This window comes from Klebsiella sp. 141162 (assembly GCF_050600755.1).
Taxonomy (GTDB): Bacteria; Pseudomonadota; Gammaproteobacteria; order Enterobacterales; family Enterobacteriaceae; genus Klebsiella; species Klebsiella aerogenes.
In genome coordinates this window covers 57,110-740,595 of the sequence record NZ_JAQIRI010000002.1, presented here as the reverse complement: position 1 = coordinate 740,595, position 683,486 = coordinate 57,110, and the positions used below count along the sequence as shown (strand labels likewise).

General features: G+C 55.6%; 630 protein-coding genes, 16 tRNA genes, 1 other RNA gene, 9 pseudogenes, 1 riboswitch and 1 other annotated feature (1 of these 658 cut by a window edge). Of the genes and pseudogenes, 322 read left to right on the top strand and 334 right to left on the bottom strand.

Annotated elements, in window-relative coordinates; all coding sequences use genetic code 11:
- Positions 1–331: 331 nt before the first annotated feature.
- Positions 332–1,042 (bottom strand): 7-cyano-7-deazaguanine synthase QueC, encoded by a 711-nt coding sequence (gene queC, locus PGR23_RS11095; RefSeq protein ID WP_020079468.1) that lies wholly within the window; start codon positions 1,040–1,042, stop codon positions 332–334.
- 66 nt (positions 1,043–1,108) lie between these two features.
- Positions 1,109–2,809 (bottom strand): SgrR family transcriptional regulator, encoded by a 1,701-nt coding sequence (locus PGR23_RS11090; RefSeq protein WP_045393586.1) that lies wholly within the window; start codon positions 2,807–2,809, stop codon positions 1,109–1,111.
- Positions 2,810–2,916: 107 nt separating this feature from the next.
- Between PGR23_RS11090 and cof the strand changes: the two genes are divergently transcribed.
- On the top strand, positions 2,917–3,735 hold the full coding sequence (gene cof / locus PGR23_RS11085) for an HMP-PP phosphatase (RefSeq protein ID WP_047047021.1): 819 nt from the start codon (positions 2,917–2,919) through the stop codon (positions 3,733–3,735).
- Between the two features lie 44 nt (positions 3,736–3,779).
- Here the strand turns inward: cof and PGR23_RS11080 are convergent, their stop codons facing one another.
- Complete coding sequence (locus tag PGR23_RS11080) at positions 3,780–4,832, bottom strand: PLP-dependent cysteine synthase family protein (protein ID WP_047047024.1); 1,053 nt, start codon at positions 4,830–4,832, stop codon at positions 3,780–3,782.
- Between the two features lie 115 nt (positions 4,833–4,947).
- On the opposite strand from PGR23_RS11080, the gene PGR23_RS11075 reads away from it, so the two are divergent.
- The 5 genes from PGR23_RS11075 (at position 4,948) to amtB (ending at position 10,892) form a co-directional block, all read left to right on the top strand.
- The gene (locus tag PGR23_RS11075; RefSeq protein WP_015367940.1) at positions 4,948–5,406 is read left to right on the top strand and encodes an Lrp/AsnC family transcriptional regulator; all 459 of its coding nucleotides are present in this window, start codon (positions 4,948–4,950) and stop codon (positions 5,404–5,406) included.
- A 43-nt stretch (positions 5,407–5,449) separates the two neighbouring features.
- Positions 5,450–7,219, top strand: a complete 1,770-nt coding sequence (locus PGR23_RS11070) for a SmdA family multidrug ABC transporter permease/ATP-binding protein (protein WP_289577443.1) — start codon at positions 5,450–5,452, stop codon at positions 7,217–7,219.
- The gene (locus tag PGR23_RS11065; RefSeq protein WP_045393576.1) at positions 7,212–8,990 is read left to right on the top strand and encodes a SmdB family multidrug efflux ABC transporter permease/ATP-binding protein; all 1,779 of its coding nucleotides are present in this window, start codon (positions 7,212–7,214) and stop codon (positions 8,988–8,990) included. The genes PGR23_RS11070 and PGR23_RS11065 overlap by 8 nt, the downstream gene beginning before the upstream one ends.
- A 241-nt stretch (positions 8,991–9,231) precedes the next feature.
- The gene (glnK, locus tag PGR23_RS11060; RefSeq protein WP_015367937.1) at positions 9,232–9,570 is read left to right on the top strand and encodes a P-II family nitrogen regulator; all 339 of its coding nucleotides are present in this window, start codon (positions 9,232–9,234) and stop codon (positions 9,568–9,570) included.
- 32 nt (positions 9,571–9,602) lie between these two features.
- Positions 9,603–10,892, top strand: a complete 1,290-nt coding sequence (amtB, locus tag PGR23_RS11055; RefSeq protein ID WP_045393574.1) for an ammonium transporter AmtB — start codon at positions 9,603–9,605, stop codon at positions 10,890–10,892.
- 65 nt (positions 10,893–10,957) lie between these two features.
- On the opposite strand, the gene PGR23_RS11050 is transcribed toward amtB, so the two are convergent.
- A complete protein-coding gene (locus tag PGR23_RS11050) occupies positions 10,958–12,445 on the bottom strand; it encodes a UbiD family decarboxylase (RefSeq protein ID WP_047047029.1) in 1,488 nt (495 codons plus the stop codon).
- A gap of 119 nt (positions 12,446–12,564) precedes the next feature.
- Here PGR23_RS11050 and PGR23_RS11045 point away from each other — a divergent pair, with 119 nt between their 5' ends.
- Positions 12,565–13,455 carry a LysR substrate-binding domain-containing protein gene (locus PGR23_RS11045; protein ID WP_047078645.1) on the top strand — a complete coding sequence of 297 codons (891 nt, stop codon included), beginning with the start codon at positions 12,565–12,567 and terminating at the stop codon, positions 13,453–13,455.
- Between the two features lie 33 nt (positions 13,456–13,488).
- Here the strand turns inward: PGR23_RS11045 and tesB are convergent, their stop codons facing one another.
- Complete coding sequence (gene tesB / locus PGR23_RS11040) at positions 13,489–14,352, bottom strand: acyl-CoA thioesterase II (RefSeq protein ID WP_047047036.1); 864 nt, start codon at positions 14,350–14,352, stop codon at positions 13,489–13,491.
- Positions 14,353–14,572: 220 nt separating this feature from the next.
- Here tesB and PGR23_RS11035 point away from each other — a divergent pair, with 220 nt between their 5' ends.
- Positions 14,573–15,085: a YbaY family lipoprotein gene (locus PGR23_RS11035; RefSeq protein ID WP_047047039.1), complete on the top strand. Its 513-nt coding sequence runs from the start codon at positions 14,573–14,575 to the stop codon at positions 15,083–15,085.
- 38 nt (positions 15,086–15,123) lie between these two features.
- On the opposite strand, the gene PGR23_RS11030 is transcribed toward PGR23_RS11035, so the two are convergent.
- Together PGR23_RS11030 and PGR23_RS11025 are read right to left on the bottom strand one after the other, a co-directional pair.
- Positions 15,124–15,438: an MGMT family protein gene (locus PGR23_RS11030; RefSeq protein ID WP_015367931.1), complete on the bottom strand. Its 315-nt coding sequence runs from the start codon at positions 15,436–15,438 to the stop codon at positions 15,124–15,126.
- 60 nt (positions 15,439–15,498) lie between these two features.
- Positions 15,499–15,897 (bottom strand): dTDP-glucose pyrophosphorylase, encoded by a 399-nt coding sequence (locus tag PGR23_RS11025; protein ID WP_320482310.1) that lies wholly within the window; start codon positions 15,895–15,897, stop codon positions 15,499–15,501.
- 254 nt (positions 15,898–16,151) lie between these two features.
- On the opposite strand from PGR23_RS11025, the gene ffs reads away from it, so the two are divergent.
- The 3 genes from ffs (at position 16,152) to PGR23_RS11010 (ending at position 17,031) form a co-directional block, all read left to right on the top strand.
- Positions 16,152–16,248, top strand: an RNA gene (ffs, locus tag PGR23_RS11020) — signal recognition particle sRNA small type.
- Between the two features lie 313 nt (positions 16,249–16,561).
- Positions 16,562–16,819 (top strand): hypothetical protein, encoded by a 258-nt coding sequence (locus PGR23_RS11015; protein WP_015367929.1) that lies wholly within the window; start codon positions 16,562–16,564, stop codon positions 16,817–16,819.
- Positions 16,816–17,031 (top strand): hypothetical protein, encoded by a 216-nt coding sequence (locus PGR23_RS11010; RefSeq protein ID WP_015367928.1) that lies wholly within the window; start codon positions 16,816–16,818, stop codon positions 17,029–17,031. The genes PGR23_RS11015 and PGR23_RS11010 overlap by 4 nt, the downstream gene beginning before the upstream one ends.
- 132 nt (positions 17,032–17,163) lie before the next feature.
- On the opposite strand, the gene PGR23_RS11005 is transcribed toward PGR23_RS11010, so the two are convergent.
- Positions 17,164–18,591, bottom strand: coding sequence for a PLP-dependent aminotransferase family protein (locus PGR23_RS11005; RefSeq protein WP_047078644.1), 1,428 nt, complete (start codon positions 18,589–18,591; stop codon positions 17,164–17,166).
- Positions 18,592–18,678: 87 nt separating this feature from the next.
- On the opposite strand from PGR23_RS11005, the gene PGR23_RS11000 reads away from it, so the two are divergent.
- Positions 18,679–19,293: a YczE/YyaS/YitT family protein gene (locus PGR23_RS11000; RefSeq protein WP_045393554.1), complete on the top strand. Its 615-nt coding sequence runs from the start codon at positions 18,679–18,681 to the stop codon at positions 19,291–19,293.
- A gap of 88 nt (positions 19,294–19,381) precedes the next feature.
- Entirely contained in the window at positions 19,382–19,735 is a 354-nt protein-coding gene (locus PGR23_RS10995; RefSeq protein WP_015367925.1) for a DUF1428 domain-containing protein, read from the top strand.
- 41 nt (positions 19,736–19,776) lie between these two features.
- Here the strand turns inward: PGR23_RS10995 and PGR23_RS10990 are convergent, their stop codons facing one another.
- Complete coding sequence (locus PGR23_RS10990; protein ID WP_380378031.1) at positions 19,777–21,336, bottom strand: EAL domain-containing protein; 1,560 nt, start codon at positions 21,334–21,336, stop codon at positions 19,777–19,779.
- Positions 21,337–21,556: 220 nt separating this feature from the next.
- Here PGR23_RS10990 and PGR23_RS10985 point away from each other — a divergent pair, with 220 nt between their 5' ends.
- A complete protein-coding gene (locus tag PGR23_RS10985; protein WP_015367923.1) occupies positions 21,557–21,817 on the top strand; it encodes a type B 50S ribosomal protein L31 in 261 nt (86 codons plus the stop codon).
- Between the two features lie 2 nt (positions 21,818–21,819).
- Positions 21,820–21,960, top strand: coding sequence for a type B 50S ribosomal protein L36 (ykgO, locus tag PGR23_RS10980; protein ID WP_003859006.1), 141 nt, complete (start codon positions 21,820–21,822; stop codon positions 21,958–21,960).
- Here ykgO and PGR23_RS10975 read toward each other — a convergent pair.
- Positions 21,957–22,667: a GNAT family N-acetyltransferase gene (locus tag PGR23_RS10975; RefSeq protein WP_396279870.1), complete on the bottom strand. Its 711-nt coding sequence runs from the start codon at positions 22,665–22,667 to the stop codon at positions 21,957–21,959. The two genes, ykgO and PGR23_RS10975, sit on opposite strands and share 4 nt — an antisense overlap.
- 102 nt (positions 22,668–22,769) lie before the next feature.
- Here PGR23_RS10975 and PGR23_RS10970 point away from each other — a divergent pair, with 102 nt between their 5' ends.
- A complete protein-coding gene (locus PGR23_RS10970) occupies positions 22,770–24,224 on the top strand; it encodes a PLP-dependent aminotransferase family protein (RefSeq protein ID WP_320482344.1) in 1,455 nt (484 codons plus the stop codon).
- Here PGR23_RS10970 and PGR23_RS10965 read toward each other — a convergent pair.
- The 6 genes from PGR23_RS10965 to acrA form a co-directional block, all read right to left on the bottom strand.
- Positions 24,199–24,663, bottom strand: a complete 465-nt coding sequence (locus PGR23_RS10965; protein ID WP_047047056.1) for a YlaC family protein — start codon at positions 24,661–24,663, stop codon at positions 24,199–24,201. The genes PGR23_RS10970 and PGR23_RS10965 overlap by 26 nt on opposite strands.
- Before the next feature lie 128 nt (positions 24,664–24,791).
- Positions 24,792–25,352, bottom strand: a complete 561-nt coding sequence (maa, locus tag PGR23_RS10960) for a maltose O-acetyltransferase (protein WP_396279869.1) — start codon at positions 25,350–25,352, stop codon at positions 24,792–24,794.
- Positions 25,353–25,483: 131 nt separating this feature from the next.
- Positions 25,484–25,702: an HHA domain-containing protein gene (locus tag PGR23_RS10955; protein WP_015367918.1), complete on the bottom strand. Its 219-nt coding sequence runs from the start codon at positions 25,700–25,702 to the stop codon at positions 25,484–25,486.
- Between the two features lie 26 nt (positions 25,703–25,728).
- On the bottom strand, positions 25,729–26,103 hold the full coding sequence (tomB, locus tag PGR23_RS10950; RefSeq protein ID WP_045393536.1) for an Hha toxicity modulator TomB: 375 nt from the start codon (positions 26,101–26,103) through the stop codon (positions 25,729–25,731).
- Positions 26,104–26,575: 472 nt separating this feature from the next.
- Complete coding sequence (gene acrB / locus PGR23_RS10945) at positions 26,576–29,722, bottom strand: multidrug efflux RND transporter permease subunit AcrB (RefSeq protein ID WP_047047062.1); 3,147 nt, start codon at positions 29,720–29,722, stop codon at positions 26,576–26,578.
- A gap of 22 nt (positions 29,723–29,744) precedes the next feature.
- Positions 29,745–30,944 carry a multidrug efflux RND transporter periplasmic adaptor subunit AcrA gene (acrA, locus tag PGR23_RS10940; protein ID WP_045393531.1) on the bottom strand — a complete coding sequence of 400 codons (1,200 nt, stop codon included), beginning with the start codon at positions 30,942–30,944 and terminating at the stop codon, positions 29,745–29,747.
- A 141-nt stretch (positions 30,945–31,085) separates the two neighbouring features.
- Here acrA and acrR point away from each other — a divergent pair, with 141 nt between their 5' ends.
- Positions 31,086–31,736 (top strand): multidrug efflux transporter transcriptional repressor AcrR, encoded by a 651-nt coding sequence (gene acrR, locus PGR23_RS10935; protein ID WP_045393528.1) that lies wholly within the window; start codon positions 31,086–31,088, stop codon positions 31,734–31,736.
- Between the two features lie 129 nt (positions 31,737–31,865).
- Positions 31,866–35,210, top strand: coding sequence for a mechanosensitive channel MscK (mscK, locus tag PGR23_RS10930; protein ID WP_045393525.1), 3,345 nt, complete (start codon positions 31,866–31,868; stop codon positions 35,208–35,210).
- Between the two features lie 37 nt (positions 35,211–35,247).
- Here mscK and rsmS read toward each other — a convergent pair whose 3' ends face one another.
- Entirely contained in the window at positions 35,248–35,421 is a 174-nt protein-coding gene (rsmS, locus tag PGR23_RS10925; RefSeq protein WP_015704613.1) for a pleiotropic regulatory protein RsmS, read from the bottom strand.
- A 12-nt stretch (positions 35,422–35,433) separates the two neighbouring features.
- A complete protein-coding gene (gene priC, locus PGR23_RS10920; protein ID WP_213797363.1) occupies positions 35,434–35,961 on the bottom strand; it encodes a primosomal replication protein N'' in 528 nt (175 codons plus the stop codon).
- 69 nt (positions 35,962–36,030) lie between these two features.
- Here priC and PGR23_RS10915 point away from each other — a divergent pair, with 69 nt between their 5' ends.
- The 9 genes from PGR23_RS10915 to PGR23_RS10875 all read left to right on the top strand — a co-directional run bounded on the left by PGR23_RS10915 (position 36,031) and on the right by PGR23_RS10875 (position 45,487).
- Positions 36,031–36,408, top strand: coding sequence for a DUF454 family protein (locus PGR23_RS10915; RefSeq protein WP_015704615.1), 378 nt, complete (start codon positions 36,031–36,033; stop codon positions 36,406–36,408).
- A gap of 150 nt (positions 36,409–36,558) precedes the next feature.
- Positions 36,559–37,110 (top strand): adenine phosphoribosyltransferase, encoded by a 552-nt coding sequence (gene apt, locus PGR23_RS10910; RefSeq protein ID WP_396279868.1) that lies wholly within the window; start codon positions 36,559–36,561, stop codon positions 37,108–37,110.
- A 92-nt stretch (positions 37,111–37,202) separates the two neighbouring features.
- Positions 37,203–39,113, top strand: a complete 1,911-nt coding sequence (dnaX, locus tag PGR23_RS10905; RefSeq protein ID WP_045393520.1) for a DNA polymerase III subunit gamma/tau — start codon at positions 37,203–37,205, stop codon at positions 39,111–39,113.
- Positions 38,446–38,510: a sequence feature (DnaX frameshifting element), on the top strand. Its footprint overlaps the gene before it by 65 nt.
- Positions 39,114–39,169: 56 nt before the next feature.
- The gene (locus tag PGR23_RS10900; protein ID WP_008805448.1) at positions 39,170–39,502 is read left to right on the top strand and encodes a YbaB/EbfC family nucleoid-associated protein; all 333 of its coding nucleotides are present in this window, start codon (positions 39,170–39,172) and stop codon (positions 39,500–39,502) included.
- A complete protein-coding gene (gene recR / locus PGR23_RS10895) occupies positions 39,502–40,107 on the top strand; it encodes a recombination mediator RecR (protein WP_396279867.1) in 606 nt (201 codons plus the stop codon). The genes PGR23_RS10900 and recR overlap by 1 nt, the downstream gene beginning before the upstream one ends.
- 114 nt (positions 40,108–40,221) lie before the next feature.
- Positions 40,222–42,096: a molecular chaperone HtpG gene (gene htpG, locus PGR23_RS10890; RefSeq protein ID WP_396279866.1), complete on the top strand. Its 1,875-nt coding sequence runs from the start codon at positions 40,222–40,224 to the stop codon at positions 42,094–42,096.
- 287 nt (positions 42,097–42,383) lie between these two features.
- The gene (adk, locus tag PGR23_RS10885; RefSeq protein ID WP_015367904.1) at positions 42,384–43,028 is read left to right on the top strand and encodes an adenylate kinase; all 645 of its coding nucleotides are present in this window, start codon (positions 42,384–42,386) and stop codon (positions 43,026–43,028) included.
- A gap of 128 nt (positions 43,029–43,156) precedes the next feature.
- Positions 43,157–44,119 (top strand): ferrochelatase, encoded by a 963-nt coding sequence (gene hemH / locus PGR23_RS10880; RefSeq protein WP_045393516.1) that lies wholly within the window; start codon positions 43,157–43,159, stop codon positions 44,117–44,119.
- Positions 44,120–44,182: 63 nt separating this feature from the next.
- Positions 44,183–45,487, top strand: coding sequence for an inosine/guanosine kinase (locus PGR23_RS10875; protein WP_015367902.1), 1,305 nt, complete (start codon positions 44,183–44,185; stop codon positions 45,485–45,487).
- A 39-nt stretch (positions 45,488–45,526) separates the two neighbouring features.
- Here PGR23_RS10875 and ybaL read toward each other — a convergent pair whose 3' ends face one another.
- On the bottom strand, positions 45,527–47,203 hold the full coding sequence (gene ybaL / locus PGR23_RS10870; RefSeq protein ID WP_015367901.1) for a YbaL family putative K(+) efflux transporter: 1,677 nt from the start codon (positions 47,201–47,203) through the stop codon (positions 45,527–45,529).
- 235 nt (positions 47,204–47,438) lie between these two features.
- Entirely contained in the window at positions 47,439–48,659 is a 1,221-nt protein-coding gene (locus PGR23_RS10865; protein WP_045393513.1) for an MFS transporter, read from the bottom strand.
- 369 nt (positions 48,660–49,028) lie between these two features.
- On the opposite strand from PGR23_RS10865, the gene ushA reads away from it, so the two are divergent.
- Positions 49,029–50,681 carry a bifunctional UDP-sugar hydrolase/5'-nucleotidase UshA gene (ushA, locus tag PGR23_RS10860; protein WP_396279865.1) on the top strand — a complete coding sequence of 551 codons (1,653 nt, stop codon included), beginning with the start codon at positions 49,029–49,031 and terminating at the stop codon, positions 50,679–50,681.
- Positions 50,682–50,769: 88 nt separating this feature from the next.
- On the opposite strand, the gene ybaK is transcribed toward ushA, so the two are convergent.
- The 3 genes from ybaK to copA all read right to left on the bottom strand — a co-directional run bounded on the left by ybaK (position 50,770) and on the right by copA (position 54,879).
- A complete protein-coding gene (ybaK, locus tag PGR23_RS10855; protein WP_015367897.1) occupies positions 50,770–51,249 on the bottom strand; it encodes a Cys-tRNA(Pro)/Cys-tRNA(Cys) deacylase YbaK in 480 nt (159 codons plus the stop codon).
- A gap of 201 nt (positions 51,250–51,450) precedes the next feature.
- Complete coding sequence (locus PGR23_RS10850; RefSeq protein ID WP_047078637.1) at positions 51,451–52,245, bottom strand: TraB/GumN family protein; 795 nt, start codon at positions 52,243–52,245, stop codon at positions 51,451–51,453.
- A gap of 132 nt (positions 52,246–52,377) precedes the next feature.
- Positions 52,378–54,879, bottom strand: a complete 2,502-nt coding sequence (copA, locus tag PGR23_RS10845) for a copper-exporting P-type ATPase CopA (protein WP_049060089.1) — start codon at positions 54,877–54,879, stop codon at positions 52,378–52,380.
- A gap of 105 nt (positions 54,880–54,984) precedes the next feature.
- Between copA and cueR the strand changes: the two genes are divergently transcribed.
- On the top strand, positions 54,985–55,395 hold the full coding sequence (cueR, locus tag PGR23_RS10840; protein WP_045393501.1) for a Cu(I)-responsive transcriptional regulator: 411 nt from the start codon (positions 54,985–54,987) through the stop codon (positions 55,393–55,395).
- Here the strand turns inward: cueR and PGR23_RS10835 are convergent.
- Together PGR23_RS10835 and PGR23_RS10830 are read right to left on the bottom strand one after the other, a co-directional pair.
- Entirely contained in the window at positions 55,392–55,850 is a 459-nt protein-coding gene (locus PGR23_RS10835; RefSeq protein WP_045393498.1) for an NfeD family protein, read from the bottom strand. The genes cueR and PGR23_RS10835 overlap by 4 nt on opposite strands.
- Positions 55,847–56,764, bottom strand: a complete 918-nt coding sequence (locus PGR23_RS10830) for an SPFH domain-containing protein (RefSeq protein ID WP_020079443.1) — start codon at positions 56,762–56,764, stop codon at positions 55,847–55,849. Before PGR23_RS10830 ends, PGR23_RS10835 begins: the two co-directional genes overlap by 4 nt.
- A 139-nt stretch (positions 56,765–56,903) precedes the next feature.
- On the opposite strand from PGR23_RS10830, the gene fetA reads away from it, so the two are divergent.
- Entirely contained in the window at positions 56,904–57,581 is a 678-nt protein-coding gene (fetA, locus tag PGR23_RS10825; protein WP_396279864.1) for an iron efflux ABC transporter ATP-binding subunit FetA, read from the top strand.
- A complete protein-coding gene (fetB, locus tag PGR23_RS10820) occupies positions 57,568–58,350 on the top strand; it encodes an iron efflux ABC transporter permease subunit FetB (protein WP_045393489.1) in 783 nt (260 codons plus the stop codon). Before fetA ends, fetB begins: the two co-directional genes overlap by 14 nt.
- 210 nt (positions 58,351–58,560) lie before the next feature.
- Here the strand turns inward: fetB and PGR23_RS10815 are convergent, their stop codons facing one another.
- Genes PGR23_RS10815 through tesA form a run of 3 tightly spaced genes read right to left on the bottom strand, consistent with a single transcriptional unit; the run spans position 58,561 to position 60,893 of the window.
- Positions 58,561–59,415, bottom strand: a complete 855-nt coding sequence (locus PGR23_RS10815) for a co-chaperone YbbN (protein WP_015367889.1) — start codon at positions 59,413–59,415, stop codon at positions 58,561–58,563.
- 58 nt (positions 59,416–59,473) lie between these two features.
- A complete protein-coding gene (locus tag PGR23_RS10810; RefSeq protein ID WP_161801889.1) occupies positions 59,474–60,280 on the bottom strand; it encodes an SDR family oxidoreductase in 807 nt (268 codons plus the stop codon).
- Positions 60,270–60,893 carry a multifunctional acyl-CoA thioesterase I/protease I/lysophospholipase L1 gene (gene tesA / locus PGR23_RS10805; RefSeq protein ID WP_047049514.1) on the bottom strand — a complete coding sequence of 208 codons (624 nt, stop codon included), beginning with the start codon at positions 60,891–60,893 and terminating at the stop codon, positions 60,270–60,272. The genes PGR23_RS10810 and tesA overlap by 11 nt, the downstream gene beginning before the upstream one ends.
- Between tesA and ybbA the strand changes: the two genes are divergently transcribed.
- The 3 genes from ybbA (at position 60,864) to PGR23_RS10790 (ending at position 65,288) form a co-directional block, all read left to right on the top strand.
- On the top strand, positions 60,864–61,550 hold the full coding sequence (gene ybbA / locus PGR23_RS10800; RefSeq protein ID WP_047049495.1) for a putative ABC transporter ATP-binding protein YbbA: 687 nt from the start codon (positions 60,864–60,866) through the stop codon (positions 61,548–61,550). The genes tesA and ybbA overlap by 30 nt on opposite strands.
- Positions 61,547–63,961 (top strand): putative ABC transporter permease subunit YbbP, encoded by a 2,415-nt coding sequence (gene ybbP / locus PGR23_RS10795; RefSeq protein WP_047078636.1) that lies wholly within the window; start codon positions 61,547–61,549, stop codon positions 63,959–63,961. Before ybbA ends, ybbP begins: the two co-directional genes overlap by 4 nt.
- Positions 63,962–64,142: 181 nt before the next feature.
- Positions 64,143–65,288 (top strand): porin, encoded by a 1,146-nt coding sequence (locus PGR23_RS10790; protein ID WP_047049491.1) that lies wholly within the window; start codon positions 64,143–64,145, stop codon positions 65,286–65,288.
- Between the two features lie 227 nt (positions 65,289–65,515).
- On the opposite strand, the gene mnmH is transcribed toward PGR23_RS10790, so the two are convergent.
- The 6 genes from mnmH to ppiB all read right to left on the bottom strand — a co-directional run bounded on the left by mnmH (position 65,516) and on the right by ppiB (position 70,029).
- Positions 65,516–66,592 carry a tRNA 2-selenouridine(34) synthase MnmH gene (gene mnmH / locus PGR23_RS10785; protein ID WP_047078635.1) on the bottom strand — a complete coding sequence of 359 codons (1,077 nt, stop codon included), beginning with the start codon at positions 66,590–66,592 and terminating at the stop codon, positions 65,516–65,518.
- 109 nt (positions 66,593–66,701) lie between these two features.
- The gene (gene purK, locus PGR23_RS10780; RefSeq protein WP_045393471.1) at positions 66,702–67,769 is read right to left on the bottom strand and encodes a 5-(carboxyamino)imidazole ribonucleotide synthase; all 1,068 of its coding nucleotides are present in this window, start codon (positions 67,767–67,769) and stop codon (positions 66,702–66,704) included.
- A complete protein-coding gene (gene purE / locus PGR23_RS10775; RefSeq protein ID WP_015367880.1) occupies positions 67,766–68,275 on the bottom strand; it encodes a 5-(carboxyamino)imidazole ribonucleotide mutase in 510 nt (169 codons plus the stop codon). The genes purK and purE overlap by 4 nt, the downstream gene beginning before the upstream one ends.
- A 96-nt stretch (positions 68,276–68,371) precedes the next feature.
- Positions 68,372–68,704 carry a hypothetical protein gene (locus tag PGR23_RS10770; protein ID WP_045393468.1) on the bottom strand — a complete coding sequence of 111 codons (333 nt, stop codon included), beginning with the start codon at positions 68,702–68,704 and terminating at the stop codon, positions 68,372–68,374.
- A gap of 104 nt (positions 68,705–68,808) precedes the next feature.
- Positions 68,809–69,531: a UDP-2,3-diacylglucosamine diphosphatase gene (gene lpxH, locus PGR23_RS10765; RefSeq protein WP_047049484.1), complete on the bottom strand. Its 723-nt coding sequence runs from the start codon at positions 69,529–69,531 to the stop codon at positions 68,809–68,811.
- Between the two features lie 3 nt (positions 69,532–69,534).
- The gene (gene ppiB / locus PGR23_RS10760) at positions 69,535–70,029 is read right to left on the bottom strand and encodes a peptidylprolyl isomerase B (protein ID WP_015367878.1); all 495 of its coding nucleotides are present in this window, start codon (positions 70,027–70,029) and stop codon (positions 69,535–69,537) included.
- Positions 70,030–70,202: 173 nt separating this feature from the next.
- Here ppiB and cysS point away from each other — a divergent pair, with 173 nt between their 5' ends.
- Positions 70,203–71,588, top strand: coding sequence for a cysteine--tRNA ligase (cysS, locus tag PGR23_RS10755; RefSeq protein ID WP_045393462.1), 1,386 nt, complete (start codon positions 70,203–70,205; stop codon positions 71,586–71,588).
- 45 nt (positions 71,589–71,633) lie between these two features.
- On the opposite strand, the gene PGR23_RS10750 is transcribed toward cysS, so the two are convergent.
- The 5 genes and pseudogenes from PGR23_RS10750 to folD form a co-directional block, all read right to left on the bottom strand.
- Complete coding sequence (locus PGR23_RS10750; RefSeq protein WP_316422972.1) at positions 71,634–72,464, bottom strand: DUF2145 domain-containing protein; 831 nt, start codon at positions 72,462–72,464, stop codon at positions 71,634–71,636.
- Positions 72,461–72,892 (bottom strand): STM0539 family protein, encoded by a 432-nt coding sequence (locus PGR23_RS10745; protein WP_047049479.1) that lies wholly within the window; start codon positions 72,890–72,892, stop codon positions 72,461–72,463. Before PGR23_RS10745 ends, PGR23_RS10750 begins: the two co-directional genes overlap by 4 nt.
- A gap of 8 nt (positions 72,893–72,900) precedes the next feature.
- A pseudogene (locus tag PGR23_RS10740) lies at positions 72,901–73,267 on the bottom strand (metal-dependent hydrolase).
- A 118-nt stretch (positions 73,268–73,385) separates the two neighbouring features.
- Positions 73,386–73,598: a ribosome-associated protein YbcJ gene (ybcJ, locus tag PGR23_RS10735; protein ID WP_015367876.1), complete on the bottom strand. Its 213-nt coding sequence runs from the start codon at positions 73,596–73,598 to the stop codon at positions 73,386–73,388.
- 1 nt (position 73,599) lies between these two features.
- A complete protein-coding gene (gene folD, locus PGR23_RS10730; protein ID WP_015367875.1) occupies positions 73,600–74,466 on the bottom strand; it encodes a bifunctional methylenetetrahydrofolate dehydrogenase/methenyltetrahydrofolate cyclohydrolase FolD in 867 nt (288 codons plus the stop codon).
- Positions 74,467–74,786: 320 nt separating this feature from the next.
- Here folD and PGR23_RS10725 point away from each other — a divergent pair.
- The 6 genes from PGR23_RS10725 to PGR23_RS10700 all read left to right on the top strand — a co-directional run bounded on the left by PGR23_RS10725 (position 74,787) and on the right by PGR23_RS10700 (position 80,254).
- Positions 74,787–74,863, top strand: a tRNA-Arg gene (locus PGR23_RS10725).
- Between the two features lie 160 nt (positions 74,864–75,023).
- Positions 75,024–75,425 (top strand): hydroxyisourate hydrolase, encoded by a 402-nt coding sequence (gene uraH, locus PGR23_RS10720; protein WP_047049475.1) that lies wholly within the window; start codon positions 75,024–75,026, stop codon positions 75,423–75,425.
- Positions 75,426–75,827: 402 nt separating this feature from the next.
- Positions 75,828–76,826, top strand: a complete 999-nt coding sequence (kdgT, locus tag PGR23_RS10715) for a 2-keto-3-deoxygluconate transporter (protein WP_045393457.1) — start codon at positions 75,828–75,830, stop codon at positions 76,824–76,826.
- A gap of 218 nt (positions 76,827–77,044) precedes the next feature.
- Positions 77,045–77,881, top strand: a complete 837-nt coding sequence (gene kduI / locus PGR23_RS10710; RefSeq protein ID WP_045393454.1) for a 5-dehydro-4-deoxy-D-glucuronate isomerase — start codon at positions 77,045–77,047, stop codon at positions 77,879–77,881.
- Positions 77,882–78,136: 255 nt separating this feature from the next.
- On the top strand, positions 78,137–79,444 hold the full coding sequence (locus tag PGR23_RS10705) for an MFS transporter (RefSeq protein WP_047049470.1): 1,308 nt from the start codon (positions 78,137–78,139) through the stop codon (positions 79,442–79,444).
- Between the two features lie 9 nt (positions 79,445–79,453).
- Entirely contained in the window at positions 79,454–80,254 is an 801-nt protein-coding gene (locus PGR23_RS10700; RefSeq protein ID WP_049060186.1) for a substrate-binding domain-containing protein, read from the top strand.
- Here PGR23_RS10700 and PGR23_RS10695 read toward each other — a convergent pair whose 3' ends face one another.
- Together PGR23_RS10695 and PGR23_RS10690 are read right to left on the bottom strand one after the other, a co-directional pair.
- Entirely contained in the window at positions 80,255–81,154 is a 900-nt protein-coding gene (locus tag PGR23_RS10695; protein ID WP_045393445.1) for a LysR family transcriptional regulator, read from the bottom strand. It lies immediately after the preceding gene.
- 118 nt (positions 81,155–81,272) lie between these two features.
- Positions 81,273–82,139, bottom strand: a complete 867-nt coding sequence (locus PGR23_RS10690) for a GNAT family N-acetyltransferase (protein ID WP_045393442.1) — start codon at positions 82,137–82,139, stop codon at positions 81,273–81,275.
- A gap of 625 nt (positions 82,140–82,764) precedes the next feature.
- On the opposite strand from PGR23_RS10690, the gene PGR23_RS10685 reads away from it, so the two are divergent.
- From PGR23_RS10685 to PGR23_RS10675, 3 genes are all read left to right on the top strand, one after another.
- Positions 82,765–83,601 (top strand): alpha/beta fold hydrolase, encoded by an 837-nt coding sequence (locus PGR23_RS10685; RefSeq protein WP_045393439.1) that lies wholly within the window; start codon positions 82,765–82,767, stop codon positions 83,599–83,601.
- A gap of 287 nt (positions 83,602–83,888) precedes the next feature.
- Positions 83,889–84,809 (top strand): Kdo(2)-lipid IV(A) acyltransferase, encoded by a 921-nt coding sequence (locus tag PGR23_RS10680; protein ID WP_396279863.1) that lies wholly within the window; start codon positions 83,889–83,891, stop codon positions 84,807–84,809.
- Positions 84,810–84,914: 105 nt separating this feature from the next.
- A complete protein-coding gene (locus tag PGR23_RS10675) occupies positions 84,915–85,187 on the top strand; it encodes a DUF1471 domain-containing protein (protein ID WP_015367862.1) in 273 nt (90 codons plus the stop codon).
- Between the two features lie 110 nt (positions 85,188–85,297).
- On the opposite strand, the gene PGR23_RS10670 is transcribed toward PGR23_RS10675, so the two are convergent.
- On the bottom strand, positions 85,298–86,404 hold the full coding sequence (locus PGR23_RS10670) for an alkene reductase (protein ID WP_045393433.1): 1,107 nt from the start codon (positions 86,402–86,404) through the stop codon (positions 85,298–85,300).
- Between the two features lie 206 nt (positions 86,405–86,610).
- On the opposite strand from PGR23_RS10670, the gene cadC reads away from it, so the two are divergent.
- From cadC to lysS, 5 genes are all read left to right on the top strand, one after another.
- Positions 86,611–88,137, top strand: coding sequence for a lysine decarboxylation/transport transcriptional activator CadC (cadC, locus tag PGR23_RS10665; RefSeq protein ID WP_047049462.1), 1,527 nt, complete (start codon positions 86,611–86,613; stop codon positions 88,135–88,137).
- Between the two features lie 365 nt (positions 88,138–88,502).
- Positions 88,503–89,840, top strand: a complete 1,338-nt coding sequence (gene cadB, locus PGR23_RS10660) for a cadaverine/lysine antiporter (protein WP_045393427.1) — start codon at positions 88,503–88,505, stop codon at positions 89,838–89,840.
- Positions 89,841–89,922: 82 nt separating this feature from the next.
- Entirely contained in the window at positions 89,923–92,070 is a 2,148-nt protein-coding gene (cadA, locus tag PGR23_RS10655; protein ID WP_015367858.1) for a lysine decarboxylase CadA, read from the top strand.
- Between the two features lie 60 nt (positions 92,071–92,130).
- A complete protein-coding gene (gene dtpD, locus PGR23_RS10650; RefSeq protein ID WP_045393424.1) occupies positions 92,131–93,606 on the top strand; it encodes a dipeptide permease DtpD in 1,476 nt (491 codons plus the stop codon).
- 331 nt (positions 93,607–93,937) lie between these two features.
- A complete protein-coding gene (gene lysS, locus PGR23_RS10645; RefSeq protein WP_015704650.1) occupies positions 93,938–95,455 on the top strand; it encodes a lysine--tRNA ligase in 1,518 nt (505 codons plus the stop codon).
- Positions 95,456–95,513: 58 nt separating this feature from the next.
- Here the strand turns inward: lysS and PGR23_RS10640 are convergent, their stop codons facing one another.
- The 6 genes from PGR23_RS10640 to PGR23_RS10615 all read right to left on the bottom strand — a co-directional run bounded on the left by PGR23_RS10640 (position 95,514) and on the right by PGR23_RS10615 (position 102,461).
- Complete coding sequence (locus PGR23_RS10640; RefSeq protein WP_047078630.1) at positions 95,514–96,902, bottom strand: amidohydrolase family protein; 1,389 nt, start codon at positions 96,900–96,902, stop codon at positions 95,514–95,516.
- A 17-nt stretch (positions 96,903–96,919) separates the two neighbouring features.
- Entirely contained in the window at positions 96,920–97,870 is a 951-nt protein-coding gene (locus PGR23_RS10635) for a carbamate kinase family protein (protein WP_213797373.1), read from the bottom strand.
- 127 nt (positions 97,871–97,997) lie between these two features.
- On the bottom strand, positions 97,998–99,416 hold the full coding sequence (locus PGR23_RS10630) for a DUF1116 domain-containing protein (RefSeq protein WP_430915625.1): 1,419 nt from the start codon (positions 99,414–99,416) through the stop codon (positions 97,998–98,000).
- On the bottom strand, positions 99,416–100,963 hold the full coding sequence (fdrA, locus tag PGR23_RS10625) for an acyl-CoA synthetase FdrA (RefSeq protein WP_063415609.1): 1,548 nt from the start codon (positions 100,961–100,963) through the stop codon (positions 99,416–99,418). Before fdrA ends, PGR23_RS10630 begins: the two co-directional genes overlap by 1 nt.
- Entirely contained in the window at positions 100,953–101,816 is an 864-nt protein-coding gene (locus PGR23_RS10620) for a DUF2877 domain-containing protein (RefSeq protein WP_396279861.1), read from the bottom strand. Before PGR23_RS10620 ends, fdrA begins: the two co-directional genes overlap by 11 nt.
- A 39-nt stretch (positions 101,817–101,855) precedes the next feature.
- Positions 101,856–102,461: an ankyrin repeat domain-containing protein gene (locus tag PGR23_RS10615; protein ID WP_396279860.1), complete on the bottom strand. Its 606-nt coding sequence runs from the start codon at positions 102,459–102,461 to the stop codon at positions 101,856–101,858.
- Between the two features lie 259 nt (positions 102,462–102,720).
- On the opposite strand from PGR23_RS10615, the gene PGR23_RS10610 reads away from it, so the two are divergent.
- The 7 genes from PGR23_RS10610 to PGR23_RS10580 all read left to right on the top strand — a co-directional run bounded on the left by PGR23_RS10610 (position 102,721) and on the right by PGR23_RS10580 (position 107,769).
- Positions 102,721–103,215 (top strand): DUF1097 domain-containing protein, encoded by a 495-nt coding sequence (locus PGR23_RS10610; protein ID WP_047049449.1) that lies wholly within the window; start codon positions 102,721–102,723, stop codon positions 103,213–103,215.
- A gap of 101 nt (positions 103,216–103,316) precedes the next feature.
- On the top strand, positions 103,317–104,255 hold the full coding sequence (locus PGR23_RS10605; RefSeq protein ID WP_047049447.1) for a LysR substrate-binding domain-containing protein: 939 nt from the start codon (positions 103,317–103,319) through the stop codon (positions 104,253–104,255).
- A 118-nt stretch (positions 104,256–104,373) separates the two neighbouring features.
- Positions 104,374–105,015, top strand: coding sequence for a helix-turn-helix domain-containing protein (locus PGR23_RS10600; RefSeq protein WP_063415622.1), 642 nt, complete (start codon positions 104,374–104,376; stop codon positions 105,013–105,015).
- Between the two features lie 93 nt (positions 105,016–105,108).
- Positions 105,109–105,444, top strand: coding sequence for a DUF3302 domain-containing protein (locus PGR23_RS10595; RefSeq protein WP_045361908.1), 336 nt, complete (start codon positions 105,109–105,111; stop codon positions 105,442–105,444).
- Complete coding sequence (locus PGR23_RS10590; protein ID WP_213797377.1) at positions 105,444–106,586, top strand: HlyD family secretion protein; 1,143 nt, start codon at positions 105,444–105,446, stop codon at positions 106,584–106,586. Before PGR23_RS10595 ends, PGR23_RS10590 begins: the two co-directional genes overlap by 1 nt.
- Positions 106,587–106,701: 115 nt before the next feature.
- The gene (locus tag PGR23_RS10585) at positions 106,702–107,127 is read left to right on the top strand and encodes a hypothetical protein (RefSeq protein WP_047068162.1); all 426 of its coding nucleotides are present in this window, start codon (positions 106,702–106,704) and stop codon (positions 107,125–107,127) included.
- A 177-nt stretch (positions 107,128–107,304) separates the two neighbouring features.
- On the top strand, positions 107,305–107,769 hold the full coding sequence (locus PGR23_RS10580; protein ID WP_396279859.1) for an RcnB family protein: 465 nt from the start codon (positions 107,305–107,307) through the stop codon (positions 107,767–107,769).
- Between the two features lie 89 nt (positions 107,770–107,858).
- On the opposite strand, the gene PGR23_RS10575 is transcribed toward PGR23_RS10580, so the two are convergent.
- Positions 107,859–108,449 (bottom strand): YSC84-related protein, encoded by a 591-nt coding sequence (locus PGR23_RS10575; protein ID WP_396279858.1) that lies wholly within the window; start codon positions 108,447–108,449, stop codon positions 107,859–107,861.
- Between the two features lie 235 nt (positions 108,450–108,684).
- Between PGR23_RS10575 and PGR23_RS10570 the strand changes: the two genes are divergently transcribed.
- From PGR23_RS10570 to PGR23_RS10560, 3 genes are all read left to right on the top strand, one after another.
- The gene (locus tag PGR23_RS10570) at positions 108,685–109,863 is read left to right on the top strand and encodes a M20 aminoacylase family protein (protein ID WP_396279857.1); all 1,179 of its coding nucleotides are present in this window, start codon (positions 108,685–108,687) and stop codon (positions 109,861–109,863) included.
- A gap of 19 nt (positions 109,864–109,882) precedes the next feature.
- The gene (locus PGR23_RS10565) at positions 109,883–110,659 is read left to right on the top strand and encodes an ABC transporter substrate-binding protein (protein ID WP_015367838.1); all 777 of its coding nucleotides are present in this window, start codon (positions 109,883–109,885) and stop codon (positions 110,657–110,659) included.
- 130 nt (positions 110,660–110,789) lie between these two features.
- Positions 110,790–111,743, top strand: a complete 954-nt coding sequence (locus PGR23_RS10560) for an aldo/keto reductase (RefSeq protein WP_396279856.1) — start codon at positions 110,790–110,792, stop codon at positions 111,741–111,743.
- Positions 111,744–112,012: 269 nt separating this feature from the next.
- Here the strand turns inward: PGR23_RS10560 and PGR23_RS10555 are convergent.
- The 5 genes and pseudogenes from PGR23_RS10555 to PGR23_RS10535 form a co-directional block, all read right to left on the bottom strand.
- Positions 112,013–112,126 (bottom strand): annotated as a pseudogene (locus tag PGR23_RS10555) (IS110 family transposase); the annotation flags it as partial.
- An 11-nt stretch (positions 112,127–112,137) separates the two neighbouring features.
- Positions 112,138–112,929 carry a MoaF C-terminal domain-containing protein gene (locus tag PGR23_RS10550; protein ID WP_396279855.1) on the bottom strand — a complete coding sequence of 264 codons (792 nt, stop codon included), beginning with the start codon at positions 112,927–112,929 and terminating at the stop codon, positions 112,138–112,140.
- A gap of 25 nt (positions 112,930–112,954) precedes the next feature.
- A pseudogene (locus PGR23_RS10545) lies at positions 112,955–113,756 on the bottom strand (SDR family NAD(P)-dependent oxidoreductase).
- Positions 113,757–113,843: 87 nt separating this feature from the next.
- Complete coding sequence (locus PGR23_RS10540; RefSeq protein ID WP_315709619.1) at positions 113,844–115,577, bottom strand: arylsulfatase; 1,734 nt, start codon at positions 115,575–115,577, stop codon at positions 113,844–113,846.
- A gap of 45 nt (positions 115,578–115,622) precedes the next feature.
- The gene (locus PGR23_RS10535) at positions 115,623–116,810 is read right to left on the bottom strand and encodes an anaerobic sulfatase maturase (RefSeq protein WP_315709621.1); all 1,188 of its coding nucleotides are present in this window, start codon (positions 116,808–116,810) and stop codon (positions 115,623–115,625) included.
- Positions 116,811–117,236: 426 nt separating this feature from the next.
- Here PGR23_RS10535 and PGR23_RS10530 point away from each other — a divergent pair, with 426 nt between their 5' ends.
- The 5 genes from PGR23_RS10530 to PGR23_RS10510 all read left to right on the top strand — a co-directional run bounded on the left by PGR23_RS10530 (position 117,237) and on the right by PGR23_RS10510 (position 121,125).
- Complete coding sequence (locus tag PGR23_RS10530) at positions 117,237–117,920, top strand: helix-turn-helix transcriptional regulator (protein ID WP_045393597.1); 684 nt, start codon at positions 117,237–117,239, stop codon at positions 117,918–117,920.
- Between the two features lie 117 nt (positions 117,921–118,037).
- Positions 118,038–119,231: an MFS transporter gene (locus tag PGR23_RS10525; RefSeq protein ID WP_396279854.1), complete on the top strand. Its 1,194-nt coding sequence runs from the start codon at positions 118,038–118,040 to the stop codon at positions 119,229–119,231.
- Positions 119,228–120,343: a class II histone deacetylase gene (locus tag PGR23_RS10520; RefSeq protein ID WP_396279853.1), complete on the top strand. Its 1,116-nt coding sequence runs from the start codon at positions 119,228–119,230 to the stop codon at positions 120,341–120,343. The genes PGR23_RS10525 and PGR23_RS10520 overlap by 4 nt, the downstream gene beginning before the upstream one ends.
- A 116-nt stretch (positions 120,344–120,459) precedes the next feature.
- Positions 120,460–120,762 (top strand): type II toxin-antitoxin system HigB family toxin, encoded by a 303-nt coding sequence (locus PGR23_RS10515; RefSeq protein ID WP_045393363.1) that lies wholly within the window; start codon positions 120,460–120,462, stop codon positions 120,760–120,762.
- Positions 120,763–121,125 carry a helix-turn-helix domain-containing protein gene (locus PGR23_RS10510; RefSeq protein ID WP_172408062.1) on the top strand — a complete coding sequence of 121 codons (363 nt, stop codon included), beginning with the start codon at positions 120,763–120,765 and terminating at the stop codon, positions 121,123–121,125.
- Between the two features lie 18 nt (positions 121,126–121,143).
- On the opposite strand, the gene PGR23_RS10505 is transcribed toward PGR23_RS10510, so the two are convergent.
- The 4 genes from PGR23_RS10505 to PGR23_RS10490 form a co-directional block, all read right to left on the bottom strand.
- Positions 121,144–121,698, bottom strand: a complete 555-nt coding sequence (locus PGR23_RS10505) for a DUF3156 family protein (protein WP_047049432.1) — start codon at positions 121,696–121,698, stop codon at positions 121,144–121,146.
- Complete coding sequence (locus PGR23_RS10500) at positions 121,676–123,175, bottom strand: APC family permease (RefSeq protein ID WP_047049430.1); 1,500 nt, start codon at positions 123,173–123,175, stop codon at positions 121,676–121,678. The genes PGR23_RS10505 and PGR23_RS10500 overlap by 23 nt, the downstream gene beginning before the upstream one ends.
- A 373-nt stretch (positions 123,176–123,548) precedes the next feature.
- The gene (locus PGR23_RS10495) at positions 123,549–123,914 is read right to left on the bottom strand and encodes a cupin domain-containing protein (protein ID WP_025714914.1); all 366 of its coding nucleotides are present in this window, start codon (positions 123,912–123,914) and stop codon (positions 123,549–123,551) included.
- Positions 123,915–123,927: 13 nt separating this feature from the next.
- On the bottom strand, positions 123,928–125,229 hold the full coding sequence (locus tag PGR23_RS10490; RefSeq protein WP_015367823.1) for an NAD(P)/FAD-dependent oxidoreductase: 1,302 nt from the start codon (positions 125,227–125,229) through the stop codon (positions 123,928–123,930).
- A gap of 158 nt (positions 125,230–125,387) precedes the next feature.
- Here PGR23_RS10490 and PGR23_RS10485 point away from each other — a divergent pair, with 158 nt between their 5' ends.
- The 5 genes from PGR23_RS10485 (at position 125,388) to pheP (ending at position 133,691) form a co-directional block, all read left to right on the top strand.
- The gene (locus PGR23_RS10485) at positions 125,388–126,872 is read left to right on the top strand and encodes an aldehyde dehydrogenase family protein (protein ID WP_396279852.1); all 1,485 of its coding nucleotides are present in this window, start codon (positions 125,388–125,390) and stop codon (positions 126,870–126,872) included.
- Between the two features lie 322 nt (positions 126,873–127,194).
- Positions 127,195–128,499, top strand: coding sequence for an NAD(P)/FAD-dependent oxidoreductase (locus PGR23_RS10480; protein WP_396279851.1), 1,305 nt, complete (start codon positions 127,195–127,197; stop codon positions 128,497–128,499).
- A 368-nt stretch (positions 128,500–128,867) separates the two neighbouring features.
- A complete protein-coding gene (locus PGR23_RS10475) occupies positions 128,868–129,950 on the top strand; it encodes a YncE family protein (RefSeq protein ID WP_396279850.1) in 1,083 nt (360 codons plus the stop codon).
- Between the two features lie 59 nt (positions 129,951–130,009).
- On the top strand, positions 130,010–132,208 hold the full coding sequence (locus PGR23_RS10470; protein ID WP_063414682.1) for a TonB-dependent receptor: 2,199 nt from the start codon (positions 130,010–130,012) through the stop codon (positions 132,206–132,208).
- Positions 132,209–132,314: 106 nt separating this feature from the next.
- Positions 132,315–133,691 (top strand): phenylalanine transporter, encoded by a 1,377-nt coding sequence (gene pheP, locus PGR23_RS10465; RefSeq protein ID WP_015367815.1) that lies wholly within the window; start codon positions 132,315–132,317, stop codon positions 133,689–133,691.
- A gap of 36 nt (positions 133,692–133,727) precedes the next feature.
- Here the strand turns inward: pheP and PGR23_RS10460 are convergent, their stop codons facing one another.
- From PGR23_RS10460 to PGR23_RS10450, 3 genes are all read right to left on the bottom strand, one after another.
- Positions 133,728–134,144, bottom strand: coding sequence for an Exc2 family lipoprotein (locus PGR23_RS10460; protein ID WP_045381305.1), 417 nt, complete (start codon positions 134,142–134,144; stop codon positions 133,728–133,730).
- 131 nt (positions 134,145–134,275) lie between these two features.
- On the bottom strand, positions 134,276–135,520 hold the full coding sequence (locus PGR23_RS10455) for a mechanosensitive ion channel family protein (RefSeq protein ID WP_047049418.1): 1,245 nt from the start codon (positions 135,518–135,520) through the stop codon (positions 134,276–134,278).
- A gap of 77 nt (positions 135,521–135,597) precedes the next feature.
- Positions 135,598–137,025 (bottom strand): MFS transporter, encoded by a 1,428-nt coding sequence (locus PGR23_RS10450; RefSeq protein WP_396279849.1) that lies wholly within the window; start codon positions 137,023–137,025, stop codon positions 135,598–135,600.
- A 109-nt stretch (positions 137,026–137,134) separates the two neighbouring features.
- Here PGR23_RS10450 and PGR23_RS10445 point away from each other — a divergent pair, with 109 nt between their 5' ends.
- Both PGR23_RS10445 and PGR23_RS10440 read left to right on the top strand, forming a co-directional pair.
- Positions 137,135–138,004 (top strand): helix-turn-helix transcriptional regulator, encoded by an 870-nt coding sequence (locus tag PGR23_RS10445; protein WP_047049416.1) that lies wholly within the window; start codon positions 137,135–137,137, stop codon positions 138,002–138,004.
- A gap of 24 nt (positions 138,005–138,028) precedes the next feature.
- A complete protein-coding gene (locus PGR23_RS10440; RefSeq protein ID WP_396279848.1) occupies positions 138,029–139,084 on the top strand; it encodes a DUF2157 domain-containing protein in 1,056 nt (351 codons plus the stop codon).
- Positions 139,085–139,503: 419 nt separating this feature from the next.
- On the opposite strand, the gene nfsB is transcribed toward PGR23_RS10440, so the two are convergent.
- The 3 genes from nfsB to PGR23_RS10425 all read right to left on the bottom strand — a co-directional run bounded on the left by nfsB (position 139,504) and on the right by PGR23_RS10425 (position 141,227).
- Complete coding sequence (gene nfsB, locus PGR23_RS10435) at positions 139,504–140,157, bottom strand: oxygen-insensitive NAD(P)H nitroreductase (protein WP_047049412.1); 654 nt, start codon at positions 140,155–140,157, stop codon at positions 139,504–139,506.
- A 120-nt stretch (positions 140,158–140,277) separates the two neighbouring features.
- Positions 140,278–140,646 carry an MmcQ/YjbR family DNA-binding protein gene (locus PGR23_RS10430; RefSeq protein WP_015367809.1) on the bottom strand — a complete coding sequence of 123 codons (369 nt, stop codon included), beginning with the start codon at positions 140,644–140,646 and terminating at the stop codon, positions 140,278–140,280.
- On the bottom strand, positions 140,646–141,227 hold the full coding sequence (locus PGR23_RS10425) for a TetR/AcrR family transcriptional regulator (protein ID WP_047049409.1): 582 nt from the start codon (positions 141,225–141,227) through the stop codon (positions 140,646–140,648). The genes PGR23_RS10430 and PGR23_RS10425 overlap by 1 nt, the downstream gene beginning before the upstream one ends.
- 173 nt (positions 141,228–141,400) lie before the next feature.
- On the opposite strand from PGR23_RS10425, the gene PGR23_RS10420 reads away from it, so the two are divergent.
- Both PGR23_RS10420 and PGR23_RS10415 read left to right on the top strand, forming a co-directional pair.
- On the top strand, positions 141,401–142,516 hold the full coding sequence (locus PGR23_RS10420; protein ID WP_380378588.1) for an MBL fold metallo-hydrolase: 1,116 nt from the start codon (positions 141,401–141,403) through the stop codon (positions 142,514–142,516).
- Positions 142,517–142,548: 32 nt separating this feature from the next.
- The gene (locus PGR23_RS10415; RefSeq protein ID WP_015367806.1) at positions 142,549–142,890 is read left to right on the top strand and encodes a RamA family antibiotic efflux transcriptional regulator; all 342 of its coding nucleotides are present in this window, start codon (positions 142,549–142,551) and stop codon (positions 142,888–142,890) included.
- Between the two features lie 56 nt (positions 142,891–142,946).
- Here the strand turns inward: PGR23_RS10415 and PGR23_RS10410 are convergent, their stop codons facing one another.
- Positions 142,947–143,195: a DUF1158 domain-containing protein gene (locus tag PGR23_RS10410; RefSeq protein ID WP_015704686.1), complete on the bottom strand. Its 249-nt coding sequence runs from the start codon at positions 143,193–143,195 to the stop codon at positions 142,947–142,949.
- Between the two features lie 499 nt (positions 143,196–143,694).
- Here PGR23_RS10410 and PGR23_RS10405 point away from each other — a divergent pair, with 499 nt between their 5' ends.
- Positions 143,695–146,430, top strand: coding sequence for a cation-transporting P-type ATPase (locus PGR23_RS10405; protein ID WP_396279847.1), 2,736 nt, complete (start codon positions 143,695–143,697; stop codon positions 146,428–146,430).
- 44 nt (positions 146,431–146,474) lie between these two features.
- Here PGR23_RS10405 and PGR23_RS10400 read toward each other — a convergent pair whose 3' ends face one another.
- The 5 genes from PGR23_RS10400 to betI form a co-directional block, all read right to left on the bottom strand.
- Positions 146,475–147,203, bottom strand: coding sequence for a phosphodiester glycosidase family protein (locus PGR23_RS10400; RefSeq protein ID WP_396279846.1), 729 nt, complete (start codon positions 147,201–147,203; stop codon positions 146,475–146,477).
- A 48-nt stretch (positions 147,204–147,251) separates the two neighbouring features.
- Entirely contained in the window at positions 147,252–148,367 is a 1,116-nt protein-coding gene (locus tag PGR23_RS10395; protein ID WP_063414688.1) for a YbdK family carboxylate-amine ligase, read from the bottom strand.
- A gap of 159 nt (positions 148,368–148,526) precedes the next feature.
- Complete coding sequence (betA, locus tag PGR23_RS10390; protein ID WP_045392819.1) at positions 148,527–150,191, bottom strand: choline dehydrogenase; 1,665 nt, start codon at positions 150,189–150,191, stop codon at positions 148,527–148,529.
- A gap of 14 nt (positions 150,192–150,205) precedes the next feature.
- Positions 150,206–151,678, bottom strand: a complete 1,473-nt coding sequence (gene betB, locus PGR23_RS10385) for a betaine-aldehyde dehydrogenase (RefSeq protein WP_396279845.1) — start codon at positions 151,676–151,678, stop codon at positions 150,206–150,208.
- An 11-nt stretch (positions 151,679–151,689) separates the two neighbouring features.
- Entirely contained in the window at positions 151,690–152,283 is a 594-nt protein-coding gene (betI, locus tag PGR23_RS10380; RefSeq protein ID WP_213797384.1) for a transcriptional regulator BetI, read from the bottom strand.
- Between the two features lie 128 nt (positions 152,284–152,411).
- Here betI and betT point away from each other — a divergent pair, with 128 nt between their 5' ends.
- From betT to PGR23_RS10365, 3 genes are all read left to right on the top strand, one after another.
- On the top strand, positions 152,412–154,445 hold the full coding sequence (betT, locus tag PGR23_RS10375; protein ID WP_015704693.1) for a choline BCCT transporter BetT: 2,034 nt from the start codon (positions 152,412–152,414) through the stop codon (positions 154,443–154,445).
- A gap of 212 nt (positions 154,446–154,657) precedes the next feature.
- Complete coding sequence (locus tag PGR23_RS10370; protein ID WP_226473719.1) at positions 154,658–156,949, top strand: type VI secretion system Vgr family protein; 2,292 nt, start codon at positions 154,658–154,660, stop codon at positions 156,947–156,949.
- 8 nt (positions 156,950–156,957) lie between these two features.
- Entirely contained in the window at positions 156,958–157,323 is a 366-nt protein-coding gene (locus PGR23_RS10365; RefSeq protein WP_047049397.1) for a hypothetical protein, read from the top strand.
- 79 nt (positions 157,324–157,402) lie between these two features.
- Here the strand turns inward: PGR23_RS10365 and PGR23_RS10360 are convergent, their stop codons facing one another.
- From PGR23_RS10360 to PGR23_RS10315, 10 genes are all read right to left on the bottom strand, one after another.
- Entirely contained in the window at positions 157,403–158,434 is a 1,032-nt protein-coding gene (locus PGR23_RS10360) for a methionine synthase (RefSeq protein ID WP_047049395.1), read from the bottom strand.
- Between the two features lie 25 nt (positions 158,435–158,459).
- On the bottom strand, positions 158,460–159,440 hold the full coding sequence (locus tag PGR23_RS10355; RefSeq protein ID WP_047049391.1) for a DUF1852 domain-containing protein: 981 nt from the start codon (positions 159,438–159,440) through the stop codon (positions 158,460–158,462).
- A gap of 274 nt (positions 159,441–159,714) precedes the next feature.
- Positions 159,715–160,500 carry an SDR family oxidoreductase gene (locus tag PGR23_RS10350; RefSeq protein WP_047049390.1) on the bottom strand — a complete coding sequence of 262 codons (786 nt, stop codon included), beginning with the start codon at positions 160,498–160,500 and terminating at the stop codon, positions 159,715–159,717.
- Positions 160,501–160,699: 199 nt separating this feature from the next.
- Positions 160,700–161,497, bottom strand: coding sequence for an SDR family oxidoreductase (locus tag PGR23_RS10345; RefSeq protein WP_020079384.1), 798 nt, complete (start codon positions 161,495–161,497; stop codon positions 160,700–160,702).
- Positions 161,498–161,558: 61 nt separating this feature from the next.
- Complete coding sequence (locus tag PGR23_RS10340; RefSeq protein WP_430915624.1) at positions 161,559–162,626, bottom strand: ABC transporter permease; 1,068 nt, start codon at positions 162,624–162,626, stop codon at positions 161,559–161,561.
- A 17-nt stretch (positions 162,627–162,643) separates the two neighbouring features.
- Positions 162,644–164,188 (bottom strand): sugar ABC transporter ATP-binding protein, encoded by a 1,545-nt coding sequence (locus tag PGR23_RS10335; protein ID WP_047049387.1) that lies wholly within the window; start codon positions 164,186–164,188, stop codon positions 162,644–162,646.
- Between the two features lies 1 nt (position 164,189).
- On the bottom strand, positions 164,190–164,810 hold the full coding sequence (locus tag PGR23_RS10330; RefSeq protein WP_047049385.1) for a DUF2291 family protein: 621 nt from the start codon (positions 164,808–164,810) through the stop codon (positions 164,190–164,192).
- A 43-nt stretch (positions 164,811–164,853) separates the two neighbouring features.
- On the bottom strand, positions 164,854–165,789 hold the full coding sequence (locus PGR23_RS10325; protein WP_015367786.1) for a D-ribose ABC transporter substrate-binding protein: 936 nt from the start codon (positions 165,787–165,789) through the stop codon (positions 164,854–164,856).
- Between the two features lie 169 nt (positions 165,790–165,958).
- Positions 165,959–167,479 (bottom strand): FGGY family carbohydrate kinase, encoded by a 1,521-nt coding sequence (locus PGR23_RS10320; protein ID WP_047049384.1) that lies wholly within the window; start codon positions 167,477–167,479, stop codon positions 165,959–165,961.
- 350 nt (positions 167,480–167,829) lie between these two features.
- Positions 167,830–168,780 carry a sugar-binding transcriptional regulator gene (locus PGR23_RS10315; protein WP_015367784.1) on the bottom strand — a complete coding sequence of 317 codons (951 nt, stop codon included), beginning with the start codon at positions 168,778–168,780 and terminating at the stop codon, positions 167,830–167,832.
- A 373-nt stretch (positions 168,781–169,153) separates the two neighbouring features.
- Here PGR23_RS10315 and PGR23_RS10310 point away from each other — a divergent pair, with 373 nt between their 5' ends.
- On the top strand, positions 169,154–169,984 hold the full coding sequence (locus PGR23_RS10310) for a transketolase (protein ID WP_047049382.1): 831 nt from the start codon (positions 169,154–169,156) through the stop codon (positions 169,982–169,984).
- The gene (locus tag PGR23_RS10305; RefSeq protein ID WP_396279844.1) at positions 169,977–170,918 is read left to right on the top strand and encodes a transketolase family protein; all 942 of its coding nucleotides are present in this window, start codon (positions 169,977–169,979) and stop codon (positions 170,916–170,918) included. Before PGR23_RS10310 ends, PGR23_RS10305 begins: the two co-directional genes overlap by 8 nt.
- A 201-nt stretch (positions 170,919–171,119) precedes the next feature.
- Here PGR23_RS10305 and fepA read toward each other — a convergent pair whose 3' ends face one another.
- Positions 171,120–173,348: a siderophore enterobactin receptor FepA gene (gene fepA, locus PGR23_RS10300; protein WP_047049378.1), complete on the bottom strand. Its 2,229-nt coding sequence runs from the start codon at positions 173,346–173,348 to the stop codon at positions 171,120–171,122.
- A gap of 236 nt (positions 173,349–173,584) precedes the next feature.
- Between fepA and fes the strand changes: the two genes are divergently transcribed.
- From fes to entF, 3 genes are read left to right on the top strand one after another with little or no spacing between them, the layout of a single operon-like run.
- A complete protein-coding gene (gene fes, locus PGR23_RS10295) occupies positions 173,585–174,853 on the top strand; it encodes an enterochelin esterase (protein ID WP_227505025.1) in 1,269 nt (422 codons plus the stop codon).
- 3 nt (positions 174,854–174,856) lie between these two features.
- Complete coding sequence (locus PGR23_RS10290) at positions 174,857–175,060, top strand: MbtH family protein (RefSeq protein WP_045392859.1); 204 nt, start codon at positions 174,857–174,859, stop codon at positions 175,058–175,060.
- 10 nt (positions 175,061–175,070) lie between these two features.
- A complete protein-coding gene (entF, locus tag PGR23_RS10285; protein ID WP_315709660.1) occupies positions 175,071–178,952 on the top strand; it encodes an enterobactin non-ribosomal peptide synthetase EntF in 3,882 nt (1,293 codons plus the stop codon).
- Positions 178,953–179,030: 78 nt separating this feature from the next.
- On the opposite strand, the gene fepC is transcribed toward entF, so the two are convergent.
- From fepC to fepD, 3 genes are read right to left on the bottom strand one after another with little or no spacing between them, the layout of a single operon-like run.
- A complete protein-coding gene (gene fepC, locus PGR23_RS10280) occupies positions 179,031–179,825 on the bottom strand; it encodes an iron-enterobactin ABC transporter ATP-binding protein (RefSeq protein WP_047049372.1) in 795 nt (264 codons plus the stop codon).
- Entirely contained in the window at positions 179,822–180,814 is a 993-nt protein-coding gene (gene fepG, locus PGR23_RS10275; protein ID WP_315709661.1) for an iron-enterobactin ABC transporter permease, read from the bottom strand. Before fepG ends, fepC begins: the two co-directional genes overlap by 4 nt.
- Positions 180,811–181,818, bottom strand: a complete 1,008-nt coding sequence (fepD, locus tag PGR23_RS10270; protein ID WP_047049369.1) for a Fe(3+)-siderophore ABC transporter permease — start codon at positions 181,816–181,818, stop codon at positions 180,811–180,813. The genes fepG and fepD overlap by 4 nt, the downstream gene beginning before the upstream one ends.
- 112 nt (positions 181,819–181,930) lie before the next feature.
- On the opposite strand from fepD, the gene entS reads away from it, so the two are divergent.
- Positions 181,931–183,172 (top strand): enterobactin transporter EntS, encoded by a 1,242-nt coding sequence (entS, locus tag PGR23_RS10265; RefSeq protein ID WP_045392871.1) that lies wholly within the window; start codon positions 181,931–181,933, stop codon positions 183,170–183,172.
- A 58-nt stretch (positions 183,173–183,230) separates the two neighbouring features.
- On the opposite strand, the gene PGR23_RS10260 is transcribed toward entS, so the two are convergent.
- Positions 183,231–185,363 (bottom strand): glycosyl hydrolase family 18 protein, encoded by a 2,133-nt coding sequence (locus PGR23_RS10260; protein WP_047049363.1) that lies wholly within the window; start codon positions 185,361–185,363, stop codon positions 183,231–183,233.
- 227 nt (positions 185,364–185,590) lie between these two features.
- Complete coding sequence (gene fepB, locus PGR23_RS10255; RefSeq protein ID WP_047049361.1) at positions 185,591–186,550, bottom strand: Fe2+-enterobactin ABC transporter substrate-binding protein; 960 nt, start codon at positions 186,548–186,550, stop codon at positions 185,591–185,593.
- A gap of 187 nt (positions 186,551–186,737) precedes the next feature.
- Here fepB and entC point away from each other — a divergent pair, with 187 nt between their 5' ends.
- The 7 genes from entC (at position 186,738) to PGR23_RS10220 (ending at position 194,332) form a co-directional block, all read left to right on the top strand.
- On the top strand, positions 186,738–187,913 hold the full coding sequence (gene entC / locus PGR23_RS10250) for an isochorismate synthase EntC (protein ID WP_047049358.1): 1,176 nt from the start codon (positions 186,738–186,740) through the stop codon (positions 187,911–187,913).
- Positions 187,914–187,922: 9 nt separating this feature from the next.
- On the top strand, positions 187,923–189,530 hold the full coding sequence (gene entE, locus PGR23_RS10245) for a (2,3-dihydroxybenzoyl)adenylate synthase EntE (RefSeq protein ID WP_047077900.1): 1,608 nt from the start codon (positions 187,923–187,925) through the stop codon (positions 189,528–189,530).
- A gap of 13 nt (positions 189,531–189,543) precedes the next feature.
- Entirely contained in the window at positions 189,544–190,395 is an 852-nt protein-coding gene (gene entB, locus PGR23_RS10240; protein ID WP_015367768.1) for an enterobactin biosynthesis bifunctional isochorismatase/aryl carrier protein EntB, read from the top strand.
- Positions 190,395–191,150, top strand: a complete 756-nt coding sequence (entA, locus tag PGR23_RS10235) for a 2,3-dihydro-2,3-dihydroxybenzoate dehydrogenase EntA (RefSeq protein WP_396279843.1) — start codon at positions 190,395–190,397, stop codon at positions 191,148–191,150. Before entB ends, entA begins: the two co-directional genes overlap by 1 nt.
- Entirely contained in the window at positions 191,151–191,564 is a 414-nt protein-coding gene (entH, locus tag PGR23_RS10230; protein ID WP_047049345.1) for a proofreading thioesterase EntH, read from the top strand.
- A gap of 361 nt (positions 191,565–191,925) precedes the next feature.
- Positions 191,926–194,031, top strand: a complete 2,106-nt coding sequence (gene cstA, locus PGR23_RS10225; RefSeq protein ID WP_396279842.1) for a pyruvate/proton symporter CstA — start codon at positions 191,926–191,928, stop codon at positions 194,029–194,031.
- A gap of 103 nt (positions 194,032–194,134) precedes the next feature.
- A complete protein-coding gene (locus PGR23_RS10220; RefSeq protein WP_045392899.1) occupies positions 194,135–194,332 on the top strand; it encodes a YbdD/YjiX family protein in 198 nt (65 codons plus the stop codon).
- 232 nt (positions 194,333–194,564) lie between these two features.
- Here the strand turns inward: PGR23_RS10220 and PGR23_RS10215 are convergent, their stop codons facing one another.
- Entirely contained in the window at positions 194,565–195,308 is a 744-nt protein-coding gene (locus tag PGR23_RS10215) for an SDR family NAD(P)-dependent oxidoreductase (RefSeq protein ID WP_045392902.1), read from the bottom strand.
- A 306-nt stretch (positions 195,309–195,614) separates the two neighbouring features.
- Between PGR23_RS10215 and PGR23_RS10210 the strand changes: the two genes are divergently transcribed.
- Genes PGR23_RS10210 through PGR23_RS10200 form a run of 3 tightly spaced genes read left to right on the top strand, consistent with a single transcriptional unit; the run spans position 195,615 to position 199,197 of the window.
- Positions 195,615–197,117, top strand: coding sequence for a sugar ABC transporter ATP-binding protein (locus PGR23_RS10210; RefSeq protein WP_047049341.1), 1,503 nt, complete (start codon positions 195,615–195,617; stop codon positions 197,115–197,117).
- Complete coding sequence (locus PGR23_RS10205; protein ID WP_032714059.1) at positions 197,114–198,112, top strand: ABC transporter permease; 999 nt, start codon at positions 197,114–197,116, stop codon at positions 198,110–198,112. The genes PGR23_RS10210 and PGR23_RS10205 overlap by 4 nt, the downstream gene beginning before the upstream one ends.
- A gap of 20 nt (positions 198,113–198,132) precedes the next feature.
- Positions 198,133–199,197 carry a sugar ABC transporter substrate-binding protein gene (locus PGR23_RS10200; protein ID WP_047077896.1) on the top strand — a complete coding sequence of 355 codons (1,065 nt, stop codon included), beginning with the start codon at positions 198,133–198,135 and terminating at the stop codon, positions 199,195–199,197.
- Positions 199,198–199,205: 8 nt separating this feature from the next.
- On the opposite strand, the gene mtnK is transcribed toward PGR23_RS10200, so the two are convergent.
- Entirely contained in the window at positions 199,206–200,405 is a 1,200-nt protein-coding gene (mtnK, locus tag PGR23_RS10195) for an S-methyl-5-thioribose kinase (RefSeq protein ID WP_380379134.1), read from the bottom strand.
- A gap of 104 nt (positions 200,406–200,509) precedes the next feature.
- On the opposite strand from mtnK, the gene mtnA reads away from it, so the two are divergent.
- Together mtnA and PGR23_RS10185 are read left to right on the top strand one after the other, a co-directional pair.
- A complete protein-coding gene (gene mtnA / locus PGR23_RS10190) occupies positions 200,510–201,535 on the top strand; it encodes an S-methyl-5-thioribose-1-phosphate isomerase (protein WP_396279841.1) in 1,026 nt (341 codons plus the stop codon).
- Positions 201,536–201,560: 25 nt separating this feature from the next.
- Positions 201,561–202,166: a methylthioribulose 1-phosphate dehydratase gene (locus PGR23_RS10185; protein ID WP_047050113.1), complete on the top strand. Its 606-nt coding sequence runs from the start codon at positions 201,561–201,563 to the stop codon at positions 202,164–202,166.
- Between the two features lie 6 nt (positions 202,167–202,172).
- Here PGR23_RS10185 and PGR23_RS10180 read toward each other — a convergent pair whose 3' ends face one another.
- Positions 202,173–202,715, bottom strand: coding sequence for a 1,2-dihydroxy-3-keto-5-methylthiopentene dioxygenase (locus PGR23_RS10180; RefSeq protein ID WP_045392919.1), 543 nt, complete (start codon positions 202,713–202,715; stop codon positions 202,173–202,175).
- Positions 202,712–203,401: an acireductone synthase gene (mtnC, locus tag PGR23_RS10175; protein WP_315712727.1), complete on the bottom strand. Its 690-nt coding sequence runs from the start codon at positions 203,399–203,401 to the stop codon at positions 202,712–202,714. The genes PGR23_RS10180 and mtnC overlap by 4 nt, the downstream gene beginning before the upstream one ends.
- A 184-nt stretch (positions 203,402–203,585) precedes the next feature.
- Between mtnC and PGR23_RS10170 the strand changes: the two genes are divergently transcribed.
- Positions 203,586–204,731, top strand: coding sequence for a pyridoxal phosphate-dependent aminotransferase (locus PGR23_RS10170; protein WP_396280112.1), 1,146 nt, complete (start codon positions 203,586–203,588; stop codon positions 204,729–204,731).
- Here PGR23_RS10170 and PGR23_RS10165 read toward each other — a convergent pair whose 3' ends face one another.
- From PGR23_RS10165 to dsbG, 4 genes are all read right to left on the bottom strand, one after another.
- Positions 204,732–205,358, bottom strand: coding sequence for an IbrB-like domain-containing protein (locus tag PGR23_RS10165; RefSeq protein WP_045392928.1), 627 nt, complete (start codon positions 205,356–205,358; stop codon positions 204,732–204,734).
- The gene (locus PGR23_RS10160) at positions 205,343–206,566 is read right to left on the bottom strand and encodes a phosphoadenosine phosphosulfate reductase (protein WP_063414714.1); all 1,224 of its coding nucleotides are present in this window, start codon (positions 206,564–206,566) and stop codon (positions 205,343–205,345) included. Before PGR23_RS10160 ends, PGR23_RS10165 begins: the two co-directional genes overlap by 16 nt.
- Before the next feature lie 151 nt (positions 206,567–206,717).
- Positions 206,718–207,620 carry a DNA-binding transcriptional repressor CitR gene (citR, locus tag PGR23_RS10155; RefSeq protein WP_047077894.1) on the bottom strand — a complete coding sequence of 301 codons (903 nt, stop codon included), beginning with the start codon at positions 207,618–207,620 and terminating at the stop codon, positions 206,718–206,720.
- Between the two features lie 193 nt (positions 207,621–207,813).
- A complete protein-coding gene (dsbG, locus tag PGR23_RS10150; RefSeq protein ID WP_045392937.1) occupies positions 207,814–208,566 on the bottom strand; it encodes a thiol:disulfide interchange protein DsbG in 753 nt (250 codons plus the stop codon).
- A gap of 402 nt (positions 208,567–208,968) precedes the next feature.
- Between dsbG and ahpC the strand changes: the two genes are divergently transcribed.
- Both ahpC and ahpF read left to right on the top strand, forming a co-directional pair.
- The gene (ahpC, locus tag PGR23_RS10145; RefSeq protein WP_004859485.1) at positions 208,969–209,532 is read left to right on the top strand and encodes an alkyl hydroperoxide reductase subunit C; all 564 of its coding nucleotides are present in this window, start codon (positions 208,969–208,971) and stop codon (positions 209,530–209,532) included.
- A gap of 128 nt (positions 209,533–209,660) precedes the next feature.
- A complete protein-coding gene (gene ahpF, locus PGR23_RS10140; protein ID WP_045392939.1) occupies positions 209,661–211,226 on the top strand; it encodes an alkyl hydroperoxide reductase subunit F in 1,566 nt (521 codons plus the stop codon).
- A gap of 87 nt (positions 211,227–211,313) precedes the next feature.
- Here ahpF and uspG read toward each other — a convergent pair whose 3' ends face one another.
- The 4 genes from uspG to dcuC form a co-directional block, all read right to left on the bottom strand.
- A complete protein-coding gene (gene uspG, locus PGR23_RS10135; protein ID WP_015367746.1) occupies positions 211,314–211,742 on the bottom strand; it encodes a universal stress protein UspG in 429 nt (142 codons plus the stop codon).
- 188 nt (positions 211,743–211,930) lie between these two features.
- Positions 211,931–212,341 carry a nucleoside diphosphate kinase regulator gene (gene rnk, locus PGR23_RS10130; RefSeq protein ID WP_015367745.1) on the bottom strand — a complete coding sequence of 137 codons (411 nt, stop codon included), beginning with the start codon at positions 212,339–212,341 and terminating at the stop codon, positions 211,931–211,933.
- Between the two features lie 180 nt (positions 212,342–212,521).
- Entirely contained in the window at positions 212,522–213,319 is a 798-nt protein-coding gene (gene rna / locus PGR23_RS10125; protein WP_047049309.1) for a ribonuclease I, read from the bottom strand.
- A gap of 93 nt (positions 213,320–213,412) precedes the next feature.
- Positions 213,413–214,786: an anaerobic C4-dicarboxylate transporter DcuC gene (dcuC, locus tag PGR23_RS10120; protein WP_045392945.1), complete on the bottom strand. Its 1,374-nt coding sequence runs from the start codon at positions 214,784–214,786 to the stop codon at positions 213,413–213,415.
- Between the two features lie 291 nt (positions 214,787–215,077).
- Between dcuC and pagP the strand changes: the two genes are divergently transcribed.
- A complete protein-coding gene (gene pagP, locus PGR23_RS10115; RefSeq protein ID WP_161799856.1) occupies positions 215,078–215,653 on the top strand; it encodes a lipid IV(A) palmitoyltransferase PagP in 576 nt (191 codons plus the stop codon).
- A gap of 193 nt (positions 215,654–215,846) precedes the next feature.
- Positions 215,847–216,056: a transcription antiterminator/RNA stability regulator CspE gene (gene cspE, locus PGR23_RS10110; RefSeq protein ID WP_012542460.1), complete on the top strand. Its 210-nt coding sequence runs from the start codon at positions 215,847–215,849 to the stop codon at positions 216,054–216,056.
- 57 nt (positions 216,057–216,113) lie between these two features.
- Here the strand turns inward: cspE and crcB are convergent, their stop codons facing one another.
- Positions 216,114–216,497, bottom strand: coding sequence for a fluoride efflux transporter CrcB (gene crcB, locus PGR23_RS10105; protein ID WP_045381622.1), 384 nt, complete (start codon positions 216,495–216,497; stop codon positions 216,114–216,116).
- A gap of 89 nt (positions 216,498–216,586) precedes the next feature.
- Between crcB and PGR23_RS10100 the strand changes: the two genes are divergently transcribed.
- Complete coding sequence (locus PGR23_RS10100; RefSeq protein ID WP_396279840.1) at positions 216,587–217,375, top strand: deaminated glutathione amidase; 789 nt, start codon at positions 216,587–216,589, stop codon at positions 217,373–217,375.
- A gap of 138 nt (positions 217,376–217,513) precedes the next feature.
- Positions 217,514–217,720: a twin-arginine translocase subunit TatE gene (tatE, locus tag PGR23_RS10095; RefSeq protein WP_045381457.1), complete on the top strand. Its 207-nt coding sequence runs from the start codon at positions 217,514–217,516 to the stop codon at positions 217,718–217,720.
- Between the two features lie 211 nt (positions 217,721–217,931).
- Here tatE and lipA read toward each other — a convergent pair whose 3' ends face one another.
- The 15 genes from lipA to leuS form a co-directional block, all read right to left on the bottom strand.
- Positions 217,932–218,897, bottom strand: a complete 966-nt coding sequence (lipA, locus tag PGR23_RS10090; RefSeq protein WP_015367739.1) for a lipoyl synthase — start codon at positions 218,895–218,897, stop codon at positions 217,932–217,934.
- 181 nt (positions 218,898–219,078) lie between these two features.
- Positions 219,079–220,053: a YbeF family transcriptional regulator gene (locus PGR23_RS10085; protein WP_430915623.1), complete on the bottom strand. Its 975-nt coding sequence runs from the start codon at positions 220,051–220,053 to the stop codon at positions 219,079–219,081.
- Positions 220,054–220,157: 104 nt separating this feature from the next.
- Complete coding sequence (lipB, locus tag PGR23_RS10080; protein ID WP_047049299.1) at positions 220,158–220,799, bottom strand: lipoyl(octanoyl) transferase LipB; 642 nt, start codon at positions 220,797–220,799, stop codon at positions 220,158–220,160.
- A 99-nt stretch (positions 220,800–220,898) separates the two neighbouring features.
- The gene (gene ybeD, locus PGR23_RS10075; protein ID WP_015367736.1) at positions 220,899–221,162 is read right to left on the bottom strand and encodes a DUF493 family protein YbeD; all 264 of its coding nucleotides are present in this window, start codon (positions 221,160–221,162) and stop codon (positions 220,899–220,901) included.
- 113 nt (positions 221,163–221,275) lie between these two features.
- Complete coding sequence (gene dacA, locus PGR23_RS10070) at positions 221,276–222,475, bottom strand: D-alanyl-D-alanine carboxypeptidase DacA (protein WP_015367735.1); 1,200 nt, start codon at positions 222,473–222,475, stop codon at positions 221,276–221,278.
- 142 nt (positions 222,476–222,617) lie between these two features.
- Positions 222,618–223,760, bottom strand: a complete 1,143-nt coding sequence (gene rlpA / locus PGR23_RS10065) for an endolytic peptidoglycan transglycosylase RlpA (RefSeq protein ID WP_047049296.1) — start codon at positions 223,758–223,760, stop codon at positions 222,618–222,620.
- Between the two features lie 10 nt (positions 223,761–223,770).
- Positions 223,771–224,883, bottom strand: a complete 1,113-nt coding sequence (mrdB, locus tag PGR23_RS10060) for a peptidoglycan glycosyltransferase MrdB (RefSeq protein WP_008805635.1) — start codon at positions 224,881–224,883, stop codon at positions 223,771–223,773.
- Entirely contained in the window at positions 224,883–226,784 is a 1,902-nt protein-coding gene (gene mrdA / locus PGR23_RS10055) for a peptidoglycan DD-transpeptidase MrdA (protein ID WP_045381467.1), read from the bottom strand. Before mrdA ends, mrdB begins: the two co-directional genes overlap by 1 nt.
- A gap of 27 nt (positions 226,785–226,811) precedes the next feature.
- Positions 226,812–227,279, bottom strand: coding sequence for a 23S rRNA (pseudouridine(1915)-N(3))-methyltransferase RlmH (rlmH, locus tag PGR23_RS10050; RefSeq protein WP_015367732.1), 468 nt, complete (start codon positions 227,277–227,279; stop codon positions 226,812–226,814).
- A 3-nt stretch (positions 227,280–227,282) separates the two neighbouring features.
- Entirely contained in the window at positions 227,283–227,600 is a 318-nt protein-coding gene (gene rsfS, locus PGR23_RS10045; RefSeq protein WP_002894623.1) for a ribosome silencing factor, read from the bottom strand.
- 243 nt (positions 227,601–227,843) lie between these two features.
- On the bottom strand, positions 227,844–228,452 hold the full coding sequence (locus PGR23_RS10040; protein ID WP_396279837.1) for an adenosylcobalamin/alpha-ribazole phosphatase: 609 nt from the start codon (positions 228,450–228,452) through the stop codon (positions 227,844–227,846).
- Between the two features lie 51 nt (positions 228,453–228,503).
- Positions 228,504–229,154, bottom strand: coding sequence for a nicotinate-nucleotide adenylyltransferase (nadD, locus tag PGR23_RS10035; protein WP_045392963.1), 651 nt, complete (start codon positions 229,152–229,154; stop codon positions 228,504–228,506).
- The gene (holA, locus tag PGR23_RS10030) at positions 229,147–230,178 is read right to left on the bottom strand and encodes a DNA polymerase III subunit delta (protein WP_047049285.1); all 1,032 of its coding nucleotides are present in this window, start codon (positions 230,176–230,178) and stop codon (positions 229,147–229,149) included. The genes nadD and holA overlap by 8 nt, the downstream gene beginning before the upstream one ends.
- Complete coding sequence (gene lptE, locus PGR23_RS10025) at positions 230,178–230,768, bottom strand: LPS assembly lipoprotein LptE (RefSeq protein ID WP_047068301.1); 591 nt, start codon at positions 230,766–230,768, stop codon at positions 230,178–230,180. Before lptE ends, holA begins: the two co-directional genes overlap by 1 nt.
- A 14-nt stretch (positions 230,769–230,782) precedes the next feature.
- Complete coding sequence (gene leuS, locus PGR23_RS10020; protein WP_015704739.1) at positions 230,783–233,365, bottom strand: leucine--tRNA ligase; 2,583 nt, start codon at positions 233,363–233,365, stop codon at positions 230,783–230,785.
- 226 nt (positions 233,366–233,591) lie between these two features.
- Between leuS and PGR23_RS10015 the strand changes: the two genes are divergently transcribed.
- Complete coding sequence (locus PGR23_RS10015) at positions 233,592–234,074, top strand: zinc ribbon-containing protein (protein WP_045393055.1); 483 nt, start codon at positions 233,592–233,594, stop codon at positions 234,072–234,074.
- A gap of 44 nt (positions 234,075–234,118) precedes the next feature.
- Here the strand turns inward: PGR23_RS10015 and PGR23_RS10010 are convergent, their stop codons facing one another.
- The 11 genes from PGR23_RS10010 to miaB form a co-directional block, all read right to left on the bottom strand.
- The gene (locus PGR23_RS10010; protein ID WP_047049278.1) at positions 234,119–235,912 is read right to left on the bottom strand and encodes a filamentous hemagglutinin N-terminal domain-containing protein; all 1,794 of its coding nucleotides are present in this window, start codon (positions 235,910–235,912) and stop codon (positions 234,119–234,121) included.
- A gap of 39 nt (positions 235,913–235,951) precedes the next feature.
- On the bottom strand, positions 235,952–237,625 hold the full coding sequence (locus tag PGR23_RS10005; RefSeq protein WP_396279835.1) for a ShlB/FhaC/HecB family hemolysin secretion/activation protein: 1,674 nt from the start codon (positions 237,623–237,625) through the stop codon (positions 235,952–235,954).
- A 341-nt stretch (positions 237,626–237,966) separates the two neighbouring features.
- Positions 237,967–238,692: an amino acid ABC transporter ATP-binding protein gene (locus PGR23_RS10000; RefSeq protein WP_015367722.1), complete on the bottom strand. Its 726-nt coding sequence runs from the start codon at positions 238,690–238,692 to the stop codon at positions 237,967–237,969.
- Entirely contained in the window at positions 238,692–239,366 is a 675-nt protein-coding gene (gltK, locus tag PGR23_RS09995) for a glutamate/aspartate ABC transporter permease GltK (protein ID WP_047077889.1), read from the bottom strand. The genes PGR23_RS10000 and gltK overlap by 1 nt, the downstream gene beginning before the upstream one ends.
- Positions 239,366–240,106, bottom strand: coding sequence for an amino acid ABC transporter permease (locus PGR23_RS09990; RefSeq protein ID WP_045392974.1), 741 nt, complete (start codon positions 240,104–240,106; stop codon positions 239,366–239,368). Before PGR23_RS09990 ends, gltK begins: the two co-directional genes overlap by 1 nt.
- Before the next feature lie 163 nt (positions 240,107–240,269).
- Entirely contained in the window at positions 240,270–241,181 is a 912-nt protein-coding gene (locus PGR23_RS09985) for an amino acid ABC transporter substrate-binding protein (RefSeq protein ID WP_015367719.1), read from the bottom strand.
- A 427-nt stretch (positions 241,182–241,608) separates the two neighbouring features.
- On the bottom strand, positions 241,609–243,147 hold the full coding sequence (lnt, locus tag PGR23_RS09980; RefSeq protein ID WP_047049272.1) for an apolipoprotein N-acyltransferase: 1,539 nt from the start codon (positions 243,145–243,147) through the stop codon (positions 241,609–241,611).
- Positions 243,148–243,169: 22 nt separating this feature from the next.
- Positions 243,170–244,048, bottom strand: coding sequence for a CNNM family magnesium/cobalt transport protein CorC (corC, locus tag PGR23_RS09975; RefSeq protein ID WP_015704743.1), 879 nt, complete (start codon positions 244,046–244,048; stop codon positions 243,170–243,172).
- A 158-nt stretch (positions 244,049–244,206) separates the two neighbouring features.
- Positions 244,207–244,680: an rRNA maturation RNase YbeY gene (ybeY, locus tag PGR23_RS09970; protein ID WP_042893289.1), complete on the bottom strand. Its 474-nt coding sequence runs from the start codon at positions 244,678–244,680 to the stop codon at positions 244,207–244,209.
- Complete coding sequence (locus PGR23_RS09965; protein ID WP_045392978.1) at positions 244,677–245,723, bottom strand: PhoH family protein; 1,047 nt, start codon at positions 245,721–245,723, stop codon at positions 244,677–244,679. The genes ybeY and PGR23_RS09965 overlap by 4 nt, the downstream gene beginning before the upstream one ends.
- Positions 245,724–245,879: 156 nt before the next feature.
- Positions 245,880–247,304, bottom strand: a complete 1,425-nt coding sequence (gene miaB, locus PGR23_RS09960; RefSeq protein WP_045381508.1) for a tRNA (N6-isopentenyl adenosine(37)-C2)-methylthiotransferase MiaB — start codon at positions 247,302–247,304, stop codon at positions 245,880–245,882.
- A gap of 169 nt (positions 247,305–247,473) precedes the next feature.
- Between miaB and ubiF the strand changes: the two genes are divergently transcribed.
- Positions 247,474–248,649, top strand: a complete 1,176-nt coding sequence (ubiF, locus tag PGR23_RS09955; protein ID WP_063414720.1) for a 3-demethoxyubiquinol 3-hydroxylase — start codon at positions 247,474–247,476, stop codon at positions 248,647–248,649.
- Positions 248,650–248,757: 108 nt separating this feature from the next.
- On the opposite strand, the gene PGR23_RS09950 is transcribed toward ubiF, so the two are convergent.
- From PGR23_RS09950 to nagB, 12 genes are all read right to left on the bottom strand, one after another.
- A tRNA-Gln gene (locus tag PGR23_RS09950) sits at positions 248,758–248,832 on the bottom strand.
- Positions 248,833–248,931: 99 nt separating this feature from the next.
- A tRNA-Gln gene (locus tag PGR23_RS09945) sits at positions 248,932–249,006 on the bottom strand.
- Between the two features lie 45 nt (positions 249,007–249,051).
- Positions 249,052–249,128, bottom strand: a tRNA-Met gene (locus PGR23_RS09940).
- A gap of 23 nt (positions 249,129–249,151) precedes the next feature.
- Positions 249,152–249,226, bottom strand: a tRNA-Gln gene (locus PGR23_RS09935).
- A 36-nt stretch (positions 249,227–249,262) separates the two neighbouring features.
- A tRNA-Gln gene (locus tag PGR23_RS09930) sits at positions 249,263–249,337 on the bottom strand.
- A 23-nt stretch (positions 249,338–249,360) separates the two neighbouring features.
- A tRNA-Leu gene (locus PGR23_RS09925) sits at positions 249,361–249,445 on the bottom strand.
- A gap of 8 nt (positions 249,446–249,453) precedes the next feature.
- Positions 249,454–249,530, bottom strand: a tRNA-Met gene (locus PGR23_RS09920).
- 225 nt (positions 249,531–249,755) lie between these two features.
- On the bottom strand, positions 249,756–251,420 hold the full coding sequence (asnB, locus tag PGR23_RS09915) for an asparagine synthase B (protein ID WP_015367711.1): 1,665 nt from the start codon (positions 251,418–251,420) through the stop codon (positions 249,756–249,758).
- Positions 251,421–251,699: 279 nt separating this feature from the next.
- Positions 251,700–252,452, bottom strand: coding sequence for an HAD-IIA family hydrolase (locus PGR23_RS09910; RefSeq protein ID WP_045392984.1), 753 nt, complete (start codon positions 252,450–252,452; stop codon positions 251,700–251,702).
- Positions 252,453–252,497: 45 nt separating this feature from the next.
- The gene (nagC, locus tag PGR23_RS09905; RefSeq protein WP_430915622.1) at positions 252,498–253,718 is read right to left on the bottom strand and encodes a DNA-binding transcriptional regulator NagC; all 1,221 of its coding nucleotides are present in this window, start codon (positions 253,716–253,718) and stop codon (positions 252,498–252,500) included.
- A gap of 8 nt (positions 253,719–253,726) precedes the next feature.
- The gene (gene nagA, locus PGR23_RS09900) at positions 253,727–254,875 is read right to left on the bottom strand and encodes an N-acetylglucosamine-6-phosphate deacetylase (RefSeq protein ID WP_015367708.1); all 1,149 of its coding nucleotides are present in this window, start codon (positions 254,873–254,875) and stop codon (positions 253,727–253,729) included.
- A 102-nt stretch (positions 254,876–254,977) separates the two neighbouring features.
- Positions 254,978–255,778, bottom strand: coding sequence for a glucosamine-6-phosphate deaminase (gene nagB / locus PGR23_RS09895; protein WP_396279834.1), 801 nt, complete (start codon positions 255,776–255,778; stop codon positions 254,978–254,980).
- Between the two features lie 314 nt (positions 255,779–256,092).
- Here nagB and nagE point away from each other — a divergent pair, with 314 nt between their 5' ends.
- The 4 genes from nagE (at position 256,093) to chiQ (ending at position 262,105) form a co-directional block, all read left to right on the top strand.
- Positions 256,093–258,045 carry a PTS N-acetyl glucosamine transporter subunit IIABC gene (nagE, locus tag PGR23_RS09890; protein ID WP_396279833.1) on the top strand — a complete coding sequence of 651 codons (1,953 nt, stop codon included), beginning with the start codon at positions 256,093–256,095 and terminating at the stop codon, positions 258,043–258,045.
- A gap of 177 nt (positions 258,046–258,222) precedes the next feature.
- Positions 258,223–259,890, top strand: a complete 1,668-nt coding sequence (glnS, locus tag PGR23_RS09885; RefSeq protein WP_045381516.1) for a glutamine--tRNA ligase — start codon at positions 258,223–258,225, stop codon at positions 259,888–259,890.
- 434 nt (positions 259,891–260,324) lie between these two features.
- Positions 260,325–261,725 carry a chitoporin ChiP gene (gene chiP / locus PGR23_RS09880; protein ID WP_045392987.1) on the top strand — a complete coding sequence of 467 codons (1,401 nt, stop codon included), beginning with the start codon at positions 260,325–260,327 and terminating at the stop codon, positions 261,723–261,725.
- A gap of 47 nt (positions 261,726–261,772) precedes the next feature.
- Positions 261,773–262,105, top strand: coding sequence for a ChiQ/YbfN family lipoprotein (gene chiQ / locus PGR23_RS09875; protein ID WP_045392989.1), 333 nt, complete (start codon positions 261,773–261,775; stop codon positions 262,103–262,105).
- Between the two features lie 52 nt (positions 262,106–262,157).
- Here the strand turns inward: chiQ and PGR23_RS09870 are convergent, their stop codons facing one another.
- The 8 genes from PGR23_RS09870 to ybfF all read right to left on the bottom strand — a co-directional run bounded on the left by PGR23_RS09870 (position 262,158) and on the right by ybfF (position 269,799).
- Positions 262,158–263,453, bottom strand: coding sequence for an MFS transporter (locus PGR23_RS09870; RefSeq protein WP_047049261.1), 1,296 nt, complete (start codon positions 263,451–263,453; stop codon positions 262,158–262,160).
- Positions 263,454–263,508: 55 nt separating this feature from the next.
- Entirely contained in the window at positions 263,509–264,648 is a 1,140-nt protein-coding gene (gene tcuB / locus PGR23_RS09865) for a tricarballylate utilization 4Fe-4S protein TcuB (protein ID WP_396279832.1), read from the bottom strand.
- Positions 264,635–266,038: an FAD-dependent tricarballylate dehydrogenase TcuA gene (gene tcuA / locus PGR23_RS09860; protein ID WP_047077880.1), complete on the bottom strand. Its 1,404-nt coding sequence runs from the start codon at positions 266,036–266,038 to the stop codon at positions 264,635–264,637. The genes tcuB and tcuA overlap by 14 nt, the downstream gene beginning before the upstream one ends.
- A 96-nt stretch (positions 266,039–266,134) precedes the next feature.
- Positions 266,135–267,061, bottom strand: a complete 927-nt coding sequence (gene tcuR / locus PGR23_RS09855; RefSeq protein WP_045393001.1) for a tricarballylate utilization LysR family transcriptional regulator TcuR — start codon at positions 267,059–267,061, stop codon at positions 266,135–266,137.
- Between the two features lie 112 nt (positions 267,062–267,173).
- Positions 267,174–267,626 (bottom strand): ferric iron uptake transcriptional regulator, encoded by a 453-nt coding sequence (gene fur / locus PGR23_RS09850; RefSeq protein WP_015367698.1) that lies wholly within the window; start codon positions 267,624–267,626, stop codon positions 267,174–267,176.
- A gap of 292 nt (positions 267,627–267,918) precedes the next feature.
- Positions 267,919–268,449: a flavodoxin FldA gene (fldA, locus tag PGR23_RS09845; protein WP_015367697.1), complete on the bottom strand. Its 531-nt coding sequence runs from the start codon at positions 268,447–268,449 to the stop codon at positions 267,919–267,921.
- 149 nt (positions 268,450–268,598) lie between these two features.
- On the bottom strand, positions 268,599–268,892 hold the full coding sequence (ybfE, locus tag PGR23_RS09840; protein WP_015367696.1) for a LexA regulated protein: 294 nt from the start codon (positions 268,890–268,892) through the stop codon (positions 268,599–268,601).
- Positions 268,893–269,025: 133 nt separating this feature from the next.
- Positions 269,026–269,799 carry an esterase gene (gene ybfF, locus PGR23_RS09835; RefSeq protein ID WP_045393004.1) on the bottom strand — a complete coding sequence of 258 codons (774 nt, stop codon included), beginning with the start codon at positions 269,797–269,799 and terminating at the stop codon, positions 269,026–269,028.
- 229 nt (positions 269,800–270,028) lie between these two features.
- Here ybfF and seqA point away from each other — a divergent pair, with 229 nt between their 5' ends.
- The 3 genes from seqA to PGR23_RS09820 are packed head-to-tail and all read left to right on the top strand — an operon-like array spanning position 270,029 to position 272,755.
- Complete coding sequence (gene seqA, locus PGR23_RS09830) at positions 270,029–270,589, top strand: replication initiation negative regulator SeqA (RefSeq protein WP_045393006.1); 561 nt, start codon at positions 270,029–270,031, stop codon at positions 270,587–270,589.
- A gap of 32 nt (positions 270,590–270,621) precedes the next feature.
- Entirely contained in the window at positions 270,622–272,262 is a 1,641-nt protein-coding gene (gene pgm / locus PGR23_RS09825; protein WP_047049249.1) for a phosphoglucomutase (alpha-D-glucose-1,6-bisphosphate-dependent), read from the top strand.
- A 55-nt stretch (positions 272,263–272,317) separates the two neighbouring features.
- Positions 272,318–272,755 carry a hypothetical protein gene (locus PGR23_RS09820; protein WP_045393008.1) on the top strand — a complete coding sequence of 146 codons (438 nt, stop codon included), beginning with the start codon at positions 272,318–272,320 and terminating at the stop codon, positions 272,753–272,755.
- On the opposite strand, the gene kdpE is transcribed toward PGR23_RS09820, so the two are convergent.
- The 6 genes from kdpE to kdpF are packed head-to-tail and all read right to left on the bottom strand — an operon-like array spanning position 272,737 to position 280,522.
- Positions 272,737–273,414 carry a two-component system response regulator KdpE gene (kdpE, locus tag PGR23_RS09815; RefSeq protein ID WP_047049246.1) on the bottom strand — a complete coding sequence of 226 codons (678 nt, stop codon included), beginning with the start codon at positions 273,412–273,414 and terminating at the stop codon, positions 272,737–272,739. The genes PGR23_RS09820 and kdpE overlap by 19 nt on opposite strands.
- A complete protein-coding gene (kdpD, locus tag PGR23_RS09810; protein WP_047068327.1) occupies positions 273,411–276,098 on the bottom strand; it encodes a two-component system sensor histidine kinase KdpD in 2,688 nt (895 codons plus the stop codon). The genes kdpE and kdpD overlap by 4 nt, the downstream gene beginning before the upstream one ends.
- A gap of 3 nt (positions 276,099–276,101) precedes the next feature.
- Complete coding sequence (kdpC, locus tag PGR23_RS09805) at positions 276,102–276,674, bottom strand: potassium-transporting ATPase subunit KdpC (protein WP_045393015.1); 573 nt, start codon at positions 276,672–276,674, stop codon at positions 276,102–276,104.
- Positions 276,675–276,684: 10 nt separating this feature from the next.
- Positions 276,685–278,733, bottom strand: a complete 2,049-nt coding sequence (gene kdpB / locus PGR23_RS09800; protein ID WP_063447457.1) for a potassium-transporting ATPase subunit KdpB — start codon at positions 278,731–278,733, stop codon at positions 276,685–276,687.
- 20 nt (positions 278,734–278,753) lie between these two features.
- A complete protein-coding gene (kdpA, locus tag PGR23_RS09795; protein WP_063447458.1) occupies positions 278,754–280,433 on the bottom strand; it encodes a potassium-transporting ATPase subunit KdpA in 1,680 nt (559 codons plus the stop codon).
- A complete protein-coding gene (gene kdpF / locus PGR23_RS09790; RefSeq protein ID WP_020079348.1) occupies positions 280,433–280,522 on the bottom strand; it encodes a K(+)-transporting ATPase subunit F in 90 nt (29 codons plus the stop codon). Before kdpF ends, kdpA begins: the two co-directional genes overlap by 1 nt.
- 313 nt (positions 280,523–280,835) lie before the next feature.
- On the opposite strand from kdpF, the gene PGR23_RS09785 reads away from it, so the two are divergent.
- Together PGR23_RS09785 and phrB are read left to right on the top strand one after the other, a co-directional pair.
- On the top strand, positions 280,836–281,042 hold the full coding sequence (locus tag PGR23_RS09785) for a DUF2517 family protein (RefSeq protein ID WP_015367687.1): 207 nt from the start codon (positions 280,836–280,838) through the stop codon (positions 281,040–281,042).
- Between the two features lie 178 nt (positions 281,043–281,220).
- A complete protein-coding gene (phrB, locus tag PGR23_RS09780; protein WP_320482277.1) occupies positions 281,221–282,630 on the top strand; it encodes a deoxyribodipyrimidine photo-lyase in 1,410 nt (469 codons plus the stop codon).
- A 3-nt stretch (positions 282,631–282,633) separates the two neighbouring features.
- On the opposite strand, the gene dtpD (PGR23_RS09775) is transcribed toward phrB, so the two are convergent.
- Positions 282,634–284,112, bottom strand: coding sequence for a dipeptide permease DtpD (gene dtpD / locus PGR23_RS09775; protein WP_213797407.1), 1,479 nt, complete (start codon positions 284,110–284,112; stop codon positions 282,634–282,636).
- Between the two features lie 268 nt (positions 284,113–284,380).
- On the opposite strand from dtpD (PGR23_RS09775), the gene ybgI reads away from it, so the two are divergent.
- From ybgI to nei, 8 genes are all read left to right on the top strand, one after another.
- Complete coding sequence (gene ybgI, locus PGR23_RS09770) at positions 284,381–285,124, top strand: radiation resistance protein YbgI (RefSeq protein ID WP_396279831.1); 744 nt, start codon at positions 284,381–284,383, stop codon at positions 285,122–285,124.
- 14 nt (positions 285,125–285,138) lie between these two features.
- On the top strand, positions 285,139–285,795 hold the full coding sequence (pxpB, locus tag PGR23_RS09765) for a 5-oxoprolinase subunit PxpB (protein ID WP_063414786.1): 657 nt from the start codon (positions 285,139–285,141) through the stop codon (positions 285,793–285,795).
- Positions 285,789–286,721 (top strand): 5-oxoprolinase subunit PxpC, encoded by a 933-nt coding sequence (gene pxpC, locus PGR23_RS09760; protein WP_213797409.1) that lies wholly within the window; start codon positions 285,789–285,791, stop codon positions 286,719–286,721. The genes pxpB and pxpC overlap by 7 nt, the downstream gene beginning before the upstream one ends.
- The gene (pxpA, locus tag PGR23_RS09755; RefSeq protein ID WP_320482276.1) at positions 286,711–287,454 is read left to right on the top strand and encodes a 5-oxoprolinase subunit PxpA; all 744 of its coding nucleotides are present in this window, start codon (positions 286,711–286,713) and stop codon (positions 287,452–287,454) included. The genes pxpC and pxpA overlap by 11 nt, the downstream gene beginning before the upstream one ends.
- 74 nt (positions 287,455–287,528) lie before the next feature.
- Positions 287,529–288,254 carry a DUF969 domain-containing protein gene (locus PGR23_RS09750; RefSeq protein ID WP_047049229.1) on the top strand — a complete coding sequence of 242 codons (726 nt, stop codon included), beginning with the start codon at positions 287,529–287,531 and terminating at the stop codon, positions 288,252–288,254.
- Positions 288,251–289,246 (top strand): DUF979 domain-containing protein, encoded by a 996-nt coding sequence (locus tag PGR23_RS09745; RefSeq protein WP_047049226.1) that lies wholly within the window; start codon positions 288,251–288,253, stop codon positions 289,244–289,246. Before PGR23_RS09750 ends, PGR23_RS09745 begins: the two co-directional genes overlap by 4 nt.
- Before the next feature lie 9 nt (positions 289,247–289,255).
- A complete protein-coding gene (gene pcp / locus PGR23_RS09740; protein ID WP_396279830.1) occupies positions 289,256–289,900 on the top strand; it encodes a pyroglutamyl-peptidase I in 645 nt (214 codons plus the stop codon).
- 15 nt (positions 289,901–289,915) lie between these two features.
- Positions 289,916–290,707 carry an endonuclease VIII gene (gene nei / locus PGR23_RS09735; RefSeq protein ID WP_396279829.1) on the top strand — a complete coding sequence of 264 codons (792 nt, stop codon included), beginning with the start codon at positions 289,916–289,918 and terminating at the stop codon, positions 290,705–290,707.
- A 99-nt stretch (positions 290,708–290,806) separates the two neighbouring features.
- Here nei and gltA read toward each other — a convergent pair whose 3' ends face one another.
- Together gltA and PGR23_RS09725 are read right to left on the bottom strand one after the other, a co-directional pair.
- The gene (gene gltA, locus PGR23_RS09730; RefSeq protein ID WP_015367676.1) at positions 290,807–292,090 is read right to left on the bottom strand and encodes a citrate synthase; all 1,284 of its coding nucleotides are present in this window, start codon (positions 292,088–292,090) and stop codon (positions 290,807–290,809) included.
- A 183-nt stretch (positions 292,091–292,273) separates the two neighbouring features.
- A complete protein-coding gene (locus tag PGR23_RS09725) occupies positions 292,274–292,405 on the bottom strand; it encodes a hypothetical protein (protein ID WP_418268990.1) in 132 nt (43 codons plus the stop codon).
- Positions 292,406–292,729: 324 nt separating this feature from the next.
- On the opposite strand from PGR23_RS09725, the gene sdhC reads away from it, so the two are divergent.
- From sdhC to pnuC, 29 genes are all read left to right on the top strand, one after another.
- Entirely contained in the window at positions 292,730–293,134 is a 405-nt protein-coding gene (sdhC, locus tag PGR23_RS09720; protein WP_020079340.1) for a succinate dehydrogenase cytochrome b556 subunit, read from the top strand.
- The gene (sdhD, locus tag PGR23_RS09715) at positions 293,128–293,475 is read left to right on the top strand and encodes a succinate dehydrogenase membrane anchor subunit (protein ID WP_015367674.1); all 348 of its coding nucleotides are present in this window, start codon (positions 293,128–293,130) and stop codon (positions 293,473–293,475) included. Before sdhC ends, sdhD begins: the two co-directional genes overlap by 7 nt.
- Complete coding sequence (gene sdhA, locus PGR23_RS09710; protein ID WP_032707635.1) at positions 293,475–295,241, top strand: succinate dehydrogenase flavoprotein subunit; 1,767 nt, start codon at positions 293,475–293,477, stop codon at positions 295,239–295,241. Before sdhD ends, sdhA begins: the two co-directional genes overlap by 1 nt.
- Before the next feature lie 15 nt (positions 295,242–295,256).
- Positions 295,257–295,973 carry a succinate dehydrogenase iron-sulfur subunit SdhB gene (gene sdhB, locus PGR23_RS09705; RefSeq protein WP_020079339.1) on the top strand — a complete coding sequence of 239 codons (717 nt, stop codon included), beginning with the start codon at positions 295,257–295,259 and terminating at the stop codon, positions 295,971–295,973.
- Between the two features lie 338 nt (positions 295,974–296,311).
- Positions 296,312–299,119 carry a 2-oxoglutarate dehydrogenase E1 component gene (sucA, locus tag PGR23_RS09700; protein WP_047049217.1) on the top strand — a complete coding sequence of 936 codons (2,808 nt, stop codon included), beginning with the start codon at positions 296,312–296,314 and terminating at the stop codon, positions 299,117–299,119.
- A 14-nt stretch (positions 299,120–299,133) separates the two neighbouring features.
- Positions 299,134–300,354, top strand: a complete 1,221-nt coding sequence (odhB, locus tag PGR23_RS09695) for a 2-oxoglutarate dehydrogenase complex dihydrolipoyllysine-residue succinyltransferase (RefSeq protein WP_020079338.1) — start codon at positions 299,134–299,136, stop codon at positions 300,352–300,354.
- Between the two features lie 145 nt (positions 300,355–300,499).
- Positions 300,500–301,666, top strand: coding sequence for an ADP-forming succinate--CoA ligase subunit beta (sucC, locus tag PGR23_RS09690; protein ID WP_015367670.1), 1,167 nt, complete (start codon positions 300,500–300,502; stop codon positions 301,664–301,666).
- On the top strand, positions 301,666–302,535 hold the full coding sequence (gene sucD / locus PGR23_RS09685; protein ID WP_015367669.1) for a succinate--CoA ligase subunit alpha: 870 nt from the start codon (positions 301,666–301,668) through the stop codon (positions 302,533–302,535). Before sucC ends, sucD begins: the two co-directional genes overlap by 1 nt.
- A gap of 27 nt (positions 302,536–302,562) precedes the next feature.
- Positions 302,563–302,724, top strand: a complete 162-nt coding sequence (locus tag PGR23_RS09680; RefSeq protein ID WP_072251433.1) for a hypothetical protein — start codon at positions 302,563–302,565, stop codon at positions 302,722–302,724.
- 603 nt (positions 302,725–303,327) lie between these two features.
- Positions 303,328–304,896: a cytochrome ubiquinol oxidase subunit I gene (gene cydA, locus PGR23_RS09675; protein WP_047049214.1), complete on the top strand. Its 1,569-nt coding sequence runs from the start codon at positions 303,328–303,330 to the stop codon at positions 304,894–304,896.
- Positions 304,897–304,911: 15 nt separating this feature from the next.
- Positions 304,912–306,051 carry a cytochrome d ubiquinol oxidase subunit II gene (gene cydB / locus PGR23_RS09670; RefSeq protein WP_047049210.1) on the top strand — a complete coding sequence of 380 codons (1,140 nt, stop codon included), beginning with the start codon at positions 304,912–304,914 and terminating at the stop codon, positions 306,049–306,051.
- A 15-nt stretch (positions 306,052–306,066) separates the two neighbouring features.
- A complete protein-coding gene (gene cydX / locus PGR23_RS09665) occupies positions 306,067–306,180 on the top strand; it encodes a cytochrome bd-I oxidase subunit CydX (RefSeq protein WP_004100325.1) in 114 nt (37 codons plus the stop codon).
- Entirely contained in the window at positions 306,180–306,470 is a 291-nt protein-coding gene (gene ybgE, locus PGR23_RS09660; RefSeq protein WP_015367664.1) for a cyd operon protein YbgE, read from the top strand. Before cydX ends, ybgE begins: the two co-directional genes overlap by 1 nt.
- Before the next feature lie 160 nt (positions 306,471–306,630).
- On the top strand, positions 306,631–307,035 hold the full coding sequence (gene ybgC / locus PGR23_RS09655; RefSeq protein WP_004859689.1) for a tol-pal system-associated acyl-CoA thioesterase: 405 nt from the start codon (positions 306,631–306,633) through the stop codon (positions 307,033–307,035).
- Positions 307,032–307,724, top strand: coding sequence for a Tol-Pal system protein TolQ (gene tolQ / locus PGR23_RS09650; RefSeq protein WP_015704769.1), 693 nt, complete (start codon positions 307,032–307,034; stop codon positions 307,722–307,724). The genes ybgC and tolQ overlap by 4 nt, the downstream gene beginning before the upstream one ends.
- Before the next feature lie 3 nt (positions 307,725–307,727).
- A complete protein-coding gene (tolR, locus tag PGR23_RS09645) occupies positions 307,728–308,156 on the top strand; it encodes a colicin uptake protein TolR (protein WP_015367661.1) in 429 nt (142 codons plus the stop codon).
- 90 nt (positions 308,157–308,246) lie between these two features.
- Positions 308,247–309,569 (top strand): cell envelope integrity protein TolA, encoded by a 1,323-nt coding sequence (gene tolA, locus PGR23_RS09640; protein WP_396279828.1) that lies wholly within the window; start codon positions 308,247–308,249, stop codon positions 309,567–309,569.
- Positions 309,570–309,701: 132 nt separating this feature from the next.
- Positions 309,702–310,994, top strand: a complete 1,293-nt coding sequence (tolB, locus tag PGR23_RS09635; RefSeq protein ID WP_015367659.1) for a Tol-Pal system beta propeller repeat protein TolB — start codon at positions 309,702–309,704, stop codon at positions 310,992–310,994.
- Positions 310,995–311,028: 34 nt separating this feature from the next.
- Complete coding sequence (pal, locus tag PGR23_RS09630) at positions 311,029–311,553, top strand: peptidoglycan-associated lipoprotein Pal (RefSeq protein ID WP_002895068.1); 525 nt, start codon at positions 311,029–311,031, stop codon at positions 311,551–311,553.
- A gap of 9 nt (positions 311,554–311,562) precedes the next feature.
- Positions 311,563–312,363: a cell division protein CpoB gene (gene cpoB / locus PGR23_RS09625; protein ID WP_047049205.1), complete on the top strand. Its 801-nt coding sequence runs from the start codon at positions 311,563–311,565 to the stop codon at positions 312,361–312,363.
- Between the two features lie 161 nt (positions 312,364–312,524).
- Positions 312,525–312,600 (top strand) — tRNA-Lys (locus PGR23_RS09620).
- 128 nt (positions 312,601–312,728) lie between these two features.
- Positions 312,729–312,804 (top strand) — tRNA-Val (locus tag PGR23_RS09615).
- 2 nt (positions 312,805–312,806) lie between these two features.
- A tRNA-Lys gene (locus PGR23_RS09610) sits at positions 312,807–312,882 on the top strand.
- A 150-nt stretch (positions 312,883–313,032) separates the two neighbouring features.
- Positions 313,033–313,108: transfer RNA gene (locus PGR23_RS09605), tRNA-Val, on the top strand.
- A gap of 3 nt (positions 313,109–313,111) precedes the next feature.
- Positions 313,112–313,187, top strand: a tRNA-Lys gene (locus tag PGR23_RS09600).
- A 47-nt stretch (positions 313,188–313,234) separates the two neighbouring features.
- A tRNA-Lys gene (locus tag PGR23_RS09595) sits at positions 313,235–313,310 on the top strand.
- A 132-nt stretch (positions 313,311–313,442) separates the two neighbouring features.
- Positions 313,443–313,518, top strand: a tRNA-Lys gene (locus PGR23_RS09590).
- A gap of 370 nt (positions 313,519–313,888) precedes the next feature.
- Entirely contained in the window at positions 313,889–314,932 is a 1,044-nt protein-coding gene (gene nadA, locus PGR23_RS09585) for a quinolinate synthase NadA (RefSeq protein WP_047049507.1), read from the top strand.
- 35 nt (positions 314,933–314,967) lie between these two features.
- Positions 314,968–315,687: a nicotinamide riboside transporter PnuC gene (gene pnuC / locus PGR23_RS09580; protein WP_015367656.1), complete on the top strand. Its 720-nt coding sequence runs from the start codon at positions 314,968–314,970 to the stop codon at positions 315,685–315,687.
- Here the strand turns inward: pnuC and zitB are convergent.
- Both zitB and PGR23_RS09570 read right to left on the bottom strand, forming a co-directional pair.
- Positions 315,684–316,622 (bottom strand): CDF family zinc transporter ZitB, encoded by a 939-nt coding sequence (gene zitB, locus PGR23_RS09575; protein WP_015367655.1) that lies wholly within the window; start codon positions 316,620–316,622, stop codon positions 315,684–315,686. The genes pnuC and zitB overlap by 4 nt on opposite strands.
- A gap of 115 nt (positions 316,623–316,737) precedes the next feature.
- Positions 316,738–317,109, bottom strand: coding sequence for a YbgS-like family protein (locus PGR23_RS09570; protein WP_047049202.1), 372 nt, complete (start codon positions 317,107–317,109; stop codon positions 316,738–316,740).
- Between the two features lie 315 nt (positions 317,110–317,424).
- On the opposite strand from PGR23_RS09570, the gene aroG reads away from it, so the two are divergent.
- Positions 317,425–318,477 (top strand): 3-deoxy-7-phosphoheptulonate synthase AroG, encoded by a 1,053-nt coding sequence (aroG, locus tag PGR23_RS09565; RefSeq protein WP_015367653.1) that lies wholly within the window; start codon positions 317,425–317,427, stop codon positions 318,475–318,477.
- A 110-nt stretch (positions 318,478–318,587) separates the two neighbouring features.
- On the opposite strand, the gene gpmA is transcribed toward aroG, so the two are convergent.
- The 7 genes from gpmA to modE form a co-directional block, all read right to left on the bottom strand.
- Positions 318,588–319,340, bottom strand: a complete 753-nt coding sequence (gpmA, locus tag PGR23_RS09560) for a 2,3-diphosphoglycerate-dependent phosphoglycerate mutase (protein WP_015367652.1) — start codon at positions 319,338–319,340, stop codon at positions 318,588–318,590.
- A 234-nt stretch (positions 319,341–319,574) separates the two neighbouring features.
- The gene (galM, locus tag PGR23_RS09555) at positions 319,575–320,618 is read right to left on the bottom strand and encodes a galactose-1-epimerase (RefSeq protein WP_045395086.1); all 1,044 of its coding nucleotides are present in this window, start codon (positions 320,616–320,618) and stop codon (positions 319,575–319,577) included.
- Complete coding sequence (galK, locus tag PGR23_RS09550; RefSeq protein ID WP_045395085.1) at positions 320,612–321,760, bottom strand: galactokinase; 1,149 nt, start codon at positions 321,758–321,760, stop codon at positions 320,612–320,614. Before galK ends, galM begins: the two co-directional genes overlap by 7 nt.
- Entirely contained in the window at positions 321,757–322,809 is a 1,053-nt protein-coding gene (gene galT, locus PGR23_RS09545) for a galactose-1-phosphate uridylyltransferase (protein ID WP_047049199.1), read from the bottom strand. Before galT ends, galK begins: the two co-directional genes overlap by 4 nt.
- 31 nt (positions 322,810–322,840) lie before the next feature.
- Positions 322,841–323,857 (bottom strand): UDP-glucose 4-epimerase GalE, encoded by a 1,017-nt coding sequence (galE, locus tag PGR23_RS09540; RefSeq protein WP_045364697.1) that lies wholly within the window; start codon positions 323,855–323,857, stop codon positions 322,841–322,843.
- A gap of 206 nt (positions 323,858–324,063) precedes the next feature.
- A complete protein-coding gene (gene modF / locus PGR23_RS09535) occupies positions 324,064–325,539 on the bottom strand; it encodes a molybdate ABC transporter ATP-binding protein ModF (RefSeq protein WP_047049197.1) in 1,476 nt (491 codons plus the stop codon).
- A gap of 67 nt (positions 325,540–325,606) precedes the next feature.
- Positions 325,607–326,395, bottom strand: coding sequence for a molybdenum-dependent transcriptional regulator (modE, locus tag PGR23_RS09530; protein WP_047049194.1), 789 nt, complete (start codon positions 326,393–326,395; stop codon positions 325,607–325,609).
- A gap of 150 nt (positions 326,396–326,545) precedes the next feature.
- Here modE and PGR23_RS09525 point away from each other — a divergent pair, with 150 nt between their 5' ends.
- The 4 genes from PGR23_RS09525 (at position 326,546) to modC (ending at position 329,347) form a co-directional block, all read left to right on the top strand.
- Positions 326,546–326,695 carry an AcrZ family multidrug efflux pump-associated protein gene (locus tag PGR23_RS09525; RefSeq protein WP_045395091.1) on the top strand — a complete coding sequence of 50 codons (150 nt, stop codon included), beginning with the start codon at positions 326,546–326,548 and terminating at the stop codon, positions 326,693–326,695.
- A gap of 128 nt (positions 326,696–326,823) precedes the next feature.
- Entirely contained in the window at positions 326,824–327,600 is a 777-nt protein-coding gene (gene modA / locus PGR23_RS09520) for a molybdate ABC transporter substrate-binding protein (RefSeq protein WP_045395081.1), read from the top strand.
- On the top strand, positions 327,597–328,286 hold the full coding sequence (modB, locus tag PGR23_RS09515) for a molybdate ABC transporter permease subunit (RefSeq protein WP_015367643.1): 690 nt from the start codon (positions 327,597–327,599) through the stop codon (positions 328,284–328,286). The genes modA and modB overlap by 4 nt, the downstream gene beginning before the upstream one ends.
- 2 nt (positions 328,287–328,288) lie before the next feature.
- Positions 328,289–329,347: a molybdenum ABC transporter ATP-binding protein ModC gene (gene modC, locus PGR23_RS09510; protein ID WP_045395080.1), complete on the top strand. Its 1,059-nt coding sequence runs from the start codon at positions 328,289–328,291 to the stop codon at positions 329,345–329,347.
- Here modC and PGR23_RS09505 read toward each other — a convergent pair whose 3' ends face one another.
- A complete protein-coding gene (locus PGR23_RS09505; protein WP_047064956.1) occupies positions 329,348–330,166 on the bottom strand; it encodes a pyridoxal phosphatase in 819 nt (272 codons plus the stop codon).
- A 184-nt stretch (positions 330,167–330,350) separates the two neighbouring features.
- Here PGR23_RS09505 and pgl point away from each other — a divergent pair, with 184 nt between their 5' ends.
- Positions 330,351–331,346 (top strand): 6-phosphogluconolactonase, encoded by a 996-nt coding sequence (gene pgl, locus PGR23_RS09500; protein WP_015367640.1) that lies wholly within the window; start codon positions 330,351–330,353, stop codon positions 331,344–331,346.
- A gap of 62 nt (positions 331,347–331,408) precedes the next feature.
- Here pgl and PGR23_RS09495 read toward each other — a convergent pair whose 3' ends face one another.
- From PGR23_RS09495 to ycgZ, 3 genes are all read right to left on the bottom strand, one after another.
- A complete protein-coding gene (locus PGR23_RS09495; RefSeq protein ID WP_045395077.1) occupies positions 331,409–331,675 on the bottom strand; it encodes a biofilm development regulator YmgB/AriR family protein in 267 nt (88 codons plus the stop codon).
- Positions 331,676–331,722: 47 nt separating this feature from the next.
- Positions 331,723–332,025 (bottom strand): hypothetical protein, encoded by a 303-nt coding sequence (locus tag PGR23_RS09490; protein WP_045395090.1) that lies wholly within the window; start codon positions 332,023–332,025, stop codon positions 331,723–331,725.
- A gap of 65 nt (positions 332,026–332,090) precedes the next feature.
- Positions 332,091–332,336 (bottom strand): regulatory protein YcgZ, encoded by a 246-nt coding sequence (ycgZ, locus tag PGR23_RS09485; protein WP_015367637.1) that lies wholly within the window; start codon positions 332,334–332,336, stop codon positions 332,091–332,093.
- 309 nt (positions 332,337–332,645) lie between these two features.
- On the opposite strand from ycgZ, the gene PGR23_RS09480 reads away from it, so the two are divergent.
- Entirely contained in the window at positions 332,646–333,857 is a 1,212-nt protein-coding gene (locus PGR23_RS09480) for a diguanylate phosphodiesterase (protein ID WP_047049188.1), read from the top strand.
- A 156-nt stretch (positions 333,858–334,013) separates the two neighbouring features.
- Complete coding sequence (locus PGR23_RS09475; protein WP_015704784.1) at positions 334,014–334,748, top strand: MerR family transcriptional regulator; 735 nt, start codon at positions 334,014–334,016, stop codon at positions 334,746–334,748.
- 53 nt (positions 334,749–334,801) lie between these two features.
- On the opposite strand, the gene PGR23_RS09470 is transcribed toward PGR23_RS09475, so the two are convergent.
- On the bottom strand, positions 334,802–335,356 hold the full coding sequence (locus PGR23_RS09470) for a helix-turn-helix transcriptional regulator (protein ID WP_045395089.1): 555 nt from the start codon (positions 335,354–335,356) through the stop codon (positions 334,802–334,804).
- 28 nt (positions 335,357–335,384) lie between these two features.
- Positions 335,385–335,597, bottom strand: a complete 213-nt coding sequence (locus tag PGR23_RS09465; RefSeq protein ID WP_045395075.1) for a hypothetical protein — start codon at positions 335,595–335,597, stop codon at positions 335,385–335,387.
- A 391-nt stretch (positions 335,598–335,988) separates the two neighbouring features.
- Between PGR23_RS09465 and blc the strand changes: the two genes are divergently transcribed.
- Positions 335,989–336,522, top strand: coding sequence for an outer membrane lipoprotein Blc (gene blc, locus PGR23_RS09460; RefSeq protein WP_045395074.1), 534 nt, complete (start codon positions 335,989–335,991; stop codon positions 336,520–336,522).
- Here the strand turns inward: blc and PGR23_RS09455 are convergent.
- The 4 genes from PGR23_RS09455 to PGR23_RS09440 all read right to left on the bottom strand — a co-directional run bounded on the left by PGR23_RS09455 (position 336,519) and on the right by PGR23_RS09440 (position 339,860).
- A complete protein-coding gene (locus PGR23_RS09455; protein WP_045395073.1) occupies positions 336,519–337,313 on the bottom strand; it encodes an anti-sigma factor family protein in 795 nt (264 codons plus the stop codon). The two genes, blc and PGR23_RS09455, sit on opposite strands and share 4 nt — an antisense overlap.
- Positions 337,310–337,843 carry an RNA polymerase sigma factor gene (locus PGR23_RS09450; RefSeq protein WP_045395072.1) on the bottom strand — a complete coding sequence of 178 codons (534 nt, stop codon included), beginning with the start codon at positions 337,841–337,843 and terminating at the stop codon, positions 337,310–337,312. The genes PGR23_RS09455 and PGR23_RS09450 overlap by 4 nt, the downstream gene beginning before the upstream one ends.
- An 18-nt stretch (positions 337,844–337,861) precedes the next feature.
- Positions 337,862–338,401 carry a tetratricopeptide repeat protein gene (locus PGR23_RS09445; RefSeq protein WP_047049178.1) on the bottom strand — a complete coding sequence of 180 codons (540 nt, stop codon included), beginning with the start codon at positions 338,399–338,401 and terminating at the stop codon, positions 337,862–337,864.
- Between the two features lie 175 nt (positions 338,402–338,576).
- Positions 338,577–339,860, bottom strand: coding sequence for a putative acyl-CoA thioester hydrolase (locus PGR23_RS09440; protein ID WP_047050332.1), 1,284 nt, complete (start codon positions 339,858–339,860; stop codon positions 338,577–338,579).
- Positions 339,861–340,073: 213 nt separating this feature from the next.
- Between PGR23_RS09440 and hutI the strand changes: the two genes are divergently transcribed.
- From hutI to PGR23_RS09410, 6 genes are all read left to right on the top strand, one after another.
- Positions 340,074–341,333 carry an imidazolonepropionase gene (gene hutI / locus PGR23_RS09435; protein ID WP_165430633.1) on the top strand — a complete coding sequence of 420 codons (1,260 nt, stop codon included), beginning with the start codon at positions 340,074–340,076 and terminating at the stop codon, positions 341,331–341,333.
- On the top strand, positions 341,330–342,286 hold the full coding sequence (hutG, locus tag PGR23_RS09430) for a formimidoylglutamase (RefSeq protein WP_396279827.1): 957 nt from the start codon (positions 341,330–341,332) through the stop codon (positions 342,284–342,286). The genes hutI and hutG overlap by 4 nt, the downstream gene beginning before the upstream one ends.
- Before the next feature lie 61 nt (positions 342,287–342,347).
- Positions 342,348–343,073 carry a histidine utilization repressor gene (locus PGR23_RS09425; protein ID WP_045395067.1) on the top strand — a complete coding sequence of 242 codons (726 nt, stop codon included), beginning with the start codon at positions 342,348–342,350 and terminating at the stop codon, positions 343,071–343,073.
- A gap of 142 nt (positions 343,074–343,215) precedes the next feature.
- The gene (gene hutU, locus PGR23_RS09420) at positions 343,216–344,904 is read left to right on the top strand and encodes a urocanate hydratase (protein WP_015367623.1); all 1,689 of its coding nucleotides are present in this window, start codon (positions 343,216–343,218) and stop codon (positions 344,902–344,904) included.
- Positions 344,901–346,436, top strand: coding sequence for a histidine ammonia-lyase (gene hutH, locus PGR23_RS09415; protein ID WP_015367622.1), 1,536 nt, complete (start codon positions 344,901–344,903; stop codon positions 346,434–346,436). The genes hutU and hutH overlap by 4 nt, the downstream gene beginning before the upstream one ends.
- Before the next feature lie 99 nt (positions 346,437–346,535).
- The gene (locus PGR23_RS09410; protein WP_015367620.1) at positions 346,536–347,918 is read left to right on the top strand and encodes an amino acid permease; all 1,383 of its coding nucleotides are present in this window, start codon (positions 346,536–346,538) and stop codon (positions 347,916–347,918) included.
- Between the two features lie 100 nt (positions 347,919–348,018).
- Here the strand turns inward: PGR23_RS09410 and PGR23_RS09405 are convergent, their stop codons facing one another.
- Together PGR23_RS09405 and bioA are read right to left on the bottom strand one after the other, a co-directional pair.
- A complete protein-coding gene (locus PGR23_RS09405; RefSeq protein ID WP_015704792.1) occupies positions 348,019–348,495 on the bottom strand; it encodes a kinase inhibitor in 477 nt (158 codons plus the stop codon).
- Between the two features lie 70 nt (positions 348,496–348,565).
- Positions 348,566–349,855 carry an adenosylmethionine--8-amino-7-oxononanoate transaminase gene (bioA, locus tag PGR23_RS09400; RefSeq protein ID WP_136455049.1) on the bottom strand — a complete coding sequence of 430 codons (1,290 nt, stop codon included), beginning with the start codon at positions 349,853–349,855 and terminating at the stop codon, positions 348,566–348,568.
- Positions 349,856–349,940: 85 nt separating this feature from the next.
- Here bioA and bioB point away from each other — a divergent pair, with 85 nt between their 5' ends.
- The 5 genes from bioB (at position 349,941) to uvrB (ending at position 356,173) form a co-directional block, all read left to right on the top strand.
- On the top strand, positions 349,941–350,981 hold the full coding sequence (gene bioB / locus PGR23_RS09395; RefSeq protein WP_032714117.1) for a biotin synthase BioB: 1,041 nt from the start codon (positions 349,941–349,943) through the stop codon (positions 350,979–350,981).
- Positions 350,978–352,135, top strand: coding sequence for an 8-amino-7-oxononanoate synthase (bioF, locus tag PGR23_RS09390; RefSeq protein ID WP_047078424.1), 1,158 nt, complete (start codon positions 350,978–350,980; stop codon positions 352,133–352,135). The genes bioB and bioF overlap by 4 nt, the downstream gene beginning before the upstream one ends.
- Positions 352,119–352,874 carry a malonyl-ACP O-methyltransferase BioC gene (bioC, locus tag PGR23_RS09385; RefSeq protein WP_047078425.1) on the top strand — a complete coding sequence of 252 codons (756 nt, stop codon included), beginning with the start codon at positions 352,119–352,121 and terminating at the stop codon, positions 352,872–352,874. The genes bioF and bioC overlap by 17 nt, the downstream gene beginning before the upstream one ends.
- The gene (gene bioD, locus PGR23_RS09380; RefSeq protein ID WP_045395061.1) at positions 352,867–353,547 is read left to right on the top strand and encodes a dethiobiotin synthase; all 681 of its coding nucleotides are present in this window, start codon (positions 352,867–352,869) and stop codon (positions 353,545–353,547) included. The genes bioC and bioD overlap by 8 nt, the downstream gene beginning before the upstream one ends.
- A gap of 610 nt (positions 353,548–354,157) precedes the next feature.
- On the top strand, positions 354,158–356,173 hold the full coding sequence (gene uvrB, locus PGR23_RS09375; protein ID WP_045395058.1) for an excinuclease ABC subunit UvrB: 2,016 nt from the start codon (positions 354,158–354,160) through the stop codon (positions 356,171–356,173).
- Between the two features lie 205 nt (positions 356,174–356,378).
- On the opposite strand, the gene pmrB is transcribed toward uvrB, so the two are convergent.
- From pmrB to yvcK, 4 genes are all read right to left on the bottom strand, one after another.
- Positions 356,379–357,476, bottom strand: a complete 1,098-nt coding sequence (gene pmrB, locus PGR23_RS09370; RefSeq protein WP_047064968.1) for a two-component system sensor histidine kinase PmrB — start codon at positions 357,474–357,476, stop codon at positions 356,379–356,381.
- 4 nt (positions 357,477–357,480) lie between these two features.
- Positions 357,481–358,152 (bottom strand): two-component system response regulator PmrA, encoded by a 672-nt coding sequence (pmrA, locus tag PGR23_RS09365; protein WP_032705592.1) that lies wholly within the window; start codon positions 358,150–358,152, stop codon positions 357,481–357,483.
- Positions 358,149–359,792: a phosphoethanolamine transferase EptA gene (eptA, locus tag PGR23_RS09360; RefSeq protein WP_047078427.1), complete on the bottom strand. Its 1,644-nt coding sequence runs from the start codon at positions 359,790–359,792 to the stop codon at positions 358,149–358,151. Before eptA ends, pmrA begins: the two co-directional genes overlap by 4 nt.
- Positions 359,793–359,902: 110 nt before the next feature.
- Positions 359,903–360,808, bottom strand: coding sequence for a uridine diphosphate-N-acetylglucosamine-binding protein YvcK (gene yvcK, locus PGR23_RS09355; RefSeq protein WP_045395054.1), 906 nt, complete (start codon positions 360,806–360,808; stop codon positions 359,903–359,905).
- Positions 360,809–361,016: 208 nt separating this feature from the next.
- Positions 361,017–361,154, top strand: a riboswitch (molybdenum cofactor riboswitch).
- Here yvcK and moaA point away from each other — a divergent pair.
- The 6 genes from moaA (at position 361,142) to PGR23_RS09325 (ending at position 364,603) form a co-directional block, all read left to right on the top strand.
- Positions 361,142–362,131 (top strand): GTP 3',8-cyclase MoaA, encoded by a 990-nt coding sequence (gene moaA, locus PGR23_RS09350; protein ID WP_059304916.1) that lies wholly within the window; start codon positions 361,142–361,144, stop codon positions 362,129–362,131. (Overlaps the previous riboswitch by 13 nt.)
- A gap of 23 nt (positions 362,132–362,154) precedes the next feature.
- Positions 362,155–362,667, top strand: a complete 513-nt coding sequence (gene moaB, locus PGR23_RS09345; protein ID WP_045395052.1) for a molybdenum cofactor biosynthesis protein B — start codon at positions 362,155–362,157, stop codon at positions 362,665–362,667.
- Positions 362,668–362,670: 3 nt separating this feature from the next.
- Positions 362,671–363,159: a cyclic pyranopterin monophosphate synthase MoaC gene (moaC, locus tag PGR23_RS09340; RefSeq protein ID WP_047049152.1), complete on the top strand. Its 489-nt coding sequence runs from the start codon at positions 362,671–362,673 to the stop codon at positions 363,157–363,159.
- Complete coding sequence (moaD, locus tag PGR23_RS09335) at positions 363,152–363,400, top strand: molybdopterin synthase sulfur carrier subunit (RefSeq protein ID WP_015367604.1); 249 nt, start codon at positions 363,152–363,154, stop codon at positions 363,398–363,400. Before moaC ends, moaD begins: the two co-directional genes overlap by 8 nt.
- A 1-nt stretch (position 363,401) precedes the next feature.
- A complete protein-coding gene (gene moaE / locus PGR23_RS09330; RefSeq protein WP_032707649.1) occupies positions 363,402–363,854 on the top strand; it encodes a molybdopterin synthase catalytic subunit MoaE in 453 nt (150 codons plus the stop codon).
- 44 nt (positions 363,855–363,898) lie between these two features.
- Positions 363,899–364,603, top strand: a complete 705-nt coding sequence (locus PGR23_RS09325) for a Bax inhibitor-1/YccA family protein (protein ID WP_045395050.1) — start codon at positions 363,899–363,901, stop codon at positions 364,601–364,603.
- 93 nt (positions 364,604–364,696) lie between these two features.
- Here PGR23_RS09325 and PGR23_RS09320 read toward each other — a convergent pair whose 3' ends face one another.
- The 3 genes from PGR23_RS09320 to PGR23_RS09310 are packed head-to-tail and all read right to left on the bottom strand — an operon-like array spanning position 364,697 to position 367,661.
- A complete protein-coding gene (locus tag PGR23_RS09320) occupies positions 364,697–365,662 on the bottom strand; it encodes a lysylphosphatidylglycerol synthase domain-containing protein (RefSeq protein WP_289577133.1) in 966 nt (321 codons plus the stop codon).
- Entirely contained in the window at positions 365,659–366,903 is a 1,245-nt protein-coding gene (clsB, locus tag PGR23_RS09315) for a cardiolipin synthase ClsB (RefSeq protein WP_015704806.1), read from the bottom strand. The genes PGR23_RS09320 and clsB overlap by 4 nt, the downstream gene beginning before the upstream one ends.
- Positions 366,900–367,661: an endonuclease/exonuclease/phosphatase family protein gene (locus PGR23_RS09310; RefSeq protein WP_047049144.1), complete on the bottom strand. Its 762-nt coding sequence runs from the start codon at positions 367,659–367,661 to the stop codon at positions 366,900–366,902. The genes clsB and PGR23_RS09310 overlap by 4 nt, the downstream gene beginning before the upstream one ends.
- 131 nt (positions 367,662–367,792) lie before the next feature.
- Between PGR23_RS09310 and PGR23_RS09305 the strand changes: the two genes are divergently transcribed.
- A complete protein-coding gene (locus PGR23_RS09305; protein WP_047049141.1) occupies positions 367,793–368,203 on the top strand; it encodes a YbhQ family protein in 411 nt (136 codons plus the stop codon).
- On the opposite strand, the gene PGR23_RS09300 is transcribed toward PGR23_RS09305, so the two are convergent.
- The 5 genes from PGR23_RS09300 to cecR form a co-directional block, all read right to left on the bottom strand.
- Positions 368,165–369,271: an ABC transporter permease gene (locus PGR23_RS09300; RefSeq protein WP_396279825.1), complete on the bottom strand. Its 1,107-nt coding sequence runs from the start codon at positions 369,269–369,271 to the stop codon at positions 368,165–368,167. The genes PGR23_RS09305 and PGR23_RS09300 overlap by 39 nt on opposite strands.
- Positions 369,272–369,360: 89 nt before the next feature.
- On the bottom strand, positions 369,361–370,494 hold the full coding sequence (locus PGR23_RS09295) for an ABC transporter permease (RefSeq protein WP_042895141.1): 1,134 nt from the start codon (positions 370,492–370,494) through the stop codon (positions 369,361–369,363).
- Positions 370,484–372,223 (bottom strand): ATP-binding cassette domain-containing protein, encoded by a 1,740-nt coding sequence (locus tag PGR23_RS09290; RefSeq protein ID WP_045395046.1) that lies wholly within the window; start codon positions 372,221–372,223, stop codon positions 370,484–370,486. The genes PGR23_RS09295 and PGR23_RS09290 overlap by 11 nt, the downstream gene beginning before the upstream one ends.
- On the bottom strand, positions 372,216–373,208 hold the full coding sequence (hlyD, locus tag PGR23_RS09285; protein WP_045395045.1) for a secretion protein HlyD: 993 nt from the start codon (positions 373,206–373,208) through the stop codon (positions 372,216–372,218). Before hlyD ends, PGR23_RS09290 begins: the two co-directional genes overlap by 8 nt.
- Positions 373,205–373,882 (bottom strand): transcriptional regulator CecR, encoded by a 678-nt coding sequence (cecR, locus tag PGR23_RS09280; protein ID WP_045395044.1) that lies wholly within the window; start codon positions 373,880–373,882, stop codon positions 373,205–373,207. The genes hlyD and cecR overlap by 4 nt, the downstream gene beginning before the upstream one ends.
- Before the next feature lie 259 nt (positions 373,883–374,141).
- Between cecR and rhlE the strand changes: the two genes are divergently transcribed.
- The 3 genes from rhlE to ybiB all read left to right on the top strand — a co-directional run bounded on the left by rhlE (position 374,142) and on the right by ybiB (position 378,850).
- Complete coding sequence (gene rhlE, locus PGR23_RS09275) at positions 374,142–375,497, top strand: ATP-dependent RNA helicase RhlE (protein ID WP_047049137.1); 1,356 nt, start codon at positions 374,142–374,144, stop codon at positions 375,495–375,497.
- Between the two features lie 197 nt (positions 375,498–375,694).
- Positions 375,695–377,839 carry an ATP-dependent DNA helicase DinG gene (gene dinG, locus PGR23_RS09270; protein WP_213797526.1) on the top strand — a complete coding sequence of 715 codons (2,145 nt, stop codon included), beginning with the start codon at positions 375,695–375,697 and terminating at the stop codon, positions 377,837–377,839.
- A 42-nt stretch (positions 377,840–377,881) separates the two neighbouring features.
- Positions 377,882–378,850 carry a DNA-binding protein YbiB gene (ybiB, locus tag PGR23_RS09265; protein WP_063414764.1) on the top strand — a complete coding sequence of 323 codons (969 nt, stop codon included), beginning with the start codon at positions 377,882–377,884 and terminating at the stop codon, positions 378,848–378,850.
- 102 nt (positions 378,851–378,952) lie between these two features.
- Here the strand turns inward: ybiB and ybiJ are convergent, their stop codons facing one another.
- From ybiJ to PGR23_RS09245, 4 genes are all read right to left on the bottom strand, one after another.
- Positions 378,953–379,213, bottom strand: coding sequence for a DUF1471 family protein YbiJ (gene ybiJ / locus PGR23_RS09260; protein WP_047049127.1), 261 nt, complete (start codon positions 379,211–379,213; stop codon positions 378,953–378,955).
- 283 nt (positions 379,214–379,496) lie between these two features.
- Positions 379,497–379,763 (bottom strand): DksA/TraR family C4-type zinc finger protein, encoded by a 267-nt coding sequence (locus PGR23_RS09255; protein ID WP_047049124.1) that lies wholly within the window; start codon positions 379,761–379,763, stop codon positions 379,497–379,499.
- A gap of 79 nt (positions 379,764–379,842) precedes the next feature.
- The gene (gene ybiX / locus PGR23_RS09250; protein WP_047049122.1) at positions 379,843–380,520 is read right to left on the bottom strand and encodes a PKHD-type hydroxylase YbiX; all 678 of its coding nucleotides are present in this window, start codon (positions 380,518–380,520) and stop codon (positions 379,843–379,845) included.
- A 44-nt stretch (positions 380,521–380,564) separates the two neighbouring features.
- Positions 380,565–382,853 (bottom strand): catecholate siderophore receptor Fiu, encoded by a 2,289-nt coding sequence (locus PGR23_RS09245; RefSeq protein WP_047049503.1) that lies wholly within the window; start codon positions 382,851–382,853, stop codon positions 380,565–380,567.
- A 67-nt stretch (positions 382,854–382,920) separates the two neighbouring features.
- On the opposite strand from PGR23_RS09245, the gene PGR23_RS09240 reads away from it, so the two are divergent.
- The gene (locus tag PGR23_RS09240; RefSeq protein WP_155958909.1) at positions 382,921–383,094 is read left to right on the top strand and encodes a hypothetical protein; all 174 of its coding nucleotides are present in this window, start codon (positions 382,921–382,923) and stop codon (positions 383,092–383,094) included.
- A gap of 112 nt (positions 383,095–383,206) precedes the next feature.
- On the opposite strand, the gene PGR23_RS09235 is transcribed toward PGR23_RS09240, so the two are convergent.
- Together PGR23_RS09235 and PGR23_RS09230 are read right to left on the bottom strand one after the other, a co-directional pair.
- On the bottom strand, positions 383,207–383,470 hold the full coding sequence (locus PGR23_RS09235; RefSeq protein ID WP_072251435.1) for a DUF1471 domain-containing protein: 264 nt from the start codon (positions 383,468–383,470) through the stop codon (positions 383,207–383,209).
- 158 nt (positions 383,471–383,628) lie between these two features.
- Entirely contained in the window at positions 383,629–384,243 is a 615-nt protein-coding gene (locus PGR23_RS09230) for a flavin reductase family protein (protein ID WP_047078435.1), read from the bottom strand.
- A gap of 97 nt (positions 384,244–384,340) precedes the next feature.
- Between PGR23_RS09230 and rlmF the strand changes: the two genes are divergently transcribed.
- Positions 384,341–385,255 carry a 23S rRNA (adenine(1618)-N(6))-methyltransferase RlmF gene (gene rlmF, locus PGR23_RS09225; protein ID WP_015704819.1) on the top strand — a complete coding sequence of 305 codons (915 nt, stop codon included), beginning with the start codon at positions 384,341–384,343 and terminating at the stop codon, positions 385,253–385,255.
- Here the strand turns inward: rlmF and ybiO are convergent.
- From ybiO to rhtA, 6 genes are all read right to left on the bottom strand, one after another.
- Entirely contained in the window at positions 385,252–387,450 is a 2,199-nt protein-coding gene (gene ybiO, locus PGR23_RS09220; protein ID WP_396279824.1) for a mechanosensitive channel protein, read from the bottom strand. The two genes, rlmF and ybiO, sit on opposite strands and share 4 nt — an antisense overlap.
- A 111-nt stretch (positions 387,451–387,561) precedes the next feature.
- Positions 387,562–388,284 carry a glutamine ABC transporter ATP-binding protein GlnQ gene (gene glnQ / locus PGR23_RS09215; RefSeq protein WP_045395036.1) on the bottom strand — a complete coding sequence of 241 codons (723 nt, stop codon included), beginning with the start codon at positions 388,282–388,284 and terminating at the stop codon, positions 387,562–387,564.
- Positions 388,281–388,940: a glutamine ABC transporter permease GlnP gene (gene glnP / locus PGR23_RS09210; RefSeq protein WP_045364618.1), complete on the bottom strand. Its 660-nt coding sequence runs from the start codon at positions 388,938–388,940 to the stop codon at positions 388,281–388,283. The genes glnQ and glnP overlap by 4 nt, the downstream gene beginning before the upstream one ends.
- 125 nt (positions 388,941–389,065) lie before the next feature.
- On the bottom strand, positions 389,066–389,812 hold the full coding sequence (gene glnH, locus PGR23_RS09205) for a glutamine ABC transporter substrate-binding protein GlnH (RefSeq protein ID WP_015367580.1): 747 nt from the start codon (positions 389,810–389,812) through the stop codon (positions 389,066–389,068).
- 390 nt (positions 389,813–390,202) lie between these two features.
- Positions 390,203–390,706 (bottom strand): DNA starvation/stationary phase protection protein Dps, encoded by a 504-nt coding sequence (dps, locus tag PGR23_RS09200; RefSeq protein WP_015367579.1) that lies wholly within the window; start codon positions 390,704–390,706, stop codon positions 390,203–390,205.
- Between the two features lie 238 nt (positions 390,707–390,944).
- A complete protein-coding gene (gene rhtA / locus PGR23_RS09195) occupies positions 390,945–391,832 on the bottom strand; it encodes a threonine/homoserine exporter RhtA (RefSeq protein WP_045364611.1) in 888 nt (295 codons plus the stop codon).
- Between the two features lie 352 nt (positions 391,833–392,184).
- On the opposite strand from rhtA, the gene ompX reads away from it, so the two are divergent.
- Positions 392,185–392,700, top strand: a complete 516-nt coding sequence (gene ompX, locus PGR23_RS09190) for an outer membrane protein OmpX (protein ID WP_015367577.1) — start codon at positions 392,185–392,187, stop codon at positions 392,698–392,700.
- 69 nt (positions 392,701–392,769) lie between these two features.
- Here ompX and PGR23_RS09185 read toward each other — a convergent pair whose 3' ends face one another.
- Complete coding sequence (locus PGR23_RS09185) at positions 392,770–394,347, bottom strand: phosphoethanolamine transferase (protein WP_047049108.1); 1,578 nt, start codon at positions 394,345–394,347, stop codon at positions 392,770–392,772.
- Positions 394,348–394,615: 268 nt separating this feature from the next.
- Positions 394,616–394,741, bottom strand: coding sequence for a manganase accumulation protein MntS (mntS, locus tag PGR23_RS09180; RefSeq protein ID WP_045395034.1), 126 nt, complete (start codon positions 394,739–394,741; stop codon positions 394,616–394,618).
- A 186-nt stretch (positions 394,742–394,927) separates the two neighbouring features.
- On the opposite strand from mntS, the gene mntR reads away from it, so the two are divergent.
- The 5 genes from mntR (at position 394,928) to PGR23_RS09155 (ending at position 399,962) form a co-directional block, all read left to right on the top strand.
- Complete coding sequence (mntR, locus tag PGR23_RS09175) at positions 394,928–395,395, top strand: manganese-binding transcriptional regulator MntR (RefSeq protein WP_015367574.1); 468 nt, start codon at positions 394,928–394,930, stop codon at positions 395,393–395,395.
- Entirely contained in the window at positions 395,392–396,504 is a 1,113-nt protein-coding gene (locus PGR23_RS09170) for an anion transporter (RefSeq protein ID WP_045395033.1), read from the top strand. The genes mntR and PGR23_RS09170 overlap by 4 nt, the downstream gene beginning before the upstream one ends.
- Positions 396,505–396,611: 107 nt before the next feature.
- On the top strand, positions 396,612–397,652 hold the full coding sequence (locus PGR23_RS09165) for an aldo/keto reductase (RefSeq protein WP_396279823.1): 1,041 nt from the start codon (positions 396,612–396,614) through the stop codon (positions 397,650–397,652).
- A gap of 156 nt (positions 397,653–397,808) precedes the next feature.
- Complete coding sequence (locus PGR23_RS09160; protein WP_047049103.1) at positions 397,809–399,185, top strand: glycoside hydrolase family 1 protein; 1,377 nt, start codon at positions 397,809–397,811, stop codon at positions 399,183–399,185.
- A gap of 60 nt (positions 399,186–399,245) precedes the next feature.
- On the top strand, positions 399,246–399,962 hold the full coding sequence (locus PGR23_RS09155) for a GntR family transcriptional regulator (RefSeq protein WP_045395027.1): 717 nt from the start codon (positions 399,246–399,248) through the stop codon (positions 399,960–399,962).
- An 83-nt stretch (positions 399,963–400,045) separates the two neighbouring features.
- Here the strand turns inward: PGR23_RS09155 and ldtB are convergent, their stop codons facing one another.
- Both ldtB and PGR23_RS09145 read right to left on the bottom strand, forming a co-directional pair.
- A complete protein-coding gene (ldtB, locus tag PGR23_RS09150) occupies positions 400,046–400,960 on the bottom strand; it encodes a L,D-transpeptidase (RefSeq protein WP_015367569.1) in 915 nt (304 codons plus the stop codon).
- A 198-nt stretch (positions 400,961–401,158) separates the two neighbouring features.
- Entirely contained in the window at positions 401,159–401,941 is a 783-nt protein-coding gene (locus PGR23_RS09145; protein WP_047049100.1) for a tyrosine-protein phosphatase, read from the bottom strand.
- Positions 401,942–402,120: 179 nt separating this feature from the next.
- Between PGR23_RS09145 and PGR23_RS09140 the strand changes: the two genes are divergently transcribed.
- Complete coding sequence (locus PGR23_RS09140) at positions 402,121–403,713, top strand: ABC-F family ATPase (protein ID WP_015367567.1); 1,593 nt, start codon at positions 402,121–402,123, stop codon at positions 403,711–403,713.
- A 386-nt stretch (positions 403,714–404,099) separates the two neighbouring features.
- Here PGR23_RS09140 and PGR23_RS09135 read toward each other — a convergent pair whose 3' ends face one another.
- Together PGR23_RS09135 and PGR23_RS09130 are read right to left on the bottom strand one after the other, a co-directional pair.
- Positions 404,100–406,463, bottom strand: coding sequence for a glycoside hydrolase family 31 protein (locus PGR23_RS09135; protein WP_213797523.1), 2,364 nt, complete (start codon positions 406,461–406,463; stop codon positions 404,100–404,102).
- A 15-nt stretch (positions 406,464–406,478) separates the two neighbouring features.
- Positions 406,479–407,780 (bottom strand): MFS transporter, encoded by a 1,302-nt coding sequence (locus PGR23_RS09130; RefSeq protein WP_045374148.1) that lies wholly within the window; start codon positions 407,778–407,780, stop codon positions 406,479–406,481.
- 296 nt (positions 407,781–408,076) lie between these two features.
- On the opposite strand from PGR23_RS09130, the gene PGR23_RS09125 reads away from it, so the two are divergent.
- Complete coding sequence (locus tag PGR23_RS09125; protein WP_047049095.1) at positions 408,077–409,150, top strand: LacI family DNA-binding transcriptional regulator; 1,074 nt, start codon at positions 408,077–408,079, stop codon at positions 409,148–409,150.
- Here the strand turns inward: PGR23_RS09125 and PGR23_RS09120 are convergent.
- The 6 genes from PGR23_RS09120 to moeA form a co-directional block, all read right to left on the bottom strand.
- Positions 409,147–410,412 (bottom strand): DUF1479 domain-containing protein, encoded by a 1,266-nt coding sequence (locus tag PGR23_RS09120; RefSeq protein WP_396279822.1) that lies wholly within the window; start codon positions 410,410–410,412, stop codon positions 409,147–409,149. The genes PGR23_RS09125 and PGR23_RS09120 overlap by 4 nt on opposite strands.
- A gap of 139 nt (positions 410,413–410,551) precedes the next feature.
- Entirely contained in the window at positions 410,552–411,367 is an 816-nt protein-coding gene (locus PGR23_RS09115) for a Cof-type HAD-IIB family hydrolase (protein WP_045395017.1), read from the bottom strand.
- A gap of 170 nt (positions 411,368–411,537) precedes the next feature.
- Positions 411,538–413,970 (bottom strand): formate C-acetyltransferase/glycerol dehydratase family glycyl radical enzyme, encoded by a 2,433-nt coding sequence (locus PGR23_RS09110; RefSeq protein ID WP_430915621.1) that lies wholly within the window; start codon positions 413,968–413,970, stop codon positions 411,538–411,540.
- 3 nt (positions 413,971–413,973) lie between these two features.
- Positions 413,974–414,873, bottom strand: a complete 900-nt coding sequence (locus tag PGR23_RS09105; protein ID WP_396279821.1) for a glycyl-radical enzyme activating protein — start codon at positions 414,871–414,873, stop codon at positions 413,974–413,976.
- Positions 414,874–415,028: 155 nt separating this feature from the next.
- On the bottom strand, positions 415,029–415,784 hold the full coding sequence (moeB, locus tag PGR23_RS09100) for a molybdopterin-synthase adenylyltransferase MoeB (RefSeq protein ID WP_396279820.1): 756 nt from the start codon (positions 415,782–415,784) through the stop codon (positions 415,029–415,031).
- The gene (moeA, locus tag PGR23_RS09095; protein ID WP_396279819.1) at positions 415,784–417,019 is read right to left on the bottom strand and encodes a molybdopterin molybdotransferase MoeA; all 1,236 of its coding nucleotides are present in this window, start codon (positions 417,017–417,019) and stop codon (positions 415,784–415,786) included. The genes moeB and moeA overlap by 1 nt, the downstream gene beginning before the upstream one ends.
- A 179-nt stretch (positions 417,020–417,198) precedes the next feature.
- Between moeA and iaaA the strand changes: the two genes are divergently transcribed.
- Genes iaaA through gsiD form a run of 5 tightly spaced genes read left to right on the top strand, consistent with a single transcriptional unit; the run spans position 417,199 to position 423,463 of the window.
- Positions 417,199–418,140: a beta-aspartyl-peptidase gene (iaaA, locus tag PGR23_RS09090; protein WP_396279818.1), complete on the top strand. Its 942-nt coding sequence runs from the start codon at positions 417,199–417,201 to the stop codon at positions 418,138–418,140.
- A gap of 14 nt (positions 418,141–418,154) precedes the next feature.
- A complete protein-coding gene (gene gsiA / locus PGR23_RS09085) occupies positions 418,155–420,008 on the top strand; it encodes a glutathione ABC transporter ATP-binding protein GsiA (protein ID WP_289577081.1) in 1,854 nt (617 codons plus the stop codon).
- A gap of 33 nt (positions 420,009–420,041) precedes the next feature.
- Positions 420,042–421,583 carry a glutathione ABC transporter substrate-binding protein GsiB gene (gsiB, locus tag PGR23_RS09080; RefSeq protein WP_396279817.1) on the top strand — a complete coding sequence of 514 codons (1,542 nt, stop codon included), beginning with the start codon at positions 420,042–420,044 and terminating at the stop codon, positions 421,581–421,583.
- A gap of 46 nt (positions 421,584–421,629) precedes the next feature.
- The gene (gene gsiC, locus PGR23_RS09075; RefSeq protein ID WP_020079290.1) at positions 421,630–422,550 is read left to right on the top strand and encodes a glutathione ABC transporter permease GsiC; all 921 of its coding nucleotides are present in this window, start codon (positions 421,630–421,632) and stop codon (positions 422,548–422,550) included.
- A 1-nt stretch (position 422,551) separates the two neighbouring features.
- Positions 422,552–423,463, top strand: coding sequence for a glutathione ABC transporter permease GsiD (gsiD, locus tag PGR23_RS09070; RefSeq protein ID WP_045395003.1), 912 nt, complete (start codon positions 422,552–422,554; stop codon positions 423,461–423,463).
- Between the two features lie 425 nt (positions 423,464–423,888).
- Here gsiD and rimO read toward each other — a convergent pair whose 3' ends face one another.
- Positions 423,889–425,214: a 30S ribosomal protein S12 methylthiotransferase RimO gene (rimO, locus tag PGR23_RS09065; RefSeq protein ID WP_047049075.1), complete on the bottom strand. Its 1,326-nt coding sequence runs from the start codon at positions 425,212–425,214 to the stop codon at positions 423,889–423,891.
- Positions 425,215–425,451: 237 nt separating this feature from the next.
- On the opposite strand from rimO, the gene PGR23_RS09060 reads away from it, so the two are divergent.
- The 3 genes from PGR23_RS09060 to PGR23_RS09050 all read left to right on the top strand — a co-directional run bounded on the left by PGR23_RS09060 (position 425,452) and on the right by PGR23_RS09050 (position 428,070).
- Complete coding sequence (locus PGR23_RS09060; RefSeq protein WP_045396376.1) at positions 425,452–426,342, top strand: Kdo hydroxylase family protein; 891 nt, start codon at positions 425,452–425,454, stop codon at positions 426,340–426,342.
- A gap of 136 nt (positions 426,343–426,478) precedes the next feature.
- Complete coding sequence (gene bssR / locus PGR23_RS09055) at positions 426,479–426,862, top strand: biofilm formation regulator BssR (protein WP_045364588.1); 384 nt, start codon at positions 426,479–426,481, stop codon at positions 426,860–426,862.
- 104 nt (positions 426,863–426,966) lie between these two features.
- Positions 426,967–428,070: a PQQ-dependent sugar dehydrogenase gene (locus PGR23_RS09050; RefSeq protein WP_047078244.1), complete on the top strand. Its 1,104-nt coding sequence runs from the start codon at positions 426,967–426,969 to the stop codon at positions 428,068–428,070.
- A gap of 4 nt (positions 428,071–428,074) precedes the next feature.
- Here the strand turns inward: PGR23_RS09050 and PGR23_RS09045 are convergent, their stop codons facing one another.
- On the bottom strand, positions 428,075–428,701 hold the full coding sequence (locus PGR23_RS09045) for a glutathione S-transferase family protein (protein WP_045396367.1): 627 nt from the start codon (positions 428,699–428,701) through the stop codon (positions 428,075–428,077).
- A gap of 256 nt (positions 428,702–428,957) precedes the next feature.
- Here PGR23_RS09045 and dacC point away from each other — a divergent pair, with 256 nt between their 5' ends.
- On the top strand, positions 428,958–430,160 hold the full coding sequence (gene dacC, locus PGR23_RS09040) for a serine-type D-Ala-D-Ala carboxypeptidase (RefSeq protein ID WP_045396363.1): 1,203 nt from the start codon (positions 428,958–428,960) through the stop codon (positions 430,158–430,160).
- 28 nt (positions 430,161–430,188) lie between these two features.
- Here the strand turns inward: dacC and deoR are convergent, their stop codons facing one another.
- Both deoR and ybjG read right to left on the bottom strand, forming a co-directional pair.
- A complete protein-coding gene (gene deoR, locus PGR23_RS09035) occupies positions 430,189–430,947 on the bottom strand; it encodes a DNA-binding transcriptional repressor DeoR (protein WP_047064993.1) in 759 nt (252 codons plus the stop codon).
- Between the two features lie 86 nt (positions 430,948–431,033).
- Positions 431,034–431,627, bottom strand: coding sequence for an undecaprenyl-diphosphate phosphatase (ybjG, locus tag PGR23_RS09030; RefSeq protein ID WP_045396360.1), 594 nt, complete (start codon positions 431,625–431,627; stop codon positions 431,034–431,036).
- 303 nt (positions 431,628–431,930) lie between these two features.
- Between ybjG and kdeA the strand changes: the two genes are divergently transcribed.
- Entirely contained in the window at positions 431,931–433,163 is a 1,233-nt protein-coding gene (gene kdeA, locus PGR23_RS09025) for a multidrug efflux MFS transporter KdeA (protein WP_015367543.1), read from the top strand.
- A gap of 41 nt (positions 433,164–433,204) precedes the next feature.
- Here the strand turns inward: kdeA and PGR23_RS09020 are convergent, their stop codons facing one another.
- Positions 433,205–434,017, bottom strand: coding sequence for a Cof-type HAD-IIB family hydrolase (locus PGR23_RS09020; RefSeq protein ID WP_045396350.1), 813 nt, complete (start codon positions 434,015–434,017; stop codon positions 433,205–433,207).
- Positions 434,017–435,219 carry an MFS transporter gene (locus PGR23_RS09015; protein ID WP_045396346.1) on the bottom strand — a complete coding sequence of 401 codons (1,203 nt, stop codon included), beginning with the start codon at positions 435,217–435,219 and terminating at the stop codon, positions 434,017–434,019. The genes PGR23_RS09020 and PGR23_RS09015 overlap by 1 nt, the downstream gene beginning before the upstream one ends.
- Positions 435,220–435,332: 113 nt before the next feature.
- Between PGR23_RS09015 and PGR23_RS09010 the strand changes: the two genes are divergently transcribed.
- On the top strand, positions 435,333–435,887 hold the full coding sequence (locus tag PGR23_RS09010; RefSeq protein ID WP_045396344.1) for a TetR/AcrR family transcriptional regulator: 555 nt from the start codon (positions 435,333–435,335) through the stop codon (positions 435,885–435,887).
- On the opposite strand, the gene PGR23_RS09005 is transcribed toward PGR23_RS09010, so the two are convergent.
- A complete protein-coding gene (locus PGR23_RS09005) occupies positions 435,880–436,677 on the bottom strand; it encodes an SDR family NAD(P)-dependent oxidoreductase (protein WP_396279815.1) in 798 nt (265 codons plus the stop codon). The two genes, PGR23_RS09010 and PGR23_RS09005, sit on opposite strands and share 8 nt — an antisense overlap.
- A 210-nt stretch (positions 436,678–436,887) precedes the next feature.
- On the opposite strand from PGR23_RS09005, the gene PGR23_RS09000 reads away from it, so the two are divergent.
- Positions 436,888–437,109 carry a hypothetical protein gene (locus tag PGR23_RS09000; protein WP_063415072.1) on the top strand — a complete coding sequence of 74 codons (222 nt, stop codon included), beginning with the start codon at positions 436,888–436,890 and terminating at the stop codon, positions 437,107–437,109.
- 75 nt (positions 437,110–437,184) lie between these two features.
- Here PGR23_RS09000 and PGR23_RS08995 read toward each other — a convergent pair whose 3' ends face one another.
- The 7 genes and pseudogenes from PGR23_RS08995 to PGR23_RS08965 form a co-directional block, all read right to left on the bottom strand.
- The gene (locus tag PGR23_RS08995; protein WP_396279814.1) at positions 437,185–437,520 is read right to left on the bottom strand and encodes a hypothetical protein; all 336 of its coding nucleotides are present in this window, start codon (positions 437,518–437,520) and stop codon (positions 437,185–437,187) included.
- A 172-nt stretch (positions 437,521–437,692) separates the two neighbouring features.
- Positions 437,693–438,391, bottom strand: a complete 699-nt coding sequence (locus tag PGR23_RS08990) for a DUF6216 family protein (RefSeq protein WP_213292671.1) — start codon at positions 438,389–438,391, stop codon at positions 437,693–437,695.
- A 376-nt stretch (positions 438,392–438,767) separates the two neighbouring features.
- A complete protein-coding gene (locus PGR23_RS08985; RefSeq protein WP_396279813.1) occupies positions 438,768–439,037 on the bottom strand; it encodes a hypothetical protein in 270 nt (89 codons plus the stop codon).
- A gap of 49 nt (positions 439,038–439,086) precedes the next feature.
- Positions 439,087–440,123, bottom strand: a pseudogene (locus PGR23_RS08980) (phage integrase).
- A gap of 93 nt (positions 440,124–440,216) precedes the next feature.
- Positions 440,217–441,179: a hypothetical protein gene (locus PGR23_RS08975; protein WP_396279812.1), complete on the bottom strand. Its 963-nt coding sequence runs from the start codon at positions 441,177–441,179 to the stop codon at positions 440,217–440,219.
- 12 nt (positions 441,180–441,191) lie between these two features.
- Positions 441,192–441,494 carry a hypothetical protein gene (locus PGR23_RS08970; protein ID WP_396279811.1) on the bottom strand — a complete coding sequence of 101 codons (303 nt, stop codon included), beginning with the start codon at positions 441,492–441,494 and terminating at the stop codon, positions 441,192–441,194.
- Positions 441,494–441,790, bottom strand: a complete 297-nt coding sequence (locus tag PGR23_RS08965; RefSeq protein ID WP_396279810.1) for a helix-turn-helix transcriptional regulator — start codon at positions 441,788–441,790, stop codon at positions 441,494–441,496. Before PGR23_RS08965 ends, PGR23_RS08970 begins: the two co-directional genes overlap by 1 nt.
- A gap of 93 nt (positions 441,791–441,883) precedes the next feature.
- On the opposite strand from PGR23_RS08965, the gene PGR23_RS08960 reads away from it, so the two are divergent.
- The 3 genes from PGR23_RS08960 (at position 441,884) to PGR23_RS08950 (ending at position 444,726) form a co-directional block, all read left to right on the top strand.
- Positions 441,884–442,105 (top strand): regulator, encoded by a 222-nt coding sequence (locus PGR23_RS08960; protein ID WP_396279809.1) that lies wholly within the window; start codon positions 441,884–441,886, stop codon positions 442,103–442,105.
- Between the two features lie 711 nt (positions 442,106–442,816).
- Positions 442,817–443,797, top strand: coding sequence for a DGQHR domain-containing protein (locus tag PGR23_RS08955; RefSeq protein ID WP_396279808.1), 981 nt, complete (start codon positions 442,817–442,819; stop codon positions 443,795–443,797).
- On the top strand, positions 443,794–444,726 hold the full coding sequence (locus PGR23_RS08950; RefSeq protein WP_396279807.1) for a hypothetical protein: 933 nt from the start codon (positions 443,794–443,796) through the stop codon (positions 444,724–444,726). Before PGR23_RS08955 ends, PGR23_RS08950 begins: the two co-directional genes overlap by 4 nt.
- A 68-nt stretch (positions 444,727–444,794) precedes the next feature.
- Here the strand turns inward: PGR23_RS08950 and PGR23_RS08945 are convergent.
- Both PGR23_RS08945 and PGR23_RS08940 read right to left on the bottom strand, forming a co-directional pair.
- Positions 444,795–445,748 (bottom strand): annotated as a pseudogene (locus PGR23_RS08945) (phage portal protein).
- A 26-nt stretch (positions 445,749–445,774) separates the two neighbouring features.
- A pseudogene (locus PGR23_RS08940) lies at positions 445,775–446,137 on the bottom strand (hypothetical protein); the annotation flags it as partial.
- Between PGR23_RS08940 and PGR23_RS08935 the strand changes: the two are divergent.
- Positions 446,120–446,896 (top strand): annotated as a pseudogene (locus PGR23_RS08935) (phage tail sheath subtilisin-like domain-containing protein); the annotation flags it as partial. The pseudogenes PGR23_RS08940 and PGR23_RS08935 overlap by 18 nt on opposite strands.
- 144 nt (positions 446,897–447,040) lie before the next feature.
- A complete protein-coding gene (locus tag PGR23_RS08930; protein WP_396280111.1) occupies positions 447,041–447,259 on the top strand; it encodes an ogr/Delta-like zinc finger family protein in 219 nt (72 codons plus the stop codon).
- A gap of 240 nt (positions 447,260–447,499) precedes the next feature.
- Here the strand turns inward: PGR23_RS08930 and PGR23_RS08925 are convergent, their stop codons facing one another.
- On the bottom strand, positions 447,500–449,185 hold the full coding sequence (locus PGR23_RS08925; protein WP_015704851.1) for an aspartate:alanine antiporter: 1,686 nt from the start codon (positions 449,183–449,185) through the stop codon (positions 447,500–447,502).
- A 266-nt stretch (positions 449,186–449,451) separates the two neighbouring features.
- On the opposite strand from PGR23_RS08925, the gene PGR23_RS08920 reads away from it, so the two are divergent.
- Positions 449,452–449,835, top strand: a complete 384-nt coding sequence (locus tag PGR23_RS08920; protein ID WP_015367534.1) for an inner membrane protein YbjM — start codon at positions 449,452–449,454, stop codon at positions 449,833–449,835.
- 6 nt (positions 449,836–449,841) lie between these two features.
- Here the strand turns inward: PGR23_RS08920 and PGR23_RS08915 are convergent, their stop codons facing one another.
- A complete protein-coding gene (locus PGR23_RS08915; RefSeq protein WP_045396328.1) occupies positions 449,842–450,105 on the bottom strand; it encodes a GrxA family glutaredoxin in 264 nt (87 codons plus the stop codon).
- Positions 450,106–450,291: 186 nt separating this feature from the next.
- Here PGR23_RS08915 and PGR23_RS08910 point away from each other — a divergent pair, with 186 nt between their 5' ends.
- From PGR23_RS08910 to PGR23_RS08855, 12 genes are all read left to right on the top strand, one after another.
- The gene (locus PGR23_RS08910; protein ID WP_045396326.1) at positions 450,292–450,582 is read left to right on the top strand and encodes a YbjC family protein; all 291 of its coding nucleotides are present in this window, start codon (positions 450,292–450,294) and stop codon (positions 450,580–450,582) included.
- Positions 450,566–451,288 (top strand): nitroreductase NfsA, encoded by a 723-nt coding sequence (gene nfsA, locus PGR23_RS08905; protein ID WP_396279806.1) that lies wholly within the window; start codon positions 450,566–450,568, stop codon positions 451,286–451,288. Before PGR23_RS08910 ends, nfsA begins: the two co-directional genes overlap by 17 nt.
- 66 nt (positions 451,289–451,354) lie before the next feature.
- The gene (gene rimK, locus PGR23_RS08900) at positions 451,355–452,257 is read left to right on the top strand and encodes a 30S ribosomal protein S6--L-glutamate ligase (protein WP_015367529.1); all 903 of its coding nucleotides are present in this window, start codon (positions 451,355–451,357) and stop codon (positions 452,255–452,257) included.
- 88 nt (positions 452,258–452,345) lie between these two features.
- Complete coding sequence (locus PGR23_RS08895) at positions 452,346–452,831, top strand: YbjN domain-containing protein (RefSeq protein WP_015367528.1); 486 nt, start codon at positions 452,346–452,348, stop codon at positions 452,829–452,831.
- Between the two features lie 330 nt (positions 452,832–453,161).
- Positions 453,162–454,274: a spermidine/putrescine ABC transporter substrate-binding protein PotF gene (potF, locus tag PGR23_RS08890; protein WP_032711260.1), complete on the top strand. Its 1,113-nt coding sequence runs from the start codon at positions 453,162–453,164 to the stop codon at positions 454,272–454,274.
- Positions 454,275–454,397: 123 nt separating this feature from the next.
- Entirely contained in the window at positions 454,398–455,531 is a 1,134-nt protein-coding gene (gene potG / locus PGR23_RS08885) for a putrescine ABC transporter ATP-binding subunit PotG (RefSeq protein ID WP_015367526.1), read from the top strand.
- A gap of 10 nt (positions 455,532–455,541) precedes the next feature.
- On the top strand, positions 455,542–456,495 hold the full coding sequence (gene potH / locus PGR23_RS08880) for a putrescine ABC transporter permease PotH (RefSeq protein ID WP_015367525.1): 954 nt from the start codon (positions 455,542–455,544) through the stop codon (positions 456,493–456,495).
- Complete coding sequence (potI, locus tag PGR23_RS08875) at positions 456,492–457,337, top strand: putrescine ABC transporter permease PotI (RefSeq protein WP_015367524.1); 846 nt, start codon at positions 456,492–456,494, stop codon at positions 457,335–457,337. Before potH ends, potI begins: the two co-directional genes overlap by 4 nt.
- Before the next feature lie 58 nt (positions 457,338–457,395).
- Entirely contained in the window at positions 457,396–457,884 is a 489-nt protein-coding gene (locus PGR23_RS08870; protein ID WP_045396319.1) for a YbjO family protein, read from the top strand.
- A gap of 42 nt (positions 457,885–457,926) precedes the next feature.
- Entirely contained in the window at positions 457,927–459,054 is a 1,128-nt protein-coding gene (gene rlmC, locus PGR23_RS08865; protein ID WP_396279805.1) for a 23S rRNA (uracil(747)-C(5))-methyltransferase RlmC, read from the top strand.
- A 77-nt stretch (positions 459,055–459,131) separates the two neighbouring features.
- Positions 459,132–459,848 (top strand): response regulator transcription factor, encoded by a 717-nt coding sequence (locus PGR23_RS08860; RefSeq protein ID WP_015704857.1) that lies wholly within the window; start codon positions 459,132–459,134, stop codon positions 459,846–459,848.
- A complete protein-coding gene (locus tag PGR23_RS08855; RefSeq protein ID WP_045396315.1) occupies positions 459,845–461,317 on the top strand; it encodes a sensor histidine kinase in 1,473 nt (490 codons plus the stop codon). The genes PGR23_RS08860 and PGR23_RS08855 overlap by 4 nt, the downstream gene beginning before the upstream one ends.
- A gap of 62 nt (positions 461,318–461,379) precedes the next feature.
- Here the strand turns inward: PGR23_RS08855 and artJ are convergent, their stop codons facing one another.
- The 8 genes from artJ to yahO all read right to left on the bottom strand — a co-directional run bounded on the left by artJ (position 461,380) and on the right by yahO (position 467,809).
- Positions 461,380–462,111, bottom strand: a complete 732-nt coding sequence (artJ, locus tag PGR23_RS08850; protein WP_015367519.1) for an arginine ABC transporter substrate-binding protein ArtJ — start codon at positions 462,109–462,111, stop codon at positions 461,380–461,382.
- 179 nt (positions 462,112–462,290) lie between these two features.
- Entirely contained in the window at positions 462,291–462,959 is a 669-nt protein-coding gene (gene artM / locus PGR23_RS08845) for an arginine ABC transporter permease ArtM (RefSeq protein ID WP_015704859.1), read from the bottom strand.
- Positions 462,959–463,675 carry an arginine ABC transporter permease ArtQ gene (gene artQ / locus PGR23_RS08840; protein WP_015367517.1) on the bottom strand — a complete coding sequence of 239 codons (717 nt, stop codon included), beginning with the start codon at positions 463,673–463,675 and terminating at the stop codon, positions 462,959–462,961. The genes artM and artQ overlap by 1 nt, the downstream gene beginning before the upstream one ends.
- A gap of 6 nt (positions 463,676–463,681) precedes the next feature.
- The gene (gene artI, locus PGR23_RS08835; protein ID WP_015367516.1) at positions 463,682–464,413 is read right to left on the bottom strand and encodes an arginine ABC transporter substrate-binding protein ArtI; all 732 of its coding nucleotides are present in this window, start codon (positions 464,411–464,413) and stop codon (positions 463,682–463,684) included.
- Positions 464,414–464,432: 19 nt separating this feature from the next.
- The gene (artP, locus tag PGR23_RS08830) at positions 464,433–465,161 is read right to left on the bottom strand and encodes an arginine ABC transporter ATP-binding protein ArtP (protein ID WP_285198814.1); all 729 of its coding nucleotides are present in this window, start codon (positions 465,159–465,161) and stop codon (positions 464,433–464,435) included.
- A 226-nt stretch (positions 465,162–465,387) separates the two neighbouring features.
- Entirely contained in the window at positions 465,388–465,903 is a 516-nt protein-coding gene (locus PGR23_RS08825) for a lipoprotein (RefSeq protein WP_045396309.1), read from the bottom strand.
- A 146-nt stretch (positions 465,904–466,049) separates the two neighbouring features.
- Complete coding sequence (locus PGR23_RS08820; protein ID WP_396279803.1) at positions 466,050–467,237, bottom strand: OmpP1/FadL family transporter; 1,188 nt, start codon at positions 467,235–467,237, stop codon at positions 466,050–466,052.
- 299 nt (positions 467,238–467,536) lie between these two features.
- A complete protein-coding gene (gene yahO / locus PGR23_RS08815; protein ID WP_045396302.1) occupies positions 467,537–467,809 on the bottom strand; it encodes a DUF1471 family periplasmic protein YahO in 273 nt (90 codons plus the stop codon).
- 364 nt (positions 467,810–468,173) lie between these two features.
- Here yahO and PGR23_RS08810 point away from each other — a divergent pair, with 364 nt between their 5' ends.
- Both PGR23_RS08810 and PGR23_RS08805 read left to right on the top strand, forming a co-directional pair.
- Positions 468,174–469,313: a GGDEF domain-containing protein gene (locus PGR23_RS08810; protein ID WP_045396296.1), complete on the top strand. Its 1,140-nt coding sequence runs from the start codon at positions 468,174–468,176 to the stop codon at positions 469,311–469,313.
- Positions 469,301–470,143: an N-acetylmuramoyl-L-alanine amidase gene (locus PGR23_RS08805; RefSeq protein ID WP_045396293.1), complete on the top strand. Its 843-nt coding sequence runs from the start codon at positions 469,301–469,303 to the stop codon at positions 470,141–470,143. The genes PGR23_RS08810 and PGR23_RS08805 overlap by 13 nt, the downstream gene beginning before the upstream one ends.
- Positions 470,144–470,188: 45 nt before the next feature.
- Here the strand turns inward: PGR23_RS08805 and PGR23_RS08800 are convergent, their stop codons facing one another.
- The 4 genes from PGR23_RS08800 to poxB form a co-directional block, all read right to left on the bottom strand.
- On the bottom strand, positions 470,189–471,202 hold the full coding sequence (locus PGR23_RS08800) for an NAD-dependent epimerase/dehydratase family protein (protein ID WP_047049052.1): 1,014 nt from the start codon (positions 471,200–471,202) through the stop codon (positions 470,189–470,191).
- A gap of 87 nt (positions 471,203–471,289) precedes the next feature.
- Positions 471,290–472,732 (bottom strand): SDR family oxidoreductase, encoded by a 1,443-nt coding sequence (locus PGR23_RS08795; RefSeq protein ID WP_047049050.1) that lies wholly within the window; start codon positions 472,730–472,732, stop codon positions 471,290–471,292.
- A 10-nt stretch (positions 472,733–472,742) separates the two neighbouring features.
- Complete coding sequence (ltaE, locus tag PGR23_RS08790) at positions 472,743–473,744, bottom strand: low-specificity L-threonine aldolase (protein WP_045396282.1); 1,002 nt, start codon at positions 473,742–473,744, stop codon at positions 472,743–472,745.
- Positions 473,745–473,782: 38 nt separating this feature from the next.
- A complete protein-coding gene (gene poxB / locus PGR23_RS08785) occupies positions 473,783–475,501 on the bottom strand; it encodes a ubiquinone-dependent pyruvate dehydrogenase (RefSeq protein ID WP_045396281.1) in 1,719 nt (572 codons plus the stop codon).
- A 152-nt stretch (positions 475,502–475,653) separates the two neighbouring features.
- On the opposite strand from poxB, the gene PGR23_RS08780 reads away from it, so the two are divergent.
- Complete coding sequence (locus PGR23_RS08780) at positions 475,654–476,088, top strand: DoxX family protein (protein ID WP_289577042.1); 435 nt, start codon at positions 475,654–475,656, stop codon at positions 476,086–476,088.
- 644 nt (positions 476,089–476,732) lie between these two features.
- Here PGR23_RS08780 and hcr read toward each other — a convergent pair.
- The 4 genes from hcr to aqpZ form a co-directional block, all read right to left on the bottom strand.
- Positions 476,733–477,701, bottom strand: coding sequence for an NADH oxidoreductase (gene hcr / locus PGR23_RS08775; protein ID WP_396279802.1), 969 nt, complete (start codon positions 477,699–477,701; stop codon positions 476,733–476,735).
- 11 nt (positions 477,702–477,712) lie between these two features.
- Positions 477,713–479,365 carry a hydroxylamine reductase gene (gene hcp, locus PGR23_RS08770; RefSeq protein ID WP_045396269.1) on the bottom strand — a complete coding sequence of 551 codons (1,653 nt, stop codon included), beginning with the start codon at positions 479,363–479,365 and terminating at the stop codon, positions 477,713–477,715.
- Positions 479,366–479,508: 143 nt separating this feature from the next.
- Positions 479,509–480,408 (bottom strand): lysine exporter LysO family protein, encoded by a 900-nt coding sequence (locus PGR23_RS08765; protein WP_047065549.1) that lies wholly within the window; start codon positions 480,406–480,408, stop codon positions 479,509–479,511.
- Between the two features lie 117 nt (positions 480,409–480,525).
- Positions 480,526–481,221 carry an aquaporin Z gene (gene aqpZ / locus PGR23_RS08760; protein ID WP_015367500.1) on the bottom strand — a complete coding sequence of 232 codons (696 nt, stop codon included), beginning with the start codon at positions 481,219–481,221 and terminating at the stop codon, positions 480,526–480,528.
- A 395-nt stretch (positions 481,222–481,616) separates the two neighbouring features.
- Between aqpZ and PGR23_RS08755 the strand changes: the two genes are divergently transcribed.
- The 3 genes from PGR23_RS08755 to macB all read left to right on the top strand — a co-directional run bounded on the left by PGR23_RS08755 (position 481,617) and on the right by macB (position 486,488).
- Positions 481,617–483,275, top strand: a complete 1,659-nt coding sequence (locus PGR23_RS08755) for an ATP-dependent endonuclease (RefSeq protein ID WP_045396265.1) — start codon at positions 481,617–481,619, stop codon at positions 483,273–483,275.
- Positions 483,276–483,429: 154 nt separating this feature from the next.
- The gene (macA, locus tag PGR23_RS08750) at positions 483,430–484,545 is read left to right on the top strand and encodes a macrolide transporter subunit MacA (RefSeq protein WP_396279801.1); all 1,116 of its coding nucleotides are present in this window, start codon (positions 483,430–483,432) and stop codon (positions 484,543–484,545) included.
- Complete coding sequence (gene macB, locus PGR23_RS08745; RefSeq protein ID WP_047049037.1) at positions 484,542–486,488, top strand: macrolide ABC transporter ATP-binding protein/permease MacB; 1,947 nt, start codon at positions 484,542–484,544, stop codon at positions 486,486–486,488. The genes macA and macB overlap by 4 nt, the downstream gene beginning before the upstream one ends.
- 68 nt (positions 486,489–486,556) lie before the next feature.
- Here the strand turns inward: macB and cspD are convergent, their stop codons facing one another.
- On the bottom strand, positions 486,557–486,778 hold the full coding sequence (cspD, locus tag PGR23_RS08740; protein WP_015367495.1) for a cold shock-like protein CspD: 222 nt from the start codon (positions 486,776–486,778) through the stop codon (positions 486,557–486,559).
- A gap of 325 nt (positions 486,779–487,103) precedes the next feature.
- Between cspD and clpS the strand changes: the two genes are divergently transcribed.
- Genes clpS through PGR23_RS08725 form a run of 3 tightly spaced genes read left to right on the top strand, consistent with a single transcriptional unit; the run spans position 487,104 to position 490,311 of the window.
- Positions 487,104–487,421, top strand: a complete 318-nt coding sequence (gene clpS / locus PGR23_RS08735) for an ATP-dependent Clp protease adapter ClpS (protein ID WP_015367494.1) — start codon at positions 487,104–487,106, stop codon at positions 487,419–487,421.
- Positions 487,422–487,451: 30 nt separating this feature from the next.
- Positions 487,452–489,731 (top strand): ATP-dependent Clp protease ATP-binding subunit ClpA, encoded by a 2,280-nt coding sequence (gene clpA, locus PGR23_RS08730; RefSeq protein WP_015367493.1) that lies wholly within the window; start codon positions 487,452–487,454, stop codon positions 489,729–489,731.
- A 19-nt stretch (positions 489,732–489,750) separates the two neighbouring features.
- Positions 489,751–490,311: a hypothetical protein gene (locus PGR23_RS08725; protein ID WP_141097056.1), complete on the top strand. Its 561-nt coding sequence runs from the start codon at positions 489,751–489,753 to the stop codon at positions 490,309–490,311.
- A gap of 77 nt (positions 490,312–490,388) precedes the next feature.
- Here PGR23_RS08725 and infA read toward each other — a convergent pair whose 3' ends face one another.
- The 5 genes from infA to trxB all read right to left on the bottom strand — a co-directional run bounded on the left by infA (position 490,389) and on the right by trxB (position 496,285).
- A complete protein-coding gene (gene infA, locus PGR23_RS08720; RefSeq protein ID WP_001040187.1) occupies positions 490,389–490,607 on the bottom strand; it encodes a translation initiation factor IF-1 in 219 nt (72 codons plus the stop codon).
- 359 nt (positions 490,608–490,966) lie between these two features.
- Positions 490,967–491,671, bottom strand: coding sequence for a leucyl/phenylalanyl-tRNA--protein transferase (gene aat / locus PGR23_RS08715; RefSeq protein WP_045396250.1), 705 nt, complete (start codon positions 491,669–491,671; stop codon positions 490,967–490,969).
- A 42-nt stretch (positions 491,672–491,713) separates the two neighbouring features.
- A complete protein-coding gene (gene cydC / locus PGR23_RS08710) occupies positions 491,714–493,435 on the bottom strand; it encodes a heme ABC transporter ATP-binding protein/permease CydC (RefSeq protein WP_047049032.1) in 1,722 nt (573 codons plus the stop codon).
- The gene (gene cydD, locus PGR23_RS08705; protein ID WP_047049029.1) at positions 493,436–495,202 is read right to left on the bottom strand and encodes a heme ABC transporter permease/ATP-binding protein CydD; all 1,767 of its coding nucleotides are present in this window, start codon (positions 495,200–495,202) and stop codon (positions 493,436–493,438) included.
- A 114-nt stretch (positions 495,203–495,316) separates the two neighbouring features.
- A complete protein-coding gene (gene trxB / locus PGR23_RS08700; protein ID WP_045396241.1) occupies positions 495,317–496,285 on the bottom strand; it encodes a thioredoxin-disulfide reductase in 969 nt (322 codons plus the stop codon).
- Between the two features lie 532 nt (positions 496,286–496,817).
- Between trxB and lrp the strand changes: the two genes are divergently transcribed.
- The 9 genes from lrp to PGR23_RS08655 all read left to right on the top strand — a co-directional run bounded on the left by lrp (position 496,818) and on the right by PGR23_RS08655 (position 510,600).
- A complete protein-coding gene (gene lrp, locus PGR23_RS08695) occupies positions 496,818–497,312 on the top strand; it encodes a leucine-responsive transcriptional regulator Lrp (RefSeq protein WP_000228469.1) in 495 nt (164 codons plus the stop codon).
- 135 nt (positions 497,313–497,447) lie between these two features.
- Positions 497,448–501,581, top strand: coding sequence for a DNA translocase FtsK (gene ftsK / locus PGR23_RS08690; protein WP_396279800.1), 4,134 nt, complete (start codon positions 497,448–497,450; stop codon positions 501,579–501,581).
- 122 nt (positions 501,582–501,703) lie between these two features.
- Positions 501,704–502,315 carry an outer membrane lipoprotein chaperone LolA gene (lolA, locus tag PGR23_RS08685; protein ID WP_015367486.1) on the top strand — a complete coding sequence of 204 codons (612 nt, stop codon included), beginning with the start codon at positions 501,704–501,706 and terminating at the stop codon, positions 502,313–502,315.
- 8 nt (positions 502,316–502,323) lie between these two features.
- Positions 502,324–503,667, top strand: coding sequence for a replication-associated recombination protein RarA (gene rarA / locus PGR23_RS08680; protein ID WP_045396235.1), 1,344 nt, complete (start codon positions 502,324–502,326; stop codon positions 503,665–503,667).
- A 92-nt stretch (positions 503,668–503,759) separates the two neighbouring features.
- A complete protein-coding gene (gene serS / locus PGR23_RS08675) occupies positions 503,760–505,052 on the top strand; it encodes a serine--tRNA ligase (RefSeq protein WP_015367484.1) in 1,293 nt (430 codons plus the stop codon).
- Positions 505,053–505,246: 194 nt separating this feature from the next.
- Positions 505,247–507,685, top strand: a complete 2,439-nt coding sequence (dmsA, locus tag PGR23_RS08670) for a dimethylsulfoxide reductase subunit A (RefSeq protein WP_047049022.1) — start codon at positions 505,247–505,249, stop codon at positions 507,683–507,685.
- 10 nt (positions 507,686–507,695) lie between these two features.
- Positions 507,696–508,313, top strand: a complete 618-nt coding sequence (locus tag PGR23_RS08665; RefSeq protein WP_015367482.1) for a DMSO/selenate family reductase complex B subunit — start codon at positions 507,696–507,698, stop codon at positions 508,311–508,313.
- Position 508,314: 1 nt separating this feature from the next.
- Positions 508,315–509,178, top strand: a complete 864-nt coding sequence (locus tag PGR23_RS08660) for a dimethyl sulfoxide reductase anchor subunit family protein (RefSeq protein ID WP_045395752.1) — start codon at positions 508,315–508,317, stop codon at positions 509,176–509,178.
- Between the two features lie 273 nt (positions 509,179–509,451).
- Positions 509,452–510,600: an MFS transporter gene (locus tag PGR23_RS08655; RefSeq protein ID WP_015367480.1), complete on the top strand. Its 1,149-nt coding sequence runs from the start codon at positions 509,452–509,454 to the stop codon at positions 510,598–510,600.
- Between the two features lie 156 nt (positions 510,601–510,756).
- Here PGR23_RS08655 and pflA read toward each other — a convergent pair whose 3' ends face one another.
- From pflA to PGR23_RS08630, 5 genes are all read right to left on the bottom strand, one after another.
- Positions 510,757–511,497, bottom strand: a complete 741-nt coding sequence (gene pflA / locus PGR23_RS08650; RefSeq protein ID WP_015367479.1) for a pyruvate formate lyase 1-activating protein — start codon at positions 511,495–511,497, stop codon at positions 510,757–510,759.
- 191 nt (positions 511,498–511,688) lie between these two features.
- Positions 511,689–513,971 (bottom strand): formate C-acetyltransferase, encoded by a 2,283-nt coding sequence (gene pflB, locus PGR23_RS08645; RefSeq protein ID WP_015367478.1) that lies wholly within the window; start codon positions 513,969–513,971, stop codon positions 511,689–511,691.
- 51 nt (positions 513,972–514,022) lie between these two features.
- Entirely contained in the window at positions 514,023–514,880 is an 858-nt protein-coding gene (gene focA / locus PGR23_RS08640; RefSeq protein ID WP_047045585.1) for a formate transporter FocA, read from the bottom strand.
- 381 nt (positions 514,881–515,261) lie between these two features.
- Positions 515,262–517,022 carry a 30S ribosomal protein S12 methylthiotransferase accessory factor YcaO gene (gene ycaO / locus PGR23_RS08635; RefSeq protein WP_047045589.1) on the bottom strand — a complete coding sequence of 587 codons (1,761 nt, stop codon included), beginning with the start codon at positions 517,020–517,022 and terminating at the stop codon, positions 515,262–515,264.
- Positions 517,023–517,159: 137 nt separating this feature from the next.
- Positions 517,160–517,387 (bottom strand): hypothetical protein, encoded by a 228-nt coding sequence (locus tag PGR23_RS08630; protein ID WP_045395746.1) that lies wholly within the window; start codon positions 517,385–517,387, stop codon positions 517,160–517,162.
- A 448-nt stretch (positions 517,388–517,835) separates the two neighbouring features.
- Here PGR23_RS08630 and serC point away from each other — a divergent pair, with 448 nt between their 5' ends.
- The 12 genes from serC (at position 517,836) to PGR23_RS08570 (ending at position 531,937) form a co-directional block, all read left to right on the top strand.
- Positions 517,836–518,924 (top strand): 3-phosphoserine/phosphohydroxythreonine transaminase, encoded by a 1,089-nt coding sequence (gene serC / locus PGR23_RS08625; protein ID WP_045395743.1) that lies wholly within the window; start codon positions 517,836–517,838, stop codon positions 518,922–518,924.
- Between the two features lie 74 nt (positions 518,925–518,998).
- Positions 518,999–520,282, top strand: a complete 1,284-nt coding sequence (aroA, locus tag PGR23_RS08620; RefSeq protein WP_047045592.1) for a 3-phosphoshikimate 1-carboxyvinyltransferase — start codon at positions 518,999–519,001, stop codon at positions 520,280–520,282.
- A 194-nt stretch (positions 520,283–520,476) separates the two neighbouring features.
- Entirely contained in the window at positions 520,477–521,160 is a 684-nt protein-coding gene (gene cmk / locus PGR23_RS08615; RefSeq protein WP_045395738.1) for a (d)CMP kinase, read from the top strand.
- 137 nt (positions 521,161–521,297) lie between these two features.
- Positions 521,298–522,971: a 30S ribosomal protein S1 gene (gene rpsA / locus PGR23_RS08610; protein WP_015367470.1), complete on the top strand. Its 1,674-nt coding sequence runs from the start codon at positions 521,298–521,300 to the stop codon at positions 522,969–522,971.
- A 150-nt stretch (positions 522,972–523,121) separates the two neighbouring features.
- Positions 523,122–523,409 carry an integration host factor subunit beta gene (gene ihfB, locus PGR23_RS08605; RefSeq protein WP_004100704.1) on the top strand — a complete coding sequence of 96 codons (288 nt, stop codon included), beginning with the start codon at positions 523,122–523,124 and terminating at the stop codon, positions 523,407–523,409.
- Between the two features lie 205 nt (positions 523,410–523,614).
- Positions 523,615–525,879 (top strand): ComEC family protein, encoded by a 2,265-nt coding sequence (locus PGR23_RS08600; RefSeq protein ID WP_396279798.1) that lies wholly within the window; start codon positions 523,615–523,617, stop codon positions 525,877–525,879.
- 36 nt (positions 525,880–525,915) lie between these two features.
- Positions 525,916–527,664, top strand: coding sequence for a lipid A ABC transporter ATP-binding protein/permease MsbA (msbA, locus tag PGR23_RS08595; RefSeq protein ID WP_032707692.1), 1,749 nt, complete (start codon positions 525,916–525,918; stop codon positions 527,662–527,664).
- Positions 527,661–528,641 carry a tetraacyldisaccharide 4'-kinase gene (lpxK, locus tag PGR23_RS08590; RefSeq protein WP_047045600.1) on the top strand — a complete coding sequence of 327 codons (981 nt, stop codon included), beginning with the start codon at positions 527,661–527,663 and terminating at the stop codon, positions 528,639–528,641. Before msbA ends, lpxK begins: the two co-directional genes overlap by 4 nt.
- A 54-nt stretch (positions 528,642–528,695) precedes the next feature.
- Entirely contained in the window at positions 528,696–529,925 is a 1,230-nt protein-coding gene (locus tag PGR23_RS08585) for a winged helix-turn-helix domain-containing protein (protein ID WP_047077865.1), read from the top strand.
- Positions 529,926–529,987: 62 nt separating this feature from the next.
- Positions 529,988–530,170, top strand: a complete 183-nt coding sequence (ycaR, locus tag PGR23_RS08580) for a protein YcaR (RefSeq protein ID WP_042892909.1) — start codon at positions 529,988–529,990, stop codon at positions 530,168–530,170.
- Positions 530,167–530,913, top strand: coding sequence for a 3-deoxy-manno-octulosonate cytidylyltransferase (gene kdsB, locus PGR23_RS08575; protein WP_045395726.1), 747 nt, complete (start codon positions 530,167–530,169; stop codon positions 530,911–530,913). The genes ycaR and kdsB overlap by 4 nt, the downstream gene beginning before the upstream one ends.
- A 130-nt stretch (positions 530,914–531,043) precedes the next feature.
- Positions 531,044–531,937: a YcbJ family phosphotransferase gene (locus PGR23_RS08570; protein WP_396280110.1), complete on the top strand. Its 894-nt coding sequence runs from the start codon at positions 531,044–531,046 to the stop codon at positions 531,935–531,937.
- On the opposite strand, the gene elyC is transcribed toward PGR23_RS08570, so the two are convergent.
- Positions 531,914–532,693 (bottom strand): envelope biogenesis factor ElyC, encoded by a 780-nt coding sequence (elyC, locus tag PGR23_RS08565; protein ID WP_396279797.1) that lies wholly within the window; start codon positions 532,691–532,693, stop codon positions 531,914–531,916. The two genes, PGR23_RS08570 and elyC, sit on opposite strands and share 24 nt — an antisense overlap.
- A 121-nt stretch (positions 532,694–532,814) precedes the next feature.
- Here elyC and cmoM point away from each other — a divergent pair.
- The 7 genes and pseudogenes from cmoM to PGR23_RS08530 all read left to right on the top strand — a co-directional run bounded on the left by cmoM (position 532,815) and on the right by PGR23_RS08530 (position 543,567).
- A pseudogene (cmoM, locus tag PGR23_RS08560) lies at positions 532,815–533,619 on the top strand (tRNA uridine 5-oxyacetic acid(34) methyltransferase CmoM).
- Complete coding sequence (gene mukF / locus PGR23_RS08555) at positions 533,616–534,938, top strand: chromosome partition protein MukF (protein ID WP_015367460.1); 1,323 nt, start codon at positions 533,616–533,618, stop codon at positions 534,936–534,938. Before cmoM ends, mukF begins: the two are co-directional and overlap by 4 nt.
- Entirely contained in the window at positions 534,919–535,623 is a 705-nt protein-coding gene (gene mukE / locus PGR23_RS08550) for a chromosome partition protein MukE (RefSeq protein WP_015367459.1), read from the top strand. The genes mukF and mukE overlap by 20 nt, the downstream gene beginning before the upstream one ends.
- Positions 535,623–540,071, top strand: coding sequence for a chromosome partition protein MukB (gene mukB, locus PGR23_RS08545; protein ID WP_047045610.1), 4,449 nt, complete (start codon positions 535,623–535,625; stop codon positions 540,069–540,071). Before mukE ends, mukB begins: the two co-directional genes overlap by 1 nt.
- Before the next feature lie 184 nt (positions 540,072–540,255).
- Positions 540,256–542,052, top strand: a complete 1,797-nt coding sequence (gene ldtD, locus PGR23_RS08540; RefSeq protein ID WP_063447559.1) for a L,D-transpeptidase — start codon at positions 540,256–540,258, stop codon at positions 542,050–542,052.
- Between the two features lie 302 nt (positions 542,053–542,354).
- The gene (locus PGR23_RS08535) at positions 542,355–542,906 is read left to right on the top strand and encodes a YcbK family protein (protein WP_015367456.1); all 552 of its coding nucleotides are present in this window, start codon (positions 542,355–542,357) and stop codon (positions 542,904–542,906) included.
- A 13-nt stretch (positions 542,907–542,919) separates the two neighbouring features.
- The gene (locus tag PGR23_RS08530) at positions 542,920–543,567 is read left to right on the top strand and encodes an MBL fold metallo-hydrolase (protein ID WP_430915620.1); all 648 of its coding nucleotides are present in this window, start codon (positions 542,920–542,922) and stop codon (positions 543,565–543,567) included.
- Between the two features lie 67 nt (positions 543,568–543,634).
- Here PGR23_RS08530 and PGR23_RS08525 read toward each other — a convergent pair whose 3' ends face one another.
- From PGR23_RS08525 to pncB, 4 genes are all read right to left on the bottom strand, one after another.
- Positions 543,635–544,825 carry an amino acid aminotransferase gene (locus tag PGR23_RS08525; protein ID WP_045395708.1) on the bottom strand — a complete coding sequence of 397 codons (1,191 nt, stop codon included), beginning with the start codon at positions 544,823–544,825 and terminating at the stop codon, positions 543,635–543,637.
- Between the two features lie 186 nt (positions 544,826–545,011).
- Positions 545,012–546,091: a porin OmpK35 gene (gene ompK35, locus PGR23_RS08520; RefSeq protein WP_213797511.1), complete on the bottom strand. Its 1,080-nt coding sequence runs from the start codon at positions 546,089–546,091 to the stop codon at positions 545,012–545,014.
- A 592-nt stretch (positions 546,092–546,683) separates the two neighbouring features.
- Positions 546,684–548,084 carry an asparagine--tRNA ligase gene (gene asnS, locus PGR23_RS08515; RefSeq protein WP_047045619.1) on the bottom strand — a complete coding sequence of 467 codons (1,401 nt, stop codon included), beginning with the start codon at positions 548,082–548,084 and terminating at the stop codon, positions 546,684–546,686.
- 164 nt (positions 548,085–548,248) lie between these two features.
- Complete coding sequence (gene pncB, locus PGR23_RS08510; RefSeq protein ID WP_047065560.1) at positions 548,249–549,451, bottom strand: nicotinate phosphoribosyltransferase; 1,203 nt, start codon at positions 549,449–549,451, stop codon at positions 548,249–548,251.
- Between the two features lie 328 nt (positions 549,452–549,779).
- Here pncB and pepN point away from each other — a divergent pair, with 328 nt between their 5' ends.
- Entirely contained in the window at positions 549,780–552,395 is a 2,616-nt protein-coding gene (gene pepN / locus PGR23_RS08505; protein ID WP_047065518.1) for an aminopeptidase N, read from the top strand.
- Between the two features lie 173 nt (positions 552,396–552,568).
- Here pepN and ssuB read toward each other — a convergent pair whose 3' ends face one another.
- From ssuB to ssuE, 5 genes are read right to left on the bottom strand one after another with little or no spacing between them, the layout of a single operon-like run.
- Positions 552,569–553,342, bottom strand: coding sequence for an aliphatic sulfonates ABC transporter ATP-binding protein (ssuB, locus tag PGR23_RS08500; RefSeq protein ID WP_047045623.1), 774 nt, complete (start codon positions 553,340–553,342; stop codon positions 552,569–552,571).
- On the bottom strand, positions 553,339–554,130 hold the full coding sequence (ssuC, locus tag PGR23_RS08495) for an aliphatic sulfonate ABC transporter permease SsuC (RefSeq protein WP_015367447.1): 792 nt from the start codon (positions 554,128–554,130) through the stop codon (positions 553,339–553,341). Before ssuC ends, ssuB begins: the two co-directional genes overlap by 4 nt.
- 10 nt (positions 554,131–554,140) lie before the next feature.
- A complete protein-coding gene (gene ssuD / locus PGR23_RS08490) occupies positions 554,141–555,286 on the bottom strand; it encodes an FMNH2-dependent alkanesulfonate monooxygenase (protein ID WP_045395668.1) in 1,146 nt (381 codons plus the stop codon).
- Positions 555,283–556,245 (bottom strand): sulfonate ABC transporter substrate-binding protein, encoded by a 963-nt coding sequence (locus PGR23_RS08485; RefSeq protein WP_047045628.1) that lies wholly within the window; start codon positions 556,243–556,245, stop codon positions 555,283–555,285. Before PGR23_RS08485 ends, ssuD begins: the two co-directional genes overlap by 4 nt.
- Positions 556,238–556,813, bottom strand: coding sequence for an NADPH-dependent FMN reductase (gene ssuE / locus PGR23_RS08480; RefSeq protein ID WP_045395662.1), 576 nt, complete (start codon positions 556,811–556,813; stop codon positions 556,238–556,240). The genes PGR23_RS08485 and ssuE overlap by 8 nt, the downstream gene beginning before the upstream one ends.
- A gap of 248 nt (positions 556,814–557,061) precedes the next feature.
- Here ssuE and pyrD point away from each other — a divergent pair, with 248 nt between their 5' ends.
- Together pyrD and zapC are read left to right on the top strand one after the other, a co-directional pair.
- Positions 557,062–558,072 (top strand): quinone-dependent dihydroorotate dehydrogenase, encoded by a 1,011-nt coding sequence (gene pyrD / locus PGR23_RS08475; protein WP_020079247.1) that lies wholly within the window; start codon positions 557,062–557,064, stop codon positions 558,070–558,072.
- Between the two features lie 169 nt (positions 558,073–558,241).
- Positions 558,242–558,784 carry a cell division protein ZapC gene (gene zapC / locus PGR23_RS08470; protein WP_045395659.1) on the top strand — a complete coding sequence of 181 codons (543 nt, stop codon included), beginning with the start codon at positions 558,242–558,244 and terminating at the stop codon, positions 558,782–558,784.
- Here the strand turns inward: zapC and PGR23_RS08465 are convergent.
- A complete protein-coding gene (locus PGR23_RS08465) occupies positions 558,781–559,890 on the bottom strand; it encodes a YcbX family protein (protein ID WP_396279796.1) in 1,110 nt (369 codons plus the stop codon). The genes zapC and PGR23_RS08465 overlap by 4 nt on opposite strands.
- A 98-nt stretch (positions 559,891–559,988) precedes the next feature.
- On the opposite strand from PGR23_RS08465, the gene rlmKL reads away from it, so the two are divergent.
- From rlmKL to rmf, 6 genes are all read left to right on the top strand, one after another.
- Positions 559,989–562,094 carry a bifunctional 23S rRNA (guanine(2069)-N(7))-methyltransferase RlmK/23S rRNA (guanine(2445)-N(2))-methyltransferase RlmL gene (rlmKL, locus tag PGR23_RS08460; RefSeq protein ID WP_047065508.1) on the top strand — a complete coding sequence of 702 codons (2,106 nt, stop codon included), beginning with the start codon at positions 559,989–559,991 and terminating at the stop codon, positions 562,092–562,094.
- 12 nt (positions 562,095–562,106) lie between these two features.
- Positions 562,107–564,014, top strand: a complete 1,908-nt coding sequence (locus tag PGR23_RS08455) for an ABC transporter ATP-binding protein (RefSeq protein WP_396279795.1) — start codon at positions 562,107–562,109, stop codon at positions 564,012–564,014.
- 14 nt (positions 564,015–564,028) lie between these two features.
- Positions 564,029–565,297, top strand: coding sequence for a membrane integrity-associated transporter subunit PqiA (pqiA, locus tag PGR23_RS08450; protein WP_032711301.1), 1,269 nt, complete (start codon positions 564,029–564,031; stop codon positions 565,295–565,297).
- Positions 565,287–566,927 (top strand): intermembrane transport protein PqiB, encoded by a 1,641-nt coding sequence (pqiB, locus tag PGR23_RS08445; protein WP_042892880.1) that lies wholly within the window; start codon positions 565,287–565,289, stop codon positions 566,925–566,927. Before pqiA ends, pqiB begins: the two co-directional genes overlap by 11 nt.
- The gene (pqiC, locus tag PGR23_RS08440) at positions 566,924–567,487 is read left to right on the top strand and encodes a membrane integrity-associated transporter subunit PqiC (RefSeq protein WP_015367436.1); all 564 of its coding nucleotides are present in this window, start codon (positions 566,924–566,926) and stop codon (positions 567,485–567,487) included. The genes pqiB and pqiC overlap by 4 nt, the downstream gene beginning before the upstream one ends.
- A gap of 254 nt (positions 567,488–567,741) precedes the next feature.
- The gene (gene rmf / locus PGR23_RS08435) at positions 567,742–567,909 is read left to right on the top strand and encodes a ribosome modulation factor (protein ID WP_015704906.1); all 168 of its coding nucleotides are present in this window, start codon (positions 567,742–567,744) and stop codon (positions 567,907–567,909) included.
- A 93-nt stretch (positions 567,910–568,002) separates the two neighbouring features.
- On the opposite strand, the gene fabA is transcribed toward rmf, so the two are convergent.
- Both fabA and PGR23_RS08425 read right to left on the bottom strand, forming a co-directional pair.
- Entirely contained in the window at positions 568,003–568,521 is a 519-nt protein-coding gene (gene fabA / locus PGR23_RS08430; RefSeq protein ID WP_015704907.1) for a bifunctional 3-hydroxydecanoyl-ACP dehydratase/trans-2-decenoyl-ACP isomerase, read from the bottom strand.
- A gap of 69 nt (positions 568,522–568,590) precedes the next feature.
- On the bottom strand, positions 568,591–570,348 hold the full coding sequence (locus PGR23_RS08425; RefSeq protein ID WP_396279794.1) for an AAA family ATPase: 1,758 nt from the start codon (positions 570,346–570,348) through the stop codon (positions 568,591–568,593).
- A gap of 185 nt (positions 570,349–570,533) precedes the next feature.
- Here PGR23_RS08425 and matP point away from each other — a divergent pair, with 185 nt between their 5' ends.
- Positions 570,534–570,986, top strand: a complete 453-nt coding sequence (gene matP, locus PGR23_RS08420) for a macrodomain Ter protein MatP (protein ID WP_015367432.1) — start codon at positions 570,534–570,536, stop codon at positions 570,984–570,986.
- A gap of 93 nt (positions 570,987–571,079) precedes the next feature.
- Here the strand turns inward: matP and ompA are convergent, their stop codons facing one another.
- On the bottom strand, positions 571,080–572,132 hold the full coding sequence (gene ompA, locus PGR23_RS08415) for a porin OmpA (protein WP_080473199.1): 1,053 nt from the start codon (positions 572,130–572,132) through the stop codon (positions 571,080–571,082).
- A gap of 352 nt (positions 572,133–572,484) precedes the next feature.
- A complete protein-coding gene (gene sulA / locus PGR23_RS08410) occupies positions 572,485–572,994 on the bottom strand; it encodes an SOS-induced cell division inhibitor SulA (RefSeq protein WP_020079240.1) in 510 nt (169 codons plus the stop codon).
- A gap of 450 nt (positions 572,995–573,444) precedes the next feature.
- Here sulA and PGR23_RS08405 point away from each other — a divergent pair, with 450 nt between their 5' ends.
- On the top strand, positions 573,445–574,068 hold the full coding sequence (locus tag PGR23_RS08405) for a TfoX/Sxy family DNA transformation protein (RefSeq protein WP_045395642.1): 624 nt from the start codon (positions 573,445–573,447) through the stop codon (positions 574,066–574,068).
- Here the strand turns inward: PGR23_RS08405 and yccS are convergent.
- Both yccS and PGR23_RS08395 read right to left on the bottom strand, forming a co-directional pair.
- Complete coding sequence (yccS, locus tag PGR23_RS08400) at positions 574,056–576,191, bottom strand: YccS family putative transporter (protein WP_348876204.1); 2,136 nt, start codon at positions 576,189–576,191, stop codon at positions 574,056–574,058. The two genes, PGR23_RS08405 and yccS, sit on opposite strands and share 13 nt — an antisense overlap.
- Positions 576,192–576,208: 17 nt before the next feature.
- Positions 576,209–576,655, bottom strand: coding sequence for a YccF domain-containing protein (locus tag PGR23_RS08395; protein WP_045395640.1), 447 nt, complete (start codon positions 576,653–576,655; stop codon positions 576,209–576,211).
- 123 nt (positions 576,656–576,778) lie between these two features.
- Between PGR23_RS08395 and helD the strand changes: the two genes are divergently transcribed.
- Complete coding sequence (helD, locus tag PGR23_RS08390) at positions 576,779–578,833, top strand: DNA helicase IV (RefSeq protein ID WP_047045647.1); 2,055 nt, start codon at positions 576,779–576,781, stop codon at positions 578,831–578,833.
- Positions 578,834–578,863: 30 nt separating this feature from the next.
- Here helD and mgsA read toward each other — a convergent pair whose 3' ends face one another.
- The gene (gene mgsA, locus PGR23_RS08385) at positions 578,864–579,322 is read right to left on the bottom strand and encodes a methylglyoxal synthase (protein WP_047045649.1); all 459 of its coding nucleotides are present in this window, start codon (positions 579,320–579,322) and stop codon (positions 578,864–578,866) included.
- Positions 579,323–579,479: 157 nt separating this feature from the next.
- On the opposite strand from mgsA, the gene PGR23_RS08380 reads away from it, so the two are divergent.
- Positions 579,480–579,893, top strand: coding sequence for a CoA-binding protein (locus tag PGR23_RS08380; RefSeq protein WP_032714178.1), 414 nt, complete (start codon positions 579,480–579,482; stop codon positions 579,891–579,893).
- A gap of 56 nt (positions 579,894–579,949) precedes the next feature.
- Here PGR23_RS08380 and hspQ read toward each other — a convergent pair whose 3' ends face one another.
- Together hspQ and rlmI are read right to left on the bottom strand one after the other, a co-directional pair.
- Entirely contained in the window at positions 579,950–580,267 is a 318-nt protein-coding gene (gene hspQ / locus PGR23_RS08375; protein WP_015367415.1) for a heat shock protein HspQ, read from the bottom strand.
- Between the two features lie 98 nt (positions 580,268–580,365).
- Positions 580,366–581,568: a 23S rRNA (cytosine(1962)-C(5))-methyltransferase RlmI gene (gene rlmI, locus PGR23_RS08370; RefSeq protein ID WP_015367414.1), complete on the bottom strand. Its 1,203-nt coding sequence runs from the start codon at positions 581,566–581,568 to the stop codon at positions 580,366–580,368.
- Between the two features lie 181 nt (positions 581,569–581,749).
- On the opposite strand from rlmI, the gene yccX reads away from it, so the two are divergent.
- The gene (gene yccX / locus PGR23_RS08365) at positions 581,750–582,031 is read left to right on the top strand and encodes an acylphosphatase (RefSeq protein ID WP_047065499.1); all 282 of its coding nucleotides are present in this window, start codon (positions 581,750–581,752) and stop codon (positions 582,029–582,031) included.
- On the opposite strand, the gene tusE is transcribed toward yccX, so the two are convergent.
- Together tusE and yccA are read right to left on the bottom strand one after the other, a co-directional pair.
- Complete coding sequence (tusE, locus tag PGR23_RS08360) at positions 582,028–582,357, bottom strand: sulfurtransferase TusE (protein ID WP_396279793.1); 330 nt, start codon at positions 582,355–582,357, stop codon at positions 582,028–582,030. The genes yccX and tusE overlap by 4 nt on opposite strands.
- A gap of 87 nt (positions 582,358–582,444) precedes the next feature.
- On the bottom strand, positions 582,445–583,104 hold the full coding sequence (gene yccA, locus PGR23_RS08355; protein WP_015704916.1) for an FtsH protease modulator YccA: 660 nt from the start codon (positions 583,102–583,104) through the stop codon (positions 582,445–582,447).
- A gap of 265 nt (positions 583,105–583,369) precedes the next feature.
- On the opposite strand from yccA, the gene PGR23_RS08350 reads away from it, so the two are divergent.
- The gene (locus PGR23_RS08350) at positions 583,370–584,998 is read left to right on the top strand and encodes an ABC transporter substrate-binding protein (RefSeq protein WP_396279792.1); all 1,629 of its coding nucleotides are present in this window, start codon (positions 583,370–583,372) and stop codon (positions 584,996–584,998) included.
- Positions 584,999–585,141: 143 nt separating this feature from the next.
- Positions 585,142–585,229, top strand: a tRNA-Ser gene (locus PGR23_RS08345).
- A 119-nt stretch (positions 585,230–585,348) separates the two neighbouring features.
- On the opposite strand, the pseudogene PGR23_RS08340 reads toward PGR23_RS08345, so the two are convergent.
- The 12 genes and pseudogenes from PGR23_RS08340 to PGR23_RS08285 form a co-directional block, all read right to left on the bottom strand.
- Positions 585,349–585,685: pseudogene (locus PGR23_RS08340) on the bottom strand (DUF4942 domain-containing protein); the annotation flags it as partial.
- Positions 585,686–585,816: 131 nt separating this feature from the next.
- Positions 585,817–587,229: an OprD family outer membrane porin gene (locus PGR23_RS08335; protein ID WP_396279791.1), complete on the bottom strand. Its 1,413-nt coding sequence runs from the start codon at positions 587,227–587,229 to the stop codon at positions 585,817–585,819.
- 50 nt (positions 587,230–587,279) lie between these two features.
- Complete coding sequence (locus tag PGR23_RS08330; protein ID WP_049061370.1) at positions 587,280–588,038, bottom strand: SIS domain-containing protein; 759 nt, start codon at positions 588,036–588,038, stop codon at positions 587,280–587,282.
- Positions 588,035–589,201 (bottom strand): glycoside hydrolase family 88 protein, encoded by a 1,167-nt coding sequence (locus tag PGR23_RS08325; protein WP_049045495.1) that lies wholly within the window; start codon positions 589,199–589,201, stop codon positions 588,035–588,037. Before PGR23_RS08325 ends, PGR23_RS08330 begins: the two co-directional genes overlap by 4 nt.
- A gap of 9 nt (positions 589,202–589,210) precedes the next feature.
- Complete coding sequence (locus PGR23_RS08320; RefSeq protein ID WP_308959155.1) at positions 589,211–589,915, bottom strand: sugar isomerase domain-containing protein; 705 nt, start codon at positions 589,913–589,915, stop codon at positions 589,211–589,213.
- A 3-nt stretch (positions 589,916–589,918) separates the two neighbouring features.
- Positions 589,919–590,410, bottom strand: coding sequence for a PTS sugar transporter subunit IIB (locus PGR23_RS08315; RefSeq protein WP_047041836.1), 492 nt, complete (start codon positions 590,408–590,410; stop codon positions 589,919–589,921).
- Positions 590,411–590,437: 27 nt separating this feature from the next.
- Positions 590,438–591,217, bottom strand: coding sequence for a PTS system mannose/fructose/sorbose family transporter subunit IID (locus PGR23_RS08310; RefSeq protein ID WP_047041835.1), 780 nt, complete (start codon positions 591,215–591,217; stop codon positions 590,438–590,440).
- Positions 591,210–591,992, bottom strand: coding sequence for a PTS mannose/fructose/sorbose/N-acetylgalactosamine transporter subunit IIC (locus tag PGR23_RS08305; RefSeq protein WP_396279790.1), 783 nt, complete (start codon positions 591,990–591,992; stop codon positions 591,210–591,212). The genes PGR23_RS08310 and PGR23_RS08305 overlap by 8 nt, the downstream gene beginning before the upstream one ends.
- Positions 591,993–591,995: 3 nt before the next feature.
- Positions 591,996–592,433, bottom strand: a complete 438-nt coding sequence (locus tag PGR23_RS08300; protein WP_396279789.1) for a PTS sugar transporter subunit IIA — start codon at positions 592,431–592,433, stop codon at positions 591,996–591,998.
- The gene (locus PGR23_RS08295; RefSeq protein ID WP_396279788.1) at positions 592,430–593,161 is read right to left on the bottom strand and encodes a GntR family transcriptional regulator; all 732 of its coding nucleotides are present in this window, start codon (positions 593,159–593,161) and stop codon (positions 592,430–592,432) included. The genes PGR23_RS08300 and PGR23_RS08295 overlap by 4 nt, the downstream gene beginning before the upstream one ends.
- 670 nt (positions 593,162–593,831) lie before the next feature.
- Entirely contained in the window at positions 593,832–594,290 is a 459-nt protein-coding gene (locus tag PGR23_RS08290; protein WP_049061429.1) for a hypothetical protein, read from the bottom strand.
- A gap of 1 nt (position 594,291) precedes the next feature.
- Complete coding sequence (locus PGR23_RS08285) at positions 594,292–595,191, bottom strand: winged helix-turn-helix domain-containing protein (RefSeq protein ID WP_080986115.1); 900 nt, start codon at positions 595,189–595,191, stop codon at positions 594,292–594,294.
- Positions 595,192–595,835: 644 nt separating this feature from the next.
- On the opposite strand from PGR23_RS08285, the gene PGR23_RS08280 reads away from it, so the two are divergent.
- Entirely contained in the window at positions 595,836–596,216 is a 381-nt protein-coding gene (locus PGR23_RS08280) for a helix-turn-helix domain-containing protein (RefSeq protein ID WP_161801954.1), read from the top strand.
- An 83-nt stretch (positions 596,217–596,299) separates the two neighbouring features.
- Here PGR23_RS08280 and PGR23_RS08275 read toward each other — a convergent pair whose 3' ends face one another.
- The 10 genes from PGR23_RS08275 to cynR all read right to left on the bottom strand — a co-directional run bounded on the left by PGR23_RS08275 (position 596,300) and on the right by cynR (position 606,921).
- Entirely contained in the window at positions 596,300–597,316 is a 1,017-nt protein-coding gene (locus PGR23_RS08275) for a fimbrial protein (protein WP_049061432.1), read from the bottom strand.
- Between the two features lie 71 nt (positions 597,317–597,387).
- Positions 597,388–597,900, bottom strand: coding sequence for a fimbrial protein (locus tag PGR23_RS08270; RefSeq protein ID WP_396279787.1), 513 nt, complete (start codon positions 597,898–597,900; stop codon positions 597,388–597,390).
- The gene (locus PGR23_RS08265; RefSeq protein ID WP_396279786.1) at positions 597,900–600,497 is read right to left on the bottom strand and encodes a fimbria/pilus outer membrane usher protein; all 2,598 of its coding nucleotides are present in this window, start codon (positions 600,495–600,497) and stop codon (positions 597,900–597,902) included. Before PGR23_RS08265 ends, PGR23_RS08270 begins: the two co-directional genes overlap by 1 nt.
- A gap of 43 nt (positions 600,498–600,540) precedes the next feature.
- The gene (locus PGR23_RS08260) at positions 600,541–601,224 is read right to left on the bottom strand and encodes a fimbria/pilus periplasmic chaperone (protein WP_289576948.1); all 684 of its coding nucleotides are present in this window, start codon (positions 601,222–601,224) and stop codon (positions 600,541–600,543) included.
- Between the two features lie 109 nt (positions 601,225–601,333).
- The gene (locus PGR23_RS08255) at positions 601,334–601,870 is read right to left on the bottom strand and encodes a fimbrial protein (RefSeq protein WP_049061436.1); all 537 of its coding nucleotides are present in this window, start codon (positions 601,868–601,870) and stop codon (positions 601,334–601,336) included.
- A 367-nt stretch (positions 601,871–602,237) separates the two neighbouring features.
- The gene (locus PGR23_RS08250) at positions 602,238–602,636 is read right to left on the bottom strand and encodes a DUF1090 domain-containing protein (RefSeq protein WP_064590745.1); all 399 of its coding nucleotides are present in this window, start codon (positions 602,634–602,636) and stop codon (positions 602,238–602,240) included.
- A 314-nt stretch (positions 602,637–602,950) separates the two neighbouring features.
- Positions 602,951–603,883, bottom strand: coding sequence for a LysR family transcriptional regulator (locus tag PGR23_RS08245; RefSeq protein ID WP_396279785.1), 933 nt, complete (start codon positions 603,881–603,883; stop codon positions 602,951–602,953).
- A gap of 195 nt (positions 603,884–604,078) precedes the next feature.
- A complete protein-coding gene (locus PGR23_RS08240) occupies positions 604,079–605,383 on the bottom strand; it encodes a PQQ-dependent sugar dehydrogenase (protein WP_289576940.1) in 1,305 nt (434 codons plus the stop codon).
- Entirely contained in the window at positions 605,376–605,813 is a 438-nt protein-coding gene (locus PGR23_RS08235; RefSeq protein ID WP_045397745.1) for a DUF2231 domain-containing protein, read from the bottom strand. The genes PGR23_RS08240 and PGR23_RS08235 overlap by 8 nt, the downstream gene beginning before the upstream one ends.
- A gap of 220 nt (positions 605,814–606,033) precedes the next feature.
- Positions 606,034–606,921 (bottom strand): transcriptional regulator CynR, encoded by an 888-nt coding sequence (cynR, locus tag PGR23_RS08230; protein WP_047043712.1) that lies wholly within the window; start codon positions 606,919–606,921, stop codon positions 606,034–606,036.
- Between the two features lie 109 nt (positions 606,922–607,030).
- On the opposite strand from cynR, the gene PGR23_RS08225 reads away from it, so the two are divergent.
- Both PGR23_RS08225 and cynS read left to right on the top strand, forming a co-directional pair.
- Positions 607,031–607,678, top strand: a complete 648-nt coding sequence (locus PGR23_RS08225) for a carbonic anhydrase (RefSeq protein ID WP_045397749.1) — start codon at positions 607,031–607,033, stop codon at positions 607,676–607,678.
- A 36-nt stretch (positions 607,679–607,714) separates the two neighbouring features.
- Positions 607,715–608,185 carry a cyanase gene (gene cynS, locus PGR23_RS08220; protein ID WP_045397751.1) on the top strand — a complete coding sequence of 157 codons (471 nt, stop codon included), beginning with the start codon at positions 607,715–607,717 and terminating at the stop codon, positions 608,183–608,185.
- A gap of 51 nt (positions 608,186–608,236) precedes the next feature.
- On the opposite strand, the gene PGR23_RS08215 is transcribed toward cynS, so the two are convergent.
- The 4 genes from PGR23_RS08215 to PGR23_RS08200 all read right to left on the bottom strand — a co-directional run bounded on the left by PGR23_RS08215 (position 608,237) and on the right by PGR23_RS08200 (position 613,088).
- Positions 608,237–609,250 (bottom strand): LacI family DNA-binding transcriptional regulator, encoded by a 1,014-nt coding sequence (locus PGR23_RS08215; RefSeq protein WP_045397754.1) that lies wholly within the window; start codon positions 609,248–609,250, stop codon positions 608,237–608,239.
- A 29-nt stretch (positions 609,251–609,279) separates the two neighbouring features.
- Complete coding sequence (locus tag PGR23_RS08210; protein WP_047043708.1) at positions 609,280–610,680, bottom strand: sucrose-6-phosphate hydrolase; 1,401 nt, start codon at positions 610,678–610,680, stop codon at positions 609,280–609,282.
- The gene (locus PGR23_RS08205) at positions 610,680–612,050 is read right to left on the bottom strand and encodes a sucrose-specific PTS transporter subunit IIBC (protein ID WP_059355841.1); all 1,371 of its coding nucleotides are present in this window, start codon (positions 612,048–612,050) and stop codon (positions 610,680–610,682) included. The genes PGR23_RS08210 and PGR23_RS08205 overlap by 1 nt, the downstream gene beginning before the upstream one ends.
- A 114-nt stretch (positions 612,051–612,164) precedes the next feature.
- Positions 612,165–613,088 carry an aminoimidazole riboside kinase gene (locus PGR23_RS08200; protein ID WP_047043704.1) on the bottom strand — a complete coding sequence of 308 codons (924 nt, stop codon included), beginning with the start codon at positions 613,086–613,088 and terminating at the stop codon, positions 612,165–612,167.
- Positions 613,089–614,340: 1,252 nt separating this feature from the next.
- Between PGR23_RS08200 and flhD the strand changes: the two genes are divergently transcribed.
- The 15 genes from flhD (at position 614,341) to PGR23_RS08125 (ending at position 630,055) form a co-directional block, all read left to right on the top strand.
- The gene (gene flhD, locus PGR23_RS08195) at positions 614,341–614,691 is read left to right on the top strand and encodes a flagellar transcriptional regulator FlhD (RefSeq protein ID WP_015367348.1); all 351 of its coding nucleotides are present in this window, start codon (positions 614,341–614,343) and stop codon (positions 614,689–614,691) included.
- A gap of 2 nt (positions 614,692–614,693) precedes the next feature.
- Positions 614,694–615,275: a flagellar transcriptional regulator FlhC gene (flhC, locus tag PGR23_RS08190; RefSeq protein WP_045397765.1), complete on the top strand. Its 582-nt coding sequence runs from the start codon at positions 614,694–614,696 to the stop codon at positions 615,273–615,275.
- A 141-nt stretch (positions 615,276–615,416) separates the two neighbouring features.
- Positions 615,417–616,307 carry a flagellar motor stator protein MotA gene (motA, locus tag PGR23_RS08185; protein ID WP_015704927.1) on the top strand — a complete coding sequence of 297 codons (891 nt, stop codon included), beginning with the start codon at positions 615,417–615,419 and terminating at the stop codon, positions 616,305–616,307.
- Positions 616,304–617,227, top strand: a complete 924-nt coding sequence (gene motB, locus PGR23_RS08180) for a flagellar motor protein MotB (RefSeq protein ID WP_042892855.1) — start codon at positions 616,304–616,306, stop codon at positions 617,225–617,227. The genes motA and motB overlap by 4 nt, the downstream gene beginning before the upstream one ends.
- Positions 617,224–619,182: a chemotaxis protein CheA gene (gene cheA, locus PGR23_RS08175; protein ID WP_396279784.1), complete on the top strand. Its 1,959-nt coding sequence runs from the start codon at positions 617,224–617,226 to the stop codon at positions 619,180–619,182. The genes motB and cheA overlap by 4 nt, the downstream gene beginning before the upstream one ends.
- Positions 619,183–619,215: 33 nt before the next feature.
- Positions 619,216–619,716, top strand: coding sequence for a chemotaxis protein CheW (gene cheW, locus PGR23_RS08170; protein ID WP_015367343.1), 501 nt, complete (start codon positions 619,216–619,218; stop codon positions 619,714–619,716).
- Between the two features lie 132 nt (positions 619,717–619,848).
- Positions 619,849–621,519, top strand: a complete 1,671-nt coding sequence (locus tag PGR23_RS08165) for a methyl-accepting chemotaxis protein (protein WP_047065481.1) — start codon at positions 619,849–619,851, stop codon at positions 621,517–621,519.
- Positions 621,520–621,602: 83 nt separating this feature from the next.
- A complete protein-coding gene (locus PGR23_RS08160) occupies positions 621,603–623,213 on the top strand; it encodes a methyl-accepting chemotaxis protein (RefSeq protein WP_049060369.1) in 1,611 nt (536 codons plus the stop codon).
- A 28-nt stretch (positions 623,214–623,241) separates the two neighbouring features.
- Complete coding sequence (gene cheR, locus PGR23_RS08155) at positions 623,242–624,114, top strand: protein-glutamate O-methyltransferase CheR (RefSeq protein WP_047043697.1); 873 nt, start codon at positions 623,242–623,244, stop codon at positions 624,112–624,114.
- A complete protein-coding gene (locus tag PGR23_RS08150; RefSeq protein ID WP_316422526.1) occupies positions 624,114–625,163 on the top strand; it encodes a protein-glutamate methylesterase/protein-glutamine glutaminase in 1,050 nt (349 codons plus the stop codon). The genes cheR and PGR23_RS08150 overlap by 1 nt, the downstream gene beginning before the upstream one ends.
- A gap of 70 nt (positions 625,164–625,233) precedes the next feature.
- Entirely contained in the window at positions 625,234–625,623 is a 390-nt protein-coding gene (cheY, locus tag PGR23_RS08145) for a chemotaxis response regulator CheY (RefSeq protein WP_015367338.1), read from the top strand.
- Positions 625,624–625,633: 10 nt separating this feature from the next.
- A complete protein-coding gene (cheZ, locus tag PGR23_RS08140; protein WP_015367337.1) occupies positions 625,634–626,278 on the top strand; it encodes a protein phosphatase CheZ in 645 nt (214 codons plus the stop codon).
- A 150-nt stretch (positions 626,279–626,428) separates the two neighbouring features.
- A complete protein-coding gene (gene flhB / locus PGR23_RS08135) occupies positions 626,429–627,580 on the top strand; it encodes a flagellar biosynthesis protein FlhB (protein ID WP_380377105.1) in 1,152 nt (383 codons plus the stop codon).
- The gene (flhA, locus tag PGR23_RS08130; RefSeq protein ID WP_396279783.1) at positions 627,573–629,651 is read left to right on the top strand and encodes a flagellar biosynthesis protein FlhA; all 2,079 of its coding nucleotides are present in this window, start codon (positions 627,573–627,575) and stop codon (positions 629,649–629,651) included. Before flhB ends, flhA begins: the two co-directional genes overlap by 8 nt.
- Positions 629,651–630,055 carry a flagellar protein FlhE gene (locus PGR23_RS08125; RefSeq protein WP_047065474.1) on the top strand — a complete coding sequence of 135 codons (405 nt, stop codon included), beginning with the start codon at positions 629,651–629,653 and terminating at the stop codon, positions 630,053–630,055. The genes flhA and PGR23_RS08125 overlap by 1 nt, the downstream gene beginning before the upstream one ends.
- Positions 630,056–630,361: 306 nt before the next feature.
- Here the strand turns inward: PGR23_RS08125 and PGR23_RS08120 are convergent, their stop codons facing one another.
- The 4 genes from PGR23_RS08120 to flgA form a co-directional block, all read right to left on the bottom strand.
- A complete protein-coding gene (locus PGR23_RS08120; protein ID WP_045398393.1) occupies positions 630,362–631,387 on the bottom strand; it encodes an IS110 family transposase in 1,026 nt (341 codons plus the stop codon).
- A gap of 356 nt (positions 631,388–631,743) precedes the next feature.
- A complete protein-coding gene (locus PGR23_RS08115; RefSeq protein WP_315712748.1) occupies positions 631,744–632,178 on the bottom strand; it encodes a flagella synthesis protein FlgN in 435 nt (144 codons plus the stop codon).
- A gap of 2 nt (positions 632,179–632,180) precedes the next feature.
- Positions 632,181–632,504, bottom strand: coding sequence for a flagellar biosynthesis anti-sigma factor FlgM (flgM, locus tag PGR23_RS08110; RefSeq protein ID WP_045397841.1), 324 nt, complete (start codon positions 632,502–632,504; stop codon positions 632,181–632,183).
- 63 nt (positions 632,505–632,567) lie between these two features.
- Positions 632,568–633,218, bottom strand: a complete 651-nt coding sequence (flgA, locus tag PGR23_RS08105) for a flagellar basal body P-ring formation chaperone FlgA (RefSeq protein WP_430915619.1) — start codon at positions 633,216–633,218, stop codon at positions 632,568–632,570.
- A 159-nt stretch (positions 633,219–633,377) separates the two neighbouring features.
- Here flgA and flgB point away from each other — a divergent pair, with 159 nt between their 5' ends.
- The 12 genes from flgB to PGR23_RS08045 all read left to right on the top strand — a co-directional run bounded on the left by flgB (position 633,378) and on the right by PGR23_RS08045 (position 644,074).
- On the top strand, positions 633,378–633,791 hold the full coding sequence (flgB, locus tag PGR23_RS08100) for a flagellar basal body rod protein FlgB (protein ID WP_015367330.1): 414 nt from the start codon (positions 633,378–633,380) through the stop codon (positions 633,789–633,791).
- Between the two features lie 5 nt (positions 633,792–633,796).
- Complete coding sequence (gene flgC, locus PGR23_RS08095) at positions 633,797–634,201, top strand: flagellar basal body rod protein FlgC (RefSeq protein WP_015367329.1); 405 nt, start codon at positions 633,797–633,799, stop codon at positions 634,199–634,201.
- A 12-nt stretch (positions 634,202–634,213) separates the two neighbouring features.
- Positions 634,214–634,891, top strand: coding sequence for a flagellar hook assembly protein FlgD (gene flgD / locus PGR23_RS08090; RefSeq protein WP_015367328.1), 678 nt, complete (start codon positions 634,214–634,216; stop codon positions 634,889–634,891).
- Between the two features lie 44 nt (positions 634,892–634,935).
- Complete coding sequence (gene flgE, locus PGR23_RS08085; protein WP_396279781.1) at positions 634,936–636,150, top strand: flagellar hook protein FlgE; 1,215 nt, start codon at positions 634,936–634,938, stop codon at positions 636,148–636,150.
- A 12-nt stretch (positions 636,151–636,162) separates the two neighbouring features.
- Complete coding sequence (locus tag PGR23_RS08080; RefSeq protein ID WP_396279780.1) at positions 636,163–636,918, top strand: flagellar basal body rod protein FlgF; 756 nt, start codon at positions 636,163–636,165, stop codon at positions 636,916–636,918.
- A 34-nt stretch (positions 636,919–636,952) separates the two neighbouring features.
- Positions 636,953–637,735, top strand: coding sequence for a flagellar basal-body rod protein FlgG (gene flgG / locus PGR23_RS08075; protein ID WP_015367325.1), 783 nt, complete (start codon positions 636,953–636,955; stop codon positions 637,733–637,735).
- Positions 637,736–637,817: 82 nt separating this feature from the next.
- A complete protein-coding gene (flgH, locus tag PGR23_RS08070) occupies positions 637,818–638,519 on the top strand; it encodes a flagellar basal body L-ring protein FlgH (RefSeq protein ID WP_015367324.1) in 702 nt (233 codons plus the stop codon).
- A 39-nt stretch (positions 638,520–638,558) separates the two neighbouring features.
- Positions 638,559–639,659, top strand: a complete 1,101-nt coding sequence (locus tag PGR23_RS08065; protein ID WP_015367323.1) for a flagellar basal body P-ring protein FlgI — start codon at positions 638,559–638,561, stop codon at positions 639,657–639,659.
- Entirely contained in the window at positions 639,659–640,603 is a 945-nt protein-coding gene (gene flgJ / locus PGR23_RS08060) for a flagellar assembly peptidoglycan hydrolase FlgJ (RefSeq protein ID WP_046884163.1), read from the top strand. The genes PGR23_RS08065 and flgJ overlap by 1 nt, the downstream gene beginning before the upstream one ends.
- Positions 640,604–640,853: 250 nt before the next feature.
- Complete coding sequence (flgK, locus tag PGR23_RS08055; protein WP_015704937.1) at positions 640,854–642,503, top strand: flagellar hook-associated protein FlgK; 1,650 nt, start codon at positions 640,854–640,856, stop codon at positions 642,501–642,503.
- Between the two features lie 21 nt (positions 642,504–642,524).
- Positions 642,525–643,484 carry a flagellar hook-associated protein FlgL gene (gene flgL / locus PGR23_RS08050; protein ID WP_015704938.1) on the top strand — a complete coding sequence of 320 codons (960 nt, stop codon included), beginning with the start codon at positions 642,525–642,527 and terminating at the stop codon, positions 643,482–643,484.
- Between the two features lie 203 nt (positions 643,485–643,687).
- Positions 643,688–644,074: a VOC family protein gene (locus tag PGR23_RS08045; protein WP_047043681.1), complete on the top strand. Its 387-nt coding sequence runs from the start codon at positions 643,688–643,690 to the stop codon at positions 644,072–644,074.
- Positions 644,075–644,129: 55 nt separating this feature from the next.
- On the opposite strand, the gene PGR23_RS08040 is transcribed toward PGR23_RS08045, so the two are convergent.
- Complete coding sequence (locus PGR23_RS08040; RefSeq protein ID WP_047043679.1) at positions 644,130–644,528, bottom strand: helix-turn-helix domain-containing protein; 399 nt, start codon at positions 644,526–644,528, stop codon at positions 644,130–644,132.
- Positions 644,529–644,608: 80 nt separating this feature from the next.
- Between PGR23_RS08040 and PGR23_RS08035 the strand changes: the two genes are divergently transcribed.
- Positions 644,609–645,109 (top strand): DUF2938 domain-containing protein, encoded by a 501-nt coding sequence (locus PGR23_RS08035; protein ID WP_047043677.1) that lies wholly within the window; start codon positions 644,609–644,611, stop codon positions 645,107–645,109.
- Here the strand turns inward: PGR23_RS08035 and PGR23_RS08030 are convergent.
- Positions 645,084–645,965: a LysR family transcriptional regulator gene (locus tag PGR23_RS08030; protein WP_045397858.1), complete on the bottom strand. Its 882-nt coding sequence runs from the start codon at positions 645,963–645,965 to the stop codon at positions 645,084–645,086. The genes PGR23_RS08035 and PGR23_RS08030 overlap by 26 nt on opposite strands.
- A gap of 170 nt (positions 645,966–646,135) precedes the next feature.
- Here PGR23_RS08030 and PGR23_RS08025 point away from each other — a divergent pair, with 170 nt between their 5' ends.
- The 4 genes from PGR23_RS08025 to PGR23_RS08010 all read left to right on the top strand — a co-directional run bounded on the left by PGR23_RS08025 (position 646,136) and on the right by PGR23_RS08010 (position 651,330).
- A complete protein-coding gene (locus PGR23_RS08025) occupies positions 646,136–647,326 on the top strand; it encodes an MFS transporter (RefSeq protein WP_047043673.1) in 1,191 nt (396 codons plus the stop codon).
- Positions 647,327–647,623: 297 nt separating this feature from the next.
- On the top strand, positions 647,624–648,679 hold the full coding sequence (locus tag PGR23_RS08020) for an amidohydrolase family protein (protein ID WP_047077837.1): 1,056 nt from the start codon (positions 647,624–647,626) through the stop codon (positions 648,677–648,679).
- Positions 648,669–649,937, top strand: coding sequence for an MFS transporter (locus tag PGR23_RS08015; protein WP_047043669.1), 1,269 nt, complete (start codon positions 648,669–648,671; stop codon positions 649,935–649,937). The genes PGR23_RS08020 and PGR23_RS08015 overlap by 11 nt, the downstream gene beginning before the upstream one ends.
- A 58-nt stretch (positions 649,938–649,995) precedes the next feature.
- A complete protein-coding gene (locus PGR23_RS08010) occupies positions 649,996–651,330 on the top strand; it encodes an MFS transporter (protein WP_063414546.1) in 1,335 nt (444 codons plus the stop codon).
- A gap of 39 nt (positions 651,331–651,369) precedes the next feature.
- Here PGR23_RS08010 and PGR23_RS08005 read toward each other — a convergent pair whose 3' ends face one another.
- Positions 651,370–652,086 (bottom strand): IclR family transcriptional regulator, encoded by a 717-nt coding sequence (locus PGR23_RS08005; protein WP_045397874.1) that lies wholly within the window; start codon positions 652,084–652,086, stop codon positions 651,370–651,372.
- Positions 652,087–652,252: 166 nt separating this feature from the next.
- Here PGR23_RS08005 and PGR23_RS08000 point away from each other — a divergent pair, with 166 nt between their 5' ends.
- Both PGR23_RS08000 and PGR23_RS07995 read left to right on the top strand, forming a co-directional pair.
- On the top strand, positions 652,253–652,948 hold the full coding sequence (locus tag PGR23_RS08000) for a diguanylate cyclase (protein ID WP_047043665.1): 696 nt from the start codon (positions 652,253–652,255) through the stop codon (positions 652,946–652,948).
- Complete coding sequence (locus tag PGR23_RS07995; RefSeq protein WP_047043663.1) at positions 652,945–653,892, top strand: hydroxyacid dehydrogenase; 948 nt, start codon at positions 652,945–652,947, stop codon at positions 653,890–653,892. The genes PGR23_RS08000 and PGR23_RS07995 overlap by 4 nt, the downstream gene beginning before the upstream one ends.
- Positions 653,893–653,971: 79 nt before the next feature.
- Here the strand turns inward: PGR23_RS07995 and PGR23_RS07990 are convergent, their stop codons facing one another.
- On the bottom strand, positions 653,972–654,451 hold the full coding sequence (locus tag PGR23_RS07990) for a GNAT family N-acetyltransferase (protein WP_045397879.1): 480 nt from the start codon (positions 654,449–654,451) through the stop codon (positions 653,972–653,974).
- Between the two features lie 92 nt (positions 654,452–654,543).
- On the opposite strand from PGR23_RS07990, the gene PGR23_RS07985 reads away from it, so the two are divergent.
- Positions 654,544–655,479, top strand: coding sequence for a LysR family transcriptional regulator (locus PGR23_RS07985; RefSeq protein WP_047043660.1), 936 nt, complete (start codon positions 654,544–654,546; stop codon positions 655,477–655,479).
- 2 nt (positions 655,480–655,481) lie between these two features.
- On the opposite strand, the gene PGR23_RS07980 is transcribed toward PGR23_RS07985, so the two are convergent.
- Positions 655,482–655,889 (bottom strand): MAPEG family protein, encoded by a 408-nt coding sequence (locus PGR23_RS07980; protein ID WP_047043658.1) that lies wholly within the window; start codon positions 655,887–655,889, stop codon positions 655,482–655,484.
- Positions 655,890–655,989: 100 nt separating this feature from the next.
- On the opposite strand from PGR23_RS07980, the gene PGR23_RS07975 reads away from it, so the two are divergent.
- Positions 655,990–656,880, top strand: a complete 891-nt coding sequence (locus PGR23_RS07975) for a helix-turn-helix domain-containing protein (protein WP_047043657.1) — start codon at positions 655,990–655,992, stop codon at positions 656,878–656,880.
- Positions 656,881–657,464: 584 nt separating this feature from the next.
- Here the strand turns inward: PGR23_RS07975 and sra are convergent.
- From sra to fliF, 14 genes are all read right to left on the bottom strand, one after another.
- Entirely contained in the window at positions 657,465–657,599 is a 135-nt protein-coding gene (sra, locus tag PGR23_RS07970) for a stationary-phase-induced ribosome-associated protein (protein ID WP_072251507.1), read from the bottom strand.
- Positions 657,600–657,861: 262 nt separating this feature from the next.
- The gene (gene fliR, locus PGR23_RS07965; RefSeq protein WP_047043654.1) at positions 657,862–658,644 is read right to left on the bottom strand and encodes a flagellar biosynthetic protein FliR; all 783 of its coding nucleotides are present in this window, start codon (positions 658,642–658,644) and stop codon (positions 657,862–657,864) included.
- A 2-nt stretch (positions 658,645–658,646) separates the two neighbouring features.
- The gene (fliQ, locus tag PGR23_RS07960; protein ID WP_015367302.1) at positions 658,647–658,916 is read right to left on the bottom strand and encodes a flagellar biosynthesis protein FliQ; all 270 of its coding nucleotides are present in this window, start codon (positions 658,914–658,916) and stop codon (positions 658,647–658,649) included.
- Between the two features lie 17 nt (positions 658,917–658,933).
- Positions 658,934–659,695 (bottom strand): flagellar type III secretion system pore protein FliP, encoded by a 762-nt coding sequence (gene fliP / locus PGR23_RS07955; protein WP_045397378.1) that lies wholly within the window; start codon positions 659,693–659,695, stop codon positions 658,934–658,936.
- 2 nt (positions 659,696–659,697) lie between these two features.
- Positions 659,698–660,090, bottom strand: coding sequence for a flagellar biosynthetic protein FliO (gene fliO / locus PGR23_RS07950; protein ID WP_047043652.1), 393 nt, complete (start codon positions 660,088–660,090; stop codon positions 659,698–659,700).
- Positions 660,090–660,506 carry a flagellar motor switch protein FliN gene (gene fliN, locus PGR23_RS07945; protein WP_015367299.1) on the bottom strand — a complete coding sequence of 139 codons (417 nt, stop codon included), beginning with the start codon at positions 660,504–660,506 and terminating at the stop codon, positions 660,090–660,092. The genes fliO and fliN overlap by 1 nt, the downstream gene beginning before the upstream one ends.
- Positions 660,499–661,506, bottom strand: coding sequence for a flagellar motor switch protein FliM (gene fliM, locus PGR23_RS07940; RefSeq protein WP_015367298.1), 1,008 nt, complete (start codon positions 661,504–661,506; stop codon positions 660,499–660,501). The genes fliN and fliM overlap by 8 nt, the downstream gene beginning before the upstream one ends.
- Positions 661,507–661,511: 5 nt before the next feature.
- Positions 661,512–662,000, bottom strand: coding sequence for a flagellar basal body-associated protein FliL (gene fliL / locus PGR23_RS07935; protein ID WP_015367297.1), 489 nt, complete (start codon positions 661,998–662,000; stop codon positions 661,512–661,514).
- A 162-nt stretch (positions 662,001–662,162) separates the two neighbouring features.
- Entirely contained in the window at positions 662,163–663,341 is a 1,179-nt protein-coding gene (locus PGR23_RS07930) for a flagellar hook-length control protein FliK (protein WP_047043650.1), read from the bottom strand.
- On the bottom strand, positions 663,338–663,784 hold the full coding sequence (fliJ, locus tag PGR23_RS07925) for a flagellar export protein FliJ (protein WP_015367295.1): 447 nt from the start codon (positions 663,782–663,784) through the stop codon (positions 663,338–663,340). Before fliJ ends, PGR23_RS07930 begins: the two co-directional genes overlap by 4 nt.
- A gap of 21 nt (positions 663,785–663,805) precedes the next feature.
- Positions 663,806–665,167, bottom strand: a complete 1,362-nt coding sequence (fliI, locus tag PGR23_RS07920) for a flagellar protein export ATPase FliI (protein ID WP_047043648.1) — start codon at positions 665,165–665,167, stop codon at positions 663,806–663,808.
- Positions 665,167–665,868, bottom strand: a complete 702-nt coding sequence (gene fliH / locus PGR23_RS07915; protein WP_015704954.1) for a flagellar assembly protein FliH — start codon at positions 665,866–665,868, stop codon at positions 665,167–665,169. The genes fliI and fliH overlap by 1 nt, the downstream gene beginning before the upstream one ends.
- Entirely contained in the window at positions 665,861–666,853 is a 993-nt protein-coding gene (gene fliG / locus PGR23_RS07910) for a flagellar motor switch protein FliG (protein WP_015367292.1), read from the bottom strand. Before fliG ends, fliH begins: the two co-directional genes overlap by 8 nt.
- Positions 666,850–668,526, bottom strand: a complete 1,677-nt coding sequence (gene fliF, locus PGR23_RS07905; protein ID WP_047043646.1) for a flagellar basal-body MS-ring/collar protein FliF — start codon at positions 668,524–668,526, stop codon at positions 666,850–666,852. Before fliF ends, fliG begins: the two co-directional genes overlap by 4 nt.
- A 299-nt stretch (positions 668,527–668,825) precedes the next feature.
- Between fliF and fliE the strand changes: the two genes are divergently transcribed.
- The 6 genes from fliE to PGR23_RS07875 all read left to right on the top strand — a co-directional run bounded on the left by fliE (position 668,826) and on the right by PGR23_RS07875 (position 671,883).
- Positions 668,826–669,140, top strand: coding sequence for a flagellar hook-basal body complex protein FliE (gene fliE / locus PGR23_RS07900; protein ID WP_015367290.1), 315 nt, complete (start codon positions 668,826–668,828; stop codon positions 669,138–669,140).
- A 169-nt stretch (positions 669,141–669,309) separates the two neighbouring features.
- Positions 669,310–669,567 (top strand): hypothetical protein, encoded by a 258-nt coding sequence (locus PGR23_RS07895; protein WP_047077826.1) that lies wholly within the window; start codon positions 669,310–669,312, stop codon positions 669,565–669,567.
- A gap of 62 nt (positions 669,568–669,629) precedes the next feature.
- Entirely contained in the window at positions 669,630–669,968 is a 339-nt protein-coding gene (locus tag PGR23_RS07890; protein WP_047043643.1) for a cell envelope integrity protein TolA, read from the top strand.
- A 372-nt stretch (positions 669,969–670,340) separates the two neighbouring features.
- Positions 670,341–670,454 (top strand): YmiA family putative membrane protein, encoded by a 114-nt coding sequence (locus tag PGR23_RS07885; protein WP_072048039.1) that lies wholly within the window; start codon positions 670,341–670,343, stop codon positions 670,452–670,454.
- Between the two features lie 648 nt (positions 670,455–671,102).
- On the top strand, positions 671,103–671,429 hold the full coding sequence (locus PGR23_RS07880; protein ID WP_045397403.1) for a hypothetical protein: 327 nt from the start codon (positions 671,103–671,105) through the stop codon (positions 671,427–671,429).
- A gap of 130 nt (positions 671,430–671,559) precedes the next feature.
- Entirely contained in the window at positions 671,560–671,883 is a 324-nt protein-coding gene (locus PGR23_RS07875; RefSeq protein WP_223683770.1) for a hypothetical protein, read from the top strand.
- Between the two features lie 395 nt (positions 671,884–672,278).
- Here the strand turns inward: PGR23_RS07875 and fliT are convergent, their stop codons facing one another.
- From fliT to fliD, 3 genes are read right to left on the bottom strand one after another with little or no spacing between them, the layout of a single operon-like run.
- Positions 672,279–672,686: a flagella biosynthesis regulatory protein FliT gene (fliT, locus tag PGR23_RS07870; RefSeq protein ID WP_045397410.1), complete on the bottom strand. Its 408-nt coding sequence runs from the start codon at positions 672,684–672,686 to the stop codon at positions 672,279–672,281.
- Complete coding sequence (gene fliS / locus PGR23_RS07865) at positions 672,686–673,096, bottom strand: flagellar export chaperone FliS (protein WP_015704959.1); 411 nt, start codon at positions 673,094–673,096, stop codon at positions 672,686–672,688. Before fliS ends, fliT begins: the two co-directional genes overlap by 1 nt.
- Before the next feature lie 24 nt (positions 673,097–673,120).
- A complete protein-coding gene (fliD, locus tag PGR23_RS07860; protein ID WP_047043640.1) occupies positions 673,121–674,524 on the bottom strand; it encodes a flagellar filament capping protein FliD in 1,404 nt (467 codons plus the stop codon).
- On the opposite strand from fliD, the gene PGR23_RS07855 reads away from it, so the two are divergent.
- The 3 genes from PGR23_RS07855 (at position 674,518) to PGR23_RS07845 (ending at position 676,979) form a co-directional block, all read left to right on the top strand.
- The gene (locus tag PGR23_RS07855; protein ID WP_020079192.1) at positions 674,518–674,763 is read left to right on the top strand and encodes a hypothetical protein; all 246 of its coding nucleotides are present in this window, start codon (positions 674,518–674,520) and stop codon (positions 674,761–674,763) included. The two genes, fliD and PGR23_RS07855, sit on opposite strands and share 7 nt — an antisense overlap.
- Positions 674,764–674,806: 43 nt before the next feature.
- Complete coding sequence (locus PGR23_RS07850; RefSeq protein ID WP_047043638.1) at positions 674,807–676,057, top strand: flagellin FliC; 1,251 nt, start codon at positions 674,807–674,809, stop codon at positions 676,055–676,057.
- A 199-nt stretch (positions 676,058–676,256) separates the two neighbouring features.
- A complete protein-coding gene (locus tag PGR23_RS07845; protein WP_015704963.1) occupies positions 676,257–676,979 on the top strand; it encodes an RNA polymerase sigma factor FliA in 723 nt (240 codons plus the stop codon).
- A gap of 30 nt (positions 676,980–677,009) precedes the next feature.
- On the opposite strand, the gene PGR23_RS07840 is transcribed toward PGR23_RS07845, so the two are convergent.
- The 4 genes from PGR23_RS07840 to PGR23_RS07825 form a co-directional block, all read right to left on the bottom strand.
- Positions 677,010–678,179: a YncE family protein gene (locus tag PGR23_RS07840; RefSeq protein WP_047043636.1), complete on the bottom strand. Its 1,170-nt coding sequence runs from the start codon at positions 678,177–678,179 to the stop codon at positions 677,010–677,012.
- Positions 678,180–678,207: 28 nt separating this feature from the next.
- The gene (locus PGR23_RS07835; RefSeq protein WP_047043634.1) at positions 678,208–680,430 is read right to left on the bottom strand and encodes a TonB-dependent receptor domain-containing protein; all 2,223 of its coding nucleotides are present in this window, start codon (positions 680,428–680,430) and stop codon (positions 678,208–678,210) included.
- Positions 680,431–680,599: 169 nt separating this feature from the next.
- Positions 680,600–681,391, bottom strand: coding sequence for an energy transducer TonB (locus PGR23_RS07830; protein ID WP_226473616.1), 792 nt, complete (start codon positions 681,389–681,391; stop codon positions 680,600–680,602).
- Positions 681,388–682,251 (bottom strand): ChaN family lipoprotein, encoded by an 864-nt coding sequence (locus PGR23_RS07825; RefSeq protein WP_047043632.1) that lies wholly within the window; start codon positions 682,249–682,251, stop codon positions 681,388–681,390. The genes PGR23_RS07830 and PGR23_RS07825 overlap by 4 nt, the downstream gene beginning before the upstream one ends.
- A gap of 420 nt (positions 682,252–682,671) precedes the next feature.
- On the opposite strand from PGR23_RS07825, the gene PGR23_RS07820 reads away from it, so the two are divergent.
- Positions 682,672–683,486 carry the 5' portion of an iron ABC transporter substrate-binding protein gene (locus tag PGR23_RS07820; protein WP_045397430.1) on the top strand. 202 nt of this gene lie beyond the right edge of the window, so only the first 815 of its 1,017 coding nucleotides appear in the window; the start codon lies at positions 682,672–682,674; its stop codon lies beyond the right edge, outside the window.

The window sequence follows — 683,486 nt, the reverse complement described above, 5'->3', positions numbered from 1 at the left end:
CCTGACGCGCCTTTTCCGGGCTACCGGCTGGTGGGACGCGGTGAACCCGTAGCCCCGGTAAGCGAAGCGCCACCGGGGAGGTTGAACTCAGGCTTCGTGCCAATCGATTCCCGGAGGCGGCGCCTGACGCGCCTTTTCCGGGCTACCGGCTGGTGGGACGCGGTGAACCCGTAGCCCCGGTAAGCGAAGCGCCACCGGGGAGGTTGAACTCAGGCTTCGTGCCAATCGATTCCCGGAGGCGGCGCCTGACGCGCCTTTTCCGGGCTACCGGCTGGTGGGATGTTGTGAATTCGTAGCCCCGGTAAGCGAAGCGCCACCGGGGAGGTTGAACTTAAGCTTCGTGCCCCTGGCCCAGACCGGTTTTTTGCTTCATGACCGCCATCACGCCGGCCTTATCGCCCAGATATTGATTCAGGCCGTTGGCGCGCAGGTTGCAGGCCGCACACTGGCCGCAGCCGTCGCCCTTGATGCCGTTATAGCAGGTGAGCGTTTCGCGGCGAACCAGATCCAACTGGCCCCAATAATCGGCCAGCGCCCAGGTTTCGGCTTTGTTGAGCCACATCAGCGGCGTTTCAAAACGTATATCTTTTGCCATGCCAAGGCTAACCGCGTGGTGCAGCGCTTTAACAAATTCGTCGCGGCAGTCCGGGTAACCGGAGAAGTCGGTCTCGCAAACGCCGGTAATAATTGCTTCAGCCTTAACCTGATAGGCGTAGATCGCCGTCAGGGTTAAAAACAGAATATTGCGACCTGGAACGAAGGTATTCGGAATACCATCGGCATCCGGCTCGTAATCCGGTACCGGAATGCTATCGCGCGTCAGGCTGCTCACCGCCAGTTCGTTAAGCAGCGTAACGTCCAGCACTTTATGCGCCACCGCGCCCAGTTTTAGCGCCAGCTCGCGAGCCACGTCAATCTCGGCGCGGTGGCGTTGGCCATAATCAAAAGTGACGCAATGCACTTCGTCATACTGTTCCAGTGCCTGCACCAGGCAGGTTGTTGAGTCTTGTCCTCCGCTGAAGACCACTACGGCGCGTTTCATAGCAATTCCTGACTAAATAAGTGAGAGCGATATGGTACCGTCAGACGCTCGCGGCGACCAGCTCTCTCACGCCGATGATGCCGGTAGCCAGGCGCTGGCGAAGTCGAACCAGCCTCGGGCATTGAGGCGCAGGCCGTTAACACCCGGCGGTGCGCTGATGCGGTAATTGTATTTGAATAACGGCGTCATGATGGCGTCATCCATCAGCGTATTGAAGACGTTGCGCAGGGCATCGTTGCGGCTACGCGCTTCGGGCTGCGCCTGCACGGCATCTAATGTTGCCTGCAGGTGCGCATATTGCGCCCCGGTCAGCAAATTAGGCCATAGCGTGTCGCAGCGTAGCCACTGTTCAAGGGTATATTCCGGCGCTTCGCCAATCAGGCGATCGCCCATCATCATATCGGCCTGTGCCAGATATCGGCAGCCGTCCCAATTTTTGGCGTCGTGAAAAATGAGCGTCAGTTCGCAGCCGAGAGAGGCGAGGCGCCGTTTCAGCTGCTCAGCCATAGTGTGTAATTCGACCGGCAAATGATAGAGCAGGGTAAGCTGGCGAGGCAGCGGCACCTCATGGTTTTCCGGGCCCTGAGGAATGGACCAGCCGGGCAGTACCTCATGGCTCGGCGTGATCAGATCTTCGTCCAGCGGTAGCGTTTCCAGCAACGACGAGCGGTGGATAATCGAAATCAGCCGCTGGGCCTGCGCTTTACTGAGACGTGGACTCTGACGCAGGGTCAAATAGCAGAAACCGAGGCTGATGCTATTGCTCACCTGGCGCAGATTATTGAGCTCCTCAGGATCGCCGATGGTGATCTGTACCGGATGGCGACAGCTGGTGCCGAGATCGCTTTCGAATAGCTGCGGCGTGATCCAGTATTCTACCGCCTGGATCAGCGGATGCTGTAAATGGTAGCGGGGATGGTTTTCCAGACGAACCAGATCCGGGCCAAAAAGTTTCAATCGGAACGGGCCGCTGCCGATTGCCGGATCGTCAGGATGCGCCAGCACGCTGCAATAGCTGGCTAAACGGAACGGTAGCCAGTAGTCCGGGCGATGCAGCGTAATCGTCAAACACTGGGCGTGGGTGACATCGATGCGGCTAATGCTGGCAAAAAGGGTGCGGAGAGCCGGCAGTTCCAGTAGCAACAGTAGTCTTTGCCGCAGCTGTGAGGTTTCCACGGTATCGCCGTTATGCCAGCACAGGGTCGAGCGGATATAAAAGTGCCACCGTAATCCATCGGGTGATACCTGCCAGTGGTGCGCCAGATCGCCCACCGGCGTATTATCGCTATCGTCGAAACGCGTCAGGCCGGAATAGATCTGCCCGGCCAAATGTTGTTCCGCACGACCGGGAAGAAAACCGGGGCGCAGCGGTTCCAGCGGCCGATAATAAGGGATACGCAGCGTCGGGGTATTGTTTTGCCACTGGCCGCCGAGGAAGGGGTGCAGCAACGCTTTCAGCTCAACCGGCGCCAACTGCGCCAGCTCCAGCGCGTTTTGCTGCTGACCCTTATTCAGCGCCTGTTCCATCATCTCGTTACGCAGGCTTTCCGGAGTTTTGTGAAAACAAAGCATTCCGCGCTTGCCGCGCCCGGAGCTGGCCTGCCAGCTTAACCAACCGGCCTCCTGGGCCTGGCGTAACAGCGTACGGATATGGCGCTCGCTACAAAAACAGCGCTCCGCCAGTTCGCCGACGGTCACCTGCTGCGGCGCGCCGGACGACGGCTGCCATAGCCGCTGGTACTGATTTAAACGGTTTAATAATCTCATTTGCGGAAAACCCGGAACAATAAAAAATATCTATTCACTATTACTTCCGTATATCTCAGGCGATACTGCAACACAAGCGAAACCCATCACACATCGGGGAAAATACCATGGCAAAACTGGCGGCATTTGATATGGACGGCACCCTGCTGATGCCGGACCATCGTCTCGGAGAACTGACCCTCACGGCGCTGAGACGGTTGCGTGAACGCGATATCGCCCTGACTTTCGCCACCGGTCGCCATGCTCTGGAAATGCGCCATCTGATCGGCGAGTTTTCCCTTGATGCTTTTCTGATTACCGGCAACGGTACGCGCATCCATTCACTGGAAGGCGACGAGCTGTACCGTCAGGATTTGAACCCTGAAGTGGCGGAAGAGGTGCTGCATAGCGTGTGGGATACTCAGGCCAGCATGCACGTTTTTAACGACGGCGGCTGGTTTACCGGCCAGGCAAGGCCGGAACTGCTCCGAGCTCACGCCTTCAGCGGCTTTCATTATCAACTGCGCGATCCGAAACGGATGCCGGCGCACCACGTCACCAAGATCTGTTTCTGCGGCGATCATGACGATCTGCGCCGTCTGCGGATCCAGCTAAATGAAGCGTTAGGCGCTCGCGCGTTTATTTGCTTTTCGGCGATGGATTGTCTGGAGGTACTGCCGGTCGGCTGTAATAAAGGCACGGCGCTGGCGGTGCTGAGCCAGCACTTAGGTTTCTCGTTGCAGGACTGCATGGCATTTGGCGATGCAATGAACGATCGCGAGATGCTTGGTAGCGTAGGGCGAGGATTCATTATGGGTAACGCGATGCCGCAGCTCAAAGCTGAACTGCCGCATCTACCGATCATCGGCGACTGCCGTCATCAGGCGGTTTCCCACTTTTTAACACATTGGCTGGATAATCCTGATCTTCCTTATTCCCCCGAATAGAGAGACCCTACCAGCAAGCCGGATAGCGTTCTATCCGGCTTTTTTTATTGCGCGCCGCTCAGTTGCATAATCTGCGTCTGCCACGGGGTAATATCGCCGATATTCGCCGCGACCCACTGCGGGTTATAATAGCTTTCGAGGTAACGTTCGCCGCTGTCGCACAACAGGGTGACGATAGAGCCCGTACGTCCTTCATCGCGCATCCGTGCGGCCAGCTGCAGTACGCCCCACATATTGGTGCCGGTGGAGGCGCCGACTTTTCTTCCAAGCTGGGTTTCCAGCCACAGGGCAGTGGCGACGCTGGCGGCATCCGGCACGCGCAACATTTCATCGACGACGTCGGGAATAAACGAGGGTTCGACGCGCGGGCGGCCAATACCTTCAATTTTGCTACCGACCGGGCTACGCAGGCTGGCGTCGCGGCTCTGCCAGTAATCGAGGAACACCGAATTCTGCGGGTCGACCACCATCAGTTGCGTCTCGTAGCCCTGACAGCGAATATAGCGGCCAATGGTCGCAGAAGTCCCGCCGGTACCGGCGCTCATGACGATCCACGACGGCTGCGGGTGCGGCTCGTGGGTCATCTGGCGGAAAATGCTGTCGGCAATATTGTTATTGCCGCGCCAGTCGGTGGCGCGCTCGGCGAAAGTGAACTGATCCATATAGTGGCCATTCAACTCGCGCGCTAGCATTTCAGAAGCGGCGTAAATTTCGCAGGCGTTGTCGACGAAATGACAGCGTCCGCCATAAAATTCAATCTGTTCGATTTTACGTTTCGCGGTGCAGGAGGGCATCACGGCAATAAACGGCAGGCCCAGCAGGCGAGCGAAATAGGCTTCTGAGACCGCCGTCGAACCCGAAGACGATTCGATAATCGTGGTGCCTTCTTTGATCCATCCGTTGCACAGTCCGTAGAGAAACAGCGAACGCGCCAGACGATGCTTGAGGCTACCGGTTGGATGCGTACTTTCATCTTTCAGATAAATAGGGATATCCGGAAAACCAGGCAACGTCAGGCGGATCAGGTGTGTATCGGCGGAACGCTGGTAGTCGGCGTTAATTTCACTAATGGCATGTTTTACCCAGGCGCTGTTCATCTCGGATTCCTGTTTGTCATTTTGTGCCCAGCTTAGCGGATTGTGCGGGAAAAATTGTTGCTATTTGGCCTTTCAATTACAATTACGGGAGTAAATTATTCTCTCTGGTGGCCTTATGTTAGATAAAATTGACCGTAAGCTGCTGTCGTTGCTGCAAACTGACTGCACCCTCTCTTTGCAGGCGCTGGCGGATGCCGTTAATCTGACCACCACGCCCTGCTGGAAACGGCTCAAGCGCCTTGAGGACGAAGGTATCCTGCGCGAGCGCGTGGCCATTCTGGATGCGGAAAAGCTGGGGCTCGGTCTAACCGCCTTCGTTTTGATAAAAACCCAGCATCACAGCAGTGACTGGTACTGCCGCTTTGTTAGCGAAGTGTCGCAAATGGCGGAAGTACTGGGTTTCTGGCGTATGGCTGGCGAGTACGATTACCTGCTACGGGTGCAGGTCGCGGATATGAAGCGCTATGACGACTTTTATAAACGTCTGGTGAACAGCGTGCCGGGGCTGTCGGATGTCACTTCGAGTTTTGCCATGGAACAGATAAAATACACCACGGCCTTACCTATTGATTAACGGCTTTTTGCCGCCACGAATTATACATTCAGGATTTTACCGTTTGCGATTATTTGCTCAACTTAGCTGGTACTTTCGCCGGGAGTGGCGCCGCTATCTCGGCGCCGTCGCTCTGCTTGCCGTTATTGCCGTACTCCAGCTAATCCCGCCGAAAGTAGTGGGGATTGTGGTCGACGGCGTGACTAAAGAACATTACACCGCAGAGCAGGTGTGGATGTGGATCGGCGCGCTGGTCGTTATCGCGGTGATGATTTATCTGCTGCGCTATGTCTGGCGCGTGCTGCTATTCGGCGCCTCTTATCAACTGGCCGTTGAACTGCGTGAAGACTTCTATCGTCAGCTCAGCCGCCAGCATCCGGCCTTCTATCTGCGTCACCGTACCGGCGATCTTATTGCCCGCGCGACCAACGATGTTGACCGCGTCGTCTTCGCAGCCGGCGAGGGGGTCCTGACGCTGGTGGACTCACTGGTGATGGGTTGCGCGGTGCTGATTGTGATGTCGACGCAAATCAGCTGGCAGCTAACGCTACTGGCGCTGGTGCCGATGCCGTTTATGGCGCTGGCTATCAAGCGTAATGGCGATGCCCTGCATGAGCGCTTTCGTGTGGCACAGGCGGCTTTTTCCAGCCTTAACGATCGCACGCAGGAAAGCCTGACCAGCATACGTATGATTAAAGCGTTCGGCCTTGAGGATCGTCAGTCGGCGCAGTTTGCCGCCGATGCGGCGGATACCGGGGCGAAGAACATGCGGGTCGCGCGTATTGATGCCCGCTTCGACCCGACAATTTATATTGCCATTGGCGCGGCCAACCTGCTGGCAATCGGCGGCGGCAGTTGGCTGGTGTTGCAGGGCGAGCTGACCCTTGGCCAGTTAACCAGTTTTGTCATGTACCTTGGCCTGATGATTTGGCCAATGCTGGCGCTGGCGTGGATGTTTAATATCGTTGAGCGCGGTAGCGCCGCCTACGGACGTATTCGTTCGATGCTGGAAGAAGCGCCGGTGGTCAACGATGGCACCGAAACGGTGCCGGAGGGGCGCGGTTCGCTTAACGTGGCGGTACGTGAATTTATCTATCCGCAGGCGGCGAAACCGTCGCTGGAGAAGGTTAACTTCACTCTGCGGCCGGGGCAGATGCTCGGTATCTGCGGTCCGACGGGAGCCGGGAAAAGCACCATTCTTTCCCTTATCCAGCGCCATTTTGATGTCACCGAGGGGGATATCCGTTTCCATGATATTCCGCTGACCCGCCTGCAGCTTGATAGCTGGCGAGGGCGACTGGCGGTGGTCAATCAAACCCCATTCCTGTTCTCCGATACCGTAGCGAATAACATTGCGTTGGGTAAACCGGACGCGAGCCGGGAGCAAATCGAGCGCGTCGCGCGGCTGGCCAGCGTGCATGATGATATTCTGCGCCTGCCGCAGGGCTATGAAACGGAAGTCGGCGAGCGCGGGGTAATGCTCTCTGGCGGTCAGAAACAACGTATTTCCATTGCCCGCGCGCTGCTGCTGGAGGCGGAAATCCTGATCCTCGATGACGCGCTGTCGGCGGTTGATGGACGGACGGAGCATGATATTTTGCATAACCTGCGCCAGTGGGGGGAGGGGCGGACGGTGATCATCAGCGCCCATCGCCTCTCAGCATTAACCGAAGCCAGTGAAATTTTGGTTTTGCAACACGGCCATATCGCGCAGCGCGGCCGCCACGAGCAGCTTGTCGTCCAGACGGGATGGTATCGCGATATGTATCGCTATCAGCAACTGGAAGCGGCGCTTGACGATGCGCCGCAGGATGAGGAGGCGGTTGATGCGTAATTTCGCTCATCTCTGGCCGACCCTTAAACGTCTGCTGGCCTACGGTTCGCCGTGGCGTAAGCCGCTTATCATTGCGGTCATCATGATGTGGATAGCGGCGGCTGCGGAAGTCAGCGGCCCGCTGCTGATAAGCTATTTCATTGATAACATGGTGGCGAAACAATCGCTGCCGGTGAAGCTGGTCAGCGGCCTGGCGGCGGCCTATATCTGCCTGCAGATCCTTGCCGCTACGCTGCACTATAACCAGGCGCTGCTGTTTAACCGGGCGGCGGTCGGCGTGGTGCAGCAGTTGCGCAGCGATGTGATGGACGCCGCGCTGCGCCAACCGCTCAGCGAGTTTGATACACAACCGGTCGGTCAACTGATTTCGCGCGTTACCAACGACACCGAAGTGATTCGCGACCTGTACGTGACGGTTGTGGCGACAGTGCTGCGCAGCGCGGCGTTGATTGGCGCGATGCTGGTGGCGATGTTTAGTCTCGACTGGCGAATGGCGCTGGTGGCGGTGGCTATCTTCCCGGCGGTGCTGATCGTCATGGCTATCTATCAGCGCTACAGCACGCCGATCGTGCGTCGCATGCGCGCCTGGCTTGCCGATATCAATGATGGCTTCAACGAAGTCATCAACGGGATGGGCGTTATTCAGCAGTTCCGCCAGCAGGCGCGATTCGGCGAGCGGATGCGTGAAGCCAGCTACGGTCACTATCTGGCGCGCATGCAGACGCTGCGTCTGGATGGTTTTCTGCTGCGCCCGCTGTTAAGCCTGTTTTCATCGCTGATCCTCTGCGGCCTGCTGATGCTGTTTGGTTTTAGCGCTTCCGGAAGTATCGAAGTCGGCGTGTTATACGCCTTCATTAGCTACCTCGGACGCCTGAACGAACCGCTGATCGAACTTACCACCCAGCAGTCGATGCTGCAGCAGGCGGTAGTGGCGGGCGAGCGCGTGTTTGAACTGATGGACCGTCCGCGCCAGAGCTGGGGTAGCGATAGCGCGCCGTTACGCAGCGGCGCGGTGGCGATTGATAACGTCTCTTTCGCCTATCGCGACGACCGGCTGGTGCTGCAGGATATCAATCTGGATATTCCTTCGCGCGGTTTTGTGGCGCTGGTTGGCCATACCGGTAGCGGCAAGAGCACGCTGGCCAGCCTGATGATGGGCTACTACCCGTTGACTAAAGGCGAAATTCGCCTCGATGGCCGCCCGCTGTCGTCGTTAAGCCACAGCGCTTTACGTCGGGGCGTCGCGATGGTGCAACAGGATCCGGTGGTATTAGCCGATACCTTCTATGCCAACGTGACGCTGGGGCGTGATATCAGCGAGCAGCAGGTCTGGGAAGCGCTGGAGGCGGTGCAGCTCGCTGACCTTGCCCGTGAAATGAGCGACGGGATTTATACCCAACTGGGCGAGCAGGGCAACAACCTGTCGGTGGGCCAGAAACAGCTGCTGGCGCTGGCTCGCGTGCTGGTCGAAACGCCACAGGTGCTGATCCTCGATGAAGCGACAGCGAATATCGACTCCGGTACCGAGCAGGCTATCCAGCAGGCGCTGGCGAAAGTGCGCGAGCACACCACGCTGGTCGTCATCGCCCACCGTCTGTCGACTATCGTCGAGGCTGATACGATCCTGGTGTTGCACCGTGGCCAGGCCGTCGAGCGCGGAAACCATCAGCAATTGCTGGCGGCGAAGGGCCGCTACTGGCAGATGTACCAGCTACAGCTGGCTGGCGAAGAGTTAGCCGCCAGCGTTGAGGAGGAGTCGCTGAGCGCCTGATGCACCATCAGCAGGCATTGGTGCAGGGGTGACATGAAGTGGTGCAACTTGCTCACTAAGGGCGCACCGTATTGGTGCATTTTTGCGCATTAGCGGTCATTTGCCGTCTCGACAGTAACATCCTCGCGTTTTTTTCTCCGTAAACGGGCCGATTCACGGCCCGTTTTCATTTTTGGCATATCCCTTGCTTTATCTCCTGTGTTAGCAGCGGCCACTATCAAATACTGACTGGAGGGGATTTATGAAGCTGGTTACCGTGGTAATCAAACCATTCAAACTGGAAGACGTTCGCGAAGCGTTGTCCTCCATCGGCATTCAGGGCCTGACGGTCACGGAAGTGAAAGGCTTCGGCCGCCAGAAAGGCCATGCCGAGCTCTATCGCGGCGCCGAATACAGCGTCAATTTCCTGCCAAAAGTAAAAATTGATATTGCGATTGCCGACGATCAGCTGGACGAGGTTGTCGAGGTGATAGGCAAGGCCGCCTGGACCGGAAAAATTGGCGACGGCAAAATTTTTGTCGCCGAACTGCAGCGCGTGATTCGTATTCGTACCGGCGAATCCGACGAAGCGGCACTGTAATTGCCTGACCACACAGCGATGGGGATGAAGAGATGATGAGAACGACGATGAAAACGGCTCTGGGAGCGCTGGCGCTGCTTCCGGGACTGGCGCTGGCGGCCGAACCGGCGGTGGCGGATAAAGCCGACAACGCTTTTATGATGATTTGCACCGCGCTGGTGCTGTTTATGACAATCCCCGGCATTGCGTTGTTCTACGGCGGCCTGATTCGCGGTAAAAACGTGCTCTCAATGCTGACTCAGGTCATTGTGACTTTTGGCCTGGTTTGCGTGCTGTGGGTTATCTATGGCTATACGCTTGCCTTCGGAAGCGGCGGTAGCTTCTTTGGCAGCTTCGACTGGGTCATGCTGAAAAATATTGAACTGAAAGCGTTAATGGGGTCGTTCTATCAGTATATCCATGTCGCTTTCCAGGGCTCTTTCGCCTGTATCACCGTGGGCCTGATCGTCGGCGCGCTGGCGGAACGTATTCGTTTCTCCGCGGTACTGATTTTTGTGGTGGTTTGGCTCACGCTCTCCTACGTGCCGATTGCGCATATGGTGTGGGGCGGCGGCCTGCTGGCGACCCATGGCGCGCTGGACTTCGCCGGCGGTACCGTCGTGCACATCAACGCCGCGGTGGCGGGGCTGGTGGGCGCGTATATGATGGGCAAACGCGTGGGCTTTGGCAAAGAAGCGTTTAAACCGCATAACCTGCCGATGGTCTTTACCGGTACGGCGATTCTGTATGTTGGCTGGTTCGGCTTTAACGCCGGTTCCGCAAGCGCGGCCAACGAAATTGCCGCGCTGGCCTTCGTGAATACCGTCGTGGCGACCGCTGGCGCGATTCTGGCCTGGACCTTCGGCGAATGGGCCACTCGCGGTAAACCGTCGCTGCTGGGTGCCTGCTCCGGCGCGATTGCCGGCCTGGTCGGCATTACTCCGGCGTGCGGCTACGTTGGCGTTGGCGGCTCGCTGATTATTGGTATCATCGCCGGCCTGGCCGGGCTGTGGGGCGTCACGGTGCTGAAACGCTGGCTGCGCGTCGATGACCCATGCGATGTGTTTGGCGTTCACGGCGTGTGCGGCATCATCGGTTGTATCCTGACCGGCATCTTCGCCTCTACCACCCTTGGCGGGGTCGGCTATGCGGAAGGCGTAACGATGGGGCATCAGTTACTGGTACAGCTGGAAAGTATCGGCATTACCGTGGTGTGGTCCGCCGTCGTCGCGTATATCGGCTTCAAAGTGGCGGCGATGACCGTCGGCCTGCGCGTGCCGGAAGAGCAGGAGCGCGAAGGGCTGGACGTCAACAGCCACGGCGAAAACGCCTACAACGCCTGATAAAGCGAGCAATCTCCATAAGCGTCAAAGCCTCCCGTCCGGGAGGCTTTTTCTTTGCGTGGAATTTATTTCTTACTGAAGCCAGGGATAAAGCGATCAACATCCACTTCCATAAATTGGCTGCGCTGGAAGTGGGCTTTCATATTCCACGGAACGGTGCAGTCGAAAATGGTTTTGCAGGCAATGCCGCTATCGCGAATCGATGGGCTGAAGGCCGGGTCGGATGATGGATCCAACGGATGGCAACGTACGCCGGGAATAAACACGGTGCTGACATCGCCCTGATAGCGGGTGGTCATCGCCCACATCACGTCGTTGATGTCGAATACATCGACGTCCTCATCGACCAGCATCACGTGCTTCAGCTCGGAGAAGGCGGAAAAGGCCAGTAGCGCGGCCTGGCGCTGACGGCCCTCATCGCTTGGCGTGCGTTTCTTCACCTGCAGCACGGCGAGATATTTACCCGTCCCCGGAGAGGGGCAGTGGACGTTTTGTACGAAGCCTGGAAGCGCGCGCTCTACCATTTGCAGAATGCTGGCTTCGGTCGGGATCCCGGCCAGATTGGTATGCTCATCGCTCGGCCCGATACAGGTTTGCAGAATCGGGTGGCGGCGGTGGGTAATCGCTTTAACTTTTATCACCGGCACTTCCGCCTGAGCGCTACCGGTGTAGCCGGGGAACTCCGGCATGGCTTTGCCGCTGTTGGTATTCTGGTCTTCGCGTACCCGCACGCCAGGCAGCAGTTCACCTTCAATAACGATTTCGGCATTGGCGATGGCGCGGGCGTTGACGCTCACGCATTCGCTGAGCTCGACCGCCTGATTACGCAGAGCGCCGGCGATAGAGAGTTCGTCAAACCCGAGAGGAGTGGTCGGTGGTTCAAAGCAGGCGCCAATTTCAATCGCCGGATCCACGCCGATGCTAATCGAGATGGGCAACGCTTTCCCGGCAGCCTCGGCTTTTTGCCTGAAGGTGTCGAGATGACGACCCGGTACGAAATACATTGAGATTTCGTCTTTGCTCTGTACGCACAGGCGGTGGATGGTGACGTCATGGTCGCCGGTTTCCGGATCCGCGGCATAGCACATACCGAGAGTAAAGTAAGGACCGGCGTCTTCCGGGGTGTTAGTCGGCGCGGGTAATATTTTGAGAATATCGAAATCAGGATCGCTTGCCAGATGCATCACTTCCTGGCAGGCCGCTCGTTCACGCGGGATAGTGATTGGCGCGATAGGATTCGCTACGGAGTCTTTGAGCATAAACGCCAGATTTTCCGGCGTGGTGCCAAACAGGCGCGCAACGCGCTGTCGCGAACACAGCAGGCCAATGAGCACCCTGACATCATCATAGCCTTTGACCTTGTTAAAGATCATCGCCGGGCCTACGCGGGTCGGGCGCTGAACGGTGCCGTGGGCGCCGACGTAGCGATATACGCCGGAGAGTTCGGCAATGGGGTCGACGGGTTCGTCGGTGTAGATCAGTTCATTATCGTACTGGCTTAATAGTGCCAAAGCAGAACGCAGATCGGTTACTTTTACATGTTGTTCAGACATCGTGCTTCCTTCAGTTTTCTGGCAATGGCTATTAATTCTCACCAGATACCGATAAGAGTCCAATCACATTTCCCCTTATTTTAATAAGATATTATTATCAGTGTTTTCGGGAGGGCGTGATGGATTATCGACAACTACAGGCATTTACGGTTCTGGCGGAAGAGTTGCACTTTGGCCGGGCGGCGCAGCGTCTGCATATCACGCAACCAGCGCTGACCCAGCAGATTAAAAGTTTCGAAAGCGCGCTGGAGCTACCGCTGTTCACTCGCGATCGACGCAACGTCGCCCTGACCGCCGAAGGGCAATTTTTGCTGGCCGAGGCGCGGATGATTCTCGGCCACTGCGATAAATTTCGCGAGAATGCGCGCAGTTTGCGACAGGGGCGTAAAGGGCAGTTGAAAATTGGCTACGTTGGCTCGGCTATTTTTGACCCGGCGCTGAGCGTGTTAATACGAAATTATCGTCAACGCCAACCCGAAGCCGATTTGTTAATTGAAGAGCATAACGTTAACGACCTGATAACCGGTTTATTAAGCGAAACGGTCGACCTGGCGTTTATCCGCTCGCCAGGCGCGCAATATGATGAACTGGAGTCGCTGGATATTGCGACCCGGCCGCTGGTGGCGGTGGTGCCTCGCCATCATGCGCTCGCCAGCAGGCGCGCAATTCCACTCGCGGCGCTGGCGGAAGAGACGTTTTTCATTCAGCAGGATCCCAGCGGCGTCGGATTGGGGTGGTCAGCCATCAGCGCCTGTCGGCAGGCGGGTTTTACACCCCGTAAGATTCAGTACACGCGTGATGTCTCCACGGCGATTGGCCAGGTATCGATGGGGATGGGGGTGACGTTGGTGCCCGAGACGCAAAGCGCCATGCTGGTGTCGGAAGTCAGTTATTGCCTGTTAGAAGAGACCTTTGCCGTAACGACGCTCACGTTATGCTGGCGGCGGCAGAGTCGCAACGGACTGCTGGGGGATTTTATTGCCGATGCGCGCGAATTGCTTGACCGTTAAAGGTAAGCGGGCCCGTTGTGGGCCCGTCGCGAATTAGTTATTGCGGTTACGCATGACGCCTTCCTGCACCGTCGAGGCGACCAGAATACCGTCCTGGGTATAGAATTCGCCGCGAACAAAGCCGCGGGCGCTGGAGGCAGAGGTGCTTTCGACGCTGTACAGCAGCCATTCGTTGATGTTGAACGGGCGGTGGAACCACATTGAGTGGTCAATGGTGGCGACCTGCATACCTGGTTCAAGGAAGCCGACGCCGTGCGGCTGCAGCGCAACCGGCAGGAAATTAAAATCAGATGCATAGCCCAGCAGCGACTGGTGGATACGAATATCATCCGGCACTACGCCGTTGGCGCGGATCCACACCTGGCGGGTGGGTTCGGCAACGTGGCCTTTCAGCGGGTTATGGAACTCTACCGGGCGAATTTCCAGCGGTTTGTCGCTGAGAAACTTCTCTTTCGCCTGCGGCGGCAACAAATGCGCCAGCTTACGGGCGATATCGGTTTCAGAGGGCAGACCTTCCGGCGAAGGCGCTGCGGGCATTGCTTTTTGATGTTCGTAGCCCGGTTCCGGCGCCTGGAACGAGGCGGTCATGTAAAAGATGGGTTTACCGTGCTGGATAGCCGCCACCCGGCGAGCGCTGAAGCTGTTGCCGTCTCGTAGTACTTCAACATCATAAACGATAGGTTTCTGGCTATCGCCAGGACGCAGGAAGTAACTATGAAAGGAGTGAATCAGGCGGCCCTCAGGCACGGTTTCTTTGGCGGCATACAGCGCCTGACCGACCACCTGACCGCCGAAGACCTGACGTAAGCCGAGATCTTCGCTCTGCCCGCGAAACAGCCCTTCTTCAATTTTTTCCAGATTTAATAATGCCAGCAGATTGGTTAGAGCCTGACTCATAGATACCCTCAATTAATGATAGCGGCGCTGATGCAGCGCATATTGAGGGCAAGTATAACCTGGAATCTCAAGTGGTCCGATGGGTGTAATAATCTGAATAAATGCCCCTTTCCGGGAATTATTCTGAGATCTGTGCCACACTTATTCACGATACTAATGTCTTAGCCATCGTGATGGCAGGACGTACTCCTGTGACTAAAGGGATGAAAAGGAGAACATAATGAAATTTGCCTATATGTTAAGTGCTATCGCCGTTGCTGCGGCCTTATCCGCCTGTGCGAATAATTCGAACAGCAACGCCGCTCATCAGACGACGGCACCCGATCCTTACGGCATTGCCTCACTGAGCTCCTCGCAGCAACAGCCTAATGTTTCCGGGACTATCAATATTCGCCAACGCGTAGCGTTACCGCCGGATGCGGTACTGACCGTGACGTTGTCTGATGCGTCGCTTGCCGATGCGCCAGCCCGCGTATTGTCGCAAAAAGCGGTCCGCACAGAAGGTAAGCAGGCGCCGTTCAACTTTGTTCTGCCGTATAACCAGGCGGATATCAAACCGAACGCGCGGATCCTGCTGAGTTCGGCGATCACCGTAAATGGCCAGCTGATGTTTATTACCGATACCGTACAGACCGTGATTACCCAGGGCGGTAACCGCGCCGATCTGGTGCTGGTACCGGTGCAGCATGCGCCAGTGCCGGTGGCTAATGATATGGCGCCGATGGCGCAATAAACGTCTTCATGCCCCTGTTCAGGGGCATTTTTTTGCCCTTAATAAACCCAGCGATAGTGTTGCAGGTCGATATGCCCGCTGCCGGAGACCTGGACGCCTTCCGCCAGCAGCGCCTGACGTTGGCGCTGCAGGTCGGGGCCGGTCAGCGAAATATCGCCGTGGCGATTCACCACCCGGTGCCATGGCAGGGTTGAGCCTTCCGGTAGGCGCTTTAACACGCCGCCCACCTGTCGCGCCGCGCGCGGCGAACCCGCCAGCAGAGCGACATCGCCGTAGGTGGTGACATACCCTTCCGGAATTGAGGCGACTATCTGCCAGACCCGCTGGGGAAAGCTGTCGTGGGCGTCCTCCATCATCACTCCTTCACGCGAGAAAAGCTCAGAATAAGCGCTTGACCGCGTGCTGTACAGCCGTCATGGGACGGTGAATTCCAGCGCCAGCCCGAGGATCTGCATACCGTGAATATTGTCATGCGGGCTGGTGGCGATCAGGCTTTCGAGGAATTTTAGCCGCTGCGATTGCGCATTGATAATGAGCTTGCCGCGCAGCGTCGGGTATTTGAGCGATGAGATGGGATAAACCACCCGGCCTTTGACCTCAACGGGCAGCTTACGCAACTCGACGTGTTGCAACACGCCCACCGTGGAAAAGAGCAGGGCAACGGGGGTCACCGACAGCAGCGGCGCGCTACTGATGCTGACGAAATCCAGCAGCAGCTCGGGGCGTAGAAAATTCATGCCGTGAAAGGGGACGGTTACGCCATCAATGGCGGGCATGGGCAAGGTGGTGGTGGGGCGTGGCGATTGAGTCATGCGATTACCGTAGCGACAACACGTTGAAAAGACACAGGACGAACAAGTATGGCGGGTTGCGGTAAACTGTGCCGCGATGGGGCTCGCAATCTCTCTCATTGCTGGGGCGTTAGGCCGGGTAAAGGCACTATTTGCCGGGAAATCCGACGTTTTGCATAATAAACCAGCAGCTGGACGCGAGTGGCTTGCAATTCAGGAGTGCTATAGGGATAATGCGCCAGCGCGTTGGTTATCAACGCTCTCAATGGGGGCTCTGTTGGTTCTCCCGCAACGCTACTCTGTTTACCAGGTCAGGTCCGGAAGGAAGCAGCCAGAGCAGACGACGTGTGTGCCGGGATGTAGCTGGCAGGGCCCCCACCCAATTCCGGGTACCCTGATTTAATCTCCCTTCATTTGCTGTGCTTTTATTCTCTGCTACTATTATAAGCAATCTCACTTCATTTATTGTTTTACGTTACTAAAACGACGCTTTTTCATTCCTTAATTTTGCATTGTCATAAATGTGAAATAATAATGACATACTAATGTCATCTTCATGTCATATATAATGGGCAAATTATTTCCTGGAATTACCAGATATTATTAAGGATAAATAATATCTCTGGATCAAGATGTTAACTTCGTGTATTAATTATGATGATTTTATTGCACGGGAAGCGTGATCATGACCACAGTAGTTCTGAATGTGAAAATTGACGCAGAGTTAAAAGATAAACTGCGTCATTATGCGGAAGTCAATAACGAGAATTTAGGCACGGCAACGGAGAAGCTGCTGCAATTGGCGCTGGCGGCCATTGATTCAGCAGACGAGGCGGGGGTTTCGCATGAGGATATTGATAACCAGCATACCGAAGAGGAAGCGTCGCCGTTAACCCCTAAAGAAATCAAAGCATTACGCAAACTTCTGAAGAAGAAAAGATGAAACAACAATTCTCTACAGCCAGCAGTTACAGTGAAGCCTGTGACCTGCTGCGTTCCGGGTACGTTAAGCACGTGCGCCTGAACTGGAATATCGGTAGTGATGAGTTTTTTCGCATTGCTTCCGACTGGTGTGAAACTGGCGCAAAAATAAAAAAAGATGACGATGGCTTTATTATTTCGCTAAAAGGTTTTCCAATTCCGCGCCAGCATTAATGAAATGATTACGCGGTTGTCATTTTAATGACATGCGGCTTAGGCAAGATGGCACTGCAATTTTATAAAACATCTCATATTCATCATGGATGGTGGTTTTTGACGGGCTGATTCCAGCCCGTCGATATTTTATTATATTATTTTACGCATTCGCGTCATTTCTTTCTGTTGCGTAAGGGACTGCCACAGCGGTTGTAAAATGCTGAAGGCGTTGCGCAATTCCGTATCCGGCAGGGTGAAAGGCAAACGTAAATAACGATCGAAGGCCCCCTCCAGGCCGAAACGCGTACCGGTACCGATATGAATACCGGCATTCTCCGCACGTACTGAGAACTGCGTCGCTAACATTTCCGGCAGCTCGACCCAAAATGACAGCCCGCCCTCGGGGACGCAAAAGCGCCAGTGGGGAAAATATTCCGCCATTAATGCGGCGCACATATCGCGACGCGCGGCCAGCATCGTACGCCGTTGCGGCAATAACGCCTTTTCGTTCTCCAGTAGCCAACGGCAAGCCAGCTGCTCCAGCAGCGGCGAGCCGAGATCGAGCGTATCCCGCGCCTGGATGAGCGAGGCGATAGTCGACGCGGGCGCGCGGATCCAGCCAACTCGCAGTCCACCCCAGAACGTTTTCCCCGCGGAACCAATAGTGATGATCGGCGCTTCAGGATTGAAAGCCGCCAGCGGCGGCGGCGGCGGGGCGTTGTACCATAAATCCACCATCGTCTCGTCGGCAACCAGCGTCGTTCGCGTGCTGGCGGCCAGATCGGCGACGCGCTGCCGGGTCTCGCTATCCATGCAGCGGCCGGTGGGATTATGAAAATCCGGCATCATAAAGGCCAGCCGCGGCGAGGTTTGCGCAATGGTTGCCGCCAGTCCGTCGCAGTCCCAGCCCTTTTCCGGTAACGCCACGCCTACTGGCCGGCAGGAGGCGCCGCGAATGGCGTTAATTGCCATCGGATAGGAGGGAGCATCAACCACCACCCGGTCGCCTGGCCCGGTTAACAAACGCAGTACCAGGGCAAATCCGCTCAGCGCGCCATTTACGATCATGATTTCATCTGCCTGCGTCGGCAGTCCGCGTTCGCTATAGCGGCGGGCAATCACCGTGCGTAAATCGACTAACCCCTGCTGATCATACCCGGTATAGGACAAATACTGCGGCATCAGCGTCAGCGCGTGGCTGTAGGCTTGATGAATTTCCGGTCCGGCGCTGAGGGCGGCGGTGGCGAGATTGACCGAAGGCGCCGAAAGCGTCTGTTCACCGGGCAGCAGAGGGCCAGCAGGTAGCGCAATGCGTGAACCACTCCCCTGGCGACTTTGCAGATAGCCTTCTTCTCGCAATAACCCCAGCGCGCTGGCGATAGTGGTGCGGCTAACATTTAGCGCCGTCGCCAGTTCTCGTTCGCCGGGCAAACGGGTCTCCAGCGCCAGCCGTCCATCAAGGATCAACAAACGCAGCGCTTCCGCCAGCTGCCGCCACAGCGGCGCGCGCGAGGAAGGGGCCTGCCAGTTGCCGAGCAGGCGTACCAGCGATTGTGTTCCAAAACGACGTACTGACATAGCGATCCACTTTTCAAAAACTGGCCATTAATTACCAATCCATTTTTGCTGATGATGGGGGAGTTCGCAATACATACTGAGGTGTTTATGGTCCGTCGTTTGCTACAACTTTATATTGGTCTGGTTCTCTATGGCGTGTCGACGGCGTTATTCGTCCATGCCAACCTCGGGGCCGATCCGTGGGATGTGTTTCATCTGGGGGTGGCGAAACAGCTTAATATCAGTTTCGGCACGGTGATTATTGTGACCGGCGCCGCGGTGCTGCTGCTGTGGATCCCGCTGCGCCAGATGCCGGGTCTCGGCACCATTAGCAATGTCATCGTGCTGGGCCTTGCGGCCGATGCCACGCTCGCGGTACTTCCGCCGCTGGAATCGCTGCCCGCGCGTAGCCTGCTGCTAGCCGGCGCGGTGGTGATGAATGCGATAGCGACCGGGATGTATATCGGCGCCGGTTTTGGCCCCGGACCGCGCGATGGCCTGATGACCGGATTGCACGCGCGGACCGGCTGGTCGCTGCGTGGTATCCGTACCGCCATCGAAGTCTCGGTGCTGCTAATTGGCTGGCTGCTGGGCGGTAAAGTCGGGGTTGGCACCGTGGTTTACGCCTTTGCTATCGGCCCGCTGATCCAGCTATTTTTGCCCTGGTTCCGTCAACCGCGGCCAGTCAGTGCGGCGGCTAAAAGCCGTGAACTGGCGTCCTGAAATCGCCGTTCGCAATAGCAGCGACTAAACTTATCACTCAGACGCCGACGGATATGCCGCCGGCGCTGTTCACTTCGGAGACTCACTCATGAAGTATGTTGATGGTTTTGTCGTTGCCGTCCCTGCGGAAAATAAGGAGGCATACCGCGAACTGGCAGCAAAATCGGCGCCGTTGTTTAAAGAGTTTGGCGCCACGCGCGTGGTGGAGTGTTGGTCGGATGATGTCCCGGAAGGGAAGCTGACGGATTTCCGCATGTCGGTTAAAGCGCAGGCGGATGAGGAAGTGGTATTCAGTTGGATCGAGTACCCGTCTAAAGAGATCAGGGACGCGGCCAATGCGAAAATGATGAGCGACCCGCGGATCAAAGCGCTTAGCGATAGCTTGCCCTTTGACGGCAAGCGCATGATCTTCGGCGGTTTTGCGCCGATTCTTGACGAGTAAATCCGGCGGCGCGACTGGTTGCCAGCGCGCCGCACATGATATTAATGCGTTTTAATATTATGTTCCGCCCACTGAATAAATTCCTCTTTCGGCAGCGCCTTACAGTACAGCCAGCCTTGTGCGTAATTGACGCCATGCGCGCGCAGCCAGTCGCGCTGAGCGGGGGTTTCCACCCCTTCGGCGACGATCGCCAGATTCAGCGCCTTCGCCATGTCAATGATATGTGGCGTGAGAGGTTTATATTCCAGCGTATCGACAAATGACTTATCGATCTTCAGCGTATCCACATCCAGCGTCTGCAGGTAGCTGAGGCTGGAATAACCGGTGCCGAAATCATCAATCGAGATCCGGTGTCCCGCTTGGCGATAGCCAATAATCACCGGCAGGGTGGTTTGCGGATCGACAAAGCCGCGTTCGGTAAGCTCAAGGGGGATCTGTTCCGCGTTGATTCCCCAGCGCGCCAGCTGCTCCTTGAGTAGTTTGGGTAGCGTGGGTGAGCGCAGGTCATCTACCGACAGATTAATAGAAATGTGCATCTGCGGATGATGGCGCAGCCAGGGACCGAGATCGGAAAAGATTTTACGCACGATATCCTCGGTCAACCGGGTGATAAGCCCGGTTTGCTCGGCTAGCGGGATGAAAATATCCGGTGATAAAAAGGTCCCATCCGGCTGCTGCCAGCGGGCCAGCGCTTCGGCGCCGGCGATTTTACCATCCTCCAGCGAGACGATCGGCTGATAGTAAACCTGGATGGCATCGGATTGCAGCGCATCCAGCATGCCATAACGCGGCGAGCGTAATCTGCGCAGCAGGCGCAGAAGTAAAAAAGAGGTCAACAGGCTGGTAAAGAGCCCAATCGGCAGCCATAGCAGCAGCTGCTGGCGAAGGCGCGCATCCAGTGGCTGCGTGGACGACCAACTGGCGACGCCAAGACCCAGTTCAGGGATGATATGCACGCGATAGACGGTGTCATTCAGCGTCAGCGTCTCGCTATGGAGGTTTTTAATTCGCGTCCAAACCGCGGGATCGATCGGTTGGCTACTGATCACCACCTGATCGTGCTCGGTGCCGAATAATATCGTGTGGATCTTTTCCTGACCGGTGGCGATAACATCAATAAACGACACCGGGTCGATCATCACAATATGATTTTTATTGCCGAAAGCGGTCATGCGATGCTGCAGGCCGAGGTCATTGATCGAGGTAAGCCAGGTGCTGTAACCGTCGGCAGTCACGTGGTCGGGGGGCGGAAACGTGACTGAGACCTGGTGATCCTCAAGCGATGAGCACATCGGCACCGAATTACGCAGCCAGAGTACTTCCTGCACATAGCGATGGGTGTAGGCAATGCGGCGCATATTCAACAGATGTTCTGGCGAACAGGCGGTGGCGGTGTGCGCATCGGCTTCTTGTAATGCTTCTTTGGCCTGAGCAGCGACCTGTTCCACGCGCATCACAATGCGTTTTGAGTAGTGGTCGAGCTCGCTATAAAACTGCGCCTGCGCCTGACGCATTGCCAGCCAGATACTTAAGGCGATGGGCAGCACGATCGCGAGAATAAGTACCCCTGTAACCAGACTCATTAAATGGCGAGTCGTCATGGGTATGTCCTTATTTTAACGGGGAATTGCTCTGAGTATACGCGAAAGCGAAAAAAAGACCCGGATCGCGAATGCCGCGATTTGGGAGAAGGGGGGCAAATCATCGCCTCCTGAGACATCGCGTGGTTCTTGCTGAAACCGTTAATTTCCTGTGGTTGATCTTTGGCGTTCAACGGTGTACCTTAATTGTTATGTTATAACATATTAATTGAGGTTCGCTATGAAAGCTAATATTCATCCGCACTACCGTACCGTCGTTTTCCACGATACGAGCGTGAACGAGTACTTCAAAGTGGGATCCACTATTAAAACCGAGCGTGAGATTGAACTGGATGGCGTGACCTATCCGTATGTCACCTTAGATGTTTCGTCTAAATCCCATCCGTATTACACCGGTAAGCAGAAAACGCATGCCACCGAAGGTAGCGCCGCTCGTTTCCGTCAGCGCTTCGGTGGTTTTATTGATGCCAAAAGGAGCTAAATATGCAGGTACTGAACTCATTGCGTAGCGCTAAACAGCGCCACCCGGATTGCCAGATAGTGAAACGCAAAGGGCGGCTGTACGTTATCTGCAAAAGCAATCCGCGTTTTAAAGCGGTGCAGGGACGTAAAAAACGGCGTTAATTCGTAGGCTTGCGGAAGCTCTCCAGCGTGAGATATTGCTGGCCGTTGGCATCAAAATTACCGGCGGCCAGCCACTGGCGCATCGCGCTATCCACCTGCGGCCACTCGCTATCGATAATGGAAAACCAGTCGGTATCGCGATTGTGGCCTTTTATCACCATCGCTTGTCGAAAGCGCCCCTCGAACTGAAAGCCTAAGCGCAGCGCCGCGCGCCTCGATGGTTCATTCAGGCTATTGCATTTCCACTCATAGCGACGGTAGCCGAGCGACTCAAAGACATAACGCATCAGCAACCACTGTGCCTCGGTGGCCATCGCTTTGCGGCTCAGCAGCGGCGAAAAGTGAACATGGCCGACTTCAACGACGCCGTTTTTGGCGTCAATACGCATTAGCGCTAACGATCCGACCGGCTGCCCACTCTGTTCATCAATTACCGCGAAGTGAAGCGGGTCGTTAAGCTCGCTGATGCTGGCAATCCAGGCGCTGAACTCGGCAACGCTGTTTTCCGGTTCACGCAAAAGCCAGGTCCAGGCGCGGGTATCAGGCGCCTGTCTATAGGCGTTGAACAGCGCTTGCGCGTGTTTAACGGCAAGCGGTTCCAGGCGGCATGACTGTCCTTGTAAGGTCTGGCGCTGCGGCCATGGGCGTGGCTGCCAGTCAGGTAAAGCGTCGCCAACGAGTTGGTTAAATTGGTTGTATTGCGTCATCAGTCAAGTCCTGTTTGCGGGAAGAGTCCTGAGATTAAACGTCTGCTGGTTCCATAAAAAGTGCCATCCGGGTATCTTTTCATGGTGCCACGAGGAGCAATGATGAATATACCGGACGATGCTTTTTTTGCCTTGCTGACGCGCGGGATACAGCTGCGGGGAGACGCGACGCTACAGCGCGCGCTGTATCAGACGCTGCGCGAGGCCATTTTACAGGGCGAATTACTTAGCCATAGCCGGTTGCCGGGCGCCCGCGTTATTGCTCAACGTGCTGGCGTATCGCGCAATACCGTAAACAGCGCCCTGGAGCAGCTGGCGATAGAGGGATATCTGAACCGCAGTCGTCAGGGGACGTATGTCGCGGCGCTCAATATGCTGGCTGAAAGCGAGCCGACGCCGCCAACGTTTGTTTTACCTGAGCGCTTGCGCACGCTACCGCAGCCGGGTCGACGGGATTCTCCGGCACTGTTGTTGACTACCGGAATGCCCGCGGTGAACTACTTCCCGCTGGCTATCTGGCGTCGTTTGCTCGATCGGGTACTGCGCGAGAACAGCAGTACGATTCTTGGGTATGGGGAGGCGGCCGGTGAACCAGCGCTGCGCGAGGCGATTGCCCGTCATCTGACCTTATCCCGGGGCATACGCTGCACAGCGCGGCAAATTGTGATTACTGAAGGCGCGCTGGAGGGGGTTAATCTTTGCACGCATCTGCTGAGCGAGGCGGGGGATACCGCCTGGGTCGAAGAACCCGGTTATTTCGGCGCCAAAAGCGTGTTTATTAAAGCCGGATTGCAAATAAAAGGGATTGCGGTTGATAGCGATGGCATGCGGCCAGATATCGCGGACGAGCCGCCGCCACGGCTTATTTTTACCTCACCTTCGCACCAGTACCCGAGCGGGGCGGTGATGAGCGCCGGCCGCCGTCTGGCGTTGCTGGAGTATGCCCGCCAGCATAACGTATGGATTATTGAAGACGACTATGACAGCGAGTTTCGCTACAGCGGCGAACCCATTCAGGCGATGCTCGGCATGGTGACGCAGGCGCCGGTGGTTTATCTTGGCACCTTCAGTAAAACGCTTTTCCCGTCACTGAGAATAGGATTTGCGGTAATGCCTCCTGCGCTGGCCGAGGCGGCGCAGGAGGCGATCGGCGCGCTGTTGCGCGGCGGCCATCGACTGGAACAGCGCGCGCTGGCGCTGTTCATCGAAGAGGGGCATTATGCGCGCCATCTGGCTTCAATGCGCCGATTGTATCGTCGGCGTCAGCAGCTGTTACGCGAGGCGGTCGCAAGCGAATTCGAGCTGGCGAATGAGATTTGGGGCGGAGAGGGCGGGCTGCATTTAACCGTCGCCATTGATGGCATCGACGATGTGCAAATTGTCGAGCTGGCGCGACGGTATCAAATGGCGCCAGCGGCGCTAAGCCGCTTTTATCTTAACCCACAGACCGCGCGTAGCGGCCTGGTATTGGGTTACGGTAATACGTCCGCGGCGCATTTCGTCGCGTCGCTGCGGACGTTGAACCGGCTAATCAGGCAGCAACGCGGGTCAGGGTGAAGACATCGTAGAACGAGAGTTCCCCTTTGGTGGCGATCATTTTCTGCAACTGGGCTTTCTGTTCATGGCCGACCTGCGGCGATTGCAGAATGCCGTCAATTAGCTGCTCAGGCACGAAGCGGGTGTTATACCATTCACCGTTATAACAGACGCGAAAATCGAGCACGTCGATATCTTCATAACGGTAGCGCGGGTAGACATCGAAGAAGAAGAAGCCATTCAACAGGACAAACAGGACGACCAGTAGCCATACGGAATCAACCAGCGTCTCAGAGCGCAGCATGACGACGAGCGTGGCTAAAAAGGCGGCGTACATGGCGACAAATAGCCACGGGTGATTGCGAATAAAACTGATACTAAAACGCGGGCGATTATCGCGTTTTTCTTTTTCGTTCAGTTCCTCAATGGTGTTGGTTAGCAGGCGCTGTATTTCTGTCATTTTAGTCCCCGAATTCTTCGTAGAGCCCGGCATTTCAGGCTCTACGGCTCAGTTTGGCGGTTATTTTATGTTGCCGGAGACTGGGGTTAAAGTAACAGATCAGTTACAGAAAAGCATAACAGTTACTATTATTCGGTTAATAGCAGCTTGATGATTTGTGCAGGATTACCGCCGACTACCGCATTGGCCGGCACATCTTTTACCACCACGGCACCGGATGCGATGACCGCGTTGTCACCGATGGTGACGCCGGGGTTGATGACCGCCCGGCCGCCAATCCATACGTTATTGCCGATAACCACCGGTTTTCCATACTCGATACCGCTATTACGTTCCGTCGGATCGAGCGGATGGGTCGCAGTATAGATGTGAACGCCCGGCGCCAGCATACAGTTATCACCAATCCGAATCGGGCAAACATCAAGCATTACGCAGTCAAAGTTAGCGTAAAAATTGGCGCCGAGGCTGATGTTATAGCCATAATCGCAACGGAAAGTGGGCTCGATATACGCGTCGGTGGGCTTGCCAAATAGTTCGGTGAGCAGTGCCGCACGCGATTCGCGTTCATCCGGAGCAGAGTGGTTATAGCGGTGCAGTACCTGCCTTGCATACAGGCGGTCTGCTTTTAGCGTTGCGTCTCCAGCAAGGTAAGGTTCGCCGGCGATCATTTTCCTTTTTTCTTCGCTCATGGTCTTCTCCTGGTTAAAGAAGAAACAGTATAAAGCGAAACCGGTTTCATATGCAGCAATATGGGACTCAGGCGTTTAATATCCCGAGTGATCCCTGTTGACGCGCCGTGGTATTAATGACAGAAAATGAACTAGCGGATAAATTTCCATACTGAAGTTGGGATTTTGTCGTATAGCTTATTCATGGTCAATTCAGCAAGACGATGATCGGCTGCTGAGTAAAATACAGCCAATTCATTGTCGGAAAGTTCATATTTATTCTTTTCAATTACGCGCTCCAGCGTATCAATTGTCTGACAGCGGCGTAAACGCATCAAATAGTCTGTTTTAGTTAATGGTTTACCAGACATCATTTCACCTTTTGAATGTAATAATTCTAACAAGAAAGACTTACCGGGTTCTCCCGGCTGGCGTTCACAAAGCACCGGAATAAGCGATTGCCGGATTTACGCCATTTTTGGAGATCGCTTGTGTTTATGCCATAGCTACTGAACAGCATAAAAGTGTCATCCAGGTATTCGTCAAGCTGAGAAATCAGCTTATTATCCTCAGCATACTTAATTTTATAATTAAGCGCGTAAGTTGCTATGTGCTCGATCAATTCATTTAATTGAAGATTCACCGCCGAAGTGGGATCGTTAACCCAGCCGCGGTTGCTCTCTTCCAGGTTTGCAAGGCAGTCATGATACAGGGTTTCGCAGAGAAATCTAAGCTGCGCGATATCATGTCTTTTTGGCGAGTACTCGTCCATAACACATCCCCTTGTAAGTGGTTTAAACGACGACTAACAAACACCGTTGTGGGATGAAGACCAGGCTCAAACATTGTAATCCTGTGATTTAACTATAATCCAGTCTCAAAAACATTTCACCGTGCTATTACGAAAAATTACAATAAATACGGTTAATTTATCTTAAAAAAACAGATCCTATTATACGAATTCCTTTTATGTTTGGCGAAACTGGAACGTCAGCCTTATATATCATCAGGTTATCTGATTGACGCCTGCCTGCAGCGAAAAGGTTGTTGGGAGGTTGTTGGTAATTAAGAATATTCTGAATGAAGCCTGATGGTGAAGCCAATAACGGAAATCTTAATAAAGATAGAACAACGTTCATCAATGTATATTATATGTCAGAACGTAAAATAAACAATAACAATGTGTGCGTTTAAAAACCCCTAAAGAAAAAGGGCCGCAAATGCGGCCCTTAGCTTAAGCAAGATTAATGATGCTCAACCGGATGGTTATGCTCAATATCTTCAGTTTTCTTACTGAAGCGGCGACGAACCACCACGAAGAATACCGGCACGAAGAAGATGGCCAGAACCGTCGCGGTCACCATCCCGCCCATTACGCCAGTACCGACGGCGTTCTGCGCGCCGGAACCTGCGCCGGAGCTGATAACCAGCGGCATTACCCCAAGGATAAACGCCAGAGAGGTCATCAGGATTGGACGCAGACGCATACGTACTGCTTCCAGCGTCGCTTCAATCAGGCCTTTGCCTTCTTTTTCCATCAGGTCTTTGGCGAATTCAACGATAAGTATCGCGTTCTTCGCCGACAGACCGATGGTCGTCAGCAGGCCGACCTGGAAGTAAACGTCGTTAGTCAGCCCGCGGAAGGTTGCCGCTAACAGCGCGCCGACAACACCCAACGGTACCACCAGCATGACGGAGAACGGAATCGACCAGCTTTCGTACAACGCCGCCAGACACAGGAAGACGACGATAAGCGAAATGGCGTACAGCGCTGGGGCCTGGTTGCCGGACAGGCGTTCCTGATAGGACATACCGGTCCAGTCGTAGCCGACGCCAGAAGGCAGTTTGCTTGCCAACTGTTCCATCATCGCCATCGCTTCACCCGTACTGCGTCCCGGAGCGGCCTGACCGAGAATTTCCATTGATGGCAGACCGTTGTAACGCTCCAGACGCGGTGAACCATATTCCCAATGGGAAGTGGAGAAGGCGGAGAACGGCACCATCTGACCATCGCTGCCGCGTACATACCAGTTGCCGATGTCTTCTGGCAGCATACGGTATTTCGCTTCAGACATGACGTACACTTTCTTCACGCGACCGCGGTCGATGAAGTCGTTGACGTAGCTGCCGCCCCAGGCCGCGCCAAGGGTAGTGTTGATGTCGCTAATTGAAACGCCAAGCGCCTGCGCTTTTTCCTGATCGATATCGATCTTGAACTGCGGCGTATCTTCCAGGCCGTTAGGACGCACGCCAACCAGAAGGTCAGGATGCTGAGCGACCATACCAAACAGCTGGTTACGCGCCTGAGTTAATTTCTCATGCCCTAAACCACCCTGATCGATGAGCTGGAAGTCAAAGCCGGTAGCGGTACCCAGTTCGACGATCGCCGGCAGGTTAAAGGCGAAGACCATCGCATCTTTAATCTGCGAGAAACGGGCCATCGCGCGACCGGTAATCGCTTCAACTTTGTTTTCTGAACCCGGGCGTTGGCTCCAGTCTTTTAACGACACGAAGGCGATACCGGTGTTCTGACCGCGACCCGCAAAACCAAAGCCGTTAACCGCGAACACCGATTCAACGTTGTTCTTCTCTTTGGTCAGGTAGTAGTCAGTCATCTCATCAAGGACTTTCTGCGTACGTTCCTGACTCGCGCCCGCCGGAAGCTGCGCCATACTCAGGAATACGCCCTGGTCTTCATCCGGCAAGAAGGAGCTTGGCAGACGAACGAACAGGTAAGCCATACCGATGACGATAATCAGATACAGCACCAGGTAACGACCGGTACTACGCAGAATGTTGCCTACGCTGTCGGTGTAGTGGTGCGTGCTCTTATCGAACATGCGGTTAAACCAGCCAAAGAAGCCTTTGTGCTCGCCATGGCCGCCTTTCTGAATCGGTTTCAGCATGGTGGCGCACAGCGCTGGCGTCAGAATCAGGGCCACCAGTACCGACAGCGCCATCGCGGACACGATAGTAATCGAGAACTGGCGATAAATCGCGCCGGTTGAACCGCCGAAGAAGGCCATCGGGATAAATACCGCAGACAGCACCATCGCAATACCGACCAACGCGCCCTGAATCTGACCCATTGACTTACGGGTCGCTTCTTTCGGCGGCAATCCTTCCTCCGCCATCACGCGCTCGACGTTTTCTACCACCACGATGGCGTCATCCACCAGCAAGCCGATGGCGAGCACCATCCCGAACATCGTTAGGGTGTTTATCGAGAAGCCAAATACCGCCAGGATGGCGAATGTCCCGAGCAATACCACCGGTACCGCGATGGTCGGGATCAACGTGGCGCGGAAGTTCTGCAGGAACAGATACATGACCAGGAACACCAGGATGATCGCTTCCACCAGCGTTTTTACCACTTCATGAATAGAGATCTTCACGAACGGGGTAGTATCGTACGGGTAGACGATTTTCAGGCCTGACGGGAAGTACGGTTCCATCTTTGCCAGCTCGGCGCGGATGGCGTTGGCGGTATCCAGGGCGTTAGCGCCGGTCGCCAGTTTAATCCCCAGACCGGAAGCCGGTTGGCCGTTGAACTTCGCGATGATGTCGTAGTTTTCGCCGCCGAGCTCAACTTTCGCCACATCGCGCAGACGAACCTGTGAACCATCCTGATTGACTTTCAGCAGGATTTTGCTGAATTCATCTGCGGAGGTTAAACGAGTCTGGGCGATGATCGAGGCGTTCAACTGCTGGCCTTTTACCGGCGGCGTACCGCCTAACTGCCCCGCCGCGACCTGGGCGTTCTGCGCTTTAATAGCGTTGATGACATCTACCGGAGTCAACTGGAAGTTGTTCAGCTTCGTGGGGTCCATCCAGATACGCATCGCGTACTGGGAACCGAACAGCTGAACGTCGCCGACGCCGGAGGTACGGCTGATGGCATCCTTCATATTGGCGCCCACGTAGTCGGAAATATCCTCCTGCGTCATGGTGCCGTTAGTGTTGATAACCCCGACAACCATCAGGAAGCTACTGGAGGATTTCTCCACGCTCACGCCCTGTTGTTGTACTTCCTGCGGCAGCAGCGGCATCGCCAGCTGCAGCTTGTTCTGCACCTGTACCTGGGCGATGTCTGCGTCAGTACCGGACTGGAAGGTCAGGGTGATCTGCACCGTACCGGTGGAGTCACTGTTTGAGGACATGTACATCAGGTTATCGATACCGTTCATGTTCTGTTCGATAACCTGTGTCACGGTATCCTGCACCGTTTTCGCATCAGCCCCCGGGTAGGTGGCCGAGATCGTCACTGCTGGCGGCGCAATCGTTGGATATTGCGCCACGGGGAGTTTCATAATCGAAAGCCCCCCGGCCAACATGATGATTATGGCGATCACCCATGCAAATATGGGGCGATCGATAAAGAAATTAGGCATGTCTTAACGGCTCCTGTTTAAGTTAAGACTTGGTTTGTTCAGACTGAGCGTTCGCGTTGCCGGCGGTTTGCTGTTGGTTGTCTGAAGCTACTTCCTGCGCTTTTACCTGTACGCCTGGTTTGACTTTTTGCAGGCCAGCGACGATCACGCGATCGCCGGATTTCAGACCTTCGGTCACTAACCACTTGTCGCCGATAGCTTGAGTCGCGGTGACCTGGCGAACTTCAACTTTGTCGCCTTCGCCAACCACCATCACGCTGGCATCGCCGCGCGGGGTACGGGTAACGCCCTGTTGCGGAACCAGCAGCGCATCCGGGTTAATACCTTCTTCCAGGCGTGCGCGGACGAACATCCCTGGCAGCAGGGTGTGGTCCGGGTTCGGGAAGATCGCGCGCAGCGTGATAGAACCGGTGGTCTGGTCAACGGTGACATCAGAGAATTCCAGCGTGCCGTCTTGCGGGTATTTCAGACCGTCGTTGGTCACCAGTTCGACTTTCGCTTTGCCGTTTTCTTGCTTCAGTTTACCGTTCGCCAGTTCCTGTTTCAGACGCAGGAAATCGTTGCTCGATTGGGTAACGTCAACATAAATAGGATCTAACTGTTGAACGGTCGCCAGCGCGGTAGCTTGCCCGTTTTGCACCAGCGCGCCCTCGGTGACCGCGGATTTACCAATGCGGCCGCTGATTGGCGAAGTCACTTTGGTATAAGCCAGGTTGATGCGCGCGGTTTCAACCGCGGCTTTTGCCGCGACGACGGCGGCGTTGCTTTGCTGAGCGTCGGCAACGGCGGTGTCGTAGTCTTGTTGACTGATGTATTTCGTGCCAAGCAGTTTCTGATAACGTTTGACCGTCAACTGAGCGATGTTTGCGGCGGCCTGGGCTTTCGCTAAGTCGCCTTTGGCGCTTTCATAGCTGGCCTGATAGGTTGCCGGATCGATCTGATAAAGAGACACCCCCGCCTGAATATCGCTGCCTTCAACGAAGTTACGTTTCAGAATAATGCCACTTACCTGAGGACGGACTTCTGCGACACGATAAGCATTGGTACGGCCAGGAAGTTCAGTGGTGATTTGTAGAGGTGCGGATTTGAGCGTGACAATGCCAACTTCCGGCATTTGCTGGGCTCCTTGTTGAGCCGGTTTATCGTCACATCCTGTTAGCGCTAAGCTGCCTGAGAGCATCAGAACGACCGCCAGAGGCGTTAACCCTCTGTTTTTGTTCATATGTAAACCTCGAGTGTCCAATTTCAAATTTTCAGTGGCTCAAACGTCCACAAACCCACTTCAGTCTTTCTATTATGGTCATGCTATGGTACATACATTCATAAATGTATGTAAACGCAACCTCTGTAAAGTCATCAACCTATGGCACGAAAAACCAAACAACAGGCACTTGAAACCCGGCAACTGATTCTTGACGTTGCCCTGCGTTTGTTTTCGCAGCAAGGCGTATCATCTACCTCGTTGGCCGCGATTGCAAAAGCTGCCGGAGTGACCAGGGGCGCGATTTACTGGCATTTCAAAAACAAATCCGATCTGTTTAATGAAATATGGAGTCTTTCGGACGCCAGCATTAGCGATCTCGAAGTTGAGTATCGGGCAAAATTCCCTAACGATCCACTGTCAGTTGTTCGCGAAATACTGGTCTATATCCTCGAAGCGACGGTAGTAGAGGAGCGTAGACGCCTGATGATGGAAATCATCTTCCATAAATGCGAATTTGTCGGAGAAATGGCCGTTGTCCAACAAGCACAGCGCAGTTTATGGCTTGAAAGCTACGATCGTATTGAGCAAACATTAAAAGAGTGTATCACTGCTCAACAATTACCTGCGAATTTACTCACTCGCCGTGCGGCAATTCTGATGCGTAGTTATCTTTCCGGATTAATGGAGAATTGGCTTTTCGCGCCTGAGACCTTTAATCTTCATGCGGAAGCTCGCGCTTATGTAGACACGCTCATTGAGATGTATCAAACCTGTCCATCGTTGCGTAGCCCGTCTGCAATTGTGGCCTGACGACCAGGAGTAAATAAAGGTAAATTTTACTTATCTCTGCCGCTATTCGCGCGCGGGGAGAAGTGCTATTCTGCGCGCTGCGACGACCCCCGGTATTCTCCGGCATTTGCAACCATTCATGTTAATACTATGCAGCATACAAATCGTTGGCCTCATGCTATTTCCACCATTGTCTTTGCACTGGTCCTTATAGTTGGCACTCTGAGCTTCAGCCAGGTTCAGGCTGCAGATTTACCTGACCGTTCTGACATTCAAAGCCAGCTCACTACGTTAAATAAGCAAAAAGAACTCACGCCGCAGGAAAAATTAGTTCAGCAGGACCTGACCCAGACTTTAGAAACGCTCGATAAGATTGAACGTATAAAGTCTGAAACTGTGCAACTGCGTCAGCAGGTTGAACAGGCGCCGGCGAAAATGCGTCAGGCGGTAGACAGCCTGAATGCGCTGAGCGACGTTCCTGATGATGAAGTCACCCGTAAAACCCTGAGCACATTGTCGCTGCGACAGCTAGAGTCGCGCGTGTCGCAGGCGCTCGACGACCTGCAAAGCGCGCAGAACGATCTGGCGACCTACAACAGCCAGTTGGTCTCGCTGCAGACGCAGCCGGAACGCGTGCAGAACGCGATGTATTCCGCCTCTCAGCAATTACAGCAAATTCGTAACCGTCTCAACGGCACCGCGCCGGGCGAAGAGACGCTGCGCCCGACGCAGCAGGGGCTGTTGCTGGCGCAGCAGGCGTTGCTGAACGCGGAAATCGAACAGCAGCGTAAGAGCCTGGAAGGCAATACCGTCCTGCAGGATACGCTGCAGAAACAGCGCGACTACGTCACCGCCCATAGCAACCGGCTGGAACATCAGCTGCAACTGTTGCAGGAAGCGGTGAACAGCAAGCGACTGACGCTCACCGAGAAAACCGCTCAGGAAGCGGTCTCGCCGGAGGAGACCTCTCGGATCCAAAATAACCCGCTGGTCAAGCAGGAGCTTGAAGTTAACCACCAGCTCAGCGAAAAGCTGATTCAGGCGACGGAAAACGGCAACCAGCTGGTGCAGCGTAATATCAGAGTGAAAAACTGGCTCGACCGCGCGCTGCAGTCCGAACGCGATATCAAAGAGCAGATTTCCGTATTGAAAGGCAGCCTGCTGCTGTCGCGTATCCTCTATCAGCAGCAGCAAACGTTGCCATCAGCAGACGAGCTGCAGGATATGACCAACCGCATTGCCGATCTGCGCCTGGAGCAGTTTGAGGTTAACCAGCAGCGCGATGCGTTATTCCAGAGCGATGCCTTTGTGGCAAAGCTGGAAGAAGGCCATAGCAGCGAAGTCACGCCGGAAGTTCACGACGCCCTGTTGGAAGTGGTGGACATGCGCCGTGAATTACTCGACCAGTTTAACAAACAGCTGGGGAACCAGTTGATGATGGCCATCAACCTGCAGATTAACCAGCAGCAGTTGATGAGCGTCTCCAGCAATCTGAAATCGATCCTGACCCAGCAGATTTTCTGGGTGAACAGCAATAAGCCGATGGATTGGGAGTGGATTAAATCCTTCCCGGAAGCGCTGAAAGGCCAGTTCAAATCGATGAAAATCACCGTCAACTGGGAAAAAGCCTGGCCGGCGGTGTTTATCGCATTCCTTGCCGGGCTGCCGCTGCTACTGATTGCCGGTCTGATCCGCTGGCGCCTGCAGTGGCTGCGCGATTACCAGGCGAAGCTGGCCTCTCAGGTAGGTCAGTTACGCAACGATACCCAGCTCAACACGCCAAAAGCGATCCTGATTGATTTGATCAGAGCGCTGCCGGTGGTGCTGCTCATCCTCGCCGTCGGGCTTATCCTGCTGACCATGCAGCTGAATGTCAGCAACCTGCTGTGGGCTTACAGTAAGAAACTGGCAATGTTCTGGCTGGTGTTCGGCCTGTGCTGGAAGGTACTGGAAAAAGATGGCGTGGCGGTGAAGCATTTCAATATGCCCGCGCAGCTGACCAGCCACTGGCGGCGGCAGATCGTCCGCGTCAGCCTGGCGCTGCTGCCGCTGAATTTCTGGTCGGTCGTCTCTGAGCTCTCTCCGCTTAATTTGATGGACGACGTACTGGGGCAGTTCGTTATTTTCGTCAACCTGCTGCTGATTGCGGTGCTGGTGTGGCCGATGTGCCGCGAAAGCTGGCGTGACAAAGAGTCGCATAGCCTGCGCCTGCTAACGGTGACCGTGCTGTCGATTGTGCCCGTCGCGCTGATGGTCCTCACGGCGACCGGTTACTTCTATACCACGCTGCGTCTGGCTGGCCGCTGGATTGAGACCGTCTATCTGGTGATGATGTGGAACCTGCTGTACCAGACCGTGCTGCGCGGCCTGAGCGTGGCGGCGCGGCGTATTGCCTGGCGTCGGGCGCTGGCGCGTCGCCAGCATCTGGTGAAAGAAGGGGCGGAGGGCGCCGAACCGCAGGAAGAGCCGACGATCGCGCTCGAACAGGTTAACCAGCAAACGCTACGTATCACCATGCTGGTGATGGTGGCGCTGTTCGCGGTGATGTTCTGGGCGATTTGGTCCGATCTGATTACCGTGTTCGCCTATCTCGACAGCATTACGCTCTGGCACTACAACGGTACCGAGGCCGGAGCCAGCGTGGTGAAAAGCGTAACCATGGGCAGCCTGTTGTTTGCGATTGTCGCCTCGATGGTCGCCTGGGCGCTGATTCGCAACTTGCCGGGCCTGCTGGAAGTGCTGGTGCTGTCGCGTCTTAATATGCGCCAGGGCGCCTCCTATGCCATAACGACGATCCTTAACTACGCGATTATCGCCATCGGCGCGATGACGGTATTCGGCTCGTTAGGCGTATCGTGGGATAAACTGCAGTGGCTGGCCGCAGCGCTGTCGGTTGGTTTAGGTTTCGGCTTACAGGAGATCTTCGGTAACTTCGTTTCCGGTCTGATCATTCTCTTCGAACGCCCGGTGCGTATCGGCGATACGGTGACTATCGGCACCTTCTCCGGCACCGTCAGTAAGATCCGCATTCGCGCGACGACCATCACCGACTTCGATCGCAAAGAGGTGATCATTCCGAACAAGGCCTTCGTGACCGAACGGCTGATCAACTGGTCGCTCTCCGATACCATCACCCGCGTGGTGATCCGCCTGGGTGTGGCCTACGGATCCGATCTCGATAAAGTGAAAGAGGTGCTGCTGCAGGCGGCGCATGAACATCCGAAAGTGATGCAGGAACCGGCGCCGTCGGTCTTCTTTACCACCTTCGGCGCCAGCACGCTGGATCATGAACTGCGCCTCTACGTGCGTGAACTGCGCGATCGCAGCTACGCGGTGGACGAATTGAACCGTTCGATCGATCGCCTGTGCCGTGAAAACAATATCGATATTGCCTTCAACCAGCTGGAAGTTCATCTGCGTAACGAGAAGGGAGATGAAGTGACGGAAGTGAAGCGCGATAATAAAGGGGATGATACGGCGCCAGACGTCGCATAATCGCTAATCGGGGCGGCATATGCCGCCCCGAATCGTTTTATTCTTCTGACAAAGGCGCGTCAGGTTGGGCGTTTTTCAGTTTGTTTTCATAGTCGCGCTTAATAATATCCAACGCTCCCAGCACCGTTTTTGCGCTGACCCGGTTTTCCTCCAGCAACATGATTAAATCGACGGCCAGTTTGACTTCGTCTGGTGCATTTTCCAGCGACATAATCCTCTCCTGTTAGCGCGTTAAACGCGCCAGTACGTTTTCAATATTTTCCAGCGCATCGCGACAGCGGGCCAGGCGCCCGGCATAGGCCTCGACCTCTTTGGTCAGCCGCTGCTGGTCGGCAAGGGTTGTTGCCGACGCCAGCTGACGTTGACGATCGTTGCGCATCGCCAGCAGGCGGCGCTCATACTCCTGGTGCTGCAGGCGGCGGCGTTGCCAGCGGTTTAGCGTCGGCGAGGCGCTATCCCAGTGGCGTAACGACCAGGTCGCCGTCTCGCGGCTAATGGCGGCAATCTGCGCTACCAGCCGTTCGGCAAGCCAGGCGACCTGGGGCAGATGCTGATGTTCGACGGCATGCTGGAGCTCGGTAAAATTATGCCGCGCTTCGTCAAGGTAAGCCTGCATCTGCGTGTCGCGGGTACGGAACAGCTGGCGGTCGAAACGCGGGCTCAGCGTGGCGTGATTGGCGAACGGCGCCACCTGAAGCGCCAGCTCGGCCAGCTGACTTTCCAGCGTTTGTAAAAGCCGGGTTGTTTTCAAATAACTCCTCCATTCCCTACTCAGCAACTGTGCTACAGTAGCGACATCTGCTTGATAACGATTCGCATTATGCCACGTATTATTTTAATCATCATTGGCTGGCTGGCGGTAGTGCTGGGGACGCTGGGCGTCTTCTTACCGCTGTTACCAACAACGCCATTTATTCTACTTGCCGCGTGGTGTTTTGCCCGCTCGTCGCCGCGCTTTCACCACTGGCTACTTTATCGCTCGTGGTTTGGCGGCTATCTTCGCCACTGGCAGCAGTACCGGGCGATGCCGCCGGGGGCCAAGCCGCGAGCCATTATCATGATTTTACTGACCTTTGCCATTTCTCTGTGGCTGGTTAAGCTTATGTGGGTGCGCATCCTGCTACTGGCGATCCTCGCCTGCCTGCTGATATTTATGTGGCGCATTCCGGTGGTTGACGCAAAGCAACAAAAGCACTGATGCGCAATAATGCCTGTTGCAATTGTTGGCGACAGCCAGTAAATTCTGGCGTTTTCGAGCGCGGGTAAGCCTGGTCAAAGGTTAAACAAATGTTTCTTTGGCCCATTTTGCACGCCCGTGGGTAACACCGTTTCAATCAGGCATAAACTTATGACCGCAACTGCACAGCAGCTTGAATATCTGAAGAACAGCATCCAAAGCGTCCAGGATTATCCGAAACCGGGCATCCTTTTCCGCGATGTCACCAGCTTGCTGGAAGACCCTAAAGCCTACGCGCTTAGCATTGAACTGCTAACCGAGCGTTATAAAGACGCGGGCATCACCAAAGTGGTGGGGACCGAAGCGCGTGGTTTTCTGTTCGGCGCCCCGGTTGCGTTGGCGCTGGGCGTTGGTTTTGTTCCGGTTCGTAAGCCGCGCAAGTTGCCGCGCGAAACCATCGCCGAAAGCTATGAGCTTGAATATGGCACCGATCAGCTGGAAATCCACGTTGATGCCATTAAAGAAGACGATAAAGTGCTGGTCGTTGACGACCTGCTGGCGACCGGCGGCACCATTGACGCCACCGTGAAGCTGATTCGTCGCCTGGGCGGCGAAGTTCACGATGCCGCTTTTATTATCAATCTTTTCGATCTGGGCGGCGAACAGCGCCTGGAAAAACTGGGCATCAATTGCTTTAGCCTGGTGCCTTTCCCGGGCCACTAAGCAAATCCCGACACATAGCCTCGCCGATCCGGCGGGGCTGTGATAGCATTACCCCCTCGTGAATTCACCTTCCAGCGTTTCAGAGCCAGCCCATGAGTTATCAGGTCTTAGCCCGTAAATGGCGCCCACAAACCTTTGCTGACGTCGTCGGCCAGGAACATGTGCTGACCGCACTGGCGAACGGCTTATCGTTAGGGCGCATCCATCACGCATATCTCTTTTCCGGCACCCGCGGAGTAGGGAAAACCTCCATCGCCCGGCTGTTGGCGAAGGGGTTAAACTGCGAAAGCGGTATTACCGCGACGCCGTGCGGCGTCTGCGACAACTGTCGCGAAATAGAACAAGGCCGCTTTGTCGATCTGATCGAGATCGATGCCGCCTCGCGCACCAAAGTGGAAGACACCCGCGATCTGCTGGATAACGTTCAGTATGCGCCGGCCCGCGGCCGCTTCAAGGTCTACCTGATCGATGAAGTGCACATGCTGTCGCGCCACAGCTTCAACGCGTTATTAAAAACGCTGGAGGAGCCGCCCGCGCACGTCAAATTCCTGCTGGCGACTACCGATCCGCAAAAGCTGCCGGTGACGATTTTATCCCGCTGCCTGCAGTTCCACCTCAAGGCGCTGGATGTCGAACAGATCCGCCATCAGCTTGAACACATTCTTGGCGAAGAGCAGATCGCGTTTGAGCCGCGCGCGCTGCAGCTGCTGTCGCGCGCCGCGGATGGCAGCCTGCGCGATGCGTTAAGCCTGACCGATCAGGCGATCGCCAGCGGCGATGGCCGCTTAAGCGCACAGTCCGTCAGCGAAATGCTCGGCACCCTCGACGACGATCAGGCGCTATCCTTGATAGAAGCGCTGGTAGCCGCCGACGGCGAGCGCGTGATGGCAGGCGTCAGCGACGCCGCCGCGCGCGGCGTTGAGTGGGAAGCGCTGCTGGTGGAAATGCAAAGTCTGCTGCACCGTATCGCGATGGTCCAGCTCTCGCCATCGGCGCTGGGGGCGGATATGGCCGCCGTCGAGCTACGAATGCGCGAACTGGCGCGTACCGTGCCGCCGGCCGACGTTCAGCTTTACTATCAGACGCTGCTGATTGGCCGTAAAGAGCTGCCTTATGCGCCGGACCGGCGTATGGGCGTTGAGATGACGCTGCTGCGCGCGCTGGCGTTTCATCCTCGCCAGCCGCTGCCAGAGCCGGAAGTGAAGCCCGTTCAGGTTCCAACCTCTGCGCCGGTACAACAAGCGGCACCGCCCGTATCGTCGCCATCAGCGCCGCCGCAGAATCTGCCGCAAAGCACCAGCCAGGTGCTGGCGGCGCGCAGTCGGCTGCAGCGAACCCCGGGAGCGACCACCCCAAAAAAGAGTGAACCGGCAGCCGCATCCCGCGCGCGGCCGGTGAATAACGCTGCGCTGGAACGACTGAGTTCGATTACCGAGCGCGTACAGGCTCGTCCGGCGGCGGCCGCGCTTGAGCAGGCCCCGGCGAAGAAAGAAGCCTACCGCTGGAAATCGACGGCGCCGGTTGAAGAAACCTTAGTCGAGGTCGCCACGCCGAAAGCGCTGAAAAAGGCGCTGGAGCATGAAAAAACGCCAGAACTGGCGGCGAAACTGGCGGTTGAAGCGGTCGAGCGCGATAGCTGGGCGGCGGAAGTGAGCCAACTGGCGGTACCGAAATTGGTTGAGCAGGTCGCGCTGAACGCGTGGAAGGAGCAGGACGGCAATCGCATTTGCCTGCATCTGCGCCCCAGTCAGCGGCATCTTAATTCCGCCGGCGCACAGCAGAAACTGGCTGAAGCGCTGGGCGTGTTGTACGGCGCGCCGGTTGAATTGACCATCGTTGAAGACGATAATTTGGCGATGCGCACGCCGCTGGAGTGGCGGCAGGCAATTTATGAAGAGAAGCTCGCGCAGGCGCGCGAGGCGATTATTGCGGATAACAACATCCAGACCCTGCGGAGATTCTTCGATGCCGATCTGGATGAAGAGAGTATCCGACCCATTTGATCGCCAGTCGGACTGGCGATCGGTACCTTAACGATGACTTACTGAGAGAGAAGCCTATGTTTGGTGGAAAAGGCGGCCTGGGTAACCTGATGAAACAGGCCCAGCAGATGCAAGACAAAATGCAGAAAATGCAGGAAGAGATCGCGCAGCTGGAAGTGACCGGTGAGTCCGGCGCGGGTCTGGTAAAAGTGACCATCAACGGCGCGCACAACTGCCGTCGCGTGGAAATCGACCCAAGCCTGCTGGAAGACGACAAAGAGATGCTGGAAGATCTGGTGGCTGCCGCGTTCAATGATGCCGCGCGCCGCATTGAAGAGACCCAGAAAGAGAAAATGGCCTCCGTTTCTGCCGGCATGCAGCTGCCGCCAGGCTTCAAGATGCCGTTCTGATGCAAACCAGCCCGCTGTTAACTCAGCTTATGGAAGCGTTGCGCTGTCTGCCGGGCGTTGGCCCGAAGTCGGCGCAGCGCATGGCGTTTACGCTACTGCAGCGCGATCGCAGCGGCGGTATGCGTCTGGCGCAGGCGCTGACGCGCGCGATGTCGGAAATCGGCCACTGCGCCGATTGCCGCACCTTCACCGAGCAGGAGGTGTGCAATATTTGCAGCAATCCGCGTCGTCGGGAAAACGGTCAGATCTGCGTGGTGGAGAGTCCGGCGGACATTTACGCCATTGAGCAGACCGGGCAGTATTCCGGCCGCTACTTCGTGCTGATGGGCCACCTGTCGCCGCTTGACGGTATCGGGCCGGATGACATCGGGCTCGATCGCCTCGAACAGCGTCTTGAAGCGGAGTCGATAAGCGAGCTGATCCTCGCCACCAACCCAACCGTTGAAGGCGAGGCGACGGCCAACTACATCGCTGAGCTCTGCGCGCAGTATGGCGTTGACGCCAGCCGCATCGCCCACGGCGTACCGGTTGGCGGGGAGCTGGAAATGGTCGACGGCACCACGCTGTCGCACTCTCTCGCAGGCCGCCACAAGATTATTTTCTGAACAAATGGAGGCTGCGTTCGCCGCCTCCGCTTGAAAAATCCCACCTCTATCCCCATCTCCTCCCCAACACGTTATTTCCATTAATAATAAATGGCATTGTTGAGGTCGACTTACATGAAAGGACAAGAAACCCGTGGTTTCCAGTCAGAAGTGAAACAGCTTCTGCACCTGATGATCCATTCTCTTTATTCCAACAAAGAAATCTTCCTGCGCGAGCTCATTTCTAACGCCTCGGATGCGGCGGATAAGCTGCGTTTCCGCGCGCTGTCCCAGCCGGATCTGTATGAAGGTGACGGCGAGCTGCGCGTACGCGTATCGTTTGATAAAGACAACCGCACGCTGACCATCGCCGATAACGGTATTGGTATGAACCGCGATGAGGTTATTGACCATCTCGGCACCATCGCCAAATCCGGCACCAAGGCGTTCCTCGAATCGATGGGCTCCGAGCAGGCGAAAGACAGCCAGCTGATCGGCCAGTTCGGCGTCGGCTTCTATTCGGCCTTTATCGTTGCCGACAAAGTCACCGTGCGCACCCGCGCCGCGGGCGACAAGCCGGAGAACGGCGTGTTCTGGGAATCCGCTGGCGAAGGCGAATATACCGTTGCCGATATCACCAAAGCCGATCGTGGAACTGAAATTACGCTGCATCTGCGTGAAGGCGAAGACGACTTCCTCAACGACTGGCGCGTGCGCTCGATCATCAGCAAATATTCTGATCATATCGCGCTGCCGGTTGAGATTGAAAAACGCGAAGAAGTGGACGGCGAAACCGTTATTTCGTGGGAGAAAATCAACAAGGCGCAGGCGCTGTGGACCCGCAGCAAATCTGAGGTCAGCGACGACGAATACAAAGAGTTCTATAAGCATATTGCCCATGATTTCAGCGATCCGCTGACCTGGAGCCACAACCGCGTCGAAGGTAAGCAGGAGTATACCAGCCTGCTGTATATTCCGTCGCAGGCGCCATGGGATATGTGGAACCGCGATCATAAGCACGGCCTGAAGCTGTACGTGCAGCGCGTCTTCATCATGGATGACGCCGAGCAGTTTATGCCGAACTACCTGCGTTTCGTGCGCGGCCTGATAGACTCCAACGACCTGCCGCTGAACGTGTCGCGTGAAATCCTGCAGGATAGCAACGTCACCCGCAACCTGCGTACCGCGCTGACCAAACGCGTGCTGCAGATGCTGGAAAAGCTGGCGAAAGACGACGCCGAAAAATATCAGACCTTCTGGAAACAGTTCGGCCTGGTGCTGAAAGAAGGCCCGGCGGAAGATGCCTCCAACCAGCAAGCCATTGCTAAGCTGCTGCGCTTCGCCACTACTCATACCGATTCTTCCGCGCAGACCGTGTCGCTGGAAGAGTACGTCTCGCGCATGAAAGAAGGGCAGGAGAAGATCTACTACATCACCGCCGACAGCTATGCGGCGGCGAAGAGCAGCCCGCATCTCGAGCTGCTGCGTAAGAAAGGTATCGAAGTTCTGCTGCTGTCCGATCGCATTGACGAGTGGATGATGAGCTACCTGACCGAGTTCGACGGTAAAGCGTTCCAGTCGGTCGCTAAAGCCGACGAGTCGCTGGAGAAACTGGCGGACGAAGTTGACGAATCCGCCAAAGAAGCTGAAAAAGCGCTGGAGCCGTTCGTTGAGCGCGTGAAAGGCCTGCTGGGCGAGCGCGTGAAAGAGGTACGTCTAACGCATCGTCTGACCGACACTCCGGCGATTGTAACCACCGATGCCGACGAAATGAGCACCCAGATGGCGAAGCTGTTCGCCGCTGCCGGTCAGGCGGCGCCGGAAGTGAAATACATCTTCGAGCTGAACCCGGCGCATCCACTGGTGAAACGCGCCGCCGATACCCAGGACGACGCGCAGTTTGGCGAGTGGGTTGAGCTGCTGCTGGATCAGGCGCTGCTGGCGGAACGCGGCACGCTGGAGGATCCTAACCAGTTCATCCGTCGTATGAACCAGCTGCTGGCGTCCTAAGCTTTACCCTCACCCTAACCCTCTCCCTAAAGGGAGAGGGGACTGCTCGCAGCTGGGGGCCTTTTCTCCCTCTCCCTAAAAGGGAGAGGGGACTGCTTGCCGCAGGGGGCCTTTTCTCCCTCTCCCTGCGGGAGAGGGCCGGGGTGAGGGCCTTAATCTTCCCCAACCGTAAAATATCTCACCATTAACCGTTTCAGCCGCACCGCCTTCCTTGAGCCATGGCCGTTCTGGTGGTATGGTTTAGCGTTTTTTGAAAAATTGAAACGACATTTGAGGGGATTTTCGTAATGCGTATTATTCTGCTTGGCGCTCCGGGCGCGGGTAAAGGAACTCAGGCTCAGTTCATCATGGAGAAATACGGTATTCCGCAAATCTCCACCGGCGACATGCTGCGCGCCGCGGTAAAATCCGGCTCCGAGCTCGGTAAACAAGCGAAAGACATTATGGATGCCGGCAAACTGGTGACCGATGAGCTGGTCATCGCGCTGGTGAAAGAGCGTATCGCCCAGGAAGATTGCCGTAACGGTTTCCTGCTGGACGGCTTCCCGCGCACTATCCCGCAGGCTGACGCTATGAAAGAAGCCGGCATCGCCGTTGACTACGTTCTGGAGTTCGCGGTACCGGACGAACTGATCGTCGATCGTATCGTGGGCCGCCGCGTACACGCCGCTTCCGGCCGCGTCTATCACATCAAATTCAACCCGCCGAAGGTGGAAGGTAAAGACGACGTGACCGGCGAAGAGCTGACCACCCGTAAAGACGATCAGGAAGAAACCGTACGTAAGCGTCTGGTGGAATACCATCAGATGACTGCGCCGCTGATCGGCTACTATCAGAAAGAAGCGCAGGCGGGTAACACCCAGTACGCGAAAGTCGACGGCACTAAAGCGGTGGCTGACGTGCGCGCCGATCTGGAAAAAATCCTCGGCTAATTAAGCCCTTTCTCATCCTGCTGCGGCAGGATGAGAACACCTCTCATTTCTACCTTTTGCTATGATTGGTTCCGTTTAACGCCATTTACGCTACAATTGTCAGCGATTCAAATGGTTAAGAGGCGGTAATGCATCAGACGAAAACAGGTATTTTGCTAGCCAATTTAGGCACTCCCGATGCGCCCACGCCCGACGCGGTGAAGCGCTATCTGCGACAATTTCTTAGCGACAAACGGGTAGTCGATACGCCTCGTCTGCTGTGGTGGCCGCTGCTGCGCGGCATCATACTGCCGATTCGCGCTCCCCGCGTGGCGAAGCTCTATCAGTCCGTATGGATGGCGGAAGGCTCGCCGTTGATGGTGTATAGCCGTCAGCAGCAGCAGGCGCTGGCGGCCAGATTACCGGATGTCCCGGTGGCCCTGGGGATGAGCTACGGCTCGCCGTCGCTGGCAAGCGCTGTCGATGAGCTACTGGCCCAGGATGTTGACCATATCGTGGTATTGCCGCTGTATCCGCAATATTCGTGTTCTACCGTGGCGGCGGTATGGGATGAGCTGGCGCGGATCCTCGCGAAAAAGCGCGCTATTCCGGGCGTTTCGTTTATCCGCGACTATGCCGATAACGCTGACTATATCCACGCCCTGGCGGCCAGCGTGCGCGCTTCGTTCGCCGTTCACGGCGAACCGGATGTGCTGCTGCTCTCCTATCACGGTATTCCGCAACGCTACGCCCATGAGGGCGATGATTACCCGCAGCGCTGCCGGGTAACCACTCGCGAGCTGGTCTCAGTGCTCGGGCTGCCGCCGGAGCGGGTGATGATGACCTTCCAGTCGCGCTTTGGCCGCGAACCCTGGTTGACGCCATACACCGACGAAACGCTAAAAATGCTTGGCGAAAAGGGCACACAGCACGTTCAGGTTATCTGTCCGGGCTTCTCCGCTGACTGTCTGGAAACGCTGGAAGAAATCGCGGTGCAAAACCGGGAAATTTTCCTTGAGGCTGGCGGTAAGCAATATGAGTATATTCCGGCGCTTAATGCCGATCAGGCGCATATTGAAATGATGGTGAACCTGACCGCGTCGTATCGCTGATCGCGCGCGTAGCGGGGAATATGCTACTATTCCCCGCTTGTTCCCTGTCATTAAATCGCCACTATGAAATTTCCCGGTAAACGCAAATCTAAACACTATTTCCCCGTTAGCGCTCGCGATCCGCTGCTGCAACAAATTCAGCCAGAAAATGAGTCCAACGTCTCCTGGGTGGTTGGCATCGACCAGACGTTGGTGGATATCGAAGCGAAAGTGGATGAGGCGTTTATCGTACGCTACGGTCTGAGCGCCGGTCATTCGCTGGTGATTGAAGATGATGTCGCCGAAGCGCTGTATCAGGAACTGGTACGCGACGGCCTGATCACCCATCAATTTGCCGGTGGCACCATTGGCAATACCATGCACAACTACTCGGTACTGGCTGACGACCGCTCGGTGCTGCTCGGCGTGATGTGCAGCAATATTGAGATCGGCGGCTACGCTTATCGCTACCTGTGCAATACCTCCAGCCGTACCGATCTCAACTACCTGCAGGGCGTCGATGGCGCTATTGGCCGCTGTTTTACGCTGATTAGCGATAGCGGCGAACGTACCTTTGCCATCAGTCCTGGCCACATGAACAAACTGCGTCCGGAAAGCATTCCGGAAGAGGTGATCGCCGGCGCTTCCGCGCTGGTGCTGACCTCCTACCTGGTGCGCTGTAAGCCGGGCGAGCCGATGCCGGACGCGACGATGAAAGCCATTGAGTATGCCAAAAAGCATGACGTGCCGGTGGTGCTGACGCTGGGCACGAAATACGTGATTGCCGACAACCCGCAATGGTGGCAGCAGTTCCTCAAGGAACACGTTTCGATTCTGGCGATGAATGAAGAGGAAGCGGAAGCGCTGACCGGTATCGCCGACCCGCTCACCGCGGCGGATAAAGCGCTGGACTGGGTCGACCTGGTGCTGTGCACCGCAGGTCCGGCGGGCCTGTATATGGCGAGCTTCACCGAAGAGGAAGCGAAGCGTAAAACGCAGCATCCGCTCCTGCCGGGGGCGATTGCCGAGTTCAACCAGTATGAATTCAGCCGTGCGATGCGCCATCAGGATTGCGTTAATCCGCTGCGTATCTATTCGCACATCGCGCCTTATATGGGCGGCCCGGAGAAGATCATGAACACCAATGGCGCAGGGGACGGCGCGCTGGCGGCGTTGTTGCATGATATCACCGCCAATAACTACCATCGTAATAACGTGCCGAACTCCAGCAAACATAAGTGCAAATGGCTGACCTACTCATCGCTGGCGCAGGTGTGCAAATACGCCAACCGCGTCAGCTATCAGGTGCTGAATCAGCATTCACCGCGTTTAACCCGCGGCCTGCCGGAGCGGGAAGATAGCCTGGAAGAGGCCTACTGGGACCGTTAATCCCGCGATAAGAGTACGCCCCGCGAGCGGGGCGTCGTATCAACCGGTAACAATCTCGCCAGCTGGCGGCGTTTCCAGCAGACGTAACATCGCCCGCGCGATTTCGCGTTCCCCCATCACCACCTGATTGGCTCCGCGTTCGGTAATATAATCGACCTCATCGTCGTAATGGGCGCGGGCGATAATCTCAATGTTCGGGCATTTTTCCCGCGCCGAGGCGACAATTTCACCGGCTTCATAGCCGTTAGGAATGGTCAGCAGCAGCCAGCGGGCGCAGTCGAGATGCGCCAGATTCATGATTTCTTCGTTGGCGGCATTGCCCAACACGGCGCTGATGCCGCGTTCGCGTAGCTCATCCACGCGGGTGCGGGAGGTTTCAATTACTACCAGCGGGATCCCCTGGGCCATCAGTTTCTCGCCAAGCAGGCTGCCGACGCGGCCAAAGCCGACCAGCAGCGCATGGTTGCAGATATCCACAGGCACCTGTTTTTCGTCTTCCAGCACCTCTTCCAGCGTCTGTTCGTCGAGGGTTTCGGTTTTATCGAGATATTTTTCCAGCAGGGTAAACAGCACCGGGTTGAGCATAATCGAAATTATCGCCCCGGCCAGCACCAGGTTCTGCCCGGCCTGCGGCAGCAGATCCAGCGCCATGCCGAGACCGGCAAGGATAAAGGCGAATTCCCCGATTTGCGCCAGGCTGGCGGCGATGGTCAGGGCGGTACGCGGCGAGTGGCCGAACATACGTACCAGGAAGAAGGCGGCGGCGGATTTACCAAAAATGATAATCGCCAGCGTTGCCAGCACCGCCAGCGGCTGTTCGACCAGAATCATCGGGTCAAACAGCATCCCGACGGAGACGAAGAATAGCACCGCGAAAGCGTCGCGTAGCGGCAGCGTATCGTGAGCGGCGCGGTGGCTGAGTTCGGATTCGTTAAGCACCATCCCGGCGAAGAATGCGCCGAGGGCGAAGGAGACGTCGAACAGCTCAACGGCGCCGAAGGCGATGCCGAGCGCCAGCGCCAGCACCGACAGGGTAAACAGTTCGCGGGAGCCGGTTGCCGCGCTGCGCGACATGATCCACGGCACCAGACGGCGTCCCACCAGCATCATAATGGCGATAAAGGCGACCACTTTACCGATGGTAATGCCCATGTCGAGCGCCAACGACGCCAGCCCGACATCGCCTTTTTCGACCATCCCAGCGATAGCGGGCAGCAGCACCAGCGTCAGTACCATCACTAAATCTTCAACGATCAGCCAGCCGATGGCGATTTGCCCACGCTGGCTATCAATAAGCTGCCGTTCCTCCAGCGCGCGCAGCAGCACCACGGTACTGGCGGTGGAAAGACACAGGCCAAAGACGATGCCGGTCATCAGCGACCAGCCGAGCAGGGAAGAGAGCGCCATCCCGAGCAGCGTCGCCACGGCTATCTGGGCGATGGCGCCGGGAATGGCTATCGACTTTACCGCCATGAGATCTTTCAGCGAAAAGTGCAGCCCGACGCCAAACATCAGCAAGATGACGCCGAGTTCGGCCAGTTCAGGCGCAAGTTTAGTATCAGCAACAAAACCAGGAGTAAATGGACCGGCCAGCACGCCCGCTAATAAATATCCTACCAGTGGTGAAATACGTAGCTTATTGGCAATCATGCCGAGGATAAAGGCGAGCACAAGGCCGCCGACAATGGTGGTGATTAGCGGTGTTGCGTGATGCATTCCGTCTCCTTGCGTGTGGTGAGCCGATCCATTTTCGCTACTTAAAGCAAAAAACCGATTAATAGTTTATGACACTTTTGCTCGTTTTGTTTATGAATAATTATTGAAATTTGCGAAAAATTGGAATTACGGCAGAAAAAAGCACAGACAGGAAAATGGCGGCAGGTCATGGTGAGGTAATGCTGATGAGATAAGGGATTGCGGCGGCCAAACTTTCACTTTGGCCGCCAGATACTCAGGCTTTTTGATGGTTATTAGGCAGGAATATCGTCAGAATGCCGAGAAGCGGCAGGAAAGCACAGATTTTATAGACCAGATCGATGCTGGTATGGTCGGCTAACAACCCCAACACCGCGGCGCCAAGGCCGCCCATGCCAAACGCGAATCCGAAGAACAGGCCGGAAACCATACCGATTCTCCCCGGCAACAGCTCCTGGGCATAGACCAGAATAGCGGAAAAGGCTGATGCGAGGATAAAACCAATTATCACGGTCAGGATCCCGGTCCATTCGAGCGATGCGTACGGTAAAATGAGGGTAAATGGCGCCACGCCGAGGATTGAGCCCCAAATTACATATTTACGACCAATTTTATCGCCAACAGGCCCGCCAATCACCGTTCCTGCGGCCACCGCGAACAGGAAGGCGAACAAGTGAAGCTGGGCGTTTTGCACCGATAATCCGAACTTGTGCATCAGATAAAAGGTGTAATAGCTGCTAATACTCGCCATGTAGAAGTATTTGGAGAAAATCAGCATTAACAGGATGCAGACGGCCAGGATAACCTTGTTACGCGGCAGAGGATTAACGATAACCGGCTTCGGCTTGCCTTTATTCATCCGATGTTGCGCGGCGTACCAGCGGCTGATTTGCGACAGCACGACGATCGCCAGCAGCGCGGCCAGCACGAACCAGGCGACGTTGCCTTTGCCGTAGGGGGCGATAATCACCGCCGCCAGCAGCGGCCCCAGCGAGCTGCCGAAGTTGCCGCCAACCTGGAATAGCGATTGCGCCAGACCGTGACGGCCGCCGGAGGCCATCCGCGCCACGCGCGAGGATTCCGGATGGAAGACCGAAGAGCCGGTGCCGACAAGCGCAGCGGCCAGCAGTACCATGCCGAAGCTACCGGCCAGCGCTAACAGAATTAAGCCGCAGAGGGTGAAACACATCCCTACCGGTAATGACCACGGCATCGAGCGTTTATCGGTGATGTAACCAATCACCGGCTGGAATAGCGATGACGTCAGCTGGAAGGTGAGGGTGATCATGCCAATCTGCACGAAGGTTAACGAGAACTCCGCCTGCAGTAGCGGATAAATCGCCAGGATGAGCGATTGGATCATATCGTTTAGCAGATGGGAGAGGCTGATTGCCCCCAGGATGCCAAATGAGGTGCGCGCTTTTTGCGGCGGCGCGCCGGTACCGGGTAAGGATTGAGCGGATTGGTTGGTTGTCATAGGTTCACTTCAGCGAGTTCTATTTGTTGTAGAGAATGCAGGTTGATACCCTAAATAATTCGAGTTGCAAGAAGGCGGCGACACAGAGAATCCCCAGGAGCTTACTCTAGTAAGTGACTGGGGTGAGCGAGGACAAATTCGTCAGGAACGAATTTGAACGCAGTTCACTGCGCCCGTAAGGGCGAGGCCCAGGGATGGGCCGAGTTATTGCCAACGCACATGCAACTTGAAGTATGACGGGTAGAATTATTATCAGACTAACATACCTGTCCCTAAGGTTTGAAGGAAGTCGCAATTCTGAAAACATATTTGTCAAAGCGGCTGACTCGCTATACTTTCGGCACTTGTTATTAAGTCAGGGAGTGAAACATGCATTATTTAAAACGCGGCGTGGCGCTGGCGTTATTCACCGCCTTATCGCTGGGAAGCCTGTCAGCGCAGGCCTATGAGCAGGACAAAACCTATAAAATCACCATCCTGCACACCAACGACCACCACGGTCATTTCTGGCGCAACGACTACGGCGAATATGGCCTTGCGGCGCAGAAGACGCTGGTGGACGGTATCCGCAAAGAGGTGGCGGCCGAAGGCGGTAGCGTCCTGCTGCTGTCCGGCGGCGATATCAATACCGGGGTGCCGGAATCCGATTTACAGGATGCAGAACCTGATTTTCGTGGCATGAACCTGATTGGCTACGATGCCATGGCGGTGGGCAACCATGAGTTTGATAACCCGCTCAGCGTGCTGCGCCAGCAGGAGAAGTGGTCGAAGTTCCCGTTCCTGTCGGCCAATATCTATCAGAAAAGCACCGGCGAGCGCCTGTTTAAACCCTGGGCGCTGTTTAAGCGCGGCGGGCTGAACATTGCGGTGATTGGCTTAACGACCGACGATACGGCGAAAATCGGCAACCCGGAATATTTCACCGATATCGAATTCCGTAATCCGGCGGCGGAAGCCAAGCTGGTGATTCAGGAACTGCAGCAAAATGAAAAGCCGGACGTGATTCTGGCGACCACCCACATGGGCCACTATGACAACGGTAATCACGGCTCTAACGCGCCGGGAGACGTTGAAATGGCGCGGAGTTTACCAGCGGGATCGCTGGCGATGATCGTCGGCGGCCATTCGCAGGATCCGGTCTGCATGGCGTCGGAGAATAAAAAGCAGGTCGATTATGTCCCCGGTACCCCGTGCGCGCCGGATCGCCAGAATGGCATCTGGATCGTGCAGGCGCACGAGTGGGGGAAATATGTCGGCCGCGCCGATTTTGAATTCCGCAACGGTGAGATGAAGCTGGTGCACTATCAGCTGATCCCGGTCAACCTGAAGAAGAAAGTCACCTGGGATAACGGTCAGAGCGAGCGCGTGTTATATACGCCGCAAATTGCCGAAAACCCGCAGATGCTCTCGCTGTTAACGCCGTTCCAGAATAAAGGCAAGGCGCAGTTACAGGTGAAAATAGGTAGCGTCAACGGCCATCTTGAAGGCGATCGCAGCAAAGTCCGCTTCGTACAAACCAATATGGGGCGCCTGCTGCTGGCGGCGCAGATGGCGCGCAGCAATGCTGATTTCGCGGTGATGAGCGGCGGCGGTATTCGCGACTCCATCGAAGCGGGTGATATTACCTATAAAGACGTGATGAAAGTGCAGCCGTTCGGCAACGTGCTGACTTACGTCGATATGAGTGGTAAAGAGGTGATTGAGTACCTGACCGCCGTCGCGCAGATGAAGCCGGATTCCGGCGCTTATCCGCAGTTCGCCAACGTCAGTTTCGTTGCCAAAGATGGCAAGCTTAACGATCTGAAAATCAAAGGCGAACCGGTGGATCCGGCGAAAACTTACCGTATGGCGACGCTGAGCTTTAACGCCACCGGCGGCGACGGCTACCCGCACATCGATAAAAAACCGGGATACGTAAATACCGGCTTTATCGATGCCGAAGTGCTGAAAGAGTACATCGAGAAGAACTCGCCTCTGGATGCGGCAGCCTACGAGCCGAAAGGCGAGGTCAGCTGGCAGTAAGCCTGGGCTTCAGGTTGGCTATTCATACCGTGGCTACCCGTTGGGTAGCCCGGATAAGGCGCGTGCGCCGCTATCCGGGATAGTGTGCTCAATCGCGGCGGGCGATATCGGCGAACTTCGCGTCCAGAAGCTTCGCCAGATCGCTTGCCGCCAGTTCGATATCGAGCCCGCGTTTGCCGCCGGAAATATAGATGGTGGCAAACTCCTGCGCCGGGGCATCAATCACCGTCGGCAGGCGCTTTTTCTGCCCAAGCGGGCTGATGCCGCCGACCAGGTATCCGGTGATCCGCTGCGCGACCATTGGGTCGGCCATATCTACCTTCTTGGCGCCCAGCGCTTTGGCCACTTTCTTCAAATCCAACTGTCCGGCAACCGGGGTGACGGCGACCGCCAGATGTTTCATATCGCCGTTAACGGCCACTAATAGCGTCTTGTAAACCTGATCCGCATTGAGCCCCAGCTTGCGAACCACTTCATCGCCAAAATTGGTCTCTTGAGGATCGTGTTCGTAGCTGTGGATCTGAAAGGTAATTTTGTTTTTTTCGAGTAATTTAACGGCGGGAGTCATAGTAATCCTTCTTACCAACCGACCTAACGTATGACCAGCATACGCGTGAGGGTTGTATAAAAAATAGTACCATCTTGCGCAATAGTATTGGCAGTGATGGTCACTTTGAGCGACAATCAGACGATCCGGGATGTATATCCCGGGATAATAATAATGATGAAATTCCTCTTTGACGGGCCAATAGCAATATTGGCCATTTTTTTACGTCAACATATCCGGCAGGTTCCCTTCGCCATACAGATGCAGCGCGCCGACGGCGACCACGTAACGCCCCGGCGGCAGGGCAAGCAGCGTGTCGCGCCAGGCCACATTGCGCTGATGCATCAACACATCATATAAGGACTGGCTGAAGGTCGTCGGCAGCGTTTCCGCGCCGCGCGACGGCGGTTGCTCCAGCCACCAGCCAATCATGACCTGCAGTAAACGGGCGTTGGTGCGCCAGTGGGTCAGCGTATCTTCCAGCAGCGCCTTACCGCCGTCTGGCAGATTGCGCAGGAGCGCGATTTGGCTGTCGGCGCCTTCCAGCTCCATTACCCTTATGTTGCTCTCGCGAGCGGCCATCAGCAACTGGTAATCAATACCGTAATCGGGGCGTAACCCTAGCTTTTGCGCCTGAGTAGCTTGTAGCACCATTGCTACCTGCCATAGCGGCTGGCTATCGAAAAGATCGACCGATAAACCCAGCTCGCCGGCGCGTGAGCGTAATTCTGCTAATTGTGTTTCGCTCAGACGTTCAGCCAGCGGGGGATAAGAGGGGAGATTACTGAAAGGCGTTTCATTACCGGTGATGTCCGCTTCGACGATTAAGGCGTCGGCCTGACGTATCTTTTTCAGTAACTTAGCCGGCGGCGGCGCCATGTCGCGGGTGCCCATATGGATGCTGCCGACGAGGTGTAAATAACGTTCGCCGGGCAGGACGATATCCATTGCAGGCCAGGAATAAGACGAGCCGACGGCGGCTCGCCACAGCATTTTTATTCGGTTTAACAGGCCCATACGCGCTCCGAAGTGTGAGGCATTCATGCTAGCGCATATGGTGGTGGCCGTCATCTTTCCCGCGGTTTTTTATTGTCGCCAGGAAATAAACGGGCGCTGAGTAACCTCAGCGCCCGTTTTCCGGTGACTGCGCTAATCTTTCGGTTTAAAGCGCAGCAGGCGATTAGCGTTACTGACCACGGTGATTGACGACAGCGCCATTGCCGCGCCGGCGACCACCGGGTTCAGCAGGGTACCGGTCAGCGGCCAGAGGATCCCGGCGGCAATCGGGATGCCCAGTGAGTTGTAAACAAATGCGCCCAGCAGGTTCTGTTTCATGTTGCGTAACGTCGCTTTCGAAATCGCTAAAGCATCGGCCACGCCGTTAAGGCTATGGCGCATCAGGGTGATCGCCGCGGTCTCAATGGCGACATCGCTGCCGCCGCCCATGGCGATACCAACATCCGCCTGCGCCAGCGCCGGGGCGTCATTAATACCGTCGCCGACCATCGCCACTTTGTGCCCCTGGCTCTGCAGACGTTTAATGGCGTCGGCTTTACCGTCCGGCAGCACGCCGGCGATCACTTCATCAATGCCCGCTTCTTTGGCGATGGCATTGGCGGTGGTCGGGTTATCCCCGGTGAGCATTACCAGACGATAGCCCTGCCGATGCAGGCGCGCCAGCGCGTCGACGCTATCTTCACGTAGCGGGTCGCGGATGGCGAACAGCGCCGCGGCCTGACCATCGATCGCCAGCAGTACCGGCGTGGCGCCGCGCGAGGCCTGTGTCGTCATCTCGCTTTCCAGTTCCGCGGTGGCGATATGCTGCTCGTTAAGCAGCGCCTGGTTGCCGAGCAGCAGTCGATGACCTTCCGCTTCACCGCTGACGCCAAGCCCGCGCAGGGTACGGAAGCCGCTTACTTCCGGTAAAGTGCTGTCGGCGGCTTTATCGAGGATCGCCCGCGCCAGCGGATGGCTTGAGCCTTGCTCGAGCGCGGCGGCAAGACGCACCGCGGTTGTTTCATCAAACCCTGCGAAGGTTTTCACGGCCACCACCTGCGGCTTGCCTTCGGTCAGGGTACCGGTTTTATCGAACACCAGGGTGTCGAGTTCACTGGCGCGCTGCAGAGCATCGGCGTCACGCACCAGCACGCCGTATTCCGCCGCCCGGCCGACGCCGGAAATAATCGACATCGGCGTCGCCAGGCCCAATGCGCATGGACAGGCGATAATCAGTACCGTGGTGGCAATGACCAGGGTATAGACGATTTGCGGCGCCGGGCCGAAGAAGTACCAGATACCGGCGCTAATCAGCGCAATGGCTACCACTGCCGGAACAAATACCGCAGAGATTTTATCTGCCAGTTGGCCGATTTCCGGTTTGCTACTTTGCGCCTGGCGCACCATGCGAATAATCCGCGCCAGCGTGGTCTGGCTGCCGACGGCGCTGGCGGTAAACAGCACGCTGCCGTCCTGCACCACGGTACCGGCATGAATGGCGTCGCCATCGCCTTTTTGCTGCGGTACCGGTTCGCCGGTGAGCATGGCTTCATCAAACCAGGCTTCGCCCTGGCTTATCACGCCGTCAACCGGAACGCGATCGCCAGTGGTCAGACGCAGCGTCATACCCGCCTCAACTTCCGCGAGCGGCAGATCTTTCTCGCCTTCAGCCGTCACGACGCGTGCCGAAGGCGGCGTCAGGTCGAGCAGTTTTTCCAGCGCTTTCGAGGAGCGCTGGCGCGCGCGGGCTTCCAGCATATGGCCGAGGTTGATAAGACCAATGATCATCGCGCTGGCTTCGTAATACAGGTGGCGCGCTTCCATCGGGAACCACTGCGGCCACAGGTTGACGCTCATGGAGTACAGCCAGGCCACCCCGGTTCCCAGCGCCACCAGCGTATCCATGGTGGCGGTGCCGTTTTTCAGGCTTTTCCAGGCGCTGCGGTAGAAGTGACCGCCAGCGAAGACCATCACCGCGAGGGTGATGAGGCCGATGACCAGCCACAGCGATCGATTGTCGTCGCTGACCATCATGTTATCGCCAATCATGCCCCAGACCATGACCGGCACGCCGACCAGCAGGGCGACAATCGCCTGCCAGCGAAAACGTTTCATGGTGGCGATGGCGGTTTCCTGCTGCCGTTCGCGGCGTTCCAGATCGTCTTCGATAGCCTCCGCGCCGTAGCCGGCTTTTTCCACCGCCTGCACTAATTCTGCGGCGGACGCGCTGCCCATCACCAGCGCAGTGCGTTCCGCCAGGTTTACCCGCGCCTGTGAGACTCCCGGCACCGCGGCAAGCGCGTTTTGTACCCGGGAAACGCAGCTGGCGCAGCTCATGCCGTTGATCAGCAGCTGTTGACTGTCATCCTCGTCATGGGCTGCCGGAAGCTCGGGAGTGGCCGCTGTCAGTGCTTCCGACGGGATTGATGATTCTGCCAGCGGTTTAGCCTTTGGGTGGCTGAGCTCCGCGCCGTATCCGGCTTGTTTGATGGTCTCAATCAGGGCTTCAGCGCTGGCGCTGCCCGTGACGTGGGCTTCGGTAACAGTGACCTCCGCCTGTTCAACGTCTGGACGCTGTTCCAGGCTCTCTTTCACGCGTTTAACGCAGTGGCCGCAGGAGAGGCCATCAAGCGTCAGGTCGATAGTGTTAGACATAAATAACTCCTGAATAATTTCCGGTTAATGATTGACCGAACACACTCTTTCATCGAGTATTAAGAAGGTTAAACCTTCCAGCAAGGGGAAGGTCAAGGGGGAAAAATGAATATTAGCGATGTGGCGAAAAAAACCGGCTTAACCAGTAAAGCGATTCGTTTTTACGAAGAGAAAGGGCTGGTGACGGCGCCGCTGCGTAGCGATAACGGCTACCGTACCTATAGTCAAAAGCATCTGGATGAACTGACGCTGCTGCGCCAGGCGCGGCAGGTGGGATTTAATCTGGAGGAGTGCCGCGAGCTGGTGGCGTTATTCAACGATCCGTCGCGGCACAGCGCCGATGTGAAAAAAAGAACGCTGGAGAAAGTCGCGGATATTGAGAACCATATCCGCGAGTTGCAAAACATGCGCGCGCATCTGCTGGCGCTGGCGGACGCCTGCCCTGGTGATGAGAGCGCGGATTGCCCGATTATTGATAATCTTTCCGGCTGTTGTCACCGCAAAGCGCAGGCTTAGCGGACGGCGGCTCTTATCCGCAAGGTAATGCCTTCGACGGCGACCACTTCAACCTTGCTGCCCGCCGCGAGGTCTTCATCGGCAATCACCGGCCAGGAGCTATCGCCGACGCGGACGTGGCCGCGACCGTTTTCCAGCGCGTTGTCGAGTGTGAAACGACGGCCAACCAGCTGCTGGCCGCGCTGGTTAAGCTGCGCGTCGGCGGGGCGCTGCTGCCTCATGCGTTTACGCAGCCATTTTGACCACAGCCACGCCGCCAGCAGGGTAAGGACGGCAAACAGCGTCCCTTGCCATTCCCAACTAAATGGAATAACCCAGGTCAGCAGGCCGGTAACCACGCCAGCTACGCCGCTCCACAGCAGGTAGCCATTGCTGCCGAGCATCTCTGCCGCCAGCAACAGCCCGCCAAGGGTCAGCCAGAAAATATGCGGATGGGCGAGGATCAGGGCGATCATGATTTTTTCCGCTCGGCGCTACTCTCTTTCAGCAGTTCGCCGATCCCGGCGATCGAGCCCATCAGACTGCTGGCATCCAGCGGCATCAGCACCACTTTACTGTTGTTGGCGGCGCCAATCTGCTGCAGCGCGTCGGTATATTTCTGCGCCACGAAGTAGTTAATCGCCTGAATGTCGCCTGACGCAATCGCCGATGAGACCATCTGGGTGGCACGGGCTTCCGCTTCGGCGGAACGTTCGCGGGCTTCCGCCTGCAGGAAGGCCGACTGCCGTTCGCCTTCGGCTTTGAGGATCTGCGACTGCTTTTCACCTTCGGCTTTGAGGATTTCCGCCTGACGCACCCCTTCCGCCTCGAGGATATAAGCGCGTTTGGTTCGCTCAGCTTTCATCTGGGCGTTCATCGAGGAGATAAGCTCCGCCGGCGGGCGAACGTCGCGGATTTCGACACGGGTGATTTTCACCCCCCACGGATTGGTGGCATCGTCGACGATATGCAGCAGGCGAGTGTTAATGCTATCGCGCTGGGAGAGCATTTCATCCAGCTCCATCGAGCCGAGTACGGTACGAATGTTGGTCATCGTCAGATTGACGATCGCCAGCTCAAGATTACTGACTTCATAGGCGGCTTTTGGCGCATCGATCACCTGGATGAAGCAGACGGCGTCAATGGTGACGTTGGCGTTATCGCGGGAGATGACTTCCTGCGAAGGGATATCCAGTACCTGCTCCATCATGTTCACTTTGCGGCCGATGCGATCCATAAACGGTACCACTAAACTTAAGCCCGGCTGCAGCGTCTGCGTGTAGCGGCCAAAGCGTTCGACGGTCCATTGATAACCCTGCGGCACGATTTTTACTGCCGCCCCCACAATGACCAGTGCGACAAAAATAAGAACGGGGATAAAAATCAGCATCAAAAACCTCCTGTCTTGTTGCCTGATGGGCGCCGCAGCGAAATGGCGCAGATTTAAACAGAGTATAACTTTCTCCTTGTTCCGGTGAAAGAAAACTGGAGTAAACTGTCTGCGTTTTAGGAAATTAATTGGACATATAATGAAGGAAAATAACGCGATTTTGCGCCTCGAGGGCGTTGGTTTTAAAACCGACGACGCGGTCATCCTGAATAATATCGATCTCCGGATTAGGGCTGGAGAGTTTAAGTTAATTACCGGGCCATCCGGATGCGGCAAAAGTACGTTACTGAAAATCATCGCCTCTCTGCTGAGCCCGACCAGCGGAGAGATTTTTTTCAACGATATCGATATCACTACGCTGTCGCCGGAAAACTATCGCCAGCAGGTCTCTTATTGCGCGCAAACTCCGGCGCTATTCGGCGATTCGGTCTACGACAACCTGGTTTTCCCATGGCAGATCCGCAACAAACAGCCGGATCCTAAAGCGCTGATTGCCGATCTCGAACGCTTCGGGCTGGCGGATAATACGCTGGAGAAATCGATTAACGAATTGTCCGGCGGCGAAAAACAGCGGGTCTCGCTCATTCGTAATCTGCAGTTTCTGCCGCAGGTGCTGCTGCTGGATGAAATTACCAGCGCGCTGGATGAAAGTAATAAGCGCAACGTTAACGAGATTATTCATCGCTACGCGACGGAAAAAGGGATGGCCATCCTGTGGGTCACTCACGACCAGAACGAAATTGCTCACGCTGATGAAGTGATTACGCTACAGCCTGCCGGCGGGAAAATGCAGGAGGTGAAAAATGAACGGGCATAATATTACTAACGAATCGCTGGCGCTCTCGATGGTGCTGGTGCTGGTGGCGATCGTTGTGAGCTATCGGGAAAAGCTGGCGCTGGAAAAAGATATCATCTGGAGTATTTGCCGGGCGATAGTGCAACTCATCATCGTCGGCTACGTGCTGAAATATATCTTTAACGTTAACCATGCGGTGTTAACGCTATTGATGGTGCTGTTCATTTGCTTTAACGCGGCGTGGAATGCGAAGAAGCGCAGTAAATATATCGACAAAGCTTTTGTCTCATCGTTTATCGCTATTACCACCGGCGCCGGACTAACCCTGGCGGTGCTGGTCTTCTCGGGGTCGATCGCCTTTGTGCCGATGCAGGTTATTCCGATTGCCGGCATGGTGGCCGGTAACGCTATGGTGGCGGTAGGGCTGTGCTACAACAATATGGGCCAGCGTTTTAACAGTGAGCAGCAGCAGATTCAGGAGAAGCTAAGCCTCGGCGCGACGCCGAAGATGGCCTCCGCGCGGCTGATCCGCGACAGCATTCGCGCCTCGTTGATTCCCACGGTAGATTCAGCGAAAACGGTCGGACTGGTGAGTTTGCCGGGGATGATGTCGGGACTGATTTTCGCCGGGATTGACCCGGTGAAGGCGATTAAGTATCAGATTATGGTCACGTTTATGTTGCTGTCGACCGCCAGCCTGTCGACGATTATTGCCGGCTATCTGACCTACCGGAAGTTCTTCAATACCCGTCATCAACTGGTGGTGACGCAGTTGAAAAAGCGCCCGTAAGCATTCCCGGGTAGCGGCTTACGCCTTACCCGGGCTACCACAGGGCTGCAGATACTGTTATCGGTATACAACTGTTTTGCTTGGGGAAAAACATGTGCTTTGTGTTAATCCTGTAAGCATTCCCGGGTAGCGGCTTACGCCTTACCCGGGCTACCACGGCGTAATCTGTAGCCCGGATAAGCGTAGCGCTATCCGGGTCAGCGCCGCTGATTAGTACAGCAATGAATACAGCTGGCGGCGGTATTTCGCCGCCAGGGCGTCTCCGGTACCGAGCGCCGCGAGGATCTCCTGCAGCATTTTGCGAACCTGGCCATCGCCGGCGCCTAAATCTTTTTGCAGATGCGTGAACAGCAGCGCCAGCGCTTCTTCGTTGCGCCCGACCTGGTGCAACTGCAACGCCAGCTGAGACGCCAGCGCCGCGTCGTCCGGGTTCTGCTCGACCTGCTGCTGTAGTTGCTGGATTTCCGGGGTATCGGCGGCCTGCTTAAGCAGTTCAATCTGCGCCACCAGCCCCTGATAACGGGTGTCCTGATCCTGCAGCGGCACGGTTTTCAGCACGCTTTCAGCCTCATCGGAACGCTGCAGGGCAATTAGCGTTTCCGCCAGCAGCAGGCCAATCTGGCTATCCTGGTTAGACAACTGCCAGGCATCTTTCAGCAGCGGCAGCGCATCGGCGTATTTTTCTTCCTGCATCAGCGCCAGCGCTTCTTGCGCTTTCAATTCTTCTTCGCGCGGCAGTACTTTATCCAGCAGGGCGCGGATGGCTTCTTCCGGCTGCGGGCCTTCAAAACCATCTACCGGCTGGCCGTTCTGGAACAGATACACCGTCGGAATCGCGCGCAGACCAAACTGCGAAGCCAGCATTTGCTCCGCGTCGCAATCTACCTTCGCCAGCGTAAACTGACCGTGGTATTGGGCGGCCAGGCGCTCAAGCACCGGCGTCAGCTGTTCGCAGTGCTGGCTGCGGGCGGACCAGAAATAAAACAGCACCGGCGCGTTCATGGATTGCTGCAGCGTCTGCTGCAGGTTGGCTTCGGTAATATTGACAATATTCTGTTCGGACATGGGCGTATCTCGTTAGTCGATTTCTGTTTTAGATGGGGGCGACATTCAGCGCTTCAACTCAGCCCTGGATAATTTTGTCCATCGCACGTGCCGGCAGCAGGCGTTTTAACCAGCCTACCGCGTGGGTGACCAGCGTCACCGGATAGCGCAGTTTCGGCTTGTCGCTGACGAAGGCGTGACGCACTTTTTCCACTACCGCCTCCGGGCCGAGCGTAAAGCGCGCGGCAATGCCTGGGTTCTCTACCGTCTTGTCGCCGGTCTGGTTAACGTTGTTGGTAAAGCGGGTACGGATTGGCCCAGGCTCAATCAGGCTGACTTTTATGCCGCTGTGGCGGAGCTCCATGCGCAGGGCATCGGACCACGCCTCCAGCGCGTATTTACTGGCGGCATAGGCGCCGCGGCCGGGGCTGGAAATCAGCCCCATCACCGAAGAGGTCATCACGATGCGGCCCTCGCCGTGCGGCTGCATAGCGGGCAGCAGCAGCATGGTGAGCTGGTGGGCGCCGAAAAAGTTGGCGGAAAACTGCTGTTCCATTTGCTGACGGCTGATGGTGGTGAGCGGACCGTAGACGCCGTAGCCAGCATTATTGAACAGGCCATACAGGCGGTTCCCGGTCAGCGCGATGACCTCGGCGGCGGCATTTTCGACGCTTTGCGGGTCATCGAGATCCAGCAAAATACCGGTCAGACCCAGTTCCTGCATACGGGCGACATCCTCCCCCTTACGGCAGGCGGCCAGTACCCGAAAGCCCTGGCGTTTTAAATCGAGCGCGCTTTCGAGGCCAATTCCGCTGGAACATCCTGTAACTAAAACCGATTTTTGCATAACTTTACCTGTGAATGACTCCCGGCGTTCAGGAGTCATGATTAACTAAGGGAGCCAACCGGGTTGCCATCCAGTCGGCAATAAACGGTTGCGCATCGCGATTAGGATGAATGCCGTCGTCCTGCATCCATTGTGGCTTGAGATAAACCTCTTCCATAAAAAAGGGCAGCAGAGGAATATCGAACTCTTTGGCCAGTTGCGGATATATCGCGCTAAAGGCTTCATTATAACGGCGCCCATAGTTGGCGGGCAGGCGTATTTGCATCAGCAGCGGCTGGGCCTTCGCCGCTTTGATATCCTGAATAACGGTACGCAGCGTCTGCTCCGTTTGCTGCGGCGGGAAACCACGCAGCCCGTCGTTGCCGCCCAGTTCCACCAGCACCCAGCGCGGCTGGTGCTGCTTCAGTAGCGCCGGCAGGCGCGCCAGTCCCTGCTGCGAGGTGTCGCCGCTGATACTGGCGTTGACCACCGTCGTTTTGGCCTGCCACTTCTCATTAAGCAGAGCAGGCCAGGCCGTATTGGCCGCCATTCGATAGCCGGCGCTCAGGCTATCGCCAAGCACTAACAGCGTATCCGCCGCCATTGCGCGGCAGGTAAACAGAACCATAAACAGGAAAGGCAAATGCCAGCGGAAAACATACTTGAAGTTCATCATCTTAAGAAATCCGTCGGTCAGGGAGAGCATCAGTTGTCCATCCTTACCGGAGTTGAGCTGGTTGTCAAACCGGGGCAAACCATCGCCCTGATTGGCGAGTCCGGTTCCGGGAAATCCACGCTGCTGGCCATTCTCGCCGGGCTCGACGACGGCAGCAGCGGCGAAGTGTCTCTTTTGGGGCAGCCGCTGCATCAGATGGATGAAGAGGCGAGGGCGACGTTACGCGCGAAGCACGTAGGCTTTGTCTTTCAATCGTTTATGTTGATTCCGACGCTAAATGCCCTGGAGAACGTCGAGCTGCCGGCCTTGCTGCGCGGCGCCAGCGATAGCCAAAGCCGCGGCGATGCGCGCGCGCTGCTTGAACAGCTAGGGCTTGGCAAACGCCTGCACCATTTACCGGCGCAGCTTTCCGGCGGCGAGCAGCAGCGAGTGGCGCTGGCTCGCGCCTTTAACGGCCGTCCGGCGCTGCTATTTGCCGATGAGCCGACCGGTAATCTCGACCGTCACACCGGCGATAAAATCGCCGATCTGCTGTTCTCACTCAACCGCGAACACGGCACCACCCTAATTCTGGTGACCCACGATCCGCTGCTGGCGGCGCGTTGCGATCGTCGCTTACGCCTGGTGGATGGCAAGTTGCAGGAGGAAGCATGATAGCCCGCTGGTTCTGGCGCGAATGGCGCTCGCCTTCACTGCTCATCGTCTGGCTGGCATTGAGCATGGCGGTGGCCTGCGTGCTGGCGCTGGGCTCAATCAGCGACCGTATGGAAAAAGGGTTGAGCCAGCAAAGCCGCGAATTTATGGCCGGGGATCGCACCTTGCGCAGTTCACGCGAAGTGCCCGCCGAGTGGATCGCCGAGGCGCGCGCGCTCGGGTTAACCGTGGGCGAACAGCTGAGCTTCGCCACCATGACTTTCGCTGTAGATACCCCGCAACTGGCGGATGTCAAAGCGGTTGATGATACTTATCCGCTGTACGGCACGCTGGAGACCTCTCCGGCGGGATTAAAACCGCAGCGCGGCAGCGTCCTGCTGGCGCCGAGGCTGATGGCGCTGCTGAATCTGAAAACCGGCGATAACATTGATGTTGGCGACGCTACCTTGCGCATCGCCGGCGAGGTCATTCAGGAGCCTGACGCCGGCTTCAACCCCTTCCAGATGGCGCCGCGGCTAATGATGAATATCGCCGATGTGGCGAAAACCGGCGCGGTACAGCCCGGCAGCCGCGTCTCCTGGCGCTATAAGTTTGCCGGTAGCGCGCAGCAGCTGGCGGCCTACGAGCGGTGGCTATTGCCGAAGCTTGGCGCGGAACATCGCTGGATTGGCCTGGAGCAGGATGATAGCGCGCTGGGTAAATCGCTGGAGCGCTCGCAGCAATTTTTACTGCTGTCCGCGTTATTAACGTTGCTGCTGGCAGTCGCCGCGGTGGCGGTCGCGATGGGGCATTACTGCCGCAGCCGCTACGATCTGGTCGCTATTCTCAAAACCTTAGGCGCCGGGCGGGCGCAGCTGCGTAAACTTATCGTCGGTCAGTGGCTAATGTTGCTGATGCTGGCGGTTGCGGCGGGGGGCGCGATGGGGCTGCTGCTGGAAAAAGCCCTGCTGCTGATGCTTAAACCGGTGCTGCCCGCCGCGCTGCCGCCCGCCAGCGGCTGGCCGTGGCTGTGGGCTATCGGCGCGATGGTGGTGATTTCGCTGCTGGTCGGCTGGCGGCCCTATCGGCTGCTGCTGGCGACTCTGCCGCTGCGGGTATTGCGGCAAGATGTGGTGGCTAACGTCTGGCCGCTAAAACACTATATTCCTGTGGTCTGCGCGGTGGTTGTCGGCGGACTGGCCTGGCTGATGGGCGGTAGCCCGCTACTGTGGTCGGTGCTGGTCGGGGCCTTGGTGCTGGCGCTGCTATGCGGGCTGGTAGGCTGGGCCTTGCTGTGGTTGCTTAAGCGCGTCACGCTAAAAGCGTTGCCGCTGCGCCTGGCGGTGAACCGTCTGTTGCGCCAGCCGTGGTCAACGCTGAGCCAACTGGCGGCGTTTTCACTGTCGTTTATGCTGCTGGCTCTGCTGTTGGTGTTACGCGGCGATTTGCTCGAACGCTGGCAGCAGCAGCTGCCGCCGGAAAGCCCGAACTACTTTCTGATTAATATCGCTCCCGAACAGGTAGTTCCGGTGAAGACATTCCTCGCCGAACACCAGACCCGGGCGGCGGAGTTTTATCCCATCGTGCGCGCGCGGCTGACGCAGATTAACGGTCAAACCACCGAGGGCAATAAAGACGAAGCGCTAAACCGCGAGCTTAATCTCACCTGGAGCGAGCAGCGCCCGGATCATAATCCGCTGGTGGCCGGCAGTTGGCCGCCGAAGTCTGGCGAGGTGTCGATTGAAGAGGGGCTGGCGCAGCGGTTAGGCGTCAGGATCGGTGATAGCGTCACCTTTACCGGCGATACCCAGCAATTTAGCGCTAAGGTGACCAGCGTGCGCAAAGTTGACTGGGAGAGCCTGCGGCCCAACTTCTTCTTTATTTTCCCGCCGGGGGCGCTGGATGGGCAGCCGCAAAGCTGGCTTACCAGCTTCCGTTGGGATAATGGCAACGCGATGCTGACCCAGCTTAACCGCGAGTTTCCCACCGTTAGCCTGCTGGATATCGGCGCCATCCTGCGCCAGGTCGGCCAGGTGTTGACGCAGGTCAGTCGGGCGCTGGAGGTCATGGTGGTGCTGGTCACCGCCTGTGGCGTGCTATTGCTACTGGCCCAGGTGCAGGTCGGGATGCGCCAGCGGCATCAGGAGCTGGTCGTCTGGCGGACGCTGGGGGCTGGTAAAGTCTTGCTGCGCACCACGTTGTGGGTGGAGTTCGCCCTGCTTGGCGTGGTTTCGGGGCTGGTGGCGGCCATTGGCGCCGAGGTGGCGCTGGCGATGCTGCAAACCAAAGTGTTTGATTTTCCATGGACGCCGGACTGGCGGCTGTGGGTGATGCTGCCACTCTCAGGCGCTATTTTATTATCGTTGTGCGGCGGTTGGTTGGGATTACGCTTATTAAAAGGTAAAGCGTTATTCCGACAATTTAACCAGTAAATAGATTTCATTTTTATGAAGCGCCGCGCAATTTCGCGGCGCTTTTATTTTAACGGCACAAAATGATAATTCCTTGATTTTTAAGCGCACAAAACATTAAAAACCCAACAACACGTCGTGCTAATTCGCAGTTAATATTCAACTGGCAAATATAAGGTTGCTTATTACTCAAGGAAAAAGCATGGCACATAAAATAAAAGCGCTGGCGATCTCGATCGGCGCAGCATTAGCGTTAACCTCTTTTGCATCCCAGGCTGAGATTACGCTGCTGAAACAAGATCCGCAGGCGGGCGATCCGTTAAGTCGCCTTAACTTTACCGTCGGCGGGAGTATTCGTCCGCAGTTCAATATGATGACCGGCGATGGCGATAAAGGTTCCTACAAGCGTAACGGTTTCGATGGCGGCACCCGTTTCCGTTTCGCGGCTGATTACTATCTCTTTGATGATATTAGCTGGATCAGCTACTACGAACTGGGCGTCAATATTCCGGCGCTGTTCGATTGGGACAATCACTACGCGGAAGGGGCGAATAATACCACCCGCCGTATGTTGTTCACCGGTCTGAAGAGCGATACCTGGGGTACCTTAACCTACGGTCAGCAAAACAGTATTTACTATGATGTCGTCGGCGTGAAAACCGATATCTGGGACTATGATATGATCGGTCAGGCTCCGGGTAACGGTATTAACGGCGATTACGATGGTTCTTATCGTTCACGCAATATGTTGAAATATAAGAAAACCGTCGGTGATGTCGATCTGTATGGCTCCTATCTGTTTGAAGATAGCGAATATCTGCCGGGCGATGGTCTGCGCTACAAGCGTAAAGGAGGCGGTTCTATCGGCGTGGATTACCACATCATGAAGGACCTGACCTGGGGTACCGCGTGGAACTACACCCGCGCCGAAATGCGCGACCCGTCAAGCTCCAATAGCAAAACCTACGACCAGAATATTGTCGGTACCGCGTTGAGCTGGACTCCGGATAACTGGACCTTCTCCTTCGGCGGCGGCTGGTATCAGAACTTCCTGACTACCAAGAAAACCGATGTTCATAACTATTTCGCCGGCGATGCCTGGGGTATTGAATACTTTGCCGGCTATAAATTCCCGATCAATCAATACGCTGTTAAATCTATTCAACCGTACTTTATGGGCGACCGCCTGGAGTACGTGAATGGCCGCAACTACCAGCGTATTGATAACGGTTTGGGTATTAGCTTCCAGCTGGATTACGGTTTCCGTGTTGATTACGAGCACGTGTTTACCTCCAGCACCGATGATCTGGGCGATATGAACCTGGTGCGTCTGCGCTACGACTTCTAACGATGAGCCGCCGCAAGCCGGGAATTTCCCCGGCTTGCGCTGCGCTAAGCCGGGCTACCAAATCGCACAGCGCTGTAGCCCCGGTAAGCGGCAGCGCCACCGGGGGTTTTGAGGCCATTGGTACCGGCAGTTTCAGCCAGCACGATGATTAAATTAAAGGCTGGCCGCACGGACCGTAGGTCGGGTAAGGCGCCAGCCGCTACCCGGGAAGCCGTCTGGTTGGGGAACTACTTCGCCAGCCAGGCGGCGACATCCTGCCAGTTACCGCGAAAGATAATCTTCCCGGCTTTTTTCCCCAACTGATAGCGATACATCGGGTCGTAGTATTCATTTAACAGCGGAACCAGCCAGGCGAAGTGCGCCTCGGTACTGGCGGTACGCTGCTGCTGCGACAGCGCCGCGTCGAGCAGTTCGCTTAGCTGGGCAAAGCGCTGTAGCCCTAGCCGACGCCGGATGGCAAACAGCCCGTGATGCAGATACTCGCTATATTCCTGCCAGCCTTTCTCTTCGCCATAGGCGGCAATAAAGTCGCGATGCATACGATCGAAGTACTCTTCGCGCAGTCGCTCCAGACGAACGTCAAACGGATCTTCCACCACCGCCAGCGGCGATTGCGCCATGCGGATACGCAGGCATTCCGGCAGGTGGTTCGCGCCGATCATATGGCCTTCATCTTCCAGCACCCAGCGTGTCTGTTGTTCAGCTTTTTTAAGCAGGGTGACCGCCAGATGGTTTTCGAACGTCGCCTGCGGGTGTTGCTGCAGTAGCGTTCGGCCAAATGACGAACCGCGGTGGTGGGCGTGACCTTCAAGATCGATACCGTCCGGGCGCGAGCAAACCAGCTGGGTTTTGCCATTGCCGGTGCAGCCGCCAATCAGCACGATAGGGCGCTGTACCAGCTCCTCGGTAGTCTGTATTGCCGCCTGGCGTAGCGCTTTGTAACCGCCGACAATCAGCGGATAATCGACGCCAGATTCCCGCAGCCACTGCTGCACGATATGCGAGCGCTGGCCGCCGCGGGCGCAGCACAGATAGCCCTGCGGATAGCGGGCGCAGGCCTCCAGCCACGCCTTGAGACGGCTGGCTCGCAGGTCGCCATCGACCAGCTTATGGCCGAGGGCTAATGCCGCTTCCGGCCCCTGGCGCTTGTAACAGGTGCCGACGGCGGCGCGTTCGTCATCGTTCATCAGCGGTAGGTTAATCGCCGCGGGCATCGCGCTTTGCTGAAATTCCACCGGTGCGCGGACGTCGATAAGCGGCGTATCCGCGCTGAGGATGGCGCGATAGTGTCTCCCATTTTCCATGGGTCGTCCTTTTGAGTTAAAACCAGATGTGCTTACTGCGAGGTGGGGATTCTACGCGCCGAAGGGCGTGCCGGGGAAGGGGATAGATCAAATCCCCGGCACGAATGGCTTAATTAAGCTGCGATTGCGCCCAGAAAACACCGCTGGCGTATTCGGCTGGCAGGAGCGGTTTCAGCGCTTCCAGCGTGGCGCTCAGGCGATCGGTATCGCTGTCGGTCAGATTCAGGTGGCCGACTTTACGCCCCGGACGAACCTCTTTGTCGTACCAGTGCAGATGCACCAGCGGCAGTTTTAGCCAGTCGTAGTTCAGATCGCTGCCGATCAGATTGATCATCACCGACGGGCTGTTGACCACCGGTGGCGGCAGCGGTAGATCGGTAATGGCGCGCAGGTGCAGTTCAAACTGGCTAATGGAAGCGCCGTTCTGCGTCCAGTGGCCGCTATTATGTACGCGCGGCGCCAGCTCGTTGATCAGCAGTCCCTCGGCGGTGACGAAGCACTCCATGGCCATCACGCCCACGTAGTCGAGCTCGTTCATGATCGCCGTCAGCATGCTTTCCGCCTGCGCCTGCTGGCGGGCATTGGCCTGCGGGAAGGCGACGCTGGCGCGCAGAATGCCGTCCTGGTGCAGGTTGCGGGTCAGCGGATAAAACACCGTGCTGCCGTCGCGGCCGCGGGCGCCGACCAGCGACACCTCGCCGGAGAAGTTAATACCCTGCTCAACGATACACTCGCCGTAGTTATCATCGGGTAGTTGTGTGGTTTCGTTCTCGCGTAAACGCCACTGGCCGCGGCCATCGTAGCCGCCAACGCGGCGCTTGACGATAGCCAGTTCGCCCAGACGGGCAAACACGGCGGGCCACTCGCTTTTATCCGCCAGTAGCTGCCACGGCGCGGTGGCGAGGCCAAGTTTGTCGAACAACTGTTTCTGGGTCAGGCGGTCGGCGATGATCGGAAAAACGTCGCGGTTAACGAACGCCGAATGGCGCGCCAGCTCACGGGTTAAAGCGGTTTCCGGCCAGCGTTCGATTTCGGCGGTGATGACGCTTTGCTGGAACGGCACCGCTTCCGGGTCGGCTTCCAGGCCGACCGGCCAGACGGCGATGCCCAGCGGTTCACCGGCCTGACGCAGCATGCGGCCTAACTGTCCGTTACCGAGGACGCAAACCTGTTTCATGCCGCACCTCGCGGGTCCGGGTTATCCAGCACCTCATCGGTTTGCGCCTGACGCCAGGCGCTCAGGCGCTGATGCAGCTCAGCATCATGCTGGGCGAGAATTTGCGCGGCGAGCAGGGCGGCGTTAGCGGCGCCGGCTTTGCCGATGGCCAGCGTGCCGACCGGGATGCCGCGGGGCATTTGAACGATAGAGTAGAGGCTGTCAACGCCGCTTAACGCTGCGCTCTGAACCGGCACGCCAAGCACCGGCACCAGAGTTTTCGCTGCAATCATGCCCGGCAAATGCGCCGCGCCGCCCGCACCGGCGATGATCACCTGATAACCGTTGCTTTCGGCGCTTTCGGCGAAGCTAAACAGTTTATCGGGCGTACGGTGGGCGGAAACCACTTCAACATGGTGCGGAACGTTCAGGGTATCAAGGATTTCTGCGGCGAACTGCATGGTAGCCCAGTCGCTTTTGGACCCCATCACGATGGCGATACGCGCCGGATTATTGCGGGAAGACATGCGTCTGAAAACTCCTGTGGGTGTGCTTCACACTGCTTTAGAGGCCACAGAGAATAGCACGATATCCCGCTAAGGAAAACGGTTGCGTACGCGTGGTTAGCCGTCTTTTGTCTCGCTTGCCGACGATGAAGTACGTTGTTTATTTGCCTTTATCTCATTCATGATACAGGTGATAAGCAGCACTAACCCCCAAGGAAGCATCAGGGTACCCATGATCAGTAAATAGATTTGTACCAGCCGCCCATCGTGGGGCCGGGTACAGAGCAAATAAATAGCATAAAAATAAATTGCCCATGCCAGCATTGCACACCAGACAAATGCCAGTGTGTTGCCGATAGCGACGCCGATTAAGGCGATATAGCTTACCCCTAACGGATTGAGGATCGCGATGATCATTCCCCAGATTAGGGGCTGGTTCCATTTTTTCATACTCGTTCCTTGAGTGAGATTTAGCCAAAGGCTAGCATGCGGAGAACAGATAGCGTCAGTCATTCCCCCTTCAGAAGAAGGTTTTCGGAATTGTGCCTGGGAGATTAAAACGGGAAATAGATAAGTTCGACGCCGTCGGCGCTGACTTTAACCATTGACCCTTCGCTGTGCCACGCGCCGAGGACCACGCGCCACGCGGGCTGCCCGTTGGCCTGGAGTTCATGGACGGCCGGGCGATGGGTATGGCCGTGAATCAGCCACTGCACCTGATGCCGCTCCATCGCGTCGACGACCGCCTGCGGATTTACATCCATAATTTCCATCGATTTGCTGCTGTTGGCGGCCTGGCTATCGGCGCGCATTTTGGCGGCGATGCGGCGGCGGATAAACAGAGGCAGGGCGAGAAACAGACGTTGGATCCACGGGGTATGGACTTTAGCGCGAAACGCCAGGTAACCGGGGTCATCGGTACATAAGGTGTCGCCATGCATAATCAACACTTCACGGCCATAGAGGTCCAGCCGCTCTTCTTCAGCGAGCAGGATCATGCCGCTCTGGCGGGCGAAGCGCTGGCCGACGAGAAAATCGCGGTTGCCGTGGATGAAGTAGCAGGGAACGCCGGCGTCGACGACGGCTTTGATGGCCGAAGCGATTTGCTGATGCAGCGGGTTCGGATCGTCATCGCCGATCCAGGCCTCGAACAGGTCGCCGAGTATATACAGCGCGTCCGCTTCGCGGGCGCTGCCGGCTAAAAAGCGCAGAAAACCGGCGGTGATCGCCGGTTCTTCTGTTTGCAGATGCAGGTCTGCAATAAAAAGTGTCGCCACGAATTATTCGCTGACGGTGACGCTTTTGATTACAACATCTTCTTTCGGCACATCCTGGTGCATGCCGCTGCGGCCGGTGGCAACCGCTTTGATTTTGTCTACCACGTCCATACCTTCAACCACTTCGGCAAAGACGCAGTAGCCCCAACCCTGCAGGCTTTCGCCAGAGAAGTTCAGGAAGTCGTTGTCTACTACGTTGATGAAGAACTGCGCGGTGGCGGAGTGCGGCGCCTGAGTACGGGCCATCGCCAGGGTACCACGGGTATTTTTCAGACCGTTGTTGGCTTCGTTCTGAATCGGAGATTTGGTCGCTTTCTGATTCATGCCCGGCTCAAAGCCGCCGCCCTGAATCATGAAGCCATTGATAACACGGTGGAAAATGGTGTTGTCGTAGAAACCTTCGCGGCAGTAGTCCAGGAAGTTTTTAACTGTTTCCGGCGCTTTGTCGTCAAACGTTTTGATTACGATATCGCCATGATTGGTGTGGAAAGTAACCATTTTTGCATCCTGTTCCGATGATTGTAGTGCTGAACCCAGGGTTGGGTATGACATAGGTGGCTGTTATAGCATAACCGCGGGGGTCGATGCACCTTGCAATGTGTGCTGCTTCCGGTTTGAATTAGGGTTAGAATAAGCGACTTATATCCACACACGTCTACACGGAATCTTCGATGTTAAAAATTTTTAATACACTGACGCGCCAAAAAGAAGAATTTAAACCTATTCATGCCGGGGAAGTTGGCATGTACGTGTGTGGAATTACCGTTTACGATCTCTGTCATATCGGCCATGGCCGCACCTTCGTCTCTTTCGACGTTGTCGCTCGTTACCTGCGCTTCCTTGGTTACAAGCTGAAGTACGTGCGCAACATTACCGATATCGACGATAAAATCATTAAGCGCGCTAATGAAAATGGCGAAAGCTTTGTCGCGCTGGTCGATCGCATGATCGCTGAAATGCACAAAGATTTTGACGCCCTGAACATTCTGCGCCCGGACAACGAGCCGCGCGCCACCCATCATATCGCCGAAATTATCGAAATCACCGAGCAGCTGATCGCCCGCGGTCACGCTTATGTGGCGGATAACGGCGACGTGATGTTCGACGTACCGACCGACCCGAACTACGGTCTGTTGTCGCGCCAGGATCTCGACCAGCTGCAGGCGGGCGCCCGCGTCGACGTGGTTGACGTTAAGCGTAACCCAATGGACTTCGTCCTGTGGAAGATGTCGAAAGAGGGCGAGCCGAGCTGGCCGTCGCCGTGGGGAGAAGGGCGTCCGGGCTGGCACATTGAGTGCTCGGCAATGAACTGCAAACAGCTGGGTAATCACTTTGATATTCACGGCGGCGGTTCGGATCTGATGTTCCCGCATCACGAAAACGAGATCGCGCAATCGACCTGCGCCCACGATGGCGAATACGTCAACTACTGGATGCACTCCGGAATGGTGATGGTCGATCGCGAGAAAATGTCGAAATCGCTGGGTAACTTCTTCACCGTCCGCGACGTGCTGAAGTACTACGATGCCGAAACCATCCGCTACTTCCTGATGTCCGGCCACTATCGCAGCCAGCTGAACTACAGCGAAGAGAACCTCAAGCAGGCGCGTTCGGCGCTGGAGCGTCTGTACACCGCGCTGCGCGGAACCGATAAATCCGCGCAGCCTGCCGGCGGCGAAGCCTTCGAAGCGCGCTTTATCGAAGCGATGGATGACGACTTCAATACCCCGGAAGCCTACTCGGTGCTGTTCGATATGGCGCGTGAAGTAAACCGTCTGAAAACGGAAGACGCGGCAGCCGCGAACGCGCTGGCGGCCCATATGCGTAAGCTCTCCTCGGTGCTGGGTCTGCTTGAACAGGAACCGGACGCTTTCCTGCAGAGCGGCGCGCAGGCCGATGATGGCGAAGTAGCGGAAATCGAAGGGCTTATCCAACAGCGTCTGGATGCGCGTAAAGCGAAAGACTGGGCGGCGGCGGATGCGGCGCGCGATCGTCTTAACGAGATGGGTATCGTGCTGGAGGATGGTCCGCAGGGCACCACCTGGCGTCGTAAGTAAGCGCCATTGCTAATGAAAAGGCCACGCTTGCGTGGCCTTTTTGCGTTAGGGACTGACTTCCAGTGGTGTAGGCTGAAAAACGCATACGGATTCGGGCAGATTCAGATGCAGGCAGGAGGATATGTTGCGGCTGTAACGGGCAATAAACTGAATAACGCTATCGCCACTGTTTAAACCTACTTTGCCACTTGCCAATAGTTGTTCCGGCTGATCGTCGGTAAAAACATTGCTGGCAACTATTTTTGCCCCAAGGCGTTCGAAAATCGTGACCTTAACTAACGAGGGTTGATAACCCTGCTGTAAGAGCCAATGTCTGGCCTGCTCGCGTGACCAGATGTTGCTATCGCCCGCTCGGGCAAAGACTTCCAGCAGCCAGCCATTAGAGTTTTGATACGGCCCGGAGAAGGGCCAGGCGATCAGGTTATAGTGCGGGCTGTGAAACAGGTTCAGTTTGACAGGGTTGTGCAAAAGCGCTTGTAGCGCAGCGTTAAGTTCGCCGCTCGGACGTAAAATCGCAATCTGCTGGTTAACCAGTTCATCGGCGAGAAACTCATATAATCCCTGGACGTACAGCGCCGATCGCGCGGTGCCGCAGGTATTCAGATTATGATAAACCCGCCAGCTGTTATCGGCCTGCCGTAGGGCGTAGCCGGCATGTGACCAGGTTAACCCACGGCTGGACATATCTTGCCCCTGGCGGACCAAAATAACCACCGCTTCCGGTTCGCTATTTAATTGTTGTTTGAGCAACTGTGCCTGATGCATGGTTGCGGCAATGGTTTCCGCCGATGGCGACCCCGTGCCGCAATCGGTGCTGGCTGCAGTCGCGCTTACTGATGCCACGCTCAGGCACAAGGCGAGCGCCAGGCGCTTCATTTCGCCGACAGCGGTTGGTTAGCGGAGAGCGAGGCGTCCTCTTGATTCACCATATGGGTCAGGACCTTACCTTCTTTTTTCAGCAGTGCGCCGGTGCCTTCCGGGGCTTTCTCCAGCGTCAGCTTGTCCCCGGTTTTGAGATCCGCCTCTTCCACCACCTGCAGCGGCAGCACCATTTTGACGGTGTTCTGTTTAGGGTCTTTGGTGGTCAACAGCGCGGTTTTCTGCTCTTTATTTTTGTCGACAGAAGCGGTAATCAGTGCGGCGGGGAGCAGGACTGGCGAGAGAATGATGCCGCTCACCAGCGCCGAACTGCCGATACTGGTAATGGTCGAAGAGACGGCATAGGCGTTTGTATGATCCTCGGCGTGAATCGGGCACGAAACCGCCAGCAGTGCTGCAGCGGCAAGGATGGTCGTTTTATACATGTTAATCCCTAACGTTGAATAGATTGACGATATAGCCAGAGTAGTAGCGCCAGTGCGCTTCCCGGCAGCCAGACCCACTGCAGCTCGGAGAGGATCACCTGATGGCCATAAGGCGTGGCATAACGCGATAGCGCGAATGGCACCACTTTAATCACCTGCAAGGGCAGGAAGAAGCGTTGATCGGAGCAGGGCCACAGCCAGCCGACGCCTTTACCACCATCGGTGATGGCATCGAGCAGGCTATGGGATAAGAGGCAGATACTAAGAAATGCCCAACGCCACGCCAGCCAGCAGCAGGCGAGGGGGAATGATTTTGCATCCCAGCCCTAACCCCAGACACAGCGGAACGGCGGCATCAGTGATGATGGTTGGCATTGGCTTATATTCTACAAATAAAAGCCTATTATCAGTAGGGTATTTGAGGATTACATCCCCGCATTATTCTGATTTTCCTGCGGGAGAGCGCTGGCGCCGGGACCGGCGCCAGAAAGGATTAGGCGATAACGGTAATGCTTTGACCGTCAAAGGTCACCGTTTGCCCGGCGACGATTTTACAGCGTTTGCGGGTTTCCACCGCGCCGTCGACTTTCACCAGCCCTTCGGCGATGAAGATTTTGGCCTGCGCGCCGCTTTCGCTCCAGCCTTCCAGCTTCAGCAGGTCGCACAGTTCAACATGCGGGTGTTTGCCCAGAGAAAAATTCGCCATCTTAGGCCTCCTGAATGTCGTGATACTCTTCGCACGCCTGCAGCGTATTCTGAATGAGGGTCGCTACGGTCATCGGGCCGACGCCGCCCGGCACGGGCGTAATGTAGGAGGCGCGTTCCGCCGCGTCTTCAAACACCACGTCGCCGACCACTTTGCCGCTTTCCAGACGGTTAATGCCGACGTCCACCACGATGGCGCCTTCTTTAATCCATTCACCCGGAATAAAGCCCGGTTTACCGACCGCGACAATCAGCAGATCGGCATTTTCGACGTGGTGGCGCAGGTTTTTGGTAAAGCGGTGGGTGACGGTAGTAGTGCAGCCCGCCAGCAGCAGCTCCATGCTCATCGGACGGCCGACGATGTTAGAAGCGCCAATCACCACCGCGTTGAGGCCATAAGTATCGATATTGTAGCGCTCAAGCAGGGTAACAATGCCGCGCGGCGTACAAGGACGCAGACGTGGCGCACGTTGACACAGGCGACCAACGTTGTACGGATGGAAGCCGTCGACGTCTTTGTCCGGGGCAATGCGCTCAAGGACTTTAACATTGTCGATGCCGGCAGGCAGCGGCAGCTGCACCAGAATGCCGTCGATAGTGTTATCGGCATTAAGCGTGTCGATAAGTTCCAGCAGCTCGGCTTCGCTGGTGGTTTCCGGGAGATCGTAAGAGCGGGAGACGAAGCCCACCTCTTCACATGCCTTGCGTTTGCTGCCGACATAAATCTGCGATGCAGGGTTGCTGCCGACCAGCACAACGGCGAGCCCGGGGGCGCGTTTTCCGGCCGCTACGCGCGCCTTCACTTTTTCCGCGACCTCAGAGCGCACCTGCTGCGCAATCGTTTTACCGTCAATAATTTTTGCTGCCATCAGAGAGAGGATTCCATCTGTCACTTTACGAAAGGGGGATGTGGATATTTTGTCAGAAGCCAGCCCCGCTGTCAGTTATCGTTTGCGTTTTTATCGGTTTTCCGCCGCGGGGCGGAGGAAAACAGGCTATTTTCCCGCGCTATAGCGACGTAATGGACGAGTCGCCAACGAGTTGGGCGAACAATCCTTAACCAGACATCGCGTTAATAATCGACAAGCTCGCTATGCTACTGTCTTTTCCCGGCAAAATGCATTGACTCACCGGAGGTTGACCGTATAATTTCACGCGATTGCACCTCCCGAAGCTCCCGCTTCTCAGTGCGCCCTTAGCTCAGCTGGATAGAGCAACGGCCTTCTAAGCCGTAGGTCACAGGTTCGAATCCTGTAGGGCGTGCCATTATCGCTTCTCTTACGTTCTATTCCTCCATCCAACACAAGACTTTGGCGTAGATCCGCGCGGCTATTACCCGTTAATTAATAACGAAAAGTTTAATTTTATTTCCCAGCGCGCTGACTATAGTGATGACACATTCACTTGCTTAATAAGGTCATCGCTCATGAAGTTAATTATCGCTTCCGTTATTTCATTGTTGAGCTTCAGCGCGCTTGCGGCGCCGGAAGGGACACTAAGCGTACATATTCTCAATCAGCAGACCGGTCTGCCTTCTCAAGGGGTGCAGATTGAGCTCGATAAGCAGCAGGGCAGCGGCTGGCAGCATATCGCCAGCGGTAAAACGGATGCCGATGGCCGTATCAAGTCGCTCTATCCGCAGGCCGATAATATGGAACCTGGGGTGTATAAAGTGACCTTCAAAACCGGTGACTACTTTAAAAGTCATAATATGAGCACCTTCTTTCCCGTCATTCCGGTTATTTTCAGCGTAACCGAACAGAACCAAAAGCTACATATCCCGCTGTTGTTGAGCCAGTTTGGCTACTCAACCTACCGCGGCAGTTGATCCACGCACTTTTCCTGGCCGGGCAAAGCGAAGACCGTCGTGTCTTGCTTTGCCCGGCGCATGTCACCGAATTCACTAAAACATCTATCTAACATTTCATCCCGCCCTTGATTGCCGCAACGTCGTGGCTACACCTCCCTTTTGTTTTCAATAAACGATCCTTCGTTCGATTTCTTTTTGATATGTGATGACGGTAACTAAAACACTGTTTTGTTTTCGTTGAATCATTATTTCACATGATCAATGATAACGGCATGGTATCAGTGTGGTGCGCACAACCCTGAGACTCCTGACTTTTCTCATCTGTTCGTAATGCAATGAACAGAAAGAATTTTTTCAAACGCTATTGAAAGAATAAGTCACATCCTTGCCGTTCAGGTGGGGTGGAGATGAGGATAAAACATGAAAATCAAAGCAACCATTGAACGTATCCCTGGCGGCATGATGCTGGTCCCATTGCTGCTTGGCGCGGTGCTTAATACCCTGGCGCCGGATACCGGTAATTACTTTGGTTCATTCACTAAAGGCATGATTGGTGGGACGGTGCCAATCCTGGCGGTGTGGTTTTTCTGTATCGGCGCATCAATCGATTTGCGCGCCACCGGTACCGTATTACGTAAGTCCGGCACGTTAGTGATCACCAAAATTGCCGTCGCCTGGATTGTGGCCTTTATCGCCGCGATGGTCATTCCGGAAAATGGCGTCCAGACCGGTTTCTTTGCCGGACTGTCGGTGCTGGCTATTGTCTCGGCAATGGATATGACCAACGGCGGTCTGTATGCCAGCCTGATGAATCAGTACGGCAGTAAAGAAGAGTCCGGCGCGTTTGTGCTGATGTCGCTGGAGTCCGGGCCGTTGATGACCATGGTGATCCTTGGCTCCGCCGGGCTGGCTTCCTTCGAGCCGCACCATTTTATCGGCGCGGTGCTGCCATTCCTGGTGGGCTTTGCCTTAGGCAACCTCGACCACGACTTCCGGGCTTTCTTTAGCAAAGCCACCCCGGTGCTGATTCCGTTCTTTGGTTTTGCGCTGGGCAACACTATCAACCTGAGCGTGATTCTGGATACCGGACTGCTGGGAATCGTGCTTGGCGTGGCGGTTATCATCATTACCGGTATCCCACTGATTATTGCTGACCGGGTTATCGGCGGCGGCAACGGGACGGCTGGCGTCGCGGCCTCTTCCGCAGCGGGCGCGGCGGTCGCGAACCCGGTGATCATCGCGCAGATTAATCCGGCCTTTGAACCGGTGGCCGCTTCGGCGACGGCGCTGGTCGCGGCAAGCGTCATCGTCACCGCGATTTTAGTGCCCATTATTACCGCCCTGTACGCCAGACGTTTTGGCAATGCGCAGGTGGTGAAAGCGCCTGGCGCCAGCGTGGCGCCATCGGCGAATCACTAATTTATTCTCGCCCTCCGCAGCAGGGCTCAGACTGCTGACAAAGAAGGAAAAAGCGTGGTTTTTCCTTCTTTGTGGTTATCAGCCGAAAATCAATAAATTGATTTTCCTTGTTATTTGCCTGGTGCAATTTGCAAGCTCAATGATTGCATGAGGTTTGTCATTAATCTCTGCCCTCCGCAGGAGGGCTTTATCATTCAAGAATCTGCCTGGAGGCTAACGTGGACGTAAGACAAAGTATCCACAGCGCGCATGCGAAAACTCTGGATACCCAGGGGCTGCGTAATGAATTTTTAGTTGAAAAAGTGTTTGTGGCTGACGAATACACCATGGTGTACAGCCATATTGACCGCATTATTGTTGGCGGCGTCATGCCGGTGCAGCGCGGCGTTTCGGTGGGCGGCGAAGTCGGCAAACAGCTCGGGGTAAGCTATTTCCTCGAACGCCGTGAGTTAGGGGTGATTAATATCGGCGGCCCGGGCTGTATTACCGTTGATGGCCAATGCTATGAAATCGGCCACCGTGAGGCGCTGTACGTCGGTAAGGGGGCGAAAGAGGTGGTATTTACCAGCGTCGACCATGCAAAACCGGCGAAGTTTTACTACAACTGCGCCCCGGCGCATACCACTTATCCGACGAAAAAAGTCACCCCTGCCGATGTAGCGCCGGTGACGTTGGGTGACAACCTGACCAGCAACCGCCGCACCATCAATAAGTATTTCGTGCCGGATGTACTGGAAACCTGTCAGCTCAGCATGGGCCTGACCGAACTGGCGCCGGGCAACCTGTGGAACACCATGCCTTGCCATACCCATGAGCGGCGGATGGAGGTCTATTTCTATTTCAACATGGATGAGGACGCCTGCGTCTTCCACATGATGGGGCAGCCGCAGGAGACCCGTCATATTGTGATGCATAACGAGCAGGCGGTGATTTCGCCAAGCTGGTCGATTCACTCAGGGGTGGGTACCCGCGCTTATACCTTCATCTGGGGGATGGTCGGCGAGAACCAGGTCTTCGACGATATGGATCACGTCGCCGTACGCGATCTTCGTTAAAACTCCCCCTCAAGCCCGGATTGCCTTGGGGGGAAATGCAGCGGAGTTCACACTATCAGCGTATAGAGGCGGGGCGGAGGGGGAGACCCGTCGCCCCGTCATTGTTGATGTCGCTTAACTCGCAGGCTTTATTAATGTGTCAGACGCATCAATAGATGCGCAAAATGCGCTTATTCCTGGCTACAACTTCCCGCACTCTTACGGTTACCTAAATGTTAATGAGAGTTAACTATTCAGTTAATCAGGGAGAGTGTGATGTCCGCAACTGCCGCAACTTCAGTATTTCGCGCCAGGGCCAAAGTGATCCTGCAGGTGACCTCAGGGAATTTTCTTGAGCAGTTTGACTTCTTTTTATTTGGTTTTTACGCCACCTATATCGCCCATACTTTTTTTCCTTCCGAAAATGAATTCGCCTCATTAATGATGACCTTCGCCGTTTTCGGCGCCGGGTTCTTGATGCGGCCCGTGGGCGCCGTGGTGTTAGGCGCCTGGATTGACAAGGTTGGCAGACGTAAAGGTTTAATCGGCACGCTGTCGATTATGGCGATGGGGACCATCCTGATCGTGCTGGTGCCAGGTTATCAGACTATCGGTTTGTGGGCGCCGGCGCTGGTGCTGTGCGGCCGACTGTTGCAGGGCTTTTCTGCCGGTGCGGAACTGGGCGGCGTCTCGGTTTACCTCGCTGAAATGGCGACGCCGGGGCGTAAAGGGTTTTATACCAGCTGGCAATCCGCCAGTCAGCAGGTGTCCATTATGGTGGCCGCTTCACTGGGCTATCTGCTCAATATGCTGCTCAGTGAGTCGAGTCTGCATCAGTGGGGATGGCGTATTCCGTTCGCGATTGGCTGCCTGATCGTGCCTTTTATCTTCTTTTTACGCCGCAACCTGAATGAAACCGCGGAGTATACGGAGCGTAAGGAACATCCGACCCTGGGACAATCGCTGACTATTCTGCTGGCAAACTGGCGGGTGGTGATTGCGGGGATGTTAATGGTGGCGATGACCACTACCGCGTTCTATTTGATCACGGTCTACGCGCCAACCTTTGGCAAAAACGTGCTGTTATTAAGCGCCTCGGATAGCCTGCTGGTCACGCTGTTGGTGGCGATCTCTAATTTCATCTGGCTGCCTATCGGCGGCATGCTTTCCGATAGGTTTGGTCGTAAACCGGTATTGGTCAGCATGACGCTGCTGGCTATTTTCACCAGTTGGCCTGCGTTATCGTTGCTGGCCCGCATGCCGGACTTCGCCATGATGTTGTCCGTGCTGCTGTGGCTCTCCTTCATTTACGGCATCTATAACGGCGCGATGATCCCGGCGCTGACGGAAATTATGCCTAAGTCGGTCAGGGTTGCTGGTTTTTCTCTGGCTTACAGCCTGGCTACCGCGCTGTTTGGCGGTTTCACGCCGGCGATGTCCACCGCGTTAATTAAAGTTACCGGGGATAAGGCTGCGCCCGGCTACTGGATGAGTTTTGCGGCAATCTGCGCGCTATTAGCGACGCTGTATCTCTATCAACGCGTTTCCCGGCAGGCATTGAAAACGCAAAATTCTTTGGGTTAAGAGGTGAATATGCAACGTAAATCATGGGTTTTCTCGTTACTGGTATTTACCTGCGGCTATGCGCAAGTTGCCGCCGCGCAGGAGATCACGGTGATGATCTCCGGCGGCTTCTCCGCGGCGTTGGATAAACTGGCGCCCGACTATCAGCAAAAAAGCGGCAATACCTTGCATATCATTCATGGGCCCTCGATGGGGAAATCCGCGGAGGCGATACCGAACCGCCTGGCGGCAGGGCAAAAGGCGGATGTGGTGATTATGGTGGGATACGCCCTGGATGATTTGCAGAAGCAGGGCAAAGTGATGCCGGGGTCGCGTATTGAACTGGCGGACTCACGAATTGGCGCCGTTGTGCCAAAGGGCGCCCCGGTGCCGGATATCAGTAGCGTCGCCGCGTTGAAACAGACATTGCTGCAGGCGAAATCCATCGCCTATTCGGATAGCGCCAGCGGGCGCTATGTTGAAAAGGAGCTGTTCAGAAAACTGGATATTGCCGCGCAGGCAAGCCCCAAAGCAAAAATGATCGAAAAAATCCCCGTTGCTTCGCTGGTAGCGAAAGGGGACTATGCGATAGGGTTTCAGCAGGTTAGCGAGTTGTTGCCGGTCAGCGGCGTGACGTTCGTTGGTCGTCTGCCGGATGAAGTGCAATACGTTACTCGCTTCGCGGGCGCCGTGGTTGCCGATTCATCCGCGCAGTCCCAGGCGAAGCAACTGCTGTGCTATCTGGCTTCAGTCCCGGCGCAGGCGGAAATTCGTCGCACAGGCATGGATCCTTTACCCTCTAACGCCTGTGAATTACCGGAAGAGGGCTAATCATGCGGTGGGATGGTAAAAATCGGTAATGGCTTTTTCGAGCTCGGCGGCCAGAGGGGGTAACGCTCTGCCCGCTTTTTTTATCAGTCCCACCTGCCTTTTCACTTCAGGTTCCACTAGCGGAATACTCACTAACGCGTGGTGCGCATAGGCCGGTAGCGCCATCGCCGGTATTGCCGCGATACCAAGGCCGGCATCCACCATGCCCAGCATCGTTGTGACATGGCGGGTTTCACAAACCGCAGTGCGTCGCGGCCCTACGTTGCTCAGGGCGCCGTCCAGCAGATGACGATTGCCGGAGATCTTATCGAGCCAGATGTAATCCCGATTAAAAAACTCCTGCCAGCTGAGGCTATGACGTTGTGCCAGCGGATCGTCGCGTCGGCAAACCGCCAGGTAGCGTTCATGAACCAGCGGCGTAAACACCACCTCGGACGCGATTTCGGAGAGAAAACTCAGGCCGAAGTCCGCCTGGTGATTCTGCACGGCGCTATAAACATTTCCGGCGCTGGTATCAATGACCTTGATCCGCGCCTTAGGAAAACGTTGACGGAATTGGGTGATAACCTGCGGCATAAAAAAGTTGGCGGCAGAGGGGACACAGGCAACCGTCACCATTCCGTTGCCGAAAGCGGCGCGGTCGCTAATACCGTCCAGAGCATCTTCAAATTCGGAAAGCAGATGCTGAGCCTTTGGGGCAAAGGCTCTCCCGGTTTGCGTGAGCGTCACCCGGCGAGTGGTTCTGTCAAACAATCTCACCCCCAAAGCGGTTTCCAGCTTTTCAATTCGCCTGCTTAACGCCGATTGCGAAATGCAAATCGCCTCGGCGGCGTAGCGAAAGCTGCCGTGCTCGCTGAGGGCTAAAAAGGCGTAGAGATCCTGCAGGTCAAAAAGGGGCAAGTGGTGCTTCTCCTGAATTTAACAAAAAAACAACAATCGATTGTACTGTTTATTTTGTTTTCCAGGAAGAAACAACGCCGACCAGCCGCAGGCTAAAGAGATAGCCTGCGGCCCGGCATCAGGCGTGCGCCAGCAGCGGAAACATCAATTTGTTGTCGTGGAAAATGTTCTCTTTGTTGGAATAGATAAACAACATATCGTCGCCGTCTATTTTTTCGTACTCGCCAAGGCGCGCTTCCTTCGGCGTAAAACCAAGCACCGCCTGCTGCGATTGCGGCTGGGCGAGTTCATTGATAATGGTCGCCATGGATTGTCCGGCATCGCAAAAAATATCAAAGCAGATCAGCTCATGGGCGCTTTGCATCGCAATGGCGACGGCCTGGTTTTTCTCCGAGTAGTACACGAAATGCTTCATAAACGCCGAACAGTAAAACATCAGCAGACCGAAGTTATTCTCCACTCGTAGCTGTGAAAAGGGGTTGGATTTCTGGTAGTAGTGCTTAAGCAGGGCAATATCCTGCGCACTATCCATATCCAGTTTACGGAAGTCGCCGGGAGTCGGCGAAACGGGCGCAACATATTGATATTCGTCGGTCCGCGTAAAGCCAAATTTGGGGTAGAAATCGACGGTGGTGGAGTTGGCAAACAGGAAAAAAGCATCCGCTTTGTCACGCCAGTCATCAAGGATATGTTGTATCAACTGTCCGGCAAGCCCTTTATTACGGTAATCAATGTTGGTCATTACCGTACCTATTTGAATATAGCGTCGAGGTTGGCCTTGCCAGACCAGATCAATAATATTCGCGGAGGCGTTGGCGATAACTTTATTCTTATCAACGAAAGCGTAGGGGATATAGGATTCACTCCAGTACCCTTGCTGATACCAGGCGTCAAAGGATAGATCGAACGTTTTGATGGCTAAATCAATAAAGCTTTTTCTTAATGTATTATCATCTTTGAGTTGCTTAACCAATTTGTAGTGCATCGCAGTCATTCCTTTCTTATTCGTTTTGCTATCCGGGATTGCTACAGGCAAAATTTACCCCTTGAAAATCACAGGCTTTGCGCCTGAGTATGGCGGTTTTCTGTGGTTTGTACAGTATTGACAGAAGGGCATCGCTCAGGACGTTGCCTGGCTCACAATTAACGGCGAACATTCTGCGTGGATTAGGTCAGTGAGGAACAACCGCTTCGGTTTAAAAATGAGCACGTGGATCATTTGGTTTATTCTTTTTTCTCGGGGAATAATCTGAAGAAATCTATTTGAGAGAAATTTACAGCAGAGCGTAAGTATAAGATAAAAATATTTTAATTATTTATTTTTGGCATAACGTGCTGATATTTATCTATAAAATAAAAGATATCGAAAAGGCATATTTAATCAATAGGTAATATGAACTAACTCTCAACGGCACAAGGCGTATTTTAGCTTCTGCGATGATATTAAATTGCTGAGGGATGAGCTAAATGAGCCATCATCTTCTACACTTTGTGGCACCGTTGCCATTGAGGTTTTTCGCAAACAAAGGGAAAACATCATATCAGCGCTGAATGTAACCAATTGAATGTTAATGAGAAGTTGTCATATTTTCAATAGAGGAGTTCGTGATATGGCATTCGTAACAACTAAAGATGGCGTTAATATTTATTTTAAAGACTGGGGTCCGAAAGAGGCTCAGCCTATTGTGTTCCACCATGGCTGGCCGTTAAGCGCTGATGACTGGGATAACCAGATGCTGTTTTTCCTCGCGCAAGGGTTTCGCGTCATCGCTATCGACCGCCGCGGCCATGGGCGTTCCGACCAGGTAAGCGAAGGCCATGATATGGATCACTATGCGGCCGATGCTTCTGCTGTGGTCGAAAGTCTGGATTTGCATAACGCTGTTCACGTTGGTCATTCAACCGGCGGCGGTCAGGTCGCGCGCTATGTGGCTAAATATGGCCAGCCGCAGGGCAGGGTAGCCAAAGCGGTATTAATCAGTTCCGTACCGCCGTTAATGGTGAAAACCGACAATAACCCAGGCGGTACGCCCATCGAAGTGTTTGACGGTTTCCGCAAGGCGCTTGCTGCTAATCGCTCACAGTTCTATCTCGATGTTGCCAGTGGACCGTTCTACGGTTTTAACCGCGATGGCGCAGAGGTTTCGCAAGGCACCATCCAGAACTGGTGGCGTCAGGGGATGACCGGTAGCGCGAAAGCCCATTATGAAGGGATTAAGGCCTTCTCTGAAACCGACCAGACAGAAGATCTGAAAGCGATTACGGTGCCGGTGTTGGTAATGCAGGGTGACGACGACCAGGTCGTTCCTTATAAAAATGCCGCCATTCTGCAGGATAAACTGTTAGCGAATAGCGAGCTTAAAATTTATCCGGGCTTACCGCATGGTATGCACACGTCACATGCGGATGTGATTAACGCCGATCTGCTGGCCTTCATTCGTTCATAACGATATTTAGCCTTCGGGGACGTTTCTTCGGAGGCTATTTATTTATTGTTGAAGATGAATAACGCAAACTTTAGCTTGCGTGCCACTGTACGAAAAAATTAATAATAAATTTGTTACACAGTTGGTTTAATACCAGGGCAGCGTACAGGTTATAGTCTACGCTTGAATGCGTATTACCGCACGAATAGGAAAAAACTAAATGTTGTGGATCGGGTACCTTATCCGCAAATTCGGACTGAGGCCTCCCGCAGGCATGTAAATCAAGGATCCTGAAGAGCAATAGTCAGATGTCGCATTTACCCAAATTCTCTCTTTCATTATTACACCCGCGTTACTGGCCGGCATGGCTGGGCATTGGCTTATTGTGGCTGGTGGTACAACTTCCTTATCCGCTGATCTATCGTCTGGGCCATAGTCTGGGGCGTTTATCCATGCATTTTTTGCGCGGAAGAGTACGTATTGCGCAGCGTAATCTCGAGCTCTGCTTTCCACACCTCAGCCCGGCGCAGCGTCATGAAATGTTGGTTAAGAATTTTGAATCTCTGGGCATGGGGTTGATGGAAACCGGCATGGCATGGTTCTGGCCGACCCATCGCGTCGAGCGCTGGACCGAGACCAGCGGCGTCAATGAAGTTGTTGAACTACAGGAACAGAAGCAGGGTATTTTGCTGATTGGCATTCACTTTCTGACCCTGGAACTCGGCGCGCGGATGTTTGGCATGTTCACGCCGGGGATTGGCGTTTACCGGCCAAACGATAATCCGCTGATCGACTGGCTGCAAACCTGGGGACGACTGCGTTCTAACAAGACGATGCTGGATCGTAAAAACTTGAAAGGTATGGTTAAGTCACTGAAAGAGGGAGAAATCCTCTGGTACGCTCCGGATCATGATTATGGTCGCGCCAGCAGCGTATTTGTTCCCTTTTTCAATGTTGATAATGCTGCGACCACCACCGGCACCTGGATGCTGGCGAGAATGTCAAAAGCCACTATCGTTCCCTTTGTTCCGCGAAGAAAGCCCAACGGCGCCGGGTATGAGCTGATTGCGCTGCAGCCTGAGGCGACACCGCCGCTGGATTCTCCGGAAACCACCGCCAGATGGATGAACAAAATTATTGAGCAATGTATCCTGATGGCGCCGGAACAGTACATGTGGCTGCACCGTCGTTTTAAGACCCGTCCGGAAGGGGTACCGTCGCGTTACTAAGCGTGGCAGATGGTAAAAAAATAATCTGATAAATAGCGCGCTTATTAATCTTGTGTCTATACTGAAAGAGCCTCAATTAAGGCTCTAATCCAAGGAGAATGTAGGATGAAAAAGGTATTAGTCGCTTTAGCTCTTTCAGCAGTTGCCTTTGGCGCCTCGGCAGCGCAATTAATTACTAAAGAAGAAGCCTCGCATTTCAAACTGACTCACGTGGGCAGTATTTCTGTGGGACCGTCTGGCGGGCAATTCTCTTCACCTTCTGATCTTCACGATCAGCTTTCTAAGCTGGCAGATGAGAAGGGCGGTAAATATTATATTATTACCGCGGCGCGCGAACACGGGCCGAACTTTGAAGCAACGGCGGAAGTGTATAAATAATTAATCACATTGATTAATTATACATAAACGTCGAGAGTCTTATTTTTAACCCGGCACGCCACAGCGCTGCCGGGTTTTTTATTTAAGTTCCAGGAAGCGATTTGCTCCGTTTACTTCGCATCGACGGTGGGATAGTCGAGGTAGCCCTCTTTACCACCGCCGAAAAACTGCTCTCTGATTGGCTGGTTCAGCGGCAGGTTGTGCTGCAGGCGATAGGGCAGATCCGGGTTGGCGATAAACGGACGGCCAAAACCAATCAGGTCGGCCCAGCCTTTGGCCAGCGCCTCTTCGGCACGTTCTACGGTGTATTTCCCTGAATAAATCATCGTGCCGCGGAACACCTGACGCAGCGCTTCTTTAAAGGCGGCGGGCATCACCGGCGCATCATCCCAGTCGGCTTCGGCGATATGAATATAGGCGATGCCGATATCATTAAGGACGCTGGCCGCCGCCAGATAAGTGGCTTCCGGCGTATCGTCTTTCGACCCCATTAAGGTGGTCAGCGGCGCCAGGCGGATACCCAGTTTCTCTTTACCAATCGCATCGGCAACGGCCTGCGCCACTTCTTTCAGGAAACGCAGGCGATTGGTTAACGAACCGCCATACTCATCGGTGCGCTGGTTTTCTCGAGAATCAATAAACTGATTAATCAGATAGCCATTTGCACCGTGGAGCTCAACGCCATCGAAGCCGGCGGCAATAGCGTTGCGCGCGGCCTGCGCATATTGTTCGATAATCGCCGGGATCTCTGCGCGAGTCAGGGCGCGCGGCATTGAGTGCTGCACCATTTCACCGACGCCATTTTCCGGACCGCGGCCTTCGACATCGACAAAGACCTTCACCCCTTCAGCCTGAATAGCAGATGAGGAAACCGGTGCGGCATTACCCGGCTGCAGGACGGTGTGGGAGACACGCCCTACGTGCCAGAGCTGGGCAAAAATTTTGCCTCCCGCCTGGTGTACCGCAGCGGTGACTTTTTTCCAGCCGGCGATCTGCGCTTCATTATAGATGCCCGGCGTCCAGGCATAACCCTGTCCCTGTTGGCTAATCTGTGTGCCTTCGCTGATAATTAAACCGGCGCTGGCGCGTTGGGCGTAATACTCCGCCATCTGTTCGGTAGCGACATCGCCGGCCCCGGCGCGGGAACGCGTCATCGGCGGCATCACGATACGGTTGTTTAACGGCAGGGCCTGCAAGGAATAGTGGTCGAATAACATAATGCGTCTCCTTAACGACTTGATGGACGCAGCATAGACCCTGGCTATTTTGGATTAAATGACAACGATGTTCATAGACTGTTAACTGATTTGTATATAAAGGGAGTAGCTTATGCCAAACGTGTGGGGTATTGACCACCCGCATAATTAGGTAGGCGAAATGTGGTATTATCGCGCCTTTCCCTTTTCGTCCTGGGGTTTTTTTTATGCAACAACCTGTTGTTCGCGTTGGGGAATGGCTCGTTACTCCTTCTGTAAACCAAATTAGCCGGAACGGACGTCAGCTTACTCTCGAACCGCGTTTAATCGATCTTCTGGTCTACTTTGCTCAACATCCTGGCGAGGTACTCAGCCGGGACGAGCTTATCGATAACGTCTGGACGCGCAACGTGGTGACCAGCCATGTCGTCACCCAGAGTATTTCCGAATTGCGTAAATCGCTGAAAGACGGCGATGACGGCAGCATGGAATATATTGCGACGGTGCCAAAACGCGGTTACAAGCTAACGGTCCCGGTAATTTGGTGTACGGAAGAGGGCGAAGAGTTGGCGCCGGTCGTACCGCCAGCGGCCCCTGTCTCCGTTCCTGAAACGTCGCCACCGACTATCTCTTCTCCATCTGTCGCGCCAGCGGCGCCGGCAGTGCCGGAAAAACGTAAACGGATCACCACCTTCTGGGTGTGGACGCTGTTTCTGCTGGCGTTGGGCAGTTGCGTCGCGTTAGTCGCCTTGTCGTCGATAGAATCGCGGCCGCCGGAAACCAAAACTCGCCTGCTGCTAAACCCGCGCGATATCGACATACACCTGGTAAACGGCAGTTCATGCAACAACTGGGCGTCGCAGCATGCTTATGCCGTTGGGCTGGGCAGCCTGATTACTACTTCGCTCAATACCTTCTCGACCTTTATGGTCCATGATAAAACCAACTACAACATCAACGAACCCAGCAGTTCGGGTAAAACGTTGACCATCGAATTCGTTAATCAGCGCCACTATCGCGCCCAGCAGTGCTTTATGTCGGTGAAACTGGTCGATAACGCCGACGGCTCGACGATGCTCGATAAACGCTACTTTATTACCATGGATAACCAGCTCACCATCCAGAATGACCTGCTGGATAGTCTATCAACCGCGCTAATGCAGCCGTGGCCGGATCGCATGAAAGCGATGCTGAAACAGTATCAACCCGCGCAAAGCCCTTCGTTAACCCGTCTTTATCAGGCCCATCAGCTATTAATGAAAGGCGATGTCGATTCACTCGGTAAAGCCAGCGATATACTTGATGACGTCATTAAACAATCGCCGGACTTTATTTATGCTTACGCCGAAAAAGCGCTGGTGGATGTATTACGTCATTCGCAGCAGCCGTTGGATGAAAAACAATTAGCGACGCTGTATGCCGAGGTTGGGAAAGTAGGTGAAATGCCCGGCATTAAAGATATGGCGATCTTCTACCAGATAAAAACGGTAGATATGTTAGGCAAAGGGAAAATAGATGAAGCGTACAGCGCTATCAACACGGGCATTGATTTAGAAATGTCGTGGATGAATTATGTGCTGCTCGGTAAAGTCTATGAGATGAAAGGACAGAACCGCGAAGCTGCCGATGCCTACCTGACGGCGTTTAATTTACGCCCTGGCGAAAACACCTTGTACTGGATTGAAAACGGAGTATTCCAGACCTCCGTCACCCGCGTAGTACCGTATCTCGATAATTTCCTCGCTTCAGAATAAGTAAACCCTCATCATGCTCATGGTTTTGAGTATGATGAGGTTAAATTTATGTATCTCATGAGCACTCTGATTGTTACCTGAAATAAGCGTTATTTTCCTGCCTGGTAACACAATTTCAACACCGAAGTGTCTCTCTAACTCTTTGTAAGTAGGGGGTGTTTATCTTTTTTTGATATCAACATGTCATGTTTATATGTTAATCGAAAAAGGTCAAAATATCATTTGTCTGATGTTTGTAGTTATTTCACTTTATCTTTAGGATTTATCTCGTACGAATCAGTAATCTTGTTGGCAGTTGGTCGGGTCAATAAATGGTTCTATATCATGATCTGTACCTCCCAAATAAACTTAGGAGAAAAACAACCATGAGTTCTGCCAAGAAGATCGGGCTATTTGCCTGTACCGGCGTAGTCGCCGGTAATATGATGGGGAGCGGTATTGCACTATTACCTGCGAACCTCGCCAGCATCGGTGGTATTGCCATTTGGGGTTGGGTAATTTCTATTATTGGCGCGATGTCTTTGGCTTATGTTTATGCCCGACTGGCGACCAAGAATCCGCAGCAGGGTGGTCCAATTGCGTACGCAGGGGAAATTTCTCCGGCCTTCGGTTTCCAGACCGGCGTCCTTTATTATCATGCAAACTGGATTGGTAACCTGGCAATCGGTATTACCGCCGTCTCTTATCTCTCTACGTTCTTCCCAATTTTAAATAACCCGGTGCCAGCAGGTATTGCCTGTATTGCCATCGTGTGGATCTTTACTTTCGTTAATATGCTCGGCGGGACCTGGGTAAGCCGTCTGACCACCATTGGTCTGGTACTGGTGCTTATTCCGGTGGTGATGACTGCGGTCGTCGGCTGGCATTGGTTTGACGCGGCAACCTATCAGGCGAACTGGAACACCTCCAGCACCACCGATAGCCACGCGGTCATTAAAAGTATCCTGCTCTGCCTGTGGGCCTTCGTTGGCGTAGAATCCGCCGCAGTAAGTACCGGGATGGTGAAAAACCCGAAACGTACCGTACCGCTGGCAACCATGCTGGGTACTGCGATGGCCGGTATCGTCTATATCGCCGCGACTCAGGTTATCGCCGGTATGTATCCTGCTTCTCAGATGGCTGCGTCCGGCGCGCCGTTCGCAATTAGTGCCTCTACCATTCTCGGCGGCTGGGCTGCTCCGATGGTTTCCGCTTTCACCGCCTTCGCTTGCCTGACTTCTCTGGGCTCGTGGATGATGCTGGTTGGCCAGGCCGGTGTACGTGCCGCCAACGACGGTAACTTCCCGAAAGTGTATGGCGAAGTCGATAGCAACGGTATCCCGAAAAAAGGCCTGCTGCTGGCGGCGGTGAAAATGACCGCGCTGATGGTGCTGATTACCCTGATGAACTCCGCCGGTGGTAAAGCATCTGACCTGTTCGGCGAGCTGACCGGTATCGCGGTACTGCTGACCATGCTGCCTTACTTCTACTCCTGTGTTGACCTGATTCGTTTCGAAGGCATCAACATCCGCAACTTTGTTAGCCTGATTTGCTCGGTACTGGGTTGCGTGTTCTGCTTCATCGCGCTGATGGGCGCAAGCTCCTTCGAACTGGCCGGCACCTTCATCGTTAGCCTGATTATCCTGATGTTCTACGGTCGCAAAATGCACCAGCGCCAGCAGAACAACGCAGCGGATAACAACAGCCCCGCTAACGCGCACTAATCAGTAAACCGTTTTCCTGAGGCTCCTTCCATCACCTGTCACATCGTGACGGGAGGGGCTTTCTACATCTGGAGATTTGACTATGAACGTTATTGCAATCATGAATCACATGGGTGTTTACTTCAAAGAAGAACCCATCCGTGAACTGCATCGTGCTCTCGAACGCCTGGACTTCCGTATTGTCTACCCGAACGACCGTGACGACTTATTAAAACTTATCGAAAACAACTCTCGTCTGTGCGGCGTGATCTTCGACTGGGATAAATACAATCTCGAACTGTGCGAAGAAATCAGCAAAATGAACGAGTACATGCCGCTGTACGCTTTTGCTAACACCTACTCCACCCTGGACGTTAGCCTGAACGATCTGCGCATGCAGGTTCGCTTCTTCGAATATGCGCTGGGCGCCGCTGAAGATATCGCGAACAAAATCAAACAGAACACTGACGAATACATCGACACCATTCTGCCGCCGCTGACCAAAGCGCTGTTCAAATATGTACGTGAAGGCAAATACACCTTCTGTACCCCAGGCCACATGGGCGGTACCGCGTTCCAGAAAAGCCCGGTAGGCAGCATCTTCTATGATTTCTTTGGTTCCAACACCATGAAATCCGATATCTCCATTTCGGTTTCTGAACTGGGTTCACTGCTCGACCACAGCGGCCCGCACAAAGAAGCGGAAGAGTATATCGCTCGCGTTTTCAACGCTGAACGCAGCTACATGGTGACCAACGGTACATCTACCGCTAACAAAATCGTCGGTATGTACTCCGCGCCTGCCGGCAGCACCGTACTGATTGACCGTAACTGCCACAAATCGCTGACTCACCTGATGATGATGAGCGACATTACGCCGATCTACTTCCGTCCGACCCGTAACGCTTACGGTATCCTCGGCGGTATCCCGCAGAGCGAATTCCAGCACGCGACTATCGCCAAGCGTGTGAAAGAGACGCCGAATGCGACCTGGCCGGTACACGCGGTTATCACCAACTCAACCTATGATGGTCTGCTGTATAACACCGACTTCATCAAGAAAACCCTGGATGTGAAATCCATCCACTTTGACTCCGCATGGGTGCCTTACACCAACTTCTCGCCGATCTATGAAGGCAAATGCGGGATGAGCGGCGGCCGCGTTGAAGGGAAAGTGATCTACGAAACCCAGTCCACGCATAAACTGCTGGCGGCATTCTCCCAGGCTTCGATGATCCACGTGAAAGGCGACGTTAACGAAGAAACCTTCAACGAAGCCTACATGATGCACACCACCACTTCTCCGCACTACGGTATTGTGGCTTCCACAGAAACCGCGGCGGCGATGATGCGCGGTAACGCCGGTAAACGCCTGATCGACGGTTCTATCGAACGTTCTATCAAGTTCCGTAAAGAGATCAAACGTCTGAAAGGCGAGTCTGAAGGCTGGTTCTTCGATGTATGGCAGCCGGAACATATCGATGGCGCTGAATGCTGGCCGCTGCGTTCCGACAGCGCATGGCACGGTTTCAAAAACATCGATAACGAGCACATGTACCTCGACCCGATCAAAGTCACGCTGTTGACTCCGGGGATGAAGAAAGACGGCACCATGGATGATTTCGGTATTCCGGCAAGCATCGTGGCGAAATATCTCGACGAACACGGCATCGTGGTTGAGAAAACCGGTCCGTACAACCTGCTGTTCCTGTTCAGCATCGGTATCGATAAGACAAAAGCGCTGAGCCTGCTGCGCGCGCTGACCGACTTCAAACGCGCGTTCGACCTGAACCTGCGGGTGAAAAACATGCTGCCGTCTCTGTACCGTGAAGATCCTGAATTCTATGAAAACATGCGTATTCAGGACCTGGCGCAGAACATTCATAAACTGGTTGAGCATCACAACCTGCCGGACCTGATGTTCCGCGCATTCGAAGTGCTGCCATCCATGGTGATGACCCCGTATGCCGCGTTCCAGAAAGAGCTGCACGGTCAGACTGAAGAGGTTTACCTCGAAGAGATGGTAGGCCGCGTCAACGCCAACATGATCCTGCCGTATCCTCCGGGAGTTCCGCTGGTCATGCCTGGTGAAATGATCACCGAAGAAAGCCGCCCGGTACTGGAGTTCCTGCAGATGCTGTGCGAAATCGGCGCTCACTACCCGGGCTTCGAAACCGATATCCACGGCGCATACCGTCAGGCGGATGGTCGTTACACCGTTAAAGTGCTGAAAGAAGAAAACAACAAGTAATAGACGCACACAAGGGAAGTGGCTTGCCACTTCCCTTTTTTCACGCTGCAAGGAGAACCTATGAAAACACCCTCACAGCCGCGCGCGATTTACTACATCGTAGCGATCCAGATCTGGGAGTACTTCAGCTTTTACGGCATGCGCGCCTTACTCATCCTTTATCTCACCCACCAACTTGGCTTTGACGATAGCCACGCCATCAGTCTGTTCAGCGCCTACGCATCTTTAGTTTACGTAACCCCCATTCTCGGCGGCTGGCTTGCCGACCGCCTGCTCGGCAACCGCACGGCGGTGATTGCCGGGGCGTTGTTAATGACCCTCGGCCACGTGGTGCTGGGCGTCGAATCTGATTCCACCTGGAGCCTCTATCTGGCGCTGGCGATCATTATCTGCGGCTATGGCCTGTTCAAATCCAATATCAGCTGCCTGCTTGGCGAACTGTACGCCGCTGACGACCATCGTCGCGATGGCGGTTTCTCGCTGCTGTATGCCGCCGGTAACGTCGGTTCGATCGCCGCGCCGATTGCCTGTGGGCTGGCGGCGCAGTGGTACGGCTGGCATATCGGCTTTGCGCTGGCGGGGATCGGCATGTTCATCGGCCTGATGATTTTCTTAAGCGGTAGCCGCTATTTCCGCGACACCCGCGGCGTCGATAAACAGGCGCTGTGCGCGGTGAAATTCGCGCTGCCGACCTGGGGCTGGCTGGTGGTGATGCTGTGCCTGGCGCCGGTGTTCTTCACCTTGCTGTTGGAAAACAACTGGTCCGGTTATCTGCTGGCGATTGTCTGCCTGTTCGCCGCGCAAATGGTGGCGCGGATCATGATCAAATCACCGCAGCATCGCCGCGCGCTGTGGCAAATCGTTCTGCTGATGTTGACCGGGACACTGTTCTGGGTGCTGGCGCAGCAGGGCGGAAGCTCAATTAGCCTGTTTATCGACCACTTTGTTGATCGTCGACTGTTCAATATTGAAGTGCCGACCGCGCTGTTCCAGTCGGTTAATGCGGTAGCGGTAATGGCGGCAGGCGTGATCCTGGCGTGGCTGATCCGCCCGGAAGGGCGAACCCGCTCGGTGTTAAAAGTGTGGCTGAAATTCGCATTCGGCCTGCTGCTGATGGGCGGCGGATTTATGCTGCTGGCGCTGAATGCCCGCCACGGCGCGGCTGACGGTCAGGCCTCGATGGGCATGATGGTCGCCGGGCTGGCGATGATGGGCTTTGCCGAGCTGTTTATTGATCCGGTGGCGATGGCGCAGATAACCCGTCTGAACATGCCCGGCGTCACCGGCGTATTGACCGGCATTTATATGCTGGCCACCGGCGCGGTCGCCAACTGGCTGGCCGGGGTGGTGGCGCAGCAAACTACCGAGTCGCAAATCAGCGACACGGCGATTGCCGCCTATCAGCATTTCTTCTCGCAGATGGGCGAATGGACCATCGGCTGCGTGGCGGTGATTGTCGTTATCGCCTTTGCCGCGGCCTGTAGCGTGGGCAAACGCCGTGCGGCTGCGGGTGAAGTTCCCGGCGGCGGCGCCTGATGCTCATCCGGGCTCGTGGCGTAAACGCCTTATCCGGGCCGCGATTCGTAGCCCCGGTAAGCGCAGCGCGACCGGGGGTATTACATCAACAGCGGAGCGCGAAGTCGTTCGTTGCACAGCCAAGAGAACAGGAGGTGGATATTCTGGCAGGCGCGGAGGCCAACGATAAAAAATACCGTTAGTGAAGCCATAGCTGAGTGAGATCAGCTTGTAGTGAATCCAGAGTCGTTAAGATTGTTCTCTGGTGTGTTACCAGAGACAGGCCGCGCTGAATGGTGACCTGGTTCAATTTATCGAAGCTAGTTTGAAAGCAGGGTTATGAGGAACCAACATGTCTGAACAACAAGCACAAGGTGCCGATGAGGCAATTGACCTTAATAATGAACTGAAAACTCGTCGCGAAAAATTGGCTGCGCTGCGTGAGCAGGGCGTCGCTTTCCCGAACGATTTCCGTCGCGATCATACCTCTGACCAATTGCACGCTGAATTCGATGCGAAGGATAACGATGAACTCGCTTCCCTGAACGTTGAAGTCTCTGTTGCTGGCCGTATGATGACCCGCCGCATCATGGGTAAAGCCTCTTTCGTTACCCTTCAGGACGTCGGCGGCCGCATTCAGCTGTACGTCGCGCGCGATGACCTGCCGGAAGGCGTCTATAACGAACAGTTTAAAAAATGGGATCTCGGCGACATCATCGCCGCCCGCGGCAAGCTGTTCAAAACGCAAACCGGCGAACTCTCCATTCACTGCACCGAGCTGCGTCTGCTGACCAAAGCCCTGCGCCCGCTGCCGGATAAATTCCACGGCCTGCAGGATCAGGAAGTCCGCTATCGCCAGCGTTATCTGGATCTGATCGCCAACGAAGAGTCGCGTCATACGTTCCGTATCCGTTCGCAGATCCTCGCCACCATGCGTCAGTTCATGGTTGCCCGCGGCTTTATGGAAGTCGAAACCCCGATGATGCAGGTGATCCCAGGCGGCGCTTCCGCCCGTCCATTCATCACCCATCATAACGCGCTGGATCTGGATATGTACCTGCGCATCGCGCCGGAACTGTATCTGAAACGTCTGGTGGTCGGCGGCTTCGAACGCGTGTTCGAAATCAACCGTAACTTCCGTAACGAAGGGATCTCCGTACGCCATAACCCAGAGTTCACCATGATGGAACTCTATATGGCGTATGCGGATTACAAAGACCTGATCGAACTGACCGAGTCGCTGTTCCGCACTCTGGCGCAGACGGTGCTGGGCAAAACCGAAGTGCCGTATGGCGACCAGGTGTTTGACTTCGGCAAGCCGTTTGAAAAACTGACCATGCGTGAAGCTATCAAGAAACACCGCCCGGAAACCAATATGGCGGATCTGGATAACTTCGACGCGGCGAAAGCGCTGGCGGAATCTATCGGTATTCAGGTAGAGAAAAGCTGGGGTCTGGGACGTATCGTCACGGAGATCTTCGATGAAGTGGCGGAAGCGCATCTGATCCAGCCGACCTTCATCACCGAATATCCGGCGGAAGTTTCCCCGCTGGCGCGTCGCAACGACGTGAACCCGGAAATTACCGACCGCTTCGAGTTCTTCATCGGCGGCCGTGAAATCGGTAACGGTTTCAGCGAGCTGAACGATGCGGAAGATCAGGCGCAGCGTTTCCAGGATCAGGTCAACGCCAAAGCGGCGGGCGACGACGAAGCGATGTTCTATGACGAAGACTACGTTACCGCGCTGGAGTACGGCCTGCCGCCGACCGCCGGTCTGGGTATCGGTATCGACCGCATGGTGATGCTGTTCACCAACAGCCACACCATCCGCGACGTTATTCTGTTCCCGGCCATGCGTCCGCAGAAGTAATCGCGTCTGGTAAATGACAAAACCCCGGCTTGCCGGGGTTTTTTACATGACGCTGGCTTCAGGCGCCGACGCTGCCCCAGACCATCTTACCGTTATGGAAGGTGGCGGTGCGCGGCGAAATTCGCGCCACGGCTTCGGCGGAGCAGGAGGCATCGACCAGCACAAAGCTGGCGTCGTCCTGCGCTTTTGGCCATACGCGCTCGCCTTTGTCATTCAGCGGCAGCACGTCGCCGGTGGCGATGGCCAGCGCGCGCGACAGGGTCTGCTCATTGGGGCGGATATACAGCTGCGCGTAGAGATTGGCTTTCTCCAGCATGTCGCCCAGACCGTAAGGCGACCAGTGGTCAATCACGCTATCGGTACCGGTCATCACGAAGACGCCTTTTTCGCGCAGTTGCTTGAGCGGCATGTGCAGAGTGCCAATCGGCACGGTGGAGGCGATGGTGATCTGCTGCGCCGCCATGCGGCTCGCGATGGCATCTACCTGCTGTTCATTGAGCGTCGCCAGCGCGAAAGCGTGGCTGATGGTCAGCTTGCCTTTCAGCGCCGGCGTCTTCTCCACGGTTTCCACCATATAGTTCACCGCCGCCACGCCCGCCGGGCTGGTTTCATGCAGATGAATATCCACCCCTTTGTCGTAATCCAGCGCAATCTGGAACATGGTATCGAGCGATTTCTCCATCGCGCCATCGACGTTAGTCGGGTCGAGGCCGCCTACGTAGTGGGCGCCGGCCTGCATCGCTTCGCGAACCAGTGATTCCGATTTCGACAGCAGCAGCCCGTGCTGCGGAAAAGCGACGATTTCGCAATCGAAGCCTGGTTTACGCCGCGCCAGCACTTCCTGCAGATTCTCCAGGTTCTTCAGCCCGGACACCGGTTCAATATTGCAGTGGCTGCGGGCGATAGTGGAGCCTTTGGACTGGATCAGGTCGATAAGCTTCTCGGCGTGCGCCTGCGTATAAGGCTGGAGTTCAGGCAGCAGTTTCTGCTCAAGCTTGATCATATCCTGAATGGTGGTGCCCGCCGGACGGTTTAGCGAGCGCCACGGGCCGCCATAAAACGTTTTGTCCAGATGGATATGCATGTCGCGCATGGCAGGCAACATCAGTTTACCGCCCGCATCGTAGCGCGGCAGCGTGGCGTCCGGGTGGCTCAGATTGCTGCGCAGGGCGACGATTTTGCCGTCTTTTATTTCCAGCGTTTGCAGCTCGGTCCGGGTGTGAACCACCACGCCGTTTTCATATTCGAAGCCGCTTTCCAGCAGGACGTTATCAAGGTAGTAGTGCTTATCGGCGACCCTGGCCGCGCCTTTATTATCGCAGGTGGCGGCGGACGGCTGGCCTCCGACGGCATACGCCGCAGGCGCGCCCGCCGCCAGCAGGGCAGCGGCGGTGACCATTTTTCCGCTTTGGGTAAGAAATTCACGGCGGCTATTGTCTTTATTCATTCTTTCTTCCTTTTGTGTCAGTCATGCACAATATGGGTTCCCGTTTCGCCGCGTAGCGCGGCTGGCAGACATTCCGGCGTAGTGATGATCACCCGCTTGCCGCCGTGTTGCAGGAACGCGAGGCTGGCGACGATTTTTGGCAGCATGCTGCCAGCCGGGAAATGTCCTTCTTGCATATAGCGGCTCATCTCGCTGATGCCGACGCGACCCAACGCCTGCTGATCAGGCTTGCCGAAATTAACGCACACTTTCTCCACCCCGGTGGTGATAACCAGAATATCAGCATCAATTTCGCGGGCCAGCAGGGCGGTTGAGAGATCTTTGTCGATCACCGCATCCACGCTCTGGTAGTCGCCCTGCGGGCTGCGCACCACCGGGATCCCGCCGCCGCCGGCGCCGATCACCACAAAGCCTTGCCGGGTCAGCGCCTTGATGGCTTCTGCTTCGACAATGCGTTTCGGCTCCGGCGAGGCGACTACCCGGCGATAGCCACGCCCCGAATCTTCCACAAAGCGCCACTCAGGATGCGCCTGCTGCAGTTCATCGCGCTGGCTTTCGCTGAAGAACGCGCCGATAGGCTTAGTCGGATGGGTAAAGCCGGGATCGTTTTTATCGACTTCAACCTGCGTGACGACGGTAACCGCCTTTTGCTCGCCGCGCTGGGCGAGGCGGTTATTCAGCGCCTGCTGAATGAGGTAGCCGATGCCGCCCTGGGTATCAGCGACGCAGTTGGCCAGCGGCGTCAGCGGCAGACCTTCACGCTCGTGGGCTATCTCCGAGCGGCGTAAATCCAGCCCAACCTGCGGGCCGTTACCGTGGGTTAGTACCACGTTATAGTCCGATGCCAGCATCTCCAGCACCGTACTGGCCACCGCTTTGACCGCCTCGGCCTGATGCTCGATCGACTGGCTGGCGTTATCTTTGATAATGCTGTTGCCGCCAATGGCAACGACGATGAGTTCTTTCATATCTGACTTCCGCTACAGAAGGTGATGTAGTTATTGTTATTGTGTGGTCGTGGTAGTCGCCCGGCCAGGCGTAGGGCTGCCGGGGATTTCCCGGGGTCGGCGCAAACGCCTCGCCCGGGCTACAACGTTAAACGTCGTAACGATCGCACCAGCTGAGGATCGCTTTTTCGAAACAGGCGAACGGCGGGTGGACGATCCCGGCGCCGATCATGCCGATCCCGGCGTCTTTATGGGCGATAGCGGTGTTGATCACCGGTAAAATACCGCTGCTGCCGACGCGGGTGATGTCGATAGCGGTTGGGATCCCCATAAAGCCGAGCAGCGGAATGGTGACGTTCGGGTTTTCGCCAAGGGTGATTTCACGCATCTGGCGCGAGAAATCGACCGCTTCTTCTACCGTTCCGCCGACCAGCGCGACGATAGCCGGCGCCGTCGCCATGGCGAAACCGCCGATGCCATAGGTTTCGGTAATCGCGCTGTCGCCGATATCAAGGCCGGAGTCTTCCGGTTTAAAACCGGCAAACATCGGACCTATCACCTGCTGCGCCGGGCCGGTAAACCACTGTCCCGGCAGGCCGCTGACCCGCAGTCCGAACTCGACGCCGTTGCGCGCCATGGTGGTGACCACGGTGCTGTATTCAATGCCGTGGGCCGCATCCATCGCCGCTTTACACATCGCCATCCACGTCGGGCCGGAGAAGTAATCGCTGCTGGCGACAAATTCGAACAACTCGCGCTGCTGCGCTACCGGATAACCGGCCTGAATAATCCCCGGCGTAAGCGCCTGAATCAGCAGGGTGGTACCGGCGTTGTTGCGGTTATGGCACTCATCGCCCATGTGCAGCGCCTGCGCCAGCATTAAGCGCAGATCGATTTCGCCGATGATCTTCATGGCGTCGCGCAACATGGGGCCCTGCACGTCGCGCATCCAGTTCAGACGATCGATCACGCTCTTATCGTTAGCCCCCATGCGCAGGATCTTCGCCATCTGCTCGCTCATGTTGGTATAAGCGATATTGCCGTAGGTTTTATTCTCGACGATATGCATGAACATCGACGCCGACGTTACGCCCGCCATCGAACCCACGCAGTCGTGTTCGTGACAGGGTGAGAAGGTAATTTCCCCGGAGGCGGCAAGCTCGGCCGCTTCATCCAGATCTTTTGCCAGCCCTTCAAAGACCAGCGCGCCGGTGACCGCGCCTTTCATGGCGCCGCACATGTTTTGCCATTCCACCGGCGGGCCGGCGTGCAGAATAGTTTTTGGTGTCATGCCCGGCACGACGTTAATGGCCTGATCAAAGCCGATCAGCACCGGGTGCGATTGAATAATACGCTCCAGCGCCAGCTGGTTGGCGGCGGCGATTTTATCCGCCAGTGGCGAGTCGGCGATGCGATCCAACTCCTCGACCACCTGCAAATTGCCCTGGCCCGGCGGCGTCCAGTCGAGCTGGGTGACGGCGGTATGCTGCTTTTTCAAATCGTCGCTGAACATGGCGATACCGACGTTAATCACGTTCAACGGCTGGTTAAATAGCGACTGGCTCATCAGGCTTGCTCCCCTTTGCAGATAAATTCACGCGCCAGCAAACCGGTATTGGTGCTGCTGCTGGCCAGAATGACGCCAGCGTCAAGCAGCATCTGGCGCTGTTGCTCCAGCGACGGCGTATCGATGTCGGTGCCTAACACGTAAGCGAGGATCGTCAATGGGCGGCCGTCGGCGGCGGCAATGGCTTTGGCCTCTTCGATAGCCGCGATCGTCGAACCCACCGGATCTTCATGCGCCCCGAAGCCCAGCACGAAGTCCATGACGATGACCGCCACTTCGGGATCGCGCGCTTCCTGCAACAGGCGGCTGATACGGTTGGTCGGGTCGATCATCGGGTGCGGCTTACCGTTGGTGAAATCGTCATCGCCGAAATCGAGGAAGGTGTGTTTGATGCTGCGATTGATATCGCTCAGGCGATAAGCCGGATCCGGCTGAATGTTGCTATAAACATCCGCGTGTTTTTCCAGTACCGCGAACATGGTTTCATCGCACAGGGTACCGCCGCAGAACAGGCCGCGAATGTATTTCTGCTGCGGCGTGAGCTGCGTGCGCACTTCGGCGATAAGCGCTTGATTTAGCGGATGCAGATCGAGGTTCTCTTGCTTAATACCGCTCAGCAGAACGGCCTTCAGCGCCGCTTCTTTGGTGCCGCGGGCGAACTGCAGACCTTGCTCATCGGCGGGGGGCTCGGCGCGGCCGAGGAAGCACGCCACCACCGGTTTACGGCAGGCGCGGGCGCGTTCGAGCACTTTTTTCGCCACCGTCGGCGCCGGCGGTTTGGAAACAAGGACGATAATTTCCGTTTGCGGATCCGCTTCCAGCATCTGAATGGCGTCGAGCATCATCAGGCCGCCGATTTTCTCACTCAGATCGCGACCGCCGGTACCGATTAGCTGCGAGATCCCGCCGCCGAAATCGTGGATACGGACGCTCAGCTCCTGGCTACCGGTGCCGGAGGCGCCGATAATGCCGATGTTGCCGCGGCGAACCGCGTTACCGAAGCACAGCGCCGCGCCGTTAATAATGGCGGTGCCGCAGTCTGGCCCCATCATCAACAATCCCTTTTCGTGGGCCAGCTGTTTCAGCGCCAGTTCGTCGTCAATAGAGACGTTATCGGAAAACAACATCACGTTAAGATCGTTTTGCAGCGCCTGACGCGCTTCGCGAGCGGCAAACAGACCGTTGACCGAAATAATCGCGAGGTTACTTTGCGGAAGATGTTTTTTGGCGCTGGCGAGGGTGGCGTAGCGCGCTTCGTGCTGGCCGCTTTCGGCCTTTTTGCTGAACAGCGCTTCTATTTCACTGAGTATCTGTTCGCTATCGGCGCCGTCTTTGCCCTTGATGACGATCATCAGGTCGCCGTTTTTCGCCGCTTCCAGCTCCGGCGTCAGCAGCCCCAGGTTATTCAACACCCCTTTGTTCATTTCCGTCGCCATCGCCACAAATGCCTGCTCTACGCCATCGAGCTTATTAGCGCGGGTGGAAATCGACATTAATGAGACCGAATCAAAATAGGTATTCTTCTTCACCACTATTTTAACTGACATTATTCCCTCCATACGTTTGGCTCAGCGCGCAGGCATCCGCCATGCCCAATAGCATGTCGCTGCCGGAACTTGAGCCAATATTTTTAATATTGGCAATAGCCTCAATAGAAAAGGTTGTCGGTCGATTAACCATCAGGTTAATCATCACGGCGATACTTTCTCGATAATGCTGGTTAATCGCCGCCTCCAGCGTAATCGCGCTGAGCGGCGTAGTATTTTGTCTGGCGCTCTGCAGCGCGGTTATAAAGGCTTCCCGGTAATGGTTAGCCGGGTGTCCCTTTATGAATAAAATAACGCTTAGACCTAGCAAATAATCATCCGCCGATGGCGTCAGGCCAATGCCTAATCCGATCATGTTCGCCACAGCGGCGCCGATATTTTTATTTTCGTGAAGTGCTTTAAATAATATTTCCCGTCGCTGCTGTAATTCACGACTCATTGCGTGATAAAAGGGATTGTCGCCGCGATAGAGAAATAACGTATCATCCTCATGTAACTGCGTAACGATAATGTTGTGCCATCGTCGCCAGGCTATCTGGTTGAATGTTGCCGCGTTTAATACCGCTCGCGGCGTTTGCCAGCGCTTACACCGGTGGATCTCTATCCATTTATTATCGCCAATGTAAATTCCTGAATCGGTAAACCGGACGCTTTCCCCTGGCCGGAGCAGGTTGTCAAAGTGGGTGAGTGCTAACCTACAGCTATTGGGCGCATTGTCAGAGGTTTCGCACAGCAGCGTCAGAAGCCCTGGTTTGCCCGGGGTAAGCAGGTTTACCGCATGGGTGAAAACCTGCCCGACCCGTCCACCGCCGCGCTGTGCGAGAAAGCGGGTATCCGCAGTTAGCGCTTGCACACACCACCGCGAGGAGGTGTTAATGGCGATTCTCCTTCCTCAGGCTCCGACGGCGACCAGCAGGTGGGCGATTTCACTGAATCCCTTATCCCATGCCAGCTCCAGCGGCGATTTACCATACTTATCGGTCATATGCGGGTTGGCGCCGTGATCCAGCAGCAGTTTGACGATCTCCTGCTGCGTCGCGCCGCCGTCGTTTAAGACAATCGCTTCCAGCAGCGGCGTCCAGCCGACGAAATTGGTGTGATTGACATTAATATCCGTTTCCGTCAGCAATATTTTCACGATTTCAAGATGGCCTTTTTCACAGGCCGGCGTCAGACCAACGCCGCCGAAACGCGTTAATCGTTCGAGGTCGGGATTTGCCGGCAAAATTAAGCGCAGTAGTTCGACGTCGTTATTCAGACAGCTGATTAAAAACGGGTTAAAACAGGTCTGGTCCTGCTTATTAATATCTACGCCAGCGGCAATAAGAATAGAAACACAAGCATAATGTTTATTCAGGCTGGCGAGGGTAATGGCGGTTCGCCCCTGGCGATTACTGGCATTAATATCGACGCCGCTTGCTAAGCAGGCTTTTAATTTTGCGATATTTCCCTGCTCTGCAGCCAAAAGATAGTCAGCAATAATATTTTCCGTCGCCATCACCTTGCTCCTGTTGTTGCGGCTGAGACTTTCTTGATGGCTTGAGCATAGCAACCAGAAATAGATAAAAGAACCCGCTTAAATTTTATTCGCCATAATCCGGGGGATTATTGAATAAATTTCAATAATTGATGCAGACTGTGCGGCAGAGCAATGTTTACTTCTTTTATGCCTTTGTCCTTTAACGCAATCGGGTTTTCTTTCGATATAGTTGCCGTCAGAAAGCAATATCATCGATCTTTTTTCAGAGGGGAAAGAGATGAACGGACTCACCGCTACGGGGATCACCGTCGGTATTTGCGCAGGCGTTTGGCAGCTAATTTCCTCGCACGTCGGGCTGCAGCACGGTTGGGAATTATTGGGAACCATCGGCTTCGTCGCGTTCTGTAGTTTCTATGCGGCAGGGGGCGGTAAAAGCGGTTTTGTGAAAAGCCTGTGCGTTAACTATTCCGGGGCGGTGTGGGCGTGGCTGGCGGCGCTGGCCGCCGGCGCTCTCGCCTCGGCCAGCGGTATGTCGGGGTTCTGGGCAAGCGTCATTACCACGGTGCCATTTTCGGCAGTCATCGTCTGGCAGGGGCGTTTCACGCTAACCTCGTTTATTCCCGGCGGCTTCCTCGGCATGACGCTCTTTTTCGCCACCGGTCTGAACTGGACGGTGACTCTGTTGGGATTTCTGGCGGGCAACTGCGTCGGCTTTATTTCAGAATATAGCGGGCGCAAACTCAGCGAGGCGACCAGTAAGGAGCGAGCCTGAATTCACTACGGGTGTTAAGCATTGTTCAAAAATGATTGCCCCTCGCCACAGTAACCAATACATTCAGCTTACGTATGGTTTAGCGGAAGCGGGAAGGGCGCATGAACTCGATTTTTACTGAAGAAAATCTGCTGGCATTCACTACCGCGGCGCGTTTTGGCAGCTTCAGCAAGGCGGCCGACGAGCTGGGGTTAACCACCTCAGCCATCAGCTATACCATCAAACGGATGGAAGCCGGGCTGGACGTAGTGCTGTTTACCCGCAACACCCGCAGCATTGAACTGACGGAATCCGGCTACTATCTGTTTCGCAAGGCCACCGATCTGCTTAATGATTTCCACGCGATAAAGCGCAGCATAGATACTATCTCGCAAGGCATCGAAGCGCGGGTGCGGATCTGCATTAACCAACTGCTATACACGCCTCGCCATACCGCCCGCCTGCTGCAGGTGCTGAAAAAACAGTTTCCCACCTGTCAGATAACCGTCACCACCGAGGTGTACAACGGCGTCTGGGATTCGATCATCAATAACCAGGCGAATATTGCCATCGGCGCGCCGGACACGCTGCTCGACGGCGGCGGTATCGATTATACCGAGATCGGCGCGATCCGCTGGGTGTTTGCTATTGCCCCGGATCATCCGCTGGCGTTTATGCCCGAGCCTATCTCGGAAAGCCAGCTGCGCCTTTACCCCAATATCATGGTTGAGGACACCGCCAGCACGATCAATAAAAAGGTCGGTTGGCTGCTGCATGGCCAGGAAGCGATCCTGGTTCCTGACTTCAATACTAAATGCCAGTGTCAGATCCTCGGTGAGGGGATCGGTTTTTTACCGGACTATATGGTGAACGAAGCGATAGCCGAGAAACTGCTGGTGATTCGTCAGATCCACAACCCGCGTCAGGATTCCGGCATGCTGCTGGCGACACAGCATGCCGCAACCGGCCAGGTGACGCAGTGGATTAAAAAGCAATTTCGCCCTGGCGGGATTTTAACGGCGATATATGCTGATTTATTGCATCGCGGAGAGGCGAAATAGTCTTGCTGCACATATCTTTACGCCAAAACTCCAGCTGTGGACTTTTCCCCTCGCTTTGCCTTATATATATTTGATGACGTCGGTGATACGGGAAAGTACGGCAATGGATACGGGGAAGTTGAACAGCAGTTTTGGTCGTATTCATGCCTGCTACCAGAAGCTGCAGTTAAATGCGCATCTCCCGGATGTGACCGCCTGTAGCGAAAGCATCGAATTGGCCCCTGGCGAGCGTTTTCAGCCGCAGGCTGGGTTTATTTACTTTCTGCTTTCCGGGCAAATCACTCTCGCCGTAAGCGAGCCTGATAATCTGCTAGGGATCGTGATCGAACATATGCCGGTTGGCCTGCTTGAGCACTATTGCCCGGCGGTAGAACTGCTGTACCAATGCCTCGATCGCTGCCGTTTCGCCAGAATCAGCGTGGAGGATTTCGAGCGTATCTTCTTTTACTCTTCGCCGGAGTATATGAAAGAGCTGACGACTATTCTGGCCTACATGGGCATTTTTGCCCTCGATGCGCACAACGAGCGCGGTAACCTGTCCGGTTTTCAGACCATAAAATCGATGCTATCGCGTTATCTGTACCGTAACGAGATCGATTGTGGAAAACGTGAAAGCCTGTCCGCTTTTATTATTAAACGGACCAATCTTTCGCGCAGCTATGTTTATCAGGTTTTAGCCGCGTTAAAAGAAGGCGGCTATATCACGGTGAAAAAAGGTCAACTGATTTCTATCGACCGAAAAATACCGGATAAATTCTGATTAATATGGTCAGTTGTCAGGGCGATCATGCCGGGCTTGCTGACGCCTGTATAAAGTGAATGTGAAATACGTCACACATTCTGGAGTTATTTTATGACCCTGGATTATATTGCTTTAGCCATCCTGATTGCGGTGGTGCTGATTTTATTTTATGGAATTATCGTGATCCACGATATTCCCTATGAAATTGCCAAAAAAAGAAATCATCCGCACCAGGATGCGATTCATTACGCCGGCTGGGTGAGCCTGTTTACACTGCATGTGCTGTGGCCGTTTTTGTGGATCTGGGCCACGCTGTGGCGGGAAGACCGTGGTTGGGGAATGCAACAGTTAAACGCCGAACAACACGATTTACATCAGCGTCTGGATGCGATGCAGGCGGAATTAAATCGTCTGAAAAATAGCGCCGTCAATCAGGAGGGTAAATAATGGAGACGTTATTACTGCTATGTTATGCCGCACTATGTATCGTGATATTTAAGGTATTCCGTATTCCATTAAATAAATGGACGGTTCCCACGGCGGTATTAGGCGGCGTAATACTGATTGGCATGTTAATCCTCGGTATGAATTATAACTTCCCCTATAGCGAAGTCGGGAAACAGGTTTACCGCACGGTGCCCATTGTTTCGCAAACCCGCGGGCGAGTTACCAGCGTGCCGGTAAAACCAAATCAGATACTGCATGAAGGCGACATCCTCTTCACCATCGACCCAACCCCGTTCCAGGCGAAAGTCGACGACCTGACCGCGCAGGTGAAAGCGGCAAGCCAGGATGCGTTGTCGCTTGATGCGGGGTTAACCAGCGCGCAGGCTGATTTAAGCAAAGCGGTCGCCGAGCGCGATCGGGCCCAGCGTGAATACGCCCGCTTCCAGGCCGGTCATGATAAAGGGGCTTTTTCCGATCAGATGGTCGATACGCGTCGCCAGAACTGGAAAGCGACGCAGGCGGCGGTTGACGCCGCCCGGGCAAAGGTCGCACAGGCGCGTAACGATCTCAATTCGGTGGTGCACGGTGAGAACACCAAAGTCGCTTCGCTGCTGGCGCAACTGCGCGAGGCGCAATTTAAGCTCGATAACACGGTGGTGCGCGCGCCGTCTGACGGTTACGTCAGTACCGTCGGCCTGCGTCCGGGAACGATGTCCACCGCGCTGGGGCTGAAGCCGGTGATGACGTTTGTGCCGACGGATAATGTGAATTCACGTGAATACGTCGCCGCATTCCGCCAGAACGCGCTGCAGCGTTTGCAAAAAGGTGAGCAGGCTGAATTACTGTTCCCCTCTATTCCGGGAACCGTGTTTAAAGCGCAGGTAGCGGAAGTGCTGCCGGCGATTGGCGAAAGCCAGTTTCAGGGGCAGGGGACGTTGCTGACGGCCAACGATCTGGCGGCGCGCGGCCGAGCGCTGGTGGTATTAAAAGTGACTGACGACCGTCTGGCAAACTATCAGCTGCCGCAGGGGGCGGATGTCGAAGCCGCCGTCTATTCGCAGCATTTTGAGCACCTGTCGCTGATAAGAAAGATCCTCATCCGCATGAAAAGCTGGGAAAGCTATCTCTATCTCGATCACTAAAATGACGGAATAGCGGCAAGGCAGTTTTAAGAACTTTTCCTAATGCCAAGCGCAGAAGCTTATGCCATGCTGAATGTGACTCGTAACATAAAGCACGCGTTAAGAGAGGAAAAATATGAAAAAAGCAATGATTGCACTATCCGCTATTCTGGTCGCTTCTCCGGTATTCGCGGCAACCACTACACATGCAACCGATGATACCGTGGCCGCAGCCCACGAAAATGCCAACACGGCAAAAGAAAAACTGCACCAGGCGCAGAATCAGGGCGAAGAGTTGAAGCTCAAGTCCAAACACGCTGCTGAAGGGAAAAGCGATAGCGTCGGCAGCCAGGTAAGCGAAGGCACGCAGAAAACCTGGAACAAAACTAAAGAAGGCGCCGAGAAGGGCTGGGATAAGACCAAAGAAGGCACTGAGAAAGGCTGGAATGCCACTAAAGAAGGCGCCAGCAAAGGTTGGGACAAAACCAAAGAAGTCAGCGAAAAAGGCTGGGATAAAACCAAGCAAGGCGCTGAAGAGTTAAAGAATAAAGTCTCTGAGTAATCATTGACTCGCTGAGAACAAAAAAGGTCGCGCAAGCGGCCTTTTTTACGTCTGGCGCTCGCTGAAATTAATGTTTGTTGCCCTCCTGAATTAGCCAGGAATAGTCCTGGATAGTTTGCTAATCACTATTTCTCCACATTTGCAGGGTAAAAAAAGAAATATATCAGGAGGTGTACTATGAAAAAGATTATTTCTCTGGCAGTTATTTTATCCTGCGTGCTGAGCACTCAGGCTTTTGCCGATGGCCCGAATGATGGCCATCGTCCGGGGCAACAGCAGGTATGGCAGAATGGCCCGAAACAGGGTGACCAAAACGGACGCCACCAGCCGGGCGGTCCTGGCGATAACCATCAGGACAACAATGACCACCGCGGCCCGGAGCGTAGCGGTCATGACGATCGTCGCCAGGAGCGCCATGAACAGGATCATTTCGCCTGGAGGGGTAACGATTTCCGTAAAGGCCATCCGGCGCCGGAGCGTTATCGCGGTGATGAATATCGCGTCAGTAACTGGAACGAGCGTGGCCTGCCGCGCCCGCCGGAGGGCCATCACTGGTCTTATATCGATGGCAATTACGTGCTGATCGCCGCGGCGACCGGAATCATTACCTCAATACTGGTAAGCGGCGCCCTTGGTCATTAAATAATGATACTTGCGGCATGGCATTAGCGCCGGGTCAGGCTAACATCTGACCCGGCTTATTGATGCTAACTTGTATGGACCGCAGTGGATTACCGTTTATTCAGCTCTTCATCCGGCCAGTATTTATAACCGTTGACCATCGCCTGCGCCGCCAACCCTTTTTCGGTGATTTCATAAACGTTGACTTTTGACGGCAGCGAAGAGGTATCTTTCGCCACGCCGTTAGCCGATGCGCCTATCGGGGCGATGCCGTTGTCGTCATATTTCGCTGCCGCGTTGGCATCCGCGCCGACCATATAGCCTTTAGTAATGAAAGTATTCAACGCATCTTTGTCGTGAAATACCAGTACGGTGCGCTGTTGTTTCACGCCCATACCAAGACCGGCGCCGCCCTGAGCCATTTTCATATAAGTATCTTTGCCCGTGGCGCTATTTTTCACGACGCCATAGCCGCTGCCGAAGCCGAAGACGAATATCTTGCTGCTATTACTGGCGAATACCGCGTAGCCCTTTGAATGCTGGATATCGCTGCGTGCTTCCGGACGCAGGCTATAGAGTTTACTGAGCGTATTGGTACGCATCTTTTGAATGCTGGCGCGTTGCTGGCTGGCGGTGTCGCCCTCAGCGCTGCAGCCTGCCAGCGTCAGCGCGCAGGCAACGACAAGTAATTGATATTTCATAGCTGTTTATTTTATTTAAAACTGAGTCAAAGCGGGGATGGTAGATTAAATGTTGGTGACCAACCCAGAAAATAAACGTTTATATTTAAATTTTGCCGGTTTTAATGGTTTTTGTTCTGCGATTTTTCTGCATTAAAAATATGACGAATGGCGTTCCAGGAATTAGAAATGCTACTTGCATAAACTTTGAGCCAGGATAACGTGTTAACTTCTTAATCTATTCCCGGAGAACGGCATGTCTGATTGTGTAATTCCAGAAATTAAAGCCACGGAACAAGAAATGATTTCTATCCGTCATTATTTACATGCCAATCCGGAATTAAGTCTGGAAGAGTTTAATACCAGCGAGCTGGTTGCCGGCAAACTGGCGGAGTGGGGCTATCAGGTGACCCGCGGCCTCGGTAAAACCGGCGTCGTCGGCAGCCTGAGCAAAGGCGACTCGCCGCGCACTATTGGCCTGCGCGCCGATATGGACGCATTACCGATTTATGAAACCACCGATTTACCCTGGGCCAGTACGGTACCTGGAAAAATGCACGCCTGCGGCCATGATGGCCACACCACGATTTTACTGGCGGCGGCGAAGTATATCGCTTCGCCGGCCTGCCAGTTTAACGGCACGGTGCATCTGATTTTCCAGCCCGCGGAAGAAGCCATCGGCGGCGCGGACCTGATGATAAAAGATGGTCTGTTTGAGCAGTTTCCCTGCGACCGCATCTTCGGTCTGCACAATATGCCGGGATTACCGGTTGGCAAGCTGGGCTTCTATGCCGGCAATTTTATGGCCTCGGCGGACACGGTCAAAATCACGATTACCGGCTACGGCGGCCACGGCGCCCATCCGGAACGCACCGTCGATCCTATCGTCGCCGGCGCGGCGCTGGTGATGGCGTTGCAAAGCATCGTCGCGCGCAACGTGCCGCCGGGTGAAACGGCGGTGGTCAGCGTGGGGACTTTCCAGGCCGGCATCGCCTCGAATGTGATTCCGGAGAACGTGGTGATGGAGCTCAGCGTGCGGGCGATGAAGCCGGAAATTCGCGACCTGCTGATAAAGCGTATTCAAGAGCTGACCGACTTTACCGCCAAAAGCTATGGCGCCAGCAGCGACGTCGAGATTTACGACTCTTACCCGGTATTAACCAACAGTAATGAAGAGACCGATTTCGCTCAGGCGCTGGCGCTGGAAGTCTTTGGCCGCGAAGGGGTGCTGGAGTCGGTATCGCCAATGAACGCCAGCGAAGATTTCGCTTTTATGCTGCGCGAGCGTCCGGGCTGCTACTTCCTGCTGGGCAACGGTGAAAAAGGCGAGAAGGGCGGCTGCATGGTGCATAACCCCGGTTATGACTTTAACGATGACATTATCAGCACCGGCGCGACGCTGTTCGCGCGTTTAGTGCAAGCGCACTGCCGTTAATCCCTGGAGAAAATCTCGAATGAAAAAATCACTGTTGTTATGTTTGGCATTAATGGCGTCGACGTCGGCGCTGGCCGCCGGGGCGAAAGAGATCCGTTTTGGCGTTGATCCGACCTTTGCGCCGTTTGAATGGAAAGATCCGCAGGGTAAGCTGGCGGGATTTGATATCGATTTAGGCAACGCGATTTGCCAGCAGCTGCAGGCGAAGTGCGTGTGGGTGGAAAGCAACTTTGACGGCATTATCCCGGCGCTAAAAGCGCGTAAGTTCGATGCGATTCTTTCGGGGATGTATATGACCGAGAAGCGTAAAGAGCAGATTGCCTTTAGCGATAAGCTCTACAACGGACCGGTATTTCTGGTGGCGCGTAAAAATACCCTCAAAGGCAATACGCCGGAGCAGCTGAAGGGGAAAACCATCGGCGTCGAGCAGGGGTCGGCACAGGAAACTTATGTGAACCAGTACTGGCGGCCGCAGGGGATTAACATTGTCGCCTATCAGGGCGCCGATAGCGTGGTGCGCGACCTTGAATCAGGCCGCCTCGATGGCGCGGTGCTCTCCGGCATGATGGCCGATTACAGTTTCCTGCAGCAGCCACAGGGCAAGGATTTCGCCTTTGTTGGCGGACAGCTGCAGGATAATAAACTGTTCGGCGCCGGGGCGGCGATTGGCCTGCGTCAAGGCGACGATGCGCTGCGCGAAGAGATAAATGGCGCGATTGCGAAAATGCTTGCCGACGGCACCTACAAAAAACTGGCCGGGAAATATTTTAGCTTTGACGTTTATTCCGGGACATAATGTCAGAGTGTACCCTGCGGGCATGGACTGCCCGCCGCAAGATTCCTTTTCTGATTATCCACTCGACATCCTCTTCAGACCCCCTGCGGTTATCTGAGGGAAACAGAATATAAGCTAAGGAGTAATCGGCATGATGACACGTCCATTGGGCAAAAGCGGATTTTCCATCGCCCCATTAGTATTTGGCGGCAACGTCTTTGGCTGGACCATCGATGAGAAAACCAGTTTTGCCATTCTTGATGCTTTTGTTGACCACGGTTTTGATGCTATCGATACGGCGGATGTGTACTCCCGCTGGGCGGAACGCAATCAGGGCGGTGAATCCGAAACCATTATTGGCCGCTGGCTACAGGCGCGCCCCGGCATACGCGATAAAGTCAAAATCTTTACCAAAGTCGGTTCTGATATGGGGCTACCCGGCCATAAAGGATTGAAAAAAGCCTGGATCCAGCAGGCGATTGACGACTCGTTGCGCCGCCTGAATACGGATTACGTCGACCTCTATTTCGCCCACTGGCCGGATCCTGAAACGCCGATCGATGAAACGTTAGAAGCTTTCCATGCGGTGCAGCAGGCCGGCAAGGTGCGGGCGATTGGCGCTTCAAACCTCGACGCCGGACAGCTGTCATCGGCGCTGGAAGTGGCTCGTAAAGGCGGCCTTCCGGCCTGGCAGGTGCTGCAGCCGGAATATAACCTCTATCACCGCTCCGCGTTTGAAGGGGCGCTTCGCGATCTCTGCGTAAGCCGCGATATAGGCGTGGTGACCTACTACAGCCTGGCTTCCGGCTTCCTGAGCGGCAAGTATCGCCAGCCGTCCGATTTAGCGCAAAGCCAGCGCGGCAGCGGCATCGCTAAATATCTCAATCCACGCGGAATGCGGATTATTGACACGCTGGTCGCGGTGGCGGAAGAACAGGGCGCGAAGCCTGCCGAAGTGGCGTTGGCGTGGCTGATGAGCCGGGAAGGCGTTACCGCGCCGATTGCCAGCGCCACCAGCCTGGCGCAGGTGGAAAGTTTTGCCCACGCGGCGGCGTTGAGCCTCAGCAGCGAACAATTGGCGCGGCTCGACAGCGCCAGCGCCTGAGTCAGTCCCTCCCCGGAGGCGGCGCGTTGCGCCTTGTCCGGGCTACCAAATCGCACAGTGCGTAGCCCCGGTAAGCGGTAGCGCCACCGGGGGTTTTGCGGCCCCCAACACCGGCAGTTTCAGCCGGAAAAGTGGATAAATTAACGGCGGGCCGCACGAACGGTAGGCCGGATAAGGCGCAGCCGCCATCCGGCGCAAAGCTGCTCCTTATCCGCGGATGTTGCCCGGCGTAGCGACACATGACCCCCTTTAGTCATCAGGCTCACCCGCCGTTTCTGCTCCTGAACATGCATTTCCGTCAGCTCGTGATGCCGAAGCACCCGCGCCCGCAGGGCCCGTTCAACCGGATGGGGCGCTTCCCATATCGCCGGGCGCTTCTCCCGGCCACGCAATATTATTCCTGATGGCGGGTGACGTTGAGGATCTTCGCGCTCGCGCCGACCGGGAAATTACTCAAGGCGCCAAAATCACTGCCCTGATAACCCATGATCTTACCATCGTTGCGCATCTGCTGAAGATCGATCAAGATAGCCCCCAGCGTGGGAATGATTTTCTCCCGCCAGACGAACAAATAGAGATCCTCCGCCACCTGTACGTAATGGCAGCGGTCGACATCCGCCAGCCCCTTTTCCACGCCGTCCAGACACTGCCAGGCGTAAAAATTATCATTGAGATAGATGTGTTCATAACGCTCGGTCGGGCTATAGGTGTACTGATTGCGCATGCCGACCAGCGCGGTGGTAAAGTCCGGCAGCGGCCCCGGCTGGGCATCCAGGCGGGCGAAGACAAATCGCGCCTCGACGGCGGTCAGCGGCAACCCTTGCTCTACCCGGCTGAAGGCGTCCAGCCGCGCGGCGGCTTCGTCCGGTAGCTGGCCGTATACCAGCGTGGCGTTGCGCTGCGTCAGGTTGCATACCGCGCTGATACTGGCGTTATCGCGCTCCGGGTCAAGAAAATCGATAAACAGAATATCGGGGCGCAGGGCGGTTGCCCGCCAGGGCGCGCGTTTGCCGTTCCAGAGCAGAGTCTGGTCATTTTCGATAATCAGCTGCTGCGGCTCGCTCCCGGCGGCATAAAAGGTAAAGCGTTCGCCTGCGGGCAGACTGGCGGTGGCCAGCAGGTTGCCGTGCGGGGCAAAACCATCGGCCAGCGCGCCGACCTGGATAAATACGGCTTCTGAAGTCATGTGAGCTCCTGAGTAGAGTGGGGCGTTAAGTAAACGCCAGCGTTGGAACATCGACGATGCTGGAACCGCCGTCGGCGACCAGCGTCGCACCGCTGATAATGGCGGCCTGCGGCGAGCAGAGAAATTGGCAGGCCTGCGCTATTTCATCGGGGCTGGCGGGGCGGCGTAGCGGAACGTCGCGGCACACCCGTTGATAGGCCTCGGTAAGCGACAACCCTTCCTCCCGCATCAGCGGAATCATCTCTTCATCCGCCATCGGGGTGGTGACCCAGCCGGGGCAGATGGCATTGGCGCGGACGCCCTGTGGGCCGTAATCGCGGGCGACGGAGCGCATCAGGCCAATTAACGCGTGTTTGGCGGTGACATAGCCACAGGCCTGCGGCCCGGCGGCGAGCGAGGCGATGGAGGCGACAAACAGCACATTGCCGCGGCAGGCAATCAGTGAAGGCAGGCAGGCGCGCACGCTGGCAAAAGCGCTGTTTAAATTCGCGTCCAGCGCCTCGCGCCATTGGCGATCGCTGGTGTCGGCGGCGGCGCTATTGCCCATGCCGCCGGCGCTGCAGATGAGCACATCGATACCGCCGGTTTGGTCGAGAATTGCCGGTAGCAACCGTTCCCGCCAGACGTCGCCGTCGGCGGCATCGCCCACCAGCGCCGTCGGCGGCATCGCCCACCAGCGCCGTCGCGCCGGTTTCATCGGCGATCTTCTGTAGCGTTGTTTCGCGTCTGCCGGTAATAAACACCCGCTCGCCCGCTGCCGTCATCAGCCGCGCGCAGGCGGCGCCAATCCCGCTTCCGCCGCCGGTAATCACCACGACTCTCGCCATCCGCTCTCTCCTGTAATGGGTTCAGGATTACCTTAGAAAGCGAGTCAACTTCCGGCTATCGCCCGGAAGAACGATAGCCGGGTTTGTTTATTGGCCCTCGTTCACAGGAATCGCCTGCGGCGCAGGCACCGGCTTCATGGTTGCCGGATCGACCGCCAGATAACGCCCGGTTTTGTTATCGATACCGACATAATCGATCATCTTGCCCTGCGCTTTGGTAACCATGGTGCGCTTAGCAAATGCCTCGTAGGCGTCGCTCATGGCTTTGACCCGGTCGGCATGTTGGGCCGCGACGTCATGCGTCTCCAGCGGATCGTCATGCAGATTAAACAGCTGCCACGGCGCGTCGCCGGCGTTGAGTCCGAGCTTGACTAAACGCCGCAGCTTCCATTCACCATCGACCCAGGCTGCCTGATTATGCAGTTCAACCCCGTAGTTGCCGCGCGGCGGCTGCTGGACTTCACCGGTCAGATAGCGCTTAAAGCTGACGCCAATCATCGGCAACACGGGTTTCTTCGCCAGCGATTTATTGGGATCGATACCGGCGAATTCATATAGCGTCGGCGCCACGTCGTACACTGCCATGGTTGAGGCGTCGATTTTACCGCGCCGGGTAATGCCGGGACCGGAGATCATAAAGTCGGTATTGATGCCGCCCTGGGCGCTGGTGGTTTTGTGATAATTGGCGTAGGGGGCGTTGCTGACGTTGGCCCAGTGGGGGCCGTAGGAGACAAATGATCCTTTGCGGCCCACGTTGTCATAGCTGTTATCGAACTGCTTCCAGAATTCGGGGGTAGATTCGTAATAAAAACCCTGTGCCGGGTTGGCGCCGTTATCGGTTAAAAATACCAGCAGGGTATTTTTATCGCGCCCGGTTTGTTTCAGCGTCTCCATCAGTGTGCCGATTTGCGCGTCCATATTGGCGATCATCGCCGCATACACCTGCATGACTTTCGCCGTATATTTCTGCTGCTCTGGCGTTAGCGCCTCCCACTCTTTATCCAGCTCCAGATGCGGCAGCGGGGTGTCGTCATGAATGATTCCCAACGCTTTCAGACGGGCGATGCGCTGGCGATAGACCTCGGCGTAACCCTGTTCATACTGGCCCTTAAAACGTTTGATCCACTCATCCGGCGCCTGCAGAGGGTCATGAGGGGCGGTGAAGGCGAGCCAGGCGAAGACCGGCTGCTCCTTCGGCGTCGCTTTAATCCAGCTATTCATCTGGCGGGCGTAAGCTTCGCTGGAGTAAAAATCATCCGGCAGGGAGATGCGCTCGCCATCGCGGGTATAGTAAGTGTGGAACGCCTCGACGGTTCCGAGCGGAATCGCATCGTTAAAGTGGCTGGTGCCGCCGCCCATAAAGGCGAAGGAGTGGTTAAAACCGCGGTCCTTCGGCGTGGCGCCGGGAACAAAACCGAGATGCCATTTGCCGGCCATCAGCGTGTTATAGCCGGCATCTTTAAAGCGCTCGGCCATGGTGGTGACGCGGTCGGTCAGCCGAAGCTCATAACCCTCTTTGCCAATGGTGCTGTCGTACCACCACATGCCGCCCATCCCGGCCTGCTGGTTACTGTTGCCGGTCAACAGCATCGAACGCGCCGGGGCCGACATCGGTGAGGTGTAATACTGGCTCATGCGGATACTTTGCTCCGCCATGGCCTGCAGGTTGGGGGTGGGGATCTCACCGCCGAAGGGGCTAATATCGGAATAACCCATATCATCGGCGATAATCACGATGACGTTTGGATGCTCATTCTGTGCGCCGTGCGCGCCGCCGGCGAGGATCATGCTGACCGCCGCGGCCATGGCTTTTTTGTTCACGACTGACTCTCCTGTTCATAGTGGGACAACCATCAGGGCAAAGGGCTACGCGGGATGCGCGGCCCCAACAAACGCGGCCCGCCAGGCTTTCAGGCCGTTAAGGTCGCGGGAAAAGGGACGTAATGGCGCGAGGATTTCGCTAAAGAAACGGTAATAACCGCCGCATAGACGATTGTTGCCAGCGGCGTTGAGATGCGCGGGGCAGCCGCCCTGGCAGACCATTTTTACGGAGCAAGTCTGACATTCGCGGCGCAGGCTTTTTTGCTGGCCGAAAGGGAGCTGAACGGATGCGTCGACCGCGGCGGCGAGCGTCTGCTCGTCAAGGCGGCCCAGACGGTGTTCGGCGTTGATCAGATGATCGCAGGCGTAAAGCTGGCCGTCAGACTCCATCACCAGATTGCTGCCGCAGCGGGCGCTATGCACGCAGCTGCCGCTGGTATGGGTAAAATATTGCGCCCACGCCTGTTCGATATTGATGACGAATACCCGCCCCATATCGCAGCGCTTTTGCCACTGTCGCCAGATACCGACCATAAAACGCCCCCAGTTATCGGCGCTGAGCTGATAACCCTCACGCAGCGCGGCGCCTTCGCTCATTAGCGGCTGGAACTGCAGATAGCGCGCGCCAAGCGTGACCACCCGGTCATAAATCGCCGCCGCGTGGGCGGCCATCTCGTTATGCACCACCACCAGCAGATTAAACTCCACCTGATGCTGGTGGAGCAGGGCGATACCGCGTAGCGCCGCCGGCCAGGAAGCCTGCCCGCGTTTATCCGGTCGATGGTGGTTTTGCAGCGCTTCGCTACCTTCGAGGCTGACGCCGATAATAAAGCGATGTTCGCGAAACAGCCGGCACCAGGCGTCGTTGATAAGCGTCCCGTTGGTCTGCAGGCTATTGCTGATGGTTACGCCGTCAGGGGCGTAACGCTGCTGCAGGGCGAGCGCTTTTTTATAAAAACGTAGCCCGGCCAGTAGCGGCTCGCCGCCCTGCCAGACAAAGTTGATTTCCCGCGCGCTGGCGGGCTGGGCGGCAATATAGCGGTGGATAAACTGCTCCAGCCGCGCTTCGTCCATCTTCCTGACCGGCGTTTCATCCTGCGGGTAGTAGCAGTAGCGGCAGGCGAGGTTACAGGCGGGGCCAATTGGTTTCATCAGAATATGAAACGGCAGCGATGAGCGTGGTTCGACGGCCAGCGGAATTTGCTGCTGGCGTAAGGCGGCGATATTCAGCATCGGCTTATCCTCTATTAATTGCTGGCCTGGGGCGGCATATTTGGGCAATAGCAAGTCAGGCGTAATCCGTTGATTAAGCCGCGGCGTTAAATTATCGACATCCTTTTTAGGGTATAAATGAAAAAATGCAAAAAACTATCGTTCTTAAGGATGAGATCGGACCTGCCAATATAAGGGTTTTTAATCCTTGCCGGAAAATAACGCGTGATGTTAATAACTTTTGTTTATGTTTTAACGCCGCTACGTTAACAGATAGCAGGGTGATTTTTAAATGCTTTAAATAACAATGTATTGATGAAAAGTTTGTAATGGATATCACATTGTTAACATGTTAATGATTGTGTTACTTAAATGTGAAATGTATGCTTCATCTTACTCTGGTAATCCGCGTGTTACGCACCACCACCTTGACGGGGGGGAAATATCATGTCTGCTTTATTAAAAGCCAGTCGTAATGATGCGATAATAGCCCGTTGTTTACAGACTATTTCACAGTTAATTCCACTGTCTTCAGCGGTTTTTTATCGAGTAAATAATCGTTTAAAACCTGAAAACTATATATTGCATAATATTTCGGATAATACACACCAACAATATCTGGAAAGCTTCCAGCCGTTGGATCCGCACCTGCCGGCGCACTTTAGTCACCAGAGTACGACCATGGCAGCGATGACGCCGCGACTCTGTGACCGCAACCGCCACTACTATCATGAATTTATGTTGCCGAATAACGTACGCGACATGACCGAAATCTTTATTCGCCGCGAACGGCGGATCGTTGCCGGTATCTCGCTGATGCGCGACGTGCCTTTTTCCAGCGAGGAACGCCTCCGGGCCCAGGCGGTACTGCCGCTGGTGGAGCTGGCTATTCGCGATTTCCTGCAGGAAGAGGATCAACTCCCTGCCATCCTGACGGCCAAAGAGCGCGAAATCGTCGGCATGGTGCGTGAAGGCGCCAGCAACAAGCTGATTGCCCGCCAGCTGGATATCTCGCTCTCGACGGTGAAAACCCATCTGCGCAATATTTTCGCCAAGACTGAAGTCGTCAACCGGACTGAACTCGTTTCCCGAACCTGGATGCCTGCCGCTCAGCGTACGCTGCATCTGTAATCTGACTATCGCATCCCGCGCGCGCCGTGGCAGCACGGCGTTTTCCTGATGCCTGTGGGTATCACTCCCTGGATAACCGTCCGGGGGGAGGCTTTTTTGACTGGAGCACGCCCTACGATGTCGAGTACACCTCTTTCTGAAAATAGCCTTTCCCGGCCTGGCGGGCTGGTGGTGTCGCTGCGTTTGCTGGCGGCGATTGTTATTTTCGCCGCCATTGCGCCGGGGATATTAATGACCGCGCCGGCGGTGGCGGCGCAGCTGGCCAGCGAATGGCACCTTAAACCCGGACAGATCGGCTGGCTATTTTCGGCGGAGCTCGGCGCGATGAGCCTGGCGACGCTCCCGGCGTGGTGGTGGATGAACCGCCTCGACTGGCGGCGGGTGGCACTCGTCGCCTGCGCGGTATTTCTGCTCGCTAACCTTGCTTCGGCGGTAGTCACCCAGTATGCGTCGCTGCTGGCGGTACGCTTTATTGCTTCCCTGGCGGGCGGCACGCTAATGATTTTGTGCATCAGCTGCGCGGCGGGAACGCCGAATCCATCGCGGGTGTACGCATTTTGGGTACTGGGGCAGCTGCTGTTAGGTATGCTTGGCCTGCTGGTGTTGCCCGGCCTGTTCGTGACCTTTGGCCTGAAGGTCGTTTATCTGCTCCTCGCCGCCATCATGCTCTGCTGTTTGCCGCTGGTTTCCGCCTTCCCGTCGCGTTTTCAAGCGCAATCGGCTTCCCATCGCCAGCCACCTGCAGCGTCGTGGCGTAAGGCGCTGGCGGTGCTCGCGGTTCTCACCTTCTATATCAGCCTCAGCGCGGTATGGACCTTTATCGGCACCATCGGCAGCGGGGCGGGGTTGAGTCCGACAGAGGTCGGTCTGGTGCTGGCGGCGGCGACGGTGTTCGGCATTATCGGCGCCGGCGGCGCGGCTCTACGCGGTACCCAACGTCCGGACCGGCTGGCGGTGTGGCTGGGATACGCGCTGCTGATCGCCAGCGTGCTGTTACTGACGGGCCATCCGCTGCTGGTGCGTTACGCCATCGCGGCGCTGCTGTTTAAGTTCACCTGGACTTTCGTGCTGCCTTTTATCCTCGCTCGCGTGGCCGCGCTCGATAACAGCGGCCGGTTGATGAACAGCATCAATCTGGTGATCGGCGGCGGAATGGCAGCCGGCCCGCCGCTCGCGGGGGCCTTACTGCAACATTTCGCCAGCGCCAATCCGCTGCTGGCGGCGGCAGGCGCCTGCGCGCTGCTGTCTCTGATTTTGATTGCGGCGGCGTCGTCCGCCGGAAAAGGTTTAGCCAACGGGAGGATAGAGTGAAAAGAAAAACCGGTTTCTTCTTTGATGAACGTTGTTTCTGGCACAGTACCGGCCTGCACGCGGTAACGCTGCCGGTCGGTGGCTGGGTACAGCCGCCCGCCGGCGGCGGCCATGCCGAGTCGCCGGAGACCAAACGGCGGATGAAAAACCTGATGGACGTCTCCGGGCTGACGCCGCAGCTGGAACTACGCAGCGCGGCGGCGGCGAGCCTTGAGGACCTGCGGCGGATCCATCCTGATAGCTATCTTGAGCGTTTTAAGGCAATCAGCGATAACGGCGGCGGCATGCTCGGCAAAGAGGCGCCGCTGGGGCCGGGGAGTTATGAAATCGCCTGCCTTTCCGCCGGACTGGCCTGTGCCGCCGTGGAAGCGGTGCTTAAGGGGGAACTGGATAACGCCTATTCGCTGTCGCGGCCGCCCGGACACCACTGCCTGCCGGACCAGTCGATGGGGTTTTGTTTCCTCGCCAATATTCCCATTGCCGTTGAACGGGCGAAAGCGTTGCTGGGGCTCGGCAAGGTGGCGATTATTGACTGGGACGTTCACCACGGTAACGGTACGCAGCATATCTATCTGCAGCGCGATGACGTGCTGACTATCTCATTGCATCAGGACGGCTGCTTCCCGCCGGGCTACTCCGGCGAGGACGATCGCGGCGTTGGCGCGGGCGAAGGTTACAACATCAATATTCCGCTGCTGGCCGGGGCGGGCGACGACAGCTGGCGCTATGCGCTGGAAACTATCGTCATTCCCGCGCTGGCGCGTTTTGAGCCGGAACTGATTATTATCGCCTGCGGCTATGATGCCAACGCGATGGATCCATTAGCGCGGATGCAGCTACATAGCGACAGCTTCCGGGCGATGACCGAACAGGTCCAGCAGGCGGCGGATCGCCTGTGCGGCGGGAAACTGGTGATGGTGCATGAAGGCGGCTACGCCGAGTCCTACGTGCCGTTCTGCGGCCTGGCGGTGATGGAAACGCTGAGCGGCGTGTGCACCGAGGTTCAGGATCCGCTGCTGGAATTTATTCAGCAGCAGCAGCCGCGCGCCGCATTCGCGCAGTTCCAGCGCCAGGCCATCGATCGGCTGGCGCAGCAGTTCGGTCTGCTATAAAACGCCTCAGCTTCCCCGCTGTGATGGCGGGGAAGGGCAAGACGCAATGTGACTCAAAAGTCCCGTTTTGGGACTTTTTTCTTTACCTAGTCCCGAATTGGGACTAATATCCGTCCATGAAGATAATCTCAGTGAAAGTACTCAGGGATTTCTGGGCGGAGAATCCCGACGCGGAACAACCGCTAAAGGCTTGGGTGGACGAGGCAATAAAGGCTGACTGGAAAACCCCGGCGGAGATTAAGGACCAATACCGCAGCGCAAGCATATTGAAAAATAAGCGGGTGGTATTCAACATAAAGGGAAATGATTATCGGTTAATTGTAGCTGTTGCTTATCTGCGGGGATGGATGTTCGTTAAGTTTATCGGAACGCATAAGGAATATGACGTGATAAACGCTGAGACGATAGAGAGGAAGTAAATGATGAATGTTAAGCCTATCCGCACTGAACAAGATTACGAAGCCGCGTTAAGCGCGGTTGAACCTTTTTTTGATAATGAACCAGCGCCTGATACGCCAGAGGGCGATTTTTTTGAGGTGATGTGCTTGCTCATTGAAGAGTATGAGAAAAGGCACTATCCCATCGAGCCGCCCACCCCCATTGAAGCCATAAAATTTCGCATGGAGCAGCAGGGGCTTACCGTAAAAGATCTGGAACCAGCGATTGGTAAATCTAATCGCGTTTATGAAATTCTCAATGGCACGCGTAACCTGACGCTCCCGATGATTCGCCGGCTTCATGCACAGTTCGGCATTCCTCTGGAGAGTCTGATCGGCGCGTGATGTCATGGCAATATGGTCTTAATCATTGGTTTTCTCAGCCATCCACTGACTTACCGCCTGATTAATCATCGCCAGCACGCTGAGCAGCAGCATCCGCTGCTGCGCTTCGAGCTTCAGATAACGGCGCAGCGGCGGCATTTTACAGACCACTTCGCTGGCGGCCCAGGGTTCAATGCAACAGCGCCAGCCGCTATCGTCAAAGGTCAACGAAAAGCGGCGGTAGTCCAGCTCGCTTAAGGTGTGCTGGAGATTAGGAAAACCGTTGAGATAGCCGGCGAGCTCCGCGCTCTCTTTACTACCGATAAAGCGGATGGGCTGACGTTTCAGCCAGCCGGATTGGTGGGCGCGGATCTTGCCGCGAGCGGGCCGGGTAACCGGCCCCTCGACGACAAACTCGCAGCTGTGAATGCTGGCCATAAATAGCCGCTTCTGGCGCACGCTGAAGATGACGGCGGTGGCGTCGTTCAACCGCAACATCGCGCTGCGTTCGCTGAGTTTTTCGCTCGGCCAGCCCGCTAAGTCGCGCTGCACCGCGTTCATTAATGGCGTTTCAAACCAGGGGACGGAGGGCATCAGGCGTCATCTCCCCGCGGGTCTGTTTCTCATAATTGCCGATAGCGCGCTCGACCACCTCTTCCACCTCCAGCGGCTTGAACGGATTAACGCGCTGTACGCATAGCGTCCAGAACAGAGCATAGGCGGCGGTCAGGCCGAGCATAATCCCGAACGGCACCAGCACCTCGCGGCTGTCCATCCCCGGTGGGGTAATATTCACAATCGCGATGATAATCCCGACGCTGGAGATAATCTGCGGTAGCGGGAACCACGGCGAGCGGTAGGCGCGCGGCAGGTCAGGGCGGCGAATGCGCAGCATCACCACCGACAGCGTGACCAGCAGATAGGCCACGCCCCAGGCGCATACCGCGGCGAGGATCAGCGGTACGATACGGTCCAGATCGCCGTTCAGGTACCAGGCGTGCAGGCAGGGGATGGCCACGCCGATGGCAATTGCGATCACCGGCGTTTTGAAGCGTGGATGCAGCCAGGTAAGAAAACGCGGCAGCGCGCCGTCCAGCGCCATACCGTAAATAATACGCGGCACCGCGGCCATCAAGGTATTAATCGTGGCGCAGCCCGCCAGCAGCAGGCCGACCCCGAGCCAGTACTGGCCGGCGTGGCCCATCACCCGCTCGGCGAAGGCCGGGATCGCCATCGGCGTGTCCAGCAAATGGACGTTATTCGCCGCATCGATCACCACGTTTTCCACCTGGCGGTTAATCGCCGCGCCGTAGATAAACATGCAGCTGGCGACCCCCAGCAGACCCAACGCCATCGCCCGCGGAATGGTGCGGTGGGCTTTTTTGATTTCCGGCGCCATCGGCGTCACCAGTTCGCAGCCGACGAACATAAACATCGCCATGCCGATATAGCCGAACAGGCCGGAGATATCGCTAACGTTCAGCGGCGTGCCGAACCAGCCGGAAAGGTGAGTCACCGGCGCCATAAAAATGCCGCACAGGCCGAAAATGGTCAGCGTCGTCCACATGCCGAAAGTGAGCACCACTTCGACCTTGCCGAAAATTTCCACGCCAATGGCGTTGAGCAGGCCGAAAATGACCACCATACCGACACCCACCATCCAGGTGTTTTGATGGGCGGCCATCTGCGCGTTGACCGATTCGAAGTTCACCAGCGCCATAATGCCGGCGAGAATGGTCTCCGCGGTTCCGGCGAAGATATGGACGATAAGATAGGCGCACAGCGCGCCGGTAATGGCGAAGAAGCGGCCCATACCGCAGGAGATATAGTCGTACACCGAGCCGGTGGTAGGGATTAACGTCGCGGCTTCGGCGAAGGTAGTGACCTGCGCCTGCATCATAATAAAAGCCAGCAGTACCGCCAGCGCGAAGGTGTCGCCGCCCATGCCGAATCCGCTGGTGACCGTCAGGATCACCGGGCTTGCCATAATCAGCCCAACCGAGCTGGCGAGGGTCGTCGGAAAGCCGACGACGCCGCGTTCAAGATGGCTGGCGAGTCTGTTACTAAACATAGTCAACCTCTGCACAATGTAGGGGAGGGCAGGGAATAGCCAGCGCCACTCCCGGATAGTCATAATTTAGGCGGTCATCCTGCTCAACGAATATCGTCCGGAAGGTGGAGAGCAACGGGTGAATCTGTGACGTAGTCCATGAATGTGGGGGTTGATAAACAAGATGGCCCCGGAAAGCGGGGCCATCTGTCTTGCCACGTTGCGCGTATTTCTGCCGGGTGGCGGCTAGCGCCTTACCCGGCCTACGGTCCGTGCGGCCTGCCTTTAATTTGGCCTCAAAACCCCGGTGGCGCTGACGCTTATCGGGGCGACAGCGCTGTGCGATTTGGTAGCCCGGAGAAGGCGCAATACGCCGCCGGGCATTATCAGCGTGTTAGCGCGTCTCGACGTTCGCCAGATAGTGTTTGACGAAACGCGGGGTGAGGATTTTCCACTCCACTTCGGTGCCCTGTTTGACAAACCAGCTGTCCCCCGGCGCGAAGCGCTGCGGCTCGCCGCCGGCGACGGTCAGTTCAACTTCGCCCTCCAGCACGGTGGCGTGTTCGGTAAACGGATAGGTCATGGTGAAGCTCCCTTCGGTGGACGAAAACAGTCCGCAGGTAAAGGCGTCCTGCGGCTCGCCGTATATCATCGCGCCCGCTACCTGCGGGTCGCCGGCGGTCGGCGTCGCGCCGAGCAGGCTGACGCTGCCGATCGGCTGTAGTTCAGGTACCGGGTGTTTGAGTTTAAAAGCGTGCATAGCGTTCTCCTGATTAACTCCGGCCTTTCCAGAAACCGGCGGTTTGATGCATCAGTTTTCCGGCGGTGACTAATAACAGACGCAGGCTGTCACGGCCGTGGATGGTCGCGTGGGGAATGCTGCTTAGCAGACGATAGCGGTCGGAACCGCCATTGATCCCTTCGGCGAGGATTTTGCACACGATGTGCGACGGGGTGACGCCGAAGCCGGAGTACCCCTGGACGTAAAAGACGTTGTTATGGTCGCGTAAGGTGCCAATCTGCGGGAACAGGTTGGCGCTACAGGCCATCGGCCCGCCCCAGGCGAAATCGATCTTCACATCTTTCAAGTATGGGAAGACCTCCGCCAGCAGCGTACGGTTCCAGGCGGCGAAATCGTTCGGCGTATACTCCACGAAGCGGGTAGCGCTGCCGAACAGCAGGCGGTTTTCGCGGGTGACGCGGTAGTAGTTAATTACCGGGCGAATATCGCTGAAGGCGCCGCGCAGCGGGCTGATGCGCTCGATCAGTTCATCGGAGAGCGGCTCGGTCGACACCTGATAGGAGTAGGTGACCAGCGTTTTGTTGTAGATCTCCGGCTCCATATTGTTGAGGAAGCTGTCGCAGGCCCACAGTAGTTTGGCGGCTTTAACGCTGCCCATCGCGGTGCGCACCCGTACCTGTTTGCCGTAATTCACCTCCACCACCGGCGAGGATTCGAAAATCTTCACCCCCAGCGAATGCGCGGCCTGCGCCGAACCAAGCAGCATATTGAGTGAATGGATCTGCCCGCCGCCCATATGTTTCAGCGCGCCGCAGTAGACCTCGGAACCGACCACCTGCTGCACCTCTTTCCCGGTATACAGTTCGATTTCTTCATCGGGGGTGGCGGCTTTAAACTCCTTCTCCCACTGGCGTAGCGTTTTAAGCTGCCGCTGGTTATAGGCCAGGTAGCCGTAACCGGGGACGAAATCGGCGTCGATATTATATTTGCGGATGCGTTCGCGAATGATACCCGCGCCGAGGTTGGCGATTTTAAATAGCGTCTCCAGCCCCTCTTTGCCGACGTGTTTTTTCACCGCTTCGATATCGTGGCCGATTCCAGCCATCACCTGGCCGCCGTTGCGCCCGGTGCCGCCATAGCCAAGATGGCGCGCTTCCAGCACCACCACGTTGGTGATCCCCTGTTCCGCGAGTTCGAGCGCGGTGTTAATGCCGGAAAAGCCGCCGCCGATAATTACCACATCGGCTTCGATATCTTCCCGCAGCGCCGGAAAATGGAGCTGGTATTTCTTCGTCGCGCCGTAGTAGTTCAGCGCATCGATTTTAATATTCATCGCGTTACCCTGTCGTCTTGCCTGGCTCAATGTCCTCATCACAGCACGCCGCGCGGGCGCTGAATATCGTCCGGAAGAATGACGTTCTTTAGAACGATGGGCGGTGCGGCGCAACCGTGCTGTGATGGGCTAACTTTGCTAAAAAACGGGTGCTGACGATGAGCGAGATAACCTTACTGGCGGAAGTGACCGCCTTTTTACGCCAGCCGCACGGGCAGTTTATTGCCGGTCATCGGGAGGCGGGCCACGGCGCGCCGTTCGCGGTGATAAACCCAGCGACCGGACAGGCGATTGCCGAGGTCACGGCGGCGGATGTCGGCCAGGCGGACCGCGCGATGGAGAGCGCCCGCCTGGCGTTTAATCAGTGGCGCGAGATACCGACGCTGGCGCGCGGCGCGTTACTGCTGAAACTGGCGGACACGCTGGCAGAGCATCGCGAAGAGCTGGCGCAGCTGGAAAGCCTCTGCTCCGGTAAGACCATCACCCTGGCGCGGATGCTGGAACTGGATCAATCGGTAGCGTTTTTGCGCTACTTCGCCGGCTGGGCGGGAAAAATCACCGGGGAAACCCTGGATGTGTCGCTGCCGTCGATGGCCGGGGAGAAATATACCGCCTTTACCCGCCGCCAGCCGTTGGGCGTGGTGGTCGGCATCGTACCGTGGAACTTCTCGATTATGATTGCCATCTGGAAGATGGCGGCGGCGCTGGTCTGCGGCTGCACTATCGTCCTCAAGCCGAGCGAGTATACGCCGCTGACGCTGCTGCGGGTGGCGGAACTGGCGAAAGCGGCGGGTATCCCGGATGGCGTCATTAACGTGGTCAACGGCGCCGGAGGCGAAATCGCCCAACGGCTCATCACGCATCCGGCCTGCGCCAAAGTGAGCTTCACCGGCTCGGTGGCGACCGGGGAAAAAGTCCAGCAGTCGGCCAGCGGGTCAGGTAAACGGGTTACGCTGGAGCTGGGCGGTAAAAACGCCGCGCTGTTCCTCGATGATCTGACGCCGGAGGCCATAGTGAACGGCATTATCGAAGCCGGTTACCTCAACCAGGGGCAGATTTGCGCTGCCGCTGAGCGCTTTTATCTGCCGCAGGGCAAGCTGGATGCGGTACTGGCGCTGCTGAAAGACAAGCTCAGCGCTTTCGCGCCGGGGTCGCCGCTGGATGAACAAACGCTGATGGGGCCGCTGGCCAACCGCCAGCAGTATGACAAAGTCTTGCGGCTCATTCAGACCGCGCGCGATGAGGGCGATACCATCGTTTGCGGCGGCGAAGCGCTGCCCGGCGAGGGCTATTTCCTGCAGCCGACGGCGGTTAAAGTGCGCAGCGAAGAGAGCACCCTGATGCGCGAAGAGACCTTCGGCCCGGTATGCAGCTTTATTGGCTATCGCAGCGAAGAAGAGGCGCTGGCGCGAATTAATGCTTCGCCGTATGGGCTGGCGGCCAGCGTCTGGTCGGATAATATCCGCCAGGCGCTGCGCTACTCGCAGGCCATTGATGCCGGGATCGTGTGGGTCAACATGCATACCTTCCTCGACCCGGCGGTACCGTTCGGCGGCATGAAAGGATCGGGTATTGGCCGTGAGTTTGGTAGCGCGTTTATTGATGATTATACTGAACTTAAATCGGTGATGATGCGTTATTAAACCGCGGTAATACGTTGCTGCCGCTAATCACCCTCATTAAATATAAGACTTAATAGTTATTATTATCTAATCCTTACCCTGGCCGCTAAATAATAATTTAGTGGCCTTTTTATTTACCTCGAATATGCGTGCAAGGAAATTGCCTGAAAACTTGTACAATAATATCCCGATTAAAAATTGCCGCCAATTAAATTTGCGATTACCAATATGCATCCCGTAATCATCTAATGGAAGACTGGCATTTTATTGTTTGAATTATTGTTAACTAAAAATTATCTGAGAGTTTTTAATTAACATTTAATTAATTATTTTGGAGTTCACCTTGACTACGCCATTAAAAGAGATCGTTATTGTCGGCGGCGGCGCCGGCGGGCTGGAGCTAGCGACCCAACTGGGACGTAAATTAGGGCGTCGGCGGAAAGCGAATATTACCCTTGTCGACCGCAGCCAGAGTCATCTGTGGAAACCGCTATTGCATGAAGTCGCCACCGGTTCGCTGGATGAAGGCGTGGATGCGTTGAGTTTCCTCGCCCATGCCAGCAAACACCACTTTTCCTTCCAGCACGGTTCGGTAATGGATATCGATCGGCAGGATAAGACTATTACTATCGCCGCGCTGCGGGATGAGCAGGGAGAAATGCTGGTGCCGGAACGCAAGTTGCGCTGGGATACGCTGGTGATGGCGCTGGGCAGTACGTCGAACGATTTTAATACGCCCGGGGTAAAAGAACACTGTATTTTCCTCGACAGCGCTGAGCAGGCAAAAGTATTTCATCAGCAAATGCTGAACCAATTTCTGCGCTATTCCGCCGACCCGCAGACCACCGGTAAGGTCAATATTGCCATTGTTGGCGGTGGCGCTACCGGCGTTGAATTATCTGCCGAATTACATAATGCGGTAAAAGAACTGCGCAGCTACGGTTATAAAGAACTGACCAACGAAGCGTTAAATGTCAGCCTGATAGAGGCCGGCGACGGTATTTTGCCCGCGCTGCCAAAAAGGATTTCCCGCGCCGCGCACGAAAAGCTGCGTAAACTTGGCGTGAATGTGATGACCAATACCACGATCACCGGCGTTGAGGAGCGTGGATTGCATACTAAAGATGGCCAGTTTATCGAGGCGAGTTTAATTGTCTGGGCGGCGGGGATCAAAGCGCCGGACTTCATGAAGGATATTGCCGGGCTGGAGACCAACCGTATCAATCAGCTGGTGGTGACCCCGACGCTGCAAACCACGCGCGACGCTGATATTTTTGCTTTCGGCGACTGCGCGGCGTGCCCGCGTCCGGAAGGCGGATTCATCCCGCCGCGCGGCCAGGCGGCGCATCAAATGGCGCTCTTCACCGCCGACAATATTATCGCCCGCATGAAGGGGCATAAGCTGAAATCGTTCTCCTATCGCGATCGTGGTTCGCTGGTTTCGCTCTCCGGCTACACAACCTTCGGCAGCATTATGGGGCATCTACCGATCGGCCCGCTGATGGTCGAAGGCCGTATTGCGCGCATGGTTTACGATTCGCTGTATCGGATGCATCAGGTGACGCTGCACGGTTATTTCAAAACCGGCCTGATGATGCTGTCCGGCGGGATTAACCGTATTATTCGCCCGCGCCTGAAATTGCATTAAACGTGCTAAGCCGCCCTTCGCCAGAAGCGTGCGGCTTAGCCTCCTGCCGCCCGGATAAGGCGTAATGCGCCGCTATCCGGGTATGTATCGATCCCGCAGTTCTTTTCTCCCCCTATCAATCCGCCATCCCACGTTAAAAAATCAGCAGATAATCTTTTTTGCCCGCCGGGGCTTGTTTGACATTCGATAATGAGTATAGTTCTCATTCTCTTTTTTGTTCGCAGACTAAGCAGGGATCGATCTGCGCCAGTGAGTCGTTCACAAGGAACAGCGAAGGCGTAGGGTGACGCAAAGACAGCAGGCCGGAAACACACAATATCGGCCGCTGCGCGACCACCGGGTCATTGATTTTTTATAGGGTTGTTCCAATGAAATACACTCTTCCGGCGTTGGCGCTGGCCATCAGCGCGACGTTAGGCGGCTGCGCGACCCACCATTCCGCTGCCGTTGCTCAACCGGTTGTTAACTCTCCTGCGGCTAACGTGGCGCAACCGCTGCAGCGCCAGCTAGCGGAAGGGTTGTACGAGATGGCGCTAAGCCCGCAGGGCGATGCGCTGTACGTCGCCAGCGCCGAGGGCTTTAAAGATGTGCAGGGCGGAGCGGTTTACAAGCTGGATCCGCAAACCCTTAATACCATCGGCCTGACGCATACCGATCTGAAAAACTTCGCTTTACAGCTCTCTGCGGATGGTAAAACGCTATACGTCAGCAATTCGCTCGACGGCGGCATCAGCGCTATTGACACCGCCACCGGCAAGGTAAAAAACCGCCTGCTGTTCAGCGAGCGCAATGAAAAAGGGCTCCCCTATGGGGCGCGTCAGCTGCTGCTGTTAAATAATACCCTCTACGTTGGCGCGGTCGCCGACCCGGCGCAAATCTGGGTGGTTGACGCCACTACCCTGAAGCTGAAAACGCGGATTAAAAACACCGGTAAATGGATGACCGGCCTGCACTATTCTGCACAAACCGGGCGCGTATACGCCGCCAACGGCAGCGGTGAAATTCTGGTGATCAACCCGCACAACCAACGCATTGAACAGCGCTGGAAGCCGCTGGGCGACAAGCCGGCGCTGCTGCTTAATATGGCCGAAGATAGCGAAACCGGTCGTCTGTTCGTGACCGATAACTCGAAAGCGAAAACCACCCTGGTGTTGGATATCCACAGCGGCAAACTGCTTAAACAGCTCGATGTCGGCGATTCGCTGGCGGTGCAGTTCAATGGGAAACGCCACGAGATTTATATTTCACAGCGTGAATCCGGCAAGGTTATCAGCCTTGACGCCAGCCACTACACGCTGAAGAAAAGCTGGGCGCTGCCGGCCAATCCCAACAGCCTGCTGCTTTCCGCCGATGGTCAGACGCTGTTTGTCACCGTCAAACAGCCCTTCAATAAAGACCACTCCACTAAAGGCCCGGACAGCATCGTACGTATCGACCTGAACGCGCAATAAAAATAACTGGCCCGGCGACGGGCCCTTTGATCCATTTATCCTCATCCATGGGGCAAATTATGCACACCACGCACTATTCATCCTTCCCGCTGCGTAAAACGCTGCTGGCCTTAGCCATCAGCGCCGCCAGTCAAACGGCGATGGCCGCGGACGCTGCCGCCGCGAAGCAGCCTGGCGAAGAGACCATCATCGTCGAGGCTAACGAAAACAGCGATTTTAAATCCGGCGGCGACCTGGTAGTTCCGGCATTCCTCGACGGCCAGATCGCCCACGGCGGCCGTCTGGGAATGCTTGGCGAACAAAAAGCGATGGACGTCCCGTTTAACGTCATCGGCTATACCTCGAAGCTGATTCAGGACCAGCAGGCGAAAACTATCGCCGATGTCGTCAGCAACGACGCTGGCGTGCAGGCCGTACAGGGCTACGGCAACTTCGCCGAGACCTATCGAATCCGCGGGTTTAAGCTCGATGGCGATGACATGACCATGGGCGGACTGGCGGGCGTGGTGCCGCGTCAGGTGATGGATACCCAGATGCTGGAGCGCGTTGAAATTTTCAAAGGGGCTAACAGCCTGCTTAACGGCGCGGCCAGCAGCGGCGTCGGCGGGATGATTAACCTCGAGCCGAAGCGGGCGGAAGATCTGCCGACCGCACGCGTTGGCGTCGACTATACCTCTGATTCCCAGGTTGGCGGTACCCTCGACCTGGGGCGCCGTTTCGGCGATAACAACCAGTTCGGCGCCCGGGTCAACCTGGTGCATCGCGAGGGCGAAGGCGCTATCGATAACGATAAACGCCGTACCACGCTGGCTTCGCTGGGGCTTGATTACCGCGGCGATCGTTTCCGCTCCTCGCTCGATTTCGGCTATCAGAAGAAAACGTTCCACGGCGGTACGATGGGCGTCAATATCAGCGGCGTGGATTTCGTCCCGGCGCTGCCGGACAACAGCAAAAACTACAGCCAGAAGTGGGGCTATAGCGATATCGAAAGCGAGTTCGGCATGGCGAAGGCGGAATATGACCTGACCGATAGCTGGACGGTATACAGCGCCCTCGGCGGTCAGCATTCGCATGAAATCGGCACCTACAGCGCGCCGAAGCTGCTCAATAAAAACGGCGATGCGACGGTTGGCCGCCTTGATACTAACCGCATCATCGACGCGATTAGCGGCATGGGCGGGGTACGCGGCGATTTCAATACCGGCGCGATTTCGCATAAGGTGAATCTCGGCTATGCGGCGCAGGTGCATACCGATGCGACCGCCTGGCGGATGTCGGCGAAGAACCCGACCACCAATATCTATGACAACCGCGATGTGGCAATGCCGGATAACGCCTATTTTGGCGGCAACTACCACGATCCGCTGGTCACCTCGCGCAGCCGTACGCAGGGCTGGCTGCTGAGCGATACCCTCGGCTTCTTTAACGATAAGGTGCTGTTTACCGCGGCTGCTCGTCATCAGAAAGTGGTCGTGCGCAACTACAGCAACGCCACCGGGCTGGAAGATACCTCGTCGCGTTATACCCAAAGCCGCTGGATGCCGACGTTTGGCCTGGTGTACAAGCCGTGGGAGCAGCTGTCGCTGTATGCTAACCATACCGAAGCGCTGCAGCCGGGCTCTGTGGCGCCGACTACGGCGGCCAATGCCGGGCAGAGTACCGGGATCGCGCACTCGAAGCAGGACGAAGTGGGCGTCAAGATCGACTACGGTACGATCGGCGGATCGCTGGCGCTGTTTGAAATCAAAAAACCGAACGCCATTTCCGATACCGCTGGCAATTACGGCCTCGACGGCGAGCAGCGTAACCGCGGCGTAGAGATGAACGTCTTCGGCGAGCCGATGCTGGGGCTGCGTCTTAACGCCAGTACGGTGTGGCTGGATGCCAAACAGACTAAAACCGCTAAAGGCGCAACCGATGGTAAAGATGCCATTGGGGTGGCTAACTTCTACGCGGTGCTTGGCGCCGAGTATGATATCAAGCCGGTGGAAGGCCTGACCGCGACCGCGCGTGTCAATCATAGCGGCTCGCAGTATGCCGATGCGGCCAACACCAAGAAGCTGGATAGCTACACCACCCTGGATTTAGGCCTGCGCTATCGTATGCGCCTGAACGCCGACCAGAACGAAATGACCTGGCGCATCGGGGTGACCAACGTGACCAACGAGAAGTACTGGTCCGGCATTGACGATACCGGAACCTATCTGTTCGAAGGCGATCCGCGTACCGTTCGCGTCTCAATGAGCTACGACTTCTAACGCTAAAAAAGCGGGGCGGGCGGCTGATGCTTGCCCCGCGCAACTTGCGACAATCCCCCCTAAGTGATAAAAGGTGCCCCTTCACAAAAACACACAGGGGAACGACGTGAAAGACGCGTCAACGTCGTCGGATGCCGTGGAAGAGAGCGGCCCGACGCTTCATCGCGGTTTACAAAACCGACATATTCAACTTATCGCCCTTGGCGGCGCGATTGGTACCGGCCTGTTTCTCGGCATTGGTCCCGCGATTCAAATGGCTGGCCCGGCGGTATTACTGGGTTACGCCGTGGCCGGTATTGTCGCTTTTTTGATTATGCGCCAGCTTGGCGAGATGGTGGTGGAAGAGCCGGTATCCGGTTCCTTTGCCCACTTTGCCTATAAATACTGGGGCCCGTTCGCCGGCTTTCTCTCCGGCTGGAACTACTGGGTCATGTTCGTGCTGGTAGGGATGGCGGAACTGACCGCCGCCGGGATTTATATGCAGTACTGGCTCCCGGACGTGCCCACCTGGGTTTGGGCGGCGGCCTTCTTCATCATTATTAACGCCGTCAACCTGGTCAATGTACGCCTGTATGGCGAAGCAGAATTCTGGTTCGCGCTGATTAAAGTGCTGGCGATTATCGGCATGATCGCCTTTGGCCTGTGGATGCTGTTTGGCGGCCACGGCGGCAGCAAAGCCGGTTTTGATAACCTGTGGAAGCATGGCGGTTTCCTTGCCACCGGCTGGCATGGCCTGGTGCTGTCGCTGGCGGTGATTATGTTTTCTTTCGGCGGGCTGGAGCTTATCGGCATTACCGCCGCGGAAGCGCAAAATCCGGAAAAGAGCATTCCGAAAGCGGTTAACCAGGTGGTTTACCGTATCCTGCTGTTTTACATTGGCTCGCTGGTGGTGCTGCTGGCGCTCTATCCGTGGGTGGAGATTAAATCCGATAGCAGCCCGTTTGTGATGATTTTCCATAATCTTGACAGCAACGTGGTGGCTTCCGCGCTGAATTTCGTCATTCTGGTGGCATCGCTGTCGGTCTATAACAGCGGCGTCTATTCCAATAGCCGGATGCTGTTCGGCCTGTCGGTACAGGGCAATGCGCCGAAGTTTCTCGCCCGCGTCAGCAAACGCGGCGTGCCGGTGAATTCGCTGCTGCTGTCAGGCGTCATTACCTCGCTGGTGGTGGTGCTGAACTATCTGCTGCCGCATGAAGCGCTGGGGCTGCTGATGGCGCTGGTAGTGGCGACACTGCTGCTGAACTGGATAATGATCTGTATGGCGCATCTGAAGTTTCGCGCCGCGCAGCGTCGTAAAGGCCGCGAATCGAAGTTCAAAGCGTTACTGGCGCCAGCCAGCAACTACTTCTGCATCGCTTTTCTCGGTTTGATTCTGGTACTGATGTGCACCATTGACGGGATGCGTCTGTCGGCGATATTGCTGCCGGTGTGGATTATCTTCCTGTTTGCCGCCTTCAAACTGCTGCGCCGCCCGGCGTAAGGCTTATCGCCCCGCGGACTGGCGGGGCGACACAACTTATTTTATCCCGTGGAAGCCGTCCAGATAGGCGCCAGCCAGCTCATTACCAAACAGACGAGCATCCTTCGCTTCCATCGTTTCGCTCCACCGATCGCTCGCATTACCGTTGAAGGAGTGTTGTGACTTCACCCCTTCCAGCGCCTGTTGCTTAATGGCGTCGGCAACCCGCTGCGCATCGCTTTCACTCACCCCTTTTTTCCGATCTTCTTGCCCGCGGGCATAGATATCGCGGAAGTTAGGCAGGTTCATCTGATAATTTTGCTGACGGTTAACGGTGAAATTACCGCCGACGAAATCTGAACGGTGAGATACGAAACTATAAGCATGGCGTTCTGGCGAGGTCTTCGATGAGGTGCAACCGGAAAGGAGTGCTAAAGCGCAGCCAAGCGCGACAAACGTTGTGGTTAATTTCATTATGCAGAGCGTCCTTTGGCGATAATCCATATTGGTGAAAAGATCATCTGCTTAAACTGTGTCGACGGCTAGCCCTGAGAAATGATAGTGGAGTGAGAGTACGCTGGCGCGCAATGCGCGCCAGCCGGGAATCAGGACGACAGCGCGCCAGACAGCGAACGAATGTCGTTGCCGGTTGGCGTCTGGTGAATACGCAGGCCGAACTCGTCAACCACGGCAAAGATATGGTCGAAGATATCCGCCTGAATGCCTTCATACTCCGCCCACACCACGGTATTGGTAAAGCAGTAGATCTCAATCGGTAGGCCGTTAGCGTCCGGCGCTAGCTGGCGCACCATCATGGTCATATCCTTGCGTAGCCGCGGATGGTTACGCAGATACTCCTGCAGATAGGCGCGGAAGGTGCCGATATTGGTCATTTTGCGCAGGTTGAGCACCGATGGCGCATTGGCGTGCTGTTGGTTCCACTCGTTAATTTCCTGATGGCGCGAGTCCATATAGGGCTTTAGCAATTTGGCCTGAATCAGGCGCTGTTGCTCCTGCTCGTCAAGAAAATGGATGCTGGTGGTATCGATGTTCAGGCTGCGCTTAATGCGACGCCCGCCGGAGGCCGACATCCCGCTCCAGTTTTTAAACGAATCCGAGACCAGCGACCAGGTGGGGATTGTAGTGATGGTGTTATCCCAGTTGCGCACTTTTACCGTGGTCAGACCGATATCAATAACCGCGCCATCAGCGCCATATTTCGGCATCTCCAGCCAGTCGCCGAGTTTGAGCATGTCGTTGGCGGAAAGCTGGATCCCGGCCACCAGGCCAAGAATCGGGTCTTTAAATACTAACATCAGCACGGCGGCCATCGCGCCAAGGCCGCTAATCAGAATCGCCGGCGACTGGCCAATTAGCAGCGATATGATCAGAATGCCGATAATAATCGCCGTAACCAGCTTAATGCCCTGGAAGATGCCTTTTAGCGGCAGCTGCGAGGCGGTGGGGAATTTTTGCGCCAGATTGAAAATCACGTCCAGCAGCGAGAAGAAGGAAAGCATGGCGTAAACCATTACCCACAGCTGCGCGCAGGTGGATAAAATTTCCGCCGCTTCGCTGCCTTTCTGCAGCCAGAGCACGGCCTGAACGTTGACGATAATTCCCTGTAGGGTGAACGCCAGGCGGTGAAAGAGTTTATTTTGCGTGATGATTTGCAGCCATAAATGGCTGCTGGCCTGCGCCCGCTTTTCGAAGGTGCGCAGTACCACTTTGTGCAGAATGAGATGAACGACAATCGCCGTCAGAAAAATAATGCCAAAAGTAATGATGAGCGAGGTGGTAGGGGTGATTTTGATGCCTAATGCGGCGATTTGCGATATTAATTCCTGCATAACGTCTCCTGTACATCCAGCGGTTATGATGACCGCTGGATGACTATTATGCAAATCAGAGGTTACACAGTTGTGAATCAGGACGCCGTCGCTGCCGGCTGCAGGTTCAGGTGATGGCGCAGCCAGAGGGCTATAGCGCCCAGCAGCAGCATCATCGCCACCTCGACCAGCAGGAAGACGATCAGCGCCTGCGCATAGTCGCCACCGCCGCGCTGGGCCAGGGTCAAGAACAGCGAACCAAGAATGGCCGGCCCCAGGCCCAGCGTCGCCTGCTGCAGAGTACTGAGGATGGCGCTACCGGCACCGGCGTCGCAGGCGCGAATGTCCCGCATCCCGATACGATAGAAACTGTTGACGATTAACGCCTGACCATAGCCGATCAGCGCGGTGGAGGGCACCAGCGCCAGCGTCGTGGTCCGCAGGCCAAGTTGATAAAAGGTGGCGCTCAGCAGCAGCAGGCCGCTAATCTGCACCGCCAGGCCAATCAGCAAAATCCGCCCCATACTATAGCGAGCGATAAGCTTCGGCGCGTACAACGCGGAGATAAAATAGGCCACCCCGAGAGCAATAAAACTGTTGCCGGACTGCCACGGCGCCATCCCAAGCCCGGCCTGCATGGTCAGCGCCATACAAAACATAAAGCCGGACCAGGCGCTGAAGAACAGCAGCGCGATAGCCATCCCAAAGCGGATACTGGTGAGCTTTAACAGCCGCGGCGGTAGCAGCGGTTGCTCACCGCGCTGCTGTTTACGCAGCGCGCTCAGGCGCATCCAGCCGAGCAGGGGGAGTACGGCCAGCAAAAGCAGCTGTAGCTCCCATGGCCAGTGCAGTTCCGGCCCCAGCGCCATCGGGAACAGCAGGCAGCAGAGGATTAACGCCAGGCTGAAAGTTCCCTGCCAGTCGATGCTGGAATGGCTTTCGCGGCGGGTTTCCGGCACATAGCGGCGGCTAAAGGCCAACACCAGCAGGCAGATAGGCACGTTGATAAAGAAGGCGTTGCGCCAGCCGAGCCCGGCGATATCGGCGGAGACCAGCCAGCCGCCGCCCATCTGGCCGACGATAAACGCGATGCCGCCGATACCGCCGTAGAGGCTGATCGCCCTGGCGTGGGCGGTGCCTTTCAGGGTGACGTGCAGGGTGGCGAGGATCTGCGGCACGATCAGCGCCGCGCCGGCGCCTTGCAACGTTCGTGCGGCGAGTAGGGCGTTAATGGAGTTAGCCATTCCGCATAGCAGCGAGGCGATGCCGAATACCGCCACGCCCCAAAGAAACAGGCGGCGGCGTCCATAGTTATCGCCCAGTTTGCTGCCCATCGCCAGGCAGACGGCAAAGGCCACGCCGTACAGCGCGACGATAAGCTCCAATTGGGTGGCGCTGGCGTCGAGGGAGTGGGTGATCGAATCCAGCGCCACGTTGGTTATCGAGGTATCAATTAACGGCAGCATCTGGCCGGTCAGTAACAGCAGTAAGCCGGCGCGGCCGGGTGAAACAGCAGACGAATTCATCGGATCTCTCCATTGCGTCATTCAGCGGATGGCCGTAGCATCTCCGATTAATTAAACGGGTACCAGTTCCTGTCTATACTGGTATTGGTACTACCATGTTGGAGGAATAATGACGCTAATACTGCAACGTGAGGCGCTGAATCTCGCGCCCGATGATAGCCGTAAACAGCTGGGGGCATTTCTGCGCGCCCGCCGCGAAAGCCTTGACCCGCAGCGTCTCGGCCTGCCGCGCGTCGGGCGGCGGCGGACGCCGGGGCTGCGCCGGGAGGAAGTGGCGATGCTGGCGGACGTCGGCGTGACCTGGTACACCTGGCTTGAGCAGGGGCGGGAAGTGAATCCGTCGGCGGCGGTATTAAGCGGCGTGGCCAGCGCGCTTCAGTGCAGCCCGCTGGAGACCCGTCATCTGTTCGTTCTGGCAGGCTTAACGCCCCCGGAGAATACGCAGGCCACGGTCTGCGAGGGGATAAGCCCCGGAACCCGACGCATGCTTGATAGCCTGATGCCGCAGCCCGCCAGCATTCAGAAACCGAACTTTGATATCGTCGCCTGGAATGACAGCTTTTGCCGTCTGATGGGCGTTGATTTCGCGACGATTGCCGAAGAAGACCGCAATTGTATCTATCTCTATCTCACCTGCGAAGCCTGGCGTAGCCGCATTGAAAATCGCGACGTGTTGCCGACTTTTGTTTCCTATTTTCGCGCGGCGATGGCTGAGCATCGCGGTTCGCCAGAGTGGGAAGACAAGCTGGCGCGCTTTTTCGCCGCCTCAGCGGAGTTCGAAGCGCTATGGCACCAGCGCTATGAGGTGCGCGGCGTCGAAAATCAGGTGAAAAATTTCAACCATCCGCAGCTCGGACGCTTTAGCCTGCAGCAAATGTACTGGTATTCCGCGCCGCGCAACGGTTCGCGTCTGCTGGTCTATTTACCGCTGGATGAAACCGGAGAACAGGCGCTGGCCTGGCTGGATCAACAGGGCTAAGCCCGCAATGGACAAGGAACGCTTATGAACGTCACCCGCAAACAACAGCGGATTATTCAACGCGCAATCGAGCAATGGCAACAGGAGGGGGTCCTGAACAGCAGCGACGGCCAACGGCTATCAGCGTCGCTATCTGTCCGTGCTTTCGACTGGCAGCGCCTGAGCCGCTACGCCTTCTGGACCGCGATAGCCTGCGTACTGATTGCGCTGGGCAGCCTGTTCGCCGATGCCGAACTGATTGCCGCGATTATCAATCTGTTCAGCGACTCCGCTGTCGCGCGCATTATCCTGCCGACGCTGCTGGCCATCGCATTTTATTATTGGGGGTTCCGCCGTCAGCGTCGCGAAGCGCAGTGGCACTATAGCACCGAGGCGATTTTGTTCCTCGGCGTGATCTGCACCGCCATTGCCTTGTGGCAGCTAGGCGATCGGCTGGACGACGGCAGCGGCCACGTGGCGCCGCTGATACTGCTCGGCTGCGCGATTTACGGCCTGATAGGGTATTTCGCCCGCTCCGGGCTGGTGTGGCTGTTCTTCCTGCTGGCGTTAGGTAACTGGTTTGGCGCGGAAACCGGCTATATATCAGGCTGGGGGGCCTACTGGCTAGGGATGAGCTTCCCGATTCGTTTCGTGCTGTTCGGCGGCGTGCTGCTGGCGCTGTGCTACTTGATGCAAAATGTGTTACGCCAGCGGCAGTTGTTTACCGTCAGTAAGGCGATGGGGCTGACCTGGCTGTTTGTCGCGCTGTGGATCCTGTCGATATTCGGCAACTACGATTCCGAGAGCTGGTATGGGGTCAGTCAGGCGCAACTGCTGCCGTGGGGACTGCTGTTTGCGCTGGCGGCGGTGATCTGTATTTATATCAGCCTGAAAACCGACGATGGCATGCTGCGTGGATTTGGCCTGACGTTCCTCGCCATCAACCTCTACACCCGCTTCTTCGAATTCTTCTGGTACAGCCTGCACAAGGTGGTGTTTTTCCTGATCCTGGCGGCGTCGCTGGCGATGATTGGCCGCTACGCCGAGCGGATCTGGCACGCCGGCGAGGGGGAGAAAAGTAACCCTCCCCGGTGGCGCTAACGCTTACCGGGGCTACCAACCGAGTACTGGACCGTAGCCCTTGTTATCGGTTTTCGACTGCTTCGCTCCTGGAAAAACGGTTGTTCTGCGCTGTTTCCGAGACATTGCGCTCCCGATAATTCTTCTGCGTTATGTCTCTCATGGTGCAGGGAGCGCACAGAGGGCTCTGGCCGCCAAAATCGCCACTTCGTGGTGCCTTCGACTTATCCCGGCAGGCTCCGGGTCGGGCCGAGGCAGCGTCCCTGCAAATCACGGCCCTCAGCCCGCATCCATGCGGGCTGCCCCGGCCTTCCGGGAACGTCTCAGCGATTTTGAGGCCACCAACACCAGCAGTTTCAGTCAGCATTGATGCGGTTGTAACGGGGGTAGCCCGGATAAGGCGCAAAGCGCCGCCATCCGGGGAGGGCAGCGCGCGGAGATTAGATCTCGGTGATGGTAGTGGACTGCGGCAGGCGGGATTTCGGCAGCGTGGCGTTGAAGTCTTCCACGCTGTGATGACCGACCGGCACGACGACCACGCTGGTATAACCTTGCGCTTTCAGGCCAAACTCTTCGTCGAGGATGGCGAAATCGACGCCTTCGATCGGCACCGCATCCAGCCCCATTGCCGCCACGCCGAGCAGGAAGTTGCCCACGTTAAGATAAACCTGTTTCGCCATCCACTGATCGTCATCTTTCAGCTCTTTGCGGTGCATATCAGCAAAGAAGGTGCGGCCTTTGTGGTTGCCGGCTTTGGCTTCCGGAGTGGCAAAACGGCCATCAGCGTCTTCCTGATCAACGACTTTTTCCAGCCACGCATCGTCCATCGCGGTTTTCGCACAGAACACGACAACGTGGGAAGCGTCGAGGATTTTACGTTCGTTGAACACGTAGGTGCCGCTGGCCGCTTTCGCGACGCGGGCTTTGCCTTCATCGCTGCTGGCGACGATAAAGTGCCACGGCTGGGAGTTGGTGCTCGACGGGCTATATTGCAGCAGCGTTTTCAGGTTTTCCGCCTGTTCGGCCGTCAGCTTTTTCGCCGGATCAAAGGCCTTAGTGGAGTAACGTTTTAAGGCAACTGAGATAATATCCATGACTCTTCCTCACAATTTTCAGCCCCTTACGGGCACATTTCGTGGGAGGAAGAGTACAGCGATGCGCGGGAAATGATAAGAGTGAAAAATGCGATAACACTTATCGCATTTATTTGAAAATCAGCCGGGACGCAGCCGACGTTGGTCTTTTTTCGCCAGCTTATCCACCACCAGATTCCACGAGTCGTCAATAAGCTCGGCAAGTAAATCCTCGCTGATATCCTCGCCCGGCACGACGGTGATCCAGTGCTTTTTGTTCATGTGATAGCCCGGCTCGATACTGCGGTAAATTTGCTGATTGAGCAGCGATTTTTGCGGATCGGCCTTCAGGTTGACGATTGCCCGCCCGCGAAGGGTCATGGTTAGCATGAAGATACGCCCGCCGACTTTAAACACGTCATACTCCGGGCCAAACGGCCAGCAGTGCTCAGTGAAAGGGTAGGTCAGCGCGATACGCTGCGCGTGATGGTGTAGCGCTTCGTTATCCATTAATGCTCACTCTCATGCAGCGCATTCCACATCGCCTCAAAACCGAGGGCGATAAGCTCACGGGCGCGCTGCGGATCGTGGCTGGCGAACTCGATGGTGGTCTCGGCCAGCGACAGGAACAGGGCATCGCCGAAAGCGCGATAGGCGTCGCTAAGGAAAACCGCTTTCACCGATAGTTGGCACATCTCGTTAAGCTCGGGAAAACTCTCTTTGACCAGGCTGCGGGTTTCATCGGTGATGCGTTCGCTCAATGCCATACGGCGAATGGCGCGATATTCCATAGGGTTACGCATCCCCCAGTCGATATAGCTGTTCCAGATATTGCGCGCGTTTTCCTTTGGGCGTTTTTCGTCAGGGTTGAGCCCGGCGATCATGGTCTGCACCAGGCGCAGCTTAATAGCGAGGTATAACTCGTTGAGCAACTCATCTTTGGTGGCGAAATAGCGAAACAGCGTCCCCTCGGCAACCCCCGCGCTGCGGGCTATCGCCGATGTTGAAGCGGCAATGCCGGACTGGGCGAAAGCGGCCGTAGCGGCTTCCAGTAACGCTTGTTTTTTATCTTCACTCTTAGGACGAGCCACTACATTTTACCTCGCTGAAAGTTAAACCCCGATCTAATCACGGCGGACCGCGCAACTGCAACGGCAGATGTCAAAAATTGAAAATAGGCTTGACGATTTTCGACTCCTTCCTAATAATGAGTGCTTACTCACTCATAATCAAGTTATATCATAAAGTCCCCTGGATGGGGCTTTTGTCTGGTCAGGATATGAACCGTGTCACCTTTAGCGTGGTCGCCATTATGTTATTAGCAGCAACAACGACATTGCCGTTTGTTCTCAATGCCGGTTTTGGCAAAGCGCCAAAGGGTGCGCAGCTTAGTCTTGTCGAACAGTCGCCGAATTACCGTGACGGCCAGTTCCATAACCAACTGCCGACGCCGGGATTCACCGGGCAGAAAAACATGTTGGCCGCGTGGTGGGATTTCCTGGTGACTAAGCGAGAAAACGCACGCCCGCTGCAGCCGTTGCCGCTGGTGAATACCGATCTTGCCAGCCTGCCGTCTGGCGAAGACGTGATGGTCTGGCTTGGCCACTCATCGTGGTATCTGCAGCTGGCGGGGAAACGTATCCTGATCGATCCGGTATTTAGCGATTATGCCGCGCCATTCTCTTTCATCAATAAAGCCTTTCCCGGCGACTACCCGTGGAAGGCGCAGCAGATGCCGGAGATCGATGTGTTGGTAATTTCCCACGATCACTATGACCATCTCGACTACGCCACTATCAAAGCGCTGATGCCGAAAGTTAAACGCGTGGTGACGCCGCTCGGCGTCGGTTCGCATCTGCGCTACTGGGGAATGGATGCGGCGATTATCAACGAAGTGGACTGGAACCAGACGGTAAAAATCAGCGATGAACTGACCGTACACGCGCTGCCGGCTCGCCATTTTTCCGGCCGCGGGCTGAAACGCAACCAGACCTTGTGGGCCAGCTTCCTGTTCGTCACCCCGCAGCAAAAGATTTATTACAGCGGCGATAGCGGCTATGGCCCGCATTTTAAGGCGATTGGCGAGCAGTTTGGTCCTATCGACCTGGCGATCATGGAAAACGGTCAATATGACCAGGACTGGAAGTACATCCACATGATGCCGGAAGAAACGGCGCAGGCCGCCGATGATTTACGCGCCCGGTCGGTATTACCGGGGCATGCCGGACGCTTTGTGCTGGCAAAACACAGCTGGGACGATCCGTACCAGCGGCTGGCGGCAGCCAGTGAAGGACGTGAGTGGCATTTAGTCACGCCAATGCTGGGCGAACCGGTGTGGGTCGCTGATAAGACACAATCATTTAACGCCTGGTGGCGCTAACCGCCAGAGTGGTTCAGGAGGAGAGAAGAGATATGAATATATCCGCTCAGGTGATTGACACTATCGTGGAATGGATTGATGACAATCTGCATCAACCGCTGCGAATTGATGATATTGCGCGCCATGCCGGGTATTCGAAATGGCATCTGCAACGGCTGTTTTTACAGTACAAAGGGGAAAGTCTCGGGCGCTACATTCGCGAGCGTAAACTGCTGCTGGCGGCGCGCGACCTGCGAGATACCGACCAGCGGGTTTATGATATCTGCCTGAAATACGGCTTTGATTCGCAGCAAACCTTCACCCGTATCTTTACCCGTACCTTCAATCAGCCGCCGGGCGCGTATCGCAAAGAGAACCACAGCCGTGCGCACTGAGCGCCGGCCGCATACCAGTCCGCCTTTATCGGCGGGCTTTTTTTCTCTCTTACTGCTTAATCTGCCAGTGAGAACCAGCGGCGCCATACCCAGCGTAATACCAGGTACTCGACGACTCCCAGCGCTAAGAACCACAGGCAGAAGATCAAGGTATAGAGCTGGTTGAGATCCATCAGGTGGAAGGATGTGACTAGCTTTTGCGCCAGCGTCAGGCCGAGCGAGGGCGCCGGCAATAGCAAGCAAGAAATCAGGGCTAACAGCAAAATGCCGGCGGCGGATAATAGCGTTTCCAGCGGGTGTTTCATTATGATGTTAATCGTCAGTTAAAAAACATATTGTCCGGTAAAAAGTCCGTTAACGCAATATGCTTTATCCGCTGATTAATTTACGTCATTCATATTATTTCTAATACTATTAATTAAAACCCCCTGTTAATTTATTGAGTAATATTTGTGATTAAGTTAATTGCATCGTGATGTAAATTACCGTCATTTATTACCCCAGCATTTTTACAAAAGTATAAGTACTATATCCCACAATGGTGGCGATAATGATTGCCAGTACGACATACAGCGCCAGACGGCGTCCACGGTAGATTCCAAACATGTTTTACCTCGTTTAGAAATGGTTTAGAAATACTCTGTAATATTTGTTTTCAGAACCAACTTACCATGTATTTTTAAATTTGCGAGTAAATAAATGTTGTGGCTGGATAATTTGATCTTGCTCGCAAAACGCATTAATTCATTGGCCAGAAATGATTTCAGGCTTTCCGATTCACGGAATTTAAAAGGAAACTTTATTTTGACCAGCATGATTAATCCCCACAACATCACGCCCTCGGGCGACGTCGCGCCGCAGCAGGCTTATCAGCAAACAGTCGAGGCGGTACTGGCGCAAAAAAAGAGCCATGCCGACGGTCTCAGCACCGCTGAAGCCGCCGGTCGCCTGAAATCATACGGCCCTAACGCGCTGCCGGAAAAGAAAGGCAAACCGGCATGGCTGCGTTTTCTCGCCCACTTCAACGATGTCCTGATTTACGTCCTGCTGGCCGCTGCTGCGCTCACCGCGGTGATGGGCCACTGGGTCGATACTCTGGTTATTCTCGGCGTTACCGTCATTAATGCGTTGATCGGTCATATTCAGGAGAGCAATGCCGAAAAATCGCTGCAGGGGATCCGCAACATGCTCTCCAGCGATGCCCGCGTGCTGCGCAACGGCAAGCATGAAACCATCCCCACTCGTGACCTTGTGCCGGGCGATATTGTTATTTTGCGCGCCGGCGACCGCGTTCCGGCGGATCTGCGCCTGATTGAAAGCCACAATCTACGGGTCGAAGAGGCGATCCTCACCGGCGAGTCGACGGTGGTGGATAAAACCACCGTGACGCTACAGGGCGAACTGCCGTTGGGCGACCGCACCAATATGGTCTTCTCCGGCACCACTATCAGCGCCGGCAGCGGCGTCGGTGTGGTTACCGCTACCGGTCAAGAGACCGAGCTAGGCCACATCAATCAGATGATGGCGGCTATTGAAAAGCACCGTACTCCGTTGCTGGTGCAGATGGATAAACTGGGGAAAGCGATTTTTGTCATCATCCTCGCGATCATCCTCGCGATGATGGTGGCGCTGTTCTTCTTCAGCCTCGCGCTGCGCGATATCCCGCTGGGCGAGCTGCTGCTGTCGCTGATTAGCCTCGCGGTGGCGGCGGTACCGGAAGGACTGCCGGCGATTATCTCGATTATCCTGTCGCTCGGCGTACAGACGATGGCGCGTAAGCGGGCGATTATCCGCAAGCTGCCGACGGTTGAAACGCTTGGCGCGATGACCGTGGTGTGTTCGGATAAGACCGGCACCCTGACCATGAACGAGATGACGGTGAAAGCGATCATCACCGCCGACTGCTGCTACCGCGTTGAAGGCGACAGCTATGAGCCGCAGGGGCGCATTTTCCAGGAGGGCAGCGACGAGCCGGTGGTGGTCCAGCCGGGCAGCGTGCTGGAAACCTACCTGCGCACCATCGATCTGTGCAATGACAGCCAGATCGTTCAGGACGAACGTGGCCTGTGGAGCATCACCGGCGGCCCGACCGAAGGGGCGCTGAAGGTATTAGCGGCGAAAGCCCAGTTAGCGCCGGTCGTCACCCGGCTGGTGGCGAAAATTCCGTTCGACTCGCAGTACAAATACATGGCCACCCATCAGCAGATTGGCGATGAGGAGCGGGTACTGATTACCGGCGCGCCGGATGTCATCTTCGCCCTGTGCGGCCAGCAGATGAGCAAGCAGGGGCCAATGCCGTTTGACCGTCAGTACTGGGAAGACGAAATGGCGCGCTTTGCCCGCCAGGGGTTACGGATGGTTGCCGCCGCCTGCAAACCGGCAGCCGTCGGCAGCGCCGCGTTGACCCACGATGACCTGAGGGAAGGGCTGGTGTTCCTCGGCATCGCCGGAATGATGGATCCGCCGCGTCCGGAGGCGATTGACGCGATCCACGCCTGCCAGGCCGCCGGGATCCGCGTGAAGATGATCACCGGCGACCACCCGCAGACGGCGATGAGCATCGGTCAGATGCTGGGGATCGCCAACAGCCGCCAGGCGATGACCGGCTATCAGCTTGAGCATATGGATGATGCCGAGCTGGCGAAGGCGGCGGTGGAGTTTGATATTTTCGCCCGTACCAGTCCGGAGCATAAGCTGCGTCTGGTAAAGGCGCTGCAGGATAGCGGCGAAGTGGTCGGCATGACCGGTGACGGCGTTAACGACGCCCCGGCGCTGCGCCAGGCCGACGTGGGCATCGCCATGGGCATTAAAGGGACCGAGGTGACCAAAGAGGCCGCCGATATGGTGCTCACCGACGACAACTTCGCCACCATCGCCAGTTCGGTGAAGGAGGGGCGTCGCGTCTACGACAACTTGAAAAAGACCATCCTGTTCATCATGCCGACCAACCTCGCGCAGGGACTGTTGATCATCATCGCGCTGCTGGCGGGCAATATTATTCCGCTGACGCCGGTGCTGATTTTGTGGATGAACATGGCGACCTCGGCCACGCTCTCCTTCGGCCTGGCCTTTGAAGCCGCCGAGCGCAACGTGATGAACCGTCCACCGCGTAAGACCGGCCAGCACGTGATGGATGGGTTCGCCGTCTGGCGCGTCGCTTTTGTCGGTTCGATGATTGCCGTCGCCGCTTTTGTTCTCGAAGCCTGGCTGGCGCCGCGTGGCCACAGCGCCGAGTTCATCCGCACCGTGCTGCTGCAGATGCTGGTGACCGCGCAGTGGGTCTATATGATTAACTGCCGCAGCAGCGACAGTTTCTCCCTGAACAAAGGGTTGCTGCGCAACAAAGGCATCTGGCTGGTGACCGGCGTCCTGTTGCTGATGCAGCTGGTCATCATCTATGTACCGCTGATGCAGAACATGTTCGGCACTGAGGCGCTGCCGCTGCGCTACTGGTTCGTGACTCTGGTGATTGGTGTGGCTATGTTCCTGGTGGTTGAAATTGAGAAGCGGCTGACCCGCCGTTTCCGTAAAGCTGCCTGATCCCCTCCGGCGCCCCTTCAGGATTGAGCGGGCGCCATTTTCCTTTAGCCTGGTTTTTTGATTTCCACCGCGATCATGGTGACGAACGGATGGTACTGCCACGGTATGCTGCCGCCCTTTTGATACATTTTTGAGATGGTGCCGTCGAGGTAGAGCATCTGGCGCACGTGGAGTTTGGACTGCGCGTAACAGGCGAAATCGTAGAAATTGGTTTCACGCTCGCTAAGCATAAATACCACCCGTCCCTGCTTATCAATGCCGACGCCGTTGCGCAGTTTGCGCGAGCTGGCGGAGGGCTTCAGCCGCCAGTTGATGGCGCCGTTTTCAATCAGCATTGGCCCGGACTGCACGGCGTAGGTTATCTCAGGCGATGGCTTAAAGTTGTTGATAGGCGTTATTCCCGCCCGCTGGTCCTTTAGCCAGAATACGCCGCCGGGGCGGATGAAAAAGTTGCCGCCGCCGGAGGCGCGGTTGAGCGGCTTTAGCAGCTCGCCGTTTTCGATATACAAGCCCAGCGGTTCGTAGGCCTTATCGTATATCCCGCCGTTCATCGCCATCTGGACGCTGCCGTCTTTATCGATATCGGACAGCAGCGAACGCAACGATCCCCAGGCTTTACCATTTTGCTTTTGCCAGTACATCACGATGCGCTCCTGCTGCGGATTAACCGTATAGCTTTGCAAGGTCAGCGTCGGGTCGGTGAGCGTACAGGCGGCATGGGTAAAAGCGGTGAAGGGAAGAAGCGCAAGAGGGATCAGGCGGCGTAATAACATGAACATTCCTTTTAAATATCCTGCGCCGAGTATACCCGTTTCGCTTCCTTATGCCGCCCAAATCTCGCAATGCTTTTGTACCAGACCAATCAGCGAACCGCCGTTGGCGATGAATTCGCGCATCTGCTGCGCTTCGCTGATGGGGGACCTGGCCTGGCGCACAACCGACTCCAGCGCCGCGCTGGCATGCACCTTGTGGGCAAAAGGCGCCAATCGGTCGGCCAGCTGCAGAATGTTCGCGCGGATGCTCTGCTGTTCGCCGGACCAGACATCGGTTATCACCCCGTCGAGGCCGTAGCGACAGGCCTGATAGCGGTTGAAAGGGTAGAGGAGGTAATCCTCCGGCTGATGTTTAAACGGCCGTTCGCTTAACAGCCAGCAGGCCAGCGTCTGGATAAATCCGGCGATATTCACCGCCTGGCCTATCGTCAGCGGCGTATCCATTACCCGCACCTCGACGGTACCGAACACCGGGCTCGGGCGGATATCCCAGTGCAGATCCTTCATGCTGTCGATCATGCTGGTGTAGCTCAGGCGGCGGAATAAACGCTGAAAGGCATGCCAGTTCTCAACCCACGGCATTGGCCCGTTATCGGGATAGGAAGAGAAACGATTCAGACGCGAACAGGAAAAGCGGCTGTCGGTGCTGTCGAACCACGGCGAGGCGGCGTTGAGGGCAATAAAGTGAGGTACAAAGCGTGACAGCCCGTGCAGCAAATAGATGGCGTCATCGCCGTTCTGACAGCCGACGTGAACGTGCTGGCCAAATACCGTCGCCTGCTTTGCCAGATAGCCGAAGTGCTCGACGGTTTTCACATAGCGCGGATTATCGCTGATTTGCTGGCGCTGCCAGGCGTGGAAAGGGTGCGATCCGCCGCCGCAGATCTGCAGATGGTGACGGAGAGCGGCGCGCTGTACCGCCTGATGGATGGCGCCGAGCTGTGCGGTGGCGTGGCTAATATCGCGACAGATGCCGGTGGCTATCTCCAGCATGCTTTCGGTGATGTCGTGTTTAGCCTCTCCCGTCGTTAGTTCACTTTGCACATCGGCAATCAGCGTGGAGGCATCCTGGCTGAGGTCGTATCCCGGCGGGTTGACGACCTGTAGCTCCAGCTCAATACCAAGCGTAAAAGGCGCTGAGACGTGAAAATCGGGTAGCGTCATCGTCTTTCTCCTGTCCCCGCTTAAACTGCAAGTATAGGTGAAGCGCAGAGAGTGCGGGCGGGATGAGAAAACCCCGGTGGCGCAGTCGCTTACCGGGGCTACAGCGTTGTGCGATTTGGTAGCCCGGATGAGCGTAGCGCAATCCGGGGACCTGCTCGTTTAGCGGCGAACCGGCGCGTCGCCGGCGACATAGTAGGCCGCGGTGCTGCGCGGTAACGGCTGACGCCCGCGAATGGCATCGGCCATCTTCTCGCCAATCATGATCGTGGTGGCGTTCAGGTTGCCGGTAATAATCTGCGGCATAATCGACGCATCGACCACCCGTAACCCTTCCAGACCGTGGACGCGGCCTTCTCCGTCGACCACCGCCATGTCGTCGTACCCCATCTTACAGGTGCCGCACGGGTGGAACGCGGTTTCGGCGTGATTACGCACAAACTCATCTAACTCCGCATCGCTCTGGCACTCAACGCCAGGGCTGATTTCGCGCCCGCGATACTTATCCAGCGCCGGCTGGTTCATGATTTCGCGGGTAATACGGATGGCGTCGCGGAACTCCTGCCAGTCCTGTTCGCTCGACATATAGTTAAACAGGATTGCCGGATGGGCATGCGGGTCGCGCGATTTCAGGCGCACATGGCCGCGGCTTGGTGAACGCATCGAGCCAACGTGGCACTGGAAACCATGCTCTTTAACCGCATTGGAGCCATTGTAGTTAATCGCCACCGGCAGGAAGTGGTACTGAATATTTGGCCAGGCGAATTCCTCGCGGCTGCGGATAAATCCGCCCGCTTCGAATTGATTGCTGGCGCCAATCCCGGTGCCGCCGAACAGCCATTCCGCGCCGATTTTCGGCTGGTTCCACCACTGTAGCGCCGGATACAGCGACACTGGCTCTTTGCACTCGTACTGCAGATACATCTCAAGATGATCCTGCAGATTTTCACCCACGCCGGGCAGGGCGTGGACCAGCGGAATATCAAACTGGCGCAGTAGCTCCGGGTTGCCGACGCCGGAACGCTGCAGAATTTGCGGCGAGGCGATGGCGCCGGCGCACAGCAGCACTTCCTTATTGGCTGTCGCTTTTGACGGCGCGCTGCTATCGCCTTCCAGCCACTCGACGCCGACCGCGCGTTTGCCGTCAAAAATAATGTGATCGGTCATGGCGTGGGTGCGGATGGTCAGGTTTGCGCGGCTGCGGGCCTGATCGAGATAGCCGCGGGCGGTGCTGGCGCGACGCCCCTGCGGCGTCACGGTGCGATCCATCGGGCCAAACCCTTCCTGCTGATAACCGTTGAGATCGTCAGTGCGCGGATAGCCCGCCTGCACGCCGGCTTCCACCATCGCATGGAACAGCGGATTATTATTCTGTTTCGGCGTAGCGACGCTCACCGGGCCGTCGCCGCCGTGATAGTCGTTAGGGCCGATATCGCGGGTTTCCGCTTTTCGGTAATAGGGTAGGCAGTCGAGGTAGCTCCAGTGTTCCAGCCCCGGCGCGGCGGCCCAGTTATCAAGGTCCATGGCGTTGCCGCGGATATAACACATGCCGTTAATTAGCGAGGATCCGCCGAGACCTTTACCGCGTCCGCACTCCATGCGGCGGTGGTTCATATAGGGTTCCGGTTCGGTCTCATAGGCCCAGTTGTAGCGTTTGCCCTGCAGCGGGAAAGCCAGCGCGGCGGGCATCTGGGTGCGGAAATCAAAGCGGTAATCCGGACCGCCCGCTTCCAGCAGCAGGACGGTGGTGTTGGGATCTTCCGTTAAACGCGTCGCGAGGACGTTGCCGGCGGAGCCGGCGCCAATAATGATGTAGTCAAACTGCAAAAATGACCTCCTGGTTAAAATATGGATTGAAACTGACCCATCTCAACCTGGATGGATTTCACTTGGGTATAGCTCTGTAGCGTCATCACGCCATTTTCTCGGCCAATGCCGGAGTGCTTATAGCCGCCGACCGGCATTTCCGCCGGCGATTCGCCCCAGCTGTTGATCCAGCAAATGCCTGCTTCCAGCTGGTGGATGATGCGGTGAGCGCGGTTCAGATCCGGCGTGACGACGCCAGCGGCAAGGCCGTACTCGGTGGCGTTGGCGCGGCGAATCACTTCCGCTTCGTCGTCATAGCTGAGAATCGACATCACCGGTCCGAAGATCTCTTCGCGCACGATAGTCATGTCGTCGGTGCAGTCGGTGAAGACCGTCGGAGCGACCCATGCGCCATTATCGAAGCCTTCGCCTTTGAGCACATCGCCGCCGCACAGCAGGCGAGCGCCTTCGCTTTTGCCGCTCTCGATATAGCGCAGGACATTCTGGCGATGCGGGAAGCTGACCAGCGGGCCGAAGTTGGTATCGTCGGCAAACAGGTCTCCGGCGTGGATACGGCCCACGCGCTCCAGGATCTTGTGCTCAAATTCGGCTTTAAATTTCGCGGGCACAAACACGCGGGTGCCGTTGGTGCAGACCTGACCGGAGCTGTAGAAATTGGCCATCATGGCGATATCGGCGGCGAGGTCGAGGTTGGCATCTTCCGCGATAATCAGCGGTGATTTACCGCCCAGCTCCATGGTCACCTCTTTTAAAGAAGAGGCGGCGGAGTTGGCCATGACTTTTTTGCCGCTGGCGACACCGCCGGTGAAGGAGATTTTGGCGATGTCCGGATGCTCGGTCAGGTACTGGCCGGTTTCGGCGCCGATCCCCGGCAGGACGTTGAAGACCCCATCCGGCAGACCCGCTTCGCGGTAGATTTCCGCCAGCTTCAGCGCGGTGAGCGGAGTGACTTCGCTTGGTTTAAAGATCATCGCGTTACCGGCGGCCAGCGCCGGGGCCGATTTCCACAGCGCTATCTGGATCGGGTAGTTCCAGGCGCCGATACCGGCGACCACGCCAAGCGGTTCACGGCGGGTGTAGACAAAAGAACTGTCGCGCAGCGGGATCTGGCTGCCTTCCAGCGCCGGGATCAATCCGGCGTAGTACTCCAGTACATCGGCGCCGGTCACGATATCGACGGCGGCGGTTTCGCTCAGCGGTTTGCCGGTATCAAGCGTCTCCAGACGCGCCAGCTCATCGTTACGTTCGCGCAGAATATCAACCGCTTTACGCAGGATCCGCGAGCGCGCCATCGCGCTCATCGCCGCCCAGACTTTTTGCCCCTGTTGGGCGCTTTTTACCGCACGGTCGACGTCTTCACGCCCGGCGGCCTGGACGGTTGCCAGCACTTCCCCAGTGGCAGGGTTGATGGTCTCGAAAGTTTTACCGCTGGTGGCGGCGACAAACTTGCCGTGAATATAAAGCTGCTGTTCGGCCATTCGGGACATGGTTTCCTCCATTATTGCGAAGTCGGTGGCAGATACTGCCTGATGAAATGGTCCGCGAGCGCCTCAGCGCGGGCTTTGTCGAGCGGTTTACCGCTTAACGCCGCCCGCAGCCACAGGCCATCGATCAGCGCCGCCAGGCCATAGCCCGCTTCCTGCGCCTGCTCGCGCGGTAGCTGGCGCTGAAACTCATAGACGATATTCGATAACAAACGCTTACTGCTGACCTGCTGCAGGCGGTAGAGCATCGGCTGGTGCATACTGCTGGCCCAGAAGGCAAGCCAGGCCTTCATCGCCGCGCTGCTTATCTGGCTGTCGTCGAAATTGCCGGCGACGATGGCCCGCAGACGCCGTTCAGCGCTGGCGCCGGGTAGCGCCCGCAGCCGCTGTAACACCGCATGACGTAGCTGGCCGGTGATGTCGCGCATCGTCGCCTCCAGCAGGCCGTTTTTGTCCTTGAAATAGTGGCTGATGATGCCCGTCGATACGCCCGCCCGGCGGGCGATCTGCGCGATGGTGGCGTCATGCATGCCGACCTCATTAATCGCCGCCAGCGTAGCGTCAATCAGCTGTCGCTGACGTATCGATTGCATCCCCAGTTTTGGCATTTCCCGGACTCCATTCATCAGATTTGTTTATCTATTAAAGCGGTTTTTGATTGGACGTTCAATATAAAATGTGTCTTAATTGTTACCGATTTGCTTTTTAATAGTTGCAATAAATGTAAGGAGAATGGATGACAGACCTTTCGCCGAGCAGAGAAAAGGACAAAATCAATCCGGTGGTTTTTTACACTTCCGCAGGACTGATTTTGTTGTTTTCCCTGATGACTATCTTCTTCAGCGATTTTTCCGCGGCCTGGATTGGCCGTACCCTGAACTGGGTTTCTAAAACCTTCGGCTGGTATTATTTACTCGCCGCCACGCTGTATATCGTGTTCGTCGTCTGTATTGCCTGTTCCCGCTTTGGCTCGGTGAAACTGGGGCCGGAGCACTCGAAGCCGGAGTTTAGCGTGCTGAGCTGGGCGGCGATGCTGTTTGCCGCCGGGATCGGCATCGACCTGATGTTCTTCTCGGTCGCCGAACCGGTCACGCAGTATATGCAGCCGCCGGAAGGGGCGGGGCAGACCATGGAAGCCGCCCGCCAGGCGATGGTGTGGACGCTATTCCACTACGGGCTCACCGGCTGGTCGATGTACGCCCTGATGGGAATGGCGCTGGGATACTTTAGCTATCGTTATAATTTGCCGCTTACCATCCGCTCCGCGCTCTATCCTATCTTCGGGAAAAAGATTAATGGCCCCATCGGCCACAGCGTCGATATCGCCGCGGTGATCGGTACGATTTTCGGTATCGCCACCACCCTCGGTATCGGCGTGGTGCAGCTCAATTATGGCCTGAGCGTGCTGTTCCATATTCCTGATTCATTGGGGGCAAAGGCGGCGCTGATTGTATTGTCGGTGATTATCGCCACCATTTCGGTGACCTCCGGCGTGGATAAGGGCATTCGTATCCTTTCCGAGCTCAACGTGGTACTGGCGCTGGGGCTGATCTTATTCATTCTGTTTATGGGCGATACCGAGTTCCTGCTCAATGCGCTGGTGTTGAACGTCGGGGATTACGTCAATCGCTTTATGGGAATGACGCTGAACAGCTTCGCCTTCGACCGCCCGGTGGAATGGATGAATAACTGGACGTTATTCTTCTGGGCCTGGTGGGTGGCATGGTCGCCGTTTGTCGGCTTGTTCCTGGCGCGTATTTCGCGCGGGCGCACCATTCGCCAGTTTGTGGTAGGTACGCTGATTATTCCGTTCACTTTCACCTTGCTGTGGCTGTCGGTATTCGGCAATAGCGCGCTGTATGAAATTATTCACGGCAATGCGGATTTTGCCGCCGAAGCCATCGCTCACCCGGAGCGCGGTTTCTATAACCTGCTGGCGCAGTATCCGGCGTTTACCTTTAGCGCCTCGGTCGCCACCATTACCGGCCTGCTGTTTTACGTCACCTCAGCGGACTCCGGCGCGCTGGTGCTCGGCAACTTCACTTCGAAGCTGAAGGATATTAATAGCGATGCGCCGAACTGGCTGCGCATCTTCTGGTCGGTGGTGATTGGCCTGTTGACCCTCGGTATGCTGATGACTAACGGCATCTCCGCCCTACAGAACGCGACGGTGATCATGGGGCTACCGTTCAGCTTTGTGATTTTCTTCGTGATGGCGGGGTTATATAAGTCATTGAAGGTGGAGGATTATCGCCGTGAAAGCGCCAATCGTGATACCGCGCCGCGCCCGCTTGGCGTGCAGGATCGTCTGAGCTGGAAAAAGCGCCTGTCACGCCTGATGAACTATCCCGGCACGCGCTATACCCGCCAGATGATGGAGACGGTATGCTTCCCGGCGATGGAAGAGGTGGCGCAGGAGCTGAAGCTGCGCGGCGCTTACGTTGAGCTGAAAAGCCTGCCGCCGGAAGAGGGGGATAACCTTGGTCACCTCGATCTGCTGGTGCATATGGGCGACGAACAGAACTTCGTCTACCAGATTTGGCCGCAGCAGTACTCGATTCCCGGTTTTACCTACCGGGCGCGCAGCGGCAAATCGACCTACTACCGTCTTGAGACTTTCCTGCTGGAAGGAAGCCAGGGTAACGACCTGATGGATTACAGCAAAGAGCAGGTGATCACCGATATTCTTGACCAGTATGAGCGGCACCTGAACTTTATTCATCTACACAGGGAAGCGCCGGGGAATAGCGTCACCTTCCCTGGAATGTAAACCCGCTTTTACCAGGGCGTCATGTAATAAATGACGCCCTTTTCTTGCAATCTAATACATTGTCAATTTACAGCTTTAATTATTAAATAGCTATTTAATGTACTATTTGTGCTTAATTAAAATGTTTTATTTGTGTTATTACTGGTTGTCATATAGTCATGGGGGGATATCTACGCTTAAATATCATTATTTGCAAATAATGGAATGAAATAATGAGTCCTCCAGGATTGCTTCCAGGGGCGACAACGATATTTAACCGTATATCTGTTGAGCTTCCGATTGACGGACTTTCTTTCTGGAAATTGTCTGGAGATGCAGCAATTTCAACGCCATTTTCTTTTGAAGCCGTGTTGCTGGCGACGGATGCGCGTATCGATCGTAGCACCTTGCTGGGAGAGTCGGTTACGGTTGCTGTTCCAGTAAAAAACGCGTTAGAACCGCGATATTTTAATGGCAAAGTCACTGGGATTGGCGTGGGGGCGATAGAGCTGTCAGGGAAACGATATGCGGCTTATTCGCTGACGCTTGAATCAGATTTATGGCCGATGCAGCGCGATCGTAATTCGCGCATCTTTCAGGAAAAAACAGTTCCGCAGATTGTGGTCATGCTATTGGCTGAACACCAGGTAAATGTTGAAGATGCGCTGCTGGAACAATATCGTGTCTGGGATTACTGTGTTCAATATCAGGAAAGTAGTTTTGATTTTATCAGCCGCTTAATGGAGCACGAAGGTATTGCTTATTATTTTCGCCACGATCGTGATAAGCATACGCTGGTTCTGGTTGATGCCGCTGAAAGTTATCATTCGATTACTGGTTATGAAGACATTCCCTACCAGTACACATCATTGCGTGGAAGTACGCCGGCCGAGGGCATCTCACGCTGGGCGATGCAGGATAACGTCACTCCGGGGCTATATAGCCTTGATGATTATGATTTTCGTAAACCGAATGCCTGGTTGCTGCAGGCGCGACAAAATCCGCTCTCCCCACGGCCGGGAAAAATTGATGTTTATGACTGGCCTGGTCGCTTTGTGGAGCATGAACAGGGGGCAAACTACGCCCGTCTTCGTCAACAGCGCTGGCAGGTGGAACAGCATAAAATTAACGCTACCTCGACGGCGCCGGGCATTGTGCCTGGCGCGCGATTTCAATTAAGCAACGCGCCGTTCTTTGGCGACAATGGCGAATATCTTACCATCCAGGCGCATTATGAATTCGAGGAAAATCGTTACGCCAGTGGTGCTGATAATCAGGCCATTCAGCGCATTGATTTTGTCGTGATCCCGTCGTCTACCGTCTTCCGTCCGCCACTGGCGACACCCTGGCCGCGTACCTATGGTCCGCAGACAGCAAGAGTGGTGGGCCCTCGGGCTGAGAGTATCTGGACCGATAAATATGGGCGCGTCAAAATGAAATTCCACTGGGATCGAGAAGGAAATAACGACGATAGCAGTTCCTGTTGGGTACGCGTATCGAGCGTCTGGGCAGGACAGGGGTTTGGCGGGATACAGATCCCGAGGGTCAATGATGAAGTGATCGTTGACTTTATTAACGGCGATCCCGACCGCCCAATAATTATCGGGCGCGTTTATAACGAATCTAGTTTACCGCCGTGGGCGCTACCGAACGAGGCCACGCGGATGGGGTTTATGACCCGTAGCAAAGATGGGCATAAAGATAATGCGAGCTATCTTTTCTTCGAAGATCGGGCGGGCAGCGAATCGGTTGATTTACACGCTGAAAGAGATATGAATATTTCAGTAGAGAACGATAAAACTGCGGCTATTGATGGCCACTATCTCACAAAAATAGGCAAAACGCAGACCCATGAAGTGATGGATGACGCCGTTTTTACTTATCTGTCCAGGCGTACCACCAGGGTTGAAAAAGCAGAAGAATCCATTTTTAACCAGGGTGAAACCAAGACAATCGCGAAGGGGAGAAAACTGGCCATCACCGACGGTGGCGATTTTTCACAGATTAACGGTGATGTGACGACCACCATTAATGGTACTGCCTGCACGACAATAAACATCGGCGATCGGTACCTGACCCTGGAAGATGGCAGCATGTGGCTGAAGGTTTCCGCGGGAGGACGGCACGTTGAAATCCACGACGGCGATGAATTAATAGTCCGTAGCGGCGGGCGTAAAAATACCATCATCGGCGGATTAACAACAACCGTAGCTGGAGGTTGGGCCCAAAAAGTGACTACCGGTGATATCGAGATATCGACCCCTGATACCATGATATTGCGAGGAGAAAAGAAAATTGACCTCCAGTGCCCGGATTATTTTGAATATAAAGCGGCGGCGATGTCGGTCAAACTTAATGATACCGCGCTGGCCCTAACAGAAATTAGCGTCAAAGGATTAAAATACGAAACTAATCCCGTGGTGTTTAAGTTTCGCGGCGGCGGGGCGCATTTTGAGATCAATGGTAATAGGCTGGAGTATAATTTATTGTCTTTGCAGACCGCACTATTAACAATCATTACATGAGAAATATAATGGAAAAATATTCAGGGATCATCATTCGTGGGCCCTTCTATGCCTTGATGGCTGCGGTTGTCTTCTGCTTTGCCCGAGGTTTTTTCTTCTACTGGCTGATTAAAAGGGATCCCGTAGCGACTCGCGCTAGTATCGTCTCTTATTATCCTAAAACACCGAACGATCGTGGCGAGGTGAGTATTGTATTAACGTATAGCTTTAGTGTCGGAGGTAAAATTTATAGCAAGGCCAATCAGTTTATGACTATTAATTCGGTGGATCTCGATAAGGTTTATGTGGGAAAAGAGGTGCCCGTGATCTACTATCGGGCTAATCCGAAGTACAGTAAGTTAGATTATTATCATCAGGAGTTAAGACAGAGATGATAACCTTGTGGGGATAAATAACAGCAACCGGGTAGACCCGGCTACTATTTTAGTATCAGAGAGTAGAAATCGGTGAATACTATTTCGCCGCCAGCTCCCGGCGAATGATTTCCGCCCCGGCGCTTAGCGCATGCAGCTTACCGCTGGCGACCTGACGCGATAACGGCGCCATGCCGCAGTTGGTTGATGGATAGAGCTTGTCGGCGTCGACGAACTGCAGGGCTTTACGCAGCGTGCTGGCCACCTCTTCTGGCGTCTCAATGGCGTTGGTCGCCACATCGATTGCTCCGACCATCACTTTCTTACCGCGGATGAGCTCCAGCAGGTCCATCGGTACGCGGGAGTTGTGGCACTCCAGCGAAATAATATCGATAGAAGAGGTCTGCAGTTTCGGGAACGCCTCTTCATACTGGCGCCATTCGGAGCCGAGCGTTTTTTTCCAGTCGGTATTGGCCTTAATGCCGTAGCCATAGCAGATATGTACGGCGGTTTCGCATTTCAGCCCTTCAACGGCTTTTTCCAGCGCGGCGATCCCCCATTCATTGACTTCATCAAAGAAGACGTTAAAGGCGGGTTCATCAAACTGAATAATATCTACCCCGGCGGCTTCTAATTCCCGGGCTTCCTGGTTGAGAATTTTGGCAAATTCCCATGCCAGCTTTTCACGGCTTTTATAGTGATCGTCATACAGCGTATCGATCATGGTCATTGGCCCCGGCAGGGCCCATTTAATCGGTTTGTTGGTGAGTTGACGCAGATATTTCGCATCTTCGACAAACACCGGCTGCTGGCGCTCGACGGCGCTGACGACGGTCGGCACGCTGGCGTCATAGCGGTTGCGAATTCTCACCGTTTGCCGTTTCTCAAAATCGACGCCGCTGAGATGTTCAATAAAGGTGGTGACAAAGTGCTGACGCGTCTGCTCGCCATCGCTGACGATATCAATGCCTGCGCGCAGCTGATCGTCGAGCGATAAACGCAGCGCATCGCGTTTGCCCAATACTAACTCTTCATTCTGTAATTTCCACGGCGACCACAGCGTTTCGGGCTGCGCCAGCCAGGTCGGTTTCGGTAAACTGCCTGCGGTGGATGTCGGGAGCAATGTTTTCATACAGGTGACCTTTATTTTTTATGATTTAGAGAGCGTAATGAGCTGACCATTGCTCAAGAATATGCTGGTACGGCTTAATAAACTGTTGTTCGGTAAATTTGCCCTGTTCAATCGCCAGGCGGCTGCGCTCTTCGCGGTCATAGACAATCCGGGTAAACGAATGATCCTGATTATTCAGGTTCGGCTGATAGCACTGCCCGGCCGCGGAGTTGGCGTTGTAAATTTCCGGGCGATAAATCTTCTGGAACGTTTCCATGGTGCTAATGGTACTAGCAAGCTCAAGGTTGCTGTAATCGCTAAGCAGATCCCCCGCGCAGAAGAAGGCCAGCGGCGCTACGCTATTGGCCGGCATAAAGTAACGCACCTGCAGGCCCATCTTATTGAAATAGGCTTCGGTGAGGGCCACGCCATCCTGCTGGTATTCGACGCCGAGAATAGGGTGCTGATTACCGGTCCGGCGGTAAGTATGCTTATTGGATACGCTCAGGCAGATGACCGGCGATTTTTTAAAACATTCATGGTATTCGGCAGAGTGCGTGAAGTGCTTGAAGATATTGCCATGCAGAACGCCATAATCTTCCGGCACGCTGAAGGTTGCCTTGTCTTTATTATATTCCGGCAGTAATACGCTAAAATCATAATCGCGCACATAAGAGGAAAAGTTATTTCCTACAATGCCTTCGCTACGCGTATTGGTGGCTTTATCGATAATATTGGTTTGCAGAATCTCAATCACCGGGAATGCCGCATTCTGGCCGTTAGCGGTAATATTCATCTCGACTGAGATAATATCGAGTTCGACGGAATAACGGTCGCCGTGCGGATTATCCCACTGCACCAGGTTATTAAAGCGATTATCAATCATCGTCAGCGTGTTGCGCAGGTTCTGCTGACGGTTTTCGCCCCGCGCCAGGTTGGCAAAATTGGTGGTAATACGCGTATTTTTCGCCGGGTTATAGTGTTCATCAAAACGACTGCGTTTAATCGTAAAGGTAAAGTCTGTCATCGTCTCTTTCCACCCTGGGTTCTGATATAAAAATGCAGGTATTTCACATTCCCAGAATGACCTTGCGATTTATCTGGATTTATTATTCAGTAGCATTCATATTGTCTGCAGTTGCTGAAGACTATTTTTGCCAGAGTCATTGAGTGAGTGAAAGAGAGTTAATTTCAATACGGCATGAGCCATCTTCATGATCCGTCATGTGCTCTGCGTAGACGTGCAAGAGTGGAATGAAATAGCCCCGGCTTAGGCATCGTTAGCCGGGGCAAGACCGGTTTTACCAGCAGATAAACCCGCCATCGACCACCAGATCGACGCCGGTGCAGAATGAGGCGGCGTCGCTGGCGAGGAATAGCGCCGGGCCGGCCATCTCTTCAACCTTCGCCATGCGCTGCATCGGGGTCTGGCTTTCAAACTCGCGGGTCTGATGCACCATCTCCGGGCGGGTATTCATCGGCGTGGCGGTATAGCCGGGGCTGATGGCGTTGACGCGGATCCCTTTATCAACCCACTCCATGGCCAGGCTTTTCGACAGGTGGATAACGCCGGCTTTCGAACAGTTGTAATGCGCCTGATCGAGGCCACGGTTAACGATAATCCCCGACATCGAGGCGATATTAATAATCGACCCGCCGCCAGACTCGAGCATCAATTCCGCTTCTGCTTTGCAGGAGTTCCATACGCCGGTGAGGTTGATGTCGATAACCCGCTGCCACTGCTCGCTTTCCATCTCCAGGGCCGGATTGGCGTTGGCGATACCGGCGGCGTTAACGGCGATATCGAGGCGGCCAAAGCGGCTTTTGGCCAGCGCAACGGCGGCGCGCAGGTCGGCAAGCTGGCGGACATCGCCGGTATAAGAACAGGCCTGGCCGCCGATGGATTCAATATGGCCGACCGTTTCCGCCAGGCCGCCGTCGTCGCGAAGATCAAAACAGACCACCCGCGCGCCGGCGCTGGCGAGCGCGCAGGCGATGGTTTGGCCGATGCCGCTGCCGGCGCCGGTCACGAAAGCGACGCGCTCCTGCAGGTTAAACAGCTGCTGTGCAAAGTCTTTGCCGATCATAGTGATTACTCTCTTCAGTATAGTGTCGAACGTCAGGGTCCCGGTTTCCCGGATGGCGGAGCGTAGCGCCTTATCCGGGCTACCCTTCGGCGGTATTACGTAGCCCCGGTAAGCAAAGCGCCACCGGGGGCCGTCCCGGAGTGGTGGCGCCAATGCGGGATGCCTTATTCGGGCGATAGGGCCCGCTAACCTCGGGGGATTACGACATAATTAAACCGCCATCGATATTAATGGTCTGCCCGGTGAGGTAGCGTGCGTCGTCGGAGGCGAGGAAGGCCACCAGCCCGGCCACGTCTTCCGGCTTACCGGCACGCTTCATCGGGATCCCTTCGACCCATTCCGCCATCAGTTCGCCCTTGCCGTAGCGCTTCTGCTCGGTGCTGAGAATTTCTCCCCACACGCGATCGTTGTAATCCCACATTTCACTCTCAATGATGCCGGGGCAGAAGGCGTTGACGGTGATGTTCCACGGCGCCAGTTCGTGCGCCAGGCTTTGGGTAATACCGATCACGCCCATTTTGCTGGCGGCGTAGTGCGGCGTGTAGATAAAGCCCTGACGCCCCTGGCCGGAAGAGGTATTAATCAGGCTGCCGTGGTTCTGTTTCACCATATATTTAGCGGCCTCGCGGCAGCACAGCCACACGCCGGTGGTGTTAACCGCGAGCACTTTTTCAAAATCGGCCTTTGGCATCCGATCGTAGTAATCGATGGTGATCACCCCGGCGTTCTGAATGGAGACGTCAATGGCGCCGAAGCGCGCGGCGGCCTGCTCATACAGCGACTGTACCTGCGCTTCGTCGGTCACATCGACCTGCAGCGATAAAATATCCGCCTGATAGCGCTGACGCAGGGTTTCGGCGGTCTCGTGAACGCGCTCGGCGTTGGAGACCATCACCAGATTAGCGCCGTCGCGGGCAAAGCGCTCCGCAATACCTGCGCCGATGCCGCGGCAAGCGCCGGTGATAACTACCGTTTTATTATGGAAATCTCGTTGCATATTTTTTCCCTTTCGATAAGCCGGGCGCCGGGCCCGGCGGAATACGTGAATACGGTTGCGATTAGCTGGAGGTGGCGCCGTTCGGCGGGATCGCGGCCAGCTTCTCTTCGTGGCGGCGCATCAGAATGACTTTGTTCTGCAGCTTCTGCTGGAACTGGTCGACGACAACGGCGGTGACGATCACCAGGCCCTTAATGACCATCTGCCAGAAGTCGCTAACTCCCATCATCACCATGCCGTCGGCGAGGAAGACGATCACGAAGGCGCCGATAATCGAGCCGGTCACCCGACCGCGGCCTCCTGCCAGCGCGGTTCCGCCGAGCACGGTGGCGCCGATGGCGTCCATCTCAAACATGTTGCCGGTCATCGGGTGGGCGGTTTGTAGCTGAGAGGCGACGATCAAGCCGACGAAGGCGGCGCACAGGCCGGAGAAGGCGTAGACGAAAATTTTGGCTTTGACGATCGGTACGCCGGCGAGGCGAGCGGCGGATTCGTTGCCGCCGATAGCGTAGATGTAGCGACCAAGCGGCGTTTTGGTCGTCAGCCAGTAGCCCAGTACCAGGAAGCCGATCATCAACCAGATCGGCAGATAAACGCCAAGCAGCGTACCGGAGCCCAGCGTGGCGAAACCGGTATTGCCCAGCGCTTCCATGCCGTTGAGGTTCGGGTAGGTGCTGCCGTTGTTAAACAGCAGGGCCGAGCCGCGGGCGACGTACATCATCCCTAAGGTGCAGATGAACGGCGCGACGCCGAAGCGGGTAATCACCGCGCCGTTAACCAGCCCTACCAGCACGCCGAAGACCGCGACGCAAAGGATGACCTCCGGGACGTTAAAGAAGATGATATCGCCGTTCCATAGCGGTAGCCCGTTGGTCAGCAGCGCGCCCGCGACCATCCCGCAGATACCTGCCACCGCGCCGACGGACAGGTCAATGCCGCCGGTGAGGATCACCAGCGTCATACCGATGGCCAACAGGCCGGTAATCGCCACGTGCTGGGTCATGATCAGCAGGTTAGAGGCGGTCAGGAAGTTCGGTACCATCACGCTGAAGAATGCGATCAACAGCAGCAGGGCGATGAAGGTTCTGGCCTTCAGCAGGTACATATAAATCATATATTTCTGGTTCATGATGGATTCCAGCCTGATTAATCTTGAGGTGTTGAAGCCGCGATTAACTTTTCGCGGGTCACCGCATGGCGCGGTAAATCGGCGGTAATGCGGCCATCGGCCATCACCAGGATGCGGTCGGCCAGCGCCATCACTTCATCCAGCTCCGAAGAGGAGAACATGACCGCCAGCCCCTGCTGGGCCATTTTGCCGATCAGGTGATAGACGTCGGTTTTCGCGCCGACGTCGATGCCGCGCGTCGGTTCATCAAGGAACACCACCTGCGGCTGGGTCATCAGCGCCTTACCCAGCACCACTTTTTGTTGGTTGCCGCCGCTCAGCGAGGTGATGGGTAAATTGGCGTCGCTTACTTTGATCGCCAGTTGCTGAATCATCTCTTTTACGCAGGACTCTTCTTTCTGCGGATTCAGCCACCGCCAGGCGCGGCGGAAACCCTGCAGGCTAAAATCAGAGAGCGTCATGTTGGATTGAATCGACATCATCTGCACCACGCCTTCGCCCTGGCGGTCTTCCGGCACCAGCGCCAGCCCCTTTTTCAGGCGATGTTGAAAGCGAGATTTACCGATGCTTTCGCCGTTAAGATGTACCTCGCCGCTCTGGCAGGGCATCAGGCCGACCAGCCCTTTAAACAGCTCGGTGCGCCCGGCGCCCAGCAGGCCGTAAATACCGATCACTTCGCCCCTGCTGAGGGTGAAGGTGACATCATTGAGTTTGTAGCCGCCGCTCGGATGCAGCGCGGTCAGCCCCTTGACCTCAAGCACCGCGTTGCCTTTTGGCGCGGGCTGATAATCAAAGTGCTTTTTCTTGTCGCCGACCATCTGCTCGATGATCCACGGCACGCTGGCGTCGCTGACGTTACGCTCGCTGATAAAGCGGCCGTCGCGGAAAATGGTGATGTTGTCGCCAATCTCCATCAGCTCTTCGAGGCGATGCGAAATGTAGATAATGGTGACGCCGCGGCGCTTAAGCTGCTCGATAACCTTAAACAGCACTTTGACTTCTGACTGGCTCAGCGCCGAGGTGGGTTCATCCATAATCAGCACGCGGGTGTCTTTCGATAGCGCGCGGGCGATTTCAACCAGCTGTTGATGGCCAATCCCCAGTTCGCCCAGCTGCGTGTAGGGATCGACGTCGAGCTCCAGCCGCTCCAGTAGCGATTTGGCTAACGCATATTGATATTTTTCGTTGATGCGTCCTTTCTGAAAGAATTCATTAGCCATGAATATGTTGTCCATCACATTCATATTGGGGAATAAATTCAGTTCCTGGAAAATAATGCTGATGCCTAATTTCTCTGCCTGGTGGGTAGAGTTTAAAGTCACCGCTTCGCCATCGAGAATAATTTGACCGGAGGAGGGCGTTTCCACGCCGGCAAGCATTTTCATCATGGTGGATTTACCCGCACCATTTTCTCCGATCAGAACGTTAACCTTATTTCGATAGACCCGGTAATTCACGTTATCCAGCGCGGTCACGCCGGGATAAATGCGCGAAAGGCCGCGGGTTTCGATAATCACTTCAGATTCGACTGGTTGGGGAGCGACGATATCTTGCGGCGTCATATTATTGTCCCCCCGGATGAACGATTTTCGCCGGGGTGATTTCCGGAATAGTTTGTGGAATATCCCAGGCTGAGAAGACGCCATACACTTCTACGTTGTCGCCGGTTTTCAGGTTGGCCGCCTGAATCATTTTGACCGCCTGACTATTAATATTTTTGCTGTATTCGCCAAACAGCACCTGGTCGTTAAAGTCCTGGTAGCTGGCGCCGCGGTAACCGTCGCGCAGCAGGGTGCCGCGCAGAGTAGGGCCAATCTGCACCACTACATTACCGATGCTGCCATCGGCAAGGGTCATCTTGCCGCTGCGCGAGGCGCTATCCAGCTTGCTGACGGCGCCCGCCACCTTGACGTAAAAGATGCACGGGTTTTCGTCCTGGGCGCGGTAGCCCAGCGCTTTGCAGGCGCTATCGATATCTTTTTGCGCCTTCAGCGCGCTCATCAACTCCGCCGCCGGGCGGGCGTTGGCGACCACCTGCGGCACGATGCTCTGCTGCCAGGTTTTATCGATGTTCGCCATATGCGGATTGGGCGGGGATTTCAGGTCTGCCAGCTCCTGCTGCGAGACGATGCGGCAGCCGCCAAGCGCCAGAACGGCCAGCGCCAGACAGGTTTTCTTATACATAATGCTCTCCTCTGCGCCCCCGCAGGGGCGCAACCACCCGAACTCAGGACTTGATATTGAAGTCCTGAACTTTATCTGCGTTATCCTGGGTAATCAGAATGCCGCGGAACATCACGCGCTGCTTCGCCGGCTTTTCGCCTTTTTGCAGGTAGTTATCGAGATCGGTAACGCCCTGGGCGGCGATGGCCTGCGCCTGGAGCATCACGGTCGCCTGTAGCGTGCCTGCCTTCACCGCATCGCGTTCGTCGTTGCTACCGTCGATGCCGACGACAATCACATCGTTACGATTGGCCGCTTTCAGCGCCGCGATGGCGCCAAGAGCCACCGGGCCGTTACCGCAGATCACCCCTTTGACATCCGGGTGAGCCTGCAGAATGCTATCCATAATGCGTTTGCCGTCGATCAGGGTGCCTTTGGCATCCTGTTTTGCCACGCTGACCATATCCGGGTACTGGTCAATCACCTGGTGGAAGGATTTAGAACGGGTGACGCAGTTATTATCGGCGAGGTTGCAGGTCAGTTCGGCGTATTTGCCTTTTTCCGCCATTTTCTCAACAAATACGTTGGCGACTTCTGAACCGGCCTGGAAGTTATTGTGGGTAATTTGTTCCAGCGCGACATCATCAACCGGAATTTCACGGTTAATTAAGACCACCGGAATACCCGCTTTTTTGGCTTTTTCAATGGCGGCGACGCTGGCGGTGGAGTCGGCATTATCGAGAATAATTCCCTGCACCTTTTTACCAATGGCGGTATCAATCAGCTCATTTTGCTTTTTGACATCTTCGCCATGCGAAAGCACGGTCGTTTTATAGCCGAGGGCTTGCGCTTTTTCGCTGGCGCCTTTGGCTTCCGAGGCGTAATAAGGGTTATCCAGCGAGTTAACCATTATCATAATGGTGCCTTTTTCGGCGCTATGCGCGGCAAAGGAAAAGGCGGTCAGGGTCGCAGCGGTTAAAAGAGTTAAACGTAATTTCATGACTCTGTTCCTGTATTTTTATATTCGAACAAATGATCCCTGAGCGGGCAGGGTTTACGGTCTGAAATTTCCCCAGAATAAATTCGGGGGTTGCGATACATCGTTATGGGCCGGGGTTCTCCTGTAGTGGGTTAATAAGGTTCGTCGCCCAATCTGACGCCGATGGGCATCAGGCCGGCGAATCCGGTTTCCATAATGTTCTGTTTACCGCATGGCGCCACTCCTGCCAGCGCTGCTGTAGGCGCTGGTGGCGGGCCATGTCGGGTTGAAAAGCGCTGTGTTCGGTTAAGAAGGCTTGCAGGTCGGCGGTTTCACCCGGAGTGAGGGCTTTTCGCGCCAGCAGCGCCGCGCCGATGGCGGACAGTTCCGGGATATCGCTGCGCATCACCGGGCAGCCGAGCAGGTCGGCCTGGTATTGCATCAGCCAGTCGTTGTTGGTTGGACCGCCGTCGACCATTAATGCCGTCAGGGTGAATTCAGCGTGCTGGCGCATCGCCGCCACCACGTCGGCGATTTGATAGGTAATGGATTCCAGCGCCGCGCGGATCAGGTGCGCGCGCTTGACCCCGCGGCTAAGGCCGCAGATTACCCCGCGGGCGCTGTCGTCCCACCAGGGGGCGCCGAGCCCGGTCAGCGCCGGTACGAAGTAGACCCCTAAAGTCGAATCGACGGAGGCGGGCAGGGTATTCAGCTCATGGGCCAGGTCGGCTGCGGAGAGTTCGCTCAGTCCGGTGCTGTCCGCCATCCATGCTACCGCATCGCCGGTATGGGGGATGTTGCCTTCCAGTCCCCACACCAGCTGGTCGCCATCGTGCCAGGCGACGGTGGTCGCCAGGGCGGCAATATCGCACTGGGCCGATTGGACCGGCGCCATCACCGAGGAGCCGGTACCGTAGGTGGCTTTCACACAGCCAGCTTCGCCAAGGGCGTGGCCGAATAGCGCGGCGTGGGAGTCGCCAATCATCGCCATCACCGGGATACCGTCGGGGATCGCCGCCAGCCCTTTGGTGTAGCCGAACAGCCCGCTCGACGGTTTAATCTCCGGCAGCGCCGCGCGCGGAATACCAAACAGCGTCAGCATCTCCTCATCCCACTCGCCGCGGTGCAGATTCAGCAATTGGGTGCGGGCAGCGTTGGAGTAATCGCAGAAGAAAGATTGTCCGCCGGTTAAATTCCACAGCAGCCAGCTGTCGATAGTGCCGAGGCAAATCTCGCCGCGCGCGGCAAGCTGATAACCATCGGGAGTGGCATCCAGCAGCCAGCGCATTTTGGAGGCGGAAAACAGCGGTGCAATCGGCAGGCCGGTGGCGTGCTTAATGCGCTGCTCCTGACGATCGCGACGCAGCGTGTCGCAGAAAGCGGCGCTGCGGGTACATTGCCATGTGATGGCGGCGTTAATCGGTTCGCCGCTGGCGCGATACCAGCCGATAGCGGTTTCTCGTTGATTACTGATAGCCAGCGCCGCGACGTTTTCCGCGCCGACGTGCGCCACCGCTTTGGCGATCACCGCAATCGAGGCCGCCATCAGCGCCTCGCCGGATTGTTCCACCCAACCTTCGCGCGGGGTTTGGATCGCCAGCGGCTGCGAGAACTTGACGCTGACCTTGCCTTTGCCGTCCAGCACCACGGCTTTCGCGTTGGTGGTGCCTTCATCCAGCGCAATGATGAACTCTTTGGCTGTCGCCTGCATATGATGCTCTCCTCGGTCACACATTGTCCTGGAACGGCGGAAACAGAGATGGTCTCCGGCCATTGCATGCGTCTATGCAGGCCATGATGTGACATATCGTTATCGTTTTTTTAATCACTGAATATATATTCGATAGTGATTATTTATTTGATACCTTAAGCCACAAACCCGGTGATGGGCTACCTGAAAAATCATCAATTGTGCTGGCAATCACATTTCGCAGATTGGGAATATGACACGACGGTGGGGAAGTGAGTGGTTTAATTTGTTGAATTATAATGGGTTATTTTGCAATCCCTGTTGCTGAAAAAACAGCCTCAGGGATTGACGAGGCATAAAACTGCGGAGGATTAGTCGCTAACCAGCAGTCTGGCGGTGGGGTAATCGGTGATTAAAACATCGATATAGCCGCCGGTAAGCGCGCCTTTTATTGCCGCGACTTTGTCGGTGCCGCCGGCCAGCGCGACCACGTTCGGACATTTTTTGACTTTCTCCAGCGCCATGCCGATCACCGGATCTTCATCTTCGCGTAACACCGGCTGGCCGTATTTGTCGTAGTAGTGCAGGCAGATATCGCCAACCGCGCCCCGCGCCGCCAGCACCTGCAGCATATCTTCGTGATAATAGTTGCCCGACGTTTTCAGCAACTGGGAAGGTTCGAGAATGCCAATGCCGACAATGGCGATATCGACCTCGTCAAAGCGTGAAACCACGTCGGCGACATCTTTGCTGGCCAGCAGGCGGTTGCGCTCTTCCATGGAACCTTCGATGCTCTGCGACGGCAGCAGCCAGGCATCGCAATTAAGACGCTGGGCCAGCGTCTGGGTGAGGATCGTCGCCTGCACGTTGCCGTTGGGCCCGACGCCGCCAAGCAGTTGGATGACGCCGCTGGCCTTCAGGTTTTGCGCGTGAACCTCATCAACCATCGCGCGGATGGTGGAACTCCATGAAGAAACGCCAATCAGATCTTTTGGCCGCAGGCGGGTTTCCAGGTAGTGCGCGGCGGCTGAGCCAATCGCCCGCTTGATGGTATGGTCGCTGGCCTCTTCTTCGGTATCGACCACCACCGCCTGTTTAAGCCCGTAGCGATCCTCAAGCCCCTTTTCGAGATTGAGGAAGATATTTGATGGCTGTACGACGCTGATTTTGACAACGCCCTCTTTTTGGCAGCGGGTAATCGCGCGAGAGACAAATGACTGAGACAGCGAGAGAAGTTGGGCGATATCAGACTGCTTTCGTCCTTCCAGATAGTAAAGCGTGGCAATCTTCACCAATAGCCGTTGTTCATCCTGCTTAGCCATATTAATCCTCGAAAATCATTTATCGCCTTTCTTCAGGCGTTTAGCTGCAGCCATTATCGTAGTGACTTTTATCATACGCGAAAAAAAATCACACTTAAGTGTGATGATGGTCAAATTTTTACCACTCATCAAAATCGGCTATGGACAAAAACAAAACAGCCAGGCCATAATCGAATAAAGAATCATCATTGAATATATATTCAAGGCGGTTTTGAGTCAACGAGTTTATCCGGGCTTCGCCTGGAGCGGGAGGCAGAATGTTCCTGAGTATGGCGCTGGGGTGGAAGGCTAACCACCGGCATGGGGATATCTGGTTTTTTTAGTCCCTGACGGAATAAATATTCCATATTGAAAATAAATTCAGAGGTATTAAATGAATCCCTACAGATTTGATGTCCAGACGCTTGAGCGCAAAGCGCGCGCCGTGCGCCGCCACATTGTCCGCTTAAACGCCAATAGTCCGGCTGGCGGGCACACCGGGGCCGACCTGTCGCAGGTCGAGCTGTTAACCGCGCTCTACTTCCGTGTGCTCAATGCGGCGCCCGATCGCCTGGACGACCCGCAGCGCGATATCTATATCCAGTCGAAAGGCCATGCGGTGGGCTGCTACTACTGCGTCCTGGCGGAAGCCGGTTTCTTCCCGATCGATTGGCTGGAGACCTACCAGCATGCGAACTCGCATCTTCCCGGCCATCCGGTGCGGCAGAAAACGCCGGGCATTGAGCTCAACACCGGCGCGCTGGGCCACGGTTTGCCCGTTGCGGTGGGGCTGGCGCTGGCCGCGAAGAAAAGCAACAGCTCACGCCGCATCTTTTTAATCACCGGCGACGGCGAACTGGCGGAAGGCAGTAACTGGGAGGCGGCGCTGGCGGCGGCCCATTACGGCCTCGATAACCTGGTCATTATTAATGATAAGAACAATCTTCAGCTGGCCGGGCCAACCCGCGAAATTATGAATACCGATCCGCTGGCCGATAAATGGCGCGCCTTCGGCATGGAGGTCAGCGAATGCGAGGGCAACGATATGGCCTCGGTGGTCGCGACTCTCGAAGGGCTACAGCAGAACGGTAAACCTAACGTCATTATTGCCAACACCACGAAGGGCGCGGGCATCTCCTTTATCCAGGGGCGCCCGGAGTGGCACCACCGGGTGCCGAAAGGCGAGGAAATCGCACTGGCGCTGGAGGAACTGAAAGATGAGTAATGCAGAACACCTGGCGAACGTGATGGTCGAGGCGTTTATCGCCGCGGTGGAAAAGGGCGTCGATCTGGTGCCGGTGGTCGCGGACTCCACCTCAACGGCCAAGATCGCTCCCTTTATTAAGCAGTTCCCCGGACGGCTGGTTAACGTCGGTATCGCCGAGCAGAGCATGGTCGGCACCGCCGCGGGTCTGGCGCTCGGCGGTAAAGTGGCGGTGACCTGTAACGCCGCGCCGTTCCTTGTCTCTCGCGCCAACGAGCAGATTAAAGTTGATGTCTGCTACAACAACACCAACGTCAAGCTCTTTGGCCTCAACGCCGGCGCCAGCTATGGCCCATTGGCCAGTACCCACCATGCCATTGACGATCTGGCGGTAATGCGCGGTTTCGGCAATATCCAGATTTTCGCCCCCTCCACGCCGCGCGAATGTCGGCAGATTATCGACTACGCCCTGGCGTATCAGGGGCCGGTTTATATTCGTCTGGATGGCAAGGCGCTGCCGGAGTTGCATGACGAAGCGTACCGTTTTGTGCCCGGCGCGGTGCTGACCCTGCGCGAAGGCGAAGCGGTGGCGCTGGTGGCGACCGGCTCGACGGTGCACGAAGTGGTGGAGGCGGCGCAGCAGCTTGCCGACCTTGGTATTGAGGCTAAAGTGGTTAGCGTGCCGTCGATTCGACCCTGCGATACCGCGGCGCTGCTGGCGGCGCTGCGGTCATGTCGTTCAGTCATTACCGTCGAAGAGCATAATGTCAACGGCGGGTTGGGGAGCCTGGTCGCCGAAGTGCTGGCGGAAGCGGGGACAGGGATTGCCTTGCAGCGTCTGGGGATCCCGGATGGCGAATATGCGGCGGCCGCCGATCGCGGCTGGCTGCGTCAACATCACGGTTTTGACGCGGCGTCGATTGTCGCGCGAGTACAGAAGTCAGTACGGGGTTGAAGCACAACGCCCTCCATGGGGAGGGCGTCAGACTGCTGACAAACGTGCTTAAAAGTGAATGAGGGTTCTTTTTCTCCCTCTCCCTCCCAGGGAGATGGCCGGGGTGAGGGGGATAACGAGCTGACTAATCAGCAGATTTACCCTCTTCCTAACCCCCACCCGAAGGGGCGAGGGGAGCGTCCGTGCTCTTTGAGGGGGGCATCAGAAGTGGGTGTTGACGCTCATATACCAGGTACGGCCGGATTCGTTATAGGTTTCAGCGCCAGCGCCGTACATACTCCCTTTGTCGCCGCCGGTGGTTTGGGCGTTCCCCGCGCGCCAGTGGCGCTTGTCGAAGACGTTATCCACGCCGCCGGTCAGGCTGACGTTTTTGGTCACGTCCCAGGTCGCGCTCAGGCCGAGAATGCTATACGGGCTGACCTCGTTCTTCTCGCTGCCGGTGACTGGCTGGCCTTTGTAGTTGTACTTCTTCGGTTCCTGCTTGCCGTACCAGGTGAAGGTCGATTGCACAGAAACGTCCTGATAAACCTGCCAGCTCAGCGTCGAGTTCAGCGTGTATTCCGGAATAATCGACAGGCGATCGCCGGTCTCTTTGTTCTTACTCTGCAGCATGTAGGTGATGTTGTTGGTCCAGTTCACCGTCTCGCTGACCGGCACGTTCAACGTGCCTTCCAGCCCTTCAACTACCGCTTTCGGCACGTTTTCCCATTTGTACAGATCGGTGCCTTTGCCGTTGGTATAGACCGGAGCATAGCCTGCTTCAATCTTGTTGCGGTAGTCGTTACGGAACCAGGTGACGCCCGCCAGCCAGCCGTCGCGTTTGAACTCGAGGCCAATCTCTTTGTTGATGCTGGTCTCGGCTTTTAAGTCGTCATTCCCTTGCAGATAGCAGCCTTCTTTACTGGCGTAGCAGCCCTGACCTTTACTGTAGAGAATATAGTTGGGGTTGGTCTGATACAGGCTCGGCGCTTTATAGGCGCGGGCGATACCCATTTTCAGGGTAAAGTCGTCGCCCAGACCCTGCGACAGGTTCAACGACGGGCTCCAGTTATTACCGACAATACTGTGGTGATCGAAACGCAGCGCCGGCGTCAGCATGGTGGTATCGGTCACTTCCATGTTGTTCTCGGCGAACAGGGAGAAGATTTCCGCTTTCGAATACGGGCTGCGGCCGGTGCTGTCGTAGCCCGGAATTTCGCCGCCAGACAGAGCCTGAGTATTGGAGGCGTTGTCCTTCATGCGCTGCTGGTTCCATTCGGTACCCAGCGTCAGGTTCTGGTTAACCCACAGGTCGAACGGAATATTGACTTCGCTGTGCAGCATCACGTCCGACAGGTCGATATCGGTAAACTGGTTGCTGCTGAAGATCCCCTCGGTGCCGCCCGCCAGACCTTCGCCTTTACGCGAGTTGCGGGTGTGTTCGTACTGCGCCCAGTTGCTGGTGGTCACGCCGTTATCCCAGCCGCCGTTCCAGGTCACGGAGTAAGTATTGCGATAGAGACGGTTGGTCTCTTTACCGTAGTTCTCTTTCACCAGATCGTTGCTGTTGGTGTTTTGCGTATCACCGGCATACAGGTTGCCCTGGCGGCTATAGCCGGCTTCAAACTCCAGCGACTGCATCGGCGCGAAGTCCCAGCGCACCACGCCGTTGATGTTTTTATTTTCGACGCCTTCACGCCCGGCGGGCAGGGTATCGGCGTAAATGCCGGTGCGTTCAGACTGATGGCCCTGGTTGATATCCCAGGCATCAGCCTGGGTTTTATCGAGGTTGCCGTACATGCGGAAGCTGAAATCGCCGCCCAGCGGGCCGCTGAGGCTAAAGTCGGTACGCTTGGTCGCGCCTTCGTCTTTATGCTCCGGCATGTTCATGTAGGCGTTCCACGAACCATGCCACTGGTTGTCGAATTTTTTAGTAATGATGTTGACCACGCCGCCTGCCGCGCCGTTGCCGTAGCGCGCTGCCGCCGGGCCGCGGATAACGTCAATACGTTCGATCATTTCCGGCGGTACCCAGCTGGTATCGCCGCGGGTGTCGCGCTCGCCGCGCCAGCCGAGACGAATGGAGTTACGGCTGGTCACGGGCTTACCGTCAATCAGGATTAAGGTGTTTTCCGGGCCCATACCGCGAATATCAATCTGGCGATTGTTGCCGCGCTGGCCGCTGGTGGAGTTGCCGGTCAGGTTGACGCCCGGCATGGTACGGATGATTTCAGAGACGTCGCGCGCCGGCGGACGTTTGCGAATTTCATCGGCGGTAATGGTCGAAACGCCCGGCGCCTGCAGGTTTTGCACCTCGGCGGTGACGACCATCGTTTCTTCACCGGCGGCTTGTTTACTGTCGGTGGTTTCTTCTGCCGCGCACAGCGGGAATGCCACCCCGTAGATACCCAGATTGACCATTAAGGCCAGGGACTTAATCCTGTTATTCATTGTAAGTCAGTTCCGCTTTTCTTTGCCGCTTTCCCCAGAAGCCCCTTCCCACCGGGAGGGGAGACGGCATAAATGTAGCCAGTAGAAGGTGAACGCTTTCCGTAGCCCACCGAGCCAAACGCTCAGAAAAGACCCTCTCTGACCTTGATTTAATGTAATGAGAAGACGCGCTACCCATAGGCGCGTTAATACGCTATTGCAAATGCAAATAGTTATCAATAATATTATCAATAAATATTACCTTTGTTGATAAAAATCACGGTAAACATAGGGTTACTGACGGAATGCAAATAACGGGAAGTGATGACTGGTGGCGGGGGATCGCCGGCCCGCAGACTGAGGCGCTGGGCGACGCATATCGGGTGACCTTCTGGTGGCGCGATCCGGCAGGCAGCGAAACCACGTCGCCGATTCGGCGGGTGTGGATTTACATTACCGGCGTCACCGATCATCACCACAACGCGGCGCCGCAAACCCTGCAGCGCATCCCCGGTACCGATGCCTGGCGCTGGCAAACCACGCTCCCCGCCAGCTGGCGCGGCAGCTACTGTTTTATTCCCTCCGAACGCGACGACGATTTTTCCCCGCAGCTTTTTAACGGTGAAGCGCCGGACCGCGCGCTGCTGCGCGAAGGCTGGCGCAAACTGCTGCCACGGGCGATTGCCGATCCCCGCAATCCGCAAAGCTGGAAGGGGGGACGCGGCCACGCGGTCTCGGCGCTGGAACTGCCGCAGGCGCCGGAACAGCCGGGTTGGCATTATCGCGCGCCGGTTTCGCCTGCGCCGCGCTGTATTGAATGGCGCAGCCAGCGATTAGGTAACCAGCGACGAGTGTGGATTTACACCACCGGCAGTGGGACGGAACGCCCGCTGGCGGTCCTGCTTGACGGCCAGTTCTGGGCCGAAAGCATGCCGATTTTTGCGCCGTTGGCGGGACTGACGCGGGAAGGCCGCCTACCGCCGGCGGTCTATGTGCTGATCGACGTTATCGACAATCAACACCGCAGCGTCGAGCTGCCCTGCAACCGTGATTTCTGGCTGGCGGTACAGGAAGAACTGCTGCCGCAGGTGCACGCCGTGGCGCCATTCAGCGATCGCGCCGACCGGACGGTGGTGGCGGGGCAGAGCTTTGGCGGTCTGGCGGCGATGTATGCCGCGCTCCACTGGCCGCAGCGTTTTGGCTGCGTCCTGAGCCAGTCGGGGTCGTACTGGTGGCCGCAGCGCGGCAGTAGCCAGCCGGGGGTGATACTTGAACAACTGCAGCGCGGCGAACTTCGGCCGCAGGGGCTGCGTATCTGGCTGGAAGCCGGCGTGCGCGAACCGATTATTTTTCGCGCCAACCAGGCGCTTTTCGCGCAGCTGCGGCAGACCACGCCGTCCATTTTCTGGCGCCAGGTTGACGGCGGGCATGACGCGCTATGCTGGCGCGGCGGGCTGACGTCCGGGCTTATCCAGCTGTGGCAGTCTTTGCGCCGCGGGCAACAACACGCGCTTAACGAGGAGTGAGAGATGCAATTCAGCAACCCCTTCGATAATCCCCAAGGGCAGTTTTACATTCTGCGCAACGCACAGGGGCAATTTAGCCTGTGGCCGCATCACTGCGCGCTGCCGACAGGCTGGACGGTGGAGTGTCCGCCGCAGTCATTAGAGGCCTGTAACGCCTGGCTTGCCGCCAACTGGTCAACCCTTATTCCAGCGCACTACGCCTCCTGAGGAGCTTTCGATGAGTACACGTTTACCGCTGGTTGCGGCGCAGCCGGGGATTTGGATGGCTGAACGCCTCTCTACGCTACCCGGCGCCTGGAGCGTTGCCCACTATGTTGAACTGCGCGGCAATCTCGATCCGGCGCTGTTGAGCAAGGCTATCGTCGCCGGGCTTAAGCAGGCCGATACCCTGAGCATGCGCTTTTGCGAAGATAACGGCGAAGCGTGGCAGTGGGTTGATGACGCGCGCGAGTTTGCCGAACCGCAAAACGTCGACCTGCGCCAGCAGGCCGATCCGCACATGGCCGCGCTGGCCCTGATGCAAAGCGATCTCGGGCAGAATCTGCGTGTCGATAGCGGTAATCCGCTGGTCTGCCATCAGCTCATGCGCGTTGGCGACGATTGCTGGTACTGGTATCAGCGCTATCACCATTTGCTGGTTGATGGCTTTAGCTTCCCGGCCATTACCCGCCAGATCGCCACGATTTATCGCGCCTGGCAACGCGGGGAAGAGACGCCGGATTCACCGTTTACCCCGTTCGCCGAGGTGGTGGAAGAGTATCAGCGCTACTACGGCAGCGAGGCGTGGCAGCGCGATAAAGCCTTCTGGCAGGCGCAGCGTCAGGCGTTGCCGTCTCCGGCTTCGCTATCTGACGCGCCGCTGGCCGGGCGGGCGACCAGCAGTGATATCTGGCGCCTGAAACTGGAGGCCGATCCGGCTGTCTTCAGCCAGCTCGCCGCCAGCGCGCCGCAGTGCCAGCGCGCCGATTTGGCGCTGGCGCTGACGACGTTGTGGCTGGGGCGGTTGTGCGGCCGCATGGATTACGCGGCGGGCTTTATCTTTATGCGCCGCATGGGATCGGCGGCGCTGACCGCCACCGGCCCGGTACTCAACGTACTGCCGCTGGCGGTGAATATCGACGCGCAGGAGACGCTGGCGCAGCTGGCGACGCGTCTCTCCGGGCAGCTGAAAAAAATGCGCCGCCATCAGCGCTACGATGCTGAGCAAATTGTCCGCGATAGCGGCAAAGCGGCGGGCGACGAACCGCTGTTCGGTCCGGTGCTGAACATCAAAGTCTTTGATTACCAGTTGGATATCGACGGCGTGCAGGCGCAGACGCATACCCTCGCCACCGGCCCGGTGAATGACCTCGAGCTGGCACTGTTCCCGGACGAACGCGGCGGCCTGTCGCTGGAGATCCTCGCCAACAAAGCACGCTACGATGAGGCGACGCTGAACCGCCACGTATCGCGTCTGACATCGTTACTGGCGCAGTTTGCCGCCAATCCGGCGCTGCGCTGCGGCGAAGCGGAGATGCTGTCGGCGGAAGAAGGCGCGCAGCTGGCATTGATCAACAATACCGCGATGCCGCTGCCGACCACCACCCTCAGCGCGCTGGTGGCGGAACAGGCGCGGAAAACGCCGGATGCCCCGGCGCTGGCGGATGCCAACTGGCGCTTTAGCTACCGCGAAATGCGCCAGCAGGTGGTGGCGCTGGCCAACCTGCTGCGGCAACGCGGCGTGAAGCCGGGGGATAGCGTGGCGGTTGCCTTACCGCGTTCGGTGTTCCTGACGCTGGCGCTGCACGGCATTGTCGAAGCCGGCGCCGCCTGGCTGCCGCTGGACACCGGCTACCCGGATGACCGTCTGCGGATGATGCTGGAAGATGCGCGGCCTTCGCTGCTGATTACCTCTGACGATCAACTGGCCCGTTTTAGCGATATTCCTGGGCTGAGCAGCTTGTGTTATCAGCAGCCGCTGGCCGCTGAAGATGATACGCCGCTGGCGCTGTCAAAACCGGAACATACCGCCTATATCATCTTCACCTCCGGCTCCACCGGGCGGCCGAAAGGGGTGATGGTCGGCCAGACCGCCATCGTGAACCGCCTGCTGTGGATGCAAAATCACTATCCGTTAACCGCCGAAGATGTGGTGGCGCAGAAGACGCCGTGCAGCTTTGATGTCTCGGTATGGGAGTTCTGGTGGCCGTTTATGACCGGCGCGCAGCTGGTGATGGCGGCGCCGGAGGCGCATCGCGATCCGCAGGCGATGCAGCGGTTCTTCGCGCAGTACGGCGTGACCACCACCCACTTTGTTCCGTCGATGCTGGCGGCGTTTGTCGCCTCGCTGGATAGCGATAATGTGTCGTCCTGCCGGACGCTAAAACGCGTTTTCTGCAGCGGCGAAGCGCTGCCGACGGAACTGTGTCGCGAATGGGAACGCTTAACCGGCGCGCCGCTGCATAACCTGTACGGGCCGACGGAAGCGGCGGTGGATGTCAGCTGGTATCCCGCCTGTGGGCCAGAGCTGGCGGCGGTCACCGGCAACAGCGTGCCCATCGGTTGGCCGGTATGGAACACTGGATTACGTATTCTTGATGCCACCATGCGCCCGGTGCCGCCGGGCGTGGCGGGTGATTTGTACTTAACGGGCATTCAGCTGGCGCAGGGATATATGGGGCGCCCGGATCTGACCGCCAGCCGCTTTATTGCCGACCCGTTTGCTCCCGGCGAGCGCATGTACCGCACCGGCGATGTGGCGCGCTGGCTGGATAACGGGGCGGTAGAGTATCTTGGCCGCAGCGACGATCAGTTGAAAATTCGCGGCCAGCGCATTGAGCTTGGCGAGATCGACCGGGTGATGGCGGCGCTGCCGGACGTCGCGCAGGCGGTGTGCCACGCCTGCGTCTTCAATCAGGCCGCGGCCACCGGCGGCGATGCCCGTCAGCTCGTCGGTTATCTGGTGAGCGAGTCCGGCCAGCCGTTGGACGTGGCGGCGCTGAAGGCGCGTCTTAGCGAACAGCTGCCGCCGCACATGGTGCCGGTGGTGCTGATCCAACTGGAATCCTTCCCGCTCAGCGCCAACGGTAAGCTGGACCGTAAAGCGCTACCGCTCCCCTCCTTAAGCAGCGAGCGCAGCGGTCGCCCGCCGCAATCGGCTACCGAAATGACCGTTGCCGCGGCGTTCAGCCAACTGCTGGGCTGCGAGGTAAATGATATCGACGCCGATTTCTTCGCCCTCGGCGGCCATTCGCTGCTGGCGATGCGGCTGGCGGCGCAGCTTAGCCGCGAGCTGGCGCGGCAGGTGACGCCGGGGCAGGTGATGGTCGCTTCGACGGTCGGCAAGCTGAGCGCATTGCTGGCTTCCGACCTGAGCGACGAGCAGGCGCAGCGTCTTGGCTTTGATGCGCTGTTGCCGCTGCGCGAGAGCGATGGTCCGACGCTGTTCTGCTTCCATCCGGCTTCCGGTTTTGCCTGGCAGTTCAGCGTGCTGGCGCGTTATCTTAGCCCGCGCTGGTCGATTACCGGAATTCAGTCGCCGCGTCCGACGGGGCCCATGGCCTCCGCCGCCAACCTCGACGAGGTCTGCGAGCATCATCTGCGCACGCTTTTAGCGCAGCAGCCGCATGGGCCTTACTATCTGTTTGGCTATTCGCTCGGCGGAACGCTGGCGCAGGGGATTGCCGCCCGTTTACGCCAGCGCGGCGAAGAGGTGGCGTTCCTTGGCCTGCTCGATACCTGGCCGCCGGAGACGCAAAACTGGGCGGAGAAAGAGGCGAACGGCCTGGATCCCGAGGTGCTGGCGGAAATCGCCCGCGAGCGCGAAGCGTTTCTCGCCGCGCAGCAGGGGCAGGCTTCCGGCGAGCTGTTCAGCGCGATTGAAGGTAACTACGCCGATGCGGTGCGCCTGTTGACGACCGCGCACAGCGCGAAGTTTGACGGTAAGGCAACGCTATTTGTGGCGGAGAAAACGCGCCAGAAAGGGATGGATCCGCAGGTCGCATGGGGGCCGTGGGTTGGCGAGCTGGAGGTGTTCAGCCAGAACTGCGCCCACGTCGAGATTATCTCGCCGCAGGCCTTTGAAGCGATAGGCCCGGTAGTGCGGGAGATTCTGGGGTAACGGTAGAGCTCGGGCTACCCGTTTTTGGTAGCCCGGCTCAGCGCAGCGCAAGCCGGGGATGCGATGGTAAAGAAAAGATTATCGGCGTCCCAGCGGCACCACCAGCGGCGTATGCGCTACCGGATCCTCGATGATCGTGCAGCGCAGGCCATAGATACGCTCAATCAGATCCGCCGTGACGATCTCTTTCGGCGCGCCTTCGGCGACGATCTTACCGTCGCGCAGGGCGATCAGATGGGTGGCGTAACGACAGGCCTGATTGAGATCGTGCAGTACCGCCGCCAGCGTATATCCCTTCTCGCGATTCAGCTCGCTTAACAGCTCCAGCAGGTCGATCTGATGGCTGATATCAAGCCAGGTCGTCGGCTCATCAAGCAGCATAATCGCCGTCTCCTGCGCCAGTACCATTGCAATCCACGCCCGCTGGCGCTGGCCGCCGGAGAGGGTATCCACGCTCTGCAGCGCGAGGTCGACAATACCCGTCGCCCGCATCGCGTTATTTACCGCTGCTTCGTCCTCTTTACGCCAACGGGTAAACATCGGCTGATGCGGATAGCGCCCGCGCGCCACCAGCTCCTGTACGGTGATATCGCCGGGCGTGGTGGCATTCTGCGCCAGCAGGCCGATCCGCTTCGCCACCTCTTTGCTGGCGTAGTGCTGGATCTGCTCGCCATCGAGATAAACGTGTCCGCTGGACGGCGTCATCAGACGGCTAAGGGTACGCAGCAGGGTTGATTTACCACAGCCGTTGGGGCCGATAATCGCCGTAAAATGGCCGTCAGGAATTGTGACGTTCAGCGATTCGGCGATGGTCTTTTTACCGTAGGCCAGGGTCAACTGGTCGCCGCGCAAACGGGAGGTGACAGCGGTCATTTTTTGCGGGACTCCTGAATTAATAACGCGATGAGGTAGATACCGCCAAGGCTGACGGTGACCACCCCGACCGGTAACTGATAAGGCATGAACAGGCGCTGAGCGCAGTAATCGGCCAGCGCCAGCAGCAGCGCGCCGCACAGCGCCGACTGGGTTAATCCCCAGCGCGCGGTGCCGCTTATCCGCCGGGCGATATGCGGCGCGACCAGCGCGACGAAAGAAATAGGCCCGGCCAGCGCGGTGGCGGAAGCGGTCAGCAACACCGCCACCAGCATCAGCAGCAGGCGCGAACGTTCGACTCGAACCCCCAGCGCGCAGGCGGTATCGTCGCCCATCTCCAGCAGCCGCATCCGCCGCGCCAGTAGGGCGCTGCACGCCAACATCAACAGGATAAGCGGCGCCGAAGGCCAGGTTTTGCCCCACGTCAGGCCGTTGAGCGAACCGGCATTCCACAATCCGGCGGAAAGGGCGGTCTCAAGCGACGCGCGCAGCAGCAGCCAGGTATTGAATGCCACCAGCATGGCGCGCACGCCGATGCCGATAATGATCAGGCGGAAGGTTTCTATGCCGTTGCGCCACGCCAGTAGCCACACCACCAGCGAGGTCAGCACGCCGCCGAGCATCGCCGCCAGCGCGATGGCGGTTAGGTTCTGGCCGAACATCACCATTGCTACCAGCACGCCGCTCCAGGCGCCGGTGTTGAAACCCATTACGTCCGGGCTACCCAGCGGATTACGCATCAATGACTGAAAAATGGCGCCGCTGACGCCAAGCCCGGCGCCGATAAGCAGCGCCATCAGCACGCGCGGCAGTCGCCATTCGGTGACCACCATGCTGACGCTGCGCGGTGCGTCGCCGAGTAGCGCGGAAATCACCTGTTCAGTGCTGAGCGGCACCAGGCCATTACCCAGACCGAACAGGGACACCAGCAAGCTCGCGAAAATCAGCAGCAGGCAGCAGAAAATCAGGCGGCGGGAGGGAGCTATCACAGCGCACCTCCTCGCGGCTGACGGCGAACCAGCCAGATCAGCACTGGCGCGCCGATAAAGGCGCTGACCACCGAAACGCGCAGTTCACCAGGCACCAACAGGCGGCCAATCACGTCGGCAAACAGCAACAGGGCAGGGGTGGCGAGCAGCGTAACCGGCAATGACCAGCGGTGATCCGCCCCCACCAGCCAGCGCGCCATATGCGGCATCATCAGGCCGATAAAGGCGATAGGGCCGACCAGCGCCGTCGCGCTGCCGCACAGGACGGTGATCGCCAGCAGGCCGATCAATTGGGTACGTGCGACCCGGCTACCGAGCGCGGTGGCGGTGTCGGCGCCGAGGCTCAGGCTGTTCAGCGCCCGGCTAAGAAACAGGGTTACCACGGCGGCAATCAGCACCGGCAGCAGGACGATTTTCAGCGTTTGCAGGGTGCGAATATCCAGCGAGCCGGCCTGCCAGAAGCGCAGCTGGTCATACACGTCCGGGTTGAGCAGGGCGATGCCGTTAGATAAACCTTCCAGTACCGCCGCCAGCGCCACGCCCGCGAGGGTCAGGCGCACCGGGCTAAGCTGGCCGCCGCCCTGGCTGCCGGTAAACGCGACCAGTAGCGACGCGGCGAAGGCGCCGCAGAAGGCCATCAGCAACTGCTCCTGCGGCGATGTTATGCCGAACAGCGCCGCGCCGAGCACGATGGCGAAGCTGGCGCCGGAGTTGACGCCGAGCAGGCCCGGGTCGGCCAACGGGTTACGGGTGAGGGTTTGCATTAGCGCGCCGGCGAGGCCAAGCGCGCAGCCGGCCAGCAATCCGGCCAGCGTACGCGGCAGGCGGGCATCCAGTACGATGGTACAGTCGGCGCTCTGACAACTGCCGGAAAAGGCATCGATAATCACCGAAGGCGGCAACGGTTTGGCGCCGATAAGCAGGCTGAGCGCAATCGCAAGAGCCAAAAGTAACAAGAGACCCGGCACGGCGACGGCGCGCACCGTGGTCGTAGAAAACGACATAGTTCAAATCCCTGATATGATAATGATAGTAATTATCGTTATCGATTTTATTCAGGTATGTTACCATGAGAAACCATAAAAATGGTATGAAAAATAACGACAAGGCCCTTGCATGAATCGACCTTCCCGGCTGCTTGATGTCAGCCTCCTGCGCACCCATCCGGCGTTCCGCGCCGTCTTTATCGCTCGCTTTATCTCGATCCTGTCGCTTGGCCTGCTAGGCGTGGCGATCCCGGTTCAAATCCAGACAATGACCCACTCGACCTGGCAGGTCGGACTGTCGGTAATGCTGACCGGTTGTTCGATGTTCGTTGGGCTGATGGTTGGCGGCGTGCTGGCCGACCGTTATGAGCGTAAACACCTGATCCTGCTGGCGCGTGGCACCTGCGGCGTGGGCTTCGTCGGCCTGTGCCTGAACGCCATGCTGCCGGAACCGTCGCTGGCGGCCATTTACCTGCTGGGGATTTGGGATGGCTTCTTCGCCTCCTTAGGGGTGACCGCGCTGCTGGCGGCGACGCCGGCGTTGGTGGGCCGCGAAAACCTGATGCAAGCCGGGGCGATCACCATGTTGACCGTGCGTCTCGGTTCGGTGATATCGCCGATGATCGGCGGGTTGCTGCTGGCGACCGGCGGCGTGGCCTGGAACTACGGCCTGGCGGCGGCGGGGACGTTCATTACCACCCTGACGCTGCTGCGTCTGCCGCTGCTGCCTCCGCCGCCGCAGCCGCGCGAGCATCCGCTGAAATCTCTGCTGGCGGGGCTTAAATTTCTCTTTAATAGCCCGCTTATTGGCGGTATTGCGCTGCTCGGCGGCCTGTTGACGATGGCCAGCGCGGTGCGGGTGCTTTATCCGGCGCTGGCGGAGGGCTGGCAGATGTCAAATTCGCAGATTGGCCTGTTGTACGCCGCCATTCCGCTTGGCGCGGCGCTGGGTGCGTTAACCAGCGGACAACTGGCGCATACCGCCAGGCCGGGGGCGTTGATGTTGACGACAACGGTGGGGTCGTTTGTGGCGATTGCGCTATTCAGCGTGATGCCGTTCTGGGCGCTGGGCGCGCTCTGTCTGGCGCTGTTTGGTTGGCTGAGCGCGATAAGTTCGCTGCTGCAGTACACGCTGATTCAGACGCAAACGCCGGAAAATATGCTGGGGCGCATTAATGGCCTGTGGACCGCGCAGAACGTGACCGGCGATGCTATTGGCGCGGCGCTGCTGGGGGGGTTAGGGGCGGTAATGACCCCGGTGGCTTCGGCCAGCGCCAGCGGCTGGGCGCTGGTGATTGTGGGAATATTACTGGTTGGCTTATTGCGCGAGCTACGCCGTTTTCAGCGTCCGGAGATGGTCAGCGAAAGTTAAATGCAACAATAGCAAAAAGGCCCCGGATTACTCCGGGGCCTGGCTTCACTTATAACACTTAGTACGCGCCGAGATCTTTCCAGACGTCGAACTGGCCGCAGTTCAGGTCCGGCTGGTTGCCCTGAGACCACCATTTCACCTGGTAGTTATGGCCTTTCCAGCTCACGGTTTCAAAGGTACCCCAGTTGCCGCCATAAACAGTATTGGCATTCCACTGCGGGTAAGGCGCGGCGGCATCGTCAGAAGGAACAACGTCATCATCCTTTGCCGGCACGTCATCGGCATCTTTTTCGTCGTCAGCCGGTTCATCAGCCGGCTCATCGGCTGGCTTGTCATCGCTCTGGCCATTCTGGGAAGCCACGACCACGGAGAGGATAAAGCGCTGCTGGGTTGACGGTTCGCCCCAGGTATCGCGAACGAACAGCGTGAAAGTAAATTCAGTGTCCGCGGTGACTTCCGGTACGTCGAACTCAATGACCGCGGCGGTTTTATCAGCGACATCAATCGCTGCCGGCACGCCCCAGCTGTAGCTCAGCTCGTCGCTATCTTCATCAGATGATTTTTCACCGGACAGGCGAACGCGAGAGCCGCCTACGACCATCATTTCAATCGCCGCTTCCGGCGCATGGTTTACCGTTGGTTCGGTTGGCTCATCTTCTGACTTATCGTCATCCTGTTCATCAGCAGGCACAACGTTGATGCCTTCGAAATAGAACGGGTCCATATCGATAACTTCAGAAGCGATTTCATACCCCAGACCTTCACGGGCGGCGTTAACCAGCACGCCGTTATCATGGTCAATAGTCCAGGTAAACAGACCGCCCAGCCCCAGGCTGGCAGCGTATTCGCCTTTGGCTTTGACGGTGCGCGGGGTATCCAGCGACATGAAGAGTTTGGATTCCGGGTTGTAGAGGAAGTCAGCATCAGCTACCTGGTCGGTGTAGACGTTGAAGCCGTTACGGCCTTTCTGGTTTTCCAGGTCCAGGTAGTTATAAATGACGTCATACCATTCGTTGGTGCCGGATTCAAATGTACCGACAGTGGTACCGTTACCCGGGTTATAGGTGCCTTTCAGCGGCGACAGCGATTCCAGCTCGGCATTGCGGCCGTTACGGGTATAGCCGGCGTAACCGATGTTGATGCGCTCAGCCGGGAAACCTTCCGCCAGCAGGTGTTCAACAATGGTATTAATCGCCCAGTCGCCTTGCTCAATGGCTTTCAGGTTGGTGTGGTGTGTGATGCTTTCCGCCCACGGGGTGCCGAAGAAGTCATAGGTCATGACGTTGATGCCGTACAGACCGGCATTCATCAGCGCTTTGACGTTGGAATAACCAAACGTTTTTACTACCGCGGAGCTGGCAATGGAGATTTTGACATCGCTCAGGCCGGCGGAATCGAGCTGTTTACGCAGTTCGCCAATCAGCAGGGCGTAATTATCGCCATCTTCCGGGCCGTATGGGTTACCGGCGCCTTCGGCGTTCGGGTATTCCCAGTCGATATCCACTTCGCTGAACATCGGGAACTGTTTGAACAGTTTCACCACGCCTTTGGCGAAGGTTTTACGGGCGGAATCCGACGCCGCGGTTTCATGGAAACCGTTGCTCATGGTCCAGCCGCCGATGCTCATTGACAGCACCAGGTTGTGGCCCTGCTGTTTGGCTTTCGCCTGCAGGTCACGCAGACCGCCGAGCAGGCCTTTGGTGTTTGTCTGGGTTACGGTTTTCGGATCAACATCCCAGCCGCTGACGCTGTGGCCAACGTTAACGTAAGACTGGAAATCGCCCCACGGATCAAGGAAGGTCGGTTCATATTTCACTTTGCCGCACTGCTCTGCCCCTTCTGCCACCACATCACGCCACTGACCATCCACTTTATGGAAGCCGGTTACGCCGACGAAGCCAACGATGATTTTATCGTAAGCGGTAGGGGAGACGTTAGTCAGGTCGTAGCCGCGGCCGCGGTTATCTTTCGCATCGCTGCCCTGCAGGCGGCCATCGTACTGAGACCAGTCGGTGTAATAACCGAATACTTTAGGTTTGTTGGTTGCGCTTTTGTATTTGTTATACACCGGTTTGGCGACGCGGTCCGAAGTATAGCTGTAGTTGCTGACTTCCGTTGCCGGGTTAAAACCATCTGCAGCGTTACTGGTTTCGGTCAGGGTATCGCCTTTAATCAATTTGCTTGTCGTCACGGTAATTTCCTTATGAGTTGAATGTCCACCTCAAGTGGTGTGAGGCAGATATTCGAGGAACGCGGCGGCGATGGCTAATCACAAAACAACACCTCAAACGATGATGATTCGCGTGAGGCGCCGATGAGGTATCAAGTGGGGAAGGCAATAAAAAATTCTTTTATAACAAAAGGATGATGTAGTTGATGATGTGAAATGAGATCCCGGCCCCAGGGCCGGGAAGAGAATCAGGCAAAGAGCGCCGATAAACGTTGTAGCACCAGCATGGCGCTGTAGTAGTCAAGACGGAAGGTTTCCGTCCCCAGCGGATAAACGCGCTTTGCAGCAACGGCTGGCAAATGCGCCAGTAGCGGATTGGCGTAAATTGCCCCGGCGTCTTTCTCGTCGCCGGCGAACAGGAACAGGCTTTCGCCGTTAATTCCGGCGGCCAGGTTTTCGCCGCCCAACTGCACGATATCGTGACGCTTACCCTGGCTCTGGCTGGCGTGCAGACCACCCGGCAGCGTCGCCAGCTTAAAGCCTAACTGTTCCAGCATCTGACCCTGCGCTGATTCCGGCGTCCAGATATTGGCGCTATGCGCCGCGGCGGTATAAACCAGCGCGGTGACCGGCTGCGGCGGCAACTTCAGTTTCTCTTTTAACGAAACGAGCTGTTTATTGAACTCGGCAATGCGCGCGTCCGCCTGCTTTTCATGACCGGTAATATGTCCCAATTGGGTTAGAAGCGTCTGCCAGCTTTTATCGTCGTAGTTGATGATAAGGGTCGGCGCGATAGTCGAAAGCTGGTCGTACAGCGCCAGCGCGGAATCGCCGCCGGTGGCGCTAATCAGGATCAGATCCGGCATCTGCGCCGCTACCGCTTCGGCGCTGGGTTCGCCAATATACAGTCGCGCTAGTTTGCGCTTTTTAGCGATATCGCCCCACTGGCGCAGAAAGCCCTGTGCATCGGCCACGCGGTTATTCGGCGTGGTCGCGCCGCTGGCGACCACCGGCGCATCAATAGCCAGCAACGAACCGGTGAGGGTGACGCTGGTTGAGACTATGCGCAGCGGCTGGCTTTCCAGCGTATGGGTACCGCGACTGTCGGTGATCTGACGCGGCCAGTCCGCCGCCAGCGCTGAGGTAATTCCTAAAAGGCACAGCCCGCTGGCGAGTAAAGTACGACGGCAAAAAGTGGCAAAATTCACGAATTCGCATCCTGAGTCAGTTGTAGTAAATACGTCTCATTTTCAACTTTGTGTAACCCGGATGCAAGTTTAAGTCGCATAACCTGCTGTTTGTGCGGTTGACAAGGAGAGCAATACCTTTTAGGTTAGCCAACAAAAATATAAATGATAATTATTCTTAATATCTTTATCGTTTTTGGAGGATGATATGGAAACGTCACTGGCTGAGGATGTACAGGAAAAAACGCAGACCCTGTCGCCGCAAAGCTTCTTCTTTATGTCGCCGTACCGCAGCTTCAGTACCACCGGCTGTTTTAGCCGTTTTTCCCAACCTGCAGTCGGTGGTGATTCGCTGAACGGCGAGTTTCAGCAGAAAATGGCGGCCGCATTTGCCGAAGCCCGCGCGGCGGGGATCCGCAAGCCGGTCATGGTCGGGGCGATCCCGTTCGACACCAATCAGCCTTCCGAACTCTATATCCCCGAACGCTGGGAATCTTTCTCCCGTACCGACAAACAACAGTCCGCGCGTTACGCGGCGCCGCTCAAGGCTATGGATGTTGTCGATCGTCAGGAGATCCCGGAGCAGGACGAGTTTCTGGCGATGGTAGAACGTGCCGCCGCGCTGACGGCGACTCCCGAAGTCGACAAAGTGGTGCTCTCCAGGCTGATTGATATCACTACCCGCGACCGGGTCGATAGCGGCGCGCTGCTGGAACGGCTGATCGCCCAGAACCCGGCGAGCTTTAACTTCCATGTCCCGTTGTCAGACGGCGGGGTACTGCTGGGCGCCAGTCCGGAACTGCTGTTGCGTAAAGAAGGGCTGCACTTCAGTTCGCTGCCGCTGGCCGGCTCCGCCCGCCGCCAGCCTGACGATGTGCTGGATCGGGAAGCGGGCAACAAGCTGCTGGCGTCAGGCAAAGATCGCCATGAGCATGATCTGGTCACGCAGGCGATGAAGAGCGTGCTTGGCCCGCGCAGCAGTCAGCTGTCGCTACCGGAATCGCCGCAGCTGATTACCACCCCGACGCTCTGGCATCTGGCGACGCCGATCGAAGGTACGGCGCTGGCGGAAGAAAACGCCATGTCGCTGGCCTGTCTGCTGCATCCGACTCCGGCGCTGAGCGGCTTCCCGCATCAGGTGGCAAAGCGGCTGATAGCCGAGCTCGAACCGTTCGATCGCCAGCTGTTTGGCGGCATCGTCGGCTGGTGCGATGACGAAGGCAACGGCGAATGGGTGGTGACCATCCGCTGCGCGCGCCTGCATCAACGCTCGCTGCGCCTGTTTGCCGGTGCGGGTATCGTTCCGGCCTCCTCGCCGCTGGGCGAATGGCGCGAAACCGGCGTCAAATTGACCACCATGCTCAACGTATTTGGCTTGAATTAAGAGGCAAGGATGATTGCATTTACCCGTTGGCCGGAAGAGTTTGCGGCCCGCTATCGTCAAAAAGGTTATTGGCAGGATCTGCCGTTAACCAATCTGATTACCCGTCATGCGCAAAATGACGCCGTGGCGATTATCGACGGCGAGCGGCAGATTAGCTACCGCCAGTTTAACCAGCTGGTGGATAACCTCGCGTCCTCCCTGCAGCATCAGGGACTTAAGCGCGGAGAAACCGCGCTGGTGCAGCTTGGCAACGTCGCTGAGTTTTACATTACCTTCTTTGCGCTGCTGCGTATCGGCGTCGCTCCGGTTAACGCCTTGTTTAGCCACCAGCGCAGCGAACTCAACGCCTATGCCGCGCAGATTAAACCGGTGCTGCTGATTGCCGATCGTGAGCACGCGCTGTTTGCTGACGATAGTTTCCTTAATGGTTTTATCGCTGAGCATCCTTCGCTGCGCGTCGCGCTGCTGCGTAACGACGGCGGCGAGCGCGATCTGGCAACGGAAATTAACCGCACGGCGGATAACTTTGTCGCCAATCCGACGCCGGCTGACGAAGTGGCTTTTTTCCAGCTCTCCGGCGGCAGTACCGGGACGCCGAAGCTTATCCCGCGTACCCACAACGATTACGACTACAGTATCCGCCGCAGCAACGAGATCTGCGGTATTAACGCCGATACGCGCTATCTCAACGCATTGCCAGCGGCGCACAACTATGCGATGAGCTCGCCGGGCTCACTGGGCGTCTTCCTCGCCGGCGGCCGGGTGATCCTCGCCGCTGACCCGAGCGCCACGCTCTGTTTCCCGCTAATCGAAAAACACCAGATTAACGTCGCGTCGCTGGTGCCGCCGGCGGTCAGCCTGTGGCTGCAGGCTATTCATGAATGGGGCGGCAACGCGCAACTGCAATCGCTGCAGCTGTTGCAGGTTGGCGGAGCGCGCCTGTCCGCGACGCTCGCCGCGCGTATCCCGGCGGAAATCGGCTGCCAGCTGCAGCAGGTGTTCGGCATGGCCGAGGGGCTGGTTAACTACACCCGCCTCAACGATAGCCCGCAGCGAATTATCAACACCCAGGGTTGCCCGATGTGCCCGGACGACGAAGTGTGGGTAGCGGATGCCGATGGCAACCCGCTGCCGCGCGGCGAAGTGGGCCGTCTGATGACCCGCGGCCCTTATACCTTCCGCGGCTACTACAACAGCCCGCAACATAACGCGGAAGCCTTTGATGCCGATGGATTTTACTGCTCAGGCGATCTGATTTCGATCGATGAAGATGGCTATATCACCGTCCAGGGGCGGGAAAAAGATCAGATCAACCGCGGCGGCGAGAAGATCGCCGCTGAAGAGATCGAAAACCTGCTGCTGCGCCATGAGGCGGTGATCCACGCCGCGCTGGTCAGCATTGAAGACAATCTGCTCGGCGAGAAGAGCTGCGCTTATCTGGTGGTGACCTCGCCGCTGCGCGCCGTCGCGGTACGTCGCTTTCTGCGCGAGCAGGGCGTGGCCGAATTTAAATTGCCGGATCGCGTGGAGTGCGTTGCCGCGCTGCCGCTGACGCCGGTGGGCAAAGTCGATAAAAAACAATTACGTCAGTGGCTGGCCGAAGGCAAGCTGGGCTGAAGGAGAACAGAAAATGGCAATCCCTAAATTACAGGCTTACGCGCTGCCGGAAGCCAGCGATATCCCGGCCAACAAAGTTAACTGGGCCTTTGAGCCGTCGCGTGCCGCGCTGCTGATCCACGATATGCAGGAGTATTTCCTCAACTTCTGGGGCGAAAACAGCGCGATGATGGAGAAAGTGGTGGCTAATATCGCCGCCCTGCGCGACTTCTGCAAACAAAACGGTATTCCGGTGTACTACACCGCCCAGCCGAAAGAGCAGAGCGATGAAGACCGCGCCCTGCTGAATGATATGTGGGGGCCGGGGTTGACCCGCTCGCCGGAACAGCAGCAGGTGATTGCCGCGCTGGCGCCGGATGAACAGGATACGGTGCTGGTGAAATGGCGCTACAGCGCGTTTCATCGCTCGCCGCTTGAAGAGATGCTGAAAGAGACCGGCCGCGACCAGCTGATCATCACCGGCGTTTACGCCCATATCGGCTGCATGACTACCGCCACAGATGCTTTTATGCGCGATATCAAACCGTTCTTTGTCGCCGACGCGCTGGCGGATTTCAGCCGCGAAGAACACCTGATGGCGCTGAAATACGTCGCCGGCCGTTCCGGACGCGTGGTAATGACCGAAGAGCTGCTGCCGCTGCCGGCCTCCAAAGCGGCGCTGCGCGCGCTGATCCTGCCGCTGCTCGACGAATCCGACGAACCGCTGGATGATGAAAACCTGATCGACTACGGCCTGGATTCGGTGCGCATGATGGCGCTGGCCGCCCGCTGGCGCAAAGTGCACGGCGATATCGACTTTGTGATGCTGGCGAAGAATCCGACCATCGACGCCTGGTGGGCGTTGCTCTCCCGCGAGGTGAAATAATGGCGGCGCTGGATTTTCGCGGTCAGACCGTATGGGTGACCGGCGCAGGTAAAGGCATTGGCTATGCCACCGCGTTGGCTTTCGTCGAGGCCGGGGCCAACGTCACCGGTTTCGACCTTGCCTTTGCCGGCGAAGGCTACCCGTTTGCCACCGAAACGCTGGACGTCGCCGATGCCGACCAGGTACGCGACGTGTGCGTGCGTTTGCTCAACGACATCGAACGACTGGATGTACTGGTGAATGCGGCCGGGATCCTGCGCATGGGCGCGACCGATCAACTGAGCGCGGAGGACTGGCAGCAGACCTTCGCGGTGAACGTTGGCGGCGCGTTTAATCTGTTTCAGCAGACGATGGCGCAGTTCCGTCGTCAGCGTGGCGGGGCGATCGTCACCGTCGCTTCCGATGCCGCGCATACGCCGCGTATCGGCATGAGCGCCTATGGCGCTTCGAAAGCGGCGCTGAAAAGCCTGGCGTTGACCGTCGGGCTTGAGCTGGCAGGGAGCGGCGTACGCTGCAACCTGGTGTCGCCTGGCTCTACCGATACCGACATGCAACGTACCCTGTGGATCAATGACGATGCGGAACAGCAGCGGATCCGCGGATTTGGCGAGCAGTTTAAGCTTGGCATCCCGCTGGGCAAAATCGCCCGCCCGCAGGAGATCGCCAATACCATTTTGTTCCTCGCCTCTTCTCACGCCAGCCATATCACGCTGCAGGATATTGTGGTCGATGGCGGCTCGACGCTGGGGGCGTAAATGGCCTGGAAACGAGAGCTCACGCTTGCGGCATTGAACGCCAGCAGCGAAAACACCATGGTGGCGCATCTTGGCATCGTCTACACCCGGCTGGAAGAGGGGCTGCTGGAGGCGGAGATGCCGGTGGATGCGCGCACGCATCAGCCGTTTGGCCTGCTGCACGGCGGCGCTTCCGCGGCGCTGGCGGAGACGTTGGGCTCGATGGCCGGTTGGCTGATGACCGAGGATGGGCAGTGCGTGGTGGGCACCGAGCTTAACGCTAGCCACCATCGTCCGGTCTCCAGCGGGAAAGTACGAGGCGAATGCCGACCGCTGCATCTTGGCCGCCAGAGTCAGAGCTGGGAAATTGTGGTGTATGACGAAAGGGGGCGGCGCTGCTGCACCTGTCGTCTGGGTACCGCGGTGCTGGGCTAAGAAGCCGCTATTTCCCCGGCTTGCGCTGCGCTGAGCCGGGCTACGGGCTGTTATCGGTTGGCAACCTAGTGGCACACGGGGCGGCGCGTTGCGCCTTCTCCGGGCTACCAAATCGCACAGCGCTGTAGCCCCGGTAAGCGGTAGCGCCACCGGGGGTTTTGAGGCCGCCACCCGACAAAAAAACGACACCGTTCACGGTAATCCTTTCATTTATTTTCCTGTCTTAAGTGATCCCGCTAGCAATGTGAGATAAATCTCCGCCGCGGTGCATCATCCGCGCTGTTTCGAAGTTGTTAAATTCTGCGTTGTGTTCTAGAAACAAACTGTAACATCCTGATTACCCTACCGGTGGACCACAACAATGAATAATTCAGGGAAATACCTCATCTGGACATTGCTCTCCGTGATCGGAGCCTTTGCCCTCGGCTATATCGCCTTAAACCGGGGTGAGCAGATAAACGCGCTGTGGATTGTCGTCGCGGCGGTCTGCGTTTATCTGATCGCGTATCGTTTCTACGGCCTGTATATCGCCAAAACCGTCCTCGGCGTTGACCCAACGCGAATGACCCCGGCGGTGCGTCATAATGACGGCCTCGATTATGTTCCGACTGACAAAAAAGTGCTGTTCGGTCACCATTTTGCCGCGATTGCCGGCGCAGGGCCGCTGGTGGGGCCGGTGCTTGCCGCGCAGATGGGCTACCTGCCGGGGATGATCTGGATCCTCGCCGGCGTGGTGCTGGCCGGCGCTGTGCAGGACTTTATGGTGCTGTTTGTTTCGACCCGTCGCGATGGCCGTTCGCTTGGCGAACTGGTTAAAGAGGAGATGGGGCCGACCGCTGGCGTACTGGCGCTGGTGGCCTGTTTTATGATCATGGTGATCATCCTCGCGGTACTGGCGATGATCGTGGTGAAAGCATTGACCCACAGTCCGTGGGGGACATACACCGTCGCCTTTACCATCCCGCTGGCGATTTTTATGGGCATCTATATTCGCTACCTGCGCCCGGGGCGCATCGGCGAGGTGTCGGTGATAGGCCTGGTGATGCTGGTGTTCGCGATCATTTCCGGCGGCTGGGTGGCGGAAAGCCCGACCTGGGCGCCGTGGTTTGATTACACCGGCGTACAGCTGACGTGGATTCTGGTGGGTTACGGCTTTGTTGCTGCGGTACTGCCGGTCTGGCTGCTGCTGGCGCCGCGCGACTATCTCTCCACGTTCCTGAAAATCGGCACCATCGTTGGTCTGGCGATTGGCATCCTGATTATGCGCCCGACGCTGACCATGCCGGCGCTGACGAAGTTCGTCGACGGTACCGGCCCGGTGTGGACCGGCAACCTGTTCCCGTTCCTGTTTATCACTATCGCCTGCGGCGCGGTTTCTGGCTTCCACGCGCTGATCTCCTCCGGCACCACGCCGAAAATGTTGGCCAACGAAGGCCAGGCCTGCTTTATCGGCTACGGCGGCATGTTGATGGAATCCTTCGTCGCGATTATGGCGCTGGTGGCGGCCTGTATTATCGATCCGGGCGTCTACTTCGCGATGAACAGCCCGATGGCGGTGCTGGCGCCGGCGGGGACGACTGATGTCGTGGCCTCGGCGGCGCAGGTAGTGAGCGGCTGGGGCTTTAGCATTACCCCGGATACGCTGAATCAAATAGCCAGTGAGGTCGGCGAACAGTCGATCATTTCACGCGCCGGCGGCGCGCCGACGCTGGCGGTGGGGATGGCTTACATTCTGCACGGCTCGCTGGGCGGGCTGATGGATGTCTCTTTCTGGTACCACTTCGCCATTCTGTTTGAGGCGCTGTTTATCCTGACGGCGGTTGATGCCGGCACCCGCGCGGCGCGATTCATGCTGCAGGATCTGCTGGGCGTGATTAGCCCCGGGTTGAAAAAAACCAGCTCGCTTCCGGCTAACCTGCTGGCGACCGCGCTGTGCGTCCTGGCGTGGGGCTACTTCCTGCATCAGGGGGTGGTTGACCCGCTGGGCGGTATTAATACCCTGTGGCCGCTGTTCGGTATCGCCAACCAGATGCTGGCGGGGATGGCGCTAATGCTGTGCGCGGTGGTACTGTTCAAGATGAAACGCCAGCGCTATGCGTGGGTGGCGCTGTTGCCGACAAGCTGGCTGCTGATTTGTACGCTGACCGCTGGCTGGCAGAAATCGTTTAGTCCGGATACCAAAGTCGGCTTCCTGGCCATCGCCAATAAATTTCAGGCGATGATCGACAGCGGTACCATTCCGCCGCAGTATACGGAATCGCAGCTGGCGCAGCTGGTGTTTAATAACCGTCTCGATGCCGGGCTGACTATCTTCTTTATGATTGTGGTGGTGGTTCTGGCGCTGTTCTCGATTAAAACCGCGCTGGCGGCGCTGAAAGAGGATAAACCGACGGCGAAAGAGACGCCGTATGAAGCGATGCCCGCGGATGCGCAGACCTTAACGGCGCAGGCGAAGCGCGTGCATTAACCTGTTTGCCGGGGGGCGCTAGCGCTGACCCGGCCTACCTTTCTTCTCCTCCCTCTCCCTGTGGGAGAGGGCTGGGGTGAGGGAAATAAGCGAGAAACTCATTATGTTCGACACCCTTTCCAAAGCAGGAAAATATTTAGGCCAGGCGGCGAAGATGATGATCGGCGTGCCGGATTACGATAACTACGTCGAGCATATGCGGCTGACCCATCCGGATCGGACGCCGATGACCTATGAAGAGTTCTTTCGCGAACGCCAGGACGCGCGCTACGGCGGTAAGGGCGGGGCGAAGTGCTGCTAGCCTTCTTTCGGTAAGTAGAGGTTGATTTTCTTTATGCATCACGTCGCATACTTCACCTGACAGCATTACGTCATCATAGCAATCGTGTTCGATTTCAATATCTTCCAGATCGTCGTCGGTTTCGTCGTCGATCTCTGCCATCTGTAAACGCAGGTAAGAGGCAAAACGCAACCCGTCGAGGCGGCGCGGGAAGGCCTCTGCCGGGCGACAGAGGCTTGCAGAAAATAGGCGATCAGGCGTTCAAGCCGCCATCCACGTCGAGCCCCGTACCGGAGATCTGCCCGGCGGCCGGGCTGGCCAGGAAGGTGACCGCCGCGGCGATGTCTTGCGGCTGGCCGTAGTGACCGACCGCAATCATCTGGCGCTGGGCTTCCGCCTGTTCCCCATCCTCCGGGTTCATATCGCTGTTAGTCGGCCCTGGATGGACAAGGTTAACGGTGATCCCGCGAGGGCCTAAATCACGTGCCAGCCCACGGGTCAGGGAGTTGAGGGCGGACTTGGTCATGGCGTAAACCGCGATACCCGGCATGGCTACGCGGTTGGCCAGACAGCTGCCGATGTTGATGATCCGTCCGCCATCGGACATATGCACCAGTGCTTCCTGGATGGCGATAACCACCCCACGAATATTGACGTTGATAAGGGCGTCAATGTCCGCCAGCGTCATGGATTCCAGTGGACCGCCGCGGGCGATGCCAGCGTTGTTGACCAGAATATCCAGTCCGCCGAGGGCCCGGGCCGCATGGGTGACGGCATCCTGAATGGCCTGCGCGCTGGCGCTGTCGGCCTGCACCGCTTCGCCGTACCGACCCAGGGCCTTTATTTCATCGGCGACCGCCTGGGCTTTATCGGCCGATTTTTCATACGTAATAACCACATCGGCGCCGGCGCGCGCCAGCGACAGCGCAATAGCGCGACCCAACCCACGGCTGGCGCCGGTAACCAGCGCCTTCTTACCTGTTAAATCGATCTGCATGATGACCTCGTTGCGAGAGTGGTGAGAATCATCATTAGGTATAGACGGTCGGGGTGATTAACGGCTGAAGTATTCCACCTTCTCGAACGCGGCGCGCAGAACGTCAGGGTTAACGTCATCGGCAGGCTAAAGCGCTACCCCGGTGGGAAGCAGTCCTTATAGGTGTTGGGCTAACCTGATGTTATGTCTGGACATCCAGATGGCTAATATTATTTGGTTTTATCTTATGCTTTTTACGCAGTTGTCAGGCATCGGCGGCTGTGAAAAATTCGTTAAATCAGAATATTAATTGCCCCGGGGAGGGTGATGAGCGTGAATCGCCTTGAGATGCATAACATTAGCCTGGCCTTTTCCGGTTTTCAGGCGCTGAGCAAGGTGGCGTTTACCCTTAAGGGCGGAACGGTGCATGCGTTGACCGGCGCCAACGGCGCTGGCAAATCGACGTTGATGGCGGTGTTGTGCGGGACGCATGCCGATTACGAAGGCGAAGTGGTGATCAATAACCAGCCGGTTAGCATTCGTTCGCCGCGCGATGCAAAGCAACTGGGAATTCATCTGGTACAGCAAGAGGTGGATGTTGCGCTGGTTCCGGGGTTGAGCATTGCCGAAAATATCATGCTGGACAGGCTGGCTGAGCCGGGTGCGGTTTTTCGCTGGTCGCATGTGCGTCAGCAGGCGCGCGATGCGCTGGCGCAGCTTGATATTGCGCTGGATGTTCGACGTTCAATCGATAGCTGTACCCTTGCCGAAAAGCAGCAAATTCTGCTGGCTCGCGCACTGTCGCACCATTGCCGTTTTTTGATTCTTGATGAACCCACCGCGCCCTTGGATCAGCACGAAAGCGAACGCTTATTTACGGTGGTTCGTCGTCTGCAGCAGCAGGGGATCGGCGTGGTCTTTATTTCGCACCGTATTCATGAACTCAAAGCGATTTGCGACACCCTGACGGTGCTGCGCGATGGCCGTTTAATCGAAAGCGGCCCGATGGCCGAGCTCAGCGGCGAGCAGATCGTCGAAAAAATGCTCGGTCACGAGCTGAGCGATATTTTCCCGCCTGCGCGTCCGCCGCACGGCGCAGAGGTGCTGTTGCAGGTTGAGGGTTTGCATGACGAGGCGCTGTTGCAGGATATCTCGCTACGCCTGCATAAGGGGGAAATTCTCGGTATCGCCGGCTTAGCGGGCGCGGGAAAAACTGAACTCTGCAAAGCCTTATTCGGCGCCAGTAAAAGCCGCCTGCGCCACGGCGAACTTAACGGCCGGCCGTGGCGGCCGCGCGACCCGGCTGATTCCGTCCTCCAGGGCCTGGCGCTGGTACCGGAAGAGCGGCGCAAAGAGGGGATATTCATCGATGAGGCGATCGCCATGAATCTGGCGGTCAGCGCCGATAACAGCTTTTCGCGCTGGAGCCTGTTCGGCCATCGGCAGGCGTGGCGGTGGGCGCAGGAAGTTATTGCCCGTATCGGCGTGCGCGCCACCGGGCCGGGGCAGACGCTGCGCCGTCTCTCCGGCGGTAATCAGCAAAAAGTGGCCATCGGCAAATGGCTGCGCGGCAGTGCAAACGTGCTGATTTTCGACGAACCGACGAAAGGGGTGGACGTGAAAGCGAAAACCGATCTGTTTCAGTTGATTGATGGCCTGGCGCGGGAAGGCCGGGGCGTGATTTACGCCTCCGGTGAATTTTCCGAGCTGGTAGGCCTGTGCGATCGCATCTGCGTGCTGTGGGATGGGCGCATTGTGGCGGAAATTCCCGGCGCCGAGGCGCGGGAAGAGACGATTCTTTATTACTCCACCGGAGGAGCGGCAGCGTGAGCAAGGCCCTGGCAGTCAACGCGACGGTATCGGGCCGTCAGCGGTTTTTCGATTTTCTCTATAAATGGGGCATGTTGCTGACCGTGGTACTGCTGGTTGGCGTCTTTGGTTTAGCCTCGGATAACTTTCTTGACCCGTTTAACATCATCAACATTCTGCGCTCCATCGCTATTGTGACGGTGATTGCCATTGGGGTGTCGATTTCGCTCACCATCGGCGGCTTTGATCTGTCGGTGGGGTCGACGGCGTCGCTGGCGAATGCGTTAGTGATTTCGTTGTTTGTCTGGCACGGCCTGAACACCACTGAAGCCATTCTGATCACCCTCGCGCTCTGTACGCTGGTGGGGTTATTCAACGCGTTTCTGATCGTAGTGCTGCGCATTCCTGACATGCTCGCCACGCTTGCCAGCCTGTTTGTGATTCAGGGCGTGGCGATGACCTACAGCTACGGCGGCTCGATCACCGAAAATATGGTGCTGCCGAGCGGCGAAATGGCCGAAGGCACGATCCCGGCGGCATTTGGCGCGCTGGGGCAGGTGCCGACCATCGTCATTATCATGCTGGTGGTGACGTTAATCGCGCAGCTGGCGCTGTCGTTCACCACCCACGGGCGGCGGATGTACGCCATCGGTGGTAATCCGGAGGCGGCGCGGCTCTCCGGGTTGCGGATCACGCGCTATAAAGTAGCGGCCTACGTGATTGCTTCGCTACTGGCCGGATTGGGCGGCATTTTATTGGCATCAAGAATTGGCTCTTCCCAGGTGAACGCCGGCGGCGGTTACCTGATGGATGCGGTCGCGGCGGCGTGGATCGGCTTTTCGCTGGCGGGCTCCGGCAAACCGAATGCGCTGGGGACGCTGGTGGGAGCGGTGATCCTCGGCGTGCTTTCCAATGGCCTGGTGATGCTCTCGGTGCCGTATTACGCGATGGACATTATTAAAGGGCTGGTGCTGGCTGGCGCGCTGGCACTGACCTATTTTCAGCGCCGTACCTAACATTTTACAGGGTAAACAAAATGAAAAAGATAGCACTTTCTCTCATGGCGCTGGGCCTGCTGCAGTCGATGGCAGCGCTGGCGCAGACCCCGACGCCGGTTCCGGCGGCGATCGCTGAGCATAACGGCCCGATCCGCATCGCGGTGATTCGCAATCTCGGTTCTGACGATAACACCACCCAGTTTGTCGCCGGGGCGATTCAGGAAGGTAAAAAACTCGGTTTTAAAGTTAGCACCTTCCTGAGCAACGGCGATGACGCGAAATTCCAGGACTTCGTCAATCAAGCTATTAGCCAGAAATACGACGGTATTATTCTTTCCCAGGGACGCGATCCCTACTCGACCGCACTGGTGAAAAAAGCGGTCGATGCCGGGATAAAAGTGGCGGTATTCGATACCGCGGTGCAGGGAACTATCCCCGGCGTGACGGTTAGCCAGCAGGATGACGCCTCGTTGACCGAGCTCTCTTTTGGCCAACTGGTAAAAGACTTCAACGGCAAGGCCAACATTATCAAGCTATGGGTGGCAGGATTCCCGCCAATGGAGCGCCGTCAGGCGGCCTACCAGACGCTGCTTAAACAAAATCCGGGGATTAAAGAGCTGGAGTCGATCGGTGCCGTGTCATCCGACGTGCAGGGCGACACCGCCAACAAAGTCGGCGCGATTCTGGCCAAGTATCCCAAAGGTAAAATTGACGCCATCTGGGGCACGTGGGATGCCTTTAGCCAGGGAGCCTATAAAGCACTGAAAGAAAACGGCCGTAGTGAAATCAAACTCTACAGCATCGATATTTCCAATCAGGATTTACAGCTGATGCGGGAAGCTGGTAGTCCGTGGAAGGTTAGCGTGGCGGTCGACCCGAAACTCATCGGCGCCACCAACGTCCGCTTGATCGCCAATAAAATTGCCGGGGAAAGCACCCCGGCTACCTACGATTTCAAGGCGGCGGCGATTCCGCAGGCGCTGCTGGCGGCACAGCCGGGGGCGGTCAACGTGGCGTCGCTGGGGAAAGTTATCCCTGGCTGGGGGCAAACCGAAGACTTTATCGCCCCGTGGTTTGCCACGCTGGAAGCCCAACATAAATAATCAAGCGATTAACTGTACTGGCGTACGCGGGCGATAAGCTCATCCACGCAATCAATACGCTCGGCGATGACGATCAGCGCTTTGCCGAGCGTTATCGCGTGGCGCAGACATTCGTGGCGCATGGCCGTGTCCTGAATCGAATCGATATCGGCGACGTGTGAAAGCCCGACGCTGCGGCGTATCAGTTCGGTACCACAGAATCCAATGGCATCGCACCATACTTTTTTCAGGAATACTGAGGCGTAACCGGGGCAGGTCAGCGCCGCATCGCGGGTTTTCTCCGCCGCCAGCGCCTGGAAACGCTCGCTGAAGGTGTGCCATAAGGTCTGAATATCGCTGAGCCGCTGTTCGCGCGCGGCGGCGGCATCGCGAATGCCGAGATGGCCCGGTAGACCGCAATAGTTAAGCAGCAAGTTGCCAATGGCGGTGCCGACGTCAAAACCGATAGGGCCGAAATAGCCAAATTCGGCATCGATGGCTTTAAGGCTATTTTCAGCGACGAAGATGGAGCCGCTATGAATATCGCCGTGCAGCAGGGCTTCGGCCTGTGAGAAAAAGCGGTGCTTCAGCGCCGCCACCGCCAGCTTAAGCTGAGCGTCCTCACGCAGGGCGGCAACCTCTGCTTCCAGCTCCGCCGGGTAGTTATTGCGCTCGTGGATCTGATACGGATCGTTAAAAAACAGATCCTCGGTGATCTCGCACATTTCCGGATTGATAAATTGCGCCACCTGCGCTTTTTTCTCATGCGGATGGAGATAGAAATCGCTGGTGTGGAACAGCGCCTGCGCCAGATATTCGCCCAACTGGCGCGCCGCCTGCGGATAGTAGACGTTGCCGATAAGCTCGCCGCGCCAGATACGGTGGTCGGACAGGTCTTCCATTACCATGACCGCCAGAGCGGGATCGAAATGGAGAATTTGTACCGTATGTTGCGGGCTGTGTTGGTAGTGCGCGACCAGGGTCTGCGCTTCGAGGCGCGCGCGGTCAAGGGTCAGCGGCCAGGATTCGCCGACGCAGCGCACATAGGGCAGCGCCTGCTTAACAATAATTCGGCTCACGCCCTGAGCATCGAAAATTTTGAACACCAGATTGAGGTTGCCGTCGCCCACCTCCTGCGCCGACACCAGCTCAGACGGATCGTCGAGCCCGCCAAATTGTTGTGCGTAAGCCACCGCATCGCTGGCCGTGAAGGTATGGTATTGCGACATTGCCTCGATCCTCAAAAGTGCTGAATTAAGCCGTTCAGACGTCTATACATCTGGATTTCATCCTGACACAATGTGATACAACAACGCAACAGGGATTTAACGATATGCAGACACTACAGACCACCAGCCTGCGGGTAAGCGAAAATCAGCTTTTTATTCTCGATCAACAGGCATTGCCGCAGGAAAAACGCTGGCTGGCGGCGGATAACGTTGCGCTGCTGGTGGACCATATTCATGCCCTGCGGGTGCGCGGCGCGCCGTTGATCGGTCTTTCCGCCAGCCTGCTGTTGGCGCTGTTAGCCCAGCGCGGTCTTTCCCGCGACGAGCTTGCTCAGGCGCTGGAAACATTGCGTGCGGCGCGGCCGACCGCGGTCAATCTGATGAACAATCTCGATCGGATGAAGCAGGCGCTGGCGCAGGAAAACTATCCGCAGGCGTTGGAGAGCGAAGCGCTGCGCCTGATTGCCGAAGATAAACAGCTGTGCGCCAGTATTGCCGAAGCCGGTAATACACTGGTGACGCCGGGTAGTCGCTTGTTGACCCACTGTAATACCGGCGGTCTGGCGACGGCCGGCGTTGGCACTGCGCTGGGGGTTATCGCCCTGGCCCATGAACAGGGCAAAGTGGCTAACGTCTGGGTCGACGAGACGCGGCCGCTGCTGCAGGGCGGGCGACTGACCGCCTGGGAGCTGGGTGAACTGGGCGTGCCGTATCAGCTGATTACCGACTCCATGGCTGCCAGCCTGATGGCGCAGGGGCAGGTTGATGCGGTATGGGTCGGTGCAGATCGTATCGCCGCCAATGGCGACGTGGCGAACAAAATCGGGACCTATTCGCTGGCGGTGCTGGCTCACTATCATCGCATTCCTTTCTACGTGGCGGCGCCGCAAACCACTCTCGATCGCCACTGCCCGGACGGCGCGGCGATCCCGATTGAACAGCGTGCGGCGCAAGAGGTGACCGGCGTAAAAGGCAGCTTTGGCGCGGTGCAGTGGGCGCCAGAAAACGCGCCGGTTTACAACCCGGCCTTTGACGTGACGCCAGCGTCGTTAATCAGCGGTTGGGTGCTGGATAGCGGCGTGGTTACGCCACAGCAGGTGGCAGACGGTATCTTCGCGCCGGTGGCGTAACGGTTAACCTCGATAAGGAACAATTATGTGGCAAGAGCGACTCGCACAACTGGTGACCACCTGTCACTGGATTGGCGCGAAAGGGTGGGCGCCGGCAACCGGCGGCAATATGTCAGTACGCGAGGATGCGCGCTGGTGTTGGTTAAGTGAATCGGGGCGCGATAAGGGCAGCCTGACCTGCGACGATTTTCTTCAGGTAGATATCCTAAACAATAATGCGCCGTCGGGGCGGAAACCGTCGGCGGAGACCGGGTTGCATACGCTGGTCTATCGTCTGTTTCCGGAAGCGAACGTCGTGCTGCACGTGCATACCGTGCACGCTACGGTGCTCTCACGCCTTGAAACCGGCAATACTCTTCAGCTGCAGGGCTATGAAATGCAAAAAACGCTGAGCGGGCAGCATAGCCATCTCGATAGCGTAGCGGTGGCGATTTTTGATAACGATCAGGATATCGAGGCGCTGGCGGCGCGGATTGAAGCGTATGCCCGTAGTCATCCTTTACGTTATGGATTTTTGATCCGCGGCCACGGTTTAACCTGTTGGGGCAGGGATGTTAGCGAGGCGCGGCGTCAGCTGGAAGGGCTCGAATTCCTTTTCGAATGCGAGCTGCTGCGCCGCCGCTATGCGTAAAGGCGATTAGGGTAAGCGCGGGTAGGCATCGGCGATAGCATCGCCGGTGAACTGCGCTATCCAGCCTTCCGGGTTGTCAAAAATGCGAATGGCGGTGAAATTCGGCTCTGACCCCATATCGAACCAGTGTGGGGTATTCGCCGGAACGGAGATCAGATCGTTCTTTTCGCACAGCACCTGAAAAACTTCATCGCCGATATGCAGGCAAAATAGCCCGGCGCCTTCGACAAAGAAGCGCACTTCATCTTCGCCATGGGTATGCTCATTGAGGAATTTTGCCCGCAGCGCCTCTTTCTGTGGATTATCCGCTCGCAGGCTAATGACATCCCAACTTTGGTAACCCTTTTCAGCGACCAGTTTATCGATCGCGTGTTGATAGGCCGCAATAACGGTTTCAGCGGTTGGCGCCGGGCCCAGGTAGCGATCGGCCTGCCAGCGCTCGAAGCGCACCCCTTTTGCGCTCAATTGCTGCTGGATTTCATCGGCGTTGCTGCTGTGCCAGCGTGGATGGCTGGCGTCGTTAACGGAAAAAATAGTTAATGCGCTCATGAGGGAAGTTGCTCCGGGTCGATGTCGTCAAAACGCTGAACCTGTGGATGATGGCTGGCCGGGTCGCGGTCGCCGCGTACCAGCTGCAGGGTGCGTAAACCTGCCGCTTCGGCGGCGTCCAGTTCCTGATGGATATCAGAGAGGAACAGAATGCTCGCCGGGTTATGCCCCAGTTGTTCGGCGATAGTGCGATAGGATTGAACTTCGCGTTTGGCGCCGACCAGGGTATCGAAATAGCCGCTGAAGAGATGAGTAATATCACCTTCGTCGCTGTAGCCAAATAACAATTTCTGCGCGGCGACCGAGCCTGAGGAATATACATATAAATCAATGCCCATTGCCTTCCATTTCTCCAGCGCCGGGAGAACATCGGGATAAAGATGGCCGGTAAAATCACCGTTCAGATAGCCCTCGCGCCAGATAATGCCCTGCAGCGCTTTCAGCGCCGTCGATTTACGATCCTCGTCCATGAAGCGGAATAGCGTATCGATAAGCTGGGCGGTGCTGGCTTCGGGAGAGGCGATTTCCGTACGCAGATTGTCGAGAATGGTACTGACCGGCTCGACGTACTGCTGCGCGTTGACAAACGCGGCCAGCCGCTCGCGGGCGTAGGGGAATAAGACGTTATGGACGAAGCGAATGTCGCTGGTGGTGCCTTCAATATCGGTCACGATAGCGCGGATCATGGTATCTCCAGAGTGGATAGTGCGCCGTGCTGCCGGTGGCGTCGGTTTGCCGCCTGCCTGCGGCAAGCGAAATAACGTTAGCATTTAGACGTCTAAGCGTCTTGATTGCCAAATATTAACATCGTGTTATAGTGGCTTCAACAACAGCATTACAATCGGAACAAAGAGAATGAGCAATAAGCCACTGATTCCTGAGAGTAAACTCCCTGCATTAGGCACCACTATTTTTACCCAGATGAGCGCGCTGGCGCAGCAGCATCAGGCCATCAATCTATCACAAGGTTTCCCGGATTTTGACGGTCCGCGTTACCTACAGGAACGGTTGGCCTGGCACGTCGCCCAGGGGGCTAACCAGTACGCTCCGATGACCGGCGTACCGGCGCTGCGCGAAGCCATTGCCGATAAAACCGCTGAGCTGTATGGCTATCACCCGGATGCGAATAGCGATGTCACCGTCACCGCGGGGGCGACTGAAGCGCTGTATGCGGCGATTACCGCGCTGGTGAGGGCGGGTGATGAAGCGATCTGCTTTGACCCGAGCTACGACAGCTACGCGCCGGCGGTAGAGCTTTCCGGCGGGGTGCTGAAACGGATTGCTCTGCAGCCGCCGCATTTCCGCGTTGACTGGCAGCAGTTTGCCGCCACGTTAAGCGACCGCACCCGTTTGGTCATTCTTAATACGCCGCATAACCCGTCCGCCACCGTCTGGCAGCGGGAAGACTTCGCCGCGCTGTGGCAGGCTATCGCCGGACGGGAAATTTACGTTATCAGCGACGAAGTATACGAGCATATCTGTTTTGCTGAGCAGGGGCATGCCAGCGTACTGGCCCATCCGCAGCTGCGGGAGCGGGCTGTGGCGGTTTCTTCTTTCGGTAAAACCTTTCACATGACCGGCTGGAAGGTGGGGTATTGCGTGGCGCCTGCCGCCATCAGCGCCGAGCTGCGTAAAGTGCATCAGTATTTAACCTTTGCCGTTAACACGCCGGCTCAGCTGGCGCTGGCGGATATGCTGCGCGCGCAGCCGGAGCACTACCGCGAGCTGCCAGCGTTTTATCGGCAGCGTCGGGATCTGTTTATCGATGCGCTACGCGATAGCCGGCTGGAGATTTTGCCTTGTGAAGGGACCTACTTCCTGCTGGCCGACTATAGCGCAATCTCTGATCTTGATGACGTCAGCTTCTGTCGCTGGCTGACGACTGAAGTCGGCGTGGCGGCGATCCCGCTGTCGGTATTCTGCGCCGATCCTTTCCCGCATAAGTTGATTCGTCTGTGCTTCGCCAAGCAGCCGGAGACCCTGCTGGCGGCGGCAGACCGTCTGCGTCGGCTGTAGCTATTTTACCGTCCACGCCTGAGAAAATTGACGGTCGCCGAATATCTCGGCCAGACCGTTAATTTGCTTCAGGCGCAGCACTTCATCGGCGTCCATCCCCAGCTCTTTACTGATTTTGCTATTGCTCCAGCCGAGATTGGCCAGCTCGCGGACAATTTCCGACATCGCGTGGATCTGATGGCGTCCGCGGGCCCGGTTGTGGCGGATAGTGGCGGCCATCAGGGCATCGCGCGGGTGGCTGTTCGCCGTCAGACAGGTTACCGGCAAATACCCCTTGAGCTGCTTTTTCAGCGACACTTTATTACTGGCCAGTTCGTGGCGGTGAAAACCGTCAACGATGGTATAACGCTTTGGCTGCTGATGCTGCACTACAATAGGTTGCGTAAAGCCGTTGGCCTCCAGCGAGGTTAGTAACAGCCGCTTTTCCGGTGGTGCAAGATTGTTAGGGTTGTAATCATTGGGAACCACTTCTCCCTCTTTAACCCATAGCACGCAGTCAACCGGCTGGTTGCGAAAAGGACTATGGCGATGCAAAGCCTGGCGAAAGCGGTTTAGTGCGTCGATTTTCTCCTCTTCCGGCAGAGCGGCCAGATACTCTTCTATCTGGGTTATTAGTCGTTGTTGCATAACAGTCCCCATTGTTGGCGTTTTTTACTTATACGCTCACAGTAGTTTTTATAGCGGGTGGCTTTAGTTGGGCTAAAAGAAAGCTGGCGACACCAGTAATCATTATTCAATAACACCTTGCAGACGCGTCGCCACGAAGGGATATCCCGGGTGCCGATGTCGCCCTCCTGGCAATCGGGAATATCGTCCATTCCCTGTTTTTGATACCAATGCAGGTAGACCGCGATTTTGTTGCGATAGTGCTCGGCAGTTGGTCGCGGCATGCTATCCAGCAGAAACAGGGCATAACTCTTCCAGCTGTGGTGCCCGGGTTTATCGAGTTTACGGTGACCATAAAATTTGTTGTCATATCCGGCATAAATACCGCCGCTGTGCACGCCGTTTACGCGCTGGCAAATGGCTGCCCAACGCTCAGGTTCCAGCACGTGATACAGCCAGAGCCCCTGGCGCTGCTCGGGGCCAAAAGGTTCGCAAATCCGCATATAGCGTGGCGGCACCCCGGCCTGATACATCAGATCGTAAAGGGGGTTATAGGTATGGCCGCTTTTGCTAAACCACGTCCAGATATCGGCGGTTTTCCAGTCATAGATCGGATAGATGTACCAGGTATGACCGCCCGGCGCCGATGTTGTCCATGGCTTGTCGTCGGCAAAGCGCAGTTTGCGCTGCGATGAGATGGTCATAAAACGATTAAGCGACTCATCTGCCCGGATACCCACCATCATCGCCGCCGGGCGGTTTTGCGAAAACCAGTCGGCGAAATCGCGAACGAACTCTTCGAAGCTCATTCCGCTACGATAAAACGGGAAATAGCCGGGATCGGTAATGGCGTCAGCGGGGGGCTGGCGTACCCAGTTGACGCCAGGTTCCCAGCATTGCCACTCCGGCGAAAACTGAGTCAGTGAATTTTGCGTGGTGAGCGGTAGGGCAACCCAATAAAATTTTTCAATAACATCCCGGTATTCGGCGCGGATATTTTCGCAATGCTGGATGGTACAGGAAAATTGCGCCTCCCAATCGATAAACAGCACGCTGAATTTTTTACCCATTTGCCGGGCGCAAAGCGCCGCCAGGTGCAGCATGGTGGTGGAGTCTTTTCCGCCGGAGAAAGAGATGCAGATGCGTGAAAAATTTTCTAATACCCACTGTATCCGCTGCTGGCTAGCCTGAAGAACGGACTCGGGTAATGGAATTTTTATTAATGACATTACCATTAATCCTTTAATGTGATAGGTACGCTTTTTCAGGTAGTGTAGAACACATTAATGGTAAGGTTAATATGAAATAGTAATGTTTTAAGCGAGGTCAATGTAATTCACACAAACATATTCACTTTGTGAATATGTTTGAAATGACAAATTAATTAGCTGCGGTACTTAGCGTAATAAATTCGGCGAATTTGGGGTTGTTCAATGATGAACGATTATAAATCATATAGGTTGTTATGGTAGGAATAGGGTGGGGAAGTGAAAGCTCACGAAAATTAAATGAAGCGCTAAAATAATCTATCGCATGCTTAGGTACAAATCCTAGCAGATCGCTCTGATTGATCATGGTTAAAATAGCTATCAGAGAGTTACTGCGAAACGCAATTCTTCTTTCAGGCATTCGTTCGTCGTTATTCTGTTGAAAGGCCTTTAATTTAGGATCTGAAGAAGCGTAAAGCGTAAATCCCTCACGTGAAATAGCTTCATATGAGTTAAGGTGGTCCGCACGGGGGTGACCTTCGCGGCAAACGAGCACAATCTGTAATTCCAGAAAAGGCTGGCAAATCGTACTATGATTTGACAGTGGGGTAACGCTATAGATTAAGTCTGCTTTACGGTAGGCCAGAAGATCTTCGACGCTTTCTGGCGACAGAAGAAGATCGCGGTGATCGATTTGCAAGTTAGGATCCATATTTAATCTATTTATTAAATCCATTGTTCCTGGTGATATAAGAAGTTGTGGGCTATAAATAACAAATTTTTTACTTAATTCAGAATGATTGGCAATATTAATCGTTTTTTCTAATTGGTTGAGATTCTGTTCCAAATGATGATGTAAATTCACACCAACGGTCGTCGGAGTTATCCCCTTCCCGGAACGGACAAATAGCGGATCGTTTAATTGATTGCGTAACCTTTGTAGCGACTGACTTACTGCAGAAGGCGTAATAAACAGCGTTTCTGCCGCTTTACTGATGCTAAGATGTTGATAAATACACTCAAAAATAACCAACAGGTTTAGGTCGAATTTTTTTAAGTCATAAAGGTTAGCCATGCTTAACGTCCTGTTTATGTTGCGTCGAGGCGAACGGATTACTATTACTTATCGTAATAAATTTGAAGTGATATCGTGAATTATCATTACTATAGCTAAATATACAATTAACCCCTACTTAATGTATACCAAGCGATCGCTTTCCGCCAGATCCTTTTGTGTCCTTAAGCTTCTGGCGGAAATGCGTTATTTTTTACTGCTGCTTTTCACCCATCATCACCTGCAGTTTCTCTTTATCGGGTAATCCCACCACCTGCTGCAGCATGCTGTCTTTATTCATATAGTAAATAGCCGGGGTGGCGTTAGCGCCGAGGTCATCCATCAACTGCTGATTGATATTTAGCGTCCTCATCAAGTCCGCAGGGATATCTGCCGGGACGTTGAGCTTCATTTTGCCGTTGGACTGTTCGTAATCATGCCAGGTTTGCGCCGGGTTTTTGCTTGCCAGAATCGCTGCCGCGGTGGCCGGGCTCTCAGGTTTTATCACGCCGACCAATAAGGTACGCAGTTGCACCTTACCGGATTCAACCCACGGCCGCGCCTGTTGCCAGAACTGTTTACAATAAGGACAGAAAGGGTCGGCAAACACATAAAGGACGATGGGGGCCTCTTTTTTGCCTTCCAGCAGCCAGTTAGCGGACTCGAGTTTTTTCCACATCGCCTGTCCCGCCGGGGTATAGAGCTCTTTCTGGAAAAGCTGTTCGCTCAGATTGTTGCCGTTTTCGTCGTACATGTAGCCGGAAATGGCGTGTTTACCGTCGGGAGTGAGATAAATAGCAACGCCCATATCCTGATACTTCCCGAGCCAGCCTTTGACGCCGCCCGGCGCCTCAAAGGGCTTAATGATAGTAATACCCTGTTTCTCTATTGCTTTTACGGGGGCGGGGAGGTCTTCGGCATAGCTACATAACGGCAGCAGGCTCAGGAAAAGTAGTCGTTTTAACATGAGTATTCCTTTTAAATCAGAAGATAATGCGAAGTAGTGGTCAAACCTATCGCAGTCATAGATAAGACCTGCCGGGCGTTTGGTTGCCCTTTAGTTCGGCGAATGATGTAATCCCTCATGCTGTTACATTAAGGTGTAGAGCGCAACATATTGCCAGCCATTCTGGCGCTGAAGCTACCTGCGGGTATTTCAGGTAACGGGGCCGCCTGAGAGGGCGGCCTTTTTACTTTCAGCGAAATGAGGCGAAAAACGGAGAAAAACCGCGATCGCGAAGGCAGGTTCACAAAGTTGTCTTGTTACGGTTGTTAGATAACGCTTATTGATTTGATAATGCAAACGCATTGGTCGAGTCAGGAAAAATTCGTTAACTTAGACCTCAACAAAAACACGGAGGAAGTATCGATGTCTTTAATTAATACCAAAATCAAACCTTTCAAAAACCAGGCATTCAAAAACGGTGAATTCATCGAAGTTACCGAAAAAGATACTGAAGGCCGCTGGAGCGTCTTCTTCTTCTACCCGGCTGACTTCACTTTCGTTTGCCCGACCGAGCTGGGCGACGTGGCTGACCATTACGAAGAGCTGCAGAAACTGGGCGTAGATGTGTACTCTGTTTCTACCGACACCCACTTCACCCACAAAGCGTGGCACAGCAGCTCTGACACCATCGCTAAAATCAAATACGCGATGATCGGCGACCCGACTGGCGCCCTGACCCGTAACTTCGACAACATGCGTGAAGATGAAGGTCTGGCTGACCGCGCGACCTTCGTCGTTGACCCGCAGGGTATCATCCAGGCAATCGAAGTTACCGCTGAAGGTATCGGCCGTGATGCGTCTGACCTGCTGCGTAAAATCAAGGCTGCTCAGTACGTTGCTTCCCACCCAGGCGAAGTGTGCCCGGCTAAGTGGAAAGAAGGTGAAGCGACCCTGGCTCCTTCTTTAGATCTGGTTGGTAAGATCTAATTCGTTTTATTCCCGCTAATCAACGGGCGTACCCGCGCCCGTTTTATTCCAACACCATGATGCAAGCGCATTCAGGCTGCCTGATAAAGGCCGCTTGCATGATGATGTTTTAAGCCCAGGAGATAAAAATGCTCGACACCAACATGAAAACCCAGCTCAAGGCCTATCTTGAGAAGCTGACCAAACCTGTTGAGCTGATTGCCACGCTGGATGACAGCGCTAAATCGGCAGAGATCAAGGAACTGTTGGCTGAAATCGCTGAACTGTCAGACAAAGTCACCTTTAAAGAAGACAACACGCTGGCGGTACGTAAGCCATCGTTCCTGATTACTAATCCAGGTTCTAACCAGGGGCCGCGTTTCGCAGGTTCTCCTCTGGGACATGAATTCACCTCATTAGTGCTGGCGCTGCTGTGGACCGGCGGTCATCCGTCGAAAGAAGCCCAGTCGCTGCTCGAGCAGATCCGCAATCTTGACGGTGATTTTGAATTTGAGACCTACTACTCGCTCTCTTGCCACAACTGTCCGGACGTGGTGCAGGCGTTGAACCTGATGGCGGTGCTTAACCCACGCATCAAACACACGGCGATTGATGGCGGAACCTTCCAGAATGAAATCACTGAACGCAACGTGATGGGTGTTCCGGCGGTGTTTGTGAATGGTCAGGAATTTGGTCAAGGCCGTATGACGCTGACTGAAATCGTTGCCAAAGTGGATACCGGCGCGGAAAAACGTGCGGCGGAAGAGCTGAACAAACGTGATGCTTATGACGTTTTGATTGTTGGTTCCGGCCCGTCTGGTGCCGCGGCGGCTGTTTACTCCGCGCGTAAAGGCATTCGTACCGGCCTGATGGGCGAACGTTTCGGCGGTCAGGTGCTGGATACCGTAGATATCGAAAACTATATTTCCGTACCGAAAACCGAAGGTCAAAAGTTGGCCGGCGCGCTGAAAGCGCACGTCAGTGAATATGATGTTGATGTGATTGATTCACAAAGCGCGGCAAAACTGATCCCGGCAGCTGTCGAAGGCGGCCTGCATCAGATTGAAACCGCCTCCGGCGCGGTGCTGAAAGCGCGCAGCGTGATCATCGCAACGGGCGCTAAATGGCGTAACATGAACGTCCCGGGTGAAGACCAATACCGGACTAAAGGCGTAACCTACTGCCCGCACTGTGATGGCCCGCTGTTTAAAGGTAAACGCGTGGCGGTGATTGGCGGCGGTAACTCCGGCGTTGAAGCGGCGATCGATCTGGCGGGCGTCGTTGAACACGTAACGCTACTGGAATTCGCACCAGAAATGAAAGCCGACCAGGTGCTGCAGGACAAAGTACGCAGCCTGAAAAATGTCGATATTATTCTCAACGCCCAGACCACCGAAGTGGTTGGCGATGGCAGTAAGGTGACGGGGCTGCAGTACCGCGACCGCGTCAGCGGCGATGAGCATCATGTCGCGTTAGCCGGTATTTTTGTCCAGATCGGTCTGTTGCCGAATACCAACTGGCTGGAAGGTACGGTTGAGCGTAACCGCATGGGTGAAATCATCATTGATGCCAAATGTGAAACCAACGTGAAAGGCGTGTTTGCGGCCGGCGACTGTACTACCGTGCCGTACAAACAAATTATTATCGCCACTGGCGAAGGCGCGAAAGCTTCTTTGAGCTCATTCGATTATCTGATTCGCACCAAAACCGCATAATCATAAAAAGTTGTAAGACATTCCCTGCACACAGCAAAGAGGCGACCTTGTGGTCGCCTCTTTTTTTTTGCTTATTTCACCGTTCCGTTATCTCACGACCATTACCGGAATATGCGCATGACGGATGACGCTTGACGCGTTTGAACCCAGCAAATGGGTGCTGATCGACGGATTGCGTGAGCCAATCACCACTACGTCAGCTTTTATTTCATTGGCCAGTTCATTAACCATATCGCGGACATTGCCGAAACGCACATGGCTCTTAATACGAGAGGGGTCGATGCTAAAATGGCCGACCATGGTCTGTAAGCGGGTCTCCGCTTCATGCTGCAGATGCTCTTCAAAGCGGCGCAGATCGGCAGTAAAACGGCTCATGGTGAAACTCGATGAACCGGGTAACACGTGAAGCAAATGAATAATGCCGTCCTGTTGGGCGAGAAACTCTGCATGGCGGACAGCCTTGTCGCTCAGCTCCATTTCAAAGACATCAACCGGCATAATGATAGTTTTATACATATGCATTTCTCCTTGTTTGTCTGTTTCTATATCAACATATTATACAAGGATAATGTGGCATTCAGGTCGCAAAACTGTATGCCCCGTCACGGGATGAGGTAAAAATTTGTCATAGCGGGAGGGAAACAGAAAGAGGATGGCGAGGCATCCTCTGAATAAAGCGTCAAACGCCTCAGGCAGCGGGAAACTTAGCGATGGAATTCGCCTGCGGCTTCCGGCTGGTACAACAATTCCAGTACTTCCAGGTGTGCCGATGCGCCACCGGGTAACTCCCAGTGAATGGAGGTGCCGACTTTCAGCCCAAGCAGCGCCGCGCCAACCGGCGCCAGAACGGAAAGCTGAGTGGCGCTATCGGTCGCCTGAGCCGGGAAGACCAGGGTCCGCACGCGCTCTTCACCGCTGGTTAAATCGCGGAAGCGGACTTTGCTGTTCATGCTCACGACATCGTGCGGCATCGCTTCCGGCGCCAACATTTGCGCGCGATCCAGTTCGTCGTTCAGGGCATCGGCGACCGGCGAATTCGCGTAAGCCGGTTGCTCAAGCAGTCTATCGATACGTTCAGCATCGAATTCATTAATAATGATTGCGGGTCTGGTCATTGCATACTCCATGTTATCCAGGAACCTTTTCCGTAAAAGAAAACCCTCGCCGAAAGGGGCAAGGGTTAATGTCCCTTCATCATACTGAGACTTGCCTGATGTTTGAAGTGATTAAGCGCACATTCAGCGCATCGTGAGCAAAAGCAGATGAAGTGGACGATAAGATGGCTGGTCCTGCTATCAAGAACCCACTTTATCCAGCACAAACTGCTTCCCACAGTTGCCCGGATGCGGCTGAGGCAGGAACGAATCTGCGCCCAACGGGGCATTGATAGCGCCAGCTTTAATGGAAATTTGCATTTCCGTTAAATAAGCCGGGTTGCCGTCGCAGGTTAATTTAAAGGCTTTGACGTTTTGCGCGCCATACGCTTTGGCGACGGCGGCATCAAAATCGCTACGGCTAACGGTTTGTCCGTAGTGCTTCGCCAGGAAATCACCGATTGCGCTTTGCTTCACTTCGCCATTCAGGCGCACCATCGTGCCGAAGTAGTTATCCGGATCGAAGCCGAAACAGACGCCATGCTTGGCATACTCATAGCGTTCCAGACAAGAGTTCCCGCCGGAACCCGGCATCACGCTGTTCAGCTTATTCGCCATTTCCAGCGACAGCCCGGTTTCCGCCGCCTGGCATTTACGCCCGGCTTTGACTTCCGGCATATTGGGGATAGGGCGCGTCGCGCAGCCATAGCGCATCCAGCGGCGCTCGTCGACGCCGCGCGAGGCGATCGACTTCGGCAGGCCCGGCCACAGGCCATGTACCGTCAGAAAATCGGCTTTATTACGTTCGTCCTGCTGTAGCCGACACTCCTCAGGCTCATTACGGTTACTATCCAGCATGCTTTGACAAAAACCGGTTTGCCAGGACAGTGCCAGCACGTAACGATCGAAATCACCGTATTTCGTCGCGGTAAGCGGTTCTGCGCCAACCTGCGTTGCGCCGAGTAAAAGGGCAATGGCGACGACATCCTTCCTGAACATTTTTATTCCTGATAGTGGGAGATGATTAATTGCTGGGATTTATTAAAGCATAAAAAAGGCGCCTGCTGGCGCCTTTTCAGTGTGGTTTGTGGTTTATTGAATCGCGGCGCCGGGGACCAGAATCTCGGTGGCGATGATCACCACCAACAGACCGACGATAACGGGAACCGAGGTGCGTTTAACGACTTCGAACGGAGAAATCTTCGCCATTCCCGCCACCGCGACCACCACGCCGGAAACCGGTGAAATAGTGCGGCCCAGATTCGACGCCTGCAGCATAGGGATCGACAGGTAGGCCGGGTTGATGCCGGAAGAGTGGGCAAGTTTCGGGATCATCTCAACGAAGGCGTAAAACGGCGCGTTGCCGGAACCGGTGGTCATCGCTGCCAGCATGGTCAGGATCACCAGCACCAGCATCAGAATGATACTGGCGGAACCGAACGAGGTGGCTATGGAGATAAGACCGTCGATAAAACCGATAGTGCTCAGCCCCTGGGCAAATACGCCCGCCGCGACCAATAGCATGACGACGCTGGCGAAGGCGTCAGCCATGCCGCGATAGGCGGCCTCCAGCCCGGCGAAGACCTTTTTTGTATCGAAACTGCGCAGAAATTCCAGTATCGAAGCCAGTACCATACAGAGCACCAGAATAGTGATGATGTGTAGCTCTGGCCCCCATTTGCCGTCAAAAATCAGCACCCCGATAATTGGCGTGAAAGGCAAAATGGCGTACAGCGCCGGGGCGGTGGTGGTTATCTCATTGACGTCGAGCATCTCGTGTGAGGCGTTCTCTTTTTTATCGAGGTAGCGCTGCCAGAAGAAGTGAGCGATAGCCATACAGACGATAGCGGCAATCGAGATAGGTAAAGTGGTTTTGAAAGCGAAATCTATCAGCGGCATTTCGGCAGCTTTGGCGGCCAGCACGACGTCACCGGAGGTCGGCGACAGGATCAACGCGGCAGGGGAGGCGCAAATCGCCGCCGCGGCGCCGCGGCTAATGCCGACGTTGACCATTACCGGGAACAGCGTCGCCATCAGCAGCACGCCGAGGCCGGTCGCCGAGGAGACCGCCAGCGACATCAGACAGGCGAGGAAGTAGGCGGCAATCATCAACAGATAAGGCGAGTTAATATATCGCAGCGGTTTAGAGGCCAGTTTAACCACCATATCGTTAGCGCCGATATGGGTCATGTAGGTGGCGAAACCGCAGAGCATCATTATCATCATGCCGAGGTCGCCGCCGCGGCTCATGAGCAGTATTTTAATATACTCAAAGATATCGGTCGCGGTATAACCCGTGCTGGCGGCGCTAGCCGGGAGAACCTTATGCCCCATGATGGCGCTGGCGATAAGCAAGATTAAACCGCCGACAAACAGCACGCCTGTCGCAGAATAGCCTTTTATAATGTAGCGGGCGACGCCCACAATAACCACGACCCCGATAAGGATCTCAACAAGCGTAAGCATACTTTACCCCTAAGCCATTAACCCAAAGAATCTGCTGATATCTAAAGCACTACAAAAATTAAGTGAGGGAATGTGCCCAAAAAACGGGCAGAACTTGCTGACCCAAATCAATAAAATACTGAGAATTGACTAATCGGAACCCGTGGCGCGGCTAACATCACAAAAGTCGTCTACCAGAGTGAAGTTTTTGCCACGGCGCAATTCAGGATTTTACCTTATTCCGTTAACAGTCTATTAAGATTACATTTGTTACTTTACTTCGTTTTTAAAATTGAAATCGGTAATAGAGAAGTGTTGAAACTACGCCAATTTGCATTGTTTATTGTCGCGCTGTCCGGCCTGTTGCTGTCGTCCGGCTATGCTAACGCTTCGTTCTCGTCAACGATCCGTGATGGCTACAATACGCTGACGGACAATGTCGCACAAACCTGGAACGAGCCTGAGCACTACGATCTGTACGTTCCGGCGATCACCTGGCACGCCCGCTTTGCCTATGACAAAGAGAAAACCGACAAGTATAACGAACGTCCATGGGGCGCGGGTTTTGGCATGTCGCGTTGGGACGATAAAGGTAACTGGCACGGCCTGTATCTGATGGCGTTTAAAGATTCCTTTAATAAGTGGGAGCCGATTGGCGGCTATGGCTGGGAGAAAACCTGGCGTCCGCTAGCCGATGACAACTTCCACCTTGGCCTTGGTTACACCCTTGGCGTAACGGCGCGCGACAACTGGAACTATATCCCGATCCCGGTGGTGCTGCCCCTGGCCTCGATTGGCTACGGTCCGGCGACGTTCCAGATGACCTACATCCCCGGGACTTATAACAACGGCAACGTTTATTTTGCCTGGGCGCGCATACAGTTTTAATCGTTATAACGTAGTGACAAAAGTGATAAGTTCTTTGTCTTGTTGAAAAACAATGACTAACGTAACTGTCGGCTATAAAGATAGAGACTTTTATCACTTTTTAAGAAAGTTACGCTGGACAAAAGGCATCACAATTGATGTACTGGTATCCGACACAGCATTAGTGTCGTTTTTTAATTTAAAGGTAATTTTGATGTCTAAGATTAAAGGTAACGTTAAGTGGTTTAATGAGTCCAAAGGATTCGGTTTCATTACTCCGGAAGATGGCAGCAAAGATGTATTCGTACACTTCTCTGCAATCCAGTCCAACGGTTTCAAAACTCTGGCTGAAGGTCAGCGCGTAGAGTTCGAAATCACTAACGGTGCCAAAGGCCCTTCTGCTGCAAACGTAATGGCTATCTAACCAACACGTCAGTAGAATATAAAAACCCGCTCATAGCGGGTTTTTTTTTGCCTGACGTTAACGGGCGGCTGACTGTGAAAACAGCCAGAATGCCGTCGCGGTCATGGCGAAAGAACCAAGCAGGTTGACGAGAACGTTTAGCAACGCCCAGCTGAAACGTCCCTGCTGGAGCAGAAACACGACCTCCGCGGAAAAGGTGGAGAAGGTCGTCAGGCCACCGCAGAAGCCGGTGGTAATAAGCAGTTTCCACATCGGATCAACATGCGTCAGGCGATTGAACCACGCCAACCCGGCGCCGATTATAAATGCGCCCAGCAGGTTAGCGACTAGCGTGCCAATGGGAATTGCATGATGCATTGGGTTAAATTTCATGCCCAGCCACCAGCGCAACACGCTGCCGGTTCCGCCGCCAACAAAAACGGCTAAAAGGAGTTGTAACACGGTCATTTCCTGCTATTTGGTTAGGTAGAGGGTCGAGTGTAGCGCGACAAAGGCGTTTTTGGCTATGGATTCGCAAGTGGGAGAAAGAGATGCGGGTAGCAGCAGGGCAATTCGCCGTCACGGCGCAGTGGCAAACTAATGCGCAGATCTGCGTTGAGCTGATGCGTCAGGCGGTAGACTGCGGCGCTTCGTTACTGGTCTTGCCTGAGGCGTTACTGGCGCGGGCCGATAACGATCCGGATATGTCGGTAAAATCAGCGCAGGCGCTGGACGGCGGTTTCATGCAGCAACTGCTGGCCGAAAGCCGGCGTAATGACTTAACCACGATATTAACGCTGCACGTGCCCTCTGCTGAAGGGCGCGCGAGCAATACGCTGGTGGCGATATGCCGAGGGGCAATTTGCGCACAATACCAGAAGCTCCATTTGTACGATGCGTTTAATATGCAGGAGTCACGGCTGGTGGATGCCGGTGAGCAAATCCCTCCTTTAATAGAGGTAAATGGGATGCGAATCGGCTTAATGACCTGCTACGATTTACGCTTTCCCGAATTAGCGCTATCGTTAGCGTTACAGGGGGCCGATGTCCTGGTGCTGCCGACCGCCTGGGTTCGCGGGCCTATGAAGGAACATCACTGGGCGACGCTGCTGGCGGCAAGGGCGCTGGATACTACCTGCTATATTATTGCGGCAGGCGAGTGCGGAACGCGTAATATCGGCCAGAGCCGGATTATCGATCCGCTCGGTTCCACTATTGCTGGCGCCGCCGCTCAACCGCAGCTGATTTTTGCTGAGATATCCGCAGATTATATTCGTCAGGTGCGTGAGAGTTTGCCGGTGCTGCGTAATCGCAGATTTGCGCCACCGCAATTATTGTGACGTTTTTTTAAACAAGGCTTGATTCACCTTGTTACAGATTGCTATTGTGTCGGCGCGTCAAATAGCCGTTAATTGTATGCGTATATGTGTATGATGGCGTATTCGCAGCTTGAGCTTGTATAGAGAAGAAGGTTAGCTATGGGTGAGATTAGTATTACCAAACTGCTGGTAGTCGCAGCGCTGATTATTTTAGTGTTTGGTACCAAAAAATTACGCACGCTGGGTGGAGACCTGGGTTCGGCTATCAAAGGCTTCAAGAAAGCCATGAATGATGACGATGACAGTGCCAAAAAGACCAGCGCTGAGGAAGAAGCGCCGGCACAGAAACTCTCTCATAAAGAGTAATTAATCACGGGCTCCCGATGAACGGGGGCGCGTCGCGGCCGGGTGTGAAGCTCTGGCGGCAAAGAGGCGGCAGCGTATTCGTTGTCGCCTTTTTTATTGCCGGTACTCTGGCGATGAAAAGATGAAACGAAGTGTGACAACGGGAAGTTGGAAGTTGGGGGGAACTGGAGAAATCAGGCCGCCGCGAACGACGGCCAGAGAAAGGCAGAGGTTATTTTACTTCCATACCTTTTGCCTGCAGATCGGCATGATAGGAAGAGCGGACGAACGGGCCGCAGGCGGCATGGGTAAAGCCCATCGCCATGGCTTCAGCTTTCATCTCTTCAAACTCTTCCGGGCTGACGTAGCGCTGTACCGGCAGGTGGTGGCGGCTCGGCTGCAGATACTGACCCAGCGTCAACATGGTAACGCCATGACGGCGCAGATCGCGCATCACTTCGATGATCTCTTCATTGGTTTCGCCAAGACCGACCATCAGACCCGATTTGGTCGGGATTTCCGGATGCGCTTCTTTAAAGCGCTCCAGTAGCTTCAGCGACCAGTTATAATCTGCGCCCGGACGTACCTGACGATACAGGCGCGGTACGTTTTCCAGGTTGTGGTTAAACACATCCGGCGGCGTCACTTTCAGGATATCCAGCGCGCGATCCATACGACCACGGAAATCCGGTACCAGCGTTTCAATTTTGATATTCGGGCTCTTCTCGCGGATAGCGCTGATGCAGTCGGCGAAATGCTGCGCGCCGCCGTCACGAAGATCGTCGCGGTCAACGGAAGTCACCACCACATAGCGCAGCCCCATATCGGCGATGGTTTGCGCCAGTTTTTGCGGCTCGTTGGCATCAGGCGTCACCGGACGACCGTGGGCCACATCGCAGAATGGGCAACGGCGAGTACAGATAGCGCCGAGGATCATAAAGGTCGCGGTGCCGTGGTTGAAGCACTCGGCAAGGTTCGGGCAAGAGGCTTCTTCGCACACGGAGTGCAGGCCATTCTTACGCATCGCTGCCTTGATCCCCTGAATACGGGACGAGTCAGCCGGAAGTTTGATTTTCATCCATTCCGGTTTTCTGAGCAGAGCTTCACGCTCAGTTGCCACGTTTTTCACCGGGATAAGGGCCATTTTATCGGCGTCGCGGTACTTAACACCGCGTTCCATCACAATGGGTTTACTCATAGCGTGCGTGTTCCAGTTGCGAGTCACGAAGGAAAGCGAATTAATTCAATCAAATGTTGTATTTATCAACTATTTTTGAACTAAGGACAGGCAGTATATCATTGATACGGGGTTGAAAGCAGCCTGGTTGCCCGGCAAATTGTAAAATAGTTGTTGTTTTATCCTTTTCCCTCGCGTGCGGTTAGCGGGAATAAGTTTGCAGAATAGTGTCGATAATCTCTTTCAGTAACGGCTCCTGGGCGCTTTGCCGGTTGTAATGTAGCGAGAAATCAATGCGCTGGTCTTGTAACGGCGGGAAAGGCATCGCCTGTAGAGGCCAGATCTTCGCCACCAGCGCGAACATACTCTCAGGCGTCAGCCCCAGCAAATCGCTATTATTCATCATCGCCGCCTGAGTCAACAGGTTATAGCTGCTAAAACCGCACCTCCGTTCCCCGATGAATTCATCAAGTTGCCGATGCAGGGCAGGGTAGCGCTGTCCTTCCGGCAGCAGCAGCGCAAACTCAAACTGCTGTAGATTTTCCCGCGTCAGCGGAAGAGGCAAAATTGGGTGATTTTCGCGGCAAAACATAACAACCGGCTCGGAAAACAGCACCTGATGCGCAATGGCCAGCCCGCTATGGTTATAGGTATCGATTAGCAAATCAACCTGCCGCTGGTTGAGCTGGCTGGCGGCATCGGTAATCGCAATATTGTGCAGCAATACTTGAGGAAACCGCGATTTTAACGCGTTGGCGATGGTTGGCATCACCAATGCGCCGATGGTCGGCGCGGTAGCGATGGTGAGCACGCGCTGCTGCTGCGAGCTGCTGCCCAAATCCAGCGCATTGAGAAAGGCTTCCATCCCCTGGCTGATATATTGATGCAGGTGAGTCGCAAAAGCCGTCGGCGTCACCCCCTGTCCTTTTCGAATAAAGAGAGGGTCGGGGAACAGAGCCCGTAGTTTATTGATCGACTGGCTAATGGCCGAAGGCGTGATATTGAGCACCTTCGCCGCATTGACGATGCCTTTATGCACGTACACGGCTTCGAAGATAGTTAACAGATTAAGATCGATATTACGCAGAATACGAAAGATCTGCCGATCTTCTGGCTGTTCGTTGTTTTCCAATGGGGGATGATTGTCGGCCACTCGCGGATCCGGTCGTTGGGTCATAGGCTTATTATAGCGGGCGATGATGTGGCGTTGCGTGACAATTGATTGCAAATATGAAGTATTAATAAGGAGTTGCGCTCTGAAGGTTCAGAGCGCGGTGCGCATCAAGCGGCGACATATTCATGCGGTGGGTTGTTCAGCAGCGCCAGCAGGTTGGCGACCAGCCGCGGCGCGACGTTTTCTGTAGCGGCCTGCGGCTGCCACTGGCGCATTTGCGTCATCTCCATGCCGGCATAGCCACACGGATTAATACGCAGGAACGGCGTCAAATCCATTGCCACATTCAGCGCCAGCCCGTGGAAAGAACAACCTTTACGAATACGCAGTCCCAGCGAGCAGATTTTCTGTTCACCAACGTAAACTCCCGGCGCATCGGCGCGAGGATGAGATTCAATCTGATACTCCGCCAGCGTATTGACCACGGTCTGCTCCAGCAGCGTCACTAATTCGCGCACGCCGAGTTTACGCCGTTTAAGATTCAGCAAGACATACATCACCTGTTGGCCTGGCCCGTGATAGGTCACCTGGCCGCCGCGGTCGCTCTGAATGACCGGGATATCACCGGGTACCAGTACGTGTTCGGCTTTGCCGGCCTGACCCTGAGTAAACACCGGGTGATGTTCTACCAGCCAGATTTCATCCAGCGTCGTGTCGTCACGACTGTCGGTAAATTCATGCATTGCCTGCGAGATGGGTTCGTAAGGTTGCAGGCCGAGTTGTCGAATAAGAATGGTATTGTGCTGCAAAACAACGTCTCCGCCGAGAGGGATGACTTAAGTGGGGAGAGTATATCACAGCGAAAGAAGGAGAATTACCCGGCGCTTGAGGCCGGGTAAGGCGAGGGATTACAGCACCATCCGCACGATTTCGATATTGCCCAACTCTTCGTACAGGGCTTCGACCTGTTCGATGTGGGTGGCGTTAATGGTGATGGAGACCGAGTGGTAGTTACCTTTGCTGCTCGGTTTTACTGACGGAGAGTAATCACCAGGCGCATGGCGCTGTACCACTTCCACCACCTGATCAACCAGCTCAGGCAACGCCTGCCCCATTACTTTGTAAGTAAATGGCGTAGGGAATTCAAGCAGTTCGTTAAGTTTGGTTTTCATGTCAGCTCCGGTGTGACGACTAAAATAATAACTCCCACGTGATGTGGGAGTTATCAGGTTTCTTTGATGAATAGTATATGGGGATAGAAATCACACTTTCAAGTGTTCAATTTTTAACCAAACCAGTGATGGAACATTAACTTAATGTAATCAATGATTTTGCCGAAGAAATTCCCTTCCGGAATTTCCTGCAGCACCACTAACGGACGCTGATCGATAGTTTTGCCATCCAGCTGGAAGTTAATGGTACCGACCACCTGGTTTTTCTGCAGCGGCGCGTGCAGTTCGGTGTTGTTCAGTACATAGCTGGCTTTCAGGTCTTTCATGCGCCCGCGCGGGATAGTCAGATAGACGTCTTTATCTACGCCCAGAGAAGCGCGATCGCTATCGCCGAACCAGGCCGGTTCAGAGGCGAACTCTTTACCTGCTTTAATGGGGTTCACGGTTTCGAAGAAGCGGAAGCCCCAGGTCAGCAGTTTCTTGCTTTCGGACTCACGACCTTTGTAAGTACGCCCGCCCATCACCGCGGAGATCAGGCGCATCTGGCCTTCGGTAGCGGAGGCAACCAGGTTGTAGCCGGCTTTGTCGGTATGGCCGGTTTTAATGCCGTCGACGTTGAGGCTGTTATCCCACAGCAGGCCGTTACGGTTCAGCTGGCGAATACCGTTGAAGGTGAACTCTTTTTCACGGTAGATGGAATACTCATTCGGTACGTCGCGGATCAGCGCCTGGCCGATCAGCGCCATGTCACGCGCGGAACTGTACTGGCCGTCGGCGTCCAGGCCGTGAACGGTCTGGAAGTGGGTATTTTTCAGGCCCAACGCGTTTACGTAGTTGTTCATCAGGCTGACAAATGCGTCCTGGCTGCCGGCGACGTAGTCGGCCATCGCCACGCAGGCATCGTTACCGGATTGCAGGTTGATGCCGCGGATCAGCTGCGAAACCGGCACCTGCATGCCCGGCTTCAGGAACATCAGGGAAGAACCTTTAAACACCGGGTTACCGGTTGCCCACGCGTCGTTACCCACGGTGACCAGATCGGATTCTTTGAATTTGCCCGCCTTCATGGCCTGGCCTATGACATAGCTGGTCATCATTTTGGTCAGGCTCGCCGGATCGCGGCGGGCGTCGGCGTTGTTTTCCGCCAGCACTTTACCTGAGTTGTAATCGATAAGAACCCAGGATTCAGCATCGATCTGCGGAGCGCCTGGGATCATGGTTTTCATATTCAGGTCATCGGCGCGGGCAGCGGTAGACAGTGCCGCAACGGAGAGGGCCGTAACGAGTAAACGAGCGGTGAAAGAGGTCTTCATGGTTAGAACAACGGCATCCGTGATGAAATTAAAAAAAGTGCCTTACTATAACAAATGCGTTTCGCAGCGGCATCCGACATTGCATATGACTTTGTTAACGACTTTTACATATGCTGTGGCGGGAGATACCGCGGCGTCACGTTTAGTTGGCGCGAGTAATAAATGATTGTAGCTGCGCTTCGTTTTGCAGACGCTGTTGTACCGTCGTCGCTTGCGACTTACTGGCAAATGGACCCAGTTGAATCCGCCATACGGCGCCGTTTTGCATCACACGGCCGGGAACGGCGAACTGTTGGCTCAGGCGCTGCTGATATTGCTGGGCGCGAGCCTGGTCGCTAACGGCGCCGACCTGCACGACGAACTCGCCGCTGGTGCCGGCGTTTGGCGCGGCCACAGCGGCGGTTGCTGCTGTTGCGGTCGCGGCAGGCGCGACGCTACCTTGAATCGAGCCAGGCGCGGTAACCGGCGCGCTGGGCGTTGCAGGTGTTGCGGCGACGGCGGCAGGCGCAGCAGTAGCGGGTTCGCTACCTTCCAGTACGCCATTATTAAGCGGCGTCGGCGCGCCGAGGAATCCACTACCGTTAACCGGCGCGCCCACGTTATCTTCAGGCTTAAGCGTTGAGTTGCTAATGGCATGAACGTTTGATTGGTCGGCCGGTGAGATGGCCGCGGAACCATCGCCATCAAGGTTTGGACGCGAAGGCAAGGCATAGGTCTGTTTGGCGACGGTGGTGCACGCCATACCAGGGCCGGATAACGCGCCGTCCTGAGAGACAATAATCGGATCGATACGAACTTTAGTATTGTTAGAAGTGTTCAGGCGGTCGGCTGAGGCGCGGGACAGGGAAATGACCCGGTCATTGCCGTACGGGCCACGATCGTTAATGCGCACTACGATCATCCGGCCATTGGCCAGGTTAGTGATACGCGCATAGCTTGGGATAGGCAACGTAGGATGCGCGGCGGTAAGCTGTGTCGGATCGAACGCTTCGCCAGAGGCGGTCAGGTTGCTGTTCGGTTCGGCATCATAAATTGCCGCCAGACCGGTCTGGGTGAAGTTAGCCGGATCCTGGACGATTTTATAGCTTTTGCCGTCGCGCTCATAATCCTGATTGGCCGTGGCATTCAGCGTTTCGAAATGCGGATCGGCGCCGCTGATTTCTACCGTCGGACCATTACAGACAGCCGGCTGCGGGACGCTAACCGTCTTCTGCTGAACGTCTTCACCTGAACATGCCGCCAGCAGCCCTGCTGCTATGCAGATCCCCAGCCATTGCTTACGCATTGCGAACCCCTTAAACGCTTTTCGACAACATTTTTCTGTGGGTATGGATCGACATAACGATACCAAACCCGGCCATCAATACGATTAGGGCTGAGCCCCCGTAGCTGACCAGCGGCAAAGGTACCCCCACCACCGGCAAAATACCACTTACCATACCAATATTTACGAAGACATAAACGAATAAAATCAACATTAAACCGCCTGCCATGACGCGGCCAAAGGTGGTTTGCGCCTGGGCGGCGATCCATAGTCCGCGCATGATAAGCAAAATGTACAATGCCAGCAGGATCAACACCCCGATGAGCCCCAGCTCTTCCGCCAGTACGGCGAAGATAAAGTCGGTATGGCGCTCCGGCAGGAATTCGAGCTGCGACTGAGTACCATGCAACCAGCCTTTACCGCGTAATCCGCCGGAACCAATAGCGATTTTGGACTGAATAATATGATAGCCCGCGCCCAGCGGATCGGTCTCCGGATCGAGCAGCATCATTACGCGCTGACGCTGGTAGTCGTGCATCAGGAAGAACCATAAAATCGGAATAAAGGCGGCGACAAGTACCACCGCGATGCCGATTAAGCGCCAGCTCAGGCCGGAGAGGAACAGAACAAACAGGCCGGAGAGGGCGATCAAAATAGAAGTGCCGAGGTCTGGCTGCGCCGCAACCAGCAGGGTCGGCAGGAAGATCAGGACCAGCGCGATGGCGGTATTCTTCAGTGAAGGCGGACAGACATCGCGGTTTATGAACCGCGCCACCATCAGCGGCACCGCTATTTTAGCAATCTCCGAGGGCTGAAAACGCACAATACCGAGATCGAGCCAGCGCTGTGCGCCTTTGGAGATAGCGCCGAAGGCGTCTACGGCAACCAGCAAAATAATACAGAAAATATACAGGTAGGGCGCCCAGCCCTCATATACCCGCGGCGGGATCTGCGCCATCACGATCATAATCACCACGCCCATGGCGATTTGGCCTATTTTGCGCTCCATCATGCCTACGTCCTGGCCGCTGGCGCTCCAGATAACCAGCGCGCTGTAGGTGAGCAGCGCCAGCAGAATGAGCAGCATCGTTGGGTCAAGATGGATTTTATCCCATAGCGATTTTTTGTTCGGATTATCGGTCATTATTGATCCTCCCCCGCCGTCACCGCCGGGTTCTCACTCGGCAGGTTGGTGTTGTTATCACCCAGCATGATGTGATCGAGGATCTGGCGCATAATGGTACCGACCGCCGGGCCGGCGCCGCCATTCTCCAGGATCATCGCCACCGCGACCTGGGGGTTGTTGTAAGGCGCAAACGCCGTCATGAGCTTGTGGTCACGCAGACGCTCGGAAATTCGGTGCGCGTTATAGGTTTCGTTGGCTTTCAGGCCGAATACCTGCGCGGTACCGGACTTCGCCGCAATCTTATACGGCGCGCTGGCAAAGTATTTGTGCGCGGTACCGTTGCCGCGGTTGGCAACGCCATACATCCCGTCTTTAGCGATTTCCCAATAGCCGGAATGAATATCGCCGACCGGCGGTTCATGCGGCTGAACCCACGGTACCTGTTTACCGTCTTCAAGCGTGCTTTGCAGCAGGTGAGGGACTTTAACCACACCGTCATTTATCAGGATCATCAGCGCTTTGTTCATCTGAATCGGCGTAGCGGTCCAGTAGCCCTGGCCGATACCGACCGGGATGGTGTCGCCCTGGTACCAGGGTTTCTTAAAGCGCTTGAGCTTCCATTCGCGAGTGGGCATGTTACCGGAGCGCTCTTCCGCCAGGTCGACGCCGGTGTAGTCGCCGTAGCCGAATTTACTCATCCATTCGGAAAGGCGGTCGATGCCCATATCATAGGCGACCTGATAGAAATAGGTATCCGCGGACTCTTCCAGCGCTTTAGTGACGTTCAGGTGACCGTGGCCCCATTTTTTCCAGTCGCGATAGCGTTTTTCCGATCCAGGCAACTGCCACCAGCCGGGGTCGAACAGACTGGTATTGCGGGTAATGACGCCGGCGCTTAAGGCCGAGACGGCGACGTAGGGTTTTACCGTCGAGGCGGGTGGATAGACCCCCTGCGTGGCGCGGTTAACCAGCGGGGTATTCGGATCGTTGAGGAGTCCGGAATAATCTTTGCTGGAGATACCATCGACAAACAGGTTGGGATCGTAGCTCGGGGTTGAAACCAGCGCCAGAATCGCGCCGCTGCGCGGGTCGGTGACCACTACCGCCGCGCGGCTGCCCGCCAGCAGCGTTTCGATATACTGCTGCAGCTTCAAATCAAGGGTTAAGTAGATATCGCGTCCGGCCTGCGGCGGCACTTCTTTTAACTGGCGAATAACGCGGCCGCGGTTGTTGACTTCAACCTCTTCATAACCGGTTTGCCCGTGCAGCACGTCTTCATAATAGCGCTCGATTCCCAGCTTACCGATGTCGTGGGTCGACGCGTAGTTAGCCAGCTTGCCCTCTTTATCCAGGCGATCGACGTCTTTATCGTTAATTTTAGAGACGTAGCCGATAACGTGGGTCAGGGCGGAGTTATAGGGATAGTAGCGGCGCTTGTAGCCTTTGACTTCGACTCCGGGGAAGCGGTACTGGTTTACGGCGAAGCGCGCCACCTGGACTTCATTAAGATTGACCTTCACCGGAATTGAGGTGAAGCGGTGAGAGCGCGCGCGCTCTTTTTTAAAGCCGGCGATGTCGTCGTCGGTCAGGTCGACGACGTCGCGCAGCGCATCCAGCGTCTGCTGCACGTTATCGACTTTTTCCGGCATCATCTCTAACTGATAGATGGTGCGGTTCAGCGCCAGCGGCGTGCCGTTGCGATCGTAGATAATGCCGCGGCTGGGCGGAATGGGGACCAGCTTAATACGGTTTTCATTGGAACGCGTTTGATAGTCGTTGAAACGGACAATCTGTACGTTGTAGAGGTTGGCAATCAGCACGCCGGTAAGCAACAAAATGCCCGTAAAAGCGACCAGCGCCCGGCGTACAAACAGCGAGGATTCAGCCGTATAGTCGCGGAAAGAATTCTGTAATTTCATTCGCTGCTTAGTCTACCCAGGTCATCATTACTCACGGTGGTAAGGGTGGTTAGTCGTAATGCTCCACGCACGATACAGGCTCTCAGCCACCAGCACGCGAACTAACGGGTGAGGCAACGTGAGCGTGGAAAGGGACCAACTCTGTTCCGCTGCCGCTTTGCAGGCCGGAGAGAGACCTTCCGGGCCGCCAATGAGTAAACTGACGTCCCGGCCATCCTGCTTCCAGCGTTCCAGTTCTCGCGCCAGCTGCGGCGTATCCCAGGGCTTACCGGGAATATCCAGGGTCACGATACGGTTCTTGCCTGCGGCCGCCAGCATCATTTCGCCCTCTTTTTCGAGGATGCGTTTGATATCGGCATTTTTTCCGCGCTTACCGGCAGGGATCTCTACCAGTTCGAACGGCATATCTTTTGGAAAACGGCGCAGATATTCGCTAAAGCCGGTCTGAACCCAGTCCGGCATTTTGGTGCCAACGGCCACCAATTGTAGCTTCACGCATTAACTCCAGAGTTTTTCCAGCTCGTACAGACGACGGCTCTCTTCCTGCATGACGTGAACCATCACGTCGCCCAGATCGACCACGATCCAGTCGGCGGCGGCTTCACCTTCAACGCCCAGCGGCAACATCCCGGCGGCGCGGGATTCCTGCACCACATGGTCGGCGATGGACATCACGTGGCGCGTAGACGTGCCGGTGCAAATAATCATGCAATCGGTGATGCTGGATTTGCCATGTACATCAATGGCGACGATGTCCTGACCTTTCAGGTCATCAATTTTGTCGATAACAAAATCCTGGAGTGCTTTACCCTGCAAGTGTTCCCCCTGGGTGCGTGAAGAGTGATAACAATAACGAGCCTGACAGTATACCCGAAGTCATGGCAATGTCGGGAGAAAAGTCAGCTTTCAGCCCTTGAAAGCGGGCTATCATCCCATCCCTTGCCGACGAATGCATCGCCATTTTTGTAAAACAATTTCTGTAAGATGCGTATAGCGGGTGTAGCCTGGCTGCGGAGAATAGCAGCCTGCTCGGGGCTGTCAATGGGCGGTCATGAATTCTTATTCCGCGCGCCACTGCGCCTGGCTATTTAATACCCGCAGGGTTGTAAAATCGTCGCGTCGTTCGATAAGGCTCCAGCAGCCGTGGGCGAGGGGAAAATGCCACATTGCTGAGGCAGGCATCTGCAATAAGAGTGCGATTAACAGGCTTAAAGCGCCCTGGTGGCCGACGATCAGCAGGTTATCCCGCGGCTGATATTGCCCGAGGGTGGCGACAAAAGCCGCGATACGCTGCGCGAAGGCCTGGAAGCTTTCGCCGTTGGTCGGCGCGGCGTTCTGCCAGTCTTTGCACCATGCGGCGTAGTTCTGCGGATCTTCTTTTTGCAGATCGCGATGGTGGCGCATTTCCCAATCGCCAAAAAACATCTCATTCAACGAAGGAATCACTTGCCGTGGGATTAGCCGACCAGCGAGCACCAGGTCGGCGGTATGCTGGGTCCTCTCCAGCTCGCTGCACAATACCAGCTCGAAAGGTACCTCCCGCAGACAGTCACCCAGCGAGCGCGCCTGCTGGATACCGCGTCCGGTGAGCGGGGTGGGGGCGTGACCGCTATACAGCCCGTCGACGTTAGCCTGCGTTTCGCCGTGGCGAACCAGCCATAATTTCATGATGCACTCCGTGGAAATCGCGTAGCGTAACGATATCCCCGCAGCGGGTTCTCAGCAATAGAGCTTCTGCTGGTGAATGTAGTCCAGCACGGCCGCGGGCAGCATATCGGCGCAGGAGACCCCCTGCTGCAGACGCTGACGAATCAGCGTGGCGGAAATATCGAACCACGGCGTTTCCGCCAGATAGATAGCGCCGGCGGGGCGGTTATGTAACAGCTCGATATCGTGGGTGAGATGTTTATCGAGCCATTGCTGATCTTCTTCGCGCTTCATCGCCAGTGGATATCCCGGACGACGGCAGACGATCAGATGGGCGTTATCGAGGATCGTGGCGTAGTTATGCCAGGTGGGGAAGGTCAACAGCGAATCCTGACCAATAATAAACGCCAGCGGTCGGTCGGGACCCTGTTCCTGTCGCCACTCCTGCAACGTTTGCGCCGTCCAGGAGAGGGTATCGCGCCGCAGCTCGCGCTCATCGAGGACAAACAGCGGTTTATCCGCTATCGCCAGCTCGAGCATATGTACGCGCTGGGCGCTGGTGGCCTCCGGCTGCGGACGATGCGGCGGGACGTTATTGGGGACGATGATCACCCGGTTAAGACCGATCTGGTTCGCCAGAATTTCTACCGGCTTCAGGTGGCCATAATGCACCGGATCGAAGGTGCCGCCGTACATCGCCTGCAACTGAGTCATATCAACCATCAATGAAAACGTCCGCCAGCGCTTTATGGCAGAGCAGTAACGAAAGACTTTCCAGCTCGGGCCATATTGACTGGCCATAATCTTGTTTGAAGGTGAGCTCGGCGCGGGTTAATAACGTGACGGCCTGGCGCAGTTGCTCGGCGCTGAGGCGCGTGAGCGCGTCACCCACCAGTTGACGGCGGTTCTGCCAGACCCGGTGTTTATCAAACAGCGTACGCAGCGGCGTATGCGCCGACTGGCGCTTCAGGTTCACCAGCAGCAGCAGTTCGCGCTGCAGCGTGCGCAGCAAAATGGCGGGTTCGCAGCCTTCAAGGCGCAGTTGCTGCAGGACGTGCAGTACGCGCTTGCTCTTGCCGGCCAGCAGGGCATCGACCCAGTGATATGGCGTGAAGTGGGCGGCATCATTCACCGCCTGTTCAACGCGAGGCAACGTCAGCTTGCCGTCAGGCCACAGCAGCGAGAGCCGCTCCAGCGCCTGCGCTAACGCCAGCAGATTACCTTCATAGCAGTAGCACAGCAGTTGGCTGGCGGCTTCATCTAATTGCAGCTTGTTCTGCTTAGCGCGGGCGGCCAGCCAGCGCGGTAGCTGCGCGTATTCCGGCGTCTGACAGCTGACCTGTACGGCGCGGCTGGCAAGCGCGGTCACCCATGCTGCGTTTTCCTGGGCTTTGGTAAGCTTATTGCCGCGGACAATCAGCAGCAGATCTTCATGCAGCATACCGACCAGCGTGGCTAGCTGTTCGTTAATCGCCGCATTCGGACCGTTTTCCGGCAGAATAAGCAGAAGCGTCTGGCGGCTGGAAAAGAGGCTCAGCGCCTGACTTAAGGAGAAAAGGGCGGGCCAGTCGGTGCTGGCATCGATGGTCGCGGTGTGATGTTCGGTAAAGCCCTGGGCGGCCGCGGCTTCGCGGATGGCATCCTGGCTTTCCTGTAACAACAGCGGATCGTTACCAAGCAATAAATACGCCGCGCGCAGCCCTTCAGTGAGCTGCGCGCGGAGTTGTTCCGGGTACAACCGAATCATCAGTTACCCAGCGTAGTGGAAACGCGGTTGCCGGAGGTCGAGGCGGCCGGGGTTCCAGACACCGGTTGCTCAGCCTCTTTGGTGGCTTCGACATCCGCAACATGCACGCTCGGCAATTTGCGGATCAGCTGTTCCGCGGCCTTGTCGTACATCTCACGAACAATCATGTCCTGCTCGGCATCTTTCGCCAGCGCCGCCTGCGGGTTATCGAAGAATGAACGATAAACCTTGGTATTGATTGGGTAAATGTCATGACCCGGGATCAATACGGTGGCGTTAACGGTCAGCACCATCTGGTATTCAGCAGTACGACCATCCTGGAAAATGGATGCCGTATCTTTCTGAATGGATGAGTTACCCAGACGCAGGGACGGAACGTCCTTACGCAGCGTATCGGCATCGATCAGCTCAACGCCATTCAAACGCAGCTGATTACGTACCGCACGGCTTAACGGACCGTTCGGATCGCTTGACTGGAAAATCATAGTTTTCATTGTGGTTGGAACCTGCGTATTGCTACGCAGATGCCAGCCGCAACCGGCGGTGATTAACACCGCCAGAGATAACAGCATTGTTGCCAGATATCGCACGCTTCCTCCCGCGCTTAGCCAACGACCAGATTGAGCAGTTTGCCCGGAACGTAAATCACTTTACGTACGGTCACGCCTTCAAGGTATTTTGCGACCAGATGTTCCTGGCCTGCACGTTCACGAACCTGCTCCTCGGTTGCATCTACCGCAACGGTAATTTTACCACGAACTTTACCGTTTACCTGGACGACGACCAGAGTCGTGTTTTCAACCATTGCACTTTCGTCCGCTACCGGCCACGGCGCGTTGTCGATATCGCCTTCGCCGCCCAGTTCTTGCCACAGGGTGAAGCAGGCATGCGGGGTGAACGGGTTGAGCATACGTACGACTGCCAGCAGAGCCTCACGCATCAGCGCGCGATCCTGCTCGCCTTCCTGCGGCGCTTTCGCCAGTTTGTTCATCAGCTCCATCACCGCGGCAATGGCGGTATTGAAGGTCTGACGACGGCCGATATCATCGGTCACTTTGGCAATCGTTTTATGCACGTCGCGACGCAGCGCTTGCTGATCTTCGCTGAGGCTTGCCACATCCAGAGCGACAGCCGGGCCCTGAGAGGTATGCTCGTAAACCAGTTTCCAGACGCGTTTCAGGAAGCGGTTCGCGCCTTCTACGCCGGATTCCTGCCACTCCAGGGTCATTTCCGCCGGAGACGCGAACATCATGAACAGACGTACGGTATCCGCGCCGTAGCGTTCAACCATCACCTGCGGGTCGATACCGTTGTTCTTCGACTTGGACATTTTGCTCATGCCGGTGTACACCAGCTCGCGGCCCTGCGGATCGAAGGCTTTAACGATGCGGCCTTTTTCATCACGCTCAACGGTAGCGTCAATCGGTGATACCCAGTTACGCTCGCCGTTTTCGCCGACGTAGTAGAACGCATCGGCCAGTACCATGCCCTGGCACAGCAGCTGTTTGGCTGGCTCATCGGAGTTCACCATACCGGCATCGCGCATCAGCTTGTGGAAGAAGCGGAAATAGAGCAGGTGCATAATCGCGTGTTCGATACCGCCGATATAGATATCCACCGGCAGCCAGTAGTTCGCGGCATTCGGGTCCAGCATGCCTTTATCGTACTGCGGGCAGGTATAGCGCGCGTAGTACCAGGAAGACTCCATAAAGGTGTCAAAGGTGTCGGTTTCACGCAGCGCCGGCATGCCGTTAACGGTGGTTTTCGCCCACTCCGGGTCGGCTTTGATCGGACTGGTGATGCCGTCCATGACCACGTCTTCCGGCAGAATAACCGGCAGCTGATCTTCCGGCGTCGGCATCACGGTACCGTCTTCCAGGGTCACCATCGGAATTGGCGCGCCCCAGTAACGCTGGCGGGAAACCCCCCAGTCGCGCAGGCGGTAGTTAACTTTGCGCTCGCCAACGCCCATCGCGGCCAATTTATCGGCGATGGCGTTGAAGCCCGCTTCGTAATCCAGGCCGCTAAATTCGCCGGAATTAAACAGCACGCCTTTTTCAGTCAGCGCCTGCTCGGAGAGATCCGGCTCGGAACCGTCGGCGGCGAGGATAACCGGCTTGATGTTCAGGCCGTATTTGCTGGCAAACTCGTAGTCGCGTTGGTCGTGACCCGGGACGGCCATCACCGCGCCGGTACCGTATTCCATCAGCACGAAGTTCGCCGCCCATACCGGAATCGCTTCGCCGGTCAGCGGGTGAATAGCTTTAAAGCCGGTGTCGACGCCTTTTTTCTCCATTGTCGCCATGTCGGCTTCGGCAACTTTGGTGTTACGGCATTCGTCAATAAAGGCGGCCAGCGCCGGATTGTTAGCCGCAGCCTGCTGGGCCAGCGGGTGACCCGCAGCGACCGCCAGGTAGGTGCAGCCCATAAAGGTATCCGGGCGGGTGGTGTAGACGGTCAGCTTATCGGCGTAGTCGTTGACGTCAAAGGAGATTTCCACCCCTTCAGAGCGGCCGATCCAGTTGCGCTGCATGGTCTTAACGGTGTCTGGCCAGTGGTCCAGATTGTCCAGATCGTTGAGCAGTTCATCGGCGTAGGCGGTGATTTTAATAAACCACTGCGGGATTTCTTTACGCTCAACCTTGGTGTCGCAGCGCCAGCAGCAGCCGTCGATAACCTGTTCGTTAGCCAGCACGGTCTGGTCATTCGGACACCAGTTGACCGCGGAGGTTTTCTTGTACACCAGGCCTTTTTTATACAGCTCGGTGAAGAATTTTTGCTCCCAGCGGTAGTATTCCGGGGTGCAGGTCGCAATTTCACGGCTCCAGTCATAGCCGAAGCCCAGCTTTTTCAGCTGGTTTTTCATGTATGCGATGTTGTCGTAGGTCCACGGCGCCGGGGCGGTATTGTTTTTCACCGCCGCGCCTTCCGCAGGCAGACCAAACGCATCCCAACCGATCGGCTGCAGGACGTTTTTGCCCAGCATGCGCTGATAGCGCGCGATGACGTCGCCGATGGTGTAGTTACGCACGTGACCCATGTGTAGTCGACCAGAAGGATAAGGAAGCATCGACAGGCAGTAATACTTCTCTTTGCTCTCGTCTTCAGTTACTTCAAATGTACGATTTTCGTCCCAGTGAAGCTGGACTTTCGATTCTATCTCTTCCGGGCGGTATTGCTCTTGCATGGCAGCCAGTGGTCCTGTTTTCAATACAGCTACAAAATGTAGCCAATGGATGTGTTATTTCAGATCGGCATAGCATAGCCCAAACGTCCACGTCAAAACAGCCTTTCGCACATTAACATCGGCAAAAGCGAAGCAGAATTTTTCACGACTCTGTGGCGCGGCTGGCAAAGCAAACCGCAGATAACGTCTATTATTAGAAGCAGTTAATCACACCGGAGGCGAAATGATGAACAAGGTTGCTCAATATTACCGGGAACTGGTCTCCTCGCTCAGTGAACGGCTGCGCAATGGAGAGCGTGACATTGACGCGCTGGTGAAGCAGGCGAGGGAGAAAATCACCCAGGCAGGCGATCTGACGCAGAGCGAGGTCGAGTCGCTGATCGCGGCGGTAAAGCGCGATTTAGAAGAATTTGCCCGCAGCTACGAAGAGAGCCATGAAGACGATAGCGACAGCGTCTTTATGCGGGTCATCAAAGAGAGCCTGTGGCAGGAACTTGCGGATATTACGGATAAAACGCAGCTTGAATGGCGCGAAGTATTCCAGGACTTGAACCACCACGGGGTTTATCACAGTGGAGAGGTGGTGGGGCTGGGTAATCTGGTATGCGAAAAGTGTCACTACCATCTGGCGGTGTACACACCGGATGTGCTGCCGCGCTGCCCAAAATGTGGGCATGACCAGTTCCAGCGTCGACCCTTTGAACCGTAATCGGTAAAGCAGCGATGCGCATTGTGCTGCGCATCGCTGAGTTATTACAGAACGGTATTGATTTCCGCAATCTTAAAGTACTGATAACCGCCCATTTCATTGGTATAGTTATGCGATGAGTTTAGTATCAGCTTGTTAGTACGAATGGTGCCGATATCACAGGTACTCCACTTTAACCAGCCGCAGCCGCGACCGCTATTAACGATTTTTTTCGCGGTCAGGGTCAGGGTGTCATCCGCCTGTAGTAAATAATAGTTGTAGATATTCGCTTTGTTTTGCGTGTCCAGCAGCAAATCGCCGGTGCTGTAGATAGTGCCTTCGTTAACAATATCTCCGGTGCTGGTGATCGAAATTGTATTTGCTATTATGGTGCCGGTATTGTTTACCGGGCCGTGGTCGGTTGTAATACTGCCGGCGTTCATCGCGCCATTATTATTCAGCCAATAGCTGTGAGCGGTAATGGCGTTGGTGGCCGTCATTGTTCCATTGGCGCTTTGCGCCAGAGTCCCATTCGTTAGCATATCGATATTTTCACCGGTCATGCTGCCCTGATTATAAATCTCACCGGTGTTGGTGGTGTTGTCCTGATTTAACGACTTGACGGTAACCTTACCTGTCGCGCTGATAGCGCCGGTATTTTTAAAGTTGCTGCCGACAAAGTTCAATACGGTATTTTTACCGCTGATGGTGCCGGCATTGGTGAAATTACCTATTGATGTGGCGGTAATCTGGGCGCCCGAAGTGATTTTAGCCCCGGCGTTGTTGGTTATCGCTCCGTTGCTGGCGGCGATCAGATTGGAGGTAGCGCTAATCGTTCCACTATTTTGTAAATTGCCTACGGCACTCAGAACTAATTGTTTAGTGGAGCTGATAGTGCCCTTACTGCCGTTAGTGAGTGCGCCGTAGGTGGTGATTTTCGTCAAGTTTTTAGTCGTCAGCGTACCGTTATTGGTGAAGTTACCGGAGGCGGCGATGCTGGTGAGAAGGCCATTACTGGTGATGGACCCATCGTTGGTCAGTAATCCATTGTTGGTCATGGAAAGTGAAGAGTTGGCGGTGATAGAGCCTTTATTACGTACGCCGAAGCCTAGATTGTTTCCGACCATACTGATGCTGTTGGCTTTAATGCCACCAAGGCTGCTGATATCAATGCTATATACCGGATTGAGCATTTGCAGCATGGTGGCGGTTTTTCCTGCGGATGTCATAACGCCCGTGCTGTTATCGAAGGTGAAATTACCGCCGCCGACCACGGAACTACCGGCGTTGACCATACCATTGATGGCGACGGCGTCTGCCAGCAATGCGGCATAGCTGGTGGAAGCATCCATACCCTTTTCACCGATAGTGACTTTGCCCTTGGTAATGGTATAGCTGCCGATAGCGCCTTCATCGGTCAGATTGACCTGGCCGGTGGTTAATACCGCCTTGTTGGTGTTAACGAAACTACACCCGGAGCAGGTAATGCCATTGGGGTTGGCAATGACGACGTCGGCTTTTAGACCGGCGACTTCAATAAAACCATTCAGTGAACTGGCTTTATTGGAGGTGACTTCATTGAGGATCACCGACGCCCCGCCGTTGGTCAGATTGTTGTTTTTAGCGATATTGCCAAAAGTCGCGTGATCAATATCACTGCTGCTGTTATTGAGTATTAAACCGTTGCCGTCAACGTTAAATTCACGATACAGGTTGTGCGAAACGCCTGCAGCATTTGGCGCTTCAATATCCACTACCTTTGCGCCTGATAGATGGGTATAAGTCGTCGGGTCGGCATACACTACCGTCGAGCTTAACGCTGCTGCTAAAGCAACATAGGTTAATTTAAACTTAAACATGAATTCATTCCTTTAAATATGATTGGCAATATGTTGGTTTTAATACTTCCATTTCAATGCGAAGCCCATATTGATCGAGTCGCTCTGAAAGTTATCCGGCTTACTTAGCGGCGTACCGATAAAAAGATCATATTGCGTGGAAAGCAGCTTGCCACGTAATCCGCTAACCGCACCTGAAATCACTTTCCCTTGCCGATATTGTTCGCTGCCAATAATACGACCAATATCTAATCCTAAATAAAATTGCTGTTCCGGGCCGGCAATATCCCAGATAAAATCATTACTCCAGTACCAGCCCTGATTGCCTGAGAGAGTATATTCGCCATCAAATCCGCGGACCGTCCAGCGGTTGCCAATATTAAATTGGTTATCCGAAGAGAGAATATCCGGGCTGTATTGCGCATTAAAATGCGGTGCATAACTAAATTTGTTGCCGGTTAAATCGAATTTCATCAAAGCCTGCAAGTCGGCGTGCACGACGCGTGAACGCTTGCTGAACAGGCCTGCTTTTTCTTCTGGCGTGGCGACGGAGCTTAGCCATGGAAGGCGGCGTTGTAGCCCCAGACTGGCGGCGACGACTTTTTTATCGAAATAACGTTGCTGGCGTAGCGTCAGCTCCCATGTCGGGTTTTGTTTGCGCATCACCCCGAGCTCCTCACCGCCAAAGTAGTAGCGTGAAGCGCTTTTTGCGATGCGTAAATCCAGCGATGTCTGTTGCTGACGAGTATGCGACAGGAGTCGCGACAGCGTAGCGCTGTAGTAGCGGTTTTTACTTTTATAGTCCGTTTGCGACCAGGCGCCTTTGAACAGCTGTCTATATTGACTCTGCGAACCGTAAAGACTTAATGACCAGTAGCCGAAGGGGATCGAGTAATAAAGACTGCCATTCTGGTTGCCGTCATTATGCTGATTAAATTCAATATCGCCGCCGCCGGAGACATAGAAAATATCGTTGAGCGTGGTGACATCATACAAATAGAGCGCGCCGCCGGCCTGATAGCGGCCGCTGGCGCGGCTGCCAGCATCATCAACCCAGGCACCGACCTGCCACTTTTTATCCAGACGACGAGTAAGCATCAGATTGCTTTCCGCCTCCCGCTGTCCCGGCAAGATTTGCATATTCGCTGAACTTCCCGGCAGGCGAAGCAGGTTTTCCATCCCCTGTTCCAGGTCAGAGAGGCGCAGAATATCTCCCTCACGCGCGGGGATATTGTTCCAGATACTGGTGGTTTGCTCACTTGTCGTTGACCAGAGTATTTCACCGATTCTGCCATACGCCAGCTCGAGCTTTAGTGTCCCTTGCGTCAATGACTGTTCCGGGATAGTCACTAATGAAGTGATATAACCGCGGGCGATTAACTCATTTTGTAATGCCATGGCGAGGTACTGAATGCCGTTAATCCCAAGGCAACGATGCAGAGCTTGAGACGTGAGATTATCCAGTAGCTTATGTGTCAGCCCCGGCTCGGCGGAATTGATACGAATGGTGTTGATTAACCGACAGTTTTTTTCCTCGGGAAACGTTAGCGTTTGTCTGTCGGTATTAATTTGCGAAGCTTGAGTGCCCTGGTGCTGTGGCGTTAGCGCCGCCTGACGCGCTTTATCCTGCTCATTTTGATTCGTTGTGGCCGAGGCAATGGTGCTGGCAATAGCCTGCTGCTGATATAAAAATAAAATTAGCAGGGCGTGAATCAGATTGTGTTTATTAAACATGAAGCAAGATCCATTTGTTTCATTGAATGGGTGTGTCGTGTTTTTAAGCGCGCAGGTGCATCTTTAGAAAAATTATTTTTATTTAAGCGTAATGTTATGTAGAGAAATTTTCCCTGAAGCCGTTTTTAACGGGGGGGTATGTTAGCTGTGGCGGTAACGCTTAGCTATGCGAAGGAAACTGAATTTTATATGAATTAAACTAATTTAGAATGTGAATTATTGGGCGCGGCGGCTGATTCATTTACTGACTTAATAGAGATAGTCTTAAAATAAACCACTAATATATGTGTGCAATATTGCAGGGGGAAAGAAGGCGCGCACATGAGGTGCGCGCTGGGATTTTAGTGCAGGATTTTGGCGAGGAAATCTTTCGCGCGTTCTGATTGCGGGTTGGCGAAGAAGGCTTCTTTATCGACATCTTCGACAATTTTACCTTCATCCATAAAGATGACCCGGTTGGCTACTTTACGGGCAAAGCCCATTTCGTGCGTCACTACCATCATGGTCATGCCTTCGTTAGCCAGTTCGACCATGACATCCAGCACTTCGTTGATCATCTCCGGGTCAAGCGCTGAGGTCGGCTCATCGAACAGCATCGCAATCGGATCCATACACAGCGCGCGGGCGATCGCGACACGCTGCTGCTGACCGCCTGAGAGCTGCGCCGGATATTTTTCCGCATGCGCCGCCAGGCCCACGCGCTCCAATAATTTGAGACCCTTTTTACGGGAAGATTCTTTATCGCGATTAAGAACCTTAATTTGCGCCAGCGTCAGATTGTCGATGATCGACAGATGCGGGAACAGTTCAAAGTGCTGGAATACCATGCCGACGCGGGAACGCAATTTAGCAAGATTGGTTTTCTTATCGTTAACCTGGGTGCCATCAACGATAATTTCGCCTTGCTGGACCGGCTCCAGGCCGTTAACGGTTTTAATCAGCGTCGATTTACCGGAGCCAGACGGCCCGCAGACCACGACGACTTCGCCTTTTTTCACTTCGGTGGAGCAATCGGTCAGCACCTGAAAGTGACCATACCATTTTGAAATATTTTTCAGGGTAATCATTACACAGTCCTTTTCTTCAACCAGCTGACCAACAGCGATGCGCTGAGACTAAATATAAAATAAACGGCGCCTGCGAACAGGATCATTTCCACCTGGGTTCCGTCGCGCTCGCCAATAGTAGAGGCGGTACGGAAGAAATCGGCCAGACTCAGGACATACACCAGTGAGGTATCCTGGAACAGCACAATCCCCTGGGTTAATAGCAGCGGGACCATCGCGCGGAAGGCCTGCGGCAGGATCACCAGCTTCATCGATTGCCAGTGGGTCATCCCCAGCGCCAGCGCGGCGCTTGATTGACCGCGGGAAATGCTCTGGATACCGGCGCGAATAATTTCCGAATAGTAGGCCGCTTCAAACATCGAAAATGCCACCATTGCCGAAATCAGGCGAATATCGGTTTTCGGCGACAGCCCCAGCACGTTTTGCAGGAATCCGGGAACGATCAGATAGAACCACAGCAGCACCATCACCAGCGGAATCGAGCGGAAAACGTTAACGTAAGTTTTGGCAAACCACGCCAGCGGCAGGAAGCTTGACAGGCGCATCACCGCCAGAATGGTGCCCCAAACGATACCGAAAATAATCGCCGTGACGGTGATTTTCAGCGTAATGACCAATCCTGCCAGCAGGTAGGGCATGGAAGGAACAATTGAACTCCAGTCAAAATCGTACATTATTTGCCTCCCATATTGCCCGGCAGACGAACTTTACGTTCAACCACGTACATCACCAGCATAATGACGGCGTTGATGAAGACATAGGCGAGGGTGATCGCGGTAAACGATTCCCAGGCGTGGGCAGAGTAATCCAGTAACTTGCCGGCCTGCGCCGCCATATCCGCCAGGCCGATGGTGGAAGCGATGGCCGAGTTTTTTACCAGGTTCATCATTTCCGAGGTCATCGGCGGCACGATAACGCGATAAGCGTTCGGCAGCAGCACGTAGCGATAGGTTTGCGGCAGGGTCAGGCCCATCGCCAGGCCGGCATTTTTTTGCCCGCGTGGAAGGGACTGTATCGCGGCGCGGACCTGCTCGCAGACGCGGGCGGCGGTAAACAGCCCGAGGCACAGCATTGAGGAGACAAAGAACTGAATATTGGGATCCAGCTCGGATTTAAACCACATACCGACGTTTTCCGGCAGAAATTCCGGAATAACAAGGTACCAGGTAAAGAACTGCACGATCAGTGGAACGTTACGAAACAGTTCGACGTAACAGGTACCAATCCCGGCTAACCAGCGGTTAGGGACGGTACGCAGAATGCCGAACAGCGAGCCGACAAGGAAAGCGATAATCCAGGCGCTAATCGACAGTGCGACGGTAACCTGAAAGCCGCTCCATAACCAGCCTAAGTAAGTGGTGTTGCCGAACGGGGCGGGTTGCAGGAATATTCCCCAGTTCCAGTCTATTGACATAAATAAACTCCAGAAAAAAAAGGGTAGCAGCGCTACCCTCGAAGATTGTTGCCCTGCTTGTTTCGGTATTCGCGGCGGCTGGGGAACGACCAGCCGCCGTATAGTCTGTCCGTGCGAAGGCAACAATCGGGAGGGCTACTTTGTCGAGCCCCTGTTTTTTTAATTAGTTAAGAGCTTTATCATTCGGTGATTTGAACAGCGCCTTCATGTCGTCGGACAGTTCGAAGTTCAGGTTCAGATTTTTCGGCGGAATCGGGTTCTTGAACCAGGTGTCGAACCATTTTGCCGCTTCGCCGGAGGTCTGCGCCTGGGCGACGGTGTCATCGACCAGCGTTTTGAACGACGCGTCGTCTTTACGCAGCATGCAGCCATAGGCCTCTTTCGATTGCGGCGTACCGACGATTTCCCAGTTATCCGGTTTCTTCGCTTTTGCGCGCTCGCCGGCCAGCAGGGCATCATCCATCATAAAGGCCACCGCGCGGCCGCTTTCCAGAGTACGGAAGGAGTCACCGTGATCTTTCGCGCTGATGATGCGCATGTTCATTTTCTTCTCGTCGTTGAGCTTATGCAGCAGGACTTCCGAGGTGGTACCGGAGGTGACGACCACCGCTTTGTCTTTCAGATCCGGGAAGTCTTTAATCGGGCCGCCTTTTTTCACCAGCAGACGGGTGCCGACGACGAAGATCGTGTCAGAGAAGGCGGCCTGTTTCTGGCGCTCCAGGTTGTTGGTGGTGGAGCCGCACTCGAAATCATAGGTGCCGTTCTGCAGCAGCGGGATACGGTTCTGCGAGGTGACCGGAATCAGCTTCACCTGCAGATCGGGTTTGTTCAGTTTTTTCTTGATGGCTTCAACGATAGCGTTGGAGTAATCCTGAGAGTAACCCACCACTTTCTGTTGGTTATCGTAGTAGGAGAATGGTACGGAAGATTCGCGGTGGCCGACGACGATCACCCCATTTTTAGCGATTTTATCCAGCGTGCTCTGACCTGCGGCCGGGGCGGCATCTTCAGCGTGCGCCAGACCGGCGGTCACTCCCATGACCAGCATTGCGGCGGCCAGTTTACGTAATTGCATATCCAACTCCTTATCCTTAACGCCAGGGACGCTAGTGATACCCATTGTGATTGTGTGTATGTGTTGTTATTCCCGTTAGCTCTGCCGTAAGGCGGCGCTTTCGGGAATCGTCTGCAATCTTAAAGTGCAGTATTTGTATGAGCTTGTTAGCATTTAGTTTGGCTTAATGTAAAGATTTTGATGCGTTATTGTTTATTTTTGCGAAGCACTCCGCACCATTTATGGGCAAAAATGGTTTGTTGCACCAACATGGCGCGAAGTGCGAACGCTTTCGGTGCAACCCCGGTGCAACCGCGGTCAAAATCGTCTACAGGGGGAAATTAAGCAATGGGCGTGCCAGATTGGCGCAAGGGAGCGTAAAGCTGGGAAGAGTCACCGGCGACAAACGCCGCCGGGAGTTGGCCGGGCGGCAGCCCGGCGGAGAAGGTTAGCGACGACGCTGGCGCAGGCTCATCACCAGCGCGGCAAAGCCGAAGAGGGCGGTTAACGCCCACAGCGGCCAGTTGCCGGTACGGGCATACGGCGTCAGGCCGGTGGTTGGCGTGACCTTAGTGGTCAACACCGCGCGGGTAAACTGCGGGATCATGTCCTGAATTTCACCACGCGGGCCGATAACGGCGGTAATACCATTGTTGGTGCTGCGCAGCAGCGGGCGCGCCAGCTCCAGCGCGCGCATCCGCGCCATCTGGAAGTGCTGCCACGGGCCGATCGATTTACCAAACCACGCATCGTTGGAGATGGTCAGCAGGTAATCGGTATCCGGGCGGAAATTATCGCGGACCTGTTCGCCGAGAATAATTTCGTAGCAAATTGCCGCCGTGAGTTTCAGGTTATGCGCTACCAGCTGCGGCTGCACGTAAGGACCGCGGCTGAACGAGGACATCGGCAAATCGAAGAACGGCGCCAGCGGGCGTAAAATCGACTCCAGCGGCACAAATTCGCCGAACGGCACCAGATGGTTCTTGTTGTAGCGGTTGGTCGAGTCGTAGCTGTACGGATTATCTTTACCCAGCGTAATGATGGTGTTGTAGGTATCGTAGCGGTTTTGTTTATTGAGCCGCGCATCGACAATACCGGTAATCAGCGAGCTATTTTTGGCCCGCATCAGGTCATCAACCATGCTGAGGAAATGCTGCTGATTGATTTCCAGATCCGGGATCGCAGATTCCGGCCAGATAATCAGCTGCGATTTACCCATATGCGGCTGGGTGAGATCGAGGTAGGTTTTCAGGGTATTAACCAGCTGGTTTTCATCCCATTTCATCGCCTGCGGGATATCGCCCTGCACCAGCGAGACTTCCGTCGCGCGTGCCGGCAGCAACTGGTACCACTGAATGTAACGCAGCGGGAAGGGCAGGGCAAACAGCACCGCGGCGATCAGCAGCGGTTTCCAGCTGCGTTGCACAATAGCCAGCGCCAGCAGACCGCTGACCACCATTAACAGAAAGTTTATCGCCTCAACGCCCATCACCGGCGCCAGACCTTTTAGCGGGCCGTCAATCTGGCTATAGCCGAACTGCAGCCACGGGAAACCGGTCAATACCCAGCCGCGGAGAAATTCGGTAATTTGCCAGACCGCAGGCGCGGCGATGGCCAGACGGATCCAGTTGGTTTTCGGCCACAGTTTCGCGAGGAGCCCGGCGAAAAGGCCGGTATACAGCGATAGATAGGCCGCCAGGAGGGCAACGAGGAAAACGTTAACCGGGCCCGGCATGCCGCCGAACTGCGCGATGCTAACGTAAACCCAGTTAATACCGGTGCCGAATAGCCCAAGCCCCCAGAAGTAGCCAATCCAGGCGCTCTGTAGCGGGCGACGGTTAAGAGTGAGCGCCTGCAGACCAAACAGCGAGACGATGGCCGCCGGCCAGAAGTCGTAAGGTGAAAAAGCCAGCGTTCCGCTGGCTCCGAATAATAGCGCCAGCAGCAGACGTACGCGCTGGCGTTCAAGTAAAGAGGCAAATACCATTTAGGTTAATCGTCCCGTTAAATTAGTCTTCCAGCTTCGGCTGCGGCGCATCATCAGGAAGCTTTACATGGACCTGAATAATACGTCTGCTGTCAGCCATTGCGACCTTGAATTGGTAACCATCAATGTCAATCGACTCGCCGCGGGCCGGCAGATGACCAAAGGCCTGCATCACCAGCCCGCCGATGGTATCGACCTCTTCATCGCTGAAGTGGGTGCCGTAGGCTTTATTGAAGTCTTCAATCGATGCCAGCGCGCGTACCGTCCAGGTATGACGGCTTAGCTGACGGAAATCGATATCTTCCTCTTCGTCATACTCGTCTTCGATTTCGCCGACGATAAGCTCAAGGATGTCTTCAATCGTCACCAGGCCGGAGACGCCGCCGAACTCGTCGATGACGATCGCCATATGATAACGTTGCGAGCGGAACTCTTTCAGCATGCGGTCAACCCGCTTGCTTTCAGGCACGACAACCGCCGGGCGTAACACTTTTTCCATGCTGAAAGCTTCGGCGTCGCTGCGCATAAACGGCAGCAGATCCTTAGCCATCAGAATCCCTTCAATGTGATCTTTATCTTCGCTAATGACCGGGAAACGCGAGTGGGCGGATTCGATGATCACATCGAGGCACTCGTCCAGCGTCTGGTTGCGTTTCAGGGTAATCATTTGCGAGCGCGGGATCATAATATCGCGGACGCGCTGGTCGGCGATATCCATTACCCCTTCGAGCATGTCGCGCGTATCTTCATCGATAAGCTCGTTCTGCCCGGAGTCACGGATCAGCGCCAATAATTCATCACGGTTTTTGGGTTCACCGTGAAAAAGTTGGCTGAGTAAGAGGGAGAAAAATCCCTTTTTGCTGTTTACTGTGTCACTACTGTGTGAATTGTCGTCGCTCATGGCGTCGTATGGGTTCTCGTGTTGATTTAATTGTCGCTCGTCGCGCGTAAACTCAGCGTCGTACGGCATGTTTAGCCTGATGGCGCTACGCCTGTCAGGCCTTCGATACGCATGAATGTAGGCCGGATAAGGCGCTCGCGCCGTCATCCGGCAAGTTACTATTCAGCAATCTTCTCGGCAATGTACGGATCCTCATAGCCCAGAGCAAGCATTATCTCTGTTTCGAGGCCTTCCATTTCTTCCGCTTCGTCGTCTTCGATATGATCGTAGCCCAGCAGGTGCAGGCTACCGTGCACGACCATGTGCGCCCAGTGGGCCTCCAGCGGTTTTTCCTGCTCTTTGGCTTCCTGTTCAACCACCTGGCGGCAGATGATCAGATCGCCGAGCAGCGGCATCTCAATGCCCGGCGGGGCTTCGAAAGGGAAGGAGAGGACGTTAGTCGGCTTATCCTTGCCGCGATAGGTCAGGTTCAGCTCGTGGCTTTCGGCGACATCCACCAGGCGAATCGTTAACTCTGACTCTTCCTGGAATTGCGGGATGACGGCATCCACCCAGCGTTGAAAGAGGGCTTCGTCCGGTAGACCGCTGGTGTCTTCGCAGGCCAGCTGTAAATCGAGAATCACCTGACTCATTTTTGCTCCTGTTCCTGGGCTTCGCGTTTGCGCTCGGCGGCCAGTTCTGCTTTACGTTTTTGTTCGGCTTCTTCCCATGCCTCATAGGCATTGACGATGCGGGCGACCACCGGATGGCGAACCACATCTTCGCTGTGGAAGAAGTTGAAGCTGATTTCATCGACTTCCGCCAGCACTTCAACGGCGTGACGCAGGCCTGATTTGGTATTACGCGGCAGGTCAATCTGGGTAACGTCGCCGGTGATAACCGCTTTCGAGTTAAAGCCGATACGGGTCAGGAACATCTTCATCTGTTCGATGGTGGTGTTCTGGCTTTCGTCGAGAATGATAAAGGCGTCATTCAGCGTACGCCCGCGCATATAGGCCAGCGGCGCAACTTCAATCACGTTGCGCTCAATCAGCTTCTCGACTTTCTCAAAGCCGAGCATCTCGAACAGCGCGTCATACAGCGGGCGCAAATAGGGGTCAACCTTCTGGCTTAAGTCGCCCGGCAGGAAGCCAAGCTTCTCGCCCGCTTCGACCGCAGGACGAGTCAGCAGAATACGCCGAATCTCCTGGCGTTCCAGAGCATCGACCGCCGCGGCAACCGCGAGGTAGGTTTTACCGGTACCCGCCGGCCCGACGCCAAAGGTAATGTCGTGGTCGAGGATGTTGGCGATGTACTGCGCCTGGTTTGGCGTACGCGGTTTGATAACCCCGCGTTTGGTTTTGATATTGATGGCCTTACCGTATTCCGGCACGCTCTCGGCGCTCTGCTCGAGCACCCGAGCTTCTTTAATAGCCAGATGGATTTGTTCCGGTTCAATATCCTGAATCTGGCCGCGCATTGGCGCGGTATCGACATACAGGCTTGTCAGAATATCGGCCGCGGCGTGCACGCAGATCGCGCGGCCGGTCAGTTTAAAATGATTGTCGCGGCGGTTGATCTCAATCCCCAACCGGCGCTCCAGCTGTTTGATGTTGTCGTCAAACGGGCCGCACAGCGCTAACAGGCGGGTATTGTCCGCTGGCTCCAGGGTAATTTCACGGGTTTCTATGTTCAAACTGTTCCTCTTATTACGCGTGTTGCCGGAGGGCGTTCGTCATCCGGCCAATAAGGAAATTATTCACGTCACGGGAATATGGCGCAAGCATTGCTGTAGATATAGGGGCGAGGAGGGGAAATGCAAGGCCTGCCGGAACCGACAGGCCTGCGGGGATTACGGCTGATAGATGCCGACGCCCAGATCGTTTTCTTTACGCGTACGCGCAATGACCGACTCCGGCGACTCCACGACGCGCAGCCCCATCTCGTCTTCGGTGCGGACGATTTTGCCGCGTAATGAGTTAGTGTAGACATCGACGATTTCCACGTCGACGAATTTACCGACCATATCCGGCGTGCCTTCGAAGTTCACCACGCGGTTGTTCTCGGTGCGCCCGGAGAGCTCCATCAGGCTCTTACGCGACGTGCCTTCTACCAGAATACGCTGGGTGGTGCCGAGCATGCGGCGACTCCACGCCATCGCTTGCTGATTAATACGCTCCTGCAGAATGTACAGGCGCTGTTTTTTATCGGCTTCAGAAACATCGTCGACCATATCCGCCGCCGGGGTGCCCGGGCGGGCAGAGAAGATAAAGCTGTAGCTGACGTCAAAGTTAACCTCGGCAATCAGCTTCATAGTTTTTTCGAAGTCTTCCGTCGTTTCGCCAGGGAAGCCGACGATAAAATCGGAGCTAATCTGGATATCCGGGCGCGCTTCGCGCAGCTTGCGGATAATCGCTTTATATTCCAGCACGGTGTGGGTACGGCCCATCAGGTTCAGTACGCGATCGGAACCGGCCTGTACCGGCAAATGCAGGAAGCTCACCAGTTCAGGAGTATCGCGATAGACCTCGATGATATCGTCAGTGAACTCAATCGGGTGGCTGGTGGTGAAGCGAATACGATCGATACCGTCGATGGCGGCGACCAGACGCAGCAGATCGGCAAAGTTGCCGGTCGTGCCGTCGTAGTTTTCACCGCGCCAGGCGTTAACGTTCTGCCCCAGCAGGTTGACTTCACGCACCCCTTGCGCCGCCAGTTGGGCGATTTCAAACAGAATATCGTCGCACGGACGGCTCACTTCTTCACCGCGGGTATAGGGCACCACGCAGTAAGTACAATATTTGTTGCAGCCTTCCATGATGGAAACGAAGGCGGTCGGCCCCTCGGCGCGCGGTTCCGGCAGGCGATCGAATTTTTCGATTTCCGGGAAGCTCACGTCGATAACCGGTTTATGGTTGTTGCGCACCGCGTCGATCATCTCCGGCAGGCGGTGCAGCGTCTGCGGGCCAAAAATAATGTCAACGTAATGGGCGCGCTGGCGAATCAGCTTGCCTTCCTGGGAGGCGACACAGCCGCCGACGCCGATAATGACTCCGGGTTTTTTCTCTTTTAGCAGTTTCCAGCGGCCAAGCTGATGGAACACTTTTTCCTGCGCCTTCTCGCGAATTGAGCAGGTGTTGAGCAGCAGCACGTCCGCTTCTTCGGCCACTTCTGTGAGTTGATACCCATGGGTGGCATCCAGCAGATCGGCCATCTTGGATGAATCGTATTCGTTCATCTGACAGCCCCAGGTTTTAATATGGAGTTTTTTTGTCATCGACTTGCTCATGCTCAATTATAAAGACGGGTATAAGTTAAGAATTAGAATTCGTTTGCAGGGTACGCATTGTAATGCTTTGGTTGCCACCTGACCAGTGCGACCACGATCCCCGCAAGGCGCAAAAAATCCGGTAAACTTAAGGAAATCAGCTTTAAGGATAATTGCCATGACAATTCATGCAACAGATATCGCCATCGTCGGCGGCGGAATGGTCGGCGGCGCGCTGGCGCTGGGGCTGGCGCAACACGGGTTTTCGGTAGCGGTGATAGAAAAACACGCGCCTCCGGCCTTTGATGCCGCTGCGGCGCCGGATGTGCGTATTTCGGCGATCAGCGCGTCGTCGGTCGGCCTGCTCAAAAGCCTCGGCGTCTGGGAGGCGGTGCGCGCTATGCGCGCGCATGCTTATCGGCGTCTTGAAACCTGGGAGTGGGAAAGCGCGCACGTTGACTTTAATGCCGCCGAACTGAAGTTGCCTGAGCTTGGCTATATGGTGGAAAATAACGTGCTACAGCTGGCGCTGTGGCAGGGGCTCGAAGCCCATCCGCAGGTGACCTTGCGGGTTGGCGTGACGTTAAGCGAGCTTAATCGTGAGCCGCAGGGCGTTTCGCTGCGCCTGAGCGATGAGAGCGTTTGCGCGGCGCAACTGGCGATCGGCGCCGACGGCGCGAATTCGCAGGTGCGCGAGCTGGCCGGCATTGGCGTGCAGGCGTGGCAATATCAGCAATCCTGTATGTTAATTAGCGTGCAGTGCGCCGACGATCCCGGCGATAGTACCTGGCAACAGTTTACCCCCAGCGGGCCGCGCGCGTTCCTGCCGCTATTTGATAACTGGGCGTCGCTGGTGTGGTACGACACCCCGGCGCGCATCCGCCAGCTGCAGGCGATGTCGATGGCCCAACTGCAGCAGGAAATTACCGCGCATTTCCCAAAACGTCTGGGCAGCGTGACGCCAATGAGCGCCGGCGCCTTCCCGTTAACCCGCCGTCATGCGTTGCAGTACGTGCAACCGGGACTGGCGTTGGTTGGGGATGCGGCGCATACCATTCATCCGTTGGCGGGGCAGGGGGTCAACCTTGGCTATCGCGACGTGGACGCGCTGCTGGATATTTTGGCGGAAGCCCGCGGGCGCGGTGAGGCCTGGTCCAGTTTGCCGGTGCTGAAGCGCTATCAGGCGCGGCGCCGGGCGGATAACTTTATTATGCAATCCGGCATGGATCTGTTCTATGCGGGCTTCAGCAACGATTTAGCGCCGGTGCGCGTGCTGCGTAATATTGGCCTGATGGCAGCCGAACGTGCCGGAGTATTGAAACGCCAGGCATTGAAGTATGCATTAGGATTGTAGTAAGTCTATACCCATGGGACTGCGGGCAGGTTTTGCAGTCCCCGGCGGGGAAATAGCCATCAGCAGAAAGCAAAAAAGCTCACCGAAGTGAGCTTTTTTGCTAATAAGTGGCTGGGGTACGAGGATTCGAACCTCGGAATGCCGGAATCAGAATCCGGTGCCTTACCGCTTGGCGATACCCCAATTGTCTGCTGGTGTTTCGTGTGCCGGACTCAGCCCGGTGGCCTTACAGCCTGGCGATACCCCAACAGGGTGCGTTCACAGAGGAACGTCTTTTGAATTTGGCTGGGGTACGAGGATTCGAACCTCGGAATGCCGGAATCAGAATCCGGTGCCTTACCGCTTGGCGATACCCCAACAAATTTTTACGGATTTACCGATGTTAACCGATAGTCCTGAATATGGTGGCTACGACGGGATTCGAACCTGTGACCCCATCATTATGAGTGATGTGCTCTAACCAGCTGAGCTACGTAGCCAAATTGTCATGCTGTTTCTTCGATGGCTGGGGTACCTGGATTCGAACCAGGGAATGCCGGTATCAAAAACCGGTGCCTTACCGCTTGGCGATACCCCAATACCGTCGCGGCTAACCGCAAATATCGAAGAAATATGGCTGGGGTACCTGGATTCGAACCAGGGAATGCCGGTATCAAAAACCGGTGCCTTACCGCTTGGCGATACCCCATCCGTGCAACGCTTTTTAGTGAATGGTGCGGGAGGCGAGACTTGAACTCGCACACCTTGCGGCGCCAGAACCTAAATCTGGTGCGTCTACCAATTTCGCCACTCCCGCAAAAAAGATGGTGGCTACGACGGGATTCGAACCTGTGACCCCATCATTATGAGTGATGTGCTCTAACCAGCTGAGCTACGTAGCCATCTTTTTTTCGCGTTACCTTATCGGCGTTGCGGGGCGCATTATGCGTATTGGGCCTGCGAGCGTCAACCACTTTTTCAAGGAAAATCGTCGTAATGTGACTGTTTGGTTAGGTTGCGAACAGCATGCTGCAATAATCGGCAAGAATTGATTATTTATCGTTTTTATTTGCCAAATTCGGCATAAAAAAACGGACCCCGTAGGATCCGTTATTCGCCGGAATGGCTTACTTATAAGCCGACTGGTGGACGCCGACCGCGCGTCCTGATGGATCGTTCATGGTTTTGAACGCTTCATCCCACTCGATGGCTTTCGCCGAAGAGCAGGCGACGGACGGGCCGCCGGGGACGCATTCCGCCGCGCTTGGCAGCGGGAACAGCTCTTCGAAGATTTCGCGGTACAGGTAGCCTTCTTTAGAGGTCGGCGTGTTGTACGGGAAGCGGAAGCTCGCCGTCTCCAGCTGCTGGTCGCTAATCTGTTTTGCCGCCACCTCTTTCAGCGTATCAATCCAGCTATAGCCTACGCCGTCGGAGAACTGTTCTTTCTGGCGCCAGGCGACGCTGGCCGGCAGATAGGACTCAAAGCATTCGCGCAAAATATGTTTTTCCATTTTGCCGTTGCCGCACATTTTATCCTGCGGGTTGATGCGCATCGCCACATCGAGGAATTTCTTATCAAGGAACGGTACGCGGGCCTCTACCCCCCAGGCGGACATCGCTTTGTTGGCGCGCGCGCAGTCAAACATGTGCAGCGCCTGCAGTTTACGCACCGTTTCTTCATGCAGTTCTTTGGCATTCGGCGCTTTGTGGAAGTAGAGATACCCGCCGAATACTTCATCGGAGCCTTCGCCGGAGAGCACCATTTTAATGCCCATGGCTTTAATTTTACGCGACATCAGGTACATCGGCGTCGAGGCGCGAATGGTGGTCACGTCATACGTTTCGATGTGATAGATAACATCGCGGATCGCATCCAGCCCTTCCTGCACCGTAAAGTGAATTTCGTGATGCACGGTGCCGAGGTGGTTTGCGACTTCCTGTGCCGCTTTCAGGTCAGGGGAGCCTTCGAGGCCGACCGCGAATGAGTGCAGCTGCGGCCACCAGGCTTCGCTGCGCTCCTGATCTTCAACGCGGCGTGCGGCGTATTTTTTGGTAATGGCCGAAATCACCGAAGAGTCCAGGCCGCCGGAAAGCAGCACGCCGTAAGGGACATCGGACATCAGGTGGCTTTTCACCGACTCTTCCAGCGCCTGACGCAGTTCGTTTTTATCCGTGACGTTGTCTTTTACCGCGTCGTAGTCGAACCAGTCGCGCTGATAGTACTGGCGAATTTCACCATCCTGGCTCCACAGGTAGCTACCTGCAGGGAACTCTTTAATCGTGCGGCAAACCGGCACCAGCGCTTTCATTTCGGAGGCGACATAGAAGTTGCCGTGTTCGTCGTGGCCCATATACAGCGGGATAATACCGATATGGTCGCGGCCAATCAGGTAAGCGTCTTTCTCGCTGTCATACAGCGCGAAGGCAAACATTCCCTGCAGTTCATCGAGGAACTCCGGCCCTTTTTCCTGGTACAGCGCGAGGATCACTTCACAGTCGGAACCGGTCTGGAACTGGTAGCGGTCGCCATATTCGGCGCGCAGCGCCTGGTGGTTGTAGATTTCACCGTTGACCGCCAGCGCATGGGTTTTTTGTTGGTTATAGAGCGGCTGGGCCCCAGCGTTGACGTCGACTATCGACAGACGTTCGTGGGCGAGAATCGCTTTATCGCTGGCATAAACGCCGGACCAGTCCGGTCCGCGGTGGCGCATCAGGCGGGAAAGTTCCAGTGCCTTTTTACGCAGTTCGCCTGCGTCAGTTTTAATATCCAGTACGCCAAAAATAGAACACATAGCCTTCTCCGTTACCCTGTCATGTGGTGATGTTGTGCAGACCTCGTCTCTTGCAAGGTCTTAGTGCGTGTTAAAGAAAATGCCGTAAAGGAGAGTGGGGCGCAAGAGATTTACCGGCGGAAAAGTAAAAAGTGCAATACTGATTGTTGAATGTTGAAAAATGCGTATGTTTAGCGCAGCTTTATTGATGAATGTTTAGCAATAAGCCATTTTCATTAGATGAATCTATTTTTAGCAGCGCTATAAATAAAAAACCACGTCCTGGGACGTGGTTTCGGCTCAAAAAACGTCGATTTCGGCGACCGACGGATAAATCCACGACGGGCGGAACGGCATGCTATCGATATCGTCCAGCGTGGAGACTCCGGAGAGCACCAGAATGGTCTCAAGGCCCGCCTGGAAACCGGCGAGGATATCGGTACGCAGGTTATCGCCGACGATCACCGTTTGCTCGGAGTGTGCCTGCATTTTGTTGAGCGCGGAACGGATAATCCACGGGCTCGGCTTACCGACATAAAACGGTTTCCGGCCGGAGATTTTTTCAATCCCCGCACAGAGCGCGCCGCAAGCAGGGTAGTAGCCGCGGCCGTGAGTATCCGGGTTGGTAGCGATAAAGCGCGCGCCGTTGGCGACAAAGAAAGCCGCTTTATGCATCATTTCCCAGTTAAAGGAGCGGGTCTCGCCAACGATGACGAAATCAGGATTAACGTCGGTGATGGTGAAGCCGGCCTTATACAGTTCGTGGATGAGCGCGCCTTCGCCAACCACGTAGGCCTTCTTACCTTCCTGGCGACGCAGGAAATCGGCGGTGGCCATGGCGGAAGTGTAGAACGCGGTATCCGGCACTTCGATACCGGCGGTGGCGAAGCGGTTGGCCAGGTCCTGTCCGGTTTGCGAAGGATAGTTGGTCAGCATCACCAGCGGCATACCTTTATCCAGGATGCGTTTGATAAATTCAGCGGCGCCGGGAACAGCCACGTTATCGTGCATCAGCACGCCGTCGATATCACAAATTACGTTTTGAATGGTCATGAACAGTCCAACATCATTAACGAAAGGCGAAACTATAAAGCTGGATTAACTTTCCAGCAAATGCTGTAACAGGATGCCGTTGAGCATCGCGCGCTTGACCAGCGCAAAGGCGCCGATGGCTGAGCGGTGATCGAGCGTCGAGCGTACCACCGGCAGATTGTGGCGAAACGCTTTCAACGCCTGGCCGTTGATACAGCTTTCAATGGCCGGTAGCAGCACCTTTTCCGCCTCGACGATTTCACCGGCAATCACCACTTTTTGCGGGTTAAACAGGTTGATAGCGATGGCGATGGTTTTGCCCAGATGACGGCCAACGTATTCGACCACTTCGCAGGCCAGCGCATCGCCTTTATTTGCCGCTTTGCAGATAGTTTTGATATTGCAGTCATCAAGCGTGATACGGCTTTGATAGCCCTGCTCAAGCAGATGGCGGACACGGTGCTCAATAGCGGCGTTCGCGGCGACGGTTTCCAGACAGCCGAAGTTGCCGCAGTGACAGCGCTCGCCTAACGGGTCGACCTGGATATGGCCAATTTCGCCAACGTTGCCGTTACGGCCGATAAAAATACGCCCGTTGGAAATAATGCCCGCGCCGGTACCGCGGTGTACGCGCACCAGAATAGAGTCTTCGCAATCCTGGCTTGCGCCAAAATAGTGCTCGGCCAGCGCCAGGCTGCGGATATCGTGGCCGACAAAACAGGTGACGTTAAAGCGTTTTTCCAGCGCTTCGACCAGCCCCCAGTTCTCCACCTGAATATGCGGCATATAGCGGATAACGCCGCTTTCAGGGTCGACCAGCCCCGGCAGAATGACCGAAATGGCGATAAGCTCGCGGATTTTGCGCTGACAATTTTCAATAAAGGTGGCGATGATATTCAGCAGCGCGTGCTCGAGCGTTTCCTGGGTACGCTCCGGCAGCGGGAAGTGCTCTTCTTCCAGCGTTTTACTGCTTAATTCATAAAGGGTCAGGGTGGCGTCATAGCGGCCTAGCCGCACGCCGATAGCGTTGAAATTGCGGGTTTCCGCGATGATAGAGATGGCGCGGCGCCCCCCGGTGGAGGCCTGCTGATCGACTTCTTTGATCAGGCCGCGCTCAATAAGCTGACGCGTAATTTTGGTTACGCTGGCAGGGGCAAGCTGACTTTGTTCCGCTATCTGAATGCGCGAGATGGGACCATGTTGGTCAATCAGCCGATAGACGGCCGCGCTGTTCAGCTGTTTTACCAGATCGACGTTACCAATTTGAGCTTGTCCGCCTGCTGTCATACTTTTACTTACTCAGTGACGACCTCGTTACCATTAACGATGGTCTTGATGATTTTATAATCGCGGCTGAAAGCGGTCAGGTTAGCGACCATACCCGGCGCAATGCTACCGAGTTGCTTGTCCACGCCAATCGCGCGCGCCGGGTAGAGCGTCGCCATACGCAACACTTCATCCAACGCCACGCCGCAATGTTCAACGAGGTTACGTACCCCTTCAATCATGGTCAGCGAAGAACCGCTGAGAGTGCCGTTTTCATCCACGCACAGACCATTACGGTAGTATATTGTTTTACCAGCAAAAATGAACTGGTCAATATTAGCCCCTGCCGGCGCAGTGGCGTCGGTCACCAGGCATAGTTTATCGCCTTTCAGCCGTTTCGCGTTACGCACGTTGGCGTAGTCGACGTGCATGCCGTCAACGATGATACCGCAGTAGACATCCGGCTCGTCGAAAATGGCGCCGGCCAGGCCCGGTTCACGGCCGGTAATATATGGCATGGCATTATAAAGGTGCGTCGCAAAAGTGATACCGGCGCGGAAACCGATTTTCGCTTCTTTCAGCGTAGCGTTAGAGTGGCCTGCCGAAACCACGATGCCGGCGGCGACCAGTTTACGGATCACTTCCGGCTCGACGCGCTCAGGGGCCAGCGTCACTTTGGTGATAACGTCGGCGTTGTCGCACAGGAAATCAACCAGCGCGGCGTCCGGTTTACGCACGTAGTCCGGGTTATGGGTGCCTTTCTTGACGATATTCAGCCACGGTCCTTCCAGATGCAGACCCAGCGCCTGGTTGGGGTGTTTTTGCAGGTATTCGCGCATCACGCGGATGCCTTGCTTCATCAGATCATCGCTGGAAGTAATCAGCGTCGGCAGGAAGTTGGTGCAGCCGGAACGTTCGTTCGCTTTCTGCATAATTTCCAGCGTTTCGACGGTGACCGCATCCGGACTATCGTTGAACTGCACGCCGCCGCAGCCGTTCAGCTGGACGTCGATGAAACCGGGGGCAATAATCGCGCCGTTGACCGAGCGTTGCTCAATTTCAGACGGCAAATCAGCCAGCGGACAGAGACGTTCGATACGGCCATTGGCGATAACAACCGCATGGTCATCGAGAATTTCATGACCGGTGTAAACCCGGCCCTGGGTTAATGCATACATTACGACCCCCGGTATATACGCCCCACCAGCTCAACTCGCATTGTTCTGGCGTTGCATACAAAGAAAAAGATGGTCCCACGCCAGGGCGCGGGACGGACTACATTACAGACCTTTAATATTTTCAACTTCTAATTCGTTGAAATATTTCAGGGTCTTCACTTTCAGTTCCATCGTGGACGGCTCGTCGCAGACCACAACCGCTTTCGGATGCAGCTGCAGACAGGTGATGGTCCACATGTGGTTGACGTTACCTTCTACCGCCGCCTGCAGCGCCAGCGCTTTCTGATGGCCCAGCACCAGAATCATCACTTCTTCCGCATCCAGCAGGGTTCCCACGCCCACGGTCAGCGCATATTTCGGCACCAGATCCACGTCGCCGTCGAAGAAACGAGAGTTGGCCACGCGGGTGTCATGGGTCAGGGTTTTAATACGGGTACGGGATGCCAGAGAAGAGGCCGGTTCGTTAAACGCGATATGACCATCGTTACCTACGCCGCCCATGAATAGGTGGATTTTACCGTAGGAGCGAATTTTTTCTTCATAACGACGGCATTCTGCATCGATATCCGGCGCATTACCATTCAGCAGGTTGATATTTTCAGCTGGAATATCAACATGGTCAAAGAAATTGCGGTGCATGAAGCTATGATAGCTTTCCGGATGCTCTTTCGGCAGGCCAACATACTCATCCATGTTGAAGGTAACAACGTGCTTGAAGCTAACCTGGCCTGCTTTATGCATTTCAACCAGCGCTTTGTAAGCGGTAAGAGGCGTACCACCGGTAGGCAGACCCAGTACGAACGGACGGTCCGCGGTCGGTTTGAACGCGTTAATGCGGTTAACGATATGACGGGCAGCCCATTTACCTACTTGTTCAGCTGTTACCAGGGGGATCAGTCTCATTCTTCACCTCTATAGTTAAATTAGAACCTGGCGGATTGGCGCCAGCATACTATGAAGAGTATTGCAGCAACTGCGCCGACCGGGGTCAATCCGTGTTGATTTTTTGAATGATAAAATAAGTTTTCGATGTTAGCCAGTCAAAGGGAGGGGTGAATACGATATTTGGTGATTATAGTCACAAAAAATACCCGTTTAATTTGCGATACGAATTAATTTTTCACACACTTTGCCGGTAAGTGATAAATCCGACCTTGTTACACAATAAAAAAGTGGCTTTGAAATGAGCCTCATCGGGGTCTCATAGGGGGAATAAGATGAATATTTTAGGTTTCTTTCAGCGGCTGGGTAGGGCTTTACAGCTCCCTATCGCAGTGCTGCCGGTCGCGGCATTGCTGCTGCGATTCGGGCAACCAGATCTGCTGAACGTACCCTTCATCGCGCAAGCGGGTGGGGCAATCTTTGACAACTTAGCGTTGATCTTCGCCATCGGCGTGGCATCAAGCTGGTCCAAGGATAACGCGGGTTCTGCGGCGCTGGCCGGCGCGGTAGGTTATTTCGTGATGACCAAAGCGATGGTCACCATTAACCCGGAAATTAACATGGGCGTGCTGGCGGGTATCATTACCGGTCTGGTCGCGGGGGCTGTTTATAACCGCTGGGCCGGCATTAAACTGCCAGACTTCCTGAGCTTCTTCGGCGGCAAACGCTTCGTACCGATCGCTACCGGCTTCTTCTGTCTGGTGCTGGCTGCTATCTTCGGCTATGTCTGGCCGCCGGTACAGCACGCTATTCATGCGGGCGGCGAATGGATCGTCTCTGCGGGCGCGCTGGGCTCCGGTATCTTCGGTTTCATCAACCGTCTGCTGATCCCAACCGGTCTGCATCAGGTGCTGAACACCATTGCCTGGTTCCAGATTGGCGAGTTCACCAACGCCGCGGGCGCGGTCTTCCACGGCGACATCAACCGCTTCTACGCCGGTGACGGCACCGCGGGGATGTTCATGTCCGGCTTCTTCCCGATCATGATGTTCGGTCTGCCGGGCGCGGCGCTGGCGATGTATCTGGCTGCGCCGAAAGAGCGTCGTCCGATGGTCGGCGGTATGCTGCTGTCCGTCGCCATCACCGCGTTCCTGACCGGTGTGACCGAGCCGCTGGAATTCCTGTTCATGTTCCTGGCGCCATTGCTGTACCTCCTGCACGCAATCCTGACCGGTATCAGCCTGTTCATCGCAACGGCGCTGGGTATCCATGCGGGCTTCTCCTTCTCCGCGGGCGCTATCGACTACGTGTTGATGTACAGCCTGCCGGCAGCCAGCAAAAACGTCTGGATGCTGTTGGTGATGGGCGTGGTGTTCTTCTTCGTTTACTTCCTGTTGTTCAGCGCGGTTATCCGCATGTTCAACCTGAAAACGCCGGGTCGTGAAGATAAAACCGACGACGTCGTGACTGAAGAAGCTAACAGCAACACCGAAGAAGGTCTGACTCAGCTGGCGACCAACTACATCGCAGCCGTAGGCGGTACCGATAACCTGAAAGCTATTGATGCCTGTATCACCCGTCTGCGTCTGACCGTCGGCGACTCGGCGAAAGTCAACGATGCCGCCTGTAAACGTCTCGGCGCCTCCGGCGTGGTGAAACTGAACAAACAGACCATCCAGGTCATCGTTGGCGCGAAAGCGGAATCCGTGGGCGACGCGATGAAGAAGGTGGTGGCGCGTGGCCCGGTTGCCGCAGCGGCTACCTCGACTGACAGCGCGCCAGCCGCCGCGCCTGCGGCCAAACCGCAGGCGGTTGCCAACGCTAAAACCGTCGAAGCGCTGGTTTCCCCGATTACCGGCGAAGTGGTGGCGCTTGAGCAGGTACCGGATGAAGCCTTCGCCAGCAAAGCCGTCGGTGACGGTGTCGCGGTGAAACCGACCGATAACATCGTTGTCGCGCCGGCGGCCGGTACGGTGGTGAAAATCTTCAACACCAACCACGCGTTCTGCCTGGAAACCGATAACGGTGCGGAAATCGTCGTCCATATGGGCATCGATACCGTCGCGCTGGAAGGGAAAGGCTTTAAACGTCTGGTTGAAGAGGGCGCACAGGTGAAAGCCGGCGAGCCGATTCTGGAAATGGATCTGGCGTTCCTCAACGCCAACGCTCGCTCGATGATTAGTCCGGTCGTCTGCAGCAACAGCGATGATTACAGCGCGCTGGTGATTCAGGCAACGGGTAACGTTGTCGCCGGCCAAACGCCGTTGTTCGAGATTAAAGGCAAGTAAGGCTCCTGAGTAGAGTTTTGCCTCAGCGGCGCAGCGAAACCTGCGCCGCTTTTTTTTGCAGCAAATACCCCCATATCCAACAACAGATACGTATTTTGCGTAACTAATAGTTGTCTCTGCGTCCTGCTTGTAAGATCATGTGCCGTTATACGTTGTTTACGCTTTGAGGAACCCGTGATGAGTGAGGCAGAAGCCCGCCCGACTAACTTTATCCGTCAGATCATCGATGAAGATCTGGCTACCGGTAAGCACACCACCGTTCATACCCGCTTCCCGCCGGAACCGAACGGCTATCTGCACATTGGCCATGCAAAATCCATTTGCCTGAACTTCGGCATCGCCCAGGATTATCAGGGTCAATGTAATCTGCGTTTCGATGACACCAACCCGGTTAAAGAAGATATCGAATACGTAGAGTCGATTAAAAACGACGTGCAGTGGTTAGGTTTCCACTGGTCCGGCGATGTCTGCTACTCCTCTGATTACTTCGATCAGCTGCATCAGTATGCGGTTGAGCTGATCAACAAAGGTTTGGCTTACGTTGACGAGCTGTCCGCCGACGAGATCCGCGAATACCGCGGTACCCTGAAAGAGCCGGGTAAAAACAGCCCATACCGCGATCGCAGCGTGGAAGAGAACCTCGCGCTGTTCGAAAAAATGCGTACCGGCGGCTTCGAAGAGGGCAAAGCCTGCCTGCGCGCCAAGATCGACATGGCGTCGCCGTTCATCGTGATGCGTGACCCGGTGCTGTATCGCATTAAATTTGCGGAACACCATCAGACCGGCAACAAGTGGTGCATCTACCCGATGTACGACTTCACCCACTGCATCAGCGATGCGCTGGAAGGTATCACCCACTCGCTGTGTACCCTGGAGTTCCAGGACAACCGTCGTCTGTACGACTGGGTGCTCGACAACATCAGTATTCCGGTGCATCCGCGTCAGTATGAATTCTCGCGCCTGAATCTCGAATACACCGTGATGTCCAAGCGTAAGCTGAATCAGCTGGTGACCGAGAAGCACGTTGAAGGCTGGGATGACCCGCGTATGCCGACTATTTCCGGTCTGCGCCGTCGTGGTTATACCGCTGAATCCATCCGCGAGTTCTGCAAACGCATCGGCGTGACCAAACAGGACAACACCATTGAGATGGCGTCGCTGGAGTCGTGCATTCGTGAAGATCTGAACGAAAACGCCCCGCGCGCGATGGCGGTGATCGATCCGGTTAAACTGGTTATCGAAAACTATCCGCAGGGCGCAAGTGAAATGGTGGCGATGCCGAACCATCCGAACAAGCCGGAAATGGGCAGCCGCGAGGTTCCGTTCAGCGCTGAGATCTGGATCGATCGCGCGGACTTCCGTGAAGAAGCCAACAAACAGTACAAGCGTCTGGTGCTGGGTAAAGAAGTGCGTCTGCGCAACGCCTACGTGATCAAAGCTGAGCGCGTTGAGAAAGATGCAGAAGGTAATATCACTACCATCTTCTGTACTTACGATGCCGATACCCTGAGCAAAGACCCGGCCGATGGCCGCAAGGTTAAAGGCGTTATCCACTGGGTGAGCGCGGCGCACGCGCTGCCGGTTGAAATCCGCCTTTACGATCGTCTGTTCAGCGTACCGAACCCGGGCGCGGCGGATGACTTCCTGGCGGTAATGAACCCGGAATCGCTGGTCATTAAGCAAGGTTTTGCGGAACCGAGCCTGTCGAAAGCGCAGGCGGGTAAAGCATACCAGTTCGAGCGCGAAGGTTACTTCTGCCTCGACAGCCGCTATGCCACCGAGAGCCATCTGGTCTTCAACCGCACCGTTGGCCTGCGTGACACCTGGGCTAAAATCGGCGAGTAATGCTCGCCGTATTCATGAAACGCCGCACTCTGCGGCGTTTTTTTATTGCAGAATCAGTGGATTAAAAACTGATATTTTTTCGATGCGAATTAATCTTATTAAAACGCATTAATAATTACCCATCTCTTCCTGCCTGCATATTTACATTTAACCGTTTCAGCTTTCATCAATTATCAGTTTTTTTCCGATATAACCATGACTTATCGTTAAAAATACTGAGAAGTAAGTCTGTAACAAAACGACATAAATTATGTGCGCTTTGTCATAATCTTAAGCTTTGCTCTGCGAAAGAGATTGATAATTCGCGTCACGAAAAATAGTCTATCCATAGTGGTTTCGCGGCCTTTTAACCGCACCGCTTTTCAAATTTTTTTATTTTTTTAGCGAGCTGCCTTTGGCAATCGCAATTTTAAAACGTCAAAGAGGATATGCACATGCGTACGTTTAGTGGCAAACGTAGTACGCTGGCGCTGGCTATTGCCGCCGTCACCGCGATGTCGGGTTGGGTTGTGGCCCCACAGGCCAGCGCAGCAGGTTTTATCGATGATTCTACCTTAACCGGCGGTATCTATTACTGGCAGCGTGAGCGCGACCGTAAAAACGTAGAAACCGACAAATACGAAACTAACCTTTCTCATTCTACCTGGAACGCCAACCTGGATTTCCAGTCCGGCTACGCGGCCGACATGTTTGGTCTGGATATTGCTGCCTTCACCGCGATTGAAATGGCGGAAAACGGCGACAGCGGCCACCCGAACGAAATTGCTTTCTCCTCCAGCAACCGTGCCTACAGCGAAGATTATACCGGCGATAAGAGCGGGATAAGCCTGTATAAAGCGGCGGCTAAATTTAAATTCGGCCCGGCGTGGGCGCGCGCGGGCTACATTCAGCCGACCGGACAAACGCTGCTGGCGCCGCACTGGAGCTTTATGCCGGGTACCTATCAGGGGGCTGAAGCCGGGGCGAACTTCGACTACGGCGATAACGGCGCGCTGAGTTTCTCCTATATGTGGACGAACGAATATAAAGCGCCGTGGCATATCGAGATGGATGATTTTTACCAGAACGATAAGAAAACCAAAGTTGACTATCTGCACTCTCTTGGCGCGAAGTACGATTTTAAAAACGATCTGGTGCTGGAAGCCGCATTTGGTCAGGCCCAGGGCTATATCGATCAGTACTTTGCTAAAGCCAGCTACAAATTTGATATCGCGGGTTCGCCGTTGAGCACCAGCTATCAGTTCTACGGTACCCGCGATAAAGTCAGCAACGGCGGCGTCAACGATATCTACGACGGTACCGCGTGGCTGCAGGCGATCACTTTCGGCTATAAAGCGGCCGATGTGCTGGATCTGCGTCTGGAAGGGACCTGGGTGAAAGCCGATGGCCAGCAGGGCTACTTCCTGCAGCGTATGACGCCAACCTATGCCTCCTCTAACGGTCGTCTCGATATCTGGTGGGATAACCGCTCTGACTTTAACGCCAACGGCGAGAAAGCGGTGTTCTTCGGCGCGATGTACGACATGAAGAACTGGGATATGCCGGGCTGGGCGTTTGGCGCGTCCTATGTTTACGCCTGGGATGCGAAGCCTGGCAGAATGGCATCCCCGGATGCTTACTACGATCCTAACTATCGTCTGAAAGAATCCGCCTACAGCCTGGATGCCATCTACACCCTGCAGGAAGGCCGCGCGAAAGGAACGATGTTCAAACTGCACTTCACGCAATACGACAACCACTCCGACATCCCAAGCTGGAGCGGCGGTTACGGCAACATCTTCCAGGATGAGCGTGACGTGAAGTTTATGGTTATCGCGCCGTTCACCATTTTCTGATGCCTGCGCGGCGGGCGTGAGCCTGCCGCCCCTCCGGGAGAATAACTATGAAAAAACTGCTGCTCATCGCCATCATGGCATCGGGTCTGGTCGCCTGCGCGCAGTCGCCAGCGCCGAAAGAAGATTCCAAATTGAAAGATGCCTATAGCGCCTGTATCAACACGGCGGAAGGTAATCCGGACAAGATCGAAGCCTGCCAGAGCGTACTGAACGTATTGAAACAAGAGAAACCGCATCAGCAGTTTGCGACGCAGGAGAGCGTCAGAGTGCTGGATTATCAGGCCTGTATTCAGGCGACGCGCACCGGTAATGACCAGGCGGTCAAAGCGCGCTGCGATAAAATCTGGCAGGAGATTCGCAGTAACAACACCACGAAGTAAAGCAGACGGTTAAGCGAAAACGGGCGGAGCGCACACTCCGCCCGTGGCTATTTTAACGCGGTATTTCCGCCGGCTGATAGCCGCGGCTTAGACGCATGAACAGCATGGCGGTGGCGGCGAATCCGCATAGCGCCGCGCACATCAGCCACCAGCCCGGCGCGCTTTTATCACCGGTGATTTCGACCAGCGCGGTGGAAATAGCCGGCGTCAGCCCGCCAAAGATAGCGGTGGCGAGGCTAAATGCCAGCGAAAAGCCCACGGTGCGGACGTAAACGGGCATCACTTCCGTTAGCGCCGCCACCATCGCGCCGTTATACATACCGAAAAAGAACGAGAACCACAGCAGCACCAGCGTCATGCGGGTGAAATCCGGCGCGGCGGTGAGCCATTGCATCACCGGCCAGGTGGTCAACAGCGCCAGGATGGTAATTCCCATCAGCACCGGGCGGCGGCCTATCTTGTCTGAGAGCGCCCCGCCAATCGGTAACCAGATAAAGTTAGAAATACCGACCAGCATCGTGACCAGCAAGCTGTCGCGCGCGCTCAGATGCAGTACCGCTCTGCCGTAGGTTGGGGTATAGACGGTAATAAAATAAAAGGTGGTGGTGGTCATCGCCACCAGTAAGGTGCCCGCGCTGATGATGCGCCAGTTTTTAACAATAGTGGTCAGTATCTCTTTCGTATCGGGACGATGCTTACGCTGCAGAAACGCTTCGGTCTCCTGCAGCGAACGCCGGAGTACGAAAATCAGCGGGATAATCAGGCAGCCGATAAAGAAGGGGATGCGCCAGCCCCATTCTGCAATCTCGTCGTGACCCAGCGTTTCGTTCAGCGCGTAGCCAATCAGCGCCGCCATGACGATGGCCACCTGTTGGCTGGCGGACTGCCAACTGGTATAGAACCCTTTTTTCCCCGGTTTGGCGATTTCCGACAGGTAGACCGACACACCGCCGAGCTCGACCCCGGCCGAGAATCCTTGCAGCAAACGGCCAATTAAGACCAGCACCGGCGCCAGCACGCCGATGGTTTGGTAGCCCGGCACCAGCGCAATCAGTAACGTGCCACAGCCCATAATCGCCAGGGTGACCATCAGCCCTTTGCGGCGACCGATCCTGTCAATATAAGCCCCTAATACCACCGCGCCGATGGGGCGCATCAGGAAGCCGGAGCCAAACACGGCAAAGGTGAGCATCAACGCCGCGAACTCGCTCTCTGCCGGAAAGAAGGTTCTGGCGATATAGGTGGCGTAGAAACCAAACAGAAAGAAGTCGAATTGCTCGAGAAAATTACCGCTGGTTACGCGGAGAATTGCGCCGAAGGTACCGGCGCGCGAGGTTGGTTGGGTCATAGGGTTTGCTCTCCATTGTCTTTATCTTGTTGTTATAGAGGTAAGAGGGAGCGGGTTAGTCGCCTGCGACTGCCGCCTGTTTTCCGCGCCGCTTCTCAATCGCCCACTTGAGTAACGCCGCACAGCGATAAAATCCGTGGGCAAATTTTCCGTAAGGCAGCGTTAAAAACAGCGCCATCACCACCCCGAGATGGATAGCGAGCAGAATGCCCATCCACGAGGTGTCCCGGCCCGCCAGTAGCGCGAGCCCGGTAAAACTGGTCAGTAGCAACAGCAGGATAAAAGCGCGATCCATCGGTTTTTGCCGCGCGTCGCCGTGCAGCGGCGAGCGGCGCAGATTCAGCCATAGCAAACCCGCAGTGCCTACCAGCAGCCCGATGCCGCCGAGCGTGCCCAGCAGTACCGGTACGCTAAAGAACGGGTAGGGCGCCTCCCAACCGGCGAGATAGTGATAGCCCGTGGCCACAACCGTGGCGGCGAAACAGAGCATGAAACCGTAGAAAGTGAAGTGGTGAAAACGGCGGCGCATCAGGGTGAAGGCGTCATCGGCCTCGTTACAGCCTTTACCGTGTCCGCCGTCGAGATATTTCAACGTCAGCGCATCATGTGAGGCCCTGGCGATATCGCCAGCCTGCGGTTGGCCCGGCGAGATCTCGCGCCAGAAACGAATCACCCCGCTCATCAGTAAACCGATGGCCGCAATGAAAACCGAACCGAACATCCACGCCAGCAGGTTATGCGGGAAAATCTGGTAGAAATCACCGGCCAGCGGCGGGTGCAACAGAGAGCCTTTGAGCCCCATCGCCAATAGCAGAAACAGGACAAGACCCGCGACCAGCGCCAGCACCGTGGCGATCCCCGCACGGCGATATAAACTGCCGAAAGCGGCGGGCCGGGCGTAATGTTGATAGGTTTCCAGCCGCACTTCCGCCATCGCTTTGGGAACATTAATCGCAAACTCGTGCGGCGGGGCATACTGGCAGGCGTGCAGGCAGGCGCCGCAGTTGTGGCACAGGTTCGCCAGATAGTTAATATCCGCCTTGCCAAATTCCAGACGCTGGGTCATGGCCGGAAATACGGCGCAAAAGCCTTCGCAATAGCGGCAGGCGTTACAGACCTGCATCACCCGTTCGACTTCCGCTTCCGGCTCGGTGATGATTTGCGCCTCGATGATCAGCTTTTCAAGCGACTTCATGATGTTTCTCCTGCTGTGCCGCCAGGGCGGCTTGCTGACCGGCAATGCGGCCGAATGTGGTGCCAATCGACATGCCTACGCCGGCGGTATAGCCTTTGCCCAGTACGTTGCCGGCCATCATTTCGCCGGCGACAAACAGGTTGCGGCTCGGCTTACCGGCAAAGTGGACGGCGGCGTGTTGATTGACGTACAGCCCGAGGTAGGTGAAGGTGATCCCTGGACGCAGGGCATAACCATAATAAGGCGGCGTATCGATAGGCCGCGCCCAGTGGGTCTTCGGCGGCGTCAGGCCGGAAGTGGTGCAGTTATCAAGACGGGTATGGTCGAACTGGCCTGGCGTACAGGCGGCATTGTAGCTGGCGATGGTCTGTGACAAACGTTCGCCGTCCAGCCCCAATTGGCGCGCCAGTTCCGCGATGGTATTGGCCTGGGCGCCCGGAAATACCGGCGGCATAAATTGTCCAACGGCTTTGCTGTCGATGATCGAATAGCCGATTTGCCCCGGCTGGTGGGCGACCAGACGGCCCCAGATGGCGTAACGTTTGGGCCAGAAATCTTCCCCTTCATCATAAAAGCGCTCGGCATCGCGGTTCACCACCACCCCCAGCGACACGCAGTCGACGCGGGTACAGATGCCGCCGTCATAGAGCGGCGCCCGGGCGTCAATGGCGACGCAGTGCGACTGTGAAGGATCGCCGATGATATCGGCCCCGGCATCGATCATAAATTTGAGCAGCACTCCCTGATTAAAACGGGTGCCGCGGATGAGAAAGTTGTCTGCAGGCCATTCGCCGCGCTCATTTTGCCCCCAGGCTTCGCGCAGCCACTCGCGGTTAGATTCAAAACCGCCGGCGGCGAGCACGCAGGTTTTAGCGGCGATCCGCTCAGTGCCTGCCAGCGCGGCGACGAATTCGCCATCACGTAATTCAAGCGCCTGTACCGGGGTGTTATAGCGGATCTGTACGCCCATCTGTTCGGCGCTGCGGTAATAGGCATTGACCAGGGCTTTGCCGCCGCCCATAAAAAAGGCGTTAGTGCGGGCGACGTGCAGGGCGCCGGATAACGGCGGTTGAAAGTTAACGCCATGGCGGCGCATCCAGTCCCGACAGTGCGACGAGGTGCGGATCACCAGACGGGCCAGCGCTTCGTTGGTATTGCCGTCGGTAACGCGCAGCAGATCCTGCCAGTATTCTTCTTCCGGATAGCTGTCGACCAAGACATCCTGCGGCGCATTGTGCATACAACGCAGATTACGCGTGTGCTGAGAGTTACCGCCCCGCCATTCCCGCGGCGCGGCTTCCAGCAGCAGTACGGATGCGCCTGCTTCCCGGGCGGTTAAGGCGGCGCATAACGCGGCGTTGCCGCCGCCAATCACCAGTACATCCACCATTATCGGCTCCATTACGCTTTGACTAATTGTTAAATTTGTAATGGAAATGTAAGGTGCAGGGGCGGCAGGCGCTATGGCGTAAAGCTAAAGGGGGGTTTAGTGTGTGTAAAGACTGGCGCCCGGCCAGTTGCCGGATTCAACTAGCTGGCGCATGACTTTTGCCAGCATTACCCGTGCCGCAAGGCCTGCCGGGGTGAGTTCGTCATCGGAAAGACTGACCAGAAAATTCGGTCGGCTAAGTACCGGATTATCGACGCCGATCACTCTTAGCGCCTGGCTGTCGAGATGAGAAATCGCTGCGCCCGGCTGCAGCGTGGCGCCGAGCCCGTCACGAACGGCGCGCATCAGCAGGGCCAGGCCATCGATTTCAGCCACCACGTCAACGTTGATGGCGTGCTCCTGGCAAATAGCGTCCAGCCTGCCGCGCAGGCCATGCCCCTGGCTTGGCATAATCAGCGGGATGGCGGCCAGTTGGTTCGGGGAGATGCTATCGCCGGGCAGCGGCGCCAGCACGTCATGGGCGCCAATCAGGAACAGACGTTCCTCAAGAATGGGTCGGGCGCTCCAGCGCAGGATCTTCTCTTTCTGGAAAACGATGGCTAAATCGAGCTGGCGGGTGTTGATCATCCGTTCCAGATTGCCGGAGAGGCTCTCCACCAGGTGCAGGCGGACGTCGGCGTAGCTTTCGCGCATGGCGTTGATAAAAGGTACGCCCAGTACAGAAGCGGTGCTCGGCGCCATACCGACGCTGACGTGACCGGAAAGGCGCGCCTCGCGCGCGGCGAGAATAGCATCGTCAGCATGGCGCAGCGCCAGTTGCGCCTGCGAGTAAAAGGCAAGGCCGGCGCTGGTGGGCATTACGCCGCGCGAAGTCCGTTGCAGCAGGCGGATAGCGAGTTCATTTTCCAGACGCGCCATTTGCTGGCTGAGCGCAGAAACGCCAATATTCAGATCGAGCGCGGCGCGGCCCATACTGCCGGTTTCCACAATGCGGACAAAATAGCGTAGCTGGCGCAGCTCCATATTGACTCTCCGTACAAGGCGTTATGCACTGACAGAATACGCATGCCGGTGGATTTCGCCCATAAAAAAGCCAACCTTGAGGTTGGCTTTTTACGACAAACGAGACGGGAAATTATTTATTCACCGCATCGTGGGCATGTTCATCTTCGCGGCAGTCGCCTTCCGCACAGTGGCCGTACAGGTACAGGCTGTGGTTGGTTAAGCGGATGCCGTGTTGGGCAGCAATTTCACGTTGGCGGGATTCGATAGAATCATCGCTGAACTCGATCACTTTGCCGCAATCGAGGCAAATCAGGTGATCGTGGTGGTGCTGCTGAGTCAGCTCGAATACGGATTTACCGCCTTCGAAGTTGTGACGAGTCACGATGCCTGCATCGTCGAACTGGTTCAGCACGCGGTAAACGGTAGCCAGACCAATCTCTTCACCCATATCGATCAGGCGTTTATATAAATCTTCCGCACTGACGTGATGGTTATCCGGTTCCTGCAACACTTCCAGAATTTTCAGTCGGGGAAGTGTGACTTTCAGGCCAGCCTTCTTTAATGCGATATTGTTGTCAGTCATGCGGAATCTGTCCTGTTGCTAAAGATCGGCTTCCTTCAAAGGGAAGCAATACAGAGAATCACCCGATGTAATGCGTCTCATTATAGAGCTGCAACTCTGAAATGAAAACTGCAACCATCGCGCCTTGTAAGCTGTCAAAAACGAATTACCAGCTACAAACTGTGTCACGTGACCTCGTGGAATCAGAGGACATTGTACAGATATGTGATGAAAAGTTAAAAACTTGTAGCTATTAGTTTGATTGCTTTTATCTATTAATTCAGCGCAGCTTAATAGCTGCGCTGTTTGATTCTTAGGCGTTTTTGATTTCTTCCAGATGCAGCTCTTCGGAAATCTGCTTCACCCACTTCTCAACGCGCTCGTTGGTCAGTTCCGGCTGACGGTCTTCATCAATCGCCAGACCTACGAAGTGATCGTCGTCTGCCAGGCCTTTAGAAGCTTCAAAGTGGTAGCCCGCGGTCGGCCAGTGGCCAACGATGGTTGCGCCGCGTGGTTCAATGATGTCACGAATGGTGCCCAGCGCATCGCAGAAGTATTCTGCGTAATCTTCCTGGTCGCCGCAGCCAAACACGGCTACCAGCTTACCGTTGAAGTCGATCTCTTCCAGCGTCGGGAAGAAGTCGTCCCAGTCGCACTGCGCTTCGCCGTAGTACCAGGTTGGGATGCCGAGCAGCAGAATATCGTGGCTTTCCAGATCTTCTTTGCTGCTCTTGGCAATGTCGTGAACTTCAGCAACGTCTTTACCGAGCTGCTTTTGGATCATTTTTGCAATATTTTCGGTGTTGCCGGTGTCGCTGCCAAAAAAGATGCCGATGATTGCCATGAGTAAAATAACCTCTTGAAACTTAATGATGTGGTAGTGGCATTATGCCTACAGTTAACGGCAATCATAGCAGAACAGGGAAGGGCGCGGAAACAGCAATAACGTCCTGGTGCACACTCTGCTACATGAAAGCGATTTTTTTGCGTTTTTCAGACTTCGCCCTGGTTACGCAGGCAGGCCAGTTGGTGCATCAGCATCTCTTCGATAAGATCGCTGCGGCTCATGTTGCGGGCTTCCGCCAGCTCATTAAGCGCGTCGACCGCATCGGCGTTGAGCTTCAACTCAACGCGCTTCAAGCCGCGAACTTTATCGCGTTTGAGCTGATTGCGTTTGTTGATGCGCAGTTGTTCATCGCGCGAAAGCGGATTGGTTTTCGGTCTACCCGGGCGACGCTCATTTGCGAACAAATCTAATGTCGTTCGGTCCGTTTGTTCTTTTGCCATGATTCAGAGTGACTTCGGGGAAACAAGCTGCCGGGCTATAGCCGGCGCAGATAGCGCGCCATAATACATCAGGCGAACCGCTGCGCCAACGACCGCGGGCATTATGCCGCGCGGTCGGGCGTTTTTTAGCCACTCAGGCTTCAATTGTGCTCAGATAACGGCGAATTGCGCGTAAAACCGCCTCGGGTTTTTCCGCATGCACCCAGTGTCCGGCGCCGGCAATGACGTGAGCGCGGGCCTGCGGGAACTGCGCCAGCAGCGCGTCGCGGTATTCATCGGTAACATAAGGGGAGTTGCCGCCGGGAATAAATTGCGCCGGGTGCGGCCAGGCTGGCACCGTTTCCCAGCCGACAATATGCGGGTATTGATCCCACAGCGCCGGCACGTTGAAGCGCCACGCGCCGTCGACAAAGGATTTCAGCAGAAACTGAATGACGCCTTCTTCATTTATATGCTCGCGCATCACCTGCGCCGCCTGCTGGCGGGTGCTGGCGGCGGATTCGCTGACGGCGTTAATCGCCGCGAAGATCTCATCATGACGGCGGACGTGATAAGCCACCGGCGCAATATCAATCGCCACCAGCCCGGCGATGCGATCCGGCGCCAGCGCAGTCAGCGCCATCACCGCTTTGCCGCCCATTGAATGGCCGATAAAGGTCGCTTTCTCTATCTGATGATCGTCAAGAGTATCCAACAGATCCTGCGCCATCGCGCGGTAGGTCATCTCCGGCGAACGCGGCGATAAGCCGTGGTTGCGCATATCGACCTGCAATATATCGTAGTCGGCGACCAGATCGCGGGCGAGGATCCCAAGGTTGTCCAGGCTGCCGAACAGGCCGTGTACCAGGACGATTGGGGATTTATTGTGCGGGTTTTGTGCAGATTGCGCTCGGCTATTTAATTTCATGGCAAAGTTCTTTTTTTCGCTCCGTCGGGTTAGGGTATTATGTTGGACATTCTGCCATTAGGCTGCAAGACCCGGAAGCATTCTGAGTTTTACCGCCATCCTGGTTTGACGCTATTCGCGGTTGGGATTTGTCCTCTATCTGATGCCTTTTGCGCAGTAGTGTGAAAGACAAAGGATAGTTAATCCCGACGACTTGTATTCAGAAACAAAGAAATCGCACTGGATTAAGATGAAAACAATCGAAGTTGATGATGAGCTCTACCGCTATATTGCCAGCCACACTCTGCATATCGGCGAGAGCGCATCCGACATTTTACGGCGCATGCTGAAATTTACCGCCGTTTCTCAACCTGCATCTGGCGCGCCTGCGGCGAAAGCCGCGCCGGCGGCTGCTCCTGCGGCGGCGCCAGTCGTCGAAGCGAAGCCGGCCAACCCGGTTAAAGATAAAGTCCGCGCCATGCGCGAACTGCTGTTATCTGACGAATACGCTGAACAAAAGCGCGCGGTTAACCGCTTCATGCTGGTATTGACTACGCTTTACTCGTTAGACAGTAAGGCTTTTTCAGAAGCCACTGAATCTCTGCACGGGCGCACCCGCGTATACTTCGCCGAAGATTCACGGACGCTGCTGAAAAGCGGTAATCAGACCAAACCGAAACAGGTTCCTGGTACGCCGTGGTGGGTTATCACCAATACTAATACCGGCCGTAAATGCAGCATGATCGAACACATCATGCAATCAATGCAGTTCCCTGCGGAGCTGATTGAAAAGGTTTGCGGCACGATCTAGTTAATTAAACTTTGCACCAGAAGGATCAGGCAATGGCAATCGATAAACGTGCGGGTCAGCCGGCACAACAGAGTGATTTGATTAACGTCGCCCAGCTGACCGCTCAGTACTATGTGCTGAAGCCGGAAGCGGGTAATGCGGAGCATGCGGTTAAGTTCGGCACCTCCGGCCATCGCGGTAGCGCAGGGCGCCACAATTTCAATGAGCAGCATATTCTGGCGATTGCGCAGGCGATTGCGGAAAACCGCGCGAAAAACGGCATCACCGGCCCGTGCTACGTGGGTAAGGATACCCACGCTTTATCCGAACCGGCATTCATTTCCGTGCTGGAAGTGCTGGCGGCGAACGGTGTTGATGTGATCGTTCAGGAAAACAACGGTTTCACCCCGACGCCGGCGGTCTCCAACGCGATTCTGGTGCATAACAAAAAAGGCGGCCCGCTGGCGGATGGTATTGTGATCACTCCATCGCACAACCCGCCGGAAGATGGCGGTATCAAATACAACCCGCCAAATGGCGGCCCGGCTGATACCAACGTGACGAAAGTAGTGGAGAACCGCGCTAATGAACTGCTGGCCGCCGGTCTGCAGGGTGTGAAGCGTATCTCTCTCGACGCCGCGCTGGCGTCCGGCCACGTAAAAGAGCAGGACCTGGTGCAGCCGTTTATTGAAGGGCTGGCGGATATCGTCGATATGGCGGCTATCCAGAAAGCGGGCCTTAAACTGGGCGTCGATCCGTTGGGCGGCTCGGGTATCGAATACTGGAAACGTATCGGCGAGCACTACAAGCTGGATCTGACCATCGTTAACGATCAGGTCGATCAGACGTTCCGCTTTATGCACCTTGATAAAGATGGCGCGATCCGTATGGACTGCTCCTCCGAGTGTGCAATGGCGGGTCTGTTGGCGCTGCGCGATAAGTTCGATCTGGCCTTCGCCAACGATCCGGATTACGACCGTCACGGTATCGTGACTCCGGCTGGGCTGATGAACCCGAACCACTATCTGGCGGTGGCTATCAACTACCTGTTCCAGCATCGCCCACAGTGGGGCAAAGATGTTGCGGTTGGTAAAACGCTGGTTTCTTCGGCGATGATTGACCGCGTGGTTAACGATCTGGGCCGTAAGCTGGTGGAAGTGCCGGTAGGCTTCAAGTGGTTTGTTGACGGTCTGTTCGACGGCAGCTTCGGCTTCGGTGGTGAAGAGAGCGCCGGGGCATCGTTCCTGCGTTTCGACGGCACGCCGTGGTCCACCGATAAAGACGGTATCATCATGTGCCTGCTGGCGGCGGAAATCACCGCGGTCACCGGTAAGAACCCGCAGGAGCACTATAACGAGCTGGCGCAACGCTTTGGCGCCCCGAGCTACAACCGTCTGCAGGCCTCCGCCACTTCCGCGCAGAAAGCGGCGCTGTCTAAGCTTTCGCCGGAAATGGTGAGCGCCGATACGCTGGCGGGCGATCCGATCACCGCGCGTCTGACCGCGGCGCCGGGCAACGGCGCTTCTATCGGCGGGCTGAAAGTGATGACCGACAACGGCTGGTTTGCGGCCCGTCCGTCAGGCACCGAGGACGCCTACAAAATCTACTGCGAGAGCTTCCTTGGCGAAGAGCATCGCAAGCTAATTGAAAAAGAAGCGGTAGAGATTGTCAGCGAAGTGCTGAAAAACGCCTGATTGTCCTATCAGCATCAGGCCCCCTGCGGGCCTGATTTTTTTCGCAAGGAATGCGATGAAATTACAACGGAAGTCCCTTTTTTTGTTCTGGGCGTGGATGGATCTCTTTTTCGTCCTGCAATTCTTATGGTGGAATATTTCCCACCGCCGTCTTCCTTTCTACGACGATCTACTGGCGTATCTTCAGCTGCTGCACACTTACGGCGCAGCGGCGGCCTGGCTGTACCCGCTGAATGTTCTGCTGATTATCAGCATTCCGCTGTCGATGATCCTATTTTTCCGTCAGAGCCGCTATGCGCTGTGGTTGGCCTGGGGGCAGGCGCCGCTCAGGCTGGTATTTATGCAGCCTTCGCTGTCGCTGGGTCTGTGGCTGATTCAAGCCGCCGGCGTCAGGAATTTAGCGATCCTGGCAGGCTTCCTGCTGCTCTCTGAAGGGCTGAAAATCGCCACTCTCTGGTACTGCAGAGGCGAATTTCAGGGCATAAAGCGATAGCCAATCCCGGTTTCGGTCAGCAGGTGCTGCGGCCGCGCCGGGTCAACCTCCAGTTTTTGCCGTAAGTGCCCCATATAAATCCGCAAATAGTGACTGTGTTCGACGGCGTTAGGCCCCCATACCTGATTCAGAAGCTGGCGCTGGGTGAGCACTTTGCCCGGATTGTTCAGCAGCGCCGCCAGCAGGCGAAACTCGATGGGCGTCAGGTGAATTTCTTCACTGCCGCGCACGATACGGCGGGCGGGGATATCGACGCTAATATCGGCAAAACGCACCACCGGCTCATCGGCCTGCGCGCTGCCGTGACGGCGCAGCGCGACGCGTAGCCGCGCCTGCAGTTCACCAATGCCGAACGGTTTACTTAGGTAGTCATCGGCGCCGGCGTCAAGGGCGGCGATTTTGTCATGCTCTTCGCTGCGCGCCGACAGCACGATAATCGGCATTTGGCTCCACTGGCGGACTTCGCGGATAAAATCATTACCATCCCCGTCCGGCAGGCCGAGATCGAGGATCGCTAAATCCGGTTTGCGGGTGGCGGCTTCGATTAGCCCGCGCTGCAGGGTTTCGGCTTCAAATACGCGCATGCCGTCAGCTTCCAGCGCAGTGCGCAGAAAGCGGCGGATAGCGTGTTCGTCTTCGATGATTAAAACGTTAATCACAATTCCTCGGTTAACTCTTCCAGTTCTGGGGGCGCTTCTCGCGGCAGTGTAACACGGAAACAGGCGCCGCCCTCCGGACGGTTGCTGGCGGTAATGCTACCGTCGTGCACCTCGACAATGGCCTGGCAAATGGCCAGCCCCAGGCCGACGCCGGGGATAGCAGACTCTTTATTACCACGGGCGAATTTATCAAAGATAGCCTGTTCCTGGCCTGCCGGGATCCCAGGACCATTATCCCAGACTTCAATGATCAACTGCTGCCTATCCGCTTCGGCGTGAATGCCAATCTGCGCCTGCGCGCCGGCGTATTTATGCGCGTTCTCCAGCAGATTGATCAGCACCCGTTCAAACAGCGGGCCGTCAACGTGGACCAGCAGCAGCGGGTCCGGCAGCGACAGCTGGATGCGCTGGCCGCCAAGCCCAGGCTCCAGCATACGCAGGGCGCTGCCAACAACCTCTTCGAGGGTTAACCACTCTTTGTGCAGATTAAAACCGCCGGACTGGATACGCGCCATATCCAGTAGATTATTCACCAGCCGGGTGGTGTTGAGCACGTGCTGGCGAATTTCGTTGGCCTGCGGCGCGTGCTTCGAACCTTCGCTGGCCAGATCGAGAGTGAGGATCTCCGCCTGGCCGAACAGGACCGTCAGCGGCGTCCGCAGATCGTGAGAGAGGGCGGCCAGCAGTGAGTTGCGCAGGCTTTCGCGTTCGCTGGTCAAGCGCGCCTGTTCTTCGCTGGCGGTCAGGGTCAGGCGCTCAAGGGCGCTGGCCACCAGCAGGGTAAAGGTTTCCAGCAGTCGCTGTTGTTCCGGGATCATCAACTGACGCAAATTTTCCGGTTCGACCAGCAGCAGCCCCCAGGTGCGGGCGGCGCTTTGTAGCGGCAGAATTTGATATGGTACGCCGGGGAGAGTGTCGGTGCCGGCCCCGGCTGGCTGGCCTTTATCAAAACTCCAGCGGGCAATCGCATCATCCCACGAGAAAACGCCGGATTGCTGGGTCATCGGCTGCAGCTGCCCGTTCTCATCCGGCAGCAGTAGTTGGCTGCGGGCCTGAAAAGTGGAAGTAATAAAGCGTTCGCTGGTGGCGGCGATATCTTCGCGGCTGCGTCCGACCGCCAGCGCTTTCGACATTTCATACAGATGCCGGGTACGCCGCTCGCGATAACGCGCCACCCGCGCCTGGTAACGCATCCCGGCGGTCAGATTGCCGATCACCAGACCAACGGTCAGCATCACGCCGAACGTCAGCAGATACTGGACGTCGGAAACCGCCAGCGTACCGCGTGGGGCGACAAAAAAGAGATCGAAGCTAATGACGTTGATAAAGGTCGCCAGCACCGATGGCCAGCGGCCATACAGCAGAGCGATTATCACCACACCCAGTAGATAGAGCATCACCAGGTTGGCGGCCTCAAAGGCCATCAGCCACTGCATGGCAACCACGGTGATAATGGCGCACAGCGCCACGGCCAGCAGACAGCCCTTCAACTGCTGGCGCCACTTATCGATCGCCGTGCGGTTGTCGTTCGCGCGGGCGGGCAGAGAAGCCGGTTTTTCATCCAGCGCGATCACCACCAGATCGAGGTCCGGGGCGCGGCGCGCCAGACGGTCGGCAAATCCGGCTCGTTCCCACCAGCGTCGCTCCCCCTGGCGACCAATCACAATTTTGCCGAGGTTATGTTCGCGAGCGTAATGCAGTACCGCTTTTTCTTCCGATGGATCGGAGAGGGTGGCGGTTTCGGCGCCTAACTCTTGCGCCAGCTTCAGCGCCGCGAGGATCGCCCGCCGTTTGGCCTCCGGTAGACGGTGCAGCGAGGGGGTTTCCACGTATACCGCGTGCCAGACGCTGCCGAGCCTGGCCGCCAGCCGGGCGGCGGCGCGAACCAGTTTTTCGCTGCCGGTGTTGTGGCCGATGCACAGCAGAATGGCGTCGCGGGTGTGCCAGACTTTTTCCTGCCCCTGGCGGTCGCGCCAGGCGCGCATTTGTTCGTCTACACGGTCGGCGGTACGGCGCAGCGCCAGCTCGCGCAGGGCGATCAAATTACCTTTGCGGAAGAAGTTTTCGATGGCGCGTTCGGCCTGGCCGCCAATGTACACCTTGCCCTCATTCAGGCGCTGGCGCAGATCGTCCGGCGGTAAATCCACCAGAACTACATCATCGGCGGCGTCGAAGAAGGGGTCGGGGACGGTCTCGCGCACCTGCACGCCGGTAATACCGCTGACCACGTCATTGAGGCTTTCAAGATGCTGGACGTTGACGGTGGTGAAGACGTCGATACCGGCTTCGAGCAGCTCTTCGACGTCCTGCCAGCGTTTCGGGTGGCGCGAACCCGGCGCGTTGCTGTGCGCCAGTTCGTCCACCAGGATCAGCGCCGGACGGCGGGCCAGCGCGGCATCAAGGTCAAATTCATGGACGTAGCGTCCGCGATGGGAAATGCGTTTTTGCGGGAGGGTGCTGAGCCCCTCCAGCATGGCGGCGGTATCTTTGCGGCCGTGGGTTTCCGCCACGCCGATCAGAATATCCAGCCCCTGAGCGCGCAGCCGCTGCGCTTCCGCCAGCATTGCCCAGGTTTTGCCCACCCCGGCGCAGGCGCCGAAAAACACCTTCAGCTTGCCGCGATGCGGCGCAGCGGTTTGTTGCAGCAGACGGTCAGGGTCCGGACGCAGCGGCTCGTCACTCATTGATTAATCCTTTAGGGCATCCAGCGCCATATTCAGTTGCAGTATATTTACCACAGGTTGACCGAGAAAACTGAGCAACGGTTTTTGCGTCGCCTGATCCACTAGCTGTTTCACCTGCGCGTCGCTGAGATTGCGCGCTTTAGCGACGCGCGGTACCTGCCACAGCGCCGCGGCAGGGGTCAGGTTGTTATCCAGCCCGCTGGCCGATGCGGTAACCAACTCGACCGGCACCGTTGGGTTCGCTTGCGGGTTCGCGGCGCGTAACGCCTGTACCCGTTCGCTAATCGCTTTATCCAGCGCCGGATTGCTGACCGCCAGATTACTGCCGCCAGAGGCCAGCGGATTATCCGCCACCTCGGCCGTCGCGGAAGGGCGGCCGTGGAAATAACCGGCTGCGGTAAAGTTCTGCCCGATCAGCGCGGAGCCGCGCACTTCGCCGTCGATCTGGATCAGCGAGCCGTTAGCCTGCTGCGGGAACCACCACTGCCCTAAGGCGGTAGTCAGCAACGGATACAGGCCGCCAGTGAGCAGGGTTAACAGAATAAATAGCACAAATGCCGGACGAATCAATGACATGGTAGTTTCCTCACACCAGACCGGTCAGGGTCAGCAACAGGTCGATGGCTTTAATACCAACGAAAGGCACAATCAGGCCGCCGAGGCCGTAAACCCACAGGTTGCGGCGCAGCATCGCCGATGCCGACAGCGGACGATAGCTCACGCCCTTCAGCGCTAAAGGGATCAGGCAGACGATAATCAGGGCGTTGAAAATAACCGCGCTCATGATCGCCGAAGAGGGCGAGTGCAGATGCATCACGTTCAGCATCGCCAGCTGCGGATAGGCGGCGGCGAAGGCGGCCGGAATAATCGCGAAATACTTGGCGACGTCGTTGGCGATACTGAATGTAGTTAACGACCCACGGGTCATCAGCATCTGTTTACCGATATGCACCACTTCAATCAGCTTGGTCGGGTTCGAGTCGAGATCCACCATATTGCCCGCCTCTTTCGCCGCCTGGGTGCCGGAGTTCATCGCGACCGCTACATCAGCCTGCGCCAGCGCCGGGGCGTCGTTGGTGCCGTCGCCGGTCATCGCCACCAGCCGTCCTTCCGACTGATACTGGCGAATCAGCGCCAGCTTGGCTTCCGGCGTCGCTTCGGCCAGAAAATCATCAACCCCCGCTTCGGCGGCGATGGCGGCGGCGGTCAGGCGGTTATCACCGGTGATCATCACCGTTTTAATGCCCATTTTGCGCAGCTGGGCGAAACGCTCTTTAATGCCGCCTTTGACGATATCTTTAAGCGAAATAATCCCCAGTACGCGCTCGCCTTCCGCGACGACTAGCGGCGTGGCCCCCTGGCGGGCGACCTCTTCTACCTGCTTATCGACATCGGCCGGGAAGTGGCCGCCGTTAGCTTCGATATGGCGGCGAATCGCGTCTACCGACCCTTTGCGGATCATACGTTGGTCGATGTTGATACCGCTCATACGGGTCTGGGCGGTAAAGGGGACAAATGTGGCGTGCAGCGACTGCAGGTCGCGTTCGCGCAGATTAAAGCGCTGTTTCGCCAGCACCACGATGCTGCGGCCTTCCGGCGTTTCATCCGCCAGCGACGACAGCTGGGCGGCATCGGCCAGCACGCGCTCTTCGACGCCGCGCGCCGGCAGGAATGCCGAGGCCTGACGGTTGCCGAGGGTGATGGTACCGGTTTTATCCAGCAACAGTACGTCGACATCGCCGGCGGCTTCCACCGCGCGACCGCTGGTGGCGATAACGTTGGCGCCGAGCATTCTGCTCATCCCGGCGACGCCGATAGCGGAAAGCAGGCCGCCGATGGTGGTTGGGATCAGGCACACCAGCAGCGCCACCAGCACGGTAACGCTAACCGCATTACCGCTCCACGCCGAGAAGGGCCAGATGGTGGCGGTAGCCAGCAGGAATACCAGCGTCAGGGCGATCAGCAGGATCGTCAATGCGATTTCGTTCGGCGTTTTACGGCGCTGCGCCCCTTCAACCATGGCGATCATCCGGTCGAGGAAGGTTTCACCAGGGTTGACGCTGCAGCGGATCACCAGCCAGTCAGAAAGGATCCGGGTACCGCCAGTTACCGAGGCGAAATCGCCGCCGGACTCGCGGATCACCGGCGCGGATTCCCCGGTGATGGCGCTTTCATCTACCGAAGCGCCGCCTTCGATCACTTCGCCGTCGCAGGGGATAATGTCGCCGGCTTCCACCAGCACGATATCGCCTTTGCGTAACTCTTCCGCCGGGACGTGATCCATCGGGGCATCGTGCTGGGGCGCGCGCAGCTTACGGGCGAAAGCGGTTTTCTTCACTCCTTTCAGGCTATTGGCCTGCGCTTTGCTACGTCCTTCGGCCATGGCTTCGGCGAAGTTGGCGAACAGTACGGTAAACCATAGCCACAGGCTGACGGCGGCGGTAAAACCGGCGTGACCCGCGAGATACCCCCCGGCCATGGCGATCGCCAGCAGGGTGGTCAGCACGCTGCCGATCCAGACGATAAACATTACCGGGTTACGCCACTGCACCGAGGGGCTGAGTTTTTTCACCGCATCCAGCAGTGCCTGACGCACCAGCGTCGGCTCCAGCAGGGCTAATTGTTTGCGACTCATAACAGGCTGCTCCGCATCGCTTAAAGTAAAGAGAAGTGTTCCGCCACCGGGCCGAGCGCCAGTGCGGGGATAAAGGTCAGGGCGCCGACCAGCAGGACGGTGCCGATCAGCAGGCCGATAAACAGCGCATCGTGGGTGGCGAGCGTCCCGGAGCTGGCGGGCTGAATTTTCTTATTCACCAGCGACCCGGCAATCGCCATCACCGGGACGATCACCCCGAAGCGGCCCACCAGCATGCAGAACGCCAGCAGCAGGTTCCAGAAGGTCGTGCCGGCGCTTAAGCCGCCGAAGGCGCTGCCGTTGTTGTTGGCCGCCGAGGTGACCGCGTACAACACTTCGCTAAAGCCGTGCGGCCCAGGATTCAGCATGGCGCTGCGTCCGGCTTCGGTCATCATCGCCAGCGCGGTGCCGAGCAGTACCAGCGTCGGGGTCACCAGAATCGCCAGCGCGATCATTTTCATTTCGCGCACGTCGATTTTCTTGCCGAGATATTCCGGCGTGCGGCCAATCATCAGCCCGGCGATAAATACCGCCAGCATGACGAACAGCAGCATGCCGTACAGCCCGGAGCCCACGCCGCCGAAGACCACCTCGCCAATCTGCATCAGCCACATCGGCACCATGCCGCCCAGCGCGGTGAAGGAATCATGCATCGCGTTGACCGCGCCGCAGGAGGCCGCAGTAGTGACTACCGCAAACAGGCTGCTGGCGAGAATGCCAAAGCGGCTCTCTTTCCCTTCCATATTCAGGCTGCTGTCGGCGCCAAGGCTGAGCAGATGCGGATTTCCGCGGGTTTCCGCCCACATCACCACCGCCACGCAGACCACGAAAATCAGCGCCATCGCCCACAGGATGGCGCGTCCCTGACGGCGATCGCCGACCGCTTCGCCAAAGGCAAAACACAGCGCCGCCGGGATCAGGAAGATCGCCAGCATCTGCACCAGGTTGGTTAACGCCGTCGGGTTCTCAAACGGATGCGATGAGTTGGCGTTAAAGAAGCCGCCGCCGTTGGTACCGAGCATTTTGATTGCTTCCTGCGAGGCGACCGGTCCCATCGGCAGCCACTGGCGAACGCCTTCCAGGCTGGTGAACGGCTGATAAGCCTGCAGGTTCTGCGGCACGCCCTGTTGCACAAAGAACAGCGCGATCAGCAGAGAAAGAGGCAGTAGCAGCCACAGCGTAATGCGGGTCAGGTCGACCCAGGCGTTGCCGAGGGTGCTGACTTTCTGTCGCGCCCAGGCGCGGGTCAGCACGAAGATAACCGCAATACCGGTCGCGGCCGACAGGAAGTTTTGCACCGCCAGACCTACCATCTGGCTGAGATAGCTCATGGTGGTTTCCCCGGCGTAGGCCTGCCAGTTGGTGTTGCTGACGAAGCTTACCGCGGTATTCAACGCTAAATCCCAGGACAGATTGGGGAAGTGCTGCGGATTGAACGGCAGCCAACCCTGACACATCAGCAGCGCCATCAGCGCCGCGAGACCAATAGCGTTAAACAGCACAATGGCTATCAAGTACTGCCGCCAGTCCATCTCCTGGCTGCGAATCCCCGCCAGCCGCCAGATACCGCGCTCAACGCCGGCAAGCCCCGGGAGCGGAACATCGTTTATCATTCGCGCCAACAGCGAACCGAGTGGCCGCGCCAGCACCAGCAGTACCAGCAGGAAGCTGGCGATAAGTAAGAACCCTTGCGCGGCCATCAGAACGCCTCCGCATGTATCAGGGCATAGACCAGATACGCCAGCAGCAGGAACACCAGCGTTACGCCGGCAATGATGCCTGTAGTCACTTTCCACCTCCGGGTGTGTCTCTTATTGATATACCGAGAGGGTAGAAATTTCGGCGCAAAGATTTCGCAAAAATCGCCGCGGGCGGTGTAAAAAAAGTATAAAAATGGCTAAAGGCACAATTTAACTAATGATTAGTATTAATTTAACTTTTTTGTAACTCAATTACGCCGTGAATGTAAATTAAGTATAAATAAGTGCTTTTTAGTGGTCGGATGAGTAGTAAAATTACAACCAGCGCGGTACTATTTGTGCAGACAAACATTGTGACATTTACCGGCGTTGCTTGCCGGCCTGACAAAGGGGAGAGAAATTATGGCGTTGTACAAAGCTTATCCTGCTCACATTATCCTGATGCGTCGCGCTTTCGCCGTCGTGGCCGGGGTTGCTGCGCTGCCGGTGATGCTGTTCTGGAAAGATCGTGCCCGTTACTACAGCTGGCTGCATCGCGTATGGGCGAAAACCAGTGAGCAGCCGGTATGGATGGCGCAGGCGGAAAAAGCCGCGCACGATTTCTACTAATCCGCGCTGCTACGACGAATATAGAAACCGCCGGTTGACGACCGGCGGTTTTTTTTCGTCTGCTGTCTACACTTAGCTTTCACGCGCCGTGGCAGAATTGGCAGGTGCTTATTTTGCCGCAGCGCGCTATTTTGCCGGCCTGAGTGATGAGTTTTGCTTACGGAGAGTGAGGAGTTTTATGGCCACCCATCTGGTCTGGTTTCGCATGGATTTACGCCTTCACGATAATCTGGCGCTGGCCGCCGCCTGCCGCGACCCGCAGGCGCAGGTGCTGGCGCTGTATATCGCCACGCCAGAGCAGTGGCGCCAGCATCATATGGCGCCGCGCCAGGCGGCCTTTATCGCCAGCCATTTACGCAGCCTGCACGCGGCATTAGCGGAACGCGGTATTCCGCTGCTGGTAGAAGAAGCGGACGATTTCGCCGCCAGCATCGAGCTGCTGACGCGCTTCTGTAAACAGCACCAGGTGAGCCATCTATTTTATAACTATCAGTATGAGTTTAATGAGCGCCGGCGCGACGCCGGTGTTGAGAAAAGCCTGACAGAAGTTACCTGTCAGGGGTTTGACGACAGCGTGCTGTTGCCGCCGGGCAGCGTGATGACCGGCAACCGCGAGATGTATAAAGTCTTTACGCCGTTTAAAAATGCCTTTATCCGCCGCCTGCGTGAAGGGCTGCCGGAGTGCGTGGCGGCGCCTAAACCACGCCCGTCAGCCGCCCGTCAGGCGCCGCCGCTGCCTGAAATCAACTATCCGCAAACGGCATTTGACACCGATCTGTTCGCGGCGGATGAAAAAACAGCGCTCGCTCGATTGCGCGCGTTTTGCCAGCAGCCGGCGGCGGATTACGATCAGCAGCGCGATTTCCCGGCAATAGAAGGAACCAGCAGGCTATCGCCGTGTCTCGCGGTAGGCGTACTGTCGCCGCGCCAGTGCCTGCATCGCTTGCTACGGGAGCAGCCCGGCGCGCTGGATGGCGAAGCGGGCGCAAGCTGGCTGAACGAGCTTATCTGGCGCGAGTTCTATCGTCATCTGATGGTTTACTACCCGAAACTGTGTAAAGGCCGGCCCTTTGTCGCCTGGACCGACAAGGTCGCCTGGCGCAGCAATGAGGATGAACTGCGGGCCTGGCAACAGGGGCAAACCGGTTTCCCCATCGTCGATGCCGCCATGCGGCAGCTTAACGCCACCGGCTGGATGCACAACCGCCTGCGGATGATTGTCGCCAGCTTCCTGGCGAAAGACCTGCGCCTCGACTGGCGGCAAGGCGAGCGCTATTTCATGAGCCAACTGATCGACGGCGATTTGGCGGCCAACAACGGCGGCTGGCAGTGGGCGGCCTCGACCGGTACCGACGCAGCCCCTTACTTTCGTATTTTCAATCCGACGACCCAGGGGGAGAAATTTGATAAGCAGGGCGAGTTTATTCGCCGCTGGCTGCCGGAACTGGCGGAAGTACCAGAGAAAGCGCTGCATCAGCCGTGGCTGTGGGCGGATAAACAGGGGGTAGCGCTGAAGTATCCGCGCCCGCTGGTTGACCATAAGCAGGCGCGGCTGGAGACGCTGGCGGCCTGGGAAGCCGCCAGATAGTTTTTATTCTACCGCCAGTTGGCGGGTTTTGACCTTCACGGAGTGATACAGCCAGATGACCAGCACCAGGCCGACGCAGACCAGCGCGCCCCAGGTGATCTGGCTGAAGACGTCGATATAGGCTTCAATCGAATAGTTAACCGCGCCGGCGGCATCAAACGACGCCTGCGACGTCTGGTCGGCGATGACGCCGGCCAGATAGTTGGCGATCGCCCCGGAAAGCAGCATATAGATACCGGTCAGCACTCCGGTGACGCCGGGGATTTCGATACGGGTGATTTGCGACATCGCTACCGGATCGATAAACAGTTCGGCGAAACCCATCACCGCCAGCCCCAGTACCATTAGCGGCATGGAGGAGTGGCCATACGCGGCCGACCAGCGGGCGCTTAAGGTCAGAATGCAGAAGCCAGCGCTCATTAGCCCGAGACCGAGGGCGAATTTTCCCCAGATACGCACGGTGCGGTTGCCCTTGATGTTTTCTTTGACCAGCCATGCCAGCACCATACCGCAGAGCATCACCGCAAAGGCGTTAACCGACTGGAACATCGCGGTTGGTACTTCATAGCTCATGACGTGGCGGTTCACGAAACGGTCGATATACAGGCTGATGGAGCTGCCGCCCTGCTGGGCGAAGGCCCAGAACAGCAGGCTAAAACCGGTGAGGACGATAATCAGGCGCAGCTCTTTACGCTGTTTGTCGTTCTCCGCGCGCAGATAAATGCGCGCCAGTACCGCCAGGCCAATCACCGTCGCGACGATCAGCGCATACACCGACCACTCCTGCCAGAACAAGACGGTAATCAGCAGCGGCGTCGCCACCAGCAAAACCAGCAGCCAGCCCCAGTTTGGCAGGACAAAGGTCCGCGCGCGCAGCGCCTCGCGGTTAACGCCGGTGGTATGGCGGAAGTGGCGACCGCCGCAGAGGAAAATCACCAGTCCGGCAATCATGCCGACTGCCGCCAGCGCAAAGCCCATCGCCCAGCTGTACTCTTCCTGCACGTAGCCGCAGGCGATAGGCGCGATGATCGAACCAATATTCCCCGCGGCGTACATCAGCGAGAAGCCGCCATCGCGGCGCGGATCGGTCGGCTCGTACAGTTCGCCAAGCAGGCAGCTAACGTTGGATTTAAACAGTCCGTAACCGCAAACGATAATCGCCAGCGACAGATACAGGAAGGTGGGAGCGACTTCGCTGGCGCCGAGCACCAGGTGACCGATAGCCATGAGTAGCGCGCCGAGCATCACCGCCATGCGGTTGCCGAGCAGTTTGTCGGCGAGGAAGCCGCCGAGAATAGGGGTGACGTAGACCAGGGAGCAGTAGGCGCTAAACAGGGTGTAGGCGTGGTTATCGTCGTACTTGAGCTGGTTGGTGAGGTACAGGATTAACAGCGCCCGCATGCCGTAAAAACTGAAGTATTCCCAAATTTGCAGCGCAACGACGTAATAAATCGCCCGTGGCTGTGAAGTTTGTCTGTTCATGTAACGTTCATTTCCTGGCCGTAAAACGAAAGTCGATCTTTCTGCATGAATAGCGTTTGTCTGGTGTTATTCATGGCCTAAATGGCTTTCTGGTTATTTAATATGCTTTATAAGTGCATAAATATACACTAATGCGCGGTGAGGGGAAGAGGCAATTTGGGCGATTACGCGAATGGCTGAAATGGACCCTTTGGCGTCGCTATCGACGACTCGGGCGGATGTGGTTATGTTATAGGTTTGTGCAAACTGATTTTCTGATGGAGCGGCAATGAAAAATAGCGAACTGGAACAATTAATTAACGAAAAACTGAATAGCGCGGCCATCAGTGATTACGCCCCGAACGGCCTGCAGGTGGAAGGGCGGGAGACGGTGCGGAAAATCGTCACCGGCGTGACCGCCAGCCAGGCGCTACTTGATGAAGCCGTTCGTCTGCAGGCGGATGCGGTGATTGTGCATCACGGTTACTTCTGGAAAGGCGAGTCGCCGGTGATCCGCGGCATGAAGCGCAATCGGCTGAAAACGCTGCTGGCCAACGATATCAACCTTTATGGCTGGCATTTACCGCTGGATGCGCATCCGGAACTGGGCAATAACGCCCAGCTGGCGCAGCTGCTGGGGATCAATGTAATGGGGGAAATCGAACCATTGGTGCCGTGGGGCGAGCTTTCTATGCCGGTATCCGGGCTGGAACTGGCATCGTGGATTGAAGCGCGATTAGTGCGTAAACCGCTGTGGTGCGGCGATACCGGGCCGGACAAAGTTACCCGCGTCGCCTGGTGTACCGGCGGCGGCCAGAGCTTTATCGATAGCGCGGCCCGCTTTGGCGTCGATGCCTTTATTACCGGCGAAGTGTCTGAGCAGACGATTCATTCCGCCCGTGAGCAGGGGTTGCATTTTTATGCCGCCGGCCATCATGCCACCGAGCGCGGTGGTATTCGCGCCCTGAGCGAGTGGCTGACGGAAAATACTGACCTGGACGTCACCTTTATTGATATCCCTAACCCGGCCTGATGAGAGAGAAAAAAGTGCAGCGAGCGCGTTGTTATCTATTAGGTGAAACGGCGGTGGTCCTGGAGCTTGAGCCTCCGGTGACCCTGGAGAGCCAAAAACGTATCTGGGGCCTGACGCAGCGGTTGACCGATCGCGAAGAGGTGGTTGAAGTGATTCCGGGGATGAACAACATCACCGTTGTGCTGCGTCGTCCGCAGGAGATGGCGTGGGAGGCGATTGACAAGCTGCAGCGCTGGTGGGAAGAGAGCGATGCGCTGGAGCCGGAATCCCGCGAGATAAGTATCCCGGTTATCTACGGCGGCGAGGCGGGGCCAGACCTTGGCGATGTCGCGCGCCATAGCGGGTTGAGCGAAAAGCAGGTGGTCGAACTGCACTCTTCGGTGGAGTACATGGTGTGGTTTCTGGGTTTCCAGCCGGGGTTTCCGTACTTTGGCGGCCTGCCGGAGCTGCTGGCGATGCCGCGTCGCGCCGAGCCGCGCGTGCTGGTACCGGCGGGATCGGTTGGTATCGGCGGATCGCAAACCGGTATCTATCCGCTGGCGACGCCGGGCGGCTGGCAGCTGCTGGGTCGCACGCCGCTGGCATTATTCGATCCAAAACGTGAAGAGCCGGTGCTGCTACGTTCTGGCGATCGCGTGCGCTTTGTGCCGCAGAAGGAGGGGGTATGTTGAAATTTATCCGCGCCGGCATGTACACCTCGGTCCAGGATGGCGGCCGGGAAGGCCAGCGCCAGTGGGGGATTAGCCGCTGCGGCGCGCTGGATAAACCGGCAATGACCATTGCCAATCTGCTGGTGGGCAATGCGCCGGAGACGGCGGCGCTGGAAATTACGCTGGGTCAGGTCGATGTACAGTTTACCCGCCATTGCTGGTTCGCGTTGACCGGAGCCGCCTGTGAAGCGACGCTCGACGGCGCGCCGGTCTGGTTGGGCTGGCGAATGGAAGCGAAGGCCGGGCAGCGGCTGGTGTTGAAAACTCCGCAGCATGGGATCCGCAGCTACCTGGCGGTGGCGGGCGGTATCGACGTGCCTGAAGTTTTAGGTTCCCGCTCTACCGATCTGAAAGTCGGTATCGGCGGAATCGAAGGGCGCCGGTTGCAGGATGGCGATCAATTGAAGATTGGGAAATCCTCCCGCCGCTTTAGCGCCTCGCGCGGCGTTAAACAGCTACCGACCGGTAATATCATTCGCGCGCTGCCGGGGCCGGAGTATCACGAATTCGACAGCGTGTCGCAGGAGTCTTTCTGGCGTTCGCCGTGGCGCCTTAGCCCGCAGAGCAACCGGATGGGCTACCGCCTGCAGGGCCAGCCGCTCAAACGCACAACCGACCGGGAAATGCTCTCCCATGGCCTGCTGCCCGGGGTGGTACAGGTGCCGCATAACGGCCAGCCGATTGTGTTGATGAACGATGCGCAGACCACCGGCGGCTATCCGCGTATAGCCTGCATTATTGAAGCCGATATGTACCAACTGGCGCAAATTCCGCTGGGTCAGCCGATCCATTTCGTCCCCTGTTCGCTGGAAGAAGCGCTGAAAGCGCGCGCCGACCAGCAGCGTTACCTTGAACAACTGGCCTGGAGATTAAGCGATGAAAATTGATTTAAATGCCGACCTCGGCGAAGGCTGCGCCAGCGATAGCGCGCTGCTGCAGCTGGTCTCTTCCGCCAATATCGCCTGCGGCTTTCACGCCGGTGATGCGCTGCTCATGCAGCAGTGCGTGCGCGAGGCGCTGAAAAACGGCGTTGCTATTGGCGCGCACCCAAGCTTCCCGGACCGGGAAAATTTCGGCCGCACCGCGATGCAGTTACCGCCAGAGACGGTCTACGCCCAGGTGCTGTACCAAATTGGCGCGCTGGCGGCGATTGTACATGCCCAGGGCGGCGAGCTGCGGCACGTCAAACCGCACGGCATGTTGTACAACCAGGCGGCGAAAGAGCCACCGCTGGCCGATGCCATCGCTCGCGCGGTGCGCGATGCCGACGCCGGGCTGGTGCTGGTCGGGCTGGCGGGGAGCGAGCTTATCCGCGCCGGACAGCGCTATCAGCTGACGACGCGCCAGGAAGTCTTCGCCGATCGCGGTTATCTCGCTGACGGTAGCCTGGTGCCGCGCAGCCAGCCGGGCGCGCTGATTGAGAGCGAAGAACAGGCGTTGGCGCAAACGCTGGAAATGGTGCAGCACAACCGGGTGCGCAGCCTGGGCGGCGAATGGGCGCATGTGAAGGCGGAAACGGTCTGCCTGCATGGCGATGGCGCTCATGCGCTCGATTTCGCCCGACGCTTGCGCGCTGCTTTCGCAGGGCGCAATATCGACGTCAGCGCGGACATTGATTAATAGTCCGCCTTAGTATTATTAATAATAATTAAATCAAATAACTAACAACACTCACAACTCAACAGGACGTTATTATGCAAGAGGTGATATCCCTCTGGCCGCTGATCGGCATTGCCGTGATTGTGGTCGGTTTTCTATTACGCTTTAACCCGGTGCTGGTGGTGATTATCTCCGGGATCGTCACCGGCGTGGCGGCGCATATGCCAATAGCCACTATTCTGGAGAAACTGGGCGAGGGCTTCCTCAATACCCGTAATCTGCCGTTTATTCTGCTGTTGCCGCTGGCGGTGATCGGGCTGCTGGAGCGCCATGGTCTGAAAGAGCGGGCGCAGGCGTGGATCGCGAAGATCCATAGCGCGACCGCCGGACGTCTGCTGATCGTCTATCTGTTTGTGCGCGAAGCCACCGCCGCCCTGGGCTTGACCAGCCTCGGCGGACATCCGCAAATGGTGCGCCCGCTGCTGGCGCCAATGGCGGAGGGGGCGGCGGAAAAGCGCTTTGGCCCGCTGCCGGGTCATGTGCGCTACCGCCTGCGCGCGATGTCGGCGGCGACCGATAACGTCGGCCTGTTTTTCGGTGAAGATATTTTTGTCGCCTTTGGCGCGATCATCTTCATGCACAACTTTATGCTGGAGTCGGGCGGGATCCAGACGGAACCGTTGCATATTGCCCTGTGGGGGATCCCGACGGCGATCTGCGCCTTCCTGATCCACGCCGCGCGCCTGTGGCGCCTCGATCGCCATCTCCAGCGCGAGCTGGACCGGGTTAACGCCGGGCAGGCGAAAGGCGGTGCGGCATGAACTTCCAACAAACGTATTTATATTGGCTGGCCGGCGCGGTACTGCTGGTCGTGGCTATCATGTCCTGGCGCGACAAAAGCAATCCGCGGCGCCTGACAACCGGCCTGTTCTGGGGCCTGTACGGGCTGGTGTTCTTGCTCGGCGACTGGACGTATCAACTGGTGGGCGATAAGCGTACGGTGAATATCGCCGTCGGCGGGGTGGTGGTGGTACTGGCGCTGATCGCTGGCTTTGGCGGTGTGCGCCTCGGCAGCTACCATCAGCGTACCCAGGAAGAGAAAACCGCCAGCGCGAAACGCCTCGGCAACAAACTTTTCTATCCGGCGCTGGCGATTCCGGTCGTCACCGTCATTGGCGTACTGCTGTTTAACAATCTGCCTTCATGGCAGGTGGCGCTCTTCGGGCCGGGCAACCACGCGACGCTGATTACCCTGTTCTCGATGACCGTCGGTACGCTGATTGGCCTGGCGATGGCGATTCGTATGACCCATGAAACGGTGGCGCAGCCGATGCAGGAAGCGCGCCGTTTGCTGGATTCCGTCGGCTGGGCCTTTATCCTGCCGCAAATCCTCGCGGTGCTGGGGCTGCTATTTACCGCGGCGGGCGTCGGAACCAGCATTTCATGGCTGACCGAGCACTATCTGGCGGTAGATAACCGCTTTATCGCCGTGGCCGTGTACGCCATCGGCATGGCGGTGTTGACGATGGTGATGGGCAACGCCTTTGCCGCTTTCCCGATCGTGACCGCCGGGGTTGGCATTCCGATTTTAGTCCTGCAGCATGGCGGCAATCCGGCGGTAATGGCGGCGATTGGTATGTTTTCCGGCTACTGCGGCACGCTGATGACGCCGATGGCGGCGAACTTTAATATCGTACCGGCGGCGCTGCTGGAACTGCCGGATAAAAACGCGGTGATTAAAGCCCAGGTACCGACCGGTATCCTGCTGCTGATCGTCAACGTATTCTTACTCTATTTCCTGATGTTCCTGTAAGGAGGGATGATGGCTGGCGTATTAATTACCGGTTTTGAGCCGTTCGGCGGCGAAACGGTTAATCCTTCATGGGAAGTGGTTAAGCAGCTTGATGGCGTGATTATTCGCGGGCAGCAGGTGGTGGCTAAACAGTTACCCTGCGTGTTCGGCGAGGCGCTAACGGTGCTGAACGCCGCGCTTGAAACCTATCAACCGCAGCTAACGATTGCCGTCGGGCAGGCCGGCGGCCGTGTCGATATTACCGTCGAACGTGTGGCTATCAACGTCGATGATGCGCGGATCCCCGACAATAAAGGCCAGCAGCCGATCGATGAGCCGATCGTCGCAAACGGTCCCGCGGCCTTCTTCAGCACGCTACCGATCAAAGCGATCGTTAACATGCTGCGCCAGCAGGGGATCCCGGCCTCGGTGTCGCAAACCGCGGGCACTTTTGTCTGCAATCACGTGATGTATGGTTTGCTGCATCAGTTGCAGGGAAAAAGCGGGCAGAAGGGCGGTTTTATCCATATTCCGTATCTGCCTGAACAGGCGGCGGCCCACCCTGGCGAGGCGAGTATGTCGGTCGCGACGGTACGCGCGGCGCTGGAAACGGCAATTGCCGTCGCTCTTGAACAGAATGACGATGTCAAAATTGGCGGCGGCGCCACGCACTAACAAAAGGACGAAACTATGCCTGAAGGCCCGGAGATCCGCCGCGCGGCGGATACCCTGGAGGCGGCTATCAAAGGCGAACCGTTAACCGAAGCCTGGTTCGCCTTTCCACAGTTGCAACCTTATCAAAATCAGCTAATTGGCCAGCGGGTGACCCATATCGCCACCCGCGGCAAGGCCCTGTTAACCCACTTCTCCGGCGGATTGACGCTGTATAGCCATAACCAGCTGTATGGCGTCTGGCGCGTGGTGGATGCCGGCGTTGAGCCGCAATCGAAGCGCGTGCTGCGCGTCAGGTTACAGACCGCACGCAAGGCGATTTTGCTCTATAGCGCCTCTGAGATTGAGATACTGACGGCGCAACAGCTGGCCCATCATCCGTTTTTACAACGGGTCGGGCCGGATGTGCTGGATATGACGTTAACCGCCGGGCAGGTCAGAGAGCGGCTGCTGTCGGCGAAATTCCGCAATCGCCAGTTTTCCGGCCTGTTGCTGGACCAGGCGTTTCTCGCCGGGCTTGGTAACTATTTGCGGGTAGAGATCCTGTGGCAGGTGGGGCTGACCGGGCAGCATAAAGCCGCCGAGCTCAATGAAACGCAGCTCGATGCGCTGGCGCACGCGCTGCTGGATATCCCGCGCCTTTCTTACCGTACCCGCGGCCAGGTGGATGAAAACAAACATCATGGCGCGCTGTTCCGCTTTAAGGTCTTTCATCGCGAGGGCGAGGCCTGCGAACGCTGCGGCAGTATCATTGAGAAAACGATGCTGTCATCGCGACCCTTTTACTGGTGCCCTGGCTGCCAGCACTAATGCCAGTTGTTGAGCGATTCAAATTTATTTGCACGTTTAAATAAAAAAAATCGGGGAAGATCCCCGATTTTTTTATTGCTAACCCCGACAGGGTTAAAATTACTTCTTGAGATCGGACTTGAAATCACGCTTCTGGTAGCCGGTATACAGCTGACGCGGACGGGCAATTTTCATACCGTCGCTGTGCATTTCGTTCCAGTGGGCAATCCAGCCGACGGTACGCGCCATCGCAAAGATGACGGTAAACATCGAGGATGGAATACCCATCGCTTTCAGGATGATGCCGGAGTAGAAATCGACGTTCGGATACAGTTTCTTCTCGATGAAGTACGGGTCGTTGAGCGCGATGTGCTCAAGTTCCATCGCCACTTCCAGCAGATCGTCCTTGGTGCCCAGCTCTTTCAGCACTTCGTGGCAGGTTTCACGCATTACGGTGGCGCGCGGATCGTAGTTCTTGTACACGCGATGGCCGAAGCCCATCAGGCGGAAAGAGTCATTCTTGTCTTTCGCGCGGCGCACGAATTCCGGAATGTGTTCAACGGAGCTGATCTCTTCCAGCATTTTCAGTGCGGCTTCGTTGGCGCCGCCGTGCGCCGGTCCCCACAGGGAGGCGATACCCGCAGCGATACAGGCGAACGGGTTAGCGCCGGAAGAGCCTGCGGTACGGACGGTAGAGGTTGATGCGTTCTGTTCGTGGTCAGCGTGCAGGATCAGGATACGGTCCATCGCGCGTTCCAGCACCGGGTTAACCTCATAGGTTTCACACGGCGTGGAGAACATCATATTCAGGAAGTTACCCGCGTAGGAGAGATCGTTGCGCGGATACACGAAAGGCTGGCCGATAGAATACTTGTAACACATCGCTGCCATGGTCGGCATTTTGGACAGCAGACGATAAGCGGCGATTTCCCGGTGGCGCGGATTATTCACGTCCAGGGAGTCGTGATAGAACGCCGCCAGCGCGCCGGTAATACCGCACATCACCGCCATCGGGTGAGAGTCGCGGCGGAACGCGTGGAACAGACGGGTAATCTGTTCGTGGATCATGGTGTGGCGGGTAACGGTAGTTTTGAATTCGTCGTACTGCTGTTGGGTCGGTTTTTCGCCGTTCAACAGGATGTAGCACACTTCAAGATAATTTGACTCGGTAGCCAGCTGATCGATTGGGAAACCGCGGTGCAGCAGGATCCCCTCATCGCCGTCGATAAAAGTAATTTTAGATTCACACGAGGCTGTTGAAGTGAAACCGGGGTCGAAGGTGAAGACACCTTTTGAACCAAGACTACGAATATCAATAACATCCTGACCGAGCGTGCCTTTTAGCACATCAAGTTCAATAGCAGTGTCACCACCCAGGGTGATTTTTGCTTTAGCATCAGACATTTATGGTCTCCTTAGCGCCTTTTATTGCTTAAGACTGCCGGGTGGTGGATTTGCATTCGGCCCGAACCTGACTACGTTACCAGATTGTTATGTTGCTCACAGCTCTGTGTCGCGAAAATTGCAGGGTACAGAGCGCAGGCGCTTGATGGTACGTCTTCAGCCCGGGAGTGAAACGGCAGCAAATCAGCGTTTTAGCAGCCCGAATATTAAAACCTGTATACCACTAATAACTGTCCTGATTACATCGGTCAATACCATCACACTGTTACATAACTTATTCTCAGGTGAAAGAGTGACCCCATAACTTTTGGGCATTATTGCATTAATCTAGTAATGGTTGTAACAAGAATGTTTAATATTTGTCAAATCAGGTGATTAAAATTTAAAATAATGTTGTAATCGTGACCTTGATCACTGTTCCGGACAAAACCCGACAAACTATATGTAGGTTAATTGTAATGATTTTGTGAACGGCCTATACTGCCGCCAGGTCTCCGGAACACCCTGCAATCCCGAGCCACCCAGCGTTGTTTGGTCACGCTTTTACTCCTGGAAAGGGGTTTTAACATGACTTCTGGTTATAGAAAGGACGCTGTCTGACCCGCAAGCAGACCGGAGGAAGGAAACAATAAGAACAGCATGTGGGCGTTATTCATGGTAAGAAATGTGAAAAAACAAAGACCTGTCAATCTGGATCTACAAACGATTCGATTCCCAATCACGGCGATAGCGTCCATTCTCCATCGCGTATCCGGTGTGATCACTTTTGTGGCGGTCGGTATTCTGCTTTGGTTGCTGGGCACCAGCCTTTCCTCTCCGGAGGGCTTCCTGACGGCCGCTTCCATCATGAATAGCTTCTTCGTGAAGTTCATCATGTGGGGCATCCTCACCGCGCTGGCTTACCACGCCGTTGTCGGTATCCGCCATCTGCTGATGGACTTTGGCTATCTGGAAGAAACCCTCGAAGCAGGGACACGCTCCGCCAAAATTTCTTTTGTTATTACTGTCGTGCTTTCACTTCTCGCAGGAGTCCTCGTATGGTAAGCAACGCCTCAGCACTGGGACGCAACGGCGTACATGACTTTATTCTGGTCCGTGCTACCGCCATCGTTCTGACCCTCTACATCATCTACATGGTTGGCTTCTTCGCCACCTCCGGTGAGATCTCCTGGGAAATCTGGACCGGATTCTTCTCCTCCGCGTTCACCAAAGTCTTTACCCTGCTGGCTCTCGTTTCCATCCTGATTCACGCCTGGATCGGTATGTGGCAGGTGTTGACGGACTACGTTAAACCACTGGCCGTGCGCTTAGTTCTGCAACTGATTATCGTTGTGGCGCTGGTGGCTTACGTTCTTTATGGATTTGTTGTGGTGTGGGGTGTGTAATGAAATTGCCAGTCAGAGAATTTGATGCAGTTGTAATTGGTGCCGGCGGCGCAGGTATGCGCGCGGCGCTGCAGATTTCCCAGAGCGGACAGACCTGTGCGCTGCTCTCTAAAGTTTTCCCTACCCGTTCCCATACCGTTTCCGCGCAGGGTGGCATCACCGTCGCGCTCGGTAATACCCATGAAGATAACTGGGAATGGCACATGTACGACACCGTAAAAGGGTCGGACTATATCGGCGACCAGGACGCCATCGAATATATGTGTAAGACCGGCCCGGAAGCGATTCTTGAGCTGGAACATATGGGCCTGCCGTTCTCCCGTCTTGATGACGGCCGTATTTATCAGCGTCCGTTTGGCGGCCAGTCGAAAAACTTCGGCGGCGAGCAGGCGGCACGCACCGCGGCGGCGGCCGACCGTACCGGTCACGCGCTGCTGCACACCCTGTATCAACAGAACCTGAAAAACCACACCACTATCTTCTCCGAATGGTATGCCCTCGATCTGGTGAAAAACCAGGACGGCGCGGTGGTTGGTTGTACCGCATTGTGCATCGAAACCGGCGAAGTGGTGTACTTCAAAGCCCGCGCTACCGTGCTGGCGACCGGCGGCGCAGGCCGTATTTATCAATCCACCACCAACGCCCACATCAACACCGGCGACGGCGTCGGTATGGCTCTGCGCGCGGGCGTTCCGGTGCAGGATATGGAAATGTGGCAGTTCCACCCGACCGGTATCGCCGGGGCAGGGGTGCTGGTCACCGAAGGTTGCCGCGGCGAAGGCGGTTACCTGCTGAACAAACACGGCGAGCGCTTCATGGAGCGTTATGCGCCGAACGCGAAAGACCTGGCGGGTCGTGACGTGGTGGCGCGTTCCATCATGATCGAAATCCGCGAAGGCCGCGGCTGCGATGGTCCGTGGGGCCCGCACGCTAAGCTGAAACTGGATCACCTGGGTAAAGAAGTGCTGGAATCCCGTCTGCCGGGCATTCTTGAACTGTCTCGTACCTTTGCCCACGTTGACCCGGTTAAAGAACCGATTCCGGTTATCCCAACCTGCCACTACATGATGGGCGGTATTCCGACCAAAGTAACTGGCCAGGCGCTGACCGTGAACGAGAAGGGCGAAGATGTGGTGATCCCGGGCCTGTTCGCCGTTGGCGAAATCGCCTGCGTATCGGTACACGGCGCCAACCGTCTGGGCGGCAACTCGCTGCTGGACCTGGTGGTCTTCGGCCGCGCGGCGGGTCTGCATCTGCAGGAATCCATCGCCGAGCAGGGCGCGCTGCGCGCTGCCAGCGAGTCCGATGTCGAAGCTTCCCTGGACCGCCTCAACCGTTGGAACAACACCCGTTCCGGCGAAGACCCGGTCGCTATCCGCAAAGCGCTGCAGGAATGTATGCAGCATAACTTCTCGGTCTTCCGTGAAGGCGATGCGATGCATAAAGGTCTGGAACAGCTGAAAGAGATCCGCGAGCGTCTGAAAAATGCGCGCCTGGACGACACTTCCAGCGAGTTCAACACCCAGCGCGTTGAGTGCCTGGAGCTGGATAACCTGATGGAAACCGCGTATTCCACGGCGGTATCCGCTAACTTCCGTACCGAAAGCCGCGGCGCGCATAGCCGCTTCGACTTCCCGGAACGTGATGATGAAAACTGGCTGTGCCATTCCCTGTATCTGCCAGAGTCGGAATCCATGACGCGTCGAGCGGTCAACATGGAACCGAAACTGCGTCCGGCATTCCCGCCGAAGATTCGTACTTATTAATGCGGAGACAGGAATATGAAACTCGAGTTTTCAATTTATCGCTATAACCCGGATGTTGACGACGCTCCGCATATGCAGGATTACACCCTCGACGCGGAAGAAGGTCGCGACATGATGCTGCTGGATGCGCTTATCCAGCTGAAAGAAAAAGATCCGTCGCTGTCGTTCCGCCGCTCCTGTCGTGAAGGGGTGTGCGGTTCCGATGGTCTGAACATGAACGGTAAAAATGGTCTGGCGTGCATCACGCCGATCTCCGCGCTGAATCAGCCGGGTAAGAAAATTGTTATCCGTCCGCTACCTGGATTGCCGGTTATCCGCGATTTGGTGGTAGACATGGGGCAATTCTACGCACAATATGAGAAGATCAAGCCTTACTTATTGAATAATGGGCAAAATCCTCCGGCTCGCGAGCATCTGCAGATGCCTGAGCAGCGCGAGAAACTCGATGGTCTGTACGAGTGTATTCTGTGCGCATGTTGTTCGACCTCTTGCCCGTCGTTCTGGTGGAACCCGGACAAGTTCATCGGCCCGGCAGGCCTTCTGGCCGCGTATCGCTTCCTGATCGACAGCCGCGATACCGAAACCAGCGAGCGTCTGGAAGGTCTGAGCGATGCTTTCAGCGTATTCCGCTGTCACAGCATTATGAACTGCGTCAGTGTTTGTCCTAAGGGATTGAACCCAACGCGCGCCATCGGCCATATTAAGTCGATGCTGTTGCAGCGCAGCGCGTAAGCAACACGGTCTGTCCCGGATGGCGCTTGCGCTTATCCGGGCTACCAAAGCAGTAGCCCCGGCAAGCGTTAGCGCCGCCGGGGGACAGATAGCAGGAAATCTTTAAAAACCGCCAAATATGTACCAGTAATGCGTAGGCCTGATAAGCGAAGCGCCATCAGGCAATAGAGATAGCAGGAAACCTCTAAAAACTGCCCCTGATAGTTAGACAGTTTTTAAAGGTTCCTTAGCGGATAGAAACCACAACTCGTCCGCAACAAGTGAACCCCGGCACGTGCACTCGGTGTGCGTGGTAGTTTCTACGGCGAAATAAGCATAAAAATGCTTAAGGGATCACGATGCAGAACGGCGCAATGAAAGCCTGGCTGGACTCTTCTTACCTCTCTGGTTCGAACCAGAGCTGGATAGAACAGCTCTATGAAGACTTCTTAACCGATCCTGACTCTGTTGACGCCAACTGGCGTTCGATGTTCCAGCAGTTACCTGGCACCGGAGTTAAACCGGATCAATTTCATTCGAAAACACGTGATTATTTCCGTCGACTGGCGAAGGATGCCTCACGTTACACTTCTTCGATATCCGACCCTGATACCAATGTGAAGCAGGTTAAAGTCCTGCAGCTCATCAACGCATACCGCTTCCGCGGTCACCAGCAGGCGAATCTCGATCCGCTGGGACTGTGGCAGCAAGAGAGAGTGGCGGATCTCGATCCGGCTTACCACGATCTCACCGAGGCCGATTTCCAGGAAAGCTATAACGTAGGTTCTTTCGCCATCGGAAAAGACACGATGAAGCTGGGCGACCTGATCGCGGCGCTTAAGCAAACCTACTGCGGCTCCATCGGCGCGGAATACATGCACATCACCTCTACTGAAGAAAAACGCTGGATCCAGCAGCGCATTGAGTCAGTAGCAGGCAAAGCGAGCTTCACCGCGGAAGAGAAAAAGCGCTTCCTGAGCGAACTGACCGCCGCGGAAGGCCTGGAGCGCTACCTCGGCGCCAAATTCCCGGGCGCGAAACGCTTCTCGCTGGAAGGTGGCGATGCGTTAATCCCGATGCTCAAAGAGATCATCCGTCACGCCGGTAAGAGCGGCACCCGTGAAGTGGTGCTGGGCATGGCGCACCGTGGTCGTCTGAACGTACTGGTCAACGTGCTGGGTAAAAAACCGCAGGACCTGTTCGACGAATTCGCGGGCAAACATAAAGAACACCTCGGCACCGGCGACGTGAAGTACCACATGGGCTTCTCTTCCGATATGGAAACCGAAGGCGGTCTGGTTCACCTGGCGCTGGCGTTTAACCCGTCGCACCTGGAAATCGTCAGCCCGGTGGTTATCGGCTCCGTACGCGCCCGTCTGGATCGTCTGGACGAGCCGAGCAGCAACAAAGTTCTGCCAATCACCATCCACGGCGACGCCGCGGTAGCCGGCCAGGGCGTAGTTCAGGAAACCCTGAACATGTCCAAAGCGCGTGGTTACGAAGTGGGCGGTACCGTGCGCATCGTTATCAACAACCAGGTTGGCTTCACCACGTCCAACCCGCTGGATGCGCGTTCTACGCCGTACTGCACCGATATCGGTAAGATGGTTCAGGCACCGATTTTCCACGTTAACGCGGATGACCCGGAAGCGGTCGCTTTTGTTACCCGTCTGGCGCTGGATTTCCGTAATACCTTCAAACGCGATGTCTTCATCGACCTGGTGTGCTACCGCCGTCACGGCCACAACGAAGCCGACGAGCCGAGCGCAACCCAGCCGCTGATGTACCAGAAAATCAAAAAGCATCCGACTCCGCGCAAAATCTATGCTGACAAGCTGGAGCAGGACAAAGTCGCGACGCTGGAAGACGCTACCGAACAGGTTAACCTCTACCGCGATGCGCTGGATGCCGGCGATTGCGTGGTAGAAGAGTGGCGTCCGATGAACATGCACTCCTTTACCTGGTCTCCGTACCTCAACCATGAGTGGGATGAGAGCTACCCGGATAAAGTTGAGCCAAAACGCCTGCAAGAGCTGGCCAAACGCATCAGTACGGTGCCGGAAACCGTTGAGATGCAGTCTCGCGTAGCGAAAATCTACGGCGACCGCCAGCTGATGGCCGCCGGTGAGAAGCCGTTCGACTGGGGCGCGGCGGAAAACCTGGCGTACGCCACCCTGGTTGACGAAGGGATTCCGGTACGTCTGTCCGGCGAAGACTCCGGTCGCGGTACCTTCTTCCACCGTCATGCGGTTATCCATAACCAGAGCAACGGCTCTACCTATACGCCGCTGCAGAACGTACACAACGGCCAGGGCCAGTTCCGCGTCTGGGACTCCGTGCTGTCTGAAGAAGCGGTGCTGGCGTTCGAATACGGTTACGCCACCGCGGAACCACGCACCCTGACCATCTGGGAAGCGCAGTTCGGCGACTTCGCCAACGGCGCGCAGGTCGTTATTGACCAGTTCATCAGCTCCGGCGAGCAGAAATGGGGCCGGATGTGTGGCCTGGTGATGCTGCTGCCGCACGGCTATGAAGGCCAGGGCCCGGAGCACTCCTCCGCGCGTCTGGAACGCTATCTGCAGCTGTGCGCTGAGCAGAACATGCAGGTTTGCGTACCGTCCACTCCGGCACAGGTTTACCACATGCTGCGTCGTCAGGCGCTGCGCGGTATGCGCCGTCCGCTGGTGGTGATGTCGCCGAAATCTCTGCTGCGCCACCCGCTGGCGGTTTCCAGCATGGATGAACTGGCGAACGGCACCTTTATGCCGGCTATCGGCGAAATCGACGAGCTCGATCCGCAAGCCGTGAAACGCGTCGTACTGTGCTCTGGTAAGGTTTACTACGACCTGCTGGAACAGCGCCGTAAAAACGAGCAAAAAGATGTCGCCATCGTGCGTATCGAACAGCTCTATCCGTTCCCGCATCAGGCGGTGCAGGAAGCGCTGAAAGCTTATTCGCACGTCCACGATTTTGTCTGGTGCCAGGAAGAGCCGCTCAACCAGGGCGCATGGTACTGCAGCCAGCACCACCTTCGTGAAGTAGTTCCATTTGGGGCCTCTCTGCGTTATGCAGGCCGCCCGGCCTCCGCCTCTCCGGCGGTAGGGTATATGTCCGTTCACCAGAAACAGCAACAAGATCTGGTCAATGACGCGCTGAACGTCGATTAATTAAAGGATACACAATGAGTAGCGTAGATATTCTGGTTCCCGACCTTCCTGAGTCCGTAGCTGACGCAACCGTCGCCACCTGGCACAAAAAACCGGGCGACGCGGTAGTCCGCGACGAAGTTCTGGTCGAAATCGAAACTGACAAAGTGGTACTGGAAGTACCGGCATCAGCGGACGGCATTCTGGATGCAGTACTGGAAGACGAAGGCGCCACCGTGCTGTCTCGTCAGATTCTGGGCCGCCTGCGTGAAGGCAACAGCGCCGGTAAAGCCGCTGATGCGAAAGCTGATACTAAAGAGTCCACCCCGGCTCAGCGTCAGCAAGCGTCTCTGGAAGAGCAAAGCAACGACGCGCTTAGCCCGGCTATCCGTCGTCTGCTGGCTGAACACAGCCTCGACGCGGCGGCGATTAAAGGCACCGGCGTTGGCGGCCGTCTGACCCGCGAAGACGTTGAGAAGCATCTGGCGAGCGCGCCGGCGAAAGCTGAAGCGAAAGCGCCAGCCGCTGCTGCGGCGCCGGTTGCGCAACTGGGCCACCGCTCTGAAAAACGCGTACCGATGACCCGTCTGCGCAAACGCGTTGCCGAGCGTCTGCTGGAAGCGAAAAACTCTACCGCCATGCTGACGACGTTCAACGAAGTCAACATGAAGCCGATTATGGATCTGCGTAAGCAGTACGGCGAAGCGTTCGAAAAACGTCACGGTATCCGTCTGGGCTTCATGTCCTTCTACGTGAAAGCGGTGGTTGAAGCGCTGAAACGCTACCCGGAAGTGAACGCTTCCATCGATGGCGATGACGTGGTTTATCACAACTACTTCGACGTGAGCATGGCAGTTTCTACGCCGCGCGGCCTGGTGACTCCGGTTCTGCGTGACGTTGACCTGCTGGGCATGGCGGATATCGAAAAGAATATTAAAGAGCTGGCAGTGAAAGGCCGTGACGGCAAGCTGACCGTAGATGACCTGACCGGCGGTAACTTCACCATTACCAACGGCGGCGTATTCGGTTCTCTGATGTCCACGCCGATCATCAACCCACCGCAGAGCGCCATCCTGGGTATGCATGCCATTAAAGACCGTCCGATGGCGGTGAATGGCAAGGTAGAAATTCTGCCGATGATGTACCTGGCGCTCTCCTACGACCACCGTCTGATCGATGGACGTGAATCGGTAGGCTTCCTGGTAGCGATTAAAGAGCTGCTGGAAGATCCGACTCGTCTGCTGCTGGACGTGTAGTCAGTAAGAGTATTACCTACCGTAGGCCGGATAAGGCGTTCGCGCCGCCATCCGGCGTTGATGAGATGCCTGATGGCGACGCTTGCGCGTCTTATCAGGCCTACAGGTTTAAAGATAATTATTACCTGAAGGATGGACTGAACACATGAACTTACATGAATATCAGGCAAAACAACTTTTTGCCCGCTATGGCTTACCGGCGCCGGTGGGTTATGCCTGTACTACTCCGCGTGAAGCAGAAGAAGCCGCTTCAAAAATCGGCGCGGGTCCGTGGGTAGTGAAATGTCAGGTTCACGCTGGTGGCCGCGGTAAAGCGGGCGGTGTGAAAGTAGTTAAGAGCAAAGAAGAGATTCGCGCTTTTGCTGAGCATTGGCTGGGCAAACGCCTGGTGACTTACCAAACAGATGCTAACGGCCAGCCGGTAAACCAGATTCTGGTTGAAGCGGCGACCGACATTGATAAAGAGCTGTATCTGGGCGCGGTTGTTGACCGTAGCTCCCGTCGCGTGGTGTTCATGGCGTCTACCGAAGGCGGCGTGGAAATCGAAAAAGTGGCGGAAGAAACCCCGCACCTGATCCACAAGATCGCTATCGATCCGCTGGCGGGCCCGATGCCTTACCAGGGTCGTGAACTGGCGTTCAAACTGGGTCTGGAAGGCAAACAGGTTCAGCAGTTCACCAAGATCTTCATGGGTCTGGCGACCATCTTCCTGGAGCGCGATCTGGCGCTGATCGAAATCAACCCGCTGGTTATCACCAAGCAGGGCGACCTGATCTGCCTCGACGGCAAACTGGGCGCTGACGGCAACGCGCTGTTCCGCCAGCCGGATCTGCGTGAAATGCGCGACCAGTCTCAGGAAGATCCGCGCGAAGCTCAGGCGGCGCAGTGGGAACTGAACTACGTTGCTCTCGACGGCAACATCGGTTGCATGGTTAACGGCGCAGGCCTGGCGATGGGCACCATGGACATCGTTAAGCTGCACGGCGGCGAACCGGCTAACTTCCTCGACGTTGGCGGCGGCGCCACCAAAGAGCGCGTAACCGAAGCGTTCAAAATCATCCTCTCTGACGACAACGTTAAAGCGGTTCTGGTTAACATCTTCGGCGGTATCGTTCGTTGCGACCTGATCGCTGACGGCATCATCGGCGCGGTTGAAGAAGTGGGTGTTAACGTACCGGTTGTTGTACGTCTGGAAGGTAACAACGCCGAACTGGGCGCGAAAAAACTGGCTGACAGCGGCCTGAATATTATTGCAGCGAAAAGTCTGACGGACGCAGCACAGCAGGTTGTTGCCGCAGTGGAGGGGAAATAATGTCAGTTTTAATTAATAAAGACACCAAGGTTATCTGCCAGGGCTTTACCGGTAGCCAGGGTACATTCCACTCTGAACAAGCGATCGCTTACGGCACTCAGATGGTTGGCGGCGTAACGCCAGGTAAAGGCGGCACCACTCACCTGGGCCTGCCGGTATTTAACACCGTGCGTGAAGCCGTGGAAGCCACCGGCGCCACCGCGACCGTCATCTACGTTCCGGCACCGTTCTGCAAAGACTCCATTCTGGAAGCTATCGACGCGGGCATTAAGCTGATTATCACTATCACTGAAGGTATCCCGACCCTGGATATGCTGACCGTGAAAGTGAAGCTGGACGAAGCTGGCGTTCGCATGATCGGCCCGAACTGCCCGGGCGTTATCACTCCGGGCGAATGCAAAATCGGCATCATGCCGGGTCACATCCACAAGCCGGGTAAAGTGGGCATCGTTTCCCGTTCCGGTACCCTGACCTATGAAGCGGTTAAGCAGACCACCGACTATGGCTTTGGCCAGTCTACCTGCGTCGGTATCGGCGGCGACCCGATCCCGGGCTCCAACTTCATCGATATCCTGAAAATGTTCCAGGAAGACCCGCAGACCGAAGCGATCGTCATGATCGGTGAAATCGGCGGCAGCGCGGAAGAAGAAGCGGCAGCTTACATTAAAGAGCACGTGACTAAGCCGGTTGTCGGCTACATCGCGGGCGTTACCGCGCCGAAAGGCAAGCGTATGGGCCACGCAGGCGCCATCATCGCTGGCGGTAAAGGTACTGCTGATGAGAAATTTGCTGCGCTGGAAGCGGCCGGTGTGAAAACCGTTCGCAGCCTGGCGGATATCGGCGAAGCGCTGAAAGCTATCATCAAGTAAACCCTCACTGCTCTCAGGAGCAGACTAATGTCCGATTTCGACATGGTTGGCCACCGTCAGGTGGCCTTTTTTTTGCCTTGTCGTCTGCCGCAGGCGCTCTCTTACGTTAAAAAACGCTATTCTATTGATTTGATGAATATTATTGGGAATAATCACTCGCCGCTTGTCCGGGGGAGGGGAGGTGGTTAATTTTATGTGAAAATAAACAGGAAAACGCAGACGTTATTTTTTTGCATTTCGATTGGGAAAAATAGTGTGACCGGTCTAACATTATTAGGATCGCATCATTTCTTGCCTTAAATTGGTTAAAGTTAAAATTATATTACCTATAATTCTCATTTCCCCCTTTTTAGTAACCGCTAGCGGCAGACTTTAAACACATTTTTAACATCAATTTCACCGTTATTCTTTATTGCGCCACATAATTAACATAAGAAGAAAAAATTGATTTATATCAATGCTTAATCCTTGGAAAAAATCACCAAAAAACGTTAAATTGTCGCAAATCAAATTGGCCTATTCCGGGCATTTTCGCTATATATTGATCACCGTCGAAAAATGTAAAGCTGGAACAATAAAATCCTATTTATTGTAAGGTTATTGCGGCGTAATATATTAGAGAATCATTTGGTTTTTTCGTTAACGTATTTGTAACCTTTGCGAGGGCACTGTTTCATCGCCAGATGAGCAGTAACGTACCAGGGAGCAAATAATTTTGTATTGGGGCATGCGTATGAACCTGAATTATTGGGTTCGTTCTCGGAGTCTTCATGCGATGAGCAAGGAGTCATGATGTTAGATATAGTCGAACTGTCGCGCTTACAGTTTGCCTTGACCGCGATGTACCACTTCCTTTTTGTGCCGCTAACGCTCGGTATGGCGTTCCTGCTGGCCATCATGGAAACGGTCTACGTCCTTTCCGGCAAACAGATTTATAAAGATATGACCAAGTTCTGGGGCAAGTTGTTTGGTATCAACTTCGCTCTGGGTGTCGCAACCGGTTTGACCATGGAGTTCCAGTTCGGGACTAACTGGTCTTACTACTCTCACTATGTGGGCGATATCTTCGGTGCGCCGCTGGCCATTGAAGGTCTGATGGCCTTCTTCCTCGAATCTACCTTTGTAGGTCTGTTCTTCTTCGGTTGGGATCGTCTGGGCAAAGTTCAGCACATGGCGGTGACCTGGCTGGTCGCTCTGGGGTCTAACCTCTCCGCGCTGTGGATCCTGGTGGCCAACGGCTGGATGCAGAACCCGATCGCATCGGATTTCAACTTTGAAACCATGCGTATGGAGATGGTCAGCTTCTCCGAGCTGGTCCTGAACCCGGTTGCTCAGGTTAAATTCGTCCACACCGTGGCTTCCGGCTATGTGACTGGCGCGATGTTCATCCTTGCCATCAGTTCCTGGTACATGCTTAAAGGCCGTGATTTCGCCTTTGCTAAACGCTCCTTCGCGATTGCTGCAAGCTTTGGTATGGCCGCTATCCTCTCCGTTATCGTCCTCGGCGATGAGTCCGGTTACGAAATGGGTGACGTGCAGAAAACCAAACTGGCGGCGATTGAAGCGGAATGGGAAACTCAGCCGGCGCCGGCTGCCTTTACCCTGTTTGGTATTCCCGACCAGGAAGCGCAAACCAACCACTTCTCCATCCAGATCCCATACGCGCTGGGTATCATCGCTACCCGCTCGGTGGATAAGCCGGTTATCGGCCTGAAAGATCTGATGGCGCAGCATGAAGAGCGTATTCGTAACGGGATGAAAGCCTATGCGCTGCTGGAACAGCTGCGCGCCGGTTCGACTGACCAGGCGGTTCGCGATCAGTTCAATAACGTTAAGAAAGACCTCGGTTATGGTCTGCTGCTCAAGCGCTATACCCCGAACGTCGCTGACGCCACGGAAGAGCAGATCGCCAAAGCGACCAAAGACTCTATTCCGAGCGTAGCGCCGCTGTACTTCGCCTTCCGTATCATGGTGGCGTGCGGCGTACTGATGCTGTTGATTATCGGCGCCTCTTTCTGGACCGTGATTCGCAACCGTATTGGCGAGAAAAAATGGCTGCTGCGCGCCGCGTTCTTCGGCCTGCCGCTGCCGTGGATTGCCGTTGAAGCGGGCTGGTTTGTTGCCGAGTATGGCCGTCAGCCGTGGGCGATTGGTGAAGTGCTGCCAACCGCGGTGGCGAACTCGTCGCTGACCGCGGGCGATCTGATCTTCTCGATGTTGCTGATCTGCGGTCTGTATACGCTGTTCCTGGTGGCTGAACTGTTCCTCATGTTCAAGTTTGCCCGCAAAGGACCGAGCAGCCTGAAAACGGGTCGCTATCACTTTGAACAGTCCTCCGCGGCTATTCAGTCGGCACGCTAAGACAGGAGTCGTCAAATGATCGATTATGAAGTATTGCGTTTAATCTGGTGGCTACTGATCGGCGTTCTGCTGATTGGCTTCGCCGTCGCCGACGGTTTCGACATGGGGGTGGGCATGCTCACCCGTTTCCTCGGTCGTAATGACACCGAGCGTCGAATCATGATCAACTCCATCGCCCCGCACTGGGACGGAAACCAGGTGTGGCTCATCACCGCCGGCGGCGCGCTGTTTGCTGCCTGGCCGATGGTGTACGCCGCCGCGTTCTCCGGCTTCTATGTGGCGATGATTCTGGTGCTGGCATCTTTATTCTTCCGTCCGGTGGGCTTTGACTACCGTTCTAAGATTGAAGATACCCGCTGGCGTAACATGTGGGACTGGGGCATCTTCGTGGGGAGCTTTGTGCCGCCGCTGGTAATCGGCGTGGCTTTCGGCAACCTGCTGCAGGGTGTACCGTTCCATATCGATGAGTATCTGCGTCTGTACTACACCGGCAACTTCTTCCAGCTACTGAACCCGTTTGGTCTGCTGGCCGGTATCGTCAGTGTGGCGATGATCCTGACGCAGGGCGCGACCTACCTGCAGATGCGTACCGTAGGCGAACTGCACCTGCGCACCCGCACCGTCTCCACGGTGGCGGCGCTGGTGACGTTGGTCTGCTTCGCGCTGGCGGGCGTTTGGGTCTACTACGGCATCGACGGCTACGTGGTGAAATCGGTGCTGGATCATACCGGCCCGTCTAACCCGCTGACCAAAGAAGTGGCGCGTGAAGCCGGCGCGTGGATGGTGAACTTTAACAACATGCCAGCGCTGTGGGCCATTCCTGCCCTGGGCGTGGTGCTGCCGCTGCTGACCGTCGCGTCAACAAAAGCAGATAAAGGCGCCATGGCGTTCCTGTTCTCCTCGCTGACGCTGGCCTGCATCATCCTGACCGCGGGTATCGCGATGTTCCCGTTCATCATGCCGTCCAGCACGATGCTGAATGCGAGCCTGACGATGTGGGATGCAACCTCCAGCCAGCTGACGCTGAATGTGATGACCTACGTGGCTATCGTGTTTGTGCCGATTATCCTCGGCTACACCACCTGGTGTTACTGGAAGATGTTTGGCCGCATTACCCGCGAAGACATCGAAAAGAACACCCACTCGCTGTACTAAGGTAAGGAGCTATATATGTGGTACTTCGCATGGATTTTGGGAACGCTGCTTGCCTGTGCCTTTGGGGTGATTACCGCGCTGGCGCTTGAGCACGTGGAAGCAACCAAAGCAGGTAAAGAAGAGCATTGATGAAAATTATCGCGACCCTTTACGCGATGATGGACAAGCGCCCGTTAAGGGCGCTTTCCTTATTAATGGCGCTGCTGCTGGCAGGCTGCATCTTCTGGGATCCGTCGCGCTTTGCGGCGAAGACCAGTGGGCTTGAAATCTGGCATGGTTTCTTGCTGATGTGGGCGGTGTGCGCCGGCGTCATTCACGGGGTGGGCTTTCGTCCGAAGGCCGTGCACTGGCAGGGGATTTTTTGTCCGCTTATCGCTGATATCGTTCTCTTTGCAGGCCTGATCTTTTTCTTCTTTTGAAAGATAAGAGTATAAGAGAAGTCTGTTAACCGCATGGGCTTGCATAAGCCCATAAAAATTTACTCGCCGTTTACTTTCTCCCATTCCAAACCACGATTCCCGCGCGTATAGTAGCGAAGTTTGAAAGCACTACTCTTTTTTTGCATTACCGGGATGTAAAGTGAATACAACGCTGTTTCGATGGCCGGTCCGGGTCTACTACGAAGATACCGATGCCGGTGGTGTGGTTTACCACGCCAGTTACGTCGCTTTTTATGAAAGAGCACGCACAGAGATGCTGCGCCACCATCACTTCAGTCAGCAGGTTCTGTTGGCTGAACGAGTTGCCTTTGTCGTTCGCAAAATGACGCTGGAGTATTTTGCGCCCGCCAGACTCGACGACATGCTCGAAATCCAGACGGAAATTACCTCGATGCGAGGCACCTCTTTGGTTTTCACGCAGCGAATCGTCAACGCCGAGAATACAGTTTTGAACGAAGCTGAAGTTCTCATTGTGTGCGTTGATCCACTCTTAATGAAGCCTCGTGCGCTTCCCAAGTCTATTGTCGCGGAGTTTAAGCAGTGACTGACATGAATATCCTTGATTTGTTCCTGAAGGCGAGCCTTCTGGTTAAACTTATCATGTTGATTTTGATTGGTTTTTCTATCGCTTCCTGGGCTATTATTATTCAGAGAACGCGTATCCTCAATTCCGCCAGCCGCGAAGCCGAAGCGTTTGAAGATAAGTTCTGGTCCGGCATTGAACTGTCTCGCCTGTACCAGGAGAGCCAGGGCCGTCGCGATAGCCTCGCCGGTTCCGAGCAGATTTTTTACAGCGGCTTTAAAGAGTTCGCGCGTCTGCATCGCGCCAACAGCCATGCGCCGGAAGCGATTGTCGAAGGGGCATCGCGCGCGATGCGTATCTCGATGAACCGCGAACTGGAAACGCTGGAAACGCATATTCCGTTCCTTGGCACCGTGGGTTCCATCAGTCCGTATATTGGCCTGTTCGGTACCGTCTGGGGGATCATGCACGCCTTTATCGCCCTCGGCGCGGTGAAGCAGGCGACGCTGCAGATGGTTGCGCCGGGGATCGCGGAAGCGCTGATCGCCACGGCAATCGGTCTTTTCGCCGCCATCCCGGCGGTTATGGCCTACAACCGTTTGAACCAGCGCGTGAACAAACTTGAACTGAACTACGACAACTTTATGGAAGAGTTCACCGCCATTCTGCACCGTCAGGCGTTTACCAGCAGCGAAAGCAATAAGGGGTAAGCCATGGCCAGAGCACGTGGACGCGGACGTCGCGAACTGAAGTCCGAGATTAACATCGTTCCGCTGCTGGATGTCCTGTTGGTGCTGTTGCTGATCTTCATGGCGACAGCGCCGATCATTACGCAGAGCGTGGAAGTCGATCTGCCGGACGCCACGGAGTCGCAAGCGGTGAAAAGCAACGATGAACCACCGGTTATCGTTGAAGTCTCCGGAGTAGGGCAGTACAGCGTGAAAGTCGGTCAGGAAACGTTGTCCCAACTGCCGCCGGAGCAGGTCATTGCTGAAGCGAAGCGCCGACTCGAAGCGAATGAGAAGACGGTGTTCCTTATCGGCGGCGCGAAAGATGTGCCTTACGATGAAATTATTAAAGCGCTTAACCTGTTGCATAGCGCAGGGGTTAAATCGGTTGGCTTAATGACCAAGCCTATTTAATCGGCCCGCGAAGCGAGCGGCGGTGGATATCGATAGCATTCCGCCGCTGCTTTTAAGCGGCAACAGGCGAACAGTTTTTGGGAACCGATAGTGTCAAAGGCAACCGAACAAAACGATAAGCTTAAACGAGCGATCATAGTTTCAGTGGTGCTGCACATCATTCTGATTGCGCTACTGATCTGGAGTTCGTTCGATGAGCATCTGGATGCTTCTGCCGGCGGCGGCGGAGGTTCGTCCATTGATGCGGTGATGGTCGATCCTGGCGCGGTAGTCAACAACTACAACCGCCAGCAACAGCAGCAGTCCAGCGCGCGTCGCGCGGCCGAGCAGCGAGAAAAGCAGGCTCAGCAGCAGGCTGAAGAGCTGCGGGAAAAACAGGCCGCCGAGCAGGAACGCCTGAAGCAAATGGAACAAGAACGTCTGCAGGCGCAGGAAGCGGCGAAAGAAGCGAAAGAACAGCAGAAACAGGCTGAAGAGGCTGCAGCTAAGGCTGCCGCCGCGGCAAAAGCGAAAGCGGATGCCCAGGCGAAAGAGGCGCAGGAAGCTGCCGCCAAAGCCGCCGCCGATGCCAAAGCGAAGGCCGATGCTCAGGCGAAAGTCGCGGAAGCGGCTGCCGCTAAGGCGGCTGCTAAAGCGGCTGCCGACGCCAAGAAGCAGGCGGAAGCCGAAGCGGCGAAAGCCGCCGCGGATGCGCAGAAGAAAGCCGAAGCGGAAGCGGCGAAAAAAGCTCAGCAGGATGCAGAGAAGAAAGCGCAGCAGCAGGCCGAGAAGAAAGCTCAGCAGGAAGCGGCGAAACAGGCTGCGGCAGAAAAGGCCGCCGCTGAAAAAGCCGCTGCCCAGAAAGCTGCCGCGGAAAAAGCTGCAGCCGAGAAGGCCGCTGCTGAAAAAGCCGCAGCTGCCGAAAAAGCCGCTGCCGCCAAAGCAGCCGCCGCAGAAAAAGCGGCGGCTGATAAAGCGGCCAAAGCCGCAGCCGCGAAGGCCGCCGCGGCCAAGAAAGCTGCTGCTGCTAAAGAAGCAAGCGGGGTTGACGATCTGCTCGGCGATCTGAGTTCAGGTAAGAATGCGCCGAAAGGTAACACCAGCGGTAGCGCTGGGGGCTCTTCTCCTGCTAAAGGAAGTAAGCAGGGGCAGGGTGGAGCATCTCAGGCTGAGATTAACAACTATAGTCAACTGGTTCAGAATGCCATTAGAGGCCATCTCTATGACTGGGATACCTATAAGGGCAAAACCTGTACTTTGCGTGTGAACCTGGCTCAGGATGGAACATTGTTGAGTGTGAAATCTGAAGGCGGCGATCCGGCGTTCTGTCAGCAAATGCTGGCGGCGACAAACCGGATGACGAAGTTCCCTAAACCGCCGTCACAGGCTATTTATGAAACATTCAAAAATGCGCCACTGGACTTTAAACCATAAGTAGAAAATTCCCCGTGCAAGCGGGGAAAAACAATCTATGGTAGTCACAGGGTTTTGGTAGTTTTGTGTATTTGGGTTTGTTAACATTCTGCTAAATTATCGTGGGCTTTCCGCCCGGATAAGGGAGATATGATGAAGCAGGCATTACGAGTAGCATTTGGTTTTTTGATGCTGTGGGCGGCGGTGCTGCACGCAGAAGTACGCATCGAGATCACCCAAGGGGTGGACTCGGCGCGCCCCATCGGCGTGGTGCCATTCCAGTGGGCTGGCCCGGGCGCTGCGCCTGAAGATATTGGCGGCGTGGTAGCGGCTGACCTGCGCAATAGCGGCAAGTTTAATCCGCTGGATCGCTCGCGCCTGCCTCAGCAGCCGGGTAGCGCTCAGGAAGTGCAGCCTGCGGCATGGTCCGCGCTGGGCGTTGACGCCGTGGTCGTAGGCCAGGTGACGCCAAACCCTGACGGTTCTTACCAGGTTGCCTATCAGCTGGTGGATACCGGCGGTGCGCCGGGTACCATCCTGTCGCAAGGCTCTTTCAAAGTGACCAAGCAGTACCTGCGTTATGCCGGACATACCGCCAGCGACGCGGTATTCGAAAAGCTGACCGGGATTAAAGGCGCTTTCCGTACCCGTATCGCTTACGTGGTTCGCACCAACGGCGGCCAGTTCCCGTATGAGCTGCGCGTCTCTGACTACGATGGCTACAACCAGTTCCTGGTTCACCGTTCATCGCAGCCGCTGATGTCGCCGGCATGGTCTCCGGACGGTTCTAAACTGGCCTATGTGACCTTCGAAAGCGGCCGTTCCGCGCTGGTAGTCCAGACGCTGGCGAATGGCGCAGTCCGTCAGATTGCCTCCTTCCCGCAGCACAACGGCGCGCCGGCCTTCTCGCCGGATGGCAGCAAACTGGCATTCGCACTGTCGAAAACCGGTAGCCTGAACCTGTACGTGATGGACCTCGGATCCGGCCAGATTCGTCAGGTGACTAACGGTCGCAGCAATAACACCGAACCGAGCTGGTTCCCGGATAGCCAGAACCTGGCGTTTACTTCCGACCAGGCTGGCCGTCCTCAGGTGTATAAAGTCAACATCAACGGCGGTACGCCGCAGCGTATTACCTGGGAAGGTTCGCAGAACCAGGATGCTGACGTCAGCGCTGATGGTAAAATTATGGTAATGGTAAGCTCGGCCAACGGTCAGCAACACATTGCTAAGCAAGATCTGGAAGCGGGTGGTGTACAGGTTCTGTCATCAACGTTTTTAGATGAAACGCCAAGTCTGGCACCTAACGGCACTATGGTAATCTACAGCTCTTCTCAGGGGATGGGATCCGTGCTGAATCTGGTTTCTACAGATGGGCGTTTCAAAGCGCGTCTTCCGGCAACTGATGGACAGGTAAAATTCCCTGCCTGGTCGCCGTATCTGTGATAATAAATAATTGATTATTAAAGGAATCAAAGAAATGCAACTGAACAAAGTGCTGAAAGGGCTGATGATCGCTCTGCCGGTTATGGCAATCGCGGCGTGTTCTTCCAACAAGAACGCCAGCAACGACCAGAGCGGTGAAGGCATGCTGGGTGCCGGCACTGGTATGGACGCTAACGGTAACGGCGGCAACATGTCTTCCGAAGAGCAAGCGCGTCTGCAGATGCAGCAGCTGCAGCAGAACAACATCGTTTACTTCGATCTGGACAAGTACGATATCCGTTCTGACTTCGCTGCAATGCTGGATGCGCACGCTAACTTCCTGCGTAGCAACCCGTCCTACAAAGTGACCGTAGAAGGTCACGCGGATGAGCGCGGTACTCCGGAATACAACATCGCTCTGGGTGAGCGTCGTGCTAACGCCGTTAAGATGTATCTGCAGGGCAAAGGTGTTTCTGCTGACCAGATTTCCATCGTTTCTTACGGTAAAGAAAAACCTGCAGTACTGGGTCATGACGAAGCGGCATATGCCAAAAACCGTCGCGCCGTACTGGTTTACTAAGAGAATTGCATGAGCAGTAACTTCAGACATCATTTATTGAGTCTGTCGTTACTGGTTGGCATAGCGGCCCCCTGGGCCGCTTTTGCTCAGGCGCCAATCAGTAGTGTCGGCTCAGGCTCGGTCGAAGACCGCGTCACTCAACTTGAGCGTATTTCCAATGCTCACAGCCAGCTTTTAACCCAACTCCAGCAACAGCTCTCCGATAACCAAAGCGATATTGATTCCCTGCGCGGTCAGATTCAGGAAAATCAGTATCAGCTCAATCAGATTGTCGAACGCCAGAAGCAGATTCTGCAACAGATCGACGGACTGACGAGCGGTGGCGGAGCAGCGGCAGCAGGCGCGCAGGCGCAGGCTCAGTCATCTTCCGGCGATCAGAGTTCGGCTACCGCCAGTACAGCGCCAGCGGCCTCTGGGGCGCCAGCGATGACCGGGGATGCCAACACCGATTACAACGCGGCTATTGCGCTGGTAAAAGATTCGTCCCGCCAGGATGACGCGATGGTCGCGTTTCAGAACTTCGTCAAGAAGTACCCGGATTCAACTTATCAACCGAACGCCAACTACTGGCTCGGACAGTTGAACTACAATAAGGGGAAAAAAGACGATGCGGCATACTATTTTGCCTCGGTGGTGAAAAACTATCCGAAATCCCCGAAAGCGCCGGATGCGATGTTTAAAGTCGGCGTCATCATGCAGGACAAAGGCGACACCGCGAAAGCGAAAGCGGTTTACCAGCAGGTGGTCAGCAAATTCCCTGGCACCGATGGTGCGAAACAAGCGCAAAAACGTCTTAACGCCCTGGGTTGATTATGGCATGACCAGAAATCGCGTTATTTCTGGTCTTGTCGCGCGAATCCCAAGCAGTTAAGTGATCTTTATCGAAATTTTAGTTGCGCTGAAATCTGAAATCAGTAATATATGCCGCCGTTGCCAAGGGATATCGAACAAGCCCAAAGCGACGCCAGAGTGGGTCGTTAGCTCAGTTGGTAGAGCAGTTGACTTTTAATCAATTGGTCGCAGGTTCGAATCCTGCACGACCCACCAATCGTTCTGGTGGAACGCGATAGTAAAACGTGAAGGATAACGTTGCGTCAGCAACGGCCCGTAGGGCGAGGCAAAGCCGAGTCATCCTGCACGACCCACCACTTAGTAGAAGTATCCAGCGCAGTATCGGGTGATTAGCTCAGCTGGGAGAGCACCTCCCTTACAAGGAGGGGGTCGGCGGTTCGATCCCGTCATCACCCACCACCGGGTCGTTAGCTCAGTTGGTAGAGCAGTTGACTTTTAATCAATTGGTCGCAGGTTCGAATCCTGCACGACCCACCATCTTTAGCATCGAACTTCGATGTTAAACGTGAAGGATAACGTTGCTTCAGCAACGGCCCGTAGGGCGAGCGAAGCGAGTCATCCTGCACGACCCACCATCTTAATGATGGGGTCGGTGGAAGCAGTATCGGTAGTATCCAGCGCAGTTTCGGGTGATTAGCTCAGCTGGGAGAGCACCTCCCTTACAAGGAGGGGGTCGGCGGTTCGATCCCGTCATCACCCACCACTCGGGTCGTTAGCTCAGTTGGTAGAGCAGTTGACTTTTAATCAATTGGTCGCAGGTTCGAATCCTGCACGACCCACCATCTAAAATGATGGTGCCGAGTACAAAATCTTTCAGGTAACACCCTTAGGGTCGTTAGCTCAGTTGGTAGAGCAGTTGACTTTTAATCAATTGGTCGCAGGTTCGAATCCTGCACGACCCACCAATCTTTAACGGTGGTTTCTGGTAGAACGTGAAGGATAACGTTGCGATAGCAACGGCCCGTAGGGCGAGGCAAAGCCGAGTCATCCTGCACGACCCACCATCCTGAATGATTACAGCAGTAAAATCCCGCAAGGGGTCGTTAGCTCAGTTGGTAGAGCAGTTGACTTTTAATCAATTGGTCGCAGGTTCGAATCCTGCACGACCCACCATTCAACATTGAACTTTGATGTTGAACGTGAAGGATAACGTTGCGTCAGCAACGGCCCGTAGGGCGAGGCGAAGCCGAGTCATCCTGCACGACCCACCAATGTAAAAAGGCGCCCTAAAGGCGCCTTTTTGCTATGCGTCATTCTCCACAATCAACTCCATGTTCGCACCACGCTTACCGTGGCTAAATAAGGCACGAACCGGTAGCCCGGGAAGATGCGCAGCATCGTCCCCGGGGAATACAAAATTCATCACGACATTTCGCTTGCGATCGGCTATCTTGTTTAGCATATAAAACATAGTAACCGTATTATGGCGATACATAGCGATATTTACGGTTTCAAAGTTAAGCCAGTAAAACGAGATTGCATGATGAGCGTAATGTTTGATCCTGAAACGGCGATTTATCCTTTCCCGCCAAAACCACAACCGTTGAACCGTGACGAAAAAGCGTTTTACCGCGAGAAAATTAAACGCCTGCTGCGTGAGCGCGACGCCGTGATGGTGGCGCATTACTACACCGATCCCGAAATTCAGCAACTGGCCGAAGAGACCGGCGGCTGTATTGCCGACTCGCTGGAAATGGCGCGTTTTGGCGCGCGTCACCCGGCCTCCACGCTGCTGGTTGCCGGAGTGCGTTTTATGGGCGAAACGGCCAAAATTCTTAGTCCGGAAAAGACCATCCTTATGCCGACGCTGAATGCGGAGTGCTCGCTGGATCTCGGCTGTCCCATTGATGACTTTAATGCGTTTTGCGATGCTCACCCGGATCGCACCGTGGTGGTCTATGCCAATACGTCGGCGGCGGTAAAAGCGCGCGCCGACTGGGTGGTGACCTCCAGCATCGCGGTGGAATTGATTGAACATCTCGATAGCCTCGGACAAAAGATACTTTGGGCGCCGGACCGCCATCTTGGTCGCTATGTACAGCGCCAGACCGGGGCCGACGTGTTGTGCTGGCAGGGCGCCTGCATCGTCCATGATGAATTCAAAACCCAGGCGCTGGCGCGCATGAAGGGGCTCTACCCCGATGCGGCGATCCTGGTGCATCCGGAATCACCGCAGGCGATTGTCGACATGGCGGATGCGGTAGGATCAACCAGCCAATTAATTGCCGCGGCGAAAAGCCTGCCGCAGCGCCAGCTTATCGTGGCTACCGATCGCGGGATCTTCTATAAAATGCAGCAGGCGGTACCGGAAAAAGAGCTGCTGGAAGCGCCTACGGCAGGTGAGGGCGCAACCTGTCGCAGCTGCGCCCATTGTCCATGGATGGCGATGAACGGCCTGAAAGCGATAGCGCAAGGGTTAGAGCAGGGCGGCATTGAACACGAAATTCACGTCGACGCCAAACTGCGTGCCGGGGCATTAATTCCGCTTAACCGTATGCTGGAATTTGCGGCTACACTACGGGGATAACTCATTACCGCGTCGCGTTACGCTTAGGGGATAAAATGGATTTTTTCAGTACGCAGAATATTTTAGTGCATATACCGATCGGCGCCGGCGGCTACGATCTGTCGTGGATTGAGGCGGTGGGGACCATCGCCGGCCTGCTGTGCATCTGGCTGGCGAGCCTGGAAAAAATCAGCAACTATGCCTTCGGCCTGGTGAACGTAACGCTTTTTGCGATCATCTTCTTCCAGATCCAGCTGTACGCCAGCCTGCTGCTGCAGCTGTTTTTCTTCGCGGCGAACGTTTACGGCTGGTACGCGTGGTCAAGGCAGACCAGCGATAACGAAGCGGAACTGAAAATTCGCTGGCTGCCGCTGCCAAAAGCGCTGGCCTGGCTGGCAGGCTGCGTAGTGGCTATCGGCCTGATGACGGTGTTTATTAACCCGGTATTTGCCTTCCTGACCCGCATCGCCGTCAACCTGATGCAAATGCTCGGGCTACAGGTGGCGATGCCGACGCTGGAACCCGATGCTTTCCCATTCTGGGATTCCTGCATGATGGTGCTGTCGATTGCTGCGATGGTGTTGATGACGCGTAAATACGTGGAGAACTGGCTGCTGTGGGTGATCATCAACGTCATCAGCGTGGTGATTTTCGCTCTGCAGGGCGTGTACGCGATGTCGCTGGAGTATTTGCTGCTCACGTTCATTGCCCTGAACGGCAGCCGGATGTGGATTAACAGCGCGCGTGAGCGAGGTTCTCACGCGCTTTCACGTTAATGGTGATGATGATGCTCATGTCCGGAATGCGCCAGATTCAGGTGGCATTCCGGGCCGCTGCAGGGGCGATACTCCATCTGTACCGTCACATGCTCAATTTCATATTTATGCTCAATAAAATGCTGGATGCTATCAAGTAGCGCATCATGATCGTGTGGCGGCACGACCTGTACATGTAGCGTCATCACCGGTTTTTCCCCTACCAGCCAGACGTGAACGTGGTGAACGTCGCGGACTTCAGGTATCGAGCGGCGTAGATCGCGGCCTAATGCTTCGACATCCAGCGAGCGCGGCGCCCCTTCCAGCAGCTCATTCATACTCTCCTGCAGCAGCCGCCAGGCGCTACGCAGCACTAAACACGACACCAGCACCGAGAGGATCGGGTCAATCGGCGTCCAGCCGGTCATCAGAATCACGATAGCGGCCACGATGGCGCCGACGGAACCCAACAAATCGCCCAGTACATGTAGCGCCGCCGCGCGAACGTTAAGATTACTTTCGGCGCTGCCGCGGTGCAGGATCCAGAAGGCGAGAATATTGGCCAACAGTCCGGCGACGGCGATAACCATCATGGTTTTTCCCGCGACAGGCTGCGGATGGTTAAAACGCTGTACCGCTTCCCAGAAGATGAAAATGGTAATGACTACCAGGGCGATGGCGTTGACGAAGGCGGCGAGAGTGGTTAAACGCAGCCAGCCAAAGGTGTGGCGGCTATTTGGCGGCCGGCTGGCGAAGCGTACCGCCAGCAGAGCGAACAGGAGGGCGGCGGAGTCGGTGAGCATATGTCCGGCATCGGCCAGCAGGGCCAGCGAACCGGAAATGACGCCGCCGATGGCCTCAATAATCATAAAACCGGCGGTTACGATAAAAGCCCAAAGCAGCCGGTTGGCGTTACTGTTTTCGCCAGCAGGGGTCGGTGAATGTGCATGCGCCATGATGTCATCCTTTAATAGTTATCATTATTACACTATGACATCTTACCGAAATTCAGCGAACAAAGGGATCGAGGTGAACGTTGGTCACCTCGATCCCTTTTCTTACCCGTTTCAATTACTGCGTAGTGCCATCCGTTTTGCTGGCATCGTGGTTCATACCATTGCCGCTTTCCATTTTTTTATCCGTATCCGGACAGCGTCCATCTTTGCACATGCTGTTTTTATGGACCTCGTCGCTCGACATTCCGTCATGATTCATCGTCGAACCATCAGGGTGAAGCATGGTGCCACCGGAGTTAATTTTGTCGTTATCGACATTATTAGGCGCCACGTTTTCACGGGCATCGGGCGCAACCTGTCCGGCATCAGCGGCGGAATTGGCCTGGCCGTTGTTCGATTGCGCGCCGCTATCGGCGGCCAGTGCGGCGCCGCTGGCTAAGCTTAAGGTGGCGGTGATAAGTAGGGCTGTGAGTTTATTCATATTCATCGGATACTCCTGCTTAGTCGATTTGTTGGCTAAACGCGGCCAACAGAGATGTGCCAGGGATCTGCGGTGCTATGGTTTAACACTCCGCCTTAGCGTGAGGATTTAAAATATAATACTGAAAATAAACATTTAATTGGATGTTGCAGTTAAAAATTGTAGTTGGCTGGCGGGATTTCGCTACTTTATGGCGTATTTTTCCCTAATTCCAGGATTATTCCATCGTCAGTGTAAAATCACGTTTACACTTTTTGACCGAAGAGATAGATTGGAAGGATTGCATTTCATTGTATAAGTATGGCAACGCCTGGAAAGAAGATGAATTATCAGAACGACGATTTACGCATTAAAGAGATCAACGAATTATTACCTCCCGTTGCGCTCCTGGAAAAATTCCCCGCTACCGAAAATGCTGCCAATACCGTTGCACATGCTCGCAAAGCGATCCACAACATCCTCAAAGGCAACGACGATCGTCTGCTGGTGGTAATTGGTCCGTGCTCTATTCACGACCCTGCCGCGGCGAAAGAGTACGCCAGCCGCCTGCTGACGCTGCGTGAAGCGCTCAAAGGCGAGTTGGAAATCGTTATGCGCGTCTATTTTGAAAAACCGCGCACCACCGTCGGTTGGAAGGGGCTAATTAACGATCCGCATATGGATAACAGCTTCCGCATCAACGACGGGCTGCGTATCGCGCGTAAGCTGCTGCTGGAAATCAACGACAGCGGTTTGCCTGCGGCGGGCGAGTTCCTTGATATGATCACCCCGCAATATGTGGCGGACCTGATGAGCTGGGGCGCAATCGGCGCGCGTACCACTGAATCCCAGGTGCACCGTGAACTCTCTTCCGGCCTCTCGTGCCCGGTTGGCTTCAAAAATGGCACCGATGGCACCATCAAGGTCGCTATCGATGCGATCAACGCAGCTGGCGCGCCGCACTGTTTCTTATCGGTAACGAAGTGGGGCCATTCCGCTATTGTGAACACCAGCGGCAACAGCGATTGCCATATCATTCTGCGCGGCGGTAAAGAGCCGAACTATAGCGCTCAGCACGTTGCCGAAGTGAAAGTGGGTCTGGCAAAAGCCGGTCTGCCGGCGCAAATCATGATCGACTTCAGCCACGCTAACTCCAGCAAGCAGTTTAAAAAGCAGATGGAAGTCGGCGCCGACGTGTGCCAGCAGATTGCCGGCGGTGAAAACGCGATTATGGGCGTGATGATTGAAAGCCACCTGGTGGAAGGCAATCAGAGCCTGGAAAGCGGCGAACCGCTGACCTACGGCAAGAGCGTGACCGACGCCTGCATCGGCTGGGAAGATACCGAGACCATCCTGCGCCAGCTGGCGGATGCGGTTAAAGCGCGCCGCGGCTAGCCTGTGCTTTACCATCGCTGGCTGCCTTCGCGTTGCGCCAGCGATAGCTAAAAATAAAAAAGCGTGGAAAATTCCACGCTTTTTTGTTGCCGAAATAATTCAGTTGCGTATTACTTCGCTTTACCCTGGTTGGCGACGGCCGCGGCCTTCGCAGCGATTTCGTCAGCATTGCCCAGGTAGTAGTGTTTGATCGGCTTGAAGTTTTCATCGAACTCATACACCAGCGGTACGCCGGTCGGGATGTTCAGTTCGAGGATTTCGTCTTCGCCCATGTTGTCGAGGTATTTCACCAGCGCACGCAGGGAGTTACCGTGAGCGGCGATAATGACGCGCTCGCCGCTTTTCAGGCGCGGCAGAATAGTTTCGTTCCAGTAAGGTACGACGCGGTCGATGGTCAGCGCCAGGCTCTCGGTGGTCGGCAGTTCCGCATCGGTCAGCTTCGCGTAACGCGGATCGTGGCCCGGATAACGTTCGTCATCTTTGGTCAGTTCCGGCGGGGTGACGGCAAAGCCGCGACGCCACTGTTTAACCTGCTCGTCGCCATACTTCTCAGCGGTCTCCGCTTTGTTCAGGCCCTGCAGCGCGCCGTAATGACGTTCGTTCAGTTTCCAGGATTTCTCAACCGGCAGCCAGGCCTGATCCAGTTCGTCCAGCACGTTCCACAGGGTGTGGATGGCACGTTTCAGCACGGAGGTATAAGCAAAATCAAAGCTGAAGCCTTCTTCCTTCAGCAGTTTACCCGCCGCTTTCGCTTCGCTAACGCCTTTTTCAGACAGGTCAACGTCGTACCAACCGGTGAAACGGTTTTCGTTGTTCCATTGGCTCTCGCCGTGACGGACTAGTACCAGCTTAGTTACAGCCATTCTCTTACTCCTCCTACACGCAACCCGACTACTGTGGTGTATGTGTTTATTGATTGATAACTATTCTCATTATATTGCCGTGATTTACCTCACGGCAATGCTTATCCCTAACCATAGCGAAAATAGTGACGCAGTGTAAGATGCTTGTAAAACACAGGTTAGCTTTTTGTCTTTTAGCGGTGCAAATTACAGCAAAAAGGCGAAAAAAAACCCTCCGCAGGGAGGGTTATGGCGTTATCTGGCGATCAACTGATATTCCGTCAGGCTAACGTACTCGGCGCCGGGTCGTAATACGCAATCTGGCTGCGGCCAATGCGGATGATTGGGGGAGTCCGGCAGGAACTCGCTCTCCAGCGCCAGCCCTTGCCAGTCGCCGTAAGGTTGACTGCCGCGCGATGGCGTGCCGCCGAGATAGTTACCGGAATAAAACTGCAGCGCCGGGGCCGAGGTATACACCGTCAGCTGTAGCTTTTCATCCTGCGACCAGACATGCGCCGCCGGCTGGCGGGCGTCGCCTTTGGCCTGCAGCAGAAAGGCGTGATCGTAACCTTTCACTTTTTGCTGGTCAGCATCGGCAAGAAACTCTCCGGCAAGCACTTTTGGCGCGCGGAAATCAAAACTGGTGTACTCCACGTCGCGCAAATCGCCATACGGAATACCGTCGCTCTCTACCGGCAGATACCGATCGGCGAAGATCTGCAGGCGGTGGTGGCGCACATCGCCCTGCACGCCGTCGAGATTAAAATAGACATGGTTAGTCATATTGACCGGGCAGGGCTTATCAACGGTGGCGCGGTACTCAATGGCGATACGATTATCGTCAGTCAGGCGATAGCGCGCGGTTGCCTGCAGATGGCCCGGGAAGCCCTGATCGCCATCGGCGGAGTCGAGCGCAAATAGCGCCTGGCTGTCGTCGTGGCTGACAATTTGCCAGCGGCGCTTGTCGAAGCCGTCCGGCCCGCCGTGGAGCTGGTGGCCGGCCTCGTTCGACGGGGTTAAATTCACGATTTCGCCATCGAGCGTGAAGCGGCTGTTGGCGATACGGTTAGCGTAGCGGCCGACGGACGCGCCCAGAAATGCCGCCTGCTGGCGATATTGCTGCGGCGTGGCGCAGCCAAGTAACGCTTCGCGCAGGCTGCCATCGGCAAGGGGCACTTGCGCGGAGAGTAGCGTCGCGCCCCAGTCCATCACCGTTACGGTCATCCCGGCGTTATTACGCAGCGTTATCACGTTCCACGGCTGTCCGTCGGGCGCGAGTTCGCGGGTTGGCGTTAGCATTGGCCGGCTCCCTGGGATGGTTTGCAGACGTAAAAAGTCTCTTTAATGCCGGTTTTCGCTTCATACTGAGCGGCTACCGCCTGCTGTACTTTTTCAACCAATGCTTCCGGCATCAGGGCAACGATACAGCCGCCAAAGCCGCCGCCGGTCATCCGCACGCCGCCCTTGTCGCCGATAACCTCTTTGACAATCTCAACCAGCGTATCAATTTGCGGTACGGTGATTTCAAAATCATCGCGCATGGAAGCGTGAGACTCCGCCATCAGTTCGCCCATACGCTGCAGGTCGCCGTTTGCCAGCGCCTTCGCCGCTTCAACGGTACGAGCGTTTTCGGTTAATACATGACGCACGCGTTTCGCCACAATCGGGTCCAGCTCGTGGGCCACGGCATTAAACTGCGCAAGCTCAACGTCACGTAGAGCGGGCTGCTGGAAGAAACGCGCGCCGGTTTCACACTGTTCGCGGCGGGTGTTGTATTCGCTGCCGACCAGCGTGCGTTTAAAGTTGCTGTTGATAATCACCACCGCGACGCCTTTCGGCATCGACACCGCTTTGGTGCCAAGGGTACGGCAGTCGATCAGCAGCGCATGATCTTTTTTACCCAGCGCCGAAATAAGCTGGTCCATAATGCCGCAATTACAGCCGACGAACTGGTTTTCCGCTTCCTGGCCGTTAAGGGCGATTTGCGCGCCGTCGAGCGGCAGATGATACAGCTGCTGGAACACGGTGCCGACGGCGACTTCCAGCGACGCCGAGGAGCTTAACCCCGCGCCCTGCGGTACGTTGCCGCTGATGACCAGATCGGCGCCGCCGAAGTGGCTATTGCGCTTTTGCAGATGTTTGACCACGCCGCGGACGTAGTTTGACCACTGTTGGGTGTCGTGGCTAACGATGGGCGCATCGAGGGAAAACTCGTCGCGCTGGTTGTCATAATCGGCGGCAATGACCCGCACGATACGGTCGGAACGCGGCGCGCAGCTGACTACGGTTTGATAGTCAATGGCGCACGGCAGCACGAAACCATCGTTGTAATCGGTATGTTCGCCAATCAGGTTGACGCGGCCCGGCGCCTGAATGACGTGACTGGCAGGGTAGCCAAACTGTTCAGCAAACAGCGCCTGGGTGTTCTCTTTCAGACTCATTGTTCAACTCCTGATTCACGAAAATGGATATCGCTAACGGCACGTAACTTTTCGGCGGCTTGTTCCGCCGTGAGATCGCGCTGGGTTTCGGCTAGCATTTCGTAACCGACCATAAATTTGCGCACCGTGGCGGAGCGCAACAGCGGCGGGTAAAAGTGAGCGTGCAGCTGCCAGTGTTGATTATCTTCGTTATTAAACGGCGCGCCGTGCCAGCCCATGGAGTAGGGGAAGGAGGTCTGGAACAGGTTGTCGTAACGGCTGGTCAGCTTTTTCAGCGCCAGCGCCAGGTCGTGGCGCTGGGCTGCGGTTAAATCGGTCAGGCGCTGAATATGCGCTTTTGGTAGCAGCAGCGTCTCAAAGGGCCAGGCTGCCCAATAGGGGACCACGGCCAGCCAGTGTTCGGTTTCTACAACGGTACGGCTGCCGTCGGCCAGTTCGCGTTGCACATAATCCACCAGCATCGGTGAACCCTGCTCAGCGAAATATTTTTTTTGCAGACGGTCTTCACGTTCCGCTTCATTAGGCAGGAAGCTGTTGGCCCAAACCTGGCCGTGAGGGTGCGGGTTGGAGCAGCCCATCGCCGCCCCTTTATTTTCGAAGACCTGGACCCAGGGATAACTTTTCCCAAGGTCCGCGGTCTGCTCTTGCCACGTTTTAACCACGCCTTCCAGTGCTTCAATGCTCAGTTCCGGCAGCGTTTTGCTGTGGTCTGGCGAGAAGCAGATAACCCGACTGGTGCCGCGCGCGCTTTGGCAGCGCATCAGCGGATCGTCGCTCTCCGGGGCGTCCGGCGTATCGGTCATCAATGCCGCAAAATCGTTGGTAAACACGTAAGTGCCGGTGTAATTCGGGTTAGTGTCGCCGGTGACGCGGGTATTACCCGGGCACAAGAAACAATCCGCATCGTGCGCGGGCAACGTTTGTTTTGCCGGCGTCTCCTGCGCCCCTTGCCAGGGGCGCTTGGCACGATGCGGTGAAACCAGAATCCACTGCCCGGTTAACGGGTTATAACGACGGTGCGGATGGTCGACGGGGTTAAATTGCGTCATGGTATTTCCTTAGAGCCTTTCCTTTAGGCGATTAGTCCGGATAACCCTGCGGATGACGGGACTGCCAGTGCCAGGTGTCCTGCGCCATTTCGTCAAGGTTGCGCGTCACGCGCCAGTTCAGCTCGCGGTCGGCTTTGGCGGCATCAGCCCAGTAGGCTGGGAGATCGCCATCGCGGCGCGGCGCGAAGTGATAATTAATCGGTTTACCGCAGGCTTTGCTGAAGGCGTTGACCACGTCCAGCACGCTGCTGCCGACGCCTGCGCCAAGGTTGTAGATATGCACGCCGGCTTTATTCGCCAGTTTTTCCATGGCGGCGACGTGGCCGTCGGCGAGGTCCATCACGTGGATGTAGTCGCGCACGCCGGTGCCGTCTTCGGTCGGGTAGTCGTTACCGAAAATCGCCAGTGATTCGCGACGGCCAACGGCAACCTGCGCGATATACGGCATCAGGTTGTTCGGGATACCCTGCGGATCTTCGCCCATATCGCCTGATGGATGCGCGCCGACCGGGTTGAAGTAGCGCAGCAGCGCGATGCTCCAGTCCGGTTGGGCTTTCTGCAGGTCGGCGAGGATCTGCTCAACCATCAGTTTGCTTTTACCGTAGGGGCTTTGCGGGGTACCGGTCGGGAAACTTTCAACATAAGGGATCTTTGGCTGGTCGCCGTAGACGGTCGCGGAGGAGCTAAAAATAAAGTTTTTAACGCCAGCCGCGCGCATAGCGGAAACTAATTTCAGTGTACCGGTGACGTTATTGTCGTAATATTCCAGCGGCTTGGCGACGGACTCGCCGACGGCTTTCAGGCCGGCAAAATGGATCACCGCTTCAATGGCGTGATCGTGCAGAATTTCCGTCATCAGCGCTTCATTACGAATATCGCCTTCGACAAAGGTGGCTTTCTTGCCGCCGAGACGTTCAATGACCGGCAATACGCTGCGTTTACTGTTGCAGAGATTGTCGAGAATAATCACATCATGTCCCTGCAGCAGCAGCTGTACGCAAGTATGACTTCCAATGTAACCGCTACCACCTGTGACCAGTACTTTCATGATTCGCTCCAATAGGCTTATCGTGTGAGAAGAAGATAGCATACCAAAGAAGGCAAAAGTGTGACACAGGCTAAAATAGTGGAATCGTTTACACTTGGTGCAGCATTAAGACTGATTTTATATAATCTTTTATAAAACAGTTAGTTGTTGTGATTTTTGGTTATTTCTCTGAAAAAATACAGGGATCCGCAGACCCCTGTATAGCGCTATTCTGCCAGCGTGCCGAGGTGGTAAGTGTAACCGTCTCCACTACGAATAAACTCCAGACGGTGGGTAATGCAGTCAGGGGCATCTTCGGCATGATGCGATACAAACAGCAGCTGCGTGGCCCCTTCGCCAATCAAAACATCAACGAAACGACGTACCAGTTGACGATTCAGCGGATCTAAACCCTGTAAAGGTTCATCGAGTATCAGTAAGGTCGGGTGTTTAACCAGCGCGCGAACGATCAGCGCCAGCCGCTGCTGTCCCCACGACAAACTATGGAACGGGGCGTCGGCGGTGCGTTTATCAATGCCCAGAATATCCAGCCAGCGCTGAACCAGCTTGTGCTGTTTATCAGAGACCGCCTGATAAATGCCGATCGAATCAAAATAGCCGGAAAGGATCACGTTACGCACGTTAGTGCTGACGCGGTATTCCAGATGCAGGCTGCTACTGACATAGCCAATATGTTTTTTGATATCCCAGATGGTCTCGCCGCTGCCGCGGCGGCGGCCAAACAGCGTCAGGTCGTTGCTGTAACCCTGCGGATGGTCGCCGGTGATCAGGCTCAGCAATGTGGATTTGCCCGCGCCGTTGGGACCGACAATTTGCCAGTGTTCGCCGGGATTCACCGTCCAGCTTAGCTGATTAATGATCGCTTTATCGTTATACGACACCGTGCCGTCGTTAAGAATGATAAGCGGAGCGTTCTCCGCTAAGTCGTGCCGCGCGGCGGGAGCATCCGGTTCCGGGAGCGTCATGCCAGTAAGCTTCTCGCTGTGCGCCAGTTGGGCAATCAGCGCCTGTTGCAGTAAGGCCTGTTTCTCGCCGATTTCGCTCAGCGTGCAATCCGCCAGCACGCCGGCATATTCAATAAATTCCGGGATCTCATCAAAGCGGTTGAGAACCAGTACCAGGGTGATGCCATCCTGATGCAGGCTGGCCAGCAGGTCGGCCAACTGTTGGCGAGAAGCGACATCCAGGCCATCAAACGGTTCGTCGAGGATCAGCAGGTCGGGATCGCTCATCAGCGCCTGACAGAGGAGCGTTTTGCGGGTTTCGCCCGTCGACAGATATTTAAAGCGCCGCGTCAGCAGGTGGCTAATACCAAACTGCTCCGCCAGCCGGGCACAGCGTTCCGGGTCGCGTTTTTCATCTTCGATGATTTCTGCGGTAGTGCGTCCGGTGTCTTCTTCGCCGGGGCTAAGCATATCGGTGTTGTTGCGTTGCCACTCGTCGCTGACCAGTTTCTGCAGCTGTTCGAAGGAGAGGCGAGTCGTACGCTGAAATGTGCTTTCGCGCTGCCCGTTGAGTAGAGTCAGTTCGCCGGCCAGCGCTCTGGCCAGCGCCGATTTACCGCTACCGTTACTGCCGACGAAAGCCCAGCTTTCGCCAGCACGTAGCGTGAGGCGATCGATATATAAGGTTTTTATATCGCTAAGGCGAAACGTGCCTTGCGAAATTTGCAATGATGACATTGTGTATCCCACTTTTTGCAGCGTTGTACTTCAGGGATACGTCTTCACGGCAATAAAGTCAATGCCATTAGCATAAGGTGGCCAGAATGATGCGATCGGCATTGAAGTAAGCGATCGCCTGCGCGCCCTCCTGCAAACCGTCAATTTGCGCCGTTGACAGCGTGGCGCACAGGTTTTGCCCATCCGGCAACGCCATGATGACTTCACACCGATCCGGGCCGCGTTCAATGCGGCTAATGCGCCCGGTAAGCTGGTTGTCCGCCTGCTGCGCCACGGCGTTATCCAGCGTGATGCCGACCCACGGCGCTTTCAGCAACACCAGCACTTCCTGGCCTTCATCGAGCCCGAGACGGTCGGCGCTTTGTGCGGTAATGGCGACTTTAAAACGGGTTTGGCCGTCCGCCAGCAGCACGTCGACATGTTGCTGTACCTGCTGGTGGTCGCGACCGGTGATGGTGCCGAACCACTGGTTGCGGGCGCTGGTTTGTAACGAGAAGCGGGAAATCGCCGCCAGCAAACTGTCGAGGGGCAGGGCGTCATCGTCGCTTAGTACGTCGAAGGCTTTTTGTTGAATCTGCGCCAACAGATCGTACAACTGAATCAACCGCTGGCCATAGCGGGTCAGCACCGCGCCGCCGCCGCCTTTACCGCCGGTGGCGCGGTCGACCAGCGACTGTTCGCTGAGCTGGTTCATTTCGTTGATCGCATCCCATGCGCTTTTATAGCTGATACCGGCGTTCTTCGCCCCCTGGCTAATTGAGCCAGTCCGATCGATCTGCTTGAGTAGGGCGATCCGGCGAGGATCGGCGAACAGGCGCTGCTGAAGTTTAAGCGTAAGAAGGATTTCGGCCTGCATAATCAATTCCTGACGTAAAAAGCGTATTGTGAACGATAGCGCCTATCTTGCAACAGCCATCTGCCGCGGCGGCGAGGCACCGCACAAATGGGGCGTGTTTTTCCGGCCAAAATGGTTACAATGAAATATTCGTACTATCTGGAGCCAACCATGTTAGAGCTGTTGAAAAGTCTGGTATTTGCTGTCGTCATGGTACCTGTGGTGATGGCGGTCATCCTCGGTCTGATTTACGGTCTCGGTGAAGTGTTCAACCTTTTCTCCGGCGCCGGTCATAAAGACAGCAGCCAGCAAAACCACTGATTTCCCCAACGCCCGGCCCGCCGGGCGTTTTCTTTTGTCCCCATCCTGATTACCCCTAATTGGCGCTGTGAAATTCTCACCATAGTCGTTATATTATTCATTACATAACGAATAAACAGGAGTTTCCAATGGCAGGTCAATGGTCGCGTTTACTTACCGGGGCGGTATTAACGCTCTGCGTTTCTGGTCATGCGCTGGCGCAGGACGGCAAAATAACCGTTTTTGCCGCGGCGTCGTTAACTAACGCTATGCAGGATATCGCCCAGGCGTATAAAAAAGAGCGTCATGTCGAGGTGGTTTCTTCCTTTGCCTCTTCCTCCACGCTGGCGCGCCAGATTGAAGCCGGCGCGCCTGCCGATCTATTTATTTCTGCGGATCAGAAATGGATGGACTATGCCGTAGACAAAAAATCAATCGATACGGCTTCCCGCACCACGCTGCTGGGCAATAGCCTGGTGGTGGTGGCGCCGAAAGCCAGCGATCGCGGCGATATCGCCATTAATGATAAAACCGACTGGGTCAGCCTGCTGCAAGGCGGGCGTCTGGCGGTCGGCGATCCGGATCACGTGCCGGCGGGGATCTACGCGAAAGAAGCGCTGCAGAAACTGGGGGCCTGGGAGACGTTGTCGCCGAAGCTCGCGCCGGCAGAAGACGTGCGCGGCGCGCTGGCGCTGGTGGAGCGCAACGAAGCGCCGCTGGGCATCGTCTACGGCTCTGATGCCGTCGCCAGCAAGGGGGTTAAAGTGGTGGGCACCTTCCCGGAGGATTCGCACAAAAAAGTCGAGTATCCGCTGGCTATCGTTGATGGGCATAAAAATGCTACCGTAACCGCGTTTTACGACTACCTCAAAGGCCCGGAAGCCTCGGCTATCTTTAAACGTTACGGATTCACCACACAGCAATGATTTTAAGCGATCCCGAATGGCAGGCGGTACTGCTGAGCCTGAAAGTTTCATCCCTGGCGGTGGTTTGCAGCTTACCTTTTGGGATCTTTTTTGCCTGGCTGCTGGTGCGCCGCCATTTTCCCGGCAAAGCGTTACTCGATAGTATTATACATCTACCGCTGGTGCTGCCGCCGGTGGTGGTCGGCTATCTGCTGCTGATTTCCATGGGGCGGCGCGGCTTTATTGGCAGTTGGTTATACGACTGGTTTGGTCTGACTTTCGCCTTCAGCTGGCGGGGGGCGGTACTGGCGGCGGCGGTGATGTCATTCCCGCTGATGGTGCGGGCGATTCGCCTCGCCCTTGAAGGGGTGGACGTAAAGCTTGAACAGGCGGCGCGCACCCTCGGGGCTAATCGCTGGCGGGTATTTTTCACCATCACGCTGCCGTTGACTCTGCCGGGCATTATTGTCGGTACGGTGCTGGCTTTCGCCCGTTCGCTGGGGGAGTTTGGCGCGACGATCACCTTTGTCTCAAACATTCCTGGCGAAACGCGCACCATTCCTTCCGCGATGTATACCCTGATTCAAACGCCAGGCAGCGAAGGCGCCGCCGCGCGGTTGTGCATCATCTCTATTGTCCTGGCGCTGGTATCGCTGCTGGTCTCCGAATGGCTGGCGCGCCTTAGCCGTAAGCGGATGGGAAAATAACTATGCTGGAGCTCGATTTTAGCCAGACGCTGGGCAACCACTGTCTTGAAGTACATGAAACCCTGCCCGCCAGCGGCATTACCGCAATTTTCGGCGTCTCGGGCGCGGGCAAAACCTCGCTGATTAATGCGATCGGCGGGCTGACGCAGCCGCAGCAGGGGCGCATTGTGCTCAATGGTCGGGTACTCAATGACGCGCGACAGCGTATCTGCCTGGCGCCGGAGAAGCGGCGCATCGGCTACGTGTTTCAGGACGCGCGGCTGTTTCCGCACTACAAAGTGCGCGGCAACCTGAAATATGGGATGGCCAAAAGCATGGCCGCGCAATTTGATAAGCTGGTGGCGTTGTTGGGCATTGAGCACCTGCTTGAACGACTGCCCGGTAGTTTGTCCGGCGGGGAAAAACAGCGGGTGGCGATTGGCCGCGCCCTGTTGACCGCGCCGGAATTGCTGCTGCTGGATGAGCCGCTGGCCTCGCTGGATATTCCGCGCAAGCGCGAATTACTCCCCTATTTACAGAGACTGGCGCGCGAGATCCACATCCCGATGCTATATGTCAGCCACTCGCTGGATGAAATTCAGCACCTGGCCGATAACGTGCTGGTGCTGGAGGCGGGGAAAGTGAAGGCGTTTGGCGATCTCGAAACGGTCTGGAGCAGCAGCGTGATGCATCCTTGGCTGCCGCAGGAGCAGCAGAGCACAATTCTTAACGTCTCGGTCATCGCGCAGCATCCGCAATATGCGATGACCGCGCTGGCGCTGGGCGATCAGCAACTATGGGTTAATCAACTGGCGCGGGAGCCGGGCGAAGCGGCGCGTATTCGTATTCAGGCGTCGGATGTGTCGCTGGTGCTGGAGCATCCGCGACAGACCAGTATCCGGAATATTCTGCGCGCACAGGTTGTTGGCTGCGTGGAAACCAACGGTCAGATTGAGGTACAGCTTACGGTCAGCGGCAAAACGCTATGGGCGCGAATTAGCCCGTGGGCGCGGGATGACCTGGGTGTCAGCCCAGGCCAGTGGCTGTATGCGCAAATTAAGAGCGTGTCGATCGCGGCCTGATTACAGCAAGTTACGATTGATAAAGTCGGCAATGCTGGTGGTTTCGTTTTCGCCGATCACCACGTTGGCCCGCGCTTTTACTTCCTCAACCGCGTTACCCATCGCCACGCCGGTCCCGGCGGCTTCCAGCATGCTGAGGTCGTTGTAGTTATCGCCAAAAGCGATGACGTCCTGCATGGATAATCCTTGCGCGGCGACCCACTGTGCCAGGCGTTTGCCTTTACTATTGCCGGCGCGGGCGATATCAACCTGATCGTGCCACGACCATTCGCATTCCAGGCCCAGTTTCTGGCCGACGGTCTGCGCGAAGGCCTGCAGTTTCGGGATATTTTCGTCGGTAAGGGCGAATTTCCATACCGCTTGTACTTCACGCGCCGCCTGCGCCAGAGAATTCACCTGGGTGAAAACCGGGCGTTGTTCAACCGGCAACGACTGCGCCCAGTTAGTGGTGCGGATCACGTGGCCGGTCGGACGTTCATAAAGCATGGCGTTATCGACGTACATCAGACCGTGAATATCGTGTTCGGCGAGCATGTTGGTCAGGCTGAGGGCTTTATCCACCGGCATCGGATCGGACTCGAGAACCTTTTTTGCATGATAATCATACAAATAGGTACCATTACAACAAATTGCAGGTGTATCGAGAGCCAGTGCCTGATAAAAAGGATGGATAGCGACGTGATGTCGGCCGGTTACGACGATCACCTGATATCCAGCCTCCCGGGCGCGAGCCAGCGCATCGAGCGACGCCGGAAGAATCGTTTTTTTCGAGGTCAGTAGGGTGCCGTCTAAATCGAGGGCGATCACGCGTGAGGTCATGTGTTGGTTCCGGTAAATGATGAAAAGTTGTCTGCCATGATGGTACACGGCTTCGTCTCAGGGGCAAATTTTTCAGCATCTACCGTTAAAAACGTCTATACCATTCATCGTTGCGTCGCGCGCCGGATGAAATGTATAACGATGTCCACGAGCAGTTTCACGAGCAGTGAGGAAAGGAGTAGTCATGAAACAAACCGTATATACCGCCAGCCCGGAGAGCCATCAGATTCACGTCTGGAGCCTCAATGCTGAGGGAAATCTGACATTGGTTCAGGTTGTTGATGCCCCGGGCCAGGTGCAGCCGATGGTGGTAAGTCCGAACAAAGAGTATCTCTATGTCGGCGTTCGTCCGGAGTTTCGCGTCCTGGCTTACCGCATTGCGCCAGATAATGGCGCGCTGACTTTCGCCGGTGAAGCTGCGCTGCCGGGGAGCCCGACGCATATCTCCACCGACCATCAGGGCCGTTTTGTTTTTAGCGCTTCCTACAATCAGGGTTGCGTGAGCGTGACGCCATTGATTGACGGCCTGCCGGGCGAAACGGTCACCGTCGTCGAGGGGCTGGAAGGCTGTCACTCGGCCAATATTTCGCCGGACAACCGCACGCTATGGGTACCGGCGCTGAAGCAGGATCGTATTTGCCTGTTTAACCTGAGCGACGACGGCTATCTGGCCGCACAGGAGCCGGCGGAAGTCACTACCGTTGAAGGCGCCGGTCCGCGGCATATGGTGTTCCATCCGAACCAGCAGTATGGCTACTGTGTGAATGAACTGAACAGCTCCGTTGACGTGTGGGAGCTTAAAGATCCGCACGGGAAAATTGAGTGCGTGCAGACGCTGGATATGATGCCGCCAGATTTCACCGGCGTGCGCTGGGCTGCGGATATTCATATTACGCCGGATGGCCGTCATCTTTATGCCTGCGATCGTACCGCCAGCATTATCACCATCTTCAGCGTTTCTGAAGACGGTAGCGTACTGTCTATTGAAGGCTACCAGCCGACCGAAGCGCAGCCGCGCGGCTTTAATCTCGATCACAGCGGTAAGTATTTGATTGCCGCCGGGCAGAAATCGCATCATATCGCAGTATATGAAATTGCCGGCGAGCAGGGGCTGTTAAAAGAGAAAGGGCGTTATGCCGTTGGTCAGGGACCGATGTGGGTAGTGGTTAACGCGCATTAATGTGCTACTGATGGAATAAAAAAACCTCGCGCCGCGAGGTTTTTTTATTCGGACTGACAGGCTTAAATATCATCCATCGTATAGCCGACGACAATTTCCAGCGTCTTGCGAATCACATCCGCGGTGACCACGTTATCGGTGGTTTCCAGGGCATTGATCAACCATAAAATAAGCGCCTTATTGCTCAGATGCCCATCTGAGCTGAGGATGCTGTCGATTGCCAGCGACATTACCGCAGATTCATCGACTAATTTATCTCCGGCGGCGCGGAAATATTCTGAGAGCGCTCTATCCTGCAGTCCTGCGTAAATATCTGATTGCTGATGCATAGTCTGTCTCATCATATTCTCACTTGTTTATTAAACTTGATTGGGGATCAGTGTATTTTTTTACCCGTCGGTTCGACGTTACCATCCACAACAACGGCTCTGTTTTCCCACTGGCCGTTAATCTTTTTAATGACCGGAGCGTGATTGCCGCGCGTCGTGAGTCTGACGCTAATTTCATCAATAACGGCAATAATTGCATTCCTTCGCTGGTGGTTCGTTTCCGCTGCCTGCATTAACCGAAGTTTGACTAGCAGCGTCGGAATATTAATTGGCCGGTTTGTTTTAAGAAGGGATAAAACCGCCTCGCCAATAATCTCATCGCTAACCCGTTCTGATTGACTGCTTTTCATCATCGTCCCTCTGCATGCCTCGTTGTTCCTGTAAGCCAGGTCAGGTGCAGGCCGACAGTCAGCGTTTACTCCTGACGCTCAAACAGCAGGCCAATCAACGTTTGATAATGATTTTCTTCTTCCGGAGCTCGTGCGACGTCAAGACGGCTCAGTAACTTGGTGCAGAGCGCTTTGCGGTTTAAATGCCGCCCTTCGGTGAGTATGTCCATCACGATTTCGCCCAGCGTCTCCTGCTGGGAAGGTAACGATGCTTTGTTGAAATACTGGGCTATCGCGTTCGCTGTATCTGGAATGTAACCATTCTGCTGCATATGCGCTCCTTTAATTTCACTCATCTGTTAACTGTGAGTAAACTTATACAATAATCTTTAACTTGTACATAGCGTGTTGCGCAATAAATTGTGATTGGAGTATAGTTTGTTGAAAACTAACGATAAATTTGTTGTTTTTTTATTTTGTGTAAAATTGCGATGAGGATTCTAAGCGTGACAATCTGTACAAGATTATGCGGCCAGGCGGCGTCGTGTGTTCAATTTTTGTTAATATAAATACTTGTTTCGCAAGACGTATCGAGCAGTAACTGCTACTGTGAATGCTTATACCTCTCATCTGGAACCGCTATGCTCACCACCATCATTTATCGCAGCCATATCTGCGACGATGTCTCATTCAAATCGCTCGAGTCGATGGTTGCTGCGGCTAACGAGAGAAATGGTCAGGCGGATGTCACCGGTATTTTACTTTTTAACGGCACGCATTTTTTCCAACTCATTGAGGGGCCGGAAGAAAACGTACAGCAAATTTATCGGCATATTTGCGCGGACCCGCGTCATTACAATCTGGTGGAGCTTCTGTGCGATTACGCGCCGTCTCGCCGTTTTGGTAAGGTCGGCATGGAGCTGTTTGATTTAAGGGAACACGATCGCGACGCGGTATTACAGAACGTGCTGGATAAGGGGACGACAAAATATCAGCTGACTTACGACGACCGGGCGCTACATTTTTTCCGTACCTTTGTCGAAGCGACGGAAAAGGAGAATTATTATGAAATTCCGTCAGCTGATAGCTGGGATTTTACTGCTGATGAGAGCTCGTTTTACCCGGCCGCGCCCTGTATCGACCGCGCTGAATCATGTTGTTTTGCTTTTCAGCCGGTGGTTGACCCTTTTGCCTGTGAAATAGTCTCCTGGGAAGCGCTGCTACGCACCGTTGACGGAGAGCCGCCTGCGGCCTATTTTGCCGGTTTGTCCAGCGATGAGGTTTACGTCGCGGATTTGCAATGTAAACGGGTTGCGTTGGCCATTGCCGGTAAATTAGGCCTGCGTGAACGTACGCTGACCATCAACCTGCTGCCGATGACGCTGGTGAAAGTGGCGGATGCGGTGCCATTCCTGCTAACGGAAATTCAGCGCAACGATCTGATCCCGGAACAGATTATTGTTGAATTCACCGAGCGTGAAGTGATCTCGCGAATGGATGAGTTTACCGATGCCGTACGCAAATTGAAGGGGGCGGGAATTCGCGTCGCTATCGATCACTTTGGCGCCGGTTTTGCCGGGCTATCGCTGCTGGCGCACTATCAACCGGATCGAATTAAAATTGATCAGCAGCTGATCCGCAACATCCATCGTGACGGGCCGCGTCAGGCTATCGTGCAGGCGATTATTAAATGCTGTCACTCGCTGGAAATTTCCGTATCGGTGGTTGGCGTTGAGCAGGCGGAGGAGTGGATGTGGCTGGAGGCGGCGGGTATTTCTCATTTTCAGGGAAATCTGTTTGCCAGTCCGCGACTGGGTGGCCTGCCGGCTATCGCCTGGCCGGGGAAAATATGATCCATTCTGAGATAGCGTAAACGCACTTTCATCCTTTTTCCCGCAAGCTGTGAGCTGCAACCTGATATCTTTATCTGTACAAGAAAAGAGAGTTGTACAGTATGCCTAAATTCGTTAGTTTAGGCGCTAAAGTATCAGGTTGAGAAAAGGCGGCTTATGGCTTTTTACAGTATCGGTGAAGTAGCCGAGCGTTGCGGAATCAATCCGGTCACCCTTCGAGCCTGGCAGCGGCGTTATGGTTTGCTGAAACCGCAGCGTAGCGAAGGCGGGCACCGTCAGTTTGATGAAGAAGATATTCAGCGAATCGAAGAAATTAAGCGCTGGATAGAGCGTGGCGTTTCAGTGGGCAAAGTGAAGGCGCTGCTTGAAGGCCAGCTACCTGCCGCCCGTGACGAATCCGCACAGTTGCAGGAAGAGATGATGAGTATCCTGCGCTATATGCAGCCGGCAAAAATCCGCGCCAAAATCACCGCATTAAGCCATCAGCATCCCGTCGACACCCTGCTTGATAGCCTGTTCGCGCCGGTGCGCCAGCGGCTGAAACTCGATCAAAATACCTCAATGGTCATTAGTAGCATGTTGGATGGCATATTGATTGATTGCGTGGCGCTGTTTTTAGCGGAATCGCGTAAAAAAAATGGTAAGGAGACGCTGCTGGTGGGGTGGGGGAATGAAGACCGCACCGGCCTATGGCTGGAAGCCTGGCGCCTTTCTCAGCGTGGCTGGCACGTCAACGTGCTGGCGGAACCGTTAGAATCTCCTCGCCCGGAGCTGTTTCCTGGGCAACATATCTTCGTCTGGACCGGGCGCCCCGCTTCGCCGCTGCAACTGGAGCTGCTGGGCCACTGGCAGGAACAGGGTTTCAGTATTCACTTCCACGGTAACGAATAAAAAAACCTGCCTTTTAAGTGAGGCAGGTTTCTGTTTGCTCACGCCACGCGCGCTTACAGATGGATTTGACTCCAGGACTTAAATGTTTCGCTACGGCTGATATTAAAGAAATCTGTCCTGCCGCTGCAGCCAAGTTTTTTTATCAGATTCAAGCGGATTTGATAAATTGTCTTAATATGCAAATTTAGCGAGCGACCAATACTGGCAATGGCTTCGCCATTACTGATGAGCTGAATGACTTTCTTTTCTCGCTCGGTAAACTGTATCAGTTCGCCAGGAGAAGTATGCGATTTATAATATCGGGTCGGTTGATTGAGAAATGTTTTTAATTCAGCAGGGGTCGATCTGGCGGGGATGCGTAACATTGGCAGTTCGCTAAGGAAATTAAGATCGTTGCCTTCAGTTAATAAAACAAAAACCGTCTCCCGGCGATTGTATTTATGCTGTAATACCGAAAAATAACTGTCGCTGGTAAAAAAGACATGTTTTTTACTGAAGCATCTTTCTGGCAGCGTACGCAGAATGAGGCTGATGCCGCTCAGAAGATAGTGGTTGTCAATCCACAGGTCATAGCGTTCGGAACAAATGTGCGTGTGTTTACTGAACATTTTGGTCTCCACGAAGCGGATGGACGGATTAATGATGAACACCACAGCGCAGAATATCCAGCGCCTGTAAATAGAGGTCGGCAAGGATTTCATTACTTTCTATTTGTAACCGTTGATTAATCTCGCTAATTAATTGAAGGTCATCCACGGTTTTATTTTCCTGCAATAAGCTATTTTCAATGTTTTTCAGCAATGCGCAGTTAGCTATAAACTGCACAGGGATCGTATTTTTGATATGCATAACCCTGAATCTCCCACGCGATAAATAAAAGCCGCTGGCGTAAACGATTTGCACATCGTTTACGCCAAAACATTGCGGACAGGCAACGGTAAAGCAGGAACCACCTCAAAATAACCGCGGCGTTGGCGCAGAGTGCTGACCCGAGCGCGCGCGTAAAATCGAGCTACCCGTCAACTATAGACGCTCAGGGAAAAGTTGTACAAATTTCTGCGAATTAATTTGTACAAATTAGCGATGGGTTAATGTGTTTTTGTTTATATTGTTGATATGTATGATTTTTATTTTCTTCTTTCTTGTACAGGCCAGGCGGTAAATCTCTCTGAAAAACGACGAATGCTCTCTGCGCGGGGTTATACTTGTCTGCCAGGAAAGAGAAAAAGGAGGGAATGCGATGAAACTATGGCCAATTCTGACCGGGGTTGCGGTATCGCTGGCGTTAGTCGCCTGTAAGACTCCCACGCCGCCTCACGGAGTAAAACCGATAAACCACTTTGACGCCAGCCGCTATCTGGGGCGCTGGTATGAAGTCGCGCGCCTGGAAAACCGTTTCGAACGAGGTCTGCAGCAGGTAACGGCAACTTACAGCATGCGTGATGACGGCGGCATTCGCGTACTTAATCGAGGATTTGATCCGCGAAACAACCGCTGGCGCGAAAGTGAAGGCAAAGCCTATTTCACCGGCGCTTCCACCACGGCAGCGCTGAAAGTCTCGTTCTTCGGTCCCTTCTATGGCGGATATAACGTGATCGCGCTCGACGAGGATTATCAATACGCGCTGGTGAGTGGGCCTAACCGCGACTATTTATGGCTGCTTTCGCGCACCCCGGATATTCCGTCCCACATCCGACAACAGTACCTTGCCCTGGCCGCTGAGCTCGGTTTCGCGGTTAACAAACTGGTCTGGGTGCCGCAGGCGAAGGCTTAAACTATCGCCTGCAGCAGGGTGTGCGCCGCATCGTTGAGCGCGGGCGTCGGCATACGGCCGATCAACGCAAACTGGTAGCCGCCGTGGCGCCACCAGCGCAGGTTCATGCCCTGACGCTGCTCATTTTGCGGCGGCGAGGCGGTTTGCCGGGCGGCGGGTGAAATACACAGCGCGACCGGGCCGTAACCGGTATGCAGCCAGAGAATTTGCGTGATGGAGGTACTTTCGTAGCGCAGCATACGGACCATTTTCAGCTCCGCCTCAGGCAAGGCGAGCTGGCGTCGTTCTAGCAACAGTCCTGTATCCTGCGCCGAACGACGCAGGCCACGGTCGAGCATCTCAGGTGAATTATCAACATCGGCCACGGTTTCCGCGCTATATAGCGACATGTACTGGGCTTCAAGACGACGAATATTCTCGTCATCGTCCTCCTGCGGCGCAGGCCGCCAGAAGTAACTTGTTGCGCTACCAATAACCAACAGGCCCAGTGAGGCGGCGATCAGCGCGCGGCGGCTGAAGCGCGCCTGATTTTGCGCTTCACTTTCCGGCGCGGCGAGATAGGGCCCCAGTTTCGCCTGCATCCGCGCCACGGGTGCTTCATCAAGCAGGGCGGCGAAAGCATGTTGATAAGGCTGATGATTATTCATCAACGTGGCGGTGCGGCTGGCGAGCTGCGGGTCGCGGGCAAAGGTTTCGCTAAAACGGCGGGCGTCCTCCGCGCACATTTCGCCATCAAGCCAGGCGACAATGGCCTCGTCCTGCCAGGGTGGGGAAAAGCGAATAGGGTTCATGAGCGTTTCTCCTGCGCCGGGGGGGAAATCGCCGGCGTTTTGGCCAGCGTTTCCCGCGCGGCGGCCAGCCGACTCATAATGGTGCCAATAGGTACCGATAGCGTCTCGGCGGCTTCCTGATAACTAAACCCCTCGACATACACCAAAAAGACGGCATTACGCTGCGCCTCGGGCAGTTGATTAACCCGCAGCATAAGTTGCCGATAGCGCCACCGCGTATCGTCCTGTTCGCCCGGCTCGGGGGCGGCCAGCTCCTCACACTCGACAAACCCCTGGCCGAGGCGGACCTGGCGGGCGCGCAGCTCTGAAATCCAGATTGAGTGCAAAATGGAAAATAGCCACCTGTCGATGCGGGTACCGGGGGTAAACTGCGCGCTCTTTTCGAGCGCGCGAAGGCAGGTGGCCTGCACCAGTTCCTCGGCGACGTCGCGGTTGTGCGAGAGTACGAGGCCGTAGCGCCACAGGCGAGGAAGATGGGCGGCCAGTTGGCTATCAACGATACGGTTAGCGATGTTCTTATCCTTATTGATTCTGGCGAATCACGACTATCAGGATTCAGGGTGTCCGTTTATTGCCGACTGAAGATCGCGGTACTCTTCGCAGCTTTGGCCGCAAATGCCGGCAATCGCCGCCAGCTGCTGCTTAGCCAGATCGGGGCGTCCTTTAACCATCCATGCCTCGCCAAGGTATTCGCGGGCTTTCGCGTAGTCCGGTTTCAGCGCCAGCGCCCGCTGATAATAGCCAATTCCTTCATCGGTTCTGCCGAGCTTACGCGTGGCGTAGCCGCGATAGTTCCACGCCTCAGGCGTATTGGCGTTGTGCAGCGTATCCAGCAGGTTAAGCGCGGCCTGATATTCCCCTTTTTTCGCCAGATGCCAGGCATAATTGGTTTTATCTTCATCGCTAAGGCTGCTGGTTTTTTGCGGAACGCATTTTTGGCTCACGCTGTCGTAGGCTTGACCGCTCGGGCAATCCGGGGTTTGTTTGCTCGGGCTGTTATCGCCCATGGCCAACGCCGCCGGGGTATATAACAAAAATAGCAGCGCCGGAACGACTAAGCGCCTGATGGGAGAAATTTGTGCGTTCATGGTGACCTCCTGGAGGGCGAGAGACGCGATAAAGCATCGCGTTGTCGGTTCTGAGGAGTAAACGCGCGAGCGGGAGGATTTATTCGCCGTTGGCGAAAATTATTAATTGGGGTTGTGGTGAGAGTATGCGTTAACAAGAAAAGCCCGCGCCTGGGGAGAGCGCGGGCCGATAATATTACTGTTTCGGAGCGGCAACCACAAAGCTGCCCACGCCGCGGTTGTTATATTCCCACATGCGGTTGAAGCCGTTGTCGTTAAGGTTACGCTGCGGGTTGCCTTTATCATCCTGCGCGCCAACGTTACCGCTGAAAGCGCGGTTAGAACCGACCGCCGCCGCCCATGGTTGAGCAATGTTAAAGCCTTCATTGATGACGCTATCGCGAATCACCACCTGGCCATTGCTGTTGCCGTCGACGTCCAGCGCGCGGCCCAGCTGCGCGACGTTATCGCCGGACGCGGTGAAGCGGCTGTTGGTCGCCAGGAAGCCGTAGGTTACGCTTTTCAGCGTTGCCGGCGCGAAAACGTAGGCTTCTTTCTGCGTACGCGAGTTCACGACGCGGAAATCGGTATTATCGAATACCACCGCGCCGCGACCGGAAACGATATCCACATCGCCTTCAATATAGCTATTGGTCACCAGCGTGCGGGTCTGACGGTTGTCCTGCAGACGGTTCTGCACGCCGCTATTGGTCACAAAGAAGGTGTTCTGGCGGCCAAGAATGTTGACCTTGTTGATCTGCACCTGGTCGCCATCGCTGCGCAACGCCACCGCCTGGTGGGTACCGGCATCGACGCTATCGCCGAGATTGTTGGCGATAGTCAGGTTCTGCAGCTGCAGGCCATTGTTCTGCGACCAGAAGACCGCGGAACACATCACGCCCACGGTGGCGGCGGATTTGCTCTGGCAGCTGTCGAACATATACCACGCGGGCTTGCCCGGCATGTATTTGCCGCCCGGATTGACCAGGTGACGCCAGCTATTGCGGTCCATTTCGGAATCAATCGCTTCGCTGATTTTGACGTCGACAGGGTTTTCACCGGTACCATAAATGGTCAGCGCGCCTGGCGCGGCAGGCACATAGACGGTACCCGCATATTCGCCCGGCATAACGGCGATAAACAGACGACGCGCGGAGTGGCGGGCAATCGCCGCATCGACCGCGGCCTGAATAGTCGTGTGGGTCACGCCCTGGGCGCCCGCCGGGCCGACGATGAAATCAGGCTGCGCCGGCAGGCTGATCGCGGATGGCGTCCACGCGGCGGCATTCGGCGTCAGCGACTGGAAATAAGCTGCCTGAGTGAAGTTTTTCGCTTCATCGGCGCTAAGAATTGGCCGTGCGGTATTGCCCGGTGCAGTCTGCGTTGAGGGCTTTTGATCGGCAGGCGTCGAGCTACAGGCGGACAGCGTCACGCCGAAGGCCAGCGCCAGCGCCAGACGGGAAACGGAATATGTGTTCATGTTGCTCCGGGCGATAATATGCAAAGTTACATACCCTTTGTGCGCGACAGGGTATAAGTCCTTTAAAACCTGCTGTTTTATACTAACTTGAACGAAACGGGAAGATGCCAGTTCAAAAACTTCACTTCTTTACGCAATACCTGGTGACAGTGGAACGTCTGTAGTCACAAAAAAATAACATTTACCCGCGCTTTTATTGACATTACCGGCGTTATGAAAATAAATGTCTATACAACCCATGACAAGTTGAACGCTATGACTGAAGCCACCTCTGAACTCGTTATCTGGCGAAACGCGCGTCTCGCCACCCTGAACCCTGATTATTCCCAACCGTACGGCCTGCTGGAGCGCCATGCGCTGCTGGTGCGTAACGGCCGCATTGAGGCGATCGTCGACGATGCTGATGCCCCGGCGGGGCGTCGTATCGACCTCCAAGGCCGGCTACTGACGCCGGGCCTCATTGACTGCCACACTCACCTGATTTTTGGCGGTAGCCGGGCTCAGGAGTGGGAGCAGCGGCTGAACGGCGTGTCGTATCAAACCATCAGCGCCAACGGCGGCGGCATTAACTCCACCGTGCGCGCCACGCGCGAAAGCAGCGAAGCAGAACTACTGGCGCTGGCGCAGCCGCGTCTTGCTCGCCTGCTGCGTGAAGGGGTGACAACGCTGGAGATTAAATCAGGCTACGGTCTCGATCTGCAAAACGAACGCAAAATGCTGCGGGTCGCCCGACAACTGGCCGACGACAATGGCGTAGAACTGTCGGCGACGCTGCTCTCCGCCCACGCCACGCCGCCGGAATATCATGGCGACGCCGATGGCTATATCTCGCTGGTCTGCGAGACCATACTGCCGACGCTGTGGCAAGAGGGACTGTTTGAAAGCGTTGACGTCTTCTGTGAAAACGTCGGCTTCAGCCCACAGCAAACCGAGCGCGTCTTTCAGGCCGCGCAGGCGCTGGGCATTCCGGTAAAAGGCCACGTTGAGCAGCTCTCGTCGTTGGGCGGCGCTCAGCTGGTGAGCCGCTATCACGGGCTTTCCGCCGACCATATCGAGTATCTGACGGAAGAGGGCGTGGCGGCGATGCGCGAAAGCGGCACCGTGGCAGCGCTGCTCCCCGGCGCGTTTTACTTCCTTAACGAAACCCGCAAACCGCCGGTGGAACTGCTGCGCAAGTACCAGGTGCCGATGGCGGTGGCGACCGATTTCAACCCGGGCACCAGCCCCTTCGCTAGCCTGCATCTGGCGATGAACATGGCCTGCGTCAAGTTTGGTTTAACGCCGGAGGAGGCCTGGGCCGGGGTGACTCGCCATGCCGCGCGGGCGCTGGGGCGACAGGAGAGTCATGGTCAGCTGGCGGCGGGCTTTGTCGCAAACTTCGCTATCTGGGATGCAGAACATCCGGTCGAGATGGTGTATGAGCCGGGGCGCGCGCCGCTCTGGGGGCGCGTGGTACGAGGAGAACTGCAATGATGCTGTGGCAAGCTACGCCCGCCAACCTTTGGCAGGGGCGTGATGATAGCGCGGAAGCGCCCAATGCGCTGCGCCTGTTCCAGACCATCGCCCGCGCGGAACGCTTCGCGCCGCAGGAGATGCCCGGCGATATCGCGCTGCTCGGCTTCACCTGCGACGAAGGCGTACGGCGTAATAAAGGTCGTACCGGCGCCGGACATGGTCCGGAAACGCTACGCCGGGCGTTGGCCAATATGGCCAGCCATCAGGGCCATGACCGCTGCGTGGATATGGGCACGATTAGCGTCGACGGTGAACAGTTAGAAGCCGCGCATCAGGCGCTGCGCGAGGCGGTGGCCGCCTGTCAACGCGCCGGCAAACGCACGCTGGTGCTGGGCGGCGGCCACGAGACGGCCTTCGGCCACGGCGCTGGGGTACTGGATGCCTTCCCGGGCGAAAACGTGGGCATTATTAATCTCGACGCGCATCTGGATTTACGCTTTGCCGAATGCGCCAGCTCCGGGACGCCGTTCCGCCAGCTGGCGCTGGAGTGTGAGGCGCAGCAGCGAGGTTTTCACTATACCTGCATCGGCGTGAGCCGGGCGGCGAACACCCAGGCGCTGTGGGATGAAGCGGCGCGCCGCCAGGTGGCTATCGTTGAGGATCTGGAGGTGCTGGAGGCCTTCGAAACTCGCGTGTTGCCGGAGCTTGAGCGCAATATCGCGCAATTCGACCGTCTGTATCTGACTATCGATCTCGACGTGCTGCCGGCGCGCGAAATGCCGGCGGTTTCCGCGCCAGCGGCGCTGGGCGTGCCGCTGGCGACCCTGCTGTGGATCGTAGAGCCGTTGTGCCGCAGCGGTAAGCTACAGGCGGTGGATTTGGTCGAGTTTAATCCGCAATTTGACATCGACGGACAGGGCGCCCGCGCGGCGGCCCGTCTGGCATGGCAAATCGCCCATTGGTGGCGCTAGCGATCCGCGCTATTATTTTCGTTTCGCCGCTCCGCTTATTACGCATAAGGAAAGCCAGGCCATGTTTGCACAACAACCTCGTTCCGCGCCCGCGCCTTTCTATGAAAAGGTGAAGCAGGCGATCAGCGAAAAGATCCACCGCGGCGAGTGGCGTCCGCACGACCGAATTCCCTCGGAGGCTGAACTGGTCGCCCAGTTCGGCTTCAGCCGCATGACCATCAACCGCGCGCTGCGCGAGCTGACGGATGAAGGCTTGCTGGTGAGGCTACAGGGAGTCGGTACCTTCGTCGCTGAGCCGAAAGGGCAGTCGGCGCTGTTTGAAGTGCGCAGCATAGCCGATGAGATTGCCTCCCGCCGTCACCAGCACCGCTGCGAGGTGCTGCTTTTAGAGGAGACCGAAGCGGATGTTATCCAGGCGGAGGCGCTCAACGTCGCCGAAGGCACGCGTATCTTCCATTCGCTGATGGTGCATTTCGAAAACGAGGTCCCGGTACAAATTGAAGATCGCTGCGTCAATGCCGCGGTGGTGCCGGACTATCTACTACAGGATTACACCGCCACCACGCCGCATGATTATCTGTCGCTCATCGCGCCGTTAACCGAAGGCGAACATATCGTCGAGGCGGTGCAGGCGACGTCAGAAGAGTGCGCGCTGCTGCGCATCATGCCGCACGATCCCTGTCTGCTTATTCGCCGCCGCACCTGGTCGACGACGCATATTGTCTCACACGCTCGCCTGCTGTTCCCCGGCGCGCGCTACCGCCTGCAGGGCCATTTCAGCTCGTAATTTACCCTGGCGTCAGCAAAACGTGATTGCTGACGCAATATAACAAAATTGTATCATTTCTGTTAAATCCTGGCTTGCGTAGAGTTGTATAGACAAGTATATGTATCTACGTACACAACGTTAATTGTCAGGAGAAACCCCGATGTCGCAAAGCAAATATCGCCAGCTGGACGTACGTGCCCCGAGAGGCACGACGCTGACCGCCAAGAGCTGGTTGACCGAAGCGCCGCTGCGTATGTTAATGAATAACCTCGATCCCGATGTCGCCGAAAACCCGCATGAGCTGGTGGTCTATGGCGGTATTGGTCGCGCTGCGCGCAACTGGGAATGCTATGACGCTATCGTGAAGGCGCTGAAAAACCTGGAAAGCGATGAGACCCTGCTGGTGCAGTCCGGTAAACCGGTCGGCGTATTTAAAACGCATGAAAACTCGCCGCGCGTGCTGATCGCTAACTCCAACCTGGTCCCGCACTGGGCCACCTGGGAACACTTCAACGAACTGGATGCCAAAGGGCTGGCGATGTACGGCCAGATGACCGCCGGCAGCTGGATCTACATCGGTAGCCAGGGCATCGTGCAGGGCACCTATGAAACCTTCGTCGAAGCCGGTCGCCAGCACTATCAGGGCAGCCTGAAAGGCCGCTGGGTGTTAACCGCCGGTCTGGGCGGTATGGGCGGCGCGCAGCCGCTGGCCGCGACGCTGGCAGGCGCCTGCTCGCTGAACATTGAATGTCAGCAGAGCCGCATCGATTTCCGTCTGCGTACCCGCTACGTGGATGAACAGGCCACTTCTCTGGATGACGCCCTGGCGCGCATCAAAAAATATACCGCCGAAGGCCGCGCTATCTCTATCGCGCTGTGCGGCAACGCCGCGGATATCGTTCCGGAACTGGTGAAACGCGGCGTGCGCCCGGATATGGTCACCGACCAGACCAGCGCCCACGACCCGCTGCACGGCTATCTGCCGAAAGGCTGGAGCTGGGAAGAGTATCAGCAGAAAGCCGAATCCGATCCGCAGGGCACTATTCTGGCGGCCAAACGTTCGATGGCCGACCACGTTCAGGCGATGCTGGCCTTTAATGAAATGGGCGTACCGACCTTCGACTACGGCAACAACATCCGCCAGATGGCGCAGGAAATGGGCGTCAGCAACGCCTTCGATTTCCCGGGCTTCGTGCCAGCGTATATCCGCCCGCTGTTCTGCCGTGGTATCGGCCCGTTCCGTTGGGTGGCGCTGTCCGGCGATCCGCAGGATATCTACAAAACCGACGCGAAAGTGAAAGAAATCATTAAAGATGATAAGCATCTGCACCACTGGCTGGATATGGCGCGCGAGCGCATCAGCTTCCAGGGACTGCCTGCGCGTATCTGCTGGGTAGGTCTGGAGTGGCGGCAGAAGCTGGGGCTGGCCTTTAACGAAATGGTGCGTAGCGGCGAAGTCTCCGCGCCGATCGTGATTGGCCGCGATCACCTTGATTCCGGCTCCGTCGCCAGCCCGAACCGCGAAACCGAAGCCATGCGCGACGGCTCGGATGCGGTATCCGACTGGCCGCTGCTCAACGCACTGCTTAACACCGCCAGCGGCGCGACCTGGGTGTCGTTGCACCACGGCGGCGGCGTAGGCATGGGCTTCTCGCAGCACTCCGGGATGGTTATCGTCTGTGATGGTACCGATGAAGCGGCGGCGCGTATCGCTCGCGTCCTGCATAACGACCCGGCGACCGGTGTGATGCGTCATGCCGATGCGGGTTACGATATCGCCATTGAATGTGCGGCGGAACAGGGTCTGAATCTTCCGATGGTTGCGGCAACGCAGGGGAACGCTAAATGAAATCTTTAACGCTAATTCCGGGGCAACTGAGCCTGTCGCAGCTCCGCGACGTTTACAGCCACCCGCTGAACATCACCCTCGATAGCAGCGCGTTTGCGGCAATCGATGAGAGCGTGGCCTGCGTTAACGCCATCCTTGCCGAAGGGCGGACCGCCTACGGTATTAACACCGGTTTTGGCCTGCTGGCGCAGACCCGTATCTCGACGGAAGATCTGGAGAATCTGCAGCGTTCGCTGGTGTTATCCCATGCGGCGGGCGTTGGCGAGCCGCTGGACGATGACCTGGCGCGCCTGATTATGGTGCTGAAGATTAACAGCCTGTCCCGCGGCTTCTCCGGGATCCGCCTGAGCGTGATCCAGGCGCTGATTGGCCTGGTCAATGCCGGCGTGACACCGTGGATCCCGGCGAAAGGTTCCGTCGGCGCCTCCGGCGACCTCGCGCCGCTGGCGCATATGTCGCTGACGCTGCTTGGCGAAGGCAAAGCGCGGGTACGCGGCGGCGAATGGCTGCCGGCGACGGAAGCGTTACGTCAGGCGGGGCTGGAGCCGATTACCCTGGCGGCGAAAGAAGGTCTGGCGCTGCTGAACGGCACCCAGGCGTCGACGGCTTTTGCGCTGCGCGGCCTGTTCGAAGCCGAAGATCTGTTCGCCTCCGCGGTCGTTTGCGGAGCGTTAACCACCGAAGCGGCGCTGGGTTCGCGTCGTCCGTTCGACGCACGTATTCACGAGGTGCGCGGCCAGCGTGGCCAGATTGATGCGGCGGCGCTGTATCGCCATCTGTTGACCGATGACAGCGCGATTTCGCAGTCGCACCATAACTGCGCCAAGGTGCAGGATCCGTACTCTCTGCGCTGTCAGCCGCAGGTGATGGGCGCCTGCCTGACGCAGATTCGTCAGGCGGCGGAAGTATTGTTAGCCGAAGCGAACGCGGTCTCCGATAACCCGCTGGTCTTTGCCGCAGAAAATGACGTCATCTCCGGCGGTAACTTCCATGCCGAACCGGTAGCGATGGCGGCGGATAATATCGCGCTGGCGATCGCGGAAATCGGCTCACTCTCCGAGCGCCGTATCGCGCTGATGATGGACAGCCATATGTCGCAGCTGCCGCCGTTCCTCGTCAAAAATGGCGGCGTCAACTCCGGCTTTATGATTGCTCAGGTCACGGCGGCGGCTTTGGCCAGTGAAAACAAAGCGCTGTCGCACCCGCATAGCGTTGACAGCCTGCCAACATCCGCGAACCAGGAAGACCATGTTTCCATGGCGCCGGCTGCCGGTCGTCGCCTGTGGGCGATGGCGGAAAACACCCGTGGGGTGCTGGCCGTCGAGTGGCTGGCGGCGGCGCAGGGGCTGGATATGCGCGAAGGGCTGACCACCAGTCCGCTGCTGGAAGAGGCGCGTCATCTGCTGCGCGAACGCGTGCCGCACTATACGCAAGACCGTTTCTTCGCTCCTGATATTGAAAATGCCACCGAGCTTTTGGCCGCACGTCACCTGACGCGTCTGCTGCCTGCCGTATTGCCTGGCCTGAATTAATCACCGTTGTTCTCTGTACCCGCGTCGGGGGGATGTCATCCCCCCGGCCGTCCTACATCGCATATTTGTCGTCATATAAAAAAACCAGGACACCTGTATATGCAACAACAACACAAACCGCATCTGCTGCGCGGGCTGAATGCCCGACACATTCGTTTTATTGCGCTCGGTTCCGCTATCGGCACCGGGCTGTTCTACGGTTCGGCCTCCGCCATTAAGGCGGCGGGGCCGGCGGTACTGCTGGCCTATCTGATAGGCGGCGCGGCGGTCTTTATGGTGATGCGCGCGCTGGGTGAAATGGCGGTGCGCAATCCGGTTTCCGGCTCTTTCGGCAGCTACGCCCGCCAGTATCTTGGGCCGCTGGCCGGATTTATTACCGGCTGGACCTATACCTTTGAAATGGTGATCGTGGCGCTGGCCGACGTCACCGCATTCGGTATCTATATGGGGTTGTGGTATCCCGATGTGCCGCGCTGGATCTGGATCCTCAGCATCATCTTCTTTATCGGCGCGATGAACCTGTGCAACGTGCGGGTGTTCGGCGAGATGGAGTTCTGGCTGTCGCTGATTAAAGTGGTAGCGATTATCGCCATGATGGCGGCGGGCGCGGGGATCATCTTCTTTGGCTTTGGCCATAGTTTCCCGGCCACCGGGCTGGAAAATCTGTGGAGCCACGGCGGCTTTGCGCCAAATGGCTGGCAGGGGATCATCGCTTCCCTTGGCATCGTGATGTTCGCTTTCGGCGGCGTGGAAATTATCGGCGTCACCGCGGCGGAAGCGCAGAACCCGAAGAAGGTCATCCCGCAGGCCATCAACACCATTCCGCTGCGTATTATTCTGTTTTACGTCTGCACCCTGGCGGTGCTGATGGCGATCTTCCCGTGGAATAGTTTTGGCGAGCAGGGCAGTCCGTTTGTGCTTATCTTCGATGGTCTCGGGATCCCGGCGGCGGCGACCGTGCTGAATATCATCGTGATTAGCGCCAGTATCTCGGCGATTAACAGCGATATTTTTGGCGCCGGACGCATGATGTACGGTATGTCGAAAGAGGGGCTGGCGCCGAAGTGCTTCCAGCGGATCGCCAGCAACGGCGTACCCTGGATGACGGTCGTGGTGATGGGCGTGGCGCTGCTGGTGGCGGTGGTGCTTAACTATCTGATGCCGGAACAGGTATTTGTCCTGATTGCCTCGCTGGCGGCGTTCGCCACCGTCTGGGTGTGGCTGATGATCCTGCTCTCTCATTTCTCGATGCGCCGCGGTTTGTCGGCTGAAGAGCGCAGTAAGATCGAATTCCCGATCCCCTTCTGGCCGGTTGGCCCGCTGTTGACGCTACTGTTTATGGGGCTGGTAATCGCCGTGTTGGGAATGGTGGAAGAGACGCGCGTGGCGCTGTTAGCCGGGCTGGTGTGGCTGGGGCTGCTGACGGTGGTGTGGTACGCGCGCGTGCGTAAAACCGCGTTGCAGGTGGCCACTGAACAGTAAGGTCAATTTCCCCGGTGGCGCTGCGCTTACCGGGGCTACAAATGGCACTGACCATAGCGAGTAGCCCGGATAAGGCGCAAGCCGCTATCCGGGGGGATAATTAACTGAACAGGGCGGTGATGGAAGCGCTGGCGAGCGAATGGAAATGGACATTAAAGCCGACCATCGCGCCGCTCGCCTCGGCGTCGACATCAATCTTATCGATATCCAGCGCGTGTACGGTAAATATGTAGCGGTGGGTTTCCCCCTTCGGCGGCGCGGCGCCGCCGTAGCCGGCCTTACCAAAATCGGTGCGGGTCTGAATGGCCTCTTCCGGTAGCTCCGCCTGACCGGAACCGGCCCCTTGCGGTAAAACCCGGGTATCGGCAGGCAGGTTGGCTACCACCCAGTGCCACCAGCCGGAACCGGTCGGCGCATCCGGGTCGTAGCAGGTGACGACAAAGCTTTTGGTTCCTGCGGGAACGTCGTCCCACATCAGATGCGGCGAAAGATTATCGCCATCGTACCCCATACCGTTGAATACGTGACGATTAGGCAGCTTGCCGCCGTCTTGCAGATCGTGACTGGTCAGTTTCATGCTTCATCCTCATTGATAATGCGCTGATTAACAAAGAAGTGTAGCTTTCCCGACGGCGCAATTCCGCTGTTTATTCGCTAAAAAATGTTTCTTCTTGTACCGCCATATTGACCGCACGGGTCAGGCGAGTCAGCTGTTGTGGGCTGATGATGTACGGTGGCATCAGATAAATCAGGCGGCCAAACGGGCGGATCCATACCCCTTGCTCAACGAAAAAGCGCTGCAGAGCGGCCATGTTGACCGGATGACGGGTTTCAATCACGCCAATCGCGCCGAGTACGCGCACGTCGGCGACCCATTCTGACTCGCGCGCCGGAGCCAACTCGGCCTTCAGCTGGGCTTCAATCGCCGCTACCTGCTGTTGCCATTCGCCGCTCTCCAGCAGGCGCAGGCTTTCGCTTGCCACCGCGCAGGCCAGCGGATTGCCCATAAAGGTGGGGCCGTGCATAAAGCAGCCGGCTTCGCCATCGCTGATGGTTTCAGCTACCGTTCGGGTGGTGATGGCGGCGGAAAGGGTCATGGTACCGCCGGTCAGCGCTTTACCCAGACAAAGGATATCGGCGGAGATACCGGCATGCTCGCAGGCGAACAGTTTGCCGGTACGGCCAAAGCCGGTGGCAATCTCATCGGCGATCAGCAAAATCCCTTCCCGGTCGCACATTTTACGCACTCGCTTTAGCCACTCCGGATGGTACATGCGCATCCCGCCTGCGCCCTGGACTACCGGTTCGAGGATCACCGCGGCGATTTCGTGGCGATGCGCGGCCATCAGGCGGGCAAACGGCACCATATCCATCTCGTCCCACTCGCCGTCGAAGCGGCTTTGCGGCGCGGGGGCAAACAGGTTATCCGGTAGGTAGCCCTGCCACAGGCTGTGCATTGAATTCTGCGGATCGCAGACCGACATCGCGCCGAAGGTGTCGCCGTGATAGCCGTTGCGGAAGGTCAGGAAACGACGGCGCGGCTGGCCCTTAGCCTGCCAGTACTGCAGCGCCATTTTCATCGCCACTTCTACCGCCACCGAACCGGAATCGGCGAGGAAAACGCACTCCAGCGATTCCGGCGTCATCGCCACCAGCTGGCGACAGAGCGCCACCGCCGACGGATGGGTGATCCCGCCGAACATCACGTGCGACATCTGGTCGATCTGCGCTTTCATCGCCGCATTCAGGCGCGGGTGATTGTAGCCGTGGATCGCCGCCCACCAGGAGGACATGCCGTCAACCAGCTGTTCGCCGCCGGCGAGGGACAGCTCGCAACCGTGGGCGGAAACCACCGGGTAGACCGGCAGGGGGGAAGTCATAGAGGTGTAGGGGTGCCAGATGTGGCGCCGATCGAAGGCGAGATCGTCCAGTGTCATAAGCGACTTGTAAACCATTTTGAAAACATTTAGGTTTACGAGTATAAACCGAACCGTAAATTAACAAAACCCTTTGGAGAGGCTAATGGCTCACCACGCACGTTGGACAATGTCGCAAGTAACTGAGTTATTTAATAAACCGCTCATCGATCTGCTATTTGAAGCGCAGCAAATCCACCGTCAGCATTTTGACCCGCGTCAGGTGCAGGTCAGTACGTTGCTATCGATTAAAACCGGCGCTTGTCCGGAAGACTGTAAATATTGCCCGCAAAGCGCACGCTACAAAACCGGCCTTGAATCCGAGCGCCTGATGGAAGTCGAGCAGGTGCTGGAATCGGCGCGTCAGGCGAAAAACGCCGGCTCGACCCGTTTCTGCATGGGCGCGGCGTGGAAGAACCCCAACGACCGCGATATGCCGTACCTGGAACAGATGGTGAAAGGCGTCAAGGCGCTGGGGCTGGAGTCCTGTATGACGCTCGGTACCCTTACCGATAGTCAGGCGCAGCGTCTGGCCGGCGCGGGGCTGGATTACTACAACCATAACCTCGACACCTCGCCGGAATTTTACGGCAACATCATCACCACCCGTACCTATCAGGAACGTCTGGATACGCTGGATAAGGTACGCGATGCCGGGATTAAAGTGTGCTCCGGCGGCATTGTCGGGTTGGGGGAAACCGTGAACGATCGCGCCGGGCTGCTGCTGCAGCTGGCCAATTTGCCAACGCCGCCGGAAAGCGTGCCCATCAATATGCTGGTGAAGGTCAAAGGTACGCCGCTGGCGGATAACGACGATGTCGACGCCTTCGATTTCATCCGCACGATCGCTATTGCGCGCATCATGATGCCAACCTCCTACGTGCGTCTCTCCGCCGGGCGCGAGCAGATGAACGAGCAGACTCAGGCGATGTGCTTTATGGCCGGGGCGAACTCGATTTTCTATGGCTGCAAGCTACTGACGACGCCTAACCCGGAAGAAGATAAAGACCTGCAGCTGTTCCGCAAGCTGGGGATCAATCCGCAGCAGACGGCGGTGCTGGAAGGCGATAATGAGCAGCAGCAGCGCCTGGAGCAGGCCTTACTTACCCCCGACACAGAGGAATACTACAACGCGGCGGCGCTATGAGTTGGCAGCAACGAATCGATCGGGCACTGGATGAACGGCGGGCGGCGGAGGCTTTACGCCGCCGCCTGCCGGTAAGCCACGGCGCCGGACGCTGGCTGGAGCGTGAAGGGGAGCGCTGGCTCAACTTCTCCAGTAATGACTACCTCGGCCTGAGCCAGCATGGCGCGATTATCGCCGCCTGGCAGCAGGGGGCGGAACGTTATGGCGTCGGTTCCGGCGGGTCGGGCCACGTTAGCGGCTATAGCGAGGCGCATCGCGCGCTGGAAGAGGAACTTGCCGACTGGCTGGGCTATCCGCGCGCGTTGCTGTTTATCTCCGGCTTTGCCGCGAATCAGGCGTTGATTGCCGCGCTGGCGGAAAAAGACGATCGGATTGTGGCCGATCGCCTGAGCCATGCCTCCCTGCTGGAGGCGGCAAGCCTCAGCCCGGCGCAGCTGCGCCGCTTTACCCACAATGACCCGCAACAGCTCGCTCAACTGCTGGCGAAACCGCTGGACGGCCAGCAGTTAGTCGTTACCGAAGGGATTTTCAGCATGGACGGCGACAGCGCGCCGCTGGCTGACATTCAGGCGGCAGCCCGCAGCGCCGGAGCATTATTACTGGTTGATGATGCTCACGGAATCGGGGCGATTGGCGATGAAGGGCGCGGAAGCTGTCATACGCAGGCGGTTCGTCCGGAGCTGCTGGTGGTCACCTTCGGCAAGGCGTTTGGGGTGAGCGGCGCGGCGGTACTGTGCAATGAATCGATGGCCGACTATCTGCTGCAGTTTGCCCGTCATCTTATCTACAGCACCGCGATGCCGCCGGCGCAGGCGGTGGCGCTGAGCGCGGCCCTGCGGGTCATTCGCAGCGATGAGGGCCAGCAGCGGCGGGAAATCTTAGCCGCCCGCATCCGTCAGTTCCGCGCAGGAATGGGCGATGTTGCGCTGGGGCTGACCGATTCCCGGAGCGCGATTCAGCCGCTGATTGTCGGCGACAACGCGCGAGCGCTGGCCCTGGCCTCCAGCCTACGCGGGGCCGGCTGTTGGGCTACCGCTATTCGCCCGCCGACGGTTCCCGTCGGCGGCGCTCGCCTGCGCCTGACTCTGACTGCCGCTCATCAGGCTGAGGACATTGCTCGTTTACTGGAGGTGCTGCATGACCACGGTGAATAAGCTGGCGGTCGCCGCGGCGTTTGGTCGGGCGGCCAGCGGCTATACGCAACATGATGAGCTGCAGCGCCGCAGTGCTGAATTGCTGCTGCGCCAGTTGGCGAGGAGCGATTTTTCCCGGGTGCTCGATGCCGGCTGCGGCCCCGGCAGCATGAGCCGTTACTGGCGCGAAGCGGGAAGCGAAGTTACCGCGCTGGATCTCTCCGCCGGGATGCTGGCGCAGGCGCAACGCAACGACGCCGCGCAGCATTATCTGCAGGGCGATATCGAAGCGCTGCCGCTGCCGGATGCCTGCTTCGATCTGGCATGGAGTAACCTGGCGGTGCAGTGGTGTGACGAGCTAAGCGCGGCAATCGGCGAGCTGTACCGGGTGGTGCGGCCCGGCGGGCGAGTAGCGTTCACCACGCTGCTCGCCGGATCGCTACCTGAGCTCAATCAAGCGTGGCGGGCGGTCGATAAACACCCCCACGCCAACCGTTTTCTCAGCGAACAGGCGGCAAGGGCGGCGCTGAGCGGCCTGCGCGCCGAAGGCGTCGTGCATCAGATTAGCTTACCGTTCGCCGACGCGTTAAGCGCCATGCGCTCGCTAAAGGGCATTGGCGCCACCCATTTACACCAGGGGCGGTCGTCTGCGCCGCTTAGCCGCGGCAAGCTGCGCGAACTGCAGCTGGCCTGGCCGCAACAGCAGGGCCAGTGCCCGCTGACGTATCATCTTTTTACAGGAGTCATTGAACGTGACTAAACGTTTCTTCGTTACCGGAACCGATACTGAAGTCGGTAAAACGGTCGCCAGCAGCGCGCTGCTGCAGGCGGCGAATCAGCTGGGATTTAACACCGCGGGCTATAAGCCGGTGGCTTCCGGTAGCGACCTGACCGCACACGGGTTACGCAATGAAGATGCGCTGGCACTCCAGCGCAATAGCCGGGTAGCGCTGCGCTATGAACAGGTTAACCCTTATACCTTTGCCGAGCCGACCTCGCCGCATATTATTAGCGCCGATGAAGGACGACCAATCGCCGCGACCACGCTTTCCTGCGGCTTACGCGAGCTGGAACGCCTGGCCGATTGGGTGCTGGTGGAAGGGGCGGGCGGCTGGTTTACGCCGCTCTCGGAAACCCTGACCTTCGCCGACTGGGCGCAGCAGGAACAACTGCCGGTGATTTTAGTCGTCGGCGTTAAACTTGGCTGTATCAATCACGCGATGCTCACCGCCCAGGCGGTACGCAAGGCAGGGCTGCCGCTGGTGGGCTGGATCGCCAACGATATCCAGCCGCCGGGTAAACGCCATCGCGAATATCTGCAAACCTTAACGCGGGTATTGCCAGCGCCGCTGCTGGGGGAAATTCCCTGGCTTGCCGACGCATCGCAGCGTAAGGACCTCGCGCAGTACCTGGATCTGAGCCCACTGCAATAACCCCGCATAAGCCTGCGAGACGGCTCTATTTTTTGTTGACAGGACGATGAAATGTGGTCCAGAAAACGCAAAAAATCCAGCCGTCTTTAGCTGATAAATATCAAAAAAAATTCGATAATTTTTTTTAGCCGCGGGCTTTGGTCCGATGAGACTTTTCTGCCGGGTGGCAGACCTCGCGGCCTGCAGACAGTTATCCACTATTCCTGTGGATAACCTTGTGTATTAGAGTTAGAAAACTTGCGGTAAGCTAGAGAGTACGCGGCCTGCGAGCAAATTGGCGCGAAACCCGTCTTTTGGTAAATTATGTTTTATTTCAGCAAGTTAAATAAAAGCAATGGCTGTCAGAAAAGTGTCACCGGCTGCCATAAAAGATTCATTACCTTGCTTGACAAATGTTAAATGATAAATGTTTCTGGGGATAACCACACAGGCTGGTGGATTATTCCGCAAAGCGCGCATTTTACGCCCGCCGTCAGAGTACAACGCGTCCGTTTACCGCCATACAATAATGCGATACTGTTTTTATATCCAGTATTATTTATTGGCAAAAGTCAAACTGAAGGGTAGAATTAAACACCTGCTGGCCAATCCCATCTTCAGGTCCTGAAATATGAGCAAACCGTTCAAGCTGCACTCCGCATTCCGTCCTTCCGGCGATCAGCCCGAAGCCATCCGCCGCCTGGAAGAGGGGCTGGAAGATGGCCTTGCGCATCAGACCCTGCTTGGGGTAACCGGTTCGGGGAAAACCTTCACCATCGCCAACGTTATCGCTGATTTACAGCGCCCGACGATGGTGCTGGCGCCGAACAAAACCCTGGCGGCGCAGCTGTATGGCGAGATGAAAGAGTTCTTTCCCGAGAATGCGGTGGAGTATTTTGTCTCCTATTACGATTATTATCAGCCTGAAGCCTACGTTCCGAGCTCGGATACCTTTATCGAAAAAGACGCCTCGGTGAACGAACACATTGAGCAGATGCGTCTGTCGGCCACCAAAGCGCTGCTCGAACGGCGCGACGTGGTGGTGGTGGCTTCGGTTTCCGCCATCTACGGTCTTGGCGATCCGGATCTGTATCTGAAGATGATGCTGCACCTGACCACCGGCATGCTGATCGACCAGCGGGCGATCCTGCGCCGGCTGGCCGAACTGCAATACACCCGCAACGATCAGGCCTTCCAGCGCGGCACTTTCCGCGTGCGCGGCGAAGTTATCGATGTCTTCCCGGCGGAATCCGATGATATCGCGCTGCGTATTGAACTGTTTGACGAAGAGGTCGAACGGCTATCGCTGTTTGACCCGCTGACCGGCCACGTTGAATCTTCCATTCCACGCTATACCATCTATCCGAAAACCCACTACGTTACGCCGCGCGAGCGTATCGTTCAGGCGATGGAAGAGATCAAAGACGAGCTCGCTGACCGCCGCAAGGTACTGCTGGCGAACAACAAACTGCTTGAAGAGCAGCGGCTGAGCCAGCGCACTCAATTCGACCTCGAGATGATGAACGAGCTGGGCTACTGCTCGGGAATTGAGAACTACTCGCGCTTTCTCTCCGGCCGCGGGCCGGGCGAGCCGCCGCCGACGCTGTTCGACTACCTGCCGGCGGATGGCCTGCTGGTTATCGATGAATCGCACGTGACTATCCCGCAAATCGGCGGTATGTACCGCGGCGACCGGGCGCGTAAAGAGACGCTGGTGGAGTATGGCTTCCGCCTGCCGTCGGCGTTGGATAACCGGCCGATGAAGTTCGAAGAGTTTGAAGCTCTGGCGCCGCAGACTATCTACGTTTCGGCGACGCCGGGCGCCTATGAGCTGGAAAAATCCGGCGATGAGGTGGTAGATCAGGTCGTCCGCCCAACCGGGCTGCTGGATCCGGTCATCGAGGTGCGTCCGGTGGCGACGCAGGTCGACGATCTGTTATCAGAAATCCGTACCCGTGCGGCGATTAATGAGCGCGTACTGGTGACGACGCTGACCAAACGCATGGCGGAAGATTTAACCGAATACCTGGAAGAGCACGGCGAGCGGGTGCGCTATCTGCACTCCGATATCGATACCGTCGAGCGCATGGAAATTATTCGCGATCTGCGTCTTGGCGAGTTCGACGTGCTGGTGGGTATCAACCTGCTGCGCGAAGGGCTGGATATGCCGGAAGTATCGCTGGTGGCGATACTTGATGCCGATAAAGAGGGCTTCCTGCGTTCCGAGCGATCGCTTATCCAGACCATCGGCCGCGCGGCGCGTAACGTTAACGGCAAGGCGATCCTTTACGGCGATAAAATCACGCCATCGATGGCGAAGGCGATCGGTGAAACCGAACGCCGCCGCGAGAAGCAGCAGCGTTATAACGAAGAGCACGGTATTGTGCCGCAGGGGCTTAATAAGAAAGTGGTCGATATTCTGGCGCTGGGTCAGAACATCGCGAAGACCAAAGCCAAAGGCCGCGGTAAAGCCCGTTCTCCGGTGGAAGCCGATAGCGTCGAACTGACGCCGAAAGCGCTGCAGCAGAAGATCCACGAGCTGGAAGGGCAAATGATGCAGCACGCGCAGAACCTTGAGTTTGAGGAAGCGGCACAGATTCGCGATCAATTGCATCAGCTACGCGAACTGTTTATTGCGGCATCGTAAGGGCGATACGAGGAACGGTTAAAAAATGACGGCAATGCGTAATTTGCAATTGCCGTCACGCTATTATCTTAGGGTCTTAATGTTGGCTTAATTTTCTTCAGCCAAACTATCCTCAGTTTAATGAGGATAGCGCCATGCAAAAACTGACCAACCGTGAATATCTGGCCATTGCGACCGCCTTTGTGATTGTGATCGCCTTCTTACATCAATGGGTATTAACCTTCTGACGCGAACTGCGTGGGAACAGCACCCAGGCGCGGACGCCCGGCCCGGGCTGGCGGTTATGTAAAAAGAATTGCGCATCGTGAAGTTGAGCGATGCGGGTGACAATGCTTAAACCGAGGCCTATTCCGCCATAGCGGCTGTCCATGCGGACAAACGCTTTACTCAGTTCGCCGCTCTTGGCCTCATCAATGCCCGGCCCTTCATCTTCTACTGCCAGAATCGGCGTATTTCCCGGTTTTACCGAAATCTTAATCTTCGATCCCGCGGGGCTATAACGGTGCGCATTCTCCACCAGATTGCGTAAAATCACCCGCGCCAGCGTCGCATCTCCGGAAATGAGATCCTCGCCTGCGCCGCTTTCTATCTCCAGCGTCTGCTGGCGCGCTTCGAGCATTGTTTTCAGCTCATCCTGCAGGGGCTCCACCACATCTTCGCGCAAATGAACCTGCTGGTAACTGCCGGCGGAAAACGACTGCCCAACGCGCGCCAGTTGTAGCAGCTGAGAAATGCTGTTGGTCATCTGATCGAGACGTTGAATTAAGGGATCAACGCTGACGCCGTGAACCTTCGCCAGCAGTTCCAGATGCAGGCGCAGCCCGGCAAGAGGGGTACGCAGTTCGTGGGCGACGTCGGCGGTAAACAGACGCTCGCGATCGAGCGTCATGGTCAGCCGCGACACCAGTTGGTTAATCGCCATAGTCACTGCGGTCACTTCCGGCACCGACTCCTGCAGAATAATGGGTTGCAGATTATCCGGCGTCCGGCTTTCCAGCTCGCTCTGCAGATTTGATAGCGGGCGGGTGATTTTCTTCACCGCCACCAGGCTGATATACAGCGCCAGCCCGATGATCAGCAGGCTGGGTACCAGCAGGCTGGCGACCGCCTCGCGTACCTCATGCTCGACGTGCCTTTGATTGTTATGACCCTCAATGGCGCTGGCAACCAGCAGCTGGATTTGCTCTTTGCTTTCATGCCATAGCCAAAATACGCTGATCAGCTGGCAGACCACCAGAATCGCGCCGATGGTCAGCAGCAGGCGGTGGCGCATGGTCCAGGTTTCGGTCGCAAACAGTGCCATAGCGTTATTCTGACTCCGTATTATTCACCAGCATGTAGCCAAAGCCGCGGACGGTGCGGATCCGCGCTTTACCAATCTTGTCGCGCAGATTATGAATATGCACTTCGAGGGTATTGGTGGCCGGTTCGTTATCCCAGCTGTAGATATCATTGTAGAGAATTTCGCGATGCACCGGGCTGCCGGCCTTCATCATCAGGCGCGAGAGCAGGGCATACTCTTTTGGCGTCAGCTCCAGCGATTCGCCGGCCAGCCACACCTGACGACGGGTAACATTAAGGCGCAGGTTGCCGACGGTCAGCTCATTATCGCCCTGATTATTATGACGACGCAGCAGCGCGCGAATGCGGGCGTTGAGCTCTTCCAGCGCGAAAGGTTTCACCAGGTAATCATCTGCGCCGGTATCCAGCCCGCTGATGCGGTCGCCCACGGTATCGCGGGCGGTGAGGATGAGCACCGGCTGGGTGAATTTCTCCCGGCGCATACGCGCCAGGAAATGCAGACCGTCTTCATCCGGCAGGCCCAGGTCGAGCACTACCAGACTGTAATGGTTGCTGGCTAGCGACAGCGCGGCTTCGTGCGCGGTGGCGACGCCATCGCAGACATAGCCTTCGCTTTGCATGGCCAGGATTAACCCTTGTAACAGGAGCGCATCGTCTTCAATGACTAAGATTTTCATCTGCCGGTCTCTCTACATGGCGTTAAAAGGTCGTCTTTTGCCTGATACTCGCGGGTGTCTACCCCGAGCAGGCCAAGCAGGGTAGAAAACAGATTATCTTGTGAATAATCGTTCGTCTTCGCCTGTTGTTGCAAACACTGGCTGGATACGCCATAGCGTTGCTGATAATCCGGCGACAGCCACAGCAGCATCGGCACGTGTTTTTGCGTGTCCGGCGCAATTGAGTAAGGCAGGCCATGCAGATACACGCCATCTTCACCCAGCGATTCGCCGTGGTCAGATAAATACACCAGACTGGTGGTAAATCTATCTTGTTTTGATTGCAGCAATTTTATCGCTTTATCAACCACATAGTCGACATACAAAATGGTGTTGTCATAGGTATTGGTCAACTGTTGTTGTGTACAACTTTGGATTTCATTGGTATCGCATGTCGGGGTGAATTTTTTGAATTCAGCCGGATAGCGGTTGTAATAGGTCGGGCCATGACTACCAATGGTGTGCAGAACGATAATGCCATCCTGCTGTAAATTATCGATATAGCTATCCAGATTATGGAACAGCACGTCATCGTAGCACTCGCCATCAATGCACTGGCCGCTAAGGTTCAGGTTGGTGACGTTTTGGTGCGGTACGCGGTCACAGGCGCCTTTACAGCCGCCATCGTTGTCGTTCCACAGCACCTGTACACCGGCGCGCTGAAGAATATCCAGAACGCCTTCCTGATGGTGCGCCAGTTCTTCATCGTAATGCGCGCGCGGCATATTGGAGAACATGCAGGGGACGGAAACCGCGGTCGCGGTGCCGCAGGAGGTGGTTTTCGGGAAGTACACCACATCGTCCTGTTTCAGGCGTGGGTTAGTTTCGCGATCGTAACCGCCCAGCGAGAAATTCTCGGCGCGCGAGGTTTCTCCCAGCACCACGATGGTCAGATTTTTACGCGCGCCGTTATGCATCACCGCTTTCTGTTTGGCATCTTCGCCGATCTTCACCAGCGGCAGGTTGTCCATCCGGTTATGCGCATACCATGAGTTCAGCGCCACAATGCTGTTGGAGGGACTTAACGATTTCACCAGCTCTTTATTGTTACGGAACACCGAGGCGTAATCTTTGTAGAACAGCGCCGCCACCAGCACAATCAGCAGTGCTGAAACGGCGATATTGAGCAGGCGCATCGCCGCGCCGCGCCAGAAAGAGGCCGGTTTACGAACTTTAATCCACCAGGCGACCAGAACCATCAATAGCCCGGAGAGGCCCAGTATGATGACCATTTTCGTTGACAGCAGAGCAAAGCTTTCCGCAGGTGTCGTATCGAAGATATTGGCGATCATCGAACGATCGATCACCACGCCGAAGGTCCAGATAAAGTACTGCGCCGAGGCGCTCAGCAGAATAAACAGGCTGATGACCACCCGGTCGAGTTTTAAGAACGAGGCGAGGGTGGTGATAATGTTCATCACGCTAATCGCCACGATCGGCATGCTGAGGAAAACCAGCCAGTTATGGAGATTGTTTACCGGCAGTAGCGGGAAAACCTGGCGATAAAAGGCCAGGTTAAGAAAGATACCGATATAACAGGCAAAGAGAATCAAATAAGCCGTGCGGCCGAGTACCGGCCGACGTAAAGAAATAAACGACATAACGAATACCCGTAGTAGGAGATGCTCGTTATGTTGGCAGCGATATTTTAAGACAACCTTAAGATTTTAATCTGAGGCGTCATCTTGTTTAAAATAGTGCCGCTTGAGGATTAACCTAATGCCTGAATAGCCTGCTCCAGCGCCTGGCGAAGCAGTACGCGGTCATGCCGATAGGTGACATCGCTGGCATCCAGCGCGGTTTGAATCACCAGTCGTTCTTCCATACCCTTAACATCGGCTTTCGGCCCGACGATGGCGGCATCAATCACTTTTTTGCCGACGTAATGTTCCAGAATAGTAATTCTGTCCGCCAGCGTCAGATTGGCGGCTGGGCTATGTTCCTTACCCAGGTTATCGATAAACACCATGGGCGCCGGGGTCCGCCGCAGCGCCTGGGCCATTTCGTCGAGCAGTAAAATGGGCAGCAGGCTGGTGTAGAAGCTTCCGGGCCCAATCAGGATCAGATCGGCCTCGGCGATGGCCTCAACCGCTTCGCGAGTCGCCGGCACCGGTGGGCTGAGCATCAGTTCCTGAGGCACGTGATCCAACTGATCGATATTCACTTCACCATAAACTTCATGGCCTTCATGATCGAGCGCCACCAGATCGACCGGTTGTTCCGACATCGGAATCAGGAAAGCATCTACTTTAAGCAGATTTCTGATCAAATTGATGGCCTCTAAAGGCCGTACGCTCAGGTGATCCAGCGCCTTTAACATCAAATTTCCGAGGTTATGTCCGGAAAGCTCGCCATTGCCGCCAAAACGGTACTCAAACATTGCTGAAGCGACGCTGGGTTCGGCGATTAATTGATTAATGCAGTTGCGCATATCGCCCCAGGCGATCCCCCCTTCCGAGCGGCGAATTCGCCCCGTTGATCCGCCGTTATCGGTGGTGGTCACGATGCCGGTCAGGCGCGAGCCGAGCGACGAGAGCGACGACATCACCCGCCCCAGACCATGGCCTCCGCCAAGGGCGACGACGCGGTCCAGATCGGCGAAAGTGCGATTGCGCATACGAATTCCTTCTGTTCAATGTTCGGGTTTAGCGTATCCGATCTACCCCTAAAAGATAATGCCCGGTTTCCGTCAAACTGACCGATATCAATGTTAAAGTGTGATTTTTGGCTATTCTGTACTGAAAATGCAAGATATTAGCGATATATAGATGATTATATAGCGAAAATGAAAATGGCGAAACCATCGTGAAAGCGCTACTATCGGCATAACCAACTAACACTCTAGCCTTAGTACCTGTGTCGCAAGATATGGTGCTCTGGCCGCGGCAGCCGCGCTGTCGCCAGGGCGTGGAAAGAAATGACCACGCCTCCCGTACTTGGAAAGGTGTATATGGCCTCACAGCTTACTGATGCATTTGCGCGTAAGTTTTATTACTTGCGCCTGTCGATTACCGACGTGTGTAACTTTCGTTGCACCTACTGCCTGCCGGACGGCTACAAGCCTGGCGCCGTGACCAACAAGGGCTTTCTTAGCGTAGACGAAGTGCGCCGCGTGACGCGCGCTTTTTCCGCCCTTGGCACGGAAAAAGTCCGCCTTACCGGCGGCGAACCCTCTTTACGTCGCGACTTTACCGAGATTATTGCCGCCGTGCGTGAAAACAGCGCGATTCGTCAGATCGCGGTGACCACCAATGGTTACCGTCTGGCTCGCGATGTCGAACGCTGGCGCGATGCCGGGCTGACGGCGATAAACGTCAGCGTCGATAGCCTCGACGCTCGCCAGTTCCATGCCATTACCGGTCAGGATAAATTCCAGCAGGTGATGGACGGTATTGACGCCGCCTTTGCCGCCGGTTTTGAAAAGGTTAAGGTCAACACCGTGCTGATGCGTGATGTCAACCATCACCAGCTCGACACCTTCCTCGCGTGGATCAAACCACGTCGTATTCAGCTGCGTTTTATTGAGTTAATGGAAACCGGCGAGGGCAGCGACCTGTTCCGCCGTCACCACATTTCCGGCATGGTGCTGCGCGATGAACTGCTGCGTCGCGGCTGGATCCACCAGATCCGTCAGCGAAGCGATGGCCCGGCCCAGGTCTTTTGCCATCCGGATTACGCCGGCGAAATCGGCTTGATCATGCCCTATGAAAAAGACTTCTGCGCCACCTGTAACCGTCTTCGCGTCTCATCCGTTGGCAAACTGCACCTGTGTCTGTTTGGCGAAGGCGGCGTAGATCTGCGCGACCTGATGGCCGAGGATGAGCAGCAGGCCGAGCTGGAAGCGCGGATAGCCGAAGCCTTAACCCATAAAAAGCAGACCCATTTCCTGCACCAGGGCAACACCGGTATTACGCAGAACCTGTCGTATATTGGCGGATAATCGTTTTCGAAAGGAGCATTCAGATGAGCCAGGCTAGCGCTGAGTTTATCCCGACCCGTATTGCTATTCTTACCGTTTCCAACCGCCGCGGCGAAGAGGACGATACCTCCGGCCACTGGCTGCGCGATGCGCTGCACGAAGCGGGACATACCCTCGTCGATAAGGCGATTGTGAAAGAGAACCGCTACGCGATTCGCGCCCAGGTTTCGGCGTGGATTGCCAGCGATGAGGTGCAGGTGGTGCTGATCACCGGTGGTACCGGTTTTACCGACGGCGATCAGGCGCCGGAAGCGCTGCTGCCGCTGTTTGACCGCGAGGTCGAAGGTTTTGGCGAAGTGTTCCGTATGCTTTCGTTTGAAGAGATTGGCACCTCGACGCTGCAGTCCCGTGCCGTTGCCGGCGTTGCCAACCGCACGCTGATTTTCGCCATGCCGGGCTCGACTAAGGCCTGCGCCACCGCGTGGGACAATATTATCGCGCCGCAGCTGGATGCGCGCACTCGCCCGTGCAACTTCATTCCTCATTTAAAGAAATAGTTTATGTCACAACTGACCCACATTAACGCCGCGGGCGAAGCCCACATGGTTGACGTTTCCGCCAAAGCGGAAACGGTGCGCGAGGCGCGCGCTGAGGCATACGTTGAAATGCAGGCCGCAACGCTTGCGATGATCATTGACGGCAGCCACCATAAAGGCGATGTGTTCGCCACCGCGCGTATCGCCGGGATCCAGGCAGCGAAACGTACCTGGGAGCTGATCCCGCTGTGTCATCCGCTGATGCTCAGCAAAGTAGAAGTGAACCTGCAGGCGCAGCCGGAACATAACCGCGTGCGCATTGAGTCACTCTGCCGCCTGACCGGTAAAACCGGCGTAGAGATGGAAGCGCTGACCGCGGCCTCGGTTGCCGCGCTGACCATCTACGATATGTGTAAAGCGGTACAGAAAGATATGGTGATTGGCCCGGTACGTCTGCTGGCGAAAAGCGGCGGTAAGTCCGGCGATTTTAAGGTGGAGGAAGCCCATGATTAACGTCCTGTTTTTTGCCCAGGTGCGCGAACTGGTTGGCACCGATACCCTGACTCTCGACGCCAGCGAATTGCCGACCGTTGAAGCCGTGCGTCAGCAGCTTGCCGCGCGCGGAGACCGCTGGGCGCTGGCGCTGGAAGAAGGAAAATTGCTGGCGGCGGTCAACCAGACGCTGACCTCGTTTGACCATCCGGTCGCGAGCGGCGACGAAGTGGCGTTTTTCCCGCCGGTGACCGGGGGCTAAGATGACGCAAACTCGTATCGTGGTTAGCCCGGCACGCTTTTGCGTCGGTGATGAGTATCCGTGGCTGGCCGAGCGCGATGAAGACGGCGCGGTGGTCACCTTCACCGGCAAAGTGCGTAATCATAATCTCGGCGACAGCGTGAAAGCGCTGACCCTGGAGCACTATCCGGGCATGACCGAGAAATCGCTGGCGGAAATCGTCGAACAGGCGCGGGAGCGTTGGCCGCTTGGCCGGGTGACGGTTATCCATCGCATTGGCGAAATGTGGCCGGGCGAAGAGATTGTTTTTGTTGGCGTGACCAGCGCCCACCGCGGTAGCGCCTTCGCCGCCGGCGAGTTCATTATGGATTACCTGAAAACCCGCGCGCCGTTCTGGAAACGCGAGGCGACGCCGGAAGGCGAACGCTGGGTCGATGCCCGCGACAGCGATCATCAGGCGGCAGAGCGCTGGTAGTGTGATACGCTTACTGAGAGAAACTTGTTAATCAGGAGATAGTCATGGACAGATTCCCTCGTTCCGATTCAATTGTTCAGAGCCGCAGCGGCCTGCAGACCTATATGGCGCAGGTTTACGGCTGGATGACGGTCGGGTTGTTGTTAACCGCGTTTATCGCGTGGTTTGCGGCGAATACCCCGGCGGTCATGATGTTCGTCTTTTCAAGCAAAATCACTTTCTTCGGGCTGATTATCGCCCAACTGGCGCTGGTGTTTGTGCTCTCGGGGATGGTGCAGCGCTTAAGCGCGGGCATGGCGACAACGCTATTTATGCTTTATTCGGCGCTGACCGGACTAACGTTAGCGAGCATCTTTATCGTTTATACCTATTCGTCTATCGCCAGCACTTTTGTGGTCACCGGCGGGATGTTCGGCGCGATGAGCCTGTATGGTTACACCACCAAGCGCGATCTGAGCGGCTTCGGCAGCATGCTGTTTATGGGGCTGATTGGTATCGTGCTGGCGTCGTTGGTTAACCTGTGGCTGAAGAGCGAAGCGCTGATGTGGGCGGTGACTTACATTGGTGTGGTGGTGTTTGTCGGCCTGACCGCCTACGATACCCAGAAGCTGAAAAACATCGGCGAGCAGATTGATACCCGCGATAGCGCCACGCTGCGTAAATATTCGATTCTCGGCGCTTTAACGCTGTATCTGGACTTCATCAACCTGTTCCTGATGCTGCTGCGTATCTTCGGCAACCGCCGTTAATATCATCCCGGATAGCGGCGCGATGCGCCTTATCCGGGCTACCAATCCAGGCAATCCGCAAAAATGTCGCCCGGTAAGCGCAACCGGGCCGTTTCATCCGCGGGCCAGCTTGCGTTCGTTCTTCTGCCGCAGCTTTTTCGCCCGACTCTCCAGCACCAGATAAGCGATGGTCGCCAGCAGCAGCGGCAGAAAATAGTACAGCGCGCGCCACGCCAGCAGAGCGGCAATTATCGCCCCCTTCGAAATCGACTCGCCGGAGAGCATGGCGATAAACACCGCCTCCAGCACGCCAATTCCGGCGGGAATATGAACGATAACGCCGGCGATACTGCTCACCAGCAGCACGCCCAGCACCAGAAAATAGTTAATCTCGCTGCCCAGGAGCAGCCAGATAATCGCCCCCATCACCATCCAGTTCGCCGCCGAAATCCCTATCTGTAGTAGAGCGAAACGAAAAGAGGGCAGCACCAGCCGCTGCCCCTTAATCGTCATGTGGCGGCGTTTAGCGAAGGCGCAAGCGAAAAGATAGAGCAGGGTAAAAAGCAGCAGAACGCCGCCAATAATACGTAGCGTGGTTTGGCTAATGTACCAGTGCGGCGGCAGCGTCACCAGATTCGCGGTGAATATGACGCCGCCCAGCAGAATATAGCCCAGCCAGTTAGTGGTAATGCTAAGCGAGAAAATACGGGTAATGGTGCTGCCGTTCAGCCCCAGCCGCGAGTATAGCCGATAGCGCATTCCGATCCCGCCGACCCAGGTACTCAGCGTCAGGTTAAAGGCGTAGCAGATAAACGACACCAGCATCACCTGTTTTTTTGCCAGCTTATGGCCGCACCAGGCTCGCCCGAGCAGATCGTAGCAGCCATAAATCAGGTAGCTGACGATAACCAACCCAACGGCGCTAAATAGCGCCAGACGATCGTAGCCGCGGATAACCTTCCATACATCCTGCCAGTCGACCTTTTGCGCGTAAATCACCAGCAATACGATAACGGCGATAAAAAAGAGCACGGTCAGCACTCTTTTCACCATCCGCCAGCGGGGATGCGATTTGCTCATAGCGGATTGTCTCTGGTTTGCGTTTCTACCCGGTCCTGGGTTTCGATTTCCGGCTGCACCGGCGGGCTGACCCTGGCCAACTGCGGGGTATGCGCCGGCAGCCAACCGACCCAGGCGGGGAAGTGGCGCAGAAAGTGGAAGGCCAGCACGCTGACGCCGAGCCGCCACCAGTTGCGTTTTGGCAGCATAGACTTATCTATCTGCTGGCAATCTCTGGCGATAAGGCCGTTGAGGTTATCGCGCAGGGTCTGGTTGAACTCGCGGTCGTGGATAATCAGGTTGGCCTCCAGATTCAACGACAGGCTCAGCGGGTCGAGGTTACTGGAACCGACGGTGGCCCAGTGGTCGTCCGCCAGCGCTACCTTGCCATGCAGCGGACGGCGGCGGTATTCATACACCTGAACGCCGCCTTTAATCAGGTAGTGGTACAGCAGATGGGCGCCAAACTTAACAATCGGAATATCCGGCTCGCCCTGGACAATCAGCTTGACCCGTACGCCGCGCCGGGCGGCATTGCGCATGGCGTGCAGCAGACGGTAGCCGGGAAAGAAATAGGCGTTGGCGATGATGACCTCGCGGCGGGCGCTGGTCAGCATCTTCAGATAGTGACGTTCAATATCGTCACGATGTTCGTGATTATCGCGCCAGATAAATAGCGCCTGCGCTTCGCCAGGGGTTTGGTTAATTTCCGGCTGATGGCGACGGCGACGCCACCAGCGGCGGGCTGCCTCGCTGGTGGGCAGGTTCTCCAGCTCGAATTGTAGAATATCGAGCACCACCGGCCCCTCAACCTGCACGGCATAATCTTGTTTCGCCTCCGGACCGTAATCGCTCATGTGCTCGGCAGAGTAGTTGATGCCGCCGACAAACGCCGTTGTGTCGTCAATCACCACGATTTTTCGATGCATGCGGCGGAATAAATTGGTACGCATACCCATTAGCCGGGGGCGCGGATCGTAGTAGCGGAAGACCACGCCAGCGGCGGTGAGTTCGCCAACAAACTCATCGCTGAGATCAGGCGAGCCGTAGCCGTCGAGCAGCACTTCCACCTGAATACCGCGGCGGGCGGCTTTCAGCAGCACCGCATGCAGTCGCCAGCCCACCTCATCTTCAAACCAGATAAAGGATTCGAGGATCACCTTGCGCTGCGCGCGGCCAATGGCGGCGAATAACGCCGGATAATACTGGTCGCCATTCTCCAGTAGGGTAATACGATTGCCTTCCTGCCAGCGACATTTCACAGATGTATCTCCACGCTCAGGGGCGCATGATCGGACAGATGCCGCCAGTGTTTAAGAGCCAGCGCCTTCGGATGGCTGGCATGAGCATTCTTAACGTAAATACGATCGAGGCGCAGCAGCGGAAAAGCGACCGGAAAGGTGCGCACCGGCCGCCCGCGGGCGCGAGTAAAAATCTCTTCAAGCCCCGCCTGCGCTTTTAAGGGCTGATTAGCCTGCTGGCGCCAGTCGTTGAAATCACCAGCTACTACCACCGGATCGTCTGCCGGTAGCGTATTGACCCACTCCGCCAGCATCGTTAGCTGTGCCTGCCGCTGGTGCGCGCGAAGACCGAGATGCACGCAGATGACGTGGATCGTCACGCCGCTGCGCGGAGGTACGATGCGACAGTAAAGCAGGCCGCGTTTTTCGCCATTGCCGACTGAGATATCGCGATTTTCATAGTATTCAATGGGAAAGCGCGACAGTACCGCATTGCCGTGATGGCCTTCGGGGTAGACCGCGTTGCGCCCGTAGGCGTAATCGCTCCACATGGTGTCGGCAAGAAACTCGTAATGGGTGGTGTCAGGCCAGTTTTCGATATGCAAAGGGTGCACTTCGTGCGCGCCCATCACTTCCTGTAGGCAAACTATGTCGGCGCTGACGCTGCGAACGGCCTCGCGCAGTTCGGGCAAAATAAAACGCCGATTAAACGCCGTAAAGCCTTTATGAGTGTTAATTGTCAGCACGTTCACCGAAATTCGCGACGTTGGCTCAGCCATAATTCTCCAGTTAATGTCACTTTCCTGAATAAAATAGTGTAGTAGACGTCACAAAAAGATGCGGTGATACGGAATTTTCCGTAAAGTGCGGTACTCTGAGTAGCAGAGAAAAATCCTTCAGGAGAGAAGCCATGAAGTGGCAACAACGTGTACGCGTCGCAACAGGTCTTAGTTGCTGGCAGATTATGTTGCATCTACTGGTCGTGGCAGTACTGGTGATGGGTTGGATGAGCGGCGCGCTGGTGCGCGTCGGATTAGGGCTGTGCGTACTGTACGGCGTCACGCTGCTGGCGATGCTGTTTTTACAGCGTCACCATGAAGCACGCTGGCGCGATGTGGGGGACTTCCTTGAGGAGCTCACCACAACCTGGTACTTCGGCGCCGCCATGATAGTGCTCTGGTTGTTGTCGCGCGTGCTGCACAACAACCTGCTGCTGGCCCTCGCCGGGCTGGTCATACTGGCAGGCCCGGCGGTGGTATCGCTGCTGGCGAAAGATAAAAAACTAGGCAATCTTTCTTCGGAACATCGCATACGCCGCTGAGCCGGTAGTGGCCGCTATGACTAATAGCGGCCACAAACTTCCCCACACAATCTTCAGACTCGCATCCTTCAGATAAATTTGTTTGGTGATATCGGTAAAGTGCCGGATAGGGTTGAGCCAGGTGATGTCCTGCAGCCACTGCGGCATGTTTTCTACCGGTGAAACGTAGCCGGAAAGCAGAATCGCCGGCATCATAAAGACGAACACGCCGATAAATGCCTGCTGCTGGGTTGAACACAGCGAAGAAATCAATAAGCCAAAGCCCACCAGAGAGAGTCCGTAAATCAGCATGGTGAAATAGAACAGCAGCAGCGAGCCGGCAAATGGGATCTGATAGGCCCAGATGCCGATTGCCAGCACGATAGTCGCCTGCATCGTGGCGACTATCAGCGCCGGTACCGCTTTGCCAACGAATATTTGCCAGGTGGCGAGCGGTGAAACCAGCAGCTGATCGAGGGTGCCCTGTTCGCGCTCGCGAGCCACCGACAGCGAGGTGACGATCATCACCCCGATGGTGGTGATCATGGCGATAAGCGACGGCACCACGAACCATTTATAGTCGAGATTCGGGTTGTACCAGTTGCGCACCACCAGTTCGCTGTTGTTCGGTTTCGCTTTGTCCTGCAGCAGATCCTGCTGATAGTTTTTAACAATCTGCTGTAGATAGTTAGCGGCGATTTGCGCGCTGTTGGAGTTACGCCCGTCGAGCAGTAGCTGTAGCGGGGCGGTTTGATAGTTGTCGAGATTACGCGAGAAATCCGCCGGGAAGCGCACCACGAGCAGGGCTTTTTGTTCATCGATGGTCGGCTGGATCTCCTGCGGGCTTTTCAGAAGCAGGACGTGGGTAAAGGCCTTTGCGCGGGCAAAGCGCTGGGTGAGCTCCACCGCGTGGCGGCCGCTATCTTCGTTATAGATAGCGATGGTAGCGTTGGTCACCTCAAGCGTGGCAGCAAAGGGAAACAGCAGTACCTGAATCAGCACCGGCATGATTAAAATCATCCGCGTTTGCGGTTCGCGCAGCAGCGACTGCAGCTCTTTGCGGATTAATGTCCATAAACGATGAAACATAGAACCTTCCTCATGTCGGACCCGGGCGACCGAAACCTATCGTAGGCCCGTTAAGCGTAGCGCCACCGGGCAAAATTCGAGCGCCAGGGTTAATCCAGACGCCGTTTGGTTTTAAGCCACGTCAGGCCGATAAACATCACCGCCGAAGCAATCAAAAACAGCACGTTCACCAGCAGCACCACGGGAATATTGCCCGCCAGAAACAGGCTTTGCAGGGTGTTAACGAAATAACGCGCCGGGATCACGTAGGTCACCGCGCGGATCACCGCCGGCATACTGTCTATCTGGAAAATAAACCCCGACAACATAATCGACGGTAAAAAAGCGGCGTTCAACGCGACCTGCGCGGCGTTAAATTGGTTGCGGGTAATGGTCGAGATCAGTAGCCCCATTCCCAGCGTACTGAGCAAAAACAGGCTGGTGATGACAAACAAAATTAGCAGCGAGCCGCGATAGGGCACGCCGAGAATAAATACCGATACCAGCATACACAGCAACATCGCCAGCATGCCAAGGAAATAGTAGGGAATTATCTTGCACAGCAGCAGTTCGGCGCGGGTGATTTCGGTGGATAGCAGCGCTTCCATGGTGCCGCGTTCCCATTCGCGCGCTACCACCAGCGAGGTCAATATCGCGCCGACCACGGTCATGATGATGGTAATTGCGCCGGGGATAATAAAGTGCTGACTGATGGCCGCTGGGTTAAACCAGTAGCGCATCTGCACGTCAATAAGCGGTTCAAAGGTTTCACCGCGGTCTTCCGCCCGCTGCTGTTGCCAGATCTGCCAGATACCTTCGACGTAGCCCTGCGCGAAGTTAGCGGTGTTAGGCTCGCTGCCGTCGGTAATCAACTGAATCGGCGCATTGGCGCCGGCGCGGGCCATCTGACGGTCAAAATCGACGGGAATGACGACCATCGCGCGAATGCGCCCGGCCTGCATCAGCTCAATCAACTGCTGGCGATTATCGCTGACGGTGGCGTCGATGTAGGGCGAGCCGGTCATGGTATGGACAAAGTCCAGCGCCTCTTCGCTCTGCTGTTCCAGCAATACGCCGACCCGCAGTTTACTGGAGTCGAGGTTAATGCCGTAGCCGAAGATAAACAGCAGGAGTAGCGGGATCACCACCGCAATCAGCCAACTGCTGGGATCGCGGACGATCTGCCGGGTCTCTTTGACGCACAGCGCGCGAACCCGTCGCCAGGAGAGAATGCTATTGCTCATGACCGTTTTCCTTGTCCCATTGGTTAATCAGGGTAATAAACGCCTGTTCCATGGTGGGATCCGCCTGACTGTCATTCGCCGCCTGCGCCTTCAGCGCGTCCGGCGTGCCGCTGGCGATAAGCTTACCGTGGTAGACCAGCCCGATGCGGTCGCAGTATTCCGCCTCATCCATAAAGTGGGTAGTCACCATCACCGTAACCCCTTTATCGACCATGCTGTTGATATGCAGCCAGAATTCGCGGCGAGTAAGCGGGTCGACGCCGGAGGTGGGTTCATCGAGAAACAGGATGTCGGGTTCATGCATCAGCGAGCAGGCCAGCGCCAGCCGCTGCTTGTAGCCGAGCGGTAGCTCATCGGCGGCGTGGCTGGCGATACTTTTCAGGCCGAAGGCATCGCTCATGCGCGCGATTTTTTCATTTTGCGCCCGGCCGCGTAGGCCGTAAACGCCGGAGAAAAAACGCAGGTTCTGCTCGACGCTGAGGTTGCCATACAGCGAGAATTTTTGCGCCATGTAGCCCAGATGCTGGCGCGCTTTACCGGAGCTAACCTTGAGATCCATCCCCAGCACCAGCGCTTTTCCGTCGGTCGGCACCAGCAGGCCGCACATCATTTTGAAGGTCGTGGATTTACCGGCGCCGTTGGGCCCGAGCAGGCCGAAAATCTCACCGCGCTTAACCTGGAAATCGACGTGATCGGTGGCGGCGAAATCACCAAACTTTTTCGTTAACGACCGTGCTTCAATGACCGTTTCGTCTTTGCTGCCGTCCACGTGATGAATAATCTCTCCCAGCGGCGACTCGGCGGTTCCGGCGCCGCCTAACAGGTCGATAAAGGCGTCTTCAAAACGCGGCGCGGTTTCGGCCACCTGTAGCGGCGGCATGTCGTTATGTTGCTGAACTTCATCAATGCGGGCTTCCTTTTTCAGAATCAAACGCACCGATTTGCCCTGAATCACGCCATCGCTAATTTGCGGGAGTTTCAGCGCTCGCTGCAGCAGACGGCGGTTGTTTTCCTGCGGGCTGGAGACCAGAAAGCTGCGCCCGGCCATGGTTTGCGTCAGCGCCTTCGGTTCGCCCTGGTAAAGCAATTTACCTTCGTTCATCAGCAGCACATCGCGGCACTGCTCGGCTTCATCGAGATAAGAGGTGCTCCACAAAATAAGCATGCCGTCGCCGGCCAGTTCGTGGACCATCTGCCACAGCTCGCGGCGCGAGATAGGATCGACTCCGACGCCGGGCTCATCTAACAGTAGCACTTTCGGATCGCCTACCAGCGTACAGGCGAGCCCCAGTTTTTGCTTCATGCCGCCGGAGAGTTTGCCGGCTAATCGCCCGGTGAAAGGGCCAAGAGAAGTGAATTCCAGCAGGCGCTCGAATATTTTCTTCCGCGCCTCGCCGGTGACGCTGCGCAGATCGGCGTACAGGTTCAGGTTTTCCATCACCGTCAGATCTTCATACAGGCCGAATTTCTGCGGCATATAGCCGAGCGCCGCGTGCAGCGCGCTGTCGTCCTTGAGCGGATCGAAGCCGATAACGCTGGCGCTGCCCTCATCAGGCTTAAGTAAACCGGCCAGCATTCGCATCAGGGTGGTTTTACCCGCGCCATCGGGGCCGACGAGCCCTGTGACGTAGCCTGAGTGAATCGTACAGTTCAGCGGCGCGACCGCGGGTCGGTCCATACCGGGAAAACCGCGTGTCAGTCCGGTTAAAGTTATCGCGTCCTTACTCATGCCCGTTTCCGTTGCTGAAGGAGACGGTGACCGGCATGCCCTGACGCAGCGCGCCGTCGGCGTCGTTCACCACGATGCGCAGGCGGTAGACGAGATCGGTACGCAAATCCGGTGTTTCCACGGTCTTCGGCGTGAATTCGGCGCTGGGGGAGACAAAGCCGATTTTACCATGATAGGGCTTGTTCGGCCGGCTATCGGTATACAGCAGTACTTCGCGCCCCGGCTGCGCCTGGCCAAGGTTTTTCTCGTCAACGTAGGCGCGTACCCAAACCGGATGGGTTAACGATAGCGTCAACACCGTGCCGCCGGCGTTCAACATGGTGCCGGGCTCTACGGCTCGGGTCATCAGGGTACCGTCGGATGGCGCGGTCAGTACGGTATCGTGCAGGTCCAGTTTGGCCTGCGCCAGGGCCGCCTGCGCCTGTTCAAGGCTGGCTTTGGCCTGGGCAATTTCCTGCGGGCGGTTACCGGCGCGATATTGACGCAGTTTGTCCTGCGCCGATTTTAGGGTCGCCTGCGCCTGATCGCGTGAAGAACGGGCGTTTTCGAGGTCGTTGGCTGAAATCGCGCTGCTGGCGCGCAGGCCGAGCTGACGTTGATAAAAATTCTGCGCATAGACCCAGGCGGCCTGCGCCTGATTAACCGCGGCCGCCGCCTGCGCAATCTCTTCGGCACGGTAGCCCGCCATCATCAAATCGTACTGCGCCTGGGCGGTGGAGACGTTGGCCTGCGCCTGCTGCAGCGCGTTCTCATACGGCGCGCGGTCAAGTTCGCCGAGGGTTTGCCCGCGGCGAATTTCATCGCCTTCATCGACGTTCAGGGTTGCCAGCCGTCCGCCGACGCGGAAGCTCATATTCACAGTGCGAATATCGACATTGCCATAGAGAGTGAGATCTTTCGCCTGGCTGCTTTGATACCACCACCAGGCGCCGCCGATCGCGGCGAGCACGATGACGACCAGTAGAACGACGACGGGTTTTTTCATGATCCCAGGCTCCTTTGCGCTAACCCTTGCAGAATGAAATCGATATGACAGGTAATCACCTGAAAAATTTGTTCAGCCTTTTGTTGATCGAACTGCGCCCAGCCGGTACGCAGTAAAATGGTTTCCCGCCCGAGGCGGAAGGCCAGCACCTCGCCAAGCAGGGCGTGGGTGTGCAGAATCATTTGCGTATCGTTGGCATCGCGCCCGGTCCAGGCGGCGATAAGCCGCGTCAAATAGCTATGTAGCGGGGCGATAACCTGCTGGTGGATAAGCTGGTAAGCCGCCGTAGGGGAGAGCTGCTCGCGAGAGATAAATTTGCTGAGGTTGACCGTGTCGTCCTGGGTCAGCAGCAGACTCATATCGCGGCAGCTGCGCAGAATCAATTCCCGCAGCGCCGGTTTGTCGGGGGGCGTCTGGGCGAGCAGGGCTTCGGCCGCTTCGGCATGCGGGCGGAAATTCTCGCCGATACAGTCGGCGATCCACTGCGCGCAGGCGAGATACAGGTCGTCTTTCGAACCGAAATAATAGGTGATAGCAGCGATATTTTGCCCGGCCTGCGCGGCGATATCGCGGGTCGTCGCATGGAGGCCATACTCGCCGAATTGCGCGATGGCGGCGGCGATAAGTTGGCTTTTGGCTTGTTCGCCTTTACTGGTGACGGAAGTACTGTTCATCGCACTCTAAAAAATTAATCAATCGATTGATTAAGAATAGAGGCGATTCGCATATCTGTCCAGAATGATGAATACTGAAGATAACGCCGCGCGGGCGAGCATTATTTTGCCGCTAAATCCTCCGGGGATATTTTATGCGGTTCGTCACAAAATCTGCTAAACTGCGCCCCTTCATGGCATTGTGGTTTTTGCCATCTCTATCGCAATAATCTCCCTGAAAACTACGCCCTTAAACGGGCCGGGGCGGTTCGGAGTTGTTATGTCTTTTGATTCCCTTGGCCTGAATCCCGATATCCTGCGCGCCGTCGCCGAGCAGGGCTACGTTGAGCCGACCCCTATCCAGCAGCAGGCGATCCCGGCTGTACTGCAGGGTCGCGACCTGATGGCCAGCGCCCAGACCGGTACCGGTAAGACCGCTGGTTTTACGCTGCCGCTGCTGCAACGTCTGATTCAGAACGAGCCGCACGCGAAGGGCCGTCGCCCGGTTCGCGCGCTGATCCTGACGCCGACCCGCGAGCTGGCGGCGCAGGTGGGCGAGAACGTCCGCGACTACAGCAAGTATCTGAATATCCGCTCGCTGGTTGTTTTCGGCGGCGTAAGCATTAATCCGCAGATGATGAAACTGCGCGGCGGCGTCGATATCCTCGTCGCCACCCCGGGCCGTCTGCTGGATCTCGAGCATCAGAATGCGGTTAGCCTCGATAAAGTTGAAGTGCTGATTCTGGATGAAGCCGACCGCATGCTGGACATGGGCTTTATCCACGACATCCGCCGCGTGCTGGCTAAACTGCCGCCGCGTCGTCAAAACCTGCTGTTCTCCGCTACCTTCTCCGACGAGATCAAAGCGCTGGCGGAAAAGCTGCTGCACAACCCGCTGGAAGTTGAAGTGGCGCGTCGTAATACCGCTTCCGAGCAGATCACCCAACACGTCCACTTTGTGGATAAGAAACGCAAGCGCGAGCTGCTGTCGCAGATGATCGGCGAAGGCAACTGGCAGCAGGTGCTGGTCTTTACTCGTACCAAGCACGGCGCGAACCATTTAGCCGAGCAACTGAATAAAGACGGTATCCGCAGCGCCGCTATCCACGGAAATAAGAGCCAGGGGGCGCGTACCCGCGCGCTGGCCGACTTTAAATCCGGCGGCATTCGCGTGCTGGTAGCGACCGATATCGCCGCCCGCGGCCTTGATATTGAAGAGCTGCCGCACGTGGTGAACTACGAGCTGCCGAACGTGCCGGAAGATTATGTCCACCGTATCGGTCGTACCGGCCGCGCGGCGGCGACCGGCGAAGCGCTGTCGCTGGTATGCGTTGATGAGCACAAGCTGCTGCGCGATATTGAACGCTTGCTGAAAAAAGAGATCCCACGGATTGCTATTGCCGGCTACGAGCCGGATCCGTCAATTAAAGCGGAGCCGATTCAAAACGGCCGTCAGCAGCGTAGCGGCGGTGGCCGTGGTCAGGGTCAGGGTCAGGGCCGCAGCGGTCAGGGCCAAAACCAGGGTCGTAGCCAGCAGGCTGCGCCGCGCCGTCAGGATGGCGAAGCGCCGAAGGCGCGCGCCCAGGACGGTAAACCGCCGCGCCGTCGTCGCCCGCGTAAACCTGCCGGCGAGTAATACGCTGATACCTGGGCTGCGGCAGCGCGTCCAGGCTCAAAACGGCCCGTCTGTCCGCTTGCGCGGCGGCGGGCCGTTCTTTTTGCTTTTTGCATCGCGTTTTATCGAGCACGCTTCCACACTCAGTAGAAAGCAATACCTCCGGGCCGCTAAAAATGGCACAATAGTGGCTGTTTATACAGTATTCAGGTTTTCTCATGGCTTTGACCGCTGCGCTAAAAGCGCAAATCGCCGCCTGGTATAAGGCGCTTCAGGAACAGATCCCGGACTTTATCCCCCGAGCCCCGCAGCGGCAGATGATTGCCGATGTGGCGAAAACGCTCGCGGGGGAAGAGGGGCGGCATCTGGCTATCGAAGCCCCGACCGGCGTCGGTAAAACGCTGTCATACCTTATCCCCGGGATCGCCATCGCTCGAGAAGAACAAAAAACGCTGGTGGTCAGCACCGCCAACGTCGCTTTGCAGGATCAAATCTACAGTAAAGATCTGCCGCTGCTGCGTAAGATCATTCCCGACCTGCGCTTTACCGCCGCCTTTGGCCGCGGGCGCTACGTTTGCCCGCGTAATCTGACGGCGCTGGCCAGCACCGAGGCGACGCAGCAGGACCTGCTGGCGTTCCTCGATGACGATCTGACGCCAAAAAACCAGGCCGAACAAAAGCTGTGCGCGACGCTGAAAACCGATCTCGACGGCTATAAATGGGATGGCCTGCGCGACCATACCGATAAGCCCATTGATGATGCCCTATGGGGGCGTTTGAGCACCGATAAAGCCAGCTGTCTTAACCGTAACTGCCACTATTATCGTGAATGCCCATTCTTCGTCGCGCGACGGGAAATTCAGGAGGCGGAAGTGGTGGTGGCCAACCATGCGTTGGTGATGGCGGCGATGGAGAGCGAAGCGGTGCTGCCGGAGCCGAAAAACCTGCTGCTGGTGCTCGACGAAGGCCATCATCTGCCGGATGTCGCCCGCGACGCCTTAGAGATGAGCGCTGAGATAACCGCTCCCTGGTACCGACTGCAGCTGGATCTGTTCAGCAAACTGGTGGCGACCTGCATGGAGCAGTTTCGTCCGAAGACGACGCCGCCGCTGGCTAACCCCGAGCGTCTCAACGAACACTGTGAAGAGCTCTATGAGCTTATCGCCTCGCTGAACAATATTCTCAATCTCTATATGCCTGCAGCTCAGGAGGCGGAACATCGTTTCCCGATGGGCGAACTACCGCAGGAGGTGATGGAAATTTGCCAGCGGCTGGCGAAGCTCACCGAAATGCTACGCGGGCTGGCGGAGCTGTTCCTGAACGACCTCAGCGAAAAGACCGGCAGCCACGATGTGGTGCGTTTGCATCGTATTCTGCTGCAGATGAACCGGGCGCTCGGTATGTTTGAAAGCCAGAGCAAGCTGTGGCGGCTGGCGTCGCTGGCGCAGTCCTCCGGCGCGCCGGTAACCAAATGGGCGACCCGCGATGTCCGCGACGGCCAGATACATGTCTGGTTCCACTGCGTCGGTATCCGCGTCAGCGATCAGCTCGAACGCCTGCTGTGGCGCAGCGTGCCGCATATTGTCGTTACCTCGGCGACCCTGCGTTCGTTGAACAGCTTCTCGCGTCTGCAGGAGATGAGCGGGCTGAAAGAGAAAGCTGGCGATCGTTTTGTGGCGCTGGATTCCCCGTTTAATCACGTCGAGCAGGGGAAAATTATTATTCCCCAGATGCGCTATGAACCGACGATTGATAACGAAGAGCAGCATATTGCCGAAATGGCGGCCTTTTTCCGCGAGCAGGTCGAGAGCAAAAAGCATCCGGGGATGCTGGTGCTGTTTGCCAGCGGACGGGCGATGCAGCGATTCCTTGAGCATGTTACCGATCTGCGCTTACTGCTGCTGGTTCAGGGCGACCAACCGCGTTATCGGCTGGTGGAGCTGCATCGTAAGCGCATTGAAGGCGGCGAGCGCAGCGTGCTGGTCGGCCTGCAGTCCTTCGCCGAAGGGCTGGATTTAAAAGGCGAGCTGCTAAGCCAGGTCCATATCCATAAAATCGCCTTCCCGCCAATCGACAGCCCGGTGGTGATTACCGAAGGCGAGTGGCTGAAAAGCCTGAACCGCTATCCCTTTGAGGTGCAAAGCCTGCCAAGCGCTTCTTTCAACCTGATTCAGCAGGTTGGGCGCCTGATCCGTAGCCATCAGTGCTGGGGCGAAGTCGTTATTTACGACAAGCGGCTGCTGACCAAAAACTACGGCGCGCGCTTGTTAAATGCGCTACCGGTATTTCCTATAGAGCAGCCGGGCGTTCCCGAGGTTATAGTAAAAAGCAAAGCAAAACAGACGCGTCGCCGACGCCGCTAAGCGGTCCGGTCGGCAAAGCATACCGCTGGAGGGAGCAAGTCGATGGATTACACCAAAATCATCAAAGAAGTCGGGCGTGGAAAGAATCACGCTCGCGATCTGGATCGGGAAACGGCCCGCGCGCTGTATACGCGGATGTTAAACGGCGAAGTCGGCGAACTGGAGCTGGGGGCGATCCTCATCGCGCTGCGCATCAAGGGCGAAGGCGAAGCGGAAATGCAGGGCTTCTATGAGGCGATGCAGCTACAGACTATCCGCCTGACGCCGCCGGTTGCTAAACCGATGCCTATCGTCATTCCCAGCTATAACGGCGCGCGCAAACAGGCCAACCTGACGCCGCTGCTGGCGGTGCTGTTGCATAAAATGGGCTTTCCGGTAGTGGTGCACGGCGTCAGCCATGACCCTACTCGCGTCCTGACGGAAACCATCTTTGAGCTCATGGGGATCCCGGCGACGACCCATGCCGGGCAGGCTCAGGCGCGTCTTGACGGCCATGAACCCGTCTATATCCCGATTGGCGCACTGTGTCCGCCGCTGGAAAAGCAGCTGGCGCTGCGCTGGCGGATGGGGGTGCGTAACAGCGCACATACCCTGGCTAAGCTGGCGACGCCATTTGCCGAAGATGCCGCGCTGCGTCTGTCGAGCGTCTCGCATCCGGAATACGTCGATAAGGTCGCGAAGTTCTTTACTGAAATCGGCGGACGCGCGCTATTGATGCACGGTACCGAAGGTGAGGTTTACGCCAATCCGCAGCGTTGTCCGCAAATCAATCTCATTGATGCGGCGGGGACGCGAGCGCTGCATGAGCGAGCCGATGAAAGCCAGCAGGACAAGGTGGCGCTGCCGGAATCTAAAGATCCCGAAGTTACCGCGCGCTGGATTGAGCGCTGCGTGAGCGGTAGCGAGCCGGTTCCGCAGTCGCTGAAAATTCAGCTCGCCTGCTGCCTGGTCGCCACCGGTCAGGCGACTTCGCTCGCCCATGGTCTGGCGCAGGTTGCCGAACGCTGGTAAACGGACAAAAAAAAGCCCGTCCGGTGGCTCGGACGGGCAAACAAGGGTATTTAAAAGGTCTTTTCAGGGTTAATTCAGTGGCATTTCAGAGTGTTGCTGCGATTATTTGTAGATAACCGCGGTACCGCTAACTTTGTTGTTGGTGTTAGCGGAGGTGATGCTGTAGCCGGTTGCGCCAGCGGCATCTGCTTTAGCAGCCAGTTTGGCTTCCAGACCATCCAGCGTCGTTGCGCCTTCAGCGGAAACAACACCGATTTTATTCATGCTTTCTGCCTGTGACGGGGTTACCGGCTGAGCGGCGAATGCGCCGAAGGACAGAGCGGAAAGGGCGATAGCAGCGGCAGCGTATTTGATATTTTTCATGATTAATTTCTCGCATTATGTTCTGTAGAGGACGATGTTCCGTCGATGTGATAAGTATCACGTTTTTTGCCGCGAGATAAAATCGAAGGAAATTCACAGTCTTCATCGAATTTTTTGAATAATGAATAATTTATTGAATATTAATAAATTATTTTCCGCTATTGCCGCGGGCGAGGGGTAAACTAATTGCCATGGCAACTAAAGGCACATTTTGCCACTTTTTTCGCCAAAAAACGTGCGCGAAAAGATAACGCGATCGGCGGTAATGAACGGTAAAGGAAGGTCAGCGTAGCTGGCTATCTTTGGAACCACGGCGATTATATCCTGAATATGTATTGTTATGTAAATCTTTATCCTGTTGGCACTTCACGCAGTATCTGACCCCGGGAATTGCCTTGCGCCGGGCCTCGGGAATCGGCTCTGCGCATTCTTCACAAAATTTGTTGCTCTCACCGCTTGGCAGCTCGCTACGGGCGCGGGCAACGGCATCGTTTACCGTGCTGTCGATTTGATCCTGTACGGCCCCATCGTTTGCCCAACCTGACGCCATGATGTGCTCCTCATCTCAATATCTGTTTAAAGTATAGAAAAGATGGGGGCAAAAAATGACCAGACAAGGTTTAGGTTGCTTAGATTTCCGACCATTCCCGCAGCAGGTTGTGGTACAGGTTGAGAAGCGACAGCACCTCATCGCTCTCGCCGTGGCGGCTCTTTAACTTCTGAATATTACCATCGAGCTCGAACAGCATTGCGCGACGCTTATCGTCGCGGATCATCGACTGGATCCATAGAAAAGAGGCGATGCGTTCGCCGGAGGTGACTGGAGTTACGCAGTGCAGGCTGCTTGAAGGATAGAGCACCAGATCGCCGGCCGGCAATTTTACCTTGTGCTGGCCATAGGTATCATTGACCACCAGTTCGCCGCCGTCGTAGCTTTGCGGATCGTTAAGGAACAGGGTGGCGGAGAGGTCGGTGCGCATCCAGCCGCCCTGACCGTGGCTGCGTACCGCGCCATCGACGTGAAAACCGTAGGTTTCTTGCTGCTGGTAGCGGTTAAACAGCGGGGTGGAGAGCGTTTTGGGTAACGCCGCGGCGAAGAACAGCGAACTGCGGTTCAGCGCCGCCTGGACCTTAGCCTGTAGCTCGCCGTATAAAGCGCTGCGCGTATCGACCTGCTGATTGTTTTTTACCTGCGCCCCCTGGGCGCCGGTGGTCACGCGGCCGTCAACCCACTCGGCCTGCTGTAGCTGAGCGGCGAATTCGGCGACTTCCTGAGGCGTCAGGACGGCGGGGATATGGTACATCATGGCTCAAGCTCCTGAGAAAACGGGGCGTTTCCGCCCCGCATCGATTAGAAATGCACGTTAGCAGTTAACAGGAAAGTGCGTGGCTCGCCCGGGTGATAACGATAGCCGCTCTTGTTAATAGACGCGACGTAATTGGTATCAAACAGGTTATACACGTTCAGTTGCAGGTCGAGATTGCGATTAACCCGATAGCCCATTTTCGCATCCGCTACCCAATAGCCTTCGGTGTAGGACGGCGTGCCAACCGCGCCATCTTTGCCACGGTGCATGCTGCCAATGTAGCGGGCGCCGGCGCCGACGGAGAGGGCATCGGTGGCCTGGTACTGGCTCCAGACGGTAAAGGCGTGTTCCGGCGTATACGGCATTGAGCTGGTGCCATCCTGAGCGGCATCGGCGCCTTCACGGATCGTCGCATGCTGCTGGGTGTAACCGCCAATAACCTGCCAGTCCGGGGTAATATTACCGGCCAGTGAAATCTCATAGCCTTCGACCCGCTTCTTACCATACTGCGAGTAAGTACCGTCGTCGTTTTGTTCGACCTCGTTTTCTATATCGGTGCGGAACAGCGCCGCGGTCAGCAGCAGGCGCTTATCCATCAGTTCCCACTTGGTGCCCAGTTCGCTGGTCTTCGCTTTTTGCGGCTGGAAGTCGGTGCGGTTGGCGCTATTGCCGCTGCCGCTTTGGGCGAGGGTGAAGTTGCTACCGCCCGGCGGTTGTTGCGAGATTGCGTAGTTAACGTACACATTGCCGTTATCAGTCAGATGATACAGCGCGCCGGCTTTCCAGTTGACCAGGTTGCCGCTGGTAGAGGTGTCCACGGTGGTGACCGGCGTATCTTTAGCGACGCCGGTCGGGCAGGCGATGGCTCCACGACCGCTGCCGCCGCACAGGCTGGCGCTATCGTATTTGGTTTGATAGGTATCGAGGCGGATACCGCCGTTCAGCTCAAAATCGCGGGTGATCTGCAGAGTATCGAAAGCGTACAGGCCGAAGGTATCGGTCTGACCGTTGGCGTTAGCGCCGCTGCGGTTCAGGCCGCCGATCGAAATATCGCTATTCGGATGATAGATATTCACCGCCGGCGGGGTGATCGGATAGACGCCGTAGTTAGTCTGCGTTTCGCGGGTAAATTCTACCCCGGCGCTGACGTCATGGCCGACGGATCCGGTGAAAAATTTGCTCGTCAGATTGGTCTGGTTGGTTAGGATCTTGTTGCTGGTGTCTTTGGTGTTTGCCAGACGTGACCAGGTCCAGGTATTGACGTTATTGGGATCCGGTTGAGTAATGTTTGACGCGCCGCCCATGACCGCGGTCATCAGGTAATCCTGTTTCACCCGCGACCAGCGCGTGATGTTGCGGATCGTCGTGTTGTCATTGATATCGTGTTCGAAACGCATGGTCACGGTATCGGTGGTCGAGTCGTCGTAATCAGAGTCCGTACCGTAGAAGTTGCTGGTTGCGACTTTACCAGAGTGGTTCAGCGCATCGGTGGCGGCGTTTGGCGCCGAGTAGCCCGGCAGGCCGATGGTTGGAATACCGCCGTCCGGCGTATTGTGCTGGGTGACGTGCAGATAGTTCAGGTACAGGCGATTCTCAGTGCCGAGACCAAAGGCGACGGATGGCGCGATGCCGTAACGTTCATTTTTAACTTTATCGCGGCCGGCATCGTGGGTTTTCTCTCCCATCAGGTTCAGGCGCACGGCGCTGGTATCGCCAATGGCTTCATTGATATCGAGGGTGCCGCGGCGCATCCACGCGCTGCCGACGCTGGCGGAAGCATCGATCCCGGAATCCAGACGCGGCTGTTTGCTGATCATGTTGATCGATCCGGTTGGCGCGCTGCGGCCGTAGTCGGAACCCGATGGCCCTTTAATCACTTCAACCTGCTCGGTATTAAAGGTATCGCGAGTGACGCTGCCGATATCGCGAATGCCGTCGACATAGATACTGTTGGAGGTATCGGCGCCGCGCATATAGATGGTGTCGCCGGTGGTGGAGTTACCGTTTTCGCCGGCGAAGAAGGCGCCCACGCCCGGCACGTTTTTCAACGCATCGGTCAGGTTAGTGACGCCCTGGTCCTTCATGACCTGCTCTGATACCACCGTGACGGTGCGGGTGGTGTCGGCGATGGGGCGGGAGAATTTTGGGTCAGCGGAATGCGTTGGCGCATACAGCGATGGCGTTTGCGCTTCAACGACCAGGGTTTCGCCGCCTTTCTGTTCATTGCTGTCTGCCGCCAGTACCTGACCCGTCGGGGAGAGGCTCAGGCATAAACCGGTGAAAATCGTCAGTGAACGGAAACTGCTAAAAGGGAGATTGTTATTTTTTTCCATATCCATGAGCAACTTATAGTTTTAATTTGGCCCTGTTTCCCAACATCGTTGTATTGGCGGAAATGAGATGCGCCAATTAACGTCTGCCAGGGTGGGGCGCTTTGCCGATGCGACCGTAAACGGAGTCTGTCTCGTTTCGACCACTGCAGGTGTTCTTAACAATAGCAATGCGTTTGATAATGATTTTGATAACCATTATCAAACAACGGCGGATTTTTATCACTCATTTATAAAAAAATAAATACATTTGTTTATATGGGCTGCATTATTTATACATAAAGGGCAGAAAGCATGATATTCCACGGGTCGAAGTGGGTGTTTTTCGCCCCGTCAGGCTTAGTGCATCAAGCGCGCTATTTATAAATTATCGCGCTTCCCGCCAATTTATTACCGCCGCCGGCGGCGTTAATTCTCCAGGCGAGCGCGCCCTGCTGGTGGGCTTTTTGCGCCAACTGGGCCTGCAAATCGTCAAGGGTGCTGGCGCCGGAGGCGGATACGGTGCCGGACGGGCGAAGCGGACCGGTCTGGGTAAGCGCAGATTCAGGCGTGTCGGCCAGGGCATAGGAGGAGGGGGCGGCAAGCGCGATAAAGAGCAGCGAGAGCAGAGATGTTTTCATGGGTATATCCTCATTAACAGCATGGGACATACCTCAAGTATAGGCCGTTTCGCGAAGAGAATCAGGGTATAACCGGCGGGCAAACAATGGCTTTTTGTCTCACCGCACCTGTTGATGCGAACCCGGTGCGGTGAGGTACGGCGCGTCGGGATTCGCGGTCAGCGAGCGTCCGGACGGGTTAGATCGAAGCGCTGGCTTTCATCAATGCTGTAGTAGGCGGTTGGCCCGCCGGCGCGTAAAATCGGCTGCGCTTTCGCGGTTTGATAGATCCCGTCTTCCAGCAGCGACTCATCAATATGTACGGCGACCACTTCTCCCAGTACCAGCCAGCTATCAATGGCTTCGCCGCTGGCGCGCGTCAACTGAATACACTGCGACAGGCGGCATTCGAAGTGGACCGGGCTTTCCGCCACGCGCGGGGCGCGGACGATCCGGCTCGGCGCGGCGGTTAATCCGGCGCGCAGGAATTCATCTTCATGACGCGGAATGGAGGCGGAGGTTTCATTCATCGCTTCGGCGAGTGGCCGGGTAGCCAGATTCCAGACAAACTCTTTTGTTTCAACAATGTTCTGCACGCTGTCTTTCCAGCCGCCGCTGGCGAAACCGATGATCGGCGGCCGATAGTTAAAGCAGTTGAAGAAGCTGTAGGGGGCGAGATTACGTTGCCCTGCGCTATCGAGCGAAGCGATCCAGCCGATGGGGCGCGGCCCGACGATGGCATTCAGCGGGTCGTGCGGTAGGCCGTGGCCTTCGGCAGGTTGATAGAAGTACATAGAGCACCAGAAAGCGAAATAAGAAGATATCCAGACTCCCTTATTTACCGCGCCGCCGTCAACGGGTATCTTACGCGGCTGTTGAAAGGAGATTGCCATGAAAGCCGAAAAGCCGGGGTTGCACCCGCGTAACCGCCATCACCAACGCTATGATTTGCCAGCGTTGTGCCAGACTCATCCCGAGCTACAAAGCTACATCACCCTGAATCCGGCCGGTGAACAAACCATTGATTTTGCTAACCCATTGGCGGTGAAGGCGCTGAATAAGGCGCTGCTGGCGCACTTTTACGCGGTAAAACACTGGGATATTCCTGACGGCTTCTTGTGCCCGCCGGTGCCGGGACGCGCGGACTACATCCACCATCTGGCCGACCTGCTGGCGCAGGATAGCGGCGAGATCCCGAAAAATGCCACCATTCTCGATATCGGTACCGGCGCGAACTGCATCTATCCGCTGATTGGCGCGCATGAATACGGCTGGCGCTTCACCGGTAGTGAAGTGAATCCGCAGGCCTTTGCCAGCGCCCAGGCGATTATTAACGGCAACCCAGGACTGACGCGGCAAATTCGTCTGCGTCGTCAGAAAGAGGGTCAGGCAATCTTTACCGGGATTATTCATAAGAATGAAACCTATGATGCGACCCTCTGCAACCCGCCATTCCACGACTCCGCCGCCAGCGCGCGTGCCGGCGGCGAGCGTAAACGCCGTAATCTGGGGCTGGGGGAAGATAGCGTACTGAACTTTGGCGGCCAGCAGCAGGAACTATGGTGTGAAGGCGGCGAAGTGGCCTTTATTTCGCAAATGATCCGCGAAAGCCAGCAGTTCGGCCGCCAGGTTAAATGGTTTACCTCGCTGGTCTCCCGCGGCGATAATTTGCCGCCGCTGTATCGCCTGCTGACCGAAGTCGGCGCGGTGAAAGTGGTGAAAAAAGAGATGGCGCAGGGGCAGAAACAGAGCCGCTTTATCGCCTGGAGTTTTATGGACGACGCAAAGCGCCGCCGTCCATTTTAAGTCTCTGCCGCCGGGTTTGCGTTGCCCGGCGGCGGCAATACCTGCCAGGTTTGTACCGGCGCGCGCACGCCGGCGCGGTCGAAATGCTGCTTCACCTGGGTATCGAGGGCAAAGCGTACCGTCCACTGCTTCAGCGGCAGCGTCGTAAAGCTGACGCGTAAGGTAAACGCGGTATTGCTCAGCCCTACCAGCCCGGCGAACGACGGTTCGCCAATAATCAGCCCGCGGATCTCCTCCTGCGCCATCAGATCGTCTACCGCCGCCTTCAGTGCCTGATTGGCTTTATCCAGGTCCTCCTGCCTGTCGACATCATAGTTGGCGACCACCGAACCGATCCCGCGCACAAAGTTGGCGAAGGTGGTTATCGAAGACCAGGGAATAATATGGTACGCCCCGGTATCCTGGCGCACGCCCACCGAGCGGATCGACATCCGTTCCACCGTGCCGGTTAATGGCCCGATGGTCACCAGATCGCCGGTGTTCATCCCGTTCTCAAACTGGATAAAGATGCCGGTAATAATATCTTTGACCAGCGTTTGGGCGCCGAAAGAGATGGCCAACCCTAACGCCCCGGCGCCCGCCAGCAGCGGCGCGATGTTCACCCCGACTTCCGACAATAAGATCATTATCGTTATGGTGGTGATGACCACCGCCAGCGCGTTGCGAAACAGCGTCAGCAGCGTTCTGGCGCGAGCGCTGGGCAGCGGGCGTCCATGAATGTCCGATGACAGGCGATTCTCAATCAGGCTTGCCAGTAGGGTCCAGCCGACGGCGGAGAAGAACAGGATTAGCGCGATACGAATCAGGACATCCACCGTTTTTTGCCCGGCATCATTGTGTAGCCATTGCTGAAAATCAAACAGTCCCCAGGCGCTCAGCAACAGCATCACCGCCACGCATACCGTCAGGATCCGCGCGGCTTTCAGCGAGGCGGAGATCCAGCCGTTGAGCCGCTTTTGCAGCTCCGGGTAGTGGCGTTGCGTTTCTGGCGACAGGGTGATGGTTTTAGCTATCCAGCGTGACGAAATACCGGATACCAGCGCCGCGGCGCCGACAATAGCCAGGCTACGTAGCGTCGCGCCCATCATAAATTTGAGGCTGTTGCCGGGGTCAAAGAGCGAAAAGAAGAACAGCACGATAAAGTAAGCGCAGGCCAGCCAGTGCCAGACCAGCGCAAAAGCGCGAATAAACAGGCTGAAGAAGGGCAGCGAGCGGTCGGCAAGATGGATAAGCCCCTGAGTGATGGCGCTTTTGTTGTGGAAAATCAGATACAGCGCCCACACCGTAATGCACAACATTATGATGACGTTGGCCAGCGCGCCAATCTGCACGTTAACCTGATTGGAGATAATCGGCACCGCTACGATCAGCCCGTAACCAATCAGGCTACTCAAGGCGCTGAGGCGTAAGTTCCAGTACGTTGCGTGTTCGTTGCTGATATTGAAGGGGCGTAAATCGGCGATTCGCGGGCAAAAAATCACTCGCAGGATGGCTTTAAAAAACTCGATCAGCGCGAAGGCGTTAAGAAACAGGCTTTGTTGAAAAGCAATGGTTCGGTTGCCGCCGTTTAAACGATCGCTTAACAGCTGCCCGATAAACAGCGTTAGCGCCAGCAGCAGCAGGTCGATGATGAAAGCGCCAGCAATGGTGGCCGGTAACTGCAGCCAGTTATTGCGCTCACGGTTTTTGTGCCTTCCCCAATGGCCCATTTTGCGATACAGCGGCAGCGCCGCCAGGCGTACTAACCACCAGAAGGCAAATACCAGCCCGGCCAGCAGCAGGAAGTCGCCAGCGGCATTGCGAAACGCATCGGCATGGAAAGGCTTATGCGGTGAGCCGGTGATATTGCGCCATAGCTGAGAAAACCGCGACGACAGGCGCTCGCTATACTGACGACTTACTTCCGTCACGCTTTCCAGAACGGTTTGCTCGTCTTTAACTTCTGGCGGGGTCAGCGTGGGGGCGGCGGCAGGCGGCTGGGTGGCGGCGGCTTTACGCAGCTCATCGATTAACTCCTGCCGCGACTGCGGATTATCCAGCACGTCAGCTAATGCCGCCCAGGCGGCTTTTTTCTGTTCGAGGTCAGGCTCGCTGGCTGTGCTTTTGTCGGTTGTCGCCGCCGGTATGCCGGGCAATGACGCCGCCGACAGCGGAGAAATCCACAGCGCAGCGAGCAACAGTAGGATCCACGGCATGGGCGCCTCCATTGCATCTCAAACTGCTAAGTATAGAAGGGGTCAGACGAGGAGGAGCGTTGGGATGAATCTGGAAAGCGGCTCTCCCCTTGCCGGGGAGAGCCGGGCGCATCAGGCTACGTGCTGTAAAAACTCGCGCAGACGCGGGCTTGGCGGGTTCTTAACCAGAACCTGCGGGTCGCCGTCTTCGGCGATGCGGCCTTTATCGATGAAGATCAGCCGCGACGCCACTTTTTCAGCAAAGCCGATTTCGTGGGTTACGATGACCATCGTCATGCCTTCTTCGGCCAGGTCCTGCATGACTTTCAGCACTTCATGGCGCAGTTCCGGGTCAAGCGCCGACGTCGGCTCATCAAACAGCATCATTTTCGGTTTCACCGCCAGCGCGCGGGCAATGGCGACGCGCTGCTGCTGACCGCCGGAAAGTTCGGATGGATAGTGGTGCGCGCGTTCCGCGAGACCCACCTTCGCCAGCAGCTCTTTCGCCAGCGTTTCCGCCGCCGCCTTCGACGCGCCGCGCACGCGCTGCGGGCCGAACATCACGTTCTCCAGCGCCGTCAGGTGCGGGAACAGATAGAACTGCTGGAATACCATTCCGGCTTCCTGGCGAATTAAGCGCTCGTCAACTTTCGGGTCGTTCACCTTCAGGCCATCGACGATAAGATCGCCGCTGGTGATCTCTTCCAGTTTGTTGATGCAGCGCAGCAGCGTGGATTTACCGGATCCGGACGGCCCGATGATCACGACCACTTCACCTTTGTCGATCTTCAGATCGATATCGTGCAGCACTTTAGTCGGGCCAAAGTGTTTGGAAACGTTTTTAAATTCAATCACAGGATTTTCATCCTTCTTTCAAGACGACGCAGAATGAAGCTCAACACCAGGGTGATGATCAGATAAATGACGGCGACGGCGCTCCAGATTTCCAGCGCGCGGAAGTTGCCGGCAATAATTTCCTGGCCCTGACGGGTCAGTTCGGCGACGCCGATAACGATGAACAGCGACGTATCTTTGATACTGATAATCCATTGGTTACCGAGCGGCGGCAGCATACGACGCAGCGCCAGCGGCAGGATCACGTGGCGGATAGTTTCGCGACGGGAGAGCCCCAGCGCCAGACCCGCTTCGCGGAAACCTTTGTGGATGGACAGCACCGCGCCGCGGGTGATTTCCGCGATATAGGCGCCGGAGTTGATCATGATGGTCACCACCGCGGCGGTGAATGGGTCGATGCGTAAGTCGCTAAACGCCATCGGTAGCGCGAAGTAGATGAACATCACCTGCACCACAATTGGCGTGCCGCGGATGATTTCAATAAATACCAGCGCGACGTGGTTGGCTATCCAACCGCCGAAACAGCGGGCGAAACCGGCCACCAGACCGATGATAAGGCCGCCAACCAGGCCGAGGACCGAAATCCACAGCGTCATTTTGGCGCCTTCCAGCAAAATAGGAATGGCGGGCCAGATGGCACTCCAGTCAAACTGCATAATGTGTTCCTGTTACTGTTACCGTGTCGAAAGCAGAGAAAGCCTCTGCGAATACGGCGCCGGGGAATGAAACCCTGGCGCCGTGGAGCCCGCGGCGGATTGGCCGCGAGAAGTAGGCCTAATTATTATTTTGGTTCAGTACCGAACCATTTTTTGTAAATTTCGTTGTAGGTGCCGTTTTCACGCAGCGTTTTCAGCGCACCGTTCACTTTTTCGCGCAGTTCGTCGCTGCCTTTCGGGAAGGCGATACCGTAGCTTTGCGCTTCCAGCGATTCGCCTACCGCTTTGAACTTGCCCTGACCGGCGGTTTTAATGAAGTACAGGATGTTTGGCGTGTCGTGCAGTACCGCGTCAGCGCGGCCGGTGCCCAGCTCCATATAGGCGTTATCAATGTTCGGGAACTGGCGCAGATCTTTGGTTTTGATGTTGGCTTTCGCATAATCAACGGAGCCGGTGCCGCTCTTCACGGCGACCACTTTGCCGTTCAGATCTTTCACGTCTTTGATGTCATTGTTTTTCGCGTTAACCATCACCAGCAGGCCGCTTTTGTAGTAGCCGTCGGAGAAGTCGATTGCTTTTTTACGCTCGTCGGTGATGGTGATCCCCGCCAGCGCCAGATCGATGTTTTTGGTCTGCAGCGCGGGAATGATGCCGCTGAAGTCCATTGGTTTCAGGGTGTAGTCCAGTTTCAGCTCTTTGGCGACCGCGGCCCACAGGTCAATATCGAAGCCGACGTATTTATCACCTTGCTTAAATTCAAACGGAACAAACGCCGTATCGGTGGCGACTACCAGTTTTTTATCTGCGGCGTGAGACGAAACCGCAAAAGCCAGGGTCAGTGCAGCCAGTGACACTTTTAATACAGACTTCATAGTATTTCCTTTTTTATCCACGGGACGAGCCCCTGCGAGAACGTGTAGCCTAATGAAAAAATCGTGCCAGTTTTACAAGCCATTGTTTTTCAACAGGAGCTTTCATATCGTTTGCACAATTTCGGTTATCCGATAAAGCAAATGCACCGTAACAGGGCGTCATTTTGGTGCAATATAAACGTAGCGAATAACCAGAGCATTTTTAACGCAAACCCTGATGGGAAAACAATCTTGCTGTAACGATTGTGTGAGGTGATTATTACAATTGTTTTACTTTAGTACGTATTGTGTACAAGCGCCTGCACCAAAAGAGGGCGAGCTAAGCGATTACGGGGGGAAGAGTGGGAGAAATGAAAAATGCCGCCAGCGGGCGCTGACGGCTGCGGACATTTATTCGATATTCGCTTCGATGAACCACAGGAATTTATCCAGGTCACGGGAAGCCGCGGTAAAGATATCGGCGGTGTCTTCATCCTTCGCTTCGCTGATCGCTTTACGCACATCATTGGCCACGATGGCATAACGGTCGGCCAGCTCTTTCAGATGTTCCTGAACGGTGTGAATATCCAGCGGGTAGCTTTTCAGCGGGCTTTTGCTGTTGATGACCTGAGTGGTGCCCAGAGCGACGCCGCCCAGTTGAACGGCACGTTCAGCCATCGTATCAAGGTGATCGGTGAGCGCAGTGCGGAAACCATCCAGCATTTCATGAACGGCAATAAAGTTGGCACCGCGCATATTCCAGTGGGCCTGCTTGGTAATCAGCGACAGGTCGATGAACTGGATCACCTGGCGATTCAGCAGCTCAACGGTAGCTTTCTTCTCGTTGTCTGCGACATCGTTACGGGTATAGAGCAGGTTAGACGCTTTAGTTTTAACCAGTTTTGCGGTACTCATAGTTTCATATCCTCTTGATATTGATACTCGTCATACTTCAAATTTGAATTATGTAGAGCGTTTGTCCCAAATGACTTCGGGACTAATTATAGCAAGGGATATTGGATATGAGGCATCGGCTGTCCATATCAGTCCGATAGCGCAGAGTTGTTGGCTATTTAAAAAGATTTATAAAATCAGATAATTAAAAGTAAATAGCTGGCTCGCTATGAACGCGAGCCAGTGCGGTAACAAAATCTTAATTTATATCGACTTTCTCGATTTTGCTTTGCCGCTGCATGGTCAGCGTCGAACCCATTGAGGCGATGATAATCGCCCCTAACGCCAGAGTTTGCGTCAGGGTCAGCGTCTCGCCGAGGAACACCATTCCCGACAGCGCCGCCAGCGCCGGCTCCATGCTCATCAGCGTGCCGAAGGTGCGGGTGGGCATCCGCGTCAGGGCGATCATTTCCAGCGAGTAGGGCAGGGCGGTGGAGAGAATGGCGATGCCAAGCCCCAGCGGCAGCAGCGACCATTGCAGCAGCGTATCGCTGGCCTGGACGATACCGATGGGCACAAAAATCACCGCCGCGATGAGCGAGCCCATGGCCACCGTCGCCGGGCCGTGTTCTTCACCCGCGCGCTGGCCGGTAAGAATATAGACCGCCCAGAATGCGCCGGCGCCGAGCGCGAACAGCGCGCCGACTAAATCCACTTCCCCTACGTTTTGCCCAAGCGGCAGCAGGAACCACAGCCCGAGCACCGCCAGCGCCACCCAGACGAAATCAAGCGGGCGGCGTGAACCGAAGAGCGCCACCGCCAGCGGCCCGGTGAACTCCAGCGCGACCGCGACGCCGAGCGGGATCCGCTGCAGCGATAAATAGAAGAGATAGTTCATCGCCCCTAGCGCCACGCCGTAAAAGAACAGCGGCAGCCGCTGCTGCGGGGCAAAACGTAGTCGCCACGGCTTAAAAATAACGACTAAAATTAAAGTGCCGAGCGTCAGGCGCAAAGCGGTGACGCCCGGTGCGCCAATCAACGGGAAGAGCGATTTCGCCAGCGAAGCGCCGCTCTGAATCGAGACCATGGCGATCAAAATAACCAGTATCGGCAACCACGCCGGAACTTTACGGGACGAGCCGGGCATCCTTTCTCCTGTCAGGGTTTGTCAAAAGAGGTAAAGGTTCCAGTGTACTGGAATAACCGCTTAACGGTTTAGCGATTGTTGAAAAAAGAGGGTGGAAAAACAGTACAATGGCGTAAAATACGTAGGGGAATGCCCTCACGGCTAAGAATAATCTGGATGCGCAGCGTTTGCTGCTGGCAATCGTTAAGCACTTTTTGCGCGAAAAGTGTTTGATTTCCAGATTGTTACGAAATCGTGGAAACTTTTGCTTACATGAAAAAGTATGTTAGACAATGTAAAGTCAAAAGAGTTTCCCAAAAGTTTTTGATATATTTAAGACTTAGGACTTATTAGAAACACATTTGAGGTGGTTATGAATAAAATTGCACGTCTTTCAGCACTGGCCGTTGTTCTGGCTGCATCCGTAGGTACTACTGCTTTCGCTGCAACTTCTACCGTTACCGGTGGTTACGCTCAGAGCGACATGCAGGGTAAAGCCAACAAAGCAGGCGGTTTCAACCTTAAGTACCGTTACGAGCAAGATAACAACCCGCTGGGCGTTATCGGTTCCTTCACCTACACCGAAAAAGACAACACCAGCAACGGTACTTACAACAAAGGTCAGTACTACGGCATCACCGCTGGTCCGGCTTACCGTCTGAACGACTGGGCGAGCATCTACGGCGTAATCGGTGTTGGCTACGGTAAATTCCAGAACAACAACTTCCCGAACCAGAAATCCGACATGAGCGACTACGGTTTCTCTTACGGCGCTGGTATGCAGTTCAACCCGATCGAAAACGTTGCCCTGGACTTCTCCTACGAGCAGTCTCGTATTCGTAACGTTGACGTCGGCACCTGGATTGCCGGTGTAGGTTACCGCTTCTAATCACTTCGGTGATATAAAAAATCCGCCTCAAGGGGCGGATTTTTTTTGCCTGTGATTCGGCGATGCCGTTTAGTTGACGGTAAACTCGTCGCTGCCCAGATGGTTGTAGTCCACCTTCTGTAACTGGAAATTGGTGATATACACCGGTCCGGCTTTCTGTTCTGAGATAAAGCGATAGCGCGGGGTAATTTCCTGCGCGCTGATCCCGGTCCACTGCGCGAAGAAGCTGAGAAAATCATTCGCCGAGCGGCGGGCTTTAATCATCTTATGCGCTTTATCGTCGCTGGAGAGCACCATAAACGGCACCTGGAAGTTCTGTTGATATTTGTCATCATGGGCGAGATATTGCACCGCTTTACCGCGCTCTTTAAACGCCAGACCGTGATCGGAAAAATAGGTGAGCGAGAAAGTGCTGCCGGAATTCTGCAGCTGACCGTAGAGCTTCGCCAACAGCGCGTCGGTTTGCGTCACGCTGTAGAGATAGCATGAGGTCTCCTTTGACTGCACAAAGGTGGTGTATTTGCCTTTGGTACGATCGCAGGCCTGCGGGTGCGAGCCCATGATATGCAATACGATCAGCTGCGGCTGGCTGCGCTCGACTGATAAGACTTGCTCGGTCAGTTTCAGCAGTTGCTCATCCTGAGTATTTTTATTGGCTTCAAAATCACCGTTTTTCAGGAACTGCACCTCATCGGCACGTTTGGCGATGCTAGCGATAGCGGTGTCGTATTCACCAATTTGTCCCTGATTGGAGAACCACCAGGTCTGGAAGCCCGCGCGGTTGGCGAGGGTGACGAAGTTGTCCTGATACTGGGGTTTACCGTCAACCACCCGGTTGAGGGTCAGGCCAAGCGATTTCTGCGTGGAGCCGCTGGCGGCCACGTAGTTTTTAAACAGATAGCCGTTGACCGAGCTGGCGAACGGCGTGTTGTCCCAGTGGCCACCGAACGCGCCAAGCGCATCGCGGCGCGCGCTCTCGCCAATCACCACGACATAGAGATGGTACTTCGGCTTCACCGCCAGCACGTGCCAGCTATCTTTCATGTTAGCCAACTGCGCCATCCGCGCCTGTTCATCCAGCACTTCGTTGTTATTAACGATCACGTCTTTTACGAAGCGCACGGCGGGATAACCGCTATCAATGACTTTAAAGACGCCGCCCCAGGCCAGATTCTGCACAGGCTGCAGGAAAAAGATGCCGATGCTAAACAGCAGTCCCAGATATTCCACTTTGCCAAGGCGCGCGGGCGGCTGCGGTTTGCGCCGTACGGCAATGACGCCGAGAGCGAAGATGAATACCGCCAGCAAATAGTTGTACCACGGGAAAATAGTGAGAATTTCCGTCGACTCTTCAACATTCGTGGCGTGCAGCGCCAGCAGCGTATTGAAGTTTGGCGCGCCGTAAGCCTGGCCGAAGGGATAGTACATCGCGGCCAGCAGGGAAAAGAGGCCAACTACCCCTTTTTGAACGCGCGGGAAGGTGCGCCAAAGCAGATGGAGTACGCAGGTAAACGCAACGGTATAGAGCAAGCTAAATTCATACCCAAGCGCCAGATTAATCAACAGCGACTGTAAAAAGTAGAATCCTGTCCACGGGTTCAGGGCCAGTCTGCGGGCGGCCAGCGTTTCTTTCAGAGTGACATTCATAATTCGTAATCAACAAGACGCCATGTTCGTCCCCTGGCATCAAGGGGGTAAAACCTGCTGGACAGTGCGTGAAGAGGGTCTCTGCGAGCCGCAGTAGTGGCAGGGCTGACAAACGATAGGGCCTGCGAATGGTAAGGTCAACTGTTCATAACAGATTGTTTTGCGAGAAAGCTTACAAAACTTGAAAAAAGCGCTGAAAGGCGAGGTAACCAGATAGGTTAGCGGGGAAAGATGACAAAAAAATGAAGCGGCGTACCGCGACGCCGCGTTAATGTTTAGGTTTGTCCTGCTGCGGTTTGCCGTTGATCATATCGCACAGCATGCCGATCAGCATTAAGCGTACTTTGAAGGGTGAATGGCTAAACACGTTTAAGCACCTCTTGAATTCGTTCATGGTTATTCCTCCTGCCTTTTCGCGCCGTCAAATCCGTGATGGCTGTTTGCATTACATACAGATATAGCACAGGCTATATTTTATAGCTATGGCTAAAACGTTAATTTTTTGTGCTATGGGCGCAATCCATTACAATGTGGATCCTTTTATATGATGCTTGATGCGTCACACCAACGAGGAAGCACAATGAACCGTCGCGCAGGTAAGCCCATAACTAAAAAAGTGACGCAGCTGGTTAATGTCGAAGAACACGTAGAGGGGTTCCGTCAGGTGCGCGAAGCGCATCGCCGCGAGCTGATTGATGACTATGTGGAGCTGATTTCCGATCTGATTAACGAAGTGGGCGAGGCGCGCCAGGTGGATATGGCTGCGCGTCTTGGCGTTTCGCAGCCGACGGTGGCGAAAATGCTTAAACGTCTGGCGAGCGTCGGCTTGATCGAACAGATCCCCTGGCGCGGGATCTTCTTAACCCCGGAGGGGGAGAAGCTGGCCCATGAAAGCCGCGAGCGTCATCAGATTGTGGAAAACTTTCTGCTGGCGATTGGCGTGAGTCCGGAGATTGCCCGCCGCGATGCGGAAGGAATGGAACACCACGTTAGCGAAGAAACGCTGGCGCAATTCAAGCTGTTTACCCAGAGATTACACGCAGAATGAATCTCCCTTTTGTGCAGTCGCTTGCCCGTGACCGTTTCCTGCATCTTTTGTTACTTATCGCCGTTATCCTTAGCCTGTTCGTTCCTTTCGCGCCTCAGCGCTGGGGACAGGCTATCGACTGGCACACTATTATTACTCTCAGCGGACTAATGCTGCTGACCAAAGGGATTGAACTGAGCGGTTATTTTGATGTGCTGGGGCGCAAAATGGCGCGCCGTTTCGTCACCGAACGCCAGCTGGCCATCTTTATGGTGCTGGCTGCCGCGCTACTTTCCACCTTTCTGACCAACGACGTCGCCCTGTTCATTGTCGTTCCGCTCACCTTGACGCTAAAAAAATGGTGCGCCATCCCGGTCAACCGGCTGATAATTTTTGAAGCGCTGGCGGTTAACGCCGGCTCTTTATTAACACCCATCGGCAATCCGCAGAATATCTTACTGTGGGGGCGCTCCGGGCTGTCTTTCCTCGCTTTTATCGGCCAGATGCTGCCGCTGGCGGCGGCGATGATGCTTACCCTGCTGGTGCTATGCTGGTGCTGTTTCCCCGCCGCGCGGCTCAATTATCAAAGTAGCGACAAAGCGCCGGAGTGGCGGCCGAAGCTGGTGTGGAGCTGTCTTGCTTTCTACCTTGTCTTTCTGGCGGCGCTGGAGATGAAACAGGAGCTGTGGGGGCTGGCGCTCATTGCCGTCGGATTCCTGTTGCTGGCGCGAGCGGTGATTATCAACGTCGATTGGTCGCTGTTGCTGGTGTTTATGGCGATGTTTATCGACGTTCACCTGCTGACGCAGCTGCCGGTGCTGCAGCAGTGGCTGAACGGCGTCGGCCAGCTCTCTCCCGGCGGGCTGTGGCTGACGGCAATCGGACTGTCGCAGTTTATCAGCAACGTGCCGTCGACTATTTTGCTGCTCAACTACGTGCCGCCAACGATGTTATTAGCCTGGGCGGTGAACGTCGGCGGCTTTGGCCTGCTGCCCGGATCGCTGGCGAATCTGATTGCGCTGCGGATGGCCGGCGACCGCCGGATCTGGTGGCGCTTTCATCTTTATTCCATTCCGCTGCTGATCTGGGCGGCGCTCACCGGTTACGCCTTGCTCGCGCTGTGGCGCTGATTTTCAGAGGATTGGGCAAGAAACGGGCAGGAACACCCCATTCGCGATGACGACGCTCGGGCTATAACTATCTGGCTGACGTTAATCATCCGAATGAGGACACTGCTATGCGTTATCAAAAACTGGGAAATACCGGCCTGTTTGTCTCTGAGCTGTGCCTTGGCACCATGACCTTCGGCGGCGAAGAGGGGATGTGGGGAAAAATCGGCCAGTTGCGCCAGGCGGAAGCCGAACAGCTGGTGGGGAGCGCGCTGGATGCGGGCATCAACTTCATCGATACCGCCAACGTCTATTCAGAAGGACGCTCGGAGGAGATCACCGGCCAGGCGTTAAAGAACCTGAAGATACCGCGTGAAAACGTGGTGGTGGCGACCAAAGTGTTCGGCGAAACCGGCACCGCCGGGGTGAACTCGCGCGGCAGCTCCCGCTATCACATCATGGGCAGCGTGAAAGAGAGCCTGCGCCGCCTGCAGCTCGATCATATCGATCTCTACCAATTGCACGGCTTCGATCCGGCGACGCCTATCGAAGAGACGCTGTCGGCGCTGGATACGCTGGTGCAGCAGGGGCACTTGCGCTACATCGGCGTTTCTAACTGGGCGGCCTGGCAAATCGCCAAAGCGCTGGGCATCGCGGAACGCCTTGGGCTCTCGCGCTTTGCTTCTCTGCAGGCTTACTACACGATTGCCGGGCGTGACCTGGAGCGCGAACTGGTGCCGATGATGCAAAGCGAAGGTCTCGGCCTGATGGTCTGGAGCCCGCTGGCGGGCGGTCTGCTGAGCGGTAAATATCGCCGCGATGGGCAGGCGGAAGCGGGCGGTCGTCGCCTGGAGTTTGACTTCCCGCCGGTGAATAAAGATCGCGCCTTTGACTGCATTGATGTCATGCAGGTGATAGCCGAAGCGAAAGGGGTGTCGGTGGCGCAGATTGCGCTGGCGTGGCTGCTGCATCAGCCGGCGGTTACCAGCGTTATTATTGGCGCCAAACGGGCCGAACAGTTGCAGGATAATATTGCGGCCACCGCTATTCGCCTGAGTGAAGATGAGTTACGCCAGCTTGACGCGGTCAGCGCGCTGCCGCGCGAGTATCCGGGTTGGATGCTGGAGCGCCAGGGGGAATATCGCCGTAAGCAGCTTGACGCGCAGTAACGCCGTTTTTTCCGTGCTTATAAAGATCGCCGCTTGCGGCGATCTTTTTTGTTTGTATGGCTCACAGAAAACGATCCTGCTTTTGCTTCGGCGGTGGTTTTTCTGTATATGACTAGTCATAACTTTTAAATGACTAGTCATATACAGAGGCGAACCATGAAAGACAAACTACCGGCCGATTTTTTATGGGGCAATTCGGTCTCCAGCATGCAGACCGAAGGAGCGTGGAATGAAGGGGGGAAAGGGATGTCGGTGTACGATATCCGTGAACCGTCGGAGTTCGCCTCGGACTGGAAGGTGGCGACCGACTCTTACCATCGCTTCCGCGAAGATTTCGATTTAATGCAGGATCTGGGCATGAACTGCTATCGCTTCCAGATAGCCTGGAGCCGCGTCTGCCCGCAGGGTGATGGCGAGTTCAATGAAGAGGGGATTGCGTTCTACCATCAGTTTATTGATGAGCTCATTGCCCGCGGTATTGAACCAATGATCTGCCTCTATCACTTCGATATGCCCTTGTCGCTGGCGGAGCGCTACAACGGTTTTACCGACCGCCGGGTAATGGACGCCTTTATCCGCTACGGTCAGAAGATGATCGACTGCTACGGCGATAAGGTGAAGTACTGGCTGACCTTCAACGAACAGAATCTTTACCATTCGCCGGAGGCTTTTCTGATCACCGGCTATCTGCGTGGCGATAAAACGCTGCGCGAGCTTTACCAGATCCAGCACCACGTGATGATGGCCCACGTCCATCTCACCGACTATCTCCATCAGGCCAAACCGCAGTGTCTGATGGGCGGAATGCTGGCCCATGCGCTGGTCTATCCGGCGACCTGTAAGCCGCGCGATATTCTGTGCGCCCAGCAACTGGACGAGTTTTTAAACCAGAACCTGCTGCGCGCCTACGCGGGCGAGGGTTATAGCCCGGAAGTGATGCATTTTGTCGCCCGTGAAGGCTTTGACGATATCTATCGCCCTGAAGATATCGCGCTGATGGCGACGGTGAAGGTCGACTATCTGGCATTCAGCTACTACGCCAGCCGCGCGCTCAATAGCGACGCGATTCCGCCGGGTACGGCGGTGAACAACTACATGTTATTCGGCAACCAGGACAATCCGTACCTGAAAGCGACGGAATGGAACTGGCAGATCGATCCGCTGGGATTCCGCATGATCATTACCCGCTATTACAATGACTGGCGGCTACCGGTCTTCCCGATTGAAAACGGTATCGGGGTAATCGAATCCTGGGACGGCGAAAACCCGGTCGCCGATGATTATCGTATTGCCTATCACCGTGATCATATTAACGCCATGAAAGCGGCAATGTTTGAAGACGGGGCGCAGGTAATAGGCTATCTCGGCTGGGGATTAATCGATATTCTTAGCTCGCAGGGCGACATGCGTAAACGCTACGGCGTGGTGTACGTCAATCGTGAAAACCACGATCTTAAGGATCTCAAGCGGGTACCTAAGAAAAGCTATGCGTGGCTGAAGCGGGTTATCCACAGTAATGGCGAAGAGATGTAACGGCGAGCGGGCGGTGTATGCCGCCCGCCAGCCATTCACAAAATGTTAAAGGATCGGAGAATGACGGCGAAGTATCTTAATATCGCGCGGGAAATAAAAAAGCGGATCATTAGCCAGCAGTATCCTGCCAGCGCGCCGTTACCCGACCAGTTTGCGCTGGCGGCAGAGTTCAATACCAGCCGGATGACCATCCAGCAGGCAATGCGTCAGCTGATTGTCGAGGGTCTTATCTACACCCGCAAAGGTCAGGGTACCTTTGTACGGAAAAATTTCCTCCAGCTATCGCAGTGGGAACTGCCCGGCAGCGACTATTTTGGCGCCACTAAAACCTGGGAGCATCTTGGCGAGGTGCAAAGCGAAGTGCTGCGCTTTGAGCTGCGTTTTCCCAGCGAGAAGGAGCAAAGTTCGCTGCTGATCGACGCCGATGCGCCGGTGTATGACTTCGTCCGCCTGCGGTTGCTTAACGGCGAGCCGGTCTCGCTGGATCTTACGGTAATGCCGGTGGCGCTGGTGCCGGGGCTCAATAAAAGCCATCTGCAGAGTTCGGTGTTTCGTTACGTGCAGGAGACGCTGGGGCTGAAGCTGATGGGGTCTTATCGGGTGGTGCGGGCGAAGAAGCCGGATGATCTGGATAAATTACATCTTAACTGCGAGCCGACCGATCCGGTGCTGGAGGTTGAGCAGGTGATTTATCTGGAAGATGGTACGCCGCTGGAGTACGCGCACTGCCACTACCGCTACGATCATGGCGGGGTCATTCTGGTCAATAACGGCTAGCGGGAAGATTTGCCCTGCTGGCGCTGCGAGCAGATAAAAAAACGGCGGGCACCTGGCCCGCCGTTTTCATGTGCTAGCTGAAATTAGTTCAGGCGCACCGGCATCCCTGAACGGTTCTGGATCGCCTGATCCATTACGCTCTGGTCAACGTCAGGCTGGCTGGTCACCGACTGCACGGCCTGAGTCAGGCTGATAGGCACGATTTCGCCGCCTTTGAACTGCGCTTCGGTGGTCGACAGCGGGTTGTGTACTTCGACGTAGCGGCTGCCATCCGGTTCGGTCGTGGCTTTCACTGGCTCATCGATAAACTGCACGCGGGTGCCGACCGGCACGTTCTCAAACAGGAATTTGATGTCTTCGTTACGCAGACGCACGCAGCCGTGGCTCACGCGCAGGCCGATACCAAAGTTGGCGTTGGTACCGTGGATAGCGTACAGACGACCGATATACAGCGCGTACAGGCCCATCGGGTTATCCGGGCCTGCTGGCACGACTGCCGGCAGCGGGTTGCCTTCCGCGGCGTATTCGGCGTGCATTTTCGCCGTCGGGGTCCAGGTCGGGCCCGCTTTCTTACGTTCAACTTTGGTCGTCCAGTTGATCGGCGTATCTTTGCCCAACTGGCCGATACCGATCGGCAGTACGATCACGGTATTGGTGCCTTTCGGGTAGTAGTACAGACGCATCTCGGCGCTGTTGATGACGATACCTTCATGCACGGTGTCCGGCAGAATCAGCTGTTGCGGAATATTCAGCACGGTGCCGCCTTTCGGCAGGTAGGTATCCACGCCCGGGTTCGCTTCCAGCATGTTGGACAGACCCATCTGGTATTTGGCAGCGAAATATTCCAACGGCTGTTTATTATCGTCTGGAATAGTAATGACCTGGTTCTGGCCAATCAGACGGCTGCCGTCGGTCGGCAGAGGATAGGTAACAGCTGAAGCTGTGTTGCAAAAGCCCACGATGGCGAAGGCTGCCGCTAAGAGTGTCGATAATTTCATATTCTTCATGTCGTGCGCGGTGTCAACGCCACACGGGCCTTGTTAGATATTCAGATAGTAGATGGGAGCGCATTATATGTGCTTTCCGATAAACAGGTAAATCAGATGTGTACGAAATCACAATTTTTTCCTGTTGCTACTAGTGTAGTGCGCAACGCGCCGCTTTCACGGCGAATTGTCTGGTTATCGAAACGTGGATTAATCTTCCAGCAGCCGCGACTGTAACGCTTCGCGCGCCTGCGGCGTCAGGCGATATTCCTGCTCCAGCCATCGGTCGACATGACCGTAACGTTGTTCAATGCTGGACAACGCGGTCGCCAGATACGACTCCTGGACGGTCATGATGGCGGCGAGATTTTTACGTCCGTTATCATTAAGGCCTTCGCCGAAGGTGTCGAGCAGGAATCCTTCGACCTGCGCCAGCATCCCCTGGGTCAGCAGATACTCTTCCATGACCGTATTGCTATCGCAGCCGAGCGCGAACAGCGTCAGGGCGCAGCCGACGCCGGTACGGTCTTTACCAACCGCGCAGTGCTGCAGTAGCGCGCCGTCGAAAGGTTCCATCAACCACTGAGTCAACTGGCGATAGGCGGCGTTATCAAACGGCAATTGACGGTAGAGCTGTAGCATAAACTGCTCGCCGTCCATGGTGTTGAGGGTCGCGGCGTTAAACTCGGTGACTTTCGCATTGACGCTGCTGGAAAGCGGATTGGCCGGAGCGTTGAGGTAGAAGGCTTCGCTATTTAGCCGGTCAGGGCTGCGATTGACCTCTGTCGGATCGCGATAATCCAGCACCCGGCTCAGCGGAATAGCGCTGAGATGATTGAGATCCTCCGGCGTCATGTTGTGCAGCGAACCCGAGCGCAGCAGTTTGCCAGAACGTACGCGCCGGCCATCGGCCGCGCGTTGACCGCCGAGATCGCGAAAGTTGATGCCGCCTTGAAGCGAGATAAATGCAGGATGGCTGGTGCGGGTGGTCATAAATTCCCTCTGAATTGCGGATAATTATTATGTCTTAGCAATCGGTCATTTTGCGGTAAAACCCTGACCATAGCATAGTTATTGGCGGGCTTTTTACCGCAGTCCGTGAAAAGTGAACCATTTGCTGGCATAATGTCTGGTTCATCACATCCCTAATTCTCTATTTTCAGGATATCCTCGTGCTAGTATCCAGCAACGTCACCATGCAGTTTGGCAGTAAGCCGCTGTTTGAAAACATCTCCGTCAAATTTGGCGGCGGCAACCGCTACGGCCTGATTGGCGCCAACGGCAGCGGCAAATCCACGTTTATGAAGATCCTCGGCGGCGATCTTGAGCCGACGCTGGGCAACGTGTCTCTCGACCCGAACGAGCGCATCGGTAAGCTGCGCCAGGATCAGTTCGCCTTCGAAGAGTTCACCGTGCTGGATACGGTTATCATGGGCCACGGCGAGCTGTGGGAAGTGAAGCAAGAGCGCGATCGCATCTACGCGCTGCCGGAAATGAGCGAGGAAGACGGCTATAAAGTGGCCGACCTGGAAGTAAAATACGGCGAGATGGACGGTTACTCCGCCGAAGCGCGCGCCGGCGAACTGCTGCTCGGCGTCGGTATTCCGGTGGAGCAACATTACGGCCCGATGAGCGAAGTCGCGCCGGGCTGGAAATTGCGTGTCCTGCTGGCGCAGGCGCTGTTTTCCAATCCGGATATCCTGCTGCTCGATGAACCGACGAACAACCTCGACATCGATACTATTCGCTGGCTGGAGCAGGTGCTGAACGAACGTGACAGCACCATGATCATCATTTCGCACGACCGTCACTTCCTGAACATGGTCTGCACCCATATGGCGGATCTCGATTACGGCGAACTGCGCGTGTATCCGGGCAACTATGACGAATATATGACTGCGGCGACCCAGGCGCGTGAGCGTCTGCTGGCCGATAACGCCAAGAAGAAAGCGCAAATTGCCGACCTGCAGGCCTTTGTTAGCCGCTTTAGCGCCAACGCTTCAAAATCGCGTCAGGCGACCTCTCGCGCTCGTCAGATTGATAAAATTAAACTGGATGAAGTGAAAGCCTCCAGCCGTCAGAACCCGTTCATTCGCTTCGAACAGGATAAGAAACTGTTCCGTAACGCGCTGGAAGTGGAAGCGCTGGCGAAAGGTTTTGATAACGGCCCGCTGTTCAAAGGGGTTAATCTGCTGCTGGAAGTCGGCGAAAAGCTGGCGGTACTGGGGACCAACGGCGTCGGTAAATCAACGATGCTGAAAACGCTGGTTGGCGAACTGGAAGCGGACAACGGTACCGTTAAGTGGTCGGAAAACGCCCGTATCGGCTACTACGCGCAGGATCATGCCGAAGATTTCGAGAATGACCTGACGGTCTTTGACTGGATGAGCCAGTGGAAACAGGAAGGCGATGACGAGCAGGCGGTACGCAGTATCCTTGGTCGTCTGTTGTTTAGCCAGGACGATATCAAAAAGCCGGCGAAAGTCCTCTCCGGTGGCGAGAAAGGTCGCATGCTGTTCGGTAAGCTGATGATGCAGAAACCGAACATCCTGGTGATGGATGAACCGACTAACCACCTGGATATGGAATCGATCGAATCGCTGAACATGGCGCTGGAGATGTATCAGGGCACCCTGATTTTCGTTTCTCACGACCGTGAGTTCGTGAGTTCTCTGGCGACTCGCGTACTGGAGATCACTCCGGAACGCGTAATCGATTTCAGCGGCAACTACGAAGATTACCTGCGCAGTAAAGGTATCGAGTAATCCCTCTCCGTTACCCGGGTAGCGGCTGCGCCTTACCCGGATAATCCGAGGTACCGTTTTTTTGTCGGGTGGCGGCTAACGCCTTATCCGGCCTACGGTCCGTGCCATTGTAAGCTTAAGGTCTCTATCTTGTACCCATGGCTTCTGAAACTGTCCGTTACCGGGGCTACCAAACCGCACAGTGTTGTTTGCGCCGGATGGCGGCTGCGCCTTATCCGGCCTACGGTCCGTGCCATTGTGAGCTTAAGGTCTCTACCTTTTACCCATGGCTTCTGAAACTGTCCGTTACCGGGGCGACCAAACCGCACAGTGTTGTAGCCCCGGTAAGCGGTAGCGCCACCGGGGATTTTGAGACCACCAATACCGGCGGTTTCAGCGGGCCTTGGTCAGAGCATCCACTCCGTTCCTTCGACGCCATTCACCAGCAGTTGCCGTTTTTCTCCCGCCGGTAATGACAGCTTCAGCGCTTTCCAAGCCGGGCGATAGTTGCCGCGAGCATTGATATTCAGGTTTATGCTGTTGGCGCTGCAGGTCATTTCCCACTCCAGCCATAGCGCATCACCTTCTTTATAGCCCCAGCTTTCGCCGTCGTCTTCAAACAACAGACCGCGGGTTGAGCCGGTACCTTTCAGCGGGAACAACTGCAGTTCGCGACGATCGTCTTTTTGCGCATCGACGTGGCTGATACGTTCACTGAGCGGCAGACCGGCGCCGGCGCGTACCAGCAGCGGCAGTTTTTCCAGCGGCGCGTCCAGCGTTACCCACTGACCGCCGGCAAACCACTGGTGGCTGTAAAAATCGTACCAGCCGTCCTGATTATCGGGCAGCCACAGCTGGCGCTGACGGGCGCCGGGCTCGACCACGCTTGCTACCAGCAGATCGCGCCCCAGCATGAAGTCATCACACTCGGCGAAGGTCTGGGTATCGTGCTGGTGATCGAGGAAGGTCGGGCGCAGCATGGGTTCGTCATCGGCATGCGCCTGCCATAACAGGGTGTACAAATAGGGCAGTAGACGGTAGCGCAGCTCGATGGCTGAGCGGATCGCCGGGGTGATTTCCGGATACATCCAGGGTTCATTGACCGTCTGGTCGTCATTCCACGAGTGAATGGTAAAGCGCGGATGCATCACGCCGTTTTGCACCCAGCGAACGAACAGTTCTGGCTCGGGTTTATCGCCGGAGAAACCGCCGACGTCATGGCCGACGTTAAACAACCCGGAGAGACTCATCCCTAATCCCATTCGGGTGTTATAGCGCAGCGTATCCCAGTTGGTGCGGTTGTCGCCGCTCCAGGTCTGTACGTAGCGCTGCATCCCGGCGCAGCCGGAGCGGGAGATCAGATACGGGCGCTTTTGCGGCGCAAAGCGCTGCTGCGCTTCCAGCGAGGCGCGCATCATCAATAGCGGCATCACCGGACGAATATGCTTAATGGCGATTTCGCGGCCAAAGCCGTAGCAGCGGGCTTCGCCGTCCCATACCTCATATTCGTTGTTATCGTTCCAGGTCGAATCGATACCCATCTCCAGTAGCTGGGTGGTTACGCCTTCCTGCCACCAGGCCACGGTGTGCGGGTTGGTGAAGTCGAGATGCGAACCTTCATCGTCCCAGAAGCTGGAGCGCTCCGGCGTATCGGTTTGCGAATCGCGAATAAACAGGCCGCGTTCCGCCACTTCGCCATAGCGCGGGTGATCCTGCAGCAGGCACGGTTTGATATTGGCAGCCAGTTTCAGCCCGGCATCGTGGAACGACTGGCTCATCACTTTTGGCTGCGGCACCTTGTCGTAGTTCCAGTTAAAGACGTAGCGCTTGCCGTTGATTGAGGTATAGCCGGAAGAGAGCTGGAACGAATCACAGGGGATCGCATGCTGCTCGCACAGGCGGATAAAACTCATCAGCTGATTTTGCGCATCCGGCGCGTCAGTATAGTGCATCGTCGAACCGCTGTAGCCGAGGCTCCATTTTGGCCCAAAGAGGGTTTTACCGGTCAGACGGACGAACGCCTTGGTCACATCCAGCACCTGCTTACCGGTAAACAGGTAATAATCGATGTCGCCGGCTTCCGCCTGCCAGCGGCGATAGGCGGTGTGGTAGTTGTCGATTTCATTACCCAGATCCAGCCAGCAGCTGCTCAGGTTGTCATAAAACAGGCCATAGCTGATATCGCTGCGCTGCGTGATGGTAAACGGAATATGTTTATACAGCGGGTCTGTGCTGACGGCGTTGTAGCCCATGGCATCGAGGTTACGCATTTCGTAGCGCTTACCGTTACGCTGCAGGTCGCCGGCCTTTTCACCCAGACCATAGAAACGCTCATCTTTACGACGGCTGAGATAATGGGCGACGCCATCCCCGTGGGCATTTGCCAGATAGGCGCTGGTTGGGCGGTCATTGGCGAGCGTCTGCCACTCGCCGGCGTCGTCGCGATAGCTCCACTCCAGCCAAAGCGGCTGGTGGACGGTGACGCGCAGGTGGCTGGTGGCGATGGTCAGCGCGTCATCTTCTTTGGTCATCTGCCAGGCCGGGAGGCTAAAACCGCTGAGGTCATCCCGCGCGCGGCCTTCCCACGGCACATCCTGCTGCGGGGCGATACTCCAGGTGCGATCCAGCGCCAGTTGGCCCTGGCGCTTCAGCAGGACGCGGAATAAATTCTCTTCCAGCACGTACAGACACAAAGTGTGCTGACCATCAACGGTCAATTCAACGTGATGCTCCAGCTGTTGGTGCAAACTCCAGTGTTTCAACGTCTTCATATTTTACATCCACTCTCAGGCGCGCTTGGCGCGACGTTCAGCAATAAATGCCACCAGGAAAACGGCGCCAATCAGGTCAAAGAACCCCATGGCGATAAACAGCGGGTTGAAGCCGATTTTGTCGGCGGTCACCCCGATTAATAATGAGAACAGGAAGCTGGCGATCCATGCCGCGGAACCGCGCATACCGTTGACCGTCGCCATTTGTCCCTTGTCGAAAGACTCCACCACCAGCGCGCTGAGCATGCAGGAGATGATCTGGTGGCCGAAACCGCCAATGGAGATCAGGATGATGGTGATATAGGGATCGCGGGTAATAGCGACCAGCGCCAGCGAGATCATCAGAAACGCGCCGGTAACGGAACTGGCGATGACCGAGTTGACTCGCGTACAGCCGAACCAACGGACGTACAGGCGGGTGAGGTAGCCGCTGACCACGCTGCCAAGATCGGCGGCGAGGAACGGCAGCCAGGCGAACATCGCTATCTGCTTAAGATCCATACCGTGCTCTTTCGCCAGGTACAGCGGCACCCAGAAGCTCAGCACCGCCCAGGCGGGCTCGGCCATAAAAGCGGGGATGGCGATACCGTAGAAACGTTTGTTCTTCGAGACGGTTTTTAGCGCGGTAAAAAAGGGCAGCTTCACCGGCGGCGCTTCGTTGTCCTGCTTGATGTACTCCAGCTCGCTTTGGCTGAGATTCGGGTGTTTTTCCGGGCTCTGGTAGAACGCCCACCACAGCACGACCCACAGCAGCGCCAGCACGCCGGTAAACATAAACGCGCCCTGCCAGCCGAAGGAAGCGTGGGCGAAGTAGATGATAGGCGGCGCCAGCATTGCGCCGATAGAGAAGCCGACGCCAGCCCAGCCGGCGGCGATCGGCCGTTCGGATTTCGGGAACCACTCGCCGATGGTTTTAGCGTTAGCCGGGGTGGCGGCCGCCTCCGCGCCGCCCATAAAGAAGCGTAAAATAGCCAGATGCAGCCAGCTGCCTGCTCCGGCGTGCGCGATACAGGCTACTGCCCACAATGTGGCGCAAACCATAAAGCCCAGCTTGAGCCCGATGACGTCGATAAGCCAGCCGCACAGCGGTTGAAAGATGGTATAAGCCAGCTGAAATGCGCCGACGATCCACGAATATTGCTCGGTGGTAATACCGAGAGTGGCTTTCAGTTCCGGGGCAATAATCCCCAGCGAGTTGCGTGTGATGTAGTTGACGGTGACGCCAAGTAAAAACAGCACCAGCACCCACCAGCGCAGGTTTTTCACCACCCGACGCGTTTTGCTGACTGCCATATCATTGTTGAGGCCTTGACTCATAGAACTCTCCACAAGACGTTGTAGGGGGAAGTGACGCTTCAGCCGCTGAGTCGTCACGTAATAGTTCTAACCATTTGAATTATTAGTTTTTATTTCAATATCTATTGGTATAACTAGTATGGAAGATATTGGACCAATTCAAAATAAGGGAGAAAGGCGGCGGGCAGTAGCGCTATTTATGCAAAATTTTTCATGAGATGACGTAGTTCTCATAATTTGCCGGAGTATTTGCTTGTTGGTCAGGGTTTGGCGACTATGAAAATTCTTTCATTTTTGAATTGGAGCTGGATCACAGAATGGATAAAAAGCTGCGAGTCGCCGAAATTGCCGCCCGCACCGGGCTGTCAGCCAGTACGGTTTCGCGCGTCTTAGCCGGAAAAGCGAATACCAGCGAAAAGGCCCGTCAGGCGGTATTGGCCTGCGCCCGCGAGCTGGGGGTGATGCAGGGATTGGCCGCCGGGCGGCTACTGTTGAATAACCTGCTGATTTTTGCGCCGCAGCGGGCCTTCGACGAACGCTCAGATATCTTCTACTACCGCGTCATCCAGAGTATCAATAACGCGCTGGCGCCGCATGAAGTGCGTCTGCGCTATTGCGCGCTGGAAGAAAACGACAGCGACGCCAATCTGTTTCTGGCCCGCATGAACGAGACCGATACCCAGGCGGCGGTATTACTGGGGATCGACGATCGGCATATCCACGCGCTGGCGGCGGATCTTGGCAAACCTTGTGTATTAATTAACTGCCGGGATGAAGGGATGCGTCTCCCCTCCATTGCGCCTGACCATCGGCTGATTGGCCAGTGCGCCGCTCGTTATCTGTTTGATATGGGCCATCAGGCGGTAATGAACGTGATGTGCCTGCGCCGCTATACCATGGAGCTACGGCTGGTGGGTATTAAAGAGGCATGGCGCGCGCGCAACCTGCGGTTTACCGGTAGCCGCGACCTGATTAGCGTCGCCAACTTTAGCGCCCGAGAAACGGAAGAGCAGGTCGGGGCCTGGCTCGACGCTTTACAGGGGCGCCCGATACCGACGGCGTTCCTGGTGGGCGGCGATTTTATGGCCGCCGGTACCGTCAGCGCGCTGCAAAAACGAGGCCTGCGGGTGCCGCAGGATGTCTCGGTGATGAGTATCGACGGTTTTAATCTGGCGGCGATTCAGGACGTGCCGCTAACGGCGATTCATGTGCCGCGGGATGAGCTCGGCAGCGAGGCGGTGCATCTTTTGCAGCAGCGTCTGCTACGCCCGGAAGCGCCGCACGGCTCGCTGCTGCTGCACGGCGCCCTGGTGGTACGCGATTCGGTGCGGCGGATCCGGCCTGGCAAGAGCCATACCGCCGTAGAACAGCAAGGTCTGTATGATGATTAGATCTTCATGCCCAATGCGCGTTTGCCGTGATCGTTAAGATCGGCCACGGTGAAGCGCGCCTGCCAGTCGCATTCGTAATCTTCACGCGGGAAATCCCCCGGCGAGGCGCCTTTTTCCAGCGCGATTTTTACCTTCTGCGCATAGGCGAGGTTTTTTTCGCACATCGGCGCGGCCGGGATGTACATGACGTTGCCCCAGCCCTGTTGATTTTCCACCGGCGCGACCGAGTGAATGACATCGCAGTGCCACCAGACAGAATCACCGGCATTCAGCGCGGGAATTGAGCTTAGCGCTTTGATGAGCAATGGATGCCATTGCTCAGAGATAGGCAACACCTTGCCCGGCGCGACGCCGCACAGTTCATCTTCCGGCACATCATCCAGCAGCGGACGCAGCAGTACGTAAGCCATCGCCTCCGGGATCGGCACCACGTGCAGTAGCCCTTGACCGGGGATCATGTCCGACAGCGCCGTCCAGCCCTGGAAGGTGCGGAACACCGAACATTTGGTGGTGTTATCGACGGTGTACTCTTCAACTTCGGTACGGTGCGCCGCGTCCCACGGATCGTAGGCGTCGATATTGCCATTAAAGACGTTGGCGAAAACCTGCTGATAGGCGGGAAGCAGCCAGCGCTCGAGCGCCCCGGAATCGGTATGCGCGCCCAGCCCCTTTGACGTGGTTCCCGGCGGGCGGCGGCGGATGCGGTCAGGGTAAATCACGCTGACATCCGGATCGAACCAGCGTTTGCCGTCCTGTTCGAAGCGCCACAGGCGGTTAAGGAAGGATTGTACCGCCGCCATTTCATCGCTCTGGCGCGCCTGCATTTGCGAGGGCGACCAGTAGATCGGATAGATCTCCGGGCGCGAAGCCTCCAGCGAGCCGAAGAAGCTGTCGCCAGGCCCTTTGTAAACGTCGTCGAAATGGTTCAGATCCAGGTATTCCAGCATCGCGTTATCCCAGGCCAGCGCCTGTTCGCGCGGGTAGTGGCCTTTGATAACCGCGCAACCGCGGCGCTTAATCGCCTCACGCTGCGCATCGCTCACTTTCCCCTGGGCGATATCGCTAAACGGGATCGTCGGCCAGACCTCCTGGCCTGCGGCTTTCAGGGCGTTAATCTCGTCCAGACGCTCGCTGATACGCGCCGAGAGTTTATCGAACACTGACTGAACATCGCCGATTTGCGCGCGTAGGGCCTGTTTCATCTGGCGAATCGCCGCTTTATGGTCGGCAGGTAATGTTTCGTGGGTAGGGAGAGCAGCCATAATCACCTCGCTGTATCTTTCATTCGAAAGTATTAAGTCTTACAAACGTTAATTTAAGTTAAATTAGAGTTAATGCAAGTTTAAAATTATGCAGCGGCGCACAAAATGGAAAAGCCGGGGCGGATACCCCGGCACAGGATCAGTCGTTGAAAGGGGAGGTCTTATCGAGAACGGCCTGAATCACCTTCAACGCGCCGTCGTGGTTATTGTCATCGGTGGTGAAACCGGCGATGGCTTTGATGCTGTCGGCAGCGTTGGCCATAGCAAAAGCATATTTCACCAGTTTTAACATTTCGGCGTCATTGCCGCTGTCGCCAATTGCTACGCATTGCTGCGGCGAAAGGTTCCAGCGTTTGAGCAGACGGCTGATGCCGTTGGCTTTATGCAGGCCGGGGATAATCAAATCGACAAAGCCAAAGCCGCTGGTGACCGGCTTCATGATCCCATCCAGCGAGACGTGCAATTTATCGATAAGCTGCGGGATATCGCTATCAGGCAGGTTGAGGGAGAATTTGAATAGCGTATCGTCGATGCGATGGTAATCGCTTACCCGCTGCAGACGATGGTAGTGCTTCGACATCAGCTCAACAAAAGCGTCCGGGGCTTTATCGCTCACGTATGCGCTTTGCAGGCCGCAGGCGACAAAGTTGAGCTGCGGATCTTTCAGCAGTTCGCCAATCACCACCTGCGACTCGTGACGGGTCAGTTCGCCGTGGAACAACTGTTTGCCATGCTCGTAAACCAGAGCGCCGTTTTCTGCGACGAATGAAATCTGCTCGCGAATTTCCGGGAAAAATGAGATCAGCTGATAGTACTGGTTGCCGCTGGCGACAACAAATTCAATACCTTGCTGTTTAAGCTGCGCAAACTGCGCGAGGAAACGCGGGCGGTCATACTGCTTGGCGTCATTGAGAAAAGTTCCGTCCATATCGGTGACGATAACTTTAACGGTCATAAGAGGTGCTCCTGGCTTAACTTCGACCAGTAACATTCTAATTACAATGTGATGGGGAGCACAAATTTATTTCGAATGAAAGTTACCTATTCATCAGCATGCCCGTCAGCGTAGCTACCGGGCATGGAAGCAGTAACCCGGCTCAGCGCAGCGCCGGCCGGGTATTTTCCTTACAGCGTATGCTCGGTACGGGCGATGATGTCGTCCTGGGTATCCGGCGACAGGGCGGTGAAGAACGCCGAGTATCCGGCGACGCGGACCACTAAATCGCGGTACTGGTCAGGGTGTTTCTTGGCTTCCAGCAGCGTTTCGCGTGACACGATGTTGTACTGGATATGCCAGCCTTTATGCACCTCGAAGAAGGTGCGCAGCAGCACCATCAGCTTTTGCTTATCAGACTCGTTCTCCAGCGTGGAAGGATTCAGCTTCTGGTTGAGCAGCACGCCGCCGAGGATCGCGCCGGTCGGCAATTTACCTACCGAACTGATAACCGCCGTTGGCCCCAGGTGATCGGTACCGGAGGCCGGGCTGGCCCCTTCCGCTAGCGGCGCGTGCGCTTTACGGCCATCCGGCGTCGCCATGGTCTGCGCGCCGAACGGGACGTTAGCGGAGATAGACGACGTACCGGCGTAATAGTTACCGCCAATCGGGCCGCGGCCGTAACGCGGGTTATGGTACTGCTTCAGCTCGTCGATATAGGTCTGATAGGCGCGGGCCAGCAGAATGTCGACGCTGTCGTCATCGTTACCGTACTTCGGCGCGCCGTTGATCAAGCGCTGACGTAACTGCTCATGGGTCAGGCCGGCAAAATCTTCCGCCAGCGCCTTCGCCAGCTCCTGCTGGCCGATGACGCCCTGATCGAAGACCAGTTTTTTCACCGCCGCCAGGCTGTTGCCGAGGTTGGCAATCCCGACCTGCAGACCGGAAACCCAGTCATACTTCGCGCCGCCTTGCTTGATGCTTTTCGCCCGTTCGATGCAGTCATCGACCAGCGCCGAGCAGAGAATATCGTGGACGTTCTCTTCCAGCATGGTATCGACAACGTACTCAATCTCGATGGATTTACGGGTGTAGTAGCGGATCTGAGTATCCCAGTCTTCCAGCACCTGGTCGAAGTTAGCGAAGTTACCTTTCGATAGCGCATGTTGCTGGGCAAGGAACACCTGGCCGCTGGTGGCATCGCGGCCGCCTTCCAGCGTCGCCAGCATCACCCGCGCGAAGTTAATAAAGCTCATGCCGGTGCAGCGATAGCCCCATTTGCCGCCGACCGCGGTTTCGATACAGCCGATAGCGGCGTAATCGTAGGCGTCCTGCGGCTCAATGCCGAGCTTGATAAATTCCGGGATGACGATTTCATCGTTATTAAACGCCGGCATGCCGAAACCGCAGCGGATCACCTGCACGCAGGCGTCGAGGAAGTCGTTGCTCATCCCGGCGTGGTAACGCACGCTGAGGTTCGGCTGGGTCGAGCGCAGGCGGCCGCAGGATTCGAGGATCGCATACGACAGCGGGTTGACGGCGTCCTGCGGTTGACCGTCGACCAGATTTTGCCCGCCGATGGTGACGTTCTGGTACAGCGGGCTACCGGCAGAAGCTTTGGAATGCGATCCGGAGCGAATTTTGTTGACCTCCAGCAGCTTCAGCCAGCAGCAATGCAGCAGCTCAATGGCCTGTTCGCGATCCAACGATTGCTGCAGTTCAACGTCGCGGCGGTAGTATGGATAGAGGTACTGGTCCATGCGGCCAAAAGAGACCGAGTGGCCGTTGGATTCAATCTGCAGGATCAACTGAATGAAGTAGCAGAGCTGCAGCGCCTGCCAGAAGGTTTTCGGCGGCTCGTGGGCGATAATTTCACAGTTTTCGGCGATCGCCAGCAGCTCGTCGCGGCGCAATTCACGCGGCTCCTGCGCCGCCATGTCGCGCGCCAGCGTAGCGAAGCGTTTGCAGTGTTCGCTCACTGCCGCGAGCACGATATCGATCGCCTTCAGGAACTGTTCGCCGTGCAGATCTTCCAGCACCGTCAGATTAATACGCGAGCGGCGCTCAGCGACCTTCGCGCGCATGCCGTCGAGCCCTTTTTCCAGCAGCAGCGGATAGTTGACCGCCAGGTGGGCGTCGCCGGAAGTCATGTTGCCTTCGGCTTTGATAATGCCGGTAGCGAGCAGCGCTTTTTGTTCATCGGTAAACATGCCGTAGCAGCGGTCCTGAACGGTCTGCCCGCGCCACCATGGGCAGACTTCATGTAATACGCGCTTATTCTCTTCGCTGACCGAGAAGCCGGCGCCCGGACGGTCGGCGAGATCGTCGATCTCTTTCTCAATCCAGCTGACGGTATATTCCGGGAAAATCGGCGCGGCGCGAACTTCGCTGGCCTGGTTGCCGACGATCAGCTCATCGTGCTTGATCCAGATAGTGCGTTCCGCCAGGTGATGGGCCAGCGCCAGCGCGCGACGTACCGGGATCGGTTTATCGAGATGTTGCTGATAGGCGGCGGTATAGTGTTGGGCGCGCTCGGTACAAACCAGCGGCTTAACGATATGCACCAGCGCCATTTTATGCGCCTGAATGCGGGCGCTCAGAGTATCCAGTTTTAAGGTGGTCATAAGTTATCCTCGTAGGGTCGCCGTTAAACCTTTGCTTTGCGCGTACTGCTGCGCAAAGGCCAGCAGCTCTGGAGCGGCCAGCGGTTTGTCCGGTGCGGTATAGGGCTGACTGAGTAGTTGGTATTTATTCATTCCCAGCGTGTGGTACGGCAGGAAATGGATTTCGCTGACCTGAAGACGGTCGGCGGCAAAATCGGTAATCGCGGTAATGTCGGCTTCGCTGGCGTTAAATCCCTGAATTAATGGGACGCGAATGATGATTTTTTTCCCTGCCTGCGCCAGGCGCTGCAGGTTATCCAGCACCCGGCGGGCGCTGCCGTCGGTCCACTGCTGGAAGACGGCGTCATCGACGTGCTTCAGGTCGGCCAGAAACAGATCGACAAACGGTAAAGAGGGTTCAATGTACTTCCACGGTACGTGCAGGCAGGTTTCCACGGCGGTGTGAATGCCCGCCTGATGGCTGGCTTCGAACAGCGCCTGCGCCAGCGTCGGGTTCATAAAGGGCTCGCCGCCGGAAAGGGTGATGCCGCCACCGCTGCGATCGTAAAACGGTTTATCGCGCAGCACCGTCGCCATAATTTCCGTCACGCTTTTTTCCTCGCCGCAGACCGTCAGCGCGGTAGTAGGGCAGCAGTCGCGTAGCGCGGCGATATGGTCGTCGTTGACGTTTTGCCGATGGATAATCAGGCCGTCCAGAGTACGGGTAATCACCTCCGGCGCCGCCTGCTGACACAGCTCGCAGCCGTCAAGACACAGCCGCGCGTCGTACAGCAGGTCTTCGCTGCGGGCGCGGCTTTCCGGGTTCTGACACCAACGGCAGCCCAGCGAACAGCCTTTAAGGAATACGACGGTACGGATCCCCGGGCCGTCATGGGTGGAGTAGCGCTGGATGTTGAAGATCATGATTTACCCTCTTATTTGCATATGAAGATTAAATAACTTTCGAATGAAAGTTATATTGACGCAAATCAACAATCAGAGTGGGTAGTAGAGATGGGGAGAAAAAGAACGGCGTGGTTCACAAAATAACCGGCGACCTGCCTCGCCGGCGGCTGGAATTAGCGTGAACCACACACCTCGCATTGGGGGTGGCGCATCAGCTTCATTTCGCGAAACTGGCAGGTCATCGCGTCATACATCACGATTTTTCCCCTGGCGGGGGTGCCGTAACCGGTCAACAGTTTAATCGCCTCCATGGCCTGCAGCGAACCGATAGTGCCGACCAGCGGCGCCATCACCCCGGCTTCGACGCAGGTGAGGGCGTTTTCGCCGAACAGGCGGCTCAGGCAGCGATAGCATGGCTCGCCGTCCTGATAGGTAAAGACGCTGATTTGCCCTTCCATACGAATCGCCGCGCCGGAGACCAGTGGGGTTTTGTGCTGGAAGCAGCCGGCGTTAAGCTGGTTGCGAATAGCAACGTTGTCGGTACAGTCCAGTACCAGATGGTGATCGGCAATCTGCGTTGCCAGCGCCGCGTCATCCAGCATTGCATTGATGGCGACCAGCCGAACGTGCGGGTTAATGCGCGCCAGCGCATCGCGGGCGGAATCGACCTTCGGCTGGCCGATGGTCGCGTCGCTGTGCAGCGTCTGGCGTTGTAGATTGGATAATGAAACGGTATCGAAATCCAGCAGGGTGAGCTGACCCACCCCAGCTGCCGCCAGGTATTGAGCGGCGGCGCAGCCGAGCCCGCCGAGGCCGACGACCAGTACGCGAGCGGCTTTTAAGCGCTCCTGACCGTCGAAATCAAACCCCCGCAGCACGATCTGCCGGTTATAGCGCAGCATCTCCTCGTCGCTCAGCTCAACGGCCATTACAGCCCCCCAAACAGATGATTAAAGGGCTCGACTTCGACCCATTCGCCCGCTTCGACGTTGCCGCGTTCGCGCTCCAGTACGATAAAGCAGTTACCGAGGCTGAATGAGCTGAAAATGTGCGAACCCTGATGCCCGGTGGTGCTCACCACCAGTTCGCCTTCCGGATTGCGCTGCAGCACGCCGCGCTGGAAGTCGAGGCGGCCCGGCGATTTTTTCAACCGGCTGGCGGCGCGCACGCGCAGACGCATCGGCTGGGTTTGGCCGCGATTGCCGGAGAGCTTGGCCAGCAGCGGCTGAACCAGTTGATAGAAGGTTAAGGTGGCGGAAACCGGGTTGCCCGGCAGGCCGCAGAACCAGCTGTTGCTGAGCTTGCCGAAGGCGAACGGTTTACCCGGCTTAATCGCCAGCTTCCAGAAGCCAATCTCGCCCAGTTCTTCGAGGATGGTTTTGGTGTAATCGGCTTCGCCCACGGAGACGCCGCCGGAACTGATCACTACATCTGCCTGCTGGTCGGCGGCGATAAAGGCGTCGCGCAGCTTCGCCGGATCGTCAGGAATAATACCGAGGTTGATCACCTCGCAGCCCAGCTGTTCGAGCATCAAATGTACCGCCAGGCGGTTGGTATCATAGATCTGGCCGTCGCCGAGCGGTTGGCCTGGCAGCTGGAGCTCATCGCCGGTCGAGAAGACCGCGACGCGCACTTTACGCAGCACCTCAACTTCAGCTATGCCCAGCGACGCCAGCACCGGCAGTTCCGCAACGGTAAGACGAGTCCCTGCCGGGAATACTACCGCGCCGTTGGCGATATCTTCGCCGCGACGGCGTATATTTTGCCCGGCTTTCACCGGCGCGATGAAGCGCACGCCCGCATCGCTTTGTTCCGTTTCTTCCTGCATAACCACGGCGTCGCAGCCTTCAGGCACCGGCGCGCCGGTCATGATGCGGATACAGGTGCCCGCCGGCCAGGTATCGTGGAACGGTTGGCCGGCAAAGGCCTTACCGGCAACCGGCAGCGCCGCGCCGTCGGCGACATCGGCCAGGCGCACGACATAGCCGTCCATCGCCGAATTATCAAAACCGGGTACGTCCAGCGGCGAAACGACATCATGGGCGGTCACGCGCGAAAAGGCCTGCAGCAGCGGCAGGGTCTCCGTGGCCTGCAGCGGCGAAATACGGTCGAGCATCTGAGTCAGGGCTGTGTCGAGCGGCATCAGTCCGGCGGTAAAATCCATGGGTTACTCCTGCTGGCAAAACGTCGAAAACGCCTATTATGGCAGAAAAGCGCCGGCGACTGTATGCCACTGCGGTACGAGGCTTTACATCACCGGATGCTCTTTCTATATTCAAAAAATGTATAAAAGGTTAGTCAGTATAATGATATCTATAGAGTTTATGGCAAAGGAAAGATCGAATGGGTAAGGCGGTAATAGCAATCCACGGCGGCGCCGGCGCAATTAGCCGAGCGCAGATGTCGCCGGAGCGCGAACGCGAGTATGTAGCCGCGCTGTCGGCCATCGTCGATAGCGGACAAAAAATGCTGGCAGCAGGCGCCAGCGCACTGGATGCGGTGACCGAAGCGGTACGTCTGCTGGAAGAGTGCCCGCTATTTAACGCTGGAATAGGTTCCGTGTTTACCCACGATCAAACGCACGAACTGGATGCCTGCGTGATGGATGGCTATAGCCTGCAGGCCGGCGCGGTCGCGGGCGTAAAGCATCTGCGTAACCCGGTGCTGGCGGCGCGTATGGTGCTGGAAGAAAGTCCGCACGTGCTGCTTATCGGCGAAGGGGCGGAAAAGTTTGCCGCCTCGCGCGGGATGGCGCTGGTTGAAAACGAGTTATTTTCTACCACCGAGCGGCTTCTGCAGTTGCAGCAGGCGAAAGAGGGCGGCGAGATTATTCTCGACCACCATGTCGCGCCGCTTGACGAACGCCACAAAATGGGGACCGTTGGCGCGGTGGCGCTGGACCTGGCCGGTAATCTGGCGGCAGCGACCTCCACCGGCGGAATGACCAATAAACTGCCCGGTCGCGTCGGCGACAGCCCGCTGCCGGGCGCGGGCTGCTATGCCAATAATGCCAGCGTCGCGGTCTCCTGCACCGGCACCGGCGAAGTCTTCATGCGCACGCTCGCCGCTTACGACATTTCAGCGTTGATGGAGTACGGCAACCTCAGCCTGTTTGAGGCCTGCGAGCGGGTGGTGCAGGAAAAACTGCCGGCGCTGGGCGGCAGCGGGGGCCTTATCGCCATCGACCGCGAGGGGAATGTCGTGCTGCCTTTCAATAGCGAAGGTATGTACCGGGCGTGGTGTTATGCGGGCGATACGCCGACGATTGGAATTTATCGCGAATAAAAGGAGAAGCGAGCTTGCCGCAAAGTCATGAAATTGATGAAGACGATGTGCTGGTGGTACGCGATCTTAACGTCGCCTTTAGCCAGCAGCGGCAGCGCGTTTCCGCGGTGCGTAACCTGTCGTTCAGCCTTCGCCGCGGCGAGACGCTAGCTATCGTCGGCGAGTCCGGTTCCGGAAAATCAGTGACCGCCCTGGCGCTGATGCGCCTGCTCGACGAGGCGGTCAGCGAGGTCAGCAGCGAGGCGTTACTGCTGCGTCGACGCAACCGTCAGGTGATTGATATTAATGCACAAACGGCGGGGCAGATGCGTCAGGTTCGCGGCGCGGACGTGGCGATGATTTTTCAGGAGCCGATGACCTCGCTGAACCCGGTATTCACCATCGGCGAACAGATTGCCGAATCTATCCGTCTCCATCAGGGGCTACGGCGTGACGAGGCGCTGCGGGAAGCCAAAAAGATGCTCGAGCGGGTGCGCATTCCGGAAGCGGCAGCGATGCTTTCACGCTATCCGCATCAGCTTTCCGGCGGCATGCGCCAGCGGGTGATGATCGCCATGGCGTTATCGTGTCGCCCGGCGGTACTGATTGCCGATGAACCCACCACCGCGCTGGACGTCACGATTCAGGCGCAGATCCTACAGCTTATCGCCGCGCTGCAAAAAGAGATGGCGATGGGGGTGATGTTTATCACTCACGATATGGGCGTGGTGGCGGAGATCGCCGATCGCGTGCTGGTGATGTATCGCGGCGAAGCGGTAGAAAGCGGGCGCGTCGACGATATTTTTCGCGCCCCGCAGCACCCTTATACCCGGGCGCTATTGGCGGCGGTGCCGAAGCTCGGCTCAATGCGCGGCAGCGATTTACCGCGGCGCTTCCCGCTGCTCAACGACGGTGTGACCCAGCAGCCGGAACAGAATACCGTGGTCGCCGGCAAACCGATTTTACAGGTGCGCGATTTGGTCGCGCGTTTCCCGATCCGCGGCGGTATTCTCAACCGCGTCACCCGCGAAGTACACGCGGTGGAAAAAGTGAGTTTCGATCTGTGGCCGGGCGAAACGCTGTCGCTGGTCGGCGAATCAGGCTGCGGTAAATCGACTACCGGGCGGGCGCTGCTGCGGCTGGTGGAAGCGCAGGGCGGCAGCATCACCTTTAACGGCCAGCGTATTGATGCGCTGTCCGGCGGCAAACTGCAGACGCTGCGTCGCGATATTCAGTTTATTTTTCAGGATCCTTACGCCTCGCTCGATCCGCGGCAGACGGTCGGGTATTCCATTATGGAGCCGCTGCGCGTGCATGGTCTGCTGGAGGGAGACGCGGCTCGCGAACGCGTCGCCTGGCTGTTGCAGCGCGTGGGGCTGGAGGCGGAACACGCGTGGCGTTATCCGCATGAGTTTTCCGGCGGCCAGCGGCAGCGTATCTGTATCGCCCGTGCGCTGGCGCTCAATCCGAAAGTGGTGATCGCCGATGAGTCGGTGTCGGCGCTGGACGTGTCGATTCGCGCGCAGATTATTAATCTGCTGCTCGATTTACAGCGTGAAATGGGCATCGCATTTCTGTTTATTTCCCATGACATGGCGGTGGTGGAGCGCATCAGCCACCGCGTAGCGGTGATGTATCGCGGGCGGATTGTGGAGATTGGCCCGCGTCGCGCCGTGTTTGAGAACCCGCAGCATCCTTACACCCGTAAACTGATGGCGGCGGTGCCGGTCGCCGACCCGGCGCATCGTCAACCGCAGCGCGTATTGCTCTCTGACGAGTTGCCGGGGAATATCTATAAACCGGGAGAAGAAATCGACAGCGCGCCGTTACAGCTGGTAGCGCCGGGACATTATGTCGCCCGCGAGCCCGCCGATGTACTGAGCCGATAACAACCTAACGCACTCTTGCAGGAGCATAACAACATGACTCAACCTGTTACACGCAAATGGCTACTGGCGCTTGGCATCGCCTCGGCGCTGGCGGCGACGCCGGCCTTCGCCGCGAAAGATGTGGTAGTGGCAGTCGGTTCCAACTTCACGACCCTCGATCCCTATGACGCGAACGATACCTTATCGCAGGCGGTGGCGAAGTCGTTTTATCAAGGCCTGTTCGGCCTTGATAAAGAGATGAAGCTGCAAAACGTGCTGGCGGAAAGTTATACCGTTTCGGCGGATGGGCTGGTGTATACCATCAAGCTGCACAGCGGGGTGAAATTCCAGGATGGCACCGATTTTAACGCCGAGGCGGTGAAAGCGAATCTCGACCGCGCCAGCAATCCGGATAACCATCTCAAACGCTATAACCTGTACAAGAATATCGCCAGCACCGAGGCGGTGGATCCGACGACGGTCAAAATCACGCTCAAACAACCGTTCTCGGCGTTTATCAATATCCTTGCCCATCCGGCGACGGCGATGATTTCGCCAGCGGCGCTGAAAAAATATGGCAAGGAGATCGGCTTCCACCCGGTAGGTACCGGGCCGTATAAGCTCGACACCTGGAATCAGACCGATTTCGTCAAGGTCAGCAAGTTTGACGGTTACTGGCAGCCGGGGCTGCCGAAGCTGGATTCCATTACCTGGCGCCCGGTAGTCGATAATAACACCCGTGCGGCGATGCTGCAGACCGGCGAGGCGCAGTTCGCCTTCCCGATCCCTTACGAGCAGGCGCCGCTGCTGGCGAAAAACAGCAAGCTGGAGCTGGTGGCCAGCCCGTCGATTATGCAGCGCTATATCAGCATGAACGTAACGCAGAAGCCGTTCGATAATCCGAAGGTGCGGGAAGCCATTAACTATGCGATTAACCGTCAGGCGCTGGTTAAGGTCGCGTTTGCCGGATACGCCACCCCGGCGACCGGCGTCGTGCCGCCTTCTATTGCCTACGCTCAGACTTACACCGCATGGCCTTACGACCCGGCGAAAGCCCGTCAGTTGCTGAAAGAAGCCGGTTTCCCTAACGGCTTCAGCACCACGCTGTGGTCATCGCATAATCACAGCACCGCGCAGAAGGTACTGCAGTTTACCCAGCAGCAGCTGGCGCAGGTGGGTATTAAAGCGCAGGTGACGGCGATGGATGCCGGACAGCGTGCGGCGCAGGTTGAAGGCAAGGGGCAGAAAGAGAGCGGGGTGCGGATGTTCTACACCGGCTGGTCAGCGTCGACTGGCGAAGCCGACTGGGCGCTGTCGCCGCTTTTCGCCTCACAAAACTGGCCGCCGACCCTGTTTAACACCGCGTTTTACAGCAATCCGCAGGTCGATAAAGACCTGAGCGAGGCGCTGAAAACGACCGATGCGCAACAGAAGACCAAACTCTATAAAGATGCGCAGGACATTATCTGGAAAGAGTCGCCGTGGGCGCCGCTGGTGGTAGAAAAGCTGGTGTCGGCGCATAGCAAAAACCTGACCGGGTTTTATATTCAGCCGGATACCGGTTTTAGCTTCGAGCAGGCGGATCTGACGCAGTGATAGTGCTTATGCTCACGCGTTCCCTCTGTCGAAATGGGAGGGGACGATGCTGAATTACGTTCTGAAGCGCCTGCTGGGGCTCATTCCGACGCTGTTTATCGTCGCCGTGCTGGTGTTCCTGTTTGTGCATATGCTGCCGGGCGATCCGGCGCGGCTGATCGCCGGGCCGGAAGCCGATGCGCAGGTGGTGGCGATGGTACGCCAACAGCTGGGGCTCGATCAGCCGTTGCACGTGCAGTTCTGGCACTACATCACCAATGTATTGCAGGGTGATTTCGGTATCTCGATGGCTTCGCGCCGCCCGGTGACCAGCGAAATCGCCAGCCGCTTCATGCCGACGCTGTGGCTGACGCTTGCCAGCATGAGCTGGGCGGTGCTGTTCGGCATGGCGGCGGGCATCGCCGCGGCGGTGTGGCGCAATCGCTGGCCGGATCGGCTGGGGATGGCGCTGGCGGTAACCGGTATCTCCTTCCCGGCGTTCGCTCTCGGCATGCTGCTGATGCAGGTCTTTTCCGTTGAGCTGGGCTGGCTGCCGACGGTCGGCGCCGACAGCTGGCGGCACTATATTCTGCCATCGTTGACCCTTGGCGCCGCGGTGGCATCGGTGATGGCGCGCTTTACCCGCGCGTCGTTCGTTGACGTGCTGCATGAGGATTACATGCGTACCGCGCGGGCTAAAGGGGTGAGCGAAACGCTGGTGGTGTTGAAGCATGGTCTGCGCAACGCGATGATCCCGGTAGTGACCATGATGGGTCTGCAGTTCGGTTTTCTGCTCGGCGGCTCCATTGTGGTGGAGAAGGTCTTCAACTGGCCGGGGCTTGGGCGACTGCTGGTCGATTCCGTGGAGATGCGCGACTACCCGGTGATTCAAGCGGAGGTGCTGCTATTTTCGCTGGAGTTCATTCTTATCAACTTAGTGGTGGACGTGCTGTATGCCGCCATTAACCCGGCTATCAGGTACAAGTAAGGTGCGATTGCTCAACTGGAGAAGGGAAGCGGTTATCAACGCCATGCCGGGCGTTAAGCCCGGACAGATCCGCACGCCGTGGCATGAGTTCTGGCGGCGTTTTCGTCGCCAGCCGGTGGCGATGACGGCGGGGATATTTGTGCTGCTGCTGATTGTCGTCGCGATTATCGCGCCGTGGATAGCGCCGTATGACGCGGAAAACTATTTCGATTACGACCGCCTGAACGAAGGGCCGTCAATGGTGCACTGGTTCGGCGTCGATTCGCTGGGGCGCGATATTTTCAGCCGGGTGCTGGTCGGCGCGCAGATTTCGCTGGCCGCCGGGGTACTGGCGGTGCTGATTGGCGCGCTGATTGGCACCGTGCTCGGCCTGCTGGCCGGGTACTACGAAGGCTGGTGGGACCGTATCACCATGCGCATCTGCGATGTGCTATTTGCTTTCCCCGGCATTCTGTTGGCGATTGCGGTGGTGGCGGTGATGGGCAGCGGGATGGCCAACGTGATTATCGCGGTGGCGATATTCTCAATTCCGGCGTTCGCCCGCCTGGTGCGCGGCAATACGCTGGTGCTGAAGCAGCAGACGTTTATTGAGTCGGCGCGCAGTATTGGCGCCAGCGACACGACTATTCTGTTCAACCATATTTTGCCCGGTACGGTATCGTCGATCGTGGTCTATTTTACCATGCGCATCGGCGTGTCGATTATCTCCGCCGCCAGCCTGTCGTTCCTCGGCCTTGGCGCGCAGCCGCCGACGCCGGAGTGGGGGGCGATGCTGAATGAAGCGCGCGCGGATATGGTGATGGCGCCGCATGTGGCATTATTCCCGGCAATCGCCATTTTCCTGACGGTGCTGGCGTTTAATCTATTGGGCGACGGCCTGCGCGATGCGTTGGATCCGAAGATAAAGGGGTAGGGGACGAGCACGGCGGTAGCAAAGTTGGTAGATACTATTATCGGCTTGCAGCCGTTTCGCTACAGGACAAAGGGTTGTCCTGTGCTGTTTCCGAGAACATTGCGCTCCCGATATTTCTTCTGCGTTATGGCTCTCATGGCGCAGGGAGCGCACAGAGGGCGGCCAGTCGCCGCCGCCCTCTGTACTCCCGGGCTCTGGCCGCCAAAATCGCCACTTCGTGGTACCTTCGACTTATCCCGGCAGGCTTCGGGTCGGGCCGAGGCAGCGTCCGTGCAAAACACGGCCCTCAGCCCGCATCCATGCGGGCTGCCCCGACCTTCCGGGAACGTCTCAGCGATTTTGAGGCCACCAACGGCGGCAGTTTCAGCAGCCATGGGGAAAGAGGTAGCCCGGATAAGGCGCAAGCCGCTATCCGGGAAGCGGGATTAGACCCGGGTACCCCACAGGTCGTATTCGTCGGCGTGCTCGACTTTCACCCGCAGTACGTCGCCCGGTTTAACGTTGGTTTCACCGTTCAGATAGACCGCGCCGTCGATTTCCGGGGCATCGGCCATGCTGCGGCCAATCGCGCCTTCTTCATCGACTTCATCGACCAGCACCATAATTTCGCGGCCCACTTTTTCCTGCAGACGCTCGGCGGAAATCTGCTGTTGCAGCTGCATAAAGCGGTTCCAGCGCTCTTCTTTCACCTCTTCCGGTACCTGATCCGCCAGTTCGTTGGCGGTGGCGCCTTCAACCGGGCTGTACTTGAAGCAGCCCACGCGATCGAGGCGAGCTTCTTTCAGGAAGTCGAGCAGCATCTGGAAATCTTCTTCCGTTTCGCCCGGGAAACCGACGATAAAGGTGGAACGCAGGGTCAGATCCGGGCAGATCTCGCGCCACTGTTTAATACGCGCCAGCTGACGATCTGCGGAACCCGGGCGCTTCATCAGTTTCAGAATGCGCGGGCTGGCGTGCTGCAGCGGAATGTCGAGATACGGCAGGATCTTGCCTTCCGCCATCAGCGGGATCACATCGTCAACGTGCGGGTACGGATAGACGTAGTGCAGACGCACCCAAATGCCGAGTTTCGCCAGCTCTTCACACAGGCTGACCATACTGGTTTTCACCGGCATGCCGTTGTGGAAACCGGTACGGTGCTTGACATCAACGCCATAGGCGGAGGTGTCCTGCGAAATGACCAGCAGCTCTTTCACCCCGGCGTCCGCCAGGCGTTTGGCTTCCGCCAGCACTTCGCCAATCGGACGGCTCACCAGATCGCCGCGCATTGACGGGATAATGCAGAAGGTGCAGCGATGGTTGCAGCCTTCCGAGATTTTCAAGTACGCGTAGTGGCGCGGCGTCAGCTTGACGCCCTGTTCCGGCACCAGGCTGAGGAACGGGTTATGCTTCGGCTTCGGCGTATAGTGGTGAACGTGCTCCAGCACCTGCTCGTAGCTATGCGGACCGGTAATTTCCAGCACCTTCGGATGCACTTCGCGGATTTGATCTTCTTTCGCGCCGAGGCAGCCGGTAACGATCACTTTGCCGTTTTCTTTTAAGGCTTCGCCGATCGCTTCAAGCGACTCCTGCACGGCGCTGTCGATAAAGCCGCAGGTGTTGACGATAACCATATCGGCGTTGTCGTAGCTGGGAACCACGTCATACCCTTCGGTACGCAGTTCGGTGAGGATACGTTCTGAGTCCACCAGGTTTTTCGGGCAGCCCAGGGAGACGAAGCCGATTTTCGGCTGGTGCGTGACATTGCTCATAGCTTAAAAAATGTTCATTTATTGGAATGGTCAGGGCAGGAATTCTACAGATCTTTGCGAAAAAGAGTATAGCCAGGGGGCGATGAATGATGAAAAAGCTTTACGGCAAAAAAACTCGGCCATGGTATTCAAAACCATTATCTCATTTACATTGACCTCACGTTTAATAACATTCTGTTAACCTTGCCGATGGCCGGAGCCAAAACTGATAAAACCCATGCGGCAAGGAGCATAACAATGACCACGAGCAGTCCGCTGGCCCTCACGACATTACCCTTTACCCATCTGGATATTCCGCCGCAGCCATCGTCAATTCAGCATTCGCTGGAAGAGGGCAACGTCCTCTATTTACCGAATCTGGATTTTTCGCTGACTGCCGAAGAGCGCGAATTACTCAATACCGATTTAGTATCGCCGAAGCGTAAGAACATTAGCTACCAGCCGCAAAAGCGTGAAATTAAAGGCGTAGCGGACGCGGCGAAAGCCCCGGCGGTACTGCAGCTGACCGAACGTTACTATCAATCCACGTTGCGCCTGATTGATGCGCTACTGCCCGGATATCGCGAAGCGCTTTATCGCCCGCAAACCAGCCTGCGGCTGCATCCGATAACCGCCTGGCGCGACACGACCTCGTGGCGTAAAGATGATACCCGCCTGCACGTCGACGCTTTCCCGTCGCGCCCGGTTTATGGCGATCGCATTCTGCGCGTATTTTGCAACATCAATCCGCACGGTGAGCCGCGTTTGTGGCGCACCGGCGAACATTTTGAAACGCTCGCTGCGCGCTTCCTGCCGACGCTGAAACCGTGGTCGCCGTTCGCCAGCTGGCTGCAGTCGGCGGTGGGGATCACCAAAAGCAAACGTAGCCATTACGATCATCTGATGCTGGCGTTGCACGACAAAATGAAAAGTACGCCGGAATATCAACAGCACGGCGTACAGCAGGCGGTAGAGTTTGCCGCGGGGAGTACCTGGATCTGCTTTTCCGATCAAACGCCGCACGCGGCGATGGGCGGCCAGTTTATGCTGGAACAGACTTTCCAACTGCCGGTGAGCGCGATGCATAATCCGCAGTATTCACCGCTGAAGGTGCTGGAAAAGTTGATGAACCAGCCGCTGGTGAGATGAGCAACGCGGCGTGGCCTCTGAAGTTGTAACATTGTAAATAATGTTAATTGCTGTGGAATTATTGACCTTGCTCATAATTCCGCGCAAAAAATGACCATACTATGATTATGGTAATGGACGACAGAGGAGGACCGTGATGAGCGTTGACAGACGTTACACTAACCTTTTGAATAAGCTGATTAATGCCAATATCGATCTGGCGGCTTATCTCCAGCTTCGTAAAGCGAAAGGCTATATGTCAGTCAGCGAAAATGACCATCTGCGTGATAACTTGTTTGAGCTATGCCATGAACTGCGCGTACACGCGCCGCGTTTGCAGCACGCCATCGCGCCGGAAGAGATGGAAGCCTTCCGCCTTGCCGGCGAGTCCGTCGCTTCGGCGGCGGTTTGCCTGATGAGCGGGCATCATGATTGCCCGGCTTATATTGCCGTTAACGTAGAGAAGCTAGAACGCTGTCTGTCGGGATTGACGATGAATATTCACATACTGAATAAATCCGCGCCAATTGCCCACGCCTGAATCCAGGGGGAGGCGACTCCCCCTGTTAAAGTTTATGTAAAAATCCCTGCCTGACCGCCCACGCTGGCTACCCTTATCAGCAATGCTGACGAAAGGAGTGCGCCATGCGCCGATATCTCAAAATAACTCTCATGACTGTGCTGCTGCCTATGGCGGCGATGGCCGCCCCGCGCGTTGAGGTGCTGCAGGATAACCTCGACCACCCCTGGTCACTGGCATTTCTGCCGGACAATGAAGGCGTGCTGATTACCCTGCGCGGCGGCGAACTTAAACGCTGGCATCTCGATAAAGGATTATCGGCGCCCATTCGCGGCGTGCCGAAGGTGTGGGCCAACGGTCAGGGCGGCCTGCTGGATGTAGTGCTGGCGCCGGACTTTGCTCAGTCGCGCCGGGTATGGCTGAGCTATGCCGAAGCGGGCGAGGACGGCAAAGCGGGTACCGCGGTGGGGTACGGCCACCTCAGCGCCGACCTGCAAAACCTGGAAGATTTTAAAACCGTTTTCCGCCAGCAGCCGAAGCTCTCCACTGGCAATCATTTTGGCGGGCGGATGGTCTTTGATGGCAAAGGGCATCTGTTTATTGGTTTAGGTGAAAACAATCAGCGCCCGACGGCGCAGGATCTCGATAAACTGCAGGGAAAAGTCGTGCGCCTGACTGACCAGGGGACAATACCCAAAGATAATCCTTTCGTCGGCCGTACTGGCATCAGACCGGAGATTTGGGCTTACGGTGTTCGCAACCCGCAGGGAATGGCGATGAATCCGTGGAGCGATACGCTGTGGCTGAACGAGCACGGCCCGCGCGGCGGCGATGAGATCAATATTCCTCAGGCCGGGAAAAACTACGGCTGGCCGCTGGCGACGCACGGCATTAACTATAGCGGCCAACCTATCCCGGAGGCTAAAGGAAAGAGTGCGCCGAATACCGAGGCGCCGTTGCATGTCTGGCCCGTTTCCCCGGCGCTGAGCGGCATGGCGTTTTACAACGCGCCGACTTTCCCGCAGTGGCGACATAAGTTGTTTATCGGCGCGCTGAAGGACGAGTCTTTGATTGTGCTCTCGGTGGACGGCAATACCCTTAGCGAGGAGACGCGGTTGTTAAAAGATCGCGGCAAACGCATTCGTGATGTGCGCGTCGGGCCCGACGGTTACCTGTACCTGTTAACCGACGAGCCTGACGGTGAACTGCTCAAGGTCAGCCCGGAGTGAGCCTTCAGGTAACCGGGATCATGACCACGTCGCGGAAGGCCTGACGCTGCTGGATTTGCTGGTACCAGCGCTGTAGATGGGGCCGCGGCTGCCAGCTGTCGACGATGGACAGCAGGTTATAAACGAACGGCGCCACCGCTACATCGCCAAGGCCGAACTCATCGCCGGAGAGCCAGGCATGCTTCGCCAGTTCATCGTCGAGCATGGCGAACAGTCCTTCGCAGGCGTTAATCCCCGCGTCGATTGCTGCCGGATCGCGCTGGGCCGGCGGCGTTCTAACCAGCCCCATTAATACCGGACGGTGCGCCGGCGACAGCGTGGCATTGGCCCAGTCCATCCATTTTTCCCCCTGCGCGCGCTGCGCAGGCGACTCTACCCACAGCCGGTTTTGCCCGTATTGAGCGGCAAGATAGCGAATAATGGCGTTGGATTCCCACAGCACCAGCCCATTGGTATCGTCTTTGAGTAGCGGCACCAGGCCGTTCGGGTTCATCGCCAGATACTCCGGGTCGTGATTGAGACCATACTCCAGCCCCGCCAGAATCTGCTGATAAGGAAGATCCAGTTCCGCCAGCACCCAGCGTACTTTCTTCACGTTGGTCGAGTTATTTCTGCCCCATAACGTAATCATATCCGCTCCTGCATGTTATTTAATCGCCGTTGCAACATGGTGAGCAATCATGTTGGAATAAAGTTAATATTAAGGCAATCACGATCAAAAAAATTGCCTTGTTTTCAGCAGGCAGCGGCGTTATTGCGTAAACTTTAAAAACTTTACCAACTCGCTGTTTCTTTAAGGTCATTTGTACGCTTTACTCACCGCCTTGTGCTGTGCGGCAAGAGTGTTGCGGCATATTTTGTTTGGAAAGGATACTTGGGTGGCTCTTATGACGCATGATGCTTTTTCCCTTCGCGGCCTCGCGGCAGGCTGCGCGCTTTTACTTCTCGTGGCCCCTGCGGTGCAGGCGGCGGATCAACTTCCGGATGCGCCATCGATTGATGCGCGAGCCTGGATCCTGATGGACTATGCCAGCGGCAAAGTATTGAGTGAAGGCAACGCCGACGAGAAACTCGACCCGGCCAGCCTGACCAAAATCATGACTAGCTACGTGGTAGGCCAGGCGCTGAAAGCAGGCAAAATCAAACTGACCGATACGGTCACCGTCGGTCGCGATGCGTGGGCCACGGGCAACCCGGCGCTGCGCGGCTCCTCGGTGATGTTCCTGAAGCCAGGCATGCAGGTATCGGTTGAAGACCTCAATAAGGGCGTGATAATCCAGTCTGGTAACGATGCCAGCATCGCCATTGCGGATTATGTCGCCGGCAGCCAGGATTCGTTTGTCAACCTGATGAACGGCTACGCGCAGAAAATCGGCCTGACTAACACCACCTTTAAAACCGTCCACGGCCTGGATGCGCCGGGGCAGTTCAGCACCGCTCGCGACATGGCGCTGCTGACCAAAGCAATGATTCATGATGTGCCGGAAGAGTACGCGGTACACAAAGAAAAAGAGTTCACCTTCAATAAAATCCGCCAGCCCAACCGCAACCGTCTGCTGTGGAGCACCAACCTCAATGCTGATGGCGTGAAAACCGGCACCACCGCCGGCGCGGGTTACAACCTGGTCTCTTCCGCAACGCAGGGCGATATGCGCCTTATCGCGGTGGTGCTGGGCACTAAAACCGACCGTATCCGCTTTAACGAGTCCGAAAAACTGCTGACCTGGGGCTTCCGTTTCTATGAAACCGTCACCCCAATCAAACCGGATGCCACCTTTATTTCCCAGCGCGTATGGTTCGGCGACAGTAATGAAGTCAAACTGGGCGCCGGCGAAGCCGGTTCGGTGACCATTCCTCGCGGACAGTTGAAAAACCTGAAAGCGAGCTACAGCCTGACGGAACCGCAGCTCACCGCGCCGCTGGCGAAAGGGCAGGTGGTGGGCACCATCGACTTTAAGCTCAATGACAAAACCATCGAACAGCGCCCGCTGATCGTTATGGAAGAAGTGAAAGAGGGCGGCTTCTTCAGCCGCATGGTCGACTTCGTGCTGATGAAACTGCACGGCTGGTTCGGCAGCTGGTTCTCTTAACAGACAGACCGCGCCCGACGGGGCGCGGTTAGTACAGCAGTGATATTTGCTTTTCTTTTGCCATCGCTAGCAGGTCGTCATCCGGACGAACGTCGCTGGCGATGACGTCAAAACGCGATAACTCCCCCATCCGCGCCGGCCGCACTTTGCCAAACTTGCTATGATCGACCACCAGCACATGGTAGCGAGCATTATTCATGGCCCAGTGTTTCACCGGCAGCTCTTCCAGGTTATAGCAGGTCGCTCCCTGCTCGCAGTCGATACCGGCGGCAGAATAGTAGGCGATATCCGGGCTGAGGTGGCTCAGGGTATCCTGCAGACTGAGCGGCAAAAAGATGGCATTGCTGGCGTGGAATTCGCCGCCGCACAGAATAGCGCGGCACAGCGGTTTTTCCTGCAGGGCGAGAAAGGTATTTAACGAGTAGCACACGCCGGTAAACGGCAGCTCGTTATCGATGGCGTCGATTATCCATGGCGTCGTGGTGCCGCAGTCAAAAAAGGCCATCTGATGCGCTTCAAGCAGCCCGGCGGCATGGCGCGCGGCGCGGCGCTTTTCATCCACCAGACGGGTTTTCTGATCGCTCAGCAGGTAGTGCGTGGCACTACGCGGTTCCAGCACGATGTAACCGCCCAACAGCACCACCGGGCCGCTGTGGCCGTTCAAATCGCGACGAATGGTCATTTCTGATACGCCAAGCAGCGAAGCTGCTTCTTTCAGGTGAAGTTTATCGCTGCGCTTGAGTGCCTGAATGAGCTGGTTAATGCGTTCGTCACGACGAGTTTCCATATACCCTCTGAGCTAAAATCGCCCTGCAAGGGCAGGGCGTCAGCTTGATTTTACCCGGCGGCGAGGGGTTCGTCACCTGTCAGACGTTAGCCGCGTACCCAGCCTTTACGAATCGGCAGCGAGAAGCAGAGACGATACAGGCGCTGCAGCCATTGGTAGAGGCCATGACCGCCGCTCTGCCACAGCAGTTGCGCGCCAAGGCAGCCGCACATGCCGGCCAGCAGCCCACCCAACATATCCAGCGGCCAGTGTACTCCCAGATAGACGCGTGACCATGCAATCGCCGAAGCGATGACCAGCAGCAGCACGCCGGACCACACGCGGTGCCAGAACAAAAACGCCAGCGCGAAGGTAAAGATGACGGTGCCGTGATCGCTTGGGAATGAATCATCCGCCGCATGATGCAGGAAATTGTAGCCGACGCCGTCAACAAACGGCCGGTCATGCGGAAACAGATGACCGATAACCCACGAAATAGACAGGCTCAGGGCCAGGGCCAGCATGACCTTGAATACCAGTTGACGCTGGTTTGGCCCCCACAGCCACAGCGCCACCACCAGCAGCGGCACAATGATAATTAAGTCTTTGGCAATAAACGTGGCGACCTCAATTGCCCACCACGAGGAGGCCGGGGTGGCGTTAATCAGGGCAAACAGCGCGTAGTTGATATTTTCCAGCATGCTTCCAGTCTCTGGTTACGATAGCAATAAGCCGCTCACCTTATTGAAAGGTAACGATGGGGTAAAGCAGCATTGTCTTAATTATCAGTTTGTTACGAAATATAGCCGTGAGATGCCCTTGCCGGTATTTCGTCATAGCAAGTATATCGGCTGTAATCTCATTGAAACATAAACGAAATATAAATATTCGTTTCATGCCGGACTGCGGGCTGGCGATATTTTTCATTGTCACTCACAATTCACTATCTCCACGGGTCGACTTTCATTAAACTTTGCGCGATTTTTTTTTAATTAAGAGATTGCATGCAGAATTATTCGCTATCAGGTAAACGCCTCGGTCGTCAGGCGTTGCTGTTCCCGCTGTGCCTTGTGTTATATGAATTCTCCACCTATATCGGCAACGATATGATCCAACCGGGTATGCTCGCGGTGGTGCAGGAGTTTCAGGTCGGCAATGAGTGGGTCCCCACCTCTATGACCGCCTATCTGGCGGGGGGGATGTTTTTGCAGTGGCTGCTGGGGCCGCTGTCGGATCGTATTGGCCGCCGCCCGGTAATGCTAACCGGGGTGGTGTGGTTTATCGTCACCTGTCTGGCGACGCTGCTGGCGCAAACCATTGAGCAATTTACCCTGCTGCGTTTCCTGCAGGGCATCAGCCTGTGCTTTATCGGCGCGGTGGGATATGCGGCTATCCAGGAGTCGTTTGAGGAGGCGGTGTGTATCAAAATCACCGCCCTGATGGCTAACGTCGCGCTGATTGCGCCGCTGCTCGGGCCGCTGGTCGGCGCCGCCTGGGTGCATATGCTGCCGTGGGAGATGATGTTCGTGCTGTTCGCCGTGCTGGCGGCCATCTCCTTTGTCGGGCTACAGCGGGCGATGCCGGAAACGGCGACGCGGATGGGGGAAAAACTGTCGGTAAAAGAGCTGGGGCGCGACTATCGTCTGGTGTTGAAAAACCTGCGCTTTGTCGCCGGGGCGCTGGCGACCGGTTTTGTTAGCCTGCCGCTGCTGGCGTGGATTGCGCAATCGCCGGTCATTATTATTAGCGGCGAGCAGGCCACCAGCTATGAGTACGGTATGCTGCAGGTGCCGATTTTCGGCGCGCTGATCGCCGGCAACCTGGTACTGGCGCGTCTGACTTCACGCCGTTCGGTACGCTCGCTGATTATTATGGGCGGCTGGCCGATAATGTTTGGCCTGCTTCTGTCGGCGGCGGCCACGGTCGTCTCGTCCCATGCTTATCTGTGGATGACCGCCGGTCTGAGCTTCTACGCTTTCGGGATTGGTCTGGCTAACGCCGGGCTGGTGCGCTTAACGCTGTTCGCCAGCGAGATGAGTAAAGGAACGGTTTCGGCGGCGATGGGCATGCTGCAGATGCTGATCTTTACCGTGGGCATTGAGCTTAGCAAGCATGCTTATGAGCTTGGCGGTAACGGCCTGTTCAGCCTGTTTAACCTGCTGGGCGGGGTGCTATGGCTGGGGCTGATTATTTACTTCCTGAAAGATAAAAGCGTCGGCAGTTCGCAGCAGGCGTGATACGTAGCAAACCCGGATGCCCAAAGGCATCCGGGGATTCATCAGGCGAACGGCGCTTCGCGATTCAATACCTTATCGATAATCTGCAATACGCCTTCTTCGTTATTATGCGGCGCATGATGGCTGGCGACGGCTTTGACCTCCGCTTTGGCATTCGCCATGGCGAAGCCAAAGCCGGCATGCTGCAACATTTCAATATCATTGCCGCTATCGCCGAAGGCCACCACTTCATGATTATCAATACCCCAGCGCTCCTGCAAAATGCGCAGGCCGTTGGCTTTATGCACGCCAGGGATGATTAAATCGATACTGCCGTAACCGGTGGCGACGGCGGTAACCATATCGCCCAGCGCCGCGTGTAGCTTCGGCTGAATTTGCGGAATCAGATGATCCGGCACGTTCAGGCCGAATTTGAGGATCGCGTCATCGAGATGGTTAAAATCATCCACCAGTTCGAGACGGTGATAGTACTTCGCCGCCACCGCTTTTAGCTCGTCGTTATAGCTATTGAGCGTATAGGCGCTGCGTTTGCCGCAGGCGATAATTTCGATATGCGGCAGCGTTTGCAGGTGGTCGACGACGGCGTTGAAATGCGTCGTCGGCAGCTGGCAGTTAAAGATATCCTCTTTACCGCTTACTACCCAACCGCCGTTTTCGGCGACGAAGGCGATTTCATCGACCAGCTCCGGGAAGAACGATATCAGCTGGTAATACTGGTTGCCGCTGGCGACCACGAAGCGAATGCCCTGTTCGCGCATGCGCTGATACTGCGCCAGAAAACGTGGGCGATTATAGGTTTTGGCATCGCTTAAAAAGGTGCCGTCCATGTCTACCGCAATCAGTTTGATGCTCATTAACTATTCTCCATCACAGGTTCGGGCTGCGGTTTAGCTACCGCGCGGGCTACCAGCGCCGCCACCATGACTAGTCCCAGTACTACCATCATGGCGCTACGCAGGCCAAAGTGTTCGCCAAGGAAGCCCAGCAGCGGCGGCCCGACGAGAAAAGCCAGATAGCCGGTAATCGCCACGACGCTTACACGTTTAGGCGCATCCGGGCCGGTATCGCTGGCGGCGGAAATGGTGAGCGGAAAACCAAGCGACGCGCCGAGCCCCCACAGCAGTACCGATACCCCGGCGACCCAGGTGCTGTCGACAAAAATAATCAGCCCGATGCCCAGCGCGCCCATTACCGCGCTGGCGCGTACCACGGCGACGCGGCTGTAGCGGTCGATAAACCAGCCGCCGGTGAAGCGGCCGAGGGTCATGCCGAGGGTGAAACCGGCGTAAATCAGCGAACCGGAAGTGGGGCTAAAGCCATGGCCGTCGACCATCAGCAGCGGCAGCCAGTCGTTGGCGGAACCTTCGGCAAAGGCCATCGCCAGCACGATTACGCCGATCAGCAATAGCTGCGCGTCGCGCCAGACCGGTAGGCCTTTGGCCTCGCTATGGGCGGATTCGGCGGCGTTTTTGCCGGTACCGTCGGGGATGGCGCGAATGGCGATAAGGATAGGGGCAATCGCTACCAGCGCGGCGATCAGAATATGCGGCGCGGCGGGCAGGCCAAAACCGGTCACCGCCATACCGATGCCGGCGCCCACCAGGGTGCCGAAGCTATAAAAACCGTGCATCATCGGCAGTACGGTTTTATTCATTTCCCGTTCAACGGCGGCGCCTTCGACGTTAATCGCCACTTCCGCCGAGCCGAAGCTGGCGCCGAAGATAGCCAGCCCGAAGGCGAACAGCGGCGCGGAGGCGAGCCACAGCGCGAGGCTTAGCACCAGCATGCCCGCCACGGCGCATAACATGGTGGTGCGGATAACTTTACGGGTACCGAAGCGCTTCACCAGCCATGCTGAACAGAGAATACCGCTCATCGAACCAATCGACAGGCCAAATAGCACCATTCCCATTTCAGCAGTGGAAAGGGTTAGTAAATCGCGAATCGCGGGCGTACGGGTGGCCCAGGAGGCCATCAATAAGCCGGGAATAAAAAAGAACATAAATAGCGCCCACAGCCGAAGCTGGAGGGCTTTGCGAGAAGTTTGCGCCGTCATCCATAAACGCCCGAGAAAGAAGAGTTGCAGACAACAGTAGCAAGGTTGTGTACATTTGTACACATTCCGCTATCGCTTGACCTGCGTAGCGCACAGAGGGGAAAAACACACCGATGACCCGCAGACCGAACGATCCGCAGCGGCGCGAGCGCATCCTGCAGGCGACGCTGGATACCATCGCCGCGCACGGAATTCATGCGGTAACGCACCGTAAAATCGCCAGCTGCGCCGGGGTACCGCTGGGCTCGCTGACCTATTATTTTAGCGGTATTGAGGCGCTGATTGAGGAAGCGTTTCGTAACTTCACCGTCGAAATGTCGGCGCAGTATCAGCAATTCTTCAACGGCGTCGGTAGCCGCGAGCAGGCCTGCGACGCTATCGCCGAGCTTATCTTCAGCGCCCAGGTGACCACCGCGCGCAATATGGAGTTAATGTACCAGCTATACGCGTTTTGCAGCAGCCGACCGGCGCTGAAAGCGGTCATGCAGAGCTGGATGCTACGCAGCCAGCAGACGCTGGAGCAGTGGTTTGAACCGGCGACGGCGCGCGGGCTGGATGCGTTTATCGAGGGGATGACGCTACACTTCGTGACCGATAGCGCGCCGCTGTCGAAAGCGGCCATTCGCCTGATGGTCGGGCGGCTGGCGGGGGAGAATAGCGCTAGCTAAGCGTCGCCCCCGCGGTGACGTTAACCACCGTGGCGGTCATCGCCGCCGCCGACGGTGAGGCGAGAAAGGTGATGACCCCGGCTATCTGCGCGAGCGTCGGCAACCGCTGTAGCATCGTGCCGTGCGCCGCACCGCCAAGCCACTGTTCAACGCTCAAGCCCAGCGCCTGCGCTTTAGGCGCAAACACCTCGGCAGTATAAGAACCCGCCAGCACCGCATCCGCTATCGCGTGTGACCGCACGCCGAGCACGCGGATATTTTTCGCCCCCAGTTCGCTGGCCAGCGCTTTGATAAAGGCTTCCATTGCGGCGCAGCCGACGATATGGCCAAGGTGTCCGGGAACGGCCATCGTCGCAGAAGGAGGAATAGTGGTAATTATGACGCCCTCGCGTTCGCCACCCATCCGCGGCGCTACAGCCTTAGCAATAGTAAATTGGGCATCAAGAAAGGGGACAAAACCCTGGCGATACTCGGCAAGGGATAATTGTGCCAGCGTTTTCCCCTGATCGTGGAGAAAGCCGGTGGCATTAACTACGATATCAATCCCGCCGGTTCTCCCGGCCAGGTTGGCCACCTGCCCGGCGGTTTGCCCGCCATCCAGCACATCCAGTTGCAGAGTCTCGACGATACCTCCAGCGGCGCGAACCTCAGCCGCTGCCTTTTCCAGCTTATCCGCCTGCCGGGCGGCCAGAAAGATCTGTGCGCCTTCTTTCGCCATGGCAAGCGCTGTCGCGCGGCCAATCGCGCCGCTGCCGCCGAAAATCAACACGGTCTTATCTTTAAGCAACATGAAGAGCGCCTTATGTGGGAGTGGATCAGCAAAGTATGGGTGAAAAAATAGACTTCGCAAGGGTGAAAAGCTGACATTTAACGATTGATTTTTTTATTAGTGGTTTATTTAACATGTTGATTTAATGGGGAAAAAATTAAATTATTACTGGATGATGAGCATGCTTTCGATTAGCCTTGGGTTACCTGATGCAGGGATAAGAGAGAGCCAATGAAACCGAAAAGATTCTCTTCAAGCTATGTTTGTAAAAAGATCTGCATTCATGCAATCAATATGTTTGAAGCTGTCGGAACGGGCAGCTTCTCTATCGCCGCTTTTGTTTGTTTTGTTGCTCTGGATGGCTGGTTATTCAAGCTGGGTGGTTTCGCCATCTGTTTTACGCTGGTGTGCTTGATAAGCTTTATCGCCGATTATTTAAGAGGGGATATTTAAGTGGCATGTTGAGGACATATCAGTTATACAACATAGGGAGAACGTATCGTACTAATGAAAAAACTGCTTGTTAAATTAATTTGGGTAGAGTTTCTTTCTTAAGAATGTTATCGCTTTCCATGAAAGCGGGTAAGGTGTTGCTAATAGTGCAAAGGCGCAGCAAACTTCAGTCACAGTAAAGTAAGCCAGCCCATTACCGGTATTATTAGTCAGCGTCGCGTAGCTGCAAAAGATAAGCAGGGCAATGATGATGATACAGGACATGTAAAAACGACGCCTCAGTTCTTCCAACAAGGCCTGCAGGCTTTGATCTTTACGTTGTGGACTCTCAAGTCCTTTACGCAGCACATTGATCTCTTTGCTGGTAAAACCGTGCTCCTGAAGTTTTTGTTCCTGCTGTACATCAATCATGTTTTACCTTCAACCGATATACCTGTTAATCGTTGCGGATAATAATATCAACAATTATCACAGGATGATAGGCTCTGCAGTTCCAGTAACAATATTACCGGAACTGGTAATATACGTCGTGCAAATGACAAATGTAACAGAGTTCTCACCCCCTAAGCTAAAGGTTGGAGTGCTATGTTAGATAGTCATAGGCTTTTTCATGCTCCCGGATAATGAATTTTTTAAGTCTGAGAGTATATATTAACGTCAATATTAAGCTGGTTATGAACCATATGCAGCCAACGGTAATGATCGAGATGAGAAAGGTGACGATAGGTTTATTGTGAGTGGTATCTTTAATGGATTTCTTTATTTTCTCTTTGTCATCTGCATTGGTGAAGGATTCACAAATAAATTTCCCTAGTTGTGGTGTTATTATTTTGTCATTTGCCAGTTGCGTGGCCTCGCCAGAGATACAGCTTTTTTCTGTGAGATGCCAGGAGGGATGGAATGCGTGTTCTGATGCTTCTGTTTCTGAGATTAAAAACCATTCATCCGTTTCTTTAAGAATTAAAGATGTCCAGCCCGGACGTATTTGTAATAGCTTGACGCCATAATATGAACTGGTTGCGAAACTGGCTAAAAGAAATAATAACACGACAGAAAACAATATCACATTTGCGCGAGTCAGTCTGGGTATCTCCTTTGTCGATATTTTAATCATGAAAAAGCGAATTCTCCATGTGCTTAATTTGGCTTTTTTATATATATCATCGATGTCATCTAAAGGTTTGTTTAAGTAATTTAAAATGGCTTTAATGATGGGCAGGGCGGCAATAATCGTCCCTATCATTTCTTTACTGAATATATTAATAAGACTTTGAGTTAACATCTGAATTCCTTATCAGTAGAAGTAAAGTATCAACACTACGTTTTTACATAGCAGGATAAGTACGTCAATTCAATAGTAGTAACTATCGGACGTTGAGGAAGCGCTTTTCTGCGAGGTGAAAGCAAGACCAGAGACTTCTGTAAGAGTGGGGCAGCTTTCACGGGAAGGTCATCGCCATTCAGGAACGAGTTGTCTGCTAAGAGGTTGATTCTAAGGAAGCTGAATTTCAGGCAACAAAAAACCCATTTATGTAAACGGGTTAGTAAAAATAATTATTTGTAATATAATCAATAAGTTAGTTTGGTGGTAAGGAGTGGCGATTACGGGGTAATGCCAACCGCTGCCGCCACTTTGTCGCCACTTGGATCATCGTGACTTACTTCAAACGCCAAGGTCCTTTCTCTTCGACTTGCTCCACAGTTCCTTCCGACTCAAGTTCGCGGAGAAGGGCTACTGCCCAGTATTGTTGCTGCGTACTTGGTGCTTTAGGGTAATCTCCCCAGTCCAGACCACAGAGGCGAAATACTTCTGCTTGCTTGACTCCCTTACCATTAATGCGTCCATCTGGGTGCTTTGCCAAAGCAGAAAGAGCCAGTTCTTTTGCTTTAGTACGAAGCTCTAACCCCTGTTTCTGTAACTCATTCATAATCAATCTCCCTGATAATCAAGACCGTCCTAATGATACTCCGTGAATGTCAGGCGCGCACGTGAGCTGCATCTAAGGATGATTGACCCATGGTTGCGAGGGAATTAAAGCGTAGGGCCGTTTCCAGGTGATCGGGCGCGAGGTGGGCATAGCGCATGGTCATTTTTATGTCGTGGTGGCCGAGGATTTTTCGGAGGGCAAGGATGTTCCCACCTGACATCATAAAGTGTGCTGCAAACGTATGGCGCAGAACTTGGGTAAGTTGACCGCGTGGGAGCACTATAGAGGTCTTATCCATTACGGATAAAAACTGGAAATAGCAGTCAGTAAAGAATTTGAAGCCGTCCAGGGAAATGATTTCTTCGTATAGATCTTTGTTGATGGAAATACTGCGGTTCTTTTTGCCTTTGGTCCTGACGAAAGTGATTCGGTACTTAGTGACCTGGGAACGCGTGAGATTCACAGCTTCGCGCCAGCGTGCTCCGGTACTCAGGCAGATTTTAACGACCAAAGCGAGTAGGGCGCTTTGGCGTTGGCAGTCGTACAGAAGTTCTGTGATCTGTTCATGCGTTAGCCAGGCCATTTCTTTTTCGGCAATAATGAACTTGCGCATGCTTTCCAGTGGGTTTGGTTCAGCCCATTCTCTAAGACGGGCCAGCTCGCTAAAAACCCCGCTCAGATAGCTTTGCTCGAGGTTAATAGTTACCGGGTTGGCTCCTTTCTTCCACTTCTCACTGAAATAGATTTCACCCGTCAGGCGTTTGTCACGATAATGCGCGAATAATTTCGAGCTGAGATCAGTAGCAAAAGGGTTTCCGAGTGCATCGACCATCAGGACCAGCTTGTCGTAAACAAGCTCGCCAGCATGTCAGGGATTTACCGTGCAGTTTGAACCAGAGTTCAACCACGTCTTTCAAAGTCCGATTCACCCAGCCAGGGCTTAGCTCCTGCCTCATCCATCGTGTGACGCTCAAAAGCCAGCGCTTCGCCTTTAGTAGCGAACTGCTTACGCACGCGACGCCCACTACGTCCGGCGGGGTAACATTCACAAATCCATTTTCCTGTGTCGAGTTTTCGTACTGCCATAAAAATACCCTCCATTTGGAGCGTATTTTTACTGTATGCATAGCCAGTGTCAATGTGCGAGATTTTGCTTACCAAACATAAATATGTTTTTAATCATTTGTCATCATTTGCAGCTGTTTTTTTATTAAGAACAGAACCCAATATGTTAAATAAATTCGGAGGCTGTTGTGTTTTATCTGAAAAGGCTGAGTTTGCCGACATGTTCCAATCTTTGAATACGTCAATAGCATCTTGTTTTGTAGCGGTTGAACCATATATTTGAAGGAAAACTTCACCGAACATTAATGCATGCTGTCGGTCTTTTCTTATTATCGCTTCGTGAGTGTATTTTTTTGAATTATTTAAGCAAAAATATGAAAGCCAAGAAAGCAATGCAACGCCAAGTAACCCACGAGTGTAATAATACAAGAGTTCTGTAAGTGTTACGTCCTTAATATCAATTTTGAAAAAGAAAGTTAAAAATGCAGAAATAATGGCCAGCACGCAAAATACCACTCCGCTGATAGCCCATTTGTAAGACATTGCTGTAAAATCTTTATCATCTTGTTGGAGTTTTTCTTTAACTCCTTGAACGTACTCTGGGACTTTTTCATCAATTTTCTTTTGTTGTATCTTGCTTTGTAATTCTTGATTCTGTTCAGAGAGTTCACGATTTTTATTAGTTTGATTTCTGAGTAGAGTTGATGTTTTTTCCTTGCTATCTAATGCGCTACCTAAATCTATTTCCAGTTTAGCTATATGCTTATGCAATTCCTCACAAATATCACGATGTTCTGATAATTGCATTTCGAGTTTTTTGATTTTTTTAGAATGTGAATCAGAGTCTTGGTAATGCAATAAAGGTTCATTGGTAATAGTGCTACTTATGTGAAATACGTCTCTAAGGTGTGGCGGTGCGGAGGAATTAAATAAAACATCAAACTGATTGTAGGTGCGAGAGTTTAAAAGGTTGAGTAATACCTTGTATATATTCTCTGAGATATAAGGTTGGGCACTTTCTAATAAGTATCTTCTTTGTTTAAATTCATTGCCATCAATTCCTGAAATATCACTCATTGTCATAATCCCTTATAAAGGCTTCATTAACAAACATTTGCATTTAGCAATTGCTTGAATTTCTTCAATATTGCATTCAAAGAATGACGCGTTATCTGATATTTTAACTCTACCAACCGGTATTCTTGTTAGCGAGCGAATACTTAACGTACCTTCCACCCAAAGTAACCAATTTCCATCAGTAATTTCATCAAATTTTTGTTCGCATAAGATTAGTGTTTCAGAATCACTAATAATTAATGGCGATAAAACCGTACTAGGAAGCAAGGCTTTATCCAGTAGAAAAAAATTCGAATCGAACAATTCCCCAGCCACTATTTTTTACATTTAATAGCACAGATATCATTTTTGACATCGTCACATGCGGAGCCATTTCCAGTCGCTAACCATGTCAATGACGTGCCAGTTTCAAGTGCACATCTGATTATCCAGTCAGAAGGAAAGGTGTCTCGTAGATATCTGTTAGCCAAAGTGCTCTTTGAAACCATTAAATGTTCTGCTAGAGCTTGTCTTGTAGTGAATCCGTATGCCTCAACAAAGCGCTCAATCGCCTCACGGCCACCAGCCTCAAAATTTAGCGAGTTCCCATTTGGGGGGGGTGATGTTGACATATCTCTTTTTGCGATCCTGGTATTCAGATTGTTCCCAATTGGGAGCTTCTCACAGTTCAAGGCAGTTAATCAAGAAACAAGGAATCATGCATCATGACACCTAACTTTTCAATCTCATTAGCCGTACCGTCTATTTCAATTGAAAAATACAGTGAACTCACCGGCTTATCCATTGACACGATAAATGACATGCTGGCTGATGGCCGCTTGATACGTCATCGTCTGCGTAAAGACAAAAAACGCGAAAAAGTAATGATTAATATAGCAGCGATGACTGTCGACGCCCTTTCTGATTGCAACGTGACTATCAACTAGTTCCATTTTGAGACTTCACGGAGCAACTGACTATGTTTGACTATCGCATACAGGAGGATGACAAATGGCGTCAGTGGTACTGAAAAATGCAGGAATGAGGTTATAGATTAATCAAAGGGTTAGCTGATTAAAAAAGTATTTCAGCTTTAAAATTATATGATGTGCTGTATATATTAAGAGTAATATTGGGAGGGAGTTGTGAACAATTTGTTCATGGGGTCACTTGCACTGCAGCGGATAGAACTTATGGCCCGACTGGTCGCCGGCTCAGATTGTAGCGATGATGACAAGGAGGTTGTGATCTCGTGGCTATCGGAGCTGACGAGCGAGCTGGTTACCAGGCTGAATGAATACGGAGTTGGGCAGGATGAGAGTACGCATTAGTGATTTCGCACCATGGGAAACTCCCTTCCGTACGGCATCCTGCGGTTTGAGAAAGCTGTGCATGTCTATGGTGCATGGATTCGCATGATCCAAAAAGGATCGCAATGGGTCGGGGCCGCCAGGACTGGCGCGCTTTCCGGCCCGTCATGCTCCTGCATGAAAACCACTACACAAAGCGGGAAGGCGTGGCGGGGATAGGAGCGCGCGCAAGATATTTCAACTGCAAGCAATTTCATGTTAACGTACACTCATAATTAAGGTCGATTTGAATGACGGCCGGATAGTTGCGGCCGTAGTAATTCATATACTAATGACAGTGGATGGATCATGAAGGAATCTTTTAGCGCTTCATTAATTATTCAAGGTAAGCACAAATTTTACAGTCTAACGTTGCCAATTGATGTTATCGCTGGTTGTTGTTCACCAAACCCTCGTTCTGAAGATCCACAAGATGGATTTCAACGGAGCTTGGATGAAACAAGGGCTGAGTCGATTGCAAATTATATTATTAATGGTGGGGTAATTCCCTCTAGTATTATATTATCTGCGCAGCCATCTTCTGAGTTTGAATATAATAGTAAAAAGAAAACATTAAGTTTCAATAATGATGTGAAATCATTTCTCATTATAGATGGGCAACACCGTGCTTATGGGTTTAGAAAACTATATGAACGAGGTTTTGATGATAGAAAATTGCGAATTCCTGTAGTGATTTTCTCTGAGCTAAATCCTATAGATGAAGCAAGATTGTTTATTGATGTTAACACGCTTCAAAAACCTGTTCCAAAAGAATTACTTTTGGATATAAAGAAATTAGCTGAAACAGAAAATGCAGAAGAAGAACTTTTAGACCTAATATTTACTTTATTTGAAAGCAATTCCACCAGTGCTCTTGCTGGGAAGTTGTCTCGTTTTGAGAAAAAAAGACACTTTATTTCAAAAGTTACTTTTTATGAAGCATTTAAGCTTATATTGAGGTCTTTCGATATTTCAAGCCCTCAACGCCTGTTTGAGATTGTAAATGCGTATTTATTTGCTGCACAAGACCTGCTGAATTCTCAGGGAGTTAATTTCGATGAGGTAATCATTAAACCTACTTCTTTCAAAATTTTAGTAGGGCATAGTAAAGCTGTAATTGCTATGATATTTGATAACTCACCAGAATCTTCGAGTTTAATTAGTGAGCACAAAAAATATCTCAAGCGGAGCCTTAATGGAAATATAGCTGCGGTTTTAAATAATAGAGCCACAGTAAAAGCAATAGAATTACTAGACAACAAATTGTTAAAAAGAAATATTGTAATATGACAAATCTAGTAAAAATAGAACGTTTGTTTAAGCAATTAGCTTGCCCCTCTATTGTAGGGGCTGGCAAGATTGCACACGGAAGAACAATTGAAAAGCTGGATGATTTAAATTTTACATTGACAAATGTTGTTCCACCTCCACACCAGAAAATCTCTCTGCGGATGATTGATTCCAAAGAGTTTGCTTATTATATGGCGGGGGAGGCGAATAGGTTTTTTCTCGCATCAATGGTATCTTGGAACAGGTCACAGTCTGAAGAAAACGAAAATTTATCTTGGCAAGTTGTTGAGCATTATTATTCTGCATATTACGCAGTACATTACCTCATCCGTATTGCAGGGTTAAGTTTAACAAACGTTGATAAGCCGACGTTACGCACTATTCTTAGGTCAAATATGACTGGGAATGTAATTAATAATCTAGAAAGCGGTCTGAATTTAATGCGCTATGATAGCACGTGCGAAAATATTACTCTTGAAAAAAAAGATAAAAAAGGAGGGTCTCATATTGATGCTTGGGCATCATGGGTTTCTGTTGTGGATCGGCTTATTTTAGAAACTAATGCTGATATTCAAGAATATGCTGAAACAGCAGTTTCCTTATCAGAACATTTAGGTTTTATAAAAAGAGCAAACGATACATTTAGCCCAACAGTAATAAGAAATGAGGTGAACTATCAATTTTCTAATAATGCTTGGTGTTTTGATGGTTTAACTAAAGAAAAAATAAGACGAGTTAGAAAAGTAATTAATGAAAACAGTCTTTTGTTGAGAAATAACGGCGATATGCTTGAGAGTTTAATTTGTAATAATAACTTGATAATCTCATTGGCAAAAAAAGTATTTAAGTCAGCATCGGAAAATAATTCCAAGAGTATTTGTAGGCTGTTGATAACTAAATACAAGCAAAAAATACCCACTCTGGTGTGAGAGGGACAAGCCCTCTCTTTTATTTATTAGAAATAATATTTCGAAAAATGTAAGATATCATCGCCTAACTAGTCGTTAAATTCTTGCATCCTTTTTTGTAAAGGGAGTAGTTCGTTACGAACAAATACTTTGCTCGCCTTTTCAATATCTCCAAAACCACCTACATTATTCGGCATAATCCCCATCATCTGAGGCGGTACGCGGTGCGCTGCCATCATGCCATCCCGGCTGACGTTTTTGATATTCAGAAACTCATCCTTTGCTGCCACTTCTGACAGAGGGATGATCTGGATACCGTCCTTCTTACCGTTGGGTGAGTACATAAACAGGTTGCGGAAGTTCCCTGGGCCTTTGGCACTTTTCATCGCATGGCGAATGTTGTTCACGTCTTCCTGGTTCTGCGCCGCATCAGTCATGTACATGATGAACCCGGCGTGACTGCCGTTGATGTAATACTTACGGCGAAACTGCGTGGCCGACTCATTAAGCAGCGCTGAGGGGATGGCGGACAGGTATTCCGGCAGACCGTAAATCTCCTAGTTCAGATCCGGGTCCATCAGGTGAAAGATGCTGCCTTTGGTGAACCCATACGGCTGGGTGGTCATACCGTATTGCACAAACCAGTAAGTGTCGAGGTCGATCCCGCGTCGGGTGTATTTCGCCAGTGATGGTTCCAGCGACAGAATACCGCCCAGTCGGTTAGTCCTTTTCACCAGATAAGCGTTACCAAATACCAGATAGTACTGCACAAAGCGGCTGAATGCTTGCTGGCTTAGCAACGGGTGCAGGATAAACGTGCTGGTCAGGATGTTACGCTTAACGGTAATCGGTGAGCTGTGATGCACCGCGGCGCGGTAGGTGCGTGCCAGTCCGTCAAAACTCACTGGCGGCTCATTCCATCTGTCCATCCGCACGCACTCCACATAATCCAGCAGTTCGCGTCGGTCCAGTACAGGAATGGGATCGCCAAAGCTGAATGTCTAGGTAGAGGCGGTATTATTGGGTTGTACGTCAGGGGGCATTGCATCCTGTGCGGTCTTCTCAGTCATTAAAAAATCTCCACGATGTTACTTGTGTTGGCGGCTTCGCCCTGCAGTGGTTCGTTAAATAGTGCGTGCATCGTTGCCCAGGCCAAATCGGCGTGGCTGGCCTCTTCGCTGCGGCTGGCTTCATAGGTCGGGCGGTTGCCGCTGGCGGTGGTGGTACGGCGGATAGCCATAAATGACTGCGCAATGTCGGTATGCCCGGCGTCAAACTCCAGGCGCCGGTGGTTGATAATGTCGTATGTCTTAAGCACCAGGGCGTTTTTGACGTTGGGGTTATAGACAAACTCCCGGACGGCAGGGAAAAAGGCTTTCACGTTTTCGTAAACACCATGACCGATGCCGGTAGAGTCAATGCCGATATCGTGGGCATGGTATGCACTGGCTATGATACTGATGCGTCCGTGTTTCCACTCAATAAGTCGGTTCTGCTTACTGATGTGCTGACAGCCAGCGGTAAAGCGGGGGAATCCGGCACGCTGGCCTGTTCTCTGGACGCTATCGCGGACCAGTCAAAACCTGTGACCGTTGTCGTTCGCGTTGCCCAGAGCGAAACCGAAGCGGAAACCACCTCAAATATTATCGGCGGTGTGACTGTAGAAGGTAAAAAAACTGGCATTAAGGCGCTTTTGTCGTCGCAGTCGCAATTGGGCGTGAAGCCCCGCATTCTGGGCGTACCTGGTCATGATACGCAGGCTGTTTCTACTGAACTGCTTAGTGTGGCGCAGAGTTTGCGCGGCTTCGCGTACTTGTCTGCTTACGGCTGCAAAACCGTGGAAGAAGCGATTGCCTACCGCGAAAACTTCAGCCAGCGTGAAGGGATGCTGATCTGGCCTGACTTCATCAACATTGACACGGTACTGCAGGCGGATGCGACCGCTTACGCCATTGGCCTGCGATCCAAAATCGACGAACAAACCGGCTGGCACAAAACCCTGTCTAACGTTGGCGTCAACGGCGTAACCGGTTTGTCTGCGGATGTGTTCTGGGATCTGCAGGACCCGGCAACCGATGCCGGACTGCTGAACCAGAACGACGTCACCACCTTGATCCGCAAGGATGGTTTCCGCTTCTGGGGTCCCCGCTGCTTCAGCGATGATGCGCTGTTCCAGTTTGAAAACTATAGCGGATTTACAACCAGCATCGAACTGGAAGTGAATATCGATAATTTAGCAATGGACTGAAGTTTTCAAAAGGGAACTTAAAGTTCACAAGGTGAAATAATGTTTTATCATTATTGCGATTTCCGGAAAAATGGCGAGGACGTAAAAATGATGATTTGCCCATTGTGTGGAAGTGCAGCCCATACTCGCAGCAGTTTCCAGGTCTCTTCAATGACCAAAGAACGTTACAACCAGTGCCAGAATATCAACTGCAGCCATATGTTCGTAACGCATGAGACGGTTGTGCGCTCAATCTCTACACCTAAAGAGGCACATCCTGTGCAGCCTCACCCCTCAAACTCAGGCCAGGCAGCACTATCTTTTTGAGGCTGTCGCCAATTTGTGCCATGACTTAAAAAGAGGGTTTGTAACTCAATGATTTTAAAGGCTGTAAATTTCAGGCAACAAAAAACCCATCAACCTTGAACCTAAACGGCGGGGATGATGGGCTCCACAAAATGGGGACATCAAAGAAAAGCAGTGGCACTAGTTATGACTGACGTCCTGGGAAAAAGTTCTGTTCATCACCGATTTTTTTGCGAAAAAGTTAAAAATTTTCGGCCGGGGCTAGCCAAGGCCCGGCCAGATGATGACGATCAGCGTACCAGCAAGGGTGAGCAGCACGTTGGCGATAGCGTAGGTGCCAGCGTAGCCGAGCGCGGGAATATTGCTCCGTGCGGTATCGCTGATAATTTCCATCGCCGGGGCGCAGGTACGCGCGCCCATCATCGCGCCGAACAGCATCGCGCGGTTCATGCGTAGCACATAGGCGCCGAACAGGAAGCAGATCACCACCGGCACCAGGCTGACGATAAGGCCGGCGGCCAGCATTTGCCCGCCAATGGCGCCCAGACCGTTATTAATACCCGCGCCGGCGCTCAGGCCGACCCCGGCCATAAACACCATCAGACCGAACTCCTTAACCATGTTCAATGCGCCCTGCGGGATATAGCCGAAGGTCGGATGGTTGGCACGCAGGAAGCCAAGCATAATGCCGGCGAACAGCAGGCCGGCGGCGTTACCGATGCCGAAGCTGAACGAGCTGAACTGGAAGGTGATCATGCCGATCATCAGGCCGACGATAAAGAAGGCGCAGAAAGCCAGCAGATCGGTCACCTGGCTATGAATCGAAATAAAGCCGATGCGGTCAGCGACGGTTTTTACGCGGCGGGCGTCGCCGCTCACCTGCAGCACGTCGCCTTTATTGAGCACCACGTTATCGTCGATTGGCATCTCAATCTGGCTGCGGATCACCCGGTTTAAGAAACAGCCGTGATCGGTCAGCTTCAGCTGCGCCAGGCGGCGGCCGACGGCGTTATGATTCTTAACCACAATCTCTTCGGTGACGATACGCATATCGAGCAGGTCGCGGTCAAACACCTCTTTACCGTTACGGAAGCTTGGGTCGAGGCGGGCATGGGCGTCCGGGTAGCCAACCAGCGCGATATCGTCGCCCATCTGCAGTACCGCGTCGCCATCCGGGTTCGCCAGGATACCGTTACGACGAATACGCTCGATATAGCAGCCGGTCTGGCGGTAAATCCCCAGCTCACGAAGATTTTTGCCGTCCGCCCACGCGACCAATTCCGGGCCGACGCGGTAGGCGCGGATAACCGGCAGATAGACTTTACGCTTGGAGTCGGTATCCAGACCGCGCTCGCGGGCGATCTGCTGGGCGCTGGTCTGCAGATCCTGATGCTGCAGCTTCGGCATATAGCGCGCGCCGACGATCAGGCTCACCAGGCCAACCAGGTAGGTCAGGGCGTAGCCGAGGCTCAGGTGGTCAAGCGACTGCGCCAGCTGATCGCTGGGCAGGCCAAAGTGGCGTAGGGTATCGCCAGCGCCCACCAGCACCGGGGTGGAGGTCATAGCGCCCGCCAGCATCCCGGCGGTCAGGCCGATGTCCCAGCCAAACAATTTGCCCAGCCCCATAGCGATTAACATCGCGCTGGCCACCATCACCAGCGCCAGCATCAGATAGTTTTTGCCGTCGCGGAAAAAAATCGAAAAAAAGTTGGGGCCCGCTTCGACGCCGACGCAGAAAATAAACAGCATAAAGCCAAGATTTAGCGCATCAGTGTTAATGGCGAAGTGCTGCTGACCTAATAATAAAGAAACGACTAAAACGCCAATGGAATTACCAAGTTGTACTGACCCGAGGCGAAGTTTCCCCAGGCAAAGACCCAGTGCGAGTACAACAAACAATAACAGGATGTAATTCCCGTTTAACAAATCTGCGACGTTTATATTCACGAAAGCCAACTTCTCGTTTACTAGTAAGTTGTTGAAGGAAATGGTTTTTTGGTCTAAGGTTGCTCAAGCGTTCGCACTATGCCGAACGTTATTCTGGCATCCCGTTAATACCGATAAAACAGTGCCGCTAGTTTAATCTTTCCTGGTTGCTGCGGCTAGTCACAATCGTTTTACTCTGACGGGAGCGTTATAAGCATGGACTGCCAGAATGCTATTTCTGACTGGATGAAGTGAAAGATAGTTAGAGGCGAAATCAGGAGGATGTCGTGAAATCTGAGCGCGCGTGGGCCGGTATAATTTGTGGGTTCTTTCTGTTTATTGTGGTCTGTTTATCGCTGTTGCTGCATATGAAAGGGGCTTTTCGGCAAACGGGCAACCCCGAGCTTGGGCTGCTTTTCTTTGTGCTGCCTGGGGCGGTGGCGAGCTGCTTATCCCCCGGCCGGCGCGTCATACGTCCGCTGATTGGCGCCATGCTGGCGGCACCGGTTTGTTTGGTGGTGATGCGGATGTTCTTTATTACTCATCGATCGTTCTGGCAAGAACTGGCGTGGTTATTTAGCGCGGTGTTCTGGTGCGCGCTTGGGGCGCTATGCTTTTTATTTATTTGCGTCTGGCTGGACGCCAGACGCAGGCACTCAACGGAAGAGTAAAAATTCTCAAGCGAACAGGCCGAGATTCTCTTTCGCCCAGGCTTCGAAATCCGTGCAGCCGCCGATGTGTTTCTGATCGACGAAAATCTGCGGTACGGTTTCTACCGGCTTACCGACGGTTTTTTCCAGATCGGCTTTGCTGATGCCTTCCGCGTGGATATCAATGTAGCGATAGCTGAAGTCATCGCGCTCGTTGCTCAGTTTCTCGGCCAGCTCTTTGGCGCGAACGCAATACGGGCAACCTGGGCGACCAAAAATAACGGTAAACATGCTTCTCTCCTTAAATCTCAGCCGGATGGCGAATGTGGCTATGATGCCGCGTTCCGTTAACAAGGGAAAGCAGGTTTTACCTTTTATAGCGATGGTTGCGGGTTATGCTTGATAAATATCATCTGCTGCAAGACCCTACACAGACGCGCCAGCGATGCGCGTGGCATGAGTATATTGAGGAGCGTTATGCGATCGCCTGCCGCATTACCCAAAAGCATTCTGATTGTTGAGCTCGTCGGCATGGCGCTGCTGACGCTGGCCTGGCTGTCGTTGAACCACTATGTTCAGCTGCCGGCGCCGTTTGCCAGCCCGACGGCGGCGCTTATCATGATCTTTGCCGGGATCCTGCTGATGATCCCGGCGGCGATAGCCTTAATGTGGCGAATAGCGAAAATTGTCGCGCCGCAGTTGACCGATAATAAGACCTCATCTTCTACCCCGTCCGAAAGAGAAAAACGCCATGACGCCGACCATTGATCTGCTGCGCCACCACCGTTCCATCCGCCATTTTACCGACGCGCCGATTAGCGACCAGCAGCGTGAGGCGATCATCGCCGGGGCGCAAGGGGCGTCCAGCTCCAGCTTTTTACAATGTACCTCGATTATTCGCATTATCGACCCGCAGCTGCGTGAGCAGCTGGTTCCGTTGACCGGCGGCCAGCAGCACGTGGCGCAGGCGGCGGAGTTTTGGGTGTTCTGCGCCGATTTCAACCGCCACCTGCAAATTTGCCCACAAGCGCAGTTGGGGCTGGCTGAACAGCTGCTGCTGGGCGTCGTCGACACCGCGCTAATGGCGCAGAATGCCTTAATCGCCGCGGAATCCCTGGGATTAGGCGGCGTTTATATTGGCGGCCTGCGTAATAACATTGACGCGGTAACCGAGCTGCTGCAGCTGCCGAAACACGTTTTACCGCTGTTTGGCCTGTGCCTTGGCTGGCCTGCTGACGACCCGCAGGTTAAGCCGCGTATTCCGCCTGCGATGCTGGTGCATGAGAATCACTACCAGCCGCTTGATCAACAGGTGCTGGCGCAGTATGACGAACAGCTGGCGGATTATTATCTGTCGCGCGGCAGTAATACCCGCCGCGATACCTGGAGCGACCATATCCGCCGCACCATCATCAAAGAGAGCCGGCCGTTTATTCTCGACTATTTGCATAAACAGGGCTGGGCAACGCGCTGATTCCCTATACACTTCACCCTGCAAACGCAGAGTGCTGGCTGCCAGTTATTTTCTAAGAGGTGTTGGGTGAAAATCGCTATATTATCCCGGGATGGAACGCTTTATTCTTGCCGCCGCTTGCGTGAAGCCGCGCAAAAACGCGGGCATCAGGTCGAGATCCTCGATCCGCTCTCCTGCTATATGAGCGTCAGCCCGGTTGCCTCCTCAATTCACTACAAAGGGCGACAGTTGCCCCATTTTGATGCAGTCATTCCGCGTATCGGCACGGCCATCACCTATTACGGCACCGCCGCGCTGCGGCAGTTCGAGCTGCTGGGCAGTTATCCGCTAAACGAGTCGGTGGCGATTACCCGCGCCCGCGATAAGCTGCGCTCGTTGCAGCTGCTGGCGCGTCAGGGAATCGATCTACCGGTCACCGGTATTGCCCACTCGCCGGACGACACCAGCGATCTGATCGCGATGGTCGGCGGCGCGCCGCTGGTGGTGAAGTTAGTCGAGGGGACGCAGGGGATCGGCGTGGTGCTGGCGGAAACGCGACAGGCGGCGGAAAGCGTGATTGACGCCTTCCGGGGTCTCAATGCGCACATTCTGGTGCAAGAATATATCGCTGAGGCAAAAGGGTGCGATATCCGCTGCCTGGTGGTTGGCGATGAGGTGGTGGCGGCGATTGAACGGCGGGCGAAGGAGGGCGATTTTCGCTCTAACCTGCACCGCGGCGGCGTCGCCACTACGGCCACGCTTAGCGATCAGGAGCGGGAGATGGCGATTAAAGCGGCGCAAACGCTGGGTCTGGACGTGGCAGGCGTGGATATTCTGCGCGCCCACCGCGGCCCGCTGGTGATGGAAGTTAACGCCTCGCCGGGGCTGGAAGGGATTGAAACCACCACTCACGTCGATATTGCCGGGCGAATGATCGCGTGGATCGAGCGCCAGGCCACGCCTGGATATTGTCTAAAAATGGGAGGGTAGCGTCACTTCGTTATCCTTTCATGGAATGCGACGCATTTTTTGCGTAAGCTATGCGTCGTTTTTTATCCAGCAAGAGGTCACAGGCACTATGGATTCACTGGTCGTTCCGGGTCTTGATACGTTACGTCATTGGCTCGACGAGTTAGGCATCAGTTTTTTTGAGTGCGACTCCTGCCAGGCGTTGCACCTGCCGCATATGCAGAATTTCGACGGTATTTTCGATGCCAAAATCGACCTGCTGGACAACGTGGTGCTGTTTTCGGCGCTGGCGGAAGTGAAGCCCTCTGCGCTGCTGCCGCTGTCGGCGGACCTGTCGGCGATCAACGCCAGTTCGCTGACCGTAAAAGCGTTCCTTGATATTCAGGATGATAACCTGCCGAAGCTGGTGGTCTGCCAGGCGCTGCCCGTTGGCGCGGGCGTCACTCTCGAACAGTTTGCCTGGTTCTTCCGCCAGAGCGAAGAGCAGGTCTCGATGGTCATTCTGGAAGCCGGCGCCAATCAGCTGCTATATAAAGCGGAAGAGCAGGAAGAAGAGGCCGCAGCCGAAGAAGTGCAATACCATTTTCTGCACTAACTAATAAAAGCAGCCGCTGCGACGGCGGTTGCTTATTTATTCTGTCACAAACCCTCATTTAAAGAATTATTCACTGCTGTTTTACTGCTTCGCTTTTATCTCGTAGACCTTTATTGGCTGGAAATATGATCCAGGGCGTTTTTTTGCCTGGGCTATATCCTCTTATTCTGGCTACAGTTATTCTGGCGAGGCGTCCATTTGCGGGCAGCCAATCAGGGAGAGGTTTCCTCTCCTTATCTCAGGCAATGAAAAATATGCATGATTCTTGCATGCGTTCAGGTTCGTCTATTGCGTCCGTGAATTAACGGGCCTTGAGAAGGAAATACAGATATGACCGCCTTGGGTAAAAAATGGTTAACAGGTGTGATTACGGGTGCGCTGATGGCCGTTTCTGCCGGCTCGCTCGCAGCGGAACAAAAAACGCTGCACGTCTATAACTGGTCTGATTATATTGCGCCGGACACGGTCGCCAATTTTGAAAAAGAGACCGGTATTAAAGTGGTGTATGACGTATTTGATTCCAACGAGGTGCTGGAAGGTAAATTAATGGCCGGCAGCACCGGGTTCGATCTGGTGGTGCCATCGGCAAGCTTCCTTGAACGCCAGCTGGCGGCCGGAGTGTTCCAGCCGCTGGATAAAAGTAAACTCCCGAACTGGAAAAACCTCGACCCGAAAGTTTTACAACTGGTGGCGCGTCACGATCCCGATAACAAATATGCGATGCCGTACATGTGGGCGACTACCGGCATCGGCTATAACGTCGATAAAGTGAAAGCGGCGCTGGGTAAAGACGTACCGTTGAACAGCTGGGATCTGGTGCTCAAACCGGAAAACCTTGAGAAGCTGAAAAGCTGCGGCGTCTCCTTCCTTGATGCCCCCGAAGAGATTTTCTCGACGGTGCTGAACTATCTCGGCAAAGATCCAAACAGCACCAAAGCCGATGATTACACCGGACCGGCAACCGATCTGCTGTTGAAGCTGCGCCCCAATATCCGTTACTTCCACTCTTCGCAATATATTAATGACCTGGCAAACGGCGATATCTGCGTCGCTATCGGCTGGGCGGGCGATGTCTGGCAGGCGGCAAACCGGGCGAAAGAGGCGAAGAACGGCGTCAATATCTCCTACTTTATTCCGAAAGAGGGGGCGCTGGCCTTCTTTGATGTCTTCGCCATGCCGGCGGATGCCAAAAATAAAGACGAAGCCTATCAATTCCTGAACTATCTGCTGCGCCCGGAGGTCATCGCCCACATCAGCGATCACGTCTACTACGCTAACGGCAACAAAGAGGCGACGCCGCTGGTCAGCGCCGACATCCGCAACAATCCGGCGATTTACCCGCCGGAGGATGTCTTCGCCAAGCTGTTCACCCTCAAGGTGCAGGATCCGAAGATTGACCGCGTGCGCACCCGCGCGTGGACCAAAGTGAAAAGCGGAAAATAACGCCGTCAGGCCCGGTACGCCGGGCCTGTAAAGGTCTGACCGACTGTTCGCTGGTGAACATAGAACTGAAGAATGTATGGCAACCGGGCCATACGGTGATTGTATTTGCCGGAGAGCACCCGAGTGAATGACGCAATGCCCCGCCCACAGGCGAAAGCCCCCAAAGCGCTGACCCCGCTGCTGGAAATCCGTAATTTAACCAAATCCTTCGATGGGCAACACGCCGTCGATGATGTCAATCTCACTATTTATAAAGGTGAAATATTTGCCTTACTGGGCGCGTCCGGCTGCGGTAAATCGACGTTGCTACGCATGCTGGCAGGTTTTGAGTTGCCCACCGCCGGGCAGATTGTGCTGGATGGCGTCGACCTGGCGCGCGTGCCGCCGTATCAGCGGCCGATCAATATGATGTTCCAGTCTTACGCGCTGTTTCCCCACATGACTGTTGAGCAAAATATCGCCTTTGGTCTCAAGCAGGACAAGCTGCCGAAGGCGGAGATTAACGCCCGCGTCCAGGAGATGCTGGCGTTGGTGCATATGCAGGAGTTCGCCAAACGCAAGCCGCACCAGCTTTCCGGCGGCCAGCGTCAGCGCGTGGCGCTGGCGCGAAGCCTGGCGAAGCGGCCGAAACTGCTGCTGCTTGATGAACCGATGGGCGCGTTGGATAAAAAACTGCGCGACCGGATGCAGCTTGAGGTGGTGGATATTCTTGAGCGCGTCGGCGTCACCTGCGTGATGGTCACCCATGACCAGGAAGAGGCGATGACCATGGCGGGCCGTATCGCCATCATGAACCGCGGTAAGTTCGTGCAGATAGGCGAGCCGGAGGAGATCTATGAACATCCGACGACCCGCTATAGCGCCGAGTTTATCGGTTCGGTAAACGTCTTCGAAGGGCTGGTCAAAGAGCGACTGGAAGATGGTCTGGTACTGAATGCGCCGGGGCTGGTGCATCCGCTGAAAGTCGATCCGGATGCCTCGGTGGTGGATAACGTGCCGGTCTGGGTGGCGCTGCGTCCGGAGAAAATCATGCTCTGCGACGAACCGCCAGCGGACGGCTTTAACTTTGCGGTAGGCGAGGTTATCCATATTGCCTACCTCGGCGATCTGTCTATCTATCATGTCCGTCTGAAAAGCGGGCAGATGATTAGCGCCCAGCTGCAAAACGAACATCGCCATCGCAAAGGCATGCCGACCTGGGGTGATGAAGTTCGCTTGTGCTGGGACGCCGATAGCTGCGTTGTTCTGACGGTGTAAGGAGAGGGCGATGAGCACATTAGAACCTCCAGCCGGCGGCAAAAAGCCCGGCGGTTTTGCCCTGTGGCTGGCGCGCCAGCAGATGGCCCACGGGCGTAAGCTGGTGATTGCGCTGCCGTATCTGTGGTTAATCCTGCTGTTTTTACTGCCATTCTTGATCGTTTTTAAAATCAGCCTGGCCGAAATGGCGCGGGCGATCCCGCCTTATACCGAGTTACTGTCGTGGGCCGACGGTCAACTGACGTTGACGCTTAATCTCGGCAACTTCCTGCAGCTGACCGACGATCCGCTGTACTTTGAGGCTTATCTGCAGTCGCTGCAGGTGGCGGCAATTTCCACCTTTTGCTGTCTGCTATTGGGCTATCCGCTGGCGTGGGCGGTGGCGCATAGCAAGCCCTCGACGCGCAATATCCTGCTGCTATTGGTGATATTACCTTCGTGGACCTCATTCCTCATTCGCGTTTACGCCTGGATGGGGCTGCTGAAAAGCAACGGGGTGCTCAATAACTTCCTGTTATGGCTTGGAGTTATCGATCAACCGCTGGAGATTTTGCATACCAACCTGGCGGTGTACATCGGTATCGTTTACGCCTACCTGCCGTTCATGGTGCTGCCGATTTATACCGCGCTGACGCGTATCGACTATTCGCTGGTGGAAGCGTCGCTGGATCTCGGCGCCCGGCCGTTAAAGACCTTCTTCCAGGTGATTGTTCCGTTAACGAAAGGCGGCATTATCGCCGGCTCGATGCTGGTGTTTATTCCGGCGGTGGGCGAGTTCGTCATCCCGGAACTGCTCGGCGGACCTGACAGCATTATGATTGGCCGCGTGCTGTGGCAGGAGTTCTTTAATAACCGCGACTGGCCGGTAGCATCGGCGGTGGCGATTGTGATGCTGCTGCTGTTGATCGTGCCGATCATGTGGTTCCACAAACATCAGCAAAAACAGATGGGGGATCATGGATGAATGACTTACCGGTAGTACGTTCGCCATGGCGAATTCTGATCCTCGTGCTCGGTTTTACCTTTCTGTATGCGCCGATGCTGATGCTGGTTATCTATTCATTTAACAGTTCGAAGCTGGTGACGGTATGGGCGGGGTGGTCGACGCGCTGGTATAGCGAGCTGTTTCATGATGACGCGATGATGAGCGCGGTGGGGTTAAGCCTGACCATTGCCGCCTGTGCGGCGACGGCGGCGGCGATCCTCGGTACGATTGCCGCGGTGGTGCTGGTGCGTTTTGGCCGTTTTCGCGGTTCCAACGGTTTTGCTTTTATGATCACCGCGCCGCTGGTGATGCCCGATGTGATTACCGGGCTGTCGCTGCTGCTGCTGTTCGTCGCGCTGGGGCATTCCATCGGCTGGCCATCGGATCGCGGCATGTTGACGATATGGCTGGCGCACGTCACCTTCTGTACTGCCTACGTGGCGGTGGTGATCTCTTCACGTCTGCGCGAGCTGGACAGGTCAATCGAAGAGGCGGCGATGGATCTCGGCGCCGCGCCGCTGAAGGTGTTCTTCGTGATAACCTTGCCGATGATTATGCCTGCGGTCATTTCCGGCTGGTTGCTGGCCTTTACCTTGTCGCTTGATGATCTGGTGATTGCCAGCTTCGTTTCCGGGCCGGGGGCGACGACGCTGCCGATGCTGGTCTTCTCCAGCGTGCGGATGGGCGTTAACCCGGAAATTAACGCCCTGGCGACCTTAATCCTCGGCGTGGTGGGAATTGTCGGTTTTATCGCCTGGTATTTAATGGCTCGCGCAGAAAAGCAGCGCGTGCGCGATATCCAGCGTGCAAGAAGGGGCTGAACCCACTAAAATCGCTAACAGAGCCTATTATCGGCGCCGCACACGTGGCGCCGTTTTCATGGATGACTTTACGTTGGGATTGTTTACAAAAACTCGATCGTCTCATGCTCGTCTTAACGTCCCTGTGCTGGTACAGGTGGCGGCCTTTGCTATTATCTTAATTCGCGGTCTCGACCTGTTAATGATCCTCAATCAGCTTGGCGTGCAGGGAATTGCCGATTTTATCCATCGTAGCGTGCAAACCTGGGCCCTGACGCTGGTGTTTCTGGCGAGTCTGGCGTTGGTGTTTATCGAGATCTGGTGCGCCTTTTCGCTGGTGAAAGGCCGTAACTGGGCGCGCTGGCTCTACCTGCTGACGCAAATTATCGTCATCTCTTATCTGTGGGCGGCCTCGATTGGCTATGGCTATCCGGAACTGTTCAGCGTGGCCGGGGAGTCAAAGCGGGAAATTCTCCATGCGCTGTTTCTGCAGAAGCTGCCGGATCTGCTGGTGCTGGCGCTATTGTTTATCCCGGCGTCGTGCCGACGGTTTTTCCGCTTGCAATAACGGTGATACAATCCCCGCCCCGGTTTTTTTGAAGGTCTTCTTATGCACTGCGCACTTTACGACGCGGGCCGCTGCCGTTCCTGTCAGTGGCTGGAATTGCCATTGACGCAACAGCTCGCCGATAAAATGGCGAACCTGCGCAAACTGCTGGCGGGTCAGCCGGTGATGACATGGCTTGCTCCGGTCTCAGGTCCGGAGACGGCGTTTCGCAACAAAGCGAAAATGGTCGTAAGCGGTAGCGTAGAGCGCCCGCTGCTCGGCATGCTGCATCGCGATGGCACGCCGGAAGATCTCACCGATTGCCCGCTGTACCCGCCGAGTTTCGCGCCGGTTTTCGCCGCGCTGAAGCCGTTTATCGCCCGCGCCGGACTCACCCCCTATAACGTTGCCCGCAAGCGCGGCGAGCTGAAGTATTTGCTGCTGACCGAAAGCCAGCAGGGCGGCATGATGTTGCGTTTCGTCCTGCGCTCTGCGGATAAGCTTGCACAACTGCGCGCCGCGCTGCCGTGGCTGCAGCAGCAGTTGCCGCAGCTTAAGGTGATTACCGCCAATATTCAGCCCGTGCACATGGCTATCATGGAAGGGGAGCAGGAGATTTTCCTCAGCGATCAACCGGCGCTGGCGGAGAACTTTAACGGCGTACCGCTGTGGATCCGCCCGCAAAGCTTTTTCCAGACCAACCCGACGGTGGCGAGCCAGCTCTACGCTACCGCCCGCGACTGGGTGCGCGCGCTGCCGGTCAACCACATGTGGGATCTGTTTTGCGGCGTCGGCGGTTTTGGTCTGCACTGCGCCACCCCGCAGATGCGCCTTACCGGTATCGAAATCGCTCCGGAAGCCATCGCCTGCGCGAAGCAATCCGCGGCCCAGTTGGGGTTAAGCAATCTCCATTTTCAGGCGCTGGATTCCACGCAATTCGCGACGCATGAAGACGATATTCCACAGCTGGTGCTGGTCAACCCGCCGCGGCGCGGCATCGGCGCCGAACTGTGCGATTATCTAAGCCGCATGGCGCCGCCGTATATCATTTACTCGAGCTGTAACGCCCGGACAATGGCCGCAGATATTGACCGTCTGCAGGGCTATCGCGTTGAGCGTGTACAGTTGTTCGATATGTTCCCACATACCGCGCATTATGAAGTGCTGACGCTGCTGGTTCGTGAAGTTTAAACAAAATGTGAACTCTTTAAGCGGCTGAAATCGGGTAAGCTTTATGAAACGAGCGTGAAATTCGTGGAGCGAATCTGATGAGTAAAAAAATCCTGCTGGTGGAAGATGATGATGATATCGCAGCTTTGTTGCGCCTGAATCTGCAGGATGAAGGGTATCAAATCGTGCATGAAGCGGACGGCGCGCAGGCGCTGCGCCAGTTGGATAACGGCGTCTGGGACGCGGTGATTCTTGACCTGATGTTGCCTAACGTCGACGGGCTGGAGATTTGCCGCCGCATCCGCCAGCAAACGCGCTATCTGCCGGTGATTATTATTAGCGCCCGTTCCAGCGAAACCCAACGCGTGCAGGGGCTGGAGATGGGCGCCGATGATTATCTGGCGAAACCTTTTTCTCTGCTGGAGCTGATTGCCCGGGTGAAGGCGGTGTTCCGCCGTCAGGAAGCAATGGGACAAAATCTCTTGATGGATGCCGGACGTATCGCCTGCCACGGCCTGAATATCGACCCGCTGTCCCGGGAAGTCAGGCTGCGCGGTGAATTGGTGGACCTCACGCCGCGCGAATTCGATCTGCTCTATTACTTTGCCCGCCATCCCGGCGAAGTTTTTTCGCGCCTGGCGCTGCTGGATAGCGTCTGGGGCTATCAGCATGAAGGCTATGAACATACGGTCAACACGCATATTAATCGTCTGCGCACGAAAATAGAGCGCGACCCGGCAGAGCCGGACATTATTCTTACCGTCTGGGGGAAGGGCTATAAATTTGCCCCCTACAGCGCCGGGGCGCAGTCATGATCCGCCGACTCAGCCTCAGCCAACGGCTGTCGTTGGTGTTTATCGGCCTGCTGCTGCTGTGCGCGCTCTCCGTCTGCCTGCTCCAGCTCTATAGCAGCGCGCAGTATGGTAACGTCATGGTGCAGCGGCTTTCCGCCGGGCTGGCGCAGCAGATTGCCGCTCGCGAGCCGCTGCTCAACGCCCGCGGCGAGGTCGATCGCGCGGCATTGAAACCACTATTTGACCGTCTGATGGTATTTAACCCAAGCGTCGAGCTGTACCTCGTTTCGCCGGATGGCGAGCTGCTGGCGGATGCCGCGCCGCCGGGGCACATTAAACGCCAGCGCATTGCCATGGCGCCGGTGCAGGCGTTTCTCTCCGGCGGCGCGTGGCCGATTTATGGCGACGATCCGCGCAGCATGGACCAGCAAAAAGTGTTTAGCGCCGCGCCGCTACGCCTTGACGGCCAGCTACGTGGCTATCTTTATATTATTCTGCAGGGCGAAACGTTTAATGAACTGGCGCAGAGCGCCTGGCAGAAGACGCTGTGGAGCTTGCTGCTATGGACCCTGCTGCTGGTGGCGCTATTTGGCCTGTTGGCCGGCGGCCTGGCGTGGTACTGGGTAACGCGCCCGGTACGCCAGCTGACGGCGCTGGTGGCGGCGGGGGATAGCGACAGCATTCGCGCAATCAAAGCGCTGGCGGCGCAGGCGCCGGACCCGTATCCCGGAAATGAAGTGGCGCTGCTGCATAACCGTTTTATCGAACTGGCGCAGCAGATCGCCGGGCAGTGGGATCGGCTGGCTGATAGCGATCGTCAGCGCCGGGAGTTTATTGCCAATATTTCGCATGACCTGCGTACGCCGCTGACTTCGCTGCTGGGGTATCTGGAGACGCTATCGCTTAAGGATGATCGCCTGACGGCGCAGGAGCGCAAGCAGTATCTGAATATCGCGCTACGCCAGGGAAATAAAGTTCGTCATCTCTCACAACAGCTATTTGAGCTGGCGCGCCTTGAACATGGCGGTATTAAGCCGCAGCCGGAAAAGTTTATCCTTGCCGAGCTGATTCAGGACGTGGCGCAAAAATTCGATCTGGCGATTGCCACCCGCGAAATCCGTCTGCGCCTGGAATTGGCGTCAGGCTTGCCGTTAGTTGAGGCGGATCTTTCGATGATGGAGCGGGTATTAACTAATCTGCTGGATAACGCCATTCGCCATACTCCGCACGGGGGCGAAATTCGTCTCTCCTCGCGCCAGCAGGGGGCACAGGTGGTGGTCGAGGTGGCCGATAGCGGCCCGGGCGTCGCCGGTGAATTACGGGCCAATCTGTTTGAGCGGCCATCGGTACTGGAACCGGGGCAGCAGAGCGCCTCACGAGGCGGGCTGGGGTTGATGATTGTTCGGCGGATGCTGCAACTGCACGGGGGCGATATTCGCCTGCTGGAAGTACCGGCAGGGGCCTGTTTCCAGTTTACCCTGCCGCTGTAAGGGGGAGCGTTGCCGTTTGACCCGGCTCAGGCGGTTGCGCCCTAAGCCGGGAAGCGCAGGTCTTACTCCGGGAACCACTGGTTGCTAATTTTCTGGTAGGTTCCGTCAGCTTTAATCGCTTTCAGCGCGGCGTTGAGTTTTTCCAGCAGCGCTTTATTATCCGGGCGCACCGCAATGCCGAGACCGGTACCGAAGTACTGCGGGTCGGTCACTTTCGGCGTCGCCGCGCCTAACTGCGGGTTGGTCTTCAGCCATTCGTTGACCACCGCGGTATCGCCGAAGACGCCATCGATACGGCCGTTTTTCAGGTCGATAATGGCATTCTGATAGCTATCGTAAGCGACGGTTTTGACTTCCGGGTGCTTATCCTGCAGGTATTTCTGGTGCGTGGTGCCGTTTTCCATGCCGATACGCTTACCCTTCAGGTCATCAAAAGAGTGGTACGCGTCTTTTTTGGCGATCACCAGCGCCGAGTTGGCATAGTACGGGTCGGTAAACGCAACCTGTTTGCTACGCTCAGGCGTGATGTCCATGCCGGAAATTACCGCATCATACTTTTTAAATTTTAGCGCCGGGATCAGGCTGTCGAAAGCGTGGTTGGTAAAAGTACAGTCGGCCTGCATTTGCTTACACAGCGCTTTAGCCAGATCGAGATCGAAACCGACAATCTGGTTATTCGCATCCATGGATTCAAATGGCGGATAGGTCGCGGAAACGCCAAAGCTGATTTTTTCCGCGGCAGCGGCGCCAAAGGCGAAAGAGCTAAGCAGAGCGGCCAGAACTAACTTTTTCATAGTGGGACTCCCGTCGGTCAATCTTATGATGTTGTGCCGGTTTACGGCTGAAGTTCACAATGCCATTAAATGAATTTATATGCAATAAAGTTGTATGTTTATTTTATTGGTTATAAAAAAAACGGGTAAGCATTGGCACTTACCCGTTTCATTATTTACTGTTTATGCATTTCGTAATGTTAGTTACGACGCTCGAAGGCCAGCGCTTTTCTTTCCACCAGACGCATCAGCAGCGTCAGCAGGCCGTTCACCACCAGATAAATGATACCGGCTGCGCCGAAGACCATCACGTCATAGGTGCGCCCGTACAGCAGCTGGCCATGACCCATCACTTCCATCAGGGTGATGGTGTAAGCCAGCGAGGTGCTCTTAAAGACCAGTACCACTTCGTTAGAGTACGAGGAGAGGGCGCGTTTAAAAGCATACGGTAGCAGAATCGCCAGCGTATCCTTCTTGCTCATCCCCAGCGCGCTGCAGGACTGCCACTGGCCGTCCGGAATGGCGCGGATGGCGCCGTAGAACAGCTGGGTAGTATAAGCCGCGCTGTTTAACGATAAGGCGATCAGCGCGCACAGCCAGGGCTCAGAAATCAGATGCCACAGCACCGGGTAATTCTGCAATGACGGGAACTGTCCTGGCCCGTAGTAGATCAGGAAGATCTGCACCAGCAGCGGCGTCCCGGTAAACAGGGTGATATAGCCGCGGACGATCCACACCACCACCGGCGTTTTTAACGTCAGGACGATAGTAAAGATCAGCGCCAGGATCAGCGCCACGACGATCGATGCCGCGGTCAGCGTCAGGCTGGTATGCAGCCCTTTCAGCAGTTCGGGTAAGTAATCGAGCATCAACCTGGTCTCCGTTCGAAGCGCGTCGCACGCTGGTCAATACGCTTGAGGATGTATTGACTCAACAGGGTGATGACGAGATAAATCGCTGCCGCAATGATGTACCAGTTAAACGGCTCCTGAGTACGGGTAGCAATACTTTTGGTTTGCAGCATCAGGTCGTTGACGCTGATAAGGCTGACCAGCGCGGTATCCTTCAGCAGCACCAGCCATTGGTTGCCCAGACCCGGCAGAGCATGGCGCCACATCTGCGGCATCACCAGGCGAAAGAATATCGCCGCCTTCGACAAACCCAGCGCTTGTCCGGATTCCCACTGCCCCTGCGGCACCGCTTTCAAGGCGCCGCGCAGGGTCTGCGAGGCATAGGCTGCATACAGTAGGGAAAGCGCAATGGCGCCGCAGAGGAACGGGCTGACGTCGAAATTCTCAATTTGCATCTGTACCGGAATCTGCACAAACCCAAGATTGAGAGTAAAACCGTCAGACAGCGTCAGCAGCAGCTGTGAGGAACCAAAGTAGATAAACAGCACCACCAGAATTTCCGGTAGGCCGCGTAAAATCGTGACGATGCCGGTCGCCAGCCATGCCACAGGACGCCATTTCACCGACTCCAGCACGGCGAAAAGCATCGCCAGCACCAGGCCGATGACCAGCGCGCAAACGGCAAGGCCGACGGTCATCCCGGCGGCGCTTGCTAATGGAAAAAATTCGTTCATTCAGCGTTACTTCTGGAACCATTTGCTATAGATGGTCTGGTACGTCCCATCTTTCTTCACTTTTTCCAGCGCAGCGTTAAATTTCTGCTGCAGCTCGGTATTGCCCTGACGAACCGCAATGCCGAGGCCGGTACCGAAGTAGTCTTTATCCGTCACTTTATCACCCACTGGCGCCAGCTTCGGATTGCTCTTCAGCCATTCGGTCACTACCGCCGTGTCGCCGAAGACGGCGTCAATGCGGCCGTTTTGCAGATCCAGTTTGGCATTCTGGTAGCTGTCGTAAGGAACGGTGGTGATTTCCGGATGCTTATCAGTGATGAATTTCTGGTGGGTAGTGCCGTTCTGCACGCCAACTTTTTTGCCTTTAAGCTGGTCAATGCCGGTGAACTTGCCCTGCTGGCCGACGAACAGCGCCGAGTTTTCATAATACGGGGTGCTGAACAGTACCTGTTTTTCACGCTCAGGGGTGATATCCATACCGGCCATGACGGCGTCGAAGCGGCGGAATTTCAGCCCTGGGATCAGACTATCGAAAGCCTGGTTAGTAAAGGTGCAGGTCGCGTCCATCTCTTTGCACAGCGCGTTAGCCAGATCGACGTCAAAGCCGACGATTTTGTTGTTGGCGTCTACCAGCTCAAACGGAGGGTAGGAGGCCTCGGTGGCGAAACGGATGGTCTGGGCTGCGGTAGCGGAAAGGCTCATGCCCGCGAGCAGAGCGGCAATCAGTACTTTTTTCATCGTTATTTCCCCGAAAACATCAATGTGAAAGATAGTTTTTAAAGGCGTCGGTTTGCGGATGCGCGAAGCAGTTAGCATCCCCTTGCTCAACGATATGCCCGTTTTCCATATACACCACGCGGCTGGCGGTTTTACGCGCCACTTCCACTTCGTGGGTAACGATAACCTGGGTGATTCCGGTCTCCGCCAGTTCGCGAATGATGCTGACGATCTGGGCAGTGATTTCCGGATCCAACGCGGCGGTGGGTTCATCAAATAGCAGCACCTGAGGCTCCATCATCAGCGCGCGGGCAATCGCTACGCGCTGCTGTTGACCGCCTGACAGATGCAGCGGATAGCGGTCGCTGTAAGGTTTAAGGCGTAAACGCTCGAGTAGTTTTTCGGCGCGCACCAGCGCCTGATCTTTGGTTAATCCCAGCACGCGGCACGGGGCTTCGATCAGGTTTTGCACCACGGTCAGGTGTGGCCACAGATTGTACTGCTGGAAGACCATCCCGACATTCTGGCGCAGCTCGCGAATAGCTTTGTCAGACGGCGCTTTGGTGAAGTCGAATTGATTACCGGCGATGTTTAAGGTACCGGAACGCGGCATCTCCAGCAGGTTGAGTACGCGAAGCAGCGAGCTTTTACCGGCGCCGCTTGGGCCGAGGAGCACCAGCGTTTCCCCCTGCGGGCAATCCAGCGTGATGTCGAACAGCGCCTGGTGCGCGCCGTAGAAGCAATTAATGCCGTTTAGTTTAATACTCATCTGGGCAGTCTGATACGAATAGCTATTGAGGCCGCAAATAGTACCTTTGACAGAATAGTTATGCAATATTTATGCGTTAAAAGTTAAATGTAAACCACATTTATCACTAAAGTTAGCACAAAATATGGGTTCGTGTGGTAGGGGGGAACAAATGTCGGCATTACCGCACGGAATACCGACATTTTACCGGGGTTATCGTTTCAGCGGGGTGGCTTTAACGCCGAAATCAGCGTTTCTCAAGACTCTGACGCAGCGTACCCGCCGGAGCGTGGCTGTTTATGCCAAGGTAGCGGACATCGTCAACCGCCCAGCACTGGCCTTCCTGAATCATCAGCACTTCATCTTTCCAGCTCTGCGTACCCTGTTTCAATTCGACGCGCAGCGGAATATTGCGCGCATCGCGGTTCGGGATGGTCGAGGCGCTGGCGACGTCGGCGCTATCCGCCGGGGTGGAACTGCTGGAGAATGGATTTGATTGCAGCAGCGCGTTACGCGATGGATCCTGACGGGCGTCGTTCAGCAGTTTAGCCAGATCGTCGCTCAGATACGGGCGCAGCGCGGTGAGATCGTTATTTCGGTGCTGGATTTGATAATCATAGAACTGCTGCGCTACCTCGTCCGGGCCGCCCTCGATGCAGGAACCGCTGCGGGTGCCGTTGTCTTTATAAGCCGGGGTCACGGTGGTACAGGCGCTCAGCGCCAGTGCGCAAGGCAAAACAAGTGCAAGAATGTTGTAGCGCATGATGATTTCCTTATGAACTCACTACGTTGTTAGATTCTGCTAAAGCATAGCGTAAGCGCGCCAATTGTACTTGACGCAAAGAGCTAAGACCTTGATGTGACAACGACCATCGGCTGCCCGCGCCTCTTGTGCGGGCAGCCGGCGTATCAGAACTGATAACTATAGTTGACGCTGGCGAACCACAGGTAAGGGCGATCGTAGCTGCCGGAGATGATTTCCGGTGATTTTACGTGGGAAGATTGCATGTGCAGATAAGAGACCGCGACGCCGATATTGCTGGCGGGGGTTATCTGGTATTGCGCGCCGGTGGCGAAGCGCCATTCATCGCCGGTTGGCAGGGAAAGCGCCGTGTCGCTTTGCGAATCATAAACCGTACTGTCGAAACCGACACCGGCGTTCAGACGCCACTGCTCGGTCGGCCGGTACTGTACGCCGACGGCGGTATGCCAGGAGTCCTTCAGGCGGTTATTTTTACTACTTTCGTGACCGGCAACGGTGATTTGCGGGCTGCCGAACTGGCTCCAGTCCTGCCAGCCGAGATCGCCCATCACCGACCACTGTTTATTGATGTCATGCACCAGGCTGAGCATAATCTGCTGCGGCGCGCGGACCTGGGCGGAAATCGGTAGATCATATGAGACGTTCGGTAAATTGGGGAAACGCGCTTTCCCCTTAACGTTAAAGTCATAATCGGTTTTACTGTTCCAGGTGATGCCGGCGCGGGTCTGGTCGGTCAACTGCATCAGCAGGCCCAGACGATAGCTCATCGCCCAATCATGATCTTTATCTTTCTCATCATTACCGTCGACGTTACGCGTCAGCGATAAATAACCGTAGTTCAGGTTGGCCGATGCGCCGACAGAGAGCCTATCGTTAAGTTTCCACGCCAGTGATGGGCTCAGCGTCATCGCCACCATGGTGCTTTTTTTGATCAGCCGGTCGCCGGCCCAGTTGCCAAAATCAATGCCTAAACCGTAGTTGCCGTACAGACCGATCCCGGCATACACATCATCATTGATTTTCTGCGCATAAAAGCCGCTGGCGTTCGGGAACAGATTCATCACGTTACCAGGACTATTACCGCCGTGGTCATTATTCATCTGGTACGGGACATCGCCGCCCATGACCTGCGCGCCGCCGGTAAACATATGATCCGGCAGCCGGGTCATGCCGGCAGGGTTGGTGACGATGGTGGAGGCATCCTGCGCGCGGGCGGCCTGGCCTGCGCCTGCCAGGCCGACGTCTTCGGTGCCGATTTCATAAAAATAGAGCGCGCTGGCATGGGTAAAGCCAGAGCAGAGCAACCCAGAAATAAGAAATGCGATTTTTTTCATTTGCCACCTGCGGTAATTTAAACGCGAGCATCTTCTTATGCCCAAAAGTATAGAGGACATCTCTTTTTGGCGTCGAATTTATACTGATAGTCCAGGGGGATATATTGCGAGTCCGATAACGGAGTGGATTAACTATTTTAGACGTTATCCGGATTAGCATCCTGATGAAGGCGCATATTTGATATGACTAGTCGCGGATGGTAAATGAGAAAGGCGTATAAAAATAAATGTTCGCAGGAAAATTAAAAAGAAGCATTATCATCCTCAGATGATAATGCTCTTATAATGGGAAAAACTAATTATTTCTTCTTATAGATATTCGCAGATACGTGCAGTTTCTTATCGGTATTGCCGGAAGAGAGAACCACAACGTCAGCGCCTTTTTCATCGGCTTTTTTGATCAGTTCTTCGCGCGCATCGCTTGGCGCAGTTTGACCGGTAGAGGAGATGGTACCAATTTTGTGGTATTGACCCTGTACTTTAGCGAAATCTTCTTTGCTCAGAATTTCTGCAGAAAATGCGTTCGCGGTTAAAAACAATGCTGCACCTGCCACTAAAGCTGCATATTTCATATTATTAATCTCCATTGTTTATCTTGCTATCATCATGCCCTTGTTTTAACTAACCAATGAGCGCCATCAGATTGAATCAAGCCCGTCTTTTTTTCAAGCGAAATGCTGCATTTTTATGACCTTTAATTAACGATTTTTTAAAGAAAAGATGACGTTGTTCTCATTGATAACGCTTGCTTTTTATTGCGCAATAGACTGTATCGGGGCGTAAGATCTTTTTCATCTGTCGTTAGCTGAAAATGACGTTAAGCGGCGAGTGGCTGAAGCGGCCGGCAACAGACATTCCCGGATTGATGGTTTATCATATAGAAAAGTTACCGCGGGCAGCTTAACGCATTGTCCAGATGCTGAAAAAGGAGTAGCTATGCCGACAGAACAACGGCTGGATCCGCGCGAAAATCGAACGATGCTGTGGGCCAGTCGCGAAAATGTGCAAAAACACGCGCTGTCGCGCAGCATGCCGTGGCTGGCGTTCGTCAATATTGCCTTTGCCTTGATGGTCATCTTCCGCAACGTTCTGTTCACCGAGTTCAATCATCAAAGATTGACTAATCCAGATATTATCCCTTATCTGGAGATGGCGCTTGGGGTCATTATCGTTTTCTCGCTGGCGCTTTGCGTGATGGTTATCTCCGGGCGAATATTAAGTGGTATTTATGCCACTAAAGTGATTTCTGCTATCTTATTGATCCTCAGCTTATGTTGGGCGATGAGTAGTTACTGTTTCATCATTTTATGGTCGCTGCCGTTCGCCTGGCCGCTGCTGGTTATTTTAATGACCACCGGTCTTGCCGCGCTCTATTATTTCCCGGTGGGCCTTGTAGCTTACCTTGTTCCTTTATGGGGTACTTCATTACTCGCTGGGGTGCAAATACATCACGGCGTCGATTTACGTTTTTTAATTCTTTGGGTAATTTGTACCGCTATTATGGTATACGGCCGTCAGATATTACAGCGCTGGTATGATGAAGCCTGGAATACCCATCAGGAGAATATGCAACTGATTAACCGGCTGGAAAACATGGCTAATCAGGATGCGTTGACGGCGACGGCTAACCGTCGGGCGCTGGACAATTTTTTGGCTCAGGCCTGGGAACGGAAAGAGCCGCTGGCGCTGATCATTCTCGATGTCGACTTTTTTAAACGTTATAACGACCACTACGGTCACCAGGCCGGTGATTACTGCCTCTCCTGCATCGCCTCAGTGCTGAAGATGTCGGTGCGCGCGCAGGATGATATGGTGGCGCGCTATGGCGGCGAGGAGTTTGTGATTGTCCTGCCGCTGCAATCATTAGATAGCGCTACGGCGGTGGCGCAGCGGATCCAACAGAAAATTCGCGAAGCGGCGCTGCCGCATGCCAAATCCGATGTTGGGCCGCTGGTGACGGTCAGTATGGGGATTGTCGCTTCAGAGGGAGGCACCCCACCTTCAGAGTTGATCGCGCAGGCGGATGCGGCGCTGTATAAAGCCAAGCAAGAAGGGCGTAATCGATGGTCTTATTAGGAAAGCGCATTATCCAGCTTGCGCTTGCCGCGTTGCTGCTGGCAGGCTGTGCGCAGGAGCAGGGCATTGTCGACAAACAGGGTTATCAGCTGGATACCCGTCATCCGGCGCAGGCGGCTTATCCTCGTATTAAGGTCCTGGTCATTCACTATACCGCCGATAACTTTGATGTCTCGTTGGCGACCCTGACCGATAAAGAGGTCAGTTCGCACTATTTAATTCCCGAGCAGCCGCCGCTGCGCCACGGTAAACCGCGTATCTGGCAACTGGTGCCGGAGGAAGATTTAGCCTGGCACGCCGGCATCAGCTTCTGGCGCGGCAGTACGCGGATCAACGATACGTCGATTGGTATTGAGCTGGAAAATCGCGGCTGGCAAAAAAACGGCGATATAAAAAGTTTTACCCCATTTAATCCAGCGCAAATTGCAGCGCTTATCCCGCTGGCGAAAGATATCATCGCCCGCTATCACATTCAGCCGCAGAACGTCGTCGCCCATGCCGATATCGCGCCGCAGCGTAAGGACGACCCCGGCCCGCTGTTCCCGTGGCGAGCGCTGGCGCAGCAGGGGATTGGTGCCTGGCCCGATGATGCGCGTGTCGCCTTTTATCTGCAAGGGCGCCCGAGCTGGCAGCCGGTCGATCGCGGCGAATTGTTAGACCTGCTGTCGCGCTACGGCTATCAGGTCACTCCGGAGATGACCCCGGCGCAGCAAAAACGGGTGATCATGGCTTTCCAGATGCACTTCAGGCCATCACGCTGGGACGGCGTGGCCGATGCGCAAACGCAGGCCATCGCCGAGGCGTTGCTGGAAAAATATGGGCAGGGGTGAACATTTGGCAGCAAACAGGATGGTTTGCTGCCGTAATCGACGGTTTTAATCGTGCAGTTTACCGTGGTCTTTTAACCACGCTGCGGTGCGCGAAACGCCCTCATCCAGGGTAACGATCGGCTGATAACCAAGTTCCTGCTGGGCGCGGGAGATATCGAGGGTAAAGTCGAAATTGAGCTTTGAGACGCCGTAATGGGTGAAGGCCGGTTCTTTTGCCGATTTATTACCGAAATGCTCCATGCTACGGGCGATAATATCCAGCATCGGATAGGGCACCGAACGGATTCTGCACTTGATGCTCAGCTCGTCAATAAGCTTCTGCACAATGCTACGCAGCGTCCGCGGCTCGCCGTTGCTGATATTCCACGCCCGCGCGGAAGGTAAGTGGTCGCACTGCGGCTGACTGGCCAGCCACATCGCATGCACCGCATTTTCGTAGTAGGTCATATCCACCAGCGCGTTACCGCCGCGCGGCAGGAGCACGCTGCCGTAGTGGCGCATCATCTGCACCATTCGCGGAATAAAGACCTTATCATGCGGCCCGAACAGGCTTTGCGGGCGCAATATCGTAAAGCGGGTATGCGGGTTCGCCTGCGCCAACAGATTGATAACCTCTTCGCTGGCCGCCTTGCTGCGGGCGAATTCATTGGCGAAGCGGTGCGGGCGGAAATCTTCCTGAATATCGCGATGGTGGTGATAATCGAAATAGAGCGAAGGTGATGAAATATGGACGAAATTGCGTACGCCCCAGGCCACGGACCATTCGCCAAGGCGGCGCGTTGCGCGAACGTTGGCTAAATCGAAGGCTTGCTGGGTTCCCCACGGCGAGGTAAAGCTGGAACAGTGCCATAGCGTATCGATACCGGCGAGCATCACTTTAGCCTGCGAAGAGACCAGTTCGGTTAGATCAGCAGGAATAAATTCCGCGCCCATTTTGCTCAGAAGCTTACCCATCGCTTCGTTGCGCCCGGTTGCTCGCACGCTGATGCCCTTGTTGCGCAGATATTCCACCGCATTACGGCCTAATCCGCTGGTCGCACCGGTAACCAGTACCTTCATATCAATCTACTGTCCCAGAAAAGAATTTCGTGCGCATTTTTCCGTGATTCTCCCGAGTATGCAATGAGAATCATGAAAGAATAACGCTTAATCTTCGTTTTTGCCTGTGATTTGCTCGGCCTGGCGGGCGATGCGTCGCGCCATGCCGCGAAAAATAAACAGATGCGCCGGGATCATCAGCAGCCAGTAGAACAGGCCAGGCATGCCGTGTGGATGCCACCAGGCGCGAACGTCGAGCTCGCGATGGTCGCCTTTATCGCGAATGGTAAAGCTTAAACGACCAAGACCGGGAGCTTTCATGCCAAACAATAGGGTTAACTGTTGTTCTTCTTCCACAATAATCACTTTCCAACTGTCGACCGTATCGCCGGTTTGCAGATAGTCATGCCGCGGTCGCCCCTTGGCCAGGCGGTGGCCGACCAGCAGATCCATGGCGCCGCGGATTTTCCACAGGATATTGCCGAAGAAGTACCCCTCTTTGCCGCCGATTTGGTTCACCACTCGCCACAGCGCCTTACGGCTCGCCCGGGTGCTAACGGTGCAGCCTGCCTGCTTGGGGTAATAGCCATACTCCGGCCGCCAGCGGGCGAAAGCCTGGGCGTCGTAGCCCCAGTCGCTGGAGTTCACCAGCTGTTCTTCCTCTTTCAGGGTACGACGCACCGCCTGATCGAAGGGAATCAAGGTTTGCGGGATCAGCGCGCGTAGCGAACGATCGTCGGCGATCAGATCGTGCTTGAGCCCCTGAATTAGTGCTTTAGCGATGGTGGGGGGCACCGAGGTGATAACGTTCAGGAACCACACCGAAATCCAGCGGGTCGGAAAGGGGATAGGGATCAACAGGCGATGCCTACCGCTGACCGCCATAAAATGGGTGAACTGCTGCTGATAGCTGAGAACATCCGGGCCGGCGGCCTCGAAAACGCGGTGTTCACGGGCCGGATGGTTGAGTAACTCCACCAGATAGTAGAGCAGGTTTTCCAGCGCGATGGGCGTGGTGCGCGATCGAACCCAGCGCGGCGGCGTCAGCACCGGCAGGTTGTAAACCATGTCGCGCATCACTTCAAAAGCGGCGGATCCGGCGCCGACGATGATACCCGCCCGTAACTCGGTGACGGGGATCCCTGACTCGCGTAGAACATCGGCCGTCACCTGGCGGGCGCGCAGATGGTCGGACTGCTCCTGCGCCGGAGCCTGCAGCGAGCTGAGAAATATCACCTGGCGCACCGGCGTCTGACGCAAAGCATCGCGCACGTTAACGGCGACCCGGCGTTCATGAGCGATGAAATCACCGCCTTCGCCCATGCCATGCACCAGGTAGTAAAGGGTATCGACCCCGCGAAGCAGAGCAGGGAGATCCTGCGGCTGATTGAGGTCGATAGCGTGGCAGGTGACGCCGGGAAGATCGAGCTTCTGCAGCCTGTCGATATGGCGTGCCGCCGCCAACACCGGATAACCTCGCGCGCTTAATTCGCGCACCAGATGCTGGCCAATATAGCCGCTGGCGCCAAGCACCAGAATAGATTGCGACACGCCTGACTCCTTAGCGTTGTAAAAAGGCTTGCCAGTGACCGACCACTTCCGTCAACTGCTGGCGGTTAACATCGAGATGCATGACCAGACGCACGACAGGCGAGGCGTTGATCAACACGCCGCGGGCCTGCATGAATTCGCCGAGCGCCCGAGCCTGCTCCTCACCGACGCGCACGAACAGCATGTTGGTGTCGTGGCGCATCACGTCAGCGCCGACGGCGCGAAGCTGTTCCGCCATCCACGCGGCGTTGTCGTGATCCTCCTGCAGACGGGAAACGTTATTCTGCAGAGCATACAGACCGGCGGCGGCCAGAATGCCTGCCTGACGCATCCCGCCGCCGACCATTTTACGCCAGCGAATGGCGCGGCGGATGTACGCTTCGTTGCCCAGCAGCAGAGAACCGACCGGCGTACCGAGCCCTTTTGACAGGCAAATGGTGAACGAATCGCAGTACTGCGCGATATCGCGCAGCTCGCAGCCGTACTCTACAACGGCGTTGAAGATACGCGCGCCATCGACGTGTAGCGCCAGATTGCGCTGGCGGGTGAACGCCCAGGCCTCTTGCAGATAGCCGCGTGGCAGCACCTTACCGTTGTGCGTGTTCTCCAGGCTTAACAGGCGGGTGGGGGCGAAATGGATATCGTCGGGCTTTATTTTGGCCGCCACTTTATCCAACGGTAGCGAACCGTCCGCCGCGGCATCGATCGGCTGCGGCTGAATGCTGCCCAGCACCGCAGCGCCGCCGGCTTCATACAGATAGTTATGCGCGCCCTGGCCGACGATGTACTCTTCGCCGCGCTGACAGTGGCTAAGCAGGCCAACGAGGTTGGCCTGGGTGCCGGTAGGCAGAAACAGCGCCGCCTCTTTACCTGCGAGCTCAGCGGCATAGCGCTGGAGTTCATTGACGGTCGGGTCGTCGCCATACACATCGTCCCCGACCGGGGCGGCCATCATGGCCTCCAGCATGGCGCGCCCGGGGCGGGTTACGGTATCACTGCGAAGATCTATCACGGCATATCCTTGTTCTGATTCAGGGTGATAGCATTGTTTTACCTGAGCCAGTTGGTTTTCGCTAGTTCAATGACTTCGTCTCCGCGTCCGCTGATGATCGCGCGCAGCATATACAGGCTAAAGCCTTTAGCCTGCTCCAGCTTAATTTGCGGCGGGATCGCCAGCTCTTCCTTAGCGACAACTACATCGACTAATACCGGACCGTCGGTGCTAAAGGCGGTCTGCAGCGCCTCATCAACCTCAGAGGCTTTCTCGACGCGTATCCCTTTGATCCCGCAGGCTTCGGCAATGCGGGCGAAGTTGGTGTCGTGCAGTTCGGTTCCATCGGTCAGATAGCCGCCGGCTTTCATCTCCATCGCCACGAAGCCGAGAATGCTGTTATTAAAAATGACGATTTTTACCGGCAGCTTCATCTGCGCCAGCGATAAAAAGTCACCCATCAGCATGCTGAAGCCGCCATCACCGCACATCGCGATGACCTGGCGATGCGGCGCGGTCGCCTTGGCGCCAATAGCCTGCGGCATGGCGTTGGCCATCGAGCCGTGGTTAAACGAACCCAGCAGGCGGCGTTTGCCGTTCATTTTCAGATAGCGCGCCGCCCAGACGGTAGGGGTACCGACGTCGCAGGTAAAGATCGCGTCGTCGTCGGCAAAGCGGCTAATCTGCTGCGCCAGATACTGGGGATGGAGCGCTTTCTCGCTGGGTTTGGCGAGATCGTCAAGCCCTTTACGCGCTTCGCGATAGTCCTCCAGCGCTTTATCGAGAAAGCGGCGATCGGTTTTCTCTTCCAGCAGCGGCAGCAGCGCTTTCAGGGTCGATTTGATATCGCCCACCAGCGCCATATCCACCTTACTGTGCGCGCCGATGCTACCGGGGTTGATGTCGATCTGGATAATTTTGGCGTCGGTGGGATAGAACGCGCGATAGGGGAACTGGGTGCCGAGCAGGATCAGCGTGTCGGCGTTCATCATGGTATGGAAACCGGAAGAGAAGCCGATAAGCCCGGTCATGCCAACATCGTAAGGATTATCGTATTCGACGTGCTCTTTGCCGCGCAGAGCATGGACGATAGGGGCCTTAATTTTCGCCGCAAACTCTACCAGCTCCTGGTGCGCGCCGGCGCAGCCGCTGCCGCACATCAGGGCAATATTACTCGAGTAACGGATAAGCTGCGCCAGCTTGTGCAGCTCTTCGTCCGCCGGGGTGACCGTGGGCTGCGGCGCATGATACCAGTGGCTGCTGGCGCTTTCCGGAGCCGGTTTCAGCGCTACGTCGCCGGGCAACACAACTACCGAAACGCCGCGGTTAATGACCGCCTTACGCATGGCGATAGCCAACACCTGCGGAATTTGCTCCGGAGTGGAGACCAGCTCGCAGTAGTGGCTGCATTCGCGGAACAGCTCTTGTGGATGGGTTTCCTGGAAATAACCGCTGCCGATTTCGCTCGAGGGAATATGGGCGGCGATGGCCAGCACCGGTACGTGGTTGCGATGGCAATCGAACAAACCGTTAATCAGATGAAGGTTGCCCGGCCCGCAGGAACCGGCGCAGACCGCCAGCTCGCCGGTGAGTTGGGCTTCGGCACCGGCGGCAAAGGCGGCAACCTCTTCATGCCGGGTCGGCATCCATTCGATGGTCCCCATGCGGTTTAAACTGTCGCTCAAGCCGTTGAGGGAATCCCCGGTTACGCCCCAAATACGTTTAACGCCAGCTTGTTCAAGGGTTTTTGCAATATATGACGCCACGGTCTGTTTCATGGTTTTCCATCTCCTTTTTGTGATAACGCTATCAAGCTTAGATGAAACTACAGGTCGCGTTGCCGATTGCCCCTTATTTTTCGCTGGTTTTATTGGCGGAATATTGCGCATACTCTGGGAACACATAGGGTGTAAAACAGGAAGCACATCAAATGGTTAAGGGATTGTTAAACACAGTAAATAAAACGCTATCGCATGAAGATGCCGGTAAACTCTTGTTACGACTTGCCGTTGGCGGCTTAATGTTGTTTCACGGTCTGCATAAGCTAATCGACGGCGTGGATGGCATTAGCGGGATGCTGGTCGCGAAAGGGCTACCGGGGTTCATTGCCTACGGCGTGCTGGTGGGGGAGGTCGTCGCGCCTTGTTTACTTATTCTTGGCGTCTTGACGCGCCCGGCGGCGCTGATGTTGGCGTTCACCATGGCGGTCGCCTGGTTGATGGTTGGGACGGGTAAAACTTTCGCGCTGGATGCCGTCGGCGCATGGGCGATTGAAAGCCTGGTCTATTTCTTTATCGGCGCGTTGGCGATTGCGCTATTAGGGGCTGGGCGTTATTCGTTGGCCGGTCAGTCGGCCTGGCGGTAAAAAAGTGCCGGATGGCGGCATTAATGCCTTATCCGGCCTACGGTCCGTGCGGCCTGCCTTTAATTTATTCACCACGCTGGCTGACACTATTGGTGCTGGTGATCTCAAAATCCCCCGGTGGCGCTACCGCTTATCGGGGCTACAGCACGATGCGATTTGGTAGCCCGGAGAAGGCGCAACGCGCCGCGTCCGGGAAAATCCTTAAAAAAGTTGCAAACCGATAACAGTGCGGCCTGCCTTTAATTTATTCACCATGCTGGCTGAAACTGTCGGTGTTGGCGGCCTCAAAATCGCTGAGACGTTCCCGGAAGGCCGGGGCAGCCCGCATGGATGCGGGCTGAGGGCCGTGTTTTGCAAGGACGCTGCCTCGGCCCGACCCGAAGCCTGCAGGGATAAGTCGAAGGTACCACGAAGTGGCGATTTTGGCGGCCAGAGCCCGGGGGTACAGGGGGCGGCGGCGACTGGCCGCCCCCTGTACGCTCCCTGCGCCATGAGGGGCATAACGCAGAAGAAATATCGGAGCGCAATGTGCTCAGAATTAACACAAAGCACATGTTTTCCCCGACCAAAATCGTTGCAAACCGATAACAGTATCTACGGCCCTGTAGCCCCGGTAAGCGGTAGCGCCCCCGGGGATTTTAACCTCAGGCGAGAACCAGATCGCTCTGCGGGTGGCAGGAACAGGCCAGCACGTAGCCATCTGCGATTTCCGCATCGGTCAGCGTCATGGTGCTGGTAACGCTGTATTCGCCGGCAACCACTTTGGTTTTGCAGCAGCCGCAGACGCCAGCGCGGCAGGCGACGGTCACCGGTACCTTATTGCTTTCCAGCGCTTCCAGCAACGTGGTGCCGACCGGCGCGTAGAACGTTTTCGCCGGCTGCAGCTTAGTGAATTTCAATCCGTCGGAAGCGGCTTCCGCCACCGGGGTAAAGAACTTCTCTTTAAAGAAACGCGTCACGCCAAGCGCCGTCACTTCCTGTTCCACCATCTCCATATAAGGCGCCGGGCCGCAGGTCATCACGGTACGGCTGGCTATATCCGGCACGCTTTGCAACAGCTCGCGAGTGAGGCGCCCGGCGATAAAGCCCGGCGTCGCGTCGTTTTCCGCCACCAGCGTGACCGGGTATTGACGCCACTCTTCGGCAAAAATCACATCCTTCGGCGAACGCACGTTAAAGATAACCTGCACATCCGCCTGCGGGCGGTACTTCGCCAACCAGCGGCGCATCGACATAATCGGCGTCACGCCGCAGCCGGCGGCCAGCATCAGAAAACGATCGCTTGTTTTATCTTCACAGGTAAATTCGCCCATCGCATCCGACAGCCAGATATAGTCGCCGCGTTTCACATCGCGGGTTAACCACTGTGAGCCTGCGCCATCGTCAATACGACGAACGGTCAGCGTAATGTATTCACTGACCCCGGGCGTTGAGGAGAGCGTATAGGCGCGCAGCGTATCCGCCGAATGGCGCACGCTAACCAGCGCGTACTGCCCGGCACGATAGGGATAATAGTCGTGGCACAGCAACGAAATCGTCCATACGTCCGGCGTTTCCTGCTGAATATGATGAACCTGCATTCGCCACGGGCACTGTTGAGTTGGCATTGTCATGCGGTGACTCCTTATGCGCTCAGCAACTGCTGCATATCTTGTTCTACGGTAGTGACGGAACGCAGACCGAACTTCTCGTTGAGGACAGCCAGCAGGTCCGGGGTGAAGAAGCCAGGCGCGGTTGGGCCGGTGACGATGTTTTTCACCCCGAGCGACAGCAGCGTCAGCAGGATGACGATGGCTTTTTGTTCGAACCAGGAGAGTACCAACGACAGCGGCAGATCGTTTACGCCACAGCCCAGTTTTTCCGCCAGCGTTACCGCGAGAATAATCGCCGAGTAGGCATCGTTACACTGACCGGCGTCGACCAGACGCGGCAGGCCTTCGATATCGCCGAAATCCAGCTTGTTGAAGCGGTATTTACCGCATGCGAGGGTTAAAATCAGGCAGTCGTCCGGTACGCTGGTGGCGAAATCAGTGAAGTAGTTACGTTCGCCGCGCGCGCCGTCGCAGCCGCCGACGAGGAAGATGTGGCGCAGTTTTTCACGGCTGACCAGATCAATCAGCGTATCCGCCGCGCCGAGCAGCGTCTGGCGGCCGAAGCCGACGGTGATCAGATGCGGGATTTCGCTATACGGGAAGCCGGCCATTTGCTGCGCCTGGGTGATAACCGGGGAGAAATCTTCGCCTTCCAGATGGTTGACGCCCGGCCAGCCGACGATGCTGCGGGTCCAGATGCGATCGTCGTAAGCGCCTACGGTCGGGTCGATGATGCAGTTGGAGGTCATCACGATGGGGCCCGGGAAGCGGGCGAATTCAACCTGCTGGTTCTGCCAGCCGCTGCCGTAGTTGCCGATCAGGTGTTTGAACTTACGCAGTTCCGGATAACCGTGCGCCGGCAACATTTCGCCGTGGGTATAGACGTTAACGCCGGTACCTTCGGTCTGCTCCAGCAGGTTATAAAGATCTTTCAGATCGTGGCCGGAGATCAGGATGCACTTACCTTCGGTGGCTTTAACGTTGACCTGAGTCGGCGTCGGGTGGCCATATTTCGTGGTTTCACCGGCGTCGAGGATGCTCATCACTTTGAAGTTCATCTGGCCGATTTCCATCGAACATTCCAGCAGAGCGTTCATATCGGCAGGCCAGGTCCCCAGCCACGCCATGATTTTATGGTACTGGGCGTAAATGTCGTTGTCGTACTGGCCGAGCACGTGCGCGTGTTCCATATAGGCCGCAGCGCCTTTCAGGCCGTACAGGCACAGCAGGCGCAGGCCGAGGATATTTTCACCGATCGCGGCCTTGTCTTTATTTGGCGTATAGTCCGCCGCCTGACGTTGCAGATCGCCCAGATCATCGCTAACCAGCTGCAGATCGGCGACCGGGCTGTCGACGGCGGCGTTGGCGTCAATATTCAGGCATTGCGCTTTCAACGCCTCGCGCATCGCGATCGCCTGACGGGCGTAGCCGACGATACGCGGCGAGTCGAAGTTCACGTTGGTCAGAGTAGAGAAGAACGCGCGCGGGGCGAAATTATCCACCTCATGATCGATGATGCCATATTCACGTGCCTTAACGGCCCATGCGGAGAGCCCCTGCAGCGAAGCAATCAGCAGATCCTGCAAATCGGAGGTTTCAGCGGTTTTACCGCACATACCCTGCGCGTAAGAACAGCCATTTCCTGCCGGCGTACGGATAGTTTGTTCACATTGCACACAAAACATGATCACACCCTTTAAAGTTATATTTTAGATACATGTTTAAGGTTATGCCTGTGTCTGTACGGAGAAAAGGTATTTCTGATACAACTTAAAGGGAGATTGATTTAGCGCAATTTTGGCGGTAGGGATCTACCGCCACAGGGGGATCAGGCTGAGAAGAACGCCATCAGCACCGGCACCAGCAGGCTGAGGATAAAACCGTGTACGATGGCTGCAGGCACGATTTCCACGCCGCCGGAGCGCTGTAGCACCGGCAGAGTAAAGTCCATCGAGGTTGCGCCGCACAGCCCAAGCGCGGTGGAGCGGCTACGCATTACCATGCCCGGGATCAGCATAATAGCCAGCAGCTCACGGGCCAGATCGTTAAAGAATGTGGCGCTGCCTATGACCGGGCCGTAGGATTCGGTCATCAGGATCCCCGAAAGGGAGTACCAGCCGAATCCGGACGCCATCGCCAGACCGGTTTTAATGGGCAGACCAAGAATAAGGGCATTAATCACTCCGCCAAATAATGAACTGGCTGCGACCACTACCGCGACAATCATGCCACGACGATTAAGGACTATTTGCCGTAATGTCATTCCATTATTACGTAGCTGAATACCGATAAGGAATAATAAGAAAATTAAAGTATATTCGCTGGCTTCGGTCGCATGTTGTAAAAAAGAGAGGCCGCTTAACCCCAGCAGAAAACCAATTAGCACGACGCCAAGCAGCTGCAGCGACTCGAGAGCCATCGCCAGGCGCGAGGGTAATTTTTCCGGACGATGCTTAACCCGCCACGGCATTTTTTTATCCAGCCATAGCAGTGCTGCAATATTGCACAGAATAATTACCACAATGCTGACCGCGGAGTAATGCAGTATTGATAACAGATTGCTGCTGAGGTTATCGAGGAAGGCAAGGCTAATCCCCATGAAAAAGAGGATGACGTAAACAATCCAGCTAAGCAGCCGGGTAATCAGTTTCAGTGCGGAAGGGTGACGCAGAGGAATCAGATAGCCGACAATCAACGGCAGCAGAATGATTAATAGTCCCGAAAACATGAACGGCAAGGTCCTTGCAAATTAAGAATAGCGCCAATGACACTACCCAATTCGCCAGGCCGAGTAAAGCTGTCGGCAAAAAGAAAAAACCCGGCATCGCCGGGCTTCTTGCGAGGATTAGTCGCGTTTTTCGAGCAGGGTGCGGTACAGCACGCCGCCGAGGATACCACCGATGATTGGCATCACCCAGAACAGCCACAGCTGCTGCAGCGCCCAGCCGCCCTGGAAGATAGCGACCGCGGTGCTACGCGCCGGGTTTACGGACGTGTTGGTGACCGGAATGCTAATCAGGTGAATGAGGGTCAGCGCCAGGCCGATGGCGATCGGCGCAAAGCCCGCCGGGGCGTTTTTATCGGTCGCACCGTGGATAACCAGCAGGAATCCGCAGGTCAGCACGATTTCGATAACGATAGCGGACAGCATCGAGTAGCCGCCCGGGGAGTGTTCGCCGAAACCGTTTGAAGCGAAGCCGCTCGCGGCAGCGTCAAAACCGGCTTTACCGCTGGCGACAACGTACAGCACCGCGGCGGCAATAATACCGCCGACCACCTGGGCGATAATATAACCGATGACGTCTTTAGCCGGGAAACGACCGCCGGCCCACAGACCTAAAGTTACCGCCGGGTTAAAGTGACCGCCGGAAATATGACCCACGGCAAAAGCCATGGTTAATACGGTTAAACCGAAGGCCAGGGCGACGCCGGCAAAACCAATTCCCAATTCCGGGAACGCTGCTGCCAGCACTGCGCTGCCGCAGCCGCCGAATACGAGCCAGAATGTGCCGAAGCACTCTGCTGCTAATTTTCTGAACATAACCACCTCAAATAATAATGTAAACGAACACGTTATGACGTGCCGGTCTTTATTTATCGACGCAAAGGATGACGATAAAAATAAAGCGTCGCTATTTTAGGGACGAACGCCACCCTCGGACTAGTTAAATAAATTGATGTAATTTGATTTAGAGCAATGAGATGATTTTCCTTTCACCATGCATGATTTATGCAAGTGTAGAACACAACGCTGAAAAATAAACTACTACCGAAGATGAATTAATTTATTAATTATATGAAATCAAGAGCCGATACCTTACAAACTCATTTGCTTCTGGATTCCATTGTCGGCGTGGGAAGCAGGGGGTGCCATGTCGTCTGCGCCTCGCTATACTGCTGATTACTGAAGGAGAATGTGGGCCAGGCGGAGGGGATATGCATCTTGAGCGTGTAGAGATCGTCGGATTTCGCGGTATCAACCGTTTATCGTTGATGCTCGAGCAAAACAATGTGCTAATCGGCGAAAACGCATGGGGTAAATCCAGCCTGCTGGACGCTCTGACGCTGCTTTTATCGCCTGAGTTTGACCTGTACCATTTCGTGCGCGATGACTTCTGGTTTCCCCCCGGCGATATTCAGGGGCGGGAGCATCATCTACATATCATTTTAACTTTCCGCGAGAATGAACCCGGGCGCCATCGCGTGCGCCGTTTTCGTCCGCTTAGCGATTGCTGGGTGCCGTGCGATGACGGCTACCAGCGTATTTTCTATCGCCTTGAGGGCGAGCTGGCGGATGACGGCAGCGTGATGACCCTGCGTAGTTTTATTAACTGCCAGGGAGAGGCGCTGGAGCTGCATGATATTGACGATCTGGCGCGCCACCTGGTACGCCTGATGCCGGTGCTGCGCCTGCGCGACGCCCGCTTTATGCGCCGAATTCACAACGGTACCGTGCCGCATTCGCCGCAAATTGAAATTACCGCCCGGCAGCTGGATTTTCTCTCCCGCGAGCTGGTCAATCACCCGCAAAATCTCACCGATGGGCAAATCCGCGAAGGGCTGTCGGCGATGGTGCAACTGCTAGAACATTATTTCGCCGAGCAGAGCAGCGCGCAAAGCCGCAATCGCCTGATGCGCCGACGTTCTCATGATGAACAACGCAGCTGGCGCTATCTCGATATTATTAACCGAATGATTGATAAACCCGGTGGTCGTAGTCACCGGGTGATCCTGCTTGGGTTGTTCTCCACTTTATTGCAGGCGAAGGGGACCGTCCGCCTCGATCGCGATGCGCGGCCGCTGCTGCTGATTGAGGACCCGGAAACGCGTCTGCATCCGATCATGCTTTCGGTCGCCTGGCATTTACTGAATCTGTTGCCGCTGCAGCGAGTCACCACAACCAATTCCGGCGAACTTTTGTCGTTAACGCCGGTTGAACAGGTGTGTCGGCTGGTACGTGAATCGTCCCGCGTCTCGGCGTGGCGGCTCGGTCCCGGCGGGATGAATGCGGAAGATAGTCGCCGCATTGCGTTTCACATTCGCTTCAACCGCGCGTCATCGCTGTTCGCCCGCTGCTGGTTGCTGGTGGAAGGCGAAACGGAAACCTGGGTTATCAACGAACTGGCGCGCCAGTGCGGGCATCATTTCGACGCTGAAGGGGTGAAGGTTATCGAGTTTGCCCAGTCCGGACTTAAGCCGCTGATTAAATTCGCCCGCCGGATGGGGATTGAATGGCATGTGCTGGTTGACGGCGATGAGGCCGGTAAGAAGTATGCCGCTACGGTGCGCGGGCTACTCAACAACGATAACGAACTGGAACGCGTGCACTTAACCATGCTTCCGGCGATGGATATGGAACACTTTATGTATCGTCAGGGGTTCGACGATGTTTATCATCGGGTGGCGCAGATCCCGGATAATATGCCGATGAACATGCGCCGGGTGATCACTAAAGCTATACATCGTTCATCGAAACCCGATCTGGCGATAGAGGTCGCGATGGAGGCTGGGCGGCGGGGAATTGACGCCGTCCCGACGTTGCTGAAAAAGATGTTTTCCCGCGTGCTGTGGCTGGCGCGCGGGCGCGCTGATTAGCCCAGCGGCGAAAACCGTGCCATGTTACGCCGCAAGACAAAGCCGCAGCCCAACATCAATAAACATTAAGCATTGCTAAAATTCTGGCTTCTGTTCGCCGCCGCTTCCGTTAGAATCATCCTCCGGGCTGCGGGGAATAGATCAGGAATTTTTTATGACATTGAATGGAAAACGCAGGAAAGTCTGGTGGCTGTTGGCGCTGGTGGTGGTTATTGCGGCTATCTGGGGGTGGCGGATTCTGAACGCGCCGTTGCCGCAGTATCAAACGCTGGTGGCGCGTAAAAGCGATCTGCAGCAGAGCGTACTGGCGACGGGCAAGTTAGATGCGCTGCGTAAAGTCGACGTCGGCGCGCAGGTCAGCGGCCAGTTGAAGACGCTGCGCGTCAATATTGGCGATAAAGTACAGAAGGACCAGTTACTGGGGGTTATCGACCCGGAGCAGGCTGAAAACCAGATTAAAGAAGTCGAAGCGACGCTCATGGAGCTGCGGGCGCAGCTTAAACAGGCGCAGGCCGAATGTAAGCTTGCGCAGGTAACCTTAGCGCGCCAGCAACAGTTGGCGCAGCGCCAGCTGGTATCACGCCAGGATCTGGATACCGCCGCCACCGATGTGGCGGTGAAAGAGGCGCAAATCGGCACCATCGAGGCGCAGATCAAGCGCAACCAGGCGACCCTCGACACCGCGAAAACCAACCTCGACTATACGCGCATCCTGGCGCCGATGTCCGGCGAAGTGACACAAATTACCACCCTGCAGGGGCAAACGGTGATTGCCGCCCAGCAGGCGCCGAATATTCTGACCCTGGCTGATCTCAGTACCATGCTGGTGAAGGCCCAGGTTTCGGAAGCGGACGTAATCCATCTTAAGCCGGGGCAAAAGGCGTGGTTTACGGTACTCGGCGACCCCCTGACCCGCTACGAAGGTACGCTGAAGGATATTCTGCCGACGCCGGAAAAGGTCAATGATGCCATATTTTATTATGCGCGTTTTGAAGTCCCTAACCCGCAGGGGATCCTGCGTCTTGAGATGACCGCGCAGGTGCATATCCAACTGGCGGAAGTGAAAAATGTGATTACTATTCCGCTCAGCGCGCTGGGCGATGCCATCGGCGATAACCGCTACAACGTGCGTCTGCTGCGCAACGGGGAAGTGAAAGAGCGTGAAATTGTTATCGGCGCGCGTAACGATACCGATGTGGCGGTGGCGAAAGGGCTGGAAGAGGGCGATGAGGTCATTATCAGCGAAAGCACGCCCGGAGCGGCAAAATGACGGCGCTGCTCGAACTGCGTGATATTCGCCGCAGTTACCCCTCGGGCGACGGCGAAGTTGAAGTGCTAAAGGGCATCACCCTCAGTATTGCCGCAGGGGAAATGGTGGCAATCGTTGGGGCTTCCGGTTCCGGTAAATCAACGCTGATGAACATCCTTGGCTGCCTTGATAAGCCCACCAGCGGCACCTATCAGGTTGCCGGGGTCGACGTGGCGCATCTGAGCGGCGATGAACTGGCCAGGCTACGCCGTGAGCACTTCGGTTTTATTTTCCAGCGTTACCATCTGTTGTCGCATCTGACGGCGGCGCAAAACGTCGAGGTTCCTGCCATCTATGCCGGTAAAGAACGACGGGTTCGCCTTGAACGCGCGCGCGATTTGCTCTCTCGTTTGGGGCTGGGCGAGCGGGCGGAATACTTCCCTTCGCAGCTTTCCGGTGGCCAGCAGCAGCGCGTGAGTATCGCCCGCGCCCTGATGAACGGCGGCGAGGTGATCCTCGCCGATGAACCGACCGGGGCGCTGGATAGCCGCTCAGGCGAAGAGGTCATGGCCATCCTGCATCAGCTTAAGGCGCAAGGGCATACGGTGATTATCGTCACCCACGACCCGCAGGTCGCGGCGCAGGCGGAAAGAATCATCGAACTGCGTGACGGTGAAATTGTGCGTAACCCACCGCCGTTATCGCTGGAGAAAGGCGGCGTGCTTCGCGCCGAAAACCGTGCGGAGCCTTCCATCTGGCGTCAGTTCAGCGGTGGTTTTCGCGAGGCGCTGGTGATGGCCTGGCGGGCGATGGCGGCGAATAAAATGCGTACGCTGCTCACCATGCTTGGCATCATCATTGGTATCGCTTCGGTAGTCTCTATCGTAGTCGTCGGCGATGCCGCGAAACAGTTGGTCTTAGCCGATATTCGCGCCATTGGCACCAATACCATCGATGTTTATCCCGGCAAAGATTTCGGCGACGACGATCCGCGTTATCAGCAGGCGTTAAAATATGACGATCTGCTGGCGATTCAAAAACAGCCGTGGGTGAGCTCCGCAACGCCGGCGGTATCGAAAAGCCTGCGCCTGCGCGCCAATAACATCGACGTGGCTGCCAGCGCCGAAGGCGTTGGCGCGCAATATTTCAACGTTTACGGCATGACGTTCAGCGAGGGAAATACGTTCAATGAGCTGCAGCTGAATAGCCGGGCGCAGGTGGTGGTGCTGGATAGCAACGCCCGTCGCCAGTTATTCCCCCATAAAGCAAAAGTGGTCGGCGAGGTGATTTTGGTCGGTAATATGCCGGCGACGATTGTCGGCGTGGCCGATGAGAAACAATCGATGTTCGGCAGCAGCAAAATTCTCCGCGTCTGGCTGCCTTATTCCACTATGGCCGGACGGGTGATGGGGCAATCGTGGCTTAACTCGATAACCGTCCGCGTGCAGGAGGGCTACGATAGCGCCGCCGCTGAGCAGCAGCTGGTGCGGTTGCTGGAACTCCGCCATGGCAAAAAAGATGTTTTCACCTGGAATATGGACAGTATCTTGAAAACGGCGGAAAGGACCACACATACTTTACAGCTGTTCCTGACCCTGGTGGCGGTGATCGCGCTGGTCGTCGGCGGGATTGGGGTAATGAATATCATGCTGGTGTCAGTCACGGAACGCACCCGTGAAATCGGTATCCGCATGGCGGTTGGCGCCCGGGCCCGGGATGTACTGCAGCAGTTTCTTATTGAAGCGGTACTGGTTTGCCTGGTGGGCGGCGCCATCGGAGTGAGTTTGTCGTTGATGATCGCGTTCATTCTGCAACTGTTCTTACCCGGTTGGGAAATCGGTTTTTCGCCGCTGGCGCTGTTGACCGCATTTTTGTGTTCGACGTTAACCGGGGTGCTGTTTGGCTGGTTGCCGGCGCGTAATGCGGCGCGATTAGACCCGGTGGATGCGTTGGCGCGGGAGTAATGAGATAAAAATGCCAGTCAGAAGGACTGGCATTTTATTAGCAGGATGTACACAATGAAGCAAAAGAGTTATGCAGCCGTTTCTGCTTCCACAGGAACAATCACGCTGGCGTGATTGCCTTTCGGCCCCTGGTGAACATCAAACCGAACGGATTGCCCGGCTTTTAGCGTTCTGTAACCATCCATCTGGATGGTGGAGTAATGGGCGAAAATGTCTTCGCCGCCGCCCTCAGGGCAAATAAAACCGAACCCTTTGGCATTGTTGAACCACTTAACAGTACCCATTTCCATACTTCGACATCCTTCGTAAATCTTTATAAGTAAGATGGAATGAACCGGTAGGGGAGTCACGAGTTGTACAATTGCTCGCCAACTCTCGCCAGTACAATTTAGAGAAATACGGAAATGCGTCAAGCAATTGACGAGGGTGAACGGTGAAAAATGCGTCAAAATTTGAAGCAGTTAACGCTATTGCTGGGGAATGTGACAGGCGTCGCGGATGGAAGCAATAGATGATAGTTATCTATGATCTATTGTAGATTTGTAACGTGCATAACCTCAGATCATCGACAGGCCGCGGCCTGTTGGCAACAGCAACCGATGACGAACATTGACGATGAGTAAGAGAGATTGGCTGGACTTCGATCAACTGGTAGAAGATGAAGTTCGTGATGCGCTTAAACCACCATCTATGTATAAAGTGATATTAGTCAATGATGACTACACTCCAATGGAGTTTGTTATTGACGTGTTACAAAAATTCTTTTCTTATGATGTAGAACGTGCAACGCAACTGATGCTCACGGTTCACTATGAAGGTAAGGCGATTTGCGGCGTTTTCACCGCCGAAGTTGCGGAAACCAAAGTCGCTATGGTGAACCAGTACGCGAAGGAGAACGAGCATCCATTGCTGTGTACGCTAGAGAAAGCCTGATTACAGGCATGAAAATTGGGGGAGGTGCCTATGCTCAATCAAGAACTGGAACTCAGTTTAAACATGGCTTTCGCCAGAGCGCGCGAGCACCGTCATGAATTTATGACCGTCGAGCACTTGTTGCTGGCTTTACTCAGCAACCCCTCGGCACGCGAAGCGCTGGAAGCCTGTTCCGTGGACCTGGTCGCTTTGCGTCAGGAACTTGAAGCCTTCATCGAACAGACCACTCCCGTCCTTCCGGCAACGGAAGAAGAGCGAGACACCCAGCCGACGCTAAGCTTCCAGCGCGTGCTGCAGCGTGCGGTTTTTCACGTCCAATCCTCCGGTCGCAGCGAAGTAACCGGCGCCAACGTACTGGTCGCGATTTTCAGCGAGCAGGAGTCGCAGGCCGCCTATCTGCTGCGTAAACATGAAGTCAGCCGCCTTGATGTGGTGAATTTCATCTCTCACGGCACGCGCAAAGACGAGCCCAGCCAGCCTTCGGAAAACAACGCGAGCCAGCCGGGTAACGAAGAGCAAGCAGGCGGGGAGGATCGTATGGAAAACTTCACCACCAATCTTAACCAGCTTGCGCGCGTGGGCGGCATCGATCCGCTGATTGGCCGCGATAAAGAGCTGGAGCGTGCCATACAGGTATTGTGCCGCCGCCGTAAGAACAACCCGCTACTGGTGGGTGAATCCGGCGTCGGCAAGACCGCGATTGCGGAAGGGCTCGCCTGGCGTATCGTCCAGGGCGACGTACCGGAAGTGATGGCGGATTGCACCATTTACTCGTTGGATATCGGTTCGCTGCTGGCTGGGACCAAATATCGCGGCGATTTTGAAAAACGCTTTAAAGCGCTGCTGAAACAGCTTGAGCAGGATACCAATAGCATCCTGTTTATCGATGAGATCCATACCATCATCGGCGCAGGCGCAGCCTCGGGCGGTCAGGTTGATGCGGCTAACCTTATCAAACCGTTGCTGTCCGGCGGCAAGATCAGGGTGATTGGCTCCACGACTTACCAGGAGTTCAGCAACATCTTTGAAAAAGATCGCGCGCTGGCGCGTCGTTTCCAGAAAATCGACGTGACCGAACCTTCTGTCGAAGAGACGGTGCAGATCATCAACGGCTTGAAACCGAAGTACGAAGCGCACCACGATGTGCGTTATACCGCCAAAGCGGTACGTGCGGCGGTCGAGCTGGCGGTGAAATACATCAACGATCGTCATTTGCCGGATAAGGCGATTGACGTGATTGACGAAGCGGGCGCACGGGCGCGGCTGATGCCGGTCAGCAAACGCAAGAAAACGGTCAATGTGGCGGATATCGAGTCCGTGGTTGCGCGCATCGCGCGTATTCCGGAGAAGAGCGTCTCCCGCAGCGATCGCGATACGCTGAAGAACCTTGGCGATCGCCTGAAAATGCTGGTCTTCGGTCAGGATAAGGCGATTGAAGCGCTGACTGAAGCGATCAAGATGGCGCGTGCCGGGCTTGGCCATGAGCATAAACCGGTTGGTTCTTTCTTGTTCGCCGGGCCGACCGGGGTAGGGAAAACCGAAGTCACCGTGCAGCTGGCGAAAGCGCTGGGCATTGAGCTGTTGCGGTTTGATATGTCTGAGTATATGGAACGTCATACCGTTAGCCGCTTGATTGGCGCGCCTCCGGGATACGTCGGTTTCGATCAGGGCGGGCTGTTGACCGATGCGGTGATCAAACATCCGCACGCGGTGCTGCTGCTTGATGAGATCGAAAAAGCGCATCCGGATGTCTTCAATATCCTGCTGCAGGTGATGGATAACGGTACGCTGACCGATAACAACGGCCGTAAAGCGGACTTCCGCAACGTGGTGCTGGTGATGACCACCAACGCCGGGGTGCGTGAAACCGAGCGTAAATCGATTGGTCTTATCCAGCAGGATAACAGTACCGATGCGATGGAAGAGATCAAAAAGATCTTTACGCCGGAGTTCCGTAACCGTCTCGACAACATCATCTGGTTCGATCACCTCTCTACGACCGTGATCCATCAGGTGGTCGATAAGTTTATCGTCGAGCTGCAGGTACAGCTGGATCAGAAAGGCGTGTCGCTGGAAGTGAGTCAGGAAGCGCGTGACTGGCTGGCTGAGAAAGGCTATGACCGGGCAATGGGTGCGCGTCCAATGGCGCGGGTGATTCAGGACAACCTGAAGAAACCATTGGCGAATGAGCTGCTGTTTGGTTCGCTGGTGGACGGCGGTCAGGTCACCGTTGAGCTGGATAAAGCTAATAACGTGCTGACTTACGGCTTCCACAGCGCGCAAAAGCACAAACCGGAAGCGGCGCATTAAATAAATTCTGAATTGTTCAGTGATAAAGACCGGGCTGGTGACAGCCCGGTCTTTTTTTATTAGCGTTAAAACGGATGGATGTAACCACAAGGACGAAATGATGAAATGTGCAAAAATGTCGTGCTGCGCCTCGCTGGTGCTGCTTTCTTTTAATGCTCTGGCGCAATGTCCGGATATGACGGGTAGCTACCGCTTTAGCGGTGCTGATAGCCCGTTTTACCTGGTCAAAATCTCGGGGCAGTCAACCTATCACGCTTATTTTCCCGCCGGTTCGGATAAATATGTGCACTCTCGCAGCGTCGATGTGCCTGCGGAAAAACGCAAAGAGGAGCAAATTCCCGCGTGCGCCCTGTTGCTCAAAGGGGCAGGAATGCTGGTAAAAATGGAGAAGGGAAAGAAAATTAACACCATGAGCCAGTCACAAAACTATATGACGGAGAAAACTATTACTACCGATTATGGCTTAATGGTTTTTTCCGGCTTTGCCTCAGACTTTATCGGTGTCGATAAACTGAGCGCCCATGTGCCGAAAGAAGCGCTAAACAATACTCTACCGATAGCTAAAGAGATGGCTGAGTAAATCGGCGCGGTAGGCAGAAATGAAAAGACCGGGCATTGCCCGGCCTTCAGCATCTGACGCCTTAGCGGCGGAAACAATTAGCGACTACGGAAGACAATGCGGCCTTTGCTCAGGTCGTACGGGGTCAGCTCAACAGTCACTTTGTCGCCCGTCAGAATGCGGATGTAGTTTTTACGCATTTTACCGGAAATATGCGCAGTTACCACGTGACCGTTTTCCAGTTCTACGCGGAACATAGTGTTAGGCAACGTTTCAAGTACGGTGCCCTGCATTTCAATATTGTCTTCTTTGGCCATCTAGTCCTCTGGGGTATCACTACCGTAGTTTTGAACCGGCAAGATAATGCCGAAGTTCATCAAGTATGTAAAGTTTTACGTATACCCAAAACAGTTCGCGTCGCAGGCTGGCGATAAATAATTACGCGCAGCCAGCGCCTGTAGCTTGAAACATGACGGGTATAAATCGCCGAAGTAGTTTTGGCGCATTGCCCGGAATACACGCGGTGAAACCACATGACAGGCGCAAACGTAAAGGGCAGTGACAGAACGATGGGCGTTATCTGACTCTTATTATTCCCAAACGGCGGCGGGGCAACAGGCAGAAGCTACTCTACCGCGCAATTATACCACCACGCTAAGAAATGTGCTGAAAACATTTATCCATTACCGGTAAATAGCACCCGTGGTACCCAAAATCGCTCCGGTAAGCGGTAGGTGCGTAATACGGAAAGGTAATCGAGATAATCGCGGCGCGGAATTTCAATCGCCCCTAAAGAGGCGGTGTGCGCGTTAAGTACCTGACAGTCAATTAATCTACCGCCATCCTGGGCAAAAGCCTGACAGAAGATCATCAGCGCGGTTTTAGAGGCATTTTCCGCCCGGCTGAACATCGATTCGCCGCAAAACAGCGCCCCCTGCGCCACGCCGTACATGCCGCCGACCAGCGTCTCCTCATCCCACACTTCTATTGAATGAGCATGACCGAGTTCATGTAACTGGTGATAGGCCTGAACGATGCTGGGAGTGATCCAGGTGCCTTCATCACGATGGCTGGCGCAGCCCTCGATAACCTGGCCGAAGGCGTGGTTAAGCGTCACCCGATAGGGAGAGCGTTGATGAAAGCGCTTCATGCTGCGGCTAAAGTGGAATTGCTCCGGCCACAGCACGGCACGTGGGTCGGGCGACCACCATAAAATAGGGTCGCCGGGAGAAAACCATGGAAAAATACCGCGCTGATAGGCCATGAGCAGGCGAGCGGGGCTCAGATCGCCGCCCAGCGCCAGCAGGCCATTTGGTTCACGCAGGGCGCCTTCCGGGGAAGGGAAGGCGATAGAGTCACGAGAGAGCTGAACCAGACGCATTTTTGACCTCAATACGCACCAGCAATTGTTGACAATAATAGCTTACAGACGTTGCTTAAACTGGTAATAGCGGCCCTGTTTCGCCAGCAGCTCTGCGTGACTACCTTGCTCAATAATTTGTCCGTTGTCCATGACTATTATCTGATTAAACCGCGCCAGTCCACGCAGGCGGTGGGTGACCATCAACACGGTTTTATCGCGCATCACTTCGCTAAGTAAATCAAGGATCTGGCTTTCCGTTGTCGCATCGAGGCCTTCGGTAGGTTCATCAAGCAGCATTAGCGGCGCATTGTGCAATAGCGCGCGGGCGATAGCCAGTCGACGTAGCTCGCCGCCGGAAAGCTGACGACCGCCCTCGCCGAGCCAGCTATTCAGGCCGCCATCTTCCAGCAGTTTGTCGAGACCGACGCGCTTGAGCGTATCGCTGAGCTCGCCGTCGCTGGCCTGCGGCGCGGCAAGCAGCAGATTATCGCGCAGCGTCGCGCTGAACAGATGTACTCGCTGCGGTACGACGCTCATCGCCTGGCGCAGAGTCGTTTCCGACAGATCGCTAAGAGGCTGACCATTTAGCTGAATCTGGCCGCTGGCCGGATCCCAGGCGCGGGTCAATAACTGTAGCAGAGTCGATTTACCGCAGCCGGTACGGCCAAGAATGGCGATATGCTCACCCGCCGCGACCTGTAGCGAAATATCGTTCAGCGCCGGTGTCGACTGTTGCGGATAGCGGAAGGTTACCTCGTCCAGGGTAAGCGCTACCCGGGAGATGCTTTGCGGCGCCTGCTGGCTGAACGTCACTTCGGGCTGCTGCTCGGTGATCTGCGTAATGCGACGCGCTGACGCGATGACCTGGCCGAGATGCTGGAAGGCGCCGGTGACCGGTGCCAGCGCTTCAAATGCCGCTAAGGCGCAGAAAACGAAGAGGGCGATGAGCGCCCCCGGCTGGCTATTACCGCCAACGCCGTCGGATGCCATCCACAGCATGGCGATCACCGCGATGCCGCCAATCAGCAGCATCAGCGCCTGCGATAGGGCGGTGAGCTCAGCCTGGCGGCGCTGCGCCTCTTGCCAGCGCTGTTCCGTTTTTTCCATCTGTTTACGGTAGCGATCGCTGGCATTAAACAGCGTTAACTCGGCTTGCCCCTGTAGCCAGGAGGTGAGTTGCTGGCGATACTGCCCGCGGAGCTGGGTGATCTGCTCCCCGGTCGGTTTACCGGCACGGTAAAACAGCGGCGGCAGCAGGAGTAGCGTCGCCAGCATAATGCCGCCAAGCGTCAGCGCCAGGGTGACGTCAAGTACGCTTAAGCCGATGGTTACCACCAGGATGACCACCAGCGCGCCAACCAGCGGCGAAATCACGCGCAGATAGAGGTGATCCAGCGTGTCGACATCAGCCACGATGCGGTTGAGTAACTCGCCCTGGCGAAAACGCGCCAGCCCGGCGGGAGAGAGCGGCAGTAGTTTGCTAAACGTGGCGACGCGCAGATGCTGCAATACCCGGAAAGTGGCGTCATGGCTTACCAGACGCTCAAAGTAGCGGCCGGCGGTACGAATAATCGCCGCGCCGCGAACGCCCGCGGCGGGCAGCATGTAGTTAAAACTGTAAATGCCGGCGACCCCGACCACGGCGGAGGCAGACAGGAACCAGCCGGAAAGCGTCAACAGCCCGATACTTGCCAAAAGAGTGACGATAGCCAGCACCACGCCGAGAGTCAGCAGCCATTTGTGGCGTTTGTATAGCGCCAGATAGGGTAATAGTGCGCGCATTTAAATTTCCTCCTGGCGATGTGCTAACAGTGAGGCAAACGCGCCGCCGGCGGCAGAAAGCTGCGCATAGTCGCCTTGCTCGACAATCTGACCATTCTGCATTACCCAGATAGCATCCCAGTCGACCAGCCCTGCCAGTTGGTGAGTGACCATCAGCGTGGTCTGCTCGGTCGACGCGTTAGATAGCGCCTGCATGACACGCTGTTCGCTATGGGCATCAAGGCTGGCTGCTGGTTCATCCAGTAGCAACAGGCGGCACGGTACCAGCAGCGCGCGTGCAACGGCAACTCGCTGGGCCTGGCCGACCGAAAGGCCACCAGCCTGATCGCCAACCGGGGTATTAATACCTTGCGGCAGTTGGGAGATAAACTCGCTAACCCAGGCCTTATCCAGGGCCAGCTGTAGCTGCGCTTCCGTGGCTTCTGGCCACGCCAGCAGCACGTTTTCCCGCAGAGTGGCGGCGGGCAGCTGCGGGTTCTGTCCGACCCAGCTAATTAGCCGACGCCAGCGTTCAGCATCGAGATCGCGCAACTCGACGCCGTTGACCTGTAGCGAACCTTCATAGGGAAGAAAGCCGGTCAGCGTATTCAGCAGCGAGCTTTTACCGGAGCCGCTCTGGCCAACCAGTACCACACGTTCTCCGGCGTTCAGGGTGAAAGTAAGCGGGCCTGCCAGCGTTTTGCCATCCGGTGATTTGACTATCAGATCGCGGGCTTCAAGGCGAATCAGTTCATGATCGCTCAGCGTTTTCTCGCCCCTTTGAGCCTGCGCCAGCGGAGTTTCCATAAAGGTCTTCAGGCTATCCGCGGCGCCAATGGCCTGCGCCTTGGCATGGTAAAATGTACCTAAATCACGCAGCGGCTGGAAAAACTCCGGCGCCAGAATCAGGGTTAAAAAACCGGACATCAGCGTGACGCCGACGCCGTAGTGTCCGAAGTCGAGCTCGCCGAGGTAGGAAAAACCGAAATAGACTGCCACCAGCGCGATGGAAAGCGAGGTAAAGAACTCCAGCACGCCGGAGGAAAGGAAGGCCAGACGCAGGACTTCCATCGTCCGCTGGCGGAAATCCTGCGATGCGTCGCGAATATTATTGATTTCCGCTTCGCCGCGGTTGAACAGGCGCAGCGTTTCCATGCCGCGCAGGCGGTCAAGGAAGTGGCCGCTAAGGCGACCGAGGGCGAGGAAGTTACGCCGGTTAGCATCGGCGGCGCCCATCCCTACCAGCGCCATAAAGAGCGGGATCAGCGGGGCGGTGCCGAGCAAAATTAGCGCGGCAGCCCAGTTGCTGGGGAAGATAGTGATAACAATTAGCAGCGGCACGCAGGCGGCCAGCGTCATCTGCGGCAGATAGCGCGCGTAGTAATCATGCATATCATCGATTTGCTCAAGGATGAGCGTCGCCCAACTGCCGGCGGGTTTTCCCTGAATCCAGGCCGGGCCCGCCTGCTGAAGGCGGTCCAGCACCTGGCGGCGAATTTCATAACGGATATGCTGGCCGGCGTGGAAGCCGACGCGTTCGCGTAGCCACACCACCCAGGCGCGCAGGATCAGCACCAGCGCCAGCAAGGTAAACGGCAGCAGCAGCGCCGTCGCCGGGATATTTTCCATAATCATTCGGTGAAGTATTCGCGCCAGGAACCACGCCTGAGCGACGATCAACAGACCGCTCACGACGCCCAGCAGGCGAGAAATCATCAACCAGCGACGGGAGATAATGCTTTTTTCTTTTAACCAGCGGGTTAACTCTTGTTGACGGGTTTTATTCATTGCGCGCTTAGCAGGTGTCGTTATGAGATTTTTGGGCACGGCAATGTTACAACGAGGCAAAAATAAAGGCGACTTTTCGTCGCCTTCTTTACTTTTGTTACTGACTTGTAAAGATTATTTGCAAGCGTCAGCTAAACCATCCAGGTAGCGTTCCGCGTCCAGTGCGGCCATACAGCCGGTACCGGCGGAGGTAATCGCCTGACGGTAGATATGGTCCATCACGTCGCCTGCTGCGAAGACGCCAGGGATACTGGTCTGCGTGGCGTTGCCGTGGATGCCGGATTGTACTTTGATATAACCGTTTTCCAGCGCTAACTGACCTTCAAAGATAGCGGTGTTCGGGCTGTGTCCAATGGCGACGAACAGGCCGGCAACTTCCAGAGTCTCAACGTTATCGCTGTTTTTGGTATCGCGCAGACGCAGGCCGCTGACGCCCATCTGGTCGCCGGTGACCTCTTCCAGTGTGCGATCGGTGTGCAGGACAATGTTGCCGCTTTCCACTTTATCCATCAGGCGTTTGATGAGGATTTTTTCCGCGCGGAAGGAGTCGCGACGGTGGATCAGATGCACTTCAGCAGCAATGTTGGACAGATACAGCGCTTCTTCAACCGCCGTGTTGCCGCCGCCGATAACCGCGACTTTCTGGTTGCGATAGAAGAAACCGTCGCAGGTGGCGCAGGCAGAGACGCCGCGGCCTTTAAACGCTTCTTCAGAAGGCAGACCCAGATAGCGGGCGGAAGCGCCGGTAGCGATAATCAGCGCGTCACAGGTGTACTCGCCGCTGTCGCCGACCAGGCGGAACGGACGGTTCTGCAGATCGACGCTGCTGATGTGATCGAAAATAATTTCAGTTTCGAACTTGGTGGCATGCTCGTGCATACGTTCCATGAGCAGCGGACCGGTCAGATCGTTTGGGTCGCCTGGCCAGTTTTCCACTTCAGTGGTGGTGGTCAGCTGACCGCCTTTTTCCATGCCGGTGATCAGCACCGGCTGCAGGTTTGCGCGCGCAGCATAGACCGCCGCGGTATATCCTGCAGGTCCAGAACCTAGAATAAGCAGTTTACTGTGTTTGGCTGTGCCCATGAGATCCCCATATTTTATTGGCATACATTGCGCTGGATTGTAGGGAATTTGCGGGCGTAAAAAAAGAGCGTAGCGATTTTGTTAACGATATGTGCAATAGAACCCGCCGATGAATTGGCGATTTAACGAGCGGAAAATATAATTAATTCTACTGTTAGCGCCCTGATTATAAGATGAAAACATGAGATTCAGAGGGGGTTGATGATGAATATCTGGCATCTTGTACTAAAAATCGATGTTTTGCTTTGACAATCCCCTGTGCTTTTGCGAAAACATTCATGGAAGAAGAAAAGCAGTGTTTAGCGTGTGGCGAATGTTCATGCACGCAAATGCCATTTTTATCCGGGTCAGCGAAATCTACGCATGGTGTGGACAGACGCCATGCGTGATGTCGGTGACTGCCATCAGGCAACGGGCTTCTCACGTACCCCTGGGTTACTCAACGTCGTACGGGTAATAACGGGATGGGCTCTGGCAGTGAAGGCGCAGAGTCAGAACAGGAGTAGGGAAGGAATACAGAGAGACAATAATAATGGTAGATAGCAAGAAACGCCCTGGCAAAGATCTCGACCGCATCGATCGTAACATTCTGAATGAACTGCAAAAAGACGGGCGTATTTCCAACGTCGAGCTTTCCAAACGGGTGGGACTTTCTCCGACGCCTTGCCTTGAGCGCGTGCGTCGACTAGAAAGACAGGGTTTTATTCAGGGCTATACGGCGCTGCTCAACCCGCATTATCTGGATGCATCACTTCTGGTATTTGTTGAGATTACTCTGAATCGTGGTGCGCCGGATGTGTTTGAGCAATTTAACGCCGCAGTGCAAAAACTTGAAGAAATTCAAGAGTGTCATCTGGTATCCGGTGATTTTGACTATCTGTTGAAAACCCGCGTACCGGACATGTCAGCGTATCGTAAATTGCTGGGCGAAACCCTGCTGCGCCTGCCGGGCGTAAACGACACCCGTACCTACGTGGTTATGGAAGAAGTCAAGCAGAGTAATCGTCTGGTAATCAAGACGCGCTAACACGGAACAGGTGCAAAATCGACGTAGTTTGATTACACTCCTGTTAATCCATACAGCAACAGTGCCGGGGAGACCCGGCGCTGTTGTCCGTTTTAGCAGCAGGCAGGAAATTGCCTGATACCTGGAGAGCCTTTCTTGAGCCAGGAATACACCGAAGACAAAGAAGTCAAACTAACGAAGCTAAGCAGCGGGCGCCGCGTTCTTGAGGCGTTACTCATCCTTTGCTCTCTTTTTGCCATCTGGCTGATGGCGGCATTACTGAGCTTTAATCCATCCGATCCCAGTTGGTCACAGACCGCCTGGCATGAGCCTATCCATAATCTGGGCGGCATGCCCGGAGCGTGGCTGGCGGATACGCTATTTTTCATCTTTGGCGTAATGGCGTACACCATCCCCGTGATTATCATCGGCGGCTGCTGGTTTGCATGGCGTCATCAGGAAAATGACGAATACGTCGATTACTTTGCTGTTTCGCTGCGCCTGATCGGCGCGCTGGCGCTCATTCTCACCTCCTGCGGTCTGGCGGCGATCAACGCCGATGATATCTGGTACTTTGCCTCCGGCGGCGTCATTGGCAGCCTGCTTAGCACCACATTGCAACCTTTGCTGCACAGCAGCGGCGGTACAATCGCTCTGCTATGCATCTGGGCCGCCGGTTTAACGCTGTTCACCGGCTGGTCATGGGTCAGCATTGCCGAGAAACTCGGCGGCGCCATCCTTTCTATTTTGACCTTTGCCAGTAATCGTACCCGTCGGGACGATACCTGGGTTGATGAAGGCGAATATGAAGATGAGGAATATGAAGATGAAGACGACGACGATACCGCGCAGCCGCGGGAATCGCGTCGTGCCCGCATTTTGCGCAGCGCGTTAGCGCGTCGTAAGCGTCTGGCGGAAAAATTCGCCAATCCGATGGGGCGTAAAACGGATGCCGCACTGTTCTCCGGTAAACGTATGGATGATGCGGAAGCCGTACAATATAGCGCCAGCGGCGCGCCTGTCGCGGCCGATGATGTCCTATTCTCAGGCGCCAGCGCCGCGCGTCCTGGCGATTTAGACCCTTACGATCCACTACTGAATGGCCATACGGTTGCCGACCCAATCGGCGCGGCTTCCGCCGCTGCAGCTGTGCCGCAGGCATGGGCGGAGCAGGGGACAGGGCAGGCATATCAACCGGAGGCTGCCCACCTGCAACCACCAGTGTATCAGCCGGAATACGCGCCGCAGCAGCCACCGGTTTATCAACCGGAAGCCGCCCATCCGCAGCAGCCGGTGTATCAACCTGAATACGCGCCGCAGCAGCCACCGGTTTATCAACCGGAAGCCGCCCATCCGCAGCAGCCGGTGTATCAACCTGAATACGCGCCGCAGCAGCCGCCGGTTTACCCGCCGGAAGCTGCCCATCCGCAGCAGCCGGTGTATCAACCTGAATACGCGCCGCAGCAGCCGCCGGTTTACCAGCCGGAAACTGCGCATCCGCAGCAGCCGGTATATCAACCTGAATACGCGCCGCAGCAGCCGCCGGTTTACCAGCCGGAAGCCGCGCATCCGCAGCAACCGGTGTATCAGCCTGAGTACGCGCCGCAGCAGCCGCCGGTTTATCAGCCGGAAGCCGTGCATCCGCAGCAACCGGTGTATCAGCCTGAGTACGCCCCGCAGCAACCGCCGGTTTATCAGCCTGAACCGGCTGTTCAACAGCCTGTTTACCATCAGGAACCGGCGCCTGCCGCTGAGCCTGAAGCGCCTCAGGAAGAAACTAAACGCCCGCCGATGTACTACTTCGAGGAAGTCGAAGAGAAACGTGCGCGCGAGCGTGAGTTGCTGGAGTCCTGGTATCAGCCAATTCCTGAACCGGCGAGCCCGGTAGCAACCAAACCGATAACCGCCCCGGCTGCCCCATCCATGCCGTCCGTCGATGCCGCCGCTGTGACCGCCGTCGCCGCTGGCGTTCATCAGGCCACGACGTCTGGCAGCGCAGCCGCAGCCGCTTCAGCGGCGTCAGCCGCCGCCGACGCAGCGCCAGTTTTCAGTCCGGCATCCAGCGGCCCGCGGGTACAGGTTAAAGAAGGCATCGGTCCGAAATTGCCGCGTCCGAATCGCGTCCGCGTGCCGACGCGGCGGGAGCTTGCTTCCTATGGCATTAAGCTGCCGTCTCAGCGTATTGCTGAAGAGCGCGCGCGTCGGGCCGAGCTGGAACAGCATTACGATAACGAGCCGTTGAGCGACGAAGAAGCCGATGCGCTGGAACAAGACGAGCTGGCGCGCCAGTTTGCCGCAACCCAGCAACAGCGCTATGGCGAGTCCTGGGAGTCAGAAAGCGATGAGCAGGACGAAGACGCAGCCGCTGAAGCGGAACTGGCTCGCCAGTTTGCCGCGACCCAGCAGCAGCGCTATGCCAGCGAGCAGCCGCCGGGAGCCAATCCTTTCTCACCGGCGGACTATGAGTTCTCGCCGATGAAAACGCTGGTCAATGATGGTCCGAGCGAGCCGCTGTTTATGCCGACGCCGGAAGTACAGCCCCAGCAACCGGCTCAGCACTACCAACAACCGGCAGCCGCGCCGCAGCAGGCTTATCAACCTGCGCAGCCGCCCGTACACCATCAGCCGGTAGCGCCGCAGCCGCAGGCTTATCAGACTGCTCAACAGCCAATGCAGCAGCAACAGCCAGTGCAGCAGCAACAGCCGGTTGCTCCGCAGGGTTATCAGCCGCCCGCGCCGCAGCCCCAGGATAGCCTTATTCATCCATTGCTGATGCGTAATGGCGACAGCCGTCCGCTGCAAAGACCGACGACTCCGCTGCCGTCGCTGGATCTCCTGACGCCGCCGCCGAGCGAAGTTGAACCTGTTGATACCTTTGCGCTTGAGCAGATGGCGCGCCTGGTCGAAGCGCGTCTCGCCGATTTCCGCATCAAAGCGGATGTGGTGAACTACTCGCCTGGCCCGGTGATCACCCGCTTCGAGCTGAACCTCGCGCCTGGGGTGAAGGCCGCGCGAATCTCTAACCTGTCGCGCGACCTTGCGCGTTCGCTGTCGACCGTGGCGGTACGTGTGGTGGAAGTTATTCCGGGTAAACCTTACGTCGGCCTGGAATTACCGAACAAAAAACGCCAGACCGTATACCTGCGCGAAGTGCTCGATTGTCCGAAATTCCGCGAGAACCCATCGCCGCTTACCGTGGTGCTGGGTAAAGATATCGCCGGCGATCCGGTGGTGGCCGATCTGGCGAAAATGCCGCATCTGCTGGTTGCCGGTACCACCGGTTCTGGTAAATCGGTTGGCGTGAACGCCATGATCCTCAGCATGCTCTACAAGGCGCAGCCGGAAGACGTGCGTTTCATCATGATCGACCCGAAAATGCTTGAGCTGTCGGTGTACGAAGGTATCCCGCATCTGCTGACGGAAGTGGTCACCGACATGAAAGACGCCGCTAATGCGCTGCGCTGGAGCGTCAACGAAATGGAGCGCCGTTATAAGCTGATGTCGGCGCTGGGCGTGCGTAATCTGGCGGGCTACAACGAGAAGATCGCTGAAGCCGCGCGTATGGGACGTCCGATCCCGGATCCGTACTGGAAACCGGGCGACAGCATGGATGCCGTACATCCGGTGCTGGAAAAACTGCCGTATATCGTGGTACTGGTGGATGAATTCGCCGATCTGATGATGACCGTCGGTAAGAAGGTAGAAGAGCTTATTGCGCGTCTGGCGCAGAAAGCGCGCGCGGCGGGTATTCACCTGGTGCTGGCGACCCAGCGTCCGTCAGTTGACGTGATTACCGGTCTTATCAAGGCCAACATCCCGACGCGTATCGCCTTTACCGTATCAAGCAAGATTGACTCGCGCACCATCCTTGACCAGGGCGGCGCAGAATCGCTGCTGGGCATGGGTGATATGCTCTATTCCGGGCCTAACTCCACGATGCCGGTTCGCGTGCATGGCGCGTTTGTCCGTGACCAGGAAGTACACGCCGTGGTTCAGGACTGGAAAGCGCGCGGTCGTCCGCAGTATGTTGACGGCATTACCTCCGACAGCGAAAGCGAAGGCGGTAGTGGCGGCTTTGATGGCGGCGAAGAGCTGGATCCGCTGTTCGACCAGGCGGTCAACTTCGTGACCGAGAAACGCAAAGCCTCGATCTCCGGAGTACAGCGTCAGTTCCGCATCGGCTATAACCGCGCGGCGCGTATCATTGAGCAGATGGAAGCCCAGGGGATCGTCAGTGAGCAGGGCCATAATGGTAACCGTGAAGTCCTGGCGCCGCCGCCCTTCGAGTAAGTGCAAAGTTCGGTAAATAAGCGCAAAATCAGCCTGTTCTGCTATTCCGTTGTTATCAACGGCTCTACAGTAGAGACAGAACAGGCTCCCGCGTCGGGAGTGACGCACAATAAGGATCAACAATGAAGAAACTTGCCATCACCTGTGCATTATTGTCTGGCTTCGTGGTAAGCCAGGTTTGGGCAGACGCTGCCGGCGACTTAAAAAGCCGTCTGGATAAAGTTAGCAGCTTCCATGCCAGCTTCACTCAGAAAGTAACCGACGCAAGCGGCAATGCCGTGCAGGACGGGCAGGGCGATTTGTGGGTGAAACGCCCGAATCTGTTCAACTGGCATATGACTCAGCCGGATGAAAGTATTCTGGTGTCGGATGGGAAAACGCTGTGGTTCTACAACCCGTTTGTCGAGCAGGCAACCGCGACCTGGCTGAAAAACGCGACCAGCAACACGCCGTTCATGCTGATCGCCCGCAACCAGTCAGCGGACTGGCAGCAATACAACATCAAGCAAAACGGCGATGATTTTGTGCTGACGCCGAAAAGCGGTAACGGCAACCTGAAGCAGTTCACAATCAATGTGGGCCGTGACGGCACTATCCATCAGTTCAGCGCTGTTGAGCAAGACGATCAGCGCAGCAGCTACCAGCTGAAGTCGCAGCAGAATGGCGCCGTCGACGCATCTAAGTTCACTTTTACACCGCCGCAAGGGGTGACGGTGGACGATCAACGTAAGTAGAGGCGAATGTGAGCAACTTTTCGCTCGATTTTTCCGATAACGCGTTTCAACCTCTGGCCGCCCGTATGCGGCCAGAAAATTTAGCGCAGTACATTGGCCAGCAGCACCTGCTGGCGCCGGGTAAACCGCTACCGCGGGCGATTGAGGCCGGGCATCTGCACTCGATGATCCTGTGGGGGCCGCCGGGCACCGGTAAAACTACCCTTGCGGAAGTGATTGCACGCTACGCCAATGCCGATGTCGAACGTATCTCAGCTGTCACCTCTGGCGTCAAAGAGATCCGCGAAGCTATCGAGCGCGCGCGGCAAAACCGCAACGCCGGTCGGCGCACTATCCTGTTTGTAGACGAAGTGCATCGTTTCAATAAAAGTCAGCAGGACGCCTTTCTGCCGCACATCGAAGATGGCACCATTACTTTTATTGGCGCGACGACCGAAAACCCGTCATTCGAACTTAATTCCGCTTTGCTTTCCCGCGCCCGCGTCTATTTACTTAAGTCGCTGACCACGGATGATATCGAGCAGGTGCTTAACCAGGCGATGGGCGATAAAGCGCGCGGCTACGGCGGGCAAGATATTGTCCTGCCAGATGAAACTCGCAAGGCTATTGCCGAACTGGTCAACGGCGACGCGCGTCGGGCATTGAACACGTTAGAAATGATGGCCGATATGGCTGAAAGCGACGATTCGGGCAAGCGAGTGCTGAAAGCCGAACTGCTTACCGAAATTGCCGGCGAGCGTAGCGCGCGTTTTGATAATAAAGGCGACCGTTTTTACGATCTTATTTCCGCGTTACATAAGTCGGTGCGCGGTAGCGCCCCGGATGCGGCATTATACTGGTACGCACGGATCATTACCGCGGGCGGCGACCCGCTGTATGTTGCGCGCCGTTGTCTGGCTATCGCTTCTGAGGATGTCGGCAACGCCGATCCCCGGGCTATGCAGGTGGCCATTTCCGCGTGGGATTGTTTTACCCGCGTCGGGCCGGCAGAAGGCGAACGGGCTATTGCTCAGGCTATTGTTTATCTGGCCTGCGCGCCGAAGAGTAATGCGGTGTACACCGCCTTTAAGGCTGCGTTGGCCGACGCCCGCGATCGCCCTGATTACGACGTGCCGGTTCATTTACGCAATGCCCCGACCAAACTCATGAAAGAGATGGGCTATGGTCAGGAATACCGCTACGCGCACGATGAACCTAACGCCTACGCCGCCGGCGAGCAGTATTTCCCGCAGGAAATGGCGCAAACGCGCTATTATCAGCCAACAAACAGGGGGCTCGAGGGCAAAATCGCTGAAAAGCTCGCCTGGCTTGCCGAACTGGATCAAAATAGCCAGATAAAACGCTACCGCTAATTGTGGCGTTGCGGTAAGGTTATTACCTATATTTCCGTGGCCGTAGTTTGCGGCCATTTTTCCTATTTAAATTCGATAAGCACAGGATAAGCATGCTCGATCCCAATCTGCTGCGTACCGAGCCAGACGCAGTCGCAGAAAAACTGGCACGCCGGGGCTTTAAGCTGGATGTAGATAAACTGCGCGCTCTTGAAGAGCGTCGTAAAGTTCTGCAGGTTCAAACCGAAAACCTGCAGGCGGAGCGTAACTCCCGATCGAAATCCATTGGCCAGGCGAAAGCGCGCGGGGAAGATATCGAGCCATTACGCCTGGAAGTGAACAAGCTTGGCGAACAGCTGGATGCCGCGAAGTCCGAGCTGGAAACGCTGCTGGCGGAAATTCGCGATATCGCGCTGGCGATCCCGAACATTCCTCACGATGACGTGCCGGTTGGCCGCGACGAAAACGACAACGTTGAAGTCAGCCGCTGGGGTACACCGCGTCAGTTCGATTTCGAGGTGCGCGACCATGTTACGCTGGGTGAAATGCACGGGGGGCTGGACTTCGCCGCCGCCGTTAAGCTGACCGGTTCCCGTTTCGTGGTGATGAAAGGCCAGCTGGCCCGCCTGCACCGCGCGCTGGCGCAGTTTATGCTGGATCTGCACACCGAACAGCACGGCTATAGCGAGAACTATGTTCCTTATCTGGTGAACCAGGACACGCTGTATGGAACTGGCCAGTTGCCGAAATTCGCCGGCGACCTGTTCCATACTCGTCCGCTGGAAGAAGAAGCCGATAGCAGCAACTATGCGTTGATTCCGACCGCCGAAGTGCCGCTGACCAACCTGGTCCGCGACGAAATCATCGACGAAGACGATCTGCCGATCAAAATGACCGCCCATACGCCGTGCTTCCGTTCTGAAGCGGGTTCCTATGGTCGTGATACTCGCGGTCTGATCCGTATGCACCAGTTCGACAAAGTTGAAATGGTGCAGATCGTACGTCCGGAAGACTCTATGGCGGCGCTGGAAGAGATGACCGGCCACGCTGAGAAGGTTCTGCAACTGCTGGGTCTGCCGTACCGTAAGGTAGCGCTGTGTTCCGGCGATATGGGCTTTAGCGCCTGTAAAACCTATGACCTCGAAGTGTGGGTTCCGGCGCAGGATACCTATCGCGAAATTTCTTCCTGCTCCAACGTCTGGGATTTCCAGGCGCGTCGTATGCAGGCGCGTTGCCGCAGCAAGTCCGACAAAAAGACTCGTCTCGTTCACACCCTGAATGGTTCTGGTCTGGCGGTTGGCCGTACGCTGGTTGCGGTGATGGAAAACTATCAGCAGGCCGATGGCCGTATCGAGATCCCGGAAGTCCTGCGCCCGTATATGCGCGGCCTCGAGTATATCGGTTAATCTTTTCTGCTCTTTCCTTAAAAGCGCCTGCGGGCGCTTTTTTTATATCCTTATTGATACCGGGCAATAATCCCCTCAGTAAATCCGGTGATACTCCCTTTGGATTAATACAGCATAAAAAGCCAATAAAATCCGATATATATAAAATTATATAACGATTGTCAGCTTATTGTGAGCAACCAAAGCGAGTATCTATGAAAATCAAAGCCCCCGATGCTTTACTGGCTGCCGAAGTTAGCCGACGTGGTTTGATGAAAACCACGGCGATAGGCGGTTTGGCGATGGCCAGCAACGCATTGACCTTACCCTTCACGCGTATTGCGCACGCCGCTGATACGCTGGCGCCAGTCAGTGAGAAAGTGGTCTGGAGCGCCTGTACCGTTAACTGCGGCAGCCGTTGCCCGCTGCGTATGCACGTGGTTGATGGCGCGATTAAGTATGTAGAAACCGATAATACCGGCGACGATAACTATGACGGTCTGCATCAGGTTCGCGCCTGTTTGCGCGGCCGCTCTATGCGCCGCCGCGTCTATAACCCCGACCGGCTGAAATATCCGATGAAGCGCGTCGGCAAACGCGGTGAAGGAAAATTCGAACAAATTAGCTGGGAAGAGGCGTTCGACACTATCGCCAGCAATATGCAGCGCCTGATTAAAGATTATGGCAACGAATCTATCTATCTGAACTACGGAACCGGTACGCTCGGCGGGACTCTGACTCGCTCCTGGCCGCCGGGTAAAACCCTGATTGCTCGTCTGATGAACTGCTGCGGCGGCTATCTCAATCATTATGGCGACTATTCATCGGCGCAGATTGCGGCTGGTTTGAATTACACCTATGGTGGTTGGGCCGATGGCAACAGCCCGTCGGATATCGAAAATAGTCAGTTAGTGGTGCTGTTCGGCAATAACCCTGGCGAAACGCGCATGAGCGGCGGCGGGGTCACTTACTACCTTGAGCAGGCGCGGCAGAAATCCAATGCCCGCATGATCATTATCGATCCGCGCTATACCGACACCGGAGCCGGGCGTGAAGATGAATGGATCCCAATTCGTCCGGGAACCGACGCGGCGCTCATTTCAGCGCTGGCGTGGGTGATGATTACTGAAAATCTGGTCGATCAGCCCTTCCTCGATAAATACTGCGTCGGCTACGACGAGAAAACGTTGCCTGCCGATGCGCCGTCTAATGGACATTATAAAGCTTACATCCTTGGTCAGGGCTCCGACGGTATCGCTAAAACGCCGGAGTGGGCATCCACCATTACCGGGATCCCGCGTGAGCGCATTGTGAAACTGGCTCGCGAGATTGCGACGGCGAAGCCGGCGTATATCAGCCAGGGATGGGGACCGCAGCGTCACGCCAACGGCGAAATCGCCACCCGCGCCATCTCCATGCTCGCCATTCTGACCGGTAACGTTGGGATCAATGGCGGTAATAGCGGCGCGCGTGAAGGATCATATAGCCTGCCTTTCGAGCGCATGCCGACGCTGGATAACCCGGTAGAGACCAGCATCTCCATGTTTATGTGGACCGACGCGATTGAACGTGGTCCGGAAATGACCGCGCTGCGTGATGGCGTACGCGGCAAAGATAAGCTCGATGTACCGATCAAGATGATCTGGAACTACGCGGGTAACTGCCTGATCAACCAACACTCCGAGATCAACCGCACCCACGAAATCCTGCAGGACGATAAGAAGTGCGAAATGATTGTGGTAATCGACTGCCACATGACGTCGTCTGCGAAATACGCCGATATTCTGCTGCCGGACTGTACCGCCTCGGAGCAGATGGACTTCGCGCTGGATGCCTCCTGCGGCAATATGTCTTACGTCATCTTTGCCGACCAGGCGATTAAACCGCGTTTCGAATGCAAAACCATCTATGAGATGACCACCGAGTTGGCGAAACGCATGGGAGTGGCGGAGAAGTTTACCGAAGGCCGCACTCAGGAAGGCTGGATGCGCTATTTGTATGAGCAGTCGCGTAAAGCGATTCCCGAACTGCCGGATTTCGATACTTTCCGCCAGCAGGGGATCTTCAAGCAGCGTGACCCGCAGGGGCATCATGTGGCGTATAAAGCCTTCCGTGAAGATCCGCAGGCCAATCCGCTGACTACGCCATCGGGCAAAATCGAAATCTATTCCCAGGAGCTTGCCAAAATTGCCGCGACCTGGGAACTGCCGGAAGGCGATGTGATCGATCCGCTGCCGATCTACACCCCGGGGTTTGAAAACTACAACGATCCGTTGTCCGCCAAATATCCGCTACAGCTGACGGGCTTCCACTACAAGTCTCGCGTCCACTCAACTTATGGCAACGTTGATGTCCTGCAGGCAGCCTGCCGCCAGGAGATGTGGATTAACCCGATCGATGCGCACACACGCGGCATCGCCAACGGCGATCGCATTCGCATTTTCAACGACCGCGGCGAAGTGCATATCGAAGCGAAAGTGACGCCGCGTATGATGCCGGGCGTTGTCGCGCTGGGCGAGGGCGCCTGGTATAACCCGGACGCTTCACGCGTGGATCAGGCCGGCAGCATTAACGTGCTGACGACTCAACGTCCGTCGCCGTTGGCGAAAGGCAACCCATCGCATACCAACCTCGTCCAGGTTGAAAAGCTGTAAGGAGTAACCGATGACAACTCAGTATGGATTTTTTATCGATTCCGCCCGTTGCACCGGTTGCAAAACCTGCGAGCTGGCCTGTAAAGACTACAAGAACCTGACGCCGGACGTCAGCTTCCGTCGTATCTATGAGTATGCCGGCGGCGACTGGCAGGAGGACAACGGCGTCTGGAATCAGAACGTTTTCGCCTATTACCTCTCTATCGCCTGTAACCACTGCGAAGACCCGGCGTGCACCAAGGTCTGCCCGAGCGGGGCGATGCACAAGCGCGAAGACGGTTTTGTGGTGGTCAATGAAGAGGTGTGCATCGGCTGTCGCTACTGCCATATGGCCTGCCCGTATGGCGCGCCGCAGTACAACGCCGCCAAAGGGCATATGACCAAATGCGACGGCTGTCACGAGCGTGTCGCACAAGGCAAGAAACCGATTTGCGTCGAGTCCTGCCCGCTGCGCGCGCTGGACTTCGGGCCGATTGCCGAACTGCGGGAAAAACACGGCCAGCTGGCCGCCGTGGCGCCGCTGCCTTCAGCGCACTTCACCAGGCCGAGCATTGTGATAAAACCTAACGCCAACAGCCGTCCGTGTGGGGATACCACCGGCTATCTGGCCAATCCGAAGGAGGTCTGAAATGGGAAATGGATGGCATGAATGGCCGTTGATGATTTTCACGGTCTTTGGTCAATGCGTCGCCGGGGGCTTTATCGTTCTCGCGCTGGCGTTGATGAAGGGCGAACTTTCGCGCGAGCAGCAGCAGCGGGTGATAATGAGCATGTTTGGGCTATGGGTGCTGATGGGGATCGGCTTTATCGCCTCCACCATGCACCTTGGTTCACCTATGCGCGCGTTCAATTCGCTGAACCGCGTTGGCGCATCATCGTTAAGCAATGAAATCGCCAGCGGCGCGCTTTTCTTTGCCGTCGGTGGTATTGGCTGGCTGCTGGCGGTGGTAAATAAACTGTCGTCTGGGCTGCGTAGTCTGTGGCTGGTCGTCACCATGATCCTCGGCGTCATCTTCGTCTGGATGATGATCCGCGTATATAACACCATCGATACCGTGCCCACCTGGTACACCATCTGGACGCCGCTCAACTTCTTCCTGACCCTGTTTATCGGCGGGCCGCTATTGGGTTATCTGCTGCTGCGTGTCGCGGGCGTAGATGGTTGGGCGATGCGTTTATTGCCGGTGATTATGCTGGTGGCGTTGGTGATTAGCGTGACCGTCGCGCTGATCCAGGGCAGCGAGTTGGCGACTATTCATAGTTCGATTCAGCAGGCTTCGGCGCTGGTGCCGGATTATGGTTCATTGATGGCATGGCGGACGGTCGCATTAGTGCTGGCGCTGGTCTGCTGGATTGTACCGCAGCTTAAAGGTTATCAGCCCGCATTGCCGCTGTTGGGCCTGGCGTTTGCGCTGGTGCTGGTTGGTGAGATGATTGGTCGCGGCGTATTCTATGGTCTGCATATGACCGTCGGTATGGCAATCGCCAGTTAATCGCGAGTAATCACGCCGGAAGTTTATTCCGGCGTGATTAAAAAATGCGGTTGATTGATGAAATTTTTCTACTGATATTTCCTTCTTCGTTTTCCAATAAATTAATAAAAACAATGGAATAATATAAAGAATAATTCCGTTACCGTTCCGCTGGATAAAAAACTTCTATCGTTGCCCTGAAAACCGCGTCAGGCCTGAATTCTGGCGGATTGACAATGTTTACAGCGGTGTCATGATGCGCACGAAATCTGAACTTCCTCACGGTTAACACCCATGACCATCTACACTCGCCCAGTGCAAATGTTGCTCTGTGGCCTGCTTCTGTTGACGCTGGCAATCGCGGTTTTAAATACGCTTGTCCCACTCTGGCTCGCCCATGAAAATATGCCAACCTGGCAGGTTGGGATGGTCGGCTCCTCTTATTTTACCGGCAATCTGGTGGGCACGTTATTTGCCGGTTGGGTCATTAAACGTCTGGGGTTTAACCGTAGCTATTACCTGGCGTCATTAATTTTTGCCGTTGGCTGCGTTGGCCTGGGTATTACGCTCGGCTTCTGGACATGGCTGAGCTGGCGTTTTATTGCCGGGGTGGGCTGCGCGATGATCTGGGTGGTGGTGGAAAGCGCGCTGGTGTGCAGCGGTACTTCCCGCAGCCGCGGTCGACTGCTGGCGGCGTACATGATGGTCTATTACATCGGTACCGTATTGGGCCAACTGATGGTCAGCAAATTACCGACCGATTTAATGAGCGTGCTGCCGTGGGTTACCGGCCTGGCGCTGGCGGCGATCCTGCCGCTAATGTTTACACGTATTATGAGCCAGGCCGACGAGCCGCATGAAACGGTACGTATCTGGCCGATGCTGAAACTGCGTCAGGCGCGCCACGGTGTGAATGGCTGCATCATTTCCGGCATCGTGCTTGGTTCACTGTACGGCCTGATGCCGCTGTGGCTAAATCATCAGGGCGTCAGCGATTCGGGTATTGGTTTCTGGATGGCGGTGATGGTAAGCGCAGGCATTCTCGGGCAGTGGCCGGTCGGGCGTCTGGCGGACCGCTATGGCCGCCTGCTGGTGCTGCGCGTACAGGTCTTTGTGGTGATTCTGGGCTGTCTGGCGATGCTGAGCCAGGCGGCAATGGCTCCCGCGCTTTTTGTGCTCGGCGCATCCGGTTTTACTCTGTATCCGGTGGCGATGGCCTGGGCCTGCGAGAAGGTTGAACACCATCAACTGGTGGCGATGAACCAGGCGCTGCTGATGAGCTATACCATCGGCAGCCTGCTGGGGCCGACCCTGACGGCAATGCTGATGCAGAACTTCTCTGATAACCTACTGTTTATTATGATCGCCAGCGTATCGTTTATTTACCTGCTGACGCTGCTGCGCAAAGCCGGGCATCATCCGACGCCGGTGGCACACGCGTAAACATTCTGGCGCGCGGCGAAGGCCGCGCGTAGTCCGTTTATGAAATGAATGTTCCTGTGGGCAGACGGTATTGCGTTCATAGTGTGGCGTTATCGGCGGGATTGATACTATTATAGTTGCGGGCCGTGGTGAGAGTACCTCCGGCCCGCTGCTAGTTTAGTACATCACCTTATGGCCATACTGCTCCAGGATGCCTTTTACCCGCTCCATGGTCTCTTTCTTCGGTGGGTGTACGCCGTCAAGTTTGTACTCTTCGCCCATTGCCACCCATTTGTGTTTACCCAGCTCATGGTAGGGCAGGAGTTCGATTTTCTCGACGTTACCCATATCGCGGGTAAACTCACCCAGACGATGCGCGGAATCGTCATCATCAGACCAGCCGGGAACCACGACGTAGCGGATCCACACGTTAATCCCTTTCTTCGACAGATACTGGGCGAACTCCAGCGTACGATGGTTAGAAACGCCGACCAGGTTCTGGTGGATTTCATCGTTCATCTGCTTAAGGTCAAGCATCACCAGATCGGTGACTTCCAGCAGCTCGTCAATCACGGGATCGTAGCGACGTACGAAGCCGTTGGTATCCAGACAGGTGTGGATACCTTCTTTTTTACAGGCGCGGAACCAGTCGCGGACAAATTCAGCCTGCAGGATCGCCTCGCCGCCGGAGGCGGTGACGCCGCCGCCGGAAGCATTCATAAAGTGGCGATAGGTCACCACTTCTTTCATCAATTCTTCAACGGTGATTTCTTTACCGCCATGGGTATCCCAGGTGTCGCGGTTATGGCAGTAAAGGCAGCGCATCAGGCAGCCCTGGAAGAAGGTAATAAAGCGGATGCCTGGGCCATCGACGGTGCCACAGGATTCAAAGGAGTGAATACGACCAATAGTTGACATTGCGGTGATATCTCCGGGTTCGGCCCTCCAGGGCCTGTGATGCACAGCTCAAACCGGCTGTGTTAAGTCTGTTTTGACAGGTACCCAAAGTATAGATAACTGGCAAAGCAGGCTGGGGCAGGGAATCACGTGTTAAAAAGGCCCCACTGATGTGGGGCCTTTATTGTACGCTTTTTCAGTCAGACAGGGAATTACATGGTCTGAGTGAAGGTACGGGTAATAACATCCTGCTGCTGTTCTTTAGTCAGGGAGTTAAAACGTACTGCGTAGCCAGATACACGGATGGTCAGTTGCGGATATTTTTCCGGGTTTTCCATCGCGTCGAGCAGCATTTCGCGGTTCATGACGTTCACGTTCAGGTGCTGACCACCTTCGATGGACGCTTCGTGGTGGAAGTAACCATCCATCAGGCCCGCCAGGTTGGTCTTACGAACTTCGTCATCTTTACCCAGCGCGTTCGGCACGATAGAGAAGGTGTAAGAGATACCATCTTTAGCGTAAGCAAACGGCAGTTTAGCAACGGAAGTCAGAGAGGCTACAGCGCCTTTCTGGTCACGGCCGTGCATCGGGTTAGCACCTGGTCCGAACGGCGCGCCAGCGCGACGACCATCTGGGGTGTTACCGGTTTTCTTACCATACACGACGTTAGAAGTGATGGTCAGAACGGACTGAGTCGGGATAGCGTTGCGGTAGGTATGCAGTTTCTGAATTTTCTTCATGAAACGTTCAACCAGGTCAACGGCCATGTCATCGACGCGAGCATCGTTGTTACCAAACTGCGGATATTCGCCTTCGATTTCGAAGTCAACAGCCAGACCGTCTTCGTCACGAATCGGTTTAACTTTCGCATATTTGATAGCAGACAGGGAGTCAGCAGCAACGGACAGACCTGCGATACCACACGCCATGGTGCGGATAACGTCACGGTCGTGCAGCGCCATCAGAGAGGCTTCGTAGCTGTACTTGTCGTGCATGTAATGAATGATGTTCAGCGCGGTGACGTACTGTTTAGCCAGCCAGTCCATGAAGTGATCCATGCGCTCCATAACTTCGTCGAAGTTCAGGACGTCGCCTTTGATCGGTTCAGATTTCGGACCAACCTGCATTTTCAGTTTTTCATCAACGCCGCCGTTGATAGCATACAGCATGGTTTTCGCGAGGTTAGCGCGAGCGCCGAAGAACTGCATTTGTTTACCAACAATCATCGGGCTTACGCAGCATGCGATAGCGTAATCGTCGTTGTTGAAGTCCGGGCGCATCAGGTCATCGTTCTCGTACTGCAGAGAAGAGGTATCGATGGATACTTTAGCGGCGAATTTCTTAAAGCTCAGCGGCAGTTTTTCAGACCACAGGATGGTGATGTTCGGCTCCGGAGACGGCCCCATGGTGTACAGGGTGTTCAGGAAGCGGAAGCTGTTTTTGGTTACCAGAGTACGGCCGTCAACGCCCATACCACCGATAGATTCCGTTGCCCAAATCGGGTCGCCGGAGAACAGTTCATCATATTCCGGGGTACGCAGGAAGCGAACCATACGCAGTTTCATGACCAGGTGGTCAACCATTTCCTGCGCGTCTTGCTCGGTGATTTTACCCGCCTGCAGGTCACGTTCGATGTAGATATCCAGGAAGCTGGAAGTACGACCGAAGGACATTGCCGCGCCGTTCTGAGATTTAACGGCGGCCAGGTAACCGAAGTAGGTCCACTGAATAGCTTCCTGAGCGGTAGTCGCCGGACCGGAGATGTCGTAGCCATATTTAGCCGCCATCTCTTTGATCTGACCCAGCGCGCGATGCTGTTCAGCAATTTCTTCACGCAGACGGATGGTTGCTTCCAGATCTTCGCCGCTTTCCAGTTTCGCCTGCAGCGAGTTGAACTGGGCGAATTTGTCTTTCATCAGGAAGTCGATACCGTACAGCGCAACGCGACGATAGTCACCGATGATACGACCACGGCCGTAAGCATCCGGCAGACCGGTCAGTACGCCGGATTTACGGCAGCGCAGGATGTCCGGGGTATATACGTCAAATACGCCCTGGTTGTGAGTCTTACGGTACTCGGTGAAGATTTTTTTCAGCATCGGGTCCAGTTCGCGATTGTACGCTTTGCAGGAACCTTCAACCATTTTGATACCGCCGAACGGGATAATCGCACGTTTCAGCGGAGCTTCAGTTTGCAGACCAACGATTTTCTCGAGCGCTTTCTCGATGTAGCCCGCGTCGTGAGAAGTGATGGTGGATGCGAGGGAAGTGTCGAAATCAACAGGCGCGTGAGTGCGGTTTTCCTGTTTAACGCCTTCCATTACGCTGTCCCACAGCTTGGTGGTCGCATCAGTTGCGCCAGCCAGGAAGGATTCGTCACCTTCATATGGGGTGTAGTTTTTCTGGATAAAGTCACGTACGTTGACTTCGTTCTGCCAGTCACCTTTCGCAAAACCTTCCCAGGCTGTGGCTAACTTTTCATTAAGCTCGGACATGTAACACCTACCTTCTTAAGTGGATTTTTTATTTACTGCCTGAGACAACCATTAATGATGATCGTCGCCACGCAGGTAAATGACCCAGTACGTCAACCCAACCAACAAACCACCGCCGATGATGTTTCCGATAGTGACTGGAATCAGGTTATCAGTGATAAAGTTCATAATGGTTAAGTGAGAAAAACTCTCCGGAGTTGAACCGATAGCGGTCCAGAATTCCGGGCTCGCAAAGTTGCGAATTACGATACCCATCGGGATCATAAACATATTCGCGATGCTGTGTTCAAAGCCGCTGGCGACAAACATCGCAACCGGCAACACCATGATCATCGCTTTGTCCATCAGGCTGCGGCCGGAGTAGCTCATCCAGACTGCCAGACACACCATCAGATTAGCCAGGATACCCAGGCAGACGGCTTCAATAAACGTGTGGTGCATTTTGTGGTCTGCAGTTTGCAGAACATTTAAGCCCCAGCCGCCGTTGGCAGTCATATATTCGCCTGATAACCACATTAACAGTACAAACAGCAGCGCGCCGATCAGGTTTCCAACATAGACGTTAAGCCAGTTTTTTGCCAGCTGACCCCAGGTAATACGCCCGCTGGCTTTCGCCACGACGATCAGTACGGTCGAGGTGAAAAGGTCAGCACCGCAGATGACGCAAAGAATCAGACCTAGTGAGAAGCATACCCCGCCGATAAGTTTGGCAATCCCGAAAGGCATTGCGGCAGTACCGGTGGTCGCCGTGATATAAAACACAAAAGCGATGGAGATGAAGACACCTGCGGTAATCGCCAGATAAAACGTCTTCAGCGGATGTTTCGTCGCTTTATAGACACCTGCTTCTTCGGCGACTTTCGCCATCGCGGCAGGGAGTAAAAGATCAAAAGGGTTGTCAGCTTTCACACTAACTCTCTCTTTATATAAGTTGGCGGTGTGATACTAACAAAGCATTATAGAAGGGAATTTGATGTAGATCATATCCTACCGGAGTCATAGGCCCATTTTGCGTGTGGAATTAGCCTGTTGTGGCTTTATCTTTTTGATTTTTAATGAAAAACTAAATTTTAATATTTGCAAATAATGTTGAAAATTTCCATGAGTGACCATTGTTTACGGTTAATTAAAATGGAGTATTTTTATTAAAATTAACAATCTAAATATCATCAATGTTTGGATTTTACTTATAGTTAACTTTGCACCTACAAAATGGCGTGGTTTTGGAGCAAATCATAAAAAAACGGAGCCGCTGGCGGCCCCGTAACGTTATGGTTTACCCCTAATGGGTTATTTGGCCCAGAAGGCCGCTTTTGCCCGCTGCAGCTTTTCGTAGGCCTTCAGTAAAGACTGATGTGCCGGGAAAGCGCGCAGATCGTTATCGACCGCCTGAAGGCCATAGAATGGCGCCTCTCCGCTCAGGGCGGCGCTAGCGGCTTCCACAGCATCCGCGCCATACATACGGATGAAGGCATTCAGGTACTGCAGCGGCTGGCGCTCTTCTTCCTGGCTAAGCAACAGCAGCGTTTGCAGGCAGCGATAATAGTTGGCGCGCTCAGGGCTGAAGATGGAGGCATTGAATTCCATGGTCCACTCTGTCCAAATCAACGCCTGTTCAAGGTCGCCGCCGGCCAAAGCCAGCATCGCTTTCAGCTCGCCGATACGCAGGGTATACCAGCCATTGTCTTTGCCGGTTGCCAGGCCTAATAGTTCGCGGACGCGCGTGAAATCATCAAGTCCTTCATCGTCCATTTGCTCGATGAGCGCCAGATAATCTTCTTTTTCCCACTCGCTACCCGGCAGGGAGAGAATAGTGTCGCGCAGGTGTGCGCCCATGCTGTTATTAGCGAGCCACAGGTCTTCCGCCGGATAAATATCGGACATCCCCGGAACGATGATCCGGCAGGCGTAGACGCTCAGATGTTCGTAGTCGGCGATATAGACTTCTTTATCTTCAGCTTTGAAGATAGCCATCAGGGTGGCGAACTCTTCTTCAGTGCTGCCGGAGAAATTCCAGTCAACGAACGGATAGTCGGCATCCTGTTTAAACATATCCCAGGAGATCAGGCCGCTGGAATCAATGAAGTGAGTTTCCAGGTTGGCGTGCTCGGCAACTTCTTCGTCATCAAAGGTCGGAGGGGTAAAGACGTCGAGATCTTTCAGACTGCGGCCTTGTAGCAGTTCGGTAACAGTACGCTCCAGCGCCACGCCGAAATCCGGATGGGCGCCGAAAGAGGCGAAGCAGGTGCCGTTAGCCGGGTTAAACAGGACTACGCAGATAACCGGATATTTACCACCAAGAGAGCCATCGTAGGCGAAGATCGGGAAACCTTCGGCTTCCAGTTTGGCGATAGATTCAACGACGCCCGGATAGCGCGCCATTACTTCAGCCGGGATCTCCGGCAGGCTGATGCTCTCTGCGATGATACGGTTTTTGATATGACGCTCAAAGACTTCAGACAAGCCCTGCACGCGCGCTTCATTCGGGGTATTACCCGCTGACATGCCGTTGGAAACGTACAAGTTGCCGACAATGTTCATCGGAATATAGACGGTTTCGCCGTCTGATTGACGGGTAAACGGCAGGCCGCAGACGCCGCGCTCGTCGTTGCCGGATTGCAGATCCACGAGCATGCTGGCGGTCAGTTGATCGTCCGGATCGTAAAAGGCGCGCAGGCGGGCATCCAGCAGGCCTTCCGGTACTTCATCATCTTCCGTCAGCGGGAACCACTTTTCGTTCGGATAATGAACGAAGGGACCGTTGGCGATGGTATCGCCTAACCAGAAGTCCGCGAAGAAGTAGTTGGTAGACAGACGTTCGAAATATTCGCCCAGCGCGGAAGCCAGCGCCGCCTTTTTAGTTGCGCCTTTACCATTGGTAAAACACAGCGCGCACTCTTTATCGCGAATGTGAACGGACCACACGTGTGGTACCGGATTCAGCCACGAGGCCTCTTCGATATCAAATCCGAGGTCGAGCAGTTTCTGCTGGAAGCGAGCGATGGAATCTTCCAGGGCGGCATCTTTGCCGGGGATAAATGTCTGGGTCATAGCAATTCGTTTATTGTTGGCAGGATGCGCAATGATACGGGTTTTACCGGTAAGTGGCTATGTCGTTAGCCGCGGCAATGCATAAAAAGAGAAGAGCGGTAAATGGCATGCGGAGAAACTCCACATGCCGTAGCAAGTTACAGAATCGGCGTACAAATGCTAACGATCATTGCCGCGCCGGCAAGACTGGTACCGACGATGCCTGCCGCCATTACCGCGAAGCCTGCGCCCAGCGTAAAGGGCCCGGTTATCGCTCCGATGACAATCGTCGGAATGCTGACCAGTAAACCAACTGCCGCAGGAATGGACAACAGGCCAAAGCCGCCGCTCACATCAGACATTTCGTTATAGGTTAATTCACGCATAAATATTCCTTTAAAAGTGATTAATACCAGCCTTCATCGGCTGGTTCGAAAATTTTAATGATCTGGAAATACGACGGTAAATGACGCTGCTCTCGCGGAAACATAATTCATGAAGAATTAAGATAATATTCAAGTATTAAATGAGTTGACGGGGGGAGCTACGGCGAGATCGTTTCCTGTGAACGTAGATGATAATTATTTATGCCGTCAGTCCAAATCCGGAATGGACGGCGGAAGAGGGAGGAAAAAGCGATCTGCTTGCAGCGATTATGTCGGTTTAATGACGTCAAGCTGGTTGATTCTTTTGTGTGACGGTGGCCTCGTTTGTGGGCCGCTTAGTTTTACTCGTTGCGGTGTGTGTCACTGAATGATAAAACCGATAGCCACAGGAATAACTTATGCCCGCGACGGTTCGCGTGCAGACAATATAGCAACGTGGTGAGGGGAAATGGCTCAGGTCTATAACTTTAGTTCGGGCCCGGCAATGCTGCCGGCAGAAGTTCTCAAACTGGCGCAACAGGAACTGTGCGACTGGCACGGTCTGGGGACGTCGGTAATGGAAATCAGCCACCGTGGTAAGGAGTTTATCCAGGTGGCTGAAACGGCAGAACAGGATTTCCGCGATCTGCTTAATATCCCTTCCAACTATAAAGTGTTGTTCTGTCATGGCGGCGGTCGCGGACAGTTTGCCGGGATCCCGTTAAATCTGCTGGGTGATAAAACGACAGCAGATTATGTGGACGCCGGTTACTGGGCGGCAAGTGCGGTGAAAGAAGCGCAAAAATACTGCACGCCGAACGTTATCGATGCGAAAACTACCGTTGACGGCCTGCGAGCCGTTAAACCGATGAGCGAATGGCAGTTGACGCCGGGCGCGGCCTATTTGCACTTCTGCCCAAATGAAACCATCGATGGTATCGCTATTCACGAAACGCCGAATTTTGACAAAGATGTCGTCGTCACCGCGGATTACTCCTCCAGTATTCTGTCCCATGAAATCGACGTCAGCCGTTATGGCGTGATTTACGCTGGCGCGCAGAAGAATATCGGCCCGGCAGGGTTGACGCTGGTTATCGTGCGTGAAGACCTGCTGGGTAAAGCCAGCGTCGCCTGCCCATCAATTCTTGATTACACCGTGCTGAACGCCAATGACTCAATGTTTAACACGCCTCCGACCTTCGCCTGGTATCTGGCGGGGCTGGTATTCAAATGGCTGAAAGAGCAGGGTGGCGTGGCCGCGATGGATAAAATCAACCGCCAAAAAGCGGACCTGCTGTATGGCGTGATTGATAACAGTGATTTTTATCGTAACGATGTTGCCGCTGCCAACCGCTCGCGGATGAACGTGCCGTTCCAGCTGGCGGATAGCGCGCTGGACAAACTGTTCCTTGAAGAGTCTTTTGCGGCCGGTTTGCATGCGCTGAAAGGCCACCGCGTGGTGGGCGGTATGCGTGCTTCTATCTACAATGCGATGCCGCTGGCCGGCGTCAAGGCGCTCACCGACTTCATGCAGGACTTCGAACGTCGTCGCGGCTAATTGCTGAGCGCTTATTTTCATCCCCGCGGCCGGTCTGCGGGGTTTTTATTCTGTTTTTTTGAGAGTCGAGTTTCATGGAATCCCTGACGTTACAACCCATTGCGCGCGTTGATGGCACAGTAAACCTACCCGGGTCAAAAAGTGTCTCTAACCGCGCTTTGCTGCTGGCGGCATTAGCCCACGGCACCACCGTGCTGACCAACTTGCTGGACAGCGATGATGTTCGCCATATGCTCAATGCGCTTAACGCCCTGGGAGTTCACTACACCTTGTCTGCCGATCGCACTCGTTGTGAAGTCACCGGCAACGGTGGTCCGCTTCAGGCCAGCGGCGCGCTGGAGTTGTTTCTCGGTAATGCTGGTACGGCGATGCGCCCGCTGGCAGCGGCGTTGTGCCTCGGCCACAACGATATTGTGCTGACCGGCGAACCGCGAATGAAAGAGCGACCGATAGGGCACCTGGTCGATGCGTTACGCCAGGGGGGCGCGCAAATTGAGTATCTGGAGCAGGAAAACTATCCGCCCCTGCGCCTGCGCGGTGGTTTCAACGGCGGCCAGGTGGAAGTTGATGGCAGCGTCTCCAGCCAGTTCCTTACCGCTTTACTGATGACTGCGCCGCTGGCGCCGCAGGACACGACGATCGCGATTAAAGGCGAGCTGGTATCTAAACCTTATATCGACATCACGCTGCACCTGATGAAAACCTTTGGCGTTAACGTTGAAAACCACAACTATCAGCGCTTTGTCGTGCGCGGTGGGCAACAATATCAGTCGCCGGGCGATTATCTGGTGGAAGGCGATGCCTCCTCAGCCTCTTATTTCCTCGCTGCCGGCGCTATTAAGGGCGGTACGGTGAAAGTGACCGGTATTGGCCGCAATAGCGTACAGGGCGATATTCGATTCGCCGACGTGCTGGAAAAAATGGGCGCGACGGTTGTCTGGGGCGACGATTTTATCGCCTGTACACGCGGCGAGTTGAATGCCGTTGATATGGATATGAACCATATTCCGGATGCGGCCATGACCATCGCTACCGCGGCGTTGTTTGCGAAAGGTACCACGGTGCTGCGCAATATTTACAACTGGCGGGTGAAAGAAACCGATCGTCTGTTTGCGATGGCAACTGAACTGCGTAAAGTCGGCGCCGAAGTGGAAGAGGGTGAAGACTATATTCGCATCACGCCGCCTGAGACGCTGAAATTTGCTGAAATCGGTACCTACAACGATCACCGCATGGCGATGTGCTTCTCGCTGGTGGCGCTGTCGGCAACGCCGGTCACTATCCTTGACCCGAAATGTACGGCGAAAACGTTCCCGGACTATTTCGAGCAGCTAGCGCGAATTAGTACCCTGGCGTAAATTCTGTCTCGTCCGATAAGGTAAAGCTTTGTCATCTTCCGGGCTGGTATTCCGCCAGCCCGCTATAATTGCGCAATTCTTCTACATTTAATTTCTACTATTCCGTAATTTGCACACAATGCTCACTTTCTGGCGCATTGATGCGTATAATGCGCGGCGTTTATATTCATGCGCCTTGCTAAAGGAGAATAAAGATGACGGCAAATGTTCCGGTAATCACCATTGATGGACCTGGCGGTGCGGGTAAGGGCACGTTGTGCAAGGCAATGGCGGAAGCGCTTGGCTGGCATCTGTTGGATTCCGGCGCTATCTATCGCGTTTTGGCGCTGGCGGCCTTACATCATCATGTTGACGTCGAGTCAGAAGAGGCGCTGGTTCCGCTGGCCGCTCATCTCGATGTACGTTTTATTTCTGCTGACGGCAACCTGGAAGTGGTGCTGGAAGGTGAGGATGTGAGTGCGGAGATCCGCACTCAGGAAGTGGCCAATACCGCCTCGAAAGTCGCTGCCTTCCCGCGCGTTCGCGAAGCGCTGCTGCGCCGTCAACGTGCCTTTCGCGAGCAGCCCGGCCTGATTGCCGACGGCCGCGATATGGGCACCGTTGTTTTCCCTGATGCGCCGGTTAAAATTTTCCTCGATGCGTCGGCGGAAGAACGCGCGCAGCGCCGCCTGCTACAGTTGCAGGAAAAGGGTTTTAGTGTTAACTTTGAACGTCTTTTGTCCGAGATAAAAGAGCGTGACGATCGCGATCGTAATCGTGCCGTGGCGCCGCTTGTCCCGGCCGCTGATGCATTAGTTCTCGATTCAACTGAACTAAGCATTGAGCAAGTAATTGAAAAAGCGCTACAATATGCGCGCGAAAAACTGGCTATCGCTTAACCGTTAAGCGGCAAAGCGTTGCGAGCCTCCGAATTATAGCAGTACCCCCGCAGCAACGGAGTGTTAGCGGGTATGTTAAACAACCCCATCCGGCACGGAGCCAGGTGGACGTTAAATATGAAACCTGAAGATTAAACATGACTGAATCTTTTGCTCAACTATTTGAAGAATCCTTAAAAGAAATCGAAACCCGCCCGGGTTCCATCGTTCGTGGTGTTGTTGTTGCTATCGACAAAGATATCGTACTGGTTGACGCTGGTCTGAAATCTGAGTCCGCCATCCCGGCTGAGCAGTTCAAAAACGCCCAGGGCGAGCTGGAAATCCAGGTTGGTGACGAAGTTGACGTTGCTCTGGATGCAGTAGAAGACGGCTTCGGTGAAACCCTGCTGTCCCGTGAGAAAGCTAAACGTCACGAAGCTTGGATCACGCTGGAAAAAGCTTACGAAGACGCTGAAACTGTAGTCGGTGTTATCAACGGCAAAGTTAAAGGTGGCTTCACTGTTGAGCTGAATGGTATTCGTGCGTTCCTGCCGGGCTCCCTGGTAGACGTTCGTCCGGTGCGCGACACGCTGCACCTGGAAGGCAAAGAGCTTGAATTCAAAGTCATCAAGCTGGACCAGAAACGTAACAACGTCGTTGTTTCTCGTCGTGCCGTTATCGAATCCGAAAACAGCGCAGAGCGCGATCAGCTGCTGGAAAACCTGCAGGAAGGCATGGAAGTCAAAGGTATCGTTAAGAACCTCACTGACTACGGTGCATTCGTTGATCTGGGCGGCGTTGACGGCCTGCTGCACATCACCGATATGGCCTGGAAACGCGTTAAGCATCCGAGCGAAATCGTAAACGTTGGCGACGAAATCACTGTTAAAGTGCTGAAGTTCGACCGCGAGCGTACCCGTGTATCTCTGGGCCTGAAACAGCTGGGCGAAGATCCGTGGGTAGCTATCGCTAAGCGTTATCCGGAAGGTACCAAACTGACCGGTCGCGTGACCAACCTGACCGACTACGGCTGCTTCGTTGAAATCGAAGAAGGCGTTGAAGGCCTGGTTCACGTTTCCGAAATGGATTGGACCAACAAAAACATCCACCCGTCCAAAGTTGTTAACGTTGGCGATGTAGTGGAAGTTATGGTTCTGGATATCGACGAAGAACGTCGTCGTATCTCCCTGGGTCTGAAGCAGTGCAAATCTAACCCATGGCAGCAGTTCGCGGAAACCCACAACAAGGGCGACCGTGTTGAAGGTAAAATCAAGTCTATCACTGACTTCGGTATCTTCATCGGCCTGGACGGCGGCATCGACGGCCTGGTTCACCTGTCTGACATCTCCTGGAACGTTGCAGGCGAAGAAGCAGTTCGTGAATACAAAAAAGGCGACGAAATCGCTGCAGTTGTACTGCAGGTTGACGCAGAACGTGAGCGTATCTCCCTGGGCGTTAAACAGCTGGCGGAAGATCCGTTCAACAACTACGTTGCTCTGAACAAGAAAGGCGCTATCGTAACCGGTAAAGTAACTGCAGTTGACGCTAAAGGCGCAACCGTAGAACTGGCTGACGGCGTTGAAGGTTACCTGCGTGCTTCTGAAGCATCCCGTGACCGCGTTGAAGATGCAACTCTGGTTCTGAGCGTTGGCGACGAAGTTGAAGCTAAATTCACCGGCGTTGATCGTAAAAACCGCGCAATCAGCCTGTCTGTTCGTGCGAAAGACGAAGCTGACGAGAAAGATGCAATCGCAACTGTTAACAAACAGGAAGATGCAAACTTCTCTAACAACGCAATGGCTGAAGCTTTCAAAGCAGCTAAAGGCGAGTAATCTTAGTTATTCAGGCCACAACGGTCTGAATAATGACGAGTTTACTTGACAGATTGCAGGATTCGTCCTGTAATCAAGCACAAAGGGCGGCTACGGCCGCCCTTGTTTAAGCTGTAAGCTAACTTTGCCTTGAAGGAAACCGGAGGAAAAATGACCAAGTCAGAATTGATAGAAAGACTTGCCAGCCAGCAATCTCATATCCCGGCGAAAGCGGTGGAAGATGCTGTTAAAGAAATGCTGGAACATATGGCCTCAACGCTTGCTCAAGGCGAGCGCATTGAAATCCGCGGTTTCGGCAGCTTCTCTCTGCACTATCGAGCACCTCGCACCGGGCGTAACCCGAAGACTGGCGATAAAGTGGAACTGGAAGGTAAATACGTTCCGCACTTTAAGCCTGGGAAAGAACTACGCGACCGCGCCAATATTTACGAAGAGTAAGTTTTTCCGCATCAGGCAAAGACTTACTTAATAAAAAAGCACCTGAGGGTGCTTTTTTTATGCCTATTTTCCGTGTCCGCTCGCAAAACTTTTGTTACCTGATAGCAAGAGGCAATATTTCCCGGACAGCGCGACGCAATGCCATTCTTTTCAACATGATCGCGGCGGCGAATTGTCTGACACTCCCCGATAACAGGGAGGTGTTATGCGATTACCACATCTGGCAGGCTGCGCCATAATCGGAATTTCGCCGCTGCTTTGGCTACCGGCACTACCGAATATGCTAAGCGTTTGGTGTCTTATTGGCGTTGCGATAATCATGGCAACGCTGCGCAAACCTTACACAACGTATGCCGCATTGACGTTGCTATTTCTCGTGTGGGGAATATTACATGCCCGGCAGGCGCTGTGGCCCACTGAGCATATTCCCGGTCGCAACCGGCAGGCCGTTATTGAGCTGGTAGGCGGTGATGGCCTGACGAGCTGGCAAGGTAAGATAATCCGTCTTGATGGGCGGCGTTTATATCCCGCGGTTGGGATCACCCTCTACGGCGGCGAACTGCCTGAAGCAGGCTGCGTTGGGCAGCGCTGGCTGATGACCATCCGCGCTCGTCCGGTGCATGGGCAGTTAAATGAGGGCGGCTTCGATAGCCAGCGCTACGCCCTTGCTCAACATCGTCCGCTTAGCGGACGTTTTCTGAATGCCTCATCGCTTGATTCACGTTGTAGTTCCCGGGCTCGCTATCTGGCCTCGTTGAACCGCGCACTTGCTGATTATCCGTGGAGAACGGTGATGCTGGGGCTGGGAATGGGGGAGCGCCTTGCGGTTGCGGATGAGATAAAAAGGTTAATGCAGGAGACGGGGACGTCTCATTTAATGGCTATCTCCGGCCTGCATATTGCGCTGGGGGCGTCGCTTGGCTGGTTGCTGGTTCGCGGAATACAGTTCTTTCTCCCGTGCCGCTGGATAGGCTGGCGGATACCGCTGCTTGCCGGGTTAGGTTGCGCGCTGTTTTACGCCTGGCTTACCGGCATGCAACCCCCGGCGCTACGTACATGTGCGGCCTTAACCGCAGGATGTCTGTTGCGGCTACAGGCCAGGCGCTGGTCGCCCTGGCAAATATTTTGCTGTTGTATTGCGGCAATACTGCTGGCCGATCCACTGGCGATAATTTCAGAAAGCCTGTGGTTATCGGTCTTTGCGGTTGCTGCGTTGATTTTCTGGTATCAGCTTGCGCCGTTTCGCCCTTACCGCTGTCATTCACCGTGGCGGCACCTGCTGGCGCTGAGCCACCTGCAGTGTGGCCTGATGTTATTATTGGCGCCGCTGCAGATAGCCCTGTTCCATGGTATTAGTCTGACATCACTGATAGCGAACCTGATTGCCGTTCCGCTGGTGACATTTCTAATAGTCCCGCTGATTTTAGCGGCCATGCTACTGCATCTCAGCGGTCCGGCGTTGCTTGAAATGGCGTTATGGCAACTCGCCGATCGGTTGCTGGCAATCTTATTCTGGTTCTTACGCCATTTGCCTGCGGGATGGGTATCGCTTGACGAACGCTGGCTGGCGGTCAGTTTACTGCCGTGGCTGGCGCTTCTGGTATGGCGTTTTCAGGCCTGGCGTCAGATGCCGTTACTCTGTATTAGCGGCGTGGCGCTACTCAGTTGGCCTTTCTGGCGCGCCGCCTCACCGGGCGAGTGGCGGGTGACGATGCTGGATGTCGGACAAGGGCTGGCGGTGGTCATCGAGCGTCAGGGCGCGGCAATTTTGTACGATACCGGCCCAGCCTGGCCGGGAGGCGATAGCGGCGAGCGGCTTATCGTACCCTGGCTACGCTGGCGCGGTCTTCATCCGGAAGGCATAATATTGAGCCACGAACATCTTGATCATCGCGGTGGCCTGAATGCGATTATTCAGGCGTGGCCCAATCTCGTTATTCGTAGTCCGCTTAAAGCGCGCGGGCATCTACCCTGTCGCAGAGGGGAAACCTGGCGCTGGCGAGGGCTCCGATTTCAGGCGCTTTGGCCATTGCCTGCGGGTGAGCATAAAGGGAACAATGGTTCCTGTGTGGTTAGGGTCGATGACGGCAAGCGTAGCGTTTTACTTACCGGCGATATCGAAATCCCGGCCGAACAGCAGATGATAAGCCATTACTGGCAGCATCTTATGTCTACACTTATTCAGGTTCCGCACCACGGTAGCAACACTTCATCCGGCGTGACATTGTTGCAGCGGGTAGGGGGAGAGGCGGCTATCGCCTCGGCAGCGCGATACAATGCATGGAAGATGCCTTCCCAAAAAGTCGCGCAGCGCTATCGTGAGCAGGGATATCGGTGGTTTGATACGCCGCACTCGGGGCAAATAACGATTATTTTTTCTCCAGAAGGTTGGCAAATCCATAGCTTACGAGATCAACTTTTACCGCGTTGGTATCATCAGTGGTTTGGCGGGGACGCGCAGAACGGGTAGAATATGCGGCTATTTCAACATAAGCTGGTTTATTGAATGCAGAACGATAAAGATCTCTCCACGTGGCAGACCTTCCGCCGACTTTGGCCGATGATAGCGCCGTTTAAAGCCGGGCTAATCGTAGCGGCCGTGGCGTTGGTGCTTAACGCGGCAAGTGATACCTTCATGTTATCGCTTCTTAAACCGTTATTGGATGATGGTTTTGGTAAAACGGATCGCTCAGTGCTGTTATGGATGCCGCTGGTGGTGATCGGTTTGATGGTGCTGCGTGGCATCAGTAGCTATATCTCGAGCTACTGTATCTCCTGGGTTTCCGGCAAAGTGGTGATGACCATGCGTCGCCGCCTGTTCGGTCATATGATGGGCATGCCTGTCGCTTTCTTCGACAAACAGTCCACCGGGACATTGCTGTCGCGTATCACCTACGACTCCGAACAGGTCGCTTCATCTTCCTCCAGCGCGTTGATAACCGTAGTGCGTGAAGGGGCCTCAATTATCGGCCTGTTCGCCATGATGTTCTATTACAGCTGGCAATTGTCGCTAATTCTTATCGTGCTTGCGCCTATCGTCTCTGTGGCGATTCGGGTGGTTTCGAAGCGTTTTCGTAATATCAGTAAGAATATGCAGAACACCATGGGGCAGGTGACCACCAGCGCGGAACAGATGCTCAAAGGGCATAAAGAAGTGCTGATGTTCGGCGGTCAGGCGGTTGAAACCAAGCGTTTTGACAAAGTCAGTAATAAGATGCGCCTGCAGGGCATGAAAATGGTCTCCGCGTCCTCCATCTCCGACCCGGTCATTCAACTCATTGCCTCTCTGGCGCTGGCCTTTGTGCTCTACGCGGCGAGCTTCCCAAGCGTCATGGAAACGCTGACCGCCGGTACCATTACCGTGGTCTTTTCTTCGATGATCGCGCTGATGCGCCCGCTGAAATCCCTGACTAACGTCAACGCGCAGTTCCAGCGCGGTATGGCTGCATGTCAGACGCTTTTCTCCATTCTGGATTCCGAGCAGGAGAAAGATGAAGGCACTCGCGTGATTGAGCGCGCCAAAGGTAACCTGGAGTTCCACAACGTCACCTTTAGCTATCCTGGCCGCGAAGTTGCCGCGCTGCGTAACATCAATCTGAGCATCCCGGAAGGGAAAACCGTTGCGCTGGTAGGGCGTTCAGGCTCAGGTAAATCCACCATCGCCAGCCTGATTACCCGGTTCTACGACGTTGACGAGGGGCAGATTCTGCTGGATGGCCACGATTTACGCGAGTACAAACTGAGCTCCCTGCGCGATCAGGTGGCGCTGGTTTCGCAGAACGTGCATCTGTTCAATGATACCGTCGCCAATAACATCGCCTATGCGCGTACCGAAGAGTACACCCGCGAGCAAATTGAAGAAGCGGCGCGTATGGCCTATGCGATGGACTTTATCAACAAGATGGATAATGGACTGGACACGATTATCGGCGAGAATGGCGTGATGCTCTCCGGTGGTCAACGTCAGCGTATCGCTATTGCGCGTGCGCTGCTGCGCAATAGCCCTATTCTGATCCTCGATGAAGCCACCTCGGCGCTGGATACCGAGTCGGAACGTGCAATTCAAGCGGCGCTGGATGAACTGCAGAAAAACCGCACCTCGCTGGTTATCGCCCACCGTCTGTCGACTATCGAACAGGCTGACGAAATCGTGGTGGTAGAAGATGGTCGCATCGTTGAACGCGGCAGCCATCTGGATCTGCTGGAACATAAAGGCGTTTACGCGCAGTTACACAAGATGCAATTCGGTCAATGATAGCGCGCATCTGGTCCGGCGAATCGCCGCTATGGCGGCTATTGCTGCCGCTTTCCTGGCTGTATGGCCTGGTGAGCGCTTGCATCCGCCTCAGCTATAAACTGGGGTGGAAAAAAGCCTGGCGCGCGCCGGTGCCGGTGGTCGTGGTCGGTAATCTGACCGCCGGCGGCAACGGTAAAACGCCGGTGGTGGTTTGGCTGGTGGAACAACTGCAGCAGCGGGGCATACGCGTCGGCGTGGTATCTCGCGGCTACGGCGGCAAAGCCGACCGCTATCCGCTGCTGCTGGATAATGCCACCAGTACAGCGCAGGCGGGCGATGAACCGGTGTTAATTCATCAGCGTACCGGCGCGCCGGTGGCGGTTGCGCCACTGCGTAGCGAGGCGGTAAAAGCCTTATTAGCCGCTCACGATTTACAAATTATCGTCACCGATGATGGTCTTCAGCATTATAAGCTGGCGCGGGATACAGAAATCGTTGTGATTGACGGCGTACGCCGCTTTGGCAATGGTTGGTGGTTGCCGGCCGGGCCGATGCGCGAGCGAGCATCCCGTTTGCAAAGCGTCGATGCCGTTATCGTCAACGGCGGCGTCGCACGTCCGGGGGAAATCCCGATGCAGTTGCGTCCCGGCATGGCGGTGAACCTGCTTACCGGCGAGCGTCGCGATGTTGCGACCCTCGACAACGTAGTGGCGATGGCCGGCATTGGCCATCCGCCGCGCTTTTTCGCGACGCTTGAAAACTGCGGCGTGCATCCGGTGAAAACTGTGGCGCTGGCGGATCATCAGGCACTTAGTCAAAGCGCGGTCGCTGTACTGGCAAGCTCGGAGCAGACGCTGCTAATGACCGAAAAAGACGCGGTTAAATGCCGTGAATTTGCCGCCGCTAACTGGTGGTATCTACCGGTTGACGCCATAATGACCGATGAACGCGCACAGCGGTTGCTCGCGGACTTAGTGACGCTGGCGCAACGTTAACCTGCGTGCTGGTTTTGCTCGCCGCTGTGCTTGAATCCCCTACGGAGAACCTGCATGTCGGTATTGCAATTGTCGCTAAAAGAGGCTCGCCATCTTCATCTCGCGGCGCAAGGGCTACTGAAAAAGCCCCGGCGTCGCGCTCGCCAGACTGACATCCTTTCCACTATTCAGCAGATGTCGCTGCTGCAAATCGATACGATCAACGTGGTCGCCCGTAGCCCTTATCTGGTGCTGTTTAGTCGTCTTGGCAGTTATCCTCAGCACTGGTTGGATGATTCTCTGCGTAGCGGCGAGCTGATGGAGTACTGGGCGCATGAGGCCTGTTTTTTGCCGCGTAACGATTTCGCCCTCGTGCGCCACCGGATGTTGAATCCTGACAAGATGGGTTGGAAATACCATAAAGAGTGGATGCACGAACACGCCGCCAGCATAGAAGAGTTGCTGGCGCATATCGCGCAAAATGGCCCGGTTCGCTCAGCGGATTTCTCCCATCCGCGTAAAGGAGCCAGCGGCTGGTGGGAATGGAAACCGCATAAACGTCATCTTGAAGGGTTGTTCACCGCCGGCAAACTGATGGTCGTTGAGCGGCGTAACTTTCATCGCGTCTATGATTTAACCCATCGGGCGATGCCGCACTGGGATGACGAGCGCGACGCGCTCTCCCGCCAGGAGGCCGAGTCTATTATGCTGCGTAACAGCGCGCGCAGCCTGGGCGTTTTTCGTCCGCAGTGGCTGGCCGATTATTATCGTCTACGCCAGCCTGCATTACCGGCACTGCTGAAGGGCTGGCAGGATGAGGGGCTGGTGGTGCCGGTTATGGTTGAAGAACTGGGGGAAATGTGGCTGCATCGCGATCTGCAAGCGGCGCTGGAATCGGCACCCGGCGGTAAGTTAACCGCCAGCCACAGCGCCGTGCTCTCGCCGTTTGACCCGGTGGTGTGGGACCGTAAACGGGCCGAGCAGTTATTCAACTTCAGCTATCGACTGGAATGTTATACCCCAGCGCCGAAACGGCAATACGGCTACTTTGTGCTACCGTTGCTGCATCAGGGAAAACTGGTTGGCAGGATGGACAGCAAGTTGCACCGAAAGGACGGCATGCTTGAGATCTTTTCGCTGTGGCTGGAAGAGGGCGTGAAAGTGACCGCCGGGCTGGAAAGCGGACTCCAGCGGGCAATTAACGATTTTGCGCGCTGGCAAGGTGCAGAAGAGGTTGTGCTGCGCCAGCTACCCGCGACGCTATTTGCTAACCAGCGGCAAGGTTGGGGCGTTGAAGCCGCGTGATACGCCGGCTACCATCCTGTGATATGCTGCTGATAAATCTATTCGGTCCATCAGGAGGAATCATGGATCACCGTTTACTTGAAATTATCGCCTGCCCGGTTTGTAACGGTAAGCTGTATTACAGTCAGGATAAGCAAGAGCTTATCTGCAAAGCCGACAGTCTGGCCTTCCCGCTGCGCGAAGGGATCCCGGTACTACTTGAAAACGAAGCGCGCTCACTCGCGGTAGAAGAGAGCCAGCCATGAGTTTCGTCGTCATTATCCCTGCCCGATTTGCCTCCACGCGTCTGCCGGGGAAACCTCTGCAGGATATCAACGGTAAACCGATGATCGTCCACGTGCTGGAGCGCGCCCGCGAATCTGGCGCGGATCGCATTATCGTCGCCACCGATCATGAAGATGTCGCGCGTGCGGTTGAAGCCGCGGGCGGCGAGGTTTGCATGACCCGCGCTGACCATCAATCCGGCACCGAGCGTCTGGCGGAAGTCGTTGAAAAATGCGCTTTCAGCGATGACACCATCATCGTCAATATTCAGGGTGATGAACCGATGATCCCGTCGGCGATCGTGCGCCAGGTGGCGGAAAACCTCGCGGCCAGCACCAGCGGGATGGCAACGCTGGCGGTGCCTATCCACGATGCCGAAGAAGCGTTTAACCCGAATGCGGTCAAAGTGGTCATGGATGCCGACGGCTACGCGCTCTATTTCTCACGAGCGACGATTCCGTGGGATCGCGATCGCTTTGCAAAATCGCGTGAGCAAATTGGCGATTCCCTGCTGCGCCATATTGGTATTTACGGCTACCGCGCTGGTTTTATTCGCCGCTACGTCAGCTGGGCGCCAAGCCCGCTCGAACAAATTGAGATGCTCGAACAGCTGCGCGTATTGTGGTATGGCGAAAAAATTCACGTTGCGGTGGCGGAAGTGGTTCCTGGCACTGGCGTGGATACCCCGGAAGATCTGGAACGCGTCCGCGCCGAACTGCGTTAATTCTTGCCGTCCCCTTCGCCTGGAGGGGACATATTTCTGCCGCTAATTAGCCCATTTTTGATCTTATCCGCTGACAAGTCGCCCCCAGACGCTCATTATGAAAACAGTAGTCTTCATGAGGGTATCTATGATGGAACAGTTGCGAGCCGAACTGAGCCACCTGCTTGGCGAGAAGCTAAGCCGCGTGGAATGCGTTAGCGAGAAACCCTCGTCAGCGCTGTGGTCGCTGTATGATGCGCAGGGAAACCCGATGCCGCTGTTGGCGAAAAGCTTCACTACGCCGGGCGTGGCGCGCCAGCTGGCGTGGAAAATCTCAATGCTTGCCCGTAGCGGCACCGTTCGTATGCCGGTGGTGTACGGTGTCATGACACATGAAGAGCATCCAGGGCCTGACGTATTGCTGATTGAACGGTTACGCGGCGTTTCAGTAGAAGCGCCGGCGCGCACGCCCGAGCGGTGGGAGCAACTGCAGGATCAGATTGTCGAAGGATTACTGGCATGGCACCGCCACGACAGCGGCGGCTGTGTGGGAATGGTCGATAGCACTCAGGAAAACGTCTGGCCGCACTGGTATCGCCAGCGGGTAGAAATGCTGTGGAGCACGCTTAACCTCTATCATGACACCGGGCTGACAATGCAGGATAAGCGCATTTTATTCCGCAGTCGTGAAAGCCTGCCGCAATTGTTTAGTGATTTCAACGACAACTGCGTGCTGGTCCATGGCTGCTTAACGCTACGTAGCATGCTCAAAGACGCGCGCACCGATCAGCTGTTGGCGATGGTCGGGCCGGGGATGATGCTGTGGGCGCCGCGCGAGTATGAATTGTTCCGCCTCGCCGACGGCGGGTTAGGGGAGCAGCTGTTATGGCGTTATTTGCAGCGGGCGCCGGTCGCGGAGTCTTTCGTCTGGCGGCGCTGGTTATATCAGTTATGGGATGAAGTCGAAAACCTGGTGAATACCGGGCGCTTCGATCGCGCCCGTTTCTCATTTGCCGCGAAATCAATCCTGCCCTGGATCGCCTGACGCTCCCTTCAGCCACTGCCAGCCCCGCCCCAGAGTCTCGTAAATCGCGCGTTCGCTGTGCATCAGCCAATACGGTGACGGCAGCGCGCGCTCCCAGAGGTTAAGCGCCGACTCTACCGCCAGCTGGTTGGCTGGCGCCGGTAACGGATTTAGCCCTGCATGGCGGAAAAATATCATCGCTCGCGGCAGGTGCGAGGCGGAGGTCACCAGCAGGAATGGCGCGCCGCCGATGGCTTTTTTGACTTCAGCCGCTTCCTGTTCGGTATCTTTTGGTCGGTCAAGGACGATAATGGCGCTGCGCGGCACGCCGAGGCTTTCGGCGACGCGCGCTCCCGCCTCGGCGGTGCTGACCGGGTTACTCCTGGCCGCCGCGCCGGTAAAAATCATTTTCGCGCCAGGGTTTTCCCGCCACAGGCGGATCCCCTCTGCCAGCCGCGGCAGACTGTTGTTGATCAGATTGGAGCTAGGCGCCCACTGCGGGTTCCAGGTATAGCCGCCACCCAGCACCACGACATACTCAACGGATTTGCCGCCGCGCCAGGTCGGGTAGCTTTTTTCTATCGGTTTTAATAACCCATCAGCCACCGGCTGCAGGCTTAATAGCGCCAGCAACAGCCAGCTTAAGGTGACCACCGTCTTGCCGGTTTTTTGAAAACGGCTGCGCCACAGCAGGGCGATGCCGACCGCCATCAGCAATAACAGCAGAGGAAGCGGCAACAGCATACCGCCAAAAACCTTTTTCAGCGTAAAAAGCATCCCGGATGGTTCCTTTTTTAACCATATAAGCAAAGTTCTGCGTGGATCTTATAACAGATCGCTTCATTATCGCCGTGGGTATGACAAAATAGCGGTTTTGTGTTGGCTTGTGGAGTCGTCCGTGCAGGATCGCAATTTTGATGACATCGCTGAAAAGTTTTCGCGCAATATTTATGGCACCACCAAGGGCCAACTGCGTCAGGCGATCCTTTGGCAGGATCTGGAACCGCTGCTTAAGCAGATGGGGCCAGGGCCGTTGCGGGTGCTTGATGCCGGCGGCGGCGAAGGGCAAACGGCGATCCGCGTCGCGGAATTAGGCCATCACGTCACGCTATGCGATCTTTCCGCCGAAATGGTGGCTCGCGCTCAGCAGGCCGCCCGCGATAAAGGTGTGATCGACAACATGCATTTTGTACAATGCGCGGCGCAGGATATTGCTCAGCATTTGGAAAGCCCCGTCGATCTGATACTGTTTCATGCGGTGCTTGAGTGGGTCGCGGAACCGCAGGAAATGTTGCGCACGCTGTGGTCGGTGTTGCGCCCGGGCGGCGCGCTGTCGTTAATGTTCTACAATGCTAACGGCCTGCTGATGCACAATATGGTCGCCGGAAACTTCGACTACGTACAAATCGGCATGCCGAAAAAGAAAAAACGCACGCTGTCGCCGGATTATCCGCGCGATCCGCAGCAGGTTTACGGCTGGCTGGAAGATCTCGGTTGGCAGATAACCGGTAAAACCGGCGTGCGGGTGTTTCATGATTATCTGCGTGAGAAACGTAAACAGCATGACAGTTTTGCGGTGCTGCTGGAGCTGGAAACGCGCTACTGTCGTCAGGAGCCGTATATCAGCCTGGGCCGCTATATTCATGTCACTGCGCTTAAGAAAGATCCAGGCGCACAGCCGCAGATGCAAGGATAAACTATGAGTGAATTTTCCCAGACAGTCCCCGAACTGGTTGCCTGGGCCAGGAAAAATGATTTTTCCATCTCGCTGCCGGTCGACAGACTCTCTTTTCTGCTGGCTGTCGCCACGCTGAACGGCGAGCGGCTGGAAGGGGAAATGACCGAGGGAGAACTGGTGGACGCGTTCCGCCACGTTAGTGATGCGTTTGAGCAGACCAGCGAAACCATCAGCCAGCGCGCCAATAACGCCATCAACGATATGGTGCGCCAGCGTCTGCTGAACCGCTTTACCAGCGAAATAACGGAAGGGAATGCTATCTATCGCCTGACGCCGTTAGGTATCGGCATTACCGATTACTACATTCGCCAGCGTGAATTTTCCACCCTGCGTTTGTCGATGCAGCTGTCGATTGTGGCCGGCGAACTGAAGCGGGCTGCAGATTCCGCGGATGAGGGTGGCGATGAATTCCACTGGCATCGCAACGTTTTTGCGCCGCTGAAATATTCGGTGGCGGAAATCTTCGATAGTATCGATCTGACTCAACGCATCATGGATGAGCAGCAGCAGCAGGTGAAAGACGATATCGCCCAACTGCTGAACAAAGACTGGCGCGCGGCGATTTCTAGCTGCGAACTGCTGCTGTCCGAAACCTCCGGCACCCTGCGCGAATTGCAGGATACCCTGGATGCGGCGGGCGATAAGCTGCAGGCCAACCTGTTGCGTATCCAGGACGCTACCATCGCGCGCGACGATCTGCATTTTGTCGACCGTCTGGTGTTCGACCTGCAAAGCAAGCTCGACCGTATCGTCAGCTGGGGCCAACAGGCTATCGACCTGTGGATCGGTTACGATCGTCACGTACATAAATTTATCCGTACCGCCATCGATATGGATAAAAACCGCGTTTTCGCCCAGCGTTTGCGTCAGTCGGTGCAGACCTACTTCGATGCTCCGTGGGCGCTGACCTACGCCAGCGCCGATCGCTTGCTGGATATGCGCGATGAAGAGATGGCGCTGCGCGATGAAGAAGTCACCGGCGAGCTGCCGGCAGACCTCGAATTCGAAGAGTTCAACGAAATTCGCGAGCAGCTGGCCGCGCTGATTGAAGCGCAGCTGGCGGTCTACAAAGAGAAAGGTATGCCGCTGGATCTCGGCCTGGTGGCGCGAGAGTTCCTGGCGCAATATCCGCGTGCGCGCCATTTTGACGTCGCGCGAATCGTCGTTGACCAGGCGGTACAGCTGGGCGTCGCCCAGGCAGATTTCACCGGACTGCCGGCAAAATGGCAGCCGATTAATGATTACGGAGCCAAGGTACAGGCGCATGTCATTGACAAATATTGAACAAGTGATGCCAGCTAAGCTGGCGCAGGCGTTGGCCAATCCGTTATTTCCGGCGCTGGATAGCGCCCTGCGCGCAGGTCGTCACATTGGCCTGGATGAGCTGGATAATCACGCATTTTTGATGGATTTTCAGGATTACCTGGAAGAGTTTTATGCGCGCTACAACGTTGAGCTGATCCGCGCGCCGGAGGGGTTCTTCTACCTGCGCCCGCGCTCTACGACGTTGATTCCGCGCTCGGTATTATCAGAGCTGGATATGATGGTCGGCAAAATTCTTTGCTACCTCTACCTCAGCCCCGAACGTCTGGCTAATGAAGGCATCTTCACCCAGCAGGAGCTCTACGATGAACTCCTGACGCTGGCGGATGAAAGTAAATTACTGAAGCTGGTGAACAACCGTTCCACCGGTTCCGACCTCGACCGCCAGAAGCTGCAGGAAAAAATGCGCGCGTCCCTCAACCGCCTGCGTCGCCTCGGCATGGTGTGGTTTATGGGCCACGACAGCAGTAAATTCCGCATCACCGAATCGGTGTTCCGCTTTGGCGCTGACGTGCGCGTCGGCGACGATCCGCGCGAAGCGCAGCTGCGCATGATCCGCGACGGCGAAGCAATGGCGCTGGAGAATCACCTGCAGCTCAATGACGAGAATGAAGAGAATCAGCCGGATAGCGGGGAGGAAGAATAATGATTGAACGCGGTAAGTTTCGCTCGCTGACGCTGGTTAACTGGAACGGTTTTTTTGCCCGGACCTTCGATCTTGATGAGCTGGTAACGACGCTCTCCGGGGGTAACGGCGCCGGTAAATCGACAACCATGGCGGCTTTCGTCACGGCGCTGATCCCCGATTTAACCCTGCTGCACTTCCGTAACACCACTGAAGCGGGCGCCACCAGCGGTTCGCGCGATAAAGGCCTGCACGGTAAACTGCGTGCCGGCGTCTGTTACTCGGTGCTCGACGTGATCAACTCGCGCCACCAGCGCGTGGTTGTCGGTGTACGTCTGCAGCAGGTTGCCGGGCGCGATCGTAAAGTCGATATTAAGCCATTTGCCATCCAGGGATTGCCAACCTCGATCCAGCCGACCCAACTGTTGACCGAAACGCTCAACGAGCGCCAGGCGCGTGTCGTGAGCCTCAACGAGCTGAAAGACAAGCTCGACGCGATGGAAGGGGTGCAGTTCAAACAGTTCAACTCGATCACCGAATATCACTCGCTGATGTTTGATTTGGGCGTGGTGGCCCGTCGTCTGCGTTCAGCATCCGATCGTAGCAAATACTACCGCCTGATTGAGGCCTCGCTGTACGGCGGGATTTCCAGCACCATTACCCGCTCGCTGCGCGATTACCTGCTGCCGGAAAACAGCGGCGTGCGTAAGGCGTTCCAGGATATGGAAGCGGCGCTGCGTGAAAACCGTATGACCCTGGAAGCGATTCGCGTAACTCAGTCCGATCGCGATCTGTTTAAGCACCTTATCAGCGAAGCCACCAACTACGTGGCGGCGGACTACATGCGCCACGCCAACGAGCGGCGAATCCATCTGGATAAAGCGCTGGAGTACCGTCGCGAGCTCTTTACCTCGCGTTCGCAGCTGGCGGCAGAGCAGTACAAACATGTCGATATGGCGCGCGAGCTGCAGGAACACAACGGCGCAGAAGGCGATCTGGAAGCCGACTACCAGGCCGCCAGCGATCACCTGAACCTGGTACAAACGGCGCTGCGTCAGCAGGAAAAAATCGAGCGCTACGAAGCGGATCTCGACGAACTGCAGATTCGTCTGGAAGAGCAAAATGAAGTGGTGGCGGAAGCCGCAGACCAGCAGGAAGAGAACGAAGCCCGCGCCGAGGCCGCCGAACTGGAAGTGGATGAGCTGAAAAGCCAGCTCGCCGATTACCAGCAGGCGCTCGACGTGCAGCAGACTCGCGCCATTCAGTACAATCAGGCGCTACAGGCGCTGGAGCGCGCGCGCGCGCTGTGTCACCTGCCGGATTTAACCGCCGACAGCGCCGACGAATGGCTGGAAACTTTCCAGGCGAAAGAGCTGGAAGCGACGGAAAAAATGCTGTCGCTGGAACAAAAAATGAGCGTGGCGCAAACCGCGCACAGCCAGTTTGAACAAGCGTATCAGCTGGTTGCGGCGATCAACGGCCCGCTGGCGCGTAATGAAGCCTGGGATGTGGCGCGTGAATTACTACGCGATGGCGTCAACCAGCGTCATCTGGCGGAGCAGGCTCATGGGTTGCGTAGCCGTCTCAATGAGCTGGAGCAGCGCCTGCGTGAACAACAGGACGCCGAGCGCCAGCTGGCCGAGTTCTGTAAGCGCCAGGGCAAACGCTACGATATCGACGATTTGGAAACGCTGCATCAGGAGCTGGAAGCGCGCATCGCGTCATTGGCCGATAGCGTTTCTAACGCTCAGGAACAGCGCATGGCTCTGCGTCAGGAGCTGGAACAGCTGCAGTCGCGTACCCAGACGTTGATGCGCCGGGCGCCGATTTGGCTGGCGGCGCAAAACAGCCTCAACCAGCTGTGCGAGCAGAGCGGCGAGCAGTTTGAATCAAGCCAGGACGTCACCGAGTACCTGCAGCAGCTGCTGGAGCGCGAGCGCGAAGCAATCGTTGAGCGCGATGAAGTCGGCGCCCGCAAGCGCGCCATCGACGAAGAAATCGAGCGTCTCAGCCAGCCGGGCGGTTCTGAAGACCCGCGTCTGAACGCGCTGGCGGAGCGCTTTGGCGGCGTGCTGTTGTCGGAAATCTACGACGACGTTAGCCTCGAAGATGCCCCGTACTTCTCCGCGCTGTATGGCCCATCGCGCCATGCGATCGTGGTTCCGGATCTGTCGCAGGTGGCGGAGCAGCTCGAAGGGCTGGAAGATTGCCCGGAAGACCTGTATCTGATCGAAGGCGATCCGCAGTCCTTCGATGACAGCGTTTTCAGCGTCGATGAGCTGGAAAAAGCGGTGGTCGTGAAAATTGCCGACCGCCAGTGGCGCTATTCGCGCTTCCCGACGCTGCCGCTGTTTGGCCGCGCCGCGCGTGAAAACCGCATCGAAACGCTGCACGCCGAGCGTGAAAGCCTCTCCGAGCGTTTTGCTACGCTGTCGTTTGACGTGCAGAAAACGCAGCGCCTGCATCAGGCCTTCAGCCGCTTCATCGGTAGCCATCTGGCGGTTGCCTTTGATGACGATCCGGAAGAAGAGATCCGCAAACTCAATAGCCGCCGCGGCGAACTGGAGCGCGCGCTGAATGCGCATGAAAGCGATAACCAGCAGAACCGCGTCCAGTATGAGCAGGCGAAAGAGGGCGTGTCGGCGCTTAACCGCCTGCTGCCGCGCCTGAATCTGCTGGCCGATGAGACGCTGGCCGATCGCGTAGATGAAATCCAGGAGCGTCTGGATGAAGCGCAGGAAGCGGCGCGCTTTATCCAGCAGCATGGCAATCAGCTGGCGAAACTGGAACCGATTGTCTCGGTACTGCAGAGCGATCCGGAACAGTTCGAACAGCTGAAAGAAGACTACGCCTATTCGCAGCAAATCCAGCGCGATGCGCGCCAGCAGGCTTTCGCGCTGGCGGAAGTCGTGCAGCGCCGCGCCCACTTCAGCTACTCTGACTCGGCGGAGATGCTCAGCGGCAACAGCGATCTTAACGAGAAGCTGCGCCAGCGCCTGCAACAAGCTGAATCCGAGCGTAGCCGCGCTCGCGAAGCGATGCGTAGCCACGTTGCGCAGTTGAACCAGTACAACCAGGTGCTGGCGTCGCTGAAAAGTTCGTATGACACCAAGAAAGAGCTGCTCAACGATCTGTATAAAGAGCTGCAGGATATCGGCGTGCGTGCCGATGCCGGCGCGGAAGAGCGCGCGCGCGCGCGTCGTGATGAGCTGCATATGCAGCTGAGCAACAACCGCTCCCGCCGTAATCAGCTGGAGAAAGCGTTGACCTTCTGCGAAGCGGAGATGGACAACCTGACCCGCAAACTGCGCAAGCTGGAGCGCGATTACTGCGAAATGCGCGAGCAGGTGGTGAGCGCTAAAGCGGGCTGGTGCGCGGTGATGCGTCTGGTGAAAGACAACGGCGTGGAACGTCGTCTGCACCGCCGCGAGCTGGCCTATCTCTCCGCCGACGAACTGCGTTCGATGTCGGATAAGGCGCTGGGCGCGCTGCGTCTGGCGGTCGCTGATAACGAGCACCTGCGCGACGTCCTGCGTATTTCGGAAGATCCGAAACGTCCGGAGCGCAAAATTCAGTTCTTCGTTGCCGTTTATCAGCATCTGCGCGAGCGTATCCGCCAGGATATTATTCGCACCGATGATCCGGTAGAAGCGATCGAGCAGATGGAAATCGAGCTCAGTCGTCTGACCGAAGAGCTGACCAACCGCGAGCAGAAGCTGGCGATCAGCTCACGCAGCGTGGCGAATATCATTCGCAAGACCATTCAGCGTGAGCAGAACCGTATTCGCATGCTCAACCAGGGGCTGCAGAGCGTATCGTTTGGTCAGGTCAACAGCGTGCGTCTGAACGTCAACGTGCGCGAAACCCACTCGACGCTGCTTGATGTCCTCTCCGAACAGCATGAGCAGCATCAGGATCTGTTTAACAGTAATCGCCTGACCTTCTCGGAAGCGCTGGCGAAACTGTATCAGCGCCTGAATCCGCAGATTGATATGGGGCAACGTACGCCGCAAACCATCGGCGAGGAGCTGCTCGACTACCGCAACTATCTGGAGATGGAAGTGGAAGTTAACCGTGGTTCCGACGGCTGGCTGCGCGCGGAGTCCGGCGCGCTGTCGACCGGTGAAGCGATCGGTACCGGGATGTCGATTCTGGTGATGGTGGTGCAGAGCTGGGAAGATGAATCCCGTCGTCTGCGTGGTAAGGATATCTCGCCTTGCCGTCTGCTGTTCCTCGATGAAGCAGCGCGTCTTGATGCTCGCTCTATCGCCACGCTGTTCGAACTGTGCGAACGTCTGGAGATGCAGTTGATTATCGCGGCGCCTGAAAATATCAGCCCGGAAAAAGGCACAACTTATAAACTGGTGCGTAAAGTGTTTAATAATCACGAACACGTACACGTTGTCGGCCTGCGCGGTTTTGCCGCGCCGGTGCCGGAAGCGCTGCCTGGAACCGCTGACGCCTCCTGAAAGGGTGTCGATTAATAGGAAAAAGGGTGACAATTTGTCGCCCTTTTTGTTTTTCTGTACAGTACGCTAACAAGGTATAGTCTTTAAACTTCTTTACATTTGGTAAGGCAAAAGCGTTTTCGCCTTTATATACTGAGAATAAGCCCCATTAGGCGGGCAGCAATGTGTTAACAGGGGGCAAGGGATGTTGCTAAAGAAACGGTATGGTCGACAATTGTCGGTGCTCAGCTTGAGCCTGGCTTTTGCATTTGCTCCGCTGTTCAATGTCCAGGCCGCAGAGCCTGAAGTTATACCCACAGATAGTTCCGCGACGGTGGGCGATCTGTCGTCGGCATTAGCCCAAAGCGACGGCCAGTCCGCTGCGGTCGCGCAAATGGCCGGCGAGAAGCCGCTGGCAGCGGATGCGGTGGCGAAAAGCCGTGCTGAAATCGAGGCCTTACTGCCGTCTGGTTATCATCCGGTTTATATCAATCCTCTGGTAGCGCTGTACGCTGCCCGCGACATGAAACCCATGTGGGAGAACCGCGAAGCGGTACAGGCCTTCCAGCAGCAGCTGGCGGAGGTCGCTATCGCTGGCTTCCAGCCGCAGTTCACCACCTGGGTGAGCCTACTGACTGATCCGTCAGTCAGCGGCCTGGCCCGCGATGTCGTGCTCTCCGACGCCATGATGGGGTATCTGCATTTTATTAGCGGTATTCCGATGCAGGGGAACCGTTGGCTGTACGGCTCAACACCTTACAAAATGACGACGCCGCCGCTCTCGGTCATCAACCAGTGGCAGCTGGCGCTGGATAACGGTTCGTTAGCGCAATTTATTGCCGGACTGGCGCCGCAACATTCACAATATGAAGCAATGCATCAGGCGCTGCTGACGCTGGTGGCGGATAATCGTCCGTGGCCGCAGCTGACCAGCAACGCCTCGCTACGTCCGGGAGAGTGGAGCAACGATATTGGCGCGCTGCGTGAAATCCTGCAGCGTACCGGCATGCTGGATGATTCGGCGAAAATCGCCCTCCCGGGCGATGTGGTAAGCCCATCGGCGAAACCGAAATCGAAAACAAAACCTGCCGCGCGTGGCGTGTACGATCGCCAACTGGTCGAGGGCGTTAAACGCTTTCAGGCCTGGCAGGGGCTGGGCGCTGACGGCGTCATCGGCCAGTCTACCCGTGACTGGCTGAACGTCTCTTCGGCGCAGCGTGCCGGGGTGCTGGCGCTGAATATCCAGCGTCTGCGTTTGCTACCGAGTAAATTGTCCACCGGTATCATGGTCAATATTCCGGCGTTCTCGCTGGTCTACTATCAGGACGGCAGTCAGGTGCTGGCATCGCGGGTCATTGTCGGTCGTCCGGATCGTAAAACGCCGATGATGAGCAGCGCGTTGAACAACGTGGTGGTCAACCCGCCGTGGAACGTGCCGCCGACGCTGGCGCGCAAAGATATCCTGCCGAAGGTGCGCAACAATCCAGGCTATCTGGAGCAGCATGGTTATACGTTGATGCGCGGCTGGAACAGCAAAGAAGCTATCGATCCGTATGGTGTCGATTGGTCTACCATCACCGAGAAGAATCTACCGTTCCGTTTCCAGCAGGCGCCGGGCGCGCGCAACTCGCTGGGGCGGTATAAGTTCAATATGCCAAGCTCGGATGCTATTTATCTCCACGATACGCCGAACCACAATCTGTTCCAGAAAGATGTTCGCGCGTTGAGCTCGGGCTGCGTTCGCGTCAATAAAGCATCTGAACTGGCGAATATGCTATTGCAGGATGCGGGCTGGAATGATTCACGCATTTCCGACGCGCTGAAACAAGGGGATACGCGCTACGTCAATATTCGGCAAAATATTCCGGTTAATTTATATTATTTGACTGCCTTTGTTGGCGCTGATGGACGTACACAATATCGAACAGATATTTACAATTACGATCTCACCGCGCGATCCAGCGCACAAATTCTGCCAAAAGCGGAACAATTAATCAGGTAAATGAAGTAGTTCTGCGAAAAATGTTGTCCTAGCACTGAACGAAATCGGGCCATGGTCGTCTACAAGGCCCGTATTTCCTGGGGTGAGGCTGCCTTGACGTTGGCAATAATGCCCGGTAAGGTGCCTTTCGTGCGCCAGAAGTGCATATACATATAATCCGCAAAAATGTATTGCGGCGGTCAGAACGAAAACGCTCTCCTGCTGAGCTTTATTAGCGGTAAGGGAGCGTTAGCGCGTCGTCAGCCAAATACGTTGTAGCGGAATAGTATATTACGATTCATTTACCTGTAGACCTGATTATCATGGACAAATTTGACGCTAATCGCCGCAGATTGCTGGCGTTGGGTGGCGCTGCCCTCGGTGCTGCCGCCATTCTCCCTGCGCCGGCATTTGCCACCCTCTCGACCCCCCGACCGCGTATTTTGACGCTGAATAACCTGCACACCGGTGAATCACTCAAGGCGGAGTTTTTCGATGGTAGAGGCTATATTCAGGATGAATTAGCAAGACTTAACCATTTTTTCCGTGATTTCCGCGCGAATAAAATTAAGTCTATTGACCCAGGATTATTCGATCAGCTTTATCGCCTACAGGGACTACTCGGCACCAATAAGCCTGTCCAGCTCATCTCCGGTTATCGCTCCGTCGATACCAACGATGAACTTCGCGCACGAAGCCGTGGTGTAGCGAAACATAGCTATCACACCAAAGGCCAGGCGATGGATTTCCACATTGAAGGCGTTGCCTTAAGCAATATTCGCAAAGCGGCGTTATCTATGCGCTCAGGTGGTGTAGGATACTACCCACGTAGCAACTTTGTGCATATTGATACCGGTCCGGTACGGCACTGGTAACGAAAGGAGCATCATGAACTATCGTATTATTCCGGTCACGGCGTTCGCCCAGAACTGTTCTTTAATTTGGTGTGAACAAACCCGGCTTGCCGCTCTGGTCGATCCTGGCGGCGATGCCGAGCGCATCAAGGAAGAAGTCGCGGCGGCAGGCGTCAGCCTGATGCAGATCCTGTTGACGCATGGTCACCTGGATCACGTCGGCGCGGCAGCCGAGCTGGCGCAACATTACGGTGTGCCAATTATTGGACCGGAAAAAGAAGATGAGTTCTGGCTGGAAGGATTGCCGGCGCAAAGCCGCATGTTCGGGCTGGATGAATGTCAGCCTTTGCAGCCGGACCGCTGGCTGAATGAAGGGGATGTGGTAACCGTCGGCAATATCGCTTTGCAGGTATTGCACTGTCCTGGCCATACGCCGGGGCACGTGGTTTTCTTTGACGATGCCTCGCGTCTGCTGATTTCCGGCGATGTGATTTTCAAAGGCGGAGTAGGACGCAGCGACTTCCCGCGAGGCGACCACGGCCAGTTGATTGATGCGATTAAACATAAACTGTTGCCTTTGGGCGACGACGTGACGTTTATCCCCGGTCATGGTCCGTTATCGACGCTGGGATATGAGCGCCTGCATAATCCGTTCCTGCAGGATGAAATGCCGGTCTGGTAATGCCTGACCTCAAGGAAGTAAAAAAGGCCGCGTTTGCGGCCTTTTTCTTATGCGTCAGGGCTGAGAATTACAGCACCGCGACGATGGCTTCGCACAGCGGCGCCATGTTATCAGGCGTCATGCCGGCAACGTTGATACGCCCGGACGCGACCGCATAAATAGCGAACTCTTCACGCAGACGCAGTACCTGCTCTTTGGTCAGGCCGCTAAATGAGAACATCCCATTCTGTTTGGTGATAAAGGTAAAGTCGCGGCTGGCGCCTTTTTCCTGCAGAGTATTCACAAACAGTAAGCGCATGCGCTGAATACGCTGGCGCATATCGGTGAGTTCTTGTTCCCAGATGGCGCGCAGCGCGTCGTTGCTGAGAATCGTCGCCACCACCGAGGCGCCGTGCGCCGGCGGGTTTGAGTAGTTGGCGCGGATAACCGCTTTCATCTGGCTGAACGCGCGATCGACGGTGTCCTGATCGGCGGCAACCAGCGTACAGGCGCCAACGCGCTCGTTATACAGGCCGAAGTTTTTCGAGTAAGAGCTGGCGACCAGTAGCTCTTTATGCAGCGCGGCAAACGCGCGCAGGCCTTCAGCGTCTTCTTCCAGACCGCGGGCGAAGCCCTGGTAGGCGAAGTCAAACAGCGGCAGCCAGCCTTTTTCGGCGGACATTTGCGCCAGCTGTTGCCACTGTTCCAGCGTTGGATCGATGCCGGTTGGGTTGTGGCAGCAGCCGTGGAACAGCACAACGTCACCCGCCTGCGCTTCGTTCAGGCTGGCCAGCAGACCGTCGAAATCAAGCTGGTGGTTGGCGGCATCGTAGTAAGCGTATTCACGCACTTCCAGCCCGGCAGCGCCAAAAACGCTTTTATGGTTCGGCCAGCTTGGGTTGCTTACCCATACCCGTTTAACGTCGGTGTTTTTGGCAAGGAAATCAGCCGCTACGCGCAGGCCGCCGGTGCCGCCTGGGGTTTGGGCGGTACGGGCGCGCTTATCGCTGATAATTGCGCTTCCTTTACCGAACAGCAGCTCCTGAGTGCAACGACCAAACTCCGGAATACCATCAATACCGAGGTAGTTTTTGGTGGTTTCATTTTCCAGAAGATATTGCTCGGCTTTTTTTACGCTGGTCAGAACAGGCGTTTTACCTGTCTCATCTTTGTAAACACCAATTCCGAGGTTAATTTTGCCTGGGCGGTCATCGGCACGAAACAGATCGGCCAGGCCCAGAATAGGGTCGGCAGGGGCGGCTGTAATGTTCTCAAACATGACGAGGTTCCATTGTGATTACTGAGGGAAATCCGCTATCAGGGTAACGGTAGATTTACAAATTGCCAACCGTTTGCGACAAAAAGCGAGAAGGTTTTTGCAAGTTACGATCTTCGTCTTAGTAACGCAGAAAAGCAGGACCGAAGTCCTGCTTTTTAGGCATATCACGAAGGGGTGTACTACAGATTAGAACTGGTAAACGATACCAACCGCAGCCTGGTCGTCGGTGGCAACGCCTGCTTCACGAGTATAGGAATTGTCGTCCAGTTGGTTGAACTTGTACGCCGCGTACACGTTCATGTTTTTGTTGAAGTAGTACCAGGTACCCAGTTCTACGTATTTAACCAGGTCCGCATCGCCGCCGCCGAAGCCGCCGCGAGCCTGCAGATTTTTACCTTTAGTCTGCACGTAGCCGAGGGACGGACGCAGACCGAAATCGAACTGATACTGAACCACAGCTTCGAAGTTCTGAGTTTTGCCCGCGAAGTAGTTATCTTCTTCCGGGGTCATGTTGTAAGTCTGGGAGTACATAACAGCGGCGTAGATGTTGTTAGCATCGTACTTAGCAGAGGTTGCCCATGCTTCAGCTTTGTTACCGTTGCCGTCGCGCTTCTGGTCAACGCTACGGTTGGAGTTAGCGTAACCTGCGGACAGCGCGATACCGTTATCAAACGCGTAGGTTGCCGCGGTGCTGAAGCCGTCGCCGTTCTGTTTACGAATCACACGGTCGTGATCGTTTTTACCCTGGTACTGCAGCGCGAAGCTCAGACCGTCAACCAGACCGAAGAAGTCTGAGTTACGGTAGGTGGCCACGCCGTTAGTACGGCCGGTCATGTAGTTATCGGTGTAGTTCCAGCCGTCGCCGCCCCACTCAACCAGCATATCGGTTGCGGATTCGACGTCGTAGATGGCACCGTAGTTACGGCCATAGTCGAATGAACCATATTCGCCCGCTTTCAGACCGGCGAAGGCCAGACGGGTTTTGGTGGTCTGGGAACCTTCAACGTTGGACGCATCCATGTTGTATTCCCACTGGCCGTAACCGATCAACTGGTCGTTGATTTGGGTTTCGCCTTTCAGGCCGATACGGGCATAGGTGGTGTCGTCGCTGCTGGTGTCACCATTGGTGGTCCAGACATGTTCGCCAACCATTTTTCCGTAGAAATCCAGCTTGTTACCATTTTTGTTATAGATTTCCGCAGCGTTGGCCGCACCGGCTACCAGCAGGGCAGGGATCACCACTGCCAGAATATTGCGCTTCATCATTATTTATTACCCTCATTAATATTTTTTATATGACACTTGCCACCGCCGCCAATAAATTCCGTCAATGAAAATTTACAGAACTATTGAAGATAGTTTGGTGTCTGAAGGCATCTTTCCATCGGTAGTGTCGTTTCGCTAGCCGGAAAATGCTACCAATATCGTAAAGTAGTAACAAAAAGAAAAAACATGTAACCAAATATTTATTTTTGGGAACTTTGTGAACTCAATCAAAATTCCGTTCCACTTTGCGAAGATTGTCACCTTCTTATATATATCTATATGAATTAGTTATGAATATTTTCGCTAAAGACAGATTTGATTATTTTTTGTCTCAGTTTGGTTCCTTTTTCGCTCAGGCGCCTTTTTTGCATAACGTGCGCGTAATGATTAAAAAATAGCCAATTCAATCAGTGTATTCATTTGTGTCTTAACATAAGGTGCGAAATCTACGTACTAAGGGTAAGGAAATAGTGAGTAACATAATTACGAATTGTGAAGGTTGATGTTTAAGTTTGTTGAAATTCGCTCACGAAAATTGACATAAAAAAAGGCCGGCTTGCGCCGACCTTGTCAGTGTTTTAACGAAACGCGATTAGAATGTGGCGTTACGTGGCGTACGTGGGAAAGGAATCACGTCGCGAACGTTCTGTACCCCTGTTACGTAGGCGATAAGACGCTCGAAGCCCAGACCGAAGCCAGAATGCGGTACGGTGCCGTAACGGCGCAGGTCGCGATACCACCAGTAGTCTTCTTTATTCAGACCCATTTCGGCCATACGCGCGTCCAGCACATCGAGACGTTCTTCACGCTGGGAGCCGCCGATGATTTCACCGATGCCCGGCGCCAGAACGTCCATTGCGGCGACGGTTTTACCGTCTTCGTTAAGGCGCATGTAGAACGCCTTAATGTCTTTCGGATAGTTTTTCACGACCACCGGCGCTTTGAAGTGCTCTTCGGCCAGATAACGCTCATGCTCTGAGGAGAGATCCACGCCCCAGTACACCGGGTTTTCAAACTGCTTGCCGCAGTTTTCCAGGATAGTGACGGCGTCGGTGTAATCAACCTGGGCGAAATCAGCAGAGACAAAACGCTGCAGACGGTCGATGGCGTCTTTATCCACGCGCTCGGCAAAGAACTTCATGTCATCCGCACGCTCTTCCAGTACCGCCTTGAAGACGTACTTCAGCATGGCTTCCGCCAGACCGGCAACATCGTTGAGGCTGGCGAAGGCAACCTCCGGCTCCAGCATCCAGAACTCCGCCAGGTGGCGGCTGGTGTTGGAGTTTTCGGCGCGGAAGGTTGGGCCGAAGGTATAGATTTTGGACAATGCGCAGGCATAGGTCTCACCGTTCAACTGGCCGGAAACGGTCAGGAACGACTCTTTACCGAAGAAGTCTTTATCGAAATCGACTTTACCCTGGTCGTTACGCGGCAGGTTTTCCAGATCCAGCGTCGATACGCGGAACATTTCACCGGCGCCTTCGGTATCGGAAGCGGTGATAAGCGGGGTGGATACCCAGAAGAAACCCTGTTCGTCGAAGAAGCGATGCAGCGCCTGCGCCAGGGTGTGGCGTACGCGCGCTACCGCGCCAATCAGGTTGGTGCGCGGACGCAGGTGCGCCACTTCACGCAGATACTCGATGCTGTGGCGTTTCGCCGCCATCGGGTAGGTGTCCGGATCTTCAACCCAGCCGGTGACTTCCACGCTGGAGGCCTGGATTTCAAAGCTCTGGCCCTGACCCTGGGAGGCCACGACTTTACCGGTGACGATAACCGAACAGCCGGTGGTCAGGCGCAACACTTCCTGATTGTAATTGGGCAGAGAATTATTAATAACGGCCTGTACAGGATCAAAGCAGGAACCGTCATAGACGGCAAGGAAAGAAAAGCCAGCTTTAGAATCTCGGCGGGTACGCACCCATCCGCGCACGGTGACTTCGCTGTCAACGGCAACGCGGCCCTGGAGTACGTCGGCTACAGGCACAACGCTCATAATATTCTCTCTATATAGTCCAATAAAAAAGTCTCTTCCCCTTCAACGGGGGGATATCTATGTTACCTGTCATCTTCCATCAGACAAGCAGAATTCGCATCATAAAGGGATAATTTGACAATAAATAATAAAGAAAAAGGAGCCTGAGAGGCTCCTTGTTGAAATTAACTCGCCTTTTTAATCGGCGGCAGGTCGAAGGCCTCGCGCAGGGCGCGGACGAACGCCTTATCGTGGCAGATGGTTTTTCCCGGGCTATCGGAGAGTTTCGCCACCGGCTTGCCGTTACATTCTACTAGTTTTATTACGATATTTAGCGGTTTCACCTGTGGGATGTCGCAGGTTAACCGGGTGCCGATACCGAAGCTGAGCTTCACCCGCGAGGAGAAGTGGCGATACAGTTCGACCGCTTTGCCGAGGTCGAGGTTATCGGAGAACACCAGCACTTTACTCATCGGGTCGATACCCAATTTCTGATAATGGGCGATTGCTTTTTCGCCCCACTCCAGCGGATCCCCGGAGTCATGACGCAGTCCCTGATAGCGGGTAGCGAATTCAGGACCGAAATCACGCAGGAAAGCGTCCATGGTGATGCAGTCGGTCAGGGCGATACCCAGTTGATCCGGATATTCCGCCAGCCAGGCGGCTAGCGCCGCGCGCTGGCTGCTGGCCAGGTTTGGACTGATTTGCTGGTGGGCCTGGAACCATTCGTGCGCCTGGGTGCCCATCGGGGTTAAATTGAGTCGGCGGGCCAGATCGTAGTTGCTGGTGCCGACAAACCACGGCTCCTGCTGCAAGCGCTGCACGATAGCCTGCTGTACTTCACGGGAGAAGCGGCGGCGGGTGCCGAAATCCATCAGGCGGAATGCCGACATATCGATGTCGGCGGTCATGTCGGCGAAGTCGGCAAGCTTATGTTCGAGCGTCTCCAGCGCCAGATCGACGCCGATTTCCGGCGAACGGTAGTGGTGCACCAGTTCGCTGATGACCGCCAGCAGCGGCACTTCCCACATGATCACTTCGCGCCACGGCCCGGCGAGGCGAATATTCAGCTTGCCATGATCGTTGATGACGGTGACCTGGCTCGGGTCGTAGCGGAAGTCGCGCAGCCAGTCGAGATAGTCCTGCGAGAAGAACGGCAGGGTGGACAGCCAGTGATACTCATCGTCCTGCAGCTTCAGGTCGCGCATGGTTTCAACCTGCTCGCGAATCGCGTCGGCATAGATGCCGAGCAGATCGTCTCCGCGGCAGCGGAACTCTGCCGCCACCTCCACATCATAGTAGCGGTGGAAGACGGCCTGCTGCATATGCAGCTTATAGGCATCCGTATCAAGCAGCGAGTGCAGTACAGGAGAAGTGAATTGTGTCATGGTGCGCAGTAGCATCCTCTCACTGGGGCGTTCCATTCAAACCAAAGCAGAAAAAAGGAGGCGGAGTATACCTTTAATACCCGGTGCTGTCCTGCTGCGATGGCTCGACGGTAACGCTGACGGTCATTTGCGAGGCCTAGTTTAATATATTGAACACGGATCACACCACAAGCTTTGCGCCGGGTCGAGCGCATTTCGTGCCTCATGTGTTATCAATATGTAGCGATTTTCGTGTTGAACGTTGAAAAGATGAAGATTCTGCATAGCGCGATCTGCGCAACAGGAATAGACTGGAGCCGATACTTTACAGACACGCTAAAGGTTTTTTATGACACAACAGCCCCAAGCCAAATACCGCCACGACTACCGTGCGCCGGATTATCTGATTAGCGATATTGATTTGACCTTTGACCTGGATGCCGCGAAAACCGTTGTCACGGCCGAGAGTAAGGTTTCCCGTCACGCGGCTGCGTCTGATGTGCCATTGCGTCTGGATGGCGAAGACCTGACCCTGATTTCACTGCAGGTGAACGGCCAGCCGTGGAACGACTATAAAGAAGAAAACAATCAGCTGGTGATTAGCGGTTTGCCGGACAGTTTCACCCTGACTATCGTCAATGAAATTAGCCCGGCGGCGAACACCGCGCTGGAAGGCCTGTATCAGTCAGGCGAAGCGCTATGTACCCAGTGCGAAGCAGAAGGCTTCCGCCATATTACCTGGTACCTCGACCGCCCGGACGTGCTGGCGCGCTTCACCACCAAAATCATCGCCGATAAAGCGAAATACCCCTACCTGCTTTCTAACGGCAACCGCGTAGCGCAGGGCGAGCTGGACAATGGCCGTCACTGGATCCAGTGGCAGGATCCGTTCCCAAAACCCTGTTACCTGTTCGCGCTGGTGGCCGGCGATTTCGACGTGCTGCGTGATACCTTCACCACCCGTTCCGGGCGTGAAGTCGCGCTCGAACTGTACGTTGACCGCGGCAATCTCGACCGCGCGCCGTGGGCGATGACCTCGCTGAAAAACTCAATGAAGTGGGACGAAACCCGTTTCGGTCTCGAATATGACCTCGACATCTATATGATCGTCGCCGTCGACTTCTTCAACATGGGCGCGATGGAGAACAAAGGCCTCAACGTCTTTAACTCTAAATATGTGCTGGCCCGTACCGATACCGCGACCGATAAAGACTATCTCGATATCGAGCGCGTCATTGGTCACGAATATTTCCATAACTGGACCGGCAACCGTGTGACCTGTCGCGACTGGTTCCAGCTCAGCCTGAAAGAAGGGCTGACCGTATTTCGCGATCAGGAGTTCAGTTCCGATCTCGGCTCGCGTGCGGTAAACCGTATCAACAACGTGCGTACCATGCGCGGGCTGCAGTTTGCCGAAGACGCCAGCCCGATGGCGCACCCGATCCGTCCGGATATGGTTATTGAAATGAACAACTTCTACACCCTGACGGTCTACGAAAAGGGCGCGGAAGTGATCCGTATGCTGCACACCCTGTTAGGCGAAGCCAATTTCCAGAAAGGGATGCAGTTGTACTTTGAACGCCACGACGGCAGCGCCGCCACCTGCGATGATTTCGTGCAGGCAATGGAAGATGCTTCGAACGTGGATCTGTCGCATTTCCGTCGCTGGTACAGCCAGTCCGGGACGCCGGTCGTGACCGTGCATGACGACTATAACCCGGAAACCGAGCAGTACACCCTGACTATCAGCCAGCGTACGCCGCCGACCGCGGAACAGGCCGACAAGCAACCACTGCACATCCCGTTCAGTATCGAGCTGTACGATAACGAAGGCAAAGCGATCCCGCTGCAGAAGGGCGGCCATCCGGTGCACCACGTGCTGAACGTGACCCAGGCGGAGCAGACATTCGTCTTTGATAACGTTTACTTCCAGCCGGTACCGGCGCTGCTGTGTGAATTTTCCGCGCCGGTCAAGCTTGAATATAAGTGGAGCGACCAGCAGCTGACGTTCCTGATGCGCCACGCGCGTAACGACTTCTCGCGTTGGGATGCCGCGCAGAGTCTGCTGGCGACCTACATTAAGCTCAACGTTAATCGTCATCAGCAGGGACAGCCGCTGTCGCTGCCGATCCACGTCGCTGACGCCTTCCGCGCGATCCTACTCGACGAAAAAATCGATCCGGCGCTGGCGGCGGAAATTTTAACGCTGCCTTCGGCCAACGAAATCGCTGAACTGTTCACCATCATCGATCCGATTGCCATCGCGGCGGTGCGCGAAGCGCTGACCCGTACGCTGGCGAAAGAGCTGGCCGATGAGCTGCTGGTGGTTTACAACGCCAACAAGCTCGACAGCTATCGCGTAGACCATGCCGATATCGGTAAACGTTCTCTGCGCAATACCTGCCTGCGCTATCTGGCTTTTGGCGATGTTGAGTTGGCAGATAAGCTGGTGCAAGCCCAGTATCATCATGCTGACAACATGACCGACGCGCTGGCTGCGCTGTCGTCGGCGGTGGCGGCGGAGTTGCCGTGCCGTGATGCATTGATGCAGGAGTATGACGATAAGTGGCACCAGGACGGTCTGGTGATGGACAAGTGGTTCATCCTGCAGTCCACCAGCCCGGCGGCCAATGTGGTTGAGACGGTACGCGGATTGCTCAAGCACCGTTCATTCACGATGAGCAACCCGAACCGTGTACGTTCGCTGATCGGCGCCTTCGCGAGCAGCAACCCGGCGGCGTTCCATGCCGAAGACGGCAGCGGTTACCAGTTCCTGGTGGAAATGCTGACCGAGCTCAATAGCCGCAACCCGCAGGTGGCGTCGCGTCTGATTGAGCCGCTGATTCGTCTGAAACGCTACGATGAGAAACGTCAGGCCAAGATGCGTGCGGCGCTGGAACAGCTGAAAGGGCTGGAGAATCTCTCCGGCGATCTGTTCGAGAAGATCGCCAAGGCGCTGGCGTAACGGCGGTGCAAATCCCGGATAGCGGCGCAAGCGCCTTATCCGGGTTCACTACGCTGGCTGAAACTGCCGGTGTTGGTGGCCGCAAAATCCCCGGTGGCGCACTCGCTTACCGGGGCTACAGCGCTTTGCGATTTGGTAGTCCGGCCGAGCGAAGCGCGGGCCGGGGACGTTAGTTAGCCATGACTAAACAAACGCGGCGCGCGCTCGCTGTCGCCGCGCTTCATCACCCGATCGAGCACCTGTGCTTCCAGTTCCGCCAGCTTCGCCGAGCCGAACCGCCGCGGACGTGGAATATCCACGTTCAAATCGAGGCCGATTTTCTTTTCTTCTATTAACAGCACCCGGTCGGCCATCGCCACCGCTTCACTCACATCATGGGTTACCAGCAACACGGTAAAGCCGTGCTCCTGCCAGAGCGAAACAATCAATTCCTGCATTTCCAGGCGGGTGAGGGCGTCGAGGGCTCCCAGCGGTTCATCCAGCAATAACAGGCGCGGGCGATGGATCAGCGCGCGGGCCAGCGCAACGCGCTGTTTTTGCCCGCCGGAAAGCGCGGCCGGCCACTCATCGGCTCTCTCTTCCAGCCCGACGCTGGCCAGCGCCTGGCGGGCGGCATCGCGCCACTGGCCCTTCAGCCCAAGCCCAACGTTGTCGATAACCGTCTTCCAGGGCAGCAACCGCGCGTCCTGGAACATCATGCGCGTATCCTCCTGAATCTGCGCAAGCGGCGTCGCGCCTGCCAGTAGTTCGCCGCCGTTGGGTTTTTCCAACCCGGCCAGCAGGCGCAACAGGGTGCTTTTACCGCCGCCGCTACGGCCGACCACCGCGACAAATTGCCCGGTAGGAATATGTAAATCCAGCTCATTGAGAATGACATTGTCGCCGTAGCGTTTGCTGACCCCATTGAGTAACAGCGGGATCCCGGGATTAAGACGAGCAGTATTCATGCGTTAGCCTCCTGAAGACGGTACGCCGGGTTCCAGCGCAGCCAGACGCGTTCCAGCAGTTGCGCGCTGAAATCGGCGAGCTTGCCGAGTATGGCGTAAAGAATAATGGCGACCACCACCACATCGGTTTGCAGAAATTCGCGGGCGTTCATCGCCAGATAGCCAATCCCGGCATTAGCCGAGATGGTCTCAGCGACGATAAGCGTCAGCCACATCAATCCGAGGGCGAAGCGAATGCCGACCATAATCGAGGGCAGGGCGCCGGGGAGGATCACGTGGCGGAAAAGAGCGAATCCGGATAAGCCATAGCTACGCGCCATTTCCACCAGACCGCGATCGATATTGCGAATGCCGTGCCAGGTATTGATATAAATCGGAAACATCGTCCCCAGCGCGACAAGAAATATTTTGGCGCTTTCATCAATACCGAACCACAAAATCACCAGGGGGATCAGCGCCAGATGCGGCACATTGCGCAACATCTGGATGGAGGTATCCAGCAGGCGTTCGCCCCAACGCGAGAGCCCGCTAATGAGCCCGAGCGTCAGGCCGATGGAGCCGCCGATGGCGAAGCCAAGCAAGGCGCGCCAGGAACTGATCGCCAGATGTTGCCACAGTTCGCCGCTGGCGGAGAGCGTCCAGAAGGCTTTCAGTACCCCCTCCGGAGAGGGGAGAATACGGGTTGAGAGCCAGCCTACCGAGGACGCCAATTGCCAGATCAACACGGTGCCTACCGGTAAAAACCAGGGGGCGAGGCGTAACAGAAGTTTTTGCGAAGAGGCTGCCATAGTTCGCTCCCTAACTTTGCGCCGCTTTACGCGGGATAAATTCATTCGCTACCGCTTCCCCCTGCAGGCGCAGGTTTTGCGGCTGAGGGATCGTCGGAACGTTGACATCGAGCAGCGGGAACAGCAGTTCGCCGACTCGCCAGGCTTCCTCAAGGTGCGGGTAGCCGGAGAAGATAAAACTGTCGATGCCAAGTTCGGCGTATTCATTAATACGTTCAGCGACGGTGGCCGCATCGCCAACCAGCGCAGTACCTGCGCCGCCGCGCGCCAGACCGACCCCGGCCCACAGGTTCGGGCTGATCTCCAGTTTGTCGCGACGGCCGTTGTGCAGCGCCGCCATGCGGTGCTGGCCAACAGAATCGGTTTGCGCGAAGGCTGCCTGCGCGCGGGCGATGGTCTCGTCATCCAGATGGGAGATTAAGCTCTCCGCCGCTTGCCATGCCTCTTCATTGGTTTCGCGAACGATGACGTGCAAACGAATACCAAAGCGGACGCTGCGGCCGAGGCGCGCGGCTTTCTCACGCACCTGGGCGATTTTTTCCGCCACCTGCGCCGGCGGTTCGCCCCAGGTCAGATAGAGGTCTACCTGTTCGGCGGCCAGATCCTGGGCAACGTCCGAGGAGCCGCCAAAGTAGAGCGGCGGTCGCGGCTGTTGCTGCGGCGGGAAGAGCAGTTTCGCCCCGCGTACGTGCTGATGTTTGCCGTGAAAGGTCACGGTTTCGCCTTCCATCAGCTTGCGCCAGATATGGGTGAACTCGGCGGAGGCTTCGTAGCGTTCGGTGTGGTCGAGGAATACGCCATCGCCGGCTAATTCATTTGGATCGCTGCCGGTGACCAGGTTGAACAAGGCCCGGCCATTAGAGAGTCGATCAAGCGTAGCTGCCTGGCGCGCGGCGACGGTAGGCGATACGACGCTTGGGCGCAGCGCGACGAGGAACTTCAGTCGCTGGGTGACGGGGATCATTGAAGCGGCAACCAGCCAGGCATCTTCACAGGAGCGTCCGGTGGGAATAAGTACGCCGGTAAAGCCGAGTCGGTCGGCGGTCTGGGCGATTTGCTGCAGATAGCTGTAGTCTACCGGGCGCGCCCCTTCGTCGGTGCCCAGATAGCGGCCGTCACCGTGGGTGGGTAAGAACCAGAACATATTCAGACTCATGATTTCGCTCCTTGTGCGGGGGCAGGCTGCCAGATACGGTTTTGAATAGTGATTTTTTTCGGTACCAGCTTGTTCTCATAGAACAGATCGGCGGTTTGCTGTTGGCGAGCGGCCGTTTCAGCGCTTACCGGGGATATCGCGGTTGGCGGACGATGGTCGAGATAGCTGGCGATTACCGCCTCGGGTAGCCCCATCGTTTTGGCCAGCAGGGCAATACTTTCCTGGCGATGGCTGATGGTCAGGGCATCCGCCTGGCTAAAGGTCGCCAACACGCCTTCGATAAAGGCGCCGTTCTTTTCGGCATAAGGACGGGCGGCAAGATAGAACGAACCGGTCTGCTTCAGGTCGCTACCATCTTTCAGTACCCGTACCCCGCCTTGCAGCAGCGCCGCAGAGTAATAGGGATCCCAGATAGCCCAGGCGTCGACATTACCCTGCTGAAATGCGGCGCGGGCATCGGCGGGGGCAAGATATACCGGCTGGATATCGCTGAATTTCAGGCCTGCCTGCTGCAGAGCGCGCAGCAGCAGATTGTGCGAGCTGGAGCCCTTCTGGAACGCCACCTTACGTCCTTTCAGTTCTGCCACGCTTTTGATTGGGCTGTTATCGGCAACCAGAATCACTTCCGCTTTCGGTTTCGCGGGTTCCGCGCCGATATAGACCAGATCGGCGCCGGCAGCCTGAGCGAAAATTGGTGGAATATCGCCAGTACTGCCGATATCAATACTGCCGACGTTCAGCGCTTCCAGCATTTGCGGCCCGGCGGGAAACTCGACCCATGAGATCTTAGTTTGCGGATAGCGCTGCTCCAGCAACTGATGGCTCTTCGCCAGCACCATACTGACGCTGCCTTTCTGGTAGCCGATGCGTAACGCTTCCGGCGCTTGCTGGGCCGCATGCGTAATAAAGGAAAGCATGAGTAGCCCGCCGAGAGTCAGGGCGCGCAGAGGATTAAGCATGCTCAACCCCCTGTAATGTCTTTAGTCCGGAGATACGGCTGTTGCGGCGATTCAGCGCCTGCCAGAAGGTCTCCAGCGCCTGGTCGAGACGGTTTTGCAGATTCGGTGTGAACTGCGGCTTGTGTTGATAATCGGTGACCTGGCTATCATCGGCGAAAACGCCATGTAAGATTTCCTGCGCTTTCAGGGCATTAAGCACCGGTTTCAGAGCGTAATCGACCGCCAGCATATGGGCGATGGTGCCGCCTGTCGCCAGCGGCAGGACAATTTTGCCTTCCAGAGCGCGTTCCGGTAGCAGGTCGAGCAGCGTCTTCAGCGCGCCGGAAAAAGAGGCTTTATAGACGGGGGTGGCGATAATCAGGCCATCGGCGCCGGCCAGTTGTTCATTTAAGGTATGCAGAGCGGGGTTATCGAAGCGGGCGTAAAGCAGATCTTCGGGATCAAAATTCTGTAAATGCCAGTGATAGACTTCGATGTCGGCTGCGGCAAGTTTCTCTCTGGTGTACTCCAGCAATGCGCTTGAGCGAGAAGGGTAGCGGGGACTGCCCGCGAGTGTAATAACGCGCATACTCTCTCCTTATAACCAAATGTTTGCATTTATCTATAATTGATAACATTTTATGGCAGTGTGACAGAGGGCGTTTATTTCCCTAAATGATTTTTCCGGCGTTAAATTGCCAAAATGCGCATAACAGGCGGTAGAGAAGTAAACGTTTGCGTTGGACACGTGATTTTTTGTCGCAGGTCAATTCCCTTTCGGGCGCGGATCGAACATAATACGCCCCCGGTTTGCACACCGGGAATCCAGGAGAGTTCATGTACTATCCCTTCGTTCGTAAAGCTCTTTTTCAGCTCGATCCTGAGCGCGCTCATGAAGTAACCTTCCAACAATTACGCCGCGTAACCGGCACGCCGCTGGAAATACTGGTTCGGCAAAAAGTACCGTCGAAACCCGTTACCTGCATGGGGCTCACTTTCAAGAATCCGCTGGGGCTGGCGGCCGGGCTTGATAAAAACGGCGAGTGCATTGATGCGCTCGGTGCGATGGGCTTCGGCTCAATTGAAATTGGTACCGTAACCCCGCGTCCACAGCCGGGCAATGACAAGCCGAGGATCTTCCGTCTCGTCGATGCCGAAGGTTTGATCAACCGCATGGGCTTTAATAACCACGGTGTTGATAACCTGGTCGAGAATGTGAAAAAAGCGCATTTTGACGGCGTACTGGGGATTAATATCGGTAAAAATAAAGATACCCCGGTTGAGCAGGGTAAAGATGATTATCTGATTTGTATGGAAAAAGTCTATCCATACGCTGGATATATCGCCATTAATATCTCCTCGCCGAATACCCCAGGGCTACGTACTCTACAATATGGTGAAGCGCTGGATGATTTACTCGGCGGTATTAAAAATAAGCAGCTCGAACTTCAACAGAAACATCAAAAATATGTTCCTGTGGCGGTGAAGATCGCCCCGGATCTTTCCGTCGAGGAATTGATCCAGGTGGCCGACAGCTTAGTTCGCCATAATATTGATGGCGTCATTGCTACCAATACCACCCTCGATCGTTCACTGGTCCAGGGGATGAAGCATTGTGATGAAACCGGTGGGTTGAGTGGTCGTCCATTACAATTAAAAAGCACCGAAATTATTCGTATGCTGGCGACGGAATTAAATGGTCGTTTGCCAATTATCGGAGTTGGCGGTATTGACTCGGTGATTGCCGCTCGTGAAAAGCTGGCTGCTGGCGCCACGCTGGTGCAGATTTATTCCGGGTTTATTTTTAAAGGCCCGCCGCTGATTAAAGAAATTGTTACACACATCTAATCTTTTCCGTCTCTGAATCTTCCCCAGGGCTTTATTTCCGGCCCTGGTTGTTTTATATTCCTTCATTGTTGCTTATTTAGACATTTTAGTCTTTTCTTAATTTTAGAAATTATTCTGTAGCAGGATGCCATTGCTTTGCAGAAGGAAGTGGAAGAGGACGGGGGTAGAAATGCGGATTAAACCTGACGATAACTGGCGTTGGTATTACGACGAAGAGCATGACCGCATGATGCTCGATCTGGCCAATGGTATGTTATTTCGCTCACGTTTTGCCCGGCGCATGTTAACGCCTGACGCTTTCGCACCGTCGGGATTCTGCGTCGATGACGCGGCGCTTTATTTTTCTTTTGAAGAAAAATGCCGCGAAATTGAATTAAACAAAGAGCAGCGTGCCGAATTAGTATTAAATGCCTTAACCGCGATCCGTTTTCTAAAACCGCAGATGCCGAAGAGCTGGCATTTCACCACGCATCAGCAGAACTGGCAACCCGCCAGCGGCGACGCTGCCAGCGTGTGGATCAGCGATACCGGCGAGCAGGTCAATTTGCTGGTGGTCGAACCGGGTGAAAACGCCACGCTTTGCCTGCTGGCGCAGCCTGGACTAACTCTGGCTGGCCGGGTGATGCAGTTAGGCGATGTGATAAAAATTATGAATGACAGGCTGCAGCCGGCGCAGAGCGCGGCCAGCTACAGCCTCGGGCAGGCGGTTTAAGGCGCCAGGCGCAGCGCGGTTTTCGGTACGCAGCTGCAGCATAAAATGGTGCCATCCGCGGCGACCGCATTTTTCTTTAACGGACTCACTTCTCCCTCTTCGAGGCGGATACGACAGCTGCCGCAGATCCCGGCGCGGCAGGAGTAAGGGATACGAATACCCTGTTGTTCCAGTTGCTCCAGCAGTACCTGCTGGTTATTGCCGGTAAACTGTTGCCCTTGCCACTCAATCTCAACCGTCGCTTTTGGCTGCGTATCCGCCGCCAGCGTATCGTCGCTATCGCCGGCGCCATAGGCTTTAGCCGGACCACGGGTCAGCACTTCCACTTCATCACCCACGCGGATCACGCCGCTGTTGCGGGCGATCAGATTCTGGCCAAAATCGACATCGCCATTATCCTGCGCGGTACGAAAACGCTTTAACGTCTCCAGCGGCTCGCCGGACGGATGCTTTTGCCCACGTTCCGGGCTGACGGTGGTAAAAATGCAGCGGCTGCAGGGTTTGGCGACGTCAAATACTACCTCGCCGATGCGAATGACTTTCCAGCTATCTTCATCCCACGCCGCCGCGCCGGTGACCACCAGATTAGGGCGAAATTGTTCTATGCTTACGCTGGCAGGGCACCGCTGCTGCAGGTCGCGAAGTGAGGCCTCGTTGGCGAGCAGGTAGGGATAACCGTCGGCGAAGGAGAGCGGCACCGCGTCGTGACGTTTTACTCGCCGGGTTAGCTGCGGCCCGAGCCAGCGCAGTTGGACGTCGCGGTTGAAGAAGCCGCTGAGCCACTGGTTGATGGCGGCCGGCGCGATCAAGGCGGTGAAATGGTTGCCCCAGACCTCCGTCGGCTCGCTCTGGGGAGCGAAATCATCAAAGCGCACCAGCGCGCTGCTGCCATCCGGCGCGGTCAAATGCAGGCCGTCGTGAAGCGGAGAAGGCAGGAATTTTACCATCTGCGGAAACTGCCGCGCGGAAATAAACGTACCGTCGGTTTCGGTCAGCATAAAGATGCGGTCGAAGGCCATGCCGCTAATATCGGCAAAGGCATGGGTGACGCCAATTCCGCGCATGGATTTGACGGGATGAATAAAAAGTTTCGATAGCGTTACCATACGCTGCCCCTGGGTTCAAAAATAAGCCTTTAACTTTATGACATAGGGCACATATTGGCTATAATGCGCACCAATTTTCTTTAAGTAAAAGTGACGATATGAAATCTCTGTTTGCCAGCACGGCTCGTGGTCTTGAAGAGCTGTTAAAAACTGAACTGGAAGGACTTGGCGCCACGGAGTGCCAGGTTGTCCAGGGCGGGGTTCATTTTCAGGGAGATACGCGACTGCTGTATCAAAGCCTGATGTGGAGCCGGCTGGCCTCGCGCATCATGCTGCCGCTGGGTGAGTGCAGCGTGTATAGCGATCTGGATCTCTACCTGGGGGTTCAATCGATTCCGTGGACGGAGATCTTTACCACTGACGCCACCTTTGCGGTGCATTTTAGCGGCCTCAACGAGGAGATCCGCAACAGTCAGTATGGCGCATTGAAAGTCAAAGACGCTATCGTCGATAGCTTCACGCGTAAAAACCTGCCGCGTCCGAATGTCGATCGTGAAAACCCCGATCTGCGAATCAACGTCTGGCTGAACAAAGAGACGGCGCATATCTCGCTGGATCTGAGCGGCGAAGGCCTGCATCTGCGCGGCTACCGTGACGGTACCGGCATGGCGCCTATCAAAGAAAACCTCGCGGCGGCAATCGTTATGCGCTCCGGCTGGGTAGCGGGAACACCGCTGCTCGATCCGATGTGCGGCTCCGGCACACTGCTGATTGAAGCGGCGATGCTGGCGACCGATCGCGCGCCGGGCCTGCACCGCGGCCACTGGGGCTTTGGCGGTTGGGCACAGCATGATGACGTCATCTGGAAAGAGGTGAAAGCCGAGGCGCAAACGCGCGCGCGCCAGGGGCTGGCCGCATATGAATCGCGCTTCTATGGTTCTGACGTCGACGAGCGCGTGATTGAACGCGCGCGCCGCAACGCCCGCCGCGCCGGAATTGGCGAGCTCATCAACTTTGAAGTGAAAGACGTCGCACAGCTCAATAATCCGCTGCCGAAAGGCCCGTACGGCACCGTTATCAGCAACCCGCCGTACGGCGAGCGCCTGGAAAGCGAACCGGCGCTGATTGCCCTGCACAGCCTGCTGGGGCGGATTATGAAAAACCAGTTTGGCGGCTGGAACCTGTCGGTCTTCAGCGCCTCGCCGGAATTGCTGAGCTGCCTGCAACTGCGTGCCGATAAACAGTTTAAAGCCAAAAACGGCCCGCTGGACTGCGTACAGAAGAACTATCATCTGGCGGAAAGCGAAGGCGGCAAGCCGGCGATGCTGGCGGAAGATTTCGCCAACCGCTTACGTAAAAACCTGAAGAAGTTTGAAAAGTGGGCGCGTCAGGAAGGCATTGAATGCTATCGCCTGTACGATGCCGATTTGCCGGAATACAACGTGGCTATTGACCGCTACGGCGAGTGGGTGGTGGTGCAGGAGTATGCGCCGCCGAAAACCGTCGATGCGCACAAAGCGCGCCAGCGTCTGTTCGATATTATCGCCGCGACTATCGCGGTGTTAGGGATCGCGCCGAATAAGCTGGTGCTGAAGACCCGCGAGCGGCAAAAGGGTAAAAATCAGTACCAGAAGATGGCGGAGAAGGGCGACTTTATCGAGGTACAGGAGTATAACGCGCGTCTGTGGGTTAACCTTACCGACTATCTCGACACCGGTCTGTTCCTCGACCACCGTATTGCCCGTCGTATGCTGGGCCAGATGAGCAAGGGTAAGGATTTCCTCAACCTGTTCTCCTATACCGGCAGCGCCAGCGTCCACGCCGGTCTCGGCGGCGCGCGCTCCACCACGACCGTCGATATGTCGCGCACCTATCTGGAGTGGGCGGAACGCAACCTGCGTCTGAACGGCTTAACCGGCCGCGCGCATCGCCTGATGCAGGCGGACGTACTGGGTTGGCTGCGGGAAAGCACCGAGCAGTTCGATCTGATCTTTATCGATCCGCCGACCTTCTCCAACTCCAAACGTATGGAAGATGCCTTTGACGTGCAGCGCGACCATATCCGTCTGATGACCGATTTAAAACGTCTGCTGCGTAAAGGCGGCACGATTATGTTCTCGAATAACAAACGCGGTTTCCGTATGGATCATGACGGGCTGGCGGCGCTTGGCCTGAAGGCGCAAGAAATTTCGCAAAAAACGCTGTCGCAGGATTTTGCCCGCAACCGTCAGATCCACAACTGCTGGCTGATTACCGCGGCCTGAAAGGAATAAAGAATGTCACTGATTAGTATGCACGGCGCCTGGCTTTCGTTCAGCGATGCGCCGCTGCTGGATAACGCTGAACTGCATATCGAAGATAACGAACGCGTCTGCCTGGTAGGGCGTAACGGCGCCGGCAAATCGACCCTGATGAAAATCCTCAACCGCGAGCAGGGGCTGGACGATGGGCGTATTATTTATGAACAGGATCTGATCGTCGCGCGTCTGCAGCAGGATCCTCCGCGTAATGTCGCCGGCACGGTGTACGATTTTGTCGCGGAAGGTATTGCCGAGCAGGCGGCGTACCTGAAATCCTACCATGATGTTTCGCATCAGGTGATGACCGATCCGAGCGACAAAAATTTAAATGAACTGGCTCGCCTGCAGGAACAGCTGGATAACCTTGGGCTGTGGCAGTTAGATAGCCGTATTAATGAAGTGATCGAGCAGCTTGGCCTTAACGCCGACGCGCAGCTGGCGTCGCTCTCCGGCGGCTGGCTGCGTAAAGCGGCGCTGGGTCGCGCGCTGGTCAGCGGGCCGCGCGTGCTGCTGCTGGATGAACCGACCAACCACCTCGATATCGAAACTATCGACTGGCTGGAAGGGTTCCTCAAATCCTTTAAAGGCACCATCATCTTTATTTCGCACGACCGTTCTTTCATCCGCAATATGGCAACGCGCATCGTCGACCTCGATCGCGGCAAGCTGGTGACCTATCCGGGCAATTACGATCAGTATCTGCTGGATAAAGAAGAAGCGCTGCGCGTCGAAGAGTTACAGAATGCTGAATTCGACCGCAAACTGGCGCAGGAAGAGGTGTGGATCCGTCAGGGGATTAAAGCGCGCCGTACCCGCAACGAAGGCCGCGTCCGCGCGCTGAAGGCGATGCGTCGCGAACGCGGAGAGCGCCGTGAAGTGATGGGCAGCGCGAAGATGCAGGTCGAGGAGGCTTCTCGCTCCGGCAAAATCGTCTTTGAGATGGAAAACGTCAACTATCAGGTTGACGGCAAAGTGCTGGTCAAAGATTTCTCCGCACAAATCCAGCGTGGCGACAAGATTGCGCTGATTGGCCAGAACGGCTGCGGTAAAACCACGTTGCTGAAGCTGATGCTCGGCCAGCTACAGGCCGATAGCGGGCGTATCCACGTCGGTACCAAGCTGGAAGTCGCCTACTTCGATCAGCACCGCGCGGAGTTGGATCCGGATCGGACGGTGATGGATAACCTTGCGGAAGGCAAACAAGAGGTGATGGTTAACGGTAAGCCGCGTCACGTGCTGGGCTATCTGCAGGACTTCCTGTTCCATCCAAAACGGGCGATGACCCCGGTACGCGCGTTGTCTGGCGGGGAGCGTAACCGTCTGCTACTCGCGCGCTTGTTCCTGAAACCCAGTAACTTATTGATTCTTGATGAACCGACTAACGACCTTGATGTCGAAACGCTGGAACTGCTGGAAGAGCTGATCGATGGCTACCAGGGCACCGTGATGCTGGTGAGCCACGACCGTCAATTTGTCGACAACACCGTGACCGAGTGCTGGATCTTCGAGGGCGGCGGCCGTATCGGCCAATATATCGGCGGTTATCACGACGCGCGCGGACAGCAAGCGCAGTCGCTGGCGAATAAACAGCCGATTGTAAAAAAACCGGCGGAAGTCGCTCAACAGAAAGCAGAAAGTGTCAAACGCGCCGCCAGCAAACTAAGCTATAACCTGCAGCGCGAACTGGAACAGCTGCCGCAGAAGCTGGAAGATCTGGAAATTCAACTGCAGACGCTGCAGGAAAAAGTTGCCGATCCTTCGTTCTTCGGCCAGCCGCATGACCAGACCCAGCAGGTGCTGGCGCAGTTAGCGGAAGCGGAACAGGCCCTGGAAGCGGCCTTTGAACGCTGGGAATATCTCGAAGGACTCAAAAACGGCGCTTAAGCTGAGGAGTGTTCATGTGCGATCATCATCATGCTGCGCGGCACATATTGTGCCCACAATGTGATCTGCTGGTGGCTTTGCCGCCGCTGGAGCATCGCCAGAAAGCCGCATGCCCACGCTGCGGCACCACGCTCACCACATCGTGGGACGCGCCGCGGCAGCGTCCCACGGCCTATGCGCTGGTGGCGCTGTTCATGCTGCTACTGGCAAACCTGTTCCCTTTTGTTTATATGAAAGTCGGCGGGATCAGCAGCGAAATTGAGCTGCTGGAAATACCAAACGTGCTGTTCACCGAGGATTACGCCAGCCTTGGTACGTTCTTTTTACTGTTTGTCCAACTGGTCCCGGCGTTTTGTCTGGTGACCATCTTATTGTTGGTCAATCGCGTTCATATGCCTTCACGCTTGAAGGCGTTTCTGGCGCGGATTTTGTTTCACCTCAAAAGCTGGGGGATGGCCGAGATTTTCCTCGCCGGGGTGCTGGTCAGCTTCGTTAAACTCATGGCCTACGGTGATATCGGCGTTGGACTGAGCTTTGTTCCCTGGTGTCTGTTCTGCCTGCTGCAGTTGCGGGCGTTTCAGTGCGTCGATCGCCGCTGGCTGTGGGACGATATTGCGCCAATGCCGGTCATCAAGCAGCCGCTGCGCCCTGGCGTGCCGGGGCTGCGTCAGGGTCTGCGCTCCTGCTCGTGCTGCACGGCGGTGCTGCCAGCGGATGAGAAAGAGTGTCCGCGCTGTCACACCAAAGGTACCCCGCGGCGTAAAAACAGCCTGCAGTGGACGCTGGCGCTGCTGATGACGTCGTTTGTGCTCTATTTACCCGCCAATATTCTGCCGATTATGATTACCGATCTGCTGGGCGATAAAATGCCGTCGACAATCATGGCGGGCGTCGTTCTGCTGTGGAGTGAGGGCTCTTACCCGGTCGCGCTGGTTATCTTTATCGCCAGTATCATGGTGCCGACGTTAAAAATGATCGCTATCGGCTGGCTGTGCTGGAGCGCGAACGGAAACGGCGCGCGTGATTCAGAGCGTATGCACCTGATTTATGAAGTGGTTGAATTTGTTGGCCGTTGGTCAATGATCGACGTTTTTGTCATCGCGGTACTCTCGGCGCTGGTGCGCATGGGAGGCTTGATGAATATCTATCCGGCGATAGGCGCGGTGATGTTCGCGCTGGTCGTTGTCATGACCATGTTCTCGGCCATGATGTTTGACCCACGTCTATTGTGGGACCGTGAACCAGATCCAAGCCATGAGGAAATGCAACAGCATGGAAAATAAGAGCGGAGAAGCGAAAGTGCAGAAGGTGAAGAACTGGTCACCGGTCTGGATCTTTCCGATTGTGACTGTGCTCATCGGCGCATGGATACTGTTTTACCACTACAGCCATCAGGGGCCGGAGGTGACGCTTATTACCACCAACGCCGAAGGCATTGAAGGGGGTAAAACGCGTATCAAGAGCCGCAGCGTTGATGTCGGGGTGGTGGAAAGCGCTATCCTGACTGATGACCTGAAACACGTAGAAATTAAAGCGCGTCTGAACTCGGGGATGCAGAAGCTACTGCATAAAGATTCGGTGTTCTGGGTGGTGAAACCGCAGGTGGGGCGCGAGGGGATCAGCGGCCTCGGCACTTTGCTTTCCGGCGCCTATATCGAATTACAGCCGGGTAAAGAAGGCTCTGTCGCGCCGCAGTATCCGCTGTTGGATTCGCCGCCACTGGCTTCACCGGATGCCAAAGGTATCCGTGTTTTGCTGGAAAGTAGCAAAGCCGGGCAACTCTCGCCCGGCGATCCGGTGCTGTTCCGCGGCTATCGCGTTGGTTCGGTTGAAACCAGCACCTTTGATACGCAGAAGCGCCGCATCACTTATCAGCTGTTTATCAACGCGCCGAACGACCGTCTGGTGACCACTAACGTTCGCTTCTGGAAAGATAGCGGTATTGCGGTTGATCTTACCTCTGCGGGAATGCGCGTTGAGATGGGATCGCTGTCGACGCTGTTTGGCGGCGGTGTAAGCTTTGATATTCCGGAAGGATTGGATCTCGGCGAGCCGGTGGCGAATAAAACGGAATACCACCTGTTTGACGATCAGAAGAGTATCCAGGATTCGGTGTTCACCCAGCATATCGATTACGTCCTGTTCTTTAAAGATTCGGTGCGTGGTCTGCAGCCGGGAGCGCCGGTTGAATTCCGCGGTATTCGCCTTGGTACCGTCGGCAAAGTACCGTTCTTTATCCCCGGTTTGAAACAGAGCCTGAACGATGATTATCGTATCCCGGTAGAAGTGCGTATTGAGCCGGAACGTCTAATCAACCAGCTGGGCGGCGACCCTAACATTCGCGCGCATATTGACGATCTGATCAACCGCGGCCTGCGCGGTTCGCTGAAAACCGGCAACCTGGTCACCGGGGCGCTGTATATCGATCTCGACTTCTATCCGAAAGCGCCTCCGCGCGGCAAGATTCAGGAGTTCGGCGGCTATCCGATCATTCCAACCGTCAGCGGCGGTCTGGCGCAGATCCAGCAGCGTCTGATGGATGCGCTCGATAAGATTAACAACCTGCCGATTAACCCACTGCTGGAGCAGGCGACCAGTACCCTGGCGCAGAGCCAGAAAACCATGCAGCGTGTCCAGACTACGCTCGACAACTTGAATAAGATCACTTCAAGCCAGTCGATGCAGCAGCTTCCTGCCGATATGCAGAGCACGTTGCGCGAGTTGAATCGCAGTATGCAGGGCTTCCAGCCGGGCTCGGCGGCCTACAATAAGATGGTTGCGGATATGCAGCGGCTGGATCAAGTGCTTCGTGAACTGCAGCCGGTACTGAAAACCCTCAACGACAAGAGCAATGCGCTGGTATTTGAGGCCAAGGATAAAAAAGATCCGCAGCCGAAGGGAGCGAAACAATGAAAAAGTGGTTAGTGGCGGCAGCGGTATGCGTACTGACGGCCTGCAGCAGCGGTGGTGAGAGTAAAACTTACTATCAATTACCGGTAGCAAAGAGCGGCGCGCAAAGCGCCGTCAACCAGAGCAAGAATTTGCTGTGGGTTGAGCAGGTGAGTATCCCTGATTATCTGGCGGGGAATGGCGTGGTTTATCAGACTACAGATGTGCAGTATGTGATTGCTAATAACAATCTGTGGGCCAGCCCGCTGGACCAGCAGTTACGTACCACGCTGGTGGCGAATCTGAGTAACCAACTGCCGGGCTGGGTGGTGGCATCGCAGCCGTTAGGCAGCGAGCAGGATACGCTTAACGTCTCCGTAAGCGGTTTCCACGGTCGCTACGACGGCCGGGTCATCGTTAGCGGTGAATGGCTGCTTAAGCATCAGGGGCAGTTAATTAAGCGTCCGTTCAATATTGAACTTAAGCAACAGCAGGATGGCTACGATGCGATGGTTAAGACCCTGGCGCAGGCCTGGAGCCAGGAAGCCACCGCGATTGCGAGCGAGCTGAACCGCCTGCCATAAGTAAAATTAATACAATACAAGCCGCCGCGACCTGAAAAATCGCCGCGGCTTTTTTATTTGCCGCGTCAGGTTGATAGTTGTGCTGGCTCACGATTTTTGTACAAATGAACTTTCATATAGCTCACAAATATGACACTGGCGTGAATTTTGCGCATTGACGCTGCCTGCGTTTCGCGGTAAAGGTTATACGTGGTTGCATATTTAGTGACCACTGTTTTCTTTTCCACCAGATCAAATAATGAGGGAAACGAGGCATGAAGAGACAAAAACGAGATCGCCTGGAACGGGCACATCAGCGTGGATATCAGGCCGGCATTACCGGCAGATCGAAAGAAATGTGTCCCTACCAGACCCTTAATCAGAGGTCCCATTGGCTAGGAGGTTGGCGAGAAGCCATGGAGGACAGGGTGCAAACTGCCTGACTGTCTCTTTAAAAAAGAAGCCTTCGCTCTGCGAAGGCTTCGCCTTTTGTACTTCAGGACCTTTTGTACTTCAGGATAAGTACGGAAGGTAAATCAGAACGCGGAAGTATCCTGGAACAGACCGACTTTCAGGTCAGTTGCAGAGTAGATCAGACGACCATCAACCAGCACTTCGCCATCCGCCAGGCCCATGATCAGGCGACGGTTTACAATGCGTTTGAAGTGGATACGATAGGTGACTTTTTTCGCCGTCGGCAGAATCTGACCGGTAAATTTCACTTCGCCTACGCCCAGCGCGCGGCCTTTTCCTTCGCCGCCCAGCCAGCCCAGATAGAAGCCAACCAGTTGCCACATTGCGTCCAGACCCAGGCAGCCAGGCATTACCGGGTCGCCGATGAAGTGACAACCGAAGAACCACAGGTCAGGGTTGATGTCGAGCTCAGCTTCAACGTAACCTTTGTCGTAGTTGCCGCCGGTTTCGGTCATCTTGACGACGCGGTCCATCATCAGCATGCTTGGCGCCGGCAGTTGCGGGCCTTTCGCGCCAAACAGTTCACCACGACCAGAGGCAAGAAGATCTTCTTTTGTATAGGATTCGCGTTTATCTACCATGTTTTCAGTAAGCCTTATTTTGAGTTCGGGACGCAGGATAGCTAACACGTGTAAGCTGAACAAGTCCGATCAGTTCGAATTTGATCCGCCTAACCAGCGTAGCGGCCATGGAAAACGATGGCGAGTCTCTTGTTGCATCGCCTGCGCAATCCGTTCCTGAATAGTTTGTCGTAGCGTTTGTCCTTCGCCATCCCATTGCAGTTGGGTGAGAAGCGGCAGGGCTTCGGTAACGTCGTCAATGGCCCAGATAAAGAACTGCTCGTCAGCCACTGCCTGGCGAAGTTCCTGGGCGAGGCTCAGATGACGGACGTTGGCAGACGGGATAATGACGCCTTGCTTGCCTGTTAATCCGCGCTGCTGGCAGATAGTGAAGAAACCTTCAATCTTTTCGTTCAGACCGCCGACCGGCTGGACGCGACCGAACTGATCGACCGAACCGGTAATCGCAATACTCTGGTTAATCGGCACATTGGCCAGCGCGCTGATGAGAGCGCACAGCTCGGCCATTGAGGCGCTATCGCCATCCACTTCGCTGTAGGACTGTTCGAAGGTCAGCGATGCGCTAAACGGCAGCTGCTGTTCAAGTTCAAGCTCGGACATGATAAACGCCTGCATGATCATCATGCCTTTGGCGTGAATATTGCCGCCGAGTTCAGCTTTGCGTTCTACATCGATGAATTCGCCGTCGCCGATATGCACTACGCAGCTGATGCGCGAAGGTTCGCCAAAGGCGCGTGGGTGGCCTGGAAATTCGATTACCGACAGGGCGTTGATCTGACCGATGCATTCGCCTTCGGTATCAATCATGATCTGATCGAGAAGAATTTCATCGCGCATCCGCTCGGCAAGATAGCCTTCACGCCATTCACGGCGCTCAAGCATGGTTTGCATCTCCGCGCCGCTAATCCATTCGCCTTCGCAGAAGGCTGCCGCTTCACGCAGCTGGCGGCTAATCCAGAGAGGGGAAAGCGGAAGCGTCTCCTGATCGCCGGTGTCTCGAGCGCCTTCTGCAATCAGCAGCGGCCATGCGTCTGCCGCCGGCCCCGGTAGCGAAAGCTGGCGAGCATTTTGCCAGACCCACTGACACCAGAGTTTCAGGGTGTCAGCATCGGCTATCTGCAGGTTGTCTTCATACTCGCTATAAATGGCCTGCGAGGCGAGTTCCGGTTCCATCTCCTGGAAATCAGCCAGCGCATCGCGCTCGCCGATCAGAATGATCCTCAGGTTCAGCGGCATGGAGGGAATGCTAACGGGAAGAGGGCGGGATTCGTCAATAGACAGCCAGTCAAAGCGCTGACGGGTCACCATGTTCTTCAGGCGCATCCACAGCAGCGGCTGGGCCAGCAGCGCGCGCAGGGAGAGCAACAGGACGCCGCCGTTCGCGCGATGCACCAGGCCCGGTTGCAGCGAAATTTCGCCGTTAAACTGGCGTACGCAGCCAAAGAGCTGTTCCGCTTCAATCCAGTCTGCGGATTCAACCGGACCGCTGCTGGCAAAATTGTCTTCCGCGCTTTGGGCTGGCGACAGGGTTACGTTGCCGCCGTTGACCTGATAGCGTACACCGAAGAGCGCTGTTGTGGGTTGCTGCAGGCTGCGGGCGGCTTCGGCTACCCAATGCAGATATTCCGGTTCTTCCGGCGCCTTTACCAGCATAAAAGATGAAATGGCTGGCGTGATCAGAAGCTGTTCCAGCGCATAAAATAAACGGGGCTGTAGATCGCCGGCGAGGGATGCCTCTGCCTCGGCGAGATTGACCTGGGTAAACAGCGCCTGATAACTTTCCGTATCAGGAGCGAGGTCGTTTCGGGTAAGTTTCGTAATGGTCAAAGTCGCTGTTTTTTAGTCAGATGTAAAACGAGCGATTATACCCGATGCCGCGTCTGAGCACACGGAGGATTGCGTTTATCACGCTGATAATGGAATCGTCCACATCACGAAAGATGATTTATTCTCAGCACATCCAGAAAAAACTGATATCCTGAAATGAGTTACACGGTCACATTGAGATCGCAATGAAATATCAACAACTGGAAAACCTTGAAAGCGGCTGGAAATGGAAATATCTGGTAAAGAAGCACCGGGAAGGTGAGCTGATTACCCGCTACATTGAAGCCAGCGCTGCGCAAGCCGCGGTCGATGTCTTGCTGACGCTCGAAAATGAACCTGTTCTGGTGAATACCTGGATCGATCAGCATATGAATCCGGAGCTGGCTAACCGGATGAAGCAGACTATTCGCGCACGACGCAAGCGTCATTTTAACGCCGAGCATCAGCATACGCGGAAAAAGTCCATCGATCTGGAGTTCGTTGTCTGGCAACGCCTGGCCGGGCTTGCCCAACGGCGAGGAAAGACATTATCAGAAACCATCGTACAGCTGATTGAAGACGCCGAGCATAAAGAAAAATATGCCAGCAAGATGTCGAGCCTGAAGCACGATCTGCAGGTGCTCTTAGGAAAAGAGTAAGTATTGTCGCGACGTTGCTTGTGATTTTTCTTTTGAGCTCAAAATCAGGCCAAAAAAAACCCCGCATCAGCGGGGTTTTTTATCGTAGAAAACTTAAGCCTGCGGCTGAGTTACTACGTCTTTGTAACCTTTAACTTCGATCGCTACGCGACGATCCGGAGCCAGGCAGTCGATCAGTGCAGCGCGAGCTTTCACGTTGTCACAGGTGTTGCCGGTAACCGGATCAGATTCGCCCATACCGCGAGCAGAGATCTTGTTAGCCGGGATGCCTTTAGCTACGAGGTAGTCAACAACGGACTGAGCACGTTTCTCAGACAGTTTCTGGTTGTACTGCTCGGAACCGATGCGGTCGGTGTAACCCAGAACAACTGCAGAACCGTCTTTCGGGTCCATGTTGCTCAGCTGGGTGTACAGCTGATCCAGAGCCTGCTGACCTTCTGGTTTCAGAGTTGCTTTGTTGAAGTTGAACAGTACGTCAGACTTCAGGGTGAAGGTCTTGGTGGTGACTTCTGGAGCCGGAGCCGGAGCCGGAGCTACAACCGGTGCATTGTCTTCCTGACCGAAACGGTAGGAAACACCAACGCTCAGCATGCCGTTGTCCGGACGAACGCCTACAGTGCCTGCGTCGCCGATGTTGTTAACCCACTGGTATTCCAGACGGGTAGCGATGTCACGGGTCATTGCCCACTCAACGCCGCCAGCGAATACTGGGGAAACGCCGGTGTCGTGGTTGTCGCCAGCGATGCTGTTGCTGGAGTCAGCGCGCCATACCATGCCGCCCAGACGGGTGTAGATGTCCAGATCGTCAGTGATCGGGTAACCCAGTTTAGCGGTCAGCTGAACGCCCTGAGCTTTGAATGCGCCGTTAACTTTGTCGCCTTTGTAAGGCATACGGCCCAGCCAGTCGTAACCCATTTCGAAACCGAGGTACGGGTTAACCTGATAACCACCGAACGCACCAGCGCCCAGCTGGCTTTCGTGGGTCGGGCCATTGTTGTTCAGGTTGCTGTTGTACCAGCCGGTGTCATGGAACTGGGACCAACCCAGTTTACCACCTGCATACCAGGTGTTATCTTTCGGAGCGGCCTGCGCTACGGTAGCGAAGCCAGCCAGTGCCACTGCAATCGCGATAGCTGTCTTTTTCATTTTTTGCGCCTCATTATCATCCAAAATTCGCCATGATGGTACATAAGACCTCACGGTTAAATCCTTCACCGGGGGCGTGACTCGTTGTTAACTATGCTGATACATGCAGCGTAAGCCGATCACCCCTGGCGATGTAAAGTCTACAACTTAGTTAGAAACTTACAAGTGTGAACTCGGTCAGGCATATGAAAAAAAAGGGTTGTATACACAATATTTAACAAATATGGTTAATTTGTGAACGCGGCAAAAAGTCGCGAAACCGCACCACACCGGGATCTCTGTGAAATTAACCACTTTACGAGAATGGTTTTTGATGAGGCAAAAAAAATTCCAGGATTAATCCTAATTTCACTCAATGATATAAATTTGAGTGAATTTTTAGCCCACTTAATTGTCTCCCAGGCTGGCTTGTATTTCTCACCGGGCGCATGATAAAGCCCATCGCATGACCTTCTTCTGCGGCGAGCGCCAGGCGTTCATGCTCTTGTTCAGTAAGTTCATCCGTCAGCCAGCCAATAACCACGCTATAATTCCCGGTACGTAAAGCGCGAATCATCGATTCCAGAGTGTTGCAGGGCGACATCTGGTTAATTTGCATCACTTTTGATAGCGGCAGGCCGGATGATTGTACCCATTCTTTACTCAGCTTCTGCTGCGGCGTGAGCCACAGTTGCCAGCGCGACTGCTGGCCCAACTGTTGTAATAAAGGTAGCAACAAAAGCTGCGTCATCATGGGTTGATCTTCGCGATAGACGATTTCACTAATCAGCCCAGTGGCTGAATGTTCGACGACGCTGTGCGAAGGGCGACGTACTGAAGCCGAAGTCAGTGGTGAACGATTTGCGTGAGCTGAAGTAAACATAGTCTATCTCGCCTGTGAGTTACTGTATGTATATACAGTATATCCACCAGGGGTTAACGTCAACCTCATTTTCCCACTTTTGCATATATTTTATGCACTCTACCCGGCTATGAATCAGAGCCGCGGCGACTTGTTTATATGAATTCACTCTCTCTATGCTGCAGCCGCAGGAGATATTTCCCTCTATTTATCTTTGCTTCACGGCTACCGGGCATGATGTCGATGGGGCCGATATGCTGTTTATCAATTAACATTGCTTAAGTATTCAGCGAGTCTCTGCAACACGATTTGCAGAATAACTTTTTCCTGAAAGCGCCTCGCAAAACGGCGAGCTGGTTGAAATGAAGCCAAAATTCATCTTGCTGCACAAAACGAACTCACTTATTTTCTTCAATAACGGATCCGTTAATAAAAATTACTTTTATATGCATGATTACCAAAGGAATGATCATGAAGAAACTATCAAAATTACGGTTCCTCCAGTTTCAGGAGTGCCTTTCTCCCTTAGGCAAAATCAGTAGCCGGCCTCTATTTGGCGGTTACAGTCTGGCGATAGACAATACCGTGTTTGCCATGGTGGCCGAAGGCGAAATCTATCTTAGAGTGTGTGAGCAAAGCGCAGAATATCGCGTCGAGCATCATAGCCCAATGTTAACCATGCGCAAAAATGGTCGGCCGGTAGCGCTAAAATATTACCGTATAGATGAAGCATTATGGCAGGACAGTAAAATGCTGTTTCACCTCTCGGAGCTGTCTTTGCATACGGCGCGTAGCGAAAAGCAGCATCAGCGTGATTCTGGCAGGCTAAAAGATTTGCCTAATATCAGTTTCCACATGGAATTGATGTTGATTCATGCCGGAATAACCGATGTGAAAATGCTGCGTACAATTGGTGCGGAAAAAAGCTGGTTAAAATTGAGGGAGCATAATAAAGGAATATCAATCAATGTCCTTGAGTCCCTGGCGGGCGCGATTGCCGGCACCCATTCCGCCGCGCTCCCGGCGCAGCGGCGCCAGGAGCTACGGGAGTGGGCTAATACGCAAGGGTACGGCGTGGAGGATTATTCTGGTTGACCGGCAATCCGGCGCTGCAGGCGACATATTTCCGGCAGCAGTGCGAGCAGTAGCCCAATCTGCTGCAGGACCAATGGTTCTTTGCTGTCGGCTCGCGGTTCCAGGTGTTGAATACGTGATTGCAGGTTGCTGAGCGCCTGCTGAACGCGCTGTTCGTCCGCGGGAGAATGATGCAGCGCATCATCGACGTAGCAGACGGCATCATCGAGTAACGCCAGTATTTCCGGCGTCGTCAGTTTCTCCCTGTGCGCCCCCAACGCGGAAATATAGCTGGTAAACGTATGGTTAAGGCACAGCAGGCGGAATGCGGTTTCACGCATTGTGTTGTCGGCTTTTGGCTCTGTGGATAAATTGGATACCACTGATGCCAGCTCGCTATCCCGGTTATGTGCATTACGTCGGGCGACGCGATACTCAAGACGGTTGTCGCGCCCCTGATGGTACTGCTCAAGAATAGCGTCCAGATAACGGCAGTTAGCGTTGATAGCCTGATCAAGTACCCGAGGTAAATTACGGAAGTTCCAGTCTGGCCAGATAAAGGTCACTGCCGCCCAGGCGATAGCGCAGCCGATTAATGTATCGAGGATACGCGGTAAAGCGACTTCGAATCCCTCGCCCAACAGGTTAAAGCACAGCAGTACCAGCAGCGTGATAAACATAGTGGCATGCGCATACTGGACGTTGCGAAAGGCGAAAAACAGCACACCAGTTAGTACAATGAGCAATAGCTGGCCTTCGACCGAGGGAACCAGCAGCAGCACCGGTAGCCCGATAGCGACCCCTACCAATGTCCCGATGATCCTTAACGCCAGGCGATGCCGGGTAGCGTTATAGTTCGGCTGGCAAACAAACAGGCTGGTCAGCAGAATCCAGTAACCGTGGTTGAGGCCGGTAAACTGAATGAAGGCATAGCCCGCGCACAGCACCAGTGACATGCGCACCGCATGGCGGAAAAGCGCCGATTCCGGCGTCATATTGCTGCGCAGCCGTAGCCAGATATCGCTAAAGCCGCTGGGGCGATCGTCTGCAAGCAGGTTTTCGGGATGGTTGCTGGCCAGCACGCTGGTTTGCACCGATTCGATGGTTGCCAATTGCGCATCAATGGCGCGTAGGTTATTGAGTAGAAAACCCAGCGCTTTGACCTGATCTTGCGGCGCGCCGCTGGCGCGAACGCGATCCAGCGCCGCGTCAAGATGCATAAAGGCGCGTTCAAAATGCGCATCATGCTGATACGGAACGCGTAAGAGGATGGCGCGGGAGAGTTTCTGACACGCCTGCGCCTGCATCGACAGCATCCGCTGGAAACGGAACATCACATCGCTGTAGCGGAAATGGTCGCGAAGCGTCTGATACTGAATATGCGACGAGCTGGCACGCTCATGAATGTCCTGAGCGACGAAATAGTACTGTAGGGTACGACGAGTACCGCGTTGCCCGCGGTCGCCGCGCAGGCGCGTAAGTAAAGACGCTTTCGTCTGGTTCAGCATCGCAACCAGTTTGCCGTTGGCGAGCGCCAGATCGTACAACGGCGCCTGACTTTCATCTTCGATATCCGGATCGAACAACCGTGATTTAAGTTCAAGATACTGCGCCAGCTGTTCATAGCTGCGCGCAAGGTTATCCTGCAGCGGACGAATGGGGAAAATAAGATGACCGGCGAGTGTTAATACGTTGTACCAGATGGCGCCAGCCAGCAAAAAGAGCGGCTGCAGGTACCAACTGTTATACAGAGTGACCCCTAACATGGTGTAGATAGCGATCAGTAAGGCGCCGAAAGCAATGGTGGCATAGCGTTGACCCAGACCGCCGAGCAAGATAAAGCCCGTCGTGGACAGGGTTAAGCCTATAGCAAACAGCCATGGCCACGGAAACAGTAATTCCACCGATGCGGAAGCAATAAAGAAGCAGACCAGCGTAATGGCGAGATTACGTAGCCGCCCGGTGAGGCGATCGTCGAGGTCGGTCAGCGCCGCGGCTACCACCCCGAGCGTTAACGGGATCGTGAGTTTGACTTCGCCAATCCACCACGGCGCGATCGTGGTGCCACAAAGCGCAATAAATATCCTGGCGTTATATAACCAGGCGCTATTCCATGTATAACGGCGGAGCAGGGGGCTTAACATAACAGTGATCCGTACAATTACTGAAAGCGGCGGCGGGCGTTGGCTTCGCGTGCGGCGCGAGCCGTTTCAACGGAGACCACGCGGCGTCCTACTGGCCAAAGCGCAATAGCGGCAATTTTAAAGTTGGCGATCCCGACAGGGATACCAATGATGGTCAGGCACTGGGCGATACCGCTGAAGATATGCATCAGGCACAGCCACCAGCCAAAGAACATGAACCACAAAATATTCAAAATAGTGCCGCCCGCGTTCAGTAAGCTGTTTTTTGCTTCAGGTTCCAGTTCATCAACATGAATGGCTTCATTACCGTAGGGGAAAAGCGATAACCTGGTAATTTCCCAACATGAACGGGTCAGCGGTAACGTGAAAATCAAAACAATACTGACCAGCGTCGCCAGTAGCCAACCGAGCGTGGTGGCGAAACCGCCAAGAACAAAGTTTAAAATATTCAGAATGGTACGCATAAACCCTCTGGTTAACCCTATGGATAATAAGACCCGGCAATTGTAACGTTTTTTTGCGCTGGAGCACCTGCTCGCGGGCGGTTAAACTTAAAAACATTCAAACTGATTGAAATTTGGCGATATATGGAACTTAAAGCGACAACATTGGGCAAACGCATGGCGCAGCATCCTTATGATCGGGTGCAGTTGCTGAATGCCGGGGTTAAAGTCTCCGGCGATCGTCATGAGTATCTTATACCTTTCAATCAGTTATTGTCAGTTCAATGTAAGCGTGGCCTGGTGTGGGGCGAGCTGGAGTTCGCACTGCCTGAAAGCAAAGTTGTGCGTTTGCATGGTACCGAGTGGGCTGAGACGCAACATTTCTATCATCATCTCAATAATCTCTGGCAGCAGTGGAGCGCGGAGATGAGTGAAATTGCCGCGCAATTACTGCGCCAACAGTTAAGTGAAATTGAACGCGCCAGCGCCGAAGGTAAGTGGCTGACCCGCCAGCAGGTCGCCGATGTTCAGGCGAAGATACGCCGCGCCTTAACCGGACTGCCTTTCCCTGAGAGCCGTCTGGATGAATTTGATAACTGCCGCGAACTGTGGCGCCAGTGTCAATGCTGGCTTAGCGATATCGACGAGGCTCGCCTGGCACATAATCAAGCCTATACCGAAGCCATGCTGGAACAGTATCGCGCTTTCTTCGATAAGGTCGAGTCTTCACCGCTCAACCCGGCGCAGGCGCGGGCGGTGGTTAACGGCGAGCGTTCGTTGCTGGTGCTTGCCGGCGCCGGTAGCGGAAAAACCTCGGTGCTGGTCGCCCGTGCAGGGTGGTTGTTAAATCGCGGCGAGGCGGCAGCCGATCAGATCCTGCTCCTGGCGTTTGGCCGTCAGGCTGCTCAGGAAATGGATGAACGTATTCAGGAGCGATTGGGAACCGACGAGATTGCTGCGCGGACCTTTCATTCACTGGCGTTACATATTATTCAGCAGGGTAGTAAGAAGGTTCCGGCGATCAGTAAGCTGGAAAACGATACCGCCGCCCGGCAAAAGCTTTTGTTGAAGGCCTGGCAGCAGCAGTGTCAGGAGAAAAAAGCGCAGGCTAAAGGCTGGCGTCAGTGGTTGATGGATGAGATGGAGTGGCAGATTGACGAAGGCGATTTCTGGCAGGATCGCGCGCTGCTGCGTCGCCTGGCTGGCCGTCTTGACCGCTGGGTTAGTTTGATGCGTATGCATGGCGGCTCGCAGGCGGAGATGATCGCCAGCGCGCCTGAAGAAGTACGCGACCTCTTTAATAAGCGTGTGAAACTGATGGCCCCGCTACTGAAAGCCTGGAAAACGGCGTTGAAAGAGGAGAATGCCGTTGATTTCTCCGGGCTTATTCACCAGGCCGTTAACATACTGGATAAAGGCCGTTTTGTGAGCCCCTGGAAACATATTCTGGTGGATGAATTTCAGGATATCTCTCCACAGCGCGCTGAATTGCTGGCGGCGCTGCGCCGGCAAAATAAACAGACCACGTTATTTGCGGTGGGTGACGACTGGCAGGCTATCTATCGCTTTAGCGGCGCGCAGCTCTCTTTAACCACGGCATTTAACCACTACTTTGGCGAAGGGGACTGTTGCGCGCTGGATACCACCTATCGATTTAATGGTCGTATCGGCGAAATCGCCAACGGTTTTATTCAGCAAAACCCGCATCAGTTGGCTAAACCGCTGAATAGTCTGACCGCTGGCGATAAGAAAGCGGTGACCCTGCTGCCCGACGATAAACTCGACGATCTGCTCGACAAGTTGAGCGGCTACGTTAAACCGCAACAGCGGATTTTACTGCTGGCGCGCTATCACCATCTGAAACCCGCCGCGCTGGAAAAAGCCGCGACCCGCTGGCCGCATCTGCAGCTAGATTTTATGACAATTCATGCCAGCAAAGGCCAGCAGGCTGACTTTGTTATTGTGTTGGGCTTGCAGGAGGGTGATGACGCCTTCCCGGCGCCGGCAAGAGAGTCGGTGATGGAACAGGCATTGCTCCCACAGCCGGAAGATTTCCCTGATGCTGAAGAGCGTAGGCTACTGTATGTGGCGATAACCCGCGCCCGCCTGCGGGTCTGGCTGCTGTTCAATAAAGAACGACCATCGCCGTTTGTTGAGGTTTTGCAGGAGTTGGGCGTGCCGGTGGCGCGAAAGCCCTGATCATCGGCGGCCGTCTGGCCGCCGTGGGAATTACTTCAGGCGCTCGGCAAGGTAACGCTGGTAATCAGGGATGAGAATATCGATAGGCTGGTTGAAATCCGGCGACTGAATAATAAAGTCAGCGGTGGCGGCATTCGTGGCAACCGGGATATTCCACACCGTCGCCAGACGCAGGAGCGCTTTGACGTCAGGATCGTGGGGCACCGCATTCAGCGGATCCCAGAAGAAGATCAGCACATCAATTTTCCCTTCAGAAATCAGCGCGCCCACCTGCTGGTCGCCGCCCATCGGGCCGCTCAGCATCGCTTTCACTTCCAGCCCGGTGGCGCGTGAGACCAGGTTGCCGGTGGTCCCGGTTGCATAGAGCTGGTGCTGAGCCAGTAGCGCCTGGTGACGTTCGACCCATTTCATCAGCAGATCTTTGCAGTGATCGTGTGCTACCAGCGCGATATGTTTGCGTGCGGGCAAGGTGCGTGTTGTCAGTTCCATAATGGGGTTCCACTTATATTAACTTGCAGACAGATTACTGGAAGTGACTGATGCTGCAAGCGTTGGGGAGAAAATTTTTGCTGTATCTGTGAGTTAGTCTGGATGGCTGCTTTACCCGTATTAGCTTACACTAGGGCTAAAGAGCAGGAGGATTATGATGAAAGAGAACGATATTGCCGGCATTCTAACCGCGACGCGGACGATTGCGCTGGTAGGCGCCAGCGACAAGCCCGATCGCCCGAGCTATCGGGTAATGAGATATCTGTTGGAACAGGGCTATCATGTCATTCCTGTTTCGCCCAAGGTGGCGGGCAAAACGCTGCTCGGTCAACAAGGCTATGCCACCCTGGCGGAGGTACCTGAAAAGGTCGATATGGTCGATGTGTTCCGCAATTCCGAAGCGGCGTGGGGCGTGGCGCAAGAGGCCGTCGCCATCGGAGCGAAGACGTTGTGGATGCAGCTTGGCGTTATTAATGAACAGGCAGCGGTTATGGCGCGTGAAGCGGGGTTAAATGTGGTCATGGACCGCTGCCCTGCGATTGAAATTCCGCGGCTTGGGCTAGCGAAGTAAAATAAAAAACCCCGTGTTAACGGGGTTTTTAACAAAGCATCGGGAACAAAGGCCAGTCAGTTCCGCAGCCGCGGCGCCTGCAGCTGTTTACGGATAGTCTGCGCCAGTTCGTCCATCGATGGCTGTTCGGGATGCTCATCGCTGGCTTCACTACTGAGCTGCGCTTCCGCGAGGTAGGTGTGGACCGGCTGGCCGTCCTCATCTTCCATCACAACATGATACCAGGGGGCCGCGCGCAGTTCATCGTTGGCGCCGATTTCATCCGCGGCGGGCTCGTCAAGCGAATACTCTGGATCGATATCAACGATTACGCCAAGGTAGCCGAGTAGCGTATGGCGAACCTGTTGGCCGATACCGAATTTGCTGGCAATCATAGTCACCTCCCGGGAAACGCTGGCGCCCACTGTATCCATCATCTTCAAATGTTCTTGAGTCATGAGAATAACGTGTGGGCGATGTTCCGCTTTTCAAGTTACATGACGCGACAGGCAAACCCTTTCAGATACAGTCCTTCCGGGTAGGTTGCGATCACCGGGTGATCGGCAGCCTGACGGAACTGCTCTATAAATTGTACATCACGCCCGGCGTCTATTGCGGCATCGGCGATGATTTTCTGAAATAAATCGGTGGTCATCAGGCCGGAACAGGAGAAAGTCAACAGCACGCCGCCGGGGTTCAACAGCTGGATCGCCAGCATGTTGATGTCTTTATAGCCGCGGCAGGCGCCCATCAGTTGGCTTTTGTTTTCGACGAATTTTGGCGGATCCATGACGATGACATCGAATTTTTCCCCCTGATCGCGATATTTACGCAGCAGTTTGAATACGTCATCGCGCACGAATTCGGCTTTGGACAGATCCAGCTTATTGAGCTCAACGTTCTGCCGGGCGACGTCCAGCGCTTCCTGTGAAGTATCAACGCTGGTGACCTGACGGCAGCCGCCCATCAGCGCAGAAACCGCGAATCCACCGGTATAAGAGAAGCAGTTGAGGACGCGCTTATCGGCGACGTAGCGGCGGGTCGCCAGACGGCTATCGCGCTGATCGAGATAGTAGCCGGTTTTATGGCCACCCTGGATATCTACCAGCAACTGCATACCGTGCTCGGTAATGGGCAGCAGCGCCGGCGGCAGTTCGCCTACCACCGGGCCCTGCGCCAGATCCAACCCTTCTTTTTTACGCACCGCCACATCGCTGCGATCGTAAATAGAGCATTGCGGGAACAGGGTCTGCAGGGCGCTGACAATGGCCGCACGCTGATATTCGGCGCCGGCGCTCAACAACTGCAGGACGAAGAAATCGCCAAAGCGATCGATCGTTACGCCAGGCAGGCCGTCGGATTCCCCGGCGATTAAACGATAGCTGTCAAGACCATCGCGTTCGGCCAGCCATTGACGCCAGGTTTGCGCCTGCTGCAGGCGACGCTCGAAAAAAGCATTATCGATAGCTTCATGACGATCGAAACTCCAGACACGGGCGCGGATCTGCGAGGAGGGCGAATAGGCGCCGCGAGCGAGCCATTTCCCTTGGGAATCAACGATATCAATCGTCTCGCCGGAACGAGCTTTACCTTCCATCCGGGCGACGGCGCCGGAGAAAATCCATGGATGGCGACGCAGCAGGGATTTCTCGCGTCCTTTGGCTAATACTAAGCGTGGGATAATGGAATCTGTCATGGGGCTACCTTTAAGCGACGGAGCGTCGGCACCGAAAAATGGCGCGTAGATTAGCATAACTGGCTGGGGCAAGCACCATTCCTGCCGCCGCCGGGCGGATGTTTTAGCGTCAGGCAAAAGTGAGTATGCTGGAGAGAATTTGCTATTCTCTGCAACAGGATAGTGTAGTAGAGGGGGTAATATGGCGAAGGTATGCACGATGGCATGGGTTCACGGAGTCGTTCAGGGCGTGGGATTCCGCTATTCAACGCAGCGTGAAGCGCTGCAGCTGGGGCTTACAGGTTATGCGCGAAATCTGGATGATGGCAGCGTGGAAGTGCTGGCCTGCGGGGAGGTGGAGCAGGTGGAGAAACTGATTGCCTGGCTTAAGGCTGGCGGGCCGCGTAGCGCAAGGGTCGACAGGGTGTTAACCGAGCCCCATCAACCCACCAGAGAGTGGCAAAAATTCGCTATTCTCTATTAAATGCATTTTACGGGCTTCGGCAGACCGGCGATTTTAGTCGCCTGTTTAGCCGGGCCTTTGGGGAATAATCGATACAGGTAGCGGCTGTTGCCTTTCTCTTCACCGAATTTATTCGCCATCGCTTTGACCAGCATACGGATGGCTGGCGAAGTGTTGAACTCCAGATAAAAATCGCGCACGAAGCGCACCACTTCCCAGTGTTCGACGGACAGGGTGATCCCTTCCTGAGCGGCGATAACTTCCGCCATCTCTTCACTCCACTGAGTCGTCTCTTTCAGATAGCCTTCGCTATCGGTCTCTATTTCACTGCCTTCAAAGATAAACATGATTTTTCACATAATGCGGAAACTGCGCGCAGTGTAGCAAAAAATAAGGCCCCGCATAAGCGAGGCCTGGTGTTGCAGGAGAGAAGGTTAGTCTCTGCTGGCGAAGCCGAGGATGCTCAGCAGGCTGACGAAGATATTGTACAGCGAAACATACAGGCTAACGGTGGCGCGAATGTAGTTGGTCTCGCCGCCGCGGATGATGTTGCTGGTTTCAAACAAAATCGCGCCGGAAGAGATAAGGATGAACACCGCGCTGATGGCCAGGTGCAGAGCCGGCAGCTGCAGGAAGATGTTCGCCACCATACCAATCAGGACGACCACCACGCCCGCCATCAGCATGCCGCCGAGGAAAGACATGTCTTTGCGCGTCGTTAATACGTAAGCCGAGCAGCAGAAGAAGACCAGCGCGGTGCCGCCCAGCGCCAGACCGATCAAATCGCCCATGCCTGCGGACAGGTAAGCGTTCAGCATTGGCCCCAGGATGTAGCCGAGGAAGCCGGTAAAGGCGAAGGCCGCCAGAATACCGCTTGGTTTATTAGCCAGTTTGTAGGTCAGGAACATCAGACCATACATGCCCACCAGGGTGAGGATGAGCCCCGGAGACGGCAGCATCAGCACGGTGCTGGCGGTGGCGGTGATCGCCGAAAACGCCAGCGTCAGGCTGAGCAGAAAATAGGTGTTACGCAGAACTTTGTGCGTGCTGAGCAGCGATGAACGGTCACGCGATGAGGTAATTATACGATCCATGAGTCACTCTCTTATGACAGATGTAATTAGTTATGAAGCATAAGAAAAGCGAGCCGAAAGCCATAATGCTTTTACCCATCTTTACTCAGATCCCGGTGCCGGTGGGGTAGCGTTTTATTCTGGTAAAATAGATTAAGACAGTATGTTTATGCGTTCAACGACGGAAAGCAGATCTGAATCTTATAGGTCACTGAAAAATATTGCCTTAATGCCAGTCAGCGACTAAGTGTGGAAAGGGTATCAACGAAGCATAAAGGCAAGGGAAATGAAACGAAAACAATATAACCACATCACACACGCATTATTGGTCCTGGGTTTACTCGGCAGCGCGGCCACGGCAATCGCCGCCCAGGTCCCGCAGGGTACCGAACTTGCAGCAAAACAGGAGCTCGTCAGGAACAACGGTAATGAACCCGCTTCGCTCGACCCGCATAAGGTCGAAAGCGACGTCGAGTATAATATCATCAGCGATCTGTTCGAAGGGTTGGTGAGCGTTTCGCCGCAGGGCGAGATTCAGCCGCGGCTGGCGCTGAAGTGGGAGAATAAAGATAACCTCGTCTGGACTTTCCATCTGCGTCCTGGCATCAACTGGTCCGATGGGACAGCGATTACCGCGCAGGATATCGTCTGGAGCTGGCAGCGGCTGGTCACGCCGACCACCGCTTCGCCGTACGCCAGCTATCCGGGTAATATGCATATCGTTAACGCCCGCGATATCTCGGAGGGAAAACAGTCGCCGGAAACTCTCGGCGTAAAAGCGCTGGACGATACCACGCTGCAGATCACGTTGGATCAGCCTAACGCCGCCTTCCTCGCAATGCTTGCTCACCCGTCGTTGGTGCCTATTGATAAGGTGCTGGTGGAGCGCTTTGGTGACAAATGGACTAAACCGGAACATATCGTCACCAGCGGCCCTTATACGCTTTCGAAGTGGGTCGTCAACGAGCGCATCGTGGCGCAACGCAACCCTAAGTACTGGGATAATGAACATACGGTAATTAATAAAGTGACCTATCTGCCGATTACCTCCGAAGCGGCGGATGTGAATCGCTATAAAGCCGGTGAGATAGATATTGTTTATACGCTGCCGGTGAACCAGTTTGCGTTACTGAAGAAAACGATGGGCTCGCAGCTGAATGTTTCTCCGCAGCTGGCGACCTACTATTACGAACTCAATACCACTAAACCGCCCTTTAATGACCCCAGAGTGCGCCGGGCGCTCAACATGGGGCTGGATAAAGATATCATCGCCGATAAGGTGATGGGGCAGGGACAGCGTCCGGCATGGCTAATTAGCCAGCCCGATATTGGCGGCGTCACGCTGAAACAACCGGATTACGCCAGCTGGCCGCGCGACAAACGCATTGCCGAGGCAAAAAAACTGCTTAACGAGGCGGGCTTTAACGAAAGTCATCCTTTAGTCTTTAACCTGCTTTATAACACCTCGGAGACGCACCAGCGCATTGCCATCGCCGCCAGTTCAATGTGGAAGAAAAATCTCGGCGTAGAGGCGAAGCTGCAGAACCAGGAGTGGAAGACGATGCTGGATACCATGCATACGCATAATTTTGATGCCGTGCGTTATGCCTGGATCGCCGATTATGACGATGCGGCGTCATTCCTGAATAACTTCCGCACCGGCGATAGCGAAAACACCAGCCAATACAGTAACCCGGCCTATGATAAAGCGCTGCATGATGCGGCGAAGGCGGCGGATACCGCCGCGCGAGGCAAATTCTATCAGCAAGCGGAGGATCTGTTGGCTGAGGATGTGCCCGCGATTCCTGTTTATCACTATGTGCGTACCCATTTAGTGAAGCCGTGGGTCGGCGGGTTCGAGCCGGATAAGCTGGGCTTTTACTACACCAAAGATATGTACATCATAAAACATTGAGTCAAAGGGCGTTCTTAACGCCGAATTTCTGCGCAAACTGCCTGAAATTCAGACGAATAACACGGATTTGTTTGTTTTTAAGGCAGTTGAACAAAATGATGCTTTACAGCATCGGCAGAGGTGTTTATAGTGCGCCCCATACCGGAAGCGTGGCCGAGCGGTTGAAGGCACCGGTCTTGAAAACCGGCGACCCGAAAGGGTTCTAGAGTTCGAATCTCTACGCTTCCGCCAAATATAAGCCCCGAGCTAATTATTAGCTTGGGGCTTTTTCTTTTTTATCGGTATTAAGTTACCATCTGTTATGCCATAACTGCCTGGCTGTGATGGTGAGCTTGAGAATTCGTCGGACAATACCACTGGTCATGCGCCTGAACATCTATCAGACTCAGCATACCGGACTTCTTCATTGAATCACGCCATATACTGCATTCAAGATTGCGGGTAATGGCTTTTATGGCGGCTTCTGGTTTCTCTATCAGCTAGCAGCTACGGTGGAAGTCTTGAGTCATAGCCTAGTCGAGGACCGTTTTCCCTGATACTGCAGGTCAGTGCCGAGATATCGGCAAGTTGCTGAATGAGCGTTTCAATCTGTGCTGGTGCAGTGTTACGCCCGGTGATGATACGTTCAATGCTGGTGAAGCGAATCACGTCGGTATGGTCGATTAATACTTCAGGTTCAGTCTGCATGTTGTTATCTCCATAAATTAAATGACCTGCAATCATGAACGCATCGAACCGGTTCTCGTTGCAACCTGTGCACTAGAACAAATATTATGAACCTATGTGCGCCCCCTCGTGTTTTATTGAGGGGGCACGGCTTAGAAGATATTGAAGCTGTAGCCGACGATAAACTTCACGTCGTTACGATCGGTTTTATAGTTGCTGTCCGTCGACCTGAACAGTGCAGGGAGCAGGGTGAAGGAGAGGCCTTTCGCCATACCCTCGGCTACCGAGTAGCGAGCGGATAGATCCAAAGACACCATACTACCGTCGTACTTTCTCACTGAACCGGTTTTGCTGACATCGCTCACCACATGCCAGCCGTAGGTTCCGGCCCCTCCCAGGGTTAGCTCCGGTAGATTAAAATCTGCGAAGTTATAACTCACGCCAAAACGAACAGCATGGGCACCGGAAACGTTAAAGTCTTCCAGCTGTGACAGCGTTGGCTGATAATCACGCTTATCGGAGTTCGCCCACGGGGTTAAGCGGAAGTTGTAATCCCCGGTGTTGGGTGCGTAGTTCTGACTGTAGCCGAGCGACCACACGGTATTGTTGTGACTCAGGTTAAAACCTATCCCTACATAGTATTCCGTTGATGGATCTTTAATCTTCGACAGATCTTCGATGTAGCGCGCGCCCTGATAGAAGAGCTTACTTTGCAGGGAGAAAGCTTTGGTCAAAGTATCGTTCCGTTCGACCAGCGCCTGCCAGTTGCGACGATAGCCTTTACCTTCGCCGTAACCAACGTCGAGAACGGTATTTCCGAAGTTATAGACCGCACCCACCGTGTGAATGTAATCGATTATTTCACCGGCTTTAATAATTTTGCCGTTGTCATCAAGCCCGGCGGCGTTGTTCTGGTGCCAGGCCGTAGTCATCGGTTTAAAATCACGGCTCCAGTCGTTCTTGAAGCGGTCGGCCCAGGCGTAGGTTAGCCGCAGTTTATCGAGGGTCAGGGCACTGTCAAACCCGCGGAAAGCGTGGGGGTTGAGACCCCAACTGCTTTTAACGGTACCGGAGTTGATGGGGGTATAACCCGCCGCCAGCTTGAAGTTGGTACCTGCATCGCCAAGATTGAGCTTTAGTGCGGCAACCGACACGCTCATGTAGGACTTCTCGCATGGGCTGAACTTGCCTGGTTGGCCACATTCGTAGTCGTAGTAAAGGATCTCCGACTGACCGACAGTATGCCCGAGTTTGATATTGGCGTTGCCCCAGAAATCAAAGCCAATGACATCTTTGTAATAGCCAGAAATATAGCTAATCGCCACGTTACCGGTCTGGTTCTGGATCCCGGCCGGACCCAGTCCGTATTTACCGGTAGTAGGATCTTTGACTGCACGATGACGAATGTATAACGAGGTATTGAAGTTTAATTTGCCTTCATCATAAAACGCTTTCTCAAACTGCGAAGGCGCTTCATAATCCGTTTCTTCTTCCGCAAAGGCATTTGGGGTAATAAAAAGCAACAGCGATGCACACAGAGAAACTCTGAGTTTATGACTTGTCATTATTATATACCTTATAAAACCCTGTATTGTAGGGCGAGGGGACGTACTACTTATTTAAAATTATTGTTATTTATCAGCTCCGGGATCCGGGGGCCATATTTTTCCAGAAGATATTCATTATGTTGCGCCGAATTAGCAATATTACCGCTCAAAAACACCGGTAGACATTTATTATCACGCCCCAGCTTTGCGATGATTTCTGCAAACAGGCTGTGCATAATAAAGAGCCCGGTCATCGAGGAGACTGGCGCAAACGGCGTCGTATGATCCGCAAGCGACAGCACCGCATCACCGATGGGCACCTGGTTATCTATCGCGATATCTGCGCAGTCGCGCAGTTTGAGGCCAGCCTTGTGCTTCGACGGTTGGGTCTCGGCATATAGGAAACTGGTCAGCGCCAACGTCAATGCCCCGTGCTGTCTTGCCCACAATGCCGCATCCACCGGCGCGGGGTTGATCCCGGAAGTTGAAATAACAATTAATGCATCTTTATTGGTTATCGCGAACTTCTCCAGATGCCCTGCGATATAATCATTTTGCTTTTCATAATACGATGAAGCTGCCGCACCTTCATGTAGCATTAAAGGCTCGATAAATATCGGCCGGACTGGGGCGATACCGCCGGCGCGATAAAACATATCTTCAGCGAAAATATGTGAGTGACCACAGCCGAAAATATAAATCACACCACCCTGATTAATGACCTTTGCCAGTTGCCCGGCGGCGGAGGTGATTTTATGGCTTTCCTGTTGGGTAATGTCGTTAAGTTTCTTCTGGACGATATTTAAATAACTTTGAATCATTGTCATAACCAGTATCCTGACCATTGCGGTTGGTAGATTCGGTATAACGCTTCCATGTAGAAGTAATCCCCCCAGAGATTACATTCATCGATGCCTTTGCCAAGGGCATAGGCGTAAACACCGTGTTTAAGTAAGCCTTCGCAGGCGTCGTCATCGCGGGCAGAAGCGCCGCGCATTAATGCCTGCAGAAGCTGACGCGCCAGTTTCTCGTACCCGGCCTCCGGGAAGTGCTTGTGCGCTTCGAGCAGGCCGCACACGGCAATGGCCAGCGCGGAGCTGTCTTTTGGCGCCGCCGGATCAGTGGCAAGCAGCAGATCCCAGGCCGGAACACCGTCCTCCGGCAGGTAGCGGAAGAAGTACTCGCAGGCCTGCTGCCAGCGCTCGTAGTAGTCGGTTTCCCCGGTGGCAGACCAGTGAAGTGGGATCCCGAGAATGGCCCACGCCTGTCCGCGCGCCCAACAGGAGTTATCGCTGTACCCCTGGAAGGTTTTCCCGTGTGAAGGCGCACCGCTTTTCGGGTCAAAATAGAAGGTATGGAAAGTAGAGCCATCTGCGCGAAAAATGTTGTTGATAACCGCCGCATAGTGACGTTCAGCAACGATTCTATAACGCGACTCACCGCTGATCTTCGCCGCCACGTGGAGCAGAGGAAGGTTAATCAGTGAATCGATAATAAGCCGGTACTCCTGCGGGTCATTAAGCGTTCCCCAGGCCTGGATAAAACCGGCGCTGTCGTGAAAACGATTCACCAGCAGATCGGCCGCCGCCACGATAAGCGGGGTTAACTCGTCGCGCTCCGTCAGTTTCCAGTGCGCGACCGCCGACAGGCTATAAAGGAAGCCGATATCGTGATGGTCAAGGACATGGTGTGCCACCAGGCGCGCTTTAAAACTGACGACGTTACGTTCAACGCCGTCCAGGTATGCCGTATCGCCGCTAAACTCCCAGGCCATGGCCTGCATCCCGGTCCAAAAACCATTGGTCCAGTCGTTATTCTCTTTCAGGACATAGCGATTGTTGTGAGTGCAGGCGGAGGGGAATTTCTCGCCATACAGGCCCATGTTGCGCGTGATGCGCTGCACACATGCCGCCAGCGCATCCCGACAGTCGTCGGGAGTGATAGCAGGAAAGGGCAGCGGTGCGAGGCGATTAGACAGAGTCTCTTTCATGTTTTTCCCCTACAGCGTAAACACGCGCTCTTTGTACTGACTCATCAGCGCATCGTTGTATTCTTTGCCACCGGCCAGATTGATGCTGCGCATCACCGGCGGCGCGATACCCTGTTCCAGCAGCATCTCGATGCAGCGGATTACTACGTTATTGATGATGAAGGCCGCAGAAAGCGAGGACACCGGGCCGGTCATGATGTTGCCGTTATCCATACTCAGCGTGCAGTCACCGGCCGGACAGCCGTTATCGAGAATGACGTCGGCATATTCGCAAATGCTCTCGCTCGTTGATACCGACTCTCCGGTGTAGCGGGTGATTACAACCAGCTTCAGTCCCATCTCTTTAACCTTGCGTGCCAGCTCAACGTGCAGCGGCTTGGTGCCGGAGTTGGAGATAATCACAAAGCAGTCTGCCTCGCGCAGATCCAGCAGCCCGGAAAAGATATCGCCAATCCCTTTGAGCGAATCAAACCAGCCGGTTGGTCCATAGAACTGATCGATGGCTTTGGTGTTGACCAGGCCACCCGCACGACCGGCCAGCTCGACCGCCGCGGCAAACGAATGGCCGGAGCCAAAACCGTGAATGATGCCGTTGGCTTTGACGCACTCGGCAAACAGCGCCGCCGCCTGCTCAACTTCAGCACTCTGAGTAAGAAACACCTGATCCAGCGTTGCTAATACATGCTGATAATATTGCTGCTGATGTGGTGACATTCCTTATCCCTTATCGGCTTTTAAAAACGTAGTGATACAGGCGTTTGGTTCTTCCGGGGTCATCTGTGCTGTGACCGCTACGCCTTTTTCCAGCAACGCGTTGATGGCAGCAATCTCTGCATCGTTAACGCTTACCGAACGTTTAATCTGGCGACGATCGTCTTTGTTGGACATATTGCCGATATTGAGCTGGGTGAGGGCAGCGCCGCAGTTCATCAGCTTCAGCGCCAGCTCCGGCGTTTTCAGCAGGATCAGCACTCGCTGACCGTCGTAGTTCCCGGCGAGGATATTGGCGCTCGCTTTCTCAAAAGAGAGAATAGAGGTGTTGCAGCCTTCCGGTGCCGCACTGCGCAGCAGCATCTTTTCGACGTCGTTTGCAGCAACGGTGTCGTCAATCACCATAATGCGGTTGGCGTTGAAATGGCTTACCCAGCGGGTAGCCACCTGGCCGTGGATCAGTCGGTCATCGACGCGGATGTGAACAATACCTTTCATAATAACTTCCTTAAATCAATGTGTTGCTTAACCGAGAATATTCAGGTTGTAGCCAACGATACCTAAAATAATCAGAACGAAAATGACGCGAGTTGAGTTCATCTTTTTGAGCCCCAGCAGCCAGTAAGTGAACCCCACAACCAGCAGTGGAATAAGCCCCGGCATTATCTGGTCGGCAATGCTCTGCAGCTTCAGCGACACTTCGCCGTAGCTGAACTCGAAGTTAAGATTTGCCTTTACCACCGAGGGAATAAGCGCCCCGATGACCGTCAGCCCGAGAATGTTGGCCGCACGGGTAATTTTGTTGAGGCTGTTGGTCAACGATCCCAGCAGGTTCACCCCTTCCTGATACCCTTTACTGATGCTAAAGCGCATAAACAACATGCGAACCAGAGCGAATAGCAGCCAGAGGATAAGCCCTACCGGGTTGCCCTGTAGCGCGAGGTATGACGCGACGGAACCGATAATGGTGGTCGGGATAACGAAGAACAACGTATCTCCGATGCCCGCCAGCGGTCCCATCAGACCGGTTTTGATCCCGGCAACGGCATCTTTACCCGCAAGCCCGGTCTGCTCTTCCAGGGCGATATTTACCCCGAGGATCCCAGGCGCCATGGTGTTGTTGGTGTTAAAGAATTGGCTGTGTACTTTAGCTGCATCCTTCTGCTCTTCAGGTCTGGTGTATTTCTTCTCAAGGAACGGGTAGATGCTGTACAGATAGCCCAGACCCTGCATTTTTTCGTAGTTCCAGCCAGACTGACCGAAGAGAAACCAGCGCCAGAATACGCGTGTTAGTACTTTATTCATCGCCCATTGCTCCATTTGCCGGGGACTCGGTGGTTTGCGTTGCCTGTTTTTCTGAGTTGAAGACGTAAAGCGCAATCGCCAGTCCCAGCAGTGCGGCACCCAGCACCGGCACTTTCAGATAGGCCGACAGAAAGAAGCCCAGAATCAGGAATGAGATGTTCTTCTTAATCGGTAAATAACGAAGCAGGATGGCGATACCCAATGCAGGCAGTACGCCGCCGGCGACTTTCAGACCGTTTATGATGGAAGCAGGGATCCAGGTCACGACGTCATTAACGAAGGTTGCCCCGAGGAGCAGCGCTAACAGCACCGGCAGCATCCGCGAGAGCGAGATCGGCACCTGGCCCAGCAGGTTCATTCTTGCCGCCGCCTTCACCTGACCGTCTTCAATCAGCTTATCGGCCTTATGATGAATAAAGGTGTTGGTGAAGCGGGCGAGGATATCCAGCTGCACCATTAAGAGCCCAATCGGTACGGCAATGGTGGCACCGAACGCTGCGCCCTGGCCGCTGATGATGGCAAAGGTGGTTCCCAGCACCGCGCCGGTCATGTAGTCCGGAATCGATGCGCCGCCGAAGTTACCCACGCCCAGCACCAGCAGGTTCAGGGTGCCGCCAACGATAAGACCGGTGTTCATATCACCCATAATCATCCCGGCAAAGAAGCCCGCCATGCTCGGTTTCACCAGCCCAAGCGTCGTGTTGTTGCCGTCATATATCGCCAGCCCTGAATAGAGCGTTAGTAACGCTATCTGCCAGACCGCAATGTGCTCCATTTTTTACTCGTCTCCGTCATTTGTTTGCGCGGCAAGCTCTGCCTGCTGTAAATGGTAAATACCATCACGCGCCGTTGTTATTATTTCATTCAGCGAGGCGGGAGTATGATTTTCATCAATCGCCATCGTTATTTCGAGAATTAAGTTTAAATTCATCCCAGAGAGTAGGGTGATATTATCCCACAGGTTGTTGCTGACAATAACCTCCATTGCGGAGTTATACGGCGAACCGCTTTTTAAATCAGAAAGAATAATAATGTTTGATTCTGCTGTACTGAGAGCGGTTATTTTATCGCGAAGTTCCTGTTTAAATACTGCTATACCTTTCTCACCATCCAGTTCAACTACATGGAGGTTAGGCTGTGCGCCGAGAATCAATTCTGTAGCCTGTCTGGCGCCGCTGGCGAAACCCCCATGAGAGATTAATAATATTTGATTCATCCTGCCCCCTTATCTGGCGTTCTGATTTCGATATAAAATGATTCTAACCGTTTCCAGGTTTCAATATATTCAATGATCTGGCCCTGCTCGTTATTGGTAAAACGCTTCATCATGATAACGGGCTGATTGGCGCCGAGACCAAGGTGCTGCAGTACTTCAGGCTCGACATCGGTTTGGGCGCAGATAGTTTGTCGGTACGGCATGGTATACATATCAAGACCATTGTTGACTTTAAATGCCTCGTAAATGGAACTGAGAGCCGAGTTCTTAACCGTCAATTTACTGGAAAAATAGTGAGCCGGTATATGGGAAATTTGCAGTGCGTAAGGTTTGTTGCTGTCAAATTTCAAGCGCGCAATGCGGTAATATCTTTCATTATCTTTTAAACCAAGCTTTTCTTTAATGTCAGAAACGTTTTCTAATTCGCATTGGATAACTTTAACTGACTGCATACCTTTTAAATCGTTATCTGATTCTGAAAAAATAATACTCTCATTGCGTTTGGCTTTCGAAACAAAAGTACCTTTTCCCTGGTAGCGGATCAAATAACCATCATTCACTAATTCATGAATGGCACGAATTACCGTGGCAGAACTCACAGAGTAGCGTTCTTTTAATTCCGACTCGCTGTAAAATTTTTCGCCGGGCTTAAAGGTACCGTCTCTAATTTCGTCTAACAGGGCCGTTTTAATCACCTGGTACTTCGTTGACTGTGCCGATGCTTTCATTGTTTCGCCAGTTTCTGTCTACATTGATTTTATTTCGTAGTCTTACGATACCTGTACCAGTTTGCCCGATCAACCACTCAACTCAACTTAACCGGTTAACCTGTTAAGTTGTTTTCTGTATTGTGACGCATTTCTCAATTTCGTAGCTACTGATAAGGGAGAACGTAATGAATCTATGTCTAACTGGCTGTGTATGAACACGACTGATTGTGAACGATCACATGACAGGCATCAGCAAAAGCCAGTAGAGACAACCATTCAGTAATGGTGCGTACATGGCTTCACTGAAGGTTTATTCATACGGGAAGTGCTGTTGAACGAAAGGAGCTTTACTGCTGAAGAGCCCTACACCTACTCAGGACAACGCTTTGATGACCACACTTTATGGATTTAGTCTTCTATCTATAGCCTGCGGCATTTCAATATTAGATACGCTCTGGATATGCAGAACATGAAACTGCATACATACTCTTTTCCCGCCGTTGCGGATCAGTCAGATTGATAGAAGGCCATGTAAACTCCCATCCACGTAAATTCTTTTAGCTTTATCCTTCAGCTATTGCCCTCTGATCTGGTTGGGTTTTGAGCACCAGAGTAAACCTCGGGGAGGGGAGCCACTTTAATCTTGCCGGTGAAGTCAGCAATTCTTTTCCTTCAGTTGCTCTCGCATCTACTGCAACGTACAGATAAATATGGGTAAAGACGCCGTAGAGAAGACGAGTCCATTGCGTCCTTGTTTATGGATAAATAGCTGTAAGCCTCGATCTTCATAGAGGTAAAAATCAGGTACCACACCGCTCAAAAGCCTGGCCTGGGAAGCGGTAAGCAGTGAGAGAGTCGAGATCATGGTATATACATTCCCTTGCCTGGTAAATTTAAAAGCCAAATTCTGTGTTACTTTGCGCGCAGGCAATCCTGGTTCATTATATTCTCCAATCGTAATAACCTTTCCGGTATCGCCATTAAAAACATATCTCACTTTAACTGAGTAAGTTCCCGCTTGCCTGTTAAAACTAATTTTCCCCCAGCAGGAGAAGTGATCTTTATCATAATTTTCAGTCACATTGAGTAACAATGGAGATAAGGCGAGGGTTAACAATACCAAAACAAAAATCCATTTCTTTTTCATGTTAGCGCTCGATAAAAAAAGTTGAAAAGCAAGAGGAGGTATCATCTGTGTTTTTATTACAAAAATGCATAAAAATCTTTGTGGCACGCGTATCCATTGCGATGTAGACATTTTTTGCCGTTTCACAGTGAATATCTTTCTGCTGAAAAATAGAAAAATAATCCGCTTTTTGTCTAAGCTTATCCTTCTCACTTTTCATTAAGGTACAGTTGTTTATATCACCTATGCTGTAATAGTTTTTAAAGTAATCATGAGTGTTATCACTTAAGTAATAATAAAAGGTGAAAATTGATAGCATCAATAATAGGGCCGCAGAAACTGATCGCCATTTGTATTTATAAATAATGTCGATGAAATTAAGCGTAGCTTTCAAGGGAGAAACGCTGGTTCTCTGGGGAGGTCCAGGGTTAATCCCTGGTATTTTATGTTGTGTAGGGGAATATATACCATGGGCACTGTAGTCATTATTTATAATTTCCATATTATAACTTACAGATACATCATGACGCTTTTCCTTAGACGCAGATCCTCCAGGAGGTACGTTTTCTGTAGGGGTATTATCCTCCTGCATAAGAATAGCTGTACCCAGAAAGCTGAATCCTTCTCGGGGTATAGTATGGATAGCATCATGAGAAATACCTACTTCTCGCAGAGCTTTACGTATTAGCGAAATGTTTTGATAAAGCGTATTGGCGCTGGTGTATTGACCCCTGCTTTGCCAAACATCCTGCGAAAAATCATATTTTGTGACGATCTCACCCTTCTTTTCTAATAGTAGGGTTAAGCACCTGCTTGCCGGCACATTTAAAGAAACTTGCGCATACTCTTCTGATATTGGTACTAATAATTGCTGAGCAGGGTAGAAGTACACACTGTTATTGATAAGATATTTTTCTTTCATTCATTAGAACGCTAATTAATATGATAGATCTGTTACGATAAAAGTATATGACAAAAAAACATATAACACAACAATATGTATTGATGGTTAATTGGTGAAAATTATGTAAAGCGTTACTGTTATCAGTAGTGAAATAATAAATGCATGACAGGTTTTTATAATTTTTTGTTGCTTCATTTAAACGTTAACGCAAGCAATATTGATTATCATTTATTTATGACAAGTTTAACGCAATATATTGTTTTAATTGGTTTTTTATGGCTCTCATGAGATCTCATGAATTCTTATTTTAGGGAATGTAACTGACAGAGAAAGATTCAGAAAAAATGAGTGAGGAAATTTATGAAACACAAGTAGGATAAATCTTAAAGATTGTTCAACAAAAGACAAATGAATAATCAACAAAGTTATCTTATGCGAGTGTTTTATAGGGAGAATGCGCCTTGATTCTTAGTCGATCCGATTATCCTTGCCAATTAAGTAATGTCACGTTTACATCAATTATTGATGATATGAACAAAACCTTGAGCGGTTTATACCATAACAGCAATTGCTATGTCTTTTTTATAGATGGAGACTCGCCTAACGTTAGTCTGCATGCTAAAAAGATTTATCTCGAAAGGAAGCGCGGTAAGAACATTTTTATGGTAACGCTGACCGCGAGGAAGAAAAATTACTCGACGATAATTAATCATTTGTCCGACCTGGTGATATGCAAGAAAGCATCATATTCATTTTTAAAAGAAGCGATAGAGTGGATGCTAAAAGCACCGCCAAAGGATACTGAGGACTATTTTCTGGGCGATATTTGGGGGAATGTCCTGAAAGGAACACAGAAAGAGTATGAAGTCCTCGACCTGCTTTTTAAGGGTTACACTCAAAACCAAATAGCAAAAATATTAAATCTATCTGTGACAACGGTCAGCGGATATAAAATGAAAGCAGTCAGACGCCATGGGCTGAGAACTTTTAATGAGCTATACATTCAAAAATTTAAAAACAATATTAATATCTTCGATACTTGATAATAAGCCATGCAAGGTATTGCATGGCTTATCCTGGCACAACCATTTTCTTGCGGATTATAGCAACCACTGGTGATATTTTTCTATTGATAGGAGAAAGTTATACTGGCAATTGCATTCGCGCTACCAGCCGTAATCTCCCCAGTTTGCACATATCTTACCGTAACGGGAATAGCGACATTTCCCTGTTCTTTAGTTGTGACAAGCTGAATCTGGCCGGTGGTGCCTTTTAATGAACTATCGGGCCCTAACGAAATGGGTTCTTCGCTATCAACAAAAAACTGTACGCCGATTCCTTTTGCATCAGAGTCAGGGGTCAATCCTACGGTTTTACTGGTGTTAGATACATCTGATTGATCGGTAATAACCATTGCCAATGCTATATTGGCATCACAGTTCAATGTAATTGTGGATGAAATGCCGTCGGAGCGACTCCCCACGCCTTTGAATACGCTCTCGCTGACCTCTCCCATGGGAAAATTGATTAAAGATTGGTCCACCTCACAGCCATTGGCAGTCGTTGAGATAGTGGTAGGACTAATCACTATTTTGGAAGTAGTCGATGCCCCGGAAAGAGACTCATGGCCTGTCATGACTGCGGCGGTGATTTCTGGTGTCGTTATTATGCCGGTTTCCAGTCGTCCACTAATTTTGACGAAATGGATTTGCGCATCAAAACCAATCTGACCAACTGCTCCGCTCCAGGTTGTGCTCTCTTGATCGGTCAGCGGAATATAGCTAGTGGCTTTGGTATCCTTGACGCCAATGGTAAAACCAATACCAGGCACACCTGTTTCATAAACACCATAAACCAGACCATTTACCGTTAATGTGACGCCAGAAGGTTGTAAGCCGCTACCTAGTTTGACGGTTGCTGATTTACAGGGATAAAGCCAGTTAGGACAGGTAAAAACATTATCTACGCTGACTGTAGTGGTAGCGCCTATCTGCTGACCAAAGGTGGAGGCGTCAGCATTTTGGGTGACGCTGATTGGCGCAGGGGTAAGCACAATCTGAGGTGTCGTGGCGGTAATGGCCAACGCTAAGTAACTATATGAAATAGATAAAATCGTAATTAATATTTTTAATATAATTTTCATTAATGATGGGGTCCATTTTATAGCTAATAAGTTAGCGAGAATAGAATGAAAAATTGACCTACTAGATAAAATCACGGGAAAGTAACGATATAAGTCGCCGTACTATTTGCTTCTCCTGCGCTAAGTGAAGCGCCGGTGGCAATGTACTGAGCATAAAACTGTAATGCCATGGTGTTACCTTCGTTCAGCAAGTAATTTTTTGATGCGCTGCCCAGAGGAACGATCGTTTTATCTTCATTCAAGATTTTAATCGCGACGCCGCTGGCGCCACCTTCGGACAATGCTAAAAAATCGCTATTTGTTCGATCGGGAACGCCGGAAAATGTCACTACCGCACCGCTGACCGAGGCCGCACAATCCATTAATCGGATGGTGAAAGGTACCATTTGTGCGCTGCTATTGGTCTGCGTCAGCTGTGTTATATTGATCTCTTTCATATCTACATCAATCATTCTGGAGTCGTTTTCAACGACGCAACCGCTAGCGGTAATTTGTCCGGTAACATTAAGTAAAACGTCATATCCGAAAGCGTTGCGTATCAAAAACGGCATAAATAAAGCCAATAACGGCATGACAATTTTCATTATTTACACCTTACTGATGTCGAATAAATACCTGTCACTGTATTGCTTTTTAATGACCTGATATCGTATTTTGCAGTACAAACTTGAGTATTAGATTTTCCCCATCTGGCGGTTAATTGGCCAACATCTGCTAGTCCGTTGATATAAACAAAACCAGAATCATCAACGATGCCGTTATTAATGGCGCCATCATCCGTTTCAGCGTTGACGATGGTGCCAAAAGGCAAAGGCTGTCGATCGTCTTTAACGAGTCTGAACATGACTTTCTTACCGACTCGCGCTTTGAAGGTCGCGCGCACCAGCGCGCCTTCTGAAGGGATGACCGTTTTAACTGCTTCATCCAATTCAACGTCCTGGTTTAATGTTTCCTCGCGTAGTTGAACTCGATTTTCACGATAGGCGGTTGCATAAGGAATAATCGTATATCCATGTCCGTCAGTCTGGATGCCGGTCCCATTCACCAGTTCTGCATCAGACGCCCCCACGGCTTTCACCAGAATATTTGTGTTTCCTAACTGCTGGCCCAGCGTCAGTCCGTCTTCATGGAGGACCATTGCTCCGGTAAATCCATATTTCAAAGACTGATTATCCCGGGAATAGCTATAACCAAGATCGGTAATGCCATAGCGTCCTTTATAATTCAAGGCTATATTACCGCCGACAGGTGAATGGCGTTGGTGATATTGATAGAGGTTGTAGCTTAGCTTATTATAATCAAGTGCATTACCGCTAAGGCCGATAATCTCATTATAATCACCTTTATCAGTTCTCATCATTGAAGTATTGATTCTTGCTGTAGTTTTAGAAGCGTTGGTTAAAAAACTCGAAATAGGCAAAGAAAACGCCAGATTGACGATTTTATCTTTTTCTGCGTTCCACGGATTACGGTTCTGAGCATAGCTTAGGGTATAAGAAAGATTGCCCACGCTGCCGGAATAGCCAAATTGCAAGTTGGTATTTTTTTTCTCTGAACGCCAATAGTCCTGATGGTTGAACGATACATAAGCGGAGCCAAGCCCGTGTAAGCTTTGCGAAATCAGGATTTGAGACATCGCCTTTTTAGCATAGCGCAGGTTATAGCTATTAGTTGTGTTAATCACCGGTTTGCCATTTTCATCAGTATTATACTCGATGGTTTCACCTTTCATCTTTTTATAAGTGGTATCACTAAATGAATAGAAGCCATCGGTAGAGTAGCGATATGCAGCAAAATTAAAGTTGGTACCAAAATCAGTAAGTGACCTGGCATAACGAAGTAGCAGTGAATTACCACGATGTTTTTCATCGTTTGATAGCTGACTCTCCGCATGGGTAATATCCAGGGAAATGGCTCCCCATGCCCCCATGTTTCTGGCGAGGCCCAGTGCGGTCGCCTTATATCTTTGTGATAATTGCACTCCACCATACAGCGTCAAACCCCAGGGGGAGCCCCAAAATAAAGAAGTTTGTGTGTAAAAAGGCTTGTTTTGTTCGCTTTTTAAACCAGAACGATAATGACCGGCACTGAGCGCATATTTTAGGTGTCCTTCTCTGACAAGGTTAGGGACGCTAGAGTAGGGTACGATATAGTTTGTTGATTGCCCGTTCTCTTCCATCACTTCAACGTTCAAATCTCCGCTGGCTGATGTTGGGTATAAATCGTCAATAGCAAAAGCACCAGGCGCAACGAACGTCTGATAAATAACATTATTATTTTGCCTGATAGTCACCCGGGCATTACTTTTCGCAATCCCGCGTACTGTCGGGGCGAATCCCTGTAGACTGTCTGGCAGCATGGAATCCTTCGATTCAAGTTGAATTCCGCGAAGTCCAACGGTGTCGAATATGTTATAGGCGGTATTCGTTTCACCCAGAGTGATTTGGCTCCTGAGAACACGAATATCACGTTGTAAATAACTATTAATATGGCTCCACTCACCGCCATTGTGGGTGTTATAAACCCAGTTTTGCTGGTTTCTTAATCGCCATGGTCCCCAGTTGACTCCTCCATTAAGGCCGAGAAAATAATTGCTCTGTGTAGAGTTAGTACCCGAACGGTAATGATAATCGTTGCCGCTAAACGTATAGTTAAGCATTGCCGCAGTGATCCCGTTTTCCCATTCTTCGGGGGCGATGGCTCCTCTCGCTTTATTTTTTAATAAAATCTGAGGAATGGAAAAGGAGAGTTTCATCAATTGTTGGTCAAATATTACTGATATATCAGGGAATAGGCTAAAATCTATACATTCTGTAGCATGAGTAGATTTAAATTTTTTCAAGACAATTGGGTTCAAACCCAGGTTTCCCAGGGCAGCAAAGGAAACACAAGGGGCTAAAATGGCTGTATTATTTCTGGTTTGAACCTCAAACAAAAAAGTATCAGTTTTGAGATACTTATTATTTACAAAAATATCTACCTTGTAATATCCAGGCTGTAATTCAAGGCCTTGTTCAAACGATGATAGATCGGCAACTGTATTGTTTTTATCACTGATGAATGCAGGGTTGAATTTATAGCCGGCAGCTTGACTTTCATGTGTTAGGGTGAAGAAAATTATAACAAAACCAGTTGCTAAAAATAGGGGGGGAGTGTGTATAAGAGAATGTTCAGCATCCATTTTACTTCAAGTCCTGAGAGTCGAATCATATCATCCAGACAAATTAGAAATGCAACGTTATTGGTTTGGTTTGAGCACCATAGTCATTAATTGTCTGAAACTTTATTACTCCACCTGGTGTTGCGCCATTTTTAATTTTAATGCTTTGCTGGGGCGGAACCATTAGTGGATTTAAATTACGCCCATTGACGGTTATATTTACCATGGTCAAAAAATAGGGCGAAGGGTTAGCTAATTCGATTTCGTTACCATTTTTTTTAGCGCTTAACATTGCTGGTGCATCTTGTGGCCTTATCGTTAAGGTCTGCGGACGATAAAATAGTTTAATGCGATTAGCCGATGCCAATTGCAATGTATTACCTTGTTTCTCTTCGTTTACAGGAGGCACCGCTTTTACCGTCAACCAGAAAAGGCTTTCTTTATCTGTCGGTAACTCCGGTCCCGCGTATATTATACGCAGAAGCTTTTCACTCTTCGGCTTTAGCACGGAGAGTGGCGGAGTGATCATAAAGTCGCTGGTTCGGTTACCCTGATAGTCTTCCGTCCAGGGTTGAATCAGAAACGCCATATTTTCGTCTGTATTTCTGACTGAGAGAGATAATTGCCTGACATCAGAGGGATAAATTAAACGGGTTACCCCAAGTCCGACTCCGCCAGCAAAAGAGGAGTTGCTAGAAAATAAAATTATGGAAGTAGATAGAATTAACAGTGAAAAAAAACTTTTCAAAATGCACTCCAATTAACTGTAAGAAAAATATTTTTCGCACTGGTGAATGCTTATCCAATTAAGGGCATAAATATGCCCCCGGAACGAACATGACTTTAAATAAAAGTTCTTATGGATAAATCATGGTGAAAGTTGCAGTAGCATTCACATCACCAGCGCCGGCCTGGCCTAATGCATAATATTTAGCCATGAAATTCAGCGTAGTTTGACCGGTAGTTAAACTAATTGGCGCGGTTGGCTCATCCAGTTTAATTTCATTGTTTTCGCTATCATACAATTTAATTCCAACCTGAGTTGCTGAGTTTCCACCGTCAACTAAAGATAATACGGTTGAATCGCCAGGGATGCTGTTGCCTGAGAAAACCACCTGTACCGTATTTGATGTATTAGTGTTGCACTCCTCAAGTACGATAGGTACATTCGTAGGATTAGCAGTATCACCGGCTGTTTTCAGTAATGTCGTACTTACTGGGTCAAGAGGAATAGTCTGGCTGACACTGCCAGCTGCGACGGTGCAACTAGCATCGACAACTTTACCCGTAAAATTAATAGTACCATCCGTTACCGGCAGGGCATATGCAGAGTTAACTGCAAAGTATAAGGTTGAAGAGGCAATTAACGCATAAATAATTCTTTTTTTGAACATGGACTAATTCCTTTTTAATTAATGCAATGTGAAAAAACTGATGGCTTAATCAGGTTGATTAATTTCCATGGAGCAGAGATGACTGCTCCGGTTACTTATTACATAATAAAACATTGAGTTTTCTTGGCTTATTGGCTACTGAAAGCTAAGTTGCCGCTTTTATACTAACGATAGTACGGCGGTAACAGAGCAAAAGATATAGGACGCCTCTTGCGGTTATTCAAAATAGTCCTATTTATGGTGTGGGAATATCCACTTAGCGAAAGCAAAAAGCTGGTACTGGCGATATCCAATAGTCAAATTGATACTGAATACTTAGGGTGACAGCGCGGATCGCTGCAACGTGCTGCTCTCGCTGAAGTTACTATTATGGATAAAGCGACTGCTGATACTCGGCGAGTTCTTCTCGAGCCTGGTTAAGTTTTTTTAGCTTTTTGTTCACGTCCTTCGGATCCCCGCTACGTTTGGCTTCTTTAAGTTCAAATTCTCGCTCACTGACTTTTTGCTGTTTTTCTCTGATTTTTTGTTCATGTTCCCAGCGCAGAGATTCATCGCTACAGTTCGCTTCTACTCTTCTGAGTGCTCTCTCCAGGCCAGCAACCCGGTAATTATTATGATGCTCTTTGGCATAACGGATTTGTGTTTGAATTTTCTGTTTCTTGATACTACATCCGGCGAGGTCTCTGGCTACTGCGCTTTGCGGCAAACACATTATCAGGGGGATAGCGACAAGCAATGGTTTTATTTTTTCTTTGAAAAGCAACATGAAATTTCTCCTGGTTAGGTTTAAAACACAGGGGAGTATAATGTCGTTATGCGAAAGTTAAAATGAGACGTTTCTCGAGAAATATCTCAATATTTAACATAAAAATTTAGCTTGAGCGCATTATGCGTCTTTATTTGCAGTAAATAGTTTGAGGAGGGGTGGGTAATTATTAGCCATGAATGTTGATTGCGACCATACCTGTTTTATGATGACGAATATTGTTTTAATGGTGAGATTGGCCTCGATGAGGCCAATTATACATATTCCGTAGTGAGCGGTTTACGCTCCCCGCTGGAATTCCGGCTCTCTTTGTTTTAATTATCCGCCTTCTCCCAGTAGGGCGGCATCCCAATCTTTTCAACCATAAAGTCGATAAAGGCTCGGACTTTATGCGGTACTCTCCTGTTTTGTGGGTACAGCATCCAGATGGCGGTTTCGCTAGGGAACATACTAAATTCCCACTCCGGGAATACCCGTTGAATGAGCCCTTGTTCTTCAGCCTGCTGCGATAGCCAGTTCGGTAAAATCGCAATCCCGGTGTGATTGACGCAGGCATAAAGCATGGCGGCGCTATCGCTAACGCTCAGTCGGTAGTGAATCGGGATGCGCTGCCATTCATCTTCTGAACCCGTCTTACGGGTATACCAACCGGCGCCATGCAGACGAGAAAACATCACGATATTGATCTGCTGCTGGTCGGCGCCCGGCGTGGCAGAAGGGCGGTTTTCCGCAATCCACTGCGGGCTGGCCCAGGCTGAGCGCGTCTGCGAAGCCAGTTTACGGGCATGAATCGAGGAGTCAGGCAAAATGCCAATGCGAATACTCAGGTCGATGCGCGCTTCAATCAGATCCTGCACTTCATCGTTAAAACTGATATCCAGCGAAATGTTGGGGTGCAGGCGAAGAAATTCATCAACAAAAGGCATCACGTGCAGACGGCCAAAGGTACTGGGTACGCTTAACCGCAGCAGGCCGGAAGGTTGTTTATCCAGTGCGGAAGTTAACTGGCGGGTTTCCTCCCATTGTAATAACAGTTGTTGGGCGTGCGAGTAAAAAAATGCTCCGGTTTCGGTTAATGCTAATCCGCGGGTAGAGCGGTTAAACAACGTCACCTGTAAATACGCTTCCAGCTCGGAAATATGGCGAGAGACGGTGGATACTTCGATATTTAAGAATTTGGCGGCGGCACTGAAACTTTGATGATCGGCGGCGCTGACGAAGGTTCTGATTGCGGATAAATGGTTCATCTGTTTTACGTCTCATTGATGATGAATGTTTCTCAGCAACCTGTTCTGGTGTAGCCGACTACAATAGCGGTCCTGATGTCACAGCTTATCACTTTGTTTCTCGAATTATTCCCGGCAATATCTATGGATAATGATTCTCAGGATATAAAAAAGGCTTCCCTGACTGCGGGAAGCCGGATAATTGATAGTTATATTTTATTTTGCGCTGACGCGCCAGACGGTATTACCGACATCGTCGGCAATGATTAACGCTCCTTCGTTATCCTGCGCGAGTCCGACCGGCGCGCCGTACAGTTCTTTCTCATCGCGGGAGACAAAGCCGGTGACCACGCTCTCAGGTTTACCGACCGGCTTGCCGTCTTTAAAGGCGACAAAGCTGACTTTGTAGCCATTCAGCGGCGAACGGTCCCAGCTGCCATGTTCGCTGATAAACACGCCGCCCTGATAGGTCTGCGGCAACATTTTTCCGGTATAAAACAGCATTCCCAGCGGCGCAACGTGGGAACTCAGGGCATAATCCGGTTTGATCGCTTTGGCGACCATGTCCGGGCGCGGCGGCTGTACGCGGCGATCCACATGCTGTCCGAAATAGCTCCACGGCCAGCCATAAAATCCGCCATCCTGCACCGAAGTTAAATAATCAGGCACCAGGTCGGCGCCGATCTCATCGCGCTCATTGGCAATGGCCCAAAGCTTGCCCGTCTGCGGTTCCCAGCCGAGTCCGGTAGGATTCCTGATACCGCTGGCGAAGATACGGCTTGCACCGGTTGCCGTATCAACCTCCAGAACGGTGGCGCGACGATATTCAATATCCAGCCCATTCTCGGTGATATTACTGTTCGAGCCGACGCCCACATACAGCTTCTTACCATCCGGGCTTGCCAGTAACGCTTTGGTCCAGTGGTGATTGACGGTGCTGGGCAGGTCAGCCAGCTCGCTCCCCGCATCGCTGATATGTGTCGCCCCCGGCTGGTAGTGATAACGCATGATATTGCCGGTATTGGCGACGTATAGATTATCGCCAATCAGCTGGACACCGAAAGGCGAGTGCAGGTGTTCAAGGAAAATATGTTTTTCCCAGCCGCTGGCGTTTTTACGCAATAGCGTAATGCGATTCCCGCCTTTTCCACCTTTGCCTGACTGATTTTTCACTATCCCGGCAATCAGCTGCTTCGGCGTAGTCAGCGGCTCCTCGCCAGGACCGTTGCTTTCAACGACCAGTACATCGTCGTTTGGCAGGACATAGACCATTCTGGGATGCAGGAATCCATCGGCTATTTTTTCTATTTTCAGCCCCTGGGCAACCGCCGGTTGCCCATCTGTCTTCCAGCCCACGCCGCGGGGAACCTGCATCGGCGGCATCAGGAAATCCTGGGCCTTCGGCATTACGGGATCGGGCCCTACCTGCTGATCCGGGCTAAGTTTCGCTTTCTCATCGCATCCGGACAGGGCAAGCGCCGTGGCGAGCATAACGGGCAGGGGCAGTAGTAATTTATTCATGGCGAATCCCCTTATTATTAGCCAGGCAAGTGGAGCTGATAATATTGGCGACCAGCAGGCAGATAACGGTAATCGATGAATAGATTACGTTCTGCGGCGCAATCGCCCAGGCGTCGCGGCTATGAACAAAACAGTTTACCAACGCGGCAATAATAGCGATAAGGTTTAGCCAGAAATCAATTTTTGCCGCCGGGCGTCGAGGAGTAAAAAACCACACCTGCGCCAGATTAATCAATCGCGGAATGATGGCAAAAATAAGGCCAAGGGCAATAAGCCAGCTGGCGCTTTTTCCCCACATCACGTTCGTACTGTAGAGATAAATAATATCGAAGATGAGACCGGCGATAAAAAAGCCGTAAGGCACCGGATTGAGTAGATTATATATGACCATCGCAAGGCTATTACCTCGGTCATGAGAGCGTTCACTCATTGTCAATTCCTTGTCAGGGGGAATAAGGTAGGATGAAAATAATGCTGACGTTCAAGCCGGAATAATGAATACCGCTTAGCAGATAAAATTATACATATTGTTAACAATTTCAGTATGCCAATCGCGGGAAATCTGTTTTGCGCAAATGGTCATACTGGCTACGGTAAGATTGTTGCAGAAGGGAGGAGGCGGGCCAGATACTGGCCGCGCCATCGTACGCTTAACTTTCTATTCGGGCAGCCAGCTGCTGGGCCATTTCGGCGAAAATCCGCGCTGCAGCTTTTGGCCGGGCGCCTTTGCGCTGCATTAACACCGCGGTTCTCTCAAGCGCGGCTTCTTTAAGCAATCGGGTCATCAGGCCGGTACGCTGGGCGGCGACATTCAGCGGCAGAATGGAGACTAATTGGGTTCGCTGGATGATATCGAGGATGGCGTTGATCGAATGCATTTCAATGGTCACCTGCGGGTGGAAACCGGCTTGCTGTAAGCAGTGGTCAATTTGCAACCGGGTGGCGAAATGATGATTAAGCAGAATAAACTCCTCCGCGGCCAGCTGGCTCAACGAAAGGGAGTCTTCGTGGGCCAGCGGGTGATGGTTCGCGACAACTAGCGCCAGCACCTCCTGTAGCAATGGGGTGGAAACGATGTCCGGCGCACTTCCGCCAGCAAAGGCAATACCAATATCCAGCTCATTTTCCAGCAGCATACCTTCCATTTTCTCCTGCGACATCTCCTGTATATCCAGCGTGATATGCGGATAACGCGCATGAAATTCCGCTACTAATGGGACGACGAAATAGGAAGTAAAGGTGGGCGTCACGGCAATGCGTAGAGAACCGCGACTGAGGTCTTCGACATCATGAATGGCGCGTTGGCCCTCATCCAGCAGTTGAAATGCCTGGCGCGCATACTGCAAAAACACCTCACCTGCATCTGTCAGGTGAATATGCCGGCCGCTGCGGTCAAAAAGCTGCGCATCCAGGCTCTCTTCTAACATCCTGATTTGCTGTGAGAGCGCAGGCTGCGAAATGTGCAGGGCTTCCGCCGCGCGGGTAAAGCCCTGATGTTCGGCGACGGCGAGGAAATATCTGACATAGCGAATATTCACACGTTCAACTCATAAGTTTTTTGAATGAATTTGATTATAAACAAGACTTTTATTTTATGCCACGCGGCGCGTAACCTCCCTGACATTCCACAGCGAGGTAGACATTATCATGAAAGAAATCATTGATGGTTTTCTTAAATTTCAACGTGATGCATTTCCTGAACGCGCTGAACTGTTTAAAAGTTTAGCCTCCCGGCAGAGCCCCCGTACGCTGTTTATTTCATGCTCCGATAGCCGGATGGTTCCTGAGTTGGTTACCCAGCGAGAACCCGGCGATCTATTTGTCATCCGTAATGCCGGCAATATCGTCCCTTCTTACGGTCCGGAGCCCGGCGGCGTGTCGGCATCGGTGGAATATGCCGTTGCCGTCCTGAAGGTCACGGATATTGTGATTTGCGGTCACTCCGATTGCGGGGCGATGACGGCGATTGCGCAGTGTAGCTGTCTGGATCATGTCCCCGCCGTTAAGCACTGGTTGCAATATGCGGATTCGGCAAAAGTGGTGAACGATGCCCGCGAGCATCGCGACCCGCAGGCCAAAACCGCGGCGATGGTGCATGAAAACGTGATTGCCCAGTTGGCGAATATTCAAACCCATCCGGCGGTGCGTCTGGCGCTTGAGGAAGGACGTCTGGCGCTACACGGCTGGGTGTATGACATTGAAACGGGAGAGATTGCCGCCTATGACGGCAATGCCAGAGCTTTTATTTCGCTGGCCGGTCATCCGGATACCCGAGCGGTGCCGGTTTACGGTTAGTCATTTCATTTCACTACGATATAACGAGGTAACACCATGATTCAGTCTCAAGTTAGCCGCGAAGTTCGTCTGGAGTTAGCGAACAAAATATTGCTGATTAAAGCCAAAAAGGATCTCTCCTTTGCACAGCTTGTTGAAGGCACCGGTTTATCAGAAGCCTTCGTGACGGCCGCGCTATTGGGCCAGCATCCGCTGCCTGCCGAAGTCGCGAAAATGGTAGGCGCAAAACTGGAGCTCAGCGACGATGATATTTTGCTGCTGCAAACCATCCCGGTCAGAGGTTCTATTGAAGACCGCGTACCAACGGACCCGACGATGTATCGCTTCTATGAAATGCTGCAGGTCTACGACACCACCCTGAAAGCGCTCATTCATGAAAAATTTGGCGACGGGATCATCAGCGCGATTAATTTTAAGCTGGATGTGAAAAAGGTCAGCGATCCGGAAGGCGGACATCGCGCGGTGATCACCTTCGATGGAAAATATCTGCCAACGAAACCTTTCTGATGACAATTAACCGTTAACGGCACGGGCCTGAACCACGATCCAGGCCCGTTATTATCTGGCGGGCTGATAACGCATTTGCAATGTGGCGGGCAGATAACGCTGCAGCGGCTGTGGCGTTTTACCATCGATCAGCTGACTGATGAGATCGTAGCAGTGCCAGGCCAACTGGCGGTTGTCCTGCTGGATGGTGTCGATGCGCAGCGACAGCGAATCATACAGATAGTGGTCATCGAAGCTGGCTAAATGGATCCCGGAATCCAGCAGGTTATGCTGGCTCATATAGCGTAGTACCCCTTCCAGCAAGCCGCAGGCGGCGGTAAACAACGCCTTAGGCGGCCGCCCGAGGCGGGCGCACAGCGCGGCAAACATCTCATAGCCTGAGCTTGGGTGATAGTTGCCGTTGATGATCCATTCCGGGCGTAACTCAACCCCTGCCTGGGCTAATCCCTGACTAAATCCGGCCAGCCGATCGCGCGAAGGCGAGAGCCGCGGCTGACCGCCGAGAAACCAGAACTCATCCGGGTGTTGGCCGGCGATACGGGCGATAAGTTCCGCCGTCGGCGCCAGTGAATCGGTCATCACCAACGGCAGGGCGCTATCGTTTGGATTGCGATCGAACAGCACCACCGGCAGCTGTTCGCTGAGCTTCAGATAGTCGGCGTCGCTGTGCATACAAGAGGCGACAATCAGGCCATCGACCTGACGGGCAATCATATTATTGACCACCATGCTCTCCTGGCCGGGATTCTCATCGGTGCAAGAGATAAGCAGCTGTACGCCGGCTTCGCGGCACAGGGTTTCCAGCTCGTGAGAAAAAACGGCAAAACCATAGTTAGTGATCTCGGGTACCACCAGACCAATGGTATGGCTGCGGCTATCGCGCAGTGAACGGGCGTGAATGCTCGGCTGGTAGTGCTGCTCGCGGGCGATAGCCAGCACCCGTTCACGCGTCTCCTGCGCCACGCGCAGCTCTTTGCCGCGACCGTTCAAGACCAGGCTGGCGGTGGCTTTGGAGACGCCAGCCAGTTCGGCGATATCTTTTATGGTAATGCGTTTGGGTTTCATCACGAGCCAGGCGCCTGAAAGCAAAACGCTTATTCTACCATGCATGGCCGCAGCGGCCAGCAGCAGAATGCCCCCGGCGTCGCGCCGCTGAATACCAGTTTTCCAGGATAATCCGCAAAGAAGCGGCTGCTCATCACCCCGGCGCCATCATTAATAAAAATTTCGACGCTGGAACGATCGATGAGGATCTGCAGTTTATGCGCCGAGCCGCGCCAGTAACGGTAATCGACAGTATCAGCTACCAGGCTTCGACGGGCCAGGCGTACGCCGCGACTGTCCAGCGAAAGCTGCAGCGCGCCTGCGAAATCCAGCCTCAGCGCATCGCCTGGCATGACCTCGAAGGCCAGTTCCATCGGCTGCAGCACCAGCGGTTCGGTCTGCCAGCCTTGCGCCTCGCCGCGCAGCGCCGCCAGTTCGCGTACGGGATTTTGATATAGCGTGCCGTGGCGCCAGCTGAGTTCCCGCAGGCAGGTCATCTGGTGGATCCAGCCGTGGGCTCGCGTAGGTTGCTGCATCTCTTCTCCGTCGGGAACGCCCATCCAGCCAACCAATAGGCGCCGACCATCTTCCGCCAGGGTGGTTTGCGGCGCATAGAATTCGAAGCCGCTATCCAGCTCTTCGAGCGCGCCGTGGCTAAAAGTCGCGTCAGCATTGTCGAAATGCCCGTGCATCCAGACCGCCGGATAGGTGTTCAGGAAGCGCTGGGCTTCTCGCGGTAGCCCCTGTGGGCAACTGAGTAAAATATGCTGGTCGCCGAGCGGGAACAGATCCGGGCATTCCCACATATAGCCGCCATCGTTCAGGCCGTTAAGTCCGCTACCGGCAATTTCGCCATGGCTGCTCCACTGCATCAAATCAGCGGAGCTGAATAGCAGTACCTTACCGCGGTCGGCCAGATCGCGCGCGCCCAGCACCATCAACCAGCGATCGCCATCGCGCCAGACTTTGGGATCGCGCACGTGTCCGCTATAGCCGGCTGGCAGCGCCAGCACCGGGCCCTGCTTGCGAAAAGTACCGTCGGGATTTTGCGTCGCCAGACACTGCCAGGCGGTACGGCTGCCATCGTTAAATTTCACATTACCGGTGTAGCACAGCGTCAGGACGCCGTCGTCATCTACCGCGCTGCCGGAGTAACAGCCGTTACGGTCGTACTCCGCATCCGGCAGCAGGGCAATCGGTTCGTGCCGCCAGTGCAGTAGATCCGCTGAACTCCAGTGTCCCCAGCCTTTATAGCGATGATCGCAGGCGAGGGGATTCCACTGATAAAACAGATGATAACGGCCATTGAAGTGGATAAAGCCGTTTGGATCGTTCAGTAGCCCACATACCGGCGCCAGATGCCACTGCGGATAGTGGTCATCCCGCCGCGCGCGCGGCTGGTGGTTCATGACGGCCTGCAGGACCGCCGGTAACAAAGAAGGCTGCGTCATTATTCAGCATCCGTTTTGTATTTGAGCGTCAGCGAAACGATAAAGGCGACCACAAACGCGATAGCCAGCCCGATGATGTAGTTAAGCAGGGAACTGGCCTGCACGATAGCCATGCCGGGGATGGCGGTCAGGCCGACGGCGGTCATATAGACGTGCATGGAGACCACCCAGGCGCCACCCGCCGCGCCGCCAATCAATGCGGCGATAAATGGCTTAACGAAGCGCAGGTTGATGCCGAATATCGCCGCTTCGGTGATGCCAAGCATCGCCGAAAAGGCTGAGGGGAGGGCAATGGCTTTCACTTTTACATCTTTGGATTTAAACCACACCGCCAGACAGGCGCCGCCCTGGGCAATATTAGCCATTGCCCAGATAGGCAGCAGGAAATTGACGCCGATCGACGGGTTGCCGAGCAGCCCGGCTTCGATAGCATGGAAGCTGTGGTGGATACCGGTGATAACAATAACCGAGTACAGCCCGCCAAACAGGAGTCCCGCCAGCCAACCGGCGTGGGCAATGAGCGTGCTGAGAATAAAGGAGATGCCGTCGCCGAGGGCACGACCGGCCGGACCGATTATCAACAGGGCGATAAAACCGGAGATAATAACCGTCAGGAACGGCGTGAGGATCAGATCCAGCGCGTCGGGAATCAGGCGTCGCAGTTGCTTCTCAAGCAGGCTCATAAACCACACCGCCAGCAGCACCGGGAACACCGTCCCCTGATAACCGATCATCGCCACCTCGAGGCCGAAGAAATTCATGGTGTGGAAGCCCGAAGCCACTCCCCAGGCGTTGGTCAGCGCCGGGTGGGTAAGAATACCGCCGAGGGTTGCGCCAAGATAAGGGTTGCCGCCGAATTCACGCGCGGCGGTAAACCCGATCAGGATTGGTAGAATAATAAAAGCGGCCGAACTACACATATCGAGGATCAGGTAGATGGCGTTGCCCGGGTCGACCCAGCCGTAGGTTTTCACCATCCCCAACAATCCCATCAGCAGGCCGGAGGCGACGATAGCCGGGATAATGGGCACAAAGATGTTCGATAGCAGGCGGGCGATCCGTTGGAACGGATTCAGTTTTTTCGCCGCCAGATCTGCGGCTTCGGATTTGCTCGACTCGCTAATACCGGCTGCCTGAATAAAGGCGGCATACACTTTATTGACCACGCCGGTACCGAAGATGATTTGCATCTGGCCGGCGTTGCGAAAGCAGCCTTTTACCCCCTCAATTTTGCCGATGGCCTGCTGGTCGGCGAGCGCGTCATCGACCAGTACCAGACGCAAGCGGGTGGCGCAGTGCGCGGCGCTGGCGATATTTTCTTTGCCGCCAAGCAGCGGCAGCAGCGTGCGAGAAATCTGTTGAAAATCCATAGTACCCTCTACAAAGTCTGTCATCATCATGGGCAATTGGGGATGTCCGAATCCCCGAACCGCCGCTTTGCTAATTTTGCTAAAACGTTTTAATTATTTTGTCTGCCTGCATCGTTAAAACTGGCGGTTCACATCGGCCTGGTACGGTAAGGCGGTCATCGCGCCTTTGGCGGTGGTTGCCAGCGCGCCGCAGGTTTGCGCCAGCGCGACGATTGGCTCCAGCGCGGCGACAGCGTCAGGGAAGCCGTGAGCGGCGAGGCTGGCGAGTAGCCCGGCAACAAAGGCATCACCGGCTCCGGTGGTATCAACGCTGACCACCGGACGGGCCGGGAAGTGAATATGCTGTTGCTGGAACAGCGCTTGCACCCCGGCTTTTCCTTGCGTGACCAACAGCAGTTTTGGCTGAAAGCGCTCGCGGAATCGCGCAATACCGCTGGCGATATCGTCGCCACCGCTAATAAAGGCCAGTTCCTCTTCCGATAGTTTCACTACGTCAGCCAATGCCAGCGCCTGTTCGAGACAACGCCGTAACAACAGGGGATCCTGCCACAGATCGCTGCGGATATTCGGGTCGAAGCTGACGCTACCGCCGGCGCGTTTAATCTGTTCCATTGCCATAAAGGCGCTGCTGCGGCTGGGCTCGGCGCTGAGAGCGATAGAGCAGACGTGCAGCCACTGGCCGGCCGCGAAAGGGGGGAGATCGTCTGGTTGTAGAAAAAGATCGGCGCTCGGACGGACCATAAAGGTAAAGGTGCGTTCGCCGTGTTCATCCAACGCGACCACGACGGTTGAGGTGCGCTGTGCGGGGTCTAAAGAAAGGTGGCGGATATCCACGTTCTCTTGTCGTAGCGTCTGGCGCATAAAGCGGCCAAAAGGATCATCGCCAACCCGGCCGATGAACCCGCTATTGCCGCCAAGCCGCGCGACGCCGACAGCGACGTTAGCCGGTGCGCCGCCCGGACATTGTAATAAGCGGCCATCACCCTCAGGCAGCAGGTCGACGACCGCATCGCCGAGTACCCATACTTTACTTGTCATACTGAAATTCCTTCTTGCTAAACTTTATTAAACCGGTTTAGCTAATTTAAACATAACCCATAATCCAACGGAACGCGGAAGTGATGAAAATGCGATCGGCTACGATAAAATGTGATCCAGCCGCGATATTACGCGCTTAGCGCTAGCTATTTTTCCTTTACTACAGATAGGCAAATGAACTTGTCATTTTCCCTACCAATAATAAGGGGGAGGGAAGTCGGGTCGATAGAGCGCTTATTGTCGGATGAAAAACCCTCATATATCTATTTATTAATATTAACTTGCTGTCAGGGTGCGGCTAAAAAATATATTCCTGATGGCTTTATGCCAGGGTTTGACACCGTTAATTACTTCTCATTTTTTATTATTACAACGTGATAATAAGCCCGTTTCGTTAAAATAATGTTAGAAAAATAACCCCGGGAAAATACCCCTTTGGGGTAATACGTCAGGCCGTAAATGTTATAAAAAATTTATCCATATCTGGAGGCGTTCAGCCACGAGCAGGAGCGCAAAAATAGCGTCAGGCGTCGCGATATAGGGTGAATTGAACGCATCTTGCTCAATTGGTTGAGCTGAAAAAACAGGCTAACCCAGGTTGTTTTTGTTCAATTTTTATACTCCTTCCGTCACTGTCATCCGAGTATTAGATCTAATATCCTTGTATTACACCATGGTTATTTTTTGCGGTGAAAACTAATGATTTACGTTGAATTTAACGCTTGTTCAGATTTTTATTCTTCAATTTTTATAATGTTATTTTTTTGTTCTAAATGTGCCAGAAAAAACTAATTGCAATGGTTGATAACACTTTTTTTAAGATAATTCATTTACTTGTGATCGTTAAATGATCGAATGTTGGTTATAAAGTGATCGAAATGGGGTGTTGTTACCGGTATTATTTTTTGTTTTTGTGATCTATATCTCATTATATTCAAAATTTCCCCATACTTAATTGTGTGTGCTAATGATTCGGGAGTAGAGTTGCGCCGCCTTAAGAATATTCTTATAGAATTTCTAAAAATAGTTTCATGGCAATTCAACTCTCTCGAAGCAAATTCTTTACATCCTCCACTCCAGTTTGCACCTGTAACAAACTATTAACAGTGGGGCGAATTTGATGATTAGCTGAATTTTTAGCTATCGCGAGTGAGCGTTTTAATTGCCGTCTTGGGGAAATAACTGAGGTCACGGGCGATTAAGTATCACGCCCCGTGTATGTTTTCTAACATGGCTTATCGGGATAGGGATTATGGGTACCTCCGAATTACTTAAGCATATTTATGACTTCAACCTGTCGTATTTATTTTTAGCACAGCGGCTGATCAACGATGAAAAAGTATCCGCAATGTTTCGTTTGGGAATTGACGAAACCATGGTTGATACCCTGGCGCAGCTGACGTTACCGCAGATGGTGAAACTGGCTGAAACTAATCAGCTGGTGTGCAATCTGCGCTTCAGCGACCATCAGACTATCGAGCAATTGACCAAAGAGTCGCGCGTTGATGACCTCCAGCAGATCCATACCGGTATCCTGCTTTCCAGTCACCTGCTGCAAGAGCTCCGCGCCAAAGAAGGCGCTGCGGCGAAGAAAAGTGTTTGATAATGGCTGAGAAAAGTATTGTTCAGGAAGCGAAGGATATTCAGCTCGCCATGGAGCTGATATCTCTCGGCGCGCGTCTGCAGATGCTGGAGAGTGAAACTCAGCTCAGCCGCGGGCGCTTAATTAAACTCTACAAAGAGCTGCGCGGAAGCCCGCCGCCGAAAGGGATGCTGCCGTTCTCGACCGATTGGTTTATGACCTGGGAGCAGAATATTCATTCGTCGATGTTCTACAACGCCTATTTGTTCCTGCTGAAGAGCGGCAAATGCAGCGGAGTGGAAGCGGTGATCAAAGCCTATCGCCTGTACCTCGAACAGTGTCCGCAAGAAGCGGGCGAAGCGCCGCTACTGGCGTTGACCCGCGCCTGGACGCTGGTGCGCTTTGTTGATAGCGGTATGCTGCAGCTCTCCGCCTGCAATAGCTGCGGCGGCTCATTCATCACCCACGCGCACCATCCGCAGCACGATTTCGTCTGCACGTTATGCCAACCGCCGTCACGCGCCGTAAAAAGACGTAAACTTTCTCCGCAACTGGCCGATATAACCTCTCAACTGCTGGACGAGCAGGCTAAACGCGTCATGTAAGTCGCCGTTCCGACGACTTACGGCAATCCATTTTCGACGTGTAATACGCAGGGGCGGCATGCCGCCCCCATTCCCCGCCTGGTTTACGCCAGGGCGCGTTAGCCTCGCTTGCCATCCACATTGTTAATTTGAGGTATGCGTGTGCTAGTGATATTGGGTTATCTCGTGGTCCTGGGAGCGGTATTTGGCGGCTATTTACTGGTGGGGGGCCACCTGGGCGCGCTGTACCAACCGGCGGAATTTCTGATTATCGGCGGCGCCGGCATCGGCGCGTTTATCGTCGGCAACAACGGAAAGGCCATCAAATCCACGCTGCGGGCGTTGCCCAAAATGGTACGTCGCTCCAAATACAGCAAGGCGCTGTATATGGATCTGATGGCGCTGCTGTTCCTACTGCTCGCTAAATCCCGTCAACAGGGAATGCTGTCGCTTGAATTCGATATCGATAATCCTCAGGAAAGTGAAATTTTCGCTAATTATCCGCGCATCCTTGCCGATAACCATCTGGTGGAGTTCATAACCGATTATTTACGCCTGATGGTGAGCGGCAACATGAATGCTTTTGAAATTGAAGCGCTGATGGACGAAGAGATCGAAACCTTCGAACAGGAGAGCGAAGTGCCCGCCGGCAGCCTGGCGATGGTCGGCGACTCTCTGCCGGCATTTGGTATTGTCGCGGCGGTAATGGGGGTGGTACACGCGCTGGCCTCGGCGGACCGTCCGGCGGCAGAGCTCGGGGCGCTTATCGCCAACGCGATGGTGGGGACTTTCCTCGGCATTCTTCTGGCCTATGGATTTATCTCGCCGCTGTCGACGCTGCTGCGGCAAAAAAGCGCCGAGACGGTCAAGATGATGCAGTGCATCAAGGTGACATTGCTCTCCAGCCTCAACGGCTACGCGCCGCAAATCGCCGTCGAATTCGGCCGCAAAACGCTGTATACCACCGAGCGCCCGTCGTTTGTTGAGCTCGAAGAGCACGTGCGCCAGGTGAAAGCGCCCGCCGCGCAGGCGACGGAAAGCGAAGAAGCATGAAACATAATCACCCGGTGGTACTGGTCAGAAAACGCAAATCGCACCAGCCCGCCCATCACGGCGGTTCATGGAAGATTGCCTATGCCGATTTTATGACGGCGATGATGGCTTTCTTCCTGGTCATGTGGCTGCTGGCGATCGCCAGCCCGCAGGAGCTGACGCAGATTGCCGAATATTTTCGCACGCCGCTGAAAGTGGCGCTGACCAGCGGCGATAAAAGCAGCTCGGAAAGCAGCCCGATCCCCGGCGGCGGCGAAGACCCGACCCGTGAAGTCGGGCTGGTCAGCAAACAGATCAATACCGCGGATAAACGTGCCGAAGAGCTACGGCTTAACAAACTGCGTGACAAGCTCGATCAGTTGATTGAGTCAGACCCGCGTCTGAAGGCGCTACGTCCGCATCTGCTGATCAACATGATGGACGAAGGACTGCGCATTCAGATTATCGATAGCCAGAATCGCCCGATGTTTAAAACCGGTAGCGCCCAGGTGGAAAGCTATATGCGCGATATCCTGCGGGCGATAGCGCCAATCCTCAATGATTTGCCGAACAAGATAAGCCTCTCCGGCCACACCGATGACATCCCCTATGCCAGCGGCGAACGCGGTTACAGTAACTGGGAACTGTCGGCGGATCGCGCCAACGCCTCGCGCCGCGAACTGATTGCCGGCGGCCTGGCGGAAGGGAAGGTGCTGCGGGTGGTCGGTATGGCGGCGACCATGAGTCTGAAACAGCACGGCGCTGATGATGCCATCAACCGCCGCATTACCGTACTGGTGCTTAACAAAGAGACCCAGCAGAGCATTGAGCATGAAAATGGCGAAAGCAATGCGCTGGAGATTAGCCAGCCGGATGCGCTGCCAAAGCTGGTCGCGCCCGCGCCGGTTAACCGTGATTCACACCCAGAGGTGACCCCATGAGCATGGATATTAGCGCTTTTTATCAGACTTTTTTTGATGAAGCAGACGAGCTGCTGGCAGACATGGAGCAACACCTGCTGGAGCTGGATCCGCAGGCCCCCGATATCGAACCGCTGAACGCGATTTTTCGCGCGGCGCACTCGATCAAAGGCGGCGCGGCGACGTTTGGCTTTTCCGTATTGCAGGAAACCACCCATCTGCTGGAGAACCTGCTCGACGGCGCCCGGCGCGAAGAGATGCGCTTGAGCACCGAAATTATCAATCTGTTTCTGGAAACCAAAGATATTATGCAGGAGCAACTGGACGCCTATAAAACCTCGCAGCAGCCTGACGCTGAGAGCTTTGACTATATCTGCCAGGCGCTGCGGCAGCTGGCGCTGGAAGCACAGCAGCAGGACGCGCCAGCCGCGCCGCCCGTCGTGGCCCAGCCTGCGCCGACGGCCGTCGCCGGCGGTATGCGCGTAAGCTTAACCGGGCTAAAAGCCAATGAAATTCCGCTGATGCTGGAAGAGCTTGGCAATCTCGGCGAGGTACAGGATCCGCTGCAAACTGACAATAGCCTTGAGGTGACCCTGCTGACCACCGCCAGCGAAGAAGACATCTGCGCGGTGCTCTGTTTCGTCCTTGAGCCGGAACAAATCAGCTTTACCACGCCGCCAACGACTGCCGCTAAGCCATTGGCGTCGGCCGAAGTTGTGCCGCCGCCTGTCGCCCAGCCGCAACCTGCTGCCGTCGAGCCGCCCAAAGCGCCGAGAGCGAAGGCCAGCGAATCGACCAGCATTCGCGTGGCGGTAGAGAAAGTTGACCAGTTGATTAACCTCGTCGGCGAACTGGTGATCACCCAGTCAATGCTGGCGCAGCGTTCTGGCAATCTGGATCCGGTAACCCATGGCGATCTGCTCAACAGCATGAGCCAGCTGGAACGTAATGCCCGCGACCTGCAGGAATCGGTGATGTCGATTCGCATGATGCCGATGGAATATGTATTCAGCCGCTACCCGCGGCTGGTACGCGACCTGGCCGGCAAGCTCAATAAGCAGGTGGAACTGACGCTACAGGGCAGCTCTACCGAACTTGATAAGAGCCTGATCGAGCGCATTATCGACCCGTTGACCCACCTGGTGCGTAATAGCCTCGACCACGGTATTGAAGATCCGCAAACCCGTCTGGAGGCAGGTAAGTCTGAGGTGGGCAATCTGATTCTTTCCGCTGAACATCAGGGCGGCAATATCTGCATCGAAGTGATCGATGACGGCGCCGGGCTTAATCGTGAAAAAATACTCGCCAAAGCGGCGGCGCAGGGGCTGGCGGTCAGCGACAGCATGAGTGATGAAGAGGTCGGAATGCTCATTTTCGCGCCGGGCTTTTCGACCGCGGAACAGGTGACCGACGTCTCTGGCCGCGGCGTCGGCATGGACGTCGTGAAACGGAATATCCAGGAGATGGGCGGTCACGTTGAAATCCATTCCCGTGCGGGCAAAGGGACCTCGATTCGTATTTTGCTGCCGCTGACGCTCGCCATCCTCGACGGCATGTCGGTCAAGGTCAATGAAGAGGTCTTTATTCTGCCGCTCAATGCGGTCATGGAATCGCTGCAGCCGCAGGCTGAAGACCTGCATCCGATGGCCGGCGGCGAGCGGATGCTGCAGGTCCGCGGCGAGTATCTGCCGCTGGTGGAGCTATACCGGGTGTTTGATGTCGCCGGGGCGAAAACTGAGGCCACCCAGGGCATCGTGGTGATTCTGCAAAGCGCCGGCCGCCGCTATGCGCTATTGGTGGATCAGCTGATCGGCCAGCATCAGGTAGTGGTAAAAAACCTGGAAAGCAATTATCGCAAAGTGCCGGGAATTTCCGCGGCGACGATCCTCGGCGACGGCAGCGTGGCGCTGATCGTCGACGTGTCGGCGCTGCAAATGCTCAACCGGGAAAAGCTGCTGAGCGCAGCGGCCGCGTAACGACTCATCTCATAAAATTAACAGGTGCAGACCATGGCAGGATTAGCAACCGTCAGCAAACTGGCTGGCGAAACGGTAGGTCAGGAGTTTTTAATTTTTACCCTCGGCAATGAAGAATACGGCATCGATATTCTGAAAGTGCAGGAGATCCGCGGCTATGATCAGGTGACGCGTATCGCCAACACCCCGGATTTCATCAAAGGCGTCACCAATCTGCGCGGGGTGATCGTGCCGATTATCGACCTGCGGGTAAAATTCGCCCAGCAGGGCGTCTCTTATGATGAAAACACGGTGGTTATCGTGCTTAACTTCGGCCAGCGGGTGGTGGGGATCGTGGTCGACGGCGTCTCCGACGTGCTGTCGCTCACCGCTGAACAGATCCGCCCGGCGCCGGAATTCGCGGTAACGCTGGCGACCGAGTATCTCACCGGTCTTGGCGCGCTCGGCGAACGCATGTTGATTCTCGTCGATATCGAAAAGCTGCTCAGCAGCGAAGAGATGGCGCTGGTCGATAACGTCGCCAAAAGCCACTAAGCAACGGGGCGCGCTCGGTCGCGCCCGGTAAAAATAGTCCCCGCCTGGCATAAAGTTCCCCTCCCGCGCGCCGATAACCCTTTCAGTCACATACGTAAAGCCTGGCCGTTCAGGCTTCCAGGAAGGGGAAACATGTTTAATCGTATTAAGGTCGTCACCAGTCTCTTGTTAGTGCTGGTGCTATTTGGCGCATTGCAGCTGATTTCGGGCGGTCTGTTTTTTTCGTCGCTGAAAAGCGATAAAGAGAACTTCACCGTCCTGCAAACCATCCGTCAGCAGCAGTTGCTGCTAAGTGAAAGCCGGGTCGATCTGCTGCAGGCGCGTAACTCCCTGAACCGCGCAGGGATCCGCTACATGATGGATACCAACAAAATCGGCAGCGGCGCGACTATCGACGAGCTGCTGGCGAAAGCGAAAGAAGAGCTGGCCCGCGCCGAGCGCAACTATGCCGCCTATGAAAAAATCCCGCAGGACCCGCGTCAGGATCCGCAGGCGACGGAAAAGCTTAAGCAGCAGTATGGCATCCTGTACGGCGCGCTGTCGGAGCTTATCCAGCTGCTGGGCGAGGGTAAAATCAACGCCTTCTTCGACCAGCCGACGCAAAAATACCAGGACGATTTCGAGCAGACTTATAACGCCTATCTGCAGCAAAACGGCAAGCTGTACCAAATCGCCGTTGACGGTAGCAACAGCTCTTATAGCTCGGCGATCTGGACCTTAATTGTGGTCATCATCGTGGTGCTGGCGGCGATCGTCGGCGTGTGGATGGGTATCCACCATATCCTGGTACGCCCGCTGAACCGCATGATTGAACACATCAAACGTATTGCCTCCGGCGACCTGACCCAGCCTATCCCGGTGACCAGCCGTAATGAAATCGGCGTGCTGGCCGCCAGCCTCAAGCACATGCAGAACGAGCTTATCGAAACGGTGAGCGGCGTGCGTCAGGGGGCGGATGCCATCTATAGCGGCGCGTCGGAAATCGCCGCCGGGAATAACGATCTCTCATCGCGCACCGAACAGCAGGCGGCATCGCTGGAAGAGACCGCCGCCAGTATGGAACAGCTGACGGCGACGGTGAAACAGAACGCCGAAAACGCGCGTCAGGCCAGCCAGCTGGCGCTGAGCGCCTCCGAAACCGCGCAGAAGGGCGGCAAAGTGGTGGCCAACGTGGTGGAAACCATGCACGACATCGCCAGCAGCTCGCAGAAAATTGCCGATATCACCGGCGTTATCGATGGTATCGCCTTCCAGACCAACATCCTGGCGCTTAACGCCGCGGTAGAAGCGGCGCGCGCCGGTGAACAGGGCCGCGGTTTCGCGGTCGTGGCGGGCGAAGTCCGCAACCTGGCGCAGCGCAGCGCCCAGGCGGCCAAAGAGATCAAAGCGCTGATCGAGGACTCGGTCAACCGCGTGGATATGGGCTCGGTGCTGGTGGAAAGCGCCGGCGACACCATGGGCGATATCGTCAATGCGGTCACCCGCGTGACCGACATCATGGGCGAAATCGCCTCTGCTTCCGATGAGCAGAGCCGCGGCATCGACCAGGTCGGCCAGGCGGTAGCGGAAATGGATCGCGTCACCCAGCAGAACGCCTCGCTGGTGGAAGAGTCGGCCTCCGCCGCCGCCGCGCTGGAAGAGCAGGCCAGCCTGCTGACGCAGTCGGTTGCCGTCTTCCGTCTGAAGTCGGAAGGGCAGGAAGAGTATAAAGCGCCGGTCAGCAATAAAACCGCGCCTGCCGCCATCGCTACGCATAAAAAAACCAGCGCCAGCGACTACCAGGATAACTGGGAGACGTTCTAACGGGTACCGGCCGCCGCATCCCTACACGCGGCGGCCTCTCTTGCGTTGTAAGCCGGCCGAGACCGGCTACCAAGGAGATTGCTATGTTTAACCGAATCCGTATCTCTACCAGTCTTTTCCTGCTGCTGATCTCCTTTTGCATCATGCAATTGATCAGCACCGGGCTCTCTTACGTCGCGCTGCGCGCCGACAACCACAATCTTGAACGTATTACCGTCAGTAGCCAGCAGCGCGATGCGCTTAGCCTGAGCTGGGTATCGCTGCTGCAGGCGCGAAATACCCTTAACCGCGCCGGTACCCGCGCGGCGCTGAAGGTGCCGCAGGAGCAGGTGGATGCGCTGATGGGCGGCGCCCGCAGCTCGCTGCAAAAAGCCGATCTCTACTTTAACCAGTTCCTCGACACGCCTCGCGCGGATGAGCAGGAGCAGCAGTTGGCCGATGCCACGCGCGACAGCTACGAGAATCTGCGCGGCGCGCTGCGCGAGCTGATCGTGTTCCTCGAAAATCGCAACCTGCAGGCCTTTATGGACCAGCCGACGCAGAAAATACAGGACCGCTTCGAGGCCGACTTTGTGCAATATCTGCAGCTGGCGAAGGCGACGACCGATGAAGCCAGCGCCTCCAGCCAGCGGGCCTATGGCTGGTCAATCTGGTTGGTTGCCGGGGCGGTGCTGATGCTCTTGGTGGTCACCCTCAGCGCGATGTGGTGGCTGCGAACCATGCTGGTGCAGCCGCTGAATATTATTCGCGGCCACTTTGAACGTATCGCCAGCGGCGATCTTTCCGCACCGATTGCGGTCTATGGGCGCAACGAAATCAGCCAGCTATTTGCCAGCCTGCAGCGCATGCAACAGTCGCTGATTGGTACCGTCGGCGCGGTGCGCGACGGTGCGGAGTCGATTCTTATCGGCCTGCAGGAGATTTCAGAAGGTAACAACGATCTCTCCTCGCGCACCGAACAGCAGGCGGCTTCGCTGGAAGAAACCGCCGCCAGTATGGAGCAGCTAACGGCGACGGTAAAACAGAATGCCGATAACGCCCGCCAGGCATCGCAGCTGGCGCGTGATGCTTCTTCAACCGCCGCCAAAGGCGGCGAGCTGGCGGATGATGTGGTCACCACGATGCACGACATCGCCAACAGTTCGCAAAAAATCGGCGCGATTACCAGCGTCATCGACGGCATCGCCTTCCAGACCAATATTCTGGCGCTCAACGCGGCGGTGGAGGCGGCGCGCGCCGGTGAGCAGGGGCGCGGCTTTGCGGTGGTGGCCGGAGAAGTGCGCAACCTGGCCAGCCGCAGCGCCCAGGCGGCAAAAGAAATTAAGCTGCTGATCGACGAGTCCGTCAGCCGCGTCAAACACGGCTCGGTGCTGGTGGAAAATTCCGGCGCCACTATGCAGGACATCGTGCGCTCGGTAACCCGGGTCACCGACATCATGGGCGAAATCGCCTCCGCCTCCGATGAGCAAAGCCGCGGCATTGAGCAGGTTACGCAGGCGGTAACCCAGATGGATCAGGTGACGCAACAGAACGCCGCCCTGGTGGTGGAATCCGCTTCCGCCGCCGCTGCGCTGGAAGAGCAGGCGATTACCCTCGCCGATGCAGTGGCGGTATTCCGTCTGGCGGATGACAACTTCGTCGCGCCGGAAACCTCATCCACGGTAAAGGAGACCCTGGATTGTCAAACCGCATAAACCGCTCGTTTTTTGCCGGTGAGCCGGCATGAAGCAGACAACATCAACCGCGCCGCGCGAAAGCGGCTCGGCGCTGGCGCAGATGGCCCAGCGTCTGCCGCTCTCCGACGCGCATTTTCGCCGCATCAGCCAGCTTATCTATCAGCGTGCCGGGATCGTGCTGGCGGCGCATAAGCGCGAGATGGTGTACAACCGGCTGGTGCGCCGCTTACGGCTGCTGGGCATACATGATTTCGGCGACTACCTGGCGCTGCTGGAAAGCGACCCGCACAGCGCCGAGTGGCAGGCGTTTATCAATGCGCTGACCACCAACCTGACGGCCTTTTTTCGCGAGGCGCACCACTTTCCGATTCTGGCGGAGCATGCGCGCTCGCGTCCGGGCGGCTATAGCGTGTGGAGTACCGCCGCTTCGACCGGCGAAGAACCTTACTCCATCGCCATCACCCTCGGCGATGCGCTGGGGGAGCGCGCCAGCGGTTGCCAGGTCTGGGCCAGCGACATTGATACCCAGGTGCTGGAGAAAGCCGAAGCGGGGATTTATCGCCATGAAGATCTGCGTACCCTGACGGCCGGGCAGATGCAGCGTTATTTTCTGCGTGGCACCGGGCCGCATCAGGGGCTGGTGCGCGTGCGTCAGGAACTGGCGGCGCGGGTCAACTTCCAGCCGCTGAATCTGCTGGCGCCAGAGTGGGCGCTGCCGGGGCCGTTCGACGCGATTTTTTGCCGCAACGTGATGATCTATTTCGATAAACCGACGCAGGAGCGCATCCTGCGCCGCTTTGTCCCCTTGCTTAAACCGGGGGGGCTGCTGTTTGCCGGTCACTCCGAGAATTTCAGCCAGATCAGCCGGGATTTCTACCTGCGTGGACAGACCGTATATGGGCTGACCAAGGAGAAGTGATGAGTAAAATCAGAGTGTTATGTGTTGATGATTCGGCCCTGATGCGCCAGCTGATGACCGAGATCGTCAGCGGCCACGCCGATATGGAGATGGTGGCGGTGGCCCCGGACCCGCTGGTCGCACGCGATCTGATCAAAAAATTTAACCCACAGGTGCTGACGCTGGACGTCGAAATGCCGCGCATGGACGGCCTCGATTTCCTCGAAAAGCTGATGCGCCTGCGGCCGATGCCGGTGGTGATGGTTTCGTCGCTGACCGGTAAAGGTTCGGAAATTACCCTGCGCGCGCTGGAGCTGGGGGCGGTGGATTTCGTCACCAAACCGCAGCTCGGGATCCGCGAAGGCATGCTGGCCTACAGCGAACTGATAGGCGAAAAGATCCGCACCGCCGCGCGGGCGCGGCTGCCGCAGCGTGCCAATGGCCAGCCGCCGGCGATTTTAAGCCACGGACCGCTGCTGAGCAGCGAGAAGCTGATCGCCATTGGCGCTTCCACCGGCGGCACCGAAGCGATTCGTCAGGTGCTTCAACCGTTGCCGGCCACCAGCCCGGCGCTGCTGATCACCCAGCATATGCCGCCGGGATTTACCCGCTCGTTCGCCGAACGGCTGAATAAGCTGTGCCAAATCACGGTGAAAGAGGCGGAAGAGGGCGAACGCGTGCTGCCGGGACACGCCTATATCGCGCCTGGGGATCGCCATCTGGAGCTGGCGCGTAGCGGCGCTAACTATCAGGTCAAGCTGCACGACGGCCCGGCGGTGAATCGCCATCGTCCCTCGGTGGATGTGCTGTTTCGCTCGGTGGCCCGCCACGCCGGGCGCAATGCGGTGGGGGTGATCCTCACCGGCATGGGCAACGACGGCGCGCAGGGGATGCTGGAGATGCATCGCGCCGGGGCCTATACCCTGGCGCAGAGCGAAGCGAGCTGCGTGGTGTTCGGCATGCCGCGCGAGGCCATCGCCAGCGGCGGGGTCAGCGAAGTGGTTGAACTGGAGCGCATGAGCCAACGCATGCTGGCGCAGATAGCCGGCGGCCAGGCGCTGCGAATTTAAATTCACGCCGCCAGGAGTCCCGGCGGCGTGGTGTGAAGTGAGTTAAAAATGACACTGTTCAGGGGTAGTAATGGCAGATAAGAATCTCCGTTTTCTGGTCGTCGACGACTTTTCCACCATGCGTCGTATCATCAGAAATTTGCTTAAAGAGCTCGGCTTTAACAACGTTGAAGAGGCGGAAGATGGCGCGGACGCGCTAAATAAGCTGCGGGCCAGCAGCTTTGATTTCGTGGTCTCCGACTGGAACATGCCCAACGTCGACGGTCTGGAGCTGCTGCAGACCATTCGTGCCGATGCCGCGCTGGCGGCGATGCCGGTACTAATGGTGACGGCGGAAGCGAAAAAAGAAAATATTATTGCCGCCGCGCAGGCAGGCGCCAGCGGTTATGTGGTGAAACCTTTTACGGCGGCGACGCTGGAAGAAAAGCTCAACAAGATTTTCGAAAAATTGGGCATGTAAGGAGAGGGCGATGAGAGAGATTCCAATGCCTGCCAGCGATGCAGCGACCGCGGGAGAGATAATCTCCCGTATCGGCCAGCTCACCCGCATGCTGCGCGACAGCATGCGCGAGCTGGGGCTCGATCAGGCGATTGCCCAGGCGGCCGAGGCGATCCCGGATGCCCGCGACCGCCTTGATTACGTTGTCACCATGACGGCGCAGGCGGCGGAACGGGCGTTGAGCTGCGTGGAGGCGGCGCAGCCGCGCCAGGCCGAACTGGAGTCCGGCGCCAGCGCGCTAAAATCGCGCTGGGATGAGTGGTTCGCCAATCCGATCGAACTGGATGACGCGCGCGCGCTGGTGACCGACACCCGTGAGTATCTGGATCAGGTGCCGGGCCATACATCCTTTACCAACGCCCAACTGATGGAAATCATGATGGCGCAGGATTTCCAGGACCTGACCGGTCAGGTTATCAAGCGCATGATGGATGTGGTGCAGGAAATTGAAAAGCAGCTGCTGATGGTGCTGATGGAAAACATGCCGGAACCGCCGGTGAAAGAGAAACGGGCCAACGACAGCCTGCTTAACGGCCCGCAGCTTGATCAGAACGGCGTCGGCGTTATCGCCAACCAGGCGCAGGTTGACGATCTGCTCGATAGTCTCGGTTTCTGAATATGACGGGGCGCAGTTGCTGCGCCCCTGCCGCCTTTCCCTCATCCGTGAAATAACCCCTCTTTTTCGCCGTTGTTCCGCCAATGACTTCGCCAATTTTTTGGCATGCTGACCGCCATTCTTTACCCTCCCGACACAGGAACTGCAGGCTTGGCGGAAGACAGCGATCTGGAAAAAAGCGAGGCCCCCACCGCCCACCGGTTGGAGAAGGCGCGTGAAGAGGGCCAGATCCCGCGATCGCGCGAGCTGACCTCGGTGCTGATGCTGGTGGCCGGGCTCGCCATTATCCTGATGTCCGGCAGCAATATCACTCGCCAACTGGCGGAGATGCTGACGCAGGGCCTGCACTTTGACCACGGAATGGTCAGCAATGACAAACAAATGCTGCGCCAGCTGGGAATGCTGTTGCGTCAGGCGGTGCTGGCATTGCTGCCGGTAATGGCCGGGATGGTGCTGGTGGCGCTGGCCGCGCCAATGCTGCTTGGCGGCATTTTATTCAGCACCAAGTCGCTCAAATTCGATCTTAAACGGCTGAATCCGCTTTCCGGCCTAAAACGTATGTTCTCCACTCAGGTGCTGGCGGAGCTGTTAAAAGGGATCCTCAAAGCCACGCTGGTCGGCTGGGTAACCGGACTGTACCTGTGGCACAACTGGGCGGCGATGCTGCATCTGATGACCCAACAGCCGCTCGACGCGTTGGCTAATGCGCTACAGATGATCCTCTACTGCGGTTTTCTGGTGGTGCTCGGGTTGACGCCGATGGTGGCGTTTGACGTTTTTTATCAGCTGTGGAGCCACTTCAAAAAGCTGAAGATGACCAAACAGGATATCCGCGACGAATTCAAAGACCAGGAAGGCGACCCCCACGTTAAAGGACGGATCCGCCAGCAGCAGCGGGCGATTGCCCAGCGGCGGATGATGGCCGATGTGCCGAAAGCGGACGTGATCGTCACTAACCCGACCCACTATGCCGTGGCGTTGCAGTACAACGATAAAAAAATGAGCGCGCCGAAGGTGTTGGCTAAAGGGGCGGGGGAGATTGCGCTGCGCATTCGCGAACTGGGGGCGCAACACCGTATCCCGATGCTCGAAGCGCCGCCGCTGGCCCGCGCGCTCTATCGCCATAGCGAGATCGGCCAGCATATTCCCGCCACCCTCTATGCCGCGGTCGCCGAAGTGCTGGCCTGGGTTTATCAACTGCGCCGCTGGCGGCGCGAGGGCGGCTTGATCCCGAAAAAACCTCAACGTTTACCGGTGCCGGAAGCACTGGATTTTGCAAAAGAGAGTGACTCTGATGGCTAATTTGGCCTCCCTGCTGCGTTTGCCGGGGAATATTAAAGATACACAATGGCAGGTGCTGGCCGGCCCAATCTTGATCCTGCTGATTTTGTCGATGATGGTGCTGCCGCTGCCGGCGTTTATTCTCGACCTGCTTTTCACCTTCAATATCGCATTGTCGATCATGGTGCTGCTGGTGGCGATGTTTACCCAGCGCACGCTGGACTTCGCCGCGTTTCCAACCATTCTGCTGTTCTCGACGCTGCTGCGCCTGTCGCTCAACGTCGCCTCGACGCGCATCATTTTGATGGAAGGGCACTCCGGGGCCGCCGCCGCGGGACGGGTCGTGGAGGCCTTCGGCCACTTCCTGGTCGGCGGTAATTTCGCCATCGGTATCGTGGTGTTTATTATCCTCGTGTTGATCAACTTCATGGTTATCACCAAAGGCGCCGGGCGTATCGCCGAAGTGGGGGCGCGTTTCGTGCTCGACGGCATGCCGGGTAAGCAAATGGCGATCGATGCCGACATGAACGCCGGGCTTATCGGCGAAGACGAGGCGAAAAAACGTCGCGCTGAAGTCACGCAGGAAGCCGATTTCTACGGTTCGATGGACGGCGCCAGCAAGTTTGTCCGCGGTGATGCCATCGCCGGGCTAATGATTATGGTGATTAACGTGGTCGGCGGACTGCTGGTCGGCGTGGTGCAGCACGGTATGGAGCTGGGCGCGGCGGCGGAAAGCTACACCTTGCTGACCATCGGCGACGGGCTGGTGGCGCAAATCCCGGCGCTGGTGATCTCTACCGCCGCCGGGGTCATCGTGACCCGGGTGGCGACCGATCAGGATGTCGGCGAACAGATGGTCGGCCAGTTATTCAATAACCCAAAGGTCATGCTGCTGTGTGCCGCGGTACTTGGGCTGCTGGGGCTGGTGCCGGGGATGCCGAACCTGGTTTTCCTGCTGTTTACCGCCGCGCTGCTCGGGCTGGCCTGGTGGCTGCGCGGGCGCGAAAAACAGACGCCGAAAGCCGCCGACGAACCCATCGTGCAGGAGAATACCCAGGCCGCGGAAGCCAGCTGGGCTGATGTCCAGTTGGAAGATCCGCTGGGCATGGAAGTGGGCTACCGGCTGATCCCGATGGTCGATTTTCAGCAAAATGGCGAGCTGTTGGGGCGTATCCGCGGGATCCGCAAGAAATTCGCCCAGGAGATGGGCTATCTGCCGCCGGTGGTACATATTCGCGATAACCTTGAACTGGCGCCCGCCCGCTACCGCATTCTGATGAAAGGAGTGGAAATCGGCAGCGGCGAAGCGCAGCCGGGGCGCTGGCTGGCGATTAACCCCGGCAACGCTATAGGTGAGCTGGCGGGGGATAAAACCATCGATCCGGCCTTCGGTCTGGAGGCGGTGTGGATCGATAGCGCGTTGCGCGAGCAGGCGCAAATCCAGGGCTATACGGTAGTGGAGGCCAGTACGGTGGTGGCGACCCATCTCAACCATCTCATCGGCCAGTTCGCCAGCGAACTGTTTGGCCGCCAGGAGACGCAGCAACTGCTCGATCGCGTGTCGCAGGAGATGCCGAAGCTGACCGAAGATTTCGTACCGGGCGTGGTGTCGCTGACCACGTTGCATAAGGTGTTGCAGAATCTGCTGGCCGAGCGGGTATCGATCCGCGATATGCGTACCATTATCGAGACGCTGGCGGAGCATGCGCCGACGCAAAGCGATCCCTACGAGCTGACCACCGTCGTGCGCGTGGCGCTGGGGCGGGCGATTGCCCAGCAGTGGTTCCCCGGCAATGGTGAAATTCAGGTTATCGGTCTGGATACCCAACTGGAACGACTGCTGCTACAGGCGCTGCAGGGAGGCGGCGGTCTCGAACCGGGGCTTGCCGACCGCCTGCTGGAGCAGGCGCGGCAGGCGCTGCAGCGCCAGGAGATGCTTAGCGCGCCGCCGGTGCTGTTGGTTAACCACGCGCTGCGCCCGCTGCTGGCGCGTTTCCTGCGTCGTAGCCTGCCGCAGATGGCGGTGCTTTCCAACCTGGAGATCAACGACGATCGCCAGATTCGCATGACCTCAACCATTGGAGCGGCCTGATGACGCGCTATCTTCCTTTATTGTGCCTTTTATTGCCGGTTGCCGCCGGCGCGGCGTCGGGCTCATGGATTGCCGAAGGGCCCGGCGTCACTCTTGAACAGGGCGGGATGAGTGATTCTTCCGCCGCGCTGCTGCCGCCCAATACGCTGCCTGGCGGCAATGCGCGCATCGAGACCGTTAGCTGGCGCTATCGTCTGCTGTCAGCGGAGCCGGCGGGGCTGCAGGTGCATTTGTGTAGCCTGAATCGCTGTATTCCGCTGACCAGCGCCAGCGGCACCAGCCACGCGTTGGCCGGCGAGGCGGCAGAAGGGCCGCTGCGTTTTGTCTATTCCGTACAGACCCGCGGGCCGTTAAACCCGCCGCTGCGGGCGATTGCCAATCAGGTTATCGTTAATTATCAGTAGTTGTGGGGAAAAGTTTTGTATTAATACAGAGCACATTGCGCTCCCGGAATGCAATGCTTTCTTCAGTTCAGTAATAAAACGGGTAGGTGCAGCCATATATCCGGTTTCTGATGGGATTTCTTTATCCCGAACCATGATGAAATCCGCCAGGCAGGTACCAATCATCCTGTGCGAGCTGACTTGCCCTTGCTACCTCTCGGTGTATCCTGCCTGCGGTCTTACCTGTTTTGCCATCTTCTGAAGTCACCTGCACCTACCAGGACGTTAACTCTTTTTCAGCACCTCGTCAGATTGACTGACCTTGTGTCAGGCGAGCTGACGAGGCTGATATTCAGTATTGTGTGTCAACATTGACCACATGATCCTGGCTGTTTTTGCCGCCATGGCGACAACAGCTACATTGCAGTGCTTCCGCTCAAGTAGTCCCTGAAGCCAGGCATTCTTCTCAACCGCGCCGTTCCGGTTGACCCAGGCGGTAAGTGCGCGTGCGCCGTGAACCAGCAGGTATCGGAAATATCCATCTCCACGTTTGCTGATCCCTCCCAGTTGCTGTTTCCCGCCGCTGGAATGTTCCTTTGGTGTCAGCCCCAGCCATGAAGCGAACTGCTTTGCAGTACTGAATTGTCGGGCATTACCCACTGCCGCTATCACATAAGTGGCCGTTAACATACCAACCCCCGGGATTTTGGCCATTCTCTGGCAGGCTTCCTGCGTTCTGTACCAGGAGGCCAGAGCTTGTTCTACCTGTTTAACTTGCTCCTCAAGTTCCCGGATATGTTTAGACTGTCTGTAGATGCTGGTTCTGACGAAGGGAGATAAACCATTTTCGTCGTCCTCCAGAATGGCTGGCAGCTCATGGGTTAAATGGCTTTGTCCGGCCGCAATCGTAATACCAAACTCAGCAAGTGTGGCTCTTAAACTATTGGAACAGGCGATCCGCTCACGGATAAGTATTCCCCGTTCAGTGTGTAACGCTAAAACGGCCTGCTGCTCTTCGGTTTTTATCTGTACAAAACGCATATTCGGGCGGGTGACCGCTTCGCAGATAGCTTCAGCGTCTGCTGCATCCGTCTTGTTCGTTTTCACATAAGGCTTTACATACTGCGGAGGGATGAGTTTTACCTCATGACCATAGCGGGTGAATAGTCGCGCGAAATGATGACTGGATGAGCAGGCTTCCATGCCAATCAGACAAGGCTCCAGTTGAATAACAAATTGAACAAACTTAGCCCGGGTGAGCTTTTTACGCAAAATAGTATGACCTTCGTGATCGACGCCATGAAGCTGAAAAACGTTCTTTGCCAGGTCGATACCAAGAGTTGATACTTTCATGTGGACGCTCCTCATTTTTTAGGACGTATTGCAACGATCCAGTCTGGTACTTTGATACCGTAAAATCTGGAGCGTCCATCTCATTATCCGTGCAAAACACGGCCCTCAGCCCGCATCCATGCGGGCTGCCCCGGCCATCCGGGAACGTCTCAATAGCACGGATCGTAGGCCGGATAAGGCGCAGCCGCCATCCGGCGCGAAAATGGCTCGTTACCCGCGGTTATTGCCCGGCGGCGCTACGCTTGCGCGGGCCTACAGATCACATGCCGGCGTAGGTCAGGTAAGCGTAGCGCCACCTGACAAAAAACGGCGCTACGGGTAATCGTCACCAGCGGGGAAAATACAGAGAAAGGCGTTCAGACGCCGATTTTACGGCCCAGCAGACTCGCGGCGCGCGACTGGCCATCCGGCCCGTACAGCGATTTATTATTCTGGCTAAGAATTGCCAGCGCCTGCTGGTTATGGGCGATCTGTTGATTGAGCAACAGACCGTTATGCTGATTCTTTTCACGTAGGCTCTGGCTTAACTGCTGGATCTGCCGCCAGCGTTCGCCGAAGCTTTCATGGCCGGGGTAAGGCGCGCGTAGCGCAAGGTTGGCTTCCAGCGTCGGGCGCTGTTGCTCAAGCCAGGCCACCGTCGCCAGCAGCTGGCTCTTGCTATCGGTGATGCGCTGCAGCGCCACGCCGGGCAGTTCATCCGCACATAGCAACTGTTGCTCTTGCGCCAGCACGTCATCCAGCGTCCGCAGGGTTTCCGCCAGTTTATCCAGCAGAGTGCGTAATCTGTCCATCATCAGGCCTTATCTGTTTTGCTACCGGCAAGGCGCTGGATATCGTTGTGCGCATCCTGCAGCAGGGCGTCGGCGATTTTGCCCGCGTCCATTTTCAGTTCGCCGCTGCGAATCGCCTGTTTGATGGCCTCAACCCGGTTCATATCAATATCCTGGGTGCCTGGCTGCATCAGCCGCGCCTGCGCATCGCTCAGTTTCACTTTGGTGGCGCTAACGGCGGTTTCCGCCACGGCGGCCTTACGCGGCTGAAGCGGGTTGTCGGCCGGGGTTTCACGCGGCTGCACCGTGGAAACCGGCTGTAACCGCTGGGTGCGATCGATACTCATGGTCCATCTCCAAAATGGGTTTCTAATGGGGTTATCGGCAGGGGCTGGCAAACCTTTACTTTTTTATAACGTAATACGAATGGATCCATCCTCCCCGGCGATACCGCTGACGATTTTGCCGGAAACCATGCGCACGCGCACGCTATCTTCGGCCGCCGCGTTATTCATCGCCTTACCGGAACCGCTGATACTAAAGCCGTCGCCCTCGGCCATGACCTGCACCGGCTGACCGGCTTTAATCACCCACGCGCGACGCAGCATCGACAGCGTCAGCGGTTGCCCTGGGCTGATATTCCGCAGCGTCACGGCGCCCAGCGCTTTCTTGCTGTCGGTCAGCGTACGCGGCGGCAGGGTATCGAGCCTGCCTGATTTTAGCACCACATCCGCCGGGGTCAGCGGCGTTCCGCCGCTAATACCGCGCGCCGCCGTCAGATAACGGCCAAATACCTGCACCTGGGTCTGAATAAACCGCCGCTCCTGTCCGCAGCGGGCGGAAACGCTGATATTGCCGCCGATTCGCGCATTGGGCGCCAGCGACAGCTGCGGTAATTCACACGGCGGCCACTGGGCGGGCGGCGTGCGCACCAGCACTTTCACCTGCACGGCATTATCGTTGAATTTACTTTTAATGAAGCTTTCGATTTGCGTCGCCAGCGTGTCGGCGCGGGCGTTCAGGCTGCACAGCAGACCGACCAGCAGGATTTTACTTTTCATCGCGTTCCCCTCACGCCACCCGGAAAGGGGTTAAGTGTAACGGCTGCCCTGAGGGACTAAACAGATAAATAGCGCTCCATTTTGCCCCTATTCCCGCGATAGGTTGGCGCAGGGGGCGTTTATGCTGTCGGCTCCAAATTCTAACCTTGCGGAGGGAGCATGCTCGACAAACTGGACGCTGCTCTGCGTTTTGGCCAGGAGGCGCTGAACCTGCGCGCCCAGCGCCAGGAAATACTGGCCGCCAATATCGCCAACGCAGACACGCCGGGCTATCAGGCGCGGGATATCGATTTCGCCAGCCAACTGAATAAAGTCCTGCAACAGGGGCGGGTAAACGGCAACGGCATGGCGCTGAACCTGACGGCGGCGCGTCATATTCCGGCGCAAACCATGCAGCCACCGGAGCTGGATCTGCTGTTTCGGGTGCCGGACCAGCCGTCGATGGACGGCAACACGGTGGACATGGATCGCGAACGCACCAACTTCGCTGACAACAGCCTGAAATATCAGACCGACCTGACGCTGCTCAACGGTCAGATCAAAGGGATGATGTCGGTGCTGCAACAAGGATAAGGCGAATGTCTTTACTCAATATTTTTGATATCTCCGGCTCGGCGCTCTCGGCCCAGTCGCAGCGGATGAACGTCAGCGCCAGCAATATGGCCAACGCCGATAGCGTCACCGGCCCGGATGGCGAACCCTATCGCGCGAAGCAGGTGGTGTTCGAAGTGGCCGCGGCGCCAGGGCAGCAGACCGGCGGCGTGCGCGTCTCACAGGTGGTTGACGATCCGGCGCCCGCGCGGATGGTTTATCAACCGGGTAATCCGCTGGCCGATGCTAAGGGCTACGTGCGGATGCCGAATGTCGATGTGGTGAGCGAAATGGTTAACACCATCTCCGCCTCCCGCAGCTATCAGGCCAACGTCGAAGTGCTCAACACCACTAAGTCGATGATGATGAAAACCCTGACGCTGGGTCAGTAACCGGAGATCCCGATGGCTATCGCCGCAACCACCAATGAATCGACCAATAACGCGGTTCTTGATTCCGCCAGCAAAAGCAGCACCAGCCAGGATCTGCATAACAGCTTCCTGACGCTGCTGGTGGCGCAGTTGAAAAATCAAGACCCGACCAACCCGATGCAGAACAACGAGCTGACCTCGCAGCTGGCGCAGATTAATACCGTACAGGGCATCGAAAAACTCAACACCACCCTTGGCGCGATCTCCGGGCAGATCAACAGCAACCAGTCGCTGCAGGCCAGCGCGCTGATCGGCCACGGCGTGATGGTACCGGGTAATAACATTCTGGTCGGCAGCAAAGAAGGCCAGGTCAGCACCACGCCGTTTGGCGTCGAACTGGAGCGCGCCGCCGATCAGGTCACGGCAACCATTACCAACGCCAACGGCCAGGTGGTGCGGACCATTGAGATTGGCGGCCTCACCGCCGGGGTGCACGCCTTTACCTGGGACGGCTCGCTGGATGATGGTACCGCCGCGCCGGACGGCGCCTATAAAGTGGCGATTAACGCCAAGGGCAACGGCGAGCAGCTGGTGGCGCGCAGCCTACATTTCGGCATGGTTAACGGCGTGATTAACGACAGCAACGGCGCGAAGCTGGATCTTGGCCTTGCCGGTAACGCCAGTCTCGAAGAAGTGCGGCAGATCCTGTAATTCGCACCTGATTTTATCGATATCCTCAATATTTGGAGAGTAACATGGCCTTTTCTCAGGCAGTCAGCGGCTTAAATGCGGCGGCCACCAATCTCGACGTGATTGGCAACAATATCGCTAACTCCGCGACTGCGGGTTTCAAATCCGGCAGCGTGTCGTTTGCCGATATGTTCGCCGGTTCGCAGGTCGGACTGGGGGTTAAAGTCTCCGGAATCACCCAGAACTTTAAAGGCGGCACCACTACCGGCACCAGCCGCGCGCTGGATGTGGCGATTAACGGCAACGGTTTCTTCCGCATGCAGGATAAAGACGGCGGTATTTTCTATACCCGCAACGGCCAGTTTAAGCTGGACGAAAACCGTAATCTGACCAATATGCAGGGGCTGCAGCTGACCGGATATCCGGCCGCCGGCACGCCGCCGACCATTCAGCAGGGCGCCAACCCGTTACCGCTGAGCATTCCCGAAGGGATGATGAACGCCAAAGCATCGACTTCCGGCGAAATGGTCGTCAACCTCAAGTCGACGCATAAAGTGCCGGAGAACAAAACCTTCGATCCGGCGAAGCAGGACAGCTACAACTACGTCAACACCATCACCGCCTACGATTCGCTGGGTAACGCCCACAACATCAACGCCTATTTCGTGAAAACCGACGATAACAAATGGCAGGTCTATACCCAGGACGGCAGCGCGGCTGCGGTCAGCGCGGGCACCATGGAGTTCAATACCAGCGGCAACCTGGTCAGCGTTAACGGTCAGGCGGGCGAGTTCAGCATGACCATTCCGATGAGCGCGAAAGACGGCGCCCCGGCGCAGAACTTCACGCTTAGCTTCGCCGGTAGTATGCAGCAGAACGTCGGTAGCGATTCGGTGAGTAAAGTGGCGCAGGATGGTTATGCCGCCGGCGAATACACCAACTTCCAGATTAACGATGACGGTACCGTCGTCGGTATCTACTCCAACCAGCAGACCCAGGTCCTGGGGCAGATTGTGATGGCCAACTTCTCCAACCCGGAAGGGCTGGCGTCGCAGGGCGATAATGTCTGGCAGGAGACCGGCGCGTCCGGTCAGCCACGCGTAGGACTCTCCGGCGGCGGCGGTTTTGGCAAGCTGACCAGCGGCGCGCTGGAGTCGTCCAACGTCGACCTGAGCCAGGAGCTGGTGAACATGATCGTCGCCCAGCGTAACTATCAGTCCAACGCCCAGACCATCAAGACGCAGGATTCGATCCTGCAGACGCTGGTCAGCCTGCGCTAACGGAACTGAGTTATGGATCACGCGATTTATACCGCGATGGGCGCCGCGCGCCAGACGCTGGAGCAGCAGTCGATTACCGCCAACAATCTCGCCAACGCCTCGACGCCGGGCTTTCGGGCCCAGCTCGCCGCGCTGCGCGCGGTACCGGTTGACGGGCCGAGCCTCGCCACCCGCACGCTGGTGGCGGCCTCGACGCCGGGCGCCGATATGAGCCAGGGGGCGCTGAACTACACCGGGCGCCCGCTGGACGTGGCGCTGCAGCAGGACGGTTTTCTGGCGCTCAGCCTGCCGGGCGGCGGCGAAGCCTATACCCGCAACGGTAGCATTCAGGTTTCGGCCAACGGTCAACTAACGGTGCAGGGGATGCCGCTGCAGGGCGACGGCGGGCCGATTGAGGTGCCGCCGTCGGCGGAAATCACTATCGCCGCCGACGGCACCATTTCGGCGCTGAATCCCGGCGACCCGCCGAACACCATCGCGCAGATTGGCCGCCTGAAGCTGGTGAAAGCCGATGCGCGCGAAGTGATGCGCGGCGATGATGGCTTTTTTCGCCTGACCCCGGAAACCCAGCAGCGCCGCAGCAACCAGTTGGCCAACGACCCGCAGGTGCGGGTCATGCCGGGCGTGCTGGAGGGCAGTAACGTCAAGCCGATGGAGACCATGGTCGATATGATCGCCAACGCCCGTCGCTTTGAAATGCAAATGAAGGTCATCCACAGCGTGGATGAGAACGAACAGCGGGCGAATTCTCTGCTGTCAGTAAGCTGATAGCCAGTCGGCCCGCGGCCAAAGGAAATAACCAATGATTCCCTCTTTATGGATTGCGAAAACCGGTCTTGATGCGCAGCAGACCAATATGGACGTGATCGCCAACAACCTGGCGAACGTCAGCACCAACGGTTTTAAACGCCAGCGCGCGGTTTTTGAAGACCTGCTGTATCAGACCATGCGTCAGCCGGGGGCACAGTCCTCCGAACAGACCACGCTGCCTTCCGGCCTGCAGATCGGTACCGGCGTGCGCCCGGTCGCCACCGAGCGTCTGCATAGCCAGGGCAACCTGTCGCAGACCAACAACAGCAAAGACGTGGCGATAAAAGGCCAGGGCTTCTTCCAGGTGCTGCTGCCGGACGGCAGCCAGGCCTACACCCGCGACGGCTCGTTCCAGATCGATCAGAACGGCCAGCTGGTGACCGCCAGCGGCTTCCAGGTGCAGCCGGCGATCACTATTCCGGCCAACGCGTTGACCATTACCATCGCCCGCGATGGCATCGTGAGCGTCACCCAGCAGGGGCAGACCGCCGCCCAGCAGGTCGGGCAACTGACGTTAACCACCTTTATTAACGACAGCGGCCTCGAAAGCGTGGGCGAGAACCTGTACCAGGAAACGGAGAGCTCCGGCGCGCCGAATGAGAGCACGCCGGGCCTGAACGGCGCCGGCATGCTCTACCAGGGTTATGTCGAGACCTCTAACGTCAACGTGGCGGAAGAGTTGGTCAACATGATCCAGACCCAGCGCGCCTATGAGATCAACAGCAAAGCGGTTTCGACGTCGGATCAGATGCTGCAGAAGCTGACCCAGCTGTAATCTTTGATGACGGGCGTCGCCTGCCGCGCCCGTCGCTTTTTTGGTGTAACAAAGGCGATACCCCGTGGTAACCACACATTCGATGGCCACCCTGCCGCGCCAGGGACAACGCTTGCTGGCGGGCATGGTGATGCTGACGCTGAGCGGCTGCGCGTACATTCCGCATAAACCGTTGGTCGATGGCTCGACCTCGGCGCAGCCCGCGCCGCCGACCGCGCCGGTACCGAACGGCTCTATTTTTCAGGCCGCGCAGCCGATGAACTACGGCTATCAGCCGCTGTTTGAAGACCGCCGCCCGCGCAACGTTGGCGACACGCTAACCATCGTGCTGCAGGAAAACGTCAGCGCCAGCAAGAGTTCTTCCGCCAATGCCAGCCGTAACGGTTCCAGCAAGTTTGGCGTCGCCACCGCGCCGCGCTACTTAGACGGCCTGTTGGGCAACGCCCGCGCCGATATGGATATTTCCGGCGATAACAGTTTCGGCGGCAAAGGCGGGGCGAATGCCAATAACACCTTCAACGGCACCATTACCGTCACCGTTAATCAGGTACTGAGCAACGGCAACCTGCACGTGGTGGGGGAAAAACAGATCGCCATTAACCAGGGCACCGAATTCATTCGCTTCTCCGGGGTGGTTAACCCGCGCACCATCAGCGGTAGCAACTCGGTCACCTCAACGCAGGTGGCGGACGCGCGCATCGAGTATGTCGGCAACGGCTACATCAATGAAGCGCAGACGATGGGCTGGCTGCAGCGGTTCTTCCTCAACGTCTCCCCGTACTAATGGGCGGGCCATTTGCGGTGTTACTGAAAAGAGATTCACATGGTTAAAAAACTCATCATTGCGCTATTAATCGGCGCGGCCAGCTTACCGGCGACGGCGGAGCGTATTCGCGATCTGGTGACGGTACAGGGCGTGCGCGATAACGCCTTAATCGGCTACGGCCTGGTGGTGGGGCTCGACGGCTCCGGCGACCAGACCATGCAAACGCCGTTTACCACCCAAAGCCTGAGCAACATGCTATCGCAGCTCGGCATTACCGTGCCGCCGGGCACTAACATGCAGCTGAAAAACGTCGCCGCGGTGATGGTCACGGCGAAGCTGCCGCCCTTCGCGCGCGCGGGGCAGAATATCGATGTGGTGGTCTCATCAATGGGCAACGCTAAAAGCCTGCGCGGCGGGACCTTGCTGATGACGCCGCTCAAAGGGGTGGATAACCAGGTTTATGCGCTGGCCCAGGGCAACGTGCTGGTGGGCGGCGCCGGCGCGGCGGCGGGCGGCAGCAGCGTACAGGTCAATCAGTTGGCTGGCGGACGCATCAGCAACGGCGCCACCATCGAGCGCGAACTGCCGACTACTTTCGGCAGCGGCGGGGTGCTCAACCTGCAGCTCAATGATGAAGATTTCACCCTCGCGCAGCAGATTAGCGATGCGATTAACCGCCAGCGCGGCGGCGGCACCGCATCGCCGCTCGATGCGCGTACCATTCAGGTATTGGTGCCGCAGGGCAATAGCTCGCAGGTGCGATTCCTCGCCGAGATCCAGAATATCAACGTTAACGTTGGCGCCATGGATGCCAAAGTGATTATCAACTCGCGTACCGGTTCGGTGGTGATGAATCGCGAGGTGATTCTTGATTCCTGCGCGGTGGCTCAGGGTAACCTGTCGGTGGTGGTCGACCGACAAACCAGCGTCAGCCAGCCGACGACGCCGTTCGGCGGCGGCCAGACGGTGGTCACGCCGAATACCCAGATTTCAATGCAGCAGCAGGGCGGTTCGCTGCAGAAAATCAACGCCAGCGCCAACCTCAACAACGTGGTGCGCGCGCTGAACGCGCTGGGGGCGACGCCAATCGACCTGATGTCGATTCTGCAAGCCATGCAAAGCGCCGGCTGCCTGCGCGCCAAACTGGAAATTATCTAATGGCCAGCGATGTTATGGCGATGTCGGGCGCCGCCTATGACGCCCAGGCGCTGAACGGCCTGAAGCGCGATGCCGCCGCCGATCCGCAGGGCAACCTCAAGCAGGTGGCGCAGCAGGTCGAAGGCATGTTTGTACAGATGATGCTAAAGAGCATGCGCGCCGCGCTACCGCAGGATGGCGTACTCAGCAGCGACCAGACCCGGCTCTATACCTCGATGTACGATCAGCAGATTGCCCAGCAGATGTCGCAAAAGGGATTAGGGCTGGCCGACATGATGGTCAAGCAGATGAGCAATGCCAACGCGGTCCCCAGCGAAACGGCGGGCACCGCGCCGATGGCGCTGGATAATGAGGTGCTGCAGACGCTGCCGAATCAGGCGCTGGAGCAGATGATCCGCCGGGCGGTACCGAAAGCGCCGCCAGCCGCCGCGCCGCTATCGCTCAACAACGGCAACTTCGTTGCCCGTCTGTCAATGCCGGCGCGTGCCGCCAGTGAGCGCAGCGGGATCCCGCATCAGCTGATAGTCGCCCAGGCGGCGCTGGAATCCGGCTGGGGGCAGCGCGAAATCCCGACCGCTGACGGTACCCCGAGCTACAACCTGTTTGGTATTAAGGCCGGGGGCAACTGGAAGGGGCCGGTTACCGAGATCACCACCACCGAATTTGAACAGGGGGTGGCGAAGAAGGTGAAGGCCAAATTCCGCGTCTACGATTCGTATTTCTCGGCGATTGCTGACTACGTCAAGCTGCTGACCAACAACCCGCGTTATGCCTCGGTTGCCGAAGCGTCCACTCCGGAGCAGGCGGCGCACGAGCTGCAGCGCGCGGGCTACGCCACCGACCCGCAATACGCCAGCAAGCTGGTCAGCGTGATTCAGCAGATGAAGCACGCCGGGGCGCAGGCGGTGAAAGCCTATGCCGCGGATATTAACGATCTGTTCTAGGTTCGAAGGTCGCGCCTTCTCCCGGCTCGCGCTCCCGGTTAATTCTGCTGCGATATGTTTTCCCGGAGGCGGCGCATTGCGCCTTGTCCGGGCTACCACATCGCACAGTGCTGTAGCCCGGTAAGCGGTAGCGACATCCGGCATAAAAGCGGCTGCGGAATTTTGCAGGCAGATTTACTCAAGTTTTTACTTCTCTGACCGATAACAAGGGCAAGCTGAGCGAATTGACTTGGCAGCATAAGGAACCCTGATGTCCAATAGCTTAATCAATACGGCGATGAGCGGACTGAATGCGGCGCAGGTGGCGCTCAGTACCGTCAGCAACAATATCTCTAACTACAACGTGGCGGGTTATAACCGGCAGACGGCGATTCTGGCCCAAAACGGCGGCCTGGCCACTATGAACGGTTTTATCGGTAACGGCGTGACCGTGACCAGCGTCAACCGCGAATATAACCAGTTCATCACTAATCAGCTGCGCGGCGCGCAGAGCGCGGCCGGTTCGCAGAACGCCTACTACGAAAAGATTTCGCAGATCGATAATCTGCTGGCCAGCAAAACTAATACCCTGTCGGGGAGCCTGCAGGATTTTTTCACCAATTTGCAGAACCTGGTGAGCAACGCCGGCGACGACGCGGCGCGCCAGACGGTGCTGGGTAAGGCTAACGGCCTGGTCAACCAGTTTAATAATACCGATAAATATCTGCGCGACATGGACAGCGGCGTTAATCAGCAAATTAACGACACCGCCCAGCAGATTAACAGCTATAGCCAGCAGATTGCCCGTCTTAACGATGAGATTACCCGCCTGCGCGGCAGCGCCAGCGGCGAACCGAACGCGCTGCTCGATCAGCGCGATCAGTTGGTCAGCGAACTCAACCAACTGGTGGGCGTTCAGGTAACCCAGCAGGACGGCGACGCTTATACCGTCTCCTTCGCCAACGGCCTGACCCTGGTGCAGGGCAACAACAGCTATCAGGTGGAAGCGATCCCTTCCAGCAGCGACCCTTCGCGCCTGACTCTCGGCTATAACCGCGGCAGCGGCGCCAGCGAAGTACCGGAAGGGCAGATCACCAGCGGCAGCCTGAGCGGCGTGCTGCGTTTTCGCAGCGAGACGCTGGACGGCGTGCGCAATCAGCTCGGGCAACTGGCGCTGGCGATGGCCGATAGCTTTAACCAGCAGCACCGCGAGGGCTTCGATCTCAACGGTGAGCAGGGGGGCGATTTCTTCAGTTTCAGCGGCGCGCGGGTGGTTGATAACACGCGCAATACCGGCGATGCCTCGCTGTCGGTCTCCTATACCGATACCAGCAAGGTAAAAGCCAACGACTACCGCGTGGAGTATGACGGCGCCAACTGGCAGGTCAGCCGTCTGCCGGACAACGTCAAAGTCAACGCCACCGCCGGTAAAGATGCAGACGGTAACCCGACGCTGAGCTTTGATGGTCTCGAAGTCAGCATTGATGGCAACCCGCAGCAGAAAGATAGCTTTACGGTAAAGCCGGTCAGCGACGTGGCGGGCAACCTGAAAGTGGCGATTACCGATTCAGCGAAAATCGCCGCCGCCGGTAAAGATGACAGCGGCCGCGGCGATAACGATAACGCTAAAAAACTGCTCGATCTGCAGACCAAAAACCTGGTGGATGGCAAAGCGACGCTCAGCGGCGCCTACGCCGGGATCGTCAGCGGCGTGGGCAACCAGACCGCCGCCGCGAAGGTGAGCAGCGAATCGCAGTCCAGTATCGTCACCCAACTGGCCCGTCAACAGCAGTCGCTCTCCGGGGTAAACCTCGACGAAGAGTATGGCGAGCTCCTGCGTTTCCAGCAGTACTACATGGCGAACGCCCAGGTGATCCAGACCGCCAGCTCGCTGTTCGACGCGCTGCTGAATATTCGTTGATTGTATTGAGGAACTGACAGCATGCGCATGAGCACCAGCATGATGTACCAACAGAACATGACCGGCATCACCGGCAATCAGTCGCTGTTTATGAAGGCCGCCGAGCAGCTTTCAACCGGCAAGAAGGTGATTAATCCCTCCGACGATCCGCTGGCGGCATCGCGGGCGGTGATGCTGTCGCAATCGCAGGCCGAGAACAATCAGTACACCCTGGCGCGTACTTTCGCCCGCCAGAGCGTATCGATGGAAGAGACCGTGCTTTCCGGAGCCACCTCGACGATTTCTGATATCAAGGCGCTGATCGTTAACGCCGGCGGCACCGAGAGCGATAACGACCGCGATTCGCTGGCGACCCAGCTACAGGGGCTGAAGGATCAACTGCTCAACCAGGCCAACAGTACCGATGGCAACGGACGCTACCTGTTTGGCGGCTATGAGAATGATAAGCCGCCGTTTGTCGATACTAACGGCAAGATTAGCTATCAGGGCGGCAATAAAACCGTGGAACAGAAGGTTGACGCCAACCGTACGATGACCATCGGCCATACCGGTAATTCGGTATTTATGGCGCTGACCAGCAATCCGAAGCCGGAGCCGGACGGCAGCGCGCCGGTCGCCGATGTGTTCGCCAGTATCGATATTGCGCTGGAGGCGTTGAAAACGCCGCTGCAGGGGGCCGATGACGCCACCAAACAGCAGGTGAACGATGCGCTGGCGAAGGCCAACCGCGGCCTCGATAACTCCTACAACAAGGTATTAAGCGTGCGCGCCGAGCTGGGCAACCAGCTACAGGAGATGGATCAGCTCGATAGCATCGGTAAAGAGCGTGATATGACCAACCAGCTGCAGATGAGCGCCCTGACCGATGCTGACCTGGCGGAATCTATCTCTTCTTATTTTATGCAGCAGGCGGCGCTGCAGGCATCTTATAAAACCTTCAGCGATATGCAGGGCATGTCGCTGTTTCAGATGAATCGCTAATCACGAATATCCACTTTTTCATTTAGCACCTTGGCACCACATCCCGTTCTCTCTGTGTACGCGGGGTGAGGTGCCCTTTTTTTCGGGGGCCTGATTAGAGAAGAGAGCGGGTGGGCTCTCAGCGACAAATTCACCACATCGTAGCGTGTAAACTCAAACCGGATCCCAACCTTCACACCGTATCCTCTTCAGGAGAATCCAGGATGTTTACTCATATGCGTATCGCCAAACCCGTCACCGATCTTGCACGGTCCTGTTTGATGTACTGCCAGGGACTGGGCTTACACAAAATTGCTGAATTCAACGATCACGATGGTTTTAATGGAATAATGTTAGGGCGACAGGGGCTCGGCTGGCATATAGAATTTACCTGGTGCCAGTATCATCCCGTGCAACCCTTGCAGACGGAGGAAGATTTACTCGTGCTGTATTACCCGGATAAGAAGGAGTGGCTAGATGCTTGCGCCAGAATGCGCGAAGCGGGCTTTAACTTGACGAATTCTTTTAACCCTTACTGGGATGTCAATGGCCAAACGTTCGTTGATCCAGATGGCTACAGGGTGGTACTCCAGAATAAAGCGTGGGGATAAAGACTCGCGCCTCAATGCGCTAATTCTTCCTCAGCAAGCCCCAATACAGGGATGTTCATTTAAACAGTCTAATGCCCTTCGCCACAATTTTTATAAATTCAGGGCATTGCATATGTTCCGGCGCAGTACAGCGGGCGGCGTGTTTTAGCCCCTGGCTTAACAGCTGTAACCGACGAATGGTGTTATCAATTTCCTGCGCGCGCTGCTCAAGCCGTTGGTTATCAATGGCTATCTTGCCGTCAGCGTTAAATATCCCGGCTATTTCAGAAAGCGAAAAGCCGGCGGCCTGTCCCAGCACGATCAGTTCCAGCTTGTTCAGCACATTTTCATGGTACTGCCTTCGCAGACCATGACGACCAATCGGTTTGATCAAACCTTTCTTTTCATAAAAACGCAGCGCTGAAGGCGTAATGCCGGACAGCGTCGCGACCTCGCGGATATCCAGTTCTTTCATGATTGACTTAAACCTCACTTTAAGTTGCACACTGGTCAACAGAGTAGCATTGGCTCATAAAAAGGAAGAATAAATTGAAGATGATTGTTGCTGTGCAAATTTTGCTGACGGGCCTCGGCGCCACGTTAGTCATGGATTTATGGTCGCTCTTTCAGAAGCATATACTCAAGATTGCGCCGCTGAACTATGCGCTGGTCGGTCGCTGGGCGTTATGGCTTTCGCGGGGGAAAGTGCGGCATAACACCATCGCCGCAACCCCTCCGCTAGAGGGTGAGCGTTTTATCGGCTGGTTATGCCATTATCTGATCGGTATCGCTTTTGCGGCGGTGCCGCTTGTGTTGAGCGGCGCCGATTGGTTTTATGCCCCCACTCTGGCGACAGCGCTGCTGTCAGGGGTCGTAACCTTATTCGCGCCGTTCTTGATCCTGCAGCCCGCATTTGGTTTTGGCGTCGCGGCCTCACGGACTCCCCGACCGTGGCTGGCGCGTTCGCTGAGCCTGGTGGCGCACCTGGCCTACGGCATCGGGCTGTATCTGGCGGCGAGCGCTTACAGAGTTATGGCGATGTCAGCTGATCTTTAATCTCATCAAACAGGGCAATTAAATGATCGGCCACCACTCTGACGCGCCGCGAGTGGGCTAAATCGGAATGCATCACCAGCCATAGGGTTTGGTCGACGCCGATATCCGCATTCACGCACTGCAGGCCATTTTTCCGCGCCATAAAGTGTGGCAACACGCCCAACCCCAGGCCGGCTGAAACCGCCGACAGCTGCGCCAGCAGCGTGTTGGCTTCCACCCGGCACGGCCTGCCGCGAAGCGTCCGAGTTATCCAGCGCGCGGCGGGCAGATGCTGGTGTGATTCTGGCCAGCCTATGTAGTGAGCGTGATTGAACGCGACGTCGGTAGAGCCTGCTTGTCCGGTATCGGCGCTGTACAGACCAAACCCCACCTTCCCGAGACGCTTCAGCGTCAGGTTGCCGCTTTCCGGTTTGACCATTCGAATGGCTAAATCGGCATCCCGTCGATGCAGGTTGACGGATTGCACGCCGCTGAGCACCTCGACCCGCAGGTCGGGATATTTTTCCATCAAGCCGTTGAGTGAAGGCAGAATAAAATGCGCCGCCAGATTGTCCGAGGTAGCCAGCCGGACCAGCCCGGCAACATTCCCCTGCAGCCTCGCCGTCTCGCCAAAAGCGAGCCCTGCATGCTCGAGCGCCTCTGCTCGCGCCAGCAGCGCCTCGCCATCATCCGTTAGCCGGTAGCCGCTTTGATGCCGGCTGAAAAGGGGGACGGCCAATGATTTTTCCAGCCGGTCGAGTCTTCTTGACAGGGTTGCGATGCCCATATCCATAGTTTCTGCCGCGCCGCTTAGCGTACCTGAGCGGGCCACAGCCAGAAAAATCCGCGTATCGTCCCAGTTAAAATCTGCTTTCATTATTTTCCATTTTTGGAAAACGGCTCTCCGTTTTCATGGCTATTTTATCACCTCTCCTGGAATGATACTGCACTGCACCTCAAGAGAAGGCAATAAGCAACGACGCGGAAACTCTAGCGTATCAGGCAAGCCAACTCCTTTTCAGCCATTTTCACCGGGATACAGAAGACATGAACGACCTTGTTTTACAGGCTAACCCAACGCCAATGCGCGCATGGCTCGCCGTAGCTGCGCTGGGCGTCAGCGCATTTTCGATTGTGACCAGCGAGCTGGCGCCGGTCGGTATGCTCAGCGCGCTGGCGAACGATTTGCATCAGTCGCAGGCGGGAGCGGGTCTTGCCGTCACCGCTTATGGCTGGGTAGCCGCGCTGGCCGCTTTACTGGCCGGCGCGATCCCCGCCAGGATTTCACGTAAGGCGTTGTTGATTGTGTTGATGTTAATCCTCGCATTTTCTTGTCTGGCGGCGACCCAGTCGCACACTATGCAGACATTTATGACGGCGCGGATGACAGGGGCGCTGGCGCATGGCGCATTCTGGGCGCTAATAGGCACCGTGGCGGTACAACTGGTACCGGTTGATAAACTGGGGCTGGCCACCTCGGTGATTTTCGCCGGTGTTTCGGCGGCCAGCGTGTTGGGCGTGCCGCTATCGAGCTTTATTGCCGACATGGTCGGCTGGCGACAGGCATTCAGCGCGATTTCACTGCTCTCACTAGCCACCGCCGTGGCTTTGCTCTGGACGCTTCCCACGCTGGCGGCTCCGCAGCCGTTGAGGCTGAAGGTTTACGTTGGGATAGTTAAGAATCCGCTACTGCTTTCATTGTTCGGCGCTACAGCCTGCGTTATTTCCGCGCATTTTGCAGCCTTCACCTATCTTGAGCCGTTGCTCACGCAAACCCGAGGTATACCGACATCGGCGATTTCCGCGCTGCTGCTGATGTCAGGACTTTCCGGGCTGCTGGGAAATATCATCGCCGGCAAACTCATCGATCGACATATCAGGTTGCTGATTATGACATCACTGCTGCTCAGCGCAGGCGCGCTGGGGATGCTGGGGATGAAGAGCCTGTCCTCGCTTCCTCTTTGGTTCACCGCGGTATTGCTCGGCATATGGGGCGCGGGCATGGCTATCGTGTTCGTTGGCTTGCAAACCTGGCTGCTACAAAGCGCAGGGGAGGCGACGCAGCCCGCATCCGCCTTATATGTCGCTATTTTCAATGCTGCCATCGGCACTGGCGCGCTTGTCGGCGGCCTGGTATCGGCAAGGTTTGGTCTTTCGTCACTGGCATTACTGGCGGCGGTGGCGATGATCTGCGGCATGGCGCTGGTCTGGAAGCTGAAAAGCCCAAGAGCGATATAACGCTTTACTCATCGAATAGTCATCGGTAAATGGACAACGTGAGCGGGTCTGGCAGACGTAAGGTTTGCCAGATATCTGGCTGCGACGGGTGGCGTTATTTTATAAATTATTGAAATTTAATTTATTTTTGTTTTTTCTCAACGTTCTCCTTCTTTACCGACTTTAAACATCTGTGATTCACCTCTTATTTACATCATTTAAACCAATCGTTAACTGGATAAAAACGCGACAGCCTCGTTATAGTAGTTTTGTAAAATAAAACACGGTTGTACATAGTACAACAAAGGCGAGGTGTTCATGGAGATCGTTACCGCACCGCATCTTGCGGTCAGAAACGAGTGGCTTGCGTTACATCGTGAGGCGCCACTACAACCCGAGCTGCCCATCATTGATGCGCATCATCATCTCTGGGATAGGCAAACCGGACGCTATCTCACCCATGAGTTCAGCGACGATATCCAGACCTCAGGGCATCGCGTTTTCTCATCGGTCTACGTGCAATGCCGCTCTATGCTGCGCCGCCACGGGCCGGAAACGCTGAAACCGCTTGGTGAAATCGAGTTTGCCAGCGGGATAGCCGCGATGTTCGCCAGCGGACATTATGCAAACGCTCTCGGATGTGAAGCCATCATCGGCGGCCTTAGCTTGCTGGCGGGCGATGCGATGCAGCCTGTCATCGAGAGCGCGCTGGCTTTATCAGGCGGGCGGTTGCGCGGAATGCGTAATCCACTGGCCTGGCATCCGGATCCGCGGGTCACGTCCAGCCCTGTTACGCCACCGGCAGGACTGGCGCTGAGCGACCCGTTCCGTCGGGGCGCTCTCTGCCTTGCGAAAAATGGATTGTCGCTTGATGTGTGGGTTTACCACACGCAACTGGATGAAATTGCCGAGCTGGCGCGGCACATACCAACGCTTCAGATTGTGCTCGATCACTGTGGCGGGCCAGTCGGCGTTGGACCCTATTCAGAAAGGGATCCAGACATGTTTCAGCAGTGGCGAAACAGTATGCGACATCTGGCGGAACTACCGAACGTATGCGTAAAAATTAGCGGATTTGGTATGACAGTCAGGGGATTTCCCTTCGCAGCGGCAGAAACACCGCCGGATTCGCAAATGCTGGCACAGGCCTGGCAACCGTGGTTTGAGACCATCGTTTCGCTTTTCGGTGCGGAACGCTGCATGTTCGCCAGCAACTTTCCGGTCGATAAAGGCATGTTCAGCTACGGCGTTTTCTGGAACGCCTGCAAACGCCTGGCGCAACAGATGTCCCCTGGCGAACAGGCGCAGTTGTTCTGGCGCACTGCCGCAACCTGTTATCGGTTAACCTCTGTGGAGAATATCAATGACCAGTAAAAGCGAGCTGAATCAATTTACTGCGACTAAATCGACGCCTGACACATTGCCACAACGCGTTGCTGAGAGGCGGACGCTGGCGTTGGGCGGCCTTGGCTGGACATTTGAAAGCTACGACTCCTTCCTGCTTTCGCTGCTATTGCCGGTACTGGGCGTGGTGTTCGGTATTAATAAAACCGAGCTTGGGCTGTTTATCAGCGTCACGGCCGGGGGGCAGATTATTGGCGGGATCCTGTTTGGTTTTATCGCCGACAAAATTGGCCGTGTAAAAACGGCGCTGACCTGTATCGCCATCTATTCACTCTTTTCCGGCCTGTTAGCCTTTACGCACGATCAACAACATTTCGCGCTTTTACGTTTTTGCGGCGCGCTGGGTATGGGCGGAATGTGGACATCGGGCGCGGCGCTGATTGCGGAAACCTGGCGGCCAGAGCGGCGCGCGCGCGGCGGGGCGCTGATGCAAATGGGGTTGCCCGTTGGCGCGATTCTGGCCATCAGCCTGACGGCAATCGTGAGTTCGGTTAATGGCGGCCTGGAACAGGGCGCATGGCGCTATCTGTTTATGATCGGCGCGCTGCCGGTGTTCATTATGAGCGTGGTGGCCTGGTTCACGCCGGAATCGCAGGTTTGGCTTGCTCGTCAACAGGCGAAGGCGACGAGTAGTCAACCTGTCGCGAAGCTGGGTAAACACAATCTGAAAGGTCTGCTGCTGGCCTTTGTCTTTATCTTTTTTATTCAGTATCTGTTCTGGGGCGTATTTACCTGGACACCCACCTATCTGCGAGAAGTAAAACACCTGGATTTTCTGCACAGTCTGAAATTTGTACTTGCGCTGCAGGCTGGGGCCATCGCGGGTTTTCTGGTGTTTTCGGTGCTGGCAGATAAATGGGGACGTCGTCCGATGTTCCTGATTTATCTGTTAACGGGCGCCATTGCCGTCGCGCTTTACCTTGTGACCACGCAACCCTTCATTCTGATGGTGGCGATTTTCATGGCCGGTTTTGGTGTTAATGGTATTTTTGCGGGATCGGGACCCTTCCTTGCAGAAATCATTGGAGACACGTCATCGCGCGGTTTCCTGATGGGGCTTGCCTACAATGGTGGCCGGCTGGGCGGATTTATCGCGCCACTACTGATTGGCGCCGTCGCCAACGCCGGCGGTTTCACCGCGGGACTGGCGACGACCGTGGTCGCCTTCCTTGCGGCGATGCTGGTGGTGTGGCGAGCGCCGGAAACCAGGGGCATCAAGCTGAAGTAACGTATTTCATCTCTACATCGTTTTCCTGATAAACATAATGAAACCCTGCGAGGAAACAATGACCGATCAATTACCGAATAGCGCTATCGACAACGACGCGCTGGAAAAAGAGACCATGCGGCGGGTTATCTGGCGCATCCTGCCCTTTTTGATTGTCAGCTATCTGGTCTCGATTATTGACCGGGGCAATATTGGTATGGCGGCGCTACAGATGAATGAGGATCTGGGCTTGAGCAAGGCGGCTTTTGGCTTCGCCAGCAGCTTGTATTTTGTCGCCTACTTTATATTTGAAGTTCCCAGCAACCTGGCGATGCAGAAGGTGGGCGCGCGATTGTGGCTCCCGCGGATAATGATCAGTTGGGGTGTGGTATCGATGTGCATGGCGCTGGTGCAAAATACAACCTCCCTTTATATCGTGCGTTTTCTGCTGGGAGCGGCGGAAGCGGGCTTTTTCCCGGGCGTGGTGCTCTATCTTACCTGGTGGATCCCTTCGCGTTACCGTGCGCGCATTATTGCCTCTTTTATGGTGGCCATTCCGCTGGCTAACTTTATCGGTTCACCGCTTTCAGGGTTGATCCTGACGCTGGATGGCTGGTTCGGGTTACGCGGCTGGCATCTGTTATTCATCATTGAGGGGCTGCCTGCGGTGCTGCTGGGGATAGCCGCATTTTTTCTCCTGCGTGACCGCCCACATCAGGCTGGCTGGTTGAACGAGCGGCAGAAAGCGTGGCTGGAAAACACGCTTCAGGCAGAGCGCCAACAGCAGAAACAGATCGGTCACATCAGCACATGGCAACTGTTAAAGCATCGCCAAATCTGGCTGATGGCGCTGATATACGCGGGCGCGTCGTCTGCTGGCACCACGCTTAGCGTCTGGTCTCCACAGCTACTGAAGTCTTTCCATCTTGATAACCTGACTACCGGGCTGCTCAATGCCATTCCCTATGGTCTGGCCTCGGTGCTGATGATTGTCTGGGGGCGGAGTTCGGATCGCACCAATGAACGCCGCTGGCACACGGCTCTCACCCTCTTTATGATTGCGGCTGGCGTGTTCGCGGCGTTCATCAATCTGTCGCTGCCGATTACCATTGTTATTCTCAGTACCATATTAATTGGCGCTTATTCGGCGAAGGGGCCATTCTGGGCGCTGGCCTCAGGCTGGATGAGCAGCACGTCAGCCGCTGCGGGGCTGGCGGCAATCGGCGCGATAGCCAACCTGATTGGCGGAGTGGTGATGGTGAATGCCTATGGTGTGATTAGCGAACAGACAGGAAGCCATACGCTGGCGATGCTACCGCTGGCTGGCTTGTGCCTGGCAGGCGGCATCGCGGTGCTGATCATGGGACGCCGTTACTCGCAGCCTGCCGGTCAGGAAAAACCGGTCACCCATTAATAAGCACAGGCGGGATTTTTCCCGCCTTTTCAACATACGTTATTCTTGTATACCGTAAAACGTTTCGCAGAAGGATTTACTGGCCCCTAACTTGATCGACAGGCGGTTGGCCGTCTCGCGCATTAGCTGGCTGAGGCCGCTCTCTTTGCGGTCCGCAGTCAGACGCGATGACGGTCCTGTCAGCGCCAGTGCCGCGATGGGGTTATCGTGGACGCCAAAAACCGGCATCGCGAAGGCGGAGGTGTGCGGATCGCGCGCGCCAGAGGTATAGAACGGCAGCGTTTCTTCGTCTTCCGGCAGCGCCTCACCCAGTCCCCAATGACGTAAAACTTTGCTGATCGCGGAACCGTCCAGTGGGAACTGGCTGCCGGGCAGGTTGCTATGGCGTAATCCCTCTGAAGCTTCGGCGCGGAACAGACACAGTCGTTGGCCGCCCTCTATCACATACCAGCTCGCGCTTTCACTGGAGGCCTGAGACAGCGCCTGCAATTCCGGCTGTACAATTCTCGCAAGCTGAAATGATTGCTCATAAAGCTTGCCGAGATAGAGCAGACGGTGGCCGAGCGTATAGGTGCCATCGTCATGCCGGATAATGTAGCTCATACGCTCAAGCGAATTCATTAAGCGATAAACGGTGGTTTTGTGGTATCCCGAAAGCTGGGCCAGCTCAGTTAACGTCAGGCTGTCATTACCGGGACGGAAGCAATCCAGTAAAGCGAGCGCCTTTTCAACGGCAATTACGCCTTCATTCCCCATCATTTTCTCCTTTTGGCCGAACAAAATTGTACCTGAATTTTGTGATTAACATCGTGTTTACATCACAAACACGCTCTCAGCGCTGGCGAAAAGAGAAGCAATGCTCGTATAGTTGTTTTATATAGTACATCTGTGTTGTACATAGTAAAACAAATGGAGACTAACCATGCCTGCATCACAACAGAAATTAATAAATGTGGATATTGAGCGCGTTAGCGCGGAGGAGGTCCGTCAGGCCGCTGAATATCAGGCGGCGATTCTCGCTGACGTGGCCGGACGCCGCGGCACATTACATGGCCGTATCAAGCCACTGGCGCCACATATGGCTGTGGCCGGCCCGGCGATTACCGTAGAGGTCCGCCCGGGAGATAACCTGGCGATTCACGCTGCGATGGCCGTCGCTAAACCTGGCGATGTGCTGGTGATAGACGGCAAAGGCGATCTCTCCTGCGCTTTACTCGGTGAGATCATGGCCACGCAGGCGCAGGCCAGCGGCATCGCAGGTATCATCATTGACGGCGCAGTTCGCGATGCTGAAACCTTAAGTAAACAAAACTTTCCTGTTTTCGCTGCCGGTCTTAATCCGTGTGGTCCCACCAAGTTCATTCCCGGCCGGGTCAATCATGCTATCTCGGTCGCGGGCGCCGCGGTGCAGGCGGGTGACCTGGTGGTAGGGGATATTGACGGCGTGGTGGTTATCCCCCGCGATGAAGTACGCGCCATCATTGAGTTGGCGAAAGGTAAACTGGAAGGGGAAGTCAAACGTCTGTCGGCCATCCACGACGGCGATCTTCGCCCGCACTGGCTGGAGAACGCGTTGCGTCAGGCGGGTATGCTGAGCGAAGGGGAGGCATTGCCATGAGCGATAAAAAAGTCGTACTGGTAACCGGCAGCGATTTGGCTGAAGCCGCGTTCGGCATGCTGGAAGATTATGAACTCGTATTTGCTGGCCGCCAACCAACAGAAAACCAATTGATAGCATTATGTCAGCAGCATAATCCGGTCGCCATATTAGTGCGCTATGGCAAGATTACGGCATCTGTGATGGATGCCGCTCCGGCGTTGAAGGTCATTTCCAAGCATGGCAGCGGCATTGATGTCATTGACGTCGAAGCGGCGGCGGCGCGCGGCATTATGGTTCGCGCGGCGACAGGCGCTAACGCCGCGGCGGTTTCAGAACACGCCTGGGCATTAATTCTGGCCTGCGCCAAGTCAATCATTCCGCTTGACCGCCGCCTGCGCGAAGGGCACTGGGATAAATCGACGCATAGATCGCTCGAACTGGAGGGCAAAACGCTGGGGCTGATTGGTCTGGGCGCGATTGGCAGCCGCGTGGCGAAAATTGCCGGCGCCTTCGGTATGAAGGTGCTGGCTTACGATCCGTATGCCGCCACGGTTCCTCCCGGATGCGAACGTGTTGATGTACTCAAAGACCTTCTCACGCAGGCTGATGTTGTCTCCCTTCATTGTCCCTTAACGCAGCAAAATCGGGGAATGATAAATGCCGTTACCCTAGCACAGTGTAAACCCGGCGCCATCCTGGTCAATACCGCGCGGGGCGGATTAATCGACGATGCAGCGCTGGCAGCGGCACTAAAAGGAGGGGCGTTGCGCTGGGCGGCGCTCGATAGCTTTAACAGCGAACCACTCACCACGCCGCACATCTGGGAGCGGGTCGAAAATGTCATTCTATCTCCGCACGTTGGCGGCGTAAGCGACGCCTCTTACGTCAAAATGGGTACCGCCGCCGCGGCCAATATTCTACAGGTAGTGCAGGATTCATCGCAGACTGAAACAGCGTACTAACTTGTCTTTCAGCAGCTCCGCTCTTTCGGGGCTGCTGTGCTTTTTGCAAAGAGCAAGCTGAGTGATGCTGTGAGCAATGTTATTGCTCCGCAAAATTAACCAGCGCTTCGCCATCGAGGCGATAGCGGACCCATTCGCTTTGCGCCGCGGCGCCAATACTGAGGTAAAAATCAATGGCCGGCTGGTTCCAGTCCAGCACGCTCCACTCAAGGCGTCCGCAGCGGCGCGCAACCGCATACCGGGCAATGGTTTTTAGCAGCGCTCGACCCGCGCCCTGGCCGCGATAGTCCGGCGAGATATACAAATCTTCCATATAAATACCGTTGCGTCCGAGCCAGGTTGAATAGCTGGTGAAGAACACGGCATAGCCCGCCGTTTTACCGTCAATTTCGCAGATCAGCGCTTCGGTTTTACTGTCGTCGCCAAACAGGGTTTCGCGGATCTCTTCGGGGGTGGTGACCACTTCCTGCGGGGCTTTTTCGTACACCGCCAGTTCATAAATCATGTTGTAGATGGCGGAAGCGTCATCCGCACGGGCCTGTCTAATCGTAATACTCATAATTTTTCCTGTCGTTTTCACATGTTAACGATATTGATGACGCTAAGCATAGGGGGTATTGTCAGAAGAATTAAGTGCAATGAAATCACCCAATGATGAATATTATGCATCCGGCGCTCAGACGCCTCGATCTCAATCTGCTGCTCGTTTTTGATGCTATCTATCGCCACTGTTCCGTTCGTCTTGCCGCCGATGAGCTGGCGATGAGTACCTCCGCGTTGAGCCACGCGCTGTCGCGGCTGCGCGTGGCGCTGAACGATCCGTTATTTTTTCGCGAAGGGCATCGGATGTGCCCGAGCGTCTATGCCACTCAGCTCGCGCCCTCCATCGCTTCAGTATTGAAATTACTTAATCAGGAACTCACGCGACAGCCAGAGTTTAGTGCCGCCGACAGCACCGAGCGGATCCAGATAGCCATTACCGATTTCACCGCGTTATGCATTTTCCCTGCGCTGATGCAAAAGCTGCAGCATGAAGCGCCGGGACTGCGTTTTGAGCTCCGTTATTTGCCGCATAGCCCGGCGCTGACGGAGCTGCTGGCGGGAGAGGTGGATCTGGCGCTGGGCTTCAGCACCGCTGAAGATATCCGTCATCATGAACTCGAGGAAATTGACTGGTTTGAGGATGAGTATGTGGTGATCAGCCATACCCGTCGCACGGCGCTGACGTTGGCGGATTATCTCGCCGCGCGGCATCTGGTGGTCACGCCGTGGAATGAAAAGCAGGGAGTGTTGGATTTACGCCTGCAGGAATTAGGCTATACGCGGCAGATAGCGCTCAAAACCCCTTCGATGCTCAGCGCGCCGTTTATTGTGGCGCAAAGCGATCTGTTAATGGCGATTCCTCGTTATGCCGCAGAGAAGTTCCTTCATGCCGCCCCGATCGCGATTTTTCCTTTGCCGTTCGCCATAAGCCCGTTCACCGTGAAGATCTATTCCCATAAACGCGGCGGGCAGCGAGGAGCAACCAAATGGCTTAAGACGGCGCTACAAAGCCTGGCGTTGGCAGAGAATGCCGGGAGTTTTTAACCTCAAAAAACCGAACTTAAAATAACTATCGCTATGGTAACCGTCGCGACAAAACCGGTCTGAAAGGCGAGCGTTCGGATAACGGGGATCCCGGCGGTATGCGCAATATAATGGACAATGCGCGCGAGCAAATAAACTTTAGCCGCAATTAACGTTATGGCGTTATTGACGTTAAGCAACGCGGCGACCACAACCAGTGGGGCAAAAATAACGAGGTTTTCTACCGCGTTGGCATGCGCCTTTTGCGCACGCTGCGCCCAGGGCGCCAGCCCGGTTGATGGCGAATGGCCGTTTCCCGCCGCGGGCGCGACGTTAATGCGCGTGGCTCTGGCAATAATATAGGGGATCCACATCATAACCGTTAGCAGACAAATTAACGCAAGGATAATCAGTTCAGGATTATTTTTCATGGCAATTGACTCTGGTAATTAATAACGATAGAGGAAAGTCTATGGCTAAGGTTAAAATAGAACCATATGCAAAAATGACAATTTCAATACCATTAACGACATGAAGATAAATATTCTGACTCTGGATGGCGTTTTCGACACCGGCTTAGCGACGTTGCTGGATACGTTCGCCGCGGCCAATGATATGGCGCGACGTCAGAGCATGAATATTTCTCGCTTTGAGGTGCAGATGATTGCCGTGACCGGGCAGGTTAAATCAGCCCATGGGTTGAGTATTCCTGCTCATCAGGCATCGGGTTTGGATTATCCCGACTGGATTGTGGTGCCGGCGATCAACGTTCACGCACGACAATCGCCACCGGATGGCTGGCTCGATATTGCTGACGCTAAGCGGTTTTTGCAAAACATGGCGAAGCACGGCGTTAAAATTGCCGCCGCCTGTTTAAATACCTTCATCCTGGCGGATAGCCGTTTGCTCAATGAGCAGACCGCCGCTGCGTCATGGCTCAATGCGGCTGCGCCGATCCTTCCCGGCGCAATGATGGGCCATGTGGAGCTGGCGCTGTGGCTGATTCGCCAGAGCAGCCCGCCGCTTGCCGATTTGCTGGCAAAAGCGATGGCGGCTGATATCCGCCATCCTCAGGTTTCACGCCTGCCGGCAGGTTATCCTCAGCATGCCGATGATCTGATCAACCGCTTTGCGCACTGGTCGCGATCGCATCTGGCGCAGGGATTTTCCCTGCAGGCGGCTGCCGGCGCGCTTAACGTGCATCCACGCACCTTACAGCGCAGAATGGAGGCCGCGCTGGGGAAATCACCGTTGGCTTTTTTTCAGCAATTGCGGGTCGAACGAGTAAAGCAGCTGCTTGCCGAGGGGAAAGATATTGAGACGATTACCGCTGACGTGGGTTATTCGGAAGTGTCGACGCTGCGGGCGTTGCTGCGCCGTCAGACTGGAAAGGGAATACGGGCGCTGCGTCATGCTGTGTGAGCGTATTCGTTTAAAGAAAGTAATCATAGAGTAAAGAGGAGTTATTTCTCCTTGACTGTTTTATTAATTCTTTTGTTTTTCCGAACCAGGCAATATCTATATCTTCTATGGTCAAATGTAGAATGGAAACCGACAGGAATATTTTTGTCGGGTGGCGGCTAACGCCTTACCCGACCTACGGAACGTACCATTGCGAACTGAAACTGCCGGTGTTAGTGGCATCAAAATCCCCCGGTGGGTGGCTACTGCGCTTTGCGATTTGGTAGCCCGGAGAAGGCGCAACGCGCCGCGTCCGGGAAAAACCATTAAAAAAGTTGCAAACCGATAACAGTATCTACCACGGCATGTGATCTGTAGGCCCGCGCAAGCGTAGCGCCGCCGGGCAATAACCGCGGGTAAAGAGCTACTTTCGCGCCGGATGGCGGCTGCGCCTAATCCGGCCTACGGTCTACGACTCGTACCATTGCGAACTGAAACTGCCGGTGTTGGTGGCCTCAAAATCCCCGGCGGCGCGAGCGCTTACCGGGGCTACGATACTGTGCAATTTGGAATTATGTTGCGCAAAGAACAATTGCCAGTCAGGATTATTTCTTTTTCTTCACCACTTTCCATTTTCCGCCAGCGGCAGTGTCGGCCAGCACGATTTTAAATCGGTTACTTTCCCAGTGGGGCAGGCCTAATACACGCCGCGCTATACGGTTACCTTTCGCCTTAATCATGATGTCGCTCCTTATTTTATTAAAGATGCACTAAACCCACGCATAAAAATATTCTGCGTTTCCCGAGGTTTTAATTTTTCTAAAAAATAAAATTCACTAACAATCAAATTCAGGTTTTATTGTAGGGTGGCTATTTTTTAATTCAAGCCGCTATGAACATTCGGACCTTAGTAGCAATAAAAACGTTTTTCCAGGCTTTTATCCCAGTAAACGTTTTTTATTGCCATTTTGTCCGGCGAAAAAGAGGGAAATAACGGCAGGGTTAAAACGTCATACCGCCGATAACGGCCGCCAGGCGATCGAACATCTCGCCAAACAGGTGTTCGCAGAAGGGGGCCAGCATCGGCATCATCATGCCGAGGGTCATAATGCCAAAGGTCATGGTCACCGGGAAACCGATCACGAATACCGACAGCTGCGGCGTCATGCGGTTGAGCAGACCCAAAGCGATATTGAGCGTGAGCAACAGACAAATCAGCGGTAACGCCAGCATCATGCCGTTGATAAAGATTAACGAACCCAGTTGGGCGAGCGCCAGGAAACCGTTGCCGTTTAGCGGCTGGCTCTGGATCGGCAGGGTATGGAAGCTGTCGGCCAGCAGCGAGATAAGCCACAGGTGGCCGTCAAAGCTTAAAAACAGCAGCATTGCCAGCAGGTTCAGCAGCCGTGCCAGCACCGGCATATTGGGGCCGCCGCTGGGGTCGAAGAAGGTGGCGAACGATAGCCCCATCTGCATGCCGATGACTTCGCCGGCGAGGCGTACCGCGGCGAAAGCCAGCTGCATCGTCAGCCCCAGCGCCGCGCCGATCAGGATCTGCTGAATCGCCAGCCATAAACCGGCAGCAGAGATAATGGGGATCGCGTTGGCGGGCAGCGTTGGGGCGATCAGTATCGCAATCAGGCCGCCGAGGCCGATTTTCACCTTTTTGCTGATCTGCTTTTCACTCAGTACCGGCGCGGTGCTGATGAGAGCCAGAATACGCAGCAGCGGCCAGAAATACTGGCTGAGCCATTCGCTAAGCTGGGCGCTGTCAAAGGGGATCACGGCTAGCCGATAATATTAGGCAGGTTGCTGAATAACGTGCGCATATAGTCCAGCAGCAGGTTCAGCATCCACGGCCCGGCGATAATAATCGTCGCCACGACCGCGAGAATTTTGGGGATGAACGACAGGGTCATCTCGTTAATCTGGGTGGCGGCCTGCAGCAGGCTGACCACCAGCCCGCTGATTAGCGCCGCCAGCAGCAGCGGGGCGGCCAGCGCCAGGGCGACCTTCATCGCTTCGGTGCCAATGGCCATCACGGATTCTGGCGTCATGATTGTTCTCCGGCGGTTCAGGAATAGAAGCTCTGCGCCAGCGAGCCGAGCAGCAGCTGCCAGCCATCCACCAGCACAAACAGCATTAGCTTAAACGGCAGCGAGATCGTCGCCGGCGGCACCATCATCATCCCTAGCGCCATCAGCACGCTGGCGACCACTAGATCGATAATCAGGAACGGAATAAACACCGTAAAACCAATCTGGAAAGCGGTTTTCAGTTCGCTGGTGACGTAGGCGGGCAGCAGAATACGCATCGGTACCGCCTCCGGCCCGGCCAGCGGCGGCTGGTTGGCCAGACGAGCGTACAGCGCCAGGTCGCTTTCGCGGGTCTGGCGCAGCATAAATTCGCGCAGCGGCTGCGCGCCTTTATCCAGCGCCGCATCAAGGCCGATCTTGTCCTGACTAAAGGGCAGGTACGCCTCCTGATAGACCTTGTCGAACACCGGCGACATGATAAAGAAGGTCAGGAACAGCGCCAGCCCGAGCATCACCTGGTTCGGCGGCGCGGAAGGCGTGCCCAGCGCGTTACGCAGCAGACCCAGTACGATGATAATGCGGGTAAAACTGGTCATCATCAGCAGCATCGCCGGCAGGAAGGTCAGCGAGGTCAACAGCACCAGCGTCTGCACCGGCAGCGACCAGCTCTGGCCGCCGTTGGCCAGCGGCTGACTGATAAGCCCCGGAAGCTGGGCGAAGGCGGCAGGACTCAGCAGCAGTAACGCGGCGGCGAGCCACGGCGCCCGACGGCGGAGACAAGCGAACAGAGTAGGGAACATGGCTATTTTTCCGGGCGGTTGAGGACGTTGCGCATCAGCTGGCGGAAGTCGTTCGCAGGCGTGACCGCCGGAGTATCTTCATCGCGCGGTGGCGCCGGGTACTGATGAAGCGGGGTGATCTGCTGGGCGGTGACGCCCAGCACCAGCAGGGTATTATCGACTTCCACCACCACCACGCGCTCGCGCTGGCCAACCTGGCAGCTGGCGCGCAGGTTAAGCAACCGACCGTTGCGCGCCTGCGGCGCAAAGCCGAGGCGGCGGAACAACCAACCGGCCAGCAGGATCAGGAGCAGAATCGCGCCGAGCGCGCTGCTTACCTGCATGAGCGCCGAGCCGCCGGATATTGCCGGTTCGGTAGCCGGTTGGCTGGTCTGCACGATAACGGGGGCGGTCATTAGCGGCTCAACCGACGCATACGTTCGGACGGAGTAATGATATCGGTAATGCGCACGCCGAATTTATCGGCCACCACCACCACTTCGCCCTGGGCTATCAGATAGCCGTTGATCAGGATATCCAGCGGTTCGCCCGCCAGGCCATCCAGCGCGACAACCGATCCCTGCGACAGGCGCAGCAGCTCTTTAATCGTCATTTTGGTGCGCCCCAGTTCAACGGTCAGCTTCACCGGAATATCGAGGATCAGATCGATATCCTGCAGGCTGCCGAGCGCATCCTGGGCCTCCAGCGATTTGAACACCCCATCGGTGGTGGCGCTGGATTTCTCAGACGACTGTTGTTCATTAAGCGCATCAGCCCACAGATCGTCTACGGATTCCTTTCCTGCGCCAGACGGTTGCTTAGGATCACTCATTGGGCTGTTCCTCACTCAGAGCATTCAAAATAGGGTTTATCAAGTGTTCAACACGAAGGGCGTACTGCCCGTTTAAGGTGCCATATTGGCTGGTCAGCACCGGCACGCCGTCGACATGGGCGATAATGCGATCCGGTTTATCTATCGGTAAAACGTCGCCAGGCTGCAGCTTAAGAATTTTCGACAAGCGCATCGGGATATCGACGAAGTTGGCAATCAGCTCAAGCTCGGAGTGCTGCACCTGCTTGACCAACGTTTCGCGCCACTGGCTATCTTCCTGGCGGGAATTCTCCAGCGGCGGATTGGTCAGCAGTTCACGCAGCGGTTCAATCATGGCGAAAGGAATACAGATATTAAATTCACCGCTTAGCGCGCCAATCTCCACCTGGAACGGCGTGGTCACCACGATATCGTTCGGCGAGGTGGTGATGTTGGTGAATTTGACCTGCATTTCCGCACGCACGTATTCGACGTCAATCTTATAGATTGCGCTCCACGCGTCGCCGTAGGCGTCCAGCGCCAGGCGCAGCATACGTTTGATGACCCGCTGCTCGGTGGGCGTGAACTCGCGGCCTTCGACCTTGGTCGGGAAACGCCCGTCGCCGCCGAACAGGTTATCGACGGCGATAAATACCAGGCTCGGGGCGAAGACGAACAGCGCGGTGCCGCGCAGCGGGTTCAGGTGTACCAGATTAAGGTTGGTCGGCACCGGCAGATTGCGGGCAAACTCGTGGTACGGCTGAATTTTAATCGGCCCGACGGTGATGTCCGGGCTGCGGCGCAGCAGGTTGAACAATCCCATGCGGAACTGCCGGGCAAAACGCTCGTTGATAATTTCCAGCGCCTGCAGGCGTTCACGCACCACGCGGCGCTGGGTATTCGGATCGTATGGCTTAACCTCGCTCTCTTTACCGCCGACAACCGTCTCGGGCTCATCGCCCGTGTTGTCACCGTTGAGCAAGGCGTCGATCTCTGCCTGTGAAAGAATGCTATCGCCCATGGTGATTACCGCAGTATGAAGGCGGTGAACAGCACATCGCTGACCACCTGCTTCGGTTGTCCCTTAACCAGCGGCGCGCTCAGCGTCTCTTTGATCTGCGCGACCAGCTGCTGCTTGCCCTGCTCATTCGCCAGGTGACCGGCCTCCTGACGCGAAAGCAGCATCAGCAGACGGCTACGCACCTCCGGCAGGAAATCATTAAGCTGGCGGCGGGTTGCTTCATCCGGCAGGCGCAGCGTCAGGCCGATATACAGTACGCGGTCCGGATCGTTGTCCGGGGTCACCAGATTGACGGTAAAGGTATCGAGCGGCATAAATACCGGCGGCGCGGGCGGTTTTTCCTTTTCGATGGCGGTTTGCGCGCCGCCGTCGCGCTGTTGCAGCAGCCACCAGCTGTAACCTGCGGCCGCACAGGCGGCCACGGCCACGATCGTCAGCAGGATGATCAATAAGGGGCGTTTGGGCGCGGTTGCCGGAAGGGAGTTTTGAGACATAGCCAAATCAAATTCCTGTTGTTCCGCCCGCCGCGTTGCTGACGGGCATCACGCGCGGCGGCGCCGCACGTATGACATATAAAGGTATTATCGCGGCTAACGCGCGAGGCAATAGCCGGAATAAACGGGCAAATGGGGGCCAGATTGGCCGTTTAGCGCCCCTCAGGCGAAAATATCGACGCCGTTGACCTGGCTGACCATTCGCTGCAGGGCTGCCGGGGCGCTGACTGGCTCAATCGGCACGGCATCGCTGCCGCCGCCATGGCGTTCAGCGTAGCTGGCGCGGCCTTCATCGTTACCGTTTTGCTGCTGCCACTGCGGCGTCGCCTCGCCGCCAACGCTGCTCTGACCGAGGTTGATTCCGCTCTCAGCCAGCGCGTGACGTAGCTGCGGCATAGCCGCCTCGACCGCCGCGCGTACCTGACCGTGTGCGGAAGCGATGTGCAGCTGCGCCTGTTTATCGTCGAGCTGCAGGGTGATCTGCAGCGCACCCAGCTCCTGCGGATGCAGGCGCAGTTCGGCGCTCTGCTGGCCGTTGCGGTGGAACATCAGCACCTGCTGGCTCAGCGCCTGCTGCCATTCCGGGCTGCCGAGCTGGGCATTAAGCTGCGGCGTCGGCGGCGCGGTTACCAGCGCACTGGCGGGCGTGGCGCTCTGGCTGGGGCTGGCGGCGGAGAAAGCGACGGCGGCAGGTTGCGATGGGGTATTCTCCGCCGGACGTTCGGCCATATCGTGCTGCGGCGTGGTCGCGGTCTGCACAACAGGAGAAGGCAGATTTTGCCCGCTAAGGGGATCCGTGCCCGGCTGCGGCTTCGCCGCCGGTTCGCCTTCCGGCAGGTTCGCGACATGCTGAGTCGCCGCGTTGCCGATGTGGAGCGCGGTTTTATCGCCGCTGGTCGCAGCTGGTTGAGCCTGCGGTAGCGCGGTCTGCGGCGGCGGGGCGACGATTGCCGCCGGCAGCATGGCGTACAGTGCCTGCAGCGTCGCCGGATCTAAGGTTTTCGCCTCGCTGAGCGGCGGCGTATCCGGGCGCGTATCCTCTTTTTTCGCTGTTGCGTCGACGGCGTTTTCCGCCGATGCCGGTAGCGCATTGACCAGCAGCGCGCCGCGTTCGCCAAGCGCGGCCAGCAGCTGGTTAAGCTGGTTACGGCTTAGCGGCGGGGCGCTTTCATCGTCGGCGCTCAGCGCCGCCGGCGGCAGCGTGCCGCTTTGCGCGGGCGTGAAGCGCGCGCCAAGCAGTTGCGCAAAGGCAGATGACAGCTGAGCGTCATCGAGCGCCAGATCCGGCATGGCGCTGGCGTCGCCGGGTAGGCTAAGGGCGGGCAAAGCATTGAGATTCATGAAGCGGTATTCCTTTGTGTACTGCGTTGCGCGAACTCATCCATCAATTTTTGATTGCGTTTGTTTTCCAACTGCAGCTCGGCGTTTTGCGCGCGCGTGTGCAGGGTATCGTAGGCGTTCAGCCGCTGCTGATGGTCCTGCCACTGCTTCACGGCGTGATCCACCTTTTGCCCCCACTGCAGAAGCTGCTGGCGCTGTTGTTCGATAGCCTGTTCGAGGGTGGCAATGAACTGCTGGTAGTTCTGCCAGCGCGAGCTTTCCATGCCGCCAGAAAGGGTGCTGTTGAGCTTTTGCCGGTACTCGTCCTGATAGTTAAGCAACATCGTCAGCTGTTGCTCGGCGGCCTGTTGCGCCTGGCGCGCCTGGCCCAAACGCTGCGCCGCCTGTTCGACGGCCTCCTGGGCCAGATTGCGCAGGGTAATCAAAGGGGACTGTGCTTTCATCGCGTGGCGTCTCCGATGGCGTTAAACAATCAGCTGCTGTAGCTGCAGACAGGCTTCGTCATAACCGCAGCGCTCGAAAATTCCCTGCTGCAGATAGGTCTCCATTTGCGGATACAGGGTAATGGCTTTATCCAGCAGCGGGTCGCTACCGGCGGCATAGGCGCCGACGCTTATTAAATCGCGGTTGCGCTGGAAGCTGGCCAGCATCTGTTTAAAGGTGCGTACCCGGCGATAATGTTCGTCATCGATAAGTGACGTCATCGCGCGGCTGATCGAGGCTTCAATATCGATGGCCGGGTAGTGACCGGCCTCCGCCAGACGTCGGGACAGCACCACGTGACCATCGAGGATCGCGCGCGCCGAATCGGCGATCGGATCCTGCTGATCGTCCCCTTCGGTGAGTACGGTATAGAAGGCGGTGATCGAACCGCCGCCGCTGATACCGTTGCCCGCGCGTTCAACCAGCGCCGGCAGTTTGGCGAATACCGATGGCGGATAGCCTTTGGTTGCAGGCGGTTCGCCGATCGCCAGCGCGATTTCTCGCTGCGCCATCGCATAGCGGGTGAGCGAATCCATGATCAGCAGCACGTGCTGGCCGCGATCGCGAAAATCTTCGGCGATGCGGGTGGCGTAAGCGGCGCCCTGCATGCGCAGCAGCGGCGATACGTCCGCCGGGGCGGCGATCACCACTGAACGCGCGCGGCCTTCGGCGCCGAGAATATTCTCGATAAAGTCTTTGACTTCCCGGCCGCGTTCGCCGATCAGGCCGACGACGATAACGTCGGCCTGGGTGTAGCGCGCCATCATGCCCAGCAGCACGCTTTTACCGACGCCGGAGCCGGCGAACAGTCCCATACGTTGGCCGCGCCCAACGGTCAGCAGGCCGTTAATGGTGCGCACGCCGACGTCCAGCACCTGCTCGATAGGGGTACGCTGCAGCGGGTTAAACGGCGCGGTAATCAGCGGCGCGCGATAGCCGGTTTCCGGCGCGGGCAGGCCGTCAAGCGGTCTGGCGCCGCCGTCGAGCACGCGTCCCAGCAGCGCCGGGCCCACCGGCAGTTGTTTACCGGCGTGCTGGCCGTCCGCCGCGCTGCGGGCGTAAACTCTCGCCCCTGGCACGATCCCTTCGACCTCTTCCAGCGGCATCAGATACAGCCGCTGATCGTTAAAGCCGACCACTTCGCTTTCCACTTCCTGCACGCCGCCCCCGCCGTCGCGCTCGATAAGGCAGGTTGCGCCGAGCGGCAGCTGCAGGCCGGTGGCCTCCAGCACCAGACCGGTGGCGCGGGTCAGACGACCATAGCGTCGTACGGTCGGCGTTCGGGCGATACGCTGCTCCAGCGCTTCAAGCGAATTCAGCCAGCGGCCGAGACGGGCGGTCATCACAGATCTCCCGGCGCGGCGAGGCGACACAATTCGTGCCAGCGGGTGGCGAGACTGGCGTCGAGATCGCCCTCCTCGGCGCTGACCTTACAGCCGCCGGGATGCAGATCGCCATCCGCCAGCAACCGCCAGCCGTGCAGGCTGAGGGTGGTGCCTAACTGCTGCTCAACGCGCTCATAATCTTGCGGGTGTACGCGCAGCTGCGGCTTGCCGTTGAACATCGGTTCTTGCTGGATCAACTGTTGAATTTGCGTCAGCAGGGCAGTGCCGTCGCAGACCGGCGGCTGGCCAAGCACCTGTTTCGCGGCGGTTAGCGCCAGCTGCATCAGGCGTGAGGCGATGACCGAATCGAGCGCATCAAGGGTGTGCTGAAACTCGCTCACCAGCTGCTGCCAGTGGTCGGTCAGCGGCTGTTGCTGCTGCTGTGCTTCCAGCAGCCCCTGCTGGCGGCCCTCCTCAAGTCCCTGCTGAAATCCGGCTTCATAGCCTTTTTGCTGGCCATCGGCATAACCGGATTGCTGACCTTGCTGCTCGGCCTGCAGGCGCAGGGCGGCAAGCTGCTGCTGCAGTTCCGCCTGAGCGTCAGGCTGCAAGGCTTCGTTATCCAACGTCGGTAGCGGCGGTTCAAAAGCTGGCGCCGCGTCGCCGAGGTCGTTGAGTGACCAGGGCTGCCAGGGCATGGAATTAATGCGATCAGACATAGGTGTCCTCGCCGCCGCCAATAATCATTTCGCCGCTCTCCGCCAGCCGTCTGACTATCAGCAGAATCGCTTTCTGTTCGTTTTCCACCTGCGACATGCGCACCGGCCCACGGTTGGCGAGATCGTCGCGCAGAATATCGGCCGCGCGCTGGGACATGTTTTTGAGGAACTTCTCGCGCAGCGGCTGCTCGGCGCCCTTCAGAGCAATCAGCAGCGATTCGCTGTCCACGTCCTGCAGCAGGCGCTGGATACTGCGATCGTCGACCTCCACCAGGTTTTCGAACAGGAACATCTCGTCGATGATCTTCTGCGCCAGCTCGCCATCGTATTCGCGCATCGCGTCGATAACGGCTTCTTCCTGCTGGGTTTTCATCAGGTTGATAATCTCGGCGGCGGTACGCACTCCGCCCATTTTGCTGCGCTTGAGGTTCTGGCCGTCGAGCAGGTTGTTGAGTACTTCGGTCAACTCCGCCAGCGCCGCCGGCTGCACGCCGCCGAAGGTGGCGATACGCAGCATTACGTCGTTGCGCAGGCGCTCATCGAACTGCGCCAGAATATCCGCCGCCTGGCCGCGCTTGAGATGGACCAGGATGGTGGCGATGATCTGCGGGTGTTCATCGCGGATCAGGTCGGCGGCGCTCTGCGGCTCCATAAAGTTGAGCGTTTCCATCCCGGAGGTGGTTTCGCGGGATTCGAGAATATCCTCCAGCAGGCTGGCGGCACGCTCTTCGCCCAGCGCTTTCACCAGCACCGAACGCAAATAGTCGCTGGCGTTGACGCTCAGGGCGGCGAACTGTTCGGCATCGTCTTCAAATTCAGACAGGATCTCGCCGAGCTGTTTATGCGAGACCTGGCTCATGCCGGCCATGGTGCCGCTCAAAAGCTGGACTTCGCGGGAGGAGAGGTGCTTGAGCACCTCCGCCGCGCGGTCTTCGCCCAGCGTCATCAGTAAAATGGCGCTTTTATCGGTTCCGGTCAGGCTCATAGTTCGTTACTCATCCATTGGCGGATTACCAGAGCGACGACCCGCGGATCTTTATCCGCCAGTTCGCGGATGCGCTGGCTCTGGACTTCTGCGCTGACGCGCTGCTGCGATTTACGGCGCAGCGCCAGCTCCTCATTGCTTGGTTTATGGCTGTCGTTCGCCTTAGCGACCGGCGCGCTGGCGGCGGCGACCGCGGCTTGCTGTGCGGCCTGACGCTGCTGCAGCTGTGGCTTAATTAGCTTGCGCCACAATACCCAGCCGACCAGCAGCACCAGCAGATAACGTCCCAGTTCGAGCAGCAAATCGATAAACGCCTGGCTCTGCCAGAACGGCAGCTCGCCGCCGGTCATCTGATTGTCGGTAAATGGCGTATTGACCACCTGTAGGCTATCGCCGCGGCTGCTGGAGTAGCCCATCGCTTCGCGCACCAGAGCTTCAATCTGCGCCAGTTGTTCTTTACTCATCGGCTGCGCTTTGCCGTCGGTGTTGAGGCTGTAGTTCACCACCACGGCGACCGACAGACGCTCCACCGTCCCGGCTTTTTGTTGGGTATGGCGGATGGTGCGATCGAGTTCGTAGTTGGTGGTGGCGTCGCGTCGGGTGCTTAACGGGCCGCTGTTGGCCGTGGCGCTACGGGTGTTGGTCGCGTTGTTGGCGTTATTGGCCGCCGGTTTAGCCGTTTCAATCGGCGCGGTGGCCGGCGCGCTCGGCTGGTTGGATAACGCCCCAGGAACACCGCCCACCTGCGGTCCGCCGATTTGCTCGTTGCTGCTGGTTTGCTGCGAACGGATCGCCGCTTTATCGGGCTGCTGGTTCGGCTGGTACTGTTCGTCGGTCTGCTCGCGGGAGGCGAAATCGATCTGTGCGGTCACCTGAGCACGAACGTTGGCGCTGCCGACCACCGGCGCCAGGATCGTTTCAATGCGTCGCTGATAGCCGCTTTCCACTTCGCTGGCATATTTCAACTGCGAGGCGTTGAGGTCGCGCCCGGTGCCGTCAGACTGCGTCAGCAGGCGTCCGGCCTGATCGACCACGGTGACGTTGCCAGCCGGCAGGCCGGCGACGCTACTCGATACCATATAGACGATAGCGTTGATTTGGCCATCATCCAGCGCACGGCCCGGCTGCAGCGTCAGGGTGACAGAAGCGGAAGGGGACTTTTGCTCGCGGACGAACAGCGAGGGCTTCGGCAGCGCCAGGTGCACCCGCGCATTCTGCACCGGCCCCAGCGATTCGATAGTGCGTGAGAGTTCGCCTTCAAGAGCGCGCTGATAGTTAATCTGTTCGCTGAACTGGCTGATGCCGAATTTTTCCTGATCCAGCAGTTCGAAGCCAACTGCGCCGCCCTTCGGTAGCCCCTGCTGCGCCAGACGCAGACGGGTTTCATGCACTTTCTCCGCCGGGATCATCAGCGCCGCGCCATTCTCGGCGAAGCGGTAGGGGATGTTCATCTGCGTCAGTTGGGTGACGATAGCGCCGCCGTCGCGATCGTTCAGATTGCTGTACAGCACGCGATAATCCGGGCTTTTCGCCCACAGCAGCAGCGCGACGATAATGGCGATAGCGGCGGAGGCGGCCACCAGCAGCGGTATTTTTGGATTGGCGCGCAGACGGCTCCAGATGGCCTGCAGGCCGTTGTCGCGGCTTTCGCCGGCGGATAACGAGGCACTCATGGTTGGCGGTATCCTTCGCTGGCGTTCAGGCGGCGACGCGCGCTGGCGTGCTGACGAACGGTATGGATAGCGTTATGTGACAAAACAGACTCCCTGATACACATCTTTTCTCAATAGCGGCGCTCCCATTTCTGGGCAGGCCATTATTCGTCTTATCAGATGATTCTGATTGCCCGATAAGCCGGGTTTTTTGCGGCTAATTAACCGCTTTAAGCAAAAATCGCTGTGTTAGGGTGTGCAGCATTGGAGAAGTACAGGGTGAAATAGCGCCTGGCGATCACGACAGTATTGAGGAAAAGATGGCGATTCAGGGTATTGAAGGCGTACTGCAACAGATGCAGGCGATGGCGATTCAGGCGGGAAATAACGGGCAGAATAGCGTACCGCAGGGAGTCAGTTTTGCCAGTGAATTGACCGCCGCGCTGGGTAAAATCAGCGATACCCAGCAGGCCGCGCGTCAACAGGCGCAAAACTTCGAGCTGGGCGTGCCGGGTATCAGCCTGAATGATGTGATGGTCGATTTACAGAAATCTTCAGTTTCGTTGCAGATGGGCGTGCAGGTGCGCAATAAGCTGGTGGCGGCCTATCAGGACATTATGAATATGCCGGTTTAGGTGTGGTAACTCTATGTGATATTTATATTTTTTTAGTTTGAGCCTAATGCGTGGTGCATGGGGCTAAGGCATTTAGTATTTCTATCAGGCGTTTCCATAGAGTGACTTCAATAATGGGTAGTTCAATACACATTACCTTGCTGGTAGGATTACTCTGAAAGGAGTAATTATGAGCATATTGAAGAAAATTAAAGATTCTATGTCCCCTCCCGTCCCCGAGGAATGTAGGGAAGAGAGCTATAAGGCAGTACTTAAAAACCTTGATATTTTGTCCAGGGAATCACCTGAATTGAAATCACTGATGGCGGAGTTTAGGGAAGGGAAGATTACGCAGGAACAGTGTATTGCCACTGGCGTAGCGATAATCACCAAAGAATTACTGGAATTCCGCTACGTACAAAACAAGATTGATTCTCAGGCCTGGTAACGAAGCTTGAGGGGTTATTACCTGCGGTGCCAAACACTATTCAAGAAACATATGGGATGTAAATGAATAAGGTTTTTGCTCTACCTATGATGGTGCTGCTGGTGGGATGCGCAACCAAAAGCAAATCCGTCAATCCGACGGCTGTGAATAAGTACACTCAAAGTGTGCAGGATGCCGTCCGCAAAAATTATTTTGGGTTTGTGGGATATCAAGAGCATGGTTGTACGCTAAAAGTCACTCAGACTCCTGGGGGAAATGTTAAACGAGTCGAGGTTGTCTCTGTTGACAGTTTCTTGTGTCAACGTTCAGTAGAGGCGGTTAATGATACTGTCTCCGCCGGCACGTTCCCTGAGAAGCCCTCAGGGCTACCTGATTCAATTCTCTTTGATTTCAAGCCGTGATATCAATCTGGCGTTATCGCTCGGGCCTCTTAATAGAGGCTTGTTCAATATATAGACGTACAAGTGGATAAACCGACTCTCAATAGTCAATATCTACCAAACATAACCTTCTTAAAGACGACATGAGCCTGAGGCTAGTAACCGCTATGCTTAACGCTGGCGGTTTTGTCTATTTACAGCGACAACGGCAAAAAATTGCGCGCCTCTGCATTGATTTTAACCCATCAACCGGTGAATGAATGAGTCTGAAATATCACTACAATCGATAGGGGATACAGATCAATAGCCGCTCATCGATCGATACAAACGATCTGACTACAACCACTACAAACTGTATGGTCTTGCCAAAATAATTCTAATTTGGAATAGCAGATGTCCGAAAAAGTAGACCATCAATTGCGGCGTAAGGTATGGATAGGGATTTTTCTCGGTTTGTTGGTCTTTTGGGGAGCGATAGCAACGATGGTGGCCTACGCGTTGGCGTAGTCCGAACAGCTTAGACTGTTATTTAGTATCGGCTTGTCAGCCAGAAGACAGGCATTGTTGTGTGAGCGGGGTAAGGCGAAAATTTAAATTTGGATGGCAATTCACTATCGTTTTTCGGCTCTGTAGCAAATAATCTGCGCAAATTTTGCTCCGCGGAGGCGTTATGCTGTGGCTTCAGACCGTTGTATTTTTTGTCGTTTTAGCTTTTGTTGCGATAGCGATGTTTCATGAAACCTGGCGACAGGATAGCGAATAACCGCCGCTTTTACTCTTCTTGATATGCCCCCTCCTTACCAACAACTAAACTTAGATCGTGTCTAACAATCATCTGGAGGTTGTTGTGAATATATTCCACGATGAATACGACGAGCGGGAACTGTACCATATGGTCTGCCGTTGGGAGGATGAAGGCGGGGCGGTAGCGTAACGCATCTCCTTTAAACTGACAGCATTCTGGCGGCTCAGGCGTGAAACCGTTGTAGGGTATGAACGCGCGCGCTTGACCCCTGGCAACTTCAGGGGCAATATTCCACGGACTGTGGTAACCCCGGCAGTGGCATTACATCTGAGCATTTGGCTGAGCAACGCAATGGGTATCTTCAGTCGGAAATATTGGAAAAATATATAACCAGCATGGAGGAGCCGGGCGTGGGAAAGCAGCTAACAGAAGATGATCTTCGTGAACATGGCTTCACCGAAAAAGAGATTGCGCGCCTGCGTGAAATCCTGGCGCGACAAGAAAGCCAAAACAAAAGCTATTTTGATTTAATCGATGAACTTCGCAAAAGACTTTGGGCTGGAGTCTTAGGTTTTTTTATTGTTTTTATAGTGCTCATTCATTGGTGTTATAATTATGATTCAATTAATCATTTTGCCTATTTTTTCATTTTATTATTCGGTTTCTCGGTAGTTTACAAACTAACTCCGTTTCCAATGGCGCTCAAAGCATACAAATTGTATCTAAAAATAAGATAGTTATTTATCTTTAACTTCATACATCGTGTTACCTATCTGTATCCCTTTTACCGTTTTGGCTGAGCGATATAACGGGTATCTTCAGTCGGAAACGTTGGAGAAATATATAACCAGCATGGAGGAACCTGGCGTGGGAAAGCAGCTAACAGAAGATGATCTTCGTGAACATGGCTTCACCGATAAAGAGATTGCCCGCCTGCGCGAAATCCTGACGCGACAAGAAAGTAACAATGAAACCTATGCTACTTTGATCGACAGTTTACGAAAACGTTTTTGGGGCGGCGTTATTATTGTTTGTATTGCCTTTGCCATAGTCGTTTCGTGGATTTTTAACTTCGAAAGTAATGATTTTACTTATCCGCTAATCATTATTTTTATCCTGATTGCTGTTTGGAAATTAACACCTTTCCCGATGGCTTTTAAAGCATATCTTATCTACTTGAAAATCGAGTGATTACTTATTATCAATTTCATATATGGCATTGCCTGTTTGTATTCCTTTTACTGTTGATGAAACACCTTAAAGAGCCAACGCAGGGGCACTCATTTCCCGAAGAATACATCCATGTTTTATCCCGTGAGTAATATCATATTAATCCGGTCAAGATAACATAGTCTATTTTACAGGCATATTTCCCTAAGCCCGTGAGTGGCTTATTTTAGCTGGCGCGATGTTTGGAATATTTAATTGATGAATGTATGAAGCGTAAATGAAATAATTGATTATATATTATTGCTTATTCACTCCTGTAAAATCCGCCGATGGCTTACCAGGCAACACTCTGCATTGCCCTGGTGAGACCCATCATGCGCTTCCTGACCGGATATCAGGCTGTGACGCTGTTGTTGTTATTGTAATTCTTCGCTTTTGCTCTTGATGGCGACCACATTATCGGACTGCAGTTCGCCAAGCAGGAGCGAGCGATCGTCGAACTGGCCGTAAGCGTTGTTGACCGCGTTCTGGCGGGTGGATTGATCGATCAGCGTTTTTAATTGTTCCATCCGCTGTTGCAATAGCCCTTTCAGTACTCCCTCATTGTCGATAATCTGCTTCAACTTAGCGTTGAGCATCTCTTGCAGAGCCAGCGATGGCCCCGCTTTGCCGGTAAATTCGGCGGTTTTCTCGACCGCCGTCACGTAGGCAAACTGCATTTCCACCAGCGCTTCCCATTGCCCGGCGCGCGCCAGGGCAATCATCTGACTGCTCAGGGTATGGATCTGCTGATAGGCGGCTAAAAGCTGCTGTTGGCGTTCCATCACAATGTACCCTGAGCAGGTTGATAGTTTGGCCCAATTTGCCGCCAGGCATCGGCGATATTCTCCAGCAGCTTGACCACTTCGACGATCGCCGCTTCGTCATTATGCAGGTTGGCCTGCATCAGGCGTCGCTTCATATAATCGTACAGCGCCGCCAGATTATCGGCGATTTCGCCGCCTTGCTGGTGGTCGAGGCCGCTTTTCAACCCGTTGTCGATGATGTTGATTGCCTTCGACAGCGCCAGGCCTTTACCGGCGATGTCCCCCTGATTCATCAGGATGCGTGCGCGAAGCAGGGCGTTAAGCGCCCCGTCGAACAACATTACGATTAACTGGTGCGGACTGGCGCTCATCGCGCTGCTTTCCAGACTGACCTGTGCGTAGGCTTGCGTGCCGCTACGGTTATACATGCTGTTTCATTACCTGATTAAGGGTTACTGGGACGAGAACTGCTGTTGTAAGTAGTTACCCGTGCTGCTCAGCTTGGACATCATGGTATCCAACTGAACAAACTGTTGTTTATAGCGATCGATAGTGTTCTGGATGCTGTCGGAAACGGTGTCGATCTGGATATTCAGGCGATCGAGATTGGTGTTGATGCTTTTGGTCGAGTTCTCGATGATGCCGCCCGCTTTAATATAGTTCTGGATTTCATTATGGATTTCGGTGGCCATCCCGGTGTCTTTACCGTTGCCGGCGAAGAAGTTGGCGACCTGATCCGGTTTCTCGTCGAGCGCTTTATTGAGCTTCGTGCTGTCGACTTCAAGCTTGCCGGTTTTGGGATTGGTAGAGATCCCGAGGTTACCAAGGCCTTTCAGCTCCGGGTTGTCCTGAGCGGCGCTGAGCGCGCTTTTAATCGAGGACTGAATGCCGCGCAGGGTGTTATCGCCGAGCAGCGCGCCGTTCTTGGCGCTTTGCGCTTCACCGCTTTTCACCGGGGTATATTTGGTCAGCGAGCCGAAGGTGTCGAGCAGCGAATTGTAGTTATCGACCCACTCTTTGATTTTGTCGGCGGTGCCGCTTTTATCAATGCCGATCACCAGGTTTTGCGGTTCGCCGGCTTTGGTGGTGGTTTTCAGGTCGATGGTGACGCCCTGCAGCGCATCGGCAATCGAGTTGGTGCTGCGCTTAATTTTGGTGCCGTTGACGACGATCTCCGCATCCTGCCCGGCGACGGTCTGCTTCATCGCGCCGCTTTTGCTGCTGCTGTCGTAGTTGAGGATGGCGCCGAGTTTATCGTCGTTATTCACCTGCACCGAAACGGTGTTTTTCTCGCCGGTGGTGGAGGAGCTCAGCGCCAGCTGATAGTCATTGTCGCCGACGCGCATGATGCTGGCGGTGACGCCGGCTTTAGCGCCATTGATGGCATCGCGCATCTCCAGCAGCGAGGTCTGGTCGTCGCTCAGCGGAATCGTGGTCTCTTTCGGCGGATTACCGGCGGTGATCGTAATGGAGCGATTGCTATTGCCGGCGGTTCCTAGTTTCTCTTGTTGGTCGGTAATTGTCGCCTGGGTGGTCAGGGTTTGCGGCTGCGCCAGCTTCTGCACTTCAACGCTATAGTTGCCCGGCACCGCCTTATTGGTGGTGGTGATGGTGAACTGGTCGTGCTTGGTGGCGGTAGTGCTGTTGAAAAACTCCGGCTTAGCCAGCTCCTTGCTCAGGTTATCGAATTTTTCCAGCGAGCTTTTTAACGTGCCGTAAGCCGTTAGCTGCGCGTTATAGCTGGTTTGCTGAGTGGTATACGGCGTCAGGCGCTGTTGTTCCGCCTTGCTGAGTTTGTCCAGTAAACCGTTGAGGTCGAGTCCTGAGCCGATGCCTAAGGAACTGATCGATGCCATTGGTGTTTCTCCTTACTAATGACGTTATTCGCTTATTGCGTTATCGGCCCAGTGGAGAAAAAGTTTACCGAAAAAGTGAAAAAGGCGATGGCGTAATAGAAGAGGGAAAAAGCGCGTTATTTTCGCCATTGGCGGAGGGGCAAAAATTTTTCAAAAAATGGCTAAAGGTTGCAAAGGATACGTCGATACCAGAAGGGACGGTGGTTGACGCCGTGGGCAAGCAAGCCCGAACCTTTTAACCACGTTGCACTGAACGCAACTGACTCGTAAGGAATGCATATAATGGCACAAGTAATTAATACCAACAGCCTGTCGCTGATGGCGCAAAACAACCTGAACAAATCCCAGTCTTCCCTGGGCACGGCGATTGAGCGTCTGTCTTCCGGTCTGCGCATCAACAGCGCCAAGGACGATGCCGCGGGTCAGGCGATCTCCAACCGTTTCACCGCTAACATCAAAGGCCTGACTCAGGCTTCCCGTAACGCTAACGACGGTATCTCCCTGGCGCAGACCACCGAAGGCGCGCTGAACGAAGTCAACGATAACCTGCAGAACATCCGCCGTCTGACCGTACAGTCGCAGAACGGTTCTAACTCCGCAAGCGACCTGCAGTCCATCCAGGATGAAATCTCCCAGCGTCTGTCTGAAATCAACCGTATCTCCGAACAGACCGATTTCAACGGCGTTAAAGTCCTGAGCGGCAACCAGAAGCTGACCATCCAGGTCGGCGCCAACGACGGCGAAACCATCGATATCGATCTGAAAGATATCAACGCGAAGACCCTGGGTCTGGAAAAATTCAGCGTGGCTGACGGTATTGATACCAGTAAAATTGATGGTGATACCACAACTGTTGCTACCGGTAAGTCGTTGGCTATCGATGCCAACAGTAAGCAAATTGGTGCAACTCCAGCCGACCCGGACCATTTTGTACAGGCTGATAACGGTAAGATCTATGGTACTAATGCTGCAGGCACCGAAACGTATGAAGCCACCATCGATAAAACTACAGGTAAAGTAACTGGCTTTAGCTCCACGGATTCTGGCGCCGTCACTGGCTTGACCGGAGCGAAAACAGTGACCACCGTTGGCGAAGAAGTAACTGCAACCGGCGACACCACTGGCCTGAAATCCTACGATGGTGGTAAATCCTACATCATCCAGGAAGGTACTGGCGCGGATGCGAAATACTTCAAAGCGACCGCTGACAGCACCGGTAAAGTGACCAAAGGCGCTGAAATGAGCACCACGCCGAAAACTGCCGATCCGCTGGCTACCCTCGACAAAGCCCTGTCCCAGGTTGACCAACTGCGCTCCTCCCTGGGTGCGGTACAGAACCGTTTCGATTCTGTAATCAACAACCTGAACAGCACCGTTAACAACCTGTCCGCTTCCCAGTCCCGTATTCAGGATGCTGACTACGCGACCGAAGTGTCCAACATGAGCCGCGCGAACATCCTGCAGCAGGCGGGTACCTCCGTGCTGGCGCAGGCTAACCAGTCGACTCAGAACGTCCTGTCTCTGCTGCGTTAATCGCACGTCTGATTACTGTCGCATCGCAACCCCGCTTCGGCGGGGTTTTTGTTTTTTGCCCGTAGCCACCCGGTACAAAACGGCGCAACGGCAAAGCATGTCGTAAATAGAGACGCTTTTATGCGGTTTTTCCGGCGATTGGCATTTTTGCCCCTGCGCATAATAGCGCTGACTCTCTTATCCGCAGGTTTCAGAAATAGTGAGCGATTTGTATACCGCCGAAGGTGTGATGGACAAAAATTCCCTCTGGCTGCGCTACGTTCCGTTAGTGCGGCACGAGGCGTTACGCCTGCAGGTCAGGCTGCCCGCCAGCGTCGAGCTTGACGATCTGCTGCAGGCCGGGGGAATCGGGTTGTTGAACGCCATCGAGCGTTATGACTCGCTACAGGGCACGGCCTTTACCACCTATGCGGTGCAACGTATCCGCGGCGCAATGCTCGATGAACTGCGTAGCCGCGATTGGGTGCCGCGCAGCGTGCGGCGTAACGCCCGCGAAGTCGCTCAGGCGATGCAGAAGCTGGAGCAGCATCTGGGCCGCCCGGCCACGGAAAGCGAACTCGCGCAGACGCTGGGTATCACCCTTGCCGAGTACCGACAAATCCTGCTGGATACCAATAACAGCCAGCTGTTCTCCTATGACGAATGGCGGGAAGAGCAGGGCGAGAATGCCGAACGACTACTGGAAGGGCACGAAGAGGCCAATCCGTTGCATCATCTGCTGGAAGGCAGCCTGCGCCAGCGGGTCATTGAGGCGATTGAAGCCTTGCCGGAACGCGAAAAAATGGTCCTCACCCTCTACTACCAGGAAGAGCTCAACCTTAAAGAGATCGGCGCGGTGCTGGAGGTGGGGGAATCCCGCGTTAGCCAGCTACACAGCCAGGCGATTAAGCGCCTGCGCGCGAAGCTGGCCAACGAAGGCTGATAACCACCTGCCGGGCAGGTGGTTAGCGGATTACGATTTACGCAAATCAATGCGCAGAATGCGCTCCTTCGCCCCTTCGACAAATACCTCAGGATCCCACTCGCGATTGAACCCTTCTTTAATGCCGACGTACAGGGTATCCATGTCCGGCGACAGCACCATTTGATTCGGATAAACCGGGGTGCGGAATTCATGGGTTACCCGCCAGGTTTTGCCATCCACGACGCTGATGGTGCCGCTGGTGAAATTGCTGACGTACAGCTCGTTGTATTTCGGATTGTAGCGTACCGCGTTGGCGCCCACTCCGGTACGCACGTAACCCCGCGATTTGCCGTCTTTCAGATCGAAAATATACAGGCCGTCGTGAGGGCCGCTGCGATCGTCGTGATCGAAGGCGACGACGAAAATACGCCCTGAGTCGGAATCGACGATCAGGTTTTGCGCGCTGGCCAACTGCGGCGCGTTAAGCGGGATAGTGCGGACAACCTGCTGGGTTCTGGCATCGATCTCGTTGATATAGTCGCGGCCGCCAACGTAGATCTTCTGCGTCTTTTCATCCAGCGTCAGGCCGTAGGCGGTGCCACGATAGGCGCCTTTGACTTCCCCTTTTAGCTGTAACGTCGTGCCGTCGAGCATCAGTAATTTATGTAGCGGACGCATTCCGTCCCTGGTTTTCAACATATGGCTGTAGCTGACGAATAACAGGTTAGCGGCGCGGCTGTATACCATATGCCGCAGATGCTCGAAGCGCGCATCGGGGGCGCCGTCGGTGGTGAAGCTCAGGCGCGGACTGGTGCGGGTGATTTTACCGCTGGCGGCGTCGAACTGGCTGATACGCAGCGAAGCCGCCTGGGTATGGCCGACGTAAAGCACGCGCGCCGGCTGGTTCATCGCCAGCGAGAAGGCGCGCCAGGGCATATCATAGCGCTGGATAACCTGCAGGGTGGCCGGATTAAAGGCGTAAAGATAACCTTTATTGGCCGCGCGGTTAACCCGGTCGGTGGCCGCGGCGAATAGCAGGTTGTCGCCGTTGTCGAACGCCAGCTCATAAACCCCTTCGTTGGCTTCCTGCAGGTAATTGGTTTTCATCGCAAAGCGCGACGCTTCCCGCGGCGGCGGATCGATGGCGAAAGCCGGGTGGGGGAGCAGGGCGGCGAGCAGTAGCGCAGCCAGCGGTTTTATCAAGTTGCGATTAGGCATGATGGTTATCCTTGTTGACAAATAGGGCTCAGAACTGGATTTCGCCGCCGAAAATATAGGTGCGGCCGCGGGCGGTGGTGTTAACAGACGCGCCCTCTTTGGCGTTATCGAGACTCTGGTTCATACGGTTTAACGCTTCGGAGTAGTCACGATTCGTTACGTTCTGTACGCTAAAGCGCAGCAGCACGTTCTCGGTCATCTGCCAGCTGCTATAGAGGTCGATAATGGTCGGGATATTCGGCATGCTCTCTTTAGGCACCGTATTGGTGTCGAGGCTAATGCCTTCGGTACTCAGGCGTTTTGATTTACCGGTGAATTTCACCAGGCTGCCGACGGTGAGTTTGCGATCGAACAGGCGCCCGCCGACATCCACCGTGGCGTAGCTGCTGGGGAGATCGCTCAGGTCGCTATAGGCGAAGCTATAGACCGTGCTGGCAATAGAGGTGGGCTGATCGGTGCGCTGCTTGCTCCACGACACATTGGCGTAGGCAAAACCGATGTCGTATCCGGCTTCAATCTCATAGCCCTCGGTGGTCACCGGCGAGGTGACGTTAACCGAGATATTGGCGTTGAAATCCGGCGAAGCATTGGCGACATCTTTACACAGCCCGCCGTTGCTGCACAGCAGGAAGGATTCGCTGGTGATGTAATCTTTAATCCGCGAGCGGTAGGTAAGCGCTTTCAGATGAAGGCTATCCTGCTCGCTCAATAATCCTTGTTTGATAACGTTAAAACCGGCCTCCCAGGTCTCGGCTTTTTCCGGCTTCAGGAACGGATTCATCGATGCGCCGCCCTCGTTGGCGAAGAACACTTCCTGGACGTTCGGCGCCCGCGAGGAACGGCTCCAACTGACAAACGGCTGCAGCCATGGCGTTACCTGAGCGGAGAAGGTCGCCGAGGGATTAAAACCGTTATCTTTGACGTTGAGCTGGGTTGCCCCTTGCGGGAAGCATTTTTCGTTATCTGCACAGGCCGGTTTATAGCCCTGTACCCGGCTACGGGTATAGTTGAGATTAAGATCGAGCTGATAAATATCCTTGTTTAATGTCAGCCCGCTATAGAGCGAGGCGATCTTCTGTTTGCCCGCCGGGGCAAAGGCGTTATGGTCGGTCTCGTTATCCTGCACGAAGCGGCGGGAATAGCGGGTGTCCATTAACTTGCCGCCTAGCTGGAAAGCGGCATACAGATCGTCGGTAATACGAAAACGGCTGGTGTTGTTCACGTCCAGCGCGTTGGACTTATTGGTGGTCGAGGAGTCGTTAAAATTATACAGCGACTCCGGTTTATATGCCTGATTGCCGCGGCTGGTGCTGGCCAGGACATTAAACTCGACCAGTTCATTGAGCGGCGCATAGTTATAGCGCAGATAGTAGTCGTCGCTGCTAATATCGCGACGGGTAAAACTATTGCGATAATTACGCCCGGAAAACTCGAAGCGGTTAAATTGATCGACGTTGAAATTGATTTTGTACAGCTGCGAGCGCGGCTCCTGGCGCAGATATTTATTATCTTCGCCGATAAACTCTTCGCTGCTGCGTCCGCCGCCGTTTTTATAGGTCGCATAGGTGCGGGTGCCGCTGATGCCGAGCAGCGCGCCAAGGCCGCCGCCGTTATCGAAGGTGTCGGTTTTGCCGGCTACCGTTACCATACCGGTACGGCCGAGTCCGTTATCGCCCACGGAAAAACGCGACAGCAGGCCGACTTGATGCCCCGGTTTTAACACATCATCGATACCGATCGTACGCAGGTTGGCGCTGCCCGCCAGCGCGTTGACGCCTTGCGAACCGGCGCTATTGCCGCGGGTGATATCCACTTCGGCCAGAAAGTTAGGGTCCAGCGGCACTCCGGCGGCGGTATTCGCCCCGCCGTGATAGTTAGCCGGCGCCATGCCGAAGAAGGTCTGGGTGACGCCATCCACCATGGTGTTGACCCGGCCCAGCCCGTTCATACCGCGAATATTGACGCTGATGGTGCCCTGCAGCGGGTCGATTTGCGTATAGGTGCCCGCCATGCTGCGCAGCGAGGCGTCGAGGCTTTGCAGATTCTTATTGAGCGTTCGCGAGCTGTAGGCGCCGGGACGGGTATAGCTCTCCTCTGAGGAGCCGACCTGGCCGGCATTCTCCGCCAGCGGGTTATCGGTAATGGTGATAGGAGAGAAAACCGATTCTCCTTCGCTTTCGGCGGCGAAAGCCTGGCCGTTGACGATAAGGAGCCCGGTGACGAGCCCCTTAATGAGCTGTGATTTTTCCATAATCAAATCCTGAGGTAATAAATATTTAACGCACAAAAAGGGCAGCAGCGTGCATCGCGCTTATTGCTAAGTGCGATGACACATTGCCCAAAATAAAAAAACATCAGCGGTCAGTGACCGTTATAAATAACGTCCGGGTTGCCTGAATAAATAACAGGGAACCTGGGGTTTATATTTTTAATAAGCCGAATTCCACCGGCAGCGTGACCTTATTTATACCGTTACGCAGCAGCTCTTTTGGCGGCGGCGGAAGCGGACGCGCATTTTCCAGCGCCATCAGCGCGGCGCGATCCAGAGAATGGGTCCCTGAAGAGTTCACCAACTGCGATTGCAACACCTCGCCGCGTTCGTTGACGCTGAAGGTAATAATGGCGGTACCGGTACGTTTACGGCGGCGCGCATCTTCCGGGTAGTGGCGCATTTTGTTGATTTTGCCTTTCACCAGCGATTCCCAACTGATCTTGTTGTCGCTCAGGCGTGCGGCATCGCTATCGAGCGGCGCGGTGGTACGCTGAGTGAGGGCGGCTGGCGCCGGGGGCGCGGCGAAGCTGGTGATGGTTGAGTTACCCTTTTCCTCTTGCTGCTGGCGGCGGGACTGTTTTTTAACCTCGATTTTCTTTTTCCGCTGCGGTTCGGGTTTGCTGGCGGAGAGCTTTATTTGCGCATTGTCATGAATGAGCAGCTTCGGCGCCTCTTTCACCGCGGCGGTTTCCTGCTCGGTCATCGCCTCGACTTTGCGCTGCTGGGTGACGCCCGGCGGCAGCTCGGGGTGAATAAATGACACTTCCAGTTCCGGCGCGAACTCTACCATCACCGCGGCAGGGGGGGCGACATCCGGCGGCGAGGCGAAGTGAATGATAAAAGGCGCCGCCAGCGCCAGATGGCCCAGCACGCTGGCCGTTGTCCCCGCGAACCAGCGGGGACGCGACGCTATTAATGGCGTGGAGAGAGGGATATTCATTTTTCTGCCGCTACCGACCAGACATAATCAGCCTGCTTCGCCGTCGGCGTGGCGCCGTCGGTGGTCAGCAGCAACACCAGCGGTTTTTCCGCCCTGAGGTCGGCCAGATGCAGCGGTACGCCAATATCTTTGGCCGCATGATAGCCGCCGGCAATCAGCAGCGCCGGGCGCGGCGCGGCTTTCATTTGCGTCGCCATCAGGCGATCGCGCTGCTGCTGGATGGCGAGCATGGAAGTGACCTGCTCGCCATCGATTTGCCCGTTATGCATCAGATAGATAATGGCCGATAGCGATTCATGTACCTGCGGGCTGTTGGAGAGCGTTCCGCGGGGAAACGTGGGATGCTGATAGATGTCGCTCACCTGCTGGCGGCTGAGATTGGCTGCCAGCAGCGGATAAGGCGCTTGCAGCGCGGTCATCACGACGTCGCGATAAAGCGCCCACGGCCAGCCGGGATTCCAGCGCAGCGTTTCCGCCGCGCGAGTGGCGGAAACGGTCGTCCCGCTGAGGCTGGCCTGCTTGACCCGATTAACCGCTTCCTGCTGGCTTAGGTCGATCATCTCCATCAGCACGCTACCCTGCGGGCGAAGGGTGTGAAGGTTCTGCAGCAACCAGCGCTCAATCTGGTGATGCTGGGTGTTGGTATGTTCTTCGCCAACAATAACCAGCGGCGCCTGGGCGAGTTGGTTCAGCAATTGTTGCGGCGTCAGGGAGCGCCCGCTGGCGGTATCACGAATATCCGCCTGCTCTACCAGCGCGCCCTCCCCGGCAGGGGAGAGGGGATAAACCGGGCTGTGACAGGCGCTCATGAGCAACGCGCAGCCTATAACCAGAGTGTTTAAAAGGGTTTCCTTAAACATAAAATATCCATTTTCGGCTTTTTAGTCGTCTTTTCTTCGTATCTTGCTGCTGGAACAGGATGATATGTGATATTGAGAATGATTATCAAGATCATTCTCATTTAAAATTATTGGCAAGAGTGATGGTTTCATCCGGCAAACAGCGGTCCGTTGCCGTGTCGCGGGGAGAATCTGTGAAGACGATCAAGATTTTAAACAGCGATAATATTTAAACCTGTTGGCTTAATGTTGTCTTAAGGTTTGTTTCAGTCGCGCGTCGAAATAAGCATTTTGTCATCAGGAAATTCTAATTGGCGGTGTTTTTCACTTTTTTAAAATGATGGTAATTGTTTTCATTATCATTCACATTCCTCTGTGATTTAATCCGTGCCAGCCCGGTTTCTCCACGGCTTTTCGACTACCCATACTAAGGATTAGCTTATGAATTTCCGCTTATCGGCATATTGCGCGGCGATGCTCGCTGCGACGGCTCTGTTTACCGCTCCGCAGGTTATGGCTGCTGACAATGGCGACGGCATTGTGGTGTATAACGCCCAGCACGAAAACCTGGTGAAATCCTGGGTTGACGGCTTTACCAAAGAAACCGGTATTAAGGTCACGCTGCGCAACGGCGACGATAGCGAATTGGGTAATCAACTGGTGCAGGAGGGGTCAGCCTCGCCGGCGGATGTCTTCCTGACCGAAAACTCGCCTTCCATGGTGCTGGTCGATAACGCCAAACTGTTTGCGCCGCTGGATGCCGCAACGCTGAATCAGGTCGCCCCGCAGTATCGTCCCGAGCACGGCCGCTGGATTGGCATTGCCGCCCGCAGCACCGTTTTCGTCTATAACCCGGCGAAAATCAGCGAATCTCAGCTGCCGCATTCGCTGATGGATCTGGCGAAACCTGAGTGGAAAGGGCGCTGGGCCGCTTCCCCATCGGGTGCCGACTTCCAGGCTATCGTCAGCGCCATGCTGGCGTTGAAGGGTGAAAAAGCGACCCTCGACTGGCTGAAGGCGATGAAAACGAACTTCGTGGCCTACAAAGGCAACAGCACGGTAATGAAAGCGGTCAACGCCGGTCAAATCGACGGTGGGGTGATCTACCACTATTACCGCTTTGTCGACCAGGCGAAAACCGGTGAGAACAGCAAAAACACCAAACTTTATTATTTCAAAAATCAGGATCCGGGCGCTTTCGTGAGTATCTCCGGCGGCGGCGTACTGGCTTCCAGCAAACATAAAGAGCAGGCGCA

Excerpts from the sequence above, each read along its gene's own strand:
- queC (WP_020079468.1), bottom strand. The coding sequence starts at position 1,042 with ATGAAACGCGCCGTAGTGGTCTTCAGCGGAGGACAAGACTCAACAACC.
- PGR23_RS11090 (WP_045393586.1), bottom strand. The coding sequence starts at position 2,809 with ATGAGATTATTAAACCGTTTAAATCAGTACCAGCGGCTATGGCAGCCG.
- cof (WP_047047021.1), top strand. The coding sequence starts at position 2,917 with ATGGCAAAACTGGCGGCATTTGATATGGACGGCACCCTGCTGATGCCG.
- PGR23_RS11080 (WP_047047024.1), bottom strand. The coding sequence starts at position 4,832 with ATGAACAGCGCCTGGGTAAAACATGCCATTAGTGAAATTAACGCCGAC.
- PGR23_RS11075 (WP_015367940.1), top strand. The coding sequence starts at position 4,948 with ATGTTAGATAAAATTGACCGTAAGCTGCTGTCGTTGCTGCAAACTGAC.
- PGR23_RS11065 (WP_045393576.1), top strand. The coding sequence starts at position 7,212 with ATGCGTAATTTCGCTCATCTCTGGCCGACCCTTAAACGTCTGCTGGCC.
- glnK (WP_015367937.1), top strand. The coding sequence starts at position 9,232 with ATGAAGCTGGTTACCGTGGTAATCAAACCATTCAAACTGGAAGACGTT.
- amtB (WP_045393574.1), top strand. The coding sequence starts at position 9,603 with ATGATGAGAACGACGATGAAAACGGCTCTGGGAGCGCTGGCGCTGCTT.
- PGR23_RS11050 (WP_047047029.1), bottom strand. The coding sequence starts at position 12,445 with ATGTCTGAACAACATGTAAAAGTAACCGATCTGCGTTCTGCTTTGGCA.
- PGR23_RS11045 (WP_047078645.1), top strand. The coding sequence starts at position 12,565 with ATGGATTATCGACAACTACAGGCATTTACGGTTCTGGCGGAAGAGTTG.
- tesB (WP_047047036.1), bottom strand. The coding sequence starts at position 14,352 with ATGAGTCAGGCTCTAACCAATCTGCTGGCATTATTAAATCTGGAAAAA.
- PGR23_RS11035 (WP_047047039.1), top strand. The coding sequence starts at position 14,573 with ATGAAATTTGCCTATATGTTAAGTGCTATCGCCGTTGCTGCGGCCTTA.
- PGR23_RS11030 (WP_015367931.1), bottom strand. The coding sequence starts at position 15,438 with ATGGAGGACGCCCACGACAGCTTTCCCCAGCGGGTCTGGCAGATAGTC.
- PGR23_RS11025 (WP_320482310.1), bottom strand. The coding sequence starts at position 15,897 with ATGACTCAATCGCCACGCCCCACCACCACCTTGCCCATGCCCGCCATT.
- PGR23_RS11015 (WP_015367929.1), top strand. The coding sequence starts at position 16,562 with ATGACCACAGTAGTTCTGAATGTGAAAATTGACGCAGAGTTAAAAGAT.
- PGR23_RS11010 (WP_015367928.1), top strand. The coding sequence starts at position 16,816 with ATGAAACAACAATTCTCTACAGCCAGCAGTTACAGTGAAGCCTGTGAC.
- PGR23_RS11005 (WP_047078644.1), bottom strand. The coding sequence starts at position 18,591 with ATGTCAGTACGTCGTTTTGGAACACAATCGCTGGTACGCCTGCTCGGC.
- PGR23_RS11000 (WP_045393554.1), top strand. The coding sequence starts at position 18,679 with ATGGTCCGTCGTTTGCTACAACTTTATATTGGTCTGGTTCTCTATGGC.
- PGR23_RS10995 (WP_015367925.1), top strand. The coding sequence starts at position 19,382 with ATGAAGTATGTTGATGGTTTTGTCGTTGCCGTCCCTGCGGAAAATAAG.
- PGR23_RS10990 (WP_380378031.1), bottom strand. The coding sequence starts at position 21,336 with ATGACGACTCGCCATTTAATGAGTCTGGTTACAGGGGTACTTATTCTC.
- PGR23_RS10985 (WP_015367923.1), top strand. The coding sequence starts at position 21,557 with ATGAAAGCTAATATTCATCCGCACTACCGTACCGTCGTTTTCCACGAT.
- ykgO (WP_003859006.1), top strand. The coding sequence starts at position 21,820 with ATGCAGGTACTGAACTCATTGCGTAGCGCTAAACAGCGCCACCCGGAT.
- PGR23_RS10975 (WP_396279870.1), bottom strand. The coding sequence starts at position 22,667 with ATGACGCAATACAACCAATTTAACCAACTCGTTGGCGACGCTTTACCT.
- PGR23_RS10970 (WP_320482344.1), top strand. The coding sequence starts at position 22,770 with ATGAATATACCGGACGATGCTTTTTTTGCCTTGCTGACGCGCGGGATA.
- PGR23_RS10965 (WP_047047056.1), bottom strand. The coding sequence starts at position 24,663 with ATGACAGAAATACAGCGCCTGCTAACCAACACCATTGAGGAACTGAAC.
- maa (WP_396279869.1), bottom strand. The coding sequence starts at position 25,352 with ATGAGCGAAGAAAAAAGGAAAATGATCGCCGGCGAACCTTACCTTGCT.
- PGR23_RS10955 (WP_015367918.1), bottom strand. The coding sequence starts at position 25,702 with ATGTCTGGTAAACCATTAACTAAAACAGACTATTTGATGCGTTTACGC.
- tomB (WP_045393536.1), bottom strand. The coding sequence starts at position 26,103 with ATGGACGAGTACTCGCCAAAAAGACATGATATCGCGCAGCTTAGATTT.
- acrB (WP_047047062.1), bottom strand. The coding sequence starts at position 29,722 with ATGCCTAATTTCTTTATCGATCGCCCCATATTTGCATGGGTGATCGCC.
- acrA (WP_045393531.1), bottom strand. The coding sequence starts at position 30,944 with ATGAACAAAAACAGAGGGTTAACGCCTCTGGCGGTCGTTCTGATGCTC.
- acrR (WP_045393528.1), top strand. The coding sequence starts at position 31,086 with ATGGCACGAAAAACCAAACAACAGGCACTTGAAACCCGGCAACTGATT.
- mscK (WP_045393525.1), top strand. The coding sequence starts at position 31,866 with ATGCAGCATACAAATCGTTGGCCTCATGCTATTTCCACCATTGTCTTT.
- rsmS (WP_015704613.1), bottom strand. The coding sequence starts at position 35,421 with ATGTCGCTGGAAAATGCACCAGACGAAGTCAAACTGGCCGTCGATTTA.
- PGR23_RS10915 (WP_015704615.1), top strand. The coding sequence starts at position 36,031 with ATGCCACGTATTATTTTAATCATCATTGGCTGGCTGGCGGTAGTGCTG.
- apt (WP_396279868.1), top strand. The coding sequence starts at position 36,559 with ATGACCGCAACTGCACAGCAGCTTGAATATCTGAAGAACAGCATCCAA.
- dnaX (WP_045393520.1), top strand. The coding sequence starts at position 37,203 with ATGAGTTATCAGGTCTTAGCCCGTAAATGGCGCCCACAAACCTTTGCT.
- PGR23_RS10900 (WP_008805448.1), top strand. The coding sequence starts at position 39,170 with ATGTTTGGTGGAAAAGGCGGCCTGGGTAACCTGATGAAACAGGCCCAG.
- recR (WP_396279867.1), top strand. The coding sequence starts at position 39,502 with ATGCAAACCAGCCCGCTGTTAACTCAGCTTATGGAAGCGTTGCGCTGT.
- htpG (WP_396279866.1), top strand. The coding sequence starts at position 40,222 with ATGAAAGGACAAGAAACCCGTGGTTTCCAGTCAGAAGTGAAACAGCTT.
- adk (WP_015367904.1), top strand. The coding sequence starts at position 42,384 with ATGCGTATTATTCTGCTTGGCGCTCCGGGCGCGGGTAAAGGAACTCAG.
- hemH (WP_045393516.1), top strand. The coding sequence starts at position 43,157 with ATGCATCAGACGAAAACAGGTATTTTGCTAGCCAATTTAGGCACTCCC.
- PGR23_RS10875 (WP_015367902.1), top strand. The coding sequence starts at position 44,183 with ATGAAATTTCCCGGTAAACGCAAATCTAAACACTATTTCCCCGTTAGC.
- ybaL (WP_015367901.1), bottom strand. The coding sequence starts at position 47,203 with ATGCATCACGCAACACCGCTAATCACCACCATTGTCGGCGGCCTTGTG.
- PGR23_RS10865 (WP_045393513.1), bottom strand. The coding sequence starts at position 48,659 with ATGACAACCAACCAATCCGCTCAATCCTTACCCGGTACCGGCGCGCCG.
- ushA (WP_396279865.1), top strand. The coding sequence starts at position 49,029 with ATGCATTATTTAAAACGCGGCGTGGCGCTGGCGTTATTCACCGCCTTA.
- ybaK (WP_015367897.1), bottom strand. The coding sequence starts at position 51,249 with ATGACTCCCGCCGTTAAATTACTCGAAAAAAACAAAATTACCTTTCAG.
- PGR23_RS10850 (WP_047078637.1), bottom strand. The coding sequence starts at position 52,245 with ATGGGCCTGTTAAACCGAATAAAAATGCTGTGGCGAGCCGCCGTCGGC.
- copA (WP_049060089.1), bottom strand. The coding sequence starts at position 54,879 with ATGTCTAACACTATCGACCTGACGCTTGATGGCCTCTCCTGCGGCCAC.
- cueR (WP_045393501.1), top strand. The coding sequence starts at position 54,985 with ATGAATATTAGCGATGTGGCGAAAAAAACCGGCTTAACCAGTAAAGCG.
- PGR23_RS10835 (WP_045393498.1), bottom strand. The coding sequence starts at position 55,850 with ATGATCGCCCTGATCCTCGCCCATCCGCATATTTTCTGGCTGACCCTT.
- PGR23_RS10830 (WP_020079443.1), bottom strand. The coding sequence starts at position 56,764 with ATGCTGATTTTTATCCCCGTTCTTATTTTTGTCGCACTGGTCATTGTG.
- fetA (WP_396279864.1), top strand. The coding sequence starts at position 56,904 with ATGAAGGAAAATAACGCGATTTTGCGCCTCGAGGGCGTTGGTTTTAAA.
- fetB (WP_045393489.1), top strand. The coding sequence starts at position 57,568 with ATGAACGGGCATAATATTACTAACGAATCGCTGGCGCTCTCGATGGTG.
- PGR23_RS10815 (WP_015367889.1), bottom strand. The coding sequence starts at position 59,415 with ATGTCCGAACAGAATATTGTCAATATTACCGAAGCCAACCTGCAGCAG.
- PGR23_RS10810 (WP_161801889.1), bottom strand. The coding sequence starts at position 60,280 with ATGACTCCTGAACGCCGGGAGTCATTCACAGGTAAAGTTATGCAAAAA.
- ybbA (WP_047049495.1), top strand. The coding sequence starts at position 60,864 with ATGCCAGCGGAAAACATACTTGAAGTTCATCATCTTAAGAAATCCGTC.
- tesA (WP_047049514.1), bottom strand. The coding sequence starts at position 60,893 with ATGAACTTCAAGTATGTTTTCCGCTGGCATTTGCCTTTCCTGTTTATG.
- ybbP (WP_047078636.1), top strand. The coding sequence starts at position 61,547 with ATGATAGCCCGCTGGTTCTGGCGCGAATGGCGCTCGCCTTCACTGCTC.
- PGR23_RS10790 (WP_047049491.1), top strand. The coding sequence starts at position 64,143 with ATGGCACATAAAATAAAAGCGCTGGCGATCTCGATCGGCGCAGCATTA.
- mnmH (WP_047078635.1), bottom strand. The coding sequence starts at position 66,592 with ATGGAAAATGGGAGACACTATCGCGCCATCCTCAGCGCGGATACGCCG.
- purK (WP_045393471.1), bottom strand. The coding sequence starts at position 67,769 with ATGAAACAGGTTTGCGTCCTCGGTAACGGACAGTTAGGCCGCATGCTG.
- purE (WP_015367880.1), bottom strand. The coding sequence starts at position 68,275 with ATGTCTTCCCGCAATAATCCGGCGCGTATCGCCATCGTGATGGGGTCC.
- PGR23_RS10770 (WP_045393468.1), bottom strand. The coding sequence starts at position 68,704 with ATGAAAAAATGGAACCAGCCCCTAATCTGGGGAATGATCATCGCGATC.
- ppiB (WP_015367878.1), bottom strand. The coding sequence starts at position 70,029 with ATGGTTACTTTCCACACCAATCATGGCGATATCGTAATCAAAACGTTT.
- cysS (WP_045393462.1), top strand. The coding sequence starts at position 70,203 with ATGTTAAAAATTTTTAATACACTGACGCGCCAAAAAGAAGAATTTAAA.
- PGR23_RS10750 (WP_316422972.1), bottom strand. The coding sequence starts at position 72,464 with ATGAAGCGCCTGGCGCTCGCCTTGTGCCTGAGCGTGGCATCAGTAAGC.
- PGR23_RS10745 (WP_047049479.1), bottom strand. The coding sequence starts at position 72,892 with ATGTATAAAACGACCATCCTTGCCGCTGCAGCACTGCTGGCGGTTTCG.
- ybcJ (WP_015367876.1), bottom strand. The coding sequence starts at position 73,598 with ATGGCGAATTTTTCTCTGGGCAAACACCCGCATGTTGAACTGTGCGAC.
- folD (WP_015367875.1), bottom strand. The coding sequence starts at position 74,466 with ATGGCAGCAAAAATTATTGACGGTAAAACGATTGCGCAGCAGGTGCGC.
- uraH (WP_047049475.1), top strand. The coding sequence starts at position 75,024 with ATGAAGTTAATTATCGCTTCCGTTATTTCATTGTTGAGCTTCAGCGCG.
- kdgT (WP_045393457.1), top strand. The coding sequence starts at position 75,828 with ATGAAAATCAAAGCAACCATTGAACGTATCCCTGGCGGCATGATGCTG.
- PGR23_RS10705 (WP_047049470.1), top strand. The coding sequence starts at position 78,137 with ATGTCCGCAACTGCCGCAACTTCAGTATTTCGCGCCAGGGCCAAAGTG.
- PGR23_RS10700 (WP_049060186.1), top strand. The coding sequence starts at position 79,454 with ATGCAACGTAAATCATGGGTTTTCTCGTTACTGGTATTTACCTGCGGC.
- PGR23_RS10690 (WP_045393442.1), bottom strand. The coding sequence starts at position 82,139 with ATGCACTACAAATTGGTTAAGCAACTCAAAGATGATAATACATTAAGA.
- PGR23_RS10685 (WP_045393439.1), top strand. The coding sequence starts at position 82,765 with ATGGCATTCGTAACAACTAAAGATGGCGTTAATATTTATTTTAAAGAC.
- PGR23_RS10680 (WP_396279863.1), top strand. The coding sequence starts at position 83,889 with ATGTCGCATTTACCCAAATTCTCTCTTTCATTATTACACCCGCGTTAC.
- PGR23_RS10675 (WP_015367862.1), top strand. The coding sequence starts at position 84,915 with ATGAAAAAGGTATTAGTCGCTTTAGCTCTTTCAGCAGTTGCCTTTGGC.
- PGR23_RS10670 (WP_045393433.1), bottom strand. The coding sequence starts at position 86,404 with ATGTTATTCGACCACTATTCCTTGCAGGCCCTGCCGTTAAACAACCGT.
- cadC (WP_047049462.1), top strand. The coding sequence starts at position 86,611 with ATGCAACAACCTGTTGTTCGCGTTGGGGAATGGCTCGTTACTCCTTCT.
- cadB (WP_045393427.1), top strand. The coding sequence starts at position 88,503 with ATGAGTTCTGCCAAGAAGATCGGGCTATTTGCCTGTACCGGCGTAGTC.
- cadA (WP_015367858.1), top strand. The coding sequence starts at position 89,923 with ATGAACGTTATTGCAATCATGAATCACATGGGTGTTTACTTCAAAGAA.
- dtpD (WP_045393424.1), top strand. The coding sequence starts at position 92,131 with ATGAAAACACCCTCACAGCCGCGCGCGATTTACTACATCGTAGCGATC.
- lysS (WP_015704650.1), top strand. The coding sequence starts at position 93,938 with ATGTCTGAACAACAAGCACAAGGTGCCGATGAGGCAATTGACCTTAAT.
- PGR23_RS10640 (WP_047078630.1), bottom strand. The coding sequence starts at position 96,902 with ATGAATAAAGACAATAGCCGCCGTGAATTTCTTACCCAAAGCGGAAAA.
- PGR23_RS10635 (WP_213797373.1), bottom strand. The coding sequence starts at position 97,870 with ATGAAAGAACTCATCGTCGTTGCCATTGGCGGCAACAGCATTATCAAA.
- PGR23_RS10630 (WP_430915625.1), bottom strand. The coding sequence starts at position 99,416 with ATGAGCCAGTCGCTATTTAACCAGCCGTTGAACGTGATTAACGTCGGT.
- fdrA (WP_063415609.1), bottom strand. The coding sequence starts at position 100,963 with ATGTCAGTTAAAATAGTGGTGAAGAAGAATACCTATTTTGATTCGGTC.
- PGR23_RS10615 (WP_396279860.1), bottom strand. The coding sequence starts at position 102,461 with ATGGCGACGGAAAATATTATTGCTGACTATCTTTTGGCTGCAGAGCAG.
- PGR23_RS10610 (WP_047049449.1), top strand. The coding sequence starts at position 102,721 with ATGAACGGACTCACCGCTACGGGGATCACCGTCGGTATTTGCGCAGGC.
- PGR23_RS10605 (WP_047049447.1), top strand. The coding sequence starts at position 103,317 with ATGAACTCGATTTTTACTGAAGAAAATCTGCTGGCATTCACTACCGCG.
- PGR23_RS10595 (WP_045361908.1), top strand. The coding sequence starts at position 105,109 with ATGACCCTGGATTATATTGCTTTAGCCATCCTGATTGCGGTGGTGCTG.
- PGR23_RS10590 (WP_213797377.1), top strand. The coding sequence starts at position 105,444 with ATGGAGACGTTATTACTGCTATGTTATGCCGCACTATGTATCGTGATA.
- PGR23_RS10585 (WP_047068162.1), top strand. The coding sequence starts at position 106,702 with ATGAAAAAAGCAATGATTGCACTATCCGCTATTCTGGTCGCTTCTCCG.
- PGR23_RS10580 (WP_396279859.1), top strand. The coding sequence starts at position 107,305 with ATGAAAAAGATTATTTCTCTGGCAGTTATTTTATCCTGCGTGCTGAGC.
- PGR23_RS10575 (WP_396279858.1), bottom strand. The coding sequence starts at position 108,449 with ATGAAATATCAATTACTTGTCGTTGCCTGCGCGCTGACGCTGGCAGGC.
- PGR23_RS10570 (WP_396279857.1), top strand. The coding sequence starts at position 108,685 with ATGTCTGATTGTGTAATTCCAGAAATTAAAGCCACGGAACAAGAAATG.
- PGR23_RS10565 (WP_015367838.1), top strand. The coding sequence starts at position 109,883 with ATGAAAAAATCACTGTTGTTATGTTTGGCATTAATGGCGTCGACGTCG.
- PGR23_RS10560 (WP_396279856.1), top strand. The coding sequence starts at position 110,790 with ATGATGACACGTCCATTGGGCAAAAGCGGATTTTCCATCGCCCCATTA.
- PGR23_RS10550 (WP_396279855.1), bottom strand. The coding sequence starts at position 112,929 with ATGACTTCAGAAGCCGTATTTATCCAGGTCGGCGCGCTGGCCGATGGT.
- PGR23_RS10535 (WP_315709621.1), bottom strand. The coding sequence starts at position 116,810 with ATGCTGAATATCGCCGCCTTACGCCAGCAGCAAATTCCGCTGGCCGTC.
- PGR23_RS10530 (WP_045393597.1), top strand. The coding sequence starts at position 117,237 with ATGTCTGCTTTATTAAAAGCCAGTCGTAATGATGCGATAATAGCCCGT.
- PGR23_RS10525 (WP_396279854.1), top strand. The coding sequence starts at position 118,038 with ATGTCGAGTACACCTCTTTCTGAAAATAGCCTTTCCCGGCCTGGCGGG.
- PGR23_RS10515 (WP_045393363.1), top strand. The coding sequence starts at position 120,460 with ATGAAGATAATCTCAGTGAAAGTACTCAGGGATTTCTGGGCGGAGAAT.
- PGR23_RS10510 (WP_172408062.1), top strand. The coding sequence starts at position 120,763 with ATGATGAATGTTAAGCCTATCCGCACTGAACAAGATTACGAAGCCGCG.
- PGR23_RS10505 (WP_047049432.1), bottom strand. The coding sequence starts at position 121,698 with ATGCCCTCCGTCCCCTGGTTTGAAACGCCATTAATGAACGCGGTGCAG.
- PGR23_RS10500 (WP_047049430.1), bottom strand. The coding sequence starts at position 123,175 with ATGTTTAGTAACAGACTCGCCAGCCATCTTGAACGCGGCGTCGTCGGC.
- PGR23_RS10495 (WP_025714914.1), bottom strand. The coding sequence starts at position 123,914 with ATGCACGCTTTTAAACTCAAACACCCGGTACCTGAACTACAGCCGATC.
- PGR23_RS10490 (WP_015367823.1), bottom strand. The coding sequence starts at position 125,229 with ATGAATATTAAAATCGATGCGCTGAACTACTACGGCGCGACGAAGAAA.
- PGR23_RS10485 (WP_396279852.1), top strand. The coding sequence starts at position 125,388 with ATGAGCGAGATAACCTTACTGGCGGAAGTGACCGCCTTTTTACGCCAG.
- PGR23_RS10475 (WP_396279850.1), top strand. The coding sequence starts at position 128,868 with ATGAAATACACTCTTCCGGCGTTGGCGCTGGCCATCAGCGCGACGTTA.
- PGR23_RS10470 (WP_063414682.1), top strand. The coding sequence starts at position 130,010 with ATGCACACCACGCACTATTCATCCTTCCCGCTGCGTAAAACGCTGCTG.
- PGR23_RS10460 (WP_045381305.1), bottom strand. The coding sequence starts at position 134,144 with ATGAAATTAACCACAACGTTTGTCGCGCTTGGCTGCGCTTTAGCACTC.
- PGR23_RS10455 (WP_047049418.1), bottom strand. The coding sequence starts at position 135,520 with ATGCAGGAATTAATATCGCAAATCGCCGCATTAGGCATCAAAATCACC.
- PGR23_RS10450 (WP_396279849.1), bottom strand. The coding sequence starts at position 137,025 with ATGAATTCGTCTGCTGTTTCACCCGGCCGCGCCGGCTTACTGCTGTTA.
- PGR23_RS10445 (WP_047049416.1), top strand. The coding sequence starts at position 137,135 with ATGACGCTAATACTGCAACGTGAGGCGCTGAATCTCGCGCCCGATGAT.
- PGR23_RS10440 (WP_396279848.1), top strand. The coding sequence starts at position 138,029 with ATGAACGTCACCCGCAAACAACAGCGGATTATTCAACGCGCAATCGAG.
- nfsB (WP_047049412.1), bottom strand. The coding sequence starts at position 140,157 with ATGGATATTATCTCAGTTGCCTTAAAACGTTACTCCACTAAGGCCTTT.
- PGR23_RS10430 (WP_015367809.1), bottom strand. The coding sequence starts at position 140,646 with ATGGATAACGAAGCGCTACACCATCACGCGCAGCGTATCGCGCTGACC.
- PGR23_RS10415 (WP_015367806.1), top strand. The coding sequence starts at position 142,549 with ATGAATATATCCGCTCAGGTGATTGACACTATCGTGGAATGGATTGAT.
- PGR23_RS10410 (WP_015704686.1), bottom strand. The coding sequence starts at position 143,195 with ATGAAACACCCGCTGGAAACGCTATTATCCGCCGCCGGCATTTTGCTG.
- PGR23_RS10400 (WP_396279846.1), bottom strand. The coding sequence starts at position 147,203 with ATGTTATTACGCCGCCTGATCCCTCTTGCGCTTCTTCCCTTCACCGCT.
- PGR23_RS10395 (WP_063414688.1), bottom strand. The coding sequence starts at position 148,367 with ATGACGCTACCCGATTTTCACGTCTCAGCGCCTTTTACGCTTGGTATT.
- betB (WP_396279845.1), bottom strand. The coding sequence starts at position 151,678 with ATGTCCCGAATGGCCGAACAGCAGCTTTATATTCACGGCAAGTTTGTC.
- betI (WP_213797384.1), bottom strand. The coding sequence starts at position 152,283 with ATGCCAAAACTGGGGATGCAATCGATACGTCAGCGACAGCTGATTGAC.
- betT (WP_015704693.1), top strand. The coding sequence starts at position 152,412 with ATGACAGACCTTTCGCCGAGCAGAGAAAAGGACAAAATCAATCCGGTG.
- PGR23_RS10370 (WP_226473719.1), top strand. The coding sequence starts at position 154,658 with ATGAGTCCTCCAGGATTGCTTCCAGGGGCGACAACGATATTTAACCGT.
- PGR23_RS10365 (WP_047049397.1), top strand. The coding sequence starts at position 156,958 with ATGGAAAAATATTCAGGGATCATCATTCGTGGGCCCTTCTATGCCTTG.
- PGR23_RS10360 (WP_047049395.1), bottom strand. The coding sequence starts at position 158,434 with ATGAAAACATTGCTCCCGACATCCACCGCAGGCAGTTTACCGAAACCG.
- PGR23_RS10355 (WP_047049391.1), bottom strand. The coding sequence starts at position 159,440 with ATGACAGACTTTACCTTTACGATTAAACGCAGTCGTTTTGATGAACAC.
- PGR23_RS10350 (WP_047049390.1), bottom strand. The coding sequence starts at position 160,500 with ATGATCGGCAAAGACTTTGCACAGCAGCTGTTTAACCTGCAGGAGCGC.
- PGR23_RS10345 (WP_020079384.1), bottom strand. The coding sequence starts at position 161,497 with ATGCAACGAGATTTCCATAATAAAACGGTAGTTATCACCGGCGCTTGC.
- PGR23_RS10340 (WP_430915624.1), bottom strand. The coding sequence starts at position 162,626 with ATGAACCAGAAATATATGATTTATATGTACCTGCTGAAGGCCAGAACC.
- PGR23_RS10335 (WP_047049387.1), bottom strand. The coding sequence starts at position 164,188 with ATGACGCCGCAAGATATCGTCGCTCCCCAACCAGTCGAATCTGAAGTG.
- PGR23_RS10330 (WP_047049385.1), bottom strand. The coding sequence starts at position 164,810 with ATGTATAAGAAAACCTGTCTGGCGCTGGCCGTTCTGGCGCTTGGCGGC.
- PGR23_RS10325 (WP_015367786.1), bottom strand. The coding sequence starts at position 165,789 with ATGAAATTACGTTTAACTCTTTTAACCGCTGCGACCCTGACCGCCTTT.
- PGR23_RS10320 (WP_047049384.1), bottom strand. The coding sequence starts at position 167,479 with ATGCAGGCGACAGCCAAAGAGTTCATCATTGCGCTGGATGAAGGCACC.
- PGR23_RS10315 (WP_015367784.1), bottom strand. The coding sequence starts at position 168,780 with ATGGCTAAGCAGGATGAACAACGGCTATTGGTGAAGATTGCCACGCTT.
- PGR23_RS10310 (WP_047049382.1), top strand. The coding sequence starts at position 169,154 with ATGAATCCCTACAGATTTGATGTCCAGACGCTTGAGCGCAAAGCGCGC.
- PGR23_RS10305 (WP_396279844.1), top strand. The coding sequence starts at position 169,977 with ATGAGTAATGCAGAACACCTGGCGAACGTGATGGTCGAGGCGTTTATC.
- fepA (WP_047049378.1), bottom strand. The coding sequence starts at position 173,348 with ATGAATAACAGGATTAAGTCCCTGGCCTTAATGGTCAATCTGGGTATC.
- PGR23_RS10290 (WP_045392859.1), top strand. The coding sequence starts at position 174,857 with ATGCAATTCAGCAACCCCTTCGATAATCCCCAAGGGCAGTTTTACATT.
- entF (WP_315709660.1), top strand. The coding sequence starts at position 175,071 with ATGAGTACACGTTTACCGCTGGTTGCGGCGCAGCCGGGGATTTGGATG.
- fepC (WP_047049372.1), bottom strand. The coding sequence starts at position 179,825 with ATGACCGCTGTCACCTCCCGTTTGCGCGGCGACCAGTTGACCCTGGCC.
- fepD (WP_047049369.1), bottom strand. The coding sequence starts at position 181,818 with ATGTCGTTTTCTACGACCACGGTGCGCGCCGTCGCCGTGCCGGGTCTC.
- entS (WP_045392871.1), top strand. The coding sequence starts at position 181,931 with ATGAATCGACCTTCCCGGCTGCTTGATGTCAGCCTCCTGCGCACCCAT.
- entC (WP_047049358.1), top strand. The coding sequence starts at position 186,738 with ATGGAAACGTCACTGGCTGAGGATGTACAGGAAAAAACGCAGACCCTG.
- entE (WP_047077900.1), top strand. The coding sequence starts at position 187,923 with ATGATTGCATTTACCCGTTGGCCGGAAGAGTTTGCGGCCCGCTATCGT.
- entB (WP_015367768.1), top strand. The coding sequence starts at position 189,544 with ATGGCAATCCCTAAATTACAGGCTTACGCGCTGCCGGAAGCCAGCGAT.
- entA (WP_396279843.1), top strand. The coding sequence starts at position 190,395 with ATGGCGGCGCTGGATTTTCGCGGTCAGACCGTATGGGTGACCGGCGCA.
- entH (WP_047049345.1), top strand. The coding sequence starts at position 191,151 with ATGGCCTGGAAACGAGAGCTCACGCTTGCGGCATTGAACGCCAGCAGC.
- cstA (WP_396279842.1), top strand. The coding sequence starts at position 191,926 with ATGAATAATTCAGGGAAATACCTCATCTGGACATTGCTCTCCGTGATC.
- PGR23_RS10220 (WP_045392899.1), top strand. The coding sequence starts at position 194,135 with ATGTTCGACACCCTTTCCAAAGCAGGAAAATATTTAGGCCAGGCGGCG.
- PGR23_RS10215 (WP_045392902.1), bottom strand. The coding sequence starts at position 195,308 with ATGCAGATCGATTTAACAGGTAAGAAGGCGCTGGTTACCGGCGCCAGC.
- PGR23_RS10210 (WP_047049341.1), top strand. The coding sequence starts at position 195,615 with ATGAGCGTGAATCGCCTTGAGATGCATAACATTAGCCTGGCCTTTTCC.
- PGR23_RS10200 (WP_047077896.1), top strand. The coding sequence starts at position 198,133 with ATGAAAAAGATAGCACTTTCTCTCATGGCGCTGGGCCTGCTGCAGTCG.
- mtnK (WP_380379134.1), bottom strand. The coding sequence starts at position 200,405 with ATGTCGCAATACCATACCTTCACGGCCAGCGATGCGGTGGCTTACGCA.
- mtnA (WP_396279841.1), top strand. The coding sequence starts at position 200,510 with ATGCAGACACTACAGACCACCAGCCTGCGGGTAAGCGAAAATCAGCTT.
- PGR23_RS10185 (WP_047050113.1), top strand. The coding sequence starts at position 201,561 with ATGTGGCAAGAGCGACTCGCACAACTGGTGACCACCTGTCACTGGATT.
- PGR23_RS10180 (WP_045392919.1), bottom strand. The coding sequence starts at position 202,715 with ATGAGCGCATTAACTATTTTTTCCGTTAACGACGCCAGCCATCCACGC.
- mtnC (WP_315712727.1), bottom strand. The coding sequence starts at position 203,401 with ATGATCCGCGCTATCGTGACCGATATTGAAGGCACCACCAGCGACATT.
- PGR23_RS10165 (WP_045392928.1), bottom strand. The coding sequence starts at position 205,358 with ATGCAACAACGACTAATAACCCAGATAGAAGAGTATCTGGCCGCTCTG.
- PGR23_RS10160 (WP_063414714.1), bottom strand. The coding sequence starts at position 206,566 with ATGTCATTAATAAAAATTCCATTACCCGAGTCCGTTCTTCAGGCTAGC.
- citR (WP_047077894.1), bottom strand. The coding sequence starts at position 207,620 with ATGGCTAACCTTTATGACTTAAAAAAATTCGACCTAAACCTGTTGGTT.
- dsbG (WP_045392937.1), bottom strand. The coding sequence starts at position 208,566 with ATGTTAAAACGACTACTTTTCCTGAGCCTGCTGCCGTTATGTAGCTAT.
- ahpC (WP_004859485.1), top strand. The coding sequence starts at position 208,969 with ATGTCTTTAATTAATACCAAAATCAAACCTTTCAAAAACCAGGCATTC.
- ahpF (WP_045392939.1), top strand. The coding sequence starts at position 209,661 with ATGCTCGACACCAACATGAAAACCCAGCTCAAGGCCTATCTTGAGAAG.
- uspG (WP_015367746.1), bottom strand. The coding sequence starts at position 211,742 with ATGTATAAAACTATCATTATGCCGGTTGATGTCTTTGAAATGGAGCTG.
- rnk (WP_015367745.1), bottom strand. The coding sequence starts at position 212,341 with ATGACCAGACCCGCAATCATTATTAATGAATTCGATGCTGAACGTATC.
- rna (WP_047049309.1), bottom strand. The coding sequence starts at position 213,319 with ATGTTCAGGAAGGATGTCGTCGCCATTGCCCTTTTACTCGGCGCAACG.
- dcuC (WP_045392945.1), bottom strand. The coding sequence starts at position 214,786 with ATGCTTACGCTTGTTGAGATCCTTATCGGGGTCGTGGTTATTGTGGGC.
- cspE (WP_012542460.1), top strand. The coding sequence starts at position 215,847 with ATGTCTAAGATTAAAGGTAACGTTAAGTGGTTTAATGAGTCCAAAGGA.
- PGR23_RS10100 (WP_396279840.1), top strand. The coding sequence starts at position 216,587 with ATGCGGGTAGCAGCAGGGCAATTCGCCGTCACGGCGCAGTGGCAAACT.
- tatE (WP_045381457.1), top strand. The coding sequence starts at position 217,514 with ATGGGTGAGATTAGTATTACCAAACTGCTGGTAGTCGCAGCGCTGATT.
- lipA (WP_015367739.1), bottom strand. The coding sequence starts at position 218,897 with ATGAGTAAACCCATTGTGATGGAACGCGGTGTTAAGTACCGCGACGCC.
- PGR23_RS10085 (WP_430915623.1), bottom strand. The coding sequence starts at position 220,053 with ATGACCCAACGACCGGATCCGCGAGTGGCCGACAATCATCCCCCATTG.
- ybeD (WP_015367736.1), bottom strand. The coding sequence starts at position 221,162 with ATGAAAACCAAACTTAACGAACTGCTTGAATTCCCTACGCCATTTACT.
- dacA (WP_015367735.1), bottom strand. The coding sequence starts at position 222,475 with ATGAAGACCTCTTTCACCGCTCGTTTACTCGTTACGGCCCTCTCCGTT.
- rlpA (WP_047049296.1), bottom strand. The coding sequence starts at position 223,760 with ATGCGTAAGCAATGGCTGGGGATCTGCATAGCAGCAGGGCTGCTGGCG.
- mrdB (WP_008805635.1), bottom strand. The coding sequence starts at position 224,883 with ATGACCGATAATCCGAACAAAAAATCGCTATGGGATAAAATCCATCTT.
- mrdA (WP_045381467.1), bottom strand. The coding sequence starts at position 226,784 with ATGAAATTACAGAATTCTTTCCGCGACTATACGGCTGAATCCTCGCTG.
- PGR23_RS10040 (WP_396279837.1), bottom strand. The coding sequence starts at position 228,452 with ATGAAATTATGGCTGGTTCGCCACGGCGAAACGCAGGCTAACGTCGAC.
- nadD (WP_045392963.1), bottom strand. The coding sequence starts at position 229,154 with ATGGTTGATATGACTCAGTTGCAGGCGATGTACGGCGGCACCTTCGAT.
- holA (WP_047049285.1), bottom strand. The coding sequence starts at position 230,178 with ATGATTCGGTTGTACCCGGAACAACTCCGCGCGCAGCTCACTGAAGGG.
- leuS (WP_015704739.1), bottom strand. The coding sequence starts at position 233,365 with ATGCAAGAGCAATACCGCCCGGAAGAGATAGAATCGAAAGTCCAGCTT.
- PGR23_RS10015 (WP_045393055.1), top strand. The coding sequence starts at position 233,592 with ATGAACAAGGTTGCTCAATATTACCGGGAACTGGTCTCCTCGCTCAGT.
- PGR23_RS10010 (WP_047049278.1), bottom strand. The coding sequence starts at position 235,912 with ATGTTTAAGTTTAAATTAACCTATGTTGCTTTAGCAGCAGCGTTAAGC.
- PGR23_RS10005 (WP_396279835.1), bottom strand. The coding sequence starts at position 237,625 with ATGTTTAATAAACACAATCTGATTCACGCCCTGCTAATTTTATTTTTA.
- PGR23_RS10000 (WP_015367722.1), bottom strand. The coding sequence starts at position 238,692 with ATGATTACCCTGAAAAATATTTCAAAATGGTATGGTCACTTTCAGGTG.
- gltK (WP_047077889.1), bottom strand. The coding sequence starts at position 239,366 with ATGTACGATTTTGACTGGAGTTCAATTGTTCCTTCCATGCCCTACCTG.
- PGR23_RS09990 (WP_045392974.1), bottom strand. The coding sequence starts at position 240,106 with ATGTCAATAGACTGGAACTGGGGAATATTCCTGCAACCCGCCCCGTTC.
- PGR23_RS09985 (WP_015367719.1), bottom strand. The coding sequence starts at position 241,181 with ATGCAATTACGTAAACTGGCCGCCGCAATGCTGGTCATGGGAGTGACC.
- lnt (WP_047049272.1), bottom strand. The coding sequence starts at position 243,147 with ATGGTATTTGCCTCTTTACTTGAACGCCAGCGCGTACGTCTGCTGCTG.
- corC (WP_015704743.1), bottom strand. The coding sequence starts at position 244,048 with ATGAGCGACGACAATTCACACAGTAGTGACACAGTAAACAGCAAAAAG.
- ybeY (WP_042893289.1), bottom strand. The coding sequence starts at position 244,680 with ATGAGTCAGGTGATTCTCGATTTACAGCTGGCCTGCGAAGACACCAGC.
- miaB (WP_045381508.1), bottom strand. The coding sequence starts at position 247,304 with ATGACAAAAAAACTCCATATTAAAACCTGGGGCTGTCAGATGAACGAA.
- ubiF (WP_063414720.1), top strand. The coding sequence starts at position 247,474 with ATGACAATTCATGCAACAGATATCGCCATCGTCGGCGGCGGAATGGTC.
- asnB (WP_015367711.1), bottom strand. The coding sequence starts at position 251,420 with ATGTGTTCTATTTTTGGCGTACTGGATATTAAAACTGACGCAGGCGAA.
- PGR23_RS09910 (WP_045392984.1), bottom strand. The coding sequence starts at position 252,452 with ATGACCATTCAAAACGTAATTTGTGATATCGACGGCGTGCTGATGCAC.
- nagC (WP_430915622.1), bottom strand. The coding sequence starts at position 253,718 with ATGACAGCAGGCGGACAAGCTCAAATTGGTAACGTCGATCTGGTAAAA.
- nagA (WP_015367708.1), bottom strand. The coding sequence starts at position 254,875 with ATGTATGCATTAACCCAGGGCCGGGTTTACACCGGTCATGAAATTCTC.
- nagB (WP_396279834.1), bottom strand. The coding sequence starts at position 255,778 with ATGAGACTGATCCCCCTGGTAACAGCTGAACAAGTAGGTAAATGGGCT.
- nagE (WP_396279833.1), top strand. The coding sequence starts at position 256,093 with ATGAATATTTTAGGTTTCTTTCAGCGGCTGGGTAGGGCTTTACAGCTC.
- glnS (WP_045381516.1), top strand. The coding sequence starts at position 258,223 with ATGAGTGAGGCAGAAGCCCGCCCGACTAACTTTATCCGTCAGATCATC.
- chiP (WP_045392987.1), top strand. The coding sequence starts at position 260,325 with ATGCGTACGTTTAGTGGCAAACGTAGTACGCTGGCGCTGGCTATTGCC.
- chiQ (WP_045392989.1), top strand. The coding sequence starts at position 261,773 with ATGAAAAAACTGCTGCTCATCGCCATCATGGCATCGGGTCTGGTCGCC.
- PGR23_RS09870 (WP_047049261.1), bottom strand. The coding sequence starts at position 263,453 with ATGACCCAACCAACCTCGCGCGCCGGTACCTTCGGCGCAATTCTCCGC.
- tcuB (WP_396279832.1), bottom strand. The coding sequence starts at position 264,648 with ATGAAGTCGCTTGAAAAGCTGATCATCGAGGCGCAAATCATCACCGAG.
- tcuA (WP_047077880.1), bottom strand. The coding sequence starts at position 266,038 with ATGGTGGATGTACTGGTGATTGGCGGCGGCAACGCCGCGTTATGCGCC.
- tcuR (WP_045393001.1), bottom strand. The coding sequence starts at position 267,061 with ATGGAGCTGCGCCAGCTACGCTATTTTGTCCGCATTGTGGAAACCGGC.
- fur (WP_015367698.1), bottom strand. The coding sequence starts at position 267,626 with ATGACTGACAACAATATCGCATTAAAGAAGGCTGGCCTGAAAGTCACA.
- fldA (WP_015367697.1), bottom strand. The coding sequence starts at position 268,449 with ATGGCAATCATCGGCATCTTTTTTGGCAGCGACACCGGCAACACCGAA.
- ybfE (WP_015367696.1), bottom strand. The coding sequence starts at position 268,892 with ATGGCAAAAGAACAAACGGACCGAACGACATTAGATTTGTTCGCAAAT.
- ybfF (WP_045393004.1), bottom strand. The coding sequence starts at position 269,799 with ATGAAATTAAATAGCCGAGCGCAATCTGCACAAAACCCGCACAATAAA.
- seqA (WP_045393006.1), top strand. The coding sequence starts at position 270,029 with ATGAAAACAATCGAAGTTGATGATGAGCTCTACCGCTATATTGCCAGC.
- pgm (WP_047049249.1), top strand. The coding sequence starts at position 270,622 with ATGGCAATCGATAAACGTGCGGGTCAGCCGGCACAACAGAGTGATTTG.
- PGR23_RS09820 (WP_045393008.1), top strand. The coding sequence starts at position 272,318 with ATGAAATTACAACGGAAGTCCCTTTTTTTGTTCTGGGCGTGGATGGAT.
- kdpD (WP_047068327.1), bottom strand. The coding sequence starts at position 276,098 with ATGAGTGACGAGCCGCTGCGTCCGGACCCTGACCGTCTGCTGCAACAA.
- kdpC (WP_045393015.1), bottom strand. The coding sequence starts at position 276,674 with ATGTCATTGATTCGTCCGGCATTTGTGCTATTTATTCTGTTAACCCTG.
- kdpB (WP_063447457.1), bottom strand. The coding sequence starts at position 278,733 with ATGAGTCGCAAACAATTAGCCCTGCTGGAGCCGACGCTGGTGCGTCAG.
- kdpA (WP_063447458.1), bottom strand. The coding sequence starts at position 280,433 with ATGGCCGCGCAAGGGTTCTTACTTATCGCCAGCTTCCTGCTGGTACTG.
- PGR23_RS09785 (WP_015367687.1), top strand. The coding sequence starts at position 280,836 with ATGGCGTTGTACAAAGCTTATCCTGCTCACATTATCCTGATGCGTCGC.
- phrB (WP_320482277.1), top strand. The coding sequence starts at position 281,221 with ATGGCCACCCATCTGGTCTGGTTTCGCATGGATTTACGCCTTCACGAT.
- dtpD (WP_213797407.1), bottom strand. The coding sequence starts at position 284,112 with ATGAACAGACAAACTTCACAGCCACGGGCGATTTATTACGTCGTTGCG.
- ybgI (WP_396279831.1), top strand. The coding sequence starts at position 284,381 with ATGAAAAATAGCGAACTGGAACAATTAATTAACGAAAAACTGAATAGC.
- pxpC (WP_213797409.1), top strand. The coding sequence starts at position 285,789 with ATGTTGAAATTTATCCGCGCCGGCATGTACACCTCGGTCCAGGATGGC.
- pxpA (WP_320482276.1), top strand. The coding sequence starts at position 286,711 with ATGAAAATTGATTTAAATGCCGACCTCGGCGAAGGCTGCGCCAGCGAT.
- PGR23_RS09750 (WP_047049229.1), top strand. The coding sequence starts at position 287,529 with ATGCAAGAGGTGATATCCCTCTGGCCGCTGATCGGCATTGCCGTGATT.
- PGR23_RS09745 (WP_047049226.1), top strand. The coding sequence starts at position 288,251 with ATGAACTTCCAACAAACGTATTTATATTGGCTGGCCGGCGCGGTACTG.
- pcp (WP_396279830.1), top strand. The coding sequence starts at position 289,256 with ATGGCTGGCGTATTAATTACCGGTTTTGAGCCGTTCGGCGGCGAAACG.
- nei (WP_396279829.1), top strand. The coding sequence starts at position 289,916 with ATGCCTGAAGGCCCGGAGATCCGCCGCGCGGCGGATACCCTGGAGGCG.
- gltA (WP_015367676.1), bottom strand. The coding sequence starts at position 292,090 with ATGTCTGATGCTAAAGCAAAAATCACCCTGGGTGGTGACACTGCTATT.
- PGR23_RS09725 (WP_418268990.1), bottom strand. The coding sequence starts at position 292,405 with ATGCCCAAAAGTTATGGGGTCACTCTTTCACCTGAGAATAAGTTATGT.
- sdhC (WP_020079340.1), top strand. The coding sequence starts at position 292,730 with ATGTGGGCGTTATTCATGGTAAGAAATGTGAAAAAACAAAGACCTGTC.
- sdhD (WP_015367674.1), top strand. The coding sequence starts at position 293,128 with ATGGTAAGCAACGCCTCAGCACTGGGACGCAACGGCGTACATGACTTT.
- sdhA (WP_032707635.1), top strand. The coding sequence starts at position 293,475 with ATGAAATTGCCAGTCAGAGAATTTGATGCAGTTGTAATTGGTGCCGGC.
- sdhB (WP_020079339.1), top strand. The coding sequence starts at position 295,257 with ATGAAACTCGAGTTTTCAATTTATCGCTATAACCCGGATGTTGACGAC.
- sucA (WP_047049217.1), top strand. The coding sequence starts at position 296,312 with ATGCAGAACGGCGCAATGAAAGCCTGGCTGGACTCTTCTTACCTCTCT.
- odhB (WP_020079338.1), top strand. The coding sequence starts at position 299,134 with ATGAGTAGCGTAGATATTCTGGTTCCCGACCTTCCTGAGTCCGTAGCT.
- sucC (WP_015367670.1), top strand. The coding sequence starts at position 300,500 with ATGAACTTACATGAATATCAGGCAAAACAACTTTTTGCCCGCTATGGC.
- sucD (WP_015367669.1), top strand. The coding sequence starts at position 301,666 with ATGTCAGTTTTAATTAATAAAGACACCAAGGTTATCTGCCAGGGCTTT.
- PGR23_RS09680 (WP_072251433.1), top strand. The coding sequence starts at position 302,563 with ATGTCCGATTTCGACATGGTTGGCCACCGTCAGGTGGCCTTTTTTTTG.
- cydA (WP_047049214.1), top strand. The coding sequence starts at position 303,328 with ATGTTAGATATAGTCGAACTGTCGCGCTTACAGTTTGCCTTGACCGCG.
- cydB (WP_047049210.1), top strand. The coding sequence starts at position 304,912 with ATGATCGATTATGAAGTATTGCGTTTAATCTGGTGGCTACTGATCGGC.
- cydX (WP_004100325.1), top strand. The coding sequence starts at position 306,067 with ATGTGGTACTTCGCATGGATTTTGGGAACGCTGCTTGCCTGTGCCTTT.
- ybgE (WP_015367664.1), top strand. The coding sequence starts at position 306,180 with ATGAAAATTATCGCGACCCTTTACGCGATGATGGACAAGCGCCCGTTA.
- tolR (WP_015367661.1), top strand. The coding sequence starts at position 307,728 with ATGGCCAGAGCACGTGGACGCGGACGTCGCGAACTGAAGTCCGAGATT.
- tolB (WP_015367659.1), top strand. The coding sequence starts at position 309,702 with ATGAAGCAGGCATTACGAGTAGCATTTGGTTTTTTGATGCTGTGGGCG.
- pal (WP_002895068.1), top strand. The coding sequence starts at position 311,029 with ATGCAACTGAACAAAGTGCTGAAAGGGCTGATGATCGCTCTGCCGGTT.
- cpoB (WP_047049205.1), top strand. The coding sequence starts at position 311,563 with ATGAGCAGTAACTTCAGACATCATTTATTGAGTCTGTCGTTACTGGTT.
- nadA (WP_047049507.1), top strand. The coding sequence starts at position 313,889 with ATGAGCGTAATGTTTGATCCTGAAACGGCGATTTATCCTTTCCCGCCA.
- pnuC (WP_015367656.1), top strand. The coding sequence starts at position 314,968 with ATGGATTTTTTCAGTACGCAGAATATTTTAGTGCATATACCGATCGGC.
- zitB (WP_015367655.1), bottom strand. The coding sequence starts at position 316,622 with ATGGCGCATGCACATTCACCGACCCCTGCTGGCGAAAACAGTAACGCC.
- PGR23_RS09570 (WP_047049202.1), bottom strand. The coding sequence starts at position 317,109 with ATGAATATGAATAAACTCACAGCCCTACTTATCACCGCCACCTTAAGC.
- aroG (WP_015367653.1), top strand. The coding sequence starts at position 317,425 with ATGAATTATCAGAACGACGATTTACGCATTAAAGAGATCAACGAATTA.
- gpmA (WP_015367652.1), bottom strand. The coding sequence starts at position 319,340 with ATGGCTGTAACTAAGCTGGTACTAGTCCGTCACGGCGAGAGCCAATGG.
- galM (WP_045395086.1), bottom strand. The coding sequence starts at position 320,618 with ATGCTAACGCCAACCCGCGAACTCGCGCCCGACGGACAGCCGTGGAAC.
- galK (WP_045395085.1), bottom strand. The coding sequence starts at position 321,760 with ATGAGTCTGAAAGAGAACACCCAGGCGCTGTTTGCTGAACAGTTTGGC.
- galT (WP_047049199.1), bottom strand. The coding sequence starts at position 322,809 with ATGACGCAATTTAACCCCGTCGACCATCCGCACCGTCGTTATAACCCG.
- galE (WP_045364697.1), bottom strand. The coding sequence starts at position 323,857 with ATGAAAGTACTGGTCACAGGTGGTAGCGGTTACATTGGAAGTCATACT.
- modF (WP_047049197.1), bottom strand. The coding sequence starts at position 325,539 with ATGTCATCATTGCAAATTTCGCAAGGCACGTTTCGCCTTAGCGATATA.
- modE (WP_047049194.1), bottom strand. The coding sequence starts at position 326,395 with ATGCAGGCCGAAATCCTTCTTACGCTTAAACTTCAGCAGCGCCTGTTC.
- PGR23_RS09525 (WP_045395091.1), top strand. The coding sequence starts at position 326,546 with ATGTTAGAGCTGTTGAAAAGTCTGGTATTTGCTGTCGTCATGGTACCT.
- modA (WP_045395081.1), top strand. The coding sequence starts at position 326,824 with ATGGCAGGTCAATGGTCGCGTTTACTTACCGGGGCGGTATTAACGCTC.
- modB (WP_015367643.1), top strand. The coding sequence starts at position 327,597 with ATGATTTTAAGCGATCCCGAATGGCAGGCGGTACTGCTGAGCCTGAAA.
- modC (WP_045395080.1), top strand. The coding sequence starts at position 328,289 with ATGCTGGAGCTCGATTTTAGCCAGACGCTGGGCAACCACTGTCTTGAA.
- PGR23_RS09505 (WP_047064956.1), bottom strand. The coding sequence starts at position 330,166 with ATGACCTCACGCGTGATCGCCCTCGATTTAGACGGCACCCTACTGACC.
- pgl (WP_015367640.1), top strand. The coding sequence starts at position 330,351 with ATGAAACAAACCGTATATACCGCCAGCCCGGAGAGCCATCAGATTCAC.
- PGR23_RS09495 (WP_045395077.1), bottom strand. The coding sequence starts at position 331,675 with ATGCATCAGCAATCAGATATTTACGCAGGACTGCAGGATAGAGCGCTC.
- PGR23_RS09490 (WP_045395090.1), bottom strand. The coding sequence starts at position 332,025 with ATGAAAAGCAGTCAATCAGAACGGGTTAGCGATGAGATTATTGGCGAG.
- ycgZ (WP_015367637.1), bottom strand. The coding sequence starts at position 332,336 with ATGCAGCAGAATGGTTACATTCCAGATACAGCGAACGCGATAGCCCAG.
- PGR23_RS09480 (WP_047049188.1), top strand. The coding sequence starts at position 332,646 with ATGCTCACCACCATCATTTATCGCAGCCATATCTGCGACGATGTCTCA.
- PGR23_RS09475 (WP_015704784.1), top strand. The coding sequence starts at position 334,014 with ATGGCTTTTTACAGTATCGGTGAAGTAGCCGAGCGTTGCGGAATCAAT.
- PGR23_RS09470 (WP_045395089.1), bottom strand. The coding sequence starts at position 335,356 with ATGTTCAGTAAACACACGCACATTTGTTCCGAACGCTATGACCTGTGG.
- PGR23_RS09465 (WP_045395075.1), bottom strand. The coding sequence starts at position 335,597 with ATGCATATCAAAAATACGATCCCTGTGCAGTTTATAGCTAACTGCGCA.
- blc (WP_045395074.1), top strand. The coding sequence starts at position 335,989 with ATGAAACTATGGCCAATTCTGACCGGGGTTGCGGTATCGCTGGCGTTA.
- PGR23_RS09455 (WP_045395073.1), bottom strand. The coding sequence starts at position 337,313 with ATGAACCCTATTCGCTTTTCCCCACCCTGGCAGGACGAGGCCATTGTC.
- PGR23_RS09445 (WP_047049178.1), bottom strand. The coding sequence starts at position 338,401 with ATGAACGCACAAATTTCTCCCATCAGGCGCTTAGTCGTTCCGGCGCTG.
- PGR23_RS09440 (WP_047050332.1), bottom strand. The coding sequence starts at position 339,860 with ATGAACACATATTCCGTTTCCCGTCTGGCGCTGGCGCTGGCCTTCGGC.
- hutI (WP_165430633.1), top strand. The coding sequence starts at position 340,074 with ATGAAAATAAATGTCTATACAACCCATGACAAGTTGAACGCTATGACT.
- hutG (WP_396279827.1), top strand. The coding sequence starts at position 341,330 with ATGATGCTGTGGCAAGCTACGCCCGCCAACCTTTGGCAGGGGCGTGAT.
- PGR23_RS09425 (WP_045395067.1), top strand. The coding sequence starts at position 342,348 with ATGTTTGCACAACAACCTCGTTCCGCGCCCGCGCCTTTCTATGAAAAG.
- hutU (WP_015367623.1), top strand. The coding sequence starts at position 343,216 with ATGTCGCAAAGCAAATATCGCCAGCTGGACGTACGTGCCCCGAGAGGC.
- hutH (WP_015367622.1), top strand. The coding sequence starts at position 344,901 with ATGAAATCTTTAACGCTAATTCCGGGGCAACTGAGCCTGTCGCAGCTC.
- PGR23_RS09410 (WP_015367620.1), top strand. The coding sequence starts at position 346,536 with ATGCAACAACAACACAAACCGCATCTGCTGCGCGGGCTGAATGCCCGA.
- PGR23_RS09405 (WP_015704792.1), bottom strand. The coding sequence starts at position 348,495 with ATGAAACTGACCAGTCACGATCTGCAAGACGGCGGCAAGCTGCCTAAT.
- bioA (WP_136455049.1), bottom strand. The coding sequence starts at position 349,855 with ATGACACTGGACGATCTCGCCTTCGATCGGCGCCACATCTGGCACCCC.
- bioB (WP_032714117.1), top strand. The coding sequence starts at position 349,941 with ATGGCTCACCACGCACGTTGGACAATGTCGCAAGTAACTGAGTTATTT.
- bioF (WP_047078424.1), top strand. The coding sequence starts at position 350,978 with ATGAGTTGGCAGCAACGAATCGATCGGGCACTGGATGAACGGCGGGCG.
- bioC (WP_047078425.1), top strand. The coding sequence starts at position 352,119 with ATGACCACGGTGAATAAGCTGGCGGTCGCCGCGGCGTTTGGTCGGGCG.
- uvrB (WP_045395058.1), top strand. The coding sequence starts at position 354,158 with ATGAGCAAACCGTTCAAGCTGCACTCCGCATTCCGTCCTTCCGGCGAT.
- pmrB (WP_047064968.1), bottom strand. The coding sequence starts at position 357,476 with ATGGCACTGTTTGCGACCGAAACCTGGACCATGCGCCACCGCCTGCTG.
- pmrA (WP_032705592.1), bottom strand. The coding sequence starts at position 358,152 with ATGAAAATCTTAGTCATTGAAGACGATGCGCTCCTGTTACAAGGGTTA.
- eptA (WP_047078427.1), bottom strand. The coding sequence starts at position 359,792 with ATGTCGTTTATTTCTTTACGTCGGCCGGTACTCGGCCGCACGGCTTAT.
- yvcK (WP_045395054.1), bottom strand. The coding sequence starts at position 360,808 with ATGCGCAATCGCACTTTCGCCGATCTGGACCGCGTCGTCGCCCTTGGC.
- moaA (WP_059304916.1), top strand. The coding sequence starts at position 361,142 with ATGGCCTCACAGCTTACTGATGCATTTGCGCGTAAGTTTTATTACTTG.
- moaB (WP_045395052.1), top strand. The coding sequence starts at position 362,155 with ATGAGCCAGGCTAGCGCTGAGTTTATCCCGACCCGTATTGCTATTCTT.
- moaC (WP_047049152.1), top strand. The coding sequence starts at position 362,671 with ATGTCACAACTGACCCACATTAACGCCGCGGGCGAAGCCCACATGGTT.
- moaD (WP_015367604.1), top strand. The coding sequence starts at position 363,152 with ATGATTAACGTCCTGTTTTTTGCCCAGGTGCGCGAACTGGTTGGCACC.
- moaE (WP_032707649.1), top strand. The coding sequence starts at position 363,402 with ATGACGCAAACTCGTATCGTGGTTAGCCCGGCACGCTTTTGCGTCGGT.
- PGR23_RS09325 (WP_045395050.1), top strand. The coding sequence starts at position 363,899 with ATGGACAGATTCCCTCGTTCCGATTCAATTGTTCAGAGCCGCAGCGGC.
- PGR23_RS09320 (WP_289577133.1), bottom strand. The coding sequence starts at position 365,662 with ATGAGCAAATCGCATCCCCGCTGGCGGATGGTGAAAAGAGTGCTGACC.
- PGR23_RS09310 (WP_047049144.1), bottom strand. The coding sequence starts at position 367,661 with ATGGCTGAGCCAACGTCGCGAATTTCGGTGAACGTGCTGACAATTAAC.
- PGR23_RS09305 (WP_047049141.1), top strand. The coding sequence starts at position 367,793 with ATGAAGTGGCAACAACGTGTACGCGTCGCAACAGGTCTTAGTTGCTGG.
- PGR23_RS09300 (WP_396279825.1), bottom strand. The coding sequence starts at position 369,271 with ATGTTTCATCGTTTATGGACATTAATCCGCAAAGAGCTGCAGTCGCTG.
- PGR23_RS09295 (WP_042895141.1), bottom strand. The coding sequence starts at position 370,494 with ATGAGCAATAGCATTCTCTCCTGGCGACGGGTTCGCGCGCTGTGCGTC.
- PGR23_RS09290 (WP_045395046.1), bottom strand. The coding sequence starts at position 372,223 with ATGAGTAAGGACGCGATAACTTTAACCGGACTGACACGCGGTTTTCCC.
- hlyD (WP_045395045.1), bottom strand. The coding sequence starts at position 373,208 with ATGAAAAAACCCGTCGTCGTTCTACTGGTCGTCATCGTGCTCGCCGCG.
- cecR (WP_045395044.1), bottom strand. The coding sequence starts at position 373,882 with ATGAACAGTACTTCCGTCACCAGTAAAGGCGAACAAGCCAAAAGCCAA.
- rhlE (WP_047049137.1), top strand. The coding sequence starts at position 374,142 with ATGTCTTTTGATTCCCTTGGCCTGAATCCCGATATCCTGCGCGCCGTC.
- dinG (WP_213797526.1), top strand. The coding sequence starts at position 375,695 with ATGGCTTTGACCGCTGCGCTAAAAGCGCAAATCGCCGCCTGGTATAAG.
- ybiB (WP_063414764.1), top strand. The coding sequence starts at position 377,882 with ATGGATTACACCAAAATCATCAAAGAAGTCGGGCGTGGAAAGAATCAC.
- ybiJ (WP_047049127.1), bottom strand. The coding sequence starts at position 379,213 with ATGAAAAATATCAAATACGCTGCCGCTGCTATCGCCCTTTCCGCTCTG.
- PGR23_RS09255 (WP_047049124.1), bottom strand. The coding sequence starts at position 379,763 with ATGGCGTCAGGTTGGGCAAACGATGGGGCCGTACAGGATCAAATCGAC.
- ybiX (WP_047049122.1), bottom strand. The coding sequence starts at position 380,520 with ATGATGTACCATATCCCCGCCGTCCTGACGCCTCAGGAAGTCGCCGAA.
- PGR23_RS09245 (WP_047049503.1), bottom strand. The coding sequence starts at position 382,853 with ATGGAAAAAAATAACAATCTCCCTTTTAGCAGTTTCCGTTCACTGACG.
- PGR23_RS09240 (WP_155958909.1), top strand. The coding sequence starts at position 382,921 with ATGCGCCAATTAACGTCTGCCAGGGTGGGGCGCTTTGCCGATGCGACC.
- PGR23_RS09235 (WP_072251435.1), bottom strand. The coding sequence starts at position 383,470 with ATGAAAACATCTCTGCTCTCGCTGCTCTTTATCGCGCTTGCCGCCCCC.
- PGR23_RS09230 (WP_047078435.1), bottom strand. The coding sequence starts at position 384,243 with ATGTACTTCTATCAACCTGCCGAAGGCCACGGCCTACCGCACGACCCG.
- rlmF (WP_015704819.1), top strand. The coding sequence starts at position 384,341 with ATGAAAGCCGAAAAGCCGGGGTTGCACCCGCGTAACCGCCATCACCAA.
- ybiO (WP_396279824.1), bottom strand. The coding sequence starts at position 387,450 with ATGCCGTGGATCCTACTGTTGCTCGCTGCGCTGTGGATTTCTCCGCTG.
- glnP (WP_045364618.1), bottom strand. The coding sequence starts at position 388,940 with ATGCAGTTTGACTGGAGTGCCATCTGGCCCGCCATTCCTATTTTGCTG.
- glnH (WP_015367580.1), bottom strand. The coding sequence starts at position 389,812 with ATGAAGTCTGTATTAAAAGTGTCACTGGCTGCACTGACCCTGGCTTTT.
- dps (WP_015367579.1), bottom strand. The coding sequence starts at position 390,706 with ATGAGTACCGCAAAACTGGTTAAAACTAAAGCGTCTAACCTGCTCTAT.
- rhtA (WP_045364611.1), bottom strand. The coding sequence starts at position 391,832 with ATGCCCGGCTCGTCCCGTAAAGTTCCGGCGTGGTTGCCGATACTGGTT.
- ompX (WP_015367577.1), top strand. The coding sequence starts at position 392,185 with ATGAATAAAATTGCACGTCTTTCAGCACTGGCCGTTGTTCTGGCTGCA.
- PGR23_RS09185 (WP_047049108.1), bottom strand. The coding sequence starts at position 394,347 with ATGAATGTCACTCTGAAAGAAACGCTGGCCGCCCGCAGACTGGCCCTG.
- mntS (WP_045395034.1), bottom strand. The coding sequence starts at position 394,741 with ATGAACGAATTCAAGAGGTGCTTAAACGTGTTTAGCCATTCACCCTTC.
- mntR (WP_015367574.1), top strand. The coding sequence starts at position 394,928 with ATGAACCGTCGCGCAGGTAAGCCCATAACTAAAAAAGTGACGCAGCTG.
- PGR23_RS09170 (WP_045395033.1), top strand. The coding sequence starts at position 395,392 with ATGAATCTCCCTTTTGTGCAGTCGCTTGCCCGTGACCGTTTCCTGCAT.
- PGR23_RS09165 (WP_396279823.1), top strand. The coding sequence starts at position 396,612 with ATGCGTTATCAAAAACTGGGAAATACCGGCCTGTTTGTCTCTGAGCTG.
- PGR23_RS09160 (WP_047049103.1), top strand. The coding sequence starts at position 397,809 with ATGAAAGACAAACTACCGGCCGATTTTTTATGGGGCAATTCGGTCTCC.
- PGR23_RS09155 (WP_045395027.1), top strand. The coding sequence starts at position 399,246 with ATGACGGCGAAGTATCTTAATATCGCGCGGGAAATAAAAAAGCGGATC.
- ldtB (WP_015367569.1), bottom strand. The coding sequence starts at position 400,960 with ATGAAATTATCGACACTCTTAGCGGCAGCCTTCGCCATCGTGGGCTTT.
- PGR23_RS09145 (WP_047049100.1), bottom strand. The coding sequence starts at position 401,941 with ATGACCACCCGCACCAGCCATCCTGCATTTATCTCGCTTCAAGGCGGC.
- PGR23_RS09135 (WP_213797523.1), bottom strand. The coding sequence starts at position 406,463 with ATGAAGACGTTGAAACACTGGAGTTTGCACCAACAGCTGGAGCATCAC.
- PGR23_RS09130 (WP_045374148.1), bottom strand. The coding sequence starts at position 407,780 with ATGAGTCAAGGCCTCAACAATGATATGGCAGTCAGCAAAACGCGTCGG.
- PGR23_RS09125 (WP_047049095.1), top strand. The coding sequence starts at position 408,077 with ATGGATAAAAAGCTGCGAGTCGCCGAAATTGCCGCCCGCACCGGGCTG.
- PGR23_RS09120 (WP_396279822.1), bottom strand. The coding sequence starts at position 410,412 with ATGGCTGCTCTCCCTACCCACGAAACATTACCTGCCGACCATAAAGCG.
- PGR23_RS09115 (WP_045395017.1), bottom strand. The coding sequence starts at position 411,367 with ATGACCGTTAAAGTTATCGTCACCGATATGGACGGAACTTTTCTCAAT.
- PGR23_RS09110 (WP_430915621.1), bottom strand. The coding sequence starts at position 413,970 with ATGACCACCTTAAAACTGGATACTCTGAGCGCCCGCATTCAGGCGCAT.
- PGR23_RS09105 (WP_396279821.1), bottom strand. The coding sequence starts at position 414,873 with ATGATCTTCAACATCCAGCGCTACTCCACCCATGACGGCCCGGGGATC.
- moeB (WP_396279820.1), bottom strand. The coding sequence starts at position 415,784 with ATGGCCGTTGAGCTGAGCGACGAGGAGATGCTGCGCTATAACCGGCAG.
- moeA (WP_396279819.1), bottom strand. The coding sequence starts at position 417,019 with ATGGATTTTACCGCCGGACTGATGCCGCTCGACACAGCCCTGACTCAG.
- iaaA (WP_396279818.1), top strand. The coding sequence starts at position 417,199 with ATGGGTAAGGCGGTAATAGCAATCCACGGCGGCGCCGGCGCAATTAGC.
- gsiB (WP_396279817.1), top strand. The coding sequence starts at position 420,042 with ATGACTCAACCTGTTACACGCAAATGGCTACTGGCGCTTGGCATCGCC.
- gsiC (WP_020079290.1), top strand. The coding sequence starts at position 421,630 with ATGCTGAATTACGTTCTGAAGCGCCTGCTGGGGCTCATTCCGACGCTG.
- rimO (WP_047049075.1), bottom strand. The coding sequence starts at position 425,214 with ATGAGCAATGTCACGCACCAGCCGAAAATCGGCTTCGTCTCCCTGGGC.
- PGR23_RS09060 (WP_045396376.1), top strand. The coding sequence starts at position 425,452 with ATGACCACGAGCAGTCCGCTGGCCCTCACGACATTACCCTTTACCCAT.
- bssR (WP_045364588.1), top strand. The coding sequence starts at position 426,479 with ATGAGCGTTGACAGACGTTACACTAACCTTTTGAATAAGCTGATTAAT.
- PGR23_RS09050 (WP_047078244.1), top strand. The coding sequence starts at position 426,967 with ATGCGCCGATATCTCAAAATAACTCTCATGACTGTGCTGCTGCCTATG.
- PGR23_RS09045 (WP_045396367.1), bottom strand. The coding sequence starts at position 428,701 with ATGATTACGTTATGGGGCAGAAATAACTCGACCAACGTGAAGAAAGTA.
- dacC (WP_045396363.1), top strand. The coding sequence starts at position 428,958 with ATGACGCATGATGCTTTTTCCCTTCGCGGCCTCGCGGCAGGCTGCGCG.
- deoR (WP_047064993.1), bottom strand. The coding sequence starts at position 430,947 with ATGGAAACTCGTCGTGACGAACGCATTAACCAGCTCATTCAGGCACTC.
- ybjG (WP_045396360.1), bottom strand. The coding sequence starts at position 431,627 with ATGCTGGAAAATATCAACTACGCGCTGTTTGCCCTGATTAACGCCACC.
- kdeA (WP_015367543.1), top strand. The coding sequence starts at position 431,931 with ATGCAGAATTATTCGCTATCAGGTAAACGCCTCGGTCGTCAGGCGTTG.
- PGR23_RS09020 (WP_045396350.1), bottom strand. The coding sequence starts at position 434,017 with ATGAGCATCAAACTGATTGCGGTAGACATGGACGGCACCTTTTTAAGC.
- PGR23_RS09015 (WP_045396346.1), bottom strand. The coding sequence starts at position 435,219 with ATGACGGCGCAAACTTCTCGCAAAGCCCTCCAGCTTCGGCTGTGGGCG.
- PGR23_RS09010 (WP_045396344.1), top strand. The coding sequence starts at position 435,333 with ATGACCCGCAGACCGAACGATCCGCAGCGGCGCGAGCGCATCCTGCAG.
- PGR23_RS09005 (WP_396279815.1), bottom strand. The coding sequence starts at position 436,677 with ATGTTGCTTAAAGATAAGACCGTGTTGATTTTCGGCGGCAGCGGCGCG.
- PGR23_RS09000 (WP_063415072.1), top strand. The coding sequence starts at position 436,888 with ATGAAACCGAAAAGATTCTCTTCAAGCTATGTTTGTAAAAAGATCTGC.
- PGR23_RS08995 (WP_396279814.1), bottom strand. The coding sequence starts at position 437,520 with ATGATTGATGTACAGCAGGAACAAAAACTTCAGGAGCACGGTTTTACC.
- PGR23_RS08990 (WP_213292671.1), bottom strand. The coding sequence starts at position 438,391 with ATGTTAACTCAAAGTCTTATTAATATATTCAGTAAAGAAATGATAGGG.
- PGR23_RS08985 (WP_396279813.1), bottom strand. The coding sequence starts at position 439,037 with ATGAATGAGTTACAGAAACAGGGGTTAGAGCTTCGTACTAAAGCAAAA.
- PGR23_RS08975 (WP_396279812.1), bottom strand. The coding sequence starts at position 441,179 with ATGAGTGATATTTCAGGAATTGATGGCAATGAATTTAAACAAAGAAGA.
- PGR23_RS08965 (WP_396279810.1), bottom strand. The coding sequence starts at position 441,790 with ATGTCAACATCACCCCCCCCAAATGGGAACTCGCTAAATTTTGAGGCT.
- PGR23_RS08960 (WP_396279809.1), top strand. The coding sequence starts at position 441,884 with ATGACACCTAACTTTTCAATCTCATTAGCCGTACCGTCTATTTCAATT.
- PGR23_RS08955 (WP_396279808.1), top strand. The coding sequence starts at position 442,817 with ATGAAGGAATCTTTTAGCGCTTCATTAATTATTCAAGGTAAGCACAAA.
- PGR23_RS08950 (WP_396279807.1), top strand. The coding sequence starts at position 443,794 with ATGACAAATCTAGTAAAAATAGAACGTTTGTTTAAGCAATTAGCTTGC.
- PGR23_RS08930 (WP_396280111.1), top strand. The coding sequence starts at position 447,041 with ATGATGATTTGCCCATTGTGTGGAAGTGCAGCCCATACTCGCAGCAGT.
- PGR23_RS08915 (WP_045396328.1), bottom strand. The coding sequence starts at position 450,105 with ATGTTTACCGTTATTTTTGGTCGCCCAGGTTGCCCGTATTGCGTTCGC.
- PGR23_RS08910 (WP_045396326.1), top strand. The coding sequence starts at position 450,292 with ATGCGATCGCCTGCCGCATTACCCAAAAGCATTCTGATTGTTGAGCTC.
- nfsA (WP_396279806.1), top strand. The coding sequence starts at position 450,566 with ATGACGCCGACCATTGATCTGCTGCGCCACCACCGTTCCATCCGCCAT.
- PGR23_RS08895 (WP_015367528.1), top strand. The coding sequence starts at position 452,346 with ATGGATTCACTGGTCGTTCCGGGTCTTGATACGTTACGTCATTGGCTC.
- potF (WP_032711260.1), top strand. The coding sequence starts at position 453,162 with ATGACCGCCTTGGGTAAAAAATGGTTAACAGGTGTGATTACGGGTGCG.
- potH (WP_015367525.1), top strand. The coding sequence starts at position 455,542 with ATGAGCACATTAGAACCTCCAGCCGGCGGCAAAAAGCCCGGCGGTTTT.
- potI (WP_015367524.1), top strand. The coding sequence starts at position 456,492 with ATGAATGACTTACCGGTAGTACGTTCGCCATGGCGAATTCTGATCCTC.
- PGR23_RS08870 (WP_045396319.1), top strand. The coding sequence starts at position 457,396 with ATGGATGACTTTACGTTGGGATTGTTTACAAAAACTCGATCGTCTCAT.
- rlmC (WP_396279805.1), top strand. The coding sequence starts at position 457,927 with ATGCACTGCGCACTTTACGACGCGGGCCGCTGCCGTTCCTGTCAGTGG.
- PGR23_RS08860 (WP_015704857.1), top strand. The coding sequence starts at position 459,132 with ATGAGTAAAAAAATCCTGCTGGTGGAAGATGATGATGATATCGCAGCT.
- PGR23_RS08855 (WP_045396315.1), top strand. The coding sequence starts at position 459,845 with ATGATCCGCCGACTCAGCCTCAGCCAACGGCTGTCGTTGGTGTTTATC.
- artJ (WP_015367519.1), bottom strand. The coding sequence starts at position 462,111 with ATGAAAAAGTTAGTTCTGGCCGCTCTGCTTAGCTCTTTCGCCTTTGGC.
- artM (WP_015704859.1), bottom strand. The coding sequence starts at position 462,959 with ATGCTCGATTACTTACCCGAACTGCTGAAAGGGCTGCATACCAGCCTG.
- artQ (WP_015367517.1), bottom strand. The coding sequence starts at position 463,675 with ATGAACGAATTTTTTCCATTAGCAAGCGCCGCCGGGATGACCGTCGGC.
- artI (WP_015367516.1), bottom strand. The coding sequence starts at position 464,413 with ATGAAAAAAGTACTGATTGCCGCTCTGCTCGCGGGCATGAGCCTTTCC.
- artP (WP_285198814.1), bottom strand. The coding sequence starts at position 465,161 with ATGAGTATTAAACTAAACGGCATTAATTGCTTCTACGGCGCGCACCAG.
- PGR23_RS08825 (WP_045396309.1), bottom strand. The coding sequence starts at position 465,903 with ATGCGCTACAACATTCTTGCACTTGTTTTGCCTTGCGCACTGGCGCTG.
- PGR23_RS08820 (WP_396279803.1), bottom strand. The coding sequence starts at position 467,237 with ATGAAAAAAATCGCATTTCTTATTTCTGGGTTGCTCTGCTCTGGCTTT.
- yahO (WP_045396302.1), bottom strand. The coding sequence starts at position 467,809 with ATGAAATATGCAGCTTTAGTGGCAGGTGCAGCATTGTTTTTAACCGCG.
- PGR23_RS08810 (WP_045396296.1), top strand. The coding sequence starts at position 468,174 with ATGCCGACAGAACAACGGCTGGATCCGCGCGAAAATCGAACGATGCTG.
- PGR23_RS08805 (WP_045396293.1), top strand. The coding sequence starts at position 469,301 with ATGGTCTTATTAGGAAAGCGCATTATCCAGCTTGCGCTTGCCGCGTTG.
- PGR23_RS08800 (WP_047049052.1), bottom strand. The coding sequence starts at position 471,202 with ATGAAGGTACTGGTTACCGGTGCGACCAGCGGATTAGGCCGTAATGCG.
- poxB (WP_045396281.1), bottom strand. The coding sequence starts at position 475,501 with ATGAAACAGACCGTGGCGTCATATATTGCAAAAACCCTTGAACAAGCT.
- PGR23_RS08780 (WP_289577042.1), top strand. The coding sequence starts at position 475,654 with ATGGTTAAGGGATTGTTAAACACAGTAAATAAAACGCTATCGCATGAA.
- hcr (WP_396279802.1), bottom strand. The coding sequence starts at position 477,701 with ATGACAATGCCAACTCAACAGTGCCCGTGGCGAATGCAGGTTCATCAT.
- hcp (WP_045396269.1), bottom strand. The coding sequence starts at position 479,365 with ATGTTTTGTGTGCAATGTGAACAAACTATCCGTACGCCGGCAGGAAAT.
- PGR23_RS08765 (WP_047065549.1), bottom strand. The coding sequence starts at position 480,408 with ATGTTTTCGGGACTATTAATCATTCTGCTGCCGTTGATTGTCGGCTAT.
- aqpZ (WP_015367500.1), bottom strand. The coding sequence starts at position 481,221 with ATGTTCAGAAAATTAGCAGCAGAGTGCTTCGGCACATTCTGGCTCGTA.
- PGR23_RS08755 (WP_045396265.1), top strand. The coding sequence starts at position 481,617 with ATGCATCTTGAGCGTGTAGAGATCGTCGGATTTCGCGGTATCAACCGT.
- macA (WP_396279801.1), top strand. The coding sequence starts at position 483,430 with ATGACATTGAATGGAAAACGCAGGAAAGTCTGGTGGCTGTTGGCGCTG.
- macB (WP_047049037.1), top strand. The coding sequence starts at position 484,542 with ATGACGGCGCTGCTCGAACTGCGTGATATTCGCCGCAGTTACCCCTCG.
- cspD (WP_015367495.1), bottom strand. The coding sequence starts at position 486,778 with ATGGAAATGGGTACTGTTAAGTGGTTCAACAATGCCAAAGGGTTCGGT.
- clpS (WP_015367494.1), top strand. The coding sequence starts at position 487,104 with ATGAGTAAGAGAGATTGGCTGGACTTCGATCAACTGGTAGAAGATGAA.
- clpA (WP_015367493.1), top strand. The coding sequence starts at position 487,452 with ATGCTCAATCAAGAACTGGAACTCAGTTTAAACATGGCTTTCGCCAGA.
- infA (WP_001040187.1), bottom strand. The coding sequence starts at position 490,607 with ATGGCCAAAGAAGACAATATTGAAATGCAGGGCACCGTACTTGAAACG.
- aat (WP_045396250.1), bottom strand. The coding sequence starts at position 491,671 with ATGCGTCTGGTTCAGCTCTCTCGTGACTCTATCGCCTTCCCTTCCCCG.
- cydC (WP_047049032.1), bottom strand. The coding sequence starts at position 493,435 with ATGCGCGCACTATTACCCTATCTGGCGCTATACAAACGCCACAAATGG.
- cydD (WP_047049029.1), bottom strand. The coding sequence starts at position 495,202 with ATGAATAAAACCCGTCAACAAGAGTTAACCCGCTGGTTAAAAGAAAAA.
- trxB (WP_045396241.1), bottom strand. The coding sequence starts at position 496,285 with ATGGGCACAGCCAAACACAGTAAACTGCTTATTCTAGGTTCTGGACCT.
- lrp (WP_000228469.1), top strand. The coding sequence starts at position 496,818 with ATGGTAGATAGCAAGAAACGCCCTGGCAAAGATCTCGACCGCATCGAT.
- lolA (WP_015367486.1), top strand. The coding sequence starts at position 501,704 with ATGAAGAAACTTGCCATCACCTGTGCATTATTGTCTGGCTTCGTGGTA.
- serS (WP_015367484.1), top strand. The coding sequence starts at position 503,760 with ATGCTCGATCCCAATCTGCTGCGTACCGAGCCAGACGCAGTCGCAGAA.
- dmsA (WP_047049022.1), top strand. The coding sequence starts at position 505,247 with ATGAAAATCAAAGCCCCCGATGCTTTACTGGCTGCCGAAGTTAGCCGA.
- PGR23_RS08665 (WP_015367482.1), top strand. The coding sequence starts at position 507,696 with ATGACAACTCAGTATGGATTTTTTATCGATTCCGCCCGTTGCACCGGT.
- PGR23_RS08660 (WP_045395752.1), top strand. The coding sequence starts at position 508,315 with ATGGGAAATGGATGGCATGAATGGCCGTTGATGATTTTCACGGTCTTT.
- PGR23_RS08655 (WP_015367480.1), top strand. The coding sequence starts at position 509,452 with ATGACCATCTACACTCGCCCAGTGCAAATGTTGCTCTGTGGCCTGCTT.
- pflA (WP_015367479.1), bottom strand. The coding sequence starts at position 511,497 with ATGTCAACTATTGGTCGTATTCACTCCTTTGAATCCTGTGGCACCGTC.
- pflB (WP_015367478.1), bottom strand. The coding sequence starts at position 513,971 with ATGTCCGAGCTTAATGAAAAGTTAGCCACAGCCTGGGAAGGTTTTGCG.
- ycaO (WP_047045589.1), bottom strand. The coding sequence starts at position 517,022 with ATGACCCAGACATTTATCCCCGGCAAAGATGCCGCCCTGGAAGATTCC.
- PGR23_RS08630 (WP_045395746.1), bottom strand. The coding sequence starts at position 517,387 with ATGCGTGAATTAACCTATAACGAAATGTCTGATGTGAGCGGCGGCTTT.
- serC (WP_045395743.1), top strand. The coding sequence starts at position 517,836 with ATGGCTCAGGTCTATAACTTTAGTTCGGGCCCGGCAATGCTGCCGGCA.
- aroA (WP_047045592.1), top strand. The coding sequence starts at position 518,999 with ATGGAATCCCTGACGTTACAACCCATTGCGCGCGTTGATGGCACAGTA.
- cmk (WP_045395738.1), top strand. The coding sequence starts at position 520,477 with ATGACGGCAAATGTTCCGGTAATCACCATTGATGGACCTGGCGGTGCG.
- rpsA (WP_015367470.1), top strand. The coding sequence starts at position 521,298 with ATGACTGAATCTTTTGCTCAACTATTTGAAGAATCCTTAAAAGAAATC.
- ihfB (WP_004100704.1), top strand. The coding sequence starts at position 523,122 with ATGACCAAGTCAGAATTGATAGAAAGACTTGCCAGCCAGCAATCTCAT.
- PGR23_RS08600 (WP_396279798.1), top strand. The coding sequence starts at position 523,615 with ATGCGATTACCACATCTGGCAGGCTGCGCCATAATCGGAATTTCGCCG.
- msbA (WP_032707692.1), top strand. The coding sequence starts at position 525,916 with ATGCAGAACGATAAAGATCTCTCCACGTGGCAGACCTTCCGCCGACTT.
- lpxK (WP_047045600.1), top strand. The coding sequence starts at position 527,661 with ATGATAGCGCGCATCTGGTCCGGCGAATCGCCGCTATGGCGGCTATTG.
- PGR23_RS08585 (WP_047077865.1), top strand. The coding sequence starts at position 528,696 with ATGTCGGTATTGCAATTGTCGCTAAAAGAGGCTCGCCATCTTCATCTC.
- ycaR (WP_042892909.1), top strand. The coding sequence starts at position 529,988 with ATGGATCACCGTTTACTTGAAATTATCGCCTGCCCGGTTTGTAACGGT.
- kdsB (WP_045395726.1), top strand. The coding sequence starts at position 530,167 with ATGAGTTTCGTCGTCATTATCCCTGCCCGATTTGCCTCCACGCGTCTG.
- PGR23_RS08570 (WP_396280110.1), top strand. The coding sequence starts at position 531,044 with ATGGAACAGTTGCGAGCCGAACTGAGCCACCTGCTTGGCGAGAAGCTA.
- elyC (WP_396279797.1), bottom strand. The coding sequence starts at position 532,693 with ATGCTTTTTACGCTGAAAAAGGTTTTTGGCGGTATGCTGTTGCCGCTT.
- mukF (WP_015367460.1), top strand. The coding sequence starts at position 533,616 with ATGAGTGAATTTTCCCAGACAGTCCCCGAACTGGTTGCCTGGGCCAGG.
- mukE (WP_015367459.1), top strand. The coding sequence starts at position 534,919 with ATGTCATTGACAAATATTGAACAAGTGATGCCAGCTAAGCTGGCGCAG.
- mukB (WP_047045610.1), top strand. The coding sequence starts at position 535,623 with ATGATTGAACGCGGTAAGTTTCGCTCGCTGACGCTGGTTAACTGGAAC.
- ldtD (WP_063447559.1), top strand. The coding sequence starts at position 540,256 with ATGTTGCTAAAGAAACGGTATGGTCGACAATTGTCGGTGCTCAGCTTG.
- PGR23_RS08535 (WP_015367456.1), top strand. The coding sequence starts at position 542,355 with ATGGACAAATTTGACGCTAATCGCCGCAGATTGCTGGCGTTGGGTGGC.
- PGR23_RS08530 (WP_430915620.1), top strand. The coding sequence starts at position 542,920 with ATGAACTATCGTATTATTCCGGTCACGGCGTTCGCCCAGAACTGTTCT.
- PGR23_RS08525 (WP_045395708.1), bottom strand. The coding sequence starts at position 544,825 with ATGTTTGAGAACATTACAGCCGCCCCTGCCGACCCTATTCTGGGCCTG.
- ompK35 (WP_213797511.1), bottom strand. The coding sequence starts at position 546,091 with ATGATGAAGCGCAATATTCTGGCAGTGGTGATCCCTGCCCTGCTGGTA.
- asnS (WP_047045619.1), bottom strand. The coding sequence starts at position 548,084 with ATGAGCGTTGTGCCTGTAGCCGACGTACTCCAGGGCCGCGTTGCCGTT.
- pncB (WP_047065560.1), bottom strand. The coding sequence starts at position 549,451 with ATGACACAATTCACTTCTCCTGTACTGCACTCGCTGCTTGATACGGAT.
- pepN (WP_047065518.1), top strand. The coding sequence starts at position 549,780 with ATGACACAACAGCCCCAAGCCAAATACCGCCACGACTACCGTGCGCCG.
- ssuB (WP_047045623.1), bottom strand. The coding sequence starts at position 553,342 with ATGAATACTGCTCGTCTTAATCCCGGGATCCCGCTGTTACTCAATGGG.
- ssuC (WP_015367447.1), bottom strand. The coding sequence starts at position 554,130 with ATGGCAGCCTCTTCGCAAAAACTTCTGTTACGCCTCGCCCCCTGGTTT.
- ssuD (WP_045395668.1), bottom strand. The coding sequence starts at position 555,286 with ATGAGTCTGAATATGTTCTGGTTCTTACCCACCCACGGTGACGGCCGC.
- PGR23_RS08485 (WP_047045628.1), bottom strand. The coding sequence starts at position 556,245 with ATGCTTAATCCTCTGCGCGCCCTGACTCTCGGCGGGCTACTCATGCTT.
- ssuE (WP_045395662.1), bottom strand. The coding sequence starts at position 556,813 with ATGCGCGTTATTACACTCGCGGGCAGTCCCCGCTACCCTTCTCGCTCA.
- pyrD (WP_020079247.1), top strand. The coding sequence starts at position 557,062 with ATGTACTATCCCTTCGTTCGTAAAGCTCTTTTTCAGCTCGATCCTGAG.
- zapC (WP_045395659.1), top strand. The coding sequence starts at position 558,242 with ATGCGGATTAAACCTGACGATAACTGGCGTTGGTATTACGACGAAGAG.
- PGR23_RS08465 (WP_396279796.1), bottom strand. The coding sequence starts at position 559,890 with ATGGTAACGCTATCGAAACTTTTTATTCATCCCGTCAAATCCATGCGC.
- rlmKL (WP_047065508.1), top strand. The coding sequence starts at position 559,989 with ATGAAATCTCTGTTTGCCAGCACGGCTCGTGGTCTTGAAGAGCTGTTA.
- PGR23_RS08455 (WP_396279795.1), top strand. The coding sequence starts at position 562,107 with ATGTCACTGATTAGTATGCACGGCGCCTGGCTTTCGTTCAGCGATGCG.
- pqiA (WP_032711301.1), top strand. The coding sequence starts at position 564,029 with ATGTGCGATCATCATCATGCTGCGCGGCACATATTGTGCCCACAATGT.
- pqiB (WP_042892880.1), top strand. The coding sequence starts at position 565,287 with ATGGAAAATAAGAGCGGAGAAGCGAAAGTGCAGAAGGTGAAGAACTGG.
- pqiC (WP_015367436.1), top strand. The coding sequence starts at position 566,924 with ATGAAAAAGTGGTTAGTGGCGGCAGCGGTATGCGTACTGACGGCCTGC.
- rmf (WP_015704906.1), top strand. The coding sequence starts at position 567,742 with ATGAAGAGACAAAAACGAGATCGCCTGGAACGGGCACATCAGCGTGGA.
- fabA (WP_015704907.1), bottom strand. The coding sequence starts at position 568,521 with ATGGTAGATAAACGCGAATCCTATACAAAAGAAGATCTTCTTGCCTCT.
- matP (WP_015367432.1), top strand. The coding sequence starts at position 570,534 with ATGAAATATCAACAACTGGAAAACCTTGAAAGCGGCTGGAAATGGAAA.
- ompA (WP_080473199.1), bottom strand. The coding sequence starts at position 572,132 with ATGAAAAAGACAGCTATCGCGATTGCAGTGGCACTGGCTGGCTTCGCT.
- sulA (WP_020079240.1), bottom strand. The coding sequence starts at position 572,994 with ATGTTTACTTCAGCTCACGCAAATCGTTCACCACTGACTTCGGCTTCA.
- PGR23_RS08405 (WP_045395642.1), top strand. The coding sequence starts at position 573,445 with ATGAAGAAACTATCAAAATTACGGTTCCTCCAGTTTCAGGAGTGCCTT.
- yccS (WP_348876204.1), bottom strand. The coding sequence starts at position 576,191 with ATGTTAAGCCCCCTGCTCCGCCGTTATACATGGAATAGCGCCTGGTTA.
- PGR23_RS08395 (WP_045395640.1), bottom strand. The coding sequence starts at position 576,655 with ATGCGTACCATTCTGAATATTTTAAACTTTGTTCTTGGCGGTTTCGCC.
- helD (WP_047045647.1), top strand. The coding sequence starts at position 576,779 with ATGGAACTTAAAGCGACAACATTGGGCAAACGCATGGCGCAGCATCCT.
- mgsA (WP_047045649.1), bottom strand. The coding sequence starts at position 579,322 with ATGGAACTGACAACACGCACCTTGCCCGCACGCAAACATATCGCGCTG.
- PGR23_RS08380 (WP_032714178.1), top strand. The coding sequence starts at position 579,480 with ATGAAAGAGAACGATATTGCCGGCATTCTAACCGCGACGCGGACGATT.
- hspQ (WP_015367415.1), bottom strand. The coding sequence starts at position 580,267 with ATGATTGCCAGCAAATTCGGTATCGGCCAACAGGTTCGCCATACGCTA.
- rlmI (WP_015367414.1), bottom strand. The coding sequence starts at position 581,568 with ATGACAGATTCCATTATCCCACGCTTAGTATTAGCCAAAGGACGCGAG.
- yccX (WP_047065499.1), top strand. The coding sequence starts at position 581,750 with ATGGCGAAGGTATGCACGATGGCATGGGTTCACGGAGTCGTTCAGGGC.
- tusE (WP_396279793.1), bottom strand. The coding sequence starts at position 582,357 with ATGTTTATCTTTGAAGGCAGTGAAATAGAGACCGATAGCGAAGGCTAT.
- yccA (WP_015704916.1), bottom strand. The coding sequence starts at position 583,104 with ATGGATCGTATAATTACCTCATCGCGTGACCGTTCATCGCTGCTCAGC.
- PGR23_RS08350 (WP_396279792.1), top strand. The coding sequence starts at position 583,370 with ATGAAACGAAAACAATATAACCACATCACACACGCATTATTGGTCCTG.
- PGR23_RS08335 (WP_396279791.1), bottom strand. The coding sequence starts at position 587,229 with ATGACAAGTCATAAACTCAGAGTTTCTCTGTGTGCATCGCTGTTGCTT.
- PGR23_RS08330 (WP_049061370.1), bottom strand. The coding sequence starts at position 588,038 with ATGACAATGATTCAAAGTTATTTAAATATCGTCCAGAAGAAACTTAAC.
- PGR23_RS08325 (WP_049045495.1), bottom strand. The coding sequence starts at position 589,201 with ATGAAAGAGACTCTGTCTAATCGCCTCGCACCGCTGCCCTTTCCTGCT.
- PGR23_RS08320 (WP_308959155.1), bottom strand. The coding sequence starts at position 589,915 with ATGTCACCACATCAGCAGCAATATTATCAGCATGTATTAGCAACGCTG.
- PGR23_RS08315 (WP_047041836.1), bottom strand. The coding sequence starts at position 590,410 with ATGAAAGGTATTGTTCACATCCGCGTCGATGACCGACTGATCCACGGC.
- PGR23_RS08310 (WP_047041835.1), bottom strand. The coding sequence starts at position 591,217 with ATGAATAAAGTACTAACACGCGTATTCTGGCGCTGGTTTCTCTTCGGT.
- PGR23_RS08305 (WP_396279790.1), bottom strand. The coding sequence starts at position 591,992 with ATGGAGCACATTGCGGTCTGGCAGATAGCGTTACTAACGCTCTATTCA.
- PGR23_RS08300 (WP_396279789.1), bottom strand. The coding sequence starts at position 592,433 with ATGAATCAAATATTATTAATCTCTCATGGGGGTTTCGCCAGCGGCGCC.
- PGR23_RS08295 (WP_396279788.1), bottom strand. The coding sequence starts at position 593,161 with ATGAAAGCATCGGCACAGTCAACGAAGTACCAGGTGATTAAAACGGCC.
- PGR23_RS08290 (WP_049061429.1), bottom strand. The coding sequence starts at position 594,290 with ATGAAAAAGAAATGGATTTTTGTTTTGGTATTGTTAACCCTCGCCTTA.
- PGR23_RS08285 (WP_080986115.1), bottom strand. The coding sequence starts at position 595,191 with ATGAAAGAAAAATATCTTATCAATAACAGTGTGTACTTCTACCCTGCT.
- PGR23_RS08280 (WP_161801954.1), top strand. The coding sequence starts at position 595,836 with ATGGTAACGCTGACCGCGAGGAAGAAAAATTACTCGACGATAATTAAT.
- PGR23_RS08275 (WP_049061432.1), bottom strand. The coding sequence starts at position 597,316 with ATGAAAATTATATTAAAAATATTAATTACGATTTTATCTATTTCATAT.
- PGR23_RS08270 (WP_396279787.1), bottom strand. The coding sequence starts at position 597,900 with ATGAAAATTGTCATGCCGTTATTGGCTTTATTTATGCCGTTTTTGATA.
- PGR23_RS08265 (WP_396279786.1), bottom strand. The coding sequence starts at position 600,497 with ATGGATGCTGAACATTCTCTTATACACACTCCCCCCCTATTTTTAGCA.
- PGR23_RS08255 (WP_049061436.1), bottom strand. The coding sequence starts at position 601,870 with ATGTTCAAAAAAAGAATTATTTATGCGTTAATTGCCTCTTCAACCTTA.
- PGR23_RS08250 (WP_064590745.1), bottom strand. The coding sequence starts at position 602,636 with ATGTTGCTTTTCAAAGAAAAAATAAAACCATTGCTTGTCGCTATCCCC.
- PGR23_RS08245 (WP_396279785.1), bottom strand. The coding sequence starts at position 603,883 with ATGAACCATTTATCCGCAATCAGAACCTTCGTCAGCGCCGCCGATCAT.
- PGR23_RS08240 (WP_289576940.1), bottom strand. The coding sequence starts at position 605,383 with ATGAATAAATTACTACTGCCCCTGCCCGTTATGCTCGCCACGGCGCTT.
- PGR23_RS08235 (WP_045397745.1), bottom strand. The coding sequence starts at position 605,813 with ATGAGTGAACGCTCTCATGACCGAGGTAATAGCCTTGCGATGGTCATA.
- PGR23_RS08225 (WP_045397749.1), top strand. The coding sequence starts at position 607,031 with ATGAAAGAAATCATTGATGGTTTTCTTAAATTTCAACGTGATGCATTT.
- cynS (WP_045397751.1), top strand. The coding sequence starts at position 607,715 with ATGATTCAGTCTCAAGTTAGCCGCGAAGTTCGTCTGGAGTTAGCGAAC.
- PGR23_RS08215 (WP_045397754.1), bottom strand. The coding sequence starts at position 609,250 with ATGAAACCCAAACGCATTACCATAAAAGATATCGCCGAACTGGCTGGC.
- PGR23_RS08210 (WP_047043708.1), bottom strand. The coding sequence starts at position 610,680 with ATGACGCAGCCTTCTTTGTTACCGGCGGTCCTGCAGGCCGTCATGAAC.
- PGR23_RS08205 (WP_059355841.1), bottom strand. The coding sequence starts at position 612,050 with ATGGATTTTCAACAGATTTCTCGCACGCTGCTGCCGCTGCTTGGCGGC.
- PGR23_RS08200 (WP_047043704.1), bottom strand. The coding sequence starts at position 613,088 with ATGACAAGTAAAGTATGGGTACTCGGCGATGCGGTCGTCGACCTGCTG.
- flhD (WP_015367348.1), top strand. The coding sequence starts at position 614,341 with ATGGGTACCTCCGAATTACTTAAGCATATTTATGACTTCAACCTGTCG.
- flhC (WP_045397765.1), top strand. The coding sequence starts at position 614,694 with ATGGCTGAGAAAAGTATTGTTCAGGAAGCGAAGGATATTCAGCTCGCC.
- motB (WP_042892855.1), top strand. The coding sequence starts at position 616,304 with ATGAAACATAATCACCCGGTGGTACTGGTCAGAAAACGCAAATCGCAC.
- cheA (WP_396279784.1), top strand. The coding sequence starts at position 617,224 with ATGAGCATGGATATTAGCGCTTTTTATCAGACTTTTTTTGATGAAGCA.
- cheW (WP_015367343.1), top strand. The coding sequence starts at position 619,216 with ATGGCAGGATTAGCAACCGTCAGCAAACTGGCTGGCGAAACGGTAGGT.
- PGR23_RS08165 (WP_047065481.1), top strand. The coding sequence starts at position 619,849 with ATGTTTAATCGTATTAAGGTCGTCACCAGTCTCTTGTTAGTGCTGGTG.
- PGR23_RS08160 (WP_049060369.1), top strand. The coding sequence starts at position 621,603 with ATGTTTAACCGAATCCGTATCTCTACCAGTCTTTTCCTGCTGCTGATC.
- cheR (WP_047043697.1), top strand. The coding sequence starts at position 623,242 with ATGAAGCAGACAACATCAACCGCGCCGCGCGAAAGCGGCTCGGCGCTG.
- PGR23_RS08150 (WP_316422526.1), top strand. The coding sequence starts at position 624,114 with ATGAGTAAAATCAGAGTGTTATGTGTTGATGATTCGGCCCTGATGCGC.
- cheY (WP_015367338.1), top strand. The coding sequence starts at position 625,234 with ATGGCAGATAAGAATCTCCGTTTTCTGGTCGTCGACGACTTTTCCACC.
- cheZ (WP_015367337.1), top strand. The coding sequence starts at position 625,634 with ATGAGAGAGATTCCAATGCCTGCCAGCGATGCAGCGACCGCGGGAGAG.
- flhA (WP_396279783.1), top strand. The coding sequence starts at position 627,573 with ATGGCTAATTTGGCCTCCCTGCTGCGTTTGCCGGGGAATATTAAAGAT.
- PGR23_RS08125 (WP_047065474.1), top strand. The coding sequence starts at position 629,651 with ATGACGCGCTATCTTCCTTTATTGTGCCTTTTATTGCCGGTTGCCGCC.
- PGR23_RS08120 (WP_045398393.1), bottom strand. The coding sequence starts at position 631,387 with ATGAAAGTATCAACTCTTGGTATCGACCTGGCAAAGAACGTTTTTCAG.
- PGR23_RS08115 (WP_315712748.1), bottom strand. The coding sequence starts at position 632,178 with ATGGACAGATTACGCACTCTGCTGGATAAACTGGCGGAAACCCTGCGG.
- flgM (WP_045397841.1), bottom strand. The coding sequence starts at position 632,504 with ATGAGTATCGATCGCACCCAGCGGTTACAGCCGGTTTCCACGGTGCAG.
- flgA (WP_430915619.1), bottom strand. The coding sequence starts at position 633,218 with ATGAAAAGTAAAATCCTGCTGGTCGGTCTGCTGTGCAGCCTGAACGCC.
- flgB (WP_015367330.1), top strand. The coding sequence starts at position 633,378 with ATGCTCGACAAACTGGACGCTGCTCTGCGTTTTGGCCAGGAGGCGCTG.
- flgC (WP_015367329.1), top strand. The coding sequence starts at position 633,797 with ATGTCTTTACTCAATATTTTTGATATCTCCGGCTCGGCGCTCTCGGCC.
- flgD (WP_015367328.1), top strand. The coding sequence starts at position 634,214 with ATGGCTATCGCCGCAACCACCAATGAATCGACCAATAACGCGGTTCTT.
- flgE (WP_396279781.1), top strand. The coding sequence starts at position 634,936 with ATGGCCTTTTCTCAGGCAGTCAGCGGCTTAAATGCGGCGGCCACCAAT.
- PGR23_RS08080 (WP_396279780.1), top strand. The coding sequence starts at position 636,163 with ATGGATCACGCGATTTATACCGCGATGGGCGCCGCGCGCCAGACGCTG.
- flgG (WP_015367325.1), top strand. The coding sequence starts at position 636,953 with ATGATTCCCTCTTTATGGATTGCGAAAACCGGTCTTGATGCGCAGCAG.
- flgH (WP_015367324.1), top strand. The coding sequence starts at position 637,818 with ATGGCCACCCTGCCGCGCCAGGGACAACGCTTGCTGGCGGGCATGGTG.
- PGR23_RS08065 (WP_015367323.1), top strand. The coding sequence starts at position 638,559 with ATGGTTAAAAAACTCATCATTGCGCTATTAATCGGCGCGGCCAGCTTA.
- flgJ (WP_046884163.1), top strand. The coding sequence starts at position 639,659 with ATGGCCAGCGATGTTATGGCGATGTCGGGCGCCGCCTATGACGCCCAG.
- flgK (WP_015704937.1), top strand. The coding sequence starts at position 640,854 with ATGTCCAATAGCTTAATCAATACGGCGATGAGCGGACTGAATGCGGCG.
- flgL (WP_015704938.1), top strand. The coding sequence starts at position 642,525 with ATGCGCATGAGCACCAGCATGATGTACCAACAGAACATGACCGGCATC.
- PGR23_RS08045 (WP_047043681.1), top strand. The coding sequence starts at position 643,688 with ATGTTTACTCATATGCGTATCGCCAAACCCGTCACCGATCTTGCACGG.
- PGR23_RS08040 (WP_047043679.1), bottom strand. The coding sequence starts at position 644,528 with ATGAAAGAACTGGATATCCGCGAGGTCGCGACGCTGTCCGGCATTACG.
- PGR23_RS08035 (WP_047043677.1), top strand. The coding sequence starts at position 644,609 with ATGATTGTTGCTGTGCAAATTTTGCTGACGGGCCTCGGCGCCACGTTA.
- PGR23_RS08030 (WP_045397858.1), bottom strand. The coding sequence starts at position 645,965 with ATGAAAGCAGATTTTAACTGGGACGATACGCGGATTTTTCTGGCTGTG.
- PGR23_RS08025 (WP_047043673.1), top strand. The coding sequence starts at position 646,136 with ATGAACGACCTTGTTTTACAGGCTAACCCAACGCCAATGCGCGCATGG.
- PGR23_RS08020 (WP_047077837.1), top strand. The coding sequence starts at position 647,624 with ATGGAGATCGTTACCGCACCGCATCTTGCGGTCAGAAACGAGTGGCTT.
- PGR23_RS08015 (WP_047043669.1), top strand. The coding sequence starts at position 648,669 with ATGACCAGTAAAAGCGAGCTGAATCAATTTACTGCGACTAAATCGACG.
- PGR23_RS08010 (WP_063414546.1), top strand. The coding sequence starts at position 649,996 with ATGACCGATCAATTACCGAATAGCGCTATCGACAACGACGCGCTGGAA.
- PGR23_RS08005 (WP_045397874.1), bottom strand. The coding sequence starts at position 652,086 with ATGGGGAATGAAGGCGTAATTGCCGTTGAAAAGGCGCTCGCTTTACTG.
- PGR23_RS08000 (WP_047043665.1), top strand. The coding sequence starts at position 652,253 with ATGCCTGCATCACAACAGAAATTAATAAATGTGGATATTGAGCGCGTT.
- PGR23_RS07995 (WP_047043663.1), top strand. The coding sequence starts at position 652,945 with ATGAGCGATAAAAAAGTCGTACTGGTAACCGGCAGCGATTTGGCTGAA.
- PGR23_RS07990 (WP_045397879.1), bottom strand. The coding sequence starts at position 654,451 with ATGAGTATTACGATTAGACAGGCCCGTGCGGATGACGCTTCCGCCATC.
- PGR23_RS07985 (WP_047043660.1), top strand. The coding sequence starts at position 654,544 with ATGATGAATATTATGCATCCGGCGCTCAGACGCCTCGATCTCAATCTG.
- PGR23_RS07980 (WP_047043658.1), bottom strand. The coding sequence starts at position 655,889 with ATGAAAAATAATCCTGAACTGATTATCCTTGCGTTAATTTGTCTGCTA.
- PGR23_RS07975 (WP_047043657.1), top strand. The coding sequence starts at position 655,990 with ATGAAGATAAATATTCTGACTCTGGATGGCGTTTTCGACACCGGCTTA.
- sra (WP_072251507.1), bottom strand. The coding sequence starts at position 657,599 with ATGATTAAGGCGAAAGGTAACCGTATAGCGCGGCGTGTATTAGGCCTG.
- fliQ (WP_015367302.1), bottom strand. The coding sequence starts at position 658,916 with ATGACGCCAGAATCCGTGATGGCCATTGGCACCGAAGCGATGAAGGTC.
- fliP (WP_045397378.1), bottom strand. The coding sequence starts at position 659,695 with ATGTTCCCTACTCTGTTCGCTTGTCTCCGCCGTCGGGCGCCGTGGCTC.
- fliO (WP_047043652.1), bottom strand. The coding sequence starts at position 660,090 with ATGACCGCCCCCGTTATCGTGCAGACCAGCCAACCGGCTACCGAACCG.
- fliN (WP_015367299.1), bottom strand. The coding sequence starts at position 660,506 with ATGAGTGATCCTAAGCAACCGTCTGGCGCAGGAAAGGAATCCGTAGAC.
- fliM (WP_015367298.1), bottom strand. The coding sequence starts at position 661,506 with ATGGGCGATAGCATTCTTTCACAGGCAGAGATCGACGCCTTGCTCAAC.
- fliL (WP_015367297.1), bottom strand. The coding sequence starts at position 662,000 with ATGTCTCAAAACTCCCTTCCGGCAACCGCGCCCAAACGCCCCTTATTG.
- PGR23_RS07930 (WP_047043650.1), bottom strand. The coding sequence starts at position 663,341 with ATGAATCTCAATGCTTTGCCCGCCCTTAGCCTACCCGGCGACGCCAGC.
- fliJ (WP_015367295.1), bottom strand. The coding sequence starts at position 663,784 with ATGAAAGCACAGTCCCCTTTGATTACCCTGCGCAATCTGGCCCAGGAG.
- fliI (WP_047043648.1), bottom strand. The coding sequence starts at position 665,167 with ATGACCGCCCGTCTCGGCCGCTGGCTGAATTCGCTTGAAGCGCTGGAG.
- fliH (WP_015704954.1), bottom strand. The coding sequence starts at position 665,868 with ATGTCTGATCGCATTAATTCCATGCCCTGGCAGCCCTGGTCACTCAAC.
- fliG (WP_015367292.1), bottom strand. The coding sequence starts at position 666,853 with ATGAGCCTGACCGGAACCGATAAAAGCGCCATTTTACTGATGACGCTG.
- fliF (WP_047043646.1), bottom strand. The coding sequence starts at position 668,526 with ATGAGTGCCTCGTTATCCGCCGGCGAAAGCCGCGACAACGGCCTGCAG.
- fliE (WP_015367290.1), top strand. The coding sequence starts at position 668,826 with ATGGCGATTCAGGGTATTGAAGGCGTACTGCAACAGATGCAGGCGATG.
- PGR23_RS07895 (WP_047077826.1), top strand. The coding sequence starts at position 669,310 with ATGAGCATATTGAAGAAAATTAAAGATTCTATGTCCCCTCCCGTCCCC.
- PGR23_RS07890 (WP_047043643.1), top strand. The coding sequence starts at position 669,630 with ATGAATAAGGTTTTTGCTCTACCTATGATGGTGCTGCTGGTGGGATGC.
- PGR23_RS07885 (WP_072048039.1), top strand. The coding sequence starts at position 670,341 with ATGTCCGAAAAAGTAGACCATCAATTGCGGCGTAAGGTATGGATAGGG.
- fliT (WP_045397410.1), bottom strand. The coding sequence starts at position 672,686 with ATGGAACGCCAACAGCAGCTTTTAGCCGCCTATCAGCAGATCCATACC.
- fliS (WP_015704959.1), bottom strand. The coding sequence starts at position 673,096 with ATGTATAACCGTAGCGGCACGCAAGCCTACGCACAGGTCAGTCTGGAA.
- PGR23_RS07855 (WP_020079192.1), top strand. The coding sequence starts at position 674,518 with ATGCCATTGGTGTTTCTCCTTACTAATGACGTTATTCGCTTATTGCGT.
- fliD (WP_047043640.1), bottom strand. The coding sequence starts at position 674,524 with ATGGCATCGATCAGTTCCTTAGGCATCGGCTCAGGACTCGACCTCAAC.
- PGR23_RS07850 (WP_047043638.1), top strand. The coding sequence starts at position 674,807 with ATGGCACAAGTAATTAATACCAACAGCCTGTCGCTGATGGCGCAAAAC.
- PGR23_RS07840 (WP_047043636.1), bottom strand. The coding sequence starts at position 678,179 with ATGCCTAATCGCAACTTGATAAAACCGCTGGCTGCGCTACTGCTCGCC.
- PGR23_RS07835 (WP_047043634.1), bottom strand. The coding sequence starts at position 680,430 with ATGGAAAAATCACAGCTCATTAAGGGGCTCGTCACCGGGCTCCTTATC.
- PGR23_RS07830 (WP_226473616.1), bottom strand. The coding sequence starts at position 681,391 with ATGAATATCCCTCTCTCCACGCCATTAATAGCGTCGCGTCCCCGCTGG.
- PGR23_RS07825 (WP_047043632.1), bottom strand. The coding sequence starts at position 682,251 with ATGTTTAAGGAAACCCTTTTAAACACTCTGGTTATAGGCTGCGCGTTG.